At 64.2% G+C, this 918601-nt stretch carries 789 protein-coding genes, 8 tRNA genes, 1 other RNA gene, 66 pseudogenes and 1 riboswitch (1 of these 865 running past the window's edge); of the genes and pseudogenes, 441 read left to right on the plus strand and 423 right to left on the minus strand.

Annotated elements, in window-relative coordinates; genetic code table 11:
* The first annotated feature begins 224 nt into the window (after positions 1-224).
* The 8 genes from ABIF91_RS16230 to ABIF91_RS16265 all read left to right on the plus strand — a co-directional run bounded on the left by ABIF91_RS16230 (position 225) and on the right by ABIF91_RS16265 (position 6772).
* A complete protein-coding gene (locus ABIF91_RS16230; RefSeq protein ID WP_028181051.1) occupies positions 225-620 on the plus strand; it encodes a metallopeptidase family protein in 396 nt (131 codons plus the stop codon).
* A gap of 279 nt (positions 621-899) precedes the next feature.
* Positions 900-1505: a 3-isopropylmalate dehydratase small subunit gene (leuD, locus tag ABIF91_RS16235; RefSeq protein WP_028181050.1), complete on the plus strand. Its 606-nt coding sequence runs from the start codon at positions 900-902 to the stop codon at positions 1503-1505.
* 141 nt (positions 1506-1646) lie between these two features.
* On the plus strand, positions 1647-2432 hold the full coding sequence (locus tag ABIF91_RS16240) for a hypothetical protein (RefSeq protein ID WP_028181049.1): 786 nt from the start codon (positions 1647-1649) through the stop codon (positions 2430-2432).
* A 230-nt stretch (positions 2433-2662) separates the two neighbouring features.
* Positions 2663-3082 (plus strand): DUF6455 family protein, encoded by a 420-nt coding sequence (locus tag ABIF91_RS16245; protein WP_028181048.1) that lies wholly within the window; start codon positions 2663-2665, stop codon positions 3080-3082.
* A gap of 152 nt (positions 3083-3234) precedes the next feature.
* Entirely contained in the window at positions 3235-3651 is a 417-nt protein-coding gene (locus ABIF91_RS16250) for an LssY C-terminal domain-containing protein (RefSeq protein ID WP_424579242.1), read from the plus strand.
* Between the two features lie 19 nt (positions 3652-3670).
* Positions 3671-5428 (plus strand): IS21-like element IS1631 family transposase, encoded by a 1758-nt coding sequence (istA, locus tag ABIF91_RS16255; RefSeq protein WP_100214066.1) that lies wholly within the window; start codon positions 3671-3673, stop codon positions 5426-5428.
* Positions 5429-5432: 4 nt separating this feature from the next.
* Positions 5433-6200, plus strand: coding sequence for an IS21-like element IS1631 family helper ATPase IstB (gene istB / locus ABIF91_RS16260; RefSeq protein ID WP_038952109.1), 768 nt, complete (start codon positions 5433-5435; stop codon positions 6198-6200).
* A gap of 62 nt (positions 6201-6262) precedes the next feature.
* Positions 6263-6772 (plus strand): LssY C-terminal domain-containing protein, encoded by a 510-nt coding sequence (locus ABIF91_RS16265; RefSeq protein WP_424579243.1) that lies wholly within the window; start codon positions 6263-6265, stop codon positions 6770-6772.
* 61 nt (positions 6773-6833) lie between these two features.
* On the opposite strand, the gene ABIF91_RS16270 is transcribed toward ABIF91_RS16265, so the two are convergent.
* On the minus strand, positions 6834-8315 hold the full coding sequence (locus ABIF91_RS16270; RefSeq protein ID WP_050995079.1) for a tetratricopeptide repeat protein: 1482 nt from the start codon (positions 8313-8315) through the stop codon (positions 6834-6836).
* Between the two features lie 181 nt (positions 8316-8496).
* Positions 8497-9378: an HpcH/HpaI aldolase/citrate lyase family protein gene (locus ABIF91_RS16275; protein ID WP_028181588.1), complete on the minus strand. Its 882-nt coding sequence runs from the start codon at positions 9376-9378 to the stop codon at positions 8497-8499.
* Positions 9379-9481: 103 nt separating this feature from the next.
* Here ABIF91_RS16275 and ABIF91_RS16280 point away from each other — a divergent pair, with 103 nt between their 5' ends.
* Positions 9482-10126 carry a carbonic anhydrase gene (locus tag ABIF91_RS16280; RefSeq protein WP_028181589.1) on the plus strand — a complete coding sequence of 215 codons (645 nt, stop codon included), beginning with the start codon at positions 9482-9484 and terminating at the stop codon, positions 10124-10126.
* A 118-nt stretch (positions 10127-10244) separates the two neighbouring features.
* Here ABIF91_RS16280 and ABIF91_RS16285 read toward each other — a convergent pair whose 3' ends face one another.
* The gene (locus ABIF91_RS16285) at positions 10245-11279 is read right to left on the minus strand and encodes an aspartate-semialdehyde dehydrogenase (protein ID WP_028181590.1); all 1035 of its coding nucleotides are present in this window, start codon (positions 11277-11279) and stop codon (positions 10245-10247) included.
* A 116-nt stretch (positions 11280-11395) separates the two neighbouring features.
* Here ABIF91_RS16285 and ABIF91_RS16290 point away from each other — a divergent pair, with 116 nt between their 5' ends.
* Together ABIF91_RS16290 and ABIF91_RS16295 are read left to right on the plus strand one after the other, a co-directional pair.
* Positions 11396-12190: a hypothetical protein gene (locus ABIF91_RS16290; RefSeq protein ID WP_028181591.1), complete on the plus strand. Its 795-nt coding sequence runs from the start codon at positions 11396-11398 to the stop codon at positions 12188-12190.
* Positions 12191-12346: 156 nt separating this feature from the next.
* Positions 12347-12733, plus strand: coding sequence for a hypothetical protein (locus ABIF91_RS16295; protein ID WP_028181592.1), 387 nt, complete (start codon positions 12347-12349; stop codon positions 12731-12733).
* Between the two features lie 175 nt (positions 12734-12908).
* On the opposite strand, the gene ABIF91_RS16300 is transcribed toward ABIF91_RS16295, so the two are convergent.
* Together ABIF91_RS16300 and leuB are read right to left on the minus strand one after the other, a co-directional pair.
* Positions 12909-13535, minus strand: a complete 627-nt coding sequence (locus tag ABIF91_RS16300) for a DapH/DapD/GlmU-related protein (RefSeq protein ID WP_028181593.1) — start codon at positions 13533-13535, stop codon at positions 12909-12911.
* Positions 13536-13670: 135 nt separating this feature from the next.
* A complete protein-coding gene (gene leuB / locus ABIF91_RS16305) occupies positions 13671-14783 on the minus strand; it encodes a 3-isopropylmalate dehydrogenase (RefSeq protein WP_028181594.1) in 1113 nt (370 codons plus the stop codon).
* Positions 14784-15016: 233 nt separating this feature from the next.
* Here leuB and ABIF91_RS16310 point away from each other — a divergent pair, with 233 nt between their 5' ends.
* Complete coding sequence (locus ABIF91_RS16310; RefSeq protein WP_028181595.1) at positions 15017-16219, plus strand: YbfB/YjiJ family MFS transporter; 1203 nt, start codon at positions 15017-15019, stop codon at positions 16217-16219.
* 108 nt (positions 16220-16327) lie between these two features.
* Here ABIF91_RS16310 and ABIF91_RS16315 read toward each other — a convergent pair whose 3' ends face one another.
* From ABIF91_RS16315 to ABIF91_RS16325, 3 genes are all read right to left on the minus strand, one after another.
* Complete coding sequence (locus ABIF91_RS16315; protein ID WP_424579244.1) at positions 16328-17392, minus strand: IS630-like element ISRj1 family transposase; 1065 nt, start codon at positions 17390-17392, stop codon at positions 16328-16330.
* A gap of 42 nt (positions 17393-17434) precedes the next feature.
* Positions 17435-17881, minus strand: a complete 447-nt coding sequence (nikR, locus tag ABIF91_RS16320) for a nickel-responsive transcriptional regulator NikR (RefSeq protein WP_028179117.1) — start codon at positions 17879-17881, stop codon at positions 17435-17437.
* A 74-nt stretch (positions 17882-17955) separates the two neighbouring features.
* Positions 17956-20406, minus strand: coding sequence for a heavy metal translocating P-type ATPase (locus ABIF91_RS16325; protein ID WP_028179118.1), 2451 nt, complete (start codon positions 20404-20406; stop codon positions 17956-17958).
* A gap of 62 nt (positions 20407-20468) precedes the next feature.
* Between ABIF91_RS16325 and ABIF91_RS16330 the strand changes: the two genes are divergently transcribed.
* On the plus strand, positions 20469-20744 hold the full coding sequence (locus ABIF91_RS16330) for a metal-sensitive transcriptional regulator (protein WP_007598521.1): 276 nt from the start codon (positions 20469-20471) through the stop codon (positions 20742-20744).
* 174 nt (positions 20745-20918) lie between these two features.
* Here the strand turns inward: ABIF91_RS16330 and ABIF91_RS16335 are convergent, their stop codons facing one another.
* Complete coding sequence (locus ABIF91_RS16335; protein WP_424579245.1) at positions 20919-21884, minus strand: YiiX/YebB-like N1pC/P60 family cysteine hydrolase; 966 nt, start codon at positions 21882-21884, stop codon at positions 20919-20921.
* A 192-nt stretch (positions 21885-22076) separates the two neighbouring features.
* Between ABIF91_RS16335 and ABIF91_RS16340 the strand changes: the two genes are divergently transcribed.
* Positions 22077-23465, plus strand: coding sequence for a flavin monoamine oxidase family protein (locus ABIF91_RS16340; protein WP_028179120.1), 1389 nt, complete (start codon positions 22077-22079; stop codon positions 23463-23465).
* A 45-nt stretch (positions 23466-23510) separates the two neighbouring features.
* Here ABIF91_RS16340 and ABIF91_RS16345 read toward each other — a convergent pair whose 3' ends face one another.
* Genes ABIF91_RS16345 through pheS form a run of 4 tightly spaced genes read right to left on the minus strand, consistent with a single transcriptional unit; the run spans position 23511 to position 28492 of the window.
* On the minus strand, positions 23511-24281 hold the full coding sequence (locus ABIF91_RS16345; RefSeq protein WP_028179121.1) for a sulfite exporter TauE/SafE family protein: 771 nt from the start codon (positions 24279-24281) through the stop codon (positions 23511-23513).
* Between the two features lie 55 nt (positions 24282-24336).
* The gene (gene pheT, locus ABIF91_RS16350; protein WP_028179122.1) at positions 24337-26745 is read right to left on the minus strand and encodes a phenylalanine--tRNA ligase subunit beta; all 2409 of its coding nucleotides are present in this window, start codon (positions 26743-26745) and stop codon (positions 24337-24339) included.
* Positions 26742-27410: an endonuclease domain-containing protein gene (locus ABIF91_RS16355; RefSeq protein WP_244429960.1), complete on the minus strand. Its 669-nt coding sequence runs from the start codon at positions 27408-27410 to the stop codon at positions 26742-26744. Before ABIF91_RS16355 ends, pheT begins: the two co-directional genes overlap by 4 nt.
* On the minus strand, positions 27410-28492 hold the full coding sequence (pheS, locus tag ABIF91_RS16360; RefSeq protein ID WP_028179124.1) for a phenylalanine--tRNA ligase subunit alpha: 1083 nt from the start codon (positions 28490-28492) through the stop codon (positions 27410-27412). Before pheS ends, ABIF91_RS16355 begins: the two co-directional genes overlap by 1 nt.
* Positions 28493-28524: 32 nt before the next feature.
* Between pheS and ABIF91_RS16365 the strand changes: the two genes are divergently transcribed.
* The gene (locus ABIF91_RS16365; protein ID WP_347335858.1) at positions 28525-29064 is read left to right on the plus strand and encodes a hypothetical protein; all 540 of its coding nucleotides are present in this window, start codon (positions 28525-28527) and stop codon (positions 29062-29064) included.
* Positions 29065-29072: 8 nt separating this feature from the next.
* Here ABIF91_RS16365 and rplT read toward each other — a convergent pair whose 3' ends face one another.
* Complete coding sequence (gene rplT, locus ABIF91_RS16370) at positions 29073-29432, minus strand: 50S ribosomal protein L20 (RefSeq protein ID WP_028179126.1); 360 nt, start codon at positions 29430-29432, stop codon at positions 29073-29075.
* 80 nt (positions 29433-29512) lie between these two features.
* Entirely contained in the window at positions 29513-29713 is a 201-nt protein-coding gene (gene rpmI, locus ABIF91_RS16375) for a 50S ribosomal protein L35 (protein WP_028179127.1), read from the minus strand.
* Between the two features lie 277 nt (positions 29714-29990).
* Here rpmI and ABIF91_RS16380 point away from each other — a divergent pair, with 277 nt between their 5' ends.
* Positions 29991-30395: a hypothetical protein gene (locus tag ABIF91_RS16380; protein WP_284278954.1), complete on the plus strand. Its 405-nt coding sequence runs from the start codon at positions 29991-29993 to the stop codon at positions 30393-30395.
* 252 nt (positions 30396-30647) lie between these two features.
* Here the strand turns inward: ABIF91_RS16380 and infC are convergent, their stop codons facing one another.
* Entirely contained in the window at positions 30648-31187 is a 540-nt protein-coding gene (gene infC, locus ABIF91_RS16385) for a translation initiation factor IF-3 (protein ID WP_080659921.1), read from the minus strand.
* Between the two features lie 251 nt (positions 31188-31438).
* Between infC and ABIF91_RS16390 the strand changes: the two genes are divergently transcribed.
* Together ABIF91_RS16390 and ABIF91_RS16395 are read left to right on the plus strand one after the other, a co-directional pair.
* Complete coding sequence (locus tag ABIF91_RS16390; RefSeq protein WP_028179130.1) at positions 31439-32227, plus strand: alpha/beta hydrolase; 789 nt, start codon at positions 31439-31441, stop codon at positions 32225-32227.
* A gap of 149 nt (positions 32228-32376) precedes the next feature.
* Positions 32377-32844: a nuclear transport factor 2 family protein gene (locus ABIF91_RS16395; RefSeq protein WP_424579246.1), complete on the plus strand. Its 468-nt coding sequence runs from the start codon at positions 32377-32379 to the stop codon at positions 32842-32844.
* Positions 32845-32972: 128 nt separating this feature from the next.
* Here ABIF91_RS16395 and ABIF91_RS16400 read toward each other — a convergent pair whose 3' ends face one another.
* The 3 genes from ABIF91_RS16400 to ABIF91_RS16410 form a co-directional block, all read right to left on the minus strand.
* Positions 32973-33770: an acyl-CoA thioesterase domain-containing protein gene (locus ABIF91_RS16400; protein ID WP_028179132.1), complete on the minus strand. Its 798-nt coding sequence runs from the start codon at positions 33768-33770 to the stop codon at positions 32973-32975.
* 184 nt (positions 33771-33954) lie between these two features.
* Entirely contained in the window at positions 33955-35112 is a 1158-nt protein-coding gene (gene queG, locus ABIF91_RS16405; RefSeq protein WP_162131586.1) for a tRNA epoxyqueuosine(34) reductase QueG, read from the minus strand.
* Positions 35113-35209: 97 nt separating this feature from the next.
* On the minus strand, positions 35210-35902 hold the full coding sequence (locus ABIF91_RS16410; RefSeq protein WP_028179134.1) for a glutathione S-transferase family protein: 693 nt from the start codon (positions 35900-35902) through the stop codon (positions 35210-35212).
* 169 nt (positions 35903-36071) lie between these two features.
* On the opposite strand from ABIF91_RS16410, the gene ABIF91_RS16415 reads away from it, so the two are divergent.
* Positions 36072-36878, plus strand: a complete 807-nt coding sequence (locus ABIF91_RS16415) for an undecaprenyl-diphosphate phosphatase (protein WP_028179135.1) — start codon at positions 36072-36074, stop codon at positions 36876-36878.
* Positions 36879-37182: 304 nt separating this feature from the next.
* On the opposite strand, the gene ABIF91_RS16420 is transcribed toward ABIF91_RS16415, so the two are convergent.
* Positions 37183-38148, minus strand: coding sequence for a complex I NDUFA9 subunit family protein (locus ABIF91_RS16420; RefSeq protein ID WP_028179136.1), 966 nt, complete (start codon positions 38146-38148; stop codon positions 37183-37185).
* Between the two features lie 154 nt (positions 38149-38302).
* Here ABIF91_RS16420 and ABIF91_RS16425 point away from each other — a divergent pair.
* Both ABIF91_RS16425 and ABIF91_RS16430 read left to right on the plus strand, forming a co-directional pair.
* Positions 38303-38389, plus strand: a tRNA-Leu gene (locus ABIF91_RS16425).
* A 16-nt stretch (positions 38390-38405) separates the two neighbouring features.
* Positions 38406-40157 carry a tyrosine-type recombinase/integrase gene (locus tag ABIF91_RS16430; protein ID WP_424579247.1) on the plus strand — a complete coding sequence of 584 codons (1752 nt, stop codon included), beginning with the start codon at positions 38406-38408 and terminating at the stop codon, positions 40155-40157.
* A 34-nt stretch (positions 40158-40191) separates the two neighbouring features.
* Here ABIF91_RS16430 and ABIF91_RS16435 read toward each other — a convergent pair whose 3' ends face one another.
* The 4 genes from ABIF91_RS16435 to ABIF91_RS16450 form a co-directional block, all read right to left on the minus strand.
* Positions 40192-40500, minus strand: coding sequence for a hypothetical protein (locus ABIF91_RS16435; protein WP_424579248.1), 309 nt, complete (start codon positions 40498-40500; stop codon positions 40192-40194).
* Position 40501: 1 nt separating this feature from the next.
* On the minus strand, positions 40502-41032 hold the full coding sequence (locus ABIF91_RS16440) for a hypothetical protein (protein ID WP_424579249.1): 531 nt from the start codon (positions 41030-41032) through the stop codon (positions 40502-40504).
* A complete protein-coding gene (locus ABIF91_RS16445; protein WP_424579250.1) occupies positions 41029-41202 on the minus strand; it encodes a hypothetical protein in 174 nt (57 codons plus the stop codon). The genes ABIF91_RS16440 and ABIF91_RS16445 overlap by 4 nt, the downstream gene beginning before the upstream one ends.
* Positions 41203-41595: 393 nt before the next feature.
* Positions 41596-42534: a hypothetical protein gene (locus tag ABIF91_RS16450; protein WP_424579251.1), complete on the minus strand. Its 939-nt coding sequence runs from the start codon at positions 42532-42534 to the stop codon at positions 41596-41598.
* Positions 42535-43258: 724 nt separating this feature from the next.
* On the opposite strand from ABIF91_RS16450, the gene ABIF91_RS16455 reads away from it, so the two are divergent.
* The 7 genes from ABIF91_RS16455 (at position 43259) to ABIF91_RS16485 (ending at position 50059) form a co-directional block, all read left to right on the plus strand.
* Positions 43259-43789: a hypothetical protein gene (locus ABIF91_RS16455; RefSeq protein ID WP_424579252.1), complete on the plus strand. Its 531-nt coding sequence runs from the start codon at positions 43259-43261 to the stop codon at positions 43787-43789.
* A gap of 170 nt (positions 43790-43959) precedes the next feature.
* Complete coding sequence (locus tag ABIF91_RS16460) at positions 43960-44592, plus strand: recombinase family protein (RefSeq protein ID WP_424579253.1); 633 nt, start codon at positions 43960-43962, stop codon at positions 44590-44592.
* 316 nt (positions 44593-44908) lie between these two features.
* Entirely contained in the window at positions 44909-46213 is a 1305-nt protein-coding gene (locus ABIF91_RS16465; RefSeq protein WP_424579254.1) for a DNA sulfur modification protein DndB, read from the plus strand.
* A 191-nt stretch (positions 46214-46404) separates the two neighbouring features.
* Complete coding sequence (locus tag ABIF91_RS16470) at positions 46405-46587, plus strand: hypothetical protein (RefSeq protein ID WP_424579255.1); 183 nt, start codon at positions 46405-46407, stop codon at positions 46585-46587.
* A complete protein-coding gene (locus ABIF91_RS16475; RefSeq protein ID WP_424579256.1) occupies positions 46584-48236 on the plus strand; it encodes an Eco57I restriction-modification methylase domain-containing protein in 1653 nt (550 codons plus the stop codon). The genes ABIF91_RS16470 and ABIF91_RS16475 overlap by 4 nt, the downstream gene beginning before the upstream one ends.
* Positions 48157-49095, plus strand: a complete 939-nt coding sequence (locus tag ABIF91_RS16480) for a XamI family restriction endonuclease (RefSeq protein ID WP_424579257.1) — start codon at positions 48157-48159, stop codon at positions 49093-49095. The genes ABIF91_RS16475 and ABIF91_RS16480 overlap by 80 nt, the downstream gene beginning before the upstream one ends.
* Positions 49096-49180: 85 nt before the next feature.
* Entirely contained in the window at positions 49181-50059 is an 879-nt protein-coding gene (locus ABIF91_RS16485) for a restriction endonuclease (protein ID WP_424579370.1), read from the plus strand.
* A gap of 171 nt (positions 50060-50230) precedes the next feature.
* On the opposite strand, the gene ABIF91_RS16490 is transcribed toward ABIF91_RS16485, so the two are convergent.
* From ABIF91_RS16490 to ABIF91_RS16500, 3 genes are all read right to left on the minus strand, one after another.
* The gene (locus ABIF91_RS16490) at positions 50231-50983 is read right to left on the minus strand and encodes a hypothetical protein (RefSeq protein WP_424579258.1); all 753 of its coding nucleotides are present in this window, start codon (positions 50981-50983) and stop codon (positions 50231-50233) included.
* Between the two features lie 434 nt (positions 50984-51417).
* Complete coding sequence (locus ABIF91_RS16495) at positions 51418-52860, minus strand: hypothetical protein (RefSeq protein ID WP_424579259.1); 1443 nt, start codon at positions 52858-52860, stop codon at positions 51418-51420.
* Positions 52861-53749: 889 nt separating this feature from the next.
* Entirely contained in the window at positions 53750-55021 is a 1272-nt protein-coding gene (locus tag ABIF91_RS16500; RefSeq protein WP_424579260.1) for an MFS transporter, read from the minus strand.
* A gap of 390 nt (positions 55022-55411) precedes the next feature.
* Between ABIF91_RS16500 and ABIF91_RS16505 the strand changes: the two genes are divergently transcribed.
* The 10 genes and pseudogenes from ABIF91_RS16505 to istB (ABIF91_RS16550) form a co-directional block, all read left to right on the plus strand.
* Positions 55412-56026, plus strand: coding sequence for a ribonuclease D (locus ABIF91_RS16505; protein WP_028179139.1), 615 nt, complete (start codon positions 55412-55414; stop codon positions 56024-56026).
* 161 nt (positions 56027-56187) lie between these two features.
* Entirely contained in the window at positions 56188-56934 is a 747-nt protein-coding gene (gene lptC / locus ABIF91_RS16510) for an LPS export ABC transporter periplasmic protein LptC (protein WP_028179140.1), read from the plus strand.
* Complete coding sequence (locus tag ABIF91_RS16515) at positions 56931-57653, plus strand: LptA/OstA family protein (protein WP_028179141.1); 723 nt, start codon at positions 56931-56933, stop codon at positions 57651-57653. The genes lptC and ABIF91_RS16515 overlap by 4 nt, the downstream gene beginning before the upstream one ends.
* Before the next feature lie 218 nt (positions 57654-57871).
* Complete coding sequence (gene lptB, locus ABIF91_RS16520) at positions 57872-58882, plus strand: LPS export ABC transporter ATP-binding protein (RefSeq protein WP_028179142.1); 1011 nt, start codon at positions 57872-57874, stop codon at positions 58880-58882.
* Positions 58883-58972: 90 nt separating this feature from the next.
* Positions 58973-60595, plus strand: coding sequence for an RNA polymerase factor sigma-54 (gene rpoN / locus ABIF91_RS16525; protein WP_028179143.1), 1623 nt, complete (start codon positions 58973-58975; stop codon positions 60593-60595).
* A gap of 198 nt (positions 60596-60793) precedes the next feature.
* On the plus strand, positions 60794-61399 hold the full coding sequence (hpf, locus tag ABIF91_RS16530; RefSeq protein ID WP_028179144.1) for a ribosome hibernation-promoting factor, HPF/YfiA family: 606 nt from the start codon (positions 60794-60796) through the stop codon (positions 61397-61399).
* Positions 61400-61618: 219 nt separating this feature from the next.
* Positions 61619-62080 (plus strand): PTS IIA-like nitrogen regulatory protein PtsN, encoded by a 462-nt coding sequence (gene ptsN / locus ABIF91_RS16535; protein WP_028179145.1) that lies wholly within the window; start codon positions 61619-61621, stop codon positions 62078-62080.
* 197 nt (positions 62081-62277) lie between these two features.
* Positions 62278-62616 carry a hypothetical protein gene (locus ABIF91_RS16540; RefSeq protein ID WP_028179146.1) on the plus strand — a complete coding sequence of 113 codons (339 nt, stop codon included), beginning with the start codon at positions 62278-62280 and terminating at the stop codon, positions 62614-62616.
* Positions 62617-62682: 66 nt separating this feature from the next.
* Positions 62683-64440 carry an IS21-like element IS1631 family transposase gene (istA, locus tag ABIF91_RS16545; protein ID WP_100214066.1) on the plus strand — a complete coding sequence of 586 codons (1758 nt, stop codon included), beginning with the start codon at positions 62683-62685 and terminating at the stop codon, positions 64438-64440.
* 4 nt (positions 64441-64444) lie between these two features.
* Positions 64445-64666, plus strand: a pseudogene (gene istB, locus ABIF91_RS16550) (IS21-like element IS1631 family helper ATPase IstB); the annotation flags it as partial.
* A gap of 146 nt (positions 64667-64812) precedes the next feature.
* Here the strand turns inward: istB (ABIF91_RS16550) and ABIF91_RS16555 are convergent.
* Positions 64813-65942 (minus strand): IS3-like element ISRj2 family transposase gene (locus ABIF91_RS16555; protein WP_129557670.1). Its coding sequence is split into 2 segments (ribosomal slippage): positions 64813-65690 and positions 65690-65942, totalling 1131 coding nucleotides; the frame shifts between segments, so codons are not numbered across the junction.
* Between the two features lie 87 nt (positions 65943-66029).
* On the opposite strand from ABIF91_RS16555, the pseudogene istB (ABIF91_RS16560) reads away from it, so the two are divergent.
* The 3 genes and pseudogenes from istB (ABIF91_RS16560) to ABIF91_RS16570 all read left to right on the plus strand — a co-directional run.
* Positions 66030-66329: pseudogene (istB, locus tag ABIF91_RS16560) on the plus strand (IS21-like element IS1631 family helper ATPase IstB); the annotation flags it as partial.
* A 75-nt stretch (positions 66330-66404) separates the two neighbouring features.
* Positions 66405-67399, plus strand: a pseudogene (locus ABIF91_RS16565) (O-antigen ligase family protein); the annotation flags it as partial.
* Positions 67400-67412: 13 nt separating this feature from the next.
* The gene (locus tag ABIF91_RS16570; RefSeq protein WP_028180130.1) at positions 67413-68429 is read left to right on the plus strand and encodes a glycoside hydrolase family 5 protein; all 1017 of its coding nucleotides are present in this window, start codon (positions 67413-67415) and stop codon (positions 68427-68429) included.
* Between the two features lie 24 nt (positions 68430-68453).
* Here the strand turns inward: ABIF91_RS16570 and ABIF91_RS16575 are convergent.
* The 12 genes and pseudogenes from ABIF91_RS16575 to ABIF91_RS16630 all read right to left on the minus strand — a co-directional run.
* Positions 68454-68537 (minus strand): annotated as a pseudogene (locus ABIF91_RS16575) (DUF1150 domain-containing protein); the annotation flags it as partial.
* A gap of 113 nt (positions 68538-68650) precedes the next feature.
* Entirely contained in the window at positions 68651-69556 is a 906-nt protein-coding gene (locus tag ABIF91_RS16580; RefSeq protein WP_424579261.1) for an FAD binding domain-containing protein, read from the minus strand.
* An 11-nt stretch (positions 69557-69567) separates the two neighbouring features.
* Positions 69568-72255 carry a molybdopterin-dependent oxidoreductase gene (locus tag ABIF91_RS16585; RefSeq protein WP_028180128.1) on the minus strand — a complete coding sequence of 896 codons (2688 nt, stop codon included), beginning with the start codon at positions 72253-72255 and terminating at the stop codon, positions 69568-69570.
* On the minus strand, positions 72252-72893 hold the full coding sequence (locus ABIF91_RS16590) for a TetR/AcrR family transcriptional regulator (protein WP_028180127.1): 642 nt from the start codon (positions 72891-72893) through the stop codon (positions 72252-72254). Before ABIF91_RS16590 ends, ABIF91_RS16585 begins: the two co-directional genes overlap by 4 nt.
* 214 nt (positions 72894-73107) lie before the next feature.
* The gene (locus tag ABIF91_RS16595) at positions 73108-73380 is read right to left on the minus strand and encodes a DUF1150 family protein (protein ID WP_011083553.1); all 273 of its coding nucleotides are present in this window, start codon (positions 73378-73380) and stop codon (positions 73108-73110) included.
* Between the two features lie 50 nt (positions 73381-73430).
* Entirely contained in the window at positions 73431-73856 is a 426-nt protein-coding gene (locus tag ABIF91_RS16600) for an Hsp20 family protein (RefSeq protein WP_028180126.1), read from the minus strand.
* Between the two features lie 307 nt (positions 73857-74163).
* Positions 74164-75252: a sn-glycerol-3-phosphate import ATP-binding protein UgpC gene (locus ABIF91_RS16605; protein WP_028180125.1), complete on the minus strand. Its 1089-nt coding sequence runs from the start codon at positions 75250-75252 to the stop codon at positions 74164-74166.
* Between the two features lie 108 nt (positions 75253-75360).
* Positions 75361-76209: a sn-glycerol-3-phosphate ABC transporter permease UgpE gene (ugpE, locus tag ABIF91_RS16610; protein ID WP_028180124.1), complete on the minus strand. Its 849-nt coding sequence runs from the start codon at positions 76207-76209 to the stop codon at positions 75361-75363.
* A complete protein-coding gene (gene ugpA / locus ABIF91_RS16615; protein ID WP_028180123.1) occupies positions 76209-77090 on the minus strand; it encodes a sn-glycerol-3-phosphate ABC transporter permease UgpA in 882 nt (293 codons plus the stop codon). The genes ugpE and ugpA overlap by 1 nt, the downstream gene beginning before the upstream one ends.
* 50 nt (positions 77091-77140) lie before the next feature.
* The gene (gene ugpB / locus ABIF91_RS16620) at positions 77141-78457 is read right to left on the minus strand and encodes a sn-glycerol-3-phosphate ABC transporter substrate-binding protein UgpB (protein WP_424579262.1); all 1317 of its coding nucleotides are present in this window, start codon (positions 78455-78457) and stop codon (positions 77141-77143) included.
* A gap of 594 nt (positions 78458-79051) precedes the next feature.
* A complete protein-coding gene (locus ABIF91_RS16625; RefSeq protein WP_028180121.1) occupies positions 79052-80257 on the minus strand; it encodes a CaiB/BaiF CoA transferase family protein in 1206 nt (401 codons plus the stop codon).
* 175 nt (positions 80258-80432) lie between these two features.
* The gene (locus ABIF91_RS16630) at positions 80433-80855 is read right to left on the minus strand and encodes an organic hydroperoxide resistance protein (protein ID WP_028180120.1); all 423 of its coding nucleotides are present in this window, start codon (positions 80853-80855) and stop codon (positions 80433-80435) included.
* A 153-nt stretch (positions 80856-81008) separates the two neighbouring features.
* On the opposite strand from ABIF91_RS16630, the gene ABIF91_RS16635 reads away from it, so the two are divergent.
* Entirely contained in the window at positions 81009-81470 is a 462-nt protein-coding gene (locus ABIF91_RS16635; protein ID WP_028180119.1) for a MarR family winged helix-turn-helix transcriptional regulator, read from the plus strand.
* 2 nt (positions 81471-81472) lie between these two features.
* Here ABIF91_RS16635 and ABIF91_RS16640 read toward each other — a convergent pair whose 3' ends face one another.
* The 3 genes from ABIF91_RS16640 to ABIF91_RS16650 all read right to left on the minus strand — a co-directional run bounded on the left by ABIF91_RS16640 (position 81473) and on the right by ABIF91_RS16650 (position 82446).
* Entirely contained in the window at positions 81473-81715 is a 243-nt protein-coding gene (locus tag ABIF91_RS16640; RefSeq protein ID WP_028180118.1) for a GIY-YIG nuclease family protein, read from the minus strand.
* Between the two features lie 149 nt (positions 81716-81864).
* A tRNA-Ala gene (locus tag ABIF91_RS16645) sits at positions 81865-81940 on the minus strand.
* Between the two features lie 95 nt (positions 81941-82035).
* Complete coding sequence (locus ABIF91_RS16650; RefSeq protein WP_035673723.1) at positions 82036-82446, minus strand: TIGR02300 family protein; 411 nt, start codon at positions 82444-82446, stop codon at positions 82036-82038.
* 160 nt (positions 82447-82606) lie between these two features.
* Here ABIF91_RS16650 and aroA point away from each other — a divergent pair, with 160 nt between their 5' ends.
* The 3 genes from aroA to rpsA all read left to right on the plus strand — a co-directional run bounded on the left by aroA (position 82607) and on the right by rpsA (position 86552).
* The gene (gene aroA / locus ABIF91_RS16655) at positions 82607-83944 is read left to right on the plus strand and encodes a 3-phosphoshikimate 1-carboxyvinyltransferase (RefSeq protein WP_028180116.1); all 1338 of its coding nucleotides are present in this window, start codon (positions 82607-82609) and stop codon (positions 83942-83944) included.
* Positions 83941-84579, plus strand: coding sequence for a (d)CMP kinase (gene cmk, locus ABIF91_RS16660; protein ID WP_028180115.1), 639 nt, complete (start codon positions 83941-83943; stop codon positions 84577-84579). The genes aroA and cmk overlap by 4 nt, the downstream gene beginning before the upstream one ends.
* Positions 84580-84845: 266 nt before the next feature.
* Positions 84846-86552 carry a 30S ribosomal protein S1 gene (gene rpsA, locus ABIF91_RS16665; RefSeq protein ID WP_028180114.1) on the plus strand — a complete coding sequence of 569 codons (1707 nt, stop codon included), beginning with the start codon at positions 84846-84848 and terminating at the stop codon, positions 86550-86552.
* A gap of 394 nt (positions 86553-86946) precedes the next feature.
* Here rpsA and ABIF91_RS16670 read toward each other — a convergent pair whose 3' ends face one another.
* Positions 86947-87993: an IS110 family transposase gene (locus ABIF91_RS16670; RefSeq protein ID WP_035681965.1), complete on the minus strand. Its 1047-nt coding sequence runs from the start codon at positions 87991-87993 to the stop codon at positions 86947-86949.
* 309 nt (positions 87994-88302) lie between these two features.
* Between ABIF91_RS16670 and sppA the strand changes: the two genes are divergently transcribed.
* From sppA to ABIF91_RS16715, 9 genes and pseudogenes are all read left to right on the plus strand, one after another.
* Positions 88303-89283: a signal peptide peptidase SppA gene (gene sppA, locus ABIF91_RS16675; protein WP_028176460.1), complete on the plus strand. Its 981-nt coding sequence runs from the start codon at positions 88303-88305 to the stop codon at positions 89281-89283.
* Positions 89284-89454: 171 nt separating this feature from the next.
* Positions 89455-89760, plus strand: a complete 306-nt coding sequence (locus tag ABIF91_RS16680; protein ID WP_008539997.1) for an integration host factor subunit beta — start codon at positions 89455-89457, stop codon at positions 89758-89760.
* A 153-nt stretch (positions 89761-89913) separates the two neighbouring features.
* Positions 89914-90306 (plus strand): lipopolysaccharide assembly protein LapA domain-containing protein, encoded by a 393-nt coding sequence (locus tag ABIF91_RS16685; RefSeq protein ID WP_028176461.1) that lies wholly within the window; start codon positions 89914-89916, stop codon positions 90304-90306.
* Between the two features lie 66 nt (positions 90307-90372).
* Positions 90373-91044, plus strand: a complete 672-nt coding sequence (locus ABIF91_RS16690) for a phosphoribosylanthranilate isomerase (RefSeq protein WP_028176462.1) — start codon at positions 90373-90375, stop codon at positions 91042-91044.
* On the plus strand, positions 91041-92255 hold the full coding sequence (gene trpB / locus ABIF91_RS16695; protein ID WP_028176463.1) for a tryptophan synthase subunit beta: 1215 nt from the start codon (positions 91041-91043) through the stop codon (positions 92253-92255). Before ABIF91_RS16690 ends, trpB begins: the two co-directional genes overlap by 4 nt.
* Entirely contained in the window at positions 92252-93088 is an 837-nt protein-coding gene (trpA, locus tag ABIF91_RS16700) for a tryptophan synthase subunit alpha (RefSeq protein ID WP_424579263.1), read from the plus strand. Before trpB ends, trpA begins: the two co-directional genes overlap by 4 nt.
* Before the next feature lie 112 nt (positions 93089-93200).
* Positions 93201-94142 (plus strand): acetyl-CoA carboxylase, carboxyltransferase subunit beta, encoded by a 942-nt coding sequence (accD, locus tag ABIF91_RS16705; RefSeq protein ID WP_028176465.1) that lies wholly within the window; start codon positions 93201-93203, stop codon positions 94140-94142.
* The gene (locus tag ABIF91_RS16710; RefSeq protein ID WP_028176466.1) at positions 94139-95482 is read left to right on the plus strand and encodes a bifunctional folylpolyglutamate synthase/dihydrofolate synthase; all 1344 of its coding nucleotides are present in this window, start codon (positions 94139-94141) and stop codon (positions 95480-95482) included. The genes accD and ABIF91_RS16710 overlap by 4 nt, the downstream gene beginning before the upstream one ends.
* A gap of 131 nt (positions 95483-95613) precedes the next feature.
* Positions 95614-96351 (plus strand): annotated as a pseudogene (locus ABIF91_RS16715) (metallophosphoesterase family protein).
* 18 nt (positions 96352-96369) lie between these two features.
* Here ABIF91_RS16715 and ABIF91_RS16720 read toward each other — a convergent pair.
* From ABIF91_RS16720 to ubiE, 12 genes are all read right to left on the minus strand, one after another.
* A complete protein-coding gene (locus tag ABIF91_RS16720) occupies positions 96370-97377 on the minus strand; it encodes an ATP-dependent DNA ligase (protein WP_284279351.1) in 1008 nt (335 codons plus the stop codon).
* A gap of 141 nt (positions 97378-97518) precedes the next feature.
* On the minus strand, positions 97519-97839 hold the full coding sequence (trxA, locus tag ABIF91_RS16725) for a thioredoxin (RefSeq protein ID WP_008540017.1): 321 nt from the start codon (positions 97837-97839) through the stop codon (positions 97519-97521).
* Positions 97840-97909: 70 nt separating this feature from the next.
* Entirely contained in the window at positions 97910-101419 is a 3510-nt protein-coding gene (addA, locus tag ABIF91_RS16730) for a double-strand break repair helicase AddA (protein WP_424579264.1), read from the minus strand.
* The gene (addB, locus tag ABIF91_RS16735) at positions 101413-104559 is read right to left on the minus strand and encodes a double-strand break repair protein AddB (protein ID WP_028176469.1); all 3147 of its coding nucleotides are present in this window, start codon (positions 104557-104559) and stop codon (positions 101413-101415) included. The genes addA and addB overlap by 7 nt, the downstream gene beginning before the upstream one ends.
* Positions 104560-104769: 210 nt before the next feature.
* Entirely contained in the window at positions 104770-105492 is a 723-nt protein-coding gene (locus ABIF91_RS16740) for a nucleotidyltransferase family protein (RefSeq protein ID WP_028176470.1), read from the minus strand.
* A gap of 118 nt (positions 105493-105610) precedes the next feature.
* Entirely contained in the window at positions 105611-105928 is a 318-nt protein-coding gene (locus tag ABIF91_RS16745) for a PilZ domain-containing protein (RefSeq protein WP_028176471.1), read from the minus strand.
* A gap of 87 nt (positions 105929-106015) precedes the next feature.
* Entirely contained in the window at positions 106016-107572 is a 1557-nt protein-coding gene (gene tsaE / locus ABIF91_RS16750) for a tRNA (adenosine(37)-N6)-threonylcarbamoyltransferase complex ATPase subunit type 1 TsaE (RefSeq protein WP_028176472.1), read from the minus strand.
* A complete protein-coding gene (locus ABIF91_RS16755; RefSeq protein ID WP_028176473.1) occupies positions 107569-110073 on the minus strand; it encodes a sensor histidine kinase in 2505 nt (834 codons plus the stop codon). Before ABIF91_RS16755 ends, tsaE begins: the two co-directional genes overlap by 4 nt.
* Positions 110074-110311: 238 nt before the next feature.
* The gene (dut, locus tag ABIF91_RS16760; protein ID WP_028176474.1) at positions 110312-110770 is read right to left on the minus strand and encodes a dUTP diphosphatase; all 459 of its coding nucleotides are present in this window, start codon (positions 110768-110770) and stop codon (positions 110312-110314) included.
* The gene (coaBC, locus tag ABIF91_RS16765) at positions 110767-112218 is read right to left on the minus strand and encodes a bifunctional phosphopantothenoylcysteine decarboxylase/phosphopantothenate--cysteine ligase CoaBC (protein ID WP_028176475.1); all 1452 of its coding nucleotides are present in this window, start codon (positions 112216-112218) and stop codon (positions 110767-110769) included. The genes dut and coaBC overlap by 4 nt, the downstream gene beginning before the upstream one ends.
* A 56-nt stretch (positions 112219-112274) precedes the next feature.
* Entirely contained in the window at positions 112275-113849 is a 1575-nt protein-coding gene (gene ubiB, locus ABIF91_RS16770) for a 2-polyprenylphenol 6-hydroxylase (protein ID WP_028176476.1), read from the minus strand.
* Positions 113846-114607, minus strand: a complete 762-nt coding sequence (gene ubiE / locus ABIF91_RS16775; RefSeq protein WP_028176477.1) for a bifunctional demethylmenaquinone methyltransferase/2-methoxy-6-polyprenyl-1,4-benzoquinol methylase UbiE — start codon at positions 114605-114607, stop codon at positions 113846-113848. Before ubiE ends, ubiB begins: the two co-directional genes overlap by 4 nt.
* An 81-nt stretch (positions 114608-114688) precedes the next feature.
* Here ubiE and mutM point away from each other — a divergent pair, with 81 nt between their 5' ends.
* Entirely contained in the window at positions 114689-115594 is a 906-nt protein-coding gene (mutM, locus tag ABIF91_RS16780; protein WP_028176478.1) for a bifunctional DNA-formamidopyrimidine glycosylase/DNA-(apurinic or apyrimidinic site) lyase, read from the plus strand.
* A 160-nt stretch (positions 115595-115754) separates the two neighbouring features.
* Here mutM and ABIF91_RS16785 read toward each other — a convergent pair.
* Both ABIF91_RS16785 and ABIF91_RS16790 read right to left on the minus strand, forming a co-directional pair.
* Positions 115755-116497: pseudogene (locus ABIF91_RS16785) on the minus strand (AAA family ATPase).
* Positions 116498-116875: 378 nt separating this feature from the next.
* A complete protein-coding gene (locus ABIF91_RS16790; protein ID WP_028176479.1) occupies positions 116876-118234 on the minus strand; it encodes a serine protease in 1359 nt (452 codons plus the stop codon).
* A gap of 231 nt (positions 118235-118465) precedes the next feature.
* On the opposite strand from ABIF91_RS16790, the gene ABIF91_RS16795 reads away from it, so the two are divergent.
* The gene (locus tag ABIF91_RS16795) at positions 118466-119269 is read left to right on the plus strand and encodes a HesA/MoeB/ThiF family protein (protein ID WP_028176480.1); all 804 of its coding nucleotides are present in this window, start codon (positions 118466-118468) and stop codon (positions 119267-119269) included.
* Between the two features lie 9 nt (positions 119270-119278).
* Here ABIF91_RS16795 and ABIF91_RS16800 read toward each other — a convergent pair whose 3' ends face one another.
* A complete protein-coding gene (locus ABIF91_RS16800; RefSeq protein ID WP_028176481.1) occupies positions 119279-120286 on the minus strand; it encodes an aldo/keto reductase in 1008 nt (335 codons plus the stop codon).
* Positions 120287-120400: 114 nt separating this feature from the next.
* Between ABIF91_RS16800 and ABIF91_RS16805 the strand changes: the two genes are divergently transcribed.
* On the plus strand, positions 120401-121312 hold the full coding sequence (locus tag ABIF91_RS16805; protein ID WP_035674500.1) for a LysR family transcriptional regulator: 912 nt from the start codon (positions 120401-120403) through the stop codon (positions 121310-121312).
* A gap of 137 nt (positions 121313-121449) precedes the next feature.
* Here ABIF91_RS16805 and ABIF91_RS16810 read toward each other — a convergent pair whose 3' ends face one another.
* The gene (locus ABIF91_RS16810) at positions 121450-122451 is read right to left on the minus strand and encodes a 2-hydroxyacid dehydrogenase (RefSeq protein ID WP_028176483.1); all 1002 of its coding nucleotides are present in this window, start codon (positions 122449-122451) and stop codon (positions 121450-121452) included.
* 323 nt (positions 122452-122774) lie between these two features.
* Here ABIF91_RS16810 and ABIF91_RS16815 point away from each other — a divergent pair, with 323 nt between their 5' ends.
* Positions 122775-123305, plus strand: a complete 531-nt coding sequence (locus ABIF91_RS16815; RefSeq protein ID WP_028176484.1) for an SH3 domain-containing protein — start codon at positions 122775-122777, stop codon at positions 123303-123305.
* Between the two features lie 145 nt (positions 123306-123450).
* On the opposite strand, the gene irrA is transcribed toward ABIF91_RS16815, so the two are convergent.
* Positions 123451-123942, minus strand: coding sequence for an iron response transcriptional regulator IrrA (gene irrA, locus ABIF91_RS16820; RefSeq protein WP_035674497.1), 492 nt, complete (start codon positions 123940-123942; stop codon positions 123451-123453).
* Between the two features lie 352 nt (positions 123943-124294).
* On the opposite strand from irrA, the gene fabA reads away from it, so the two are divergent.
* The 3 genes from fabA to fabI all read left to right on the plus strand — a co-directional run bounded on the left by fabA (position 124295) and on the right by fabI (position 126999).
* Positions 124295-124816 (plus strand): 3-hydroxyacyl-[acyl-carrier-protein] dehydratase FabA, encoded by a 522-nt coding sequence (fabA, locus tag ABIF91_RS16825; RefSeq protein WP_028176486.1) that lies wholly within the window; start codon positions 124295-124297, stop codon positions 124814-124816.
* Between the two features lie 39 nt (positions 124817-124855).
* Positions 124856-126079 carry a beta-ketoacyl-ACP synthase I gene (fabB, locus tag ABIF91_RS16830; RefSeq protein WP_028176487.1) on the plus strand — a complete coding sequence of 408 codons (1224 nt, stop codon included), beginning with the start codon at positions 124856-124858 and terminating at the stop codon, positions 126077-126079.
* 119 nt (positions 126080-126198) lie between these two features.
* Positions 126199-126999 (plus strand): enoyl-ACP reductase FabI, encoded by an 801-nt coding sequence (gene fabI, locus ABIF91_RS16835; RefSeq protein ID WP_028176488.1) that lies wholly within the window; start codon positions 126199-126201, stop codon positions 126997-126999.
* 201 nt (positions 127000-127200) lie between these two features.
* On the opposite strand, the gene ABIF91_RS16840 is transcribed toward fabI, so the two are convergent.
* The 4 genes from ABIF91_RS16840 to ABIF91_RS16855 all read right to left on the minus strand — a co-directional run bounded on the left by ABIF91_RS16840 (position 127201) and on the right by ABIF91_RS16855 (position 130259).
* Entirely contained in the window at positions 127201-127797 is a 597-nt protein-coding gene (locus ABIF91_RS16840) for a glutathione S-transferase family protein (RefSeq protein WP_028176489.1), read from the minus strand.
* Between the two features lie 144 nt (positions 127798-127941).
* Complete coding sequence (locus ABIF91_RS16845) at positions 127942-128856, minus strand: hypothetical protein (RefSeq protein ID WP_424579265.1); 915 nt, start codon at positions 128854-128856, stop codon at positions 127942-127944.
* A gap of 15 nt (positions 128857-128871) precedes the next feature.
* Positions 128872-129327, minus strand: a complete 456-nt coding sequence (locus tag ABIF91_RS16850) for a GNAT family N-acetyltransferase (protein WP_028176491.1) — start codon at positions 129325-129327, stop codon at positions 128872-128874.
* A 5-nt stretch (positions 129328-129332) separates the two neighbouring features.
* Positions 129333-130259 (minus strand): hydrogen peroxide-inducible genes activator, encoded by a 927-nt coding sequence (locus ABIF91_RS16855; protein ID WP_028176492.1) that lies wholly within the window; start codon positions 130257-130259, stop codon positions 129333-129335.
* A 114-nt stretch (positions 130260-130373) separates the two neighbouring features.
* Here ABIF91_RS16855 and katG point away from each other — a divergent pair, with 114 nt between their 5' ends.
* Positions 130374-132539, plus strand: coding sequence for a catalase/peroxidase HPI (gene katG / locus ABIF91_RS16860; protein ID WP_035671361.1), 2166 nt, complete (start codon positions 130374-130376; stop codon positions 132537-132539).
* A 118-nt stretch (positions 132540-132657) separates the two neighbouring features.
* Here katG and pnp read toward each other — a convergent pair whose 3' ends face one another.
* The 9 genes from pnp to ABIF91_RS16905 all read right to left on the minus strand — a co-directional run bounded on the left by pnp (position 132658) and on the right by ABIF91_RS16905 (position 143319).
* Entirely contained in the window at positions 132658-134820 is a 2163-nt protein-coding gene (pnp, locus tag ABIF91_RS16865; RefSeq protein WP_028176494.1) for a polyribonucleotide nucleotidyltransferase, read from the minus strand.
* 377 nt (positions 134821-135197) lie between these two features.
* Complete coding sequence (gene rpsO, locus ABIF91_RS16870) at positions 135198-135467, minus strand: 30S ribosomal protein S15 (protein ID WP_008540131.1); 270 nt, start codon at positions 135465-135467, stop codon at positions 135198-135200.
* A gap of 2 nt (positions 135468-135469) precedes the next feature.
* Positions 135470-136588: a tRNA pseudouridine(55) synthase TruB gene (gene truB / locus ABIF91_RS16875; protein WP_028176496.1), complete on the minus strand. Its 1119-nt coding sequence runs from the start codon at positions 136586-136588 to the stop codon at positions 135470-135472.
* A complete protein-coding gene (gene rbfA, locus ABIF91_RS16880; RefSeq protein ID WP_028176497.1) occupies positions 136585-137031 on the minus strand; it encodes a 30S ribosome-binding factor RbfA in 447 nt (148 codons plus the stop codon). Before rbfA ends, truB begins: the two co-directional genes overlap by 4 nt.
* Positions 137032-137184: 153 nt before the next feature.
* Positions 137185-139893, minus strand: coding sequence for a translation initiation factor IF-2 (gene infB, locus ABIF91_RS16885; RefSeq protein ID WP_028176498.1), 2709 nt, complete (start codon positions 139891-139893; stop codon positions 137185-137187).
* A 70-nt stretch (positions 139894-139963) separates the two neighbouring features.
* Positions 139964-140647 (minus strand): RNA-binding protein, encoded by a 684-nt coding sequence (locus ABIF91_RS16890; RefSeq protein ID WP_028176499.1) that lies wholly within the window; start codon positions 140645-140647, stop codon positions 139964-139966.
* 23 nt (positions 140648-140670) lie between these two features.
* Positions 140671-142281 carry a transcription termination factor NusA gene (nusA, locus tag ABIF91_RS16895; RefSeq protein WP_035671353.1) on the minus strand — a complete coding sequence of 537 codons (1611 nt, stop codon included), beginning with the start codon at positions 142279-142281 and terminating at the stop codon, positions 140671-140673.
* A 2-nt stretch (positions 142282-142283) separates the two neighbouring features.
* Positions 142284-143039 (minus strand): ribosome maturation factor RimP, encoded by a 756-nt coding sequence (gene rimP / locus ABIF91_RS16900; RefSeq protein WP_284279313.1) that lies wholly within the window; start codon positions 143037-143039, stop codon positions 142284-142286.
* A 43-nt stretch (positions 143040-143082) separates the two neighbouring features.
* On the minus strand, positions 143083-143319 hold the full coding sequence (locus ABIF91_RS16905) for a hypothetical protein (RefSeq protein ID WP_424579266.1): 237 nt from the start codon (positions 143317-143319) through the stop codon (positions 143083-143085).
* Between the two features lie 79 nt (positions 143320-143398).
* Between ABIF91_RS16905 and ABIF91_RS16910 the strand changes: the two genes are divergently transcribed.
* Positions 143399-144481: a DUF2336 domain-containing protein gene (locus tag ABIF91_RS16910; protein ID WP_035671347.1), complete on the plus strand. Its 1083-nt coding sequence runs from the start codon at positions 143399-143401 to the stop codon at positions 144479-144481.
* A gap of 129 nt (positions 144482-144610) precedes the next feature.
* Here ABIF91_RS16910 and trmB read toward each other — a convergent pair whose 3' ends face one another.
* The 16 genes from trmB to murJ form a co-directional block, all read right to left on the minus strand.
* A complete protein-coding gene (gene trmB / locus ABIF91_RS16915) occupies positions 144611-145321 on the minus strand; it encodes a tRNA (guanosine(46)-N7)-methyltransferase TrmB (RefSeq protein WP_028176503.1) in 711 nt (236 codons plus the stop codon).
* Positions 145318-146475 carry a M20 family metallopeptidase gene (locus ABIF91_RS16920; protein ID WP_035671344.1) on the minus strand — a complete coding sequence of 386 codons (1158 nt, stop codon included), beginning with the start codon at positions 146473-146475 and terminating at the stop codon, positions 145318-145320. Before ABIF91_RS16920 ends, trmB begins: the two co-directional genes overlap by 4 nt.
* An 86-nt stretch (positions 146476-146561) precedes the next feature.
* The gene (locus ABIF91_RS16925) at positions 146562-146975 is read right to left on the minus strand and encodes a helix-turn-helix domain-containing protein (protein ID WP_007603895.1); all 414 of its coding nucleotides are present in this window, start codon (positions 146973-146975) and stop codon (positions 146562-146564) included.
* Positions 146976-147195: 220 nt separating this feature from the next.
* Positions 147196-148818, minus strand: coding sequence for an apolipoprotein N-acyltransferase (gene lnt, locus ABIF91_RS16930; RefSeq protein WP_028176505.1), 1623 nt, complete (start codon positions 148816-148818; stop codon positions 147196-147198).
* Complete coding sequence (locus ABIF91_RS16935) at positions 148815-149960, minus strand: hemolysin family protein (RefSeq protein ID WP_085966205.1); 1146 nt, start codon at positions 149958-149960, stop codon at positions 148815-148817. Before ABIF91_RS16935 ends, lnt begins: the two co-directional genes overlap by 4 nt.
* A complete protein-coding gene (gene ybeY / locus ABIF91_RS16940) occupies positions 149935-150444 on the minus strand; it encodes an rRNA maturation RNase YbeY (protein ID WP_028176507.1) in 510 nt (169 codons plus the stop codon). The genes ABIF91_RS16935 and ybeY overlap by 26 nt, the downstream gene beginning before the upstream one ends.
* A 59-nt stretch (positions 150445-150503) precedes the next feature.
* Complete coding sequence (locus tag ABIF91_RS16945; RefSeq protein ID WP_028176508.1) at positions 150504-151499, minus strand: PhoH family protein; 996 nt, start codon at positions 151497-151499, stop codon at positions 150504-150506.
* A 64-nt stretch (positions 151500-151563) separates the two neighbouring features.
* Positions 151564-152958 carry a tRNA (N6-isopentenyl adenosine(37)-C2)-methylthiotransferase MiaB gene (miaB, locus tag ABIF91_RS16950; protein ID WP_028176509.1) on the minus strand — a complete coding sequence of 465 codons (1395 nt, stop codon included), beginning with the start codon at positions 152956-152958 and terminating at the stop codon, positions 151564-151566.
* A gap of 180 nt (positions 152959-153138) precedes the next feature.
* A complete protein-coding gene (locus ABIF91_RS16955) occupies positions 153139-153819 on the minus strand; it encodes an HAD family hydrolase (protein WP_028176510.1) in 681 nt (226 codons plus the stop codon).
* 4 nt (positions 153820-153823) lie between these two features.
* Positions 153824-154279 carry a Fur family transcriptional regulator gene (locus ABIF91_RS16960; RefSeq protein ID WP_028176511.1) on the minus strand — a complete coding sequence of 152 codons (456 nt, stop codon included), beginning with the start codon at positions 154277-154279 and terminating at the stop codon, positions 153824-153826.
* 38 nt (positions 154280-154317) lie between these two features.
* The gene (gene rimI / locus ABIF91_RS16965; protein WP_028176512.1) at positions 154318-154803 is read right to left on the minus strand and encodes a ribosomal protein S18-alanine N-acetyltransferase; all 486 of its coding nucleotides are present in this window, start codon (positions 154801-154803) and stop codon (positions 154318-154320) included.
* Entirely contained in the window at positions 154800-155495 is a 696-nt protein-coding gene (gene tsaB, locus ABIF91_RS16970) for a tRNA (adenosine(37)-N6)-threonylcarbamoyltransferase complex dimerization subunit type 1 TsaB (RefSeq protein WP_028176513.1), read from the minus strand. The genes rimI and tsaB overlap by 4 nt, the downstream gene beginning before the upstream one ends.
* Positions 155496-155583: 88 nt before the next feature.
* Positions 155584-156153 (minus strand): NifU family protein, encoded by a 570-nt coding sequence (locus ABIF91_RS16975; RefSeq protein WP_028176514.1) that lies wholly within the window; start codon positions 156151-156153, stop codon positions 155584-155586.
* Between the two features lie 292 nt (positions 156154-156445).
* The gene (locus ABIF91_RS16980) at positions 156446-156940 is read right to left on the minus strand and encodes a universal stress protein (RefSeq protein WP_028176515.1); all 495 of its coding nucleotides are present in this window, start codon (positions 156938-156940) and stop codon (positions 156446-156448) included.
* An 89-nt stretch (positions 156941-157029) separates the two neighbouring features.
* Entirely contained in the window at positions 157030-158082 is a 1053-nt protein-coding gene (gene trpS / locus ABIF91_RS16985) for a tryptophan--tRNA ligase (RefSeq protein ID WP_284279297.1), read from the minus strand.
* Between the two features lie 86 nt (positions 158083-158168).
* Complete coding sequence (gene murJ / locus ABIF91_RS16990; RefSeq protein WP_028176517.1) at positions 158169-159719, minus strand: murein biosynthesis integral membrane protein MurJ; 1551 nt, start codon at positions 159717-159719, stop codon at positions 158169-158171.
* 126 nt (positions 159720-159845) lie between these two features.
* Here murJ and ABIF91_RS16995 point away from each other — a divergent pair, with 126 nt between their 5' ends.
* Positions 159846-160847 carry an adenosine kinase gene (locus ABIF91_RS16995; protein WP_028176518.1) on the plus strand — a complete coding sequence of 334 codons (1002 nt, stop codon included), beginning with the start codon at positions 159846-159848 and terminating at the stop codon, positions 160845-160847.
* 155 nt (positions 160848-161002) lie between these two features.
* Here ABIF91_RS16995 and ABIF91_RS17000 read toward each other — a convergent pair whose 3' ends face one another.
* Both ABIF91_RS17000 and ABIF91_RS17005 read right to left on the minus strand, forming a co-directional pair.
* The gene (locus tag ABIF91_RS17000; protein ID WP_028176519.1) at positions 161003-162697 is read right to left on the minus strand and encodes an AMP-binding protein; all 1695 of its coding nucleotides are present in this window, start codon (positions 162695-162697) and stop codon (positions 161003-161005) included.
* A gap of 199 nt (positions 162698-162896) precedes the next feature.
* Positions 162897-164093: a serine hydrolase domain-containing protein gene (locus tag ABIF91_RS17005; RefSeq protein ID WP_028176520.1), complete on the minus strand. Its 1197-nt coding sequence runs from the start codon at positions 164091-164093 to the stop codon at positions 162897-162899.
* 351 nt (positions 164094-164444) lie between these two features.
* On the opposite strand from ABIF91_RS17005, the gene ABIF91_RS17010 reads away from it, so the two are divergent.
* Both ABIF91_RS17010 and ABIF91_RS17015 read left to right on the plus strand, forming a co-directional pair.
* The gene (locus tag ABIF91_RS17010; RefSeq protein WP_028176521.1) at positions 164445-164765 is read left to right on the plus strand and encodes a hypothetical protein; all 321 of its coding nucleotides are present in this window, start codon (positions 164445-164447) and stop codon (positions 164763-164765) included.
* A gap of 105 nt (positions 164766-164870) precedes the next feature.
* Complete coding sequence (locus tag ABIF91_RS17015; RefSeq protein WP_028176522.1) at positions 164871-166364, plus strand: NAD-dependent succinate-semialdehyde dehydrogenase; 1494 nt, start codon at positions 164871-164873, stop codon at positions 166362-166364.
* Between the two features lie 466 nt (positions 166365-166830).
* Here ABIF91_RS17015 and ABIF91_RS17020 read toward each other — a convergent pair whose 3' ends face one another.
* Positions 166831-167607, minus strand: a complete 777-nt coding sequence (locus ABIF91_RS17020; protein WP_245285408.1) for a hypothetical protein — start codon at positions 167605-167607, stop codon at positions 166831-166833.
* Positions 167608-167735: 128 nt separating this feature from the next.
* Between ABIF91_RS17020 and istA (ABIF91_RS17025) the strand changes: the two genes are divergently transcribed.
* On the plus strand, positions 167736-169493 hold the full coding sequence (gene istA / locus ABIF91_RS17025; protein WP_100214066.1) for an IS21-like element IS1631 family transposase: 1758 nt from the start codon (positions 167736-167738) through the stop codon (positions 169491-169493).
* Positions 169494-169497: 4 nt separating this feature from the next.
* Complete coding sequence (gene istB / locus ABIF91_RS17030) at positions 169498-170265, plus strand: IS21-like element IS1631 family helper ATPase IstB (RefSeq protein ID WP_424578711.1); 768 nt, start codon at positions 169498-169500, stop codon at positions 170263-170265.
* Here istB (ABIF91_RS17030) and ABIF91_RS17035 read toward each other — a convergent pair.
* Entirely contained in the window at positions 170257-170931 is a 675-nt protein-coding gene (locus ABIF91_RS17035; RefSeq protein ID WP_245285442.1) for a hypothetical protein, read from the minus strand. The two genes, istB (ABIF91_RS17030) and ABIF91_RS17035, sit on opposite strands and share 9 nt — an antisense overlap.
* 242 nt (positions 170932-171173) lie before the next feature.
* On the opposite strand from ABIF91_RS17035, the pseudogene ABIF91_RS17040 reads away from it, so the two are divergent.
* From ABIF91_RS17040 to ABIF91_RS17050, 3 genes and pseudogenes are all read left to right on the plus strand, one after another.
* Positions 171174-171324 (plus strand): annotated as a pseudogene (locus tag ABIF91_RS17040) (IS5/IS1182 family transposase); the annotation flags it as partial.
* A 222-nt stretch (positions 171325-171546) separates the two neighbouring features.
* Positions 171547-172071: an SbmA/BacA-like family transporter gene (locus tag ABIF91_RS17045; RefSeq protein ID WP_245285443.1), complete on the plus strand. Its 525-nt coding sequence runs from the start codon at positions 171547-171549 to the stop codon at positions 172069-172071.
* Between the two features lie 153 nt (positions 172072-172224).
* Positions 172225-172683 carry a hypothetical protein gene (locus ABIF91_RS17050; protein WP_245285444.1) on the plus strand — a complete coding sequence of 153 codons (459 nt, stop codon included), beginning with the start codon at positions 172225-172227 and terminating at the stop codon, positions 172681-172683.
* A gap of 35 nt (positions 172684-172718) precedes the next feature.
* On the opposite strand, the gene ABIF91_RS17055 is transcribed toward ABIF91_RS17050, so the two are convergent.
* Together ABIF91_RS17055 and ABIF91_RS17060 are read right to left on the minus strand one after the other, a co-directional pair.
* A complete protein-coding gene (locus tag ABIF91_RS17055) occupies positions 172719-173633 on the minus strand; it encodes a phosphoribosylaminoimidazolesuccinocarboxamide synthase (protein ID WP_028178099.1) in 915 nt (304 codons plus the stop codon).
* Positions 173634-173710: 77 nt separating this feature from the next.
* Complete coding sequence (locus ABIF91_RS17060) at positions 173711-174628, minus strand: pirin family protein (protein WP_028178100.1); 918 nt, start codon at positions 174626-174628, stop codon at positions 173711-173713.
* 66 nt (positions 174629-174694) lie between these two features.
* Here ABIF91_RS17060 and ABIF91_RS17065 point away from each other — a divergent pair, with 66 nt between their 5' ends.
* From ABIF91_RS17065 to ABIF91_RS17075, 3 genes are all read left to right on the plus strand, one after another.
* Positions 174695-175261, plus strand: a complete 567-nt coding sequence (locus ABIF91_RS17065) for a GNAT family N-acetyltransferase (RefSeq protein WP_028178101.1) — start codon at positions 174695-174697, stop codon at positions 175259-175261.
* Positions 175262-175327: 66 nt separating this feature from the next.
* Entirely contained in the window at positions 175328-176383 is a 1056-nt protein-coding gene (locus ABIF91_RS17070; protein ID WP_028178102.1) for a helix-turn-helix domain-containing protein, read from the plus strand.
* A 146-nt stretch (positions 176384-176529) separates the two neighbouring features.
* Positions 176530-177957, plus strand: coding sequence for a serine hydrolase domain-containing protein (locus tag ABIF91_RS17075; protein ID WP_028178103.1), 1428 nt, complete (start codon positions 176530-176532; stop codon positions 177955-177957).
* A 51-nt stretch (positions 177958-178008) separates the two neighbouring features.
* Here ABIF91_RS17075 and ABIF91_RS17080 read toward each other — a convergent pair whose 3' ends face one another.
* The 5 genes from ABIF91_RS17080 to ABIF91_RS17100 form a co-directional block, all read right to left on the minus strand.
* Positions 178009-179187: an MmgE/PrpD family protein gene (locus ABIF91_RS17080; RefSeq protein ID WP_424579371.1), complete on the minus strand. Its 1179-nt coding sequence runs from the start codon at positions 179185-179187 to the stop codon at positions 178009-178011.
* Between the two features lie 107 nt (positions 179188-179294).
* Positions 179295-180424 (minus strand): IS3-like element ISRj2 family transposase gene (locus ABIF91_RS17085; RefSeq protein ID WP_424579372.1). Its coding sequence is split into 2 segments (ribosomal slippage): positions 179295-180172 and positions 180172-180424, totalling 1131 coding nucleotides; the frame shifts between segments, so codons are not numbered across the junction.
* A gap of 59 nt (positions 180425-180483) precedes the next feature.
* The gene (locus tag ABIF91_RS17090; protein WP_424579267.1) at positions 180484-181707 is read right to left on the minus strand and encodes an SMI1/KNR4 family protein; all 1224 of its coding nucleotides are present in this window, start codon (positions 181705-181707) and stop codon (positions 180484-180486) included.
* A 125-nt stretch (positions 181708-181832) separates the two neighbouring features.
* The gene (locus ABIF91_RS17095; protein ID WP_424579268.1) at positions 181833-182315 is read right to left on the minus strand and encodes a DUF2867 domain-containing protein; all 483 of its coding nucleotides are present in this window, start codon (positions 182313-182315) and stop codon (positions 181833-181835) included.
* The gene (locus ABIF91_RS17100; RefSeq protein ID WP_028178108.1) at positions 182312-183712 is read right to left on the minus strand and encodes an MATE family efflux transporter; all 1401 of its coding nucleotides are present in this window, start codon (positions 183710-183712) and stop codon (positions 182312-182314) included. The genes ABIF91_RS17095 and ABIF91_RS17100 overlap by 4 nt, the downstream gene beginning before the upstream one ends.
* 160 nt (positions 183713-183872) lie before the next feature.
* Between ABIF91_RS17100 and ABIF91_RS17105 the strand changes: the two genes are divergently transcribed.
* The 4 genes from ABIF91_RS17105 to ABIF91_RS17120 all read left to right on the plus strand — a co-directional run bounded on the left by ABIF91_RS17105 (position 183873) and on the right by ABIF91_RS17120 (position 186551).
* Entirely contained in the window at positions 183873-184604 is a 732-nt protein-coding gene (locus ABIF91_RS17105; protein ID WP_028178109.1) for an outer membrane protein, read from the plus strand.
* A 139-nt stretch (positions 184605-184743) separates the two neighbouring features.
* Positions 184744-185730 (plus strand): sigma-70 family RNA polymerase sigma factor, encoded by a 987-nt coding sequence (locus tag ABIF91_RS17110; RefSeq protein ID WP_424579269.1) that lies wholly within the window; start codon positions 184744-184746, stop codon positions 185728-185730.
* A 38-nt stretch (positions 185731-185768) separates the two neighbouring features.
* On the plus strand, positions 185769-186170 hold the full coding sequence (locus ABIF91_RS17115) for a periplasmic heavy metal sensor (protein ID WP_424579270.1): 402 nt from the start codon (positions 185769-185771) through the stop codon (positions 186168-186170).
* A 174-nt stretch (positions 186171-186344) separates the two neighbouring features.
* On the plus strand, positions 186345-186551 hold the full coding sequence (locus ABIF91_RS17120) for a hypothetical protein (protein ID WP_424579271.1): 207 nt from the start codon (positions 186345-186347) through the stop codon (positions 186549-186551).
* 109 nt (positions 186552-186660) lie between these two features.
* Here the strand turns inward: ABIF91_RS17120 and murA are convergent, their stop codons facing one another.
* The 5 genes and pseudogenes from murA to ABIF91_RS17145 form a co-directional block, all read right to left on the minus strand.
* A complete protein-coding gene (gene murA, locus ABIF91_RS17125; protein WP_028178114.1) occupies positions 186661-187953 on the minus strand; it encodes a UDP-N-acetylglucosamine 1-carboxyvinyltransferase in 1293 nt (430 codons plus the stop codon).
* A 137-nt stretch (positions 187954-188090) separates the two neighbouring features.
* A complete protein-coding gene (locus ABIF91_RS17130; protein WP_028178115.1) occupies positions 188091-188558 on the minus strand; it encodes a hypothetical protein in 468 nt (155 codons plus the stop codon).
* A gap of 178 nt (positions 188559-188736) precedes the next feature.
* Positions 188737-190307 (minus strand): annotated as a pseudogene (locus ABIF91_RS17135) (MDR family MFS transporter).
* Entirely contained in the window at positions 190304-191470 is a 1167-nt protein-coding gene (locus ABIF91_RS17140; protein WP_080659895.1) for an HlyD family secretion protein, read from the minus strand. Before ABIF91_RS17140 ends, ABIF91_RS17135 begins: the two are co-directional and overlap by 4 nt.
* Positions 191471-191659: 189 nt before the next feature.
* A complete protein-coding gene (locus ABIF91_RS17145; RefSeq protein WP_080659896.1) occupies positions 191660-192601 on the minus strand; it encodes an AraC family transcriptional regulator in 942 nt (313 codons plus the stop codon).
* A 350-nt stretch (positions 192602-192951) separates the two neighbouring features.
* Here ABIF91_RS17145 and ABIF91_RS17150 point away from each other — a divergent pair, with 350 nt between their 5' ends.
* Together ABIF91_RS17150 and ABIF91_RS17155 are read left to right on the plus strand one after the other, a co-directional pair.
* Positions 192952-195813 carry an ATP-binding protein gene (locus ABIF91_RS17150; RefSeq protein ID WP_424579272.1) on the plus strand — a complete coding sequence of 954 codons (2862 nt, stop codon included), beginning with the start codon at positions 192952-192954 and terminating at the stop codon, positions 195811-195813.
* A gap of 143 nt (positions 195814-195956) precedes the next feature.
* On the plus strand, positions 195957-196718 hold the full coding sequence (locus tag ABIF91_RS17155; protein WP_424579273.1) for an SDR family NAD(P)-dependent oxidoreductase: 762 nt from the start codon (positions 195957-195959) through the stop codon (positions 196716-196718).
* Positions 196719-196944: 226 nt separating this feature from the next.
* Here ABIF91_RS17155 and gyrB read toward each other — a convergent pair whose 3' ends face one another.
* The 7 genes and pseudogenes from gyrB to rpsT all read right to left on the minus strand — a co-directional run bounded on the left by gyrB (position 196945) and on the right by rpsT (position 208514).
* Positions 196945-199380, minus strand: a complete 2436-nt coding sequence (gene gyrB, locus ABIF91_RS17160) for a DNA topoisomerase (ATP-hydrolyzing) subunit B (RefSeq protein ID WP_028178120.1) — start codon at positions 199378-199380, stop codon at positions 196945-196947.
* A gap of 339 nt (positions 199381-199719) precedes the next feature.
* Positions 199720-201870, minus strand: a pseudogene (locus tag ABIF91_RS17165) (hypothetical protein).
* A gap of 147 nt (positions 201871-202017) precedes the next feature.
* The gene (locus tag ABIF91_RS17170) at positions 202018-202761 is read right to left on the minus strand and encodes a hypothetical protein (RefSeq protein WP_028178121.1); all 744 of its coding nucleotides are present in this window, start codon (positions 202759-202761) and stop codon (positions 202018-202020) included.
* Positions 202762-202869: 108 nt separating this feature from the next.
* Positions 202870-204006: a DNA replication/repair protein RecF gene (recF, locus tag ABIF91_RS17175; RefSeq protein ID WP_028178122.1), complete on the minus strand. Its 1137-nt coding sequence runs from the start codon at positions 204004-204006 to the stop codon at positions 202870-202872.
* Positions 204007-204133: 127 nt separating this feature from the next.
* Positions 204134-205252 (minus strand): DNA polymerase III subunit beta, encoded by a 1119-nt coding sequence (dnaN, locus tag ABIF91_RS17180; RefSeq protein ID WP_424579274.1) that lies wholly within the window; start codon positions 205250-205252, stop codon positions 204134-204136.
* A gap of 378 nt (positions 205253-205630) precedes the next feature.
* Positions 205631-207040 carry a chromosomal replication initiator protein DnaA gene (dnaA, locus tag ABIF91_RS17185; protein ID WP_028178124.1) on the minus strand — a complete coding sequence of 470 codons (1410 nt, stop codon included), beginning with the start codon at positions 207038-207040 and terminating at the stop codon, positions 205631-205633.
* 1207 nt (positions 207041-208247) lie between these two features.
* On the minus strand, positions 208248-208514 hold the full coding sequence (gene rpsT / locus ABIF91_RS17190) for a 30S ribosomal protein S20 (RefSeq protein WP_028178125.1): 267 nt from the start codon (positions 208512-208514) through the stop codon (positions 208248-208250).
* Between the two features lie 422 nt (positions 208515-208936).
* Between rpsT and ABIF91_RS17195 the strand changes: the two genes are divergently transcribed.
* A complete protein-coding gene (locus tag ABIF91_RS17195) occupies positions 208937-209254 on the plus strand; it encodes a hypothetical protein (protein WP_424579275.1) in 318 nt (105 codons plus the stop codon).
* Between the two features lie 363 nt (positions 209255-209617).
* Positions 209618-210361, plus strand: coding sequence for a polysaccharide biosynthesis/export family protein (locus tag ABIF91_RS17200; protein ID WP_028178127.1), 744 nt, complete (start codon positions 209618-209620; stop codon positions 210359-210361).
* Positions 210362-210438: 77 nt separating this feature from the next.
* On the opposite strand, the gene ABIF91_RS17205 is transcribed toward ABIF91_RS17200, so the two are convergent.
* The 3 genes from ABIF91_RS17205 to ABIF91_RS17215 all read right to left on the minus strand — a co-directional run bounded on the left by ABIF91_RS17205 (position 210439) and on the right by ABIF91_RS17215 (position 212444).
* The gene (locus ABIF91_RS17205) at positions 210439-211110 is read right to left on the minus strand and encodes a dienelactone hydrolase family protein (RefSeq protein ID WP_028178128.1); all 672 of its coding nucleotides are present in this window, start codon (positions 211108-211110) and stop codon (positions 210439-210441) included.
* A gap of 209 nt (positions 211111-211319) precedes the next feature.
* Positions 211320-211655 (minus strand): hypothetical protein, encoded by a 336-nt coding sequence (locus tag ABIF91_RS17210; protein WP_028178129.1) that lies wholly within the window; start codon positions 211653-211655, stop codon positions 211320-211322.
* 3 nt (positions 211656-211658) lie between these two features.
* Complete coding sequence (locus tag ABIF91_RS17215) at positions 211659-212444, minus strand: alpha/beta fold hydrolase (RefSeq protein ID WP_028178130.1); 786 nt, start codon at positions 212442-212444, stop codon at positions 211659-211661.
* A gap of 218 nt (positions 212445-212662) precedes the next feature.
* Between ABIF91_RS17215 and ABIF91_RS17220 the strand changes: the two genes are divergently transcribed.
* The 4 genes from ABIF91_RS17220 to ABIF91_RS17235 all read left to right on the plus strand — a co-directional run bounded on the left by ABIF91_RS17220 (position 212663) and on the right by ABIF91_RS17235 (position 218224).
* Complete coding sequence (locus ABIF91_RS17220; RefSeq protein WP_424579276.1) at positions 212663-213487, plus strand: IS5 family transposase; 825 nt, start codon at positions 212663-212665, stop codon at positions 213485-213487.
* Between the two features lie 484 nt (positions 213488-213971).
* Positions 213972-214463 carry a (2Fe-2S)-binding protein gene (locus ABIF91_RS17225; RefSeq protein ID WP_028181314.1) on the plus strand — a complete coding sequence of 164 codons (492 nt, stop codon included), beginning with the start codon at positions 213972-213974 and terminating at the stop codon, positions 214461-214463.
* Positions 214460-216745 carry a xanthine dehydrogenase family protein molybdopterin-binding subunit gene (locus ABIF91_RS17230; protein WP_028181313.1) on the plus strand — a complete coding sequence of 762 codons (2286 nt, stop codon included), beginning with the start codon at positions 214460-214462 and terminating at the stop codon, positions 216743-216745. Before ABIF91_RS17225 ends, ABIF91_RS17230 begins: the two co-directional genes overlap by 4 nt.
* A gap of 384 nt (positions 216746-217129) precedes the next feature.
* Entirely contained in the window at positions 217130-218224 is a 1095-nt protein-coding gene (locus tag ABIF91_RS17235; protein ID WP_028181312.1) for an HD domain-containing protein, read from the plus strand.
* A gap of 133 nt (positions 218225-218357) precedes the next feature.
* Here ABIF91_RS17235 and ABIF91_RS17240 read toward each other — a convergent pair whose 3' ends face one another.
* The gene (locus ABIF91_RS17240) at positions 218358-219938 is read right to left on the minus strand and encodes an AMP-binding protein (RefSeq protein ID WP_028181311.1); all 1581 of its coding nucleotides are present in this window, start codon (positions 219936-219938) and stop codon (positions 218358-218360) included.
* A gap of 220 nt (positions 219939-220158) precedes the next feature.
* A complete protein-coding gene (locus ABIF91_RS17245) occupies positions 220159-220569 on the minus strand; it encodes a VOC family protein (RefSeq protein ID WP_028181310.1) in 411 nt (136 codons plus the stop codon).
* A 119-nt stretch (positions 220570-220688) separates the two neighbouring features.
* Between ABIF91_RS17245 and ABIF91_RS17250 the strand changes: the two genes are divergently transcribed.
* The 5 genes and pseudogenes from ABIF91_RS17250 (at position 220689) to ABIF91_RS17270 (ending at position 223237) form a co-directional block, all read left to right on the plus strand.
* Positions 220689-221663 (plus strand): Bug family tripartite tricarboxylate transporter substrate binding protein, encoded by a 975-nt coding sequence (locus ABIF91_RS17250; protein ID WP_028181309.1) that lies wholly within the window; start codon positions 220689-220691, stop codon positions 221661-221663.
* A 151-nt stretch (positions 221664-221814) separates the two neighbouring features.
* A complete protein-coding gene (locus ABIF91_RS17255; RefSeq protein ID WP_028181308.1) occupies positions 221815-222093 on the plus strand; it encodes a DUF3551 domain-containing protein in 279 nt (92 codons plus the stop codon).
* Positions 222094-222189: 96 nt separating this feature from the next.
* Positions 222190-222642, plus strand: coding sequence for an ArsR/SmtB family transcription factor (locus ABIF91_RS17260; protein ID WP_028181307.1), 453 nt, complete (start codon positions 222190-222192; stop codon positions 222640-222642).
* An 8-nt stretch (positions 222643-222650) separates the two neighbouring features.
* A pseudogene (locus ABIF91_RS17265) lies at positions 222651-222986 on the plus strand (SRPBCC family protein); the annotation flags it as partial.
* 26 nt (positions 222987-223012) lie between these two features.
* A complete protein-coding gene (locus ABIF91_RS17270) occupies positions 223013-223237 on the plus strand; it encodes a DUF899 family protein (RefSeq protein WP_347335856.1) in 225 nt (74 codons plus the stop codon).
* Here the strand turns inward: ABIF91_RS17270 and ABIF91_RS17275 are convergent.
* From ABIF91_RS17275 to ABIF91_RS17285, 3 genes and pseudogenes are all read right to left on the minus strand, one after another.
* Positions 223149-224261: pseudogene (locus tag ABIF91_RS17275) on the minus strand (S1C family serine protease); the annotation flags it as partial. The gene ABIF91_RS17270 and the pseudogene ABIF91_RS17275 sit on opposite strands and share 89 nt — an antisense overlap.
* 29 nt (positions 224262-224290) lie before the next feature.
* The gene (locus tag ABIF91_RS17280) at positions 224291-225559 is read right to left on the minus strand and encodes an IS256 family transposase (protein WP_424579277.1); all 1269 of its coding nucleotides are present in this window, start codon (positions 225557-225559) and stop codon (positions 224291-224293) included.
* A gap of 98 nt (positions 225560-225657) precedes the next feature.
* Positions 225658-225801, minus strand: a pseudogene (locus ABIF91_RS17285) (serine protease); the annotation flags it as partial.
* A gap of 205 nt (positions 225802-226006) precedes the next feature.
* On the opposite strand from ABIF91_RS17285, the gene ABIF91_RS17290 reads away from it, so the two are divergent.
* From ABIF91_RS17290 to ABIF91_RS17305, 4 genes are all read left to right on the plus strand, one after another.
* A complete protein-coding gene (locus ABIF91_RS17290) occupies positions 226007-226624 on the plus strand; it encodes a hypothetical protein (RefSeq protein ID WP_028181244.1) in 618 nt (205 codons plus the stop codon).
* The gene (locus tag ABIF91_RS17295) at positions 226611-226985 is read left to right on the plus strand and encodes a transcriptional regulator (protein WP_028181243.1); all 375 of its coding nucleotides are present in this window, start codon (positions 226611-226613) and stop codon (positions 226983-226985) included. The genes ABIF91_RS17290 and ABIF91_RS17295 overlap by 14 nt, the downstream gene beginning before the upstream one ends.
* A 31-nt stretch (positions 226986-227016) precedes the next feature.
* Positions 227017-227757: a di-trans,poly-cis-decaprenylcistransferase gene (locus tag ABIF91_RS17300; protein ID WP_028181242.1), complete on the plus strand. Its 741-nt coding sequence runs from the start codon at positions 227017-227019 to the stop codon at positions 227755-227757.
* Positions 227758-227861: 104 nt separating this feature from the next.
* Positions 227862-228347: a Crp/Fnr family transcriptional regulator gene (locus ABIF91_RS17305; RefSeq protein ID WP_424579278.1), complete on the plus strand. Its 486-nt coding sequence runs from the start codon at positions 227862-227864 to the stop codon at positions 228345-228347.
* On the opposite strand, the pseudogene ABIF91_RS17310 reads toward ABIF91_RS17305, so the two are convergent.
* Positions 228286-229112: pseudogene (locus tag ABIF91_RS17310) on the minus strand (metallophosphoesterase family protein). The gene ABIF91_RS17305 and the pseudogene ABIF91_RS17310 overlap by 62 nt on opposite strands.
* 156 nt (positions 229113-229268) lie before the next feature.
* Between ABIF91_RS17310 and ABIF91_RS17315 the strand changes: the two are divergent.
* The 3 genes from ABIF91_RS17315 (at position 229269) to ABIF91_RS17325 (ending at position 230774) form a co-directional block, all read left to right on the plus strand.
* Positions 229269-229955, plus strand: coding sequence for a DNA-3-methyladenine glycosylase I (locus tag ABIF91_RS17315; protein WP_028181240.1), 687 nt, complete (start codon positions 229269-229271; stop codon positions 229953-229955).
* Positions 229956-229981: 26 nt separating this feature from the next.
* Positions 229982-230275, plus strand: coding sequence for a DUF1330 domain-containing protein (locus ABIF91_RS17320; protein WP_028181239.1), 294 nt, complete (start codon positions 229982-229984; stop codon positions 230273-230275).
* A 199-nt stretch (positions 230276-230474) separates the two neighbouring features.
* Positions 230475-230774 carry a hypothetical protein gene (locus ABIF91_RS17325; RefSeq protein WP_028181238.1) on the plus strand — a complete coding sequence of 100 codons (300 nt, stop codon included), beginning with the start codon at positions 230475-230477 and terminating at the stop codon, positions 230772-230774.
* Between the two features lie 108 nt (positions 230775-230882).
* On the opposite strand, the gene ABIF91_RS17330 is transcribed toward ABIF91_RS17325, so the two are convergent.
* Together ABIF91_RS17330 and dinB are read right to left on the minus strand one after the other, a co-directional pair.
* Complete coding sequence (locus ABIF91_RS17330; protein WP_028181237.1) at positions 230883-232295, minus strand: sensor histidine kinase; 1413 nt, start codon at positions 232293-232295, stop codon at positions 230883-230885.
* Between the two features lie 105 nt (positions 232296-232400).
* Positions 232401-233502 (minus strand): annotated as a pseudogene (gene dinB, locus ABIF91_RS17335) (DNA polymerase IV).
* 43 nt (positions 233503-233545) lie between these two features.
* Here dinB and ABIF91_RS17340 point away from each other — a divergent pair.
* Positions 233546-233989 carry a TspO/MBR family protein gene (locus ABIF91_RS17340; protein WP_424579279.1) on the plus strand — a complete coding sequence of 148 codons (444 nt, stop codon included), beginning with the start codon at positions 233546-233548 and terminating at the stop codon, positions 233987-233989.
* Between the two features lie 95 nt (positions 233990-234084).
* Positions 234085-234294, plus strand: a complete 210-nt coding sequence (locus ABIF91_RS17345) for a hypothetical protein (protein ID WP_028181234.1) — start codon at positions 234085-234087, stop codon at positions 234292-234294.
* A 28-nt stretch (positions 234295-234322) separates the two neighbouring features.
* Here ABIF91_RS17345 and ABIF91_RS17350 read toward each other — a convergent pair.
* The 14 genes and pseudogenes from ABIF91_RS17350 to ABIF91_RS17415 all read right to left on the minus strand — a co-directional run bounded on the left by ABIF91_RS17350 (position 234323) and on the right by ABIF91_RS17415 (position 252235).
* Positions 234323-234399 (minus strand) — tRNA-Arg (locus tag ABIF91_RS17350).
* A gap of 59 nt (positions 234400-234458) precedes the next feature.
* On the minus strand, positions 234459-235514 hold the full coding sequence (locus ABIF91_RS17355; RefSeq protein WP_028181233.1) for a sensor domain-containing diguanylate cyclase: 1056 nt from the start codon (positions 235512-235514) through the stop codon (positions 234459-234461).
* A pseudogene (locus tag ABIF91_RS17360) lies at positions 235514-237175 on the minus strand (putative bifunctional diguanylate cyclase/phosphodiesterase); the annotation flags it as partial. The gene ABIF91_RS17355 and the pseudogene ABIF91_RS17360, both read right to left, overlap by 1 nt.
* A 34-nt stretch (positions 237176-237209) precedes the next feature.
* Positions 237210-238478: an IS256 family transposase gene (locus ABIF91_RS17365; protein ID WP_424579280.1), complete on the minus strand. Its 1269-nt coding sequence runs from the start codon at positions 238476-238478 to the stop codon at positions 237210-237212.
* A 90-nt stretch (positions 238479-238568) separates the two neighbouring features.
* Positions 238569-240032: pseudogene (locus ABIF91_RS17370) on the minus strand (PAS-domain containing protein); the annotation flags it as partial.
* Positions 240033-240206: 174 nt separating this feature from the next.
* Entirely contained in the window at positions 240207-241292 is a 1086-nt protein-coding gene (locus ABIF91_RS17375; RefSeq protein ID WP_284280553.1) for a branched-chain amino acid ABC transporter permease, read from the minus strand.
* Complete coding sequence (locus ABIF91_RS17380) at positions 241289-242299, minus strand: branched-chain amino acid ABC transporter permease (protein ID WP_028176859.1); 1011 nt, start codon at positions 242297-242299, stop codon at positions 241289-241291. The genes ABIF91_RS17375 and ABIF91_RS17380 overlap by 4 nt, the downstream gene beginning before the upstream one ends.
* The gene (locus ABIF91_RS17385) at positions 242296-243018 is read right to left on the minus strand and encodes an ABC transporter ATP-binding protein (protein WP_028176858.1); all 723 of its coding nucleotides are present in this window, start codon (positions 243016-243018) and stop codon (positions 242296-242298) included. Before ABIF91_RS17385 ends, ABIF91_RS17380 begins: the two co-directional genes overlap by 4 nt.
* The gene (locus ABIF91_RS17390) at positions 243015-243791 is read right to left on the minus strand and encodes an ABC transporter ATP-binding protein (RefSeq protein WP_028176857.1); all 777 of its coding nucleotides are present in this window, start codon (positions 243789-243791) and stop codon (positions 243015-243017) included. Before ABIF91_RS17390 ends, ABIF91_RS17385 begins: the two co-directional genes overlap by 4 nt.
* A 171-nt stretch (positions 243792-243962) precedes the next feature.
* Positions 243963-245147, minus strand: coding sequence for a substrate-binding domain-containing protein (locus ABIF91_RS17395; RefSeq protein WP_028176856.1), 1185 nt, complete (start codon positions 245145-245147; stop codon positions 243963-243965).
* A 107-nt stretch (positions 245148-245254) separates the two neighbouring features.
* Complete coding sequence (locus ABIF91_RS17400; protein WP_028176855.1) at positions 245255-247279, minus strand: acyl CoA:acetate/3-ketoacid CoA transferase; 2025 nt, start codon at positions 247277-247279, stop codon at positions 245255-245257.
* A 234-nt stretch (positions 247280-247513) separates the two neighbouring features.
* A complete protein-coding gene (locus ABIF91_RS17405) occupies positions 247514-248956 on the minus strand; it encodes a sigma-54 interaction domain-containing protein (RefSeq protein ID WP_028176854.1) in 1443 nt (480 codons plus the stop codon).
* A 259-nt stretch (positions 248957-249215) separates the two neighbouring features.
* A pseudogene (locus ABIF91_RS17410) lies at positions 249216-250950 on the minus strand (putative bifunctional diguanylate cyclase/phosphodiesterase).
* A gap of 319 nt (positions 250951-251269) precedes the next feature.
* The gene (locus ABIF91_RS17415) at positions 251270-252235 is read right to left on the minus strand and encodes a sensor histidine kinase (RefSeq protein WP_028176853.1); all 966 of its coding nucleotides are present in this window, start codon (positions 252233-252235) and stop codon (positions 251270-251272) included.
* Positions 252236-252414: 179 nt separating this feature from the next.
* On the opposite strand from ABIF91_RS17415, the pseudogene ABIF91_RS17420 reads away from it, so the two are divergent.
* Positions 252415-253252: pseudogene (locus tag ABIF91_RS17420) on the plus strand (SDR family NAD(P)-dependent oxidoreductase).
* A gap of 130 nt (positions 253253-253382) precedes the next feature.
* On the opposite strand, the gene ABIF91_RS17425 reads toward ABIF91_RS17420, so the two are convergent.
* The gene (locus ABIF91_RS17425) at positions 253383-254756 is read right to left on the minus strand and encodes a cytochrome P450 (protein ID WP_028176850.1); all 1374 of its coding nucleotides are present in this window, start codon (positions 254754-254756) and stop codon (positions 253383-253385) included.
* A gap of 254 nt (positions 254757-255010) precedes the next feature.
* The gene (locus tag ABIF91_RS17430; protein ID WP_028176849.1) at positions 255011-256246 is read right to left on the minus strand and encodes an LLM class flavin-dependent oxidoreductase; all 1236 of its coding nucleotides are present in this window, start codon (positions 256244-256246) and stop codon (positions 255011-255013) included.
* 134 nt (positions 256247-256380) lie between these two features.
* Between ABIF91_RS17430 and ABIF91_RS17435 the strand changes: the two genes are divergently transcribed.
* Together ABIF91_RS17435 and ABIF91_RS17440 are read left to right on the plus strand one after the other, a co-directional pair.
* A complete protein-coding gene (locus ABIF91_RS17435) occupies positions 256381-256614 on the plus strand; it encodes a hypothetical protein (protein ID WP_028176848.1) in 234 nt (77 codons plus the stop codon).
* 190 nt (positions 256615-256804) lie between these two features.
* A complete protein-coding gene (locus ABIF91_RS17440) occupies positions 256805-257992 on the plus strand; it encodes an extracellular catalytic domain type 1 short-chain-length polyhydroxyalkanoate depolymerase (protein WP_028176847.1) in 1188 nt (395 codons plus the stop codon).
* A 213-nt stretch (positions 257993-258205) separates the two neighbouring features.
* Here the strand turns inward: ABIF91_RS17440 and ABIF91_RS17445 are convergent, their stop codons facing one another.
* Entirely contained in the window at positions 258206-258886 is a 681-nt protein-coding gene (locus ABIF91_RS17445) for an MBL fold metallo-hydrolase (protein WP_028176846.1), read from the minus strand.
* Between the two features lie 184 nt (positions 258887-259070).
* Between ABIF91_RS17445 and ABIF91_RS17450 the strand changes: the two genes are divergently transcribed.
* Entirely contained in the window at positions 259071-260672 is a 1602-nt protein-coding gene (locus tag ABIF91_RS17450) for an alpha-amylase family glycosyl hydrolase (RefSeq protein WP_284280565.1), read from the plus strand.
* 70 nt (positions 260673-260742) lie between these two features.
* On the plus strand, positions 260743-261234 hold the full coding sequence (locus ABIF91_RS17455; RefSeq protein ID WP_028176844.1) for an MmcB family DNA repair protein: 492 nt from the start codon (positions 260743-260745) through the stop codon (positions 261232-261234).
* 70 nt (positions 261235-261304) lie between these two features.
* Here the strand turns inward: ABIF91_RS17455 and ABIF91_RS17460 are convergent, their stop codons facing one another.
* From ABIF91_RS17460 to ABIF91_RS17470, 3 genes are all read right to left on the minus strand, one after another.
* The gene (locus ABIF91_RS17460) at positions 261305-262294 is read right to left on the minus strand and encodes a c-type cytochrome (RefSeq protein WP_244430106.1); all 990 of its coding nucleotides are present in this window, start codon (positions 262292-262294) and stop codon (positions 261305-261307) included.
* 381 nt (positions 262295-262675) lie between these two features.
* Positions 262676-263230 (minus strand): ActR/PrrA/RegA family redox response regulator transcription factor, encoded by a 555-nt coding sequence (locus ABIF91_RS17465; protein ID WP_028176842.1) that lies wholly within the window; start codon positions 263228-263230, stop codon positions 262676-262678.
* 102 nt (positions 263231-263332) lie between these two features.
* The gene (locus ABIF91_RS17470; RefSeq protein ID WP_424579281.1) at positions 263333-264655 is read right to left on the minus strand and encodes an ActS/PrrB/RegB family redox-sensitive histidine kinase; all 1323 of its coding nucleotides are present in this window, start codon (positions 264653-264655) and stop codon (positions 263333-263335) included.
* A 108-nt stretch (positions 264656-264763) separates the two neighbouring features.
* Between ABIF91_RS17470 and ABIF91_RS17475 the strand changes: the two genes are divergently transcribed.
* From ABIF91_RS17475 to ABIF91_RS17490, 4 genes are all read left to right on the plus strand, one after another.
* Positions 264764-265567, plus strand: coding sequence for an ABC transporter ATP-binding protein (locus ABIF91_RS17475; protein ID WP_028176840.1), 804 nt, complete (start codon positions 264764-264766; stop codon positions 265565-265567).
* Positions 265568-265778: 211 nt separating this feature from the next.
* Positions 265779-266597, plus strand: coding sequence for an ABC transporter permease (locus ABIF91_RS17480; protein WP_028176839.1), 819 nt, complete (start codon positions 265779-265781; stop codon positions 266595-266597).
* Positions 266598-266719: 122 nt separating this feature from the next.
* On the plus strand, positions 266720-268048 hold the full coding sequence (locus tag ABIF91_RS17485) for a polyhydroxyalkanoate depolymerase (protein ID WP_424579282.1): 1329 nt from the start codon (positions 266720-266722) through the stop codon (positions 268046-268048).
* 312 nt (positions 268049-268360) lie between these two features.
* Positions 268361-269200, plus strand: coding sequence for a M48 family metallopeptidase (locus ABIF91_RS17490; RefSeq protein ID WP_028176837.1), 840 nt, complete (start codon positions 268361-268363; stop codon positions 269198-269200).
* A gap of 158 nt (positions 269201-269358) precedes the next feature.
* Here the strand turns inward: ABIF91_RS17490 and ABIF91_RS17495 are convergent.
* Positions 269359-269673, minus strand: a pseudogene (locus tag ABIF91_RS17495) (hypothetical protein); the annotation flags it as partial.
* Between the two features lie 107 nt (positions 269674-269780).
* Here ABIF91_RS17495 and istA (ABIF91_RS17500) point away from each other — a divergent pair.
* Positions 269781-271538: an IS21-like element IS1631 family transposase gene (gene istA / locus ABIF91_RS17500; protein WP_100214066.1), complete on the plus strand. Its 1758-nt coding sequence runs from the start codon at positions 269781-269783 to the stop codon at positions 271536-271538.
* Positions 271539-271542: 4 nt separating this feature from the next.
* Positions 271543-272310 (plus strand): IS21-like element IS1631 family helper ATPase IstB, encoded by a 768-nt coding sequence (istB, locus tag ABIF91_RS17505; RefSeq protein ID WP_038952109.1) that lies wholly within the window; start codon positions 271543-271545, stop codon positions 272308-272310.
* 689 nt (positions 272311-272999) lie between these two features.
* Here istB (ABIF91_RS17505) and ABIF91_RS17510 read toward each other — a convergent pair.
* Positions 273000-275213, minus strand: a complete 2214-nt coding sequence (locus ABIF91_RS17510; RefSeq protein WP_028176835.1) for a transglycosylase domain-containing protein — start codon at positions 275211-275213, stop codon at positions 273000-273002.
* 168 nt (positions 275214-275381) lie between these two features.
* Here ABIF91_RS17510 and ABIF91_RS17515 point away from each other — a divergent pair, with 168 nt between their 5' ends.
* Positions 275382-275807 carry a DUF1330 domain-containing protein gene (locus tag ABIF91_RS17515; protein ID WP_424579283.1) on the plus strand — a complete coding sequence of 142 codons (426 nt, stop codon included), beginning with the start codon at positions 275382-275384 and terminating at the stop codon, positions 275805-275807.
* Positions 275808-275975: 168 nt separating this feature from the next.
* Here ABIF91_RS17515 and ABIF91_RS17520 read toward each other — a convergent pair.
* A pseudogene (locus tag ABIF91_RS17520) lies at positions 275976-277201 on the minus strand (ABC transporter substrate-binding protein).
* A 134-nt stretch (positions 277202-277335) separates the two neighbouring features.
* Entirely contained in the window at positions 277336-277752 is a 417-nt protein-coding gene (locus ABIF91_RS17525) for a DUF1304 domain-containing protein (protein ID WP_080659860.1), read from the minus strand.
* Positions 277753-277792: 40 nt separating this feature from the next.
* Between ABIF91_RS17525 and ABIF91_RS17530 the strand changes: the two genes are divergently transcribed.
* A complete protein-coding gene (locus tag ABIF91_RS17530) occupies positions 277793-278323 on the plus strand; it encodes a methylated-DNA--[protein]-cysteine S-methyltransferase (protein ID WP_028176832.1) in 531 nt (176 codons plus the stop codon).
* A 155-nt stretch (positions 278324-278478) separates the two neighbouring features.
* On the opposite strand, the gene ABIF91_RS17535 is transcribed toward ABIF91_RS17530, so the two are convergent.
* Positions 278479-281268, minus strand: coding sequence for a [protein-PII] uridylyltransferase (locus ABIF91_RS17535; RefSeq protein ID WP_028176831.1), 2790 nt, complete (start codon positions 281266-281268; stop codon positions 278479-278481).
* 248 nt (positions 281269-281516) lie between these two features.
* On the opposite strand from ABIF91_RS17535, the gene ABIF91_RS17540 reads away from it, so the two are divergent.
* The 3 genes from ABIF91_RS17540 to ABIF91_RS17550 all read left to right on the plus strand — a co-directional run bounded on the left by ABIF91_RS17540 (position 281517) and on the right by ABIF91_RS17550 (position 285028).
* A complete protein-coding gene (locus ABIF91_RS17540) occupies positions 281517-282026 on the plus strand; it encodes an OsmC family protein (protein ID WP_028176830.1) in 510 nt (169 codons plus the stop codon).
* Between the two features lie 149 nt (positions 282027-282175).
* Positions 282176-282979: a hypothetical protein gene (locus tag ABIF91_RS17545; RefSeq protein WP_028176829.1), complete on the plus strand. Its 804-nt coding sequence runs from the start codon at positions 282176-282178 to the stop codon at positions 282977-282979.
* Positions 282980-283351: 372 nt separating this feature from the next.
* Positions 283352-285028: a methyl-accepting chemotaxis protein gene (locus ABIF91_RS17550; RefSeq protein WP_028176828.1), complete on the plus strand. Its 1677-nt coding sequence runs from the start codon at positions 283352-283354 to the stop codon at positions 285026-285028.
* A gap of 119 nt (positions 285029-285147) precedes the next feature.
* Here the strand turns inward: ABIF91_RS17550 and mutS are convergent, their stop codons facing one another.
* Complete coding sequence (gene mutS, locus ABIF91_RS17555; protein ID WP_035671528.1) at positions 285148-287886, minus strand: DNA mismatch repair protein MutS; 2739 nt, start codon at positions 287884-287886, stop codon at positions 285148-285150.
* A gap of 339 nt (positions 287887-288225) precedes the next feature.
* On the opposite strand from mutS, the gene pcaF reads away from it, so the two are divergent.
* From pcaF to ABIF91_RS17585, 6 genes are all read left to right on the plus strand, one after another.
* Positions 288226-289434, plus strand: a complete 1209-nt coding sequence (gene pcaF / locus ABIF91_RS17560; RefSeq protein WP_028176827.1) for a 3-oxoadipyl-CoA thiolase — start codon at positions 288226-288228, stop codon at positions 289432-289434.
* Positions 289435-289563: 129 nt separating this feature from the next.
* Positions 289564-290457: a dioxygenase gene (locus ABIF91_RS17565; protein ID WP_028176826.1), complete on the plus strand. Its 894-nt coding sequence runs from the start codon at positions 289564-289566 to the stop codon at positions 290455-290457.
* Positions 290458-290579: 122 nt separating this feature from the next.
* On the plus strand, positions 290580-291281 hold the full coding sequence (gene pcaH, locus ABIF91_RS17570; protein ID WP_028176825.1) for a protocatechuate 3,4-dioxygenase subunit beta: 702 nt from the start codon (positions 290580-290582) through the stop codon (positions 291279-291281).
* Between the two features lies 1 nt (position 291282).
* Entirely contained in the window at positions 291283-291885 is a 603-nt protein-coding gene (gene pcaG, locus ABIF91_RS17575) for a protocatechuate 3,4-dioxygenase subunit alpha (RefSeq protein WP_028176824.1), read from the plus strand.
* Between the two features lie 261 nt (positions 291886-292146).
* Positions 292147-293835, plus strand: coding sequence for a methyl-accepting chemotaxis protein (locus ABIF91_RS17580; protein WP_035671525.1), 1689 nt, complete (start codon positions 292147-292149; stop codon positions 293833-293835).
* Positions 293836-293911: 76 nt separating this feature from the next.
* On the plus strand, positions 293912-294976 hold the full coding sequence (locus tag ABIF91_RS17585) for a phosphotransferase (RefSeq protein ID WP_028176822.1): 1065 nt from the start codon (positions 293912-293914) through the stop codon (positions 294974-294976).
* Positions 294977-295120: 144 nt separating this feature from the next.
* Here the strand turns inward: ABIF91_RS17585 and ABIF91_RS17590 are convergent, their stop codons facing one another.
* From ABIF91_RS17590 to ABIF91_RS17600, 3 genes and pseudogenes are all read right to left on the minus strand, one after another.
* Positions 295121-296677 carry an MDR family MFS transporter gene (locus tag ABIF91_RS17590; protein WP_028176821.1) on the minus strand — a complete coding sequence of 519 codons (1557 nt, stop codon included), beginning with the start codon at positions 296675-296677 and terminating at the stop codon, positions 295121-295123.
* A gap of 38 nt (positions 296678-296715) precedes the next feature.
* Positions 296716-297884 (minus strand): annotated as a pseudogene (locus tag ABIF91_RS17595) (HlyD family secretion protein).
* The gene (locus tag ABIF91_RS17600) at positions 297877-298359 is read right to left on the minus strand and encodes a MarR family winged helix-turn-helix transcriptional regulator (RefSeq protein WP_028176820.1); all 483 of its coding nucleotides are present in this window, start codon (positions 298357-298359) and stop codon (positions 297877-297879) included. The pseudogene ABIF91_RS17595 and the gene ABIF91_RS17600 overlap by 8 nt, the downstream one beginning before the upstream one ends.
* Before the next feature lie 157 nt (positions 298360-298516).
* Between ABIF91_RS17600 and ABIF91_RS17605 the strand changes: the two genes are divergently transcribed.
* From ABIF91_RS17605 to ABIF91_RS17625, 5 genes are all read left to right on the plus strand, one after another.
* Positions 298517-299011: a Fur family transcriptional regulator gene (locus tag ABIF91_RS17605; protein ID WP_028176819.1), complete on the plus strand. Its 495-nt coding sequence runs from the start codon at positions 298517-298519 to the stop codon at positions 299009-299011.
* Between the two features lie 36 nt (positions 299012-299047).
* Positions 299048-300001, plus strand: a complete 954-nt coding sequence (locus ABIF91_RS17610; RefSeq protein ID WP_028176818.1) for a DMT family transporter — start codon at positions 299048-299050, stop codon at positions 299999-300001.
* Positions 300002-300013: 12 nt separating this feature from the next.
* A complete protein-coding gene (gene ispG / locus ABIF91_RS17615) occupies positions 300014-301297 on the plus strand; it encodes a flavodoxin-dependent (E)-4-hydroxy-3-methylbut-2-enyl-diphosphate synthase (protein WP_028176817.1) in 1284 nt (427 codons plus the stop codon).
* A 282-nt stretch (positions 301298-301579) separates the two neighbouring features.
* Positions 301580-302476 (plus strand): TauD/TfdA dioxygenase family protein, encoded by an 897-nt coding sequence (locus tag ABIF91_RS17620; RefSeq protein ID WP_035671519.1) that lies wholly within the window; start codon positions 301580-301582, stop codon positions 302474-302476.
* Positions 302477-302598: 122 nt separating this feature from the next.
* Positions 302599-303411, plus strand: a complete 813-nt coding sequence (locus ABIF91_RS17625; protein ID WP_028176815.1) for an N-acetylmuramoyl-L-alanine amidase — start codon at positions 302599-302601, stop codon at positions 303409-303411.
* 100 nt (positions 303412-303511) lie between these two features.
* Here ABIF91_RS17625 and ABIF91_RS17630 read toward each other — a convergent pair whose 3' ends face one another.
* From ABIF91_RS17630 to ABIF91_RS17640, 3 genes are all read right to left on the minus strand, one after another.
* The gene (locus ABIF91_RS17630; RefSeq protein WP_028176814.1) at positions 303512-305119 is read right to left on the minus strand and encodes a Na+/H+ antiporter; all 1608 of its coding nucleotides are present in this window, start codon (positions 305117-305119) and stop codon (positions 303512-303514) included.
* A 49-nt stretch (positions 305120-305168) separates the two neighbouring features.
* Complete coding sequence (bla, locus tag ABIF91_RS17635) at positions 305169-306026, minus strand: class A beta-lactamase (protein WP_028176813.1); 858 nt, start codon at positions 306024-306026, stop codon at positions 305169-305171.
* Between the two features lie 187 nt (positions 306027-306213).
* Positions 306214-306588 (minus strand): nuclear transport factor 2 family protein, encoded by a 375-nt coding sequence (locus tag ABIF91_RS17640; RefSeq protein WP_028176812.1) that lies wholly within the window; start codon positions 306586-306588, stop codon positions 306214-306216.
* Positions 306589-306684: 96 nt separating this feature from the next.
* Here ABIF91_RS17640 and ABIF91_RS17645 point away from each other — a divergent pair, with 96 nt between their 5' ends.
* Positions 306685-307113, plus strand: coding sequence for a GFA family protein (locus tag ABIF91_RS17645; protein WP_028176811.1), 429 nt, complete (start codon positions 306685-306687; stop codon positions 307111-307113).
* A 174-nt stretch (positions 307114-307287) separates the two neighbouring features.
* A complete protein-coding gene (locus ABIF91_RS17650; protein ID WP_028176810.1) occupies positions 307288-309090 on the plus strand; it encodes a caspase family protein in 1803 nt (600 codons plus the stop codon).
* Positions 309091-309133: 43 nt separating this feature from the next.
* Here the strand turns inward: ABIF91_RS17650 and ABIF91_RS17655 are convergent, their stop codons facing one another.
* The gene (locus ABIF91_RS17655; protein ID WP_028176809.1) at positions 309134-309826 is read right to left on the minus strand and encodes a DUF1345 domain-containing protein; all 693 of its coding nucleotides are present in this window, start codon (positions 309824-309826) and stop codon (positions 309134-309136) included.
* 9 nt (positions 309827-309835) lie between these two features.
* On the minus strand, positions 309836-310759 hold the full coding sequence (locus tag ABIF91_RS17660) for a polyprenyl synthetase family protein (protein ID WP_028176808.1): 924 nt from the start codon (positions 310757-310759) through the stop codon (positions 309836-309838).
* 161 nt (positions 310760-310920) lie between these two features.
* Here ABIF91_RS17660 and mtgA point away from each other — a divergent pair, with 161 nt between their 5' ends.
* The 3 genes from mtgA (at position 310921) to ABIF91_RS17675 (ending at position 312743) form a co-directional block, all read left to right on the plus strand.
* Positions 310921-311595 (plus strand): monofunctional biosynthetic peptidoglycan transglycosylase, encoded by a 675-nt coding sequence (mtgA, locus tag ABIF91_RS17665; protein ID WP_028176807.1) that lies wholly within the window; start codon positions 310921-310923, stop codon positions 311593-311595.
* A gap of 169 nt (positions 311596-311764) precedes the next feature.
* Positions 311765-311947 carry a 50S ribosomal protein L32 gene (gene rpmF / locus ABIF91_RS17670; RefSeq protein WP_007598106.1) on the plus strand — a complete coding sequence of 61 codons (183 nt, stop codon included), beginning with the start codon at positions 311765-311767 and terminating at the stop codon, positions 311945-311947.
* Positions 311948-312089: 142 nt separating this feature from the next.
* Positions 312090-312743, plus strand: a complete 654-nt coding sequence (locus ABIF91_RS17675; protein ID WP_028176806.1) for a hypothetical protein — start codon at positions 312090-312092, stop codon at positions 312741-312743.
* A gap of 75 nt (positions 312744-312818) precedes the next feature.
* Here the strand turns inward: ABIF91_RS17675 and ABIF91_RS17680 are convergent, their stop codons facing one another.
* The gene (locus ABIF91_RS17680; RefSeq protein ID WP_424579284.1) at positions 312819-313079 is read right to left on the minus strand and encodes a hypothetical protein; all 261 of its coding nucleotides are present in this window, start codon (positions 313077-313079) and stop codon (positions 312819-312821) included.
* A 211-nt stretch (positions 313080-313290) separates the two neighbouring features.
* On the opposite strand from ABIF91_RS17680, the gene ABIF91_RS17685 reads away from it, so the two are divergent.
* Complete coding sequence (locus tag ABIF91_RS17685) at positions 313291-314355, plus strand: IS630-like element ISRj1 family transposase (RefSeq protein ID WP_026192128.1); 1065 nt, start codon at positions 313291-313293, stop codon at positions 314353-314355.
* A 65-nt stretch (positions 314356-314420) separates the two neighbouring features.
* Positions 314421-316112 (plus strand): bifunctional diguanylate cyclase/phosphodiesterase, encoded by a 1692-nt coding sequence (locus ABIF91_RS17690; protein WP_028180420.1) that lies wholly within the window; start codon positions 314421-314423, stop codon positions 316110-316112.
* Positions 316113-316251: 139 nt separating this feature from the next.
* Here the strand turns inward: ABIF91_RS17690 and ABIF91_RS17695 are convergent, their stop codons facing one another.
* From ABIF91_RS17695 to ABIF91_RS17725, 7 genes are all read right to left on the minus strand, one after another.
* The gene (locus tag ABIF91_RS17695; RefSeq protein ID WP_424579285.1) at positions 316252-317760 is read right to left on the minus strand and encodes a tripartite tricarboxylate transporter permease; all 1509 of its coding nucleotides are present in this window, start codon (positions 317758-317760) and stop codon (positions 316252-316254) included.
* Positions 317761-317764: 4 nt separating this feature from the next.
* Positions 317765-318250 carry a tripartite tricarboxylate transporter TctB family protein gene (locus tag ABIF91_RS17700; protein WP_028180422.1) on the minus strand — a complete coding sequence of 162 codons (486 nt, stop codon included), beginning with the start codon at positions 318248-318250 and terminating at the stop codon, positions 317765-317767.
* Between the two features lie 185 nt (positions 318251-318435).
* Entirely contained in the window at positions 318436-319413 is a 978-nt protein-coding gene (locus ABIF91_RS17705; RefSeq protein WP_028180423.1) for a tripartite tricarboxylate transporter substrate binding protein, read from the minus strand.
* A gap of 204 nt (positions 319414-319617) precedes the next feature.
* The gene (locus ABIF91_RS17710; RefSeq protein WP_028180424.1) at positions 319618-322485 is read right to left on the minus strand and encodes a PAS-domain containing protein; all 2868 of its coding nucleotides are present in this window, start codon (positions 322483-322485) and stop codon (positions 319618-319620) included.
* Between the two features lie 258 nt (positions 322486-322743).
* A complete protein-coding gene (locus ABIF91_RS17715) occupies positions 322744-323619 on the minus strand; it encodes an acyl-CoA acyltransferase (RefSeq protein WP_028180425.1) in 876 nt (291 codons plus the stop codon).
* A gap of 36 nt (positions 323620-323655) precedes the next feature.
* Positions 323656-324636, minus strand: coding sequence for an amino acid--[acyl-carrier-protein] ligase (locus tag ABIF91_RS17720; RefSeq protein WP_035695869.1), 981 nt, complete (start codon positions 324634-324636; stop codon positions 323656-323658).
* A gap of 56 nt (positions 324637-324692) precedes the next feature.
* Positions 324693-325910, minus strand: a complete 1218-nt coding sequence (locus tag ABIF91_RS17725) for an acyl-CoA dehydrogenase family protein (RefSeq protein ID WP_035671484.1) — start codon at positions 325908-325910, stop codon at positions 324693-324695.
* 357 nt (positions 325911-326267) lie between these two features.
* On the opposite strand from ABIF91_RS17725, the gene ABIF91_RS17730 reads away from it, so the two are divergent.
* From ABIF91_RS17730 to mtnA, 3 genes are all read left to right on the plus strand, one after another.
* The gene (locus ABIF91_RS17730; protein ID WP_028180428.1) at positions 326268-326540 is read left to right on the plus strand and encodes a phosphopantetheine-binding protein; all 273 of its coding nucleotides are present in this window, start codon (positions 326268-326270) and stop codon (positions 326538-326540) included.
* Between the two features lie 278 nt (positions 326541-326818).
* Positions 326819-327694 carry an S-methyl-5'-thioadenosine phosphorylase gene (locus ABIF91_RS17735; RefSeq protein ID WP_028180429.1) on the plus strand — a complete coding sequence of 292 codons (876 nt, stop codon included), beginning with the start codon at positions 326819-326821 and terminating at the stop codon, positions 327692-327694.
* A gap of 18 nt (positions 327695-327712) precedes the next feature.
* A complete protein-coding gene (gene mtnA / locus ABIF91_RS17740; protein WP_028180430.1) occupies positions 327713-328819 on the plus strand; it encodes an S-methyl-5-thioribose-1-phosphate isomerase in 1107 nt (368 codons plus the stop codon).
* A 121-nt stretch (positions 328820-328940) separates the two neighbouring features.
* Here mtnA and ABIF91_RS17745 read toward each other — a convergent pair whose 3' ends face one another.
* Positions 328941-329576 (minus strand): HAD-IA family hydrolase, encoded by a 636-nt coding sequence (locus ABIF91_RS17745; protein WP_028180431.1) that lies wholly within the window; start codon positions 329574-329576, stop codon positions 328941-328943.
* Between the two features lie 107 nt (positions 329577-329683).
* Between ABIF91_RS17745 and ABIF91_RS17750 the strand changes: the two genes are divergently transcribed.
* From ABIF91_RS17750 to ABIF91_RS17760, 3 genes and pseudogenes are all read left to right on the plus strand, one after another.
* Entirely contained in the window at positions 329684-330442 is a 759-nt protein-coding gene (locus ABIF91_RS17750; RefSeq protein ID WP_028180432.1) for a S1 family peptidase, read from the plus strand.
* Positions 330443-330567: 125 nt separating this feature from the next.
* Positions 330568-332070 (plus strand): flavin-containing monooxygenase, encoded by a 1503-nt coding sequence (locus ABIF91_RS17755; protein WP_028180433.1) that lies wholly within the window; start codon positions 330568-330570, stop codon positions 332068-332070.
* Positions 332071-332298: 228 nt separating this feature from the next.
* Positions 332299-332493, plus strand: a pseudogene (locus tag ABIF91_RS17760) (IS110 family transposase); the annotation flags it as partial.
* 19 nt (positions 332494-332512) lie between these two features.
* On the opposite strand, the gene ABIF91_RS17765 reads toward ABIF91_RS17760, so the two are convergent.
* Positions 332513-333577 (minus strand): IS630-like element ISRj1 family transposase, encoded by a 1065-nt coding sequence (locus tag ABIF91_RS17765; RefSeq protein ID WP_026192128.1) that lies wholly within the window; start codon positions 333575-333577, stop codon positions 332513-332515.
* Between the two features lie 42 nt (positions 333578-333619).
* Here ABIF91_RS17765 and ABIF91_RS17770 point away from each other — a divergent pair.
* Positions 333620-334465: pseudogene (locus ABIF91_RS17770) on the plus strand (IS110 family transposase); the annotation flags it as partial.
* A 359-nt stretch (positions 334466-334824) separates the two neighbouring features.
* Here ABIF91_RS17770 and ABIF91_RS17775 read toward each other — a convergent pair.
* Both ABIF91_RS17775 and ABIF91_RS17780 read right to left on the minus strand, forming a co-directional pair.
* Positions 334825-335745, minus strand: a complete 921-nt coding sequence (locus ABIF91_RS17775) for a response regulator (RefSeq protein ID WP_424579286.1) — start codon at positions 335743-335745, stop codon at positions 334825-334827.
* Positions 335735-339106: a hybrid sensor histidine kinase/response regulator gene (locus ABIF91_RS17780; protein WP_424579287.1), complete on the minus strand. Its 3372-nt coding sequence runs from the start codon at positions 339104-339106 to the stop codon at positions 335735-335737. The genes ABIF91_RS17775 and ABIF91_RS17780 overlap by 11 nt, the downstream gene beginning before the upstream one ends.
* A 169-nt stretch (positions 339107-339275) precedes the next feature.
* Here ABIF91_RS17780 and urtA point away from each other — a divergent pair, with 169 nt between their 5' ends.
* The 8 genes from urtA to ABIF91_RS17820 all read left to right on the plus strand — a co-directional run bounded on the left by urtA (position 339276) and on the right by ABIF91_RS17820 (position 347372).
* Complete coding sequence (gene urtA, locus ABIF91_RS17785; protein ID WP_028180849.1) at positions 339276-340535, plus strand: urea ABC transporter substrate-binding protein; 1260 nt, start codon at positions 339276-339278, stop codon at positions 340533-340535.
* Between the two features lie 127 nt (positions 340536-340662).
* Complete coding sequence (gene urtB / locus ABIF91_RS17790) at positions 340663-341589, plus strand: urea ABC transporter permease subunit UrtB (protein WP_028180850.1); 927 nt, start codon at positions 340663-340665, stop codon at positions 341587-341589.
* Between the two features lie 17 nt (positions 341590-341606).
* Complete coding sequence (urtC, locus tag ABIF91_RS17795; RefSeq protein WP_035672994.1) at positions 341607-342749, plus strand: urea ABC transporter permease subunit UrtC; 1143 nt, start codon at positions 341607-341609, stop codon at positions 342747-342749.
* Between the two features lie 118 nt (positions 342750-342867).
* On the plus strand, positions 342868-343623 hold the full coding sequence (gene urtD, locus ABIF91_RS17800) for an urea ABC transporter ATP-binding protein UrtD (RefSeq protein ID WP_028180852.1): 756 nt from the start codon (positions 342868-342870) through the stop codon (positions 343621-343623).
* Between the two features lie 228 nt (positions 343624-343851).
* Positions 343852-344541 carry an urea ABC transporter ATP-binding subunit UrtE gene (gene urtE / locus ABIF91_RS17805; protein ID WP_028180853.1) on the plus strand — a complete coding sequence of 230 codons (690 nt, stop codon included), beginning with the start codon at positions 343852-343854 and terminating at the stop codon, positions 344539-344541.
* 28 nt (positions 344542-344569) lie between these two features.
* A complete protein-coding gene (fmdA, locus tag ABIF91_RS17810; RefSeq protein ID WP_028180854.1) occupies positions 344570-345799 on the plus strand; it encodes a formamidase in 1230 nt (409 codons plus the stop codon).
* A 92-nt stretch (positions 345800-345891) separates the two neighbouring features.
* Entirely contained in the window at positions 345892-346269 is a 378-nt protein-coding gene (locus ABIF91_RS17815) for an FmdB family zinc ribbon protein (protein ID WP_028180855.1), read from the plus strand.
* A 62-nt stretch (positions 346270-346331) separates the two neighbouring features.
* Entirely contained in the window at positions 346332-347372 is a 1041-nt protein-coding gene (locus ABIF91_RS17820; RefSeq protein WP_028180856.1) for an aliphatic amidase, read from the plus strand.
* 182 nt (positions 347373-347554) lie between these two features.
* On the opposite strand, the gene ABIF91_RS17825 is transcribed toward ABIF91_RS17820, so the two are convergent.
* The 6 genes and pseudogenes from ABIF91_RS17825 to ABIF91_RS17850 form a co-directional block, all read right to left on the minus strand.
* Positions 347555-348379 carry an MlaD family protein gene (locus tag ABIF91_RS17825; RefSeq protein ID WP_028180857.1) on the minus strand — a complete coding sequence of 275 codons (825 nt, stop codon included), beginning with the start codon at positions 348377-348379 and terminating at the stop codon, positions 347555-347557.
* 157 nt (positions 348380-348536) lie between these two features.
* Positions 348537-349409: pseudogene (locus tag ABIF91_RS17830) on the minus strand (acetate--CoA ligase family protein); the annotation flags it as partial.
* 147 nt (positions 349410-349556) lie between these two features.
* Positions 349557-350686 (minus strand): IS3-like element ISRj2 family transposase gene (locus ABIF91_RS17835; protein ID WP_129557670.1). Its coding sequence is split into 2 segments (ribosomal slippage): positions 349557-350434 and positions 350434-350686, totalling 1131 coding nucleotides; the frame shifts between segments, so codons are not numbered across the junction.
* A gap of 66 nt (positions 350687-350752) precedes the next feature.
* Positions 350753-352120, minus strand: a pseudogene (locus ABIF91_RS17840) (CoA-binding protein); the annotation flags it as partial.
* 145 nt (positions 352121-352265) lie between these two features.
* Positions 352266-352826 (minus strand): annotated as a pseudogene (locus tag ABIF91_RS17845) (class GN sortase); the annotation flags it as partial.
* Between the two features lie 101 nt (positions 352827-352927).
* Positions 352928-355190, minus strand: a pseudogene (locus ABIF91_RS17850) (marine proteobacterial sortase target protein).
* A gap of 186 nt (positions 355191-355376) precedes the next feature.
* On the opposite strand from ABIF91_RS17850, the gene ABIF91_RS17855 reads away from it, so the two are divergent.
* Positions 355377-356138 (plus strand): helix-turn-helix domain-containing protein, encoded by a 762-nt coding sequence (locus ABIF91_RS17855; protein ID WP_028178975.1) that lies wholly within the window; start codon positions 355377-355379, stop codon positions 356136-356138.
* 81 nt (positions 356139-356219) lie between these two features.
* Here the strand turns inward: ABIF91_RS17855 and ABIF91_RS17860 are convergent, their stop codons facing one another.
* Both ABIF91_RS17860 and ABIF91_RS17865 read right to left on the minus strand, forming a co-directional pair.
* The gene (locus ABIF91_RS17860) at positions 356220-357443 is read right to left on the minus strand and encodes an ABC transporter substrate-binding protein (RefSeq protein ID WP_028178974.1); all 1224 of its coding nucleotides are present in this window, start codon (positions 357441-357443) and stop codon (positions 356220-356222) included.
* Positions 357444-357514: 71 nt separating this feature from the next.
* A pseudogene (locus ABIF91_RS17865) lies at positions 357515-359065 on the minus strand (acyl-CoA synthetase).
* Positions 359066-359323: 258 nt separating this feature from the next.
* Between ABIF91_RS17865 and ABIF91_RS17870 the strand changes: the two are divergent.
* From ABIF91_RS17870 to ABIF91_RS17905, 8 genes and pseudogenes are all read left to right on the plus strand, one after another.
* Entirely contained in the window at positions 359324-360460 is a 1137-nt protein-coding gene (locus ABIF91_RS17870; protein WP_028178972.1) for an acyl-CoA dehydrogenase family protein, read from the plus strand.
* 112 nt (positions 360461-360572) lie between these two features.
* Entirely contained in the window at positions 360573-361736 is a 1164-nt protein-coding gene (locus ABIF91_RS17875) for an acyl-CoA dehydrogenase family protein (RefSeq protein ID WP_028178971.1), read from the plus strand.
* On the plus strand, positions 361736-362392 hold the full coding sequence (locus ABIF91_RS17880) for a glutathione S-transferase family protein (RefSeq protein ID WP_028178970.1): 657 nt from the start codon (positions 361736-361738) through the stop codon (positions 362390-362392). The genes ABIF91_RS17875 and ABIF91_RS17880 overlap by 1 nt, the downstream gene beginning before the upstream one ends.
* Before the next feature lie 73 nt (positions 362393-362465).
* Positions 362466-363266 (plus strand): helix-turn-helix domain-containing protein, encoded by an 801-nt coding sequence (locus tag ABIF91_RS17885; RefSeq protein ID WP_028178969.1) that lies wholly within the window; start codon positions 362466-362468, stop codon positions 363264-363266.
* A gap of 199 nt (positions 363267-363465) precedes the next feature.
* Positions 363466-364332, plus strand: a complete 867-nt coding sequence (locus tag ABIF91_RS17890) for a 3-keto-5-aminohexanoate cleavage protein (protein ID WP_035673007.1) — start codon at positions 363466-363468, stop codon at positions 364330-364332.
* 124 nt (positions 364333-364456) lie between these two features.
* Positions 364457-366072, plus strand: a pseudogene (locus ABIF91_RS17895) (acyl-CoA carboxylase subunit beta).
* Entirely contained in the window at positions 366069-368045 is a 1977-nt protein-coding gene (locus ABIF91_RS17900; RefSeq protein WP_028178967.1) for an acetyl-CoA carboxylase biotin carboxylase subunit, read from the plus strand. Before ABIF91_RS17895 ends, ABIF91_RS17900 begins: the two are co-directional and overlap by 4 nt.
* Before the next feature lie 183 nt (positions 368046-368228).
* Complete coding sequence (locus ABIF91_RS17905) at positions 368229-369041, plus strand: hypothetical protein (RefSeq protein ID WP_028178966.1); 813 nt, start codon at positions 368229-368231, stop codon at positions 369039-369041.
* Here ABIF91_RS17905 and ABIF91_RS17910 read toward each other — a convergent pair.
* Genes ABIF91_RS17910 through ABIF91_RS17920 form a run of 3 tightly spaced genes read right to left on the minus strand, consistent with a single transcriptional unit; the run spans position 369013 to position 371896 of the window.
* On the minus strand, positions 369013-369999 hold the full coding sequence (locus tag ABIF91_RS17910) for an ABC transporter ATP-binding protein (RefSeq protein WP_028178965.1): 987 nt from the start codon (positions 369997-369999) through the stop codon (positions 369013-369015). The two genes, ABIF91_RS17905 and ABIF91_RS17910, sit on opposite strands and share 29 nt — an antisense overlap.
* Positions 369996-371003, minus strand: a complete 1008-nt coding sequence (locus tag ABIF91_RS17915; protein WP_028178964.1) for an ABC transporter ATP-binding protein — start codon at positions 371001-371003, stop codon at positions 369996-369998. Before ABIF91_RS17915 ends, ABIF91_RS17910 begins: the two co-directional genes overlap by 4 nt.
* Positions 371003-371896 carry an ABC transporter permease gene (locus tag ABIF91_RS17920; RefSeq protein ID WP_035673039.1) on the minus strand — a complete coding sequence of 298 codons (894 nt, stop codon included), beginning with the start codon at positions 371894-371896 and terminating at the stop codon, positions 371003-371005. Before ABIF91_RS17920 ends, ABIF91_RS17915 begins: the two co-directional genes overlap by 1 nt.
* A gap of 55 nt (positions 371897-371951) precedes the next feature.
* On the opposite strand from ABIF91_RS17920, the gene ABIF91_RS17925 reads away from it, so the two are divergent.
* Positions 371952-373016 carry an IS630-like element ISRj1 family transposase gene (locus ABIF91_RS17925; RefSeq protein ID WP_026192128.1) on the plus strand — a complete coding sequence of 355 codons (1065 nt, stop codon included), beginning with the start codon at positions 371952-371954 and terminating at the stop codon, positions 373014-373016.
* A 9-nt stretch (positions 373017-373025) separates the two neighbouring features.
* Here the strand turns inward: ABIF91_RS17925 and ABIF91_RS17930 are convergent, their stop codons facing one another.
* The 4 genes from ABIF91_RS17930 to ABIF91_RS17945 form a co-directional block, all read right to left on the minus strand.
* Positions 373026-373973: an ABC transporter permease gene (locus ABIF91_RS17930; protein ID WP_028178962.1), complete on the minus strand. Its 948-nt coding sequence runs from the start codon at positions 373971-373973 to the stop codon at positions 373026-373028.
* A 42-nt stretch (positions 373974-374015) separates the two neighbouring features.
* Positions 374016-375614, minus strand: coding sequence for an ABC transporter substrate-binding protein (locus ABIF91_RS17935; protein WP_035673052.1), 1599 nt, complete (start codon positions 375612-375614; stop codon positions 374016-374018).
* Positions 375615-375912: 298 nt separating this feature from the next.
* Positions 375913-377463 (minus strand): AMP-binding protein, encoded by a 1551-nt coding sequence (locus ABIF91_RS17940; RefSeq protein WP_028178960.1) that lies wholly within the window; start codon positions 377461-377463, stop codon positions 375913-375915.
* Between the two features lie 18 nt (positions 377464-377481).
* A complete protein-coding gene (locus ABIF91_RS17945) occupies positions 377482-378636 on the minus strand; it encodes an iron-containing alcohol dehydrogenase (RefSeq protein WP_028178959.1) in 1155 nt (384 codons plus the stop codon).
* A 286-nt stretch (positions 378637-378922) separates the two neighbouring features.
* Here ABIF91_RS17945 and ABIF91_RS17950 point away from each other — a divergent pair, with 286 nt between their 5' ends.
* Both ABIF91_RS17950 and ABIF91_RS17955 read left to right on the plus strand, forming a co-directional pair.
* Positions 378923-380128 (plus strand): efflux RND transporter periplasmic adaptor subunit, encoded by a 1206-nt coding sequence (locus ABIF91_RS17950; RefSeq protein ID WP_028178958.1) that lies wholly within the window; start codon positions 378923-378925, stop codon positions 380126-380128.
* On the plus strand, positions 380125-383289 hold the full coding sequence (locus ABIF91_RS17955; protein WP_284283073.1) for an efflux RND transporter permease subunit: 3165 nt from the start codon (positions 380125-380127) through the stop codon (positions 383287-383289). The genes ABIF91_RS17950 and ABIF91_RS17955 overlap by 4 nt, the downstream gene beginning before the upstream one ends.
* A gap of 459 nt (positions 383290-383748) precedes the next feature.
* On the opposite strand, the gene istB (ABIF91_RS17960) is transcribed toward ABIF91_RS17955, so the two are convergent.
* Together istB (ABIF91_RS17960) and istA (ABIF91_RS17965) are read right to left on the minus strand one after the other, a co-directional pair.
* Positions 383749-384516 (minus strand): IS21-like element IS1631 family helper ATPase IstB, encoded by a 768-nt coding sequence (gene istB / locus ABIF91_RS17960; RefSeq protein ID WP_038952109.1) that lies wholly within the window; start codon positions 384514-384516, stop codon positions 383749-383751.
* Between the two features lie 4 nt (positions 384517-384520).
* Positions 384521-386278, minus strand: coding sequence for an IS21-like element IS1631 family transposase (istA, locus tag ABIF91_RS17965; RefSeq protein ID WP_100214066.1), 1758 nt, complete (start codon positions 386276-386278; stop codon positions 384521-384523).
* 103 nt (positions 386279-386381) lie between these two features.
* Here istA (ABIF91_RS17965) and ABIF91_RS17970 point away from each other — a divergent pair.
* Positions 386382-387494 (plus strand): annotated as a pseudogene (locus tag ABIF91_RS17970) (ABC transporter substrate-binding protein); the annotation flags it as partial.
* Between the two features lie 209 nt (positions 387495-387703).
* On the opposite strand, the gene ABIF91_RS17975 reads toward ABIF91_RS17970, so the two are convergent.
* Genes ABIF91_RS17975 through ABIF91_RS17990 form a run of 4 tightly spaced genes read right to left on the minus strand, consistent with a single transcriptional unit; the run spans position 387704 to position 392302 of the window.
* A complete protein-coding gene (locus ABIF91_RS17975; protein WP_028179938.1) occupies positions 387704-388090 on the minus strand; it encodes an MAPEG family protein in 387 nt (128 codons plus the stop codon).
* 27 nt (positions 388091-388117) lie between these two features.
* A complete protein-coding gene (locus ABIF91_RS17980) occupies positions 388118-389200 on the minus strand; it encodes a lipocalin-like domain-containing protein (RefSeq protein ID WP_028179937.1) in 1083 nt (360 codons plus the stop codon).
* The gene (locus ABIF91_RS17985; RefSeq protein WP_028179936.1) at positions 389190-391652 is read right to left on the minus strand and encodes an FtsX-like permease family protein; all 2463 of its coding nucleotides are present in this window, start codon (positions 391650-391652) and stop codon (positions 389190-389192) included. Before ABIF91_RS17985 ends, ABIF91_RS17980 begins: the two co-directional genes overlap by 11 nt.
* Complete coding sequence (locus ABIF91_RS17990; protein WP_028179935.1) at positions 391649-392302, minus strand: ABC transporter ATP-binding protein; 654 nt, start codon at positions 392300-392302, stop codon at positions 391649-391651. Before ABIF91_RS17990 ends, ABIF91_RS17985 begins: the two co-directional genes overlap by 4 nt.
* 144 nt (positions 392303-392446) lie before the next feature.
* On the opposite strand from ABIF91_RS17990, the gene ABIF91_RS17995 reads away from it, so the two are divergent.
* A complete protein-coding gene (locus ABIF91_RS17995) occupies positions 392447-393784 on the plus strand; it encodes an MFS transporter (protein ID WP_028179934.1) in 1338 nt (445 codons plus the stop codon).
* A gap of 285 nt (positions 393785-394069) precedes the next feature.
* On the opposite strand, the gene ABIF91_RS18000 is transcribed toward ABIF91_RS17995, so the two are convergent.
* From ABIF91_RS18000 to soxX, 11 genes and pseudogenes are all read right to left on the minus strand, one after another.
* The gene (locus ABIF91_RS18000; protein WP_028179933.1) at positions 394070-395785 is read right to left on the minus strand and encodes an N-acyl-D-amino-acid deacylase family protein; all 1716 of its coding nucleotides are present in this window, start codon (positions 395783-395785) and stop codon (positions 394070-394072) included.
* A 207-nt stretch (positions 395786-395992) separates the two neighbouring features.
* Positions 395993-397198, minus strand: coding sequence for an MFS transporter (locus ABIF91_RS18005; RefSeq protein WP_028179932.1), 1206 nt, complete (start codon positions 397196-397198; stop codon positions 395993-395995).
* Between the two features lie 193 nt (positions 397199-397391).
* A complete protein-coding gene (locus ABIF91_RS18010) occupies positions 397392-397565 on the minus strand; it encodes a hypothetical protein (protein ID WP_035674715.1) in 174 nt (57 codons plus the stop codon).
* 83 nt (positions 397566-397648) lie between these two features.
* Positions 397649-398686 carry an MBL fold metallo-hydrolase gene (locus ABIF91_RS18015; RefSeq protein ID WP_028179931.1) on the minus strand — a complete coding sequence of 346 codons (1038 nt, stop codon included), beginning with the start codon at positions 398684-398686 and terminating at the stop codon, positions 397649-397651.
* A gap of 307 nt (positions 398687-398993) precedes the next feature.
* A complete protein-coding gene (locus ABIF91_RS18020) occupies positions 398994-399452 on the minus strand; it encodes a hypothetical protein (protein WP_028179930.1) in 459 nt (152 codons plus the stop codon).
* Positions 399449-401200, minus strand: a complete 1752-nt coding sequence (gene soxB / locus ABIF91_RS18025; protein WP_424579288.1) for a thiosulfohydrolase SoxB — start codon at positions 401198-401200, stop codon at positions 399449-399451. The genes ABIF91_RS18020 and soxB overlap by 4 nt, the downstream gene beginning before the upstream one ends.
* Positions 401201-401254: 54 nt before the next feature.
* Positions 401255-401560, minus strand: a complete 306-nt coding sequence (locus tag ABIF91_RS18030; protein ID WP_028179928.1) for a hypothetical protein — start codon at positions 401558-401560, stop codon at positions 401255-401257.
* Positions 401557-402420, minus strand: a complete 864-nt coding sequence (gene soxA / locus ABIF91_RS18035; RefSeq protein ID WP_424579289.1) for a sulfur oxidation c-type cytochrome SoxA — start codon at positions 402418-402420, stop codon at positions 401557-401559. The genes ABIF91_RS18030 and soxA overlap by 4 nt, the downstream gene beginning before the upstream one ends.
* A pseudogene (gene soxZ, locus ABIF91_RS18040) lies at positions 402420-402732 on the minus strand (thiosulfate oxidation carrier complex protein SoxZ). Before soxZ ends, soxA begins: the two are co-directional and overlap by 1 nt.
* 15 nt (positions 402733-402747) lie before the next feature.
* Positions 402748-403239, minus strand: a complete 492-nt coding sequence (gene soxY, locus ABIF91_RS18045; protein ID WP_028179925.1) for a thiosulfate oxidation carrier protein SoxY — start codon at positions 403237-403239, stop codon at positions 402748-402750.
* Between the two features lie 25 nt (positions 403240-403264).
* Positions 403265-403621 (minus strand): sulfur oxidation c-type cytochrome SoxX, encoded by a 357-nt coding sequence (gene soxX, locus ABIF91_RS18050; RefSeq protein WP_028179924.1) that lies wholly within the window; start codon positions 403619-403621, stop codon positions 403265-403267.
* A gap of 231 nt (positions 403622-403852) precedes the next feature.
* Between soxX and ABIF91_RS18055 the strand changes: the two genes are divergently transcribed.
* Entirely contained in the window at positions 403853-404527 is a 675-nt protein-coding gene (locus tag ABIF91_RS18055; RefSeq protein ID WP_028179923.1) for a DUF938 domain-containing protein, read from the plus strand.
* A gap of 130 nt (positions 404528-404657) precedes the next feature.
* Here the strand turns inward: ABIF91_RS18055 and ABIF91_RS18060 are convergent, their stop codons facing one another.
* Together ABIF91_RS18060 and ABIF91_RS18065 are read right to left on the minus strand one after the other, a co-directional pair.
* On the minus strand, positions 404658-405722 hold the full coding sequence (locus tag ABIF91_RS18060; RefSeq protein WP_011084514.1) for an IS630-like element ISRj1 family transposase: 1065 nt from the start codon (positions 405720-405722) through the stop codon (positions 404658-404660).
* Between the two features lie 42 nt (positions 405723-405764).
* Positions 405765-407831 carry a prolyl oligopeptidase family serine peptidase gene (locus tag ABIF91_RS18065; RefSeq protein WP_028179922.1) on the minus strand — a complete coding sequence of 689 codons (2067 nt, stop codon included), beginning with the start codon at positions 407829-407831 and terminating at the stop codon, positions 405765-405767.
* Between the two features lie 208 nt (positions 407832-408039).
* Here ABIF91_RS18065 and ABIF91_RS18070 point away from each other — a divergent pair, with 208 nt between their 5' ends.
* Positions 408040-409287 (plus strand): MFS transporter, encoded by a 1248-nt coding sequence (locus ABIF91_RS18070; protein ID WP_028179921.1) that lies wholly within the window; start codon positions 408040-408042, stop codon positions 409285-409287.
* 212 nt (positions 409288-409499) lie between these two features.
* Positions 409500-410744 carry an MFS transporter gene (locus tag ABIF91_RS18075; protein ID WP_424579290.1) on the plus strand — a complete coding sequence of 415 codons (1245 nt, stop codon included), beginning with the start codon at positions 409500-409502 and terminating at the stop codon, positions 410742-410744.
* A gap of 92 nt (positions 410745-410836) precedes the next feature.
* Here the strand turns inward: ABIF91_RS18075 and ABIF91_RS18080 are convergent, their stop codons facing one another.
* Both ABIF91_RS18080 and ABIF91_RS18085 read right to left on the minus strand, forming a co-directional pair.
* Positions 410837-411331 (minus strand): VOC family protein, encoded by a 495-nt coding sequence (locus ABIF91_RS18080; protein WP_028181580.1) that lies wholly within the window; start codon positions 411329-411331, stop codon positions 410837-410839.
* 89 nt (positions 411332-411420) lie between these two features.
* The gene (locus ABIF91_RS18085; RefSeq protein ID WP_028181581.1) at positions 411421-411966 is read right to left on the minus strand and encodes a carboxymuconolactone decarboxylase family protein; all 546 of its coding nucleotides are present in this window, start codon (positions 411964-411966) and stop codon (positions 411421-411423) included.
* A 134-nt stretch (positions 411967-412100) separates the two neighbouring features.
* Between ABIF91_RS18085 and ABIF91_RS18090 the strand changes: the two genes are divergently transcribed.
* Positions 412101-413300: an acyl-CoA dehydrogenase family protein gene (locus tag ABIF91_RS18090; RefSeq protein ID WP_028181582.1), complete on the plus strand. Its 1200-nt coding sequence runs from the start codon at positions 412101-412103 to the stop codon at positions 413298-413300.
* Positions 413301-413447: 147 nt separating this feature from the next.
* Complete coding sequence (locus ABIF91_RS18095) at positions 413448-414587, plus strand: acyl-CoA dehydrogenase family protein (RefSeq protein ID WP_424579373.1); 1140 nt, start codon at positions 413448-413450, stop codon at positions 414585-414587.
* Between the two features lie 195 nt (positions 414588-414782).
* On the opposite strand, the gene ABIF91_RS18100 is transcribed toward ABIF91_RS18095, so the two are convergent.
* The 6 genes from ABIF91_RS18100 to ABIF91_RS18125 all read right to left on the minus strand — a co-directional run bounded on the left by ABIF91_RS18100 (position 414783) and on the right by ABIF91_RS18125 (position 422161).
* Positions 414783-415820, minus strand: a complete 1038-nt coding sequence (locus tag ABIF91_RS18100; RefSeq protein ID WP_028181584.1) for an amino acid ABC transporter substrate-binding protein — start codon at positions 415818-415820, stop codon at positions 414783-414785.
* Positions 415821-415906: 86 nt separating this feature from the next.
* Positions 415907-416500, minus strand: coding sequence for a L,D-transpeptidase (locus ABIF91_RS18105; protein WP_028181585.1), 594 nt, complete (start codon positions 416498-416500; stop codon positions 415907-415909).
* A 335-nt stretch (positions 416501-416835) separates the two neighbouring features.
* The gene (locus tag ABIF91_RS18110) at positions 416836-418179 is read right to left on the minus strand and encodes an IS1380-like element ISBdi2 family transposase (RefSeq protein WP_208086440.1); all 1344 of its coding nucleotides are present in this window, start codon (positions 418177-418179) and stop codon (positions 416836-416838) included.
* Between the two features lie 656 nt (positions 418180-418835).
* Positions 418836-419810: a hypothetical protein gene (locus tag ABIF91_RS18115; protein WP_028181586.1), complete on the minus strand. Its 975-nt coding sequence runs from the start codon at positions 419808-419810 to the stop codon at positions 418836-418838.
* 208 nt (positions 419811-420018) lie between these two features.
* Positions 420019-421287 (minus strand): IS256 family transposase, encoded by a 1269-nt coding sequence (locus ABIF91_RS18120; protein WP_038952271.1) that lies wholly within the window; start codon positions 421285-421287, stop codon positions 420019-420021.
* A 262-nt stretch (positions 421288-421549) separates the two neighbouring features.
* Positions 421550-422161, minus strand: a complete 612-nt coding sequence (locus ABIF91_RS18125) for a sigma-70 family RNA polymerase sigma factor (protein ID WP_284280588.1) — start codon at positions 422159-422161, stop codon at positions 421550-421552.
* Between the two features lie 120 nt (positions 422162-422281).
* Between ABIF91_RS18125 and ABIF91_RS18130 the strand changes: the two genes are divergently transcribed.
* A protein-coding gene (locus tag ABIF91_RS18130; RefSeq protein WP_110115998.1) for an IS5 family transposase occupies positions 422282-423042 on the plus strand; the annotation gives its coding sequence in 2 pieces (ribosomal slippage) (positions 422282-422621 and positions 422621-423042; 762 coding nt in all).
* Positions 423043-423434: 392 nt separating this feature from the next.
* Here the strand turns inward: ABIF91_RS18130 and ABIF91_RS18135 are convergent.
* Genes ABIF91_RS18135 through ABIF91_RS18150 form a run of 4 tightly spaced genes read right to left on the minus strand, consistent with a single transcriptional unit; the run spans position 423435 to position 428975 of the window.
* On the minus strand, positions 423435-424169 hold the full coding sequence (locus tag ABIF91_RS18135; RefSeq protein ID WP_028181826.1) for a response regulator: 735 nt from the start codon (positions 424167-424169) through the stop codon (positions 423435-423437).
* Positions 424170-424179: 10 nt separating this feature from the next.
* Positions 424180-425925, minus strand: coding sequence for an ATP-binding response regulator (locus tag ABIF91_RS18140; RefSeq protein WP_028181827.1), 1746 nt, complete (start codon positions 425923-425925; stop codon positions 424180-424182).
* On the minus strand, positions 425895-427973 hold the full coding sequence (locus ABIF91_RS18145; RefSeq protein ID WP_424579291.1) for an ATP-binding protein: 2079 nt from the start codon (positions 427971-427973) through the stop codon (positions 425895-425897). The genes ABIF91_RS18140 and ABIF91_RS18145 overlap by 31 nt, the downstream gene beginning before the upstream one ends.
* A gap of 6 nt (positions 427974-427979) precedes the next feature.
* On the minus strand, positions 427980-428975 hold the full coding sequence (locus ABIF91_RS18150; protein WP_028181829.1) for a TRAP transporter substrate-binding protein: 996 nt from the start codon (positions 428973-428975) through the stop codon (positions 427980-427982).
* A 269-nt stretch (positions 428976-429244) separates the two neighbouring features.
* Here ABIF91_RS18150 and ugpB (ABIF91_RS18155) point away from each other — a divergent pair, with 269 nt between their 5' ends.
* Positions 429245-430585, plus strand: a complete 1341-nt coding sequence (ugpB, locus tag ABIF91_RS18155; protein ID WP_028181830.1) for a sn-glycerol-3-phosphate ABC transporter substrate-binding protein UgpB — start codon at positions 429245-429247, stop codon at positions 430583-430585.
* 176 nt (positions 430586-430761) lie between these two features.
* Positions 430762-431952, plus strand: a pseudogene (locus tag ABIF91_RS18160) (IS256 family transposase); the annotation flags it as partial.
* 62 nt (positions 431953-432014) lie between these two features.
* Here ABIF91_RS18160 and ABIF91_RS18165 read toward each other — a convergent pair.
* Complete coding sequence (locus tag ABIF91_RS18165) at positions 432015-433241, minus strand: IS256 family transposase (RefSeq protein WP_424578759.1); 1227 nt, start codon at positions 433239-433241, stop codon at positions 432015-432017.
* A 350-nt stretch (positions 433242-433591) separates the two neighbouring features.
* Here ABIF91_RS18165 and ABIF91_RS18170 point away from each other — a divergent pair, with 350 nt between their 5' ends.
* The 9 genes from ABIF91_RS18170 (at position 433592) to ABIF91_RS18210 (ending at position 443432) form a co-directional block, all read left to right on the plus strand.
* The gene (locus ABIF91_RS18170) at positions 433592-434551 is read left to right on the plus strand and encodes an aminoglycoside phosphotransferase family protein (RefSeq protein WP_028181875.1); all 960 of its coding nucleotides are present in this window, start codon (positions 433592-433594) and stop codon (positions 434549-434551) included.
* A gap of 390 nt (positions 434552-434941) precedes the next feature.
* Positions 434942-436564 carry an ABC transporter substrate-binding protein gene (locus ABIF91_RS18175; RefSeq protein ID WP_028181876.1) on the plus strand — a complete coding sequence of 541 codons (1623 nt, stop codon included), beginning with the start codon at positions 434942-434944 and terminating at the stop codon, positions 436562-436564.
* A gap of 188 nt (positions 436565-436752) precedes the next feature.
* Positions 436753-437766, plus strand: coding sequence for an ABC transporter permease (locus tag ABIF91_RS18180; protein WP_028181877.1), 1014 nt, complete (start codon positions 436753-436755; stop codon positions 437764-437766).
* 62 nt (positions 437767-437828) lie between these two features.
* Entirely contained in the window at positions 437829-438728 is a 900-nt protein-coding gene (locus ABIF91_RS18185) for an ABC transporter permease (protein WP_028181878.1), read from the plus strand.
* A 277-nt stretch (positions 438729-439005) separates the two neighbouring features.
* Entirely contained in the window at positions 439006-440838 is a 1833-nt protein-coding gene (locus tag ABIF91_RS18190) for a dipeptide ABC transporter ATP-binding protein (protein WP_424579292.1), read from the plus strand.
* Between the two features lie 18 nt (positions 440839-440856).
* Complete coding sequence (locus ABIF91_RS18195) at positions 440857-441036, plus strand: DUF4089 domain-containing protein (RefSeq protein WP_028182059.1); 180 nt, start codon at positions 440857-440859, stop codon at positions 441034-441036.
* Positions 441037-441043: 7 nt separating this feature from the next.
* Positions 441044-442342: an AtzE family amidohydrolase gene (locus ABIF91_RS18200; RefSeq protein WP_245285570.1), complete on the plus strand. Its 1299-nt coding sequence runs from the start codon at positions 441044-441046 to the stop codon at positions 442340-442342.
* On the plus strand, positions 442318-442713 hold the full coding sequence (hpxZ, locus tag ABIF91_RS18205; RefSeq protein ID WP_028182058.1) for an oxalurate catabolism protein HpxZ: 396 nt from the start codon (positions 442318-442320) through the stop codon (positions 442711-442713). Before ABIF91_RS18200 ends, hpxZ begins: the two co-directional genes overlap by 25 nt.
* Positions 442710-443432: a GntR family transcriptional regulator gene (locus tag ABIF91_RS18210; RefSeq protein ID WP_028182057.1), complete on the plus strand. Its 723-nt coding sequence runs from the start codon at positions 442710-442712 to the stop codon at positions 443430-443432. The genes hpxZ and ABIF91_RS18210 overlap by 4 nt, the downstream gene beginning before the upstream one ends.
* 180 nt (positions 443433-443612) lie before the next feature.
* Here ABIF91_RS18210 and atzF read toward each other — a convergent pair whose 3' ends face one another.
* On the minus strand, positions 443613-445418 hold the full coding sequence (atzF, locus tag ABIF91_RS18215) for an allophanate hydrolase (RefSeq protein ID WP_028182056.1): 1806 nt from the start codon (positions 445416-445418) through the stop codon (positions 443613-443615).
* Positions 445419-445613: 195 nt separating this feature from the next.
* Positions 445614-446120: a MarR family winged helix-turn-helix transcriptional regulator gene (locus ABIF91_RS18220; protein ID WP_028182055.1), complete on the minus strand. Its 507-nt coding sequence runs from the start codon at positions 446118-446120 to the stop codon at positions 445614-445616.
* Between the two features lie 150 nt (positions 446121-446270).
* Between ABIF91_RS18220 and ABIF91_RS18225 the strand changes: the two genes are divergently transcribed.
* Complete coding sequence (locus ABIF91_RS18225) at positions 446271-448127, plus strand: feruloyl-CoA synthase (RefSeq protein WP_284283054.1); 1857 nt, start codon at positions 446271-446273, stop codon at positions 448125-448127.
* Between the two features lie 379 nt (positions 448128-448506).
* On the opposite strand, the gene ABIF91_RS18230 is transcribed toward ABIF91_RS18225, so the two are convergent.
* Positions 448507-449013 (minus strand): MarR family winged helix-turn-helix transcriptional regulator, encoded by a 507-nt coding sequence (locus tag ABIF91_RS18230; RefSeq protein WP_028179529.1) that lies wholly within the window; start codon positions 449011-449013, stop codon positions 448507-448509.
* An 83-nt stretch (positions 449014-449096) separates the two neighbouring features.
* Here ABIF91_RS18230 and ABIF91_RS18235 point away from each other — a divergent pair, with 83 nt between their 5' ends.
* The 3 genes from ABIF91_RS18235 to ABIF91_RS18245 all read left to right on the plus strand — a co-directional run bounded on the left by ABIF91_RS18235 (position 449097) and on the right by ABIF91_RS18245 (position 451912).
* Entirely contained in the window at positions 449097-450305 is a 1209-nt protein-coding gene (locus tag ABIF91_RS18235; protein WP_028179528.1) for a cytochrome P450, read from the plus strand.
* A gap of 10 nt (positions 450306-450315) precedes the next feature.
* The gene (locus tag ABIF91_RS18240; RefSeq protein ID WP_028179527.1) at positions 450316-450639 is read left to right on the plus strand and encodes a 2Fe-2S iron-sulfur cluster-binding protein; all 324 of its coding nucleotides are present in this window, start codon (positions 450316-450318) and stop codon (positions 450637-450639) included.
* A 61-nt stretch (positions 450640-450700) separates the two neighbouring features.
* Positions 450701-451912 (plus strand): ABC transporter substrate-binding protein, encoded by a 1212-nt coding sequence (locus ABIF91_RS18245; protein ID WP_028179526.1) that lies wholly within the window; start codon positions 450701-450703, stop codon positions 451910-451912.
* 160 nt (positions 451913-452072) lie between these two features.
* On the opposite strand, the gene ABIF91_RS18250 is transcribed toward ABIF91_RS18245, so the two are convergent.
* Complete coding sequence (locus ABIF91_RS18250) at positions 452073-453338, minus strand: NAD(P)/FAD-dependent oxidoreductase (protein ID WP_424579293.1); 1266 nt, start codon at positions 453336-453338, stop codon at positions 452073-452075.
* Positions 453339-453658: 320 nt separating this feature from the next.
* On the opposite strand from ABIF91_RS18250, the gene ABIF91_RS18255 reads away from it, so the two are divergent.
* A complete protein-coding gene (locus ABIF91_RS18255; RefSeq protein ID WP_028179524.1) occupies positions 453659-454831 on the plus strand; it encodes an ABC transporter substrate-binding protein in 1173 nt (390 codons plus the stop codon).
* A 347-nt stretch (positions 454832-455178) separates the two neighbouring features.
* Here the strand turns inward: ABIF91_RS18255 and ABIF91_RS18260 are convergent, their stop codons facing one another.
* From ABIF91_RS18260 to ABIF91_RS18300, 9 genes and pseudogenes are all read right to left on the minus strand, one after another.
* Positions 455179-457050 carry a bifunctional sugar phosphate isomerase/epimerase/4-hydroxyphenylpyruvate dioxygenase family protein gene (locus ABIF91_RS18260; RefSeq protein ID WP_424579294.1) on the minus strand — a complete coding sequence of 624 codons (1872 nt, stop codon included), beginning with the start codon at positions 457048-457050 and terminating at the stop codon, positions 455179-455181.
* On the minus strand, positions 457047-457784 hold the full coding sequence (locus tag ABIF91_RS18265) for an ABC transporter ATP-binding protein (RefSeq protein WP_028179522.1): 738 nt from the start codon (positions 457782-457784) through the stop codon (positions 457047-457049). The genes ABIF91_RS18260 and ABIF91_RS18265 overlap by 4 nt, the downstream gene beginning before the upstream one ends.
* 11 nt (positions 457785-457795) lie before the next feature.
* Entirely contained in the window at positions 457796-458539 is a 744-nt protein-coding gene (locus ABIF91_RS18270; protein WP_028179521.1) for an ABC transporter ATP-binding protein, read from the minus strand.
* Entirely contained in the window at positions 458536-459534 is a 999-nt protein-coding gene (locus ABIF91_RS18275; protein WP_424579295.1) for a branched-chain amino acid ABC transporter permease, read from the minus strand. The genes ABIF91_RS18270 and ABIF91_RS18275 overlap by 4 nt, the downstream gene beginning before the upstream one ends.
* A complete protein-coding gene (locus ABIF91_RS18280) occupies positions 459531-460406 on the minus strand; it encodes a branched-chain amino acid ABC transporter permease (RefSeq protein ID WP_028179519.1) in 876 nt (291 codons plus the stop codon). Before ABIF91_RS18280 ends, ABIF91_RS18275 begins: the two co-directional genes overlap by 4 nt.
* A 51-nt stretch (positions 460407-460457) precedes the next feature.
* Positions 460458-461588, minus strand: a complete 1131-nt coding sequence (locus tag ABIF91_RS18285) for an ABC transporter substrate-binding protein (protein ID WP_028179518.1) — start codon at positions 461586-461588, stop codon at positions 460458-460460.
* 56 nt (positions 461589-461644) lie between these two features.
* On the minus strand, positions 461645-462523 hold the full coding sequence (locus ABIF91_RS18290; protein WP_028179517.1) for a shikimate dehydrogenase: 879 nt from the start codon (positions 462521-462523) through the stop codon (positions 461645-461647).
* Positions 462524-462655: 132 nt separating this feature from the next.
* A pseudogene (locus ABIF91_RS18295) lies at positions 462656-463592 on the minus strand (LysR family transcriptional regulator).
* Positions 463593-463904: 312 nt separating this feature from the next.
* Positions 463905-464081, minus strand: coding sequence for a hypothetical protein (locus ABIF91_RS18300; protein ID WP_035679652.1), 177 nt, complete (start codon positions 464079-464081; stop codon positions 463905-463907).
* 167 nt (positions 464082-464248) lie between these two features.
* On the opposite strand from ABIF91_RS18300, the gene ABIF91_RS18305 reads away from it, so the two are divergent.
* The 7 genes from ABIF91_RS18305 to ABIF91_RS18335 all read left to right on the plus strand — a co-directional run bounded on the left by ABIF91_RS18305 (position 464249) and on the right by ABIF91_RS18335 (position 469563).
* Positions 464249-464977 carry a helix-turn-helix transcriptional regulator gene (locus ABIF91_RS18305; protein WP_028179516.1) on the plus strand — a complete coding sequence of 243 codons (729 nt, stop codon included), beginning with the start codon at positions 464249-464251 and terminating at the stop codon, positions 464975-464977.
* Between the two features lie 81 nt (positions 464978-465058).
* On the plus strand, positions 465059-465718 hold the full coding sequence (locus tag ABIF91_RS18310; RefSeq protein WP_028179515.1) for an acyl-homoserine-lactone synthase: 660 nt from the start codon (positions 465059-465061) through the stop codon (positions 465716-465718).
* Position 465719: 1 nt separating this feature from the next.
* On the plus strand, positions 465720-465938 hold the full coding sequence (locus ABIF91_RS18315; protein WP_028179514.1) for a hypothetical protein: 219 nt from the start codon (positions 465720-465722) through the stop codon (positions 465936-465938).
* A 300-nt stretch (positions 465939-466238) separates the two neighbouring features.
* The gene (locus tag ABIF91_RS18320; protein ID WP_028179513.1) at positions 466239-467156 is read left to right on the plus strand and encodes a branched-chain amino acid ABC transporter permease; all 918 of its coding nucleotides are present in this window, start codon (positions 466239-466241) and stop codon (positions 467154-467156) included.
* The gene (locus tag ABIF91_RS18325; RefSeq protein ID WP_028179512.1) at positions 467153-468097 is read left to right on the plus strand and encodes a branched-chain amino acid ABC transporter permease; all 945 of its coding nucleotides are present in this window, start codon (positions 467153-467155) and stop codon (positions 468095-468097) included. Before ABIF91_RS18320 ends, ABIF91_RS18325 begins: the two co-directional genes overlap by 4 nt.
* A complete protein-coding gene (locus ABIF91_RS18330) occupies positions 468090-468857 on the plus strand; it encodes an ABC transporter ATP-binding protein (RefSeq protein WP_028179511.1) in 768 nt (255 codons plus the stop codon). Before ABIF91_RS18325 ends, ABIF91_RS18330 begins: the two co-directional genes overlap by 8 nt.
* Entirely contained in the window at positions 468850-469563 is a 714-nt protein-coding gene (locus tag ABIF91_RS18335; protein ID WP_028179510.1) for an ABC transporter ATP-binding protein, read from the plus strand. The genes ABIF91_RS18330 and ABIF91_RS18335 overlap by 8 nt, the downstream gene beginning before the upstream one ends.
* Positions 469564-470152: 589 nt before the next feature.
* Here ABIF91_RS18335 and ABIF91_RS18340 read toward each other — a convergent pair.
* Positions 470153-471589 carry a glutamine synthetase family protein gene (locus ABIF91_RS18340; protein WP_028179509.1) on the minus strand — a complete coding sequence of 479 codons (1437 nt, stop codon included), beginning with the start codon at positions 471587-471589 and terminating at the stop codon, positions 470153-470155.
* A gap of 223 nt (positions 471590-471812) precedes the next feature.
* On the opposite strand from ABIF91_RS18340, the gene ABIF91_RS18345 reads away from it, so the two are divergent.
* Positions 471813-472942 (plus strand): IS3-like element ISRj2 family transposase gene (locus tag ABIF91_RS18345; protein WP_129557670.1). Its coding sequence is split into 2 segments (ribosomal slippage): positions 471813-472065 and positions 472065-472942, totalling 1131 coding nucleotides; the frame shifts between segments, so codons are not numbered across the junction.
* Positions 472943-473263: 321 nt separating this feature from the next.
* On the opposite strand, the gene ABIF91_RS18350 is transcribed toward ABIF91_RS18345, so the two are convergent.
* Positions 473264-473698, minus strand: coding sequence for a VOC family protein (locus ABIF91_RS18350; protein ID WP_028182385.1), 435 nt, complete (start codon positions 473696-473698; stop codon positions 473264-473266).
* Between the two features lie 74 nt (positions 473699-473772).
* Complete coding sequence (locus ABIF91_RS18355; protein ID WP_028182384.1) at positions 473773-474606, minus strand: helix-turn-helix domain-containing protein; 834 nt, start codon at positions 474604-474606, stop codon at positions 473773-473775.
* 262 nt (positions 474607-474868) lie between these two features.
* Between ABIF91_RS18355 and ABIF91_RS18360 the strand changes: the two genes are divergently transcribed.
* A complete protein-coding gene (locus ABIF91_RS18360; protein ID WP_050995231.1) occupies positions 474869-475201 on the plus strand; it encodes a PRC-barrel domain-containing protein in 333 nt (110 codons plus the stop codon).
* A gap of 227 nt (positions 475202-475428) precedes the next feature.
* On the opposite strand, the gene ABIF91_RS18365 is transcribed toward ABIF91_RS18360, so the two are convergent.
* Entirely contained in the window at positions 475429-475824 is a 396-nt protein-coding gene (locus ABIF91_RS18365; protein WP_028179035.1) for a group II truncated hemoglobin, read from the minus strand.
* Between the two features lie 4 nt (positions 475825-475828).
* The gene (locus ABIF91_RS18370; protein ID WP_028179034.1) at positions 475829-476737 is read right to left on the minus strand and encodes a helix-turn-helix transcriptional regulator; all 909 of its coding nucleotides are present in this window, start codon (positions 476735-476737) and stop codon (positions 475829-475831) included.
* Positions 476738-476873: 136 nt separating this feature from the next.
* Between ABIF91_RS18370 and ABIF91_RS18375 the strand changes: the two genes are divergently transcribed.
* The 4 genes from ABIF91_RS18375 (at position 476874) to boxB (ending at position 482723) form a co-directional block, all read left to right on the plus strand.
* Positions 476874-478415, plus strand: a complete 1542-nt coding sequence (locus ABIF91_RS18375; protein ID WP_028179033.1) for a benzoate-CoA ligase family protein — start codon at positions 476874-476876, stop codon at positions 478413-478415.
* 114 nt (positions 478416-478529) lie between these two features.
* Positions 478530-479348, plus strand: coding sequence for an alpha/beta fold hydrolase (locus tag ABIF91_RS18380; RefSeq protein ID WP_028179032.1), 819 nt, complete (start codon positions 478530-478532; stop codon positions 479346-479348).
* Positions 479349-479481: 133 nt separating this feature from the next.
* Positions 479482-481170, plus strand: a complete 1689-nt coding sequence (gene boxC / locus ABIF91_RS18385; RefSeq protein ID WP_028179031.1) for a 2,3-epoxybenzoyl-CoA dihydrolase — start codon at positions 479482-479484, stop codon at positions 481168-481170.
* Positions 481171-481271: 101 nt separating this feature from the next.
* Complete coding sequence (gene boxB / locus ABIF91_RS18390) at positions 481272-482723, plus strand: benzoyl-CoA 2,3-epoxidase subunit BoxB (protein ID WP_028179030.1); 1452 nt, start codon at positions 481272-481274, stop codon at positions 482721-482723.
* A gap of 272 nt (positions 482724-482995) precedes the next feature.
* On the opposite strand, the gene ABIF91_RS18395 is transcribed toward boxB, so the two are convergent.
* Positions 482996-483808, minus strand: coding sequence for an SDR family oxidoreductase (locus ABIF91_RS18395; protein WP_028179029.1), 813 nt, complete (start codon positions 483806-483808; stop codon positions 482996-482998).
* Positions 483809-483887: 79 nt separating this feature from the next.
* On the minus strand, positions 483888-484946 hold the full coding sequence (locus ABIF91_RS18400) for a polysaccharide deacetylase family protein (RefSeq protein ID WP_028179028.1): 1059 nt from the start codon (positions 484944-484946) through the stop codon (positions 483888-483890).
* Positions 484947-485111: 165 nt separating this feature from the next.
* On the opposite strand from ABIF91_RS18400, the gene ABIF91_RS18405 reads away from it, so the two are divergent.
* From ABIF91_RS18405 to ABIF91_RS18455, 11 genes and pseudogenes are all read left to right on the plus strand, one after another.
* The gene (locus tag ABIF91_RS18405) at positions 485112-486506 is read left to right on the plus strand and encodes an OmpA family protein (protein ID WP_424579296.1); all 1395 of its coding nucleotides are present in this window, start codon (positions 485112-485114) and stop codon (positions 486504-486506) included.
* Positions 486507-486508: 2 nt separating this feature from the next.
* Entirely contained in the window at positions 486509-486811 is a 303-nt protein-coding gene (locus ABIF91_RS18410) for a hypothetical protein (protein WP_028179026.1), read from the plus strand.
* Between the two features lie 451 nt (positions 486812-487262).
* On the plus strand, positions 487263-488318 hold the full coding sequence (locus tag ABIF91_RS18415; protein WP_028179025.1) for a lysylphosphatidylglycerol synthase domain-containing protein: 1056 nt from the start codon (positions 487263-487265) through the stop codon (positions 488316-488318).
* Positions 488319-488365: 47 nt separating this feature from the next.
* Positions 488366-489665: pseudogene (locus ABIF91_RS18420) on the plus strand (ATP-binding protein).
* A 144-nt stretch (positions 489666-489809) separates the two neighbouring features.
* Positions 489810-490823 (plus strand): phosphate ABC transporter substrate-binding protein PstS, encoded by a 1014-nt coding sequence (pstS, locus tag ABIF91_RS18425; RefSeq protein WP_028179023.1) that lies wholly within the window; start codon positions 489810-489812, stop codon positions 490821-490823.
* Positions 490824-490990: 167 nt separating this feature from the next.
* Complete coding sequence (pstC, locus tag ABIF91_RS18430; RefSeq protein ID WP_035672388.1) at positions 490991-491980, plus strand: phosphate ABC transporter permease subunit PstC; 990 nt, start codon at positions 490991-490993, stop codon at positions 491978-491980.
* 4 nt (positions 491981-491984) lie between these two features.
* Positions 491985-492830: a phosphate ABC transporter permease PstA gene (gene pstA / locus ABIF91_RS18435; protein WP_028179021.1), complete on the plus strand. Its 846-nt coding sequence runs from the start codon at positions 491985-491987 to the stop codon at positions 492828-492830.
* Positions 492827-493648 (plus strand): phosphate ABC transporter ATP-binding protein PstB, encoded by an 822-nt coding sequence (gene pstB / locus ABIF91_RS18440; protein WP_028179020.1) that lies wholly within the window; start codon positions 492827-492829, stop codon positions 493646-493648. Before pstA ends, pstB begins: the two co-directional genes overlap by 4 nt.
* 11 nt (positions 493649-493659) lie before the next feature.
* Positions 493660-494376 carry a phosphate signaling complex protein PhoU gene (phoU, locus tag ABIF91_RS18445; protein ID WP_028179019.1) on the plus strand — a complete coding sequence of 239 codons (717 nt, stop codon included), beginning with the start codon at positions 493660-493662 and terminating at the stop codon, positions 494374-494376.
* A 32-nt stretch (positions 494377-494408) separates the two neighbouring features.
* On the plus strand, positions 494409-495116 hold the full coding sequence (gene phoB / locus ABIF91_RS18450; RefSeq protein ID WP_028179018.1) for a phosphate regulon transcriptional regulator PhoB: 708 nt from the start codon (positions 494409-494411) through the stop codon (positions 495114-495116).
* Positions 495117-495308: 192 nt separating this feature from the next.
* Positions 495309-496643: an IS5 family transposase gene (locus ABIF91_RS18455; protein WP_424578682.1), complete on the plus strand. Its 1335-nt coding sequence runs from the start codon at positions 495309-495311 to the stop codon at positions 496641-496643.
* A gap of 252 nt (positions 496644-496895) precedes the next feature.
* Here the strand turns inward: ABIF91_RS18455 and ABIF91_RS18460 are convergent, their stop codons facing one another.
* A complete protein-coding gene (locus tag ABIF91_RS18460) occupies positions 496896-497408 on the minus strand; it encodes a GcrA family cell cycle regulator (RefSeq protein WP_024337097.1) in 513 nt (170 codons plus the stop codon).
* Between the two features lie 458 nt (positions 497409-497866).
* On the opposite strand from ABIF91_RS18460, the gene ABIF91_RS18465 reads away from it, so the two are divergent.
* The 3 genes from ABIF91_RS18465 (at position 497867) to ABIF91_RS18475 (ending at position 501180) form a co-directional block, all read left to right on the plus strand.
* On the plus strand, positions 497867-499075 hold the full coding sequence (locus ABIF91_RS18465) for an aspartate aminotransferase family protein (RefSeq protein ID WP_028179017.1): 1209 nt from the start codon (positions 497867-497869) through the stop codon (positions 499073-499075).
* Positions 499075-500010, plus strand: coding sequence for an ornithine carbamoyltransferase (gene argF / locus ABIF91_RS18470; RefSeq protein ID WP_028179016.1), 936 nt, complete (start codon positions 499075-499077; stop codon positions 500008-500010). The genes ABIF91_RS18465 and argF overlap by 1 nt, the downstream gene beginning before the upstream one ends.
* 150 nt (positions 500011-500160) lie before the next feature.
* On the plus strand, positions 500161-501180 hold the full coding sequence (locus tag ABIF91_RS18475) for an Hsp33 family molecular chaperone (RefSeq protein ID WP_028179015.1): 1020 nt from the start codon (positions 500161-500163) through the stop codon (positions 501178-501180).
* A 251-nt stretch (positions 501181-501431) separates the two neighbouring features.
* Here the strand turns inward: ABIF91_RS18475 and apaG are convergent, their stop codons facing one another.
* Complete coding sequence (gene apaG / locus ABIF91_RS18480; protein ID WP_028179014.1) at positions 501432-501824, minus strand: Co2+/Mg2+ efflux protein ApaG; 393 nt, start codon at positions 501822-501824, stop codon at positions 501432-501434.
* Between the two features lie 197 nt (positions 501825-502021).
* Between apaG and ABIF91_RS18485 the strand changes: the two are divergent.
* From ABIF91_RS18485 to ABIF91_RS18495, 3 genes and pseudogenes are all read left to right on the plus strand, one after another.
* Positions 502022-503279: pseudogene (locus ABIF91_RS18485) on the plus strand (OpgC domain-containing protein).
* Positions 503279-504052, plus strand: a complete 774-nt coding sequence (locus ABIF91_RS18490; protein ID WP_028179012.1) for an SGNH/GDSL hydrolase family protein — start codon at positions 503279-503281, stop codon at positions 504050-504052. Before ABIF91_RS18485 ends, ABIF91_RS18490 begins: the two are co-directional and overlap by 1 nt.
* 12 nt (positions 504053-504064) lie before the next feature.
* Positions 504065-505057, plus strand: a complete 993-nt coding sequence (locus ABIF91_RS18495) for an SGNH/GDSL hydrolase family protein (RefSeq protein ID WP_028179011.1) — start codon at positions 504065-504067, stop codon at positions 505055-505057.
* A gap of 66 nt (positions 505058-505123) precedes the next feature.
* Here ABIF91_RS18495 and ABIF91_RS18500 read toward each other — a convergent pair whose 3' ends face one another.
* Positions 505124-506311 carry an O-succinylhomoserine sulfhydrylase gene (locus ABIF91_RS18500; RefSeq protein ID WP_028179010.1) on the minus strand — a complete coding sequence of 396 codons (1188 nt, stop codon included), beginning with the start codon at positions 506309-506311 and terminating at the stop codon, positions 505124-505126.
* A 75-nt stretch (positions 506312-506386) separates the two neighbouring features.
* Positions 506387-506466: riboswitch (SAM riboswitch) on the minus strand.
* Positions 506467-506545: 79 nt separating this feature from the next.
* Here ABIF91_RS18500 and ABIF91_RS18505 point away from each other — a divergent pair.
* Positions 506546-507682, plus strand: a complete 1137-nt coding sequence (locus ABIF91_RS18505) for a 2'-deoxycytidine 5'-triphosphate deaminase (protein ID WP_085966258.1) — start codon at positions 506546-506548, stop codon at positions 507680-507682.
* Positions 507683-507713: 31 nt separating this feature from the next.
* Here the strand turns inward: ABIF91_RS18505 and ABIF91_RS18510 are convergent, their stop codons facing one another.
* Positions 507714-507956, minus strand: coding sequence for a hypothetical protein (locus ABIF91_RS18510; RefSeq protein WP_028179008.1), 243 nt, complete (start codon positions 507954-507956; stop codon positions 507714-507716).
* 72 nt (positions 507957-508028) lie between these two features.
* On the opposite strand from ABIF91_RS18510, the gene ABIF91_RS18515 reads away from it, so the two are divergent.
* Positions 508029-509158 (plus strand): IS3-like element ISRj2 family transposase gene (locus tag ABIF91_RS18515; RefSeq protein ID WP_129557670.1). Its coding sequence is split into 2 segments (ribosomal slippage): positions 508029-508281 and positions 508281-509158, totalling 1131 coding nucleotides; the frame shifts between segments, so codons are not numbered across the junction.
* A gap of 474 nt (positions 509159-509632) precedes the next feature.
* Positions 509633-510976, plus strand: coding sequence for an IS1380 family transposase (locus ABIF91_RS18520; protein WP_424579297.1), 1344 nt, complete (start codon positions 509633-509635; stop codon positions 510974-510976).
* Positions 510977-511101: 125 nt separating this feature from the next.
* On the opposite strand, the gene ABIF91_RS18525 is transcribed toward ABIF91_RS18520, so the two are convergent.
* Positions 511102-511569, minus strand: coding sequence for a hypothetical protein (locus tag ABIF91_RS18525; RefSeq protein ID WP_028182399.1), 468 nt, complete (start codon positions 511567-511569; stop codon positions 511102-511104).
* 1425 nt (positions 511570-512994) lie between these two features.
* Between ABIF91_RS18525 and ABIF91_RS18530 the strand changes: the two genes are divergently transcribed.
* The 3 genes from ABIF91_RS18530 to ABIF91_RS18540 all read left to right on the plus strand — a co-directional run bounded on the left by ABIF91_RS18530 (position 512995) and on the right by ABIF91_RS18540 (position 515464).
* Positions 512995-513285, plus strand: coding sequence for a hypothetical protein (locus tag ABIF91_RS18530; protein ID WP_284277959.1), 291 nt, complete (start codon positions 512995-512997; stop codon positions 513283-513285).
* A gap of 626 nt (positions 513286-513911) precedes the next feature.
* Positions 513912-515264 carry a hypothetical protein gene (locus ABIF91_RS18535; RefSeq protein ID WP_245285589.1) on the plus strand — a complete coding sequence of 451 codons (1353 nt, stop codon included), beginning with the start codon at positions 513912-513914 and terminating at the stop codon, positions 515262-515264.
* A gap of 62 nt (positions 515265-515326) precedes the next feature.
* On the plus strand, positions 515327-515464 hold the full coding sequence (locus ABIF91_RS18540; protein ID WP_424579298.1) for a hypothetical protein: 138 nt from the start codon (positions 515327-515329) through the stop codon (positions 515462-515464).
* A 315-nt stretch (positions 515465-515779) separates the two neighbouring features.
* Here ABIF91_RS18540 and tnpA (ABIF91_RS18545) read toward each other — a convergent pair whose 3' ends face one another.
* Together tnpA (ABIF91_RS18545) and ABIF91_RS18550 are read right to left on the minus strand one after the other, a co-directional pair.
* Positions 515780-516208, minus strand: a complete 429-nt coding sequence (tnpA, locus tag ABIF91_RS18545) for an IS200/IS605 family transposase (protein ID WP_028182237.1) — start codon at positions 516206-516208, stop codon at positions 515780-515782.
* 354 nt (positions 516209-516562) lie between these two features.
* Positions 516563-516820, minus strand: coding sequence for a DUF3768 domain-containing protein (locus ABIF91_RS18550; RefSeq protein WP_080660122.1), 258 nt, complete (start codon positions 516818-516820; stop codon positions 516563-516565).
* A 198-nt stretch (positions 516821-517018) separates the two neighbouring features.
* On the opposite strand from ABIF91_RS18550, the gene istA (ABIF91_RS18555) reads away from it, so the two are divergent.
* Together istA (ABIF91_RS18555) and istB (ABIF91_RS18560) are read left to right on the plus strand one after the other, a co-directional pair.
* Positions 517019-518554, plus strand: a complete 1536-nt coding sequence (gene istA / locus ABIF91_RS18555; protein WP_424578659.1) for an IS21 family transposase — start codon at positions 517019-517021, stop codon at positions 518552-518554.
* A gap of 14 nt (positions 518555-518568) precedes the next feature.
* Positions 518569-519321 (plus strand): IS21-like element helper ATPase IstB, encoded by a 753-nt coding sequence (istB, locus tag ABIF91_RS18560; RefSeq protein WP_038943657.1) that lies wholly within the window; start codon positions 518569-518571, stop codon positions 519319-519321.
* Positions 519322-519342: 21 nt separating this feature from the next.
* On the opposite strand, the gene ABIF91_RS18565 is transcribed toward istB (ABIF91_RS18560), so the two are convergent.
* Complete coding sequence (locus ABIF91_RS18565) at positions 519343-519516, minus strand: hypothetical protein (RefSeq protein WP_155252132.1); 174 nt, start codon at positions 519514-519516, stop codon at positions 519343-519345.
* Between the two features lie 152 nt (positions 519517-519668).
* Positions 519669-519911, minus strand: coding sequence for a hypothetical protein (locus tag ABIF91_RS18570; RefSeq protein ID WP_028182102.1), 243 nt, complete (start codon positions 519909-519911; stop codon positions 519669-519671).
* Positions 519912-520639: 728 nt separating this feature from the next.
* On the opposite strand from ABIF91_RS18570, the pseudogene ABIF91_RS18575 reads away from it, so the two are divergent.
* A pseudogene (locus tag ABIF91_RS18575) lies at positions 520640-521107 on the plus strand (transposase); the annotation flags it as partial.
* A 65-nt stretch (positions 521108-521172) separates the two neighbouring features.
* Here the strand turns inward: ABIF91_RS18575 and ABIF91_RS18580 are convergent.
* Positions 521173-521721: a hypothetical protein gene (locus ABIF91_RS18580; protein ID WP_244430222.1), complete on the minus strand. Its 549-nt coding sequence runs from the start codon at positions 521719-521721 to the stop codon at positions 521173-521175.
* A 148-nt stretch (positions 521722-521869) separates the two neighbouring features.
* On the opposite strand from ABIF91_RS18580, the gene ABIF91_RS18585 reads away from it, so the two are divergent.
* Positions 521870-523138: an IS256 family transposase gene (locus ABIF91_RS18585; protein ID WP_038952271.1), complete on the plus strand. Its 1269-nt coding sequence runs from the start codon at positions 521870-521872 to the stop codon at positions 523136-523138.
* 20 nt (positions 523139-523158) lie between these two features.
* On the opposite strand, the gene ABIF91_RS18590 is transcribed toward ABIF91_RS18585, so the two are convergent.
* Together ABIF91_RS18590 and ABIF91_RS18595 are read right to left on the minus strand one after the other, a co-directional pair.
* The gene (locus tag ABIF91_RS18590) at positions 523159-524670 is read right to left on the minus strand and encodes a recombinase family protein (protein ID WP_424579299.1); all 1512 of its coding nucleotides are present in this window, start codon (positions 524668-524670) and stop codon (positions 523159-523161) included.
* A complete protein-coding gene (locus ABIF91_RS18595) occupies positions 524667-524996 on the minus strand; it encodes a hypothetical protein (protein ID WP_035696893.1) in 330 nt (109 codons plus the stop codon). The genes ABIF91_RS18590 and ABIF91_RS18595 overlap by 4 nt, the downstream gene beginning before the upstream one ends.
* Positions 524997-525136: 140 nt before the next feature.
* Here ABIF91_RS18595 and ABIF91_RS18600 point away from each other — a divergent pair, with 140 nt between their 5' ends.
* The gene (locus tag ABIF91_RS18600; protein WP_028182099.1) at positions 525137-525403 is read left to right on the plus strand and encodes a hypothetical protein; all 267 of its coding nucleotides are present in this window, start codon (positions 525137-525139) and stop codon (positions 525401-525403) included.
* 640 nt (positions 525404-526043) lie between these two features.
* On the plus strand, positions 526044-527312 hold the full coding sequence (locus tag ABIF91_RS18605) for an IS256 family transposase (protein WP_424579277.1): 1269 nt from the start codon (positions 526044-526046) through the stop codon (positions 527310-527312).
* A 60-nt stretch (positions 527313-527372) separates the two neighbouring features.
* Here ABIF91_RS18605 and ABIF91_RS18610 read toward each other — a convergent pair.
* A pseudogene (locus tag ABIF91_RS18610) lies at positions 527373-528715 on the minus strand (IS1380 family transposase).
* A 632-nt stretch (positions 528716-529347) separates the two neighbouring features.
* On the opposite strand from ABIF91_RS18610, the gene ABIF91_RS18615 reads away from it, so the two are divergent.
* Positions 529348-529698, plus strand: a complete 351-nt coding sequence (locus ABIF91_RS18615) for a PilZ domain-containing protein (RefSeq protein WP_424579300.1) — start codon at positions 529348-529350, stop codon at positions 529696-529698.
* 1310 nt (positions 529699-531008) lie between these two features.
* Positions 531009-531773 (plus strand): outer membrane protein, encoded by a 765-nt coding sequence (locus ABIF91_RS18620; RefSeq protein ID WP_166346104.1) that lies wholly within the window; start codon positions 531009-531011, stop codon positions 531771-531773.
* A gap of 63 nt (positions 531774-531836) precedes the next feature.
* Here ABIF91_RS18620 and ABIF91_RS18625 read toward each other — a convergent pair whose 3' ends face one another.
* A complete protein-coding gene (locus ABIF91_RS18625) occupies positions 531837-532232 on the minus strand; it encodes a hypothetical protein (RefSeq protein ID WP_284277798.1) in 396 nt (131 codons plus the stop codon).
* Between the two features lie 88 nt (positions 532233-532320).
* Between ABIF91_RS18625 and ABIF91_RS18630 the strand changes: the two genes are divergently transcribed.
* Positions 532321-532659 carry a DNA N-6-adenine-methyltransferase gene (locus ABIF91_RS18630; protein WP_424579301.1) on the plus strand — a complete coding sequence of 113 codons (339 nt, stop codon included), beginning with the start codon at positions 532321-532323 and terminating at the stop codon, positions 532657-532659.
* Positions 532660-533079: 420 nt separating this feature from the next.
* On the opposite strand, the gene ABIF91_RS18635 is transcribed toward ABIF91_RS18630, so the two are convergent.
* The 4 genes and pseudogenes from ABIF91_RS18635 to ABIF91_RS18650 all read right to left on the minus strand — a co-directional run.
* A protein-coding gene (locus tag ABIF91_RS18635) for an IS3-like element ISRj2 family transposase (protein WP_129557670.1) occupies positions 533080-534209 on the minus strand; the annotation gives its coding sequence in 2 pieces (ribosomal slippage) (positions 533080-533957 and positions 533957-534209; 1131 coding nt in all).
* Positions 534210-534268: 59 nt separating this feature from the next.
* The gene (locus ABIF91_RS18640; protein ID WP_424579302.1) at positions 534269-534796 is read right to left on the minus strand and encodes a hypothetical protein; all 528 of its coding nucleotides are present in this window, start codon (positions 534794-534796) and stop codon (positions 534269-534271) included.
* Positions 534797-535028: 232 nt separating this feature from the next.
* The gene (gene istB / locus ABIF91_RS18645) at positions 535029-535796 is read right to left on the minus strand and encodes an IS21-like element IS1631 family helper ATPase IstB (protein WP_038952109.1); all 768 of its coding nucleotides are present in this window, start codon (positions 535794-535796) and stop codon (positions 535029-535031) included.
* 4 nt (positions 535797-535800) lie between these two features.
* A pseudogene (locus ABIF91_RS18650) lies at positions 535801-536364 on the minus strand (IS21 family transposase); the annotation flags it as partial.
* A gap of 89 nt (positions 536365-536453) precedes the next feature.
* Between ABIF91_RS18650 and tnpA (ABIF91_RS18655) the strand changes: the two are divergent.
* The 4 genes from tnpA (ABIF91_RS18655) to ABIF91_RS18670 are packed head-to-tail and all read left to right on the plus strand — an operon-like array spanning position 536454 to position 539477.
* Positions 536454-536876 carry an IS66-like element accessory protein TnpA gene (tnpA, locus tag ABIF91_RS18655; RefSeq protein ID WP_424578819.1) on the plus strand — a complete coding sequence of 141 codons (423 nt, stop codon included), beginning with the start codon at positions 536454-536456 and terminating at the stop codon, positions 536874-536876.
* A complete protein-coding gene (gene tnpB / locus ABIF91_RS18660; protein ID WP_018273742.1) occupies positions 536873-537229 on the plus strand; it encodes an IS66 family insertion sequence element accessory protein TnpB in 357 nt (118 codons plus the stop codon). The genes tnpA (ABIF91_RS18655) and tnpB (ABIF91_RS18660) overlap by 4 nt, the downstream gene beginning before the upstream one ends.
* A gap of 50 nt (positions 537230-537279) precedes the next feature.
* Positions 537280-538830, plus strand: coding sequence for an IS66 family transposase (tnpC, locus tag ABIF91_RS18665; RefSeq protein WP_035681142.1), 1551 nt, complete (start codon positions 537280-537282; stop codon positions 538828-538830).
* The gene (locus ABIF91_RS18670; RefSeq protein WP_063712394.1) at positions 538827-539477 is read left to right on the plus strand and encodes a UPF0149 family protein; all 651 of its coding nucleotides are present in this window, start codon (positions 538827-538829) and stop codon (positions 539475-539477) included. Before tnpC (ABIF91_RS18665) ends, ABIF91_RS18670 begins: the two co-directional genes overlap by 4 nt.
* 47 nt (positions 539478-539524) lie before the next feature.
* Here ABIF91_RS18670 and istA (ABIF91_RS18675) read toward each other — a convergent pair.
* The 3 genes and pseudogenes from istA (ABIF91_RS18675) to ABIF91_RS18685 all read right to left on the minus strand — a co-directional run.
* A pseudogene (gene istA / locus ABIF91_RS18675) lies at positions 539525-540727 on the minus strand (IS21-like element IS1631 family transposase); the annotation flags it as partial.
* Between the two features lie 105 nt (positions 540728-540832).
* Positions 540833-541045 (minus strand): annotated as a pseudogene (locus tag ABIF91_RS18680) (carbonate dehydratase); the annotation flags it as partial.
* Positions 541046-541184: 139 nt separating this feature from the next.
* On the minus strand, positions 541185-541841 hold the full coding sequence (locus ABIF91_RS18685) for a S24 family peptidase (protein ID WP_028181550.1): 657 nt from the start codon (positions 541839-541841) through the stop codon (positions 541185-541187).
* A 273-nt stretch (positions 541842-542114) separates the two neighbouring features.
* Here ABIF91_RS18685 and ABIF91_RS18690 point away from each other — a divergent pair, with 273 nt between their 5' ends.
* Positions 542115-542459: a DUF952 domain-containing protein gene (locus ABIF91_RS18690; protein WP_028181549.1), complete on the plus strand. Its 345-nt coding sequence runs from the start codon at positions 542115-542117 to the stop codon at positions 542457-542459.
* Complete coding sequence (locus ABIF91_RS18695) at positions 542456-543553, plus strand: quinone-dependent dihydroorotate dehydrogenase (protein WP_028181548.1); 1098 nt, start codon at positions 542456-542458, stop codon at positions 543551-543553. Before ABIF91_RS18690 ends, ABIF91_RS18695 begins: the two co-directional genes overlap by 4 nt.
* Before the next feature lie 160 nt (positions 543554-543713).
* Here the strand turns inward: ABIF91_RS18695 and ABIF91_RS18700 are convergent, their stop codons facing one another.
* The 6 genes and pseudogenes from ABIF91_RS18700 to ABIF91_RS18725 all read right to left on the minus strand — a co-directional run bounded on the left by ABIF91_RS18700 (position 543714) and on the right by ABIF91_RS18725 (position 550433).
* On the minus strand, positions 543714-545039 hold the full coding sequence (locus ABIF91_RS18700) for an MATE family efflux transporter (RefSeq protein WP_028181547.1): 1326 nt from the start codon (positions 545037-545039) through the stop codon (positions 543714-543716).
* 1 nt (position 545040) lies between these two features.
* The gene (locus tag ABIF91_RS18705; RefSeq protein ID WP_028181546.1) at positions 545041-545775 is read right to left on the minus strand and encodes an MBL fold metallo-hydrolase; all 735 of its coding nucleotides are present in this window, start codon (positions 545773-545775) and stop codon (positions 545041-545043) included.
* A gap of 21 nt (positions 545776-545796) precedes the next feature.
* Complete coding sequence (locus ABIF91_RS18710; protein ID WP_028181545.1) at positions 545797-546102, minus strand: DUF6460 domain-containing protein; 306 nt, start codon at positions 546100-546102, stop codon at positions 545797-545799.
* 306 nt (positions 546103-546408) lie between these two features.
* A protein-coding gene (locus ABIF91_RS18715) for an IS3-like element ISRj2 family transposase (protein WP_129557670.1) occupies positions 546409-547538 on the minus strand; the annotation gives its coding sequence in 2 pieces (ribosomal slippage) (positions 546409-547286 and positions 547286-547538; 1131 coding nt in all).
* A gap of 199 nt (positions 547539-547737) precedes the next feature.
* A pseudogene (locus ABIF91_RS18720) lies at positions 547738-549399 on the minus strand (ATP-dependent DNA ligase).
* Positions 549396-550433: a ligase-associated DNA damage response exonuclease gene (locus tag ABIF91_RS18725; RefSeq protein ID WP_028181543.1), complete on the minus strand. Its 1038-nt coding sequence runs from the start codon at positions 550431-550433 to the stop codon at positions 549396-549398. Before ABIF91_RS18725 ends, ABIF91_RS18720 begins: the two are co-directional and overlap by 4 nt.
* 62 nt (positions 550434-550495) lie before the next feature.
* Between ABIF91_RS18725 and ABIF91_RS18730 the strand changes: the two genes are divergently transcribed.
* The 5 genes and pseudogenes from ABIF91_RS18730 (at position 550496) to ABIF91_RS18750 (ending at position 555254) form a co-directional block, all read left to right on the plus strand.
* Positions 550496-551422 (plus strand): class I SAM-dependent DNA methyltransferase, encoded by a 927-nt coding sequence (locus ABIF91_RS18730; RefSeq protein ID WP_028181542.1) that lies wholly within the window; start codon positions 550496-550498, stop codon positions 551420-551422.
* Positions 551423-551477: 55 nt separating this feature from the next.
* Positions 551478-552284, plus strand: a pseudogene (locus ABIF91_RS18735) (IS630-like element ISRj1 family transposase); the annotation flags it as partial.
* Positions 552285-552372: 88 nt separating this feature from the next.
* Positions 552373-553502, plus strand: a protein-coding gene (locus tag ABIF91_RS18740) for an IS3-like element ISRj2 family transposase (protein ID WP_086023025.1) whose coding sequence is annotated in 2 segments (ribosomal slippage) — positions 552373-552625 and positions 552625-553502 — 1131 coding nt in all. Because the reading frame shifts where the segments join, the coding sequence is not laid out codon by codon here.
* A gap of 131 nt (positions 553503-553633) precedes the next feature.
* Positions 553634-553909 (plus strand): annotated as a pseudogene (locus ABIF91_RS18745) (transposase); the annotation flags it as partial.
* A gap of 115 nt (positions 553910-554024) precedes the next feature.
* Entirely contained in the window at positions 554025-555254 is a 1230-nt protein-coding gene (locus tag ABIF91_RS18750; RefSeq protein ID WP_028181027.1) for an ABC transporter substrate-binding protein, read from the plus strand.
* Positions 555255-555459: 205 nt separating this feature from the next.
* On the opposite strand, the gene ABIF91_RS18755 is transcribed toward ABIF91_RS18750, so the two are convergent.
* From ABIF91_RS18755 to ABIF91_RS18825, 15 genes are all read right to left on the minus strand, one after another.
* Entirely contained in the window at positions 555460-556302 is an 843-nt protein-coding gene (locus tag ABIF91_RS18755; protein ID WP_028181026.1) for an amidohydrolase family protein, read from the minus strand.
* Positions 556303-556305: 3 nt separating this feature from the next.
* On the minus strand, positions 556306-557283 hold the full coding sequence (locus ABIF91_RS18760) for an aldo/keto reductase (protein ID WP_028181025.1): 978 nt from the start codon (positions 557281-557283) through the stop codon (positions 556306-556308).
* A gap of 105 nt (positions 557284-557388) precedes the next feature.
* Complete coding sequence (locus ABIF91_RS18765) at positions 557389-558321, minus strand: sugar-binding protein (RefSeq protein WP_028181024.1); 933 nt, start codon at positions 558319-558321, stop codon at positions 557389-557391.
* A gap of 96 nt (positions 558322-558417) precedes the next feature.
* On the minus strand, positions 558418-559500 hold the full coding sequence (locus ABIF91_RS18770; RefSeq protein ID WP_424579374.1) for an ABC transporter permease: 1083 nt from the start codon (positions 559498-559500) through the stop codon (positions 558418-558420).
* Positions 559500-560258 (minus strand): ATP-binding cassette domain-containing protein, encoded by a 759-nt coding sequence (locus tag ABIF91_RS18775; RefSeq protein WP_028181022.1) that lies wholly within the window; start codon positions 560256-560258, stop codon positions 559500-559502. The genes ABIF91_RS18770 and ABIF91_RS18775 overlap by 1 nt, the downstream gene beginning before the upstream one ends.
* Before the next feature lie 12 nt (positions 560259-560270).
* Complete coding sequence (gene xylA / locus ABIF91_RS18780; protein ID WP_028181021.1) at positions 560271-561593, minus strand: xylose isomerase; 1323 nt, start codon at positions 561591-561593, stop codon at positions 560271-560273.
* Positions 561590-563047: a xylulokinase gene (gene xylB / locus ABIF91_RS18785; RefSeq protein WP_028181020.1), complete on the minus strand. Its 1458-nt coding sequence runs from the start codon at positions 563045-563047 to the stop codon at positions 561590-561592. Before xylB ends, xylA begins: the two co-directional genes overlap by 4 nt.
* 81 nt (positions 563048-563128) lie before the next feature.
* The gene (locus tag ABIF91_RS18790; RefSeq protein WP_424579303.1) at positions 563129-564172 is read right to left on the minus strand and encodes a LacI family DNA-binding transcriptional regulator; all 1044 of its coding nucleotides are present in this window, start codon (positions 564170-564172) and stop codon (positions 563129-563131) included.
* 93 nt (positions 564173-564265) lie between these two features.
* Entirely contained in the window at positions 564266-564751 is a 486-nt protein-coding gene (locus tag ABIF91_RS18795) for a GNAT family N-acetyltransferase (protein ID WP_035695024.1), read from the minus strand.
* 9 nt (positions 564752-564760) lie between these two features.
* Entirely contained in the window at positions 564761-565342 is a 582-nt protein-coding gene (locus ABIF91_RS18800; protein WP_028181017.1) for a helix-turn-helix domain-containing protein, read from the minus strand.
* 173 nt (positions 565343-565515) lie between these two features.
* Positions 565516-565836, minus strand: coding sequence for a type II toxin-antitoxin system RelE/ParE family toxin (locus tag ABIF91_RS18805; RefSeq protein ID WP_080660008.1), 321 nt, complete (start codon positions 565834-565836; stop codon positions 565516-565518).
* Entirely contained in the window at positions 565823-566041 is a 219-nt protein-coding gene (locus ABIF91_RS18810; protein WP_028181015.1) for a hypothetical protein, read from the minus strand. The genes ABIF91_RS18805 and ABIF91_RS18810 overlap by 14 nt, the downstream gene beginning before the upstream one ends.
* A 43-nt stretch (positions 566042-566084) precedes the next feature.
* Positions 566085-566158 (minus strand) — tRNA-Gly (locus tag ABIF91_RS18815).
* An 874-nt stretch (positions 566159-567032) separates the two neighbouring features.
* A complete protein-coding gene (locus tag ABIF91_RS18820) occupies positions 567033-568376 on the minus strand; it encodes an IS1380-like element ISBdi2 family transposase (RefSeq protein WP_424579304.1) in 1344 nt (447 codons plus the stop codon).
* Between the two features lie 102 nt (positions 568377-568478).
* Positions 568479-569747, minus strand: coding sequence for an IS256 family transposase (locus ABIF91_RS18825; RefSeq protein WP_038952271.1), 1269 nt, complete (start codon positions 569745-569747; stop codon positions 568479-568481).
* 553 nt (positions 569748-570300) lie between these two features.
* Between ABIF91_RS18825 and ABIF91_RS18830 the strand changes: the two genes are divergently transcribed.
* The 3 genes from ABIF91_RS18830 to ltrA all read left to right on the plus strand — a co-directional run bounded on the left by ABIF91_RS18830 (position 570301) and on the right by ltrA (position 573994).
* Positions 570301-571365, plus strand: coding sequence for an IS630-like element ISRj1 family transposase (locus ABIF91_RS18830; protein WP_026192128.1), 1065 nt, complete (start codon positions 570301-570303; stop codon positions 571363-571365).
* Positions 571366-571735: 370 nt separating this feature from the next.
* Positions 571736-571879, plus strand: a complete 144-nt coding sequence (locus ABIF91_RS18835) for a hypothetical protein (RefSeq protein WP_155252189.1) — start codon at positions 571736-571738, stop codon at positions 571877-571879.
* An 840-nt stretch (positions 571880-572719) separates the two neighbouring features.
* Positions 572720-573994 (plus strand): group II intron reverse transcriptase/maturase, encoded by a 1275-nt coding sequence (gene ltrA, locus ABIF91_RS18840; RefSeq protein ID WP_424579305.1) that lies wholly within the window; start codon positions 572720-572722, stop codon positions 573992-573994.
* A gap of 131 nt (positions 573995-574125) precedes the next feature.
* On the opposite strand, the gene ABIF91_RS18845 is transcribed toward ltrA, so the two are convergent.
* Positions 574126-574302 carry a hypothetical protein gene (locus ABIF91_RS18845; protein ID WP_424579306.1) on the minus strand — a complete coding sequence of 59 codons (177 nt, stop codon included), beginning with the start codon at positions 574300-574302 and terminating at the stop codon, positions 574126-574128.
* Positions 574303-574463: 161 nt separating this feature from the next.
* Here ABIF91_RS18845 and ABIF91_RS18850 point away from each other — a divergent pair.
* The 8 genes and pseudogenes from ABIF91_RS18850 to ABIF91_RS18885 all read left to right on the plus strand — a co-directional run.
* Positions 574464-575593 (plus strand): IS3-like element ISRj2 family transposase gene (locus ABIF91_RS18850; protein ID WP_129557670.1). Its coding sequence is split into 2 segments (ribosomal slippage): positions 574464-574716 and positions 574716-575593, totalling 1131 coding nucleotides; the frame shifts between segments, so codons are not numbered across the junction.
* A gap of 222 nt (positions 575594-575815) precedes the next feature.
* Complete coding sequence (locus ABIF91_RS18855; protein WP_038952271.1) at positions 575816-577084, plus strand: IS256 family transposase; 1269 nt, start codon at positions 575816-575818, stop codon at positions 577082-577084.
* A gap of 74 nt (positions 577085-577158) precedes the next feature.
* Entirely contained in the window at positions 577159-577974 is an 816-nt protein-coding gene (locus ABIF91_RS18860) for a hypothetical protein (RefSeq protein WP_284283070.1), read from the plus strand.
* 285 nt (positions 577975-578259) lie between these two features.
* Positions 578260-579603 (plus strand): IS1380 family transposase, encoded by a 1344-nt coding sequence (locus ABIF91_RS18865; RefSeq protein ID WP_424578735.1) that lies wholly within the window; start codon positions 578260-578262, stop codon positions 579601-579603.
* A 290-nt stretch (positions 579604-579893) separates the two neighbouring features.
* Complete coding sequence (locus tag ABIF91_RS18870) at positions 579894-580460, plus strand: hypothetical protein (RefSeq protein WP_424579307.1); 567 nt, start codon at positions 579894-579896, stop codon at positions 580458-580460.
* A 19-nt stretch (positions 580461-580479) separates the two neighbouring features.
* On the plus strand, positions 580480-582237 hold the full coding sequence (gene istA / locus ABIF91_RS18875; protein ID WP_100214066.1) for an IS21-like element IS1631 family transposase: 1758 nt from the start codon (positions 580480-580482) through the stop codon (positions 582235-582237).
* A gap of 4 nt (positions 582238-582241) precedes the next feature.
* Positions 582242-583009, plus strand: coding sequence for an IS21-like element IS1631 family helper ATPase IstB (gene istB / locus ABIF91_RS18880; RefSeq protein ID WP_038952109.1), 768 nt, complete (start codon positions 582242-582244; stop codon positions 583007-583009).
* Positions 583010-583084: 75 nt separating this feature from the next.
* Positions 583085-583633, plus strand: a pseudogene (locus ABIF91_RS18885) (carbonic anhydrase); the annotation flags it as partial.
* Positions 583634-583695: 62 nt separating this feature from the next.
* On the opposite strand, the gene ABIF91_RS18890 reads toward ABIF91_RS18885, so the two are convergent.
* The 5 genes from ABIF91_RS18890 to ABIF91_RS18910 form a co-directional block, all read right to left on the minus strand.
* Positions 583696-585336 carry a lysine--tRNA ligase gene (locus ABIF91_RS18890; protein ID WP_028176393.1) on the minus strand — a complete coding sequence of 547 codons (1641 nt, stop codon included), beginning with the start codon at positions 585334-585336 and terminating at the stop codon, positions 583696-583698.
* A 226-nt stretch (positions 585337-585562) separates the two neighbouring features.
* Positions 585563-586495 carry a transporter substrate-binding domain-containing protein gene (locus tag ABIF91_RS18895; protein WP_035669149.1) on the minus strand — a complete coding sequence of 311 codons (933 nt, stop codon included), beginning with the start codon at positions 586493-586495 and terminating at the stop codon, positions 585563-585565.
* 251 nt (positions 586496-586746) lie between these two features.
* On the minus strand, positions 586747-587337 hold the full coding sequence (locus tag ABIF91_RS18900) for an SCO family protein (protein WP_028176391.1): 591 nt from the start codon (positions 587335-587337) through the stop codon (positions 586747-586749).
* A gap of 24 nt (positions 587338-587361) precedes the next feature.
* On the minus strand, positions 587362-587556 hold the full coding sequence (locus tag ABIF91_RS18905; protein WP_028176390.1) for a hypothetical protein: 195 nt from the start codon (positions 587554-587556) through the stop codon (positions 587362-587364).
* A 110-nt stretch (positions 587557-587666) separates the two neighbouring features.
* A complete protein-coding gene (locus ABIF91_RS18910) occupies positions 587667-588188 on the minus strand; it encodes a hypothetical protein (RefSeq protein WP_028176389.1) in 522 nt (173 codons plus the stop codon).
* A gap of 263 nt (positions 588189-588451) precedes the next feature.
* On the opposite strand from ABIF91_RS18910, the gene ABIF91_RS18915 reads away from it, so the two are divergent.
* The gene (locus ABIF91_RS18915) at positions 588452-590110 is read left to right on the plus strand and encodes an FAD-binding dehydrogenase (RefSeq protein ID WP_028176388.1); all 1659 of its coding nucleotides are present in this window, start codon (positions 588452-588454) and stop codon (positions 590108-590110) included.
* A gap of 9 nt (positions 590111-590119) precedes the next feature.
* Here ABIF91_RS18915 and ABIF91_RS18920 read toward each other — a convergent pair whose 3' ends face one another.
* Complete coding sequence (locus tag ABIF91_RS18920; RefSeq protein ID WP_026192128.1) at positions 590120-591184, minus strand: IS630-like element ISRj1 family transposase; 1065 nt, start codon at positions 591182-591184, stop codon at positions 590120-590122.
* A gap of 49 nt (positions 591185-591233) precedes the next feature.
* Between ABIF91_RS18920 and ABIF91_RS18925 the strand changes: the two genes are divergently transcribed.
* The 6 genes from ABIF91_RS18925 to ABIF91_RS18950 all read left to right on the plus strand — a co-directional run bounded on the left by ABIF91_RS18925 (position 591234) and on the right by ABIF91_RS18950 (position 597345).
* A complete protein-coding gene (locus ABIF91_RS18925; RefSeq protein WP_028176387.1) occupies positions 591234-592151 on the plus strand; it encodes an alpha/beta hydrolase family esterase in 918 nt (305 codons plus the stop codon).
* 115 nt (positions 592152-592266) lie between these two features.
* A complete protein-coding gene (locus ABIF91_RS18930) occupies positions 592267-592617 on the plus strand; it encodes a RidA family protein (protein WP_027575148.1) in 351 nt (116 codons plus the stop codon).
* A gap of 153 nt (positions 592618-592770) precedes the next feature.
* Positions 592771-593136 (plus strand): nuclear transport factor 2 family protein, encoded by a 366-nt coding sequence (locus ABIF91_RS18935; protein ID WP_028176386.1) that lies wholly within the window; start codon positions 592771-592773, stop codon positions 593134-593136.
* A 77-nt stretch (positions 593137-593213) separates the two neighbouring features.
* Positions 593214-595802, plus strand: coding sequence for a ligase-associated DNA damage response DEXH box helicase (locus ABIF91_RS18940; RefSeq protein WP_424579375.1), 2589 nt, complete (start codon positions 593214-593216; stop codon positions 595800-595802).
* Between the two features lie 119 nt (positions 595803-595921).
* Positions 595922-596620 (plus strand): ligase-associated DNA damage response endonuclease PdeM, encoded by a 699-nt coding sequence (gene pdeM, locus ABIF91_RS18945; RefSeq protein ID WP_050995119.1) that lies wholly within the window; start codon positions 595922-595924, stop codon positions 596618-596620.
* Positions 596621-596913: 293 nt separating this feature from the next.
* The gene (locus ABIF91_RS18950) at positions 596914-597345 is read left to right on the plus strand and encodes a hypothetical protein (RefSeq protein ID WP_035669167.1); all 432 of its coding nucleotides are present in this window, start codon (positions 596914-596916) and stop codon (positions 597343-597345) included.
* 44 nt (positions 597346-597389) lie between these two features.
* Here the strand turns inward: ABIF91_RS18950 and ABIF91_RS18955 are convergent, their stop codons facing one another.
* Both ABIF91_RS18955 and pyrE read right to left on the minus strand, forming a co-directional pair.
* On the minus strand, positions 597390-598145 hold the full coding sequence (locus ABIF91_RS18955) for a DUF2865 domain-containing protein (protein WP_035669169.1): 756 nt from the start codon (positions 598143-598145) through the stop codon (positions 597390-597392).
* Between the two features lie 245 nt (positions 598146-598390).
* Positions 598391-598954, minus strand: coding sequence for an orotate phosphoribosyltransferase (gene pyrE, locus ABIF91_RS18960; RefSeq protein WP_028176382.1), 564 nt, complete (start codon positions 598952-598954; stop codon positions 598391-598393).
* 172 nt (positions 598955-599126) lie between these two features.
* Here pyrE and ABIF91_RS18965 point away from each other — a divergent pair, with 172 nt between their 5' ends.
* The gene (locus ABIF91_RS18965) at positions 599127-599753 is read left to right on the plus strand and encodes a glutathione S-transferase family protein (RefSeq protein WP_028176381.1); all 627 of its coding nucleotides are present in this window, start codon (positions 599127-599129) and stop codon (positions 599751-599753) included.
* Between the two features lie 120 nt (positions 599754-599873).
* Here ABIF91_RS18965 and ABIF91_RS18970 read toward each other — a convergent pair whose 3' ends face one another.
* The 3 genes from ABIF91_RS18970 to ABIF91_RS18980 form a co-directional block, all read right to left on the minus strand.
* Positions 599874-600509, minus strand: coding sequence for a LysE family translocator (locus ABIF91_RS18970; protein ID WP_028176380.1), 636 nt, complete (start codon positions 600507-600509; stop codon positions 599874-599876).
* Positions 600510-600613: 104 nt separating this feature from the next.
* Positions 600614-603691, minus strand: coding sequence for a DNA polymerase I (gene polA, locus ABIF91_RS18975; RefSeq protein WP_028176379.1), 3078 nt, complete (start codon positions 603689-603691; stop codon positions 600614-600616).
* Positions 603692-603868: 177 nt separating this feature from the next.
* A complete protein-coding gene (locus ABIF91_RS18980; RefSeq protein WP_035669173.1) occupies positions 603869-604936 on the minus strand; it encodes an acyltransferase family protein in 1068 nt (355 codons plus the stop codon).
* A gap of 192 nt (positions 604937-605128) precedes the next feature.
* Here ABIF91_RS18980 and ABIF91_RS18985 point away from each other — a divergent pair, with 192 nt between their 5' ends.
* From ABIF91_RS18985 to ABIF91_RS19010, 6 genes are all read left to right on the plus strand, one after another.
* Entirely contained in the window at positions 605129-606445 is a 1317-nt protein-coding gene (locus ABIF91_RS18985; protein ID WP_028176377.1) for a UDP-glucose dehydrogenase family protein, read from the plus strand.
* A 128-nt stretch (positions 606446-606573) separates the two neighbouring features.
* Entirely contained in the window at positions 606574-609048 is a 2475-nt protein-coding gene (hrpB, locus tag ABIF91_RS18990) for an ATP-dependent helicase HrpB (protein ID WP_424579308.1), read from the plus strand.
* A 127-nt stretch (positions 609049-609175) separates the two neighbouring features.
* Positions 609176-609688 carry a TIGR02281 family clan AA aspartic protease gene (locus ABIF91_RS18995; RefSeq protein ID WP_028176375.1) on the plus strand — a complete coding sequence of 171 codons (513 nt, stop codon included), beginning with the start codon at positions 609176-609178 and terminating at the stop codon, positions 609686-609688.
* Positions 609689-609750: 62 nt separating this feature from the next.
* Positions 609751-610047, plus strand: coding sequence for a nucleotidyltransferase family protein (locus ABIF91_RS19000; RefSeq protein WP_028176374.1), 297 nt, complete (start codon positions 609751-609753; stop codon positions 610045-610047).
* Positions 610037-610384, plus strand: coding sequence for a HepT-like ribonuclease domain-containing protein (locus ABIF91_RS19005; RefSeq protein ID WP_028176373.1), 348 nt, complete (start codon positions 610037-610039; stop codon positions 610382-610384). The genes ABIF91_RS19000 and ABIF91_RS19005 overlap by 11 nt, the downstream gene beginning before the upstream one ends.
* Positions 610385-610542: 158 nt before the next feature.
* On the plus strand, positions 610543-612042 hold the full coding sequence (locus ABIF91_RS19010) for a phosphomannomutase/phosphoglucomutase (protein ID WP_028176372.1): 1500 nt from the start codon (positions 610543-610545) through the stop codon (positions 612040-612042).
* A gap of 12 nt (positions 612043-612054) precedes the next feature.
* Here ABIF91_RS19010 and ABIF91_RS19015 read toward each other — a convergent pair whose 3' ends face one another.
* The 3 genes from ABIF91_RS19015 to ABIF91_RS19025 form a co-directional block, all read right to left on the minus strand.
* Positions 612055-612894 carry a sterol desaturase family protein gene (locus ABIF91_RS19015; protein WP_028176371.1) on the minus strand — a complete coding sequence of 280 codons (840 nt, stop codon included), beginning with the start codon at positions 612892-612894 and terminating at the stop codon, positions 612055-612057.
* A 9-nt stretch (positions 612895-612903) separates the two neighbouring features.
* Positions 612904-613215, minus strand: coding sequence for a cysteine rich repeat-containing protein (locus ABIF91_RS19020; RefSeq protein ID WP_050995118.1), 312 nt, complete (start codon positions 613213-613215; stop codon positions 612904-612906).
* A 74-nt stretch (positions 613216-613289) separates the two neighbouring features.
* Positions 613290-613511 (minus strand): hypothetical protein, encoded by a 222-nt coding sequence (locus ABIF91_RS19025; RefSeq protein WP_028176370.1) that lies wholly within the window; start codon positions 613509-613511, stop codon positions 613290-613292.
* 182 nt (positions 613512-613693) lie between these two features.
* Here ABIF91_RS19025 and ABIF91_RS19030 point away from each other — a divergent pair, with 182 nt between their 5' ends.
* Entirely contained in the window at positions 613694-614416 is a 723-nt protein-coding gene (locus ABIF91_RS19030) for a response regulator (protein WP_028176369.1), read from the plus strand.
* A complete protein-coding gene (locus ABIF91_RS19035; protein WP_028176368.1) occupies positions 614416-615765 on the plus strand; it encodes a sensor histidine kinase in 1350 nt (449 codons plus the stop codon). The genes ABIF91_RS19030 and ABIF91_RS19035 overlap by 1 nt, the downstream gene beginning before the upstream one ends.
* A 64-nt stretch (positions 615766-615829) precedes the next feature.
* On the opposite strand, the gene ABIF91_RS19040 is transcribed toward ABIF91_RS19035, so the two are convergent.
* The 8 genes from ABIF91_RS19040 to ABIF91_RS19075 all read right to left on the minus strand — a co-directional run bounded on the left by ABIF91_RS19040 (position 615830) and on the right by ABIF91_RS19075 (position 622562).
* Positions 615830-616339, minus strand: coding sequence for an Lrp/AsnC family transcriptional regulator (locus tag ABIF91_RS19040; protein ID WP_028176367.1), 510 nt, complete (start codon positions 616337-616339; stop codon positions 615830-615832).
* 240 nt (positions 616340-616579) lie between these two features.
* On the minus strand, positions 616580-617518 hold the full coding sequence (nudC, locus tag ABIF91_RS19045) for an NAD(+) diphosphatase (protein WP_028176366.1): 939 nt from the start codon (positions 617516-617518) through the stop codon (positions 616580-616582).
* 11 nt (positions 617519-617529) lie between these two features.
* A complete protein-coding gene (locus tag ABIF91_RS19050; protein WP_028176365.1) occupies positions 617530-617949 on the minus strand; it encodes an HIT domain-containing protein in 420 nt (139 codons plus the stop codon).
* Between the two features lie 279 nt (positions 617950-618228).
* Positions 618229-619356, minus strand: coding sequence for a muconate cycloisomerase family protein (locus ABIF91_RS19055; protein ID WP_028176364.1), 1128 nt, complete (start codon positions 619354-619356; stop codon positions 618229-618231).
* Positions 619353-620108: an SDR family NAD(P)-dependent oxidoreductase gene (locus ABIF91_RS19060; protein WP_028176363.1), complete on the minus strand. Its 756-nt coding sequence runs from the start codon at positions 620106-620108 to the stop codon at positions 619353-619355. The genes ABIF91_RS19055 and ABIF91_RS19060 overlap by 4 nt, the downstream gene beginning before the upstream one ends.
* Positions 620108-620914 carry an amino acid ABC transporter ATP-binding protein gene (locus ABIF91_RS19065; RefSeq protein WP_028176362.1) on the minus strand — a complete coding sequence of 269 codons (807 nt, stop codon included), beginning with the start codon at positions 620912-620914 and terminating at the stop codon, positions 620108-620110. The genes ABIF91_RS19060 and ABIF91_RS19065 overlap by 1 nt, the downstream gene beginning before the upstream one ends.
* A complete protein-coding gene (locus ABIF91_RS19070) occupies positions 620911-621573 on the minus strand; it encodes an amino acid ABC transporter permease (RefSeq protein WP_028176361.1) in 663 nt (220 codons plus the stop codon). Before ABIF91_RS19070 ends, ABIF91_RS19065 begins: the two co-directional genes overlap by 4 nt.
* A 143-nt stretch (positions 621574-621716) precedes the next feature.
* The gene (locus tag ABIF91_RS19075) at positions 621717-622562 is read right to left on the minus strand and encodes a transporter substrate-binding domain-containing protein (protein ID WP_028176360.1); all 846 of its coding nucleotides are present in this window, start codon (positions 622560-622562) and stop codon (positions 621717-621719) included.
* A gap of 185 nt (positions 622563-622747) precedes the next feature.
* Here ABIF91_RS19075 and ffs point away from each other — a divergent pair.
* The 5 genes from ffs (at position 622748) to ABIF91_RS19100 (ending at position 626280) form a co-directional block, all read left to right on the plus strand.
* An RNA gene (gene ffs / locus ABIF91_RS19080) (signal recognition particle sRNA small type) lies at positions 622748-622844 on the plus strand.
* Positions 622845-622938: 94 nt separating this feature from the next.
* Complete coding sequence (locus ABIF91_RS19085; RefSeq protein WP_028176359.1) at positions 622939-624780, plus strand: DNA polymerase III subunit gamma/tau; 1842 nt, start codon at positions 622939-622941, stop codon at positions 624778-624780.
* A 113-nt stretch (positions 624781-624893) separates the two neighbouring features.
* Positions 624894-625214, plus strand: a complete 321-nt coding sequence (locus ABIF91_RS19090) for a YbaB/EbfC family nucleoid-associated protein (protein WP_028176358.1) — start codon at positions 624894-624896, stop codon at positions 625212-625214.
* A gap of 1 nt (position 625215) precedes the next feature.
* Positions 625216-625818: a recombination mediator RecR gene (recR, locus tag ABIF91_RS19095; RefSeq protein WP_028176357.1), complete on the plus strand. Its 603-nt coding sequence runs from the start codon at positions 625216-625218 to the stop codon at positions 625816-625818.
* A 27-nt stretch (positions 625819-625845) separates the two neighbouring features.
* A complete protein-coding gene (locus ABIF91_RS19100) occupies positions 625846-626280 on the plus strand; it encodes a hypothetical protein (protein ID WP_028176356.1) in 435 nt (144 codons plus the stop codon).
* A 51-nt stretch (positions 626281-626331) separates the two neighbouring features.
* Here ABIF91_RS19100 and ABIF91_RS19105 read toward each other — a convergent pair whose 3' ends face one another.
* The 3 genes from ABIF91_RS19105 to ABIF91_RS19115 all read right to left on the minus strand — a co-directional run bounded on the left by ABIF91_RS19105 (position 626332) and on the right by ABIF91_RS19115 (position 629529).
* Entirely contained in the window at positions 626332-627693 is a 1362-nt protein-coding gene (locus tag ABIF91_RS19105; RefSeq protein WP_028176355.1) for an AmpG family muropeptide MFS transporter, read from the minus strand.
* Between the two features lie 180 nt (positions 627694-627873).
* Positions 627874-628176 carry a GIY-YIG nuclease family protein gene (locus ABIF91_RS19110; RefSeq protein WP_028176354.1) on the minus strand — a complete coding sequence of 101 codons (303 nt, stop codon included), beginning with the start codon at positions 628174-628176 and terminating at the stop codon, positions 627874-627876.
* A 153-nt stretch (positions 628177-628329) separates the two neighbouring features.
* On the minus strand, positions 628330-629529 hold the full coding sequence (locus ABIF91_RS19115) for a DNA recombination protein RmuC (RefSeq protein ID WP_028176353.1): 1200 nt from the start codon (positions 629527-629529) through the stop codon (positions 628330-628332).
* A 171-nt stretch (positions 629530-629700) separates the two neighbouring features.
* On the opposite strand from ABIF91_RS19115, the gene def reads away from it, so the two are divergent.
* The 3 genes from def to truA all read left to right on the plus strand — a co-directional run bounded on the left by def (position 629701) and on the right by truA (position 632027).
* Positions 629701-630228 (plus strand): peptide deformylase, encoded by a 528-nt coding sequence (gene def / locus ABIF91_RS19120; RefSeq protein WP_035669190.1) that lies wholly within the window; start codon positions 629701-629703, stop codon positions 630226-630228.
* Between the two features lie 138 nt (positions 630229-630366).
* Entirely contained in the window at positions 630367-631290 is a 924-nt protein-coding gene (fmt, locus tag ABIF91_RS19125; protein ID WP_028176351.1) for a methionyl-tRNA formyltransferase, read from the plus strand.
* Complete coding sequence (gene truA / locus ABIF91_RS19130; protein WP_028176350.1) at positions 631290-632027, plus strand: tRNA pseudouridine(38-40) synthase TruA; 738 nt, start codon at positions 631290-631292, stop codon at positions 632025-632027. The genes fmt and truA overlap by 1 nt, the downstream gene beginning before the upstream one ends.
* Before the next feature lie 159 nt (positions 632028-632186).
* Here the strand turns inward: truA and dapE are convergent, their stop codons facing one another.
* From dapE to rpmH, 10 genes are all read right to left on the minus strand, one after another.
* Positions 632187-633353, minus strand: a complete 1167-nt coding sequence (gene dapE / locus ABIF91_RS19135; protein WP_028176349.1) for a succinyl-diaminopimelate desuccinylase — start codon at positions 633351-633353, stop codon at positions 632187-632189.
* 10 nt (positions 633354-633363) lie between these two features.
* A complete protein-coding gene (gene dapD, locus ABIF91_RS19140; RefSeq protein ID WP_028176348.1) occupies positions 633364-634209 on the minus strand; it encodes a 2,3,4,5-tetrahydropyridine-2,6-dicarboxylate N-succinyltransferase in 846 nt (281 codons plus the stop codon).
* Positions 634210-634365: 156 nt separating this feature from the next.
* Positions 634366-635058, minus strand: coding sequence for a pyrimidine 5'-nucleotidase (locus ABIF91_RS19145; RefSeq protein ID WP_028176347.1), 693 nt, complete (start codon positions 635056-635058; stop codon positions 634366-634368).
* Between the two features lie 14 nt (positions 635059-635072).
* The gene (locus tag ABIF91_RS19150) at positions 635073-636059 is read right to left on the minus strand and encodes a DUF1036 domain-containing protein (RefSeq protein ID WP_035669196.1); all 987 of its coding nucleotides are present in this window, start codon (positions 636057-636059) and stop codon (positions 635073-635075) included.
* Between the two features lie 197 nt (positions 636060-636256).
* On the minus strand, positions 636257-637144 hold the full coding sequence (gene argB, locus ABIF91_RS19155; RefSeq protein WP_028176345.1) for an acetylglutamate kinase: 888 nt from the start codon (positions 637142-637144) through the stop codon (positions 636257-636259).
* A gap of 107 nt (positions 637145-637251) precedes the next feature.
* Positions 637252-637617: a DUF423 domain-containing protein gene (locus ABIF91_RS19160; RefSeq protein ID WP_028176344.1), complete on the minus strand. Its 366-nt coding sequence runs from the start codon at positions 637615-637617 to the stop codon at positions 637252-637254.
* Entirely contained in the window at positions 637617-638270 is a 654-nt protein-coding gene (gene yihA / locus ABIF91_RS19165; RefSeq protein WP_028176343.1) for a ribosome biogenesis GTP-binding protein YihA/YsxC, read from the minus strand. Before yihA ends, ABIF91_RS19160 begins: the two co-directional genes overlap by 1 nt.
* Positions 638271-638422: 152 nt before the next feature.
* Positions 638423-640273, minus strand: coding sequence for a membrane protein insertase YidC (gene yidC, locus ABIF91_RS19170; RefSeq protein ID WP_028176342.1), 1851 nt, complete (start codon positions 640271-640273; stop codon positions 638423-638425).
* Between the two features lie 16 nt (positions 640274-640289).
* Positions 640290-640676, minus strand: a complete 387-nt coding sequence (gene rnpA / locus ABIF91_RS19175; protein ID WP_028176341.1) for a ribonuclease P protein component — start codon at positions 640674-640676, stop codon at positions 640290-640292.
* A 26-nt stretch (positions 640677-640702) separates the two neighbouring features.
* A complete protein-coding gene (gene rpmH, locus ABIF91_RS19180; RefSeq protein WP_008542748.1) occupies positions 640703-640837 on the minus strand; it encodes a 50S ribosomal protein L34 in 135 nt (44 codons plus the stop codon).
* Positions 640838-641243: 406 nt separating this feature from the next.
* Between rpmH and ABIF91_RS19185 the strand changes: the two genes are divergently transcribed.
* From ABIF91_RS19185 to queD, 3 genes are all read left to right on the plus strand, one after another.
* A complete protein-coding gene (locus ABIF91_RS19185; protein WP_050995116.1) occupies positions 641244-642686 on the plus strand; it encodes a sensor histidine kinase in 1443 nt (480 codons plus the stop codon).
* A gap of 236 nt (positions 642687-642922) precedes the next feature.
* Positions 642923-642999, plus strand: a tRNA-Arg gene (locus ABIF91_RS19190).
* 82 nt (positions 643000-643081) lie between these two features.
* On the plus strand, positions 643082-643438 hold the full coding sequence (queD, locus tag ABIF91_RS19195) for a 6-carboxytetrahydropterin synthase QueD (protein WP_028176339.1): 357 nt from the start codon (positions 643082-643084) through the stop codon (positions 643436-643438).
* A gap of 128 nt (positions 643439-643566) precedes the next feature.
* Here the strand turns inward: queD and ABIF91_RS19200 are convergent, their stop codons facing one another.
* From ABIF91_RS19200 to ABIF91_RS19210, 3 genes are all read right to left on the minus strand, one after another.
* Positions 643567-644316, minus strand: coding sequence for an SDR family oxidoreductase (locus ABIF91_RS19200; protein ID WP_035669200.1), 750 nt, complete (start codon positions 644314-644316; stop codon positions 643567-643569).
* Between the two features lie 108 nt (positions 644317-644424).
* Positions 644425-644925 carry an AraC family transcriptional regulator gene (locus tag ABIF91_RS19205; RefSeq protein WP_348522443.1) on the minus strand — a complete coding sequence of 167 codons (501 nt, stop codon included), beginning with the start codon at positions 644923-644925 and terminating at the stop codon, positions 644425-644427.
* Positions 644907-645338, minus strand: coding sequence for a cupin domain-containing protein (locus ABIF91_RS19210; RefSeq protein WP_348522442.1), 432 nt, complete (start codon positions 645336-645338; stop codon positions 644907-644909). The genes ABIF91_RS19205 and ABIF91_RS19210 overlap by 19 nt, the downstream gene beginning before the upstream one ends.
* Before the next feature lie 122 nt (positions 645339-645460).
* Between ABIF91_RS19210 and ABIF91_RS19215 the strand changes: the two genes are divergently transcribed.
* The gene (locus ABIF91_RS19215; protein WP_028176338.1) at positions 645461-646363 is read left to right on the plus strand and encodes a hypothetical protein; all 903 of its coding nucleotides are present in this window, start codon (positions 645461-645463) and stop codon (positions 646361-646363) included.
* Positions 646364-646448: 85 nt separating this feature from the next.
* On the opposite strand, the gene ABIF91_RS19220 is transcribed toward ABIF91_RS19215, so the two are convergent.
* The 3 genes from ABIF91_RS19220 to ABIF91_RS19230 form a co-directional block, all read right to left on the minus strand.
* Positions 646449-647240, minus strand: coding sequence for a phytanoyl-CoA dioxygenase family protein (locus tag ABIF91_RS19220; RefSeq protein WP_028176337.1), 792 nt, complete (start codon positions 647238-647240; stop codon positions 646449-646451).
* A 237-nt stretch (positions 647241-647477) separates the two neighbouring features.
* Positions 647478-647858: a BA14K family protein gene (locus ABIF91_RS19225; RefSeq protein ID WP_028176336.1), complete on the minus strand. Its 381-nt coding sequence runs from the start codon at positions 647856-647858 to the stop codon at positions 647478-647480.
* Between the two features lie 134 nt (positions 647859-647992).
* Entirely contained in the window at positions 647993-648319 is a 327-nt protein-coding gene (locus ABIF91_RS19230; RefSeq protein ID WP_028176335.1) for a hypothetical protein, read from the minus strand.
* 91 nt (positions 648320-648410) lie between these two features.
* On the opposite strand from ABIF91_RS19230, the gene ABIF91_RS19235 reads away from it, so the two are divergent.
* Both ABIF91_RS19235 and ABIF91_RS19240 read left to right on the plus strand, forming a co-directional pair.
* Positions 648411-648554: a hypothetical protein gene (locus tag ABIF91_RS19235; RefSeq protein WP_157783720.1), complete on the plus strand. Its 144-nt coding sequence runs from the start codon at positions 648411-648413 to the stop codon at positions 648552-648554.
* 101 nt (positions 648555-648655) lie between these two features.
* Positions 648656-649321, plus strand: coding sequence for a class I SAM-dependent methyltransferase (locus ABIF91_RS19240; RefSeq protein ID WP_028176334.1), 666 nt, complete (start codon positions 648656-648658; stop codon positions 649319-649321).
* On the opposite strand, the gene ABIF91_RS19245 is transcribed toward ABIF91_RS19240, so the two are convergent.
* Positions 649305-649535: a hypothetical protein gene (locus ABIF91_RS19245; protein ID WP_245285405.1), complete on the minus strand. Its 231-nt coding sequence runs from the start codon at positions 649533-649535 to the stop codon at positions 649305-649307. The two genes, ABIF91_RS19240 and ABIF91_RS19245, sit on opposite strands and share 17 nt — an antisense overlap.
* A gap of 68 nt (positions 649536-649603) precedes the next feature.
* Here ABIF91_RS19245 and ABIF91_RS19250 point away from each other — a divergent pair, with 68 nt between their 5' ends.
* From ABIF91_RS19250 to istB (ABIF91_RS19270), 5 genes are all read left to right on the plus strand, one after another.
* A complete protein-coding gene (locus ABIF91_RS19250; RefSeq protein WP_424579309.1) occupies positions 649604-650311 on the plus strand; it encodes a zinc-binding dehydrogenase in 708 nt (235 codons plus the stop codon).
* 264 nt (positions 650312-650575) lie between these two features.
* Entirely contained in the window at positions 650576-652720 is a 2145-nt protein-coding gene (locus ABIF91_RS19255) for a GumC family protein (RefSeq protein ID WP_028176333.1), read from the plus strand.
* 345 nt (positions 652721-653065) lie between these two features.
* Positions 653066-654385: an aminotransferase class V-fold PLP-dependent enzyme gene (locus tag ABIF91_RS19260; RefSeq protein ID WP_028176332.1), complete on the plus strand. Its 1320-nt coding sequence runs from the start codon at positions 653066-653068 to the stop codon at positions 654383-654385.
* Between the two features lie 222 nt (positions 654386-654607).
* Positions 654608-656365, plus strand: coding sequence for an IS21-like element IS1631 family transposase (gene istA / locus ABIF91_RS19265; protein WP_100214066.1), 1758 nt, complete (start codon positions 654608-654610; stop codon positions 656363-656365).
* Between the two features lie 4 nt (positions 656366-656369).
* On the plus strand, positions 656370-657137 hold the full coding sequence (istB, locus tag ABIF91_RS19270) for an IS21-like element IS1631 family helper ATPase IstB (RefSeq protein ID WP_038952109.1): 768 nt from the start codon (positions 656370-656372) through the stop codon (positions 657135-657137).
* On the opposite strand, the gene ABIF91_RS19275 is transcribed toward istB (ABIF91_RS19270), so the two are convergent.
* From ABIF91_RS19275 to ABIF91_RS19285, 3 genes are all read right to left on the minus strand, one after another.
* The gene (locus ABIF91_RS19275) at positions 657134-657664 is read right to left on the minus strand and encodes a DUF2846 domain-containing protein (protein ID WP_424579310.1); all 531 of its coding nucleotides are present in this window, start codon (positions 657662-657664) and stop codon (positions 657134-657136) included. The genes istB (ABIF91_RS19270) and ABIF91_RS19275 overlap by 4 nt on opposite strands.
* A gap of 99 nt (positions 657665-657763) precedes the next feature.
* The gene (locus ABIF91_RS19280; protein ID WP_028176330.1) at positions 657764-658786 is read right to left on the minus strand and encodes an LLM class flavin-dependent oxidoreductase; all 1023 of its coding nucleotides are present in this window, start codon (positions 658784-658786) and stop codon (positions 657764-657766) included.
* 30 nt (positions 658787-658816) lie between these two features.
* Positions 658817-659746: a LysR family transcriptional regulator gene (locus ABIF91_RS19285; protein WP_028176329.1), complete on the minus strand. Its 930-nt coding sequence runs from the start codon at positions 659744-659746 to the stop codon at positions 658817-658819.
* 102 nt (positions 659747-659848) lie between these two features.
* Here ABIF91_RS19285 and styA point away from each other — a divergent pair, with 102 nt between their 5' ends.
* A complete protein-coding gene (styA, locus tag ABIF91_RS19290; RefSeq protein WP_028176328.1) occupies positions 659849-661099 on the plus strand; it encodes a styrene monooxygenase subunit StyA in 1251 nt (416 codons plus the stop codon).
* A gap of 24 nt (positions 661100-661123) precedes the next feature.
* Positions 661124-661609, plus strand: a complete 486-nt coding sequence (gene styB / locus ABIF91_RS19295; protein ID WP_035678322.1) for a styrene monooxygenase NADH-dependent flavin reductase subunit StyB — start codon at positions 661124-661126, stop codon at positions 661607-661609.
* 15 nt (positions 661610-661624) lie between these two features.
* On the opposite strand, the gene ABIF91_RS19300 is transcribed toward styB, so the two are convergent.
* From ABIF91_RS19300 to ABIF91_RS19310, 3 genes are all read right to left on the minus strand, one after another.
* On the minus strand, positions 661625-662308 hold the full coding sequence (locus ABIF91_RS19300) for a class I SAM-dependent methyltransferase (protein WP_424579311.1): 684 nt from the start codon (positions 662306-662308) through the stop codon (positions 661625-661627).
* A gap of 26 nt (positions 662309-662334) precedes the next feature.
* Complete coding sequence (locus tag ABIF91_RS19305) at positions 662335-662793, minus strand: Rrf2 family transcriptional regulator (RefSeq protein WP_028176325.1); 459 nt, start codon at positions 662791-662793, stop codon at positions 662335-662337.
* A gap of 111 nt (positions 662794-662904) precedes the next feature.
* Positions 662905-663843 carry an acetamidase/formamidase family protein gene (locus tag ABIF91_RS19310; RefSeq protein ID WP_028176324.1) on the minus strand — a complete coding sequence of 313 codons (939 nt, stop codon included), beginning with the start codon at positions 663841-663843 and terminating at the stop codon, positions 662905-662907.
* 194 nt (positions 663844-664037) lie between these two features.
* Here ABIF91_RS19310 and ABIF91_RS19315 point away from each other — a divergent pair, with 194 nt between their 5' ends.
* From ABIF91_RS19315 to ABIF91_RS19335, 5 genes are all read left to right on the plus strand, one after another.
* Positions 664038-664418, plus strand: coding sequence for a transposase (locus ABIF91_RS19315; protein WP_028176323.1), 381 nt, complete (start codon positions 664038-664040; stop codon positions 664416-664418).
* Positions 664419-664726: 308 nt separating this feature from the next.
* On the plus strand, positions 664727-665770 hold the full coding sequence (locus ABIF91_RS19320) for an ABC transporter substrate-binding protein (protein ID WP_028176322.1): 1044 nt from the start codon (positions 664727-664729) through the stop codon (positions 665768-665770).
* Positions 665767-666594: an ABC transporter ATP-binding protein gene (locus tag ABIF91_RS19325; RefSeq protein ID WP_050995113.1), complete on the plus strand. Its 828-nt coding sequence runs from the start codon at positions 665767-665769 to the stop codon at positions 666592-666594. Before ABIF91_RS19320 ends, ABIF91_RS19325 begins: the two co-directional genes overlap by 4 nt.
* Entirely contained in the window at positions 666591-667442 is an 852-nt protein-coding gene (locus ABIF91_RS19330; protein ID WP_028176320.1) for an ABC transporter permease, read from the plus strand. The genes ABIF91_RS19325 and ABIF91_RS19330 overlap by 4 nt, the downstream gene beginning before the upstream one ends.
* A 73-nt stretch (positions 667443-667515) precedes the next feature.
* Positions 667516-668439: an acetamidase/formamidase family protein gene (locus tag ABIF91_RS19335; RefSeq protein ID WP_028176319.1), complete on the plus strand. Its 924-nt coding sequence runs from the start codon at positions 667516-667518 to the stop codon at positions 668437-668439.
* Positions 668440-668483: 44 nt separating this feature from the next.
* Here the strand turns inward: ABIF91_RS19335 and ABIF91_RS19340 are convergent, their stop codons facing one another.
* Positions 668484-669083 (minus strand): hypothetical protein, encoded by a 600-nt coding sequence (locus ABIF91_RS19340; protein ID WP_407059938.1) that lies wholly within the window; start codon positions 669081-669083, stop codon positions 668484-668486.
* A 215-nt stretch (positions 669084-669298) separates the two neighbouring features.
* Here ABIF91_RS19340 and ABIF91_RS19345 point away from each other — a divergent pair.
* Positions 669299-670059, plus strand: a protein-coding gene (locus ABIF91_RS19345; RefSeq protein ID WP_110115998.1) for an IS5 family transposase whose coding sequence is annotated in 2 segments (ribosomal slippage) — positions 669299-669638 and positions 669638-670059 — 762 coding nt in all. Because the reading frame shifts where the segments join, the coding sequence is not laid out codon by codon here.
* A 57-nt stretch (positions 670060-670116) separates the two neighbouring features.
* Here ABIF91_RS19345 and ABIF91_RS19350 read toward each other — a convergent pair.
* A complete protein-coding gene (locus tag ABIF91_RS19350) occupies positions 670117-670410 on the minus strand; it encodes a hypothetical protein (protein WP_157783719.1) in 294 nt (97 codons plus the stop codon).
* A 1132-nt stretch (positions 670411-671542) separates the two neighbouring features.
* Here ABIF91_RS19350 and ABIF91_RS19355 point away from each other — a divergent pair.
* The 3 genes from ABIF91_RS19355 to ABIF91_RS19365 all read left to right on the plus strand — a co-directional run bounded on the left by ABIF91_RS19355 (position 671543) and on the right by ABIF91_RS19365 (position 677448).
* Complete coding sequence (locus ABIF91_RS19355) at positions 671543-674119, plus strand: autotransporter outer membrane beta-barrel domain-containing protein (protein ID WP_424579312.1); 2577 nt, start codon at positions 671543-671545, stop codon at positions 674117-674119.
* Positions 674120-674614: 495 nt separating this feature from the next.
* Positions 674615-675619, plus strand: coding sequence for a hypothetical protein (locus ABIF91_RS19360; protein WP_284282105.1), 1005 nt, complete (start codon positions 674615-674617; stop codon positions 675617-675619).
* Between the two features lie 560 nt (positions 675620-676179).
* Positions 676180-677448, plus strand: coding sequence for an IS256 family transposase (locus ABIF91_RS19365; RefSeq protein ID WP_038952271.1), 1269 nt, complete (start codon positions 676180-676182; stop codon positions 677446-677448).
* A gap of 44 nt (positions 677449-677492) precedes the next feature.
* Here the strand turns inward: ABIF91_RS19365 and ABIF91_RS19370 are convergent, their stop codons facing one another.
* Together ABIF91_RS19370 and ABIF91_RS19375 are read right to left on the minus strand one after the other, a co-directional pair.
* Positions 677493-677912, minus strand: a complete 420-nt coding sequence (locus ABIF91_RS19370) for a DUF6647 family protein (protein WP_271527187.1) — start codon at positions 677910-677912, stop codon at positions 677493-677495.
* 268 nt (positions 677913-678180) lie between these two features.
* Entirely contained in the window at positions 678181-678495 is a 315-nt protein-coding gene (locus ABIF91_RS19375) for a hypothetical protein (RefSeq protein ID WP_284280734.1), read from the minus strand.
* A gap of 324 nt (positions 678496-678819) precedes the next feature.
* Between ABIF91_RS19375 and ABIF91_RS19380 the strand changes: the two genes are divergently transcribed.
* The 3 genes from ABIF91_RS19380 to ABIF91_RS19390 all read left to right on the plus strand — a co-directional run bounded on the left by ABIF91_RS19380 (position 678820) and on the right by ABIF91_RS19390 (position 682050).
* Positions 678820-679617 carry a helix-turn-helix transcriptional regulator gene (locus tag ABIF91_RS19380; RefSeq protein ID WP_271527185.1) on the plus strand — a complete coding sequence of 266 codons (798 nt, stop codon included), beginning with the start codon at positions 678820-678822 and terminating at the stop codon, positions 679615-679617.
* A 536-nt stretch (positions 679618-680153) separates the two neighbouring features.
* Positions 680154-680861, plus strand: coding sequence for an alpha/beta fold hydrolase (locus ABIF91_RS19385; protein ID WP_284280739.1), 708 nt, complete (start codon positions 680154-680156; stop codon positions 680859-680861).
* Between the two features lie 59 nt (positions 680862-680920).
* Positions 680921-682050 (plus strand): IS3-like element ISRj2 family transposase gene (locus ABIF91_RS19390; protein ID WP_129557670.1). Its coding sequence is split into 2 segments (ribosomal slippage): positions 680921-681173 and positions 681173-682050, totalling 1131 coding nucleotides; the frame shifts between segments, so codons are not numbered across the junction.
* Between the two features lie 78 nt (positions 682051-682128).
* On the opposite strand, the gene ABIF91_RS19395 is transcribed toward ABIF91_RS19390, so the two are convergent.
* Complete coding sequence (locus ABIF91_RS19395) at positions 682129-682659, minus strand: GrpB family protein (RefSeq protein ID WP_284280802.1); 531 nt, start codon at positions 682657-682659, stop codon at positions 682129-682131.
* Between the two features lie 123 nt (positions 682660-682782).
* Between ABIF91_RS19395 and ABIF91_RS19400 the strand changes: the two genes are divergently transcribed.
* A protein-coding gene (locus ABIF91_RS19400) for an IS630 family transposase (RefSeq protein ID WP_100213571.1) occupies positions 682783-683725 on the plus strand; the annotation gives its coding sequence in 2 pieces (ribosomal slippage) (positions 682783-683118 and positions 683120-683725; 942 coding nt in all).
* Positions 683726-684265: 540 nt separating this feature from the next.
* Here ABIF91_RS19400 and ABIF91_RS19405 read toward each other — a convergent pair.
* The gene (locus ABIF91_RS19405; RefSeq protein ID WP_028176598.1) at positions 684266-686287 is read right to left on the minus strand and encodes a YgiQ family radical SAM protein; all 2022 of its coding nucleotides are present in this window, start codon (positions 686285-686287) and stop codon (positions 684266-684268) included.
* 115 nt (positions 686288-686402) lie between these two features.
* On the opposite strand from ABIF91_RS19405, the gene ABIF91_RS19410 reads away from it, so the two are divergent.
* The gene (locus tag ABIF91_RS19410) at positions 686403-686747 is read left to right on the plus strand and encodes a hypothetical protein (protein WP_155251756.1); all 345 of its coding nucleotides are present in this window, start codon (positions 686403-686405) and stop codon (positions 686745-686747) included.
* Positions 686748-686753: 6 nt separating this feature from the next.
* On the opposite strand, the gene ABIF91_RS19415 is transcribed toward ABIF91_RS19410, so the two are convergent.
* Positions 686754-687419 (minus strand): GntR family transcriptional regulator, encoded by a 666-nt coding sequence (locus tag ABIF91_RS19415; protein ID WP_028176597.1) that lies wholly within the window; start codon positions 687417-687419, stop codon positions 686754-686756.
* Between the two features lie 7 nt (positions 687420-687426).
* Entirely contained in the window at positions 687427-688839 is a 1413-nt protein-coding gene (locus ABIF91_RS19420) for an FAD-binding oxidoreductase (RefSeq protein WP_028176596.1), read from the minus strand.
* A 165-nt stretch (positions 688840-689004) separates the two neighbouring features.
* Here ABIF91_RS19420 and ABIF91_RS19425 point away from each other — a divergent pair, with 165 nt between their 5' ends.
* Positions 689005-689889 (plus strand): dihydrodipicolinate synthase family protein, encoded by an 885-nt coding sequence (locus tag ABIF91_RS19425; protein WP_028176595.1) that lies wholly within the window; start codon positions 689005-689007, stop codon positions 689887-689889.
* 8 nt (positions 689890-689897) lie between these two features.
* Here the strand turns inward: ABIF91_RS19425 and ABIF91_RS19430 are convergent, their stop codons facing one another.
* From ABIF91_RS19430 to ABIF91_RS19445, 4 genes are read right to left on the minus strand one after another with little or no spacing between them, the layout of a single operon-like run.
* Positions 689898-691121 (minus strand): MFS transporter, encoded by a 1224-nt coding sequence (locus tag ABIF91_RS19430; RefSeq protein ID WP_424579313.1) that lies wholly within the window; start codon positions 691119-691121, stop codon positions 689898-689900.
* 2 nt (positions 691122-691123) lie between these two features.
* Positions 691124-691453: a hypothetical protein gene (locus tag ABIF91_RS19435; RefSeq protein WP_028176593.1), complete on the minus strand. Its 330-nt coding sequence runs from the start codon at positions 691451-691453 to the stop codon at positions 691124-691126.
* Complete coding sequence (locus ABIF91_RS19440; protein WP_028176592.1) at positions 691450-692019, minus strand: isochorismatase family protein; 570 nt, start codon at positions 692017-692019, stop codon at positions 691450-691452. The genes ABIF91_RS19435 and ABIF91_RS19440 overlap by 4 nt, the downstream gene beginning before the upstream one ends.
* A 42-nt stretch (positions 692020-692061) precedes the next feature.
* Entirely contained in the window at positions 692062-692514 is a 453-nt protein-coding gene (locus tag ABIF91_RS19445) for a MarR family winged helix-turn-helix transcriptional regulator (RefSeq protein WP_028176591.1), read from the minus strand.
* 326 nt (positions 692515-692840) lie between these two features.
* Between ABIF91_RS19445 and ABIF91_RS19450 the strand changes: the two genes are divergently transcribed.
* From ABIF91_RS19450 to ABIF91_RS19510, 13 genes and pseudogenes are all read left to right on the plus strand, one after another.
* Complete coding sequence (locus tag ABIF91_RS19450) at positions 692841-695165, plus strand: TonB-dependent siderophore receptor (RefSeq protein WP_424579314.1); 2325 nt, start codon at positions 692841-692843, stop codon at positions 695163-695165.
* Positions 695166-695167: 2 nt separating this feature from the next.
* Positions 695168-696352: a PepSY-associated TM helix domain-containing protein gene (locus ABIF91_RS19455; protein ID WP_028176589.1), complete on the plus strand. Its 1185-nt coding sequence runs from the start codon at positions 695168-695170 to the stop codon at positions 696350-696352.
* A 70-nt stretch (positions 696353-696422) separates the two neighbouring features.
* The gene (locus tag ABIF91_RS19460) at positions 696423-697655 is read left to right on the plus strand and encodes a rhodanese-like domain-containing protein (protein ID WP_028176588.1); all 1233 of its coding nucleotides are present in this window, start codon (positions 696423-696425) and stop codon (positions 697653-697655) included.
* Positions 697656-697780: 125 nt separating this feature from the next.
* On the plus strand, positions 697781-699025 hold the full coding sequence (gene serA, locus ABIF91_RS19465) for a phosphoglycerate dehydrogenase (protein WP_028176587.1): 1245 nt from the start codon (positions 697781-697783) through the stop codon (positions 699023-699025).
* A 204-nt stretch (positions 699026-699229) separates the two neighbouring features.
* Positions 699230-700249: a patatin-like phospholipase family protein gene (locus tag ABIF91_RS19470; protein WP_028176586.1), complete on the plus strand. Its 1020-nt coding sequence runs from the start codon at positions 699230-699232 to the stop codon at positions 700247-700249.
* Between the two features lie 3 nt (positions 700250-700252).
* Positions 700253-701705 (plus strand): annotated as a pseudogene (locus ABIF91_RS19475) (GntP family permease).
* Positions 701706-701797: 92 nt separating this feature from the next.
* Positions 701798-703459, plus strand: coding sequence for a tannase/feruloyl esterase family alpha/beta hydrolase (locus tag ABIF91_RS19480; protein ID WP_028176585.1), 1662 nt, complete (start codon positions 701798-701800; stop codon positions 703457-703459).
* 48 nt (positions 703460-703507) lie between these two features.
* The gene (locus ABIF91_RS19485; RefSeq protein ID WP_028176584.1) at positions 703508-703957 is read left to right on the plus strand and encodes a MarR family winged helix-turn-helix transcriptional regulator; all 450 of its coding nucleotides are present in this window, start codon (positions 703508-703510) and stop codon (positions 703955-703957) included.
* Positions 703954-704724 carry an enoyl-CoA hydratase gene (locus ABIF91_RS19490; RefSeq protein WP_028176583.1) on the plus strand — a complete coding sequence of 257 codons (771 nt, stop codon included), beginning with the start codon at positions 703954-703956 and terminating at the stop codon, positions 704722-704724. Before ABIF91_RS19485 ends, ABIF91_RS19490 begins: the two co-directional genes overlap by 4 nt.
* Positions 704725-704843: 119 nt before the next feature.
* Positions 704844-706925, plus strand: coding sequence for a methyl-accepting chemotaxis protein (locus ABIF91_RS19495; protein WP_028176582.1), 2082 nt, complete (start codon positions 704844-704846; stop codon positions 706923-706925).
* A 125-nt stretch (positions 706926-707050) separates the two neighbouring features.
* Positions 707051-707992 carry a dihydrodipicolinate synthase family protein gene (locus ABIF91_RS19500; RefSeq protein ID WP_028176581.1) on the plus strand — a complete coding sequence of 314 codons (942 nt, stop codon included), beginning with the start codon at positions 707051-707053 and terminating at the stop codon, positions 707990-707992.
* 282 nt (positions 707993-708274) lie between these two features.
* A complete protein-coding gene (locus ABIF91_RS19505) occupies positions 708275-709675 on the plus strand; it encodes a selenium-binding protein SBP56-related protein (protein ID WP_035669230.1) in 1401 nt (466 codons plus the stop codon).
* A gap of 83 nt (positions 709676-709758) precedes the next feature.
* Positions 709759-710352, plus strand: a complete 594-nt coding sequence (locus ABIF91_RS19510; protein WP_085966093.1) for a hypothetical protein — start codon at positions 709759-709761, stop codon at positions 710350-710352.
* A 3-nt stretch (positions 710353-710355) separates the two neighbouring features.
* Here ABIF91_RS19510 and ABIF91_RS19515 read toward each other — a convergent pair whose 3' ends face one another.
* From ABIF91_RS19515 to ABIF91_RS19525, 3 genes are read right to left on the minus strand one after another with little or no spacing between them, the layout of a single operon-like run.
* Positions 710356-711054 (minus strand): DUF1045 domain-containing protein, encoded by a 699-nt coding sequence (locus ABIF91_RS19515; RefSeq protein ID WP_028176578.1) that lies wholly within the window; start codon positions 711052-711054, stop codon positions 710356-710358.
* A gap of 18 nt (positions 711055-711072) precedes the next feature.
* The gene (locus ABIF91_RS19520; protein WP_028176577.1) at positions 711073-712266 is read right to left on the minus strand and encodes an alpha-D-ribose 1-methylphosphonate 5-triphosphate diphosphatase; all 1194 of its coding nucleotides are present in this window, start codon (positions 712264-712266) and stop codon (positions 711073-711075) included.
* The gene (locus ABIF91_RS19525; RefSeq protein WP_028176576.1) at positions 712263-712934 is read right to left on the minus strand and encodes a chloramphenicol acetyltransferase; all 672 of its coding nucleotides are present in this window, start codon (positions 712932-712934) and stop codon (positions 712263-712265) included. Before ABIF91_RS19525 ends, ABIF91_RS19520 begins: the two co-directional genes overlap by 4 nt.
* Before the next feature lie 173 nt (positions 712935-713107).
* On the opposite strand from ABIF91_RS19525, the gene phnC reads away from it, so the two are divergent.
* The 4 genes from phnC (at position 713108) to phnE (ABIF91_RS19545) (ending at position 716722) form a co-directional block, all read left to right on the plus strand.
* Positions 713108-713917 (plus strand): phosphonate ABC transporter ATP-binding protein, encoded by an 810-nt coding sequence (gene phnC / locus ABIF91_RS19530; protein ID WP_028176575.1) that lies wholly within the window; start codon positions 713108-713110, stop codon positions 713915-713917.
* 67 nt (positions 713918-713984) lie between these two features.
* Positions 713985-714920 carry a phosphonate ABC transporter substrate-binding protein gene (phnD, locus tag ABIF91_RS19535; protein ID WP_028176574.1) on the plus strand — a complete coding sequence of 312 codons (936 nt, stop codon included), beginning with the start codon at positions 713985-713987 and terminating at the stop codon, positions 714918-714920.
* A gap of 72 nt (positions 714921-714992) precedes the next feature.
* Positions 714993-715877 (plus strand): phosphonate ABC transporter, permease protein PhnE, encoded by an 885-nt coding sequence (gene phnE, locus ABIF91_RS19540; protein WP_028176573.1) that lies wholly within the window; start codon positions 714993-714995, stop codon positions 715875-715877.
* Between the two features lie 29 nt (positions 715878-715906).
* The gene (gene phnE, locus ABIF91_RS19545) at positions 715907-716722 is read left to right on the plus strand and encodes a phosphonate ABC transporter, permease protein PhnE (protein ID WP_424579376.1); all 816 of its coding nucleotides are present in this window, start codon (positions 715907-715909) and stop codon (positions 716720-716722) included.
* Between the two features lie 164 nt (positions 716723-716886).
* Here the strand turns inward: phnE (ABIF91_RS19545) and phnF are convergent, their stop codons facing one another.
* On the minus strand, positions 716887-717615 hold the full coding sequence (phnF, locus tag ABIF91_RS19550) for a phosphonate metabolism transcriptional regulator PhnF (RefSeq protein ID WP_028176571.1): 729 nt from the start codon (positions 717613-717615) through the stop codon (positions 716887-716889).
* A gap of 106 nt (positions 717616-717721) precedes the next feature.
* Here phnF and phnG point away from each other — a divergent pair, with 106 nt between their 5' ends.
* The 9 genes and pseudogenes from phnG (at position 717722) to ABIF91_RS19595 (ending at position 724704) form a co-directional block, all read left to right on the plus strand.
* The gene (gene phnG, locus ABIF91_RS19555; protein ID WP_028176570.1) at positions 717722-718186 is read left to right on the plus strand and encodes a phosphonate C-P lyase system protein PhnG; all 465 of its coding nucleotides are present in this window, start codon (positions 717722-717724) and stop codon (positions 718184-718186) included.
* Positions 718187-718190: 4 nt separating this feature from the next.
* The gene (phnH, locus tag ABIF91_RS19560) at positions 718191-718799 is read left to right on the plus strand and encodes a phosphonate C-P lyase system protein PhnH (RefSeq protein ID WP_028176569.1); all 609 of its coding nucleotides are present in this window, start codon (positions 718191-718193) and stop codon (positions 718797-718799) included.
* Between the two features lie 3 nt (positions 718800-718802).
* Positions 718803-719906, plus strand: a complete 1104-nt coding sequence (locus tag ABIF91_RS19565) for a carbon-phosphorus lyase complex subunit PhnI (protein WP_028176568.1) — start codon at positions 718803-718805, stop codon at positions 719904-719906.
* A complete protein-coding gene (locus ABIF91_RS19570; RefSeq protein ID WP_028176567.1) occupies positions 719903-720793 on the plus strand; it encodes an alpha-D-ribose 1-methylphosphonate 5-phosphate C-P-lyase PhnJ in 891 nt (296 codons plus the stop codon). The genes ABIF91_RS19565 and ABIF91_RS19570 overlap by 4 nt, the downstream gene beginning before the upstream one ends.
* A complete protein-coding gene (phnK, locus tag ABIF91_RS19575; protein WP_424579315.1) occupies positions 720786-721598 on the plus strand; it encodes a phosphonate C-P lyase system protein PhnK in 813 nt (270 codons plus the stop codon). Before ABIF91_RS19570 ends, phnK begins: the two co-directional genes overlap by 8 nt.
* Before the next feature lie 8 nt (positions 721599-721606).
* A pseudogene (gene phnL / locus ABIF91_RS19580) lies at positions 721607-722303 on the plus strand (phosphonate C-P lyase system protein PhnL).
* An 11-nt stretch (positions 722304-722314) separates the two neighbouring features.
* Positions 722315-723472 (plus strand): alpha-D-ribose 1-methylphosphonate 5-triphosphate diphosphatase, encoded by a 1158-nt coding sequence (locus tag ABIF91_RS19585; RefSeq protein ID WP_028176564.1) that lies wholly within the window; start codon positions 722315-722317, stop codon positions 723470-723472.
* Positions 723469-724065, plus strand: coding sequence for a phosphonate metabolism protein/1,5-bisphosphokinase (PRPP-forming) PhnN (phnN, locus tag ABIF91_RS19590; protein WP_028176563.1), 597 nt, complete (start codon positions 723469-723471; stop codon positions 724063-724065). Before ABIF91_RS19585 ends, phnN begins: the two co-directional genes overlap by 4 nt.
* 27 nt (positions 724066-724092) lie before the next feature.
* On the plus strand, positions 724093-724704 hold the full coding sequence (locus ABIF91_RS19595; protein ID WP_028176562.1) for a pyridoxamine 5'-phosphate oxidase family protein: 612 nt from the start codon (positions 724093-724095) through the stop codon (positions 724702-724704).
* 169 nt (positions 724705-724873) lie between these two features.
* Here the strand turns inward: ABIF91_RS19595 and ABIF91_RS19600 are convergent, their stop codons facing one another.
* A complete protein-coding gene (locus tag ABIF91_RS19600; RefSeq protein WP_424579316.1) occupies positions 724874-725605 on the minus strand; it encodes an SDR family NAD(P)-dependent oxidoreductase in 732 nt (243 codons plus the stop codon).
* A gap of 72 nt (positions 725606-725677) precedes the next feature.
* The gene (locus ABIF91_RS19605) at positions 725678-725869 is read right to left on the minus strand and encodes a hypothetical protein (protein ID WP_424579317.1); all 192 of its coding nucleotides are present in this window, start codon (positions 725867-725869) and stop codon (positions 725678-725680) included.
* Between the two features lie 124 nt (positions 725870-725993).
* Between ABIF91_RS19605 and ABIF91_RS19610 the strand changes: the two genes are divergently transcribed.
* Positions 725994-726215 carry a hypothetical protein gene (locus tag ABIF91_RS19610; protein ID WP_028176560.1) on the plus strand — a complete coding sequence of 74 codons (222 nt, stop codon included), beginning with the start codon at positions 725994-725996 and terminating at the stop codon, positions 726213-726215.
* 21 nt (positions 726216-726236) lie between these two features.
* Complete coding sequence (locus tag ABIF91_RS19615) at positions 726237-727190, plus strand: aliphatic sulfonate ABC transporter substrate-binding protein (RefSeq protein ID WP_028176559.1); 954 nt, start codon at positions 726237-726239, stop codon at positions 727188-727190.
* Between the two features lie 144 nt (positions 727191-727334).
* Here the strand turns inward: ABIF91_RS19615 and ABIF91_RS19620 are convergent, their stop codons facing one another.
* The 3 genes from ABIF91_RS19620 to ABIF91_RS19630 form a co-directional block, all read right to left on the minus strand.
* Positions 727335-728117, minus strand: coding sequence for an alpha/beta fold hydrolase (locus ABIF91_RS19620; RefSeq protein ID WP_028176558.1), 783 nt, complete (start codon positions 728115-728117; stop codon positions 727335-727337).
* A gap of 4 nt (positions 728118-728121) precedes the next feature.
* Positions 728122-729417 carry an O-acetylhomoserine aminocarboxypropyltransferase gene (locus ABIF91_RS19625; RefSeq protein ID WP_028176557.1) on the minus strand — a complete coding sequence of 432 codons (1296 nt, stop codon included), beginning with the start codon at positions 729415-729417 and terminating at the stop codon, positions 728122-728124.
* 81 nt (positions 729418-729498) lie between these two features.
* Positions 729499-730290, minus strand: coding sequence for an IclR family transcriptional regulator (locus tag ABIF91_RS19630; RefSeq protein WP_028176556.1), 792 nt, complete (start codon positions 730288-730290; stop codon positions 729499-729501).
* 137 nt (positions 730291-730427) lie between these two features.
* Here ABIF91_RS19630 and ABIF91_RS19635 point away from each other — a divergent pair.
* The 6 genes and pseudogenes from ABIF91_RS19635 (at position 730428) to ABIF91_RS19660 (ending at position 735043) form a co-directional block, all read left to right on the plus strand.
* A pseudogene (locus tag ABIF91_RS19635) lies at positions 730428-731393 on the plus strand (Bug family tripartite tricarboxylate transporter substrate binding protein).
* 3 nt (positions 731394-731396) lie between these two features.
* Positions 731397-732014: a flavin reductase family protein gene (locus ABIF91_RS19640; protein WP_028176555.1), complete on the plus strand. Its 618-nt coding sequence runs from the start codon at positions 731397-731399 to the stop codon at positions 732012-732014.
* 53 nt (positions 732015-732067) lie between these two features.
* On the plus strand, positions 732068-732928 hold the full coding sequence (locus ABIF91_RS19645) for a fumarylacetoacetate hydrolase family protein (protein ID WP_028176554.1): 861 nt from the start codon (positions 732068-732070) through the stop codon (positions 732926-732928).
* A 3-nt stretch (positions 732929-732931) separates the two neighbouring features.
* Positions 732932-733734 (plus strand): annotated as a pseudogene (gene hpaH, locus ABIF91_RS19650) (2-oxo-hept-4-ene-1,7-dioate hydratase).
* A 25-nt stretch (positions 733735-733759) separates the two neighbouring features.
* A complete protein-coding gene (locus ABIF91_RS19655; RefSeq protein ID WP_028176553.1) occupies positions 733760-734155 on the plus strand; it encodes a RidA family protein in 396 nt (131 codons plus the stop codon).
* A gap of 12 nt (positions 734156-734167) precedes the next feature.
* The gene (locus ABIF91_RS19660; protein ID WP_028176552.1) at positions 734168-735043 is read left to right on the plus strand and encodes an amidohydrolase family protein; all 876 of its coding nucleotides are present in this window, start codon (positions 734168-734170) and stop codon (positions 735041-735043) included.
* 120 nt (positions 735044-735163) lie between these two features.
* On the opposite strand, the gene ABIF91_RS19665 is transcribed toward ABIF91_RS19660, so the two are convergent.
* Positions 735164-736171 (minus strand): LLM class flavin-dependent oxidoreductase, encoded by a 1008-nt coding sequence (locus ABIF91_RS19665; protein WP_028176551.1) that lies wholly within the window; start codon positions 736169-736171, stop codon positions 735164-735166.
* A gap of 276 nt (positions 736172-736447) precedes the next feature.
* Here ABIF91_RS19665 and ABIF91_RS19670 point away from each other — a divergent pair, with 276 nt between their 5' ends.
* The 3 genes from ABIF91_RS19670 to ABIF91_RS19680 all read left to right on the plus strand — a co-directional run bounded on the left by ABIF91_RS19670 (position 736448) and on the right by ABIF91_RS19680 (position 738215).
* On the plus strand, positions 736448-736951 hold the full coding sequence (locus ABIF91_RS19670) for a twin-arginine translocation pathway signal (protein ID WP_028176550.1): 504 nt from the start codon (positions 736448-736450) through the stop codon (positions 736949-736951).
* 12 nt (positions 736952-736963) lie between these two features.
* Positions 736964-737593: a ferric reductase-like transmembrane domain-containing protein gene (locus tag ABIF91_RS19675; protein WP_028176549.1), complete on the plus strand. Its 630-nt coding sequence runs from the start codon at positions 736964-736966 to the stop codon at positions 737591-737593.
* Between the two features lie 127 nt (positions 737594-737720).
* The gene (locus tag ABIF91_RS19680; RefSeq protein WP_424579318.1) at positions 737721-738215 is read left to right on the plus strand and encodes a Crp/Fnr family transcriptional regulator; all 495 of its coding nucleotides are present in this window, start codon (positions 737721-737723) and stop codon (positions 738213-738215) included.
* A 1062-nt stretch (positions 738216-739277) separates the two neighbouring features.
* On the opposite strand, the gene ABIF91_RS19685 is transcribed toward ABIF91_RS19680, so the two are convergent.
* Together ABIF91_RS19685 and ABIF91_RS19690 are read right to left on the minus strand one after the other, a co-directional pair.
* Positions 739278-739628, minus strand: a complete 351-nt coding sequence (locus tag ABIF91_RS19685; RefSeq protein ID WP_035669267.1) for a RidA family protein — start codon at positions 739626-739628, stop codon at positions 739278-739280.
* A gap of 77 nt (positions 739629-739705) precedes the next feature.
* A tRNA-Thr gene (locus tag ABIF91_RS19690) sits at positions 739706-739780 on the minus strand.
* A 316-nt stretch (positions 739781-740096) separates the two neighbouring features.
* Between ABIF91_RS19690 and ABIF91_RS19695 the strand changes: the two genes are divergently transcribed.
* The 5 genes from ABIF91_RS19695 (at position 740097) to ABIF91_RS19715 (ending at position 744153) form a co-directional block, all read left to right on the plus strand.
* Positions 740097-740285, plus strand: coding sequence for a hypothetical protein (locus ABIF91_RS19695; protein ID WP_028176546.1), 189 nt, complete (start codon positions 740097-740099; stop codon positions 740283-740285).
* Positions 740286-740324: 39 nt separating this feature from the next.
* Positions 740325-742031: an FAD-dependent oxidoreductase gene (locus ABIF91_RS19700; protein ID WP_028176545.1), complete on the plus strand. Its 1707-nt coding sequence runs from the start codon at positions 740325-740327 to the stop codon at positions 742029-742031.
* Between the two features lie 124 nt (positions 742032-742155).
* Positions 742156-742464 carry an EthD family reductase gene (locus tag ABIF91_RS19705; RefSeq protein ID WP_028176544.1) on the plus strand — a complete coding sequence of 103 codons (309 nt, stop codon included), beginning with the start codon at positions 742156-742158 and terminating at the stop codon, positions 742462-742464.
* Positions 742465-742655: 191 nt separating this feature from the next.
* Positions 742656-743165 carry a hypothetical protein gene (locus ABIF91_RS19710; RefSeq protein ID WP_028176543.1) on the plus strand — a complete coding sequence of 170 codons (510 nt, stop codon included), beginning with the start codon at positions 742656-742658 and terminating at the stop codon, positions 743163-743165.
* 163 nt (positions 743166-743328) lie between these two features.
* Positions 743329-744153, plus strand: coding sequence for an alpha/beta fold hydrolase (locus ABIF91_RS19715; protein ID WP_035669270.1), 825 nt, complete (start codon positions 743329-743331; stop codon positions 744151-744153).
* A 510-nt stretch (positions 744154-744663) separates the two neighbouring features.
* Here ABIF91_RS19715 and ABIF91_RS19720 read toward each other — a convergent pair.
* A pseudogene (locus ABIF91_RS19720) lies at positions 744664-744903 on the minus strand (hypothetical protein); the annotation flags it as partial.
* Positions 744904-744927: 24 nt separating this feature from the next.
* Between ABIF91_RS19720 and ABIF91_RS19725 the strand changes: the two are divergent.
* From ABIF91_RS19725 to ABIF91_RS19795, 15 genes and pseudogenes are all read left to right on the plus strand, one after another.
* Complete coding sequence (locus ABIF91_RS19725; RefSeq protein ID WP_028176542.1) at positions 744928-745866, plus strand: SDR family oxidoreductase; 939 nt, start codon at positions 744928-744930, stop codon at positions 745864-745866.
* Positions 745867-745892: 26 nt separating this feature from the next.
* Complete coding sequence (locus ABIF91_RS19730) at positions 745893-746552, plus strand: NAD-dependent epimerase/dehydratase family protein (protein WP_028176541.1); 660 nt, start codon at positions 745893-745895, stop codon at positions 746550-746552.
* Between the two features lie 82 nt (positions 746553-746634).
* Complete coding sequence (locus tag ABIF91_RS19735) at positions 746635-747078, plus strand: DUF2948 family protein (protein WP_028176540.1); 444 nt, start codon at positions 746635-746637, stop codon at positions 747076-747078.
* A 147-nt stretch (positions 747079-747225) separates the two neighbouring features.
* Positions 747226-748521, plus strand: coding sequence for a histidinol dehydrogenase (hisD, locus tag ABIF91_RS19740; protein ID WP_028176539.1), 1296 nt, complete (start codon positions 747226-747228; stop codon positions 748519-748521).
* Positions 748518-749019: pseudogene (locus tag ABIF91_RS19745) on the plus strand (UPF0262 family protein). Before hisD ends, ABIF91_RS19745 begins: the two are co-directional and overlap by 4 nt.
* A gap of 6 nt (positions 749020-749025) precedes the next feature.
* Positions 749026-749493, plus strand: coding sequence for a low molecular weight phosphatase family protein (locus ABIF91_RS19750; protein ID WP_028176537.1), 468 nt, complete (start codon positions 749026-749028; stop codon positions 749491-749493).
* 231 nt (positions 749494-749724) lie between these two features.
* Entirely contained in the window at positions 749725-750354 is a 630-nt protein-coding gene (locus tag ABIF91_RS19755; RefSeq protein WP_028176536.1) for a Maf-like protein, read from the plus strand.
* Between the two features lie 166 nt (positions 750355-750520).
* Complete coding sequence (gene yacG / locus ABIF91_RS19760; protein ID WP_028176535.1) at positions 750521-750703, plus strand: DNA gyrase inhibitor YacG; 183 nt, start codon at positions 750521-750523, stop codon at positions 750701-750703.
* A 186-nt stretch (positions 750704-750889) separates the two neighbouring features.
* A tRNA-Phe gene (locus tag ABIF91_RS19765) sits at positions 750890-750965 on the plus strand.
* A 250-nt stretch (positions 750966-751215) separates the two neighbouring features.
* Positions 751216-751848, plus strand: a complete 633-nt coding sequence (locus ABIF91_RS19770; protein ID WP_028176534.1) for a DUF1326 domain-containing protein — start codon at positions 751216-751218, stop codon at positions 751846-751848.
* A 169-nt stretch (positions 751849-752017) separates the two neighbouring features.
* On the plus strand, positions 752018-752752 hold the full coding sequence (locus tag ABIF91_RS19775) for a DUF2182 domain-containing protein (protein ID WP_347335848.1): 735 nt from the start codon (positions 752018-752020) through the stop codon (positions 752750-752752).
* A 359-nt stretch (positions 752753-753111) separates the two neighbouring features.
* Positions 753112-753360 (plus strand): hypothetical protein, encoded by a 249-nt coding sequence (locus tag ABIF91_RS19780; protein WP_028176532.1) that lies wholly within the window; start codon positions 753112-753114, stop codon positions 753358-753360.
* Positions 753361-753529: 169 nt separating this feature from the next.
* Positions 753530-754207: an FABP family protein gene (locus tag ABIF91_RS19785; protein WP_035669277.1), complete on the plus strand. Its 678-nt coding sequence runs from the start codon at positions 753530-753532 to the stop codon at positions 754205-754207.
* 19 nt (positions 754208-754226) lie between these two features.
* Complete coding sequence (locus ABIF91_RS19790; RefSeq protein ID WP_028176530.1) at positions 754227-754934, plus strand: RibD family protein; 708 nt, start codon at positions 754227-754229, stop codon at positions 754932-754934.
* A 7-nt stretch (positions 754935-754941) separates the two neighbouring features.
* The gene (locus tag ABIF91_RS19795; protein WP_028176529.1) at positions 754942-756213 is read left to right on the plus strand and encodes a flavin monoamine oxidase family protein; all 1272 of its coding nucleotides are present in this window, start codon (positions 754942-754944) and stop codon (positions 756211-756213) included.
* Between the two features lie 33 nt (positions 756214-756246).
* Here ABIF91_RS19795 and ABIF91_RS19800 read toward each other — a convergent pair whose 3' ends face one another.
* The 3 genes from ABIF91_RS19800 to ABIF91_RS19810 all read right to left on the minus strand — a co-directional run bounded on the left by ABIF91_RS19800 (position 756247) and on the right by ABIF91_RS19810 (position 757810).
* Positions 756247-756561: a hypothetical protein gene (locus ABIF91_RS19800; RefSeq protein WP_028176528.1), complete on the minus strand. Its 315-nt coding sequence runs from the start codon at positions 756559-756561 to the stop codon at positions 756247-756249.
* Between the two features lie 155 nt (positions 756562-756716).
* Positions 756717-757286: a cysteine hydrolase family protein gene (locus ABIF91_RS19805; protein ID WP_028176527.1), complete on the minus strand. Its 570-nt coding sequence runs from the start codon at positions 757284-757286 to the stop codon at positions 756717-756719.
* Between the two features lie 176 nt (positions 757287-757462).
* On the minus strand, positions 757463-757810 hold the full coding sequence (locus tag ABIF91_RS19810; protein WP_028176526.1) for a DUF3088 domain-containing protein: 348 nt from the start codon (positions 757808-757810) through the stop codon (positions 757463-757465).
* Between the two features lie 111 nt (positions 757811-757921).
* On the opposite strand from ABIF91_RS19810, the gene ABIF91_RS19815 reads away from it, so the two are divergent.
* Positions 757922-759748 carry an AMP-dependent synthetase/ligase gene (locus ABIF91_RS19815; protein ID WP_028176525.1) on the plus strand — a complete coding sequence of 609 codons (1827 nt, stop codon included), beginning with the start codon at positions 757922-757924 and terminating at the stop codon, positions 759746-759748.
* 76 nt (positions 759749-759824) lie between these two features.
* Positions 759825-761402 carry an oleate hydratase gene (locus tag ABIF91_RS19820; protein ID WP_080659851.1) on the plus strand — a complete coding sequence of 526 codons (1578 nt, stop codon included), beginning with the start codon at positions 759825-759827 and terminating at the stop codon, positions 761400-761402.
* Between the two features lie 3 nt (positions 761403-761405).
* On the opposite strand, the gene ABIF91_RS19825 is transcribed toward ABIF91_RS19820, so the two are convergent.
* The 6 genes and pseudogenes from ABIF91_RS19825 to ABIF91_RS19850 all read right to left on the minus strand — a co-directional run bounded on the left by ABIF91_RS19825 (position 761406) and on the right by ABIF91_RS19850 (position 766507).
* Positions 761406-761984 (minus strand): hypothetical protein, encoded by a 579-nt coding sequence (locus tag ABIF91_RS19825; RefSeq protein WP_028176523.1) that lies wholly within the window; start codon positions 761982-761984, stop codon positions 761406-761408.
* A gap of 202 nt (positions 761985-762186) precedes the next feature.
* A pseudogene (locus tag ABIF91_RS19830) lies at positions 762187-762858 on the minus strand (tetratricopeptide repeat protein); the annotation flags it as partial.
* 27 nt (positions 762859-762885) lie between these two features.
* Positions 762886-764154, minus strand: coding sequence for an IS256 family transposase (locus ABIF91_RS19835; RefSeq protein ID WP_014497957.1), 1269 nt, complete (start codon positions 764152-764154; stop codon positions 762886-762888).
* A gap of 96 nt (positions 764155-764250) precedes the next feature.
* Positions 764251-764893 (minus strand): annotated as a pseudogene (locus ABIF91_RS19840) (tetratricopeptide repeat protein); the annotation flags it as partial.
* A 15-nt stretch (positions 764894-764908) separates the two neighbouring features.
* The gene (locus ABIF91_RS19845) at positions 764909-765919 is read right to left on the minus strand and encodes an aldo/keto reductase (RefSeq protein ID WP_035669293.1); all 1011 of its coding nucleotides are present in this window, start codon (positions 765917-765919) and stop codon (positions 764909-764911) included.
* Between the two features lie 162 nt (positions 765920-766081).
* A complete protein-coding gene (locus ABIF91_RS19850) occupies positions 766082-766507 on the minus strand; it encodes a PaaI family thioesterase (RefSeq protein ID WP_028182163.1) in 426 nt (141 codons plus the stop codon).
* A 68-nt stretch (positions 766508-766575) separates the two neighbouring features.
* Here ABIF91_RS19850 and ABIF91_RS19855 point away from each other — a divergent pair, with 68 nt between their 5' ends.
* Together ABIF91_RS19855 and ABIF91_RS19860 are read left to right on the plus strand one after the other, a co-directional pair.
* Entirely contained in the window at positions 766576-767202 is a 627-nt protein-coding gene (locus ABIF91_RS19855; protein WP_028182162.1) for an NUDIX hydrolase, read from the plus strand.
* A 53-nt stretch (positions 767203-767255) separates the two neighbouring features.
* Complete coding sequence (locus ABIF91_RS19860; RefSeq protein WP_028182161.1) at positions 767256-768467, plus strand: hypothetical protein; 1212 nt, start codon at positions 767256-767258, stop codon at positions 768465-768467.
* Positions 768468-768529: 62 nt separating this feature from the next.
* On the opposite strand, the pseudogene ABIF91_RS19865 reads toward ABIF91_RS19860, so the two are convergent.
* A pseudogene (locus ABIF91_RS19865) lies at positions 768530-769938 on the minus strand (IS30 family transposase).
* Between the two features lie 163 nt (positions 769939-770101).
* A complete protein-coding gene (locus tag ABIF91_RS19870; RefSeq protein ID WP_028180291.1) occupies positions 770102-770407 on the minus strand; it encodes a hypothetical protein in 306 nt (101 codons plus the stop codon).
* 193 nt (positions 770408-770600) lie between these two features.
* Here ABIF91_RS19870 and ABIF91_RS19875 point away from each other — a divergent pair, with 193 nt between their 5' ends.
* The 4 genes and pseudogenes from ABIF91_RS19875 (at position 770601) to ABIF91_RS19890 (ending at position 775011) form a co-directional block, all read left to right on the plus strand.
* The gene (locus ABIF91_RS19875; protein ID WP_028180290.1) at positions 770601-771080 is read left to right on the plus strand and encodes a hypothetical protein; all 480 of its coding nucleotides are present in this window, start codon (positions 770601-770603) and stop codon (positions 771078-771080) included.
* 360 nt (positions 771081-771440) lie between these two features.
* Positions 771441-772389: pseudogene (locus tag ABIF91_RS19880) on the plus strand (TAXI family TRAP transporter solute-binding subunit).
* Between the two features lie 160 nt (positions 772390-772549).
* The gene (locus ABIF91_RS19885) at positions 772550-774664 is read left to right on the plus strand and encodes a TRAP transporter permease (RefSeq protein ID WP_035718211.1); all 2115 of its coding nucleotides are present in this window, start codon (positions 772550-772552) and stop codon (positions 774662-774664) included.
* Entirely contained in the window at positions 774625-775011 is a 387-nt protein-coding gene (locus ABIF91_RS19890; protein WP_424579319.1) for a DUF1850 domain-containing protein, read from the plus strand. Before ABIF91_RS19885 ends, ABIF91_RS19890 begins: the two co-directional genes overlap by 40 nt.
* Before the next feature lie 5 nt (positions 775012-775016).
* On the opposite strand, the gene ABIF91_RS19895 is transcribed toward ABIF91_RS19890, so the two are convergent.
* Positions 775017-775959, minus strand: a protein-coding gene (locus ABIF91_RS19895) for an IS630 family transposase (RefSeq protein WP_424579183.1) whose coding sequence is annotated in 2 segments (ribosomal slippage) — positions 775017-775622 and positions 775624-775959 — 942 coding nt in all. Because the reading frame shifts where the segments join, the coding sequence is not laid out codon by codon here.
* 142 nt (positions 775960-776101) lie between these two features.
* On the opposite strand from ABIF91_RS19895, the gene ABIF91_RS19900 reads away from it, so the two are divergent.
* Positions 776102-776908, plus strand: coding sequence for an SDR family NAD(P)-dependent oxidoreductase (locus ABIF91_RS19900; RefSeq protein ID WP_028180287.1), 807 nt, complete (start codon positions 776102-776104; stop codon positions 776906-776908).
* 61 nt (positions 776909-776969) lie between these two features.
* Here ABIF91_RS19900 and ABIF91_RS19905 read toward each other — a convergent pair whose 3' ends face one another.
* The gene (locus tag ABIF91_RS19905; protein WP_028180286.1) at positions 776970-777740 is read right to left on the minus strand and encodes a hypothetical protein; all 771 of its coding nucleotides are present in this window, start codon (positions 777738-777740) and stop codon (positions 776970-776972) included.
* A 55-nt stretch (positions 777741-777795) separates the two neighbouring features.
* Entirely contained in the window at positions 777796-779340 is a 1545-nt protein-coding gene (locus ABIF91_RS19910; protein WP_035671755.1) for a cation:proton antiporter, read from the minus strand.
* A 115-nt stretch (positions 779341-779455) separates the two neighbouring features.
* On the opposite strand from ABIF91_RS19910, the gene ABIF91_RS19915 reads away from it, so the two are divergent.
* From ABIF91_RS19915 to ABIF91_RS19935, 5 genes are all read left to right on the plus strand, one after another.
* Positions 779456-780214, plus strand: a complete 759-nt coding sequence (locus ABIF91_RS19915) for a tetratricopeptide repeat protein (protein WP_035718209.1) — start codon at positions 779456-779458, stop codon at positions 780212-780214.
* 113 nt (positions 780215-780327) lie between these two features.
* Positions 780328-781713, plus strand: a complete 1386-nt coding sequence (locus ABIF91_RS19920) for a tetratricopeptide repeat protein (RefSeq protein WP_424579320.1) — start codon at positions 780328-780330, stop codon at positions 781711-781713.
* A 271-nt stretch (positions 781714-781984) separates the two neighbouring features.
* Positions 781985-783907, plus strand: a complete 1923-nt coding sequence (locus ABIF91_RS19925; protein ID WP_424579321.1) for a propionyl-CoA synthetase — start codon at positions 781985-781987, stop codon at positions 783905-783907.
* Positions 783908-784077: 170 nt separating this feature from the next.
* Positions 784078-784338 carry a hypothetical protein gene (locus ABIF91_RS19930; RefSeq protein ID WP_035671763.1) on the plus strand — a complete coding sequence of 87 codons (261 nt, stop codon included), beginning with the start codon at positions 784078-784080 and terminating at the stop codon, positions 784336-784338.
* A gap of 192 nt (positions 784339-784530) precedes the next feature.
* On the plus strand, positions 784531-785277 hold the full coding sequence (locus ABIF91_RS19935) for an OmpW/AlkL family protein (protein ID WP_028180280.1): 747 nt from the start codon (positions 784531-784533) through the stop codon (positions 785275-785277).
* A gap of 255 nt (positions 785278-785532) precedes the next feature.
* On the opposite strand, the gene ABIF91_RS19940 is transcribed toward ABIF91_RS19935, so the two are convergent.
* Complete coding sequence (locus ABIF91_RS19940) at positions 785533-786228, minus strand: DUF1013 domain-containing protein (RefSeq protein ID WP_028180279.1); 696 nt, start codon at positions 786226-786228, stop codon at positions 785533-785535.
* Between the two features lie 265 nt (positions 786229-786493).
* Between ABIF91_RS19940 and ispH the strand changes: the two genes are divergently transcribed.
* The 3 genes from ispH to rnhA are packed head-to-tail and all read left to right on the plus strand — an operon-like array spanning position 786494 to position 788913.
* Positions 786494-787462: a 4-hydroxy-3-methylbut-2-enyl diphosphate reductase gene (ispH, locus tag ABIF91_RS19945; protein ID WP_028180278.1), complete on the plus strand. Its 969-nt coding sequence runs from the start codon at positions 786494-786496 to the stop codon at positions 787460-787462.
* A gap of 6 nt (positions 787463-787468) precedes the next feature.
* The gene (locus ABIF91_RS19950) at positions 787469-788452 is read left to right on the plus strand and encodes a homoserine kinase (RefSeq protein WP_028180277.1); all 984 of its coding nucleotides are present in this window, start codon (positions 787469-787471) and stop codon (positions 788450-788452) included.
* The gene (rnhA, locus tag ABIF91_RS19955; protein ID WP_028180276.1) at positions 788449-788913 is read left to right on the plus strand and encodes a ribonuclease HI; all 465 of its coding nucleotides are present in this window, start codon (positions 788449-788451) and stop codon (positions 788911-788913) included. Before ABIF91_RS19950 ends, rnhA begins: the two co-directional genes overlap by 4 nt.
* 153 nt (positions 788914-789066) lie before the next feature.
* Here the strand turns inward: rnhA and ABIF91_RS19960 are convergent, their stop codons facing one another.
* The 4 genes and pseudogenes from ABIF91_RS19960 to ABIF91_RS19975 form a co-directional block, all read right to left on the minus strand.
* Positions 789067-789552 carry a peroxiredoxin gene (locus ABIF91_RS19960; protein WP_028180275.1) on the minus strand — a complete coding sequence of 162 codons (486 nt, stop codon included), beginning with the start codon at positions 789550-789552 and terminating at the stop codon, positions 789067-789069.
* A gap of 108 nt (positions 789553-789660) precedes the next feature.
* Positions 789661-789795 (minus strand): annotated as a pseudogene (locus ABIF91_RS19965) (DUF924 family protein); the annotation flags it as partial.
* 40 nt (positions 789796-789835) lie between these two features.
* On the minus strand, positions 789836-791104 hold the full coding sequence (locus tag ABIF91_RS19970; RefSeq protein WP_014497957.1) for an IS256 family transposase: 1269 nt from the start codon (positions 791102-791104) through the stop codon (positions 789836-789838).
* A gap of 89 nt (positions 791105-791193) precedes the next feature.
* Positions 791194-791388, minus strand: a pseudogene (locus tag ABIF91_RS19975) (DUF924 family protein); the annotation flags it as partial.
* Between the two features lie 108 nt (positions 791389-791496).
* Between ABIF91_RS19975 and istA (ABIF91_RS19980) the strand changes: the two are divergent.
* Both istA (ABIF91_RS19980) and istB (ABIF91_RS19985) read left to right on the plus strand, forming a co-directional pair.
* Positions 791497-793254 (plus strand): IS21-like element IS1631 family transposase, encoded by a 1758-nt coding sequence (istA, locus tag ABIF91_RS19980; RefSeq protein ID WP_100214066.1) that lies wholly within the window; start codon positions 791497-791499, stop codon positions 793252-793254.
* Positions 793255-793258: 4 nt separating this feature from the next.
* The gene (gene istB, locus ABIF91_RS19985) at positions 793259-794026 is read left to right on the plus strand and encodes an IS21-like element IS1631 family helper ATPase IstB (protein WP_038952109.1); all 768 of its coding nucleotides are present in this window, start codon (positions 793259-793261) and stop codon (positions 794024-794026) included.
* 75 nt (positions 794027-794101) lie between these two features.
* On the opposite strand, the pseudogene ABIF91_RS19990 reads toward istB (ABIF91_RS19985), so the two are convergent.
* The 5 genes and pseudogenes from ABIF91_RS19990 to ABIF91_RS20010 form a co-directional block, all read right to left on the minus strand.
* Positions 794102-794335: pseudogene (locus ABIF91_RS19990) on the minus strand (DUF924 family protein); the annotation flags it as partial.
* Positions 794336-794351: 16 nt separating this feature from the next.
* On the minus strand, positions 794352-796037 hold the full coding sequence (locus ABIF91_RS19995; protein WP_424579322.1) for a long-chain fatty acid--CoA ligase: 1686 nt from the start codon (positions 796035-796037) through the stop codon (positions 794352-794354).
* Between the two features lie 191 nt (positions 796038-796228).
* Positions 796229-797740, minus strand: a complete 1512-nt coding sequence (locus ABIF91_RS20000) for a D-alanyl-D-alanine carboxypeptidase family protein (RefSeq protein WP_028181923.1) — start codon at positions 797738-797740, stop codon at positions 796229-796231.
* Positions 797741-797930: 190 nt separating this feature from the next.
* Positions 797931-799727, minus strand: a complete 1797-nt coding sequence (locus ABIF91_RS20005; RefSeq protein WP_028181924.1) for a glucan ABC transporter ATP-binding protein/ permease — start codon at positions 799725-799727, stop codon at positions 797931-797933.
* Between the two features lie 84 nt (positions 799728-799811).
* Positions 799812-800858 (minus strand): ABC transporter substrate-binding protein, encoded by a 1047-nt coding sequence (locus ABIF91_RS20010; RefSeq protein ID WP_424579323.1) that lies wholly within the window; start codon positions 800856-800858, stop codon positions 799812-799814.
* Positions 800859-801084: 226 nt separating this feature from the next.
* On the opposite strand from ABIF91_RS20010, the gene ABIF91_RS20015 reads away from it, so the two are divergent.
* The 8 genes from ABIF91_RS20015 (at position 801085) to ABIF91_RS20050 (ending at position 808141) form a co-directional block, all read left to right on the plus strand.
* On the plus strand, positions 801085-801453 hold the full coding sequence (locus tag ABIF91_RS20015; protein ID WP_028179088.1) for a hypothetical protein: 369 nt from the start codon (positions 801085-801087) through the stop codon (positions 801451-801453).
* Positions 801454-801495: 42 nt separating this feature from the next.
* Complete coding sequence (locus tag ABIF91_RS20020) at positions 801496-802560, plus strand: IS630-like element ISRj1 family transposase (protein ID WP_026192128.1); 1065 nt, start codon at positions 801496-801498, stop codon at positions 802558-802560.
* Between the two features lie 125 nt (positions 802561-802685).
* Positions 802686-803090, plus strand: a complete 405-nt coding sequence (hisE, locus tag ABIF91_RS20025; protein WP_035671782.1) for a phosphoribosyl-ATP diphosphatase — start codon at positions 802686-802688, stop codon at positions 803088-803090.
* Between the two features lie 45 nt (positions 803091-803135).
* The gene (locus ABIF91_RS20030) at positions 803136-803738 is read left to right on the plus strand and encodes a YqaA family protein (protein ID WP_193374339.1); all 603 of its coding nucleotides are present in this window, start codon (positions 803136-803138) and stop codon (positions 803736-803738) included.
* Between the two features lie 348 nt (positions 803739-804086).
* Positions 804087-804626: a hypothetical protein gene (locus ABIF91_RS20035; RefSeq protein ID WP_028179085.1), complete on the plus strand. Its 540-nt coding sequence runs from the start codon at positions 804087-804089 to the stop codon at positions 804624-804626.
* Positions 804627-804656: 30 nt separating this feature from the next.
* Complete coding sequence (locus ABIF91_RS20040) at positions 804657-806057, plus strand: aspartate ammonia-lyase (protein WP_028179084.1); 1401 nt, start codon at positions 804657-804659, stop codon at positions 806055-806057.
* Between the two features lie 198 nt (positions 806058-806255).
* A complete protein-coding gene (locus tag ABIF91_RS20045) occupies positions 806256-807224 on the plus strand; it encodes an NAD(P)H-dependent flavin oxidoreductase (RefSeq protein WP_028179083.1) in 969 nt (322 codons plus the stop codon).
* 143 nt (positions 807225-807367) lie between these two features.
* Entirely contained in the window at positions 807368-808141 is a 774-nt protein-coding gene (locus ABIF91_RS20050) for a thioesterase family protein (protein ID WP_028179082.1), read from the plus strand.
* Positions 808142-808477: 336 nt separating this feature from the next.
* On the opposite strand, the gene ABIF91_RS20055 is transcribed toward ABIF91_RS20050, so the two are convergent.
* Positions 808478-810040 carry an AMP-binding protein gene (locus ABIF91_RS20055; protein ID WP_424579324.1) on the minus strand — a complete coding sequence of 521 codons (1563 nt, stop codon included), beginning with the start codon at positions 810038-810040 and terminating at the stop codon, positions 808478-808480.
* 107 nt (positions 810041-810147) lie between these two features.
* Between ABIF91_RS20055 and ABIF91_RS20060 the strand changes: the two genes are divergently transcribed.
* The 4 genes from ABIF91_RS20060 to ABIF91_RS20075 all read left to right on the plus strand — a co-directional run bounded on the left by ABIF91_RS20060 (position 810148) and on the right by ABIF91_RS20075 (position 813088).
* Positions 810148-811119 carry an NAD(P)H-dependent flavin oxidoreductase gene (locus ABIF91_RS20060; RefSeq protein ID WP_028179080.1) on the plus strand — a complete coding sequence of 324 codons (972 nt, stop codon included), beginning with the start codon at positions 810148-810150 and terminating at the stop codon, positions 811117-811119.
* 100 nt (positions 811120-811219) lie between these two features.
* A complete protein-coding gene (locus ABIF91_RS20065) occupies positions 811220-811468 on the plus strand; it encodes a hypothetical protein (protein WP_028179079.1) in 249 nt (82 codons plus the stop codon).
* A gap of 134 nt (positions 811469-811602) precedes the next feature.
* Positions 811603-812316 (plus strand): hypothetical protein, encoded by a 714-nt coding sequence (locus tag ABIF91_RS20070; RefSeq protein ID WP_028179078.1) that lies wholly within the window; start codon positions 811603-811605, stop codon positions 812314-812316.
* 88 nt (positions 812317-812404) lie between these two features.
* Positions 812405-813088 carry a hypothetical protein gene (locus tag ABIF91_RS20075; protein WP_028179077.1) on the plus strand — a complete coding sequence of 228 codons (684 nt, stop codon included), beginning with the start codon at positions 812405-812407 and terminating at the stop codon, positions 813086-813088.
* 158 nt (positions 813089-813246) lie between these two features.
* Here ABIF91_RS20075 and ABIF91_RS20080 read toward each other — a convergent pair whose 3' ends face one another.
* A complete protein-coding gene (locus tag ABIF91_RS20080) occupies positions 813247-814692 on the minus strand; it encodes a winged helix-turn-helix domain-containing tetratricopeptide repeat protein (RefSeq protein WP_424579325.1) in 1446 nt (481 codons plus the stop codon).
* On the opposite strand from ABIF91_RS20080, the gene ABIF91_RS20085 reads away from it, so the two are divergent.
* The 4 genes from ABIF91_RS20085 (at position 814636) to ABIF91_RS20100 (ending at position 818800) form a co-directional block, all read left to right on the plus strand.
* The gene (locus tag ABIF91_RS20085; RefSeq protein ID WP_424579381.1) at positions 814636-815076 is read left to right on the plus strand and encodes a hypothetical protein; all 441 of its coding nucleotides are present in this window, start codon (positions 814636-814638) and stop codon (positions 815074-815076) included. The genes ABIF91_RS20080 and ABIF91_RS20085 overlap by 57 nt on opposite strands.
* A gap of 124 nt (positions 815077-815200) precedes the next feature.
* Positions 815201-816562 (plus strand): 3-carboxy-cis,cis-muconate cycloisomerase, encoded by a 1362-nt coding sequence (gene pcaB / locus ABIF91_RS20090; protein WP_028179075.1) that lies wholly within the window; start codon positions 815201-815203, stop codon positions 816560-816562.
* Between the two features lie 113 nt (positions 816563-816675).
* Positions 816676-817932 (plus strand): aminopeptidase, encoded by a 1257-nt coding sequence (locus ABIF91_RS20095; protein ID WP_028179074.1) that lies wholly within the window; start codon positions 816676-816678, stop codon positions 817930-817932.
* A gap of 412 nt (positions 817933-818344) precedes the next feature.
* Positions 818345-818800 (plus strand): cupin domain-containing protein, encoded by a 456-nt coding sequence (locus ABIF91_RS20100; RefSeq protein WP_028179073.1) that lies wholly within the window; start codon positions 818345-818347, stop codon positions 818798-818800.
* A gap of 82 nt (positions 818801-818882) precedes the next feature.
* Here ABIF91_RS20100 and ABIF91_RS20105 read toward each other — a convergent pair whose 3' ends face one another.
* The 7 genes from ABIF91_RS20105 to ABIF91_RS20135 form a co-directional block, all read right to left on the minus strand.
* Entirely contained in the window at positions 818883-819935 is a 1053-nt protein-coding gene (locus ABIF91_RS20105; protein ID WP_035671799.1) for an amidohydrolase family protein, read from the minus strand.
* A gap of 50 nt (positions 819936-819985) precedes the next feature.
* Positions 819986-821050 carry an IS630-like element ISRj1 family transposase gene (locus ABIF91_RS20110; protein ID WP_026192128.1) on the minus strand — a complete coding sequence of 355 codons (1065 nt, stop codon included), beginning with the start codon at positions 821048-821050 and terminating at the stop codon, positions 819986-819988.
* Positions 821051-821105: 55 nt separating this feature from the next.
* Positions 821106-822170, minus strand: a complete 1065-nt coding sequence (locus tag ABIF91_RS20115; RefSeq protein ID WP_011084514.1) for an IS630-like element ISRj1 family transposase — start codon at positions 822168-822170, stop codon at positions 821106-821108.
* A gap of 118 nt (positions 822171-822288) precedes the next feature.
* Positions 822289-822810: a hypothetical protein gene (locus tag ABIF91_RS20120; RefSeq protein WP_028179071.1), complete on the minus strand. Its 522-nt coding sequence runs from the start codon at positions 822808-822810 to the stop codon at positions 822289-822291.
* 65 nt (positions 822811-822875) lie between these two features.
* The gene (locus tag ABIF91_RS20125) at positions 822876-823688 is read right to left on the minus strand and encodes an MBL fold metallo-hydrolase (protein WP_028179070.1); all 813 of its coding nucleotides are present in this window, start codon (positions 823686-823688) and stop codon (positions 822876-822878) included.
* Positions 823689-823780: 92 nt separating this feature from the next.
* Complete coding sequence (locus ABIF91_RS20130; RefSeq protein ID WP_424579326.1) at positions 823781-825295, minus strand: permease; 1515 nt, start codon at positions 825293-825295, stop codon at positions 823781-823783.
* Entirely contained in the window at positions 825292-826041 is a 750-nt protein-coding gene (locus ABIF91_RS20135; protein ID WP_028179068.1) for an ABC transporter ATP-binding protein, read from the minus strand. The genes ABIF91_RS20130 and ABIF91_RS20135 overlap by 4 nt, the downstream gene beginning before the upstream one ends.
* A 262-nt stretch (positions 826042-826303) precedes the next feature.
* Between ABIF91_RS20135 and ABIF91_RS20140 the strand changes: the two genes are divergently transcribed.
* From ABIF91_RS20140 to ABIF91_RS20165, 6 genes and pseudogenes are all read left to right on the plus strand, one after another.
* Entirely contained in the window at positions 826304-827179 is an 876-nt protein-coding gene (locus ABIF91_RS20140; protein ID WP_028179067.1) for a branched-chain amino acid ABC transporter permease, read from the plus strand.
* Between the two features lie 5 nt (positions 827180-827184).
* The gene (locus tag ABIF91_RS20145) at positions 827185-828336 is read left to right on the plus strand and encodes a branched-chain amino acid ABC transporter permease (protein WP_028179066.1); all 1152 of its coding nucleotides are present in this window, start codon (positions 827185-827187) and stop codon (positions 828334-828336) included.
* Positions 828333-829092 (plus strand): annotated as a pseudogene (locus ABIF91_RS20150) (ABC transporter ATP-binding protein). Before ABIF91_RS20145 ends, ABIF91_RS20150 begins: the two are co-directional and overlap by 4 nt.
* Positions 829093-829095: 3 nt before the next feature.
* The gene (locus ABIF91_RS20155) at positions 829096-829884 is read left to right on the plus strand and encodes an ABC transporter ATP-binding protein (protein WP_028179064.1); all 789 of its coding nucleotides are present in this window, start codon (positions 829096-829098) and stop codon (positions 829882-829884) included.
* A 95-nt stretch (positions 829885-829979) separates the two neighbouring features.
* Positions 829980-831818 carry an AMP-dependent synthetase/ligase gene (locus ABIF91_RS20160; RefSeq protein WP_424579327.1) on the plus strand — a complete coding sequence of 613 codons (1839 nt, stop codon included), beginning with the start codon at positions 829980-829982 and terminating at the stop codon, positions 831816-831818.
* An 81-nt stretch (positions 831819-831899) separates the two neighbouring features.
* Positions 831900-833099, plus strand: a complete 1200-nt coding sequence (locus ABIF91_RS20165) for an ABC transporter substrate-binding protein (protein ID WP_028179062.1) — start codon at positions 831900-831902, stop codon at positions 833097-833099.
* A 180-nt stretch (positions 833100-833279) separates the two neighbouring features.
* Here the strand turns inward: ABIF91_RS20165 and ABIF91_RS20170 are convergent, their stop codons facing one another.
* From ABIF91_RS20170 to ABIF91_RS20180, 3 genes are all read right to left on the minus strand, one after another.
* Positions 833280-834392, minus strand: a complete 1113-nt coding sequence (locus ABIF91_RS20170; RefSeq protein WP_035671817.1) for a lysozyme inhibitor LprI family protein — start codon at positions 834390-834392, stop codon at positions 833280-833282.
* A gap of 93 nt (positions 834393-834485) precedes the next feature.
* Entirely contained in the window at positions 834486-835217 is a 732-nt protein-coding gene (locus ABIF91_RS20175) for a transglutaminase-like cysteine peptidase (protein WP_028179060.1), read from the minus strand.
* A gap of 438 nt (positions 835218-835655) precedes the next feature.
* Complete coding sequence (locus ABIF91_RS20180; RefSeq protein ID WP_424579238.1) at positions 835656-836999, minus strand: IS1380 family transposase; 1344 nt, start codon at positions 836997-836999, stop codon at positions 835656-835658.
* 632 nt (positions 837000-837631) lie between these two features.
* Here ABIF91_RS20180 and ABIF91_RS20185 point away from each other — a divergent pair.
* Positions 837632-837982, plus strand: a complete 351-nt coding sequence (locus tag ABIF91_RS20185; protein ID WP_424579328.1) for a PilZ domain-containing protein — start codon at positions 837632-837634, stop codon at positions 837980-837982.
* Between the two features lie 1006 nt (positions 837983-838988).
* Here the strand turns inward: ABIF91_RS20185 and ABIF91_RS20190 are convergent.
* Positions 838989-840118 (minus strand): IS3-like element ISRj2 family transposase gene (locus ABIF91_RS20190; RefSeq protein WP_129557670.1). Its coding sequence is split into 2 segments (ribosomal slippage): positions 838989-839866 and positions 839866-840118, totalling 1131 coding nucleotides; the frame shifts between segments, so codons are not numbered across the junction.
* Positions 840119-840660: 542 nt separating this feature from the next.
* Here ABIF91_RS20190 and ABIF91_RS20195 point away from each other — a divergent pair.
* The gene (locus ABIF91_RS20195; RefSeq protein ID WP_166346104.1) at positions 840661-841425 is read left to right on the plus strand and encodes an outer membrane protein; all 765 of its coding nucleotides are present in this window, start codon (positions 840661-840663) and stop codon (positions 841423-841425) included.
* A 63-nt stretch (positions 841426-841488) separates the two neighbouring features.
* Here ABIF91_RS20195 and ABIF91_RS20200 read toward each other — a convergent pair whose 3' ends face one another.
* Entirely contained in the window at positions 841489-841884 is a 396-nt protein-coding gene (locus ABIF91_RS20200; protein WP_284277798.1) for a hypothetical protein, read from the minus strand.
* 88 nt (positions 841885-841972) lie between these two features.
* On the opposite strand from ABIF91_RS20200, the gene ABIF91_RS20205 reads away from it, so the two are divergent.
* Together ABIF91_RS20205 and ABIF91_RS20210 are read left to right on the plus strand one after the other, a co-directional pair.
* Positions 841973-842311, plus strand: a complete 339-nt coding sequence (locus tag ABIF91_RS20205) for a DNA N-6-adenine-methyltransferase (protein WP_424579301.1) — start codon at positions 841973-841975, stop codon at positions 842309-842311.
* 662 nt (positions 842312-842973) lie between these two features.
* A protein-coding gene (locus tag ABIF91_RS20210) for an IS3-like element ISRj2 family transposase (RefSeq protein ID WP_424579372.1) occupies positions 842974-844103 on the plus strand; the annotation gives its coding sequence in 2 pieces (ribosomal slippage) (positions 842974-843226 and positions 843226-844103; 1131 coding nt in all).
* Positions 844104-844321: 218 nt separating this feature from the next.
* Here ABIF91_RS20210 and ABIF91_RS20215 read toward each other — a convergent pair.
* From ABIF91_RS20215 to istB (ABIF91_RS20235), 5 genes are all read right to left on the minus strand, one after another.
* Positions 844322-844645 carry a DUF3768 domain-containing protein gene (locus ABIF91_RS20215; RefSeq protein ID WP_060909949.1) on the minus strand — a complete coding sequence of 108 codons (324 nt, stop codon included), beginning with the start codon at positions 844643-844645 and terminating at the stop codon, positions 844322-844324.
* An 11-nt stretch (positions 844646-844656) separates the two neighbouring features.
* Positions 844657-844902: a hypothetical protein gene (locus ABIF91_RS20220; RefSeq protein WP_166346118.1), complete on the minus strand. Its 246-nt coding sequence runs from the start codon at positions 844900-844902 to the stop codon at positions 844657-844659.
* 299 nt (positions 844903-845201) lie between these two features.
* A complete protein-coding gene (locus tag ABIF91_RS20225; protein ID WP_424579377.1) occupies positions 845202-846425 on the minus strand; it encodes an IS256 family transposase in 1224 nt (407 codons plus the stop codon).
* Positions 846426-846541: 116 nt separating this feature from the next.
* Complete coding sequence (locus tag ABIF91_RS20230; RefSeq protein ID WP_424579329.1) at positions 846542-847108, minus strand: hypothetical protein; 567 nt, start codon at positions 847106-847108, stop codon at positions 846542-846544.
* Positions 847109-847340: 232 nt separating this feature from the next.
* Complete coding sequence (istB, locus tag ABIF91_RS20235; protein WP_038952109.1) at positions 847341-848108, minus strand: IS21-like element IS1631 family helper ATPase IstB; 768 nt, start codon at positions 848106-848108, stop codon at positions 847341-847343.
* 464 nt (positions 848109-848572) lie between these two features.
* Here istB (ABIF91_RS20235) and ABIF91_RS20240 point away from each other — a divergent pair, with 464 nt between their 5' ends.
* Positions 848573-849916 (plus strand): IS1380-like element ISBdi2 family transposase, encoded by a 1344-nt coding sequence (locus ABIF91_RS20240; protein WP_208086440.1) that lies wholly within the window; start codon positions 848573-848575, stop codon positions 849914-849916.
* Between the two features lie 166 nt (positions 849917-850082).
* Here ABIF91_RS20240 and ABIF91_RS20245 read toward each other — a convergent pair.
* Positions 850083-850646: pseudogene (locus ABIF91_RS20245) on the minus strand (IS21 family transposase); the annotation flags it as partial.
* A gap of 89 nt (positions 850647-850735) precedes the next feature.
* Here ABIF91_RS20245 and tnpA (ABIF91_RS20250) point away from each other — a divergent pair.
* Genes tnpA (ABIF91_RS20250) through ABIF91_RS20265 form a run of 4 tightly spaced genes read left to right on the plus strand, consistent with a single transcriptional unit; the run spans position 850736 to position 853759 of the window.
* Positions 850736-851158, plus strand: coding sequence for an IS66-like element accessory protein TnpA (gene tnpA, locus ABIF91_RS20250; protein ID WP_424578819.1), 423 nt, complete (start codon positions 850736-850738; stop codon positions 851156-851158).
* Positions 851155-851511 (plus strand): IS66 family insertion sequence element accessory protein TnpB, encoded by a 357-nt coding sequence (gene tnpB, locus ABIF91_RS20255; protein ID WP_018273742.1) that lies wholly within the window; start codon positions 851155-851157, stop codon positions 851509-851511. Before tnpA (ABIF91_RS20250) ends, tnpB (ABIF91_RS20255) begins: the two co-directional genes overlap by 4 nt.
* A 50-nt stretch (positions 851512-851561) precedes the next feature.
* Entirely contained in the window at positions 851562-853112 is a 1551-nt protein-coding gene (tnpC, locus tag ABIF91_RS20260) for an IS66 family transposase (protein ID WP_035681142.1), read from the plus strand.
* A complete protein-coding gene (locus tag ABIF91_RS20265) occupies positions 853109-853759 on the plus strand; it encodes a UPF0149 family protein (protein ID WP_063712394.1) in 651 nt (216 codons plus the stop codon). The genes tnpC (ABIF91_RS20260) and ABIF91_RS20265 overlap by 4 nt, the downstream gene beginning before the upstream one ends.
* A gap of 47 nt (positions 853760-853806) precedes the next feature.
* Here ABIF91_RS20265 and istA (ABIF91_RS20270) read toward each other — a convergent pair.
* The 3 genes and pseudogenes from istA (ABIF91_RS20270) to ABIF91_RS20280 form a co-directional block, all read right to left on the minus strand.
* Positions 853807-855009, minus strand: a pseudogene (gene istA / locus ABIF91_RS20270) (IS21-like element IS1631 family transposase); the annotation flags it as partial.
* 19 nt (positions 855010-855028) lie between these two features.
* Entirely contained in the window at positions 855029-855595 is a 567-nt protein-coding gene (locus tag ABIF91_RS20275) for a hypothetical protein (protein ID WP_424579330.1), read from the minus strand.
* A 290-nt stretch (positions 855596-855885) separates the two neighbouring features.
* Complete coding sequence (locus tag ABIF91_RS20280; protein ID WP_424578735.1) at positions 855886-857229, minus strand: IS1380 family transposase; 1344 nt, start codon at positions 857227-857229, stop codon at positions 855886-855888.
* A gap of 478 nt (positions 857230-857707) precedes the next feature.
* Here ABIF91_RS20280 and ABIF91_RS20285 point away from each other — a divergent pair.
* The 4 genes and pseudogenes from ABIF91_RS20285 to ABIF91_RS20300 form a co-directional block, all read left to right on the plus strand.
* Positions 857708-859756 (plus strand): annotated as a pseudogene (locus tag ABIF91_RS20285) (FecR family protein); the annotation flags it as partial.
* 240 nt (positions 859757-859996) lie between these two features.
* Positions 859997-861979, plus strand: coding sequence for a VCBS domain-containing protein (locus ABIF91_RS20290; protein WP_424579378.1), 1983 nt, complete (start codon positions 859997-859999; stop codon positions 861977-861979).
* Between the two features lie 79 nt (positions 861980-862058).
* Complete coding sequence (locus ABIF91_RS20295; protein WP_424579331.1) at positions 862059-864290, plus strand: CHASE2 domain-containing protein; 2232 nt, start codon at positions 862059-862061, stop codon at positions 864288-864290.
* Between the two features lie 127 nt (positions 864291-864417).
* Positions 864418-865360, plus strand: a protein-coding gene (locus ABIF91_RS20300; protein ID WP_100213571.1) for an IS630 family transposase whose coding sequence is annotated in 2 segments (ribosomal slippage) — positions 864418-864753 and positions 864755-865360 — 942 coding nt in all. Because the reading frame shifts where the segments join, the coding sequence is not laid out codon by codon here.
* Between the two features lie 300 nt (positions 865361-865660).
* On the opposite strand, the gene ABIF91_RS20305 is transcribed toward ABIF91_RS20300, so the two are convergent.
* Complete coding sequence (locus ABIF91_RS20305) at positions 865661-866725, minus strand: IS630-like element ISRj1 family transposase (protein WP_026192128.1); 1065 nt, start codon at positions 866723-866725, stop codon at positions 865661-865663.
* A gap of 260 nt (positions 866726-866985) precedes the next feature.
* Positions 866986-868581 (minus strand): ABC transporter substrate-binding protein, encoded by a 1596-nt coding sequence (locus tag ABIF91_RS20310; protein WP_028179612.1) that lies wholly within the window; start codon positions 868579-868581, stop codon positions 866986-866988.
* A gap of 198 nt (positions 868582-868779) precedes the next feature.
* On the opposite strand from ABIF91_RS20310, the gene ABIF91_RS20315 reads away from it, so the two are divergent.
* From ABIF91_RS20315 to ABIF91_RS20370, 12 genes are all read left to right on the plus strand, one after another.
* On the plus strand, positions 868780-870441 hold the full coding sequence (locus ABIF91_RS20315) for an ABC transporter substrate-binding protein (RefSeq protein WP_028179611.1): 1662 nt from the start codon (positions 868780-868782) through the stop codon (positions 870439-870441).
* Between the two features lie 190 nt (positions 870442-870631).
* The gene (locus ABIF91_RS20320) at positions 870632-871585 is read left to right on the plus strand and encodes an ABC transporter permease (RefSeq protein ID WP_028179610.1); all 954 of its coding nucleotides are present in this window, start codon (positions 870632-870634) and stop codon (positions 871583-871585) included.
* Between the two features lie 3 nt (positions 871586-871588).
* The gene (locus ABIF91_RS20325; protein WP_035669569.1) at positions 871589-872491 is read left to right on the plus strand and encodes an ABC transporter permease; all 903 of its coding nucleotides are present in this window, start codon (positions 871589-871591) and stop codon (positions 872489-872491) included.
* A gap of 197 nt (positions 872492-872688) precedes the next feature.
* Positions 872689-873747: an ABC transporter ATP-binding protein gene (locus ABIF91_RS20330; protein WP_028179608.1), complete on the plus strand. Its 1059-nt coding sequence runs from the start codon at positions 872689-872691 to the stop codon at positions 873745-873747.
* Positions 873744-873941 (plus strand): hypothetical protein, encoded by a 198-nt coding sequence (locus ABIF91_RS20335; RefSeq protein WP_028179607.1) that lies wholly within the window; start codon positions 873744-873746, stop codon positions 873939-873941. Before ABIF91_RS20330 ends, ABIF91_RS20335 begins: the two co-directional genes overlap by 4 nt.
* Complete coding sequence (locus ABIF91_RS20340; protein ID WP_028179606.1) at positions 873938-875353, plus strand: Asp-tRNA(Asn)/Glu-tRNA(Gln) amidotransferase GatCAB subunit A; 1416 nt, start codon at positions 873938-873940, stop codon at positions 875351-875353. Before ABIF91_RS20335 ends, ABIF91_RS20340 begins: the two co-directional genes overlap by 4 nt.
* Positions 875350-876327 (plus strand): ABC transporter ATP-binding protein, encoded by a 978-nt coding sequence (locus ABIF91_RS20345; protein WP_028179605.1) that lies wholly within the window; start codon positions 875350-875352, stop codon positions 876325-876327. The genes ABIF91_RS20340 and ABIF91_RS20345 overlap by 4 nt, the downstream gene beginning before the upstream one ends.
* Positions 876328-876530: 203 nt before the next feature.
* Complete coding sequence (locus tag ABIF91_RS20350) at positions 876531-876800, plus strand: GlsB/YeaQ/YmgE family stress response membrane protein (protein ID WP_028179604.1); 270 nt, start codon at positions 876531-876533, stop codon at positions 876798-876800.
* A 355-nt stretch (positions 876801-877155) separates the two neighbouring features.
* Positions 877156-878904: a type I secretion system permease/ATPase gene (locus ABIF91_RS20355; protein WP_028179603.1), complete on the plus strand. Its 1749-nt coding sequence runs from the start codon at positions 877156-877158 to the stop codon at positions 878902-878904.
* A 10-nt stretch (positions 878905-878914) separates the two neighbouring features.
* On the plus strand, positions 878915-880249 hold the full coding sequence (locus ABIF91_RS20360; RefSeq protein ID WP_028179602.1) for an HlyD family type I secretion periplasmic adaptor subunit: 1335 nt from the start codon (positions 878915-878917) through the stop codon (positions 880247-880249).
* 217 nt (positions 880250-880466) lie between these two features.
* Positions 880467-881936, plus strand: coding sequence for an AMP nucleosidase (locus ABIF91_RS20365; RefSeq protein WP_028179601.1), 1470 nt, complete (start codon positions 880467-880469; stop codon positions 881934-881936).
* Between the two features lie 83 nt (positions 881937-882019).
* On the plus strand, positions 882020-882286 hold the full coding sequence (locus ABIF91_RS20370) for a DUF1488 family protein (protein WP_424579332.1): 267 nt from the start codon (positions 882020-882022) through the stop codon (positions 882284-882286).
* Positions 882287-882461: 175 nt separating this feature from the next.
* On the opposite strand, the gene ABIF91_RS20375 is transcribed toward ABIF91_RS20370, so the two are convergent.
* Complete coding sequence (locus tag ABIF91_RS20375) at positions 882462-882944, minus strand: CinA family protein (RefSeq protein ID WP_035669582.1); 483 nt, start codon at positions 882942-882944, stop codon at positions 882462-882464.
* 86 nt (positions 882945-883030) lie between these two features.
* Between ABIF91_RS20375 and ABIF91_RS20380 the strand changes: the two genes are divergently transcribed.
* The 4 genes and pseudogenes from ABIF91_RS20380 to ABIF91_RS20395 all read left to right on the plus strand — a co-directional run bounded on the left by ABIF91_RS20380 (position 883031) and on the right by ABIF91_RS20395 (position 886810).
* The gene (locus ABIF91_RS20380) at positions 883031-884095 is read left to right on the plus strand and encodes an IS630-like element ISRj1 family transposase (RefSeq protein ID WP_026192128.1); all 1065 of its coding nucleotides are present in this window, start codon (positions 883031-883033) and stop codon (positions 884093-884095) included.
* A gap of 111 nt (positions 884096-884206) precedes the next feature.
* Positions 884207-885263 (plus strand): annotated as a pseudogene (locus tag ABIF91_RS20385) (amidohydrolase family protein).
* Between the two features lie 24 nt (positions 885264-885287).
* On the plus strand, positions 885288-886397 hold the full coding sequence (locus ABIF91_RS20390; protein ID WP_028179598.1) for an amidohydrolase family protein: 1110 nt from the start codon (positions 885288-885290) through the stop codon (positions 886395-886397).
* Entirely contained in the window at positions 886397-886810 is a 414-nt protein-coding gene (locus tag ABIF91_RS20395; RefSeq protein ID WP_424579333.1) for a Rieske (2Fe-2S) protein, read from the plus strand. Before ABIF91_RS20390 ends, ABIF91_RS20395 begins: the two co-directional genes overlap by 1 nt.
* Before the next feature lie 122 nt (positions 886811-886932).
* Here ABIF91_RS20395 and ABIF91_RS20400 read toward each other — a convergent pair whose 3' ends face one another.
* On the minus strand, positions 886933-888264 hold the full coding sequence (locus ABIF91_RS20400) for an MFS transporter (protein WP_424579334.1): 1332 nt from the start codon (positions 888262-888264) through the stop codon (positions 886933-886935).
* 141 nt (positions 888265-888405) lie between these two features.
* Positions 888406-889304, minus strand: a pseudogene (locus ABIF91_RS20405) (transcriptional regulator GcvA).
* Between the two features lie 110 nt (positions 889305-889414).
* Between ABIF91_RS20405 and ABIF91_RS20410 the strand changes: the two are divergent.
* Positions 889415-889618: a DUF1127 domain-containing protein gene (locus tag ABIF91_RS20410; RefSeq protein ID WP_028179595.1), complete on the plus strand. Its 204-nt coding sequence runs from the start codon at positions 889415-889417 to the stop codon at positions 889616-889618.
* A gap of 69 nt (positions 889619-889687) precedes the next feature.
* Positions 889688-890311, plus strand: coding sequence for a GNAT family N-acetyltransferase (locus tag ABIF91_RS20415; protein ID WP_028179594.1), 624 nt, complete (start codon positions 889688-889690; stop codon positions 890309-890311).
* 84 nt (positions 890312-890395) lie between these two features.
* Here the strand turns inward: ABIF91_RS20415 and ABIF91_RS20420 are convergent, their stop codons facing one another.
* From ABIF91_RS20420 to ABIF91_RS20430, 3 genes are all read right to left on the minus strand, one after another.
* Positions 890396-890566 carry an RNA polymerase sigma factor region1.1 domain-containing protein gene (locus tag ABIF91_RS20420; RefSeq protein WP_035669588.1) on the minus strand — a complete coding sequence of 57 codons (171 nt, stop codon included), beginning with the start codon at positions 890564-890566 and terminating at the stop codon, positions 890396-890398.
* A 65-nt stretch (positions 890567-890631) separates the two neighbouring features.
* Positions 890632-891462: an enoyl-CoA hydratase gene (locus ABIF91_RS20425; protein ID WP_028179593.1), complete on the minus strand. Its 831-nt coding sequence runs from the start codon at positions 891460-891462 to the stop codon at positions 890632-890634.
* Between the two features lie 232 nt (positions 891463-891694).
* Positions 891695-892396: an SDR family oxidoreductase gene (locus ABIF91_RS20430; RefSeq protein ID WP_028179592.1), complete on the minus strand. Its 702-nt coding sequence runs from the start codon at positions 892394-892396 to the stop codon at positions 891695-891697.
* 221 nt (positions 892397-892617) lie between these two features.
* Here ABIF91_RS20430 and ABIF91_RS20435 point away from each other — a divergent pair, with 221 nt between their 5' ends.
* The 3 genes from ABIF91_RS20435 to ABIF91_RS20445 all read left to right on the plus strand — a co-directional run bounded on the left by ABIF91_RS20435 (position 892618) and on the right by ABIF91_RS20445 (position 896685).
* Positions 892618-894402 (plus strand): acyl-CoA dehydrogenase family protein, encoded by a 1785-nt coding sequence (locus ABIF91_RS20435; protein ID WP_035669591.1) that lies wholly within the window; start codon positions 892618-892620, stop codon positions 894400-894402.
* Between the two features lie 63 nt (positions 894403-894465).
* Complete coding sequence (locus tag ABIF91_RS20440; RefSeq protein WP_424579335.1) at positions 894466-895554, plus strand: Zn-dependent alcohol dehydrogenase; 1089 nt, start codon at positions 894466-894468, stop codon at positions 895552-895554.
* A gap of 188 nt (positions 895555-895742) precedes the next feature.
* Positions 895743-896685, plus strand: a protein-coding gene (locus ABIF91_RS20445) for an IS630 family transposase (protein WP_100213571.1) whose coding sequence is annotated in 2 segments (ribosomal slippage) — positions 895743-896078 and positions 896080-896685 — 942 coding nt in all. Because the reading frame shifts where the segments join, the coding sequence is not laid out codon by codon here.
* Between the two features lie 176 nt (positions 896686-896861).
* Here the strand turns inward: ABIF91_RS20445 and ABIF91_RS20450 are convergent.
* The 7 genes and pseudogenes from ABIF91_RS20450 to ABIF91_RS20480 all read right to left on the minus strand — a co-directional run bounded on the left by ABIF91_RS20450 (position 896862) and on the right by ABIF91_RS20480 (position 904273).
* Positions 896862-898334, minus strand: a complete 1473-nt coding sequence (locus ABIF91_RS20450) for an amidase (RefSeq protein ID WP_028180661.1) — start codon at positions 898332-898334, stop codon at positions 896862-896864.
* Positions 898335-898437: 103 nt separating this feature from the next.
* Positions 898438-899409, minus strand: coding sequence for an iron exporter MbfA (gene mbfA, locus ABIF91_RS20455; RefSeq protein ID WP_028180660.1), 972 nt, complete (start codon positions 899407-899409; stop codon positions 898438-898440).
* A gap of 65 nt (positions 899410-899474) precedes the next feature.
* Positions 899475-900632, minus strand: coding sequence for an alpha/beta hydrolase (locus ABIF91_RS20460; RefSeq protein ID WP_028180659.1), 1158 nt, complete (start codon positions 900630-900632; stop codon positions 899475-899477).
* A gap of 212 nt (positions 900633-900844) precedes the next feature.
* Positions 900845-901711, minus strand: a pseudogene (locus ABIF91_RS20465) (MBL fold metallo-hydrolase); the annotation flags it as partial.
* A gap of 14 nt (positions 901712-901725) precedes the next feature.
* Positions 901726-902337: a glutathione S-transferase family protein gene (locus ABIF91_RS20470; protein WP_028180658.1), complete on the minus strand. Its 612-nt coding sequence runs from the start codon at positions 902335-902337 to the stop codon at positions 901726-901728.
* Positions 902338-902427: 90 nt separating this feature from the next.
* Positions 902428-903339 carry a fumarylacetoacetate hydrolase family protein gene (locus ABIF91_RS20475; RefSeq protein ID WP_424579336.1) on the minus strand — a complete coding sequence of 304 codons (912 nt, stop codon included), beginning with the start codon at positions 903337-903339 and terminating at the stop codon, positions 902428-902430.
* Positions 903340-903424: 85 nt separating this feature from the next.
* The gene (locus ABIF91_RS20480; RefSeq protein ID WP_035669601.1) at positions 903425-904273 is read right to left on the minus strand and encodes an MBL fold metallo-hydrolase; all 849 of its coding nucleotides are present in this window, start codon (positions 904271-904273) and stop codon (positions 903425-903427) included.
* A gap of 111 nt (positions 904274-904384) precedes the next feature.
* Between ABIF91_RS20480 and ABIF91_RS20485 the strand changes: the two genes are divergently transcribed.
* Positions 904385-904861: a DUF3775 domain-containing protein gene (locus ABIF91_RS20485; protein ID WP_028180655.1), complete on the plus strand. Its 477-nt coding sequence runs from the start codon at positions 904385-904387 to the stop codon at positions 904859-904861.
* 118 nt (positions 904862-904979) lie between these two features.
* On the opposite strand, the gene ABIF91_RS20490 is transcribed toward ABIF91_RS20485, so the two are convergent.
* Both ABIF91_RS20490 and ABIF91_RS20495 read right to left on the minus strand, forming a co-directional pair.
* The gene (locus ABIF91_RS20490; protein WP_035669603.1) at positions 904980-905762 is read right to left on the minus strand and encodes an SDR family oxidoreductase; all 783 of its coding nucleotides are present in this window, start codon (positions 905760-905762) and stop codon (positions 904980-904982) included.
* A 127-nt stretch (positions 905763-905889) separates the two neighbouring features.
* Positions 905890-906402 (minus strand): CvpA family protein, encoded by a 513-nt coding sequence (locus ABIF91_RS20495; RefSeq protein ID WP_028180653.1) that lies wholly within the window; start codon positions 906400-906402, stop codon positions 905890-905892.
* Between the two features lie 129 nt (positions 906403-906531).
* On the opposite strand from ABIF91_RS20495, the gene ABIF91_RS20500 reads away from it, so the two are divergent.
* Positions 906532-907293 carry an SDR family oxidoreductase gene (locus tag ABIF91_RS20500; RefSeq protein WP_028180652.1) on the plus strand — a complete coding sequence of 254 codons (762 nt, stop codon included), beginning with the start codon at positions 906532-906534 and terminating at the stop codon, positions 907291-907293.
* Between the two features lie 112 nt (positions 907294-907405).
* On the opposite strand, the gene ABIF91_RS20505 is transcribed toward ABIF91_RS20500, so the two are convergent.
* Together ABIF91_RS20505 and ABIF91_RS20510 are read right to left on the minus strand one after the other, a co-directional pair.
* The gene (locus tag ABIF91_RS20505; protein WP_028180651.1) at positions 907406-909010 is read right to left on the minus strand and encodes a GMC family oxidoreductase; all 1605 of its coding nucleotides are present in this window, start codon (positions 909008-909010) and stop codon (positions 907406-907408) included.
* Between the two features lie 130 nt (positions 909011-909140).
* Positions 909141-910574 (minus strand): coniferyl aldehyde dehydrogenase, encoded by a 1434-nt coding sequence (locus ABIF91_RS20510; RefSeq protein WP_407059914.1) that lies wholly within the window; start codon positions 910572-910574, stop codon positions 909141-909143.
* Between the two features lie 307 nt (positions 910575-910881).
* On the opposite strand from ABIF91_RS20510, the gene ABIF91_RS20515 reads away from it, so the two are divergent.
* Positions 910882-910958, plus strand: a tRNA-Met gene (locus ABIF91_RS20515).
* 197 nt (positions 910959-911155) lie between these two features.
* On the opposite strand, the gene ABIF91_RS20520 is transcribed toward ABIF91_RS20515, so the two are convergent.
* A complete protein-coding gene (locus ABIF91_RS20520; RefSeq protein ID WP_051393960.1) occupies positions 911156-911701 on the minus strand; it encodes a hypothetical protein in 546 nt (181 codons plus the stop codon).
* Positions 911702-911878: 177 nt separating this feature from the next.
* Positions 911879-912910, minus strand: a pseudogene (locus ABIF91_RS20525) (MATE family efflux transporter); the annotation flags it as partial.
* Between the two features lie 120 nt (positions 912911-913030).
* On the opposite strand from ABIF91_RS20525, the gene ABIF91_RS20530 reads away from it, so the two are divergent.
* Positions 913031-914374: an IS1380-like element ISBdi2 family transposase gene (locus ABIF91_RS20530; protein WP_424578699.1), complete on the plus strand. Its 1344-nt coding sequence runs from the start codon at positions 913031-913033 to the stop codon at positions 914372-914374.
* Positions 914375-914541: 167 nt separating this feature from the next.
* On the opposite strand, the pseudogene ABIF91_RS20535 reads toward ABIF91_RS20530, so the two are convergent.
* Positions 914542-914916: pseudogene (locus ABIF91_RS20535) on the minus strand (MATE family efflux transporter); the annotation flags it as partial.
* A 39-nt stretch (positions 914917-914955) separates the two neighbouring features.
* Complete coding sequence (locus ABIF91_RS20540; protein ID WP_028179950.1) at positions 914956-915456, minus strand: hypothetical protein; 501 nt, start codon at positions 915454-915456, stop codon at positions 914956-914958.
* A gap of 290 nt (positions 915457-915746) precedes the next feature.
* Here ABIF91_RS20540 and ABIF91_RS20545 point away from each other — a divergent pair, with 290 nt between their 5' ends.
* Positions 915747-918601, plus strand: partial view of an ATP-binding protein gene (locus ABIF91_RS20545; RefSeq protein ID WP_035669611.1) — the 5' portion only. 199 nt of this gene lie beyond the right edge of the window; only the first 2855 of its 3054 coding nucleotides appear in the window; the start codon lies at positions 915747-915749; the stop codon falls past the right edge of the window.

Below are 918601 nucleotides of genomic sequence, written 5' to 3' on the forward strand. Positions count from 1 at the left end.
CTCGCATTTTTCCGCCCACCTGAAACGTCCCATCGACGGCCCCACGCTCCCCGTTTTGGCGGCGCCCGTCAACCTCGCCGCGCTTATAAAGCCAGATGCATCGCCGCGGAACCCGCGCCGGAGCCGTTCCGATGGAATCGGAACAGGATCCGGATTCTATTTGACGCGTCCTCTTCACGCGAAACCGGTATCCACTTCGCTCGAAAACGCTTTAGAAGAAGCCCATGTGGACGGAATTGAAAGCGCCCTCGCTGGCCGAGATGGAAGCGATGGCTCACGAGGTATTCGAGCGCCTGCCGGCGTCGTTTCGCAAGCTCTGCGGCGTGATCGTCCGCGTCGACGACTTCCCGACCGAGGAGGTCCTGGACGAGATGGGGTGCGAGAGCGAGTTCGACCTGCTCGGGCTGTTCCAGGGCGTCGGCCTGCCGCAGCAGAGTTTTGGCGACGTGGCGCGGCTGCCGAACATGGTCTGGCTCTACCGCCGGCCGATCCTGGATTACTGGGCCGAGCACGACGAAAGCCTCGGCCATATCGTCCGCCACGTCCTGATCCACGAGATCGGCCACCATTTTGGCCTCTCCGACGACGATATGGCGGCGATCGAGGCCAAGGCGGAGTAGGAAGCGTCGAGGGAGGTGTGCTCCCTCCCCCGCTTGCGGGGGAGGGTTGGGGAGAGGGTGTTTCCGCAACGGGACAATCCCCCAGAGGAGAGAACCCTCACCCGCGCCTCCGGCGCGACCTCTCCCGCAAAGCGGGAGAGGTGAAGTCCCGATGCCGCACCAACCCCGGCTCAATCGCAGGCAAGAGAGGTAAGGCAGATCTGCCCAATTCGGCCTAGGATTCCCGCCCCGATCGCGATAAATACCCGTTCCCCTAGACCCATCCGGGAAAGCGCAACCATGGACAAGTTCACCTCGCTGGAAGGCGTCGCGGCGCCGCTGAAGATCATCAATGTCGACACCGACATGATCATTCCGAAGCAGTACCTCAAGACCATCAAGCGCACCGGCCTTGGCAAGGGGCTCTTCTCCGAGCAGCGCTACAAGGATGACGGCAGCGAGAACCCGGACTTCGTTCTCAACCAGCCCGCCTATCGCAACGCCAAGATCCTGGTCGCCGGCGACAATTTCGGCTGCGGCTCGAGCCGCGAGCACGCGCCCTGGGCGCTGCTCGACTTCGGCATCCGCTGCGTCATCTCGACCTCGTTCGGCGACATCTTCTACAACAACTGCTTCAAGAACGGCATTCTGCCGATCCGCGTCAGCCAGGAAGACCTCGACAAGCTGTTCGACGACGCCGAGCGCGGCGCCAACGCGACGCTGACGATCGACCTGCCGAACCAGGAGATCCGCGGCCCCGACGGCGGCAAGGTCAAGTTCGAGATCGATCCGTTCCGCAAGCACTGCCTGATCAACGGTCTCGACGACATCGGTCTCACCATGGAGAAGAAGGCCTCGATCGACAGCTACGAGGAGAAGCTCAAGCGCGAACGCGCCTGGGCCTGACCTCATATTATTTGAGCATGATCTTTCCGGAAAACCGCTGCGCACTTTTCCGGATCGTGCTCTAGTTTTCGTTCGAGCCCCGGTGCGTCATCCGCGCCGGGCCTTTTTCTTTGCTCCGGTTATCCCGTATAGCTTTTCCTCATGCTCCCCGAGATCGTCACCTTCTGGCATGGCCCGATGGATGCGCTGCGCCAGACCTGTCTGCGCTCGCAGCTCGCTGCCGGCCACAAGATCACGGTCTACAGCTTCGACACCATTCCCGGCCTGCCCGCAGGGATCGCGAATGCGGATGCCGAGGCGATCCTGCCGCACGCCTTCTCCGAACGGCTGCGGCCGCCGCAGCCGGACGGCAGCTGGCGCGACTGGACCACGCTGCAGTTCAGCGACTTCTTCCGCATGAAGCTGATGGCGAAAGGCCTCGGCCTCTGGCTCGATGCCGACGTGCTGCTCTTGAAGCCCATCGAGATCGATCCGGCAAAGCCCTACTTCGCCTGGGAGCGGCGGCGCCAGCTCGGCAATTCCGTGATCTATCTTCCACCCGGGCACGGCATCGTGCGCGCGTTCGAGGATCTGATGGAGCAGGAGGAGCTGACGCCGAACTGGCTGTCGCTGCGCCATCGCATCACCTTCATCATGCGCCGCCTGCGCGGCGCCTCGAGCCGCCTCTCGGATATTCGCGTCGCGATCTACGGCCCTGCCGCGCTGACCGCGCTCGCGCGCCGCACCGGTGAATTGCAGAACGCACTCCCGAAGCAGTCGTTCTATGCCGTGCATGCCGAGCCGAAACTTTTCTTCGACCCCTCGAGCTATCTCGGTCTCGTCACCAGCCCCGAGATCATCGGCCTGCACATCTCGCCCAAGGGCCGCGGCGGCGAAAAGCCGATTCCGGGCAGCCTGTATGCCTGGGCTGCGGAGCGGTTTGCGTAGCTCTCCCCGCGTGCCCCGGACGCGGCGCATCGTGCAACGCTGCACCGCAGAGCCGGACCCAGCAAAGTGGCGAGATGGGCCCCGGCTCAGCGGCGCACCACTGCGTGCTGCGCCGCGTCCGGGGCACGAGACCTGCTTTGCGTGACCATTCCCAGTTTGATCCAGCGCAACGCGCTCCTGCACCATTGTGCTTAGTTCGCTCCAATTCCGACGTCCGAATGGAGCGTTCCATGAGCACCGCAAGCAAGCCTTATCCCATCGTTCAGGACCTCATCGAGTCCTTTGCGAGCTGGCTGAAGCATCGCCGCGAGATGAACGAGATGCGGCAGCTCGACCGCGCCGATTTCGACCGGATCGCGAATGATCTCAGGATCGCGCCCGACGATCTCGAAGAGCTGGTCCGTCACGGCCGGCACGCCGCCGACGAACTTCCGAAGATGCTGGAGCAGCTCGGCATCAGCGCGGAACGGCTCGGGCAGGCGCAGCCCCTGCTGCTGCGCGACATGGAGCGGACCTGCTCGCTCTGCGGTCACAAGGGACAGTGCGACCGCGATCTCGCCGAGGGCACCGCCGCGGAGAACTATCACGGCTATTGCGCCAACGCCTCGACGCTGGAGTCGCTCGATCGCGCCGACCTCGCGCCGCGCTGAGTCGCGGGGGCTGGACCGACGAATGAGATTTTCGGCGAGAACGGGCCATCGGCCTGACGCATGCTCCTGCGGGCGCAAACCTCGCGCCGGACGTTGTCACGGACTATGCTGGATAGGTATGCTGTCGCGTATACTGGCTCGAACGATACCGCATGACCAATTCCGCGAAGACCGGGACGAGGAAGCGACGGTGGCCTTTCGTGCTGGCCTTTGTTGTGCTCGTCTATCTAGCCCTCGCATATGTTCTGGTGCCCACCCTGTGGATTCACCACGAACACGAAGCGGGGCTCGCTTCGTTGCCGATGCTCACCAGGACATCGGACGATATCCCTGGTGACCCTCTGAACGTTGGACTTGTTGGCGAGGGCGGAGATGTCGTCCGCGCCATGAACGCGGCGGGATGGTCTGCGGCCGACGCCGTGACGCTGCGATCAAGCATCGAGATCGTCGGGAGTGTGGTACTGGATCGACCGTATCGCGACCCCGTGGGTCGGTCAAAATCCCCCGGGTATGGTCACTTGAAACTCCCCCACCTGATGATCGCCGTCAGCGCCGCTGAACAGCAGTAGCCGGTCAGGCAGGACGTTTATGTTCGACCCCTTTAGCCAGCAAGGGGCCGGGGAGTTGAACGTCTTGAAGCGACATCTGCAAAGCACCGTACTTACATTACTTGATCGCAACACCAGCCAGCGCGAGATTCACCGGCTAACGGGTGTCGATCGCAAGACGATCCGGCGTTATCAGGCGCTGCGGGCCGGTGCGGAGGCAAATTCCCCCGGGGAAGTGACCACCGGCTCGGTGAGCGCGGACGGCCAAATTCCTCCACCCCGACCACCGGCTTTTGGGACATCGGAAGCGACGGTCACCAGCAGCCTGGCCCGTTCGGCTTGCGAAGCGCATCGGACGTGGATCGAAGAACAGGTCCGGCTGAAGCGGAACGCGCAGGCGATTTACCAGGACCTGGTTGATCAATTTGGCTTTCCGTCCAGCTACCAGAGTGTCAAGCGGTTTGTGCGCCGGTTGCGGCACGCTGATCCTGAGCAGTTTGATCGTCTTGAGTTCCTCCCCGGCGAGGAAGCTCAGGTCGACTATGGCGAGGGCGCGCCGACGGTTGATCCGAAGAGCGGGCGGTACCGTCGTCCCCGCCTGTTCGTGATGACGCTACGCTACTCGCGGCGCAGCTTCCGGCGGGTAGTCTGGAAGTCCAGCCAACAAGTCTGGGCGCAGCTCCACGAAGAGGCGTTCCGGTATTTTGGCGGGGTCCCCAGCTATGTCGTGCTCGACAACCTGAAGGAAGGCGTCCTCAAGCCGGATTTGTACGAGCCCCAGCTCAACCCGATTTACAGCGCGATGCTGGCTCATTACGCCGTGGTCGCCGATCCCGCGCGCGTGGCCGATCCAAATCGGAAAGGATGCGTCGAGAATGCGATTCAACATACCCAGGGCACTGCGCTGGCCGGACGGCGCTTCGAGACGCTGGAGGCGCAAAACGAGTTCTTGAGGCACTGGGAGGAGAACTGGGCTTCCAAACGCATCCACGGCAGCACGCGCCGTCAGGTCGAGGCGATGTTCCAGGAAGAGAAGCCGCACCTGCGGCCGCTGCCTGTCGCTCCCTTCCGCATCTTCACCGAAGTCGTCCGGACTGTCTGCGACGACACCACCGTACGCGTCGACAACAGCTATTACGCCGCGCGGCCCGCGCCGATCGGCAGCCAGGTCGTCGTGCGCATCTACACCACCACGATCGAGATCCGTGATCGCCACACCCGTGCGCTGCTGCGTGTTCATTCCCGGATGGCGCACCCCGGTTCTGTCGTCCTGCCGACCAGCGAACGGCCGTTCAACCCGTCGCGGCAAACCGCCGTGCTGCTGGCGAGCGCCGAGCGCATCGGACCGCAGACCAGGGCCTTGTGCCAGCAGGTGTTCGACACCGAAGGGCGCCCCGGACAGCGCGCGATGTGGGGCATTGTCGGGCTGGGCCGGAAGTATCCGGCGCGGCTGGTCGAGCAGGCCTGCGCGCACGCCATCGACAACCGCATCTACCGCTACAAGCACGTGCGTGCGACCGTCGAGCGGTTGTTCGAACAGGCGATCGAGCAGGTTGGAGTGACGCCACAGCCGGCATCGCCGCTCACCCAGGATCATCCGCTGATCCGTACCCCCGCGGAATACGGCGACCTCTTCAGCCGCGCTGTGCGGCGCGACGCCGACGACAATGGTCGGCAGGCCGAGGCTCACGACGATCACGCCACGGCAATCCGCGCTCGTGTCGCCTGCGCAACCCCGGCCAACTCCGGCGCCACGAGCGCTCCCGCGGCACCTTCTCACCTTAAACTGGAGACCTAGCCACATGATGACCATGCCGGAAATTGAGCGTTGCCTACGACAGCTGCGCCTGTCGGGTGTCCGCGACACGCTGCAGACGCGCGTGCTCCAGGCGCAGGGCGCCAACCAGCCCTTCCTCGAGACCTTCTCCCTTATCCTGCAGGATGAACTGGACCGTCGTCAGTCCCGTCTTATCGAGCGGCGATACCAGCAATCCGGGCTCGACGAAAAGCTGACGCTCGCCGAGTTCGACTGGTCCTTCAATCCCAAACTGCCACGTCAGACCTGCTTCCAGCTCCACACCCTGGCGTTCATTGCCGCTGGCGAGAACGCTCTGCTTGTTGGCAAACCTGGCACCGGGAAGTCGCACATCGCCAAGGCGATTGCCTATCAGGCGATCCTGCAAAGCCACAAGGTCCAGTATCTTGAGACCGACGACTTCTTCCACCGCTACGCCCTGAACTCTCCGGCACAACGCGAGGTCCGGCTGCGAACCATCATCGACTGCGATCTCCTCGTGCTGGACGATCTATTCCTCGCACGCGCCATCCCCGACGACGCCGGCACTTTGCTGCAGACCCTGATCCATCAGCGTTACAAACTGCGCCGCAGCGTCATCGTCACCTCCAATCGCGTCGTGCAGGATTGGGGGGCATACCTTGGGGACAACACTATGAGCACGACGATCCTCGATCGCCTTATGCATCATTGCCATCTGCTTGAGTTCGACGGACGCAGCTATCGGCTCAAAGAAGCCGCTGAAGCTCTTGCCCGGGAAACAAACTCAAACTAACAGTCCCTTGTCCTGCCTCGCGGGTGGAGGAATTTGACTGACCACACCCGGAGGAATTTGAAGTGACCCGCGGGGGCGACGCGCCCGTCAGCCCGCTCTACTATCTGGGAAAGAAGGAGCAATACGCGTTCGAGAAGCCTGCAGGGAAAAGTGCAGACCGGCGGAATCACGTTCGGTTCTGGAAGGCCCTCGAAAAGGGTGATGACGGTCGACCAGTCTGGCTCGGTTCGGCAACTTTCGACCGAGGCGTCGGGCTGAGCCACGATACGGGACAGGTCACCCATCACATCGCGGCCAACATCGATGCCGAGCGGGATCTCCTGATGGCCGACCTGCGAGCGGCCCGCGTCGTCAGCAGTTTCTTTCAGATCTCCGGCATAGGCCCCACTCTGTTCGGCCGAAACGGTGGCGGCGACCCCTACTATACGGATGGCGAGATCCACGTCGCCGTCCTGGTGCCGGGAGCGGCGAGCGGACCAGCCGATCCGCAGACCATTCCACCGCCCTCATTCATCGCTCTCAAGGATGCCATATGGCACGGCATCGCTCGCCAAGCCGAAACGACGCCCTAGCCCTTGCTCATTCCTGCAGGCACTTCGGTAAAGCTCCGGCTTAATTCTACCAAGGCCGGCGTCACTTGCCGGCCACGAAATAAAAATCCTGCCGTCCGGAGATCGAGCCGTAGCTGAACGGTTTTTGCCTGCGGCCGGTCGCTTCCATGACATCGTCGCGAACGAAATCGAACAGCCTGCGGACTTCGAGGCCCGGCGTCGGAAGATTCTTGACGAAGGCCGTCGCGAACGGACTGTTGATCCCGTCACCGTCGAGCGCGGTCTCGCCGTCCTTGGCGGCATAGACCACCAGCGTGCCGGCCTCCGGCTCGACCGGGGCGAGGCCTCGCGACACGGAACGCGACGCCACCGTCATCGTGCGTTTCATCTGGGCCGCGAACGGATTGTCGCGGCAGGCATCGAGGATGACGAGACGCAGCTTCCTGGCGCGCTCTGCCGCATTGAGAACCTGATCGACCGGCACGGCTTCGAATCCGATCTCGCGATCCGCCGCGATCCTCGCGTCGGTCGGAATGAGATAATTGACGCCGCTGACCTCCATGCCGTGTCCGGCATAGTACACGACCGCCCAATCCGCCGTTTCCGCACGTGCAGCGAACTCGCGCAAGGCATTCACCAACGCATCCTTGCGGAGATTGGTCAGCAGAGTGACTGCTTCGAACCCGGTGAGCCTCAGCACGTCAGCGACGAGGCTTGCGTCGCGGACGGGGTTCGGCAGGGCGGCGACGTTTTCATAAGCCGAGTTGCCGATGATAAGGGCGATACGGCGATCACCGTTCGCAACCCCGGGCGCCACGACAGCCGGAGGGACGCCCGCTTTCTCGACCAGGATCGTAGCTGGCCGCGGCGGCGGCAGCGCGGAGAGTCGCTCACGCGCCTTGTCCAGAGCCCATCTTGTGGCGCTCCGGGTCAGTCCGAGCGTGGCGTTGAAATCGGCTCTTGCCTTGGCGAAATCTCCGCGCTTCTCGTGGGCCAGCCCGCGGTTGACATACGCGTTCGCATAGGTGGGATCCACGCGTATCGTTTCAGTGTAGTCTGCGATGGCGCGGTCCGTGTCGCCCTTGTTGCCGTAGGCGTTGCCGCGATTGAAATACGCGTTTGCATTCGTCGGCTGCAGGCGCACTGCTTCGGTGTAGTCGGCAATGGCCCGATCGGTGTTGCCCTTGTTGCTGTAGGCGTTGCCTCGGTTGTAGTACGCGTTGGCATAGGCCGGATCGAGCCGGATCGTCGCCGTGTAGTCAGCGATGGCCCGGTCCGTGTCGCCTTTGCTGCTGTAACCGTTGCCCCGGTTGTAATACGCATTCGCATGCGCCGGATCGAGCCGGATCGTCGCCGTGTAGTCGGCTATGGCGCGATCCGTATCGCCCCTGGCGGCGTAAGCATTCCCTCGGTTGTAGTACGCATTCGCGTCCTTGGGATCTCGCCGTATTTGCTCGGAGGCGGCGGCAATGGCCGGGTTCGCGTCGCCTTTGACGCGGTCAATAGCGGCCGCGGGGCCGGCGAGGATAAGGACTACAAAGCAACAGAATAATTTGCGAAGCATGCGAACGCCCACTCGCGATATTGGGACGGGAAGCAGTATTCAAACGACGCAAATCTATCGGAGCAACGAGCCGGACTGTGTGATCTAAATTACAGCTGGCGCACCAGGCCAGCGGCACTTGCGACCTATCGACACTGAAGGGAAATCGCTCCAGGCGGATATCCGGCGGAAGGAGCCTTCCTCAGCCCTTCCCCATCGCCGCGATCGCGTCCGCGATCTCGATCGTACGCCGGGCCATGTCGGCGTGCAGGCGCTCCACCATGGCGCCGTCGAGGCGGATCGCGCCGCGCGAGGCGTTCTCGGGCAGCTCGAACGCAGCGATGATCTTTCGGGCGCGCGCGACCTCCTCTTCGGGAGGCGTGAAGATCGCGTTGCAGGCGTCGATCTGCGATGGGTGGATCAGCGTCTTGCCGTCGAAGCCGAGATCGCGGGCTTGCGCGCATTCGGTGGCGAAGCCGTCGGAATTGGCGATGTCGCTATAGGGGCCGTCGAGGATTTCGAGGCCGTGGGCGCGCGTCGCCAGGATGCAGTGGGTGATCATCGGGATCATCGCGGCGCGGCCCGGCAGCATCCGGATGCGGGTCTCGCGCGAGATATCGTTCGGGCCGAACACGAAGCCGGAGAGGCGGCTCGATGGGTCGCGTCCGGCGGCGGCCAGCTCCTCGGCGTGCAGCACCGCGCGCGCGGTCTCGATCATGGCCCAGACCTTCACGGTCGGCGCGGCGCCGAGCTCGGCGAGGCGGCGGCCGATGGCGTCGAGATCCTCGACGCTTGAAACTTTTGGAACCAGGATGCCGTCCGGCGATGCCTTGGCGGCCATCGCGACGTCATCCGCCCACCAGGGGCTGTCGAGGCCGTTGGTCCGGATCAAAATCTCGCGCTTGCCAAAACCCTTGGCCGCGATCGCGGCGGCGATGCCGTCACGCGCCGCCGCCTTGGCCTCGGGAGCGACCGAGTCTTCCAGATCGAGGATCAGGCCGTCGGCGGCGAGATTGCGCGCCTTTTCCAGCGCGCGGGGGTTGGAGCCGGGCATGAACAGATGGCTTCGGCGCGGGCGGGTCATGCAAGCGTTCCTTCCTCGTCTGTCTTCCGACATCAGCCGATAGCACTTGGCCTGCCCATTCGAAAGGCTTGTTCACCCCAGCGGTCTATGATTAGGCATAGGTATGATGACATTCCCGAAGCATTTGCTGGAAGGCTACAAGGCCTTCGCCACCCAGCGGCTGCCGACCGAGCAGACCCGCTATCGCGAGCTGTCGGTGAAGGGGCAGTCGCCGGAAGTGATGGTGATCGGCTGCTGCGACAGCCGCGTCTCGCCGGAGGTGATCTTCGACGTCGGCCCCGGCGAATTGTTCGTCGTCCGCAACATCGCCAACCTCGTGCCGGTGTATCAGCCCGACGGCACCGCCCACGGCGTCTCGGCGGCGCTGGAATATGCCGTGACGGTGCTGAAGGTGAAGCACATCGTGGTGCTTGGCCACGCGCAATGCGGCGGCATCCGCGCCTTCGTCGACAAGATTGAGCCGCTTACGCCCGGCGACTTCATCGGCAAATGGATGCAGATGTTCATCAAGCCGGGCGAAGTGGTCGAGCAGCGCGAGCACGAGAGCATGGCGCAGTTCGTCGAGCGCATCGAGAAGGCCGCCGTGTTCCGCAGCCTGGAAAACCTGATGACGTTCCCGTTCGTACGCAAGGCCGTGGAGAGCGGCCAGATGCAGACGCATGGCGCCTATTTCGGCGTCTCGGAGGGCTCGCTGTTCGTGCTGGACAAGGCGACGAAGGAATTCAAGAACGCACGGAGCGTGGCGTAGGCGACCGCTCTCGTAGGGTGGGCAAAGCGAAGCGTGCCCACCACCTGTCGCAATCGGAAAGAATGGTGGGCACGGCGCGCGAAGAGCGCGCCTTTGCCCACCCTACGGCATCTCGAAATTACGCCGCCTGCTTCTTCGCGCTGATCAGCTTGCGGTTGATCAGCACTTCGGCGATCTGGATCGCGTTGAGCGCGGCGCCCTTGCGTAAGTTATCGGACACGCACCAGAGCACGAGGCCGTTCTCCACCGTCGCGTCCTCGCGGATGCGGCTGATGTAAGTCGCGTCCTCGCCGGCCGCCTCATAGGGCGTGGCGTAGCCGCCGGGCTCCTGCTTGTCGATGACGAGACAGCCGGGCGCCCTGCGCAGGATCTCGCGGGCTTCGTCCGCGCTGATCGGATTCTCGAACTCGATGTTGACGGCCTCGGAGTGGCCGACGAACACGGGCACGCGCACGCAGGTCGCGGAGAGCTTGATCTTGGGATCAAGAATCTTCTTGGTCTCCATCATCATCTTCCACTCTTCCTTGGTGTAGCCGTCCTCCATGAAGACGTCGATGTGGGGGATGACGTTGAAGGCGATGCGCTTGGGGAATTTCTTCGCGACCAGCTCGTCATTGGTGTAGACGGCCTTGGTCTGCGAGAACAGTTCGTCCATCGCGTCCTTGCCGGCGCCCGACACCGATTGATAGGTGGAGACCACGACGCGCTTGATCGTGGCCTTGTCGTGCAGCGGCTTGAGCGCGACCACGAGCTGCGCGGTCGAGCAGTTCGGGTTGGCGATGATGTTCTTCTTCTTGAAGCCTTCGGTCGCAGCCGCGTTCACTTCCGGCACGATCAGCGGCACGTCCGGATCCATGCGCCAGGCCGAGGAATTGTCGATCACCACCGTGCCGGCGGCGCCGATCTTCGGCGACCATTCCTTCGACACCGCGCCGCCCGCCGACATCAGGCAGATGTCGACGTCGGAGAAGTCGTAATGCTCGAGCGCTTTGACCTTCAGGGTACGGTCGCCATAGGAGACCTCGACGCCGACGCTGCGGCGCGAGGCCAGGGCCACGACCTCGTCCGCGGGGAATTTGCGCTCATCCAGGATGTTGAGCATTTCCCGTCCGACATTGCCGGTCGCGCCGACGACTGCGACTTTGTAACCCATCGTTCACTCTCCGATGAAAAAGCCCGTTCCTGAAGCTGACGCTTAAACAGGAAGAGCAGCGCTTCTATGCGAGAACCGGCCTCAAGACAACGTGGGACCATGCCTGAAGGCCGTGGATGCAGTCGCCTGAGGCCAGCACGGCCGTTAGCCCTACCCGGACCACCATCCAGCTGGCGCTGCTCGCCTTCGCCGACGAGGTCGTCGGCACGCTGGCGCGCCTGTTCGCCTATGTGGGGACGCTCGCGCTGTTTGCCATCCTCGCCCTCGCAGCGCTGGGCCAGCTGCCCGATCTGCGCGGCGACGCGCCGGCCGGGAAACCGGGCTGGAGCGTGGCTGACCGTTCGCACCCGGCCTTCGCCGTCAGCCGACGCGATTCCTCCGATAAAACAGCGTCTTATACCATCCTGAGGCACCCCGAAGGCGGCCGCAGGGACGTGCTGCGCTGGACCGATGACGCGGGCAGGCCCGTGGCCGAGCTCGAAATCTACCGCGAAGGCACCGAATTCGACGTGACGCGTCCGGCGACCTCGGATCTCGCCGCCCGAATGGGCTTGGGCGCGGCCACCACGCTCGAGCAGGCCGGCCTGATCGACACCAAATTCGGCCCCGTCGCCCTGTTCCGGCCAACCGGCACAATGGAGGGCGCACAGGCTTGCCTCGGTTACCTCAAGCGCAGTGAGGAGCCGGCGCTGCAGATCTCCGGTTTCTCCTGCCAGGGCGACAGCCTGCCCGCCCGGCGCGCGGCGATCGCCTGCACGCTGAACCGGCTGACGCTGCTGGCCTCGGGCAACGAGCCCAGGCTGGCGGAATTGTTCGCCCATGCGGAGCTGAAGCGCCGCGGCTGCGACCCCGCGGGCCCGGCGGACTGGCTGCTCGGCGCCGCGAACGCGCAATTGCGCGGAGCGCTTTGATCAGCATCAAGCTCAAGTGGCTGGTTTGCATGCAACTTTTGCCGGTGCGCACGATTATTCCCCGCCGGTGTGACCCAATTGACCTAGTTGCGGTCACCCCCGCCGGGCTAGTATGCGGTGAAATCGACTGGCGGCGTGCCGCCTGAAGGGGACGTGATGAGCTCGAAATTTTCTGCCGCGAACAAACTGGCGACATTGCTTGCGGCGGGCGCCGCAATTGCCATCGCGTTCGCGACTCCGGCCTCGGCCGACACCAAGACCAAGCGCAACTATGACGAGCGCGGCCGCCCCTATTACGGCCCGAGCGGCCCCAACGCGGTTTATCAGCAGGGCCGCACCCGCATCTATGTGAGCAAGCGTTCCTGGCTGGACGGCGGTACCGAGGTCAATCCGGGCGACCGCAAGTTCACCGACTACGCCTTCCCGCCGGCCGTTGGCTATCCGTCCTTCGCCCGCGAGAACCTGAATCGCCCGATCGACCGGCAGCCGCTCTCGCCGCCGCAGGATGTCGGCGGCTATCCGCAGAACTTCCCGCTGTACTGAGCGGACGCAAGGCGACCCGAATCAAGATGGCCGGGCTCACGCCCGGCCATTTTTGTTTGGTTCGCGATGCCGCCCTAAAGCGCGATGCGATTAGGATGAATCGTCATCGCGCTTTAGGTTGTTGTTTAAGCATGATCTTTTCGGAAAACCGCTGCGCACTTTTCCGGATCATGCTTTAGGATTCCGCGGCTGAAGCAAATGCCGGATCGTAACGCCCGCAAAATTCTTCGATCGCCTCGGAGCGGAAATCGCCGAGGCGCTCGAAGATGAGCGCATCCGGCCAATCCCACCAGGCGATCCGGCGCAGGCTTGCCGCGACGGACTCGGCAAAGCGCCTGCGGATGGCACGCGCGGGAACGCCGCCGACGATGGTGTAGGGCTCGACATCACGGCTGACGACGGCGCCTGCAGCAATCACCGCGCCGTCGCCGACGCTCACGCCCGGCAGCAGGATGGCGGCGTGCCCGATCCAGACGTCATTGCCGACGACGACGCGGTCGCCGCGGCGTTCCGCGAAGAAGTCGCGGTCGCGCGTCGCGCTCGCCTCGTAATATTCGGGGCAATAGGTGAAGCGATGCTGGGACGGACGGCCCATCGGATGGTTCGGCGCGCCGATCCGCACCGAATTGGCGATGGCCGTGAACTTGCCGATGGCGGCGTCGGCGACGTCGCAATTCTCGCCGAGATAGGAATAGTCGCCGAGCGAGGCATATTCGATGCGCGTGTTGGCGAGCACCTCGCAACGGCGCCCGATCTGCGCCTCGCGCCGGCGCACCGTTTCATGGATGATGGTTTCCGCGATCTTGGGCGGGGTGAATCCATGAGGGAGCTCCGATGAAGTCGTAGCCCGGGTGAGCGTAGCGACACCCGGGGAACACTGCAGGCAAGGTCCCGGATGTCGCTTCGCTCATCCGGGCTACGATTGCGGCGCTTGTGGCTACGCGTGCAGCTTCTGCAATTCCTTCAGGATCGCTTCGCCCATCTGCGTGGTCGAGGCGGACGTGGTGCCTTCCGACTTGATGTCGGCGGTGCGCAGGCCGCTCGCCAGCACCGCGGCGATCGCGGCATCGACCTTGTCGGCGAGATCGCCCATGTCGAAGGAATAGCGCAGCGCCATGCCGAAGGACGAGATCATCGCGATGGGATTGGCGAGGCCCTTGCCGGCGATGTCGGGGGCCGAGCCGTGCACCGGCTCGTACAGCGCCTTGCGCTTCTTGCTCTTCACATCCACCTCGCCGAGCGAGGCCGAGGGCAGCATGCCGAGCGATCCCGTCAGCATCGCCGCGATGTCGGACAGCATGTCGCCGAACAGGTTGTCGGTGACGATGACGTCGAACTGCTTCGGCCATTTCACCAGCATCATGCCGCCGGAATCGGCGAGCTGATGCTCGAGCGTGACGTCGGGATATTCGCGCTTGTGGACCTGGGTCATGACCTCGTTCCAGAGCACGCCCGACTTCATGACGTTGCGCTTCTCCATCGACGTCACCTTGTTTTTGCGCTTCCTGGCAAGCTCGAAGGCGACGCGGCCGATGCGCTCGATCTCATAGGTGTCGTAGACCTGGGTATCGATGGCGCGCTTCTGGCCGTTGCCGAGATCGGTGATGGTCTTGGGCTCGCCGAAATAGACGCCGCCGGTGAGCTCGCGCACGATCATGATGTCGAGCCCCTCGACCGCCTCGCGCTTCAGGCTCGAGGCATCGGCCAGCGCCGGGTAGCACACGGCGGGACGCAGGTTGGCGAACAGGGCGAGATCCTTGCGCAGGCGGAGCAGGCCGGCTTCGGGGCGCACCTCGTACGGAACCGCATCCCATTTCGGGCCGCCGACCGCGCCGAAGATGACGGCGTCGGCGTCTTTCGCCTTGGCCATGTCGCCTTCGGAGATCGAGACCTTGTGGGCGTCATAGGCGGAGCCGCCGACGAGGCCGGTGTCGGTCTCGAACTTGGCGATGCCAGCCGCATTGAGCCAGTCGATCAGCCGCTTCACCTCGCCCATCACCTCGGGGCCGATACCGTCGCCGGGGAGCAGCAGCAGTTTGTGGGTCGCCATGGTCAGGTCCTTCTTGATCCTCTCTCGTCATTCCGGGACGCGCCCCTTGGCGCGGGCCCGGAATCCATAACCACCAGCTGGAGTTATGGATTCCGGGCTCGCGCTTCGCGCGCCCGGAATGACGGCCGGCCGGAGTGCTAGAGCGGCGTTGCGCGCTTGGCAAGACACCATTGCCGCCTCGCCGCTGTGCAAGACAGGCAGGGCCTGACACAGTGCTGGCGCCGGAGTACCCCTTGCACGCCCCTGACGGCCCCTCGCCCAACCCGCATCTTGCGCGGCTGATCCTGACCCTGTCGCTGGCTGCGACGGTCGGGCTCGGCATCGGCCGCTTTGCCTATGCGCTGGTGCTGCCCGACATGCGGGAGGACCTCGGCTGGTCCTATTCGGCCGCCGGTTTCATGAACACGATCAACGCCGTCGGCTATCTCGTGGGCGCGCTGGTGGCGTCCCGGCTGATCCAGCGCATCGGCTGGTCCGCGGCGATCCGCGGCGGGACCCTGGCCTGCCTCGCCGCGCTCGCGACGTGCGCGCTATCGGGCAATTTCGTTGCGCTGAGCCTCGCCCGTCTCGTGCTGGGCCTGGGCGCGGCGGTCGGCTTCGTCGCCGGCGGCGCGCTGGCCGCGACCATTGCCCAGTCGCGCCCGGAGCGGGCCAATTTCCTGCTGAGCCTGTTCTATGCCGGGCCCGGCGTCGGCATTCTCGCCTCCGGTCTGATCGCTCCGTTCACGCTGCAATATTTCGGACCGGGCTCGTGGTGGATCGTCTGGTGGGCGCTGACGCTGCTGTCCGTCGCGATGACGATCCCGCTGTTCCTGATCCGCATCGAGAGCGGCGTCCGCTTCTCGGAAGGCAGCCACGCCTCGTTCGCGATCCTCCCCGTGCTGATCTACCTCGCCGGCTATTTCCTGTTCGGCGCCGGTTACATCGCCTACATGACCTTCATGATCGCCTATGTGCGCGACGGCGGCGGCGGGGCCGCGGCGCAGGCCGCGTTCTGGAGCCTGATCGGGCTGAGCGCCTTCGTCACGCCCTGGGCCTGGCGCGGCGTGCTGGCGCTCGACCGCGGCGGGCTCGCCACCGCGATCATCCTCGGCACCAACGCGTTAGGCGCGGCCTTGCCGATCCTCGGGCATTCGCCGGCCTGGCTCGCGGTCTCGGCCGTCGTGTTCGGCGTCGCCTTCTTCGCCGTGGTCGGCTCGACCACCGCCTTCGTGCGCTTCAACTATCCACCCGAGGTGTGGCCGACCGCGATCGCCGCGATGACGATCTCGTTCGGCGTCGGCCAGACGCTCGGCCCGATCGCGGTGGGCGCGATCACGGATGCGCTGGGGAGCCTGAGCTACGCGCTGAATGTCTCGGCGGCGCTGCTGGCGCTGGGGGCGGTGGCGGCGCTGTGCCAAAGGAAGGTGGGGCCGGCCAAGCAATCGGTGCCGTAGGGTGGGCAAAGGCGCACAGCGCCGTGCCCACCGTCTTCACCGCGGATACAGTGTCGGTGGGCACGCTTCGCTTTGCCCACCCTACGGCAGCGTGCCTAGTACCCGGAATCAGAGCTGAGTGATACGGCGGCCTTTGAAACGGCGTTGACGGACCTTTTTCTTGGTCCAGACGAAGGGCTCGGCTCTGTCGTTGTATGCGTTGACGTAGGCATCGATGTGTTCCTGAAGCTGCTTGAGGCTCGTGAAGGAGGTGCCGCTGAGCGACTGCCCCTGCAAGATGGAAAACCATACTTCGACCTGATTGAGCGATGACGCACTTGTCGGCGTGAAATGAAATTGCAGGTTGGGGTGGGCCTTGAGCCAGTCCTCGTTCTTTTTATGGGTGTTGAGGTTGTCGAGGATGACGTGAAGCTTGCGGTTCGGAAAAGCCGCGGTGACGCTGTTCATGAAATCGAGAAACTCGACGCGGCGCCGGCGTTTTGAATGGGTCGCGATGATCTTTCCGGTGGCGACTTCGAGCGCCGCAAACAATGTTGTGGTGCCATGCCGCTTGTAATCGTGGCTTTGGCCGGTCAAGGCGCGGCCATTGGGCAACTTCAGATAACCCTGCGCTCGCTCCAAAGCCTGGATCGAGGGCTTCTCGTCCACGCACAGCACAATGGCCTTCGCCGGCGGCGCGACATAGAGGCCGACAACATCGGCGGCTTTGGCCGTAAAGTTCGGGTCGTTGCTCTCGCACCAGGACTTGCGAGCCACCAGGTCAATCTTGTGGCTGCGCAGGAACCGCCAGACATATTGGACATCGACATCGCCCAGCGCCTCGGCCAGCAGGGGGCCGGTCCAGCGCGCAAACCCTTGCGGTGGCGGCTTATCCAGCAGCTTCAGAATCCGCTTGTCGGTCGTCTTCGTATAGATCGGCTGCTTGCCAGGCCGCGGCTTGTCTTGCAGCCCTTCAAGGCCATGGTCGGCATAGCGATGCCGCCAAAGGCTGACAATCCGCGGCTGGACCCCAACTTCCTTGGCGATCGACCGGGTGCTGCGCCCATCCGCCGCCAACAGAACTATCCGCGCCCGCTTCAAATCGCGCTGCAACGTCACCGGTGAGCGACAGCACGCCTCAAGCACCTTGCGATCTTTCCTCGAAAGGTGGACTTCTCTTGCTTCGGGTATCATCCCGACCTTGAATCACGACTCACGTTCCAAGAAAAGTGGGTACTAGTCATGCCGGTGCCCGTGCTTGCGCGCTTTCGCCGGCTTGCCATCGCCCGTCGGGATCATCACCACGCGGCCGTAGCGCACGCCGCGTTCGGCGATGATGTGGTCGGCGAAATGCCTGACTTCGGAGGCGTTGCCGCGCAGCGCCGTCATCTCCATGCAATTGTCGTCGTCGAGATGGACGTGCAGCGTCGCCAGCGCGAGGTCGTGATGGCCGTGGAATTCCTGCACCAGGCGCTTTGAGAGATCGCGCGCGGCGTGGTCGTAGACATAGACGAGACCGGCCACGCATTTGCCGGTCTGTGCCGTGCCCTCCGTGCTTTGTTGCAGGCCGGCGCGGGCGAGATCGCGGATGATCTCGGAGCGGTTCTGGTAGCCGCGCGCCTCCGCCGCGGCGTCGATCTCCGCCAGGAGATCGTCCTCGATCGTGATCGTTATCCGCTGCATCGGGTCCTCTCCATCGGGCTACCGGGCTTTTGTAGCCTTTCCTCCGAAGGGAGGCGAGGGAGTGTGCCGGTAGCTCACAGCCGCGTCGTGCGCAGGCGCAGCGCATTGCCGACCACGCTCACCGAGGACAGCGCCATCGCCGCTGCGGCGATGATCGGCGACAGCAGCACGCCAAAGGTGGGATAGAGCACCCCGGCGGCGATCGGAATGCCGGCGGCGTTGTAGATGAAGGCGAAAAACAGGTTCTGGCGGATGTTGCTCATCGTCGCCTGCGACAGTTTTCGCGCCCGCACGATGCCGACGAGATCGCCCTTGAGCAGCGTGACGCCGGCGCTCTCCATCGCCACGTCGGTGCCGGTGCCCATGGCGATGCCGACCTCGGCCGCCGCCAGCGCCGGCGCGTCGTTGACGCCGTCACCGGCCATGGCGACGCTGCTGCCGGCCTTCTGCAGCTTGGTGACGACCGCGCTCTTCTGGTCCGGCAGCACCTCGGCCTCGACCTCGGCGATGCCGAGCCGGCGCGCCACGGCCTCGGCCGTCGTGCGGTTGTCGCCGGTCAGCATGATGACCCTGATGCCTTCCGCCGCGAGCGCCTTCAGCGCCTCCGGGGTCGAGGCCTTGACCGGATCGGCGATCGCGAACAGGCCGGCCAGCCGGCCGTCGACGGCCATGTTGATCACGGTCGCGCCGTCGCCACGCAGCCGTTCGGCTTCGGTGTCGAGCGTCTTGGTCTCGATGCCGATCGACGTCAGGTATTTTGCATTGCCGAGCACGATGGTGTTGCCGTCGACCTTGCCGGTCGCGCCCTTGCCCGTCGGCGAATCGAATTGCTCGACCTGGCCAAGCGTGAGCTGCTTCTCCCTGGCCGCACGCACGATGGCGTCAGCCAGGGGATGCTCGCTGGCGCGCTCGACGCTGGCCGCAAGCCGAAGGATGTCGTCTTCCGCAAAGCCGGCCGCCGGCACGATTCCGACCACCTTGGGCTTGCCCTCGGTCAGCGTGCCGGTCTTGTCGACCACCAGCGTGTCGATCTTCTCCATCCGCTCCAGCGCCTCGGCGTTCTTGATCAGCACGCCTCCCTGCGCGCCGCGGCCGACGCCGACCATGATCGACATCGGTGTCGCAAGTCCGAGCGCGCAGGGGCAGGCGATGATCAGAACGCTGACGGCAGCGACCAGACCGAAGGCCAGCCGCGGCTCCGGTCCGAACCAGGCCCAGGCGCCGAAGGCAGCGAGCGCGACGACGATCACCATCGGCACGAACCAGCCGGAGACCTGGTCGGCCAGGCGCTGGATCGGCGCGCGCGAGCGTTGCGCGTCCGCGACCATCTGCACGATCTGCGACAGCAGCGTCTCGCGCCCGACCTTGTCCGCGCGCATCACGAAGCTGCCGGACTGATTCAGCGTGCCGGCAATGACCTTGGCGCCGGTCTCCTTGGTGACCGGCATGGATTCGCCGGTGACCAGGGATTCGTCGAGCGAGGAGCGGCCCTCCAGGATGATGCCGTCCACCGGCACCTTCTCGCCGGGACGAACGCGCAAGCGGTCGCCGGCATGGAGCGCGTCGATCTCGACCTCGTGCTCGCTGCCGTCAGCGTCGACCCGGCGTGCCGTCTTCGGTGCAAGCTGGAGCAGCGCCTTGATCGCACCCGAGGTCGCGTCGCGGGCGCGCAGCTCCAGCACCTGGCCGAGCAGCACCAGCACGGTGATGACGGCAGCCGCCTCGAAATAGACTGCGACCGCGCCTTCATGGCCGCGGAAGGTGGCGGGGAAAATCTGCGGCGTGACGGTGCCGAGGACGCTGTAGACATAGGCCACACCGGTGCCCATCGCGATCAGCGTGAACATGTTGAGGTTGCGCGTCAGCAGCGACTGCCAGCCGCGGACGAAGAACGGCCAGCCCGCCCAAAGCACCACCGGCGTGGCGAAGACGAACTGGATCCAGTTCGACAGCGTCGGATCGATCCAGCTGTGGGGGCCTGCGAGATGGCCGCCCATCTCCAGCACCACCGGCGGCAGCGCCAGAACGCCGCCGATCCAGAACCGCCGTGTCATGTCGGCGAGCTCCGGATTGGGGCCGGTCTCCAGGCTTGCGACCTCAGGCTCCAGCGCCATGCCGCAGATCGGGCAGCTGCCCGGGCCGACCTGGCGGATCTCGGGGTGCATCGGACAGGTGTAGATGGTGCCCGCGGGCATCTCGGGCTCGGGCGCCTTCTCCTTCGCAAGATACCTGGCGGGATCGGCGGCGAACTTGCTGCGGCAGCCGGCCAAGCAGAAATGGAAGGTCTCGCCGTGATGTGTGAAGTGGTGCTTCGAGGTCGCGGGATCGACCGTCATGCCGCAGACGGGGTCCTTCACCTTGGAATCACCGTGGTCGTGGCCGTGATGATGGGCATGGCTGGAAGGATCGCCGTGGCCGCCGCAGCACGAGGATGCCGCGGGCTTCGCCGCCGGCGGTGCCGCTTTCGTGGAACAGCCGCATCCGGAATGTGTTTCCGCGTCGTGATGATGCTCGCTGCTGTTCATTGCCATGCTCCGGTCCTGTCCCTGGTCTTGCAACCTATACCCGGTAGGGGTATATAGACCCCATGCGCAAGGACATCAAGGCATCTGTCGGAAAACGTCTCGGCCGGATCGAAGGCCAGGTTCGCGGCCTGTCGAAAATGGTAGAGGAAGACCGCTACTGCATCGACATCGTGACGCAGATCTCGGCCGTGCGTGCCGCGCTGCGCCGGGTCGAGGAGGAGGTCCTGAAGGACCACGTCGCCCATTGCGTCGAGCACGCCATTGCGAGCGGCGACAAGGCCGACCAGCGCGAGAAGATCGCGGAGCTGATGGCGGTGATCGGACGGGCCGAGCGGTAGCTCACGCTCTCTCCACCGTCGTTGCGAGGAGCTCTTGCGACGAAGCAATCCAGACTGCCACCGCGGTAACAGTCTGGATTGCTTCCGCTGTACTCGCAATGACGGAGGAGAGGGACGCGGTATCTCCTCTAACGTCGTCCTGTCCAAAGCCAGGACGACGTTTCTGGGCGTGACTTAAGCCGCCATCTCCCGCGCCCGCGCGCGGTACGTCGCGAGTTCGCTCAGTTGCACGAAATGCTCGGAGAACGCGGCGGTGATCTCCGCGAGTTGCGCCCTCACTTCTTCAGCCGGAATCTCAGCCGGCGCCTCTTCGTCAATCGCCTCAGGAATGAGCGGCGGCGCCAGGACCGTTTCTGGAAACACACTGAATGAGCCTGCTACCTCCTCGAGCGGCTTCTGCTTGTCGGCCCAGTGCAGGGCGGTGTAGTCGAACCCGTGCACGATGGTGGGTTTGACGACTTCGAAATAGGGCGAGATGTCGAAGTCGCGGGGCATGTAGAGCGAGGAATCGCGGATGTGCAGGATCTCGCGGCGCGCGGCACGGCTGCCGGCCTTGGTGATCTTCGGCAGGATCGGATAGCGCACGGCGTCGAAGACCTGCGCGATCAGCGCCGAGCAGATGATCTTGGTCGGGTCGCCCGAGCCGATCGCGATCATGCGCCGGCGCCAGCGCTGCGGAATCGGCATCGGGAACAGATAACGCATCAAGTCGACGATGTTCTTGGTGTCGTAGCCGAAGCCGATGCGGTTGATGGCGTAGCGGCAGACAGTGGTGCGGTCCTCATAGGACAGTCCGACCGGGCGGCAGAGGCGGGTGTGGTAGGGGAAATATTTCGACAGCGGCGCCGAGGTGACACCCTCGCCGATATTGGCCTCGATCAGCACATGCGGCTCGCCATCCGCTTCCTCCGCACCCGCGACCGGGCCGACATAGAGCGCCGCATGCGACCAGGTCGACTGCGTCAGATATTTGATGATGCCGGAGATGCGGTTGTTGCCCTCGACCAGCAGCACGTCGCCGGGCTCGATGACGCCGCGCAGGTGCTCCGGGTCGCTCGGCGTGAACGGCTCGTAGCCCGGCACCTCCTTCGAGAGGTACGCGGCAATCAGCTTGCCGACTGAATCCAGGACCGTCCCCATGTCGAACTCCCCCCACGGCCTTTTCCGGCCGTCTTTTTCCCTTCTCTATCATGGTCGAAACGTGTTGCAATTCGGTTCATCACTCTGTGAGATCAAGCACGATTGATTCACCATGATGGTTGCCGTGCAACATCAGATGCAGCAAGGTTCGCGGGCTGTTCCCATACGTCGCAAGTCCCCGGAAACCATGACATGACAATCACGCGCCGCGGTTTCCTTTCGGCGTCGGCGGCCCTTGCGGCGCTGCCGGTCCTGCGCGCATCCGCCGCGCCCCTGCCGCGCGAGGCCGACATCGTCGTGATCGGGGCGGGAGCTGCTGGAATCGCCGCGGCGCGGCGCATCATGGCGGCGGGCCGCAAGGTCATCGTGGTGGAAGCGGCATCGCAAGTTGGCGGCCGTTGCATCACCGATAGCACGACCTTCGACACGCCGTTCGACCGCGGCGCGCGCTGGATGTACAATCCCGACACCAACCCGATGATCCGGCTGGCGCGCAGTATCGGGCTGGACGCGCTGCCGGCGCCATCGGGCCAGAAGATGCGCATCGGCCGCCGCAACGCGCGCGCGGGCGAGACCGAGCAGTTCCTGGCCGCGCTGGTGCGCGCCAACCGCGCCATCGACGAGGCCGCGCGCGGCAAGCTGGATACCTCCTGCGCGTCCGTGCTGCCGAAGGATCTCGGCGATTGGGCGGGCGCGGCCGAGTTCGTGCTGGGCCCGAGCTTCGCCGGCAAGGACCTGAAGGAGCTGTCCGCGATCGACAAGGGACGCGCGCAGGACCGCAATGCGGCGATCGCCTGCCGTCAGGGCCTTGGCACTCTGATCGCCAAGCTCGGCGAGCAGGCGCCGGTGGCGCTGTCGACGCCGGCGAGCCGGATCGCCTGGAGCAACCGCGACGTCAGCGTGGAGACGCAAGCCGGCAAGATCGCCGCACGCGCCGCCATCCTCACGGTCTCGACCAATGTGCTGACGTCGGGCGCGATCAAGTTCGCACCCGACATCCCCAAGCGCACCTTGGACGCGGCCTCGAAGCTCAGCCTGGGCAGCTACGACCGCATTGTGCTGCAACTGCCGGGCAATCCGCTCGGATTGTCGCGCGACGATATCCTCATCGAGCAGAGCAATTCGACGCGCACGGCGCTCATGTTCGCCAATATCGGCGGCTCCTCATTGTGCTCGATCGATGTCGGCGGCTCCTTCGGCCGCGATCTCTCCGAGCAGGGCGAGAAGGCCATGGCCGCCTTCGCGAGGGAGTGGATCACCAAGCTGTTCGGCAGCGAGACCGCTTCCGCCGTGCAGAAGACCAGCGCGACGCGCTGGAATGCCTCGCCCTACGTGTTGGGCGCAATGTCGGCATCCGCGCCCGGCGGCCAGCTTTCGCGAAAAACCCTGGGCGAGCCGATCGGCAACATGTTCCTCGCCGGCGAAGCCACCCACGAGACGCTCTGGGGCACCGTCGACGGTGCCTGGGAAAGCGGCGAGCGCGCCGCGGATGCCGCCTTGCGCAAGATCGGCGCGCTCAAGGCCGAGCCGGCCGACGCGCCGACGCAGTCGACGAAGAAGCGGCGCGCGCCGCGGCAATAGGCAACAAAGGCGCAACACTTCGCGGGAACGACCCGCGGAGAGAGCTCAGCGCAACACCCCGTCCAGCACCGGCAGCCCGGCAATCACCGCCACCGCGATCAGCGCATAGCAGATCCCGCGAAACACTTTCTCGCTGGCGCGGCCGAACAGCGAGGCGCCGAAGGCGACACCGATCGCATAGACCGGCCCGACGACCAGCGAGAGCACCAGCGATTCGCGCGAGATCAGGCCGGTCATCGCATAACTGACCATCGAGAAGAAATCCGACGCGCCAAAGAACAGCACGATGTTGGCGCGTGCCACGATCGGTGCGATCGGGCGGCCGAGCCAGTAGCCGACGATCGGCGGGCCGCCGGTCTGCGCGAGGCCGCTGCAGAAGCCGGAGAGACCGCCGATGCCGACCGAGAGCCAGGCGTGGTCCTTGCCCCGATAGCGCCAGCCCGACAACAGCAGAAGCAGGAGGGCGGCGACGAAGCAGGAGATGATCCAGCGCGTGGTGACGGGCTCCAGCACGCTCAGGAAATACGTGCCGACGGGCACGCCGATCAGCGCGCCCAGCACGATCACGGCGGTGGCCTTGCGGTCTGCCTTCCGCCATGCGTCAGGCAGGAGCGGCGCGGCCGCGACGAAATCGATGACGAGCAGCAGGGCCGCAACGAGCCGCGGCGCTGCGATGCTGCTCGCCAGCGGCATGAAGATCAGCGCCGAGCCGAAGCCGGAGAAGCCGCGTGCGGTGCCCGAAACGAAAGCGACGGCGCAGAGCGCCATCGCAATGGTGAGGCTGACATCCTTCGGGAGAAAGTCGGCTAGACTCATGCTTGTTGATTCTGGAGCATGATGTCGTCCGAGAACCGCTTTACACTTTTCGGCATCATGCTCTCAGAGTACCGCCGGTCTTCTTCGTGACTTCGGCCACGATCTTGGCGCCGACGGCCTCGATCTCCTGATCGGTCAGGGTCTTCTCGCGCGGCTGGATCGTCACCGCGATCGCGATCGATTTCTTGCCGTCATCGATGCCCTTGCCCTCGTAGACGTCGAAAACGTTCACGCCGGTGATCAGCTTCTTGTCGACGCCTTGCGCAGCGCGAACGATGTCGCCGGCCTTCACGGCGCGGTCGACGATGAAGGCGAAGTCGCGCGTAACAGGCTGGAAGGCGGAGAGCTCGATCAGCGGCTTGGCGCGGGTCGGCTTCTTCTTCGCCTCGGGGATGCGGTCCAGGATCACCTCGAACACCATCAAGGGACCGTCGACGCCGAGCGCCTCGAGCGCGCGCGGATGCATCTCGCCGAAATGGCCGAGCACGTTTTGCGGGCCGATCTGGATCGTGCCGGAACGTCCCGGATGCAGCCAGCCGGGACCACCCGCCACGACCTGAAGCGCCTGCATCGGCGCACCGGCCGCAGCGAGCACCGCCAGCGCGTCGGCTTTCGCGTCGAACACGTCAGCCTGCGTCGAGCCGGTCCAGTGCCGTCCGAGACCTTCGGAGGAAGCAAAGCCGCGGCGCACGCCGCTCGCCGCCATGAACTGGTCCTGCGGGCGATCGCCCTTGAAGATCTGGCCGACCTCGAACAGCACGACATCGCCAAAGCCGCGATCGGCATTGGCCTGCGCGGCCGCGATCAGGCCCGCAAGCAAGGTCGGGCGCATGTCGGAGAGATCCGACGCGATCGGGTTGGCCACTTCGAGCTCGCGCTGGCCGCCGCCGAACAATTCGGCCGCGGACTTGGCAATGAACGACCACGTCACGGCCTCGACCATGCCGCGGCTCGCCAGCGCGCGTCGCGCGCGGCGGGTGCGCAGCTGGAGCGGCGTCAGCACGGGTTTGCGCGCGTCCTCGCCGCGTTCGAATGGCGTCTCCGGCACCTTGTCGACGCCGAAGATGCGGACGATCTCCTCGACGATGTCGGCCTTGCCGTGCACATCCGTGCGCCAGGACGGCACCGCCACCTTCACGACCGGACCCGGGCCCGCCATCATGAAGCCGAGATGGGTCAGGATGCGCTTCATCTCGGCTTGCGGCACCTCGATGCCGGAGAGCCGCTTGACCTCGGTGACCGGGAACTCGATCAGGCGGTCATCGCCAAAGGCCTTGCCGACCACGACGGTGTCGGACGGCGTGCCGCCGCACATCTCCATCACGAGCCTGGTCGCGAGCTCCAGCCCCGGCACCATGAAGGCCGGATCGACGCCGCGTTCGAAGCGGTAGCGCGCATCGGAATTGATGCCGAGCTTGCGGCCGGTCTGGGCGATGTTGATCTCGTTCCACAGCGCCGATTCGATCAGCACGTCGGTGGTGTCATCGTCACAGCCGGAGGCCTCGCCGCCCATGATGCCGGCGAGCGATTCGACGCCGTGCTCGTCCGCGATGACGCAAATCGCGGGATCGAGATTGTAGGTGCGGCCGTCGAGCGCGAGCAGTGTCTCGCCGTCGCGGGCGCGGCGCACCACGAGATTGCCCTTCACCTTCCTGGCGTCGAACACGTGCAGCGGCCGCGCGCGATCGAAGGTCATGAAATTGGTGATGTCGACCAGCGCGTTGATCGGGCGTAGTCCGATCGCGGTCAGCCGCTTCTGCAGCCATTCCGGCGAGGGTCCGTTCCTGACGCCGCGCACGAGGCGAAGCGCGAAGCCCGGGCACAGCGTGGCATCCTCGACCGTGACCTTCACCGGGCAAGGGAACTCGCCCTTTATAGGCTTGATGGTCGGATCCTTGAACTTGCCCATGTCGGCGGCGGCGAGGTCCCGCGCGATGCCGTGCACGCCGGTGCAGTCCTGCCGGTTCGGCGTCAGATTGATCTCGACCACGGGATCGCCGAGCCCAGCCCATTCAGCATAGCCCGCGCCAACAGGCGCATCGGCCGGCAATTCCATGATGCCATCATGGTCGTTGGAGATCTGCAATTCGGCCGCCGAGCACAGCATGCCGCGGCTCTCGACGCCGCGGATGGTGCCGACCCCGAGCGTGATGTCCTTGCCGGGAATGTAGGTGCCGGGCGGCGAGAACACGCTGACCAGACCCGCGCGCGCATTCGGCGCACCGCACACCACCTGCACCGGCGCACCGCCGTCGCCGGTGTCGACCATGCAGACCCGCAAGCGATCCGCATTCGGATGCTGCTCGGCCGAGATCACCTTCGCAATGGTGAACGGCTTCAGCGCCTTCGCCTTGTCCTCGATGTTCTCGACCTCGAGCCCGATCATGGTGAGCTTCTCGGCGAGCCTGTCGAGCGGCTCGTCGGTCTCGAGATGATCCTTCAGCCAGGAGAGGGTGAATTTCATGGCTGCTTCTTCTCCACGGAGACGGTCTGCTCCCTCTCCCGCTTGCGGGGGAGGGCTGGGGTGGGGGCTCTCTCCGCGATGGTGGTCGCGATTGTGTCGAGAACGCCGCCACGATTGGTCATGACATCGAGATTGCTGAAGCGGAGCACCTTGAAGCCCTTCGATTCGATTGCGGCAGAGCGGCGCGCGTCGGCGCGCTCGCCTTCATCCGAGAAGTGTTGGCCGCCATCGAGCTCGATGACGAGCTTGGCCGCGTGACAGATGAAATCGGCGATGTAATTCCCGATGGGCACTTGGCGACGAAAGACCACGCCGTTCAATCGGCCGGCGCGCAGCTCTGACCAGAGGATCCGTTCTGCGTCGGTCGAATTGCGCCTGAGCGCGCGCGCATTGGCGCGCAGCCCGTCGGATATTTTCCAATCCGGATGCTTTGGATCGACCATCGGCAGCCCCATTGCTGCGACACCCTCTCCCCAGCCCTCCCCCGCAAGCGGGGGAGGGAGTCCGACCTGCCGGGCGGCCAGAGGATACGTATCCATACGACGAACGCCACGCGAACGCTCCATCCATTCCCTCCCCCGCTTGCGGGGGAGGGTCAGGGAGAGGGTTGTCTCCGCAACGGGAACGGAGAGAGTCTTCGCAAGCTCTTGCTTCAGTGCGAGCATCACGTGCTCAATCCCCCCGCCAGCGTCGGCACTTCCAGCGGCTTGAAGCCATAGTGGCTCAGCCAGCGGACGTCGCTGTCGAACAGCTGGCGCAGGTCGGCGATGCCGTATTTCAGCATGGCGATGCGGTCGATGCCCATGCCCCAGGCAAAGCCCTGGTACTCGTCGGGATCGATGCCGCAGGCGCGCAGCACGTTCGGATGCACCATGCCGCAGCCGAGAATCTCGAGCCAGTCCTCGCCCTCGCCGAAGCGAATCTCGCCCTTGTCGCGGCGGCACTGGATGTCGACTTCCAGCGACGGCTCGGTGAACGGGAAGAACGAGGGCCGGAAGCGCATGTTGATGTGGTCGACCTCGAAGAACGCCTTGCAGAACTCGTGCAGGATCCATTTGAGGTGGCCGAGATGCGAGGTCTTGTCGATGACGAGGCCTTCGACCTGGTGGAATTGCGGCGTATGGGTCGCGTCCGAATCGATGCGGTAGGTGCGGCCCGGGCAGATCACGCGGATCGGCGGCTTCTGGCTCAGCATCGTGCGCACCTGCACCGGCGAGGTGTGGGTTCGCAGCAGCATGCGCGAGCCGTCCTCCTTCGGATGGAAGAAGAAGGTGTCGTGCATCTCGCGCGCGGGATGGCCTTCCGGGAAGTTCAGCTTGGTGAAGTTGTAGTCGTCGGTCTCGATGTCGGGACCTTCGGCCACCGAGAATCCCATGTCGGCGAAGATCGTGGTCAGTTCGTCCCAGACCTGGCTCAGCGGATGGATGCGGCCGGCCTCGACCGGTGCGTCGCGCAGCGGCAGGGTGACGTCGACGGTTTCGGACGCCAGCCGCGCATCGAGCGCCGCCGACTTCAGCAGGTCGCGCCGCGCGGCGAGCGCCTCGGTGACCTTGTCCTTGGCCTGGTTGATCGCGGCGCCTTGCGTCTTGCGCTCATCAGGCGACATCTTGCCGAGGGTGGCGAGCAGCGCCGAGATCGAGCCCTTCTTGCCGAGCGCGGCAACGCGCACGGCTTCAAGAGCGGCTTCATCGCCGGCGGCGGCGATCTGGTCGAGGATGGACGTTTCGAGCGTTGCGAGGTCGGACACAGTCAAATCCTTGCTGCCAAAATTCGGCTGGGTTGTCGCCGCCCGAAGGCCGTAACGTCAAGCAAAAAGCCGGTCATTTCGGGCTTGCGGCCGGCTGGGTTGAACGCTGCGCGGGGACCCGGCACCAATGGGGGTATGAGGAGAGTCTTGCGATGCTTTCGAGATCCTGCCTGGTCGGTCTGGCCCTGCTTGTGTTGGAAGGTGCTTTGGGTGGCGCGGCCTACGCCGAGGAATGCCCGGCCAAATCGACGTCGATGGACGACGTCATCGCAGTCCTCAATGCGGCGCCTGGCTGCGGCCCTGCCATGAAGCTGTTCGAGGCCTGCGCATATGGCGCCAGCGGCGACGTGCAGTTCGGTGAAGTGGTCGAGAAGAAATGCGAAGCTGATTTCGTCGGCCAGCAGAAGCCGCCGCAGAAGCTCAGCTATCAGCGCGAGTTGCAGGCGTGCGATCGCAAGTACCGGAACAAGTCCGGCACCATGTATATTTCGGCGACAGCATTCTGCCGGGCGGAGGTCGCCCAGCGCTACTCGCAACAAGCTTTGAAAGCTGCGGGCCAAAAGGCCCGCTAGCGCAAGCCTCAGGCAGCCAGCGCAGCCTTGGCCTTCTCGGCGATCGCCTGGAACGCGGCGGGCTCGCTGATCGCGAGATCCGACAGCACCTTGCGGTCCACGGTGATCCCGGACTTGGCCATGCCGTCGATAAATCGGCTGTAGGTCAGGCCGAACGGACGGACGGCAGCGTTGATGCGCTGGATCCAGAGCGCGCGGAACGTCCGCTTCTTACGCTTGCGGTCGCGGAAGGCATATTGCATCGCCTTCTCCACGGCCGGCTTGGCGGCGCGGATGGTGTTCTTGCGGCGGCCATAGAAGCCCTTGGCGGCCTTGTAGACTTTCTTGTGCTTGGCGTGGGCGGTCACACCGCGTTTGACGCGAGACATGACAAAATTCCTTCAGAGATGACTTGGTTTTCGGATCGCCGCGCGAAGGCGGCACGAGGTGGCAGTGATCCTGGACGCGATCAGGCGTTCGGCAAGAAGTACTTCTTGACGTTGTCGCCGTCGGTCTTGAACAGCACGCGGATGCCGCGGAGCTGACGGATCTGCTTCTTCGTCCGCTTGATCATGCCGTGACGCTTGCCACGCTGGGCGTGCATCACTTTGCCGGTGGCAGTCACCTTGAAGCGCTTTTTAGCGCCCGATTTGGTCTTCAGCTTGGGCATTTGGCTCTCCTAATGGCCACAACAGAAATCCGCCCGTGAAGGCGGCTGGCCGTCTAAATTGCTCGTTAGAGCGTTGATTGTGCTCAGGTTTTTGCGAACGAGCGCGAAACCCGCACGAAACACCGCCACGGCAGCCCTTAATCAGCCGGGCGATGAAGGCTGGGCTTATGACAGAGCGGGAGCCAAATGGCAACGATGAACCGGCGGAACAGGCCCGGAGACTATCCGGTGTTGCCACCCTCATGTCCCCAGCCGTGTCGCCCGGAGCAGGACCCAAATGGCCCATTTGTCCCAATCGCCTTCGTATTTGACTGGTTTCGTCCGCCCGCGTCATCTGGCGGTGTTTGCCGTGCTCGCGGCCGTCATGCTGCCGACGACTGCCGATGCCCGCGTCGGCGGCTATGACGGCGTCTGGAACGTCACCTTCGCCACCACGAGGGGCAGTTGCAGCTCGGGCTACAGCGTTCCCTTCACTGTGGCGGGCAGCCGCGTCTCGTCCGCCGGCGGCGGCCGGGTCTCGGGCAGGATCAACCGCTCCGGCGCTGTGGCTGTCCATGTCTCGGTCGGCGCCTCCCACGCCAGCGGCGGCGGCCGGCTCGCCGGCATGAACGGCGCCGGCTCGTGGAGAGGTATCATCTCCGGCGACCAGCGCAGCGGCACCTGGCAGGCGACGCGGACGTAGTCGAACGAGCCATCGCCACAGCCACGGTGCGCTCCCTCCCCCGCCTGCGGGGGAGGGCTGGGGAGAGGGTGTTTCCTCAATCGAGAACCCCCACGAGGAAAATGCCCTCACCCGGCGCTTCGCGCCACCCTCTCCCGCAAGCGGGCGAGGGTGCAGCGGAGCGCGCGGCTTCCACCTTGACCAAAACAAAACGGCCCGCCGGAGATCCGGACGGGCCGCTGAAAACTCAGTCCTGAACCAAAGCGCTTCGCGTCAGCGCGGCGCCAGCACCATGACGACCTGACGACCTTCGAACCGCGCGTCCTGCTCGACCTTGGCGAGCTCGGCGACGTCGGTCTTGATCTTGTCCAGCAGCTTGGTGCCGATCTCCTGGTGCGCCATTTCGCGGCCACGATAGCGCAACGTGATCTTGACCTTGTCGCCCTCTTCGAAGAACCGCTGCATCGCGCGCATCTTCACGTCGTAATCATGGTCGTCGATCATCGGGCGGAGCTTGATCTCCTTGATCTCGACGGTCTTCTGCCGCTTGCGAGCTTCCGCGGCTTTCTTCTGGGCGGAATACTTGTACTTCCCGTAGTCCATGATCTTGCAGACGGGAGGGCTGGCATTCGGCGAAATCTCGACCAGATCCATGCCGGCTTCCTGAGCCATCCGGATAGCGACGACGGTCTCGACCGTGCCCTTGTTATCACCGGTCTGGTCGATCAGCTGGATCTGCGCATTGCGGATATCATCATTGATGCGCGGCCCGTCTTTGCTGGCAGCGGGCGGAGCTTTATTAGGACGGCGAATGGGTGGTTCTCCAAAGTTGTGAAAGAAGCGGCTATCTTGAAGGAAGATGCGTTTGCCGGCAAGCAAGTCGCTCATGCGGCGTGCGAAAAACCCTCAAATGCGAGGCATTTTGGTCACGCCTGAGCACGCAGACGACATAGACACCTTGCTTCTGTTCCGCAAGCGTCCCAAAGGGCGGCCAATGCAGCCAAGGGGTTGCATCGCGGGACGCGCCCGGACAGCTCAAACCGCACAGCCAGAGTAAATGTTCCATGACCGATATAATTCCTGATGCCATGCTCGACTTCATCGATGTGGGTGAGGGCCTGTCCGCACGCAGGATCGCGGTACGCAGTCGGCGCGGCCAGGGGCCTGGACTGGTCTGGCTGGGCGGATTCAAGTCGGACATGCAGGGCAGCAAGGCCTTGGCGCTGGACGCCTTCGCCCGGGATCACAGCCGCGCAATGGTCCGGTTCGACTATTCCGGCCACGGCGAGTCCGGCGGCGACTTCGCTGACGGAACCATCGGACGCTGGCTGGAGGAGAGCGTTGCGGTGTTCGAGCGATTTTGCGACGGCCCGCAAGTCCTGATCGGCTCATCCATGGGCGGCTGGATCGCGCTGCTGCTCGCGCGCGAGATCAAGAAGCGTCCTGGCAAGGCGTCGCTGGCCGGCCTCGTCCTGATCGCGCCCGCGCCCGACTTCACCGAGGCGCTGATGTGGAAGAATTTTTCGCCCGCGGTGAAGAAAGAGATTGAGACCAAGGGTGTCTGGATGCGGCCGTCGGATTACGGCGACGGCTCACCCTATCCGATCACGCGGAACCTGATCGAGGAGGGCCGCAACCACCTCGTGCTCGGCAGCGCCATCGATCTCGGCTGCCCCGTGCGCATCCTGCAAGGCGCGAAAGATCCTGACGTGCCATGGCAGCACGCGTTCGCGCTGACGCACCGCCTGCCGGCCGACGACGTCGTGCTGACCATGATCCAGGACGGCGATCACCGCCTCTCCCGCCCGCAGGACATCGCGCGCATCCTTGCCGCGGTCGCCGAGATCGGGTGAAATCATCACCCAGCATTCGGTGTCATCGCCCGACTTGATCGGGCGATCCAGTATCCCAGAGACGGCTGTGCTTGAGTCGAGAAGCCGCGGCGTACTGGATGCCCCGGTCAAGCCGGGGCATGACAGAGAACGGGGAAGGAGAAACGCCAATGACCACAACCGCCATGCTGCGCGCCTTCTGCGATGCGGTCCAGCAGCGCAACGGCCGGGCTTTTGCCGAACTGTTCACCGAGGACGGCGTCTATCACGACGTCTTCTACGGCGCCTTCGAAGGCCACGAAAAAATCGCGGCGATGATCGACGACTGGTTCTATCGGACGGCGACGGATTTCCGCTGGGACATGCACGATCCCGTCACCGACGGCACGACGCTCTATGCGCGCTACACCTTCAGCTACAAGTTGACCCTGCCGGAAGCCAATGGCGCGCGGGCTATGTTCGAGGGCGTCGCGATCATGACGCTGCAGGATGGAAAGATCGCGAGCTATCACGAGGTCGCCAACACCGCGCCGGCATTCGTCGATCTGAAGTTCGCGCCGGAGCGCATCACGAAGATCGTCGCCAGACAGGGCGCCGAGCTGAAGGCGCGGCCGGAGATGCTGCGGCATCTCAGCTGACCGTCATTCCGGCGCGCGCGAAGCGCGAACCCGGAACCCATTTCGCCTTTTTGCCTGCGGTCCAATGGATTCCGGGTCTGCGCCTGACGGCGCATCCCGGAATGACGACCGGAGAGAGGCGCGTGCTCCTACCGCTTCGACGGATTCGCCATCGGCTTTCGCTGCGCCAGTGCGGCGACCGTGGCGGTGCCGATCGGGCCCTGTTCGTCATAGAGCCAGCATTCGCCGATCGCGACGCCGTCGGTGGCGTGGTGGTTCACGACTTCGAAGCCGATCCATTCCGTGACCGGCAGGCGGTGCAGATAGATCGTGACGTCGCTGTTGATGTAGCCGAGCCCCTTGTCGCCGGCATTGGCAAACGGGCTGGCGAAATCGGCGCCGGTTGCGACATGGACGAACGGCGTCATCGGCACGCCCGCGACGAGCTCGCGCACCTCGCTCATCCAGAGCCGGCGCGGCCCGAGCGAGCCCATATGGCCGACGATCGGCCGCGTGGCCCACTTGCCGTTCATGCCGAGTCTGGCATCGGTGGGCTTGGGAATGTCGGCCGGCTTCGGCGCGTCCCAGTTCGGCGGCGACCAGACGTTGCCGTCGGGATTTTGCGTCTTGCGCAGCAGCTGGCACGAGGCGCGCGCCATACTGACTCCAGCGGAGAAGAATTCCGCTTCCACCACGCGTATGCGCATGCCATCGCGCACCAGACGCGTCGTCACTTCAATCGGCTTGTCGATGGTCGGCAGCCGAAACATGTCGACGGTGAGCCGTGCCGGCACGAACTCAGGGCCGGAATGGCGCTCCTCGATGGCGAAGCCGAGCAGGCCGACGATGACGCGCCCGTGCAGCGACTTCGGATCCCAGGGGCCATTGGCAACTTCCGTCGGGTGGAATGTCTCGCCGTCGCGGGTGAAGAAAGGCATGTTTGTCATGCGCGCGAGATTGCGGGAATGGGTGGGGAAATCAAGTGCGGTGAGGCGCATGTGCGCTCGCCAAACAAAAGGTGTCATCGCCCGGCTTGACCGGGCGATCCAGTACGCCGAGGCAGTCGTGATTGAGTCGAGGAGCCGCGGCGTACTGGATCCCCCGGTCAAGCCGGGGCATGACAGCGGAGAGTTAGGACGCAGCCAGCCACTCGTCACGCACGCTGTCGTCGTGCTCGTTGCTCGCCGCAGCAGACTTCATCGCATCAAACTCGGTGCGTTCCACCAATTGCCCAAGCGCCCACACCGCAGCCCCGCGCACCAGCGGGCTCGCATCGTCCAGCAAGCGCCGCGCCTCCTCCGCCAGCGTCGCCTCGCCCGAGTTGCCGATCGCAATCAGCACGTTCCGCAAGAACCGGTCGCGGCCGATGCGCTTCACCGGCGACTTCGTGAACAGCGCGCGGAACGCGGCATCGTCGAGCCGTGCGAGTTCAGAAAGCGAAGGCGCGCGCAATTCGTCGCGCGCCGCGAGCCTGGCCTCGCGCCCTTCCTGCGCGAACTTGTTCCAGGGGCACGCGGCGAGGCAATCGTCGCAGCCATAGATGCGATTGCCGATGGCCTTGCGAAATTCGCGCGGGATCGGTCCCTTGTTCTCGATGGTGAGATACGAGATGCAGCGTCGCGCATCGAGCTTGTAGGGCGCGGGGAACGCCGCGGTCGGGCAGATGTCGAGACAGGCCCGGCACGAGCCGCAATGATCGATCTCGGCGGCATCGCGCGGCAGCTCCAGCGTGGTGTAGATCGCGCCGAGAAAAAGCCATGAGCCGAACTCGCGCGAGACGAGGTTGGTGTGCTTGCCCTGCCAGCCCAGATGCGCCGCCTGCGCCAGCGGCTTCTCCATCACCGCCGCGGTGTCGACGAAGACTTTCACGTCCGACGGCGCGGCCGCGACCAGCCACCGCGCCAGTGCCTTCAGGCGCTTCTTGATGAGATCGTGATAGTCGTCGCCCTGCGCATAGACCGAGATCGCCGCGCGCGTCGGTTGCTCGAGGATCGCCAGCGGATCGGAGTCGGGACCGTAGTTGACGCCGAGCATGATCACGCTGCTAACGTCCTGCCACAGCCCGCGCGGATCGACGCGGCGCTCAGGGCTTGCGGCGAGCCAGTCCATGTCGCCATGGCCGCCGGATGCGATGAATTCGAGGAAGTGTCTGCCGGCACTCTCGATCGTGCCCGGCGCGGTGATGCCGATGCAGTCGAAGCCAAGCGTGCGTGCCTGCTCCTCGAGTGCGGAACGCAGCCCATCCATGTCGGAGGCAGATTTGATCGCCGTCGGATCCACGCTCGTCATGGCCGGACCTGTCCCGGCCATCCACGTCCTTGCGTCGCGCTCATGATAAGAGAAGGAACGTGGATGCCCGGGACGAGCCCGGGCATGACGATCCTCATCAGAAATCCAGGTCCACGTAGGTCCGCGACGCCGGCACGCCGGCCAGCCATTCGCTGAGCAGCGGACGGAACGACGGGCGGGATTTCACCCGCGCGTACCACGCCTTTGCTGCGTCGTCCTCGCTCCATGGCACGTCGCCCAGATAGTCGATCGCCGAGAGATGCGCCGCGGCGGCGAGATCCGCGTAGGTGAGCCGGTCGCCGGCGAGGAAATTGCGCGTCTGTGCCAGCCAGCCAATATAGGCCAGATGATAGCGCACATTGGCCTTCGCCGCGCGCATCACGTCGGCCGAAGGCGGGCCGCCGCCATTCTCCTCGCTCATGAAGCGCTTGTAGATGCGCTCGGTGACGAGCGGGTGCGAGACTTCCTCGAAGAACTTCTCGTTGAACCAGGCCATCAGCCGGCGCACCTCGACGCGTTCGCCGATCGTCTGCGGCATCAGGCGTTTCGGGCCCATCTCGGCACCATAGGCCTCGTCGACATATTCGGCGATGATGGCCGCGCCGGGAATCGGCGGCTGTTCCTCGTCCACCAACACCGGCGTGGTGCCGGCCGCATTGAGAAGCAGAAACGCCTCGCGCCGCTCCCAGCTGCGCTCTTCGATCAGCTTCAGATCGAGCCCGTATTCGCCCGCGATCAGGCGGATGAAGCGCGAATGCGGACAGAAGGGATGATGAAACAGCGTAAACATGAAGCCTTTGACTATTTGATGGTGCTTAAGAATCCATCAATGTTTGTGCGGCGCCACACTAGTCCCTCAAAACCGCGAGGCAAGGTCGTGATCGCGCATTTTGCGATTGCGGCATGGGAACGAATAGGCGAGAAGAGCCCCGCTTTTCCAGCCGAAATGGACCGTAAATATGTCAGACGCAATACGGGCAGTGATCCTCGGCATCATCGAGGGTGTGACCGAGTTCCTTCCCGTATCCTCGACCGGTCACCTCCTGCTCGCGGAGCGCTTCTTCCATCTCGGCGAAGGCGACTTTTGGGATTCGTTCACCGTTCTGATCCAGCTGGGCGCGATCCTGGCGATCGTCGGGCTGTATTTCAGGAAACTGTGGGACGTCGTGATCGGCCTGTTCACGGGCGATGCCGATGCGCGCCGCTTCGTGATCGGCGTGCTGGTGGCGTTCCTGCCGGCCGTGATCGTCGGCCTCGTCGCCGGCAAGTACATCAAGAGCCTGCTGTTCAATCCCTGGGTCATCTGCTTCACGCTGATCGTCGGCGGCGCCATCCTGCTCTGGGTCGACAAGCTCGATCTCAAGCCGCGCGAGCATGACGCCACCAGGTTTCCGCTGCTGATGTATCTCTATATCGGCATCGCGCAGTGCGTGGCGATGATCCCCGGCGTGTCGCGCTCCGGCGCCAGCATCGTCGCGGCGATGCTGCTCGGGGCCGACAAGCGCGCAGCGGCGGAGTTCTCGTTCTTCCTCGCCATCCCCACCATGATCGGTGCGTTCGCCTACGACTTCTACAAGAGCCGCGCCGAGATGACGATGGACCACATGGGCATCGTCGCGATCGGTTTCGTGGTGTCGTTCATCACCGCCATCATCGTGGTGAAGACGTTCCTGACCTACGTCACCCGTCACGGCTTCGTGGTGTTCGCCTGGTGGCGCGTCATCGTCGGCACGCTCGGCCTGATCGCGCTGGCGCTGGGCCATTAAAGCATGATCCGGAAAGGCGCGCAGCGGTTTTCCGAAAAGACCATGCTTAAACAACAACCTGAAGCGCGATGACGATTCATCCTAATCGCATCGCGCTTTAGAGCAGCAACTCGGTTGGTGCGCTCCCTCGCCCGCTTGCGGGAGAGGGCCGGGGAGAGGGATGTCTCCGCAGAGAGACTGCCGATGAGGCGAAAGTCCTCATCGCCGCGACGCCATTGCCGAAGCTAAGCGTCGGCGTACTCGAGCACGGTCGCCAGAGGCGGACTACGCTGTCCCGCAAGCAAGCGGGAGAAGCAAACCAGCCTCACACGCTCATGCGCTGGAACTGACCGGCGGCGCGGAAGCGCCAGAGATATTGCGGGGCGATCGCTTCCAGCGAATCGGGGGTGATGCCGAGGCCTTCCAGCGTCAGGCCGGCCGCCTTCGCCGCCTCCGAGACGACGTTGTCGCGCTCGAGCAGCGTGACCTGGTCCGGTGTCAGCTTGAACGCGCCCGGCGCGAATTGCAGGAAGGCGGCCTGGAAGCGGGCGAGGCCGAACGACAGCGGGATCAGCATCCGCTTGCGGTCGGTGATCTCCAGGATGGTCTCGATGATCTCGCGCATGGTCAGCACTTCCGGCCCGCCGAGTTCGTAGGTGGCGCCCGCCTTGGCCTTGCCGTCGACGGCATCCGCGATCGCGGTGGCGACGTCGCCGACATAGACCGGCTGCATCCGGGTAGTCCCGCCGATCAGCGGCAGCACCGGCGACATCCGGGCCAGCGCGGCAAAGCGGTTGGTGAACTGGTCCTCGGGGCCGAACATCACGGAGGGACGGAAAATCGTGGCGGAGGGAACCGCGGCCAGGACCGCGGCTTCGCCGGCCGCCTTGGCCTTGGCATAGCGCGAGGGCGATTCCGCGTCGGCGCCGATCGCCGAGACATGCACCAGGCCGGCATCGGCCGCGGCCGCCGCCTTGGCGACCGTTTCGGCGCCCTTGGCCTGGACGGCGTCAAAGGTCTGCGCGCCGCCCTCGGTGAGGACGCCGACGAGGTTGATCGCGACATGCGAATCACGCAGCGCCGCCTCGACCGAGGCCGGATAGCGCAGATTCGCCTGCACGGTGTGGACCTGTCCGACCTTGCCGGAGGGCTGCAGGTATCCGGCGAGTTCCGGTCGCCGTACCGCAACCCGGACCCGGTAATCGCGCTTGCACAGGGCCCGGACGACATTCCGGCCCAAAAACCCCGATCCGCCGAAAACCGTGACGAGCGTGTCCAGATTCGATGCCATGGGGGTGTCCGTTCCTGCGGAAAAGAGTGCGTCTTGTCAGGCTTTTATCGAGCCGGTTTGCGATGCGCAATCGGCATCCCGAACCGGGCCGCACGCATGAATTGACAACGGCGTCACCGAACCGTAGTAACCGCCTCCGTGCCCCAAACGGCATGCCCAGGTGGTGGAATTGGTAGACGCGCTGGCTTCAGGTGCCAGTGGCTTAACGGCCGTGAAGGTTCGAGTCCTTTCCTGGGCACCACCGCCAACCCAAGTGGTTGAAATCGCTCATTTGCAGGGAATTTGAGCCGCTGACCGGTACACAAAACCGGAACACAGCTCGTATGAACTATCGAATGGCCTACCTCTCGAAAGATACCGACTCTTCGTTCTACAGCTTCAGGGCACGGACACCCCTCGACGTCCTCAAAACCCTCGACAACGAGAGGGCACTTCTGACGTTCGACGAGTGCATGGGAAGCCCCGCATTCGCCGTTTCGGCGAAAATTGGAACCGAGATCAAGTTCTCCTTACGGACTCGCGATCATTCGATCGCCGAGATTCGCAAGAACCAAGCTCGGGACATACTCGCCAGACTTTGGGCAGCGCGACGATCAGAGCCAAGGCAGCTGACGCACATGCAGGTGCTCGGGCTCGCAGGTATCGTCCATGACCTATGGGTTGCTCACTTCGAACAAAATCCCGGTGACCGGGCAGCCTGGGTAGCACACAAGGGGATAAACCGAGCAGTGATGGAAGGCCGGCTGACCAGCGTGCCTGCCATCGTGCCAGGAGAAATGCCGGACGAGCGGCAATTCGCGATCGACCATTTTGGGGAGGAACTGACGGCGGGGATCAATGCGCTCCCCCTTTTGCCAGATCCTGACCGCGGCCTGGAAAATAGATTTGGCCTGCTATGCGACTGGGTGCTGACCAAGCACACAATGCGGGTCGACTACGCGACCAGGAAGAAGCTGCTGTCCGCCATCGCCATCGCTGGGCAAACCGCTCCGCGTCGTCTCAAGGAAAATGCAGACTTCATTTACGGCATCGACACGCACCGCGCGCGGTATCCGCAGCTCCATTCAGGCCGGACCCTCACCCAGGTTTTCGACAGTTGGCGAGCGGAAACGCAACCAGCTCCAAGTACCGTCTCGACATGGCGCGGGCACGTTCGGTCGCTGCAGGAGTTCGTCGGCCACGAACTGGTTTCCAGCCTGACGAAACATGACATCGTCGGGTGGAAGGACAAGTTGCGCCAGGACGGCATGGCGCCGAAAACGATCAATGACAGCTCTCTCGCCTGCATCAAGCGACTGCTGAACTACGAGATCGAGAACCACCGGCTGAGCGAAAATGTCGCCGACGATGTCCGAGTCAGTACCCGAGGACTTGCAGGCGTAAAGCCGCTTCCATACGACGACGATGAGGTCGTTCAAATCCTGATGCTGGCCCGGCAACAAAGGTCGGAAGCGCTTCGTTGGTTGCCGTGGTTGTGTGCATTTAGCGGTTCTCGCATCGGCGAAGTCAGCCAGCTTTGGAGCGAGCGTATCAAGCAAGTAGATGGCGTGTGGGTCATGTCGATCAAGCCGGCCGAGGACGGCGGCCGACTGAAGAACGCATGGAGCGAACGAGACACACCGCTGCATCAAGCGCTCATCGAGGAAGGATTCCTTGAGTTCGTTAGGGAAGCCGGGCCGGGGCCGTTGTTCTATGGGCGAAGCTCGGGCGATCCCAACCGAAAGCACGCATCGAAAGGCGTCAACAACCGGGTTGCGGATTGGATCAGGTCGCAAGGCTTCCGTGATCCGCGTAAGGCACCGAGCCATGGCTTCCGCCATTGGTTCAAATCCAAGCTCGGCGCGTTGGAGGTGCCTGACAGTTTGGCCGATGCGATCGTCGGTCACGCCAAGAGATCAGCTGCAGATCGATACCGCCACTACACTGTTGCAATCAAAGCGCCCGTCGTGAACAGGGTCCAGGTGCCGGGGATAACTGCGAGCAGTCCGGCTGAAGAGGCCGCAGAGTAGGGCCGCCAGCTGTGCGCGTCCGGCGGCCCTGTCATCACTTCGTTTTCTTAGGCGGCGAGGGATCGGCTACCGCAGGCTGGAGTGCAGCAGCCAGCTCCTCCGCTTCTCGCAAGGCGTCCGCGAGAGCGAGCTTATGGCCTGCAGGGTCGAACATCTCGAAACGTTCTCGGGCCTTGGCCACTCGTTCGAGAGCCTCCTGCTGTCGTCGCTCGAGGTCCTTACGAGCAAGGGCAGCGGAACGGGCGGCCCTGATTTCATCGGAGGCTTTCTGGCTGTCGCGAACGATCTTTGCCCGCTCCTGGCGGTGTGACCATCCCTTCGTGGAAAAGGCGTTTCGGCTCATCTCAGGCGCCCTCAGCTGACCGCCGCAGCATCTCGGCGCGATCCGGGTCGTTTTTCTCAAGCAGCATCTGCTGCGTCAGGTTGAAGCCGGCTCGGCTGAACGGGTTCGTCGGGTCCCCGTCATCCCTGCGAGCACTGCGCTCCCCAGCGGCGTAACGCTCAAGCTGCTGCGCATATTGTGGATCGTCGCGCTGGAGGAGCATCTGCTTGGTGACGTTCCAGTGTCGTTTCGAGAACGGGTTCTGGGTCAACAGCGATGCGCCCTGCGGCAGGCGGATCGGTCGGCCAGAAGGAGTAAAGAACCTCTTCGTTTCGGGCTGTCGGTACAACTCGGCCAAGTACGCGGTGAGGTCAGCCTCTGATCCGTCCTGGTCCAGGTATTTGATGGCGTGTCCGCCACCGGTGACGAGCCGGTCTGCGAAGTGCTCGACGAGGGCGTCTTCGCCTTCAGCGGTGAGCTTAAGGCCATGACGATCGATGATATCACGTAGGACAGTCGTGGTGTTTGCGCGGCCTGCAATGACTTGGGTCATGCGTTCGCCCTCTGGAGTTCGGCCAGCACGACACGGCGCAGCCAGGATGACCGTGAGATCAGTTCGGACTTGGCGCGTTCTTCGATGGCGGTAGCCATGGATTCGGGGAACACGGTACCGATTGTGACGGTCCGCTCGTTTCTTAGCAGGTCGAGATCGATTTCCTGCATGTTGGTCTCCTCAATGGGGTGGGTGGAGGGTGCGAACCGGTGGCGTTCGCAGGCCATCTCAGTTCAAGTAATCTTTACACTGTAAAGATACGATTTGTCAAGAGCAACAAGAGGTTATGAGGAGCTGCCAGCGAAAATTAGCGAATTTCGGTCTGGGGACCTTGGCGACAAAATGACTGTAAGATACTGATCTATAAACAGTTTTCCGATTTTCCCTTTTGGGCATTCGATCCATGAAAACGGAATGGTCCTTTTACAAGGACCGGCAAGGCACACTGGCGGGCACTCGCCCTAGAATGTGTCTAGGATTCAATAGGATCGTCGCTGGGTGCGATTTGCCGCCAGCGAAGGGTCAACCCTGCTGACCGATCCCGAAGCGCGCCAGCGAGCCTCCTAGGCCGCTCTGGGCCGATGCTGCTTGCTGCCCCGATCGTTGGCGGGTTCTGGCATGGGATGATTTACTCCGTAGGCGACGCTCGGCAGCCCGAGGTCCTGCCGCAGGCGTCCGGCGACCGCGGCGCGAGCACGAGCCCGGGCGGTCAGATTGCGGGACAGGCCATAGCGGTTGCCGAAAATGGGACCACCGAGCTGGATCACCCGCTGCAGAAACCGCCCCGCCTGGGGACTGTTCTTCGTGACGTACGTCAAGACGTTCGACGGACCTCCCTTGTGGTTGGTCTTAGTCTTGTAGTGGCAGGGCGTGACATCGATCTCGTCTGGGCCATCGCACCATCCTTTGACAACCTTATTAAACCTCCGCTGCATGTCACAGGGGACGTGCATCAGGACGTGCATGTGCTCCTTCATCCCGGTGTCGCGCTCGGACTCGCGGGTCCAGAGGCATGTGAACTCGAAGCCGTTGTCCCGCGCGAACTGCGCCAACTTGTTCCGCCATTTGCTCCAGGTCTTGACGCGCTGTGCCGGGTCCTGAGCGTCGATGCTGCGTGGCCGGAAGGTGACGAAGCGGTTCATCGGCTGACCGATGCTTCGGGCGTGATGCCATGCTGACTGAGCGTCTTTGACCTGGGCCAGCGTGAGGCTTCTGGTCACCTTGCGACGACCAATCTTGGTCTTGGTTGTCCAGTTCGCGTACCGGTGCGCTCCTGATGACGGAGATAAACCTACAGGATGGTGCTCCGCCCCAGTGCCTGAAACCATAGAAGGGACACTCTTCGGCTCCAGCTGGGGCGCGGAGCCGCTGACTGTCCAAGAATCCCGAGAAATTCGCAGTTCTTTGCAGCCACCGCCTTCCAAGAACTCCGTCTCAAGTTCTTGAAAGTTGTCGTTCGCGAAAATGGGTCCTTTTGGAAGTTCGAGGTAGGAGCGGGTCATCAGAGGTGGGGGCCTGTTCAAGAAAAAATTAGACCGCGAATGGTGATGCCTCGGTCCACCGGAGTCCACGCACATCGCGCCATTGCCGCGCGCCCTCCGGCTTTTCCCCGGCGCCGCGAAACTGCGATCTTGAAGTATTTTTAGGCAAGGCGGGCCGGTACGGACGTAGAACCCTGTTCCTCATCCGTTCCAGGAGCCATCTCTACGAAGTTCGTCGGCATGGCGACTGATTACCGAGGCGACGCCGAACAACAGCGGCGCTCGGGTCGCTGTGAACGAGCAGCAATTCCTGGTCTGCACCGGCGGGAACGCCAGCTCGACTAAAATCGGTCTTTTGCGGATTCGAACTCGGAATGGGTTGCTCGACCGAGGGGGTGTGCTGAATAAAAAAAAGTCCCTATCAAAAGTTGCTCTGTCATATTGTATAGCGCTTCAATTGTGGTCCGCATTGGGATGCGAGAAGGTGCGCGTCCAATTGGTTTCAATTAATTCGCGGAACTTGCTTGACCAAATGAAACCGTTTGTCGTACAGTTTGCCAGTTGCAGTGACTGGAGCTTGCTATTCAAATAGGTCCAAAGAGGAGGTTTTCGTATGACGAGCGTACTAGAAGGTGCGTCTGAAACGATTAAATGGCGCTTGATGGTTGAAGGGGCGAGGCGCGGGGCCGAGGCGGACGGATACACTTTGGATAGGGTGCCTGGACGCGGGCTGTCGAACGTTTGGGTGATCACGAAGTGGGGGAAGACCCGGAAGGCTTCGATCCGGACCACACGGGACCGCTGGTTCGCGTTCCCTCCCTTAGAGAATGGCAAGAAGTGGAAGACGCTTGACGAGGTTGATGTCGTCATTGTTGCCACCGTGGACGACCGCCACGACCCCAAGAACGTTGAGGTCTACATTTTCCCAGCGGCAGAAGTCCGGAAGCGTTTCGACGCCTCCTATGCTGCGCGGGTCGCGGCCGGGCAGACGATGCGGGACAATTTTGGGATGTGGGTGGCGCTAGACAAGAAGGAGCGGAACTCGCCAGCAGACGTCGGGTCCGGTATCGTCGACCATTACAAGCCGGTCGCCGTGATTCCGATTGCCGATTTGTTGGCGGATGCTGACGAGGAAATCGCCGAAGCGGCTTCTGCCGACGAGTCTGCCCCCGACGTCGATAACGATCCTCCTTTGACGATTCCGGAGGCAAAGCGCCGCCTGGCTCTGACCCTCGGGCTCAAACCAGAGAACATTAAGATCACCGTAGAGGCTTGATCGCCCGCGGGCGCATTTGCCGTCCTGGAGCTGGCGGCGCATCGCCCGCACCTGTCCGATAGGGTATGCCCTTACGAGCAGGCGGATAGGTGCAGAAAAAGATGTCCGTTAGGGCTGACCCCGATCAATGGACATGAAAATCATCGGACATAACCTTATCGGACGTTTCCATGGCAACTGTACTTTACGCTCGCGTCTCCACTGCCGACCAGACGATCGAACATCAACGCACCCAGGCCGAAGCGGCGGGTTTTGTGGTGGACAGAGTGATCGCCGACCACGGCGTCTCTGGGATCAGCACGAAGCTCGCCGAGAGGCCGGAAGGCCGGCGCCTGTTTGACATCCTAAGAGGCGGGGACGTGCTCGTGGTCAGGTGGGTTGACCGCCTCGGTCGCAACTATGCCGACGTCTGCGACACCATCCGCGAGTTCATGCGTGGAGGTGTGGTCATTCGGACGGTCATCAACGGGCTTACGTTCGACGGCGCCACGACTGACCCGATGCAGCAGGCCGTCCGAGATGCAATGATTGCCTTCATGGCTGCCACTGCTCAGGCCAATGCAGAGGCGATCAAGGAAGCGCAACGCAGCGGAATCGCCCTGGCCAGATTGACGGCGGAAACAAAATATCGAGGTCGCAAGCCTAGCTATTCGGCTGACCAGCTGGAAGCAGTGCGCTTCATGTTGAGCCAGTCTGCCGGCGTCGGTCAGATTGCAAAGGCGACCGGCTTGAGCCGCCAGTCCGTCTACCGCATCAAGAAAGATCCTGCCGCTGCCGAGGCTGCAGTTCAGAACTGGCCTTAACGTTCGCGCGTCGACCAACTCGAATCGTGATTCGGTGGGGTGATTCGCGGGAAATCGCCGTTCTTAGAGCCCCAAGAGCCTCGTAGGCGGCGCCTTCAACGATTATTTTCCACAAGATGTGCCGGCAAGCTACGTGATTGATTTGTTTTTGAAAACCTGTCGGATGCGAACAAGGTTCTGTACGTAACTTAGCTACGTACGGAAGAAACTTATTGATTTCAGATTTCGCTTCCATCAAAAAGTAAGCGCCGCAGGGGATCAGTCGCTAAACCTCTCCCTACGGCGCCATAGCAACCCTCATAGAAGGTCACTCCTCATGTTTACGTTCGACAGCACCCACGTCAAGTTCGTGCCCCACGGTTCCCTGGACGAAGCGGTCAATACTGCGCGATCCTCGGCTGGTCTCACCGGCGGCTACGCCAGTCCGTGTGTTTTGTTCCGTCAGGGCTCACGCACAATGATCGCCGGCGCCTTGCCCTTTAAGATGGTGATGGAGCGCCTCATCAGTGAAAGCGCTCCCGAAGCCAGCACCATCGAGCAGGTACAGGCGGCCCACAACCGGCCGGAGGATACTGGGCATTCCGAAGCAATCGGCGACTACATCGTCGAGAACGTTACCGGAAAGTTCATCCTTCCGCCCCTTACGCTCAACGTCTCCGAGGAGATCGTTGTCCACTCAGTCGAGTACCCTGACGGCGAGCCGCCGACCAAGAATGGCATGCTCATCATCCCCATGAGTGCCAAAATTGACATCACCGATGGGCAGCACCGCCGCTCTGGTATAGCTCAGGCATACCGGAAGCTCGGTCGGGAGAAGCAGAAGCTGTTGGACAGCAGCTCGGTTGTAGTCATGGTGACCTGCGAAGCCGACGTGGCTCAGGTCCATCAAGACTTCGCCGACTGCAGCCGGACCAAGCCGTTGGCGTCGAGCCAACTGGCAGTCTACGACCGTCGAAATCCCGCCAACGCTCTGGTGATCGATTTGATCGACCTGATCCCTCTCTTCTCGGGCAAGGTTGATAGCACCAGCGCGAAGCTGTCCAAGAAGTCGGCCGCCCCTTTCCTGACAAACCAGGTACGCCAAGTCATCAAGGTTCTCATGACGGGCGGCTACGGGATCGGCGAGATCGAGTTCGAGGAAAAGGCGAAAGCCGACCTGAAATCGGGAAGCAGCGTGGAGTATACGGCGAAGAGGGATAAGTATGTCGAGTTCCTCACCGCAGCCTTCGAAGCCGTTCCGCTCCTGAAAGAGGTCTCTTCGATGTCACCGGACCTCATGAAGACGCGCATACCAGCCTTCCGCGATGAGGGATGGGTCTGCCTGACGGCAACAGGTCTGAACATGTTGGCCCGCATCGGCTTCGAAATGATGCGGGAGAATGAGCCGGCATGGCGGGATTATGTATCTCGCCTCTCGCAGGTTGATTGGCGGCGCACTGCGCCAATCTGGCAGGGTAACGTTGTCTCGGACGACGGCAACCGCATCTCGACGGCGCACAAGGCGTTTCGCGCTGGAGTCGAGGTCCTCAAGGCGCAGATTGGCTGGCAGTCGAACGTCCAGGAACAGGAGGCACCTGACGGGCCCGATGTTGAAGAACCGGCAATTGGTGCTGCAGCCTAGGTCCTACTCCGAGTTCCATGATGATAAGCCGGGCGATCACTCGCCCGGCTTTTTTTATTCCTACTTGCCCCTCTTAAACGAAGCGCGCGACGGCTCCGACGAGGAGAACAAGCTGTCGATAAGATTGAAGTCATCGAAGCCGTTCCACCTCCCTTCTTGACGGTTGTCGACGAGTCGACAAGAATGGTCGCATGACAAGTAAGCCCCGCAACACTCGCACCGAAGACCGGAAGATCGTCGGGTTCAGCCTGTCACCCGCTCTGGCCAGCAAGGTCAAAGCGGAGGCCGGTCGCCGGGGCATCAGTCTTAAGGCTTTGTTCTCCGAACTGTGGGACCTCTACGAGAAATACGGCGAGGGAAAGAAAAAGCCATGAGTGCCCCCGAGCGGGAACTGGCTGCGCTCGCCGCTTCGTTCATCGGCAAAACAGCGAAGCTCACTGCGGCCGAGCGCAAGTTGATAGCGCGCGTGCCGAAAATCAGCCGCACCAAGATTGCCGAAACCCGCGCTGCCATCAAGGCTGGTGGAGATCCCCTTGGCGACCTGTTTTGCCAGCTGCGCAGCCCTGAGCTGCGTCGCGATATGGGCGCCGTCTACACGCCGGCCCCCATCGTCGACGCCATGCTGGCTTGGGCCTCGATCGCCCACGTTACTCCCGATCGCGTGGTGGATCCCGGCGCTGGCTCCGGCCGATTTCTGATTGCGGCCGCGCATTGCTTTCCGATGGCCGAATTAATCGCCGTCGAGGTGGATCCTCTCGCCGCGTTGCTACTGCGCGCCAACGCCGCGGTGCTTGGTTTTGCCAACCGCCTAAGCATTCAGCTCACCGATTATCGGGCGCTGGAGCTGCCGGCCATTGATGGCGCCACCTTGTTCATCGGTAATCCGCCGTACGTCCGGCACCACGACATCACCGACGAATGGAAAACCTGGTTTGCCGCCACAGCCGCGCGGCTCAAGTTCACGGCCAGCAAGTTAGCCGGCCTACATATGCATTTTTTCCTCAAAACCCGCGAGCTGGCCAAGCCCGGCGATTTTGGCGCGTTCATCACCGCCGCCGAATGGCTGGACGTGAACTACGGCAGCCTGCTCCGGAAAATGCTGGCCGATGGTTTGGGCGGCTCTGCCATTCATATCATCAAGCCGACTGCGCAGCCGTTCGAGAACGCGCTGACCACCGGGGCCATCACGTGCTTTCACGTGGGCAACCGGCCGAACACCCTCAGTATGCGCGAGGTCAATTCGCTTGCAGAGCTGTCGCCGCTTGCGGCCGGCCGCGAGGTTGCCTGGAGCGACATCGCGCATGCGCGTAAGTGGTCTGTCTTTGTGCGGGAGCAATCGCCCGTACAGCCCGGCTTTGTAGAGCTTGGCGAACTTTTCCGGGTGCATCGCGGCCAGGTCACAGGCAGCAATGCGACCTGGATCGAAAACGAAATGATGGCGGGCATTCCCGACCGCTACCTGCGTCCCAGCATTACACGGGCGCGCGAGCTGATCGCGGCCGGCAGTGCATTACGCGATGCGTCCCGTTTGAGACGTGTGCTCGACTTGCCGGTCGACCTTGACGAACTGGCGCCAGCCGAGCTGGACGCCGTGAAGCGGTTTTTGAGGTGGGCCAAGGAACGACAGATCGACACCGGCTATATTGCCGCCAGCCGCAAGGCTTGGTGGGCCGTGCAATTGCGCGAACCACCGCCGATCTTTTCCACGTATATGGCACGCAGCGCGCCGTCGTTTGTCACCAACCTTGCCCAGGCGCGTTACATCAACATCGCCCACGGGCTTTATCCACGCGAGCCGATGACTTCTGGCCAGCTTGAGGCAGTCGTATCCCACCTGCGGCGCTACGTCACCACTGAGGGCGGGCGGATTTATGCTGGGGGATTGGTCAAATTTGAGCCGCGCGAGCTTGAGCGCCTGCGAATACCGGCTCTAGATAGGTTGCATGAGTATACAGCCGATTCGGTGGAAGCTGCCGGAACTGCAGGTCGACGCAAAAACGGCGCGCGATCTGTTCCGAAATGAACGGGTAGGAGAGCCGCTGGCTCTCTACGAGAAGTTCTTTGCCACCTTCGCCGAGATCTTCCGCGGGACAATCGACCAACTTCCCAAGGTTGCAGCTGACCCGGTCGATGCGGCGCTCATCGCCAGCTTGGTTACAGGCCGCGACCAACAAAAAGTATTCCGCTATCTCACTGCGCCGCCGATCTCCGAAGATGATTTAAAGGCGCTCGCCGATACAACGCTGGCGCCGTCTGTGCTGGCTGCCGACGCCGAGCTGGCCAAGCGCGTGCGCGATACCGTGATGACGATTCTTGATCCTCACCGTTTCCCCTGGATGGTTCATCCCCGCCGTACAACAGGGCCGGCGCCGAACGCGGAAGAACTTGAACGCGCCGTGATCGCGTCGGCTGTCCTGGCCGCGGCCCGGGAGGTCGAAACCCACCGGCGCACCACCTCGAAAGAGGGCCAAGAACAAGCGGTCAAGGATTTGCTGACCAGCATAAACTTCAAGGAGGTTGCGGTTCGTGACATCCCCATGCTCACCGCGGCGCCACAGCCTGGCGAGTTTTGCGGTGAAACGCGACTAGCAGGTACCCGCGCCGACGTCGTGGTGCGGCTACATGACGGGCGCGTTATGGCCATCGAATGCAAGGTCTCAAATTCATCCGTCAATTCCTACAAACGGATCGTGCATGACACCGGAGGCAAGGCGGCGACGTGGTATCGAACCCTGGGTGATGCTCAGGTAGTGCCAGCGGCAGTGATGAGCGGCGTCTTCAGCGTCGCCAATCTTGAGAATGTGCAAAACAACATGCGCGTTGCGCTCTTCTGGCAGCACCGCCTGCAGGACCTCGCGACGTTCGTCAAAACAGCGAAATAGGGGCAGCCTGCTAGGCTCTGGGCCGCGAGGGCGCCGGGACGGTGACTTACAACGGGAATGTCTTTCGATTGAGAATCCGGTGACCATGGCGATCCCTGATTACCAAACGTTAATGTTGCCAGTGCTCCAACTTGCCAGCGAGGGGGAGCAGCGGGTCGCCGACGTTGTTGATCTTCTCGCGGACAGACTCGGACTGACCGAGGAGGAAAGGCAGAAACTTCTGCCAAGCGGGCGGCAGCGCGTTCTGCATAACCGTATTCACTGGGCCAAATTCTATTTGACCAAGGCCAGTTTTCTCACCTCGCCGGGACGCGGACGATTTGCCGCCACGCAAGCAGGCAGGGAGCTGCTCGCGGAGAAGCCGGCTCGGATTGATGTTTCGGTGTTGATGAGGCAGCCTGAGTTTCGAGAGTTTTATCGGAACGAGGGTGGTGGGGCATCCAGCACGGCTGCCACCTCTGCTCCCAGCTCGACTGGCTCTGACGCGACAACGCCTGAAGAGCAGATCGAGGCAGCCTATCAGACCCTTGAAGGCACTCTTCGCGCCGATCTCCTAGATCGGATCGCGAAGAACAGCCCTGCCTTCTTCGAACAGTTGATCGTTGAACTACTCGTGGCCATGGGGTACGGAGGTTCCCACAAAAATGCCGCTGCCCAGCTTGGCCGATCTGGTGATGGGGGCGTCGATGGTGTGATCAATGAAGATCGACTGGGGCTCGATCGCGTTTACATTCAGGCCAAGCGCTACTCGGCTGGAAATGCCGTGGGTCGGCCGGACGTGCAGGCTTTTGTTGGCAGCCTTGTTGGGCTCGGCGCGAGCAAGGGCGTCTTTGTCACCACCTCGACCTTTAGCGCCCAGGCGCGCGACTTCGTAAAGCACCTTTCGCAGCGGGTCGTCCTACTCGATGGCGCAAACCTAGCAGACCTGATGATCGAGCACGGTATAGGCGTCCGAACGAGCTGAACCATTGAGTTCAGACGCCTCGACGAAGACTTTTTCGATGAAGCATAAGCCGGGTTGCTATCGGCGCGCGGTCGTTTTCGACACACAAACCGCTGCATAACGCCGGGGTCGAGCTACCCGCGAGCTTCTGCAGGTGGTGTTTCTCATTGGCAATTGCAGGAGTGTCTTTCGCTACGCCTCCATGCCGGCATTGTATCGAAGCTCGTCGGGATCCGGCATCGTTACCATTCGTAGTACCTCATGGCCTTCTGCGAACACCCGCTCGCCCGGCGACATCGATGAAGATCGGGAATTCGGTGAGAGGACAAACTTGCGGACCTCGACGACTGGTCGACGACCATTAAGGTAGAGCTGATCAAGCGCGTGATAAAGACCGGCCAGGAAGCCAAACAGCTCCTTGACTTCCTCGACGTTAGTTCGCGCCAAGACCTGTTCGACCGTAGCTTGCGTCTTCTTGTGGGCGAAAACGAAGTGGCGGACGTCTCGATACTTGTCCTCGTAGACACGACGCCACTTTGCGACCTGCTTCTTTAAGTCACGCACGTCTTGCACTGTCATATCGTAGGCGTCGGCGGCGTAGCGGTTAGCTTGTTGCTGGGTCATGGAGCCGGAGGCGACCCTTCGCGAGGCAAGCCCCGCCTTTGTAAGCAGATGTAGGTTGTCGTTGGTAACCCGCATTAGCTTGTCAATGTTGTGATCCGACTTGGGATCTTGGTCGAATATCCGACCGAGCGTGACGAACGCTGCCAACAGCATTGCGTGATGGGTCGTCCGCCAAAAAAGAGGTGTGGTTTTGATGTTATTGAGGACACCCTCATCCGATGCGGCGAGGGTTCGCACCGACAAGTACGCAAAAAAATGCTGCTGGGCGGTCTCTTCCTCAGTTCGGAAGACCTCCAACTCCTCTTCAAATGAATTGGTCAAGAAAAGCCCCCTCTGGGTCAGATCGTGATATAGGGAACTCGGGGAGGAAGATAAGGGGCCGCCATGGTTATTCGGCAGGATCTGAAGTTCTTGTCACCTCCTCAAAGTCTTAACCCTCTGACTAGCTAATAGAATATTGAGAGTTGCTGCTTCTTAATTGGTGGGATGATACGGTCGGGGCTTGGCGCAGGGCTCTTCAAGGTCTACCTTCGATATGAACCCCTTGTGTTTGCAAGCCGCCAGAAAGCCACTATGAGCGACGTCAAAGAACGATACGTGGAAGCCTTGAGAAGCGTCAAAAGGCGGGCCGAACAGGCTAAGACCACCGGTGATCGCTCTCGGGAAGAGCAGAGGGTGTTTGATGCTTTCCGCCGTAATGCTCGGGAGGACTACCGGACTTTGAAGAAACCCACTCGCCCGGTTAGGGGTGAGCGCTAACGTCCCTTCCCTGTGACGATCCACGGAGGCACGGGCTCGCGGTGTGCGATTCCGTGCACGCGGTCGAAAACCCAACGGTGCGAGCTTCCATTATCGGATCTCCCATCGAGAGAGTGTTCGGTTTTAATCTGAGTGCTGAGCTTTAGGTAGAGCGCATCTGCCTCACGGGGCAACTCCAGTTGCTCGACTCCTTTAATCTCGTCCTTCCACAAGCCCACGCTTGTCTGCTGGCCAAAGTGACCGTGGTCGTTCTGGCGCGAAATCAACCCGAGGCTTGTGAAGCTTAGAACCGAAGATCCCGGATCCTCAGCCAGAACTGTGGCGTATCTCGCGGGCCAGCGCGTCTTCAGTTGTGCTCCATCCATCAGGAGCGCAATTACAAGATTTGGCCCGATCGCCCGGAGCACCGATTGACAAGGATCAACTCTTGCGAGGTCCTCACAAATCAACGTGGTGAGGCTAGTGCCTCCGCGGTAAACTAGAACGTCTAGACTACGACCTAGAAGGTCCAGACGCTCCCACCAACTCTTGTTGGGATCGAGATCGGATTCGATCGCGTAATCCTTGATCTGGGAGCCGTTGAGCTTCCATCTATGGTGCTTCTCTCGGACCAAAAAAAGTTCTTGAAGTCCAGCAACGTCAGACCACTCGCTTCCGAGCAAGAAAAATGGTGCGATGGCAACGAAGTTTCCGGGCCTGCCATCCCGATTGGTGCTAATGCCAGAAATAAGGAAATCGATGTCGTATTCGGCCAGCGCTCGGGCAAGTCGATTGAACAAGGCGTAGTCGAGCGCAAGTTCAGGCAAAATAACCGCGTCAACGCGGTCACCTTTGGAACGAGCCTCGTCTACGAGATCACGAATAAACGCTACAAGTTCTCTACGCCTCGTGCGGTCTAAGGAGCCGGGAAGCCAAGATTGTTCCACATCGAACCATCCCCATCGACCGCTATTGTGGACTCCGCCATTCTGGAATGCTCCATCCACCACCCGATATGGAAACGGTACCAACAGGAGACCTAAATCTTCGACCGGAGCTGTGCTTTCAGAACTAAATGGAGAAAGCACCCAGCGGGCTCGCACTTGCCCTTGCCCTGGGAGAAGGGAGAGGTGATGGCTTAAAGAACGGAGTGTACATCCCACGCCTGGTGTCAACGACTTCGGCTGGACACACAGAACGCTGCGGGCCGCAGTAGAGAAAGTGTGCGGTGCTCGTTGCACTTGGCGGAACTCGTCACCTGACAAAACATCGTACTCCGCCAACCCAAGTGCAATCGGCTCAAAAAATGGATTCTGCGGATCGAAGCCAAGGTCACGCGATGCCTCGTCGGCGATCATTAGCAACTCAAGCGCAATCAGCCACCACTCGGGCGCAGGGTCGTCAGGATCAAGCGATACAAAAACCTCCTCTCCTGAGTACTCCTTGAGTTCGAGCCACAAGCTATTCACGCGATGTGGTACTCGGGGAAGCAACCCAGCGCGCCGCGGCCCTTCGCGCCAAATTCTGCCAACGTGTCGGGCCCGGTTACGCATGCCTGCCGTGACAGCGAGATGCCGATTTGAAGTATGGGCTGTGCTTACGGCTGGTGCGATGTGATGGTAGGCCCCGCTCGCCTCAAGCAGGTATGCGCTGAACGCAAATAAGTCAGCTGGCAGAACCGGTGGTGTATCAAATGGATCTTCCTGTGTCGGTCTGTCGGGAAAGATCGTCCTGAAAGTACGACGCAACGTCGCCATCTTGTCCCCGAATTCGACCCACAACCGCCAGTTATTAACTTACTTGGCCACAATGATTAGGCTAGTGCTTTCTTGACCAGTCGTGTCGCGATGAAGCTATACTTGCTGGCTTGTTTTCGGTACACAAAGCCGGTACACAAATCCAGCCGGTTGGGTCAAATATCCCAGCGAAATCAAACGCATTGCGGTTGGGCGACCCAGTCCTTTCCTGGGCACCATCCTTTTCTGGATCGCAAACAGATCCAGATAGATAAGCCCTTTCAGAGTGCTGCGTTGGCATTGGGCCATGAGCCGAGAAAGTGCAATGCGCTGTGTCTTGGGATCGTGCGTCTTCTTGTGCCTCTTGATCGGTCTGTGTGCTTCTGCGAACGCGGCCGCAAGAGGGCATCACAAGTTGCGACATGTCATTGCTCGGCCGGGCCAGGCCACGGCTCCAGTCTATGTCACTCCGAATGGTGTGCGCATCTATCGCGACGACTCCGTTCCCGGCGGTCTGCGGACCGACCACGATGATCCTCCCGCCTATGACGATCCATCCAAGTTCGGCGGCGGCTGACCTGGGAGCCGGGCTGCTGTTGCGGCAAGGTGCCCTTCACACCACCTGCTTCCCCGCCCGCTCCGCCACCGCCTTCTGCACGAAGTACATCATCACCAGCGTGATGATCGTCGTCGCGACGACGACGTAGCCGATCCGGTCGAAATGGATCAGCGAGCCGTCGGGCGCCTGCGCGATGATCGCGCCGGCGAGCACCGAACCGAGTCCGCCGGAGAACTGCTGCAGCGAGGCGCTGACCGCGCTGAAGGAGCCGCGCTGGCTCGCGTCGGGGATCGCCGACATCAGCGCCTGCGACGGGATCATCCGCGAGAAGATGCCGACGAACATCAGGACGTTGACGAGGATCGCGGTCGCGAGCGAGACGTGGCCGAGATGTGTGTAGATCAGCACCATGACCACGGTCATCGCGCAGCCGAACACGAAGGTCGGATATTTGCCGAACGCGTCGCTGGCACGTCCGACCAGCGGTCCCGTGACGATGCTGAACAGGCCGGAGACGAGATAGATCGTCGGCAGATGCGTGATGTCGATGCCGAGATTGTGCACGGTGTAGGCGCTGGAGAACGGCATCAGCATGTAGCCGCCCGTTGCCAGCAGCGTCGTGACGGCGAAGGCCAGCGTATAGCGTGGCTGACCGATCGTCGCGATCAGATGGTGGAACGGGTTTTTGTCCTGCTTCAGCTTCAGATGCGCATCGACCGGCTCCATCACGAGGGCGATGATTGCGATCGCTGCGATCGACACCACGACGATCGCCGCGAAGCAGACATGCCAATTCCAGTGATTGGCGAGAAACAGCCCGGCCGGAATGCCGAGCACCTGGCTCGCGGCGAACGCCGTCTGGAGGAAACCCATGACGCGGCCGCGCAGGTGCAGCGGAAACAGGTCGGTGACGATGGCGAGCACGACCGCGCCGATCACGCCGCCGAACAATCCGGTCACGATCCGGCCGAGCAGCAGCACATGGTAGGTCTGCGCGGCCGCGCAGAGCGCAGTGCTGAGCGTGAAGCCGACATAGAAGAACAGCAGCAGGCGCTTGCGATCGAAGCGATCGGCGAAGCCGGCGGCGAGGATCCCCGAAATGCCCGCACTGAAGGCGTAGGCCGACACCGCGACGCCGAACTGCCCGGCCGTGATGCCGAGCGAGGGCATCAGGATGGCGCCGAGCGGCGACATGATGATGAAGTCGAGAATGATCGTGAACTGCGTGAACGCCAGCAACGCGATGAGGAGTGCCTGGTAGCGCGAGAAGCCGCGCTGGCGTTTCCCTTGGTCGTCGATCGGCGCGGCGAGCGTCTGTTCGGTCATTGGCACGTCATTCGTCGTGAGCGGGCGAGGGCGGAGAGGCCGGCAACAGATAGGGTGTGCCGGGGCGAATTGCAGCGGGCCGGCCTGAAGACCTGCTCTGCCGGAAAGAGCGGCGGTCCATCATTTCGCGCGCCGTGGAGGGTGTGAATCACCTTGATTGGGGCGCGACTGATCAAGCGTTTTAGCCCTCAGGATGCGCGAGAGTGCAGGACCAGCCGATCCCTCCAATCCCGACCAAGGGATCGCCGACCTGCACGCCATCGCCGCGATCTGACCGCCCGTAAGGCCACGGCCGCCGCTTGCGTGACCTCTCGCCAGTGGCTACATCGCGGTCCATCCGTTTAGCCTATGATATCGATGCACCGATTCGACCCGAGGTTTTGACACGCCATGACCGTACGTCTGCACCGCGGCGACTTGCCCGACCTGTCCCGCTACACCGGAGCGGTGGCGATCGACACCGAGACCATGGGGCTGAACCCGCACCGCGACAGGCTCTGCGTGGTGCAGCTCTCGCCCGGCGACGGCAGCGCCGACGTGGTGCAGATCCCCAAGGGGCACACTGATGCGCCGAACCTCAAGGCGCTCCTGGCCAATCCGGCCGTCACGAAAATCTTCCACTTCGCGCGGTTCGACATCGCGGTGCTGTACCAGACCTTCGGCGTCATGACCGGGCCGATCTACTGCACCAAGATCGCCTCCCGCCTGACCCGCACCTACACCGACCGCCATGGCCTCAAGGACCTCGTGCGCGAGGTGCTCAACATCGACCTCTCCAAGCAGCAGCAGTCCAGCGACTGGGGTTCCGACAGCCTGACCGAGCCGCAGCTCGCCTACGCCGCCTCCGACGTGCTGCATCTGCACGGCTTGCGCGAGCGGCTCGATGCCATGCTGGTCCGTGAAGGCCGCAGCCAGCTGGCACAGGCCTGTTTCGACTTCCTGCCGACCCGCGCCTTGCTCGACCTCCAGGGCTGGGCGGAAGAGGACATTTTCGCGCATTCCTGAGGCCCCGTGCGGCGGTTATCCTGAGGTTGCCGCCCCGTTTCGGACACTTTCGTAACGGCCTGTCGCCGGCTGCATATTTGGGCGGCGCCGGATACAATGGGGCGCCCGTCGACCGGACGAGGCGAGCGATATTTCAGGAGCCCAGGACTTCAGGAGCCCAGGTGAATTCGGCCCAGAATCCCACCTACGACGCCGCGCTTGCGGCGAAGTTCGCCAGCGCGGCGCGCCACAGCCGCCTGGTGCGGATTCTGCGCATTGCGGTTCCGGGTGCGGTGCTGTTGTCCATGGCCGCCATCGTCGGCGTCTCGATCTTCAATCCGTTCCGCATGCTGATGCCGAAGCTGCCGCTCGATTCCGGAAACATGGTGGTGTCGGGCACCAAGATCACGATGGAATCGCCGCACCTCGCCGGTTTCACGCCGGACCAGCGGCCCTATGAGCTCTGGGCCAAGACCGCGACGCAGGACATCACCGACCCCGATCATGTCGATCTGTCGGACCTGCGCGCGAAGGTGCTGATGGAGGATCGATCGACGCTTTTCCTCGATGCCCGCACCGGCCGCTTCGACAACAAGCAGCAGCAGCTCGAGCTGCACAAGGATATCTTCCTGCGCACCTCGACCGGCTACGAGGCGCGGCTGAACTCGGCCTTCGTCGACATGGGCAAGGGCACGGTCTCCTCGGACGAGCGCGTCGACGTCACGCTGACCAATGGCACGCTGACCGCGGATCGCTTGCGAATTACCGAAGGTGGTGACGTCATCCGCTTCGAGGGCAATGTGGTGATGCACCTGGACAAGCTGGACGAGCCGGCTACTGCTCAGCCCGCCGCCCAGCCTGCGCCGCCCGAGCCTGCGCCGCCTGCGAAGACGCGTACGCCTCAGAACAAGTCTGCCAATTCAAGATGATTTTCATGATGAACTGTTTTCCGCGCGACGCTGTCGCCAGCAAGGCCGCGCTCGCCGTCGGTCTCGCGCTCCTCGTCACGGGCGCTGCCGTCGCACAGAGCACGATGCAAGGCGTGCCCAACGCGATGCAGGGTTTTTCTCAGAATCGCGATCAGCCGATCCAGATCGAAGCCGCCTCCTTGGAGATGCGCGACAAGAAGAAGGAGGCGACCTTCGCCGGCAATGTGAAGGTCGTGCAGGGCGACACCACCATGACCTCGAAGACGCTGGTGGTGTTCTACGAGTCCGGCGGCGACAAGCCGGCAGCACCGCAGCCTGCGGCGAAGGGCACGAAATCGGCGCCGATGCAGTCGGCGACGCCGGGTCCGGGCGGCAGCTCCTCGATCAAGCGGCTGGAGGCGCGCGGCAATGTCGTGGTCACCCAGAAGGACCAGGTGGTGACCGGCGAGACCGCCGTGTTCGACACCAGGACCAACCTCATCACCATGCTCGGCGGCGCGGGCGGCCAGGTGGTTCTGACCCAGTGCAAGAACGTGCTGCGCGGCGACCGCCTGATGGTCGACATGACGACCGGCGTGTCCCGTGTCGAATCCGACAACGGCCGGGTGCAGGCGCTGCTGCCGCAGGGCGGCAGCAATGATTGCGGCCAGGGGGGGCAGGGGGCCAAACCCGGCGCGGCGCCGCCTCTGCAATTGCCCGGTGCAAGTAAACAAAAGTGAATTCAATCACTTGTTTCGGATCCTCGCGATCCGAGGTTGAAGCTTGCCCGGCGAGGCTGTATCTAGCGCGCAGGGCTTTCGAAGCGGGATCCGCCGCTTTTCGGGCGTGTTTCACTGGGCATGAGACATCCCTCATGCTGCCTCGGCGAATTGAAAGGCCGGTGCGGCAGATCGCGCGAATTCGCGCAGGATCGTCGCGAAAAGGCTAGAAGGCGGGGATGGTCGATCTCTTCAGCATGTTCCGTCGGCGCCCCGCCAAGCGCGGCCGGCCAGGATTTACGCGTCAGGACATCACCGCGCTCGGTGACAGCGTCGGCGGCCTCGTGCCCAGTCCCATCAGGGACGCGCCGCCGGTCGCCCGCGACCAGCCGATACGCGCGCCGGACCAGTTCCGGGGTGACTACCAGGCCGACTATCAAGTCGAGCCGCCGCGTCCGCAGGCTGTTCACCCGGTCAGGGCCGCCGCGAGCTCCAATGGCGCGGGCGGCCCTCAGCTGCTGAAGCGGCCCGGCTTCCTGGCTGTGCATAGCGTGGAAAAGAGTTTCGGCAGCCGCCAGGTCGTGCGCGGCGTCAGCATCTATGTACGCCGGGGCGAAGCGGTCGGCCTGCTCGGGCCGAACGGCGCCGGCAAGACCACCGTGTTCTACATGATCACCGGCCTGATCAAGGCCGACCGCGGCGCGATCGAGCTCGACGGCCACGACGTCACCAAGCTCCCGATGTATCAGCGCGCGCGGCTCGGCATCGGCTATCTGCCGCAGGAAGCCTCGATCTTCCGCGGCCTCACCGTCGAGCAGAACATCCGCGCCGTGCTCGAAGTGGTCGAGCCCTCGCGCAAGAAGCGCGAGCAGCAGCTCGATTCGCTGCTCGACGAATTCAACATCACGCGCCTGCGGAAATCGCCGTCGATCGCGCTGTCCGGCGGCGAGCGCCGCCGCGTCGAGATCGCGCGCGCGCTGGCGACGCGGCCGAACTACATGCTGCTCGACGAGCCCTTCGCCGGCATCGACCCGATCGCGGTCGGCGACATCCAGGACCTCGTCCGCCATCTCACCAATCGCGGCATCGGCGTGCTCATCACCGACCACAATGTCCGCGAGACGCTCGGCCTCACCGATCGCGCCTATATCGTCTATGCCGGGGAAATCTTGACCGAGGGAACTCCGGATGAGATCGTTGCCGATCCGGACGTGCGCCGCCTTTACCTTGGCGAGGAATTCCGCCTCTAGCCCGTTTTTGCGTTTCGTCAAGACGTGTACATCGGGCTCGGACCAGGATAAGCAAAAATCGGACCAATTTTTGGGAACGGTTCTTGCTTCATGGCGCTCACGCAGAGACTAGAGTTCCGGCAGTCGCAGTCGCTGGTCATGACGCCGCAGCTGATGCAGGCGATCAAGCTGCTGCAATTGTCCAATCTCGATCTCACGACGTTCGTGGAAGAGGAGCTCGAGCGCAATCCGCTGCTGGAACGGGCCAGTGACGAGGGCCCGGCGGGGGAGGCTACGGCCGAGGCCGGGAGTTACGGCGATTCCGACGGTCAAGGCGATGGTCAGGGCGAGGACGGCTTCGGCGGCGGCGCCGAGGGTTTCGAGCCGGGCCAGGAAGAATGGATGAGCAAGGATCTCGGCACCCGCGCCGAGATCGAGCAGACCCTGGATACGGGCCTCGACAACGTCTTCTCCGAGGAGCCCGCCGAGGCTGCGGCGCGCACCGCCCAGGACGCCGCGCCGACCACCTATACGGAATGGGGCGGCGGTGCCTCTGGTACCGAAGACTACAATCTCGAAGCTTTTGTCGCGGCCGAGACAACGTTGTCGGACCATCTCGCCGAGCAGCTCGCGGTCGCCTTCACCGCACCCGCCCAGCGCATGATCGGCCAGTACCTGATCGACCTCGTCGACGAGGCCGGCTATCTGCCGGCCGATCTCGGCCAGGCCGCCGAGCGTCTTGGCGCATCGCAAGCCGACGTCGAAGGCGTCCTCGCCGTGCTGCAGAAATTCGATCCGCCCGGCGTCTTCGCGCGCAATTTGAGCGAGTGCCTGGCGATCCAGCTCCGCGAGCTCGACCGCTACGACCCCGCGATGCAGGCCCTGGTCGAGCATCTCGATCTGCTTGCCAAGCGCGACATCGTTGCCTTGCGCAAGATCTGCGGTGTCGACGACGAGGACATCGCCGACATGATCGGCGAGATCCGCCGCCTCAATCCCAAGCCCGGCATGAAGTTCGGCTCGGCGCGCCTGCAGACCATGGTGCCCGACGTCTATGTCCGTCCGGGTCCCGACGGCGGCTGGCATGTCGAGCTCAACAGCGACACCTTGCCGCGTGTGCTGGTCAACCAGACCTATTATTCCGAGCTGTCGAAGAAGGTCGGCAAGGACGGCGACAAGTCCTATTTCACCGACGCGCTTCAGAACGCGACCTGGCTCGTGCGCGCGCTCGACCAGCGCGCCCGCACCATCCTGAAAGTTGCAACCGAGATCGTGCGCCAGCAGGACGGCTTCTTCACGCATGGCGTGGCGCACCTGCGGCCGCTCAATCTGAAGGCCGTCGCCGATGCCATCCAGATGCATGAATCCACGGTGTCGCGCGTCACCGCCAACAAATACATGGCGACCAATCGCGGCACGTTCGAGCTGAAATATTTCTTCACGGCCTCGATCGCCTCGGCCGACGGCGGCGAGGCGCATTCGGCCGAAGCCGTGCGTCACCACATCAAGCAGCTGATCGATTCGGAGGAGCCCTCCGCGATCCTGTCGGATGACACCATCGTGGAACGCTTGCGCGCTTCGGGCATTGATATTGCCCGCCGCACGGTCGCGAAGTACCGCGAAGCCATGCGCATACCCTCTTCGGTGCAACGCCGCCGCGACAAGCAGAGCGCTCTTGGTAACGTTCTCTCCACCGCATTGTCCGATCGCTCCCGCAACCCCGAGCCGGCCTGATTGCGCTGGCGCGAAATCGCGCTACTCTCGTCTTCCCTTCGAGACCGATCCAGGCATGCGCATGCTCCGGAAAGATGTGCAGCGGTTCTCCTCGCGACATACGCGGAGCGCGTTCGCGCGAAGATCGTGCGCAGGGAGCGACTTCAGTTGCGATGATTCGTCATCGCGACAGGGGCAACAAACCAAGCGAGGCATCCAATGACTCTCCGGATTTCGGGAAAGAGCATCAGCGTCGGCGAGGCCCTGCGCGGCCGCGTCGCCGACCGCACCGACGAGGTGCTGCGCAAATATTTCGACGGCAACTATTCCGGCCACATCACGCTGAGCAAGGACGGTTTCGGTTTCCGCACCGATTGCGCCCTGCATCTCGATTCGGGAATCACGCTGGAGGCCGATTCGAACGCACCGGATGCCTATGCCAGCGCCGACCAGGCGCTGCTGATGATCGAGAGGCGGCTGCGTCGCTACAAGAACCGGCTCAAGGACCGCTCCGCGCGCAAGGCCCATGTCGCCTCCGAAGCGATGGCTGCGCTCGACGCCACGGCTTACGTGCTGGAAGCGCCCGGAGAGGGCGAAGAGGAAGTCACCGGCTACAGCCCGGTCATCATCGCGGAGCAAACCACGTCGCTGAAGCGGCTCTCGGTCAGCGAAGCGGTCATGGAACTCGACCTCAGCGGGGCGCCCTGCATGGTATTCCAGCATGGTTCGTCAGGCCGGGTGAACATCATTTACCGCCGGGCGGACGGCAATGTGGGCTGGATTGACCCGCCGGGAGCGAAAGTGGACGGCCAATCGCCCGGCTAGGCCCGGGATTCGGGCACCGTACCATTCCGGCCCTTAACATTGACGGTGGCAAAGCCACACGCGGGAGTTGGCACCGGGATTGCGTTGGAGTAGAAGCCCCCCACATCTCGACCGGGGCTAAGTGCGCCTCCTGCTTCATGTTATTGACGCCGGCTCAGCTTGGTCTATCAAGTTGGCCAAATCGGAACCTGACGGTTTAATTCACCTCGGAAACCCTCCATGCCGATTACCGATCTGGTCGCACCCGAGGCGATTCTCCCGGCATTGAAGGTCAACAGCAAGAAGCAGGCCTTGCAGGAGCTCGCAGCCAAGGCCGCCGAGCTGACCGGGCAGAACGAGCGCTCGGTGTTCGAGGTGCTGCTGCAGCGGGAGAAGCTCGGCACCACCGCGGTCGGCTACGGCGTCGCCATTCCGCACGGCAAGCTGCCCAAGCTGGAAAAGATCTTTGGCCTGTTCGCGCGCCTCGACCGCCCGATCGATTTCGAGGCGATGGACGGCCAGCCGGTCGATCTCGTCTTCCTGCTGCTCGCCCCCGAAGGCGCCGGCGCCGATCACCTCAAGGCGCTCGCCCGGATCGCCCGCCTGCTGCGCGACCAGGACATCGCCAAGAAGCTCCGCGCCTCGCGCGATGCCGAGGCGATCTATTCGGTGCTGGCACTGCCGCCCGCGACCGCGGCCTGAGCGTGATGAGTTGAGGCTTGATTGCTGCAACGGCGGAGGTGCACTCCCTCTCCCGCTTGCGGGAGAGGGTGTTTCCGCGATGGGATAATCTCCTAGAGGAGAAAGCCCTCACCCGCACCGAGCCCGTGGCAATCGCTTCAACCTGAGGCCGTTCCGCATTAAGCGAAATATTAACCGTGCTTCTGGAAGGTCAGCTCATGGCCAGCCTGCACACCGTGGCGGATTCCGAGGCATACGACAGCGCGATCTGGAAAGCGCGCGGGGTCGGCGTGGAAACGCTTGCCAGAAACGTGATCCGCATTTCGATCACCGTCAACGTGATCGCGTCGATGGGCGTCTTCAATCCCGCGCTGCTTCGCGCAGAGTGGAGCTATGTGCAACAGGCCGTAGCGCTCTTGATGTGGATCATCCTGATCTACGCCAGTGCCTTCGTACGCCCGCGCGTGAGAGTGCAGTGCAATCCCGATCTCATCGCGCTGGTCGCATTCTATGCTCCCCCGTGGGTCGGTCAAAATCCCCCGGGTATGGTCACTTGAAACTCCCCCACCTGATGATCGCCGTCAGCGCCGCTGAACAGCAGTAGCCGGTCAGGCAGGACGTTTATGTTCGACCCCTTTAGCCAGCAAGGGGCCGGGGAGTTGAACGTCTTGAAGCGACATCTGCAAAGCACCGTACTTACATTACTTGATCGCAACACCAGCCAGCGCGAGATTCACCGGCTGACGGGTGTCGATCGCAAGACGATCCGGCGTTATCAGGCGCTGCGGGCCGGTGCGGAGGCAAATTCCCCCGGGGAAGTGACCACCGGCTCGGTGAGCGCGGACGGCCAAATTCCTCCACCCCGACCACCGGCTTTTGGGACATCGGAAGCGACGGTCACCAGCAGCCTGGCCCGTTCGGCTTGCGAAGCGCATCGGACGTGGATCGAAGAACAGGTCCGGCTGAAGCGGAACGCGCAGGCGATTTACCAGGACCTGGTTGATCAATTTGGCTTTCCGTCCAGCTACCAGAGTGTCAAGCGGTTTGTGCGCCGGTTGCGGCACGCTGATCCTGAGCAGTTTGATCGTCTTGAGTTCCTCCCCGGCGAGGAAGCTCAGGTCGACTATGGCGAGGGCGCGCCGACGGTTGATCCGAAGAGCGGGCGGTACCGTCGTCCCCGCCTGTTCGTGATGACGCTACGCTACTCGCGGCGCAGCTTCCGGCGGGTAGTCTGGAAGTCCAGCCAACAAGTCTGGGCGCAGCTCCACGAAGAGGCGTTCCGGTATTTTGGCGGGGTCCCCAGCTATGTCGTGCTCGACAACCTGAAGGAAGGCGTCCTCAAGCCGGATTTGTACGAGCCCCAGCTCAACCCGATTTACAGCGCGATGCTGGCTCATTACGCCGTGGTCGCCGATCCCGCGCGCGTGGCCGATCCAAATCGGAAAGGATGCGTCGAGAATGCGATTCAACATACCCAGGGCACTGCGCTGGCCGGACGGCGCTTCGAGACGCTGGAGGCGCAAAACGAGTTCTTGAGGCACTGGGAGGAGAACTGGGCTTCCAAACGCATCCACGGCAGCACGCGCCGTCAGGTCGAGGCGATGTTCCAGGAAGAGAAGCCGCACCTGCGGCCGCTGCCTGTCGCTCCCTTCCGCATCTTCACCGAAGTCGTCCGGACTGTCTGCGACGACACCACCGTACGCGTCGACAACAGCTATTACGCCGCGCGGCCCGCGCCGATCGGCAGCCAGGTCGTCGTGCGCATCTACACCACCACGATCGAGATCCGTGATCGCCACACCCGTGCGCTGCTGCGTGTTCATTCCCGGATGGCGCACCCCGGTTCTGTCGTCCTGCCGACCAGCGAACGGCCGTTCAACCCGTCGCGGCAAACCGCCGTGCTGCTGGCGAGCGCCGAGCGCATCGGACCGCAGACCAGGGCCTTGTGCCAGCAGGTGTTCGACACCGAAGGGCGCCCCGGACAGCGCGCGATGTGGGGCATTGTCGGGCTGGGCCGGAAGTATCCGGCGCGGCTGGTCGAGCAGGCCTGCGCGCACGCCATCGACAACCGCATCTACCGCTACAAGCACGTGCGTGCGACCGTCGAGCGGTTGTTCGAACAGGCGATCGAGCAGGTTGGAGTGACGCCACAGCCGGCATCGCCGCTCACCCAGGATCATCCGCTGATCCGTACCCCCGCGGAATACGGCGACCTCTTCAGCCGCGCTGTGCGGCGCGACGCCGACGACAATGGTCGGCAGGCCGAGGCTCACGACGATCACGCCACGGCAATCCGCGCTCGTGTCGCCTGCGCAACCCCGGCCAACTCCGGCGCCACGAGCGCTCCCGCTGCACCTTCTCACCTTAAACTGGAGACCTAGCCACATGATGACCATGCCGGAAATTGAGCGTTGCCTACGACAGCTGCGCCTGTCGGGTGTCCGCGACACGCTGCAGACGCGCGTGCTCCAGGCGCAGGGCGCCAACCAGCCCTTCCTCGAGACCTTCTCCCTTATCCTGCAGGATGAACTGGACCGTCGTCAGTCCCGTCTTATCGAGCGGCGATACCAGCAATCCGGGCTCGACGAAAAGCTGACGCTCGCCGAGAGAGCTGGCCCCGGTTGTTTGGACAGCGCCCCGCTGGATTTAAGTGGATTCCTGCCGGGTTATGCTGAACGCGGGGCTTTACGGTTTTGTCGTTGCGTCGGGAGGGCGTAGCCCGACCAGAGCGACGACAAAACCGTCGGCGACGGTCATGCGGCCATCACCATAGCTTGCGTGCCGAAGTAAGCCTCGTCGGGCGTGCGCCCGTCAAGGCTCGAGTGAGGGCGTCCCTGATTGTAGAAGGCCAGATACTTGGCAATTGACGCTCGCGCCTCGGACACGCTGTCGTAGGCGCGGAGATATACTTCTTCGTATTTGACCGTGCGCCAGAGCCGCTCGACAAACACGTTGTCGCGCCAGGCGCCCTTGCCGTCCATGCTGATGGCGATCTTCGCGTCCAGCAGCACATCGGTGAACTCGAGGCTGGTGAACTGGCTGCCCTGATCCGTGTTGAAAATCTCGGGCCTGCCGTGCTTCGCCAACGCCTCCTGGACCGCTTCGACGCAGAAGGCCGCCTCCATTGTGATCGAGACGCGATGGGCCAGGACCCGTCGGCTGAACACATCGACGACCGCCGCGAGATAGACGAAGCCACGCCGCATCGGAATGTAGGTGATGTCCATTGCCCACGCATGGTCGGGCCGCTCGATCTTCAATCCGCGCAACAGGTACGGGTAGATCTTGTGACCCGGAGCCGGCTTGCTCGTGTTCGGGCGACGATAGACCGCCTCGATCCCCATGCGCTTCATCAGCGTCGCGATGTGGCGGCGACCGGCGTATACGCCCTCCCGCCGCAGCAACGATCGCAGCATACGCGCTCCCGCGAAGGGATAATCGAGATGCAGCTCATCGAGCCGACGCATCAAGGCAAGGTCCTCGGCCGAAACTGGCCGAGGTTCATAGTAGACCGTGCTGCGAGCCAGCTTCAGGACCTTCGCCTGGCGCACGATAGAAAGATCATGATCGCGGTCGATCATCGCTTTGCGCTCAGCAGGCCCGCCTTGGTGAGCGCGCCGGACAAAAAATCGTTTTCCAACGCCAGCTCGCCGATCTTGGCATGTAACGCCTTCAAATCGACCGGCGTCTCGGCCGATGTCTTGTCATGCCCAAACACGCCGGCGGCGCCTTCCAGGAGCTGGTTTTTCCAGATCGTGATCTGGTTCGGATGAACATCAAACAGTTGCGCCAGCTCCGCCAGTGTCTTGTCGCCTTTGACCGCAGCCAAAGCAACCTTCGCCTTGAATGCCGGAGAATGCGTCCGGCGGCTCTTCTTCGTCATCTTCGCTCCTGATTCGCAGCAAGAATCCTCGCCGCTGTCAGGCAGAAAATCCACTCAAGCTACTGTCCGAATTTGCGGGGCCAGCTCTCCATCATCGACTGCGATCTCCTCGTGCTGGACGATCTATTCCTCGCACGCGCCATCCCCGACGACGCCGGCACTTTGCTGCAGACCCTGATCCATCAGCGTTACAAACTGCGCCGCAGCGTCATCGTCACCTCCAATCGCGTCGTGCAGGATTGGGGGGCATACCTTGGGGACAACACTATGAGCACGACGATCCTCGATCGCCTTATGCATCATTGCCATCTGCTTGAGTTCGACGGACGCAGCTATCGGCTCAAAGAAGCCGCTGAAGCTCTTGCCCGGGAAACAAACTCAAACTAACAGTCCCTTGTCCTGCCTCGCGGGTGGAGGAATTTGACTGACCACACCCGGAAGAATTTGAAGTAACCCGCGGGGGCTCTTGCCGTCGTTTCCGTTCTCTGGACCAGCCTCGGCAGTGCGGCGTTCATGAAGAGCGCGGCACTCGCGGTGACGACTTTCGGTGCGTACTGCCTCATTACGCGTATCGACATCGACGAGATCGTCGGGTCGACGGCGCTGGGGCTCTTCATACTGGTCGCGGCCTCGGCCTTGTGCGCGGTGTTCGTGCCCGAGATCGGCGTGGACCAGAGCTGGATGCACAATGGCCAGTGGCAAGGAATCTATGAATCGAAGCAGACGCTCGGCTTCATCAGCGCATATCTGATGTTCTTTGCCTGCTATCGGAAGATGACGGGGCAGGGATGGATCGCCTTCCTCTCGATATCCTATTGGCATCGACCTGCGTCATCGCCTCGGAATCGCGCGGCGCCGGTGCCGTTGCAGTTGCCGCGGGAGCACTGCTCTTTACCTCGATGTGGTCGATCCGCTGCATGAGAGTCTACGCGGTGCTGCCGTTCATCATGTGCATCCTGGCCGCCCTGCTGATCCTGTATTTCTACGTGACGGGGTACGATTCCATCCATCTCGGAGAAACGACGATCAATTTGACCGAGCGGACCTTCATTTGGCAGTACGCCATCAGCCATTTCAACGATGCGCCGCTGCTGGGCTTTGGCATCAACGGATTCTGGACGCGTCCTGCAATTTACGACTATTTCAACCAGAACCATGGCTGGGTGCTCGACAATTATCACAGCGGTTACATCGCGGTGGCGATCGAGACGGGATTCCTGGGATATCTGCTGTTCGTCGCGAGCGTCTATCTGTTCTCGGAGAAGGTCCTGTATTTGATCGCCACCCGGTCGATCGATCGTCGCTACTGCGCTCTCATCATCGGATTCGTCGTCCTGAGCTTTCAATCGAATTTCACGGAGACGATGTTCCTTCGCTCGACGATGTTCACGTCGGTGCTGCTCGTCGCATTCTTCTTCGCTGTGTGCAGGCCGGTGCAGCAGCAAACCCTGCAATGATGGAGCACGCAGGATGAAGCTGCTCTGCGCCCGCCGGGCGGTAATCTTCGCCCTCGCGCTGGTGATGTCGGCGCTTGCGATCTTCTCCCAGGCCGAGGCGGCCGGGCAGGGCACCGCGCCCCCGAAATTGAGGCGCGGCATCAACATCCTTGGCTACGACGGCATCTGGGAGGGAGGCCGGAACGCGCCGTTTCGTCTGGACAACCTCACTGCGATCAGAATGGCCGGCTTCTCGCACGTCCGGATCAATTTCTTCGGCTTCAAGTTCATGGGCGCCGGGAATCTGCTGGATGAAATCGTGCTGAGGCGGCTTGATGCCGTCATCGAGGACGTGCTTGCCCGGAATCTCATTCCCGTCCTCGACGAGCACGATACCGAGCTTTGCCAGCGCGACGTGTCCGAATGCTCCGGGAAGCTGAAAGCGTTCTGGACGCAGCTCGCCGAGCGCTATGCCGGAAAATATCCGAGGCTCGTCTTCGAGGTCCTCAACGAGCCGGGCGGGCAGATGACGTCCGCCGCCTGGAACGCCCTTCTGAACGAGTGTCTCGACATCATCCGCGCCACCAATCCCACGCGGACGGTCATTGCCGCCGTTCTCAACGTCGATGACATGCCGGTCGAGGAACTGGTCCTGCCGGCGGATGACAGAAACCTCATCGTCACTTTTCACTACTACGCGCCGATCCGTTTCACGCACCAGGGCGCGCCGTGGTCCGAAACGTTTTCGCGCGTAGGGCCGCTCGATTGGGGCACTCCGGAGGACGAACGAAAGGCGCGCGCCGATTTCGAGAAGGTGCGTATCTGGTCCGAACGGGAAAAGCGCCCGATTTATCTCGGCGAGTTCGGCGTGTACGAGGCCGCCCCAGCCGAAGCCCGGACGAGATATCTGTCGTTCGTGGCACGAAGTGCGGAGCGGCTTGGCTGGGCATGGGCCTACTGGCAGTTCGACCATGATTTCGCGGCATTCGACGGCGCGCGTCAAACCTGGAAGCCGGACATCATGCGGGCGCTGATCCCGGCGGGGCGTTGAGGCGGGAGGTTCGCGCGCGTGTGCTCAGTGCACTCTTACCGCTTGCAGCTCGTCGCTCAAGGCGCTGGCGATCGCAGCTTCGCGGCTGTCGGTCAGCATTCCCGGCGACGCCTTCGAGGGCGCCGCTGGTGCGCTTCAGCTGACCGTCGGCAGCAGGCGCCGGATCATGCTCAAACAAGAACCTAAAGTGCGATGACGATTCATCCAAATCTCATCGCGCTTTAGTCCGAAAGTCGCTCCAGCACGTCGCGCACCAGCCCTTGCAGAAGATCGAGCTTGTAGGCCGTCATCGGCAATGGTTTGGCACCCGAGCTCGCCGCTTTCGCCGCTTCTGCGATCGATGCCGCGTTGGCAATCTTGCCACTGAGCTGGACTTCCACGGCGGTGAGGCGAAGCGGCACGGGCGCGACGCCGCCTGCAGCGAGACGCACGAGCTGGAACTTGCCGTCGGCGATCACGACGCGGGCGCAGAGTTCCACCAGCGGCCATTCCGCATAGGTCCGGCTGATCGCCCGCTTGTAGGAAGCGCGCTCGCCCTCAATCGGAGCAGGAAGCGCGATGCTTTTGATCATCTCGCCTGCTGCCAGTGTATGATCGGCGTGCGCGACCGAGCCGTCGCCGAGCAGGCCGGCAATCGTCAATCCGCTGCGCCGGTCCGTGGTGATGGTCGCATCATAGGCGAGTAGAGCCGCCGCCATGGTCGAGGGATGCGGCGCGACGCAGTTGCCGAGATCGAAGGCAACGCCATAGAGATGATTGCCAGACCGGGCAGGGCAGGTGCTGCCGCCTTTCTTCAGGCAATCGATGTCGGCCCGGCGGAAATACCAGCAGCGCGAACGTTGCGCGAGATTGCCGCCAAGCGTTGCAACCTGGCGCACCTGTGGTGTGGCGAGGCCATGCGCGCTCGCCGCAATACCGGGATAGGCAGCGGCGATGCGAGCGTCCGTCGCGATCGTGGCGATGGTGGTAAGCGCGCCGATCTGGGCTGCTCCATCGGCGTCCCAGGTGATCGTCTTGTCGCCGGTGGCCGATATGTCGATCAGCATTCCCTGCGACACGCCGCTGCGGCGGCGTTCGCTGAAGTCGGTGCCTCCAGCGCGGAATTCAGGCGTGGGCATGGCGGTCATGACGGCGACACTCATGCTGCATCCCTCCCTTTCAGCGCGGCCACCAGACGATCGGGCCGGAACGGAATTTCGGTCAGTCTCACGCCGATCGCATCGCGGATGGCATTGGCGATCGCGGGCGAGGTCGGCACGGTGGCGACTTCGCCAATGCCGACGCTGCCGCCCGGCACATGCTCGAAACCGGCCTCGTCGAAATGCACTTCCAGTTTCGGCATGTCGCCAATCCCCGGAATGCGGTAATCCTCCATGCTGCCGCTCAGGATGTGGCCGCTCAAAGGATCGGTCTCCCGCGACTCATAGAGTGCGTAGCCAATGCCCTGGATCACCGCGCCCGCGGCCTGGCTTCGCGCCAGCGTCGGCGCGGCCAGCTTGCCGATCGCGAGGCCCGTATAGGCGTTGAGCACGCGCACATGGCCGAGCCAGGTATCGACCTCGACTTCCATCACCTGCACCGAGCTGGGCACGCCGGCGCCGACCACCATGTGGTTCATCAGACGCAGCACCCAACCGAACACCCGGCCCATGATGCCCGCCTCGTGCAGCGCGGGCCTGACGCCGCGCGGCGGCTTGCCGTCCTCCTGGCGTCTCGCCGACACCGCGATGTCGGGAGAAGCCGCGATCATCTCGCGCCACGGCGCGTTCGAGCCCGGAGCAGGTGTGCGAGACCCGATGCGCTTGATTTCCGCTTTCAGCTTGTCGATGGCGAGCAAGGTCGGCGGCACCACCGAGGCGGTGACGCGGCTGCCGCCGGAGCCTGGTCCGGGCGGCAGGTTGGAGCGGCCGATGCGAACTTCCACGTCCTGCGGCTCGAGATCAAACGCCTTCGCGACGGTGTTCGCGATTACGCTGCGCGTGCCCGTACCGATATCCTGCACCGCGCAGCTTGCGACGATGCGGCCGCCCTTGATCGCGAGTTCGACCGAGGAGCCGGTCTGCCAGAGATAGAGCCAGTAGCCGGTGGCGACGCCGACGCCGCGCCGATAGCGGCCGGTCTGCGAGGCGGCCGGCTTGCGGCGCTTCCAGACGTCGAGGCCGGCAGCCCAGTCGTACAGCCGCTGGCGGTTGGGATCGGGGTCCCAGAGCTTGCGCAGGTGAATCGGATCGATCTTCATGCGCAGCGCCGCTTCGTCGACCGCCTGCTCCAGCGCAAACGACATCGGCGGACCGCCGGGGCCGCGGAACGGCGCGCCGGGCGGCAAATTGCTGAGCACGTCGAAGTCGACGAGTTCCTTTGCCTCGGCCGGATAGATCAGCCGCGCCAGGCCGGCGATCAGCGAATTCACGGCGGCGCCGGTATCGGCATGGGCGGTGAGCGACAGCGCCTTGAGGCGGCCTTCCGCCGACGGCAGCAGGGACAGCTTCAGCTCGGCGGCCGGACGATAGCCGGCGACGGAAAGCTCCTCTTCACGATCGAAGGCGACACGCACCGGTGCCTTCGCGGCGCGCGCAAGCTCGATTGCGGCGATGGTCTCCAGCCCAACGCTGCCCTTGGAGCCGAACCCGCCCCCGACATGGTCGGCGATCACACGCACCTTGTCGTGCGGAAGGCCATAACGCTTGGCGATCTTCTCCATGCTCTCGTGAATGGCCTGGGTCGAGATGTGCACGGTGAGCTGATCGCCATCGAATTTGGCTACGGCGGCATGTGGTTCGAGGCTTGCGTGCTGTTGCGTCGAGACGCGGAAGGTTTCCTCGACCAGCAGCGGATTGCGTTGCTGGCGCGCGTCGTCAAGCCAGCTCTTGGCCTGCTTGGCTTTTTGCGAGAACGGCGCCGAAGGCCCGCGCACATTGCCCTTCCACGACACCGGTGCGCCGCCGGCGCCCTCGGACACGTTGCCGGCACGCTTGCGGTCCTTCTTTTCGAACACGACGGGCGCATCGTCGCGTCGCGCTGCATCGAGCCCGATCACCGCGGGCAAAGGCTCGGGCTTGAAGCTGATCGCGGCGATTGCCTTCAGTGCGGTGCGGCGATCCCTGGCCGCGACGGCTGCAATCGGCGCGCCGACGAAGCGGACCATGTTGTCATCGTCGAGCAGCGGAACGACCGCGGCAACGCCGGCAATGGCGCGCGCCGGCGCCAGGTCGAGCCCGGTGATCCTCGCATGCGCGATGTGCGCGCGCAGGATGACGCCTTCGAGCTGGCCGTCATGGTGGATGTCGACTGTGTAGCGGGCCAGTCCCGTCACCTTGTCGCGGGCTTCCAGCCGCGGCGCGATGGGCTCGATGCCGTCGAAGCGGCCCGAGCAAGCCTCGGCGACGGCGCGATAGATGCCTTCATAGGCGCCGCAGCGGCAGAGATGTCCCGATAGCGCGGCGGCGATCTCCTCGCGCGAGGGTGTCGCCGCGCCCTTGGTCGCGCGCCAGCCGTCATGGAAGGCGGTGGCTTCGACGACAAAGCCGGGCGTGCAGAAGCCGCATTGCAAAGCGTCGTGCGCCATGAACGCCTTCTGCACCGGATGCAATCCGGTGCTACCTATGCCCTCGATGGTCGTCAGCGATTTACCGGCGGCCGCCTGTGCCGGCCACAGGCAGCTCACGACCGGCGTGCCGTCGAGCAGCACGGTGCAGGCGCCGCAGACGCCGGAACCGCAGACGAGTTTGGTGCCGGTGAGGCCGCCATCGCGGATCACGTCGATCAAGAGCGCATCCGGATCGTCGGGCAGCACCAGAGGCCGTCCATTGATGGTCGTGGTGGTCATTTGCGAACTCCCGTTTTGCGGTGGGACTTCTTTGCGGACGGCGCCATCGCGCCGGCGATCAGCATGCGCAGCATGGTCTCGAGCTGTTTCAGAAACGCGTCGACCGGCTGCATGGAAGGGAAAGCGGATTTGGTGCCGTGGATCGCCATCTCGACGCAGCGCGCGAGCTCGCGCACGCTGACGCCGCTTTCGAGCTTGAGCTTTCGCTTGCGGCACACCCGCGCGATCGTGGTCGCGATCTCGTCGGCAAAACGGTTGGAATAGCTCTGGTAGAGGTCACGCGCCTGCGCGAGGTGCTCGGAAAACAGCTCTTCGGTATGGGGCGAGTCCTTGAGCGAGGCGAGCAGCGACTGCATGCGCGCGCCGATCTCGGCGACCAGGATGTCGGCAAGCTCGAGGCCCGCGTCTTCCGCCGCCGTCGCTGCCGCGATTTCGGCGGCTAGCCCCTGCTCGTAGATCCGCTCGAGCACGGCGCGAAACAGCGCCTCCTTGGAGGCGAAGTGATGATAGAGCGCCTGCCGCGTCAGTCCGGCTTCCTCCGCCGCCTGCTCGATCGAGGAGCGGCGGAAGCCGTGGCGCCGGAACACGCGCAAGGCGGCGTCGAGGATCCGGTCCTGGGGAGGGGCCTTGGCCTGCATTTTGTCAGATTTGACAAACACGACTGAAATGTCAAATCACGGATGGATGACGGTCTCCACGCAAGAGCCAAGGCCGCCCCCGGCACGCGGGCGGGGACATCGCCGAATTCCCTGGCGATGGTGATGCGAAAACATCACCTCCCAAATGAAAACGGGCACGCCTTCACGTGAAGGCATGCCCGTTGAAACCCTATTCGTGCGACGCTTGGAGCGCTCAGTGCACGCTCACCGCTTGCAGCTCGTTGCTCCAGGCGTTGGCGACCGCGGCTTCGCGGCTGTCGGTCAGCATGATCGGCGTGCCGTCGGCGGCATGGAGCGCGAACAGCTTGAGGCCTGGCGCGATTTTCGGCGCCTCGGGAAACAGGCCCGGAACGTCCTCGGAGCGGATCTGCTTGACGTAGGCGATATGGCCTTCGCCCAGGGTTGCCAGCGTCTCCGGAGAGACGTTCTTGGCTTCGTATTCGAACGCAACGTGACCTTCACTCATGGTCTCGACTCCTCTGGAACACTAAGCGGTCGAGTCCGCTACTCGTTCCATTATTCGTGCTCATTGATAGCGATTGTCTTAACGATCCTCTCCGGTTCTGGCCGGGCCAGATCGATCGACAACAGCCCGTTCTTCAGATCCGCACCCAGCACCAGCATCCCCTCCGCCAGCACGAAGGTGCGCTGGAAGTGGCGCGCGGCGATGCCGCGATGGATGTATTGCCGGGACTTGTCGTCCTGCTGCCGCCCGCGGATCACGAGCTGGTTTTCCTCAATGGTTACATCGAGTTGGTCGCGCGTAAATCCGGCGACCGCCAGCGTGATGCGCAAACGCTCGGGCTGCCCGTCCGATCCGCCGCACCTCTCGATATTGTAGGGAGGGTAGCCGTCGGCGCCTTTGACGACGCGGTCGAGCACGCGCTCGATCTCGTCGAAGCCCAGCAGAAAGGGACTGGAGAGCGTTGGAACACGAGACATAGTTTACAAAGTCCTCGCAGAAGCGACTTTGGTGTTTCAGGGCCCGTCAAGGCACCCCTTGATCAGCAATATGGGAATATCCTCGTGGAGGTTCAAGGACGTAGCGGTGAGCTTGCACAGGTGTCATTCCCGCATGTGACGCGGTTTGCTTTCGCTCGGGCGCTTCACATCGTCGTGCCCGGGCTTGTCCCGGGACAAGCCCGGGCATGACGAGTTCGCGGGGCGAATTATTCCAATGAAAACAAGCCCCCTTCTACTGTGCATGGGGTTGTTTTCGCAGTTTCGTCTGTCGGCCCCGCGAATCCGGTCAGGCCTCCAACCGCGTCCGCCCGTCGCCGCTGAACAAATGCAGCTTCGCCCGCGCCGCGGCGACGCGGATTCTCGCGCCAATAGGTGGCGCTTCGGTCCCGGGAATGCGGACGATGATCTCGCCCGGCGGCAGCTCGCCGGGCGTGGCGGCGACGCGCTGGTCCTCCTGCTCGCGGGAGCCGTAGACGAAGGTTTCGGCGCCGACGCGCTCGATCGCTTCCACGGTGAGCGGCAAGGCGACGCCGCCGTCCGGGGTCTGATCGGTGATGACGAAGTCTTCCGGGCGGATGCCGAGGATGCCGGCGTCGGCCGCCGCGCTCCCGGCGAGCTGGGACCGGATTTCCTCTGGCCGCGTCGACATCAGGTTCATCGGCGGTGCGCCGATGAAGGAGGCGACGAAGGTCGTCGCCGGCTTCTCGTAGATCGCGAGGGGATTGCCGACCTGCTCGACCTGGCCGCCGTTCATCACGACGAGAATGTCGGCGAGCGTCATCGCCTCGAGCTGGTCGTGGGTGACGTAGATCGACGTGGTGTTGAGCCGGCGCTGCAATTTGCGGATCTCGACCCGCATCGCGATGCGCAGCTTCGCATCGAGGTTCGACAGCGGCTCGTCGAACAGGAACACCTTGGGCTGGCGCACGATGGCGCGGCCCATGGCGACGCGCTGGCGCTGGCCGCCCGAGAGCTGGCGCGGCTTGCGCTCCAGCATCGACGTGAGCTCGAGGATGCGCGCGGCTTCGTCGACGCGGGTCCTGATCTCGGCTTCCGCCATGCCGCGGTTGCGCAGGCCATAGGCCATGTTGTTGTAGACGCTCATATGCGGATAGAGCGCGTAGTTCTGGAACACCATCGCGATGTCGCGATCGGCGGGCTCGATTCCGTTGACGATTCGGCCGCCGATGTCGATCTCGCCGCCGGTGACCGTCTCCAGCCCCGCAACCATGCGCAGCAGCGTGGACTTGCCGCAGCCGCTTGGCCCGACCAGCACGCAGAACTGTCCGTCGCCGACATCGACGTCGACGCCCTTGATGGCCTCGAAGCCGCCGGGATAGGTCTTGCGGACGTTGCGCAGGGTGACGTTAGCCATGGGATCTTCCGGCGAATGGCGAAAAGGGAGTGGCGAATGGGGACTGGTTAGTACGCAAGGCTGACGCAGCGACCCCATTCGCTACGCGCCATTCGCTATTCGCCATCTTCACTTTTCCGTCTCGACCAGTCCGCGCACGAACAGCTTCTGCATGACGACGACGACGAACACCGGCGGCAGCATGGCCAGCACGGCGGTCGCCATCACGATCGGCCATTCGGTCAGCGCGTCGGTGGTGGTGATCATCTTGCGGATGCCGACCTGGATGGTCTGCATGTCGTCGCGCGTGGTGATCAGCAGCGGCCAGAGATACTGGTTCCAGCCGAGGATGAACAGGATCACGAACAGCGCCGCCATGTTGGTGCGCGACAGCGGCAGCAGCGTATCCCAGAAGAAGCGGAAGGGACCTGCGCCGTCGATGCGTGAGGCTTCCAGCAGCTCATCCGGCACCGTCATGAAGAACTGGCGGAACAGCAGCGTCGCGGTGGCCGAGGCGATCAGCGGCAGCGACAGGCCGGCATAGCTGTCGAGCATGTGCAGATCGGCGACGATCTTGTAGGTCGGATAGATGCGAACCTCGACCGGCAGCATCAGGGTGATGAAGATCAGCCAGAAGATCGGCATCCGGAACGGAAAGCGGAAATACACGATCGCATAGGCCGAGATGATCGAGATCGCGATCTTGCCGACGGCGATCAGCAGCGCCATCACCAGCGAGTTCAGCATCATGTTGCCGACCGGCTCGCGGGTCGAGCCGCTCGTTCCGACGAAGATCGTCTGATAGTAGGTCTCGAGAAAATGGCCGCCCGGCAGCAGCGACATCTGGCCGTTGGCGATCACCGCGTTGTCCTGGGTGGAGGCGATGAAGGCGAGATAGACCGGGAAGGCGACGATCGCGATCCCGATCCAGAGGATGATGTGGGCGACGTAGCGCCGGAAGCCCTCTTCCTCGACCATCAGTAGGTCACCTTGCGTTCGACGAAGCGGAATTGGATTCCCGTCAGCACGATGACCATGATCATCAGGATCACCGACTGTGCCGCAGAGCTGCCGAGATTTCCGCCGAGCAGGCCGTCTGTATAGACCTTGTAGACCAGCGTCTCGGTCGACTTGCCGGGGCCGCCCCGGGTCATGGTGTCGATGATGCCGAACGTGTCGAAGAAGGCGTAGACGATGTTGACGACCAGGAGGAAGAAGATGGTCGGCGACAGCAGCGGGAAGGTCACGGTCCAGAACCGCCGCATCGGGCGCGCGCCGTCGATCGCGGCGGCCTCGAGCACGCTTCTGGGGATGCTTTGCAGGCCGGCGAGGAAGAACAGGAAATTGTAGGAGATCTGCTTCCAGGCGGCGGCGAGGATGATCAGCGCCGCGGCCTGGTCACCGTCGAGCAGCGGATTCCAGTCGATGCCCAGCGCCCGCAGATAGCGCGAGAGCACCCCCAGCGAGGGATGCAGCATGAAGATCCAGAGCACGCCGACGACCGGCGGCGCCACCGCATAGGGCCAGATCAGCAGCGTGCGGTAGAGCATCGAGCCGCGCAGCGGCTTGTCCGCCATCACGGCGAGCAGCAGTGCAAACGACAGCGACGACACCGCGATCGCGAACGAGAAGAAGAAGGTGCGCAGGATCGCCTCGAAATAGGCGGGGTCCTTGAACAGGTCGATATAGTTCTCGAACCAGACGAAGCTGGTCGAGAGGCCGAAGGCGTCCTGGAGCAGGAAGGACTGGATCACCGCCTGCAAGGCAGGCCAGTAGAAGAAAATCAGGACGATCGCGAGCTGCGGCGCAACCAGCGCGTAGGGCAACAGCTTGGATTGGAAAATGGCTTGCTTTTGCATGATGCCCGCAGCAGCGGCAGGCCGGCTTCACCGGCCTGCCGCTTGTCGCCTTACTTCACGGCGGTCTTTTCGAACTGCCGCAGCATCGTGTTGCCGCGCTCGACGGCCGAATCCAGCGCCTGCTTGGCGGTCTTCTTGCCGGCCAGCGCCTGCTCGATCTCTTCGGCCCAGACGTCGCGGAGCTGCACCATGTTGCCGAGGCGCAGGCCGCGGGAGTTCTCGGTCGGCTCCTTGTTGGTCAGCTCGAGCAGCGGGGTCTCGAGATAGGGCTGGTCCTTGTAGAAGCCTTCGGCCTTGGCCTTGTCATAGGCCGTCTTGGTGATCGGCAGATAGCCCGACGATTTGTGGATATAGACCTGACGATCGGTATCGGAGAGGAAAGTCAGGAACTTCGCGACACCCTTGTACTCCTCGGCCGACTTGCCGCCCATGATCCAGAGCGAAGCGCCGCCGATGATCGAGTTCTGCGGCGCGCCCTTCACGTCGGGATAATAGGGCATCGGCACCGCGGTGAAGGCGAACTTGGCCTGCGCCTTGACGTTGCCGAAGAAGGCCGACGAGGTCAGGTAGAGCGGGCATTCGCCCGACGTGAAGCGGCCTTCGCCGGTGTTGGTGCGGCCGGCATAGTCGTAGGTCTTGTCCTTCTGGAGCTCGACCAGCTTCTCGAGGTGCTTGACCTGGAGCGGTCCGTTGAACTGCAGCACGGTGTCGAAACCGTCGAGGCCGTTGGCCTTGCTGGCGAGCGGCACGTTGTGCCAGGCGGAGAGCTGCTCGAGATTGACCCAGGTGACCCAGGAGTTGGAGAAGCCGCAGGTGGGATGGCCGTTGTCGTGCAGCTTCTTGGCGGCGTCGAACACTTCAGGCCAGGTCTTCGGGATCTCGACATTCGCCTTCTTCAGCTCGTCGAGATTGACCCACATGACGGTCGACGACGAATTGAAGGGGAAGGACAGCATCTCGCCCTTCGAGGTCGAATAGTAGCCGGTGATCGCGGGCAGATAGGCCTTCGGATCGAACTTCTCGCCGGTCTCGGCCATCAGCTTGTAGACCGGCTTCACGGCGCCGGTCGCGGCCATCATGGTGGCGGTGCCGACCTCGAACACCTGCATGATGTGCGGCGCGTTGCCGGCGCGGAACGCCGCGATGCCGGCGTTCATCGTATCGGCGTAGTTGCCCTTGTAGGTCGGGATCACCTTGTAGTCGCTCTGCGCGGCGTTGAAGTCGTTGGCGAGCTTGACGATGACGTCGTTGTTGGCGCCGGTCATCGCGTGCCACCACTGGATTTCCGTCACAGCCAGCGCCGGCGAAGCCGACAAGCCGACCGTGAGTGCAAATGCGGCAGCCGCACCAATATGTCGAAGAGCCATCAAGAATCCTCCCTTGCCCGTCACTGAAGAAGCGCTTGCGCTAGCAGCACCATATGACGTTCACATGACTGTGTAAGCGGCCGAAACGAAAGCGGCAAGCGCTGGAAAAGGGAAGCCGTCGAATAGGCGAAGACGTGCGCGCCGCACGCGTGTGGTCGCGTCGCAGTGCGGCATCGTTGTGGCTGACGGTCAGGCCGCCGGCTCCAAACCTCTCTCGCTTGCGGGAGAGGTTGGCGCGCAGCGCCGGGCGAGCGCTTTCTCCTCTGGGGGGCTGTCCCTTCGCGGAGACACACTCTCCTCAGCCCTCCCTCGCAAGCGCAGGGCCATCGCATGTGAGGAAACGCGGCGGGATACTCGCCTGCGGCCATCCTTCGAGACGCCCGCCTCCGGCGGGCCCTCAGGATAAGGGCGGAGTGTGCGGCAGCAGTTTCAACGGGCACTGATGCCACTTAGCCTCATCCTGAGGGGACCGCAAAGCGGTCGTCTCGAAGGACGAGGCGCTTGCTCTGGCCCGTCCGAAAGTCATATGCGATGGCCCTGCCCGCAAGCGGGGGAGGGAGCGCACCTGCGGCGACGCTCGATCCCGGTCTTATCTCAGCGCTTGCGCTCGGGGCCGCAGACCGTGCCATTCTCGACCATCGCGTCGATCTCGGCCTTGGAGTAGCCGAACTCGCCGAGCACCTCCGCCGCGTGCTGGCTGAATTTCGGCGGCAGGCGGCGCAGGCTCGGCTTTGAGCGATCGAGCCGGATCGGTGACGCCACGCCCTTGTACCAGTCCTTCTCGATAATATCGCCGCGGTAGATCGTGTGCGGATTGGTCAACGCCTGGTCGATCTTCTGCACCGGCCCCGCAGGCAGGCCTGCCGCGAGCAGGCGATTGCACAGCGGCTCGGCCTCGTGCTGGCTGAACACGGCGGCAAGCTCGGCACGCAGCGCCTCGCGATTGGCGATACGGTCCTTGTTGCGGGCAAAGCGCGGGTCGGTGCCGAGCTCGGGCTTGCCGATCTCCTTGGCGAGCTTGCGGAAGGTGCCGTCATTGCCGACGCCGATGAAGATGTTGTCGGTCTTGGTCGGGAAGATCGCGTAGGGCACGAGGTTCGGGTGCTCGTTGCCGGTGAGCGACGGCGGCTTGCCATGCATGAAATAGTTCGCGGTGTGCGGATGCATGATGGCAAGGCCGGTCTCGTACAACGTCGTCTCCAGGAACTGGCCCTTGCCGGAGCGCTGCCGCTCCGAAAGCGCCATCAGGATGCCGATCGCCGCATAAAGGCCGGTGGTGATGTCGACCAGCGGCACGCCGATCCGCATCGGCCCGCTCTCGGGCGAGCCGGTCGCTGCGATCATGCCGGTCATGGCCTGGATGATGGCGTCATAGCCGGGGTTGCCGCCGCGCGGGCCATCGGCACCGAAACCGCAGATCCGGCAATGCACGAGGCGCGGGAATTTTTCGCGCAAGCTCTCGTTGCCGATGCCCCATTTCTCCAGCGTGCCCGGCTTGAAATTCTCGATCAGGACGTCGGCCGTCTCCAGCATCTTGAGCAGCACCGCGCGGCCGCCCTCGGCGGCGAGGTCGAGGCCGATCGAGCGCTTGTTGCGGTTGATGCCGACGAAATAGGCCGCGTCCTCCTCGTGGAAGGGAGGGCCCCATTCGCGCACCTCGTCGCCCGTGGGCGGCTCGACCTTGATCACGTCGGCGCCATGGTCGGCGAGGATCTGGGTGCAGTAGGGACCGCCGAGCACGCGCGTGAGATCGATGACGCGCAGTCCGCTCATGGCACCTGGGGCGGCTTCAGAACTCATGCCTTCGCTTCTCCTGTGTCGAGGTTCGGTCACAGGCCTAGCGAGGTTTGCCAGGAGCAGCAATGGCTCCCGGCGTAGGGCCGCATGCGCCGTCGCGCGTCAATGCCGCGGCGTGGCAAAACAGCAAAGCGGCCCGCCCCGGGGAGGTCCCGGGGCCAGCCCATCCGCACTTCGATCAGACGACCGTCAGGCGAACGTCGACATTGCCGCGCGTGGCATTGGAGTAGGGGCACACCTGATGCGCCTTTTCGACCAGCGCCTCGGCCTCAGTGCGGGCAAGGCCCGGCAGCGAGACCGCCAGATCGATGTCGAGGCCGAAGCCGCCTTCGGAGCGCGGTCCGATGCCGACGGTCGAGGTGACGGAGGCGTCGGCCGGAACCTTCGGGCCGCCCTGCGAAGCCACGAACTTCATCGCGCCGATGAAGCAGGCGGCATAGCCGGCCGCAAACAGCTGCTCGGGATTGTTGCCGGCGCCGCCGCCGCCGAGCTCCTTCGGCGTGGTGAGCTTGACGTCGAGCGCGCCGTCGAGGGTCGCTGCATGGCCGTCGCGGCCGCCGGTGGCTTTTGCGCTGGTCTTGTAGAGGACGTTCACGGACATTGTGGTCTCCCTGATCTTGGGGTGGGTGCGATCTTTATTGCAGGCAATTAGATTGTGCGCAATTGAAATTGCGCTGTCTCACATTTAATTGTTCGCAATTGAATGTGCCGCCGACCGGCCCCACAATGCGGCCGAACCTCGTGAGATTCTGCAATGGCCAGGAAACCATCGGCAGCGGACGCGCCGCTGCGGCTCGACAACCAGATCTGCTTTGCGGTTTATTCCGCAGCGCATGCCTTCAACCGCGTCTACAAGCCGCTGCTCGACCGGCTCGGCCTGACCTATCCGCAATATCTGGTGATGCTGGTGCTGTGGGAGCGCGACGACGTGCCGGTCAAGGACATCGGCGAGAAGCTGTTCCTGGATTCGGGCACGTTGACGCCGCTGCTCAAGCGGCTCGAGGCCGCCCATCTCGTCAAGCGCAGCCGCTCGCGCGAGGACGAGCGCCAGGTGCTGATCGCGCTGACGCCGCAGGGATACGCGCTCAAGGAAAAGGCCCGCGCCGTGCCGCAGTCGATCCTTGCGGCGTCGGACTGTTCGGTGTCGGAACTGGTCGCGATGAAGGACGAGATCGTCGCGCTGCGCGACAGGCTCAATGCGGTGATCGGGGAGTAGGGCTAGCAGAGCCGCTTTTTCGAGAAGGCGCGGCCGGAGTGTGATTTGAGGTATTTCTCGAATGCCAAGGCCTTCAGCTTATCAGGGAAGGCGCAGTACCAGACCAGCTTCCACGGCACGAACTTGGCGGTGTGAGCGGATTTGCCGGCATTGTGCTCCGGAAGACGTCGCTTCAGATCTTCCGTGGCACCAATGTATTCCTGGTCGGGGAACTCGATGCTCCGGATGATGTAGACATACCACATCGATGTCTCGCGGCTGGGTAGCCGGATGGGAAGTAGAGGAAATCAGAATGTGAGACAGTCCGTCTTCGCCCTACGGGCTACGCCGGACACCACGCTTCACCCTTCAGGTTCCGCGCGGCTGCGCCACGCGTAGCCCGAAGGGCGAAGCGTGGTGGAGCCAGGCGGGATCGAACCGCCGACCTCTTGCATGCCATGCAAGCGCTCTCCCAGCTGAGCTATGGCCCCTTAGTCCTTCACCGGGGTGAACCTGGTTGATCACCCCGGACCGGCGAGCCTAGCGACTCGCGCGGAGCACCCTTTTTCACAGATCAGGGCTGATCTCAAGTCTCTTCATCACCTCCGACGTCACCAATGATGTCGGTCACGTCCTCATCGCCCTCTTCCTCGTCGGCAATGAAGGTCGAATCATCGTCATCGTCGTCGTCGATGGTCTCATCGACCTCGATATCATCCTCGGATTCCGGCACGACGGCCTTGACCTTGCCGGTATTTTCCTCGGCATCGGCCTCCTCGAGGGAGACCAATTCTTCGGCCTCCGCCGGTTCCGGCGCGGCGTCCGCTGTCGCCGCGTGCCGGGCTTCGGCGCCGCGGGGGACGCGAGCGGGCGCCACCGGGGCGATCGGCACCACCTCGCCGGTATAGGGCGAGATCACCGGATTCTTGTTGAGGTCATAGAACTTCTTGCCCGTGGTCGGGCAAATACGTTTGGTTCCGAGTTCGGACTTGGCCACGGCAGGAATCCTGGGATGTCTGAAAAAGCGGTGTTTCACTTGGCTAGTTGGCGGCCCGCTGTCAATAGCGCATTACAGGAGAAAGACATGCCCGTGACGAGGCGCGGACCATGTGGTACCTGCGCCGCAGCCCGGCGAGGGCGCATCCAAGGACACAATCTTGACCCATTCCGACCAACCGAGCCCGCTCCGGGCTCGCGCCAGCGGCCCCCTGACCGGGAAAGCACGGGTGCCCGGGGACAAGTCGATCTCCCACCGTGCCCTCATCCTGGGCGCGCTCGCGGTCGGCGAGACCAGGATTTCGGGCCTGCTGGAGGGCGAGGACGTCCTCAACACAGCCAAATCCATGCAGGCGCTCGGCGCCAGGGTCGAGCGTACCGGCGATTTCGCGTGGAAGGTGCAGGGCGTGGGCGTTGGGGGCTTCGCCCAGCCCAAGGCGCCGCTGGATTTCGGCAATTCCGGCACCGGCTGCCGGCTGGTCATGGGCGCCGTTGCCGGCTGCCCGATCTCGGCGGTGTTCGACGGCGACGCCTCGCTGCGCAGCCGCCCCATGCGCCGGATCCTCGATCCGTTGGAAAAGATGGGCGCCAGGGTCGTGTCCGGGGGCGAGGGCGGCCGTCTGCCGCTGACCCTCCAGGGCGCGCGCGATCCGCTGCCGATCACCTACAGGACCCCGGTCGCCTCGGCCCAGATCAAATCGGCCGTGCTGCTGGCGGGCCTGGCTGCGCCGGGCACCACGACCGTGATCGAGAGCGAGGCCAGCCGCGACCACACCGAGCTGATGCTGAAGCATTTTGGCGCCGACATCACCTCGGCCCAGGAAGGCCAGCACGGCCGCCGCATCACGCTGGTGGGCGAGCCCGAGCTGCATGGCGCCAATGTCGTCGTCCCCGCCGATCCCTCTTCGGCGGCCTTCCCGATTGTTGCGGCGCTGGTTGTTGAGGGCTCCGATATCGTGCTGTCCGACGTCATGACCAATCCGCTGCGCACCGGTCTGTTCACCACGCTGCGCGAAATGGGCGCCTCGATCGAAGAGAGCGAAGTGCGGGGTGATGCCGGCGAGCCGATGGCGCGCTTGCGCGTGCGTGCCTCGAAGCTACGTGGCGTCGAGGTGCCGCCGGAGCGCGCGCCCTCGATGATCGACGAATATCTGGTGCTGGCGGTGGCAGCCTCCTTCGCCGAAGGCACGACGATCATGCGCGGCCTGCAGGAGCTGCGCGTCAAGGAATCCGACCGGTTGGAGGCGACCGCCGCCATGCTTCGCGTCAACGGCGTCAAGGTCGTGGTCTCAGGCGATGATCTGATCGTCGAGGGCCGCGGCCATGTCCCGGGCGGCGGGACCGTCGCCACCCACATGGACCATCGCATCGCGATGTCCGCGCTGGTGATGGGCTGCGCCTCCGACCAGCCGGTGACGGTCGACGACACCGCTTTCATCGCCACCAGTTTCCCGGATTTCATTCCGATGATGCGTTCGCTAGGGGCCGAGTTCTCATGATCATCGCCATCGACGGGCCCGCGGCTTCGGGCAAGGGGACGCTCGGCAAGCGTCTTGCCCACCATTACGGCTATCGTCATCTCGATACCGGCGTGATCTATCGCGCGGTCGCCTATGCCTTGATGCAATCAGGGCACGACCTCAACGACGAGGCGGCTGCGGTGCAGGCCGCGTTGGAACTCGATCCTGAGAAGTTCGGCAATCCTGCGCTGAAGACCCAGAAGGCCGGCGAGGGTGCCTCGATCGTCTCGGCGATCCCCAGGGTCCGCGAGGTTCTGGTCAACTTCCAGCGGCAATTCGCCGCCGATCCGCCCGGGGCGGTGCTGGACGGCCGCGACATTGGAACCGTGATCTGCCCCCATGCCGACGTGAAGATCTTCGTCGTGGCAGACCCCAAGGTTCGCGCGCGCCGCCGCACCATGGAGGCCAGGGCGAGGGGCGAGGAGGCGGACGAGGCCGCCGTGCTCGCCGACATCATCCAGCGCGACGAGCGCGACAAGAACCGGCCGATTGCGCCTTTGAAACCGGCCCCGGATGCTTACTTGCTAGATAACTCCCAACTGGATATAGAAGGCGGCGTCCGGGCCGCCATCGACATTATCGAGGCCGTCCGAGCGGGCCGGTCGCGGGGTTAAGCCGCAACCGTCATTGGAGGAAGCGCCCGCTCCCGCCTCTTTGATGTCGATACCTCGGTCCCTGTTTCGGGGCCGGCGCAATCCAGGCTCCGGACAAAGATTCCACGTGTCGAACGCGCGGGCCTCTGCCGGCCCGCTCCCGCTGTTCCGGCGCCGAGCCGGGGCAGCGAGCGGTCGCTCGAAGGTTTTTGCGGACCTTCCGACACTGCGCGTGCGATGCGCCGATGAACCCAACGGCCGGCAAGACATCCGCAACTGGAGAACAAATGGCTTCGACTTCTGCTGATACCTATAGCCCCTCGCGCGACGATTTCGCCGCGATGCTCGACGAGTCCTTCGCAGGCGGCAACCTGCAGGAAAGCTCCGTCGTCAAGGGCAAGGTGGTTGCAATTGAAAAGGACATGGCCGTCATCGACGTCGGCCTGAAGACCGAGGGCCGCGTCGCGCTGCGCGAATTTTCCGGCCCCGGCCGTGAAAGCGACCTCAAGGTCGGCGACGAGGTGGAAGTGTTCCTCGATCGCATCGAAAACGCGCTCGGCGAAGCCGTGCTGTCCCGCGACAAGGCGCGCCGCGAAGAGAGCTGGGGCAAGCTCGAGAAGGCGTTCCAGAACAACGAGAAGGTCAACGGCGTCATCTTCAACCAGGTCAAGGGCGGCTTCACGGTCGACCTCGACGGTGCCGTTGCGTTCCTGCCGCGCTCGCAGGTCGACATCCGCCCGATCCGCGACGTTGCGCCGCTGATGAACAACTCGCAGCCGTTCCAGATCCTCAAGATGGACCGCCGCCGCGGCAACATCGTCGTCTCCCGCCGCACGGTGCTGGAAGAGACCCGCGCCGAGCAGCGTCAGGAGCTGGTGCAGAACCTCGAAGAGGGTCAGGTCATCGACGGCGTGGTCAAGAACATCACCGATTACGGTGCGTTCGTTGACCTCGGCGGCATCGACGGCCTGCTGCACGTCACCGATATCGCGTGGCGCCGCGTCAACCACCCGACCGAGGTGCTCTCGATCGGCCAGACCGTGAAGGTCAAGATCATCAAGATCAACCACGAGACGCACCGCATCTCGCTGGGCATGAAGCAGCTGCTGGACGATCCGTGGCAGGGCATCGAAGCCAAGTACCCGCTGGGTGCCCGCTTCACCGGCCGCGTCACCAACATCACCGACTACGGCGCGTTCGTCGAGCTCGAGCCGGGCATCGAAGGCCTGATCCACGTCTCCGAGATGTCGTGGACCAAGAAGAACATGCATCCCGGCAAGATCGTCTCGACCTCGCAGGAAGTCGACGTGCAGGTGCTGGAAGTCGATTCCGTCAAGCGCCGCATCTCGCTCGGCCTCAAGCAGACCATGCGCAACCCCTGGGAGGTCTTCGTCGAAGCTCACCCGACCGGTTCGGTGGTCGAGGGCGAGGTCAAGAACAAGACCGAGTTCGGTCTGTTCCTGGGTCTCGAGGGCGACGTCGACGGCATGGTCCACCTCTCCGACCTCGACTGGAAGCTTCCGGGCGAGCAGGTGATCGACAACTACAAGAAGGGCGACATGGTGAAGGCCGTGGTGCTCGATGTGGACGTCGAGAAGGAGCGCATCTCGCTCGGCATCAAGCAGCTCGAAGGCGACCCCTTCGCCGAGCCGGGCGATGTCAAGAAGGGCGCGGTCGTGACCTGCGAAGTGCTCGAAGTGAAGGAGAGCGGTATCGAGGTGAAGATCGCCGGTACCGACTTCTCCACCTTCATCAAGCGCTCCGAGCTCGCGCGTGACCGCAACGACCAGCGCGCCGAACGCTTCGCCGTCGGCGAGAAGGTCGATGCCCGCGTGATCCAGTTCGACAAGAAGGCCCGCAAGGTCCAGGTGTCGATCAAGGCGCTCGAAGTCGCCGAAGAGAAGGAAGCCATCGCGCAGTACGGCTCTTCCGATTCGGGCGCGACGCTCGGCGACATTCTGGGCACCGCGCTCAAGAACCGCGACAGCAAGTAAGCGAATCGTACGTTTCGCTGACATCAAGGCCCCGGCGCGAGCCGGGGCTTTTTTGTTGCTGTCTCCGCAAACTCCGCTGTCGTCCCGGACAAGCGAAGCGAAGCGGAGCGCCGATCCGGGACCCATATGTGGACGGCCTCCGTGGCACAAGAGCTTTGTGAAGGTTTTGATCGGATCGCTTGCATCCATATGTCCGGCCTGTTGGTTCGGCGTGTTAGACCGCTGGCCAAGATGGTTTCCGCGACACGAGCTCCAATCAACCACGCGACCTTGATCGGCCAATGGGTCCCACGGATTTGCTCGCATCTTCGGTCGATCGATCGCACCATCTCCTCTGCTCTTGCAGCTCCGGTTCGGCCGGTGGGTGAACCCGCCGGTCGGCCGAATCTCTCAACTATGCGGCGGCTGGCGCTTGGTCGGCTCGGGCATTCAGCCGCGCGCTGTCATATTCCTGTGCCGTCGTCATCAGCTTCCAGGCGATGCGGGCCATCTTGTTGGCGAGTGCCACTGCGGCAAGCTTCGGTGTCTTGCGCTTCAAGAGCTCGACGAGCCAATGTGGACCGGAATCTTTCGCCATCGCTTGCTTGACCACCGAGGTCGCCCCGACCACCAGCAGTTGACGCAATCTCTCATCGCCAGCGCGGGTGATCTTGCCGAGCCTGGTCTTTCCCGCAGTGGAATGGTCCTTGGGGGTCAAGCCGAGCCAGGCCGCGAACAGTCTTCCTGAGCGGAAGGCATGCGGATCTGGCGCCTTCATGACCAGTGCCGCAGCGGTGACCGGACCGACCCCCGGGATTTGTGCCAATCGCCGGCTCATGGCATCGGCACGGTGCCAGGCCACAAGCTTGGCCTCGACCGCCTTCAGCTCGACTTGCACCTGGTCATATTGGCGGGCAAGCATTGCAAACAGCTCGCGAGCCAGCGCTGGAACACGATCGTCCTGTTTGATCGTCGCCAGGAACGCGGCAAGCTTGTCCAGCCCCTTGGCTGCTATCAAACCGAACTCCGCCGCATGACCGCGGATCGTATTGGAGAGCTGGGTGCGACGCGCGACCAATTGCTCGCGTACGCCAAGCAGCATCAGCGCCGCCTGCTGCTCGGCCGTCTTCACCGGAACGTAGCGCATCCGCGGCCGGCTCGCCGCCTCACACAGTCCTTCCGCGTCGCGCCCGTCGTTCTTGTTGCGCGGCACGTAAGGCTTGACCAGCTGCGGCGCGATCAGCTTGACCGTGTGCACTAGCTTGCCAAGCTCCCGCGCCAGGTAGTGCGCCGCCCCGCAAGCCTCGATCACAATCACCGTCGCCGGCAGCTTGGTAAAAAACTCCAGCATCGCCTTGCGGCTCAGCCGCTTGCGCAACACCACTTGCTCCGAAGCGTCAACGCCATGGAGTTGAAAAATATGCTTCGACGTATCCATCCCAATGCGGATAATCTGGCTCATGGACGGCTCCTGTGAATGGGTCTTTGACAACCTCATTCTGGCACAACTGATGCCGTAGGGGCCGTCCACACCATCAACCCCAGGGAGGAGTTTGACGAAGACTCGGAGTTGCCAGCTCGCGCGACGACTTCTCCCTGGGGTTATGGATCCCCGCCTTCGCGGGGATGACGACTGAGTCCGCGCCGACTTGCTCGCCCCCCAACGAGGCCTTGTTTTCTTCAAAATGCGCCGCAATTGATGTATTCAGCTAAGCCAATGGTCACGCTGTGACGGCACAACGCGCCCAGCCTTTCATTTGGAGATATTCCGATGTCGCTCGATTCGGACATCATCGTCGATCGCCGCAGGATCCGCCGCAAGCTGACGTTCTGGCGTGTGATGGCCGCGCTGATCGCGATCGCGGCGATCGCGAGCTTCGCGCTGATCGCGACACCCGGGGCGCGCGGCACCTTCGCATCCGCCGGCTCGATCGCGCGCGTTCATATCGATGGGTTGATCCGCAGCGATTCCGAGCGCACCCAGGCGCTGGAGCGGCTGGAGAATTCGGCCGCCGCCGCCGTCATCGTTCACGTCAACTCGCCGGGCGGCACCACTGCCGGCTCCGAGCAGCTCTACGACTCGCTCACCCGCCTGAAGGCGAAGAAGCCGCTGGTGGTCGTCGTCGAGGGTCTCGCCGCATCGGGTGGCTACATCACGGCGATCGCGAGCGACCACATCGTCGCCCAGCAGAGCTCGCTGGTCGGCTCGATCGGCGTGCTGTTCCAGTACCCCAACGTCTCCGAGCTGCTGAAGACCATCGGCGTCAAGGTCGAGGAGGTGAAGTCCTCGCCGCTGAAGGCGGCACCCAACGGTTTTGAGCCGACCAGTCCCGAGGCGCGTGCCGCGCTCGATGCGCTGGTCAAGGATTCCTACGCCTGGTTCAAGGGAATGGTGAAGGAGCGGCGTGGCATGGATGACACGCAGCTCGAAAAAGTCGCCGATGGCCGTGTCTTCACCGGGCGCCAGGCGATCGATCTCAAGCTGATCGACCAGATCGGCGACGAGAAGACGGCGGTGACCTGGCTGGTCGAGCACAAGGGCGTCAAGAAGGGGCTTCCGGTACGCGATTACAAGCTTCAGCCGCGCTTTGGCGATCTGACTTTTCTCAAGACGGCCGCCGCCGTGACGCTGGAAGCGCTCGGTTTGAGCTCGATTGCGCATCAGATCGGCCAAACCGGCGTCGCGCAGGCGGTCGACCGGCTCGGAATGGATGGAATGCTGGCCCTGTGGCAGCCGGCCGCATCAAACTGACTGGGGCAGGCGAGTTCCAGAAGGTTTTCGCGCCTTGCGAGTGCCGTCGCAGCACGCTTTTTCGGCATTTGTCACGTATTTTCGCGACGCTCGGCCTTGATTTAGCGTCTTGACAGATCAAGGTATTTTCACGGAAATGGTCATCCGCACGCTTCCGGGTCCTATCTCTCGATGATCAAATCCGAACTTGTTCAGCGTATCGCCGAGCACAACCCGCATCTGTACCAGCGGGATGTCGAGAACATTGTGAATGCGATTCTCGAAGAGATCGTAGCGGCGCTTGCGCGCGGTGATCGCGTCGAGCTGCGCGGCTTCGGTGCCTTCTCGGTCAAGCACCGCCCTGCCCGCGCAGGGCGCAATCCACGCACCGGCGCCCATGTGCCCGTCGACCAGAAGAGCGTTCCGTTCTTCAAGACCGGCAAGGAAATGCGCGAGCGGCTGAACCGCGACCATCCGGATCCCGGCGCGGCAGACTAAAGCGCGATGTGATCGCGCTTCAGGTTATTTGAGCATGATCTTTTCGGAAAACCGCTGCACACTTTTCCGGATCAGGCTCCAAGGCCGGCCTCAGGGTTTTTCGCGGTCGCGCGCGATGCAGCCGCAGGCTTGATTCAAGGCGAGCGAAGCGAGATGCGAAAGTTCCTGACCGCGCTGATCGTGATTCCGCTGGGCGTGATCCTGGTCGCGTTCGCCGTCGCCAACCGGCATTTCGTCACGGTCTCCTTCGATCCCTTCATTTCCGACGACCCGTCGCTGTCGCTGACGTTGCCGCTGTTCCTGCTCCTGATCCTGGTGGCTGCGCTGGGTGTCGTGGTCGGCGGCTCAGCCGTCTGGTTCGGCCAGCGGCGCTGGCGGCGCGCGGCGCGCCGGAATGACGCGGAGGCCCGGACCGCCAGGGCCGAACTGGCCGATCTTCGGGCCCAGGCGGCTGCGGCCAGGCCCGAGCCCCAGCGCCTTCCCTCTCCCTCCGGGGTGGGCCTGTACGGGCCCATCGGGCGAGACAAGCAGCGCGCGACGTTGTAGAAGCGGCCCCGACCGAAAGCCCCGTTTTCCGGCCGCGGACCAGCGGCCTCCATCTGCTTCGAGACCATGTCCCTGCTCGTCAAAATCTGCGGCCTGTCCACGCGGGAGACGCTTCAAACGGCGCTCGACGCCGGTGCCGACATGGTGGGATTCGTGTTCTTTCCGCCGTCGCCGCGACATCTCTCCCTGGAGGCCGGGCGCGAGCTCGGCCGCCAGGTGAAGCAGCGCGCGCTCAAGGTCGCGCTCACCGTCGATGCCGACGACGCCACGCTCGACAACATCATGGATGCGCTGTCGCCGGACATCTTCCAGCTCCATGGCAAGGAGAGCGTGGCGCGGCTGCGCGACATCAAGCAGCGGTTCGGCCGTCCGGTGATGAAGGCGGTTCCGGTCGCAACGTCGGCCGATCTCGCCGCGCTGCCGGGCTACGCCGCGGTCGCCGACAGCATTTTGTTCGACGCGCGCGCGCCGAAGGATGCGACGCGGCCCGGCGGCTTGGGGGAGCCCTTCGACTGGCACCTGCTGGAAAATCTCGATCTGAAACTGCCCTACATGGTCTCGGGCGGGCTTCACGCCGGCAACGTCACCGAAGCCCTCCGCGTCACCCGCGCCGGCGGCGTCGACGTGTCCTCCGGTGTCGAAAGCGCCCCCGGCGTCAAGGATCCCGAGATGATCAAGGCCTTCATTCGCGCCGCGCGCGCCAGCCAAGATGCAAATCAAGAGTTGAGTGTTCGATGACCGTCGCCAAACCCAATTCCTACCGCAGCGGCCCCGACGAGCGCGGCCATTTCGGCATCTTCGGCGGCCGCTTCGTCGCCGAAACCCTGATGCCGCTTATCCTCGACCTGGAAAAGGCCTACACCGCCGCCAAGGACGATCCGGCCTTCCAGGCCGAGATGAACGGCTATCTCAAGAACTATGTCGGCCGGCCTTCGCCGCTCTATTTCGCCGAACGCCTGACCGAGCATCTCGGCGGCGCCAAGATCTACCTGAAGCGCGAAGAGCTGAACCACACCGGTTCGCACAAGGTGAACAACGTGCTCGGCCAGATCATGCTGGCGCGGCGCATGGGCAAGAAGCGCATCATCGCCGAGACCGGCGCCGGCCAGCATGGGGTCGCCACTGCGACGCTGTGCGCGCGCTTTGGCCTGGAATGCGTGGTCTATATGGGCGCCGTCGACGTCGAGCGACAGCAGCCCAACGTCATCCGCATGGAAATGCTGGGCGCGAAGGTGATGCCGGTGCAGTCGGGCACCCGCACGCTCAAGGACGCCATGAACGAGGCACTGCGCGACTGGGTCACCAACGTGCATAACACCTTCTATTGCATCGGCACGGTCGCAGGTCCGCATCCCTATCCGACGCTGGTGCGTGACTTCCAGTCGATCATCGGCAACGAGACCAAGGCGCAGATGCAGGAGGTCGAGGGACGCCTGCCGGACTCGCTGGTCGCCTGCATCGGCGGCGGCTCGAACGCGATGGGCTTGTTCCATCCCTTCCTCGATGATCCCACGGTCGAGATCTTCGGAGTGGAAGCCGCAGGCCATGGGCTCACGCAACTGCATGCGGCCTCGATCGCAGGCGGCCGTCCCGGCGTGCTGCACGGCAACCGCACCTATCTCCTGATGGATGCGGACGGCCAGATCCAGGACGCGCATTCGATCTCGGCCGGCCTCGACTATCCCGGCATCGGCCCCGAGCATTCCTGGCTGCACGAGGTCGGCCGCGTGAACTATCTCTCCGCCACCGACGACGAGGCGCTCGCCGCGTTCCAGCTGCTGTCGAAGCTCGAAGGCATCATCCCCGCGCTCGAACCCGCGCACGCCATCGCCAAGGTGATGGAGCTCGCGCCGAAGCGGCCACGGGACCACCTGATGGTCGTCAACCTCTCCGGCCGCGGCGACAAGGACGTCCCGCAGGTCGGCGACATCCTGAGGGGCAAGAAGTGACCACGCGTATCGACACCCGTTTCGCCGAGCTGAAGAAGCAGGGCCGCTCGGCCTTCGTCACTTATGTGATGGCTGGCGATCCCGACCTCACGACGTCGCTCAATATCGTCAAGGCGCTGCCCAAGGCAGGCGCCGACGTCATTGAACTCGGCATTCCCTTCACCGATCCGATGGCGGATGGTCCCTCGATTCAGGCTGCAGGTCTGCGCGCGCTCAAGGCGGGCATGACCTTGAAGAAGACGCTCGATCTGGTGCGCGACTTCCGCAAGGACGACAACGTCACGCCGCTCGTGCTGATGGGCTATTACAATCCGATCTACATCTACGGCGTCGACAAGTTCCTGGCCGACGCCAAGAGCGCGGGCGTTGACGGCCTGATCATCGTCGACCTGCCGCCGGAGGAAGACGACGAGCTCTGCATTCCCGCACTGAAGGCCGGTCTGAACTTCATTCGCCTGGCGACTCCGACCACCGACGACAAGCGTCTCCCCGCGGTGCTCGCGAACACGTCGGGCTTTGTCTATTACGTCTCGATCGCCGGCATCACCGGTGCAGCGGCGGCGGACGCGAATGTCGTCGGTGAAGCGGTCGCACGCATCAAGCGGCATACCAAGCTGCCGATCTGCGTTGGTTTTGGCATCCGCACGCCGGAGGCTGCGCGCGCCATTGCCGAGAAGGCCGATGGTTCGGTGGTCGGCACCGCGCTGGTGGATGCGCTCAAGAACAGTTTCGATGCGGAAGGGCGGGCGACCGCCAAAACCGTTAACGCCGTCGCGGAATTGACGGCCGCCCTGGCCCTGGGCGTCAAGGGTGCGCAACAGGCGGCGGAATAGGCCATAATTCCGCTCTTGAGGCGAGCGACACGGCGGCTTGCCGGGCAGAGGGCGGGCCGCCATATATCCCTTTAGGCGATCCGCAAGGCGGGATCGCACATCGGAGCAAACCATGAACTGGCTTACCAATGTGGTCCGGCCGAAGATCCGCAACATGCTGCGGCGGGAGACGCCGGAGAATCTCTGGATCAAGTGCCCGGATTCCGGGCAGCTCGTGTTCTACAAGGACGTCGAGGCCAACCAGTTCGTCATTCCCGGCTCGAACTACCACATGCGCATGGGCGCGGTGGCCCGGTTGAAGTCGATCTTCGACAACGAGACCTGGTTCGACGTCGCGCTGCCCGAGGTCACGCCCGACCCGCTCAAGTTCCGCGACGAGAAGAAATATGTCGACCGCATCAAGGATGCGCGGGCGCGGACCAATCTGAACGACGCGATCAAGGTCGGCTACGGCAAGCTCGAAGGCTCCGCCGTCGTCGTCGCCGTGCAGGATTTCGACTTCATGGGCGGCTCGCTCGGCATGGCCGCGGGCGAGGCCATCGTGCGCGGGATGGAGCTCGCGGTCGAGAAGAAGTCGCCGTTCATCGTGTTCGCCGCCTCGGGCGGCGCGCGCATGCAAGAGGGCATCCTGTCGCTGATGCAGATGCCGCGCACCACGGTCGCGGTGCAGATGCTGCGCGAGGCAAAACTGCCCTACATCGTCGTGCTGACCAATCCGACCACCGGTGGCGTCACCGCGTCCTATGCGATGCTGGGGGACGTGCAGATCGCCGAGCCCGGTGCGCTGATCGGCTTCGCCGGCGCGCGCGTGATCGAGCAGACCATTCGCGAGAAGTTGCCGGAAGGTTTCCAGCGTGCCGAGTACCTCAAGGAGCACGGCATGGTCGACATGGTCGTGCATCGCCACGAGTTGCGCCCGACGCTGGCGCGGCTCTGCCGACTGCTGACCAAGGCGCCGGCGCTGGAAGGCGTATCGAAATCAGTGCAGCCAGTGGCGAGTCCGGCGCAGATCGTATCGGCCGCCGAGACGGCGCCGGCTGCGCCCCACGCGTGAACGCCTCCTCTGACAGTGCAAAGACACCGCTCGGCGAATTGATCGGGCGGCTGTCGGCCCTGCATCAGAAGCGCATCGATCTCGGGCTTGAGCGGATGCACCGCCTGCTCGAACGGCTCGGCCACCCCGAATGCAAGCTGCCGCCGGTGATCCACATCGCCGGCACCAACGGCAAGGGTTCGACGCTGGCTTATCTGCGCGCGACGCTGGAAGCCGCGGGCCTGCGGGTCCATGCCTACACCTCGCCCTATCTCGTCCGCATCAACGAATGCTTCCGGCTCGGCCGCGTGGGCGGCGGCGTGCTCGTCGGTGACGACGAGTTGCGCGCCGCACTGGAAGAGGTCGAGCGCGTCAATGCCGGCGAGGCCGCGACCGTGTTCGAGCTGAAGACGGCTGCCGCGTTTCACCTGTTCGCGCAGAACCCGGCCGATGTGGTGCTGCTCGAAGTCGGCCTCGGTGGCCGGCTCGATTCGACCAACGTAGTCGATGCGCCGGCGGCCTGCGTGATCACGCCTGTCAGCATGGACCACATGGATTTCCTCGGCGATACGTTGGCGTCGATTGCCGGCGAGAAGGCCGCGATCATCAAGCGCGGCGTGCCCGTGATTTGCGCCGAGCAAATGCCGGAGGCAATGGCCGTGATCGAAGCGCAGGCGAAGCACATGCGTGCGCCGCTGTTTGCCGCGAACGAGAGCTGGCACGTCAATGTCGAGCGCGGGCGTCTGGTCTATTCCGACGATCGCGGCTTGATGGATCTCCCGGCGCCGCGTCTGTTCGGCCGCCACCAATTCGCCAATGCCGGGCTTGCGATCGCGACGCTGCGTGCGCTTCCAGCCATCAAGGTCCACCACGCCGCGTTCGAAGCCGGCATCGTCGGTGCCGAATGGCCGGCGCGGATGCAGCGCCTCACCTCGGGCGAACTGCTGTCCTGGGGTCCGCAGGGCTCCGAGATATGGCTCGACGGCGGCCACAATGCCGAGGGCGGGCGTGTCGCAGCGGCGGCGCTTGGCGATCTCGAGGAGCGGGTGTCGCGGCCGCTGGTGGTGATCGCCGGCATGATGGCCAACAAGGACGCGCAGGGATTTCTCGCCAATTTCGCCGGCCTCACCCGTCATATCATCGCGGTGCCGATTCCCGACACCGAGAACGCAATGCCGGTCGATCGCCTCGCGGATGCCGCGCGCAGCCTCGGCATGCGCGTCGAGACCGTTTCCGGCGTCGAAGCCGCGCTCCGCGCCTTGGCCAAGCTCGCCTACGAGGTGCCGCCGCGCATCCTGATCACCGGCTCGCTGTATCTGGCGGGCCATGTGCTGGCGATCAACGGCACGCCTCCTGCATGAGTTTTCGTGTCCCGGACGCGTCGCGGCATGAAATGACGCGACGCTGAGCCGGGACGCGTATAGGCCCCGGCTCTGCAGTGCACCGCGGAAGACGCGCTGCTCTGCGTCCGGGTACGAAAGAGAGAATGCCCATGCGTTTCGCCGCGATCGCCGACGTCCACGGAAACTACCTCGCGCTCGAAGCTGTCCTCGCCGACATCCGCGCGCACGGCATCGCCGACATTGTCAATCTCGGCGACATGCTGAGCGGTCCGCTCGATGCGCGCCGCACGGTCGAGATCCTGATGCCGCTCGATGCCGTGCATGTGCTCGGCAATCACGACCGCTATCTGCTCGACCGCCCTCCGGAGAAGATGGGCTCGTGGGACCGGCCCGCCCACGCACAGCTCGATGCCGCGCAGCTCGACTGGCTGCGCGCGCAGCCGATGACGCGTGTCTTCCGTGACGTGTTTCTTTGCCACGCGACGCCCGGCAACGATGAAGTCTATTGGCTCGACACCGTGCATCCCGACGGCACGGTCGCGTTATCGCCGCTCGATCGGATCGAGCAATTTGCGCAAGGGATCACGCAGTCGCTGATCCTGTGCGCCCACACCCATCTCGCCCGTGCCGTGCGCTTGCGCGACGGCCGGCTGATCGTCAATCCCGGCAGCGTTGGCAGCCCGGGCTATCGCGACAAGCATCCATACCCGCATGTCGTCGAGGCCGGCACCCCCCACGCGCGCTATGCGATCCTCGAACTCGTCGATGGCGGTTAGCAGGTGACGTTCCGTCACGTCGCATACGATCACGAGGCCATGGCCGCGCTGGCGCGCCGCAACGGTCAGCCCGAACTGGCGAACGCATTGGCGACGGGATGGATCAAGTAGGGCCGCGCGCGTCGGCCATTACTTCAACAGCTTCATCGGGTTGGCCAACTTCTGCTTCAACTGCTCGAAGCGGCATTGCCGCGGCGCCTTGTCGGGGCGCCAGCGCAGGATCGAGGTGCCGTGGCGGAAGCGCTCGCCGCTGAAATGATCGTAGCAGACCTCGATGACAAGCTTCGGCTTCAGCGGACACCATTTCGCCGAGCGCTCTGTCGACCAGCGGCTCGGCCCGCCCGGCGCATTGCCGGTGAAGCCGGGCTCGCCGATCAGCGCCTCCAGCCGGTCGGTCAGGTCGGGCTTCTCCTGTGCCTTGATGGCCGAGGTGAAGCCGACATGATGCAGCAGGCCGTCATCGTCGTAGAGTCCGAGCAGCAGCGAGCCGACCACGTTGCGGCCGGCGATCTTGTTGGTGGCGTAGCGGAAGCCTCCGACCACGCAATCGGCGCTGCGGAATTTCTTGATCTTCTGCATGCCGTCGCGATTTCCCGCCTGATAGGCCAGGTCGACGCGCTTGGCGATGACGCCATCCGAGCCGCCGCCGGATTGCGCGAGCCATTTCCCGGCCGTCGCGTAACTCGCCGTCGCAGGCGAAAGCCGGAAGATGCTGCCCTTGAGATGGGACTTCGCAAAAGCTTCCAGTGCCGGCCGTCGCTCGCTGAGCGGCGCCTTGGCAAGCTGCTTGTCCCCGGCCGTCGCGAGCAGGTCGAAAACGAGGTAGAGCGCGGGCGTCTCCTGGGCGAGCTTCTTCACCCGGCTTGCGGCAGGATGAATCCGCTGCAGCAGCGCGTCGAACGAAAAACCCTTGCCCTGCGGCACCACGATCTCACCGTCGAGCGTGAAGCGATCCGCCTTCAGCTTGAGCGCGGCGGCAACGATCTCGGGGAAATAGCGCGCAAGGTCCTCGCCGGATTTCGAGCGCAGATCGACGTTGCCACCCTCGCGCGACAGCAGGCAGCGGAAGCCGTCCCACTTGGGTTCATATTGCCATTCCCTGCCGCGCGGAATCCCGTCGACCGAACGCGCCTCCATTGCGACGAGAGAGCTCGATCTTCGGGCGCGCTTCGCGGGAGGGGTTGGCAAGGGCGGGACTCGTCATACGCCGAACATGTCCCATCAACGCAAAACGGCCGGCTTTCGCCGGCCGTTTCCGAAAATAATCTTCGAGGTGGATCAGACCGCGGAGGTGATCCACTGCTGCAGCTTCGCCTTGGGCGCTGCGCCGACCTGGCGGGAGGCCATCTCGCCGCCCTTGAAGATCATCAGGGTCGGGATCGACATCACGCCGTACTTGGAGGCGGTCTTCGGGCTCTCGTCGACGTTGAGCTTCACGATCTTGACCTTGTCGCCCATCGCGCCGGCGATCTCGTCGAGGGCGGGCGCGATCATGCGGCAGGGGCCGCACCATTCGGCCCAGAAATCGACGACCACGGGGCCGTTCGCCTTGAGCACTTCGGCTTCGAAATCGGCGTCGGAAACCTTGCTAACGGCCATTGGGAGTACCTCACTCGGTTGAAAGAGAATCGGCGCGACCTGGAATCGCGCCCGGGATCATGCGGTCAACCTATGAACGGCTCCTTGCCGGGTCAAGGACGCTCACACCGAGATGAAGGGATGCCAGCGCCGCGTCCAGCGCGGGGGCCGAAATCTCCATATATTCAAGGGCCTCGGTCCAAAGCAGGACGGCCCTTACGGGCTTTCGGGGATAAAGCCGCGACAGCACCGCCCGGTACAGCGCAAGCTGGCGGACATAGGCCGCCGGCGCCTCTGCGGCGCTTCTGGGGGCTGCCTGGTTGGTCTTGAAATCGACGATCAGGACCTCGTTCGGGCGAACGACCAGCCGGTCGATCTGCCCCGACATCAGCGCCGGGGCGCCGCCCGGCCGCTCCAGCCGGCCGGCGATGGCAACCTCCGCCCGGCTGCCGGCGGCAAACACCGGGGCGAAACGCGGTTCAGTGATCAAGGCGAGCACCTTGTCGACCAGCGCAATGCGGTCGGCCTCCGGCCAGTCCGAGGCATTGCGCACCATGAAGCCGAGCGCCGCCTCGCGCCGGCGCTCAATGGCGATGTCGGGCAGGGATTGCAGCAGACGGTGCACCAGCGTGCCGCGCTGCAGCGCCAGAGCGCGCGACTGGATTGACTCGCCGGTCCGCACGCTGCGGCCTTCCTCGGCAGACTGGCCGGAGGGGCGCACGGGATCGTCGTCGATGGGCTCGCTCGGCGCCGGCGTCCGCAGCCAGTCCGGCAGCACGATCGATTGGTCCAGGGTCGCCGCCGGCGCCCCCAGCGCCGCGACATCCTCCGGTCGGGCGAATCGGGTGACCTTGCCGAGCGGCGTCTCGATGATCTGCTTGTCCAGGCCCGAGCCGGCGAGACCGGTGTCGACCAGATCGTACCAGCTCAGCTTGCGGACCGTCTTCATGTTGCCGGGCATGCAGCCGCCGACGATCAGCCGGTCGGCCGCGCGCGTCATCGCGACGTAGAGCAGGCGGCGATACTCGTCCTCGGTCTCCTCGAGCATCGCCTTGCGCGCCTCGGCAACCGGCCTGGGATCATCCGCCTTGCGGCCGGCCCAGACCACCACCTCGCCGCCATTGCCGCGCGGCACGTGAATCAGCCGAACCCGCTGCGAGTCCGCGGGCGACGATGTCGTGTCGACCATGAACACGACGGACGCCTCGAGCCCCTTGGCGCCGTGCACGGTCATCACCCGCACCTCGTCGCGCGAGATCTCCATGTCGCGCTTCACCTCGGTGTCGGCCGAACGCAGCCAGGCCATGAAGCCCTGCAGCGAGGCCGGCGCCTTGCGCTCGTAGTTCAGCGCCAGCTCCAGGAATTCGTCGAGCGCATCGTTGGCCTCGTGCCCGAGCCGGCGCAGGACGCGCGCACGTCCGCCGTCGCCGCCGAGCAGCCAGGCGTAGAAGGCGAACGGCGTCTCCTCGCGCGCACGAATCTCGCAGGCTTCCAGGCGGTGCAATGCCGTGGCGAACCTTTCGCTTCCAGCCGCATGTTCGCCGAGCGCGCGGCGCAGCGATCCCTTGCGGTCATGGGCAAGCTGAAACAGGTCGTCGTCATCGAGCCCGAACAGCGGGCTCTTCAGCGCCACCGCGAGCGCGAGATCGTCCTGCGGCAGCAGCAGCGCGTCGGCGAGGTTCATCAAATCGATGATGGCGATGTGCTCGGTGAGCTTCAGCCGGTCGGCGCCGGCGACCGGGATGTTGGCGTGCTTCAACGCCTGGATCACGGCGTCGAAGGCGTTGCCGCGCCGCCGCACCAGGATCAGCATGTCGCCATAACGCAGCGGCCGCCGCTCGCCCTCGTGTCCCGTCAGCGTGCCGCTCTCCACCAGCCGCTTGATCTCGGCCTGGATGCGGCGGGCAAGCTTCACCTCCGGGCTGGTGACGGCGACGCCGTCGAACGGGGCTCGCCAGCCCTCGATATCCTGCCTGTCGTCGGCCTCGGCCAGATCCCACAGCTCGATCACGCTCGGCCCGGCATCGGCAAGCGCATTGTGCAGGGGATGACCGATCTCGACCGAATGGATGCTCTTGTAGATCTGCGGATCGCGGAAGACGTGGTCGACGGAGTGCAGGATCGTCGCGCCCGAACGGAACGAATAGGTGAAGGCGACCGGATCGAATTTCAGCCCGGCTGCCGTGAACTTGCGATGCAGCTCGCGCCGGCGCGCATCGAACTCGTGGGGCGCTGCGCCCTGAAACGAGAAGATCGACTGCTTCTCGTCGCCAACCGCGAAGATGGTGCGGTTGAGCCCCTCGCGCGCGCCTTCGCCGGCGGTGAATTCGGAGATGATGTGCGCGACGATGTCCCACTGCCGGGGGCTCGTGTCCTGCGCCTCGTCGATCAGGACGTGGTCGACGCCGCGGTCGAGCTTGTAATGCACCCAGCCCGAGGCGACGCGGTTCAACATCGCCAGCGTCTTGTCGATCAGATCGTCATAGTCGAGCAGCCCGCGCTCCTGCTTCTCGCGGCGGTAGTTCGCGGCAGCGGCAGTCGCGATGTGCAGCAGAGCGGCAGTGCGATCGCGAACCGTCACGGCGCGACGCTTCTCGATCAGCCCTGCAAGACGCTGCGACTCGGCCTCGAACAGGCGGGCAACGGACGGATTGTGATCGCAGAATTTCTTGGTCAGCACCGCCTTGCGCGGCAGCTTCTCGTCGGTGAGGAAGACGGACAAATAAGCATCGACCTGGTCGCTGCCGGAGAACGCCTTTGCAGCGCGGAGGCGCCCCGCCTGGTCATTGTCCGATTTGCTGCCGTCTTCCAGCGTGAAGGCGATGTCGTCCCAGCGCGATCGCGGCAGGAACGGACCATCCAGCATCTCCGTCTCGACGTCCTCGATGCGGTCGCTCACGTCAACGCCGAGCACCGCAGCCATCTGCGCCGCTGCGGCTTCCGCGTTGCCGGCCTGGTCGGTCCAGGCCATGAAGTGATCGCGGCTGAGGCACGCTTCGCGCACGACCTCCTTGAAGGTGACATCGGCCGCGCTCGCCATCGCTGTCAGCAAAGCACGGCCGGTCACGCTCTCGGGGTCGCGCGCTGCCTCAAGCAGCACCTTCAGATTGGCGCGCTCCATCATGTCGGTCTGGTCGCGCTCGTCGATCACGGCAAAGCGCGCCGGCACGTTGGCCTCGAACGGAAACTGCTGGAGCAGGCGGGTGCACAGCGCGTGGATGGTCTGCACCTTCAGCCCGCCCGGGGTCTCCAGCGCGCAGGCGAATAGCTTCCGTGCCTCGCGCCGCAGCTTTGCGCTCGGATGCGGGATGCCGACGGCGCGGATCGCGGCATCGAGTCCGGCATCATCCAGCGTCACCCAATGCCCGAGCGTGGCGAACACGCGCTCGGCCATGTTGGCCGCGGCGGCCTTGGTGAAGGTGATGCAGAGGATCTTTTCCGGCGGCACGCCCGACAGCAACAGGCGGATCACGCGCTGCACCAGCACATGGGTCTTGCCCGAGCCGGCATTGGCCGAGACGAAGGCCGATGCAGTCGGATCGGATGCACGCGCCTGCCGCGCGCGCACCTCGTCAGGGATGGGCCGCGGCGCCTTCACCATTCCTCGATCCCCAATCCTCCGGCGGCGGACCATTCCTTGATCCGGGCGAGGTCGTCATAGGTGCCGTAGCGGTTCGCCCACATCGGCAGATTCAGCGAGGTATAGGCCTGGCTCTCGTCCTCGAAGGCACGGATCAGCGCTTCCAGCTTGGCTCGCGCTTCGGCTGCCGCGGTGTCGGGCGGCTGCGGCTCGTCGCCTTGCTTGAACTTGAGCTCCAGGATGCGCTCCTCGCCCGGCGGATTGTTGCCGCTGAGGCGGACATAGACGAGCTGGCTCACCGAGGAGCCGGCGTCGATATCAGGGAAGCCGCCCTCGCGCAGAATCGCGGCTTCCAGCGTGAGCTGCGGTGACAGGCCCATGCGGACCTGCTTGCCGGTCGGTGGCTGCCCGGTCTTGTAGTCGAGAATGGCGTAGCTGCCGCCCTGTCGGCGCTCGATGCGGTCGGCCCGCGCGGAAAGATAGAAAGTGCGCGCGTTGTCGAGCGGGATCGAGATCTCGCCCCGGGTCTCGGCCGTGATGGCCTCGATCGCATCGCGCCGCGCCGTCTCCCATTCGCCAAACCAGCGCGCGATACGCTGGAAGCGCGGCCACCACAGCGCCCGCGCCTCGGGGCGCTCCATCAGCGGCGCAAAATGTTTCTCGCCGATCGCACGCAGCACGCGCGCGGGATCGGCGGGCAGATATGCGGCATAGGCCTCGGTGAACTCGCCGAGCGCATCGTGAATCGCCGAACCGCGGTCGGCCGCCGAGAGCGGCATGTCGACGGGATCGAGCGCATCGAGCTTCAGGATGCGTTTGGCGTAGATCGTATAGGGATCGCGCAGCCAGTCTTCGATTTCGGTGACGGACATCTTGAGCGGCCGCATGGCGCGCGGCGGCCGCGGCTCCGGCTGCTTGATCGGTCTGACCTCGTCGGGCTGGTCCAGTGCGGCGGCGAACTGCACATATTTCTCGCCGGCACGGACAGCCGCGTTCCAGAGAACGTCGCCCGCGACCGCCTCCAAGCGGTGCAGGAAGCGCGAAGCCACCGCCGGCGCGCCGCCGGCCTTGGCGGAATGGGTGAGGATCACCTCCTCGCCGCCGAGCAGTTGCGCGAAGTCATGGGCGGAGAGGCCGATGCGGCGCTCCGGCAGGTCGAGCCCGAGCTCGTGCCGCATCGGCCGGCTGAGCCAGGGATCGATGCGCGGCGCCGGCGGCCAGACACCTTCGATCAGGCCGCCCACGATGATGCGGTCGGCCTGCATCAGGCGCGATTCCAGCGGGCCGTAGATCTGCAGGCGGGCGCCCGGCCTGTCGCGCCGCCGCACCGCGCGATCGCCGAACGCGGTCTGGAAGACGTCGGGATAGTCGGGCAGCGGCACCATCAGCCCGCTGGCCGTGCCGCTGCGCAGGAGATCGTCAAAGGCGCTGGCAAGCGCGAGACCATCGCGATCCTCGAAGGCGAGCGGGATGCCCTGCTCGTCGCGCGACAGCTCGATCATGATCTCGCGATGCCGATGCGCGAGCTCGGCGAAGTCATATGGTCTCGCGGGCGGCAGGCTCTCGATCGGCGCCAATGCCTTTTGCAGGACATCGATCAGCGCCTGGACGCGATCGAGATCCTCCGCCTTGAGACGCGCCCGCGGCTCGGCGCGGTGCAGCGCGGAGACCTCGCGGCGCCAGAGCTTTGCGAGTTCCTCGCGGAAACGGTTGAATTCGCGCAACAGGCCTGCGGTGGCCGCCGGCGGGCGCGTGCCGCGCAGGACTGCGAGCTCGAGGCCTTCGATTGCCCTCTTCCACGCGCCGGGCGCGCGGCCGAGCCGGCATAACGGATGCTTCAGCATCGCCAGCAATGTCGCCGGCTCAAGTCCCTTAGTCGCCGCCTCTGCCGCGAGCCGCGCGAAAGTGCCGGCGGATGTTTCCATCAGCACATCGCCGCCGGAATCGTCGAAGGCGAGGTCCCATCGGGTCAGCGCCGCCATCACCCGCCGCGCCAGCGCACGGTCGGGCGTTACCAGCGCCGCCGATTTGTCGAGATGCCGCGCCTCGCGCATCGCAATGGCGATCGCGAGCGCTTCCATTTCAGGGTTGGGGGCTTCGACGACAGCGAGGTTCTTCATGCCGCCGGCGATCTTCGCAGCGACGTCAGGCTGCTTCAGCCGGTCATGCCAGACTTCCGTCCTGGCGGACGGCCGCATCGATTCGGACGCGAGCAGATCGCGGCCGCCGTCCGCTGGGGGCTGAAGCAATTCGACATCGTCACGCTTGATACCGAAACGCTGCAGCAGCGCGTGCATGGCATATTGCGGATGGTTCGAGGCCGGATGCTCCACGAACTTGCCGAGCGCATCGCGCACGCCGCCGATGGTGCGCCAGGCGTCGTCGTCGAGATCGGTGTCGAGGCCCGGCAGCACCACCGCGCCATGCGGCAGCGACGCGACTGCGTGCAAGAACTTCGCGGTGGCCGGCATCGAGCCGGTCGACCCCGCCGCAATCACCGGCCCGCCCGGGTGCGCGGTCAGCCGTTTGGCTTCCGCCGCGATCAGGAGATCGCGCCGCGCGGCCGGCTCGATGCGGTTGATCTCGGCGAGATGATTGGGCCAGGCCATGCGCGCGATGCGCAGGAATTCGAGCGAGTGCTGCCAGTAGCGATCGAGTTGGTCCGGCACCAGTCCATCGAGCGCGCTCCAGTCCACGCCGCGCGTGACCATGTCGTCGATCAGGCGCGCGAGGTCGGATGCAAGCGCCAGCGTCGAGGCCGGCCCGCCGACCACCAGCGGCGACAGCACCGGGCCCCTGGCCCAGGCGGCGACGAGCTGCGCCAGCGTCAGCCGCCGTTCGAGCTCGCCCAGCCGCGGCGGAATGTCGAGCGGCGCTGCACCGGAAAACTGCTCGCTCTCGCCGGCGAAAGCGAGCTCGTCCTCGTCGATGTCGCCGAGCGCGACGATGCGCGGCAGCACCACCGCGTCCGCTTTCATTTCATCGAGAAAGATCTCACGCACGACGCGCATCGCACGCCTGGTCGGCAAATACAGCGTGGCGTCGGCCAGCCGCGCCGGTTCCTTGCGGGCCTCGAACCCCTCGACCAGCCGGCCGTCGAGCAGGGCCGTGACGACCGTGCGCAGAAACGGAACTGAGATGGGAACGCTGAAAACGCGCATGAGCCGCCTGATTCGAGAATCAGGGCAATATAGGGAGGCGGGTTCAAATGGTCATGCGTTGGTGCGGAGTCTTCCCCGCTGTTCGCCAGGCTGGACAGGTGTCATCATCCGCGAAGGCGGATGATCCAGTATTCCAGAGGCGATGGAGGTTGACCCGAGAGGCCGCGGCGTACTGGATGCCCCGCCCTCGCGGGGCATGACAGCATGGCCCTACGCCACGCTTTCCAGAAACGCCTCTTCCGCGGCGTGAACGGCATCGGGCGTGCCGACATGCATCCAGACACCGTCAAGCCGCAGGCCGAACAGCCGCTCCTGCTCGTTGGCGCGATCGAACATCCTGGTCAAAGAGAACTCGCCCTTCGGCGCGTCGGCGAAGATCGACGGCGATATGATCGCCGCGCCGGCATAGACGAACGGAACGACCTCTTTTTCCTTGCGCTTGCGCAGGGCGCCGTCGGGCAGCATGCCGTAATCGCCGCGGCCGCCATAGCCGATGCTGGTTGCGGTCGGCGCCATCAGCAGCAGGATATCCATGCGCTCCGGGTCGAAATTTTCAGCGAGCCGCGTCAGGTTCGAGCGCACGCCGTCGATCCACAGCGTGTCGGAATTGACGTGGAAGAACGGCGCGTCGCCGAGCAGCGGCAGTGCCTTGACCACGCCGCCGCCGGTGCCGAGCACCTGGTCGCGCTCGTCGGAGATGGTCACGCGCGGATGCTGGCGCGAAGCGACGTGATTGATGATCTGGTCGGGCAGGTAATGCACGTTGACCACCGCCTCGGTCACGCCGGCCCGGCCGAGCTTGTCGAGCACGTGGTCGAGCAGCGGCTGGCCGGCCACCGGCACCATCGGCTTCGGCATCTTGTCCGTCAGCGGACGCATGCGCAGGCCAAACCCTGCGGCGAGCACCATGGCTTTGGTCGGTTTGACGGGCATCCTTCGCTTTCTCAGACCATTCGCATTCGCAGCAATCCTACCACGAGGCTCGATCAGCCGCATCGCATCTCGACCGCCTTAACCACCCGCCGTGACGGTTGTACGACGGGTGTTGCCGTCACGCCCCAATGGTCGCGGAACGCGCCCTTTTCTTTTTGTCGCCGAGCTTGAGGAAATTGACGCCGATCTGGTCGCCATTGACCCAGGCAAGTTCGCAGCGCCGGTACGCCAGCCCGGTGGACGACAGCAGGAGAAAGAATTCCTTCAGATGGAGCCCTTCCACCGAGCCGTCGATGGTCAGCTTGGCGCCGCTCTCCGAGACGTCCTCCATGGTGCAGTCGCGCCGCCAGGTGCCGTCGATTCCCATCACCTGGGCCGGAATCCCGCGTTCGAAAACAACCCGGCCATTGCCGCGCTGGTCCGTCTGTCCCGCCATCTGTCCGCTCCAGCCCCGCAATTGTCCGGCTGCCTCGCCGCCAGAATACCGACATTTTGGCTAACGGCCGGTAAATCGGGCCCCAGATCAGGCTTGAGACGCCCCTTGGGGCGATTCTTGGGACGGTTCTTGGGGCGGCGGGACGTTGGCGAGATACCACTCGCGCAAGGAGCTCAGCGCGGGATGCGCCAGCGAGCGCTGGAGGTAGGTCCAGATCCGCGGCTGGTGGCGCAGATAATGCGGCTTGCCGTCGCGGCGGTTGAGGCGGGCGAAGGTGCCGAGCAGGCGCGTGTTCCGCTGCGCCGACATGATGGCGTAGAGCTCGGCAAAGCCGGCCGCATCGAAGCTCGTGTCCTGCGCGCGCCGCGCCTTGATGTAGCGCGACAGCAGCGTCAGCTCGACGGTCTCGGGCACGTCGATGCGGGCGTCCTGGAGCAGCGACACCACGTCGTAGGATTGGGGCCCCAGCACGGTGTCTTGGAAATCGATCACGCCAATCCGCTCGATGCCGCTGCGCTCCCCGAGCCAGATCAAATTGGGTGAGTGATAGTCGCGGATGATCCATGTCTTCGGCGCCGCCAGCGGCGTCCTGAGCAGTTCGCGCCACATCGCGAAGAATTCCGCGCGCTTGTCGTCGCTAAGCGGCGCGTTGCGATCGGGCAGGTACCATTCTGGCATCAATCCGATTTCGATCAGCATCGCCTCAACGTCGAAGACGGGGATCTCGTAGGTTCTCCCGTCCAGCGGCAGCGTCTCCGGCAGCGCCTTGCCATGCAGCATCGCCAGCAGGTCGGTCGCGGCTTCGTAGCGCTCGCCGATCGGGCGAGGCGGATCGCCCTCGATCACCCCTTCGCTGCCAAAGTCCTCGGTAATCAGGAAGCCATGATCGAGGTTGGAATGATGAATTGCGGGCGCGGAGATTCCCTGCGCGCGCAGGCCTTCGGCGATCGCGACGAAGGGTTTGACGTTCTCCGCGAGATGCACCGCGGCGCTGTAGGACTTTCCGTTGTAGAGAGCCGCGCCGTCGGGCCGCTGCGGAAAGTTCATGAGGATGACGATGCTGTCGTCGCGCAGCAGCCGCGCATAGGAGCGCGTCGACGCATCGCCGGCCATGCGCTTGCGCGTCGCATCCATGTAGCCGGATGCATCGAGGAAGTCCCGCAGCGCCTTCAGCCGCGCGACGGTGGCGGCGCTCTTGCCATGGCCGGTGATGTCGGCAGCGCGTGCGCTCGATCCCAGCGCCGGCCGGTGCGTTAGCGCGATGTCGATGCGATCCTCGGGCATCGCCGAGGGCGCGCGTTCCGGCCATTCGATCAGCACGAGCGTTGCCTCGGGGAGCGGCGACAGGCCGATCTCCTCCAGCTCGCCCTCGTCCTCGACGCGGTAGAGATCGGCATGCATCACCGGGAAGGGCGGCAGCTCGTAGCCCTGCACCAGCGTGAAGGTCGGGCTCGGCACTTCCAGCGTCTCGTCGCCGGCGAGGTAGCGGATCAGGCTGCGCGCCGCCGCAGTCTTGCCGGCACCGAGATCGCCGGTGAGGGTGATGACGTCACCGGGGCCGACCAGCAGCGCGAGGTCGGCCATCAATTGCGCAGTGGCCGTCTCGTTGTGGAGCGCGACGGAGAATGTGGTTGGTTCCGTCATTCGGCGGCGTCGCGATGCGCCGCCTGGTCGGTCGGGAAATCGCAGATCACGACCGTGCCCCGGCCGACGATCGAATCCACCCGCACCTTGCCGCCATGCAGCTCGACGAAGGAGCGCACCAGCGACAGGCCGAGCCCGGCGCCGCGGTGACGCGAGCCCTGCGAGCGGCTTTCGAACCAGTTGAACACCTTGTCCTTCATGTCGGCAGGTATTCCAGGTCCCGAATCTGTCACGGTGAAGACCACGCTGCGTTCGGTGCGGCGCGCGCTGATGCCGACGGTGGAATCCTGTGGAGAAAACCCGACGGCGTTGGCGAGGAGGTTATAGAGCACCTGCACCACGCGCTTCTCGTCGCCGACGAAGCTGCCGACATCGGGTGCGATCTCGACCTTGAGGCGGATACGGTCGGTGGCGAGCCGGTCCTGGATGCCCTCGGCGGCGAGCTCGATAGCCTTGCTGACGTCGACTTGCCCGAGTTCCAGCTTCATCGCGCCGGCGTCGATGGTGGCGAGATCCAGGATGTTGTTGGTGAGCGCGAGCAGCGCATTGGTCGATTTGGTGACGTAGTCGAGATATTCGGCCTGCTTCGGCGTCAGCGGCCCGGTCGAGGGATCGCTGAGGAAATGCGCAAAGCCGATGATAGTGGTGAGCGGCGAGCGCAGCTCGTAGGAGACGTGGTGGACGAAATCCACCTTCATCTGGTCGGCAGCCTCCAGCGCCTCGTTGCGCTCGCGCAGCGCGCGCTCGACATTCTCGGTGTCGGTGATGTCCTGGAACGTCAGCATGGTGGCGCCGTCGGGCAGCGGCCGGATCATGCCGTCGAGCACGCTGCCGTCCTTGCGCTCCAGCTTCAGCGGCACGTCGGCGCGGTTTTCGATCGAGGTGATGGCCTCGCGGATCTGGCGCCAGACGACGGGATCGTCGTAGAGCTGATGGCACCAGCCTTCCACCGTCTGGATGTGCGGCTCGTCGCGCATGGCATCGCTGGAGAGCTTCCACATCCGGACGAAGGCCGGATTGAACAGCTGCGCCTTGCCATTGCTGCCGAACACCGCGACGCCCTCGGCGAGGCTGTCCAGCGTCTCGCGCTGAACGCGGATCAGGCCGTCGAAACGGCGGGCGAGGTCGAGGCTCTCGGTGACGTCGTCGAACAGGTAAGTGACGCCACCCTCGGGATTCGGCGTGGTGACGACCGAGAGCGCGCGGCCGTCAGGCAGGAACCAGGTGTCCTTGGCGGTCTCGACCGCGCGATAGGCTTCGTGCAGCTTGGCTTTCCAGGCGCGGAAATCCGGCTGCTCCGGCAGCTTGCGCGCGGCGCGGAGCTGGTCGAGCACGCTGGAATCGTCAGGGTTGGCGTCGAGGAAGGTGCGGTCGAGGTCCCACAGCCGCCGATAGGAATCGTTGTAGAAGGCAAGGCGGCGCTGGCCGTCGAACACGGCAACGCCGGAGGAAAGCTGGTCGAGCGTGCGGCGGTGCGCCTCCGCCATCCGCACCAGTGCCGAACTCAGTGCGGCCGCCTCGCTGGCGTCGATCGCAACACCGACACTGCCGCTGCCGACATTGACCGCGCGCACGTCGTAGATGCGCCGCTCGCCGCCGATCACGATCGGCAGCCGCGAAGTGAAGCTGGCCGCGTCCTTCAGCCCCCGCTCCATCGCGGTGCGGTCGGCACTGTCGAGCAGCTCCAGCTTGCGCTCCTGCGCGTCGGTGACGCTGTTTGCCTCGGTGGCGCGCACATAGGCCGGGTTGGCGTAGGTCAGCGCGCCGTTCTCGCCCTTGGCCCAGATCGGCCAGGGTGAGGCGGCGGCGAAGCCGCGCAGCATCTCGGTCTCGTCGGAGAGCGCCTTGTAGCGCAGATGGGTCTCGGCCAGATCGCGGCGCAGTCCTGAGAGCTCGCGAATCCGGACAATGGCCTGGCCGCCGATGGCGCGGCCGATCGCTTCCAGCGTATGACCGTGCGCGGTGGTCAAGGTCAGCTGGAACCCGTCGCCGCGATCGCGCAGCGCGTCGACGGCATGGTCCATCTGGAGCGCGGGCTCCGGGGGCAGCCAGGTTCCGAACGCCAGCACGCGCTGCGGGGAGGAGTCGCGCGGCAGCACCAGGGAGATGTCGCCGGAAATCTGAACGCGGTTATCGCCGGCGGGCCAGGAGATCAGGATCTGCGGTTCGGCGAACAGCAGCGCGCCGAAGCGGTCGGCCTGGAGCTGAAGTTCCCCGATCCGGGCGCGCAGCCGCGCCTCGTTCTTGACCAGGCGTACCCGCGTGCGCATCAACAGGATCGCGGCCACCACCGAGAAGCCGAGCAGCGCCAGCGCGGTGGCGAGGACGGCGAGTTCCTGCCGGTTGAAATCCAGCATGGTGGAGAGGGTGTCGATGAGATCGGCGGCCCGGGCCGGCGCAGCCGGCAGCAGCGCCGCAAGAGCGCTCCCAATCAAGCCGCTGCGCGCCAGCGACGTGCACGACAGCAGCGTCCGACGCATCGACACGATCACGCCTGACATAGTTGCCCCAAGACCGCACGAATTTGCGCGCGGCGACCCCCGTCGCGCGCGAATCAAAAGACAATACCCCCACCGTGACTCCGCCGGTAAGAGTCCAGATCGTGAACGTAAAGGCGGGCCCCTAAAAATGCCGCCGTGGTGTTCCCGCCCACGTAATTTTTGGGGTTCCGCAGGTCGCGCGGATTGCTCGCCACGATCAGGGTGCGCGTTCCCGCTCGCTCGCGGAGGGGTAAGGACTTCAGCGGCCGGTCGAGCCGAAGCCGCCGGCGCCGCGATCGGTCGGCGACAACGTCGCGACGGGAACCAGGGCAGCCTGCACCATGGGTGCGATCACCATTTGGGCGATGCGCTCGCCGCGCTTGATCACGAAGGGCGCCGCGCCGTGGTTGATCAGGATCACCTTGATCTCGCCGCGGTAGTCCGCGTCGATCGTGCCCGGCGAGTTCAGCACAGTGACGCCGTGCTTGGCGGCAAGCCCCGAACGCGGCCGCACCTGCGCCTCGTGCCCCGGCGGCAGCGCGATCGCAAGGCCGGTCGGCACCAGCGCGTATTGGCCGGGGGCGAGCGTCATCGGCTCGCTGTCCGGAACGGCTGCCATCAGATCGAGGCCGGCGGCCTCGCTGGTCTGATAGGCCGGCAACGGCAGACCTTCGGCATGGGCGAGGCGCTGCAGTTCGACCGTGACCTTCGTTCTCAAGATGCCGTCTCCAGGGATTTGTCGGTCACGCTTCGGGCGATGTGCGCGACCAGCTCGGTGGCGACCTGTTCCTTGGTCATCACCGGCCAGGAATCAACTGCAATCTCACCGTCCTTGGCACCGTCCTTGCGGCTGAGGAGGTGGACGGTGTTGCGGTCGCCGCCCATCACGCCGGTGGCCGGCGACACGTCATTGGCGACGATCCAGTCGCAGCCCTTGCGCGCGAGTTTTGCTTTGGCGTTGTCGATGAGATGTTCGGTCTCGGCGGCAAAGCCGATCACCAGGGGCGGGCGCTTGTCGGTCAGCTTCGAGATCGTGGCGAGGATGTCGGGATTCTCGACCATTTGAAGCGGCGGCATGCCGGCCGCGGTCTTCTTCAGCTTCTGCTCGCCCTCGTTGGCGACGCGCCAGTCGGCGACCGCCGCGGCGAAGATCGCGATATCGGCGGGAAGCGCGGCCTGCACCTGCTCCAGCATCTGCCGTGCCGATTCGACGTGCTTCACTGTCACTCCGGGTGGATCGTCGAGGTCGACCGGGCCGCTCACCAGGATCACCTCGGCGCCGGCGGCCTGCGCGGCAGCGGCGATGGCAAAGCCCTGCTTGCCGGAGGAGCGGTTGGCGATGTAGCGCACGGGGTCGATCGGCTCGTGCGTGGGACCCGCGGTGATCAGCACGCGCTTGCCGGCGAGCGGCCGCGGCACCGGAGGCCGCAGCAGCCGTTCGGCGGCATTGGCGATCTCGATGGCCTCCGACATGCGACCGATTCCGGCTTCACCCGCTTCGGCCATTTCGCCCGAGTTCGGGCCGATCAGCACCGCGCCGTCGCGCTGGAGCAAGGCAACGTTGCGGCGCGTCGCCGCGTTGCTCCACATCAGCGGGTTCATCGCCGGCGCCAGCAGCACCTTGCGGTTGGTGGCGAGCAGGATGGCGCTGGCGAGATCGTCGGCATGACCGTTCGCCATCTTCGCCATCAGGTCGGCGGTCGCGGGCGCCACCACGATCAGGTCGCAGTCGCGCGCGAGGCGAATATGGCCGGCGTCGAATTCGCTCTGGGGGTCGAACAGGTCGGTGTAGACGCGCTCATGCGAGAGCGCGCTGACGGCCAGCGGCGTCACGAATTGCTGGGCCGCCTTGGTCAGCACGCAGCGGACCTCGATGCGACGTTCCTTCAGCCTGCGGATCAGGTCGAGCGACTTGTACGCCGCGATCCCGCCGCCGATGATCAGGGTGACGCTGGCCTCGGGGAGGGCGCCGGTGCGCTGCGGCGCCGGAGTGGCGGATGGGGCAGGCGGCACCGCAAACGGCGTCAGCGGCTCCTCGCGGCCCTCGATCAGCTCCCGCAGGATGACCCGAACCTCTTCCTCGACCGACCTGCGGTTCTTGGCCGAGCGCAGTCGCAGATAGGTTTTGACGCCGTCGTCGAGCTTGCGGATGGTCAGGCTTGCCATGACGCCCTCCAGCACGGAATGATAGCGATGCTATCATTCGCGTGATTGCAGTGCAATCAAAGATTCCGGACGGCGATCAGGATGCCGATGAATGTCGCGGCGATGATCCACATCGCCACGGTGCGCCAGCGGTTCTTGCGGCCTTCGCTGCGCCCCATGGCCGCGATGCTCTCCGGCGACAGCCTGATGCCCTCGCGGGTCATGGTCTCGAGCTGCTCGAGGACCTTCACCGACCGCTCGGCGATCTCCGGCAGGCGCATCAGCACGCGCGCGATGTCGCCGGTCCCGGCCAGCGCACCCTGCACCCGGCCGATGGGCCCGAGATTGCGCTCGATCCATTCGCGTACCACGGGGTCGGCGATCTTCCAGATGTCGAGCTTGGGATCGAAGCCGCGGGCCACGCCCTCGACCACCACCATGGTCTTCTGCAGCAGGATCAGCTCGGGCCGCGTGGTCATGTCGAACAGGCCGGTGACCTCGAGCAGCAGCGTCAGCAGCCGCGCCATCGAGATCTCCTCGGCGGTGCGGTTGTGGATCGGCTCGCCGATGGCGCGGATGGCTTGCGCAAAATTCTCGACAGAATGGTGCGCGGGCACATAGCCCGCTTCGAAATGCACTTCCGCCACGCGGCGATAGTCGCGGGTGATGAAGCCGAGCAGGATCTCGGCGAGGAAGCGCCGCTCCTTCATGCCGAGCCGGCCCATGATGCCGAAATCGACCGCGACAAGCCGGCCGGCATCGTCCAGGAACAGATTGCCCGGATGCATGTCGGCGTGGAAGAAGCCGTCGCGCAGCGCGTGCCGCAAGAAGCTCTGGATAATCTTGCGGCCGAGGTCGGGCAGGTCGACCTGCGACTCGGCAAGGCGCTTGTGGTCGTTCAGCGCGATGCCGTCGATCCACTCCATCGTCAGCACGTTGTGCGTGGTGCGGTCCCAGTCGACGGTCGGCACGCGGAAATCAGGATCGTCGCGCGTGTTCTCTGCCATCTCCGACAGCGCGGCGGCTTCCAGCCGCAAATCCATCTCCATCGCGACCGAGCGCGACATGGTGTTGATGACTTCGATCAGGCGCAGCCGCCGCGCCTCGGCCGAATAGGCTTCGGCCTTGTGCGCGACGAAGAAGAAATCGGAGAGATCGCGGCGGAAGCGTGCGGCGACGTTGGGCCGCAGCACCTTCACTGCGACCGATTTGCGGATGCCGTCGCGCAGCACTTCGCCGCGATGCACCTGCGCGATCGAGGCAGCCGCGACCGGCGGGCCGAAGCTCGCGAAAATGTCCTTCAGCGGCCGCTCCAGCGACGTCGCGATTGCGGCCTCGGCCTCGTCCTGCGGAAACGGCGGCAGGCGGTCCTGCAGGCTTTCGAGGTCGCGCGCCATGATGACGCCGACCACGTCGGGACGCGTCGCCAGGAATTGTCCGAGCTTGAGATAGGCCGGGCCCATCCGCGTCAGCGCGCGCGCGATCCGCGGGCCGTGCTTGGTGCCGCGGCGTTCGACGAGGCGCGCCAGTTTCAGCGCGAGCTGTCCCGGCGGCGGCACCAGGCTCGGATCGACCGAGCCGAACACGCCCTCACGCGCGAACACGAACGCGGCGCGGATCAGGCGCGTCATGTGGGTGATGGCAGAAATCACAAACGCCAGCCCGAATGCAGTGCCACGATGCCGCCGGAGAGTGTCTGCCAGCTGACGCGGGAGAAGCCGGCCTCGCGGATCATGTCGGCGAAAGCGGCAGGCCTCGGAAACTTGCGGATCGATTCGACGAGATATTGGTAGGATTCGGCGTCGCCCGTGACCATGCGGCCGAGCGGCGGGATCACCTTGAACGAGAACAGATCGTAGAGCTTGTCGAGCCCGGGCATCTCGACGGTCGAGAACTCCAGGCAGAGGAAGCGGCTGCCGGGCCTCAGCACGCGATAGGCCTCGCGCAGCGCCAGATCGATCTGCGGCACGTTGCGAATGCCGAAAGCGATCGTATATGCGTCGAAGCTGCGATCGGCGAAGGCGAGCGCTTCGGCATTGCCTTCGACGAAGTCGACTCGGGTGTCGAGATGCTGCCTGGCGGCGCGTTCGCGGCCCACGGCCAGCATATCGGTGTTGATGTCGCAGACGGTGGCATGGAAACCCGCACCCGCGGCCTTGGCGGCGCGGAACGCGATGTCGCCGGTGCCACCGGCAACGTCGAGCAGCGCGAACGGCCGGTCGCCCCTGGGCGGGTCGAGCGCCGTGATCATGATGTCCTTCCAGACCCGGTGCAGTCCACCGGACATCAGGTCGTTCATCAAGTCATAGCGCGACGCCACGCTGTGAAACACATCGTTCACCAGCGTCTGCTTGTCGCCCAGGGGGACGTCCCTGAAGCCAAAATGCGTGGTTTCGCCCGGCCGATCCATTACTCTACTCCGCGAGGCGGACCATAGCGCGCCCGCCGCAATGGCGCTATCACACCGCCTTCATAAGGTGAATGCCTGACCATGCCTGAATTGCCAGAAGTCGAGACCGTCCGCCGCGGCCTTCAGCCGGTGATGGAGGGTGCGAAAATCCTCGTCGCGGAGGCCCGCCGGCCGGACTTGCGCTTTCCGTTCCAGCCGGACTTCGTGGCCCGGCTCAAGGGCCAGGTCGTCACGGGCCTCGGCCGCCGTGCAAAATATCTCATGGCCGATCTCGGCTCCGGCGACGTCCTGCTGATGCATCTCGGCATGTCGGGCTCGTTCCGTGTCATCAAGCCGGACAACGACACCCGGCCCGGCGAGTTTCATTATCCGCGGGCCAAGGATTCCACCCACGACCACGTGCTGTTTCGGATGTCCTCCGGCGCCGACATCGTGTTCAACGATCCGCGCCGCTTCGGCTACATGAAAGTGATCGCGCGCAATGCGCTCGACGACGAGCCGCTGCTGCGCGGGCTCGGACCCGAGCCGCTCGGCAACGAATTCGACGCCGCGATGCTGGCGCGCTCCTGCGCCGGCAAGACCACCAGCCTGAAGGCCGCGCTGCTCGACCAGCGCGTCGTGGCAGGGCTCGGCAACATCTATGTCTGCGAGGCGCTGCACCGCTCGCATCTGTCGCCGCGCCGGATCGCCGCGACCTTGTCGACGAAGTCCGGACAACGCAAAGGCGTTGCCGGGGGCGAGCCAACGGACCACGCCAAGCGATTGGTCGGCGCGATTCACACCGTGTTGAACGATGCCATCAAGGCCGGCGGCTCGAGCCTGCGCGACCATCGCCAGACGTCAGGCGAACTCGGCTACTTCCAGCACTCGTTCAAGGTCTACGACCGCGAAGGCGAGAAATGCACGACGCCGCGCTGCGGCGGTACGATCAAGCGGTTCACGCAGAACGGCCGATCGACCTTCTGGTGCCCGAAATGCCAGAAGTGACGTCGTCACCGTAGATGAGCGCAAAGCCGCAGCAGGAACTACTCCTCTATTGCGAGCATAGCGAAGCAATCCGGCCGGGCTGGTGGCCGGACTGCTTCGTCGCTTGGGCTCGTTCACCGGACGGCGAAGAGCCCGACTGTCGCCCGAGCGATCGCCCCGCTCAGGACGCCAGTGTCGTGGTCTCGTCCGCCCCCTGTTCTGCAGCGATCTGCAGCATGCCGTGCGCTGCCGAGATGACCTGGTCGATCAGGACATTGGTGGTGGCTTCGAGCTCGAGCCGGGTCTCGATCCAGCGCCAGAGGCCGCGGATCTCGTCCGCCGACTTGCCGTTCGGCGCGAATTCGCTCACGGCAAGGCCGCTGGCAAGCGAATCCTGGTGGTCGTTGCGCATCGCGATCAGGGGACGTGCGAGCACCTCGGCGAGATCAAGCGAAGCTTCTTCAGCGAGGGTGCTGGCGGCGTTGTCGATCCGCTGGCCGCGGATCGGCGTCTGGTTCAGCACGAAGCCGTACGGCCGCTTCCAGGCGCGTGCGACGCTGAGCGTCGAGACGGTCGCCTCGATGTCGGCGACGCTGGGACGGGCCGGGATCAGGCAGAGATCGGAATGGCGGATCGCGGCGGTGGTCGCGGCGCTGAGACCGGCCGCGGTGTCGACGATCGCGAGCTGGAGGCCGCTGTCGGCGAGCATCTTCAGGCGAGGCTGGATATCCGCGGCGTTATAGATCGGCTCGACGATGAGATCGTCGGTGGTGCGGCGGCGTTGCCAGTTGGACAGGGTGCCCTGTGGGTCGGTCTCGATCAGGCGAACGGTGAAGCCGGACTGCTTGGCGCCAGCGCGAGACCGACGGCGAGGGTGCTCTTGCCACTGCCGCCCTTTTGGGTGGCCAGTACGATCGTGTGCATTGAAGTTCAATCCTTTGGAACGTTGGGTCAGGAATGCGCCACGCGAACGTGCACCGCTTCGCGATGCTGAGCTCTTCTCGCTCAGGACATGCCGGCCCGATCCAAAGGGGGGATCGCGGAGGTCCGAATCAACGATAACGATGATGGCGGAATAGGGAATGCCAGCGAATCCGTACCATTACCGGCTCCGTAGTCGTACGTGTGATGGTTGACCGTCCTGCCCCGGACAAAGCGCAGCGCAAAAGCGATGCGCTGCAGAGCCGGGGCCCCAGTGAGCCGCTTGCACGGAATTTGAGGACACATGGGTCCTGGCTCTGCGGAGCGTCACTTCGTGCCGCGCCGCGTCCGGGACGCGAGACGATGATGATATTGTCCGCGCTACTTCCGGACGCAGATGACGCGCACGACAGCGGCCTTTGCATCGGTCGACGTGCCATTCGCGGTGACACCGTTCGCCGTCAGGAATCCGCGCACCGCCTCTGCGGAGACCATCAAAGCCTGTGACGCCGGGACCAACGTCGCAGGCCCTGCGACCATGGCCGGCTTCAGCAAGGCCATGCCCGCGAATTTGCCGTCGGCGTCGATGGCCGGGCTGCCGGAGAATCCGATCGCCGGCGGCGGGGACAATGCGGAAGCGCTTTGCGTGACCGCCGCCAGCGCAGCCTTGACGCTCGACACGCCGGTCGCGCCGCCCTGGCTCTGCGGTTCGGCGATGCCGACGATGTCGACATTCGCCTTCGCTGCGCCGCCGGCGAGGCTGAGCGGCTTCAGGCCGCGGGCGCCGTAGATGTGCAGGAGCGCGAGATCATGCTCCTTGTCCTCGGCGAGGCGGTCGGCGCTGCCATGACCGGCGATCGTGATCGCGAGGCAGCCATCGGTGACGAGGCGGTCGGTGACGATCGCACCGTCGTCGCTGACGACGATGCCGGTGCCGTATTCGACGGTCTTGCGCGGCGGCGGCCCGGCTTGCGGTCCGGACGGAAATGCATTGAACGCGCTCGACATCGCGATCACCACCGGCTCGACCGTGTTCTCGGTCGCCTGGTCGTACAGGATCGTCATGGTGCGGACCTCGTCACCCTTGAAGGTGCCTCGCACGTAGAACTTCTTCAGGCCCTGCAATCCCGACAGCACGAAGAAGTCGGGCTTCACCACGGTGTAATCGACCTTGCGCCCGGACGGCTCCTTCTCCAGATCGGCGAGCTTTGCGGAGGTCGGGTTCACCTCCTTGCGGCGGCTAAACAGCACCTGAACCGTGCCGGTCGGCGAGGTCCATTTCGAGCCGTTGGCGTCGCTTGCCTGCTGCGGCACCAGCTTGCCGGGGATGCCGAGCCGGGCGCCGCTGGTCGGCTCCGTCACGATCTTCCAGCCAACGCCGTCCTGCTTCTTTCGGGCCGCCTCGGCGAGCGCGGCGCGTTCCTGCGGATTGAGCACGCCGGTCGGCTTGCCGCCCTTGGCCTTCTGGTACTCCTTGATGGCGTTGACCATGCGCTCGCTGACGTCGCCGGTGATGGCGCCGTTATATTGGCCGACCCAGGCGAGGTCGGACTGGAGCGACAGCCGCTCCGCTTTTGCCATGGCATCGGCCGTCGCCGACGGCGTCTGCATCGCAGGAGGCCGGACCGGGACGGTCTGAACCGTTTTCGGCTTGGTGCCGGGGACCTGTGGCGCCGTCATCTGGGCGTTCGCGCCTGTGGCGGCCGCAAACATCAGTGTTGCCGCAAGCATCGATCTCATGACAAATCCAGCCAGCCCATTGAACGCAGTGTCATTGAAGCACATCTCGTTGGTCGCGAACAATGTTGCGGTGGTTCAGGTTCGTGACCGAGCCACGCAATCAGGTCCTCATCCTGAGGAGCGGCCGAAGGCCGCGTCTCGAAGGATGGCCACGAGCGAGATCGGGGCCTTCATGGTTCGAGACGCGCGTTCCGCGCTCCTCACCATGAGGAGTGAGAGGAATGTAGGACGATGCTGAGCCCGGACGAACTCGAACGCTATGCCCGTCATATCGTGCTGCGCGATGTCGGCGGGCCGGGCCAGGCTGCGCTGAAGCGGGCCTCCGTGCTGGTGATCGGCGCCGGCGGGCTCGGCGCGCCCGCGCTGATGTATCTGGCTGCCGCCGGCATCGGCACGCTGGGCGTGGTCGACGACGACGTGGTCTCGCTGTCCAATCTGCAGCGCCAGGTCATCCACACCACGCCCGATATCGGCCGCCACAAGGTCGAGAGCGCCGCCGAGCGGATCTCGGCGCTCAATCCGCATGTCCGTTTCGTCGGCCACGCCACCTGGCTCAACGCGGACAACGCGCTCAGCCTGATCGGCGACTATGACCTCGTGCTCGACGGCTCCGACAATTTTTCGACGCGCTATCTCGTCTCCGACGCCTGCTTCTTCGCCAAGCGGCCGCTGATCACGGCGGCGCTCGGCACCTTCGACGGCTCGCTCACCACCATCCGTGCGCATGAGACCAACGAGCAGGGCGAGTTCAATCCGACCTATCGCTGCCTGTTTCCGGAAGCGCCGCCGCCCGGCACCGTGCCGGCCTGCGCCGAGGCTGGCGTCATGGGCGCATTGGCGGGCGTGCTCGGCTCGATGATGGCGCTGGAGGCGATCCGCGAGGTCGTCGGCTTCGGCGACGGCCTCGTCGGCCGTCTCCTGATGATCGATGCGCGCGCGATGCGCTTCGAGACGCTGCGCTACGGGCGCGATCCCGCCAATCCGCTCAACGGCGACGGGCCTGTGATCAGCGATCTGAGCGCCCATCGCACCTGATTGCCGCCGTTACCTGGTGGCCGGTTTCTCGCTGTCGAGATGGGCCATCTGCTCGGCCGCGTAACGCGTGCCCGAAGCGACATCCGGCGGGAAGGCCTTCGCCAATGCTGCGAGATGAGCTTGCGTCAGCGTCACCTTGGTTGCGCCGAGCGCTTCGGCCAGACGATTGCGGGTCCGGGCGCCGACCAGCGGCACGATCTCCCGGCCTTGCGCCGCCACCCAGGCGATCGCGACTTGCGCAGGCGTCGCGCCGACCTCATTCGCGATCGCGCGTAGAGAATCCACCAGCGCGAGATTGGCATCGAGGTTCGCACCCTGGAAGCGCGGCGTCATCAGCCGGTAGTCCTTGCCGGCCTTACCCGAATCCTTCGACCAGTGACCGCTGATCAGGCCGCGCGCCAGGACGCCGTAGGCGGTGATGCCGATGCCGAGCTCGCGGCAGGTCTTGAGGATGTCGCGTTCGATGCCGCGCTCGATCAGCGAATATTCGATCTGCAGGTCGGCGATCGGATGCACCGCATGCGCGCGGCGGATGGTGTCGGAGCCGACCTCGGACAGGCCGATATGCCTGACATAGCCCGCCTTTACGAGATCGGCGAGGCCGCCGATGGTGTCTTCGATGGGAACGTTCGGATCGAGCCGCGCCGGGCGATAGATGTCGACATGGTCGGTGCCGAGCCGCTGGAGCGAATAGGCGAGGAAGTTCTTGGTTGCGGCCGGCCGGCAGTCCATGCCGATGAAGTCGCCGGCGGGGCCGCGCAGCGCACCGAACTTGACGCTGATCCGCACCTTCTCGCGTGAAACGTCCTTGAGCGCCTCGCGGATCAGCATTTCATTGTGGCCCATGGCATAGAAATCGCCGGTGTCGAGCAGCGTGATGCCCGCATCGATTGCCGCATGGATGGTGGCGATGCTTTCGCCGCGATCGGAAGGACCGTAGGCGTCGGACATGGCCATGCAGCCGAGACCGAGGCTCGAGACGGTGGGGCCGGTTGAACCGAGTTTTCGTTGTTCCATGATGGCTCTCCTCGAAGGGCGCGGCGAATGCCGCGCGACGAGGACGGATATGCGCCCGACTGATTGAGCCGATAAGCTGGACAATCCGGAATGGCTTGTTCACAATAGCGAACAATGGCCGAGCCTGATCTGCGCGACCTCGACGTCTTCGTGGCCGTCGCCCGCACCCGCAATTTCCGGCGCGCGGCGGTCGAAATTCGCGTGTCAGTATCAAGCCTTAGCCAGCGTTTGCGCGACTTCGAGGAGCGCCTGGGCGTCCGCCTGATGAACCGCACCACCCGCAGCGTCGCCCTGACCGAGGCGGGGGAATTGCTGTTGTCGCGGGTGGCGCCGGCGCTGCGCGAGGTCGGCGATGCGCTGGACCAGGTACGGGGCCTGCGCGCGGTCGCCTCCGGCCGCCTCCGCATCAACGCACCGCCGCCGGCGGTCGATCTGGTGCTGGCGCCGATGGTCGGCCCGTTTCTCGCCGCGCATCCCAAGGTCGATCTCGACATCGTCTCCGAGAGCGGTTTCGTCGACATCGTCAGCGCCGGCTTTGATGCCGGCGTGCGCTATGGCGAGCACCTCGCGCAGGACATGGTTGCGATCCCCCTGAGCGGCCCGCAGCGCTACGTCGTCGTCGCATCGCCCGACTACGTCGCGCGCCGCGGCCGGCCGGAGCATCCGAAGGATCTGCTCGACCATGATTGCATTCGCGCCCGCTATTCGAGCGGCGTCATGCATGATTGGGAGTTCGAGAAGAACGGTCAGATCATGAAGGTCGATCCGCCGGCCAAGCTGATCTCGACCAACATGAATCTTGCCATGTGCGCCGCGCTCGACGGTGCCGGCATCTGGGCATCGCTCGACGGCTATGTCGGCGACGCGCTGAAATCCGGCGCGCTGGTCAGCCTGATGGAGGATTGGTGCGAGCCGTTCCCTGGCCCCTTCCTGTACTATCCGAGCCGACGCCAGACGCCGCCGGCACTGCGGGCCTTCATCGATTTCGTCGCGGACTGGCGCAAGCGCGAAACGCGCAGATCGTAGACCCTCGTGGTGAGGAGCGCGCTCTTGCGCGCGTCCCGAACACGCAGGCCCGCGCTGATGCAGCCGGGCCTTTCATCCTTCGAGACGCGCGTACAGCGCTCCTCAGGATGAGGAGTGGGAGCTTTTCGCGCAGAAACTCAGAGCATGCTCGGCAGCACGCGATCCGGCGGCTTGTGGGCGTCGAGGAAGGTGCGGATGTTGATGATCACCTTCTCGCCCATCTCGACGCGGCCTTCGATCGTGGCCGAGCCCATATGCGGCAACAGCGTCACCTTGCCGGCCCTGGCGAGCCGCACCAGCTTCGGGTTGACCGCGGGCTCATGCTCGTAGACGTCGAGGCCGGCGCCGGCAATCTCGCCGCCTTCGATCAACTTGATCAGCGTGTCCTCGTCGGTCACCTCGCCGCGCGCGGTGTTGACGATGTAGGCGTCCTTGCGGATCAGCTTCAGCCGCCGCGCCGAGAGCAGATGATAGGTCGCCGGCGTGTGCGGACAATTCACCGAGATGATGTCCATCCGCGCCAGCATCTGGTCGAGGCTTTCCCAATAGGTCGCGCCGAGCTCTTCGGCGATGACAGGAGCGACGGGACGGCGGTTGTGATAGTGGATCTGAAGGCCGAACGCGCGCGCGCGGCGCGCCACCGCCTGGCCGATGCGGCCCATGCCGATGATGCCGAGACGCTTGCCGCCGATGCGGTGGCCGAGCATCCACATCGGCGACCAGCCCGCCCAGGGCTTTCCTTCGGTCAGGATCGAGGCGCCTTCGATCATCCGCCTGGGCACCGCGAGGATCAGCGCCATGGTCATATCAGCGGTATCTTCGGTCAGAACCTTCGGCGTATTGGTGACGGTGATGCCGCGGGCATGGGCGGCCGCAACGTCGATATTGTCGACGCCGTTGCCGAAATTGGCGATCAGGCGGAGCTTGCAGTCGGGCTGGTTCACGACATCGGCGCTGATGTGATCGGTGACGGTCGGAACCAGCACGTCGGCAGTGCGCGCGGCCTCCGCGATCTGGTCGGCCGACATCGGCGTGTCCTCGAGATTGATCCGCGCGTCGAACAGCTCGCGCATTCGCGTCTCGATCGAATCCGGCAGCTTGCGCGTCACCACGACGAGGGGCTTTTTCTTCACCGACATGTCCTGCTCTCATGAGGCGTCGCGGTCCGCCTCTGTCGCCAAAGGCCGGCCGTTGAGGCCTCATTAACCCGGTTGTTCGACACTGCCCTTGCCGTGTCCGTCCCCGGCGCTTCCTCCAAGCTCTCCCGACATTTCCGGCCGGAAAATCGGGGCAAACTGGTTGTTCAAGTGCCCGTCCTCTCTAGCAGAAGGCCGGGCCAAGACAAGAACCACGGGCCGAGGCTTGGAACCCGCGTGGGGCGGGAAAAGGGGCAGACGCGGCAGGGTTTTGGAATTTGGGGTGAGGATCCGGTTCGGCCGGGTCTTCGACAGGAGACGGGTTGATGGCGTTGGGGCGTTTTTGTTCGGTGATGGCGCTCGTTTGCACCTGGTTGAGCGCCTCGGTCGGCCCCTCGCATTCGGCGAAGGACAATACCCCGCAGACCGCCAGCGGCTTACCGGTGCCGCGCTATGTCAGCCTCAAATCGGATCACGTCAACGTCCGCGCCGGCCCGACCAAGGACAATGACGTCGCCTGGGTCTACACCCGCGCCGGCCTGCCGGTCGAAATCACCGCCGAGTTCGAGAACTGGCGCCGGGTGCGCGATTCCGAGGGCGCCGAAGGCTGGGTCTATCACTCGCTGCTGTCGGGCCGCCGCACCGCGGTCGTCACCATGAAGCACAAGGACGACCTCGCCCCGATCTACGACCGGCCCGATCCCGACAGCGCGGTTGCAGCAAAGCTCCAGGCTGGCGTCGTCACGCAGGTGAAGAAGTGCGCCGCAAACTGGTGCCGCGTCATCGGCAACGGCTTCGACGGCTGGATCCAGCAGGAGCGCCTCTGGGGCGTCTATTCGGACGAGCAGGTGAATTGACGACGATAGGCGGAGGGCGCGCTCGCCGCTCCAGCGTCATGCCCGGGCTTGTCCCGGGCATCCACGACCTTTGCGCCTGGTCCAAAAACGTGGATGGCCGGGACAAGCCCGGCCATGACGATCTCAGTTCGATCTTAAGACGATCTCAGCGCTTCTTGCGCAGGCGCACAACCATGTCGATGCGGGAGATCTCGTAGCCCTCGGGCACCTCCGGCATCTTCGACAGCGCCAGATGCGGGTCCTCGATGTCGACCAGCTCGTGGCTGTTCTCGAGGTAGTAGTGATGGTGGGTCGTGACGTTGGTGTCGAAATAGGTCTTGGTGCCGTCGACACTGACCTGGCGGAGCAGGCCGGCATCGGTGAGCTGGTTCAACGTGTTGTAAACGGTCGCCAGCGATACCGGAACCTTGGCCAGCGTCGCTTCCTCGTAGAGCATTTCAGCCGTGAGGTGACGTGCACCCTTGCCAAACAGCAGCCAGCCGAGCGCCATGCGTTGGCGCGTTGGACGGAGCCCCGCGGACTGGAGCATTTCGTTGACGTCGTGCCACGGGCAGCCGGTCAAGGCCGGCTGGCGGCCGGACAGGAGGGCCGCAGCATGGGCGTCGTCGTCGTAGTGGGACGCGGTATTCTCGGTCATTTCCAGATTTCGGGCACGCGTGAACAATATCTCTTTGTTACTATAAGAAGAGAAAGATGCAGATGCAAGTTTCTCGCAACTAGAGAGGTTCTAATCAGGTTTGGAACCGGGCGATGAGCGCGTCATTTTACCTTCATGGATGCGCTTTGCCACCCGAAATGGCCTGTGTTAGAGAGCGCGCGGTTCCGCTTAGCCGATTTTGGTGCAGCCGAGCGTGAAGGCTTGGTTCGCAGTCCATCCGGGGCTTGCGCGAGTCGCGGCCGACGGTGGCAATTGGCGTTGCTGTCCGATCGAGACGGGGCCATTTTCGCCAAAGAACGCCGCTCAATCGAGATTGAACAGAGGCACGTGAATGCTGAACAGGCGCAACGGTTATGATTACGAAGATCTGCTGGCCTGTGCCCGCGGCGAGATGTTCGGTCCGGGCAATGCCCAGCTGCCGCTGCCGCCGATGCTGATGTTCGACCGCATCACGGAAATCACCGACAATGGCGGTGAATTCGGCAAGGGCCTGGTGCGCGCCGAGCTCGACGTGAAGCCTGACCTCTGGTTCTTCGGCTGCCATTTCAAGAACGACCCGGTGATGCCCGGCTGCCTCGGCCTGGATGCGCTGTGGCAAATGGTCGGCTTTTACCTCGGCTGGGTCGGCGGCGAAGGCCGCGGCCGGGCGCTCGGCCTGAGCGAGCTGAAGTTCGGCGGCCAGGTGCTGACCGACGCCCGCAAGGTTGTGTACAACATCGATATCAAACGCGTGATGCGGGCAAAGCTGGTGCTCGGCATCGCCGACGGGTGGCTTTCGGTCGATGACCAGATTATTTATCGCGCCAAGGATCTGAAGGTTGGCCTGTTCAAGCAGGGCACGAGCCTGGGCTGAGTGCATCACCAAGAAGACAACGATTGAGGCGAGGCTGTCATGAGGCGGGTTGTGGTCACCGGAATGGGCATCGTCTCGTCCATCGGAAACAACACCCAGGAAGTGCTTGCGAGCCTTCACGAGGCAAAGTCTGGCATTTCGCGGGCAGGGAAATATGCCGAGCTCGGCTTCCGTTCGCAGGTGCAAGGTGAGCCCACGCTCGATCCGTCGACGGTGGTCGACCGCCGCGCGATGCGTTTCCTCGGCCAGGGTGCGGCGTGGAATCACGTCGCGATGGAGCAGGCGATCCAGGACTCCGGCCTGTCGCCCGACGAAGTCTCCAACATCCGTACCGGCATCATCATGGGCTCCGGCGGTCCCTCGGCCCGCACCATCGTCGAAGCCGCCGACATCACCCGCACCAAGGGACCCAAGCGCGTCGGCCCGTTTGCGGTGCCGAAGGCGATGTCTTCCACGGCCTCCGCGACGCTTGCAACCTGGTTCAAGATCAAGGGCGTGAACTATTCGATCTCCTCGGCCTGCGCGACGTCGAACCATTGCGTCGGCAATGCCTATGAGACGATCCAGATCGGCAAGCAGGACATCATCTTCGCCGGCGGCTGCGAGGAGCTGGACTGGTCGCTGTCGGTGCTGTTCGACGCCATGGGCGCGATGTCCTCGAAATACAACGACACGCCGGCCACGGCGTCGCGTCCCTACGACCTCAATCGTGATGGCTTCGTCATCGCCGGCGGCGCCGGCGTGCTGGTGTTGGAAGAGCTCGAGCATGCCAAGGCGCGCGGTGCGCGCATCTATGGCGAGATCGTCGGCTATGGCGCGACCTCGGACGGCCACGACATGGTGGCGCCTTCGGGCGAAGGCGCCGAGCGCTGCATGCGCATGGCGATGTCGACGGTGAAGACCAGGGTCGACTACATCAATCCGCACGCGACCTCGACACCTGCCGGCGATCCGCCGGAGATCGAGGCGATCCGAAAAGTATTCGGCGTCGGCGAGAAGTGCCCGCCGATCTCGGCGACCAAGGCGCTGACCGGCCACTCGCTGGGCGCCACCGGCGTGCAGGAAGCGATCTATTCGCTGCTGATGATGAACAACGGTTTCATCTGCGAGAGCGCGCACATCCAGGAGCTCGATCCCGTGTTCGCCGACATGCCGATCGTGCGCAAGCGCATCGACAACGTCAAGATCGGCACCGTGCTGTCGAACTCCTTCGGCTTCGGCGGCACCAACGCTACGCTGGTGTTCAGCCGGCTGGATGCGTGACATCATTGGTGCATTGTTGATTTCTTCGTCATGGCCGGGCTCGTCCCGGCCATCCACGTGTTGGCCTCAAGCATCGAAGCGATGAGCCCGGTCACGGCGAAGCGGAAGGTGATGGTGAGATGGAAGGTCTGATGAAAGGCAAGCGCGGTCTGATCATGGGCATCGCCAATGATCACTCGATCGCCTGGGGCATGGCGCGGACGCTGCATGCCCATGGCGCAGAGCTTGCCTTTACCTTCCAGGGCGAGGCGCTCGGCAAGCGCGTGAAGCCGCTGGCGGAGCAGCTTGGCGTGGATCTGGTTCTGCCTTGCGACGTCGAGGACATCGCCAGTGTCGATGCCACCTTCGCTGCGCTCCGCGAGAAATGGGGTCGGCTCGACTTCGTGATCCATGCGATCGGCTTTGCCGACAAGAACGAGCTCAAGGGCCGCTACGCCGACACCAGCCGCGAGAATTTTTCGCGCACCATGGTGATCTCCTGCTTCTCGTTCACGGAGGTCGCAAAACGCGCCGCCGAGCTGATGACGGAAGGCGGCAGCATGATGACGCTGACCTTTGGCGCGTCGGAGCGCGCGATGCCGAATTACAACGTGATGGGTGTGGCGAAGGCGGCGCTGGAAGCTTCCGTGCGCTATCTCGCCGCCGATTTCGGACCGCGCGGCATCCGCGTCAACGCAATCTCCGCGGGCCCCATCCGCACGCTCGCCGGCTCCGGCATCGGCGAGGCGCGGGCGATGTTCGCCTTCATGCAGAAGCACGCACCGCTTCGTCGCGGTGTCACGCTCGACGACCTCGGCGGCTCGGCGCTGTATCTGCTGTCGGATCTCTCCGGCGGAGTGACCGGCGAGATCCACTACGTGGATTCCGGCTACAACATCATCCTGATGCCGAGGCCGGACGACCTGAAGACGCCGGACTAAAGCGGAATGGCTTTAGGTTGAGTCGATTGCCGCGGCTCCTTCACCTCTCCCGCTTGCGGGAGAGGTCGGCGCGAAGCGCCGGGTGAGGGCTTTCTCCTCTTGGGGATTGTCCCATTGCGGAAATACCCTCTCCCCGACCCTCTCCCGCGAGCGGGAGAGCACCTCCGTCGTTGCAGCGATCCAGCCTCATCTCATCACGCTCTAACCCGCCGCGATCTTCTCCGCGCGCTGGAACGCCTGCCGCGCGATGCAGCGCGCCAGATAGGCGTCGAAGGCCGGCCGCGACGGCACCATCTTGAACAGCCGTACTGCGAAGTTCAGGCCCGAGCCGACCGTGATGTCAGCAGCAGAAAAGTCTTCGCCGAGAATCCACGGTCCTTTCTCAAGCGCGGCTTCCAGCACGTCGAACACCTGCGTCGCGCTGCCCCACGCCGCGGTCGAGGTCGGGATCTCGATCTTCGTGAAGATCTGGATGATGGCGGGCTCGATGCAGCCCGGCGAGAAGAACAGCCATTGCAGGTAGCGCGCGCGGCGCGGGTCGGTCACCGCGGGCGCCAGTTTCGTCTCGGGATAGCGGTCGGCGATGTAGGCGCAGATGGCCGCGGCTTCCCCGAGCGCCGCGTCGCCGTCGGTCAGCGCCGGCACCTTGCCCATCGGATTGATCTTTAGAAAGTCCGGCGTCTTCTGCGCGCCGGTCGAAATATCGGTCAGCACGCGCTCGTAGGGCAGGCCGCTCTCTTCCATCAGCCAAAGCGTCGTGAACGAGCGCGAGCGGGGCGACCAATAGAGCTTGATCATGGCGAGGAACCTCCTCAACGTGGAGCGCGACGAGGCTCATTCATCGCCTGTCCGCCGCGAATCCGCAACGTACAAGTCGCAATGCGTGGAGGTGACGCCTTGCCTTGCGACATCTTGGTCGACGGGACCGCGGCGGCGAGTCGCTCAATCCTGCTTGAGATAGCCGGGGAGAGTCCGGTCGAGCCTCGCCGCAACGAGTGCGCGGGTCCTTTCTCGCAACGCTGTATTGCTCGCGGCGGAGGCAGGAGGATCGGGAAACTGCGAATTGTCGAGCTTGGTGATCGGATCTTCCGTCAGCCTCATGCTCTCGGCGAGATTGGAGCCGAAATTCGCGAAATGCCGATTGATCTGCTCATAGCTCCTGCCGTCAATCAGGTTGACCGCAACATTGGCGAACAAATGCGAATGTCTGGCGAAAGAGCCGAGGCCTCGGCTGTAGGCGCCGATGCCGTCCAGCACCAGGCTGGTGCCTTGTAATTCGGTCTTGTACCTCGTAACGACGAGATAGCGATCGCAATTCGCATTGGAGGTGATGTTGCGAACGATGGCCGGTAAACGCTCGCTCGGATCAGGGAAGAGCCTGGATTTTGGATTGTAGAATGGCTCGAACGCTCCCTTGGGGTAGCTGATCTTCCTGATCGACGGATCGGCGCCGCTTGCGGCACGCACACGCGCCAGCGGGATGTCGTCAAGGCTCCAATCGTCGATCGGAATCTCGTTGAATTCGGTCTCGAACACCGTGAGGCCGAACTTCTCGACGGAGAACCGACCGCCGATCGCTGAGATGACGCCCAGGCGGCAAGGGCCGGTCTCGATTGCTGCCGGTTGCCTCGTGGCGGTATTGGCCTTCGCTGCATTTGGCTTGGAGGCGGGTTTCTTGACCGCCGGTTTAACAGGCGCGCCAGGAGCCGCCGATGCTGGGACCTCGGCCCATCCAGTGGCAGTCAGGCACGATGAAGCGAGGATGCCGGCGACGATGAAACGACAGAACATGATCGGGGAATGAGCGGTCGATAGTGTGAGAGTTGCAAAACTAGAGCGTGTAAGCCGCGCCTGCAAGCGTGGCGCGCGGCTTCAAGCTGCCCTCTTCCACCGATAATATTTCATCATGAACCCATTCGACGGCTCGATCTCTTCCTTCTCGAATACAAAGCCCTCGCGCTCGTACCAGCGCCAGGCCTTTTCGTTCTCGCGCACACAGCGCAGATACATCTCGTCGGGCATTTGCGTGCGCGTGAAGGCGAGCAATTGCCGGCCGATCGATCGGCCCTGATAGGCGGGCGCGACGAACAGCATGTCGAGATAGAGCTTTGGCACATGCAGCGCCAGCATCGCAGCGATCGTGCCGTTGTCATCGGCGACGAACAGGCTCCAGCCGTTCGCGATCTCGCGCCTGATGCGCGCGCGCAGGTTGGCCAAGAGGAAGTCGCTGGTCTCGGCAAGCCTGGTCGAGGCCCAGCTCTCCATCCAGACGCGACCGACCTCATCATACTCGTCGGCGCGGGCAGGGCGGATGACGGGATGCGGCATCGGAGCTAGGCCCGCTGGCTGCGCACGCTCTGACGCGCGCGCACCTTGCCGGCCGACAGGCAGACCACCTCGGAGATTTGCAGCAGCTGCCGTGCCAGCGGGCTGGTCTTGCGCCAGACCATGCCGATGGTGCGCGACGGCTCGGGGTCGCGGAAGCGCGCCACCGAGACCGACGCAGATCGCGTCTCCACCGGCACCGCCATCTCCGGGATCAGCGTCACGCCGATGCCGGCGCTGACCATCTGGACCAGCGTCGAGAGTGAATTGGCGTCCAGCATCTCGCGCGGCGGCGCCGATTGCATGTTGCAGAAAGACAGCGCCTGGTCGCGGAAGCAGTGCCCCTCTTCCAGCAGCAGGAGCCGCATCTCGCGCATCATCTCGCGCGACGGCACCGGTGTGCCCTCGTCGGAGCCCGGCCGGACCAGCAAGAATTTCTCTTCGAACAGAGCGACCTCGGTGAGCGAGGGTTCCGACACCGGCAGCGCCACGATGGCAGTGTCGAGCCGGCCTTCCACCAGTTCCTGGATCAGCCGCGGGGTCATGGTCTCGCGCACGCGGATATCGAGCTCTGGATGCATGCGCGTGAGATTCTTGGTGATCTTGGGCAGCAGGTAAGGCGCGATGGTCGGGATCATGCCGATGCGCAGTCGGCCGGCGAAGCGGTCCTGCGAGGCCCGGGCGAAATCACCGAGTTCGTCGACCGAGCGCAGGATGTCACGGACGCGCTGGGCGAGTTCCTCGCCGAACCGGGTCAGCGCGACCTGCCGCGCGCTGCGCTCCAGCAACAGCCCGCCGAGCGTCTCCTCCAGCTCCTTGATCTGCATCGACAGGGCCGGTTGCGAGATGGAACAGGATTCGGCCGCCCGGCCGAAATGGCCGTGGCGCGCCAGCGCATCGAAATACCGGAGCTGGCGCAGCGTCAGATTTATCATAAGAAAATCCTATCGCAGCGATCACTAAAGTCAACTTCCCCTGATGGGATGCGGCGCTTAGAGTGGTTCTACCTGGTCAAGGGCGCGAGTTCGACGCCGCCAGAGGAGGTATTCATGGACGACACTTCGAAGTGCCCGTTTTCGGGCGGAAAAGCCGCGCGTACAAACCGCGACTGGTGGCCAACGCAGCTCAACGTCGAGGTCCTGCACAAGAACTCGAACAAGTCCGATCCGATGGACAAGGACTTCGACTACGCCAAGGAGTTCGAGTCGCTCGACCTGAATGCGGTCATCAAGGACCTGACCGCTCTGATGACGGACTCGCAGGAATGGTGGCCCGCCGACTTCGGTCACTATGGCGGCCTCATGATCCGCATGGCCTGGCACAGCGCGGGCACCTACCGCATCACCGACGGCCGCGGCGGCGCCGGAGCCGGTCAGCAGCGCTTCGCGCCGCTCAACAGCTGGCCCGACAACGCCAATCTCGACAAGGCGCGCCGTCTGCTCTGGCCGATCAAGCAGAAATACGGCCGCAAGATTTCCTGGGCCGATCTGATGGTGCTCGCCGGCAACGTCGCGCTGGAATCAATGGGCTTCAAGACCTTCGGCTTCGCCGGTGGTCGCGTCGACGTCTGGGAGCCGGAAGAGCTCTATTGGGGTCCGGAAGGCACCTGGCTCGGTGATGAGCGCTACAGCGGCGAGCGTCAGCTCGCCGAGCCGCTCGGCGCGGTGCAGATGGGCCTGATCTACGTCAATCCGGAGGGGCCGAACGGCAAGCCGGATCCGGTCGCTGCGGCCAAGGACATCCGCGAGACGTTCGCCCGCATGGCGATGAACGACGAAGAGACCGTGGCGCTGATCGCCGGCGGCCACAGCTTCGGCAAGACCCACGGCGCCGGCGATGCATCGCTGGTCGGCCCGGAGCCGGAAGCGGGCGCGCTGGAAGATCAGGGGCTCGGCTGGAAGAGCAAGCATGGGTCGGGCCTTGGGGCTGATTCCATCACCAGCGGCCTCGAGGTGACGTGGACGAAGACGCCGACCAAGTGGAGCAACAACTTCTTCGAGAACCTGTTCAATTTCGAATGGGAGCTGACGAAGAGCCCGGCTGGTGCGCAGCAGTGGACGGCCAAGAACGCCGAGGCGATCATCCCCGATGCTTTCGACAAGTCGAAGAAGCATCGGCCGACGATGCTGACGACCGACCTCTCGCTGCGCTTCGATCCCGTGTATGAGAAGATCTCGCGTCGCTTCCTGGAGAACCCGGATCAGTTCGCTGACGCCTTCGCCCGCGCCTGGTTCAAGCTCACCCATCGCGATATGGGCCCGATCCAGCGCTATCTCGGCCCGCTGGTGCCGAAGGAAACGCTGATCTGGCAGGACCCCATTCCAGCCGTCAATCACGAGCTGGTCAGCGATCAGGACATCGCCGCCCTGAAGACCAAGATCCTGGGTTCCGGCCTCTCGGTGCCCGAGCTGGTCTCGACCGCCTGGGCGTCAGCCTCGACGTTCCGCGGCTCCGACAAGCGCGGTGGCGCCAACGGCGCGCGCATTCGTCTCGCGCCGCAGAAGGACTGGGAGGTGAACGAGCCGGCTCAGCTTGCCAAGGTGCTCGGCAAGCTCGAAGCGATCCAGAAGGACTTCAACGCGTCATCCGGCGCGAAGAAGGTCTCGCTGGCGGACCTGATCGTGCTCGGCGGCACCGCCGCGGTCGAGAAGGCCGCCAAGGACGCCGGTGTCGACGTCAAGGTCGGCTTCACGCCGGGCCGCATGGACGCCTCGCAGGAGCAGACGGATGCGGCCTCCTTCGCGCCGCTGGAGCCGCGGGCCGATGGCTTCCGCAACTACATCGGCAAGCGGCATCAGTTCATGCATCCTGAAGAGGCGCTGGTCGATCGCGCGCAGCTGTTGAGGCTGACCGGTCCGGAGATGACGGTGCTGGTCGGCGGCCTGCGGGTGCTCGGTGCAAATGCGAACGGTTCGAAGCACGGCGTCTTTACTCCGAAGGTGGGTACGCTGAGCAACGACTACTTCGTCAACCTGCTCGACATGAGCACGCAGTGGACGCCGTCGGCCGACGGCTCCTATGAGGGGCGCGACCGCAAGACCAACGCGGTGAAGTGGACCGGCACGCGTGTCGATCTGATCTTCGGCGCACACTCGCAGCTCCGCGCCTTCGCCGAGGTCTATGCTACCTCGGACTCCAAGGAGAAGTTCGTCAAGGACTTCGCCAAGGCATGGACCAAGGTGATGAACCTCGACCGGTACGACATCGTGGCGTGAGGGCTTTTTGTCGCCTCTCCCGCAAGCGGGAGAGGCGGCACATATCGCCCGGAGCGAACACAAACAAAAAGGGCGGCCTCTCGGCCGCCCTTCGTGTTTCTGGCTGTGGTGCGAGAGCCTATTCGCCCGCCGCTTCGCGCGGCGCCTTCTCGCCCTCGGCGGCCTTCTCCTTGGCCTCGAGGTCCTCGCCGGTGGTCTGGTCGACCACCTTCATCGACAGGCGGGTCTTGCCGCGGTCATCGAAGCCGAGCAGCTTGACCTTGACCTTGTCGCCTTCCTTGACGACGTCGGAGGTCTTCTGCACGCGGCTGGAAGCGAGCTGGCTGATGTGGACGAGGCCGTCCTTGGAGCCGAAGAAGTTCACGAAGGCGCCGAACTCCATGACCTTGACGACGGTGCCGTCATAGATCTGGCCGACTTCCGGCTCGGAGGCGATCGACTTGATCCACTTGATCGCAGCCTTCATGGCCTCGCCGTCGCTGGAGGCGACCTTCACGGTGCCGTCGTCCTCGATGTTGACCTTGGCGCCGGTCTTCTCGACGATCTCGCGGATCACCTTGCCGCCGGTGCCGATCACTTCGCGGATCTTGTCGGTCGGGATCTTGAAGGTCTCGATGCGCGGCGCATATTCGCCGAGCTCGGCGCGGGCGTTGGTCAGCGCCTTGGCCATCTCGCCGAGGATGTGGATGCGGCCTTCCTTGGCCTGGCCAAGGGCGACGCGCATGATCTCTTCGGTGATGCCCTCGATCTTGATGTCCATCTGGAGCGAGGTGATGCCCGCTTCCGTGCCGGCCACCTTGAAGTCCATGTCGCCGAGATGGTCCTCGTCACCGAGGATGTCCGAGAGAACCGCGAAGCGCTTGTCTTCGAGGATCAGGCCCATCGCGATGCCCGCGGTCGGCCGCTTCAACGGCACGCCCGCATCCATCAGCGCCAGCGAGGCGCCGCAGACCGACGCCATCGACGAGGAGCCGTTGGATTCGGTGATCTCCGAGACCACGCGCACCGTGTAGGGGAACTCGTGGTGCGGCGGCAGCACCGGATGGATCGCGCGCCAGGCCAGCTTGCCGTGGCCGATCTCGCGGCGCTTGGTGCCGCCGAGGCGGCCGGTCTCGCCGACCGAATAGGGCGGGAAGTTGTAGTGCAGCAGGAACGTTTCCTTGTACGTCCCGGACAGCGCGTCGATGTACTGCTCGTCCTCGCCGGTGCCGAGCGTGGTCACGACCATCGCCTGGGTCTCACCGCGGGTGAACAGCGCCGAACCGTGGGCGCGGGGCAGCACGCCGACTTCGGCGATGATGTTGCGGACCGTCTTGCTGTCGCGGCCGTCGATGCGCTTGCCGGTGTCCAGGATGTTCCAGCGAACGATCTTGGCCTCGAGCTCCTTGAACACGCCGGCGATGCGCAGCTTGTCGTATTTCGGCTCCTGCCCTTCGGGGAAATAATGGGCGATCACCTTTTCCTTGACCTTGCCGACCGCGGCGTAGCGATCCTGCTTGACCGGAATGGCGTAGGCGGCGCGCAGCTCCTGCTCGACGATGCCGAGCATTTCCTTCTCGAGCGCGGCATTGTCGATCACGGTGACTTCGCGCGGCTCCTTGGCGGCCTTCTCGGCGAGCTCGATGATCGCGTTGATGACCGGCTGGAAGTGGCGGTGACCGAACATCACCGCGCCGAGCATGATGTCTTCGTTCAGCTCCTTGGCTTCCGATTCCACCATCAGCACGGCGTCGGCGGTGCCGGCGACGACGAGGTCGAGCTGGGTGTCGACCATCTCGTCGAGCGTCGGGTTGAGCACATATTCGTCATTGACGAAGCCAACGCGAGCTGCGCCGATCGGGCCCTTGAACGGAGCGCCCGACAAGGTCAGCGCCGCCGACGAGGCCACCAGCGCGACGATGTCAGGGTCGTTCTCCATGTCGTGCGACAGCACCGTGGCGATCACCTGGGTCTCGTTGCGCCAGCCGTCGACGAACAGCGGACGGATCGGACGGTCGATCAGGCGGGAGACCAGCGTCTCCTTCTCGGTCGGACGGCCCTCGCGCTTGAAATAGCCGCCGGGGATGCGGCCCGCAGCGTAGGTCTTCTCCTGGTAGTCGACGGTCAGCGGCAGGAAGTCGACGCCTTCGCGCGGCGCCTTCGCCGCGACGACGGTGGCGAGCACCACGGTCTCGCCATAGGTGGCGACGACGGCGCCGTCGGCCTGACGGGCGATCTTGCCGGTTTCGAGCTTGAGTGGGCGTCCGCCCCAGTCGATCTCGACTGAATGCTTATTGAACATAGTGGTCTTCTTTCATGGGTTCTCGAAAGAAGGGACGCGTCGAAAAACAAAAACCATGCGCAAGATTGCGGGACGCTGATCGGAGCGGATGATCAGCGTCCTGCGATCCTGCCATGGTTTTTGGATTTCGGATGGCGTCCATCCTTTCGGGTCATACGGGCGCCTTGCCCGTTGTGCCCAGCCGCCGGATTGCTGCTGGACTGTCAGTCGGCACGAACGCGAACACCGAACCGCGGTCTTCACTCTATCATGCCCGGATGCGAATCCTCAAAGACGCGCATCCGACGCGCACGCAGCCTCGATCAAAAACCTTTAAGGAAGCGCTTTCGTTCGAAACCACGCACGAAAACGCGCGCCAATGGCGCGCGCAGGAACACTTAACGACGAATATTGTGCTTCTCGAGCAGCGCCTTGTACCGCGCCTCGTCCTTCTTCTTGAGGTAGTCGAGGAGCGAGCGGCGGGTCGAGACCAGCTTCAAGAGGCCGCGACGCGAATGGTTGTCCTTCACGTGGGTCTTGAAATGGTTGGTGAGGTTGTTGATGCGTTCCGACAGGATCGCGACCTGAACCTCGGGCGAGCCGGTGTCGCCGGCCTTGGTGGCATTCGTCTTGATGACTTCCGCTTTGCGTTCTGCGGCAATCGACATCGTCAATTTCTCTCGTTGCGACCGGAGCTGGCAGTCAGGCCGGTCAGGTTGAACACACGCTTGGGGATGATTTCGCCATTGCCGACTTCAGCAAGCGCGAGAAGCCGGCCTGCCACCGTGACATAGACTGTGCCGCTACAAGTGGGCGCATCCCGTCCGCGCAACAAAACGGCCTGGCCCCGATGGAGCCTTGCCGCATCAGCCCGAGTGACGGCCAGTGCCGGGATGTCGTCCAGCGCGGTCTCAACGGGCAAAAGCGCGTCGGCGAGGCTGCCCTCGCCGGACGCGGCTCTATCGCACAAAGCCTCCAACTGATCCAGCGGAATCATGTCATTTTCGCCAAACGGGCCGACCAGGGTCCGCCTGAGCGCGCAGATGTGGCCGTAAGTGCCGAGAATCCGGCCCATATCGCGAGCCAGGGCGCGGACATAGGTGCCCTTGCCGCACTCGGCCTCGAATACGGCTCGGTCCTTATCCGGTTGATCTACAAGGGTTAAATGGTGAATCTCGACCGGCCGGGGGGCCAGTTCCACGATCTCGCCGTCGCGGGCAAGGTCATAGGCGCGCTCGCCCTGGATCTTGATCGCGGAATAGCGCGGCGGGATCTGCTCGATCACCCCGGTGAAGCGCGGCAGAAGAGCCAGGATCGCCTCCCGGGTCGGGCGCTGGTCGGAGGTCGCGGTCACCCGCCCCTCGATGTCGTCGGTGTCGCGCTCCTCGCCCCAGCAGACCGTGAACTGGTAGCGCTTGCGGCCGTCCATCACGAAGGGAACGGTCTTGGTGGCTTCGCCGAGTGCGATCGGCAGCCCGCCAGAGGCGAGCGGATCGAGCGTACCGGCGTGGCCGGCGCGCTTGGCGTTGAACAGGCGCTTGAGCACGGCAACCGCCTGCGTCGAGGTCATGCCGATCGGCTTGTCGAGCACGACCCAGCCATGGACGTCACGGCGGTCCCGACGCGGCTGGTTGCCCTTCTGCTGCTTGGCGCGTGGATCGTTGTTGACGCGGCGCGGCTCCTGATGCGCTCGGGCATCGCCTCCCAGATCCGCGAAATCATTCTTCTGCACCTCGCGCTGATCAGCATCGTTGCCGCCGATCGTGCCGTGAGCCGGGTCCATGGTCATTGCTCTTCTTCCCGATCCGAAGCCGGATTCTGTTCCAGATCCTTGTCCAAGTCCTTCTGCACCGCAGGTGTTCGCAAAAGCTTCTCGATCCGTTCCGCTTCGTCGAATCGCTCGTCGACGCGGAAGCGAATGTCAGGTGCAAATTTCAGGTTAACGCGCCGCGCGACCTCGCCGCGCAGGAATTTCTTGTTGCGCTCGAGCGCCGCGATCACGATCTCGGTGTCGCGGCCACCGAGCGGCATCACGTAGACCGTCGCGAGCTTCAGGTCGGGCGACATCCGCACCTCCGGCACGGTGATGATGTGACCTTCGAGATCCGCATCATGCACGTTGCCTTGCGCCAGAATATCGGCCATCGCGTGGCGAACCTGCTCGCCGACGCGCAACTGACGCTGCGAGCCTCCGCCGGGCGCGGAACTTTTCTTCTGATGGTGGCGTGGCATTCTCGAAAATCACCTCGTCATGCCCGTGCTTGAGACACGGGCATTGTCGTTTTCCTGTTGAAACGAAGAGGGGTGGATGGCCGGAAAAATCCGGCCATCGCACTCCCGCAATTTCAGTTCAAAAAGATCCGAACGCTTCGGTAAGATTTGGACTTACAGGGAGCGCTGGATCGTCTCCACGCGATAGCACTCGATCACGTCACCGACACGCATGTCGTGATAGCTCTCGAAGGCCATGCCGCATTCCTGGCCCGACTGGACTTCCTTCACTTCGTCCTTGAAGCGCTTCAGCGTCGACAGCTTGCCTTCGTGCACCACGACGTTGTCGCGGATCAGGCGCACATTGGCGCCGCGTTCCACGGTGCCGTCGGTGACGCGGCAGCCGGCGACCTTGCCGACCTTGGAGATGTTGAAGATCTCCAGGATCTCGGCATTGCCCAGCATGGTTTCGCGCAAGGTCGGCGCGAGCAGACCGCTCATCGCCTTCTTCACGTCGTCCACGAGGTCGTAGATGATGTTGTAGTAGCGGATCTCGATGCCGTTGCGCTTGGCGGCCGCAGCGGCTTCCTTGTTGGCTCGGACCGAGAAGCCGATGATCGCGGCGTTGAAGCCTTCCGCGAGCGTCACGTCGGATTCCGAGATGCCGCCGACGCCAGCATGCAGGATGCGGGCTGCGACTTCGTCGGTGCCGAGCTTCTCCAGCGAGCCGAGGATCGCTTCCAGCGAGCCCTGCACGTCGGCCTTGACGATCAGCGGGAATTCCTTGCGGCCCGCCGTCTTCAATTGCGACATCATCTGCTCGAGCGAGCCGCGCATGCCGGAGATCGAGGCTGCCGCGTTCTCGCGCTTCTGGTGCGCACGGTAGCTGGTGACCTGACGGGCGCGGGCTTCGTTCTCGACCACCGCGAGACGATCGCCGGCCTCGGGCGGACCGTTGAAGCCGAGCACTTCGACCGGTACCGAGGGACCGGCCTCCTGCACCGTCTCGCCCTGATCCGAGATCAAGGCGCGGACACGGCCCATTTCGGCACCGGCGACGATGATGTCGCCGACGCGGAGCGTGCCGCGCTGCACCAGCACGGTCGCGACCGGACCACGGCCGCGATCGAGCTTGGCCTCGATCACGGTGCCCTCGGCCGGACGCTGCGAATTGGTCTTCAGGTCGAGGATTTCGGCCTGGAGGGCAATCATTTCGAGCAGCTTGTCGAGATTGGTCTTGTTCTTGGCGGACACCTCGACGTCGACGACCTCGCCGCCGAAGGATTCCACCTGCACCTCGTGCTGAAGCAGCTCGGTGCGCACGCGCTCGGGCTTGGCGTCGGGCTTGTCGATCTTGTTGATGGCAACGATGATCGGCACCCGCGCCGCCTTGGCGTGGTTGATGGCTTCGACCGTCTGCGGCATCACGCCGTCATCGGCCGCGACCACCAGCACGACGATGTCGGTGACCTTGGCGCCGCGGGCGCGCATCGCGGTGAACGCGGCGTGGCCTGGCGTATCGATGAAGGTGATCTTCTTGCCGCTTTCGGGCGACACCACCTGATAGGCGCCGATGTGCTGGGTGATGCCGCCGGCCTCGCCGGAGACAACGTTGGCGTGGCGAAGTGCGTCGAGCAGCGAAGTCTTGCCGTGATCGACGTGGCCCATCACGGTCACGACGGGCGAGCGCGTTTCGGTATCGGTGGAATCGTCGACGGTGTCGAACAGGCCTTCCTCGACGTCCGACGCGGCAACGCGTTTGACGGTGTGGCCCAGCTCTTCGGCGATCAGCTGCGCGGTGTCGGCGTCGATCACGTCGGTGATCTTGTGCATCGCGCCCTGCTTCATCAGCATGCGGATGACGTCGACCGCGCGCTCGGCCATGCGGTTGGCGAGCTCCTGGATGGTGATCGCTTCCGGAATGATCACCTCGCGGATGAGCTTTTCCTTCGGCTCGTTCGAGGCGTGGCCCTTCAGGCGCTGGGTGCGGCGGCGGAACGAGGCGATCGAGCGCTCGCGCACCTCGTCGGCGTTGAGCGCGGTGACCACGGTGAGGCGGCCGCGCTCTTTCTGCGGGCCGGGCTTGTGGGTGGTCTTCGGGGGAGGCGCGGGACGCGCGGCGCCGCCGGGACCGCGACGGATCTGGCGCGGAGCTTCGTCCTCATCAGGCTCGGCTGCAACTGCCGGACCGCGACCTGCCGGTGCACCCGGACGCTGCGCGGTCGTCCCTGCGGGACGCGCCGTCGTGGTTCCAGGGCGGGTCGTGGTGGTTCCGGGCCGGGCCGCGGGGGCGCCGGGCCGCGGCGCAGGCGCGGCCGGTGCGGCCGTTGCGGGGCGCACGGCCGCTGCCGGCTGCTCGCCTTCGCCAAAACGCTTCTTGGCTTCGGTCTCGGCCTTCCGCTTGGCTTCGTCCTCGTGGCGATGGCGCTCGTCCTCGGCCTTGCGGCGGGCTTCGGCGGCTTCGCGCTCGGCGCGTTCGGCGGCCTCGCGCACGGCGCGGCGCTGGGCCTCTTCCTCGGCCTGGCGGCGTTCTTCGACTTCGCGCAGCTTGGCATCGGCCAGCGCGCTGGCGCGGGCCGAACGTTCGTCCTCGGTCAGGGTACGCAGCACCACGCCGGAACCGGCGTTGCGAGGCGGGGCGGGCGGAGCCGGGCGCGACGGCGCAGCGGGTGCCGCTGGCGCCGGCTTTGCGGCCACCTCAGGCACGTGCGGCTCGGGGCCATCGCCAATGCGGCGCTTGCCGCGCTTCTCGACCACGACCTGCTTGCTGCGGCCATGGCTGAAGCTCTGGCGCACGGTCCCCGTTTCGACGCGCGGCTTGAGCGATAGCGTCTTGCTCGGAACGCTCAGCTTCTTGTCGCCAGGGGTCTTGGTATCAACCATTCAGCAGTCCTAATCCTGATTTATCGGTGTTGTGCGTTGCCGCACCGTCCAATGGGGTCGTCGTTGTCTCTCAGAAATCCTGGCCGTGCTTTTCGGCAGTCTTGTCATCGTCCGCCATCCGGTATCGGACCAGCATCTGGCTACGTGACAGGAATGACCTGCTCGCCGGGCCCGCGAGCAGCGCAGCATGTATCACATTTGACCGGGTGAGTGCCAAATCCAATTCTACCGATTTCAGTGCGGTGACGACGGGAATCTGCGGCTCAGCGCCGCGATTTCCGGCATTTTGACGTGCCAGCATGTCCAATTTGCGGATTCCGTCCGCGGCCCCGTCGCTGGCGTGGATCAGGACCTCGACCGTGCCCCCCCGAAGGGCGCTCTCGACCTTGCCGAAGCCGGCCACGACCTGGCCCGCCTTGGCGGCGATCCCAAGGGCTTCCGTCACGCTCCGAACCAGGAGCGCCTCGATGTCGGCGGGAAGCGTCTGAGGGATGCGCAGATCGCGCTTGAAGGCCTTGCTAAATTGGTGACGCCGCACGGCTTCCGCAACCACCTTGCGTGAGGCGGTGATCCACATGCCGCGCCCGGGCAGCTTGCGCTTGAGATCGGGAACCACATCGCCTTGCGGCGATACGACGAAGCGGATCAGCTCGTCGATCGGCCGGACCTCGCGACTGACCGCGCACATGCGCATGGTCGCGGACCTTTCGGTCCGCGGCCCATGGTCGAGTTCGCTGTCAATGCTGGCGAGCATCCGGATGACATCCTCCCTGGCCCTTACGCCGGCTGGTCTTCGGTCGCCGCAGCCTCTTCAGCAGGCTTGGCGAGATCGGCCTCGGTGATCCAGCCGGCCTTGACACGGGCCTGCATGATCATCGCTTCGGCATCGTCGCGGGAGATGTCGATGCCATCGAGCGCACCGGCGTGCTTGGTCGGCTCGCTGCCTTCCTTGCGCTCGGTCCAGCCGACCAGATCGTCGGTGGCGCAGCCGGCGAGGTCGTCGACCGTCTTGATGTCGTTCTCGCCGAACTTCACCAGCATCTTCGAGGTCACGCCGGGCACGTCCTTGACCGCGTCCTCGACGCCGAGCTCCTTGCGCCTGGCCTCAAGCTCGGCTTCCTGCTGCTCCAGATATTCGCGGGCGCGGTTCTGGAGCTCTTGCGCGGTCTCCTCGTCAAAGCCTTCGATGCCGGCGAGTTCCTTGACGTCCACCATCGCGAGTTCCTCGACCGAGGTGAAGCCTTCGGACGCCAGCAGCTGGCCGACCACTTCGTCGACATTGAGCGATTCCATGAAGACGCGAGTGGAGTTCTCGAAGTCGGCCTGGCGGCGCTCCGATTCCTCCTGCTCGGTCAGGATGTCGATGTCCCAGCCGGTGAGCTGCGAGGCCAGACGCACGTTCTGGCCGCGGCGGCCGATCGCCAGCGAGAGCTGGTTGTTGGTGTCGGGAACCACGACCTCGATGCGCTCGCGGTCCTCGTCGATGACGACCTTGGAGACTTCGGCCGGCGCCAGCGCGTTGACCACGAAGGTCGCGATGTCGGGCGACCAGGGGATGATGTCGATCTTCTCGCCCTGCAGTTCGTTCACCACGGCCTGCACGCGCGAGCCACGCATGCCGACGCAGGCGCCGACCGGATCGACCGAGGAATCGCGGGAAATCACGCCGATTTTCGCGCGCGAGCCGGGATCGCGGGCCACCGCCTTGATCTCGACGATGCCGTCATAGATCTCAGGCACTTCCTGCGCGAACAGTTTCGCCATGAACTGCGGATGAGTGCGGGAGAGGAAGATCTGCGGGCCTCTCGTCTCGCGGCGGACGTCGAAGATGTAGGCGCGGACGCGGTCGCCGTTGCGGAACACTTCGCGCGGCAGCATCTCGTCGCGGCGGATGATGGCCTCGCCACGGCCGAGATCGACGATCACGCTGCCATATTCGACGCGCTTGACGACGCCGTTGACGATGTCGCCGATACGGTCCTTGAATTCCTGGTATTGCCGGTCGCGCTCGGCCTCGCGCACCTTCTGCACGATCACCTGCTTGGCCGATTGCGCGGCGATGCGGCCATATTCCAGCGGCGGCAGGGTATCGGCGATGGTGTCGCCGACCTGGGCACCGGGATTGGCGCGCTGCGCGTCCACCAGCGAGATCTGGTTGGCATGGTTTTCGACCTTGTCGACCACCAGCATGTGGCGCGACAGCCGCAGCTCGCCCTTTTTCGGGTCGATCTCGGCATGAACGTCAGTTTCGCTGCCGTAACGGGCCCGCGCCGCCTTGGCGATGGCGTCCTCCATCGCGGCGATGACGATGCCGCGGTCGATCGATTTCTCGCGTGCAACGGCGTCCGCGATCTGAAGCAATTCAAGTCGGTTGGCGCTGACTGCCATGGCTAGTCTCCTTGGTCAGGCTCGATCTCGCCCCGCCGCGCGCGTTCGGCGGCCAGGCGATGTTTCTTGGTATTGGTCGGGGCCGGCTTCTTCTTCGGCTTGGTGTTCTTGGTGATTCTTTCACTGATCTTCGCGTGCGGCGCCTGCGGCGGCTCGAGACCGAGATTGCGGCGCATCTCGCGTGCCTCGGCCTTGCCGCGGCGCATGGATTCGGCGATCAGTTCGTCGGTCAGCACCAGCCGGGCCTCGCCGATATCCTCCATGGTCAGGAGAACGTCGGCTTCGTCACTTCCCTTGACGTCGTCGCGATGCAGATGCACGCGATCGCCTTCCACAGCACCGAGCGTGCCGCGGAAGCGCTTGCGCCCCTCGTGCGCGACCGCCATCTCGATCTTCACCAGATGCCCGGAGTAGCGCTCGAAATCGGAGCGGCGCACCAGCGGGCGGTCGATCCCCGGCGAGGAGATCTCCAGCCGGTAGGCGCGATCGATGGGATCGGCGACGTCGAGCACGGGCGACAATGCCCGCGAGATCGCCTCGCAATCCTCGATCTGCATCGAGCCGTCCGGTCGCTCGGCCATGACCTGAACGGTGCAGCCGGCTTCCCCGGAGATGCGGATCCGCACCAGGCGATAGCCCATGCCCTGGAGGACGGGAGCAGCCACCGCGGACACCCGTGCCGCGACGCCCGGCTCGACCACGAGCCGCGGCTCGGCCAGCAATTCGGCATCCGTGGAACCAGGGTTCGGCTCGGTCATGTCCAGGGTCAGGGCGCTCGATGGTTAAGGCTTGGTTACGACTTCAAAGCCCGCTTCGGAACTTTCCCGACAGCGCGTCGGGCCGCATCTTCCGCCAAGCCGCGTTCAGGTAATAAAAAAGAGCGGGTCCTTGCGGGCCCACTCTCACTACGCGGATCGTATGAGAAGATGAATTGGCGCTGATATAGCGCTTTCCGCCCTGCCGGACAAGGCCCATCGCAGCGGGAATGGGGCCTTTTTGCGCCGATCGGCGCACCCTGCGCAACGCTTCTTTCATCAAGCAGGCCTAACTTCCGCGATCGTGGGGCGGCTTGAACCAAGGGCGCACCCGCGGCGTGCCCCGTTCGAGTTGCGTTTTCATGACCGTTGCCACGTCGCTCATTCCTGGACTGGACGATATCGTCAAACGCGGCGATCCGCGGCGACGCGGCGAGATCGCGCGGGCCATCGCCCAGTTGTTCTTCCAGGATGCGGAGAAGCTCCGCCCCGAGTTGATCGATCTCTTCGACAATCTCCTGATCGATCTCGTCCCGCATGCCGAGCTGTCCTCGCGGGTCGATCTGGCCGAGCGCTTCTCGCGCCTGAACAACGCGCCGCCGCACCTGGTCAATCAGCTCGCGCGCGAAAACGAGATCATGGTGGCCGGTCCCGTGCTGCGCCGCTCGCCCGTGCTCGACGACGCGGCTCTTGCCGAGATCGCGCGCCTGAAAGGCCAGGGCCATCTCCTGGCGATGACGGAGCGCCCAGCCTTGTCTCCCGTCGTCACCGACGTGCTGGTCGAGCGCGGCGATCGCGACGTGGTGCGCCGCGCCGCAGGCAATGCCGGCGCGGTGTTCTCACCAGGCAGCTATTCCGAGATGATCAAGCGCGCGGCCCAGGACGGCGTGCTGACGCTCAAGATCGGCCAGCGCAACGACCTCTCCGGCGAGCACCTGAAACAGCTGCTCGACGGGACGCTCGACGTCATCCGCCGCCGCCTCTCCAGCGTGGTCAATCCCGCGCGCAAGGCCGAGATCAAGCGCGCGATGGCGGCGATCGAGGAGGCCGCGCGGCCGCCGGGGCCGCGACGCGATTTTTCGGGCGCGCAGCGCACGGTGCTCGCCTTGCATCGAGAGGGCCATCTCGGCGAAAGCGCGCTGCTCGGCTTCGCCAAGGCGCACAAATACGAGGAATCGATCGCCTCGCTCTCGGCGATGTCCGGCGTTCGCCTCTCGACCCTCGACCGCCTGATCGCGGGCGACCGCTACGATCCGCTTCTGATCCTGGGCCGCGTGCTCAATCTCGGCTGGCCTACGGTGCGCGCGCTCATCCTGCTCTGGTACGGTCCGCAACGCACGCCCGCCGATGCCGACATCGAGGCTGCGCGTCTGAACTTCACGCGCCTGATGCCGGCCACCGCCGAACGCGTCGTGAATTTCTGGCGCAACCGGCGGACGATTTAAAGAACAGGCGTTGTCGTCATGGCCGGGCTTGTCCCGGCCATCCACGTTCTTCGTGCCGCCGAAAGAAAGTACGTGGATGCCCGGGACGAGCCCGGCCATGACGACTGCGGATGTATCGCGTGAAAAAATTCACACCCGCCTGAACCGCAGATAAGCCGCCTTGCGTCCCTCGCGCGCGGCCTTCCGGCCGTAGCGTGTCATGGTGTAGCCCGGCCATGGCTGGCGGAAATCGTCGGCGCGTTCGGCGAGCCAGACGAAGTCCTGCGAGCGCGCAAGATGCGACAGCGTCCAGGCGCAGTAGTCGTCGATGTCGCAGACGAAACGGAACTCGCCGCCGCTTCGGAGCACGCGCGCCATTGCGGCGATGGTCCGGTCCTGGACGAAGCGCCGCTTCCAGTGTCGCCGCTTCGGCCATGGATCGGGGTGGATCAGGTCGATCCGCGACAGCGAATCCCTCGGCAACCAGGCCACGAGCTCGGCGGCATCGCCCGCGAACAGGCGGATGTTGCCGATGTTGGCGGCCTCGATCTGCGCGAGAATTTTCGCCATGCCGTTGACATAGGGTTCACAGCCGATGAAGCCCGTGGCGGGAAAGTTCTGGGCCTCGGCCGCGAGATGCTCGCCGCCGCCGAAGCCGATCTCGAGCCTGACGTCTTCGGCTGCGGGAGCGAAGATCGCGCGGGCATCCGCCGGCGCCTCACCGTCGATGTCGAGGGCAAGATGCGGCAGCAGCTGCGCGATCAGCCCGGCCTGGTGTTGCCTGAGCTTGTGGCCCTTGCGGCGCCCGAAGAAGGCGCGGTCGCTGTCGTCGCGATCCGGGTCTGATTTGCGTTCGGTCATCGCAGCGTCTGATACAGGCGATGGAGCAGCCGCGCGCGCGGCGCGAGCGACGAGACATAGAGCTGCTCATAATGGGTGTGCGCGCCCTTGCCGTCGACGCCGAGCCCGTCGAGCGTCGCGGTGTACGCGGCGGTGAAATTGCCGTCCGAGCCGCCGCCTGTATGCGTGTCGATCAGCTCGAAGCCGATCTCCGTGGCGAGCGCCCTCGCATGCTCGTACAGCGAGGCGCCTGCATCGCTCTTCTCGTAAGGCGGACGATTGAGCTCGCCGGTGACCGTGACGGTGACGCCGTCCGTCTTCGACGTCAGCCCGAGAATCTTTCCGACGAACTCGTCTGCGTCCTTCGGGCTCGGCACGCGCAGATCGACTTCGGCATAAGCCTCTTCCGGTGTCACGTTGGGGCGCGTGCCTCCGCGCACCACTCCGACATTGACGGTGACGCCGCGCGTCAGATCGTTCATTCCTTCCAGCGCCAGGATGATATTGCCGAGCTCGCGGACGGCGCTGCGGCCGTCTTCGGGCCGGGAGCCGGCATGGGCGGGCACACCCTTGATGAAGACCTGGAAGCGTCCGACGCCCTTGCGTCCCGTGACGATCTTGCCGCCGTCGCGCGCCGGCTCGGTCACCAGCACATATTTGGCCTTGCGCCCTTCCTTCTCAATCAGCGCACGCGACGTCGGGCTGCCGATCTCCTCGTCGGAGGTGAACAGGTGTGTGATGCCGAGCGGCGAGCGATCGGCCGTCGCGCAAAGCGCGCGAAAGGCGTGATGGGCGATGTACGCGCCGCCCTTCATGTCGTAGATGCCGGGGCCGAACGCGACGTCGCCTTCGACCTTGAACGGCAGGCGCTCGATGAATCCGATGGGATGAACGGTGTCGAGGTGGCTCAGCACCAGGATGCCCGGTCGGTCCTGGCCCCAATTCGTGCGCGCCACGAGATGATCGCCGCAGCCATTCACGCCGGCGACGCGCTCGAGCGTGACAGGCAGGTCGCGGTATTGCTCCGCGACCAGAGAGACCAGCTTGTTGACCTGTTCAGGCGCTTCGGTCGGCGTCTCGATTTCCACCCAGCGGCGGATGCCATCGAGGATGGTTTGGGAATCGAACCAATTGGAGCCGGTCATGGACGCATCTGTGCCTTTGAATCGCATCATCGAAGCGGGCGCGCATCAAAGCGCGGTCCTAAATGACGACATAGGCCAGATTTGACGCAGTCTCAAATCGCCATCGAGATGGCGCTTCAGCGCTTGTCGGGGCCTTCGCGGGCCGCAATCTGCTCGACGAGATCGACGATGGAGCGGCGCATCTTCGAATCGGTGATTCGCGTGAACGCCTTGGTCAAGGCGAGCCCTTCGGAGGTCGCGAGAAAGTCCGAGACGTAAGAGGGCGAGGCGCCTTCGCTGAAGCCATCCGGACCCGGCACGCCGCTCGGGCCGCCTTCGAACAGGAATGACACCGGCACCTGGAGAATCTCGGCGATCTGCTGGATGCGACTCGCGCCGACCCGGTTGGTGCCCTTCTCGTATTTCTGGACCTGCTGGAAAGTCAGGCCCAAAGCTTCACCGAGCTTCTCCTGGCTCATGCCCAACATGATGCGGCGCATGCGCACGCGACTGCCGACATATTTGTCAACAGGGTTGGGCGCTTTCGACATTTCCTCAGCCCTCCAAACATCACCTTCGGCGCAATCATCAAGCATGCCTCGGGTGCAGCATCCGTCAAAACCAAACCCTGTTATTGGGAAACATTGCGGAGAAATTTAGCAACGCACCGCTGTCTTTCGCAGCCGGGGCAGAATGGGGAGCCCGCGTGCAGTCTGTCAACCGTGGGACTACGGTTGTCAAAGGATTCCGGCCGCTTCGGTGGCGGCGCGATCAGGGCTGACGCTTGGCGACACGTCGGCGGACCGCCAGGAGCACAGCCACTGCGACGAGCATGGCCGCGGGCGCATCACCCACCCGTGCATAGACGGTCGGCTGGATCGCGGCCGGCAGGTTTGCATCCAAAATGCCTTCGAGGCCGAGGCCGAGGCTCGCGACCGTGCGTCCGACCGGATCGATCACTGCGGAGATGCCGGTATTGGCAGAGCGGACCAGCGGCAATCCGAGCTCGATCGCGCGCATCCGCGACTGCTCCAGATGCTGATAGGGGCCGGTCGAGATGCCGAACCAGCCGTCGTTGGTGAGGTTCACGATCCAGCCCGGACGTTCGTTGCGTCCAGCCACTTCGCCGGGAAAGATGGCTTCGTAGCAGATCAGCGGCAGCGCCGGCTGTACGCCGGGGACCGGCAGTGCATGCCGCACGCTGCCGGCGATGAAGCCGCCGCGCACACGCGTCAGCTGCTCGAAACCGAGCTTCTCCATCAACGCCTGGTAGGGGAGAAATTCTCCGAACGGTACCAAATGCACCTTGTCATACACAGCGAGCACGCTGCCGTCGTGATCGATCACGTAAATCGAGTTATAGGCGCGCGTGATCGGCGTGCCCCGTGGCAGGTCGGGCGCGCGGACCGACCCCGTGATCAGCACGGTACCCTTGGGCAGGAGGTCGGCGATTTGCGCCATCGCGTCGGCTTCGCGGGTCAGGAAGAACGGAAAGGCGGATTCCGGCCAGATCAGGATGGTGGCATCGCGTACGCCGGTCGATTGCGGGCCGGAGGCGCGGTCCGACAGCGCAAGGTACTTCTTCATCACCTCCGTCTTCGCGGCGTAGTTGAATTTTGCGTCCTGCTGGAGGTTCGGCTGCATCAGGCGCAGCTTGGCGCCTGACACCATTGTGGTTGGATGCAGCGACAGGCGGATTGCGCCGAAGACGCTCATGACGACCAGAAGCGCGACGGCGGCCGCCGGCGCGCGCCACGACAGGCGGCGATCGGGCGTGCGGTCGATCAGCGTCGCCGGGCTTGCGAAGATCGCAACCGTCAGGAACGTCATGCCCCACAGGCCGATCAGCGATGCCGTCTGTGCGAGCGGCAGCGGCTCGGACAGCGCGTAGCCGAACGCGTTCCAGGGAAAGCCGGTCAGTGCGTGACCGCGCAGCCATTCGCTCATGGTGAGGCTTGCGGCGAGCGCAAGCACGCGCGTGGCGTTCTTGGTCCAGAGCAGGCGCGCCAGCGCAAAGCCCATCGCCGTGAAGATCGACAGATAGGCCGGCAGGCCGAGCACGGCGAACGGCGTCAGCCAGGCGAACACGTCGGCGTCGACGAAGAAGGCGTAGCCGATCCAGTAGAGGCCGGGCACGAAATAGCCGAGCCCGAACCAATAGCCGGTCAAAGCCGCGGCGGGGACGCCGCCATAGCGGCCGCCGCCGGCGCCGCCGGCGCCGTCGATCAGCCAGACCAGCACCGGGAAGGTGACGAACAGCACCGGGAAGAGGTTGAACGGCGCCAGCGCCAGCACCGACAGCGCCCCCGCCGCCATGGCGATGACGGCGCGCTTCCATCCCCAGGTGAGAATGATGGCAAGCGCAATCTGCCGGAGTCGCTGTGATGGACTCACTGCGGGCCGGTCCCGTCGCTCGGTGGCGGCGTGGGCGTGTCGCTGGCCGGTGGCTGTCCGCTCTCCGGCGTGGCCTCTCGGCGCCGGCTCTCGCGCTGGGTGCGCGGCGCGGGGCGCTCCTTCCGTGTCGAGATGCGCAGTCGCTTGACCCGGCGCGGATCGGCGTCGAGCACCTCGACCTCGTAAGTGCCCGGACCCGAGATCACTTCGCCGCGCACCGGCAGGCGTCCGACGAAGCTGACGAGATAACCGCCCAGCGTCTCCACCTCCTCGCCGGCTTCGCCGGTGACGAAATCCTCGCCGATCACAGAGCGGACGTCGTCGAGGCTGGCGCGGGCGTCGGCGATGAAGGCATTGTCGGGCAGGCGCACGATCGAGGGTGGCTCGTCGCTGTCGTGCTCGTCGTCGATTTCGCCGACGATCTGCTCGACGATGTCCTCGATCGAAACCAAGCCGTCGCTTCCGCCATATTCGTCGACCACCAGCGCCAGATGGATGCGCGTGGCCTGCATCTGTGCGAGCAGGTCGATCGCCCGCATCGACGGCGGCACGTAGAGCAGCTTGCGGATGATGTGCGCATCATGAAGCGGCAGCGCGAGATCGACGGCGCGCAGGTCGAGCCCGGCCGGCAACGGCTTCTTGCGCTTGGTCTTGGTGGCTTCCGATACGCGGGCGCGGGCGGTCATGAAGGCGAGCAGGTCGCGGATGTGGACGATGCCGACGGGATCGTCGAGCGTCTCGTTGAAGACGACGAGGCGGGAATGGCCGGCACTCTCGAACCGGTCCATCAATTCGCCGAGCGGGATGTCGCGCTTCACTGCGATGATGTCGGCGCGATGCACCATGACGTCGGCGATACGGCGCTCGTGGAGGCCGAGAATGTTGCGCAGCATGGTGCGCTCGACCGCGGAGAAGCCGGTGTCGTCGGGCGTCGATGCATCGAGCACGACCTGGAGGTCGTGGCGGACCGAGCCCGCCTTCCAGCCGAACAGCGTCCGGATGGCGCGCAGGAGCCAGCCTTCGGTGGCCGGGCGCATCACCTCGCCATGGGCCACGACGGCGGGCAGATTGCGCGTGTTGCGCGGGTTGTCCTGGATTGGATCGGAATCCGGCATCTCAGTGCGCCCCGGCGCGGTCGGCATAGGGATCGGGGATGCCGAGATGCGCCAGGATCTGCGTCTCCAGCGCTTCCATCTCCTCGGCGTCGCCGTCGTCCTCGTGATCGTAGCCGATCAGATGAAGAAAGCCGTGCACGGCGAGGTGGCTCAAATGGTGCTCGAACGGCTTGTGTTCCTCGTCCGCCTCGCGCCGCATGGTCTCGTAGGCGATCGCGATGTCGCCGAGCATGCGCGGCGCATCGCCCGGCTTCCACCCGCCCTCCGGCTGGAGCGCGGGGAACGACAGCACGTTGGTCGGCTTGTCGATGCCGCGCCAGTTGCTGTTGAGGGTGCGGATGCCGGCGTCATCGGTCAGCATCACAGCCACTTCCGCGTCGGCAACGTCTTCGTCGACGCTCTCGGCGGCGGCCGCCACGGCGCGCTGGATCACGGCTTCGGAATCAGGCTCGTGCTGCCAGCAATCGGCGACGACGAGGACCTCGGTCATGGGAAGGTTGGAATGGGACATTGTGTTGTCTGGGACGAAAGGCGCGGTGTTCGCGCCTTCTCGCGTCCGGTGTTGCCTCGTCAGGATTGACCGGTGGCCGGCCGCTGCGGCGAACCTTCGTAGGCGGAGACGATCCGCGCCACGAGTTCGTGGCGGATCACGTCCTCGGCCTTGAAATGAACCTGGGCAATTCCCTCGACGCCGCTCAAGAGGCGGGTCGCCTCGGCCAGGCCCGAAGTCTGGCCGTTCGGCAGGTCGATCTGCGAGGGATCGCCCGTCACGATCATGCGGCTGTTCTCGCCGAGACGCGTCAGGAACATCTTCATCTGCATCGATGTGGTGTTCTGGGCCTCGTCCAGGATGATGGCGGCGTTGGTGAGCGTGCGGCCGCGCATGAAGGCGAGCGGCGCGATCTCGATCTCGCCGGTCTGGAGCGCACGCTCGACGATGCGTGCATCCATGAGGTCGTAGAGCGCATCGTAGATCGGCCGCAGATAAGGATCGACCTTCTCGCGGAGATCGCCGGGCAGGAAGCCGAGTCGCTCGCCGGCTTCCACCGCCGGGCGCGACAGGATGATGCGATCGACCTCCTTGCGCTCGAACAGCTGGGCGGCATGGGCGACGGCGAGCCAGGTCTTGCCGGTGCCGGCGGGGCCGACGCCGAACACCAGCTCGTGCCGCTTCAGCGCGCGGATGTAGGAGTCCTGGGCGGCCGTGCGCGCGCGCACCGGGCGCTTGCGCAAGTTGATGCTGTCGAAGGTCGATTTGGCCGATTTGGCGTCGAACTCGAACAGCGAGCCCTGCGCGATCACGGCGCGGATCGCGCCTTCGACCTCGCCCTGGTCGAGATCCTGTCCCTTCACGGCCTGCGTGTAGAGCATCTCCAGCACGCGCCGCGCGGCGTCGCAGCCGTCGCGGCTGCCGCCGATGGTGATGTGGTTGCCCTTGGAATCGACGACCACGCCAAGCCGCCGCTCGATCTGCGCCAGGTGCTGGCCGTAGGGGCCGACCAGCGCGGAAGCGGCGCGGTTGTCGTCGAAGTCGATGACGACCTGGGTCTCGGGCGGAACTTGCATGTCGCGGTCAAATTTGCGGCTGGGAGCGAACGAAGACGAATCCGATGCGCTTTTGGGCAAGGGTTCAGGCTCCAGTGGCTTGCGATAAAGCGGGCTCGCGCGCGTTGCGCGGCGTCACGAGCTCGCCGAGAAAGCTGTAGCGTTCGAGGCTGTCGATGCGGACCGGCAGGATTTGTCCGATGATGTCGGGCGAGGCCATGACATGGGCGGGCTGGAGGTACGCGGTGCGGCCGACGATCTGGCCCTCCTTGCGCGCCGGACGCTCGAACAGCACATCGACCGTTGAGCCAATCGCAGCCTTGTTGAAGGCCGATTGCTGGCTGTCGATCAGTTCCTGGAGCCGCTCCAATCGCTGGTCCATCTCGGCGGGGGACACCGTCTCCTGCATATCCGCGGCCGGCGTTCCCGGCCGGGCGGAGTATTTGAACGAATATGCCGCAGCGTAACCGATTTGCGTGACAAGCGCGAGGGTGGCGAGAAAATCTTGCTCGCTTTCGCCCGGGAAGCCGACGATGAAATCTGATGAAAAAGCAATGTCTTGGCGGGCGGCGCGGAAACGGTCGATGACCCCAAGGTAATCATCGGCGGTATGTTTCCGGTTCATGGCGGCCAGAATCCGGTCCGAGCCCGATTGCACCGGCAGGTGCACGAACGGCATCAGGGCACCGAGATCGCGATGGGCTGCAATCAGGCTGTCGTCGACGTCGCGCGGATGGCTGGTCGAATAGCGCAGCCGCGCGATGCCGGGAATCTTCGCCAGATGCTCAAGCAGCCGGCCGAGCGGCCAGCTCGTCCCGTCCGGCCCGTCGCCGTGATAGGCGTTGACGTTCTGCCCGATCAGCGTGAGCTCGCGCACGCCATTGTCGGCGAGCCGCTTCACGTCGTCGACGATCTTCGCGACGGGGCGCGAGACTTCCGAGCCCCGCGTATACGGCACGACGCAGAAAGTGCAGAACTTGTCGCAACCTTCCTGCACGGTGACGAAAGCGGAAATGCCGCGCGCGCGGATCGCATCGGGCTTGGGCTGGGCCAGGAAGCCGAACTTGTCGGCCGCGGGAAACTCGGTCTCGATCGCGCGGCCTTCGTCGCCGGCGCGTTTCAAGAGCTCCGGCAGGTGATGATAGCTCTGCGGGCCGACCACGACGTCGACCACAGGTGCCCGGCGCACGATCTCCTCGCCCTCGGCCTGCGCCACGCAGCCCGCGACCGCGATCTGCATCGCGCGGCCCCCGCGCGCGGCCTCGTCCTTGGCCACGCGCAGCCGGCCGAGCTCGGAATAAACCTTTTCCGAGGCCTTCTCGCGGATATGGCAGGTGTTGAGGATGACGAGGTCGGCGTCCTCCGCGCTGGCCGTCTCCACGAATCCTTCCGGTGCCAGCGTGTCCACCATGCGCTGGGCATCGTAGACGTTCATCTGGCAGCCATATGATTTGATGTGCAGCTTGCGCGGCGCCGTCATGGAACCCGAAATGGAGGTGGAGGACGGCCTTCACATAGAGGCTGGAGAGCCGAAAATCCAGCAAATGGAGCCTTGGTCCCGTCATTCCGGGGCGCGACGCAGTCGCGAACCCGGAATTCAGAGGTTTTGGCCGAGATTCAGGGGGCAATGCTGCGCGTCGCCCAGGAATGACTGCAATAATCAGCCCGCAAGGGCCTTCGCCTCAACCCGCCGGAGCAACTCCGGGAGCTGGTGCATGTCGGCAAAGGTCAGATCGGCGCCAGCCTGCCGCAGGGTCTCGGCATGGCCGTCCCCGCAATGGCTGCCACCGCAAAAGCCGAACACGGTCATTCCCGCCGCCCGCGCGCCGGCAATGCCGGCCAGGCTGTCCTCGATCACGACGCAGCGCTCGGGTGGCACGCCCATTTCGTTCGCCGCGAACAAGAACAGGTCCGGTGCCGGCTTGCCGTTCTTCACCTGCGAGGCCGAGAAGATGTTCGGTGCCAGGCGCTCGTAGAGCCCGGTGCTTCCCAGGCTTACGCGCATGCGCTGATGCGAGCCGCTCGAGGCGACGCAGACGGCTTGCGTGACGACGTCGAGCACTTCGTGGATGCCGCGGATCGCTTCCAGGTCCGCCTCGAACGAACGGAACAGCTCATCCTGCAAGTCGCCATGATAGGCCTCGGGGAGCCTGCGGCCGAGCTCGGTCTCGATCTCGAGATTGGCCTGCTTTGTCGAACGGCCGAGGAAGCGCTCGAACACCTGCTCCGACGTGATCGGATATCCGTGCCGCGTCAGCACATCCGCATGCGCGCGGCAGGAGATCACCTCGCTGTCCACGAGCACGCCGTCGCAGTCGAAGATGATGAGGTCGATGGGCACTAAGTCAATTCGTCGGCTTGTCGTCGTCGAGCGGGACACAATAGAGCTCGAGTCGGTGATCGACCAGACGGTAGCCGAGCTTGCGGGCGATCTCCGCCTGGAGCTTCTCGATCTCCTCGGAGGTGAACTCGATCACCTTGCCGTCGCGCAGATTGATGAGATGGTCGTGATGGCTGTCGCGCATCTGCTCGTAGCGCGCGCGGCCCTCGCGGAAATCGTGCCGTTCGATGATGCCGGCATCCTCGAACAGTTTCACGGTGCGATAGACCGTCGAGATCGAGATCTTGTCGTCGACCGCAACGCAGCGCCGGTAGAGCTCCTCGACATCGGGATGATCGGCAGCCTCCGCGAGCACGCGGGCGATGACGCGGCGCTGCTCGGTCATGCGCATGCCCGTGGCGGCACAGCGCGCCTCGATGTCGGACGCCTTGGATGCAGAGGAAGGTTTCAATGTGGTCATAGCGTTGTCTGCCTGGCGGGCGCTTTCTGCCACCGATGTTACGACAAGTCACGTCGCATCAGAAGGGCGTTCAATTGTTCCCCGTTGGGCTGCTTATAGTAGCGATCGCGGCGCCCGACCACCACGAATCCGCACCCGTCGTAGAGCCGTCGCGCCGGCTGGTTGTTTTCCTCCACCTCGAGAAATATTGTGCGGACGCCGCGCCCGGCGAGGTGGCCGAGATGGGTCATCAGCAGCGTGCGGGAGAGGCCGCGGCCGCGATAAGCCCCGTCCACCGCAATCGAGAGAATCTCCGCCTCGTCCGCGCCGATCCGCGACACCGCAAAGCCGATCGTCTTGCGGCCGAGACGCAAGCGATGCACCAGCGTGTTGCGCTCGCTGATCATGCTCTCGAATTCGCCTTCGCCCCAGCCGTGCGCGAAGGAGGCGCCGTGCAGCTGCGCGAGCCGCGCGGCATCGCGCAAAGTCGCGGGCTCGACGACGGCGCTGCCGCCGTGCCACCACTCCGACAGCCATCCCATCATGAAGTTGCAGCTTGCGCCGCGAGCGGTTTCTGTGCCGCCGGCTTTGCATCGGGCGCCTTCAGATAGAACGGCCGCGCCGGCGTGGTGTCGGGATTGGCCGCCGCGCCGAGCCAGGCGATCCAGCTGATGTCGGGCGCGGGCTGCGCGTCGACCGCAACAGGTTGCGGTCCATCCTTCGGCCAGCGATCGGCGAGGATCCTTGCAGCGTTGCCGACCAGATGCGGCGCGCCGAATTGCGAGGCCGCGATCGCCTCGTCGATGCTGGCGACGTTAGGTCGCACCAGCTGGCTGCCGTCGCCGGCGACGATCTGGAAATAGACGTGATCGTGCCGCGCATCGATTGCGGAGAGCACGGGCGCCGTTCCGCTCTGGCCCACGGCGGCGGCGGCATAGGCCGACAGGGTGGTCAGGCCGACGGCCGGCCGCCCGGCCGCGAGCGCAAGGCCGCGCGCCGCCGAAATGCCGACGCGCAGCCCGGTGAAGCTTCCGGGGCCGACGGTGACCGCAATGCGGTCGAGCGCGGTGAAAGCGAGATTGGCCGATTGCATCACCCGCGCGATCAGCGGCATCAGAGCCTCGGCGTGGCCGCGCTTCATGAGCAGTGATTCCTGCGCGCGCAGTTCGGCCGTTTCGGTGTCGAGCACGGCGGCCGCGCAGGCGTCGAGCGCAGTATCGATGGCGAGGATCAGCATGAAAAAGCAAATGGCGAGTGGTGAATGGCGAACAGTCTAGCCGATCGGAGTTCCATTCGCCATTCGCGACTCGCCATTCGCGCTCTAATCACATCGGCCGGACTTCGACCACGTCGGGCACGAAGTGCTTGAGCAGGTTCTGGATGCCGTGCTGAAGCGTCGCCGTCGATGACGGGCAGCCGGAGCAGGAGCCCTTCATGTTGAGATAGACGATGCCGTCCTTGAAGCCGCGGAAGGTGATGTCGCCGCCGTCGTTGGCGACGGCCGGCCGCACCCGGGTCTCGATCAGATCCTTGATCATGTCGACCGTCTCGGCGTCGGCCTCGTCGAAGAACTCGTCCTCGTCGTCGAGATCGGCGTCGCTCTGCGCCGCGCCGTCGGCAAGCAGCGGCGCGCCGGACATGTAGTGCTCCATGATGGCACCCAGGATCGCGGGCTTGAGCTGCTGCCATTCACCGCTCGCCTTGGTCACGGTGATGAAGTCCGATCCGTAGAACACGCCGGTGACGCCGGGCACGTCGAACAGCTTTTCGGCGAGCGGCGAACGGCCTGCGGCTTCGCGGCTCGAAAACTCCACGGGGCTGCCGTCGACCACGACGCGGCCGGGAATGAACTTCAGCGTGGCGGGATTGGGGGTGGCTTCGGTTTGAATGAACATGGTTTTCTCCAGACGTCGCCGGTTCAAGGCCGGCGCGTGCCTATCCACTAGCAGATGGCGACGGGGAACGCACGATCAAGGGCAGGTGGGATATTAGCTCATAAAAATCAGTGTGTTGGCCTTACCCTCCCCTGGAGGGGGAGGGTCGATCGCGCGCAGCGCGAGCGGGGGGTGATCTCTCCTCACGGGCAGTATTCGTTGAGGCTAGACCGTCACCCCACCCCCGCTTCGCATCGCTTCGCTCCATGCGAAGCGACCCTCCCCCTCCAGGGGAGGGTAAGAGGCGGCGTGGCTACGACAGCGAATCCACGCTTTGGTCGCTCAGCGCGCCCGAGATGATGGTCACCGGCACCGGGAATGTGCCCAATTCGTGCGCCAGCAATGCGACCAGCGGCCCCGGCCCTTCCGCGCCGGGATTGGCAGCCAGCACCAGCATCGCGATGTCGGGGTCCTCATCGATCACTGCGAGCAGCTGTTCCATAGCGGCGCCTTCCCGGATCACCCGTTCCGGCGTGATCGCGGCGATGCCGTTGGCGCGGCCGGCGGCGCGGTCGAGCGCGGCCTCCGCCGCTTCCTGCGCCTCGGCGCGCATGATGTCGGCGACGCCAAGCCATTCCTGGCTCTGCTGCTCGGGCTCGATGATGCGCAGCATCACCACGCCGCCGCCGGCGCGGATCGCCCAGCGGCTGGCATAATAGACCGCGCGATCCCATTCCGCGGTGTCGTCGACGACGACGAGGCATTTGGGCTTGTGACCCGGCTCGAAGCAAAGTCGCTTGCTGGTCATGCATGTCCCGGCGAGTGCATGGCCGCATGCTGCCACACTCGCTCCCGCTTGGGGAGATGAGACGCGATCGGCGCCTGGCGCCGATCGTTCTAGCGCCGGCGGATGAAGCCGACGATGTCCTTGGAGAGCTTCATCGTCTCGTCGGCGATGGCACGGGCCCGGTCGGAGCCGTCGATGAGGATCGCGTCGATATGGCCGGGGTCGGCGACGAGGCGCTTCATCTCGCCGGCGATCGGCGCGAGCTTGGTGACGCACAGCTCCGCCAGCGCGTTCTTGAAGCTGGAGAACTGGCCGCCGCCGAAATCGCGGAGCACCTCGGCCTTTGATCGGCCGGAGAGCGCGGCGAAGATGCTGACGAGATTGTCGGCCTCGGGACGGGCTTCCAGGCCCTTTTCCTCCGTCGGCAGCGGCTCCGGATCGGTCTTCGCCTTGCGGATCTTCTGCGCGATGGTGTCGGCGTCGTCGGTGAGGTTGATGCGCGAATTGTCGGAGGCGTCCGACTTCGACATCTTCTTGGTGCCGTCGCGCAGGCTCATCACGCGCGTCGCCGGGCCCGTGATCAAGGGTTCCGGCAGCGGGAAGAACAGGCCGTGATTGGCACCGTGGCTGCGGATGGAGTCGCCGAAATCGTTGTTGAACTTCTGCGCGATGTCGCGCGAGAGCTCCAGATGCTGCTTCTGGTCCTCGCCGACCGGAACGTGGGTGGCGCGGTACAGCAGGATGTCGGCGGCCATCAGCACAGGGTAGTCGAACAGCCCGACGGACGCGTTTTCGCGGTCCTTGCCGGCCTTCTCCTTGAACTGGGTCATGCGGCCGAGCCAGCCCATGCGGGCGACGCAGTTGAAGATCCAGGCGAGCTCGGCATGGCCCGAGACCTGGCTCTGGTTGAACACGATGTGTTTCTTGGGATCGATGCCGGCAGCGATGAACGCGGCGGTCACCTCGCGGGTGCTGCGCGTGAGCTCGGCCGGGCCGCCCCAGACGTCGACGCCCTGCGTGATCGCGTGCATGTCGACGACGCAATAGATGCAGTTGTGGGTTTCCTGCATCTTCACGAAGTTGACGATCGCGCCGAGATAGTTGCCGAGGTGCAGATTGCCCGTCGGCTGGACGCCCGAAAAGACCCGTTCAACGAATGGCATGGTTAGTTTTCCTGGCAAGCCTTCCTGAAGCTATTCGGCCGTCGTTTCCAACAGCGGCGCTGCCCCGTCAAGGGCAATTCGCGAGGTCAGTCGTGCCGGTCGTGCGGGACAGGCCGCTTCAGGGCGTTGACTGCTTCGCGCCAGGACGCCGCTCCGAGGATCTGCAGCAGCAGGCCGTAGACGGCGATTCCGGCCGCGATCTGCGCGCCGAGCACGATGAAATCGATGAAGCCATGGGCCCCGGCCGGCACAAGGCCTGCAGTCAGCCAGAGCAGAGCGCCCATGGCCGCGGCGGCGAGCACGATCCGCGGCAGCCGCTTGCGGGCGCTCGCATCGACCGAGAAGCCGAACTCGCTCCAGCCCTTGCGGAGCAGCGAGAGCGCGCTGCTCCAGGCGCCGGCCGCGATGCTTGCGGCGATCCCGCTCGTGCCGAAGAGATGGCCGAGCAGGACGGCAAGCACGACTGCGACCACGAAGCCTGTGGCCGTGGCGAGCAGCGGCGTCATCGTGTCGCTGCGGGCATAAAAGGCCGGCGACAACGCCTTGATCAGCACATGCGCCGGCAGGCCCAGCGCCAGCCACATCAATGCATGCGCCGTCGCCACGCTGTCCTCCGCACCGAACGCGCCACGCTCGAACAGCAGCCGCACGATCGGCTCGGCCAGAACGGCCAGGCCGAGCGTCGCGGGCAGCGCCAGCCCGGTTGCAAGCTCCAGCGCGCGCGATTCGGCATGCGCCACGGCGTCGCGATCGCCGCTGCTCACCGCGCGCGTCAGCTCCGGCACCAGCACCGTGCCCATGGCGACGCCGACGATGCCGAGCGGCAGCTCGATCAGGCGGTTGGCGAAATACAGCCAGGACACCGCCGACGGTGTCGCGGAGGCGATGATCGCGCCCGCGACCATCAGCCATTGCGGGCCCGAGCTTGCGAGCATGCCGGGGATCGCCTTGGCGAAGAAGCCGCGCATCTCCTTGTCGAAACTGGCGCGCAGCGGCGTCGCAAGATGTGCGCTTCGCTGCGACAGCAGCATCAGGAGTTGCAGCAGGCCGGCGATGCCGACGGTGGCCGCCAACACCCACGCAGCGAAACCGGCGTCAGCCTGCCAGGCGAGCAGCACCGCGATCGCGGCGATCAGCGCGATGTTGAACAACAGGGGCGAGAACGCCGTCAGCGCGAAGCGGCCCTGCGCATTGAGCAATCCCATCAGCACGGTGACCGGGCCGGCAAAGGCGAGATAGGGCAGCATCAGCCGCGCACTCTCGACCGCGCGATCGAGCGTGCCGCTGCCAAGGAAGCCCGGCGCGATGACCGTGATGACCAGCGGCATCAACAATGCGAGCAGGATCGACATCGCGATCAGGGCCGCGCTGACCGTGCCGAGCACGCGCCCGGCGAACGCCGCTGCGGCTGCCGCCCCGTCGCGATCCCTGATGCGCAGCCAGGCCGGGATCAGCGCCGCGTTCAGCGCACCCTCGCTGAGCAGCCGGCGCACCACGTTGACGAGCTGAAACGCCGCGAGAAACGCATCCGCCACGGCGCCGGTGCCGAGCAGCGCCGCAATCATGGAATCGCGGGCAAAACCCAGCAGCCGCGAGGCCAGCGTTCCCGTCGAGACGGTGAGGAAGGAGCGGATCATCGGCCCTTTATCATACCGTTGCTTGCCCGCGCCGGCCCGGTCATGATAGGCCGCGAGCTTGGATTTCAGGCCGACAGGAAGCGGATTTCCGCAGGGATCGCAATCCGGCAAACAGGATCAAGGTGAATGGCTGACGTGAAATATGACGTTCTCGGCATCGGTAACGCGCTGTTCGACGTGCTGGTCAGGACCGACGAGTCCTTTCTGGCCAAGCATGGCATGGCCAAGGGCAGCATGTCGCTGATCGACGAGGCGCGCGCGGCCGCCATCTACAAGGACATGGGTCCGGCCACGGAAGTCTCGGGCGGCTCGGCTGCCAACACCATCGTCGGCATCGGCAGCCTGGGCGCCCGCGCCGCCTATGTCGGCAAGGTCAAGGACGATCAGATCGGCAAGCTCTATGTCCATGACATCCGCGCCGCCGGCGTCGCCTTCAACACGCCGGCCGCCAAGGACGGCCCCGCCACCGGCTGCTCCTACATCCTGGTCACCGGCGACGGCGAGCGCACCATGAACACCTATCTCGGCGCGGCGCAGGACCTGTCGCCCGCCGATATCGACCCGGCCGAGGTCGCTGCTGCCGGCATCGTCTATCTCGAGGGCTATCTCTGGGACCCCAAGAACGCCAAGGATGCCTTCGTCAAGGCGGCCCAGATCGCCCATGACGCCAAGCGCAAGGTGGCGCTGACGCTGTCGGATTCCTTCTGCGTCGACCGCTATCGCGACGAGTTTCTCTCGTTGATGCGCAACGGCACCGTCGACATCGTCTTCGCCAACGAGTCCGAGCTGCATTCGCTCTACACGACCTCGGACTTCGACGCCGCGCTGAAGCAGCTGCGCAACGACGTCAATCTCGGCATCGTCACCCGCAGCGAGAAGGGCTGCATGGTGGTCTCGGTGGAAGACGCCGTTGCCGCGCCGGCATTCCCGGTCGACAAGGTGGTCGACACCACCGGCGCCGGCGATCTCTTCGCCGCAGGCTTTCTCTATGGCCTGGCGCGCAATCTTGCCTACAAGCAGTGCGGCGAACTCGGTGCGCTTGCTGCCGCCGAAGTGATTCAGCACATCGGCGCCCGCCCGCAGGTGTCGCTCAAGGAGCTGGCGCAGCAGCGCGGGCTGACGGGATAGACGAAGTCGCGCCCCATCCTCAGCTGGATCGCCCGGCGAAGACCGGGCGATCCAGTACTCCGAGCAGGTTGCGATCGATCGAGAAGCCGCGGCGTACTGGATTCCCCGCCTGCGCGGGGAATGACAGTCATCGTGTAGGGAGTGCGTTCAACCCCTCACGCCGTCTTCGCCGCCTTCAATCCCAGCCGCTGCTCGACTTCGTCGCGCATCAAGAACTTCTGGATCTTTCCCGTCACCGTCATCGGGAATTCATCGACGAACTCGACATAGCGCGGGATCTTGTTGTGAGCGATCTGGCCCTCGCAGAACGCCCGCACCTCGTCCGCCGTCATCTGTTCGCCCGGTCTGACGCGGACCCAGGCGCAGAGCTCCTCACCATAGCGGCTATCCGCCACGCCAAAAATCTGCACGTCCTGGATCTTGGGGTGACGGTACAGAAACTCCTCGATCTCGCGCGGGTAGAGATTCTCGCCGCCGCGGATCACCAGATCCTTGATGCGGCCAACGATATTGCAATAACCCTCGTCGTCGATGGTGGCGAGATCGCCGGTGTGCATCCAGCCATTGGCATCGAGCACGTCGGCGGTCTTCTCACTCTCCTCCCAATAGCCCAGCATGACGCTGTAGCCGCGGGTACACAGCTCGCCTCGCTCGCCGCGCTTGACGATCTTGCCTTCGAGATCGACGACCTTCACCTCGACATGCGGGTGAATGCGGCCGACCGTGGAGACGCGCCGCTCCAGCGGATCGTCGGTTGCGCTCTGGAAGCTGACCGGGCTGGTCTCGGTCATGCCATAGGCGATGGTGACCTCGCGCATGTTCATCTCGGTGTTGACGCGCTTCATCACCTCGATCGGGCAGGGCGCGCCGGCCATAATGCCGGTGCGCAGTGATTTCAAATTGAACGTCTTGAACTCGGGGTGATCGAGCTCGGCGATGAACATGGTCGGCACGCCGTAGAGCGCTGAGCATTTCTCCTGTTCAATCGTACGCAGCGTCGTGAGTACGTCAAACCCCTCGCCGGGATAGACCATCGCGGTGCCGAGCGTGACCGAGGCAAGGTTGCCCATCACCATGCCGAAGCAATGATAGAGGGGTACCGGAATGCAGATGCGATCCTGTTCGGTCAGGCGCATGGCACGGCCGGTGAAATAGCCGTTGTTGAGGATGTTGTGGTGGGTCAGCGTCACGCCTTTCGGCGATCCCGTGGTGCCGCTGGTGAACTGGATATTGACGGGGTCGTCGAATTGCAGGGCGGCGCCGAGCGCGGCAAGCTGCTCGCGATGCTGTGCCCGGCCCATGCGCGCGACCTCCTCGAACGCGACAGTGCCTGAGGCCGCCGGGCCGCCGATCTGGATCACCATCCGCAAGGCCGGCAATCGCGCCGCCTGCAACTGTCCGGGCCTGGCGTCCGCCAGCTCCGGCAGCAGCGTGTTGAGCATCTCCATGTAATTGCTGGTCTTGAACGCCGTTGCGGTGACGATCGCCGCGCAGCCGACCTTCTTCAGCGCGAATTCCAGCTCACTGAGCCGGTAGGCCGGATTGATCGTCACCAGGATCAGGCCGGCCTTGGCGGCGGCGAACTGGGTCAGAGTCCATTCCGGCCGGTTCAGCGACCAGATGCCGATCCGCTCCCCGCGTTCGAGCCCGAGCGCGAGGAAGCCGGCGGCGAGCGTATCGACCCGCTCGGCGAATTCTCTCCAGGTCCATCTGACGCCGTGGCTGGGCGAAACCAGCGCCTCGCGATCGCCCCAGCGCCGCACCGCGCGGTCGAGGCTGCGACCGATGGTGTCGCCGAGCAGCGGCGTGTCCGAGATGCCGCAAACGTAGCTGTCCGCTTTATCAGCCAAATTGTCAGCCAAGTCGAAATCCTCTCGTCAAAATACCCAGCATAGTCTCTCAGTCGTCATGCCCGGGCTTGACCCGGGCATCCACGTCTTTGTGCCCTGCGGCTGCACGTGGATGGCCGGGCCTTCGCCGCGCCGAAGCGGCTTCGGCCGCGCAGGCGGGATGAGCCCGGCCATGAGGGGTTGGTGAGGGCCGCGCCCTTCAGGCCGCCTTCTGCCCGCTTCCAGCAGCATCGAGTCCGGCATAAACCCCGCGCTCGAAACCTGCGAATGCCTCCAGGCATTTCGCATCCGCGAACGGCAACAGCTGCATCAGGATCACGCCGGTGATGCCGCGGGCCGGGTCGATCCAGTAATAGGTGTTGGCGAGGCCCGCCCAGGCGAGGCTGCCGGCGCTGCGGCCCTCGGCGGTCTTGGCAGTGTTGATCATGAAGCTGAGGCCCCACTTCTTCACCTGCTCCGGGTAGAGATCGACGTCGTTGGTGTACATCGGCCCCGCCGTCGTCATCTTGCCCATGGCGAGTTCGCCGATGTGGTTCTGACCCATGGTCGCGACGGTCTCGGCCTTCAGCACCTGGTTGCCGTTGCCGCGGCCTTTGTTCAGGATCATCTGGGTGAACTTGATGTAATCGGCCGCGGTCGAGTAGAGGCCGCCGCCACCCATGTGGAATTCCGGCTCCTGCTCGAGCTCGAACGGGATGGCAGCGAGCTGGCCGTCCTCACCGCGCGCGTGCATGCCGACCAGGCGCTTGCGCATGTCGTCGGTGATCTTGAAGGCCGTGTCGTTCATGCCAAGCGGGTTGAACAGATTGTCGCGCAGATAGGCATCCAGCCGCTTGCCGCTGGCGGCCTCCACGGCCTTGCCGACGAAATCGATATTGGTGCCATATTCCCAGCGCGTGCCGGGGTCGGTCATGATCGGGGTCTTCAGTGCCGCATTCTGGCAGGTGGTGATGGCGGGGATGCCGTTCTTGTCCAGATAGACCGCGAGATCGCCGTTCCACATATTGTAGCAGAAGCCGGCGGTGTGGGTCATGAGCTGGCGCAGCGTGATCGGTCCCTTCGCCGGGCGCAGCTTCGCCTCGCCGTTGGCATCGAAGCCTTCCAGCACCTGCGGATTGGCGAGATCGGGCAGTACGTCGCCGATCGGCGTATCCAGCGAAAGTTTGCCCTGCTCGACCAGCTGCATCGCGCCCGCTGTGGTCACCGCCTTCGTCATCGATGCGATCCAGAACACGCTGTCATCGGTCATCGCGTCGGGCTTGGACAGGTCGCGTTTGCCGAACGCGCCCTGATACAGCACGTCGTTACCGCTCGCGGCGATCGCGACGACGCCCGGAATCTCCTTGGCCTCGCTCTTCTGACGCAGAATCTCATCGATCTGTGCTTTGCCTTGCATGGCGTTTCCTCGGGTTTGATTATTGTTGGAAGTGATCGATTGTCGTCCCACATGCCCGGCGCGGCAAGCGCATCTACGCGCATGCGCCGGTCGCGATGTCGTGACTTGACGGTCTTGGTCCCACGCAGGACGACAACGGGGCTGGACGGCGAAGCTCCTTTGCAATCTGCGGTGGATGTCCACACGTCGCCCTCACCCTGGATGGGGGCTCCAGGCGATAGGTTTCACGCGTTTTCGGACGCCTGAAACATTTCGTGAGCTGCCGCGTTCAGCACCCGGTCCGATCCATGGGCCGATTAAGACTTGATGCAAATGTTGCCGTCCGAGGATGGGTGGCGAGGGGGACCTCAGATGATTTCGACCTGGAGCGACTGGAAGCGCTATCCCCGTCAGGGACGCGGAGAGAACCTGGAGGCGCCGATTTCGCCCGGTATTTACGAGGTCCGCATCGCCGGCACCGGCGCACTCTATTCCTTCGGCGCCGTCGATAATCTGGCGCAGGCGCTGGCGCTGCTGCCGGTCGGCTCGAAGTCATGGTTCGGCCGCCGCGACACCTCTTCAGTCCCTGATCTCGAGTACCGGACGTGCGCGACATCCACGAAGGCCGACGCCAAGGCGGCGGCCGAGCGCATGATCGGCCGGCGCGAGACCTATATGAGCGGCGCGGCCTAAGGCCGCTGCCAGTTTAACTGCCATCTGACGTGCGTTGCAGGGCGGTGCATTGCGCGTCGTCCGTCCCTATATTGCGGCCGATCCGATCGCCCAGGGAGAAACGCCATGACCCCGACTGCCGCCGCACGCGCCCCGCAAGCCACCTCCAATTTGCGCGACCGGTTGAAGGATCCGTCGCTCTTGAGGGAGGCCTGCTACATCGACGGCGCCTGGGTCGGCACGCCGGTCTTTGCCGTCAACAATCCCGCCACCGGCGTCGAGCTCGCCAAGGTTCCGCAGCTTGGTGCGGAGGAGACGACCAGGGCGGTCGAAGCCGCCGAGCGCGCCTTTCCGGCCTGGGCCAAGCACACCGCCAAGCAGCGCTCCAACATCCTGCGCAAATGGTTCGAGCTGATCATCGCCAATCGCGAGGACCTCGCGCTGATCCTCACCTCCGAGCAGGGCAAGCCGCTCACCGAGGCACTCGGCGAGGTCGACATCGGCGGCGCCTATGTCGAGTTCTTCGCCGAGGAGGCGAGGCGCGTCTATGGCGAGACCATCCCGACGCAACGTCCCGATGCGCGGCTGCTTGCGATCAAGCAGCCAATCGGCGTCTGCGGTGCGATCACGCCGTGGAATTTCCCGAACTCGATGATCACGCGCAAGGTGTCCCCGGCGCTCGCCGCCGGCTGCACCGTGGTGCTCAAGCCCGCCAACGAGACGCCGCTGTCGGCGCTCGCGCTTGCCGCGCTTGCCGAGAAGGCGGGTGTGCCCAAGGGCGTCTTCAACATCGTCACCGGCGATGCCCCGCCGATCGGCAAGGTGTTGTGCGAGCATCCGGCCGTGCGCTTCGTCGGCTTCACCGGCTCGACCGCGGTCGGCAAGATCCTGTATCAGCAGGCTTCGGTCGGCGTGAAGCGGCTCGGCCTCGAGCTCGGCGGCAATGCGCCGTTCGTGGTGTTCGACGACGCCGACATCGACGCCGCGGTCGAAGGCGCGATCGTCTCCAAATACCGCAACATGGGCCAGACCTGCGTCTGCGCCAATCGCCTCTATGCCCAGGACAAGATCTACGACGAGTTCGTGCAGAAGCTGTCGAAGAAGGTCGCGGCGATGAAGATCGGCGACGGCACCGAGAGCGGCGTCACGCAAGGGCCTTTGATCAACATGAAGGCCGTCGACAAGGTGGAGCGCCACATCGCCGATGCCGTGAAGCGCGGCGCCAAGGTCGTTACCGGCGGCAAGCGCAGCGAGCTCGGACGCTCGTTCTTCGAGCCGACCGTGCTGGCCGACGTCAAGCCGGACTCCCTGGTGGCGCAGGAGGAAACCTTCGGCCCGCTCGCGCCTGTCATCCGCTTCAAGGACGAAGCCGATGTGATTGCGATGTGTAACGCCTCGCCGTTCGGCCTGGCCTCCTACTTCTATTCCCGCGATCTCGGCCGCGTCTGGCGCGTCGCCGAGGCGCTGGAGTCGGGCATGGTCGGCGTCAACACCGGCCTCATCACCACGGAGGTCGCGCCCTTCGGCGGCGTCAAGGAAAGCGGCCTCGGGCGCGAAGGCTCGCATCACGGCATGGAGGAATATGTCGAGATCAAATACGTGATGATGGCGGGGGTTTAACCCCCGGCCTCGTTTTACGACCTGTTGGGACGAAGGGCCCATTCCGGCTGGTTAGGCATCATCCTCGTGCGATCACGTTTGACTTCCCGGCTCCACGCAAGGGATTGGTCACCGGCACCTGTCGCGGAGAAACCTCCCTCAGCGGGAGGTAATCGCATATGACTTTCGGACGGGCCTGAGCAAGCGCCTCGTCCTTCGAGACGACCGCTTTGCGGTCTCCTCTCCATGAACCACCTGTCAGACGACGTCTGGCAGGTGGTTCATGGTTCCATGTGCAGCGTCCGCTTTCGGCGCTGGCGACTCAGGGTGGGGCTAAGTGACATCGGTGCCCGTCGAAACTGCTGCCGCACACTCCGCCCTCATCCTGAGGGCCCGCCGGAGGCGGGCGTCTGGAAGGATGGCCGCAGGCGAGTTTCCCGCCGCGCTTCCTCACATGCGATAGCCCTGCCTCAGCGGGGAGGCAGAATCACGCCTTGGCAGCAACGTACCCGTAAAAATTCATGAGAAAGTCTTTAGTGGCGAGGGGCTTTGCGGCGCCGGCTTTATTCGCGTGCGGGATCTCGTATTCTCCGTTGCCCCAAGAGAAAACCTTCGCCTTCACGTACCCGTTCACGACCTGTATCTTCTCGCGCAGCACGACCCAGTGCATCGTGAACGCGGAGCCTTTATCGGACTGATCATCATAGTCCGTCATATTGGCGCTTATGAAGAGGCATACGCGATACCCCCTGTCGAGCAGGGTGTTGGCTTCGTTTACATCGTCGATGCCTTTGTTGAATCGCGAAATGTTGGTATTCTCGCGCACGTCCCGGTATCCGGCCTTGCGGAACCATTGCTCCATCTCGCTCGGCATGGTGACGCCGGCAAGATCGCTGATTTTGCCCGTGTCGTCGAAATCGAGAAACCAATTCTCTGAATCGCGTATGGAGGCGCACGTCAGCCAATCGACGTGGTCCAGCGACCAGGGCGGCGTGTAGTTCCTCACATCCTTTCCCGGCTTGATCAGCAGGCGGCCAAGATTCGCCTGCCCCTTCTGATACAGGTCGATCGCGAACCGCGCGTAGTGCCCTGGCTTATCGGATGCGTAGCTGAACATCAGCGCGGAGGGCCCGCACAGACTTCCCTTATCCTGATCGATGAGGCTCGGCTTCGCGATGCGCCTGAGAATACCTATGCCGACGCGGTGCGGGTCGAGCTTCGGAAAGAACGTGGTCCTCGTGTTCTTGAGGAAATCGCAGACCATTTCTGCGGCGATTTTCTTGTGCCCCGTGGGTCGGTCAAAATCCCCCGGGTATGGTCACTTGAAACTCCCCCACCTGATGATCGCCGTCAGCGCCGCTGAACAGCAGTAGCCGGTCAGGCAGGACGTTTATGTTCGACCCCTTTAGCCAGCAAGGGGCCGGGGAGTTGAACGTCTTGAAGCGACATCTGCAAAGCACCGTACTTACATTACTTGATCGCAACACCAGCCAGCGCGAGATTCACCGGCTGACGGGTGTCGATCGCAAGACGATCCGGCGTTATCAGGCGCTGCGGGCCGGTGCGGAGGCAAATTCCCCCGGGGAAGTGACCACCGGCTCGGTGAGCGCGGACGGCCAAATTCCTCCACCCCGACCACCGGCTTTTGGGACATCGGAAGCGACGGTCACCAGCAGCCTGGCCCGTTCGGCTTGCGAAGCGCATCGGACGTGGATCGAAGAACAGGTCCGGCTGAAGCGGAACGCGCAGGCGATTTACCAGGACCTGGTTGATCAATTTGGCTTTCCGTCCAGCTACCAGAGTGTCAAGCGGTTTGTGCGCCGGTTGCGGCACGCTGATCCTGAGCAGTTTGATCGTCTTGAGTTCCTCCCCGGCGAGGAAGCTCAGGTCGACTATGGCGAGGGCGCGCCGACGGTTGATCCGAAGAGCGGGCGGTACCGTCGTCCCCGCCTGTTCGTGATGACGCTACGCTACTCGCGGCGCAGCTTCCGGCGGGTAGTCTGGAAGTCCAGTCAACAAGTCTGGGCGCAGCTCCACGAAGAGGCGTTCCGGTATTTTGGCGGGGTCCCCAGCTATGTCGTGCTCGACAACCTGAAGGAAGGCGTCCTCAAGCCGGATTTGTACGAGCCCCAGCTCAACCCGATTTACAGCGCGATGCTGGCTCATTACGCCGTGGTCGCCGATCCCGCGCGCGTGGCCGATCCAAATCGGAAAGGATGCGTCGAGAATGCGATTCAACATACCCAGGGCACTGCGCTGGCCGGACGGCGCTTCGAGACGCTGGAGGCGCAAAACGAGTTCTTGAGGCACTGGGAGGAGAACTGGGCTTCCAAACGCATCCACGGCAGCACGCGCCGTCAGGTCGAGGCGATGTTCCAGGAAGAGAAGCCGCACCTGCGGCCGCTGCCTGTCGCTCCCTTCCGCATCTTCACCGAAGTCGTCCGGACTGTCTGCGACGACACCACCGTACGCGTCGACAACAGCTATTACGCCGCGCGGCCCGCGCCGATCGGCAGCCAGGTCGTCGTGCGCATCTACACCACCACGATCGAGATCCGTGATCGCCACACCCGTGCGCTGCTGCGTGTTCATTCCCGGATGGCGCACCCCGGTTCTGTCGTCCTGCCGACCAGCGAACGGCCGTTCAACCCGTCGCGGCAAACCGCCGTGCTGCTGGCGAGCGCCGAGCGCATCGGACCGCAGACCAGGGCCTTGTGCCAGCAGGTGTTCGACACCGAAGGGCGCCCCGGACAGCGCGCGATGTGGGGCATTGTCGGGCTGGGCCGGAAGTATCCGGCGCGGCTGGTCGAGCAGGCCTGCGCGCACGCCATCGACAACCGCATCTACCGCTACAAGCACGTGCGTGCGACCGTCGAGCGGTTGTTCGAACAGGCGATCGAGCAGGTTGGAGTGACGCCACAGCCGGCATCGCCGCTCACCCAGGATCATCCGCTGATCCGTACCCCCGCGGAATACGGCGACCTCTTCAGCCGCGCTGTGCGGCGCGACGCCGACGACAATGGTCGGCAGGCCGAGGCTCACGACGATCACGCCACGGCAATCCGCGCTCGTGTCGCCTGCGCAACCCCGGCCAACTCCGGCGCCACGAGCGCTCCCGCTGCACCTTCTCACCTTAAACTGGAGACCTAGCCACATGATGACCATGCCGGAAATTGAGCGTTGCCTACGACAGCTGCGCCTGTCGGGTGTCCGCGACACGCTGCAGACGCGCGTGCTCCAGGCGCAGGGCGCCAACCAGCCCTTCCTCGAGACCTTCTCCCTTATCCTGCAGGATGAACTGGACCGTCGTCAGTCCCGTCTTATCGAGCGGCGATACCAGCAATCCGGGCTCGACGAAAAGCTGACGCTCGCCGAGTTCGACTGGTCCTTCAATCCCAAACTGCCACGTCAGACCTGCTTCCAGCTCCACACCCTGGCGTTCATTGCCGCTGGCGAGAACGCTCTGCTTGTTGGCAAACCTGGCACCGGGAAGTCGCACATCGCCAAGGCGATTGCCTATCAGGCGATCCTGCAAAGCCACAAGGTCCAGTATCTTGAGACCGACGACTTCTTCCACCGCTACGCCCTGAACTCTCCGGCACAACGCGAGGTCCGGCTGCGAACCATCATCGACTGCGATCTCCTCGTGCTGGACGATCTATTCCTCGCACGCGCCATCCCCGACGCCGCCGGCACTTTGCTGCAGACCCTGATCCATCAGCGTTACAAACTGCGCCGCAGCGTCATCGTCACCTCCAATCGCGTCGTGCAGGATTGGGGGGCATACCTTGGGGACAACACTATGAGCACGACGATCCTCGATCGCCTTATGCATCATTGCCATCTGCTTGAGTTCGACGGACGCAGCTATCGGCTCAAAGAAGCCGCTGAAGCTCTTGCCCGGGAAACAAACTCAAACTAACAGTCCCTTGTCCTGCCTCGCGGGTGGAGGAATTTGACTGACCACACCCGGAGGAATTTGAAGTGACCCGCGGGGCTTGTGATCCGAATTGAGATCGTACGGTCCGATCCCGAGCCACTTCTTCTTTTCGTCGCCGACGAAAAGGGTGATGAGCTTTTTCGAAGTAGGGGAGAGCGTTCTGGAGGTATTCGCAATGGTGATCAGGTCGTCCAGCTCGAATGCGGTGACCATGCCGTCCGTGACGGTGGCCCGGACGATATCGACCACCTCCGCGTAATCCAGCTTTGAATCGTCGGCGAGGCCTTTGCCAAGTGCAGCATTGACGGAAGGAGTAGCGACGGCATCCCACTGGCCCTTTTGCGGGGCGGGCTTGGCGGCCGCCTTTGTCGACAGTTCAACGAGCCGCTTGAATGTCGGGCCCGTAGGCCGAATGTAACCGTCGGGCGTGCCGGGAAAGTTCTTCTTTTGGAAATACAGAATCGAGGTGTAGAGGCTGTCGCTGGCGTGACCGGTCACGACCAGCTGCGGTTTGAGCATGTTCTCAGCACCACCGTCGGAAATGGAGATCTTGTTGAGCAGCGAAATGACCAGCTCCTGGTCCTTCTTCCAGTTCTGGCAGCTTCGACCCGTCGCCGCGAACCGTCCGACTTTATCTTTCAGCTGCATATGGTGTCTCCTTCGATACCAAAATGCTGCCTCGAACCTCCTGACATGCGGCCGGCTGAGGCAGGCGCTGTGCCAACTCTTCCGCTGTAGAATGTTGGTCGCACCTGCCGGCCTTTGTGTTCACTCGCAAGGGCAGCGGCTGTCCTGTTGTAACTTTCACTAGTGCGTGATGGCTGAGCCGAACTGATAAGGCCGGCATCTTCGTCGGCAATGCCACAGACGAGCATCGCGCCACGCGCCAGCCAAGTTTCGTCTCACCTGCTGATCCGGCAGCCGTTGAACGGGAGCCCATGGTGGGCAGGCGTTCCTGCGCCTATTCCGCCAACGACATGATCGATGTCGACAACGGCATCATCGTTGACGTCGAAGCGACGACCGCAATCCGACAGCCGAGATGCTGGCTGGTCCGGCTCGACGCCAGGCGGGCGCCGAAACGGAAATCGCCGGCTGCTGAGCGCTGCACAACGGATCCGGTCTATGTGCAGGCGTGAGGCGCGGCGGAGCACGATGGTGCGTCGCACCTCGCTTGACGCAGATCAAGAGACCTCAGGCGAGACAGCATAGTCTGGCAAGAACGGCATCATATGGTGGCGCGCGCAAGATTGCGGCTCTCGAATGCTGACGAGGATTTCTTTCGCTCCGGGTGAAAAGCAACTTTTAGGCCGCTTCTGGCAGAGCGCCTCGGGATACTGGCGCGGACCAACGGCGTGGACAGCGTGGCTTCTGGTGGTCGCGTTGATCGTCAACGTCATCCTGCAGCTGCTGACGCAGTATGGACTCAACTTCTGGAATCGTGACTTCTTCAACGCCATTGGCCGGAAGGACCAGGCGGAACTTCTGTCCCAGGCGTTCCGGTTTTTGCCGCTGGCGGCGGCGAGCATCGCCTTGACCGTGTTCTCGGTGTGGGCACGCATGACCCTGCAGCGTTCCTGGCGCGAGTGGTTGAGCAACCGCCTCTATAGCGACTGGCTGGCGGATGATCGTCTTCCGAGGCGCAACGCAATCCAGGGACATCACGAGGCACCGGAGTATCGCATCGCCGAGGATGCCAAGGTCGCGACGGACCTCCCGATCGATCTGGCAACCGGTCTGCTTCAATCGGTGCTCACGATTGCAACATTCGTCGGGGTGCTATGGTAGGTCGGCGGCGGTCTGGAAATCAATTTCGATGGTATCGCCTTTGCGATTCCCGGTTACCTCGTCCTCGCCGTGATCGCGTATTCCGCGCTGCTGGTGATCGGCATTTGGCTGACGGCCGGCCGTCTGACGCGGGTCATCGAGGAAAACAAGCGCATGGAAGCCGAACTGCGGGCGATTGGAACACATGTGCGCGAGACCCGCGAAGGCAAGGTGGTGCAGGAGGCCGGCATGAATGGCCGCCACGCCGTTGGCGCCGCCTTGAAAGCCGTGATTGCGATCTGGCGAATCTACTGCTGGCAATTGATGCGGATGACGCTGGTGACCTATACGGGTCTTCTGGTGACGCCGGTGGTCGGCCTCTTGCTTTGCCTCCCCAAGTATCTTGGCGACACGATGACGCTGGGCGAGGTGGTTCAGGCTTCGGCGGCATTCGTCGTGGTCCAGACCGCGTTCAACTGGTTCACGGACAATTATGCCAAGCTCGCGGAATGGACCGCCTCCGCCAACCGGGTTGCCGAACTCCTGCTGGCCCTGGATGCGGATCACGCGCCCGGCGATGAAGCGGGTCATCCATCCGTCCCTGCCAAACGCATCGCGCCGTCGGGCGTTTGAGACGAGCCCGTCGCGCCGGACCGACAAGGTACGCGCTAGATCTTCAGCTCTGTTCCGGTCACGCGCCGATACGCTTCCAGATATCGTTTGCTGGTTGCATCGACGACGCTGGCCGGCAGCGGCGGTGGCGGGGCGTCGCCGTTCCAACGGCCGGCGCGGCGTTCGACGTCGAGATAGTCGCGCAAGGGCTGCTTGTCGAAGCTCGCCTGCGGCTGGCCGGGCTTGTAGGCATCCACCGCCCAGAAGCGCGAGGAATCCGGCGTCATCACCTCGTCGATCAGGATGATGCGGCCGTCCTTGTCGCGGCCGAACTCGAACTTGGTGTCGGCTATGATGATGCCCTGCTCCCGCGCCAGCTCCTCGCCGAGCGTGTAGATCGCGCGTGTCATGCTCTCCAGCGTGTAGGCGACCTCGTCGCCGACAACCTCGCGCATCCTGGCGATGGTGATATTCTCGTCATGGCCGCTCTCGGCCTTGGTCGCCGGGCTGAAGATCGCGGGCTCCAGCTTCTCGCTCTCGACGAGACCGGCCTTCAGTTTTTCGCCTGCCAGCGTGCCGCTGGCGGCATATTCCTTCCAGGCGGAGCCCGAGAGATAGCCGCGGATCACGCATTCGATCGGGAACACGGTGGTCCGCTTGCACAGCATGGCGCGGCCGAGGATCTCGGCGCGGTGCGGCTTCAACGCCGGCACGGCCGCGACGATCTCGTCGGTGTCCGCGCTGATCATGTGGTGCGGCACCACGCCTTCAAGCTCGTTGAACCAGAACGCGCTGATCTGGGTCAGCACCGCGCCCTTCATCGGGATGGTCTCGCCCATCACCACGTCGAAGGCGCTGATGCGGTCGGTGGTAACGAGCAGCAGACGATCATCGTCGACGGCGTAGATATCACGCACCTTGCCGCGTCCGATCTTGGGCAGGGGCAGGTCGCTGGAGAGCATGGTGGACATCGGTATGGCTTTCGCAGGCAGGGCCTTCAGGCAATGAACCGGCCGCGCCGGATGGCGCAGCCGGAAACCCGATTAGCCTATTCCGGCAGCGGAATGAACTCGTGTTCCTGCGGAACTGCGGCGAAGCGGCCGGTTTTCCAGTCCTGCTTGGCTTGCTCGATCCGCTCCTTGCTGGAGGAGACGAAATTCCACCAGATGTGGCGCGGTCCTTCGAGCGCATCGCCGCCGAGAAACATCATCCGCGTCGCCTTGAGCGCCTTCACGGTGATGCGGTCGCCGGGCCGGAAGATCAGGAGCCGCGGCCCCTCGTAACGTTCGTTCGCGATCTCGACCTCGCCCTCCACCACGTAGATCGCGCGCTCCTCATGATCAGGATCGAGCGGCACGGTCGCGCCCGCGACCGCCGTGACCTCGGTGTAGAACCAGGGGGACACCATCGTGACGGGCGAGGCGATGCCGAAGGACGAGCCCGCGATCACGCGTGCGGTAAAATCGCGCTCGGAGATCATCGGCAGTTCGCCGGCGGCGTAGTGCTGGAACGACGGCGCGATCTCTTCCGATCCGGCCGGCAGCGCGATCCAGCTCTGCAATCCCAGCATCTTCTGGCCCGAGGCGCGCTGCGCATCCGGCGTGCGTTCGGAATGCGCGATGCCGCGGCCGGCCGTCATCAGATTCATCGCACCCGGCGCGATCTCCTGGACGTTGCCCTCGCTGTCGCGATGCATGATCGCGCCGTCGAACAGATAGGTGACGGTGGCAAGCCCGATATGTGGATGCGGACGCACGTCCATGCCCTTGCCCGAGACGAACTGCACCGGGCCAAAATGGTCGAAGAAGATGAAGGGCCCCACCATCTGCCGCTTGCCATGCGGCAGCGCCCGCCGCACCGCGAATCCGTCGCCGAGATCGCGCGTCCGCGGGACGATGACGAGATCGAGCGCATCGCAGGACATGGGATCGCCGAGCACGGGATCGTTCGAGGGTTGCCAGCTCATGGGTGGGACTCCTGTTTCTTGCTGGTATGATCGTAGCAGAATGATCGAGGGAAAGGGAGAAAACTGATGATTCCGCCGCTCAAGCCTGGAGCCGAACTGCTCCGCGTCACGGGCCCCAGCATTGAGACAGAACGTCTGATTCTGCGCCCGTGGCGCGCGAGCGACATCGCTCCGAATTCCGTGATGCTCGCCGATCCCGGCACAGCTAGCTACATCGCCGCCGACGGCAAGCCGGTCACGACCGAGATCGCTGGCTGGCGCAACGCGGCCGTGATCTCCGGGCATTGGTCGCTCCACGGCTTCGGCATGTTTGCGGTCGAAGAGAAATCAAGCGGCAGCTACATCGGGCGGGTTGGTCCGTGGTGCCCTCCGGGCTGGCCCGGCTTCGAAGTCGGCTGGGGCATTGCCAGGGAATTCCGCGGCCAGGGCTACGCTACGGAAGCAGCGCGCGCATCAATCGATTGGGTGTTTGACAGTTTTGAGGTTGACGAGATTATGCACTGTATCGAAAGCGCGAATGCGTCGTCGCAGGGGGTGGCACGCAGCCTCGGGGCCCGAAAGGATCGCGAGATTGATCTGTTCGGTAAGCCAGCCGACGCCTGGATCACCTCGCGGGCTTCGTGGAGGCGATAAATTGAACCGAGGTCCGATCTGACCTAAGTTCGCGGCAAAGACAATCGGCGCAATCGGAACGGCGGGATGCTGTTGACCAATCTCGAACTTGCCTTTCGCGCTGCCAGCGTCGCGCTGCTGCTGGTGCTGGTGGCGTCATTACTCTCCGATTTCCGCAATGTCCTCGCCGCCCGGCTCGGCGCCGCCTTCGCGCTCGGCTCGGCGGCGCATGCCGCGAGCTATTCCATCGGCGTGTCGTCGCCCGTTCCGATCTGGCATGCGCCGCTGATTGCGCTTTCGACCGGAAACATCGTCGTGTTCTGGCTGTTCACACGCGTGTTGTTCGACGACGAATTCCGGTTACGCGGGTGGCACGGTTTGATCTGGGCCGCGGTGACCGCCTTCAGCTTCGTCGGGTGTCTCTGGATCGCGCCGGGCGGGAATGCGCGGTTCTCCGTGACGGCAGTGAACCTGATCGTGCTCGGTTTCATCGCGCTCGCCGTGGCGCAGACGATCGCCTCGTGGTCGGCCGATCTGGTCGAGCGCCGCCGCAATGTTCGCGTCTTCATCGTCAGCGCCGCCGCGCTCTATGGCGGGTTGAATGCCGTGCTCCAAATCCTCGTTGGCGGCATTGCCGGCGATGTCGCCAACACGATCAATGCCGGTGTGCTCGCCTGCATCGTCGCGGCGATCGCCTACGCCATGATGCGCGTCGATGGCGCCGATCTGTTTCCGGCACCGGTGGGGGCGCCGGCAATCGTGGCGCAGCCCGCGACGGTCGATGAATCCGCCGACCAGAAGCTCATCGATGCCCTGATGCGGCTGATGGCGGACGAGCGGGTCTATCGCCAGGAGAACATCACCATCGGCGCCTTGGCGGGCCGGCTCAAGATTCCCGAATACAGGCTGCGCCGGCTGATCAACCAGCGGCTTGGCTATCGCAACTTCAATGTGTTCCTGAACAATCACCGGATCGAGGAGGCCAAGGCCGCGCTCGCCGACCCCACCCAGGCCGAGGTCCCCGTCATCACCATCGCGATGGATGCCGGCTTCCAGTCGCTCGGACCGTTCAACCGCGCGTTCAAGGCGGTGACCGGCGTGACACCGACGGAATACCGGCGGCTGAAGGTAAATGCGGTCTGATTTCTAAGCCTTTCTAATCACGACGGAATTTTAGAATCGGCGAGCCTCGCCCGGCTTCGACCAAGTCGATTTCAAACTTCGGCGAGCCGCCATTGGCGAGCTTCGGCTTCCTCCCCCGGCACACCTCTCGAAACCGGAGAAAGCCCGTGACCCGCCGCCGCAAGATCCTCTTGCTCGCCGCCTCTATCGCCTGTGCCGGCCTCGCGCTCGGTGCGGTTCGCGCCCAGGATATGCCCAAGGTCGCCACCGGCTTCGTCGCCGACATCCTCTGCGCCGAGACGTTCGTCTCGGGCCTCGATACCAGGCGCAACTTCAGCGAGACCAACGATGCGATGCCTGGCACCAGCCTGATCACCTGGGCGATGGACTACCAGGTCGATCGCGTGCGCAAGGACGTCACGGTGACATTGTTCGGCATCGGCCGCAGCCATGCCGTCTATCGCGAGGGGCTGGGCTGCACGCTCGAGCAGGGCGCAGCGATTGCCGACGTCACGGTGCCGGCGGACGACAGGCAACCGGCGCTGCTCCCCGAGATCGCCGGCCCCGCGATCGTGCCGCCGCAAAGTCCCGAACTCGCCGCCGCGCTCGACCGCGCCTTCGCGGAGCCCGCACGACCGCCCTACCGCCGCACCCGCGCGGTCGTCGTGATGAAGGCGGGCCGGATCATCGCCGAGCGCTATGCGGCCGGTATTGAACCGGAGACGCCGCTACTCGGCTTCTCCATGACGAAATCGGTAATTTCGGCGCTAACAGGCGTGCTGGTGCGTCAGGGCAAGCTGAAGCTCGACGGGCCCGCGCCGGTTGCGGCCTGGAAAGATCCTGATGATCCGCGCCATGCCATCACCGTCGATCAGTTGTTGCGTCACACCGCGGGGCTGGCGCTCGGCAGCTCGCTGCAAGCCTCGCTCGGCTCGGCGTTCGAGCCGGTCAACAGGATGAAGTTCGTGGAGGCCGACATGGCCGCCTATGCGGCGAGCATCCGGCTCGAGACGGCGCCCGGCACGGCGTGGAACTATCACGATGGCAACTTCCTCATCCTCTCGCATCTGATCCGCGTTGCCACCGGTGGCAAGCCTGCTGACGCGCTCCGCTTCGCGCGCCGCGAATTGTTTGGCCCGCTCGGCATGCGCCATGTCGTGCTCCAGCTCGACGGCTCGGGCACGATCGAAGGGTCGACCGAGATGCTGGCGTCAGCGCGCGACTGGGCGCGCTTCGGCCAGCTCTATCTCAATGACGGCGTCGCCGGCGGCAAGCGCATCCTCCCTGAGGGCTGGGTGAGCTACACGGCCGCGCCCACATCGAACGCGTGGGTCGGCATCGGCGCCGGCTTCTGGACCAACCAGGGCGACAGTTTTGGCGCGAAGCTTCGCGTGGAGCACGGCTGGCCGCGCGATGCCTTCTTCGCCAAGGGCACGATCGGGCAATACACCATCGTGATCCCGTCGGAGAAGCTGGTGATCGTGCGCATGGGACGCTCGCCGAACGCCCCGCCGCAAGCCGATGGCGTGTTCGATCTGGTGCGGGATGTGATTGCCGCAACGCGCGAGAAGGGGAAGCTGGCGGGAGTGGATTGAGGTCTTTCTTACCCTCCAGGGGAGGGTAAGAAGCGGCCGCGGCTCTAGCTCCTACCTCCCCAGCGCCGTCGCCTTGGCGACGCGATCGAACCGCTCCAGCGTCATGATCGCGTCCGCAAACTTCTCCGCGCGTGCGTTCAGCACCGGGCGGGCCAGCGTCAGGAATTTCTGCTGCATGGCCTGCGTGTCCGGGAACGAATTCGGCTCTCCCGACGGATCGGCATAGAGCCGCTCATGCACGCCATCGTCCGTGGTGATGCTGACGCCGGCGCCGAACGGATGGGTGCGGCCGATCTCGAGGCGGTCGTCCTGCACCACGTCGAACTTGTCGGCCAGCGCGTCGATCGCGGCATCGCCGAGCCGGTTATAGTCGTCCCAGCCGAACGAGCCCTGGTCGAGCGCGAGCGCGCCGGTGAAGAACATCGAGAACTGGCCGCCGACGATCGAGCGCGGGTGGCGCTTGGTCGCTGCATCGCCGGTCAGCGTGATGCCGTTGCGGTGCAGGCCGATCTCGACGCGCTTGACCTGGTCCGGCGTCAGATTGTGCTCTCGCCGCATCGCGATCAGCGCGTCGATCGCGGCATGGGTGTAGCGGCAGCTCGGATACGGCTTCACGCCGATCTTCATGGTCTCGTAGGTCTTGCCGAGCTCGGCGACCGCCTTGTCCGGATGCGCGTCATCGGTATAGCCGGCGAGCAGGCCGTGCTTGCCCTCGACCGATTCCGTTGCGCCAACGAAATCGTTGCGCGCCAGCGTCGCGGCGATCACGCCGTTCATCGCGGCGGCGCCGACCTGGTAGCGCTTGTTCCAGGCGCCGTTGACCAGAAATTGCAGCGAGCCAGCGGCCTGGCTGCCGGAGACGCCGAACGCAGCGATGAGCTGCTTCTCGCTGAGGCCGAACAGCTTGCCGGCCGCCGCCGCCGCGCCGTAGGTGCCGGCCGTCGCGGTCGGATGAAACCCGCGCGCATAGTGCGAGGTCGGGTCGAGCGCGTTGCCGAGCCGGCAGCAGACCTCATAGCCCGCAACGATCGCGGTCAGCACGTCACGGCCGGACGCGCCGACCATCTCGCCGACGGCGAAGGCGGCGGGAACCACCGGCGCGCTCGGATGCAGCGAGGAATCGGCGTGGGTGTCGTCGAAGTCGAGGGAATGGCCGAGCGCGCCGTTGAGCAGCGCCGCGACCGCCGGCGTAGAGCTGGCCCCGGTTGTTTGGACAGCGCCCCGCTGGATTTAAGTGGATTCCTGCCGGGTTATGCTGAACGCGGGGCTTTACGGTTTTGTCGTTGCGTCGGGAGGGCGTAGCCCGACCAGAGCGACGACAAAACCGTCGGCGACGGTCATGCGGCCATCACCATAGCTTGCGTGCCGAAGTAAGCCTCGTCGGGCGTGCGCCCGTCAAGGCTCGAGTGAGGGCGTCCCTGATTGTAGAAGGCCAGATACTTGGCAATTGACGCTCGCGCCTCGGACACGCTGTCGTAGGCGCGGAGATATACTTCTTCGTATTTGACCGTGCGCCAGAGCCGCTCGACAAACACGTTGTCGCGCCAGGCGCCCTTGCCGTCCATGCTGATGGCGATCTTCGCGTCCAGCAGCACATCGGTGAACTCGAGGCTGGTGAACTGGCTGCCCTGATCCGTGTTGAAAATCTCGGGCCTGCCGTGCTTCGCCAACGCCTCCTGGACCGCTTCGACGCAGAAGGCCGCCTCCATTGTGATCGAGACGCGATGGGCCAGGACCCGTCGGCTGAACACATCGACGACCGCCGCGAGATAGACGAAGCCACGCCGCATCGGAATGTAGGTGATGTCCATTGCCCACGCATGGTCGGGCCGCTCGATCTTCAATCCGCGCAACAGGTACGGGTAGATCTTGTGACCCGGAGCCGGCTTGCTCGTGTTCGGGCGACGATAGACCGCCTCGATCCCCATGCGCTTCATCAGCGTCGCGATGTGGCGGCGACCGGCGTATACGCCCTCCCGCCGCAGCAACGATCGCAGCATACGCGCTCCCGCGAAGGGATAATCGAGATGCAGCTCATCGAGCCGACGCATCAAGGCAAGGTCCTCGGCCGAAACTGGCCGAGGTTCATAGTAGACCGTGCTGCGAGCCAGCTTCAGGACCTTCGCCTGGCGCACGATAGAAAGATCATGATCGCGGTCGATCATCGCTTTGCGCTCAGCAGGCCCGCCTTGGTAAGCGCGCCGGACAAAAAATCGTTTTCCAACGCCAGCTCGCCGATCTTGGCATGTAACGCCTTCAAATCGACCGGCGTCTCGGCCGATGTCTTGTCATGCCCAAACACGCCGGCGGCGCCTTCCAGGAGCTGGTTTTTCCAGATCGTGATCTGGTTCGGATGAACATCAAACAGTTGCGCCAGCTCCGCCAGTGTCTTGTCGCCTTTGACCGCAGCCAAAGCAACCTTCGCCTTGAATGCCGGAGAATGCGTCCGGCGGCTCTTCTTCGTCATCTTCGCTCCTGATTCGCAGCAAGAATCCTCGCCGCTGTCAGGCAGAAAATCCACTCAAGCTACTGTCCGAATTTGCGGGGCCAGCTCTCCCATTGGAAGCACCAGCCATAGCGCTCGCCGGGCTCGACATGGAGCAGCAGGCAGCGGCTGAGCTGCGAGGGTTCAGCGATCGGAATCAGATGCTTCAATGAAATGCCATACGCCTTGCGGAAATAGGCGCAGGCCTCTTCGAGCTCGTCCTCTGAACAGGCGATGAAGTCGAGGACATTGCGCAGCTGCGCGGCGAGCTCGCCCGGCGCATAGAAGCGCAGCTCGGAGGAGGATTCGGGCAGGCGAACCAGCAGTTCGGTCTCGCCCCGGGTCCGCAGGAAGTCGCGGTAGTCGTCGGGCAGCCGAACGCCGAGCGTCTGCTCCGCGGCGCTGATGTCCGCGTCGCTGACCGGCGTGGCGGGGCGCCAGCGCCAGCCCTTGGCCGATGTCCCCGCCTTGCGGCGCGCTACATATTCCGCATATTCGGGAAACAGCATGATGACGTCGTAGCCGCCGAAGCGCGACCATTGATAGGCGTCGTCGAAGGCCTCCTCCCGACGTTCGGGAAAGAAGCCACAGAGAAGCTCGGCGCGCTGGCGAATGCGATCATGGCTCGGGGCGGTCCGGCACAAATGCTCGACGATCGCCAGAGCAGCGGCCTGGTTGCTGGCGAGAAGATAGAGGCTGCTCAGCAACTCCAGGATCTCTCCTTCGAGGTCTCGCTCTGAGATGGACCATGCATAATGCGTCTGTCCGGCGGCCCGCCGAGCGTTGAGCGCATCGCGCGCCTGTTCGGCATAGTGCAGGGTCTGCGCGAAGTCCTCGCCTGCGGTCTTGCCGTGATCGGCAGCGAGCAACAGATAAAGCGGCTCGTGCTCGGCCGGCGTGCCCCTGAGCGCTGCGATCTGCTTCGCCTGCTCGGCCAGCGGCGAACCGAGCACCAGGAGCATCAGCTCATCGAGCCCCTTCTGCCAGTCCGGCTTGGGCTGAGGATCAGGTCCGAGGTCACGCAGCGTGTAGTTGGTATGATCGGTCTCGACATAGCCGGCCGCGACGAGCTCGGCTGCATGGCGGCGGAAGGCCGTGACGGCGTCGTCAATGTCGGAAAATTCCTCGCGCAGATATTGATCCGAGTCCGGATCGTCCTCCCGGTTCATGCGGACGCCGATCACGATGGGATCACCGCCCGGGATCAGCATCAGCTCGCGATCGTCATCGCTGGGCGGGCGATGGAAGAATTTTGCCAGGTGCATGCGACCTCCAGAGGCGCCGCCGGCATCGGGGCACCACGTCTCAGTCGCTCGCTCCAGGAAACCGGTTCACGTCAGCCGGGCTGGCGAGGGACTGCGGTAGGAGTAGAAGAGGTCGACGGATAGGGTCATCGCACCGGCTCCACGATGCGCCCCATCATGTTGCGGACGACGAGCTTGTGGAAGGGCATGATCAGCGCGAGATAGGTTCTGCCGAGCAGGTTATGCGTCCGCACCAGCGTCGTCGAGGTCACCTGGCGGCTCGCGGCATTGCCCGAAATATCGACCACGATGCGGAAGTCGAGATGAGAATCGTCGAAGCCGGCGACCAGCCGCTCCGGCGTCTCACTCAGCACCGGAAACAGCCCGATCAACCCGCCCGGCGCCGGCGCGCCTTCGCCCGACGTCTTCAGCCCGAACGGCCTCACCAGAATGTTGCGCAGGCGCAGCAGTGCCCAGCGCGGCCCGTGGAGCACCATCCTGGTGCAGGCCTCGCGGGCATTGAGTGCCGCCGCGCCAACCTCCACGCGAAACGCGTCGATGAACTGCGCGCCTGTCAGCACCGTGCCGGCGTCGACATTGGGGGTGACTTCGCGGACTGTCCCGATCATCCCGCCAGTCTGCGCGTCAGCATCCGGAAGCGCAAGATCAGAAGGCCGGCATAGACGAACGTGCCGATCGAGAATCCGATCCAGACTCCGACCGCGCCGAGCCCGGCATTGAACGCCAGCACCCAGGCGATGGGAAAGGCGACGCCCCAATAGCCGATCGCCGCGAACAGCAGCGTCATCCTGGTGTCGTTGATGCCGCGCAGCGCGCCGCCCATGATGGTCTGGAGGCCGTCGGCGATGAAGAAGGTGGCGCCGACCACCAGCAGTGTCGCGGTCAGTTCGACGGTGGCGGAGCTTTCGCTGCCGCCGCCGAAGAACAGCCGGCCGAGCTGGTAGCGCCCGATGATGATGGCGATGGTCAGCGCGGACACCAGCGCGACGCCGAGCACGGCTGCGGCGAGCCCTGCGCGCTTCACCGCCGCGGCATCGCCGCGGCCGAAGGCATAGCCGACCCGCACCGTCGCCGCCATGCCGATGCCGAGCGGCACCATGAACAGCACGGCCGTGACCTGGAGCGCGATCTGATGCGCGGCAAGCGCGGCGGTCGAGATCAGTCCCATCAGCAGTGCCGCCGAGGAGAACAGGCCATATTCCAGCAGCAGCGAAAACGAGATCGGCGCGCCGATCGCAATCAGCTGGCGCATCAAGGGCCAGTCGATCCGCCATAGCCGGGCGAGCGGACGATAGTCCGCAAACGGCTTGCGCAGCCCGGCGATGGCGAGTGCCGCGACGAAGGTGCCGAGATTGACCAGCGAGGTCGCGAGCCCCGCGCCGAACAGGCCGAGCTCCGGCAGGCCGAACAGGCCGTGGATCAGGGCATAGACCAGCGCGGCATTGACGGGAATCGCTGCGACCGTGATCCACAATGGCGCCTGCGGCCGGTTCACCGCGCTCATCATGCCACGCAGGGCGATGAAGCCGAGCGCCGGTGCAATGCCCCAGGCAAGTCCATTCAGGTAGTGCTGGGCGAGGCTGGCTGAATGCGGCGCCTGTCCGAGCGCGAGCAGGATCTGCTCGCCATAGAGCGGCGAGGCCATCATCGGCAGCGAGATCAGCAGCGCGACCCAAAGCCCGACGCGCAGGGAGCGGCGGATCAGCCTGACATCGCCGGCGCCGAACGCCTGCGCCACCAGCGGCGACACGGCGGACGTCAACCCGAGCCCGAAGGTGAAGCTGACGAAATAGACCGTATGGGCCAGCGCCGCCGCGGCCACCGCATCCTCGCCGAGCCGCCCGATCATCGCGAGATCGGTGGTGATCATCGCGATCTGCCCGAGCTGCGTCAGCATCAACGGCACGGCGAGGCGCAGCGTCTCGACGAATTCTTGCGCGAGATGGTTTGGCGGCGCATCCGAGCGTGCTCGGTACGGCTGTTTGGTATCCACAAGATCAGTCATGGCAGGGGCATAGCAGCCCCGATTGGCGAAGTAACGGCAAAGAAACGAGGTGGGTGGGTCCCGCCAGAAAAAAGCGTGTGCTGAGCGAAGGAAAGTGTGGCTTGCGCCGTATTCGTCATGTGCGGCGAACTTCCGCCGGTCTCAGATTGGGAATTTGAGCATGATAGCGCGATTTGGACTGACGCTCGCCGCGGTGGTCATCGGTTCTGCCATGGGTGCTGGCCACGTCGCGGCGGCCGATCTGAGGCTGCCTGTCTCACCCCCGCCGCAAGCCCAGGCCGCGTCGGCGGCTCTCTTGAGCTGGGCCGGGCCCTATTTCGGCGTCCAGGCCGGCTATCTGTCGGGCCGCTCCGAGGTCTCGTTTCCCACCACCGGTGAATTTCATTTCGTCGATCCCAAGGGAGCCACGGTAGGCGCCACGGCCGGCTTCGCGGCGCAATGGGGCCGGATCGTCGCCGGCATCGAGGGCGATGTGAACTTCGTCGATGCGCGCGCGACCATCGATACCGGCTTTGCGCCGACCCCCGCCGTCACGCAGCTGCAATCCGCCGTCAACTGGAATAGCCATCTGCGTGGGCGCATCGGCTACGCGTTCGACCGGACGCTGCTGTTCGCCAGCGGCGGCGTTGCGATCGCAGGCGTCGAGAGCAAGGCGTTCGACAATGCGAGCGGCACTGTTGCGAACTGGAGCGACACCCGAATCGGCTGGTCGATCGGAGCGGGCGCGGAATTCCGCTTCGCCCGGCCGGCGTCGCTCCGGCTCGAATATCTCTATGACAATTACGGATCAAAGACGCTCGGAGCGCAGACGGTCGGGGCGACCGCTTTCGGTGAGCGCGAATCCAGGCTCGATACGCATACCGTTCGAGCCGGCGTGTATTGGCGCTTTTGACCGGGGCTGTCGCGGCTTGTTGCCGCAGGTGCCTCAATTGAAGCGGCGGTGCGCCCCGGCAATGCGGCATATCTCTCCTGGCCGAGGCCGGCTCGCACTCCGCAGCAACGATGGCCGCAGGCCAGGGCAACAGATCGAGATGATGGAAGAGCCATCGGACGAGGCCTTGATGGCGGAGGTTTCGGCGCGGCGGCAGCATGCGTTTCGTATTCTCATGCGGCGTCACATGCCGCGGGCGCTGCGGGTCGCCGAGCGGATCGTCCGCGATCCGGTCGAGGCCGATGACATCGGCCAGGAGGCGTTCATGCGCGTCTGGACTCACGCGGCTTCGTTCGATCCGCAGGTTGCGAAATTCACGACCTGGCTCTACCGCATCGTCCTCAATCTGACGTTCGACCGCACGAGGCGCCGCACGTTCCAACCGCTCGATGCGGCAGGTGATGTGCCCGATACGGGGCCGCACGCGGTCGAGCGGCTGATCGCCGATGAGGAATTCCGCCTGCTCAAACCGCGCAATGCTCGGACTGTCGGACCGCCAGCGCGGCGCGATCGCGCTCTTCCACATGGAGGGATTGAGCGGCGAGGAGGCGGCGAAGGCGATGAACCTCAGCGCCAAGGCGTTCGAATCGCTGCTGGGCCGCGCCCGCACGGCGCTCAAGGCAAATGTTCAGAAAATACAAGACACGGGGAGCTACGCATGACGCCCGATCAGTTCAGACGATTGGCCGAGACGTGGGGAGGCGATGTCGAGCGCTGGCCCGCGGCAACGCGTGAGGCCGCGCGGCGACTTGCGGCGAGCGCGGAAGGGGCTGCCGTCCTGGATCAGCAGGCGCGCCTCGACCGCCTCCTTGCGGTCGCCCCGGAGATCGAGACGGAAAGGGCGGATCGTTCAAGCTTGCTTGTCCTGCAAAGACTGGCCGCGATGCCGCAGCAGCATCGGCCGCCGTGGCATCGCCGCCTGCTGCGCTGGCCGGCTCTCGTTCCCGCCGCAAGCCTCGCCTGCTCCGTGATGGTGGGCGTGTGGCTGGCGGGGGCGATTCCCTATGTTCATCCGCCGTCGGACCCCTTGTCCGTCGTGAGCGGCGTCTTCGACGTCTACGCAATCGGTTTTGGATCGGTGCAATGAAGTTCTGGCGAGAATCGTCTACTCATTTGCGAGCGCTCGTGCTGCTGTCGCTCTGCCTCAACGTCATCCTGTTCACCTATGTCTCGGTGCAATGGCTGCAGCCCGGCGGCTTCCTGCCGGGCGCCGGAGCGCCGCTCCGGATGATCGAGCGTGTGGCCGAGAGGTTGCCGAAGGAAGACGCAGAGATCCTGTGGAGCATCTATCAGGGCAAGGAGGCCGAGCTGCTGCCTCTCCAGACCGAGTACCGGCATGCGCTGATGAAGGCCATGAAGACTGCCGCACAGACGAATCTGGACAGGGCCGAGCTGGCAGCGGCCGTGAAGGATGCCCGCGACAAGCGGCTGAAGATAGGTGACCTCGTCGTCGCAACCTTCGTCGAGATGCTGGAGCGAATTTCACCGAAAGGACGCCGCCAACTCGTCGGCGGCTATTTTCGCTGAATCTGGCAGGGTGAACGAGGGATTCCGTCCGTCCAGACGTATCACCTACATCGATGTCTGCGAATTGATGGAGATGACATGGTGCAACGATTTGGCAGGGCGGCAAGCGGACCGGCGGTGAGTTTCTCGCGACGGGCCCCCGTCTATGTGCGCGCGGCTCTTGCGGCCGCGAGCTTGATCGCACTTCTGGTGCTGTTTCTTTCGCAAGCTTCCGCGCAGGACGCGCGGAGCGAGGCAAAGCAGGCCTGCAAGGCGGACTATTCGCGCCTCTGCGCGGGAACGATGCCGGGCGGCGGCCGCATTCGCAAATGCCTGGGGGACAATTACGCGAGCTTGTCCGCGGCCTGCAAGCAGGCGTTCGACGCGAACCCGCCAAAATAGGATGGTGGGCTGAGCATGATCCGGAAGAGCGCGCAGCGGTCGTCCGGAAGGATCATGCTCGAACGACGACCCACAGCGCGATGACGGTCCGTTCCAATCGCATCGCGCTTCAGCTACGCGCCGGCACGCGCTTGATCTTCGCCCCAAGCGCGTTCAGCCGTTCCTCGATGCGCTCATAGCCGCGCTCGATCTGGTCGGCGTTGTTGATGGTCGAGGTGCCCTCGGCGCACACCGCGGCGAGCAGCATCGCCATGCCGGCGCGAATGTCCGGCGACGTCATCGTCGCGCCGTGCAGGCGGCTGGGGCCGGCGATGATGGCGCGGTGCGGGTCGCACAATACGATGCGGGCGCCCATCGCGATCAGCTTGTCGACGAAGAACATCCGCGATTCGAACATTTTCTCGAACATCAGGATCACGCCCTCGCATTGCGTGGCGGTGACGATCGCGATCGACATCAGGTCGGCCGGGAACGCCGGCCAGGGCTGGTCCTCCAGCTTGGGCACATGGCCGCCGAAATCGTCCTGGATCTTCAGCGTCTGGTTCGAGGGTACGATGAGATCGTCGCCCTCGACGCGGCAGACGATGCCGAGCCGCTCGAAACCCATGCGGATCGAGCGCAGATGCTCGATGCCGGCGCGCGTGATGCGCAGCGGCGAGCGCGTCACCGCGGCAAGGCCGATCAGCGAGCCGACCTCGATGTGGTCGGGCTGGATCCGGTAAGTCGTTTCCCCCAGCGTCGCCGGCCCGTGCACGATCATGGTGTTGGTGCCGATGCCTTCGATCCTGGCGCCGAGCGCGACCAGGAAATTGGCGAGGTCCTGCACATGCGGCTCGGAGGCCGCGTTGCGCAAATGGGTGACGCCGTCGGCGGCGACCGCCGCGACCAGCGCATTCTCGGTCGCGGTGACGCTGGGCTCGTCAAGGAACACGTCCGCGCCGGCGAGCTTGGGCGCGCGGAATTCGAGCCGGTCGGTCGCGGTGACCTTTGCTCCCAGCTGCTCCAGCGCCAGCACATGGGTGTCGAGCCGGCGCCGGCCGATGACGTCGCCGCCGGGCGGCGGCAGCATCACTTCGCCGCAGCGGGCGAGCAGGGGCCCCGCGAGCAGGATCGAGGCGCGAATGCGCACGCAGAGCTCGGGGTCGAGATCGGCGGCGCGGATGCTCTTGGCGTGAATTACCAGCGTATTGCGGTCGGTCCATTCCGCCGATGCGCCGACCGAGCGGATCAGCTCGACCAGCGTCTCGGTGTCGCGGATCCGCGGCACGTTGTGGAGCGTCACCGGATGCTCGGTGAGCAGCGCGGCGGCGATGATGGGCAGCGCCGAGTTCTTGTTGCCGGACGGCTCGATCGAGCCCGAGAGCCGGTGACCGCCCTCGACGATGTATTGGATGGGCGCCACTTGGTCTCTCGCTGTCCTGTTGTGGTGGGTGGGCTGCTTCGGAGGCGGAAACTACCGATAATTGAGCGGGGTAGCAATTCTGCACTTGTCGCGGCCGCGGGTCGCTGCTGGCCCGAAGAGGCCGGCTGCACCAGCGTTTAGAACAAGCCGATGATATTCGCCACCACATAAAGGATTACGATCAGCATCAAGACGCCCATCGCCAGGAAGGAGATCTCGACGGCGATGGCGCCGGCCCCCAGTGCGGCTGCCACGCCGGCCAGCAGCCTCTCTTCGCGAAACACCAGGGCGAGAACCGAGAACAGGATGGCGAGCAGGCCGAGCGAGATCGCGCCGATGGAGGATGCCTCCCTCAACTGGCTTCCCGTCGATTTCTCGCGCGGCGGCGCCTGATATTCGACGCCTTTGACACGCGCGATCAGGCGGTCCTTCAGGCGGTGACCGGTGTCGACAATCACCTTGTCGGCTGGCGGCGGCGGATAGAGCACCGGCACGACCCAGTGCGGCAGGACGGCCGCGATCAGTGCCAGCACCCCGACGATGCTGCCGATCACGCCGAGACGGCGGGAGGGCGGGGTGGAGCTGGTCGCTGCGGAGATGGTCATGACGTGGCGCTTCCCGGCCGGAACTGGCGCTGCGGGTTCATGCCACTTCGTCGCCAGGGCTGCTGGTGAGGTTCACCGGCGCCCAAACGATCCCGGAATGCGATGGGATTGGGTGTGATTTGAGGTTGGCTTGATTTTGCGTCGAGGAGGGTTCGCCTATCCCGCTTGTGGGGGCTTCTCATCCGGCAGCAGCCCGCTTGTTCATCGGCGATCTTGTGAGCGCCACGGCAAGCACGGCGGTTAGTAACACGACTGCTATCGAATAGAACGCGTCTGAATAGGCCATTATCGTTGCCTGTTGCTTGACAAGTTCGCCGAGCAGGATCTCGGCCTGCTGATAGGAGCGCGCCGGATCTGGCACGCCATGGGGCAAGAAGTACTGTTGCATCCGGGTCAGGAAAGACTGGTCGATCGGATTGAACGACGTCACCGCTTGTCCGATGATGTTGAAGTGGAACTGCTCGCGTTTCGTGATGACTGTGGCCAGCGCGGCCGTTCCAATAGCGCCGCCCAGACTGCGAAGCATATTGAACAGGCCAGACGCCGCCGCCGATTCATCCTGCTTTATGTGCGCCATCGCGATGCTTGATAAGGGTGCGACGAGGAGCGACTGGCCGACCGCGCGCACCAGGTTGGTCAACATCAACTGCGGCCCGGAGTCGTTCAAGCTCAGATGGATATTCATGACGCAGCTCGCTGCGAACACGATCAGTCCGGCGCAGACGACCACGCGCACATCGAAGTACTTGAGGATGAGCGGGACAAAGGGAATGATGACGAGCTGCGGGAAGCCTGACCAGGCGAGCACAAGCCCGATCTGTTCGGCATTATAGCCTTGGACGAATCGAGATAGGCCGGCAACACATAGACCGATCCGAACAAGCCGAATCCGACGAGTGTGTTGGCAAGTGTACCGAGGCCAAAATTGCGATTCGCAAGCAGGCGAAGCTGCACGGCGGGCTTGTCGCTTCTCAGCTCGATGACCGCGAATGCCGTCAACATGACGGCCGCGACGATGGCGAGATGCGCGATGTAGGGAGAGCCGAACCAGTCGTCCTTGTTACCCTCGTCGAGCACGGTCTGAAAGCAGGCAAGCCCTATTGCCAACGAGCCAATGCCGTACCAGTCGCCGTCCTTGAGAAGGTGCAGCTGCATCGGCGCGTGGTCGAGGCTCGGGAATAGCAAGGCGAGCATCACGGAGCCGGGGATAAGATTGATGAAGAAGATGTATTGCCAGCCGAAGTGCTCGGTGAGATAGCCCCCGATGGTCGGCCCGATGGCCGGACCGAAGGTGGCTGTGACCGCGAATATCGCCAGCCCGATCGGGCGTTGTCCGGAAGGGAGCTTGGTAAGCAGGATGGTGAATGCCATCGGAATCATGACGCCGCCCGTGAAGCCCTGCAGCGCGCGGGTGACGATCATGGTGCCGAGGCTGTCGGCAAAGGCACAGCTGACCGAGAAAGTCAGGAAGAGCGTCACGTTGGTCAGCAGGAATCGGCGGAAGCCGAACACGCGACTGAGATAGTCGGTCAGCGGAATCATGATGATCTCGCCGATCAGGTAAGACGTCGATATCCACGCGCCGTTGTCGACCCCGGTGCCGATTCCTCCTTCGATTTCCGCAAGCGATGAATTGACGATCTGGATGTCCAGCACGGCGATCAGCGCCCCGAGCATGCAGCCATAGACGGCGACCCAGGTCCGCAGCGACGCACGCTCGGTGTCCCGATCATCGATCGCGCCGCTCATCGCTGCGATCCCTGAGGCGTGGCGCCGCGCCTTGTGTCGATTGTCGCAGTCACCGACATGCCGGGACGCAGCTTGCCGGCGAGCGGGTCGCTCGAGTCAACGGCGATCTTGATCGGAATGCGTTGAACGATCTTCGTGAAATTGCCGGTGGCATTGTCGGGCGGCAGCAGAGCGAACTCCTGTCCGCTGGCAGGTGCCAAGCTGTCGACCCGGCCACGAACTCGTTTCCCGGGAAACGCGTCGATCTCCAGGACGACGGGCTGCCCGGCGCGCACCTCGGCCAGTTGGGTTTCCTTGTAGTTCGCCACGACGTAGATCTTCGCGAGCGGGACGATGGCGAGAAGCTGGGTGCCTGGCTGAACGTACTGGCCAAGCCGCAGCGTGCGATCGCCGACGACGCCGTCAACCGGCGAGGTGATCGTGGTGTATCCGAGATTGATCCGTGCCTGCTGCAATGCCGCTTCGTTTCGCTTGAGTGTCGCCTTGGCCTGCGCCAGTTGAGCATTCAGGGTTTCGATCTGCTTTTTGGCGGCATCAAGCGCGGCCTTGTCCTTGGCGACGACCGCCGTCGCGGTATCGATCTGCGAGGCCGCCTGCTGTGCGTCCTGGACCGAGCCGTAGCCGTCGTCTGCGAGCTTGCCGTAACGTTGACTGTTCTCTTTCGCAAACAGCTCCTGTGCCTTGTCCGCATCGATCGTCGCCTCGACTTGGCGGATCACGGCCCGCTGCTGGGCGATCTCGGCCTCGATGGTCGCGATCCCGGCGGTGGCCTGCTCGACGCCGGCGGCCGCCTGTTCGACAGCTGCCTCGTAGTCGCGTTGGTCGATGATGGCCAGGACCTGTCCGATCTTCACGTGCTGGTTATCGTCAACGAACAAGGATGCGATATTCCCCGCAACCTGTGGTGCGATCGAAACGACATCGGCCTGCACATAGGCATCGTCTGTGGCGGCTTCGAAGCGCCAATGCGCCCAATACTTCCAACCGGTATAGGTCCCGCCGCAAACCGCCGCGATCGCCAGTATCACGGGCACCAAGTGTCTCAGCAACGGACGCGCCCGCTCTGTGGACGCCCTGCCCAGACGTTCGGATGCCCCAGTTGCAGCGTCTCCGGGAGGCGAGACGCGCCCCTCCGTTTCAATGCTCGTCGCGGTGGAGGTCATTGCTCCCGAGCCCTTTCAGGATGATCCAGGCATCATTGTTCAGAACGCCGGCATTGCGTCTTCTCGGGTGAGCAACCTATTGCGAGATCGCATGGCGAGTTCGCTGCATATCGGCCAAGCCGGATTACGCGAGGCGGCGGTCGGAGCGCTCGGCATTTTGGTCGCTCTCCACTGTCGTACGGAAGTGCGCTACACCGGTCCGGAAGCGGCCCTGCTCCTCGACCTCGTTCGCCAATGAGCAGGGGTGTCACCGGTGATTTCTTTGAACACCGCCGAGAAATGTGCCTGAGTGCAAAATCCGACCGCGAGCGCGATTTGGACGAGAGGCGCCTCTGTATTCAGCAGCGTCTTCGCGTGTTCGACCCGTTGAGCCAGCAGATATTCGTGGGGGCGGTATCCCGTCGCGGCCCGGAACTGCGCGGCAAAATGCATACGGGAAAGTCCGGCAACCCGAGCCAGCTCCGGAAGCCTTATCGACCGACGAAAATTCTGTTTGACGTGGTCTTGGACGCGCCGAAGCCGCCAGTTTGCCAGGGCGCCGACCTTGGTTCGTGGAAATTCGAGGCGCGCGAGCCGCATCGCCAGCGTTTGCCCGATGCAGCGGGCGAACGTGTCGTCGATCGGTTCGCCGGGTCCGAGCAGCGGGCGGGTGAGCTGTCCTGCGAACATGTCGCGAAGCAGAATAAGGTCATTCAGATGCTGAGTTGGGCGACGCTGCGCAATTGGTAGCCGATCTGTAAAGTATGAGTCTGGGACGTGGAAATGCAGGAAGTCGCAGGGTGCATCGAAGCGTGCGGCGAGCCGTTTTGAGGGAGCGCTGACATACAGCGTGCTTTCCGGCATGACGCCCTCGAAGATTGTTCGCTGCTCTCCCGTCAACTTGATGCGTGTCGTCCTCAATGCCACGCCAATGAAGTAGCGATCATTGGGGGTCACCGCCTCCTCGGTACGAGACGCGGTTCGGAGATCGAGCCAGCGCGAAATGGTGATGTCCTGGGCCAGGGACGCATCGTTTTGTTCCGGCCTGCGCCACGCCCGCTCCTCCAAAGGATATCCTCGCGGATGTCTCTTGTCGCACAACGCGGGGTGATGGCCGTGTTTGGGGGGGACCGCATGCATGTCGTCGCGCATCCTGGCTCTCCTCTGTTGGCTTGTACTTGCGATACCGAGTGGATTTAGCCTGCACTTGCTTCGGAAGGCGCGTTAGCTCCTCTTAAGAAATGTTGGATTCCGCTAAATCGAATGCTGCGACCGCCCGCCGCAGGCGTGGCGCTAGGTCGCTCACGTAGAACCGGTCTTCCCTGATATCCGAGTTCGATCAGTTACTTGCGACGATGGATAGTGGAACGCGCGTGATGGTCGCCAGAGTATGGAACGCGAAGACGCGCTACCCGGCAGCCCGGTTCGCACGTACATTTGCGAAGCCGGTAACTGCATCCAGCCGCTCAGGTTGGAGACGCGCCTTCAGGTGAAGCGGGATGATGTCGAGCAATACTCGGGCGTCGATGAGTTCCGACGCGATCATTCTCTTTGGCGACTTCCAGCTCGATCGCAGGCGTCGCTTGCTTCTCAAGGATGGAAATCCAGTACGAATTGGGTCGCGCGGCCTGGACATTCTGATCGCGTTGACCGATCGCGCGGGTGAAGTTGTCAGCAAGCGTGATCTCCTCGAGTCGGTGTGGAATGGTGTTGTGACCGACGAGGCGGGCCTGAGGGTACATATGTCGACGCTTCGCCGAGCTTTGGGCGATGGCCGGAATGATGCGCGCTACATCGTCAACGTCGCAGGCCGCGGATACAGTTTCGTTGCCGCAATCAAGCGGTCTCACACGAGCCTGGCGTCCTCGTCGGATTCCAACTCGGCTGACCGGCTGGGTCGTCAATTCCTTTCGCATCGCGGGCTTTTCGTCGGCCGCGACGAGGTCGTTCTCAGTATAAGCAGGCTTCTCGCGAGTCGACGGTTTGTCAGTATCGTGGGCGCCGGCGGCATCGGCAAGACGGCGGTCGCGGTTGCCTTGGTCGCGCGGTTGCGAGCCGAATTTGGCGACGAGAACGTCGCCTTCGTCGATTTTGGCGCGGTGCTCGAGCCTGGCTTGGTTCCTGGCAGCGTGATTTCGGCGGTTGGCTGCACATTGGGGGGATCCGATCCCGTCGCCGAACTGTCAAGCTTCCTTGCAGATAAGCGCATGCTGGTTGTCTTCGACAGTTGCGAGCACCTCCTCGATCCGATCTCGCTCCTGGCAGACCGGCTATTCCGTGATGCCCCCTTCGTCCATTTACTGACCACCTCGAGGGAGCCGTTGCATGTCGAGGGTGAGACGGTGCATCTGCTCGGTCCGCTCGCTTATCCAGCGGAGGAAGCCCCGACGGCGGTGGATGCTTTGGCAACGCCGGCCGTGCGTCTGTTCATGGATAGGGCGGCGTTCAGCGGATTCACCGAGGATCTAACTGACGCCGATGCGCCGATCGTTTCGGACATATGCCGGCGGACTGACGGAATTGCGCTGGCGATAGAGCTGGCCGCCAGCCGCGTCGGAAGTTATGGGATCCGTGGCGTTGCAGGCCTCTTGGCGCAAAATGCGGAGATGGCATTACCCATCAGACGCAATGTTTCTCCTCGACATCGAACGCTTCAAGCGATGCTCGACTGGAGTTACGATCTGCTCGCAGAAGACGAAAGGCGAACGCTTTCGCGCCTGTCCGCCTTCGTCGGTCTGTTCACAATGGAGGCGGCCTGCTCCGTCGCGGGCGAAGAAGAGAGCGACCGGGCAGCTATCGCTTCGACTCTGGAGAGACTGGTCGACAAGTCTCTGGTCTGGGTAAGACCGATCGATGAAGCGGTCTATTACCGCCTCCCCGATACGACGCGCGCCTATGCTGCGGCGAAGCTCAGCCAGTCCGAAGACGTCGAGCCGATTGCCAGTCGCCATGCTCGCTACTTTGCTTCCTTGTTCAAATCACTTGCTCTCGAGCACGGCGCGTATGCCGAGATCGGGCGCCATGCACCACACCTCGGGAATGTACGAAAGGCGCTCGAGTGGAGTTTCTCCAGCGAGGAGAATCGCAAGATCGGGATTGAATTGGCGGCCGATGCTGCGCCTTTGTTTCTTGGTCTTTGGCTGCTTGCGGACTGCAGCCACTGGTCGCGCCTTGCCTTGACCGCGATCCAGCATATGAGCGAGATGTCGCACCGGGAGGCGCGCTTGCTGGAGGCGTTCGCTGTCGCCTCCATGCATATGTGGGGCAATACGCAGGAGGTGAAAGATGCAATCCAGCGTGGGCTGGACCTGTACGAAGCGGGCGAGCAAGGATTGGCGCAACTTCGCCTTCTGGCCGGCCTCAACCTCTTCCTGACGAGGATTGGCGACTTTGATGGCGGGCTGGCGGCCGCCGAGAGATGCAAAGCCGTAGCCGACCGGAGCGGATCGATCAGCGATCGGGTCATCTCCGAATGGATGCTTGCGGCCGCCTTGCATCTTGCCGGTCATCAAGCCGATGCCATCGCCCATTGCGAACTGGGGTTTGAGCTCGAGGCCACCCATAGCCGCCTCGACCTCAATTTGTTCGGCTACGATCACCGCCTCCGCGCGGAACTCGCGTTGGCACGATCGCTTTGGCTCAGAGGGGCGGCAACGCGCGCGTGCGGGTTGGCTGTGGCGGCTCTCCATGAGGCCGAAGGGTTGTCACCGCCGAGCAACTATTGCATGGCTGTAGTCCATGCTGTCCCTATCCTGCTCTGGAATGGCGAAACTGAAGTTTGCGCCGAACATATAGATCGCGCAATCGTGCAGGCTGAAAAGCACTCTCTCAAGGCGCTCGCAGCCGCTGCCCTGGCGTTGAAGGGGGAGTGGCTCACGATGACGGCAAAACCTGCAGCCGGCGTGGAAATATTGCGCCAGGCTTTGAATCTGCTGTACCGCGAACAATTTCGCATGCTTACGTCCGCTGCCGCGCAGGCCCTGGCAGATGGATTGGCACAGAGCGGAAGGTTGGTCGAGGCACGAACGACGATCCAGACGGCGATCTCTTCAGCACAAAAAATGGGTCAGAAGTTTTCAATGCCCGGCCTGCTGCGCACGCAAGCGCAAATAATCATGAGAAGTGCGGATGCCCAGCACGACAAGGCAGAGTCATTGCTGCGGGAGTCGATCAACTACGCAAGGAGCCAAGGCGCGTTGGCATGGGAGTTGAGGGCTGCGCTCGCATTGGCCCGGCTATTGATCGTGCATGGGCGGGTAGCAGAGACGCGCGCACTCCTCGAGCCGGTCCTGGCGGCTCACGAGGAAGATTCCGGCTCATCGGATCTCCTGGACGCAACGGATCTTCTGGCGCGCTTGGCGTGATCGGGAAGAATCCGGCATGAGCGGTCAGGGGAGCCGCGGCGGCTTTTCATTTCCTTGCAGTTCATAACACCTTGGGCGTCCAAGTCTGGTCCATATTCCTCCTCTCCGCAAGACCGCTTGAAAAAGCAACCGCAGGAGCAGCGATGGAACAGGACCGGAGAATCGCCGTCGTGACGGGCGGCAGCCGCGGCATCGGGCGGAGTACGGTTCTCAGTCTGGCAAGGCGAGGTGTTGACAGCATCTTCACCTTCAAAACTGCTTTTGCTGAGGCCGATGCGGTTGCGACGGCCGTTGAGGAGATCGGCCGGAGAGCCATTCCTTTGCAGCTTGATCTCGCGGAAGCGAGCAGCTTCGACGGTTTCGTACTGCAATTCCGCGAAGCACTTGGAGTTCTTGGCGCCACCCGTTTCGATTATCTCGTCAACAATGCCGGGATCTTGCATCATGGCAGGTTGGAAAGCACGACCGAGGCAGAACTCGATGCGATCTACCAGGTGAATTTCAAGGCAGTGTTCTTTCTCACTCAAAAATTGCTGCCTCTCATCAAGGACGGCGGCCGTATCGTCAACATGTCGAGTGGGCTCGCCCGGATCATCGTGCCCGGCAGCGGGCCGTACGGTGCATTCAAGGCTGCGATCGAGGTGCTGACGCGATACCAGGCAAAAGAACTCGGTGCTCGAGGCATAGCGGTCAACGCAGTCGTCCCCGTGGCGATCGGAGCTGATTTCAGTGACGATATGGTCTGGGAAAATCCCGAACTGAATGCCCAGGTCGGCAACATGACCGCGCTCGGTCGGCCGGTTGTACCGGAGGATATCGGTCCAATGATCGCTTCTCTGCTGTCCGATGAGAACCGTTGGATCAACGCGCAGTGCATCGAGGTCTGGGGCGGGATGGCCATCTAGCAGCCTTGCCGTCCCACCAAGAATGCTGTCGAGCCCGTTGCCTGCCATCGAACTCGTCGCGACCTAGGTCGGAACGTGCAGCATCCGCTGCGTGGCCGAGCTATTGGCCAAAAGCCATCCCGGCCCTAAAGCATGATCCGGAAAAGTGCGCAGCGGTTTTCCGAAAAGATCATGCTTAAACAACAACCTAAAGCGCGATGACGATTCATCCTAATCGCATCGCGCTTTAGATATCGATCGTCGCGCTGAGCGAGTGTTCCTGGATGAAGTCGCGGCGCGGCTCGACCACGTCGCCCATCAGCTTGGTGAAGATGTCGTCGGCCTCGTCGACCTCCTTGACCTTCACCTGGAGCAGCGAGCGTGCATCGATGTCCAGCGTCGTTTCCCAGAGCTGCTCCGGGTTCATCTCGCCGAGACCTTTGTAGCGCTGCAGCGTGATGCCCTTGCGGCCGGCGTCGGTGACGGCCTCGAACAGGTCGACCGGGCCGTAGACCATGTGCTCGACGTCCTTGCGCCTGAGCTTGCCGGGGCGGGCATAGACGTCCTGAAGCTTCACTGTGTACTCGTCGAGCTTGCGCGCCTCCGCGGACCCCAGGAAAGCGGCGTCGATGACAGCGGCTTCCTTGACGCCGCGCACGGTGCGCTCGAACTGGAAGCCCTGGGCTTCCACATATTGCCCGATCCAGCCGCGCTCGACCTCCTCCGCCTGGTTGTCCAGCCGGCTCGCGATGTACTGCGCGGCCGCCGCAGCCTTCTCCGGATCGCCGTAGATCGCCTTGTTCAGCACGCCGGTGATCGCGGCCTGCTCGATCACCTTGCGATTGTAGCGGCTGTGCAAGTTGCGCAGGATGCTGCGGACGACGCGGGCGTCGTCGACCAGCGAACGTAAGTCGCGCCCGGTGCGGTCGCCGCCGGCGCCGGAAATGAAGACGCAGTCGTCGAGGCCGGTGTCGATCAGATAGTCTTCCAGTGCCCGCTCGTCCTTCAGGTACTGCTCGGACTTGCCTCTGCTGACCTTATAGAGCGGCGGCTGGGCGATATAGAGATAGCCGCCGTCGATGATTTCGCGCATCTGGCGATAGAAGAAGGTGAGCAGCAGCGTGCGGATGTGGGCGCCGTCGACGTCGGCGTCCGTCATCACGATGATCTTGTGATAGCGCAGCTTCTCGATCGAGAATTCGTCGCTGATGCCGGTGCCGAGCGCGGTGATCAAGGTGCCGATCTGCTCCGACGAGAGCATCTTGTCGGGACGCACGCGTTCGACGTTGAGGATCTTGCCGCGCAGAGGCAATACCGCCTGGAATTCGCGGTTGCGGCCCTGCTTGGCGCTGCCACCTGCCGAGTCGCCCTCGACGATGAAGAGTTCGGACTTGGCCGGATCCTTTTCCTGGCAGTCGGCGAGCTTGCCCGGCAGCGAGGAGACGGAAAGCGGGCTCTTGCGGGTCAGCTCGCGCGCCTTTCGCGCGGCTTCGCGCGCCGCCGCGGCCTGGATCACCTTGCCGACGATCATCTTGGCTTCGCCCGGGTGCTCCTCGAACCAGGCCTGGAGCGCCTCGTTGAGGACGTTCTCGACCACGGGGCGCACTTCCGAGGACACCAGCTTGTCCTTGGTCTGCGACGAGAATTTCGGATCGGGCACCTTCACCGACAGGACGGCGGTGAGACCTTCGCGGCAGTCATCGCCGGTCAGCGCGATCTTTTCCTTCTTGGCGTTGGCCTCGGCATAGCCGTTGACCTGGCGCGTCAGCGCGCCGCGGAAGCCGGCGAGATGGGTGCCGCCGTCCCGCTGCGGGATGTTGTTGGTGAAGCACAGCACGTTCTCGTGGTAGCTGTCGTTCCACCACAACGCGGCCTCGACGCCGATGCCGTTGGCTGCCGAGCGCACCATGATCGGTGCCGGCACGATCGCCTTCTTGTTGCGGTCGAGATATTTGACGAATTCCTCGACGCCGCCGGAATAGTGCATCTCCTCGCGCTTCTCGACCGCATGACGCATGTCGGAGAGGACGATGTTGACGCCGGAATTGAGGAAGGCGAGTTCGCGCAGGCGGTGCTCGAGCGTGGCGAAATCGTATTCGATGTTCTTGAACGTCTCGGTCGAGGCCAGGAACGTCACCTCGGTGCCGCGCCTGCCCGGCGCGTCGCCGACCACCTTCAGCGGTGCGACGGCATCGCCATGGGCGAACTCGATATAGTGCTCCTTGTTGTCGCGCCAGATGCGCAGGCCGAGTTTGCTCGACAGCGCGTTGACGACGGAGACGCCGACGCCGTGCAGACCGCCGGAGACCTTGTAGGAGTTCTGGTCGAACTTACCGCCGGCGTGCAGCTGGGTCATGATGACCTCGGCCGCCGAGATGCCTTCGCCCTTGTGGATGTCGACGGGAATGCCGCGGCCGTCATCGCGCACGGTGACGGAATTGTCGGAATTGAGGATCACTTCGACCCGCGTGGCATGGCCCGCGAGTGCTTCGTCGATCGCGTTGTCGACGACCTCGTAGACCATGTGGTGCAGGCCCGAGCCGTCATCGGTGTCGCCGATATACATGCCCGGGCGCTTGCGGACGGCGTCCAGACCCTTGAGCACGCGGATCGATTCCGCCCCGTATTCGCTCGCGGTGGAGGGCTCGTTTTCGGCAGCAGGCTGCCGAGCAGGTTCTGTCATGAGAGGCCTTCGAGATGTCGCCCGAATCAGCGGCGCAAAAGGCGCTGATTTACACGGCTATTTGTGCCACGAAAGGCCGCTTGCGCCTAGCGCAAAGTCTCTCCCGGCAACCCTTTGAACAGATGGGGTTTTTAGGCCGATTTTCAAGGCTTTTGAAGTGCGATTTCCGGCACTGCAAAAAGCGCGATTCGAGGGCTCGTTCCGGGTCTTGCAAGACGTGGATTTTGCGGGTCGGGAACGGTGGTTCCGGGTCTTGGTGAAGTCGGTCGGGCCACCGGCTCGGGGCACCTCTCCCGCAAGCCTGCCAGCGGGAGAGGAGCGCACCGGCTTGGTGTAGCCTCAGTACATCTGAAGCGGCAGCACGTCTCCGACTGGCCCCACCAGGAGGCCCCAGGCCTCGCCGGCGGCAACGGTCAGCGCTTCGGTGCGGGCCGGGCGTCCGGACAGGCGTAGCGCGTACTGGTACTTGCCGGGCGGCAGGTCGAGCATCGGGCCTTTCGGCGATTGCGGGCCCCCTGCGCCGGCCGCGATCTTCACCGTCTGCTTGTTGATCGTCAGCGAGGCTTCGCTGGATCCCATGTTTCCGAGCACGAGCCTTGCCTGTCCCGCCTTCGGCATGATGTCGGCCTTGGCTGCGGCTCCGAATTCTTCTGCGCCAGATTGACCGTGGTCTCGCCCTTGGCGCGGCCGAGCTTGAGCACGGCCGGGCCTTGTGGCGAGGTGAAGTCGATCTGCGCGCGTTCTGCGGACACAGTCGCGCCGTCGCTCTTCTCCTGCCAGCCCTGGACAGCTCCGCACGGTAGAAGGCGAGGACGTCGCCGAGCGGTGCCGGGATGCTGGCCGTCAGCTCGCGGCGGAACGGCGCCTCGTTGCCCGGCATCTTTGTGGTGGCGAACGATTTTAGCGAACGCTGTGTCGGCACGGGCAGTTGGGAGTCGGGATCGAGCTTGAGCGGCTCGGATGATTTGGCCTGCACCTCCACCTCCGCGCCGGAGGCAGGCTTGGCCGCTTCCGTCACCAGGCCCGATCCATTGGCGCGGACATTCACCTTCGGACCCATCTGCATCACGGTCATCGAGATCGACTTGCCGCCCCTGGAGAACGTCATCACCGCCATGTTGGGCTGGTTGATGACGGAGGGCTGCTCCTTCCAGCCCGAGCTCTTCAGCGTCGTGCGGTAGAACGTGCTGAGCGCCTTCACGGTCGACGTGGACGAGAATTCGAGCCGGCCGTCGCTACCCTCGAACGTCACCCCCTCGGCGGTCTCGGGCAGCGGCACCGGCGTCTTGCTGTCGGCGCGCGCATTGAGCGGCGCATCGGACAGGGAAGCCGCTTGCGCCTTGCGCCTGGCCTCATCAGCGGCAATGAGCTGCTGGGCCGCGCCCAACGCATCGCCAAGGAATTTTTCGTCGGCCTCCTTCTTCGCCCTGGCGCGGGCGGCAAGCGCGGATTCCTTTACCTGCGCGGTCAGGCTGATCATGGTGAAATCGTATTTGCGGCCGAGCCGCAGCACGGCGGTTTCCTCCGCCGAGGAAATCTGGATCGCGACCTCGTCGCCGGGTGCGAGGGGCGCGCTGCCATCCTCCTGCCAGCCACGTGCGGCGAGCTCGCGACGATAGAAGGCGAGCACGGCAGGCAGCTCGGCCATCGCGGCCGCCGAGATCTCGCGCTTGTTGGAGCTTGCACCGCCGAGGCCCCTTGCAGATTTGGTCGGCTTGGGGCGCGGCAGGCCGGCCATGTCGTCGTCAGCCTGAAGCGCCTCCGGCAGCGCGAACGGCGCCACCCGGATCTCGACATTGGTCCTTCCGTCGTCGCGGCGCGTCAGGGTCAGCATGACCGGCTTCTGCTTGTAGAACTGCGTCGTGTCGCCATCGGGATGGTCGTAGAAGACGCGCATGCCGTTCGGGACGGTCTCGGCGAGATCGGCGTTCGGCCAGCGCGCCGCGGTCTCGGGCGTGAGCTTGCGCCAGCCCATCGCCGCCATCTCCTTGGCGAAGAAGGCCGAGGTCGCATCGAGCGCGCCGGGCGCGATGCAGCCGAGATAGGGCCGGGTCTCGTCGAACACGAGTTCGGTCGCGCCGTCCGGAAACGGCACGTTGGAATAGATCCGGTTCGGCGTGTAGGACACGGCGGACTGGCCGCGGGCCTGCGTGAAGGAGGCGCGGAGCCCCTGCCGTCCCTTCTTGAAGGTCAGCGTGGAGCTCTTCTCGTCCAGCGGATACACATAGGGCACCCAGCCGTCCGCGCTCAGCAGCTTCTTCGCCGCTTCCGACGTGGCGGCAACCCCGGTCGGCACGGTGTACGTCACACGATAGGTGTCCGGGCGCGAGCTATCCTCCACCGCGCCGTCCAGCCGCGGCAAGGTATGGACGTCGACGATGCCTTCGTCGGCCGCGCTCGCGGGATGTGGGCGCTCGCCATCGCGAGAATGCCGCAGGCAAGCAGCAGCCATCTTGCCGGGGCTTGCGCCCCGCGCCGGATCATCGGCATCGTCAAAGCTCCGGATTTGGGCGCGGCTTCAAGTCCGCGCAATTGCAGGCTGCGGCACCATCGGCGCGGCCTCGACGAGAAGTCGCTGCAGGAACCGGCCAGGTTCAACAGGCGGCGCAGGAGCTGCGCGGTGCGCGCAGGCAGGGCTCAATACAGCTGGAGCGGCGGCCACGCCGCTCCGTCGCGCCCGACCGTGAGCTCCCAGGTATCGCCAGCCGTGACGGTGAGCACGTTCGTGGTGGCCGGACGGCCCGGCACGCTCAGTGCGTAGGGGTATTTGCCGGGCACGAGGTCCAGCGCGACGGCATTGGCGCCGGCGGGGCGCGGGATGGTCCGCTCGCTGATCTCGAGCACGGCTTCGTTCTCGCCGATGTTGCTGAACACCAGCTTCGCCCGGCCGGGCTCGGGCAGGACGTTCGCCCGGGTCGCGACATCGGAATTCTTCTGCACGAGATACACCGCGGTGCTGCCGCCGTTGCGATCGAGCTCCAGCGTTGCCGGCCCGATCGGGGAGACGAAGGCGAGGCGCGCGTGATCGGCGGTGACCACCGCGCCATCCTGCCGTTCCTGCCAACCGAGCTTTCGAAGCTCGGTTCGATAGAAGGCGAGGACGTCGTCGAGCGCTGCGGGCACGCGGGCTTCGAGCCGGGTCCGGAGCGGCTCTTCGAGGCCGGGCATCACGGTGGTGTGGATCCCCCTATAGCTGTAGCGGGTCGGTGCAGGCAGCCTGGCAGCGGGATCGAGCGTGAGCGCGGCCGAGAACAGCGGCGGCAGATTCGACACGAAGGCGCCGGCGCTGGCCGCGAGCAGGCAGCTCGCGAAGAGAGCGAGACCGCACGCAACAAGCTGCCATCGTGCCGGAGCTTGCGCCCCACGCCCCACCGTCGCCATGCTCATGCTCCAAGGAAATCGCGCGTCTGAAATCCTGCGCCGATGGCCGCCCCTGGCAGCCACAAGCAGCTAGTCGCTGATGGAAACGGGCGGGTTCAATGTGGCGGCCTACCTTCGCGCCGAGACTCGTCCGCTCTCGACGTCAAAGACCTCGCCGCCCGCGCCGATCTCGGCGAACGCCGCAGGATCCGCGCCGGTCAGCCACACCTGCGCGCCGAGCTTCTTCAGTTCCTCGAACAGCGCCGTACGGCGGTTCGGATCGAGATGCGAGACCACCTCGTCGAGCAGCAGCAGCGGCACGATGCCGGTCATCTCGGCGACCAACGTCGCATGCGCGAGCACGAGGCCGATCAGGAGCGCCTTCTGCTCGCCGGTGGAGGCATCGCGCGCCGGCATGCTCTTGGGCGCATAGACGACCTGCAGATCGGTGAGATGGGGACCGTCGGTGGTGCGGCCGGCAATCGCGTCGCGCGGGCGGTTGTCGCGCAGGATCTGGCGGTAGCGATCCTCGACCGAGGTCGCGGTCTCCGTCAGCAGCGCGTTCTCCATCCAGCCGTCGAGTGCGATCTGCGCCGAGGGGAAGGCGGAAGCCTGCGCGCGCGCGTTGAGCATGCCGGTGAGCCTTGCCGCGGTCTGGCCGCGCGTTGCCGCCACCGCGACCGCGAGCTCCGCCGTCTCGCGCTCGATCGCGTCACACCAATGGTCGTCGTAATTGCGCGTCTCCAGCAGGCGGTTGCGCGAGCGCAGCGAGCGTTCGAGTGCGTTGATCCGGCTGGAATGCTCGCTGTCGATCGCGAGCACCAGGCGATCGAAGAAGCGCCGCCGTTCGGAGGCTGCGCCCATGAACAGCCCGTCCATCGCCGGCGTCAGCCACACCATGCGGATGTGGTCGCCGAAGGCGCTGGCAGAACCCACCGGCTCGCGGTCGATGCGGCAGCGCCGGCTGACGGAGCTGTCAGCGCGCGGCGCGTCGCTGCCGGTGCCGAGCGTCGCAAGCCCCAGCGCGCCCTCGACCTGCGCGGACACGGCCCAGGAGCCGTCGCCCTGGTTGTCGGCAACGTCTTCCAGCGTCGCGCGCCTTAGACCCCGCCCCGGCGACAGGAACGAGATCGCCTCGATGCAATTGGTCTTGCCTGCCCCGTTCGGCCCGACCAGCGCCACCATGTCAGCCGCCGTCTCGAGCCCCGCCGCCCGATAATTGCGAAAATGCGTCAGCGTCAGGCGATGAATGCGGGAGGGGGTCATGGGATCCGCTTTTCGTCATGCCCGGCCTCGTGCCGGGCATCCACGTTCTTGGACTCCGAAGACGTGGATGGCCGGGACAAGCCCGGCCATGACGGATGTAGTTGATAGGTCGGGATGTTGGTAGGTCTCACACCCGCATCGGCATCAGCACGTACAGGGCGCTCTTGTCGTCACGGTCCTGCACCAGGGTGGGCGAGCCGGGGTCGGCGAGCCTCAAGGTCGCGACGTCGCCTTCGATCTGGGCGGCGATGTCGAGCAGGTAGCGGGAGTTGAAGCCGACATCGAGGGCGTCGGAGGCGTATTCGACCTCGAGCTCTTCGGTCGCGCTGCCGGAATCCGGGTTGGTCACCGACAGCACCAGCTTGCCCGGCGACAGCGACAGCTTGACCGCCCGCCCGCGCTCGCTGGAGATCGTGGAGACGCGATCGACCGCATTCTCGAAATCCTTCTTGTCGACGACGAGCTCCTTGTCGTTGTTCTGCGGGATGACGCGGCCGTAATCCGGAAAGGTGCCGTCGATCAGCTTCGAGGTCAGCACGACGTTGCCGATGGTGAAGCGGATCTTGGCCTGCGACAGCTCGATCGTCATCTCGGCGTCGGTATCCTCGATCAGGCGCTGCACCTCGCCGACGGTCTTGCGCGGCACGATCACGCCGGGCATGCCCTCGGCGCCCTTGGGCTGCACCAGATCGAGCTGGGCGAGGCGGTGGCCGTCGGTGGCGACGCCGCGCAGGGTGGCGGCCTTCGGCGTGCCGGCGGCGTGCAGATAGATGCCGTTGAGGTAGTAGCGCGTCTCCTCGGTGGAGATCGCGAACTGGGTGCGGTCGATCAGCCGCTTGACGTCCTTGGCGGCGAGCGAGAACGAGTGCGACATGTCGCCTGCGGCCAGATCCGGGAAATCGTTCTCCGGCAGCGTCTGCAGCGTGAAGCGCGAGCGGCCGGCGCGGATCGCCAGCACGGCGCGGTCGCCGTCGGCTTCCAGCACGATCTGCGAGCCATCGGGCAGCTTGCGCACGATGTCGTAGAACATGTGCGCCGGCACGGTGGTGGAACCGGCAGTCGCGGTTTCCGCCGGCAGCGTCTCCGTCACCTCGAGGTCGAGGTCGGTCGCCTTCAGCGATAATTTCGCGTTCTCGGCGCGAACCAGCACGTTGCCGAGGATGGGAATGGTGTTGCGGCGCTCGACCACGCGGTGGACATGGCCCAGCGACTTCAGGAGTTGCGCGCGTTCGACCGTAACCTTCATTGCACTACTCGCCCGATCCCCAAGGAAAAACACAGCGTTGAGACGGCCGGGCGGCGGGACGCGCGCCACGGCACCGAAGACCCCGAGAAGCCGGATCCAGCCGATATGATCAAAGCCTTCAGGGTCGCGCAAGGTGGCTCGGATGGCCCCCGGATTCAAGGGATCGGAGGCAGTTCCCCACGATTTACAGGCAGTTTCGGCCGTATCGAGCCGTCATGCCCGGGCTTGTCCCGGGCATCCACGTTCTTGGTGCCGCAGGGAAAGGCGTGGATGGCCGGGACAAGCCCGGCCATGACGCTGTTGTGGGGCCGCCGGTGTGCGCGAGCCTCCGCGACGATTGACCTGCCGCAGGCGGGGAGAGGCCAAAGAAGTAGGCCCTTACTCCTGGAGCTGGCGCTTCAGCGACTCGACCTCTTCCGACAGCGCGGTGTCCTTGGAGACCAGCGCCTCGATCTTGCGCACCGCGTGCAGCACGGTGGTGTGGTCGCGTCCGCCGAAGCGGCGGCCGATCTCGGGCAGCGAGCGCAAGGTCAGCGTCTTGGCGAGATACATCGCCACCTGGCGCGGGCGGACCACGTTGGCGGTGCGGCGCGAGGACAACAGGTCGGAGCGGCTGACATTGTACTGCCGCGCCACCACGCGCTGGATGTCCTCGATCTTGATCCGCTTCGGCTCCTGCGGCCGGACCAGGTCGCGCACCTCGTGCTCCGCCATTTCCAGCGTCACCGGCCGGTTGTTGAGCTTGGAATGCGCGAGCAGACGGTTGATCGCGCCTTCGAGGTCGCGCCCGTTATGAGTGATGGTGCGCGCCAGATAGTGCAGCACCTCCTCGGGCACTTCGAACGTCGCATGATGGGCGCGGGCAGCTGCGACGCGCGACTTGAGGATGCCGTGGCGCAGCTCCTCGCCGAGCGAGCCCATCTCGACCACGAGCCCGCCTGCGAGACGCGAGCGCACGCGGTCATCGAGGCTTTCGAGGTCGGACGGCGGACGGTCGGCAGCGATCACGACCTGGCGGCCGGCGTCGATCAGCGCGTTCAGCGTGTGGCAGAATTCGGCCTGCGTCGACTTGCCCTGCAGGAACTGCAGATCGTCGATCACGAGCACGTCGATGCCGCGCAGCGCTTCCTTGAAGGCCAGCGCCGTCTGCGTCTTCAGCGCGGCGACGAAGCCGTACATGAATTTTTCAGCGGTGAGATAAAGCACCTTGCGCTCGTTGCCGGAATTGCCGGCCCAGGTTACCGCCTGGAGCAGGTGCGTCTTGCCGAGGCCGACGCCGGCATGGATGTAGAGCGGGTTGAACATCACGGGGGCGCCGCGGCGACCTTCGGCGACCTGGCGCGCGGCCGCGTGCGCCAGCGTGTTGGAGCGGCCGACGACGAAGCTCGCGAAGGTCAGGCGCGGATCGAGCGGCGAGCCGCCGAGCGCGTCGTGACTGGCCGAGACCGGCGCGGTCGCGGTCGAGCGCAGCTCCGGCGACGGCGCGCGGCGCGCCTCGACCGGCGCGGGCGCTTCCTTCGTTTGCACCACCGGGCGCACAGCGGAGCGAACGGTGAGATCGATGCGATGCACCTCCGGCATCTCGGCCTGCCAGCACGACAGCACGCGCTCGGCATAGTGGGCCTGGATCCAACTCTTCAGGAAACGCGTCGGCACCGAGAGCCGCACGCTCTCGTCCTGCACGCCTTCCAGATCCATGCGTGCAAACCAGCTCGTGTAAACGTCCTCGCCAACGCTAGAGCGCAGCCGACCCTTCACGCGTGACCAGCGATCCTGTTCCATTGTCATCGTCAGAAAACTTCTCTCGAGAGATATAGTTGCGTTGTGAGCGCCATGCAGGGTTCCTGCCACGGTCCCTGCAGTGGCGCGACCTCAAGCGAGTCCATCGTCAGGCAATGCTCGACCGTTCGGCGCGGACGCCGCAAGTCAGATCAGCGATGTCTGGGGATGGAAGGGTCGCGAGGTCAGCGCGTACTCGGCGCTCCGTCACACGCGGGAGGCTGGATATCCGACGGAGCTGGAACGGCATCGTTGGAATAGGAAACGTGCTTCAATACCGCGTTGAGTCCGTAAGACATGATACCTCCCCGTCCTGCCGTGATCACTCACGACAAGGTCCTGCGTGTCCTGAAGACAACCGCGCCGTACTCCTGTCGCGGATGCCTGCCCAATGTACTGGTCGTCCGCTCGACTTCGCCACCTTGCGTGCCGGGATAGCATTGCGATGTCTCTCATATTGCGCCGGGCGCTAGCGGGAAGATCCCGCTTGGAGACATTCAGACAAACAGCTACCATTCCCATATTGCTATGGGTTTTGAACCGACATCGCTTGTTGAAGCGTCGCCTACGTGCACACCGCCGCCGATTTGCACGTTCGCCCCGTTTCCTAAACCGCACTGGTCTGAAGATCGTGGGCGCCGCTGACGACTTAAGGAATACACTAAGCGGAAAGACTCGCAACGAAATTGATTCACACTTGAGGCGTCAAAAAACTTGACCTCGGTTAACGCCGCGCGCGGGTTGTTCACAGGCTCCGAAGCAAGTTTTTGAATCCGTGCACAGAATCGAGAATGTCGCGCGGCGTGTGACAATTTTCGGCCACCGCCAAAATTTTTTAACAAATTCGTCACGCGCCCGACGTGCGAGCGAATTTTCCAAATGCTTGTCGCTGCTATGTTGATAAGTGATTATTGGTGCATCGCTTTTCGAGACTCGTTTTGCAGGGTAACTCCACGGCGCACTTGGTCCAGTGAATCTACGGTGTGCAGAACTCTCGTCCGCCGCCAATTCAATTCGAGCCCGCGGCGCAGGGATTTTTGCAACGCGGTGAAGCTTCCGCCGTTGCACGTCGTCGGCAAGATAACGCAGACGGTGCGTCCACGATCGAACTTCGCTTGACCGCTTGCGTGAATATGACAGTCAACAAAAAAGCCCGGCGCGATGCCGGGCTGTTTGACGCGCTGACCGGATCGACCGATCAGATGATGTCGCGAGATTACTTCGCGAGCTTGGCGATCTGCGCGGTGAGGCGCGAGACTTTGCGGCTGGCGTTGTTCTTGTGAATGATGTTGCGCTGGGCGGCGCGCATCAGAGCGGGCTCGGCACTCGCGAGTGCCTTGACGGCAGCGGCGCGATCGCCGGTCTTGATGGCTTCCTCGACGGTGCGCACGGCGCCGCGCATCTGGGTGCGGCGCGATTTGTTGACGGCTGTGCGGCGGGCGATCTTGCGCGTCGCTTTCTTGGCGGAAGTGGTATTGGCCATGGTCTCAATGTCCTTTGCGGGTACCGGTCGCGTCTTGGTCGGGTAGCGCCGGCTTGCTTGACCGCGTAATCGACGCTCGGATTTAGGGTGTTCGGTTGCTGGGCCGTTCCTGGAACATGAGCGACGGCCTTGCGGCTGTCTCTGAGGCTCCAAAGAGTCTTCAAGCTCGAGAGTGGCTTCAAGCTCAAGGTGCCTGCAACTGCTCAAAGAACAGCGGCGGCAGGATTGCGCCCACCGCCAATTGGCGCCCTTATAGAGAGGGTCTTTGGCACCGTCAACGCTTTCGGGAGCCGGAAATCCGGCCTTTGACGGCCTGAATGGAGCCGTAACGCCCTGAAGAGGTTGAATTTCTGCCGTCGTCCGGCTATTGGCTGGCAACGTTCCAAGAGGTCGTCCGATCGGACGACCATCGTAGGTGAGGCATGATCCGCGGCTTTTTCCGACTGATTGGGCTGTTGCTGCTCGCCGGCGGGTTCATCTTCATGGTCTATGACGGCGCCCGCTGGGTCGCCGACCAGACCCTCAGGTTCACCCGGTTCGGCCAGTTCTGGAACGACATCAATCAGGCCAGCCAGGCGGCGTTCCGCACCTGGGTCGAGACCAAGGCCCCCTGGCTCTGGACCTCGGTGATCCGCCTCGTGCTGGATCAGCCGGTCTTCGCCGTGCTCGGCATTCTGGGCATTCTCCTGATGATCCTGTTCCGCCCGCGCAAGCCGTTGATCGGCTATTCCCGGGATTGATCTTCACTTCCCGCCGCGCTGCTGGGTTGCGCACAGGCCATTCCGACCGCGAGCACCCATTCGTCAACGGCGCGAAGCTGGAGCCGCTTTACGATCGGGGTTGGCGTGAGCACTTGAGCCAGTTCCGGGCTCGCTGCACCTCTCCCGCTTGCGGGAGAGGTCGCATTGCATCGTGAGATGCAATGCGGGTGAGGGCTCTTTCCTCGAGATGATGGTCCTTTTGTGGAGACACCCTCTCCCCAACCCTCTCCCGCAAGCGGGAGAGGGAGCGTACCGCGCCCGTTGCTCATAGCCCCCGTTCAACGCTTTATTAACCATAACCGGTGCATCACTGGAGCCGTCTCGTTTCGAGGGATAAGTCCGGTGCCGGTTGCACGCGCGTTTCGATGGTCGATCTTGGCAGCGTCCCTGGCAGCGTCCGCCGCGCTTGCCCTCGGCGGCTGCATGCAGACCGCCGGTCCCGTCGCGGTGATGCAGCCGCGCGCCGATCTCGACTCCATGGCCTATGGCCAGCCCTACAGCGCGCCGCAGCCGGTCGTCGTCGCCAACAACGGCGGTGGCGCCATCGCAGCGCTCAGCGACTCCTTTGCAGCGTCGCCCGCACCGATGCCGATCGGCTACGCGGCGCCGATGACGGTGCGCCACGGCACCTCCTACCATCTCGACGCCGGCGACAAGCTTCGCGTCGTCGTCTACGGCCAGGAAGGTCTCACCAACAGCTATTCGATCGATGCCGGCGGCTCCATCACCATGCCGCTGATCGGCGCCGTGCCGGCGCGCGGCCGCACCACGGCAGGTCTGGCCGGCGAGATCGCCGCGCGCCTGCGCAACGGCTACATCCGCGAGCCCTCGGTGGCGGTCGAGATCGAGGCCTATCGTCCGTTCTTCATCCTGGGCGAGGTCCTCGCGCCCGGCCAGTATCCTTACGTGCCGAACATGACGGTCGAGAGCGCGGTCGCCATCGCCGGCGGTTTCTCGCCGCGCGCCAAGCGCGACCTGGTCACCATCACGCATACCGAGAACGGCGGCGCCATGCGCGCCGTGGTGCCGCTCGGCACACCCCTCAGCCCGGGCGATACCGTGTTCGTCGGCGAGCGCTGGTTCTAGGTTTCGGCCAACTCTCTCCTCGTCATTCCGGGGCGCGCGTAGCGCGAGCCCGGAATGACAGCGGAAAGAGAAGCGTCCTACTTCAAATGCTTCGCGAAGAACGCCATGCTGCGCGGCCAGGCGATGTCGGCGCTGGCCTTGTCGTAGCTGGCGCGCTCGTCGCAATGGAAGCCGTGCTGGGCGCCCGGATAGATGAAGACCTCGACGTCGGGCCGTTTCGACTTGATGGTCTCGACGTCGGTCAGCGGGATGCCGGCATCCTTCTCGCCGAAATGCAGCTGCGTCGGCACCTTCGGCGTCTCGTCGGCAAAGCGCACGACCGCGCCGCCGTAATAGCCCACCGCGGCCTTCAGCCCCGACAGCCGCGTCGCCGCGACGAAGGCGACGCTGCCGCCGAGACAGAAGCCGATGATGCCAACGGGGCCGACACTCTTTGCGGCATCGATCGCGGCTTGCGTGTCGCGCAGCATCGCGGCCCAATCCGGATTGGCGACGAACTTGCGCGCCTCCGCGATCTCGTCGGGCGAATAGCCCGACTGGAAGTTCGGTGACGTCCGGTCGAAGATCGACGGCGCGATCGCGACATAACCTTCCTTCGCCAGCCGGTCGCAGACCGAGCGGATGTGGTGATTGACCCCGAAGATCTCCTGGATCACCACGACCGCGCCCTTCGGCGTGCCGGAGGGGTCAGCGCGATAGGCGCCGAGCTGGAAATTGTCGGAGGCCGTCAGCTTGATGTCCTGTCCCACGCGAATTGTCCTTCTTCTTGATGGTCGTTAGTTGGGAATTCTACTCGCGCCACAGTCTCGTCATGCCCGGGCTTGTCCCGGGCATCCACGTTCTTGGCGCCGCACGAAGGATCGTGGATGGCCGGGACAAGCCCGGCCATGACGATGTGGCAACTTCAATGCGCGACAGCGCGGATACGATTTCTTCTCTGGGTCATGAAGGGCCGCCATCACTCCCACATCCAGTTCTCGCCGTAGTCCTCCTTCCATCCTGCCAGCCGTCCGTGACGGAATTGCAGGAACAGGCGGTGACGGTAGGGGATCAGGCCGCTGCCGCCGATGTTGCGCAGCGCGAGATAGATCTCGTTGCCGGGACGCCCTCGGACATATTGCAGCGGCTGGCCGAGGGCGCGCGCGGTCTGCTCCGCATCCATGCCGAAGGCGAGCGGCGTGTTGTTCGACAAGGTCGCGACGAAGGGCCGGCGCGGCGGTATGGCGCCGAACGGTTCCGCCTGCGCAGATACCGACAGCAACATCGCGCCCGCAGCCAGCATCATCAGCTTCATCGCCTACGTCCTTGCTTGATCGACCTGTGCCGGCAAGTTCTTCAGGAAAGGCGCGACCGCGTCAACAAAAGCCTTGGGCTGATCGATGTTGACGGCGTGTCCGGCCGCGGGGATCACGACCTTTTGTGCGCCGGGGATCTTCGCCGCCATGTAGTCGGACGCGGCGAGGAATGGCGTGTCGTCGGCGCCGACCACGATCAGTGACGGCACCTTGATGTCGGGCAATAGCTCCATCACGCGCGCATCGCGCTGGGTCAGCATGCCGCGCGCGGCCAGCGCCAGCCCATTGGCGTTGCGATGGCTGGCGGTGGCGCGCTCGCGCGTCGCCGATTTCAGCATCTCGAGGCCTTCGCGGTCGAGCCTGTCGGCGGTCGCAAGCGCCCGCGCGTTCCAGGCCTCGCGCGCGTCGTCCTTCTTGAAGCCAGGACCGGTGTCGATGATCAGCAGCGCGCGGGCACGATCGGGATGCGCGCGATAGAACGCAAGCGACATGTAGCCGCCGAGCGAGAGACCGCCGATGATGGCGCGCTTCGCTCCGACCGCATCGAGGATCGCCGCCATGTCGCCGACGGTCAGCGCTTCGCTGTATGCGCTCGGATCATCGGGATAGTCGGACTGGCCGTGGCCGCGCATGTCCCACAGGATCAGCTTGTGATCCCTCGCGAACGCTTCGACCTGCCCATGCCACATCGCCGAGGTCGAGGAATAGCCGTGCGTCAGCAGCAACGGCGGCCCCTCGCCATGAACCTCGTAGTAGATATTGACGCCGTCCCGATCGATCCTCGGCATTGCTTCCGCCCTTTCGTTTTATTCCAGCCGCGACTTCAGTGCTTCACCCTCCATGGAAGGGGAGAGGAATCGCATATGATCTCTCGGAAAGGTCTGAGCAAGCGCCTCGTCCTTAGACGACCGCTCCGCGGTCTCCTCAGAGCCTGACCGAAAAAGGGTGAGCGGTTTTGGCGGGCCTGTGATTCCTTCGGATTTGCAAAGATTCGAGGGAGGACACCATGCCGTGGACCAAAGCCGCTCGTCTCCAGTATCAGCGCAGTGGGCTGCGTTACACAAGTGATCTGACCGATGCAGAATGGGCGTTGATCGCCCGGCAGATGCCGCCGCGCCGGCGATTGGGCCGGCCGCGGGAGGTCGACCTACGCGAGATCGTGCAGGCAATCTTCTATATTCTGTCGAGCGGCTGCCAATGGCGAGCCTTGCCGAAGGAGTTCCCGCCATACTCGACGGTGCAGGGCTATTTTTACGCTTGGCGCGACACGGGTAGATGGCAGGAGATCGTCGAAGCCTTGGTTCGGAAGGCACGTCGGAAACTAGGACGAAAGCCCACACCGACAGCTGCCGTCATCGATAGTCAGACGGCCTCGACAACGGAGGCCGGCGGGCCGCGTGGATTCGACGCCGGCAAGCGTCTCCATGGGCGCAAGCGCCATATCGTGACCGACACCAACGGCTTTCTGCTGGCTGCATATGTTCATCCCGCCAACATTCAGGACGTCCATGGTGCCGTTCCCCTGTTGGAGGACTTGCGAGGCCGCTTCCCAAGGCTTGAGCATGTCTTTGCCGACCGGATCTATCGCGGCAAACAGCTTGTCAACGCACTCTCCGGCTGTGGGCCGTGGACGATCGAGATCGTTGAGCGACCGCTCGGAGTCAAAGGCTTCCAGCTCCTGCCCAGGCGCTGGGTTGTCGAGCGTACCTTTGCATGGCTCGGCAGATGCCGGCGCCTGTCCAAAGACTTCGAAGGCTCGGCCGCCACCGAGCTCGCATGGCTGCTCATCGCCCATCTGAGGGGCCTAATTCGCCGACTGGCCAGACCTTGAAAGCGTTCTTGCGCTTTTTGAGTCAGGCTCTCAGGATGAGGCTTCGCTAGAGCGGTGTCCTTTGAAACTGCTGCTGCACACTCCGCCCTCATTCTGAGGGGCCGCCGGAGGCGGGCGTCTCGAAGGATGGCCGCAGGCGAGCTTTCCGCCGCGCTTCCATATGCGATAGCCCTGTCCTCCAGGGGGTTAAGGGTTCGCGAGTGCTCCATTCTACTTTGCGAAGTTACCTCGAAGAAACTGCCGGAATGCGATGGCACGCATGTCTGGTGTGCTCGCTGTTGTGTCCAGTAGCTGCGCCGGCGCCGTTGGCGCGGCGCACAACGAACGGGTGTGAACGTGGTTTTCTCGACTGCTTCCAAATTGCATTTGCCTCGCCGCCTGAACGCGATCATTCTTCCGGGCAAGGCTGACGCCAGCCCGGTGGGCTTCAGCCGCACAAATTGCCGCCGTAAGCGGCTTCATGCACCGGCAGGGGAAGACGCCTATGCCAACACTCACCATCAACGGGCGGAGTCTGTCCGTGGATGCGGCGAATGATACGCCGCTCCTCTGGGCGATCCGCGAGCAATTGCAGATGACGGGCACCAAGTTCGGCTGCGGCGCCGGGCTGTGCGGTGCCTGCACGGTGCACGTCAACGGCGAAGCCGTGCGCTCGTGCCAGACCTTGATCGGCGACGTCGCCGGCAAGAAGATCACCACCATCGAAGGCCTCTCCGCCAAGGGCGATCATCCCTTGCAGAAGGCGTGGATCGCCGAGCAGGTGCCGCAATGCGGCTACTGCCAGTCCGGGCAGATCATGCAGGCGGCCTCGCTGCTCGCGAGGAATCCCAATCCGACCAGGGAAGAAGTGGTCGCGCATATGGACGGCAATCTTTGCCGTTGCATGACCTATTCGCGGATCCAGAAGGCGATCATGCGCGCCGCATCCGAGATGCGCACCGCGTCCGCCACCTCCAGCGAGCGGAGGCCCACATGAACGAGCATGTGAAGAACGTCGTCCCCGCGACGACCGATCTCAGCCGCCGCTCCTTCCTGGTCGGCACCGCCGCGACCGGCCTCGTGCTCGGCTATGCCGGCGTGCCCGGCATCGATTCCGCGGTGGCCGCTGCGCCCGCCAGTTTCGAGCCGAGCGTATGGTATGCGATCTCGCCGGATGGTCTCGTCACCGTGACCTGCGGCAAGGCCGATATGGGCCAGCACGTCGCCTCCACCATGGCGCAGCTCGTCTGTGAGGAGCTGGGCGCGAAGTGGAGCGACATGCGCGTATCGCTCGCCTCCAACGATCCGAAGTTCAACGATCCCGTTCTGGGCGCGCAGATCACCGGCGGCAGCTGGTCGACCATGATGAACTTTGACGCCATGAGCCGCGCGGGCGCCGCCGGCCGCATGGCCCTGACGGAGGGTGCGGCCGCCGCAATGGGCGTGCCGGCGTCGGAGCTCGTGGTGCGCGATTCCATGATCGTGCATCCGAAGTCGAAGAAGCAGATGTCGTTCGCCGACGTCGTGAAGAGCGGCAAGGCGACCAAGACCTTCACGCCGGACGAGCTGAAGGCGATCAAGCTGAAGACGCCGGATCAATACACCCTGATCGGGGTGTCGGTGCCGCAACTCGACATTCCCTCCAAGACCAATGGCACGGCGAAGTACGGCATCGACGTGATGCTGCCGGGTATGGCCTATGGGGCGGTGGTCACGCCGCCGGTGCGCTTCGGCGCCACGGTGAAATCGGTCGACGACAGCGCGGCGAAGAAGGTGCCGGGCTTCATCAAGGCCATCACGCTCGACGACAAGACCGGCACGACGTCGGGCTGGGTCGTCGCCGTCGCCAGCACCTATGCCAACGCCAGGAAGGCGGCGCAGGCGCTGAAAATCGCCTATGACGGCGGTCCAAACGCGAAGCTGTCGAGCCAGTCGCTGCTCGATGAAGCCATGCGGCTTCAGAAGCTGGAGGATTCCGGCCAGTTCTTCGTCAAGGACGGCGATCCCGTTGCTGCGTTCGGCTCCGCGGCCAAGGTGGTGGAAGCCGAGTACACCACCAGCATCAACATCCACGCGCCGCTGGAGCCGATGAACGCCACCGCGGAGTTCAAGGGCGACATCCTGCACATCTATTCCGGCAACCAGTTCGCGACGCGCTCCGGTGCGATCGCCGCAGGCGCCGCCGGGATCGATCCGAAGTTCGTGGTCATGCATCAGATGTGGCTCGGCGGCGGCTTCGGCCGGCGGCTCGATGCCGACATGATGATTCCCGCCGTGCAGGCGGCGAAGGCGGTCGGCAAGCCGGTGAAGGTGATCTACTCGCGCGAGAACGACATGACGATGGATTTCTCGCGTCCGCTCACCTATCAGAAGGTGAAGGCCGGCGTGGACGGCGACGGCAAGCTCATCGCCATCAGCCACGACGTGGTCTCGGCCTGGCCGACCGCGCGCTGGGGAATCCCCGATTTCCTGACGCCCTCGGTCGACAAGAAGGGGCCGCTCGATTCCTTCACGGTCAATGGAGCGGACTTCTTCTACACGGTGCCCAACCATTACGTGCGCGCGATCAAGAACGAGCTCGCGCACAATGCCACGCCGTCCGGCCAGCTTCGCTCGGTGGCGCCGGGCTGGACCTTCTGGGCGGTCGAAAGCATGATCGACGAGATCGCGGCTGCGACTGGCAAGGATCCCGCGCAGTTCCGCATCTCGCTGCTCGACGGCGCCGGCAAGAACGACGGCGGCGCGCAACGGCTGCGCAACACGCTGCTCGCCGCGATGGGACTGTCCGGCTACGGCACCAGGCAATTGCCGAAAGGCGAGGGCATGGGCGTTGCCTGCGTCTCGTCGCAGGAACGCGCGAGCGCGAGCTGGACGGCGTGCGTGGCTCACGTCGCCGTCGCGCCGTCGGGCGCGGTGACCGTGAAGAAGCTCACGATCGCAACCGACGTGGGCACGCAGGTGCATCCCGACAACATCCGCGCCCAGGTCGAGGGCGCGGCGCTGTGGGGCCTGTCTCTGGCGATGTACGAGAAGGCGACGCTGAAGGACGGTGGCATCGAGCAGACCAATTTCGACAGCTACACGCCGCTGCGCATGAGCCAGACGCCCGAGGTTGCGGTTGCCGTGATCGCCAATGGCGAGAAGGCCACCGGCGTCGGCGAGCCCGCGGTGACGGTGGTGGCCCCCGCCATCGGCAACGCCATCTTCAATGCCAGCGGTGCCCGTGTCCGCGCGCTGCCGATCACGGCAGAGGCCGTGAAGGCGAGCATGAAGGCGTAAGGTTGGATGAATGCTGCTTGAGACAATCCGCCGGAGGACCAACCTCCGGCGGATTTGTTTTGAGCCTTTGCGGCCGCGTTCACCGTCGTTCCCGGGCTTGTCCCGGGGCATCCACGTTCTTCGTGTCCCGGCTCAGGCCGTGGATGGCCGGGACGGGCCGGCCATGACGGAGAATTTCGGAGCCAAAAATTCCCCTTTATTATCAATGCCAGTTCTACTGTGCATGGGGTTGTTTTCGCGGGTTTTGAAGTTCCTCCTAAGGGGACCGAAACTCGTAAAATTGGACGCAATTCCGCAGGGTTCCATTGAGCACGCCTCTTAAGGGCCAGAGAACCTGATCCGGCTTAGGCTGACGCCAAATCCGTCCCGTGCCTTGGGGAAGTCATGAACGCCTCAGCGAAACCCGCCGCCAAACGTCGGCTTCTGCTCGCCTCCGATCGCAGCGACGAGAGCAGCGAGCTTGCCAGCATTCTGAAAGCGGTCGGCGACGTCTCGACAGTGACGACAGAGGCCATCCCCGCCCAACCCGCGCGCGATCTCTCCGGCCTCGTGGTCGACATCAACCTGCGCTCGCCCGAAAGCGTGCAGCGGGTCCGCAACAAGCTGCGCGGCGATGCGTACCGCTCGATGCCGCGGCTGTTCGTGCTCGCGGACGCCCTGCATCACGGCACCATGCAGGCCTGGGCGTTGGGGGCCACCGACACCATCTCGCGGCCGCTTCAGCCCGAGGCCATCCTGCAGCGCATCCGCGCCGCCTTCCCGGACACTGCCGCCTATGACGCGACCGATCGCGGCAAGACGCTCAACCGCGGCGTCGAGGCGGCGCACGCGGTGCTGGTCAGGATGTTCGAGAAGATGCCGCTCGGCGTGTCCCTGACCTTCGACGACGTCATTGCGGCCGAGAGCAAGATTCTGAAGGCGATCAAGCATTCCTCGCTGCGCGAATGGCTGACCACGGTCGGCTGCCACCATGTCGGCAGCTATCGCCATTGCCTGTTCGTCACCGGCTTCGCCGTCGCCTTCGCCCAGCATCTCGGCATGCGCGAGGACGACCAGCGCCGCCTGACCCGCGCCGCGCTGCTGCACGACGTCGGCAAGGCCTTCGTTCCCGCCGCGCTGCTCGACAAGCCCGGCAAGCTCACCGACGAGGAGATGGAAGAGGTGCGCCAGCATCCGCGTCGCGGCTATGAAGCGCTCGCTGCACAAGGCGGCTTCCCGCCGGAGATGCTGGACGTGGTGCTGCATCATCACGAATTCCTCGACGGCTCCGGCTATCCGAACGGCCTGTCGTCGAACCAGATCAGCGACATCGTGCGGCTGACGACGATCGTCGACATCTACGCCGCCCTGGTGGAGAAGCGCGCCTACCGCATGCCCTTCACCCACTCCCGCGCGTTCACGATGATGGAAGGCATGGGCGGCAAGCTCGACCAGCAGCTGTTGCAGGCGTTCCGCCCGGTGGCGCTGGGGTCGTTCTAGCGCAGCGTTCTCCGCTGCCGTAGGGTGGGCAAAGGCGCGCAGCGCCGTGCCCACGAGCCTTCTCCGATCACACTCAGAATGGTGGGCACGCTTCGCTTTGCCCACCCTACGGCAGCGCGCCGTTTGGCTTGCGCTACCCCACCATCTTCCTCAACTCCGCCTTCGCTACCTTTTCCAGCGTCGAGCGCGGCATGTCGTCGACGAGCCTGATCTCGCGCGGCACCTTGAAGTCGGCGAGGCCCTTGCGGCAGGCGGCCATCACCCTGTCATGCAGGTCGGGCGCGGCGCCCGCGACGCCGCCTTGCGGGATGATGAAGACGACCGGCACCTCGTCCAGCATCGGATGCGTCTTCGCCACCACCGCCGCCTCGCGCACGCCGGGGACCAGCGCGATCACCTGCTCGATCTCGGAGGCCGCGACGTTCTCACCGCCGACCTTCAGCATGTCCTTGGCGCGGTCGCCGAACTTGATGTAGCCGTTCTGAAGCCGCTCGACGCGGTCGCCGGTGAGAAAGAAGCCGTGCTCGTCAAAACTCTCGCGCGTCGCCTTCTCGTTGTGCAGATATTCTGGGAACAGCGACAGGCCGGGGATGCCCTTGATCGCGAGGTTGCCGGTGCCGCCGACTTCCGTCGGCCGTCCGTCATCGTCGGTGATGCGGATCTGGTATTCGGGCGCGGCGCGACCGATCGACATCGGGATGTTGGGCTGATCGACCTCGCCGACGATGCCGTGGGTGATGGTCTCGGTCATGCCCCACCAGCCGATGACCTTGACGCCGAACGCGGCGAAGGCCGGCGGCTCGTTGATCGCCGTGCCCCACAGGCGGAATTTGTGGTCCTTCGGGATTTCCTGCTCGAGCAGGGCCTTCATGCAGAACGGAATGGTCGAGGTCCAGGTCGCGCCGTGCGCGCGCGCGACGCTCCAGAACCGGCTGGCGGAGAAGCGCGGCTGGATCACGCAGGAGCCGCCGACCCACAGCGTCGCCAGCATGGAGTAAGCCAGCGCATTGGTGTGGAACAGCGGCAGATAGGTCTGGTGCACGTCGCTCGCATGCAGATCCTCATGCGCGGCGTTGATCTTGGCGCCCCACAGCGCGTTGGCATGGGTCCACAGCACCGCTTTCGGCCGCGACGTGGTGCCGGAGGTGTACTGCACGCTGCAAGGCGCCAGCGGATCGGCCGCCCGCTGCGGGCGGTCGGCGCTGTCGGCGAACAGCGCCTCGAAACTGTCGCCGCGCGAGACGGCCTGCGCAGGCGCCGTGCCGGCGTCATGCGACGTCACGGCCATCCAGCGAATGTTGCGGCAGTTCCGCGCGACGACTTCCGCATAGGCCGGCTGCGTGATCGCGGCGACTGCGCCGCAATGATCGGCGAAATACTCGATCTCCGCCGGCGCCGAGCGGGTGTTGGTGGTGACCGCGATGGCGCCGAGCTCGACACAGGCAAACCAGGCCAGCATAGCCTCGATGCAATTGTCGAGATGAATGAGCACATATTCGCCGGGCTTGACACCACGCCTGGCCAGCCCAGCCGCGAGCGCACCGACTCGCTCGTGAAATTCGCCATAGCTCCAGTGCCGCGCCGGCGCGTCGAACGGCGCCCAGATCAGGAACGGATGGGAGCTGCGCACCTCGGCGCGCATCCTCAAGAGCCAGGGCACGTCGAGCCCGTCGAAGGGGCCCACGATTCCGGCGGTGGTTTTCTGGATAGCCATGTGTCCTCCCGTGCAGCCTGCATCTTGCTGGCGGCTGCTTTTTGATGATTGCGTCTTCCTGCCACCGGATGGCGCCAGGCGCAAATGGCGCTGGGCGGGCAGTCTCTCCACCGTCATCGCGAGGAGCTCTTGCGACGAAGCAACCGAGGATCCCTCCGAGGAGACAGTCTGGATTGCTTCGCTTCGCTCGCAATGACGGTGGGGGTGGTGCGTGAGCGCCTCAATCCTCGTACGACGAAATCTCGATCAAGCTGCCATCCGGGTCCCTGCAATAGACCGAGCGCAGCGTGCCGCGCGCGCCTTGCCTCGGGCCTGGGCCTGCTTCGATCGCGACGCCATGTGCCTGCAAATGCGCCACCACCTCGTCCGGTTTGGCCGAGGTGAGAAAGCACAGATCCTCGCTGCCGGCGGTCGGGTGGCCGGCGGTGAACCACTCCACTTTATCTGCATCGCGTTGCCGGACGTTGATCTTCTGGTTACCGAATTCAAGCAAAGTGCGGGGCGGCTTGCCGCCGCCAGGATCGAACAGCTTGACTTCCATGCCGAGAATCTTGCGATACCACTCCGCGGTCACCGCGACATCGCTGACATTGATCACGAGATGATCCAGGGCGTGAACCTTGACCGGCATGTCTCATCCTTTCGTCGTGATGCGCGCTGCGCACTTTCCGCCTGTAGCAAGCTTTGTTACAACCGACGCGACTTTCAAGCTATCCGACTTTCAAGAACAACACTGGGAGAACCCTTGAGATGATCACTCGCCGTGCCGCGCTGGGCCTGCTCGCCGCCAGTCCGCTTGCAGCCACCCCGCTGTCGAAGGCCCTTGCCGCCGATTACCCGGCCCGTCCGGTGAAATGGGTGGTCGGCTATCCGCCGGGCGGGGCCACCGACATCCTGGCGCGGCTGCTCGGCCAGCGGCTCTCGGAAAAGCTCGGCCAGCAATTCGTGGTCGAGAACAAGCCGGGCGCCGGGAACAATATCGCCACCGAATCGGTCGTCAATGCCGAGCCCGACGGCTACACGCTGCAGCTGGTCAATCCGGCCAACTACATCAATGCCTCGCTCTACGCCAACCTGAAGTTCAATTTCGTGCGCGACATCGCGCCGGTCGCCTCGTTCCAGCGGGTGCCGAACGTGATGACCGTCAACAAGGACGTCCCGGCCAAGAACGTCGCCGAGTTCATCGAATATGTGAAAGCCAATCCCGGCAAGGTCAACATGGCCTCGTCAGGCAACGGCACCTCGGTGCATCTGTCCGGCGAGATGTTCATGGCCATGACCGGCTGCAAGATGCAGCACGTGCCCTATCGCGGCGCCGCGCCCGCAATCACCGACATGCTCGGCGGCCAGGTGCAGGTGATCTTCGACAACATGCCCTCGATCATCCAGCACATCCGCTCCGGCTCGCTGCGCGCGATCGGCGTCACCACCGCGCAGCGCTCGCCGCAACTGCCCGACGTGCAGGCGATCGCCGAGACCGTGAAGGACTACGAGGCCAGCGCGCTGTTCGGGATGGGTGCGCCGAAGAACACGCCGAAGGAGATCATCGCCAAGCTCAATGCCGAGGTCAACGCGCTGATGAAGGAGCCCGACATGACCAAGCGTCTGGTCGAGCTCGGCGGCGAGCCGCGGGTGCAGACGCCAGAGGCGTTCGGCGAAGAGATCAAGGCCGAGACCGAGAAATGGAAGAAGGTCGTCGAGTTCGCCGGCCTGAAGGTCGAATAGCGATCTTGTGATGATCGAGATGGAGCCCTGCCGTTCGGCAGGGCTTTTTTCTTGCACGCTCAATGCCAGTTGATCTGGAATAAAAGGCCGCAACGAAACCTGATGATATGTGGGGGCGTATCTCGCGTCACAAAGAGAGGAATTCGAACTCATGCGCATGATGCAATTGGCGCTGCCGGCGCTGGCCACCATGGTTCTCGTCGGTTTTGCCGCCAGCACCCCCGCCGCGGCGCGCGATTATCCCTGGTGCGCGCAGGGCGGCGAGTATGACTATCCCGGCGAATGCGCCTACAGCAGCTATGAGCAGTGCCAGGCCAGCGTCTCCGGCCGCCTGCTGTTCTGCGATCGCAATCCTCGCTTTGCCTACGGCCAGCAACAGGTCCCTCAACCGCGGCCGCACCGGCGCGCGCGGCCTGTCACTCCGTACTGATCGCGCTTCGCACGCTTGCCCGATCACGCAGTCGCGCGGACCCGTGCGAACGGGTTCCTGCTTGACGCCTTTCCGTTCGGAGCTATACTAAACCACATGGTTAAGTATAGGGACGAGACGCTGGACCGGACCTTTGCGGCGCTGTCCGACCCGACACGGCGTGCGCTGCTCGCACGCCTCGGCGAGCAGGACGGCCTGACGGTGAGCGAGCTGGCGGCCCCGTTTCCGGTCTCGCTGCCGGCGATCATGAAGCATCTCGACGTGCTCACGGATGCCGGCCTGATCATGCGGGAGAAGACCGGGCGCACCGTCGCCTGCCGGCTCAGCGCGCAGCCGATGGAGCAGGCGATGAACTGGCTCAATCGCTATGCGCAGTTCTGGTCCCACAATTTCGATCGTCTCGCCGCCTTCGTGGAGGATGAGAAATGGCCAACGCAGCCGCCAACGCCGCCGAACGCCCGGCAGAACGTCCAAGCCTCACGCTCACGCGCCGGCTCCGCGCGCCGCCCGAAAAGGTCTACGCCGCCTGGACGCAAGCCGCGCAGCTAGCGCAATGGTTCGGGCCGCCGAACATGAAGCCGGCGACGCTTCAGGCCGAGCTCGACGTCCGCCTCGGCGGCCGCTACCGCATCAGCTTCATCCGCGACGACGGCGAATATTTCGAAGCCGGCGGCCATTATCGCGAGGTGGTGCCGAACGAGCTGCTCGTCTTCACCTGGGCCTGGCACTCGACACCGGAGCGTGAATCGCTGGTGACGATCTCGCTGAAGCCGGACGGTGCCGGCACGTTGATGGTCTTCCATCACGCCCAGTTCTTCGACGAGACCGCACGCGACAATCACGAGCGCGGCTGGAGCTCGTTCCTCGACAAGCTCGACGCCTTCGTCGCCTGACGTCGGGGAGGACGCCATGCAGCACCATCAAATCGTCCCGCGCGAGCAATGGATCATCGCGCAGGGCCCATCTGGTCCGCGAGAAGGAGCTCACGGCGGCCCGCGAGCGCCTCGCCGAGGAGCGCCGCGCCTTGCCCCGGGTCAAGGTCGACAAGGCTCACGCTACCGCTTCGCGTCCGCCTGCTCCGTCGCATTGCACGAGATCAGCATCGTGTAGGGCCGGGCGTTGGTGGCGATGTCGGTGGTCTTGAGCTCGCTCTTCGATTCGGCGGTCTGATAGGGCACCACGGAATTGTCGAGGAAGTCGCGCAGCACGCCGGTCTTGATGGCGAAGTTGATGTTCTCGGGAATGTTGCCGGTCACCGCGGCAATACGCAATGCGGGGATCTTTCCGGTGACCACGCCCACGACTTGACCGGTACTATCGAACAGTGGCCCGCCGCTATTGCCGGGCTGCACGGGGGCACTGATCTGCAGGAAGCGCGAGTCGTTGCGCATGCCGCTGAGCGAGCTCACGATGCCGGTCGTCACAGTGAAGTCCGAGGTCAGGATTCCGTGATAGGGAAAGCCGATCGCGACCACGGAATCGCCGGAGCGGATCGAGCGGTCGCGGATCCGGGCAAAGTCCTTGAATGTCGTCGTCGATGGCGCCTGCAACAGGGCAAGATCGTTGTTGGCGTCGCTCGACACCACGCGCAGCACCGTTGCGGCCTCGCCCGTGAGATTGCCCTTGATGTCGCCGATGCAGCCGTCGATCACATGGTGGTTGGTGACGATGTGCCCGCTCGTGCTCACCACGAAGCCGGTGCCGCTCTTGGACCGCGCAGGTTTGCCGCCGGCCGGCGGTGACGCCTGCCTCTCCGCCGTCGCTGCCGGCTTGGCCGCGCCCTTGGTGAAGTCGCCGGCCTTGTCGAGACCGTCGGCTTTCACCTTGCTCACACAATTGGCCAACGCCGAGATGACCGGCCCGGTCGATGTCAGATCGAAATTCAGAACGCCGCGGCCGGCTGTTGCCACCATAAGGCTCGCCTTCTGAAACCTACGCACGACATTGAGCGGCATGATGGCCGTGAGCATGTTGGACTGATACGCCGTAGCGTACAGCCTGGCTTGCTCCTGCCCGTCAAAGGTCACGTCGATCGGGGCGCTCTCGCCCTTGTTGAAGCGGTAGCTGAGACTCGCAAAGGCCAGCGACCAGGTGCCGGCGGCATTCTGGCTCACGACGAGGATGACGCCGTTCGCATAGGGCGTCGTCGCGGCGCAATGGGAGAGAGCTATGGCTGATTTTGGGTGACGCGGCCTGATCAGGCGGCGTGGCTTTCAGTGTTCGGAATGACTTCGATTCCGTCGATGAACTTTACACCGGCGATGACTTTCGGCAACTGGTTCGTGCTCTTCAATCGCCGCCAGGTCTTCGATGCGGCGTCGATGAGCTTGAACACCATCAGCTTCGCAGTTTGTTGCGACAGCGATCCCTTGGTCCGCACCGTTCGGTGGCGCACCGTGGCGAAGACGCTCTCGATCGGGTTCGAGCTGCGTAGGTCGATCCAGTGCTCAGCAGGGAAGTCGAAGAAGGCGAGCAGCGCATGGCGATCCTTGATCAGGCACTCCACCGCACGTCCGTATTTGACGTGGTATTTCTCGACGAAGACGTCGATCGCGGTTTCAGCTTCGGCCCGGTGTGGGGCCAGATAGATGTTCCGCAGGTCGTTCTTCATGGGGCCCTGCACGGATTTGGCGACCTTGTCGAGTACGTTGCTCACTTTATGGCACCAGCATCGTTGGTGCCGCGTGCCGGGAAAGGCCTCGTCCAGTGCCTTCCAGAAGCCGAGGGCGCCGTCGCCGATGGCGAGTTGCGGGGCAATCCGTAACCCGCGTTGCCGCAGGTCGATCAGGAGTTCGCGCCAGCTCTGCGCGCTCTCGCGCACGCCGACCTGGAAGCCGATCAGCTCCTTCTTGCCTTCCGGCGTGGTGCCAATCAGCACCAGCATGCATTCGCTGTGATCTTCCATGCGGGCCTGCAGGTACACGCCATCGGCCCAGATGTAGACATAGCGACGCGCCGACAGATCGCGTCTCTGCCAGCGTTCGTACTCGACCTGCCAATCGGCCTTCAGGCCGGCGATCACCGAAGGCGACAGGTTCGGCGCATCCTTGCCGAGCAGCGCCGAGAGCGCCTCCTGGAAGTCGCCGGTCGAGATGCCGCGCAAATAGAGGACCGGGATCAAGGCATCCAGGCTCTTCGTCCGCCGCGCCCATAGCGGCAGGATTGCCGAACTGAAGCGGAGGCGGTCGCCTGGCCCGCTCGCTCCGCGGTCGCGGACCTTGGGACGAGCGACCTCCACCGGACCGATGCCGGTCGCAATCTCGCGCACCGGACCGTGCCCATGTCGGACCAGGCGCGCTCGACCGTCGGGCAGCGTCAGATTGGCCGTGCTGGCCAGAAACGCGCCAACCTCGATCTCGATCGCCCTGGCAAGCAGGTCCCGCGCGCCGGCACGAACGATATCGGTCAGTGGATCATCAACCGCGGACGGCTGACGGAAAGCAAGAACATTGGTAGTCTCGGTCATGGCGTATCGCTCTCCTCGAGAGGTTCTGGCAGGCTCGTCACCCGCCTCGATACGCCGCCTTCCTCACACCGTCATCACCCAGATTCCGCCATAGCTCAATGGGAGAAGGCGCCCGTCTGATCATTGCTGAAGGCGCCGCCGATCCAGTTGCCGACATTGACGCTACCGAACGGTCCCGCCGCATTCGCGCCGACAACACTCACATGCAAAACAAAGGCAACGACAAACGACCTCAGCCACATACCAGCCCCCTGGAACGCTTCCGGGTCCATCTTATCCGTCAGGATATGTAGCGCGCAACCGCCAGTTGTCCGTTCGGATTCGATCCGGCCGCCGCGACATTCGGGCTTGCCTTTACTTTGCGGTGCCATATACTTTGCAATACAAAGTAACGGGCCCCTGCAGTCCCGGAAACGCCCCCGGGTGGAACGAGGATTTACGTTGCCGATGCGCGATCTCGACAAGGCGCTGGCCGACATCGTGGCGATCCGCAGTCAGATCGCGGCGGGCACCGCCTTCCGCGGCTACGGCCCGGCGACGATGGTGGCGACCGGCGCTGTCGCGCTCATCACCGCGGTTCTGCAGTTCTGGCTGCTGGATGACCCCACCGGCGAGCCGCTCGGATTCTTCATCGGCTGGCTCAGTGCCGCCGTGCTCTCGGGGCTGATGATCGGCATCGAGATGCGGGCGCGTTCGCGCCGTCACCATTCGGGCCTGGCGGATGCCATGATCCACCAGGCCGTCGAGCAGTTCCTGCCGGCAGGCGTTGCCGGCGTGCTGCTCGCGGTGGTGATGTGGAAGTTCGCGAGCGAGACGCTGTGGCTGCTGCCGGGCCTGTGGCAGATCCTGGTGTCGCTCGGCATCTTTGCCTCGGTCCGCTCACTGCCGCGCACCGTCGCATTCGCCGGCGCTTGGTATTTCGTGTCCGGCTTCGCAGTGGTGGTGCTGGCAAGCCGAACCCATACGCTGTCACCATGGACCATGGGGCTGCCCTTCGTGATCGGGCAATCGGTGATGGCGGCCATTCTGCATTTCGCGTCTGGAGACAACGATGTCGAAGACTGATAGCGCGCCCTTCTCTTACGAAGGACTCGACCGCGTCATCCACGAGAAGGCGAGGCTAGGGCTTCTGACCTCGCTGATGGCGCATCCCAAGGGGCTGGCATTCGGCGATCTCAAGCAGCTCTGCGGCCTCACCGACGGCAATCTCAGCCGGCACCTTGCCGTGCTCCAGGAGGCGGGCCTCGTCGAGATGACCAAGGGTTACGAGGGCAACCGCCCGCACACGACCTGTCGCCTGACCAAGGCCGGCCGCCGCCGTTTCCTCGATTACCTCGCCGTGCTCGAGCGGCTGGTGCGCGACGCGGCGAAAGCCGCCGGCCGCGAGGCGCCGCCGCTCGGGCGCCTCGGTATCGCCTCGACCTGATTCTCCCCTTTTATTGACCGGAGACTTTGCAATGCAAAGCGAATCCACGTCGCGCAACGAGAAGCTTCATGTCGGCATCATCATGGACGGCAACGGCAGATGGGCGACGCGGCGCGGCCTGTCCCGCGTGCGTGGCCACGAGGCCGGCGTCGACACCATCCGCCGAATCGTCGAGGCCGCGCCCAAGCAGGGCATCGGCACGCTGACGCTTTACGCCTTCTCGGCGGACAATTGGCGAAGGCCGAGGGCGGAGGTCGCGGCGCTGATGACCTTGCTGCGCTTCTATCTCGCCAACGAGGTGCAGAGCCTGGTCAGGAACGGCGTGCGTCTCACCGTGATCGGCCGCCGCGATCGGCTGCCCGACGGCATCGCCACCGCGATCACGCGCGCCGAAGAGGCGACCGCCCGCGGAAGCGCGCTGCATCTGCGCATCGCCGTGGATTATTCGGCTCGCGATGCGATCCTCAACGCGGCGGCCAAAGCGGCCGCGCTCACCAGCCTCACCCGCGAAGCGTTCTCGCAGCTCGTCACCGGCGAGGCTGGCCTTCGCGATGTCGATCTCATCATCCGTACCTCGGGCGAGAAGCGGCTGTCGGACTTCCTGCTCTGGGAGGGCGCCTACGCCGAGCTGCATTTCACCGAGCGGATGTGGCCCGAATTCGATGCGGGCGATCTTGCCGAGGCGCTCGCCGCCTTCCACGGCCGCGAGCGCCGCTTCGGCGGCCTTCCAGCGATCGTGCCGGAAGAGGTGCCTTCGCTCTCCCGGGTGTGACGCACGGCGCGCGGGCGCACCCCTCATACGCGTTGATTTGTCGTGTGGCACGGATCATGCTCTGGTCTGGGGTGATGGGGTCCGCAGCGACGGGAGCTTCTGCGATGCGCGCAGTCCTGGATTATTGCACCGGCGGAACGGAGCGGCAGGTCGCCGCCGGCACGCTGATTGTCAACGAAGGTGGCACCAGCGGCCACCTCTACGTGCTGATGCAAGGCAAGCTCGAGGTGCTCAAGGGTGAGATGGTGGTGGCCACCGTCACCGAACCTGGCGCCGTGCTCGGCGAGATGTCCGTGCTGCTGGGTCAGCCGCACACCGCCACCGTGCGGGCCTGCACCGACGCGATCGTCTATGAGTTCGAGGACGCCGCCTCGTTCCTCGAGAAGGAGCCGGGTGTGGCCCTGCTGATCGCAAAGATGCTGGCGCAGCGGCTCAATGTCGCCAACACCTATCTCGCCGATCTCAAGCGGCAATATGCCGGCCAGGGCACGCATCTGGCCATGATCGGCGAGGTGCTCCAGAGCATGATCAACCTGCCGCCGCTTGAGGTCTCGCCAGGCTCGGATCGGAAATCCGATCCAAGAATGTGAGCCAGTCGGGCGGCGCCTCGATGGGGGCGGCGGGGCGCTTCAGCGGCGCATTCAGGTCGATCCATTGGGCTTCGCCGGCCGCGAGCCAGAACGCCTTGTCCGCGTCGAGATCGAGGACGATGCAGGTCGGCGGTCGGCCCGGTTGCAGGCCGGTGTTGAAGACCCAGGTCTGGCCCAGCCGGTCGAACCACGAGCCGCCGGTGATGAACGGCGACTGGTGCACATGGCCCGAGATCACCATCGACGGCTGGTATTGCATGATCCATTGCACCAGCTCGACGTCGCCGAAGAAGCGCTTACCGCCCCAGCTCGTCGGTGAATCCGCCGGCGGCGCGTGATGCGCCCAGATCCAGCGCCGCAGCCGGCCAGTGGCGGCATCGCGCAACTGTTCGACGATGCGCTGCTTCACCAGCGGCCCGTCCCACCACGGGCACACCGTGAGCATTGTGTCGCCGATGCTGAGGCTGTCGCCGTCGCAGGCGATGCCCAGCTCGCGTACCTCCGAAATCCAGCGTGCGACCTTCTCGCCTTCGGTGTTGCGCTCGTCCAGGTCGTGATTGCCGGAGCAGAGGATCACGCGGGTCTGCGCGGCAAGGAGCGCGAGGTATTTCTTCACCACCACGATCTGGCGCGGAAGTCCACGATCGAGCCGATGTCGAGCGCATCGCCGGCGAAGATCAAGAGGTCGAATTGCGGCGCCGCGCTGACCAGCCAGTCGAGCTGGGGCAGCGAATAGTGCAGGTCGGCCACGACCAGGCAACGCATCGAAAATCCGTCGGCGAGAGCTCGAAAATGTCTGGGAATTCCAGGCGTCATGAAGCAAGAAGCGGACCACCATGGCCGCCCCTGCGCGTCATCGTCGCGGGGCTGGACCGGTTGATCGAATTCTGGTGTCGTGGGCACCGCAAAGCGGATGCCCGTATGACCTCCTTCAAGACCATTCGCGCGCGGGCCGAGAAGCGCAAGGGCGGGCCCAGGGCGCTGGAGAAACTGATGCCGGCCAAGCCGGACTTGAAGCGGCTGGCCAGGCTCGGCGATGACCGGATTCTCGCCGAGATGACCAGGCGGGTGTTCTGCGCCGGCTTCGCCTGGAGCGTGATCGATTCGAAATGGGACGGCTTTGAAGACGCCTTCCTGCATTTCCAGCCCGCCAAGCTCACCTTCCAGCCCGAGGACTATTGGGAGGGCCTGCTGCGCGACGCGCGCATCGTGCGTAACGGCGCCAAGATCATGTCGGTGCGCGACAACGCCGCCTTCGTGCAGGAGATCGCGAAGCAGCACGGCAGCTTCGGCAGGTTTCTGGCGAACTGGCCGTCATCCGACGAGATCGGCCTGCTCGATCTGCTCAACAAGCGCGGCAGCCGGTTAGGGGGCAACACCGGCCAGATGCTGCTGCGCTTCGTCGGCTGGGACGGTTTCGTGACGTCCAAGGACGTGGTGGTCTGCCTGCGCGATGCAGGTCTCGACATCGCCGAAGAGGTCAAGTCGAAGGGCGATCTCGCCAAGGTGCAGGCGCAGTTCAATGCCTGGGCCGAGGAGACCGGCCTGTCCTACACTTATCTGTCACGCATCTGCGCTTTGTCGGTCGGTGAGAACCGCGGCGAATAGCACTCACAACAACCTGGAGAACAACAATGGCGAAAGCCTATTGGGTTGCGACCTATCGTGCGATCAAGAATCCCGATGCGATGGCCGCCTATGCCAACGTGTCGCGCCAGGCGATCGAGGCGGCGGGTGGCCGCGTGATCGCGCGCGGGATACCCGCGGCCGTCTTCGAGCTCGGCCAGATGGAGCGTGTCGTTCTCATCGAGTTCGACAACGTCGCGAGCGCCAAGGCGGCGTATGAGAGCCCGGCCTACAAGGCCGCGCACGACCTGCTCGGTGATGGCGCGGATCGCGATATCCGGATCGTCGAGGCTGTCGAGTAGCGCGCGGAACAGCGAGATCGTGTGCATCCTGTGGCGATCTTGTGCCGCGAGCGCGGCGGATGCGGCGCGCGATCACGAAATACATTTTGCAGGAACATTTGTCCGCAGCGCCTGTTCGGGACTTTGAGCCAGGCGGAAAGGGCAGGGAACGCATGCTCCCGACTGGGTCATGAAACCGCAGACAGAAACGGAGCAGCTCATGAAGCTCACATCCGAACAGGTGAAGCAGACCGTCAACCAACTCGGCGCTCAGGTGCTGCCCGACGAGCATCCCGCGATGCCGCAGCTCAACAGCATGTTCGGCGAGCACACCTTCTTCGTCGACGAGAGGGGCCTCAAGGTCCTCGAGCCTGCGGCATCGCCTGGTGCCGACACCGACCGCCCGAGTGGCGAGGTCGTCAGCCTCGCCGATTGGGGCGATTCCGACCTGACGCGCCTGATGGCGCATGAGCCCGAGCCGACCGGCGTGATCGTGGTGTTCGAGCACGTGAGGCATTGAGCGGGTCGACTTTCAACGGTGGCGGGCCTGAAAATCCGTCACCGACAGTCGCGCTCACCGAGCGATCTATTTTCGCTTTTTGAGGCGACTCCAACGTGGCCGCGGGAGTCATGCCTGGAGTGGAATCTCGATGGCGATCTGAGTCCCCGGACCCGTCGTGCTCTCGAGCCGCAGGCGGCCGTTCAGCGATGAGGCCACCAGATTAAAGGCGATGTGCAGCCCCAGGCCGGCATGGCCGCTCTCCCGACCAGTCGTGACGAACGGATCGAAGATCTGCGCCTGTAATTCGTCGGGAATTCCGACGCCTTCATCAGCGCAGACGAGGCGGACGGATGCCGGGTCCGGCTGGCTGACCGTGATGACAAACCGGCCGCCTCTCTTGTCGGGATAGGCATGCCCTGCGCTATTGAGGGCGAGATTGCTGATCACCTGGGCAAGCGCTCCGGGGTAGCTGTTGAGCTTGATTCCCGCCGGGCATCGGACCTCGACCGTCAGGCCATGATGCGACAGCAAGGGCCCGAGCTTGGACGTCAACTCCGACAGCCAGTCCCTGAGCTCGAAGGTCCGCCGGTCCTCGTCGGCCTGATGGACGGCGACCTGCCTGAAGCTGTGCACCATCTCGGATGCGCGGTGCAGATTGTCGAACGTCAGATTGAGCCCCTGCTTGAGCCTGTCGATGCCCCTGGTCAGATCGGAACGCCGGACCGAGGCTCCGCCCAATGCATCAGCCATTGTCTGCAGATCGGTCTGCATGGCGGTCGAGGTCGTCAAGGCGAGGCCGAGCGGGGTGCTGACCTCGTGCGCGACACCGGCCACCAATTGGCCGAGCGAGGCGAGCTTTTCGGCCTGCACGAGCTGCTCCTGGGTCGCGCGCAGATCGCGCAGCGATTTCTCCGAGCGTTCCTTTTCCCGTTGCAGCGCCTCCGACGTCCGGAATTGTCTTCGCGCCCGGTATTCGCGCGCAGCCACGGCGTAGAGTGACAAGGCGTAGGCGTTGCCGACGAGAGAATGATTGATGAAGCTCAGCCCGGTCGGCATCGTCGTCGCGAACGACTCGGCGACCAGCAGCGCCACCCACGACAGCAAGCAGAAAATCGCCAGCGAGCCGATCCGCAACGGCAGCATGGTCGAGACGAACAGGATGATCATCATCATGCCGGGCGCGGCAAACGTGAAGCCCGACGGCAGCACGTGATAAATGCTGGGCAGGATGCAGCCGGGAATGACGCAATAGACGAGGAAGATCGTCTCCGCCCAGGGCTTCATCCATCGCCGTGACAGCAGCGCCGTCAGCGGCAGCAGGATGAATACGGCCGTGCCGCCGCGGATTGCGAGCGTGATCGGAACCACTTCGGGGTACAGCACCCAATCCCAGAGCGTGTAGCCGGCATAGGTGGCGGCGCCGAGCAGCATTGCGATCTGCGTCCATCCGAGGCTGCCCCGGACATATTGGTCGACGAACCGCCGCTCCTCGATGCGGTCTTCGAAGCGCAGTCCGAGGCGTATCAATAAGGCAAGCATTCCAACATCAATCGCGAAAAGACCTGACTGTCGTCTCTACGACAGGTTCTGCTGCGCGTCGCCGAAAAAGATGTCGCGCTCGCCGAAGCGGTCCTCCGGCCGGATTCAGATCCCCAGCGTCAACTGCGGCTCCGAATCGCCGCCGACCTGGAGCGAGGACAGCGAGACCCCCAACAGTCTGACGCGCTTGGGCAGCGGCATCTCGGCTTCGAGCAGGCCGCAGGCCAGCCGCTCCAGTTCGTCCCGGCCCGCGACGGCCGCAGCGACGGACCTGCTGCGCGTAATGATCTCGAAGTCGGCGAACTTGATCTTCAGGGTAACGGTGCGGCCGCGATTGCCGGTCGCCTCGCAATGGCGCCAGACCTTGTCGACGAGAGGCCTGAGTTCGGCGACCAGCGCGTCGAATGCGTCGAGGTCGATCGAGAACGTGTTCTCCGCGCCGATCGACTTGCGGATCCGGTTGGCCCGCACTGGCCGCTCGTCGACGCCGCGTGAGATCCAATAGTAATACGCGCCGGACTTGCCGAAATTCGCGTTCATGAACTCCAGCGTCTGGTTGCGGATATCGCGGCCGGTGAACAGGCCGAGCGCATTCATCTTCGCAGCCGTTGCCGGGCCGATCCCGTGGAACTTGCCGACCGGCAGCGTCTCGACGAAGGCCGGCCCCATCTCCGGCGAGATCACGAACTGGCCGTTGGGCTTGCGATGGTCCGAGGCGAGCTTGGCCAGAAACTTGTTGTAGGAGATGCCCGCCGAAGCGTTGAGGCCGGTCTCGGCCTTGATCTTCTCGCGGATCTTCAGCGCGATGTCCCGCCGCCAGCGGGATGCCTTGCAGGTTCTCCGTCACGTCGAGATAGGCCTCATCCAGCGACAACGGCTCGACGATGGGCGTGTGCTCGGCGAAGATCTCGCGGATATGCCGCGAGATCGCCTTGTAGACCTCGAAGCGCGGCTTGACGAAGATCAGCTCTGGACATTGCCGCTTCGCCGTCACCGACGGCATGGCGGAGCGAACGCCGAACTTGCGGGCCTCGTAGCTGGCAGCCGCGACGACGCCGCGTTCCGCGGAGCCTCCGACCGCGACCGGCCTTCCGCGCAGCTGCGGATTGTCGCGTTGCTCCACCGACGCATAGAAGGCATCCATGTCGATATGGATGATCTTGCGCACCGGCGAGGCTGCGCCGGTCACCGTGTCGGATTCGCTCATGGAAAGATGATACAATCGAGCCAGGGGAAGCGCGAGGTGATCGATGTTTCAGTTGCTGGTCTTCGTCGTCGCCGTGGTCGGCATCGGCTGGCTGATCGGCGCGACCAATCTGCCCGGAGAGTGGTATGCGGGCCTGGCCAAGCCGGATTTCGTGCCACCGAACTGGGCGTTTCCGGTGGCCTGGACCATCCTTTACATCATGATCGCCGTCGCGGATTGGCGGACCTATCGTCGCGCTCCGTCGGGAAGGGCGATGCTGGTCTGGACGGTCCAGCTGGCGCTCAATTTCATCTGGTCTCCGGTCATGTTCACGATGCACCAGATCGGCGCCGCGCTCGTCATCCTCATCGGCCTGTTCGTCGCGATCGTGACCTACATCGGCCTCGAGATGTCACGAGACAGGCTGGCAGCCGCCTTGTTCGCGCCTTACGCGGCCTGGGTCGCGTTTGCCGGCGTGCTCAATGCGGCGATCTGGCGTTTGAATTGAGACGATGATTCTCAAACAATCTCAAACAGCAATCCCAGGCTTGTGAGTGGCAAGCATGGGCACGCGATCTAATATGAGCCCGCGGAGGACAGCCAATGCAATACAGCTCCGAGCTCATTCAGACGATGCGTCAGGCCCTGGAAACCGTGATGGCGAGCGTGCCGGCCCATCAATCGGTCTTCGGTCTCAAAGCGGCCGTGGCCGAATGCATCCTGAAAGCCGCCGCACACGGCCAAACGTCCTATGACGGACTGGTGACGTCCGCCTCCGATCAGATCCAGGCGATTGTCGCGATGCTGACGTGAGTGCCGGTATCGCAACGGCTGATAACACTGGCGCACCCGACACGATTCGAACGTGTGACCTTTGCCTTCGGAGGGCAACGCTCTATCCAGCTGAGCTACGGGTGCAGTGGGATTTCATTTAGCCGATTGGCGAGGGGCGGGCAACCGCTTCTCGCCGCATGCGCTCAAGCCGATTTGCGCCGGGCAGGGGCCGGAACCGCTGCCGCCTCCCGGCCGAGGGCGGCGAATTCGGCCAGCACCCGTTCGGCGCAGATGACGCGGTTGCGGCCGAGGCGTTTGGCCACGTAGAGCGCCTCGTCGGCCGCGCCCAGCAGCCGGTCGGGGCCGCCGTCGGCACCGCCGGGGATGTGGCTGGCGACACCGACGCTGAGGGTGACGTGGTCGCCGGCGCCCGTGGCGCCGTGGGCGATCTGCAAGGCCGTGACCGCGCAGCGGATCGCCTCGGCCACTTTGCAGGCGGTGTCGCAATCCATGTCCGGCAGGATCAGCGCGAACTCCTCGCCGCCATAGCGGCCGGCGAGGTCGAGCGGGCGCCCCGCGTGCCGGCTGACGACGGCGGCAACCGCGCGCAGGCACTCGTCGCCGCTCTGGTGGCCGTGGCGGTCGTTGAACAGCTTGAAATGATCGACATCGACGAACAGCAGCGCCAGCGGCTTCTGCGTGCGCTGGGCGCGCGCCCATTTGTCCGACAGCATCTGGTCGAAGGAGCGGCGGTTCGCCAGGCCGGTCAGCCCGTCTTTGGTAGCGAGCTCCTTCAGCGCCATCTCGGCGCGCTTCTGGTCGGTGAGGTCGCGCAGCGTCTCCACCACCGCGATCAGCCGGCCGGCCTCGTCGTGGATCGGGCCGGCGTCGATGGCGAGATAGAGCTGGTTGCCGAGCTTCGGCATCACGCACCAGTTCTCCGCGGAAAAGCCGAGCCCGTTATGGCCGCGCGCGGCATATTCCGAATAATATTCCGGCAGCCGCTCGGGACGGTCGAGCGCGACGAGGTCGGCAAGGCAAGGGCGCCTGGTCTCGTAAAAGGCCTGCCAGTGCTTGCCGGTGCCGATCACCTCGGAGGCGGCGACGCCGGTCAATCGCTCGCAGGCCCTGTTCCAGATCACCACACGGCGCTTCGGGTCGATCACGAAGGTCGGCACCACCAGGTGCTGCATCAGCCGCACGGCATAGGAATCCGCAACGTCAACGGCTTCGGCCGGAGCTGTCCTCGACTTCACCATCAGGCCACCGCAGCCACGGGCGCGGAGTCGCCGGGGCCGAACAGCTTTCGCACCTCGCTGGCCGGCTTCGGCGCGCTGAACAGATAGCCCTGCATCTGCGTGCAGCCGAGCGCGCGCAGCATGTCGCGCTGTGCCTCGGTCTCGACACCCTCGGCGACCGTGGTCATGCTGCTGGCGGCCGCAATGTTCACCACCGCCTGCACGATCACGGGCGAACCGCTCGCCTCTGCGATGTCGACGACGAAGCAGCGGTCGATCTTGATCTTGTCGAACGGGAAGCGCTTCAGATAGCTCAGCGAGGAGTAGCCGGTGCCGAAATCGTCGAGCGCGATGCGCACGCCGATCGAGCGGAGCTGATGCAGGATCGAGAGCGCCGCCTCGTCGTCACGGATCAGCACGGCCTCGGTGATCTCGAGCTCGAGCCGACGCGGGTTCAGCCCGGAGTCGGCGAGCGCGCCCGCAATCCGCAGCGCCAGCGTGTCGCATTTGAGCTGCACCGGCGACACGTTGACCGCGACGCGCACATGCGCCGGCCAGGTCGCGGCCTCGTTGCAGGCCATCCGCAACACCCAGGCGCCGAGCTCGTTGATCAGGCCGGTGTCCTCGGCGACCGGAATAAACTCCGCCGGCGACACCATGCCGCGGACGGGATGCCGCCAGCGCAGCAGCGCCTCGCAGCCGGATACTTCGTTGGTGCGCAGGTCGACCAGCGGCTGATAGTGAATCTCGAAGCCGCCATTCACGAGGGCCTGCCGCAAATCCAGCTCCATGCTCAGGCGCGCCTTGGCGCTCGCATCCATCTCCGGCTCGAAGAAGCGGTGGGTGCGACGTCCATTGGCCTTGGCGCCGTACATTGCAAGGTCTGCGTTCTTGATCAGCTGATCGAGATCGGCGCCATCCTGCGGCGCCAGCGCAATTCCGATGCTGGCATCGGTGGAGAGCTGATGGCCGAGACAACGATAGGGCTGCCGGATCGCCTGGTAGATCCGCGTCAGGAAGGACAGCACGTCGGCGTGGGATTCGATCCCGGTCTGGATCACCGCGAATTCGTCGCCGCCGAGCCGCGCGATCAGGTCGCCCGGCTTGAGGCAGCCGCGGAGACGGTCCGCGATCGCCTTCAACAGCTCGTCGCCGACGTGATGGCCGAGCGAGTCGTTGATGCCCTTGAATTCGTCGACGTCGATGTAGAGCAGCGCGAACTGCTCGCCGCCGGCGACCTTCGCCAGCTCGCGTTCGATCTGCTCGCGGAACAGGGTTCGGTTCGGCAAGTCGGTCAGCGCATCGTAGTGCGCCAGATGCGCGATCTGTTCGTCGGCGCGGCGGCGCTCGGTGACGTCCTCGATGACATGGATGAGATAGCGCGGTTCGCCGGCCTCATCGCGAATACCGATCCGGCTCGACGTGATGTAGCGCGGTCCCGTGCCCGGCATCTGCCAGGCGTGCTCGTCCTTGAACAATCCCCTGGCCGATTCCAGCGCGCTGCTGTCGTCTTCGGTGATACGGGCGGCGAGCGCCTCGGGAAAGATGTCGAACGCCGTCTTGCCCACGAGATCCTGACGAGACCTGCCGAATAGCTGTTCGGCAACGCCGTTGAGCAGCAGATATTGCCGCGTGCGCGCATCCTTCACGGTGATCTGCGAGGGGATATGGTCGATGATCTCGGAGCTATGGCTGATTTTGGGTGACGCGGCCTGATCAGGCGGCGTGGCTTTCAGTGTTCGGAATGACTTCGATTCCGTCGATGAACTTTACACCGGCGATGACTTTCGGCAACTGGTTCGTGCTCTTCAATCGCCGCCAGGTCTTCGATGCGGCGTCGATGAGCTTGAACACCATCAGCTTCGCAGTTTGTTGCGACAGCGATCCCTTGGTCCGCACCGTTCGGTGGCGCACCGTGGCGAAGACGCTCTCGATCGGGTTCGAGCTGCGTAGGTGGATCCAGTGCTCAGCAGGGAAGTCGAAGAAGGCGAGCAGCGCATGGCGATCCTTGATCAGGCACTCCACCGCACGTCCGTATTTGACGTGGTATTTCTCGACGAAGACGTCGATCGCGGTTTCAGCTTCGGCCCGGTGTGGGGCCAGATAGATGTTCCGCAGGTCGTTCTTCATGGGGCCCTGCACGGATTTGGCGACCTTGTCGAGTACGTTGCTCACTTTATGGCACCAGCATCGTTGGTGCCGCGTGCCGGGAAAGGCCTCGTCCAGTGCCTTCCAGAAGCCGAGGGCGCCGTCGCCGATGGCGAGTTGCGGGGCAATCCGTAACCCGCGTTGCCGCAGGTCGATCAGGAGTTCGCGCCAGCTCTGCGCGCTCTCGCGCACGCCGCCCTGGAAGCCGATCAGCTCCTTCTTGCCTTCCGGCGTGGTGCCAATCAGCACCAGCATGCATTCGCTGTGATCTTCCATGCGGGCCTGCAGGTACACGCCATCGGCCCAGATGTAGACATAGCGACGCGCCGACAGATCGCGTCTCTGCCAGCGTTCGTACTCGACCTGCCAATCGGCCTTCAGGCCGGCGATCACCGAAGGCGACAGGTTCGGCGCATCCTTGCCGAGCAGCGCCGAGAGCGCCTCCTGGAAGTCGCCGGTCGAGATGCCGCGCAAATAGAGGACCGGGATCAAGGCATCCAGGCTCTTCGTCCGCCGCGCCCATAGCGGCAGGATTGCCGAACTGAAGCGGAGGCGGTCGCCTGGCCCGCTCGCTCCGCGGTCGCGGACCTTGGGACGAGCGACCTCCACCGGACCGATGCCGGTCGCAATCTCGCGCACCGGACCGTGCCCATGTCGGACCAGGCGCGCTCGACCGTCGGGCAGCGTCAGATTGGCCGTGCTGGCCAGAAACGCGCCAACCTCGATCTCGATCGCCCTGGCAAGCAGGTCCCGCGCGCCGGCACGAACGATATCGGTCAGTGGATCATCAACCGCGGACGGCTGACGGAAAGCAAGAACATTGGTAGTCTCGGTCATGGCGTATCGCTCTCCTCGAGAGGTTCTGGCAGGCTCGTCACCCGCCTCGATACGCCGCCTTCCTCACACCGTCATCACCCAGATTCCGCCATAGCTCATGATCTCGCGCAGGAAGGTGTAGTTGCGGTCGCGCTCCCGTTCCAGGTTGCGGCGCTCGGTGATGTCTTCGATCGTGGCGACCCATCCGCCCTGTGCGAGCGGCGTGTTGATGACCTGGAAGGCGCGGCCGTTGGCCAACTGATGAATTCTCGTGGAAACCCTGCCTTCTGCGACGATCCTCATCACGTCGGCGCAAAATGCCTCGACATCGCCGTCGAACGCGCCGCGCTCCTTGCGATGATACATCGCCTCGCGGATGTGGCAGCCCGGCTTGATGACGTCGTGGGAGAGGCCGAACATGTCGGCGTAGCGGCGGTTGCAGGTGACGATGTAGCCGGCGGCGTCGTACAGGATCAGCCCTTGCGACATGTTGTTGAGGGCTGTGTCGAGCTGAAGCCGCTTCGCTTCGATCCGCTCCTGCGCCTCACGATTCTGCCGGTTGATCTGGCGGATGATCAGATACAGGATCAGCGCGATGACGGCGGCTGAAAGCGCGGCGGTCGTGACCATGAAGCCGGTCTGCTGCCGCCAGTCGGTCAGCGCTGCCGCCGTGGTGCTGGTGGCGAGGATGACGAGCGGGAAATGCCCCAGGGAAGCTGCCGAGCCGAGCCGCTCCTCGCCATTGACCGGACTCCTGCCGCGGAGCGTGTGCCGGCCGCCCTCGGTCAGCACCTTTTGCATCAGCGGCCCATCCTTGAAGTTCCGCCCGATCAGCTCTTCGACATGCGGATAGCGCGCCAGCATCTTGCCTTGGCGGTCGAACAGCGAGATCGCGGTGCCCTCGGCAAGAGTCACGGATGCAAAATACTTCTGGTAGCTGTCCGGATCGATCCGGCGCACCATCGCGCCGAGGAAGGAGCCGTCGGCGCCGTTCAGCCGGCGTGCGACGATCGTGGTCCACTTGCCGATGATGAAGCTGCGGACGGATTCCAGGATGACCGGTTCGGACTTGGGATTGGTCTTGAAGGCCTGAAAGTAGCCGCGGGAGGAAACGTTGATCTTGGGCAGCGGGTGGGCGCGCGACCAGTTGATCAGCTCGCCCTCGGCATCATAGATCGCGATATCGCCGAGATAGGACACGGAGCTGATCTTGCCGCGCAGCATCTGATTCGTGGCGAGACCGGACATGCGCTCGCGGAACATTGCCGGGGAGGTGATGTCGGCCAGGTTCATCTGTCCGATCAGATCGGCGGCGACGACGTCGGAGTCCTCGAATTGCTGATCGAAATGCCGCGCGATCAGCTGCACCGTGTTTTCGAGCTCGCGTTCGCGGTTGGCGAGGGTCCGCTCGCGGAATTCGCCGACGGCCATGGCCGTGACGGCGAAGATTCCGGCGACCAGCAACACGCCGCACAGCGTCAACCACAGGACGGGACTACGTCGCGCCAAGGCTTCCCAGCCGTTCCTTGCGGCTAGAGACATTCCGGCTGCCACCTTGGAAAAGACCTGGCGCATTCCCCCTCCTCGTGGGAACAGGATTACACCACACAAATGGCGCAAACCTTAGGAAAGCCAGTTACCTAAGCATTAATCTGGTTGAGCAACGGCGTCCGCATGTCGCGCAGCGGGAAGCCCGTCACGGTTGTGCGGCGCGCGCCGCAAGCGCCGCGCTGCATCATTACTAATGGCTTAATGCGAGCTGCCGGCGCTCTTGTCGCCGCCGGCCTTGCGCAGCCGCCCGACCACGCCGGTCGGGAAGAAGTAGACGCTGGCGATGAACAGCAGCCCGAGCCACAGCAGCCAGCGATCGGGATGCAGCAGCCCCGGCAGCAGCGGCAGGCCGGCTTCGCCCGCCGCGTTGGAGGCAACGCCCATCAGCGATTGCAGATAGTTCTGGGCGAGGATGAAGATGGTGGCGCCGATGAGCGCGCCGTAGATCGTGCCCATGCCGCCGATCACGACCATCAGCAGGATGTCCAGCATGATCGAGAAGCTCAGCGAGGTATCGGGGCCGGCATAGCGCAGCCACAACGCGTTCAGGATGCCCGCGCTGGCGGCCACGAGTGCCGCGAGGCAGTTGGCGTAGGTCAGGTGGAACACGGTGCGGAAGCCGAGTGCCTCGGCGCGAAACCGGTTCTCGCGGATCGCCTGCAGCACACGCCCGAACGGCGAGTTCACGACGCGCAGCAAGGCGAGGATCATCAGCGCCGAAACGGCGAACACCAGATAGAAGGTCAGGATCCGGCCGTTGATCTCGAAGCCGAACAGGCTCTTGGGGATCAGCACGGTGCCGGGGCGCAGCAGCTCCGGCAACTGAAAACTGCGTCCGTCCTCGCCCCCTGTCAGCCAGGACAGCTGCGAGGCCAGCACCTGAAAGGCGGACGCCACGGCCAGCGTGATCATGGCGAAGAAGATCGCCGCGACGCGCAGCGAGAAGAGCCCGATGGCCAGCGCGAGCAGAGCTGCGAGCGGCAGGCCCACGACGATTCCGGTTGCGACCGCGGCCCAGTTCGGGCCCATCCCGTACAGCGCGATCGCGATGGCGTAGCTGCCGATGCCGTAGAACATGGTGTGGGCGAACGACACCGAGCCGGTATAGCCGAGCAGGAGGTCGTAGGAGGCGACCAGCGCGGCGAAGACGCAGATCTTGGCGGCGACGTTCAGCGCCTTGGCACCCGGAAACAGGAACGGCGTCGCCGCCAGCGCCAGGATGATGACGACGAGAAGGAGCGTGAGCACGCGGCTCCGCGGCGGATCGCCTGAGAGGATCATCATCGGCTGGTCACCGCATAGAGGCCGCGCGGCCGCCACATCAGAATGGCGACCATCAGCAGGATGTTGGAGACGAGGGCGAGTTTCGGCACCAGGAAGCCGCCGTAGTTGGCGACCATGGCGACCAGGATGGCGCCGATGAAGCAGCCGCCGATCGACCCCAGGCCGCCGATGATGACGACGATGAAAATGAGCACCGTGAGGTCGTCGCTCATGGAGGCGTGCACCTGTTCGCGATAGAGCGCCCACATCACGCCGCCGAGACCGGCCAGCGCCGATCCCGTCATGAACACGCCGAGGAACAGGCGGCGGATGCGATAGCCGAGCGCCTCCACCATCTCGCGGTTCTCGACGCCGGCGCGGATCAGGAGGCCGACCTTGCTGCGGTTGAGCACGAGCTGGATCGCGATGAAGATGGCGAGGCCGATCAGCATCGCCAGCACGCGGTATTTGGCGATCGCGACGTCGCCGAGAATGAAGGAGCCACGCAGCGAGGTGGGCAGCGGCATCGGGATGATCTGCGGTCCCCACAGCGCATAGAGCGTCTGCTCGGCGACGATCAGGCCGCCGGTCGTCATCAGGATCTGCTTCAGATGCTGGCCGTAGACGGGCAGGATCAGCACGCGCTCGACGACCAGGCCGAGCGCGCCGGAGACCGCCATCGACAGCAGCGCGGCCGGCGCCAGCACCGCGAGGTTCATCCAGAGCGAATCCGCCTGGATGGACGCTGCGAACGGGGCCAGAACCAGCGTGGCGACATAGGCGCCGACGGCGATGAAGGCGCCGTGGCCGAAATTGAGCACGTCCATCAGGCCGAACACCAGCGTCAGCCCCGAGGCCATGATGAAGATCATCATGCCCATGGCGAGGCTCGCCACGGTCAGCGTGAGCCAGGAAGAAGTCGATCCGATCAGCGGGATCATCAGAAGGGCGAGCGCGACCGGCAGCAGGATCGGTGCGAGATCCCGCTTCGGCTTCGGCAGCGGATCGGTTGCGGCAATGTCACTCACTGATGCGTCTCCAGGCTCAGGCCGAGCAGCCGCTCTTGCAGCGGCACGTCGGCGGCGAGCGCCGCCATCTCGCCGCGATGGACGATGGTGCCGTTGTCCATCACCAGCACGTTGTCGCCGAGTTCGCGGGCGGCGAAGAAATTCTGTTCGACCAGCAGGATGGTGGCGCCCTTGCGCTTGATCTCCTTCAGGCACTCGATCAGCGCCATCACGATGGCGGGCGCGAGCCCCTTGGTCGGCTCGTCGACCAGCAGCAGCTTGCGCGGTTCGATGATGGCGCGGGCGATCGACAGCATCTGCTTCTGCCCGCCCGAGAGGCTTCCCGCGCGCGACAGCCAGAAGCGGCGCAGCGCCGGAAAGAAACCGAAGATCCAGTCGAGCTGGGCGTCGTCGAGCGGCCCGTCGCGGGCCGCGAGCACGAGGTTCTCCTTCACCGTGAGATCGGAGAACACCGCCATGCTCTCCGGCACGTAACCGACGCCGCGCCGCGCGATGTCGGGCGTGGCAAGGCTCTCGATGCGTTCGCCGGCGAGGGTGATCTCGCCCTTCGAGGCCTGCCACAGACCCATGATGGTGCGCAGCGTCGTGGTCTTGCCGGCACCGTTGCGGCCGAGCAGCATCGTGACCTGTCCTTGCGGGACTGCGAGATCGATGCCCTGGAGGATGTGATAACGGCCGATATGGGTGTGCACGCTGGAGAGCTTCAGGAGATCGGTCATGCGGCGCTCTCTGCGGCGTTCTTGGGCGCGACGCCGAGATAGGCTTCCTGCACGATCGGCGAGGCGATCACTTCCGCGGGCGGGCCGTCGGCGACGAGCTGGCCGTTATGCAGCACGATGATGCGGTCGGCGAGCGAACGCACCACGTCCATCTTGTGCTCGACGAGAAGGATGATCTTGCTCCTGTCCTGCTTGAGCTGCGCGATCAGGTTGAGGACGACGGGCACCTCGTCGATGCTCATGCCGGCGGTCGGCTCGTCGAACATGAACACTTTCGGCTCCAGCGCGATCATCAGCGCGACCTCGAGCTTGCGCTGGTCGCCGTGGGACAGCGCGGTCGCGGCGACGCCGCGTCGGCTGCCGAGCGCGACCTGGTCGAGGATGGCGTCGGCGCGCGCGATCAGGTCGCGGCGCACCATCCAGGGCCGCAGCATGTCGTAATGGGTGCCGCTCGCGGCCTGCACCGCGAGGCGGACGTTCTCTTCCACCGACAGGTTCGGGAACAGATTGGTGAGCTGGAAGGCGCGGCCGAGGCCGGCGCGGGTGCGCATCGGCGCGGACTGCCCCGTGATGTCGGTGCCGTCGAACAGGATGCTGCCGCTCGACGCGCGGAGCTGGCCCGAGATCAGGTTGAAATAGGTGGTCTTGCCGGCGCCGTTCGGCCCGACGATGGCGGTGAGCTCGCCCGGGCGAAACGTGCAGGAGACGTTGTTGACCGCGACATGGCCGCCGAAGCGAATGGTGAGGTCGCGGGTTTCGAGGGTGAGCGGCATGAGAAATTTCGATCGGATTTGGATGACGATCTATCTACGATCACAGTGGGCTCCCTCCCCCGCTTGCGGGGAAGGGTCGGGGAGAGGGTGCTTCCGCAAGCGAGAACCCCTGAGAGGATAGAGCCCTCTCCCGGCCTCTCCCGCAAGCGGGAGAGGTGAAGCAAGAAAACCTCAGCGCTTGTTCTTGATCGGAACGTCCATGTCCTCGATCTTCAGCTCGCGCACCGGCTCGAGCACGGCCCAGGCGACGTTCGGATCGACCTTGACCTTGAAATGATACATGCTCTGCAGCGCTTGATGATCTTCCTTGCGGAACACCATCTTGCCCTTCGGCGTGTCGAACTCCAGGCCTTCCATCGCCGTGATCAGCTTCTCGGTGTCGGTCGACTTCGCCTTGGTGACGGCGGCGACGACGGACATCGCGGCGGCGAAGCCGCCCGCGGTGAAGAAGTCCGGCGGCGCGTTGAAGCGCTTCTGGTGCTCGGCGACCAGCCAGTCATTCACGGGGTTCTTCGGAATGTCGTAGAAGTAGTAGGTCGCGCCTTCCATGCCGGGCAGGCCCTTATAGGCGGCGAGCGCCGGCAGGATGTTGCCGCCGGTCGAGAGCTCGATGCCGTAGCGCTTCGGGTCCATGTCCTGCAGCTTGGCCAGCGGATTGCCGGCGCCGGCCCAGATCACCCAGATCACCTTGCGGCCCGGCTTGTCCTTCAGCGCGTCGAACAGGCGCTGGCCGACGGCGGTGAAGTCGGTGGTCGAGGTCGGGGCATACTCCTCGGCGGCGAGCGTCGCGCCGGTCTTGGCGAGCGCCTCCTTGAAGGCGGCGACGCCGTCACGGCCGAACGCATAGTCCTGCGCCAGCGTCGCCACGGTGACGCCCTGCTTGCCGATCGCGACCGCGTTGGAGATCGCGTCCTGCGAGGAGTTGCGCCCGGTGCGGAAGATGTAGCGATTCCACTTCTCGCCGGTAATCTGGTCCGCGACCGCGGGCTCGACGATCAGGATCTTCTTGTTCTCCTCGGCGACCGGGAGAATGGCGAGCGCCGCGGCCGACGAGGTCGTGCCGATCGCAATGTCGGCCTTGTCGTCCTGATAGGCCTCCGCGAGCGCGGCCTTGGCCAGATCCGGCTTGCCCTGGTCGTCCTTGGTGATGACGACGATCTTGCGGCCGTCGAGCGTCATGGTGCCCTTGGTGGCGTATTCAAAGCCCATCTTCAGGCCGGTCTCGGTCTGCTTGGCGTAGGCCTCGAGCGGACCGGTCTTGCCGTAGATCAGCGCGATCTTGAGATCGTCGGCCTGTGCGGAGGCGCCCGCGGCGAGCGCGACAATAGTTGTTGTTATGATGAGTGATCGACGCACGATGGTCCCTCCTGATTTGAAGTTTCTCGGTAACAGCGATTTGCACAAGCTTGCGAACATTGCAATTGAACCTTCCGGCGGAGCGGGCTGGCCTTTGCGGGCATGCATCATTTTTGGGCCTGCCTCGCTGCGCCGGCCTCGACCTGGCGCCAGTCCGACTGCGCTTCCTCCGCGCTTTCGAAGATGTGCGGCGCGACGCCGCGTTTCTCGAGGGCTTCACCAAGCTTGATGCGCAGGAAGCCCGACGTGGTGTAGCGCGACACGCCGGAATAGAAGCGGTCGACGAGGCTGCGCACCATCGCTGAATAATCGTCCATCAGCTCCGGCAGGATGGAAAAGTTGTCATAATTGACGATGGCGTAGACCCGGCGGCCGAGCGGCGCCAGGCGGGCCTCGACGAGGGACGCGATGGTGTCGATCTCGGCCTTGCTGCGCAGCGGGTAGCGCTCCAGATTGACGAAGAACAGGTTCTGCTGCTCGTCCAGCGTGAAGCGCTGGTCGAGCGGGATGGTGAGCAGGCGCTCGCGCAGATCCATCAGACCCTCGCCGAAGATGCGCGCGTCCATCAGCGCAGGGTCGCGCGGGATTAGCGGCTTGAAGTCCATCAGGCGCAGGATGTCGCGCTCGACATCGATGCCGGGCGCAACTTCGGTGAGTTCGAGCCCCTCGTCCCTGAGCTCGAACACGCAGCGCTCGGTGACGTACAGCGTGCGTTGCTTGCGCGCGGCGGCAAACGGGCCGCTGAAGGTGACGTGCTCGACGCGATCGACGAACTTGCGTGACTTGGCTTCGTCGAGGATGACGAGTTTCCCGTCGCGCACCGCGATGCGTTGCTTGCCCGCACCGAACGTGCCGACGAAGACGACTTCCTTGGCATTCTGGCTGATGTTGATGAAGCCGCCGGCACCGGCAAGCTTCGGCCCGAACCTGCTGACATTGAGGTTGCCGGCGCGGTCGACCTGGGCAAGCCCGAGGAAGGCGGCATCGAGACCGCCGCCGTCGTAGAAGTCGAACTGGTAGGGCTGGTCGATCACGGCCTGGGTGTTGATCGCCGCACCGAAATCGATGCCGCTCGCCGGGATGCCGCCGATTACGCCCGGCTCCGCCGTCAGCGTGATCAGATCGATGATCCGCTCCTCGTTGGCGACCGAGGCGATCCCCTCCGGCATGCCGATGCCGAGATTGACGACGCTGTTGGCCTTCAGCTCGAGCGCGGCGCGCCGGGCGATGATCTTGCGCTCGCTGATCGGCATCACCGGCAGAGTGGCGGCACGGACGCGGATCTCGCTCGAAAAGGCCGGATTGTATTGCGTGCCGAAAGTCTGCCAGTGGTTCTCCGGCCTTGCCACGACGACGCAGTCGACGAGGATGCCGGGAATCTTGACCTGGCGCGGATTGAGGCTGCCGGCTTCGGCGACGCGCTCGACCTGGGCGATGACGATGCCGCCGGAATTATGTGCCGCCATGGCGATGGCGAGCGCTTCGAGCGTCAGCGCCTCCTTCTCCATGGTGAGGTTGCCGTCGGGATCGCCGGTGGTGGCGCGGATGATCCCGACCTGAATCGGAAACGTCCTGTAGAGCAGGCAGTCCTCGCCGCGCAGCGTGATCAGCTCCACCATGTCCTCGGTGGTGCGTGCGTTCAGCTTGCCGCCGCCGTGCCGGGGGTCGACGAAGGTGCTCAATCCGACGCGGGTGATGTGGCCGGGCCGGTGCGCGGCGATGTCGCGGAACAGATGCGTGATCACGCCTTGCGGCAGGTTATAGGCCTCGATCCGGTTCGCGATCGCAAGCTGCTGCAGTTTCGGCGCAAGGCCCCAGTGTCCGCCGATCACGCGCCGGACCAGCCCTTCATGCGCGAAATGATTGAGACCGCGCTGCTTGCCGTCGCCTTGTCCGGCCGCATAGACCAGCGTCAGATTGCGCGGCTTGCCCTGCGTGTAGGGCGCATCGCCCTCGTGGGACAAATAGAGTTGCTCCAGCGCGATCGCGATCTCCTCGGCAAAGCCGATGCCGACGAAGCCGCCGGTCGCCACGGTGTCGCCGTCGCGGATCAGCATGACGGCCTCAGTCGCCGACACGACCTTGCCCTTCTCGGAATTGCGCAAGTAAGGCAGAGCTGGGTGCTGGCTCACGGCGTTCCTCCCGATCCGCATGCCGTTATTGTTTTGCGTTGATCTTATCGCGGGGATCGGCCGTGGAACAGCTGCTCCCCACGAGAGAAGGCAGCAGAGAGCAAGGTCCGCGCCAGAGGCCGTCAATTCGCTAAAAGTGGCCAAAGCTGCGGCATTTTCCGCATGTCTGCAGCCAAAGAGTAGCCAGGCCCCGTGTCCGGAATCCGAGACTCCGGACACGGGGAGTCTCGAAACTCAGACGGCAGCGGGTCCCGTGGCCAGGCCGAACTTGGCGAGCTTCTTGTAGAAGGTTGCGCGCGAGATCCGCAGCATCCTGGCGGCTTCCGTGATCTGGCCGTTGCTGGCGGCGAGTGCCTGTTCGAGCGTGTGCTTCTCGAACTCCGCCTCGGCTTCGGCATAGGGCACCACCGCTCCGGCCGGTCGCGCGGGCGGCGCCAACCTGACCTCGGTGCCGACCGGGAGGATGCGCGCGACGTCCTCGCCGGTCAGCCGCCCGGAATCGCTGAGGATCAGCGCGCGTTCGAGGATGTTGCGGAGCTCGCGGACATTGCCCGGCCAGTCATAGCGCGCGAGCGCGGCGAGCGCGCTCGGCGTGATCTTCGCCTTGACGTAGTCGCCCGATCCGCTGATGTCGTCGAGCAGCCGGGCGCAGATGTCCGGGAGATCATCGAGGCAATGGCGCAGCGGCGGCAGCTCGATCGCGAGCACGTTGAGCCGATAATAGAGGTCGGGCCGGAACGCGCCGTCGCTGACGCGCTTGCGCAAATCCACATTGGTGGCGGCGATCACGCGCACGTCCACCTTCGAGATCTTGTCCGAGCCGAGCGGCTCGATCTCGCGCTCTTGGAGCACGCGCAGCAGCTTGGCCTGCAATTGCAGCGGCATCTCGCCGATCTCGTCGAGGAACAGCGTGCCGCCGTCGGCAATGCGGAATTTGCCCTCGCGCCCCCTGCGGTCGGCGCCGGTATAGGCGCCCGGCGCGGTGCCGAAGAACTCCGACTCGATCAGCGTGTCCGGGATGGCGGCGACGTTGACGCTGACGAACGGCTTCTCCGCGCGCGAGGAGGCGTTGTGAATCGCCTGCGCCAGCATCTCCTTTCCCGTTCCGGTCTCGCCGGTGAGCAGCACGGTGACGCTCTGCCGCGCGGCACGGCTTGCGAGCTCTTTGGCTTGCGCGATTCCCGGTGTGTTGCCGACGAAATCGGCGAAGGTGAAGCGCGCGGCGCGGGCGTTGGACAATTGCCGCCGCGCCAGCCGCAGATCGCTCTCGAGCTGGGCGACGCGGGCGAGCAGCGGCTTCAGGCTTTCGAGATGATCATAGAGCACGAATCCGATCGCGCCGATTACCGTCCCGTTCTCGTCCTCGATCGGCATGCGGGTGACGACGAGCTGCTCGCCGCCGAGCTCCATGATGTCGAGCAGGATCGGCTCGCCGGTTTCGGCCACCTTCCGCATCAGGCTGTTCGGGATGACCTCCTCGATAGGCCGGCCGATCGCCTCGCTGGTGCGCCCGAGGCCGAGCGCTGCGAGATATTTTTCGTTGACGTAGACGACGCGCCCGCCGCGGTCGATCGCGATGGCACCTTCACAGAGCTGTTCCAGCCGCGCGAACAGCGTCTCCATCGCGCGCGCACGGAGATAGACGGGGTCGCTGATCGAGGAGGAAGGCGCAGACATGAGATACCTCGGGGAGGTTCGCCTGTGTATTAGCAAAAGGCCAGCAATTTCAAAGGGGGGAAATGGGCACTCAGCGAGCTCGGCAATTGCTGTCGTCCCGGGGCGCGAAGCGAACCCGGGACCCATACCCACAGGAAGACGTTTGGCGAAGACTCGGAATCGGAGCTTCGCGTCACACGGCTCCCTGTGGTTATGGATCCCGGGTCTGCGCTGACGCTAGCCCGGGACGACAGCGGTATGGGTTGCGCCGTCTTCGGCCTTACCTTCGATACCCGCTCGCCCGCGAATAGCCCTGGCGGTTCTGCTGCATCGGGCGGCTCGCCACGCTGACTCGCGCTTCGCTGGAGGCGGGCGTTGCGAGCTTCAGCTCTTCCAGGAAGATCGGCCGGGAGAAGTAGTAGCCCTGCGCGTAGCGGATCTTCGTTGCTGCCTGGAGATAGGCGAGCTCCTCGTAGGATTCGAGGCCTTCGGCGACCACCGTCATGCCGAGCGCTTCGCTCAGATTCGATCGCGCGCAGGATGCCCTGGCTGCGCGGGCGCTTATGGATGTCGGTGATGAACGAGCGGTCGATCTTGATCTCGTCCGCGGTGATGTCGGCCAGCGCCGAGAGCGAGGAATAGCCGGTGCCGAAATCGTCGATGGAGATGCCGACGCCGAGCTTGCGGAACATCGGCAGGATCTCGGCCTGGAAATGATTCTTGGCGACGAAGGCGTCTTCCGTCACCTCCATCATGAAGCGCTGGGGAAAGCCGGTGTCGTCCAGCGCCCGCGCGAAGCTGCGCATGAATTCGGGATTGCCGGCCTGCTTGGCGGCAACGTTGATGCTGATGGTCGCATCCGCGCCGAACGTGTCGTTGATCAGGTCGATCGACTTGACGATCTCGGCGAGCACGAGATGGGTCAGCTCGTCGATCAGCCCGAGCTCGCCGGCAAGATTGATGAACGAACCGGGCGCCTGGATCACGCCTTCGTCGTCGCGCAGGCGGACCAGGGCCTCGATGCCCTTCACGGCCTGTGTGCGGATGTCGACCTTGGACTGGAAGGCGCAGCAGAAGCGCTTTTCCAGGATGGCGAGCCGCAGCGACTGCTCGACCTTCATCCGCGCCTGCGCCTCGCGCTCCATGCTGGTATCGAAGAAGGTCGCCAGTCCCTTGCCGTTGTTCTTGATGCGGTACATCGCGATGTCGGCGTTCTGCCGCAGCGTCTCGAAACTGCTTCCGTGGTCGGGATAGAGACTGATGCCGACCGAGGTCGAGGCGAAGACTTCCGAATTGTCGATGAAGAACGGTGCAGTCAGCCGCTCCAGCGTCGATTGCATGAACTCGGCGACCTCCTCCTGGCTCTGGATCGGGGAGAGCAGCAGCAGGAATTCGTCGCCGGAGATGCGCGACAGCATGTCGGAATCGCGCAGGTCGCGCCCGAGCCGCTTCGACAACTCGACCAGCAGCGCGTCTCCCACCGAGTGGCCGTAATAGTCGTTGATGTGCTTGAAATTGTCGACGTCGAGAAAGGCCAGCGCGAAACGCTCGCCGCCGCGACCCGTCGCGAGCAGACTGTTGGCGCGGTGCTCGATCACGCGCCGCGAGGGCAATCCGGTCAGCTCGTCGAAATAGGCCGAGCGGAACAGCTGGTCTTCGAAATTCTTCTGCTCGGTGATGTCGGAGGATGCCGAGATCAGGAGCTCGCGCCCGGCGAGGCGAACGGGACGATGGGTCGTGAGCAGCACCTGGCGCGCGGCGCCGACGTGAAGCGCCTCCTCGGTCACGACCGCCTGGCCGGCGCTCAGCGCCTGCCGGCAGGCTTGACGTCGCGGGGCCAGATCGGGTGAGGGACGGCTGCCGTCCATGCCGAGCTGGGCGGCGGCGGCATCGTTGACCAGCAGAAGCTCGCCATGCGCGTCCTGCACGGTGAGGCCGGCAGGTAGCATTCTAACGATTTCCTTGAGAAAACTGAGCTCGGCTTCAGTCGCGCCGGAATATGTATTGTCGTTCATACAAGTCATGAATCTTGTTGTTTCGGCGCGCCTTTGCAATGGGCGCGATCTTGCGCAGTTCCCTCTTAAGTTTGGTTAAGGGGCCAGGAGAAATACCGGGGTGTTTTGGAGAAAACTTGCGACGATGCGACGCGCGCCGACGATCGTCATTAACAGAGGGTCAACGCGTCAAGCGAAACTGCGAGCGAAGGGCGTGACCGCGCTTTCGCTTCTATCGAGTCCGGCTGCGTATGAGCCTTGGTTGAACGGTGCGAGCTACAGTCGACACTTTTCTCCGTCTCGGAGAGGTGATGCGCGAGCGGAGCTGGTTCATCATTCTCTATTCGCTTCGCGGGATTCGGCACTGCATGATGCAATGCAGCCCGGTCTTCAGATACGAGATCTCGGTCCTGCCGTCGAAGGACGACAATGCTGATTTCAGCAACTTGGTGCCGAAGCCGGGCTCGGACACCTTGTCCACGCTCGGCCCCTCGGTTTCGTCCCAGGTGATGGTCAGGCGATCGTCGCTGATGGTCCAGGACACCTGCAAGAGGCCGCGCGGCGAGGAGAATGCGCCATACTTGCCCGCATTGGTGGCAAGCTCGTGAAACATCAATGACAGCGTGACCGCGAGCTTCGGCGGCAGGAACAATCGATCGCCATTGAGGGTGAAGCGGACATGGCCATAGGGGCCGAGCTCCGAGATCAGGAGGTCGCGGATATCGCAGCCGCCCTTGTCGATCCGCGAGATCAGATCGTCCGTTGCGGCCAGCGAGCGCAGCCGGGGATCGACCCGGGCCCAGACCTGCGGGTGGTCGTGCAGCACCTGGTGCAGCACGGCATGCACTGTCGACAGCTTGTTCTTCAGCCGGTGCTGCAGCTCCTCGACCAGCAGCTTGCGATACTCTTCTTCCTCGATCAGGCGCTTGGAGATCCGGCGCTGCTCTGCCAGCATGGTGCGATAGTGCTCGACACCCCAGATGGTTATCGCGCAGACGGCCCAGTAAAGGGCCAGCAGGGCAAAGCGCGCGCGATCGGCAAAGGCATCGCCGAAATTCAGGACGACTCCAAGCACGCCGCCGATCAGCGCCGTGACCACGCCGATCCGGAATCCTCCCAGGGCAGCTGCAAAGAACACGGCCGGAAAGTACGGTGTGAAGTAGATGTCGGGGCGAACCTGAGCGAGCCCCCAGCGGACCAGGGTTGCGGCCAGCAGGCAGACTATCGCAAACGAGATGCTCAGACCGAGCGAGGGCGGCGCCGCGCCCTGCCAGCCCTTGCGGAACTCGTCGATCAGCTTCCCCATGCGCAGCCCAGTTGCGATATGCGTTCGAACATCGAGCGGCCCGTGAGAACGTTACGCATGCCGCCCGCACAAGCATAGCTTGCCTTGTCGGAAGCGGGCAGGGATAGTGGCCGCTCCGGCGACGGCGGCGGCCGACATGCGCCATTTGGCATCAAATCACTCGAAAACAGGAACATTCCATGGGCAGGCTGGACGGCAAGGTTGCGGTGATCACGGGGGCGACGAGCGGGATCGGATTGCGCACTGCGGAAGTCTTCGTTGCCGAAGGTGCCAAAATTGTGATCGCCGGCCGGCGCGTACCGGAAGGCGAGGCACTGGCAAAGCAACTCGGGGCCAATTGCATCTTCCGCCAGACCGACGTCACGGTCGAAGCGCAGATGCAGGCGCTGATCGCGCTCGCGGTCGACAAGTTCGGCAGGATCGATTGCCTGTTCAACAATGCCGGCGGGCCGGCGCAGACCGGCGGCATCGAGGGCCTCGAGGCCGAGCGGTTCGACGCGGCGATGGCGACGCTGGTGCGCAGCGTCATGCTCGGCATGAAGCACGCCGCGCCCTACATGAAGAAGCAGGGGGCGGGCAGCATCATCAACAATGGCAGCATCGCCGGCCGCCTCGCCGGCTTCTCGTCGTCGATGGTCTACAGCGCGGCCAAGGCGGCGGTGATCCATCTCACCAAATGCGTGGCGTTGGAGCTCGGCGAATCCAACGTCCGCGTCAACTCGATCTCGCCGGGCGCGATCGCAACGGGCATCTTCGGCAAGGCGCTGGGGCTCTCGACCGACGCCAGCGGAGAAGACGCCGGCGGTGATGCGCGAGGTCTACAAGACCGCGCAGCCGATCCCGCGTGCCGGCCTTCCCGACGACATCGCCCAGGCCGCGGTGTTCCTGGCCAGCGACGAATCCAGCTTCGTCAACGGCCACGATCTCGTCGTCGACGGTGCGATCACCGGCGGCCGCAACTGGAGCCAGCAGCAGCAGGGCTATGTGGCGCTGCGCAAGGCGTTCGATGGGGCGTAGCGGATAGGTCTCGTGCCCCGGACGCGGCGCGGCGCGAAGTGCCGCGCTGCAGAGCCGGGGCCCATCTCTCCGCAGCTTATCCTCTGGCTTGGGTCCCGGCTCGCGCTTCGCGCGTCCGGGACACGAGAGGCTAAACCGCCTTCACCGACACGCGCAGCCCATCCCGCGGCTTCGGGATCGGCCACATCTGCCAGTCCGGCTTGCAGCCGGGCGCGAGCGACACCTCGATATTCTGCAGAAAGTGCCGCGCGAAGCATTTCGCCTGCATGTAGGCGAAGTGCAGACCGAGGCACATATGCGCGCCGCCGCCGAACGGCACGAAGGCGAAGCGGTGGCGGTTGCGCTGCGCTTCCTCGGTGAAGCGCAGCGGATCGAAGCGGCCCGGCTCCGGCCAGATGTCCTTCATGTGGTGCGTATAGAGCGGATTGATGCCGACCGCCGTGCCGGCGGGGATCGCAAACCCCTTGAAGCTGAAATCGCGCATCGCGCGGCGCGGCATCGACGGCACCGGCGGCCTGATCCGCAGCGCTTCCTTGAACGCCATTTCCGACAGCGGCATCTTTTCGAGATCATCGAAGCTGCTCGGCGCCCCCGGGGCAAGCCCGAGCGCGAGCACCTCCGCGCGCAGCCTGTCCTGCCAGTCCGGATTGGCGGCGAGCTCGCCGATGAAGGAGGTCAGCGACGAGGTCAGCGTGTCATGCGCCGCCATCATCAGGAAGCTCATGTGGTCGATGATATCCTGTTCCGAGAGCAACGCGCCGTTCTCATGGGTGGCGCGGCAGAGCTGCGAGAACAGATCGTCGCCGCCATGATTGCCGCGGCGGAGCGGAATCTGCTCGCGGAAATAGGCGACGATGCGCTTGCGTCCCTTCACCCCTCGCGCCATCTGGGTGCCGGGCAGGGGGCGGCGGACCGGGGAGACCGAGGCGGCGACCATATCGACGAAGGCGCGGTTGATCTCGTCGACCTCAGGCCCGATATCGGCGCCGAGGAACGAAGCCGCAGCGAGATCGAGCGTGAGCTGCTTCATCGCCGGATAGAGCTGCATCTCGCCGGGCTTTGCCCTCCATTGCGCGACGCGCGCAGAAATGCCGCGGTCGAGATCGCCGAGATAGGACTTCATCGGCCCGGACTTGAACGCGACCGACAGCGCCTTGCGATGCAGGCGATGCTCGTCGAAATCGAGCAGCATCAGCCCGCGCGGAAACAGCAGGCCCAGAACCTTGTTCCAGCCATGGGTCGAGGAGAACAGCTTCTGCTGGTCGAACAGCACGAGCTCGTTGGCCTCGGGCCCGAGCAGCACGACATTGGTCTCGCCGAAAAAATGCGTACGGTAGACCAGGCCGTATTTGGCGCCGTTGGCTTCGATATGGCCCTTTGGATCGGCGAGCACCTGAAAGGTCTTGCCGATGATCGGCCAGCCTTCGTCGCCGGGAATGTGGGTCAGCTCATTGCGTCGCGGCGGGGTGAACTGAAGCGCAGGGGCCACATTCTGCATCGACATGACGATTGCTCCGGTTGGCGGGCTCCGCCAGCGTAGCACAATCCGGGCACGGCGATGCGACGGTTGCTGGCGCAAATGACCTTCGGGTGTCGTCCCGCCTAGTGCGCAATTGCGCACGGGGGCGGGGACCCATAACCACAGGGAGGAGTTTTGGTGCGAGGCTGGTAACTCCGAGTCTTCGTAAAACCGCATCCTGCGGTTATGGGTCCCGGGTTCGCGCTGCGCGCGCCCCGGGACGACGAGTGGAGTGCGGCCTACCGCTTCGCCGCTTCCTTCTGCAGATCCGGGGCGTTGACGGCGGGAATGGCGACGCGGCCGGGGCCGGTGACCTTCAGCGCCTCGGCGGCCTTTTCGTTCTGCATGATCTTGGCCATTACGGCCTGTCCCGCGCGCTCGAAGATCGCGCGGTTCTCGATCACGAATTTTTGCGATTTGCGCAAGCCGTCGATGTAGCCGTTGATCTCGGGCACGACGTAGCGCGCCACCATGTCCCAGCTCCGCCGCGTCGCTTCCGGATTGGCCCAGTCGTGCACGAAGCCGATGATGGCGCCGACGCCGCCGGAGACCTGCATCACGTTCTTGATGGTTTTGACGAGATCGTCGGGCGTGCCGATGGTGGACGCGGCTCCCTCGACGAAGGCGGTCTTGTCGACCGCCTCGTCGGGTGAGGAGAATGCGGTGAGGCCCGGCCGCTGCAACGTGCCGACATTATACTCGTTGTGCCAACGCATCAGCCCGGCGCCCGCTTCGCGGCGCGCCTGCTCGCGGGTCTCGGCGATGTGGAAGGTCAGCAGCACGCGCCAGTCGGCGCGGTTCACCTTGGTGCCGTGTTTCCTGGCGGCATCCTCGGCGAACTGCCATTGCTGCTGCAGCGACATCAGGCCCTGCGTCGTCATCGAGCCCAGCGAGATGATGCCGATGCCGTATTTGCCGGCGAGCGTCATGCCGGAGGGCGAGATCTGCGAGGCCACCACGAACGGCAACTCCTCCTGCAAGGGCAGGATCTGCAGCGCGGCGTCGTTCATCGTGAACCAGTCGCTCTTGGCGGTGACGCGCTCGCCGTTGAAGAGGCGGCGGATGATGCCGATCGCCTCGTCCTGGCGGTCGCGCTGCGTCATCGGATCGATGCCGAGCGTATGCGCATCCGAGGCGAGCGCGCCGGGGCCGGAGCCGAAGATGGCGCGGCCGCCGGTCATGTGGTCGAGCTGCACCATGCGCTGGGCGACATTGAAAGGATGGTGATAGGGCAGCGACACCACGCCGGTGCCGAGCTTGATCCGCTTGGTGCGCTCGCCGGCTGCGGCCAGGAACATCTCGGGCGAGGCGATCATCTCCCAGCCGGACGAATGATGCTCGCCACACCAGAACTCGTCATAGCCCAGCGCATCCAGCTGCTCGACGAGGTCGAGATCTCGCCGGAACTGGAGCATCGGATGCTCCCCGATCGGGTGATGCGGGGCAAGGAAGGCTCCGAACTTCAGGCGCGCCATGGCGGTCTCTCCGGCTTTGATTTTCTGCTTGTTGAGACGGCAAGGCTACGTGCCTGATGGCGCGAACGCAATCGCGCGATGTCCCGCGCAGCGGAATGCAGGCATGCGAGCTGAGGTGAGCATCGCGCACCAGATTGCTGATCGAGGGCTGCGCGCTGCAGATCGCAGGCCTTGCTGCGCTCGCGCTCGTCACATTTCATGTCGATGTGCCGATGTCGCTCGCGTCTGCGCTCATCATGATCATCTTCGCTGATGGTCGGGGACTTCTGATGGCCGCTCACGGCGCGGTGTTGTCCACCGCCCAAGCCGTGCAATCAGCGCGCGCAGGATCTGTCGTCTCGCTCAGGCCGTTTGTGACATCATCATGATTTGCGCCGCATTTCCGGCATGCATGCCCGCGCATCTGCACGATGTTGAGGCATTGCGGTTAATACGTGGGGATTCCTGCAGGAATCCGTGGCCTTTTCGCGAGATTGACAGCGCACGGTCTTTTTATTGTGCAATGCAGCAACTATCTGGTTGGGCTGGACGTTGAACGTCGCTCACCAGGAAGTTGCCGTGTCGTTAGCCAAGAATATCGATCTCTTGAGACGTCTGCCGAGGCTGGACGGACTGCGCTTTGGCGAGCTCGGCCGCAGCGCTGATTCATCGAGCCCCTTGGAGGAGGTTCTTGGCTTCGGCGACAATCCCGGAGCCTTGCGCATGTTCACGTTCGTGCCGGCGCAATTGCAGAAGCCGCGCGCGCTCGTCGTCGTGCTGCATGGCTGCGGGCAGACGGCAGCCGGTTACGATCTCGGCGCGGGCTGGTCGACGCTGGCAAGGCACTATGGCTTCGCGCTGCTGATGCCCGAGCAGCAGCGTGTCAACAACGGCAACACCTGCTTCAACTGGTTCAATCCGGAAGACACCGTGCGCGGCGGCGGCGAGGCGCATTCGATCCGCGAGATGATTGCGCACATGGTCGAGACGCACCGCATCGATTCCAGGCGCGTCTTCATCACCGGCCTGTCGGCCGGCGGCGGCATGACGACGGTGATGCTCGCGACCTATCCGGAAGTCTTCGCGGCCGGCGCGGTCATTGCCGGACTGCCCTATGGCATCGCCTCGAATCTGCGCGAGGCGCTCGAGGGCATGTTTCATTCCCCGGCGCGTCCCGCGCGCGAGCTCGGCGATCTCGTGCGCAGCGCCTCGGATCATCGCGGACCCTGGCCGAAGGTCTCGGTGTGGCACGGCAGCGCCGACCGCACCGTCAATCCCGGGAATGCCAACGAGATCGTCAAACAATGGCTCGACCTGCACGACCTGCCTGACGCGCCGATGGCGGAGACGGTCGTCGACGGCTATCCGCGCCAGGCCTGGTGGAACAAGGACGGCGAGACGCTGGTCGAATCCTACGCCATCACCGACATGGCGCATGGCACGCCGCTCGGGATCGCCGACAACGATCAGCGCTACGGCGTCGAAGGCGCATTCCTGATCGAGGCCGGCATCTCCTCGTCCTATCACATCGCAAAGTTCTTCGGCCTCACCGGCTGGATTCCGGACGCCGCGACGAGGAAGGCGGAAGCCAAGCCTGCCATGAACTCTGCACCGAAGCCGGCGCTGTCGCCCGCGCCGCATCTCGCCCGCTCGATCCGTGCAGCAATTGCCGAAGAGCAGGCCGAGCCGCAGCGCGAAAAGGCTCGCGGCTTCGATCTCGGCCAGATCATCACGCGCGCGCTCACGGCCGCGGGATTGATGAAATAGCTCCATCCCCGCTGTCGTCCCGGACAAGCGCGCCCCAAGCGCGCGCCGATCCGGGACCCATACTCCCAGGATTGAGTGAGGCGCGAAAGCGCAACTCCGAGTCCCCGTAACCACGTCTCCCTGTGGTTATGGATCCCGGATCTGCGCTTGCGCTTGTCCGGGACGACGGCGGAGTTTGTGGCGGACTGTCGGTGACGCCAGCGGAGCTTGTGGCTACATCTCGCCGGTGATGAACGGATTGGTCATGCGCTCCTGGCCGATGCTCGAGCCGGCGCCATGGCCGCAGATGAAGCCGACTTCGTCGCCGAGCGGCAGCAGCTTTGTCTTGATCGAATTGATCAGCGTGGCGTGACTGCCGCCGGGCAGATCGGTGCGGCCGACCGAGCCTGCAAACAGGACGTCGCCGACATGAGCAAATCGTAACGCATTGTTGAAGAACACCACGCTGCCGGGCGAATGGCCCGGGCAGTGCAGGATGTCGAAGGATAGCTCGCCGATCGACACGCTATCGCCTTCGTCGAGCCAGCGGTCCGGCGCGAAATCGCGCACGCCGGTCATGCCGAACCGCGCGCCGCTTGCGACCACGTTGTCGAGCAGGAACTTGTCCGCGACATGCGGGCCCTCGATCGGCACCTTCAGCGCCTCGCGCAGCTCGGCCGCGCCGCCGACATGATCGATATGGCCGTGAGTCAGCCAGATCTTCTCCACGGTGACGCCGGTCTGCTTGATCGCGTCCAGGATCTTCGGCACGTCTCCGCCGGGATCGATCACCGCCGCCTTCTTGGTGGGCTCGTCCCAGATGATGGTGCAGTTCTGCTCGAACAGCGTCACGGGAACGATGATCGCGCCTGCCTTGGGTGGCGAGGAGTCCTGGGTGTCAGTTTGCTCGGTCATGGCGCCACAATGCCGATTTTTGTCAGTCCGCCAAGCAAAAGATTCGCAAAAGATTCGGTCCGAGAGCTTCGGGAACAGCCGCGGTTCTCGTCACACGGCCGTCCCAATTGGCCTGCCAATTTGAACCGGGGGCGATGCTGTCGCGTTCTCCCGCGCAAGGCGCAGATTTTGGGTGGTCTTCGGCATGGCTCAAGGCAACGAGAACTGGTGGCGCGACGGCATCTTCTATCAGATCTATCCGCGCTCGTTTCAGGACTCCGATGGCGACGGCGTCGGCGATCTCGCCGGCATCCTCAGGCGGCTGCCTTACGTCAAATCGCTCGGCGTCGACGCGATCTGGCTGTCGCCGATCTTTCCCTCGCCGATGGCGGATTTCGGCTACGACATCTCGGATTATGTCGGCATCGAGCCGCTGTTCGGCACGATGGCCGATTTCGACGCGTTGCTCGCGGCCGCCCATGACAACGGCTTGAAGCTGATCCTCGATCTCGTGCCGAACCACACCTCGGACCAGCATCCCTGGTTCATCGAGAGCCGGTCGTCGCGCGACAATCCCAAGCGCGACTGGTACATCTGGCGCGATCCCGCGGCTGACGGCGGCGCGCCGAACAACTGGCTGTCCGAGTTCGGCGGCAGCGCGTGGCAATTCGACGAGACCACGGGTCAATATTACTACCACGCCTTCCTCGCCCAGCAGCCGGACCTGAACTGGCGCAATCCGGACGTCCGCGCCGCGATCTACGACGTGATGCGGTTCTGGCTCGACAAGGGTGTCGATGGCTTTCGCGTCGACGTGATCTGGCACCTGATCAAGGACGCCGAATTCCGCGACAACCCGCCCAACCCGCATTATGTCGAGGGCAGGCCGCCGAACGAGAAGATCCTGACGCAGTACTCGACCGATCAGCCGGAGGTGCACGATGTCATCGCCGAGATGCGGCGCGTCATCGATTCCTATGGCACCCGCGTCCTGATCGGCGAGATCTATCTGCCGCTGCATCGCCTCATGGCCTATTACGGCAACGATCTCACCGGCGCGCAGATGCCGTTCAATTTCGCGCTGCTCTCGACCTTCTGGAGCGCGCGCTCGATCGAGAAGATCATCGAGGACTACGAGAAGGCGCTGCCGAAGGGCGCCTGGCCGAACTGGGTGCTGGGCAATCATGATCGGCCGCGCGTGGCGAGCCGCGTCGGTCCCGAGCAGGCCCGCGTCGCGGCCATGCTGCTGCTGACGCTGCGCGGCACGCCGACGCTCTATTACGGCGACGAGATCGGCATGCACCAGCTCGCGGTCGCGCCGGAGGACGTGCGCGATCCGTTCGAGAAGAACGTGCCCGGCATCGGCGTCGGCCGCGATGGCTGCCGCACGCCGATGCAATGGGATTCGTCGAACTTCTCCGGTTTCTCGCAAGTGAGGCCGTGGCTGCCGCTGCCGGAGGATCATATCCGCGAGAATGTCGCCAATCTCGAAGCCGATGGGCGCTCGATCCTCAATCTCTACAAGCGCCTGATCGCGCTGCGGAGGAGCTGTCCCCCGTTGATCGCGGGCGACTACCACCCGATCTCGGCGCAAGGCGATCTCCTGATCTACCGCCGCGAGGCCGGTGCCAGGGCGGTGATCGTGGCGCTCAATCTCGGGCCCGAGCCGGTCGCTGTGACCACCAGCGCGATCCGATTCGGCAGCGAGATATTGCTGTCGACGTTCCTCGATCGCGAGGGCGAGCGGCTGGAAGGCGTGCTGGATTTGCGCGGCAATGAGGGCGTGGTGGTGGCGCTGCCCGCCTGACTGTCGTCCCGGGGCGCGCGAAGCGCGAGCCCGGGTGTCCGCCCCTCATGGAATCGGCTATCCTCCCCCCATGGACAACACCGCTCGCAACATCGCCCTCGTGCCGCCGCCGGACCGTCGCCAGTCTGAGACCGCGCTCGCCATCGCGCGCGGCACCGCGCGTCTGTTACGTTCGCTCGGCTTCTCCTGCATCAGCGAATTGCCGCTGCCGTCGGGCCGGCGCGCCGATCTGGTAGCGCTCAATGAGCGCGGCGAGATCTGGATCGTCGAGATCAAGTCGTCGGTGGAGGATCTGCGCGCCGACCAGAAATGGCACGAATACCGCGCCCATTGCGACCGGCTGTTCTTCGCCTTCACGCAGGATCTGCCGTGCGAGATCTTCCCCGATGACACCGGCCTGATCATCGCCGACGCCTATGGCGCGCATCTGCATTGCGAGGCGCCCGAGCACAAGATGGCAGCACCGACGCGCAAGCAGATGACCGTGCGGTTCGCGATGGCGGCAGCCTTGCGGATCAACCGGCTGGTCGACCCGCAGGGCCACGCGGATTTCTGGGAATAGGCGGCCCGGGCGAAGCGTGGCGTGATCGTCTCCTCGTGATACGAGGTCGCCGGTTGTCCTTCTGTCCGGACTACTTTTTGGCGTGCGCCGCCCGGATCGGACCGAAAGGTCCGTACATATGCTGCTGCTGATCGAAACCATCAGCGTACGGTCCGTAAGGCGCATCGACCGGCTTGGTCGAAAGGTCTGGATAGTCCTTGTCGAGACCGGCCTTTTTCGGACGCGGTTGAGAGATCATATAAACAGCCACATCCCATGCCTGCTCGACCGTGAGCTGCGGATCCAGATAGTCCGTCCCGTGCGGCATGTTGAAGTGCACGAAGTTCGCCGCAGTAATCAACCGCGCCATGCCGGCGCCATCATTGAAACTATCCGGGCCCCAGAGCGGCGGCACCATGTAGCCGAGATCGACGCTCGGCACGCTGCGGCGTATTCCGGAGCCGTCCTCATTGTGACAGGAAAGACAAGCCTTCGCATAGATCGCCTTGCCGCGAACCGGGTCGGCCGCCCGATCGAGCTCAGGCATCGATCCGGTACCGAGTCCTGACAATGCCTTGCCGGCTGGCACGCCGGACGACAGAAACCTGATGTAGGCCACGATGGCTTGCATTTCCGGACTGTCGAGCGGCAGCGCGCGACCATTCATGCTGCGCGACATGCACGAGTTCACACGATCCTCGATCGTGATCTCGGCGCCAAGGCGGGCGCTGTATTGCGGGAAGAGCTCGAACAATCCAAAGATCGGCAAGCCGAATTTTTTCGTACCGGCTTCGAGATGGCAGTTGCTGCAGGCGAGATTATTGCCGGCATAACGCTTGGCTGGGTCCGGCACCTCCGGCCCGATATGGGCGTAGGTCGCCGTGATGAGGTCGCGCCCGCGCCGCACGAGCCGGCCATGAGCGTCATCAGGCAGCGCGCCGACTTCCGGTACCGTCCAGACCGGAGAGGATATCTGCTGAGCTCGCACCGCGGCTGGCGCGGCTACGGCGATGACAGCGACGGCCACCGCGCGCATCGTCCAGAAGCCAAGCAGTGCAAGAAGCGGCGTAGGGTGAACCATCGATCTCTCGACATCAGGTGGATATTGGACGCGCCAATTCGATGCGCCAGGTCGACGCGATGATCCGCCGTCCGAGGTTAACGTCGGGTTCAACGAACTCGCGAGGCCAACACTCGGGTTTACCGACACGACGCCGGGACGTCAGGCCGGGGCACATTCAGGGGCCGACCGACCTTAGGCATGTTGAGCTATGGGAGCTTGAGCTATGGGAGCGCGCCCGTCGAGTTGCGAAATTCGCAGCCGACCCGGCTTTCGCTGCCGCCGATTACCTCCGCGGAAACGACCATCCTCCGGGTCAACGGCAACGCTTCGACCACGCCAAGCATCTCCGCCTCAGCCTCAAAGGCCAGAGATCTGCGTTCTCATCAGTGAACGCCGAGACTACCTCGGCGCGCGCTTGGCCAGAATGCGCTGCAGCGTGCGACGGTGCATGTTGAGCCGGCGCGCCGTTTCCGAGACGTTGCGGTTGCACATTTCGTAGATGCGCTGGATGTGCTCCCAGCGCACGCGGTCGGCCGACATCGGATTGGTCGGCAGCTCGGATTTCTCCGCGCTGGTCGACAGCAATGCCGCGACGACGTCGTCGGCATCCGCGGGCTTGGAGAGATAATCGATCGCGCCCATCTTCACCGCGGTGACGGCGGTGGCGATGTTGCCATAGCCGGTCAGCACGATCGCGCGTGCATCGGGGCGCTTCTTCTTCAGCGCCGAGACCACGTCGAGGCCGTTGCCGTCGCCGAGCCGCAAATCCACCACCGCGAATGCCGGTGCCGACTTGCCGATCTGCGCAAGTCCGTCCGAGACGGTGTCGCACGATGTCACCGAGAAGCCCCGCGTCTCCATGGCGCGCGACAGCCGCTCCAGAAACGGCTTGTCGTCTTCCACGATGAGAAGCGAGCGGTCGCTCTGTTCGTTCAGTTCGGCAATGGCGTTCAAGGTTTTGTCCTCTCTCCAGCGCATCGACATATGGCCTCGCAATCACGCGGTGCCAAGGTCGCCGATAGTCGATCGGCCCTGTTGTGCGACGCAAGGTCGCGGCTATTCTATTGTTTCTTCGTGCGTCTCGATAGCCTCAAAACGCTGCCTGGGCCATGAGATCTGGACCACCGCGCCGTGTTCCGGAAAGGTACGATTGGTAAACGAGACCTTGGCGCCGGTGCGTTCCAGCAAGGTACGCGCGATGAACACGCCGAGGCCGAGGCCGCGTCGTCCGCCGCCGCCATCGTCCTGGGTACGGCGCCGCGATAGATAGGGCTCGCCGATCCGGTTGAGGATGTCGGGCGGAATGCCCGGTCCGTCGTCGGAGATCACGAGTTCGATAGTGTCCTTGTTCCACCATGCGTTCACCTCGACGGTGGTGCGGGCGAAATCGACCGCGTTCTCGACGATGTTACCGATGCCGTACAGGATCGCCGGATTGCGCGAGCCGACCGGCTCGGCCGCCGCGGCCACCGCGATCCGCACCTTGATCTCGACGCCGAAATCGCGGTGCGGCGCCACCACCTCCTCGATCAGCTCCGACATCTTCATGCGGTCGAACGGCGCGCCGGTGGAGGAGAGCTGGGTGATCTTGCTCAGGATGTCGCGGCAGCGCTGCGTCTGCTCGCGCAAGGTCTTCAGGTCGGCGGCAAAGCTTGGGTCCTTCACCGTCTTTTCCAGTTCGCGCGAAATCAGGAAAATTGTCGCGAGCGGCGTGCCGAGCTCGTGCGCGGCGGCGGCGGCGAGTCCGTCGAGCTGGGTCAGATGCTGCTCGCGCGTCAGCACCAGCTCGGTCGCGGCCAGTGCGTCCGCGAGCTTGCGCGCCTCCTCGGTGACCTGGAACGAGTAGAGGCTGGTGACGCCGATCGCGAGCGCGATCGAGAGCCAGACGCCGACGAGATAGACCGGCGGCAGCACCAGCGGATCGTCGGAATCCCATGGCAGCGGAAAATGGAAGAAGAACAGGAGCGAAGCGCAGGCAACCGCGAGCAGGCCGAGGCCGAAGGTGAAACGGGCCGGCAGCGCGGTGGCCGAGATCAGCACGGGCGCGAGGAACAGGAACGAGAACGGGTTCTGCAGGCCGCCGGTGAAGAACAGCAGGCCGGCCAGCTCCACGATGTTCAGCGCGAGCAGCCCGGCCGCCTGCATCGGCTCCAGCCGCTGCATCGGATTGGCCGCGGTCTGGAGCGCCAGATTGAGTGCCGCCGACAAAGCGATGATGCTGACACAGGGGATGATCTCGACGTTGAACTCCAGCCCCTGTGCCACGATGAAGATCGCGGCCAGCTGGCCCAGCACCGCAAGCCAGCGCAGCCGCAGGATCGTGTCCAGCCGGATGTGCCGCTGCGCGTGGCGGAAGTCGGAAGCGGCAATTTCGTTCATATCGGACAATGTGCTGGTGCTTTCTCGATCACAAACGCTGGGCTCGCGGAACCACGCAGGCATTACAAGCCTTGCGCTATCGGCTGCAATAGCAGAAGAACGGCCAGCATGACCGAGAATGACAAGGCTTCAAGTCGGCCGACTGTCGCGGATCGCAGCTCGTCCGCGGCAATCGCGGTCGATCACCTCGTCAAGGTCTACAAGCAGACCCGCGCCGTCGACGATATCTCCTTCACGCTTCCGCGCGGCAGCATCACCGGCCTTCTGGGCGGCAATGGCGCCGGCAAGACCACGACCATCGCGATGATCATGGGCCTGGTGCTGCCGACCTCCGGCCGCGTGCAGGTGCTGGGGCATCGCATGCCCGAGGAGAGCGCGGCCGTGCTGGGCCGGATGAATTTCGAGAGTCCCTATGTCGACATGCCGATGCGGCTCACGGTGCGGCAGAACCTCACCGTGTTCGGCAAGCTTTATGCGGTGAAGAATCTCTCTGACCGCATCGCGAAGCTCGCCGAGGATCTCGACCTCACCGAATTCATCGACCGCGCCAACGGCAAGCTCTCGGCCGGTCAGAAGACCCGCGTGGCGCTGGCGAAGGCGCTGATCAACCAGCCCGAGCTGCTGCTCCTGGACGAGCCGACCGCCTCGCTCGACCCGGATACCGCCGACTGGGTGCGCGCGCATCTGGAACGCTATCGCCGGGACAACAACGCCACCATTCTGCTGGCCTCGCACAACATGCTCGAGGTCGAACGGCTCTGCGACCGCGTCATCATCATGAAGCGCGGCCGCATCGAGGACGACGACGCGCCGGAAGCGATCATGGCCCGCTACAACCGCACCACCCTGGAGGAGGTGTTTCTGGACGTCGCGCGCGGCCGGGTGAACGGCGCGCAGGAGCCGGCGCGATGAGGGGGAGCGGTCTTCGTAGTCCGGATGGAGTCCGTCATCCCGGGGCGCGACATAGTCGCGAGCCCGGGATCCATAACCACAGGATTGAATTTGGCGAAGACTCGGGGTCATCAGTCTCGCCCTGCAATCGCCGCTTGTGGTTATGGATTCCGGGCTCGCGCTCCGCGCGCCCCGGAATGACGGGACTTGGTTTGGGCCAAGGGCTGCGCCAATGACCGAGCTCTCCCTCCATCGCGGCATCTCCGTTCATCGCATCGGCGCGATGATCCTGCGCTACTGGTATCTCTTGCTGTCGTCCTGGCCGCGGCTGCTCGAGCTGCTGTACTGGCCGGCGCTGCAGGTCATCACCTGGGGCTTCCTCCAGCTCTACATCGCCGAGAACGCCAGTTTCTTCGCGCGCGCCGGCGGCACGCTGATCGGCGCCGTCATCCTCTGGGACATCCTGTTCCGCGGACAGCTCGGCTTCTCCATCTCGTTCCTGGAAGAGATGTGGGCGCGCAACCTCGGCAACCTCATGATGAGTCCGCTCAAGCCGATCGAGTTTCTGCTGTCGCTGATGGTCATGAGCCTGATCCGGCTCGCGATCGGCGTCATCCCGATGACGCTGATCGCGCTGTTCCTGTTTCACTTCAACGTCTATGCCCTCGGCCTGCCGCTGATCGCCTTCTTCTGCAATCTGATCTTCACGAGCTGGTCGGTCGGCATCTTCGTCTCGGGTCTGGTGCTGCGAAACGGCCTTGGCGCCGAAAGCATCGTCTGGACCCTGATGTTCGCGATCATGCCGCTCGCCTGCATCTACTATCCCGTCAGCGTGCTGCCGGTCTGGTTGCAATACGTCGCCTGGACGTTGCCGCCGACCTACGTGTTCGAGGGAATGCGGGCCCTGTTGATTGAGCACACCTTCAGGACCGATCTGATGCTGGCTGCGTTGGCCATCAACGGAGTGCTGCTGGTTGCATCTTTTGGGGCATTCCTTGCCCTTTTGCGCAGCGCCAGAAAGCACGGCTCGCTGCTGGCGGGGGGCGAATAATGTCACTTTCTCGTGGATTCAGGCTGGTTTGGCCGCCTTCGGCTACGTAGATGTACGGAACCATGCATTGACGCAATATTACGCATTCGGCAGTATGTTGCGATGCGAAGAGGAATATAGCAATGCCCATTGGTGAGTTCGGCGGCGCACCGCCGCTGGCGGCAGAAGGCAGTCCGGTCCTGACGACGCCGATGTACTGGATGTACGAGATGGCTCATGCCTCTCTCAATCCGGCACGTGCGGTCACCGACGCGACCAAGCTGCTGTTTCAGAATCCCCTCAACCCCTGGGCGCGCACCGAGGTCGGCAAGTCAGTCGCCGCGGCCTGCGAATTGTTCGAGCGCACCACGCGCCGCTACGGCAAGCCGGAATGGGGTCTCGACGACACCGAGGTCAACGGCATCCGCGTCCCCGTCGAGATCCGCTCGGTCTGGGAAAAGCCGTTCTGCAGGCTGCTCTATTTCGATCGCAAATTCACCCGCCCGCTGCGCAGCCCGCAGCCGCGCGTGCTGATCGTGGCCCCGATGTCCGGCCATTATGCGACGCTTCTGCGCGGCACCGTCGAGGCTTTCCTGCCGGCGCATGAGGTCTACATCACCGATTGGGCCGATGCCCGCATGGTCCCCCTGAGTGAAGGCCGCTTCGATCTCGACGACTACATCGACTATGTCATCGAGATGCTGCACGTCCTCGGCGGCAACACCCATGTCATGGCGGTGTGCCAGCCCTCCGTGCCCGTCGTCGCAGCCGTCTCGGTCATGGAGGCGCGCCGCGATCCGTTCGTGCCGACGTCGATGACGCTGATGGGCGGCCCGATCGACACCCGCCGCAATCCGACCGCGGTGAACAACCTCGCCCAGGAGCGCGGTATCGACTGGTTCCGCAACCACGTCATCACCAAGGTGCCGTTCCCGCATCCGGGCATGATGCGCGACGTCTATCCGGGATTCCTGCAGCTGAACGGCTTCATCAGCATGAATCTCGATCGGCACATGGATGCGCACAAGCAGCTGTTTGCCAATCTGGTGAAGGGCGACGGCGATCTCGTCGACAAGCATCGCGACTTCTATGACGAATATCTCGCGGTGATGGATCTCTCGGCCGAGTATTACCTGCAGACCGTCGACACCGTGTTCGTGAAGCACTCGCTGCCGAAGGGCGAGATGACTCATCGTGGAATCCGCGTCGAACCGTCCAAGGTCAAGCGCGTCGCGTTGATGACGGTCGAAGGCGAGAACGACGACATCTCCGGCCTCGGTCAGACGGAAGCAACACACGGTTTGTGCAGCTCGATCCCCGATCATCGTCGCGTTCATTACGTCCAGAAGGGCGTCGGACATTACGGCGTGTTCAACGGATCGCGTTTCAAGTCGGAGATCGTGCCGCGGATTCACGACTTCATGGTTTCGGCTGCGAATCCGAGCTCGTTACAGGCTCTCGCGGCCGAATAGAGCGTTTTCGAGCGAAGTGGTGGCCGGTTCGCGTAAAGAAAACGCGTCGGAATAAGAATCTGGAGCCGTTCCGATTTTCATCGGAACGGCTCTGGCCGCGAATTTCGGCTTTCCCGTCGAAATTTCGGCCCTGTCGGAGCCTCCGGCGGTGGGTAAGTTCCCGCCGGATTCGCGGTATTCAGGTAGCTTTATAGGAGTGAGTCCGTCCTCACCTCTTGGGGGTGTCGCATGCGTCCCGCGGGGGCGAAAAAACCCGGTTCCAACCCCAGTCTGTAGGGTCTCCCGGGCTCCTGACCGCTGTATATTGGGCAAATGATTTGTTTTTGCGCCGAGCGCTTTCCCTGGCGGCGGTTATGGCAGAATCCGGGCGAACTCCTGCTCCCCGGACTGACAGACATGGCCACTCGCGCACTCCTTTATCGTCGGCCCCACGAACCGAAGACCCTCGTCATCACGCACGGATCGCAATTTTTTGCGATTCGGCTGCGCCGGCACCGGCGTGCGCGCCGCTACACGCTCAGAATTCATCCGAGCGACCGCGAAGCCATCCTCACCATGCCGCCGCGCGGCACGCTCGCGGAAGCCAAGGACTTCGCGCAGCGTCACGGTGCGTGGATCGCCGCACGTCTCGGCCGCCTGCCGAAGGCCGCGCCCTTCCAGCCGGGCACGGTGATACCGCTGCGCGGCACGCCCCATCGTATCGTTCATCGCGCCGGCGCGCGCGGCACGGTGTGGACCGAGATGCGCGAGTCCGGTGAACGCATTCTCTGCGTCGCCGGCGGCCTCGAGCATGTCGATCGCCGCGTCGGCGACTTCCTCAAGCGCGAGGCCCGCCGCGATCTGCAGCGCTCGGCGGAAGCCTATGCCGCCGAGCTCGGGGTCAGGGTCAAGCGACTCTCGATCCGCGATCAGTCCAGCCGCTGGGGCTCCTGCACCTCGGCCGGCTCGCTGTCGTTCTCCTGGCGCCTGATCCTCGCACCGCCCTTCGTGCTCGACTATCTCGCCGCCCACGAAGTCGCTCATCTCGTCGAGATGAACCATTCGGCGCGGTTCTGGCGCGTGTGCGGCAAGGTCTGCCCATCGATGGAGCGCGCCAAGAAGTGGCTCGACACGCACGGCAACGACCTGCACCGGTATGGGGTCGAGGAGTAGGCTCTCACTACCCGCCTAACACTCGCTGTCGTCGTCCGGCTTGACCGGACGACCCAGTATTCCAGAGACGGTTGTTGTTGAGCCGGGGCGCGGTGCTGTACTAGATGCCCCGCTTTCGCGGTAAGTGACGGCAGAGAGCGGGGCGGCTTCAACCACCCTCATGCACTGAAATCCGCACTCGTTCCCGCCTGCGCGCGTGAGGCCAGATAGGCTGATTGCTGCTGCGCGCCAGCCGTCTGACCCTCCGCCACCATCGCCTGGAACGCCGCGTCGAGTTGCTCGCGACTATATGTCGTGGGCCTGCTCTCGCGCGGCGTCCATTGCGATTGCGTGATGGCCGTGGAGGCCTTCTCGACGGTGCCGCCAAGCTCGGCGTATCTGTCGGCCCGCCATTGCGCCAGGTCCGGCCCGCTCAAGCCGGGAGGATCCTCGAGCTTGCCGACCTTCGCCGCGGCCTGGTTGGTCATCACCGACCCCGTGGGTCGGTCAAAATCCCCCGGGTATGGTCACTTGAAACTCCCCCACCTGATGATCGCCGTCAGCGCCGCTGAACAGCAGTAGCCGGTCAGGCAGGACGTTTATGTTCGACCCCTTTAGCCAGCAAGGGGCCGGGGAGTTGAACGTCTTGAAGCGACATCTGCAAAGCACCGTACTTACATTACTTGATCGCAACACCAGCCAGCGCGAGATTCACCGGCTGACGGGTGTCGATCGCAAGACGATCCGGCGTTATCAGGCGCTGCGGGCCGGTGCGGAGGCAAATTCCCCCGGGGAAGTGACCACCGGCTCGGTGAGCGCGGACGGCCAAATTCCTCCACCCCGACCACCGGCTTTTGGGACATCGGAAGCGACGGTCACCAGCAGCCTGGCCCGTTCGGCTTGCGAAGCGCATCGGACGTGGATCGAAGAACAGGTCCGGCTGAAGCGGAACGCGCAGGCGATTTACCAGGACCTGGTTGATCAATTTGGCTTTCCGTCCAGCTACCAGAGTGTCAAGCGGTTTGTGCGCCGGTTGCGGCACGCTGATCCTGAGCAGTTTGATCGTCTTGAGTTCCTCCCCGGCGAGGAAGCTCAGGTCGACTATGGCGAGGGCGCGCCGACGGTTGATCCGAAGAGCGGGCGGTACCGTCGTCCCCGCCTGTTCGTGATGACGCTACGCTACTCGCGGCGCAGCTTCCGGCGGGTAGTCTGGAAGTCCAGCCAACAAGTCTGGGCGCAGCTCCACGAAGAGGCGTTCCGGTATTTTGGCGGGGTCCCCAGCTATGTCGTGCTCGACAACCTGAAGGAAGGCGTCCTCAAGCCGGATTTGTACGAGCCCCAGCTCAACCCGATTTACAGCGCGATGCTGGCTCATTACGCCGTGGTCGCCGATCCCGCGCGCGTGGCCGATCCAAATCGGAAAGGATGCGTCGAGAATGCGATTCAACATACCCAGGGCACTGCGCTGGCCGGACGGCGCTTCGAGACGCTGGAGGCGCAAAACGAGTTCTTGAGGCACTGGGAGGAGAACTGGGCTTCCAAACGCATCCACGGCAGCACGCGCCGTCAGGTCGAGGCGATGTTCCAGGAAGAGAAGCCGCACCTGCGGCCGCTGCCTGTCGCTCCCTTCCGCATCTTCACCGAAGTCGTCCGGACTGTCTGCGACGACACCACCGTACGCGTCGACAACAGCTATTACGCCGCGCGGCCCGCGCCGATCGGCAGCCAGGTCGTCGTGCGCATCTACACCACCACGATCGAGATCCGTGATCGCCACACCCGTGCGCTGCTGCGTGTTCATTCCCGGATGGCGCACCCCGGTTCTGTCGTCCTGCCGACCAGCGAACGGCCGTTCAACCCGTCGCGGCAAACCGCCGTGCTGCTGGCGAGCGCCGAGCGCATCGGACCGCAGACCAGGGCCTTGTGCCAGCAGGTGTTCGACACCGAAGGGCGCCCCGGACAGCGCGCGATGTGGGGCATTGTCGGGCTGGGCCGGAAGTATCCGGCGCGGCTGGTCGAGCAGGCCTGCGCGCACGCCATCGACAACCGCATCTACCGCTACAAGCACGTGCGTGCGACCGTCGAGCGGTTGTTCGAACAGGCGATCGAGCAGGTTGGAGTGACGCCACAGCCGGCATCGCCGCTCACCCAGGATCATCCGCTGATCCGTACCCCCGCGGAATACGGCGACCTCTTCAGCCGCGCTGTGCGGCGCGACGCCGACGACAATGGTCGGCAGGCCGAGGCTCACGACGATCACGCCACGGCAATCCGCGCTCGTGTCGCCTGCGCAACCCCGGCCAACTCCGGCGCCACGAGCGCTCCCGCTGCACCTTCTCACCTTAAACTGGAGACCTAGCCACATGATGACCATGCCGGAAATTGAGCGTTGCCTACGACAGCTGCGCCTGTCGGGTGTCCGCGACACGCTGCAGACGCGCGTGCTCCAGGCGCAGGGCGCCAACCAGCCCTTCCTCGAGACCTTCTCCCTTATCCTGCAGGATGAACTGGACCGTCGTCAGTCCCGTCTTATCGAGCGGCGATACCAGCAATCCGGGCTCGACGAAAAGCTGACGCTCGCCGAGTTCGACTGGTCCTTCAATCCCAAACTGCCACGTCAGACCTGCTTCCAGCTCCACACCCTGGCGTTCATTGCCGCTGGCGAGAACGCTCTGCTTGTTGGCAAACCTGGCACCGGGAAGTCGCACATCGCCAAGGCGATTGCCTATCAGGCGATCCTGCAAAGCCACAAGGTCCAGTATCTTGAGACCGACGACTTCTTCCACCGCTACGCCCTGAACTCTCCGGCACAACGCGAGGTCCGGCTGCGAACCATCATCGACTGCGATCTCCTCGTGCTGGACGATCTATTCCTCGCACGCGCCATCCCCGACGACGCCGGCACTTTGCTGCAGACCCTGATCCATCAGCGTTACAAACTGCGCCGCAGCGTCATCGTCACCTCCAATCGCGTCGTGCAGGATTGGGGGGCATACCTTGGGGACAACACTATGAGCACGACGATCCTCGATCGCCTTATGCATCATTGCCATCTGCTTGAGTTCGACGGACGCAGCTATCGGCTCAAAGAAGCCGCTGAAGCTCTTGCCCGGGAAACAAACTCAAACTAACAGTCCCTTGTCCTGCCTCGCGGGTGGAGGAATTTGACTGACCACACCCGGAGGAATTTGAAGTGACCCGCGGGGTCACCGAGGACCCGCCATTGTACAACGTGGCCACCACCTTGCCGTCAACCTTGACCTGAGCGTAGGTGTTCTCCGGTGCGTTGTCTGCGGCGAGCGGTTGCGTCGCACTCGCGTCGTGAGTCCTCAGCCAGTTCGTTGCCAGGAGGTCGCGCAGGTGGGGATTGTCCGCCGCCGATATCACCTTGGCACCTGACAGCGGCTTGACTTGCGAGACGTCAATCCGGAAGCCGCTGGTCGCAGCGTCAGTCGCGTCCGGTACCACCGGTTGGAGACCCGATGCCGCATTCGACGCGGGAGTTGATGCGGGCCGCAGATGAGGCAACGCCGCACCGGATACATTTGAAATCATCGAACGCTCCCAGGTCCCTGCTCGACCTATGAGAGCAAATCCCGGGCCGAAGACGGGTGCTTGAAGAGATTGGTGTTTTTCCCATCAGCCATGCGTGGGTCGCGGTCGATCTTGCCGCGCTGGGCAGGAATTGCCGAAGTGGTGAAGCGCGCGCTTCAGGCTCTGCGCTGCCCGAGCAAGCCGTTGATTTCGTTATCCTCGGCTACTGTGCATGGGGTTGTTTTCGCAGTTCTTGTTTCGAGGTCATCGAAATCTCGGGCAGAGCCTATCGGTTTCCGCCAAACAGCCGGTCCATCAGCCAGCCATCGAGTCCTGCCGCAGCCTCGGGCCGTACATTGGCGCGCGTCGGTGGCGGGCGATAGCCGCCATTGTTCGCCGCTGCCGGTCCGGGCGCTGCCGCTGTCGGCGGCGACACCTGCGAGGCCGCCTGCGCGAGGTTCGACAAGCCCCAGCCGCCGGGTGCACTCGGCAGGTTTGCCACCGGCACGCCCTCATGCGCAGCCTTCATGAAGCGCGTCCAGACTTCCACTGGCAGGCCGCCGCCGGTCGCCTTCTTGGTCGGCGAGTTGTCGTCGTTGCCGAGCCAGACGCCGGTGACGAGGTTGGCGGTGTAGCCGATGAACCAGGCGTCGCGATAATCCTGGCTGGTGCCGGTCTTGCCGGCGGCCGGCCAGCCGGGAATCTCGGCCTTCTTGGCGGTGCCTGATATCAGCGTCTCCCGCATCATCGCGTTCATCATGCCGACATAGCGGGGCTCGATGACCTGGTTGCGCTCCTCCGGCTGGCGCATGTAGAGCAGCTTGCCGCTGAGCGTCCTGATCCGCGTCACGACATGCGGCGCCACCGCGAGGCCGCCATTGGCGAAGGGCGCATAGGCGCCGACCAGCTCGACCACGGAGACCTCGGAGGTGCCGAGCGCGATCGAGGCATTGGGCTCGAGCTTGGAGGAGATGCCGAGCCGGTGCGCGGTGCGCACCACGTTCTTCGGCCCGACCTCGAGGCCGAGGCGGATCGCGACCGTGTTGAGCGACATCGCCAGCGCCTGCGTCAGCGTCACCGCGCCGAAATATTCGTGGGTGTAGTTCTCGGGTCTCCAGCCCTTCACCTCGATCGGCGCGTCCTGGCGCATCGTGTCGGGTGTCAGCCCCTGCTCGAGCGCGGTGAGGTACACGAACGGCTTGAACGAGGAGCCCGGCTGGCGCTTGGCGGTCACAGCCCGGTTGTACTGGCTGTCGGAATAGTTCCGCCCGCCGACCATGGCGCGCACCGCGCCGTCGGGCGTCATCGCCACCAGCGCGCCCTGGCTGACATTGAACTTCACGCTCTTGGCCGCGAGCTCATCGATGATCGCGGCTTCCGCCACGCTCTGCAGTTTCGGATCGATCGTGGTCTCGACCTTGATGCTCTCGTCGATCTGGCCGACCAGGTCGTCCAGCACCTCGCCGATCCAGTCGGCGACGTAATTGACCGTGCCGGCGCCGGCCGGCTTCACATTGTAGGAGGGATGGCCGATCGAGGCCTTCGCCTGCGCGTCGGTGATGAATTTCGCGTCCGCCATCGCCGCGAGCACGATCTGCGCGCGCGCCTCGGCGCCTTCCGGATTGCGGTTCGGCGCAAGGCGCGACGGCGACTTGACGAGGCCGGCCAGCATCGCGGCTTCGGCAATCGTGACGTTCTTCGCCGACTTGCCGAAATATTTCTGCGCGGCGGCTTCGACGCCGTAGGCGCCGGAGCCGAAATAGACGCGATTGAGATAGAGCTCCAGGATGTCGTCCTTGGAGTGCTTGCGCTCCAGCCAGATCGCGAGCTCTGCCTCCTGCAGCTTGCGCTGTATGGTGCGCTCCTGGGTCAGGAACAGGTTCTTCGCGAGCTGCTGCGTCAGCGTCGAACCGCCCTGCGACACGCCGCGATGGAGCACGTTGGTGACGAGGGCCCGCAGGATGCCGACGGGATCGATGCCGAAATGCGAATAGAAGCGGCGATCCTCGATGGCGATGAACGCCTTCGGCAGGTAGGGCGGCAGGTCCTTCAGCGCGACATTGGCGCCGGCCATCTCGCCGCGCTGCGCCAGCATGCTGCCGTCCATGCCGACGATCTGGATCGTCGGCGGCCGCTTGGGAATCTCCAGCGACTGGATCGGAGGCAGATGGGCGCCGACATAGACCACGACGGCGATCACGGCGATGACGCCCCACAGGCTCAGCACCGCGCCCCAATAGACGAGGCGGCCGAGGCTGAAGCCGCTGCGCGACCTCGAGCGGCGCTTGGCGCCGCTGCGGCTGGCAGGTGCCTTCCGTTCGCGGGGCGGCTCGTCGCCGGCATCCTCGCTCTTGCGCCTGGCGGATGTCTTCGCAGATTTCTTCGGCTTGTCGTCGCCGCCGGGAACGCGGTCCGCAGCGGTCAGGCGCAGATCGGCGAGCGCCGCAGGCAAGCCGAACAGCGGCTCCTTCCGCGCACCCTTTTTCTTTCCCCACGCCATACGCAATACGCCCGGTCAGTCCGCCCCGCCGCACGCTAGCGGTCGCTGTTTAAGGCCCGGTTACCCTGACGTTAACGCGTGATTAGGAGGTGGGGCATTCGCCCGCCGCAGTTCCGCTCCCCTGCCGCCGGGGCTAGGATCGCCCGCATAAATAAAGAGGGAGCTCGCATGGGCCATATCGATCCGACCAAGGAGATCTTCGCGCAGTTCCGGGAGAACGACCGCCCGGGCCCGATCCACATGCTCAATCTGGTGCGCCTGCGGAAAGAAGCGGCCTATCCCGACGGCCGCAAGGCGAACGGCGCGGAGGCCTATGCGGCCTATGGCCGCGAGAGCGGGCCGGTGTTCGAACGGCTCGGCGGCCGCATCGTCTGGCAGGGCAAGTTCGAGCTGATGCTGATCGGCCCGCAGGAGGAGCGCTGGGACCATTGCTTCATCGCCGAATATCCCAGCGTCGCGGCCTTCGTCGAGATGATCCGCGATCCCGTCTATCGCGAGGCGGTGAAGCACCGCCAGGCCGCGGTGGAGGATTCGCGGCTGATCCGGCATGCCGTGCTGCCGGTGGGAAAGAATTTTGGCGAGATACCCATCTGAATGTCATGCGGCGAATCTCTCGCCATCGTCATGGCCGGGCTTGACCCGGCCATCCACGGCTTCCCTTTGGCCCAAGAACGTGAATGCCCGGGCCTTCGCCTCGCCGAAGCGGCTTCGGCCGCGCAGGCGGGACAAGCCCGGGCATGACGTCGCAGAGGCAGATGCGGCCTAACCCGACGGGCCCGTGTCCTCGATGATCGGTCCGAACAGCTCCCAGCGTTCGCCGTTGAACTTCATCATCTGCATCTGCTTGTTGACGCGGTAGTCGTTCGGGCCGGTGTTGATCTTGATACCCGGCAGCGCCAGGCTCGGCGTGTAGCCCTTGATGTTGGCGACCTGCTTCATGACGTTCTCACGCGTCAGGTCGTCGCCGCATTGCTTCAAGACCTGCACCAGCAGCTCGGCCACCGAATAGGCATAGGTGTTGATGGTGTTGAGCTTGTCGCCCTCCGGGAAATACTTGTCCATGAAGGCGAAGAAGGCCTTCACGCCCGGATCGTCCTTCCACTGGGGATCGCCCGGGTCCTTGCCGTAATTGGTCGAGATGATGCCCTTGGAGATATCGAGGCCGGCCGGCTTCAGCGTTGCCGACACCGGGCTCGCATTGATGTCGAGGATGTGCACAGGTGTCCAGCCGAGATCGGCAAGCTTCTTGATCGCCTGCGCCGCGAATTTCGGCGTCGAGGCGTCGAAGAACAGATCAACCCCCATCGACTTCACTTGACCACCTGGGAATCGACGGTCGGGTCGGTGACCTCGTAGGAGACCTCGCCGACGATCATGCTGGCGGCCTTGTCGCCGAGGCCGCTCTTGAGCCCCGCCAGATAGTCGCGGCCCATGTCGTCGTTCTGGTAGAGCACGCCGATCTTGGCGTTGGGATGCTCCTTGAGAATGTACTTGGCGTAGATCCGCCCCTCGGACACGTAATTGGGATTGTAGGCGATGGTCCAGGGATAGTTCTGCGGATCGTTGAAGCGCGCGGCGCCGGTCGAGGCGAGGAGTTGCGGGACCTTCTTGCCGTTGAGGTACTTCTGCACGGCGGCATTCGCGGCGGTGCCGATCAGCTGGAAGGTGAACAGCACTTCGTCGCCCTCGACGAGCTTGCGCACCTGCTCGACGGTTTTCGGTGGCGAATAGGCGTCGTCATACTGGATCAGGTTGATCTTGCGGCCGTTGATGCCGCCCTGATCGTTGATCATCTTGAAGTAGGCGGCCTGGGTCTTGCCGATATTGGCGTAGACGGAATAGGCGCCGGAGAACGGCACGGTCTGGCCGATCTTGATCTCGGTGTCGCTTGCGCCGGTGTCGTATTTCTTCTGGGCGAGGGCCTGGGTGGCGGAGACCGCGAAGGCGATCGCCGCCGTGGCAGCTATGAAGGCTCTGCGATTGTTCATCTTGGGTTGTTCCTCCTGACGGAATTTTCGGCCGACGGTCTTTCTCCGTTGATTGCAACGGTCGCCATCGCTGCCGAAGATTGTGGAGGAAGGTTCGCCGCGGCGCAAGGATCGCCGCGCTGCGCCGTAGCGTCTCAGGCCAAGAACAACGCAACCAGCGCGACCGCCGCCGGCAGCGCCTGCACCATCAGAATCCGCGTGCTGACGGTTGCTGCGCCATAGACGCCGGCTACGATCACGCAAAGCAGGAAGAACGCCTTGATCTGGAGCGCGAAGGCGGGATTGCCGTGCACGAGGCCCCAGAGCAGGCCGGCAGCGAGGAAGCCGTTATAGAGGCCCTGATTGGCGGCCAGCACTTTCGTGATCTCGGCCTTCTCCGGCGTATTCCGAAACACTTTGAGGCCCAGCGGCCTGTCCCAGAGAAACATCTCCAGGATCAGGAAGAAAACGTGCAGTGCCGCGACCAGCGCCACCAACACATTGGCGATCAGGATCAAGGTCAGCTCCCCCAAAAGCGTCAGCTTTCGGGTGGACGTTAGCACGGCCGGCATGGCAAGTGCGATGGGTGTGTTTCGATTGCCTGGTGCCGCGATGCCCGTTCGATCAATCAAGACGCCTGAACGCTTCGGCCTCGACCGCCTGACGACGCCGATCGGGATCGCGCTGCTTGTCACCGATGCTGATGGTGACTTGCGCGCGCTCGACTGGGAGGATTACGAGCACCGCATGCGCGGACTGTTGCGCCTGCATTACGGTGCCGTGGATCTGGGCAACCAGCCTGCGCCCGCGGATATGCGGACGGCGCTGTCCGGCTATTTCGAAGGCGAACTCGGCCAGCTCTCCGCCATCGCGTGGCGCATCGCCGGCACGCCGTTCCAGCAAAAGGTCTGGACCGCGCTTGCGCAAATCCCGGCGGGTACCACGCTGAGCTACGGCGCGCTCGCCGCAAGGATCGGCATGCCCAAGGCCATTCGTGCGGTCGGCCATGCCAACGGCTCCAACCCGATCAGCGTGGTGCTGCCCTGTCATCGGCTGATCGGCGCGGATGGCTCGCTGGTGAAGTACGGCGGCGGACTGGAGCGCAAGCGCTGGCTGCTGCGGCATGAGGGGGTGGAGGTGTGAGGGCGTAGCGAGCCGCTCTCTCTCCAAACGTCATTCCGGGGCGCCGCGTAGCGGCGAACCCGGAATCCATCAGGCCACACCGACCGTGTCGAGGAATGGATTCCGGGTTCGCGCTCCGCGCGCCCCGGAATGACGAGGAGAGAACCCGCCGCCCGTTACGCCGCCGGCTGCACCGCCTTGTCGCCGGCCATCACATGGGTCAGCGCGCTCTTGATCGCGGCCTGCCGCGTCGGCGCGTTGATCTGGGCGCCCAGGAGGTCGGTGACGTAGAACACGTCGCGCGCGCGCTCGCCGAAGGTCGCGACATGGGCCGAGGCGATGTTGAGATTGAGTTTGGAGATGGCCGTGGTCAGCTCGTAGAGCAGGCCGGGCCGGTCGAGGCCCGAGACCTCGATCACGGTGTAACGGTCGGACCACTGGTTGTTGATGGTCACTTCCGGCTCGATCACGAAGGGCTTCGCCTTGCTGCGGACGGTGCGCCGCGCCATGGCTTCGGGCAGGCGCAGCTTGCCCTCCAGCACGTCTTCGATCATCTCGCCGATGCGCGTGGCGCGCCGACCCTCGTCCTCGTCGCGGTCGTATTCACGGGAGATCGAGATCGTGTCGAGCGCGCGGCCGTCGGTCGTGGTGTAGATCTGGGCATCGACGATGTTGGCGCCGGCCGAGGCACAGGCGCCCGCGATGATCGACAGCAGCCAGGGATGGTCGGCGGCAAAGATCGTCAGCTCGGTGACGCCGCGCACCTCGTCGAAGCCGACATTGATCGCCAGCTTGTGGCCGGCCTGCTCGCTGGAGCGGACGAAGCGGGCGTGGCGGATCTTGCGCGGCAGCTCGACCTTGAGCCAGTAGGCGGGATAGTGCCGGGCGATATAGGCGTCGAGCTCGTCCTTCGGCCACTCGGCGAAGGCCATGCGGAATTCGGCGTGCGCGGCCGCAAGACGTTTTCCCCGGTCGACCTCCGAGAACCCGCCCGTGAGCACCGGTTCCGTCTCATAGTATAGAGAGCGCAAGAGCTGCGCCTTCCAGCCGTTCCACACGCCCGGGCCGACGCCGCGGATGTCGGCCGTGGTCAGGATGGTCAAGAGCTTCATCTGCTCGACCGACTGCACCACGGCGGCGAAATTCTCGATGGTCTTGCGATCCGAGAGGTCGCGCGACTGCGCGACCGTGGACATCGTCAGATGCTCCTCGATCAGCCACGCCACGAGCTCGGTGTCGGCAGGACTGAAGCCGAGCCGTGGGCACAGCCGTCGGGCGACCTTCGCACCGGCGATCGAGTGATCCTCGGGCCTGCCCTTGGCGACGTCGTGCAGCAATGTCGCGATGTAGATCACCGCGCGGTGCTCGGGCCGGCTCTTGCGCATGAGATCGCTGGCGAGGGTGAACTCCTCGATGCCGCCGCGCTCGATGTCCTGGAGGAAGCCGATGCAGCGGATCAGGTGCTCGTCGACGGTGTAGTGATGATACATATTGAACTGCATCATCGAGACGATCTTGCCGAAAGCGCGGATGAAGTGGCCGAGCACGCCGGTCTCGTTCATCCGCCGCAGCACGATCTCCGCGTTGTCGGAGGTCAGGATCTCCATGAACAGCCGGTTGGCCTCGGGATTCTCGCGCAAGCCCGCGTTGATCAGGCCGAGCGAGCGCGTCACGTCTCGCATCGCATCCGGGTGGAAAGCGAGGTTGTTCTTCTGCGCCAAGCGGAAGATGCGGATCAGGTTGACCGGATCGTGCTTGAACACGTCCGGCGCGGCGACGTTGATGCGGTTGTTGTCGACGATGAAGTCGTCGCTGTCAGGGACGCGCCGCTTCGCCGCGGTCGGTCGCAGCCGCGCCATCATCCGGCTCAGCACCGGGGCGGGCTTGGCCTGCTGGTCCTCGAGCTTGGCGCAGAGGATGGCGGTGAGGTTGCCGACCTCCTTGGCGACCAGGAAGTAGTGCTTCATGAAGCGCTCGACGTCCTGCATGCCGGGATGCGAGGTGTAGCCGAGGCGTATGGCGATCTCGCGTTGGAGGTCGAAGGACAGGCGCTCCTCGGCGCGGCCAGAGTAGAAATGCAGATTGCAGCGCACCGACCAGAGGAAATCGGCGCAGCGGCGGAAGCTGCGATATTCCTGCGCGTCGAATACGCCGCGCGCGACCAGCTCGTGGGTATCGCGCACCCGGTAGACGTATTTGGCGATCCAGAACAGCGTGTGCAGGTCGCGCAAGGCTCCCTTGCCGTCCTTGACATTGGGCTCGACCAGATAGCGCGACTGGCCGCCGCGGCGGTGCCGCTCCTCGCGCTCGGCGAGCTTTGCGGTGACGAATTCCGAGGCGGTGCCCTGCACGACTTCCTTGTCGAAGCGCTCGACCAGCTCCTCATAGAGCGGCTTGTCGCCGGTGAGGAAGCGCGTCTCCAGGATCGCAGTGCGGATCGTCATGTCGCCGCGCGCCTGCCGGATCGATTCGTCGACCGAGCGGGTGGCGTGACCGACCTTCAGCCCCATGTCCCAGAGGCAATAGAGGATCGCCTCGGCGACCTGCTCGCCCCAGGCGGTCTGCTTGTAGGGCAGGATGAAGAGCAGATCGATGTCCGATTCCGGCGCCATCAGGCCGCGGCCATAGCCGCCCGTGGCCACGACCGCCATGCGCTCGGCGCCGCTCGGGATCGGCGAGCGGTAGAGATGGCGCGTCGCCGCCGAATACAGGATGCGGATGATCTCGTCCTGCACGTGGCACAGCCGCTCGGCGCAGCGCCGGCCGTGGCGGTCCTTCAAGAGAATCGCCTGCGCGGCGTCGCGCGCTGCGATAAGTTCCGCCTTGAGCAATTGCGCCATCGCCGTGCGGAACGCGTCCTCGCGTCCCTGATACTGTTCGGCAAGCGCATCGACCGCGGCGGTGATCCGCGCGGTGTCGAAACGATCGTCCACCCCGGCCTTCTGCTCAGTCGCGATGCTGTCCATGTCTCTCCGGATATAAGAGGTGACAGGCGCTGTCACGAGACATTCGCAAGCCCGCGACCGACCAGCTCGGTCATGCAGATCGGACAGTCTGTGGCGCTGCTCGTGAATTCAAGCCTAACATCATGAAAGTACGTTTGTTTTTGGCTCGATTCCGGTCGCTCATGGCAGATCCCATCAATCATGAGCTGACACGAAACCGGCCGCCTTCTATACCGCTCGTGAGAACCGACATGTCGGGAGAGAACAAGATGGACGCTGTCCAACTGCGCCAGATGCAAGCCCCAATCAAGGAGCGCTACAAGACCGATCCCAAGGCCGCGCTGATCACGCTGAAGGCCAAGGGCTCCACCGACGGCGAAGGCATTGCCTGCAAGGTCGAGACCGGCCGTGCCATCGCGATGGCCGGCCTGCATCCGGGCACTGGCGGTTCCGGCCTCGAGCTCTGCTCCGGCGACATGCTGCTCGAAGCCCTGGTCGCCTGTGCCGGCGTCACGTTGAAATCGGTTGCGACCGCGATCGAGGTGCCGCTCAAGACCGGCAACGTCTACGCCGAGGGCGATCTCGACTTCCGCGGCACGCTCGGCATCGACAAGGAGACCCCGGTCGGCTTCGCCGAGATCCGCCTGCGCTTCGAGGTCGACACCGACGCGCCGCAGGACAAGCTCGATCTCCTGCTCAAGCTCACCGAGCGCTATTGCGTGGTCTATCAGACCATCAAGAACGGCCCGAAGGTGTCGGTGTCGATGCAGCGGTTGTAAAAGGCGCAGGTCGTCATCCCAGCAATTGGTATCGTCCATAAGCCCAGGCCGTCGTGATCTCGAACGGTCGTTGCTCCAGCTCTCAAACCACTACGGCCTGTGGTCTTGGATTCCGGGCTCGCGCGTCGCGCCCCGGAATGACAGACAGAATGTCCCTCGAACTCCATTTCATCCTCGTCCTCCTGTTGCGCATGGCGATCGCGGCGGCGTTCGTGGTGTCGGCGTCGATCATCACCGAACGCGCGGGGCCTGTGATCGGCGCGCTGGTTGCGACCCTGCCGGTCTCGGCCGGCCCCTCCTACGTCTTCCTCGCGATCGATCATGACGCCGCCTTCATCGCGCAGGGTGCGCTGGCGAGCCTGCCGGTCAATGCGGCGACGATTTCCATGTGTCTCACCTATGTCGTGCTGTCGCAGCGGCACAATCTCGTGGTGAGTTGTGGAAGCGCCGTCGCGGTCTGGATCGTGCTTGCATCGATCATCCGCCAGTTCGATTGGTCGCTCGCCGCGGGGCTTGCTGCCAACCTGATCGCGTTCGGCATCTGCATCCCGCTCCTGGCGGGCTATCGCCATGTGAAAATGCCCTTGGTGACGCGCCGCTGGTACGACGTGCCGATGCGGGCTCTGCTGGTTGCGACTCTCGTCGCCATCGTGGTCTCGACGTCAGGATGGGTCGGCCCGCGGATCAGCGGTATCATCGCGCTGTTTCCGGTCGTGTTCACCAGCATGATGGTGATCCTGCACCCGCCCATCGGCGGCCCGCCGACGGCCGCGGTGCTTGCCAACTCCGCCTGGGGATTGCTCGGTTTCGGCATGGCGATCGCCATCATGCACATTGCGGTGGCGCAATTCGGATCGGCGACAGGTCTTTCTCTTGCCCTTGCAACCTGCGTGCTGTGGAATTTGACGCTGTGGCAACGTGGGCGCGCCATGCGGAAAGCGCGATCACCGTGAGACTACGGAACGGAGCGACACGCGCGTCGCGCAAAGGCCGGCCCAGAAATGTCCAAGACAGCGCGGCGTACGCACAAGCTGTTGATCGAGATGCGTCATTTCAAATCGCAGCCGCGATTGCCGTTGATCGTCGACGCGTAGAGCATCGCTCCGGTTCCCGCCGGTTTCCGACAGGTCTATTAGAACTTTCTTCGCGCTTTTCATCTACGAATAAGCCAGCGTACCCGCCTCCGCTGCCGTGAGCGCGAACTCGTCCGGGCTGCATTCGAGTGCAGGGACGCGCGGGAATTGTCGATTTGAATACGGCTGTGCCGCTGCAACTGTTACTTCCCATACAAGCCGTCCACGCTATTTCGAGATGGAGATTCCTTGATGTTCGGTCGCAAGTCCCACAGTGATGCACAGGCACGGCTCGACGCCATCGGCCGTTCGCAGGCCATGATCGAATTCAATCTCGATGGCTCGATCATCACGGCGAACAAGAACTTTCTCGACGCTCTCGGCTATCGGCTCGACGAGATTCAGGGCAAGCATCACTCCATGTTCGTGCCCGCCGACCAGCGCGACACCGCCGAGTACAAGGCGTTCTGGGCTGCATTGAACCGTGGCGAGTATCAGGCGCGCGAGTTCAAGCGGATCGCGAAGGACGGCCGCGAGGTCTGGATCGAAGCCTCCTACAATCCGGTGCTCGACGGCAACGGCAAGACGGTGATGGTCGCCAAGATTGCGACCGACATCACTGCGAAGAAGATCCGGAGCATGACGGATGCGTCGAAGATCGCCGCCATCAGCCGCGCTCAGGCCGTCATCGAATTCAAGCTCGACGGCACCGTCGTCACGGCCAACGAGAATTTCTGCAAGACGCTCGGTTATTCGCTGGCCGAGATCGAGGGCAAGCATCACAGCCTGTTCGTGGCGGAGGCCGAACGCAACAGCTCGGCCTATCGCGAATTCTGGGCCGCGCTCAACCGCGGCGACTATCAGGCCGGCGAGTTCAAGCGGATCGCCAAGGGCGGCCGCGAGGTCTGGATTCTCGCCTCCTACAATCCGCTGCTCGACGAGACCGGCAAGCCGTACGGGGTCGTCAAATTTGCAACCGACGTGACCGCGGAGAAGCTGAAGAACGCCGATCTCGCCGGTCAGATCGCCGCCATCGACAAGGCGCAGGCGGTGATCGAGTTCAACATGGATGGCACGATCATCACCGCCAACGCCAACTTCCTCGGCGCGCTCGGCTATTCGCTGGCCGAGATCAAGGGCAAGCATCACAGCATGTTCGTCGAGCCCTCGGAGCGCGATGGAGCCGGCTATCGCGAGTTCTGGGCCGCGCTCAATCGCGGCGAATACCAGGCGGCCGAATACAAGCGCATCGGCAAGGGCGCCAAGGAAGTCTATATCCAGGCCTCGTACAACCCGATCCTCGATCTCAACGGCAAGCCGTTCAAGGTGGTGAAATACGCCACCGACACCACGCGGCAGGTGCTGGTCCGCATGGGCAATGAGCGCGTCCGCGGCATGATGGAATCGGTCGCCGCCGGCTCGGAGGAGCTCAACGCCTCGGTGCGGGAGATCTCCGAGGCGATGACCAAATCCCGCGAAACCGCGATGAGCGCGGTTGACCAGGTCTCCTCCGCCGACGCGCAGGCCCAGCGCCTCACCGAAGCTGCGCAGGCGATGAGCGGCATCGTCGAGATGATCAACAACATCACCGGACAGATCAACCTGCTCGCGCTCAACGCCACGATCGAGTCGGCCCGCGCCGGCGAGGCTGGCCGCGGCTTCGCGGTGGTCGCCTCCGAGGTCAAGAGCCTCGCCAACCAGGCCAAGCAGGCGACCGACAAGATCGGCGAGGAGATCGGCAGCCTCAACAGCATTTCCGGCGACGTCGTCAGCGCGCTCGGTTCGATCAAGCAGGCGATCAACAATGTCAGCGAGTACGTCACCTCGACCGCCGCGGCGATCGAGGAGCAGAGCACGGTGACGAACGAGATGTCGACCAGCATGCAGCGCGCGGCCGCCGAGGCCGCGGCGATCGCGGCGCGGGCGTAGGATAGACAGGATCGTAGGGTGGGCAAAGGCGCGCACTTCGCGCGCCGTGCCCACCATCTCTTCCCGATCTCTTCATTGAAGTGGTGGGCACGCTCCGCTTTGCCCACCCTACGGTACCGTCACTGCTTCGGCAGCCTGGCCTTCAACGCATAGAGCGCATCGAGCGCCTCGCGCGGCGACATCTCGTCGGGGTGCAGCGCTTTAATCGCCTCCATCAGCAACTCGGCCTCGCTCGGCGGCGCGGCTTCCGCGGCGGCGCGCGAGGGCACGGCGAACAGCGGCAGGTCGTCCACCAAGGCTCGCGCGGTCTGGCCGCGGTCCTGCGCCTCCAGCTTGGAGAGCACGGATTTGGCGCGTGTGATCACGGCCGGCGGCAGGCCTGCGAGCTTGGCGACCTGGATGCCGTAGGAGCGGTCGGCCGAGCCCGGCAGCACCTCGTGCAGGAACACGACGTTGCCCTGCCACTCCTTGACGCGCACGGTCGCGTTGAACATCCGCGGCAGCTTGGCCGAGAGTGCAGTCAGCTCGTGATAATGCGTCGCGAACAGCGTCCGGCAGCGATTGCTCTCGTGCAGATGCTCGATCGAGGCCCAGGCGATCGAGAGGCCGTCGAAGGTCGCGGTGCCACGCCCGATCTCGTCGAGAATGACCAGCGAGCGCTCGCCGGCCTGGTTCAGGATCGCCGCGGTCTCGACCATCTCCACCATGAAGGTGGAGCGGCCGCGGGCGAGATCGTCGGCGGCGCCGACGCGCGAGAACAGGCGGTCGACGATGCCGATCCGCGCGCGCGTGGCCGGCACGAAGCTGCCGACCTGAGCCATCAAGGCAATCAGCGCATTCTGGCGCAGGAAGGTCGATTTGCCCGCCATGTTCGGGCCGGTCAGCAGCCAGAGCTGGCCGGACTTCTGCGCTGGCGCAGGCGACAGGTCGCAGGCATTGGCGATGAACGGCTCGCCGTTGCGCTTCAGGGCCTGCTCGACCACGGGATGGCGGCCGGCCTCGATCGCAAAGCTGAGCGAGCCATCGACCTCGGGCCGCACATAGTTCTCGTCGACCGCGAGCTTGGCCAGCGACGTCGCGACGTCCAGCAGCGCAAAACCCTGCGCTGCAGCGCGCAGATCGTCGCTGATCTCGAGCGCTCTCGCACAGAGCCGCTCGAAGATCTCGAGCTCGAGCCCGAGCGCGCGGTCGCCGGCATTGGCGATCTTGGCTTCGATCTCGCCGAGCTCGGAGGTGGTGAAGCGCACCTGTCCCGCCAGCGTCTGGCGATGGATGAAGGTCGCGTTCAGCGGCGGCGACATCAGCTTGTCGCCGTGCTGGGCCGTGACCTCGACGAAATAGCCGAGCACGTTGTTGTGCCGGATCTTCAGAGCCTTGACGCCGGTGTCGTCGGCGTAGCGCGCCTGCATCGAAGCCACCACGAGGCGTGAGGCGTCGCGCAGGTTCCGCGCCTCGTCGAGGGCGGGCTCAAAGCCGGGACGAACGAAGCCGCCGTCGCGCTTGATCAGGGGCAGCTGCTCGCCGAGCGCACGGGCAAATTCGGATGCGAGCTCGCGCGACGGCCTTTGCAGCGCCGCCATCACCGCCGTGATCTCCTGCGGCGGCGCATCCAGTTCGGAGAGCCGCGTCAGCACCTGGTCGGCGGCGATGATGCCGTCGCGGATGCCGGCGAGGTCGCGCGGTCCGCCGCGGCCGACCGAGAGCCGAGCCAATGCGCGCGACATGTCGGGTGCGCCGCGCAATATGCTGCGAATGTCCTCGCGTGCCGCGGAATCGGCAACGAAGGCGGTGACCGCGTCGAGCCGGCGGGCGATCGCCGGGGCATCGGTCAGCGGCGCCGCCAGGCGCTGCGCCAGCAGCCGCGAACCCGCCGAGGTGACCGTGCAATCGATCGCGTCGAGCAGCGAACCGCGGCGTTCGCCGGCCAGTGTCCGCGTCAGCTCGAGATTGGCGCGGGTGGCCGGATCGATCGCCATGGTCGCGCCGGAAGCCTCGCGCGCGGGCGGCGACAGCGGCGGATGCTTGCCGACCTGGGTGCGGTCGACATAGGTGACGGCGGCGGCCGCGGCGGTGGCCTCCAGGCGCGTGAGCTGGGAGAGCCCGTCCATGGTCGCGACGGCGAAGTAGTCGCACAGCCGCTTCTCGGCGGTCGCGCCGTCGAACACGTCGCGGGTCAGCGGCGTCACCGCCGGCAGCTCGCGCAGGGTCTGTCCGAGCTCGCTGTCGTTGTAGAGCGCGTCGGTGACGATCGCCTCGTTCGGATTGATCCGCGCCAGCGTCGCGGCGAGCTCGCCGCCGGAAGCTTCCGTCACCATGAACTCGGCGGTCGAGATGTCGATCCAGGCGAGGCCGAAGCGGTCGCCGCCGGCGGAGGAGCGGGCACGCGCGATCGCCAGCAGGTAATTGTTGGCGCGCGCGTCGAGCAGCGTGTCCTCGGTCAGCGTGCCCGGCGTCACCAGCCGCACCACGCCGCGACGCACCACGCTCTTGTTGCCGCGCGCCTTGGCCGCAGCGGGATCCTCGGTCTGCTCGCAGACCGCGACCCGGTGGCCGGCCGAGATCAGACGATGCAGATAGTCCTCGGAGCGCTCGACCGGCACGCCGCACATCGGGATATCCGCGCCCTGATGCTTGCCGCGCTTGGTCAGGACGATGCCGAGCGTCCTGGAAGCGATCTCGGCGTCCTCGAAGAACAGCTCGTAGAAGTCGCCCATCCGGTAGAACAGCAGGAGGCCCTGATGCGCCGCCTTGATCTCGAGGTACTGTTCCATCATCGGCGTGACGCGCGCGGCGGCCTCGGCCTGCGGCGCGGGCGCGTCCTCGGGGGGCGGGACAGGTATCGGCTGTTGCATCGTCATGGGCGGCGCAACCTACAAAATTTCGGCACCTGCTCCTATCGGTTTGGCCGGCGAGGGGAGGTTTTCCACGTTGTCCGCGTGGCGGAAGCTGCTGCCACATTTTCCGCTGTCATTCCGGGATGCGCCGCCAGGCGCAGGCCCGGAATCCATAACCCCGGCTCGTGGTTATAGATTCCGGGCCCGCGACTTCGTCGCGCCCCGGAATGACGGCTGAGTTTCATGACATTCAGTCGAATACGCCACCCGCGAAACCGTCAATTGACCTACCGCGGGCGCCCTCCTAAAACTCCGCCGACATTGAAGAATTTGGCCGGACCGCGGCATTCAGGGAGAACAACGATGCGTGACGTCTTTATCTGCGATGCCGTGCGGACCCCGATCGGCCGTTTCGGCGGGTCGCTCGCCAAGGTGCGCGCCGACGATCTGGCCGCCGCCCCCATCAAGGCGCTGATGGCAAAACACCCCAATCTCGATTGGGCGCAGGTGGACGAAGTGTTCTTCGGCTGCGCCAACCAGGCCGGCGAGGACAACCGCAACGTCGCGCGCATGGCGCTGCTGCTGGCGGGCCTGCCGGATTCGGTTCCCGGCCAGACCCTGAACCGGCTCTGCGCCTCGGGCCTTGATGCAGTCGGCGCCGCGGGCCGCGCCATCCGCGCCGGCGAGATCGAGCTCGCCATCGCAGGTGGCGTCGAGTCGATGACGCGCGCACCCTTCGTGATGGGCAAGGCGCAGGAAGCCTTCTCGCGTTCGGCCGAAATCTTCGACACCACCATCGGCTGGCGCTTCATCAATCCGCTGCTGAAGGCGCAGTACGGCGTCGATGCCATGCCCGAGACCGGCGAGAACGTCGCCGAGGAATTCCAGGTTTCGCGCGCCGACCAGGACGCCTTCGCCATCCGCTCGCAGCAGCGTGCGGGTGCGGCGATCGCGGCAGGCTATTTCGCCGAGGAAATCACGCCGATCACCATTCCCGGCGGCAAGGCTGGCCCCATCACGGTCGACAAGGACGAGCATCCGCGTCCCGAGACCACGCTGGAAGGTCTCGCCAAGCTGAAGCCGATCGTGCGCAATCCCGGCACGGTGACGGCCGGCAACGCCTCCGGCGTCAATGACGGCGCCGCCGCCATGATCCTGGCCTCGGAAGCCGCGGTGAAGAAGCACGGCCTGACGCCGCGAGCGCGCATCCTCGGGCTCGCCTCGGCCGGCGTGCCGCCGCGCATCATGGGCATCGGCCCGGTGCCCGCGACCCGCAAGCTGATGGAGCGGCTCGGCAAGAAGATCAGCGATTTCGACCTGATCGAGCTCAACGAAGCCTTCGCCTCGCAAGGCATCGCCTGCATGCGCCAGCTCGGCGTTGCCGACGATGCCGATTTCGTCAATCCGCATGGCGGCGCGATCGCGCTCGGGCATCCGCTCGGCATGAGCGGCGCCCGCCTCGCGCTCACCGCCGTGCACGGCATGGAAAAGCGCGGCGGCAAGCTGGCGCTCGCCACCATGTGCGTCGGCGTCGGGCAGGGTGTGGCTGTCGCGATCGAGAAGCTGAACTGACGGGACGCGTAGCGTCCCGTCATCCCGGGGCGGTGCACTCGCACCGAACCCGGGATCTCGAGATTCCGGGTTCGATGCGTCGCATCGCCCCGGAATGACGGCGTTTGTTGTCGCTTCAAGGACCGTCCGATGATCATCGAGCGCGAGCAGGACGTCACGGCCGCGGCACTGGCCGTGATGGAACGGACAACCGATCCGCGGCTGCGCCAGATCATGGTCTCCCTGGTCAAGCACTTGCACGGCTTCGTGCGCGACGTCCGCCTGACCGAGAAGGAGTTTCGCGATGCCACCGCGGTCATCGCCGAGCTCGGCAAGCTCACCACCGACACGCATAACGAGGTGGTGCTGATGGCGGGCTCGCTCGGCGTCTCGCCGCTGGTGTGCCTGCTCAACAATGGCGATCAGGGCAATACCGAAACCGATCAGTCGCTGCTCGGGCCGTTCTGGCGGCTGAACTCGCCGCGCGTGGAGAACGGTGGCTCCATCGTCCGTTCCGAGACGCCGGGTGCGCCGCTGTTCGTCAGCGGCCGCGTCGTCGACAGGGACGGCCGTCCCGTCGCCGGCGCCGAGGTCGATGTCTGGCATGCCTCGCCGGTCGGCCTCTACGAGAACCAGGACCCCGAGCAGGCCGACATGAACCTGCGCGGCAAGTTCACGACCGACGCGGAGGGGCGCTTCTCCTTTCGTTCGGTGATGATGGTCGGTTATCCCATTCCGACCAATGGCGTGGTCGGCCGCCTGCTTGAGGCGCAGAGCCGGCATCCCTACCGGCCCGCGCATCTGCACGCCCTGATCTTCAAGCCCGGGTTCAAGGTGCTGATCTCGCAGGTCTACGATCCCACCGACCCGCATATCGACAGCGACGTGCAGTTCGGGGTGACGCAGGCGCTGCTCGGCAAGTTCCAGCGCCACGACACGCCGCATCCGACCGCACGCGACGTCATCGCGCCCTGGTATTCGCTTGACCACACCTACCGGCTCGAAGCCGGGGAGGCCGTATTGCCGCGTCCGCCGATCAAATAGCGCGAAGCTGGCAGGCGCCGCACGCCCGCCAAACCCGCTTCCCCAGATTAGTTATATCCTATAATGATTGGCGGAAGCGTTGAACCGGCCGGGAGCAAAAATGGCCGGGGAGGAGTTCGCCAATGACATTCATCTATCCCGTGGACAGCAACAAGGCGCATCCGCTGCCGCTGTCCCCCGACTACAAGAGCTCGATCAAGCGCGCGCCGAACAAGCCGTTGATCCCGATGCGCCACACCCTGTCGGAGCTGACCGGCCCGGTCTACGGCCATGAGACCGTGCGCGAGGGCGACAGCGATCTCACCACCCAGCACAGTGGCGAGCCGATCGGCGAGCGCATCATCGTCCACGGCCATGTGCGCGATGAGGACGGCCGCGGCGTGCCGAACTCGCTCGTCGAGATCTGGCAGGCCAATTCCTGCGGCCGCTACGTCCATGTCCGCGACCAGCATCCGGCGCCGCTCGATCCGAACTTCACGGGCGCCGGCCGCACCGTGAGCGATGCGTCCGGCTACTACCGCTTCGTCACCATCAAGCCGGGCGCCTATCCCTGGGGCAATCATCACAATGCGTGGCGGCCGGCGCACATCCATCTGTCGGTATTCGGCCATTCCTTCGTGACGCGCCTGGTGACGCAGATGTACTTCCCGAACGATCCGCTGTTTCCGTTCGACCCGATCTTCAATTCGGTGCCGGACGAGAAGGCGCGGGCGCGGATGGTTTCCTCGTTCGATCTCGAGAACACCCAGCCCGAATGGGCGCTGTGCTACCGCTTCGACATCGTGCTGCGCGGCAAGAACGCTACGCCTATGGAGAACCACTAAGGTGCAAGAGTCTGTGAAGCCTGACGGTATCACTCCCTCGCAGACCGTCGGTCCGTTCTTCAAATACGGCCTGACGCCGACCGGCGAATACGCCTGGAACGACGCGTTCACCAACTCGACGCTGACCCCCGACGTGTCAGGCGACCGCATCCGCATCGAGGGTCGCGTGTTCGATGGCGACGGCGTTGCCGTGCCGGATTGCATGCTGGAGATCTGGCAGCCGGATGCGCAGGGACGCTTCGCCGACCCGCAGGACAAGCGTGCGCTGCCGAATGCGAGTTTCCGCGGCTTTGCCCGCTGCGGCACCGACAAGGACGGTAACTACGCCTTCGAGACCATCAAGCCGGGCGTGGTGCCGGATCCCGACGGCAAGCCGCAGGCGCCGCACATCCTGCTTGCGGTGTTCGGCCGCGGCATGCTGCGGCATCTCTACACCCGCATCTATTTCAGCGACGAGGCCGGCAACGCCGCCGATCCGGTGCTGGCGCTGGTGCCGGCTGACCGCCGCGCCACGCTGACCGCGGTGCGCGAGGCCGGCAAGGCGGTTTACCGGCTCGACCTGCGGCTCCAGGGCGACGACGAGACGGTGTTCTTCGAGGTCTGAGCGAATATGTGCCGACGGCGTCAGGTCGTCGGCACCACGTTTCCTATCCAGCGCAACCGCGTCGGCGCTGCCTTGCATCAGGCCTGATCGTCTCCATGCTCGCCTGTGCGTCAGTCCCGCTGACCCAAATCCGATTGATCGACGCTCACTTCCGAGAGCTTTTCGGAGCCTTTCTTTCGGAGACTTTCCCGCAGGGCAATCCCGCATTTACCATATTGATCTAGGCTCCTCGCGGTTTCAGCGCGCGCCCTGGATTATTTCATGAAGATTCGTCTGTCATTGTCGGCCGCGATCGTCGCTTTCGGGATCGTCCTTGCCATCGGCTTTGCTGCGGTTGTTTCCACCAGCCTCTATGCGCTGCGCGAGCTCAAGGTCGGCGGCCCGCTCTATTCCGACATCAAGCTCGGCAACGACCTGATCGCCGACATCCTGCCGCCGCCGGAATATGTCATCGAGGCTTATCTCGAGGCCACCCTCGCCATGCGCGAGCCGGACCAGCTGGCCGCCCATGGCGAGCGCCTGGTCCAGCTCCGCAAGGATTACGACGAGCGCAAGGCGTTCTGGGTCTCCTCCAGCCTCTCGGCCGACCTCAAGACCGCGCTGGTGTCGAAGTCCGATGCGGAGGTGCAGAAATTCTGGAAGGCGTCCGACCAGCTCCTGCCGGCCCTCAAGGCCAGGGACGCAGCTGTTTCCGAGCGCGCCTATGCGCAGCTCAAGGACGCCTATACCGCGCATCGCGCCGTCATCGACAGCATCGTCGAGAACGCCAACAAGCAGAATGCGGCCATGGAGAAGCTGGCTGCGGACCGCGACAGCTCCATCCTCTATATCCTCCTCGGCGTCTCCGCCGCCGTTCTCACCTTCATCGCTGCGGGCTTGCTCGGAGTTGCCCTCGGGGTGGTCCGTCCGATCGTGCGCATGACGGATACGATGCAGAAGCTCGCGACCGGCGATCTCGCCGCCGACATTCCGTTCGCGCACCGCCAGGACGAGGTCGGCTCGATGGCGGGTGCGCTTGTGGTGTTCAAGCAGGCGGCGGTCGAGAATTCCCGTCTGCGCGAGGAGCAGTTGCGGCAGGAGCAGGAGGCGGCGCTTGCCAAGCGCTCCGCCCTGCACCAGATGGCCGAAACCGTCGAGCGCGAGACCGGCCGCTCGGTCGACACCGCGACCTCTGCAACGCAAGGCGTCGAGCGGGCCGCCTCCGGCCTGTCGGAGATAGCGAAGTCGCTCTCTGCGCAGTCGCAGGCGGTCGCGGCTGCCTCCACGCAGGCCCTCGGCAGCTCGCAGGCCGTCTCGGCCGCAGCAGAAGAATTGAGCGCCTCGATCCGCGAGATCGCAGGGCAGGTTGCACGCACCAGCACCGTCACCAAATCGGCGGTCGCCGGCCGCGAGCAGGCGCGTTCGACCATCCAGGCGCTGGCCGGGTCGGTGAAGAAGATCGCCGAGGTCTCCGACCTCATCGGCGGCATCGCGGGCCAGACCAATCTCCTCGCGCTCAACGCGACGATCGAGGCGGCGCGCGCCGGCGAAGCCGGCCGCGGCTTCGCGGTGGTCGCCGCCGAAGTGAAATCCCTGTCCGACCAGACCGCCAAATCCACCGAGGAGATCGGGCGGCTGATTGCGGAGATCCAGGCCTCGACGCAGGCCGCGGTCGATTCCGTCGAGGCCATGGGGGGCCACATCGTCGAGATCGACGGCGTGGCGACCTCGGTCGCCGCCGCGATGGAAGAGCAGGATGCCGCGACGCGGGAGATCGCGCGGTCGATTTCCGAATCGGCCTCCGCGGCGAAGGAGGTCTCGGCCAAGATCGGCGATGTCAGCCGCGATGCCGCCTCCGTCGACCAGCGCGCCGCGGACGTCAGGCAGGCGATCGCCGGGATGGCGGCCAATCTCGAACAGCTGCGGTCGGTCGTGGTGCGAACCGTGCGCGACTCGACGGCGGCGGCTTGAGCCTGGCATCAGCTCCGCCGCTGGCGCCCGGAAGTGTGATTGTGCAGTATGGCGCGGGACAGGGGCATCGTGGTTCATGACACCTCCACAATTGCCGGCGGTCGTTGAGCCCGCCCGACTGACGGCCGCGCTGCGCCGGGGCGGCGTGCTTGACGCCGGCGCGGTGCGCGAAGTGAAGGTGCTGCATCAGCGCGACACCGTCGTGTCGCATATCATCCGTCTCGGCCTGCGTTATGTCGGCGAATCCGCCGGCGCCCCGCAGTCGCTGATCCTCAAGATGCCCAATTCCGCCTTCGCCGAGCGCCTCGCCAATGGCGGCAGGCGCGAGGTGGACTACTACATGCAGCTCGCACCGAGAATGCCGCCGGGACTCGTACCACGATGCTTCGACGGACATTTCGACGAGCAAAGCCTTGCCTGGCATCTTCTGCTCGAAGATCTCACCGACAGCCATGCGACCGCGACCCAATGGCCGCTGCCGCCGTCGCGCGGTCAGGCGATTGCGATCGTCACGACGCTCGCTCGTTGGCATGCGGCATGGTGGGACCATCCCGATCTTGGTGACACCGTCGGCACGTTGGCAAGCGCCGAGGACAGCGTGCAGCGTATGGAGACCTTTGCCGGCCACTACGACCGCTTTGCCGATGCTCTCGGAGATCGCCTCAGCGAAGAACGCCGCACGCTCTATCGCCGTTTGATCGATCAGTCCGACCGGCTGTCGCAGCGTTACCATTCACGCCGCCACCTCAGCATCACCCATGGCGACGCTCATATCTGGAATTTCCTGCTGCCGCGCGCGGGCGTTGCCGATACCGTGCGCATCTTCGATTTCGATCTTTGGAGTATCAACGTTCCGACTCACGACCTCGCCTATATGATGGCCATGCATTGGTATCCGGAACGCCGGCAGGCACTCGAACGCCCGTTGCTCAATGTCTACCACGATACCTTGATCGAAAGCGGCATCACCGGCTATTCGCGCGGCGCGCTCGATCGCGACTATCGCTGGGCGGTGCTCTGGCAGATCACGAGGCCGGTTTGGCAATGGAGCATCGACATCCCGCGGGTAATCTGGTGGAACAATCTGGAGCGGGTGTTTGCGGCGGTGGACGATTTGGGCTGCGAGGAATTGTTGGGATGATCTCTCGTGCCCCGGACGCAGCGCAGCACGCAGTGATGCGCTGCTGAGCCGGGGCCCAGGTCTGACAGCAGATGGGTCCCGGTTCTGCGGCGCATCGCTACGCGCTGCACCGCGCCCGGGACACGAGATCGCGCGAAGTCGACCCTACTCCATCACTGCATGCTCCGGCCCCGCCGCCTGCTTGCGCAGCGTGGCCTTGGTCGAGCCGATCAGGAAAGCGAGCGGGATGGTGCAGAGGATGAAGACCATCACCAGCTGGTAGTCGTGCGCGAAGGCAATGATCTGCGCCTGCACGCTGACCATTCTGTCGGCCATGGCGCGGCCGAGGTCGGTGGACAGATTGATCATGCCGCTGACGCCGGGCATCTGAAGTGCATGGTTGAACGGATTGATGTGCTCGGAGAGGATCGCATAGGTCCGCCGCGTGCCCTGCGTCAGCTCGGCGATGACGACGGAAATGCCGACCGAGCTCGCGACGTTGCGCATCAAGGTCAGCATCGCGGTGCCGTCGGTGCGCAGCTCGTTCGATAGCGTCAGGAACGCCACGGTCGAGAGCGGCACGAAGACGAGGCCGAAGCCGAAGCCCTGGATGACGCTGACGGTGACGATCTCCGGCACCTGGGTCAGGTCGGTCCAGCCGGTCATCTGGAACAGCGAGCCCGCGGTCAGCGTCAGGCCGGAGATGATCAGCGTGCGGGCCTCGAAATAACGCATCATGCGGCCGACCAGCATCATCGCGAAGAATGTGCCGATGCCGCGGCTCGCCAGCAGCAGGCCGGCGGTGATGATGGGATAGCCGATCACGTTCTGCATGTAGGGCGAGGCCAGCGCCATGGTCGAGAACAGCACGAGCCCCATCACGATCATGAACACGCAGCCGGTGACGAAGTTGCGGTCCCGAAACAGCGCGAAGCGGATGAACGGGGTCGAGGTCGTGAACGAATGCGCGAGGAAGAAATAGAAGGCGACGGCCGAGACGATGAACTCCGCCAGGATCTCGCCCGATTCCAGCCAGCCCAGTTGCTCGCCGCGGTCGAGCGCGAGCTGCAGCGAGCCGATCGCGATCGCCAGCGCGGCGAAACCGAACCAGTCGAACTTGAGGCTGAGGTCCTTCCTGGTCTCGTCCATGAAGAGGATCAGCCCGAGCACGGTGATGGCGCCGAACGGGAGATTGACGAAGAACACCCAATGCCAGGAATAGGTCTCGGTGAGCCAGGCGCCCAGAGACGGCCCCATGATCGGGCCCATCATCACGCCCATGCCCCAGATCGACATCGCCTTGGCGCGCTCCTGGAGCGTGTAATAGTCGAGCATGACCGATTGTGACAGCGGCACCAGGGCCGCGCCGAACACGCCTTGCAGCAGGCGGAACAGCACCATCTGGTTGATGTCCTGCGCGAGGCCGCACAGCACCGAGGCCATGGTGAAGCCGGCCGAGCAGATGATGAAGAGGCGCTTTCGGCCGAAACGGTTGGCGATCCAGCCCACCGGCGCCGTCATGATCGCGGCGGCGACGATGTAGGAGGTCAGCACCCAGTTGATCTGGTCCTGCGATGCCGACAGCGTGCCCTGCATGTATGGCAGGGCGACGTTGGCGATGGTCGTGTCCAGCGCCTGCATGACGGTCGCGGTCATGGCGCAGACCGTCACCATGTTCCGGCGCAGGCCGGGGACCATCAGGCTGGCATTGGCGTCGGACATCGCATCAGTCCTTGTCGCAGTCTCTAGCTTGGTCTTTTTTAGTCGTGGTCTTTGTCCTGGCCCGCGGTCGCCGACAGGCCGAACAGGCTGGCCAGCGGGCGCTTGTGGCCGGTGTCGATGGTGGCATAGACGCTCATGCCGGCTTTCAGCTTCCGCACATATTTGTCGGTTTCGTCGAAATAGATCCGGATCGGCACGCGCTGCACCACCTTGACGAAATTGCCGGTGGCATTCTGCGGCGGCAGGATCGCGAATTGCGCACCGGTGCCCGGCGAGAGCGAGCCGATCTTGCCCTTGAAGAGGTGGTTGGGGAACGCGTCGACCTCGAGCGTCACGGGCTGACCTTCGGTGACGTAGGTGAGGTCGCTCTCCTTCGGGTTGGCGTCGACCCAGGGATGGGCGACGTCGATGATGGTGAATACCGGCGTGCCGGCGGCGACGTAGCGGCCGAGCTGGATCTGCTCGACCTGCGTCGCCACGCCGCCCATCGAGGCGCGCACCACGGCGTGGTCGAGATTGCGTTCGGCATTGTCGAGCTTGGCCCTGGCCTCCGCATAGGCCGGGAATTTTTCCAGCGGCAGGTCGGGATCGCCGAGCAGCTGGGTCTTCGCCGTCGAGAGCTGTTGCCTGACATATTGCGCGATGGACCCGGACGTGACCAGCGCGTTCGCTGCGTTGTCGAGGTCGAGCTGCGAGCCGTAATTGTTCTTCACCAGCGCCTGCTTGCGCTCGACGTCGCGCTGCTTCAGGTCGACGCCCTGCTGGGCGAGGTTGAGCATGTCGCCGTAGATCTTGATGTTGGCGCGGAGATTGTCATAGGTCGTCTGCGCCTGCGTCAGCTGTGCTCTGGCTTCGTCCACCGCGAGGCGGAACGGTACGGGGTCGATCTCGAACAGGAATCGCCCTGCTTGACGAGCTGGCCCTCCTTCACGACCACCTTCTGGATCTTGCCGGAGATGTCGGGCGTCACCAGCACCTTCTGCGCGCCGACATAGGCGTCGTCGGTGCCGACATAGCGTCCGCCATTGAGATAGAAGGTGAGGCCGCCGATGGCGACGACGACCGGCAGCACGACCAGGAGCAGGAAACGGCGATAGCGGCGCAGGCCCGCCACCAGGCGGCGGCGCGGATCGGCGCCGGCCTTCTTCGTCGGCTTGCCGCTCTCGCTCTTCTGCTCGGGCTGGAACTTGATAACCTGATCAGCCATAGCGCTGCTCCTTACGCGCTTGTTCCGCGCCGCTGGCCTGGCTCGCGGTCCGCACGTTTTCCTTGATGGTTTCGAGCTGGGTGAGGAGACGGTGGGCATCCGCCGGATTGATGCCGTCGAGCGCGTTGGCGGTGATCTCGGACCTGAGCCCGGTCATCCGGCCGAGCAGCTGCCGGCCGGCCTTCTTCAAATAGAGGCGCTTGACGCGGCGGTCCGAGGCGTCGCTGCGCCGTTCGAGCCAGTCGTTGTCGCAGAGCTTGTCGATCAGACGCGTCAGCGTGATCGGTTGCACCTCGAGCAGTTCGGCGAGCTCCGACTGCTTCATGCCCTCGCTGCGCTCGACCTTGGCCAGCACGGCCCATTGCGCGCGGGTGATGCCGAACCGCGAGGCCTCCTTGTCGGCATAGACGCGCAGCAGGCGGTAGAGTTCGGCGAGCGTGAACAGGAAGTTCTGGTCGACAGACCGGCGGGTCATGAGCTTGGTCTCCAATAAGCAGGAGATATCATAAGCAAGCTTATGATTATTTCATGGCGGATTAGCGGGTGGCTGTCCCGCAGCTCGGGCATGGCTGGCAGCCGTTTGCAGTGTCGTGCTTTGGGTTCCCGGGCCGAAATGCTAAAAGGTCGGCTGCATGACCCTCGCAAACCCGGTATTTCCCGCGCCCGATCACGATCACCGCCGCTGCACCGCGGATGCGCTCGCGCATGCCGAGGCGGTGTGCGAGCAGCGCGCGCAGAAATTCACGCCAATTCGCCGTCAGGTGCTGGGCGCGCTGCTCTCCAGCCATCGCCCGCTCGGCGCCTATGAGGTGATCGACGAGCTCGCCAAGTCGATGGCGCGGCCGGCCCCGATCACGGTCTATCGGGCCCTCGATTTCCTGATGGCCAACGGCCTCGTGCATCGCATCGAGAGCCGCAATGCCTATCTCGCCTGCGCCGCCCATGATCACGATGCGACCTCGGCTGTGGCGTTCCTGATCTGCGAGCGCTGTGGCCTCGTCGGCGAGATCCCGTCGGCGTCCTTTGCCGGGGATCTCAACGCGGCCGCGCGCGCCTCGGGCTTCGCTCCCAAATTGTCCGTGGTGGAGATCACGGGCGTCTGCACCCATTGTCAGAAGACTGCATAGACCAACAACGGCGCAAAGCCGGTATCCGGGAAGAGAATGTCCTCAGCTCAAATCGTGCCCTCCGCCGCACGCCCCCTCAGTGCCGGCGCCATTGCCCTGATGCTCATGCTGTGCCTGACCTGGGGGTTCAACCAGATCGCGGTGAAGCTGGTGCTGCCGGACATTCCGCCGATGCTCCAGGCCACCATCCGCTCGATGGGCGCGCTGCCGGTGCTGTTCATCATCGGCACCCTGCGTGGCGTCAATTTCTTCGAACGCGACGGCACCTGGAAGCCCGGCCTGATCGCCGGGCTGATGTTCGGCATCGAGTTCATACTGATCTTTCAGGGACTGCGCTTCACGTCTGCTTCGCGTGCGGTGGTGTTTCTCTACACGGCGCCGTTCTTCGTCGCGCTCGGCTCCTATCAAGTGCTTGGCGAGCGTCTTGGCGGCTCGCAATGGCTGGGCCTGGCCATCAGCTTTGCCGGCGTGGCGCTTGCGATCGGCGTGCCGCAGCCCAATGTCGATTCGCATGTTCTGCTCGGCGACCTCATGATCGTCGGCGGCGCTGCGCTGTGGGCCGCGACGACGCTGGTTGCCAAGGGCACGCGGCTGCGCTTCGCCGCACCCGAGAAGGCGCTGGGCTATCAGGTCGCGACCTCGATCCCGATCCTGGGGCTGGCGGCCTGGCTGTTTGGCGAATCGATCACGCACATGCCGGCACCGCTATCGCTCGGCTTGATGGCATTCCAGGCGATCTGGGTGGTGGGAACCACGTTCACCCTTTGGTTCGCGCTGGTGAAGGCCTATTCGGCCAGCAAATTGTCGGCTTTTACCTTCATCACCCCTTTGTTTGGCGTGGTGGGTAGCTATTTCATCATGCACGACACCCTAAGCTTGGCATTCGGGGCCGCCGCCCTCCTTGTAATTGCTGGGCTTTTTCTGGTTAATCGTCCCAGCTCATCGGCTGCGGCGCCGCGTGATGCATTGCTGAACGTCACCAAAACCTGATATTTGGACCCCATGAACAAGCTCGAAAATCCCCTCGATTCCGACGTCGCGGGCCCCGCGCCCCGGCACCGGACCACTCAGGTCAAGGTCGGCAACGTCGCCGTTGGTGGCGGTGCGCCGATCGTCGTGCAGTCGATGACCAACACCGATACCGCCGACATCGACGGTACCATCGCCCAGGTCGCAGCGCTCGCGCGCGCCGGCTCCGAAATGGTCCGCATCACCGTGGACCGCGAGGAGGCCGCTGCCGCCGTTCCGCACATCCGTGACGGCCTCGCCAAGCGCGGCATCACGACGCCCCTAATCGGCGACTTCCACTATATCGGCCACAAGCTGCTTGCGGCCTATCCGGCCTGCGCCGAGGCGCTGGCGAAATACCGCATCAATCCTGGCAATGTCGGCTTCAAGGACAAGCGCGACACCCAGTTCGCCGACATCATCGAGATCGCGAACAAGAACAACAAGCCGGTCCGCATCGGTGCCAATTGGGGCTCGCTCGACCAGGAGCTTTTGACCAAGCTGATGGACGAGAACGCAGCCTCGGCCAATCCGCGCGACGTGCGCGCGGTGACGCGCGAGGCCATGGTGCAGTCCGCACTGCTCTCGGCCGCGCGCGCCGAAGAGCTCGGCATGCCCAAGGACCGCATCATCCTCTCCGCAAAGGTCTCGGCGGTGCAGGATCTCATCGCGGTCTACCAGGATCTCGCGTCGCGCTCCGACTACGCCATCCATCTCGGTCTGACCGAGGCCGGCATGGGCTCGAAGGGCATCGTGGCGTCCTCGGCCGCGCTCGGCATCCTGCTGCAGCAGGGCATCGGCGACACCATCCGCATCTCGCTGACGCCGGAGCCCGGCGGCGACCGTACCCGCGAGGTGCAGGTCGGCCAAGAGCTCTTGCAGACCATGGGCTTCCGCACCTTCGTGCCGCTGGTTGCGGCCTGCCCCGGCTGCGGCCGCACCACTTCGACCACGTTCCAGGAACTGGCGCGCTCGATCCAGGATTTCATCCGCGACGAGATGCCGACCTGGAAGACGAAGTACCCTGGTGTCGAGGAGCTCAACGTCGCGGTGATGGGCTGCATCGTCAACGGCCCCGGCGAGTCCAAGCATGCCAATATCGGCATCTCCTTGCCGGGCACCGGCGAAGCCCCGGCCGCGCCCGTGTTCGTCGATGGCAAGAAGTTCCGCACGCTGCGCGGGCCGACCATCTCTGCCGACTTCAAGGCGCTGGTGATCGACTACATCGACCAGCGCTACGGCCAGGGCGCCAAGGTGCCGGTATCAGCGGCGGAGTGATTTCACTCCGCCAGCGCTCCACACTCAGGTGTCGTCCCCGCCTAGTGCACACTTGCGCACGGGGGCGGGGACCCATAACCACAGGCCGTGGTTGTGGCGCGAGATAGTGGCTCCAAGTCTTCATCAAACCCACCTGTGGTTATGGGTCCTCAGATGCGCAATTGCGCATCATGGCTCGCGCTACGCGCGCTCCGGGACGACGATCCGTGTTTGCAGCGCAGATTGCACATCCGTCGCTGCACGCTACCATGCTCCCAATCAACAACGATCGGGAGAACCGCCATGAGCTCACTCGCCGGCAAGCAGGGTCCGCGCTATCGCCACATGGCGGACGATGGTGCGCCGTACGAAACCATTGCGGTCGAAAAGCTCACCCCTATCATCGGCGCGGAAATCTCGGGCGTCGATATCGGCGCGCTCGTCGAGGGCGACACCCGCTCCAACCGGCAGATGGACGAGATCCATCGCGCGCTTGCCGAAAACCTCGTGATCTTCTTCCGCGATCAGCACATCACGCCGCAGCAGCATCTCGCCTTCGGCCGCAAGTTCGGCGAATTGCATGTCCATCCGGCCGCGCCGCACGAGGACGACGATCCGGCGCTGATGAAGATCTACGCCGACAAGAATTCGCCGCGCGCCAATGGCGAGGGCTGGCATTCCGACGTGTCCTGCGATCTCGAGCCGCCGATGGGCTCGATCCTTTACATCAGGCAATGCCCGCCACGCGGCGGCGACACGCTGTTCGCCAACATGTACGCGGCCTATGAGGCGCTGTCGGACCGCATGAAGGCCTATCTCGACGGGCTCACCGCGCTGCACGATGGCGAACCGATCTATCGCGGACTCTACGCCAATTACGGCGTGGCCGACCGTCCCTCGTATCCGCATGCCGAGCATCCCGTCGTGCGCACGCATCCGGTCACGGGCAGGAAGGCGCTCTACGTCAACCGCGGCTTCACCCGCCACATCAACGGCATCCCGCGCGACGAGAGCGATGCGATGCTGGCTTATCTCTACCAGCACGCCGAGAACCCGCTGTTCCAGTGCCGCTTCCGCTGGACCGAGAACGCCATCGCCTTCTGGGACAACCGCTGCACCCAGCACCGTGCGATGTGGGACTACTGGCCGCACACGCGCTCGGGCACGCGCGTGACGGTGAAGGGGGAGCGGCCGGTTTGATCCGCTGCGTCCGGGACACGAGCGCTATCTTGCGTTGACGCACTCCAATTCCCGCGCCAATCTTCCCGAAAACAAATCGCGGGCTTCGTCGCCGCCCGCGGGTCGCGGCAGCGGAGGAGAGCTTGGGGCAATCGCGCAGCATCATCGCCGGGCTGGTCGCGTCGATCCTGCTGTCGTCGCTCGCCCTTATCGATGCCGGCGAGGCTGCTGCTGCGCGAAAGATTGCAAGACCCAGGCCGAAGCCGTCGCCACCGGCCAAATGCGAGATGCCGAAATTCAAGATCGTCGTGGACGTCGGGCACACCCCGGACTCCTACGGTGCGCTGAGCGCGCGCAACGATCCAGAGTTCGGCTTCAACTTCCGCCTCGCCAGGCTGATCACGGCGAAGCTCAGGTCCGAAGGCTTCGCCGAAACCCGCCTGCTTGTCACGGACGGCAAGGCACGGCCGAGCCTGTTCAAGCGCATCAGTGCCGCGAATCAAGGCCGGGCCGATCTGTTCCTGTCGGTGCATCACGACTCGGTGCCGGACAAGCTGCTCGATACCTGGGAGTTCGACGGCGCAAAGAGCTATTTCAGCGACCGTTTTTCGGGGCACTCGCTGTTCGTGTCGCGGCAGAATCCGCACTTCGCCACCAGCCTGATGCTGGCCCGGATGATCGGCAGGCAGTTGAAGGAGCAGGGCCTGCGCTATGCCAGCCAGTACACCCTGCCGGTGATGGGCCGCTACCGGCGCCAGCTGCTCGACAAGGACGTCGGCGTCTATCGCTATGACGGGCTCATCGTGCTGTCCCGGACGAGGAGCGCCGCGGTGCTGCTCGAGGCCGGCTCGATCATCAATCGCGACGAAGAAATGGAGCTGAATTCGGCGGAGCGGCACGAAGCGGTCGCGGGCGCCGTGGCAGCTGCAATGAGGGAGTTTTGCGAGAGGCGGTAGCGAGTTCGGCTTCGGTTGGTCGGTGCGAGCGCAGCGAAGCAATCCGGATTCTCCGCGGAAGGACTCTTGCTTGCTTCGCTGCGCGCGCAATGACGAGAAGCTACAGCGGCATTCTCCGATACTCCCGGTTTGCCAGACTTGCCTCCTCCAGATCCAAATCACGTTCGATTCGCCGCCGCGTTTCGTCGGTGATCTGGCCCTCGCGCAGGAGGTCGTGGATGAATTTTCTTTCGGCGGCAATCAGCTCGCGGGTCAGCGCGGTACCGGCGGCGGAGACGTCGTGGTGGTTGGGATCGAGCGAGTCCGGGAGCTGGTTGACGCGGATATCGTGTCGTGCGCGCAGCAGCCGCATCACTTCTTCGGATACTTCCTTCTGCGCGGTTAGTACGTCGAGCGATTTCAGCGCGGCATCGAGCGCCTGGCGGCGGGCGGCGATCTCGGCTTCGTGTTCGGTGGCATGCTCGTGGCGGCCGGCCTCGGCGACGCCGAGCCAGCGCACGACCGGCGGCAGCGTCAGGCCGACGCCGATCAGCGTCACGAAGATGACGCCGAAGGCGACGAACAGGATCAGGTCGCGATACGGAAAGGCCTCGCCATCAGGCAGCGTGAACGGCAGCGCCAGCGCGGCTGCCAGCGACACGGCGCCACGCACGCCGGTGAAGGCGAGCACGAACGGCCATTGCCATGGCGGCGACGGGTCGCGCTCGCGCAGCGACTTGCTGAGCATCCGCGGCAGGTAGGTCGCGGGGTAGAGCCAGGCGAAGCGCGCGATCACGACGATGACCAGGACCACTGCCGTCGCGATGAGAATGTCGTCGAGCGGGAAGGACTTCGACTTCTCGTAGAGCGCGCGCATCTGGAAGCCGGTGAGCAGGAACAGCATGCCCTCGATCAGATAGATCACCAGATCCCAGAAGAAGATGCCTTGCAGGCGCGTTGCCGACGAGATCAGCAGCGGCCCGTTCCAGCTCACGTAGAGGCCGCAGGCGACGGTCGCGATCACGCCGGAGCCGCCGACATGTTCGGGCAGCCAGTAGGAGACGTAGGGTGTGATCAGCGACAACGTCAGCTCGACCTGCGGATCCCCCGACCATTTGCGGAAGCGCAGGGAGAGCCAGCCGACGCCGATGCCGAAGGCGATCTCGCTGGCGACGATCAGGAGGAACTCGCCGGCCGCCAGCGGCAGCGAGAAATGTCCGACCATGATCGCGGCGAGCGCAAAGCGGTAGAGGATCAGCGCAGTGGCGTCGTTGGCCAGCCCTTCACCCTCGAGGATGACCAGGAGCCGGCGCGGCATGTTGAGCCGGCGCGCGATCGCGAGCGGCGCCACCACGTCGGGCGGCGCAACGATGGCTCCCAGCAGGAAGGCGACGGTCCACGGCAGGCCGATCATGTAGTGTGTGGCGGCCGCCACCATCGCCGCGGTGAAGATCACCGCGCCGACCGCGAGCAGTACGATCGGGCGTAAATTGTTCCTGAACTCGCGCCAGCTCATGGCGACGCTCGCCGAGTAGATCAGCGGCGGCAGGACCATCAAGAGAACCAGTTCCGGCGGCAGCTCGACCGGCGGCATGCGCGGCACGAAGGCCAGGCCGACGCCGGCCAGCATCAGCAGAATGGCCGGGGCGACGTTGAAGCGGCGCGCGGCCAGCGCCACGCCCGCCAGCACGGCAAGCAGGATGAGAAAGGTCTGAAATTTCGCTTCCATGATGACCTGTCTTGACCCGGAAGCGCGCGCAAGGTCAATGCGGCGCTGCTCACGCTAACTGGCTGGCGACCATCCGTCCAATCTGCGCAAACAAAGTCGCGATCTGCGCCGCATTCGGCGTGCCGCCCTGGGTATAGGCCGCGATCAGGATCGGTGCATCCGGCTTCGGCCAGACGGCCGCGATATCGCCCGACGCATCCTTGCCGTTATTGCCTGTCTTGTCGCCGATCTTCCAGCTTGCCGGCAGGCCACCACGCAGCCGGTTCGCACCGGTTTTGCAATTCACCATCCAGTCGGTCAGTTGGAGGCGCGATTGCGCCGATAAGGCTTCGCCCAGCAACAGCCGCCGCAGATTGCCCGCCATCGCTGCGGGTGTCGTGGTGTCCCGGGGATCGCCGGGCCGTGAGCGGTTGAGCTCTGGCTCGTTGTGGTCGAGCCGCGAGGTGGTATCTCCGAGCGATCGCCAGAATGCAGTCAGCGCGGCGGGTCCGCCGATCCGCGCCAGCAGCAGATTGGCGCAGGTGTTGTCGCTGAGCTCGACGATCGCCTTGCACATCTCGCCGACCGACATCTTGCCGGCCGCGAGATTTTGCCTGGCAACCGGCGCATACTCCAGGAGGTCGGCCTGGCCGTAAGGGATCATGGCCGCGAGCTGCTCCTCGCCGCGATCGACCCGCGCCAGCACGCAGGCGGCAAGCGAAGCCTTGAATGTCGAGCACATGACGAATCGCTCGTCGGCGCGCCAGGCGAGTTTCTTGCCGGTCGCAAGATTCTCCGCATAGAGCCCGATGCGCCCGCCACTGTCGCGCTCATAGGCTTCGAGTTCGGCCGGCGCCTCCGCGGCGAGCGCGGGAGAAGCGGCGATCCAGCACAGGGAGGCGAGCAGGGAGCGGCGATCGACAAGCATGGGAGACCTTTGGCGTGGGTCAGACGGTGTAGGGATGTAGCGGGCGCTTTATCCGCACCGTCATTGCGAGCGAAGCGAAGCAATCCAGTCAGCCTCCGCGGCGAGATTCTGGATTGCTTCGCTTGGCTCGCAATGACGAATGGAGAACGAGTGCGACAGATTTCGGGCAGCGGAAGATCGGGAGGACTCACTCCCGCAGGTCGTATCTGTACGATTTCGACACGATCTGCCAGCCGTCGGCGAGCTTCATCGCCACCAGATAGTCGGTGAAATAGCGCGGCGGCAGCTGGCAGCGCACCTTGATGAAGGCGGTCTTGTCGTCGGACCGGTCGATGGTGACGATGAAGTCCTCGCGCGGCTTGCCCTCGGCTTTGGCCGAGGCGCGCTTGCGAACGCGATCCAGCCAGTCGGGTACGGTCAGAACCTGGAGCTCGCCCTTCTCGACCCAGCGCAGATCGGCGGTGGGATGGAAGATGGCGCCGAGCTTTTCGGCGTCGCCCTCATAGAGCCCGTCAAAATAGGATTGCACGACGGCTTCGACGCTCGACCGGTCCTGGTTCATGAGTCATTCCTTTGCATGATGGTGCGGGGCGAACTTAGTCGTACACGTCAAAATGCGCTATGGGTCTGTGGGCCGTTTTGCGCGAAGGCAACCGTCATGACCGGATCATACAATTCGAATGCTCGTATCCTCGCCGGCGAATGCTATTGCCGCGCTGTGCGCTTTGAAGTGGCGGATGCGTTCTCCTATGCGATGAACTGCCACTGCTCGAACTGCCGTCGCACCACCGGAGCCGCTTTCAAGCCGTTCGCCGGCATCGCGCAAGACAAGCTCCGCATCGTCCGGGGAGAGGACCAGCGGATGATTTTCGGCGACGATACCACCCATGATGCGCATTGTGCCCGCTGCGGCTCGCTGCTCTATTCCCGGGTGCGTGAAGGACAATGGGTCCATGTCGCCATGGGCACCCTGGTCGACGCCCCCTCGATCCGGCCCAGCGCCCATATTTTCGTCGGCTCGAAAGCGCCCTGGCACGAGATCACGGACAATCTGCCGCAATATCGGGGGCACATCGGGGTTGTTTGACGGAACCCGGTCGGCGCGGCTGTCGGCGAACCGCGACCGTGCTGGCGCAACAAAAAAGGGGGCCTTCGGCCTGTCGTCGGCATCCCCTTCGTGACCTCCATCACAAGCGCCAGCGGTATGTTGCTAATTGGTCCCAAAGGGCCCGAGCGGCCCGGAACCATCGGAAGTCGTGTCATGCGCAGTTTGCTCAGACTTTGTCCGCTTTTGGTCGTCCTCGGCCTGCTGTTCGGCGCCGGGCCCGCTTTGGCCGGGAAGCGCGTCGCGCTGGTGCTCGCCAATTCGGCCTATCAGCACGCGCCCTCGCTCGCCAATCCCGTCAATGACGGGGTGGTCATGGCGAAGATGCTGAAGGAGGCGGGCTTCGATCTCGTCGAGTCCCGGCACGATCTGCAGACGCCGGATATGCGGCGCGTGCTGCGCGATTTCGCCGACGCGGCCCGGGATGCCGATATCGCCGTGGTCTACTATGCCGGCCACGGCATCGAGGTCGAGGGCGCGAACTATCTGATTCCCGTCGACGCCAGGCTCGAGCGCGACACCGATGTGTACGACGAGGCGCTCACGCTCGACCGTGTCCTGGTCGCGGTCGAGCCTGCAAAGCGGCTTCGCCTGGTGATCCTCGATGCTTGCCGCGACAATCCGTTCGGCAAGAGGATGAAACGTACGATCGCCGCGCGCGGCATCGGTCGTGGTCTTGCCCAGGTCGAGCCGAGCAGCCCCAACACGCTGATTGCCTATTCGGCCAAGGCCGGGTTCACGGCGCAGGACGGCGACGGTGCCAACAGCCCGTTCACGGTCGCGCTGTCGAAGCATCTGACGACGCCGGGCCTCGACGTCGGCCGCGCCTTCGGCTTCGTGCGTGACGACGTGCTCAAATCGACCGGCAACAAGCAGGAGCCGTTCGTCTACGGTTCGCTCGGTGGCGAGGACGTGCCGCTGGTGCCGGTCAAGGTGGCCGCCGTCGCGCCTGCGGCGAATCCCCAGGCTGATATCCGCCGTGACTATGAGCTCGCGCTCCAGGTCGGCAGCGGGCCGGCGTGGGAAGCGTTCCTCGCTCAGCATCCCGACGGCTTCTATGCGAGCCTCGCCAAGCTCCAGCTCGAGAAGATTGGCGCCGAGCAGGCTCATGCGGCGGCTATCGAGAAGGCGAAGCAGGCCGAGGCCGAGCGCGATCGTCTTGCTGCGCTCGGCGCGCAGAAGGAGGCGCAGGCCAAGGCTGCGGCCGATGCGAAGGCCGCCGAGCAGGCACAGCTTGCCGCCCAAAAAGCCAAGGAGCAGGCGCAGCAGCAGGCCGCCGCCGCCGAGCAGCAGCGCGTCAATCTCGCTGCTGCCGCCCCGAGCGCTGCGCCGGCCGGCACCGCAAGCCCCGCCGGCACCAACGTCGCCTCGCTGACCCCGGCGATCGCGCCGGCCGATCTCAACCGCTCGGTGCAGACCGAGCTCGGCCGCGTCGGGTGTTTCTCCGGGCAGGTCGACGGCAACTGGAATACGTCCTCGCAGCGATCACTGTCGCAGTTCAACCGCTATGCCGGCACCAGGCTCGACGTGACGGTGGCAAGCACCGACGCGCTCGATACAGTCAAGGCCAAGCAGTCTCGCGTTTGTCCTCTGGTGTGCGAGCACGGCTTCAAGGCTGACGGCGACAAATGCGCCAGGATCGTCTGCCGCGAGGGTTATGCGGTCAACGATGACAATGAATGCGAGAAGCAGCGTGCGGCCAAGCCGGCCAAGCCTGCGACCGCGAAGCGCGACGACGGCGACGAGCGTCCCGGACGGCAGCGTCGTCAGTCTGGCGGGGCGGCGGACGGCTATGGTGCCGCTGCCGGCATTGCTGCTGCTGGCGGCGGCCGTGCGACGAGTGGCGGGCAGGTCTACTGCAACAACACCGGTTGTCGTCCGGTCCATCGCGGTTGCCGTCTGGAATATCGCGGCGGCGGCGGCCCCGGCTACGACGCCAATGTCGAGGTGTGTTACTGACCGCTACTTTCTGGGTCGTCCCAGCGAAGGCCGGGACGACGGATTATTTCGAGATCGCGCTCGCCGCGATGTTCACCGTCAGTGCCAGCAACGCCGTGTTGTAGATAAAGGACACGATGCCGTGCGCCGTCGCGGTGCGGCGAATGGTCTTGTCGGTGATGCCGACGTCGGAGACCTGCGCAGTCATGCCGATCACGAAGGAGAAATAGACGAAATCCCAATAGTCGGCATGGTCTTCCTTGTCGCCGCTCGGAAACTGAAGGCCACCTGCCGTACCGTCGCGATAATAATCATGCGCGTAATGCAGCGCGAAGGTCGTGTGCACCGCAGCCCATGACAGCACGATGGTGATGATCGCGATCGTCAGCTCCAGGCCGCCGCGCTGCGGCGTGCCCAGCTCGGAGACGATTGCCGCGATGCTGGCGAAGGCACCGGTCGCTGTGACGAGCAGGATCACGAAGCGGCCGTCGTCCTGCATCGCAGCGGCGCGACGGATGTGCCGGTGGTCGTTGCAGAGCATCATCGCATAGACCAGCCCGAGATAGACCGCGATCAGCGCGTCCCATCCGAACAGGAGCCGCGTCACCAGCCGGTGCGTGCCCGGCAGAAGCAGGGAGACGAGGATGCCGACAGCGAGCGCAATGAACGTCCGCGGCCGTGCATAGAGCAGCCGCATCGGCCGCGACATCTGGCGGAAGCGGACAAGAGCGGGATCCTCTTTGCCGCGGTCCGCCATCGGCGCGCGTCAGTTCTTCCGCTCGGCGACGAATCGCGCGGCGGCCTGCAGCACGGCTGCGCGGTCGCCGAAGATCGACACTGCGTTGTCCGCGCGCGCGAGCAAATCGCGCACGCGCTGCTTGGCGCCTTCGATGCCGAGCTGAGTGACGAAGGTGGTCTTGCCGAGGGCTGCGTCCTGGCCGGAGGGCTTGCCGAGCGCGGCCGCATCGCCTTCGACGTCGAGCAGATCGTCGGCGATCTGGAAGGCTTCGCCCAGCGCGCGTCCGTAATCGTCGAGCGCCTGATATTCCTTTTGCGAGGCCTGGCCGAGGATCGCGCCGGCGATGCAGCCGTAGCGCAGCAGCGCGCCGGTCTTCATCTGCTGAATGCGGGCGACGTCGATCGGCTCGTTGCCGCCGAAGCGGCCTTCTCCGGCGAGGTCGAGGATCTGGCCGCCGACCATGCCGCCGATGCCGGCGCAGCGCGCCAAAGCGCGCGTCAGCAGCAGCCGCACATTGGCGTCGCGGTGGATCTCGTCGCGGGTGATGATGTCGAAGGCGAGCGTCAGCAGGCCGTCGCCGGCGAGGATCGCGGTCGCGTCATCGGTCCTCTTGTGCAGGGTGGGGCGGCCGCGGCGCAGGTCCGAATTGTCCATCGCCGGCAGGTCGTCATGGATGAGCGAATAGCAGTGGATGCATTCGAGCGCCGCGCCGGCGAGCAGGGCCGCCTCGCGCGGCACGCCGAACACGGCGGCGCTTTCGACCACCAGGAACGGCCGCAGACGCTTGCCGCCATTCAGGCTTGAATAGCGCATTGCGTCCATCAGTCGCTTGGGCCGGGCGATCTCGTCGTGCAGGATGTCGTCCGACAATAGCCGTCCGAGCAGGGCCTCGGTGTCATCAGCGGTCTTGTCCAGACGTTTGGCGAAATCGGACGGGGACGTGCCGGTCATCAAGAAGGGCTCCAGAACTAAAATTCGGCCGGACAATCCTTTATGCGCCCGCGCCAGTCAATCGTTTGGAAGGGCTAAAAAGTGCTGGAAAAGACCCGAATTATCACAGACTTAATGACTCAGCCGTGGGCCTCGTTTCATTTTGCGCCGGAAAGGTCGACTTGCGCATCGTCAAAATCCTTCTCCTGGCGTTCGTGGTCGCGGCTCTCGCGCCCTATGTGATCGCGCCGTTCTACCGCACCGGCCATCCGGTTTCGACGCTGATGGCCTGGCGTTCGCTCCGGGGCGCGCCGATGCAGCGGACGTGGATCGATCTTGCTGACATGTCGCCCTATCTGCCGCGCGCCGTGGTGGCGGCCGAGGATGCCCATTTCTGCAAGCATCACGGCATCGACTGGGGCGCGTTGCGCGAGGCGATCGACGACGCGCAGGAGGATGGCACGCCGTTCCGGGGCGCCTCCACGATCACCCAGCAGGTGGCGAAAAACCTGTTCCTTTGGCAGGGGCGGGATTTCGTTCGCAAGGCGCTGGAATTCCCGCTGGCGCTCTGGATCGATCTCGTCCTGCCCAAGCCGCGGATCCTGGAGATTTACCTCAACATCGCCGAGTTCGGTCCGCTGGGCCAGTTTGGCGTCGAGGCGGGCAGCGCCTATGCCTTTGGCAAATCGGCCGCCAGCCTCTCCCCGCGGGAGGCAGCCCTTCTGGCCTCGATCCTGCCGAATCCGGTCAAACGCAGCGCCAGGACCCCCGGGCCGGGCGTCCGGCGGCTGGCGGCAACCTATATGGCGCGGGGGCAGGCGAACTCGCTTGCGACCTGCTGGCGCGAAAATCGCTGATTTTTGGCCCGTTCCGGGCGCATTTTCCGGCCCAAGAGCCTAGCTTTACGGCCAGCCTTCCTCTATAAGCGCGGCCTTGATCGGCATTCAGCTCGCCTCGTATTGCGGGTGCTGAGCCGTCCCTTCGCGGACGATGCCCTGATGACACCAATTCCTAGAGGATATTGAAATGGCCGTTCCGAGAAGAAAAACCTCGCCGTCGCGCCGCGGCATGCGCCGCTCGGCTGACGCCATCAAGAAGCCGACCTATGTGGAAGACAAGGACTCCGGCGAGCTCCGTCGTCCGCACCATCTCGACCTCAAGACCGGCATGTACAAGGGCCGTCAGGTCCTGAAGAAGAAAGAGTCCTGAAGGCAGGACCTTTCCTCAGGCGGGATGATTGAACCCGCGTGATTTCGGCCAACCCATGAGCTAGACGGTGACGGCGGCGGGGCAAATGCTTCGCCGCTGCATTGCTCTGTCCGGATATCTTGATCGAGAAGGCATCTCGCCGATGGTCGGTTTCCCGCTGCTTCTGATTCCGCTCGCGGTCTACAACATCATCGCCTTCCTGATGCCCAGCGTGTCCTTCTCGGACGTGCTGTTCAATGTGCCGATGATCACGGGCGAGAGCTGGCCGGTCACGCTCGCCGATCTGCTGCTCGCGCTCGGCGTGGTGCTGCTGCTGCTCGAAGTGGTCAAGGGCGCGCGGCCAGGCTCGAAATTCCTGATGGATCATTTGCTGTCGCTGATCGTCTTCGGGGCGGCCGCAGCCGAATTCGTGATGTGGCCCAAATTCGGCAATTCCACCTATTTCCTGCTGGTGCTGCTGGCGATGGCCGACTTCCTTGCCGGCATTGCCCAGCGCACGCGTCGCCGCGTCACCTATGTCGCCGAGACGACGGTGCCGGCGCCACGCAAGGCCAAGCGCAGGGGTGAAGCGCCGGCGGAAGATGCGGAGGCCGCCTCCAGGTTCGAGCCGGTGATTGCGCCGCAGCCGGCGCCGGCGGCGCCGCCCGCACCCTCGGCGCAATCCGTCGCCGAATCCGTGCTGATGGATCATCCTGCGCCAAAGCCGGTGCAGGGCTCACCCTCGCCGGAAATTTCCTCGCCCCATCTTCAGCCGGGCAACGGCTCGCCGTCGTCCCCTGACGCGCCGCCACGCTGACCGAGCGCGTCGACCTCTTCCGCAGGCGGGGAGAGGCGCGGCGAACGTGAGGCGAAAATTGCCCCATAAGCCGGGTTACGCCACCTGCCGCGTCCGCGCGCTGACGCTTCCCAATGGCCGCTTGCTGCCATAGGCCGTCCTCGCGTCCTCGGAAGAGGCCCGGCGCAGCCGGCTGGTCTGGGACAGATGTTCGGCGTTGGCGATGAGCTGGGTGACGAAGCTCGGATCGGGGTGGGGCAGCGGCGCCTTGTGAACCCACTGCAACGTCGGCATCAGCGGCACCAGGACTGTGCCTGCGCCGTTCTCAGCCACGTCCGATCGATCGGTACTCAACATCGCAATCACCGTTGATCCGGCGAGATTGTCGCGTTTCGGGACGCAGGCGCCGGTGCGAGTCCTGTACTCGCAAGGCCTATGCCGCGCGGGCCGGTTTGGTTCCCCACGTCTGGGAAACGTGGTTTCCAAATTGTTTATCAACTTTGCCTAGGGTCGGGGGCGAATCTAGTACCCACTTTTCTTGGAACGTGAGTCGTGATTCAAGGTCGGGATGATACCCGAAGCAAGAGAAGTCCACCTTTCGAGGAAAGATCGCAAGGTGCTTGAGGCGTGCTGTCGCTCACCGGTGACGTTGCAGCGCGATTTGAAGCGGGCGCGGATAGTTCTGTTGGCGGCGGATGGGCGCAGCACCCGGTCGATCGCCAAGGAAGTTGGGGTCCAGCCGCGGATTGTCAGCCTTTGGCGGCATCGCTATGCCGACCATGGCCTTGAAGGGCTGCAAGACAAGCCGCGGCCTGGCAAGCAGCCGATCTATACGAAGACGACCGACAAGCGGATTCTGAAGCTGCTGGATAAGCCGCCACCGCAAGGGTTTGCGCGCTGGACCGGCCCCCTGCTGGCCGAGGCGCTGGGCGATGTCGATGTCCAATATGTCTGGCGGTTCCTGCGCAGCCACAAGATTGACCTGGTGGCTCGCAAGTCCTGGTGCGAGAGCAACGACCCGAACTTTACGGCCAAAGCCGCCGATGTTGTCGGCCTCTATGTCGCGCCGCCGGCGAAGGCCATTGTGCTGTGCGTGGACGAGAAGCCCTCGATCCAGGCTTTGGAGCGAGCGCAGGGTTATCTGAAGTTGCCCAATGGCCGCGCCTTGACCGGCCAAAGCCACGATTACAAGCGGCATGGCACCACAACATTGTTTGCGGCGCTCGAAGTCGCCACCGGAAAGATCATCGCGACCCATTCAAAACGCCGGCGCCGCGTCGAGTTTCTCGATTTCATGAACAGCGTCACCGCGGCTTTTCCGAACCGCAAGCTTCACGTCATCCTCGACAACCTCAACACCCATAAAAAGAACGAGGACTGGCTCAAGGCCCACCCCAACGTGCAATTTCATTTCACGCCGACAAGTGCGTCATGGCTCAATCAGGTCGAAGTATGGTTTTCCATCTTGCAGGGGCAGTCGCTCAGCGGCACCTCCTTCACGAGCCTCAAGCAGCTTCAGGAACACATCGATGCCTACGTCAACGCATACAACGACAGAGCCGAGCCCTTCGTCTGGACCAAGAAAAAGGTCCGTCAACGCCGTTTCAAAGGCCGCCGTATCACTCAGCTCTGATTCCGGGTACTAGCTCTATCCTGTGCCGGCTCAGGACTTCTCCACTGTCCCAGAACGAGGCGATTTTGACTCCCGCATTGCCGCAAGCCTCCGACATCCTCGCCGCGCTCGGCCAGGCCGTGTTCGCCTGGGACATCGCCAGCGATGCCATCGTCTGGGGTGAGCAGGTCGGCAGCATCTTTCCCGGCATCCCGGCCGAGCGGCTCGCGACCGGCGCCGAATTCGCCAAGCTGATCGAGCCCGCGCAAACGCTGCGGACCGCGGCCCTGGCGCAGACCTCCGCCGTGCACGGCGCCGGCGGTACGCCTTACCGGGTCGAGTACGGCGTCCGCATGAGCGCCTCCGATCCCGTGATCTGGGTCGAGGAGACCGGCCGCTGGTTCGCGGGCCCCGATGGTCGCCCCACACGTGCGATCGGATCCGTCCGTATCAATAATGAGCGCCACGCCCGCGACGAGGAACTGGCCAAGCTGGCCAGGCTCGATCCCCTGACCGGCGAGCTCAACCGCTCCCATCTGCTGGCGGCACTGGCCGAGGCGATCGAGGAGACGACCCGCTTCCGCTCGACCGCGGCCTTCATGCTGGTCGGCATCGATCATCTCGCCCGCGTCAACGACGCCTTCGGCTTCGATGTCGCCGACGCCGTGATCCTGGATGTCGCCAAGCGCATTCGTTCGCGCCTGCGCGGCGGCGACGTGCTCGGGCGCTTCTCCGGCAACAAGTTCGGCCTGATCCTGAAGAACTGTACCGTCGACGACATGAACGTCGCCGCCGAACGTTTCCTCACCGGCATCCGCGACGAGGTGGTGCCGACGAAATCCGGCCCGGTCTCGGTCACCGCCTCGATCGGCGCGGTCAGCCTGCCGCGCTATGCCCGCAACACCGATGAAGCGGTCAACCGCGCCCATGAAACGCTGGATGCCGCCAAGCGCCGCCGCGCCGGCTCGTTCGCCGCGTGGCGCCCGGACGCCGCGCGCGACGCGCAGCGCCGGGTCAACATCCGCGTCACCGACGAGATCGTCACCGCGCTGAACGAACGCCGTATCAAGCTTGCCTATGAGCCGGTGGTCTCGGCCAGCTCGCGCGAACGCGCCTTCCACGAGTGCCTGGTGCGGATGGACCAGGGTGATGGCCAGGTACTGCTCGCGCCCGACATCGTGCCGGTGGCCGAGCGGCTCGGCCTGATCCGCCTGGTCGACCACCGCGTGCTCGAGCTCGTGGTCGCCGAGCTCGCCGCTGCACCCAACATCTGCCTCAGCCTCAACATCTCGCCTGATACGACGATGGATCCGGACTGGTGGGCCGGGATCGAGTCGCTGATGCTGGCGCATCCCGGTGTTGCCGAGCGGCTGATCGTCGAGATCACGGAGACGGTCGCGATCCAGGACATCGACGACGTCCGCGGCTTCGTCACGCGGCTGAAGAATTTCGGCAGCCGCATCGCCATCGACGATTTCGGCGCCGGCTACACCTCGTTCCGAAACCTGCGCAAGCTCGGCGTCGACATCGTGAAGATCGACGGCGCCTTCGTGCAGAACATCACCCGCTCCGCCGACGATCGCGCCTTCGTGCAGACCCTGATCGACCTCGCCCGCCGCCTCGACATCAAGACGGTCGCCGAATGGGTGCAGGACGAGGAAGCCGCAGGCATGCTGCGTGAGTGGGGCTGCGACTACATCCAGGGCCGCCTGATCGGGCTCGCCTCAGCCGAGCGGCCGTGGCGCGCGCCGGAGAATGTGCTGCCTGCGGCGATCTGAGATATCGTGGGGTGGGCAAAGGCGCGCTTGCGCCGTGCCCACCATCTCTCCGACCATGCGGCGCGAATGGTGGGCATGCTTCCGCCTTCGCTCTTCGAGCTACGGCGGACAAGTCGCTTTGTCCACCCTACCAGTCTCCTCACGCCCCCTCATCCAGCGCCACCAGCTCGCGCTTCTTGCGCAGCGATGGCAGCAGCGGCGCGATCAGCAGCACGAGCGCCAGCGTCAGGCACACCCCCGAGATCGGCCGCTGCACGAAGGTCCAGAGATCGCCTTGCGACAGGATCAGCGACTTGCGCAGATTGTTCTCCATCATCGGCCCCAGCACGAAGGCGAGCACGAGCGGCGCCGGCTCATAGCCGAACTTGCGCATGAAATAGCCGATGATCCCGAACGCGATCATCACATGGACGTCGAACACGTTGTTGCTCGAGCAATAGACGCCGATGATCGTGAACAGGATGATCAGGGGGAACAGGATGTTGTAGGGCAGCTTGAGCAGCTGCACCCACATGCCGATCATCGGCAGGTTCAGGATCAGCAGCATGACGTTGCCGATATACATGCTGGCGACGATGCCCCAGAACAGGCCGGGGTTTTGCGTGATCAGCAGCGGTCCCGGCTGCAGGCCGTGAATGACGAAGGCTCCGAGCAGCAGCGCCATCACCACATTCGGCGGGATGCCGAGCGTCATCAGCGGAATGAAGGCCCCGCCCGCCGCGGCATTGTTCGCCGATTCCGGTCCCGCGACGCCTTCGATCGCGCCTTGCCCGAAACGCTCGGGCGTCTTCGACAGCCGCTTCTCCAGCGCATAGGAGGCGAAGGACGCCACCACCGCGCCGCCGCCCGGCAGGATGCCGAGGAAGAAGCCGAGGATCGTGCCGCGGCCGACCGGACCTGCGCTGGCCTTCCAGTCCTCTTTGCTGGGCAGGAGATGGGTGATCCTGGTGTTGATGATGTCGCGCTTGATGGCCTGCTCGGTGTTGAGCAGCACTTCGGCGACGCCGAACAGGCCCATCACGACGGGCACGAGGCCGATGCCGTCGATCAATTCCATGCGGCCGAAGGTCAGCCGCGGCTGCGCGGTGATGCTGTCGAGCCCGACCAGCCCGAGCACGACACCGATGCACGCCATCAGCAGTGCCTTCGGCATCGATCCCTGGGTGAGGAAGGTGAGTACGACGAGGCCGAGCACCATCAGGCTGAAATACTCGGCCGGGCCAAAGGCGATGGCAATGCTGGCAAGCTTCGGCGCCACCAGCATCAGGGCGATCAGCGCAAACGTGCCCGCGGCGAAGGAGCCGAAAGCGGAGATGCCGAGGGCGGGGCCCGCACGGCCCTGCTTCGCCATCTGGTGGCCGTCGATGCAGGTGACGACGGAGGCGGCCTCGCCGGGGATGTTGACCAGGATCGAGGTGGTCGAGCCGCCATACATCGAGCCGTAATAGATGCCGGCCATCATGATGATGCCGGATTCCGGCGTTCCCGACAGCGTCACGGGCAGCAGCAGCGACATTGCCGAGATCGGCCCGATGCCCGGCAGCACGCCGACCAGCGTGCCGATGAAGACGCCGATGAAGCAGTAGAGCAGGTTGATCGGCAGCAGCGCGACGCCGAATCCATGGGCCACATTGACAAGCGTATCCATGCGGTCAACCGATCCCGAACAGGCCTGAGGGCAACTGGATCAACAGCAGCCGCTTGAGCACCCACCACATGCCTGATGGCACCAGCACGGCGATCGGGACCGCCAACGTCCAGCGCACCGGATCGATCAGCCGCAACAGCAGCAGCATCAGCGGGATCGACGACAACAGGAATCCCAGCGGCTCCAGCGCGAACGAGAAGGCGGTGAGGCAGGCGATGACGAGAAGCGGCTTGCTCCAGCGCACATTCTCCCAGCGCGAGGCCAGTGTCGGACCGCCCTCGGTGACCGCCGAGACGATGATGGCGCCTGCGAACACGCACATCAGGATGCCCGTATAGAACAGCACGTAGCCCGAGCCGGGATCGTTGATGGTGCCGAGCCTGAGCTTCAAGCCCGACCAGATCACGAAGCCGCCAAGCGCGAGCCCGATCACACCGCCCCAGAGCTCGGAATTGCTGAGGCGGAGCTTGACGTTGGTTTGGTTGCTCATCGATTCCCTCTCGTGCCCCGGACGCGGCGCAGCACCGTAAGTGCGTTCACTCGCGTCTTCAACGCGCTATGGTGATGCGCTGCCGAGCCGGGGCCCATGAAGTTGGGCAAACGGTTGGTCCCGGCTCTGCGGTGCAGCGTTGAAGAAGCGCTGCACCGCGTCCGGGACGCGTAAGTAGCTCAGCTCTACTTCTTCGCAAGCCCGAGCGTCTCGATCACCTTGCGCTCGGAGGCCGTGACCTCGACGACGAACTTCTTGTAGTCCTCGGTGTTCTTGTAGTTCGGAACCATGTCGTATTTGGCGAGCGTCGCCACGACTGCCGGGTCTTCGATCGCCTTCTTGAAGGCATCGTGCAGCTTGGCGACGATCTTTGGATCCATGCCCTTCGGCCCGGCGATGCCGAACGGAGAATCATAGACCATGGGATAGCCGAGCTCCTTCAGCGTCGGTACATCCGGGTAGTTCGGCGAGCGCGCGCCGGTCCAGACCATCAACAGTCGAAGCTTGCCCGCATCGACCAGCGGTCGCCATCCCGTGGAATCAGCCTGGAGCATGGTGTGCTGTCCCAGCACGGCCGCGTTGGTCTCTGCGCCGCCCTTGAAAGGGACCTGCGTCAGCTTGATGCCGGACATCGCGGCGATCTGCTCCATGCCGATATGCAGCGAGGTGCCGGCGCCCGGCGTGGCGTAGGTCACCTTGCCCGGGTTGGCCTTTGCGAACTCCACCACGTCCTTCCAGCTCTTGAACTGCGACTCCACACTGGTCGTGACGCCGAAAGTGTAGCCGGTGAGATGGACGATGTAGCTGAAATCCTTCGCCGGATCCCACGATACCTCCTGCATCAGCGGCAGGCGGAACACCGTGATCGGGATCTGCGAGATGGTATAGCCATCAGGCTTCGCGGCCGCCGCCATGGTCGCCGGTCCCACCGTGCCGCCGCCGCCGGCCTTGTTGTCGATCACGATCGGCTGACCCAGGATCTTGGACGCGCTGTCGGCAATCGCGCGCATCGAGATATCGGTCGATCCGCCGGCTGGCCATGGCACGATCAACGTGATCGGCTTGCTGGGATAGTCCTGCGCACTGGCGGCAGTGGGGAACAATGCGCCCACGACAGCGTACGCCGCGGCAAATGCGATCGTCTTCAGCCCGTATCCCGACATCGAAACGCCTCCCTCGCAGTGGCCCCTTTGGGCCGCCGCCTCTTGTTCTTGTGAGACGATTGTTCCTGAAATCGAGGGAGAAGAAAAGCGCATTGCGCGGACCGCGCGCGGCGATCGGTTGGGCCATGCCGGCAGAACTGGCACATGCGACAATTCGTCGTTCGGCCGCGTGCCGAGAGGCGGAATTTGAGGGGGGAGAAGCCGTTAGGCCACGCGCCGGACCATGTTCAGCCTCTCGATGGTGCGACCGACCTCCGATGCGAGACAGGGCTTGCCGAAATAATAGCCCTGCACGGCAGTGCAGCCGCATTCGCGAACGAAATCGAGCTGCTCCTCGGTCTCCACCCCCTCCGCCGTGGTCTCGACGCCGAGCACGGAGCCGAGGCTTGCGATCGTTCGGACGATGGCAACGCTCTCCGGGCTTTCGCCGAGCGTGCCGACGAAGGAGCGGTCGATCTTGATGCGGTCGAAGGGAAACTTGCGCAAATAGCTCAGCGAGGAATAGCCGACGCCGAAATCGTCGAGGCTGACGCGCACCCCTAACGTGCGGAGCTGGTGCAGGATCTCGATCGTCGCCTCGCTGTCATCGAGCAGCGCCGTCTCCGTGACCTCGAGCTCCAGCCGCTGCGGCGGCAGGCCGGCTTCCGCAAGTGCGCTCGTGACCATCGCCACCAGCCCGCGCGCGCGGAACTGCACCGGCGACAGGTTCACCGCGACGGTGACATCGGGCCAGGACGCGGCGGCCGCGCAGGCCGTGCGCAGCACCCATTCGCCGATCGGTACGATCAGCCCGTTCTCCTCCGCGATCGGAATGAACTCGGTCGGAGAGACGAAGCCGCGCGAGGGATGTTTCCAGCGGAGAAGTGCCTCGAAGCCGGTGAGCTCGCAGGAATCGAGCCGCATCTGCGGCTGGAACACCAGGTGGAATTCACGTCCTTCCAGCGCGCCAACCAGATCCTGCTCCAGCGCGTGCCGGCTGCGCGCCTCTTCCTCCATCTCGGGCTCGAACAGCTGATAGGCTCCGCGCCCCTTGGCCTTGGCCTGGTACAGCGCGAGGTCGGCGCATTTCATCAGCTCGTCGGCATCGAGCCCATGGTCGGGTGCGATCGCGATGCCGACGGAGACGCCGACATGGATCGACTGGCTCTCCAGCGGCGGCGGATGACCGATGATGTCGACGAGGCGGCGGGCGAGCTCCTCGGCCGATTGCGGCTGCGGTCCGCGCTGGAGGATGGCGAACTCGTCGCCGCCGAGGCGGGCGACGGTATCGTGCTCGCCGACATTCTCCTTCAGGCGCGCTGCGACCCAGCGCAGCAGGCGGTCGCCTGCGGCATGGCCGAGACGATCGTTGACGGTCTTGAAGTTGTCGAGGTCGAAGCACAGCACGGCCATGGCGCCGCCGGCGATCGCGACCTGGTTCAGTCCTTCGCCCATCTTCTCGCGGAACAGCGTGCGGTTGGGCAGGTCGGTGAGCGAATCGTGCTGCGCCATATGCGCCACCCGGGCCTGGGCCTTGTGACGCTCGGTGACGTCCTCGTAGGTGACGACCCAGCCGCCGTGCTCCATCCGCTTGTGATTGAGCTTGATGATGCGGCCGTCGCTCAAGTGTCGGTGCAACGTGTGCTCACCCTCGCGCAACCTCTCGACATAGTCGGCATAGAGCCTGGCGCCGGTCATGTTCGGATGGATGCCGAGCTCGCAGCCGTACTCCATGATTTCTCGCATCGAGACCCCGGGCTTCACGATCTCCGGCGATAGTCCGTACATCTCGAGATAACGGCGGTTGCAGACGATCACGCGCAGGCTCGAATCGAGCATGCACAGGCCCTGGCTCATGTTGTTCAGTGCAGCGTCGAAGCGCCGATATTGCTCGCTCAGCTCCTCGACCGCGTGCTCGCGCTCGGTAATGTCCTCATAGGTGGCGACGAAGCCGCCCTCGGCGAGTGCGCAGTAGCGCACCGACACCACGGTGTCGTTCGCCATGCGCCGGCGCATTGGCGAGGAATCGCGCTTCGCAATGCTCGTGCAGGCGGCTTCGAGGAGCTGTTGCGGACCGTATTCGGAGGAGACTGCGCCCTTCGCCATCGAACGCTCGATCAGCTCGGCGAGATGCGTGCCGGGCCTGGTCTCCTCCGGCGACAGCTGGTAGATCTTGCGGTAGGTGGCGTTGCAGACGCGAAGGCGCATGTCGCTGTCGTAGAAGGCGAGCCCGTGCGCCATGTTCTCCAGCGCCGCATCGAGGATGAAGTTCTGCTGCCTCAGCGTTTCCTCGTATTGCAGCCGCTCCGTGACGTCCTCGTGCACCGTCACCCAGCCGCCGTCGGGCAGGAAGCGGGAGACCGCCTGGATCATCCGTCCGTCGTAACGCATCACCAGCAGGGTCTTCGCCTTCCTGCGGCGCACGTCTTCCAGCCGGCTTTCGTAAAATTCGTCGTTCGACATGCCCGGCAGGTTGCCGCGCGACATCCAGTGCTCAATCACCGCACAATGCGGAACGCCCGGCTTCACGATCTCGGGATCGAGATCGTAGAGCTTCAGGAACCGTTCGTTGCAGAGGACGACGCGGCTGTCGACGTCGTACATGATGAGGCCATGCGACATGTTGGCGAGGGCGTGCTGGCTCCGCTCGGTCTGCACGCGCAATTCCGCTTCGAGCCGGGCGAGGCGGCTGACATCGTCGCAGATCGTCATCCAGCCGCCGCCGGGGAGTGGCTTCAGATCGAGCGACATGACGAGGCCGCTCGCAAGCCGCTGCTCGGTCCGGAACGGCTTGCCGGCGGCGATCTGCGCGATCCGCGCCGAATACAACGCGTCGAGCTCGCTTTCCGGAAAGTTGCCACGCCGCGCGCTATGCGCGAGCACCTCACGGTAGCTCGTGCCGACGCGCACGATGTCGGCAGACATGTCGAAGAAGGAGAGGTAACGTTGATTGACCAGCAAGATGCGATTGTCGGCGTCGTAGACGCAGACTCCCTGCTCCATATGGTCGAGCGCGAGTTGGCTCAGCGCGACCAGGGCGTCCGGGCCCTGCTCGCTGTGTGCAGCAAGCTCTTCGTCGCGGCTCGACGTCATGGGGTCGGCGGGACCTCGGCAGGCAATAGGTTCAACGCAACCTAATTCAGCCGCCGACGGTAGCGAAGAGGCTGGAAAATTCCCTTAAGCGCAGTAGTTTATGGAGGGTGACCGGCGATGCAGAGATGCGACGAAATAGGAGGGCGCCTGCAAAAGTCGGACGAGGTGTCGACACGTATCGCGGTGTCGTCTCTGCGAGCGCACTGGTGCATGCACGCAGTGCGTCCGCAGGGAGGATAGCCTCGGGACCGGGCTTCTTTACGGCCCGTACAGCACGAGCTCCGTGTCCGTGAGGTCGCCAAGCTGCGGCCGGTGCGGGCCCTTGAAGTATTTGCGGCCGCGCCGCTCGGTGTAGATGCCGACGAGGCCGGCAACCGGACCGTTGGCATCGACGGCCACGGAGACCTTGCCGAGCCGCAGCAGCAACCGGCCGATGCGGCCGGCGCATTCGGCAAATTCCTCGGCACTTCGGCAATAGATCAGCTTCATCGCGGGCGGTGCGATAAAACCGCGGCGGATGCGAACCGGTTGCAGGATGAAGGGGAACGTTCCCTTCGGCGTGCGGCAGACGAGGCTGAGGCAATTGTAGCGCGCATGCCGCGTCAGGAGCTCGGTCTCGGTGTCGGAAAGCCCCTTGATCTCTTTGGCATGCGGCGCGATGACCTCGATCTCGCTCCAGCGCGGCGCGCGCGACAGCGCAGGGACCGAGAAGAATATGCCGCGGCAATAGGCGCGAAAGCCCTGCGTCTCGATGATCGGCCAGGTCCACGGCGCCGGGCTGATGTTGAAATACGTGACGTCCTTGTGCCGCTGGGCGATCTTGGTCAGCAGCGGTGCGTAGTTGCGGTAGGCCGGGTCGACATACCAGCTCGACAGGTTGCACCGGATGGCGGTCTCTTCGCCATCCTTGCGCGCCGTGTAGATCAAGAGCAGCACGCCGACCGGCGTGCCGCCGTCGTCGAGCATGTAGCCGAAGCGCGGATAGCCCTCCGGCACGGGCCGGAAGGCCTGCCGGCGCAGGCCCTCAACCCAGTATTCGCGCGAACGCCCCACGAAGCCGCGCGTCAGCAAGTCCGCGATCTTTTCGACGTCGGACTCGGTGATCTCGCGGCATCGGACCTTGGTATGGATCACGCTCGTCTTGCCCGTGGAAATGGTCGACCTCTTACCTTAGCGCCAGCCTTCGCCATGAGCCTCGGCCGCGACATGCGGCTGCAAGCCCAGGACGTCCCGCACCTTCGCCGGCCAGGCGGAAAGATCCGTGCCGTGGGTGTGGAACATGGCGACGGCCAGGCGGTCCATGCCGAAAGCAACGCAGCCGGTATGGGCCGGCTCGCCGTTGGCGTCCTGGATTCCCCAGGTCGTGCCGAAATGCTCGCGGTGATAATTGAAGCTCATGCAGGCGGTCGGCTGCTCTTCCGAGCGCAGCGGGATAAGGAGCTCGAACTTGAGCTGCTGCTGCTTCTGGCTCACCGCCTTCATCTGGCCGACCCGGCCGAAGAAAGGATCGCTGGCGTAATCGACGCGGAAGGTGAGGCCGAGATCGCGGGCGATCGCCTGCGCGCGCACCATCCAGCGCTCGCGGAAGTCGGCGACGTCCTCGGGGCTGCCGATGCAGACATATTCGCGCATCCGGAACGATTGCAGCCGGTCGAGATGCTTCGACGGCTCGCGGCGGAAGCAATCCGCAGCGACGTCGAAGCGCAGGCCGCCCTTCGGCAATTGGCCACGGCTCGCCGCGATCGGGTAGACCGGATAGCAGGCGGCGGGTGACAGCACGAGATCGGCGGGTGACAGCGAGGTCGTCCAGTCGCCGCCGGCGTCGAAGCGGCTCACCGCGGCATTGATTTCGCGCTCGGTGCCGTGCAGGCCGCAGACGCAGCCGAGCAGGTTCGGAAAGCTCTTGAGATAGCCGGATTTCTCCAGCTGGGCGCGGCTCATGACCGGCGGGAAGCGCATCACCTCGGTGCCGCTTTCGCGATGGCTGGTGATCAGCGCGGCGAGCTTCTCGACGACGCCCTCATAGAGTGCGGTGCGGGCGTAGACGCCGTCGGCCCCCATGCGGTGGAACAGCTTGTCGGCGAGATGATCGAGCGGATCGATCATCTGCGGGGCGGTGGCGGGCGAGTCGGGGAGGATGGCAATATTCATGGTTCGATGTCCTGCTATCTCAAAATTGTTCTTGTTGATTCAGTCGTCGAGGCATCTCAGTCGCGAAGGCTCGTCGGCACTCCGCTCATCAGCGTCGACGTCGCGGCGTTGGCCAGGATGCGGTCGTTGTTGATCATGATCGGCGACGACAGCACGTCGCGCAGATGGCGGCCCATGGTGAACTCGCCGTCGTTGCGGTAGCCGGAAAGACCCGCGGTGCGCATCGCATGCATCACGGTCTCGACCGCGAGCTCGGAGGCCTGCACTTTCAACAGCGTGATGGAGGACTGGAAGTCGAGCGAGCTCAGCGCACGCTCGTCATGCTCGGCGACGGCGAAAGCATCGATGTTGGCGGCGATCAGTGCGCGCAGCTTGGCCAGCGACATCTTGGCGGCGGTGAAGTGCGCCGCGGCCGGAGGCATCTGGCCGCCGGAAGAGCGCGCCGCCTTGCGGATGAAGGCCTGCGCGCGAGTCACTGCCGCAGCGGCAATGCCGGCCCAGACCGACGACCAGCACAGATGCGCGAACGGCGTCATGGTCTGGGCGTGGATCTTGTCATAGGCTTCAGGGAAGACGCGGTCGGCGGGGCAGTCGACCTTCAGCTCGAACCCGGTCGAGCAGGTGCCGCGCATGCCGAGCGTTTCCCAGCCCAGCGTCCGCCTCAGCGAATAGTCGTCCTTGGCGAGCGCCAGCAGCACCTGGTCGGAGGCCGCCGCATCGGTGGCGCGGCGGGCGATAGTGACGAGGCCATCGGCTTCGGCGCCGTACGAGATCACGGTGGCGTCGCGCACCAGCGAGACGGTGTCGCCGGCATGATCGGCCGCGGCGGCGCTGGCGCGGATGTTGCCGCCGTTCTGGCCTTCGGTGGTGGAGGAGGCGAGCAGCCACTGGTCGCGGGCGACCCGGCGCATCATGGTCTCCATCCAGGGAATGCCATGGCCGTGCCTGATGATGCAGGCGACCTTGGTCTGGTGCATCGCGTAGATCATCGCGGTGGACGCGCAGGCGCGTCCGAGCGTGTAGCAGATGTCGGTGACCTCATGGATCGAAGCGCCGAAGCCACCGAACTCGACCGGAACCGTCACGCCGAGCAGCTTCTGCTCACGTGCGACCTCGAATGCCTTGTGCGGGAAACGGGCGTCGCGATCGACCCCGTCTGCGTCGGCCGCAGCAGCGGCGGCGGTCCGGGCGGCGCGCTCGATCAGGGAGGGGCCCTGCTCGAGGAAGCTCGTCTGCATCTCGTCGACAGTAAGGACCGCTTCACGCACGTTCATGCTCGTCCGCCTCCGTTTTGCCCGTTCGAGATCGCCGGCATCATTCGCGATGCCGCCGGTGATCCTCCGGCCATCTTTGCTTGTGAGACGAGGCTACGGATTTAATTCAAATTCGTCGATGAAATAGAGGGTAAACAAAGCCCAATTCCGGACGGACAGTTAAGGGCCGGTTGTTTGCATCACCGGATTTTCCGGCGTCGCGTTAGGACTCTGGAAGAAGCCTGAATTCCGGACAATCTGAGTCATCGTTTACTAAGAAACGCGAAGTATTGGTGACGCCCATTGCAGGACCGGCAAGCCGTGCCCATCGTAGCCGACAGTCCGGTCCGACCTCGTTAGACAGATGGGAATTTGCCGATGCAGGCCTTCAATACCGACGTGCGCAATCGCATCATCAAGCTGGTGAAGGGCATCCTCGAACAGAATTCACTCACCGCAGACGTCACGTCTTCCGCCAAGCTCGTTGATGTCGGCCTGACGTCGATGGACATGGTCAATCTGATGCTCGGCGTCGAAGCCGAGTTCGATTTCACCATCCCGCAATCCGAGATCACGCCGGAGAATTTCCAGTCCGTCGAGACGCTGGAGCGGATGATCGCGACGCAGCTGCAGCCGGCGACCGCGGCTTAGTTAAGGGCGCTACTCCCTCTCCGGTGTCGTCCCTGCGAACGCAGGGACCCATAACCCCAGGGAGGAGTTTGGCGAAGATTGGTCGTTCGGGATTGCGACCAGCCACCTCCATAGATCCCGCGGTATGGGTCCCCGCGTTCGCGGGGACGACACCAGGTATGAGGCGCAGGCTCGCGCCCCCGACACCACCGCCATCGCCCCTCCAGCCCCGTTTCAAAACCGCCGCAAAGCTGGCATAGCTTAACCATGTCACACATGGCGGACAGGTTGGAGCAGGCATGACGCAGGCGGTATTGGGTATCATCGGCGGCTCGGGCATCTATGACCTCCCGGGCCTCGAGGGTGCGCGCGAAGAGGTGATCAAGAGCCCGTGGGGCGAGCCGTCTGCGCCCTTGCGGCGTGGCTCCATCGCCGGCCTGCCGATCGTGTTCCTGCCGCGGCATGACAAGGGCCACCGGCTGTCCCCCTCCGACATCAATTATCGCGCCAATATCGACGTGCTGAAGCGGGCCGGCGTCACCGACCTGATCTCACTCTCGGCCTGCGGCTCCTTCAGGGAGGAACTGCCGCCCGGGACTTTCGTTCTCGTCGACCAGTTCGTCGACCGTACCTACAAGCGAGAGAGCTCGTTCTTCGGCCGCGGCTGCGTCGCGCATGTGTCGATGGCGCATCCGGTCTCGCCGCGGCTGCGCATCCATCTCGCGGCGGCGGCCGAAGCCGAGGGCATCGCGGTCGCGCGCGGCGGCACCTATGTCTGCATGGAGGGGTCGCAATTCTCCACCTATGCGGAAAGCATGACCTACAAGACATCAGGCTATTCCGTGATCGGCATGACCAACATGCCCGAGGCGAAGCTCGCGCGCGAGGCGGAGATCTGCTACGCCACGGTCGCGATGGTGACTGATTTCGACTGCTGGCATCCCGATCACGACGCCGTCACCGTTCAGGACATCATCCGCGTGCTGACCTCGAACGCCGACAAGGCGAAGGCGCTGGTGGCGCGGCTGGCAAAGGATTTTCCGCGCGAGCACGAGCCATGCCCGATTGGCTCGGACCGTGCGCTCGATACCGCGCTGATCACGGCGCCGGAGGCGCGCGATCCGGAGCTTCTGAAGAAGCTCGATGCGGTGGCCGGGCGCATCCTGCGGGCGTGATGTGAAAGGCAGAATGCCATGAAGGTCGACGGCAAGCATTTCCGCAGCATCTGGCGCGAGCGTGATGGCTGGTCGGTCGGCGCGATCGATCAGCGCAGGTTGCCGCATGAGTTCGTCATCGCGCGCCTCACCTCCTGCGAGGACGCGGCCGTCGCAATCCGCGACATGCTGGTGCGCGGCGCGCCTTTGATCGGCGCGACTGCCGCTTATGGAATGGCGCTCGCGATGCGCGAGGATGCCTCGGATGCAGGCCTGAAGCGCGCCTATGACACGCTCGTCGTGGCGCGGCCGACCGCGATCAATCTGAAATGGGCCCTGGACGAGATGCGCGCGACGCTCGCTCCGATCGACCCCCTTGAAAGGGCGGAAGCGGCCTATGCTCGCGCCGACGAGATCGTCGAGCAGGACGTCGAGATCAACCGCGGCATCGCCGGCAACGGTCTGAAGCTGATCGAGGCGATCGCGGCCAAGAAGCCGGGGCAGGCGGTCAACGTGCTGACCCATTGCAACGCCGGCTGGCTCGCCACCGTCGATTGGGGCACGGCGACGGCGCCGATCTATCTCGCGCATGAGCGCGGCCTCAAGATCCATGTCTGGGTCGACGAGACCCGGCCGCGCAACCAGGGCGCCTCGCTGACGGCCTGGGAGCTCGGCCATCACGGCGTGCCGCACACCGTGATCCCGGACAATACCGGCGGACACCTGATGCAGCACGGCATGGTCGATCTCGCCATTGTCGGCACCGACCGCGTCGCCGCCAATGGTGACGTCTGCAACAAGATCGGTACCTATCTGAAGGCGCTTGCCGCGCATGACAATGGCGTGCCGTTCTACGTCGCGCTGCCGTCGCCGACGATCGACTTCGCCGTCCATGACGGCGTTCGCGACATCCCGATCGAGCAGCGCAGCGGCACGGAAGTCACCGACATGACCGGCCGTACCGCCGACGGAAGGCTGGAGACGGTTCGTATCGTGCCGGAGAACTCGCCGGTCGCGAACTACGCCTTTGACGTGACGCCGGCGCGGCTTGTCACCGGCCTCATCACCGAACGCGGCGTGCTGAAGGCGGATCGTGACTCGCTGGCGTCTGCATTCCCGGAGCGGGTTGCCGCTGGGACGGAGTAGTCAATTCTCGAGGCGAGATCGTTCCACGCGGTCATTGCGAGCGCAGCGAAGCAATCCAGAATCTTTCCGCGGAGACAGTCTGGATTGCTTCGCTGCGCTCGCAATGACGGAGTATGACGCGCTAGCTCAGCTTCAACCCCGTCGCCGCCTCGAGTTCCGCAATCGCCTGGGCACCGCCTGTGACCTTGATCGTCGTCATGCCCATCTGACGCGCGGGCTTCAGGTTGACGCCGAGATCGTCGAGATAGACGCAATTGTTCGGATCGACCTTCAGCGTCTCGACCATCATCCGGTAGATGCGCGGGTCAGGCTTGCGCAGTCCGATCTTGGCGGATTCGATGACGTGATCGAACAACACCATCACTTCGGCGATGTAGAGGGAGCGTCCCGTCAGGCTGCCGATGGCGTTCGCCGGCAAATTGTTGGTGATGCAGCCGGTCTTGAACTGCGCCTTGATACGCTTCAGAGCCTCGACCATTTCCGGGCGCAGATCGCCCTGCAGCAGCGGCAGCACGTCACGGCCGCGCACTTCCGCGCCAAGCGCGAGCGATTCGGCGGCGAACAATTCGTCGAAGGTGTCGATGTCCACCTCGGCCCGCTCGAACTTGGCCCAGGCGTTCTCCAGATGGTTGGCGGCATTGGTGCGCCGGATGATGTCGATGGGCAGGCCGCGCTCGGTCTCGAACCGCGTGAACGCCTCGAATGGTGAGCTCGTCAGCACGCCGCCAAAATCAAAGATCACAGCCTCGACCGTCAATGTCCTGCCCTCGTCAATTCCTTTCCAAGAGGGCTAGCATGCGGTATCGGCAAGAGCCAGTCCGAAGCCTCCCTCCTTCACCGATGCTGACGCCAAAGCGTGTTCCCATGAAGAAGCTCGCCATGTTCATCGCAGCAGCGCTGCTGCTCGCCACGCCTGCCCGCGCCATCGTCGGCGGCGGCACGCCGCAGGCCGATGGTGTCGCGCGCGCCGTCGTCACCATCGTCGGGTCGCGCGGCAATTTCTGCACCGGCAGCCTGATCGCCCCGAGGCTGGTGTTGACGGTCGCCCATTGCGTGCAGCCCGGCGCCGACTACAAGATCGTCGATCGCGGCGCCGACGGCCAGCCGCAATTGCTGAACGTCCGCGCCGTCGCGATCCATCCGAATTTCAACATGCAGGCCATGCAGGCGCACCGTGCCACCGCCGACGTGGCGCTGCTGCAGCTGGAAATTCCACTCAAAGGAAAATCCACGGTGACGGTCGGGACGCCGACGATTCCAATTCAGGTCGGCAGCCGCTTCGTCATTGCCGGCATCGGCGTCACCGTGCGCGGTGACGGCAAGAGTGGCGGCACGACGCGCGTGGCCGGCCTCGTTGCGACCGGGCAGCCCGGCACGCTCCAGATTCGCCTGGTTGATCCCGTAACCAACGGTGTTCGCGACGGAATTGGCGCCTGCACCGGCGATTCCGGCGGCCCCGTGCTCGAGGACAGGCCGAATGGTCCCGTGCTCGTCGGGATCATCAGCTGGTCGACAGGGCCGAACGGCGCCGCCGGTTGCGGCGGATTGACCGGCGTCACGCCGCTCACGCTCTATCGCGACTGGATTTTGCAGACCGCGCGGAGCTGGGGTGCGGCGCTGTGATTTGACCGCGACTTGATCTATGTCATTTTGTAGCGGAAGCGCGGCGGGCGAAACTGCCCGGCGCGGAGGAAACGCGCCGTCCGGTCAAGGGCGGCCACAAAAACAAGCAAGGCATAGAAACAACAATGAATGTCGCTGTTCGCAGTCACGCCACGGCCAAACAGGTTTCTGAACATTTCGACGTGCTGATCGTCGGCGCCGGCATCTCCGGCATCGGCAGCGCCTATCACATCCAGAAGCAGCTTCCGGGCACGAGCTACGTCATCCTGGAGACGCAGGAAACATTCGGCGGCACCTGGAGCACACATCGCTATCCCGGCATTCGCTCCGACAGCGATCTCCATACCTTTGGCTACAGCTTCAAGCCGTGGGTCGGCCCGCCGATCGCGACCGCCGAGGAAATCCTCTCCTATATGAAAGAGGTGATCGACGACAACGATATCGCGCGGCACATCCGCTACAAGCACAAGATCAATTCGGCGAGCTGGTCGAGCGAGCAGAATCTCTGGACCATCGAGGCGGTGACGACCGACACCGGTGAGCCGAAGATCTTCACCGCCAACTTCCTCTGGATGTGCCAGGGCTATTATCGCCATTCGGAAGGCTACACGCCGCAATGGAAGGGCATGGACCGCTTCAAGGGCCGCATCGTCCATCCCCAGACCTGGCCCGATGATGTCGACCTTACCAACAAGAAGGTCGTCGTGATCGGCTCGGGCGCGACGGCGGCAACGCTGGTGCCGAACATCGCGGACCAATGCGCGCATGTCACCATGCTGCAGCGCTCGCCGACTTACTTCCGCCTGGGCCGCAACGCCATCGAGATCGCGGAAGAATTGCGCCGGCTTCAGGTCGACGAAGCCTGGATCCATGAGATCGTGCGGCGCAAGATCCTGTTCGAGCAGGATGCGTTCACGAGGCTCTGCGTGTCCAAGCCCGAGCAGGTCAAGAAGGAGCTGATCGGCCAGATCAGCGCCGTGCTCGGCCCGGACTACGACGTCGAGACCCACTTTACGCCGAAATACCGGCCGTGGCGGCAGCGCATCGCCTTCGTGCCCGATGCCGACCTGTTCAAGGGCATCGCCAGCGGCAAGGCCTCGGTCGTGACCGACGAGATCGAATGCTTCGTCGAGAACGGCATCCAGCTCAAATCGGGCAAGGTGCTCGAGGCTGACATCATCGTCACCGCGACCGGGTTCAACCTCGCCGCGCTCGGCGACATCGCGTTCGAGATCGACGGCAGGCCGCTCGCTTTTGGCGACACCGTCACCTATCGCGGCATGATGTTCACGGGCGTGCCCAACATGGTCTGGGTGTTCGGCTACTTCCGCGCCAGCTGGACGTTGCGCGTCGACCTCGTCGCCGATTTCGTCTGCAGGCTGCTCGGACACATGAAGGCGAAAGGTGCCAAGAAGGTCGAGGTCAAGCTGCGTCCCGAGGACCACAACATGCCGATCCTGCCCTGGATCGATCCGGAGAACTTCAACCCCGGCTACATGATGCGCAACATGGACCTCTTGCCCAAGCGCGGCGACAAGCCGGAATGGCAGCACAGCCAGGATTACTGGACCGAGAAGGACGAGATCCCGAAGACGGACCTGGACGACAAGGCGTTTGTCTATGGGTGATGTAGCGAGGGGTGTAGTGGGCGTGGCGAATGCTCGCCCCCGCCCTCCACCGTCGTCCCGGGGCGCGAAGCGAGCCCGGGACCCATAACCACAGGGAGTGGTTATGAAGCGAGCTGGTCAGTCCAAGTCCTCGCCAAACCACTTCCCGTGGCTGATGGTGTGGACGGCCCCTACGGCATCAGTTGTGCCAGAATGAGGTTGTCAAAGACCCATTCACAGGAGCCGTCCATGAGCCAGATTATCCGCATTGGGATGGATACGTCGAAGCATATTTTTCAACTCCATGGCGTTGACGCTTCGGAGCAAGTGGTGTTGCGCAAGCGGCTGAGCCGCAAGGCGATGCTGGAGTTTTTTACCAAGCTGCCGGCGACGGTGATTGTGATCGAGGCTTGCGGGGCGGCGCACTACCTGGCGCGGGAGCTTGGCAAGCTAGTACCCGGAATCAGAGCTGAGTGATACGGCGGCCTTTGAAACGGCGTTGACGGACCTTTTTCTTGGTCCAGACGAAGGGCTCGGCTCTGTCGTTGTATGCGTTGACGTAGGCATCGATGTGTTCCTGAAGCTGCTTGAGGCTCGTGAAGGAGGTGCCGCTGAGCGACTGCCCCTGCAAGATGGAAAACCATACTTCGACCTGATTGAGCCATGACGCACTTGTCGGCGTGAAATGAAATTGCACGTTGGGGTGGGCCTTGAGCCAGTCCTCGTTCTTTTTATGGGTGTTGAGGTTGTCGAGGATGACGTGAAGCTTGCGGTTCGGAAAAGCCGCGGTGACGCTGTTCATGAAATCGAGAAACTCGACGCGGCGCCGGCGTTTTGAATGGGTCGCGATGATCTTTCCGGTGGCGACTTCGAGCGCCGCAAACAATGTTGTGGTGCCATGCCGCTTGTAATCGTGGCTTTGGCCGGTCAAGGCGCGGCCATTGGGCAACTTCAGATAACCCTGCGCTCGCTCCAAAGCCTGGATCGAGGGCTTCTCGTCCACGCACAGCACAATGGCCTTCGCCGGCGGCGCGACATAGAGGCCGACAACATCGGCGGCTTTGGCCGTAAAGTTCGGGTCGTTGCTCTCGCACCAGGACTTGCGAGCCACCAGGTCAATCTTGTGGCTGCGCAGGAACCGCCAGACATATTGGACATCGACATCGCCCAGCGCCTCGGCCAGCAGGGGGCCGGTCCAGCGCGCAAACCCTTGCGGTGGCGGCTTATCCAGCAGCTTCAGAATCCGCTTGTCGGTCGTCTTCGTATAGATCGGCTGCTTGCCAGGCCGCGGCTTGTCTTGCAGCCCTTCAAGGCCATGGTCGGCATAGCGATGCCGCCAAAGGCTGACAATCCGCGGCTGGACCCCAACTTCCTTGGCGATCGACCGGGTGCTGCGCCCATCCGCCGCCAACAGAACTATCCGCGCCCGCTTCAAATCGCGCTGCAACGTCACCGGTGAGCGACAGCACGCCTCAAGCACCTTGCGATCTTTCCTCGAAAGGTGGACTTCTCTTGCTTCGGGTATCATCCCGACCTTGAATCACGACTCACGTTCCAAGAAAAGTGGGTACTAGTGCACACGGTCAAGCTGATCGCGCCGCAGCTGGTCAAGCCTTACGTGCCGCGCAACAAGAACGACGGGCGCGACGCGGAAGGACTGTGTGAGGCGGCGAGCCGGCCGCGGATGCGCTACGTTCCGGTGAAGACGGCCGAGCAGCAGGCGGCGCTGATGCTGCTTGGCGTACGCGAGCAATTGGTCGCGCGTCGCACCCAGCTCTCCAATACGATCCGCGGTCATGCGGCGGAGTTCGGTTTGATAGCAGCCAAGGGGCTGGACAAGCTTGCCGCGTTCCTGGCGACGATCAAACAGGACGATCGTGTTCCAGCGCTGGCTCGCGAGCTGTTTGCAATGCTTGCCCGCCAATATGACCAGGTGCAAGTCGAGCTGAAGGCGGTCGAGGCCAAGCTTGTGGCCTGGCACCGTGCCGATGCCATGAGCCGGCGATTGGCACAAATCCCGGGGGTCGGTCCGGTCACCGCTGCGGCACTGGTCATGAAGGCGCCAGATCCGCATGCCTTCCGCTCAGGAAGACTGTTCGCGGCCTGGCTCGGCTTGACCCCCAAGGACCATTCCACTGCGGGAAAGACCAGGCTCGGCAAGATCACCCGCGCTGGCGATGAGAGATTGCGTCAACTGCTGGTGGTCGGGGCGACCTCGGTGGTCAAGCAAGCGATGGCGAAAGATTCCGGTCCACATTGGCTCGTCGAGCTCTTGAAGCGCAAGACACCGAAGCTTGCCGCAGTGGCACTCGCCAACAAGATGGCCCGCATCGCCTGGAAGCTGATGACGACGGCACAGGAATATGACAGCGCGCGGCTGAATGCCCGAGCCGACCAAGCGCCAGCCGCCGCATAGTTGAGAGATTCGGCCGACCGGCGGGTTCACCCACCGGCCGAACCGGAGCTGCAAGAGCAGAGGAGATGGTGCGATCGATCGACCGAAGATGCGAGCAAATCCGTGGGACCCATTGGCCGATCAAGGTCGCGTGGTTGATTGGAGCTCGTGTCGCGGAAACCATCTTGGCCAGCGGTCTAACACGCCGAACCAACAGGCCGGACATATGGATGCAAGCGATCCGATCAAAACCTTCACAAAGCTCTTGTGCCACGGAGGCCGTCCACATATGGGTCCCGGATCAGCGCTACGCTTCGCTCGCTTGTCCGGGACGACACTGTTCACTGGGGTAGCGGCATTCCCACTCATTCACACGCCGCTCACGAATTCCGCCTCGTCGCATTCGCTGCAATGGCCGCCGCGGCCGTCCGGTTCTCCACGCCGAGCTTGGCGTAGATCTGCTCGAGATGCTTGTCGACCGTGCGCGGGCTGAGGCCCAAAATCTGCGCGATGTCGCGGTTGGTCTTGCCCTTGCTGAGCCAGGCCAGAACCTCTCCCTCGCGCGTGGTGAGGCCGAGCTCGCTGGTGAATTCGGGTGGCAGAGCGGTGCCGGACTCCCTCGAGAGCCGCAGCAGGAATTCGTTCGGCGCGGTCTCACCCATGTAGAAGAGCCGAAGTTGCGGATTGTCGGGCAAGGAAGCTCCTTGCGACTTCGAGCTGCCCTTGGCCTTGGCCTGCTCCAGCCATTGCAGCAGCGCTGGCGGCAGGACGAAATCGTCGGCCTGCGCGCCGTGATGGTCGGACAGCAGTTTCTGCGCCTGCGGCGTCGCCCACAGCACGTTGCCCTGGCGGTTGACCGCGAACAGGAATCGGCCGGAGACGTCGAGCGCGGTGCGCGCGCTCTGGGTCAGCCGGGCATTGCCGAGATGGACGCGGATGCGCGCCAGCATTTCCTCGTTCACGATCGGTTTGGTCACGTAGTCGACGCCGCCAGCTTCAAGTCCGCGCACGATGTGCTCGGTCTCGGCAAGGCCCGTCATGAAGATCACGGGCACGTTGGCGAGACCGGCATCGCGCTTGAGCCGGCGGCAGGTCTCGAAGCCGTCGATGCCGGGCATCACGGCATCGAGCAGAATGATGTCGGGCGTGATCTGGTCGATGATGCGCATCGCCGCGGCGCCATCAAGCGCCACCATGACCGTCATGCCGGCGCCGTCGAGCGCGTCGGTGAGCAGCCGCAGCGTCTCCGGAGAGTCATCGACAACGAGCGCGACATCGCGTTTCTTCGACTCAATGTTCATACGCGTGCAACGTCTTCAATGTGGCCATGTACTGGTCGAGATCGAAGCGATCGACCAGCGACCGCATCTGCGCGACGAAGTCGGCATGCTCAGGATGTTCGCTGCCGATCTCGTCCAGCTTCAACTGGATACCCCTGACGTAGCCGATCTGGCCGAGCCCGATCAGCGCCTCGATGTGCCGCACCGGCGGCTTTGATCCGGTCTCGGGACGCCAGAACGGCACCGCGATCTCGTCCGAGCCGTATTGCCATTCGATCTTGAGCAGCTGGCGGATCGTCTCCAGGAGCCGCGGGATGTCGATCGGCTTCATCAGATAGCCGTCGTGGAAGGGTTGCGCCAGCGGAGCGCCGTGGGCCTCCAACGCGCTTGCCGACACCATGAGGATGCGCGCCTGGTGATGGCCGCTCGCGCGCAAGGCCTCGGCCACGGTCCAGCCGTCCATGGCAGGCATTGAGATGTCGAGCAGGAACAGATCGGGCCGGCAATGCTGTGCCAGCGCGAGGCAACCGGCGCCGTCCGGCGCGCTGAGCAGGATGAAACCGAGCGGCGTCAGCACCTCGCGCAGGAGATCGCGATGCACAGGGTCGTCGTCGGTGACGAGGATGGTCTTGCGCGCGCCGTGATAGCCGGAGACCGGGGCCTCGACCGGCGCGATGCGCTGGGGATTGGTGACCTCCGAGAGCAGGATCTTGACCTTGAACGTTGAGCCGGTGCCGACCGTGCTCACGACCTTGATATCGCCGCCCATCACGCCGGCGAGCAGGCGGCTGATGGTGAGGCCGAGGCCGGTCCCGGTCTGCGGCTGCGAGACGCCAAGCGCACCGCGCTCGAAAGGCGCGAAGATGCGTTCGAGATCGTCGCCCCGGATGCCCGGTCCGGTGTCGATCACCTCGAACTCGGCGACGGGGCTGCGATAGTGCACGACGAACTGCACGCTGCCTGACTGGGTGAATTTGATGGCGTTCGAGAGCAAGTTGATCAGCACCTGACGCAGCCGCTTCTCGTCCGCATAGACCACGAGCGGCAGCGACGCCGGCCGCCTGAACACGAAATCGATGCCTTTGGCCGCGGCCTGAAGGCGGAACATGCCGACGAGCTGCTCGAGAAACTCGCCGAGGCGCACCTCGTCGCGCGACAGATACAGCCGCCCCGCCTCGATCTTGGAGATGTCCAGGATGCCGTCGATCAGGCCGGACAGGTGGTCGGCGCTGCGGCGGACGACGCGGACCTGGTCGCGCGGCTTCGGGCCCAGTGTCGTATCCTGCTCGAGCAGCTGGGCATAGCCGCTGATCGCGTTCAGCGGCGAGCGCAGCTCATGGCTCAGGCCCACCACGTAGCGGCTCTTGGCCAAATTGGCGGACTCGGCGACCTCCTTGGCACGTTGGAGCTCGGCATCGGTGCGCTTGTGCGCGTCGATTTCCTGGATCAGCAGCGTGGTTTGCCGCCGCGTCTCGGCCTCGGCGGCGCGGCGGCTCTGCTGCGCCAGCACGAACAGCCAGGCAACCACGCCGATGATGATGCTGAGCGAGAAGAACACCTTCCACAGCACGTCGGAGACGAGCTCGTTTTCGCCATGGACGCTCGCCGACGTCTGCAGATAGATCAGTCCCAGCACCAGGGCGACCAGGCCGGCGGAGACCTCGAACACGCCGATATAGTGGCCGAGCTGCGAGTTGATCCGGGCGTAGATCGGTTGCGGCATCAGCTTGCCCAGCGTCTCCGAGACCTGCGCCTGAATTCGAGCGTGCGGCTTGCAGAGATCGTGGCAGCGCGCGTCCAGTGAACAGCACAGCGAGCAGATCGGACCGGCGTAAGCGGGGCAGGAGGCCATGTCCTCCGGCTCGAACGCGTGCTCGCAGATACAGCACTGGATCGCCTCGAGGTTCTGCCAGCTCCGCTTCGGCTTGCGTGCGATGTAGTACTTGCCGTCGGTGGCCCAGGCAATCAACGGCGCGGCGAGGAAAGCCACTGCGAGCGCTATGAAGGCCGACAGCGCCTTCGCGGTAGGTCCGAACAGGCCGTAAAAGGCGCTGATGGAGACGATGGTTGCGATCGTCATCGCGCCGACGCCGACCGGATTGACGTCGTAGAGATGCGCGCGCTTGAATTCGATCTGCTGCGGTCGCAATCCAAGCGGCTTGTTGACGACGAGATCTGCGACCAGCGCGCCGACCCAGGCGATCGCGACGTTCGAATAGAGCGCCAGCGTCTGCTCCAGGGCCTTGTAGACGCCGATCTCCATCAACAGCAGTGCCACGATGACGTTGAAGACCAGCCAGACCACGCGCCCGGGATGGCTGTGAGTCAGACGCGAGAAGAAGTTCGACCAGGCGATCGAGCCGGCATAGGCGTTGGTGACGTTGATCTTGACCTGCGACAGGATCACGAAGGTGCCGGTCAACGCCAGTGCGAGCTCGGGCTGCGAGAGCACATAGCGGAACGCTTCGAGGTACATATGCGCCGGCTCGGCGGCCTCCTCGGGCGGCACGCCGTGGCTGAGCGCAAAGAAGGCGAGAAACGAGCCGGCCAGGAGCTTCAGCGCGCCGAGCACGATCCAGCCCGGTCCTGCGCTCATCAGCGCCATCCACCAGGAGACCCTCGAGGCGCGGCGGTCGCGGGGGAGAAAGCGCAGGAAGTCGACCTGCTCGCCGATCTGCGCCACCAGCGAAAACACCACCGAGGCCGCAACGCCGAACAGCAACAGATCGAAATGTCCGTTGAGATCGCCGTGCTCGCCCGAGAACTTGCGCCATTCCGTAAAGGAGTGCGGGTTGTGCCAGGCGATCGCCGCGAACGGAATGATGTGAAGGATCACCCATAGCGGTTGCGTCCACAATTGGAAGCGGCTGATCAGCGTGATGCCATAGGCTACCAGCGGGATGATGACGACGGCGCTGATGAGATAGCCGACCGGCCGCGGAATCCCGAAGCACATTTCGAGCGCGGACGCGAGGATCACGGCTTCGATCGCAAAGAAGATGAAGGTGAAGGACGCGTAGATCAGCGAGGTGACCGTCGAGCCGATGTAACCGAAGCCGGCTCCGCGCGTCAGCAGGTCGATGTCGATGCCGCACTTGGCCGCATAATACGCAATGGGCATCCCGCAGCAGAAGATGATGATCGAGACCACGAGGATGGCGGCAGTCGCATTGGTGACGCCATAGTTCAGCGTGATGGTGCCGCCGATCGCCTCCATTGCCAGGAACGAGATCGCGCCCAGCGCCGTGTTGGCGACGCGGGCGGCGGACCAGCGGCGTGCGCTCTTGGCGGTGAAGCGCAGGGCATAGTCTTCCAGAGTCTGGTTGGCGACCCATTGGTTGTACTGGCGCCTGACGCGGTCTATTCGCTGCCGCCCTGCCACTGAACCCCACTCCCGATACGGACCCGGACCCCTCGCAAATTCCGTACCAGAAGCCTACGTCGGCATTTTGCGGTGCAGTATACGCGATCTTGCGTATGCTTGCGCTGCATAAATTCGAGCCATCCTCACGGCCACCAATAGCGCGTTCTCGAACAAAAGTGGGGTGCTCATGTCAGACGAAGCAAACAAGGGCCTATTGTCGCCGCTTCGGCGCAAATTGTTGATGGGGATGGCGGCCGTGCCGGCCGTCACGATGCTGCCGCGGGCGTCCTTTGCGCAGGCCCCGGCGACCTCGGCGGTCAACACCACGGGTCTTGCGGTCACCGACACCGAGGTCACGGTCGGCATCCTGCACTCGGCGACCGGCACCATGGCGATCTCCGAGACCGGCTCGATCGAGGCCGAAAAGCTTGCGATCGAGCAGATCAACGCGGCCGGCGGCGTCCTCGGCCGCAAGATCAAGTTCATCCAGGAGGACGGCGCCTCCGATTGGCCGACCTTCGCCGAAAAGGCCAAGAAGCTGCTGGTCAACGACAAGGTCGCGGCCATCATGGGCTGCTGGACCTCGGCCTCGCGCAAGGCGGTGCTGCCGGTCGTCGAGCAGTATAACGGCATGCTCTACTACCCGACTTTCTACGAAGGACTCGAGCAGTCCAAGAACGTGATCTACACCGGCCAGGAGGCGACCCAGCAGATTCTCGCCGGCCTGAACTGGATCGCCAAGGAGAAGGGTGCGAAGACCTTCTTCTTCATCGGCTCCGACTACATCTGGCCGCGCACCTCGAACAAGATCGCGCGCAAGCACGTCGAGAACGTCCTGAAGGGCAAGGTCGTCGGCGAGGAGTACTATGCGCTCGGCTCGACCCAGTTCAACTCGGTCATCAACAAGATCAAGCTCACCAAGCCCGACGTGATCTTCACCGACGTCGTCGGTGGCTCCAACGTCGCCTTCTACAAGCAGCTCAAGGCGGCCGGCATCGACCTCGCCAAGCAGCCGCTGCTGACGATCTCGGTCACCGAGGACGAAATCGACGGCATCGGTGGCGAGAACATTGCGGGTGCGTACGCCTGCATGAAGTACTTCCAGTCGCTCGACAATCCCAACAACAAGGCCTTCGTGCCCGCCTTCAAGAAGATGTGGGGCGAGAAGACCGTGATCGGAGACGTCACCCAGGCTGCCTATCTCGGCCCATGGCTGTGGAAGTTGACGGTCGAGAAGGCCGGCTCCTTCGACGTCGACAAGATCGCTGCGGCGTCGCCCGGTGTCGAGTTCAAGGGGGCTCCGGAAGGTTACGTCCGCATCCACGAGAACCATCATCTCTGGTCGAAGACCCGGGTCGGTCGCGCCAAGCTCGATGGCCAGTTCGAGCTGATCTACGAGACCGCCGATCTCGTCGAGCCCGATCCGTTCCCGAAGGGTTACCAGTAAGCGGCATCCGTCGCGCATTCTCCCCGACACCAAGCCGCTCCCTGGCGTGGATCGCAAGTCCATGCCTCAAGCCCCCGCGTCGCGAACCTGCTCGCGACGCGGGACCCCATCTCGACGGAGGACATACATGTTCGGCGACTACTCGATTGGCGACCTTGGCTCGATCTTCGTCATGCAGGGTTTTGCCGGACTGATCCTGTTCTCCGTCTATGTCCTCATGGCCCTCGGGCTTGCCATCATCTTCGGCCAGATGGGCGTCATCAACATGGCCCATGGCGAGTTCATGATCCTCGGGGCCTACGTCACCTGGATGACCTCGAACGTCTTCCAGGCCTACATGCCGAGCCTGTTCGGCGGCTACTTCTTCCTCGCGATGATCCTGGCCTTCATCGCATCCGGCGCGCTCGGCATGCTGGTGGAGTGGGTGCTGATACGGCACCTCTACAAGCGCCCGCTTGACACGCTGCTTGCCACCTGGGGCCTCAGCCTGATGCTTCAGCAGGCCTATCGCTCCGTGTTCGGCGCGCGTGAGGTCGGCGTCGAGCTGCCGCAGTGGATGCTCGGCTCGCTGCACGTGACCGACAGCATCGAAGTGCCGATCAACGGCGTCTTCGTGATGGGTCTCACCGTGCTGATCACCGTTTCCGTTGCCTATGTTCTCTACCTGTCGCGCTGGGGTCGCCAGGTGCGTGCGGTGGTGCAGAACCGCATCATGGCCGGCGCGGTCGGCATCAACACCGAGAAGGTCGATCGCTATACGTTCGGACTCGGCTGCGGCATCGCGGGCGTCGCCGGCAGCGCCTTCACCATGATCGGGTCGACCGGGCCGACCTCCGGTCAGCTCTACATCGTCGATACCTTCTTGGTCGTCGTGTTCGGCGGCGCCGCCAGCCTGCTCGGCACCATCGCCTCGGCCTTCTCGATCTCGCAGACGCAATCGACCCTCGAGTTCTTCATGTCGGGTTCGATGGCCAAGGTGCTCACGCTGCTCGCTGTCGTCGGCATCCTGATGCTGCGGCCGCAGGGTCTGTTCGCCCTCAAAGTCCGCAAATAACGAGAAGCAGGCAAGTCATGATCATCAACTCACGCTTCTTCAATCGCTCCGAACTCACGGGCTTCATCGTCCTGGCCGCCGTGTTGTTCGTGATCCTGCCGCTGTCGCTGGATGTGTTCCGCCTCAATCTCGTCGCGAAATACCTGACCTACGCCTTCGTTGCGCTCGGCCTCGTGCTGTGCTGGGGCTATGGCGGCATTCTGAGCCTGGGGCAGGGCGTGTTCTTCGGCCTCGGCGGCTACTGCATGGCGATGTTCCTCAAGCTTGAGGCATCGAGCGTCGAGAACACCAAGATCCAGTCGACGCCCGGCATCCCCGATTTCATGGACTGGAATCAGATCACGTCGCTGCCGCTGTTCTGGCAACCGTTTCACAGCCTGACCTTCACCATCCTGGCCATCATCCTGGTTCCCGGTCTCTTCGCCCTGATCATCGGCACTGCGATGTTCAAGCGCCGCGTCGGCGGCACCTACTTCGCGATCATCACCCAGGCGGTCGCCGCCATCCTGACCATCCTGATCGTCGGGCAGCAGGGCTACACCGGCGGCATCAACGGCATGACCGATCTGCGCACGCTCAAGGGGTGGGACATCCGGCCCGACCACGCCAAGGTCATCCTGTACTTCGTCGAGGTGGTGCTGCTGTTCGCCTGCATCGGCATCGCACAGTTCATCCGCCTGACCAAGCTCGGCCGCATCCTGGTCGCGATGCGCGAGCAGGAAGACCGCGTCCGCTTCTCCGGCTACAGCGTCGCCAACTTCAAGATCTTTGCCTTCTGCATGGCCGCGATCTTCGCCGCGATCGGCGGCGCCATGTTCGCGCTCAATGTCGGTTTCATGTCGCCGTCCTTCGTCGGCATCGTGCCGTCGATCGAGATGGTGATCTACACCGCCGTCGGCGGGCGGACGTCGATCTTCGGCGCGGTCTGGGGAGCCATCCTGGTGAACTTCGCCAAGACCAGCCTGTCGGAATCCTTCCCGCAGCTCTGGCTGTTCGGCCTCGGCGCGCTGTTCATCGCGGTCGTGCTTGCCTTCCCGAACGGACTGTCCGGGCTCTGGGCCGATTACGTGCAGCCGCGCATCGATCGGTTGTTCGGCTCGCGCAAGACGAAGGCGGGCTGGAACGACAATTCGGTCGCCGACGGCGCACCGGCAGAGTGAGGAGACCATCATGCTCGTCGGTCATCACGATGCCGATGCCACGCTGGCAGTGAGGAGGTAGATCATGCTCGTCGGTCATCACGATGCCGATGCCACGCTGGCAGTGAGGAGATAGATCATGCTCGTCGGTCATCAGCCGAAGGAATTCCTGCTCGCGGTCTCCGGACTGACCGTCTCGTTCGACGGGTTCAAGGCAGTCAACGACCTCTCCTTCTATGTCGAGGAGAACGAGATCCGCGTCATTATCGGTCCCAACGGCGCGGGCAAGACCACGGTGCTTGACCTGATCTGCGGCAAGACCAAGGCGACCTCGGGCTCGATCCAGTTTCGTGGCAAGGAGCTCACGAAGATGAAGGAGAACGAGATCGTTCAGACCGGCGTCGGGCGCAAATTTCAGACGCCTTCGGTCTTCGATGACCTGACGGTCTTCGAGAACCTCGAGATCTCGTTTCCGCGCGGTCGCACCGTGTTCGGCTCGCTGACCTTTCAGCGCGACCAGCCGGTGAAGGACCGGGTGGAGGAGGTCGCGGAGATGATCTTCCTCAAGGACAAGCTCAATACCTATGCCGACGAGCTCAGCCACGGCCAGAAGCAGTGGCTCGAGATCGGCATGCTGCTGATCCAGGACCCGGACCTGCTGATGCTGGACGAGCCCGTCGCCGGCATGAGCGTGTCGGAGCGTGCCAAGACCGCCGAGCTGCTCAACCGCATCATCAAGAACCGCTCGGTGCTGGTGATCGAGCACGACATGAAGTTCGTCGAGGACATCGCGCACAAGGTCACCGTGCTGCACCAGGGCCAGATCCTCTCGGAGGGCACCATGGAGAAGGTGAAGAACGATCCCAAGGTCATCGAAGTCTATCTGGGCCACTGAGACATGGCGAGATCGAGTGAGCTAGCTGCAGCTCGGACGGTGCAGCTCTCCCCTTGTGGGAGAGGTCGGACCGCATCGTCAGATGCGGTCCAGGTGAGGGGTATCTCTCCGCGCGTCCAACTGCCTCTCGCATCCGCCGATGCATACCCCTCAACCGTCGCGGACGTCGTCCGCGCCACCTTCTCCCACAAGGGGAGAAGGAAGGCATGCCGAGCTTAGGAGCAATCGATGCTGGCAATTTCCGATCTCCATGTCGCCTATGGGCAGAGCGAGGTGCTGCACGGGCTCAACGTCAAGGTCGCGCCCAACGAGATCGTCGCGATCATGGGTCGCAACGGCATGGGCAAGACCACGTTGATGAAGTCGCTGATGGGGATCCTGCCGGCCAAAAGCGGCTCGGTGACCATGGACGGCGCTGAACTTGGCGGCCTCAAGAGCTACGAGCGCGTCGCCAAGGGCCTCGCCTATGTGCCGCAGGGCCGCATGATCTTCTCCACCATGACGGTGGAGGAGAACATCGAGACCGGGCTCGTCGTCTCCGGTGGCTCCGAGGTGCCCGGCGACATCTACGAATTGTTTCCGGTCCTGCTCGAGATGAAGGGCCGCCGCGGCGGCAATCTCTCCGGTGGCCAGCAGCAGCAGCTCGCCATCGCGCGTGCGCTCGCGACCAAGCCGAAAGTGCTGCTGCTGGACGAGCCGACCGAAGGCATCCAGCCGTCGATCATCAAGGAGATGGCGCGCACCCTCAAGCGCATCCGCGACGAGAAGGGCCTCTCGATCGTCGTGTCCGAGCAGGTCCTGAGCTTTGCGCTCGATATCGCCGACCGCGTTCTGGTGATCGAGAACGGCGAGATCGTCCGCGACGATCGTCGCGATGCCGTCGATGCCGCGCAGGTCTCGAAATATCTGTCCGTCTAACCAACCGTAGTAAAAGGGGAGCCTCTCGATGCCAGAGACACTGATCAAGGTCGATCTCACCAAATCGGCCTATGAAAATGACATGGTGCACAACCGCTGGCACCCCGACATCCCGATCGTGGCCTGGGTCAATCCCGGTGACGATTTCATCATCGAGACCTATGACTGGACCGGCGGCTTCATCAAGAACAACGATTCCGCCGACGACGTGCGCGACATCGATCTGTCGATCGTGCACTTCCTCTCGGGCCCGATCGGCGTCAAGGGCGCCGAGCCCGGCGACCTCCTCGTCGTCGATCTGCTCGACGTGGGGCCGCTCAAGGAGAGCCTGTGGGGCTTCAACGGCTTCTTTTCCAAGCAGAATGGCGGCGGCTTCCTCACCGATCACTTCCCGCTGGCGCAGAAGTCGATCTGGGACATCAAGGGCCTCTACACCTCGTCCCGTCACGTGCCCGGCGTCAACTTCGCCGGCCTGATCCATCCCGGCCTGATCGGCTGCCTGCCCGATCCGAAGATGCTGGACATGTGGAACAAGCGCGAGGCCGAGCTGATCTCGACCAATCCGACCCGCGTGCCCGGCCTTGCCAATCCGCCCTTCGCACCGACCGCCCATGGCGGCCGCGCCAAGGGCGATGTGAAAGCCAAGATCGGCGCGGAGGGCGCGCGCACCGTGCCGCCGCGCGAGCATGGCGGCAATTGCGACATCAAGGATCTGTCGCGCGGCTCCAAGATCTACTTCCCGGTTTACGTGCCCGGCGCCGGTCTCTCGATGGGCGACCTGCACTTCAGCCAGGGCGACGGCGAGATCACCTTCTGCGGCGCCATCGAGATGGCCGGCTGGCTGCATCTGAAGGTCGAGGTGATCAAGGACGGCATGTCGAAATACGGCATCAAGAACCCGATCTTCAAGCCGTCGCCGATCACGCCGAACTACAAGGACTATTTGATCTTCGAAGGCATCTCGGTGGATGAAGCCGGCAAGCAGCACTATCTCGACGTCCATATCGCCTATCGCCAGGCCTGCCTCAACGCCATCGAGTATCTGAAGAAGTTCGGCTATTCCGGCGCCCAGGCCTATTCGATCCTCGGCACCGCGCCCTGCCAGGGCCACATCTCCGGCGTGGTCGACGTGCCCAACGCCTGCGCCACGCTGTGGCTGCCGACGGAAATCTTCGACTTCGACGTGATGCCGTCTTCGGCGGGCCCGATCAAGCACATCACCGGCGATATCCAGATGCCGATCTCGCCGGACAAGTAGTTCCTGCGCGACGGGATGCGGGACGGCGTTTGCTTGCCGCCCCGTATCCGCTGCCAGGTGTGTTGAACAAGCTACAGCGTGGGGATGATGCGATGCCGGTCTACGAATATCTCTGTGACGATTGCGGTCCATTCAAGGACCTTCGCCCGATGGCGGAGTGCGACGATCCGCAAAGCTGTCCGCACTGCGAGGCCCTGGCGCCCCGCGTCATCCTGACCGCGCCGAACTTCTTCTGCATGCCGGCCGACAAGCGCAAGGCGCACGCGGTCAACGAGCGAAGCACGCATGCGCCGCAGACGCTCGCACAATACAAGGCCTCGCACGGCCCCGGCTGCGGCTGCTGCTCCTCGGGCAAGACCGTGAAGGACAAGGGCGCAAGGGACAGGAAGAAACCGGCGCGTCTGATGACCAAGACCAGCAGCGGCGCCAAGGGGTTTCCGACGGCGCGGCCCTGGATGATCAGCCACTAACCTACGCGACCGCCTGATCGGCGGCGACCCAGAACAACGAGTCAAGTACAGGAGCGGTCAACATGCTTCACGGCGATATCTCAAGCAGCAACGACACGGTCGGCGTTGCAGTGGTCAATTACAAGATGCCCCGGCTGCATACCAAGGCCGAGGTGCTCGATAATGCCCGCAAGATCGCCGACATGATCGTTGGCATGAAGCTCGGCCTGCCCGGCATGGACCTCGTGATCTTCCCGGAATATTCCACGCAAGGCATCATGTACGACTCCAAGGAGATGTACGAAACGGCATCCATGGTGCCGGGCGAGGAAACCGCGATCTTCGCCGAGGCCTGCCGCAAGGCCAAGGTGTGGGGCGTGTTCTCGCTGACCGGCGAGCGCCACGAGGAGCATCCGCACAAGGCGCCCTACAACACCTTGATCCTGATGAACGACAAGGGCGAGATCGTGCAGAAGTATCGCAAGATCATGCCATGGGTGCCGATCAAGGGCTGGTATCCCGGCAATTGCACCTATGTGTCCGAGGGGCCGAAAGGGCTCAAGGTCAGCCTGATCATCTGCGACGACGGCAACTATCCGGAGATCTGGCGCGACTGCGCCATGAAGGGCGCCGAGCTGATCGTGCGTTGCCAGGGCTACATGTATCCGGCCAAGGAGCAGCAGGTCATGATCTCCAAGGCCATGGCGTGGGCCAACAACGTCTATGTCGCCGTCGCCAATGCCGCCGGCTTCGACGGCGTCTATTCCTATTTCGGCCATTCCGCGATCATCGGCTTCGACGGCCGCACCCTCGGCGAGTGCGGCGAGGAGGATTACGGCATCCAGTACGCCCAGCTCTCGAAACATCTGATCCGCGATGCGCGCCGCAACGGCCAGTCGCAGAACCATCTCTACAAGCTGGTCCACCGCGGCTACACCGGCATGATCAATTCCGGCGACAGCCCGCGCGGCGTCGCAGCGTGCCCGTATGATTTCTACAAGAACTGGATCAAGGACCCCGAAGGCACGCGCGACATGGTGGAAGCGATGACCCGCGCGACTCCGGGCACCGAGGAATGTCCGATCGAGGGCATTCCGAACGGGGCGGCGGCCAGCAACTACTGAGCTGTTGGCGGATTCCGCGTTACCCTCCCCTGGAGGGGGAGGGTCGATCGCGCGCAGCGCGAGCGGGGTGGGGTGATCTCTCAACACAGGCAGTGTGCGAGGTGGAGAGACCGTCACCCCACCCCGTCTCGTATCGCTATCGCGCTGCGAGCCGACCCTCCCCCTCCAGGGGAGGGTAAGCATTACCGCTTCTGCTGCTCCGTGGGCCTGCGCGGTGGACGCGGCGGCGTGGGCGTCCCGCTCATCTTGTTGGCGGCCTCGCTGACGTCGAGCAGCGAGCGGCGGATGTCTTCGAGGTAGGTCGCCGACTTCTTCTTCATGGTGTCGGCAAGCTCGTGCAGTCCCTTGATCTTCTCCAAGAGCTCGTCGGCCTTGCCGTCGACGAAGCCCGGCACCACGCCCTCGATCTTTGCGACCGCCTTGTCGAATCCGGCAAAGGCGCTGTCGACCTTGGCCATGACCGAATCGATTTCCGCGCCCTTGGCTCTGAGGTCGGCAGTGTGGCCCTCGAACGTGCGCAGGCCATCCTTGATCGCCGGCGCGTTGTTCACGATCGTGCGGTCGACGCTGTGCAGGGTTTCGACGATGGATTCGGCATCGCTGAGGTCGGCCGTCAGCACGGGAATGCCGTCCGTGTCCAGCGGCACCGGCGGCGCAGAGGGCGCGCCGCCGATCAGCGAGATCGCGGCAACGCCGGTGAGGCCCTGGAACTCGATGCCTGCCACGGTGTCATTGCGGATCGGTGCGGTGTTGTCGAGCATCACCAGCGCCACGATCCTGCGGGGGTTGTCGAGCTTGATCGACAGGATCTGGCCGGCGGGCACGCCGTCGAAATTGACCGGCCCACCGCGGCGCAGGCCGCTGGCGGAACCACCCTCGAATACCACGCGCAACTGGCTGCGGCTCTGGATGGTGCGCCATTTCTGCACGCCGAGCAGGCCGCCGAACGCCACGGCAATCGCCGCCAGCGTTGCCGTTCCGATCACAAGATTGCTCGCGCGCGCCATGAGGTCGAGTCTACGGCCAAAGCGGGATGGTTGGAAGGTGTTCGAATGGCCGCGAGTCTAGGTAGGGCGGGTTAGCGAAGCGTAACCCGCCAATGCGTTGCGCTTGGATGGACCGAATTGGCAGATTGCACTGCCGCCAATCCGCCCTACGACATCCTCAATGTCCAGCCGCGCGTCTTGCCGCAGCATTGTTCAGCACGATCAGCGCATCCACGGCCACGCCCGTCCTGGTGTTGATCAGGAACGGGTTGATGTCGATCGAGGCGATCCGGTCACCGGCATCCGCGATCAGATTGGAGAGGCCGACCAGCGCCTTCACCGCCGAGGCCTCGTGCAAGGCCGGCCTGCCGCGATAGCCTCGCATCTTGATCCCGGCCTTGGTGCGGCCGATCAGGAGCCGCGCCTCGGCCTCGTCCAGCGGCGCGCCGGCGAGGGCGACGTCCTTCATCAGCTCGATGTCGATGCCGCCGGTGCCGAACAGCACGACAGGCCCCATCTCGGCATCGAGCGAGGCGCCCACTACGAGCTCGAGCTCGGCCTTGACCTGCTGTGCGATCAGGATGCCGTCGAGCTTCGGCTTGCCCTTCAGCTTGTTCACTCGGGTCGTGATGTCGGCGAACGCTTTCTTCACCTCGGCCGGGCTGTTGAGGTTCAGCACCACGCCGCCGATGTCGGACTTGTGCAGGATCTCCGCGCTGACGACCTTTGCCACGACCGGAAAGCCGATCTGCTTCGCAATCTTCACTGCTTCGGCCGCCGTCTGCGCGATCGCCTCCTTCGAGATCGGGATGCCGTAAGCCTTGAGGAGCTTCTTCGAGGCGACCTCGTCGAGCGCGGCGCCAGTCGCCGATCTCAATGTCTTCTCCAGCATGGCGCGGGCGGCCGGCTTCGAGCTCGAGACGATGTCGGGCACCTCCTTGCGCAGTTTCGCGTAGTCGAGCAGCGACCTGATCGCGGTCACCGCACGGTCCATGCCCTGCATGACCGCAAGATGCGGCAGCGACTTGCGCAGGCCCTTGGTGAACTCGGTGAGAGCTGGCCCCGGTTGTTTGGACAGCGCCCCGCTGGATTTAAGTGGATTCCTGCCGGGTTATGCTGAACGCGGGGCTTTACGGTTTTGTCGTTGCGTCGGGAGGGCGTAGCCCGACCAGAGCGACGACAAAACCGTCGGCGACGGTCATGCGGCCATCACCATAGCTTGCGTGCCGAAGTAAGCCTCGTCGGGCGTGCGCCCGTCAAGGCTCGAGTGAGGGCGTCCCTGATTGTAGAAGGCCAGATACTTGGCAATTGACGCTCGCGCCTCGGACACGCTGTCGTAGGCGCGGAGATATACTTCTTCGTATTTGACCGTGCGCCAGAGCCGCTCGACAAACACGTTGTCGCGCCAGGCGCCCTTGCCGTCCATGCTGATGGCGATCTTCGCGTCCAGCAGCACATCGGTGAACTCGAGGCTGGTGAACTGGCTGCCCTGATCCGTGTTGAAAATCTCGGGCCTGCCGTGCTTCGCCAACGCCTCCTGGACCGCTTCGACGCAGAAGGCCGCCTCCATTGTGATCGAGACGCGATGGGCCAGGACCCGTCGGCTGAACACATCGACGACCGCCGCGAGATAGACGAAGCCACGCCGCATCGGAATGTAGGTGATGTCCATTGCCCACGCATGGTCGGGCCGCTCGATCTTCAATCCGCGCAACAGGTACGGGTAGATCTTGTGACCCGGAGCCGGCTTGCTCGTGTTCGGGCGACGATAGACCGCCTCGATCCCCATGCGCTTCATCAGCGTCGCGATGTGGCGGCGACCGGCGTATACGCCCTCCCGCCGCAGCAACGATCGCAGCATACGCGCTCCCGCGAAGGGATAATCGAGATGCAGCTCATCGAGCCGACGCATCAAGGCAAGGTCCTCGGCCGAAACTGGCCGAGGTTCATAGTAGACCGTGCTGCGAGCCAGCTTCAGGACCTTCGCCTGGCGCACGATAGAAAGATCATGATCGCGGTCGATCATCGCTTTGCGCTCAGCAGGCCCGCCTTGGTGAGCGCGCCGGACAAAAAATCGTTTTCCAACGCCAGCTCGCCGATCTTGGCATGTAACGCCTTCAAATCGACCGGCGTCTCGGCCGATGTCTTGTCATGCCCAAACACGCCGGCGGCGCCTTCCAGGAGCTGGTTTTTCCAGATCGTGATCTGGTTCGGATGAACATCAAACAGTTGCGCCAGCTCCGCCAGTGTCTTGTCGCCTTTGACCGCAGCCAAAGCAACCTTCGCCTTGAATGCCGGAGAATGCGTCCGGCGGCTCTTCTTCGTCATCTTCGCTCCTGATTCGCAGCAAGAATCCTCGCCGCTGTCAGGCAGAAAATCCACTCAAGCTACTGTCCGAATTTGCGGGGCCAGCTCTGTGAAGCCGATCGACATCGCGCTGATATAGATCACCGGCTTGCCGGCCTGCCCCGCCATCTCGTTGACGATGCGCAGATTGCGCTCGCGCAGCTCGTGCGGGGCTTTTGGCAGTTCGGCATCGACGATGACGATGTCGATATCGGGGTCGTCGATCATCAGCTTGATGGACTTCATATAGACGGAGGGATCGACGACCGCGGCAAAGCCGGCGTCGAGCGGATTGCCGACGATCGAGCCGGGACCTAGCATCTTCGCCAGCTCCGAGCTGACATGCGGGCTCAGCGGCGCGAAATTCAGCCCCGCGGCATAGAAGGCATCGATCAGCATGCCGCGCTTGCCGCCGGAGAGCGTGACGGCGGCAAGCCGGTCGCCTTTTGGCACGGCAGCGTGCACGAAGCATTCGGTCGTCTCGATCAGCTCGTCGAGTCCGCCGACCCGGATGACGCCTTCTCGCGTTGCGATGGCGTCGAACGTCTCGATCGAGCCCGCGAGCGCTCCGGTATGCGCCATCGCCGCGGCGCGGCCGCCCTCGGATGCACCGAGCTTGAGCGCGATTACGGGTTTGCTCGCGGCGCGCGCCGCCTTGCAGGCGTCGCGGAAGGCCTTGGTATTGCGCACGCCTTCGAGGTAGACGACGATCACCTTGATGCTCGGATCCTCTGCGAAATAGTGCATCAGGTCGGGCGTCTCGAGCCCGGCCTCGTTGCCGGTGGTCACCATATAGCCGACCCCGACACCCCGATCCTCCAGCGCCTGGCGGATCGCCATGACGATCGCGCCCGATTGCCCGGCGACCGCAACCGCGCCCTGTTCCATGGTGACGATTCGATCGTCGATGTTGGTGAACAGCTTTTCGCCGGCGCTCAAATTGCCGAGGCAGTTCGGGCCGGTGACGGCAAGGCCCGTCTCGCGCACGGCCGCCTGCAAGTCGGCGGCAAGCTTCTGGCTTTCTTCATCCTGCAACTCGCTGAAGCCCGAGGTGACGATGGTCGCCGATCGCGCGCCGGCCGCGGCGGCGTCGCGGATCACTTGCACGGCGAAGCGCGCGGGCACAAGCACCAGGACGTGATCGGGCTTTTCGGGAAGGCTCGCAAAATCCTTGTAGCAGGGGACGCCCCAGATGGCGTCGCGCTTGGCGTTGACCGGATAGAGGCCGCCCTCGAAACCGTATTTGACCAGATTGTTCCAGATGCGCTCGGCATAATTGCCGGGCTTGTCGGTCGCACCCACCAGCACGATGTTGCGCGGGTGCAGCATGGCGTGGATGCCCTTGACGATGTCGCTGGCATCGGACGGTGGAGACCATGGATGGAACGCGGACGCAGCAGACACCTTGGCTTCCATGCCGTGACCTCTCCTGTTGTTCTTCTTGGTCGAGTGCCGCCCCGTTCTATGGCGAGTCCTTCGGAGTGGCAACCTTGGGGGTGGTATGCCGTGCGTTGGAATGAGCGACGCTGGCGCGTGTCGTCGGCTCGGTGGGCGATTTGTCGGCTCCAACCAATGTTGCATGCAGGATGTAGCGCTCGGGGCCGGAGGTGACGGCGTCGAATGGCCAGCAGGTCGCGAGAACAAGCTCGAAGCCCTGTGTCGTGGCGTCGATGCCCGATGCATCGAAACGGACCACGGTCGAGGAATCCGCGCGATAGCTGAAATGTCGACCGTCGCGACGTGTGACGTCGATGATGTCACCAATGACCACATTCCGCAGGAAGCGGAAATGAGTGTCGCGATGGGCGGTATAGACCGCAACCCCGCGTTCACCCGCATCAGCCGTTTGGTGGATATGGCCGGGGCCAAAAGCGAGCGCCTGTCCGCTCGCGCCTTCCAGCACGATGGCGCTGGCACCGATCCGCTTGACCTCGATCCGCGCGACCGGCCAGGTGTCGGCCCACGACCACGGCTTCACCGCCTGTCCCGTCGCAATGCTCCGGTCGAACGCCCGCTCCAGCAGCACCTGCGCGAGCCATGCCTTGGCATGGATGTAGGCGCCATCTCCGAACAGAATGATGCCGACGAGTGCCAAGACCAGAGGGGAGATGAGGCGGTGCATTGTGTCCACCCTCGCAATGATGTTCAAAAAAGGCGCGCGCGGCCGTTTGGAGGGGACGGGCAGCCGCGCGCGCTGACAGAGGAGTTCGGGGCGCTCCTCTCTCAAGCGGCGTCGGTGAGCAAGTGCCGACGCCGGTTGAACACGAACAGGATCAGGGCGAGCACGATCAGGGCCAGGCCTGCGATCATCTTCAGCTCGGCCGAGGTTGCAGTCTTGGGCAGGCGGATCGCATCGGGCGCGGCAGGCGTCGGCCGCCTCAGCTCCGGCTGGTTGCGCGCATCGGCATGACGTTCACGCAACTGCGTCGGCACCTGCGGCCGCTCGCCGAACACCTTCTCGAAATCCCAGCCGGCCGGCAGATTGATCGGCAGGTCGCTGAGCTTGAGCGGCTCGCCTTCGGGCCGGCTCGGCGTCCTGTCGACCGCAACGAGGCTGGTCAGCCGCGTGACGATCTGATGATCGAGCGCCAGCGCCAGGATCGCCCTGTCGGATTCTTCGGGCGCCATCTCGCGCATGGCGCGCGCCACTTCGGCGTCGCCGATCTTGCGCCTGGCCCAGAGCTTTGAAAGGCCCTTGCCTTCGGCGGCGCTTTGCAGCGGCAGCGTCACCGACCACGGGCGATCGCCGACGCGTCCCTTGATTTCAAGGGAGCCCGCGAGCTTGTCGAGCCTAGCCACCAGCACCAGCGGCTCGTCACGATAGACGTCCGGAATGATCGCCGGGGTGATGTCGGCCTTGGCGTCGGAAAATCTTGCGGTAAGGCCGGTCGCCGCCGGATTCTCCAGCTTGGCGAACAGGCCGCGCATGCGCTCCTCGACCTGCTCAACCGAACCGATATGGGTGAAGGCGCCGCGGCCGAGCTCGGCGGCGCGCGTCATCAGATGGGTGTTGGGCGCCGAGCCGATGCCGACCATGAACACGCGGGAACGGCCACGCATGGCCGTGATCGTCTCGAACAATTGCTGCTCGTTGCCGATCGCGCCGTCGGTGAGGAACACGACCTGGCGGACCATGCTGCTGTCACTGATCTTGTCGGACAGCGCAGCGCGCATCGCCGGTACCATCTCGGTGCCGCCCCGCGCCTGCAAAGCGCTGACGAACGAGGTCGCCTCGCCGAGATGCGCGGCATCCGCCGGCACCGAGGCCGGAAACAGCACGTCCATGGTGTCATCGAAACGCACCACGTTGAAGCGGTCATTGGGCTGGAGCCGGCCGAGGGCATAGAGCAGGCTCGCCTTGGCCTGAACGATGGAGGTGCCGCCCATCGAGCCGGAATTGTCGATCACGAACACGACCTCGCGGGGCAGCGGCTTCTGCGTGGCCTGCTCGACGCTGGGCGGAGTGACGAAGGCGAGCAGGTAATCGGCATCGCCAACATGCTCGCGGAACAGGCCAACCGACGGCGCCAGCCCGGCGGCCGGCTTCCAGGTCAGCTCGAAATCACGATCGGCGGGGACAGCGCCATCAGCGAGCGTGACGATACGCGTCGTGTCGTCCGGGCTCTCGATCTTGACGTTATGGTGGCGGCTCCTGACCTCGCCGGGCACAAAGCCGGCCTGCAGACGCACTGTGATGCTGGTCGGGTTGACCGGCACATGTCTAGCGGGATCCAGCACAGGCGGCGAGATGCGGTCACGATCCGGAACCGGATCTGATGTCGCTGCGCCCCAGCCGGAGCCGTCCTTGCGGAAGTCGACGCTCTGCACGATCGGCGCCGGATTGTAGCGCGGGGCGACCACCAGCGGCACGCGGAGCGAATATTCGTCGCCGGATTGATGCACCGGCTCCTGATATTCGATCTGCACCAGCACGGTCTCGCCAGGACCGATATTGGCGACCGAATTGGTAAAGACGTTGGGCCGCTCCTGCTCGGTGAGCGCGGCCTTCTGGCCGGCGCTTCGCGCCTGCTCGTAGATCACGCGGGCTTGTTGCCGCTCCTTGATGTCGCCGACGATGACGTGGTCGCCGACCACCATCTTCAGCGTGTCGACGGCACCATTGGCTGCGAGCGGATAGACATAGGTGGCCGCGACCCAGTCCCTGGTCGGATTGCGGAACAGTTGCGTGACGCGGGCGCGCAGCGTCGGGCCCGATACGGTGATGTCGATGTCGGTGCCGAGACGGATCGCCTCGGTGTAGGCGCCGTCTTCCTTCAGTAACAGGCTGCCTGACCGTGCCTCGCCAGGTTGGAGGAGGCTGGTCTGCTCGGCCGTTGCCGACCAGCCGGTCCCGAAGCTCACCAGCAGGGCCACGAAGGCCACCAGCATCACCGCGACGCCCTGGCGCGAGAAGGAATAATCCGAGCTTGGTCAGCCGGCCCAGCAAGGGGTGTTCGTCGCTGTCGGCAGTGTCGTAGCTATCCATTTGGCCTGCTCCCGAGGGTTGTCTGCTGGCCCGCAGGATCGGTCTGGAGAGGCTTATTTCGCGAGCAGAATGATCGGCAATGTTCCGCCGCGGCCGGCGCGAGCAGGCCGCCGTCGGGCGGCCATGTGCGGTTTTGTGCTGGTTTGTCCGCCCTGCTAGAATGGCACTCCCAGGGCAGGGTTGATGATGCAGATGCAGGCCGACAAGCAGCTTTCGGACGAGCAGAGCCGCGAGATCGCGGAGACCATTCGCGAAGAGCTGGCCAGACGCCGGATCTCCCGGCAGGCCCTGGCCGAGCTGGCCAAGCTCAGCCTGTCGACGCTGGAGAAGGTGCTCGGCGGCCGCCGGCCGTTCACGCTGGCGACGACGGTTCGGCTCGAGCAGGCGCTAGGCGTCTCCTTGCGCAAAAGTGCCATCGTGGTGACGCCTCCGGCCGCAAGTGACGTCGCGCCCGACAGCCTCGGCTCCTATGCTCATCGCGCCGTGACCTGGCTCGAGGACGTCTACATCACCCTGCGCCCGTCCTTCGGCGACAAGGATGCGATCTTTGCCTATCGCACCGAGATCGTCTGGGAGCCGAAGGTCTCCGCGCTGGTCTTTCGCGAGGGCGAGCGGACCGACGCAGCCTATGAGCACACCGGCGAGGTCGCCGTTCCCCATCAGTCCGGCTTCATCTACCTTGTCATCATCAAGCACGGTCAGCATCGCGTCATCACGGTGTCGCGGCCGACGGTTGCCGGCGAGATGTACGGCATCATCTCGACGCTCCGTGCCGGCCCCGGCTCGCAGCTCACGCCGATCGCTGCGCCCATCGCCTATGTGCCGCTCAGGAATATTCCAAAGCCGTCCTTGGGGCGGGTTGCGCCCGACGACGACAACTACGTCTTGTATCGAAAGCATCTGCGCCGCACGGTGGAAGAGCCCTTTGCGCTCTTCCTGCCGGCATAGCCTCGCTTCGACCTCGCTCACACAAAAAGATAGCGGCCTTTCGGCCGCTATCTGGGTTGGAGCATGTTCAGCTGATGCGAGCTAGCCTCCGGTCTCGGCGCTGATGATGTCGCCGAACAGCTCCCACTGACCAGCCTTGAAGCGGATCATCTTGAGCTGCTCGATCGGTGCGAAGTCGTTGGCGCCGGTGTTGATCTTGATGCCGGGGATCAATGTATCGGGCGCAAAATCCTTCAGGCTCGCGGCCTGCTTCATCACGTTCTCGCGCGTCAGGTTGTCGCCACACTGCTTCAAGGTCTGAACCAGAGTCTGCGCGGCGGCATAGCCGTAGACGATGTTGGTGTCGGAGACATTGGCGCCCGGCATGTATTTGTCGATGAAGGCGAGAAACTTCTTCATGCCTTCGTCGCCCTTCCATTGCGGGTCCGATGCGTCCTTCAGATAGCTCGCCGACAGCACGCCTTCCGACGCGTCGAGCCCGGCGGGCTTCATCACCGCGCCGATCGAGATCGACACGTCGGTCATCACATGCATCGGCCTCCATTCGAGCTCCGCGATCTTCTTGATCGCCTGCGCCGCGAATTTCGGCGTCGAGATGTTGACGAAGACGTTGGCGCCGGTGCCCTTCAGCTTGACGATGTGGGAATCGATCGAAGGCTCGGTGGTCTCGTAGCTCTCTTCCGCCACGATCAGCGATGAGGCCTTGTCGCCGAAGATCTCCTTGATGCCGGCGACGTAGTCCTTGCCGAAATCGTCGTTGGCATAGAAGATCGCGACCTTCGCGTCGGGCTTCGCCTGCAGGATGTACTTGGCGAAGATCCGCGCCTCGACCCGGTAGCTCGGCTGGAAGCCCATGGTCCATGGAAAGCCCTTGGGGTCGTTCCACTTGCTGGCGCCGGTTGCGAGGAAGAGCTGCGGGACCTTCTTGGCGTTGTGATACTTCTGCACGGCGGTCTGGGTCGGCGTGCCCAGCGCATTGAAGACGAGGAACACCTCGTCGCTTTCGATCAGCTTGCGGACCTGCTCCACGGTCTTGGGCGGCGAATAGCCGTCGTCGTAGGAGATCCAGTTGATCTTGCGGCCGTTGATGCCGCCCTGGTCGTTGATCATCTTGAAATAGGCTTCCTCGGTCTTGCCGATGATGCCGTAGGCGGAGGCGGGACCCGAATAAGCCTCGACATTGCCTATCTTGATTTCGGTGTCGCTGGCACCCGTGTCGTATTTCTTTTGTGCGAAAGCGCTTTGAGCCGAGAGCAAGGTCAGGGCTGTTGCCGCGGCGAGCAGGACGATTTTCTTGTTCTTCATGGAAATTCCTTGGAGTTTCTTGTTGGTGGGCAGGCACGTCAGAAAGGAAAGCGCCCGGGAGGGCGCTTCGATCAGGCATTGGCGACCTTCTTGTCGATTTCGGAAGCCACCGAGAATTCCTTGCGCAGGGTCGGTTTGTGGATCTTGCCGGTGGCGTTGCGCGGTAAGCGCCTCGACGAATCGGATCTGGCGCGGGCACTTGAAACGCGCCAGATTGGCCGCGCAATGAGCGAAAACCTCTGTCTCCGTCAGCTTTTGTCCGGGCTTGACCGCGACGATGGCAAGGCCCACCTCGCCCCATTGCGGATCGGGAATGCCGATCACGGCAGCCTCTGCGATCGCCGTGAGCTGGTGCAGGACGTTCTCGACCTCGGCCGGGTAGACGTTCTCGCCGCCGGAAATGTACATGTCCTTCCAGCGATCGACGATGTAGTAGAAGCCCTCCTCGTCGACCCGGGTCGCATCGCCGGTGTGCAGCCAGCCGTCGGTGAAGGATGTCTTGTTCGCTTCCGGCCTGTTCCAGTAGCCCGGCGTGATGTTGGGTCCCCTGACCCAGAGTTCGCCGAGTTCGCCGACATCGGCATCGCTGCCGTCGGGACGCACGATGCGCACCTCCGTGTGCAGCACTGGCTTGCCGGCGGAGCCGGCCTTGCGCGCGGCATCCTCGCGATCGAGCACCAGCACGGCCGGCGAGGTCTCGGTCATGCCGTAACCCTGCTGAAGCGCGACGCCGCGCGCCTCCCAGACCTTGAGCAGCGGCACCGGCATCGGAGCGCCGCCGACACCGCCGACGATCAGCCGGCTGAGGTCGGTCGTCGCGAAGGCCGGGTGCTGCGCCATGAACTGGTAGATCGCGGGCACGCCGAAGAACACGTTGATGCCCTGCGCGGGATCGTTGATCAGGCGAGCGCCGTGCCGGGATCGAAGGCGCGCATGATCATCACGGTGCCGCCGGCGTGCAGCACCGGATTGGTGTAGCAATTGAGCCCGCCGGTGTGGAACAGCGGCAGCACGGTGAGCAGCACCGAGGCCGGCCCGATGCAGGCGGGGCCGCCGAGATTGACGCAGTTCCAGAAGGTCATGCCGTGGGTGATGGTCGCGCCCTTCGGATGGCCCGTCGTGCCCGAGGTGTACATGACGGTGGAGACGTCATCGAGCGTGACTTCTTCGGCGCGGTCGAGCGGCTTCGCGGCGGCGATACCGGCTTCATAGGTGCCGCCGGGGCCGAGCAGCAGGCTGGTCGCAACGTTGCAGAGCTTTGCGACGGCGAGCGCCGTCTCGGCTAGGTCTGTGTCGTGGATCATCACCTTCGGCGCACAATCGGCAGTGATGAACTGGAGCTCGGGAACGGTGAGGCGGGTGTTCAGCGGCACGAAGATGGCACCTAACCGGCCGCAGGCGAACTGCACCTCCAGCGTATCGGTCGTGTTCAGCGCCAGCACGGCGACGCGGTCGCCGCGCGAGACCTTCAGCGTGTGACGCAGGAACGAGGCGAGGCGCGAGACGCGGGCGTCGAGCTGCGAATAGGTGAAGCGGCGCTCGCTTGCGAGGTCGATCACCGCAACCTTGTTCGGTGTGCGGCGGCCATGATGGGCAATCCAATCGTAGTAGCGAACGGCCAAGAATTCCTCCCTCGGCGGTCGGTGCCGCCCTCCCTCTTGCTGCCCGTGCACCATGCCCGGCGTGGCGCCAGCCGGAGTTTGTGCAGCAACGTTTTTTGAGCCAGAGTTAGCCTGTGCGGGACGAAAATCGTCTTGCGTGGAGTTGCTAGGCCATAGGCTGCGGTGGAGCGGCTCCGATGGCCAGCCACTCCGCGCAAGTGAATGGCAAATGTTCCAGCCATGGTGGACGAGCGAATCCGCCAACAGGGCGAGACTGCAATGAAGAGCCCGTTCTATACCGCCGAGCACGACGCCTTTCGCGACGTCATGCGCCGTTTCGTCGAGAAGGAGATCACCCCGTTCGCCCATGAGTGGGACGAGGCCGGTGAATTCCCGCGCGTGCTCTATCGCAAGGCGGCCGAGATCGGCCTCATGGGGCTCGGTTTTCCCGAGGAATATGGCGGGATCACCGCCGACCAGTTCATGAAGATCGTCGCCAGCCAGGAGCTGGCGCGCGCCGGCGCCGGCGGTGTCAGCGCCAGCCTGATGAGCCATACCATCGGCTCGCCGCCGATCGCGCGCGCAGCTCGTCCGGAGGTGAAGGGGCGCGTGCTGCCGCAAGTGCTCTCCGGCGAGAAGATCTCCGCGCTCGCGATCACGGAGCCTGGCGGCGGCTCCGATGTCGCGAACCTGAGTACCCGGGCCCGGCGCGACGGCGATCACTACGTCGTGAGCGGCGAGAAGACCTTTATCACCTCAGGCATGCGCGCGGACTATCTGACTGTTGCGGTGCGCACCGGTGGCGAGGGCGCCGGTGGCGTCAGCCTGCTCCTGATCGAAGGCGACACGCCTGGCCTGTCGCGGACGAAGCTGAAGAAGATGGGCTGGTGGGCCTCCGACACCGCGACGCTGCATTTCGACCAATGCCGCGTCCCGGCAGGAAACCTGATCGGCGAGGAGGGGCAGGGGTTCAAGATCATCATGCAGAACTTCAACAGCGAGCGCATGGGCATGGCGGCAAGCTGCACCGCCTTCGCCCGGGTCTGCCTCGACGAGGCGGTTGCCTATGCGAAAGAGCGCAAGACCTTCGGCAAGCCGCTCGCCCAGCACCAGGTGATCCGCCACAAGATCGTCGACATGGCGCAGAAGGTCGCGGCATCCCAGGCGATGCTGGAGATGCTGGCCTGGCGGCTGGAGCGGGGCGAAAGCCCGGTCGCGGAAATCTGCATGATGAAGAACCAGGCGACGCAGACCATGGCCTTCTGCGCCTCGGAAGCCGTGCAGATCTTCGGCGGCGCCGGCTTCATGCGCGGCATCAAGGCCGAGCGCATCTACCGCGAGGTCAAGGTCAATGCCGTCGGCGGCGGCACCGAGGAGATCATGAAGGATCTGGCGTCGAGGCAGATGGGGTTGTGATAACCGTCGTCCCGGGGCGCGCGCAGCGCGAACCCGGGACCCAGAGATGAGTCCAACAATATCGAGATTCCGGGTTCGGCGCTTCGCGCCGCCCCGGAATGACAGGAGCAAAATGCTATTCACCGCCGACCACCACGACATCCGCCGCAGCCTGCAGAAGTTCATCGCGAACGAGATCAATCCTCGCGTCGATGAATGGGAGAAGGCCGACATCTTCCCGGCGCACGAGCTGTTCAAGAAGATGGGCAATCTCGGCTTCCTCGGTCTGAACAAGCCGGTCGAGTTCGGCGGTTCCGGCCTCGACTACTCCTACGCGCTGATGATGGCGGAGGAGTTAGGGGCCATCACCTGCGGTGGTGTGCCGATGGCGATCGGGGTGCAGACCGACATGGCGACGCCCGCGCTGGCGCGGTTCGGCTCCGACGAGGTGCGGCGCGAATTCCTGGCGCCCTCGATCTCGGGCGATTTCGTCGCCTGCATCGGCGTGTCCGAGCCCGGCGCGGGCTCCGATGTCGCCTCGATCAAGACCCAAGCGCGCTCCGACGGCGACGATTACGTCATCAACGGTGGCAAGATGTGGATCACCAACGGCACGCAGGCCGACTGGATCTGCCTGCTCGCCAACACCGGCGACGGCCCCGTTCATCGCAACAAGTCGCTGATCTGCGTGCCCATGAAGAGCAAGGGCGTCACGGTCGCCCGCAAGCTCGACAAGATGGGCATGCGTTCCTCCGACACAGCGCAGATCTTCTTCGACAATGTCCGCGTGCCCAAGCGCAACCGCATGGGCGAGGAGGGCAAGGGTTTTACCTACCAGATGATCCAGTTCCAGGAGGAGCGGCTGTGGGGCGCGGCCGCCTGCCTCAAGTCGCACGAATACATCATCAACGAGACCATCGCGTACACTCGCAATCGCAAAGCCTTTGGCCAGAGCATCCTCGACAACCAGGTCGTGCACTTCAAGCTCGCGGAGATGCAGACCGAGGTCGAACTGCTGCGCGCGCTGATCTATCGTGCCGCCGAGCAGCTGGTGGCGGGCGAAGACGTGACGAGGCTTGCGACCATGGCCAAGCTGAAGGCCGGCCGCCTCGGCCGCGAGCTCACCGACGCCTGCTTGCAATATTGGGGCGGAATGGGCTTTACCAACGAGACGCCGGTCAGCCGCGCCTATCGCGACAGCCGCCTGACCTCGATCGGCGGCGGCGCCGACGAGGTCATGCTGATGGTCCTGTGCAAGATGATGGGTACGCTGCCCGGCAGCAAAGGGAGTGCCTGATGATCACGCTCTATCACTGCGACGCCGCGCGCTCGTTTCGCCCGCTCTGGATGCTGGAGGAGATGGGGCTGCCCTATGAGCTGAAGATGCTGCCGTTCCCGCCGCGCGTCTTCGCCAAGGAATATCTTGTGCTCAATCCGCTGGGCACGATTCCCTTCATGGTCGACGGCGAAACCAAGATGACCGAATCCTCCGGCATTTGCCATTATCTCGGCGTCAAGTACGGACCGACGCCGCTGATGGTCGGACCGGAGGATCCCGCCTATGGCGCCTTCCTGAACTGGATGTATTTCAGCGACGCCACGTTAACCTTCCCGCAGACGCTGGTGCTCCGATACACCCAGCTCGAGCCGGAGGAGCGCCGCAACCCGCAAGTTGCCGGCGACTACGCCAAATGGTTTCTGGGACGCCTGCGCGCCGTCGAGGCAGCCACGGCGAATGCCGAAACATTGTGCGCGGGCCGCTTCACCGCCGCTGACATCGTCATCGGATACGCGCTTCGCCTGGCGAGCAACATCGGGCTCGCCAAGGATTTTGGGCCAAATGTCGCAGCCTATTGGGCTCGCCTGCAGCAGCGCGACGGTTTCAAGCGCGCGGTTGCTGCAGAGCAGAAGGCTGGCGCCGAGCAGAATGTTGCGGCGAGGGTGAGGGCGTAAGTTTCCGTCATTCCGGGGCGATGCGCATGACCTCCGTCCGCAGCGGCCAGAGAGCCGCGCGAGGAGGACCCCAATGGAAGATAAAGGTCGCGAATCCGACCATCTGATGCTGATCACGCCCGAGCGGGTATTCTATGCCGGCCTGCTCGGCCGGCCCCGCAAGCGCACCCCCGGTAGCTGCCATGTCTATGTCGCGGTGAAGGGCAGCCTGCATCTGACGACCGACGACGTCCAGACCTCGGACGAATTGGTCGTGACCCTGCCGAACCAGCGGCACACCATCGCCAGCGACTATCGCACCGTCGTCAGCGTGACGCTTGAGCCGGAGAGCATGCCGGATGGCGTGATCGAGGCTTTGGCCGAGCGGCTGCGCGGTCCGGACAAGGCCGCCTATGCGCGCAAGATCCTGGCCGCCTACACGCTGCTGCGCCACCGCCGCTACGGCGACATCACCACCGCCGAGTTCGACGAGATGTGCTTTGGCGAGGCGCTGCCGCGCCGCGTGCTCGATCCGCGCGTGATGCGTGCGGTCGCCCGCATCGGGCGCTTCTCCGGCGAGCCGGTGACGGCGGATACGTGTGCGGCAGAAGCGGGCCTCTCGGCATCGCGCTTCCTGCATCTGTTCAAGGAGGAGACCGGCATCTCCTTCCGCTCCTTCCGTGCCTGGAAGCGCGCGCGGCATCTGCTGCACTTCGCAAACCAGGACCTCAACCTCGCTCATCTCGCGCAGGACATCGGCTATCCCGACTCGACGCATTTCAGTCACTCGATCCGCCGCTTCTACGGATTGAAACCGCGTGCGATCTTCGTCGGCTCGCGCGACCTTGCGATCTACCGCAGCACCGAGACGGTGCGGCTTGCCGAAGCGAGCTGACTTCGGTCTCGTAGGATGGGCAAAGCGTAGCGTGCCCACCATCGTCGCCGAACCTTGAAATGCGGTGGGCAAGGCGCAAGGGCGCCTTTGCCTACCCTACGATTTGTCGTTGCTTTCCAGCTTCTCCGCGCAAGAAGCCGCATGTCGCGCGTCACATGATCGCAAGCGTTGAATTCTCAACGTGCGAGACATTAGTGGCATGAGCGACAAGGCCGTCATCACCTGCGCGCTGAACGGCGTGCTCACCGACCCGAAGCAGCACAACGTGCCTGTGACGCCCGAGCAGATGGCGCGCGAGGCCAAGGCTGCGTTCGACGCCGGCGCGTCCATCATGCACATCCATCTGCGCCAGCAGGCGCCGAACAAGGGGCATTTGCCGTCCTGGGAGGTCGCCGTCAGCAAGGAGATCCAGCAGGCGATCCGCGAGGCGTGCCCGGGCGTGATCATCAACCACACCTCGGGCGTGTCAGGGCCGAACTACTCAGGCGCGCTCGACTGCATCCGCGAGACCAGGCCGGAGATCGCCGCCTGCAATGCCGGTTCGCTGAATTACCTGAAAGTGAAGGCCGACAACACCTGGGCCTGGCCGCCGATGATGTTCGACAATGCGGTCGAGAAGGTGAAGGACTATCTCGACGTCATGAACGCAGTCGGCACCATCCCCGAGTTCGAGTGCTTCGATGTCGGCATCGTCCGCTGCGTCGGCATGTATCGCCAGGTCGGCATGTACAGCGGCCCGCTCGAGTACAATTTCGTGATGGGTGTCGCCTCCGGCATGCCTGCTGATCCCGAGCTGCTGCCGATCCTGATCAAGCTGAAGCGCCCCGAGGCGCATTGGCAGGTCACCGCGATCGGCCGCGAGGAGATCTGGCCGTTGCACCAGCGCTGCGCCGAGCTCGGCGGCCACTTGCGCACCGGCCTCGAGGACACCTTCTATCTCGCCGACGGCAAGAAGGTGACCTCGAACGGCCAGCTCATCGAAGCCGTCGCCGCCTGCGCGCGGCGTGCCGGCCGCGAGATCGCGAGCCCGGCCGAGGCGCGGAAGATCTTTGGGACGAACAGGTAGTCATACACTCCGTCATTCCGGGATGGCCCGAAGGGCCAGGCCCGGAATCCATACTCCCGATCGTGGTTATGGATTCCGGGCTCCCGACTTCGTCGCGCCCCGGAATGACGACTGGGATAGAGTCATGTCCATTCTCGAAAACACCATTTCCCCCGGCAGCGCCGCGTACCAGGCCAGCCGTGACGGCATGCTCGCGCTGATCGACCGCATGCGCGCGCTGGAAGAGCGCACACGGGCGGCGTCGGCCGCGGCCAAGGATCGCTTCCACAAGCGCGGACAATTGCTGCCGCGCGAACGCGTTGCCCTGGTGCTCGATCCCGGTGCGCCCTTCATCGAGCTGTCGACGCTCGCGGGCTACATGTTCGACGTGCCGGATGCGAACAAGAGCGTGCCGGCGGCGGCGTCATCGCCGGCATCGGCTTCGTCTCGGGCATTCGCTGCATGGTCAGCGCCAGTGATTCCGGCATCGATGCCGGCGCGCTGCAGCCTTACGGTCTCGACAAGACGCTGCGGGTGCAGGAGCTCGCGCTTGAGAACAAGCTGCCTTACGTGCAGCTCGTCGAAAGCGCCGGCGCAAACCTGCTGCGCTACCGCGTCGAGGATTTTGTCCGCGGCGGCAACATCTTTCGCAATCTGGCGCGTCTTTCCGCGGCCGGCCTGCCGGTCGTCACCGTCACGCACGGCTCGTCCACCGCGGGCGGCGCCTATCAGACCGGTCTCTCCGATTACATCGTCATGGTCCGTGGCCGCACCCGTGCGTTCCTCGCCGGGCCGCCGCTGCTGAAGGCCGCGACCGGCGAGATCGCGACCGAGGAAGAGCTCGGCGGCGCCGAGATGCATACACAGGTCTCCGGCCTCGGTGATTACCTGGCCGAGGACGATCGCGACGCGCTGCGCATCGCGCGCGAGATCATGGGAGCGCTGGCATGGGAGCGGCCGGGCAGGGCGACGCCAGAATTCAAGCCGCCGCGCTACGACCAGGACGAGCTGCTCGGCATCATGCCGATGGATCACAAGCGTCCGGTCGACATGAAGCAGGTGATCGCGCGCATCATCGACGATTCCGATTTCACCGAGATGGCGCCGAATTACGGGCCCGCCACGGTGTGCGGTCATGCCCGCATCGAAGGGCAGGCCATCGGCATCATCACCAACAATGGCCCGCTCGATCCCGCCGGCGCCAACAAGGCGACGCATTTCATCCAGGCCTGCTGCCAGACCCGTACGCCGCTGCTCTACCTGAACAACACCACCGGCTATATGGTCGGCAAGGCCTATGAAGAAGCCGGCATGATCAAGCACGGCTCCAAGATGATCCAGGCGGTCACCTCGGCGACGGTGCCGCAGATCACGATCTATTGCGGCGCCTCGTTCGGGGCCGGCAATTACGGCATGTGCGGGCGCGGCTTCCATCCGCGCTTCTGCTTCTCCTGGCCGAATGCCAAGACGGCCGTGATGGGCGGCGAGCAGGCGGCCGAGACCATGGCGATCGTGACTGAAGCTGCTGCGGCGCGCCGCGGCAAGCCGATCGAGAAGGACAAGCTGGACGCGATGAAGGCGCAGATCGTCGGTGTGTTCGACGGCCAGATGGATGTGTTCTCCACCAGCGCACGCGTGCTCGACGACGGCGTGATCGACCCGCGTGACACCCGTGCGGTGCTGTCCGAAGTGCTCGCGGTCTGCCGCGAGGGCGATGCGCGCATACCCCAGCGCATGCAGTTTTCGGTGGCCCGGCCATGAGGAACGGATCAGTGCAGCACCGGCCGTTCTTCAAGGTCCTGATCGCCAATCGCGGCGAGATCGCATTGCGCGTGATGCGTAGCGCGCGGCGCTTGGGCTTGAGCGTCGTCGCGGTCTATTCGGATGCCGACCGCGATGCGCTCCACGTGCGGCAGGCCGATCAGGCCGTGCGCATCGGCGAAGCGCTTCCGGCGCAATCCTATCTCAGCATTCCCGCGATCATCGGAGCCGCGAAGGCGAGCGGCGCGGATGCCGTCCATCCCGGCTACGGCTTTCTCGCCGAGAACGAGGAGTTCGCGCGCGCCTGCAAGGAGGCCGGTCTCGTCTTCATCGGCCCGTCGCCGCAGGCGATCGAGGCAATGGGCAATAAGGCCGGCGCCAAGGAGATCATGAAGAAGGCCGGTGTCCCCATCGTGCCCGGCTATCAGGGCGCAGACCAGGGCGACGAGGTGATGCTCGCGGAAGCCAGAAAGATCGGCTTTCCCGTGATGATCAAGGCGGTTGCGGGTGGCGGCGGGCGCGGCATGCGACTCGTGGCCGATGCAGCCTCGTTTCCCGATGCGCTGCGCAGTGCGCGTTCCGAGGCGAAGGCCGCGTTTGGCGACCCCACTGTCATCCTGGAACGTGCGATCCAGAACCCGCGCCATATCGAGATCCAGGTGTTCGGCGACAGCCACGGCAGCGCCATCCATCTCGGCGAGCGCGACTGCTCGGTGCAGCGGCGGCACCAGAAGCTGATCGAGGAAGCGCCGTCGCCCGCGGTGACGCCTGAGCTGCGGGCGAGGATGGGCGAGGTCGCAGTCGCCGCGGTAAAGGCGCTGCGTTACGAGGGGGCGGGGACGCTGGAGTTCCTGCTCGACGAACGTGGCGGGTTCTACTTCATGGAGATGAACACGCGTCTCCAGGTGGAGCATCCCGTGACCGAGGCGGTCACCGGGCTCGATCTCGTCGAGTTGCAGCTGCGCGTTGCGCGCGGTGAGCCGTTGCCGGTGAAGCAGCAGGACATCCGCTTCGAGGGCCATGCCATCGAGGTGCGGCTCTGCTCGGAGGATGCCGCGCAGGATTTCATGCCGCAGTCCGGCCGCATGGCACGCTGGCAGGTGCCCGACGGCATCCGCGTCGAGCACGCGCTGCAGTCGGGCTCCGAAATCCCGCCGTTCTACGATTCCATGATCGCCAAGATCATCAGCCATGGCGGGAGTCGCGAGGAGGCGAGGGGACGGCTGATCGTCGGCCTCGAGCAGCTCACGGCGTTTGGCGTGACCACGAACCAGGCGTTCCTGATGTCCTGCCTGCGTCACTCCGGCTTTGCCAAGGGCGAGGCGACGACAGCCTTCATCGGTGCGCATCGCGACGAGCTGCTGGCGCCGCGCAGGGGCGCTGCGTTCGATACGGTGTTGGCGGGCTTGCTGCTCTACGTCACAAATCCGCGCGCGCCTGCCTGGCAAAGTGGTCGGAGTCTGTCCGCAACGTTCCCGCTTCCGGCGAAACTCGAGATCGCCGGCCACGTCCACGAGCTCGAAGTCACGCGCGAGCGCGATGGCAGCTACACCGTCGCCACCGATGGCCGTCAGGACAGGTTCGAGATCGAGCAGCTCGATGCCGATGCGATTCGCTTTCGCCATGACGGTGTGATGGACAGCGCCAAATTCCTGCGCGATGCCGACCGGCTCTACCTCCAGCATCGCGGCATCCCGCTTGCGGCGATCGATCTCACGCTGGCGGCGCCGAAGGCTGCAGCAAGCAACGGCGGTGACGGCAAGGTCCGCGCCGCCATGAATGGCCGCGTCGTCGCCGTCCTGGTCAAGCCGGGCGACCGCGTCACCGCGGGCCAGCCGGTGTTGACGCTGGAAGCGATGAAGATGGAGCACGTCCACAAGGCCGGCCTCGACGGCATCGTCGCGGCGATCGACGTTGCCGAAGGCGAGCAGGTGACGACAGGCAGGATCGTGGCGGAGATCGGGGCGGGGTAGCGCCGCGAATGCAGTATCGGGTGGGCAACGGCGCCTAGCGCGTGCCCATCGCCTGTTGATCAATGAAATACGAAGAATTTCAATACGATAGGTCGCGAATCATGCTGCCGCACAATTCGGATTGAACGGTGTTCATTTTCATGCGACAAATATGAACATCGTTCAGTTCGTATGGAGGCTCGCATGCCGCGCGCAACTGATCCCGCCCGAGAGACGGATGCCGCGCTCCCCTCAGTGTCCAGCCGGCTGCCGTTCGCCGTACCAACGGTCCGCGAAAAATGCCTGGTCGGCGCGCTGTTCGTCCTTGCGGTGGTGGTGCTGCTAGCACCTGCGCTGCCTGCCGCCGCCTGGCACATCCCGCATTTCGTTGACACCCGCCCCTGGCTGGGTGTGCCCAATGCCGCCGACGTGCTGAGCAATCTCGCCTTCCTCGCGATGGGTGTCTGGGGCACGGAGCGGCTGCGCGCCCGCAATGATGCGCCCGTGGGTGCAGGCTGGTTCTTCATCGGACTGATCCTCACCTGCTTGGGCTCAGGCTTCTATCATCTGGACCCCGACATGCCGCAGCGGCTCGTGGCCGATCGCCTCGGCATGGCGGTGGCGTTCGCGGGCTTTCTTGGCATCGCGGCCAGCGAGCGCATCAGCGTGCGCGCAGGCGAAGCGGTGCTGGTGCTGATGATGGTTGCGGGACTGCTCGCGGCCTGGGTGGCGCACGAGAATCTCACTCCATGGGTGGTCGTGCAGTTCGGCGGCATGGCTCTCGCCGTGGGACTGGCGTTCACACGACCCCTGCCGGGTGCGCTCGGCGTGCCGCTCGGCGGCGTGATCTTCTTCTATGTGCTGGCGAAACTCTTCGAACTCGGTGACGCGACAGTGTTCGAAGCGACCGGGCACATCGTCTCGGGCCACACGCTCAAGCATCTGGCCGCGGCGTTGGCGGCCTGGCCGGTGATCCGGGCGTTGCGGCCTACTGGCCGCGCCCCGTCCCCTCATTGAGCAAGCACGCCACCTGGTGCCCGTCGCCGGCGTCCGCCAGCGCCGGCCGCTCCGTCTTGCAGCGTTCCATCGCAAATCGGCAGCGCGTGTGAAACGCACAGCCCGAAGGCGGGTTGACCGGGCTCGGCACGTCGCCGTCGACCAGCGGAGCGAGCTTCTTCGCGAGCGGGTTGGCGACGGGCACCGACGCGAGCAGGGCCTGCGTGTAGGGATGACGGGGGTTGCGGAACAGTTCGTCCTTCTCGGCGATCTCGACGATGCGGCCGAGATACATCACCGCGACGCGGTGGCTGATATGGGCGACCACGGCGAGGTCGTGGGCGATGAAGAGGTAGGAGAAGCCGTGCTGACGTTGCAGGTCGATCAGGAGGTTGATCACCTGCGCCTGGATCGAGACGTCGAGCGCGGACACCGGCTCGTCGCAGACGATCAGGCGCGGCCCCAGCGCCAGGGCCCGCGCAATGCAGATGCGCTGGCGCTGGCCGCCGGAGGACTGATGCGGGAAGTTGCGCATCTGGTCGGGCCGCAGGCCCACCTGCTCGAACAGCCTTGCGACGCGCGCCTCCAGCGCCTTGCCGCTTGCAAGCCCGTGCACGGCAAGCGGCTCGCCGACGATGTCGCCCGCAGTCATGCGCGGATTGAGTGAGGCGAACGGGTCCTGGAACACGATCTGCATCGAACGCCGGTGCGGGCGCAGCGCCGTCTTCGACAGATGGGTGATGTCCTCGCCGTCGAGCCGGATCTGGCCCGAGGTCGGCTCGACCAGCCGCAGCACGCTCCGCGCCACCGTGGACTTGCCGCAGCCGGATTCGCCGACGAGGCCGAGCGTCTCGCCGGTCCCGAGCGCGAACGAGACGCCGTCGACCGCATGCACGGTGCCGACTTGGCGGCGCAACACGCCGGCGCGCACCGGGTAGTGCTTCTTGAGGTCGGTAACTTCGAGCAGCGCTTCGGTCATGCCACCTCCGCGACTTCTTCCGCGCGCCAGCAGGCAGCGAGATGGCCGCCGCCCCAGTCGGCCAGCGGCGGATACTCGGCCTCGCAACGCTTGATGGCGAGCTTGCAGCGCGGCGCGAAGGCGCAGCCCTTCGGCAGCCCCACCAGCGAGGGCACCGTGCCGGGGATCTCGTTCAGCCGCGCCTGCGCCGGGACACCGGATGCCGGGACGGCCGGGATCGAGGCCATCAACCCGCGCGTATAGGGATGCATTGGCGAGGCGAACAGCGCCTCGACGCTGGCCTCCTCGACCTTTCGCCCCGCATACATCACGATCACGCGCTGCGCCGTTTGCGCGACGACGCCGAGATCGTGCGTGATCAGCACGAGGCCGGTGCCGAGCTCCTTCTGAAGGTCGAGGATCAGCGCCAGGATCTGCGCCTGGATGGTGACGTCGAGCGCGGTGGTCGGCTCGTCCGCGATCAGCAACGCCGGCCGGCAGGCCAGCGCCATCGCGATCATCGCGCGCTGGCGCATGCCGCCGGACAGCTGATGCGGATATTCCCGCGCGCGTCGTGCCGGCTCGGGAATGCGCACCAGGCGCAGCATCTCGACCGCGATATTCTGCGCTTCCTTCGACGTGATGCTCCGGTGCAGCCGCACCGCCTCGGCGATCTGGTCGCCGATTCGCATCACCGGATTGAGCGAAGTCATCGGCTCCTGGAAGATCATGGAGATGCGGTTGCCCCTGACCGCGCGCATCTGCGCTTCATCCAGCGACAGCAGCTCGGTGCCTTCGAGCGTGACGGAACCACCGACGATGCGGCCGGGCGGATCCGGCACGAGCCGCATCAAGGAGAGGGCGGTGACGCTCTTGCCGCAGCCGGATTCGCCGACGATCGCCAGCGTCTCGCCGCGTCTGACACTGAACGAGAGATCGTCGACGGCCTTGAACAGGCCGGAATTGGTGAAGAACACCGTCTTCAGGTTCTTCACGTCGAGCACGAGATCGGATTTGTCCGCCATCAGCCGCGCTGCCTCGGATCCAGGATGTCGCGCAGGGCGTCGCCGAACAGGTTGGCGCCGAACACGGCGAGGCTGATCGCGATGCCCGGGAAGATCACGAGCCACGGCGCGGTGCGAACATATTCGGCGGCGGATTCCGACAGCATGCGCCCCCATGACGGATAAGGCTCGGGAATGCCGAGGCCGAGGAAGGACAACGAGGCTTCGGTGAGGATGGTCGAGCCGAGCTGCGCGGTCGCCAGCACGATCAGCGGCGCCAGCGTGTTCGGCAGAACGTGGCGCAGCGCGATCCGCATCTCGCTCATGCCGATCGACTTGGCAGCTTCGACGAAGGGCTGCTCGCGCAGCGCCAGCGTATTGGCGCGGATGACGCGCGCGACCGTCGGGATCAGCGGGATGGCGATGGCGATGATCACATTGGGCAGCGAAGGGCCGAGCGCCGCCGTCATCACCAGGGCCAGCACCAGCAGTGGCAGCGCCTGGAGAACGTCGGAGACGCGCTGGAAGACGAGATCGACCCAGCCCGAGAGATAGCCGCAGGTGAGGCCGACGATGACGCCGATCGTGCCGCCGAGCGCGGTCGAACCGAGCCCGACCGCGAGCGAGATCCGCGCGCCGTGGATGATGCGGCTGAACACGTCGCGGCCGAAGGAATCGGTGCCCATCCAGTGCGCGAGGCTCGGGCGGGCCAGCGCGCGGGCGGAATCGACCGTCAGCGGATCGTAGCGCGCGATGAAGTCGGCGAAGATCGCGGTCAGCACGAACACCGTTATGATGACGAGGCCGGCCGCGCCCAGCACATGCCGCTGCGCCATGAACAGCACGCGCCGCCAGCCGCCGGTCGCATATGCGCCGGCCCGCCTCAGTTCAACGTCGAAGTCGATCGCAGCCAAGCTGGTCTCCTAGTACCCACTTTTCTTGGAACGTGAGTCGTGATTCAAGGTCGGGATGATACCCGAAGCAAGAGAAGTCCACCTTTCGAGGAAAGATCGCAAGGTGCTTGAGGCGTGCTGTCGCTCACCGGTGACGTTGCAGCGCGATTTGAAGCGGGCGCGGATAGTTCTGTTGGCGGCGGATGGGCGCAGCACCCGGTCGATCGCCAAGGAAGTTGGGGTCCAGCCGCGGATTGTCAGCCTTTGGCGGCATCGCTATGCCGACCATGGCCTTGAAGGGCTGCAAGACAAGCCGCGGCCTGGCAAGCAGCCGATCTATACGAAGACGACCGACAAGCGGATTCTGAAGCTGCTGGATAAGCCGCCACCGCAAGGGTTTGCGCGCTGGACCGGCCCCCTGCTGGCCGAGGCGCTGGGCGATGTCGATGTCCAATATGTCTGGCGGTTCCTGCGCAGCCACAAGATTGACCTGGTGGCTCGCAAGTCCTGGTGCGAGAGCAACGACCCGAACTTTACGGCCAAAGCCGCCGATGTTGTCGGCCTCTATGTCGCGCCGCCGGCGAAGGCCATTGTGCTGTGCGTGGACGAGAAGCCCTCGATCCAGGCTTTGGAGCGAGCGCAGGGTTATCTGAAGTTGCCCAATGGCCGCGCCTTGACCGGCCAAAGCCACGATTACAAGCGGCATGGCACCACAACATTGTTTGCGGCGCTCGAAGTCGCCACCGGAAAGATCATCGCGACCCATTCAAAACGCCGGCGCCGCGTCGAGTTTCTCGATTTCATGAACAGCGTCACCGCGGCTTTTCCGAACCGCAAGCTTCACGTCATCCTCGACAACCTCAACACCCATAAAAAGAACGAGGACTGGCTCAAGGCCCACCCCAACGTGCAATTTCATTTCACGCCGACAAGTGCGTCATGGCTCAATCAGGTCGAAGTATGGTTTTCCATCTTGCAGGGGCAGTCGCTCAGCGGCACCTCCTTCACGAGCCTCAAGCAGCTTCAGGAACACATCGATGCCTACGTCAACGCATACAACGACAGAGCCGAGCCCTTCGTCTGGACCAAGAAAAAGGTCCGTCAACGCCGTTTCAAAGGCCGCCGTATCACTCAGCTCTGATTCCGGGTACTAGTCCGTGTATCTGATGCGCGGGTCGAATACCGCGTAGAGCATGTCGACGGTGAAATTCGCGAACACCACCACGACCGCGATGAACATCACGAGATTCTGCACGATCGGATAGTCGCGCCAGCGGATCGCCTCGACCAGGAAGCGCGCGACGCCGGGAATGTTGAACACCGTCTCGGTGACGATCAGGCCGCCGATCAGGAACGCCGCCTCGATGCCGATCACGGTGATGACGGGCAAGATCGCGTTCTTCAGCGCGTGGTGATAGTTCACGGCCGTTTCGGAGGCGCCCTTGGCGCGGGCGGTGCGGATATAGTCCTGCCGCAGCACCTCCAGCATCGAGGAGCGGGTGATGCGCATGGTCAGCGCCGCGCTGCGGAAGCCGACGGCGGCCGCCGGCACGGCGTAGGTCGCAAACGCCTCGAGCCAGGTCTGCGGATTCGGATTGAAGATCGGCATCTGGCCGAACATCGCCACCGATGCGGTGAGGATCAAAAGTCCGAGCCAGAACGAGGGCAGCGACAATCCGCTGAGGCTGACGACGCGGAGCGCGTAGTCGAGCTTTGTTCCCTGCTTCACCGCGCTGATGACGCCGAGCGGAATGCCGATCGATGCCGAGAACAAAAGCGCGAGGCCGGCGAGCCGCGCGGTGATCGGGATCCGCGGCAGGATCTCCTGCAGCGCCGGCTTTTCCGAGACATAGGAGTAGCCGAGATCGCCGCGCAGGAAGCCGCTGATCCAGTGCCAATATTGCACGATCAGCGGCCGGTCGATGCCGAGCTCCTTCTCCAGATTGGCCTTGTCGGCCGGGTCGACGTAGCCGGCGGCCGCGAACAGGATGTCGACGATGTTGCCGGGAACGATCCGCAGCAGGAAGAAGATGACGATCGATATCCCGAACAGGGTCACGAGCATCAGGAACAGGCGCCGCACCAGATAGGCAAACATCCACCGCCTCCCGTCGAGCCCGTCAGCCGTCCGCGGCCTGCGCTACTTGTCCAGCCACACGTCCTCGTAGCGATAGCCGTTGTAGGAGCTGTTCGTCATGATGGTGATGCCCTTCACGTAGGGCTGCCAGCAGCTGCCCATGCGGCTGTGGAAGATGATGGGCCGTGCGACGTCCTCCTGCAACTTCTTGTCGATGTCCCAGACCAGCTTCCTGCGCTTCTCGACATTGGTCTCCTGCGACTGCACGTCGAACAGCTTTTCGATCTCCTTGTTGCAGTAATTGGTGTAGTTGCGCTCCGAGCCGCAGGAATAGTTCTCGTAGAACGACTGGTCGGGGTCATCCACCGCGTTGCCGGTCAGATTGAGTCCGATCATGTAGTCCTTGCGCGCGACCTTCGGGAACCAGTTCGCGGTCTCGACGACGTCGAGCTCGCCGTCGATGTAGATGTTCTTGAGCTGGTCGATCAGGATCACCGCGGGATCGCGATAGATCGGGATGTTGCGCGTGGAGACCTTCACGGCGAGATGCTTGTCCGGCCCGTAGCCGGCCTTCTGCATCAGCTTCTTCGCCTCCTCGCGGTTGGCCTTCACGTCGGGGCCATAGCCCGGAATGGTCTCCAGCATCTCCTTCGGCATGCCCCACAGACCGTTCGGCGGCGGCAGCATGGTGCCGCCGATGTCGCCCTGGCCCTCGAACATGATCGAGATGAAAGCCTTGCGGTCGAGCGCCATCGCCATGGCGCGGCGGATGTCGACATTGTCGAACGGGGGCGAAGACGAGTTGACGATGATGTTGGTCGAGACATTGGTCGGCGCGATTTCGCAGATCGCGTTCGGCGCCTGCGACTTGACGTCCTTCACCAGAGGGATCGTCACCTCCGTCGGAAAGGCCATGTCGAACCTGCCGGCCACGAAGGCGAGGATCGCGGTCGAGCGGTTCGGGATGATGGTGAACTCGATGCCGTCGAGATGGGGCCGGCCCTTGCGCCAATAGTCGGGATTGCGGGTCAGCTTGATGGACTCATTGGCCTTGAACTCGACGAACTTGAACGGGCCGGTGCCGATCGGATGGGTGCGCATCTCCGCCGGCGAGACGTGGCAGGGATAGACCGGCGTGTAGCCCGAGGCGAGCAGTGCCAGCAGCGAGGGCTGCGGCCGTTTCAGATTGAAGGAGACCTCGGAGTCGCCGTTGGTCGAGATGTCGACGACCTGATCGTACCAGGACTTGCGCGGGTTCTGCCGGAACTTCTGCTGCGCCTTGCCCATCAGCATGTCGAAGGTGCATTTGACGTCGGCCGAGGTGAACGGCTTGCCGTCGTGCCATTTCACGCCTTGGCGCAGCTTGAAAGTCAGCGTCTTGTTGTCGTTCACCCAGGCCCAGCTCTCGGCGAGCTCGGGGACAATGCTGTCCATGCTGTTCTGAGCCACGTCCTGCTTGTAGATGACGAGGTTGTTGAACACCGGCATGAAGGGAACGTTGAGCGAGTAGGTCGCACCTTCGTGGATCGAAGCATTGCCGGGACTGTCGCGGTGATACATCCGCAGGATACCGCCCTGCTTGGACTCGCCGGCGAGCGTGGCGGTTGAGGCCGTCAGCACAGATAGCGCCGCCATTGCGGCGAGCGCCCACACGCTCCGCATGCTCATCCTCCCTGGACAACGGCCTTTTGCGGCCTGTTTGTCAGACGATAGCGAGGCGCGTGCAGCGAGGCAACCCGCAAGGCCACCCAGCCTCTCGACAATTCGGATGACGGCAGGCTGCGGGGCTTACACTTTCACAATGCGAGAGTGCAGGTGCGAACGGTTCCTGCGCGGGTGTTGGTCCCGACTGCCGCAACAAACTCCACCGTCGTCCCGGACAAGCGCGCCTATGGCACGCTTGCCCGGGACGACAGCAGAGTTTGTGGCGCTTGCCTGCGCGCGCTATCCAGCACGACCCTCACACGATCCGGGAGGCCTTGTTCCCCCAATACCGATCCCGCAGCAGCCGCTTGTACAACTTTCCTGTCGGCAGCCGCGGCAACTCCTTCTCGAAATCGACCGAGCGCGGCACCTTCTGCCGCGACAGCGATTTGGCGCAGAACGCGATCAGCTCTTCTGCGAGAGCCGGCCCCGGCACCACGCCCGGCATCGGTTGCACCACGGCCTTCACCTCCTCGCCGAGATCGGCATTGGGCACGCCGAACACGGCGGCATCCGCCACCTTCGGGTGGGTGATCAAGAGGTTCTCGCATTCCTGCGGATAGATATTCACCCCGCCGGAGATGATCATGAAGGTCGCGCGGTCGGTCAGGTACAGGAAGCGGTCGGCGTCGACATAGCCGACATCGCCGACCGTGCTCATGCTGCCGTCGGCCGAGCGTGCCTCTTTGGTCTTCTCCGGATCGTTGAAATATTCGAACGGCGTTGCCGTCTTGAACCAGACTTGACCGGGGGTGCCGGACGGGCATTCCCGCATGTTCTCATCCAGGATGTGGAGATCGCCGAGCAGCACCTTGCCGACCGTGCCGCGATGGGCGAGCCATTCCTCGCTGTCGCAGGCGGTGAAGCCGAGGCCTTCGGTCGCGCCGTAATATTCGTGGATGATCGGTCCCCACCATTTGATCATGTCGTCCTTGACCAGGGCCGGGCAGGGCGCGGCGGCGTGGATCGCGATCTCCAGCGAGGAAAGGTCGTAGCGGCCACGCACCTCCTCCGGCAACTTCAGCGTGCGCGAGAACATCGTCGGCACCAGCTGCGTGTGGGTGATGCCCCATTGCTCGACGAGCTGGAGGTAACGCTCGGGATCGAAACTCTCCATGATGATCACGGTGCCGCCCATGCGGATCGTGAGGTTCACGGCAGCCTGCGGAGCGGAGTGATAGAGCGGCGCGGGCGACAGATAGACCATGCCTTCCCGGTAGTGCCAGAGCTTCGTCAGAAAATCGAACAGCGGCAGATTGTGCTTCGGCGGCTCCTCCGGCAGGGGCCGCAAGATGCCCTTCGGTCGTCCCGTCGTGCCGGACGAATAGAGCATGGCGGTACCGAGCCACTCGTCGGCGATCGGCGTTTTGGGCAGCTTGGCAGTCACCTCCGCAAGCCCGACGATACGTTCGCTCTCACCGGGGCCGTCGGCGACGATGCAGAGCCTGACGTCGGGGCAGGCCTTGATCGCCTCGCGCGCGATGTCGAGCTTGGCCATGGACGTGATCAGGATCTTCGACTGGCTGTTGACGAGGAGATAGGCGAGCTCGCCCGGCGTCAGGAAGGAGTTGATGCAGGTGTAGTAGAGCCCGGAGCGTTCACCCGCGCCGCAGGCTTCCAGATAGCGCGAATTGTTCTCCATGAAGATCGAGTAGTGATCGAGCCGTCTCAAGCCGTGCTTGCGGAACAGATGCGCCAGCCGATTGTTGCGTGCCTCGAGCTCGCGATAGGTGACGGTCTCGCCCGTCGCCGCCATGATGAAGGCGGGCTGGAGCGGGCGCAGGCGGGCATGCGTACCAGTATACATCGATCCTCCGGCTTTCGATCAGGCGGCAAGAAGCAGGATTTCGCGCACGTCGGCGGGGCCATCGATCTTGCGTGGGTTGCGCGGAATCCAGTTCGTACGCATCGCCTGCTCGGCGATGGCGTCGAAGTGCTGCGGTGACACCCGCACGTCAGCGAGGCTGCGCGGCATGCCGAGCGAGCGGATGAAGGCATCGAGCACATCGGCGGCGTCGTGGCCGGGATCGCCCATGGCGGCCGCGACGATCATCTGGCGCTCGGCATTGTCGCGCGCATTCCATCGCATCACCGCCGGCAGCATGATGCACGAGGTGTAGCCATGCGGTACGTCGAAGGCCGCGCCCAGGACGTAACCGATGCCGTGGCTCGCACCCATCGGCACGCCTGCTGCGAGCGCGCCCATCGACAGCCAGGTCCCGATCTGCGCGTCCATCCGCGCATCGAGATCGGCAGGATCGGCCTTCACCCGCGGCAACGCGTCGGCGAGCATGGCAAGCCCCTTCACCGATTGCGCATCCGCATAGGGGTGGGTCTCGCGCGAGCAGATCGCCTCGACGCAATGATCGACGGCGCGGATGCCGGTGGACAGGAACAGCCATTCCGGCGTGTGCACGGTGATGGCGGGATCGAGGATGGTCGCGCGCGGCACAAGGAGCGGATGCCGCAGCATCTGCTTCACATGCGTGCTGCGGTCGGTGACGCCCGCGATCGCGCTGAACTCGCCGCCGGCGATCGTGGTCGGCACGCTGATCTGCCGCACGGTCGGCGCGGTCATCTCGGGCGCGACACCCTTGTGCACGCGGATGCGCTCGATGCCTTCGATATCACCGATGTCGTTGGCGAGGCAGAGCTGCACCGCCTTGGCGCCGTCGGTGATCGAGCCGCCGCCCACGGTGACGATGAGGTCGGCTTGCGCCTCGCGCGCCGCTTGGGTCGCCGCGATCACCGCCTCACGCGGCGTATGCGCCGGCATGGTGTCGAACAGGCCGGCACAGCGCTCGCCGAGCGCCTGCGTGATCTTCGCAATTTCGTCGGTCTGCCGGTTGAGCGTGCCAGAAACCATCAGGAACGCGCGGCGCGTTCCCAGCCGGTCCATCTGCGCGACGATGGCGCCGGCTGCAGGATGGCCGAACACGACCTCCTCGATCGCGCCGAAAACGACACGTCCCTGGTGCACGCCTGTCCTCCCGGACAATTCGTCTTGTTATTGTAGGGGTAATCTAGCCGAGCCTGCTGTCCCCGTCATGCGCGAAGACGCTGGGGTGGGCTCTCGGCTCCGCTGCTCGTTCTTGCCGGGAGATGGGTGGAAGAAAGCCCTGTCAACCCGCCATCCGGTCAAGGCGCTTGTCCAAGCCTCGCGCGGAGTGCGGTCTTGAAGAGTTCATCATCGCAACACATCTTGTGTCGCCCGCGGGTAGGCGAGTACCCTGCTATTTTCTGCGGCTTTGATGCGAGGACCTGGGATGAGCGGACCTGACGGAAGCGAGCAGTTTGTCAAAAAGCACGATTTCGTTCAGCCTCGGCTCTACGCGATGACAGGCCTTCTCGCTGGGGCATTCGCGCTAGCCGGCTGCGACAAGCCGGCATCACAGGCCGCTGCCCCGCCGCCGGCGCAGGTAACAATCGCCCAGCCGGTCAAGCGCACCGTCACCGATTGGGATGAGTTCACCGGCCGCTTCGAGGCGGTCGAGGAGGTCCAGGTGCGCCCCCGTGTCGGCGGCTTCGTCAACTCGGTCGAATTCCAGGACGGCGCCATCGTGCGTCAGGGCGATCTGCTCTACGTGATCGACCCGCGCCCGTTCGAGGCGGTGGCCACTCAGGCGGAGGGCCAGTTGTCGGATGCACGGGCCAAAGTGGAACTCGCCAAGCGCGAGCTCGATCGCGGCCTCAGCCTGGTACAGACCAGCGCCGTCTCCGAGCAAGTCGTCGATCAGCGCCGCCAGGCCTTGCAGGCCGCGCACGCGGCCGAGATGCAGGCCGAAGGCGCGCTCAAAGCCGCCAAGCTCAACATCGAGTTCACGCATGTCACGGCGCCGCTGACCGGCCGCGTCAGCCGCCACCTCGTCAGCCCCGGCAATCTCGTGCAGGGCAGCGACAACGCAACGTCGACATTGCTGACCTCCATCGTGACGCTCGATCCGATCTACATCAATTTCGACATGGATGAGGCAACGTTCATCAAATACAGCAAGCTGTGGTTCGAAGGTCGTCGCCCGAGCTCGCGCGACACGGCAAACCCGGTGCAAGTGTCTCTCGCCGGCGAGACCAAGCCGTCTCACGAAGGCGCCATCAACTTCCTCGACAATCGCCTCGACGTCTCCACGGGAACGCTGCGCAGCCGCGCGGTGGTCAAGAACACCGATTTGTCGATCCTGCCCGGCCAGTTCGGCCGCGTCCGCCTGATCGCCAGCGCGCCCTATGAGGCGCTGCTGATTCCGGACGCCGCTGTTGCGACCGACCAGTCCCGCAAGATCGTTTTCGTAGTGAAACCTGATGATACGGTGGAGGCGCGCCCTGTCGCGCTCGGGCCGCTCGACGAGGGCCTGCGCGTGATCCGCGAAGGGCTGAAGCCGGACGATCGCGTCATCGTCAGCGGCATCCAGCGCGCCCGCGTCGGTGCCAAGGTCGCCCCGCAGACCGCGCAAACCCCGGCCGGTGGCAAGTCATGAACCTCGGCCGCCTCTCCATCAACCAGCCCATCCTGGCGATGGTGCTGTCGATCGTGCTGCTGATCGTCGGCGCGCTCGCTTACACCACGCTGCCGGTGTCCGAATATCCACAAGTGGTGCCGCCCACCGTGGTCGTCACCACGCAATATCCCGGCGCCTCGGCGCAGACCGTGTCCGACACGGTCGCGGCTCCCATCGAGCAGCAGATCAACGGCGTCGAGGACATGCTGTATCTCTACAGCCAGGCGACCTCGAACGGACAGTTGACGATCACCGTCACCTTCAAGCTCGGCACCGATCTCGACAAGGCTCAGGTGCTGGTGCAGAACCGCGTCGCGATTGCACAGCCGCAATTGCCGGACGAGGTGCAGCGCAACGGCGTCGTCACCCGCAAGAACTCGCCCGACATCCTGATGGTCGTGTTCATGCTGTCGCCGGACGACACCTTCGACCAGCTCTACATATCCAACTACGCGCTGCTTCAGGTCCGCGACCAGCTGCTGCGCATCGACGGCGTCGGCGACATCCAGATTTTCGGCGCGCGCGACTATTCGATGCGGCTGTGGCTCGACCCTGACCGCATCGCCAATCTCGGCCTGACCTCGGCCGAGGTACTGGCCGCGATCCGCGCCCAGAACGTGCAGATCGCAGGCGGCCAGATCGCCGAGCCGCCGATCGCGGACCGCGCCTTCCAGCCGAACCTCACCTTCACCGGACGCCTGAAGGACCAGAAGCAGTTCGAGGACATCCTGATCAAGGCCGGTTCCGACGGTCGCACGGTGCGCCTGCGCGATGTCGCCCGCATCGAGCTCGGCGCACTCGCGTATTCCACCAACAGTTTCCTGCTGCGCAAATCGGCCGTCGCCATGCTGGTGACCCAGCGGCCCGGATCGAACGCGCTCGCGACGGCCAAGAGCATCTCCGACACCATGACGAAGCTCAAGGAGAGCTTTCCGAAAGGTCTCGACTACAACATCGGCTATAATCCGACCGAGTTCATCGCGCAGTCCGTCCACGAGCTGATCAAGACGATCTACGAAGCCATGCTGCTCGTGGTCGTCGTGGTGCTGGTCTTCCTGCAAGGATGGCGGCCCGCGATCATTCCGATCATCGCGATCCCGGTCTCGCTGGTCGGCACCTTCGCGGTGATGGCGGCGCTTGGATTCTCGATCAACAATCTGACCTTGTTCGGACTTGTCCTCGCCGTCGGCATCGTGGTCGATGATGCCATCGTCGTGGTCGAGAACGTCGAGCGCCATCTCGAGCACGGCCTCAGTCGTCGCGATGCGGCGCTGAAGACGATGGAGGAGGTCGGCGGCGCGCTGGTCTCGATCGCACTGGTGCTGTGTGCGGTGTTTGTCCCGACCGCGTTCATCGGCGGCATTTCCGGGCAATTCTTTCAGCAGTTCGCCGTCACCATTGCCGTTGCGACCGCGATCTCCTGCTTCTGCTCGCTGACGCTGTCTCCCGCGCTGGCCTCGCAGATCCTCACGCCGCACGAAGAGAAGCGTCCGCCGGCCGCCTGGAATGTCATCGCGCGCGGCTGGAACGCCTTCACTGGCGTGTTCAACCGCGTATTCGACCGTCTGGCGCATGGCTATGCGGGCCTCGCCAATTTCGTCATCCGCCACTCCGTCGTGATGCTTCTGATCTACGTCGTGCTGATCGGCAGCGCCGGCTGGCTGATCGTGACCACCCCGCAGGGCTTCATCCCCGCGCAGGATCGCGGCTATGTCATCATATCGGTGCAATTGCCGGGCGCCGCTTCGCTGGCGCGCACCACCGAGGTGGTCCGCGAGATCGAGCGCATCTCGCTGGATACGCCGGGCATCATCCGCGTTGCCGCTTTCGCCGGCTTCTCCGGCGCTACGCGCACGCAGGCCGGCAACGCGGCCGCGCTGTTTCCGGTGTTCGACGAGCCTGAGGCGCGGATGAAGAAGGGATTGTCTGCGAACGCCATCACGGTCGAGTTGCGCAAGCGCCTGGCCGCGATCCAGGGCGCCTTCATCATCGTGATTCCGCCGCCGGCTGTGCCCGGCATCGGCACCGGCGGCGGCTTCACCATCCGCATCCAGGACCGCCAGGGTCGCGGGCCTGAGCTGCTCGCCGCGGCCACCGACGAGCTCGTCGCCGCGGCGCGCAAATCGCCCTTGCTGCTCGCTCCGACGGTGTTCTCGCCGTTCAGTGCCAACACGCCGCAGCTCTTCGTCGACATCGACCGCACCAAGGCGCAGAAGCTGGGCGTGCCCATCTCCAACATCAACGATACGATCCAGACCTATTTCGGATCGACCTATGTCAACGACTTCAACCTGTTCGGCCGCACCTACCACGTCACCGCGCAGGCGGACTTCCCGTTCCGGAAAGAGCCCAGCGATCTCGCGCGATTGCGGACGCGCAACGCCAATGGCGACATGGTGATGCTCGGCAGTGTGGTCGAGTTCAAGGACGTGTCCGGCCCCGACCGCGTGGCGCGCTACAATCTCTATGCGGCGTCGGAACTTCAGGGCGAACCGGCACCGGGCGTAAGCTCGACCACCGCGCTCAACACCATCAAGCAGCTCGCGGACGACACGCTGCCGAGCGGCTTCACCTTCGAGTGGACGGACCTGTCCTACCAGCAGATCACTGGCGGCAATGCCGGCCTCTACGTGTTCCCGATCTGCGTGTTGTTCGTCTATCTCGTGCTCGCCGCGCAATATGGCAGCTGGACGCTTCCGTTCGCGGTGATCCTGATCGTGCCGATGTGCCTGTTGGCTGCCACCATCGGCGTGCGCATCATGGGCCAGGACGTCAATATCCTCACCCAGATCGGCTTTGTCGTGCTGGTGGGGCTGGCGGCGAAGAACGCGATCCTGATCGTCGAGTTCGCGCGCGACATCGAGAACGAGGGCAAGCCGCGGCTCGAGGCCGTGATCGAGGCCTGCCGCCTGCGCCTGCGGCCGATCCTGATGACGTCGTTCGCCTTCATCCTCGGCGTGCTGCCGCTGGTGATCTCCAGCGGCTCCGGCTCGGAGATGCGCCAGGCCGTGGGCGTTGCCGTGTTCTTCGGCATGATCGGCGTCACCCTGTTCGGGCTTCTGTTCACGCCGATCTTCTACGTGGTGGTGCGGAACCTCGCGGAAGGGCGGCGGGACAAGAAGCCGGAGGTGGTGGCCTGATTCATTGTGGCCGCCGGCGCGTCCGCACCTTCGGTGTCGTCCCCGCGAACGCGGGGACCCATAACCACAGGGAGGAGTTTGGGGTGACGCTGGCAACTCCGAGTCTTCGCCAAACATCTCCCTGTGGCTATGGGTTCCGGATCTACGCGCGCTTGAGGCGCGCTTGTCCGGGACGACACCGGTAGCTTGGCGCACCCCACCCATACTAACGACCAACGTGAAACGGATGGGCACGCGCGGGGTTCTTCACTAGTATCCGCGCGATTTCAAAACAGAAAACTACTGGGAGCTTAACGAATGAAATCAGCATTTTTGGTCGCCCGCAGCGTCGGCCGTATTGCTCGCCGCGCCGGCCTCCGCGCAAGGCGTCAAGATCGGCATCCTCCCCGCGGGTCACTTCAAATTCCTCCGGGTGTGGTCAGTCAAATTCCTCCACCCGCGAGGCAGGACAAGGGACTGTTAGTTTGAGTTTGTTTCCCGGGCAAGAGCTTCAGCGGCTTCTTTGAGCCGATAGCTGCGTCCGTCGAACTCAAGCAGATGGCAATGATGCATAAGGCGATCGAGGATCGTCGTGCTCATAGTGTTGTCCCCAAGGTATGCCCCCCAATCCTGCACGACGCGATTGGAGGTGACGATGACGCTGCGGCGCAGTTTGTAACGCTGATGGATCAGGGTCTGCAGCAAAGTGCCGGCGTCGTCGGGGATGGCGCGTGCGAGGAATAGATCGTCCAGCACGAGGAGATCGCAGTCGATGATGGTTCGCAGCCGGACCTCGCGTTGTGCCGGAGAGTTCAGGGCGTAGCGGTGGAAGAAGTCGTCGGTCTCAAGATACTGGACCTTGTGGCTTTGCAGGATCGCCTGATAGGCAATCGCCTTGGCGATGTGCGACTTCCCGGTGCCAGGTTTGCCAACAAGCAGAGCGTTCTCGCCAGCGGCAATGAACGCCAGGGTGTGGAGCTGGAAGCAGGTCTGACGTGGCAGTTTGGGATTGAAGGACCAGTCGAACTCGGCGAGCGTCAGCTTTTCGTCGAGCCCGGATTGCTGGTATCGCCGCTCGATAAGACGGGACTGACGACGGTCCAGTTCATCCTGCAGGATAAGGGAGAAGGTCTCGAGGAAGGGCTGGTTGGCGCCCTGCGCCTGGAGCACGCGCGTCTGCAGCGTGTCGCGGACACCCGACAGGCGCAGCTGTCGTAGGCAACGCTCAATTTCCGGCATGGTCATCATGTGGCTAGGTCTCCAGTTTAAGGTGAGAAGGTGCAGCGGGAGCGCTCGTGGCGCCGGAGTTGGCCGGGGTTGCGCAGGCGACACGAGCGCGGATTGCCGTGGCGTGATCGTCGTGAGCCTCGGCCTGCCGACCATTGTCGTCGGCGTCGCGCCGCACAGCGCGGCTGAAGAGGTCGCCGTATTCCGCGGGGGTACGGATCAGCGGATGATCCTGGGTGAGCGGCGATGCCGGCTGTGGCGTCACTCCAACCTGCTCGATCGCCTGTTCGAACAACCGCTCGACGGTCGCACGCACGTGCTTGTAGCGGTAGATGCGGTTGTCGATGGCGTGCGCGCAGGCCTGCTCGACCAGCCGCGCCGGATACTTCCGGCCCAGCCCGACAATGCCCCACATCGCGCGCTGTCCGGGGCGCCCTTCGGTGTCGAACACCTGCTGGCACAAGGCCCTGGTCTGCGGTCCGATGCGCTCGGCGCTCGCCAGCAGCACGGCGGTTTGCCGCGACGGGTTGAACGGCCGTTCGCTGGTCGGCAGGACGACAGAACCGGGGTGCGCCATCCGGGAATGAACACGCAGCAGCGCACGGGTGTGGCGATCACGGATCTCGATCGTGGTGGTGTAGATGCGCACGACGACCTGGCTGCCGATCGGCGCGGGCCGCGCGGCGTAATAGCTGTTGTCGACGCGTACGGTGGTGTCGTCGCAGACAGTCCGGACGACTTCGGTGAAGATGCGGAAGGGAGCGACAGGCAGCGGCCGCAGGTGCGGCTTCTCTTCCTGGAACATCGCCTCGACCTGACGGCGCGTGCTGCCGTGGATGCGTTTGGAAGCCCAGTTCTCCTCCCAGTGCCTCAAGAACTCGTTTTGCGCCTCCAGCGTCTCGAAGCGCCGTCCGGCCAGCGCAGTGCCCTGGGTATGTTGAATCGCATTCTCGACGCATCCTTTCCGATTTGGATCGGCCACGCGCGCGGGATCGGCGACCACGGCGTAATGAGCCAGCATCGCGCTGTAAATCGGGTTGAGCTGGGGCTCGTACAAATCCGGCTTGAGGACGCCTTCCTTCAGGTTGTCGAGCACGACATAGCTGGGGACCCCGCCAAAATACCGGAACGCCTCTTCGTGGAGCTGCGCCCAGACTTGTTGGCTGGACTTCCAGACTACCCGCCGGAAGCTGCGCCGCGAGTAGCGTAGCGTCATCACGAACAGGCGGGGACGACGGTACCGCCCGCTCTTCGGATCAACCGTCGGCGCGCCCTCGCCATAGTCGACCTGAGCTTCCTCGCCGGGGAGGAACTCAAGACGATCAAACTGCTCAGGATCAGCGTGCCGCAACCGGCGCACAAACCGCTTGACACTCTGGTAGCTGGACGGAAAGCCAAATTGATCAACCAGGTCCTGGTAAATCGCCTGCGCGTTCCGCTTCAGCCGGACCTGTTCTTCGATCCACGTCCGATGCGCTTCGCAAGCCGAACGGGCCAGGCTGCTGGTGACCGTCGCTTCCGATGTCCCAAAAGCCGGTGGTCGGGGTGGAGGAATTTGGCCGTCCGCGCTCACCGAGCCGGTGGTCACTTCCCCGGGGGAATTTGCCTCCGCACCGGCCCGCAGCGCCTGATAACGCCGGATCGTCTTGCGATCGACACCCGTCAGCCGGTGAATCTCGCGCTGGCTGGTGTTGCGATCAAGTAATGTAAGTACGGTGCTTTGCAGATGTCGCTTCAAGACGTTCAACTCCCCGGCCCCTTGCTGGCTAAAGGGGTCGAACATAAACGTCCTGCCTGACCGGCTACTGCTGTTCAGCGGCGCTGACGGCGATCATCAGGTGGGGGAGTTTCAAGTGACCATACCCGGGGGATTTTGACCGACCCACGGGGTCCTCAACGATCAGTCCGGCGTCTATGCAGACTACGGCGGCAAATGGTCGGTCGAAGCGGCCAGGATGGCGATCGAGGATTTCGGCGGCGAGGTACTCGGCCAGAAGATCGAGCTCATCACCGCCGACCACCAGAACAAGCCGGATCTCGCCAGCTCGATCGCGCGGCGCTGGTACGACGTCGAGAACGTCGACATGATCACGGAGCTGACGACCTCCTCGGTTGCGCTCGCGATCCACGAGCTTTCCAAGGAAAAGAAGAAGATCGACATCGTCGTCGGTGCCGCAACCTCGCGCCTCACCGGCGACGCCTGCCAGCCCTACGGCTTCCACTGGGCCTACGACACCCATGCGCTCGGCGTCGGCACCGGCGGCGCACTGACCAAGGCCGGCGGCGACACCTGGTTCTTCCTCACCGCGGATTACGCCTTCGGCTATGCGCTGGAGAAGGACACCAGCGAGATCGTCACGGCCAATGGCGGCAAGGTCGTCGGCTCGGTTCGCGTGCCGCTCAACTCCTCGGACTTCTCCTCCTTCCTGCTCCAGGCGCAGAGCTCGAAGGCGAAGATCGTGGGCCTCGCCAATGCCGGCCTCGACACCACCAACTCGATCAAGCAGGCGTCCGAGTTCGGCATCGTCTCCGGCGGCCAGAAGCTCGCGGGCCTCTTGATGACGCTCGCCGAAGTAAACGGCCTCGGTCTCCAGGCCGCGCAAGGCCTGGTGCTGACCGAAGGCTATTACTGGGATCTCAACGACAAGACGCGCAATCTCGGCGAACGCTTCCTCAAGCGCACCGGACGGATGCCGAGCATGATCCATGCCGGCACCTATTCGGCGACGCTGAGCTATCTGAAGGCCGTCAAGGCCGCCGGCACCAAGGATCCGGATGCCGTCGCCAAGAAGCTGAAGGAGCTGCCGGTCGACGACGACTTCGCGCAAGGCGGCAAGGTGCTGGAGAACGGCCGCATGGTCCACGACATGTATCTGTTCGAGGTCAAGAAGCCGTCGGAGTCGAAGAAGCCGTGGGACTATTACAAGCTGCTCGCCACCGTCCCCGGCGACAAGGCCTTCTTCACCGCCAAGGAAAGCGGCTGCCCGCTGACGAAGTAGGGAAGTGGCACAGCGAGCGCCATACACTCGGTGTCATCCCCGCCCAGTGCGCAATTGCGCACGGGAGCGGGGATCCATAACCCCAGGGAGACGTGTGGCGCGAGATGCCCACTCCGAGTCTTCGCAAAACGACTTACTGTGGGTATGGATCCCGGATCTTCGCTGCGCTCGTCCGGGACGACAGCGGAATGTATGGGCGGCGGATTGCCTCACACCATCCGCAACACCACAGCTCCCAGCGTTCCCACCCACAACGCCATGGCGGCGAGGCTCTGGATCGCGAAACCGGTGCCGCGCTTGGCCGCCGCCTTCGAATAGCCGACGAAATAGACGATACGGCCGATAATCCAGACCACGCCGATGCCCGCCGCGATGGCGTCGCTGATATAGATCGCGAACAGCCACAGCGCCGGCAGGAAGATCGGCATCCATTCCAGCGTGTTCATCTGGATGCGGAAGGCCCGTTCGAAATCCGGATGGCCCGACATCGCCGGGACCTTGACGCCGGTCGCGGTACGCGAGCGCGACACATTGATGCAGGTGAAGAAATAAAACGCGATCGCCAACAGCGTGACGAGGGCGGTGAGATGATACATCGCTAGTCCCTTCGAAGAGGTCGCGCTTCAATACCCTGTCAGCTCGAGATAGCCAACGCCGTCATGCGTGCCGGCAAAGCTGATCGGTCCTTCCCAATAGGAGAAGCCGGTCCCCATCCAGGCCTTGGAATTGAGTGGCTTGCAAGCAATCGAGAACGATCGCGAGGGGATCGCGATCTGCCATTCCACCGGCAGCTTGCGTCCCGCGACATCCGCGGTGGCGCTTGGCATCATCTGGATGTCGCCTCCTGCGATCATCTGCGTCCCGCCTGTGGCGCTGATCCAGTTGCCGAATGGATAATCCTTGCCGTCCTTCTGCCGCAGCCGGTACAGCATCAGCTTGTCGCCAGACGCAAGATGCAGCGAGAGCCAGTCCCAGCCGGTCTGGTCGGCATCGAGCGGCTGGCTGCTCCACTCCCTGTCCATCCAGGCCTGGCCCGAGACGTCGACCGGCCTGTCGTCGATGGTGAGCGTGCCGCGCGCGCGGTAGAACGGCTGGCTGTAATAGTAGGACGCCTGCCCGCGCTCGGACTTGCGGCTGTAACCGCCATCGCCCTGCAGGACCACCGGACGATCGGCCTCCAGCGTCAATGCGTAGCTGAAATCGGTGCCGGACGCCTTTAGCGTCAGCGGCGCCAGTGTGCGATCGTCGGTGCGCTCTAGGCCCTTCATCTCCCAGTCGTCGATCCAGGCATCGAACGGCTTGGCCGTCACGCCGGCCTGCCCGACGCCGCCGCGCGAAAACGTTTCGTTGAAGCGGTGGGTGTCGGCGCGCGTCACCGCGGCATGCGCCATCCACACCTGCTGATTGGCCCAGCTTTCGCCTTGTGGACCCGGCTGCGCAGCCTGGCGGAACAGCGTCCATTGCAGGCCGCAAGCTGCGCCGCTGCCATCGACGAGGTTTGCCGTGAGATACCACCACTCGATGCGAAAGTCCGGATGCGGCCCGTGATCGGCGGGAAAGGTGAATGTCTTTCTCGGCGTGACCTTGGCAAAGCCGTCGGCGGTCTCGCCGAGCCCGGCATAGCCCTGCGCGCCGGCGCGCCGCGCGAGAGCGAGAGCGGCGATGCCGGCGGCGAAGGCGCGCCGCGAGATCCGGTCAGCGCTCATTGGCAAACACCTTGACGAGAGTCGCCGGCTGCATCCGCGCCAGCCGCAGCATCGGCAGCAAGGCGGCCACCAGCGAAGCGAGCAGTGCGACCACGACCAGCTCGACCAATTGCAGCGGAAACACGTGGAACGGCAGCCGCCAGCCGAATGCCTTCACATTGACGATCGCAATCAGGCACCACGCCACCAGCAGGCCGAGCGGCACCGCCAGCAGGGACGTGAACAGTGCGACCGAAAGCGTCTTGGTCAGCTCGATCGCGGCAAGGCGCGGCCGCGTGACGCCGATCGCCCACAGCGGGGCGAGCTGCGGCAGGCGGGAATTCGCCAGCGTCAGCAGGCTGGTCAGCAGCGCGATGCCGGCGACGCCGAGCGTGAAGGCGTTCAGCGCGGAGGTCACGGCGAAGGTGCGATTGAAGATGCGGATCGATTCCGCCTTCACCGTCGCCTGGTCGGCGACGCTGCGGTCGTCGAGCGCAAACTGCTTCTGCAGGGCCGCGATCAGGCCGGGGATATTTTCCTTGGCGACGATCAGGCCCATCCGCGTCTGCGGCGTCTGCGGAAATTGCCGGATCAGCGCCGCGACATTCACGGCCAGCTGCCCCCTGGGATTGCCGTAATCGGCATAGATGCCGACGATGTCGAGCTCCCAGGTGCCGCCCGGCGCCGGCACTTCGATCACGTCACCGAGGCGCACATTCAGCCGGCGGCTCAACTGCTCGCTGATGAAGGCGGCATTGCCCGGCACCAGCCGGGTCCAGGCGCGCGGCGCGGCTTGCAGCAGCGGCCAGCGCTCGCGATACAGCGCGTGATCGGGCAGGCCCAGCAGCTCGACCGGCTGGCCTTGAATCTGCGCTTCCGCACGTCCGCCCGAGAGGATGGCCTGGACGTCGCTGCGCTGCTTCAGCCAGCTGCGGATCGCAACGCCCTGCGCATTGTCGGACGCGCTGATGTAGACGTCGGCGGCGAGCCGCCCGTCGAGCCAGCCGATGAAGGTGCGGCTGAAGGTCTCCACCATGGTGGACACCCCGACATTGACGGCGAGCGCGAGCAGCAGCGCCATCAGGGCGAGCGACAATCCGGAAAGCTGTTGCCGGCTGTCCGCCCAGAACCACAGCGCAAGCGGGCCACGCGCGACGCGCTGGCCGGCGAGCAGGATGATGTCGAGGAAGGCCGGCAGGATCAGCGCCGCACCTAACATCAGGGCCGCGAGCACGCCAAAGCCCGCGATCAGCGATTGCCCGTAGTGGAGCAGCAACAGGGCGACCGCGAACACGGCGCAGGCCGCGCAGCTCTGCAGGACCAGCCAGCGGCGTTGCCGTTGCTGCCAGGCGCGCGGCTGGGCGGTTGCCAGCACCGGCATCCTGATCGCCTTGATCAGGCTTGTTGCGGCCGCCACCAGCGCGCCCGCCACGCTGATGCCGATGCCGGCGAGCCACCATTCGCCTCGCAGGCTGAGCTGCCCCGGAATCTGCGCGCCATAGAGCCCGCGCAGCGAAGCGGCGACGTCGGGCAGCAGGGCAGCCGCGATGAAATAGCCGCAAGCGAGCCCGATCAGCCCGGCGATCAGCGCCAGTGCCACCAGCTCGATCACCAGCACCGTGTTGACCAGCCGCGCCGAGGCGCCGCAGGCGCGCAAGGTCCGCAGCATCGGCAGCCGCTGCTCGAAGGCGAGGCCGACGGCCGAGTTGACGATGAACAGGCCGACGAAGAACGACAACAGGCCGAACGCGGTGAGATTGAGATGGAAACTGTCGGTGAGGTGCTCCAGCTCCGTCTCGGCATCCGGCTCGACTCGCTGCAACTGCTCGCCAACGATGCTGGCCAGCGGTGCCGGCTTGCCCTTCGGCTTGCCGATCAGGAGCCGGGACACCTGATCCGGCTTTTTGAGGAGGCGCTGTGCCACGCCGATATCGACCACGAGCACATCAGGCACGAGCTGCGGCAGCACGCGCAGCGGCGGCAGCTTTGCGCCATCGCTGATCGCCGGCGCCGCGCCTTCCGCCTCCTTCAGGTCGGCCAGCGTCTCCCGCGCCGCCAGCGTCTGGCCCGGCGGCGCAACGAAGCTGCTCAGATCCGAGGCGCCGAGCCGCGGCGCGTTGCCGACATCGGCCGGCAGCGTCACCGGCTCGATGCCGAGCAGCCGCACCGAGCGGCCGTTGATCTGGACCCGCCCCTCCAGCACCGGCGAGACCGGCCAGCCCGCGCGCCGGAGCTTGACGAACAGCTCCTGGGAAAAGGTTGCCGCCTTTGGCGCCACCAGCATCGCCGTGCGCGCGCCGCCGAACGTCGCCGCGGCACGGTCATAGGCATTGCGGGCCTGCTGGTTGATTGCCTGCACGCCGCTCCACAGCGCGGTCGCCGCGATCAGCCCGATCAGCAGCGTGGCGAACTGCATCTTGTGACGCCGCCAATGGCTGAGCAGCACGGCGAGGATCCACAGCGCGCGCCTCATGCGATGCGTCCCGCATGCAAGGTGAGGTGACGGTCGAGCGTCGCAGCCAGATGCAGGCTGTGCGTCACCATCAGGAAGCCGCAGCCGGTGCGCGCGACGAGGTCGCGCGTCAGCGCCAGCACGTCCTCGGCGGTGGCCTCGTCCAGATTGCCGGTCGGTTCGTCCGCGAGCAGCAGCGAGGGCTTTGTCGCCAGCGCGCGGCCGATCGCGACCCGTTGTTGCTGGCCGCCTGATATTTGCTCTGGATAACGCTTGAGCAGGCTGCCGAGTCCGAGCCGATCGACAAGCTCCTTGATCCAGGCCCCGTCATGCCGGCCGGCGATCCGGGCCTGGAAGGCGAGATTGTCCGCGACCGAGAGGCTCGGGATCAGGTTGAATTGCTGGAAGACCAGCCCGATGCGATCCCGCCGCAAGCTGGCGCGTCCCGCATCCGACAGCTTGGTGACCTCGATCTCCTCCAGCCGGATCGTGCCGGCGTCGGCCGCATCGAGCCCCGCGATCAGATGCAGCAATGTGCTCTTGCCGCTGCCGGACTCGCCGGTCAGCGCGACGCGTTCGCCGTGCCTGAGGTCGAGATCGACGCCGCGCAGCACATGGACCGGCTCGCCGGCCGAGGAGAACGTCTTAGACAGATTTCGGATGCTCAGCACGATGAATGGCGCCGGACGGAATTAACGGAATTGCTGCGTAGCACACTTGCTGCGGAAATGCCGGGTTGCGTTGGTTGTGAAGCCGTTGTTAGCTTCCAAGACGGCCAAATCAAAAAAGTGCCAAAAAGACATACGGGGAGATTCATGAGCGCTCAGGGAACGCCAGCAGTGGCGGGCAGGACGGCAGGGCAATCCAAGGCAACGCCGAAGGGCGCCTGGACCATTACATTTCTCCTCTTTCTCTTCATGGTGGTGAACTTCGCAGACAAGATCGTCGTCGGTCTCGCCGGCGTGCCGATCATGACCGACATGAAGCTCAGCGCCGAGCAATTCGGCCTGCTCGGGTCTTCTTTCTTCTTCCTGTTCTCGATCTCCGCCATCGTGGTCGGCTTCATCGTCAACAAGGTGCCGACGCGCTGGGTGCTGCTTGCTCTGGCCGTCATCTGGGCGCTGGCGCAATTTCCGATGGTCGGCACCGTTTCCTTCACCACGCTCCTGATCTGCCGCATTGTGCTGGGCGCCGGCGAAGGCCCGGCCTTCTCGGTCGCCGCGCACGCCATCTACAAATGGTTCCCCGACGAGAAGCGCACGCTGCCGACCGCGATCCTGTCGCAGGGTTCGGCCTTCGGCGTCATCCTCGCGGTGCCGGCGCTGAACTGGATCATCGTCAACCATTCCTGGCACTATGCCTTCGGGGCGCTCGGAATCGTCGGCCTGATCTGGGTTGCGGCCTGGCTCGCGCTCGGCAAGGAAGGGCCGCTGGAGGACACGCAAGTCTCGGCCGCGGCCGAGCCGAAGATCCCCTATTTGCAGCTTCTCACCTCGCGCACTTTCATCGGCTGCGTCGCCGCAACGTTCGGCGCCTATTGGGCGCTGTCGCTCGGCCTGACCTGGTTCACGCCGTTCATCGTCAAGGGGCTCGGCTTCTCACAGAGCCAGGCCGGCTTCATCTCGGTCCTGCCCTGGGTGTTCGGCGCCACCATCGTCATCCTCACCGGCTGGATCTCGCAGGTGATGGTGGCGCGCGGCTACAACACCCGTGCGGCGCGCGGCGTGCTCGGCTCGGTGCCGCTGGTGATCGGTGGGCTGATCCTGGCGATGATGCCGCATGTCCAGGGCGCCGGTCTCCAGATCGCGTTGCTTGTGGTCGGCTCGGGTCTGTGCGGGGCGATCTATGTCGTCTGCCCGCCCATGCTCGGCGAATTCACGCCGACGTCGCAGCGCGGCGCGATCCTCGCGATCTACGGTGCGCTCTACACGCTCGCCGGCATCATCGCGCCGGCCGTGATGGGGGCCACGATCCAGCGTGCCGGCAGCACGATCGACGGCTACATGACCGGCTTCACCATCAACGCCGTGATCATGGTCGGCTCCGGCCTGCTCGGACTGCTCCTGCTCTGGCCGAACACGGAGAAGGCCAGGCTGACACGCGGTGCCGCTTCGCAGGCGGCGGCACTGAAGGGCGTGGTGTCGCCGACGTAGGGCGAGGCTCTCCTGCCCTCCCCTGGAGGGCAGGGCTATCGTATATGGAAGCGCGGCGGGAAACTCGCCTGCGGCCATCCTTCGAGACGCCCGCCTCCGGCGGGCCCTCAGGATGAGGGCGGAGTGTGCAGCGGCAGTTTCAAAGGACACCGCTCTAGCGAAGCCTCATCCTGAGGAGACCGCGGAGCGGTCGTCTCGAAGGACGAGGCGCTTGCTCAGACCTTTCCGAGAGATCACATGCGATTCCCCTCCCCTTCCAGGGAGGGTAGCAAGGCGCCCGTCTCGCTAATTCATCCCCCGCGCACCGCGAATCAGTTTCCCCGGCCGCCGCCCCGTGGCCTCACCCTGTCGCCGCGTCACCACGCCCGACACGATGGTCGCCTCGTAGCCGTCGACATCCTGCAGCAACCTCCGCCCGCCAACGGGCAGATCGTAATGCACCTTCGGCGGATGCAGATGCAGTCGGTCGTAGTCGATCACGTTGACGTCAGCTTTATAGCCCGGAGCAATAAGCCCGCGGTCGGTGAGACCGACCGAGAGCGCGGTCTTGCGCGACTGCGCCGCGACCACGAACGGGATCGTGAGCTTCTCGCCGCGCTTGCGGTCGCGCGTCCAGTGCGTCAGCAGATAGGTCGGGAAGCTCGCATCGCAGATGATGCCGCAATGCGCGCCGCCGTCGGACAGGCCCGGCACCGATTGCGGATCGAGCAGCATCTCGCGCGTCGCGTCGAGATTGCCGTCGGAATAGTTGAGGAATGGCACGTAGAGCATGCCGCGGCCCTCGTCCGACAGCATGGCGTCATAGGCGAGCTCTTCCGGCCGACGCCCCTGCCTGCGCGCCTGCGGTCCCAGCGCGTTCTCCGGCGGCTGCTCGTAGTCGGGGGGATCGCCGAGCAGGAACATCTTGTCGTAGTCGGGACGGAAGAACAGCGGATCGTCGGTCGCGGTCGCCGTCTCGCTCAGGATCGCCTTGCGCACATCGGGCTGGCGCAGACGCGCCAGCCGCTCCTGCAGCGGCAGATGGGCGATCGCCCTGTAGCTCGGATGGGTCTGGAAAGGGTTGCGCGATAGCTCGAGCCCGAGCAGGAGCCCGACAGGGCGCGCCGCAATCTGCGCGGTGATGGAGAGGCCGCGCCGCGCTGCCGCATTGATCTCGTCCAGCGTCTGGCGCCAGCGTTGCGGTGCCTTGTCGTTCTGCGTGATCGAGAACGAGATCGGGCATTTCGTCGAGTCAGCGACCCGCAGCATCATCGGCAGGTCTTCGTGTATGGTGGAGAGGTCGAGCACGAATTGCAGCACGCTGCGGCCCTGCCGGTGCATCGCGCCGGCAATCGCGGTGAGCTCGTCCTCGCCTGCTTTCAGCGTCGGCGTGAAATCGCCGGTCGAGGTGCGGTGGTTGAGCGTGCGCGAGGTTGAGAAGCCGAGCGCGCCGGATCGCACCGCCTCGCCCGCGAGCTTTGCCATCGCCGCATTGTCCTCCGCGGTCGAGGGATCGCGGCGCGCGCCGCGCTCGCCCATGACGTAGACGCGCAGCGCCGCATGCGGCAGTTGCGCGCCGACATCGATGTCGAAATCGCGCCTGGAGAGCCAGTCCATGTAATCCGGAAAGCTCTCCCAGGCCCAGGGAATGCCGGCGCTCAGCACCGGCTCCGGAATGTCCTCGACGCCTTCCATGAGCTGGATCAGGCGGGTTTGGTCAGCAGGCCTGCACGGCGCAAAGCCGACGCCGCAATTACCCATGATCGCCGTGGTGACGCCGTTCTGTGAGGATGGCGTGATGTCCTGGCTCCAGGTGACCTGCCCGTCGTAGTGCGTGTGCACGTCGACGAAGCCCGGCGTCACCAGTTTTCCGCGCGCGTCGATCTCTTCGCGGCCTGTGCCTGCGACCTTCCCGACCTCGCTGATCTTCCCGCCGCTGATGGCGACGTCGGCCTCGAACAGTTCGCCGCCGCTTCCATCCGCGACAGTGCCGCCACGGATCACGAGATCAGGGGTGCTCATGTGTTTCTTCCCGCTTTGTTGTTTTGCTTTTCTCTATCCGTCGTCCCGGACAAGCGAAGCGCAGATCCGGGGCCCATATCCACAGGGAGACGTTTTGCGAAGATTCGTAGTGACCAGTCTTGCGCTGCGATTCCTCCCTGTGGCTATGGGTCCCTGCGCCTCGTGCGCAATTGCGCACTCGGAAGGGACGACGGTTGAATTTGTAGCTCAAGCCTTGGCCGGCTTCCGTTCCGTGAACGGCGACAGCACCACCGTCGCCACCATGAAGATCACGGACGCGCCGAACACCCAGTGCGGTGCGTTCTGGTCCATGATCCAGCCGAACAGCAGCGGTGAGACGATGCCGCCGATATTGAAACCGGTGGAGACGATGCCGAAGGCGCGCCCCGCAGCGCCGGCGGGCGCCGCATTGCGCACCAGCATGTCGCGCGAGGGCGCGATCACGCCGGAGAGGAAGCCCGCGGTCGCCATCGTGGCGGTCAGCGCCCAGCCCGGCAGCGTCACCAGCGCGATCAGCAGCACGATTGCCGCGTTCGCCGCAAAGCATGCCGCCGCGACATAGCCGTGACGCTCGGTGTGGTCGGCGAGGAAGCCGCCCGCGAGCACGCCGATGGCACTGGCGCCCAGGAACGCCGTCAGCGCGATGTTGGCGGCGGAGTAAGAGGCGCCGTAGCCGCTCATCAGCGCCACCACGCCGAAATTGTTGATGCCGGCGACCGACAGGCTGAGCAGCATGAACAGCGCGGTCAGGGTGATCAGCGCCGGCGTGATCACCGCCTGCTTCGGCGCGCTCTCGCCGCCCGGCTTCTTCTTGTGCGCGCCGGCGTCCGGAATGTTCATGACGATCAGCAGCAGCGCGACTGCGACACCAACCGCGCCGGACGCGATCAGCGCCCCGGCGCCACCGGACAATGGGACGAGCGCTGCGACGATGGCCGGCGCCACCGCACCGCCGAGAAAGCCGGCAAAGGTATGAATCGAGAAGGCGCGGCCCATCCGCGCCTCGTCCATGTGCTCGGCCAGAATCGCGTAATCGGCGGGATGGTAGACGCTGTTGGCGAGGCCGAGCAGCACGGCGCAGGCGATCAGCGAGGCGTAGCTGAGGTGCAGCCCGAGCAGGATCAGCGCGACACCGCCCAGCGTCAGCCCGGCCAGCAAAATCCTGCGCGCACCGAAATGGTCGACCAGATAGCCCGTCGGCGCCTGCGTCAGGCCGGACACCACGGCAAACACGGTGAGCGCGAAGCCGAGCTCGATATAGCCGACGCCGAGCTGGCTCTTGAGAAACGGGAACAGCATCGGCAGCACCAGCAGATGGAAATGGCTGACCCAATGCGCAATCGAGATTCCGGTCAGCGTGCGCAGCGCACTGTCCGCCTTGCCTTGCTGCGGTGCGGCGAGAACGTCGACCATTGCAGTTCCGTTTCACTCCCGATGGAGGCGCAAACTATCGGGGAGAGCGGTTATTTGTCCATGAACGCAGGCGCATGGCAGCTAGCGAGGACGCTGCAATCTCGATGATTGCTCGGCGGTGCAGTGTGGCACACTGCGCTCCCTTTCCCGCAAGGGGGAGAGTACGCACCATTCGCGATGCAGCTTCATGCCCTCACAACGGGTCGTCATCCGGCCCGTAGCGGTCGCGCTTCGGTGTTGCGATATCGCCGTCTTCGTAATCGTCGTCATCGATCTCGCGCGGTGGCAGAGGCTTCTTCGCCTTGTCGTCCGCCGACCTGTTCTCGGCGGTCTTGGGCGGCTCGCTCGGCTTGCCAGTCTTGGCCATGATTGGTCCCGGATGGTGATGCTGAACCCGATCCTATCCGGAAAATGCTTGCAGCGCCTGACCTATCGCAAGCCGATGGCCGTTCAGTGCAGCACCGGCCCGCCCGCCTTCTTCCAGGCATCGATGCCGCCGGCGATATGGGCGGTGTTGAGAAGTCCCGCTTCCTTCGCAGCCGCAACCGCCATCGCCGAGCGTTCGCCGAAGGCGCAGAAGAACACCACACGGCGGCCGGTGGCGGCCGCGACCTCGCGCAGCATGCCGCCGGGCTTGAGGCTCTCCTCGACGGAGGGATAGGGCGTGTGCAGCGCGCCTTCGAGCGTGCCGTGCTTCAGCCGCTCGTTGGTCTCGCGCAGGTCGACCAGCAGGATGTCAGGCCGGCCGAGCGCGCGGATCGCCTCGACGGCGCTGAGCGCGCGGCCTTCCTTTTCCAGCTCCTCCTGATGCAGGCCGACATGCATGTTGGCGGGCACCGCCACGTCCATCATCTTCGGATTGGGCAGCTTCAGGTTCGCCATCAACTCGATATATTCGTCCACCGAGCGCACCTGGAGCCGCGGATTGAAGCGCTTCTCCTCGCCGATGGTGGAGACGGTGTCGCCCTTGTAGTCATGCGCCGGGAACACCATCGTCTCGTCCGGCAGCTTGAGCAGGCGGTTGAAGATCGAATCATACTGGGCGCGCGAGGATCCGTTCTGGAAATCGGTGCGGCCGGTGCCGCGGATCAGAAGCGTGTCGCCGGTGAAGACGCGGTCGCCCATCAGATAGGAATAGGAATCGTCGGTGTGACCCGGCGTGTACATCACGTCGAGCGACAGGCCCTCGATCGTCACCTTGTCGCCATCGGCCACCCGCATCGCCACCACGTCGGCCTTGGTCTGGTCGCCCATCACGGTCATGCAATGGGTGCGGTCGCGCAGCTCGCCGAGGCCGGTGACGTGGTCGGCATGCAGATGGGTATCCACTGCCTTCACCAGCTTGAGGTCGAGCTCGCGCAGCAATTGGCAGTAGCGGTCGACCTTTTCCAGCACGGGATCCAGGATGAGCGCCTCGCCGCCGGCGCGGCTGGCCAAGAGATAGCTGTAGGTGCCCGAAACGCTGTCGAAGAGCTGACGGAAGATCATGGCTTTGACCCGGCGTGGAACTGATTTCGACGATTCTACTACGCCCGGGGCCGGAAGAAGCAATTCACTGTGTGAATGGTAATATTTGGAAGATTTTTATTGTGAGGCGGGTGACGGTGCGGGTGCAACCGGTCCCACAAACTCAGTGTCGTCCCCGCGAAGGCGGGGACCCATAACCACAGGGAGTAGTTGCGGGCGTAACTGGTAACTCCGGGTCATCGCCAAACCACTCCCTGTGGCTATGGGTTCCGGATCGGCGCGCGCTTGAGGCGCGCTTGTCCAGGACGACACGGAGATCGCCGCGCCCCTACGGCCGCACCAATGTGTACCCGTTCTCCGCCAGGAACAGGATCTGCCCAACCCCGACCTGCACCGGAGTCGCGGAAGGGATGAACTCCGGCCTCCTGCCGGTCTCGCGCTCGATCGTGTCCACCGTGTTGAGGCAGATGTCGAAGCGCACGCCTTGTGCGATCAGGCTCTCGACCTGCTTGCGGCGCTCGCTGCCGGCAAGAAGCAGGTCGATGCCGGGACCGAACACCACCACTTCGATTGCGATCTTGTCGGGATCGTAGGCCTTCAGCAGGTTGTTGGCGACGCTCAGCACCAGCGCCTGCTTCTTCGCATCGCCATCGGAGAGCTGCAGCACGATCCTGTGCTCGGCGAACGGCTTGTCCTGGAGCGGCACCTGTTGTGCCAGAGCGGGCGGGGCCGCCGCCCAGACGAGCAGTGCCAGCATCATCGCGGATATGAGCTGCGACCTCATCATCCCTGTCCTGCAATGCCTGGATTGCCCTCGACTCCCTTCAGCGTCACGCCGGAGCCGAGCCGCTCCGGCAACATCCGGCCCGAGCGCAGATACTTGCCGACGACGTCCCACACCGGCGCGCCTTGCTGGCCGTTGACAGAAGCCCAGCCCGCGACCTTGTAGCGGTGTCTGGCGCTGAGCGTCTTGCCGCTGCCAAGCCTCAGCTCCGAGATGCGGCTGCCGATCTCGGCTGTCGGCATGCAGGTGTAGCTGAGCCCGCCGACGCGCACCATGTCGCCGCCCTGCTGGTAATAGGGATCGGCGTTGAAGAGATTGTCGCAGACGTCTTCCAGCACGTCCTTGATCTGGGCTCCCGTCATTTCCTGCACATAGGTCTCGGGATAGGTGATCGCGGTCTCCGCCAGCAGATCCTCCATGGTCAGCGCCTGGCCGGACAGCGCGGTGACGCCCCAGCGGAAGCCCGGCGACAGCGCGATCTCGGCGTCGAGCTCGGCACGCAGCGCGGTGCAGATCAATTCGTCGACGGGCCCGGAGAAATTGTCGCGGCGGTAGAGCAGGCGATCCGGCGTTGCGATCTTCTCCGACCAGTCGCTCACATGCTGCGCGCGCAGCCGGCCGGTCAGCTCGGCCATGGCAGGGTCGGGCTTCAGCAGCTCGGAATAGACCGGCAGCAGATGATAGTGGACGTCGCTGACCTTGCCCTTGTCGAGTGCAAGATCGAGCACGGCCAGGAATTTCCCGTTGGAGCCGGCATTGGTGACGAGCGTCGTGCCGCCTGCATTCTTCACGGCAATCGGCTGCGGCACGGCATCATGGGTGTGGCCGCCGAGGATGACGTCGATGCCGGTGACCCGGCTTGCGAGCTTGAGGTCGACATCCATGCCGTTGTGCGACAGCAGGACGACGGCATCGACCTTGTCGGTGCCCCGCAAGGCATCGACATGCTTCTGCAACTCCTCCTCGCGGATGCCGAAGCTCCAATCCGGTGTGAATCGTTTCGGATGCGCGATCGGAACGTAAGGGAAGGCCTGGCCGACGATCGCGACGCGATGCCCGCCGATCTCCTTGATCATCGAAGGCTTGAACACGCGGCCGGTGGCCTTGTCGAAGGCGGGGGCGTCGTTGAACGCGGCTTCCTCGGTCAGGAACACGTTCTGCGCCAGGAACTCGCCCTTGAAGCGCTCGAGATTGTCGCGCAGCGCCTGCTCGCCATAGGTGAACTCCCAATGCCCGGTCATCGCCTCGATGCCGAGCAGATTGGCGACCTCGACCATGTCGCGGCCCTGCATGACGTTTGCAAGCCCGGTGCCTTGCCAGAGATCGCCGCCGTCGATGAGCAGCGAACGCTTCTCGCCGACATCGGCGCGCAAGCGGTCGACCAGCGTCTTCAGATGGGCGAAGCCGCCGAGCTTGCCGAAGCGGCCTGCAGACTTCTCGAACTCGAAGCAGGTGAAAGCATAGGCATCCGCGCTGTCGGGCCGGATGCCGAACCGCTCCAGGAAGGCGCGGCCGACCAGATGCGGCGGCCGTCCCGCCATCTCACCGATGCCGATATTGACGCTGGGCTCGCGGAAATAAACCGGATTGAGCTGCGCATGCGTGTCGGTGATGTGCAGGATCCGCGCGTTGCCGAACCGCTCGATGTCGTAGATGCTGGCTGTCTCGGTGCCGCGGGCCAGCCGCGGCAGGCCGAGCGTCGCGGCGGCAAGGCCTGCACTTCTCAGGAAATCGCGGCGGCGGATCGCCATCCAAGAATTCTCCGCGCCTCTCGTGATCGTCGGACTATTCCACTCAGGCGCAGTCTAGCGGATTTCCATCGCCTTCCAGGCTTCTTTTTCGGACGTGGCCTGGAAGATCGACGCCTTCGCCAGGGCCTCGGCCTCCCTGGCCGCGGCAACCGCACGGTCGAAATCGCCGCCGTCGGCAGCCTTCTTCGCTGCCGCCAGCGCAGATACGGTCACGGTCCATTGATTGCGCATGCCGGCCGCCTCCTTGGAGGCGGCTTCGGCGGCGGCATAGGCCGCCTTGTAGTCCGCCTCGTTCGCCGCGCGCGCGGATGGCGCAAGGCTCAAGACGAGCAGCATGGCGAGAGCAAGTGACCGCTTCATGGCCGTGCTCCCGGTCCCGAGATCGGCAGGCCGTTGGCGACATAGGACAGGAAATATTCGACGTCGCGATATTCGTCCGATTGCGGCTCCAGCGGAACCGCGCGGGTCTGGCTGTTGCAGGTGACGAAGCGGCGGCTGGTGGTGCTCATGCCGCTCCATTCGGAGCGGTAGATCGGCATCGCGTTGAGGATGCCGAGCGCCGGTGCCAGGGTCTCGGCGCGGATGCGCTCACCCGGGCTCTGCACATGGCAGCTGGCGCAGGAGAAATTCATCTGGCCGCGCCGGGTGTAGAAATAGCGCTTGCCGTTCTCGTACGCCGCCAGCGCACGTTGATCGTCGGGAATCTTGATGTCCATCGGCTTGCCGCGCGAGGTGTAGGCCATGTAGGCGGTGAGCGAAGCCATCTCGTCCTTGACGTAGGAATAGGGCGCTTCGCCGTTGGCCTCGCGGCAGCGGTTGAGTGCGAGCTCCAGCGTGACGACCTTGCCTTCCTTCTCGTCGAAGTATGGATAGTTCTGGCGGATGCCGATGCCGCCGTTCGGGAAGCAGTCGGCGTAGGTCTTGCCGTTCTTGAACGGGGTCGAGAACATCTCCTTGCCGGCATCGAGCGCGAACTCGTAGGGCGGGAATTCCTCCTTCTCCTGCCACTGCCGCTTCATGTCCTCGTTCATGGAATAAGGACCGTTGACGAAATCCTCGTGCTTCACGTTCGGAAACTTCTGGAAGAAGAAGTTCTGGAACGCCTTGGCATCGGCGACGGGATCGACCTTGTCGGCGGCGACGACACGCGTTGCGGCGAAAGCAAGCGCCGCGAGTGCGACGAACGCCGAGCCGAGCAGAATCGTGGCGCGCTGTTTCATCACGCGATCTTCGCGGTGGTCGTGTCCGACGCACCCTTGTTGTCGGTCCAGGAGATCTTGAGCTCGTCGCCCTTCCTGGCGCCCTTGAAGCTGAACTTGACGTAGGGGTCCTTGGAGACCGCAGTGCCCCAATTGGCGACGAAGACGTCCTTGCCGTTACACTCGAACTTCAGCTCCTGGATGAAGTGCGCCCGGGATCAGCTCGCCCTTGGAATCCTTGACCAGGCCGGTGTCCATGGGGTGCTGGATCAGCGTCTGCACCTCGGTGATGTCGCCGTTGGATGTCGCGCGCACGCGAATGCTGGATGCCATGTCGAACTGCCTCGCTTAGCCGCCGCAACCGCCGACGGTGACCTTGACCTCTTTGGTCGCGCTGTAGAGCTTGCCGTCGGCTTCCACGATCGCGGTCAATTTGGTGGTCTTGGCCATCTTCAGCCGGTTGGCGACGGCAGGGATCGTGCCGTCGGGAATCTTGTAGCTTGCCGCGAGCGCGTTCGGGTTCTCGGCCACCAAGAACGAGATCGAGGTGACCTTGTCGAGCGACGTCGTCACCGAGATCGGCACCACGCCGCCGTTCTCGGCGATCTCCGGCGCGTCGAGCTTGACCTTGTCGGACGGCTCCGCGGTCCTGCCATAGAGGGCCTTGATCGCGTCGGCCTCGTTCTTCTGCTTGAACGCCTCTTCCGGATATTTGTCGTTGGCTGCGGCGCGCGCGGGAGCGGCGCCGAACGGCAGATTGCCGAGGCCGAGCAGCGCGACACTGGCTGCGCCCTGAAGGATGAGGCGCCGCGTCGGATGAGCGCCGGTGGTCGTGGTCATCTCAAGTCTCCTGGGCAGCCGGCCGTTACAGGGTCTGCAGGAAATCAACGATCGCGTTGATCTCCTGTTCGGTCAAAATCCGGTTCCGGCCGAACGGCGGCATCATGGTCTGCGGATTGCGCTTGGTCTCGTCGAAGATGATGGCGAACAGCTCGTTGCGATCGGGATACTTTGCCGTGATGTCCTTCAGCTCCGGCCCGATCGTTCCCGGCAGGTCGCCGCCTTTGATGACGTGGCAGGTCAGGCAATTGCCCTTGCCGCGGTCGAAGGCGAGCTTCTGGCCCTCGGTTACGGTGGACTGCGCCCGCGCCGGGGCCGCAGCCGCGCCGGCGACAAGGGCCAGCGCAACCAGCAGGGCGGGCTTGCAGGGAAAGACGGTCAAGGCATCGTCCGGAGCGGTATGTCGATGATCTCGTTTGCGGAATGTTCAAAAGCACAAAGGGCACCGCCTGACAATCAAGACTATGCACGCGGCAAAATGGAGTTAATATCCTGCGCATTCCAGCTGATGAGATAGTTCGTTCATCGGATCGACTGCGATTAGCAAATTATTCTCGTGGGCGTTTTTGCCCTGAAGCCCGTGCTTTCTTTTTCACATTATTGGGGACGTCACTTGGCTGAATATGTCGTCGAATTCGGCAAGGATGGCGGACGGGTCGAGCCGGATGGCCGCCTCGATGCGCCGGCCTTTCATCGCAATCACGAACCGATCTGGGCGGCGCTGGAAAAGGATCTCGCGGGCTGCACCGGCATCGCGGTGGAACTCGGCAGTGGAACCGGCCAGCACGTGGTTCATTTCGCCCGCCACACGCCCGGCCTCATCTGGTGGCCGAGCGACCTCAACCAGCGCCATCTCAAGAGCATCGAAGCCTGGCGCGTGCATGCGGGCCTGCCGAACATCCGCTCGCCCCTGCGGATCGATCTCACCGATCCCGACTGGTGTCCGGAGATGAAGAGCGGGCAGGGGCCGACAAGCCTTGCGGTCGTGTTCTGCGCCAATGTCATTCACATCGCGCCCTGGGCCGTGGCCGAAGGCCTGTTCGCCGGCGCCGGCCGCTATCTGCGTGCCGACGGCAAGCTGTTCCTCTACGGCCCCTTCAAGCGCGACGGCAAGCACACTGCGCTCAGCAATGCGGTGTTCGACACCTCCTTGCGCGAGGGCAATCCCGATTGGGGCGTGCGCGATATCAGCGATGTCGAAAAGCTCGCAAAGGCGGTAGGCCTTGGCCTCGTCGATACCATCGAGATGCCCGCGAACAATCTTACGCTGGTGTTTGCGAGGCGCTAGGAGGTCGTCATGCCCGGGCTTGTCCCGGGCATCCACGTTCTTCGGGCACCAAGGCAAGGCGTGGATGGCCGGGTCAAGCCCGGCCATGACGATGTGGAGACGTCAGCGGATCCAACTCTAGTACCCGGAATCAGAGCTGAGTGATACGGCGGCCTTTGAAACGGCGTTGACGGACCTTTTTCTTGGTCCAGACGAAGGGCTCGGCTCTGTCGTTGTATGCGTTGACGTAGGCATCGATGTGTTCCTGAAGCTGCTTGAGGCTCGTGAAGGAGGTGCCGCTGAGCGACTGCCCCTGCAAGATGGAAAACCATACTTCGACCTGATTGAGCCATGACGCACTTGTCGGCGTGAAATGAAATTGCACGTTGGGGTGGGCCTTGAGCCAGTCCTCGTTCTTTTTATGGGTGTTGAGGTTGTCGAGGATGACGTGAAGCTTGCGGTTCGGAAAAGTCGCGGTGACGCTGTTCATGAAATCGAGAAACTCGACGCGGCGCCGGCGTTTTGAATGGGTCGCGATGATCTTTCCGGTGGCGACTTCGAGCGCCGCAAACAATGTTGTGGTGCCATGCCGCTTGTAATCGTGGCTTTGGCCGGTTAAGGCGCGGCCATTGGGCAACTTCAGATAACCCTGCGCTCGCTCCAAAGCCTGGATCGAGGGCTTCTCGTCCACGCACAGCACAATGGCCTTCGCCGGCGGCGCGACATAGAGGCCGACAACATCGGCGGCTTTGGCCGTAAAGTTCGGGTCGTTGCTCTCGCACCAGGACTTGCGAGCCACCAGGTCAATCTTGTGGCTGCGCAGGAACCGCCAGACATATTGGACATCGACATCGCCCAGCGCCTCGGCCAGCAGGGGGCCGGTCCAGCGCGCAAACCCTTGCGGTGGCGGCTTATCCAGCAGCTTCAGAATCCGCTTGTCGGTCGTCTTCGTATAGATCGGCTGCTTGCCAGGCCGCGGCTTGTCTTGCAGCCCTTCAAGGCCATGGTCGGCATAGCGATGCCGCCAAAGGCTGACAATCCGCGGCTGGACCCCAACTTCCTTGGCGATCGACCGGGTGCTGCGCCCATCCGCCGCCAACAGAACTATCCGCGCCCGCTTCAAATCGCGCTGCAACGTCACCGGTGAGCGACAGCACGCCTCAAGCACCTTGCGATCTTTCCTCGAAAGGTGGACTTCTCTTGCTTCGGGTATCATCCCGACCTTGAATCACGACTCACGTTCCAAGAAAAGTGGGTACTAGCCTCCATCCTTCCACCCGATCCTCTCCTTCAAGAACCGGAAGCCGAGCACCTCGAAGCCGGCGCGCTCCTTGTTGTCCTTGCCGTAGCCGTGGCCGCCGGCAGCCGGCTCATAGAACCAGGCTTCAAAGCCCATCGCCTGGAGCTTGGCGGCCATCTTGCGCGCATGGCCGGGATGGACGCGGTCGTCGCGCCGCGTGGTCGCGATCAGGATCGGCGGATAGGCCTGGCCGGCCTTCACGTTGTGATAGGCCGAGTAGGTCTTCAGCCACTCCCATTCCTCGGGCTTGTCGGGGTCGCCATATTCGGCGATCCAGCTCGCGCCCGCGAGCAGCTTCGTGTAGCGGCGCATGTCGATCAGCGGGATGGTGCAGAACAGTGCGCCGAACCGGTCGGGATAGCGCACCAGCATGTTGGTGATGAGGATGCCGCCGTTCGATCCGCCCTGCGCCGCGATGCGCTTCGGCTGCGTCACGCCGCGGCGGACCAGATCGGCCGCGACCGCGGCGAAATCGTCGTGCGACAGCTTCTTGCCGGCCAGCCGTCCGGCATCGTGCCAGCGCGTGCCGAACTCGCCGCCGCCACGCAAATTCGCCTGCACCGTCGTGCCGCCGCGCTCCAGCCACAGCTTGCCGAGCGAGGCATTGTAGTACGGCTTCACGGCAAGTCCGAAGCCGCCATAGGCACTCATATAGACCGGCGCATCGCCGGTCTCCCCGGCGGGCCCGGTCTGCACATAGGGAATGCGCTCGCCGTCAACAGAGATCGCCTCGTGCTGCGTCACGACAAGGCCGTCGGCAGTGAATGTCTTCGGCGCCTGCTTCAGCACGGTCGGACTGGCAACGCCCGGCTCGATCAGCAGCAGCGAGGGCGGCGTCAGCGGATCCTGCACATTGGCGAGCAGATCGCCATTGCCTTCGGAGGGATGGCGATCGAGCGGCCAGACGTCGACGACGCCGATTCCCGGCAGGCCGCCAAGTGTCTCACGGCTCCAGCTAGTGGCGGATGGCGTGCAGATATCGAAGCGAGGCTTGAGCTCGTCGAGGATCGAGAGCACCAGCTGTCCGGCGGCCCAGAACAAACCCTGCAGCGCGCGCCGCGGTGCCGGCTCGAACAGCACCGCGAAATCGCGGCTGCCGGCCAGGAACGCCGAAAGCGAGATGCCGAGCACGGTATCGGTGACATGGGTCTGGCCTGCGACCGTCCAGTCCTTGCGCAGCTTCATCGCGAACCAGTCGCCATGCGCCTGCATCCAGATCCCGGTCGGCAGGTCGAGCTTCGTCGTCGTGCCGGCCGCATCGCGCAGCCGGATCGCGTGATTGAAGAAGTCGATCTGGTCGACGATCCAGACCCGGGGCGCCGCTCCGGTGTCGTCGGCGCTGCCATAGATCGTCATGTGATCGGCCGCGGTCTCGATGATCACCTGCGCCTGATCGACAGGCTGGCCTCGCCGCCACAGGCGAACCGTCCGCGCATATCCCGAGCTCGTCGCCATGTCCTCGCCATGCGCGCTCGACAGCAGCAGCGTGTCGGCATCGAGCCAGTCGACGCCGCCTTTTGCTTCCGGCAGCGTAAAGCCGTCCGCAACGAAGCTCTTCGTGGCGAGGTCGAACTCGCGAAGAGTGACGGCGTCGCTGCCGCCGCGCGACAGGCTCAGGATCGCCCGCGAGCTTCCCGGCATCGTGGCGATCCCGCCGAGCAGCCAGTCCTCGCCTTCGCTCGCCGCGAGCCGGTCGATATCCAGCATGGTCTCCCATGCCGGATCGGCCTTGCGAAATTCCGCCAGCGTCGTGCGCCGCCACAGGCCGCGCGGGTTGCTGGCGTCCTTCCAGAGGTTGTGGAGGTCGTTGCCGCGCCGGCTGACATAGGGAATGTTGTCCGGCCGGTCGTAGATCGCCGCGAGGATGTCGCGGTCGCGCGCGAAAGCCGCTCCGCCGAACGCCTGGAGCGTCAGGCTGTTCTGCCGCTCCACGAAATCGAGCGCCTGTGTGCCCTCGATCTCCTCCAGCCATAGCCAGGGATCGTCGTCGGGAGCGCTGAGCGTGGGCCTGTCGTCGACGGACATGAGCGAAACTCCAAAAACTCGCGGCGGATAGGATTTGATCGAGCGCAAGCCGTCAAGCGCGGCGGCCCGCTATCATCTGTTCGATTGCGTCAGAGACATGGCCTGCGCCCGTTTGCGCCGGTTGCCCGCCTTCCCACGCCCCTCCATAGTGCCGGGAATCAACAGCCCTCGTGAGCCCTTGAAAGTCCCCTGGGGCGGAAAAATTTCGATGCTGGACGTGACTGCAGTCAGTGAGATCGCCGACGATGCCCGCGTGCGTGCCAATGTGGTGCGCCTTGCCGCGGCGCAGGCGCTGACCGGCGCCAACTCCGCGGTGATCTTCGCCACCGGCGCGATCGTCGGCGCCACGCTCGCGCCCGACATGTCGTTCGCGACTGTGCCGATCTCGATGTATGTGGTGGGACTCGCCGCGGGCACGCTGCCGACCGGTGCGATCTCGCGCCGCTTCGGTCGCCGCGCGGCTTTCGTCATCGGCACGGGCCTCGGCACGCTCACCGGCCTGCTCGGCTCGTTCGCGATCCTGCACGGCTCGTTCGCACTGTTCTGTGTCGCGACCTTCCTTGGCGGCCTCTACGGCGCCGTGGCGCAGTCCTATCGCTTCGCCGCCGCCGACGGCGCCAGCGCGGCCTACCGTCCGAAGGCGGTGTCCTGGGTGATGGCGGGCGGCGTGTTCGCCGGCGTGCTCGGTCCGCAGCTCGTGCAATGGACCATGGATGTCTGGCAGCCCTATCTGTTCGCCTTCAGCTTCCTGGTGCAGGCCGCCGTCGCGCTGGTCGCGATGGGCATCGTCGCCGGCGTCGACATGCCCAGGCCCGCGCCGGCCGATCTGCACGGCGGCCGGCCGCTGCTCACCATCGTGACCCAGCCGCGCTTCATCGCGGCGGCGCTGTGCGGCGTGATCTCCTATCCCATGATGAACCTGGTGATGACCTCGGCGCCGCTCGCCATGAAGCTGTGCGGCCTCAGCGTGTCCGATTCCAATTTCGGCCTGCAATGGCACATCGTCGCGATGTACGGGCCGAGCTTCTTCACAGGCACGCTGATCGCCCGCTTCGGTGCGCCCAGAATCGTGGCCGCCGGCCTGCTGCTGGAAGCCGGCGCCGCCGGCATCGGCCTCTCCGGGCTCACCGCGATGCATTTCTGGGCCACGCTGGTCGTGCTCGGCGTCGGCTGGAATTTCTCCTTCATCGGCGCCTCCGCGCTGGTGCTGGAGACGCACCGGCCGCAGGAGCGCAACAAGGTGCAGGCCTTCAACGATTTCCTGGTGTTCGGCATGATGGCGATCGGCTCGTTCTCCTCCGGGCAGCTGCTCGCCAATTACGGCTGGTCGGCGGTGAACCTGGTGGTGTTCCCGCCTGTCGTGCTGGGTCTTGCCGTGCTCTCGCTGGTCTCCTGGGCGCGCCGCCGCAAGGCGCGGCTGGATGCGGCGATGGGCGAGTTCCCTGATGCGGTCTAGGCTGGCGGGAGGCTGTCAGCAGCGTTGATACTTCGATCCGGGTCGAAGTGATTTTCTGGTGAGGGTTAGTTAGATGTCGTCATGGCCGGGCTTGTCCCGGCCATCCACGTCTTTGCGACGTCGAAGGAAGAGAGTGGATGCCTGGGCATAGGCGAGCGGAAGCGACGCCGTCCTTCAGACGGCTATGCCCGGGCATGACGGAGTAAGCGGCAATGCTTGATAATCCTCAACAGCCCACGATCGACGAATCCTCCCTCCGCTACGAAGGCTGGCGCATCGTCGCGGTCTGCTTCCTGCTCGCCACCTTCGGCTGGGGTCTCGGCTTCTACGGCCAGAGCGTCTATGTCGCCGAGCTCCAGCGCGCGCGGGGCTGGCCGACGACGCTGATCTCCGCAGGGACGACGTTCTTCTATCTGTTCGGCGCGCTGCTGGTCGTTTTCGTCGGCGAAGCCGTGCGGAAATACGGTCCGCGCCTCTGCCTGATTGCCGGCACGCTGGCGATGGCGGCGGCCGCGGTCGCGATCGGCGCGGTGCGCGAGCCCTGGCAGCTTTATCTCGCGAATGCCGTGCTCGCCTTCGGCTGGGCCGGCACGAGTCTCGCCATGATCACCAACACGATCAGCCTGTGGTTCGACCGCAAGCGCGGCATGGCGATCAGCCTGGCGCTGAACGGCGCCAGCTTCGGCGGCATCGTCGGCGTGCCGCTGCTGGTGACGCTGATCGGCCATATCGGCTTCGCCAGCGCGATGCATGCCGCTGCCGGCGCCATGCTGGTGCTGCTGCTGCCGGTCATCCTGCTTCTCGTCGGCCGCCCGCCCGATCGTCATGGCTGGCACGCGACGGCGAAGGCCAAACCGCAATCGTCGACGCAGATCCGCGCATGGGCGCTGCGTGACGTCGGCTTCCTCACGGTGACGATCGCCTTTGCCCTGGTGCTGTTCGCCCAGGTGGGCTTCATCGTGCACCTGATCTCGTTCCTCGATCCCGTAATCGGTCGCGAGCGCGCCGCCGTCGCCGTCGCGGTGCTGACGGCGATGGCCGTCGTCGGCCGGGTGCTGTTCTCGCTGGTGATCGACCGCCTCGATCAGCGTTTGGCCTCCGCGCTCTCGTTCCTCAGCCAGGCGGCGGCGCTTCTCGTCGTCATCAATCTGCATGATGACTATGTGCTGATCGCGGCCTGCGCGGTGTTCGGCTTCTCGGTCGGCAACCTCATCACGCTGCCGTCGCTGATCGTGCAGCAGGAGTTCGACAGTTCCGCGTTCGGCGTGCTGATCAGCTTGAATACGGCGATCAACCAGGTGACCTACGCATTCGGCCCGGGCGTCGTCGGGGCCTTGCGCGATTGGTCCGGCGGCTATGCGCTGCCGTTCTATCTCTGCATCGCGCTGGAGGTGATGGCCGCGGCGCTGATCATGGTGCGGAGAAGAGAATCTCGTAGGGTGGGCAAAGGCGCATAGCGCCGTGCCCACCATCGGACTCTCCACGTGCGCCGCAAGAATCGGTGGGCACGCTACGCTTTGCCCACCCTACGAGATCGTGCCCCTGCGGCTCACGCCTCGCGCTGCTTCAGCAACGCCTCCACATCCAGCCGCTTGGTGAACATCGCCAGCTTCCCATCCGGCCCGAACGGCCATTGCTCCCTGGGCCTGTCCCAATACAGCTCGACCCCGTTCTGGTCGGGATCGCGCAGATACAGCGCCTCGCTGACGCCGTGATCGCTGGCGCCATCCAGCGCAATGCCGGCCGTGAGCACCCGATGCAGCGCATCCGCAAGTGCAGGCCGCGTCGGGTAGAGGATCGCGGTGTGAAACAGCCCGGTCGCATCAGGCGGCGGCGGCGAGCCGCCCTTGCTCTCCCAGGTATTGAGCCCGATGTGATGGTGATAGCCGCCGGCGGAGATGAAGGCGGCGCCCGAGCCCATCCGCTGCATCAGCTCGAAGCCGAGCACGCCGCAATAGAAGCCGAGCGCGCGATCGAGATCGGCGACCTTGAGGTGGACGTGGCCGATCCTGGTGCCGGCGGCGACGGCGGGGCTTTGCGACATGGGAATGCTCCGTTGCTGAGCTCCAGATAGGGCGGGCCTCGGGACAGCGCTATTGCTCGTCTCGAAACCCATCGTTTCTAGATAAGACGCTAAGCCAGCTCCGACACCTCGCCTTCCGGCAGCCCGAACTCGAACGTGTTCAGCGTCATCGATACAAGCGTGTAATAGCCGCACAGCCCGATCACCTCGACCACGCCGCGCTCACCGAGCAGCTTCACTGCCTCATCATACAAGCCCTTCTCGACGCCGTGTCCCTCGTGCAGCGACTTCGCGACGTCGTAGATCATCTTCCCCTTGGGGTCGTCGAACTCGGGCGTGCGGCGGTCGCGGATCGCGTCGATGATCTCGGGCTTCATGCCTCCTGCAAGTGCCAGGCGCTTATGCGCGTACCATTCGTAATGCGCGGTCCAGTGCCGCGCCGTCACCAGGATCGCGATCTCCGAGAGCTTTGCCGGGAATATCGTGTCGAAGCGCATGACCTCGCCGAGCCGCGTCGCGTGACGCGCCATCTCCGGACTGTTGAGCCAGGCCATCATCGGCGCCGGCGGCTTGCCGCGCTTGCCGGCAATCGATTCGTCATAGGTCTGCCGCTGGCTCTCGTTCATTTCGCCAGGCGAAAGAAGCTTCAGGCGCATTCGCGTTTCCTCTTTGTTTTCAAGCACCGTCTTGCCGCGACTATAGCCGACTGCGCCTGCGGAAGTGGTTGAATTCCGCGGGGGCTTGGCCCAGAGTCCTGCCCAACAAGTCTTTTTGATTGATGGAAACGACCATGAGCGACACTGAGACCGCCGATCTCGAGACATTCCGCAACGAGACGCGCGCCTGGCTGGAAGCCAATTGCCCGCCGGAAATGCGCAAGCCCGCGACGTCGGATGCCGACGTGTTCTGGGGCGGGCGCAATGCAAAATTCTCGTCCGAGCCGCAGCGCATCTGGTTCGAGCGCATGCGCGACAAGGGCTGGACCGTCCCTGACTGGCCGAAGGAGTATGGCGGCGGCGGCTTGAGCGCGGCCGAGCACAAGGTGCTGCGCGCCGAGATGGCGAGGATCGGCGCGCGCCCGCCGCTGTCGAGCTTCGGCATCTGGATGCTCGGGCCGGCGCTCTTGAAATACGGCAACGATGCCCAGAAGAAGGAGCATCTGCCGAAGATCGCGGCGGGCGAGATCCGCTGGTGCCAGGGCTATTCCGAGCCGAACGCCGGCTCCGATCTCGCCTCGCTCCAGACCCGCGCCGAGAGCGACGGCGACGACTTCATCATCAACGGCCAGAAGATCTGGACGTCCTATGCCAATTACGCCGACTGGATCTTCTGCCTGGTGCGCACCGATCCCACTGCCAAGAAGCATGACGGCATCAGCTTCATCCTGTTCGACATGACCTCGAAGGGCGTCTCGACCAAGCCGATCCTCTTGATCTCCGGTTATTCGCCGTTCTGCGAGACATTCTTCGACAATGTCCGCGTGCCGAAGTCGCATGTGGTCGGCACCATCAACCGCGGCTGGGACGTCGCGAAATATCTCCTGCAGCATGAGCGCGCGATGATCTCAGGGATGGGCGAGCGCGGCGTCGGCCGGCCGCTCGGCCAGATCGCGGCGGACTCCGTCGGCACCGATGGGCAAGGCAGGCTGGACGATGCCATGCTGCGCGGCCAGATCGCGCGCTTCGACGTCGATGAAGCCGCGCTCGCGGCCTGCGCCGAGCGCGCGGTCGATCTCGCCAAGGCCGGGCAGGCGCATCCGGCGTTCTCGTCGGCGATGAAGTACTACGGCACCGAGCTCAACAAGCGCCGCCACGAGATCCTGATGTCGGCCGGCGGCGTCGATGCGCTGGAATGGGAGAGCGAGCGCTCCAAGCAGGGCGCGCGCCCGCGCGCCTGGCTGCGCACCAAGGCCAACTCGATCGAGGGCGGCACGTCCGAGGTCATGCTCGGCATCGTCGCCAAGCGCATCCTGGATCTGCCGGGGGCGTGAACACGCTCTCACCACCCGTCATTACGGGGCGCGCGTAGCGCGAGCCCGGAATCCATACTCCCGATCGTGGTTATGGATTCCGGGCCTGGCCCTTCGGGCCATCCCGGAATGACGACACAGATGGATTTTCGAATCGGAAACACGCACATGGCCCTCGTCCTCACCGAAGAACAATCGATGCTCCGCGACAGCGCGCGCGGGCTGATCAGCGACAAGGCGCCGGTCTCGCACCTGCGTCACTTGCGCGACAGCAAGGACTCCACCGGTTTCTCGAAAGAGCTCTGGCATTCCTTTGCCGAGATGGGTTTTGCCGGTCTTCTGGTGCCGGAAGAGTTCGGTGGCAGTGGCCTCGGCCATGTCGAGGCTGGCGTCGTCATGGAGGAGATCGGCCGCACCCTGATGCCGTCGCCCTTCCTCGCCACCAGCGTCGTCGCGGCCTCGGCGCTGAACCGCGGCGGTAATTCCGCGCAGAGATCGGAGTATCTGCCGAAGATCGCGAGCGGCTCGCTGCTCGCAACGCTCGCAATCGACGAGGGCGCCAAGCACCGTCCGCTCCACACCGGCTTGCAGGCCGTGCGCGCCGGCAACGGGTTCAAGCTCAGCGGTGCCAAGGCGCTCGTGGTCGACGGACACGTCGCCGATCTCCTGATCGTTGCCGCGCGCACGACGGGCGCCGCCGGTGAGCGCGAGGGCCTGACGCTGTTCCTGGTGAACCCCGCGGCGAAGGGCGTCGCGATCGAGCGCACCATCATGGTCGATGCGCACAATGCAGCGCGGATCGAGTTCGCAAATGTCGAGGTCAATGCCGACAGCGTGCTCGGCGAGGTCGATCAGGGCGCAACTCTGCTCGAAGGCGTGCTCGATATCGGCCGCGGCGCGGTCGCCGCCGAAATGGTCGGTCTCAGCGAGGAGGTGTTCGGCCGCACCGTCGAGTACCTGAAGAGCCGCAAGCAGTTCGGCAAGCTGATCGGCGAATTCCAGGCCCTCCAGCACCGCGCCGCCGAGCTCTATGTCGACATCGAGATCGCCCGCGCCGCGGTGATGAAGGCGCTGCAGGCCCTGGATGGCGACGTCGCCAAGGCCGCCTCTGCCGTCGCAGTCGCAAAGGCCCGCGCCGGCACCACGGCCACGCGCGCGGTGCAGGAAGGCGTGCAGATGCATGGCGGCATGGGCATGACCGACCAGTTCGACATCGGCTTCTTCATGAAGCGCGCGCGGGTGTGCGAGGAATTGTTCGGCGATGCGAACTATCACACCGAGCAACTCGCAAGAGCGCAAGGGTATTGAGGCGGGGCTGGGGCGCGAGGGCGCGCCTCACCCTCGGTGTCGTCGCCCGGCTCGACCGGGCGACCCAGTACGCCGCGGCCTCTCCGCATGCGTTTGCCGTCTCTGGAATACTGGATCGCCCGCTTTCGCGGGCGATGACAGTTGAGAGTGTGGAAAGCGGTGGCCCCAAGCTGACGGCGACGGCGGAGAGACCTCCTACCGCATCGGCGGTGCGTACTGCACGCCGCCTGCGTTCCATAGCTGGTTCATGCCGCGGGGGATCTTCAGCTTGGACTTCTCGCCGATGTTTCGGTCGTACATCTCGCCGTAATTGCCGACGTGGCGGATGATGCGGGCGGCCCAGTCCTTGGTGAGGCCGAGCTGCTCGCCGTAACGGCCCTCGGTGCCGACGAGGCGCATCACTTCCGGCTTCTTCGACTTCAGAGCTTCGTCGATGTTCTCCGAGGTGACGCCGAGCTCCTCGGCGTTGATCATGGCATACAGCGTCCACTTCACGATCATCATCCAGTCGTCGTCGCGCTGACGCACGACGGGGGCGAGCGGCTCCTTGGAGATCATGTCCGGCAGGATCATGTGGTCGCCGGGTTTCGAGAGGTTCAGCCGCAGCGCATAGAGCTGGGAGACGTCGGCCGAAAGCGTGTCGCACTTGCCGGTGTCGTAGGCCTTCACGACGTCGTCGAGCTTGTCGAACTTCACCTCTTCATACTTCATGTTGTTGACGCGGAAGTAATCGGCGACGTTGAGTGTCGTCGTGGTTCCGCTCTGCACGCAGACCTTGCTGTCTGTCAGATCCAGCGAGGTCTCCTTGTTGCGCGCGCGCGGCACCATGAAGCCGACGCCGTCGTAATAGGCCACGGCCGGAAAATACAGGTCGTAGTCGAGCTCGCGCGCCATGCTCCAGGTCGTGTTGCGCGAGAGGATGTCCACCTTGCGGCTCTGCAGCTCCTTGAAACGCTCATTGGCGTCGAGGGGAACGAACTTCGCCTTGCCCGGATCGTTGAAGATCGCGGCGGCCACCGCGCGGCAGAAATCGACGTCGAAGCCGGTCCAGTTGCCCTTGTCGTCGGGGATCGAGAAGCCCGGCAGGCCCTTGTTGACGCCGCACAGCACTTCGCCCCGGCGAACCGTGCGCTTCAGGGTGCGGGTGTCGTAGAATTCGTAAATGATCGCCAGGACGGCAACCAGCACGGCGACGGCGAGCCCGATCAGCAGGCCGCCACGAAAAGTGCGCATCATATTGCTCTCTCGAAAGTATCGGGAAAAGGAATTTGGAGGAGGGGCAGAGCATGATCCTGAGGATCATGCTCAAGCCATAGCCCTTAGAGTTCGGGCTTCTGCCGAATGACGACCTTGGTCCCGACCGGGACGCGATCATAAAGATCGGCAACGTCATTGTTGACGAGGCGGAAGCAGCCCGAAGACACCTTGGTGCCGATCGTGTCGGGGCGGTTGGTGCCGTGGATGCGGTAGACGGTGGTGCCGAGATACATGGCGCGGGCGCCCAGCGGATTGCCGGGGCCGCCGGCCATGAAGCGCGGCAGATAGGGCTGGCGCTGGATCATCTCCGGCGGCGGCGTCCAGTCCGGCCATTCCTTCTTGTTGGTGATGGTCACCAGTCCTTGCCACTGGAAACCGTCGCGGCCGACGCCGATACCATAGCGGATCGCGCGCCCGCCGGGCTGCACCAGATAGAGGTGCCGTTCTGCGGTCGAGACGATGATCGTTCCCGGCGGCTCGGTGGTGCGGAAGTAGACCACCTGCTTCTGCCATTCCGGATCGAGCTGGTAGCCGTCGTCGGCGATCAGGCCCGGCTCGTCCCCGCGGTCCGGCTGCTGGGCGAAGGCCTGCGGCGCGGACAGAATCAGGCCGATCGCGGCCACAAACATCCCGGTCAGGCGACGAAAATCCGTCATGTAAAGCTCTCCCCGCTGCCACAGCGCAAATCAATCATGAACCATCAAACCTGAGGGGCAAGTTCGTGGCAAGTTGATGGCGCGCCGCCCTGGTATGTCACGAGAATACTTTGGTTTTTTGACGGGGCCGGAGCAATGCCAAGAACAGGGGATGGCGCGAAAAGCCTAGCCCGTCCTATTCGTGAGAGTGCGGCTTTTGGGCCCGATTGATGCGGCCGCACATCTTGTCTGACGAGGCGCACAGGATTGCCTTCGGCTTTTCGCCGCCTGACGACCGGTACTTTGCAACGCGCTTGAGGGATGGGTTGGGCGAACGGGGGCGGACGCCCCGCCGGTCAAGGACCGAGCGGCAGCAGCGCGCCGGGCAAGCCGCAGATCAGGTCGGCTTCGGGACATGCCGCGGCAAACGCAAGGCGAATGCGGCTCGTGGTCTCGACGACACGGGCGGCGATTTTCAAGAGCCGAAGACGCAGCGTCGCGAACTCGGCAGCGGCCAATTCCCGGGCTTTGGGAATGGCGTCGCGCACGGTCAGCATCAGCCAATAAGCGGCCGTATGGAGCACGAGACGGACCTGGTTGGCGAGCGCCGAACGGCAGCTGGTGCGATCGGAGGCGAGCTGCGTCTTATGCAGCTTGATCAGATTCTCGGCTTGGCCGCGCGCGCAATACAGGCTGTCGTAGATCCACTCGGCCGAGCCGACATCGAGGCTGGTGACGACGAAGCGGATGTCGAGGCCGAGCATCGTCGCCTCAATACGGGCGACAGTGCGCCGTTCGCGATCCCAGGACTTTGCCTTGTGGCGCGTCTCGGTATAGCCACGCAGAACCGGCAGGTTCTCGATGGCGCGTCGCGTGCGGATGTCGTCGGCGACCTCGTCGACTTTTCTGGCGAGAGGCTTGGTGCCGGACAGACCGAAGATGTAGTCGATGCCGTTGGTCTCGCACCACGCCATTGCCTCCGGCCGGGCATAGTGCCCGTCGCCACGGAACGTAATTTGCGTGTTGTGCCATCGCGTCCGGATATGCCGTACCAGGCGGCGCAGATGGGCACGCACCTCGACGCCGCCCGGCGTCTTGCCGGGCCGCAGCACGACGGCCACGGGCCGGCTCTTCTCCGTGTCGTAGACGTGGATCGGCAGGAAGCAGCGTTCGTCATAATGAGCGTTGAACAGCGAGAGCTGCTGATGGCCGTGGACGACGTCGCAGGTATCATCGATGTCGAGCGTGACGGATGCCGGCTCGCGCGGGTAGCTATCCATCCATGCGTCGACCAAAGTGTAGGTCAGCCGGATCACGTCGCGCAGGCGCGGAGCATTCTCCAGCCGCGACAGCGTCGGCTGGGAACACAAATCCCGGCCCGTGTCCGGTAGGCGACCGCAGGCCAGCTTGAATGCCGGATCGGACCTCAGATGATCGAGGTCGTCGGCGTCCTCGTAGCCGCAGCAGATCGCGAACATGCGAGCGCGGAACATATCGACCAGGCTGTGCACGACCCGCGTCGGATCGCGCCGATCCGGGAACACCCGGGCCAGATTGTTGGCCAAACCGAGACGCCGCTCGGCCATCGCCAGAAGCATCACGCCCCCGTTCGAGGTTAGGCGCCCACCATCGAAGGCAGCTGTGACTTTCTTGGCGTGAACGGCTGGAAACGAGAAGGGCGGAATCGTATCGTCGGTCATGGCGGGCGTGGCGTTCGCGGTTGGAGGTGATGGGGTTGGCTTCGCAACCGAATCCTACGCCGCATCAGCGCTTTACCCCTCAGGCGCACTCTTACGAATAAGACGGGTTAAGTTGAAGAAAGATTGAGTGACTCCCGATCATTTCTGTGCCGAAACGTGGAGTCGCGGTCGTGCCGCGTCCAAAGAAACCGGCGCGAGCGGCCTATTAGACGCGGTAGGTGCTCAGCCTCCGAAACGAGACTATCAAGCATGAAGAGATCGAGCGCGAGGCAGAGGTTTTATTTGTGTTGAATTCTTGCTTCTCGATAGTGGTCTGAAATCGTATCATCGGTCATGGCGGGCGTGGCGTTCGCGGTTGAAGGTGATGGGGTGGCTTCGCAACCGAATCCTACGCCGCATCAGCGCTTTACACCACGCTCGCCAGCCTCTCAGGCGCCCTCTCGCGAATAAGACGGGCTAGATTGCTGCCGCGCCGGTGGTGCGCTGCCTCCCCCGCCTGCGGGGGAGGGTCGGGGAGAGGGTCTCTCAACAACGGGACGCTCCCCCAGAGGATAGAACCCTCACCCGCGCCTTCGGCGCGACCTCTCCCGCAAGCGGGAGAGGCTCAGACCGAGCCCGCTGTGAGATCAGCCTCGACAATTGGCAATGGAAGCGAGTCAGAACTTATTGCTCTCCGCCGCAATCCCGAGCCGCCGGACGATCTCGACCGCCACGGCGCGCGCCTCGGCTCGCGACCCGATACGAGGGCTGCGAAATCGCCGCCCCGAGTGCAACCGGATCACGACGATGCAGTGCTCGTCCTCGGAGCGGCCGCGGCGCTCGACGGTGATCGTCTTCACGTCGCGCCCCTCGATATGGTCGGCGCGCAAGCTGCCGTCGCCCCACAGGCGCTCGACGCGGATATCGCTCTGGCGGATGATCCAGAAGGCACCGGTGACGAGGTTGGCGTATCTGTAGACGACGAACGCCGCGATCGCGCCGGCGGGCAACAGCGCGATGTCGATCGGGCCCGGCGGCAGGCCGCGCCAGAGCTTGTAGGCATAGGGAACGGCGCTCACGGCGACCGCGATCAGTGCAACGATGTAGATTTCCCGCGCCGGAAACGGCTCGATCGGTTCGCCGAGATGCATCTCGGGATTGCTGGCATCGAGCGGATTGCGAGGTGCCTCGACATTGGGAACGCCGAATTGCGTGGCGATCCGGGTCACGGTGTCATGCACATGCGTGACGTCCGAGATCGGCGGGGACGTCAGGCGTTCCCCCGAGGCCAGCGTGAAGGCCAGCTGGAAACGGGCTTTCACCCTCTTGTTGCCGGGAACCTGCAATTCCCTGATGTCGTCCTTGGGCACGACCCGCGTGCGGAGCTTTCCGAACGGACGCTGCTGCCCGATCAGGATCTCGCTCGGTGTGATGATCCACACCACCGCCGGCGCCATCATGATGCCGACGACGAAGCCCGCCCCCACGAGCAGCGCGACCACGGAGATCACGATTTCCAGAACGTCGCGCGTGAACAGGCCCGGCGTGAAGCACAGCGCAACCGCGGCCGCAAAGCCGGACATCACCAGCCGCTGGGCGATCGAGGCGCCTTCACGAAGGCGGATGTCGGTGCTGGTGGTCGCGTCGTCCATCGCGGGCGGCTGATTCCGTCGCTCGCGAAACTCCGCGGACCGGTCCGCGGAGTCAAGCAACAAGGGCGACAGATGCCGAGCGGCAGGATGGACGCGCCCCGGCCACGGCGACGGTGCGCTCCCACCCCCAAATACAAAACGACCCGGACGGGGGCATCGTCCGGGTCGCTGGAGGGAGCTATGGCTGATTTTGGGTGACGCGGCCTGATCAGGCGGCGTGGCTTTCAGTGTTCGGAATGACTTCGATTCCGTCGATGAACTTTACACCGGCGATGACTTTCGGCAACTGGTTCGTGCTCTTCAATCGCCGCCAGGTCTTCGATGCGGCGTCGATGAGCTTGAACACCATCAGCTTCGCAGTTTGTTGCGACAGCGATCCCTTGGTCCGCACCGTTCGGTGGCGCACCGTGGCGAAGACGCTCTCGATCGGGTTCGAGCTGCGTAGGTGGATCCAGTGCTCAGCAGGGAAGTCGAAGAAGGCGAGCAGCGCATGGCGATCCTTGATCAGGCACTCCACCGCACGTCCGTATTTGACGTGGTATTTCTCGACGAAGACGTCGATCGCGGTTTCAGCTTCGGCCCGGTGTGGGGCCAGATAGATGTTCCGCAGGTCGTTCTTCATGGGGCCCTGCACGGATTTGGCGACCTTGTCGAGTACGTTGCTCACTTTATGGCACCAGCATCGTTGGTGCCGCGTGCCGGGAAAGGCCTCGTCCAGTGCCTTCCAGAAGCCGAGGGCGCCGTCGCCGATGGCGAGTTGCGGGGCAATCCGTAACCCGCGTTGCCGCAGGTCGATCAGGAGTTCGCGCCAGCTCTGCGCGCTCTCGCGCACGCCGACCTGGAAGCCGATCAGCTCCTTCTTGCCTTCCGGCGTGGTGCCAATCAGCACCAGCATGCATTCGCTGTGATCTTCCATGCGGGCCTGCAGGTACACGCCATCGGCCCAGATGTAGACATAGCGACGCGCCGACAGATCGCGTCTCTGCCAGCGTTCGTACTCGACCTGCCAATCGGCCTTCAGGCCGGCGATCACCGAAGGCGACAGGTTCGGCGCATCCTTGCCGAGCAGCGCCGAGAGCGCCTCCTGGAAGTCGCCGGTCGAGATGCCGCGCAAATAGAGGACCGGGATCAAGGCATCCAGGCTCTTCGTCCGCCGCGCCCATAGCGGCAGGATTGCCGAACTGAAGCGGAGGCGGTCGCCTGGCCCGCTCGCTCCGCGGTCGCGGACCTTGGGACGAGCGACCTCCACCGGACCGATGCCGGTCGCAATCTCGCGCACCGGACCGTGCCCATGTCGGACCAGGCGCGCTCGACCGTCGGGCAGCGTCAGATTGGCCGTGCTGGCCAGAAACGCGCCAACCTCGATCTCGATCGCCCTGGCAAGCAGGTCCCGCGCGCCGGCACGAACGATATCGGTCAGTGGATCATCAACCGCGGACGGCTGACGGAAAGCAAGAACATTGGTAGTCTCGGTCATGGCGTATCGCTCTCCTCGAGAGGTTCTGGCAGGCTCGTCACCCGCCTCGATACGCCGCCTTCCTCACACCGTCATCACCCAGATTCCGCCATAGCTCCGCTGGAGGTCTTGGGAGGTTTAACGAAACCGTATATGGGCTTTATAGGAGTGAAGTTTTTCCGCCTGATGTTGCGCTTTGTTTCAATTGTTTCGTCGGCGGTAACACTTCCGTGTCCGGGGACAGGGCCTGAGCTGCGGCCCTATCCCGTTGAATTGATTGGATTTAGGCGGCGAAACGATCGACGCCGGCACCCTTAAGCAAATCGGCCAATTGCTTGCGGGCATAGAACATCCGCGTCTTCACCGTGCTCTGGGGGATGCCGATGATCTGCCCGACCTCCTCCACCGATTTCTCGTGATAGTAGACGAGGCTGATGATCTCCCGATGCGCCGGCGACAGCTTCTGCACGCAGGCGCGCAGGATGGCGCTGGTGTCGCTGCGGTCGAGCGAAGTCTCCGGCGTGTCGGCACCATCGGCAATCTGGCGCACGTCTTCCTGGTCGATGTCCTCGAAGCGGCGCTGGCGCATCGCGGTCAGCGCCTTGAAGCGGGCGATCGAGAGCAGCCAGGTCGAGACCTGCGAGCGGCCCTGGAATTGGCCGGCGGTCCGCCACACATCCAGAAACACCTGGCTGACCAGGTCTTCCGCAGTGGTGGCGTCGCGCACGATGCGCAGGATGAAGCGGTACACCCGCACATTGTGTCGGCAATAGAGAATGTGCATGGCCGTCCGGTTGCCGTCGGCAATGCTCTCGAGGAGCATGTCGTCCGAGGTCGCCTGAGCGGCGATGATGCTCTGGCTGGCTTGGGCGTTGATGGCGATGACGTTCGGCATTGACTTGGCTCCCCGTAGCGCCGCAACCGAGCGGCGTTTCCTTGGGTCGAAGTGTTAGGGTCTGTACCTAAATAGCGCCACGTGATTCTCTTGCCTACGTGTTGATTCGGGGGCGAGAGAATGCGCGCTGGTTTGTTTTGGCTGAACGACAGGCAATGGGCGCGTATCGAACCGCATCTGCCGAGGGGACTGACGGGGCCGGATCGGGACGACGACCGACGCATCGTCAGCGGCATCATTCACATGCTGCAATCGGGTGCACGATGGCGTGATTGTCCACGTGAATACGGCCCTTACACGACGATCTACAATCGCTTCAATCGCTGGGCCAAGCGAGGACGATGGTGCGCAATCTTCGAAGCGCTGGCCAAGCCTGGCGAAGACGGCGTCGTACTGTCGCTCGACTCGACCTCGATTAAAGCTCACCGGTGTGCCTCCGGCGGAAAAGGGGGGAGCACAATCAAGCAATCGGCCGCTCGCGCGGAGGCCGCACGACAAAAATCCATGCGCTGAGCGATCCGCTCTGCCGGCCGGTCGTCCTGCATCTGACTCCAGGCCAGGATGCCGATATCGCTGCGGCTCCCGATGTCCTGGCGCTCGCGCCACCCATGAGCGTGCTCCTCGCCGACAAAGGGTATGATGGCGACAAGCTTCGCGGCGAAATCATTCGTCGTGGCGCCAAGCCCGTAATCCCCAATAAATCTAACCGTGTCGTCATCCATCGCTTCAACAAACGCGCCTACAAAGGACGAAATGTCATCGAACGCTGCTTTTGCAGGCTCAAGGACTTCCGGCGCATCGCCACGCGATATGACAAGCTCGCCCGTAATTTTTTGGCCGCTGTTCATCTCGCCGCTCTCGTCGCATATTGGCTCAATTGAGTCTGGACCCTAATCAGCCAACGTTTCGGGATGTCTGCACGAAAAGGCGAAAATGGTTTCGTGCGCCGCCAAATTGTTTCGTCGCAGCGGGCGCGACGAAACAATCGGAGCAAAAAGGCGTGGAATTTCAATGCACGGGAAATACGGGAGTGGGGAATTGGAAGCGGACGGAGCAGCGGGAACGCATTTTGAGGGATTGCGTTTGGTCGCGCCGGACTCACAGCTGTCGTCCCGGGGCGCGAAGCGAGCCCGGGACCCCTTAAACCACAGGATGTGGTTTGGCGAAGATTCGGAGTTGCCAGCTCGGCGTCATAACCCCTCCCTGGGGTTATGGGTCCCGAGCTCGCGCTGCGCGCGCCCCGGGACGACAGCGAACTATGCCGCTAGCCGCCCTACGCCTTGTCGCCGGCCGGAGAAAACAGATATCCGCCGCCGCGGATGGTGCGGATCACGGCGGGCTTTGCCGGGTCGGGCTCGATCTTGCGGCGGATGCGCATGATGCGGAGATCGACCGCGCGGTCGAAGGCCTCGGCGTCGCGCGCATTGGCCAATTCCAGCAGGCGCTCGCGCGACAGCACGCGTTTCGGATTGGCCGCGAACACCTTGAGGAGCCCGAACTCGGAGGCCGTCAGCGGATGCTCGTTGCCCTCGTCGTCGCGCAACGCCTGCGCTTCGAGATCGAGCCATTTGGTGCCGAAGCGCACCAGCTGCTCCTTGTCGGATTTCGCCGCCGCCTCGGGCACTGCTGCCTTGGCCGGCACGCTCCGCCGCAGCACCGAGCGGATGCGCGCCATCAGCTCGCGCAGCTCGCAGGGCTTGGCCACGTAATCGTCGGCACCGAGCTCGAGTCCGACGACGCGATCGATCGGGCTCGCTGTCGCCGTGAGCATGATCACTGGCACGTTGATGCGGCTCTTGAGGTCGCGAATGATCGAGAGCCCGTCTTCCTCGGGCATGTTGAGATCGAGCACGACGAGGTCGGGCATGCTGCCCTGGATCGCCGCGCGCAGGCTCTTGCCACCGTCGCACAGCGTCACGGTGAAGCCGTGCATCTTGAGATAATCGCCGACCATCTCCCGGGCCGGGGCCTCGTCGTCGACGATCATGATGTGCTGGCTTTGGGTCATGGTCTCTACATCACGGCGTTTCAGTCGCGGGGAGGGTGATGGTGAAGGTCGATCCCTTGCCGGGGCCGTCGCTTTCGGCGGTTACCTCGCCGCCATGCATGTCGATGATGCGCTTGACGATGGAGAGCCCAAGCCCCGTCGAGCTCTCGCCGGCGGTCGGTTTTGCCGACAGCCGCTGGAACCGGCCGAACAGGCGGCCTAGGTCCTCCGGCGACAGGCCGGCGCCCTCGTCGCTGACGCGGACGATGGTGTCGCGGCCCTCATGGCTGACGGCCACGTCGATCTTGCCGCCGATCGGAGAATATTTGATGGCGTTGCTGATGAGATTGTCGATCGCCTCGCGGATGCGGTCGGTGTCGCACATGGTGACGATGTTGGCCGGCGCGGCGACGCTGATCGTCTGCTGCTTGTTGACGGCGAGCGGCTGGTTGGCTTCGGCAACCTCCTTGACCAGCGCGGCGACGTCGACCGGCTCGCGGCGGATGGTGATGTCGAAGGCATCGGCCATCGCATCCGAGATCAGGTGATCGACCATCGTGGTCAGGCGCTTGGTGGCGTCGCGAATGTGGTCGACCTGGGCGACCACGCCGCCTTCCGAGGCGCCGGTCGAGATCAGCTCCTTCAGCATCTCGGTGCGGCCGAGGATGACCCCGAGCGGATTCTTCAGGTCGTGCGCGACGGTGCCCAGAATCTCGTTCTTGAAGCCGTTGGCGCGCTGCAGCCGCAGCCATTGCGCCGAGAGCCGGCGGTTGGCCTGCATCAGCGCGCGGGTGCGCTGGGCGACGCGGTCCTCGAGCTGGGTGTTGGCGTCCTGCAGCTGCTGGTAGAGGATCACGTTGTCGAAGGCGATCGAGAGCCGGCTGGAGAAGATCTCGACCAGCGAGCGGTCGGTCTCCGACAGCTCGCGCTCGGCCTGGAGCAGCACCACGACCTCGCGGCCGCTTCCGGTGCGCAGATAGATCACGCTGCGGTGGTCGGCGAATTCGTTCTTGCGGCGCTGGAACGCGGCCTCGACCATCTCGCGCAGATCAGGGTCGAGCGCCTTCGACGTGGTGGTGCCGATGAAGCGGCTGTAGCAGCCGCTGCCGGCGAGCACCGAGAGCTCGGGATCGACGCCGCCATTGTCGCGCAGGACCAGGATGCCGGCGCAATCGACGTTGAGCAGCGAGGCGAGCTGGGTCAGCACGCCCTCGGCGAGCCGCTGCATCGACTTGAAGTCGTACAGCGTCGAGGCGGCGTCGATGATGATCTCCAGCCCGCGCCGCGTCTGCACCATGCGCTCGAGCTGCTGATAGGAGCGCAGCGCCGCGGTCAGGGAGGTGAACAGCTTGTCGGCGGTGAGCTCGGTCTTGGCCTTGTAGTCGTTGATGTCGTACTGCACGATCACGCGCCGCTCCGGCGCCTGGCCGGGCTGGCCGGTGCGCAGGATGATGCGCACGGTCTCGTTCCTGATCTCGTTGCGGATGAACTCGACCAGTTCGAGGCCGGCGACGTCGGTCTCCATGATGACGTCGAGCAGCACGGCGGCGATGTCGCCGTGCTCGGCCATCAGCTTGCGGCCTTCCGCTGCGGAATAGGCCGAGAGGATCTCCAGGCTCTGGCCGTTGAGGCTGTAGTCGGACAGAGCGAATCGGGTGCCGTCATGCACGGCCGGATCGTCGTCGATGACGGCGATCTTCCACTTCCGGGCGTTGCTATCCTCCGACGTGGTACCGGTATCGTCGATCAGGTGGAGGACATCGTCCTGTTCGGCCATTGAGAAGATCCGTCACTTTCTGAGCTTTGCGTGCCGCCCTTGGCGACCCGGGGTATGATAATGCGAAAAGTGGTGCCTTGTCCCAGCTTGGATTCCAGCACCATGCGTCCGCCGAGCTGCTGGGTGACGAGGTTATAGACGATATGGAGGCCAAGTCCCGTGCCGCCTTCATTGCGCCGGGTGGTAAAGAAGGGGTCAAAGGCTTGGCGCTGCACGTCAGGGGTCATGCCGGCCCCGTCGTCGGCGAAGCTGATCTCGATGTCGTCGGTCCCGCGCGGCCGCGCCGAGATCGCGATCGTGCCGGCGCGCCCGTCGGCGAAGGCGTGGTTGGCGGCGTTGAGGAACAGGTTGGTCAGGATCTGGCCGTAGGAGCCGGGATAGCCGTCGAGCAGCAGCCCCTCGGGCACGTCGACCTGAAGCGTGATCGGCGACCGCTTCAGCACCGGGCGCAGGCTGGCGATGATCTGGTCGGTGGCTTCGCTGAGCGAGAATTGCCGCCGCTCGGTATGCGAGCGATCCACCGCAACCTGCTTGAAAGACTGGATCAGCTCGCCGGCGCGCTGGAGGTTGGCGACGAGCTGCTGCGAGGCGTCGCGTGAGGACTGCACGAATTCCTCCAGCTGCGACCGGCGCAGGCCGCCCTCGCCCTTGAGCTGGGCCTCGAAGACCTCGGTGCGCCGGGCCAAGCTGGAGGCCACCGTGAGGCTGATGCCGATCGGGTTGTTGACCTCGTGCGCGACGCCGGCAACCAGGCCGCCGAGCGCCGCCAGCCGTTCGGCATCGATCAAATTCTGCTGCGCGGCATTTAGCTCGAGCAGCGCGCTCTCGGCTTTCTCCTTGGACGCGCGCAGCTCGTCCTCGGTCTCGCGCTTGGCGATCGCGTTCTCGCGGAACACCTCCACCGCGCGCGCCATGGCGCCGACCTCGTCGCGCGCCTTGGTGCCCTGCACCTCGCGATCGAGGTCGCCGAGCGTGATCGCGCGCATCGCCGCCATGATCTGCTGCAGCGGCAGGCGGATCGACAGTGCGATCAGCACGCCAGCGCTGAGGATGATGCCGAGGAAGAAGACCGCGATGGACAGCACCCGGCGGGAGATGTCGGCGAGCGTGCGGTCGAAGGTTTCCTGCGCCTTCTGCTCGCGCTGGCGCATCTTGGTCGAGAGGTCGTCGATGGCGCCGATCGCCTCGGCCTGACTGGCGTCGATGGTGTTGCGGAGCAGCTCGGTGCGGCTCGCAAGCTGCTCGGAGAGTTTGGCAAAGCCCTCGCGCAGCGCCATGGTGCGGGCCGCAAGCCGCCGCAGGGCCATCCTCTGGAGGTCGTTGTCGGCGAGATCGATCATGACCGGGATGGTCTTCTCGATCGTCTCGGTGTTGCGGCGCGCGTCGTCGGCGGCGCCCGATGATTGCGACAGGTAGTAGGAATTGGCCGCCACCAGCATCGCGGTGAAGGCCTCGCGGGACTTGCCGAGCGAGGGCCAGATCAGCGCGTCGCGATGGCCGGTGGCGCCCTCGATGATGGAGTAGAGGCCGGCCATGTCCCTGGCCGGGCCCTGCACCTGCTCCTCATAGGTCTTGGCGATCGTCGCCTGCACGCTGCGCAGCTCGCCGAACCCGTTGAGGAAGCGATCGGTGGTGCGCTCCAGCTCCTCGACCGAGCCCGACAGCATCGGGTCCTTGGCGGCGCGGTTGGTCAGCGTGCCCAGCACCGCCTCGCGCAGCAGGAGGATCTCGGCGAACAGGTCCGGGCTCGGCTGGTTGATATAGCGGTGGATCAGGTTCTGGAGGCGTCCGGTCTCGCTTTCGAGCAGCGCCAGGATCCGGTCGGACTCGCGCACCTGGCGCACGTCGTGCCAGGCCGAGCCCAGCACCTGCGCGCCGTTCCAGATCATCGCCACCAGCACCACGACCACGGCGGAGTTCAGCGCGGCGATCGACAGGATGCGCCAGCGGATCGGCACCGCCCGCAGCACGCCGACGAGCCGCGCGCGCAGCTGCCCGATCGGGCCGGGCGGCCTGTCCGCGTGTTCGCTATGTCCAAGTGCAGCCAAAAGGCCTCACTCCACCTTGCGAATGCGTTCGATCAGCGCGGCCGCCGCAGGATCGCGTCCGGCCTTGGCATAGATTGCGGCCATCGCCTCCTCGAACGGTTTGCGGTCGATGTCCTTGATGATGGTCACGCCCGCGTCCTGCGCCCTGCGCTGCGACTGCTCCTCAAGGTCGCGCCACTTTTCGCGCATGAAGCGGCTCGAGCGCTGCGCGGCCTCCCTGAAGATGATCCGGTCATCCGGCGACAGGCTCTGCCAGGCCTTCAGCGAGATCACCAGCACCTCCGGGCTCATCGTGTGCTCGGTGAGCGTGTAGTGGCCGGCATGCTTGTAATGGTCCGTCGTCACGAAGGATGGCCAGTTGTTCTCGGCGCCGTCGATCAGGTGGTTGGCAAGTCCGGTGAGCACCTGCCCGTAGGGCAGCTCGATCGGTTCGGCGCCGAGCGCGCGCATCATCTGGCTCATCAACTCCGACTGCTGCACCCGGATCCGCAATCCCTGGAGATCTGCGACGCTTCGGACCGGGCGGACGCCATTGTAGATCGACCGCGCGCCCGAATCGTAGAAGCAGAGTCCAACGAAGCCGTAGGGCTCGAAACTGTTCAGGATCTCGCTGCCGATCGGCCCGTCCAGCACGTTCTGCATGTGCTCGATGGACCGGAACAGGAACGGCATCGCGAGCACGTTCATCGCCGGGACGAAATTGCCGATCAGCGCCACGTTGGTCCGGTTGAGGTCGATCGCGCCGGCCCGGGTTTGCTCGATGGTCTCCTTTTCCTCGCCGAGCTGACGGGAGTGGAACACCTTGATCTCGTGCCGACCGCCGCTGCGCTCGGCGATCAGGGCGCCCATGTAGCGCAGCGCCTGGACGGTCGGGTAATTCTCGGCCTGAGTGTCGGCGGCGCGAAATTCGCGCGCAACGGCGCCCGTCGTCCAGACGGCAAGCAGAAGCGCGACGAAGATCACCCCGGTCCGCGAAGATTCGGCACGGTTCAGCACTGGCACACTCAACCCCTCAGTGGTGGAGTCTATGGCGGAAGGAAAAGGTTCAATGCAATCTAAAGCGTTTTCAAGCGAAGTGGATACCGGTTCGCGTAAAGAAAACGCGTCAAATTAAGAATTTAGAGACCCGTTCCGATCGGAACGGTCTCTAGCGGATGGTAAAGGGAAGGCCATCCCGCCGGGCCGATTGTGCGGCGCGGCCGGCGCTCATTCCCGGTTGAAACCGCAGATGCCGCGCCGTAAGCAGATAGGGTCGCCGTCCGCCGCGGCGCATGGGAAGAGCTATCGTGACTTCAACATTGCGCCTTTTGCAGCTCGTCGCCGCCCTTGCGGCTCTCTCATTGGCCGCGCCTGCGCGTGCCGCCACGGACATCGCGCTGTGGCACGCCATGTCCGGCGAGCTCGGCCGGCAGCTCGACAAGCTCGCCTCCGACTTCAACGCCTCGCAGTCCGACTACCGGATCGTGCCCGCTTACAAGGGCAACTACACCGAGACGGTGACGGCCGCGATCTTCGCCTTCCGCTCACGCAGCCAGCCGGCGATCGTCCAGGTCAACGAGGTCGCCACCGCGACCATGACTGCGGCCAAGGGCGCGATCTATCCGGTCTTCAGCCTGATGCAGGACCAGGGCGAGCCGTTCTCGCTGGGCAATTACCTGCCCGCGGTCTCCGGCTACTACACCGATGCGGCCGGCAATCTGCTGTCCTTCCCGTTCAATTCCTCGACCCCGATCCTCTATTACAACAAGACCATGTTCCGTGAGGCGGGCCTCGATCCGGAGGCGGCGCCGAAGACCTGGCCGGAATTGGGGGCGGCCGCAAAGCGCCTGCGCGACCGTGGCGCGGCCTGCGGCTTCACCACGTCCTGGCCGTCCTGGATCCATGTCGAGAATTTCTCCGCCTTCCACAATTTGGCCCTGGCGACGCGGGCGAACGGCTTTGCCGGGCTTGATGCCGAATTGACCATCAACAATCCGCTTCTCGTCAAGCACATTGCCCAGCTCGCGGAGTGGCAGAAGACCGGGCTGTTCGACTACAGCGGCCGCGGGCAATCAGCCGAGCCGCGCTTCCAGAAAGGCGAATGCGGTATCTTCATCGGCTCCTCGGCGACGCGTGCCGACATCAAGGCGAATTCGAAGTTCGAGATCGGCTACGGCATGATGCCGTACTGGCCGGACGTGAAGGACGCGCCGCAGAACTCGATCATCGGCGGCGCCACGCTCTGGGTGCTGCGCGACCGTCCCCGCCAGGAATACAAGGGCGTGGCGCGGTTCTTTGCCTATCTGTCGCAACCCGCCGTGCAGGCCGCCTGGCACCAGAACACCGGCTATCTGCCTGTGACCCGCGCCGCCTTCGAGCTGACGCGGTCGCAGGGGTTCTACGAGCGCAATCCGGGCTCGGCGATCTCGTTCGAGCAGATCACGCTGCATCCGCCGACGGAGAAATCCAAGGGCATCCGGCTCGGCTCCTTCATCCTGATCCGCGGCGCCATCGAGGACGAGCTGGAGCAGGCCTTTGCCGGCCAGAAGAGCGCGCAAGCCGCACTCGATTCCGCCGTCGAGCGCGGCAACAAGCTGCTGCGCCAGTTCGAGCGCGCAAGTCCGGATAGGTAGGGACGTGTCGCGATTGGATATCGCTGTAGCCGCAAGCGAGGTGCGCTCCCTCCCCCGCTTGCGGGGGAGGGCTGGGGAGAGGAGCTATGCGGGAAACTGGGTGATGACGGAATGAGATAGGCGGCGTATCGAGGCGGGTGTCGAGCCTGCCAGAACCTCAAGGAGAGCGATACGCCATGAACGAGCATAGCAACATTGTCCCACTGCGTCAGCCCGATGAGATCGACGATCCACTGACGAATATTTTGCGATCTGGAGCTCGGCAGCTGCTTGCGCAGGCTGTCGAGATGGAAGCCGAGGCGTTTCTCGCCGCGATGAAGGGCTTGAAGCTTCCCGATGGCCGCGACCGCCTCGTGCGACACGGCCATGGTCCAGTGCGGACGATCCAGACGGGGATCGGCGCCGTCGAAGTCGCCCGGGTAAAGATTCGCGATCGCGCGGTGACCAGCGATGGCGAGCGGATCCGCTTCACCTCGGCGATCCTGCCGTTGTGGGCACGGCGCACGAAGAGCTTGGATGCACTTTTGCCGGTTCTGTACCTGCGAGGCATCTCGACGGGCGACTTCCAGGAGGCGCTGGCGGCGCTCTTGGGCAAGGATGCGCCGAATCTTTCTCCGGCGGTGGTTTCCAGACTGACGACGGAGTGGCAGCTCGAGTACGAGCGTTGGCAGAAGCGCGATCTGTCGGCGCGCCGGTACGTATACGTGTGGGCGGACGGCGTCTTCCTGCAGGCTCGCATGGAAGACCACAGCGAATGCATGCTGGTGCTGATCGGCGCGACGCCGGAAGGCAAGAAGGAACTCATCGGCTTCCAGGTCGGCGTGCGCGAGAGCACGCAGAGCTGGCACGAACTGCTCGTCGAGGCGAAAACCCGAGGGCTGAAGATCGCCCCGGAAATCGCCGTCGGTGACGGCGCGCTCGGCTTCTGGAAGGCGCTCGACGAGGTCTTTCCCGCCACGCGACATCAGCGGTGCTGGGTGCACAAAACCGCGAATATCTTGAACAAAGTCGCAGTGTCGGTACAGGCCAGCATGAAGAAGGACCTGCGCGAGGTCTATTTGGCGTCCAACCGAGCTTCGGCCGAAGTGGCGATCGATGTCTTTGCCGAGAAATACGGAGCGAAGTACGACAAGGCGGTCGAGTGCCTGACGAAAGATCGCGACGCAATGCTTGCGTTCTACGAATTCCCCGCCGAGCATTGGGACCACTTGCGGACGACGAATCCCATCGAAAGCGTGTTCGCGACGGTCCGGCACAGAACGGTGCGCACGAAAGGTTCGTTATCGTCAACGACTGCCAAGTTGATGGTGTTCAAGCTGCTCTGCGCCGCATCAAAGACCTGGCGGCGGCTGAAAGGGGAGTGTCAGAAGTTTTGTGTAAGAGCGTCTCTGTGAGGGGTTTGCGGGGTCAGCGGACTGACCCCATGGGGTCAGTCCGCTGAGCCTGCAAAGCGCTCGCCGAACTGGATGGCAAACTGGCCCATTGCGGCCGTCCATGCAACCGGTCGTCGCCAATGGATGCCGGCATTTCTGATGGCGAGGTAAAGCAGCTTCATCGCCGCCTCGTCGTTGGGGAAGCTGCCGCGTGTTTTGATGATCTTGCGCAGCGAACGGTTCAGCGCCTCGACCGTGTTGGTGGTATAGATCATTTTGCGTATCTCCGGCGCGAAGGCGAAGAACGGAATGACGTGCTCCCACGCCCGGCGCCAGGCCGCCCCGATCGCGGGATAGCGCTTGCCCCACTCGGCTTCGAAGTCCTCGAGCCTGAGCAGAGCGGCGTCGGCATTCTCGGCATGATAGATCGCCTTGATCGAGGGAAGGATCGCCTTGCGATCCTTCCAGGACACGAAGGATAGGCTGTTGCGGATCAAATGCACGATGCAGGTCTGGACCATCGCCTTGGGAAAGACGCTGTTGATCGCCTCGGGAAAGCCCTTCAGACCGTCGACGACGGCGATCAGGATGTCGGCGACGCCGCGGTTCCTCAGATCGTTCATGACCTTGAGCCAGAATTTGGCGCCTTCGGTTTGCTCGATCCAAAGCCCGAGCACGTCTTTCTCGCCCGATGCAGTGATGCCCAGCACGACGTAGACTGCCTTGTTCTTGACCATCCCCTCATCGCGAATCTTGACCCTGAGCGCGTCGAAGAAGACCACCGGATAGATCGCTTCCAGCGGCCGGCTCTGCCATTCGCGGACCTCGTCGAGAATCGCGTCGGTGACCTTGCTGATCAGATCGGGGGACACCTCGGTGCCGTAGAGCTCGGCCAGATGGCCCTGGATCTCCCGTACCGTCATGCCCCGCCCGTAGAGACTGATGATCTTCTCGTCGAAGCCGTCGAAGCGGGTCTGGCCCTTCGCGACGATCACCGGTTCGAACGTGCCGGCGCGGTCGCGCGGCACCTCGATCTCGATCTCGCCGTCGTCCGTCAACAGCGCTTTGCTGCTTGTGCCGTTGCGGCTGTTGCCCGACCCGCGGCCTGCCGGGTCGCCCTTCTCATAGCCAAGGTGGTGGGTCAGCTCCGCACCCAGTGCGCGCTCCAGAAGCGCCTTCTTCAGTCGTCTGAAAAGCCCGTCTTCGCCGGCTAAGTCTTCTGGCTTGAGGCTGCCCCCGGCAAGAAGCTGGTCCAAAATCTCAGGTGAAAAATCCGTAGCCATGTGAGTCTCCTGTCAAAGGTAAACTCACAGAAACCATCTTACACCGAGTTACTGACACCCTCGCTGAAAGGCACAAATCAGTTGCCGAAGGTCGTCGCAGGTGTCAGATTCGAAAACGGCATCGAGGTCATCCAAGTGCCGGAAAACCACGCCGCCTGATCGCCTCGTCACCCAAAATCCCGCATAGCTCTGGGGAGAGGGTTGCTTCCGCAATGGGACAATCCCCAGGAAGAGAAAACCCTCACCCGGCACTACGTGCCGACCTCTCCCGCAAGCGGGAGAGGTGCACCGTCTCCTCGGCTGGCATCGAGCCAACCAAAGCCAATCCTGCTTTCGATACGCAAGCGCCAATGACAATCATGCCGTCGCAACAACTGCCTCACCTCACCGACGCCGAAAGCTTTCGCGCCTTTCGCTCCGCGTCCTCGCAATGGCTGCCGATCGCGCTCGACATCGCGCGCGGACATAGTCTCGATGTCGGCTCGCCGCACGTGTTTCCGACCGGGACCAATCTCGTGATCGAGCTCGGCGACAGGCTGATCCTCAAGATCTTCCCGCCGCTGCTCCGCGCGCAATTCGTCTCCGAGCGCGCTTCGTTGATGCAGCTTGCCGGCCGTCTTCACCTGCCGGTTCCCGAGATCGCCGCCGAAGGCGTGCGCGACGGCTGGCCTTACCTGGTCATCACGCGCCTTGCCGGCACGCTCGGCTCGGAGGTCTGGCCGCATTTGCCGGAAGACCAGAAGGAGCGCGTGCTGCGCCAGATCGGCGAGACCATCGCTTCCGTGCAGCGCATCCCTCTTGGGGAGCTCGCGCATATCGAGCCGCGCTGGGGCGCGTTCATGCGCCAGCAAATGCAGGGCTGCCGCGCGCGGCACACCCGCCTCGGCCTTGCGCCGAAATTCCTCGCCGGTCTCGACGATCTCCTGCGCGATGCGGCTCAGCTGATTCCGATGGATGCGCCGCCGGTGATCCTGATCGGCGAATACATTCCCGAGAATTTTCTGCTCGCCTGCGATGACGGCCAATGGTCGCTCAAAGGCCTGTTCGACTTCGGCGACGTGCTCGCGGGATGGCGCGACTACGACCTGCTCGGCCCCAGCGCCTTCATGGCGGCGGGACGGCCGGGCAGGGTGAGGAGCCTGCTCGAAGGCTTTGGCTATACGAAGCTCGATTTCGCCCTCAAGCGCCGCTTGATGGCCTTGATGCTGCTGCACCGCGCCAGCGACCTCAACAGCCACATCTGCATCGAAGGCTGGCAGGAGAGGGCGGCGGACCTGGTCGAGCTTCAGGAGTTGATCTGGCCCGGCTGAGTACGCCACGCCTCTCCGTCATTCCGGGGCGCCGCGGAGCGGCGAGCCCGGAATCCATTGTCCCGCGCGTGCTGCGGCCCGATGGATTCCGGGCTCGATGCTGCGCATCGCCCCGGAATGACGGCCGGGGTGCCGCTGCAATGCGGCGTCCTCCGCAGGGAGGGTTCTGTCCCCGCCTCCCAAATGGGCTTCTCCATTTGTCGGCCTATATTTTAAGCAATTGCATCTCTTTGTATGCAATAAGACGCGTGGTCCTTCCCTCCAACTTCTGGCAGAAATGGCGGAACATGATTGGAATCAGCATGTTAATACGCGGGTAATGCCTCGTTAAGCTCTGGCACAAACCTTGCGAAGTCAGTTCCAACCAAAACGTTGTGTTGGAGCAATTTCATGAAGCGCCGCGATTTCCTCAAATCCGTTTCCGGGTTGGCCGCGGGAGCGGCGCTTCCGGCCATGCCATCGGTCGTCTCCTCCGCCAAGGCCGATGCCCGCTCCGAGACGCTGCTGATCGTCTCCGAAGGCGGCCCCAACAATCTCGACATCCACGGCGTCGGCACCAACGTGCCCGGCTACGAGGTGTCCTGGAATTGCTACGACCGCCTGATCAGCCACGAGATGAAGAGCGGCCCCGGTGGCGTGCCCTATTACGATCGCGACAAGTTCAAGGGCGAGCTCGCCGAGGACTTCAAGATCGACGACATGTCGGTCACCTTCAAGCTGAAGAAGAACGCCAAATTCCACGACGGCGCGCCGGTCACCGCCAAGGACGTGAAGTGGTCGCTGGACCGAGCAGTCAGCGTCGGCGGCTTCCCGACCTTCCAGATGAGCGCGGGCTCGCTGACCAAGCCGGAGCAGTTCGTCGTGATCGACGATCACACGGTGCGCGTCGACTTCCTGAAGAAGGACAGGCTCACGATCCCCGATCTTGCCGTCATCGTGCCCTGCATCGTCAATTCCGAGCTGGTGAAGAAGAACGCCAGCGAGAAGGATCCCTGGGGCCTCGAATTCACCAAGCAGCAGACCGCGGGCTCCGGCGCCTACAAGGTGACGAAGTGGACCGCCGGCACCGAAGTGGTGATGGAGCGCAACGACGACTGGGTCGGCGGTCCCCTGCCGAAGATCAAGCGCGTGATCTGGCGCATGGTACCGCAGGCCGGCAATCGCCGTGCGCTGCTCGAGCGCGGCGACGCCGACATCTCCTATGAGCTGCCGTTCAAGGATTTCCAGGAGATGAAGGCGAACGGCAAGCTCAACGTGGTGTCGCTGCCGTTCTCGAACGGCATCCAATATATCGGCATGAACGTGACCAAGCCGCCCTTCGACAATCCGAAGGTGCGGCAGGCGATCGCCTATGCGATGCCGTATCAGAAGATCATGGACGCCGTGCTGTTCGGCCTTGGCAATCCCATGTTCGGTGCGCCCAAGGACAAGCCGACCGAGGTCGCCTGGCCGCAGCCGCACAAGTTCAACACCGACATGGAGAAGGCGAAGGCGCTGCTGGCCGAGGCCGGCTACGCCAACGGCTTCGAGACCACGATCTCGTTCGACCTCAACTTCGCGGGCGTCAACGAGCCGCTCTGCGTGCTGGTGCAGGAATCGCTCGCCCAGCTCGGCATCAAGACCACCATCAACAAGGTGCCCGGCGCCAACTGGCGCACCGAGTTGAACAAGAAGGAGATGCCGCTCTTCACCAACGTGTTCTCGGGCTGGCTCGATTATCCCGAATACTTCTTCTACTGGTGCTATCACGGCAACAATTCCGTCTTCAACACCATGAGCTACAAGTCGGCGGAGATGGACAAGCTGATCGATGGCGCGCGCGCCGCTGCTTCAACCGGCGACACGGCGACCTACGACAAGGACGTGAAGGGCTTCGTCGACCTCGCTTTCACCGATATCCCGCGCATCCCGCTGTACCAGCCCTTCGTCAACGTCGCGATGCAGAAGAACATCAGCGGCTACCAATACTGGTTCCACCGCAGGCTCGATTATCGCGCGATGGCGAAGGGGTGAGTCATGGGTGAGGTGAGCACGCTCTTCGGGCTCCCTCCCCCCTTGTGGGGGAGGGTTGGGGAGAGGGGTAGCCACGAACTCCGACCTATCGCGGAGCTACCCCCCTCCCTAACCCTCCCCCACAAGGGGGGAGGGAACGCGGCGGAGTGCGTGGCGAGCAGCGTGCGCAACACGCGCAGGAGCGCCCCATGCTGACCATGATCGGCAAGCGCCTGATGTTCGCGATTCCCTCGCTGATCGGCGTCGTCATCGTCACCTTCCTGCTGACGCGCGCGCTGCCCGGTGATCCCGCCGCGTACTTCGCCGGCCCTGCCGCAACGAAAGAAGCCGTCGAGCAGATCCGCAAGAAGCTCGGCCTCGACAAGCCGCTGGTCGAGCAGTTCTTCCGCTATGCCAACGACCTTGCCCACGGCGATTTCGGCAACTCGCTCACCACCGGCCAGCCTGTCGCGGCCGAAATTCGCAACCGCCTGCCGGCGTCCGCCGAGTTGACCTTGCTCGGCCTCTTCGTCTCGATCGCGATCGCCATTCCGCTCGGCGTGCTGGCGGCCACGCGGCCGGGCTCCTGGATCGACCATCTCTGCCGGGTGACGACGACAGCCGGCGTGTCGCTGCCCGTGTTCTTCACCGGCCTCGTGCTGGTCTATGTGTTCTATTTCCGGCTCGGCTGGTCGCCGGCGCCGCTCGGCCGTCTCGACGTGTTCTACAGCGCGCCGCCGACGGTGACCGGCTTTTACCTGATCGACACTCTGCTCGCGCGCGACGTCGAGGCATTCCGCTCGGCGCTGAGCCAGCTCATTCTTCCCGCGACGACGCTCGCGATCTTCTCGCTGGCGCCGATCGCGCGCATGACGCGCGCCTCGATGCTGGCGGTGCTCGCCAGCGAGTTCGTCCGCACTGCGCACGCCAGCGGCCTGTCGCCGGCAACCGTGATCGTCACCTACGCCTTCCGCAACGCGATGCTTCCGGTTATCACCACGCTCAGCATGGTGTTCTCGTTCCTGCTGGGGGCCAACGTGCTGGTGGAGAAAGTGTTCGCCTGGCCCGGCATCGGTTCCTATGCCGTGGAAGCGCTGATCTCGTCGGACTTCGCGCCGGTGCAGGGTTTCGTGCTGACCATGGCCGTCATGTACGTGCTGCTCAATCTCGTGATCGACATTCTCTATGGCGTGATCGATCCGCGCGTGCGGCTGGAGGGGTAGCGCATGATCCGGAAAAGTGGAGACCGGTTTTCCGATCAGATCATGCGCAAAAGGAGAGGGTCATGAGCTCTGTTGCGCCTGCTGTTGAACCCGTTGGTCCTGCGCGAACGTCGGGCCTCGTCGCGATCCTCGAACAGACCCGTTATGTGCTCGGCGAGAACAAGGTCACGGGCTTTGCCTTCGCGCTGCTGATCCTGATCCTCGCCGCCGCGATATTCGGCCCCTATGTGGTGCCCTACGATCCGCTCGCCTCCGACACCGCGGCGGCCCTGAAGCCGCCGTCGGCGGCGCACTGGTTCGGCACCGACCAGCTCGGGCGCGACATTTTCAGCCGCGTCATCGTCGCAACCCGGCTCGACGTCTTCATCGCGGTCGCATCCGTCGCGCTGGTGTTCCTGATGGGCGGGCTCGCCGGCATCGCCGCCGGCTATTTCGGCGGCTGGACCGACCGTATTGTCGGGCGCATCGCCGACACCATCATGGCGTTCCCGCTGTTCGTGCTCGCGATGGGCATCGTCGCAGCGCTCGGCAACACCGTGCAGAACATCATTCTGGCCACCGCGATCGTGAATTTCCCGCTCTATGCCCGTGTCGCGCGTGCGGAGGCGAATGTGCGCCGCAACGCCGGCTTCGTGCAGGCCGCACGCCTCTCCGGTAACGGCGAATTTCGCATCCTCCTGGTGCACATTCTGCCGAACATCATGCCGATCATGATCGTGCAGATGTCGCTGACCATGGGCTATGCCATCCTCAACGCCGCCGGCCTGTCCTTCATCGGCCTCGGGGTCCGGCCGCCCACGGCCGAGTGGGGCATCATGGTCGCGGAGGGCGCCGGCTTCATGGTGTCAGGGGAATGGTGGATCGCGCTATTCCCCGGCCTCGCCCTGATGATCGCCGTGTTCTGCTTCAACCTCCTCGGCGACGGCCTGCGCGACATCGTCGATCCCCAGCGGAGGACGTGATGGTGATGGTCTCGTTCGGGTGTGTGCAGCGAAGCTGTGAGGAGGGCACTACTCTCTCATTCCCTCCCCCCTTGTGGGGGAGGGGCAGGGAGGGGGGTAGCCACGAACTCCGACCTCGCTTGGGGCTACCCCCCTCCCCAACCCTCCCCCACAAGGGGGGAGGGAGCCAGAGAGATGTGCCCACCTTACACATCTTCCGGTCTAAATTCCCCAATGAAATCAATCGCATTCTACTGTGCATGGGGTTGTTTTCGACCTTTTTGATGGGGAGGCCCTCGTGACTGCCCAGCCTCTGCTCGACGTCCAGGACCTCACCGTCGAGTTCACCACCCGTCGCGGCATCGTGAAAGCGGTGCAGCACGTCAACATCTCCGTCGCCAAGGGCGAGACGCTCGCCATCGTCGGCGAGTCCGGCTCCGGCAAGTCGGTGACCTCCTATGCCGTGATGCGCATCCTCGACCGCGCAGGACGGATCGCCGAGGGCTCGGTGATGTTCTCCGGCATCGACGTGAAGGCCGCGACCGAAGACCAGATGCGCGACCTGCGCGGCCGCGAGGTCTCGATGATCTTCCAGAATCCGCGCGCGGCGCTGAACCCGATCCGCAAAGTCGGCGACCAGATCGAGGACGTGCTGCGCACCCATGTGCAGCAGGCCCAGGTGGCCGATCACGGCGAGAAGGCGATCGAGGCGCTGGAGCAGGTCAAGATCGCCCGCCCGCGCGAGCGCTACCACGCCTATCCCTTCGAGCTCTCGGGCGGCATGTGCCAGCGCGTCGTCATCGCGCTCGCGCTCGCCTGCAATCCGCAGCTCCTGATCGCGGACGAGCCGACCACCGGCCTCGATGTCACCACGCAGAAGGCGGTGATGGACCTGATCGTCGAGCTGACCAGGCGCCGCGCGATGTCGACCATCCTGATCACGCACGACCTTGGCCTGGCCGCCGCCTATTGCGACCGCGTCGTCGTGATGGAGAAGGGCCGCGTGGTCGAGACCGCGAAAGCCGCCGACATCTTCGCCAATCCGCAGCACCCCTACACCAAGAAGCTGATGCGCGCGACGCCGCGGCTCGGCGTGAGCCTGCGCGATCTGCTGCCGGAAGATGAACCCGCGGCGGCGGCTCCCATCGCCTCTCCCCGCACGCGGGGAGAGGCCGACGCGCAAAGCGCGGCGGGTGAGGGGAACTCTCTAGGCATCGTGCTCGCGGAGAGTCCCTCTCACCCCGACCCTCTCAGCGCGAGCGAAGCTCGTCGCGACCCCGCAAGCAGGGAGAGCGAGAAGGCACCCCTCCTCCTCGTCGACAAGCTGGTCAAGGAATATCCCCGCCAGGGCGCGACCGCCGTGCTCGGAAAGCTGTTCGGCCGCAAGCCGCCGGTCGAGCCCGACGTGTTCCGCGCCGTCGACGGCATCAGCTTCTCGATCGGCCATGGCGAGAGCGTCGGCCTCGTCGGCGAATCCGGCTGCGGCAAATCGACCACGTCGATGATGGTGATGCGGCTGCTCGACCAGACCTCCGGCCTGATCAAGTTCGACGGCGAGGACATCGGTGCCATCCAGCCGGCATCGTTTGCCCGGCTGCCGCAGCGCAGCCGCATCCAGATGGTGTTCCAGGATCCGACCGACAGCCTCAACCCGCGCTTCACCGCCGCGCGCGCCATCGCCGACCCGATCATGCATGATATCAAGGGGCGCGACGCGCTCCGCGCCCGCTGCGAGGAACTGGCCACCATGGTCGGCCTGCCGCACAATCTGCTCGACCGCTTCCCGCACCAATTGTCCGGCGGCCAGAAGGCCCGCGTCGGCATCGCCCGGGCGATCGCCCTGCATCCCAAGCTCGTCATTCTCGATGAGCCGACGGCGGCGCTGGACGTCTCGGTGCAGGCCGTGGTGCTCAATCTGCTGCAGGACCTCAAGGCGCGGCTAGGTATGAGCTATCTGTTCGTCTCGCATGATTTGAATGTGGTGCGCTTGTTGTGCGATCGTGTCATTGTCATGCGGACGGGTCGAATCGTCGAGGAAGGCTCTTCCGAGCAGGTCTTGAGCGATCCGCAGGATGACTACACCAAGGAACTGCTGACGGCGATCCCGCATCCGCCGTTGCCGGTGCATTGAGATCAGCTTGAGAGAGTGATGGCCGAACCGCTGGACGACTATATCGACGCCGTATCGAAAGCGCTGGCGCTGCCGGTCGAGGAGGCCTGGAGGCCCGCGGTGCGCGCCAACCTCGAGGTCTCGCTGCGGCTCGCCCGCCTCGTCGACGAATTCGCGCTGCCGGACGAGACCGAGCCGGCGCCGGTTTTTACGGCCTGACGCCGCCATGACCACCAAGCCAGAGATGATGGCCTCGGGAATCGCGAGTGCGGTTGCGGGCGGCAAGATGTCCGCGCTCGATGCCACCGAAGCCGCGCTTACGCGCATCAAGCAGCACGACGGCGTCCTCAACGCCTTCACCGACGTCACCGCCGATCGTGCCCGCGCCAAGGCCCGCGCGATCGACGCCGATATCGCCGCGGGCAAGCCCGTCGGCCCGCTCGCTGGCGTGCCGTTCGCGGTGAAGAACCTGTTCGACGTTTCCGGCCTGCCGACCCGTGCAGGCTCGAAGATCAACCGCGATCGCGCGCCTGCGACGCGCGATGCGGCGCTGATCGAGCGGATGGAAGCCGCCGGCGCCGTTCTCGTCGGCGCGCTCAACATGGGCGAATACGCCTACGACTTCACCGGCGAGAACATCCACGACGGCCCCTCGCGCAATCCGCACGACACCACGCGGATGAGCGGCGGTTCGTCGGGCGGCTCGGGCAGCGCCGTCGGCGGCGCGCTGGTGCCGCTCGCGCTCGGCTCGGACACCAACGGCTCGATCCGCGTGCCGTCCTCGTTCTGCGGCATCTTTGGCCTGAAGCCGACCTACGGCCGGCTGTCGCGGGCGCGGTCGTTCCCGTTCGTGGCGAGCCTCGATCATCTCGGTCCGTTCGCGCGCTCCGTCACCGATCTCGCGCTCGCCTATGACGTGATGCAGGGCCCGGATGCCGACGATGCCGCCTGCACGACGCGTGGGCTGGAACCGACGCTGCCGCTGCTCGCCAATCCGGTCTCGGATCTGCGCATCGCCGTTGCCGGCGGTCACTTCCAGAAGAACGTGTTTCCGGAGGCCGTCGAAGCCGTCAGCCGCGTCGCCAAGGCGCTCGGTGCGACCAAAATCGTCGATGTCGCCGAAGCCTCGCGCGCCCGCGCGGCGGCCTATGTCATCACCACCACCGAGGGCGCATCTCTCCACCTCGATCGCCTGCGCAAGCGGCCGAACGATTTCGATCCCGCGGTGCGCGACCGGCTGATCGCAGGCGCGATGGTGCCGGCCTCGCTGGTCGATCGCGCTCAGCGTCGAGCTGCCGGTGCGCGCCAATATCGGCATCCACACCCAGCCGATCTCATTCATCGGCCTGCCGGTCGTTGCGGTGCCGGTGCCGCTCGAGCCGCTGCCGATCGGCGTGCAGATCATCTGTGCGCCCTGGCGCGAGGACATCGCGCTGCGCGTCGCGCACGCATTGGAGAAGATGGGCGTCGCTGCTGCGCCCGCGCCAAGAGGATTCTGAGATGGAGATCGATCTCCCCGAGGTGATCGCGGAAGTCAAAGCCGCGTTCGATCGCTATGAGCAGGCCCTCGTCAGCAACGACGTCGCCGTGCTCGGCGAACTCTTTCGCAACGATCCCCGCACGCTGCGCTACGGCATCGGCGAGAACCTCTATGGTTATGAGGCCATCTCCGGCTTCCGCGCCGCACGCTCGCCGGTCGGGTTGAACCGGCGCACCGCAAGGACGGTGATCACCAGCTACGGCCGCGACACGGCCGTGGCCTCCACCTTGTTCTATCGCGACACGGCGCCCGGCAAGGTCGGCCGGCAGATGCAGACGTGGATTCGCTTCCCGGAGGGCTGGCGCGTCGTCGCGGCTCATGTCAGCATCATCGACGAGCCGAAAGAGACCGTATGACGCTTGATGATCTTCCGCGGGGAATATTGCCGGCCGAGCCGGTGGTGCCCCGCGTCGACCGGGCACTGCCATCGATGCAGAAGGTCACGCGTGCCGAGGAGCTGCGGCTTCAACTTGCCGACGAGATCGTGCGCGGAATGCTGGCGCCGGGCTCTCCGCTGGACGAGACCGACATCGCACGGCGCTTCAACGTCTCGCGCACACCGGTCCGCGAGGCGCTGCGCCAACTGGTGGCGAGCGGGCTGGTCGAGGCACGGCCTCATCGCGGCGCGGTGGTGGCGCAGCCATCCGTCGAGCGGCTGAAAGGCATGTTCGAGGCGATGGCGGAGCTCGAGGCGTTGTGCGCAGGCCTTGCCGCCGAACGCATGTCGGCGGCCGAGCGTCACGGCCTGGAGGCCATCCACGAGGAGCTGCGGGTGCTGAGCTACACCGGCAATCCCGAGCGTTTCCACGAAGTCAACGAGCGCTTCCACAACGCGATCTACGCCGGTTCGCAGAACGGTTACATCGCCGAGATCACGCTCGCCACCCGCGTCCGGGTGCAGCCGTTTCGACGCGCCCAGTTCCGCAATCTCGGCCGCCTCGCCAAGTCGCATGCCGAGCACGACCGCGTCGTCGTCGCCATCATGCGCGGCGACAAGCAAGGTGCCGCAGCGGCGATGCGCGCGCATATCGAATTGGTGCGCGGGGAGTACGAGATCTACGCGGTGTCGGTGTAAGCCGACGTCCGCCGCCACACCCTCGGTGTCGTCCCGCGAACGCGGGGACCCATAACCACAGGGAGTAGTGCGAGGCAAAGCTCCCACTCCGAGTCTTCCTAAAACCACTCCCTGTGGGTATGGGTCCCGGATCGGCGCTCCGCTACGCTGCGCTTGTCCGGGACGACAGCGGAGTGAAATTCACCCCGTCGCGGCTTCCGCCATAAACTTCCGCCATCCCCCATACGCTGTGATGTCGCGGGCCTCGCCCAACACCTCCGGCTCGACGAGAAAACCCTTCATGCTGCGGCCATCCGCAAGCCTGATCGTGCCGATCGCCATCGGCGCTGGAATCGCGTCGACGAACCTGCCGAAGGCGGACGGCGACAGTGACCAGATTTCCAGCTCGATCGACGCGCCCTTGCCGGCCTCGACGCGCAGCAGGCCCGGCTTCGGCGGCGTGGTCTTCAGCGCATAGAGCTTGTAGTCCGGCGCAGTCTTCGTCGCCTCGATCAGCTTTCCGTTCAACGCTGTCAACTCACCGTTCAATGCCATGCCGGAGAGATGCGCGCCGACCACCGCGATCGGAATCTCGTCGCCGCTGCTGGCCGGCAGCGGCGGGAGCGGCGCTTGCGCCGTGCCCTTTGCGCCGAGGCTCAGCCGGGTATCCGCATGGAAGACGCGGCCGATGCTGGCGAGCAGCGCATCGCGTCCTGCGGGCGCGAGCAGTGTAATGCCGAACGGAATGCCGTCGCTGCGCATCGATGCGGGTATGGCGAGGCCGCAGAGGTCGAGCAGGTTGACGAAATTGGTGTAGGTGCCGAGACGGCTGTTGAGCTCGATCGGATTGGCGAGCACCTGTGCGGTCGTGTAGGCCGTCGGTGCCGTCGGCAACACCAGCGCGTCGATATTGGTGAACGTCCGCTCGGCGGTCTTGCGCAGCCCTTGCAGGCGATAGAGCGCCGAGAAGGTTTCCGCCGCGGTCAGCCGGGCGCCGGCGGCGGTGATCTCTCGCGTCACGGGATGGATCGTGTCGGGCGCGGATGCGAGCAGGTCCTTGATCACGAGATAACGCTCGGCGACCCAGGGACCCTCATAGAGCAGGCGCGCCGTCTCGTAGAACGGCTCGAGGTCGAACTCGACCAATGTCGCGCCAAGCGCAGTCCATCGCTTCAGTGCATCGCCGTAAGCGGCTTCCGCTTTCTTGTCGCCGAAGAAGATCAGCTGCCCCTTGCGCGGCACGCCCAGGCGCAAGTTTGCCGGCAACCGCGTGATCGCGCCAAGCGGCCGGTCGCGCGAGAACGGATCGGCCTGGTCCGGTCCCGCCATCACCGACAGCGCGAGGGCGGCGTCGTCCACCGTCAGTGCGAACACCGAGATGCAGTCGAGCGTGCGGCAGGCCGGCACCAGACCCGCGGTCGAGATCATGCCGAGGCTCGGCTTCAGCCCGACGACGTTGTTGAGCATCGCCGGCACGCGGCCGGAGCCGGCGGTGTCGGTGCCGAGCGACAGCGGCACGAGCCCCGCGCCGACGGCGACCGCCGAGCCCGAGCTCGAGCCGCCGGGAATGAGGTCCTCGCGGATTGAGTTCTTGGGAATGCCGTAAGGCGAACGGACGCCGACGAGGCCGGTTGCGAACTGGTCGAGATTGGTCTTGCCGATGATGATGGCGCCGGCGGCGCGCAGGCGCTCCACGGCGGTCGAATCGTGCGCCGGCGTGTACGAGAAGGCCGGGCAAGCGGCCGTGGTCGGAAAGCCCAGCGCGTCGATATTGTCCTTCACCGCGACCGGCACGCCATAGAGCGGCAGACTGGCGGCATCTTTCGTGGCGAGACGTTCAGCCTCCGCGATCGCGTCCTTCTCGTCGCGCAGGCTGATGAACACGGCGGGGTCATTGTGGTCGCGGATGCGCTGATAGGCCCGCGCGACCGTCTGCGCCGGCGTCAGCGTGCCCGCGCGGTGCGCAGCCACAATCGCGGCGATCGTTTCAGGCTGCTCAGCCCCCATGGCGACAAAACTCCGGCAACATGTCCTCACCCGGAGTGAAGCAAGCGATGTGCCATTGTGTACATTATCCGGGCAGGATGATTGCTTCGGATACTATCGTGCGATCAGTGGGTTGGGGGATATTTCAGCAGGGGTGTGAGCGGACGCGTCAGCGACCCGTGACGTGCATCTGCCTAAATAATAGGCAATTCGAGATCAGGTGAAGCCGGCGAGGATCCGGAGCAGGTGCGCCCTGTTCTCCCTGCCGATCTTCGCCTCGATGTGCCGCTCGTGCTCGGCCGCGAGCCGCTTGAACTTCGCCAGCGCGGTCTCGCCCGGCGCGGTGAGGTGCAGCGCATGCGAGCGCCGGTCCTCCTTCGACTTGGTCCGCTTCACCAGCTTGCGCTGCTCGAGGCTGTCGAGCAGGTGCACCAGCCGGGCGCGCTCGATGCCGAGGCGCTTGGCCACCGCCATCTGCGACAGGCCCGGATTGGCGCCGATCACCGTCAGCACCGAATATTGCGTCGGCCGGATGTCGACCTCGCCGAGCGTCTTGATGAAGTCCTGAAAGATCCAGATCTGGAAGCGCCGCACCGCATAGCCGGCATGGCCGGCCAGTGCGTCGAGGCCGACATCATCGGCGGCATCGCGAGGTGCCGCGCCGTTGCCGGCGCGCTTGCGTGGGGTGGGGCGGCTGTCGGCCCGGGCTGCGCTGGCTGTCACGTCGGTCTCTCCTGTCGCGCAACCCTAGCGCCTCGCGGCTCCGAGAGAAAGATTGTTGTTGACGACAACAATTGCCATGCCCAACATTATGGCCAAAGCGGCCCGGACGAGGCTGCGGCCGATCCCATATCCGGGCGGAGGAGGAAACACATGACAGTCGCCCCAGATGGTGACGTTGCAGGCCTGTTCGCAACACCAAGGACGATCGCAGAGCAACGCGCCGACGGCAGCATCGTGCTGCGATCGCTCGATCCGTTGCGCGATGGCGCACGTTGCGTCGGCGACTGGCTGGAGCAATGGGCGCGGCGAACGCCGGATGCGATCTTCCTGGCCGAACGCGGCAATGTCGAAGCGCCCTGGACCACCGTCACCTATGCCCAGGCGCTGCGGAAGGTGCGCGCCGCCGCATCCTGGATTCTGGGGCAGGGTCTTTGCGCAGAGCGCCCGCTCGCGATCCTTTCCGACAACAGCATCGATCATGCGCTGTTCGCGCTTGCCGCCCAGCATGTGGGCGTGCCCTCGGCCGCGATCTCGCCCGCCTATTCGCTGATGTCGAGAGACTTCGACAAGCTCAGGAGCATGATTGCGCTGCTCGAGCCGGGCGCGATCTACGTCTCCGCGACCAAGCCATTCGCGGCAGCGCTGGCAGCTATCGAGCCGCTGCACCAGGCGCAGATCATCAGTGGCAATGCCGATGACGATGGCGCACTCGCCTTCCGCACCGTTGCGGCAACGCCCGAGACGCCCGACGTCGCAAGGGCCTTCGCCGCGCTCACGCCGGACACGGTCGCGAAACTCCTGTTCACGTCAGGCTCGACCGGCACGCCCAAGGCGGTCATCAACACCCAGCGCATGCTGACCTCCAGTCAGCAAGCCAAGGCGCAGACCTGGACCTTTCTCGACGAGGGCCCCGGCAATCTCGTCATCCTCGACTGGCTGCCCTGGAGCCACACCTTCGGCGCCAACCACAATTTCAACCTCGTGCTGCGCAATGGCGGCTCGCTCTATATCGACGGCGGCAAGCCTGCCCCCGGTCTGTTCGCGACGTCGCTCGCCAATCTGAAGAGCGTGATGCCGACGGTCTATTTCAACGTGCCGCGCGGCTTCGACATGCTGATCGCGTCGCTGCGCAGCGACGGGGAACTGCGCCGCCGCTTCTTCGGCGAGGTGAAATTCGCCTTCTATGCCGGCGCCGCGCTGCCGCAGAATCTCTGGGATGCCCTGGAGCAGCTTTCCATCGAGACCGTCGGCCGTGCGCTGCCGATGGTCTCGGCCTGGGGCTCGACCGAAACCTCGCCGCTCGCCACCGACTGTCATTTCCTCGCCGAACGCTCCGGCAACATCGGTGTGCCCATTCCCGGCACCGAGCTGAAACTGGTCACCTCCGGCGACAAGCTGGAGGTGAGGGTGCGCGGCCCCAACGTCACGCCCGGCTATTGGAAGGCGCCGGAGCTGACCAGGCAGGCGTTCGACGAGGAGGGCTTCTATCTGATCGGAGATGCCGTGAAGCTTGCCGATGCGAGCAGGCCCGAGCGTGGCCTGTTCTTCGACGGCCGCGTCGCGGAAGATTTCAAGCTCAACTCCGGCACCTGGGTCAGTGTCGGCACGTTGCGCGTTGCCGGCATCGCCGCGCTGGCGCCGCTCGCGCAGGACATCGTCGTCACCGGTCATGGCGGGGACGAGGTGCGCTTCCTGGTGTTTCCGAACATCGCGGCCTGTCGCGCCCATGCCGGGCTGCCCGAGACGGCGGCTGTGAACGACGTGCTGGCGCACGACAAGGTCAGGACCGCGATCGCGCAGGGCCTGGCAAAGCTGAAACAGCAGAGCGGCAACTCCTCGGGCCACGCCACGCGTGCGCTGCTGCTCGCTGAGCCGGCTTCCGTCGACGGCGGCGAGATCACCGACAAGGGTTACATCAACCAGCGCGCCGTGCTGACGCGCCGTGCCGATGCAGTGGCGCGGCTGAATGACGATACGTCGGGCGAGTGGATCGGCTGCGCCGGCTAGCGTGCTGTTACCGCGCGTACTTCTCTCGTGCCCCGGACGCAGCGCAGCACGCAAGTGATGCGCTGCTGAGCCGGGGCCCATTCTTCACGCAGGTTGCTAATCTGGTCCCGGCTCTGCGCCGCGTCATTTCACGCCGCGTCGCGTCCGGGACACGAGAGCGGGGTTAGGCGGACCAAATAGGCCAGCAACCCTGCTGCAACATTCTGCTGATTCTTTTGTTGCCTAAGCAACTAATTTGTGCGAACCGTTCCAGACTAGGACGACGGCGGACGAACCGCTGCGTCTAATTCTGGAGGAAACAATGCGCGGCAGACATGGTGCCGTCGGCAAACGCGGGCGCATGCCTGGGGATGGAAGAGGGTCCCTGTTGCGGGGCCTGTCAGACCTCGGTGCTGCCGGTCACCGCGCCGAGATTTTCGTGCAGCCGGCGCAGCAGTTCGATCAGCACCTCGCGCTCGTCCTTGCTGAGGCAGGACAACAGGCGCCGCTCTCGTTCGAACGCAGCGACGATCACCTTGTCGTGGGTGGCGCGGCCCCTCGTCGTCAGCGAGATCGAATGGGTGCGGCCGTCGTTCGGATCGGTGCGGATCGAGACCAGCCCGCGCTTCTCCAGTCCCGCGAGCGTCCGGCTCACCGGGCCCTTGTCGAAGCCGATGACGTGGCAGATTCGCGAGGCGGGGATGCCGGGTTCGATCGCCAGCAGCGACATGATCCTCCATTCCGTGACGTTGACGCCGAACCGCTTCTGATAGAACGCGGTCGCGCTGTTCGAAAGCTTGTTGGCGATGAAGGTGATGAACGCCGGGACGTAGCGGTCGAGATCGAGCGTCGGTCCCACATCCGTGGGCGCGGGCTTCTGGCGGACTCTGGTCGAGGACGGCGGCATATCGGGTTTCTGACTCGCGGCGGGCCCGCTGAACTAAGGGCATGCGCTCCCCTTTCACAAGATCAAAATGAGGGAGGTCTTCCATGACCGCATCTGGCCCCGCTGGATCAGGCATTCCACATCTCGACGTCGACCCCTTCGACATGCAGTTTTTTGCCGACCCCTACCCCACGCATGAGCTGCTGCGGGAAGCGGGCCCCGTGGTCTATCTCGACAAATGGAACGTGTACGCCGTCGCGCGCTACGCCGAGGTCCATGCCGTTCTCAATGATCCCGCGACCTTCTGCTCAAGCCGCGGCGTCGGGCTGTCCGACTTCAAGAAGGAGACGCCATGGCGGCCGCCGAGCCTGATCCTCGAGGCCGATCCGCCGGCGCATACCCGCACCCGCGCGGTGCTGTCAAAGGTGCTGTCGCCCACCGTGATGAAGCAGGTCCGCGATCGCTTTGCCGCAGCGGCCGAGGCGCGGGTTGATGCGCTGCTGGAGAAGCGCAGCTTCGATGCGATCACGGATCTTGCGGAGGCCTATCCGATCTCGATCTTTCCGGATGCGCTCGGCCTGAAGCCGGAGGGGCGGGAGCATCTGATTCCCTATGCCAGCGTGGTGTTCAACGCCTTCGGTCCACCCAACCAGTTGCGCCACGAAGCGATCGAACGCTCGGCACCGCACCAGGCCTATGTCGCCGAGCAGTGCCAGCGCGAGAACCTGGCGCCCGGCGGCTTTGGGGCCTGCATTCATGCGCAGGTCGACGAAGGCGCTATCACCGCGACCGAAGCGCCTCTCCTGGTCCGCTCGCTTCTGTCGGCCGGTCTTGACACCACCGTCAACGGCATCGGGGCCGCGGTCTATTGTCTCGCGCGCTTCCCGGATCAATGGCAGCGCCTGCGCGAGGACCTCACGCTCGCGCGCGGCGCCTTCGAGGAAGCTGTGCGCTTCGAAAGTCCGGTGCAGACCTTCTTCCGCACCACCGCGCGTGATGTCGAGCTCTCCGGCGCGCGGATCGCCGAGGGCGAGAAGGTGCTGATGTTCCTCGCCGCAGCCAATCGCGATCCCCGTCGCTGGGACAAGCCGGACAGCTACGACATCACCCGTCGCACCTCCGGCCATGTCGGCTTCGGTTCCGGCATCCACATGTGCGTCGGCCAGCTCGTCGCCCGCCTCGAAGGCGAGGTGATGCTGACGGCGCTGGCCCGGCGCATCGCAAAGATCGAGATCACCGGCGAGCCGAAGCGCCGCTTCAACAACACGCTGCGCGGGCTCGACAGCCTGCCTGTCACCATCACCCCGGCCTGACGAGGAGCTCATGCCCGCCATCACCTTCATCCATCCCGACGGCAAGTCCGACCGCGTCGAGACCGGCGACGGCGAGAGTGCCATGCAGGCCGCGACCCGCCACGGCCTCGACGGCATTCTGGCCGAATGCGGCGGCAATGCCATGTGTGCGACCTGCCACGTCTACGTCGATGACAGCTGGCTCGCGCGCCTGCGTGACATGGCGGATGACGAGGATGCGCTGCTCGACGGTACCGCGAGCGAGCGACTGCCGAACAGCCGGCTGTCCTGCCAGATCAAGATCACGCCCGCACTCGATGGGCTCGTGCTGAGGCTGCCCGAACGGCAGGTCTGATTTTTTCTCGAACGCGCCGGCATCGACCGGCGCGGCAATCGATCCAACAGGGGAGGGAATGATGAAACGTCTGAAGTGGACGCTCGCGCTGGCTGCGAGCCTGGCAACCGGCGCCGCAAGCGCCCAGATATCGGACAATGTCGTGCGCGTCGGCGTGCTCAACGACATCTCCGGCATCTTCCAGGACACCAACGGCATGGGCTCGGTCGAGGCCGCGCGCATGGCGGCGGAGGATTTCAACGGCGGCGGCAAGGGCATCAAGGTCGAGATCGTCTATGCCGATCACCAGAACAAGGCCGACGTCGGCAACGCCATCGCCCGCAAATGGCTCGATGTCGAGGGCGTCGATGCCATCGTCGACGTACCGAACTCGGCGGTCGGCCTCTCCATCAATGCCCTGCTTCGCGACAGCCGCATGACGTTCCTGGCATCCTCGACCGCAAGCTCGGATCTCACCGGCAAGGCCTGCTCGCCCAACACCATCCAATGGGTCAATGACGCCTGGGCAACCGGCAACACTACGGCGGCCGCAATGATGTCGCGCGGCGGCAAGGACTGGTATTTCCTCACGGTGGACTATGCGCTCGGCAAGGGTATCGAGGCGGAGGCGCAGAAATACATCGAAGGACACGGCGGCAAGGTGCTCGGCTCCTCGAAGCACCCGCTCGGCACTTCCGATTTCGCGTCCTTCCTGTTGCAGGCGCAAAGCTCCAAGGCGCAGGTGATCGGGCTTGCCAATGCCGGCGGCGACACCATCAACGCAGTAAAGCAGGCGGCCGAGTTCGGCATCCAGCAGAGCGGCCAGAAGCTCGTCGCCTTCCTGCTCTTCATCAACGACATCCACGGCATGGGCATCAAGGTCGCGCAAGGCCTCCAGCTCATGGAAGCCTTTTACTGGGACATGAACGACGACACCCGCGCGTTCGCAAAACGCTTTGCCGCGCGCCCAGGCATGAACGGCAAGATGCCGAGCGGCAACCAGGCCGGCGTCTATGCCTCAACGCTCGCCTATCTCAATGCGGTCGCAGCCACCGGCAGCGACAATGCCAGGAACGTCGTGCCCGAGATGAAGAAGTTCAGAGGCAAGGACAAGCTCTTCGGCGACACCACGATCCGCCAGGACGGCCGCGTCGTGCACCCCATGTACCTGTTCGAGGTGAAGAAGCCGGAGGAGTCGAAATATCCGTATGATTACTACAAGCTGGTCTCGACGATTCCGGCCGAGCAGGCGTTCCGTCCGCTGGCGGAAGGCGGATGTGCGCTGGTGAAGTAGAAAATGAATGGTCTCGTGCCCCGGACGCGGTGCAGCGCGAAGCGTTGCGCCGCAGAGCCGGGGCCCACCGCTTCTGATCCCGGCTCTGCGTCGCGTCACACCGGACGATGCTTTGCATCGCCGGGACATGCCGCGCCGCGTCCGGGACGCGAGAACAGTCTCACCCCACGACCTTGCTGCTTCCCTGCGTGATCAACCGCGCGGCACGCTGATCTCGCGCGTAGATCCAGAGCCAGCTGAGCGCGACGCTGAGGCGGTGGCGCAGGCCGATCAGGAAGTAGATGTGGGCGATGCCCCAAATCCACCATGCGATGGCTCCGCGCAGCTTGATGCGGCCGAAATCGATCACCGCCAAGCGCTTGCCGATCTGCGCGAGGCTGCCGGCATGCTTGTAGCGGAACGGGCCCGTCGCAGCGCCGCGCAGGCGTGCCTTGATGGTCTCGGCGACGTGGCGGCCCTGCTGCTTGGCGGCCGGTGCGATGCCGGGCACCGGCTTGCCGTTCCAGGCGTTGATGCTGACGGTGTCCCCGATCGCAAAGATCTCGGGATGGCCAGGAATGGTGAGGTCGGCTTCGACCTGCACGCGCCCGGCGCGGTCGCTGGGGGCGCCCAGCCATTCGGCCGCGGGCGAAGCCCGCACGCCGGCGGCCCAGATTCTGGTCTTCGCCTCGAGCAGCTTGCCGCCGAACACCACGCCCTCGCGATTGATCTCGGTGACGGCCTGGCCGAGCACGACCTCGACGCCGATCTTTTCCAATGAGGCCTGGGCATAGGCCGAGAGGTCGTCGGGAAATCCCGCGAGCACGCGCGGGCCCGCCTCGATCAGCACCACGCGCGCCTTGTGCGTGTCGATATTGCGGAAATCGCCGGGCAGGGTGTGATGCGTCATCTCGGCGATGGTACCGGCGAGCTCGACGCCGGTCGGGCCGGCCCCGACGATGACGAAGGTCAGCCGCGCCGCGCGCTTCTCCGGATCAGTCTCGCGCTCGGCGCGTTCGAACGCCACCAGGATGTGCCGGCGTAGCGTGGTCGCATCCTCCAGCGTCTTCAGGCCGGGCGCAAATTGCTCCCACTCGTCGTGGCCAAAATAGGCGTGCCGCGCACCGGTGGCGAGCACCAGCGTGTCGTAGGGCACCTCGCTGCCGTCGTCGATCAGCACGCAGCGACGTGCCGTGTCGACGCCGCTCACGGTGGCAAACAGCGTCGTCACCTCGCGGCGATCGCGCATGAGATGGCGGATCGGCCAGGCGATCTCGCTGGTTGCGAGCGAGGCGGTCGCGACCTGGTAGAGCAGCGGCTGGAACAGATGATGATTGCGGCGGTCGATCAGCGTGATCTCGACCGGCGCGCCCGCAAGGCGGTGGGTCGCTTCCAGCCCGCCGAAGCCGGCGCCGACGATGACGACGCGATGGGGATTTGCGGCCATGATTGCACCCTCGAATCTCGCTGCTGCTCACCTTCATTTAAGTGCGGATTCGGCGCCGCGGTCCAATAGCCGTCATCAATCGCCGCATAGGCCTGATGTATCGATCTGGCGCGAAAAAGCGCCGCAGCCCCGGACCGGCCCTGGGCCGGCCTCGGCCGAAGTGAGTAGAACTATATTTCTTGCCATCGCCGATTGAGGCGAAATATGGTGCAGGGCGGGTGCTGAGCCATTGGCGGCTCGACGGATTTTGCGTTCAATAGAAACAGGCTTGGAGCGGCGATCACCCCGTTTCCGGGACCGATAATATGGAGGGAGTGGTTATGAGGACGGCATTTTGGCTGGCGGGCGCAGCGGCGCTGGTGCTGGCAAATCAGGCATTCGCCGGCGACACCATCAAGATTGGCTTCGTCTCGACGTTCAGCGGCCCGACCGCCGTGATCGGCAACGACATGCGCAATTCCTTCGAGCTCGCGCTCGATCATCTCGGACGCAAGATGGACGGCAAGCCGGTCGAGGTGATCTACGAGGACGACGGGCAGAAGCCCGACGTCGGCAAGCAGAAGACCGAGAAACTGGTGCAGTCGGACAAGGTCGACTTCATCGTCGGCTATATCTGGTCCAACGTGCTGCTCGCCTCGCTGAAGACCGCGGTGGATTCGAAGACCTTCCTGATCTCGGCCAATGCCGGTCCGTCGCAGCTCGCGGGCGAGCTGTGCTCGCCTTACGTGTTCTCGACCTCCTGGCAGAACGACCAGACCCCGCAGGCGGTCGGCACCTACATGAACCAGAAGGGCGTCAAGTCGGTGTTCCTGATCGGCCCGAACTACGCCGCCGGCAAGGACATGCTGGCCGGCGTCAAGAGCACGTTCAAGGGCCAGGTCGTGGGTGAGGAATACACGGTGTGGCCGAGCCAGCTCGACTTCTCCGCCGAGCTCTCCAAGGCGCGCGCCTCCGGCGCGGAGTCGATCTTCGTGTTCTATCCAGGTGCTGCGGGCGTGCAATTCCTGAATCAATATGCGCAGGCCGGGCTGAAGAGCACGATGCCGCTCTACACCGCCTTCACCATCGACGAGCTCTCGCTGCCGCTCCAGAAGGAGAACGCGCTCGGGGTGCCCGGCGCGCAGCAATGGGTCAACGACCTCCCCAACGAGCAGAACAAGCGCTTCGTCGCCGACTACCGCAAGAAGTATACCGGCCTGCGCCCGACCTTCTACGGTGCGCAGTCCTATGACGCCGCGAACCTGATCAACAGCGCCGTCGTCGCCGTGAACGGTGACTCCTCGAAGAAGGACGAGATGAAGGCCGAGATGGAGAAGGCCAACTTCAAGTCGGTGCGCGGTGCGTTCAAGTTCGGCAACAATCACATCCCGATCCAGAACTTCTACCTGCAGGACGTGGTCAAGGATTCCGAAGGCCAGCTCGCGCTGAAGACCGTCGCCACCATCGTCGAGAACGACCAGGATCGCTTCCACGACAAGTGCAAGATGAAGTAGCCACAAGCGACGTTGCACCTTCTCCCCTTGTGGGAGAAGGTGGCGCGCAGCGCCGGATGAGGGGTTGCTTCCGCGTATTCAGAAGCAAGAGGTTTGCATGCGGAGAGAGACCCCTCACCCGTCTCGCCGCTGTCGCGGCGAGCCACCCGCTCCCACAAGGGCAGGGCTATCGCATATGAGACGTGGCTATGGGTACCGACTGTTTCCACAGCGTCATGGCCGGGCTTGTCCCGGCCATCCACGCCTTTCCACGCAGCACAAAGAACGTGGATGCCCGGGACAAGCCCGGGCATGACGACCTCTGCAATATTCAAATGCGATTGCCCTGCCCACAGGGGGAAGGGTCATCACACCCGCGGCATGCTGGCGGGGCGCACTTCGCGGGACTGCGCTGCGAGCCTGATGCCGGCGTTGGCCGCGCCAAATCCCCGGTAATTCCTGCGCTCGACGATCTCGAAGAAGAACCGTTCGTCGAAGATGTGGGTGTAGACCTGGAAGAATTCGCCGTCGCCCTCGCGGTCGTAGAGGATGTGGTTGGCGCGCAGCTGCGCCATCAGTTCGGGAGCGAGGTCGTACTTGGCTTCGATATCGTCGTAGTAGTTCTCGGGGATATCCAGGAAGTCCGCACCGCGCTTGCGCATCGCGGCAACGGTCGCAAAGATATCCCGGCATGCGAACGCGATGTGCTGCACGCCCGAGCCGAAGAATTCTGAAATGAAGCGCGCCGGCAGCGTCCGGTTGGCGGAAGAGCCGTTGAGCACGAAACGCAGGCTTTCGTCGTCGTTGATGATGGCCTGGCTCTGCACGAGGCCTCTGGGGTCGACGATCTCCATCTGCGGCAGCCGCTTCAGATCGAGGATGCCGGTGTAGAACAACAGCCAGGACAGCATCTCGTCATAGGGCATCGACTGCGCGATGTGGTCGACGGCGAGCAGCGCGTCCGTACTTGCATCGCCCGTGACAGGTTCGAAATCGGTGTCCCAGTTCTTGCCGGCCTGATCCAGGAAATAGAGCAGGCTGCCGCCGACGCCGTGGATCGCGGGAATTTCCAGCTCGTCCGGCCCGACCGGCTGGTAGAAGGTGCGCGCCTTCAGCGTCTCGGCGCGCTGCATGGCGAGGCCGGCATTGTCGACATCGAGCGCAATCGCGCAGACGCCGGGACCATGGGTGACGTAGTGCGAATGGGCAAAGCCGTCGGTCTCGCAATTGATGACGAGCTCGACCTTGCCCTGCGACCAGCGCTCGACCGCCTTGCTGCGATGCCGGCCGGTCTTGCGGAAACCGAGTTGCGAAAACAGGCGGCCGAGTTCGCTCGCCTTGGTCTCGTTGATGGCGAACTCGATGAAGCCGGTGCCGCGACTTCTGGCTTTCGGTGCCAGCGGCTCGCCGGCAAGCTTCGGCCAGTCCGGTGCGAGCTGGTCCTCCAGCAGGATCAGCGAGCGCAGCCCGTCGATCGCAGTCTGCGCCGCCGAGCCGGCGCGGAACTGGTCGTTGAAGATCTCCAGCGACAACGGCCCGGCGTAACCGGTCGCCGCAATCGCGGCCATGAAGTCGGCGACCGGCAGGTCGCCCTGGCCGGGGAAGGAGCGGAAATGCCGGCTCCAGGAGAGAATGTCGAGCTCGAGCTTCGGCGCGTCCGCAAGCTGCACCAGAAAGATCTTGTCGCCGGGGATCGAAGCGATCGTGCGGGTCGGAAAGTCCGGCGCCAGGGCGTGAAAACTGTCGAGGATGACGCCGATCGCGGGATGATCGGCGCGGCGCACGATCTCCCAGGCGTCGCGATAGTCGTTGACATGGCGGCCCCAGGCCAGCGCTTCGTAGCCGACGCGCAAGCCGCGCCTGGCGGCGCGCTCGCCAAGTTCGCGAAAATCGTTCGCAGCGCGGTCGATGCCGCCGAGCGAGGCGGGCGACACGTTGGAGCAGATCAGCAAGAGGTCGGTGCCGAGCTCCTGCATCAGATCGAACTTGCGCATCGCGCGTGCGAAATTGCGCGTGCGCTGGGGCTCCGGCATGCCTTCGAAATCGCGGAACGGCTGGAACGCGCAGATCTCGACATTGAGATCGCGGCAGAGCTTTGCGATGTCGCGCGGGCCTGCGCCGAACGACAGCAGATCGTTCTCGAAAATCTCGACCGCGTCGAAGCCTGCAGCTGCAATGGCGCGGAGCTTCTCGTCGAGGGCACCGGAGAGGGAGACCGTTGCGATCGAGCGCTTGTTCATGCCGCGCTCTCCTCCATAGCCCCACCGAGGAAGAGCTGGCCGATGCGCGGGTCATTCAGGATGCGCTTTGCGTCATCGACCATGCGGGTCTGGCCGAGCTCGAGCACGATGCCGATATCGGAGATCTCGAGCGCCGAGCGGGCGTTCTGCTCGATCATCAGGATCGTGACGCCGCGGTCACGCAGGCTCTTGAGGATATCGAAGGTCTGCTGCGCCATCAGCGGCGACAGGCCGATCGAGGGTTCGTCGACCAGCACGAGTTTCGGCTCGAGCAGCAGCGAGCGGGCAATCTCGAGCTGCTTCTGCTCGCCGCCCGACAGCGTCGAGGCCTGCTGCGTAGACTTGCGACGCAGCGCGGGGAAGAGGTCGAGCGCGGCCTCGATCCGCCTGGGCAGGTCGAGGCCCTTGTCGGCGGCGACGCCGCCGAGCTCGATATTGTGGCGCACCGATAGCTCGGGAAAGATGTTGCGCCCCTGCGGCACGTAGCAGATGCCGGCGTTGAGCAGCGCGCGCTGGCTCAAATTCGTGACATCGCGACCCGCGAAGTTGATCTTGCCCTCGCGCAGCCTGAGCAGGCCGAAGATCGCCTTGAACACGGTCGATTTACCGGCGCCGTTCGGGCCGATGATGGTGGTGATGGTCGCCTGCGGCACGGCGAAGGTCGTGCCGTTCAGGATCGTCATCTTGCCGTAGCCGCCGACGAGATTGTGAACCGAGAGGATCGGATCGCTCATGGCTCGCTCTCCTAATGTCCGAGATAGGCGTCGATCACGGCGGGGTTCTTGCGCACCTCGTCCGGCCGGCCCGTCGCCAGCACTTTGCCCTCCGCCATCACCATCACGCGCGAGCACAGCGACATCACGAACTCCATGTTATGCTCGATCACGACGAAGGTGGCCTTCTTCTCGCGATTGATCGCGACCAGCCGGTCCTTGAGATCCGCCAGCATCGACGGGTTGACGCCGCCGGCGGGCTCGTCGAGCAGCACCAGGCGTGGTCCGCCCATGAAGGCCATGGCGGCATCGAGCAGCTTCTGCTGGCCATAGGAGAGTCCACCGGCCGGCTCGTCGGCGAGATGATCGAGCTTGAAGAAGCCGATCATCTGGTTGGCGGCGTCGGTCAGACCAGCATCGGAGCGGCCGACCAGGCGCGAGGCCATGTTGCCCTGGTGCTCCTGCCCGGCGAGGATCAGGTTCTCGCGCACCGAGAGCTTTGGGAACACCTGCAGCAGCTGGAAGGTGCGGCTCACCCCGAGCTTGTTGAGCTCGGACGGACGCAGGCCGGTGACGACCCGCCCGTCAAGCTTCACTTCGCCGCCGCTCGGGGTGAGCTGGCCGAGGATGCAGTTGAACAGGGTCGACTTGCCGCAGCCGTTCGGGCCGATCAGGCCGAGGATCTCGCCCTCGCGCACGTCGAACGAGACGCCGCCGACGGCGCTGATGCCGCCGAAGTTCTTCTTGATATCGGTGACTTCGAGGACCGCACTCATTGCGCCGTCTCCAGGCGGGATTTCGCGACGGCGCGCAGCGCGGAGGCCGCCTTGGTACGGCGTTCGGCGAGATAGCGGTCGAGGATTCCCAGAATGCCCGTCGGCGACCAGATCAGCAGCAGTATCACGGCGACGGCGTAAAGCATCAGATAATAGCCTTCGGTGAAGCGCAGCCATTCCGGCAGCAGCACCGCGATCATGGCGCCGAGGAAGGGGCCGAAATAGAACTCGGCGCCGCCGACGATCACCATCATCAGCAGGTCGAGCGAGAGCGACAGGTTGAACGGAACAGGGTCGATATATTGCGTCAGCGGCGCATAGAGCGCACCGGCGACGCCGCCGAGCGCCGAGCCGATCGCGAACGCCATCAGCGTGTAGCGCCGTGTGTCGATGCCAAGCGATTGCGCGCGTAGCGGATTCTCGCGCAGTGCCATGAAGGCGCGGCCCCACGGCGAGCGGATCAGCCACCACACCGCGAGCGACACGATCGCGAGCGAGCCGAGGCAGACATAGTAGAAAGGCAGCGGCTTGTTGGTCGCGAACCCGAGAACGTGCGGCCGCGGAATGTTGGAAATGCCGTAGATGCCGCCGGTGAGCCAGCTCTCGTTGCGGAATACCAGGAAGGCCAAGGTCGAGAAGGCGAGCGTGACGAAGGCGAGGTAGTGGTGCTGCACGCGCAGCGCTGGATAGCCGAGCACCCAGCCGACCGCGAAGCTGAGGACGATCGCGACCACGATCGCCGCCGGCAGGGGCCAACCATGCGTCGTCATGATCGCCGCCGCATAGGCGCCGATGCCGACGAAGGCGCCCTGCGTCAGCGAGACCTGGCCGGCATAGCCGAGCGTGAGGTTGAGGCCCATCGCGGCGATGCTCATCACCGCCCATTGGCTGAGGATGAACAGGCCGTAGCGGTTGAAGTTCATGGGGACGATGATCAGGCCGGCGATGACGGCAAGGCCAAGCGCGATCTTCAGGGGTTTGGCGAAGCCGCTCATACGGTGCGCTCCTCGGCGCGGCCAAGCAAGCCCTGCGGCCGTAACAGGATGACGATGATCAGGAAGAGCATCGGCACGGCGGCGCGATACTGGGTCGAGACGTAGGCGGCCGCGAGATTGTCGAGCACGCCGATCAGGAGGCCGCCGGCGATCGCGCCGCGTACCTGGTTGAAGCCGCCGACGATCGCGGCGATGAAGGCGGCCTGGCCCAGGACCTCGCCGGAGGAGAATTTTGCGAGGTAAATCGGCGTGATCAAGAGCGAAGCCAGCGCGACCAGGAAGGCGTTGATCAGGAAGGTCAACAGGATCATGCGCTCGACCGGGACGCCGATGATGCGCGCCACCGTCGGGTTCTGCGCCGCAGCCTGCATCTGGTGCCCGAGCGAGGTGCGGTTGAGCAGCGTCGTCAGTCCAAGCACGGCGAGGATGGCGACGACGAGCACGCCGATGCTCTGCAGCGAGACGGCGTGGCCGAGGATGGAGATGTCGCCGGTCGGCACGATCGAGGGGAAGGGCGAGGCTTCCGCGCTGTAGAACTGCTTGACGGCCTCCTTGATGCCGATCGCGAGCGCCATCGTTGCAATCGCCAGCGGCAGCACGCCATGGCGCATCATCGGGTCGACCAGAAGCAGCTTGAAGGCGAGGCCGAGCAGGATCATCGAGAGCAGGATTCCGAGGATGATGGCGAGCCAGAACGGCGCGCCCACATGCATCGCCGCCAGCATCAGGAACGCCGGCAGCATCACGAACTCGCCTTGCGCGAAATTGATGGTCTGCGAGGTCTGCCACAATAGCGTGAAGCCGACCGCGACCAGCGCGTAGATCGCGCCAGTGGCAAGTCCCGCGACCAGAAGATCGAACAGGTTGGACATTGTTCCCTCTTTCCTCTCGCTTTCCCCGCAAGCGGGGAGAGGCGAAGAACCTCATTTCACCTTCGGCAGCACCTGCTTCACGACCTGCTTGCCTTCCACGACCTCGACCAGAAAGCTCTGACGGTCGATGTCGCCGGTATCGCTGAAGGTGACGTCCATCAGGATGCCCGGCTCGTCCGCGGCCTTGATGGTCAGGCCGTGCAGCGTATCGGCGAACTTCTTGGGGTCGATCTTGCCCATCTTCTCGGTGGTGGCCTTCACCATATAGACGGCGAGATAGCCCTTCAGGCCGTTGTGGTCCGGCACGTAATTGTACTTCTTGGAGAATTTCTCGCGGAACGCCTTGATCAGATCGACCGGGGCATCCGTGGTGAGGCCGACATGGCCACGGGCGCCGTTGGCGGCATCGCCGGCGAGATCGATCACCTTCTGGCCGATCAGCGTGGTCTCGCCCATCAGCGGCACAGTGACGCCCTGCCGCTTCAGCTCCTTGAGGATGCGCGCGCTCTCTTCTTCGTTGAGATACACGAACACGGCGTCCGGGTTGGCGGCCTTGATCTTGCCGACGTCGGCCGCGAAATCGGCCTGGCCCGCCTCGGTCGAGAGATCGGCCACCACTTTGGAGCCGAGCCGGTCGAGCTCCTTGACGACGACGTCGCGGCCGCCGCGGCCAAAATCGTTGTTGACCCAGACCACGGCCACCGACTTCGCCTTCATCTCGTCGTGGATGTATTTCGCGACCTTCGGCATCGAGGATTGCTGGCCGAACGAAGTGCGGAACAGGTACTTGTTGCCTTGTTGCGTCAGCTCGGCGGCCTCGCCACCCATGATCTGCGCGATGCCGGCCTCGGCGGCGAGCGGCGCGGTGACCTTCACCGAGCCGGAATAGCCGGGCCCGAGCAGCACATAGGGCTCGGCGTCGAGCGCCTTCTGCACCTGCGCGCGGGCGACGCCGGGGTTGGACTGCGAGTCGGCGTGGGTGACCTCCAGCTTGCGGCCGAGCACGCCGCCCTTGGCGTTGATCTCCTCGATCGCGAGGTCGATGCCGTTCTTCCAGTTGGTTCCGACGGTGGCGCCGCCGCCGGACAGCTCGGCGACGTTGGCGAGCTTGATCGCCTGGGCGTGGGCGCTCGTTGCGGTCATGATGGTGAACAGCGCGCCCACCAATAGCGTTGATTTCATCGTCCTCTCCTCCCGTTTCGAATTTTGCAAGCGGCCTTGTGTCCGGCCGCTTTGCCTCAAGCTACCTGATAGGCGGCGCTGCGCGCAGCCATCACGGCATCAAAAGCCTCTCCCATGACTTCGGTCGATGGGGCAAGGCCGGTGAACAGTTCGAAGGCGTCCGCAGCCTGGTAGATTGCGAGCTCGCGCCCGGTCATGATCCGGGCGCCTTTCTCTCGCGCTGCAGCAAGCAGCGGCGTGATCAGCGGCGAATAGACGGCGTCGGCGACCCACAGGTCCGCCCTGAGCAGCGCCGCCGGTACCGGCGTGTCACGGCTCGGCAGCATGCCGACTGGCGTGCCGTTGACGAGACCGGTCGCGCCAACGAGCGCATCCTCGACGCTTCCAGCCACCCTCGCGCCGCCTTGCCCGGCGAGCAGCCCAGCGAGTTTCTCAGCGCGCGCCGGCTCGCTGTCGAAAATGCGGATGTCGGCGACTTTCAGGCTCGCCAGTGCGAACGCGATGGCCTTGCCAACGCCGCCGGCGCCAATCACCGCGACGGCATTTCCGGACGGCGCAAGCAGCGGCGCCACCGCCCGGGCGAAACCCGTGGTGTCGGTGTTGTGGCCGGTCAGCCGGCCATCTCCGACGACGACGGTGTTGACCGCGCCCATGCTGGCTGGGCCCGGCGCCAGCGCGTCGAGCAGCGGGACCACGGCCTCCTTGTAGGGGTAGGTGACATTGACGCCGGCGAAGCCGAGCCGCCGCACGCCTTCGAGCATCATGCGGAGCCCGGCCGCGTCGGCGCCGGCGACCTCGATGAGCTGGTAGTGACCGCGCAGGCCAAGCGCCTCGGCGGCGCGCTCATGCATGGCGGGGGACGCGGAATGCGCGATCGGCGCGCCGATCAGGCCGGTGAGAAGCTTCTTGCTGGCGGCGTATCCGCGCTTCGACATGGTTCGCCATCGTCTCGTTGGGAGCGTCCGGTCCCGGCCATTAGCGGGGAAAACCGCGCAATTCCAGCTGCGACGATAGCCTTTCCTCCGCCTAACACAATTACCCTTTTATCCGGCAAACCTAACATCATGTTATTTCTTCCGGCCCCGTGCCGAAACGGTCCTGCCGTTGCCGCGGGACGGCTCGACCGCGCGCATCTCCGTGCGCAGGGACTCGATGAAATACTCGGCATGCAGCGATAGCGGCGCGCCGCGCTTCACTGCGACATAGGTGTCGAACCGTGTCGGCTCGGTGATCTTCAACAGCGATCCCCGGATAGCCGCCATGGGCCACCGTGAACTGGTCGATGATGGCGATGCCGAGCCCCGCCTTCACTAGCGCGCAGACCGTGGTGCCGAAGCGCGCGCGGATGGTGATGTTGTAGTCGAGCCGGTTGCGCGCAAAGATCTCGGCCATGATCCGCCCGTAGGGATCGTTCGGGTCGATGCCGATCAGCGGATAGCGGGTGATCTCGGCGGCCGAGACCTGCTTGCGGCCGGCGAGCTCGTGACCCGGCGGCACGATGCAATAGAGCTCGCCCGAGGCAAGTGGCATGAAGTTGAGCCCGGAATGCTCCAGCCGGTAACTCATCGCGACGCACTCGCCGCGGCCGAGCAGAAGATAGTCGATGGCTTCCTCGAGCTTGAGGATGTTGATGTCGATGCCGAGATCGGGATAGCGGCGGCGGACGCGCTCGATCGCGCGCGGCACCATCACCTGCGAGATGCTCGGCACCGAGCCGATGCGCAACTCCGACAGGCCGCCGCGGCCGATCTTGGAGATGATCTCGGAGAGATCGTCGACCTTCTTGTAGACCCCGTTGATCTGCTCGAAGATGTTCTCGGCTTCCGGCGTCGGGAAGTAGCGCCCGTTCTGGCGCTGGAAGAAGCGGATGCCGAGCGAGCGTTCGGTGTATTTGACCAGACGGCTGATCCCCGGCGCCGACACGTTGAGCAGCTTCGCCGCACCGCCGATGGTGCCCGTCACCATCACGGCACGGATCACTTCAACCTGGCGTAACGTCATCATGGCCTTGGCATCCGAGAGACGATCGAGGCGGCGATCATCTCACGAGAGCCGTGATGTCATCCAGCGGCAAGTGTGTGTCGATGTGGCGGGAAGAGGCCAGTCGCTCTCGTGTCCCGGCTCTGCAGCGCATCGTCGAAGAGACGCTGCGCCGCGTCCGGGGCACGAGGGCGCGGCTAGGTGCTTCGATCTTCTCCAGCAGGAGAAGGCGAAGAACTTCCCGGTCTGAGTGTTTCGATTGGGTATGCACGTTCAAATGGAAGGGCCGCGTCGCGCGATCTGTTGCATCGGCGTCGTTTGTTGCAACTGCGATGGCTAGCTCGCCGGGCCCTCGGGCGATACGTTCTCGGCCGCCTCCGTGTGCTCGCTTTGCAGCACCTTCCGCGCGAACTCGATGATCTTCTGCTTGTTCGCCGTTTCGCGGACGGCAAAAAACACGCGGTTCAATTCCAGGCCGAGCACGCTGTTGAGGGCGATGTCCTCGTCTTCCATCATTGGTTTCCCGCTTAAGACATTTTAGGTGTATCGCGGCGTAAATTCTGCCACAAGTAGTTTAAATCTTCAGGGCAGATGGGCACCGGGAAACTACGGCCACAGCCATTTGAGGCAGTTCGCGGATACGTGCTATACGGAAGTGGCGAGGGTCAGGAAACGCACCGATGTCCGCCGTAGAATATGGCCGGGAGGCGCTCGACTTCATCGAAGGCCTGCAGGCCTACCGCAAGGTTCCAGAAGCCATGAATGCGCTTGAAGCGGCCTTTGGTCGCTTCGGCTTCGAAACCATCATCGTGACGGGATTGCCGAATCCCGACCAGCGGTTTGCACAGATGGTGCTTGCCAAGCGCTGGCCGGCGGGATGGTTCAGCCTCTACACCGAGAACAATTACGACCGCTACGATCCCGTGGTGCGGCTCTGCCGGCAGTCGGTCAATCCGTTCGAGTGGTCGGAAGCCCCCTATGATGCCGAGCTCGAGCCGAACGCAGCCGAGGTGATGAATCGCGCCAGCGAGTTTCGCATGTCGCGCGGTTTCATCGTGCCGATCCACGGGCTCACGGGCTATGAGGCCGCGGTGTCGCTTGGAGGCGTCCATCTCGACCTTAATCCCCGCAGCAAGCCGGCGCTGCACCTGATGGCGATGTATGGCTTCGATCACATCCGGCGTCTGCTCGAGCCGGTGCCACATCCGTCGACGCGCCTCACCCCGCGCGAGCGGGAGGTGATCGCCTGGGCCTCGCGGGGGAAGTCGGCCTGGGAGATCGGTGAGATCCTGCACATCACGCAGCGCACGGCCGAAGAGCATCTTGCAACTGCCGCGCGCAAGCTTGGCGCCGTCAACCGTACGCATGCGGTGGCGCTGGCAATTCGGAACAAGATCATCAATCCCTGAGCGCTGTACTGGGAAATTTCCAATACCGAATCCGCGCCTTTTCGCAGAGTCTGCCTCCATTGATGTTGAATGGGGGTTTTCATGATTCACGCAATTTCCGCGGTAAATCGCCACCTTTATGAAGACGTGATCGAGCAGCACTTCCGGCTGCGTCACGACATTTTCGTCGAGGAGCGGCGCTGGGAGACGCTGCGCAGGCCGGATGGCCGCGAGATCGATTCCTATGATGACGAGGACACCATCTATCTGCTGGCGCTGGAAGAGCGCCGCGTCGTCGGTGGTCATCGGCTCTACCCAACCACCAAGCCTTCGATGATGAGCGAGGTGTTCCCGCATCTGGCGGCGGTCCGCGGCTGCCCGGCCGATCCGCTGGTCTGGGAATGGTCGCGCTACTTCGTCGTGCGCGATCGCCGCGACGGCGCGCTCAACCTGCAACTGATGGTGGCGGTGCAGGAGTTCTGCCTCGATCAGGGAATCGCGCAGGTCAGCGCGATCATGGAGACGTGGTGGCTGCCGCGCTTCCACGAGGCCGGGTTCGTCGTCACGCCGCTCGGCCTGCCGGCCCTGGTGGAGAACGCATGGACCATGGCGGCGACCATCGACATTCGCCGCGAGACTCTCGATGCCCTGCATGATCGAATCGGCATGGCTTCCGTCGTGCAGCAAGACGGCCCGCGACTGGATGCCGTCGCCCGTGCCAACCTCTGCGGCTTCGCTGCCGCACAACGAAAGAGCGCCTGAGATGTCGAACATGATGCGGGACAGCCAGATCATGGCGCAAACGAAGGACGAAAATCTCGGCTACATGTCCGATATGGCGCTCGAGCTCGCGCAGATGGCGGAAGACGCCGGGTTGGCGACGCTCGCCTATCTGTTCCGGATGGCAGCGCTCGAAGCCACGACGGCCAACAGCGGGCTCGCCGAACCCGATGATCTACCCCGGCAGATGATGTCGCACTAGGCTTCCCCTGCACTCCGACAAATTTGCACCCTCTCGTCCGTCCGCCGGCGAGAGGGTGATCGCTTGGGTGCGGCAGGTTGCCCCAGCCTGCGCGGCAGCCTTCTTGCAAGGGTCGATCTCGATCTCGATCGCATGCATCGGCATGCAACAAAGTGCATGTTTGATGTCGAATCGCTCTTGCCTCGGAACGATACTGCCATTACCCATTTTTCGGCCTTGAAGAGGCAGGGGGAGCTCTTTCACTGATGGCGACATTGCTCGAACATCGGCGCGACGCTGCGTGCGCCTGAAAGAGTCTTGATGCTGCTTGTCGTCGAACAGTTCCTGAACGGATTGCAGTTTGGCCTGCTGCTGTTCCTGCTCGCCGCCGGCCTGACGCTGGTGTTCGGGATCATGGATCTCGTCAACCTCGCGCACGGCTCGCTCTATATGATGGGGGCCTATTTCGCCGCGACCTTTGCCGCCTGGACCGGCAGCTTCCTGCTCGGCGCGCTGATGGCGCTGGGGGCCACGCTGGTGCTCGGTATCGTGCTGGAGGTGACCGCGCTGCGGCATCTCTACGGCCGCGACCATCTCGACCACGTGCTCGCGACCTTCGGCCTGATCCTGTTCTTCAACGAAGCCGTGCGGCTGATCTGGGGCCCGGCCGGCCTTGCGCTGCCGCTGCCGGCCTGGCTCACTGTGCCGGTGCCGATCCTGCCCGGCATTCACTATCCCGCCTATCGCCTCGCCATCATCGTGGTGGCCTTGCTGGTCGCGCTGCTGCTCTATCTCGGCGTGATGCGCACCCGCATCGGCATGCTGATCCGGGCCGGCGCCTCCAATCGCGAGATGATCGGTGCGCTCGGCATCAACATCAAGCTGCTCTATACGCTGGTGTTCGGTTTGGGAGCCGCGCTCGCGGGCCTTGCCGGCCTGATGCAGGCGCCGATCCTGACCGTGCAGATCGGCATGGGCGAGAACATCCTGATCCTCGCCTTCGTCATCATCGTGATCGGCGGCATCGGCTCGATCCGCGGCGCGTTTCTCGCCGCGATCTTCGTCGGCATGATCGACACGCTCGGCCGCGCCTTCCTGCCGAACCTGTTGCGGCAGGTGCTGAGCGGCGCCGCTGCCTCCACCGCCGCGCCGGCGCTGTCGTCCATGCTGATCTACCTCGTGATGGCGATCGTGCTGGTGGTGCGGCCGGAGGGGCTGTTTCCGGCCAATCGTCGATGAAGGCTTTCACGGTGAGCAAGGCCGTCACGGCCCTCTTGCTGGCGGGCCTCGTGCTGCTGCCGCTCTATTCGCAGCTCTCCGGCAACATCTTCATCCTGACGTTGTTCACCCGCATCATCATCCTGGCGCTGGCGGCTGCGAGCCTCAACCTGATCATGGGTTTTGGCGGCATGATGAGCTTTGGTCACGCCGCCTATCTCGGCATCGGCGGTTACGCGGTCGGCATGCTCGCTCAGGAGGGCGTGGGAAGCGGCTTCATCCAGTTTCCGGTCGCGCTCGCCGCCTCCGCCATTTACGCGCTCGTGATCGGCGCGCTCTCGCTGCGCACGCGCGGCGTCTACTTCATCATGATCACGCTTGCCTTCGCCCAGATGGCCTATTACGTCGCCTCGGGGCTGGCGCGTTACGGCGGCGATGACGGCCTCACCATCTACAAGCGCAGCGACTTCTCCGGCCTGATCGATCTCGGCAATCGCGTGCAGTTCTACTATCTCTGCCTTGCCTGCCTGTTCGGCGTCATCTTCCTGATCTGGCGCATCGTCAATTCGCGCTTCGGCCTCGTCGTGCAGGGCCTGCGTTCCAACGAGCAGCGCATGCAGGCGATCGGCTTCCCGGCCAAGCGCTACCAGCTGGTCTGCTTCGTCATCTCCGGCACCATGTGCGGCCTTGCCGGCGCGCTGCTCGCCAACAACACCGATTTCGTCAGCCCGGCCGTGATGTACTGGACGCGTTCCGGCGACCTCATGGTGATGGTGATCCTCGGCGGCATGGGCACGCTGTTCGGCCCGGTCATGGGCGCCGTGGTGTTCCTGCTGCTGGAAGAGTTCTTGTCCCAGATCACCGAATATTGGGCGCTGATCATGGGTCCGCTGTTGCTGCTGATCGTCCTGTTCGGGCGCGGCGGCATCATGGGCGCGCTGGGGAGGGCTGGCCGTGGCTGAACCCTTGCTCCGCGTCGAAAAGCTGGTGCGTCGCTTCGGCGGCATCATCGCGACGGATCACGTCTCGCTCGACGTCGCGGAAGGCGAGCTGCACGCCATCATCGGCCCGAACGGCGCCGGCAAGACCACGCTGATCAGTCAGCTCACCGGACATCTCTCCCCGCATTCCGGTCGCGTTTTGCTCGGTGGCCGCGACATCACCGATCTGCCGGCCTATCGCCGCTGTGCGCTCGGGCTCGCGCGTTCGTTCCAGATCACCTCGCTGCTGCTTGACTTCACCGCCGCCGACAATGTCGCGCTGGCGGCGCAGGCGCATGCCGGAACTTCGTTCCGCTTCTTCGCCAACGCGCGCAAGGAGAAGGGCCTGCGCGATGCCGCCCATGCGGCGCTCGATCGCGTCGGGCTAGCGCATCGCGCCGACGTCGTGGTGAACAGGCTCAGCCATGGCGAGCGGCGCGAGCTGGAGCTTGCCGTCGCGCTCGCCAGCAAGCCGAAATTGCTGCTGCTGGATGAGCCGATGGCCGGCCTCGGCGTCACTGAATCCCAGCGCATGGTGAAGCTGCTCCAGGAGCTGCGGAAGGAAGTGTCGATCGTGCTGGTCGAGCACGACATGCCGGCGGTGTTCGCGCTTGCCGATCGCATCTCGGTGCTGGTCTATGGCCGCGTCATCGCCTCCGGCGATCCGGCCGCGATCCGCCAGAACGAGGACGTCAGGCGCGCCTATCTCGGCGATCAGCATGTGGTGACGCATCATGGCTGACACATTGCTCGACGTCGAAGGCATCGAGACCTGCTACGGCCTGTCCCAGGTGCTGTTCGGCCTGTCGCTGTCGATCAAGCCGGGCGAGATGGTCTCGCTGATGGGCCGCAACGGCATGGGCAAGACCACCACCATCCGCTCGATCATGGGCCTGACGCCGGCACGCGCGGGCGCGATCCGTTTCGCTGACGCCGAGGTGCGACAGCTTCCGTCCTACAGGATTGCAAAGCTCGGCGTAGGCCTTGTTCCTGAGGGGCGCCAGATCTTCCCGAACCTCACCGTGCGCGAAAATCTGGTGGCCGCCGCCGCGGACCGCTTTGGTAGCAGCAATCCGTGGACGCTGGCTGCGATCTACGTGATGTTTCCGCGCCTCGCCGAGCGCGCCTCCAACATGGGCAACCAGCTCTCCGGCGGCGAGCAGCAGATGCTCGCGATCAGCCGCGCATTGATGACCAATCCGAAGCTTCTCATTCTGGACGAGGCAACCGAGGGCCTTGCGCCGCTGATCCGGGAAGAAATCTGGAGCTGCCTGTCGCTGCTCAAGAGCCGGGGACAGTCGATCCTGGTCGTCGACAAGAACGTCGACCATCTCGCCCGCATCTGCGACCGCCACTACATCATCGAGCGCGGCAGGACGGTGTGGAGCGGCACGTCCGACGAACTCGTGGCCGAGCCGGATCTGCAGCACAAATACCTGGGGATCTAGCGCTTCAACCGGCGAGGTGAGGTGTGGAATGCTCAGTGTCGTCCTGGTGAAGGCCAGGATCCATACCGCGTGACCTATCGGCTGGAGTCGGTATCAGGGCCGGATGAGGAGTCTTCGCCAAACGTCCCCTTGGGGTAATGCGTCCCGGCCTTCGCCTGGATGACATTCGTCATCACCAATAGATCCTGTGGTGGTGCAGCTCACGGATCACCCGCGCCTCGGTCGATGACTGCCGACGCTTCGGCTTGGCGATTTCGGTCTTGGTCGCTTCCCGTGTGGCCGCATGCGGCGGCCGGCTAACGTGCGAGGCGATGCGCGCCGATCTCGATCAGGGTGGTCCGACAGGACAAGCGATAGATCAGGCTGAAAAATTGATCCCACATGACCGAACTCCGTTGTTGATCATGGATTCAGGTATAGGCCGCGTGTCTTTCCGGCGGTTTTCGCGGGATGAGGAAAATGGCTTCGTCCGGAATGGCGCGATGTCGTCGGAACATTCCGGAAGAAGTCGCCTCACGGGAGCGTGAAGCAATGCACCGGTTCGAGCTGGCTGAAGCAGGCCATCGGTGCCGGATTGGGCCGGACTGGCTCAAAACATCTCGAAATACTCGCGATGCTCCCAGTCCGTCACCTCGGACAGGAAGCGATCGATCTCGGCGTTCTTGATGTGGGTGTAGTAGTCGACGAATTCGGCCCCGAGCTTCTCGCGGAAGAAGGGATCGTCTTTCAGCGCGGCGACCGCATCGCGCAGCGATTTCGGCAATGGCGGCGCTTTGGTCTCGTAGGGCGTGTCGGCCGAAGGGCCGGGGTCGAGCTTGCGGTCGACGCCGTCGAGACCCGAGAGAATCTGCGAGGCCATGTAGAGATAGGGATTGGCGGCGGGCTCGCCGATGCGGTTCTCCAGGCGCGTTGCGGCATCGCCGGCGCCTCCGAGCACGCGGATCATCACGCCGCGATTGTCACGGCCCCAGATCGCACGGTCCGGCGCCAGCGAATAGGAGCGGTAGCGCTTATAGCCGTTGATGGTCGGGGTGGTGAACACCGTCGATGCGCGGGCGTGATCGAGCAGGCCGGCGAGATAAGCGCGCCCGAACGCGCTGAGCGGCTCGCCACCGTCTTCTGCCATGAAGAAATTGTCGCCGCTCGCGCGCGAGACGATCGACTGATGCAGGTGCCAGCCGCTCGCGAACACGTTCGGCAGTTTCGGCCGGCACATGAAGGTGGCGTGATAGCCGTGGCGGCGCGCGATCTGCTTCACGGCGCTGCGAAACAGCACCATGTTGTCGGCGGCTTCCAGGCCCTTCTTCGGCGCGAAGGTGAACTCGCACTGGCTCGGCCCGAACTCGACCTCGACCGACCGCAACGGAAGCCCGAGCGCCACGATGTCACGCCGCAAAATCTCCAGCACCGGCTCCATCTGATCGAAACGCTGCTCGGTGAGATATTGATAGCCGTGGCTGAGCAGGCTCACCGAGGGCGGCGTGCCGGGCTGGCCGGCATCCTCTGCCCGCATATGCGGGTCGTCGAGCTTGAAGATGTGGAATTCCACTTCCAGCCCTGCGACGAAGTCGTAACCGCGTGCGCCGAGTTCATCGAGCACGCGCTTGTACAGCCCCCGCGTCGCGAACGGCACCGGTCGGCCATCGTTGAAATAGAGATCGCACAGCACCCAGCCCGTCGCCGGGGCCCACGGCAAGACGCGAAACGTGGCGGGGTCGGCGACCATCAGCACGTCGGCGGCGCCCTCCATCTCCTTCATGCCGAAGCCGCCGCCTGCCGTGAACACGGGGAATACCGTGCGGTGCGAGCTGTCCTTCGCGAGCATGGTCGTGGTGATGGAGCAGCCGTTCTCCAGCGAAGCGATCGCCTCGGCGGCGACGATCGTCTTGCCGCGCAAGATGCCGTGCTGGTCGGGGAAGGCGAGGCGGATGACCTCGAGGTTCCTCTCCTCGACGATGCGGCGCATGCGCTGAGCTGCGTCCCTCTGCCCATCCGACCACAGCCCGTGACGCGCGACGAAAGTCACTTTGGTTGCTCCCTGCTAACTTGTCATTCCGGGTTCGATGCTATCGCATCGCTCCGGAATGACGATGCCCCAAAAAATCACTCCGCCGCCGTCAGCCGATGCACCTCGCCGGCGATCTCCTTCGGCACCGGCGCAAGAGCTGGCCCCGCAAATTCGGACAGTAGCTTGAGTGGATTTTCTGCCTGACAGCGGCGAGGATTCTTGCTGCGAATCAGGAGCGAAGATGACGAAGAAGAGCCGCCGGACGCATTCTCCGGCATTCAAGGCGAAGGTTGCTTTGGCTGCGGTCAAAGGCGACAAGACACTGGCGGAGCTGGCGCAACTGTTTGATGTTCATCCGAACCAGATCACGATCTGGAAAAACCAGCTCCTGGAAGGCGCCGCCGGCGTGTTTGGGCATGACAAGACATCGGCCGAGACGCCGGTCGATTTGAAGGCGTTACATGCCAAGATCGGCGAGCTGGCGTTGGAAAACGATTTTTTGTCCGGCGCGCTCACCAAGGCGGGCCTGCTGAGCGCAAAGCGATGATCGACCGCGATCATGATCTTTCTATCGTGCGCCAGGCGAAGGTCCTGAAGCTGGCTCGCAGCACGGTCTACTATGAACCTCGGCCAGTTTCGGCCGAGGACCTTGCCTTGATGCGTCGGCTCGATGAGCTGCATCTCGATTATCCCTTCGCGGGAGCGCGTATGCTGCGATCGTTGCTGCGGCGGGAGGGCGTATACGCCGGTCGCCGCCACATCGCGACGCTGATGAAGCGCATGGGGATCGAGGCGGTCTATCGTCGCCCGAACACGAGCAAGCCGGCTCCGGGTCACAAGATCTACCCGTACCTGTTGCGCGGATTGAAGATCGAGCGGCCCGACCATGCGTGGGCAATGGACATCACCTACATTCCGATGCGGCGTGGCTTCGTCTATCTCGCGGCGGTCGTCGATGTGTTCAGCCGACGGGTCCTGGCCCATCGCGTCTCGATCACAATGGAGGCGGCCTTCTGCGTCGAAGCGGTCCAGGAGGCGTTGGCGAAGCACGGCAGGCCCGAGATTTTCAACACGGATCAGGGCAGCCAGTTCACCAGCCTCGAGTTCACCGATGTGCTGCTGGACGCGAAGATCGCCATCAGCATGGACGGCAAGGGCGCCTGGCGCGACAACGTGTTTGTCGAGCGGCTCTGGCGCACGGTCAAATACGAAGAAGTTTATCTCCGCGCCTACGACAGCGTGTCCGAGGCGCGAGCGTCAATTGCCAAGTATCTGGCCTTCTACAATCAGGGACGCCCTCACTCGAGCCTTGACGGGCGCACGCCCGACGAGGCTTACTTCGGCACGCAAGCTATGGTGATGGCCGCATGACCGTCGCCGACGGTTTTGTCGTCGCTCTGGTCGGGCTACGCCCTCCCGACGCAACGACAAAACCGTAAAGCCCCGCGTTCAGCATAACCCGGCAGGAATCCACTTAAATCCAGCGGGGCGCTGTCCAAACAACCGGGGCCAGCTCTCAGTCCAGGGCGCGCCACGGCGGCGCTTGACGTCGACTTCCATCCAATAGGTCTCCCAGCCCCGCGTTGGCCCGATGCCCGCACGCTCGCGGCCGGTTCGGTCGTTTGACCTGATGACGCCTGCGGGGCGAATCTATCGGTTCCCCTCTCCGACCCTGTTGCAGCGGCCTTGCGATCAGCCCGGCAGCGGGTCTTCGTCGACCTTGGGCCAGTAGGTGCCGAAACTCCACAAACCTCCTTCGGGATCCCGCGCCGAAAAGTCCCGGCTGCCGTAATCGGTGTCGTGCAATTCCATCTCGATCCGAGCTCCGGATGCCTTCACCTTTGCGTAGAGCGCGTCGGGATCGTCAACGGCCAGATACACCGAGTCGGTCCTCTGTCCGTCGAGGTCTCCCACCCTTTTCCCATAGGCATCGGGGCGGTCTGCCCCGAGCATCAGGATGGATGTCCCGAACGACAATTCTGCATGCGCGATGATGTTCTCGCGCCTGTAGATTACGCGTTCGGTGAAGCCAAGCACGTCCGTCAGCCAGGCGATCATCGCCTCGGCATCCCTGCAGCGCAGTGTATGATACAGGCGCGGCGCTTCCTTCCCGATTGAGTCTGGCATGACTGTCTCCCGTGGGTTTCGCGCTCACCCTAGGTCAGCCGTCGTCCCGCGGCTTGAAGAAATGGGACCTGGACTTATCCGCCGGCCTCCCGCATCAGACGGGGATCCGTATGCGCCAGCCGCGCGGCCCAGCTGGTCGGCCTTTCGCCGCTGAATTCCCGGAACTCACGGGCAAGATGCGCCTGGTCGGCAAAGCCCGCTTCGAGTGCGATGCCGGCCCATCCGCACGCGCTCCCGCTGCGCGCCAATTCGCAGGCGCGGTGGAAGCGCAGCATCCGCGCCAGGGTCTTCGGTGAAACGCCGATCTCGTTCTGAAACCGCCGGGATAGATGCTTGCGGCTCCAGCCGATGTCGGTTGCGATCTCGGATATGCGCGCCGCGCCGGCGCTGCGCCAGAGACGGCCGATCGCCGCGGCGATCGCGGGAGAGGGTTCGTTCACTGTACGCTCGAGCACGAAAGTCTCGATGATCTCCAATCGTTGCCGCCACCCCTCTGCTTCCGCCACCCTCTCGCCGAGCTCTCGGCCGTCGCGGCCAAGCAAATCTCCGATATCGACCATGCGCGCCGTGAGGTCGGGCACGGCGCCGCCGTAGAACCGATAGGCGCCGAGCGGCGTGAAGTCGATCTGGATGCAGATGGCGCGGCCGTCGGATTCGATCTGCACCGGTCCGGGAAACAAGCCCGCCACAAAGCTCGGCTGGCTATCCGATCGACCGGGGGCGCGTCCGAGCGCGATGCGGAAGGGGGTTCCAAGATTGATGAGCAACGGCAGGGCCAACGGCGCGGCATGCCGAAAATTGGTCAGGCCGAGCCCACGCTCGCGGTAGCACGAGATCGACGAGACGACGTGCGCCATATGCGCGGGAACGGGCCGTCTGATGACTTCCGGCGCGGTGCTTGCGTCCATGGAGAAGCCTCCGTTGTCATGCACAGCTTAGCCGGACGACGGGATCGCACCAAGAGACAGAGTCGCTTCCGGCAGCATGTCGATGCGCTCGTAGAAGCGGTCGACCAGACGATCGCGTGCCGGCGCAGGAACCGATCACCAGCTTCCTGCCGTTGTTGCGGGAAGGCGCGGAGGCGGTGCGATCGCAGCTTCTGTAGTTGCTCCCGCCGCCTCGAAAACGATGCTATAATTGTCGCAAGCACAAGAGAACAGGGAGGACACCATGAGCCACACCATGGTTCCCAGTGATCGCGTGGAGCATGTCGCCGTCTACGGACGCGATGGCACAAAGCTCGGCACGATCGAGCGACTGATGCTGGACAAGATGAGCGGAACGGTCACTTATGCCGTGATCAAGACCGGCGGGCTGCTCGGTATGCGTCACCATTATCCGCTCCAGTGGAGCGCGCTGAAATACGATCCAGGACGGCAGGCTTTCCAGATCGAGCTGACGCTGGACGAGCTCAGCAGCGGCCCATGCGAATTCGATGGCGACGCGTTCGACTGGGGCGACCGCTCGCGGCCGTACCCGCATCCGCATTACTGGTCGATCTAAAGCGGAATGACTTTAGGTTGAATCGATCGCTGCGGCTCGCACACCTCTCCCGCAAACGAGAGAGGGAGTGCATCTCCGTCGCTACAGCAATCATGCCCCGTCTCGTCCCGCTTTAGGTGTTGTTTAAGCATGATCTTTTCGGAAAACCGCTGTGCACTTTTCCGGATCATGCTTTAGCGGCGTCGCAACTTCCGTAGGCGGGCCAAATGTCGGCAATACGGTCCCGATCAGTTCCGGTTGCGCATCCAATCGGCAAGACCGGATAGTGCCGCGTCGAGATCCTGCCGCGCGGCGCTATCTGTCACCGTCTCTTCCAGCGCGCCGCGCATGCAGAGCATCCACGCGTCGCGCTCGGCATCGCCGATAGCGAAGCCGATATGGCGCTGGCGCAGCCGCGGATGGCCCTTTTCCGGAGTGTAGAGTCTCGGCCCGCCCGTCCATTCGGTGAGATAGCGCTTCAAGACGTCCCTGATCAGGCCGAGATCGTCCGCATGCATCGCGCGGATGACCTTCGCCTCCGGCAGCCTGTCCATGCGATCGTAGAAGCGATCGACCAGAAGGTCGATCGTGGCGCTGCCGCCGATCCGCTCGAACACGGAGGTGGTGACGTCGGTGGAACTCATCTCTCTACAGCGCCACACTCCGCAGCCCGAAGCTGCGCGCCTCGTTCTGCAGCACTGGCCGCACCGCATCGATCAGCCGTGCAGCAGCTGCATCGACCGAAAGCCCTGCCGTATCCACCACCGCCGTCGCGCGCGAATACAGCGGCTCGCGGCTGAGCAGGATGTTGCGCAGCTCCGCCATTGCGGAGCGATCGTCCGCCATCGGGCGCAGATCGCCCTGGCGGCGGACGCGAGCCATGTGCTCCTCGGGCTCGGCCTTCAGCCAGATCGTGTAGAACGAGGTCAGGACCTGGTCGAAGGTCAGGGGCTCGGAGACGATGCCGCCGCCGGTTGCGAGCACCATCAACTCGTTGCGCGCGAGCAGCTGTTGCAGCGCCGCCTGCTCCATGCGGCGGAAGCCTTCCTGGCCGTAGAGCGCGATGATCTCGGCGACCGAGAGGCCGTTCTGCTGCTCGACTTCCTTGTTGAGCTCGACGAAACTCCAGCCGATCTTCTTCGCCAGGATCTTGCCGAGCGTGGACTTGCCGGCGCCGCGCAGGCCAATCAGCGCGATGCCGCAGAATGGTGCGCGCCGTGGCGCGGAGGCGCTGCCGCCGGCGAGCAGATCCTTGGCCTGTGCGATCTGCGCCGGCGTCGCCTTGCGCAGGAGGTCGCGAAACATCTGCCAGTCCGGCGTCGGATCGGCCGAGGGAAGCAAATCTTCGAGGTGCGCGCCCATCGCGTCCGAGACGCGGCGCAGCAGCACGATGGAGACATTGCCTTTGCCGCTTTCGAGCTGCGCGATGTAGCGCTCCGAAATCCCCGATACCTTGGCGAGCACCTTGCGCGACATGCCGCGCAATGCGCGCATGGTGCGCACACGCTGGCCGAGCTGTTCGAGGAAGCGGGATTCGGCGTCGGGACTTTCGGTCATGAGCCTTCTTTACGGATGTCCTCTTGAAGGAAGTCCTACGGCGCGCTTTAATGAAACATAATGCCAGTTGGCATTGACAGCAAGCCGCCGTGGTGTCTTTCTATGAATTATAATTCTAAATTCGGGGGAGATGTTCGTGAGCGAGGGATCCTACAACGCGGTGACCTGGCTGCTCGACCGTAACGTCGAGGAAGGCCGCGCCAGCAAGCTCGCCTTCGACGACACCGTCTCGCGGCTCACCTATGGCGAGCTCTCGCGCGAGACCCGGCGCGCTGCCAACATGCTGCGCCGGCTTGGCGTCCGCCGCGAGGAGCGCGTGGCGATGATCATGCTGGATACCATCGATTTCCCGATCGTGTTCCTGGGCGCGATCCGCGCCGGCATCGTGCCGGTGCCGCTCAACACGCTGCTGACCGCGGACCAGTACGCTTACATCCTCGCCGACTGCCGCGCGCGCGTGCTGTTCGTGTCCGAAGCGCTCTATCCCGTCATCAAGGACGTCGTCGGCCGGATGCCCGATCTCGAGCATGTCGTGGTCTCCGGTGCCAAGCAGAACGGCCACAGGCAGCTCGCCGAGGAGCTCTCAGGCGAGAGCGACCGGTTCACCACTGCCGCGACGCATCCGGACGAGCCGGCGTTCTGGCTGTACTCGTCCGGCTCGACCGGCATGCCCAAGGGCGTGCGCCATCTGCACTCGAATTTGCAGGCGACGGCGGACACCTATGCGAAGCAGGTGCTTGGCATTCGCGAGAGCGATGTCTGTCTGTCAGCGGCAAAATTGTTCTTCGCCTACGGTCTCGGCAATGCGCTGACCTTCCCGATGTCGGTCGGCGCCAGCGTCATCCTCAACAGCGAGCGTCCGACGCCGGCCCGCATGTTCGACCTGATGAACCGCTACAATCCCTCGATCTTCTACGGCGTGCCGACGCTGTTCGCGGCGATGCTCAACGACGAGGCGATGAAAAGCGAGCGCTGTGGCAAGGCGTTGCGCATCTGCACCTCCGCCGGCGAGGCGCTGCCGGAATCGGTCGGCAACAGCTGGAAGGCGCGCTTCGGCGTCGACATCCTCGACGGCGTCGGCTCGACCGAGCTTCTGCACATTTTTCTCTCGAACGCGCCCGGCGACATCAAATACGGCTCCTCCGGCAAACCGGTGCCGGGCTACGCGGTGCGGCTCGTCAACGAGGCCGGGCAGGACGTTGCCGACGGCGAGGTCGGCGAGCTCCTGGTCGACGCGCCGTCCGCCGGCGAAGGCTACTGGAATCAGCGCCACAAGAGCCGCCGCACGTTCGAGGGACCGTGGACGCGCACCGGCGACAAATATGTCAGGGACGCCGAGGGTCGCTACACCTTCTGCGGCCGCGCCGACGACATGTTCAAGGTCTCCGGCATCTGGGTCTCACCCTTCGAGGTCGAGAGCGCGCTGATCACGCATCCGGCCGTGCTGGAAGCCGCCGTGGTGCCCGAGGCCGATCCGGAGGGGCTGTTGAAGCCGAAGGCCTTCGTCGTGCTGCGGCCGGGCGCGACAACGACGGACTTGCAGGAGACGCTCAAGGAGCACGTCAAGCAGAAGATCGGCCCATGGAAATATCCGCGCTGGATCGACGTTGTGGACTCGCTGCCGAAGACAGCGACGGGCAAGATCCAGCGGTTCAAGCTGCGGGAAGGGGCAAACTAGCAATAAGTCGTCATGGCCGGGCTTGACCCGGCCATCTACGTGCATCCGCGTTTGGAAAGGCGTGGATGCCCGGGTCAAGCCCGGGCATGACGACGGAGAGAGAAGAGCGCAATCATGACCAACCTCACCCCCACCGGTTTCCTCAGCATCGACGGCGCCAGCCTCGAATACAAATGGCTCGCGCCGCAGGCCGCCGACGCGCCGACCATCGTCATGCTGCACGAAGGCCTCGGCTCTGTCGGCCTCTGGGGTGACTTCCCGGAAAAGCTGCAGCAGGCGACCGGTGCCGGTATCTTCGCTTATTCGCGCGCGGGTTACGGCCAGTCCAGCCCGGTCGCGCTGCCGCGGCCGCTCGATTACATGCAGCGCGAGGCGCTGGACGTGCTGCCGAAGCTGCTCGATGCGATCGGGTTCAAGCGTGGCCTCCTGCTCGGCCATTCTGACGGCGCCTCGATCGCGACGATCTATGCCGGGGCGCATCAGGATCATCGCCTCAACGGCCTCGTGCTGATCGCGCCGCATTTCATCGTCGAGGACATCTCGATCAAATCCATCGCCGCGATCAAGACGACGTTCGAGACCACGGACCTGAAGGTAAAGCTGGCGCGCTGGCACAAGGATGTCGACAACGCCTTCTACGGCTGGAACGGCGCCTGGCTCGATCCGAAGTTTCGCGACTGGGACATCTCGGAATACCTGGCCTATATCCGCGTCCCCATCATGGTCCTGCAAGGCGCGGACGACCAATACGGCACCCTGCGTCAGGTCGAGATCGCGCAGGAAGAGTGCTATTGCCCGGTCGATCTGAACGTCATCCCGGGCGCAGGACATTCCCCGCATCGTGAGGCGCCGGCCGCGACGCTGGAGGCGGTCGAGCAATTCGCACGAGCGGCGCTGCGCGAAGATCAGGGCCTGCAAGGACGCGCCGCGTGATGGCGGCCGAGAGTGGCTGCCATGAAACAAAGTGCATGCTATAGCTGTTGAGGGCTAGACGTATCCGAAAATATGCACTATTGTGCATCTAACGCTCAAGCCAAGAACCCATAATCAAGCTCAGGGATGACCCATGGCCGGGGAAGATCGGCGCCTCGCAGGCGGCGCGACATTCATCGATTTCCAGACCGAACCGTCCCGGTACAAGCACTGGAAGCTCGCGGTCGAAGGCGACGTTGCGACGCTGACCATGGATGTCGACGAGAACGGCGGCCTGTTCGAGGGCTACCTGCTCAAGCTCAACTCGTATGACCTTGGCGTCGACATCGAACTTGCCGACGCGCTCCAGCGCCTCCGTTTCGAGCATCCCGAGGTCAAGGTCGTGGTGATGCGCTCGGCCAAGAACCGCGTGTTCTGCGCCGGCGCCAATATCCGCATGCTGGCGGGCTCGACCCATGCTCACAAGGTCAATTTCTGCAAGTTCACCAACGAGACCCGCAACGGCATGGAGGATTCCTCGGAGAATTCCGGCCAGCGCTTCATCACCGTGGTGAACGGCTCGGCCGCCGGCGGCGGCTATGAGCTGGCGCTTGCGACCGATCACATCATCCTCGCCGATGACGGCTCGTCCGCCGTTGCGCTGCCTGAAGTGCCGCTGCTCGCGGTGCTGCCCGGCACTGGTGGTCTCACGCGTGTGGTCGACAAGCGCAAGGTGCGCCGCGACCACGCCGATTTTTTCTGCACCATCGAGGAGGGCGTGAAGGGCAAGCGCGCGGTGCAGTGGCGTCTCGTCGATGAGATCGCGCCGAATTCCAAATTGGAAGCCAAGATCGCCGAGCGCGCCAGGGAGTTCGCGGCCGCCTCGAAGCGCACCGGCAGCGGCAAGGGCGTCGCACTGACGCCGCTCAAGCGCGTCATCGACGAAAACAGCATCCGCTACGGCTTCGTCACCGTCGATATCGATCGCGCCGCCCGCATCGCCACCATCTCGATCAAGGCGCCGGAGGCCGCGCCGCCTGCCGACATTGACGGCATGATGGCGCTAGGAGCCTCGTTCTGGCCGCTCCAGGTCGCACGCGAGCTCGATGACGCCATCCTTCACTTGCGCATCAACGAGCTCGAGATCGCCATGCTGGTGTTCAAGAGCCACGGCGATCGTGCCCATGTGCTCGCTTGCGATGCTTTCCTCGAAGCCAACAAGGCGCACTGGCTGGTCAACGAGATCAGGCACTACTGGAAGCGCGTGCTCAAGCGCATCGACGTCACCTCGCGCACGCTTGTGACGCTGGTCGAGCCCGGCTCCTGCTTTGCCGGCACGCTCGCCGAGCTCGTGTTTGCCGCCGACCGCTCCTACATGCTGATCGGCACGCGTGAGGGCGACAACCGCCCGCCGCCGTCGATCGAACTGTCCGCCATGAATTTCGGCCCGTATCCAATGAGCCACGGCCTGACGCGGCTTCAATCGCGCTTCCAGGCCGATCCGTCAGATGTGGAGCGCGCGGAAGCGACTCTCGGCACCGCGCTCGACGCGGAGCAGGCCGAAGAGCTCGGCCTCGTCACCTTTGCGCTCGACGACATCGACTGGGACGACGAGGTCCGCGTGTTCCTCGAGGAGCGCGCCAGCTTCTCGCCCGACAGTCTCACCGGCATGGAAGCGAGCCTGCGCTTCGTCGGCCCCGAGACGATGGAGTCGAAGATCTTCGCCCGCCTCACCGCCTGGCAGAACTGGATCTTCCAGCGCCCCAACGCCGTCGGCGAGGAAGGCGCGCTGCGCCGCTACGGCAGCGGCCAGAAGCCGAAATTCGATATGACGCGAGTCTAGCGAGTAGGGAGTGGCGAATAGCGAATAGGGAAACTTCATTCGCTATTCGCCATTCGCTATTCGCTCCTTCAAACGAGTCAGTCCCCACCGGGAGGTCCACCATGAATATGAACATCATGAACGTCGACTACTCGACCAAGATTCCGAACAACGTGAATCTTGCCGAAGACCGCCAGGTTCTGAAGGCGCTGGAAGGTTGGCATCCCGGCTACATGGATTGGTGGAGCGACATGGGGCCTGAGGGTTTCCAGGAATCGCTGGTCTATTTGCGCACCGCGTACTCGGTCGATCCGCGCGGCTGGGCCAAGTTCGATTACGTCCGCATGCCCGAATATCGCTGGGGCATCCTCCTTGCGCCGCAGGAAGAGAACCGCGTCGTGCCGTTCGGGGAGCACTACGGCGAGCCGGCCTGGCAGGAGGTGCCGGGCGAGCACCGCGCCATGCTGCGCCGCCTGATCGTGATCCAGGGCGACACCGAGCCGGCCTCGGTCGAGCAGCAGCGCCATCTCGGCAAGACCGCGCCCTCGCTTTACGACATGCGCAATCTGTTCCAGGTCAATGTCGAGGAAGGCCGTCATCTCTGGGCGATGGTCTATCTGCTCCAGAAATATTTCGGCCGCGACGGCCGCGAAGAGGCGGACGATTTGCTGCGCCGCCGCTCCGGCGACGCCGATGCGCCGCGCATGCTGGGTGCCTTCAACGAGGCGACGCCGGACTGGCTGTCATTCTTCATGTTCACCTATTTCACCGACCGCGACGGCAAGATGCAGTTGCACTCACTGGCGCAGTCCGGCTTCGATCCGCTGTCGCGCACCTGTCGCTTCATGCTGACCGAGGAAGCGCACCACATGTTCGTCGGCGAGACCGGCATCACCCGTGTCGTGCAACGCACCTGCGATGCGATGCGCGCGGCCGGTATCACCGATCCCACCGACATCGCGAAGGTGCGCGCGCTCGGGGTGATCGACCTGCCGACCATCCAGAAGAAGCTGAACCTGCACTACACGCTGTCGCTCGACCTGTTCGGCTCGGAAGTCTCGACCAATGCGGCCAACGCCTTCAACGCCGGCATCAAGGGCCGCTATCACGAGACCCAGATCGACGACGATCACCAGCTCAAGAATTCGACCTATCCGGTGCTCAAGCTGATCAACGGCGAGATCAAGCTGGTCGACGAGCCGGCGCTGACTGCGCTCAACATGCGCCTGCGCGACGATTACAGCCAGGATTGCGTCAAGGGCATGCTGCGCTGGAACAAGGTGATCTCGACCGCGGGCTATGATTTCAAGCTGAGTCTGCCTAACGTCGCCTTCCACCGCCACATCGGCGAGTTCAAGGACGTTCACGCGACTCCCGACGGCATCCTGATCGACGACGCCACCTGGGCCAAGCGCAAGGACGAATGGCTGCCGTCGGTCAGCGACGGCGACTTCATCACCTCCCTGATGCAGCCCGTCACCGAGATCGGCCAGTTCGCCTCCTGGATCTCGCCGCCCAAGGTCGGCATCGACAACAAGCCCGGCGATTTCGAGTATGTGAAGATCGAGTCGTAACGGCTGTTAGCTACGCACGCAGTGTCATCGCCCGGCTTTGACCGGGCGATCTAGTAGTCCAGAGACGGTCGTGATGAGCCGGGAGGCCGCGCCGTATCCCGGTCGAGCTCGGCCGTGTTTTGCCCGACGTGTCAACATCATCGCAGCCGCACGGGTCGTGTCCGCGCGGCCAGAAAAATCCCTTATTGATCAAGGGGCATTCTACTGTGCATGGGGTTGTTTTCGACGTTTTGGTTTTGAGCCCCATCGCGGTGTGACGCGGGACCGCCGGATCAATCGCTGTCCCATCCGCTGCCCTTGATCCCCGGGTTCGCATACACGATGCCGCCGTCGACCGCGATGGTCGCTCCCACCACGTAGTCGCCGGCGCGCGAGGCGAGGTAGATCGCAGCGCCCGCCATGTCCTCGTCGGTGCCGATGCGGCCCACGGGGACGCGCGTTGCGACCTCGTCGGCGTGGTCGCGGGCGGCGCGGTTCATGTCGGACTTGAACGGGCCCGGCGCGATCGCCGTGACCACGACATGGTCGGGGACCAGCTTCACAGCCATGCGCCGGGTCAGATGGATCAGCCCGGCCTTGCTTGCGGCATAGGAATAGGTCTCGCCGGGATTGACGAAGATGCCGTCGATCGAGGCGATGTTGATCACCTTCGCCGGCCGCTCCGCGCTTGCTGACGCGCGCAGCGTCGGCGCCAGCGCCTTGGTCAGGAAGAACGGTGCCTTGACGTTGAGGTTCATCACCTTGTCCCAGCCGCTCTCCGGAAATTCGTCGAACTCCGCGCCCCAGGCGGCGCCCGCATTGTTGACGAGGATGTCGAGCCTGGACTCGCGCTTGCTGTATTCATTCGCCAGCAGTTCGCAGCCGGCGAGTGTGGAGATGTCGATCGGCAGCGCGATGCACTCGCCACCATATTGTGCGGTGAGCTCTTTCGCGGTGGCTTCGCAGGGTCCCGCCTTGCGCGCGGTGATGTAGACCTTCGCCGCGCCGGCGCTCAGAAACCCCGCGGCGATCATCTTGCCGATGCCGCGCGAGCCGCCGGTCACCAGCGCGATGCGGCCCTTGAGCGAGAACAGATCGTTGAACATGGTGCCTCCCTTGGTTGGCGCTGGTTGTGAGCGGAGCGGGGAGGGGAGTCAATCTCCGCGGCCGCGGAGATTGGAGTGGCTACGCCGCCGCGATCCGGCGAAAACCGTTCCACATCGCGGTCGCGGCGCCCGAGGTCAGCACCGGCAGGATGCGCGCGTCCTGGTAGTTGCCATTGAGCGAGACGCGGGGCAGCGCGGTCATGTGGCCGGCATTCTCCGCGAACAGCATGCCGGGCCGTGTCGTCACCGCGGTCTTGAAGCCGGCGGATGCCGCAAGGGCGAACTCGCGCTCGGCCGCGGCCTCGCGATCGCCATAGGGATAGGCGAGGTGCAACACGGGGCGCTCCAACACCCGCTCGATCCGCGCGCGGCTCGCGGCCATCTCCTGCGCGGCGATGTCTTCCGCCTGCTTGGCGAGGTTGCAATGGCTGACGCTATGCGCGCCGATCGTGACCAGCGGATCGGCGGCAAATGTCTTCACCTCGGCCCAGGACAGGCACAGGCTGCGGCACAGCGCTTCCATGTCGATGTCGTACGCCGCGCAGAGCGCTTCGATCTCGCGCTTGAGGTCGTGCTCGCCCGGCAACGCGCGCAGCCAGTCGTGCAGGCGATCGAACGCCGCCTGTTTGGCTGCGGGCGTCGTCGCATCGAGCCGCAGCGCGGAGTTGCCGATCCTGACGTCGACATGCTCGGCTTTGGCGATCACGGCCTCCAGCGCCGTCCACCACAATCGTCCGGTGCCCTCGGCAAAATCGCTCGCGACATAGACCGCCAAAGGCGCGTCAAATTCGCGCAGCACCGGCAAAGCATAGTCCAGATTGTCGCGATAGCCGTCGTCGAGGGTGAAGGCGGCGAAGCGGCGGTCGAACCGGCCCTGCACCAGCCGCTCATGCAGCTCGTCCATGCTGACGATGTCGATGTCGCGCGAGCGCAAATGGCACAGCGTCGCCCGCAGGAATTCGGGCGTGACTTCGAGATGCCGGTTCGGCTGGAACGCAGCCTCGCGGGCGGGCCGCACATGGTGCAGCATGAAGATGGCGCCGACGCCCGACAAAAGTGGGCGCAACAGGTGGTGCGCCCCGCTGAAATAGAGTGCTCCCAGCCCGGCGCGGATGACGTTGTTACGCAGTTGTTTCATGAACGGCTGGGGGGACTCTGGCATTCCGTCCTCAACTTACGGAAGAACCCTTGAAGAAAATGTTATTCCGATTGTCCACGCGGGGTCCTTGGATCGGCAGCATTTCCGGTTTGACAGCCTGCCAAGGGTTTGTTTTGTCTCCGTTTCCAGAGTTCGGGTCGTCGAATGCAGAAGCTTTTCAGGTGGGCCAGCAAATGGTGGCCAGGGCTGATCCCCCTGGCCGTCATGTGGGGATTTGCGGCCTGGAATAACACCTTACCGGTCGAGGCCGATCTGTCGGCGCGCAGCTCGGCGGCGCTGAAGGATACCGTTCTGGACAAGACACGGATCGTGGTCGATGGCCGCGACGTCGGCCTGGCCGCGGACGCCTTCTCCGAGGAAGGGCGCCGCGACGCCGTGATGGCGGTCGAGACGGTCCTCGGCGTCCGTCTGGTCGACGATCGGACCCGCCTTGTTCCCGAAGCCAAGCCCTTCGTCTGGACCGCCGAGCGCGACGTGGTGCGGGTGACGCTGTCAGGCTCCGCGCCCCTGCCGTCGATGAAGGCCCGGCTGACCGAAGCCGCCCGCAAGGAGGTCGGCGGCGTCGAGGTGGCCGACCAGATGGGGCTGGCGCGCGGTGCGCCGCCGCGGTTCGAGGCTGCCGCGATGCTGTTGCTGGATCAGATCGGCAAGCTCAAGGACGGCAAGATCACGATAACGGACACCAAGGTCAATCTGTCGGGCATGGCGCGCGAGCTCGGCGGCCGCGAGGCGATCGCGGCCGCGCTGAAGAACCTGCCCGAGGGTTTTTCGATCGCCGCCAACGAGATCAAGGCGCCGCCCTACATCTTCCAGGCCTACAAGGATCCGGTGGCCGCGACCGTGACGCTGACCGGCTATGTTCCCGACAACAATGTCCATGCGGCGATCGCCACCAGCGCCGCGCGGAAGTTCTTCACCGAGAAGGTTGTCGACAACCTCAAGGCCAGCATCGGGGCACCCGGCTCCTTCAGCACGGCCGTGGTCCCAGCGCTCGGCGCGCTGTCGCGGCTGTCGACCGGCACGCTTGTCGTCTCCGACCGCGAGGTGAAGCTGTCGGGCGATGCGCTCTACGAAGGCGCTGCCAACGACATCCGCGCAGGGCTCGGCAAGGACTTCCCGAAAAACTGGCAATACAAGCCGGAAATCACGGTGAAGCCTGCGGCAGGCCCGGTCGACGGCACTGTGTGCCAGCAATTGTTCTCGGAGCTTCTGACCAAGGGCAAGATCCGTTTTGCGACCAGGCGTGCGGACATCGATCCCGACTCCGCCGGCATCCTCGATCGTCTGATCGAGACGGCGCTGCGCTGCCCCACCACCAATATCGAGATCGCCGGCCATACCGACGCCGACGGCGAGGATTCCTTCAACCAGGCTCTCTCGGAAAAGCGCGCGCAGGCGGTGATCGACTATCTGGTCAAGGCCGGCCTGCCCGCCAGCCGCTTCACCGCGGTTGGCCATGGCAGCACGCAGCCGCTCGCCGGCAACGACACCGATGAAGGCAAGGCCCAGAACCGCCGTATCGAATTTCTGGTGAGGTGACGATGCCCTATCTCGTCTCGTTCCATCTGGGCTGGCTGATCGGCTCGCTGCTGCTGGGCTTCTGCATGGGCTGGATCTCGGTGGTCCAGCGCGGCAACGGCACCTCGAAGGTGACGGCGCGCTGGCTCGCCGCGCTCGCCGCCGCGCTGGTCGCGGCCTCGCTCGCCCATGTGGTCCCCGGCCGCTTCGGCTACTGGCTCGATCTCGGCCTGATCATGTTCGCCTGCTACCTCGTCGGCTGCACCATCGGTGCATGGCTGCGCGACCGCGTGGTCTCGCGCACCGCGCCACCGGCCGCTCTGTGATGTTGCTGCGCACCCTCACTGAAGGGACGGGGGGCGCGTCCGCCGCGGCCTTCCGGCGCCTCAGAACGCGTCAACTGGCCGCTTCGATCCTCCTCTTTCAACAGTCAGGCCTGCCCCATAGATTGATGTCGGCTTAAGGCGTGACGGAACATTGTGCGGCCGAAATCATCAAAACTTCATGGCGTCTGCGCAGGATTGCCATGGAGATTCGCGTCAAGCCTTGCCGCCGAAAGCGCCAAATCGTGCATCAGGAGCCGTAACCCTGCCTAAAATATTGAAGGCACGTGTTTTTGTTCGGATTGGCGAATTCCACTCCGCCCGAAAACGCGCTAGTGGAGGGGCAGGGGGCATGCGCGATGCCGGAGCTGACGGCGAGGGTTCGCTGGGTGCCTGCGCGTCGTCCGCCTGTCCGCCGGCCACCCTGGCCGCCGAAGCGTTGTTCGAGGTCTAGATGCTGGAAGCCATACGCAGGGCGATGTCGTTTCTGCGCCAGAAGCAGGTCCTGCATAAGCTTGGAGTTGTGATCAGCATCGCGGTCATCGGCATCGCTTGCTATGTGCTCTACCACATGCTGCGAGGCATCGATTTCAACGAGGTCCTCGAGGCGATCAAGAGCACCGAGCCGAGTCAGATTGCGATGGCGGCGCTGTTCGTCGCTGCGGGCTATTTCACCCTCACCTTCTACGACCTCTTCGCCACGCGCGCGATCGGCCATGCCCATGTGCCCTATCGCATCAATGCGCTCGCGGCCTTCACCAGCTATTCGATCGGCCACAATGTCGGCGCCAGCGTCTTCACCGGCGGTGCGGTGCGCTACCGCATCTATTCGGCCTATGGGCTGAACGCGATCGACGTCGCAAAAATCTGCTTTCTCGCCGGCCTGACTTTCTGGCTGGGCAATGCCGCCGTGCTCGGTCTCGGCATCGCCTATCACCCGGAGGCCGCCGCCTCGATCGACCAGCTTCCGCCCTGGCTGAACCGGACGCTGGCGCTGATGATTATCGTGGCGCTGATCGGCTACGTGGTCTGGGTCTGGACCCAGCCGCGGGTGGTCGGCCGCGGCCCCTGGACCGTGGTGCTGCCGGGCGGCCCGCTGACGCTGCTTCAGATCGCGATCGGCATCGTCGATCTCGGCTTCTGCGCGCTGGCGATGTATGTCCTGGTGCCGGACGAGCCCCATGTCGGCTTCGTCGTGGTTGCGGTGATCTTCGTCTCGGCCACCCTGCTCGGCTTTGCCAGCCATTCCCCGGGGGGGCTCGGCGTGTTCGACGCCGCCATGCTGGTCGGCCTCTGGCAGATGGACCGGGAGGAGCTTCTGGGCGGCATGCTGCTGTTCCGCGTCCTCTATTATCTGTCTCCCTTCGTCCTATCTGTAATCTTGCTGACGCTTCGCGAAGTTATCATCGGCGCGCGATCGAAGCGCTTGCATCAGGCGGCGCTCAAGCTGGACCCCGGCCCGGCGCGTGAAGCCGCCTATGTGCGAGAGCGTAGCGACAGCGGCGCCTGACCGGTGCCAGGTCCTTAGGACTAGCCCCCCAGGAGAAGCCCGCCCCGATGGCGATCGACGCCCCATCTTCTCCCCCCGCCCAGCCCTGGTCCGACCGGCTGCGGCACTCGACCATCATCCTGATCGCCGCGGCGCTGGCGCTCTCCGTCGTGGTCTCGCTCGGCGAATTGTCCGCGCTGCACGCCGCGATTGTGTTCCTCTGCATCGCGGTGGCTGCCCTGATCCCGTGGCGGCTGCACGATCCCGCCGCCTCGCGCGATGATGTCAGGCGGATCAACCCGGTTGAGAGCGCGGCGGTGGCTGCGGTGGTCGCCGGCATGCCGGATCCGGCGGTGCTGCTCGACCGTGCCGGCCGCGTCATCCATCTCAACGCCGCGGCCGCCCAGCTCGCACCGGCGCTGCGCAGGAACGAGCTCGCCCAGTTCGCGCTGCGCTCGCCGGAGATCATCACGGCGCTGCGCGAGGCGATCGCCACCACCGAGCCGCGGCGCGCGACCTATCTCGACCATGTTCCGGTCGATCGCTGGATGGAGCTCATGATCACGCCGGTTCCGGTGCCGACCAGCTTCGGCGGCGCCGATAAATGCATGCTGATGACCTTCCACGACCAGACCCCGCTGCGCCGGGTCGAGGAGATGCGCGCCGACTTCGTCGCCAATGCCAGCCACGAGCTGCGCACGCCGCTGGCCGCGCTGTCGGGCTTCATCGACACCCTCCAGGGCCAGGCCAAGGACGATCCCAAGGCGCGCGAGCGCTTCCTCGGTATCATGCACAACCAGGCCACGCGCATGGCGCGCCTGATCGACGATCTGCTGTCGCTGTCGCGGGTCGAGCTGTCGGCCCATGTCCGGCCCGACACCCTGGTCGACCTCATACCGATCATCCGCCAGGTCGCCGACGGGCTCGAGCCGCTGGCGCGCGAGCGCCAGGTCGAGGTGGAGATCGATCTGCCGGAGCCGCCGGTGATGATCGCGGGGGACCGCGAGGAACTGCTGCGCCTGTTCGAGAACCTGATCGAGAACGCGCTCAAATACGGCGCCTCCGGCGGACGCGTCATCGTGTCGCTGACATCAGGCGTCGCCACTGATGGAACTCAGGAAATCCGGGTCCTGGTCCGCGATTTCGGCCCCGGCATCGCGCCGGAGCACCTGCCGCGGCTGACCGAGCGCTTCTACCGGGTGGACGTCGGCGACAGCCGCTCGCAAGGCGGGACCGGGCTCGGATTATCGCTGGTGAAACATATTCTTAACCGCCATCGCGGCCGACTTCTGATCGAGAGCGTGCCCAGGCAGGGGCGCGACTTTCACGGCGTGTTTTCCCCAGGCGAAGATTTCGGTTCCGGCCTAAAAATCAAGCGAATTCAAGTGCTTGGTTGCGTCATCCGACTGTCATGAAACCTTCGTAAAAGCACAGCCGACCGCCCCTAAACGGGCGGCACGGGGAGCGCGATCGGGCGCGGATGGCGCTTCGCTCCCCTGTATGGAGACCAGCATGAATTTCCTCAAAACTATGGTCGCTGCTGGCTTGGTTGCCGCATCGACGACGGCAGCCTTTGCGGCCGACATCACCGGCGCCGGCGCGACGTTCCCGTTCCCGATCTATTCGAAGTGGGCTGACGCCTACAAAAAGGACACCGGCAACGGTCTGAACTACCAGTCGATCGGCTCCGGCGGCGGCATCAAGCAGATCCAGGCCAAGACCGTGACCTTCGGCGCCACCGACGCGCCCCTGAAGGCCGAGCAGCTCGAGAAGGACGGCCTCGCCCAGTGGCCGATGGTGATGGGCGCCATTGTTCCCGTCGTCAACCTCGAGGGCGTGAAGCCCGGCGAGCTGGTGTTCGATGGCGAGACCCTGGCCGCCATCTATCTCGGCAAGATCACCAAGTGGGACGATGCCGCGATCAAGAAGCTCAATCCGAACGTGAAGCTGCCGTCGGAAGCCATCACCGTGGTCCGCCGCTCGGACGGCTCGGGCACCACCTTCAACTTCACCAACTACCTCTCCAAGGCCAGCGCGGACTGGAAGAGCAAGGTCGGCGAGGGCACCGCGGTCGAGTGGCCGGTCGGCGTCGGCGCCAAGGGCAACGAAGGCGTGTCGGGCAACATCGGCCAGACCAAGAACTCGATCGGCTATGTCGAGTACGCCTATGCCAAGCAGAACAAGCTGACCTACACCGGCCTCGTCAACAAGGCGGGCAAGACGGTGCAGCCGACCGTCGAAGCCTTCCAGGCCGCCGCCTCCAACGCCGATTGGGCCAAGGCTCCCGGCTACTACGTCATCCTGACCGACCAGCCCGGCGACAAGTCCTGGCCGATCACCGCGGCGACCTTCATCCTCATGCATAAGTCTGCCACCGACAAGGCGGCCTCGCAGGAAGCCATCAAGTTCTTCCGCTGGGCCTTCAAGAACGGCGGCAAGATGGCAGAGGAGCTCGATTACATCCCGATGCCCGACAGCGTCGTCCAGCAGATCGAGAAGACCTGGGCTGCAGAGATCAAGAGCTAAGGCGCTCTTCTGTTCCGGAAGACGGTGCGGCGCGAAGGCCGCGCCGTCGCTCGGACCCCGCGAACGACCGTCCTCCGGACCAATCTCGCGATCCGCGAGCGTCCGGAGCACGAGACCAGCGACCTAGAAAACGATATCATTCAGTACAGGGGATCGGCGTGGCAGAAATGGCTGTCGAGAGCAATGTGATTGATGCTGCCGGACCGTATGACCGCGCCAAGGCGTTGAACGCGTTCAAGCTGGGTGACGTCACCTTCTACTGGATCACGCGGCTTTCCGCGATCTCGGTGCTGCTCATTCTCGGCGGCATCATCATTTCGCTGATCGTGGGCGCCTTCCCGGCGATCAAGGAATACGGCCTGTCGTTCCTGTGGACGCAGCGCTGGGCCCCTTCGGCCGATCCGCCTGTGCTCGGCGCGCTCGGGCCGATGTACGGCACGCTCGTCACCTCCTTCATCGCGATGCTGATCGCCATTCCCGTCGGTCTCGGCATCGCGATCTTCCTCACCGAGCTCTGTCCGCAATGGCTGCGCCGCCCGATCGGCATGGCGATCGAGCTGCTCGCCGGCATTCCCTCGATCATCTACGGCATGTGGGGCTTCTTCGTGCTGGGCCCGTTCCTGGCCAACACGTTCCAGCCTTTCATGATCAAGATCTTCGACGGCGTTCCTGTGCTGGGCGCGATCTTCGCCGGTCCCCCGTCCTATCTCAGCCTGTTCAATGCCGCGCTGATCCTCGCCATCATGGTGCTGCCCTTCATCACCTCGATCTCGGTCGACGTGTTCAAGACGGTGCCGCCGGTGCTGAAGGAAGCCGCCTACGGCGTCGGCTGCACCACGTGGGAAGTCGTGCGCAGCGTGGTGATCCCCTATACCCGCGTCGGCATCATCGGCGGCGTCATGCTGGCGCTGGGCCGCGCGCTCGGCGAGACCATGGCGGTGACCTTCATCATCGGCAATTCGTTCCGCATCTCCTCGTCGATCTTCGCCCCGGGCACCACGATCTCGGCGGCGATCGCATCCGAGTTCGCCGAGAGTGACGGCCTGCACCAGTCCGGCCTGATCCTGCTCGGCCTGCTCCTGTTCGTGCTGACGTTCTTCGTGCTCGCGGCCGCGCGGCTGATGCTGATGCGCCTGGAAACCAAGGCCGGAAAGTGAAGCCATGAACCCGATCTATTCGCGCCGCCGCCGCTGGGACATCGTCATACGCGGCCTCTGCATCGCCGCCGCCGCCTTCGGCGTCACCTGGCTCGCGCTGATCCTGGTCTCGCTGCTCTACAACGGTCTGGCCGGGCTCAACCTTCAGGTCTTCACCGCAGACACGCCGCCGCCCGGATCGACCGAGGGCGGCCTGCGCAACGCCATCGTCGGCTCGCTGATCATGACCGTGATCGGCGTCGGCATCGGCGCGCCGCTCGGCATGTTCGCCGGCACCTATCTTGCCGAATACGGCCGCAACGACAGGCTGACCTCGGTCATCCGTTTCATCAACGACATCCTGCTCTCGGCGCCCTCGATCATCATCGGCCTGTTCATCTACGGTGCGGTCGTGGTGCCGATGCGAGGCTTCTCGGCAATCGCTGGCGCGCTGGCGCTCGCCGTGATCGTGATCCCGGTCGTGGTGCGCACCACGGAGGACATGCTGCTGCTGGTGCCGAACCCGCTGCGTGAGGCCGCCAGCGCACTCGGCCTGCCGCGCTCGCTGGTGATCAAGCGCATCGCCTACCGTGCGGCGCGTTCCGGCCTCATCACCGGCGTGCTGCTCGCCACCGCCCGCGTCGCCGGCGAGACCGCACCGCTGCTGTTCACCGCGCTGTCCAACCAGTTCTTCAGTCTGAGCCTGGACAAGACGATGGCCAACCTGCCGGTGACCATCAACAACTTCGTGCAGAGTCCCTACGCCTACTGGAAGCAACTCGCCTGGAGCGGGGCGCTGCTGATCACCCTGACCGTGCTTGCCCTGAACATTGGCGCCCGCATCCTTGGTGCCGAGAGGACCGCAAAATGAGTGAAATGTCTGTTTCCGTAAGCGCGCCGACCGTTCATCCCGGCTCGCAGCCGCTGCCCGAGGCGCCTGCCAAGGTCACCGCGCGCAACCTCAACTTCTACTACGGTGAGCACCATGCGCTGAAGAACATCAATCTGGCGCTGGGCACCAATCGCGTCACGGCCTTCATCGGCCCGTCCGGCTGCGGCAAGTCGACCCTGCTGCGCATCTTCAACCGGATGTACGACCTCTATCCGGGCCAGCGCGCCACCGGCCAGCTGTTGCTCGACCACACCAACATGCTCGACCCCAAGCTCGACCTCAATCTGCTGCGCGCCCGGGTCGGCATGGTGTTCCAGAAGCCGACCCCGTTCCCGATGACGATCTACGAGAACATCGCTTTCGGCATCCGCCTCTACGAGAAGATCTCGAAGTCCGAGATGGACGATCGCGTGGAGAAGGCGCTGCGCGGCGGCGCGCTGTGGAACGAGGTCAAGGACAAGCTCAACGCCTCCGGCCTGTCGCTCTCCGGCGGCCAGCAGCAGCGCCTCTGCATTGCCCGCACCGTCGCGGTCCGGCCCGAGGTGATCCTGTTTGACGAGCCGTGCTCGGCGCTCGACCCGATCTCGACCGCCAAGGTCGAGGAACTGATCCAGGAATTGTCCGAGAACTACACGATCGCGATCGTCACGCACAACATGCAGCAGGCGGCGCGCGTCTCCGACAAGACCGCCTTCATGTATCTCGGCGAGTTGATCGAGTTCGACGACACCAGCAAGATCTTCACGTCGCCGAGCGACCGGCGCACGCAGGATTACATCACCGGCCGGTTCGGCTGAGGAGACGGAACATGGGTTCTGAACATACCGCAAAGGCTTTCGATACCGACCTCCAGGAACTCACCCGCCTGGTCGCCGAGATGGGCGGCATCGCCGAGCGCATGATCGTCGATTCCGTCGACGCGCTGATCCGCCGCGACGTCACGCTCGGTCAGCGCGTCGTCGCCACCGACGCCGAACTCGACACGCTGCAGAAGCGCATCGAGGAGCGCGCCGTGCTCACCATCGCCCGCCGCCAGCCGATGGCCGTTGATCTGCGCGAGATCGTCGGGGCCATGCGCGTCGCGACCGATCTCGAGCGCATCGGCGATCTCGCCAAGAACATGGGCAAGCGCGTCGCAGCGCTGGAGACGGATTTTCATCCGCTGAAACTGTTCCGCGGCCTGGAGCACATGACCGACCTCGTTCAGCAGCAGGTCAAGTCGGTGCTGGACGCCTATGCCGCGCACGATCTGCCGGCAGCGATGGCGGTGTGGAAGGGCGACGAGGAAGTCGACGCCATCTGCACCTCGCTGTTCCGCGAACTCCTCACCTACATGATGGAGGATCAGCGCAACATCTCTTTCTGCATCCATTTGATGTTCTGTGCCAAGAACATCGAGCGGATCGGTGACCACGCCACCAACATCGCCGAGACCGTGTTCTACATGATCGAGGGCCAGGCGATCACCGACAAGCGGCCGAAGGGCGACATGACGACCTTCGCCACGACGGTGCCGAATACCTAAGCGGTGCCGAATACCCAAGGAGCGACGACAACATGGGCGCACGCATTATGGTGGTTGAGGACGAGGAAGCTCTCACCGAGCTTCTTCGCTACAACCTCGAAGGCGACGGCTATGACGTTGAGACGGTGATGCGCGGCGATGATGCCGACACCCGCCTCAAGGAGCACATTCCCGATCTGATCGTGCTCGACTGGATGCTGCCGGGCCTGTCGGGCATCGAGCTGTGCCGGCGGCTGCGCACCCGTCCCGAAACCAAGCAGCTGCCGATCATCATGCTGACCGCGCGCGGCGAGGAAAGCGAGCGGGTGCGGGGACTTGCGAGCGGTGCCGACGACTACATCGTCAAGCCGTTCTCGGTGCCGGAGCTGCTGGCGCGCGTGAAGGGCCTGCTCAGGCGCGCCAGCCCCGAGCGGCTCGCCACCGTGCTCGCCTATGGCGACATCGAGCTCGACCGCGACAAGCGCCGCGTGGCGCGTTCGGGCCGGCCGATTGATCTCGGCCCGACCGAATATCGTCTGCTGGAGTTCTTCCTGGAGCATCCCGGCCGCGTGTTCTCGCGCGAGCAGCTGCTCGACAGCGTCTGGGGCCGTGACATCTACATCGACGAGCGCACTGTCGACGTCCACATCGGCCGCCTGCGCAAGCTGCTCAATCTCGGCCGCGAGCAGGATCCGATCCGCACCGTCCGTGGCGCCGGCTATGCGCTGGACGATCGGTTTGCGAAGGCGGAACAGACCTGAGTTTTGTGGATGTCTAATTAGTCGTCCGTGAAGAATGCAGATCGGCCTGAGACATAGGCAGAAGTTGTCTCGATAAAGTATTCGATTTTGCAAGAAAGCCGGGTGTTGGGCCGCGGTTTCTTGCGTTTTGGGATTTTGCTTTCGAGCGATTCGTGATTCCCTGACGGCGGGTCATCGGCATTGGGGACGGCGATGAGCAAACCGCGGGATGATCGCCAAAAGGACCTGTTGCTTCCGGCGCTCGATCAAATCATCGACATGGGCCACCCGCTGGTGCGGTTGGCGGCGCTGATCGACTGGAACTTTCTGGATGACCGCTTTGGTTCGGTGTGCCAAACCGGTCCGGGGCAGCCTGGACTGCCGACGCGGCTTGTCGCCGGCCTGTTCATCCTGAAGCACATGCACAATCTCTCGGATGAGGTGCTGTGCGCTCGCTGGATCGAGAACCCTTATTACCAATACTTCTGCGGCGAGTTGAGCTTCTGCCACCGGCTGCCGTTCGATCGATCGTCGATGACGCGCTGGCGCCAGCGGCTCGGCGAGGAGGCTCTCGTCGCGCTGATCCAGGAAAGTCTGTCGGTGGCACACAAGACTGGCGCCATCGGTCCCAAGGACCTGGAGCGAGTGGTGGTCGATACCACGGTGCAGCCCAAGGCCGTTGCGCATCCGACCGACGCGCGGCTGACGCATCGGGCCATCACCAAGCTCGTCGGGTTCGCCAAGCGCAACCGTGTGCCGCTGCGCCAGAGCTATCTGCGCCTGGCCAAACGCGCCGCCATCATGGTCGGCCGCTATACCCACGCTCATCAGTTCAAGCGCGCCCGGCGCCAACTCAAGTTCCTGCGGACGCGGCTTGGCCGGATCATCCGCGACGTCCGCCGCAAGATTGATGGCGATGCGGCGCTGGAAGCGCGCTTCGGCCCGCTGCTCGATCTGGCGCAGCGGGTGCGCAGCCAGGATCAGCATCAGCGCGGCCCGAAGATCTATGCGTTGCATGCGCCGGAGGTCGAGTGCATCGGCAAGGGCAAAGCCCGCGCGCCTTACGAGTTCGGCTGCAAGGTCAGTATCGCCACCCCCGTGACGTCCCCGAAGGGCGGACAGTTCGTGCTCCATGCCAAGGCGCTGCACGGCAATCCCTTCGACGGCCACACGCTCGGCCCCGTGGTCGCCGACATGGAGAAGCTCACCGGGGTGGAGGCTCGCCGTATCCATGTCGACAAAGGGTACCGCGGCCACAACTACCCGCACCGGTTCAGGGTCTGGATCTCGGGTCAGGTTCGCCGCGTCACGGCTTCCATCCGGCGCGAGATGAAGCGTCGCGCGGCTGTCGAACCCGTCATCGGTCACGTCAAGGCCGAGCACCGCATGGACCGCAACTATCTCAAAGGCCGCGTCGGCGACCGTATCAACGCCGTCCTCGCCGCGGCCGGCTACAACTTCGGCCTGCTCCTGCGATGGCTCGCAGAACTCTTGCGGGCCATCATCCGGGCCTTCGCCGAAACTGTCCCGGCTCAAAAGATCGCTTAAATCAGCGCTCGTCCGCGTTCTTCACGGAGGACCAATTAGCGAGCCGCGGCAACAATCTTGGCCGTCATCCCGGGGCGCGCGTAGCGCGAGCCCAGTATCCATAACCACCGGACGTGGTTTGGCGAAGACTCGCAGTAGCCATCTCGCGCAATCACTGCGCCCTTTGGCTATGGATCCCCGCCTCCGCGGGGATGATACCGAGTAAGTCGAGCCGTCATTGTGTGACGGCTGCAGTCAGCTAAATCCGCAAACTCACCGCGTGCCCGGCTTCGCCGGTGCGCGCCGGCGATCCGCTGCGGGTTGATACGCCACACGCGAATGCTGGGCGCAGTAGGGCAGGCCGGAGAGCGCCTTGCCGCCGCAGAAGAAGAAATCCGGGCTCGAGGGATCGCCGACCGGCCAGTGGCAAGTCGCCTCGTTCAGCTCCAGCAGTGACAGCCGCTGGCTCATCGGCACCACATTGTCGTAGGTGACGGGTTCGGCCTCGACCTCGACCTCGAAGGCCTGCGCCAGCGCGGTGTTGCCGCGGGCAACGGGGCGGGTTACCCGCATCATGTGCTGCGCGGGGCGCGCCTTGCGCGGCCGAGGCGCTGCCGACGAAGGGCTCTTGGCGCGGCCGGACAAGCCGAGCCGGTGCACCTTGCCGATCACGGCATTGCGGGTCACATTGCCGAGCTCAGCCGCGATCTGGCTGGCCGAAAGTCCGGCCTCCCAAAGCTTCTTCAGCTGCTCGACGCGATCATCGGACCAGGTCAAAACCGTCATTGCACCCTTTCCCTCGCTGCGCGCCTGCCATCCTGGGGCCTTCGCAGCGATTGCCTAAGCCTTGAAAAACCCGTGCCGCCAGAATCCCTTAAGGCTCGCCGGGCGCGCTCAAGACGCCCGAACGTTTGCGCCGGTACATGAGGACTTAAGGGATCAGAACTGCTGCACGAGATGTCGTATCTGACAGTCCAAACGCTACAATATGGCGTGACTCCCGCGCAAGAGTTCGCCGACTCGCGTCCACATGTTCCGTGGTGAAAATCCCGCAAAATCGGCACCGCAAGACTACGGATTCAGCGTTTCGCGGGGCTTTCCGGGCGGCATTGACACCCGTCTTGCCAAGCATAAGATAGTCCTACGTGCCGCCCTTAAAAGGCGGCACGTTTCGTTTTCCGGGCCGGTCAATGGTGCGTTGCGTAATGCACGCGTCACACCGTCCGCAACATTCAAGTGACGTCATGACCAACAGCGCCGCGCCGCATTTGCTCCCCGTTTTCGCCAGGGCCGACCTCGGTTTCGAGCGCGGAGAAGGCTGCTGGCTGATCGCGACCAATGGGGATCGCTATCTCGATTTCACCTCCGGCGTGGCGGTGAATGCGCTCGGCCATGCGCACCCCACGCTGGTCAAGGCGTTGCAGGAGCAGGCGACGAAGCTCTGGCACATGTCGAACCTGTTCCAGAGCCCGGACGGCGAGAAGCTCGCGGCGCGTCTGTGCAATGAGAGTTTTGCGGACTTCGTGTTCTTCTGCAATTCCGGCGCCGAGGCGCTGGAAGGCGTGATCAAGCTGGTGCGCCACCATCACTTCTCCAAGGGGCATCCTGAGCGCTACCGCATGATCACATTCGAGGGCGCCTTCCATGGCCGCACACTGGCGACGCTGGCCGCCACCGGCTCTGCAAAATATCTCGAGGGCTTCGGCCCGCCGATGGACGGCTTCGACCAGGTGCCGCATGGCGACCTGGAAGCTGTGAAGAAGGCGATCGGCCCGCACACCGCTGGCATTCTCATCGAGCCGATCCAGGGCGAGGGCGGCGTTCGTTCTGCGCCTCCCACGTTCCTGAAGGCATTGCGCGAGCTCTGCAATGAGCGCGGCCTATTGCTCGCCTTCGACGAGGTGCAGACTGGCATGGGCCGCACCGGCGAACTCTTTGCCTACAAGCGTACCGGTGTTGTGCCCGACGTGATGTCGCTGGCGAAGGCGCTCGGTGGCGGTTTCCCGATCGGCGCGGTGCTCGCCACCGCCGACGCTGCGCGCGGCATGGGGCCGGGCTCGCATGGTTCGACCTTCGGCGGCAATCCGCTCGCGATCTCGGCTGCGAACGCCGTTCTCGACGTCATGCTCAAGCCCGGCTTCTTTGACCACGTACAGAAAATGTCGCTGCTGCTGAAGCAGAAGCTCGCCTCCGTGATCGATCGCCATTCAGATGTCGTCAGCGAGGTGCGCGGCGAGGGGCTCCTGATCGGCATCAAGGCCGTGGTGCCCTCGGGCGATCTCGTCGCGGCGCTGCGCGCCGAAAAATTGCTCACCGTCGGAGCCGGCGACAATGTCGTGCGCTTCCTGCCGCCCTTGATCGTTACCGAGGCGGAGATCGAGGACAGCGTCGGGCGGCTCGAACGCGCCTGCACTGCGATCTCGTCCAGCCAGACCAAGCGGGCGGCAAGCTGATGAGCAAGACGCCCAATAAAGCTCCAAAGCACTTTTTGGACATCAACGAGCTGCCGCTGTCGGAGCTCAAGAGCATGCTCGCCGCCTCGTCCGCCATGAAGGCGAAGCAGAAGGCGCACCAGCCGGTCAGGCCGCTCGAAGGCAAGACGCTGGCGATGATCTTCGAGCGACCCTCGACGCGGACGCGGGTGTCGTTCGATGTCGCCATGCGCCAGCTCGGCGGCGAGCCCATCATGCTCACCGGCGCCGAGATGCAGCTCGGTCGCGGCGAGACCATCGCCGACACCGCGCGGGTGCTGTCGCGCTATGTCGACGCCATCATGATCCGCATCCTCAATCACGAGGCGCTGCTGGAGCTCGCGGCCTATGCGACCGTGCCCGTGATCAACGGCCTGACGCGGCGGTCGCATCCCTGCCAGGTGATGGCCGACCTCATGACCTATGAGGAGCATCGCGGCCCGATCGAGGGCAAGACGGTGGCCTGGACCGGCGACGACAACAACGTGCTGGCGTCCTGGGCGCACGCCGCCGAGCGCTTCAAATTCCAGCTCAACGTCGCAACACCTCCGGAACTCGCGCCGAAGAAGGCAATGCGCGACTGGATCAAGACGTCAGGCGCGCCGATCGTGCTCGGCACCGATCCGGAAGCCGCCGTGCGCGGCGCCGATTGCGTCGTCACCGACACCTGGGTGTCGATGGGCGACAAGGAGGGCGAGCACCGCCACAACGTGCTCAAGCCCTACCAGGTCAATGCCAAGCTGATGTCGCTGGCCAAGCCCGATGCGCTGTTCATGCACTGCCTGCCAGCCCATCGCGGCGAGGAGGTCACGGATGAAGTGATCGACGGTCCGCAATCGGTCGTGTTCGACGAGGCCGAGAACCGCCTGCACGCGCAGAAGGGCATTCTGGCCTGGTGCTTCGACGCGGTGAAATAGCGGGGGCGTGTGGTGGCGTTGCTGTCGCCCCGCGCGCCGCTGTCGTCGCAGATCAGCGCTCGCTCCGCTCGCTTGTCCGGAACGATAGCGGAATATGTGGTGGTAGCCGCCCCCTTCCATTCTCAGCCCTCCGACCCCAGATAACGCGCCATGGTTTCCCAATCCCCTGACATGAAAACCGGGCCAGAAGGCCCGGTTCGCGCACCATCGGCGGTTCCGGTCGACGACGCCGTGCTGCCTTACGAGGTCGATGCGCTCGATGTGCGCGGGCGGCTGGTGCGGCTCGGCCCGGCGCTCGACGATATCCTGACCAAGCACGATTATCCCGCACCCGTCGGCAAGCTGCTCGGTGAAGCCATCGTGTTGACGACGTTGCTCGGCACCGCGCTGAAATTCGAAGGTCGCTTCATTCTCCAGGCTCAGACCGACGGTCCGGTGTCGTTCCTGGTCGTCGACTACATGGCGCCGGATCGCCTGCGCGCCTATGCCCGCTTTGACGCCGAGCGCCTCGGCGAGGCCAAGGACGCTGGCATGCAGTCTGGCACGCTGCTCGGCCGCGGCCATCTCGCCATGACCATCGACCAGGGCCCCGACATGAGCCGCTACCAGGGTCTGGTTGCGCTCGACGGCGGTAGCCTGGAAGACGCCGCGCACGAATATTTTCTCCGCTCCGAGCAGATTCCGACGCGCGTGCGCCTTGCGGTCGGCGAGGAGTGGCGCTCGAGCGACGGCGGCAAGCATCGCTGGCGGGCCGGCGGCATGCTGATGCAGTTTCTGCCGAAGGCGCCGGAGCGCGCCCGGCAGGCCGATCTGCATCCCGGCGATGCGCCTGAAGGTGTCGAAGTGCACAGCGTCGCCGAAGACGACGCCTGGGTCGAGGCGCGTTCGCTGATGGAGACCGTAGAAGACGTCGAGCTGATCGATCCCGAACTCTCGGGCGAGCGGTTGCTCTACCGTCTCTTCCACGAGCGCGGCGTGCGCGTGTTCAATCCGCAGGTCCTCAAGGCGCAGTGCTCCTGCTCGCGCAATGCGGTCGCCTCGATGCTCAAGAGCTTTTCGCCGGACGATCGTGCTGCAATGGTCAAGGACGACAAGGTCGTCGTCACCTGCGAGTTCTGCTCGTCGGTGTACCAGTTCTCGCCCCACGAGGCGGGCGTGGAAGACGCCTGACGCGGCATCCTCGCAAGGACGATGTGGAGGCAGCTCGCCAAAGGTTCGGACATCGTAGGGTAGGCAAAGTGGAGCGTGCCCACCATGTCCTGCGATGACCGGAATGGTGGGCATGGCGCTTTGCGCCTCTGCCCGCCCTACGACACCGCGCTAAAGCGCGATGCGATTAGGATGAATCGTCATCGCGCTTCAGGTTGTTGTTTCAGCATGATCTTTTCGGAAAACCGCTGTGCACTTTTCCGGATCATGCTTTAGTTCAACACCCGCTTGTTGTCGGGACTGTCGAGCGAGAACGTCGGCACGTCGATCTCGAAGCGCTCGCCAGTTTCGCTGACCATCTGGTAGCGGCCGGTCATGAAGCCCGAGGCGGTCGAGAGCGGCACGCCGGAGGTGTATTCGAAGCGCTCGCCGGGCGCCAGGATCGGCTGCTCGCCGACCACCCCCTCGCCCTTCACCTCCTGCTGGCGGCCCGAGGCATCGGTAATGATCCAGTGCCGCGTCTTGAGCTGCACGGTCTCCTCGCCCGAATTGATGATGACGATGGTATAGGCCCAGAAATAGCGCGAGCGGTCGGCCGACGACTGCTCCGGAACAAAGTTCGGCTCGACGGTCACTTCAATCTGGCGGGTCACGGCGCGGTACATGGTTGCTATAATAGCCAAATCCGTCCCGGGAACCAAACGCCACAGACGGCTTTGGCGACATCGTCCCGCCAGAATTCGAAGGGAAGGACACCCCAAAGGGAGATTCCCTTATATGATCCGGGCCGCTTTGCGAGACGACGGCGGGACCCTTACATTCTTTCAACGTCGCGTTTTGCGGAAGGGTTCTTAGGCCCCCGATGACCATTGCCGACCAAGTGACGGGATCGACGATCGCGGGGACCGCGGAGGCCAGACCCGCAGGGACCAAGCCGCGCGCCGCCGCGCCGGCCATCACGTTGCCCGCCATCGGCGAGCGCGAGCTCCGGCTCGATCTGTTCCGCGGGCTCGCGCTGTGGCTGATCTTCATCGACCACCTGCCGCCGAGTCTGCTGACCTGGTTCACGATCCGCAATTACGGCTTCAGCGACGCTACGGAGATCTTCATCTTCATCTCCGGCTACACGGCCGCCTTCGTCTACGGCCGGGCGATGCTGGAGAGCGGCGTCGTCATCGCCACCGCGCGCATCCTGCGCCGGGTCTGGCAGATCTACGTCGCCCACGTCTTCCTGTTCACGATCTTCCTTGCCGAAATCTCCTATGTAGCGACCAGATTCGAGAACCCGCTCTACACCGAAGAGATGGGCATCATGGACTTCCTCAAGCAGCCGGACGTCACCATCGTGCAGGCGCTGCTCCTGCGCTTCCGTCCCGTCAACATGGACGTGCTGCCGCTCTACATCGTGCTGATGCTGGCGCTGCCCCTGATCCTGTGGTCGATGAAATGGCGACCCGACGTCACCCTCGGCCTTTCGGTCCTACTCTACGCGGTCACCTGGGAGTACGACCTATATCTGTCGGCCTATCCGAACGGCTTCTGGGCCTTCAATCCCTTTGCGTGGCAATTGCTGTTCGTGTTCGGTGCATGGTGTGCGCTCGGAGGTGCGCGCCGCATGTCGCGTATTCTGTCGTCACGCGTCACGATGTGGCTGGCGATCGCCTATCTCGTCGCGTCGTTCTACGTGACGCTGACCTGGTATGTGCCGCAGCTCTCCCAGTTCATGCCGAAGCTGATCGAGCAATGGATGTATCCGATCAACAAGACCGATCTCGACGTGCTGCGCTTCACGCATTTCCTGGCGCTGGCCGCGCTCACGGTGCGCTTCCTGCCGCGGGACTGGCCGGGCCTGAAGTCGCCCTGGCTGCGGCCGCTGATCCTGTGCGGCCAGCATTCCCTCGAGATATTCTGTCTCGGCGTCTTCCTTGCTTTCGCCGGCCACTTCATCCTGGCCCGAAGTCTCCGGCGGCGCAGCCATGCATGCCTTGATTAGTCTCTCCGGAGTGCTGATCATGTGGGGGGTGGCCTGGGTCATTTCGTGGTACAAGCGCGTGGCTGACAAGAGCGGTGCGAAGACCAAAAACGCCGTCGGCAACGCCGATCTGGCGGGAGGGGGCTGATGAAGGCGAAGGTTCTCCTGAGCCTGATCCTGCTATGCGTCGCCGCGCCTGTGGCGCGTGCGGGCGATGCTGCGCCCACGGCTTCCCCCGCGCCCGCTTCCTGCGAATTGCCTGCCTATCTGCTGACCAGCGAAAGCTCGCTGCCGAAGGTCGCCGCCGCCGTCAAGGCCGGCAAGCCGCTCGAGATCCTGGTCATCGGCAGCCGCTCGACGACCATTCCATCTTCGGAGAACAGCTCATACCCGGCGCGCATGGAGGCGATCCTCAAGGAGAAGCTGCCGCCGCCGGAGGTGGTGCATGTCTCCGTAGAAATACAGAGCAAGAAAACGGCAGAGGAGACCGCCTCCACTTTCGTTAAGCTGATGGAAGCAAAAACGCCTACGTTGGTCATCTGGCAGACCGGGACCGTGGACGCTATCCGCGCCAGCGATCCCGACGAGTTTCGCAGTGCCGTCACCGAAGGGGTTGCTGCGTTGCAAAATGCGGGGGCTGACGTCGTCTTGATGAATCTGCAGTATAGTCCACGCACTGAAACCATGATCTCGGCGCAGCCTTTTCTCGATAATATGCGGGTGGTGGCGCAGGAGCACGGTATCCCGCTGTTCGATCGTTTCGCGATCATGCGGCAGTGGAATGATCAGGGTCAGTTCGACCTGTTCAGCCCGTCCCGCGGGCCCGAACTGGCGAAACAGGTCCATGATTGCCTTGGCCGGGCGTTGGCACAGTTCGTGTTCGACGCAGCCCGTCTCGAGCCGGCCCAGCAGCAAAATTGAGGTCTAGCGTTAATGAGTTCTCTCCGCCCTTTTTGCCTGACGACATGGCTGGCCGGGCCTGCAGCCGCAGCGCTGTTGTTGCTGACGCCGGCCTCGCAATCGCATGCCCAGACCGCACCCGCACAGGCGACACCCGCCCCCGCGCAGTCGGCTGACCCCGCTTCCGCTTCGCCCTCCCAGACCACCGTCGCTGCGACGTCGCCCGAGCAGCGCGGCATCACGGCGCGCGCCATCGACAAGGTGAAGCAGGCCGCCAAATCCGCCAGCGACATCTTCAACCGTGTGCCCTGCCAGCCGCCGAAGGACGGTTCGAAGGCGATGGGCTCGCTGCCGCACGTTGCCGGCAAGCTCGTCGCCGGCCTGCCCGTCGTCATCGTCGCGTTCGGCTCGTCGTCCACTCAGGGATTCGGCGCGAGCTCGCCGGAGTTCAATTACCCCAATCGTCTCGCCGCGCAGCTCCGCCGGCACTATCCGACCTCCGACATCAGCGTCATCAATGCCGGCGTCGGCGGCGAGGACGCCCCCGAGATGATGAAGCGCCTCCAGACGCAGGTGATCGACATGCATCCGGATCTCGTGATCTGGCAGGTCGGCACCAACGCCGTGCTGCGCAATCTCGATCCCGGAGAAACCGCCAAGATGGTGGAGGACGGCATCAGCCGCATCCAGGCCGCGGGCGGCGCCGACATCGTGCTGGTCGATCCGCAATATTCGCCGGCCGTCAACCAGCGCGCCGAGAGCGCAGGCAAGATGGTGAAGCTGCTCAGCAAGGTTGCCGAGCTCCGTCACGTCGGAATCTTCCCGCGCTTCGAGGTGATGCGCGACTGGCATGAGAAGCAGGCCATTCCGGTCGAGGGCTTCGTGATCGCCGATGGCCTGCATATGAACGATTGGGGCTATGCCTGCTTCGCTCAGCTGCTCGGTGACGACATCATCCGTTCCGTCGGCCAGATCAAGCTCGGGGTGAACGTGCCCGCGGACGTGCGGACGTACCGGCCGATGTAGAGAGAACAGGGGATGGCGAGTAGCGAATAGGGATCCATTCGCCACTCACTATTCGCCATTCCCCCTTCACGCCTTCTCCAGCGCCGCCGTCAGATCCTCGATCAGATCGTCCGGATGCTCGAGCCCCGCGGAGAAGCGAACGAACCCTTCGCTGATGCCGAGCGCGGCACGATCCTCCGGCTTCAGGCGCTGATGCGTCGTCGTCGCCGGATGCGTGACGAGGCTCTTGGCGTCGCCGAGATTGTTCGAGATCTTCGCCAGCTTCAATTCGTTGAGCACGCGGAACGCGGCCTGCTTGCCGCCCTTGACCTCGAAGCCGACCAGGGTCGAGCCGCCGCGCATCTGCTTCTTCACCAAAGCTGCCTGCGGATGATCGGCGCGGCCGGGATAGACCAGCCGCGAGATCTTCGGATGGCTCGCCAGCACCTCGGCGATGCGCGCTGCGGTATCGGTCTGCGCGCGCACGCGCACGGCCAGCGTCTCCAGGCCCTTGAGCAGGACCCAGGCATTGAACGGCGAGATCGAGGGGCCGGTCTGGCGCATGAAATTGTGGATGTGCTCGGCGATGAAGGCTTCCGACGACAGGATGATGCCGCCGAGGCAGCGGCCCTGGCCGTCGATATGCTTGGTCGCGGAATAGACCACGACATCGGCGCCGAGCGCGAGCGGGCTCTGCCAGATCGGGGTTGCGAACACGTTGTCGACCACGAGCCGCGCGCCGCCCTTGTGCGCGATCTCGGCGATCCCGGGGATGTCGAGCACGTCGAGGGTCGGGTTGGTCGGGCTCTCCAGGAAGAATGTTTTCGTGTTGGGCTTCAGCGCGCGCTGCCATTGGTCGAGATCGAGCCCGTCGACCAGCGTGGTCTCGATGCCGTAGCGCGGCAACAGGTCCTGGATGACGTAGAGGCACGAGCCGAACAGGGCGCGCGAAGCCACGACGTGATCGCCGGCCTTGAGCGGTGCGAGGATCGCGGTCGTCACCGCGGCCATGCCCGTTGCCGCCGAGCGGGCGGCTTCGGCGCCTTCGAGCTCGATCATGCGGCGCTCGAACATCGCGATGGTGGGGTTGGAGTAGCGCGAATAGATGAAGCCGGGATCCTCGCCCTTGAACCGCGCCTCGCACTCCTCGGCGCTGTTGTAGACGTAGCCTTGGGTGAGGAACAGCGCCTCCGACGTCTCGCCAAATTGCGAGCGCAGGGTCCCGGAATGGACCAGGCGGGTTTCGGGACGGTAGTTGGCAGGCGACTTCGACATAGGACCCTCCGACATGACCATTCGATGCGCAAACGGTCACAAAAAAACCGGCCTGGATATCTCCACTGGCCGGGATCACAGAGGTCCCCGGCCTGTTTAGCGACTTATTTAACGTGGCTGCAAGCCGGCCGGCTCAAATCACCACGGGATAAGTGATGCTCATATTCCGCAATGCCCTTTCCGTCAAGGCGTCCATCGGCTAGCCGTAAAAGGCTGTTTTTCCCGTATGTCGGGATGCAGGAGCGCCCTGATGAGGACCCCCGGTTGACGTTCACGGTCGCCGCCGACGCCAATGGTATCCTGCCCGACCGCATGATCGCGGCGATGGCGGAGGCGGGGCTCATCCTGCCCGAATACGACTTCGTCGAAAGCCAGATCCAGCCGGCGAGCCTCGATCTGCGCCTCGGCGATATCGCCTATCGCGTCCGCGCGAGCTTCCTGCCCGGTCCCGGCGCCACGGTCGCCGAACGCATCGATGAATTGAAGCTGCACGAGTTCAGCCTCGCCGACGGCGCGGTGCTGGAGACCAACTGCGTCTACATCGTGCCGCTGCTGGAAAGCCTGGCGCTGCCGCCGGAAATCGTCGCGGCAGCGAACCCCAAGAGCTCGACCGGTCGGCTCGACGTCTTCACCCGCGTGATCGCCGACGGCACCCGCCGCTTCGACATGATCGGCGCCGGCTATCATGGCCCGCTTTATGCCGAGATCAGCCCGAAGACCTTTCCGGTGCTGGTGCGCGAGGGCTCGCGCCTGTCGCAGGTGCGTTTCCGCACCGGTGATGCCATCCTCAATGCCGACGAGCTCGAGGCGCTGCATGCCGCCGAGAGCCTCGTTGACATCGACGATGCCGACCTCTCCGGCGGCGTCGCCGTCTCTGTCGACCTCTCCGGCGAGAAGGCGAGCGGCTTCGTCGGCTATCGCGCCAAGCGCCACACCGGCGTCGTCGACGTCGATCGCCGCTCCGGCTATGCGGTCGAAGACTTCTGGGAGCCGATCTCGGCCCGCCCCGACGGCAGCCTGATCCTCGATCCCGGCGAGTTCTACATCCTCGCCTCCAAGGAAGCCGTGCAGGTGCCGCCCGACTACGCCGCGGAGATGGTGCCGTTCGATCCTTTGGTGGGCGAGTTCCGCGTGCACTATGCCGGATTTTTCGATCCCGGCTTCGGCTATGCCGGCGCTGGCGGGCAGGGCTCGCGCGCCGTGCTTGAGGTGCGCTCGCGCGAAGTGCCGTTCATCCTCGAGCACGGCCAGATCGTCGGCCGCCTCGTCTATGAAAAGATGCTCGCTCGCCCCGACGCCATGTACGGCCAGCGCATCGGCTCGAACTACCAGGCGCAGGGCCTGAAGCTGAGCAAGCATTTTCGGGTGTAAGTGTCAGCAAGCGCTGCGCGTGAACCATGGCTCAAAGCGGCGGCTTCGGCCGTGGCGGCTTCGGACCAAAGGCGCGTGCCGTATCGCGCTGCGGACGGTTCACCTTGGATAGTGCGAGCTGTCGCGCATACTCCTTGTCGCCGGCGTCCTTGTATTGCGGACTGGTCAGTGCCGCCATCAACGCCACCACGTCGTCGATCTCGGGCTCCGTCAGCGCCAGCGGCTGGATGTCCTCATCGAGCCACGCGTCAGCGACGCAGAGCTGGCCCCGCAAATTCGGACAGTAGCTTGAGTGGATTTTCTGCCTGACAGCGGCGAGGATTCTTGCTGCGAATCAGGAGCGAAGATGACGAAGAAGAGCCGCCGGACGCATTCTCCGGCATTCAAGGCGAAGGTTGCTTTGGCTGCGGTCAAAGGCGACAAGACACTGGCGGAGCTGGCGCAACTGTTTGATGTTCATCCGAACCAGATCACGATCTGGAAAAACCAGCTCCTGGAAGGCGCCGCCGGCGTGTTTGGGCATGACAAGACATCGGCCGAGACGCCGGTCGATTTGAAGGCGTTACATGCCAAGATCGGCGAGCTGGCGTTGGAAAACGATTTTTTGTCCGGCGCGCTCACCAAGGCGGGCCTGCTGAGCGCAAAGCGATGATCGACCGCGATCATGATCTTTCTATCGTGCGCCAGGCGAAGGTCCTGAAGCTGGCTCGCAGCACGGTCTACTATGAACCTCGGCCAGTTTCGGCCGAGGACCTTGCCTTGATGCGTCGGCTCGATGAGCTGCATCTCGATTATCCCTTCGCGGGAGCGCGTATGCTGCGATCGTTGCTGCGGCGGGAGGGCGTATACGCCGGTCGCCGCCACATCGCGACGCTGATGAAGCGCATGGGGATCGAGGCGGTCTATCGTCGCCCGAACACGAGCAAGCCGGCTCCGGGTCACAAGATCTACCCGTACCTGTTGCGCGGATTGAAGATCGAGCGGCCCGACCATGCGTGGGCAATGGACATCACCTACATTCCGATGCGGCGTGGCTTCGTCTATCTCGCGGCGGTCGTCGATGTGTTCAGCCGACGGGTCCTGGCCCATCGCGTCTCGATCACAATGGAGGCGGCCTTCTGCGTCGAAGCGGTCCAGGAGGCGTTGGCGAAGCACGGCAGGCCCGAGATTTTCAACACGGATCAGGGCAGCCAGTTCACCAGCCTCGAGTTCACCGATGTGCTGCTGGACGCGAAGATCGCCATCAGCATGGACGGCAAGGGCGCCTGGCGCGACAACGTGTTTGTCGAGCGGCTCTGGCGCACGGTCAAATACGAAGAAGTATATCTCCGCGCCTACGACAGCGTGTCCGAGGCGCGAGCGTCAATTGCCAAGTATCTGGCCTTCTACAATCAGGGACGCCCTCACTCGAGCCTTGACGGGCGCACGCCCGACGAGGCTTACTTCGGCACGCAAGCTATGGTGATGGCCGCATGACCGTCGCCGACGGTTTTGTCGTCGCTCTGGTCGGGCTACGCCCTCCCGACGCAACGACAAAACCGTAAAGCCCCGCGTTCAGCATAACCCGGCAGGAATCCACTTAAATCCAGCGGGGCGCTGTCCAAACAACCGGGGCCAGCTCTCTGATACGATTTCAGACCACTATCGAGAAGCAAGAATTCAACACAAATAAAACCTCTGCCTCGCGCTCGATCTCTTCATGCTTGATAGTCTCGTTTCGGAGGCTGATCACCTACCGCGTCTAATAGGCCGCTCGCGCCGGTTTCTTTGGACGCGGCACGACCGCGACTCCACGTTTCGGCACAGAAATGATCGGGAGTCACTCAATCTTTCTTCAACTTAACCCGTCTTATTCGTAAGAGTGCGCCTGAGGGGTAAAGCGCTGATGCGGCGTAGGATTCGGTTGCGAAGCCAACCCCATCACCTCCAACCGCGAACGCCACGCCCGCCATGACCGACGATACGATTCCGCCCTTCTCGTTTCCAGCCGTTCACGCCAAGAAAGTCACAGCTGCCTTCGATGGTGGGCGCCTAACCTCGAACGGGGGCGTGATGCTTCTGGCGATGGCCGAGCGGCGTCTCGGTTTGGCCAACAATCTGGCCCGGGTGTTCCCGGATCGGCGCGATCCGACGCGGGTCGTGCACAGCCTGGTCGATATGTTCCGCGCTCGCATGTTCGCGATCTGCTGCGGCTACGAGGACGCCGACGACCTCGATCATCTGAGGTCCGATCCGGCATTCAAACTGGCCTGCGGTCGCCTACCGGACACGGGCCGGGATTTGTGTTCCCAGCCGACGCTGTCGCGGCTGGAGAATGCTCCGCGCCTGCGCGACGTGATCCGGCTGACCTACACTTTGGTCGACGCATGGATGGATAGCTACCCGCGCGAGCCGGCATCCGTCACGCTCGACATCGATGATACCTGCGACGTCGTCCACGGCCATCAGCAGCTCTCGCTGTTCAACGCTCATTATGACGAACGCTGCTTCCTGCCGATCCACGTCTACGACACGGAGAAGAGCCGGCCCGTGGCCGTCGTGCTGCGGCCCGGCAAGACGCCGGGCGGCGTCGAGGTGCGTGCCCATCTGCGCCGCCTGGTACGGCATATCCGCACGCGATGGCACAACACGCAAATTACGTTCCGTGGCGACGGGCACTATGCCCGGCCGGAGGCAATGGCGTGGTGCGAGACCAACGGCATCGACTACATCTTCGGTCTGTCCGGCACCAAGCCTCTCGCCAGAAAAGTCGACGAGGTCGCCGACGACATCCGCACGCGACGCGCCATCGAGAACCTGCCGGTTCTGCGTGGCTATACCGAGACGCGCCACAAGGCAAAGTCCTGGGATCGCGAACGGCGCACTGTCGCCCGTATTGAGGCGACGATGCTCGGCCTCGACATCCGCTTCGTCGTCACCAGCCTCGATGTCGGCTCGGCCGGGTGGATCTACGACAGCCTGTATTGCGCGCGCGGCCAAGCCGAGAATCTGATCAAGCTGCATAAGACGCAGCTCGCCTCCGATCGCACCAGCTGCCGTTCGGCGCTCGCCAACCAGGTCCGTCTCGTGCTCCATACGGCCGCTTATTGGCTGATGCTGACCGTGCGCGACGCCATTCCCAAAGTCCGGGAATTGGCCGCTGCCGAGTTCGCGACGCTGCGTCTTCGGCTCTTGAAAATCGCCGCCCGTGTCGTCGAGACCACGAGCCGCATTCGCCTTGCGTTTGCCGCGGCATGTCCCGAAGCCGACCTGATCTGCGGCTTGCCCGGCGCGCTGCTGCCGCTCGGTCCTTGACCGGCGGGGCGTCCGCCCCCGTTCGCCCAACCCATCCCTCAAGCGCGTTGCAAAGTACCGGTCGTCAGGCGGCGAAAAGCCGAAGGCAATCCTGTGCGCCTCGTCAGACAAGATGTGCGGCCGCATCAATCGGGCCCAAAAGCCGCACTCTCACGAATAGGACGGGCTAGGTCAATTATATGACCCGTGCCTTCAACCGGCCACCCTCCCATCTTGGCTGCCCCGTCGTAGGTGGCCATGCGCCGGGAGATAACCACTTCATCTGTAGCGATGTTGTAGAGCTTTACTTTGTAAACGGTGGTCCTGGCCATCTCTATTTCAATTTCCTCTTGATCTGCGTCGTGGGCGTATCCCCGCACATGAATCAGCACTAAGTTGCCCCGCCTGGGCAGCGGCGCAAGCTTGTCGAGGATGTACTGCGGGGCTCCTTCTTTGATTTCTACGCCGTATGCGTAAACCAGCCCATCGTCGTTGGCGATCTCGTTTATCGTATACTCGATTTGATTCAATTCATCGAGCGTGAGGTCAAGTGCCGCGGCAATCGCCTCGGCTTCCTCGGCGTCGTACTCATCCTTAAGCTGTCTGCTGCTCATTGTACACAACCCATCATCCCGACTGCCATTCCTAAAGATCAACTTCGTCTGCATCGGCTACCAGCATATGCTCCAACGCCTTTTGCATAATGAGTGAGCGGTGAGATTCGATCGAGTATCCTGGGCGGCGCTCGCGACTGAGGCATTTGGCAAGGCTCCATATTCTCAAGAGTGGGGATCAGTTCACGTCTCGAAGGTAATTCAGCATACTGTTGCACGCATTCTCGGCCTCAGCGAAGCTTTGGAGCGGCGAGCCGAGAATCCTGATCGAGCCACGGCTCTGGTCAAGCGGACGCCACGAGGCGACGTAGCCCGACCTTCCGCGGAAGCCACGACCAGTCGGGCTCTGGAAGCTGATCACGAACGAATAGCCGTCGCTGTTCGCACTCCATATTTCCATGTCTTCGCCAGCGCGATGGAATTGCAGGGGCATCAGGCTCCGTTCGCCTGGTCAACCCGAGGACGAAATGTTTCGGTCGAACGACGTGACGGGTCAATACATGGCAGCTCTCGCCGGCAACTTACGTGTCCTCGTCAAGTCGTGGCATAGGTCTGGAATTCCTAGCAGCTCGGCTTGTCCGGTCCAACCACCAGCGTGAGTCGCGAGCCTGAAGCTAGAGATGAGAGCGTGTTCAGCGAAACGCACTCCTTGGCGTCAATTTGTCCTGATGTTTATCATTTCGATCAAGTGCCTGAGCTGGTAGTTGACCGCGACACGAGGCATTGCCAGAGTGAGGGTGGGATGAAAATCTCCGCGTCTTCGCATGAGGAGTGTCTCGGCAGGATCGTCACCGAGCTACCTTGTGGGCGTCGACGGCGAGTGCGGAGCGCAGGTCCACCTTGGCGTGGCCCGCTGAGCGGGCACAAGCTCGGCCAGTGATCTCGCGGCAGGTCGCGACAAGCCAGCTCTCATAAGTGCGCCATGCAGCGCGGCTTTCGCATCGGAGGGCCATCATGACAAATTCGGAGCGCCATTTTCGACCCGGGCCGGACATCGCTCACTACCGGAGTGGGGCTGGATGTTCGCTCACGGCGATACTGTATCTGAATCACTGGCTTCGTGGCGCTCAGCAGCGTTGCGCCACGCGACCGTGGCGAGTGTGCTATTAGTTGCAGTGATGATGATTATCGCCGGCGTCGCCAAAGTGATTAATGCCTTTCAGGTAAGGCGTGGGGCAAGTTTTTGCTGTGTGCTCTTTTGGGGGCGCTTACATCGTCGCCCGTTTCCTGACATTTGAAAAAGCAGCGCTCATCGGTGTGCTGCTTACACTGATCGTCGGCGCATCGCTGGTCGCCGTCGGCTTCATGCGCGTGTTCTTGGCATTCAGCATGAAGCGCGCAACGGTTGGGGGCAACCTCTCGCGCGCGTCAGCGCAACCGCAGAGGGTGACTAAGTCTAGGAAACACATCTAGAGGAGGAATGACATGCCGAACGACGCTGAAGCCGGCACCTGGTCGGGGTTGTTTTCTCTGGTGTTGGGGATCATATCGATCGTCGCGGTCGTCGTATGCTGGATCTCGGGAGTGAACGTCAGAGGTGCTAGACCAGAAGCGGTCCTTGCTGTGTGGATCGTGATATCAGGGAGCGTCATGGCGCTCTGGGGTCTTGGACGACTTTTAAAGCTAAAGCCCAAAGTGGGGCAGCCCACCATAACCGCATGGGTTGGAATCTTCGCTGTGACCTTCACGATTTGGGCGATCGTCGCGGACAGATGAGAGCGGATGCTATGGCTTTCGTCGCCTTCCGGTGCTTGGGGTCCCAGCCTAAACCCCATACTTTGGCAGTGGCTGCATCCGTCGCGTTGAAATACCGCAGCTACAAGCAATTAGGTGACGGCAAAATCCGCCTGTTGTCTGCAGCCAAACGATGAAAGAAAGGTTTGCTTTGAGCGCACACTGAGGTGTTCGAGAAACTCGCTCAGAGAGTTATTGTGGTCTATTTTAAATAGTTCTCCTCCGTTCCTTGCGGGGACGGAGCGAGTTCTAAGGCCGCACCCATAAGCGCGGGGATCAGTCGAGGGACCTACGGTGACCACTCGATCTAGCAACGGTGTGCGCTGATCAGTAGGTCCGCCGGAGACCGACCAGTTCTCGTAGGTGCCGCGCAGAAGGTTTCGGGCTATCAAACGCAAGCGTAGAGCAAAATGGATGTGGAGTGCGCCTGGCGCCTTTGCGTTAGTTTGCGTCCGGAAAGCTGCCAAGGCCGTCTATCGGGCTTTGCGTCCGGCAGTTGCCCCCTCAAGGGGGACAGCGGAGGAGCTACAGTGATTCGAAGGCCCGTGCTCCGCTCTAGAAATGACGCGGGATTTCGTTACGACGGGACGCGGGGAGCGTGCCACCACTTGCGCGCCGGCGCCATCATTCGAGAGCCTGCACTTGTAGACGAAATCGAGTCGAAGACACCGTTCAACACACAAGCTTCCTTGGTATCCAGAAACGAAGACGGAGACTATCTCGCCACCGACAGCTTTGATTGCGACGACGATGGGAGCAACACGATGAAATGGATCACATCAGTAGTTCTTGTCACATTTGCGCTCGTTGGCGCTGGGCGCGCCCAGGCTCCTGACCCCGATCCGGCGCTGAACACTCCCGACAAGGTGTCATGGGAACTGTTCGCAATGGTCAACAAGTCGGTGCCGGGCGTGAACAACAACGTGGTGTTCGAAACCTGGGCTTCGAACGAGGATACATTCCAACTAACCCCGAAATTCCCGGGCTCCGCCGGGCCACCCAACTGCGCGCCAGCGCAGGTCGCGACACTCACCACAGCGCTACCGCAGCAGCCGGCGGTAACGCCGGTTGCAAGTCCGAAGATTCTGAACGTGCCGGCGCTGGTCGCGCTGGCTCCGCGACAGCCGGGACTGCAGCCGCGCGTCGTCCCCGGCGGTACGGAGGAGGAGCCAAGCGAGGAAACTCGCCGTAACCGTACGACGTTTGATTTCATCGCGTGCAACAAGCTGCAGACGAAAGCCGGTTTGCGTGTGGCCTTTGCCAGCGGACAGCCGATTTCATTTCCGATCGAGTCGATGGAGGTGAAGGCCAACTGGGTTCCGGTCGGGAATCGAAATCCGGCCGAGTATCACGTCAACACGGCCTCAGATAACAAGCGCTACGCGCTCGTTTCGATGCACATCATCTCTAAGCAGATTCCGAATTGGACCTGGGCCACGTTCGAGCACAAGGACAATATTGGACGCTGTGACTTCATAGGCTGCCACGACAAATTTGGCGCCGTGGTTCAGGATGTCGCGCCGCACACGTCGCCCGGCGGGAAGTACGACCCTTGCATCAAGACGCCCGCGCTCAAGAAGCTCTTTGCGGACCACGGACTGCCCGCGCTGTGGGAGAACTACTGCCTCAAGGGCAGCCAGACCGATTTCGTGACTGCGACGGGGCTCAAGACGCTGCTCGGCAACTCGGTCACGGAGGCCGGCTTTGCGGACACATCTTCATGCATGACATGTCATTCCCGTGCTGCAGTCGATGCGAACGGCCGCGGAACGACCAGGGCTGGCTTCCTCTCACCGCCGAATCTGGCGGTGTGTCCCGGCGGCCAGGAGCGGCCCTGCAGCCCGAACGGCGCGCCGCTGCCGGAGTGGTTCTGGAATAATCCAGGCCAGCCCAACCAGTCGTTGCTCGCGCTGCAGACGGACTTCATCTGGTCGATCCCGCGGCACGCGATCGGTCCCTGATTGTCGTGGCGAGAGCAGCGAGGCGGCGCAGAGGCCCGTCTAAGCGGCTGGCGGCCGCTGATGTGGAATATCTGTCGCCGGACGCCCCGCTGAGCCTGACGCTGTATTTGCGTCATCGTCTGCCAGTACGCCGGCGTCCCGGCAGCGCGATTGACCTGTCCGAACTGACGCGGCGCGTCACCAAGCCAGTTGAGGGCTGAGCGGCGGCCCATCCTGAAGCGCTCGGTTGAGCGCATCCGCTGGCTTGCGAAGCAGCGGGGCATTACCGGGCATTGTGCGCAGATCGCCAAAGGCTAGGCCGTCATGGTTAAGAGATTCTTAACGCGCAAGCAGACCGATCTTCCGGCGGCGCGCGGGTGGGTGCAGTCTTCATTCCCCCGTACGCCTCTCCTTAGCTAACCCGGGATGGGCGTGTATCATGTGGAGTCAATATGGGTTCTGATCACCCGCGTTCGCGCAAGAAATGACCTCCTCCCCGGGCGATGCCCGGGGTTTCCCTTTGTTGGCATGAGGATTCAAAACAAGCGCCGACTATGAGGTACATCCTTCTTTCCTTGCCATTCAATATACCGTCGTACTTGGGCTTCGTTTAGACCAACGGTGGACGAGAAATATCCAACGCTCCAGATGCCGTCTTTTTCGATGTAAATTTCGCGAATGAATTTGAATTTGGATCTGAGGTGCCTGCTCGATTCTTTTTTGAGCTGCCCGACGGCATCTGACACGCAGATGTTGGGCGCTATCTCAATCTGAAGGTGCACATGATCATCATCAGTGTTCATGCTGACGATCCAGAGCGTCGGATATTTCTTCACGGTTGCGTAGAGAGACTTCCTGAGTTCGGTGCGTACGTATGGCTTCAAAACCTTTCTCCGATACTTGGTGCCCCAGACTACGTGATATTGATGCTGATACGTACTGTGGTTGAGTGACCGAATCCTCATGGGACGAGCGTATCACGGCCGGTGGCCGTGTATACGTAGCGGAACCATTCATCCCCGGGCGCCTTTGCTGCTCAAAGTGGTTGACCGCTGCCCGGGGTTTCCTGGTATTTAAAAACCCTCGCATAAGCGAGGGTGATGGACAAAAAGATTGTCCAAGTAAGATCCGCGCTGGTTGGGCTCTACCGCATCAGGCGGTAAGTCGGGCCTACCAACATTCCCCGCAACGGGCGCTCAACCCGCTAGATGCGTTTTCCACTGCGTCATGATGGGATGCGGATGAGGCAGTGTCTCGCGATAATGCTGCACGCCTCTGTTGACCTTCCAGCAGACCCAGATCCTTTCGATTGGTCGGCATCAGTACTCTACGGCAAGCATGAGGGTGAGGACCCGCGTGGTCTTTTCAGGATCGGCCGGGTCCTCGGATCCGAATGCGCACTCCTTGTCGTAGTAGTCGATCTTCCAAAGAAACCGGCGGCCAACCAGATTGAAGCTGCCGAAGTCGTGCTCGTCATGCGGATCGTCGTTCTCAGTGAATCCCGAGAAGTTCGCCACTTGAACGAGCGCCTCGGCCTTCACGCAGTTCGGCAGCGCATCGACGCCGGGCGTCATCATAATGCGGATTCCGATTTATTCCGGCCGGGTATTCCGACTTGAAGCCGGCCATCGTTCCGATTTGAAGCCGGCCACGATTCCGAAATGAAACCGGCCGGCATTCCGATTTGAAGTCGGCCGGGTTTTTGGAAGTCGGCGTTTTCGTTTGGATCAGTCCCTCAGGCATCAAGTCCCGCGTTGATCAACGTGGGGAAGCGGATGCCGGCCAAGAGAGAACTGACCATGCGACAGATACGACAGATGCTGCGGCTTGCCCGTGATGGGGTGAGCGCCCGGGAGATTGGGCGCACGCTCGGCGTGGCGCGCAGCACCATCCAGGACAACCTCAAGCGTGCCTCGACTGCCGGGCTGGCGTGGCCTTTGGCGGGCGATCTGACCGACGCCGTTCTTGAACAACGTCTGTTTGCCCATGCCGGCGTCAGGCGCGGCTTTCGCCGGCGCCGGGAGCCGGATTGGGCCTCGCTGGCCTGTGAGCTGAAGCGGCCTGGCGTCAATCTGATGGTGCTGTGGGAGGAGTACCGGGCGGTCCACCCGGAAGGTTATGGCTACAGCCGGTTCTGCGATTTATTCCGAGAATTCGACCGGCGGCTGTCTCCGACGATGCGGCAGGACCATCCGGCCGGCGACAAGGTCTTTGTCGATTACTCCGGCAAGAAGATCATGATCGTTGATCGCGAAACCGGGGTTGTACGCGATGCGGAGATCTTCGTCGCCGTGCTTGGCGCCTCGAATTACACCTACGCCGAGGCGACCTGGACGCAGACACTTCCGGACTGGATCGAGGCCCATGTCCGGATGTTCCGGTTCTTTGGCGGGGTGCCGCGCCTCGTCGTCCCTGACAATCTGAAGTCCGGCGTGCACCGGGCTTCGTTCTACGACCCTGAAATCAATCGCAGCTACGGGATGATGGCGTCCCATTACGGCGTTGGCGTCCTTCCGGCACGGCCAAGAAAGCCGCGGGATAAGGCAAAAGTGGAGGCCGGGGTTCGGTTTGCCCAGACCTATATCCTCGGGCGGCTTCGTCGCCAGACCTTCTTCTCGTTGGCCGAGGCGAACGCAGCCATTGCCGCTGCGCTGGAGCGGATCAACGCGCACATCATGCGCCGGCTCGGTGTCAGTCGCCGTCAATTGTTCGAGACGGTCGAGATGTCGGTCCTGGCGTCGTTGCCGGACGCCGATTATCAGTTTGCGGAATGGCGCGTGGCCCGCGTCTCGCTCGATTATCATGTCGAGATCGACGGCTTCTTCTACTCAGTTCCACACGGCCTGATCCGGGAGCAGGTCGACGTCCGCGCCACCACCCGGACCATCGAGCTGTTCCATCGGGGTTCGCGTGTTGCGGCTCACCAGCGCCGCTACGGCGGCCGCCGGCACGGCACCGATCCCGACCACATGCCCAGCGCGCATCGGCGTTACGCCGAGTGGACTCCCGAGCGGTTCCGTCGCTGGGGACGATCGATCGGGCTAAACACTGAGGGTCTCGTCCTCGCCATTCTGGCCAATCGGCCTCATCCCGAACAAGGATTCCGGACCTGTCTGGGTGTGCTTCGGCTGTTCAAGGATCTCGATCCGGAACGCGCCGAGTTGATCGCGGCCCGCGCGGTTGCGGTCCGCGCGCTGACCTACAAGAGCATCGCCTCGATCATCGCCAACAAGCTCGACCGCAGCGCTCGCCCCACCGATGACGTCGTCGTCGACCATCCCAATCTGCGCGGCCCCGGCTACTTCCATTGAAAGGAAAATCCAGCATGCTGACCCATCCCACGCTCGACCTGCTGCAAAATCTCGGTCTCCACGGCATGGCCAAAGGCTTCAAGGAGCTTGATGCCCAGCCCGAAGCACGCAGCCTCGAACATGCCGAATGGCTGGCCCTGCTCCTGGAACAGGAGAAAACGCAGCGACAGCAAAAGCGGTTTGAGAGCAGAGCTCGCGCCGCCAAGCTACGTCATGCCGCTTGCGTCGAGGATGTCGACTACCGTGCCATCCGCGGGCTCGACCGCACGCTCTTTCTAAAACTCGCCGCCGGCGACTGGATCCGAGCGAGGCATAATCTCCTCGTCACTGGGCCATGCGGCGTCGGCAAGAGTTGGCTTGCTTGCGCCCTCGGCCACAAGGCCTGCCGGGACGACTTCGCCGTTGCCTACCATCGCGTCCCGCGTCTGTTCGCCGCTCTCGCACTGGGACGCGCCGACGGACGCTATACCAGGATGCTGCGGGCGATCGCACGACTTGATCTGCTGATCCTGGACGACTGGGGACCAGAACCTCTCGACGCCGACCAGCGCCGTGATTTGCTCGAAATCGTCGAGGATCGATACGAAGCCCGTTCGATCATCGTCACCAGCCAGCTGCCCGTCGATCGCTGGTACGAAATCATCGGAAACCCCACCATCGCCGACGCGATCCTCGATCGCCTCGTCCACAATGCCTACCGCATCGAACTCAAAGGAGAGAGCCTCAGGAAGCAGAAGCAACCCGCTCAAGATCAACCGGTCTCTTGACCTTCCCAGCCCTCGACGACATCATGAAATTGACCCATGCGAACGACGCCACGGGTGGCCGGCTTCAGATCGGAATACCCGGCCGGCTTCGAATTGGAATGCATGGCCGGCTTCGTTGGAATCCACAATCATAATCTTGCCGCCGCGAAAGTTGCGGCGGAAATCGTCATTGAGGAGGGCGATCCTATTCGTCATGCTTTCCTCCGCGTCTTCGCTCTTGTATGGGGACATGTGGCGGGAGCCGCAATGCGGGCAATCATCGTCGCACTGCGAGGACCCCACGTGCGTCCACTCGTGACCGCACTCTGCGCAGTGGTGGAAGTTTCGGATTTGCATGGCCGGCCTCCCTAGATCAGGCCGGCGAGCACAAGTGCTGAGATGATCGTCTTGCCACCACACGCTTCGCAGAAGCCCTGGTCCTGGTCGGGCTCCATGTCGGTGGTGTTGTTGCACCCCTCCGTCATGCAGATCGCCGGGCTCGCATCTTTCAGGAGAGCTGCCAACAGAAGATCGTCCAGGTCTTGGAAGCCCCTCTGATCGCAAAGCGTCACCAGCTTTTGAACTCTCTGGGCAAGAGAAATGTTGGACATCGTGTCCTCCTCGCTACGAGCACCCGACCCATTCGGGTGCTCGTTCGCGAGGCGGAGCGAGCGTCCACTACTGAGCGAAATTAGAAGAAATGCTTAATCGATCGTATGGACGCTCGTCGCGATGCCTCCGCCTCGCCACCGAGACCCCGGGCACGCATGCAGGTCCCGGATCGCAGGGCGGAACGTGAAAGATCAAATCTGCAACGATTGTCGCGGCTAACGCCAGTTGAGTGGAGAGGCGAAATCGTGCTCCTGGGTCACGAGCCCGACGTGACCTGGGAAGGCGTTAAAGCCTCTCTGTAAGTGCGCGCGGAGCGCGAAAATGCGGCTCATGTCACCCGGAGTAACACGCTTCGCTAGCACCGATTACCGCAACGGCAATTGCCCCTCTGGGATCAAGGACGAAGACCGCTTCTCGCACATCTACATGATCGGCAAGACGGGTACCGGAAAGTCGACTTTAATCGAGACCATGGCGCTCCAGGACATTGAGCGGGGGTGTGGACTTGCTCTTATCGATCCTCACGGAGACTTGGTGGAGCGTGTCGCGGCTCAAGTTCCGACGAGACGTGCGTCAGACGTGATCTACTTAAACGCGTGCGATCCGTCCCAGCCGTATGGGTACAATCCCCTGCGGCATGTCCGGATAACGTACAGAGTCTTTCGCACTTTCAGGATTGACGGCTTCTTCTAGAATGAAGGAGCTTTGAATGAACGATGGGAATGCCATGGGTCAGGTGATCCAGATTGATGAGGCCCGGATTCGAGATCACCTGGGCGAGATGGTCCGCGGGACGGTGGAAGAGACACTGAATGCGATGCTGGAGGCCGAAGCGGACCAGCTGTGCGGTGCTGGGCGGTATGAGCGCAGCCCGGGCCGGCAGGACACGCGGGCCGGCAGCTACGAGCGAACGCTGCAGACCAAGGCCGGCGACGTCAATCTGAAGGTTCCGAAGCTACGGCGGCAAACCTTCGAGACGGCAATTATCGAGCGCTACCGGAGGCGGGAGAGCTCGGTTGAGGAGGCGCTGATCGAGATGTATCTGGCCGGGATTTCGGTTCGGCGGGTCGAAGACATCACCGAGGCGCTGTGGGGCACCCGGGTCAGCCCGAGCACAGTGTCGAACCTGAACAAGAAGATCTATACCAAGATCGAGGCGTGGCGGAATCGCAGGATCGAAGGCGAGCATCCGTATCCCTGGCCGCCGATCCGCGACGGTGTGGTGCATCTAAGTGCGACGCAGCTCGCGATGCTGCTCGATTACGCATGTTGATGCCCCTCCTCGTGAGGCTCAGTGATTCTGAGATCGAGCTGATCGAGTTCATGATTGCGTAGTTTTCGAACAGCCTCAATCACGCGCGACGTGTTGGAGAACAGATGTGCGCCGGAAGGATGACGATCGATCAAAAGGCGCCCTTGCCTGATCTGGACGTAGAGCCAGTTCACGGGAATGTTCAATACGCCTGCAAGTTGCTGTGCGCTGAGCAAGTCGGTTGAATGCCGCCATCGTGTACGTTGCTCGGTAAGCCCCTTGAGGCCGGCGTGCAAGCGAATGCGCTGAACGGTGATCGGCAGCACCTTGTCGGGGCAATTTGGTGACCGGTGTCCTTCGCTCGTCAACTTGGCAGCGATCTCGTCGTCGTGCATCTTGGCGCGGGCGAGCTCAAGCACGCGTTCTCGCATCTCCGCGCCTTGGGTAAGATCGGCTACTGAGTTGACGCGCATCTTTACCTCGATGTCGGTGACGGCTCCGCCGCGCCAGACGATCCTCATTCTGACGACGTCGTGCTCGCCGCGGTCGAGGATCACCTTGTCAATAAGACAGCGCAGCAGCGCCTTGCGTTTCGCGTCGGTCGTGCCGAGCTATGGCGGAATCTGGGTGATGACGGTGTGAGGAAGGCGGCGTATCGAGGCGGGTGACGAGCCTGCCAGAACCTCTCGAGGAGAGCGATACGCCATGACCGAGACTACCAATGTTCTTGCTTTCCGTCAGCCGTCCGCGGTTGATGATCCACTGACCGATATCGTTCGTGCCGGCGCGCGGGACCTGCTTGCCAGGGCGATCGAGATCGAGGTTGGCGCGTTTCTGGCCAGCACGGCCAATCTGACGCTGCCCGACGGTCGAGCGCGCCTGGTCCGACATGGGCACGGTCCGGTGCGCGAGATTGCGACCGGCATCGGTCCGGTGGAGGTCGCTCGTCCCAAGGTCCGCGACCGCGGAGCGAGCGGGCCAGGCGACCGCCTCCGCTTCAGTTCGGCAATCCTGCCGCTATGGGCGCGGCGGACGAAGAGCCTGGATGCCTTGATCCCGGTCCTCTATTTGCGCGGCATCTCGACCGGCGACTTCCAGGAGGCGCTCTCGGCGCTGCTCGGCAAGGATGCGCCGAACCTGTCGCCTTCGGTGATCGCCGGCCTGAAGGCCGATTGGCAGGTCGAGTACGAACGCTGGCAGAGACGCGATCTGTCGGCGCGTCGCTATGTCTACATCTGGGCCGATGGCGTGTACCTGCAGGCCCGCATGGAAGATCACAGCGAATGCATGCTGGTGCTGATTGGCACCACGCCGGAAGGCAAGAAGGAGCTGATCGGCTTCCAGGTCGGCGTGCGCGAGAGCGCGCAGAGCTGGCGCGAACTCCTGATCGACCTGCGGCAACGCGGGTTACGGATTGCCCCGCAACTCGCCATCGGCGACGGCGCCCTCGGCTTCTGGAAGGCACTGGACGAGGCCTTTCCCGGCACGCGGCACCAACGATGCTGGTGCCATAAAGTGAGCAACGTACTCGACAAGGTCGCCAAATCCGTGCAGGGTCCCATGAAGAACGACCTGCGGAACATCTATCTGGCCCCACACCGGGCCGAAGCTGAAACCGCGATCGACGTCTTCGTCGAGAAATACCACGTCAAATACGGACGTGCGGTGGAGTGCCTGATCAAGGATCGCCATGCGCTGCTCGCCTTCTTCGACTTCCCTGCTGAGCACTGGATCCACCTACGCAGCTCGAACCCGATCGAGAGCGTCTTCGCCACGGTGCGCCACCGAACGGTGCGGACCAAGGGATCGCTGTCGCAACAAACTGCGAAGCTGATGGTGTTCAAGCTCATCGACGCCGCATCGAAGACCTGGCGGCGATTGAAGAGCACGAACCAGTTGCCGAAAGTCATCGCCGGTGTAAAGTTCATCGACGGAATCGAAGTCATTCCGAACACTGAAAGCCACGCCGCCTGATCAGGCCGCGTCACCCAAAATCAGCCATAGCTCGTCGTGCCCGGGTCCGTCCAGATCTCAGGCAGACGGCCGGAGAGGCGGACGACTTTGTCGTTCAGCACCTTGTTGCCGACGGTGATCTGAGCGATAGCCTGGGGAGACTTCAAACGGGCCAGGGCCTCCTCTGCCACTCGGACCTCCTTCAGAGCCACCTCCCAACGGCACTCGAGTTCGGCGGCGACAAGCCGGTTGTCAGGATCGACGCGGTTGAACTGACGTTCGGCGAGCGCTGCTTCATAGCGCCGGCGTTCGAGCTGCTGCTCGGCACCGCTCTGCATTGCTTTGTACGCCTGTTGCTGAGCGCGACGAGCGCACGACAATGCGTCGATCTCGGCCGGCGCCAGCGCTGTGAGGAACGCTTGCGCCACGGCGGCGTCGACGCGGCGAGCACGGATGTATTGACATGCCGGCAGCCCTTGATGCGAATGCAAGTGATTGCAGACGTACTCGGCTCCCCCCTTGTAGCGAGCGTACATCTTGTGACCGCATCTTCCGCACCATGCGATGCCTTGCAGCAGTAGTTCGCCCTCACGTGGAGCACCCCTGGTCTTGTTGCGCATGTATTCTGCTCGGTTGTCGCTGACGATGCCCCTGATCTTCTCGTAGCTTTGCCAGGCGATATAGGGAGGATAGCGGTCCTTGACGATGATCCGCCATTGCTCGATCGGCTTTGGCACCTTCGTCGGCAATCTTCCGTCCGACGGTCGGCGCAGTCGTGTCCGTCCGTAGACGAAGGCGCCCGCATAGGCAGGATTCTTCAGAATCGCTGCGACCGCGGATGTCGTCGCCCGCGCCCAATGCAGATCGCCGTGACGATCGCGGCGCGGCAGCTCCAGACCACGGTCGTTGAACTCACGCATGACCTTGGCAATGGTGCGCACTTTTAGGAAGGTCTCGAACAACAGCTCGAGCCGTTCCTGCACCTCCAGATTCGGGTCCTTGACGACGACGCCAGACGGATCGCGGACAAGGCCGATCGGTAAGGTGAGCGCAAGCTCACCGCGCTCCGCCTTGGCAAGAAGACCAGCCGTCAATCGACTACGTATCGTATGGAGCTCGAGCTCCGATATCGTCCCCTTTAGGCCAAGCAGCAGTCGACCATTCGCGCTGCCAGGGTCATAGACGCCGTCACGGTCGGCGATGAGGCAGCCGTGCAGCCCGCAGATATCGAGCAGCGGATACCAATCCGAGCAATTGCGGGCGAGGCGCGTCACGTCGATCGACAGGATCAGACCAACCTCTTTGAGCCCAACACGTCCGACCAACTCCTTGAAGCCGCTGCGCTGAGCCGCCGACGCTCCACTGATGCCGAGATCAGCGTCGATGACGTCGATGCCAGCTTCGGGCCAGCCGAGCTCGATGGCGCGTTGGCGAAGCGCGTATTGCAATCGCAGACTCTCTTGGTTGGTCACCACCTGATGGGTCGTCGATTGCCGGATGTACACGACCGCCCGTCGCGCCAGGTGTATCGGTTTGATCAGCTCGGATTTCATGACTTGCCTCCGCCAGCACCGCGGCGACCTCGCTGACGATTTGGCGCTGCAGTGTCGTTGACAGCGTGGCCCAAAGGTCTTTTGGATCGATCGGCATCGTGTTCGAGCTGCTCAACCAGAGAGGTCAGATCGTGTAGTGCCTCGACACTCAGCTTCGTTCGATTCTCCATCGACATCCGTGGTTCGGTCGCCGCGACCGGAATCAAAAGGCTGGCACCGTCTCGATATTCGACCTCGTACGAAAGCGGGAAGCCCCCGCCACGATGAACCGAGCGGCGAATGACGCGGAACGTGCGGCCGAACAGCGGATGCGTCGGTTCGAACACTGTAACTTCGATGGCAGGTGATTCGTCAGACTCCCCAGAGGGGATATTTCGATGTGGACGCGTGTCTCACCTAAGCCTGTGAAGCAGCCGGCCGTTGTTGGCTGAGAGGTGAGGATTTCGCTGGAGCATGGAGTGGGCGCATGTATCGTTCGATCATGGCGATTCGCCCCGATGCTCTCCCGACCGATCCGGCGGCTCTGACCGAGATGAGGCTCGCGCTTGACGTCGAGAGCGAGAAGCTGCGCGTGGCGATGCAGACGCTCAAGGAGATGATCTTCGGGAGGCGCTCGGAGCGGCTTGCCACGCTCGTGGCCGAGCAACTCGCGCTTGAGCTTGACGACCTTGAGATCGGCGCCACCCCAGCCTGCGGCTGCCAACGACGATGCGCCTGCGGCGAAGCCGTCTGATAAGCTACGCAAGAAGGCGCGCCGCAACATCGGCGCGCTGCCCAAGCACCTGCTGCGGTGTGAGCAGGTGCTGGAGCCGGAGGCGACTGCCTGCCCGTGCCGCCAGGGCCAGCTCCACAAGATCTGCGAGGACGTCAGCGAGGTGCTGGACGTGATCCCGGCGATCCTCGCCGGCAAATTGCGTTTCCTGGTCAAGCCATGGCATAGATCTGGAATTCCCAGCAGCTCGGCTTATCCGGCCCAGCCATCTGCCTCGACGAAAATCCCGATGAGACCCACGGCGGACATTGCAATTGCCGTGTTTGTCCGTTTGGCACCGCAAACCGGACCAGGGATAGCAGCCGTACCAGTTTGCTAGCCCGAGCGCCGACGCCGCGCCGGTTCTGGCGGCCTAGCCCGTCCTATTCGTGAGAGTGCGGCTTTTGGGCCCGATTGATGCGGCCGCACATCTTGTCTGACGAGGCGCACAGGATTGCCTTCGGCTTTTCGCCGCCTGACGACCGGTACTTTGCAACGCGCTTGAGGGATGGGTTGGGCGAACGGGAGCTATGGCGGAATCTGGGTGATGACGGTGTGAGGAAGGCGGCGTATCGAGGCGGGTGACGAGCCTGCCAGAACCTCTCGAGGAGAGCGATACGCCATGACCGAGACTACCAATGTTCTTGCTTTCCGTCAGCCGTCCGCGGTTGATGATCCACTGACCGATATCGTTCGTGCCGGCGCGCGGGACCTGCTTGCCAGGGCGATCGAGATCGAGGTTGGCGCGTTTCTGGCCAGCACGGCCAATCTGACGCTGCCCGACGGTCGAGCGCGCCTGGTCCGACATGGGCACGGTCCGGTGCGCGAGATTGCGACCGGCATCGGTCCGGTGGAGGTCGCTCGTCCCAAGGTCCGCGACCGCGGAGCGAGCGGGCCAGGCGACCGCCTCCGCTTCAGTTCGGCAATCCTGCCGCTATGGGCGCGGCGGACGAAGAGCCTGGATGCCTTGATCCCGGTCCTCTATTTGCGCGGCATCTCGACCGGCGACTTCCAGGAGGCGCTCTCGGCGCTGCTCGGCAAGGATGCGCCGAACCTGTCGCCTTCGGTGATCGCCGGCCTGAAGGCCGATTGGCAGGTCGAGTACGAACGCTGGCAGAGACGCGATCTGTCGGCGCGTCGCTATGTCTACATCTGGGCCGATGGCGTGTACCTGCAGGCCCGCATGGAAGATCACAGCGAATGCATGCTGGTGCTGATTGGCACCACGCCGGAAGGCAAGAAGGAGCTGATCGGCTTCCAGGTCGGCGTGCGCGAGAGCGCGCAGAGCTGGCGCGAACTCCTGATCGACCTGCGGCAACGCGGGTTACGGATTGCCCCGCAACTCGCCATCGGCGACGGCGCCCTCGGCTTCTGGAAGGCACTGGACGAGGCCTTTCCCGGCACGCGGCACCAACGATGCTGGTGCCATAAAGTGAGCAACGTACTCGACAAGGTCGCCAAATCCGTGCAGGGCCCCATGAAGAACGACCTGCGGAACATCTATCTGGCCCCACACCGGGCCGAAGCTGAAACCGCGATCGACGTCTTCGTCGAGAAATACCACGTCAAATACGGACGTGCGGTGGAGTGCCTGATCAAGGATCGCCATGCGCTGCTCGCCTTCTTCGACTTCCCTGCTGAGCACTGGATCGACCTACGCAGCTCGAACCCGATCGAGAGCGTCTTCGCCACGGTGCGCCACCGAACGGTGCGGACCAAGGGATCGCTGTCGCAACAAACTGCGAAGCTGATGGTGTTCAAGCTCATCGACGCCGCATCGAAGACCTGGCGGCGATTGAAGAGCACGAACCAGTTGCCGAAAGTCATCGCCGGTGTAAAGTTCATCGACGGAATCGAAGTCATTCCGAACACTGAAAGCCACGCCGCCTGATCAGGCCGCGTCACCCAAAATCAGCCATAGCTCGGCGAACGGGGGCGGACGCCCCGCCGGTCAAGGACCGAGCGGCAGCAGCGCGCCGGGCAAGCCGCAGATCAGGTCGGCTTCGGGACATGCCGCGGCAAACGCAAGGCGAATGCGGCTCGTGGTCTCGACGACACGGGCGGCGATTTTCAAGAGCCGAAGACGCAGCGTCGCGAACTCGGCAGCGGCCAATTCCCGGACTTTGGGAATGGCGTCGCGCACGGTCAGCATCAGCCAATAAGCGGCCGTATGGAGCACGAGACGGACCTGGTTGGCGAGCGCCGAACGGCAGCTGGTGCGGTCGGAGGCGAGCTGCGTCTTATGCAGCTTGATCAGATTCTCGGCTTGGCCGCGCGCGCAATACAGGCTGTCGTAGATCCATCGGCCGAGCCGACATCGAGGCTGGTGACGACGAAACGGATGTCGAGGCCGAGCATCGTCGCCTCAATACGGGCGACAGTGCGCCGTTCGCGATCCCAGGACTTTGCCTTGTGGCGCGTCTCGGTATAGCCACGCAGAACCGGCAGGTTCTCGATGGCGCGTCGGGTGCGGATGTCGTCGGCGACCTCGTCGACTTTTCTGGCGAGAGGCTTGGTGCCGGACAGACCGAAGATGTAGTCGATGCCGTTGGTCTCGCACCACGCCATTGCCTCCGGCCGGGCATAGTGCCCGTCGCCACGGAACGTAATTTGCGTGTTGTGCCATCGCGTCCGGATATGCCGTACCAGGCGGCGCAGATGGGCACGCACCTCGACGCCGCCCGGCGTCTTGCCGGGCCGCAGCACGACGGCCACGGGCCGGCTCTTCTCCGTGTCGTAGACGTGGATCGGCAGGAAGCAGCGTTCGTCATAATGAGCGTTGAACAGCGAGAGCTGCTGATGGCCGTGGACGACGTCGCAGGTATCATCGATGTCGAGCGTGACGGATGCCGGCTCGCGCGGGTAGCTATCCATCCATGCGTCGACCAAAGTGTAGGTCAGCCGGATCACGTCGCGCAGGCGCGGAGCATTCTCCAGCCGCGACAGCGTCGGCTGGGAACACAAATCCCGGCCCGTGTCCGGTAGGCGACCGCAGGCCAGCTTGAATGCCGGATCGGACCTCAGATGATCGAGGTCGTCGGCGTCCTCGTAGCCGCAGCAGATCGCGAACATGCGAGCGCGGAACATATCGACCAGGCTGTGCACGACCCGCGTCGGATCGCGCCGATCCGGGAACACCCGGGCCAGATTGTTGGCCAAACCGAGACGCCGCTCGGCCATCGCCAGAAGCATCACGCCCCCGTTCGAGGTTAGGCGCCCACCATCGAAGGCAGCTGTGACTTTCTTGGCGTGAACGGCTGGAAACGAGAAGGGCGGAATCGTATCGTCGGTCATGGCGGGCGTGGCGTTCGCGGTTGGAGGTGATGGGGTTGGCTTCGCAACCGAATCCTACGCCGCATCAGCGCTTTACCCCTCAGGCGCACTCTTACGAATAAGACGGGTTAAGTTGAAGAAAGATTGAGTGACTCCCGATCATTTCTGTGCCGAAACGTGGAGTCGCGGTCGTGCCGCGTCCAAAGAAACCGGCGCGAGCGGCCTATTAGACGCGGTAGGTGCTCAGCCTCCGAAACGAGACTATCAAGCATGAAGAGATCGAGCGCGAGGCAGAGGTTTTATTTGTGTTGAATTCTTGCTTCTCGATAGTGGTCTGAAATCGTATCATCGGTCATGGCGGGCGTGGCGTTCGCGGTTGAAGGTGATGGGGTGGCTTCGCAACCGAATCCTACGCCGCATCAGCGCTTTACACCACGCTCGCCAGCCTCTCAGGCGCCCTCTCGCGAATAAGACGGGCTAGATGACTTCGTCGGGCTTCGACGCTGTTCTAAGTAGGACCCTGCCCAAATTTGGATAGGCCACGAACGGTAGTTGTCCGGAATTCCCTCAACCTCAGGATTGCTCTAATATACTATCGCGGCGGTTGTTGCATTTCGGAACCTGTGGGAAGCGCCAACAAAGCGGAGGAGAGCGTGAGTCTGGAGCGCCAGTACCGAGAGCTAAAGAAGTTGCAAGAAAAGGTCCGTCAATGGGAAGGAAAGAATTGGTCCCGGCGGTCGATTGAAAGGCAGTCGGTGCGGCGAGGTGTTTTTCTCTCAGTTCCGGGACACATCACCTCCGAGCCCTGCTTGGTACGTGATCTCTCCAATAGAGGCGCTGGCATTCAGCTTAATGGACTCACGCTTCTGCCGACCGAGTTTTCGCTTTCCTTCGATGAGTTTCGCACCACCTACCCTTGTCGCCTCATCTGGCGACAAGGAGACTTCATCGGGGTGGCATTCCAAAACACGGGCCAGTATTCAACCCTCGTGGAGGCAAGATAGAAGGTACCTTTTGCGCTAGAATCGCCCTGTTGGTGAGGTCGCTTCTGGCCCATCGCGACATTTGCTGCGGTTGCATAATGCTGTCGGAAGCTGCTCGTTTTCCGGTGGACAGCCGTTGGTTGCGATAGCAATTTGCTCGTTGTTTCAGACGTGAGATTTTCTTATGCGCGATTGGCACCTGCCGTTTTCTCGAGTGTGCTTGGATTCTACCTCAAAGCGCGAACGAAGATCCTACCGCCGATTGCTGTCATGCGGTGTGAATTTGGCCGGTGCGTGATGCTGCTCTGCATCTGCACAACCGTCCTGATTGAGGTGTGGCTTGATCTCTGGCTCACGGCAGTCCAGCGTCTCGCCTCGGCATGCTGTCCGTACTGGGGGCTCTCTTTCGGGTGCGCGACTGGAGACTGTCAGGATTCGCGCTTATGCCAAAGGGAAATGGCCTGATCGTCCACGCAGCCGGAAGACGGCTCGATCTACTGCGCGGAGACGCTTCCCGAATTGCAAAAGGGCATAAGGTCGATTGGTGGATCGATCGTGCAGACGTCGGCACGCGCTTTTGCTTTGAAAATGCAAAAGCAAAAAGAGGCCTTCGCGGGTACCTGCGATAACTTCAGCGGTCGATGCCGAGACGGCTAGCCCAAAACCCGGGCGCTCGCGCGGAGACCTGGGGACGTTGGTCCGCGTTCAGGCCATGCGGCTACGTAGTTGCCGATGTAGGCTCCATATGCATCAACGATACTGTCGTGAAATGGCAATCCCGACACTGCAAAGTGCGAAACATGAATTGTGAATTATATGCAGTGAGGGTAGTGTAGATTATTGTTCACTCTCAGGAGGCGAGAATGAAATCACCGATTTTGTACGTCTCAATTTTCGCGGGCGCTTTGAATTGCACTGAGGCAAATGCCCAATAGAGCTATGGCGGAATCTGGGTGATGACGGTGTGAGGAAGGCGGCGTATCGAGGCGGGTGACGAGCCTGCCAGAACCTCTCGAGGAGAGCGATACGCCATGACCGAGACTACCAATGTTCTTGCTTTCCGTCAGCCGTCCGCGGTTGATGATCCACTGACCGATATCGTTCGTGCCGGCGCGCGGGACAGCCCCGATCGCGATCTACAGTCCAAACTCCCTCGACTCTCTCCAGGGGCCAATATGCACCCTGAGTGCATTTGGTTCCATGATAAGGAATTGCAATATCTGAGCCGAGTGTTGCGGATTAGCTACATCAACATTCAGGCGAACGGGATAGTATCGATTCCTAGGTGGGCGTCGTGCTTTTTTGAACTTCTTTCTGGGAGATTTCTCGTAATGAAAAAGCTTCTGATTGTCGCGGCCGGGATGATGGCCGTGGCTCTATCCGCCCCTGCGGCGGCGGCTGATTTGGCGGCTCGCCCCTACACCAAGGCTCCGCCGCCGGTGGTCGCTCCGATCTATGACTGGACTGGTTTCTACATCGGCGCCAACGGCGGATGGGGCCAAAGCCACAATTGCGTGGATTTCGTCACGCTCGCAGGAACAGTTGCAAGCGGTTGCCGTGATCGTTCCGGAGGCGTCGTTGGCGGACAAATCGGATATCGTTGGCAGACCAATCAGTTTGTGTTCGGATTGGAAGCGCAGGGCGATTGGGCCGACCTCAGCAACACGCGCGTCAGCCTGTTCAACCCGACGCTTTCAACCACAGTTAAGACCGACGGTATCGGCCTCTTCACGGGCCAACTCGGTTGGGCGTGGAACGCGTCACTGCTCTACGTGAAGGGCGGCGCGGCCGTAACCAGCAATCGCCTGACAATATTCGACAACACCACCGGGATCGGTCTGGTCTCGGCAGATAACACGCGCTGGGGCGGCGCGCTAGGTGTCGGCTGGGAGTATGGCTTCGCACAAAACTGGTCGGTCGGTGTTGAATACGACCATCTGTGGATGGGACATGCGAACAACTCCTTCTCCGTGGCCGATCCGCGGCTTGCGGCCGTACTCAACGACCGGATCAGCCAAGACGTGGATATGGTCACTGTGCGCTTCAACTATCGCTTCGGCGGGTATGGAAAAGCTCCTGTCGCGGCGAGATACTGATCGCTCCTGTCTGCGCAAACCAAAGCCCCGGCCCACCGGGGCTTTTTTGCGAGCTATGAATTGCTAGCGGTTGCTTTCTTCTTTGCAATGTCTGAGGTGGGTCCAGGCCGTGTGGAAACGTTTTTCGTACCCCAATAACTGCAAGTAACCGGGCGTGATCCTGACGCGAGCGGCTGAGTCTATTTTTGCTGTATCGGGTCCGGCGTCAATCCGGGCACAGCCTCGGGCCATGCTGAGCGACCCTAACGGTCTCGCGGCGGACGCCATGACGCGCTCCTCAAGCCTGATCGCCGCGAGGAACGGTTTGATACCGACGATGTTCATCACACGCGTGAGGTTGTAGGCGAGCACGTGCAGCACCATCTCGCTCGCCACTTTGGGCAGTGTCTTCGCGAGAATCGTTGCAACGGTAACAGAGTTTTGCGACGTCGTCTTCAGATTGTGCTGGATTTCACGCAACCCCTATTTAGGCTTACGTACGAGCTCCGCCGTTGAAGACGCGGTCGGGCATTTGATCGCGAAAAACGCTAGGTCGACTAACGACAATGTGAAGCCTGCACGCGACGCAACATCTGTCATCGCTCGCGCACGTAGCAGCACATCGCGTTCGTGTTCAGGAACTCGGTTTGCATATAAGTGGCTGTCCTCTTCAACGAAGACACCGACGATCAGCTCAGCACTTTACAGCAACCGGACAGACGAGTGGCCCACGCCACGGTCCTGCTTTAACGAACTAAACGCGGAATTCAAATTCACGCTCGATCCGTGCGCATCCGAGGCAAATACGACCTGTGCCACCTTCTTCACCAAGAAAGACAATGGCCTCATTCAGGATTTGGAAAATCATCGCGTCTTTTGCAATCCGCCGTACGATACGTTTTTCTAACGACTGAAGGCTTAGAGCTTCTCGGTGAGGCTTCGCCAGGCGGCGCGGGCCGGAATCGGACGCTTGGTTTAGAAGCGCTCAATGCAATTGAGGCACCCGTTCCGCCGCCGGAAAACCAACAGTGGTTCGACCAGCTGCATGCTAAGGCAGCAAGCGCGCGGCGATCCAGTGCGGAGGCCGCTTCCGAACTTGATCACCTGATACCAGCAATCCTCAATGAAGTTCTTGACCAAGCGGGCGAACGTGCGAAAGAAAAACCACTCGCGATGAAGGGAGAGCTGGCCCCGGTTGTTTGGACAGCGCCCCGCTGGATTTAAGTGGATTCCTGCCGGGTTATGCTGAACGCGGGGCTTTACGGTTTTGTCGTTGCGTCGGGAGGGCGTAGCCCGACCAGAGCGACGACAAAACCGTCGGCGACGGTCATGCGGCCATCACCATAGCTTGCGTGCCGAAGTAAGCCTCGTCGGGCGTGCGCCCGTCAAGGCTCGAGTGAGGGCGTCCCTGATTGTAGAAGGCCAGATACTTGGCAATTGACGCTCGCGCCTCGGACACGCTGTCGTAGGCGCGGAGATATACTTCTTCGTATTTGACCGTGCGCCAGAGCCGCTCGACAAACACGTTGTCGCGCCAGGCGCCCTTGCCGTCCATGCTGATGGCGATCTTCGCGTCCAGCAGCACATCGGTGAACTCGAGGCTGGTGAACTGGCTGCCCTGATCCGTGTTGAAAATCTCGGGCCTGCCGTGCTTCGCCAACGCCTCCTGGACCGCTTCGACGCAGAAGGCCGCCTCCATTGTGATCGAGACGCGATGGGCCAGGACCCGTCGGCTGAACACATCGACGACCGCCGCGAGATAGACGAAGCCACGCCGCATCGGAATGTAGGTGATGTCCATTGCCCACGCATGGTCGGGCCGCTCGATCTTCAATCCGCGCAACAGGTACGGGTAGATCTTGTGACCCGGAGCCGGCTTGCTCGTGTTCGGGCGACGATAGACCGCCTCGATCCCCATGCGCTTCATCAGCGTCGCGATGTGGCGGCGACCGGCGTATACGCCCTCCCGCCGCAGCAACGATCGCAGCATACGCGCTCCCGCGAAGGGATAATCGAGATGCAGCTCATCGAGCCGACGCATCAAGGCAAGGTCCTCGGCCGAAACTGGCCGAGGTTCATAGTAGACCGTGCTGCGAGCCAGCTTCAGGACCTTCGCCTGGCGCACGATAGAAAGATCATGATCGCGGTCGATCATCGCTTTGCGCTCAGCAGGCCCGCCTTGGTGAGCGCGCCGGACAAAAAATCGTTTTCCAACGCCAGCTCGCCGATCTTGGCATGTAACGCCTTCAAATCGACCGGCGTCTCGGCCGATGTCTTGTCATGCCCAAACACGCCGGCGGCGCCTTCCAGGAGCTGGTTTTTCCAGATCGTGATCTGGTTCGGATGAACATCAAACAGTTGCGCCAGCTCCGCCAGTGTCTTGTCGCCTTTGACCGCAGCCAAAGCAACCTTCGCCTTGAATGCCGGAGAATGCGTCCGGCGGCTCTTCTTCGTCATCTTCGCTCCTGATTCGCAGCAAGAATCCTCGCCGCTGTCAGGCAGAAAATCCACTCAAGCTACTGTCCGAATTTGCGGGGCCAGCTCTGTATTCCGTCGATCATAAGCTTGAGATAGATGCGGTAGTTCGGCAACTGCAGAAGGTCCATCTCGTCGAACTTCCCATGAAATTCCCGCGCAAGGTACGGCGCATCTTCAATGCCAACTCGAAATGAGACCACAGTACCTGCGTTACCGAGGACCGCGTGGCGCACGTCCGGCTCAAGCTGGTTTAGATATTGATGGGCGACCGTGAAGCCAACGCGATACTTCCGCATCTCAGAAAACATATTTGCCAAGGCCAGGGTGGTAAAGCTCTGGAAGAACTCATCGATGTAGACGAAGAAGCCTCGACGCTCAGTTGCTGGTATGTCGGCCCTGCTAAACGCAGCAAGTCCGATGGTTGTGACAAGCAATCCACCGAGTAGAGATGAGCTATCTTCTCCGATGTTTCCCTTGGCTAGATTAACCAAGAGGACTTGGCCTGCGTCCATAATCTGACGGATGTGCAAATCTCTTGCAGGGGCGGTGAGTATCCGATCGAGCAATGGATCCGCCAGAAAGGCTCCGACCTTGTTCTGGATCGGTGCCGTACCATCGGCACGGTACCCGAACGAGAAACGCTCGAACTCCTTGAGCAGAAACGTTCGGACAGTCTCGTTTCGGAGAGAACGCGCAATTCTCTTGCGAAACTCATTGTCCGAGCCCCGCGGGTCACTTCAAATTCCTCCGGGTGTGGTCAGTCAAATTCCTCCACCCGCGAGGCAGGACAAGGGACTGTTAGTTTGAGTTTGTTTCCCGGGCAAGAGCTTCAGCGGCTTCTTTGAGCCGATAGCTGCGTCCGTCGAACTCAAGCAGATGGCAATGATGCATAAGGCGATCGAGGATCGTCGTGCTCATAGTGTTGTCCCCAAGGTATGCCCCCCAATCCTGCACGACGCGATTGGAGGTGACGATGACGCTGCGGCGCAGTTTGTAACGCTGATGGATCAGGGTCTGCAGCAAAGTGCCGGCGTCGTCGGGGATGGCGCGTGCGAGGAATAGATCGTCCAGCACGAGGAGATCGCAGTCGATGATGGTTCGCAGCCGGACCTCGCGTTGTGCCGGAGAGTTCAGGGCGTAGCGGTGGAAGAAGTCGTCGGTCTCAAGATACTGGACCTTGTGGCTTTGCAGGATCGCCTGATAGGCAATCGCCTTGGCGATGTGCGACTTCCCGGTGCCAGGTTTGCCAACAAGCAGAGCGTTCTCGCCAGCGGCAATGAACGCCAGGGTGTGGAGCTGGAAGCAGGTCTGACGTGGCAGTTTGGGATTGAAGGACCAGTCGAACTCGGCGAGCGTCAGCTTTTCGTCGAGCCCGGATTGCTGGTATCGCCGCTCGATAAGACGGGACTGACGACGGTCCAGTTCATCCTGCAGGATAAGGGAGAAGGTCTCGAGGAAGGGCTGGTTGGCGCCCTGCGCCTGGAGCACGCGCGTCTGCAGCGTGTCGCGGACACCCGACAGGCGCAGCTGTCGTAGGCAACGCTCAATTTCCGGCATGGTCATCATGTGGCTAGGTCTCCAGTTTAAGGTGAGAAGGTGCAGCGGGAGCGCTCGTGGCGCCGGAGTTGGCCGGGGTTGCGCAGGGGACACGAGCGCGGATTGCCGTGGCGTGATCGTCGTGAGCCTCGGCCTGCCGACCATTGTCGTCGGCGTCGCGCCGCACAGCGCGGCTGAAGAGGTCGCCGTATTCCGCGGGGGTACGGATCAGCGGATGATCCTGGGTGAGCGGCGATGCCGGCTGTGGCGTCACTCCAACCTGCTCGATCGCCTGTTCGAACAACCGCTCGACGGTCGCACGCACGTGCTTGTAGCGATAGATGCGGTTGTCGATGGCGTGCGCGCAGGCCTGCTCGACCAGCCGCGCCGGATACTTCCGGCCCAGCCCGACAATGCCCCACATCGCGCGCTGTCCGGGGCGCCCTTCGGTGTCGAACACCTGCTGGCACAAGGCCCTGGTCTGCGGTCCGATGCGCTCGGCGCTCGCCAGCAGCACGGCGGTTTGCCGCGACGGGTTGAACGGCCGTTCGCTGGTCGGCAGGACGACAGAACCGGGGTGCGCCATCCGGGAATGAACGATAGCGGTACGACGACCCCACCTCGTTTAGGTGGACGGGATGAGCTCTACTCGCGCGTGGATTTGACAACGCGAGGGACGCTCGTTCCATGCATCAAGACAGACATCAAGACGGGCATGATGCCGCCTCCTATCAGCGGATCGAGGTGATCACAGGGGAGAGGCGACGGCGCAGTTGGAGCGATGCGGAGAAGGCGCGGATCGTGGCCGAGAGTGCCGATCCGGAGACGAGCATTTCCGAGGTGGCTCGACGCAACGGGGTGAACCGGGGACTGCTCAGTGTGTGGCGGCGCCAGGCGCGGCTCGCGTCGAGCGAAGCGCCGCAGTTCGTGCAAGTCAGGCTCCAGGCCGCCGTCGAGGCGCAGCCGAACGCGATCGATAAGGCGCATGTTCTGACGGATCCGGCCGAGCGGATCGAGGTGATGATCGCGGGCGCGACGGTGCGCGTGCCCGTCGGCGTCGACGCCGCGACGCTGGAGCGCGTGCTGGCGGCGGTGAGATCGACGCGATGATCTCTTTCGGTCCAATGGTCCGTGTGTTCGTCGCGACGCAGCCGATTGACTTTCGTAAAGGCGTTCATGGCCTTGTCGCGCTGGTAGCGGAGGGATTAGGCGGCAAGCCCTACAGCGGTGACGTTTATGTCTTCCGATCGAAGCGATCGGATCGTTTGAAGCTACTGGTTTTTGACGGCTCGGGAATGGTTCTAGCGACGAAGTGGCTGGAGAATGGGGGCTTTGCCTGGCCACCTGTTCGCGAGGGTACGATGCCGGTGACGGGGGCGCAACTGGCGATGCTGATTGAAGGTCTTGCGGAGTGGTCGCGTGTGGTCCCGAAGGTGACGAAGCGGCCGACGAAGGTTGCCTGAAGCGTCTTGTTTTGCTGGCGATTGCGAGTGCGTTCGTGTAGCTCTGCGATATGGCGCTTCGCCCCGAAGATCTCCCCTCTGACCCTGCGGCTCTTGCCGAGATGGTGCTGGCTTTCGAAGGCGAGAACGATGATCTGCGCGCAGAGATCGCCACGTTGAAGAGCCTGATCTTCGGCGCACGATCGGAGCGCGCGGCGATCGTCTGCGCCGAACAGATCGCGTTTGATCTGGAACGGACCGCCGGCTCACAGCTCCCGGCCAATGACGACAAACCGGACGCGCCGCGGCCGGAGCGGCGCAAAGCGAAGCGCAACATCGGCGCGCTGCCGGCGCATCTGCCTCGGGTCGAGCGGGTGATCGAGCCGGCGTCCACGCTGTGCCCGTGCTGCACGGGTCAGATGCATCGGATCGGCGAGGAGAGCAGCGAAGCGCTCGATCGGGTTCCCGCGTGGCTGCGCGTGCTCCGCACGATCCGTCCAAAATACGCCTGCCGCTCCTGTGAGGGCCCGATTGTCCAGGCCCCGGCACCGGCGCGGCTCGTCGAGGGCGGCATGGCAACGACGGCGCTGATCGCGCATATCGCCGCGGCCAAATATGCCTGGCAATCGACGCTCTATCGCCAGACGCAGATCCTGGCGGGTCAGGGTGTCGTCGTCGACCGTCAGACGCTGGCGCGCTGGATGGGGAGCGCGGCGTGGCTGGTCAGGGGCCTCTACGATCTGCAACTGAAGACTATGCACGGCTTCGAGCGGCTGTTCTGCGACGAGACGCCGATGCCAGTGCTCGATCCGGGACGCGGCCGCACGAGGATCTGCCAGTTCTGGGCGCACGCGACGGACGATCGGGCGTGGAAGGGGCCGGCGCCGCCGGCGGTCGCCTACGTGTTCGCAGGTGGTCGCGGCAAAAAGGAGATCGTGGCGCAGTTAGCCGGCTTCGAAGGCGTGCTGCAAGTCGACGGCTATGCCGCCTACGCCTCGCTGGCGGGCGATGCGATGATGTCGGGCCAGATCCAGCTGGCGTATTGTCTCGTTCACGCGCGCCGCAACTTCGTGAGGGTGCACAAGACGACGAACTCACCCTTCGCCGCGGAGGTCATCGAGCGCATTGCGGCCGTCTACGCGATCGAGGAGAGGATCCGCGGTCTCGATGCTGGGGAACGCCGCGCGACGCGACAGGCCGAGACGAAGCCGCTGATGGAGGCGTTGAGGGCCCGTCTGATCGCGGTGAAGGACGGGATCTCCCGCCGCTCGACGCTCATCAAGGCGATCGACTACATGCTCGAACGCTGGCAGGGCCTGACGACGTTCCTGGATGACGGGCGGCTCGAGCCGGACACCAACACGGTCGAACGATCGATCAGGCCAATTGCGATCGGAAAAAAGAACTCGTTGTTCAGTGGTGACGAAGGCGGGGGCGAGACCTGGGCGATACTCGCTTCGCTTCTTAACACAGCGAAATTGAATGGCCTCGACCCCGAGGCGTATCTCGTCGACGTTCTCGATCGCATGGTGAGCGGCGCCACGAAGACCAACCAGCTTCACGAACTTCTGGCCTGGAACTGGAAGGCCGCACGCGAAGCCGAAAAGCGGGCCGTGGCATGACGAAGCCGAAGCAAGGGCGGGGAACGCGAAAAGCACGCAAGACGACGATGGCGGACTATGCCATGTCGTTCGAACGGCTCGGGCAATGGATCAGCAAGCGCGCCAGGTCGCCGACGCTTCGGCATCCGCGGGCGACGTCGCTCTCCATGCTCGATGGCGCGGTGGCCGCGGTCGTCGCCGGGCCGGTCTCGATGGCGTCCGAGGAATGGGTGTGCCCGCTCCTCGGCGTAGATCCCGACGCCTTCAATCACGACACCGAGGAGTTCTCGGCAATCGCCGCCACGCTGATGCGCCACAACGCTATCAGCGAGACGCTGTCGACGAGACCGGAGAGCTTCGAGCCGCTGTTCGTGCGATCACCGGACGGCGAAGTCGACCCGCAGCCCTGGTGCATGGGCTTCTACGCCGTCATGAAGCTTCGGCTTCTCGTCTGGTCGCGGCTTCTCCCCCCGAATGGAACCGAACACCTTATGCTGCGGCCGATCTTGGTCCATTGCATCGACGACGCCGGTCGACCCTTGCTACCCCCGGCCCGGCGCACGCTGGGAACGCAGCCCATCATCCAAAACGCCTGGCGCAACATTCCAGCAACCGTCGAGGCCCTCCGGCAGTTCTGGATGCCTATACGCTTCAAGCGCGGTGCGTAGGCCGTCCGCACCAAGTCCGTGGCTCCGTGGGCCTCTCGTACCGTTTACGAATGAACACGCAGCAGCGCACGGGTGTGGCGATCACGGATCTCGATCGTGGTGGTGTAGATGCGCACGACGACCTGGCTGCCGATCGGCGCGGGCCGCGCGGCGTAATAGCTGTTGTCGACGCGTACGGTGGTGTCGTCGCAGACAGTCCGGACGACTTCGGTGAAGATGCGGAAGGGAGCGACAGGCAGCGGCCGCAGGTGCGGCTTCTCTTCCTGGAACATCGCCTCGACCTGACGGCGCGTGCTGCCGTGGATGCGTTTGGAAGCCCAGTTCTCCTCCCAGTGCCTCAAGAACTCGTTTTGCGCCTCCAGCGTCTCGAAGCGCCGTCCGGCCAGCGCAGTGCCCTGGGTATGTTGAATCGCATTCTCGACGCATCCTTTCCGATTTGGATCGGCCACGCGCGCGGGATCGGCGACCACGGCGTAATGAGCCAGCATCGCGCTGTAAATCGGGTTGAGCTGGGGCTCGTACAAATCCGGCTTGAGGACGCCTTCCTTCAGGTTGTCGAGCACGACATAGCTGGGGACCCCGCCAAAATACCGGAACGCCTCTTCGTGGAGCTGCGCCCAGACTTGTTGGCTGGACTTCCAGACTACCCGCCGGAAGCTGCGCCGCGAGTAGCGTAGCGTCATCACGAACAGGCGGGGACGACGGTACCGCCCGCTCTTCGGATCAACCGTCGGCGCGCCCTCGCCATAGTCGACCTGAGCTTCCTCGCCGGGGAGGAACTCAAGACGATCAAACTGCTCAGGATCAGCGTGCCGCAACCGGCGCACAAACCGCTTGACACTCTGGTAGCTGGACGGAAAGCCAAATTGATCAACCAGGTCCTGGTAAATCGCCTGCGCGTTCCGCTTCAGCCGGACCTGTTCTTCGATCCACGTCCGATGCGCTTCGCAAGCCGAACGGGCCAGGCTGCTGGTGACCGTCGCTTCCGATGTCCCAAAAGCCGGTGGTCGGGGTGGAGGAATTTGGCCGTCCGCGCTCACCGAGCCGGTGGTCACTTCCCCGGGGGAATTTGCCTCCGCACCGGCCCGCAGCGCCTGATAACGCCGGATCGTCTTGCGATCGACACCCGTCAGCCGGTGAATCTCGCGCTGGCTGGTGTTGCGATCAAGTAATGTAAGTACGGTGCTTTGCAGATGTCGCTTCAAGACGTTCAACTCCCCGGCCCCTTGCTGGCTAAAGGGGTCGAACATAAACGTCCTGCCTGACCGGCTACTGCTGTTCAGCGGCGCTGACGGCGATCATCAGGTGGGGGAGTTTCAAGTGACCATACCCGGGGGATTTTGACCGACCCACGGGGGCAATTGCGACTTGATCGTCGCCTCGATGTCGATCGGCGACTGTTGCAGGCCGACCGCGCAGGCCTTGTTGGCCGCATCGAGATCGCCCCATTTGGCCGGCCCGCCGGCGCCCTCGTAGCTCCAATGCGTGCCTTCGGCCGCGAAGGCCGGCTTGCAGAGCGGACATAGCGCAAGACCCGCCAGGGCCTTCAATGCGTGACGGCGATTCATCCTTATTCCCCCAAAGACAAACTGGATCGACAATATCCGCTGCAGCCTATGCAAGAGGAGCGGTGAGTCGCAAGGTCGCTCGCTGCGGACCGCGGCGCGGTGGTGTCACCGCACCTGGCACCATGCCGACGGAAGGTAATCACTGGCTTGCCCACAGGATCCGCGCAATCCACGCCACATCGCTCGCCGCCATTGCGCGTTCGGCCTGTGTCCCATCGAGCGGCTGAAGCTCCAGCGCCTTTGCAGTGCGGCGCTTCAGCGTCGCGACCGTCACCTCACCCGCTTTGCTCCTCACCACCACGCGATCGCCTTTGCGGATCGGCGCGCCGGGCGAGACCAGGACGATGTCGCCGTCGCGATAGACGGGTGCATGTGCATCGCCGGAAATCTCCAGCGCAAAGGTTTGGCCGTCCTCGGTGGTAGGAAGCGCGATCTCGGTCCTGCCCCTGCCGGATGGAAGGCCGGCCTCGTCGAAGGCGCCGCTCAGCCCGGCCTGCGCGAAGCCGAGCAGCGGCACCGAGCGCCCGTCGCGCGCGCCGTCATTGTCAATCAACTTCGCAAAGCTGTCGATCGAGGCGCCGGCCGCGGCCAGCGCCTTTGCGATCGATTCGGTCGAGGGCCAGCGCTCACGGCCGTCGGCGGTGACGCGCTTGGACCTGTTGAAGGTGGTGGGGTCGAGCCCGGCACGCTTGGCAAGCCCGGACGGTGACAACCCGGCGCGCGCCGCCAGCCGATCCAGCGCGGCCCAGATCTGGTCGTGGGTCAGCATCCTCTGCGCTTTGGCTTGTCTGACCATGGAAGGTCCAGCCCGTCGCAACTCAGGAAAACTATCCTCAAATCAACCGGTTTTCCGTTTTTCGCGCAAGAGGTGGCGAAGTGGTACCGCTTCGCGTCACGAAAACGCGTCAAAACAAGAATCCAGAGCCCCGTTCCGATTTCATCGGACCGGAAAAGACTCTAGGTCTTGAGTTCGGAAGGGACGGCCTTTACGGTCGCGTCCGGGTTTTGCGGACCCGTGAGACACGAAAAAACCCAAAGAACTCAAAGAACAAACAAGGCTGCGGAAGCGGTGGTCAAGATCTACAAAATCTGTCCGGCCTCGGCCTGGCGCGAGGCGGAACGGCAGGGTGTCTACCGGGGCAGCGCGGATGACGCGCGCGACGGATTCATCCATTTCTCGACCGCTGCCCAGGTTCCCGAGACCCTGCGCAAGCACTATTTCGGACAGCGTGCGCTGTTCCTGGTCGAGGTCGACGGCGACGTGCTCGGCAGCGAGCTGCGCTGGGAGCGGTCGCGCAACGACGATCTGTTTCCGCATCTCTATGGCGAGCTCGATCTCGGCGCGGTGATCGCGGTGATCAACCTCAACATGCGCTCCGACGGCGGTCACGATGTTCCGGAGCTGCTGCCGTGATCCGCGCGTTCGACGCCTTTTCGCTGCCGGTGCTGCGCTGGCTCGACCCCGAAGATGCGCATCGCCTCGCGATCCAGGGCCTGCGCTTCCTGCCGCCGGCCAAGCCGCGTGCCGATGATCCCAAGCTCGCGGTGCGCGCCTTCGGGCTGAACTTTCCCAATCCGATCGGCATGGCCGCGGGCTTCGACAAGAGCGCCGAGGTTCCGGACGCGCTGCTGCGACTCGGCTTCGGCTTCGTCGAGATCGGTTCGGTGACGCCGAAGCCGCAAGAAGGCAATCCGCGGCCGCGGCTGTTCCGGCTCGAGCGCGACGAGGCGATCATCAACCGCATGGGCTTCAACAATGACGGTGCGGAGGTTGCATTGCGCCGGCTTGCAGCGCGTGCGCAGCACGGCGGCATCGTCGGCGTCAATGTCGGCGCCAACAAGGATTCGCCGGACCGTGTCGCCGACTACGTCAAGCTGATCGAGACCTTTGCGCCGGTGGCGAGCTATTTCACCGTCAACGTCTCCTCGCCGAACACGCCCGGCCTGCGCAATCTGCAGGAAGGCGCGCTGCTCGACGATCTCCTCGCACACGTGATCGACGCCCGCGAGCGGGTGCGCCAGAAGGCGGGCGACACGCCGGTGCTGCTCAAGATCGCGCCGGATTTGAGCCTTGCCCAGCTCGACGACATCGTGCAGGTCGCGCGTTCGCGCCGGGTCGACGGCATGATCGTGTCGAACACCACGATCGCGCGGCCGAGCACGTTGCGCGAGCAGGTGCGGGCGAAGGAGCAAGGCGGCCTGTCCGGCCGACCGCTGTTTCGCCTGTCGACGCGCATGGTCGCCGAAACCTATGTGCGCGTCGAGGGCGCGTTCCCGCTGATCGGCGTCGGCGGCGTGGACTCGGGCGGCGCCGCGCTGACGAAGATCCGCGCCGGCGCCAGCCTGATCCAGCTCTATTCGTCGCTGGTCTACAAGGGTCTCGGCCTCGTCGACGAGATCAAGCGCGACCTGACCTCGACGCTGCTCCGCACGGGGCGGGATTCGCTCTCCGATATCGTCGGTGCTGATGCGGCAACGCTCACGGCGGAAGACTGGCCGGGGATGTGACGGCCTCTCCGTGCCCCGGACGCAGCGCAGCGCGCCGAGTTCGGCGTGGCGCGCTGCAGAGCCGGGGCCCATGTGGCGACGCTCTGGGTCCCGGCTCTGCGCAGCAGCGTTTCACGCTGCAGCGCGTCCGGGACACGAACATTTCCTCGCTGCGCTCCGTCTACGATTTCGCGAACGTCGCCCGATACAGCGCCGGATAGCGCGCACCCTGCAAGCCGCCGCGGGCGACGTAGAACGCGATCAGCGCGCACCACAATCCGGCATTGCCGAACGATTGCAGCGCCAGCCAGACGCCGAAAAAGATCGCGAGCGAAGCCAGCATCAGATTGCGCATCTCGCGCGCCCAGGTCGCGCCGACATAGATGCCGTCGAAGCCGAAGGCGAACACACCGGGGATCGGCGCAAGCACGATGAACGGCAGGAATTCGCGCGCGGCGCGGCGAACGTCCTCACTGGCCGTCATGACATTGATCAGGTTGGGGCCGAACAGCGCGAACAGCACGGCGACGACCAGCGCGAAGCCGAGGCCCCAGAGCAGCACCAGCTTGGTCGAATCCGCAAATCCCCTGGCGTCGCGCGCGCCAAAGCTGCGGCCGCAGAGCTGCTGGGCTGCGTTGGCGAGGCCGTCGAGGAAGAAGGCGCTGACCAGGAGGAAATTGTTGAGCACGGAGTTCGCCGCCAGCGTGACGTCGCCGGCGCGCGCGCCCTTGGCGGTGAAGAACAGGAACACGGCGATCAGCGCCGCCGTGCGGATCATGATGTCGGAGTTCACCGCCAGCAGACGCATCAGCTTTGCGCGGTTGAACAGCGTTGCGCGGGGCACCCGGAAGCCTCCGTCCGCATAGCGCCGGCACACGATCACGCCGAGCACGAAGCCGATGGTCTCCGAGAGCAGCGCTGCGATTGCCGCGCCGGCAATGCCGGTGTCGTAGACAAGCACCAGCAGGATCGTCGCCACCATGTTGATGAGGTTGATGACGACCTGGAGCGCAAGGGCGGGATTGGCGCGGGCCTGCCCGACCAGCCAGCCGAGCACGACGTAATTGGCGAAGGCGAATGGCGATGACCAGATCCGGATCATGAAATAGGTTTTCGCCGCGCGCGTCACGCCTTCGCTGCCGCCCATCAGGTCGAACAGCACCGAGGTCAGCGGCAGTTGCAGCGCGATCAGGCCGGTGCCGATCAGGCCGGCAACGATGAAGCCGCGCACCAGGATCGCGGTCTGCTCGCGCGTCTCGCCGGCGCCCTGCGCCTGTGCGGTGAAGGCGAGCGTGCTCATGCGCAGGAAGCCGAACAGCCAGAACAGGCAGTCGAAGATGACGGAGGCCATCGCGACGCCGCCGAGCAGCGCGGCATCGTCGAGCCGTCCGATCGCGGTGGTCGAGACCACGCCGATCAGCGGCGTGGTCAGGTTCGCGACCATCGCCGGTCCCGCGATGGAGAACACCTGTCGGGAGCTGATCCTGGGATGAACCGGTGCGTGCATGTCAGAACACGAGCACCATGCCGTCCTCTGCAGCGAGATGCGGCACTTCGCCCAGACGCGACAGCATGTCCTCGCTCATATGGGTGAGGACGAGCCGCTTGGCGCCGATCGCGGGCAGGTGCTGTTCCAAGGTCTTCAGGCTGAGATGGTTCTTGACCACCTTCTCGTACATGTAGGCTTCCGCGATGAAAAGGTCTGCGCCATGCGCCAGCGGAATGAGCGTCTCCGTCCATTCGGTATCGGCGCTGTAGGCGAGCGTGCGGCCCTCGGCCTCGACGCGATAAGCCAGGAAAGGCCCGCCGGATTCGCCGTGCACGACCGGATAGGGTGTCACCGTCACCGCGCCGAAGCTTCGGCCTTGCTCGGGGGCGAGTTCGATCACGTTCAGCTCGAACCGCGGTTGGGTGCTTGAGGAATGCTCGAACAGCGCTTCCATCAGCTGGGCGAGCCGCGCCGCGATGCCTTTCGGACCCGCGATCGTCAACGGCCGCGTCCGCCGCGAGAATTGCGCGTCGAGCAGGACAAACGGTAGCCCGCCAAAATGGTCGCCGTGGAAATGCGTGATCAGGATCAGATCGATCTCGTTGCAGTCGATCTCGAGCCGCTTCAGCGCCGGCAGTGCCGACGCGCCGCAATCGATCAGGAAGTTGGCCTCGCGCCCGGAGACGTGGAAGCAGGTGTTGAGCCTGCCGCCGGAGCCGAAAGCATCGCCGCAGCCGACAAAGCGCAATTGCATCGGCAGCGAGCCTTCAAAATCTCACCGGCCGCGCGGCGCGCCGAAGACGCGCGAGAGCAGCCAGATCGGGATGACGATGACGGCGCCGAGCAGGAAGTAGCGCCACAGCCAGTTCACGGCATCGAAGCCGAGATCCCAGAGACGCTGGAACAGGAGACGAATGCTGGTGATGATGTTCCAGGGGTCGAAGCCGATCGCGGCCAGCACGACGCCGACCAGGATCGAGAGCAGGACCAGGCGAAACGCGACCGCCAGCGGGGAGCCGCCGAGAAAGCGGTGCAGGCCGTCGCTGCGGCCGGCCGGCAAATCTCTGACGTCTTGGACCATCGCAAACTCCTCAGGGGATTCGACCCCATTATAGGGCACGGCGAGGCACATGGGGAACCCGCAACGAGGCGTCAATCAGCTTACCGCACTTTAATTCGGGCGAGCGCGCGCCACGGGTTGGCTGCAACCTCTCCTGCTTGCGGGAGAGGTCGGCGCGGAGAGAGCTGGCCCCGGTTGTTTGGACAGCGCCCCGCTGGATTTAAGTGGATTCCTGCCGGGTTATGCTGAACGCGGGGCTTTACGGTTTTGTCGTTGCGTCGGGAGGGCGTAGCCCGACCAGAGCGACGACAAAACCGTCGGCGACGGTCATGCGGCCATCACCATAGCTTGCGTGCCGAAGTAAGCCTCGTCGGGCGTGCGCCCGTCAAGGCTCGAGTGAGGGCGTCCCTGATTGTAGAAGGCCAGATACTTGGCAATTGACGCTCGCGCCTCGGACACGCTGTCGTAGGCGCGGAGATATACTTCTTCGTATTTGACCGTGCGCCAGAGCCGCTCGACAAACACGTTGTCGCGCCAGGCGCCCTTGCCGTCCATGCTGATGGCGATCTTCGCGTCCAGCAGCACATCGGTGAACTCGAGGCTGGTGAACTGGCTGCCCTGATCCGTGTTGAAAATCTCGGGCCTGCCGTGCTTCGCCAACGCCTCCTGGACCGCTTCGACGCAGAAGGCCGCCTCCATTGTGATCGAGACGCGATGGGCCAGGACCCGTCGGCTGAACACATCGACGACCGCCGCGAGATAGACGAAGCCACGCCGCATCGGAATGTAGGTGATGTCCATTGCCCACGCATGGTCGGGCCGCTCGATCTTCAATCCGCGCAACAGGTACGGGTAGATCTTGTGACCCGGAGCCGGCTTGCTCGTGTTCGGGCGACGATAGACCGCCTCGATCCCCATGCGCTTCATCAGCGTCGCGATGTGGCGGCGACCGGCGTATACGCCCTCCCGCCGCAGCAACGATCGCAGCATACGCGCTCCCGCGAAGGGATAATCGAGATGCAGCTCATCGAGCCGACGCATCAAGGCAAGGTCCTCGGCCGAAACTGGCCGAGGTTCATAGTAGACCGTGCTGCGAGCCAGCTTCAGGACCTTCGCCTGGCGCACGATAGAAAGATCATGATCGCGGTCGATCATCGCTTTGCGCTCAGCAGGCCCGCCTTGGTGAGCGCGCCGGACAAAAAATCGTTTTCCAACGCCAGCTCGCCGATCTTGGCATGTAACGCCTTCAAATCGACCGGCGTCTCGGCCGATGTCTTGTCATGCCCAAACACGCCGGCGGCGCCTTCCAGGAGCTGGTTTTTCCAGATCGTGATCTGGTTCGGATGAACATCAAACAGTTGCGCCAGCTCCGCCAGTGTCTTGTCGCCTTTGACCGCAGCCAAAGCAACCTTCGCCTTGAATGCCGGAGAATGCGTCCGGCGGCTCTTCTTCGTCATCTTCGCTCCTGATTCGCAGCAAGAATCCTCGCCGCTGTCAGGCAGAAAATCCACTCAAGCTACTGTCCGAATTTGCGGGGCCAGCTCTGAGCGCCGGGTGAGGGCTCTGCCTCTTGGGGGAATCCCGATGCGGAGGCACCCTCTCCCCGACCCTCTGCCGCAAGCGGGAGAGGGAGCGCACTGGCTTCGCGGCGACAGTTCATGCTTCAATCTCCGCCGCTTCCGCTTTCAGCATCTTCTCCAGCGTTTCCAGCCGGTCGGCCTCGCGCGGCGGCTTGTCCCAGCGCAAGCGGCTGATGCGGGGAAAGCGCATGGCGACGCCGGACTTGTGTCGCGGCGAACGTTGCAGACCCTCGAACGCGACCTCCAGCACGAGCCCCTTGTCGCCCTCGTGCACGACATGACGCACGGGGCCGAACTTCTCCGTGGTGTTGCGGCGGACGAAGCGGTCGATCTGGAGCAACTCCTCGTCGGTGAAGCCGAAATAGGCCTTGCCGACCGGCACCAGTTCGTCGCCGCCATCGCGCTCGGTCCAGACGCCAAAAGTGTAGTCGGAATAATAGGACGAACGCTTGCCGTGGCCGCGCTGGGCATACATCAGCACGGCATCGATGATGTGCGGGTCGCGCTTCCACTTCCATCATTGGCCCTTCGGCCGCCCGGGCAGATAGGGCGCATCGCGCCGCTTCAGCATCACGCCCTCGACGGCGTCCGCATCCTCGCCGGCACCTGCGCTCGCCGGATCGGCGCGCGCGGCGGTCAGCGCGTCCCAGCTTGTGAAAGGGACGGTAGGCGACAGGTCGATCCGGGGATCGTCGAGCTTCCCGACGAATCTCTCCAGCTGTTCGCGTCGCTCGGCAAAAGGCAGTTCGCGCAGATCGTTCTCGTCGTCGCCAAGCAGATCGTAGGCGCGAAGGTGGATCGGAAACTCCTTGATCAGCTTCGGCGAGACGACCTTGCGGTTGAGGCGCTGCTGCAGGACGTTGAAACTCTGCACGCGGCCCTCGCGCAGGATCAGGAGCTCGCCGTCGATGGCGCCGGGCAGGCGCAGCGACGGCACGAGATCCGGAAAGCTGCCGGTGATGTCCTCGCCGGTGCGCGAATAGAGCCGCGCCGTGATGTGGCCGCGATCGTCGCGCCCTGCCACCGCCTGCACGCGGATGCCGTCCCATTTCCATTCGGCGATGTAGTCGGCGGGATCGAGCGCGGCGAAATCCGTGTCCTCGATCGCATGCGCCAGCATCACGGGCCGGAACGGCGCGGGATCGCGATTGACGGGCTTTTCGGCGCGTCCCTCCAGCCAGGCGAACAGGTCGAGATAGGGCGGCGAAAGGCCCGGCCAGATCAGCTCGACCTCATGCGGGTCCTTGTCGCCGAGTGCGGCGGCCGCGGTCTTGGCGAGGCGCGCGGAGATGCCGATGCGCAGCGCGCCCGTGACGAGCTTCAGCAGCGCCCAGCGGCCGGTCTCATCCAGCTCGTCAAGCCAGCGCTCGAGCTGCTTCGGCAACTCGGTCTTTCCGAGCGTGCGCAGCGTGGTGACGACTTCGGTGAGGGATGGCGGTGGCGGATTATTGTGGGCGGTCAGCGCGGCCTTCGGCCACATCAGCGCCACCGTCTCCGAGAGGTCGCCGACATAATCATAGGAGAGCCCGAACAGCACCGGGTCGGTGCGCGCCGCGATGAGATCGCGGATCAGCGCGGGCTTGGCATGCTTGAAGCTGAGCGCGCCGGTCAGCGCGGCCAGCGCATAGCCGCGGTCGGGATCGCCGACCTCGCGGAAATAGCCGGTGATCAGCCGCAGCTTGTTGTTGCGGCCGGGCTCGTAAGCGAGGCGGTCGAGCAGTTCGGCGAAGCGGTTCATGCCTCGGCCTCGTCTGGAATCGGCGTCTCGCTCTCCTCCTCGTCGCCATAGCCGACGAGATCAAGCGGCCGCGCTTTCAGGCCGTTGCTCTGGCACCAATGCACCAGCGCATCTTCCTGGCCGTGAGTGACCCAGATCTCGCCCGCGCCGGTCGCGCCGATCGTAGAGGTAAGGCCGTCCCAATCGGCGTGGTCGGAGATCACCAGCGGCAATTCCACGCCGCGCTGCCGCGCCCGGGCGCGCACGCGCATCCACCCTGACGCGAAGGCGGTGACGGGATCGGGAAAGCGCCGCGTCCAGAGATCTGAAGTCGCCGAGGGCGGCGCCAGTGTGATGGTGCCGGCAAGCGCCGCCTTCTTCACGCCCTTCACCGGCCTCAGCTCGCCGAGCGCGATCCCGCGGCTCTGGTAGTAGTGCGTGATCTTCTCCATGGCACCATGCAGGTAGATCGGCGCGTCATAGCCGGCCTGCCGCAGCAGCGCGATCACGCGCTGCGCCTTGCCGAGCGAATAGGCGCCAACCAGATGCGCGCGCTCCGGAAATAGCGCGACGGAGGCCAGCAGCTTCTTGACCTCGTCGGCGGCATCGCCATGCCGGAACACCGGCAAGCCAAAAGTGGCCTCGGTGATGAAGACGTCGCAGGGCACCAGCTCGAATGGCGTGCAGGTCGGGTCGGCCGCGTCCTTGTAGTCGCCGGAGGCGACGATGCAGGTGTCCTGGCACGTCACCGCGACCTGCGCCGAGCCCAGCACATGGCCGGCCGGGTGAAATTTGACGCGGACGTCGCCGAGCCGGATCTCTTCGCCATAGCGGATGGCTTGCGTCGAGCCGGCAAAGTTTTCGCCATAACGCAGCCTCATCATGTCGAGCGTTTCCTGTGTCGCCAGCACTGCGCCATGGCCAGCACGGGCATGGTCAGAATGGCCGTGGGTGATCACGGCGCGCTCGACCGGCCGGACAGGATCGATATGAAAGCCGCCGGGCTTGCAGCACAGGCCGGCAGCAGTTGGCAGCAGGATGTCTTGCGGACGCATGCCTGCTATATAGGTCGCGTCACTGCATCTTCGAGTCATCACCGCTTCGTTCCCGGTTCCCAATGCCTCTGCGCCTGTTCCTGTCCTCCGGCGACCTCATGGCCGACCGCCGTTTCGAGTTCGCGCGCGACCTCCAGCTCAAGGGCGATCTGCCGGCGGCCGCGGACCTCCTGGAGCAGGCGATCGAGCTTGCGCCGAACTTCACCTCCGCCTGGTTCACGCTCGGCGAAATCCGTCGGCAGCTCGGCGAGCGCGACAAGGCGATCACTGCCTTTCGGGAAGCGCGCCGATGCGATCCCGCGGACCGGCACGGCGCCGGTCTGCATCTGGTGCGGCTCGGCGACGCACAGATGGCGGGGATGCCCAAGGCTTACGTGCAGACGCTGTTCGACCAGTACGCGCCACGCTTCGAGCACACGCTGATCAACGATCTCGGCTATCGCGCCCCGAGCCTGATCTTCAAGGCGGTGCTGGCCGCGCGCGGCGCGGCGAAGAAGCCCGCCTACTTCAAGCGGACCATCGATCTCGGCTGCGGCACCGGGCTTGCGGCTGCCGCGTTCGCCAAGCAGGTCGACCACTTCATCGGCATCGACCTGTCACCGGGCATGATCAAGGAGGCCCGCGCGACCAACCTGTATGCCGAGCTCGAGATCGCCGACATGATCGAAGGCTTGCGCACCAAGGCGGACGCGAGCGCAAATCTCGTCGTCGCCGCAGACGCCTTCGTGTATCTCTCCGATCTCGCGCCGGTGCTCACCGAAGCCAGGCGCGTACTCGCGCCCGGCGGCGTGCTCGCCTTCACGCTGGAGACTCATGACGGCGGCGGCATCGTGCTCGGCGAAGGCCTGCGCTATGCCCACTCCGCGGAATATGTCCGCGACGCGATTGCCAAGGCCGGCCTCGAGCTGCTGACACTGGAGCTGGCCTCGCCGCGCATCGAGAACAACGAGCCGGTGCGTGGCCTCGTCGTCGTCGCCGAGAAAACTTGAGTCTAGGCGCTAGTACCCACTTTTCTTGGAACGTGAGTCGTGATTCAAGGTCGGGATGATACCCGAAGCAAGAGAAGTCCACCTTTCGAGGAAAGATCGCAAGGTGCTTGAGGCGTGCTGTCGCTCACCGGTGACGTTGCAGCGCGATTTGAAGCGGGCGCGGATAGTTCTGTTGGCGGCGGATGGGCGCAGCACCCGGTCGATCGCCAAGGAAGTTGGGGTCCAGCCGCGGATTGTCAGCCTTTGGCGGCATCGCTATGCCGACCATGGCCTTGAAGGGCTGCAAGACAAGCCGCGGCCTGGCAAGCAGCCGATCTATACGAAGACGACCGACAAGCGGATTCTGAAGCTGCTGGATAAGCCGCCACCGCAAGGGTTTGCGCGCTGGACCGGCCCCCTGCTGGCCGAGGCGCTGGGCGATGTCGATGTCCAATATGTCTGGCGGTTCCTGCGCAGCCACAAGATTGACCTGGTGGCTCGCAAGTCCTGGTGCGAGAGCAACGACCCGAACTTTACGGCCAAAGCCGCCGATGTTGTCGGCCTCTATGTCGCGCCGCCGGCGAAGGCCATTGTGCTGTGCGTGGACGAGAAGCCCTCGATCCAGGCTTTGGAGCGAGCGCAGGGTTATCTGAAGTTGCCCAATGGCCGCGCCTTGACCGGCCAAAGCCACGATTACAAGCGGCATGGCACCACAACATTGTTTGCGGCGCTCGAAGTCGCCACCGGAAAGATCATCGCGACCCATTCAAAACGCCGGCGCCGCGTCGAGTTTCTCGATTTCATGAACAGCGTCACCGCGGCTTTTCCGAACCGCAAGCTTCACGTCATCCTCGACAACCTCAACACCCATAAAAAGAACGAGAGAGCTGGCCCCGCAAATTCGGACAGTAGCTTGAGTGGATTTTCTGCCTGACAGCGGCGAGGATTCTTGCTGCGAATCAGGAGCGAAGATGACGAAGAAGAGCCGCCGGACGCATTCTCCGGCATTCAAGGCGAAGGTTGCTTTGGCTGCGGTCAAAGGCGACAAGACACTGGCGGAGCTGGCGCAGCTGTTTGATGTTCATCCGAACCAGATCACGATCTGGAAAAACCAGCTCCTGGAAGGCGCCGCCGGCGTGTTTGGGCATGACAAGACATCGGCCGAGACGCCGGTCGATTTGAAGGCGTTACATGCCAAGATCGGCGAGCTGGCGTTGGAAAACGATTTTTTGTCCGGCGCGCTCACCAAGGCGGGCCTGCTGAGCGCAAAGCGATGATCGACCGCGGTCATGATCTTTCTATCGTGCGCCAGGCGAAGGTCCTGAAGCTGGCTCGCAGCACGGTCTACTATGAACCTCGGCCAGTTTCGGCCGAGGACCTTGCCTTGATGCGTCGGCTCGATGAGCTGCATCTCGATTATCCCTTCGCGGGAGCGCGTATGCTGCGATCGTTGCTGCGGCGGGAGGGCGTATACGCCGGTCGCCGCCACATCGCGACGCTGATGAAGCGCATGGGGATCGAGGCGGTCTATCGTCGCCCGAACACGAGCAAGCCGGCTCCGGGTCACAAGATCTACCCGTACCTGTTGCGCGGATTGAAGATCGAGCGGCCCGACCATGCGTGGGCAATGGACATCACCTACATTCCGATGCGGCGTGGCTTCGTCTATCTCGCGGCGGTCGTCGATGTGTTCAGCCGACGGGTCCTGGCCCATCGCGTCTCGATCACAATGGAGGCGGCCTTCTGCGTCGAAGCGGTCCAGGAGGCGTTGGCGAAGCACGGCAGGCCCGAGATTTTCAACACGGATCAGGGCAGCCAGTTCACCAGCCTCGAGTTCACCGATGTGCTGCTGGACGCGAAGATCGCCATCAGCATGGACGGCAAGGGCGCCTGGCGCGACAACGTGTTTGTCGAGCGGCTCTGGCGCACGGTCAAATACGAAGAAGTATATCTCCGCGCCTACGACAGCGTGTCCGAGGCGCGAGCGTCAATTGCCAAGTATCTGGCCTTCTACAATCAGGGACGCCCTCACTCGAGCCTTGACGGGCGCACGCCCGACGAGGCTTACTTCGGCACGCAAGCTATGGTGATGGCCGCATGACCGTCGCCGACGGTTTTGTCGTCGCTCTGGTCGGGCTACGCCCTCCCGACGCAACGACAAAACCGTAAAGCCCCGCGTTCAGCATAACCCGGCAGGAATCCACTTAAATCCAGCGGGGCGCTGTCCAAACAACCGGGGCCAGCTCTGAGGACTGGCTCAAGGCCCACCCCAACGTGCAATTTCATTTCACGCCGACAAGTGCGTCATGGCTCAATCAGGTCGAAGTATGGTTTTCCATCTTGCAGGGGCAGTCGCTCAGCGGCACCTCCTTCACGAGCCTCAAGCAGCTTCAGGAACACATCGATGCCTACGTCAACGCATACAACGACAGAGCCGAGCCCTTCGTCTGGACCAAGAAAAAGGTCCGTCAACGCCGTTTCAAAGGCCGCCGTATCACTCAGCTCTGATTCCGGGTACTAGCACCGCGCAATTTGAGCGTCATTGCGTCGCAAAGTTGCGACTCCCCACTTGCGAGCTGCGCTGCGATGTCAGCACAATGCCCTCGCTAGGGAGAAACAAATAATGACGAAGAATCCATCGCGGCGCGATTTCAGCGCCGCCGCGCTCGCCACCATCGCTGCATCCACCTTGCCTGCGCCCTATGTCTGGGCCGCGGAGAAGAAATACGACGCGGGCGCCAGCGACACCGAGATCAAGATCGGGCAGACCGTGCCGCATTCCGGCCCCGGCTCGCTCTACGGCGTGCTCGGACGCATCGGCGAAGCCTATTTCCAGATGCTGAACGAGAAGGGCGGCATCAACGGACGCAAGGTCAAGTTCCTCACCATGGACGACGCCTACAGCGCGCCGAAATGCGTCGAGGCGACGCGGCGCCTGGTCGAGCAGGAGGAAGTGCTGGCGCTGTATGGCTCGCTCGGCACCGCGCCGCAGACCGCCGTGCACAAATACCTGAACTCCAAGGGCGTGCCGCAGCTCTTGCTCAACACCGGCGCGTCGAAGTGGAACAACCCGAAAGAGTTCAAATGCACGATGGCGGGCCTGCCGCTCTATCCGACCGAGGCGCGCATCCTGGCCCGGCACGTCGTCAGCGTGAAGCCGAACGCGAAGATCGGCATCCTCTACCAGAACGACGATTTCGGTCGCGACTTCCTGGGTCCGTTCAAGAAGGTGCTGGCCGATGCCGGCGGTACCGCTCAGGTGATCATGGAGCAGACCTACGATCTCACCGAGCCGACCGTCGATTCCCAGCTCATCAACCTCTCGAAGTCGGGTGCCGACGTCTTCTACAACATCTCGACCGGCAAGGCGTCGTCGCAGTCGATTCGTAAAGTGGCCGAGCTCGGCTGGAAGCCGCTGCAACTGCTGTCGGCGGGCTCGACCGGCCGCTCCATCCTCAGTGCCGCGGGCCTCGAGAACGCCGCCGGCATCGTCGCCATCCGCTACAACAAGGAGGTCGGCCTTCCCAAATGGGAGAAGGACCCCGACGTGATGGCGTTCGAGGAGCTGCGCAAGAAGTACACGCCGGCGATCGACCCCGACAACACCATCGCCTTTGCCGGCTACGGCCAGGCCGTGACCATGGGCGAGATCCTGCGCCGCTGCGGCGACGAGCTCACCCGCGCCAATGTGCTGAAGCAGGCATCGACGCTCGCGGGCTTCCACTCGCCCTACTTCCTCGACGGCGTCACCTACAGCTACACGCCCGAGAACTACACGCCGATGAAGACGCTGTTCATCTCCACCTTCACCGGCAAGGACTGGGACATCTCCGACAAGCCGATGTCGGAATAGTCAGGGGGCGCGAGGCGAGCGCCGCCGTCTCTTCCCTTCTCCCCTTGTGGGAGAAGGTGGCGCGCAGCGCCGGATGAGGGGTTGCTTCAGCAAACTCACATGTGAAAGGTGGCTCGCGGAGAGAGACCCCTCACCCGTCTCGCCGCTCCGCGGCGAGCCACCCTCTCCCACAAGGGGAGAGGGTAAGAGCGCGCATCGACTGCAATTAACCTAACCGATACGCAGCCTTGGCGTTCGCCCCAAACGCCTTCTCCCGCACACCGGAGCCCAGCTTCTCCAAACACCCCTCCAGCGCGGACTTGATCTCGCCGTAACCTCCCGCAAGCAGGCACACTGGCCAGTCCGAGCCGTAGATCAGCCTATCCTCCCCGAAACATTTTGCGGCGTGCTCGACGAACGGAAACAGCCGCTCCGCATCCCAGTCATTCCAGACCGCCTCGGTCGCCAGGCCTGAGATCTTGCACCAGACATTGCCGCAAGCCGCCAGCGCTGCGATGCCATCGGTCCATTCGGCGCTGCCGCCGTCGGCGATCGGCGGCTTGGCAGCGTGGTCCAGCACGAACCGTGCCTGCGGAAAGGCCTGCGCGGTTGCGATCGCGGCCGGCAGCTCGCGGGTGCGAACGAGAAGATCGTAGGCGAGATCGCGGGCGAAAACAGCCGTGAGGCCGCGCTGCACATCCTCGCGGAGCAGCCAATCCGGATCAGCCTCGTCATGGACCTGGTGGCGAATTCCCACCAGCCTGCCGCCGCCAGGCAAAGCGCGCAGGCGGTCGAGCGTTTCGTCAAGCGCACCATCGGTCAGATCGGCCCAACCGACCACGCCGACGACGAAGGGATTTTCGTGCGCGATGTGCAGGAACTCCTCAGTCTCCTCCAGCGCGGAGCGGCATTGCACCAGGATGCTTGCGTCGATGCCGTTGGCCTTCATGAGCGGCGCGAGATCGGCGGGACCGAAGGCGCGGCGGATCGGCGCGAGCTCGTCCGCCTCCATCCAGGGATAGTCGGCGCGTGCCGGGTCCCAGAAATGCTGGTGGCCGTCGATGATCATGCCTTACACTCCGCCCGGCAGTGGCGCCCGCGCATCGACGAGCTTTCGTGCGCGCAACTCCTGCCAGAACGCCGGCGGGATCGCTGCCTCCGACATCACGATGTTATCGGCGACCTCCGCGGCATTGCGCGCGCCCATCACGGCGACCGTCACCGCCGGATGCGCCATGCAGAACTGGAGCGCGGCGGCTTTCAGCTGGGTGCCGTGCCTGCGGCAGAGCGCATCGAGCTCGAGCGCACGCGCGACGAGCGCCGGATCGGCGTCCTGATAGTTGAATTTCGCGGAGGTCCGCGGATCGGCCAGGATGCCGCTGTTGTAGATGCCGCCGAGCAGAATGCCGATATGCTTCGCCTGGCAGACCGGAAACAGCGCATCCAGCGCGCCCTGATCGAGCAGCGTGTAGCGGCCGGCGAGCAGGAAGCAGTCGACCGGCACGGCCTCGGCGAAGCGCACCAGCATCTCCGACTGGTTCATCCCGGCGCCGATCGCCTTGACCGTGCCGTCCTCGCGCAGGCGCTGCAGCGCGCGGAACGCGCCGGCGACGGCGTCGTCATAATGGTCGTCGGGATCATGCACGAGCAGGACGTCGACGCGGTCGAGCCCAAGGCGCGCCAAGCTCTCCTCGACCGATCGCATCACCCCGTCATGGCTGAAATCGAACACCGGCCGCTCGCGCGGCGTGCCCTTGTAGTGCTCGTCCTCGGCGGCAGCGCCATCCGGTGCGCGCAGCAGACGGCCGACCTTGGTCGAGATGACGTAGGAGTCGCGCGGCTGCTGCCGCAGGAATGCGCCCAGCCGCCGCTCGGCAAGACCAAAGCCATAGAGCGGCGCGGTGTCGAAGAAGCGGATGCCGGCCGACCAGGCGCGCGCGATCGTCGCCTCCGCATCGGCATCGCTGACGGGGGTGAACAATCCACCGAGCGGAGCGGAACCGAGACCGATTGAAGTAACGTCGAGGGAGCCGAGCCGCGAGCATTTCATTCCGATTTGCCTTCCAGCAGTCTTCTTCCAACAATCCGGATCATCTCTCCCGCTTGCGTCAACCGCAAGCGGGAGAGATGTGGGCGCACGGGGCTGGCGGCGCGCCTACTTCAGCATCTGTGCGACGTTGTCCTTGGTGACGAGATCGAGGCCGGTGTAGACGATCTCCGGCACTTTCTCGCCCTTCTTGATCGCGAGCAGCGTGTCCATCGCCTTCTCGCCCATCTCGAACGGACGCTGGCCGACCAGCGCATTGGCATAGCCGTCGCGCAGCAGCTCGAGCTGCATCTTCAGCGTATCGGCCACGACCAGCGTGAACTTGCCGGAATCGATGTCCTTTTTGTTCCTGGATGCGAAGGCCTTGAAACCTTCGGGAGCAAACATCGGCCAACCGCCGATCGGAACGATGGAGGCGAGGTCGGGCGTTGCAGTGCGCATGTCCGTCATCTGCTGGACCGCCAGCGCGGGATCGTCGTTGCAGAAGGTCGGGGAGCCCGCGACCTCGGTCCATTTCGAGCCCTTCAGTGCCTCGCGCACGCCATCGACGCGCTCGGCGAGGTTCTTGGCGCCGGGACCCCCCGAGACCATGGCGTATTTGCCGCCATCGGGCCGCATCTTCAGGAGTTGCTTGCCGAGAGCCAGGCCGAACTCCTTGTTGTTGGTACCGATATAGGCGATGCGCTTGGAGCCCGGCGCATCGGCATCGAAGGTGATGACGGGGATGCCGGCGGCGGTTGCCGCCTCGATCGACTTGGTCATGGCAGCGACGTCAGCGACCGAGATGGCGAGACCGTCGACCTTCTGGGTGATGAAATCCTGGATGATCTGGGCCTGCGTCGCAGGCTCATGCTCCACCGGCCCCTTGTAAATGCACTCGATGTTGCTGAGCTCCTTGGCGCGCTTGAGGCAGCCATCGCGCGCGAAGTCGAAGAACGGATTGTTCATCGCCTTCGGCACGATGACGAAGCGGTAGTTCGCGGCGAACGCCGGCGTAGCCATCATCGCAACGGCGATGCCGGCAAGAAGAAGTTTCCTCATTGTCTCCTCCACCCTTGTGTTTGGTGCCCATCCTCTCGAAAGCGTCCGGGAAGCGGACAGGCGGCATTTTCGTTGCCTTCCCGAGACGACGTCACGTCAGGTCATCCGCGAGCGGATACGGTCGACCAGTACGGCGAGGATGATGATCACGCCCACCAGCGTCTGCTGCCAGTAGGAGCTGACCTGCGCCAGCACGAGACCGTTGCGGATCACTTCCAGCAGCACGCAGCCGACGATGGCCCCGAGCGGGCCGCCAATGCCGCCGGCGAGGTTGGCGCCGCCGATCACGGTCGCCGCGATCACGTTGAGCTCGTAGGATGTCGCCATGTTGGCCGGCGCCGACCCGAGCCAACCGGAGATGATGATGCCCTGGAGCCCCGCGGCGAGCGCGCAGATCACGTAGACCTCGATCTTCACCCGCACCACCGGAATGCCGGTGAGCTCGGCCGCCTTCTCGTTGCCGCCGAGCGCGAAGACGTGACGGCCGAACGAGGTGTGATGCAGCACCACGGCCATCGCCAGCGCGAGGATCACCAGATAAATGAAAGGCACGGGTACGCCGAGCACGTCGCCCGAGGTCGCTGCGTAGAAATAATCGGCGTCCGGTCCGCCCGGAAAGCTGCCACGGCCGTTGGAGACGACGTAGCCGAGCCCGCGCACGATCGAGAGCATGCCGAGCGTGGTCACGAAGGGCGACAGCCCAAGCACGGCGATGCAGAAGCCGTTGACGAGGCCGGCGATCAGCGCCACGCCGAGGCCGGCGACGATTGAGACCAGCAGGATCAGCCCGGGCACATTGGCGAGCACGGTCTTGCCGTCGGCCGCCATGTGCACGAACAGCGCGCCCGCGGGCGAGCCGGGCGTCGACAGCTCGGTCATCACCATCGACGTGATCATGGCGGAGAAGCACATCATCGAGCCGACCGAGAGGTCGATCCCACCGGTGATGATCACGAAGGTGACGCCGAGCGTCGCAATGGCGATGAAGGAGAAATTCTTCGCCACATTCTGCATGTTGCCTTCGGTGAAGAAGTAGGGGCTGGCGAAATGCATGATCACCAGCAGCCCGGCCAGCGCGAGCAGCACGTAGCCGGTCTGGGAGGCGAAGATACCGCGCTGCCACCATCTGATCTTGCCGACATTGGAGAACGTGATCGGGGATTCCATGGGCATGGTCATCACGCCGCCTCCTTCGCACCGGTGATGAGAGCGGTGACTTCCTCTGGGCTGGTCTGTTGGATCGGCTTGTCGGCGCGCTTCTCGCCGCGGCGCATGACGATGACGCGGTCGCACACCGCGAACACGTCTGGCATGCGATGCGAGATCAGCATCACGGCGACGCCCTGCTCCTTCAGCCGATGGATCAGGCCGAGCACCTGCTCGACCTGGCGAACAGAGATGGCGGCGGTCGGCTCGTCCATCATCACGAGCCTGGCGTTGGACAGGCGCGTCCGGGCGATCGCGACCGCCTGGCGCTGGCCGCCCGACATCTGCTTGACGAGATCGTCGGGGCGCGTCTCCGACCGCAGCTCGCCGAACAGCTCCAGCGCGCGCGCCGCCATCGCCTTGTGGTCAAGCAAGGCGATGGGTCCGAATTTGCGCTTCAGCTCGCGGCCGAGGAAGACGTTGGCTGCCGCCGTGAGATTGTCTGATAGTGCAAGGTCCTGATAGACCACCTCGATTCCGACAGCGCGGGCATCGACCGGGCGGTTGAAGTGGACCGTGCTGCCGGCAAAGCGGATCTCGCCGTGGGTGGGGCGGAAATTGCCGGCGATGATCTTGACCAGCGTCGACTTGCCCGCGCCGTTATCGCCCATCAGACCGACCACTTCGCCAGGGAAGACCTGCATCTCGACATCGTGCAGCGCGCGGATCGCGCCGAACTCCTTGCCGATGCCGGTCAGCTCGAGGACCGGTGTTGCGTCGGTCTTTGCCATCAGCGGTCCTCCTCAGACGTAGCGGTTGACGAGGGATTCCAGGTATTCCTGCCGGCCCGAGCGCGGCTGCGGGTCGAAACCGGGACTCATGGCACGGTCGGCGAGATCGGCGAGCGAGCGCTGGCCGCCGAGAATGGCGCGCCCCTCAGGGCTGGCCCACCCGTCGTAACGCTTGGCAAGCGGCTCGGTGAGGACGGCGGCATCGATCATGTCCGCGGCGGCGAGGAAGGCACGCGCGCAGGCATCCATCGAGCCGACATGGGCATGGATCAAATCGTCGGGGTCAATGGACTGACGGCGGATCTTGGCGTCGAAATTGAGTCCGCCCGAGGTAAACCCGCCGCGGTTCAGGATCTCGTGGAACACCAGCGCAAGCTCGCCCACGCTCATTGCGAACTGGTCGGTGTCCCAGCCGAGCAAATCGTCGCCGCGGTTGATGTCGAGCGAGCCGAAGACACCGAGCGCCTCGGCAAGCGCGACCTCGTGATGGAAGGAGTGGCCGGCGAGGATGGCGTGGTTCTGCTCGATGTTGAGCTTGACGTCGTTCAGGAGATCGTAGCGTTCGAGGAAGCCGTAGCAGGTGGCGACGTCGAAATCATATTGATGCTTGGTCGGCTCCTTCGGCTTGGGCTCGATCAGGATCGGACCTTTGAAACCGATCTTGTGCTTGTGCTCGACGACGAGCGAGAGAAAGCGGCCGAGCTGGTCGAGCTCGCGCTTGAGATCGGTGTTGAGCAGCGTCTCGTAGCCCTCTCGCCCGCCCCACAGCACGTAGTTCTCGCCGCGGAGCCGGTGCGTCACCTCCAGCGCGGCGCGGACCTGGCCCGCGGCATAGGTGAAGATATCAGGGTCCGGATTGGTCGCGGCGCCCGCCATGTAGCGGCGGTGTGAGAACAGGTTTGCGGTACCCCAGAGCAGGCGCACTTTTGCGGAGGCCATCTTCTGTTCGAACAGATCGGCGATCGCGTTGAGGTTGGCGACGGATTCCGCGAGCGTGGCGCCTTCCGGCGCCGCATCGACGTCGTGGAAGGTGAAGAACGGCACGTCGAGCAGGCGGAACAGCTCGAAGGCGACGTCAGCCTTGGCGCGTGCCATCTCCATCGCGTCGGTGCCGTGGTGCCAGGGCCGCAGGAACGTCTCGCCACCGAAGGGATCGCCGCCCGGCCAGCAGAAGGAATGCCAATAGCAGACTGCAAAGCGCAGATGATCCTCGAGCCTGCGGCCGTGCACGAGCCGGTCCTTGTCGTACCAACGGAAGGCGGGCGCGCTTGCGGCATCCCTGCCGGCAAAGGCGACGGGTGCGCTTGCATCGAAGAACTTTGCTGACGCGTTCACTTGACGGACTCCTTCAATGCTGGGTAAAGCGCGCGCCACCGCCGATAGGCCTCGTCATAGACCGAAACGACGGATGCACGGGGCGTGAAGGTCGCGAGCCGCCGCGGACGGGTGCAGACCTCCGCTGCGTCTTCGCCGGTCGCAGCGATGCGGCCAAGCCGCGCGGCGCCGAGCGCGGCTCCGACCTCGCCTTCCTCGACGCGGTGAACGGGAATGCCGAGCACATCGGCGCAGATCTGCGCCCACAGCGCCGAGCGCGAGCCGCCGCCGACGAGATCGACTTCGGCGATCGGCCCACTCGCCGCGCTCAGCGCCGCCAGATTGTCGCGCGCGGCAAAGGCGACGCCCTCGAGCACGGCCTGGACGATCTGGCTCCGGCCGGTCGCACCGCGCAAGCCGACAAGGGCGCCGCTGGCCGCGGCATCGTTGTGCGGCGTGCGTTCGCCATCGAGATAGGGCAGGAATCTGATCGGGCTTGGTCCGTCGACGCGCTCGCCGAGCGGCGTCAGCAGCGCTGCAGCCGGCGTCTCCATCACGCCTGCGAGCCACGCAAGCGAGGCAGCCGCCGACAGCATTACGCCCATCTGGTGCCAGAGGCCGGGCAGCGCGTGACAGAAGGCATGCACGGCCGACGCCGGCGCCGGGGCGAAGCGATCGGTGACGCGGAACAGGACACCCGACGTTCCCAGCGACAGGAAGGCATCGCCCGGCACGATCGCGCCGAGCCCGATCGCGCTGGCCGCATTGTCGCCGGCACCGCCCGCGACCACGACATCCTTCTGCATGCCCCAGCGCCGCGCGTAGTCCGGCGCGAGCACGGCGCTCACCTCACTGCCCTCGACCAGGCGTGGCATGTGGTGCAGATCGAGCCCGGTGGCATGCAGCAGCAGGGCCGACCAGCGACGCAGACCGACATCCAGCCACAGCGTGCCGGCCGCGTCCGACATGTCCTCGACCATCTCGCCGGTGAGGCGATAGCGGACATAGGCTTTCGGCAACAGCACCTTGGCCACGCGGTCGAAGATTTCGGGTTCATGCCGCGCGACCCATAGCAATTTCGGGGCGGTGAAGCCGGGCATCGCCAGATTGCCGGTGATCGTATGCAGCGAGGGACAGCGCCGCTCCAGCGTGGCGCATTCGGCCTGCGAGCGACCGTCGTTCCAGAGGATGGCCGGACGCAGCGGCCGGCCGTCCTTGCCGAGCAGCGTCGCGCCATGCATCTGGCCTGACAGCCCGATGCCACGAACCTGCGCAACCTCGCGCGGCTGGCGCGCGGCGAGATCGTCGATTGCGCCGATGGCCGCATCGACCCAGGCGTCGGGATCCTGCTCGGACCACAGCGGCGCTGGGTGCGACAGCGCAAGTTCGCGCGCCGCCGTCGCGACGACCGCGCCGGCTTCAATCACGAGCACCGCTTTCACACCGGACGTGCCGATGTCGATCCCGAGATACACGCTATCCTCCCTTTTGCCTGCTGCGGTGCGCGATCTTGCGTCGCTTTCCCCGCAACGGGCCGTTCCGAAATCCGCCTGCCGCTAAGGCAGATTGTCCCGCATCACGATGTCGATCCTGATCTTCTCCTGTTCGCGCAAGATCGGCTCGCCGCGGGCGAGCGCCAGCAGCACGCGCACGGCCGCGCGCGCTTCATGTCCGGGGTTCTGCGAGATCGCAGCATCCATCACGCCCTGCAGCAGCAATCGGCGCGTCAGCGCCGTGACGTCGTGTCCGACGAACACCACCTGCTTGTCGCGGCCGGACTCGCTCAACGCTTTGGCGACGCCTTGCGTGCCGGCACCGACGTTATAAAGACCAACAATGTCGGCATGGCTGCGGAGCAGCCGGCCCAGCAGCTGCTCCGAACGGTCGTCCTCGTCGCGTCCTTCCAGCACCGGCAGCACGCTGAGATCGGGGAATTCCGTCGCCATCACCTGGTTGAAGCCGAAGATGCGCTCGGCGTGATCGCGCAGGCCCTGCGAGCCCGCCATGATCGCGACCTTGCCGGACCTTTGGCCGACCAGCCGCCCGACCAGCGCGCCGGCAGTGCGCCCCACCGCGATATTGTCGATCCCGACATAGTGGTGCCGGCGCGAGGATGGTACGTCCGAGACCAGCGTCACGACCTTGGTGCCGGCATCGACGAGATCGTTGATGGCAGCACGCACGCCGGGATGATCCAGCGCCACCACGGCAACCCCGTCGCAATCGCCCGACAATGCCTCCAGCGAGGCCGCGAGCGCGGAGGGGTTGAACACGTCGGTTACGACCGTCTCGACGCTGAGGCGGCGGGCCGCCAGCCAGGCTGCCATCTCGCCGAGATAGGCCTCGATCTGCTGCATGAACGGGTTTGGTCCCGACGGCATCACGAAGGCGAAACGGCGGGCGCGGCCGCGGGCGAGCTCGGCGGCGGCCACATGCGGCTGGAACGAATTGCGTTCGATCGCCGCCTTAACGCGCCGCACCGTGTCCGGCCGCACGCCCGGGCGATTGTGCAGGACGCGGTCGACTGTCGCGAGACTGACGCCGGCCTCGCGGGCGATGTCCTTCAGGGTCAGCGCGGTCGGGGTGAGCGTCTCGGCCATGGCTGAAGGCTAGCAGAGGTGTTTTGAGGTGCGCAACTCATTTTGAGGCGACCTCGCTGATTTGCGTGCCTTGCGAGGAGACGCACTCCTGAGCTACCGACGCGCCGGCGCGGACAGGTCCAGCGCCAGGAACAGGCTGTTGGGATCCTCGACATAGCCCTCGAACGGGCCGCAGGCGACGAAACCGTGCGCCCGGTAGAGCGCGTGCGCCGGCTTGAAGTAGTCCCACGAGCCGGTCTCGAGGCTGAGACGCGTCATGCCGCGCGCACGAGCCTCCGTGATGATGTGACGCAGCATCCGGCCGCCATAGCCGCGCCGCCGCGCGGTCTGCAGCGTGTGCATCGACTTGACCTCGCCGTGGCTCGCCGAAAGCGTCTTCAACGCCCCGGTGGCGACCAGCGTCTCGCCGTCCCAGCCGGTCCAGAACGCGACATCGGGTGCACGCAAGCCCGCAAGATCGAGCGCGTGGGCGCTGCCCGGCGCCGTCTGCGCCCGCGCGGCCGTGACGTGGTGATCGAGCAGCGCGACGACGCGGGGATCATAGGTGTCGCCGGTGCGGATCTGCGTGCTCGTCTCCATGTCCTGCCCTCAGATCTTGCCGTAGGACGCGCCGCGCCTGATGATGATGACGTAGCGCGCGTCCTGCCTGGTTTCGTTCTCGAAGATCACAGCGCGCATCACGTCGAAATCCAGACAATCGCCCTCGCGCAGCCGCACCGCCTTGGCATCGACATGCACGGCGATCGCGCCCTCCAGCATCAAGAGCTGCTGGGTGAAGGCGTTGCGGCCCCAGGGGCTGTAGGAGACGCGGGCGCCGGCCGGAAGGTCGACGACGATGATCTCGATGCCGCTGGCCGCATCCGGCGGCGAGGCATGACGCCGGCGATAGCCGCTGTCAGGATCGCGCCAGAGCGGCTGGTCGGCAAGTCGCACCAGGCGCTCCGGCGGCTTTTCGGCGAGCGCGACGACGTCGCTGAGCGTGACGTCGAGCGCCGCGCAAAGCTTGTTGAGCAGCGCCGCCGTGGCACTGCTCTGCGCCCGCTCCACCCGCCCGATCATGGCCCGGCTGACGCCGGAGCGGCCTGCAAGCTCGTTCAACGTCATGCCCGCCTGCGTCCGCAGCGTTTTCAGGCGCCGACCGATGGCGCGATCGAGTTTCTGCTGGTCCATGGTCTCCATCACACCCGTTGCCTGGCAACGGACCGTATAGAGAGCTTACTACGGAGCTCGGCAAATGCCGGAAGGCGAGAGTTCAATATATTGGAATCTCTCCGGCTGGCGGCCGGGAAGATAGTTCAGGCTTAGTGGGTAGACGACGTCTTCATCAGGCATCGTCTGCCCTGCTACCCGTTCTCGTCATTGGAAAAGATTGCCTCGATATCCTGCCTGCCATCGAGCACTCGCACGATCTCGGCCCGGTCACCCTTCAGGCGATAAAAGATGATCTGTGGAGCGACTGCCAGCGAACGTAAGCCGTACCGAATTTCGTCTCGCGACCGCCCCGCGGAGGGAAAGTCCTCGATGAGTGCGACAGCTTTCCCGATCTCGCGCAAGGTCTTGTCGGCCGTCGCAGTCCCTGCCACTTCGGCGTAGTATTCCCAGAGTTGATCAATATCATCGAGAGCTTCCGGTGACCAAATAACCGAAAGCCTACGCTCCACCATGTCCTGAATTCTTTTCGCGAAGAAACTCTTCTATATTCAGAGCCTCCCCCTTGCCTGTATCGAGCGAATGGATGCCGCGGTCGATTTCAGACCGAAGAGCGCTGAGCTTTTGTACATGCGAAAGCAATTTCCGGCCAATCTCTTCCTGATCGGCGGCCGGCAGCCGGGAGATTTGCGCAATGGCTTGTTCGAGCTTCCTGACCATAACTTCAGCCTACCACATTCGGGACATCGGTCGGACCGAAACTTGGAGCGGGCGAAGGGAATCGAACCCTCGTATGCAGCTTGGGAAGCTGCCGTTCTACCATTGAACTACGCCCGCAATCCCTTGAGATTGCTATAGATTTTCGCCTCGCCGGAATTGGCGTGGCACGGTTTTGGCACGCCGACCGCGGTCACCGTATCCACCCCGCATGCAAATTCATATCGAACACCAGAAGGGAGTCAAGCAGGCCGAGCTTGTGAGACGTCCGGGAACCGGCGGCGCATCAGTAGGATGATCTGATCCTCAGGAATGCGCGACACCGGTCCGGCGATTCACCGTCGAACTCGTCTGGCTCGTGCGGATGCGCAGAGAGGCGATGATGTGGGCGAACATGCCGAGCGCATTCCGCGCGTCCTTGGTAACGAGCGATTCGATCGCGGCGTCAATGTATGCGCCCCCGCGATCGAACAAGGTAAAATGCTGAGCAAAAATTGCACGAGGCAGTTGGACCCTGTGCGCCCGCCCCGAGGTGGATTCTCGAATGCTTTCACGGACGGGACATTGCGGGCAGCATTGTACCATCCATTCCAGTGGGTAACTACGAGCCCCGACCTTACTAAATTGATCAGAAAATCAAACACTTTGAAGAGTAATGGTGCCTGGGAAAGGATTGTGAAGGCTGCCGCCTGACCTATTGAATCCTGCTTTTTTCTAGCATGGCCGAGCACCGGTTTGCCACCGCTGTTACACAGCGCTCCGCACTCCTTCTACTAGAATCTTTGTCCAGAACAATTTTAGCTGGCCGAATCATGTGCGGCGATACTAGCCCGTCCTATTCGTGAGAGTGCGTTTTTCTAGTCCGATTGATGTGGCCGCACATCTGCTCTGACGAGGCGCACAGGAGTGCATTCGGCTTTTCACCGCCTGACCACCCGTACTTTGCAACGCGCTTGAGGGATAGGTTGGGCGAACGGGGGCGGACGCCCCCCGGTCAAGGACTGAGCGGCAGCAGCGCGCCGGGCAAGCCGCGGATCAGATCGGCTTCGGGACATGCCGCGGCGAACGCAAGGCGAATGCGGCTCGTGGTCTCGACCACACGGGCAGCGAGTTTCAAGAGACGAAGACGCAGCGTCGCGAACTCGGCAGCGGCCAATTCCCGGGCTTTGGGAATGGCGTCGCGCACGGTCAGCATCAGCCAATAAGCGGCCGTATGGAGCACGAGACGGACCTGGTTGGCGAGCGCCGAACGGCAGCTGGTGCGATCGGAGGCGAGCTGCGTCTTATGCAGCTTGATCAGATTCTCGGCTTGGCCGCGCGCGCAATACAGGCTGTCGTAGATCCACTCGGCCGAGCCGACATCGAGGCTGGTGACGACGAAGCGGATGTCGAGGCCGAGCATCGTCGCCTCAATACGGGCGACAGTGCGCCGTTCGCGATCCCAGGACTTTGCCTTGTGGCGCGTCTCGGTATAGCCACGCAGAACCGGCAGGTTCTCGATGGCGCGTCGCGTGCGGATGTCGTCGGCGACCTCGTCGACTTTTCTGGCGAGCGGCTTGGTACCGGACAGACCGAAGATGTAGTCGATGCCGTTGGTCTCGCACCACGCCATGGCCTCCGGCCGGGCATAGTGCCCGTCGCCACGGAACGTAATTCGCGTGTTGTGCCACCGCGTCCGGATATGCCGTACCAGGCGGCGCAGAAGGGCACGCACCTCGACGCCGCCCGGCGTCTTGCCGGGCCGCAGCACGACCGCCACGGGCCGGCTCTTCTCCGTGTCGTAGACGTGGATCGGCAGGAAGCAGCGTTCGTCATAATGAGCGTTGAACAGCGAGAGCTGCTGATGGCCGTGGACGACGTCGCAGGTATCATCGATGTCGAGCGTGACGGATGCCGGCTCGCGCGGGTAGCTATCCATCCATGCGTCGACCAAAATGTAGGTCAGTCGGATCACGTCGCGCAGGCGCGGAGCATTCTCCAGCCGCGACAGCGTCGGTTGGGAACACAGATCGCGGCCCGTGTCCGGCAGCCGTCCGCAGGCCAGCTTGAATGCGGGATCGGACCGCAGATGATCGAGGTCGTCGGCGTCCTCGTAGCCGCAGCAGATCGCGAACATGCGCGCGCGGAACATATCGACAAGGCTGTGCACGACCCGCGTCGGATCGCGCCGATCCGGGAACACCCGGGCCAGATTGTCGGCCAAGCCGAGACGCCGCTCGGCCATCGCCAGAAGCATCACGCCCCCGTTCGAGGTCAGGCGACCGCCATCGAAGGCAGCTGTGACTTTCTTGGCGTGAACGGCTGGAAACGAGAAGGGCAGAATCGTATCATCGGTCATGGCGGGCGTGGCGTTCGCGGTTGAAGGTGATGGGGTGGCTTCGCAACCGAATCCTACGCCGCATCAGCGGAGCTATGGCTGATTTTGGGTGACGCGGCCTGATCAGGCGGCGTGGCTTTCAGTGTTCGGAATGACTTCGATTCCGTCGATGAACTTTACACCGGCGATGACTTTCGGCAACTGGTTCGTGCTCTTCAATCGCCGCCAGGTCTTCGATGCGGCGTCGATGAGCTTGAACACCATCAGCTTCGCAGTTTGTTGCGACAGCGATCCCTTGGTCCGCACCGTTCGGTGGCGCACCGTGGCGAAGACGCTCTCGATCGGGTTCGAGCTGCGTAGGTGGATCCAGTGCTCAGCAGGGAAGTCGAAGAAGGCGAGCAGCGCATGGCGATCCTTGATCAGGCACTCCACCGCACGTCCGTATTTGACGTGGTATTTCTCGACGAAGACGTCGATCGCGGTTTCAGCTTCGGCCCGGTGTGGGGCCAGATAGATGTTCCGCAGGTCGTTCTTCATGGGGCCCTGCACGGATTTGGCGACCTTGTCGAGTACGTTGCTCACTTTATGGCACCAGCATCGTTGGTGCCGCGTGCCGGGAAAGGCCTCGTCCAGTGCCTTCCAGAAGCCGAGGGCGCCGTCGCCGATGGCGAGTTGCGGGGCAATCCGTAACCCGCGTTGCCGCAGGTCGATCAGGAGTTCGCGCCAGCTCTGCGCGCTCTCGCGCACGCCGACCTGGAAGCCGATCAGCTCCTTCTTGCCTTCCGGCGTGGTGCCAATCAGCACCAGCATGCATTCGCTGTGATCTTCCATGCGGGCCTGCAGGTACACGCCATCGGCCCAGATGTAGACATAGCGACGCGCCGACAGATCGCGTCTCTGCCAGCGTTCGTACTCGACCTGCCAATCGGCCTTCAGGCCGGCGATCACCGAAGGCGACAGGTTCGGCGCATCCTTGCCGAGCAGCGCCGAGAGCGCCTCCTGGAAGTCGCCGGTCGAGATGCCGCGCAAATAGAGGACCGGGATCAAGGCATCCAGGCTCTTCGTCCGCCGCGCCCATAGCGGCAGGATTGCCGAACTGAAGCGGAGGCGGTCGCCTGGCCCGCTCGCTCCGCGGTCGCGGACCTTGGGACGAGCGACCTCCACCGGACCGATGCCGGTCGCAATCTCGCGCACCGGACCGTGCCCATGTCGGACCAGGCGCGCTCGACCGTCGGGCAGCGTCAGATTGGCCGTGCTGGCCAGAAACGCGCCAACCTCGATCTCGATCGCCCTGGCAAGCAGGTCCCGCGCGCCGGCACGAACGATATCGGTCAGTGGATCATCAACCGCGGACGGCTGACGGAAAGCAAGAACATTGGTAGTCTCGGTCATGGCGTATCGCTCTCCTCGAGAGGTTCTGGCAGGCTCGTCACCCGCCTCGATACGCCGCCTTCCTCACACCGTCATCACCCAGATTCCGCCATAGCTCGCTCAAATAGCGAGGCTCAAGGTTCATTATCGCGGGACAGAGAAGACGACGAGGACCAGGACCAGGACGATCAGCCCCGCTACAATAAAACCCTCATGTCGGTCTGTAATCCATCGTCTTACACTTAACAAAAAGGACTGAGTGTTTCGCTTTTGAAACAGTTGCGCCATCGGGACTCTCCTTGGTTGCATTGACCTGCTGAGCAGGAGCCAGAAGCGAAAATGCTGGCTGCTGCTCATGAGAGCACGAGCGTCCGGATGCGTCTAACGACGATACACCTATTGGTTGTGCTTGTCAATTGCTGCAGTCCCTCTACAGACTGATGCTTCAGAAGCGGAAGAAAATATGACTGCGATCAATGCGGCATCAAGCTCGACTGATCGCAGTTGTCATTGTGACTTTTATTCGGGCTAGTACCCACTTTTCTTGGAACGTGAGTCGTGATTCAAGGTCGGGATGATACCCGAAGCAAGAGAAGTCCACCTTTCGAGGAAAGATCGCAAGGTGCTTGAGGCGTGCTGTCGCTCACCGGTGACGTTGCAGCGCGATTTGAAGCGGGCGCGGATAGTTCTGTTGGCGGCGGATGGGCGCAGCACCCGGTCGATCGCCAAGGAAGTTGGGGTCCAGCCGCGGATTGTCAGCCTTTGGCGGCATCGCTATGCCGACCATGGCCTTGAAGGGCTGCAAGACAAGCCGCGGCCTGGCAAGCAGCCGATCTATACGAAGACGACCGACAAGCGGATTCTGAAGCTGCTGGATAAGCCGCCACCGCAAGGGTTTGCGCGCTGGACCGGCCCCCTGCTGGCCGAGGCGCTGGGCGATGTCGATGTCCAATATGTCTGGCGGTTCCTGCGCAGCCACAAGATTGACCTGGTGGCTCGCAAGTCCTGGTGCGAGAGCAACGACCCGAACTTTACGGCCAAAGCCGCCGATGTTGTCGGCCTCTATGTCGCGCCGCCGGCGAAGGCCATTGTGCTGTGCGTGGACGAGAAGCCCTCGATCCAGGCTTTGGAGCGAGCGCAGGGTTATCTGAAGTTGCCCAATGGCCGCGCCTTAACCGGCCAAAGCCACGATTACAAGCGGCATGGCACCACAACATTGTTTGCGGCGCTCGAAGTCGCCACCGGAAAGATCATCGCGACCCATTCAAAACGCCGGCGCCGCGTCGAGTTTCTCGATTTCATGAACAGCGTCACCGCGGCTTTTCCGAACCGCAAGCTTCACGTCATCCTCGACAACCTCAACACCCATAAAAAGAACGAGGACTGGCTCAAGGCCCACCCCAACGTGCAATTTCATTTCACGCCGACAAGTGCGTCATGGCTCAATCAGGTCGAAGTATGGTTTTCCATCTTGCAGGGGCAGTCGCTCAGCGGCACCTCCTTCACGAGCCTCAAGCAGCTTCAGGAACACATCGATGCCTACGTCAACGCATACAACGACAGAGCCGAGCCCTTCGTCTGGACCAAGAAAAAGGTCCGTCAACGCCGTTTCAAAGGCCGCCGTATCACTCAGCTCTGATTCCGGGTACTAGCACCGGAGACAGATGTGCTCAAGATATTCTCCACCTTCCACTAGTACGCAAACGTGTCACCCGAGCCACAATCCCGAATCTATGGTCCGTCCCGAATCTATGGTCCGTAACCGACTTCGTATCGTCACGCCACAGGGCACCAAATCTCACCTGAGCGACTCGAAGAATTACGACGCATATACAAGGAGGTCTCGGGAGAAGAGATCACGACAGCAGAGGCGAGTGAAACGGTGCATCGTCTCCTCGCGCTCTATAGATTGATTTCGCGCCCTTTACCCGGCGAGAGTGAGGGGTCTGGAGAGCCTTACGTCCTTTCGCAACAACCTCCGGTTCAAAATGCACCCGAAGAACTCTGATATGGATGATGCGCTGACCGTCTTCGGTTTGCAGGTCGCTGAGAATTTCTTGTGCCCACTAGGCACCCTTGCCATCCAAAGTTCTAACGTCCTCGTCGACTCCCACCAGACCGTCAGTGAAATGACGCTGAAGCAGCGATTTTAGATCGTCCAGTTCCAAGTGCCCCCATCGATGTGCCCCCCCGACTATAAGGGCCGCGCTATTCAACGCGGACAGACGCCTCCGAACGCTGCTCTGAGCGAGCCAGCAGCCCGGGGAGTTTGCTCGACAAGTAGCTAACCTAGCAGTATGAGCGGACTAAGACATCAACAGCGCCTTCTCAATCTAGCGTGCACCCGGCTTGCGTCAGGATAAGTCCTGGAAAGGAGGAAGAATGTAGTCTGAAACCTTTCAACGTGACCCAGAGGGTTCGACGCCCTCCCGGCAAAGGCGGAGCCCGCCAGCCGGAAGCGAGTCTTGCATGGGTGACGGCAACGTCACTCGTGAAGCGTAGACAGCGGGTACTGAAGCCCTGTGACCAGCCTCGAAATCACGGTCGTGCTGAAGCCTTCGCCGTGTTGGATCCGGGGGCAGCACTGGGAAAGCCGCTATGGCCAGGCTGACCGGTTCGGCCGGGGTCTCTGAGCAGGGCAAAGGTACGGGATGGGACACCAGGAAACCTGAGAGGTCCCGTTTGTGCCCACATGGGAAAGCCGGCACGGAGCACCGGCCACAGCAACGCTCCAGGCCTGATGACCGACTTGGCGAGCATCGGGAGCGCGCACGGAACACGAAAACACCAAGGCATGTGGAATCCCGAGGTGAAGACATAAGCCGACGGACGCGCGCGGCGGGGAGTCGTAGCGGCTTCGTAGTACCGAGGAAGGCGGGGAACTGGGCTCACCGGGACCCGCTCGAGGGAAGGGAGCCGTCACGCGTTAAGACCCATTGACGAGAAACACGGGAGGGAACGCTGAGTCCCACGAACCTGTCCACGAAACGACAATGGCCGATCTGGCGAGGAAGAATCCCAAGCGGGTGCTGACCTCGCTGCATCACCTGATCGACTGTGAATGGATGCTCGAGGCCTATCGCCTGACGCGCAAGGATGGCGCGCCCGGCATCGACGGCATGATGGCGACGGACTATGAAGCGAATCTGGAGGCCAATCTCGGTGATCTCCTGGCGCGCATCAAATCCGGACGTTACATCGCGCCGCCGGTGCGACGGCACTACATCCCGAAGGCGGATGGGACCGAACGGCCACTCGGCATCCCGACATTGGAAGACAAGGTGGCACAGCGGGCGATTCTCCTGCTGCTGGAGCCGATCTACGAGACCCACTTCTTGTCGTGCTCGTACGGCTTCCGACCGGGACGATCGGCCCATGATGCCCTACATGCCCTGCGTAATGGGTTCATGGAGCAAGGGCTGCGCTGGGTGGTGGACGTCGACATCTCGAAATACTTCGACACCATCGACCACGCGCACCTGCGCCGATTCCTCGACCAGCGAGTCACGGACGGCATCGTCCGGAGGATGATTGATAAATGGCTGAAGGCAGGGGTGCTCGAAAAGGGCGTCCTACGCCGCACGACTGGCGGAACGCCCCAAGGCGGCGTGATCTCGCCACTGCTTGCAAACATCTACCTGCACTACGTGCTGGATGAATGGTTCGAGCAGGTGGCGCGACCGCGGCTCAAAGGTCGATGCCAACTGGTCCGATACGCTGATGACGCGGTGATTGCCTTCGAGGACCACCTGTCCGGCAAGCGATTGCTGAACGTGCTGGATAAGCGGCTCGGTCGGTATGGGCTTCAACTCCATCCGACCAAGACCCGCTTCGTAGACTTCCGGTTCAAGCGCCCGGGTGGGCGTCACCCCGCGACGGCGGGGACCACATTCAACTTCCTTGGCTTCACCCATGTGTGGGGTCAATCGAGGAAGGGTAAGAATGTCGTCCGACAGATAACGGCGAAAGACCGTTACGCCCGCGCGCTGGCTTCCGTGACGGAATGGTGTCGGCTTAACCTGCATCGCCCGTTCCGGGCGCAGCACGCGCACCTGTCGCGGGTGATCCGGGGGCACTGCGCCTACTACGGCATCTCCGGCAACGGCCGACGGATCAGATGGTATCACCACCAGATCACGCGGATATGGAAGAAATGGCTCGCGCGGCGTGGCCGCCACAGCAATCTGCCGTGGTCGCGCTTCCGGGCCATGCTCGCGCGACACCCGCTGCCGACAGCCAAGATCGTCCACCAATATGCCGTCCCGTGAGCGAAGCTTACGCGTGAAGAACCGGATGCGGGTAATCCGCTCGTCCGGGTCTGTGAGGGGCGGGGATGGCAACATCCCCGCCTACTCGGCATAAGGGCTTGGCCCGAGCGTCAGGACGCGGAGTTGGTGTTCTAAAGTTTTGGATCGGCCTCGGGTTCGTCGATCAACCCGTCGGCCGTTCGGGCAGCCGAAATGTCTGCGGTATGCAGCGCATCCGCGTGAGCCGGATAGCGTCCGCCGACGGTCAGAAACCGGCCACTGAAACGATCGGCGAACAACTTCTGGAGGTTGTCATTTCGGCTCAGCACCAGGATGCGCTCTATGTTTGTCTACTTGTCGTTAGTTGTATTGGGGCACGAGCTATGGCGGAATCTGGGTGATAGAGCTGGCCCCGCAAATTCGGACAGTAGCTTGAGTGGATTTTCTGCCTGACAGCGGCGAGGATTCTTGCTGCGAATCAGGAGCGAAGATGACGAAGAAGAGCCGCCGGACGCATTCTCCGGCATTCAAGGCGAAGGTTGCTTTGGCTGCGGTCAAAGGCGACAAGACACTGGCGGAGCTGGCGCAACTGTTTGATGTTCATCCGAACCAGATCACGATCTGGAAAAACCAGCTCCTGGAAGGCGCCGCCGGCGTGTTTGGGCATGACAAGACATCGGCCGAGACGCCGGTCGATTTGAAGGCGTTACATGCCAAGATCGGCGAGCTGGCGTTGGAAAACGATTTTTTGTCCGGCGCGCTCACCAAGGCGGGCCTGCTGAGCGCAAAGCGATGATCGACCGCGATCATGATCTTTCTATCGTGCGCCAGGCGAAGGTCCTGAAGCTGGCTCGCAGCACGGTCTACTATGAACCTCGGCCAGTTTCGGCCGAGGACCTTGCCTTGATGCGTCGGCTCGATGAGCTGCATCTCGATTATCCCTTCGCGGGAGCGCGTATGCTGCGATCGTTGCTGCGGCGGGAGGGCGTATACGCCGGTCGCCGCCACATCGCGACGCTGATGAAGCGCATGGGGATCGAGGCGGTCTATCGTCGCCCGAACACGAGCAAGCCGGCTCCGGGTCACAAGATCTACCCGTACCTGTTGCGCGGATTGAAGATCGAGCGGCCCGACCATGCGTGGGCAATGGACATCACCTACATTCCGATGCGGCGTGGCTTCGTCTATCTCGCGGCGGTCGTCGATGTGTTCAGCCGACGGGTCCTGGCCCATCGCGTCTCGATCACAATGGAGGCGGCCTTCTGCGTCGAAGCGGTCCAGGAGGCGTTGGCGAAGCACGGCAGGCCCGAGATTTTCAACACGGATCAGGGCAGCCAGTTCACCAGCCTCGAGTTCACCGATGTGCTGCTGGACGCGAAGATCGCCATCAGCATGGACGGCAAGGGCGCCTGGCGCGACAACGTGTTTGTCGAGCGGCTCTGGCGCACGGTCAAATACGAAGAAGTATATCTCCGCGCCTACGACAGCGTGTCCGAGGCGCGAGCGTCAATTGCCAAGTATCTGGCCTTCTACAATCAGGGACGCCCTCACTCGAGCCTTGACGGGCGCACGCCCGACGAGGCTTACTTCGGCACGCAAGCTATGGTGATGGCCGCATGACCGTCGCCGACGGTTTTGTCGTCGCTCTGGTCGGGCTACGCCCTCCCGACGCAACGACAAAACCGTAAAGCCCCGCGTTCAGCATAACCCGGCAGGAATCCACTTAAATCCAGCGGGGCGCTGTCCAAACAACCGGGGCCAGCTCTGATGACGGTGTGAGGAAGGCGGCGTATCGAGGCGGGTGACGAGCCTGCCAGAACCTCTCGAGGAGAGCGATACGCCATGACCGAGACTACCAATGTTCTTGCTTTCCGTCAGCCGTCCGCGGTTGATGATCCACTGACCGATATCGTTCGTGCCGGCGCGCGGGACCTGCTTGCCAGGGCGATCGAGATCGAGGTTGGCGCGTTTCTGGCCAGCACGGCCAATCTGACGCTGCCCGACGGTCGAGCGCGCCTGGTCCGACATGGGCACGGTCCGGTGCGCGAGATTGCGACCGGCATCGGTCCGGTGGAGGTCGCTCGTCCCAAGGTCCGCGACCGCGGAGCGAGCGGGCCAGGCGACCGCCTCCGCTTCAGTTCGGCAATCCTGCCGCTATGGGCGCGGCGGACGAAGAGCCTGGATGCCTTGATCCCGGTCCTCTATTTGCGCGGCATCTCGACCGGCGACTTCCAGGAGGCGCTCTCGGCGCTGCTCGGCAAGGATGCGCCGAACCTGTCGCCTTCGGTGATCGCCGGCCTGAAGGCCGATTGGCAGGTCGAGTACGAACGCTGGCAGAGACGCGATCTGTCGGCGCGTCGCTATGTCTACATCTGGGCCGATGGCGTGTACCTGCAGGCCCGCATGGAAGATCACAGCGAATGCATGCTGGTGCTGATTGGCACCACGCCGGAAGGCAAGAAGGAGCTGATCGGCTTCCAGGTCGGCGTGCGCGAGAGCGCGCAGAGCTGGCGCGAACTCCTGATCGACCTGCGGCAACGCGGGTTACGGATTGCCCCGCAACTCGCCATCGGCGACGGCGCCCTCGGCTTCTGGAAGGCACTGGACGAGGCCTTTCCCGGCACGCGGCACCAACGATGCTGGTGCCATAAAGTGAGCAACGTACTCGACAAGGTCGCCAAATCCGTGCAGGGCCCCATGAAGAACGACCTGCGGAACATCTATCTGGCCCCACACCGGGCCGAAGCTGAAACCGCGATCGACGTCTTCGTCGAGAAATACCACGTCAAATACGGACGTGCGGTGGAGTGCCTGATCAAGGATCGCCATGCGCTGCTCGCCTTCTTCGACTTCCCTGCTGAGCACTGGATCCACCTACGCAGCTCGAACCCGATCGAGAGCGTCTTCGCCACGGTGCGCCACCGAACGGTGCGGACCAAGGGATCGCTGTCGCAACAAACTGCGAAGCTGATGGTGTTCAAGCTCATCGACGCCGCATCGAAGACCTGGCGGCGATTGAAGAGCACGAACCAGTTGCCGAAAGTCATCGCCGGTGTAAAGTTCATCGACGGAATCGAAGTCATTCCGAACACTGAAAGCCACGCCGCCTGATCAGGCCGCGTCACCCAAAATCAGCCATAGCTCCGCTATTTGCGAGGCTTTCTATTGCCTCGTAGGAGATCGATATGAGAGCAGTGTTCAGCCTTCAGATCCCAACTTTTGAACTCTCAAATCCCGAGAACAGTAAGGAGGCGACGGAATCATTCCCCATTGACCAGGAAGTAGTTAGCTTGCTGAACACTTTCGGCTGGACGTTGGATCTGAATGCAATTGAGTCCAAGGATATCATTGCGATCATAGGTGAGCGGGAAGAGTCAGCGCCGGCGACAGGCGGCGCTGTAGCAGCTTGCAGGCCACGCTCAGAAGACATAACTGAGTCTCAACGGCATTTTGTTTCGATAACTAAGCCGATATTTCAAGAGATGCCGGAAGTTGCCGCGGCCGAAAAGGGGCGAGCAATCTATGTCGGGTACATCTCCAGCGAGCAGACCCTATTCATCGTAACGCGAATGGTCCCGGGAGAACTTACGTTCAGACTACTCCATAAGGAGCTGGATCGATTGCAGAAAGCGACAGTCCTCCTCGTGCGAAAGTTGGTAGGATCAGCGCTTCGAGGACGAACTCTGGTCATTGCTGACCCGATCGTGAAAATATACGAGCGGAGAAATAACCACGTCATCATCGAAGGTCGGATAGTTACGCGACCTCTGCAAGAGGTCGTGCAGGATCGATTGATAGACGCGATCGTTTTTGCCTTCGCCCTAGGTGTCGCGATCGTCTCCTTCCCGCCGTTCTGGAAAAACGCCATGACGGACAATACGTTATTCGGCATGTTGGAGCGCTTCAACACAGCTCTAATCACCACTGCGCTTATCTTGGTCGTTCAACTTTTGGTTGCTTGGGTTCAGGTCAAGCGGCGCCGTCTCATTCGGTGGCAGTAGCTAGTGGGGCGGCGAAGGTCAGGAACTTCACGTCGCTAAATTCTGTCAACGAACGTAGTCGCGCAGCCCATCACTCGACGTGCCGTCCCGCACCCGTCTCGCCCCTCATTTGGAAGAGCTCAGCTTCAGCAAATGAGGTGACACTGATGAATATTGATCCTAGCCCGTCTTATTCGTAAGAGTGCGCCTGAGAGGCTGGCGATCGTGGTGTAAAGCGCTGATGCGGCGTAGGATTCGGTTGCGAAGCCAACGCTATCACCTTCAACCGCGAACGCCACGCCCGCCATGACCGATGATACGATTCCGCCCTTCTCGTTTCCAGCCGTTCACGCCAAGAAAGTCACGGCTGCCTTCGATGGCGGTCGCCTGACCTCGAACGGGGGCGCGATCCTTCTGGCGATGGCCGAGCGGCGTCTCGGCTTGGCCGACAATCTGGCCCGGGTGTTCCCGGATCGGCGCGATCCGACGCGGGTCGTGCACAACCTGGTCGATATGTTCCGCGCTCGCATGTTCGCGATCTGCTGCGGCTACGAGGACGCCGACGACCTCGATCATCTGCGGTCCGATCCGGCATTCAAGCTGGCCTGCGGTCGCCTACCGGACACGGGCCGGGATTTGTGTTCCCAGCCGACGCTGTCGCGGCTGGAGAATGCTCCGCGCCTGCGCGACGTGATCCGACTGACCTACATTTTGGTCGACGCATGGATGGATAGCTACCCGCGCGAGCCGGCATCCGTCACGCTCGACATCGATGATACCTGCGACGTCGTCCACGGCCATCAGCAGCTCTCGCTGTTCAACGCTCATTATGACGAACGCTGCTTCCTGCCGATCCACGTCTACGACACGGAGAAGAGCCGGCCCGTGGCCGTCGTGCTGCGGCCCGGCAAGACGCCGGGCGGCGTCGAGGTGCGTGCCCATCTGCGCCGCCTGGTACGGCATATCCGGACGCGATGGCACAACACGCAAATTACGTTCCGTGGCGACGGGCACTATGCCCGGCCGGAGGCAATGGCGTGGTGCGAGACCAACGGCATCGACTACATCTTCGGTCTGTCCGGCACCAAGCCTCTCGCCAGAAAAGTCGACGAGGTCGCCGACGACATCCGCACGCGACGCGCCATCGAGAACCTGCCGGTTCTGCGTGGCTATACCGAGACGCGCCACAAGGCAAAGTCCTGGGATCGCGAACGGCGCACTGTCGCCCGTATTGAGGCGACGATGCTCGGCCTCGACATCCGCTTCGTCGTCACCAGCCTCGATGTCGGCTCGGCCGAGTGGATCTACGACAGCCTGTATTGCGCGCGCGGCCAAGCCGAGAATCTGATCAAGCTGCATAAGACGCAGCTCGCCTCCGATCGCACCAGCTGCCGTTCGGCGCTCGCCAACCAGGTCCGTCTCGTGCTCCATACGGCCGCTTATTGGCTGATGCTGACCGTGCGCGACGCCATTCCCAAAGCCCGGGAATTGGCCGCTGCCGAGTTCGCGACGCTGCGTCTTCGGCTCTTGAAAATCGCCGCCCGTGTCGTCGAGACCACGAGCCGCATTCGCCTTGCGTTTGCCGCGGCATGTCCCGAAGCCGACCTGATCTGCGGCTTGCCCGGCGCGCTGCTGCCGCTCGGTCCTTGACCGGCGGGGCGTCCGCCCCCGTTCGCCCAACCCATCCCTCAAGCGCGTTGCAAAGTACCGGTCGTCAGGCGGCGAAAAGCCGAAGGCAATCCTGTGCGCCTCGTCAGACAAGATGTGCGGCCGCATCAATCGGGCCCAAAAGCCGCACTCTCACGAATAGGACGGGCTAGTCCAAGATGCGGAGTTTTCGCTTAGCCTTTCGAATCGTTTTCGGCCGAAAGCCAGCCGCGAATTTGGGCAAGATCAGCAGTCTAGTCGCGGGGGACGGGCAAAGACACCATGGCCGGAATATGGCCCGTGAACCCATTCGTTTTGCCCGCATCGACTTTCGGAATGACGACCGCGTCTTCGGGATCAAAACGGAAGACCGGTTCTTGCACATGTACATCATCGGCAAAACTGGCACCGGTAAGTCGAGTCTGATCGAGACTATGGCGCTGCAGGATGCCAAGCGGGGGAATGGCTTCGCTCTCATTGATCCGCACGGTGACCTAGTCGCTCGGGTTGCTTCACGCATTCCGGCATCGCAGCGGGATAGAGTCATCTATCTGGACGCGACTGATCCAGCCCAGCCATACGGGTACAACCCCCTTCGTCACGTCAGCGATGATCGTATCGCCCTCGCCGCTTCGGGCATGATGGATGTCTTTAAGAAGATGTGGCCCGACGCGTGGGGGGTGCGCATGGAGCACATTCTGCGCAACGTGCTTATGGCCCTTTTGGAGCAGCCCGACGCGACGCTCCGCGACGTGCTGCGTATCTTCTCGGACCCCGTGGGTCGGTCAAAATCCCCCGGGTATGGTCACTTGAAACTCCCCCACCTGATGATCGCCGTCAGCGCCGCTGAACAGCAGTAGCCGGTCAGGCAGGACGTTTATGTTCGACCCCTTTAGCCAGCAAGGGGCCGGGGAGTTGAACGTCTTGAAGCGACATCTGCAAAGCACCGTACTTACATTACTTGATCGCAACACCAGCCAGCGCGAGATTCACCGGCTGACGGGTGTCGATCGCAAGACGATCCGGCGTTATCAGGCGCTGCGGGCCGGTGCGGAGGCAAATTCCCCCGGGGAAGTGACCACCGGCTCGGTGAGCGCGGACGGCCAAATTCCTCCACCCCGACCACCGGCTTTTGGGACATCGGAAGCGACGGTCACCAGCAGCCTGGCCCGTTCGGCTTGCGAAGCGCATCGGACGTGGATCGAAGAACAGGTCCGGCTGAAGCGGAACGCGCAGGCGATTTACCAGGACCTGGTTGATCAATTTGGCTTTCCGTCCAGCTACCAGAGTGTCAAGCGGTTTGTGCGCCGGTTGCGGCACGCTGATCCTGAGCAGTTTGATCGTCTTGAGTTCCTCCCCGGCGAGGAAGCTCAGGTCGACTATGGCGAGGGCGCGCCGACGGTTGATCCGAAGAGCGGGCGGTACCGTCGTCCCCGCCTGTTCGTGATGACGCTACGCTACTCGCGGCGCAGCTTCCGGCGGGTAGTCTGGAAGTCCAGCCAACAAGTCTGGGCGCAGCTCCACGAAGAGGCGTTCCGGTATTTTGGCGGGGTCCCCAGCTATGTCGTGCTCGACAACCTGAAGGAAGGCGTCCTCAAGCCGGATTTGTACGAGCCCCAGCTCAACCCGATTTACAGCGCGATGCTGGCTCATTACGCCGTGGTCGCCGATCCCGCGCGCGTGGCCGATCCAAATCGGAAAGGATGCGTCGAGAATGCGATTCAACATACCCAGGGCACTGCGCTGGCCGGACGGCGCTTCGAGACGCTGGAGGCGCAAAACGAGTTCTTGAGGCACTGGGAGGAGAACTGGGCTTCCAAACGCATCCACGGCAGCACGCGCCGTCAGGTCGAGGCGATGTTCCAGGAAGAGAAGCCGCACCTGCGGCCGCTGCCTGTCGCTCCCTTCCGCATCTTCACCGAAGTCGTCCGGACTGTCTGCGACGACACCACCGTACGCGTCGACAACAGCTATTACGCCGCGCGGCCCGCGCCGATCGGCAGCCAGGTCGTCGTGCGCATCTACACCACCACGATCGAGATCCGTGATCGCCACACCCGTGCGCTGCTGCGTGTTCATTCCCGGATGGCGCACCCCGGTTCTGTCGTCCTGCCGACCAGCGAACGGCCGTTCAACCCGTCGCGGCAAACCGCCGTGCTGCTGGCGAGCGCCGAGCGCATCGGACCGCAGACCAGGGCCTTGTGCCAGCAGGTGTTCGACACCGAAGGGCGCCCCGGACAGCGCGCGATGTGGGGCATTGTCGGGCTGGGCCGGAAGTATCCGGCGCGGCTGGTCGAGCAGGCCTGCGCGCACGCCATCGACAACCGCATCTACCGCTACAAGCACGTGCGTGCGACCGTCGAGCGGTTGTTCGAACAGGCGATCGAGCAGGTTGGAGTGACGCCACAGCCGGCATCGCCGCTCACCCAGGATCATCCGCTGATCCGTACCCCCGCGGAATACGGCGACCTCTTCAGCCGCGCTGTGCGGCGCGACGCCGACGACAATGGTCGGCAGGCCGAGGCTCACGACGATCACGCCACGGCAATCCGCGCTCGTGTCGCCTGCGCAACCCCGGCCAACTCCGGCGCCACGAGCGCTCCCGCTGCACCTTCTCACCTTAAACTGGAGACCTAGCCACATGATGACCATGCCGGAAATTGAGCGTTGCCTACGACAGCTGCGCCTGTCGGGTGTCCGCGACACGCTGCAGACGCGCGTGCTCCAGGCGCAGGGCGCCAACCAGCCCTTCCTCGAGACCTTCTCCCTTATCCTGCAGGATGAACTGGACCGTCGTCAGTCCCGTCTTATCGAGCGGCGATACCAGCAATCCGGGCTCGACGAAAAGCTGACGCTCGCCGAGTTCGACTGGTCCTTCAATCCCAAACTGCCACGTCAGACCTGCTTCCAGCTCCACACCCTGGCGTTCATTGCCGCTGGCGAGAACGCTCTGCTTGTTGGCAAACCTGGCACCGGGAAGTCGCACATCGCCAAGGCGATTGCCTATCAGGCGATCCTGCAAAGCCACAAGGTCCAGTATCTTGAGACCGACGACTTCTTCCACCGCTACGCCCTGAACTCTCCGGCACAACGCGAGGTCCGGCTGCGAACCATCATCGACTGCGATCTCCTCGTGCTGGACGATCTATTCCTCGCACGCGCCATCCCCGACGACGCCGGCACTTTGCTGCAGACCCTGATCCATCAGCGTTACAAACTGCGCCGCAGCGTCATCGTCACCTCCAATCGCGTCGTGCAGGATTGGGGGGCATACCTTGGGGACAACACTATGAGCACGACGATCCTCGATCGCCTTATGCATCATTGCCATCTGCTTGAGTTCGACGGACGCAGCTATCGGCTCAAAGAAGCCGCTGAAGCTCTTGCCCGGGAAACAAACTCAAACTAACAGTCCCTTGTCCTGCCTCGCGGGTGGAGGAATTTGACTGACCACACCCGGAGGAATTTGAAGTGACCCGCGGGGCAATTGCCCGTTCTGAAACTGAACTGGGGCAAGGGCGCCGACACCATCGTCAACAACGGGCACACGATCCAGCTCAACTTCGCCGAAGGCAGCAGCTTGATGCTCGGCAACGTCAAGTACAAATTGCTTCAGGTGCACTTCCATCGCCCGAGCGAGCACATGATCGGCGGCAAGAATTTTCCGATGGAGGCGCATTTCGTCCACCGCAGCGAGGCCGGCGGGCTCGCCGTGGTCGGCGTGCTGATGGCCGAGGGCAAGCCGAACCCGGCCTTCGGCAAGATCGTCAAGACCATGCCGGCGGCGGAAGGCCCGGCGGTCAAGGCCGATGCCGGCATCGATCCTCGCGCCATGCTGCCGCAGCGGCTCGGCTACTTCCACTATCCCGGCTCGCTGACGACGCCGCCCTGCTCGGAGGTGGTGGAATGGCTGCTGCTGACCGACCCGATCCAGGTCGCCAGCGCCGACGTCGCGGCGTTCGCAAAGCTCTATCCGATGAACGCGCGCCCGGTGCAGAAGGACAACCGGCGCTACGTGCTGAGGTCGACCTGAGGCATCACGCCGGGGCCGTGTAAGCCCCGGATGGCGCGCGCTCCATCCGGGCCGCACGCGCCTTACGCGCTCCGCGCCAGCGCGCCGTCGATCATGTTGACGGCGTTCTGCACGCCGTACACGGCGACGAAGGAGCCGAAGCGCGGGCCTTTCTCCTGGCCGAGCAGTACCTGGTAGAGCATGTTGAACCAGTCGAGCGTGACGCCGGGGCGGCCGTCCTTGCCCTTCTTGACCTGGTCGAGGAACGGCTCGCGGCGGCCGACCTCGTAGACGACGTTCTGGATGTCCTCGGCCGAAGCGTCCGGCGCCAATTGCGACAGCGCATCGCGCAGATCCTGGAGCGCGGCGCGCTCGCTGTCTGTCGGCACCCGGAACTGCTTCGTCGGCGCGACGAAATCGCGATAGTAGTTAATGGCGTAGCCCACCATCGCGTCGAGCTTCGGATGCGTCTGCGGGCTCACGCCGGGACGATAGCGACCGATGAAGCCCCACAGCGTCTCGGCATTCTCCGCGTTCGACGACGAGACCAGCGTCAAGAGCAGCTGGAAGGTGACGGGCATGTCACCCATCGGCGGCTTGCCGTTGTGGATGTGCCAGACCGGATTGCCGAGCTGCTGCTTGCCGTCCTGCTTGGCAAAGCCGTCGAGGAACTGCTGGTAGTCGTCGACATTGCGCGGGATGACGTCGAAATAGAGCCGCTTGGCCGCCTTCGGCTCGCGATACATGAACAGCGACAGCGATTCCGGCGAGGCATAGCGCAGCCATTCGTCGATGGTGAGGCCGTTACCCTTCGACTTCGAGATCTTCTGGCCCTTCTCGTCGAGGAAGAGCTCGTAGTTGAAGCCTTCGGGCGGCGTGGCGCCGAGCGCCCTGGCGATGGCGCCGGACAGCTTCACGGAATCGATCAGATCCTTGCCGGCCATCTCGTAGTCGACGCCGAGCGCGACCCAGCGCATCGCCCAGTCGGCCTTCCACTGGCACTTGACGTTGCCGCCGGTGACGGGCGTTTCGACCTCCTGGTTCGTATCGGGATCGACATAGGTCACCGTGCCGGCCGCGACGTCGCGGCGGATCATCGGTACCTGCAGCACGACACCGGTTGTCCTGCTGATCGGAAGGAACGGCGAATAGGTCGCGCGGCGGTCGGGACCCAGCGTCGGCAGAATGATCGCCATGACCTTGTCGTAGGCGGCGAGCATCTTCAGCAGAGTCGCGTCGAAGCGGCCCGACGTGTAGTAGTCGGTCGAGCTCGCGAACTCGTAATCGAAGCCGAAATGATCGAGGAAGGCGCGCAGCCGCGCATTGTTGTGCGCGCCGAAGCTGTCATGCGTACCGAAGGGATCAGGCACGCGCGTCAGCGGCTTGCCGAGATTGGCCTCCAGCGGCGCCCTGTTCTGCACGTTGTCGGGCACCTTGCGCAGGCCGTCCATGTCGTCGGAGAAGGCGAGCAGGCGGGTCTTGATCTTGTCCTCGGTCAGCACGCGGAAGGCATGGCGCACCATCGAGGTGCGCGCGACCTCGCCGAACGTGCCGATATGCGGCAGTCCGGAGGGACCGTAGCCGGTCTCGAACAGCACCTCGTCCTTCGGGCTTTTCTTCAGCCGCGCGACAATGGCCTTCGCCTGCTCGAACGGCCAGGCGTTGGATTGTTCGGCGAGCGCACGCAGGTCGCTCGGGTTCGCGGCAAGATCGATAACGGACATCAGGGGCCTCCGGGCCGCGGAAAATAGCGATTTCCGGGCCAAATGCAAAAATGGGTCTTGATCGTCATTCCGGGGCGATGCGCCAGCATCGAACCCGGAATCTCGAGATTCCGGGTCTGGTCCTTCGGACCATCCCGGAATGACAATTCAACATTCTCGAGATTCTCAGGTGCGCACCTGCGCACCATAGTTCGTGCTTCGCACGCCCCGGAATGACGATCGCTGGCTAAAACGGGCTCACCGAGAAATACCGCAGCCACAGATCGGTATAGCGGCCTTTTTCCCAGACGCGGAACATCGCCCAGTTCAGGGCCTGGCGCAGCACGTCGTTGCCCTTGCGCACGGCGATGCCGATGCCTTCGCCGAAGAAGCGGCTCTCGACGAAGGGGCCGCCGGAGAAGGCGCAGCAATCGCCGGAATCCGTGCCGTTGATCCAGAACGCCAGCGAGATGGCGTCGCCGAAGATGAAATCGACCTCGCCCCTGCGCAAAGCTGCGCGCATCGCATCGTCGCTGGGATAGGCATGCAGTTCGGCGTCGGTGAACATCGCCTTGAGGTAGGCCTCATGCGCGGAGCCGGCGATGACGCCGACCTTCTTGCCCTCGAGATATTCGGGCCGGATCTCCGGCATCACCGCGTCCTTGCGCGAGACGAAGCGCGCCGGCACGCGGTAATACGGATCGGTGAAGTCGACGCGGGCGCGCAGCTGCGGGCTCACCGCCATCGAGGCGATGATGGCATCGCCCCGGTTGGAGGTGAGCGCGTCCACCAGCGTCTCGAAGCGGCGCATCTGCACCGTGCACGTGACCTTGATCTCCTCGCACAGGGCGCGGGCGAAATCGACGTTGAAGCCGGCCGGGTTGCCGTCTGCGCCAGTGTAGTTGAACGGCGGATAGTCGGTCTCGGTCAAAAAGCGGATCACGGTCAGGCGCGACAGGTCCGGCCGTTCGGGGCGCCGACGGGGATCCCAGAAGCCGGGCACGGCCTGCGGGGCTGCCTGGGGGGTGGTCTGTGGCGTGGCCTGGGGCGCCGCTGGGGGCCGCTTGGCGGGCGTCTGGGCCTCGGCGGGCAGGGCTGTGAGCAGGCACGCGGCGGCGGCCAACCCCATCAGCAAGCCAAGGGCAGATTTGAACGATTTCGCCTGTTGCGATGAAGCCATCGGCCGGAAATGAATGAATTTCGTTGGGATCGGAGGGCCTTATAGACCATCCGGACGGGAACGCGAGCCCGGAATGTGGCCAAGGCGAAGCTGCGCTCCCTCCCTCGCTTGCGGGGAAGGGCTGGGGAGAGGGTGTTTCCTCTGGGCGAGAGCGCCCTAGAGGAGAGAGCCCTCACCCGCGCCCTCGGCGCGACTTCTCCCGCAAAGCAAGCGGGAGAGGTGCAGCAGAGTGCGCAGCTCGAACGCAGGCCTCAGAGATACTTCTTCAACTCCGCAGCCGCCTCCTCCGGCGTCCGCTTCAAATTGAACGGCGAGACGAAGCGGCCGTCGCGGTCCATCAGATAGATCAGCGCGGTGTGGTCCATGGTGTAGTCGCCGTCCTTGGTCGGGACCTTCTTGGCATAGACGCGGTAGGAGCTGATGACCTTGGCGGTCTCGGCGGGATCGCCGGACAGGCCCTCGAGGTGCGGATCGAAGCTCGACAGATAATCTTTCATCGTCGCCGGCGTATCACGCTCGGGATCGACCGAGATGAAGACGGCATTGATCTTGTCGGCATCCTTGCCCATTACGCGCAGCACCTCCGAGATCTCGAACAGGGAGGTCGGGCAGACGTCGGGGCAATGGGTGTAGCCGAAGAAGATCAGGGTCGGCTTGCCCTTGAGGCTCTTATCGGTGACGGCTTTGCCGTTCTGGTCCGTCAGCTGGAACGGCCCGCCGATCGCGGCCGGCTGCGCCACCTTGCTCAGCCCGCCCATGGCCCAGAACATGATCAGGAGCCCGACAATCAGGCTTGCGGCGAAGGCGGTCGCGATCACCAGCGGACGGGCAGCGGAACTCATAGGCGGAAAACTTCCTGTCGCAGGTCAGAAGCAGGCGGCAAAGCCGGTCCTGATCATTTCGAAGAACACCTGGCTGCCATAGTGGAACCAGAGCGCCAGTGCGCCGATCATAACGAGACTGCCGATTACCGCGCCAGCCCACAGCAGCACGGATGGCATCCGGCCGGCAGTGGGCGAATTGTCCGATAGCCGATGCGCTGGATGCAGTGGTTGAGCCATGACAACGATCGGGACGAAGGCCCCGGTTCCCAGGCTTTCAGATAGGCTCTGCGCCGCCTGCGGGCAAGACGCCGCCGGCGGCGCAAAAGGGTCTCGTCAGGCTGCGAATATCAGTGAAGGAGCTGACCCCGAGCGGATTCGAGCTGCTCGGTTTTTGGGAGCGACCGGCGCGACGGCCTGGCCGTCGAGGCCTGCGCGTCCAGGTAGCAGGGCTTGTACATGGCCTCGAGCTGCTTGCCCCTCAGGAAGAGCATGCGTGGGGTAAGCCCGCCGCGCTGGCCGATCCAGCGCTTCACCTGCGAGGGATACATCGCATAGAGCATCTGGGTTGCTTCGGGATTGGTGACGGCGCGGCCGTTGGAGCCGAAATCCCAGGCGGCGTGGAAGCCGAGCGTCGCATGCGAGGTCACGCAGATCCGGTCGTGCGGGATTGCGCCGAGGACGATGGTGCAGGCGGAGGCGCAGAGGCCGTCGATGATGACCGTTTCGCCCGATTGCCTGAGGTCCTGGTATCTGTCGACGTAGGTTCCAATCCGGCCGCCGCGGTCATCCGCGATCCGAACCACCGCGTGAGAAGCCCCCATGCCCGCGATCAGGACAACCACCGCAAGCAATCCCGTCAGAAACTTCATTGTCCCCGCCCCAGCGAATTCGAATCTGCGTGTCAGGTGGTGATGCACAGCTAGCGTCTGTCGTAACCAAGGTTTTGTCTAGGCAGCTCGGCTGGATCAAAACAAATTCAAATCCAGTGTTGCGTCCGCGCTGCACTCGGCCGGTCTCTATCCCAAAGCGGAACAAGTTAATGAGGTCTTACGCGCCACACCCTTGATCTCAGTTGCAACCGCTGGCTTCAATCCCGGGCAACTACAGGGGGAACTCATGGAGGGGGAAATGCATGGCTGAGGAAGCAGACGTCATCGTCGTCGGCGCGGGACTTTCGGGCCTCGTTGCCGCCACCGAGATCGCTGACGCGGGTAAGCGCGTGATCGTCGTGGACCAGGAAGGCGAGCAATCGCTCGGCGGGCAGGCGTTCTGGTCGTTCGGCGGATTGTTCCTGGTCGATTCGCCGGAGCAGCGCCGGCTCGGCATCAAGGATTCCTTCGACTTGGCCATGCAGGACTGGCTCGGCACGGCGGGATTCGACCGCGACGAGGATTTCTGGCCGCGAAAATGGGCCGAGGCCTATGTGGCGTTCGCGGCCGGCGAGAAGCGGGGCTGGCTGCGCGCGATGGGCCATCGCATCTTCCCCGTGGTCGGCTGGGCCGAACGCGGCGGCTACGACGCGATGGGCCACGGCAATTCGGTGCCGCGCTTCCACGTCACCTGGGGCACCGGCCCCGGCCTCGTCGAGCCGTTCGAGCGTCGCGCGCGCGAGGCCGCCAGAAGCGGCCGGCTGAGCTTCAGGTTCCGCCATCGCGTCGATGCGCTCTCGGTCACCAATGGCACCGTGGATGGCGTCAGCGGCGCCGTCCTTGCGCCCGATGCGATCGAGCGCGGCAAGAGCTCCTCCCGCAACGTCGTCGGCGAGTTTGCGCTGAAGGCTCAGGCCGTGATCGTCGCCTCCGGCGGCATCGGCGGCAATCATGAGCTGGTGCGGCAGAACTGGCCGAAGCGGCTGGGTGAGCCGCCGAAATTCATGATCTCCGGCGTGCCCGAGCATGTCGACGGTCGCATGACCGGCATCACGGAAAAGACCGGCGCGCGGCTGATCAATCGCGACCGGATGTGGCACTACGTCGAGGGCATCCAGAATTGGAATCCGATCTGGCCGCGCCACGGTATCCGTATCCTGCCCGGCCCGTCGGCGATGTGGTTCGACGCCACGGGGACACGGCTGCCGGCGCCGCTGTTCCCTGGCTCCGACACGCTTGGCCAGCTCAAATACATCACATCCACAGGGTATGATTATTCCTGGTTCATCCTGACCCAGAGCATCATCAAGAAGGAGTTTGCGCTGTCGGGCTCGGAGCAGAACCCCGACCTGACCGGCAAGAGCTGGCGCATGACCTTGCGCCGTGCCACCAACAAGGGCGCGCCGGCGCCGGTGGAGGCGTTCAAGAGCCATGGTATCGACTTCATCGTCCGCGACAAGCTCGATGAGCTCGTTGCGGCCATGAACAAGCTCGCCGGCAGCGATCTCCTGAGGTTCGAGCACATCAAGATGCAGATCGAGGCGCGCGACCGCGAGATCGCCAATCCTTACGTCAAGGATGCGCAGGTCATGAACATCCACAATGCGCGCCGCTACATCGGCGACAAGTTGATCCGCACCGCCTCCCCGCACCGCATCCTCGATCCCGCGCATGGGCCGCTGATCGCGGTGAAGCTCAACATCCTCACCCGCAAGACGCTGGGCGGCTTCGAGACCGATCTCGACTCCCGGGTCTTCGGGGAAGAGGGCCGCGTCATTCCCGGCCTCTACGCCGTCGGCGAGGCCGCCGGCTTCGGTGGCGGCGGCGTGCATGGCTACCGCTCGCTGGAGGGCACTTTTCTTGGCGGCTGCCTGTTCTCGGGCCGCAATGCGGGCCGTGCCGCCGCCAAAGCGGTGGGCTAGTACCCGGAATCAGAGCTGAGTGATACGGCGGCCTTTGAAACGGCGTTGACGGACCTTTTTCTTGGTCCAGACGAAGGGCTCGGCTCTGTCGTTGTATGCGTTGACGTAGGCATCGATGTGTTCCTGAAGCTGCTTGAGGCTCGTGAAGGAGGTGCCGCTGAGCGACTGCCCCTGCAAGATGGAAAACCATACTTCGACCTGATTGAGCCATGACGCACTTGTCGGCGTGAAATGAAATTGCACGTTGGGGTGGGCCTTGAGCCAGTCCTCGTTCTTTTTATGGGTGTTGAGGTTGTCGAGGATGACGTGAAGCTTGCGGTTCGGAAAAGCCGCGGTGACGCTGTTCATGAAATCGAGAAACTCGACGCGGCGCCGGCGTTTTGAATGGGTCGCGATGATCTTTCCGGTGGCGACTTCGAGCGCCGCAAACAATGTTGTGGTGCCATGCCGCTTGTAATCGTGGCTTTGGCCGGTCAAGGCGCGGCCATTGGGCAACTTCAGATAACCCTGCGCTCGCTCCAAAGCCTGGATCGAGGGCTTCTCGTCCACGCACAGCACAATGGCCTTCGCCGGCGGCGCGACATAGAGGCCGACAACATCGGCGGCTTTGGCCGTAAAGTTCGGGTCGTTGCTCTCGCACCAGGACTTGCGAGCCACCAGGTCAATCTTGTGGCTGCGCAGGAACCGCCAGACATATTGGACATCGACATCGCCCAGCGCCTCGGCCAGCAGGGGGCCGGTCCAGCGCGCAAACCCTTGCGGTGGCGGCTTATCCAGCAGCTTCAGAATCCGCTTGTCGGTCGTCTTCGTATAGATCGGCTGCTTGCCAGGCCGCGGCTTGTCTTGCAGCCCTTCAAGGCCATGGTCGGCATAGCGATGCCGCCAAAGGCTGACAATCCGCGGCTGGACCCCAACTTCCTTGGCGATCGACCGGGTGCTGCGCCCATCCGCCGCCAACAGAACTATCCGCGCCCGCTTCAAATCGCGCTGCAACGTCACCGGTGAGCGACAGCACGCCTCAAGCACCTTGCGATCTTTCCTCGAAAGGTGGACTTCTCTTGCTTCGGGTATCATCCCGACCTTGAATCACGACTCACGTTCCAAGAAAAGTGGGTACTAGATCGTGCGGCGATGGATGCGCATCGGGGCGCTGGCCGCTTCATTGGCGGCAGCTTCAGCTGCATCCGCCGATACGATCGACGTCAACGGCGTGAAACGCTCCTACACCGCGCAACTGCCGGCCAAGAGGCCTGCACCGCTCGTGATCGTGCTGCATGGCAAGACCCAGCGTGGCGCCGACATGATCACGCGGACGGCCTGGCCGCAGGTTGCAAAGCGCGAGGGCCTGGCCGTGGTCTTTCCGGACGGGCTCAACAATTCATGGGCGGACGCGCGAACGAAGGCGGGGCCCGCCCTGCGTGGACCGCCGGCAGGTACCGATGACGTCGGCTTCATCGCAAAGCTCGCCGAGAAGCTGGTGGCCGACGGCACGGCCGATGCAAGGCGCGTCTTCATCGCGGGCATCTCCAATGGCGGCGCCATGGCGATGACCATGGCCTGCGCGCGCGCCGATTTGTTTGCGGCAGCTGCGAGTGTGATCATGAATCTCACCGACGAGGCCGCCGTCACGTGCCATCCGTCGCGGCCGGTCCCGATGCTGCTCATGAACGGCACCGCCGACCTGCTGGTCCCTTACGAGGGCGGGCGCGGATCGAGCTATTTTGCCGCGGACGGGTTCTGGTCGACCGACGAGACGCTGGCATTCTGGCGCAGGCTCAATGGCTGCGAGACCGATGACGCCGAGACGACTGATTTGCCGGACAGGGCGCCCGCAGACCATTCCACGGTCACGCGGATCTCCTCACGCTGTCCGCGGGGGCACGACGTCGTGCTCTATCGTGTCAACCATGGCGGCCATCGCGTGCCCGGATTTTCTCCGGATGCCCGCTTCCCGAAGGTCGCCGCCGGCCTGCTGGGGCCGCAGAACGCTGACATCGACGGTGCCGAGACGATCTGGACGTTCTTCAGCCAGTTTCCTTAAAGCGACGCACGCATCGGCGGTGACGCATCCGCCGCACGCGACGCATGCGTGCCCGGGGTGGCAGAGCGCGAGGTGCTGGGCTAGACAGGGCCGCCATTCCAGCAGGAGATCCCCAATGAGCATTCAGCGTTTTGAAACTGGCCCGCGCATGAGCCAGGTCGTCGTGCACGGCAACACCGTCTATCTCGCCGGCGTCGTCGCGAACAAGGCGGCCGGCGAAAGCGTGACGAAGCAGACCCAGGACATCCTGGCGACCATCGACGGCCACCTCGCCAAGGCCGGCACCGACAAGTCGAAGCTGCTGTCAGCAACGATCTACATCACCGACATGAAGACCTTCGGCGAGATGAACGCGGTGTGGGACGCCTGGGTGTCGCCCGGCAACACCCCGGCGCGCGCCACCGTCGAAGCCAAGCTGGCTGCCCCGCAATACACCGTCGAGATCATGGTGACGGCGGCGAAGTAGTCTTCGCGGCATCAGGATGCGGCAGAAGCGCGATGAGAAGATCATCGCGCTTCTGCTTTTTTGGGGCGCATGATCTCCGAGGTAATCGATCGGCGCGCGTGAACCTTCGAGAGTGACGGTCGGCCGAACACGGCACCATCGAAGGAGAGCAGCATGACCGACCCCACCACCATCGCCCACCGCTACATCGAGCTCTGGAACGAGCGCACGGCCGGCCGACGTCGCGAGCTGCTCAGCGAAAGCTGGACCACGGATGCGAGCTATGTCGATCCCTTGATGAAGGGCGACGGCCGAGACGGCATCGAGGCGCTGATCGCGGGCGTGCAGCAGCGCTTTCCCGATTTCAGGTTCAAGCTGATCGGCGAGCCTGACGGCTACGGCGATCACATCCGCTTTTCGTGGGGACTTGGTCCTGACGGCGCCGACAGCCCGATCAAGGGCACCGATTTTGCCGTGCTGAAGGACGGGCGCATCAGCCGCGTGACCGGATTTCTGGACCAGGTGCCGACCGGGGCATGAGACCTCGTGCCCTTCTCGCCGCAGGCGGGAAGGGCCACCCCTCGACGAATCCACTCCTGCGGCTTACCTGTCATGCTGTGCCGCCCCGTATCCTCCAAACATCGGCCGAGCCGGCCGCGCTGCTGCCGGATCGCTTTCAGGCGTGGTTCGCAGCCCGCGGCTGGTCGCCGCGCGCGCATCAGCTGGCGCTGCTGGAAAAGGCGCGCGAGGACCGCTCGGCGCTCCTGATTGCTCCGACCGGCGCCGGCAAGACGCTCGCCGGGTTTCTGCCGACGCTGGTGGAGCTGTCGGCGCTGTCGCTCGAACGGGACGCGGGCGCGAAGAAGAACCTCGTCTCCACCGGCCGCAGCGTGCAACGCGCCGGCGGCCTGCACACCCTCTACATCTCGCCGCTCAAGGCGCTCGCCGTCGACATCGCGCGCAATCTGGAGCGGCCGATCGCGGAGATGGCGCTGCCGATCAAGGTCGAGACCCGAACCGGCGACACGCCGGTGTCGCGGCGGCAGCGGCAGCGGCGCTATCCGCCGGAGGTGTTGCTGACGACGCCCGAGCAGCTCGCGCTGCTGCTCTCCTCCGACGACGCGCCGTTCCTGTTTTCCTCCCTGAAGCGTATCGTGCTCGACGAGCTGCATGCGCTGGTGACGTCCAAGCGCGGCGATCTGCTCTCGCTCGGGCTCGCGCGGCTCTGGCGCCTCGCGCCGCAGATGCGCGCGATCGGCCTGTCGGCGACCGTGGCCGAGCCGGATCAGCTCGCGCGCTTCCTGGTGCCGCAGCCCGACGGCAAGGAAGCCGCCGCCGATCTCGTCGTCGCCGGCGGCGCCGCGCCGCCCGTGGTCGAGATGCTCGATACGCGCGAGCGGCTGCCCTGGGCCGGCCACAGCGCGCGCCACGCGCTCCCTGAAATCTACGAGCTGATCAAGGCGAACAAGACCACGCTGGTCTTCGTCAACACCCGTAGCCAGGCCGAGATGCTGTTCCAGAATCTCTGGAGCATGAACGACGACGGCCTTGCCATCGCGCTTCATCACGGTTCGCTCGACGTCGCCCAGCGCCGCAAGGTCGAGGACGCCATGTCGGCGGGCAGACTGCGCGGCGTGGTCTGCACCTCCTCGCTCGACCTCGGGGTCGACTGGGGCGATGTCGATCTCGTGGTCAATATCGGTGCGCCCAAGGGCTCCTCGCGCCTCATGCAGCGCATCGGCCGCGCCAATCACCGCCTCGATGAAGCTTCGCGCGCGGTGCTGGTGCCGGCCAACCGCTTCGAGGTGCTGGAGTGCCGCGTCGCCATCGATGCCATTGCGGAGAACGCGCAGGACACGCCGCCGCTGCGCCTGGGGGCGCTCGACGTGCTGGCCCAGCACGTGCTCGGCTGCGCCTGCGGCGAGCCGTTCCTTGCCGATGATCTCTACCGCGAGGTCCGCACCGCTGCGCCCTACGCCGACCTGTCGCGGCAGGATTTCGACGATGTCGTCGATTTCGTCGCCTCCGGCGGTTACGCGCTGAAGACCTATGAGCGCTTCGCCCGCATCAAGCAGGACAAGGAGGGCCGCTGGCGCGTCGCCAATCCAAAGGTGCGGCAGAGCTACCGCATGAATGTCGGCACCATCGTCGAGGACGACATGCTGAAGGTGCGGCTGGTGCGCTCGCGCGGCGGCGGCCAGGGAAAGGCAGGCGGCTCGACCGGGGTGATCGCGCGCGGCGGCAGGCTGCTCGGTGAGATCGAGGAGGCCTTCATCGAGGGCCTCAGCCCCGGCGATACCTTCGTGTTCTCAGGCGAGGTGGTGCGCTACGAGACCCTGGTCGAGGACCAGGTCTATGTCTCGCGCGCGCATGACAAGGACCCGAAGGTGCCGTCCTATATGGGCGGCAAGTTTCCGCTCTCGACCTATCTCGCCGAGCGCGTGCGCCGCCTGCTCGATGATGGCCGCGCATGGGGCGGCTTGCCGGAGCAGGTGCGCGACTGGCTCTCGCTGCAGAAGGACGTCTCGCGCGTGCCGGCGGTGCGCGAGCTCGTGGTCGAGAGCTTTCCACGCGCCAACAAGCATTATCTGGTCTGCTATCCCTTCGAGGGGCGTGTCGCGCATCAGACCCTCGGCATGCTGCTGACGCGCCGGCTGGAGCGCGCCCGCGCGCGGCCGCTCGGCTTCGTCGCCAACGAATATGCCGTGGCGATCTGGGCGCTCGGCGATCTCTCGTTTATGATCCGGGACGGCCGGATCGACCTCGACGCGCTGTTCGACTCCGATATGCTCGGCGACGACCTCGAGGCCTGGCTCGCCGAATCCGCGCTGATGAAGCGCACGTTCCGCAACTGCGCCATCATCTCCGGCCTGATCGCGCGCCGCCACACCGGCGAAGAGAAGAGCCGTCGTCAGGTGCTGTTCTCGACCGATCTCGTCTACGACGTGCTGCGCAAGCACCAGGCCGATCACGTGCTGCTGCGCGCCGCGCGTGCCGATGCCGCCACCGGCCTGCTCGACCTGCGCCGCCTCGGCGACATGCTCGCCCGAATCCACGGCCGCATCACGCACCGGGAACTCGACCGCGTTTCCCCGCTGGCCGTCCCCGTGATGCTGGAAATCGGCCGCGAGTCAGTCTATGGCGAAGCTGCAGACGAGCTCCTGGCCGAAGCGGCCGACGAACTCGTCAAAGAGGCGATGTCTTAGACTGTTGCAGCAATGTTTTTTGGGGGCTCAATTCTCTCCACGTCATGCCCGGGCTTGTCCCGGGCATCCACGTCCTTGTCTCTGCGGCAAGAACGTGGATGGCCGGGACAAGCCCGGCCATGACGGAGAATGTAGCGGTATCGATAACTTCGACGTGGCACGTTGACGTCGCAGGCATCGCGCTGCACGCCGATCTCTCCGGCGCGCTGTTCTGGGAAGAGCAGCGGCTGCTCGTCGTCTCCGACCTGCATCTGGAAAAGGGTTCGAGCTTCGCGATGCGCGGCGTGCTGCTGCCGCCTTACGATACCTTCGCGACGCTCGGCCGGCTCGCCGCCGTCATCGCCCGCCATGATCCGCGAATCGTCGTCGCGCTCGGTGACAGCTTTCATGACCGCACCGCGCATGAGCGCCTGTCGCCCGACGACCGCAATGCCGTCGCGGCGCTCCAGGGCGGCCGCGACTGGATCTGGATCTCAGGCAATCACGATCCCATGCTGCCGCGCGATCTCGGCGGCACCGTCGCGGACGAAGTCACGATCGGCCCGATCACCTTCCGCCACGAGCCGACCGGCGCAAGCGGCGAGATCGCCGGCCATCTGCATCCGAAGGCGCGCGTCTCCGCGCGCGGTCGCTCGATGGAGCGCCGCTGTTTCGCCAGTGACGGGATGCGTGCCGTGATGCCCGCCTTCGGCGCCTATGCCGGCGGCCTCAGCATCCGCGACGCTGCCTTCGCCAGGATCTTTCCGAGGAACGGCTTCGTCGCCCATCTGCTCGGCGACCGTCGGGTCCACGCCATCGCGGCGTCGCGCTGCTATTGAGATCCCGGCCCAAATTAGGACAGCGCTACATCCAGTACTCTTCCGGAATCGCCCAGGCCCGTTGCCGGTTCTAACATCACGCTTGCCGGGGCTGGAATTTCTCATCCCGAACAAGATTGTAACCGGCAGGGGGCCGCTGCGAGGCGGCCCCTTCCGATTCGGGATTCGCCAGGACCGGCGCACCATTTCCCTGGAACAAATTAAGAACACTTTAGCAAGTCTTTGATATATCATTGTGATTCGGCGCTTCGCCGACACAATATCTAGCGTCTGTCCGACTTTGCGAGGACTACATGTCCACCGTTGCCTTCGACCAATTTGCCCTTACCCGGATCGCCGATTTCGCGCGCTCGCTGTCACGGCTGCATCAGGCGGCCCGGCGCTACGCCGTCGATGACGACCAGTTCGATCGCGAATTCAACGCGGTGTGCCAGTCGATCTGGGGCTACACCATCGACGACATCAGCGACGATCTGTTCTCGACCGAGGACCATCTGTTTCTCGACACGCTGGACGAGGCCCATGCGCGCATCTTCGCGGCCGAGCAGGGTTACGACCTTGTCGACGAAGCGGGCATGCTGACCGATTGGTGGGGCTTTTGCTGGATGATCTTGGCCGAGAAGCGCGGCCTCTTGACGCCGGAAAACCGCGCCGCCGCGCGTGCGGCGATCGAGGAGAAATATTTGGCAGCGCCGAACGTGATCGGGGTGATTATCGGGAGGTGACCGCCCGTGCCCCGGACAAAGCGCAGCGCGCCCGGGACGCGAGATCAATCCAGCCCCGCGCGCTTCGCCGGCTTGGCGGCCGTTTTTGGCACCGTCACGTCAGGCAGCACCTCGCGCACGATCTCGGCGGGGGCCGGGGCGTCCGTCGACACCGTCTCTGCCCGCACCGGCGCCACTTTCATCTCGCCGAGGCGCGCGCGGACCTGGGCAGTGAGGCCGGGATAGGAGGCAACCGGGGTGAAGTCCGCGGCCTGGTCGTTGCCGACGCGGATGCCGGTATAGGCGACGAGGCCGTCGGTGGTGGCAATCACGTCGCCGGCCTTCAGCGACGAATCCAGCGCAAGATCGACCGGGGCAAGGCCGACCGGATCACGGCCGTTGCAGGTGCAGTCGGCGCGCAGCGCCTTGCGATAGGCGAACGCGTTCTCGCTGTCGGCGTAGCGCTCGCCGGTCTGCGAATAGGCACCGTCGATGCTGGATCCAAAATAGACCTTCGTGGCGGTGGCGGGGCAGAAAGCCTGACACATCTGCGCTGGTGAGACCATGCCCCGCATCAGCGGGAAATATTTGCCATCGCAGCTGCGCACGCAGAAAGCCGGGCCCGAGCCGCCGGCTGCGGCCGAGCGTGTCGGCGGCACATATTGCGGATTCTGCTGGCCTGTGAAGGGATCGGAGTAGGAGTTCGGCTGCTGTGGCTGCGGCCGTTGCATTCCGCCGAACAGGAAGTCGAACAGGCCTTCGGCCGAAACCGGGGCCGGGGCCGCAAGCATGGGAACCGCAACCATGACGGCTGCGAGCATCGCGCGACGCTGCGTATGGGACAACTCTGTACGCACAGCTCACTCCACCCGACGCTATGGAACCGGCCAGGACCGCTCGCGGTCTCAAGCACACGATTCACCGTAATGCGCGATGGTAAATGAGCTGTTGCGTGGAGGCGGTTTCAAGACGAGGCGGTGATCTCTTTATGGCCGCGCGCAGCTTTCACGGACGGCGTTGCTCCCGGGGCACGCTCGGGCATGTCGGCGGAGAATGCCTCGTCCTCTTACGCCTTCAGGAACTCCGACGCCTTGTACAGCGAGCGGAACGGCAGGCCGGCCGCACCGAAGGTGTCGGTGGCGCCTTCCTCGCGGTCGACCATGGTGAGCACCAGCACCACATTGGCGCCGGCCTCGCGCACCGATTCCACCGCCTTCATCGCCGAACCGCCCGTGGTGGTGACGTCCTCGACGATCACGACGCGTTTGCCCGCCAGCGTCTCGCCCTTGGGCAGGCCTTCGATCGCGAGCTTGGCGCCGTGTTCTTTCGGCTTCTTGCGCACGAAGAAGGCCGCGATCGGATGGCCCTTGATCCAGGAGATCTGCGCCAGCGCGCCGGCGAGCGGCACGGCGCCCATCTCGAGCCCACCGATGAAATCGAGCTGGTCGTCCTTGAGCGCCTCATAGGTCAGCTCGGCGAGCAGCGTCGCGCCTTCAGGGTCGAGCATGGTCGGCTTGAGGTTGAAATAGAAATCGCTCTTGCGGCCCGACGCGAGCGTCACCTCGCCGCGGCCGAATGAGCGCCGGCGGATGATTTCGAACAGGCGGGCGCGGGAGGCAGATTTCGACACGGCGGTCCCTCGAACAGCGTCTTTGGTGGAGGCGGAATTTATCCGGCACAGTCGCGACATTCCAGAGGGGGCGTCTCCCGTCAACAGGGATCGGCCATCCCGGACCGCCGGTTGTGAGGGCGCAACCTTCTGGGGTAGTTGAGGGGGCAAGCCTCCTGGGGAAGGAAACGGAATGACCATCGAGCTGTACACCTGGAACACGCCGAACGGCCGCAAGATCTCGGTCGCGCTGGAGGAAATAGGGCTGCCCTACAAGGTGATCCCGGTGAACATCACCAAGGGCGAGCAGATGGCGCCCGAGTTCCTCAAGCTCTCCCCCAATAACAAGATTCCCGCGATCGTCGATCCTGAGGGGCCCGACGGCAAGCCCGTCAGCATCTTCGAATCAGGCGCGATCCTGCTTTATCTCGGCGAAAAGACCGGCAAATTCCTGCCGAAATCGCTGAGCGAGCGGATTCCCGTCTACGAATGGCTGATGTGGCAGATGGGCGGCTTCGGCCCGATGCCGGGCCAGGTGCACCATTTCATCGCGCTGGAGAATGAGCAGGAGCGCGCTTACGGCCTGAAGCGCTTCATGGCGGAGACGCGCCGGCTCTACGGTGTGCTGGACCGGCGGCTCGAGGGGCGCGACTTCGTCGCCGGCGAGCTCTCGATTGCCGATTTTGCCATCCTGGGCTGGGCCTGGCGCCACCCTCGCCACAAGGTTGATCTGGCCGACTTCCCCAACGTCAAGCGCTGGTACGAGGCGCTGATGGCGCGCCCGGCGGTGAAGCGCGGGATGGAAGCGAAGCTGGATTGAGCTGACGCTGTCGTCGCCCGGCTCGACCGGGCGACCCAGTATTCCAGAGACGGCGGTGATTGAGTCGAGAGGCCGCGGCGTACTGGATGCCCCGGTCAAGCCGGGGCATGACAGTAACCCTCACACCTTCTTCGCTTCCACCGCCATCCGCACCGCGAGCCCGGCCAGCACCGTGCCCATCAGCCAGCGCTGCACCAGCATCCAGCTCGGCCGGTTGGCCAGGAACAGTGCGATCGATCCCGCCGCGAGCGCGATCATCGCATTCACGCTGACGCTGATCGCGATCTGGATTGCCCCTAGCGCCACCGACTGCACCAGCACGCTGCCGGCGGCGGGATCGATGAACTGCGGCAGCAGCGCGAGATAAAGCATCGCGATCTTCGGGTTGAGCAGATTGGTGACGAAGCCCATCGCGAACAATTTGCGCGGGCTGTCGACCGCGAGCTTCCTCACCTGGAACGGCGAACGCCCGCCCGGCTTCACCGCCTGCCAGGCGAGCCACAGCAGATATCCGGCGCCGGCAAAGCGCGGCGCGTCATAGGCGAACGGAATGGCGAGCAAGAGCGCCGCGATGCCGAACGCCGCGCACAGCATGTAGAACACGAAGCCGAGCGCCACGCCGCCGAGCGACACGATGCCCGCCGCCGGCCCCTGCGTGATCGAGCGCGAGATCAGATAGATCATGTTCGGTCCCGGCGTGAGCACGAGGCCAAGGCTGACCAGGGCAAAGCCGAGCAGGGCGGAGGTATGGGGCATGGATGAACCGGTGCGGAGGACGCAACGGTTCTAATATGCGCGGCGATCCGTATGCCATCACGCAATTGCTCGGAGGACAATTGAGTTCGGCGAGGCGAAGCGCCTCAATGCGCCTCGTCCCAATTGTTCGCCGCGCGCGCGTCGACATGGAGCGGCACGGAGAGCAGCACGGCCGGGAACGGCGCATCCTGCATCACGTGCTGCACGACGGGAAGCGTCGCCTCGACCTCGGCGTCGGGCACCTCGAAGATCAACTCGTCATGCACCTGGAGCAGCATCTGCGCCGACAGCTTCTTTTCGGCCAGCGCATCCTCCACGCGCGTCATGGCGCGGCGGATGATGTCGGCGGCTGTGCCCTGGAGCCGCGCGTTGATCGCGGCGCGCTCGTTGAAGGCGCGTACCGAAGCGTTGGAGGCCTTGATGTCGGGGTAGTGGCACTTGCGGCCGAACAGCGTGGTGACGTAGCCGTGGTTCCGGCAGAAGTCGCGCGTCTCGTCCATATAGGCGCGGATGCCGGGGAAACGCTCGAAATACTTCTTGATGTAGGCCGAGGCCTCTTCGCGCGCGATGCCGAGCTGGTTGGCGAGGCCGAACGCCGAGATGCCGTAGATGATGCCGAAATTGATCGCCTTGGCGCGACGGCGGATCTCGCTCGGCATGCCCTTGATCGGCACGCCGAACATTTCCGATGCCGTCATGGCGTGAATGTCGAGCCCGTCGCGGAACGCCTGCTTCAGCACGGGGATGTCGGCGATCTCGGCCAGCAGCCGCAGCTCGATCTGCGAATAGTCGGCGGAAACCAGCTTGTGTCCCGGTGCGGCGATGAAGGCACGGCGGATCTTGCGGCCATCCTCGGTGCGCACCGGAATGTTCTGAAGGTTAGGCTCGTTGGACGACAGCCGGCCCGTCGTCGTCGCGGCCAGGGCGTAGGTCGTGTGCACGCGATGGGTCTGCGGGTTGACATAGGTCGGCAGCGCGTCGGTGTAGGTCGATTTCAGCTTGGAGACCTGGCGCCACTCCAGAATCTTCTTCGGGAAGTCGTGGCCCTGCTCGGCGAGCTCGTCCAGCACCTGCGCGGTGGTCGACCACGCTCCGGTTTTCGTCTTGGTGCCGCCGGGCAATCCCATCTTGCCGAACAGGATGTCGCCGATCTGCTTGGGGCTGCCGACATTGACCGGCTCGCCCGCGATCTCCTGGATTTCGGCCTCGACGCGCGCCGCGGTCTGGGCAAAGTCGCCGGAGAGGCGGGACAGGACCTGACGATCGATCGAGATGCCGCGCCGCTCCATGCGTGCGAGCACCGCGACCAGCGGTCGCTCCAGGGTCTCGTAGACCGCGCTCATGTGCTCGGCGACCAGGCGCGGCTTCAGCACGCGCCAGACGCGCAACGCGACGTCGGCGCCTTCGGCCGACAGTGGCGCGGCCTTGTCGATCGGCACCTGGTCGAAGGTGATCTTGCCCTTGCCGCTGCCGAGCAGCTCGCTTTCCTTCAGCATGGCATGGCCGAACCAGCGCTCGGACAGCGATTCCAGCGCGTGCGAGCCGCGGCCCGCGTCGAGCACGTAGGAGATCAGGAGCGCATCGTCGATGTTGCGCAGGGTGATGCCGTGCTGAGCCAGCATCACGGCGGTGAATTTGACGTCGAAGCCGATCTTGAGGACGCCGGATGATTCGAGCACCGGCCGCAGCGCCTGCAGTGCGTCGTCATGCTTGACCTGGTCCGGCGCGAGGCCGGCGTCGAACAGGCCGGCGCCGCCGCCGGACTGCTTGTGCGCCAGCGGCACGTAGCAGGCCTCGTTGGGCGCCAGTGCCAGCGCGATGCCGCAAAGATCGGCCTGCATCGGATCGATCGAGTTCGCTCTCGTCTCGATCGCGACATGGCCGGCATCGTGGATGCGCGCGATGAAGGCGTTGAGCTCCTTGAGCGTCTTGATGGTCTGGTATTTGCTGCGATCGACCGGAAGCTTGCGCAGCGCCTCTTCGCGCGCGGCGGCGAGCGAGATGGGCGCACCCTTCGGGCTCGCAGCCTTGTCCTCCTTGCCGGCCGACTTGTTGGGTTTGCCCGGCGCGGCTTGCGCCGGTGTGCCGGTTCCCGGTGTGGGCACGACGTCAGAGGGCGGCAGCGTCGTGAACACGCTGGCGCCGCTGGCATAGCCGGGATCTGCATCGACATTGGCGGGATCGATCTGCGCATATTCGGCGACGCGCCGCGTCAGTGTCGTGAACTCCATCGCCTTCAGGAAGGCGATCAGCTTGCGCGCGTCCGGCTCGTGGACGGCGAGGTCGTCCAGCGGCACCTCCAGGTCGACCTTGTCGTCGAGCAGCACGAGCTGCCGCGAGATGCGCGCCTTCTCGGCGTTCTCGAGCAGCGCCTCGCGCCGCTTGGGCTGCTTGATCTCGCCGGCGCGGAACAGCAATTGGTCGAGGTCGCCATATTCGGTGATCAGCTGCGCTGCGGTCTTGACGCCGATGCCGGGCACGCCGGGCACGTTGTCGGTGGAATCGCCGGCCAAGGCCTGCACCTCGACCACCTTGTTCGGCGGCACGCCGAACTTCTCGATCACCTCCGGAATGCCGATGCGGCGATCCTTCATGGTGTCGTACATGGTGACGCAGTCGGTCACGAGCTGCATCAGGTCCTTGTCGGAGGACACGATGGTGGCGCTGGCGCCGCGCTCGCAGGCCTGTCGCACATAGGTCGCAATGAGATCGTCGGCCTCGAAGCCGGTCTGTTCCAGGCACGGCAGATCAAAGGCGCGCACGGCTTCGCGGATCAGCGCGAACTGCGGGATCAGATCGTCAGGAGCCGGCGGCCGGTGCGCCTTGTACTCCGGATAGATCTTGTTGCGAAAGGTGATCTCCGACTTGTCGAAGATGATCGCCAGATGCGTCGGCCGGTTGTCCTCGGGCATCTCGCGCAAGAGCTTCCACAGCATGTTGCAGAAGCCGAGCACGGCATTGACCTGGAGCCCGTCGGATTTCCGGTTCAGCGGCGGCAGCGCGTGATAGGCGCGGAAGATGTAGGAGGAACCGTCGACCAGGAACACATGATCGCCCTTGCCGGCCGCCTTCGCAGCAACCGGTTTGGCAGCAGCTGTCGCAGTGGATTTGCTCTCGGCGACCGCCTTCGGTGCGGCCTTGGTGTCAGCTTTGGCGGAGGTCTTCGGGGAGGTTTTGGGCATGGCCGCAATGTATGGATTTTTGCGGCCTTTGACAGCCTTGGGAGGCGGATTTTTGGGGCACTATCCCCACTGTCATTCCCCACGAAGGCGCAGAAACCAGTACGCCGCGGCCCATCGGACGATCACAACTGTCTCTGGAATACTGGGCGCCCGGTCAAGCCGGGCGACGACAGCGTGCTACTCCGCCGCCTGCAACACCGGTCCCGCCTTCCTCGGCGCGATCCAGAACGCATCCGGCCGCTCGAACAGGAAGCGCGCATTGAGCCGCAGCGCCACCTGCCAGATCGCCAGCGCGCCGAGCACGCCGGCGATGGTGACGATCAGCGACACCGTGCCGATGTCGGGAATGACGCCCGTGCGCAGCAGCAGCGTCCGCGTCGCCGCCATCGGCAGGAAGAAGGCGAGGTAGATCACGATCGAATGCTCGCCGCAGAAGCGGAGGAAATTGAGCCACTGCGCGCGCGCGAGCAGCGTGCCCGTCGTGATGATGGCGCAGGCGCCGGCAAAGCCGAGCACGAGCGAGACGATTTTCCATTCGCTGGCCCCATGCGCGACCAGGCCGGCATTGATCAATGCCCAGGCCGCGAGCGCTCCGAGCGCGAGCGCGGGATGCTTTCGCGCACGATCCGAAAGGGCGAACACGTAAGGCGCGAACAGGTAGCCCGAATAGAAATAGACGAAGCGCGAGCAGAACTCGTCGATGACGGTCCAGCCGGTCGTGATCCGTGCGGTCTCCAGCGCGGCGGCGAGAAGCCAGATCGCGAGCGGCGGGAGTTTGCGTGTCAGTTTTGTGACGAGAAAGAAGATCGGCAGCAGATAGATGAACCATAGCGTGCCGAACGGCTCGATGAAGGATTCCAGGTACAAGAGGCCGACGTCGCGCCAGCCTGTCTCCGCCGCAAAGGCGGGCGCCTTGAAGCCGAACTGGATTGTCACCCAGACGACATAAAAATAAGCGAAATGCACCACCTTGCGGTCGAGATAGGTTCGCCAGTCCCGATCGATCACCAGAGACAGGAACAGGCCCGAAATCAGGAAGAAGTCCGGCATCCGGAACGGCTTTGCGAAGGCTACGGCGACATGCATGAACCCGGTCTGCCCGGCGGCGAGCTCGACCCCCAGCACCGAATGCATCATCACGACCATGACGATGCAGATGCCCTTGGCGTAGTCGACCCAGTCGACACGCGCGGCAGAAGGGGCCCTGGAAAGCCCGGCCGCCGCGATTGTGCCTGATCGTGCCATGATGTCCCCTTTCGAGGCGTGTTCCGCCCGTCCCTGTATGGGTGCGGGGCAGTTTGGAGCCCAGTGGTTTCCGACTTCTTTACCCGTTCAAATCGCGGGCCGGTTTTTGCATCCGGACTGTTCCATGACCTCGGGAAAATGCTAAACCGCCGCGAATTGGCTTCCGTTAACCAAGCTGGGACAGGATTTTTCATGCGCATCGCGATGATCGGCACGGGTTATGTGGGACTGGTTTCCGGAGCCTGCTTTGCGGATTTCGGCCACGACGTCACCTGCGTCGACAAGGACGAGAAGAAGATCGCGGCGCTTCATCGCGGAGAGATCCCGATCTACGAGCCCGGCCTCGACGAACTGGTCGCGACCAACGTCAAGGCAAAGCGGCTGGACTTCACCACCGATCTCACCAAGCCGGTCGCGGATGCTGATGCCGTGTTCATTGCGGTCGGCACGCCCTCGCGCCGCGGCGATGGCCACGCCGACCTGTCCTACGTCTACGCCGCCGCCCGCGAGATCGCGCAGGCGCTCACCGGCTTCACCGTCGTGGTGACCAAGTCGACCGTGCCGGTCGGCACCGGCGACGAGGTCGAGCGCATCATCCGCGAGACGAACCCCGCGGCCGACGTCGTGGTCGCCTCGAACCCCGAGTTCCTGCGCGAGGGCGCGGCGATCCGCGACTTCAAGTTCCCCGACCGCATCGTGGTCGGCACCTCCGACGAGCGCGGTCGCAAGGTGATGGGCGATATCTACCGCCCGCTGTCGTTGAACCAGGCGCCGCTGATGTTCACCGAGCGCCGCACCGCCGAGATGATCAAATACGCCGCCAACGCGTTCCTGGCGACCAAGATCACCTTCATCAACGAGATCGCCGATCTCTCCGAAAAAGCCGGCGCCAATGTCCAGGAGGTTGCGCGCGGCATTGGCCTGGACAACCGCATCGGCACAAAATTCCTGCATGCAGGTCCCGGCTTCGGCGGCTCGTGCTTCCCGAAGGACACCAAGGCCTTGATCAAGATCGCGCAGGACTACGACGTATCCTTGCGCATCGTCGAATCCGTGCTGGCGGTCAACGAGAACCGCAAGCGCGCGATGGCACGGAAAGTGAGCCAGGCGCTCGGCGGCTCGCTGCGCGGCAAGACCATCGCCGTGCTCGGCCTCACCTTCAAGCCCGACACCGACGACATGCGCGACGCGCCGTCGATCCCGCTGGTGACAGGCCTGATCGACATGGGCGCGACCGTCAAGGCGTTCGATCCCGTCGGCATGGAGCAGGCAAAAAGTGAACTGCCCAGCATCACCTACTGCGAGGACGCTTATTCCTGCGCGGAAGGCGCGGACGCGCTCGTCATCGTCACCGAATGGGTGCAGTTCCGCGCGCTCGATTTCGATCGGTTGAAGGCGACGATGGCACAGCCCGTCCTCGTCGATCTCCGCAACATCTATCGCCCCGAAGACATGGAAGCCGCCGGCTTCACCTACGAGAGCGTCGGCCGGCCCCCTGTGCAGGGCTGATAGCTGCATTTCTCGTTGAAAGAAGCCGTCATGGCCGGGCTTGTCCCGGCCATCCACGTCTTGTTCACTCTCGCCTGAAAGAACGTGGATGCCCGGCACGACGGCCGGGCATGACGAGTGGATAGACCTTGCCCCGCAGCTTCGACACGCCCCTCCCGATCGATGCCGTGCTCGACGATTTGTCGCGCACGCTGGAGGCCAACAACGCCGCCGTGCTGGTGGCGCCGCCCGGCGCAGGCAAGACCACGCGGGTGCCGCTGGCGCTGCTGGATGCGCCCTGGGCGAAGAATAAGAAGATCATCGTGCTGGAGCCGCGGCGCATCGCGGCGCGGGCCAGTGCCGATCGCATGGCCAAATCGCTCGGCGAGCGGACCAGCGAGACTGTCGGCTATCGCGTTCGCTTCGGCTCGAAGATCTCGCGCGCCACGCGCATCGAGGTGGTGACCGAAGGCATCTTCACCCGCCAGATCCTCGACGATCCCGAGCTCTCAGGCGTCGCCGCGATCCTGTTCGATGAATTCCACGAGCGCTCGCTCGACGCCGATCTCGGCCTCGCGTTGGCGCGTGATGCGCAAACCGGCCTGCGCGAGGATCTCCGCATCCTCGTGATGTCGGCCACGCTCGACGGCGCGCGCGTGGCCAAATTGCTCGGCGATGCGCCCGTCGTCGAAAGCGAGGGCCGCGCCTTTCCGGTCGAGACGCGCTATCTCGGCCGCAAGGCCGACGCGCCGATCGAGCGGCAGATGGCGGATGCGATTGCGTCGGCGCTGCGCGCCGACAGCGGCTCGGTGCTGGCGTTCCTGCCGGGCGCTGCCGAGATTCGCCGCACCCAGAACTTTCTCGGCGAGCGCGTGCACGACGCCTCCATCGAGATCGTGCCGCTGTTCGGCGCGCTCGATGCCGCCGTGCAGGACCGCGCCATCGCGCCGGCGCCCAGGGGCACGCGCAAGGTGGTGCTGGCAACCTCGATCGCCGAGACCTCGCTCACGATCGAAGGCGTGCGCATCGTGGTCGATTCCGGTCTCGCCCGCGTGCCGCGTTACGAGCCCGACATCGGCTTGACCCGGCTCGAGACTGTGCGCGCCTCGCGTGCGGCGGTGGACCAGCGACGCGGCCGCGCCGGCCGCACTGAGCCCGGTGTCTGCTACCGGCTCTGGGACGAGCCGCAGACGGCCTCGCTTGCGCCCTACACCCAGCCGGAAATCCTCAGCGCCGATCTGTCCTCGCTGGTGCTCGACCTCGCGCAATGGGGCGTCAGCGATCCCGCAGCGCTGTCGTTCCTCGATCCGCCGCCGCAACCGGCCTGGAAGGAGGCAAAGAGCCTGCTGACTGAGCTCAATGCGCTCGACGGTGACGGTCGGATCACCGTGGAAGGCAAGAGCCTGCGTTCGCTGGCGCTGCCGCCGCGGCTGGCGCGCATGATCGTGGATTCGCATCGTGCAGGCGGCGGCGAGGCCGCCGCCGAGATCGCCGCCATCATCACCGAGCGCGGGCTAGGCGGCGACAGCGTCGATCTCGAGCACCGGCGCGACCAGTTCCGCCGTGACCGCTCGCCGCGAGCGACGAGCACGCGCGATCTGGCGCGGCGCTGGGCCTCGCAGGTCGCCGCGTCGGAGAAAGCCGGGCAGCAGGAAGATCTCTCGACGGGCCTGATGCTCGCTTATGCCTTTCCGGACCGTGTCGCACGCAACCGCGGCAATGGCAGTTTCGTGCTCGCCAACGGCCGCGGCGCTTCCGTCGAGCAGACCTCCTCGCTCGCCCGCGCGTCCTACATCGCGATCGGCGAGATGACGGGGACGGCGGCGAGCGGACGCATCCTGCTCGCCGCGCAAATCACCCAGGACGAGATCGAGCGGCATTTCGCCGAGCATATCGAGACCGCCGATGAGATCTCGTTCGATCGCGGCGCGATGGCGCTGCGCGCGCGGCGCAGACGCGTGCTGCATGCCATCACGCTGTCCGAGGCGACACTTGCCGTGTCGCCCTCGGAGGACACCGCGCGCATCCTTGCCGATGGGCTGATCGCCGCCGGCCTCGACCGGCTGCCCTGGTCGAAGACCGCAAAACAATGGCGCGACCGCGTGATGTTCCTGCGCAAGGCCGAGGGCGAGGGCTGGCCCGATCTCTCCGACGACGGGCTGATCGCGCGGCGCGAGGATTGGCTGGTGCCGGCGCTCTACGACAAGATCGCGCTCAAGGACATCTCAGCGGGCGATCTCTCCGACGCGTTGATGGCGCTGCTGCCTTGGGACATGCGCGCGCGGCTCGATCGCGAGGCGCCGACCCATTTCGAAGCGCCGACCGGAAGCGCGCTCGCGATCGATTACGAGGCCGAGCAGGGGCCGACCATCGCGGTGCGGCTCCAGGAACTGTTCGGTCTCAACACCCATCCCTCGATCGCCGCGGGCAAGGTGCCGCTGGTGCTGGAATTGCTGTCGCCGGCCCAGCGTCCGGTGCAGGTGACGCGGGATCTCCCCGGTTTCTGGCGCGGCAGCTACGCCGCCGTGCGCTCCGACCTGCGCGGCCGTTACCCGCGCCACCCCTGGCCAGACGATCCTGCCAATGCGCTGCCGACCCGGCGGGCAAAGCCGCGCGGGACGTGAAAGTTCGATCGCGCATTAACCGTCCGCTCATGCTTTTCGTCAAAATAGCAGCTCTCTGACCGCGGCTTCGCTCGCCGCCGGGCACGCTGCGTGATGAAATCGAGCTTTCCGGCTCGGAAGTGGTGTGATGCGTAACATTATGATCTTCGCGGCCGTGATGATCGGCCTCGGCACCTTCATGGCCCAGATGGCGGACAAGATGAGCTCCGCCTCCGCCACCTCGGTCCCCCGCACGACGGTGGCCGTTGCCTCCGCCGCCCCGGCCGGCGGCCGCAGCCTCAGCATTTCGCGCGACGGCCGCGGTCATTTCCAGACCGAGGGTCGCATCGATGGCCAGCGCATCGGCTTCATGATCGACACCGGCGCCTCCGTCGTTGCGCTGAACGAGACCTCGGCCGCCCGTTTCGGCCTGCGTCCCTCGCGCGGCGAGTACACCGCCACCGTCTCCACGGCCAACGGCACCATCAAGGCCGCGCGCACCCGTATCGCCATGCTCGACGTCGGCGGCCTCGTCGTGCGCGACGTCGATGCCATGGTGCTGCCGGATGCGGCGTTGTCGGAGAACCTGCTCGGTCTCTCCTTCCTGTCCCGCCTGAAGCGATTCGAATATTCCAACGGCCAGATGGTGCTGGAGCAGTAGGCTCGCTGTCGCGCCCGAAGGAGGGCCTCCCGCCGGGGCGGGCGGGGTGCTATATTCCATTCATGAACGGCCCCGACGCGATAGCGATTCTGCGACAGTTCGAGCCTGCCCTGCGCCAGCGGGGCGTTGTGCATGCCGCGTTGTTCGGGTCGGTGGCGAGGGGTGAAAATCATTCCGGCAGCGATCTCGATATCATGGTCGAGATCGATCCCGATGCGCGGATCACGGTCTTCGATTATGTCGAGCTCAAGGAGTATATTGCCAGGCTGTTTGACGAGCCCGTTGACGTCGTCAACCGCGACGCCCTGAAGTCATACGTTGCTCCCGCCGCCACGGCCGACGCAATCTATGCCTTCTGAGCGCGTCGGCGGGATTCTCCAGGACATCCTGCATCACATCGATTTGGCGATCCAGTTCGCCGCAGGCCTTGATCGCAATGCTTTCGCTGCGGACCTGCGGACGGTCTATGCGGTTACACGATGCCTGGAGATTACTTCCGAGGCATCTCGCCGCCTGCCCGATGATGTGAAATCGAGACATCCGACGATCGCCTGGAGGCAGATGGCGGCGGCGGGCAACGTCTATCGACACAATTATGAGGACGTTGCAGCCCATCTCGTCTGGGAGACTGTTCAGCAGGCTCTGCCGCCTCTCAAGGAGGTCCTTGAAGAGGAGCTTGCACGGCTCCAGAGTTAGCCCGTTCTGGTCAGACATCTATATCGCGCCGCGAACCCCTGCTTCGTTACCAATCTGCCGCAATTATCGGCCATAAGCCTTCAATCCCGCCTTCCGCTGCGGCCGGGCATTCGCTAAGGCTGCAGCAAATCCCGCCCCTTTTTCACGAGACCGTCTCAATGTTCCCGAAGCCGAAATCCGTACTGTTGCCAAACACCTACGCCTTCGAATCCGAGCCGATGGTGAAGCCGACGGGCTTCCGCGAGTACGACGCGCGCTGGTTGTTCCAGAAGGAAATCAACCTGATGGGTGTGCAGGCGCTCGGCATGGGGCTGGGCGCGCTGATCGCCGAGCTCGGCGTCAGGCAGGAGATCGTCACCGGTCACGATTTCCGCGGCTATTCGGCCTCGATCAAATACGCGCTGATCTCCGGTCTGATGGCCGCGGGTTGCAAGGTGCATGACATCGGCCTTGCGGTGACGCCGATGGCCTATTTCGCGCAGTTCGACTTGGATGTGCCCTGCGTCGCCATGGTCACGGCCTCGCACAACGACAATGGCTGGACCGGCGTCAAGATGGGCGCCAACCGCCCGCTGACCTTCGGCCCCGATGAGATGACGCGGCTGAAGGAGATCGTGCTCAACGCGGAGTTCAAGAACAAGGCGGGCGGCTCCTATCAATTCCACGAGAACTATCCGGCGCGCTACATCGCCGACCTCACCAATCGTCCGAAGCTCAAGCGCAAGCTCAAGGTCGTCGCGGCCTGCGGCAACGGCACCGCCGGCGCGTTCGCGCCGCAGGTGCTGGAAGCGATCGGCTGCGAGGTGATCCCGCTCGATACCGAGCTCGATCACACCTTCCCGAAATACAACCCGAACCCCGAGGACATGGAGATGCTGCACGCAATCCGCGACGCGGTGCTGCATCACAAGGCCGATGTCGGCCTCGGCTTCGACGGCGACGGCGACCGCTGCGGCGTCGTGGACGACACCGGCGAGGAAATCTTCGCCGATAAGGTCGGCGTGATGCTGGCGCGCGACATGTCGGCAATCCACAAGGACGCGCAATTCATCGTCGACGTGAAATCGACCGGCCTCTTCATCACCGATCCCGTGCTGCAGAAGCAGGGCGCGAAGACCGCCTATTGGAAGACCGGCCATTCCTACATGAAGCGCCGCACCAACGAGACGGGCGCGCTGGCGGGCTTCGAGAAGTCCGGCCATTTCTTCTTCAATAAGCCGTATGGACGCGGCTATGACGACGGCCTGGTCTCGGCGATCGCGATCTGCGACATGCTCGACCGCGCGCCCGGCAAGTCGATGGCGGACCTGAAGAACGCGCTGCCGAAGACCTGGTCGTCGCCGACCATGTCGCCGCACTGCGCCGACGAGGTCAAATACGGCGTCATCGACAAGGTGGTGAAGCACTTCGAGGGCTTGCAGGCGAAGGGCGCCAAGATCGGCGGCCAGGCGATCCGGGATCTCGTCACCGTCAACGGCGTCCGCGTCACGGTCGAGGACGGCAGCTGGGGCCTGGTGCGCGCCTCCTCCAACAAGCCCGAGCTCGTCGTCGTGGTCGAGAGCCCTGTCTCCGAGCAGCGCATGCACGACATGTTCGAGATGGTGAACAGCGTGCTGCGCACGCATCCCGAGGTCGGCGAGTACAACCAGAAGATCTGAGCGCTAACGCGCTCAGCCTCCGGGCGGGCCGAACAGGGTGCGGAGCTTCGCGCCTGCACCCCGTGCCTTCCAGGCGTCGCCCAGCATCGCGATCCATTCGCCGAGCGCAATCCGGATCGGGTTGAAGGATTGCACGCCGCCAACGAGGCCGAACCGGAGCGGCTGGTCCGAGGGCCGTTCGGCAAAGGTCCCGAACAGGCGGTCGAACACGATGAGGATGCCGCCGTAGTTCTTGTCGAGGCACGGCTCATTGCAGGCATGGTGCACGCGATGGTGGCTCGGCGTGTTGAGCACCCATTCCAGGATGCCGAGCTTCGGCCCGAACTGGCTGTGGATGAAGAACTGATAGAGCAGGTTGATGCCGAGCATTGCCACGATCGCGAACGGATGAAATCCGATCAGCGCCAGTGGCAGGAAGAACAGGAAGTTGCCCGAGACGTTTCCGGTCCAGCCGAGCCGGATCGCCGCAGTCAAGTTCAGTCGCGTCGTCGAGTGATGCACTGCATGCGTCGCCCACATCCAGCGAATGCGATGCGAGGCGCGATGCTGCCAATAATACAGGAACTCGCTGCCCAGGAATAATCCTGCGAGCGCGAGCGGACCGGTCTGTGCGAAGTCGAACAGGCGGTGCTCGTACAGGAACGCGAACGGCATCGCGAGCATGCCTGCCTCGACCGCGCGCAGCAGGTTCTGTCCGAGGGCCACGCCAAAAGAGGCAGCGCTCTCGCGCCAGTCGTGGGTCTCGCGATGGGCAAGCCGGCCGATGCCGTATTCGAGCAGCATCAGGCCGATCGCCGTCGCCAGGACCATGTACCGGAGCGTTGGGTCGAGCAGGAGAGAAGCATAAACCACGGTGTCCTCCTATTTCGGGGTGACGCCGGCGCTGACGGCGCTGTCCCTCAGCGCCTGCGCGCGAGGCAATGCCTGTGCGCAGGACGAGGTGAGCTTGCCGGCGTGGGATTGCAGGCAGGCCAGGATGCGTCCGCCGCCCGGCGCGACGTTGCTGCAAAGGCTCTCGTAATCGGTGCGGCAGGCCTGCATGACCGTGCGCGCTTCGTTGCGCATCTGCGGCGTGATCTGCGTTTGCAGCTGGCTCTGCGCGAACGCGGAGGTCGAGGCGCCGAGGGCGACGATGGCCGCGGCTTGCGGCAGAACACGGAAGATCGATGGCACGGTACGGATCCTTTCTGGTCTGTTTCGATAGACCGTCGCCGCCCGGGGGCAGATGCGGCGACGGTCCGGCCCGCTCAGCGCGAGATCGTGCCGGTGCGGGTGTAGGTGTTGCCGGCGGGACCGGTGCGGGTGACGTTGCGCGTGCAGCTTCCGTAGGCGCAGCTTCCCGTCGCGGTAACGTGGGAAGTGCCGCGCGGCCCGGTCGCCGTCGCGGACCGCGTCCAGGCATTGGCGTCGGCCGCGGCGGCGAGCGACAGGCCGCCGATGACGAGGGAGGCAAGGAAGAATTTGGTCATGGTCGTCGTCTCCTGATGGGGCTGCCGTAAGCGGCAGCCATGGGGAGGAGACTGGTCGGGCCGCGTCTGCGGCGCATTGCCGGGACGAAACGATTGTTATGGCTTTGTCGGCCTCGTGTAACACTATGTAACAAGGAAGCTCGCGCCCTTGCCTGACGCGAGCCATTGCTCACAATGCAGCCATGAGTATGCAAGCAGCCACGATCCTCATGGTGGAGGACGATCCCGAGATCAGCCGCCTCGTTGCCGACTTCATGCGGCGCGAGGGGTTCGAGGTCGCTTGCGTCGCCGACGGCAAGGCCATGGATTCGATGCTCCAGCGCCTGCGGCCCGACCTCGTCATCCTCGATTTGATGCTGCCGGGCGAGGACGGGCTTTCGATCTGCCGCCGCTTGCGCGCCGACGATGCCATCCCGATCCTGATGCTGACCGCCAAGAGCGACGAGATCGATCGCGTGGTCGGCCTCGAGATGGGCGCAGACGATTACCTGACGAAGCCGTTCGGTCCGCGCGAGCTGCTGGCGCGGGTTCGCGCCATCCTGCGCCGTGCCAACGGGGCGCCGGCCAAGCCGCTGGTCCGGCGTTTTGCCTTCGACCGCTTCGTGATCGATCTCGATGCGCGCAGCGTCGAGACGACCGGGGGCGAGGCGCCGGAGCTGCAATTGACCAGCGCCGAGTTCGACCTGCTCGGTTGCTTCGTGCAGCGGCCGCGAAGGGTGCTCACGCGCGACCAGATCCTCGACTGGACCCGCGGACGTTCGGCCGAGCCGTTCGACCGCACCGTCGACATGCTGATCTCACGGCTGCGCCGCAAGCTCGACGGTGCAAGTCCCGGCTCCAACCTGATCACGACGGTGCGCAACGGCGGCTATCTGTTCACCGCGACCGTCAAGCAGGTGTCGTGATGCTGCGCGTGACGCTCGCCGCCCGGCTGGCGCTGATCGGACTGGTCGGCTTCATCGTGGTGGTTACCGTGCTCGTGGGGATATTCTACCGCACGACGCTGCAGGAGAACGAGCTCACGCGGCCATCGCCTGCGCGCCTCGATGCGCTTGCAACGTTGCTCGAGGGCACGGTCGGCGACGCACGGCAGGCCGTCCTCGACGCAGTGTCGTCGCCGCAATTCATGGCGCGGATCGTGCCGTCGGGGACGCCGGTCGACGGCGAGACGCCGGAGCAGCAGCGACAATTGCGCGAGACCTATGCGGCCGGCCTTGCGGGCCGCCCCGTGGAGATTGTGTCGCCGCCCGATCACCGCGCCAATCGATTTTTTCCTCGGCTCGCGCGGCTGATGGCCAATGCGATCGAATTCCGCATTGGCCTGCGCAGCGGCGATCTGCTCGTCATCGACGCCTATACCCGCCTGCCGGTGACCCAGTTCGGGCTGCCCGTGGGTTTCGGCGCGGGCCTGTTCGGCTCGATCGTGGCGCTGCTCGCGCTTCTGGTCATGCAGCGCGAGACGCGGCCGCTGGCGCAGCTCGCCGCCGCCGTCGATCGTGTCGACCTGTCGGCCGATCCGCCGCCGCTGCCGGATGCGCGCCGCAGCGCGCCGGAGATCCGCGCCGTCATCGCCGCGTTCAACCGCTTGCAGGGACGGCTTGCCGAGATGCTGCGTGCGCGCATGACGCTGGTTGGCGGCATCGCCCACGATGTCAGGACTTTTGCGACACGGTTGCGGCTGCGCGTCGAGCACATTCCCGACGATGCCGAGCGGCAGCGGGCGGTCGCCGATATCGACGACATGATCCGCCTGCTCGATGACGCGCTGCTGTCGACGCGGGCGGGTGCGGGCGGTCTGTCACAGGAGATGGTCGAACTCGCCGCGCTGGTGGCCGTCGAGGTGAACGACCGGCATGCTCAGGGCGCGGCGGTCGATCTGGTCACGGACGAGCGTGCGCGCGACGTCGTCGTCCTCGGCGACCGGCTCGCCCTGCGGCGGGTCTTCGCCAACATTATCGACAACGCACTCGCCTATGGCCATGCCGCGCATGTGCGCACGGCCCTGAAGGACGGTGCCGTCGTGGTGTCGATCGGCGACGAGGGGCCCGGGATTCCCGCCGATCAGCGTCAGACCGTGCTCGAGCCGTTCCACCGGCTGGAGAAATCGCGCAATCGCGCAACCGGTGGCGCCGGTCTTGGTCTCGCCGTTGTCCGCAGCCTGGTCGAGGCCCATGGCGGGACGATCGAGATCGGCGCGGCGCCGGGCGGAGGCACGCGCGTCAGCGTCACCCTTCCGGTGTTTCAGCCGGCTTGAAGCGTTTTCGAGCGAAGTGGATACCGGTTCGCGTGAAGAAAACGCGTCAAAATGAGAATCGGCGTCAGGCCGTCACCATCGCGGGAATCGGCAACGCGGTAACCGACTTGATCTTCTCCATCGCGAAGCGCGAGGTGACGTTCTTCAGCGGCACGGCGCTGATCAGCTTCTTGTAGAACACGTCATAGGCCTGCATGTCCGCGACCACGACGCGGAGCATGTAGTCGACGTCGCCGGCCATGCGGTAGAACTCCATCACCTCCGGCATGGCGCTGACGGCTTCGGCGAACCGCTTGAGCCAGGCGTCGGAATGATCGGCGCTCTCGACCGACACGAACACGGAGATGCCGAGTCCGATCTTGTTCTGGTCGACCAGCGCCACGCGCTTGATGATCACGCCGTCGGCCTCCAGGCGCTGGATGCGCTTCCAGCAGGGCGTCGAGGACAGGCCGACGCGGTCGCCGATCTCGGCCACCGAGAGGGAGGCATCCTCCTGAAGGACCATCAGGATCTTGCGGTCGATGGCATCGAGGCGGCGGCTGGTCTCGGGAACCTGGACGGCGACATCAGTCATTTGAAGAACTTTGTTTCATTTAAGGGGCTGATTTCCCTGATATAGAGAAAATCCTTCCACGACAAGCCTATAATCTCGGCGCGGCAGTCGAATCGTTCTAGGGATAGTTATGCGAAACCCTTGAACTTCAATGGGTTGCAGGGCGGCGGATCGGGGCCGCGGCGGCCCCTGTGAACGCGAAGGACGGAGGCGCCGGCCTGCCGAGGACGCGCGGCCCGATCCTGGATCGTCCATGGGCGGTCAGCTCTTGTCGTGCACCCAGCGGCCGAGCAGATGATGAGCGATCGCGAAGGGATGCGGGCCGGCGAGCCCGTCGGGATGCGTCCGCGTCAGCATCAGGGCCGCCTCCTCGCGCGTGAACCAGCGCGCGTCTTCCAGCTCCATGCGATCGACGACGATGTCCTCGTTCAGCGCCCGTGCGCTGCAGCCGATCATCAGCGATGACGGATAGGGCCAGGGCTGAGTCATGTAATATTGCACGTCGGTGCAGCGAATGCCCGACTCTTCCAGGATTTCGCGGCGCACCGCGTCCTCGATGGTCTCGGCCGCCTCGACGAAGCCGGCGAGGCAGGAATACATGCCGGGCGGAAACTGCTTCTGGCGGCCGAGCAGGCACTTGTCGCCGGAGGCGACCAGCATGATCACGACCGGGTCGGTGCGCGGAAAGTGCTCGGCCTTGCAGGCCGGGCAGTCGCGCTTCCAGCCGCCTTCCTTCATCGCGGTACGCGTGCCGCAATTGGCGCAATAGCCGTGGCGCTGATGCCAGCTCACCATCGACTTCGCCATCGCGATCGCCGACAGCTCCTGCGGCGGAAGCACCCCCTGCATCGCCATGCCGCGCAGCTCGGTTATGGCATGGTCCTCCCGGCCGACCAATTTCTCGGCGGCGGCCTGCGAGAGTCCCATCCCGAACACGGCCGCGCCATCGCGCAGGCCCAAGAAGATCGTACCGGGATTGGCGCCGCACTTCAGCGCCTCGTCGATCGAGAGCAGCGCGCGCACCGTCTCGCCCTCGCGCTTCACCAGCAGCGAGTCGCGATAGACCACATAGGCGCGCGATGACGGCTTCTGCTCGAGCGCGAACAGCTTCTCGTCGTCGCGGCGCAGATGCGCCGCGCGGTCGAGGATGTTGGTGACGAAGGCCGGCTGCCCCAGCGGAAACGCGTCGAATGCTGACATTTCTCGTTCTTTCAACCCAACCAGATCTTGCGGCGAAGCGCGCTGATGAAATTCTGCACTTCAGTGGCATCGTGCGCCAGCGGCTGCATCACGCCCCACACCGGCCGCGGCCAGGCCGCGTCACTGGTCCGGCGCGCGATGATGTGGACGTGAAGCTGCGGCACGAGGTTGCCGAGCGCGGCGATGTTGAGCTTGTCGCATTGTGTGATCTCCTTCAGCGCGCGCGAGACACGGGAGATCTCGGTCATCAGCTGCGCCTGCTGCACCTCGTCGAGATCGATGATCTCGACCGCGTCGGGCCGTCGCGGCACCAGCAGCAGCCAGGGATAATGTGCGTCCTTGATGACCAGCACCTTCGACAGCGGCAGATCGCCGATGTCGATGGTGTCCTCTTTCAGGCGGGAGTGCAGCGACCAGGCAGGTTCGGGCATATGCGTTTCCGGATGGCCCGATGGGAGCGGGCTTGTTTGGCCCGACCATACGATAGCGATTCCGATAGGGGAAGGATGGCAACTGCATACACGCTCGTCGTCCCGGACAAGCGCGCCCCAGCGCGCGTAGATCCGGGACCCAAAACCACAGGGAGTGGTTGTTGCGCGGGCTCGCAACTCCGAATCTTCGCCAAACTCAATCCTGTGGTTATGGATCCCGGGTCTGCGCTAACGCTTGCCCGGGACGACGACCGAGTTTGTGGCGGTGCTGGCGGTCCCTCACGCCTCCGCCAGCACTTTTGCATTGGCACGGATCGAGGCCTCGCTGACGCGGATGCCGAGGCCCGGGCCCTCGGGTACCACGACGTGGCCGGCTCGGTTCGCAACGCGCTCTTCCAGCACGTCCTCGGTCAGCACGTGATGTGGCATGTAGAATTCGCAGCCAAGCGAGATGCCGGGTGTGGCCGCGATCAGCTGCGTGCCGGCGGCTAGCCCGATGCCGCCCTCCCACAGCGTGCCGCCATAGCCGGGCAGGCCGGCGATGTCGGCGATCGCCATGATGGCCTGCGCCTCGAACAGGCCGCCAGCCTTCATCAGCTTGATCGACACGGCGTCCGCCGCCTCGCGCCGCGCCACCTCCATCATGTCGCGGCGATCGAAGCAGCTCTCATCCGCGAGCACAGGCGTTTCCAGCGCCGCGGTGAGCTGTGCCATGACCTCGAGATATGTGCGTGGCACCGGCTGCTCGATGAAGGTCGGTGCGAACTGCTCGATGTCGCGCAATATTTTGATCGCGCCGAACGGCGCCAGCGCCTGGTTATAGTCGACGCGCAGGTCGACCTTGTCGCCGAACTCATTGCGGATCGCCTCCAGATGGTGGAGATCCTCGCGATGCGGCTTCACGCCGGTCTTGACCTTGTAGATGACATTGCCGTCCGGAACCATTCTCCGCATGCGGTCGAGATCGGCGGCGAAATCCGGATCGGCGATCGAGAAGGAGAGCGGGATCGTGTCGCGCACCCGGCCGCCGAGCAGGTCGGCAACCGAAAGTCCCGACGACTTGCCGACGATGTCGAGCAACGCCATCTCGATTCCGACCTTGGCCTCGGCATGTCCGACCAGTGCGCGATCGAGCTCGGTCATCAGCGCGCGGATGCGGCGGACCGGCTTGCCGAGCAGCGTTGGCCGCAGATAGATGTCGAGCGCGGAGAACGCCGCCTCCGGTGTTCCCGTGAAGACCTCCCACGGCGCCGCTTCGCCCCAGCCGATCACCCCTTCGTTCGACGTCAGTTCGATCAGCACGCGCTTGACCGAGCCCTTGACGTTGCCGACGCCCTGCAGGCGCGTCATCTTGATTGGACTTTCGATCAGGAACAGCCTGAGGCGTTCGATGGTCGCTTCGGTCATGTCAGGCCTCCATTGACGTGCCAGATCTGGCCGGTGACGTAGGATGCTTTGGGGGATGCGAGGAACGCGATGATTTCGGCGACTTCTTCCGGCCGCCCACGCCGGCGCATCGGGATCAGCGCCTCGGTTGCTGCGATCTGCTCGGGTGAAAGACGGCTCTCGCTCGGCTTGTCCTTGACGATGAGGCCGGGCGAAACTGCGTTGACGGTAATGCCGTCGCTGGCGAGTTCGATTGCGGTCAGCCGCACCAGGGCTTCCAGCGCTGAGCGGCTCGCAGCCGTGGCCGCAAACGGCGCGAATTCGGGGCGGATCGCATGTGCCACGAAGGAGGAGACTGCAACGATCCGCGCGTCACGTCCCGCGCGCAGCAGCTGAAGCGCGGCCTCGACCATCCGCGTGAATGCCATCGCCGATTCATCCATTGCTTGGCGAAACTGGTCCGCCGGCGTGCCGATCGCGCTGCCGCGGCGGGCATGGCCACCGACGAGGACCAATCCGTCGAGGCGGCCGAAGGCTGTTTGCGCGGCGGTGATGGCGTCGGTGACGGCCGCTTCCTCGGCGAGATCGCCGAGACATTTGGCGACCACAGCGCCGTTCGCTCCGGCTTCCGCCGCGGCGGCGTCCAGGCCTTCTGCGTTGGATCGCGTGTGCAGCACAAGCCCGGTGCCGGGCGCGGCGAGAAGTTTTGCGGTGGCGCGGCCGATGCCGCTGGCGGCGCCGGTGACGAGATAGACACGGTTGATATCAGGCATCACGATGTCGCGTTGGCCGACGGCAGCGCGCCGGTGCGGTGGAAATGGCTGAGGAAAGCGCGCGTGGCGGCTTCCCTGGGATTGTCGATCACCTGCCGCGCCGGGCCCTCTTCGACCACGACGCCGTCGCGCATGAAGATCAGGCGGTCGGCGACCTCGCGGGCAAAGGCGATCTCGTGGGTCACGATCACCATGGTCATGCCTTCGGACGCCAGTTGCTGGATCACGTTGAGCACCTCGCCGACCAATTCAGGGTCGAGCGCCGAGGTCGCCTCGTCGAACAGCATGACATCAGGCTCCATGGCGAGCGCCCGCGCGATCGCGACGCGCTGCTTCTGGCCGCCGGACAGCGTCAACGGATATTGATCTGCCTTTTCGGCAAGGCCGACCTTGGCCAGCTGCGCCCGCGCGAGCCTCTCGGCGTCGGCCTTGGCCATGCGCCGCACCGTGACCGGCCCCTCCATGACGTTCTGCAGCGTCGTCATGTGCGGGAACAGGTTGAAGTGCTGGAACACCATGCCGGTGGTGGCGCGAAATTTTGCCAGAGTCTTCGTATCAGGAAGCTTCGTACCATCACCGAACGCAAACCTCGTATCGCCGACACGGACGCTGCCACCGTCGGGCACGACCAGAAGATTGATGCAGCGGAGCAGGGTCGATTTGCCCGACCCCGACGGGCCGATCAGCGCCACGACGCCGCCCTTGGCGACGTCGAGGTTGATGTTCTTCAAGACCTCGTTGCTGCCAAAGCTTTTGCGCAGGCCGCGGATCTCGATCTTCAAGGGGGTATTGGACGTCTCGCTCATTCGCCGACCGCCAGTCGCTTCTCGCCGCGGCGAACGAGGATGGTGAGCGGAATCAGGATCGCCGCATAGGCGACCGCAACCGCGGTGTAGGTTTCCAGCGGCCGGTAGCTGTCATGGGCCGCGACCTGGCTCTGATAGACGAGATCGGGGACCGCCAGCACCGAGACCAGCGAGGTGTTCTTGAACTGGATGATCGACTGGTTCATCAGCGCCGGAATCATGCGCTTGATCGCCTGCGGCAGCACGATGCGCCGCATGGTTTGGATCGGCGTCATGCCGAGCGCGGCGCCGGCCTCGGACTGGCCGCTGTCGATCGAGACGATGCCGCCGCGGATGATCTCCGAATAGAACGAGCCGCCATAGAGCGACAGCGCCAGCGCCGAGGCGGTAATCGGCGTCATCTCCACACCGGCGAGGATCGGAAGCGCGTAATAGAACCAGATCAGCTGCACCAGGATCGGCGTGCAGCGGAACGCCTCGATGAAAGTGAGGGCGAGAAGGCGCAACGCCTTGAAGCGCGACAGGCTGCCGAACGCTCCCAACAGGCCAAACAGCAATCCGCATACGACGATGACGATGGTGAAGCCGACGGTGACGCCGAGCCCGTTGAGAAAGAGCCAGCGATAGCTCCAGAGGATGCCGAAGTCCCACTGATACATGCGTGCTTTACTCGTACCCGATGTCAGCTAGGAAACTCGTCATGCTCGGGCTTGCCCCGGGCATCCACGTTCTTGGTGCCGCGGGTAAGACGTGGATGGCCGGGACAAGCCCGGCCATGACGGTGTGGATGCGTCGGGCGCTCTTACAGCGACACGCCCGGCGGAATGTCCGCCTCGGTCACGCCCACCAGCTCCATGTTGGTGATGATCGCGTTGCGGATGAAGCCGAGGCCCTTGTTGAAGTCGATCCAGGTGTTGACGTAGTCGCGCCAGGTCTTGTCGGTCTCGCGGCGGAAGCCGGCATTCGACGTGGTGGCGAAGATCGGCGTCGGCAGCACGAGCTGGCCGAGCGATGGATTCTTCTTCAGCACGGTCAGCGACAGCATGGTGATCAGGCACTGCACGTCGACCCGGCCGGTCTGGAGCGCGGCGGTGGCGTCGTCGGCGGTCTTCAGCCGCGTGATCTGCGCCTTCGGCGTCAGGCGGCTGACCACCTGGTCATGCGAGGAGCCCTGGTCGACCGCGATCTTGATGTCGGGCGAGTTCAATTCGGCCCAGCTCTTCGGCTTGAAGTCCTTCTTGCAGAGGATGGCGAACGCGTTGTTGAAGACCGGCACCGAGAAGTCCACCACCAGCGCGCGCTTCGGAGTCGGGTTGAGGCCGAAGAAGATGTCGATCTTGTTGGCCTGCAGGTCGAGCACCGAATTGCCCCAAGTGGTCTCGGTGATCTCGAGCTCGGCCTCCATGTCGTCGGCGAGGCCCTTGGCGATGTCGATGTAGAACCCCTTCCACTGGCCGGTGGCGAGGTCCTTCATGTAATAGGGTGCGCCGCCGCCGACCGCGCCGATCCGCATCTTCTTGGTCCGGCGGATGCGCGCGAAGGTCGATTCGTTCGGATCGGCTGTCTGGGCCACGGCCGGCGAAGCCAGCGCGGCCGCTGTCACCGCGCCCAATCCGACAATCGATGCAACATCACGACGTGTAACCATTGGGATCAATCGCTTTTCTGGTTGGATGGAGTTCCGGGCCGCGTTCTTAGCAAGGTGGTCCGCACGGTGAAAGCACAGCCTGTCGGCTAGGCAGGCCGGGAATTGCCCGGATACTGGGCAAACTCGATCTGGTTCAATCCGATACCCGCTTGCTTTCCGCTCCCTTTGGCCCCAAATAGGGACCGGGAGATTGGCGGTGGACGAGCCACTCGCCAACCGGGTCAGGTCCGGAAGGAAGCAGCCCTAACGAGGTCCGGATCGGGTCGCTCGTCAGTCTCCTACCTGTTTTTTCGAGCGAATTGCGCCGGCGGTCGTCCCGCCAGCGCGCTCCTTTCCGCAAGAGCCGGCCGAGAGAGATTTCATTGCGGATCGACCGATGACCGACGCTGGCGCCCCTCCCAATCCCGACAGCGCCAGCCAGGCTGGCTTTGCCCTCGGTGCCCAGCCGGGCACACCCTATCGGGTGCTGGCGCGCAAATACCGCCCTTCCTCTTTTGACGATCTGATCGGCCAAGAGGCGGTGGTCCGCACCGTCTCCAATGCGTTCGAGACCGGGCGCATTCCGCAGGCCTGGATCCTCACCGGCGTCCGCGGTGTCGGCAAGACCACCACCGCGCGCATCCTCGCCCGCGCGCTCAACTACGAGATGCCTGATGGTTCGGTGAAGGGCCCGACCATCCACATGCCGACCTTGGGCGTGCACTGCCAAGCGATCATGGAAAGCCGGCACATGGACGTGCTGGAGATGGACGCCGCCTCGCACACCGGCGTCGACGACGTCCGACAGATCAATGACAGCGTGCGCTATGCGCCGGCCAGCGCCCGCTACAAGGTCTACATCATCGACGAAGTGCATATGCTGTCGACGGCGGCGTTCAACGCCTTCCTGAAGACGCTGGAGGAGCCGCCGGAGCACGCCAAGTTCGTGTTCGCGACCACGGAGATCCGCAAGGTTCCGGTCACCGTGCTGTCGCGCTGCCAGCGCTTCGACCTGCGCCGGGTCGAGGCGGACGTGCTGATGAAGCACCTTGCCAACATCGCGGCCAGGGAAAATGTCGAGATCGAGCCGGAGGCGCTCGGCATCATCGCGCGCGCCGCCGAAGGCTCGGTGCGCGATTCGCTGTCGCTGCTCGACCAGGCGATCGCGCATGCGGCAGGGCAGGTGAAGGCCGACGCGGTCAGGCAGATGCTGGGCCTCGCCGACCGCACCCGCGTCATCGATCTCTTCGATTCGCTGGTGCGCGGCGACATCGCCGCAGCTTTCAGGGAGTTCCGCGAGCAGTACGACGTCGGCGCCGATCCCATCGTCGTGCTCTCGGACCTCGCCGAGTTCGTCAATTTCGTCACCCGCGTGAAGATCGTGCCGGCGACCGCCGACAACGTCGCCTATGGCGAGACCGAGCGGGTTCGCGCGCGGGACTTCGCGTCCAAGATTTCCATGCGCGTGCTGTCGCGGATGTGGCAGATGCTGCTCAAGGGCATTACCGAGGTGCAGGGTGCGACGCGTCCTGCGGCCGCCGCCGAGATGGTGCTGGTCCGCATCGCCTATGTCGCCGACCTGCCGACGCCAGACGAAGCGATCAGGATGCTGGAGCAGAACGGCGGCAGCTCCCCGGTCGTGAACGGCGGCAGTGCCGCGCGCAGCGCGCCTTCGGGGCCGGTCGCGTCCGCGGCGCCTGTTCGCATGCCGACCGCCTCACCCGCTTCGTTCGGCGGTGGCGCGGCCCGGCCGCAGATGGCGGCCCCGGCGCCGGAGCCGCAAGCCGCGGCACCGCAGCTGCGCATCACCAGCTTCACCCAGCTCGTCGCGCTCGCCGGGCAGAAGCGTGACATCATGACCAAGAGCGCGCTCGAAGGCGACATGCGCCTCGTCCGCTTCGAGGAGGGCCGGCTGGAAGTCGCGCTCGAGCCCAATGCCTCCAAGACCATGATCTCCGAGCTTGCGAAGAAGTTCGAGCTGTGGACCGGCCGCCGCTGGACCGTGATCGTCTCCAACGAGCAGGGCCAGCCGACGCTGCGCTCGGTGAACCAGGCGGCCAAGCAGCAGCATGCCCGTACCGCGGAAGCCGATCCGCGCGTGCAGGAGGTGCTGTCGCGCTTCCCCGGCGCCAAGGTCGTCGAGGTCCGCAGGCTTGCCCCCGAGGCGCCGGAAACCAATATTAACGCCGACTATGGCAGTGACGATCCGCCCGACGGTTCCGACGGCGACGATTTCTAGCGCGTGATCCGGAAAAGTGCGAAGCGGTTTTCCGATAAGATCATGCGCAAACAATATGCTAAGGCGCGATGATGATTCATGGCGCTTTCGCCTCTTTCAAGGACACCCGACCCATGGCTGATTTTCTCGGCATGATGAAGCAGGCGGCACAGCTGCAATCCAAGATGCAGGAGATGCAGGAGCAGCTCGCCAACGTCGAGGTCGAAGGCATCTCCGGCGGCGGGCTCGTCGCCGTGCGCATGACCGCGAAGATGGACGTGAAGGGCATCAAGATCGATCCCTCGCTGATGAAGGCGGAAGAGCGCGAGGTGCTGGAAGACCTGCTCGTCACCGCGCTCAGTGATGCCCGCCGCAAGGCGGAGACCGCCATGCAGGAGAAGATGCAGGCCCTCACGGGCGGGCTCGGCCTGCCGCCGGGGTTGTTCGGCCAGTAATATGGGCGCGGTTGCAGGTCCTGAGATCGAGCGGCTGGTCCAGCTGCTCGCACGGCTGCCGGGCCTCGGTCCGCGCTCTGCGCGGCGCGCTGCGCTGCATCTGATCAAGAAGCGCGAAGCGCTGATGATGCCGCTGTCTTCGGCCCTCCAGGTCGCGCTGGACAAGGTCCAGGTCTGCAAGACCTGCGGCAACATCGACACGCAAAATCCCTGCACGGTCTGTACCGATCCGAAGCGCGATTCCTCCATCATCGTCGTCGTCGCCGACGTTGCCGACCTCTGGGCGCTGGAGCGGGCCAATGCCACCCAGGGGCGCTATCACGTGCTGGGCGCGACGTTGTCGCCGCTCGACGGCGTCGGTCCGCAGGATCTCACCATCGATTCGCTGGTGGCACGCGCGCATGATCCGCAGGTGCACGAGATCATCCTGGCACTGAATGCGACGGTCGACGGCCAGACCACGGCGCACTACATCACCGACCTGCTTCAGGACGCCAATGTGAAGGTGACGCGGCTCGCCCATGGAGTTCCTGTCGGCGGCGAGCTTGATTATCTCGATGAAGGTACGCTATCGGCTGCGATGCGGCAGCGCACCCTGTTCTAGCCATCCAGACTTCACGGAACGGACGACATGACGAAACTTTTCGCCACACGATCGGCTTTGGTCGCGACGATGATGATGCTGGTGACCCCGGCCATGTCCGCGCAGCAGGGCGACGAGATGCCGCCGCCGTCCAAGCCCGGCAAGCCGATCAACACCGGCGACGTGCTCTCGGGCGAGCTGAACGCGATGAAGGTCCGCGACGTCAAGAACGGCAAGCGCGTCGCGACCTACCAGATCACCTCCGAGCCGCGCCGCCTGCCGCCGCCGAACGGGCTGTGCAATCTCGAGACCGGACCGGAGACCTTCCAGCTCGTCACCTCCACCGATGCGCAGGCTGCACAGCTGAAATCGTTCGTCGGCAAGGAGATCTCGGTCAAGGTCGACGAGATCGCCTGCGCCAGCGATGCCGGCCAGATGAGCGAGGCCGTGATCACGAAGTGGAGCCTGATCAAGAAGCAGTAGGGGGCGAGTGCGACGCTGTCTCCTCGCAATGACGAAAGAGAGAGGTGAGTTCTAAACTCGCACCTGCTCCAACGTGTCGAAATGGTCACGCTTCTGCAAGTAAGCCAGCAGCATCAAACTGGGGATGGCGACGAGGACGGAGATCGCGAAGAACATCGGCCAGCCCGTCGCCTTCGCCAGATAGCCCGCGCCCGATGACAGGTAGGTGCGTCCCACGGCGGCGAGCGCCGTCAGCAGCGCATATTGGGTCGCGGTGTGCAGCGGGTTCTGGCACAGCGCCGAGAGATAGGCGACGAAGATCACGGTGCCGATGGCGTTGCAGAAATTGTCGGAGGTGATTGCGAGGGTCAGCGCCCATTCATTGACGCCGACGAGTGCCAGCCATGAGAACGACAAGTTTGAGATTGCCTGTACGATGCCGCCGATCCACAGGCTCGTTGCGAGCGAATAGCGCCGTGCCACGAAGCCGCCGGCAAACCCTCCGGCCAAGGTCGCTGCGATGCCGACGCCCTTCACGATCACCGCGTAGTCGTTCCGCGTGAAGCCGATGTCGATCACGAACGGCACGGTCATGTTGCCGGAGAACGCGTCGGTGAATTTGAACAGCACGACGAAGGCAAGCGCCGCCCATGCTTCCTTGCGGCTCAGGAATTCCGAGAACGCGCCCATCGCAGCATGGAACACCCGCATGAGCGCGTCCTCGTTCTGCGTGGCCGCCTCGGCGCGCTTGGATTGTGCGGGCTCGGTGGCGGCCAGCGCCGTCACCGTGCCAATCAGCACCAGAGCCGCCATCACCACATAGCCCCACATCCAGGCGGCGCCACGAGGGACGATCGCCTCGAAACCGGTGACGATGAACAAGGCGCCCGCGGTCGATATCAGCATGCCGATGCGATAGGCCGCGACATAGGCGGCCATGCCGGCGGCCTGCTCGCTTTCGGGCAGGCTCTCGACGCGGAATGCATCGACGACGATGTCCTGCGTCGAGGACATCGTCGCGACCAGGAGCGCACCAAGCGCGACGAACAGCGGTGAGTGCGCCGGATCGGTCAGCGCCAACAGCAGGATCGCGCCGATCAGCAGCAGCTGCGAAAACACCAGCCACCCACGCCGGCGGCCGAAGGTGCGCGTGAAGAACGGGACATGCAGCGCATCGACCAGAGGCGCCCACAGGAACTTGAGCGTGTACGGCGTTCCAACCAGTGCAAAGAGCCCGATCGTTCCGAGATCGACCCCCGCCTCGGCCATCCATACCAGCAGCGTCGAGCCCGACAGCGCCAGCGGAAGCCCCGAGGAGAAGCCGAGGAAGAGCACGATCAGCACCCGCGGCTGCAGGTAAACGGCAAGGCTGTCGCGCCAGGAGGGCGCAGGGGCCGAGCTTGCGGCGGGCGAAGTCGCGTCGGGTGCGGTCATGGGGCGGTGTTAGCAGATTCTAGGGGAAAAGACTCTTGCGAGCTCGGTGGGGCGGATGCTCTCTCCACCTCTCGATGTCATCGTCCGCGAAGGCGGACGATCCAGTACTCCGCGGCGTCTCGGCTCAATCACACGGGCTGCGGAATACTGGATCCCCCGCCTTCGCGGGGCATGACGGCGTTATGGTGGTCCGGCCATCCCAGGATAGAGATCATCCCAGTTCGGGTTATGCTGCTCGATTAACCGAACCTTCCACGCCCTGTTCCACTTCTTCAGCCGCTTCTCCCGCTTGATCGCATTCTCGGGGTCATCGAACTGCTCGAAATAGACGAGCCGTGCGACGTCGTACTTCTCCGTGAAGCTTTCGATGACCTTTGATTTGTGCTCTGCGACGCAGCGAATAAGGTCGTTCGTTACGCCAATGTACAGCGTGCCACCGATCTTGCTGGCCAGGATATAGACATAGTAGCACCGTGTGCTCATCTGCCGCCTCCCACTCCGCCGTCATCGTCCGCCTTGTGCGCAGATGCGCACCGGGGTGGACGATCCAGTAATCACCAGCGCCTCGGGTTAATCGCGACCGCCGCGGCGTACTGGATGCCCCGCCTGCGCGGGGCATGACAGCGCGCTAGGATTCTACTCCCCAGCCTGGAGCTTCCGCGGGAACAGCTCCGGCGCGGCTGTCGCAACCAGCCGCGGAGCCTCCGGCGTGTCGCTCTTGCTGAAATCCAGCTCCTCGATTCGTCCCGCGCGCTTTTCGATCTTGTCGGCGGAGATCAGCACCTGGCGGACGTCCTCGTTGACGTCGGCAAAATGCTTCTGCAGCTTCAGCACGCGGTCGCGCAGCCGGCCCAAATCGTCGCCGAGCTTGATCACCTCGGTGCGGATCTGGCCGGCGGCATCGCGCATGCGCGCGTCCTTCATGATCTGCTGCATCACCTGGATCGCGAGCATCAGCAGCGAGGGCGACACCAGCACGACGCGGGCGCGATAGGCCTTCTGGATCACGTCGTCGAAACCGTCATGGATCTCGGCGTAGACCGATTCCGACGGCACGAACATCAGCGCCATCTCCTGGGTCTCGCCGGCGACGAGATATTTTTCTGCGATGTCGCTGACATGCTTCATCACGTCGCCGCGCAGCCGTTGCGTGGCGATTCGCCGTTCCTCGTCGGTCCGGGCGTCGTGCAGCGCCGTCATCGCTTCCAGCGGAAATTTGGCGTCGATGCAAAGCGGCCGCTGATCGGGCAGGAACACGACGCAGTCCGGGCGCTTGCCGGTGGAGAGCGTGAACTGGAACTCGTAGGCACCCTTCGGCAGCCCGTCCTGGACGATCGCCTCCATCCGCGCCTGGCCGAAGGCGCCGCGCGACTGCTTGTTGGCGAGCACGTCGCGCAAGGTGGTCACCTGGGTGGTGAGGTCGGTGAGGTTCTTGTGCGCGCTGTCGATGATGCCGAGCCGCTCGTGCAGGGCGCGCAGGCTCTCCATGGTGTTGCGGGTGGAGTGTTCCATGGATTGGCCGACGCGGTGGGTCACCGAATCCAGCCGCTCGTTCACCGCCCGCGCCATCTCGGCCTGACGGCCGGCCAGAGCCTGGGTCATGGCATCGACCCGGCCCGACGACTCGCTCTGCGCCCGCAGCACCTCGCTCAAACGTTCCTCGAGCTCGTCGGCCCGGATGGCGTTGGCCATGGCGAGTTCCGCGCCGCGCCGGCCGGATCGCGCGATTACGACCGCAATCACCACCAGCAGGATGAGAACCAGGGCGCCGAAGCCGATCAGCGCGTCCACGACGCGCACCGGCCACTCGCCGAGGATGAAGATGATGTCGTTCATGCCGACCCTTCTAGCCGATTCGCCGTGGCGCACGAACGAATAGCGAACATTTATGGTCAATGCTCCGTTAATTCTTATGGTTAACGAAACCTGAAGTTTTATGGTTAGCGGAGGGTTAACGGGGTTCCTGGCCGCATTGACCGCATCCGGCGCGCAGCTTAAATCGCCGCCATGGCCCTACGAGAAATCATCATCCTGCCGGACAAGCAGCTGCGCCTGGTCTCCAAGCCGATCGAGAAGGTCACGTCGGAGATCCGCAAGCTTGCCGACGACATGTTCGAGACCATGTACGACGCGCCCGGCATTGGCCTCGCGGCGATCCAGGTCGCGCAGCCCTTGCGGCTGATCACCATGGACCTCGCCAAGCGCGACGAGAACGGCGAGACCAAGCCGCTCCCACGCGTCTTCATCAATCCCGAGATCATCGCCTCGTCCGAGGAACTGTCGGTTTACGAGGAAGGCTGCCTGTCGATCCCCGAATATTACGAGGAGGTCGAGCGCCCGGCGAAGGTGCGCGTGCGCTTCACCGATCTCGACGGCAAGGTGCATGAGGAGGACGCCGAAGGCCTCTTCGCCACCTGCATCCAGCACGAGATCGACCATCTCAACGGCGTGCTGTTCGTCGACTACCTGTCGAAGCTCAAGCGCGACCGCGTGATGAAGAAGTTCGAGAAAGCCGCCAAGCGCGCGGTGGAGTAGGCCACGTCCTCCGCCGTCATGCCCGGCTTCGTGCCGGGCATCCACGTTCTTTGCCGCTTCGAGCAGGAAGAACGTGGATGGCCGGGACAAGCCCGGCCATGACGAGTACCTTGCTCGTTTCGAGGATTGTCTCGCCACATGCCCCTTCGCCTCATCTTCATGGGCACGCCCGATTTCTCCGTGCCGACGCTGCTCGAGCTCGTCGCGCACGGCCACGAGATCGTGGCGGTCTACACCCGCACCCCGAAGCCGGGCGGGCGGCGCGGCCTGCAATTGCAGCCGACGCCGGTCGAGGAAGCCGCGCGAAAACTCGGCCTTCCCGTGCTGACGCCGAAGACGCTGAAGACACCGGAAGCGCTGCAAGAGTTTCGCGCGTTCGAGGCCGATGCCGCCGTCGTCGTCGCCTACGGCATGATCCTGCCGCAGGCGATCCTCGATGCGCCAAAGCTCGGCTGCTACAATCTGCACGCTTCGCTGCTGCCGCGCTGGCGCGGCGCCGCGCCCATCAACCGCGCGATCATGGCCGGCGATGCCGAAAGCGGCGTGATGGTGATGAAGATGGACGTCGGCTTGGATACCGGCGACGTCGCCATGGCCGAGCGCATCGCGATCACCGACAGCATGACCGCGCTCGATCTGCACGATCGCCTGTCCCGGCTGGGTGCCGACCTGATGGTGCGCGCGATGGCGGCGCTCGAACGCGGCGGGCTCCAGCTCAAGAAGCAGGGCGAGGACGGCGTCACCTATGCCGCCAAGATCGAGAAGGCCGAGGCGCGGATCGACTGGACCAGATCGGCGCGCGCCGTGCTGCGCCACATCCACGGCCTGTCGCCGTTTCCCGGCGCCTGGAGTGAGCTTGAGGATGCGCGCGTCAAGATCCTGCGCTGCGAGCTCGCGCAAGGCGCGGGCGAGCCGGGCGCGGTGCTCGACGACCTCCTCACCATTGCCTGCGGCGAGGGCGCGATCCGCATCATCGAGCTCCAGCGCGAGGGCAAGGGCCGGATGCAGGCCGCCGACTTCTTGCGCGGCGTGCCCGTGAGCCCGCCGATGCGGTTCGGTTGATGCCCCGCTACAAGCTCACCATCGAATATGACGGCGCGCCGTTCTTCGGCTGGCAGATGCAGGAGACGCTGCCGTCGGTGCAGGGCGCGCTGCAGGCTGCGGTGAAGGCGATGACCGGGGCGGATTTGCGCGTGCACGGCGCCGGCCGCACCGATGCCGGCGTGCATGCGCGCGGACAGGTCGCGCATGTCGACGTCGACAAGCAGTTTCCACCGGGCCGTTTTCGCGACGGGCTCAACGCGCATCTGCGCCCGCATCCGATCGCCGTGCTCGAGGCCGAGATCGTGCCCGACAGCTTCGAGGCGCGCTTCTCGGCGGTCAAGCGCCACTACCGCTATCGCATCGTCAATACCCGCGCCAACCTCGCGCTCGACGCCGGCCACGCCTGGCGCGTGCCGCGCAAGCTCGATGCCGACGCGATGCATGCGGCGGCGCAGCGCCTGCTCGGCAAGCACGATTTCACCACCTTCCGCGACACCGAGTGTCAGGCCAAGTCGCCGGAGAAGACGCTCGACCAGCTCGACGTGATCCGCGACGGCCGCGAGATCACGATTCTCACTTCGGCGCGCTCGTTCCTGCACAGCCAGGTACGCTCGATGGTGGGCTCGCTGGTCTGGGTCGGCGAGGGGCGCTGGACCGCCGACGATCTCTCTGCCGCGTTAGCAGCCCGCAACCGCGCCGCCTGCGGCATCGTCGCTCCGCCGGAGGGACTGTATCTGATGAAGGTGGATTATTGAGGTGAGGCGCGCTGCTGCCACACCCTCAGTGTCATGCCCCGCGAAAGCGGGGCATCCAGTACGCCGCGGCCTCGCGGCTCAATCAAAACTGTCTCTGGAATACTGGATCGCCCGATCAAGTCGGGCGATGACAGCTCTCTTTGTGGAGGCAACAGTGCCTCAAGCAAAATACCGCGTCAGGATCCCGCGATAGACCCGCGTCAGCTTCTCCAGATCCGCAACCGGCACGCGCTCGTCGACCTGATGCATGGTCTGGCCGACCAGGCCGAACTCGATCACCGGGCAATAGCTGGAGATGAAGCGCGCATCCGAGGTGCCGCCGGAGGTCGACAGCTCCGGCTTGCGGCCCGTCACCTCCTCGATCGCGGCGACGGCGAGATCGGTGAAGGGGCCGGGCTTGGTCACGAACACGTTGGAGTTCGACGGCTCCCAGACGATGCGGGCCTTGATACGGTTGCCGCAGGCCTTGGCGAGGCGGGCCTCGACCAGTTCGCGCAGGGATGTCTGCGTGTGGTTGTCGTTGTAGCGGATGTTGAATCGGGCGCGGGCCTCGCCGGGGATGACGTTGAACGCCTTGTTGCCGACGTCCACTGACGTGAATTCGAGATTGGAGGCCTGGAACTGAGCGCTGCCGTGGTCGAGCGGCTCGTCGGAAATCGCCACGATCAGCCGCGAAATGTCAGGCACAGGATTGGACGCGCGGTGCGGATAGGCGACATGGCCCTGCACGCCGTCGACATAGAGCGTGCCGGATTGCGAGCCGCGGCGGCCGACCTTGATGGTGTCGCCGAGCGTCTCGACATTGGAGGGCTCGCCGAGCACGCAATGATCGAATTTTTCGCCGCGTTCGGCGGCCCATTTCAACAGCTTGACGGTGCCGTTGACGGAGACGTCTTCCTCGTCGCCCGTGATCAGGAACGAGATCGAACCTTTTCCGTCCGCGCGCGGCTTGCCGCCATTGGCCGCGAGATGCTCCAGCACCGCAGCCACGGAGCAGGCGATGCCGCCCTTCATGTCGACGGCGCCGCGGCCGTGCAGGACACCGTCCTTCACCTCGCCGGAGAATGCGCCGACGCTCCAGGCACTCTCGTCACCCGGCGGCACCACGTCGGTGTGGCCGGCGAAGGTGATGTGCGGACCTTCCGTGCCGATCCGCGCGTAGAGATTTTCGACGTCGGCGGTGCCCGGCTCGCTGAAGGTGACGCGGTGGCAGGTGAAGCCGGCCGCGTTGAGGGCCTTCTCGAGCACCCCCAGTGCGCCGGCATCGGCCGGGGTCACCGAAGGGCAGCGGATGAGATCGCGGGCAATGGAGAGAGCATCGGTCATGCGCGTCGGATCAATCCCGCAGCAGCTCGTTGATGCTGGTCTTGGACCGCGTGCGTTCGTCGACGCGCTTGACGATCACGGCGCATGCGGTGCTCGGGCCGATCTGGCCGTTCTTTATCGGCTTGCCGGGCAGCGCGCCGGGCACCACGACGGAATATTCCGGCACTTCGCCCATGAAGACCTCGCCGGTCTCGCGGTCGACGATCTTGGTCGAGGCGCCCAGGAACACGCCCATCGCCAGCACCGCGCCCTTGCGCACGATCACGCCTTCGGCGACCTCGGAGCGCGCGCCGATGAAGCAATCGTCCTCGATGATGACGGGCTCGGCCTGCAGCGGCTCGAGCACGCCGCCGATGCCGGCGCCGCCCGAGATGTGCACGCGCTTGCCGATCTGCGCGCAGGAGCCGACGGTGGCCCAGGTGTCGACCATCGTGCTCTCATCGACGTAGGCACCGAGATTGACGAAGGACGGCATCAAGACGACGTTCTTGGCGATGAAGGCCGAGCGGCGGACGATGGCGCCCGGCACCGCGCGAAAACCGGCGTCGCGAAAACGGTTCTCGCCCCAGCCCTCGAACTTCGATGGCACCTTGTCCCACCAGGTCGCCTTGCCGGGGCCGCCGGGAATGACGCCCATGTCGTTGAGGCGGAAGGACAGCAGCACGGCCTTCTTCAGCCACTGATTGACCTTCCACTTGCCGTCGGCGCCGCGCTCGGCAACGCGCGCCTCGCCCTTGTCGAGGATCTCCAGCGACTGGTCCACGGCCTCGCGCACCTCGCCCTTGGTCGTGGTCGAGATGCCGTCGCGCGCCTCGAAGGCGCTGTTGATGGTGGATTCGAGGGCTGCAAGCGACATCGGGATTTCCTCTAGGGAGTAGGAATTTTGATGGATTGGGGCGCTTTTTCGGGATTTGAGGCGACGGAGTCAAGGCATAGTCCACCGTTGCCCATGCTTCGCTGTCGTCCCGGACAAGCGCGCCCTCAGGCGCGCGCAGATCCGGGACGACAACGGTTAGTGGGGCGACAGCTGCGCCAAGAACCCCGCCAGATCGTCCGTGACGTGGTCGACATGGGCGGCATCCCGGCCTTCCAGTTCCCAATCCTCGCGCACCACCTCTTTCGTCCCATCAGGCACTACCAGCACCGTGGTCATGCCGAGCTGGTGCGGGACGGTGAGGTTACGGGCGAGGTCCTCGAACATGGCGGCGCGGGTCGGATCGACCGCATGCTGGCTGAGGAATTTCTGGTAGGTCTGCTGCGCCGGCTTGGGCTCGAATTCGGCGGCGATGATGTCGAACACGCCGTCGAAATGCGAGGCGAAGCCGAGCCGCGCCAGCACCGCGTCGACATGGTCGACCGAGCCGTTGGTGAGGATCAGCTTGCGGCCCGGCAGCTTTGCGATGGCAGCGCCGAGCGCCGGATTCGGCTCCAGCGGCGAGTGGTCGATCTTGTGGACGTAGGCGAGATAGTCGTCGGCGGAGACGCCATGCAGGGTCATCATGCCCCGCATCGTGGTGCCGAAGCGCCGGTAATAGTCCTTCTGGATCGCCCGCGCTTCCTCCGGGCCGACGTTCAGCCAGTTGCAAACGAACTCCCCGATCCGCGCATCGACCTGCTGCCACAGATTGACGTGATGCGGATAGAGCGTGTTGTCGAGGTCGAACACCCAGGTGTCGACATGCGCGAAGGTGCGGGGCGGGGTCATCACAGCTCTCTCCCTCACGGCACCGCAAAGCGCAGGGTCTTGCCGCCACTCGACATGTCCACGGCGCCAAAGCCCGTCGGCGCAAATCCGCGCGCGCCGCAATCGGTCTGCTCGCTCGTCTCGAACTTGGTCTCGCGCGTGCAGAGCTGCCTGTCGCCGCCCCAGTTCAGCGGCCGATCCTTCAGCTTGACGACGCGATTGTCGGCGTCGACCGCTTCCGCGAAGCTGAAGATCTGCTTGGGCTGGCCGGTCACATCGGGGTGCAGGCAGGTCTTGGGATCGACGCGATACCAGCCGCGGCTCGTCACGGACTTGCCGTCATCGGTCGCGATCGCGGCCATCACCTTGTGCGGCGTGTCGTTGCACCAGGTGAGGCCGGTCGCAGAGGGCGTCTGCACGGCGTCGACCATGGTCTTGAACAGGTTCGGCGAGGCCGCGACGTCCGACGATAATCCGCGGCTCTTCAGGAAGGCGGCCAGCGCCGCTTGCGTCTTCGGCCCGTCGACGCCGTCAATCGGAGCTGCGTCGTAGCCTGCGATCACCAGCAGCCGCTGGATGCCGGCGAGGCGCGCCTGCTCGTCGTCATATTCCGAGTCCTCGGCGAGATAGGCAACGAGGTTGCCATCCGCTCCTTGCGTCGGAGTCACTTGCGTGAATGCGGCCTGGGTCTGGCCACTGCGGCATTGTCGCGCCGCGGCGATGACGAAATTGTCCTGTGCGACGCACAGCATGTCGCGGCCGCTCTGCGGGATCGGGGAAGCGCCGTAGACGCCGAGCGCGCGCGCATTGAGCAGGATGCGGTCGGCCGTCAACGTGCCCTGCACCACCACGCGGCAGGTGGCGGGATCGATCCTGAACCAGCCGCGCGTCGCGGTCGCCGCCTTGTCGTCGATGCCGATCGCGGCCTCCACGACATAGGACATGCGGTTGCAGATCTTGAGGTCGGCAAAGGCCGGCGCGGAGGAGAACAGGAACGAGACGATCGCTGCCGGCAGCGTCATCAGGAAGCGCGCGAGAGGCGGGCGGCTGGTTCGTCGCTCTCTCCATTCGTCATGGCCGGGCTTGTCCCGGCCGTCTACGCGTTTGCCAAGAGAGGAAAGGTCGTGGATGCCCGGGCCTTCGCCGCGCCGAAGCGGCTTCGGCCGCGCAGGCGGGACAGGCCCGGGCATGACGGCTTTCGTGCGTGGCGTCTTCCGCGTCACTTGTGGATCAGCGTGCCCGTGCCCTGGTTGGTGAAGAGCTCGAGCAGCACCGCGTGTGGCATCTTGCCATCGATGATGACGACGCCCTGCACGCCCTGCTCCAGCGCGTAGATGCAGGTCTCGACCTTCGGGATCATGCCGCCCGAAATGGTGCCGTCGGCGATCAGCTTTCGCGCGTCCTTGACCGAGAGCTGCGGGATCAGCTTCTTCGACTTGTCGAGCACCCCTGGCACGTCGGTGAGCAGCAGGAGGCGCTTGGCCTTCAGCGCGCCCGCGACGGCGCCCGCAAAGGTGTCGGCGTTGATGTTCAGCGTCTGGCCGTCCTGCGAGGTCGCGAGCGGTGCCAGCACCGGGATCAGCTCGTAGCCGATCAGCTGGTTGAGCAGCGTGAGGTCGACCTTCTCCGGGTCGCCGACGAAACCGAGATCGATCGCCTTCTCGATGTTCGAGCCCGGATCGACGATGGTGCGCGTCGTCTTCGACGCCTTCACCATGTTGCCGTCCTTGCCTGACAGCCCGACGGCCTTGCCGCCCGCTTCGTTGATGTAGCCGACGATCTGCTTGTTGACGGAGCCGGCCAGCACCATCTCAACGATCTCGATGGTCGCAGCATCGGTGATGCGCAGGCCGGCGGCGAATTCCGAGACGATGCCGAGGCGCTTGAGCATGGTCGCGATCTGCGGGCCGCCGCCATGCACCACCACCGGATTGATCGCGGTCTGCTCCAGCAGCACGATGTCGCGGGCAAAGTTCTTCGCGGTTGCCTCGTCGCCCATGGCATGGCCGCCATATTTGATGACGATGGTTTCCTCGTCATATTGCTGCATGTGCGGCAGCGCTTCGGACAGGATGCGGGCCTGGTCGAGCGGAGAGATGTCGGTCATGTCGCGGTCTCGCTGGCGGGACGGTCGGTGCGCGTTCTATCCGATTGCCGGGCGCGGCGCAAAGTGTGGCGTTCCTTTTTACCCTCCAGGGGAGGGTAAGAGGCGCGCTACCTGTTCGCCGCGACCGCCGCCAGCGTCACCGCGAGCCAGCTCGCAATCATCACCATTCCACCCGTCGGTGCTGCGTAGGGAAACAGCGCGTGACCCGCATATTGCCGCAAGGTGAGGTCGCCCGCGAACAGCGCGGCGCCGATCACGAAGCCGAACGCGGCAACGAGGCCAATTCCGCCATGCAGAAGGCCGCGCGCGAGCAGCGCGACGGCGGCGAGTATGGCTGTTGCATGAAACAGCAGCATGGCGCTCGCCGATGCCAGGCGGCTCGCATCCGCGCCGTGGGCGGAGGCCGCGGCCAGCGTGACGCCGGCGGCGCCCATCATTCCGGCAAGCCCGATCAGGAGGCGATGGGCCACCATTACTTGCTCCGCTCTTCCAGGAGCTTTGCCATCGCGGCGCGCAGGCTCTCCATGCCGGTCGAGCTGCGCGACGAGGTCGCGAGCACGGTCGGGAACGCGGCCGGATGCTTGGCCAGCGCGGCCTCGGTCTCGGCGATGCGCGCCTGCAGCTCGGCGGCCTTCACCTGGTCTGTCTTGGTCAGCACGATCTGGTAGCTGACGGCGGAACGGTCGAGCGTCCCAAGCACTTCAAGATCGACGTCCTTGAGGCCGTGCCGCGCGTCGACCAGCACGTAGACGCGCGCCAGCGAGGCGCGGCCGAGCAGGAATTTGTGGATCAGGTCGGTCCAGGACGCGACCTGGCTCTTCGGCGCCTTGGCATAGCCGTAGCCGGGCATGTCGACGAGGCGCAGGTCGCTTTTCCCGGGCACCTCGAAGAAGATCAACTCCTGGGTGCGGCCCGGCGTATGCGAGGTGCGCGCCAGGCCGTTGCGCCCCGTCAGCGCGTTGATCAGGCTGGACTTGCCGACATTGGAGCGGCCGGCAAAGGCGATCTCCAGCCCCGCCATCGGCGGCAGCGTGGCGATCGAGGGCGAGGCCCAGATGAACTGCCAGTCGCGGGCAAACAGCTTTCGCCCGGCCTCGATCAGCTTGTCGTCTGACTTGTCTGTCATATGAAAGTCTATCCTCGCGTCATGGCCGGGCTTGTCCCGGCCATCCACGTCCGTCCGCATGGCACCCTCCAAAACGTGGATGCCCGGGACAAGCCCGGGCATGACGATGTGGAGGCATTTGCGCCCGCATGACCGGGAACGCTCGCGTGAGGCTACGTCGCCTTCCGCGCGAACGTCGCCTTGAGATTGTCGAACAGCTCCACCTTCACGCCGTTGCGTCGCATTATGTAGCTCTGCTGGATCACCGAGAGCAGGTTATTCCAGGCCCAGTAGATCACGAGGCCTGCGGGGAAGCCCGCCAGCATGAAGGTGAAGATCAGCGGCATCCAGTTGAAGATGAGCTGCTGCGTCGGATCCGGCGGCGTCGGGTTCAGCTTCATCTGGAACCACATCGTGATGCCCATGATGATCGGCCAGATGCCCAGCGCGAGGTAGTGCCCGAACACCGGGATCGTGGTCGGATCGAACGGGAGCAGCCCGAACATGTTGAACAGATTGGTCGGATCCGGCGCCGAGAGGTCCTTGATCCAGCCGTAGAACGGCGCGTGCCGCATCTCGATGGTGACGAACAGCACCTTGTAGAGCGAGAAGAACACCGGGATCTGGATCAGCACGGGAAGACAGCCGGCGACCGGATTGATCTTCTCCTTGCGGTAGATCTCCATCATCTCCTGCTGCTGCTTCACCTTGTCGTCGGGATAGCGCTCCTTCAGCGCCATAAGCTGCGGCTGGATCGACTTCATCTTCGCCATCGAGGCGTAGGACTTGTTCGCCAGCGGGAAGAACAAGAGCTTCACGATCACGGTCACGAGCAGGATCGAGATGCCGAAATTGCCGAAGAAACGGAAGAAGAAGTCCAGCCCGAGGAACATCGGCTTGGTGATGAAGTAGAACCAGCCCCAGTCGATCAGCAGATCGAAATGATTGAGGCCGAGCTCCTTGTTGTAGCCGCCGAGCCCGGCGAACGGGAACACGCCGACGACGCCGGCTTCCTTGGCGCCGGCGAACAGCCGCGCGTTCGCCGTGCCGGTGCCGCCGATCGGGACGGTGACGGGATCGAGCAGGTAGTCGGTCTGGTAGGTGTGGACGTTGCCGACCGGGTTCGACGAGAAGCGCGCCTGGAGCTGGGCATTGGTGTCCGGCAGCAGCGCCGAGGCCCAGTACTTGTCGGTGATGCCGAGCCAGCCATTGGTGACCTTGAAGTTCACCGCCTTGGCTTCGTCGATCTTCTTGTAGGCGTATTCCTGCAAGCCCTGGTCGCCGAGATAGCCGATCAGGCCCTCGTGCAGGATGTAATAGCCCGACACCTGCGGCGCGCCGTGGCGCGAGATCAGCGCGAACGGATAGAGCGTGACCGGCGCGTTGCCGACATTGCTCACCTCGTCCTTGACGGTGAAGAGATAGTGGTCGTCGACGGCAATGGTGCGGCGGAAGGTGAGGCCATCGCCGTTATCCCATTTCAGCACCACCGGCGTCGTCGGCGTCAGGCTGCCGCTGCCGTCCTGCTGCCAGACGGTCTGGGCATCGGGCATCTTCGCCGTCACGCCCGTCGCCGCCACCCAGCCGAACTCGGCGTAGTAGGGCTCCGCTGTGCCCGAGGGTGAATAGAGGATGATCGGCGGCGACTTCGGGTCGACCGTTTCGCGGAATTGCACCAGCGCGATGTCGTCGATCCGGCCGCCCTTCAGCGAGATGCTGCCGGCGATGCGTGGGGTTTCGATCTTCACGCGCGGGCTGGCTGCAATGGCGGCCTCGCGGGCGACGACCGGCTGGGCCTGCTGGCCCGCGCCCGGCGTCGCCGGCTGGGTCACGCTGCCCGGCTGCGGCGCGGTGCCGGGAGTCGCCGAGGCCGTCGGCTGCGGCGTGGATTTCTGAAGCTCGGTCTGCGCCTGCTGCTGGGCGCGCTGCTTCTCCATCTGCGGCACATTGTAGAAATACTGCCAGGCGATCAGCACCAGGCCGGACAGAATGACGGCGAGGATGGTATTGCGATTATCGGTCATCTCGAATGTCTCGTCATCAATCCGGTTTGCGGCTGGCAGCGGGAGCGGGGCCGGGCCTCTGGCCGCGCGCTTTGGCCGTATGCCGCGCGGGCTTCGTGAACGCTATGCGCAGATCGTCGAGCATGGTGGCGAAGTCGCGCGAGAGCGCGTCTCTTCGTCCGACTAGCACATAGTCATGATGAGGCTGCATCGACACCCGATCGAGCCGCTTCACCAATTCGCGAAGCCGGCGCCGGATGCGATTGCGCTCGGGGGCATTGCCGTTCTTTTTGGTGACGGTGAAGCCGATCCGGATCGGACCAAAGTCATCGCGGCAACGGCTTTGCAGGACGAACGCGGGACTATTCACCCGCGCGCCATTGGCAACGGCGAGGAAATCCGCCCGCTGCCTCAGCCGATCCATGATGAGATCCCAAAAGGGAGGCCGACTCAGGCGCTCAGACGCTTGCGGCCACGGGCGCGGCGGGCGGCGAGGACCTTGCGACCGCCGGCAGTGGCGAGGCGGGCGCGGAAGCCGTGACGGCGCTTGCGCACCAGTTTGCTGGGTTGATAAGTCCGCTTCACGGGTTTTTCTCCGCTGACCGGGCAATTTGCCTGTAGAATTGATGGTAAAGTCCGGAAGATGCGGCCCAAAACGGGCCTTTTCCGGCCCCAAGAGAGCCGCTCCCGGTGTCGCACCGGGTCATCGCGGACAATTTGCGCGGCTTATAAGGGAGTGCCTTCTTTTCGTCAACGCCGCACAAGCGCGCGATTCCGGTGAATATCGCTGTTTGTGCGGGGTTTTTAACCCTTGAGGTGGCGACTCGCGATATCAGCACATACATCCCACCTTGGTAGATTAGCGATCCGTAATTTGACCGGACTCCGGGCGGGCCGCATCCTCCATCAGCCAAGGCCAACAGGGGCGAATTTCGTGGTAGCCACAGATCGCCAGCCGATCCAGGATTTGGATCAGCCGGAGCAGCCGGCGATGCGCCCCCGCGGGACGCGCGGGCTCGGGCTGTCTGGCAAGCTGCTGCTGCTGACCATTCCCCTGGTGATGATCGCCGCGGTGCTGCTCTACGTGCCGGCCATCGCCAATTTCTGGGTCAACCGGCTGAACGACCGCGTTGCGGCGGCCAATACGGCGGCGCTGGTGCTGGATGCAGCGCCGCTCGGCATGGTTCCCGATTCGCTGTCGCGCCAGATCCTGAAAAGCATCAATGCCCGCGCCGTCGCCATCAAGATGGGCCAGCAGCGCCGGCTGCTCGCCAGCGACAACATCCCGTCCGCCATCGAGCATGACATCGACCTGCGCGACATGACCGCCTGGGAGGCGATCACCGGCTCGTTCCGGATGATGCTGGAGACCGGCAACCAGGCCATCCGCATCGTCGGACCCGGGGTCGGCAATGCCCAGTTCATCGAGATCGTCACCGACGAGCTGCCGCTGCGGCAGCAGATGTACCGCTTCTCCCGCAACCTCGTGGTGGTCGCGCTGATCATCGCGGTGCTGACGGCGGGCCTCGTCTATCTCGCGCTCCATTATCTCTTCGTGCGGCCGATGCGGCGGCTGACGGCGAGCCTGGTCGGCTTCCATGAGAACCCCGAGAGTTCGGCCGGGATCATCGTGCCGAGCCAGCGCAGCGATGAGATCGGGGTGGCCGAGCGCGAATTGTCGGACATGCAGCGCGATCTGATGTCGATGCTGCATCAGAAGAGCCGGCTCGCCGCCCTCGGTCTCGCGGTCTCCAAGATCAATCACGATCTGCGCAATCTGCTCGCCTCGGCCCAGCTTCTGTCGGACCAGCTCGCGAGCGTGCCGGATCCGCGGGTGCAGCGCTTTGCGCCCAAGCTCGTGCGCTCGCTCGAGCGCGCCATCGCCTTCTGCCAGTCGACATTGTCCTACGGCCGCGCCCAGGAGGCCGCGCCCGACCGCCGCATGATCCTGATCGAGCCGGTCGTGCTCGAGGTGCGCGAGACCGCGGGGCTTGCCAACGATGCCTCGATCGCCTGGGTCGCCGCGATCGAGCGCGGGCTTGCGGTCGATGCCGATCCCGACCAGCTGTTCCGCGTATTGCTCAACCTCGTCCGCAACGCCGCCCAGGCGCTCGAAAGCCACGCCTCGGGCGAGGGCCGCGTGCAGCAGATCCGGATCACCGGAAAGCGCGAAGGCGCAGTCGCCATTCTCGAGGTTTCCGACACCGGCCCCGGCGTCCCCCAGAGGACGAGGGAGCACCTGTTCGAGGCGTTCCAGACCTCCGGTCGCCCCGGGGGCAGCGGGCTGGGCCTTGCCATCGCAGCCGAGCTGGTCCGCGCCCATGGCGGCGACATCCACCTGGTCGAAGGCACCATCGGCGCCACCTTCCGGATCGTCATCCCCGATCGCCCCGTGGAACTCCTCTCCATCCGCAACGAGCGGGCCAGGGCGTAGTCGGCCAGCGGCCGAGTGAACGAGCGGGGCGATCTCCATTCCTTCCGTCATTCCGGGCTCGCGACTTCGTCACGCCCCGGAATGACGAACAGAGGTGCGGAAATGCCCCAAAATACCGGCGAGCCGGACCTTGCCAATCGGGACAAGAGCGGTTAGTCAGAGCGCTCTTTCGCACCCCTCCCGGTCCTCCGGGAGCTGCGTCGCGGGTCATGCCCGCTATCGCTGTTTGCGAAAATGCGCCCGTAGCTCAGCTGGATAGAGCATCAGACTACGAATCTGAGGGTCGGACGTTCGAATCGTTCCGGGCGCGCCATTCTTCGACGCAGGTCAGGCAAGGCAGCATCTGGTCGCCAGACCGGGCCGAGACCGGATGGCCACGCCGTGTGAGGAGCTGGATGAGGATATCGCAGGCGTTCAAGTTCGAGGCGGCGCATCGGCTGCCAAACGTGCCCGAGACTCACCGGTGCAGCCGGCTGCATGGTCATTCCTATCGGGTCGAGGTCCAGCTGGATGGTCCGGTGGATCCGCACACCGGCTTCGTTGCGGACTTCTTCGATATCGAAAAATGCTTCGCCGACATCATGGGCACGCTGGACCACCAATACCTGAACGAGGTCGAAGGACTCGAGAATCCAACCGCCGAGAACATCTCGGTCTGGATCTGGGACCGGCTGAAGCCGAGCCTTCAGCAACTGTGGGCGGTCCGCGTCTATGAGACGGCGGATTGTTGGGCCGAATATCAGGGGCGGTGACGACGGCCCTGCGTTGCATCCGGCAAGTTCGCGTCTCCGAATGGAAACGATGATCGAGAACAGCCGGCACCGGCGTGAGAACCAATGCCGCGCTGCGACTGGCATGTGTAATCGACAGGCCGTTGAGCTTACCCCTGACGGGCTTCATAGAGCGCCACCGCGTCGGCACCGCCCGGAAACTGGAGCCGGTTGGACGTGTCGTGAACGGCCGCCCAGATGGCCTCGGCGACATCGGTTTCCTTTGTCGTCATGGCAGGGTGGGCGAAGGCCTCGAAGATGGGGGCCGCGAAACCAGCATAGGCAGGCGGAATCAGATCCTCGATCCGTACGTCCGTATTCTGCGCGAAGCGGGTCGTCGGGGCATAACCTGGTTCCACCAGCCTGGCGCGGACATTGAAATAGCCAAGCTCATGCGCGAGCGAGCCGGTGAAGCCCTCGATCGCCTGCTTGCTGGCCGTATAGGCGGCCGCTAGCGGCATGGCGGCCAACGTCACGCTTGAGGTCACGTTGACGATCATGCCGGACCGGCGTTCGCGCATCTGCGGAATCACGCCCTGGCACATCGCCATAACGCCGAACGTGTTGGTGGCGAAGACCTTGCGGATATGCGCCATTGGCGTCGCCTCGAATGCGCCGACAATGCCGATGCCGGCATTATTGACCAGCACGTCGATCGGCCCGGCCGCTGCGACGGTTGCCGCGATGCTCTCGTCGCTCGTCACGTCGAGCGGCAGGAGACGCAGCCTCGGTGACGCAGGAAAAAGACTGGCGTCGGGGCGCCGCATCGTGGCGATGACATTCCAGCCCTTGTCGAGGAAATGCAGCGCCGTTTCCAGGCCGTAGCCAGAGGATGTGCCGGTAATCAGGATCGTTTGCATGGGGACCATCATTCATTTCGGATGGTCCTTTAATAGGCTTGGTCTTCGGACGATCTATAATCTATGGTCCATTTATATTGTTCAATCGTCCAGATTTGTGCTTTGGTCTCAGGCGTGATCGCTGCTGCCGTTGATCCGGGCAAATTGCCCCGGCGGACAGCCGAGCCGCTTGCGAAAGGCGGTGCTGAAGGCGCTAGCGGATTCGTAGCCGACGTCGTCGGCGATCCGGTCGAGCGTCTTTGCCCCGCGCAATAGCGCGTCTTTCGCCAGCGCCATCCGCCATCGGGCGAGATATTCGATCGGGCCGCAGCTGAGCACCGCGCCAAACCGCGCGGCAAAGGCGGAACGCGATTGGCCGGCGATTCGGGCAAGGCTGGCCACCGTCCAGTCGGCGCGCACATCAGCATGCATGGCCGCAAGGACCCGTGCCAAAGCCGGATCTCGCATGCCATGCAGAAGACCGGCGCGGTCCTCATCCATCGTCGTGCCATGCGAGCGAAGGGCCTCGATAAGAAGAACTTCCAACATGCGCTGGAGGATCATGTCCTTGCCGGGCTCATTGCCACGGCATTCCTCTGCGATGAGATTGATCAGCCGGCCGAGCCGCACCGATCGCCCCTCGGCGGCCGCACATGGATCATGCGCGGCAACAGGGCGAGCAGCAGCGGCGCATTCGCCGTCTCGATGCAAAACGTGCCGCCCAGCGCCTCGAAATCCGCTTCACCCTCCTGCTCGCCATGACGAACAGGTACATCCATCGGATCTCGCGGCGTCCCGGCCATGCCGGGATGACTGCTAAGGGTGAAGGCTGGCGTGGTGGGCAGAAGCAGGAAGGCCCCTGTCTCGAGCTTCAACGGGGGCTCACCGTCAAATGCAATCCAGCATTCACCTCTCAGAATGATCGTAAAGCCGGGGGCGTCGTGGGCGGCATAGCGCACGGCCCAAGCACCCCGACCAGAGATGGGTTTGGAAATGGCCGTGCTTGGCCGAAGCAGGGCAATCACATCGCTGAGTGGGTCCACTTGGACGATCCATAGATTGTTCGGCTTTCCTATTATCAATCGTCCAGATGATTAAGTACAGTTCTCGAACTGACGACGAAAACGTCCGGCGCGGCGCGCCAATTCGGTAGTAGGTACGTTCCATGCGCACAATCGGCCGCCTGTTCTCCTGCCTCGCCCTCTTCCTTGCCATCGCAGCCGCCCCGGTGCTTCCCGCACGCGGGGCCGAAACCTGCCCGTTCATCAGCGCGAAAGAGCTCGCCGCTGCGATGCCGGCGCTCAAATGGTCGTTGATTTCAAATCAGGACGGCCGCGGCTGCATCTACCAGGCCGGGCGCGGCGACACGATGATGCTGACCGTGTTCCGCAATCCCGACAAGGACCGCGCCAGGGAATTGTACGCGACTTTCGTCAAGACGCTCGGTGAGCGCATGCCGCTGAACACCGTGACCGGGATCGGCGACGAAGGCCAGGGCGGCACGAGCGCCGCCGGCGCCGAGCGCCAGGAAGCCTCGGTCGTCGCTCTGGCCGGCGACTACATCCTGCAGATCAGCGTCTATCCGAGCGGGCGGCGCGCCGACGATGCGCTGCTCGGACCGATCACCGAGGCCGCACGCATTGCCATCGCCAGCGCGAGCAAAAGCAGCGAGCGGTTCGGCAATTGCGAGTGGCTCACGGCCGCCGATGCCGACGGCTTTCTCGACAACGGCACGCTGACCGTTCAGCGGACCGGCGCGGGCAGCTGCATGATGTTCGATCGCGAGGCTAACACCATGACCGTCGCAGTGATCGCGACCTCGCGCGACACCGCCGCCGGCATGATGAAGCGCGCGGGGCCATGCAAGCACGTGGCGATCCCTGAACTCGGCAGCGAAGCCTTCGGCGAGCATTCCTGCACCAAGGGCAACGGCAACGCCGTCAATATCTATGTCTGGAAGAACGGCAGGCAGGCTTCGATCCTGTTCGCACCGGTCAAGCCGCATCCGGAGTCCGGCTCGGTCGAGCGCCTGAAGGCGGTCGCAGGGCGGGTGTATGGGAAGCTGTGACGGCGTCGCGCCGATCCCCGAGTGCTTTGCTTTGCAGGATCAAAACGTGATCAATCCGGGCTCGGTCCCGGATGTCCTCCGCCTCCTACACCGTCAGCCCGCAGGCCTGCCGGATCGCGATCTGAACCGGCGAAGGTGGCAACGCCGGATCGAACTCACCCTTCGGCAACAGCGGAGGCTGTGCCATGAAGCGCGGCCGTTTCCCGCGATGAGGTTGCGCGGCATGAACCAGGAACGGATGGCACAGATAGACGCTGCCTGCCGCGCCGGTCGCCAGTTCAACCTCGCAATCCGCCGTCGAGGCGTAGTTCTCGGCAGAGAGCTGCCGGAGCGTCGCGCCTGCCTCGCCGTAGGGCAGCAGCTCCCGCGCGATTGCAGCGTGCGAGCCTTTCCGGATCCTCGTGGGTGCATCGTCCGGGCCAACATCCGAGAACAGGAAGAGCATCAGCAATGCGCGTCCGCTGCTCTTCACATTAGCACGCCATTCCATGAAATCCGGATCGGTGGTGCCGAAGCTCATGTCCACGTGCCAGCCATCATCACCAGGGGATTCGGCTGAGGGAAAGCGGATCGGAAAGGTCCCGAGGCCGCTCGGCGCAAGCCAGCGCCCTTCGCCCACGAGTTGATCGTAGGCTCGGTGCAGGGGCGGCGCATTCGCGGCTTCAACGAATGGGGGCGAAGCCTTGGATCCCACCCGGACAACGGGCTGCGTCCAGTTTTCGGGGTGGTCCGGCGACAGACCAATATCCGCCCACAGCTCGTCCCTGCATTGCTCTGCAAGCCGGGTGCTGAAGGCATTCTCGATCTTGACGAAACCGTCGTTGATGAAGTTCTGGACCTGACGGGGCGTCAGGCCAACCTGTTCGGTCTTGGGCATTGCACATTCTCCGCGGCTACCGCATCAAGCGCAGCCGGTTGATCCGATTGGCGCAGATGCGCCGGAACGACTCTTTGCCGTTCAGATCAGCGGGAAGAATGTGGACGTGAACATCATGATAGAAACGTATAGCGCGGCGGAGTGCGGAATCAAGACACGTCCGCCGCTGGGCGAGTGCATGCCGAGTGTCGGCAGCCTCGCGCTGTGCGATGAGGCTGCCGCAAGCTCATGCGCGCGTCACGGGCAGGGGTGACGCAGACCGTCGTTGCCCAGATAGGTCCCCGAGCCGGGATCGTAGGAGCGATAGCGCTGCGCGCAGTAGGAGGCGGCATTGGATTGAGCCTGGCTGTTGGCGATTGCGCCGCCGATGATCGCGCCCGCTGCGAGGCCGCCGAGTACGGCTGCGCCGGTGCCGTAATGGCCGCGATGGTGCCTGTAGCCGTAGCCATGCCCATGTCCGTATCCATGCCCGTATCCATGCCGGTACTGCACCTGCTGCACGCCTGAGTCGGGACCGGGATTGCCGATCGGCAGAGGCGCCGCGAGCACCGGCGAGGCAGCCGTCGAGAGCATTGCTCCGGCGGCCGCGAGGACGACGAAAGTTTTACGCATTGTCATGTCGCTCCATGTTGTCGAGGGTAGAGCAACGGCGGGTTGCCCGCTCCGTTCCTTCCGCGCAAGGCGAGCGTCAGAGGGCCACGGAAAATGAGCTCTCCCGAGGATGCAGGCGGAACAATATGGAGCTGAGCGCTTCACCGCAGGCCCCGCTCGTCGATCAGAATGCGGTGGATCTCGATGCGTTCCGGCAGCTCGATCAGGAATTCCGCGTCGCGCGCGAGATGATGAACCTTGGTCGGCTCGCCCCTGGTAAAGGCTGTCATGGCCTCGATGTCCGGCCAATAGGAGATGGTCGTGAACCAGGTCTCCTCGGCACGGTCCTCGCGCAACTGTTGCACCCCGAGCGCGGTCTTCAACAGCGGCGGAATGCCCTCGGCCTGCAGATAGGCCTGGTAGGCGTCAGCGAGATCGCGGCGGGTCCGGCCGCGCCAGATGCGGGCGATGGTTGGTTTGGTCGCCATGGTGGGCTCCCTTGCGGCAATGACGAATATCCTGAGCGGGGATCGGCAATCCTTCTCTTCAGCAAGAACGCGATGTTCGCATTCTGGTTGCATGCGCTTCGACGTCATGGTCTCCGACGGCCGCACCGGGAACCTGGTGCCGGTCGCCTCGATGTGCTGTAGCGTCTCCGTGTTCGGCGGCGGATCGGTAATGCCGCCGCGGCACGATTCGCTGGTCATTGATCTGAAACAATGATGGCGCGCGGGCCAGATGCTAGGGCGAGTCGCAGTTCACGGCGCAAGGCTCCCCAGGCCACTAAAAGACAATCTTCGCGCGTGATGGAATCCGAGGGCTCGATGGGACGACTACTGAATATTGTGACGCCGCTGCATACGGCGACCAAGCGCGACTACATGGCCCGCATGAACGACGACAAGATCGCCTGCTCGCTGAAAGCGCGGGAATACGAGGCCGATTATTGGGATGGCGACCGCCGCTTCGGCTATGGCGGCTACCGCTTCATCGAGGGGCGCTGGGCGCCGGTCGCCAAGGCGCTGATCGATACCTACGGTCTGAAGGATGGGTCGAGCGTGCTCGATGTCGGCTGCGGCAAGGGCTTCCTGCTCTACGAGATGCAGAAGATCCTGCCCGGCTTGAAGGTCGTCGGCTTCGATATCTCCAGGCACGGTCTCGAACATGCGCACGAGCGGGTGAAACCGTACCTCTTCAACTATCGCGCCCAGGACGTCTATCCCTATGGCGACGACAGTTTCGACCTCGTCATCTCGCTCGGCACCCTGCACAATCTCAGGCTGTATGAGCTCGAGGCGGCGGTCAAGGAGATCGAGCGGGTCGGGAAGAACAAGTACATCATGGTTGAGGGGTACCGGAACGTCGCCGAAATGCACAACCTCGAATGCTGGGCGCTGACGGCGGAGTCCATCCTGCATACGTCGGAATGGATCTGGCTGTACGGCAAGCTCGGCTACACCGGCGATTACGAATTCATCTATTTCGAGTGACCGGGCGCTGCTGATGGATATCAAGACTGCCAAGGCGGCAATCCTCGTCGAATCCGGCAAGCCGCTGGTCGTCGACGAGTTCACCCTGCCTGATACGCTCGAGCACGGCCAGGTGCTTGCGCATGTGCACACCTCGAGCATCTGCGGCGCGCAGATCAACGAGATCGACGCCGTCAAAGGCGTCGACAAGTTCCTGCCGCATCTGTTGGGGCACGAAGCGCTCGCAACCATCGTCGAAACCGGCCCGGTGTCGTCTCCTGCAAGCAGGGCGACACCGTCGTCATGCACTGGCGGCCGGGCAAGGGCATCCAGTCCAACACACCGGTCTATTCCTGGCGCGGCAAACGTCTCAATGCGGGGTGGGTCACCACCTTCAATGAATATGCCGTGGTCTCGGAGAATCGCGTCACGCCCGTTCCCGCCTCGATCGATCGCACCAGCGCGCCGCTGCTCGGCTGCGCGGTCACGACCGCGCTCGGCGTCGTCAACAACGATGCGCAGATCGCCATCGGCGAAGCTGTCGTGGTGTTCGGCGTCGGCGGCGTCGGATTGAACATCGTGCAATTCGCCGCGATGGTCGGCGCCTGGCCCGTGATTGCGATCGACCGCCTCGACAACAAGCTGGCGATGGCGAGGGATTTCGGCGCCACCCACACCATCAACTCCGAGGCGGTGAAGGATGTGGCCGCCGAGGTTCGCTCCATCACGGGGGCCGACGGACCCGACAAGGTCGTCGAGACCACCGGCGTCAAGAACTTGATCGAGCTCGCCTACGAGATCACGGCGAAGAAAAGGCCGCTGCATCCTTGTCGGTGTTCCCCGCGAGAAGGCCGAAATCTATACGCTCCCGTTGCACTTCGAGAAAGTGCTGAAAGGCTCGGAATGCGGGCAATGCCAGCCCGCGCGCGATATCCCGCGCCTGGTCCGCCTGAGCGATGCCGGCAAGGTGAGCTACCGCGGCATCGTGACCCACGAGTTCGCGCTCGATGACATCAACGACGCGCTGGACCTGATGCGCAGCGGCACGTCGGGACGGATCCTTCTGAACATCAGCTGAGCGCCGCGTCCAGGTCGACGGCCTCGCCTCACGCAATCAGACCCCCTGCCGGGGCAAGGCGGCACCGGTCGCCGGCATAGCCATGCCGCCGGGTCTTATGGCTTCGCGCCGCGCGCCGTAACCGCCGGTTAACCATGGATATTTACGGTGCAGCAAGCCTCTGAGCTATGACTGTCAGTTGATTTCGAGTCCAACCCATGGCGTTCGGTAGCCGCCCATCTCCGCGAAGCATCGCCCCGACGGAGCAAGCGGCTTCGTGGGAAGCGCCGCGGGCTGCGAAGCTGAAGCCTGACGGCACCGGGTCGGCCCTGATCAAGGGATCGCTGACCGTCTTCGGTACACTCTCCTTTCTGCGCGAGAACGGCCGGCGCATTCTGACGCTGGCCGCGGTGCTGTTCGCCCTCGGCGTCCTGGCTCTGGTCGTTCTTCCGGTCCGCTACGCCGCGACGGCCCTGGTCGTGCTCGATCCCCGCGAGCTGCGCGTGACCTCGGATCAGGAGGTGCTGCCGGGCATCGGCCAGGATGCCGCGGCGCTCCAGAGCCAGATCGAGATCGCAAAATCCGACGGCTTTCTCCGCCCCCTGATCGAGCAGCTCAAGATCGCGGACGACGAGGATGTCGCCGGCGGTTACACCGACATGACGCGCTTGCTCGAAAGATTCCGCAACCGCCTCGAGATCACCCGCCGCGGGCTCACTTACGTCATTGCGATTTCCTTCACCTCGAACCGCCCCGAGCGCGCCGCTTACTACGCCAATGCGATCGCCGAGGCATTCGTTGCCAGCCAGGGGCGCGTCCGCACCGAGGCAACCGACGAGGCCGCCGACTGGCTCAAGGACCGGTTGAAGGCGCTGAACGAGCGCCTGCGCGCGTCGGAAGATGCCGTTGCCGCCTTCCGGCTCGAGCACAACATCGTCAACGCCGGCAAGGAATCCACCACGCAGCAATTGCGGGTGACCGATCTGACCCAGCAGGTCTCAGCCGCCCGCGCGCGCACCGAGGAGGCCAAGGCGCGCTACGAGCAGGTGCAACGCGACCTCAAGGCCAATGTTGAAGGGCCGGTGAAGCAGGATCTGCTGAGCATGCTGCGCGCGCAGCGCTCGACCTTGAATGACCAGATCGCGCAGAAGAAGGCGGTGTATGGCGATCGCCATCCCGACCTTGCGATCTCCTACAGCCAGCTCGCCGACATCAACCGGCAGATCGAGATCGAGCGGAAGAAGAACATCGACACGGCCAAGTCCGAATATGAGGCCCAGCGCGAGCAGCAGAACGCGCTGGAGAAGCAGCTCAAGGCCGTCGAGACGAAGATGCTGGTCGACGGCCAGGCTCTCGTGAAGCTGCAGGAGCTGCAGCGCGACGCCGACGCCAACAGGAACATCTACGAGCAGTTCCTGTCGAGGTTCAAGACGACCAGCGAGCAGCGTCAGCTGCAGGCGTCCCAGACCAAGGTCGCCTCGATCGCCATTCCGCCGGTGCGCTCGACGCGTCCGCCGCTCGCCTTGCTGCTCGCGGCGCTGGCGATCGGCTCGCTGCTGACGTCAACCGGCGCCGTTGCGGTGATGACGAGCGTGTCCGCCGACGAGCCCGCGTCCGTTCAGGCGCCAGCATCTGTGGATGCGGTGGAGGCACCCAATCGGCAAGTCCAGCGCCCGCCCGCCGCCGTGCCCCGGCCCGAGCCGATGCCCAGCCTTCCTGTCTGGGTTCGTATCCCCGAGCTGGCATCCGGAGCCGGGATCAGCACCGTCTGGCAAAAACCGGTTGCCACCTCGGCCGAGCTCGATGTCGGCACCCATCTGCGGCCGCTGCTCGAACGCATCGACCGTGTGCCGGTGCGCGGCTGCAAGGTCGCGCTGGTGTTGTCGGTCGGCAAGAGCGCCGGCGGCAACACGGTTGCGCGCTCCCTCAATCGCGCCGCCGTGAATCGGGGCATGATGAGCGTGCTGATCCGGCTCCAGCCGGAATTCGCAAGTCACCAGCCGCCGGTGACCGAATGGCACGACGGTTCGACCACGGCGGGCCTTCAATCGATCGAGGAGCTGCTGAGCGCCGGCCGAAAGCCCGATGCGAGGCCTGAGGACGACATTCGTTCGGAGTTCGACCTGATCATCGTCCACGCCGGCAATCTCGCCCTGCAGCCCGACGCCATCGCCCTGGCCGCGCATGCGGACCTGATCGTCCTGGTGGCGCGCGCCGGCGAGCTCGGTTCGGCCGCGATGCGCAGGGTGACCGCGGCGCTGTCAAAACATGCGGCGGTGCCGACCGGCCTCGTCGTCAATCATGTGCCCGCCGGTTCAGTCGCGCCTCAGCCCGAGGGTGGCGCATTGGGCCTTGCGGTTTGACGATGACGACGCGGCGGCGGTGATGTTGCTGTCGCTCTGACGAGCAGGATCCGCTGCACGATATCCGCAACCTGCCTCATCCGATCAGGGCCGGTGATCCCGCCGATCGGTTTGGCGCCCGCCTGCGAGCGGCCCAGCGCGGAGCCGGCCGGCATTGGCTTGGCGATCATCGCATTGTCATGCTCCGGTCATCTCAGCTGCATCGTCCGTTGCTCTTTTCCCGGCGCTCCGGAGCCTCTTCCGTTCCGATGACATCGGAATGGAGTTCCGGATGATTGTCTGACGCGTTTTCCTGACGCGGAGCCGGACGTCACGTCGCTCGGGAACGCTCTGGGGAGAGCTGACATGCAACTGATCAAGACGATTTCGGCCGACCGCCGGCTGGTCCTCAAGGGCCTCGCGGCAGCAGCCGTGGTGCCGCTTGCGGCACCGGCGATGGCGGCTGAAGGCCTTCCGGCGCAGCCGACCGGCTCAGTGGCCGCCGTCGCCACCGACAAGGCCTATTGGGCGGCTGTGAAGGGGCTCTATGCCTTCACGCCTGATGTCGTCAATCTCGAGAACGGCTATTGGGGCATCATGGCCGAGCCTGTCAGGCGCGAGTTCATCCGCCAGTCCGACATGGTCAACTATCAGAACACCTATTACGCGCGGCTGCGTGCGGGGACGGATTTCGAGGCCGTACGCGCCAGGGTGGCGGAGGCGGTCGGCGCGCTGCCCGAGGAGATCGCGCTGACCCGCGGCGCGACCGAGGCGCTTCAGCTCCTCGTCGGCGGCTACAACAGGCTGAAGCCTGGCGATGCCGTGCTCTATGCCGATCTCGACTATGATTCGATGCAGTATGCGATGAACGCGCTGAAGGCGCGCCGCGGCGTCGACGTGGTCAAGTTCGATGTGCCGGAGCCTGCCACCCGCCAGGCGGTGCTCGACGCCTACGCCCGCGCCATCGAGGCGAACCCGAAGACGAGGCTTCTCCTCCTGACCCATGTCGGCCACCGCACCGGCTTCGTCATGCCGGTCGCCGAGATCGCCCGCATGGCGAAGGCCAAGGGCATCGACGTCATCGTCGACGCCGCCCATTCCTGGGGACAGATCGACTTCCGGGTGGGCGAGCTCGACGCCGATTTCGTCGGGTTCAATCTGCACAAATGGATCGGCGCCCCGCTCGGCGTCGGCTTCCTCTACATCAGGAAGGACCGCCTCGCGGCCATCGACCGCAACATGTGCGACGAGGATTTTCCGCAAGAGAACATCCGCTCGCGGGTGCATACCGGCACGGTCAATTTCGCCACGGTGCTGACGGTGCCGACGGCCGTGGCGCTGCATCAGCAGATCGGCGCGGCGGCGAAGCAAGCCCGCCTGCGTTATTTGCGCGACTACTGGGTGAGCCGCGTCCGCGGATTCAAGGACATCGAGATTCTGACGCCGGATGAAGCCGGCTCATATGGCGCGATCACGTCCTTCCGCCTCGCCGGCAAGACCAGCAAGGTCGACAACGAAGCCATCGTGGCGAAGCTTCGGGACAGCTACAAGATCATGACGGTGCGCCGGGCCGGCGTCGCCAAAGGCCAGTGCATCCGCGTGACGCCCGCCCTCTACACTGACGAGGCCGATCTCGACCGCCTCGTCGAGGCGCTGGCCGTCATCACCGGCACGAAGACGGGGTGAGACTGGCGGATAGCAAACCAAACTTGAGAGCAGTCGCGTGCGGCCATTCGAGACGCCCGCTTAGGCGGGCTCCTCGGGAAACCGCAAAGCGCCTCAGATCAAGCCTTGCCACATGCCCCGTGGGTCGGTCAAAATCCCCCGGGTATGGTCACTTGAAACTCCCCCACCTGATGATCGCCGTCAGCGCCGCTGAACAGCAGTAGCCGGTCAGGCAGGACGTTTATGTTCGACCCCTTTAGCCAGCAAGGGGCCGGGGAGTTGAACGTCTTGAAGCGACATCTGCAAAGCACCGTACTTACATTACTTGATCGCAACACCAGCCAGCGCGAGATTCACCGGCTGACGGGTGTCGATCGCAAGACGATCCGGCGTTATCAGGCGCTGCGGGCCGGTGCGGAGGCAAATTCCCCCGGGGAAGTGACCACCGGCTCGGTGAGCGCGGACGGCCAAATTCCTCCACCCCGACCACCGGCTTTTGGGACATCGGAAGCGACGGTCACCAGCAGCCTGGCCCGTTCGGCTTGCGAAGCGCATCGGACGTGGATCGAAGAACAGGTCCGGCTGAAGCGGAACGCGCAGGCGATTTACCAGGACCTGGTTGATCAATTTGGCTTTCCGTCCAGCTACCAGAGTGTCAAGCGGTTTGTGCGCCGGTTGCGGCACGCTGATCCTGAGCAGTTTGATCGTCTTGAGTTCCTCCCCGGCGAGGAAGCTCAGGTCGACTATGGCGAGGGCGCGCCGACGGTTGATCCGAAGAGCGGGCGGTACCGTCGTCCCCGCCTGTTCGTGATGACGCTACGCTACTCGCGGCGCAGCTTCCGGCGGGTAGTCTGGAAGTCCAGCCAACAAGTCTGGGCGCAGCTCCACGAAGAGGCGTTCCGGTATTTTGGCGGGGTCCCCAGCTATGTCGTGCTCGACAACCTGAAGGAAGGCGTCCTCAAGCCGGATTTGTACGAGCCCCAGCTCAACCCGATTTACAGCGCGATGCTGGCTCATTACGCCGTGGTCGCCGATCCCGCGCGCGTGGCCGATCCAAATCGGAAAGGATGCGTCGAGAATGCGATTCAACATACCCAGGGCACTGCGCTGGCCGGACGGCGCTTCGAGACGCTGGAGGCGCAAAACGAGTTCTTGAGGCACTGGGAGGAGAACTGGGCTTCCAAACGCATCCACGGCAGCACGCGCCGTCAGGTCGAGGCGATGTTCCAGGAAGAGAAGCCGCACCTGCGGCCGCTGCCTGTCGCTCCCTTCCGCATCTTCACCGAAGTCGTCCGGACTGTCTGCGACGACACCACCGTACGCGTCGACAACAGCTATTACGCCGCGCGGCCCGCGCCGATCGGCAGCCAGGTCGTCGTGCGCATCTACACCACCACGATCGAGATCCGTGATCGCCACACCCGTGCGCTGCTGCGTGTTCATTCCCGGATGGCGCACCCCGGTTCTGTCGTCCTGCCGACCAGCGAACGGCCGTTCAACCCGTCGCGGCAAACCGCCGTGCTGCTGGCGAGCGCCGAGCGCATCGGACCGCAGACCAGGGCCTTGTGCCAGCAGGTGTTCGACACCGAAGGGCGCCCCGGACAGCGCGCGATGTGGGGCATTGTCGGGCTGGGCCGGAAGTATCCGGCGCGGCTGGTCGAGCAGGCCTGCGCGCACGCCATCGACAACCGCATCTACCGCTACAAGCACGTGCGTGCGACCGTCGAGCGGTTGTTCGAACAGGCGATCGAGCAGGTTGGAGTGACGCCACAGCCGGCATCGCCGCTCACCCAGGATCATCCGCTGATCCGTACCCCCGCGGAATACGGCGACCTCTTCAGCCGCGCTGTGCGGCGCGACGCCGACGACAATGGTCGGCAGGCCGAGGCTCACGACGATCACGCCACGGCAATCCGCGCTCGTGTCGCCTGCGCAACCCCGGCCAACTCCGGCGCCACGAGCGCTCCCGCTGCACCTTCTCACCTTAAACTGGAGACCTAGCCACATGATGACCATGCCGGAAATTGAGCGTTGCCTACGACAGCTGCGCCTGTCGGGTGTCCGCGACACGCTGCAGACGCGCGTGCTCCAGGCGCAGGGCGCCAACCAGCCCTTCCTCGAGACCTTCTCCCTTATCCTGCAGGATGAACTGGACCGTCGTCAGTCCCGTCTTATCGAGCGGCGATACCAGCAATCCGGGCTCGACGAAAAGCTGACGCTCGCCGAGTTCGACTGGTCCTTCAATCCCAAACTGCCACGTCAGACCTGCTTCCAGCTCCACACCCTGGCGTTCATTGCCGCTGGCGAGAACGCTCTGCTTGTTGGCAAACCTGGCACCGGGAAGTCGCACATCGCCAAGGCGATTGCCTATCAGGCGATCCTGCAAAGCCACAAGGTCCAGTATCTTGAGACCGACGACTTCTTCCACCGCTACGCCCTGAACTCTCCGGCACAACGCGAGGTCCGGCTGCGAACCATCATCGACTGCGATCTCCTCGTGCTGGACGATCTATTCCTCGCACGCGCCATCCCCGACGACGCCGGCACTTTGCTGCAGACCCTGATCCATCAGCGTTACAAACTGCGCCGCAGCGTCATCGTCACCTCCAATCGCGTCGTGCAGGATTGGGGGGCATACCTTGGGGACAACACTATGAGCACGACGATCCTCGATCGCCTTATGCATCATTGCCATCTGCTTGAGTTCGACGGACGCAGCTATCGGCTCAAAGAAGCCGCTGAAGCTCTTGCCCGGGAAACAAACTCAAACTAACAGTCCCTTGTCCTGCCTCGCGGGTGGAGGAATTTGACTGACCACACCCGGAGGAATTTGAAGTGACCCGCGGGGCCACATGAGCTGTTGCTCTGATGCAGGCTGGCCACGTCGGCACGGCCCTGGCTTTCCGTGACCTGGATCAACGTGATTGCGCCGGGCGTGACGATTCCCATCTGCGGTTGGGCGGAGAGGTAGGTGGTGCTGCCGGCACGCAGATCGAGGCTCACCTTCTCACTTCCTTGCCCGAACAGGTTGCTGCTCAGCGGAAGATTGTTGACTGCAACCTCGTGGCGGCCCGGAGGCAGCTCGCAGGCGACGAACCCCGCAGCCTGGCTGCCGCCAATGACGCGTCCATCGACTGCGTAGCTTGGCTGGACTGCAAAACCCAGGGCGGATGAGCGATAGACCACCAGCCGTGCGGTTTTTGCATTGACGTTATCTGTCAGAGCCGCGCTGCCCATCGGCCCTGACGCACACCCCGCCAGCAAGAAAGCCGCAACGAAGATCCCCGGACGCAAGCCCATCCCAACCCCCTGATTCAGTCCAACAGTCCCCAAGGGATCATTGGCGGGGGTGGTGCACGAAGTCAATCGCGACGTCTGGTCGTGCCGCGCCGGTCCATGTCACCGCCACCCCAACGCCGGCGCCACGTGCGTCAGGATCGCCTCGATCGCATGCGCGCAATAGGCGACGCCAAGCTGGTTCGGGATCGTCAGCAGCAAGGTATCGGCCTCGGCGATGGCCTCGTCCTGGCGGAGTTGCTCGATCAGCACATCCGGCTCGGCGGCATAGGAGCGGCCGAAGATGGCCCGGGTCTGCGGGTCGATGAAGCCGATCTGGTCTTCGCCGCCGCGCTCTCCGCCGAAATAGGCGCGGTCGCGATCGTTCATCAGTGCGAAGATACTGCGGCTGACGGACACGCGCGGCTCTCGGGTGTGGCCGGCCTCTTTCCATGCCGCGCGATAGCTTCGGATCTGAGCGGCTTGCTGCACATGGAAAGCTTCGCCGGTCTCGTCGTTCTTCAGCGTCGAGCTCTGCAGGTTCATGCCGAGCTTCGCCGCCCACACCGCGGTCGCGTTCGAGCCGGCGCCCCACCAGATGCGTTCGCGCAGGCCCTGCGCATGCGGCTCCAGGCGCAACAGGCCCGGCGGGTTCGGAAACATCGGCTGCGGATTGGGCTGGGCAAAACCTTCGCCGCGGAGCAGATCGAGAAAGACCTCCGCATGGCGCCGGCCCATGTCGGCATCGCTCTGGCCTTCGGCCGGCTGATAGCCGAAATAGCGCCAGCCGTCGATCACCTGCTCCGGCGAGCCGCGGCTGATGCCGAGCTGCAGCCGGCCGCCGGCGATGAGGTCGGCGCTGCCTGCGTCCTCCACCATGTAGAGCGGATTCTCATAGCGCATGTCGATCACGGCCGTGCCGATCTCGATCCTGCTGGTCCTGGCGCCGACGGCCGCAAGCAGCGGGAAGGGCGAGGCGAGCTGCCGCGCGAAGTGGTGGACGCGGAAATAGGCGCCGTCTGCGCCGAGCTGTTCCGCCGCAACGGCAAGCTCGATCGATTGCAGCAGCGTGTCGCCGGCGGAGCGGGTCTGCGATTGCGGCGAGGGCGTCCAGTGCCCGAAGGAGAGGAATCCGATCTTTTTCATGGGCGTCATTTAATGACGCACGGGACGGCGTCAACCATCTGCACGGATGCCGGTGCTCTGCGGCCAGGACATTGCGAAATGTTCGGCGCGCTCCACGAGGAGATCCAGGAAGGTTCGCGCGCGTGGCGACATCCACTGCGTCTCCGGATAGACCGCGTGCAGCGGCAGCGCGGCGATCGTGTAGTCGGGCAGCACATGCTCGAGCTCGCCGCTGCGAAGGCCGTCCGCGGCATTCCAGTCGGGCAGGACGGCGATGCCGAGATGATGCATCGTCGCCTCCTGCATCGCGTCGGCATCGTCGACATGGATGGGTCCGTTGATGGACGCGACGTGACGGCCATGCTCGGATTCGAAGGCCCATTGCTGCGCCGGCGACATCCTGGAATAGACGATGCACTGGTGCGAGCCGAGATCGTCGGGCGTCCGCGGCATCGGGCGGCCGTGTAGATAGGTGGGCGTCGCAACCAGGTAGCGCTGCACGGTGCCGAGCCGGCGGGCGACCAGCGTGCTCGCCTCCAGGTTACCGATCCTCAGGGCAATTTCGATGCCTTCCTCCACCAGATTGACGAACCGCTCGCTGAAGCGGATGTCGACCCGAACCTCCGGATAGTGACGCACATATTCGGCGATGACGGGCATCATGTAGCGCCGCCCGAACGATGACGGCACGCCGATCCGCAGCGTGCCGGTCGGGCGAGGCGCCGCCTGTTCGACGCTCGACCGCGCCATGTCGAAACTGTCGAGGATCTGCCGCGCGAGATCGTAGATCCGGTGCGCCTCAGCCGTCGGCTTGAGCGTGCGCGTCGTGCGCGAGAACAGCTGCGTGCCGAACTCGCTCTCCAGCAGCGCGATGCGCTTGCTGATCGCGGGCTGGCCAATGCCGAGCTCCTTGGCCGCCGCCGAGAAGCTGCCGCCTTCGAGGGTGCGAACGAAAGCGCGCAGGCAATCGATCCGGTCCATAATTCATTCCGATCCGGAATAAATGATATCCCATATATTCCGTAGTGCGCAACATGTCGGGCCGCTAGGCTCCCTCAAAGCAAGCAATCGGGAGGGAGTCACGTGGCACGCCATATCGGAATTGTCGGCGCCGGCATCGCCGGCCTGCATCTCGCGCTCTACCTGCAAAAGCACGGCGTGGATGCCACGGTCATCACCGACCGGCCGCCCGAGGACTACCGCAACATCCGGCTGCTCAACACCGTCGCGCATCACCACGTCACGATCGCCCGCGAGGACTATCTCGGTGTCGATCACTTGACCGATCCCAAGGATCACTATTATTACCACGACCACGTCTTCAATTTCCCGCAGCCGCTGCGCTTTCGCGGCGATTTCTCCAAGCCAAGCCGCGCCGTCGATTACCGGATCTATCTTCCCGCCCTGATGCAGGACTTCACGACGCGCGGCGGGAGGATCGAGTATCGCCGCATCGAGGAGCGCGACATCCGTCCGCTGGTCGCGCGCTTCGATCTCTTGGTCGTCTCCACCGGCAAGGGGCCGCTCGGCCAGCTGTTCACCTACCGGCCGGAGCACACGCCCTATTCGCAGCCGCAGCGGCGGCTATGCGTCGGGCTCTACACCGGCGTGCGGCAGCCCGCCCCCATGAACGTCACGCTTTCGGTCTCTCCCGGGCATGGCGAGATGATCGTGATCCCGACCATTACGTTCGGCGGGATTGCCAACGCGCTGCTGATGGAGAACGTCCCGGGTGGCGACATGGAGGAGCTGGCGACGCTCAGCTACGACGACAACCCGAAGCACTTCCTGAAGGTATTGCTGGGCAAGCTGGAGAAGCATCACCCGACCACTTACGACCGCATCGATACCGTCCGCTTCGATCTCGCGCAGCCGCAGGATCTGCTGCAAGGCGGCGTGGTCCCGACCGTCCGCAATACGGTGGTCGAATTCGACGACGGCAAATGCGCGATCGCGCTCGGCGACGTCCATGCGATCGTCGATCCCATGATGGGCCAGGGCGCCAATGTCGCCTCCTATGCGGCCTTCGTGCTCGGCGAGGAGATCGTCAACGCCGATGCGCTCGACGCGCGCCTCTGCGAGAAGATCGACCTGAAGCGGCAGGACCGCGTGCTGGCGGCCTCGCGCTGGACCAATGTGATGCTGCAGCCGCCGACGGAAGCGCTGGGCATGCTGATCGGCGCGATGAGCCAGAATCCGGCACTGGCGAACGAGTTCACGGAGAATTTCAACTATCCGGACCGGCAGTGGGACCGCATCTCCACGCCGCAGCGCATCCAGGCCTGGATCGAACGCATGTCGGCGCCGCCTGAGCTCGTCAGGGCGATTGCGTGAAGTTCGATGCGGTCAAGAAGCGACATGCCCCGCGTCAATCCCGCCTCGTTCCGCGAGGCCGCGTCGCGCTTTGCGACCGGCGTCGCCGTGCTGACCGCGTTGGATGAGCACGGTTCTGTCTGTGGCATGACCGCGAACAGTTTCGTCACCGTCAGCCTTTCTCCACCAACCGTGCTGGTCTCCGTCATGCCCGGCCGCATGCTTCGGGCGATCTCGGCGACGGGACGCTACTGCGTCAACGTCCTGCCGGATCACGGCCGGGATCTGTCGCGGCATTTTGCGAGCCAGCCGAACACCGGCGCGGCGCCGCATTACGAGATCGTTGACGGCCTGCCGCGCCTGTCCGGCTGCATGGCCTGGTTCGCCTGCGAGGTCACACGGCACGTCGAGGTCAGCGACCACACGCTCATCATCGCTGAAGTCTCGGGCTGCGATCACCGTGACTCCACGCCGTTGGTGTTCTTCTCGAGTCGGTATCATCTCGGCCCCGGCGTGCCGGTGGATCGGTGACCGAGCCGTGGCGCCTCAGGCGTAGGCCACCCAGCCGCGGAAGGCGAAGCCGGCGTAGAACAGGGTGGGGTCGGAGAAGCCGGCCTCGCGCAGAATAGCCTCATCCTGCGCGGGCGCGAGAATCTGCAGATGGTTGGTGACGGCATCGCGCGCAGCCGCCGCCCGGTCCGGCTCGACGCCGGATGCGGCCAGGAACGCGGAATAGCGCGACAGCCACAGCGGGCGTTCCGCCTCGCCATGGGGCGCGCTCAGATGCACGACCACGAAAGGTGCGCGCGGCTTGAGCCGGCGGCGCACCTCCGTGGCGATGCGGCGCCGCTCTTCGACGTCGACGAAGTGCAGGGTCAACAGGCAGGTGGCGCCGTCGAACGGCCCCTCCGGGGCATCGTCGATATAGCCCTGATGAAAGCGTGCGCGTGGTGCGAGTTCGGCCAGGGTCTGGCCGGCGGCCGCCAGCATCGCCGCGGACGGGTCGACGCCGTCGAAGCTCCAGGCGGGGTGCGCTTGCGCAAAGGCCTTGAGCTCGAGGCCGCCGCCGGCGCCGAGGACGAGCACCCGCGCATCGCCGGGGACGCGTTCGGCCAGGAGAATCGCCGCCATCGACTGCATGGCGTCGTAGCCCGGTACGAAGTGCCGCGGCCCCTCGGTGTATCTCGCCACGAACTGCGGATCGGAGAATGCGGCTTGAATGTCGGTCATGATGTCGTCCCCGCGAATGGAGTCATTCACGCGCGATGCGCGCTGATATCGTGGATCTTTCGAGACCCGAGCCGCTTGCGCAGGTCCTCGCCCAGCATCGCCAGCGTCACCTCGCCGAGCCGCGACAGCAGCAGCGCCTCGGCATCGCGAAAGGCCTGATCGAGCGCGGCATTGACCGCCTGCTCGACCAGGCAGCCCGGCGCCTCGGTCCGGTTGCCCATGGCCAGCAGCGAGGGACTGCCGAGCGCTGCGTAGACGTCGCGCAGCGTCACCTTCGAGAGGTCGCACGCAAGCCGCCAGCCGCCGCCATGCCCCTTCTCGGAGCGGACGTAACCGAGATCGCGCAGGCCCGCCATGATGCGCCGGATGACCACCGGGTTGGTGTCCATGGCCTTCGCCAGGGTCTCGGACGTGAACGGCCCAGGCTGCTGCGCCATGTGCAGTAGGACGTGGAGCACGCCGGATAGTCGGGAATCCCGTTTCATGTAACTTTATAAGTTACATAATCGGCAAAGGTCAAGCCGCCCGCGACGCATGGCGGGGCCACGCCGGCGATAGCCGTACTTGGGATCGATTTTCGGTGCCTGGGCGGGCCGCTATAGCAGCGCCTTCGGCAACAGCATATGGATGCCCTTGTTGCCGTCGACGAGTTGCGTGACGCGCAGATTGCCGGCCAGCGAACACAACATGTAGGCCTCGTTGCGCGTTCGGTTCGTCCGTGCGCAGACATGCTTGACCATTTCCCGGACCGCCTGCTTGGCGGCATCATCGAGATCCTCGTCGAGGCCGATCGACATGAGATGTGTCGCGCTCTCGGCAAAGGGCCATTTGATATCCATGTCCTTGCGCACGGTCAGGCGGAATGTCCCGGTCACGCCGGTCTCGAGCGCGGTGATGCAGACTTCGCCGTCGCCCTGCACGCCGTGGCCGTCGCCGGCGAAGAACAATGCGCCCTCATTGAACACCGGCAGATACAGCGTCGTGCCGGCCCGCAGCTCCTTGTTGTCCATGTTGCCGCCGAACGCGCGCGGAACGGGGGAGCCGCAGCGGCCCCAACTCGGTGGCGGGGCAGTGGCGATGATGCCGAAAAAGGGAGCGAGTGGGATCTCGGTGCCCCACGGCATGATGCAGACCCCGCGCTTGCGGTCGATCCTGGGATGGATCGTTTCATAATCCGTGAACTCGTCCGGCAGCGTTCCGAGCAGAGGAAGGACTGACACGAAGCCCCAGTCCTGGCGCACCTTCACGTCGAGGATGTCGACCTGGAGCGCATCGCCGACATTGGCCCCGCGCACATAGATAGGCCCGGTGATGAAGTGAGGCCCCGGCCCGGGCGGCATGGTATCCAGGGCGAGCAGATAGTCTTCGCCGACCAAAGACCGATCATCCGGCAGCGTCTCCTTTCCTCCGGCCGGGAAGCTGTGCAGTGTCACGCTGTCGCCGGAACTGACCTCGAGGACAGGCGGCGTGTTGCAGTCCAAATAGCCCCACACCATGTTTTCGGGCGTGGCGGGTATCTCGTGGCGGCGCTGCATTGGACAACTCCAGGCGTAGCGGTTCGGGCATTTTTGGGCTCCAAGAGCAATCCGCCCCGGATCGCCACGGCTGCGACCGGCAAAATCGTCCTCGGATATTCTAGGCGCCGGCGATCCTTCGGCTATACTGGCCTCGGGCCCAGCGCGGGGCCGGCGTTCGAGCCTCTGCAAATGACGGGCCGATGGAGAGAGCGATGAGGCGATCCCGATTCACCGAGAATGAGATCATTCATCTCCTCGCCGAGGCGAGTTCCGGGGTGTCCGTTGCAGAAATCTGCAAGGCCGCCGGCATCACAGAACGTACCTTCTACCGGTGGCGTCGCAACTTCGGCACGCTCGATGTTCCCGCCGTCCAGCGGATGAACGATCTGAAATCGGAGAATCTGCGTTTGCGCGGGCTGGTCAATAATCTCTTCGAACTTCTGCGCAAGGCGGATGGCGGCGTCAGGAAGGACGAGGTTTCATTGCAGTCCCCGGCGATGCCGCGCGAGCCGACCCGGGCGAGCCGCATCGCGGCCGAAAAATGCGGAGGGGCTTTGACTGGCCGCTTCTCGTCGGTGCGCGTCAACCCGTAGTCGCGTGCAGCCGTCGCGGACGGGCGTGGCTATACGCTAAGCGGCCTGCAAATCTTTTATGCAGTCAAAATGTCAGAAATGACGAAAACCGTTCGCACGCGGTGCCGAATTCGGCAGCGCGATGATGCGGCGGGCAGCAAAGCCGCGTCTTCAGGCCATGCACCGGCACTCTGCGTCAATGGCGTGACATATTGAGGGGCCGCGCCAAATCGCAAGCAAATCGCGTCGCTTATTTCGGCTTGATGCGGAGCAGTCGGCGCCAAGTCTTTGGGCTGCCCCGTCAGCATTTCCCTGGAGTAGTCAGCGCCATGACCGACCGTGTTCGTCCCGCGCCGCCGAGCAGCCGTGCGCTCAGCCGCCGCACCTTCCTTGCCGCCTCGTCCGTTGTCGCCGCCGGAATCGGCGCCGCGCCGTTGCTCGGATCCCGCATTGCCTCCGCCGCCGAGCTCAAGACCGTTCGCTTCAGCGAAGCCGTGCACAATCTGGGCTACATCAACCTCTACGTCGGCATACATGCCGGCATCTTCAAGAAGAACGGTCTCGACATGAAGGTGACCGCCGCCGGCGGCGACACCCAGACCTTTGCGGCCGTGCTCGGCGGCTCCGCGGATTTCGCGATTGGCGATGCGACCATGGCGCAGATCTCCCGCGAGAACGGCGGCCCCGGCGTCGTGGTCGGTACGGTCGTGCAGCGCGCGCACTATTTTGGGGTGTCCAAGACGCTCAAGCCGATCACCGATCCGAAGGAGTTCAAGGGTCTCAAGATCGTCACTTCGCCCGAGCCCAACACCAATTTCAGCGTCACCAAGCGGATGCTGGAGAAGGCCGGCCTGAAGCTGGGCACCGACGCTACGATCGTTCCGGTCAATCCCGGCACCGAGATCGCGGCGATGCTGGCCGGGCAGGCCGACATGGCGGTCGCCTATCAGCCGAGCGTCGCCGCCGCGGAGGCTCAAGGCGCCAAGGTCGTGTTCGACTTCTCGAACTATGTCGGGCCGTTCTGCAACACCGGAATCATGGTGCTGCCCTCGACGCTCCAGAAGGACCCTGCAATGGTGCAGGCGCTGGTCACCTCCTTCGAGGAGGCCTCGCGCAAGACCTACGCCGATCCCGCCTTCGCCAAGGAGGTCGCGCGCAAGGAATTCCCCGATCTACCCGGTGAGGTCGTCGACAAGGCGATCGACGCCGAGCTCAAATACCTCATTCCGGCGCAGTCGGTCATCACCAAGCAGGATCAGTGGAAGAACCTGATGGACATGCAGATCTACCTCGGCAACGCCAAGGGATCAGTCCCGTTCGATCAGATCATCGACAACTCGTTTGCCGAAAAGGCGATTGCCAGCCTGAAATGAGCGTTGAGGCTGCCACACACGCAAGGCCTGGTGAGGGCGAGGCCGTGAACGGCACTGCTCTCCCGCTCGTCGTCGAGCACGTCGCAAAAGGCTACGATCTCAACGGGCAGGTCGTGCCGGTGATTGCCGATCTCAGCCTCACGCTGCGCAAGGGTGAGATCGTCAGCATTGTCGGTCCCTCCGGTTGCGGCAAGACCACATTGCTCAACACGCTCTGTGGTCTGCTGGCGCCCGATGCCGGCCGCATCCGCTGGCACGGCCGGCAGGTCGTTGGTCAGCCTCAGAACGTCGGCTACATGCTTCAGAAGGACCTCCTGTTCCCGTGGCGCACGGCGCTCGCCAACACCATGCTCGGCCTGGAGATCCGGGGTGTTCCAACTGTCGAGGCCGAAGACCGCAGCCGGGCCATGCTCGACCAGCTTGGACTGCATGGGTTCGCAGACCACTATCCCGCGACGTTGTCGGGCGGTATGCGGCAGCGGGTCGCGTTGGCGCGCACGCTGGTGAATGACCCGGACGTGCTGCTCCTGGACGAGCCGTTCGCCGCACTCGATTTTCAGACCAAGCTGCTCATCGAGAGTGACATGGTCAGTCTGGTCCGCAAAGGCGGGCGCTCGATGTTGCTCATCACCCATGACATTGAGGAGGCGGTTTCGATTGCGGATCGCGTCATCGTGCTGACGCGGCGGCCGACTGCGGTGAAGGCGGCTTACGAGATCGAACTCGGCTCCGATCGCGCCGACGTCATCTCGCTGCGCGAAAACCCGGATTTTAGCCGCTACGTCCGGCGCATCTGGGCCGATCTCGACGTTGCGATCCAATGACGACGGATATCGAGACCAGCATGGTTGACGCGTCGAAGCCTGCCGGAAGCGTTCCGTCGCCGGTGGCACGTGCAAAGTGGAAGCGCTTGCGCTTCGGCGTCGCCGTGCTGGCGACTCAAGTTCTCGTTCTGGCCGCTCTTCTTGTCGTCTGGGAACGCGCCACGCCGAAGGGCAGCCCGGCCGCCTTCATGTTCGGATCGCCGTCGGCAATCGCGGGATTCCTGATGCAGATGGCACAGGACGGCAGCCTGTGGCGTGATGCGGCGGTCACCGGCATGGAGACGCTGCTCGGCTTCTTCATGGGCAACCTGGTCGGCACTCTCCTCGGCCTGTCGCTCTGGTATTCGCGTTTCGTGTCCCGGGTCGTCGAACCGTTCGTCATCGCACTCGGCTCGATCCCCATCATCGCGCTCGCGCCCATCGTGATCATCTGGTTCGGCACCGGACTGGTCTCGAAGGTTGCAATGTCGACCCTGTCGGTGGTGATCGTCGCGCTGGTAACGTCCTACAAGGGAGCAGTCGGCGTCGATGGAGACCAGATCAATCTCATGACGACCCTGGGTGCCTCGAAATTCCAGATCTTCCGGAAGCTCGTGATCCCGGCGTCGCTCACCGATATCTTCGCAGGGCTGAAGCTGACGGTCGGCTTCGCGTTGATCGGCGCCATCGTCGGTGAGTTTATGTCGTCGTCAGAGGGGCTGGGACACGCCATCTTCAAAGCCGGATCGCTCTACATCATTCCCAAGGTCTTTGCCGCGCTGGTCGTGACGATCGTGCTCGCGCTGGTTCTCACCTGGCTGGTCGGCAAGATCGAACGGCTGCTGATGCCCTGGCGCCGACAGGCCTAGGGAAGATCGTCTGCGCCTCTCATCCGCTTCGCGCGTCAACCTCATCACATCCGCAAATGTCCACGGAGAGACCATGTCCAAGCGCATCAGCAAGGCCGGTAACATCAAATACGCGCTGTCCGGCGACGACAAGTTCATCGCTAGCGTCGAGCCCGGCGAAACCTTCGTGGTGGAATGCGCCATCAATGCCAATGACGGCACCATCCGTCATCTCGGGCAGCAATTGACCGAGGCGGACGTGACGATGCCGTTCGTCAACGGCGCCACCGGACCGATCGAGGTGCGCGGCGCAAAGCCCGGCGACATGCTGCGTCTCGATGTGGTGAACATGGAGCTCGACAAACTCGGCTTCACGGCGCTCTGGTCGGGCATTGGCATGTTTCCCGATTGGGTCAGGCGCAAGGAGTTCGGCATCCAGACACGCGTCGTCGAAGTCAAGGACGGCCACGTGCATTGGAACGAGCATCTCCGCCTGCCGGTCAAGCCGATGATCGGCGTGGCCGGTGTCGCCCCGGTGCACGGAGCGGTCCTCACCGTCGACAACGGGACGCATGGCGGCAACATGGACGTCCAGGAAATCACCACGGGCAACAGCATCTTCTTCCGCGTCAACAAGGACGGCGCCCATCTCTTCCTGGGCGACTGTCACGCCATCCAGGGCGACGGCGAATGCAACGGCATGGGCGCGATCGAGATCGCTGCCAATCTTACCGTCAAGGTCTCGCTGGCCAAGGCCCCCGCGAGGCTGAATCATCCGCGCATCGAGACCGCGACCCACATCTGCACGCTGGGATGCGCCCGCCCGCTCGAAGACGCGATGCGCATCGCGTTCGAGGAAATGGTCTACTGGATGGAGGACGACTGGAAGATTCCGGCTGCGGAGGGATACATGCTGCTCGGCCAGATTGCGGAAGCCCGCTGCACGCAGGTGGTCAATCCGAAGTACACCTACATCTGCAAGGTCGAACGAAGCCTGCTCGAGCGGTACCACGGCTGAGCGGTTGTCAGCCGGTGTGCGCACCAGCTGCCGGCGCATCGTGTTCAGGGCGGCGGGAGTGCTGCCGCCTTCGCAAGCTCGTCAGCGGGCACGGCTCTGTTGGACCGTACGAATACAATGCGGGAGATCGCTGCTATTTCTGCGTCAGGTCGGCCATCTTGACCAATGAGGATAAGCCCGGCCCCGCCATTTGCCACATTTAGAATGACTGGCTCGCCGCTCCACGTCTTGATTGGCTCCATTCCGATGATGAGAAATTCGCCCATGGGTTGGTCCAGATACTGAAGCCTCAGTTGTGGGCCGACCTCCGCAGCCGCAAGTTCAAAACCGAATCGCTGAGCACGCGCATAGATTGAAGCCAGAGTTACGACATCGGTTATGAAGCCGAGTTCGACCGCCGATACCGCGACGAGCTCCACGTCTGTTCTCGTAGAACCAACGACGAAGGCCGGTCGAGCGAGAATTTCCGCAGCCAGCCCTCCGACGCTGCAGCCTTTCTTGTCCAGCGCGCTACGGAGAGCGAACGAGTCTGCAAAAGTCCCCAGCGCAATCGTTTTCCATGTTGGGACATCGGTGGCGGATCTGACCGGCACCTGCGGCACGGCAGCCGAAGGGGCTTTCTTGAGCGTCAAATGGTTCTGCAAGACATCTCGTGCGGTGCATTGCGCCCGAGCTTCACTCGCGAGTTGGAATATGCACACCGCGCAGAGCATCGCGCAAACAAGACGGCGGCTGTGATGCCCCCTTGTCCAACGATCATGTCGTACGCGGCAATCAACTTCCTGATGAAGAACTAGGGTCTGTACCTAAATAGCGCCACGTGATTCTCTTGCCTACGTGTTGATTCGGGGGCGAGAGAATGCGCGCTGGTTTGTTTTGGCTGAACGACAGGCAATGGGCGCGTATCGAACCGCATCTGCCGAGGGGACTGACGGGGCCGGATCGGGACGACGACCGACGCATCGTCAGCGGCATCATTCACATGCTGCAATCGGGTGCACGATGGCGTGATTGTCCACGTGAATACGGCCCTTACACGACGATCTACAATCGCTTCAATCGCTGGGCCAAGCGAGGACGATGGTGCGCAATCTTCGAAGCGCTGGCCAAGCCTGGCGAAGACGGCGTCGTACTGTCGCTCGACTCGACCTCGATTAAAGCTCACCGGTGTGCCTCCGGCGGAAAAGGGGGGAGCACAATCAAGCAATCGGCCGCTCGCGCGGAGGCCGCACGACAAAAATCCATGCGCTGAGCGATCCGCTCTGCCGGCCGGTCGTCCTGCATCTGACTCCAGGCCAGGATGCCGATATCGCTGCGGCTCCCGATGTCCTGGCGCTCGCGCCACCCATGAGCGTGCTCCTCGCCGACAAAGGGTATGATGGCGACAAGCTTCGCGGCGAAATCATTCGTCGTGGCGCCAAGCCCGTAATCCCCAATAAATCTAACCGTGTCGTCATCCATCGCTTCAACAAACGCGCCTACAAAGGACGAAATGTCATCGAACGCTGCTTTTGCAGGCTCAAGGACTTCCGGCGCATCGCCACGCGATATGACAAGCTCGCCCGTAATTTTTTGGCCGCTGTTCATCTCGCCGCTCTCGTCGCATATTGGCTCAATTGAGTCTGGACCCTAAGCCCATGGCAGCCTCTCTTGTGCAAGGCGCGCGCTTATCGACGATCAGAAAACTGCTTCAGTATCGCTCCGCCAGAACAGCTTCGGCCCACAACGACCACCAGGCGTAGGACAGGCTGCGTTTGAAAACGCTATGTCGGTCACATCATGGCCCCGGGGGATGAAACAACGGATCTCGATCCGCGGCGCCTCGCCGAGCGTCCAATCGTACAAGCTGCCGCTTTCTGGGCTCTCGCCATCGAGCTCGGGGCGGTTCTGATCATGCGCGTGCGCCGCGAAGGACCATGCCAGCAGCACGATTACCGCCCTGATGGCGGCCATCAGAATGATCTTCGTCACTGCAATCTCCTCAAGCAGCAAAGAGATTTGCGCCGCGACTTCCGCAATCAGAGTAATCGAACCACCGGGGGCCCTGATATGAACCACTTCACATGAAGCGCCAACTCCAGACCCAGCTGGGTGGCTCCTAAAGTCTCCGGCTGCTGCTATGTCTGCGATGCGGAAACCAAGGTTCAAATCATCAGCGACATTGTATCGCTGTCGTGATTCCCCGCCGCGAACGCATTCAAGGTACGTCGGGCATTGTTACTTTTAAACCCGCCTCTCTGCCACCGGCGCCCGGTGCAACTGTCGGTGATCTGCAACAACAGGCGAGGCCTTGCATTCGTTGCCTTGCATTCGTTCCTAGGTCGGCGATCTCAAGCCGGGAGATGTCAGCCACTCTGTCATGTGAGCACCGATTTCGTCCTGCTGGGCCTTCCGTAACAAGGCGTCTCGTTTTGGTCCCGGCGGCAATGTCTCGGCTTGCTCACGTAGACTTTTGGCTTCCTCGGCTAGCCGTGTTTCGAGGGGGTGGGCTTGCTTGAAACGACGACGCTTCATGACGCACCTCGTGCTTACGGGTCCTAATCCGCAGGGTTCAGCACTTCCGATCCTATTACGCATTCGACTGGCCGTCAGTTCCCTGGTCGACAGCATGAACAGAGGGCCGCCCCCAAAGGGTGATCGAGGTTCAGTGTTAGCGAACGGCAGCGCGGAAAGTGCCTGCGACCCTGGATCGTCTTGCCGCTGCAATTGCTGTCACCGGCCGTCGTAACGCCGCCTCTCGATAGCGACGATGTCAACGTTGGGTCGGAGACCTGGTCTCGAAAGATCTCGTTAAGCGTCTTTGGTTGCGCAAAGGGCACACTCCGGGTCGTTTCTTGAAGGGTCATGTTTCGAATCTTGTCTGTTTGTTTCTCTTCGCATAACGTTGTGGTTGTCTTTTCTGGATCGCAAAAGAAATCCGCATCCTCGAATGGTGTGAAGCTGACTGGAATAGCGAATGCGCGAATGCATCCGGCCCGCGACGATCCGACGACAACGAAATGACGTGTCCCAGAGCAGTCCGAACCGGGTTCGGCCGTCTCCATCGAGCAACATCCGGACGCGCCTGCTTCACTTAATCCTGACAACTGTCCCGGCGTTCGTGTTGACGGCCCTGACCGGCGCTTCGGTCTCGGCACAGACATGGACGGGAACCGCGAGCAGCGATTGGACGGCCGGGAGCAACTGGTCTGGTGGCGCGGTGCCAATCGCGGGCAACGTCGTCACCATCAACACGACATCGCCCAATCCGACCATCCTCGGCGTAGGCGGTGCCGCTGCCGGCGCGACAGGTCAACTGACCGTCGGCAATACGACCGGATCGTTCGGCAACCTGACGATCCAGAACGGCAGCACGCTGACGAGCAGCGCCGCGACGATTGCGATTGGAGTCGCAGGCGGAAGCAACGGCACCGTCACCGTCAGCGGGGCCGGATCGCAATGGACGACATCCGGCACCCAGATCGAAATCGGCGCCAGTGGCAATGGTACACTCAACATTCAGAACGGCGCCAGAGTTGTCGCCCAATCAGGGGTTCTTCTCGGAAGCTTCGCCGCCGGCACGGGCACGCTCAATATAAGTGGCGGCAGCACGCTCGAGACGACCATCCTGTCTCGCCCCGGTACGGGGGGAGCCGCCCAAATCAATTTCGACAATGCCATCCTGCGCGCCCGAATAAACAGCGTCGGCTTCATCGCCGCATTCGCGCCGGGAAACCTCAATATCGCCGCGGGCGGCCTGACCGTCGACACGCAGGCGTTCACGGTAAGCGCGAACGGCGGTTTTTCCGGCGTCGGAGGATTGACCAAGACCGGCGCGGGCACCCTCAATCTCCGCGCATCCAATGCCTATGCCGGTGCTACGGTGATCACGTCCGGCACGCTTGCCCTTGCTTTTAATGGTTCGATAGCCGCGTCAAGCCGGGTCGTCGCAAACGGAACTTTCAGCATCTCGGGCATCACTGCTGCCGGCACCAACATTCAAAGCCTGGCAGGAACCGGGACAGTCGCGCTCGGCGTGAAGAACCTGACGATCACCAACGCGAACGATGTGTTCGCCGGCGTGATCGGGGGCACGGGCGGCCTGACGCTCACTGGCGGCACCCAGACGCTGGCGGGCGCCAATACCTACAACGGTGCGACCAATGTAAACGCCGGTACCCTCCGCGCCGGGGCCGCAAACACGTTCAGCGCGGCCTCGGCCTTTACGGTCGCCTCCGGCGGCATGCTCGACCTCGCCGGCTTCAACCAAACGGTCGCCTCGCTTGGCAATGCCGGCGTTGTTGCCCTCGGCAGCGCGCCGGGAACGACGCTCACCGTGACCGGCAATTACGTGGGCAACGGCGGCACCGTGCAGCTCAACACCCGGCTCGGCGGCGACAGTTCTCCGACTGACCTGTTGCGGGTGCAGGGAAGCACGTCGGGCACATCGTCGCTGCGCGTCACCAATGTCGGCGGCACCGGTGCGCAGACCGTCGAAGGCATCAAGGTGGTCGACGTCGTCGGCGCGTCCAACGGCAGCTTCTCGCTTCTGGGCAACTACGTGTTGCACGGCGAGCAGGCGGTGGTCGGCGGCGCCTATGCCTACACGTTGCAGAAGAACGGCATCGCCACTCCCGGTGACGGCGATTGGTATCTGCGCTCGAGCCTGATCAATCCGCCGGTCTCGGCACCCTCCGGTCCGCTCTACCAGCCCGGCGTTCCGCTCTACGAGAACTACGCGCAGGTGCTGCTCGGCATGAACGATCTGCCGACGCTGCAGCAGCGTGCCGGCAATCGCTATTGGGGTGGCAGCGATGCGATGGCGCGCGCGGGTGTGGTGCCACCGGTGCTAGGCGTGGCGTCGCCGACGCCCACGGCGTTCTGGGGCCGCATCGAGGGCGGGCATTCCGATCTGCAGCCGTCCAACACCACGGGCTCGACCACCAAGGCCGACCAGTTGAAGGTGCAGACGGGCCTCGATGGTCTCGCGCTGGAGAACGAGCGAGGGCGGCTGATCGTCGGCCTCACCGCGCAATATGGCCTGACGACCGCCGATGTCGCCTCGTTCCACGGCAATGGCCGTATCCGCGTCGAGGGAACCGGCGTCGGCGCCACGCTGACCTGGTATGGCGACAACGGCTTCTATGTCGACGGTCAGGCGCAGTCGATGTTCTATCGCAGCGATCTGTCTTCCGTGCTGGTTGGCAGCATGACCCACGGCAATGAAGGCGTCGGATACGCTTTCAGCGCCGAAACCGGCAAGCGCATCGGCTTCGGCAACGGCTGGTCGCTGACGCCGCAGGCGCAGCTTTCCTATGCGAAGGTCGCTTTCGACGATTTTGCCGACCGGTTCGGTGCGCCGGTGTCGTTGCGCGATGGCGACAGCCTGCTCGGCCGGGCCGGGCTTGCGCTCGACCATCAGAAGACCTGGAATGACGGCACGGGCATCGTGCGATCCGACATCTACGGCATCGCAAATCTGCGCTACGAATTCCTCAACGGCACCAAGGTCGATGTCGCGGGCACCGGCTTTGCCAATGCGCAGGATCGGCTGTGGGCCAGCATCGGCGGCGGCGGCACCTACAGCTGGGCCAACGGGCGCTACGCTATCTTCGGCGAGGTTTCCTACAATGCGAGCCTCGACGACGGGTCGGACAACCGCAACTACAAGGGCACTGGCGGCTTCCGCCTCACTTGGTAAATAACGCGCTCGCAGTCCGAGGCGCGCCAGCGACAAGAGCGGCGCCGCTCAGACAGCAAGACGTGCCAGCTTCTCCGTAGCGAGCACGCAGGTGCGACGCTTTCAAGCCGTGTTGATTTCTGCACTGGGTCAAAGGCTGCCTTGGCCAGGCCGAATTGCACTGTTCGGCTCGCCTCCCGAAAGCTGACCGCTCAGTCTTCTGAGCGAAGGGCAGCCACGGGCCACTTCCAGACATCGCCGACGGTATATAGGATCATCGTCCACCCCGGAGAACAGCATGTGGCCCGAATAGAAACCTTCGTATGGATCGTAACGACTTTCATAGTCATTATGGCCGCCACTCCACCACGGGCTTTAGCAACACCAGAAGCGTCTGCATGCGGGTACCTCGCTGGTCTAATCGATAAGGCACCGCCTGGGCCGTTGTTCTTGCCCAGCTATCCAACCGTGGAATCGGGGCCTCTCCATGGCGCCGCATACCTTTATGACAATGCGGTGGCCGCCATCGCATTAGTCGGTTGCGGTGAGCGAGACAAAGCACGTCGGATCGGCGCGGCGATTCTCTGGGCCATCGATAACGACCGGACTTGGCACGATGGACGGCTCCGGAACGCTTACGCCGCGGGTGTGGTGGCGAGTGGCTCCGCCAAACTTCCGGGTTGGTGGGACAATACTCAAAAAAAGTGGTTAGAAGATCGGTATCAGGTGGGCAGCGATAATGGCAACGTTGCATGGGCAATGTTGGCTTTGCTGTCGATTGACGATGTGAGCGCCAGCTCTCGGTTCCGCGATGGTGCGGCACGGCTTGGCACCTGGGTCGCGCAATGGGCCGACACGCGCGGTACTGGCGGCTTCACGGGCGGTACGTTTGGGCACGAACCGACGCCGGAAGTGCGGATGTGGAAATCGACTGAACATAATACTGACCTCGCCGCCGCGTTTGGCCTTCTTGCGATCCGTACAGGGGATTCGCGCTGGCGTGATAAGGCGACGGCCGCTGAGCACTTCGTAAATACGATGTGGAATCCGGCATGCGCCTGTTTCGCTGCAGGGACCGCTGAAGACGGCGTCACCCACAATCCGATTTTGGCTCTCGATGCTCAGGTCTGGCCTTTAATGGCGCTCCACGGAGCGGTCGAGAAATTTGCATCGGCAATTACGACCGCCGAACAGCGAATGAGTGTCGACGAGGGCTTTTCTTACGGTGAAGACCGAGATGGTGTGTGGACCGAAGGGACGGGCCAAATGGCTCTCTTAATGAAATTGCTCGGCAGGACTGGGAGGGCAAACTCGTTGATCGCCGTAATCGAATCCCAGAGGTCGCCGGATGGTGGGTTCTATGCCACAACTGTCCGCGAGTTACCGACCGGGTTCATGTTGGACACCGATCCGACCAAGCCACGACTCTATTTCCGATTGTCACATCTTGGCGCAGCTTCGTGGGCTGCCCTCGCGGAACGTGGGTTCAATCCCTTTACGGTGAAAAAAGGACTTCCGTAGTTGAGCCGCGGTGCCTCTCGTCTCGGCCTCCCTTTTGGTCTTTTCTGATTTCGATATGTCCGCAAAGGGTCTTGGCCGTGTAAAAACGCAACGCAGAGCAAATTGCAGAGAAAAGTATTCCTTCGAAAGCCCGCTCTGGGAGCATGAGGAGCATACTGAACTGCGGCGCTGCCGTATCCGAGAAGCAGATTCTGTGCCCTTCGGGAGATTTCACGTTTTCACACAGCCAGGGTCAAAACGCGAAGAACTCAACGTGAGTAGATTCGGTCCGGTATGCCCCATTGAACGGACCTCGATGAGGCGTGCTGCCACTTCGCTGACGGGCCACTTGTCGACCGTAACTGCAAACGGGCATCAGCGGTCGCCAAGAAGCCCATAGCGGACTAGATACTAACAAGCCAGCTGGATAGCCGATAGCACCGGACTACGAGGCGAAGTGATGAGGTCCCTTTGCCTATGCGGCGAGCTATGGCGGAATCTGGGTGATGACGGTGTGAGGAAGGCGGCGTATCGAGGCGGGTGACGAGCCTGCCAGAACCTCTCGAGGAGAGCGATACGCCATGACCGAGACTACCAATGTTCTTGCTTTCCGTCAGCCGTCCGCGGTTGATGATCCACTGACCGATATCGTTCGTGCCGGCGCGCGGGACCTGCTTGCCAGGGCGATCGAGATCGAGGTTGGCGCGTTTCTGGCCAGCACGGCCAATCTGACGCTGCCCGACGGTCGAGCGCGCCTGGTCCGACATGGGCACGGTCCGGTGCGCGAGATTGCGACCGGCATCGGTCCGGTGGAGGTCGCTCGTCCCAAGGTCCGCGACCGCGGAGCGAGCGGGCCAGGCGACCGCCTCCGCTTCAGTTCGGCAATCCTGCCGCTATGGGCGCGGCGGACGAAGAGCCTGGATGCCTTGATCCCGGTCCTCTATTTGCGCGGCATCTCGACCGGCGACTTCCAGGAGGCGCTCTCGGCGCTGCTCGGCAAGGATGCGCCGAACCTGTCGCCTTCGGTGATCGCCGGCCTGAAGGCCGATTGGCAGGTCGAGTACGAACGCTGGCAGAGACGCGATCTGTCGGCGCGTCGCTATGTCTACATCTGGGCCGATGGCGTGTACCTGCAGGCCCGCATGGAAGATCACAGCGAATGCATGCTGGTGCTGATTGGCACCACGCCGGAAGGCAAGAAGGAGCTGATCGGCTTCCAGGTCGGCGTGCGCGAGAGCGCGCAGAGCTGGCGCGAACTCCTGATCGACCTGCGGCAACGCGGGTTACGGATTGCCCCGCAACTCGCCATCGGCGACGGCGCCCTCGGCTTCTGGAAGGCACTGGACGAGGCCTTTCCCGGCACGCGGCACCAACGATGCTGGTGCCATAAAGTGAGCAACGTACTCGACAAGGTCGCCAAATCCGTGCAGGGCCCCATGAAGAACGACCTGCGGAACATCTATCTGGCCCCACACCGGGCCGAAGCTGAAACCGCGATCGACGTCTTCGTCGAGAAATACCACGTCAAATACGGACGTGCGGTGGAGTGCCTGATCAAGGATCGCCATGCGCTGCTCGCCTTCTTCGACTTCCCTGCTGAGCACTGGATCCACCTACGCAGCTCGAACCCGATCGAGAGCGTCTTCGCCACGGTGCGCCACCGAACGGTGCGGACCAAGGGATCGCTGTCGCAACAAACTGCGAAGCTGATGGTGTTCAAGCTCATCGACGCCGCATCGAAGACCTGGCGGCGATTGAAGAGCACGAACCAGTTGCCGAAAGTCATCGCCGGTGTAAAGTTCATCGACGGAATCGAAGTCATTCCGAACACTGAAAGCCACGCCGCCTGATCAGGCCGCGTCACCCAAAATCAGCCATAGCTCCTATGCGGCGCCTATGATCCGTCACGGCATGCGCTAGCCATGTAGATGCCCAGCTCATTGGTCTTGATGAGCTCGTACGGATTTGTCACTCCTTCTTCCCGCAGCCATTCAATCTGCAACTCGTATGCCTGGCGTTCGTAGGCAGCAATACAGGGAAGGACGATGTTGTTTGCCCTCTGCACGTGGTGCACCACTTCATGCACCAGAGTGCTTTTCTGCCGCAGATCATCGGGTCGCCAGCCCTGAGGCAGGTAAATCGCCCCCTCGTCGCGATTGTAGAGCGCCTGCAACTCTAGCCCGCTGTTTTCCGGCGAGCCATGTCGCATTGCCATTTCCGCCGGTGTCACGAAATGGATCCGCGGATGATCAGGAGCCGACAAGCCGGTCTTGGCAACGATCCATGCGATGTAGATTGCGATCAGGCTATCCAAGGAAACAACTTCCTGTAAGACCGCAGCGCGGCCTGCTGATGACAAGGATTGTTCGAATTTCGGAGTTCTGACTAGGTTGGCCCCGCGGCGGATTGCCTGGGATGCGCGATCAGATGTTCGTACTGACGCAGGATTCGATCCGCCTGAAGGCGTCGCGAGCTTCGCAGCGCCGACTCGATGGAAGCAAGGAGGCGTCGCCTTTCATTCTCGATTGGAAACGACGCAAGAGTCGGCCGTGCGGACGAAGGCTGCGAAGTGCTTTTCATGATCAGGACGCCAGGGTCGGTTGATGACGTGGAGCGTTGTCAGCGCGATATCTGGAACCATTGGCATCGACGGCTGGCCGCGCGACGGCGGCAGTTGCAGGGGCGCAATCCAGGATCGGTGGGCGCTTCAGCGTGATCGGTTGCCAGAAAAAGCGACGCGCCTCAGCATGCGCTTCAAACATGTCGACGCCGATATCGCGTAGAAAATCGGATCTGTCCCTGATATCCGCGCGTAGCTTTGACCGGAAGCAGGCGCGCTCCCACCAGGTGAAAGGCAGTCGCGCAATCGGATGGTCGGCGTTGACGCGCTCAATCATGTAGGTTTGCAGGAAAACCTCCTGGGGCAGTGTGGTCCGCGATGACGTTTCTGAAAAGAATGCGCTTGGAAATTCACCGCTCGATGCTCGCTTTTGCAGCCGAGCGGCGCATGACGGGATGGTGAAAGAGCCGGGAAGCCATTCGGTTTCTCGGTTCGCTCTCCTGCGGGCCTCCCAATGTCATTACGGTGGGAGGACCCGCTTCCCGACAACCGTGCCGACTATCGCGCCGATTGATGCGTCTGAGAACTACCTGGAAAGGTGGTTCGTTGTGCTTTATGGATACGCGCGCGGTCGGCGGCCTGCACATGCTTCGGGAATGACATGCATCTCTCCACGGGTCCTGTCGATCCGCAAAACCAGGAAGTCTATGCACTCTGGGATCAGCTGGCCGACTTCTCGGTCGCCGACGGTGACGCCGCGCTGACGCACCTGCTGTCCACACTGCGGACCATGTTGTCGGCACGCAATGTGCTGTGGGGGGCGGTCGTGCGATTGCCTTCACGCAAGCGGACCGATCCCTTGCTTGGCTGGCGTCCGCGCCTTGTCCGGGTGCTGGACCCGATACCGGCCGTGGCGGCATCCGTGCAGAAGCAGTACGATACGCTCTGGTCCGGCAACGTCGACCTGTCTCAGATTCTGTCCACGTCGGGAGATGAGCCGTTCCGCGTTCGCCTGCTGTTCGAAACGCTGCCGCCGGAATGGTTCGAGGGCGAGCATTATCGTCGTCACTATCTGGATGTTGGATTCGCCGACAGCATTTCAGTGCGCATTGCGCTCAATGAGGACGTGAGGATTCGCCTGTTCGTATTTCGCGATGCGCAGGCACCCCGCTTCTCGGCGCAGGACGGCCAGCTTCTGGGCTTCACGATGCGGGGGTTGAGATGGTTTCACCGTCAACAACTGCTCAGTCACGGTCTGCTCATAGCCAACGCGGCCCTGACACCCGCTGAGCGCAGGGTATTGCTCTCGCTGCTCGACGGGCAGGCGGAAAAGGAGATTGCGCAGAAGCTTGGCCAAAGTCCGAACACCACGCACTTCCACGTCAAGTCGATCTACGCCAAGTTCGGCGTGCGCAACCGCGCGGCGCTCGCCGCGCTCTGGCTCGGCAAGCTGCGATAGTGCAGCGAGCCCGAACGTCAGCCATGGGTCAAAATTGCGAGGAACTTAACCTGAGCATATCTGGTCTGTCTTGCCATACTGAGCGGACCTCAACGAAACGCTCCGCGACTTCGTGGATGGGCCCAGAAGCGGACTCAACAGTCAACACGACCGCTTCGTGAGACCATGGTTGACCTTTTACTCGACTGAATCCAATCGTCTCCCAAAACCGAGCTGCGCCATCATTGCCTGCATGCGCAGTCACGCGAGAAAACATGGCTCGATTGTTTGTGAACTCGACGGCCAAGCGAGTCATGTGTCGATGACCATTCGCTTTTTGCGTCAGCTCCAGCTCGGAAAATCCTGCAGGAAGAGTTTCGACTATTCGTTCCAGTGAAACAGTCATGAGTTAGGGCGCGTACTCATAAGTGTGGTCAGGAGCGACGTGATTGCTTCACGGCGGCGAAATAGCGCGATGGTTCGTGTGCGGAAGCGACTAAGCACGATTGGCAAGCTCGATATTTCATCGTGGTGCCCCCCAAATTAAAGAGCAACATTTGCAGTACGCCTATGCAGGCAACCAGGGTTTTGCGTTCAATCAAACCCTTTTATGCTCACCGGCGACGTCGTTACTTTTGGAATTGCAATTCATGGAATACATCGCGTCTGGTCTCGCCATGCTTGCAACAGAGGTCGTGGGCAGCGGGACTCCCACAGTATTTCTTCATGCCAACGTGTGCGATAAGCGCATGTGGCGGGCTCAATTAAATGGATTGGGCGCCAGACACAAGGCGGTTGCTTATGACCGACGCGGATTCGGCGAAACTCGCGTCGAGCCGGAGGATTTTTCCGCCTTGGCAGATCTCGTGGCGGTGCTGGAGGCTACCGCAGACGGGAAGCCCGCAGTCCTCGTCGGCTGCTCTCTTGGAGGCCGCATCGCGCTTGATGCCGCCATCCGACACCCGTCGCGCGTTCGCGCCCTTGTTCTGATTGCCCCTAATGTCGTAGGTGCTCCTGATCCGATCTACCCTCCCGATATCGAGAAACTGATGATGCAATCGAAGGAGGCAGAGGCATCTGGCAACCTCGATCGGTTGAATGCAATGAAGGCGCGTCTCTGGCTGGATGGACCGCTGGCCCCCGAAGGTCGCGTAGCCGGTCCCGCTCGCGATCTGCTGCTTGATATGAACGCCATCGCGCTCCGCTCCCCACCGTTCGGATCGGATGTTGATGTTCAGAGCTGGCCCCGCAAATTCGGACAGTAGCTTGAGTGGATTTTCTGCCTGACAGCGGGGAGGATTCTTGCTGCGAATCAGGAGCGAAGATGACGAAGAAGAGCCGCCGGACGCATTCTCCGGCATTCAAGGCGAAGGTTGCTTTGGCTGCGGTCAAAGGCGACAAGACACTGGCGGAGCTGGCGCAACTGTTTGATGTTCATCCGAACCAGATCACGATCTGGAAAAACCAGCTCCTGGAAGGCGCCGCCGGCGTGTTTGGGCATGACAAGACATCGGCCGAGACGCCGGTCGATTTGAAGGCGTTACATGCCAAGATCGGCGAGCTGGCGTTGGAAAACGATTTTTTGTCCGGCGCGCTCACCAAGGCGGGCCTGCTGAGCGCAAAGCGATGATCGACCGCGATCATGATCTTTCTATCGTGCGCCAGGCGAAGGTCCTGAAGCTGGCTCGCAGCACGGTCTACTATGAACCTCGGCCAGTTTCGGCCGAGGACCTTGCCTTGATGCGTCGGCTCGATGAGCTGCATCTCGATTATCCCTTCGCGGGAGCGCGTATGCTGCGATCGTTGCTGCGGCGGGAGGGCGTATACGCCGGTCGCCGCCACATCGCGACGCTGATGAAGCGCATGGGGATCGAGGCGGTCTATCGTCGCCCGAACACGAGCAAGCCGGCTCCGGGTCACAAGATCTACCCGTACCTGTTGCGCGGATTGAAGATCGAGCGGCCCGACCATGCGTGGGCAATGGACATCACCTACATTCCGATGCGGCGTGGCTTCGTCTATCTCGCGGCGGTCGTCGATGTGTTCAGCCGACGGGTCCTGGCCCATCGCGTCTCGATCACAATGGAGGCGGCCTTCTGCGTCGAAGCGGTCCAGGAGGCGTTGGCGAAGCACGGCAGGCCCGAGATTTTCAACACGGATCAGGGCAGCCAGTTCACCAGCCTCGAGTTCACCGATGTGCTGCTGGACGCGAAGATCGCCATCAGCATGGACGGCAAGGGCGCCTGGCGCGACAACGTGTTTGTCGAGCGGCTCTGGCGCACGGTCAAATACGAAGAAGTATATCTCCGCGCCTACGACAGCGTGTCCGAGGCGCGAGCGTCAATTGCCAAGTATCTGGCCTTCTACAATCAGGGACGCCCTCACTCGAGCCTTGACGGGCGCACGCCCGACGAGGCTTACTTCGGCACGCAAGCTATGGTGATGGCCGCATGACCGTCGCCGACGGTTTTGTCGTCGCTCTGGTCGGGCTACGCCCTCCCGACGCAACGACAAAACCGTAAAGCCCCGCGTTCAGCATAACCCGGCAGGAATCCACTTAAATCCAGCGGGGCGCTGTCCAAACAACCGGGGCCAGTTCTCTTTGGCCCTCAGATACTGTTGAATACCTGAAGTATTTTCGCGCTCCAGCCTGAGCTTTAGCTCATGATATCTCAAACGGCTCCCTGCATCCTTGCGCAAATGGTCTCGAAATTTCAACATCCGGGCAATCTGCTCGTGACCATCCATGCAGACATGAAGCTTGTGAGTGCGGACACCGTTCACGTCTCGCTTGAAGAAATGGTGACCTGAGGAGAGATCGCCTCCGCGACGATAGCCTAGCCCCACCAATGATCGGCTCCAATTCTCTAACTCCGTATCTGACGTCACCACGGCAAGAACGTCAATTTCTCCTTTGGCCGCCAATTCGGGCACAGCGGTGCTGCCGACGTGATGAATCCCGATCAGCGTGGAACCGAAAATGGGTCGCAGTCGCGCCTCTTCTGCCGCGTACTGCTGCGGCCACGTGGGATCATAAGGCTTGATCGGGCTGGTGAGCGACATGTCCCAATATTAGGCCGAAACGCGAAGTCAGCCTAGAGCGTGATGTTTTTGACTGGAATCGGGGTTCCCAGAGCGGGCGATTTCTGATTCAAGCTCCATGCTGGAGTGCGGAGGCCAGCATGGATGACGCGCCCCTATTCGGAAGACATCCGTGAACGCGCCTTGGCTCGCGCTGACGCGGGCGAGACGGTTCGTTCGATCGCAGAGGCGCTACAGATCAGCCCCTCGTGCGTGACGAAGTGGAAGAACCTAAGGCGTGATACCGGAGGCCTGGCGCCCGGCCAGATCGGCGGCCACAAGAAGCGGGTTCTGTCGGATGCCAACGCCGACTGGCTGCGCAAACGCATTCGCTCGGGGCCATTCACCTTGCGCAAGCTGACGCAGGAGCTGGCTGCACGGGGGATCAAGACAGACGTGCGGGCGGTGTGGACTTTTGTTCACGCCGAGGGGCTCAGCTTCAAAAAAAACGCTTCTACCAGCCGAGCAGGATCGCCCAGACGTCGCCCGTAAGCGGACCCGATGGAAAGCGCATCAAGGCAGGATTGACGTCACGCGGTTGGTTTTCATCGACGAGACGTGGATCAAGACCAATATGGCGCCGCTACGCGGCTGGGGGCCTTGTGGGCAGCGCCTCCAAGCATCTGCACCTTTCGGCCATTGGAAGACCATGACCTTCATCGCGGCGCTGCGTCATGATCGGATCAGTGCGCCTTGGGTGATTGATGGTCCCATCAATGGTGAACTCTTCACGCTGTACGTCGAGAAGGTGTTGGCACCCACCCTCGCACCGGGCGAGATCGTCGTTCTCGACAATCTTGGCAGCCACAAGGGCAAAGCGGCTCGCCAAGCTATCCGCGCCAGAGGAGCCCACCTTATCTTCTTGCCGCCCTACAGCCCTGACCTCAACCCGATCGAGCAGGTCTTCGCCAAACTCAAACACCTCATGCGATCCGCAGAACCTCGTGACGTGGAGGCAACCTGGCGGAAGGTTGGTGAACTCCTCGATCTCTTCTCCCAGGAGGAGTGCACCAACTACTTCAAAAACTCAGGCTATGTTTCCGTGTAAATACATCATGCTCTAGAGAGGGAGGAGCGTGTCCGCTTCGGGTTCAAAACGCGAAGAACTCAACGTGAGTAAATTCGGTCAGAAAGATCTGAGCGCGTTGCGGGCAAGGCAAACCCCGTGGCGGTTTGCAGACGTTGCTGGTCTGCCAGGTGAGCAGGCGATCAGGAACGCCGTCTCCTGCAGCGAGTCGAACAGGCGAGCAAACAGCTCGCGCGGGACGCGGCGTGAAGTGCGAGGATGTCGATACGGGATAGCGGAAGGGGCTCGCCTTGTCCCACGTTCTGCGATGATGTCATCATGCGCCTGTTTTGCCCGACGGAGCAACAGTTTCGTCAAATCAGGAAAACGCGCAGCGGTCTTCCAAAAGATCGTGCTTGATCCACAAGCTCAGGCGCGAGGACGATCCAGCCGGATCTCGTTATGCTCCAAGCCCTTGATTTTGCTGCCCCCGGCTACTGTGCATGGGGTTGTTTTCGACGTTTTTTGTTTTGGAGGTGCGAAGGCGCCACGCAGAACCGGACCTGGTCCGGCTCCCGTCCGCTACTTCATCACCCGCACGCCCTTGGTCGTGAACCGCTGCGTCTTTCCGCCGGGACGCAAAGGGCGCTTCGTGCCGGCGGCCTTGCCGGTGCCGGGCGGCTGGTGTGCAGGCACGAGTTGATGGGGCTGCGAGCCGATCAGGTCGCGGCGGCCCATCTCGATCAAGGCCTCGCGCAGCACCGGCCAATTGTCGGGGTCGTGATAGCGCAGGAAGGCCTTGTGCAGGCGGCGCTGGCGCAGGCCCTTGATCGCCTCGACCTTGTCGCTGCCGCCGTGGCGCACGCCGCGCAACGGATTGACGCCGGTGTGGTACATCGCGGTCGCCGTCGCCATCGGCGAGGGCAGGAAGGTCTGGACCTGGTCGGCGCGATAGCGGTTCTTCTTCAGCCACAGCGCGAGGTTCATCATGTCCTCGTCGGTCGTGCCCGGATGCGCCGCGATGAAATAGGGAATCAGGTAATATTTCTTGCCGGCCTTTTCAGCCGCTTCGTCGAACATCCGCTTGAACTTGTTGTAGGCGCCGATGCCCGGCTTCATCATCTTGTCGAGCGGCCCGCGCTCGGTATGTTCAGGCGCGATCTTCAAGTAACCGCCGACGTGATGGGTGACGAGCTCCTTGATGTATTCGGGGCTCTCCACCGCGAGGTCGTAGCGCACGCCCGAGGCGACCATCACCTTCTTGATGCCCTTGGTCTCGCGCACCTTGCGATAGAGCCGGATCAGGTCGTCATGCGAGGTGTTGAGGTTCGGGCAGATCTCGGGGAAGACGCAGGACGGCCGCCGGCACGCCGCCTCGACCTTCGGGTCCTTGCACGCCATCCGGTACATGTTGGCGGTGGGGCCGCCGATGTCGGAGATCACGCCGGTGAAGCCCGGCGTCTTGTCGCGGATATTCTCGATCTCGCGCAGGATCGAGCCCTCCGAGCGGTTCTGGATGATGCGGCCCTCATGCTCAGTGATCGAGCAGAAGGTGCAGCCGCCGAAGCAGCCGCGCATGATCGTCACCGAGAATCGGATCATCTCCCAGGCGGGGATCTTCGCATCTCCGTAGGATGGATGCGGGGCGCGCGCGTAAGGCAGGTCGTAGACCGCATCCATCTCCTCGGTGGTGAGCGGGATCGGCGGCGGATTGAGCCAGAGATCGCGGTCGCCGTGACGCTGCACCAGCGGCCGCGCATTGCCGGGATTGCTCTCCCGGTGCAGCACGCGCGAGGCGCGCGCATAGGCCTCGCGGTCCTGCTCGACCTGCTCCAGCGCGGGCAGGCGGATCACGGTCGGCCCGCGTTGACGCGATGCGCCTTCGTCGGCGGAATCGAGATCGTCGGCGTGCAGCTCCACGTAATCTTCGGGAACGCGGCGGAAAAGCGCGACGCCCCGGATGTCGTCGAGCTCGCGCGGCGCTTCGCCGGCGGCGATTCGGTTGGCGACCTCAACGACGGCACGCTCGGCATTGCCGTAAAGCAGCAAGTCCGCCTTGGCGTCGGCCAGCACCGAGCGGCGCACCTTGTCGGACCAGTAGTCGTAATGCGCGATCCGGCGCAGCGAGGCCTCGATGCCGCCGAGCACGATCGGGGTGTCCTTGAACGCCTCGCGGCAGCGCTGCGCGTAGACGATGGTGCAACGGTCCGGCCGCCTGCCGCCTTCGCCGCCGGCCGTGTAGGCGTCGTCGCTGCGGATGCGGCGGTCCGCGGTGTAGCGGTTCACCATGGAGTCCATGTTGCCGCCGGTGACGCCGAAGAACACGCGTGGCTTGCCCAGCGCCTTGAACGGCTCGGCCGAGTGCCAGTCCGGCTGCGCGATGATGCCGACCCGAAAGCCTTGCGCCTCCAGCAGCCGGCCGATGATCGCCATGCCGAAGCTTGGATGGTCGACATAGGCGTCCCCTGTCACCAGCACGATGTCGCAGGCGTCCCAGCCGAGCGCATTCATCTCGGCGCGGCTCATGGGCAGGAACGGTGCCGGCTTGCGCGGTTGCGCCCGGGCCATCAGCGGCTTTTCGGCGGTGATCATCTGGGTGTCCATGGCGCCTACGCATAGGACTCCGGACGGGCGAATTCAACCGATCGATGTGCTGCCACCGCCGATTGTGATGCCGTGCGGGACCGTGGCGCGGTCCACACACCGATCGATCGAGCCCTTGCCATCCTCGTTTCGTTTCGAGGCGGGTTCCGTCCTCGTAACGGCGCAGGTCGGATATCGGGCCATAGGAACCAACCGCGCCCGCGAACATTCTTTTGAGGTTTCGACGCGGGCCCGGGTCGCGCGCGTCTGGATCATTCTGGCGTCCGGTGACGTCGCCTCTGGCGATGGGGGAGCTGTGAGCACGGTCATAGAGAACTTGCTGTCGCGGAAGCAGAAGCTCGTGGAACAGCTCGAAAAGGCGCCGTCGGTCGAGGACCGCGATAGAATCGAGCACCAGCTCGAGCAGATCAACACCGCGCTGGATTTTCTGGACAGGCCGGAAGCGAAGGAAGAGCGGTAGACGCGCTCAATCCACCTTGAGCGCTTTCGCGTAGACGATTCCCGAATTGGTGATGTGCGTCGTCATCAGGCCGTCGAAGGCGGCGAGCTCGCCGCGTGCGAAGAAATCGAGCAGCTTGCGATGCTCGTCGAACGACGTGCGGGTGCGCACGTCGATCGGCGAGGTCAGATTGGTGCGGAGCGCGGCGACGCGGCCGGAGACGAGCTGATAGGATTCGGCGAGGTAGCGGTTGCCGCAATGGGCGAACAGCGCCTCGTGGAAGGCGGCGTCGGCGCGGCCATAGGCGATGTTGTCCTTCGCCGTGACCGCCGGCTCCATTGCCGCGATCGCTGCGCTCATTGCCGCAATCGCGCCTTCGCGATCGTGGCGGAAGGCGAGCTCGGCCGCCTTGGGCTCCAGCGCGATGCGGAAGGTGCAGAGCGCATCGATGTCCTCGGCGCTCGGCGTGAACACGAAGCTGCCGACCTGCGGCCGGATCACCACCAGGCCCTGCGCCTGCAGCTGGCCCATGGCCTCGCGCACCGGCGTGCGGCTGACGCCGAAGGAATTCGCCACCATCTCCTCGGAGATCGCTGCGCCCAGCGCGAACTCGCCGTCGATGATGGCCTGGCGCAGCCGCTGCATCACCCGCTGCGACAGCGATTTCGGCGTATCGAGCCTGAGCGATCGCATGGCGCGCTCAGATCACCTTGCCGGGATTGAGCAGGTGTTCGGGATCGAGCGCAGCCTTCAGCGTCCGCATCAGCGCGATCTCGGCATCGCTCCTGGCATGACCCAGCCACTGCTTCTTCAGCGTGCCGATGCCGTGCTCGGCGGAGACGCTGCCGCCCATGTCGCGGACGAGACCGTAGATGATCGCGTCCATCGCGTCCTTTGGCTGCTGCGCGACCGAGAGGCCGGCGACCCAGGAGACGAGATGCAGATTGCCGTCGCCGATATGGCCGTAATAGACGCTCTCGCAGCCCTTGATCCCGGAGGCCAGCGCGGCCTTGCAGCACGTGACGAATTCGTCCATCCGCGCCACCGCAAGGCCGATGTCGTAGGAGATGTGCGGCCCCAGCACCTGGCCGAACTCGGCGCAGATGTCGCGCACGCGCCAGAAGGCCTGCGTCTGCGCCAGCGACTGCGCCACCGCGGCGTCGGCGAGCAGCCCACGTTCCATCAGCTCTTCGAGCCAGCTCTGGAAGCGCGGCGCGTCCAGGCTCTCATCGGTGCCCTGTGCCTCGACCAGCACGTAAAGGCCGTGACCTGGCGCGACCGGCGGCTTCACGCCGGCGCGATTCGTGATCACGTCCCAATAGTCCGGCCACATCACCTCGAACGCCGACAGCAGCGGACCGAGCCCGCCGCGCGCGGCGTCGAGCAGCGCGACCACCGCGGCATAATCCTTCAGCGCGCAGAGCGCCGCCATGGTCGAGCGCGGCTTCGGAAACAGCTTGAGCACCACGCGGGTGATGATGCCGAGCGTGCCCTCCGAGCCGATGAACAGATGCTTCAGATCGTAGCCGGCATTGTTCTTCATCAGCTTGTTGAGGCTGGTGATGATGGTGCCGTCGGGTAGCACGACCTCGAGGCCGAGCACCAGCTCGCGCGTCATGCCGTAGCGGATCACGCGGTTGCCGCCGGCATTGGTCGAGAGATTGCCGCCGATGACGCAGGAGCCGCGCGAGCCGAGATCGAGCGGAAAGAAGAAGCCGGCTTCATCGGCAGCCTTCTGGATCGTCTTCAGCGGCGTGCCCGCTTTCACCGTCATCGTCGCGGAGGCGCGATCGATCTCCTCGATGCCGGTCATGCGCTCCAGCGAGATCGCGACCCAGCCGGCTTCGGGCGAGGCGCCGCGGCACAGCCCGGTCAATCCGCCCTGCGGCACGAAGGGAAGCCGCGCCTGCCGGCAGGTCGCAATCGCATCGGCCACGCCTTTCGCATCGAGCGGCCGGATCACCGCAAGCGGCGTCTGCGGCAGGCTCGCGCTCCAGTCGTTGCAGTTGCGGGCGGGCACGTCGCTGCCAGTCAGCACCGCGGCCGCGCCGAGCCTGTCGCGCAATGCGCCGAGCAGCTGGTCGCGCCGTCCGGCGGGGGTCACCATGTCCATGCGAGACCTCCTCAATATTTCCGCTGCGCCCATGGCGCCGGGATTTGCATCGACCTTGTATGTAAGGTACAAGGCGGAAAGTAAAGCAAAAACAGGATCCCGGTAAGCGCGGAAGATCGTTGGAGATCAGCGGCTTAGTTCGGGGCGGTAGCAAAGGGCGGTGTGATGACGGAGGCAATTCGCGGGTTCTGGGTGGCGTCGGCGACGCCGCTGGCGGCCGATGGCAGCGTGGATCACGCCCGGCTCGCCGGCCATGCCAAGCAACTCTTCGGCAAGGGCGTCGACGGCGTCGTCCTGTTCGGCACCACCGGCGAAGGCACCTCGTTCAATGTCGGCGAACGCGTCGCGACCATCGAAGCCATGCTCAAGGCCGGCATCGCGCCGGAACGCATCGCAATCGGCGGCGGCTTTCCCGCCGTCACCGACAGCATCGCGCTGACGCGCGCCGTGCTCGGCCTCGGCTTGCGCCACGTGCTGCTGCTGCCGCCCTATTTCGACCGCAGCGTCACGCCCGAAGGCATCGAGGATGCCTTTGCCGCGATCATCGATGGTGTCGCCGATGAACGGCTGCGCGCCTCGCTCTATCACATCCCGCAGGTGTCGGGCGTCGCGATCCCGACGACGGTCGCTGCGAACTTGCGCAAGCGCTACGGCAAGCAGGTCGCCGGCTTGAAAGACTCCAGCGGCGACTTCAAGCAGTTCCAGGCATTCCGCGCGGCCGCGCCCGAGCTCGCCATCACCGTCGGCAACGAGCCCGACATCGCCCGCGCGATCGCTGCGGGTGGCGCCGGCACCATTTGCGGCATGGCCAATATCGTGCCGGAGCTGGTCAAGGGCATGCTTGACGGCAAGGATGTCGAGGCGCGCATGCAAGCAGCGGCAGACGTCGTGGTAAAGACGCCGTCCCTGGTCGCGACGTTGAAGGCCATCCTCGCGGCCCAGACGGGCGATACAGGCTGGCTGCGCGTGCGCCCCCCGCTCCGCGCGTTGTCCGACGGCACCGCGCTCAAGCGGAAGCTCGACGAACTGACCAGCCCCGCGATCGCATAAGACCGCTTTCATTCGCGGCAACTTCTTGCGGCATGCGCAGACATGGCGCGAGCCGCCACCAGTGCTGCGGCAAAGCCGGCCGCCGCACCCACGCCGAGCGCCCAGCGCGGGCCGAGATGGTCGGCCACCCATCCGACGATCGGAGCGCCGATGGGCGTGCCGCCGAGCGCGACACCGAGGCGCAACGCCATCACGCGTCCCCTCATTCGCGGCTCGGTCGAGAGTTGCATCAGGCTGTTCGACGTATTGGTGAAGGTCAAGGCAGCGACACCGATCACGACCAGCGCGCCGGCGAACAGCCAGTAGCTGGGTGCCAACGCGGCCAACGTGCACCCCGTCCCAAAAATTCCAGCCCCAAGCAGCAGCGAGACGAACAGCGGCTGGGGGCGCCCTGCGGCCAGGAGTGCGCCCGAGATCGTGCCGACCGCCATCGTCGACGACAGAAGGCCAAAGCCGCGCGCATCGGTGTGGAAGACGGTGACCGCCATGGTCGAGATGAAGATCGGAAAGTTCAGCCCGAACGTGCCGATCAGGAACAGCATGATCGTGATCGCCCTGAGATCCGGGCGCGACCACACGTAGCGAAAACCCTCCGTCATGCCACCCTTGGCCCTATGGGCGCGTGGGTTCGGGCGAAGCTCCGAGGTTCGCAGCATAAAGAGCGAGCCAAGCACGGCCGTGAAGGAGGCTGCGTTGATCAGGAAGGCCCATCCGGTGCCGATCGAAGAGATGACGATTCCGGCGATCGCAGGGCCGATCATCCGCGCGGCGTTGAAGGACGTCGAGTTCAGCGCGATGGCATTGGAGAGATCGCCGTCGCCGACGAGCTCGGCCACGAAGGTCTGGCGCACCGGGGCGTCGAAGGCTGCGGCACAGCCGAACAGGAAGGCGAACGCATAGACGTGCCAGAGCTGCACCAGGCCGGTGACGGTGAGAAGGCCAAGGGCCAGTGCCAGCACGCCCATCATCGCCTGGGTCGTGATCAGGAGTCGCCGCTGGTTGAAATAGTCGGCAGCAAAGCCCGTCCATGGCATCAGCAGAAGCTGCGGCCCGAACTGAAATGCCATCACCATGCCCACGGCCGATGCATTGTGCCGTGTGAGCTCGGTTAGAACGAGCCAGTCCTGGGCGGCGCGCTGCATCCACGTCCCGGTGTTGGAGACCAGCGCGCCCGCAGCCCAGACACGGTAGTTGAAGTTCCGGAGTGAGCGAAACGTGCCCGCGGCCGGCACGTTCACGAACCTCGATGCGAGTTGCCGCCATGGAACCGGCCGAAGTGCCGCGCGCAAAAGAGGCTGAGGAGCAGGGCGCCGAGTCCGAGTGCGGCGATATCGCGCGTATCCATCAGGGCAAATTCGCCGACACGACAGACCAAGAGATACCCGACGACGACGTTGAAGAATCCCCAGAGCACGTTGACCGTCGAGGAGGATAGCCCTTGCCCTGCGGGCTGCGCGAACGGGCTCTGGAACGGCTCGCCTCTCAGACCGCTGACGAGATGCGGAATGGCGTTCGCAAAAAAGGCGCCGCCAAAGAAATAGGAAACGAGATGAAGCCAGTTCATGCCTGCGCGCTCCGTATTGCCAGCAGTTCGACAATCGCCTGCGTCGAGCCGGTCTCGCCGAGCCGCGGAAAGACATTTGCAACGCTGTAGTCGTGAGCCTCGGAACGCGAATCGGTCATGGCGTCGATAGCAAGGGTGACGTTGAAGCCCGCCTCGTAGGCCTGGCGCGCCGTGGACTCGACGCCGGTGCCGGTGGCGACGCCGGCGACGACGACCTGCGTGACGCCGCGTGATCGCAGTTGGCTCTCGAGATCGGTGCTGGCGAATGCGCCCCAGGTGCGCTTGGTCACGGCGATATCGTCGGGCTGCCGATCGAGTTCCGGAATGAGATCGGTCCATCCATCCGGAAACGGACCGCCGGCACGCGGCCGCTCCGTGCGGCCCGGTGCTCCGCCGTTGACGTTGACCAGCACGACCGGCAGGCCATGGCGCCGAAACGCAGCGGCAAGCGTGCAGGCGCGCCCCACGACGTCGCCAATGGAATGAACGAGAGGTAAGCCGACGATGCCGTGTTGCAGGTCGACGACAATGAGGGCAGTGATCGGGTCGAGCGTCGTGAGAGCCATGATTGGATCCTTCCGGCAGCCGGATGTTCCGGCAAGGTCGCGTCAATCGTCGACAAGCCGCTTGAGCAATGCGACGGCGGCGGCCAGTTCGTCCTGCTCCCGCGATGAAAGCCGCGTCGAAATGGTGCGCGAGAGCCAGTCCTGCCGGGCAGCGCGGCCGACCCGGATCCAGTCGCGGCACGCCTTTGTCAGCGAAAGAATGGTTTGACGGCCGTCTTCGGGATCCGGTGAGCCGCTGATCAGACCCGCAGCCTGAAGCGCGGCGACCGCGGCGCTCATCGATTGCGGTCGCATCTTTTCGGATCGCGCCAGGCTCGACACCGTCGCGGGGCCGTCCTTTTCCAGACGCAGCAGAACGGACACCTGGGATGGCGTCAGGTCCCCCGGGGTGGCCTGCTCGCGAAGCCGGCGCTTCAGCTTTCCAACCAGCGAACGGAGGTCTTCCGCGAGCGCGCTGGCGCGCGCGGAATGGCGTGGGTCGGGCGAATTAATCATGACGGAGCGAATAGCATATACGAAGATAAACTGTAAAGTTTACCTGTGCAAATAGTCTGAACAAGATGCCGTGAGCAGGGACGGGTCCGGTCGTCGCCGTGGTGACTGGCCTGCTCATTTTGGGGCGTCTTCGGATCGACGCGCCGCCGCGTATTCGCGTGCTGCGCTTGGCAAGGCGACCATTTGAGATTGCCGTTCAGCGCTGATGCGTTCTTAGAACCATTCAATACTAGAGGGATTCAAGTCCGCTTGCGGTTCCGCTCGCGCTCCGTGCCTGTTAGACGCGCCAGCTTCAATGCTGCGTCTGACCTGGAAGTGAATCGAACGTGCGTGCTTATCTGGATGGCCAATGCACCAGCGGCCACCGTCATCGTGCCGGCAAGAGCCGCGCCGGTCTTCTCATCACAGCGGCTGTGCTACTCACCGAATGTCCCTCCAACGTGACGCCCGCCCAGGCGCAATCGGTGTTGCCGCCGGTGACGGTCGACGCGCCGGCGCAGCGGCCGAAGCCGGCGTGGACATCGGATCAGTCTTCACGCCGCCCGCAAGCCGCCGCGCGCCAGCGTAGTCGCAATGCCGCACCCGCAGCGCCGACGCTCTCGGAGCGAGCGGCCGCGGAAGCCGCCGCACAGCAAGCCGCAAAGCTCGGCTACCGCGCGATGCCGAGCGCGACCACGCTGCGCAGCGGAGCCTCGCCGCTCGACACCTCGCAGGCCGTCAATGTGGTGCCCGCGCAGGTCCTGAAGGACCAGCTCCCGCGCAACATCGACGATGCACTCGTCAATATCTCCGGCATCACCCAGACCAACACGCTGGCCGGCACCCAGGACGCCGTGATCCGCCGCGGCTTCGGCGACAATCGCGACGGCTCGATCATGCGCAATGGCATGCCGCTGGTGCAGGGCCGAAGCCTCAATGCCGCGGTCGAAAGCGTCGAGGTGTTGAAAGGACCGGCCTCGCTGCTCTACGGCATCATGGATCCCGGCGGCATCGTCAACACCATCAGCAAGCGTCCGGAGCTCTATCAGCACGGTTCGGTCACGCTGCTCGGTTCGACCTATGCGAACAACCGCAGCGGCGCCGACGGCACGCTCGACATAACCGGTCCGATCGGCGACGGCGGTCTCGCCTATCGCTTCATCGGCTACGGCGTCAGCGAGGACTATTGGCGCAATTTCGGCCGCCACCGCGAAATGCTGGTGAATCCGTCGCTGGCCTGGTACGGCGACACAACGACGGTGCAGCTCACCTATGAGCACCGCGAGTTCATCACTCCGTTCGACCGCGGCACGGCTTTCGTCAACGGCGCTCCGCTGGCGATCCCGAAGACGCGCCGGCTCGACGAGCCCTTCAACAACATGTGGGGCACGTCCGACCTGGTGCAGGCTTCCGTCGAGCAGAAGCTCGACGACAACTGGAAGGTCACGGCGGCCTACAGCTACAACACCGAGACCTTCAGCGCGAACCAGCTTCGTATCACCAGCGTCAACGCAACGACCGGCGTTGAAACCCGCAGCAACGACGGTACGCGCAACTCGCTGAGCAACGCCAGCTACGGCACCTCCTATCTGCAAGGCGACGTCTGGGTGGGCGGTTTCCGCAACGAGATCCTGTTCGGCGGCGAGGCGCTGTATCGCACGATCGATCGCCACGATTTGATTCGCCAGGCGACGCCGAGCTTCAATTTCTATAACCCCGTCTACGGACTGGTCACGCCGGGCACGACCGTTTCGGCAACCGACGGCGAGCAGACCGACAAGCTCGGCACCCGCAGCTTCTTTGCCCAGGACACCTTCCATCTGACCAACTGGCTGTCCGTGGTCGGCGGCGTGCGCTGGATGGAATATGAGCAACTCGCGGGAAAAGGGCGACCCCGTTTCGTCACCGCCACCAATCTTTCGGGCGACAAGGTTCTGCCGCTCGGCGGCGTCATCTTCAAGTTGAACGACCAGCTCTCTTATTACGTGAGCTATACGCAGTCGCTGAAGCCGACATCGGTCATCCCGCCGTTCACGGCCGGCTTCGTTATCGATTCCACCATTGCGCCCGAAGAGGGAACGCAGTGGGAGACCGGTCTGAAATTCGACGTCAACAAGCGACTGTCGGGCACTCTGGCGGTCTACGACATCCAGAAGAAGAACGTGCTGGTGCTGGACGACATCGGCGGTGGCAAGTCGGCGGCGCGCACGTCCGGTGCGGCCAGGTCACGCGGCGTCGAACTGGACGTGACCGGCAGGCTGACCGACGAATGGAGCATGATCGGAAGTTACGGCTATACCGACGCACGGCTGATCAATGATCCCGTTGTCGGCAATGCCAAGCTGTTCAATGTTCCAATGAACACGGCTTCGCTCTATCTCGTCTACGATTTCGGCGACAGGCTCCCCGGACGCCTGCGGCTGGGCGGCGGCGCGCATTATGTCGGCGATCGGGCGGGCGACTCTGCCAACACGTTCTTCATGCCGGCCTATACCGTGGCGGACATTTTTGCCACGTACGACACGAAGATCGATCATCTGCCCGTGACTTATCAGTTCAACGTCAAGAACCTGTTCGACAAACTCTACTATACATCCAGCACCGGGAGCGCTTTGAACGTCGCGATCGGTGACGCGCGACGCTTCTCGCTGTCGGCAACGGTGAAGTTCTAGCGATGACGGCGCGGATCGGGCATACGGTCAAGGCGGTCCTGTTCCAGGTCCATTCCATCGCGGGCCTCGTCCTCGCGCTGCTGGTGTCCCTGATCGCGCTGACCGGCGCGATCATGAGCTTTGAGGACGAGATCGTCGATCAACTCAACGCCGGCATCATGCAGGTCGCGCCGCGCCAGGTGCCGGCGCTGATGCCTGATGGGCTGGTGGCGCGGCTGAAGGCGGGGCAGGATGTCGGCAAGGTTTCGGCCGTCACGCTGTCGAGCGATCCGGCGGCGGCGGTCCATGTCCGCTTCGCGCGCGACGAACGGGGCGACCGGCCGACCTCGCTCTATGTCGATCCCTATGACGCGCGCATGCTGGGCTCGCCGCGCGGCGAGGCGTTCTTCGCGACGGTGCGCCGGCTGCATCGCTGGCTCCTCATCCCCGGCGACGGCAAGGGCTGGGGACGCCCGATTACCGGCACCGTCGCGCTCGGCCTGATCGTCATGCTGGTGTCGGGCCTGGTGCTGCGATGGCCGCGTCGGGCAGGCAGCGCGAAGATGTGGCTGAAGCCCAATCTCGGGCTCAGCGGCCGCGGATTGCACCGGTCGCTGCACACCGTGATCGGCACCTGGGTCCTGCCGGTCTATCTGACGATAGCGCTCACCGGGCTGTGGTTCTCCTTCGAATGGTACAAGGACGGCGTGACCCGGCTGTTGGCACGTCCTCACGTCACCGCAGCGAAGATGCCCGCAAAGTCGTCGCGGGCGGTCGACCGGTCCGGGACAGCGCAACCGATCGGATTCGATCAGGCATGGACGACGTTCCAGCGCGAGGAAGGCGGCCGCTTCTCCAGGGCCCAGTTGACGCTGCCGGCCGGCGCGGCCACCGTCATACGGATACGGTCGTGGGGGAAGGACAGGACCCTCGAAACCACGCGCGATGAATTCCGCATTGACGCGGTCACCGGGCAGATGGTCTCCGCTGAGCGCTATGACGACAAGACATTCGGCGAGAAGATCATCGCGGCCATCTACGACATCCATCGCGGCGCGATCCTGGGATGGCCGGGCAAGCTCGCGTTCATGATTGCCGCGGTCCTGATGCCGTTGTTCTCGGTTACGGGAATCCTGCTCTATCTGTCGCGCCGCAGGCTGCGCCGTCCGGCGCAACCGCCGCTCGGGCGGCTCGTTCCCGGCGAGTGAGCCGGCAAGGCTAGCCAACGCGCTCTCAATCGTTCAAAAGCCCATGGCTTGTCCTCGTAGGGTTCATGCCATGAAGCTTCCGACCGTCACCCCCGCCGATATCCGCAGTGCGCTCTTGCTTCGCGAGGAGATAGCGCTGCTCGACCTCAGATATGAGGCGGCCTTCGCGACCGGACATCCGCTGTTCGCTGCCAACATGGCCGTGGATCGGATCGCAGTCGAGGCCGAGGTCAGGTTGCCGCGCAAGGATGTGGCGATCGTGCTCTATGATGGCGGTGATGGGTTGGTTGCGCCCGGCGCCGAACGTCTCGCCGCGCTCGGCTACACCAACATCAGCGCGCTCGAAGGCGGGCTGACGGCCTGGCGCGCAGCGGGCTTTGAGGTGTTCGAGGACGTCAATTCCTACTCGAAGGCGTTCGGCGAACTGGTCGAGTCGCGACGCCATACGCCCTCGCCTGGCGCCGACGAGGTGGCCAAACTCATCGCCGACAAGGCCAACATCGCCATCCTCGACGTCCGCCGTTTCGACGAATATGCGACCATGAACATTCCGGGCTCGGTCAGCGTGCCCGGCGCGGAGTTGGTGTTGCGGGCAGGGCAAGCCGCACCCGATCCCGAGACGACGATCATCGTCAACTGCGCCGGCCGCACCCGCTCGATCATCGGCACCCAGTCACTGATCAATGCCGGCGTGCCCAACAGGGTGCGCGCGCTGCGCAACGGCACCATCGGCTGGACGCTGGCGCGGCATCAGCTCGATCACGGCGCTCGCAGGCGCGGCGCGATCGGCCCGTTCGAGGGCGGACCGGCCAATGCCCGCGATGTCGCCTACCGCGCCGGTGTTCGCCATATCGGTGCGAACGAGATGTCGGCGCTTGCCGCGCAGACCCATCGGACGCTCTATCGCTTCGACGTGCGTGACGCCGAGGAATATGCGGCCGGCCATCTCCCCGGTTTCCGGCACTATCCCGGCGGCCAGCTCGTCCAGGAAACCGACATGGCCGCGCCCGTGCGCGGCGCGCGCATTCTCCTGACCGACGACAAGAGTGTTCGTGCCGACATGACGGCGTCCTGGCTGGCGCAGATGGGCTGGGAAGTCTATGTGCTCGAGGACGGCTATGACGGTGCGCTCGAGGTCGGCCCGCCGCACGTCCTGCCGAAGCCGGATCCGGCACACCGCTACCGCCGGCCCTATGAAGGCACTGATGTGGCCGAAGCTGCGATGCAGGCCTATCTCGACTGGGAATACGGCCTCGTCGAGCAGCTCCGCCGCGACGGCACGCACGGGTTCTACGTGATTTGACGGAGCTGGTGGGATGCCAGGTCCACCCATCGCCTCGCCATCTTCTCCCCGTATGCAAGCCCTATTGTGCTGCGCATCGCCCACGGTCTATGAGCTGCGGCAATGCTGTGACTTACGGAGATTCCATGCCAGCCCCAGGCCAAAGCCCTGAGCGAAGCGCCAAGGCGCTGCTACTCGAAGGCGTCAATGACAGTGCCGTGGACCTGTTCAGGAGCGCGGGTTTCACCAATGTCGAGCGGCTGACCAAGGCGCTGGACGGCGAGGATCTGCGGCGGGCGATCAAGGGCGTATCGCTGCTCGGTATCCGCTCGCGCACCCAGATCACCGATGAGGTGCTCACGGCATCGGACCAGCTGCTCGCGGTCGGCTGCTTCAGCGTCGGCACCAACCAGGTCGATCTTGCGGCGGCGCGCAAGCGCGGCATTCCCGTGTTCAACGCGCCGTTCTCCAACACGCGCAGCGTCGCCGAGCTCGTGATCGGCGAGATCGTGATGCTGCTGCGGCGGATCTTTCCGCGCTCGGTGTCGGCCCATGCGGGGGGCTGGGACAAGTCGGCGACCGGCAGCCGCGAGGTGCGCGGCCGCACGCTGGGCATCGTCGGCTACGGCAATATCGGCTCGCAGCTCTCGACGCTGGCCGAAGCCATGGGCATGCGCGTGATCTATTTCGATCGCACCGACAAGCTTCGTCACGGCAACACCGAGCCGGTCGAGAAGCTGGACGAGCTTCTGGCGCAGAGCGACGTCGTCAGCCTGCACGTGCCGGAGACACCGGAAACGGCCGGCATGATCGGCGAGAAGGAGCTGCGGGCGATGAAGCCGGGCTCGTTCCTGATCAACAACAGCCGCGGCACCGTGGTCGATCTTGACGCGCTTGCCGGCGCCCTGCGTGATGGTCACCTTGCCGGCGCGGCCGTCGACGTGTTTCCGGTCGAACCGTCCTCGAATTCCGATCGCTTCAAGAGTCCCATTCAGGGCCTCGAGAACGTCATCCTCACCCCGCATATCGGCGGCTCGACCGAAGAGGCGCAGGAGCGCATCGGCGGCGAGGTGGCGCGCAAGCTGGTCGACTATTTCATCACCGGCTCGACCATGGGTGCGGTGAACTTCCCGGAAGTGCAATTGCATCTTCGTCCCTCCGGCGCGCGCTTCAGCCATGTCCATCGCAACGTGCCGGGCATGCTGCGGCGGCTGAACGAGGTCTTCCTCCAGCGCGACATCAACATCGCCGCGCAATATCTGGAGACCGCCGGCGACCTCGGCTATGTCGTGCTCGACGCCGATCTCGGCGGCCAGGACTCCGGCGAGCTGCTCCAGCAGATCCGCGCCCTCGACGGCACCATCGGCGCGCGGCTGGTGTTCGAGCACTAAAGCGTTTCAAGCGAGGTGGATATAAAGAAAACGCGTCAGCCAGAATCTAGAGCCGTTTCCGTTCCGATCGCATCAGAACGGAAATAGCTCCAGACCACCCCACGTTCCGGTTGCAACTTGTCGCAACTGCACCCACACTGTCGTCGAATTCGGCCCGGTCAAGAATCGCGTCGAATTTGAGCTTCAGTTGCGTGAGTGTCCGCCATGGAACGGGACGCCGTACTGATTGATCTCGCGCTTCAGGGCGGCGGTTCGCACGGCGCCTTCTCCTGGGGCGTGCTCGACCGTCTTCTGGAAGAGAAATGGCTGGAGATCGCCGCAATCTCCGGAACCTCCGCAGGCGCGATGAATGCGGCGGTTCTGACGGACGGCTGGGCAGCCGGCGGCGCCGAGGGCGCGCGAGAGGCGCTCGACCAATACTGGCGCCGTGTCTCGAAGGCCGCGGCCTACAGCCCGCTACAACGCTCTCCGCTCGATCGCTTGATGGGGCGCTGGACCCTCGATACGTCGCCCTTCTACATCCTCACCGATTTGATGTCGCGTGTGTTGTCGCCCTACGACCTCAATCCGACCGGCTACAATCCGCTGCGCGCGGTGCTGGCCGAGAGTATCGATTTCGAACGCCTCGTGCGCTCGCCGATCCAGCTGTTCATCACCGCGACTCGGGTGCGCACCGGGCGCGGCCGTATCTTCCGCAACGCGGAGATCACGGCGGATGTGCTGCTGGCATCGGCCTGCCTGCCGACCATGTTCCGCGCAATCGAGATCGACGGCGAGCCCTATTGGGACGGCGGCTTCGCCGGCAACCCGACGATCACGCCGCTGGTGCGCGAGAGCGACGCGCATGACACCATTCTCGTCCAGATCAATCCGACCGAGCGGCTGGAGGATCCGCGGACGGCTGCGGAAATCCTCAACCGGCTCAACGAAATCTCATTCAACTCGCCGCTGATGAAGGAGCTGCGCATGATCGCGCTGCTGCGCCAGGCGGCCGATCCGGGCAGCGGCGAGGGCGCGCGCTGGGCGAAGATGCGCACACACCGGATCAAGAGCGACATGCTGGCGAAGTTCGGGGCTTCCTCGAAGCTCAACGCGGAGTGGGAGTTCGTCTCGATGCTGCGCGCCGAGGGACGCACGGCCGCGGACGTCTTCCTCGGCGAGCACGGCGCGGATATCGGCCGTCGTTCGACCGCCGATCTCGACGTCCTCCTGTCGGAGTGCTGAGGCATGGGTCTCCTCGGCCTCCTCGTCGGGCTCGGCCTGCTCGTCCTGTTCGCCTTCCGCGGCTGGAGCGTCCTGTTGCTCGCGCCGTTCGCCGCACTCATTGCCGCGTTGTTCGGCGGTGAGCCGCTGCTCGCGAACCTGACCCAGGTGTTCATGGTGAACGCGGCGGGATTTCTGGCGCAGTTCTTCCTGATCTTTCTGCTTGGCGCCGTCTTCGGCAAGTTGATGGATGACAGTGGCGCGGTGACGTCGGTCGCCGGCTTCATGGCGGAGCGCCTCGGCGAACGGCGCGTGATCCTGGCGGTCGTGCTCGCCGGCGCGCTGGTCACCTATGGCGGTGTCAGCCTGTTCGTTGCGTTCTTCGTCATCGTTCCCATGGCACGCTCGCTGTTTCGTGCCGCTTCGATTCCGCGTCGTCTGATCCCGGCCGCGATCGTGCTGGGAACGTCGACGTTCACCATGTCGGCCCTGCCTGGCACGCCGTCGATACAGAATGCGATCCCGATGCCGTTCTTCGGCACGACGCCGTTTGCCGCGCCGGGCCTCGGCATCGTCGCCTCGCTCATCATGCTCGGCACCGGATTGTGGTGGCTGCATCGCGCTGAAGCTGCGGCGCCGCGCTGGAGAAGGCTATGGCGACGATGCCGAGGGCGCGATCGAGCAGGCCGCTGCCGACGAGCTCGTGCGCGAGCGCGCGACGACTGCCCGCGAGTTCGATCCGGCGGAGCTTCAGTACGGTCATCGCAGCGAGCGGCCATCGCCCGTGCTGAACGCCATGGCGCCGCTCGTCGTCGTCGTGACCGTCAATCTGGTGATGTCGCTCGTGGTGCTGCCGCGGCTCGATGTCAGCTATCTCGCTGAGCAACGCTTTGGTGACACGACGCTTGCAGCCGTTGCAGGCGTGTGGTCGGTCGCGGCGGCGCTGGCTGCCGCCATCGTCACGACCATCGCGCTGAACTGGGCGCGCCTGCCGGCGCTGCGCCGGACCATGGACGCCGGGGCCAATGCGTCGGTCCTGCCTGCGTTCAGCGTCGCCAGCCTCGTCGGCTTCGGCGCCGTCGTGGCCTCGCTGCCGGCGTTCACGATCGTGCGCGACTGGGTGCTGGCGATCGAAGGGGGACCGCTGGTCTCGCTCGCCGTCGCAACCAACATCCTGGCCGCACTGACAGGGTCGGCATCGGGCGGCCTGACCATCGCCCTCGACGCCCTCGGCCCGACCTACGTCGAGCTTGCCGCGCGGACCGGCATCGACCTTGCGTTGATGCATCGCGTGGCGGTGATCGGTGCGGGTACCCTCGACATCCTGCCGCACAACGGCGCAGTGGTCAGCCTGCTCGCGATCTGCGGCCTGACACATCGTGACAGCTATTTCGACATCGTCATGGTGGGCATCGTGACCTCGCTCCTGGCGCTGGTGGCGGTGATCGCCCTGGGCACTGCGCTGGGCTCGTTCTGACGGAAAGCCGGCGTAAGCGATTGACGTAAGGGCGAAGGTTGCATTGAATGCGGCCAACTTCCGAACGCAACAGAACAAGCCGGGTGGAAACGATGAAGCGAAACAGAGCGAAGCTGTGTGCATGGCTCGTGGGCACTGCGGCCGCAATGAGCGCGAGTGGTGCGTTGGCGGTGACGCTGGCGGAGGATGCCGAGACGGTCTGCAAGGGGCTGATCGGCGGCACCGATGCCGTGAAGATCGATGCCGCGACGTTTCAGTCGCCATCGACTCTCGCTGTTGCCGAGCGCGGCCCGACGCCGTCAGGGCGCATCACGCCCGCCAATCCTGCCTTCTGCAAGGTGCTCGGTCATATCGATCCTGTCGATCGCCAAGCGCCGCCGATCAAATTCCAGGTCAACCTTCCCGTCGAATGGAACGGCCGCTCGCTGCAATATGGCGGCGGCGGTTTCAATGGCGCGCTGATCACCGGCCTTGCGCTGCCGCCGGCCTATCCCTTCGACAAGCCGTCGCCGCTCGCGCGCGGCTTCGTCACCTACGGCACGGACTCCGGCCACGAATCCAGGCCGGGCGAGCCGCCGCAGTTGTTTGCGCTGAACGACGAGGCCTTCGAGAACTTCGCCCATCGCGCCTACAAGAAGGTGCGCGACGCGGCCGTGACCCTGATGCAGCGCGCCTACGGCAAGAAGCCGGACAAGATGTACTTCATGGGCTCGTCCGAAGGCGGCCGCGAAGGCCTGACCATGGCGCAGCGCTACCCCGATGATTTCGACGGGATCTTCGCGCGGGTGCCGGTGATCAACTGGGTCGGCTTGCAGCATGCCGGAACGCGCTCGGGCCTGGTGACCATGGGAGAGGGCTGGATCAATCCGGCGCAGGTGAAGCTGGTCGGCGATGCCGTGCGGGCGGCCTGCGACAAGGCCGACGGCTCCGACGATGCGCTGGTGCAGGATCCGGTCGCCTGCAAGGCGGCATTCAAGGTCGAGACGCTGCGCTGCGCGGCGGGCCAGAGCGGTGATCAGTGCCTCACCGATCCCCAGATCAAGGCGATCAACGCGCTGCATGCGACCTACAAGTTCCCGTTCGCGCTCGCCAATGGCCTCGACGACTATCCGGGCTGGGGCGTCTCGGGCGAGGACACGCCGGCGATCGGGCCGACCGGCGGCTGGGTCGCGTGGTGGCTCGGCACCGCGCCGCCGGCGCAGCCGCCTGCGCCCAACAACGGCATCGCCTGGATCTACGGAGCCGGCGGCATTCAATATGTCTTCGCGCGCGATCCGAAGCTCGATGTCACCACCTACAACGTGGAGCACCACAAGGCGCGGCTGCTCGAGGTCTCGAAGCTGATGGATTCGACCGATCCCGACCTCAGCCGCTTCCGGATGCGCGGCGGCCGTCTGATCATGCTCGAGCACATGGCCGACTATGCGCAGAGCCCCTATGCCGGCATCCGCTATTTCGAGAGCGTCGAACGCAAGATGGGCAAGGCCGAGACGGCGGAATTCGCGCGGCTCTACACCGCGCCCGGTGTCGACCATGTCGGCTCCGGCGCGCCGGCCAATGTCGACATGCTGAGCGTGCTGGTCGACTGGGTCGAGAAGGGCAAGGCGCCCGGCGATCTCGAAGTCAGCGAGCAGAAGGTCGAGGCACCGTCGTTCGCGACGCTGCGCGCGCTGCCGCTGTGCCGCTGGCCGGCCTGGCCGCACTACAAGGCGGGTGCGGTGACGGAGGCGTCGAGCTTCACCTGTGCGCCGTGACGAAACGGCTCGTTTGACAATCGCCTCCTGCCCGGCCATATACTTCGCATGCGAAATAATGAGGCCGCAGCGAAGCATCATCGGCTGATCTACCTGCTGAGCGTCGCGCACCGGCGCCTGCAGCGCTGGATGGCGGCGCAGCCGCAGAACACGGTGACGCCGGCGCAGGCTGGGCTGCTGTTCATCCTCGGCAGGCAGGACGGCGTCCTGATCGGCGAGGCGGGCGCGGCGCTCGACCTGGGGCCGGCCGGCATTTCCGGCCTGGTCGACCGCACCGCAGCCGCAGGTCTGATCGAGCGCCGCGCCGATCGCGAGGATGGCCGCGCCTGGCGCATCTGGCTGACGCCCAAGGGGCGCAGCGCGCTGGCGCAGGCGAAGACCTCGGCGGCCGAGGTCAACGCGGCGCTGACGGAAGGATTCACGGCTGCGGAGATCGACATCGTCGCACGCTGGCTGACGAGCATTCAGAACAAGTTTCCAAGAGGAGCAGACGAATGACCGAGCACGTCCGAATCGAGAGCAACGGCGGAATTCTCACCCTGACATTGGCGCGTCCCGACAAGAAGAACGCGCTGACCGATGCGATGTACGGCAAGCTGGCGGACACAATCGAATCCGCCGAGTTCGATCCGTCCGCTCGCGTGATCCTGATTCGCGGCGAGGGCGACATGTTCACCGCCGGCAACGATGTCGGCGAATTCGCCGCGGTCGCGGCAGGCAAATCCGAAGGCAGCCGCAACGTCGTGCGCTTCATCCAGTCGCTGGCGCGCTGCACCCGGCCGCTGGTCGCAGCCGTGCAGGGCCGTGCCGTCGGCGTCGGCACTACGATGCTGCTGCATTGCGATCTCGTCGTGCTCGCCGACAACGCGCAATTGTCGACCCCCTTCGTCAGCCTCGCGCTGGTGCCGGAGGCCGCCTCCAGCCTGCTGATGCCGGCGCGCATCGGCTATGCGCGCGCCTATGAGATGTTCGCGCTCGGCGAGACCGTGCCCGCCAGGTCGGCGCTGGAATGGGGCCTTGCCAACCGTGTGGTGCCGCTCGACAAGCTCGATGCCGAGGCGCTCGCCCTCGCGCAGCGTCTCGCCCGTCAGCCGCTCGGCGCGCTCACGGCCACCAAGAAGCTGATGCGCAACGGCGAGGCGCTGGTCGCGCAGATGCAGGCCGAAGGCGAGCAGTTCGCGCAGCGCCTGCGCACCGCCGAAGCACGCGAGGCGTTCACGGCGTTCGCCGAGCGCCGCCCGCCGGATTTCACGAAGGTGGCGTGAGGCGATCTCCCGACAGAGTGGCAGCTTCCGAGGTCCATATCATTTGAAATAAACCTTAACGAAACTTTGGCATGTCCCCGTGCAAGATGACCGCTCGTGACGAGTAGGTCTTTTGCTCCATGTCAATTTTTAAGAAATCGGTAAGCACGCTCCTCCTGGTCCTGATGACCCTGCTGGCCGCCGGTGCGCTGACCAGCACGGCCATTCAGATGGGCGGGGCCTTCAGCCGCTACAGCGACAGCCTGGAGACCGAGCGGCTCGCGAATGCCGACAAGGCGATTTTCCAAGGCGTGCTGGCTTTGCGCAACAATCGCGGCGATGCCCAGAGCGCGCTGCTCGGTGAGGACGATCCGCGCGCCAAGCTGGGCGCCGCCGAGAAGGCCGAGCAGGCCGGCTTCGATGCCATCGCCGCTGCGCTCTCGACCGTCGAATTCGCGCGGCGCGACGAACTCGCCGGCACGCTGAAGCAGCGCTGGAGCGAGGCCGCGCCGAAGTTCCAGCTGTTCTACGACGAAGCCAGGTTGCCCCGCGCGGAACGCAAGGTCGAGCGCACCGCATCCTGGTACGATTCCGTCACCAAGGTGATCGAGACCGCGAACCTCGCGTCCACCGCGGTGTCCAACCGTGCCTGGATGAACGATCCCTTCATTGCCCGCATGATCCAGGGCCGCCGCCTCGCCTGGCAGGTGCGCGATCGCTATGGCATCCAGTGCTCGACCCTGCGTCCGAACGTCAACGGCTCAAAACCGCTCGACGAGACCCAGAAGCAGACCGTGGCCGGATGGAATGGCACCATCACTGCCGGCTGGGCCGGTATGGAGGAACTGCTGGCTGCGCCTGATGTGACGGCGGATCTCGTCAACACGGCCAGGGAGGCCCGTGCCAAGACTGACGGGGTTCTCAAGCAGATCGGCGAACTGACCAGGAACTTCGACGGCAGCGGCCGTCCCGCGATGCCCGCCTCGGAATGGAATGCGTTGTGCCAGTCGCCCTTCGCGTCCATCGTCGCGGTCGCCAACAAGGCGCTCGACCTTTCGATCGCGCGCGCGGAGACGGTTCAATCGAAAGCCCTGACCAATCTCATCGTGCAGTCGTTCGCATTCCTGCTCGCGCTGGCTGTGACCCTGGCCGGCGTATTCGTGGTGCGTCATCGCCTCATGCGCCCGGTGCGCGCCATCCTCGATGCCATTGCGCGCATCAGCGCGCGCGATTATGCGACGCCGGTTCCGCAATCCCGCCACCCCGACGAGTTCGGCACCATGGCTGCCGCGCTCGAGAGCCTGCGCGAGAGCGCAGCGACCGCGGAACGGCTGGGCCGGGAACGCGAATCGCAACAGGCGCTCCAGCTCGCCCGGTCGGGCTCTGTCGATGCCGCCTGCCGCAGCTTCGACGACACGGTGCAGGCGGTCATCCAGAGCGTCGTGGCCTCGACGCGGGAGCTCGACGCCACCGCGACCGGCGTGCGCTCGCTGGTCGCGGACTCCAGCAGCCAGACCGCCGCGGTTTCGTCCGCCGCCGAGCAGGCCACCAACAATCTCGAGACCATCGCGGCCGCGACCGAGGAGCTCTCCGCGTCCGTCGGCGAGATTTCCGCGCAGGTGCAGTCGAGCGCCCGCGAGGCCCGCGAGGCCGTGGCGCAGGCCGAGCAGACCAACGCGACGGTCGAAATCCTCGACCAGACCGCGAGCCGCATCGGCGAAGTCGTAAAGATGATCAACGCGATCGCCGCCCAGACCAACCTCCTGGCGCTGAACGCCACCATTGAAGCCGCGCGCGCGGGCGAGGCCGGCCGCGGCTTTGCCGTCGTCGCGGGCGAGGTCAAGAGCCTCGCGTCCCAGACGGCGACAGCGACGGAAGAGATCTCGCGCCAGGTCGAGGAGATCCAGGGCGCCACAGGCCAGGCCGTCGCCGCGATCCGCTCGATCGGCGGCGCCATCAGCGGCATCGACGAGAAGATGACGGCGATCGCGGCCGCGGTCGAGCAGCAGCGCGCGGCGACCACGGAGATCTCGCGCAACTTCCAGCAGGCTGCCCAAGGCACCCGCGAGGTGACCGACACTATCGGCAGCGTCGCGAGGCTCAACCAGGAGACCGGCAACGCCGGCACGGTGCTGTCGGAGTCCGTCAAGAAGATGTCGGCCGACGCCGATCGCCTGCGCGTCGCGGTCGAGGGCTTCTTGGGAGCCGTGAAGACCGCGTAGTTTCGTTCTCTCACCATCCGATGTCGCGCGGGCATTGCCGTCGGTCCGCCTGGCGGGTACATCTGTGGCGCCTCGCTCCGCGAGTGCTGAGACAGACGTAAGACATATCAGGGATGGAGAGTTCGATGCCGGTCGCGCCACAACAAAAGGCCCAGCGCCCCTATCGCGGTGTGTTCCCGGTCGCGCCCACCATCTTCGACGAGCGCGGCGAGCTCGATCTCGAGGGCCAGCGCCGCTGCATCGATTTCATGATCGATGCCGGCTCGCACGGCATCTGCATCCTCGCCAATTTCTCCGAGCAGTTCGTGCTCACCGACGCCGAGCGCGAGGCCGTGATGCATGCGGTGCTGGAACATGTGGCTGGCCGGGTTCCCGTGATCGTGACCACCACGCATTTCAGCTCGGCCGTGTGCGCGGCGCGCAGCAAGCAGGCCGAGGCGGCCGGCGCCGCTATGGTGATGGTGATGCCGCCCTATCACGGCGCGACCTTCCGGGTCCCCGAGAAGGGCATCGTCGAATTCTTCAAGGTGCTCTCGGGCGCGATCGACATCCCTATCATGATCCAGGACGCGCCTGTGGCCGGCACGCCGCTCTCGGTCGAGCTGCTGGCGCGGCTGGCGCGCGAATTCGCCAATATCCGCTATTTCAAGATCGAGGTAGCAGGCGCGGCTGCAAAGCTGCGCAGCCTGATCGAGGCGGGCGGCAGCGATATCGAAGGCCCCTGGGACGGGGAGGAGGCGATCACGCTGCTGGCCGATCTCGACGCCGGCGCCACCGGCGCCATGACCGGCGGCGGCTATGCCGACGGCATCCGCCAGATCATCGATCCGTATTTCGCCGGCAAGCGCGAGGAAGCGAAGGCCGCCTATGAGCGCTGGCTGCCGCTGATCAATTACGAGAACCGCCAATGCGGCCTGATCGCCTGCAAGGTCATGATGCAGGCCGGCGGCGTGATCAAGTCGGAAGCCGTGCGGCATCCGCTGCAGCCGCTGCATCCGGCGACGCGCGCGGGATTGCTGGAGCTCGCAAAGGAGCGCGACGCCCTGGCGCTGCGGTGGGGGAGGTAAGTCTCTCCATCGTCATTGCGAGCGAAGCAAAGCAATTCACGAATGTGTCCGCGGAGACAGTCTGGATTGCTTTGCTTCGCTCGCAATGACTGGGTCTGCCCATTTCGGCTGTAGGGCGTCGAATTAACGCGATTCCGCCAGTTTCGCGCAGCCCGGCGATGGCATATTGTACGCTCGCCAACCGGCCCTGCGGAGAATCCCAAGACATCGCGCAATACCTCTTCACGATGCCGTTATCCCGAGGCAGGTTGGCGCAAACCGACAGAACAGGGAGGCAGTGCCATGACGATGAGGCCGGATCCCACCTTTCACGCGTCGCCCAAGCTTGCGATGGAAGCACCTGCGGAGAACTTTGCCTACACGTTGCTGCTCAGTCCGGACTTCTCGAAGCCGGATGCTCTCGCGGTCATCGACGTCAAGCCGGGATCGCCGACCTATAGCCAGATCGTCCACACCGTGACGATGCCCAACAAGGGCGATGAGTTTCATCACTTCGGCTGGAATGCCTGCTCCTCCGCCTTGTCGCCGCTCGCCGGACATGCCTTCGTCGAGCGGCGCTATCTCATCATTCCCGGGCTGCGCTCGTCGCGCATCTACATTATCGATACCAAGCCCGATCCGACCAAAGCCAAGATCCACAAGATCATCGAGCCAGAGGAAGTCTTCAAGAAGACCGGCTATTCGCGGCCACACACGATCCATTGCGGGCCGGACGGCATTTACGTGAGCACGCTGGGCGGCGGCGGCAAGGACGGTACCGACGGCCCTCCCGGCGTCTTCATCATGGATTGCGAGACCTTCGAGGTCCTCGGACGATGGGAGATCGACCGCGGTCCACAGACGCTGCACTATGATTTCTGGTGGAATCTGCCGCGCGACTACATGGTGACGAGCGAATGGGCATTGCCGCCACAGTTCGAGAACGGGATCGTCCCGGAAGATCTGCTTGCGAACAAATATGGACATCGTCTCCACTTCTGGGATCTTCGCGCACGTCGCAACGTCCAGACCATCGATCTCGGCGCCAATCATCAAATGGCGCTGGAGGTACGACCGGCGCACGATCCGGTTCGCGAGTACGGCTTCGTAGGCGTCGTGGTCGACACCACGAATCTCGAAGCATCGATCTGGACATGGTGGCGAGAAGGCGGGAAATTCCACGCGGAGAAGACGGCGACGATCCCACCCGAGCCAGCGCCAAAGGAGAAGCTCCCGCCGCTGCTCCAAGGCTTCGGCGCCGTGCCGCCGCTGGTGACCGACATCGACCTGTCGATGGATGACCGGTTTCTCTATGTCTCGTGCTGGGGCACGGGTGAAATGCGCCAGTACGACGTCAGTGATCCGCGCAAGCCGAAGCACGCGGGTTCGGTCCACATCGGCGGCATCGCGCGCCGCACGCCTCATCCGAACGGCAAGGCATTTGCGGCGGGTCCGCAGATGGTCGAGATCAGCCGAGACGGCAGGCGCGTTTACTGGACCAATTCGCTCTATTCCACCTGGGATGACCAGTTCTATCCCGATGGGGTTCCGGGCGTTGAGGTCATGGCCAATGTCGGTCGCAACGGCGGCCTCGAGCTCGACAAGGACTATTTCGTGAGCTTCCCCGACGGATATCGTGCGCACCAGATCAGGCTCGAGGGCGGCGACTGTTCGACGGACTCCTTTTGCTACCCGTCGGTCTAGATTGGGGGCACGCGAGCCCGGCACTCGGCTGGCTGTGGCTCGCGCTTATTGCGAGCGGCCTCTACCACGGCGTCAATCCGGGGATGGGATGGCCGCTCGCCGTTTCGGCCGGGCTCATGGACAAGAGCCCGCGCGCGCTTTTCCGGGCTCTGTGGGCCCTGTCGGCCGGCCATCTCCTTGCTACGCTTCTCGTGCTGCTGCCATTCGCGTTCCTGCTCGTGCTGGCGGAGTGGCAGCGTCCGATCCAGCTGGTCGCGAGCCTTCTCGTCATCGGCTTCGGCGTCTATCGGCTGGTCGACCGGCGTCATCCGCGCGCGCTGGCACGAATTCCGCCGACGCAATTGGCGCTGTGGTCATTTGCCGTGGCCATTGCGCACGGCGCCGCCTTGATGCTCGTGCCGATCTATCTCGGGCTATGCCAGGCCTTCGAGCTCGATGCCGGCCATCAGGCGGCGGGCGAGTTGATGAAGGCAAATGTCGGGATGGCGGTGCTGGTGTCCCTGGTGCACGTTGCCGCCATGGTCAGCGCCGGCGGATGTCTGGCTTGGCTGGTCTACCGCTATCTGGGATTGAGGTTCGTCTCGCGAAGCTGGTTCAATCTGGATGCAGTCTGGGCGACCAGCCTTGTTCTGGTCGGCGCCGTGGCGCTCGCCTTCAATCTTGCGAGCTGGCACTGAGGTCTATCGTGCCAAAGCCCATTCGCCGATGATGCCAAAGCGCGCCTTGGTCTCGTCCTGCTTGAACAGTGCGAGGCGGTCGATCGCCAGCGCGCCGAGACGAAGCGAGGCAAACCTTCCCCGCAACATCTCCAGAATCGGCCCGCGGCGCTCTGCATCCAGCCGGCCGGTGAGCGTCATGTGGAAGCGGAACTCCTCCATCACGTAAGGGTAGCCCCAGCGGTCGAGATAGTCGCGCTGCCGCTCGGTGAGTTTTTCGGGCCTGCGCCGCGCACGATCTTCCGCGGTGAGGGCCGCGCGGAAGGAGTCGAATTCACGGACGCAATCAGCGGCAAGCTGCTGGAGAGCGTCGACCGGCTCGGCCGGAATGACGGCAATGAAGCCGCTGATGGTATCGACGACGGGACGGATCACTGGAATTGTCCGCGATTGGCCGGCGAACGTCGCGCAGGCCGCCATGAGCTCGGCCTCGGTCCTGCCTGATACCAGCGCCATCGGCGCCTTCAACGTGGCGTGAAAGCCGTATTTGCGGGGATCGGTGGTGATGTCGCGCCAGTCCGGAGCAATCTGCAGCGCCTCGCGCGGGAACGGCACCTCGTCGCCCGTGCGGGCGTCATAGCCGAGCAGCTCGGCGCCGAAGCGGGAGAGGGAGCCGTCGGCGCCGGCGGCAAAATAGATCGCGTAGCGGGGGAAACCTGTCATCGACTCAGCATAGCCAATTTAAGCCGCGACGACAGCCTCGCGCGGCGCCGCTACGGCAGTGAGCAGCCTTGTCGCATCGGTGAGATGGACGAGCTTGCCGCCTGAGATCACCGCGATCAGCCGCGGCCGCAGCTTCACGCTGTCGTCGATGAGGAGAATGTCGGCGCGGCGTCCTTCCGCGAGCATGCCGCGATCGGCAAGGCCGGTCGCGCGCGCCGGGCCGGCGGAGACCAGATCCCAGGCCTGTGCCAGCGGCACCACGCCATCGGCAGCGAGGCGGAACGCGGCGAGCAGCTGTGCGGGATAATAATAGTCCGACGCCAGCACCGAGCAGAGCCCCTTGGCGATCATGTCGGAGGCCCTGGTCCAGCCGGTGTGACTGCCGCCGCGCACGACGTTCGGCGCGCCGTAGACGATGGCATCGCCGTGGCTCGCCGCCGCCCGCGCCGTCTCCTCGTTGATCGGAAACTCCGCGATGTCAGCGCCGAGTTCACGAAACTCCCGGCGCATCGCCGGCGTTGCGTCATCGTGCGAGAGCATCCGCACGCCGGCCGCGCGGGCAGAGGCGGCGAGGCGCGACACCGAAGCGGGTACCTCGTCGGCGCGCGAAACCACGCGCTCGACCAGCCGGTCGAATTCCTCGCTCGAAAGTCCGGTGCGCTCCACCATGCGGTTGCGCTTGCGCGGCTTGGCCATGTCGGCGACGGTGCCGTCCATGTGGTCGTTGAAGGCGAACAGGTCGACGCGGCCCTCGGCGAGCCACTGGGCGATCTCGGGTTCGGCATCGAGATTGTAGGTCTCGTGGCGCAGATGGAAGCGGGTGTCGGCGGCGAATTGCGGGCGCTGCCGCTCGATCGCCTCCATCAGGCCGCGCGCGTTGTCGGCGCTGCGCAGGCCCGGCTCCCAGGAGCAGGTCGTGGCGTGAAAGACGGTGGTGATGCCGTTGCCGATCGCCTGGCGGTCGCTGTCGGCGAGCGCGACGTCGATTGGAAAATCGACGCCGGCGCGCGGCATCATCTGTCGCTCGAAGGCATCGCCGTGCAGATCGACGATGCCGGGCAGCACCAGCAGGTCGCGAGCATCGATCGCCAGCCGCGCACGGCCGCGCGAAGCATCGACCCGCGCAATATCCGTTCCTGACACGAGGAGTGAGGTTTCGACGAACTCGGCGCCGATCAGGGTCCGGCCGCCTTCGAGGAATATGTCTGTCACGCGATCGCGCTTCGTTTGCTGGCCGGAGGATTGGTGAGAGAGCTCGCCCGTGCTTCGTATGTCGAAAGAAAATCTTCAATGCCGAGCTTGCGGAAATCGGGCAGCGCCGCGCGCAATTTGTCGTGATCCCAGTCCCACCAGGCGAGCTTCGCAAGGCGCCCGGCGATCTCCTCCGAGAACCGCCGTCGCACGATACGGGCCGGATTGCCGGCGACGATGGTGTAGGCCGGCACGTCCTTGGTGACGATGGCGCCGGCCGCGATCACCGCGCCGGTGCCGATGTTGCGACCCGGCAACACGATCGCGCCATGGCCGATCCAGACGTCGTGGCCGATATGGATGTGATGCTGGCGCCGCCAGTCGAAGAACTCGGCATCGTCGCTCTCACCCTCGAAATAGGCGCTGGAGCGGTAAGTGAAGTGCGCCTGTGTCGCGCGGTGCATCGGATGGTTGCCGGGATTGATGCGCGTCATCGCCGCGATCGAGCAGAACTTTCCGATAGTGGTGTAGGTGATCTGCGAATCGTTGACGACGTAGGAGTAATCGCCCATCGCCACTTCATGCAGGATCGTGCGCGCGCCAACCTCGGTATAGGCGCCGAGCCGGGTCTCATGCAGTTTGGCCGAGGGGTCGATGGTCGGCTGAACCGAAAGAGCTTTGGTGGCCATGTTGCATCCGAGCTGCGAGGGCGGGCGTTCCTCTTCGAGCGGATTCATGACAATGTCATGACGTGGCGATGACAGGGGATGACGTGTGCAGGATCGCTGCGCTGCAACGGCCGTGTCACACAAGTGTTAAGCATGGACGTTAGCGATTGGCTCCAGCTACTCTGGAGCCCTGCATGCTGGTGGTCGATGGTCTGACGTGTCGCTTCGGCGCAAAAGCCGCGGTGGACGATGCTTCGTTTGAGGTCTCCCCCGGTGGCTTCGTCGGTGTAATCGGGCGATCCGGCGCCGGCAAGTCGACATTGTTGCGGACGATCAACCGCCTTGCGACGCCGTCGCAGGGACGCATCCTGTTCGACGGCCTCGACGTCACCGCGTTGCGCGGCAAGGAGCTGCGGCAGTGGCGTGCCCGTTCGGCCATGATTTTCCAGCAGTTCAACCTGGTCGGCCGGCTCGACGTGCTCACCAATGTGCTGATGGGACGCCTCGCGACGATGCCGGCCTGGCGCTCGCTGCTGCAGGCCTGGCCCGAGCAGGACAAGGCGCTGGCGATGTCCGCACTGGAACAGTTCGACATCGCCTCGCTCGCCGCCCAGCGCGCCGATCAGCTCTCGGGCGGCCAGCAGCAGCGCGTGGCGATCGCCCGCGCATTGGTGCAGCAGCCCGATATTATTCTGGCCGACGAGCCGATCGCCTCGCTCGACCCGCGCAACACCAAGATCGTGATGGATGCGCTGCTGCGCATCAACAAGCATTTCGGCATCACCGTGCTCTGCAACCTGCATTCGCTCGATCTCGCCCGCAGCTATTGCGACCGCCTGATCGGCATGGCCGCTGGCCGCGTGGTGTTCGACGGCGCGCCGTCCGCGCTGACCGACCAGGTCGCGCGCGAGCTCTACGATCTCGAGGCCAACGAGGCCATGGGCGGCATGCCTGTGCCGGCGTCCGCCGGCGTCCCGGCGCTTGGAACGGCCGCTGCGGCCTGAGCCGCGGCGCATCCTTTGAGTTGCAAGTTTCTTGCGTCAACCGACCCCAACCGATGAAGAGGGTATCATGATCACTCGCAGATTAGTCCTTGCCGGCGCCGCCGCGCTCGCGTTCACGGCCTCCGCCTCGGCCAGCGACTGGAAGACCAAATACCCCGAGCTGACCTTCGCGGTCGTGCCGGCCGAGAACGCCTCGGGCGTCACCGAGCGCTGGACCCCGTTCGTGGAATACCTCTCGAAGCAGCTCGGCGTGAAGGTCACGCTGCGCATCGCCAACGACTACGCCGCTGTGATCGAAGGGCAGCGCGCCGGCAATATCCACATCGCGAGCTACGGCTCGGCCTCGTTCGCCCGCGCCCGCCTGACCGGCGTCAAGACCGACGCCTTCGCCAACGACATCAACGCCGACGGCTCGACCGGCTACTACTCGGTGTTCTTCGTCAAGGCGAGCAGCGCCTACAAGAAGATCGACGACCTCAAGGGCAAGAACCTCGGCCTCGTCGACCCGAATTCGACCTCCGGCAACAACGTGCCGCGCTTCGAGCTCGACAAGTTGGGCATCCACGATGCCGACACCTATTTCAGCAAGGTCGTCTTCACCGGCAGCCACGAGAACGCGATGCTGGCGCTGGCGCAGGGCACGGTCGACGTCGCGGCCAACCAGTGGACCAGCGATAATGATTCCACGCTGGCGCAGATGCTGACCAAGGGCATGCTGAAGAACCCCGACGGCTCGGCGATGAAGAAGGACGATTTCCGTATCGTCCATAAATCGGCGCCGATCATCAACGGCCCCTATGCCTACAATTCCGACCTGCCGGAAGACGCCAAGGCCGCCATTGCGAAAGCGTTCTTCGACGCGCCGGCCAAGGACAAGGCCGCCTTCGACCGTCTCTCCGACGGCCAGAAGAAGGGTTTTCATCCCGCCACCACCAAGGACTGGGATGGCACGATCGAGCTGATCAAGTTCGTCGATGCGCTGCGTAAAAAGAAGGCGTCCTGAGTTTTTGGGACGATGCACCTGAGCCGGGTCCCGAGGACCCGGCTCTTTCTTTGACCGGACCTGTTTCGACAGATGACGACAGCGGTTTCGATCCTCCCCGAGCAACAGCTCGCCGTGCTCAATGCCGCCTATCGCCAGGCGGTTGCGCGCAGGCGGCTCCGCCTGTTGCTGGGTGCCGTCATCTTCGCCGCCGCGCTCGTTCTCGCCGCAATCGGCGCGGAAGTGAATTTACGCACGCTGTTCACCTATTTCGGCAACTTCCTCAGCTATTTCGACCGCATCCTCACGCTCGACAACGGCCAGCGGGTCTGGACCGATGTCGGCGAGTGGTTCTGGGGCTGGCGCAAATGGCTGAAGATGCTGGGCGAGACGCTGCTGATCTCCTATGTCGGCTCGCTGATCGGCGCGACTCTCGCCTTCTGCCTGAACTTCTTCGCGGCTGAAAATACCTCGCCTGCGCCCTGGCTGCGCTTCGTCGTGCGGCGGCTGCTCGAATTCGCCCGCACGGTGCCCGGGATCGTGTTCGCACTGGTCTTCGTCATCGCTTTCGGGCTCGGTCCGATGGCGGGCGTGCTGGCGATCGCGATCCACTCCACCGGCGCGCTCGGAAAGCTGTTCTCGGAGATCGTCGAGAACGCCGACATGAAGCCGGTCGAGGGCATTCGCTCGACCGGCGCGAGCTGGCTGTCCTGCATGCGCTTTGCCGTGGTGCCGCAGGTGACCGCGGGCTATGCCAGCTACGCGCTGCTGCGTTTCGAGATCAACGTCCGCGAGGCCTCCGTGATGGGCTTCGTCGGCGCCGGTGGCATCGGCCAGGAGCTCGTCGTCGCCATCCGCAAATTCTACTACTCCGACGTCAGCGCGATCCTGCTCACTATCGTCGTCACGGTCTTCATCATCGACATCGCCACCGGCTGGCTGCGCGGCCACCTGTTCGGCAAGGAGGCGCGGACGTGACGAAGCCGCAGGAGGTCGATGCCGCGCAGATGCGTGCGCGCTATCCCGAGGTGTTCGATCGGCCGGCCTCGGCGCGGCTCGCGACGCCCGCCATGATCGTCGCGGCGTTCGCGATCCTCACTTACGGCCTCGTCGATCTCGACTTCTCACCGTCGCGCTTCTTCGCCGGCCTCAGCCAGCTCGGCTGGATCAGCCTGATGATGATCCCGCCCGATCCCGGCTCGTCGCTGCCCATTTATCTGAAGGCGCTCGGCGAGACGCTGTCGATCGCGTTGCTCGGCACCACGCTGGGAGCGCTGTTTGCCTTGCCGGTGAGCCTGCTGGCGGCCCGCAACATCGTGCCGTCGAGCATTCTGCGCTTTCCCGTCCGCCGGTTCCTGGATTCGATCCGCGGCGTCGATACGCTGATCTGGGCGCTGGTGTGGATCAACGTGGTCGGGCTCGGCCCGTTCGCCGGCGTGCTCGCCATCGCGGTGTCGGATTTCGGCGCCTTCGGAAAATTGTTCTCGGAGGCGTTCGAGGGCGCCGACCAGAAGCAGGTCGAGGGCATCCGCGCCTCCGGCGGCAGCGCGCTGCACGAGATCCGCTTCGGCCTGTTGCCGCAGGTCCTGCCCGTCATCGCCGGCCAGGTGCTCTACTTCATCGAATCGAACACCCGCTCGGCCACCATCATCGGCATCGTCGGCGCCGGCGGCATCGGCCTCCAGCTCGCTGAGCAGATCCGCGTGCTGGAATGGCAGAAGGTCTCGTTCCTGATCCTGATGATCCTGGTTGCGGTGGCCGCGATCGATTTCATCTCGGGCAAGCTGCGCTTTGCGATCATCGGGCGACGGGCGGTGGCCTGAACGCAGGTGCCGTTGGGTGGGCAAAGCGGCTTGTCCGCCGTAGCTCGAAGAGCGAAGGCGGAAGCGTGCCCACCGATCCTCGAATTTGCGGCGAGATGATGGGCACGGCGCAAGTACGCCTTTGCCCACCCTACGAGAATCCGGATTCGCGGAGCGAGAGCCCTCTACGACTCCACCAGAAACTCCACCCGCTCCGCAGCGAAGCGCGAGTGTTTTGTCACCAGCGGCCTGCCCTCGAGATCGTGGTCGGTCGCGTCGACCACCAGGATCGGCCGCCCCAGCGCCAGATCAAGCCGTGAGGCGTCGGTCGCGTCCACGATGCCGGCGGTGATCCGGGTCGCGCCGCGGCGGTAGTCGCGCACACCATAATGTTCGAGCAGCTTGGTCATGGAGCGCGTCGCGGCGAACACGGCGCCGGCGTCCGGAAACCGCTCCGCCGACAGCCAGGTGGTGGAGACGCAGATCGGCGTGCGGTCGGCGAGACGAATCGCCTCGATCCGCATCAAGGGCGCGCCGGTCTTCAGTCCCAGCTCCCGCGCGAGCTCGCGCGTCGCGACATCGTCGGTCGCCTCGATCAGCCGCCCATGCGGTTCGCGGCCGCCCGCACCGACGATCTCGGAAAAGCGCGTGCGCGAGCGCAGCGGATAGGCGAGCTTCTGCGCCTCGACATAGGTTCCGCTGCCGCGCTCGGCCCGCACCAGGCCGCGCTCGGCGAGGGCTGCCAGCGCGCGCCGCACGGTGTGGCGGTTGACGCGATAGGTTTCGGCGATCTCCATCTCGCCAGGCAGCTTGTCGCCGGCCGCAAAGCGGCCATCGGCGATGCCGCGCTCGATGCCGTCGGCAACGAGGCGCCATAGCGCGACGCCCGAGGAGGCTGTGTCCTGCATGCTCATGTCGCGGGAAGCCTACTCCAAAAATCACATCATTGTCACGAAACAGTCATGGCGCGTCCGTATGAAGTTGTCTATTATCATAGACAACTTCAATGCGGCAAGTTCGGTGGACCAGGTGACGCAACACAACAATCAGCAGGCCCAGCGCAAGGCCGCGATGGCGGTGCTGGCGCAAGCGGAGGCGGGCGAGATCGCCGCTCGCCTCCGCAACCTGGCCCTCCCGGCCCATCAGGATCTGCGCGTGCCCGAAAACGGGCTCGTCATGCTGCGCGGCCGGGTCGGCGGCGACGGCGCGCCGTTCAATCTCGGTGAAGCCACGGTGTCGCGTGCCGCGGTGCGGCTTACGAGCGGCGAGGTCGGGTTCGGCTACACGCTCGGCCGTGACGGTGACAAGGCGCGGCTGATCGCGTTGTGCGATGCGCTGGTCCAGTCCCGTGAATACGGCGGCGCGGTGGAGCGGGGTGTCATCGCGCCCTTGCGAGAGCAGCTTATGATTCGGCGCAAGCAGGCGGCGGCCGAGACCGCCGCGACGAAGGTTGATTTCTACACCATGGTGCGCGGTGAGGGCTGAGATCATGACCACGATTGCGGAACTGCCGCCGGGTTTTGCCGACAAGGTGCTGTCGGCGCAATCGACCTTTCGCTCCGTCATGGACGCCATGGCGCGGCCGGGCGCGGTTCAGCGCATCGTGCCGATGGCCGGAGCGCCGGGGCCGATGATGCGCGGCACCGCCGCGATCGCGCTCACGCTGTTCGACCACGACACGCCGCTCTGGCTCGATGCGCGGATGGCGGAGAGCTCCGACCTGGTGAAGTGGTTGAAATTTCATACCGGCGCGCCAGTGGTGCAGGATTGCTCGATCGCGAGCTTCGCGCTGATCAGCGACGGTACGGCGCTTCCGCCGCTCGACCGGTTTGCGCTCGGGACGAGCGAATACCCGGATCGTTCGACCACGGTGATCATTCAGGTCGATAGCCTGGCCTCCGGGCGCGGCTTCGAGCTGCGCGGCCCCGGCATCGATGGTGTCGCGACGCTGCAGGCGTCAATCAAGCCTTTCGACCTGTTCGAGCGCCTGCGGGTCAACGAGGCGCTGTTTCCGCGCGGCATCGACGTGGTGCTGGTCGCCGATGACGCCGTGGTTGCGATCCCGCGCACCACGCGCGTCGTGAGCAAAGGAAGCTGAAGCATGTATGTCGCAGTCAAGGGCGGCGAACGCGCCATCGAGAACGCCCATCGCCTGCTCGCGCATAAGCGGCGCGGTGACCAGGGCGTTCCGGAGGTCACGCTCGACCAGATATCGGAGCAGCTCGGCCTCGCCGTCGACCGCGTCATGAGCGAGGGCTCGCTCTACGATCGCGAGCTCGCGGCGCTTGCGATCAAGCAGGCGCGCGGCGATCTGATCGAAGCGATCTTCCTGGTTCGCGCCTTCCGCGCCACGCTGCCGCGCTTCGGCGCCAGCGAGCCGGTCGACACCGGCGCCATGCGGGTGCAACGGCGGGTGTCCTCGACCTTCAAGGACATTCCCGGCGGGCAGATCCTCGGGCCGACCTTCGACTACACCCATCGCCTGCTCGACCCCTCGCTCGCCGAAGGCTTCGTTCCCGACGCGCCGGCGACGGCTGAAGCGTCCACCGCCCCAACGCCGCGCGTGACCGACATTCTCGGACGCGACGGGCTGATCGAACCTTCGCCGCAGCCTGAGGAGGGCGCCAGCGTCGGCGATCTCACCCGCGAGCCGCTGAACTTTCCGGCGGATCGCGACCTGCGCCTGCAAAATCTGGCGCGCGGCGATGAAGGCTTCCTGCTGGCGATGGGCTATTCCACCCAACGCGGCTATGGCCGCAACCATCCCTTCGCCGGCGAGATCCGCTTCGGCGAGGTCGAGGTCGAGTTCATCGCGGAAGACGCCGGCTTCGCCGTGCCGCTTGGTTCGATCGAGCTGACCGAGTGCCAGATGGTCAATCAGTTCAAGGGGTCTGCGACCGAAGCGCCGTGCTTCACCCGCGGCTACGGCCTTGCCTTCGGCCAGAGCGAGCGCAAGACCATGTCGATGGCGCTGGTCGATCGCGCATTGCGGGCCCGCGAGCTCGGTGAAGAGGCGCTCGCCCCTGCGCAAGACGAGGAGTTCGTGATGTCGCACTCGGACAACGTCCAGGCGACCGGCTTCGTCGAGCACTTGAAGCTGCCGCATTACGTCGACTTCCAGTCCGAGCTCGGCCTGTTGCGCAAGCTGCGGCAGGAGTTCGCGGATGCCAATGCGCCTGATGCCATGAAGGAAGCCGCGGAATGAACGCGCCCGCCTACAATTTCGCCTATCTCGACGAGCAGACCAAGCGGATGATCCGCCGCGCGATCCTGAAAGCGATCGCCATTCCCGGCTACCAGGTGCCGTTCGCCAGCCGCGAGATGCCGATGCCCTATGGCTGGGGCACCGGCGGCGTGCAGGTCACCGCCGCGATCCTCGGTCCCCAGGACGTGCTCAAGGTGATCGACCAGGGCTCCGACGACACCACCAACGCGATCTCGATCCGAAAGTTTTTCGCCAAGACCGCGGGCGTTGCGACGACGACCGCGACGGCGGAGGCGACGGTGATCCAGACCCGTCACCGCATCCCGGAGACGGCGCTGAATGAAAACCAGGTGCTGGTCTATCAGGTGCCGATCCCCGAACCGTTGCGTTTCCTCGAGCCGCGCGAGACCGAGACGCGGCGCATGCACGCGCTTGCCGAGTACGGCCTGATGCATGTGAAGCTCTACGAGGACATCGCCCGCTTCGGCCATATCGCGACCGCCTACGCCTATCCGGTGAAGGTGAACGCGCGATACGTGATGGATCCGTCCCCGACGCCGAAGTTCGACAATCCCAAGATGGACAATTGTCCCGCGCTGCAATTGTTCGGCGCCGGCCGCGAGAAGCGCATCTACGCGATCCCGCCCTATACGCAGGTGGTTTCACTCGATTTCGAGGATCACCCGTTCGAGCCTTACCGCTTCAATGCGCCCTGCGCGCTCTGTGGCGCGGAAGACTCCTATCTCGATGAGATCGTCACCGACGACAAGGGCGGGCGGATGTTCGTCTGCTCGGACACCGATTATTGCGAGGGCCGCCAGGCCGCCGGCCATCACGGCAGTCTCAGCGCTGCGCCCTACAGGGAAAAGGCGGGCTCACATGGTTGATCAAGGCTTGGCCAATCTCGATACGCTCGAAAACGACCAGCCGCTGCTGGTGGCGGAGTCCCTGAGCAAGTCCTTTGGTCGCATCGCCGCCTGCCGCGACGTCTCCTTCGCGCTCTATCCCGGCGAGGTGCTGGCGATCGTCGGCGAGTCGGGCTCGGGCAAGTCGACGCTTCTGCAGATGCTGTCAGGCCAGCTCGCACCGAGCGGCGGCCATGTGTCCTACCGGATGCGCGACGGCGTCACGCGCGATCTCACGACGCTCGGTGAAGCCGAGCGGCGTTTCCTGTTCCGCACCGATTGGGGCTTTGTGCACCAGGATCCCGCGCAGGGCCTGCGCATGGCGGTCTCGGCCGGTGCCAATGTCGGCGAGCGGCTGATGGCCGTGGGCTGGAATCACTACGGCCGCATCCGCGAAACCGCGTCGGACTGGCTCGCCCGCGTCGAGATCGACATCGCGCGCATCGACGATGCCCCCCGCACCTATTCCGGCGGCATGCGCCAGCGTCTTCAGATCGCCCGCAACCTCGTCACCGAGTCGCGGCTGGTGTTCATGGACGAGCCGACCGGCGGCCTCGACGTGTCGGTGCAGGCGCGCCTGCTCGATCTCGTGCGCAGCCTGGTCGCCGAGCTGCATCTCGCCGTCATCATCGTCACCCACGATCTCGCGGTCGCGCGCCTACTGTCGCACCGCGTGATGGTGATGAAGGGCGGCCGTGTCATCGAGGCCGGTCTCACCGACCAGGTGCTCGACGACCCCCGCGAACCCTACACGCAACTCCTCGTCTCCTCGATTCTCCCGCCATGAGCCTTTCGATGACCGCCATGATCGACGTTGCCGATGCCCAAAAGACCTTTACGATGCACTTGCAAGGCGGCATCGAGCTGCCGGTGGTGCGCGGCGTGACCTTCCACGTCAATCCCGGCGAGTGTGTCGTGCTGTCGGGACCCTCGCGCCGGTAAATCGTCGATCCTGAAGATGATCTTCGGCAACTACCGTTGCGATAGCGGCCGCATCGGCATCCGCCATCGCGGCGCGCTGGTCGATCTCGCCGCCGCCGAGCCGCGGCAGGTGCTCAACATCCGCCGCTCCACGATCGGCTATGTCAGCCAGTTTTTGCGGGCCGTGCCGCGCGTTGCCACCATCGACGTCGTCGCCGAGCCGTTGATCGTCAACGGCATGGCCCGTGCCGACGCACAGGCGCGCGCCGGTGAGCTGCTGCATCGTCTCAACATCCCCGAGCGGCTCTGGCAACTGCCGCCCGCGACCTTCTCCGGCGGCGAGCAGCAGCGCGTCAACATTGCGCGCGGCTTCATCTCGGAGCTGCCGATCCTGCTGCTGGACGAGCCCACCGCCTCGCTCGATGCCGCCAATCGCGCCGTCGTGGTCGAACTGGTCGCTGAAAAGAAGCGTCAGGGCGTCGCCATGGTCGCTATTGTCCATGACGACGAAATCCGTCATCTGATTGCGGACCGCATCGTCGATGTCGCCAGCTTCGCTGCCGCGGCCTGAAGGAAGAGGAAATGAACCCCAAGCCGAAGGACGCCGTCATTGCCAACGCCAGGATCGTGCTGGCCGAACGGGTGATCGAACAGGGCTGGCTCGCTCTTGCCGACGGACGCATCGCCGAGATCGGCGAGGGCAGGGCGCCTGCAGGTGCCGAGGACGCTGGGGGCGACCTGATCATGCCCGGCCTGATCGAGCTCCACACCGACCACCTTGAAGCGCATTACGTGCCGCGGCCGAAGGTGTTCTGGAATCCGGTCGCCGCCGTGATCTCCTATGACGGCCAGCTCGCGACCTCGGGCATCACCACGGTTTTCGATTCGCTCCGGGTCTGGCGCGAGGACGGCGCCGAGGAAGTCGACGGCCGCGCCGGCGTGCTCGCCGCCGCGATCACGACCGCGCGCGACGCCAGCCTGCTGCGTGCCGACCACTTCCTGCATCTCCGCTGCGAGATCCCGATGCCGAGCGTGGTCGAGGAGGCCAAGGAGCTGATCGACCGCCCCGACGTCAAGCTGATGTCGCTGATGGATCACACGCCCGGCCAGCGCCAGTTCCGCGACGAGGTCAAGCTGCGCGACTACTATCGCGGCAAGGGCGGCGGCAAGACCGATGCCGAGCTCGATGAGCTGTTTGCAAAGCGCTTCGAGTATCAGAAGCAATATGCGGCGAACAACATGCGCGAGATCGTGGCGCTGGCGCATCAGTACAAGATTCCCCTCGCGAGCCACGACGACACCACCGAGGAGAACGTCGCGGACGCCGTGCGCGATCGCGTCTCGGTGGCGGAGTTCCCGACCACGCTGGAGGCCGCGCGTGGCCTGCACCAGGCTGGCATCGACATTCTCATGGGCGCGCCCAATGTCGTGCGCGGCGGCTCGCACTCCGGTAACATCGCTGCGGTCGATCTCGCCCGCGAAGGCCTGCTCGATATCCTGTCGTCGGATTACATCCCCTCGAGCCTCCTGATGGGCGCGCTGCAACTGCCGGAGCATGTGCCGGCCATCAGCCTCCCGGCGGCAGTTCGGACCGTGACGAAAGCGCCCGCTGAGGCGGTCGGCCTCACCGACCGCGGCGAGATCGCGAGCGGCAAGCGCGCCGACCTGATCCGTGTGCACGTTGCCGGCAGCGTTCCCGTCGTCCGCAGCGTCTGGCGCGAAGGGAACCGCGTCGCATGAGCGAGACCCTGACCACGGCGCAGGACGAGGCGGGGGCGATCGGCCCCGGGCGACTTGTGCTCGTGGTCGGTCCCAGCGGCGCAGGCAAGGACACTTTGCTGCGGCTGGCGCAAGCGGCCTGCGCCGATGATCCCGACATCATCTTCCCGCGCCGGGTCGTGACGCGAGAGTCCTCGGCCGACGAGGACAACATTGCGGTGAGCCAGGAAGAATTCCGCCGCGTGCGAGAGCACGGCGATTTTGCCGTGCATTGGGAGGCGCACGGGCACTTCTATGCCCTGCCGCTCGAGATCAACGACGACATCCGAGCCGGCCGAGCCGTCGTTGCCAACGTCTCGCGCACGGTGATCGCTGCGCTGCGCCGAGCCTATGTAAACGTCGTGGTCGTCGCGATCACGGCGCCGCCGGACGTACTGGCGCAGCGGCTTGCCGCGCGGGCGCGGCACAGCGACGGAAACATCGCCGAGCGGCTGTCGCGCAGTGTTGACGACGCGTCGGTGCGGGCCGACGTCACCATCCTCAACGCCGGCAGCGCGGACTATCACGGCCGCCAGCTCGCGCGCGTGATCAGGAATGAAGGCTGGCAGGAATAGCTGCCGATGCAACGAGGAGAGATTGGAATGACGGTGATCGCAACGGTCGAACAGTTGGAAGCCATCTACGGCGCCACCAATGACGCCTCGACCGTGAAAGTCGCCGACCACGTCACGCCGCTCTACCGCATCTTCATCGAGAAGGCGCCGTTTGCCGCGCTCGCCACCATCGGGCCCGAAGGCATTGATTGCTCGCCACGCGGCGATCTCCCCGGCTTCGTCCGCATCCATGATCCCAAGACGCTGATGCTGCCGGACCGCCGCGGCAACAACCGGGTCGACTCCCTGCGCAACATCGTGCGCGATCCCAGGGTGTCGCTGATGTTCCTGATTCCCGGCTCCGGCAACGCCGTCCGCGCCAATGGTCGCGCGCATCTCTCGATCGATCCGGAGCTGCTGGCTTCGTTCAAGGTTGAAGGCAAGGCGCCGCGCAGCGTCATGGTGATGAACGTCGAAGAAATTTACTTCCAGTGCGCCCGCGCCATCGTCCGTTCCGACCTCTGGAATCCTGACAAGCGCGTCGATCCAAAGACGCTGCCGACGCCCGGCCAGATCCTCGCGGAAATGAGCGAGAACAGGGTCGGCGGTGCGGAGTACGACCGCATCTGGCCCGAACGCGCGGCTGCAACGATGTGGTGATTCTGTCTTCCCTCTCCCCTTGCGGGAGAGGGTGGCTCGCCGCGAGGCGGCGAGACGGGCGAGGGGTATCTCTCCTCACGAAAAGTGTTGCGCGTCGATAGATACCCCTCATCCGGCGCTTCGCGCCACCTTCTCCCGCAAGGGGAGAAGGAAGAAGGCAGTATCTCCGCTAATTGAACGCCATCCCGCCGCTGAGCGCCACGGTCTGCCCGGTCATGTATGCGTTGTCGACCAGCAGCATCACCGCTTTCGCCACCTCCTCCGCCGTGCCGAAGCGCCCGAGCGGGATGCGACTGACGAGCTGGGGCTGGCTGCTCATCATGTCGGTCTCGATCAGCGACGACGCCACTGCGTTGACGGTGATACCCTCCTTCACCAGCCGCGCGGCGTAACCTCGCGTGAGGCCTTCCATGCCGGCCTTGGACGCATTGTAGTGCGGGCCGATCGAGCCGGCGCCGCGCGCCGCTCCCGAGGAGATGTTGACGATGCGGCCCCAGTTCCTTGATCGCATCGACGGCAACACGGCCTGCGTGCACAGGAAGGCGGATTTCAGGTTGACCAGGATGGTGCGGTCGAAATCGTCTTCGGTGAGATCGTCGATGCCACGCGTGATGGCGATGCCGGCATTGTTGACGAGGATGTCGATCGGCCCTAGCCCGGACGTGACGCGCTCGACCATTCCGGCCACGGCTTCGGCTTGCGAGACGTCGGCAGCGACGACGATGGCGCGGCCGCCTTGCTTGCCGATCTCGCCAGCCAGCTGCTCGGCCTGCCCGATCCGCTCGCGGCAATTGATCGCCACGGCGGCGCCTGCTTCGGCCAGCGCGCGACAGACGGCGGCGCCGATTCCGCGCGAGCCGCCGGTCACGAGCGCGGTGCGCCCCTTCAAATCATCAGCCATCTTTGGACCTCCCGAATTGCCTGCGTTTTGGCTCGCAAAGCGTACCACGCCGCCCGTGCGCCTGTGTTGAACTCATCGCGAGATGAATCCGTCTGCCAGTGCTTGCGCCGAGAGAAGCGCCCCAGCGCGCCGGCCGTAAATATGGATAGCCATTTCATTGACCAATCGTGCCAGCCGCTCGATATTCGGAGCATCGAAACTGCTCTTCGAGCTTGATGCCGCGATATGAGAATGGATCACCAGCGTAATCAAGGCGACATGCATGCGTGCATGACGCGGCGCTGTTTCTCCGCGGCAACGGGCGCCTGTTGTTGCTAACCGCCTCTTAGCAGCACCTCACAGCGAAATCCCAAGACAGGAGCGCCGAGACTTCGGCGAACGAGCAGTCATGTCCCACACCCCGTCGAATGCCTACATTATCGAAATCCACGACCGTACCGCCGGCATCATCACGCGAGATGAGCGCGGCTTCCGCTTCTTCTCCTCCGAGCGCCTGTTCGACAGTCTCGAAGGCCGCCAGTTCCATTCGGCACGCGAGGCCGAGCGCGCCGCCCGTGCCGTGCTCTCGCAGCGTAGCCGTCGCGCGAGTTCCCAACCCTTCGCCAACTGATGCCACCGAAAGGACCGCAACATGATTGCACGACGACATATCCTGACCGCAGCGCTGCTCCTCGCCACCGCTGCTGCCGCGCCCGTGCGCGCCGCGGACAAGCCGGCGGAAATCCGCATCGGCACGCAGAAGGGCGGGTTCTTTCCGGCTGTGCGCCAGCGCCAGACGCTCGAGAACGCCTTCAAGCCGCTCGGCATCGAGATCAAGTGGATCGACTTCCAGTTCGGTCCACCGCTGCTGGAGGCCATCAATGTTGGCAGCGTCGATTTCGGCTTCGTTGGCGATACGCCGCCGATCTTCGCGCAGGCCGGCGGCGCCAGGATCCGCTACGTTGCCGCGGTGAAATCGGAAGGCAACACACAGGCGATCGTCGTGCCGAAGGATTCACCGATCAAGACGCTTGCTGATCTCAAAGGCAAGCGCGTCGCCTTCGGCAAGGGATCCAGTGCGCATAATCTCCTCGTTGCCTCGCTCGAGAAGGCCGGCCTGTCCTGGTCCGACATCACCCCGGCGCCGCTCGCGCCGGCGGACGCAACGGCGGCCTTCGTGAAGGGCTCGGTCGACGCCTGGTCGATCTGGGATCCCTATCTGGCGCTCGCGGAATTGAAGGAGAGCGCGCGCGTCCTCGCGTTCGACAAGGATGTCCACAAGCCGAACGCCTATTACATCGCCGGCACCGACTTCGTGGAGAAGTATCCTTCCCTCGTCGCGAAGCTCAACACAGCCTTCGCGTCCGAAGGCGTATGGGCGGATTCGCACCACGAGGATGTGGCGAAGGCGCAAGCAGAGGCGACCGGCGTCGATATCGAGGCTGTCAGGCGCTTCGTCAATCGCTCGACCTACAGCGTGGTGCCGCTCGACGCCGAGGTGATCAAGACGCAGCAAGCGGTTGCCGACCGCTTTGCAAAGCTCGGCCTCATCCCGAAGCCGGTCAACGTGTCCGACATCGTCTGGAAATGGACGCCGGGCTCGTGAGCTGGACATTGAGAGGACGCCGTCATGCCCGGGCTTGTCCCGGGCATCCACGTTCTGCGTCGCCAGCCGTGGATGGCCGGGACAAGCCCGGCCATGACGCTCCCTGCGGCTATCCGCGTTCCAAACGCTTGAGTTGGAAGCGGCTCAGCCCCTCAGCGCCGCCAACAGCTCGTCCGGACGTTCGGCCATGATCATGTGACCGGCGCCGGGCACCACGACGGTCTTCGCATGCGGGATCGCGGCCGCAAGCGCCTTGCCCGCCTTCGCCGGCGTCATCATGTCCCGCTCGCCGAGAATGAGCGTCGTCGGCACCTTGATGCTCGCCGCGGCGGCAAGCGCATTCGCATAGGCATTGCAGGCCGACAGATCCTTGAACAGCACGCCGGGCTCGCAGGCCTGAAGCACGGCCTGTGCGCCGCCATGCATCCACAGGCCCGGTGCGAGGCTGCCGCCGAGCTCGGCCTTGAAGCCGAGACCCCAGATCGAGACCATGTCGTTTGCATCCTGCGCGTTGGCTTCGGCCGCCTTCAAGAGATCCGGGCCGACCGTCATGGTCGCGGCGGTGCCGATCAGGCTGAGCGCGGAGACCTTGTCGGGATGGCGCGCCGCCGTCTCGAGCGCGATCAGCGAGCCCATGGAATGGCCGATCAGATGCGCCTTCGTGGCGGCCGCTGCATCCAGCAGCGCCGCCGTCCAATCCGCCATCTCCGCGATGCTGCCGAGTGAAGGCCCCGTAGAGCGGCCGTGGCCGGGCAGGTCAGGCGCCAGCACGGCAAAGCCGTGATGGGCAAACCAGCGCGTGTGCAGCGCCCAGGTGGAGTGATCGAAGCCGGCGCCGTGGATGAAGACGACCGCGGGCAGCGACTTGTCGAAGTCGCGGCCGCCGGTTGCCGCGAACACTTCAGTGCCGTTGACGGAGAGCTTCATGGCGTCAGACCTTTTGCGAGATGCGCAGCGCTTGGGCGAGATCGTCGATGATGTCGCTTGCGGTCTCGATGCCGACCGACAGCCGCACCAGCTCCTCGCCGACGCCGGCAGCCCTGAGCTGCTCGGCGTCCATCTGCTGATGCGTGGTCGAGGCCGGATGGATCACCAGCGTCTTGGCATCGCCGACATTGGCGAGATGGCTGATCATGCGCAAGCTTTCGATGAACTTGCGCCCCGCCGGCCGGCCACCCTTGATGCCGAAGGAGACGATCGAGCCGGCGCCGCGCGGCAAGAGCTGCTTGGCGAGCTGATAGTCGGGATGGGTTTCCAGCGAGGGGTGCAGCACCCAGTCGACAGCCTTGTTGGATTTCAGTGCCTCCAGCACGAGATGCGTGTTCTGCATGTGGCGGTCCATGCGCACGGGTAGCGTCTCAACGCCCTGCAGCAGCTGGAACGCGTTGGTCGGCGAAAGGCAGGCGCCGAAATCGCGCAGGCCCTCGGTACGCGCGCGCATGATGAAGGCCGCCGTGCCGAACTGCTCGTCGAAGACGATGCCGTGATAGCCGCCATAGGGCTCGGTCAGCACGCCGAACTTGCCGGAGCCCCGCCAGTCGAAGCGGCCGCCGTCGACGATGGCGCCGCCGATCGCGATGCCATGGCCGCCGATCCATTTGGTCGCCGAATGCATGACGATGTCGGCGCCCAGCTCGATCGGGCGGCTGAGATAGGGCGTGGCAAAGGTGTTGTCGATCAGCAGCGGGATCTTGGCGTCATGCGCGATCGCCGCGACCATGGGGATGTCGAGCACCTCGAGCCCGGGATTGCCGATGGTCTCCCCGATCACGAGCTTGGTGTTCGGCTTGATCGCGGCGCGGAATGCGTCGAGATCGCGCGGCTTGACGAAAGTGGTGGTGATGCCGAAGCGCGGCAGCGTGTGCGCGAGCAGGTTGATGGTGCCGCCATAGAGCGAGCTCGACGCCACGATGTGGTCGCCGGCATTGAGCAGCGTCGCGATCGCCAGATGCAGCGCGGCCATGCCGCTGGCGGTGCAGATGGCGCCGACGCCGCCTTCCAGGGCCGCAAGCCGCTCCTCGAGCACGCCCGTGGTCGGATTGGAAATGCGGGTATAGATGTGGCCGGCGCGCTCCAGGTTGAAGAGCGCCGCGGCGTGATCGGAATCCTGGAACACGTAGGACGTGGTCTGGTAGATCGGCACCGCCCGGGCGCCGGTCACGGGATCCGGATGCTGGCCCGCATGCAGGCTCAGGGTCTCGAAAGCAGGCGGTTTTGGCGCGGGCATGCGTGGCCTCGTTGGTCGGTCGGCGATGGCGGCTCTTGTGCCACAAAACGAGGGACCACGTCAGCCCATTGACAACGCCGCCTAGCCCCGGATCGCCTGCTCGATGGCGCGCGCCTCCCGCAACAGAATCTCCGCGACCTCCTGCTCGCGGCGGGGACCGAGCCTGGTTCGAACGGCGGAGACCGTGATCGCGGCGGTCGGCTGTCCGTCCGGGGTCTTGATCCAGGTCGAGATCGATTTGGTGCCCTGCACGAGGCCGATCTCTCTCATGTTGTAGCCCCGCCGCCGCGCTGCAGTGACCTGGCTCGTCACGGCACCCACGTCGGTCCGGTAGGCCTCGAACCGCTTCTCGTTGGCTGCAACGATCTTGCGCGCGTCCTGCGCCGGCATTGCGGCAAGGATGGCGACGCCCGCGCTGGAGACGCCGAGCGGCCGGCGCGCGCCGATCTCGATCGACAGCACCTGGATCGGATAGACGCCGATCCTGCGATCGACGCACAGCGTGTCGTTGCCGGTGCGCACCGTCAGGAACAGCGTGTCGCCGATCTCGGCGGACGCGCGCTGCAGCGTCGGATTTGCGGCGACCAGCAGCCGCGACGGCCGCGGCCGTGCGAGCACCAGCTCCGGCACCTGGTTGCCGATCGCGTAGCGCCCGCTCTTGCCATGCCGCTCGACGATGCCTTCCTCGATCAGCACGTGGACGATGCGATGCACGGTCGGACGGGTGAGGCCGGTGGCGCGGACCACCTCGGCCAATGGCACACCGTCTTCGCGGCCTGCGGCAAGGATGCGCAGCACCGCGAGCGCCCGCCGGATCGCCTGCGCACCCTGTCGCGGTGCCATCGCATTGCGTGCGAATCTGGTCTTGTCCATAATATGGACAAGAACGCCATAATTCCCTCGACAGGGCAAGCGCGCATCTGGAGATTGCGCTCCGATCGGAATGCCTTGTGAGCGTCGTGCGACGTCCAGGCATTCGAATGAATCGAATGCGCCGCCGGGAGGTTAACATGAGATTAATCTGGATTGCCATAGCTGCCGTCACTGCGATGCTGGCGGGGCCGGCGTCGGGCCAGCAATGGCCGGCGCGCAACGTCAAGCTGATCGTGCCCTATCCCGCCGGTGGCAATGTTGACAGCGCCGCACGCATCGTCGCCGACAAGCTCCAGGAAAAGCTCGGCCAGCCCTTCGTCATCGAGAACAAGGCCGGCGCCGGCGGCATGATCGCGGGCGAGGCCTTCGCGAAGTCGGCACCCGACGGCTAAACGCTGTTCGTCGGCGCCAGCGGTCCGGTGCTGTTCGCGACCGAGATCAACAAGCGCGACGCCTACAACTGGAAGAAGGACTTCCTGCCGATCTCGACGATCTCGATGACGCCACTGGTGCTCGAGGTGCATCCCTCGGTGCAGGCCAACACGTTCAAGGAATTCATCGATCTCGCCAAGCGCGAGCCCGGCAAGCTGACCATGGCCTCGCCCGGTCCCGGCACCACCAACCATCTGCTCAGCGAGCTGATGCAGTCGAACCTCGAGCTGCAATGGGTCACCGCGCACTATCGCGGCAATGCGCCGGCGATCAACGATCTGCTCGGCGGCCAGGTGCAGTTCGCGTTCGACCAGCTCACGGTCAGCCTCCAGCACATCAAGGCCGGCCTGTTCCGCGCTCTGGCGGTGACCAGCCCGCACCGCCTGAAGTCGCTGCCTGACGTCCCGACCTTCGCCGAGCTCGGCTACAAGGATTTCGACGGCCAGACCTTTACCGGTCTGTTCGCGCCATCAGGCACGCCGGCGCCGATCGTGGACAAGCTGCACGAGACGCTGGTCGCGATCCTGAAAGATCCCGCCGTGGTCGACAAGTTCGAGAAGCTCGGCGGCGAAGCCACGCCGATGACGCCGGACGAGTTCAAGGCCTATCTCGAGCGCGAGGACGCCAAGTGGATCCCGGTCGTGCGCAAGGCCAACATCAGGGCGGATTGATCGATGCGGATCGATCCCGCCGAGCTCGGCGCCGAGCGCATCTACCGGCTGATGACCGGCATCGTGGTGCCGCGCCCGATCGCCTGGGTGACGAGCCTGTCGCGAAGTGGCGTGCTCAACCTCGCGCCGTTCAGCGCCTTCACTTTCGTCTCGCAGAAGCCGCCGATGCTCGCCATCAGCGTCGGCCGCAAGGGCGCCGATTACAAGGACACCGCGCACAACATCCTCGATACCGAGGAATACGTGATCCATATCGCCGACACGCCGCTGATGTCCGCGGTGCACGACAGCTCGGTCGAGCATCCGCCTGAAATCAGCGAGGTCGAGCATCTCGGACTCGAGACGCTGCCCTGCGACCTCATCAAGGTGCGACGGCTCGCCGCCGCGCCGGTCGCGATGGAGTGCCGCTTTCGGCAGTGCCTCGAATTCGGCGAGGCCAAGAGCCGGCTCATCGTCGGCGAGGTCGTGATGTTTCATCTGCGCGACGGCCTCGTGAACGACGGCAAGGTCGAGACCAAGGCGCTCGACCCGATCGCGCGGATCGGCGGGCCGCGCTACGCCCGTCTCGGCGAGATCGTGACGCTGAACACCGTGTTCCAGACGCCCAAGTCGAAAGACTGAGTGCGCGGGTCTGTCTCGGGCCCAGCTGCCTCAAGATCATTGGAGGAAATACAATGCGACTCCTGAGCTATCTCCTGGATGGAGAGCCGCGCTACGGAGCGGCCGTCGAAGGTGGTGTGATCGATCTGACGAAACGGATCGGCCGCGATTTCTCGGATGTGAAGGCGTTGATCGCAGCCAACGCGCTGTCCGATGCGCAGGAAGCGGCGGCCGGACAGAAGCCCGACTACCCGTTGGAAAAACTCGTCCTGATGCCGCCGGTGCTGGCGCCGGAAAAGCTCTGGTGCATCGGCGTCAACTACGCCGAGCGCAACGCCGAATATAAGGACAGTTCGGACCTGCCCAAATATCCCAGCCTGTTCGTGCGCAGCATGTCCTCGATGACCGGCTCCGGCCAGCCGATCGAGAAGCCCAAGGTTTCGGACCAGCTCGACTATGAAGGCGAGCTCGTCATCGTGATCGGGCAGGGCGGCCGTCACATCCCGCGCGAACAGGCGTGGTCGCACATCTTCGGCATGACCCTGTGCAACGAGGGCACGATCCGCGACTGGCTGCGCCACGGCAAGTTCAACGTCACGCAAGGCAAGAATTTCGACCGCTCCGGCAGCATCGGTCCCTGGATCGTCACCGCGGACGAGCTCGATCCGCGCGGTCCGCACGACATCATCACGCGCGTGAACGGCGAGGTGCGGCAGCAGGACACAACCGAGCGGCTCATGTTCCCGTTCGACGTCCTGATCTCCTATCTCTCCACCTTCGCGACGCTCAAGCCCGGCGACATGATCGTGACGGGCACGCCGACCGGCGCAGGCGCGCGGTTCGATCCGCCGCGCTGGCTGAAGGTCGGCGACGTCGTCGAAGTCGAGTCGAGCCGCATCGGCGTACTGCGTAACACCGTGGCGGCGGAGCAATAAGCCATGCTGGATGTTGCGACGATCGAACGCCTTGCCACGCGCCTCGACGAAGCCGAGCGCACGAAATCGCTGATCCCGATGTTCACGAAGGAGTACCCCGACTTCAGCATCGAGGACGCCTACGCGGTTCAGCGCGCCTGGACCAGGCTCCAGCTCGGCCGCGGCCGCGTCATCAAGGGGCACAAGATCGGGCTGACCTCGAAGGCGATGCAGAACGCGGTCGGCATCTCCGAGCCCGATTACGGCGTGCTGTTCGCCGATATGTTCTATGCCGATGCGACGCCGATTCCGTTCGACCGCTTCCACGCGCCGCGCATCGAGGTCGAGCTCGCCTTCGTGCTGAAGGCGCCGCTGCGCGGGCCCGATTGCACCATTTTCGACGTGCTCAACGCCACCGATTACGTGACGCCCGCGCTGGAAATTCTGGAGACGCGCATGCATCGCGTCGATCCGGAGACGGGCAAGGCGCGCAAAGTCATGGACACGATCTCGGACAACGCGGCTAATGCCGCGCTGGTGCTCGGCGGCCGGCCGATCCGCCCGATGGATGCGGATCTGCGCTGGATCGGCGCGCTGTTGTTCCGCAACGGCGAGGTCGAGGAAACCGGCTTGCCGCCGGCGTGCTCAATCATCCCGCCAACGGCATCGCCTGGCTCGCCAATCGCCTCGCGCCGCATGACGAGCATCTCGCCGCCGGCGAGGTCGTGCTGGCGGGATCGTTCACGCGGCCCGTCGACATCCGCCGCGGCGACACGTTTCATGCCGATTACGGCACGTTCGGCTCGGTGTCGTGCCAGTTCGTCTGAAGTAACAACAATCAGGGAGCGCACCATGACGGGTCAAGCGCGGCGCAAGAGCATCCACATCGGCGGCTTCAAGCACGTCAATCCGATTCCGAACGCCTGCCGCATCGGCAATCTCGTGATGTCGGGCGTCATCCTCGGCCGCGATCCCGCGACCAATGCAATGCCCGAGAGTCTCGACGCCCAATGCGCCAACATGTTCGCGCATATGAAGGCGACGGTGGAGGCCGCGGGCGGCACCACCGATGACATCATCAAGATGACGGTGTGGCTGAAGGACCGCGGCAATCGCGGCCCCGTCAATGTCGAGTGGCTCAAGATGTTTCCGGACGAGCATTCGCGCCCGGCGCGCCACGCGCTGCCGATGGACAACATGGACGGCGGCGCGCTGGTGCAGTGCGACTTCATCGCCGTGATCGACTGAGGAGTTTTGCGCATGCCGACATATCTGCCGTTCGATCCGAATCCGCGCCGGCCAAGCAAGGCGCCGCCGCCGAAGACCGTCGACAGCCAGTTTCACGTGCTGGGGCCCATCGACAAATATCCGGAGCGTCCCGGCGCCCCCTATCGGATGCCGACCGCGACCTGGGAAGCGGCGCTGCGCATGCACAAGGCGCTCGGCATCGAGCGGGGCATCATCGTGCAGACCACGACCTACGGCGCCGACCATGCCGTCGTGCTCGACGGTCTCGCCGCGATGGGGCCGAACTACCGCGGCTGCGCCAACGCGCTGGTGTTCGCCGAGGCAAGCGACTCGTACCTCGCCAAGCTGCATGATGCCGGCGTGCGCGGCGCACGCTCCAGCTTCCGCCAGGAGCTCGGTGCCGTGCTCTCCGATGCCGATTTCGCCCGCGCGATCGCGCGCATCCGCGAGCTCGGCTGGTACGCCAAGATCCAGCCGGAGAAGGACGGCATCATGTCGAGCGTCGCCAAGTACGAGACTCTCGACGTGCCCGTGCTGATCGACCACATGGCGCGCCCCGATCCCGAAGCCGGCAAGGCCGATCCGAACCTGCGCAAGATGCTGGAGCTGCTCGGCAAGGGCAATTTCTGGGTGATGCTGTCGCTCGGCGAGAAGACCTCGAAGACCGGGGCTCCCTACGACGACGTGATCCCGATCGCGCGCGCCTATATCGAGGCCGCTCCCGATCGCTGCGTCTGGGCCAGCGACTGGCCGCATCCGGTCTCGGTGAAGCAGCCGCCGAACGATGCCGACCTGCTCGAGCTGATGTATCGCTACGCGCCGGACCAGGCGGAGCTTGAGAAGATCCTGGTGCACAATCCGGCCAAGCTGTTCGGCTTTGCGGATTAGGGCATGAGAGGATTGGGCTGAGCCCCCTCGCCACGCGCGCGGTGCGCCCCCTCTCCCGCTTGCGGGAGAGGGTCGGGGTGAGGGCTCTTTCCTCTACATCGCGGCAACAATCGGACCCGCTCACACCGCCGGCTGCTTCGCCAACCTATCCCGCACCTCGGCCGCGATCTCGAACGAGCGCAGCCGCGCGGCGTGGTCGTAGATCTGCCCCGTCGTCATCAATTCGTCCGCGCCGGTTTCAGCGATCAGCGCCTTCAGCTTCTCTTCCACGGCGGCCGGCGAGCCCACTGCGGAGCACGACAGCGACTGACCGACGCCGGCCTTCTCGGCCGGCGACCACAGCGCGTCCATGTCGTCGACCGGCGGCGGCAGCGGGCCCGGCGTGCCGCGGCGCAGATTGATGAACTGCTGCTGCAGCGATGAGAACATCCGCTGCGCCTCGTCGTCGGTGTCGGCGGCGAACACGTTGACGCCGATCATCGCATAGGGCTTGTCGAGCTGCGCCGAGGGCTCGAAGCGCGCGCGATATTCGCGCAGCGCCGGCATCATCATCTGCGGCGCGAAATGCGAGGCGAACGCAAAGGGCAGCCCGAGCATCGCGGCAAGCTGCGCACCGAACGTGCTCGATCCCAGGATCCAGAGCGGCACCTTGGTTCCCATGCCGGGCACCGCGCGGATCGCCTGGTTCGGCTGCACGTCGCCGAGCAGCGCCTGCAGCTCCAGCACGTCATGCGGAAAATTCTCGGAGGTGGTGGCGAGGTCGCGCCGCAGCGCACGCGCGGTGAACTGATCGGTGCCGGGCGCCCGGCCGAGCCCGAGATCGATCCGCCCGGGATAGAGCGCTTCCAGCGTGCCGAACTGCTCGGCGATGACGAGTGGCGAATGGTTCGGCAGCATGATCCCGCCGGAGCCGACGCGGATCGTCTTGGTCCCACCCGCGACATGGCCGATCACCACCGATGTCGCCGCGCTCGCGATCCCCGTCATGTTGTGATGCTCGGCGAGCCAGAACCGCTTGTAGCCCCACTTCTCCGCGTGCTGGGCGAGATCGAGCGAGTTGCGGAACGCCTGCGCGGCATCGCCGCCCTGGCGGATGGGAGCGAGGTCGAGCACGGAGAAGGGGATCATATGGGGGGCTGCCGGTGTGGAGGGCTGCGCGATACATGCGCGTCTTGAGGAAAGACATGTAGTGGCAGCGCGCAGGATGGGTAGAGCCCTCGCACGTTTCGTCACCAGGGCTGGCGGGTTCTCCGCCACGCGACCCATCCTGCCCGCCATGAGCTGCGAATGCCCCGGTTCACAACACTGTTATTGCGACCGATGGTCCCCTCCCTCTCAACTGGGCGTTCTGCGCCTGTTGTTGTAGCTTGCGCGAGCAAGAGCCCGTTGCCGGGAGGAACTGACATGACCAACGTCGCACTCGACCGCCGCAGCCTTTTCGCCGCCGGCGGCACCGTCCTCGCAACCGGGGTCTTGGTATCAGCCTTCCCCGGCCTCCTGGTGCCGGCGCGCGCGGACGGCCTCGCACCGACCCAGTCGATGTCGGGCGGGGCGAACAATTACCGCAAGGGCGCGGCGATCGTGGAGCGTATCGGCAAGGGCGGCTTCTGGATGAGCGGCACCGTGCGCCGCGCCGGTGACGGCGCTCCGCTCGCCGGGCAGCGCATCCAGATCTGGGCCCACACGGTCGAAGGGCAGGAGCACGAGCCGCAGAGCCATGGCGCCACGCTCACCGACAAGGACGGCAAGTTCCGGCTGGAGATGCCGCAGATCATTCCGATCTTCGGCCAGCCGCATGGCCACCTCGCCTATGACAGCGGCGAATTCAAAACCGTGTTCCTGCGGCCGGTGATGCGGAGCGCCAAGGAAACCAGCCTCGAGGCGCACTTCGTGCTGCAGCCGGCCTGAGCTGACCTGCAAATGAGGGGATGGAAATCGGCCCGGGCGGTCCTGATCTGGGTCGCCCTTGCCCTTGCCATCGGCGTGCCGATCGCCGCTGCTGCAGCAAGCGAGCAACTCGCATGGCGCGGCCCGGTCTACATTCTCGCCGGCTTCGCCGGGATCATCGCCCTCGGCCTCGTGCTGGCGCAACCGCTGCTGATCGGCGGATATCTGCCGGGCCTGTCGGCCTATCGCCGACGGCGCGCCCATCACTGGATCGGCGGCACGCTTGCCGTGGCGATTGTGATTCATGTCGCCGGCCTCTGGTTCACCAGCCCGCCCGACATGATCGATGCCCTGACCTACACATCGCCGACGCCGTTCTCTCCCTTCGGCGTGACCGCGATGTGGGCCATCTTCATCGTTGCGGTTCTGGCGCTGCTGCGCCGGCGGTTGGGACTGCGGCTGCGAACCTGGCGCATCGTCCATATCCCTCTCGCGATCATCATCGTCGCAGGCAGCGTGGTGCATTGCCTGCTGATCGAGGGGACGATGGAGACGATCTCGAAGGTCGCGCTGTGCGCGCTCGTCCTAGCGGCAACCATAAAGGTCATGATCGACCTCTGGAGACGACGGACGTTGCGCGGCGAGAGTGTTGCGCGGCAGTAAACGCGCGGAATTGCCCGCGCGTCGCAGACCTGCTTGATCGAACACATTGAGCGTCACTCATTGGGGGGCGTCCAGCGCCGGTGTCCCTCTGCTTGCCGCAGATGGCGAGGGCGCATATCCTTGCGCGATGGCCGCCAGCGATCCCGATCTGAAAGCCTTCCTGCTCGCCACACCGTTCTTCGGCGGTCTCGCGGAGCCGAGCCTCGACCTCCTGATTTCAATGCTGGTCGAGCGCCGCTTCGATGCCAACGCGACCGTCGTCGCGGAGGGAGAGGCAGGACGCTCGATGTTCATCGTCAAATCCGGTCGGCTGGCGGTGAGCAAACGCGTCGGTTCGGGCAGCGTCATTCCGCTTTCCGGCCTGGAGCCAGGCGATTTCTTCGGCGAGATGACGCTGATCGAAATGCAGAACCGCTCCGCCACGGTTGTCGCGGAAAGCCCGACCGAACTGTACGAGCTGACGGCCCAGAAGCTCTACGCTTGCTACAAGGCCGATATCCGCGCCTATGTGATCGTCCTGCAGAACATCAATCGCGAGCTGTGCCGACGGCTGCGACGGGCGGATGAGCGGTTCGCGACACTGCAGGTAGGTGGCTCAATTGATGATGCGCAGGACGTGTAGAGCCGTTGCGAAACCATCATGTTTCGCCACTGAGCAAGGCTCGATGGGTCTTGGAAATCACGACTTATCGTGCGCGTACTTCTCCAAGACCAGCCGCTCATATTCATCTCGTACGGCTCTTCGCGAAACATGCCCTTTCCGGTCTTTGGCGATTTTCAGAAGGTCGGGATCAGTCGGTGCCCTCGACGTCCGCCTGAATCTCGCAAAGAACCGGGTCGGAGCTGACGACGTCCTTCCAAACAGCCGGTCAAACCATTCCATGGTGTCCTCCCGGACGGACCGCAGGCTACGACATTATCACCGTGAGTTTAGGGGTCAAAAGGACAGCGTGACTGCACTTTGCGAAGAGCGCCACCGCAAGTGGCTATCGATCCCAACGATTTTGACCCGTCGGGCAAAACACCCCCCCTCTCGCAAAATCGCGTCAACCCCTTTTTGCGAAAATATTCCACTTTACCGAAATTCGGTTTTGCGGCATTCTCCCGCCATCCCGGTCCAGGGAGAGGGGCGATCGTACGTCGTCACGAACGTGGGCCGGGGTGCGGTGGACGCGGCAGCGCCGGGCACGCGAAGGTGGGATCAGGGCGAGATGAATCTCGTGAGGTCCCGACTGCGTGCGGACGGACGGCGCTTAGGTCCGGCGAAGCCGGGCCGGCTGCGTACGGCGAAAGCGCGTGGTCCTGACCGTCGTTGCTACGGTCAAGCCTTGCGGAGATGGGTCGGGGCTCAACCGGGTCTCGGGACATCGCCAATTCGCGAGGTGACGGAGGCCAGAAGGAACTCGGCTCCGGGGAGAGCGCGCATAAGCCGTCAAACCATCGCGCAGGGAAGGCCGGGTGTTTTCCGGCCCACCTGTTGTCCCGCTTGCGCATCTGCGTGTGCAAATTCTTCGCGCGGCGGATCATGGGTGCCAGCCGGCACCCGGCCTTCCCTGCGCCCTCTTCACTTGGAGAGGGTCAAGGAAACCAGCAAAACTCGGACGCTTCGCGCCGCGAGAACGTTGCGTTATGTGTGAACACAGGAATGACCGAGCTTTCTCGCCTCGCCCGTGCCGCTCGCGGATCAGCGGCGGGCGGCGATCGCCGTCAGCTCCAGCTTGACGCCCGGGCCGAGATCCGCAACGCCGATGGCGGCACGCGCCGGCAGATGGTCCGCGGTGAAATAGCGCTTCCACACCTGGTTGAGCGCCGCCTTGTCGGCGAGATCAACCACAAAGATCGTCACCTGCAGAACGCAGGAGAGATCGGAGCCGGCCCCATCAAGCAGGGTCTTCAACTGGCGCAGCACATCGTCGGCCTGGCCCGCCATGTCGAGCCCCGCATCTTCAGGGACGATGCCGCCGAGATAGAGCACGCCGTTATGCTCGACGATCTCGTGGAGCAGTCCTTCATAGGGCAGGGAACGTTTGATCACGATGGCATCCGGGAAGTTGCGGGCTCGCTGGCCAGGCGCAAGGCTTGTTTCAATAAGGCTCGCTTCAATGGGGAAGCTGGTGCTGCCAGACAGGATTGAACTGTCGACCTCTCCATTACCAATGGAGTGCTCTACCACTGAGCTACGGCAGCATGTGCTGGTGAAAGAATCGGGCGCCCGAGGGGCCTACCAAGCGGGCCGATATCTGCCACAAGCCCCCCTCCTGTGCAAGCTTGCAAGCCCCGCCGAAACGAGAAAATCGAGCCGATATCGGGGCCAAAATGCCCCATTTGATGGGAAATCATCGACTTTCCGCCGATTCGGGGCCCGATATCCCGGCCAACTGGCCAGTTGCCCGGAACGCTGGACTTGCTCCATTTCGCGTTTCGCACGATCGGATCGCGTCGGCCTCTTGAGCTGCCACACTTCGATGGCATCCTGTCCCCGATTTCCGTGAATGGACCTTTGATGACCGACCAGAACGACAAGAGCGCGAGCCAGACGCGGGCGTCCCGCGACGACCGGCTGAAATCGGCGCTGCGCGAGAACCTGAAGCGGCGGAAGCTGCAGGCGCGCGAACGCGCCGCAAGCACCGACCCCTCGCAGAACGACGATGGTTCCCTAAATGAGGGGGCCGCTGGCAAGACCGGTAATTGAAGGCGGGCGGCTGGAATTTTTGGAGTGCATGAGGTGGCCATGGGGCAGGACGAACCGCAACGAACCGACCGTGACGCGCAGCTGTCGCGCTTCATTCGCCCCGAGCAGACCTTTCCGGCGCTGACACCGGCCGAGATCGAACGGATCAGGCACTTCGGCGAAATCCGCACGTTCGTGGATGGCGAGTTGCTGTTCGAGACCGGCAAGCCCGGCCCCGGCATGTTCGTCGTGCTGAAGGGCCTTGTCGCGATCACCCAGCGCGACGGGCTCGGTCACGTCACCCCGGTGATCGACCAGGGGCCGGGGCAATTCCTGGCCGAGCTCAGCCAGCTCTCCGGCCAGCCGGCGCTGGTCGACGGCCGCGCCGAGGGCGATGTCGAGACGCTGCTGCTGCCGCCGGACCGGCTGCGCGCGCTGCTGGTCGCCGAGGCCGAGCTCGGCGAGCGCATCATGCGGGCGCTGATCCTGCGCCGGGTCAATCTGATCCAGGGCGGCGCCGGCGGCCCCGTGCTGATCGGACCGTCGAACTCCGCCGGCGTGGTGCGGTTGCAGGGGTTCCTCACCCGCAACGGCCAGCCGCATCATCTGCTCGATCCCGATCGCGATTGCGATGCGGCCGAACTGATCGCGCGGTATTCGCCGAAGCCCGAAGACTGGCCGTTGGTCGTCACCGCCGATGGCGCGGTGCTGCGCAACCCGAACGAGACCGAGCTCGCGCGCGCCATCGGCATGATCGGCGGCGCGAAGGGCGACCGCATCTACGACGTTGCGGTCGTCGGCTGCGGACCCGCAGGGCTCGCCACCGCCGTGTATGCCGCGTCCGAAGGGCTGTCGGTCGCCGTGCTCGACACCCGCGCCTTCGGTGGTCAGGCCGGCGCCAGCGCGCGCATCGAGAACTATCTGGGCTTCCCGACCGGCATCTCGGGCCAGGCCCTGACCGCGCGTGCCTTCACCCAGGCGCAGAAGTTCGGCGCCGACATCATGATTCCGGTGACGGTGAAGTCGCTCGACTGCACGCGCGATAATGGCGCATTTTCGGTGGCGCTCGAGGGCTGCGATCCCTTGCGCTCGCGCGCGGTGGTGGTCGCGAGCGGCGCGCGCTATCGCCGGCCGGAGATCGAGAACCTCGACAAGTTCGAGGGACGCGGCGTCTGGTACTGGGCCTCTCCGGTCGAGGCGCGGCTCTGCGCCGGCGAGGAGGTGGCTCTCGTCGGTGCCGGCAATTCGGCAGGGCAGGCCGCCGTGTTCCTGTCGGGCCACGCCAGACGCGTGCTGATGATCATCCGCGGCGGCGGCTTGGGCGCCAGCATGTCGCGCTATCTCATCGAGCGCATCGAAGCGACGCCGAACATCGAATTGATGTTCAACACCGAGATCACCGCGCTCGAGGGCGACGAGGCCGCGCTGCTGCGGCGCATCCGCTGGAAGAGCCGGTTGTCGGACGACGAGGATTTCGCCGACATCCGCAATCTCTTCCTGTTCGTCGGCGCCGATCCCGCCACCTCCTGGCTCGACGGCTGCGGTGTGACGCTCGATCGCGGCGGCTTCGTCGTGACAGGTGCGCAGTCCGAGCAGAACCAGGGCAAGCTGGTGGCGCCGCTGGAAACCTCCGTGCCCGGCGTCTACGCCGTCGGCGACGTCCGCTCCGGCTCGGTCAAGCGCGTCGGCGGCGCCATCGGCGAGGGCGCGCAGGTCGTGGCGTCCCTGCACGGCTATCTCGGCGACGTCGCAAAACCGGCGCTTTAGGCAAGCAGAAGACAAGGAGATGGCAAGCCAAATCCGGCTTGCCATCTTGCTGTGTCCCACAGACTATCGCTCGTCGCGGGACCAACCGCGCGTAGAAAAACAACGATTCCCAAGGGAGGACCAAATGGCTGAAATCGTCGTGCTGTACAAGACACCCAAGGACGCTGCCGCCTTCGACAAGTACTATGCCGAGACGCACATTCCGCTCGCCAAGAAACTTCCCGGCCTGAAGAAATACGCTGTCAGCAAGGGGCCGGTCGCATCTCCCGCAGGTCCTTCCGGAATCCATCTCGTCGCCATCCTCACCTTCGACAGCGTGGCCGACATTCAGGTGGCATTCGCCAGCCCCGAAGGCAAGGCGACCGGCGCCGACGTGCCCAAATTCGCCAGCGGCGGTGCCGACCTCCTGATCTTCGACACCAAGGAAGTGTGAAGGATCGATTCGACTTTCGTCGAAAACGGCCGTCCTTCGTGACGGCGACGCAAAAAAATCGGCCACGCGTTTGTCGATTCGCACGATGACGCATGGCCGCGTCTTTGCATGTGACGACAACGCAGGTGGCAATCCCATGAGGACCGTAATACTACTCTCATCATCTCAACGCGGAGAATAGGAGAGATGTCATGGTCCTTGGGTTGAGTCTGCACGCCCTTACGCTGATCCATGTCATCATCAGCCTGATCGCCATCGTCGCCGGCCTCGTCGTGATGTTCGGCCTGCTCGGCTCGAAGCCGATGCCGGCCCTCACCGCGATCTTCCTGCTGACCACGATCCTCACCAGCGCCACCGGTTTCCTGTTCCCGTTCAAGGAGCTACTGCCCTCGCACATCATCGGCATCATCTCGCTGGTGCTGCTCGCGGTCGCCTGCGTCGCGCTGTACGGCATGAAACTCGCCGGAGTCTGGCGCCCGGTCTATATCGTGACCGCGATGATCTCGCTCTATTTCAACGTCTTCGTGCTGGTCATCCAGTCGTTCCTGAAGGTGCCGGCGCTCGCCGCGCTCGCACCGGCCGTGCCGCCGGCGCCGCCGTCCGGTCCGGTGTTCGCCGTGGTGCAGGGCATCGTGCTGGTGTTCTTCGTGGTGCTGACCATCGGCGCCTGGCGCCGCTTCCGACCGATGGCGTTCGCCTGACCGTTCGCACGCGCGACGCATTCATGCGTCATTCCGGGGCCTCGCGCAGCGATGAACTCTGGTGCGCAATCGCGCACCCGAGAATCTCGATTTGACAATCTCCAGATTCCGGGTTCACGCGTCGCGTGCCCCGGAATGACTCCCTCACTACAGGAGCCCTGCAATGCCCACCATCACCACCAAAGACGGCGTCGAGATTTTCTACAAGGATTGGGGCTCTGGCCAGCCGATCGTGTTCAGCCATGGCTGGCCGCTGTCGGCGGACGACTGGGACGCGCAGATGCTGTACTTCGTGACGCGCGGCTACCGCGTCGTCGCCCATGACCGCCGCGGCCACGGCCGCTCGGCGCAGGTCGCCGACGGCCACGACATGGATCACTATGCCGACGATCTCGCCGCGCTCACCGCCCATCTCGACCTCAAGAACGCCATTCATGTCGGCCATTCCACCGGCGGCGGCGAGGTCGTGCACTACATCGCGCGCCACGGCGAGAGCCGGGTGGCGAAAGCCGCGATCCTCTCTGCCGTGCCGCCGCTGATGGTGCAGACCGCAGCCAATCCCGGCGGCCTGCCGAAGAGCGTGTTCGACGATCTCCAGAAGCAGCTCGCCGCCAGCCGCACGCAATTCTACCGCGACCTCCCCGCCGGCCCGTTCTACGGCTACAACCGCCCCGGCGCAAAGCCGTCGGAAGCGGTGATCCAGAACTGGTGGCGCCAGGGCATGATGGGTGGCGCCAAGGCCCATTACGACGGCATCGTCGCGTTCTCGCAAACCGATTTCACCGAGGACCTCAAGAAGATCAACGTGCCGGTGCTGGTGATGCACGGCGACGACGACCAGATCGTGCCTTACGCCGATTCCGCGCCGCTCTCGGCCAAGCTGCTCAAGAAGGGCATCCTGAAGACCTACAAGGGCTTTCCGCACGGCATGCCGACCACGCACGCGGAAACCATCAACGCCGATCTCCTGGCGTTCTTCAGGGAGTGAGTGACGCTTACCCTCCCCAGGAGGGGTCCGGGACGAGCGTAGCTCGCCCGTGGTCGATCGCGCGCAGCGCGAGCGGGGTGGGGTGATCTCTCCAATCGGGCAGTGCTTCCGTGGAGGGACTGTCACCCCACCCCGTCTCACATTTCGCTGCGCTCCATGTGAGCCGACCCTCCCCCTCCAGGGGAGGGTTTGCCATCTCACTTCAAGATCGCCCTGATCACATCGAAGGTGCGCTTGACGAAAGCTTCCGGCTTCTCCCGCGCGCCTTCGCCGATCCAGCTCTTGCCGCCGACGCGCATGACGCCGGTGGCGATCATGGCGACGAGCCGCGCCTTCTGTCGGTCCGACTTGGTGCGGGCGCGCTGTGCCAGGCTGTCGGCAGCGCGCGCTCGATCTTTTCGTATTTGAGCTGGTCGCGCGCCAGTAGTGCGGGATTGTCGCGCTTGAGCCGCGACATCGCGACGCGAAATAATGGAAGAAGCCGCGCCGCGACACGTCCGCTGCCGCCGCGATGTCGTCGATGGTGGTGGTCTCGAAGCCGCGCTCCAGGAGTAAGGTCATCGCCGCGCGGCCCAGCCGCTCGCGGGTCACTGCCGCTTGCGCTGGCGCAGGCCGGTTGCGGACGGAGATTTCTCCCCTGCGGACAATGACTTGACGCCTTTCCCGGCGAGCTTCGAAGCCTTCAAATCGTTTCACCTCTTGCAAACTTGCACTCAGTGCACATTTAGACCGGTCGCGGGCCTTTTCCATCCCTGAAAGCCGCGGAGACCTGGCATGACCGACTGGACCACGGCAGACATCCCCTCACTCCGCGGCAAGACCGTCGTCGTGACGGGGGCGACGGGCGGCCTCGGTTACGAGACGGCGATGGCGCTCGCGGGGGCCGGTGCCATCGTCATACTCACCGGACGCGACGACGCGAAGGGCCTGCGGGCGATCGAAGGCATTTGCGAGCGGTTTCCCGACGCCCTGATCGCCTATGAGCATCTCGACCTCGCAAGCCTTGCCTCCATCGCCGATTTCGCCGGGCGCTTTGCCGCCGAGAACGAACGGCTCGATCTCCTCGTCAACAATGCCGGCGTGATGGCGCTGCCGAAGCGGCAGCAGACGGAGGATGGTTTCGAGATGCAGCTCGGCACCAACTATCTCGGTCACTACACCCTGACGGCGCGGTTGTTGCCGCAGCTTCGCCGTGCCAAGGCGCCTCGCATCGTCAATCTCTCGAGCCTTGCCCACCGCTCCGGTGCGATCAATTTCGACGATCTGCACAGCAAGCATTCCTATCGTCCCTGGCGCGCCTACCGCCAATCCAAGCTGGCGATGCTGATGTTTGCGCTGGAGCTGCAACGCCGCAGCCTCGCCGCCGGCTGGGGCCTGACGAGCGTTGCCGCCCATCCCGGCTATGCGCGGACCGACCTCATCACCAACGGGCCGGGCACCGACACAGTCCAGGGGCGGCTTGACCGACTGTTGCGGCCGTTGATCAGCCAGTCCGCAGCCGAAGGCGCGCTGCCCACGCTGTTTGCGGCGACCTCCCCGGACGCCGAGCCCGGCGGCTATTACGGTCCAAACGGCTTCTACGAATTGAAGGGACCTCCTGGGCCGGCGAGGATCATGCCGCAGGCGAAGGATCTCGCTGCCGCTGCCAGGCTGTGGGATGCTTCGGCAGCGCTGACCGGCGTATCCTTCGACGAGATCGCGGCCGCCGCATGAGCCGCGAGGCTGCTGGAGACATTCCGATGAAGGTCATCATCTTCGGCGCGACCGGCATGGTCGGGCAGGGCGTTTTGCGCGAATGCCTGGTCGATCCCGGCATCGACCGCGTGCTCGTGGTCGGCCGCAGCCCGACCGGCGTGCGCAACGCCAAGCTCACCGAGATCATCCACGAGGATTTTCTGAATTATTCAGCGATCGAAGCCCAGCTCACCGGATACGACGCCTGCTTCTTCTGCCTCGGCGTCTCCTCAATCGGCATGAGCGAGCAGCGCTATCGCCACCTCACCTATGATCTCACGCTCGCTGCCGCGACGACGCTGGCGCGCCTCAATCCGCAGATGGTCTTCACCTATGTCACCGGCGCCGGCACCGATTCCACCGAGCGGGGCCGGCGGATGTGGGCGCGGATCAAGGGCAAGACCGAGAATGATCTTCTCAGGCTGCCGTTCAAGGCCGCCTACATGTTTCGGCCCGGCGCGATCCAGCCCCTGCACGGCGCCCGGTCCAAGACTCCCTGGGTGCAGGCTGTCTATGCCGTGAGCGGGCCGCTCTGGTCGGTGCTGCGCCGGATTTCGCCGCGGCTCGTGACCTCGACCGAGCAGATCGGCCGCGCCATGATCCGCGTTGCCCGGGAGGGGTATCCGCGCAGGGTGCTAGAGATGGAGGATATCAATAGCCTCTAACCTGCCGGCCGGTTAGTTTGCGCGGAAATTTCGGGGCCCGCGCGCGTTGAGCCCTGACCCCTCCAATGGAGAAGCGTCGGAAATGTCGCCCCAGCTCAAACTGATCGCGCTCGACGCCGACGACCTCGCCGTGATCTCGACCCATGTCCAGGACGCCCGAGTCCAGACCTCCGACATCATCTGGCGGCAGGGCGAGAAGCGGCTCGTGGTCGGAATGAGCCGGCTGGACTGGGAGCAGACATTGGAGGGCGAGGCCGAACCACGCCGGCTGGTCGCCGCGCTCCGTTTCGACCGTGTGCTCGCCTGCAAGTCGCGCAACATCGATCTCGCCGCGCCGGACAAGGTGCTGGACCTCGTCGGCATTGAATTTCACTCCCAGGACGGGCGCCACGAGGAGCCCGGCGGCAGCGCCCTGCTTCTGTTCGCCCAGGGCGGCGCCATCCGCCTCGATGTCGAGTGCCTGGAATGCGAGCTGACCGACCTCGGGGACGACGCGCTGGGAACGGGGATCGAGGGGGAGGGGTAAAGTGGCCGGTATACCAGTCGAATGGGCTGAGGCCCTCGCCGGAACGGCATCTGCCGAGGGTTGACGCAGCTTCCCCGCCGCGCCATTGAGCAGGGGACCCGGTGCGCCGATCCGCCCCCAAAATACCAGCCAGAAGCCAAGCGAAACATGCCCGTTCGCCTCGACCGCAGCAGCGCCGATTTTGACCAGCGATTCGCCGCCTTCCTCGCCGCCAAGCGCGAGGCTTCGGCCGATGTCGAGGCCGCCGCGCGCGCGATCGTCGACGACGTGGCCAGGCGCGGCGATGCCGCCCTGCTCGAAGCCACGGCAAAGTTCGACCGGCTGACGCTGGATGCATCCTCCTTGCGCGTCTCCGCCGCCGAGATCGAAGCCGCAGAGAAGGCCTGCGATGCCGCGACGCTGGATGCACTCAAGCTCGCGCGGGACCGCATCGAGACCTATCACCGCCGTCAGCTTCCAAAGGACGAGCGCTTCACCGACCCGCTCGGCGTCGAGCTCGGCTGGCGCTACACCGCGATCGAATCCGTCGGCCTCTACGTGCCCGGCGGCACCGCGGCCTATCCGTCCTCGGTGCTGATGAACGCAGTGCCCGCGAAAGTCGCCGGCGTTTCGCGCCTCGTGATGGTGGTGCCTTCGCCGGACGGCAAGCTCAATCCGCTGGTGCTGGCGGCCGCGCATCTCGGCGGCGTCACAGAGATCTACCGTGTCGGTGGCGCGCAGGCCGTTGCCGCGCTCGCGCACGGCACCGCGACGATCGCGCCGGTCGCAAAGATCGTCGGCCCCGGCAACGCCTATGTCGCCGCCGCAAAGCGGCTGGTGTTCGGGAAGGTCGGTATCGACATGATCGCCGGCCCCTCGGAGGTGCTGGTGATTGCCGACGATACCGGCAACGCCGACTGGATCGCCGCCGACCTATTGGCGCAGGCCGAGCACGATGCCAGCGCGCAGTCGATCCTGATAACGGACTCGGCACGCCTTGCCGCCGACGTCGCAAAGGCGGTCGAGGCGCAGTTGAAGACGCTGCCGCGCGCGGCGATCGCAGGCAGCTCCTGGGCCGATTTCGGCGCCATCATCATGGTGAAGAACCTTGCCGAGGCGATCCCGCTCGCAGACGCCATCGCTGCCGAGCATCTCGAGATCATGACCACAGATCCCGACGCGCTCGCCGCAAAGATCCGCAATGCCGGCGCGGTGTTCCTTGGGCCCCATACGCCCGAGGCGATCGGCGACTATGTCGGCGGCTCCAATCACGTGCTGCCGACGGCGCGCTCGGCGCGATTTTCCTCGGGGCTCTCGGTGCACGACTTCATCAAGCGCACCTCGATCCTGAAATGCGGACCCGATCAATTGCGTGCGCTGGGTCCGGCCGCGATGACGCTGGGCAAGGCGGAGGGGCTGGACGCCCATTCGCGTTCGATTGGATTGCGCCTCAATCTGTCATGACAAAGCCGCCCGAACAGGACGACTCGACCAATCGCATCGTTGCGATCACGCTCGATGAGGAGTCGATCGGCCGTTCCGGGCCGGATATCGATCGAGCATGAGCGGGCGATCGCGATCTACGATCTGATCGAGCAGAATTTGTTCGCGCCCGAGGGCGCGGAGGGGAAGGGCCCGTTCACGCTGCATATCGGCATCACCGGCAACCGATTGATGTTCGACATCCGCCGTGAGGACGGCACGCCTGTCGTCGCGCATCTGCTGTCGCTGACGCCGTTCCGGCGGATCGTGAAGGACTATTTCATGATCTGCGACAGCTACTACCAGGCGATCCGCACAGCGACCCCCGACAAGATCGAGGCGATCGACATGGGCCGCCGCGGCATTCACGACGAGGGATCGCGCACGCTCCAGGAGCGACTGAAGGGCAAGGTGCGGGTCGACTTCGAGACCTCGCGCCGCCTGTTCACGCTCATTACTGTCCTTCATTGGAAAGGCTAAACGCGGATGGCTGCGCCCCCACGCGCACGCGATCCGCAATCGGTGCTGTTCGCCTGTGCGATGAACAGCGTACGCTCGCCGATGGCCGAGAGCCTGTTGCTGCACATGTTTCCGCAGGGCCTCTACGTGAAGTCGGCCGGTACCCGGAAGGGTGAGCTCGATCCATTCGCGGTCGCCGTGATGGCCGAGCTCGGCCAGGACATCTCGGCCCACAAGCCCCAGACCTTCGAGGAGCTGGAGGACTGGGAGGGGCTGAATTTCGACCTCATCATCACGCTCTCGCCCGAGGCGCATCACAAGGCGCTGGAGCTGACGCGGACACTCGCGGCCGAGGTCGAATACTGGCCGACGCAGGATCCCACCATCACCGAAGGCAGCCGCGACCAGAAGCTCGCTGCCTACCGCGAGGTCTGCGATCAGCTCTTGATGCGCATCCGCCGGCGCTTCGCCAAGTCGGGCGCGGCCTCCGGGTGATCTCGTGCCTCCCGCGCAGCGTAGCGTGCAACGATGTGCTGCAGAGCCGAGGGCCCATCTCATGCCGCGCCGGGTCCGGGACCTTCCGTAACACCCGCGTCACAGAGCGCAGGCACAGGCATGTCGGACACCTCGAATCACCAAACCTCCGGTTCCCGGTTGTGAAATCAGCCCCCTTCCGATAGGTTCCACGCGCAATTCACCCCTCCGCTTCATCCCGCAAATCACCTGATGCTCGGCCGCCCCAAATTCGTACTTGCCTCCGGTTCGCCGCGTCGCCTGTCGCTGCTCAACCAGGCCGGCATCGAGCCCGACGCGCTCCGGCCGGCCGATGTCGACGAGACGCCCAAGCGGGGCGAGCTGCCGCGCGCCTGCGCCAACCGCCTCGCCCGGGCCAAGGCCGATGCGGCGCTGAAATCGGTGCAGCTGGACGATGAGCTGCGCGGCGCCTTCATCCTCGCCGCGGACACCGTGGTGGCGGTCGGTCGGCGCATCCTTCCCAAGGCCAATCTGGTCGACGAAGCCGCGCAATGCCTGCGGCTGCTGTCGGGCCGCAACCACCGCGTCTACACCGCGATCTGCCTCGTCACGCCGCGCGAGGCGTTCCGCCAGCGCCTGGTCGAGACCCGCGTGCGCTTCAAGCGTCTGTCGGAGGAGGACATCCAGGCCTATATCGGTTCAGGCGAATGGCGCGGAAAAGCCGGCGGCTACGCCGTGCAGGGCATCGCCGGCTCCTTCGTGGTGAAGATGGTGGGGTCCTACACCAACGTCGTCGGCTTGCCGCTGTACGAGACCACGACGCTGCTCGGCGGCGAAGGTTTTCCGATCCGTTTCGGCTGGCTCAACACCACCGCGGTGTGAATGCAGCAGCCGCGCCGGTGGGCGCCCCAGCAAGAATCGCGAAGACAAGCCCATGCAAAGCAGCATCGTCGCTCCGGACACAGGCGGACCGCATCTGTTGCCGTCCAGGGAACCCGGCTGCCGACAGGCGCTTGAACTTCACCGCGTGTAAGCTGCCGCCGACATCATGGACGACGAAGTCAAAAAGCAAGCCGGCCCGCTCAAGACCTGCCCGATCTGCGGCAAGCCGCAGGCGCAGGCCACCCGCCCGTTCTGCTCCTCGCGCTGCCGCGACGTCGATCTGAACCGCTGGCTGAAAGGCTCCTACGTCATCCCCGGCCGCGACGACGAAGCGGATGACGTTGAATAACTAAGTAATATCAATTAATTACCGATATGGACGCCGCGCCGCGCGCAGGCGATGGCAGGACGGCCGCATCTTGTGCACAGCCGGGCCGAGCCCCGCGAAGCCAAAGGTGAAGCGTGGGTGGACAGGCCGCCCCGAGCCCACTATAAACCGCCCGCTCGATGGGCTTTGGCCCCTCTCTTGGAGCACGCCCAGGTAGCTCAGTTGGTAGAGCATGCGACTGAAAATCGCAGTGTCGGTGGTTCGATTCCGCCCCTGGGCACCATTCCCCTGACGACATCTGCGAGATGTGGCTGGTCCCGAGCCACCACCCTCCTTCGCTATACGAGCCCGGCTGTCGCTGATATGATCCTCGCCATTGGACGGTAAACGGCAGCTTGCCACCAACTTTTCTGCGATGCCGGCCTTCTGATCAGACCTCGATCCCGCTCGCGCCCTTTCGCATTGCCTCGACAAGAACGCTGAACAAATTCGTCAACGGCTGCCGCGTCCCCGCTCACATTTGGAGATGTGCCATGGCTGCATCGGACTGGCGTCTCGAAGGCGAATGGATGAAGAACTGCAATTGCGCGTTTGGCTGCCCCTGCGATTTCAACGCTCTACCGACCCTCGGCTATTGCAAAGGCATGGTCGGCATGCGGATCACGACGGGGCATTTTGAGGGCGTCAAGCTCGATGGCCTTTGTTTTGCGGTCGTGGTGGATTTCCCCGGCGCGCTGCATCAAGGCAACGGCAAGATGCAGCCCATCGTCGACGAACGCGCCACACCGGAGCAGCGACAGGCGCTGTTCAACATTCTGTCGGGCAAGCATTCGGCCGAGGGCACGCTGTTCCACATCTTCAGCCTGATCGTGACGACCATTCACGATCCGATCTTCGCGCCGTTCGAATTTTCCTTCGACAGGGATGGTCGTGTCGCAAAACTCGTCGCCGGCGAGGTGCTCGAGACCGAGGTGGAGCCGATCAAGAATCCCGTGACCGGTGCGCCACATCGAGTTCAAGTGGTCATGCCCGAGGGCTTCGAGCACAGGGCTGCCGAGATCGCGTCCGCCAACATCCGCTCGACCGGCGCGATCACGTTCGAGACACGGGGCACGCACAGTTCGCTCGCCAATGTCGTGCAGACGCCCGAGGGCGTCGCGGCGTGATGCGGCGCCGACATCGGGGCCGCAGCTTCGGTGTCAGCTCGTCATCTTCCGGGGAGCGCGACACGCGCGTCGACGGATGAAGGTTCGGCTCCCCCGATTCGTCACTGCGCTGGCGGATTAACCTATGCACGGGCGTGCGATACTGGAACATCTGCTCCACCGCGATCGCTTGATCGTCGCGATCGGGACCGCCGCCGTGGCGGCGCTTGCCTGGGCCTATCTCGCGGGCGGCGCGGGCATGGACACCGACATGATGGCCGAGATGCCGGACATGGCCCCGATGCCGTGGACGCTACGCTCTGCCGTGCTGCTGTTCGCGATGTGGTGGGTGATGATGATCGCGATGATGGCGCCGAGCGCGGGGCCTACGGTCCTGTTGTATGCGACGATCAGGCACAAGGACGAGACTGCATCCCGCGCAGCAATCGATGCCTGGATCTTTCTCGCCGGATACCTCGTGACATGGGCTGGGTTCAGTCTCGCTGCCGTCCTGGCACAATGGGCACTCGAACGCCTCGGCCTCCTGTCGATGGCAATGGCAAGCACCAGCGCGGTTCTGGGCGGCGTCATCTTGCTAGCCGCGGGGCTTTACCAGTTCACGCCGCTCAAGCGCGCCTGCCTGCGGTACTGCGAGAGCCCGCTGTTGTTTCTCAGCCGGCATTGGCGGCCCGGCACGCGCGGGGCATTCCGCATGGGGCTGCGCCACGGCAGCTACTGCGTCGGCTGCTGTTGGTTTCTGATGGCCTTGCTGTTTGTCGGCGGCGTGATGAACCTGGTCTGGATCATCGGCCTCATGCTCTATGTCGCCGGCGAGAAGCTGCTGCCGTTCGGCCGAAGATTGAGCTATGCAGCAGGCGGGATCCTCATCCTGTCCGGGGCGATCATTATTGCGCGCGCGGTGTGAGGCCCGAAACTGCCGGGACTGCTCGGATACCGCCTCCCAATATGCCGAAAAGCCGAACGACTAAGCCTTGCCCAACCGGAGCTTAAGGTTGTCCTGCCTGTGAATGCGATTGCCACCCTTCGGGGCGCCATCAACTTGTCTCCCGGACTTCGCAAGTCTTCGTAGAAGCCGAGAGACGGCTGAAATCCGTGCGTTTCAGCCCTCGTTTGCGTTCGGCTGTCCGCTGATAGCCGAAGCACCGCGCCGCGCGGAGCTCGTTCCCGAGCCGGATCGTATCCCCCCATCCTGGCACTCCGCTTGCTCAGTCAGGAGCCAAGCCAAGGTCTCGGCAAGTAGGCCGTTTCAGGTTGAGGCAAGTGATGCAGAAAATGTCCCGTTCTGGTGCTGCCGGTGAACTCCGGCTCGATGCATTGATCGCCGATTTGTGGTGGCGCGTTCGGCTCCTGAACACCGACATCCTCGAGGAGGAAGCTCGGGCCAGGGTGTTCGACGTGAACCAGCCGACCTATCCGCTGCTCGCGCTCAACCTGCGCACACGACGCGACAACCTGGTGTCGACGATCGGCGTGCTCGAGCAGCGCGCGAAATCAATGTCGGAAGCGGCTTGAGAGCAGTATCGGGGCCGGCGGCCGCGCCACGCCGCGGGCCGTCGGCGCACGGGATGCAACGAGCATCGTCGCATGGCTCGAATGCCCCCGGCGCTTGTCGGGGCATGAGTTGAATTCACGCCGCGCCTGGCTGTGATATTGCTGGCCTCTGCAATCCCGCGAGGCCTCCATGCTCCCCATTCCCGCCGATATCTTCACCGAGCCCGAGGACGTCTCGCCCGACGGCCTTGCCAATCTTGGCCCGCTGCGGCGGCTGGCCGGCACTTGGCAGGCGGACAAAGGCATCGACGTCAATCCGAAGGCGGAAGGGCCGGAGCGGCGAACCTTCATCGAGCGCATCCGCATGGACCCGATCGATCCGCAGGCCAACGGGCCGCAGCTGCTGTACGGTCTGCGCTATCACATCCACATCAACACGCCCGAGGAAGATATCACCTTCCACGACCAGGTCGGCTATTGGCTGTGGGAGCCGGCGACCGGGCTGATCATGCAGACGCTGGCGATCCCGCGCGGGCAGGTGCTGCTGGCCTCGGGCAAGGCCGGGCCGGATGACAGGACGATCACGGTCACCGCCAAACGCGGCGATACCGCTTACGGGATCTGCTCGACCGACTTCCTGGAACAGGCTTTCCGCACCGATGCCTACCGCTGCGACATCACCTTCAACGACAACGGCAGCTGGACCTATCTGATCCAGACCGAGTTGTTCGTGCGCGGCGCGCCGTTCAATCATCGCGACACCAACACGCTCCAGCTCGTCGCGCCGCCAAAGCTCAATCCGCTGGCGCTGATCGTCAACGATCGCGCCAAGGAGAATGCAGCAGCCGGCGGTGGATCCCTCGCCTGAGCGCTATCCGGAGAATTGCATGAAGCCCTATGTCATCTGTCTGATGCACTCCAGCCTGGACGGCCGCACGCATCCGAGCCGCTGGCGTCCGAAGGGGGCAGGCACGGATTGGTTCGAGAAGATCCATGACGAACTCGGCGGCGATGCCTGGGTGATCGGCCGCGTCACCGGGGCGGAGTTCGCCAAGGGCAAGCCCTATCCCGCAACGGACGCGACATTCCCGCGCGAAAGCTGGTTTGCGCGGCGCGATGCGAAGACCTATGGCGTGGTGCTCGATGCACAGGGCAAGATCGGCTGGGGGCGCTCGGACATTGGCGGCGACCCGATCGTCGTCGTGCTGACCGAGCGTGTGCCGGATTCGCATCTCGCCGGCCTTCGCGGCGAGGGCGTGTCCTACATCTTTGCCGGCAAGTCCGAGATCGACCTTGGGCTGACGCTGGACATCCTCGCCCGCGAGCTGGGCGTGAAGCGTCTGCTGGTGGAGGGCGGCGGCGTCGCCAACGGCGCGTTCCTGCGCGCCGGTCTCATCGACGAATTCAATCTGATCCTCAGCCCGGCAATCGACGGCGCAAAAGGCGCACCCTTCGTGTTCGATTCGCCAGAGACGGACAGCGACCGGCGTGCGCCGATCACCGCGATGACGCTGGAGAGCACGCGCGAGCTCGGCGGCGGCGTCCTGCTGCTGCGATATCTGATCAAGAACGATCCTCAGGCAGCGAGCCGGTAAGCGCGGCATGTCCGATCCATCCGAGCACATCGTCATTGTCGGCGCCGGCGCGGCCGGCCTGATGGCGGCGCGCGAGTTGGCGCGTGCCGGCCGGAAGGTGACGATCCTGGAGGCACGCCAGCGCTGTGGCGGCCGCATTCATCCGCTGCCGGCCTCGGAGTTCGGCTATCCCGCCGATGGCGGCGCTGAATTCGTTCATGGCGAGGCGCCGGTCACGCGCGCACTCCTGCGCGATGCCGGGCTGTCCCTTCAGGAGATCGAAGGCGAGCAGTGGAGCTTTGACGGGACGAGGCTCGCGCGCGAGGATCGCCGCGATCTCCATGAGGCGGAGCTTCAAGCCACACTGCGGGGCTTGAAGGACGATCTCGTGGTCGCCGATTTCCTGCGCCGGCATTTTGCCGGGGACGACTATGCGCCGATGCGCCATTCGATCGAACGAATGGTCGAGGGTTACGATGCGGCCGACCCCGAGCGCGCGTCCACGCTGGCGTTGCGCGCGGAATGGATGGATGGCGGACACGCTCAGCAGGCGCGGATCGACGGCGGATACGGCGCCATGATCGATGCGCTGGCGGCCGACTGCCGCAGGCACGGCGCGACCATCCGCCTCGGCTGTGTCGTGTCGGCCCTCGCGGAGGAGGGCGGCGCGGTGGCCGTTCGCTGCGCTGGCGGTGATGTGCACTCCTGTGATCGCGCGATCCTCACCGTGCCGCTGCCGCTGCTGCGCGAGATCGCGTTGCCGGGGGAGGCGCGCGCGAAGCTTGCCGCTGCCGACGACATCGGCTTCGGCAACGTCATCAAGATCCTTCTGCGCTTCGCGCGGCCATGGTGGCGCGAGCGCAAGGAAAATCTCGCGGACATGACCTTCCTCTTGTCCGACCAGGCGATCCCGGTGTGGTGGACGCGGTATCCGGACCCGCGCCCCGTGCTCACGGGCTGGTTTGGCGGCCCGCGCACGGCGGAGCTGGAAAGCCTCGATCCGCAAGGACTGGTCGATGCCGGGCTCGGCTCGCTCGCCGCCGTGTTCGGCCTGCCGCGCGATGACATCACGCGCGAGCTCGTGGCGGCGGCGGCGATCAACTGGGCGCATGATCGATTCGCGCGCGGCGCCTATTCGTGGGCGACGCCGCGGACGCGGGAGGCACAAGCGATCCTCGCACGTGCCGACGGGCGCGTGCTGTTTTCGGGTGAAGCGCTCTATCGCGGCCGCGATATGGGCACGGTCGAGGCAGCGCTCGCGAGTGGGCTGGAGACGGCGGAGAGGATCTTGCAGGGATAACGGAAAGGCCCGCATCTCTGCGGGCCTTTTGTCTTACCAGCGTCCGCCGCCGAAGCTGAACGTCACGCCGGGGCCGCCGCCGTAATAGCCGTACGGTCCGCCGCCGTAATAGCCTTGGTGCCGCGGATAGTAACCGTAGCTTCTGTAATGGGGCCGGTAATGGCCGTGATGATGCCGCCAATGATGATTGTGACCGTGCCAGCGATGGTGCCTGCGGTGCGCGCTGATGTCGGTGGACTGGCTATCCTGCGCGGTCTGCTTGGCGCTTCCGCCGCCTGCCGCGTTGGCCGCCGATCCGCCGGCGAACGCCGCAGCACCGAGGGCGATCGCGGCAATGAGATACTTCATGTCGTCACTCCAGTTGAATGTCGTGTGACAACACATGGGTGCCGGCTGCGTTCCAGCCAGTGCGGGCGTCGAAACGACGCAGCGCGCGATGTGCGACGTCACGCGGATGATCGTGTGTCGTGATGTATTGTCGCATCACCGGCGCGCCGTCGCCATCACTTCGCCGCGAATGATGCGACGACCTCGTCCGTCGTGACGATACGCGCGAATTCGCCGTTGAGATTCGACAGCGTCATTGCGTGGATTTCCTCGGCGGAATGCGCCTCGCCGTCGGGTCCGATGCGGTCGAACGTCCAGGTCGCATCGCGCACCAGGTATGCATCGAAGCCGAGATTGCCCGCCATCCGTGTCGTCGTTTCGACGCAATGATTCGTGGTGGCGCCGCAGATGACAAGCCTGGCGATGTTGCTTGCGCGCAGGCGCGTCTCGAGCTCCGTGCCGATGAAGGCGCTGTTGACGCGCTTGACGATCACGGGCTCGCCGTCCTGCTCGCGCGCCTCGTCCTTGACCGCGTAGCCGGAACGCGATGGCAGAAACGACGAATTCGGCTTCGTGCCTTCGTGGCGGATGTGGAAGATCGGCGCGCGATTCGTCCTGAAGGCCTTCAGCAGATCGACGATGCGCGCCACCGCATCCGGATTGTTGCGTCGCTTGCCCGCCGCCTCCCATTCGTCGAATGCGCGCTGGACGTCGACGACGATGAGGGCGGGGAGGGAGGCGGTCATGATCGGAGCTTTCGTGCGGGGCCGTTGAAGCGAATATGCGAGCCGATCAGGGAAGCGCAATGCCGATCTTCCCTCGTTTCGCGACAGTTTCCGTGCCCCGGACGCAGCGCAGCTCGAAGGTGCGCCTGCAGAGCCGCGACATCAGAATAGGGCTACGCGGGCCGCGGGAATTCTTTCTATGGATGCGGATCGGGAAAGCCGTGGCGCTCGGAGAGCGCGGCGAGGATCGCGTCCTTGTCGGCGATGAAGGCGCGGCCATGATGGCTGCCAGTCTGGTGCGGCGAAGTCGCTCCAGTCGCGAGCACGAGCAGCGGCAGCGATTGGTTCTCCTCGCCGACCAGCGCGATCACGGCTTGCCGCGGACGTGGCCAGGGGATCCGCTCGACGTCGAGCTTTTCGGCGAGCGCCGGAAACGAGGCCAGCACGCCCTCGATCAGCGCGCAATGCCAGCAATAGAACCGGTGACCCGGAAAGGCCGGATCCTCGAAACCGGGACGCAGCAGAAACAGGCGGTCGCGCGTCATGGGTCGCTCCGAAGCATGGCCGCCTTGCTGAGGATCAAGGCGGCACGGTCTGGCCGGCCTAGTGTCGAGGCCCCAAATGGTTGGGGATCGATAGGGTCAAGAAAGGACGCCATGCCGGGGCCGATCAGTCAACCGCAGTCACTCGCCGACGTGACGACACTGCCGGAGCTCCTGCGCTGGCGCGTCCGTACGACGCCGGCGGCGGAGGCCTATCGCCATTTTGACGGCGCTGCCGGACGCTGGGTCAGTCAGTCCTGGCAGGAAATCGATGCAGAATTCGAGCGCTGGCGGCGGGCGCTGGCTGCGGAGGGCTTCTCGGCCGGCGAGCGCGTCGCCATCCTGATGCCGAACGGCATTGCGCATGTCGCGATGGACCAGGCGGCGCTGTCGCGTGGGCTCGTGCCGGTGCCGATGCATGCCGTCGACAACCCGGACAGCATCGCCTACATCCTCGCCGATTCCGGTGCGCTGCTGCTGTTCGTGGATACGCTGTCGCGCTGGCAGGCGATCACCGCCACTGGCCAGCCCCTCGACCATCTCAAGCGCATCGTCTGCGCGGATGCGGCGGGGCTCACTGCTGCCGATGCCCGTATCGTCGCGCTCGATCGCTGGCTTGCAGAGCCTCGAAGCGCTAGCGCGCCGCTGGCTGACGTCGCGGTCGAGCCGGGCGACCTTGCCGCCATCGTCTACACTTCGGGCACGACCGGCCGGCCCAAGGGCGTGATGCTGTCGCATGGCAACATCGTCGCCAACGTGAAGGCCGTCGCGCGGCGCATCGCGGCCGTGCCGAACGACGTCTTCTTGTCCTTTCTGCCGCTCTCGCATACCTTCGAGCGTACCGGCGGCTATTATTATCCGATCGCGGTTGGGGCCTGCGTCGCCTATGCGCGCTCGGTTTCGCAGCTTGGGGAAGACCTGAGAATCGTACGGCCGACGGTGCTGGTCTCGGTGCCGCGCATCTATGAGCGCATCTACGCCCTCATCATGCAACATCGCGCGGCGGCCGGTGGCGCAGAACGCGCGCTGCTCGATCTTGCGCTTGTTGTCGGAGGCCGGCGCTTCGATGCGCGGCAGGGTCGCGGCTCGCCGACGCTGTTCGACCGGCTCGCCTGGCCGCTCCTGAAGCGTTTCGTCGCCGATAAGGTGTTGGCCCAGTTCGGCGGGCGCCTGCGCGTTGCGGTCTCCGGCGGCGCTCCGATTGCCGAGCCGGTCATCCGCCTGTTTCTCGCGCTCGGGCTCGACGTCCTTCAGGGCTATGGCATGACCGAGACCTCGCCGGTCGTTTCCGTCAATACGCCGGACGACAACGATCCATCCTCGGTCGGCCGCGTCCTGGACGGGCTGGAGGTCAGGCTCGGCGAGCTCGACGAGCTGCTCGTTCGCGGGCCGAGCGTGATGCTCGGCTACTGGCACAAGCCGGAGGAAACGCGCAGGGTCAAGCAGGCCGACGGCTGGCTGCACACCGGCGATCAGGCTCGCATCGAGAACGGGCGTATCACCATCACCGGCCGCATCAAGGACATCCTGGTCACTTCAACCGGCGAGAAGATCGCGCCGGTGGATCTGGAGACCGCGATCCTCGCCGATCCCCTGTTCGAGCAGGCACTGGTGATCGGCGAACAGCGGCCGTTCCTCGCCGCGCTGGTCGTGCTGAATGCAAAGGCCTGGGTGCAAGAGAAAGAAAGGCTCGCGGCGAGCGGCAAGCAAGGCGCCGCGGCGGAACGGGCCGCGCTGCTGGCCAGAATAGCGGCGGCCGTGAAGGCCTACCCGTCCTACGCGACGCCGCGCGCGGTCTGGTGGACCCTGGATCCATGGACGATTGCCGGCGGCCTGCTCACGCCGACGCTGAAGAACAAGCGCCCCGCGCTCGAGCGCCGCTTCGCCGCCGAGATCGAGCAGATCTACGCCAAGAAGCCGGCGCCGATAACGTCGACGTGATTTCGCCTCCGGCCGCCCTTGATCCAGCGCAACTTCGGCCGCCGCCGCCCGATGCAATGTGGCCGCGACATTCGAAATGCAATCGAGGCAGATCATGAAGGCGTATTTCATCGGCGGTGGCATTGGATCGCTCGCAGGCGCGGCGTTCCTCGTTCGCGATGCGCAGCTGCCGGGGCGCGACATCGTGATCTACGAGACGCAGCCGCTGGTCGGCGGCAGCCTCGACGGCGCGCAGCTCGCGAACGGCGCCTATTCGCTGCGCGGCGGGCGCATGCTCACCACCGACCATTACGAATGCACTTGGGATCTGCTCTCGAGCATTCCCTCGCTCGAACATCCCGGCCTCAGCGTTCGCGACGAGACCATCGCCTTCAACGAAGAAAATCCGGCGCATTCCCGCGCGCGTCTGGTCGACCGCAACCGCTTCAAGGTCGACGTCTCGCACATGGGCTTTTCCGCGCGCGACCGGATCGAGCTGCTGCGGCTCACCGAAGCTTCGGAGGAGACGCTCGGCAATAGCCGCATCACCGACTGGCTGTCGCCCGGATTCTTCGAGTCCAATTTCTGGTACATGTGGCAGACCACCTTCGCCTTCCAGCCCTGGCACAGCGCGGTCGAGCTGAAGCGCTATCTGCACCGCTTCATGAGCGAGTTTCCGCGCATCGAGACGCTCAGCGGCGTCAAGCGCACCGTCTACAATCAGTATGACGCGATCGTGCGGCCGCTCGCCGACTGGCTCAAGCGCCAGGGCGTGCAGTTCGTGCGCGGCACGCGCGTCACCGACATGGCGTTCGAGGCCGACGGCGCGCGCTTGCGCGTGAGTCAGCTCACGCTCGACCGCGACAGCCGCACCGCCAACGTCCGGCTCGAAGACGGCGATCTCGTTTTCTTCCAGAACGGCTCGATGACAGACGCTTCGAGCCTGGGCACGATGACCGAGCCGCCGCCGCGCCTGACCAAGGCCGATAGTCAGGGCTGGGCGCTGTGGGAGACGATCGCGCAAGGACGTCCCGAATTCGGCAATCCGTCCGCGTTCAACAGCTCGATCCCCGAATCCTACTGGCTGTCCTTCACCGTCACCTGCCGCGATCCACGGTTCTTCGACCGGATGGAAGCGTTCTCGGGCAACAGGGCCGGCACCGGCGGTCTCGTCACGTTCAAGGACTCCAACTGGCTGATGTCGGTCGTGCTCTATCACCAGCCGCATTTCACGGGCCAGCCGAAGAACGTGCAGGTGTTCTGGGGTTATGCGCTGCATCCCGACCGCATCGGCAATTTCGTGGCAAAGCCGATGTCGGATTGCGGCGGCGCCGACATCCTGACGGAGCTCTGCGGTCACCTGAACTTCGATCCCCCCGTGTTCGAGGATGCGATCTGCATTCCCTGCCGCATGCCCTACATCACCAGCATGTTCATGCCGCGCAAGGCGGCCGACCGGCCGCTGCCGGTGCCCGAAAATTCCGTCAATCTCGCCTTCGTCAGCCAGTTCGTCGAAATCCCCGATGACGTCGTGTTCACCGTCGAATATTCGGTGCGTGCGGCGCAGATGGCGGTCTATCGGCTCATGAAGATCGATCGCCCGGTGCCGCCGGTGACGCGGCACGACAAGTCGCTCGCCGTGATCTTCGCGACGCTGGAAAAGGCGTTCGCGTGATGGCTACTTGAACGGGTCCTGGATCGACGGCGCCGACTGGCGGATGCGGCGCACGCTGACCGGCGTGCCGTCGGAGACGAACAAGAGCTCGTATTTCCGGCCCTGGTTGTCGGTCGCCGAGCAGGTGACGTCGTTCACCTTCCGGGCGGCGAAATTGCCGGTCTGGCGGCAGACACCGGTGGAGGTCTGCTCGGCCGGCACCGGCAGGCCGTCGACCTTGGGGCGGTCCTTTGAGTTCAGCAGCATGCGGTCGATCGGCAGCTCGTAGGAATTGTCGTCGGCGCGCTTGCCGTTCTCCCCGGAAAACGACACGACGTGGCTGTCATCGGAGGGATTGTCGACAGCGACCGCGAAATTGACCCGGCCCTTGTCGCCATGGGCGTAGGCCACCGTCTTGCAAGCATAGGTGCGGCCTGCGACCTTGAACGTCTTGCAGTGGCCGGAGATCAGCGCCAGGAGGTCGATGAAGGCGTTCTGCTGCGGCTGCGGATTGTTGACCGGAATGGGTCCAGAAGTCTCGGCAAAACAAGGACTTGCCAAGACCACGATCAGGGCGGCGAGGACCGGTCGGCAGAGGCGCATCGTCGGACTCGTGTGCCAGGGGGCCGTGACGGCGGACAATGTCCGTCCGACAACCATCGAACCGCAAATTGGTTGCGATCCCGTTTGCACCGCAATTCCCGCCTGGAATACCACCGCGTCACCCCCGACGGCGCTTTGCCCAAATTGCCCAACCCGTATAGCCGGCACATGCCATCAGGGCAGTGTTTTTTTCGTGGCGGAGCTAGCCTGTCGCCGCCTGCCAGCGCGAATCCCGAAGCGAGGGCCGGCGGTGCAGGCGGGCATCCAGCAGGGCGCGGGCGCGGGGCAGCTCACCGCTGCGCATGAGCGCGACGATAAAGGTGTCCTCGATCAGCTCGCGCTGGGCATGGCTGCCGCCGATGCGCACGACCTCGCCGAGGACCGGCGCGAGCACCTGGACGCAAGCCCGGTAATCCTCATCGGCGAAAGCCAGGAGCGCGCGGCAGATTGCCGGTACCACGGGACCGGCGGGCAGCTTGCCGTCAGCGAGCCGCTGCTCGATCGCCCCAAGGCGCGCGGCGAGCGCCTCGCGGTTTTGCGTGGCGGCCGCGAACAGCGCCATGTGGACGTCGGCAAAGGACAGGCTCGACTTCGGAAACAGCTTTTGCGCGGCAGCATCAGCCTCGCGCCACAGCGCTTTCGGCACGGCATGGCCGTAGGCCGACAGGCGCCAGAGCAGCGAGGCGCTGTCGGTGACGACGTTGAGCGGCGGCGCCTGGGTGGCGGAGGGCTGAAGCACGTCGGCATAGATCGACAGCGCCCGCGCCGCATCGCCATGTTCGAGCGCGCCGAGCGCCTGGTGCCAGCGGATATGGCTGTGCAGGATTCCGGCGCGGTCGTAAGTCGGGATCCATTGGTCGACGAGGCGGTGAGCTATGCGGGATTTTGGGTGACGAGGCGATCAGGCGGCGTGGTTTTCCGGCACTTGGATGACCTCGATGCCGTTTTCGAATCTGACACCTGCGCTGACCTTCGGCAACTGATTTGTGCCTTTCAGCCGCCGCCAGGTCTTTGATGCGGCGCAGAGCAGCTTGAACACCATCAACTTGGCAGTCGTTGACGATAACGAACCTTTCGTGCGCACCGTTCTGTGCCGGACCGTCGCGAACACGCTTTCGATGGGATTCGTCGTCCGCAAGTGGTCCCAATGCTCGGCGGGGAATTCGTAGAACGCAAGCATTGCGTCGCGATCTTTCGTCAGGCACTCGACCGCCTTGTCGTACTTCGCTCCGTATTTCTCGGCAAAGACATCGATCGCCACTTCGGCCGAAGCTCGGTTGGACGCCAAATAGACCTCGCGCAGATCCTTCTTCATGCTGGCCTGTACCGACACTGCGACTTTGTTCAAGATATTCGCGGTTTTGTGCACCCAGCACCGCTGATGTCGCGTGGCGGGAAAGACCTCGTCGAGCGCCTTCCAGAAGCCGAGCGCGCCGTCACCGACGGCGATTTCCGGGGCGATCTTCAGCCCTCGGGTTTTCGCCTCGACGAGCAGTTCGTGCCAGCTCTGCGTGCTCTCGCGCACGCCGACCTGGAAGCCGATGAGTTCCTTCTTGCCTTCCGGCGTCGCGCCGATCAGCACCAGCATGCATTCGCTGTGGTCTTCCATGCGAGCCTGCAGGAAGACGCCGTCCGCCCACACGTATACGTACCGGCGCGCCGACAGATCGCGCTTCTGCCAACGCTCGTACTCGAGCTGCCACTCCGTCGTCAGTCTGGAAACCACCGCCGGAGAAAGATTCGGCGCATCCTTGCCCAAGAGCGCCGCCAGCGCCTCCTGGAAGTCGCCCGTCGAGATGCCTCGCAGGTACAGAACCGGCAAAAGTGCATCCAAGCTCTTCGTGCGCCGTGCCCACAACGGCAGGATCGCCGAGGTGAAGCGGATCCGCTCGCCATCGCTGGTCACCGCGCGATCGCGAATCTTTACCCGGGCGACTTCGACGGCGCCGATCCCCGTCTGGATCGTCCGCACTGGACCATGGCCGTGTCGCACGAGGCGGTCGCGGCCATCGGGAAGCTTCAAGCCCTTCATCGCGGCGAGAAACGCCTCGGCTTCCATCTCGACAGCCTGCGCAAGCAGCTGCCGAGCTCCAGATCGCAAAATATTCGTCAGTGGATCGTCGATCTCATCGGGCTGACGCAGTGGGACAATGTTGCTATGCTCGTTCATGGCGTATCGCTCTCCTTGAGGTTCTGGCAGGCTCGACACCCGCCTCGATACGCCGCCTATCTCATTCCGTCATCACCCAGTTTCCCGCATAGCTCCGAGGCGGTCGGCCGCATCGATCGAGCCGTCCTCGAACATCGCATGCAGCACCGCGTGTGCGGCATGGGCGTTCTGCCGGCGCAGATTGAAGCCGCGCTCGGTGACGGCGCGGCCGCGGGCGACGTCGCCATTCTCCGTCATCGCCCAGCCGGACATGGTGAGGAACCACCAGTCCTCGCCATAATGCCGCGCGACGCGCTCGCAGAGCTCGTGCCGGGTCGGCCATGCCGGAGAATGCGAACAGGCCGAAAGCGCCGAGCGGCAGCGAGAGCACCACGGCGTCGCGCGGCCATGCGTCGATGTGCTTCAGCGTCGATGCGATCGCCTCGGGCAGCCGGCCCTCGATCGCGAGCGCCAGCGTCTCGACATGCGAGCGTTCGCGCTCGGTGCCGCGCTTCGTCACCAGCTCGCGCGCGAGCGTCGCCTTTTGCCGCGCGAGATCGCCCTGCTGGTAGAAGGCATGCACGCGGGCGCGGGCGATAAGGGGAAGTGCGAAATCCGGGTCGGTCGCGATCGCGCGATCCAGCGTCTCCGCCGTGCCGGTCCAGCCCGCGAGCATGAGGTCGACGCCTTCGCGATAGGCGGCTGCCGCCTCGTCCGAGGTCGTGGAGAGGGGCAGGCCGTAGCGGTCTTCAAGCGGCATCGTCGTCTCTCGTTCTCACGCCGTCCGCGCGCGGCGGCCTTCGATCGGATAGGCCGGGTCGTTGTAGCCCGGCGTCGAGGGATGGCCCGGCGTCACCAACTGGTCGACCAGGGCCTCGTCATCCGCGGTGAAACGATAGTCGAGCGCGCCGATGTAGCCGTCCCATTGCTCCTCGGTGCGGGGTCCGGCGATCACCGACGAGACGAAGGCGGAGTTCAGCACCCAGGCGACCGCGAACTGGCCGGCGGTGATGCCCCTCTTCTCCGCGTGCGTCTTGATCTCCTGCGCGAGGCGAAGCGATTCCGGCCGCCATTCGGTCTGCATCATGCGGGTGTCGTTGCGGCCCGCGCGCGTCTCCTTGTCGGGGACTGCATCGGGCTTGTACTTGCCGGTGAGCACGCCGCGCGCCAAGGGACTATAGGGCACGATGCCGAGACCGTAGTAGGAACAGGCCGGGAAGTGCTCGACCTCCGGCATGCGGTTCATGGCGTTGTAATAAGGCTGGCTCACCGCGGGTCGATCGATGCCGAGCCGGTCGCAGATGTTGCAGATCTCGGCAACGCGCCAGGCGCGGTAGTTGGAGACGCCGAAATAGCGCACCTTGCCCGCGCGGATCAGGTCACCCATCGCGCGCACCGTCTCTTCCAGCGGTGTCGCGTGATCTTCCTTGTGCAGATAGTAGATGTCGATGTGATCGGTGCCGAGCCGCGTCAGGCTTTCGTCGGCGGCCTGCAAGACCCAGCGTCGTGACAGCCCGCCGCGATTGGGATCGTTGCCCATGGGGTTTGCGAGCTTCGTGGCGAGCACCCAGGCGTGACGGTTGTTGCCGATCGCGCGTCCGACCACCTCTTCGGATGCGCCTTTTGAGTAGGCATCGGCGGTATCGATGAAGTTGATGCCGGCGCCGTGTGCCTTGTCGATGATCCGCTTCGATGCGGCTTCATCGGTCGGCCCGCCGAACATCATGGTGCCCAGGCAGATCGGCGACACTTTCAGGCCGCTGCGGCCGAGTTGGCGGTATTGCATGGGCGGGTCCTCAACGCTGCGATAGGGCGCAGCATAGCCATCCGGTTCCGTCATTGCGAGCGCGGCGAAGCAATCCAGAGCTGCGTCCGCGGAGAGAGCCATGGATGGCTTCGCTGCGCTCGCAACGACACGGAGAGGGCGGTGGCGGCCTGACCGCTTCGCCTACGCCGGCCCCTTCAATATCTTGAACACGCCATTCGCCATCACGACGCAACGATCGTCCACGCTGACTTCGGTGCTCATGAAAATCAGGGTGCGGGTCGAGCGTACCACGCGCGGGCGGGAGATCAGGATGTCGCCGATCTGGCCGGCCTCGACGAAGTGGGTGTCGAGCTGCACCGTCGCCAGATATTCCTTGCCGGAGACATAGCGGGCCGTCATGCCGCAGGTGCGGTCGGCGAAGGTCATCATCACGCCGCCCTGGACCATGCCGCGGCGGTTGTGGTGCTTGTCTTCGGTCGCGAGGGCAAACTCGTAATGACCGTCGACCTTGCGCTCCCACAAGGGACCGACGAGGTGGAGGAAGCCCGTGGTCTCCAGGATGCTCCAGCCGTCTGATTTCAGCCTTGCGGCGGCCTTGGTGGTCATGTCGTCGTCCGTTCCTGTGCGGGCCTTGCGAGCGCATTTCATCGGGGCCGGACGTGGTGTAGTCAAGCATCATGAGACCGTTCGATGATGCCACACGGCGGAATATCGCGGATGCCTGCGCGGCCTTCACACGCCTGCAGGAGGATGATGCGCAAGCGACGCTGAAGCGCGCCGCGGTGGCGGTCGCGCTAACCGCGAGCGAGGGCGACGACACTGCGCTGCTACTCACGCTGCGCGCGTCGCATCTGCGCGCCCATCGCGGTCAATGGGCGCTGCCGGGCGGCCGATGCGATCCCGGCGAGACGCCGGTCGAAGCGGCGCTGCGTGAGCTCGATGAGGAGCTCGGCCTTCGCCTCACGAATGCGGATGTGCTCGGCACGCTCGACGATTACCCGACGCGGTCCGGTTATCTGATCACGCCGGTCGTGGTCTGGGCTGCTGACAGCGCCGCGATCCGGCCGAACCCGGAGGAGGTCGCGTCCGTGCATCGCATCGCGCTGGCGACCATCGAGCGCGAGGACGCTTTCGATTTCGTCGCGATCCCCGAAAGCAGCCGCCGCGTAATCCGCTTCCATCACCAGATGAGCCTGATCCACGCCCCGACGGCGGCGCTGATCTACCAGTTCCGCGAGGTGCTGGCGGGGCGGCATACCCGCGTCACCGACCTGGAACAACCGGTATTTGCCTGGAAGTGATGGTAAACGGCGCGTTAACGTGACGGTTACCGGATGCCTGCTAAGAGAGTAGCATGCATCGTTCGATTCGAAGAAGCCTAGCGCTGGTTCCATTCGCGCTTGTCCTGATCTCACCCGCCGCGCCCGGCGCCGAAGCCGACGCGCTGCCGCCGGCCGTTCGCAATGCCAACGCCCAGCTGCTGTCGCAGTTCTTCGCGCAAGGTGTCTCGCCGGCCGTGCTCGAATATCGCCGCAAGCTCGCGGAATATCAGGCTGCGCGCGCGGCCTTCGATGCCGAGGCCGGCGCCTATTGGAGCCAGATCTCCGAGAAGCGGAAGGCGCGCAACGCCAAGCGGCGCAATGGACAGCAGATCACGCTGGACGATTACGTCCTGGAGCATCCGCCGCTCTATGCCGGGCCGAAGCGCCCGGTGAACCCGGAGCCGGAGGAAACGCCGGAGCGGCCGCCGCGAAAGCCTATTCCGGTGGTTGCCGATTTCCTGCGCGCGGCGCAGGAGCTCTACCAGTTCACGCCGCAGCGCCCGACCAGCGAACTCGAGTTCAAGCGCGCCTATGCGCGCTACGCGTTGGCCAACGGCTTGACGCGTGAGCAGGCGGTGCGGGTCTATTCGTTCGAAACCGGCGGCACCGGCAGTTACGACGTGCAGGCGGGCATCGAGCATGGCGGCAAGCGCGCGATCTCGACCGCGATGGGCTACAATCAACTCCTGACCACCAACAGCGTCGAGCTGTTGGCCGAGCAGGGCCATGAACTCATCCGTGCGCTTTCCGAGAAAGTGGCGCGGACCTCGGGGCCGGCGCGGCATGCGCTCGAGCACAAGCTCGCCGTGCTCAGGAAGATGGTGGCACATGCGAAGTCGGTGCCCGACACCTGGTCGGAGCACGAGAAGATCGGCAACACTCCGCAGGGCTGGGCGATGCATGCGATGGTGCTCGACGTCGATATCGGCCCGATGCTGCAGACCCACAAGCTGCTGACGTCGGTGCTGTTCGCCCGCGCCAAGGGCTATACCCGACCGCTCTCCGCGGCCGAGCTCGAGATGATGAACCTCACCGGCGATGGCACCGGTCTCGACATGGTGACGATGCCGCAGGCGATGCGCGAGAAGGTGCCGACCTCGAACTTCTTCCAGCGCGGCGGCTACGAGCGCAATCCGGTCGCGATCCGCCACAACACGGTGGCCAAGCTGCTCGCGGTGACCGACGAGCGGATGGACTCGAACAGCAGCAAAGCCGGCGCGCGGGAGCTCGCGGGGGCGTTTTAGCCCTCAGTCCGCCACGTTCTACGCTGTCATGCCCCGGCTCGACCGGGGCATCCAGGGCGGATTCAAGCGGTCGTCGCAACACCAAATTGTTTTTCACTCAAGGCAGTAGTTCGTCAAGCGCTTCTGCCGGCGTTTTCCAGCCCAGCGTCTTTCTCGGTCGGGCATTGAGGGCCGCTGCTATAGCGGATATCTCGTCGGCGCTGTGGACGCTCAGGTCTGTGCCTTTCGGGAAGTACTGCCGCAGCAGCCCGTTGGTGTTCTCGTTAGTGCCGCGCTGCCAAGGGCTTTGCGGGTCGCAGAAGTAGACCTGGATGCCTGCATCGATCTTGAGGCGGTCGTGCTGAGCCATTTCGGCTCCTTGATCCCAAGTCAGCGTGCGACGTAGTTCTTCGGGCAAATTGATGATGGTGCGCGAGATCGCGTCGCGCACGGCTTCGGCTCCGTGTCCCGCGAGCGCAGGTCCGTTCTTCACGCGCGGAGCTTCGCCATGCCCCACCAATCGGGGAAGGTGCAATAGCATCGTGAAGCGCGTCGTGCGCTCGACCAGCGTGCCGATTGCCGAGCTGCCAAGACCGAGGATGAGGTCTCCCTCCCAATGTCCCGGCACTGCTCGATCGGCAGCTTCAGCAGGGCGCTCACTGATCATGATCTCCGGCGAGACAAAGCCCTTGCCTCGCCTGCGTATGCGCGCCCTGGGCATCCGCAATACACGCCCGGTTCTCAAGCAGGCGGTCAGCTCGCTGCGCAGCGCCCCACGGCCCTGAACGAAGAGAGCTTGATAGATAGCTTCGTGGCTGATGCGCATCGTCTTGTCGTCCGGGAAGTCGATCGGCAAGCGTCGGGCAATCTGCTCAGGACTCCAGGCTTTGGCCCATCGTCGATCCTTTCGCCGGCCATGTCGGCGGCCGTTCCACGGAACGGCCGGACCAGGAACATGAGCCCCGCTCGGGGCTACGACGCCGCCGGCAAGTCTCTCCTCTACATAAGTGCGCAAGGTTGCATTGAGCGCAAGCTTGGTCGACTTGGGCCGGCGGGCAGATCGATCCGCATGCCATTGGGCAGTTGTTGCCCGATACTCCAACCCACCGCCGCGGGTGGCCGCGTTCCGCCGCAGTTCACGGGAGACCGTCGAAGCATCCCGCCCCAAGCGGCGCCCGATCTCCCGTATAGAATGGTCCTGCACCCTGAGTAGGGCGATTTCCTCGCGTTCAGCCAATGAAAGGTAGCGCCCGGAGAGAGCCTTGGCCGAAGATCTGAACATCGCTGGTGGCATGCCCCCTGCCTTTCGGAACAATCTGCTTCCGACAGGTTGCGATAGTCCGGCCGCAAGCGCAGCATCTTCGCTGCTTTGCCCTGAGGCAATCGCCTTCCAAAATCTATTCTGTTCATCGCGTCCAGCCGCAGACGACCGGCCTGGCGATGGCAATGGCGCCCGTCCTGACCGGGCCGAACGTCGACTTAAAACTTTCATCGCAACCTCCAACTTCTTGGTGTTGCGACGACCGCTTGAATCCGCCCAGTACGCCGCAGCCTCTCGATTCAATTGTTGCGGCCTCTGGAATACTGGATCACCCGCTTTCGCGGGTGATGACACCGAGTGCGTGGTGCGGCAATCGGCGACAGCCGATCAGACTTTACTGATCCGGCCCGAACTTGAACTTGCCGTCGCCCTCCAGATAAGGGCCGCTCCGCATGTAGAGCTGGCCGTTCTGGCCGATGAAGAACAGCGTGCCCTTCGGCACCTTCTTGGCTCCCTTCAGGAGCTCGCCGGCGTTGCTGGTACCCATTTTGTAGGAATAGGTTTTGCCGTCCCTGTCATAGGCATAGCCCATGTCGGGCTTGAGCTCCCAGGGCGTCGCTCCGGTCTGCGCCAATGCGGGCCCTGCGCATGCGCCGAGCGCGGCTACGATTGCAAATGTCTTGGTTGAAAATGCCGTCATCCCATCCTCCCAGGGTCGGGACATTCCAGGCTTGAACAAATCACGAACGGCGCGACCGGGTCAATTTGCGAAAGCGCCGCAGCGCATCACGTCTTGCCCAGTAGCTTGTGATTTTCCCTTCGTCCCCTCGCGACTATGTTCCGCTTTCCATCTAGAACGCAATTCGACAAAATTACTGGTAGGGATGATTCGGATGCGCCATGTGATCAAGCTTTGCTGGGCTGCTGCATTGTCGCTGGCGGCGATGGCGCCGGCGGCCCGGGCCGATGATTACCAGCTCAGCCATAATCAGCGCATTTCCTGCAGCCGCGGCCTCGCCCCGGGCAAGCTGAACACGGCGACCTGCAAGTCCTACACCTATCTCTTCAACACCAAGACCTCGGAATATTTCCGCTGCCAGGTTTCCCTGGCTCTGACCCGCGACAACAAGGAGGTCATCAACGTCCAGACGGACGGCGGCTGCACCAAAAAGCCGCGTATCTTCGAGACCGACGGCAAATATGATTTCGACGCGACCGAGACCGAGCCGCCGAACACCAATTCGTTCTTCGGCCCCGGCGGCTATTCGGTTTGGGCCGCCGACGTCACTGCGCAGAAAGTGCGCGGCTGTATCATCATCTCCTCCGGCCTCGGCTCCGACATCTCGAAGTGCCTGGACATGACGTTCCAGTAGAGCGCCAGCGACGGTGCGCTCCCTCCCCAGCTTGCGGGGGAGGGCTGGGGAGAGGGTGTCTCCACGATGGGATAGTCCCTTAGAGGAGAGAACCCTCACCCGGCGCGCGGGACGATGCTGCGCATCGCCCGGACGCGCCGACCTCTCCCGCACACGGGAGAGGTGACCGAGCAAGCCGCTCCAGCCATCGCATCTGACGCAGCACCGGCCTCGTGCTGCGCCAACTCGCCGCAGCCGCCGAGTTCCCCAGATGTCAAGCCGGATCGGCCGTTCGCCGCAGTCCTGTTTTGTCTTTTGGATGGGTTGACCCGCACCCCTCATCCAGCCAATTTCGCCGCCGGTTTGGGGAGAACAACAACCATGAAACGGACGATTTTCGGCGTGGCCGCGGCTCTTGCTCTGGCGGCGTCGGCGCCCTGCGCGCATGCGCAATCCTTCATCAACGTGCCTGACCGGCGGCACCTCGGGCGTCTACTATCCGCTCGGCGTCGCAATCGGGAAGATCTACGGCGACAAAATTCCGAACGTGAAGACGCAGGTGCAGGCCACCAAGGCGTCGGTCGAGAATCTGATCCTGCTGCAGCAGGGCCGCGGCGAGCTGGCGTTCACGCTCGGCGACTCGCTGAAAGCGGCCTGGGACGGCGAGGAGGAGGCCGGCTTCAAGACCAAGCTCGACAAGCTCCGGACCATCGGCGCGATCTACCCGAACTACATCCAGATCGTCGCGACCGCCGAAAGCGGCATCAAGACGCTCGCCGACCTCAAGGGCAAGAGCCTGTCGGTCGGCGCGCCGAAGTCCGGCACGGAGCTGAACTCGCGCGCGATCCTCGCGGCCGCCGGCATGAGCTACAAGGATCTCGGCAAGGTCGAATATCTGCCCTTCGCCGAATCGGTCGATCTCATGAAGAACCGGCAGCTCAACGCCACGCTGCAATCGGCCGGGCTCGGCGTCGCCTCGCTGAAGGACCTGTCGACGTCAAGCCCGATCACTGTGGTGTCGGTGCCGAAGGAAACCGTCGACAAGATCGGCCCGCCCTTCGTCTCGGCGATCATTCCGGCCAAGACCTATACCGGTCAGGACAAGGACGTGCCGACTGCGGCCGTGATCAACTATCTCGTCACGAGCTCCGCCGTGTCGGACGATCTCGCCTATCAGATGACCAAGCTGGTCTACGAGTCGCTGCCAGAACTCGTCAACGCCCATGCGGCCGGCAAGGAGATCAAGCTCGAGACCGCAGCCAATGGCAGCCCGGTTCCGCTGCACCCCGGCGCGATCCGGTATTACAAGGAAAAAGGGCTGATCAAGTAAGATCGGCTCTCGCTGTCGTACGTCATGGCCGGGCTTGTCCCGGCCATCCACGTTCTGAGGCTAGGCGAGAAAGATCGTGGATGCCCGGGACAAGCCCGGGCATGACGGTCTGGAGACGCTCTGCCCATGTTATATGCGCTGATGGTTGGGAACGAATTGGATGCTGGAAAAGGCAGAGGGCACTGAAGCTGCCCCCATCAAGGTCGAGTTCGATAATTTCGAGCATGGCTTCCCGGAAGGCTTCGGTCCGGGCTGGTGGGGACTGCTCGCCTACTGGATCGGCATCGCGTTCGCGACCTTCCAGCTCTATGTCGCCGCTTTCAACTATCTGCCGAGCCAGGTGGTGCGCGGCGTCCATGTCGGCTTCCTCGTTCTGCTCACCTTCGGCCTGATCGCGAACTTCACCGCGAAGAGTAATTTCGGCCGTGCGCTCGGCTGGGTGGTCGGCGGAGCCGGCTTCCTCTGCGGCCTCTACCAGTGGATCTTCTACGCCGACCTGATCGCGCGCGACGGCGATCCGACCCGGCTCGATCTCGTGGTCGGCACGCTGCTCGCGGTGCTGATCTTCGAGGGCACGCGGCGCCTGATGGGCGCAGCGCTGCCGCTGATGTGCGGCGCGTGTCTGGTCTACTGGTTCTTCGGCCAGTACCTGCCGTCGCCGCTCAACCATCGCGGCTACGATTTCGACCAGATCGTCACGCATCTGTCGTTCGGCACCGAAGGCTTCTACGGCGTGCCGATCTACGTGTCGGCGACCTATATCTTCCTGTTCATCCTGTTCGGCTCGTTCCTCGAGCGTGCCGGCATGATCCAGCTCTTCACCGACGTCTCGCTCGGCCTGTTCGGCCGCACCCGCGGCGGACCTGCCAAGGTCGCGGTGTTCGCCTCGGGCATGATGGGCACGATCTCCGGCTCGGGCGTCGCCAACGTCGTCACTGTCGGCCAGTTCACGATTCCCTTGATGATCAGATTCGGCTACCGCCGCGCCTTCGCCGCCGGCGTCGAGGCGACGGCGTCGATGGGCGGCCAGATCATGCCGCCGGTGATGGGCGCGGTCGCCTTCATCATGGCGGAGACGCTGGGCGTCCAGTACTCGGAGATCGTCAAGGCCGCCGCGATCCCCGCGATTCTGTATTTCGCCTCAGCCTTCTGGATGGTGCATCTGGAGGCCGGCAAGCACGGTCTCGTCGGCATGAAGCGCTCGGAAATCCCGAGCGCCTGGAAGGCGCTGGTGACGCGCTGGTATCTCGTGCTGCCGCTCGCCGCCCTCGTCTACATGCTGTTCGAGGGCTTCACGCCGCTCTATGCCGGCAGCATGGGCCTTGCGCTGACCGTGACGCTGATTCTTGGCACTGCCATCACGACCGGCGTCTCCGCGACGGCGATTCGCTACATCTTCTGGATCGGACTTGCGCTCGTGGTCGCTGCGCTGTCGCGCGACGGCCTTCAGATCGTGCCGGTCGCAAGCGTCGTGGTCGGCCTGATCGTGATCACGGCTTTCGTCCGCGGCGGCTTTGCAGCCTTGCGTGCCTGCCGCGATGCGCTGGCCGAGAGCGCCAAATCCGCCATCACCGTCGGCATGGCCTGCGCCATCGTCGGCGTCATCATCGGCATGATGTCGCAGACCGGCGTCGGCACCATCTTCGGTGGTTGGGTGATCGGGCTCGGCGAGAAGAGCCTGTTCCTGGCACTGGTCATGACCATGCTGCTGTCGATCCTGCTCGGCACCGGCATTCCGACCATCCCGACCTACATCATCACCGCCGCGCTCGCCGCACCGGCACTCGCGAAACTCGGCGTGCCGCTGATCGCGAGCCACATGTTCGCGTTCTACTACGGAATCATGGCCGATCTGTCGCCGCCGGTGGCGCTCGCCGCGCTGGCGGCGGCACCGATCGCCAAGGAGAACCCGGACAAGATCGGCTGGGAGGCGATGCGCATCGCGCTCGCCGGTTACGTCATCCCCTTCATCTTCGTCTACTCGCCGGCTCTGATGCTCCAGGCCGGCGATCCCATGGCGGCTAAGCTCGGCTTCTATGGCGCCGTGGCGCTGGCCGCCACCAAGGCGCTGGTGGCGATCGGCCTGTTCGGCATGGTCGCGATCGGCTTCCTGTTCACGCGGCTGACGCTGATCGAGCGCCTGGTCGCGCTCGGCGCTGCGTTCTGCCTGCTCGGCGAATTCCCATTCAGCGACACCGCGGGCTTCGTGCTCGCTGCTGCGCTGGCGCTGTGGCAATGGCGGCAGCGCCCGCCAGCGGCGGTCGAGGCGGCGTGAGCCTCTGCTTCGCAACGGCGTCAGGTGTGAAGGCGCTGGCCCTGTCCGCTTTCACGCTGGCCTGGACGCATTCGGTCGCGAAGGTCGAATGGCAGGAAGATTGGCGTGTCACGCCTGCAGGCCTCGAGCTGATGCAGGCCCGCGTCAAGGGCACCGGCCCCGGCATGGAGCCGCCGCCCGAGGCGCGGCTGGTCGATGGCTGGTTTCAATGGCGGCCGCAGCGTCCGCCGATGCACGAGGTCGTGCTCGGTAATTCCGGAGCGGCCGGGGAGTGGCGGTTGTGCCATGACGGGAAGTGCCGGACATTGTCGGAGATTGTCGGCCATCCGATCGGTGCTAGAGCATGATGTATTTACACGGAACCATAGCCTGAGTTTTTGAAGTAGTTGGTGCACTCCTCCTGGGAGAAGAGATCGAGGAGTTCACCAACCTTCCGCCAGGTTGCCTCCACGTCACGAGGTTCTGCGGATCGCATGAGGTGTTTGAGTTTGGCGAAGACCTGCTCGATCGGGTTGAGGTCAGGGCTGTAGGGCGGCAAGAAGATAAGGTGGGCTCCTCTGGCGCGGATAGCTTGGCGAGCCGCTTTGCCCTTGTGGCTGCCAAGATTGTCGAGAACGACGATCTCGCCCGGTGCGAGGGTGGGTGCCAACACCTTCTCGACGTACAGCGTGAAGAGTTCACCATTGATGGGACCATCAATCACCCAAGGCGCACTGATCCGATCATGACGCAGCGCCGCGATGAAGGTCATGGTCTTCCAATGGCCGAAAGGTGCAGATGCTTGGAGGCGCTGCCCACAAGGCCCCCAGCCGCGTAGCGGCGCCATATTGGTCTTGATCCACGTCTCGTCGATGAAAACCAACCGCGTGACGTCAATCCTGCCTTGATGCGCTTTCCATCGGGTCCGCTTACGGGCGACGTCTGGGCGATCCTGCTCGGCTGGTAGAAGCGTTTTTTTTGAAGCTGAGCCCCTCGGCGTGAACAAAAGTCCACACCGCCCGCACGTCTGTCTTGATCCCCCGTGCAGCCAGCTCCTGCGTCAGCTTGCGCAAGGTGAATGGCCCCGAGCGAATGCGTTTGCGCAGCCAGTCGGCGTTGGCATCCGACAGAACCCGCTTCTTGTGGCCGCCGATCTGGCCGGGCGCCAGGCCTCCGGTATCACGCCTTAGGTTCTTCCACTTCGTCACGCACGAGGGGCTGATCTGTAGCGCCTCTGCGATCGAACGAACCGTCTCGCCCGCGTCAGCGCGAGCCAAGGCGCGTTCACGGATGTCTTCCGAATAGGGGCGCGTCATCCATGCTGGCCTCCGCACTCCAGCATGGAGCTTGAATCAGAAATCGCCCGCTCTGGGAACCCCGATTCCAGTCAAAAACATCACGCTCTAACGTCACCACAATGAGCATCTGCGAACAACAAGAGAAATAGGGGAGATCACGATGGATAGGCTCAAGGGCAAGGTTGCGATGGTGGTGGGCGCCGGCTCGATCGGCCCTGGCTGGGGCAATGGCAAGGCGACCGCGGTGACGTTCGCGCGTGAGGGCGCGCAGGTGTTTTGCGTCGATCGCAACGGTGCTGCGGCCGAGGAGACCGCGAAGATCATCACCGAGGAAGGCGGCAAGGCGACGGCGTTCACCGCCGACGTGTCGCGCGCAAGCGAGATCGAGGCGATGGTCGCAGCGTGCCTGAAGGCCTATGGCCGCATCGACGTGCTCGACAACAATGTCGGCATCGCCGAGATGGGCAGCGTGGTCGAGGTGAGCGAGGAAAGCTGGGACCGCGTCTTCAGCGTCAACCTCAAGAGCGCCTATCTCGCCATGAAGCATGTCATCCCCGTCATGGTGAAGCAGGGCGGCGGCTCGATCATCAACATCTCCTCGATCGCCTCGATCCGCCACATGGGCATTTCCTACGTCACCTACGGCACCTCGAAGGCGGCGATGAACCAGATGACGCGCACCACGGCGATCGAGTTCGCGCGCCATCATGTCCGCGTCAACGCGATCCTGCCCGGCCTGATGAAGACGCCGATGGTCGAGCATTCAGCGGGTCTTGCCGCCAGCTACGCCAAGGGCGACGTGGAAGCGATGTGGCGCGCGCGCGATGCGCAGGTGCCTATGGGCCACATGGGCGATGCCTTCGACGTCGCCAACGCCGCGCTGTTCCTGGCCTCGGACGAGTCGAAATACGTGACGGGAATCGAGCTCGTGGTCGACGGCGGGATCACGTGCAAGGCGGGGGCGTAAGCGCCTCATACTCCGCTGTCGTCCCGTACAAGCGCGCGCCGATCCGGGACGACAGCGGTGATTACTGCGCCAGCGCCAGGATGCCGCCGGCGAAGGCATGCCACGCGGCGCTCTCGCTGACCGGCCAGTTCAGCACCTTCACCGCCAATAGCGCGAGCGTGCCGTAGATGTAGACCGGATGCACGCGGCCTTCGCTGCGCCAGTCGCGCACCATGGCGACGACGAGCAGCAGGGAAGCGACGACAGCCGGCGCAATCGTCACGGGCACCGGCGGCGGGCCGGGCGGTCCGGGAGGGGCGAGGAGGGTCAGGAACCAGCGCGCGATCGCGGCATCGAGGATCGAGACCGCCGCCAGCAGCATCAGGCGCTTGTGGACCTCCGGTCTGCGCGTGTTCATGATCGCCAGCACGAACACGACGGCGAAGAACGCGATTCCGCTCATCGGCACGATCGAGAAGCCGATGCCGGCTTCCTTCTGCCCGAGCGCAGCGGAATGCTGCATCACGTGCACCGAGGCGAGGAAGCCGAAAATCGTCATCGCGGTCGCGAGCGATACGCCGGCAATGCCCAGCGAGCGGTGATTGACCACGCGGCCCGAGGCCGCGAGCCAGGTCTGGAGCGCGAAATAGAGCGACCAGGTGAAGAACAAGAGTCCGTGAAAGTGAATCACCGGGCTTGCGGAGAGCGTCCGGTTGGCGAGCGGCACCCAATAGGTCGGTGCGAAGCCGAGAAAGGCGGTGGCCGCGCAGGCCAGGGCCATGTGGAGATAAAAATATCGTGCAGGCGACGCATCACGCGCGCGCACACGACGGTCGTCGATCAGAGTTGTCATCTGGAGTGAGTCTGGGAAGGCGAGGTTTGGTTCAAACCCCACCATCGTCGTCGGTCTATCCGCCTGCGCTCAATTCTGCGCGATCGAGCTCTTCCTCCAGACGATGAAACGCGTCGTCGCCGATCACCTCGGTGGTGCGGAGGTCGAAGATCGCTTTGCGCGCGGCCTCGATGGCGCGGCGGCGCAGGGGATCGGCGGGCAATTCGCCATTGGCGATGCCGCCGTTCGGATCGGTTTTGGCCTGCATCAGGATGGCGCGATACTCGAGCCGCAGGATTTCCGCCTCCTCCGACGGATCGCTCTCGATCGCATCGAGCGCTGCGCGATAGGCGACCGCGCGCCCGCGCGCGACCTCGACTCCGACCGGATCATCGTCCTCGAGGTTGAAGGCGAGGATCAGCGGCCGCAGCGTCAGGCCCTGGATCACCAGCGAACCCAGCACCACGGCGAACGCAATGAAGACGATGAAGTCGCGATAGGGAAAGTTCTCGGGCAGGGCAAAGGCGGCGGCCAGCGTGACGAGGCCGCGCATGCCGCACCAGGAGATGATGAGTCCGCCCTTCGCCGAGGCGACCTGCTTCGGATCCTTCGGATGGTAGATCCCGCGCGCGACCAGCGCGCGCAACGTGGCGCGGTAGAACGTCACCCAGAACAGCCGTACCAGCACCACGGTGAGCAGGATCCAGCCGGCGGCCACGCAATATTCCCAGCGCACGTCCGCGTCCAGCCGCGTCCAGATCGGCCGCATCTGCATGCCGATCAGCATGAAGGCAAGCACGTTGAGCACGAACACCATCGTCTCCCAGACCGCATAGGACGGCACGCGCAGCCGCGCCGGCATGCGTGCCGGCGCCGTGCGCGCGATCGCGATGGCATAGACCACGATGGTGAGGATGCCGGAGAGGCCGAGATGCTCGGCGGCGATCCAGATCATGAAGGTGGTGGCGAACTGCACGATGATGGCGCTCGGGGCCTCCTTCACGCGCTCCATGATGGGGAGGATGATGCGGGCCGCGACCAGGCCGGCGATGACGCTGCCGACCAGGCCCAGCGCCATGGTCGGCGCGACCTGGCTCCATGTCAGGTGCTCGGTGGCGACCGCGCCGACGGCGATGCGATAGATCAGAAGCGCGCTGGCGTCGTTGAGCAGGCTCTCGCCCTCCAGCACCTTCACCATGCGGTGGGGCAGCTTCACCTGGCTCAGGATTGCGACGGCAGCGGCCGCATCCGGCGGCGCCACGATCGCGCCGAGCGCGACCGCGGCGGCCCAGGGCATGTCGGGCATCAGCCGGTGCGCGACATAGGCCACGGCGGCCGTGGTCAGGCCGACTGCGGCGACCACCAGGGTCGAGACCGGAACCCAGTTGTTCCGTAGATCGCGCAGCGAGGTGTCGAAGGCGGCATCGAGCAGGACCGGTGCGACAAAAAGGGCCAAGGCCAGGTCCGGCTCCAGCGCCCAGGACGGACTGGACGGCACGAAGGCGATCAAGGCGCCACCGATGGCGAGAAAGGTCGGGTAAGGGACCTTGATCCGCCGCGCCAGCGCCGATAAGGCAACAGCGCCGAGCAGAAGTGCAATGATCCATTCGAATGTCGACACGATGATCCCCGAGACGATCTGAGCGGCGCCACAAGCTAGCACCAAACCGGCCGTATGATGGATAGTACGGCGCCAAGGCAAGACCATAAGACAAGTCTCTCCAACTGCAACGAGCATGCGTTCTCTCATTCACCTGTTCGGCGCCGGGCTGCTTTACGCACTCTCGCTCGCCGCGGCCGATGCTGCGACCGGAGGCGACCCGGTTGCGGTGACGCAGGTCGATGTCGAGCTCTGCCTCGCGGCGACCGCGGACGACGATGTGGACAAGGCGGCCACCGCCTGTGCTGCCGTGATCGACAATGAGAAGACGGCAAAGGAGGATCTGATCAAGGCGCTGATCGCGCGCGGCGCACTGCTGGCGCGGCACGACCAGGTCGACCGTGCGATCGCCGACGACAGCCGCGCTCTTTTGCTCGATCCGACCCTCGCCGACATCTTCAACGCGCGCGGCGAGCTCTGGCTGAAGAAGGGCGACAAGCCCAAGGCGGTGCAGGATTTCGGCGCAGCACTCAAGATCGATCCGAACCACGCGAAGGCCAAGGCCAATCACAAGGCGATGGCGCGCGAGCTCGAGCGGATCGGCGCGCAGATGGCGGTCGCCGGCAAGCCCAGCTTCAATTGCGCGCGAGCGCGCCGCGCGGTGGAAAGGGCGATTTGCGGCAATCGCGAGCTCGCCGATCTCGACCGGGAGATTTTTGCATCGAACGCGCGCGTGATTCGCACGGCGCGCAATGCGGATGAAGCAAAGGCACTCCAGCGCGAGCAGGATGAATTCATCGCGCGCCGAAATGCCGGTTTCGGCCGGCCGGGCTATGATCTCAAGAAGGCGATGCAGGAGCGGTTGCAGCGGCTGAACGGGGTGGGCGGATATTGACGGGCCTTCGCCGGAGGCAGGCCCGGCCATGACGGCGCGGACGGACCCGATTTGAACCCATCCCTTGCCGGCTGCGACAACGGTGAGAACCCGACGTCACGGAGCCCAATGTCATGTGCGGCACTCAAGCCTCCGCGCAAGCGCTTTCGCCTGCTAAAATCTTGCTTCGCGCCTTTCTCCTCAGCGCGGCAATGAGCCTTGTTCTCGCTTCCCCAGCCTCGGCGAGTACCGAGTGCGTGCTGGGCAGCAAGGCTGCCCCGGCAGAGTTGATTGCGGCATGCAGCGCCATCATCGACAAGACTGTAAATCCGGCCTCCGATCGCAGCGTGGCCCTCGTTGTCCGCGCCGAAGCCAATGCGCGAACCCTTGGAGGGCAATCGCAGGCGCTGCGCGATCTGGATCGCGCCATCGCGCTCGACGGCAGGAACGCAAAGGCCTGGCGCCTGCGCGGCGACCTCCTGCGCGAGGCCGGCGGCGATCTCAGCCGCGCTGCGGCCGATTTGACCAGGGCGATCGAGCTCGATCCGCAGGATGCGGAGGCTTACGAGTCGCGCGGCGTGGTCTACACCAATCAGCGCCGGCTCGACCGCGCGCTCGCCGACTACGATCAGGCCATCAAGCTGAAGCCGGACGATGCGCAGGCCTGGTCCGATCGTGGCGTGGCCTATTATCTCGGCGGAGACAACGAGAAGGCCATCAGGAATTTCGACGAGGCCCTGCGGCTCGACCCCAACCGGCCTCGCACCTACACCAACCGCGGTGCGGCCTGGAAGAAGCTCGGCCAGAACGACAAATCGGTCGCCGACAAAACCGCGGCCATCAGGCTCGATCCGAAGGTGCCGGAATATTACGACAATCGCGGCCTCGCCTATGCCGCGATGGGTGAGTACGACAAGGCCATCGCCGATTACGACGAAGCGATCAGGCGTGAGCGGCGCGCCAACTTCCTGACCAACCGCGGCGATTCCTACCAGTTCAAGGGCGAGCTCGGGGCCGCGCTGAGCGACTATGACGCCGCGCTCGAGCTCGATCCGAATTTTGCGAAGACCTACAACAATCGTGCCGTGCTCTACAAGAAGATGGGCGAGCGCAAGAAGGCGCTGGCGGACTACGAGACGGCGCTGAAGCTCGATCCGGGCAATGAGAATGCAGCCAACGGCCGCCGCGCCATGATCGCCGAGATCGCGAAGTTCGGTGCCGAGCCGCTGCGTCCGCTGAATGCGGTTTCCGGCAACGGCTCGTCGTTCGATTGCGCGACGGCGAAGCGCGAGGTCGAGAAGGTCATCTGTGCCGATCCCCAGCTCGGCGTGCTCGACCGCCGGATCGCCGAGGCCTACGAGCGCGTGCTGAAGCTGGCGAACAAGCGCTCGGCCGGCGAATTGCGCAGGACGCAGCGCGATTTCCTGGCCACGCGCAACGCCAGTTTCGGCCGCCCCGACTATGATCTGAAGAAGATCATGCAGCAGCGGTTGCAGAAGCTGAACGCGATGGAGAGCTGAGAAGCGTTCCGAACTCGCCGTCTCTCCTCGAGTCGAACCGCCACCGTCCTTCCGGAGACCCCGCCCCCCGCAAGCGGGGCGAGCGGGCGCACCGCCCGCGCGGCGGTGGTTGTGTCTTCCCCGAAAGGCCCATCCTTTTGAGCTTGAACCGCGGCCCGTTCCCGCGAAAATAGCTTCACAACAAGGCCGGCAATTGATCCTGGTCATGGCGGGGCGCCTGTCCTGCCACAAGGGTCAAGGGCAGGCGACATAAAGGCACGGGAGCGCGGGAATGAACGTCCAAGGGAACGCCGACGGCAAAAGTCGTTATCATGAGGTTCATGCGCGCTCGCTGGCCGATCCCGCCGGCTTCTGGGCCGAGGCGGCGAAGGAGATCGACTGGATCGAGCCTCCGACCAGGATCTTCGATCCCTCGCAAGGAACCTACGGCCGCTGGTTCGCCGGCGGCGTCGTCAACACCTGCTACAACGCGCTCGACCGCCATGTCGAACGCGGACGCGCCGACCAGGTCGCGCTGATCCATGATTCGCCGCTGACCAATTCGGTCACAAAACTCACCTATGCCGAACTGCTGAACGAGGTCCAGGCGCTCGCCGCCGTCATGCAGGACTTCGGGGTGGCCAAGGGCGACCGTGTCATCCTTTACATGCCGATGGTGCCGGAAGCGGTGGTCGCGATGCTGGCCTGCGCCCGCATCGGCGCGGTGCACTCCGTCGTGTTCGGCGGCTTCGCGGCGAAAGAGCTCGCCACCCGCATCGACGACGCGCAGCCGAAGCTGATCCTCGCCGCAAGCTGCGGCATCGAGCCCGGCCGTATCGTGCATTACAAGCCGCTGCTCGACGAGGCGATCAGGCTCGCCGGCAGCAAGCCGAAAGCCTGTATCGTGCTGCAGCGTCCGCAGCTCACCTGCGAGATGACGCCAAGCCGCGACTACGACTGGGCCAGCCTGCGCCGCAAGGCGCTGAACGACGGCAAGAAGGCACCCTGCGTGCCTGTCGCCGCGACCGATCCGCTCTACATCCTCTACACCTCGGGCACGACCGGCGTGCCGAAGGGCGTCGTGCGCGACAATGGCGGGCACCTCGTCGCGGTGAAATGGTCGATGTTCAACCTCTATGGCGTCAAGCCGGGCGAGGTCTGGTGGTGCGGCTCCGACATCGGCTGGGTGGTCGGCCACAGCTACATCGTCTACGGCCCGCTGTTTCATGGCGCGACCTCGATCATGTACGAGGGCAAGCCGGTCGGCACGCCCGATGCCGGCGCGTTCTGGCGCGTGATCTCCGAGCACAAGGCGGTGGCCTTCTTCACCGCTCCGACCGCATTCCGCGCCATCCGCAAGGACGATCCGGAAGGAAAATTCATCCGGCAGTACGACCTCTCCAAATTCCGCACGCTGTTTCTCGCCGGCGAGCGCGCCGATCCGCCGACGGTGGAATGGGCGGAGCAGCAGCTGAAGGTGCCGGTGATCGACCATTGGTGGCAGACCGAGACCGGCTGGTGCATCGCCGGCAATCCGGTCGGGCTCGGCATGCTGCCCGTGAAGCACGGCTCGCCGACGGTGCCGATGCCGGGCTACCAGGTCGATGTCGTCGATGAAGCGGCAAAGCCGGTCGGCGCCAACACCATGGGCTCGATCGTCATCAAGCTGCCGATGCCGCCGGGCTGTCTGCCGACGCTGTGGAATCAGGACGAGCGCTTCAAGGAGGCTTACCTCAGCGAATTCCCCGGCTATTACAAAACCTCCGATGCCGGCTACAAGGACGAGGACGGCTATGTCTTCGTCATGGGCCGCACCGACGACATCATCAACGTCGCCGGCCATCGGCTTTCGACCGGCGGCATGGAGGAGATTTTGGCCTCGCATCCCGACGTTGCCGAATGCGCCGTGCTCGGCGTCAAGGACGCGATCAAGGGCGAGGTGCCCTGCGGCTTCCTGGTGCTGAAAGCGGGCGTGAAGCGCCCGCCGGCCGAGATCGAGAAGGAGATCGTCGCATTGGTGCGCGACAAGCTCGGCCCGGTCGCCGCCTTCAAGCTCGCCATCACCGTCGGCCGCCTGCCCAAGACGCGGTCCGGAAAGATCCTGCGCGGCACCATCAAGAAAATCGCCGACGGCGAATCCTGGACCATGCCGGCGACCATCGAGGATCCTAAGGCGCTCGAGGAGATCGGGGAGGCGCTGAAGGGGAGGGTGTGACGGTCCCGATGGGGCTTGAATAGGCCGCATTTTTCCGCTCAACCCTCATCCTGAGGAGCGCGCCCTGCGCGCGGCTCGAAGGATGAAAGGCCCCGCTGCTGCATCCGGGCCTTTCGTGGTTCGAGACGCCCGCTGCGCGGGCTCCTCACCATGAGGACGAAAGAGCTGCCATGAATTCGAAGTCGTGTCTTGCCATCGTATTTGCGGGCCTCATGCTCTCCGCCTGCTCCGCGCGCTACCAGACGCCGGTGGCGATGGGCGGTGACGACGATGACGCGGTCTGCCTGAGCCGTGGCAATGCGCAGGGCTCGCCGGAATACGTGGCCTGCCGCAAGGACCGTGACGTCCAGCGCAATGCCGCCATCGCCCGCGCCGACCGCCGCCAGCGCGATCTCGGCGAGTACATGCTGAACAATCCCGAGCGGCCGTGATGTGAGGCGCGGCATCATGGTGCCGCTCCACGCGCCGTGCGTTGGTGCTTTTCGTGACACATCTGCAACGCCTCGACCAAATCGTGGCGCGCTTGTCCTGATTTGATCGGCATCAAATCCTTCACCATCCCCTTTCTGCTCTGACGCTGATGTCGCGCAACGATGCGCGAGAGATGGCTGAAGGGGATTGAAATGCACAGAACGACGAGAAACCTGGCGCGGCTCGCCACGATTGGCGCGATGCTGGTGGGCACCTTTGCCTCGGCGCAGGCTGCCGATTTGCCGGTCTACAAGAAGGCGCCGCCGCCGGTAGAGGCGTTCAATCCATGGATGATCCGCCTGCGCGCGCTCGGCGTGCTGCCCGATGGCGGCGGCAGCAGCGTGAACGTGGCGGGCGTGCCCTCGCTCTCGTCGCCGAATTCCGGCCTCTCGATCAGCGATCAGGTCGTTCCCGAGCTCGACATCAGCTATTTCTTCACCAAGAACATCGCGGCCGAGCTGATCCTCGGCGTGACCAGGCACTCGATCAGCGGCACCGGCTCGCTGGCAAACCTGCCGATCGGCAAGACCACGCTGCTGCCGCCGACGCTGACGCTGCAGTATCACTTCGACAATTTCGGCGCGTTCAAGCCCTATATCGGCGCCGGCGTGAATTACACGGTGTTCTTCAACAACTCCGCCGCGAATGCGCCGGCTGCAATCGCCGGCCCGCCCGCGATCGTCGCCACCACCACCAACCTGCACGTCAGCAACGCCTGGGGCGGCGCCGTCCAGTTCGGCTTCGACTACATGATCGACCGGCACTGGGGTCTCAACGTCGACGTCAAGAAGCTCTGGCTGCGTCCGAACTACTCGGCGACCGTCTCCGGCCTGCCGGTCACCGGCACAGCGCATATCGATCCGTGGCTGGTCGGCGCGGGTGTGACGTACAAGTTCTGAGAGCGCGCCAAAAGAGGGCATTGGCGTCGCGACAAATTCCGCTGTCGTCCCCGCGAACGCGGGGACCCATACCGCGGAATTTATCGGTTGTTGTTGGTAGAAGTACCAAACGACAAGTCTTCGCCAAACTACGTTCTGGGGTTATGGGTTCCCGCGTTCGCGGGGACGACCCACCGAGGGTGGTATACACGAAACAAAAATGCGGCGGGTTTTCCCGCCGCATTTGCATTCGATGGTGAATGAACGAGAGAGGAGCTACTCCTCCTCGTCTTCGTGCTTCTTGCCGCCGAGCGTCTTCAGCTTGGCGAACACGGCGTCAACATTGAGATCGTCGCTGGACTTTTCCGCAGGCTCGTACTCGTCCTTGCGGGTGGTCTCGGAGGCGGGCAGCAGGGTCGCGCCGCCATAGGTTGCATCGATCGGCTTTTCCTTCGCAGCGCGCTGCACCTCGAAATCGAGCTCGATCTGCGAGCACAGGCCGAGGGTGACGGGGTCGATCGGGGTCAGCGCCGACGTGTTCCAGTGGGTACGGTCGCGCACGCTCGCGATCGTGCTCTTGGTGGTGCCGACCAGGCGCATGATCTGGGCGTCCTTGAGTTCCGGATGGTTGCGCAGCAGCCAGAGGATGGCGCTCGGACGTTCGTGGCGGCGCGAGACCGGGGTGTAGCGCGGTCCCTTGCGCTTGGGCTGCGGCGGCAGCACCACCTTGCTCTCCTGCAGGCGGAGCCGGTAATCCGGGTTCCTCTCGCCCTTCTCGATCTCCTCGCGGGTCAGCTGGCCGTTGGAGAGCGGATCCATGCCCTTGATGCCCTGGGCGGCGTCGCCGTCGGCGATCGCGCGGACCTCGAGGGGGTGCATCTTGGTGAAATCGGCGACCTGGTCGAAGGTCAGCGCGGTGTTGTCGAGCAGCCAGACGGCGGTCGCCTTGGGCATCAGAGGTGCGTTGCTCATGGCAAATCTCCTTTGTGCTTCGCCCACCCCTCTGGAGGCGAAACCGGTGGTCATCGGCGATGACAGGGAATTCGCGCTATATAAGCCGGGAGGGGGCAGCCACGCAATGGTTCTGCTATAGATAGTGCCTTGACACCGCCCGAAAGGGGGCCCAATTCCCTTTGAACCGCTGTAGGGTTCAAGCCGACCGTTTTAAGCCCCTGTTCAATCCATCGACCGCCCCCGCCAGAAGGCGAAACGGGCGATTCGGTCCCGAGATCGCTCAATGTCAGCCAAACCAGACCTCAAGATCGTGCTTTGTTCTCCCCGCGGCTTCTGTGCCGGCGTGGTCCGGGCGATCGACACTGTGGAACGGGCTCTCGATAAGTACGGCGCCCCGGTCTATGTTCGCCACGAGATTGTGCACAATAAGTACGTCGTCGATGGGTTGAAGAAGAAGGGCGCCATCTTCGTCGAGGAGCTCGCTGAAATCCCGGAGAACACCACCGCCCCGGTGGTGTTCTCGGCGCACGGCGTGCCGAAGTCGGTTCCGGCCGACGCCCAGTCCCGCAATCTGTTCTCGCTGGATGCGACCTGCCCGCTGGTGACCAAGGTCCACCGCGAGGCCGCGATCCACTTCAAGCGCGGCCGCGAGATCTTCCTGATCGGCCACTCCCACCATCCCGAAGTGGTCGGCACGCTCGGCCAGCTTCCGCCGGGCGCCGTGACCCTGATCGAGACCGCCGAGGACGCCAAGACGATCACGCCGAAGGACCCCAACAACCTCGCCTTCGTGACCCAGACCACGCTGTCGATCGACGACACCGCGGAGATCGTGGCGCTGCTCAAGGAGCGCTTCCCGAACATCAACGGCCCGCACAAGGAAGACATCTGCTACGCCACCACCAACCGCCAGCTCGCGGTGAAGAAGGTGGCGCCGGTGGTGGACGCCCTGATCGTGGTCGGTGCGCCGAATTCGTCGAACTCGCAGCGCCTGCGCGAAGTCGCCGAGCGCGAGGGCTGCGAGATCGCGGTGCTGGCGCAGCGCGCCACCGACATCGACTGGACCAGGTTCGGCAACATCGCCAGCCTCGGCATCACGGCGGGCGCCTCCGCGCCTGAAGTGATCGTCGAGGAGATCATGGACGCCTTCGCCGAGCGCTACACGCTGCATGTGGAGACGGTCTCGGCTGCGGAGGAGAACGAGTTCTTCCCGCTGCCGCGTCAGGTGCGTCCCGAAGCTGCCGCCGAGTAGATCTTTATGGCGGTCTACACCGACGTCGCCGCCGACGAGCTTGCGGATTTCCTGAAACAATACGATCTCGGCGAATTGCTCTCCTACAAGGGCATCGCCGAGGGTGTCGAGAACTCCAACTTCCTGCTGCACACCAGCAAGGGCTCGTTCATTCTCACCCTCTACGAGAAGCGCGTGGCGAAGAACGATCTGCCGTTCTTCCTCGCGCTGATGACGCATCTGGCCGAGCACGGCGTCAATTGTCCGCTGCCTGTGAAGGCGAAAGATGGCGAGGCCCTGCGCGAGCTGGCAGGCCGGCCCGCGGCGATCATCACCTTTCTCGAAGGCGTCTGGCCGCGCAAGCCGAACGCGACCCATTGCGCCGGGGTCGGCGACGGGCTGGCGAAACTGCATCTGGCCGGCGCGAACTTTGCGATCAAGCGCACCAATGCGCTGTCGGTTTCCGGCTGGCGGCCGCTGTTCGACGCGGCTTCAGGCCGCGCCGACGAGGTGCAGCCGGGCTTGCGCGATTTTCTTGCCGCCGAGCTCGATTATCTCTCGAGCGGCGTCTGGCCGACGAATCTGCCGGAGGGTGTGATCCACGCCGACCTCTTCAACGACAACGTCTTCTTCCTCGGCGACAAGCTCTCGGGCATCATCGACTTCACCTTCGCCTGCAACGACATGCTGGCCTATGACGTCGCGATCTGCCTCAACGCCTGGTGCTTCGAGCCGGATCATTCCTTCAACGTCACCAAGGCGCGCGCTTTTCTCAACGCCTATGGCCGGGTGCGCAAGCTCTCCGAGACGGAAGAGGCGGCGCTGCCGCTGTTGGCGCGCGGCGCCGCGATCCGCTTCCTGCTGACGCGGCTGGTCGACTGGCTCAACGTGCCGCCGGGCGCGCTGGTCAGGCCGAAGGATCCCCTCGAATATTTCCGCAAGCTGCGCTTCCACCAGAGCGTGACGAGCGTGCGAGACTATGGGCTGACGCCGTCGGGGCTGGTGGCGTGAGCGAGCTTCCCAATGTCACGATCTACACCGACGGCGCCTGCTCAGGAAATCCCGGGCCGGGCGGCTGGGGCGCGATCCTGAAGTTCGGCGACAAGGAAAAGGAGCTGAACGGCGGCGAGCGACATACCACCAACAACCAGATGGAGCTGATGGCGGCGATCTCCGCGCTCGAGGCGCTGAAGAAGCCTTGCACGGTCGATCTCTACACCGACAGTCAGTATGTCCGGCAGGGCATCACGGGCTGGATCTTCGGCTGGAAGCGCAACGGCTGGCGCACCGCCGACAAGAAACCGGTGAAGAATGTGGAGCTATGGCAGCGCCTGGATGCCGCGCTGAAGCAGCACGAGGTCCGCTGGCACTGGGTCAAGGGCCACGCCGGGCACCCGGAGAACGAGCGCGCCGATCAGCTCGCGCGCGAGGGCGTCGCGATGGCGCGCTTGCAGCAGCGGGTGCGGGAGTAGGCGACGACGTCGTCGCTCCACCTTCAACTGTCATCGCCCGCGAAGGCGGGCGATCCAGTATTCCAGAGGCGGTTGTGATTGAGCCGAGAGGCCGCGGCGTACTGGATGCCCCGGTCAAACCGGGGCATGACAGCGTCTGTTGTCGCGAAGCGCTTACAGCTGCCCGAGCAGCGTATCGCCGCCGGAGACCTCGACCTTGCCGGGCATTGCCTCGAGGTTCAGCTTCTTCACCACGCCGTCCTCGATCAGCATCGAATAGCGCTTCGAGCGGATGCCGAGGCCGTTGGCGGAAGCGTCCAGCTCCATGCCGATCGCCTTGGTGAAGTCGGCATTGCCGTCGGCGAGGAAGACGGCCTCGTCGCGCTGGTCGGTGTCGCGCTTCCAGGCGTTCATGACGAAGGCGTCGTTGACGGAGACGATGGCGATGGTGTCGACGCCCTTGTCCTTCATGGCATAGGCGTTGAGGAAGATGCTCGGCAGATGCATCTTGTGGCAGGTGCCGGTATAGGCGCCGGGCACCGCGAACAGCGCCACCTTCTTGCCCTTGAAGATGTCGTCGGTGGTCTTCACCTGCGGGCCTTCCGCCGTCATCACGCGGAATTTCGCCTCGGGTAGCTTGTCGCCAATCTGGATCGCCATCATCAGTCTCCCTGGAAATCGGTCCCGCGTTTTAGACCGTGCGGCGGGACTGCACAATATTGCCGGCCGGGGAAGCAGCAATGCCGACCGGCCTTCACGGCTACGTCATCAGCCGGTAAAGCCGCCGCCGTCCAGGAAAACCTGTTCTTCCGTCGAGGTCTCGCGGCCGAGGATGCGGTTGCGGTGAGGAAAGCGGCCGAAGCGGCGGATGATGTCTGCGTGCTCCCGGGCGTATCTCAGGCTCTCGGCGTCGAGCTATGCGGGATTTTGGGTGACGAGGCGATCAGGCGGCGTGGTTTTCCGGCACTTGGATGACCTCGATGCCGTTTTCGAATCTGACACCTGCGCTGACCTTCGGCAACTGATTTGTGCCTTTCAGCCGCCGCCAGGTCTTTGATGCGGCGCAGAGCAGCTTGAACACCATCAACTTGGCAGTCGTTGACGATAACGAACCTTTCGTGCGCACCGTTCTGTGCCGGACCGTCGCGAACACGCTTTCGATGGGATTCGTCGTCCGCAAGTGGTCCCAATGCTCGGCGGGGAATTCGTAGAACGCAAGCATTGCGTCGCGATCTTTCGTCAGGCACTCGACCGCCTTGTCGTACTTCGCTCCGTATTTCTCGGCAAAGACATCGATCGCCACTTCGGCCGAAGCTCGGTTGGACGCCAAATAGACCTCGCGCAGATCCTTCTTCATGCTGGCCTGTACCGACACTGCGACTTTGTTCAAGATATTCGCGGTTTTGTGCACCCAGCACCGCTGATGTCGCGTGGCGGGAAAGACCTCGTCGAGCGCCTTCCAGAAGCCGAGCGCGCCGTCACCGACGGCGATTTCCGGGGCGATCTTCAGCCCTCGGGTTTTCGCCTCGACGAGCAGTTCGTGCCAGCTCTGCGTGCTCTCGCGCACGCCGACCTGGAAGCCGATGAGTTCCTTCTTGCCTTCCGGCGTCGCGCCGATCAGCACCAGCATGCATTCGCTGTGGTCTTCCATGCGAGCCTGCAGGAAGACGCCGTCCGCCCACACGTATACGTACCGGCGCGCCGACAGATCGCGCTTCTGCCAACGCTCGTACTCGAGCTGCCACTCCGTCGTCAGTCTGGAAACCACCGCCGGAGAAAGATTCGGCGCATCCTTGCCCAAGAGCGCCGCCAGCGCCTCCTGGAAGTCGCCCGTCGAGATGCCTCGCAGGTACAGAACCGGCAAAAGTGCATCCAAGCTCTTCGTGCGCCGTGCCCACAACGGCAGGATCGCCGAGGTGAAGCGGATCCGCTCGCCATCGCTGGTCACCGCGCGATCGCGAATCTTTACCCGGGCGACTTCGACGGCGCCGATCCCCGTCTGGATCGTCCGCACTGGACCATGGCCGTGTCGCACGAGGCGGTCGCGGCCATCGGGAAGCTTCAAGCCCTTCATCGCGGCGAGAAACGCCTCGGCTTCCATCTCGACAGCCTGCGCAAGCAGCTGCCGAGCTCCAGATCGCAAAATATTCGTCAGTGGATCGTCGATCTCATCGGGCTGACGCAGTGGGACAATGTTGCTATGCTCGTTCATGGCGTATCGCTCTCCTTGAGGTTCTGGCAGGCTCGACACCCGCCTCGATACGCCGCCTATCTCATTCCGTCATCACCCAGTTTCCCGCATAGCTCCGAGGCGTCTCCGGCGCCCTCGAACAGCGCGACGCAGCGCTCCTGGTCCGCCAGGTGCTCGGAATGCATGAAAGGCATGTAGAGGAATTCGAGCAGGGCGGGATCGATCCTGCGATCGATCCCCCGCTGGATGGCGCGGCGGGCAACGTCGCGCGCCAGCGCATCGCTGGCAAAGGCTTGCGGCGTGCCGCCCCGTGGGTCGGTCAAAATCCCCCGGGTATGGTCACTTGAAACTCCCCCACCTGATGATCGCCGTCAGCGCCGCTGAACAGCAGTAGCCGGTCAGGCAGGACGTTTATGTTCGACCCCTTTAGCCAGCAAGGGGCCGGGGAGTTGAACGTCTTGAAGCGACATCTGCAAAGCACCGTACTTACATTACTTGATCGCAACACCAGCCAGCGCGAGATTCACCGGCTGACGGGTGTCGATCGCAAGACGATCCGGCGTTATCAGGCGCTGCGGGCCGGTGCGGAGGCAAATTCCCCCGGGGAAGTGACCACCGGCTCGGTGAGCGCGGACGGCCAAATTCCTCCACCCCGACCACCGGCTTTTGGGACATCGGAAGCGACGGTCACCAGCAGCCTGGCCCGTTCGGCTTGCGAAGCGCATCGGACGTGGATCGAAGAACAGGTCCGGCTGAAGCGGAACGCGCAGGCGATTTACCAGGACCTGGTTGATCAATTTGGCTTTCCGTCCAGCTACCAGAGTGTCAAGCGGTTTGTGCGCCGGTTGCGGCACGCTGATCCTGAGCAGTTTGATCGTCTTGAGTTCCTCCCCGGCGAGGAAGCTCAGGTCGACTATGGCGAGGGCGCGCCGACGGTTGATCCGAAGAGCGGGCGGTACCGTCGTCCCCGCCTGTTCGTGATGACGCTACGCTACTCGCGGCGCAGCTTCCGGCGGGTAGTCTGGAAGTCCAGCCAACAAGTCTGGGCGCAGCTCCACGAAGAGGCGTTCCGGTATTTTGGCGGGGTCCCCAGCTATGTCGTGCTCGACAACCTGAAGGAAGGCGTCCTCAAGCCGGATTTGTACGAGCCCCAGCTCAACCCGATTTACAGCGCGATGCTGGCTCATTACGCCGTGGTCGCCGATCCCGCGCGCGTGGCCGATCCAAATCGGAAAGGATGCGTCGAGAATGCGATTCAACATACCCAGGGCACTGCGCTGGCCGGACGGCGCTTCGAGACGCTGGAGGCGCAAAACGAGTTCTTGAGGCACTGGGAGGAGAACTGGGCTTCCAAACGCATCCACGGCAGCACGCGCCGTCAGGTCGAGGCGATGTTCCAGGAAGAGAAGCCGCACCTGCGGCCGCTGCCTGTCGCTCCCTTCCGCATCTTCACCGAAGTCGTCCGGACTGTCTGCGACGACACCACCGTACGCGTCGACAACAGCTATTACGCCGCGCGGCCCGCGCCGATCGGCAGCCAGGTCGTCGTGCGCATCTACACCACCACGATCGAGATCCGTGATCGCCACACCCGTGCGCTGCTGCGTGTTCATTCCCGGATGGCGCACCCCGGTTCTGTCGTCCTGCCGACCAGCGAACGGCCGTTCAACCCGTCGCGGCAAACCGCCGTGCTGCTGGCGAGCGCCGAGCGCATCGGACCGCAGACCAGGGCCTTGTGCCAGCAGGTGTTCGACACCGAAGGGCGCCCCGGACAGCGCGCGATGTGGGGCATTGTCGGGCTGGGCCGGAAGTATCCGGCGCGGCTGGTCGAGCAGGCCTGCGCGCACGCCATCGACAACCGCATCTACCGCTACAAGCACGTGCGTGCGACCGTCGAGCGGTTGTTCGAACAGGCGATCGAGCAGGTTGGAGTGACGCCACAGCCGGCATCGCCGCTCACCCAGGATCATCCGCTGATCCGTACCCCCGCGGAATACGGCGACCTCTTCAGCCGCGCTGTGCGGCGCGACGCCGACGACAATGGTCGGCAGGCCGAGGCTCACGACGATCACGCCACGGCAATCCGCGCTCGTGTCGCCTGCGCAACCCCGGCCAACTCCGGCGCCACGAGCGCTCCCGCTGCACCTTCTCACCTTAAACTGGAGACCTAGCCACATGATGACCATGCCGGAAATTGAGCGTTGCCTACGACAGCTGCGCCTGTCGGGTGTCCGCGACACGCTGCAGACGCGCGTGCTCCAGGCGCAGGGCGCCAACCAGCCCTTCCTCGAGACCTTCTCCCTTATCCTGCAGGATGAACTGGACCGTCGTCAGTCCCGTCTTATCGAGCGGCGATACCAGCAATCCGGGCTCGACGAAAAGCTGACGCTCGCCGAGTTCGACTGGTCCTTCAATCCCAAACTGCCACGTCAGACCTGCTTCCAGCTCCACACCCTGGCGTTCATTGCCGCTGGCGAGAACGCTCTGCTTGTTGGCAAACCTGGCACCGGGAAGTCGCACATCGCCAAGGCGATTGCCTATCAGGCGATCCTGCAAAGCCACAAGGTCCAGTATCTTGAGACCGACGACTTCTTCCACCGCTACGCCCTGAACTCTCCGGCACAACGCGAGGTCCGGCTGCGAACCATCATCGACTGCGATCTCCTCGTGCTGGACGATCTATTCCTCGCACGCGCCATCCCCGACGACGCCGGCACTTTGCTGCAGACCCTGATCCATCAGCGTTACAAACTGCGCCGCAGCGTCATCGTCACCTCCAATCGCGTCGTGCAGGATTGGGGGGCATACCTTGGGGACAACACTATGAGCACGACGATCCTCGATCGCCTTATGCATCATTGCCATCTGCTTGAGTTCGACGGACGCAGCTATCGGCTCAAAGAAGCCGCTGAAGCTCTTGCCCGGGAAACAAACTCAAACTAACAGTCCCTTGTCCTGCCTCGCGGGTGGAGGAATTTGACTGACCACACCCGGAGGAATTTGAAGTGACCCGCGGGGGCCGCGGAACATGTTGCGCGGAAACTGATCAAGCAGAATGACGAGCGCCAGCGCGCCCTCGTCGCTGGTCTCCCACTCCGCCAGCTCCCCGGCGGCCGCCTTGTGCCAGAGCCCGAGAAAGCGGCGCCTGATCTCCGCGTCGAAACCCTCGTCGCGCGCGTACCAGCGCTCGCGGCCGGCCTCGCGCCAGAAGGCGAGAATGCCTGACGGCGAGATGTCGTCGACGTCAGTCATGCACCGGAGGCGCGGCTTACGCCGCCTCGGCCTTTTGCTCGTCGCGGAGCTGCCGGCGCAAGATCTTGCCGACATTGGTCTTCGGCAGGTCGGTGCGGAATTCGATATGCTTGGGCACCTTGTAGCCGGTGAGCTGCTCGTGACAGAACGCGATCACCGCCTCGGCAGTGAGGTTCGGGTCCTTCCTCACCACGAAGGCCTTCACCGCCTCACCCGATTTGGAATCGGGCATGCCGATCACGGCGCATTCGAGCACGCCCGGATGGCTCGCGATCACTTCCTCGACCTCGTTGGGATAGACGTTGAAGCCGGAGACCAGGATCATGTCCTTCTTGCGGTCGACGATCTTGGTGTAGCCCTTCTCGTCCATGATGCCGATGTCGCCGGTGCGGAAATAACCGTCCGCCGTCATGACCTTCGCGGTGTCTTCCGGCCTGTTCCAGTAGCCCGACATCACCTGCGGGCCCTTGGCGCAGATCTCGCCGGGCTGCCCGAGCGGGACCTCGTTGCCGTCGTCGTCGCGGATCGAGATGTAAGTCGATGGCACGGGGATGCCGATCGAGCCGGAGAACTCGGTCGCGGTCGCCGGATTGCAGGTTAGCGTCGGCGAGGTCTCCGACAGGCCGTAGCCTTCGGCGATGAAGCAGCCGGTGATCGCCTTCCACTGGTCGGCAACGGGTTGCTGCACCGCCATGCCGCCGCCGTTGGAGATCTTCAGCTTGGAGAAGTCGAGCTTCTTGAAGTCGGGATGATGCATCAGCCCGTTGTAGAGCGTGTTCACGGCCGGGAAGCTGTTGACCTGGTATTTCGCCAGCTCCTTGATGAAGCCGGGAATGTCGCGCGGGTTGGGGATCAGGAGATTGCAGCCGCCGGCGCGCACCGCGAGCAGGTAGCAGGCCGTCAGCGCGAAGATGTGATAGAGCGGCAGCGCGCACACGATCATGAGCTGGTCGACATGCGGCGGCGCGGCGAGCGCCGGCTGGAGCCAGGCGTCGTTCTGCAGGACGTTGGCGACGATGTTGCGATGGAGCAGCGTCGCGCCCTTGGAGACACCGGTGGTGCCGCCGGTATATTGCAGGAACGCGACGTCGCCCGGCGAGATTTTCGGCTTGTTGAACGTCATGCCGCGGCCGGCCGAGAGCGCGTCGTTGAAGGCCACCGCCCCCGGCAGCGACCAGGCCGGTACCATCTTCTTGACCCGGCGGACGACGAGATTGACGATGATCCCCTTGAAGCCGAGCAGGTCGCCCATGCTGGCGACGATGACGTGCTTCACCTGCGTCTTCGCGATCACCTGCTCGACCGTGTGGGCAAAGTTCTCCAGCACGATGATGGCTTCGGCGCCGGAATCCTTGAGCTGGTGCTCGAGCTCGCGCGGGGTGTAAAGCGGGTTGACGTTCACGACCGCGTATCCGGCGCGCAGCACGGCGGCGGTCGCGACGGGGTACTGCAGTACGTTCGGCATCATGATCGCAACACGGGCGCCGCGCTGGAGCCCGCGGCCCTGCAAGTAAGCGGCGAGCGCCACCGACATCTGGTCGAGGTCACGATAGCTGATCGACTTGTCCATGCAGATGAACGCCTTGCGGTCGGCGAACTTGATGAAGCTCTCCTCCAGAAGGTCGACCAGCGATGCGTATTGTGTCGGCTCGATATCGGCGGGCACGCCGGGCGGATATTGCTTGAGCCAGATGCGCTCCATGGAAAACTCCCCTCATTGACCAGAGCCCGTTGTGTCACGGGCTTGCCGCATTGCCGCCAGTATCCAGCCTGCCGGAACTGGTGGCAAGCCGTCGTGGCTTAGGGCAAAGGCCCGGGCGTAGCTACTGGAATCATCGCAAACCGCGCTGCCGCGGGTGCGAAACGCGGGCTGCGGTTTAGGCCCGACGAACGTTAACTGTTGTTCGCCGGCTTGGCGGCAGCGGCGGGCTTGGTCGCGGCCTTGGGCTTGGCGGGCTTGGCCGCCTGGTCGCCGCCTGCCGCAGGCTTCTCGGCGGGCTTCGCCGCCGCATCATGCTTGGTCGCGGCATGCTTGGACCCGGCCGGCTTGGCTGCGGTCTTGGCGTCACCCTTGGCGCTGGATTTGGCTTCGGACTTGGCTTCGGATTTGGCATCCGGCTTCACCGCCGCCGTCTTGGTGTCCTTGCCTGCGTCCTTGTGTCCATCCTTGGGCTTGTCGGCGGCGTCAGGCTTCTTGGCGACGCGCGACTTCTTGCCACGCGGCTTGGACGCGGCCTGCTGGTCGGCATCGGCCGCGACCGCCGCGATCAGGGCGGTGCCGGTGCGGGTCGGGCCGGTATAGACCAGCACGGGTTCGGCCGCCGCGGGGGCCGAGGCCATCAGCTCGGAAGCCTTCATCATTAGGGGCGGCTGCAGGCCCGCCGTGAAGAAGGTGACCTGGGCTTCTCCTCCGGTGGCCGAGGCCGATCCGGTCGCACCGCCATTGGCCGCAATCAGCGCATCGTCGTCGTCACTGGCCGGCCGCTTGCGGTGGGGCCCGCACATCTCGTCGCGCAGGTTCGGCGGCGAGGCGTCGACCGGCACGAGATTGTCGACGGTGCCGAGCGAGGGGCGGAGCCAGGTGAGATTGTCCTGAGCGAAGCCACGCTCGAGCAGCTGCGCCGCCTTCACCGCACGCGCAGTGCCGGAACTGGCGCCGAGCACCACCGCGATTAGCCGGCGGCCGTTGCGTGTGGCCGAGGCCACCAGGTTGTACCCGGAGGCGCAGATGAAGCCGGTCTTGAAACCGTCGGCGCCAGGATAGCGGCCGATCAGCTTGTTGAAATTGCCGGTAACGCGCTTGCCGAAGCGGATCGCCGGGATGTGTACGAAGTATTCGTATTCCGGCAAGTCGCGCAGGAAGGCGCGCGCCAGGATTCCGAGATCGCGCGCGGACGTGATCTGGCCGTCGGCGGGCAGGCCGTTCGGATTGACGTAGCTGGTCTGCGTCATGCCGAGCTTCTTCGCGGTGTCGTTCATGATCGCGGAGAAGCCGTCGATCGAGCCGCCGACGCCTTCGGCGAGCACCACGGCCATGTCGTTCGCCGACTTGACCATCATCATCTTCAGCGCGTTGTCGACGGTGAGCTGCGTCCCCGGGCGGAAGCCCATTTTCGAGGGCGACTGCGAGGCCGCCGTCGGCGACACCGTAAACAACGTGTCGAGCGTCAGCCTGCCGTCCTTGACCGCCTTCAGCGTGACATAGGCGGTCATGATCTTGGTGACGGAGGCCGGATACCAGGGGATGGTCGCGTTGTCCGCCTGCAGCACCTTGCCGCTGTCGGCCTCGATCAGCAGCAGCGCTTCGGCGCTCGCCGCGCGCGGCGCGAGCAATGCGGCGCATGCGAGGCTCGCAGCGAACAGGTTGAACAGCGATTTGCGAAGCAGCGGGCGAAGGGCGTGCACTATCCGATTCCGGTCCTTGGAGATCCGCCGGTTCCGGTCGGTTCTCGTGATCTGATGGTCGGTTCCTGAAATCCAGCGCCGCCGCTTGCGGCGTCGCAAACCTATACCGGCTCGTGCGTCGAGAATAGGGGGATCGGCGCGGTATTCCGCAATGAAATAGGCCGAATTTCGACGGCGCCGTGGGGACTTGCTATGGGGATTTGGCAGCCGTCGCGGCAGTCTCGGCCGCCGTCACGCTGGCCCGCGCGGTCTCCTGAACCATGAACTGGGCCTTGGCGAGCTCGGCGAAATGGCCGCCTTTGGCCACGAGTTCATCGAAAGTTCCGCTTTCGATCACGCGCCCATTCTCGAACACCAGGATCCGCGTGGCGTTGCGGATGGTCGAAAGGCGGTGGGCGATCACGAAGGTGGTTCGGCCCTTCATCACTTCGTCGAGAGCGGCATTCACCTTGGCCTCGGTAACGGCGTCGAGCGCGCTGGTCGCCTCGTCCAGGATCAGGATCGGCGGATCCTTCAGCAGCGCCCGGGCGATGGACAGGCGTTGGCGCTCGCCGCCGGAGAGCATGCGGCCGCGTTCGCCGGCATTGGTCTCGAAGCCGCCGCTGCGCTCGATGAACTCGAGCGCCTGCGCGCGCTCCGCCGCCTTGCGCATCTCGGCCTCGGTCGCGTCCGGCTTGCCGACGTGCAAATTATCGGCGATCGAGCGGTTGAACAGCAGCGCTTCCTGGAACACCACGCCGATGTTTCGCCGCAGCGAGGTCAGCGTGACGCCGCGCACGTCCATGCCGTCGATCTTGATGACGCCCGATTGCGGATCGAAGGCGCGATGCAACAGCGCAATCGCGGTCGACTTGCCGGCGCCGGTCGGGCCGACCAGCGCAATGGTCTGGCCGGGCAGGGCGGTGAAGGTGAGGTCCTCGATCGCCGGCCGCTTGCCGTCATAGGAGAACGTGACGTCGTTGAACTCGACGAGGCCCGACAGCCGGCCGGCATCGATTGCGTCGGGCCGGTCGTGTACCGCGGGCACGGCGTCGAGCACATTGAAGAACTCGCGCAGGCGCGGGGCTTCCATGAACACGTTGTTGATGAAGCTCACGACCTGCTCGAGCTTCTGGATCAGCATCGTCGCGAAGCTCACGAACATCACGATCTCGCCGACCGAGGTGAGCCCCTGGTCGTGCAGGGCGATGCCGAAAGTGAAGATCGCGAGCACCGTGATGGTTGTGGAGGCGCGTGTGATCACGGTGACCAGCGCCCACCACGACAGCACCGGCATCTGCGCGGCCAGCAACTCGTCGGCGACGGAGCGCAGCCCTTTCACCTCGGATTCGACACGCACGAAACTCTGCACCAGCGCGACGTTGCCGAGTGCGTCGGAGGCGCGCGCGGAGAGCTCGCTGTAGTGCTCCTCGACCGCCATCTGCATGCCGAAGGTCTTGCGCACCACGAAGGTGGTCAGCGCGGTGAAGACGATGCAGAGCACGAACAGCAGAATCGCCAGCCGCCAGTTCAGGTAGAGCGACAGCGGCAGCAGCACCACGACCGAGAGGATCGCGGCAAAATGCTCGCGGAAGAAGCCGAGCCAGAGCCGCCACAGCGCGTCCGTGCCGTTGAGCATCACCTTCATCAGCCGGCCGGAATGGGTGCCGGAATGGAAGGTCAACGGCAGTTGCAGGATGTGCTCGAAATAGCTCGTCAGCACCGCCTGACGCTGGCGGTGAGAGAGCCGGTCGGCTTGCAAGGCCACGAGCGCGCTGCAGGCGATGGTGAAGAGCCCGAACGCGACCCAGGCAACCAGGAACGGCCAGGCCGAGTTAGACCCGGCCACCGCCTTGCCCGAGAGCACGTCGACGATACGGCCGAACAGCACAGGCTCGGCGAATTGCGAGGCCGCGAGCAGGAGATTGGCGACCGCGAGCAGCCAGCCCAGCCGCGCTTCCTTGCCGAGCAGCTCGAGAACGCGGGTGTAGAGACGGAGGATGGTCATGCGGGGACGAACTCGGGCGAGCAACGGAGCCCGCATTCTAAGCAGGGATCGTGCGGGAGATATAGCGGAAGCTGTCAGTTTTGCTCAGTTGATCAGCCGCCCGGCAACCGGTGGCAGGAACCGGTCGTCGAAGATATCACCCGCCGTGGGCAGCTTGCGGAATTTGAAGTCCTGCGCGATCTGGCCGATCGAACGATCGAAGCGTGCCGGCTCGACGCCGCCGAGGCCGTTGCGCCTGACTTCGTCCGTCAGGATATTGTCGGCGAGCACGGCGCGCAGGCGCTCAAGCTCCAGGCTGGGGTCGCCGTCGTCGATGCGGCTCGCCGCCTCGTCCGCCGCTCGTCCCGGCTCCCTGACGGTCGCGGTGATCCCGGCCATCAAGGCGCGGACGAAGCCCTTCACGGCGTCCGGCTTTGCTGCGGCGAAGGCGGGATTGACCACCACGGCAAAGCCGTAGGCTTCACAGCCGTAGTCCGCGTAGCGCAGCACGACGAGATCGGCGTCGGGCACGCCGCGGTCGCGCAGGTTCACCGCCGTGAGATAGCTGAAGCCGGCGACCGCATCGACTTGGCCCGCGGAGAGGATCGGCTCGCGCACCGCCGCGCTGATCTTGTGGAATTTGACGCGCGATGGATCGATTCCGTTCTGCCGCGCCAGCGCCGGCCACAGCCGCATCGACAGATCGCTGTCGGCGACGCCGACGGCCTTGCGGTCGAGATCTGTCAACAGCTGGATCCCGCGGCTCTTGCGCGCGACGATCGCGTAGGGCGCGCTGTTGAACAGCACGAACACGGCCTTGATCGGCGCCGCGTCGTCCTTGTCACGAAAGCGCATCAGCTCGTTGATGTCGACGAGCGCAAGCTCGCTGTCGCCCCTGGCGACACGTGCGAGCGCCTCCGGCGATCCGCTTGCGCTGTTGAAGGCCACGTTGAGACGCTCGGCGCCGAACCTGCCGTCCTTCGCCGCAAGGAAAAACGGCGCCATGCTTGCGTCCGGCGGGCGGTCGAAGGTGAAGTGGATCGCAACGGGCGCGTTGGTCTCGGTCGCGCTGACATCGCGTGCAAACAGCGTCGCAAGCAAGATCGAGAGAGCCAGCAGGCCGTGAAGTGCGGTCGTCTTGAATCCTGACATCGGTTGCGCCGGTCCCGCATTGTTATGGTTTCGTGACGCTTGCAGCGCGCGGCCGCGACCGTGCGCGCGCCAACATGAACGTCGGATGAGCGACGTTGCGGCATCGTTACGCAACCCCGTTCAGCTTGTGTTGGGGTTGAGGAACCTAACTTAGGTTATGCGGGTTTTGATAGGCATGAGCCTGTCCGCAGGCGTCCGTTCCAGGTCCCAAAGGAGGGCCCAAGACATGTTTGAGCGATTCTCCAGATTTGCGGGCCGAAAGGCCGTTCTTGCCACCGCCGCGGTGCTGGCGCTGACCACGATTGCCCCGACCGCGTCATATGCGGGCGGTCGCCACTGGCATGGCGGTGGAGGCGGCGCGGCCGCAGCTGCGGCTTTCGCGGCCATAGGCACGGGTCTCGCCATTGCGGCCAGCCGCAACGCCTACGCCTATGACTACGGTCCGGGCTACGGCTATTACGGCGGTCCGGCCTATTACAGCGCTCCGGCCTACGGTCCCTATTACGGTCCGGGCCCCAACTACCAGTATCAGCGCTATGGCGGCACGGCACCGTCCGAGTTCTGCGGCCAGGGCTACTATCAGAACTGCTACTAGTACCCACTTTTCTTGGAACGTGAGTCGTGATTCAAGGTCGGGATGATACCCGAAGCAAGAGAAGTCCACCTTTCGAGGAAAGATCGCAAGGTGCTTGAGGCGTGCTGTCGCTCACCGGTGACGTTGCAGCGCGATTTGAAGCGGGCGCGGATAGTTCTGTTGGCGGCGGATGGGCGCAGCACCCGGTCGATCGCCAAGGAAGTTGGGGTCCAGCCGCGGATTGTCAGCCTTTGGCGGCATCGCTATGCCGACCATGGCCTTGAAGGGCTGCAAGACAAGCCGCGGCCTGGCAAGCAGCCGATCTATACGAAGACGACCGACAAGCGGATTCTGAAGCTGCTGGATAAGCCGCCACCGCAAGGGTTTGCGCGCTGGACCGGCCCCCTGCTGGCCGAGGCGCTGGGCGATGTCGATGTCCAATATGTCTGGCGGTTCCTGCGCAGCCACAAGATTGACCTGGTGGCTCGCAAGTCCTGGTGCGAGAGCAACGACCCGAACTTTACGGCCAAAGCCGCCGATGTTGTCGGCCTCTATGTCGCGCCGCCGGCGAAGGCCATTGTGCTGTGCGTGGACGAGAAGCCCTCGATCCAGGCTTTGGAGCGAGCGCAGGGTTATCTGAAGTTGCCCAATGGCCGCGCCTTGACCGGCCAAAGCCACGATTACAAGCGGCATGGCACCACAACATTGTTTGCGGCGCTCGAAGTCGCCACCGGAAAGATCATCGCGACCCATTCAAAACGCCGGCGCCGCGTCGAGTTTCTCGATTTCATGAACAGCGTCACCGCGGCTTTTCCGAACCGCAAGCTTCACGTCATCCTCGACAACCTCAACACCCATAAAAAGAACGAGGACTGGCTCAAGGCCCACCCCAACGTGCAATTTCATTTCACGCCGACAAGTGCGTCATGGCTCAATCAGGTCGAAGTATGGTTTTCCATCTTGCAGGGGCAGTCGCTCAGCGGCACCTCCTTCACGAGCCTCAAGCAGCTTCAGGAACACATCGATGCCTACGTCAACGCATACAACGACAGAGCCGAGCCCTTCGTCTGGACCAAGAAAAAGGTCCGTCAACGCCGTTTCAAAGGCCGCCGTATCACTCAGCTCTGATTCCGGGTACTAGTTCGGCATCCTTGGGTTGACCATGACGGGCCGTCGCGCTTGCGCCGGCCCGTTTCTGCTTTTATTGTCGCGCGTTAACGCGCTCGCCATTGGTTTAGAGTAGTTTGAGTACCATGAGTGATTCGCTTGAGCGGCTATATCTGGCTGTGCTCGCGGCCAGAGATCTTGATCCGGCAACATCGCGCACCGCCCGGCTGTTTCAGCGCGGCCCTTCCAAAATGGCGAAGAAGCTGGCCGAAGAGGCCATCGAAGTCGTAATCGATGCGGTCAACGGCGATAGCGAGGCCGTGATCCGGGAAAGTGCCGATCTGCTCTACAATCTCACCGTGCTGTGGGCCTCGGCCGGGGTACGTCCCGAGGACGTCTGGCGGGAGATGACGCGGCGTGAGGACATGCTCGGCATCGCCGAGAAGCTGCCGAAATCACCGATGAAACTGCCCAAAGTCGCGTCACCCCGTGTTGCGGCCAGGCGGCCAATTGTCGCGCTCGAGGGCCGCGCAGCGCGCAAGCGCCACTAGAAACGTCATAATTCGCCTCAATCTCGGCATGGACAAATCCGTCCCATGGTGCTTCATCGCGGCGCCATGCTGAAACGTATCTACGACTGGTGCATCGACGCCGCCCACAAGCCCTACGCGCTCTGGATCATGGGTGTCGTCTCCTTCGCCGAAAGCTCATTCTTTCCGGTCCCGCCGGATGTGATGCTGATTCCGATGTCACTGGCGCGCCCGCAGCGCGCCTGGCTCTATGCGGCGGTCTGCACCGCGACCTCGGTGCTTGGCGGCATCGTCGGCTACGCCATCGGAGCGCTGCTGTTCGACTCCGTCGGCCAATGGCTGATCCAGGTCTACGGCCTCGGCGACAAGGTCGACGCCTTCCGCGCCTCCTATGCGGAATGGGGCGCGGTGATCATCCTGCTCAAGGGGCTAACGCCGATCCCCTACAAGCTCGTCACCATCACCTCGGGCTTCGCCGGCTACAACATCATCCTGTTCATCCTCTGCTCGATTATCGCGCGTGGCGGACGCTTCTTCGTCGTCGCGATCCTGCTCAACCGCTACGGCGACTGGATCCGGGTCAGGATCGAGCGGCATCTCGGATTGTGGGTCGCGCTCGGTGCCATCGTGCTGGTGCTCGGCTTCGTGGTGGCGGTCAAGTTGATCTAAAGCATCTACGACCACGCCGGGTTGGACGGGTGCTCGCGTTTGCGCACTCGCCCATATTGCCTTCCGCTCTTTGGACAGCGTCGGCTCCCGCCGAATGCACTGGCCGATCCCTGCACAAGGGAAATGGCTGAGGCAGGTCTTGACCGGCCACTTTGCGTACTTTCTGGGTGCGGAGCTGACCCACCACCTTGGCTATGAGAAGGGCGACCAAAAAGTGCGCAGCGGTTTTCCGAAAAGATCATGCTTAAACAACAACCTAAAGCGCGATGACGATTCCTCCTAATCGCATCGCGCTTTAGGAGCCCTGGCGGCTTTGCCGCAGGGCCGGCTTCGGCTACGGTTGCCGCCATGATGGTTCGATCCGGCAATCCAGCGGTGCGGCTCGGGACGCTGATGTCGGCGGCGCTGCTGCTCCTTCTCAGTGGCGGCGGCATCGGATGGACGCAATCTGCACCGCCATCGCTCGGCCTCCAGCAGCCGGGGGGCCAGGCCGCGCCGTCGCCCTCGACGCCGGCCTCTTCCGCCGCGCCGCCGCGCGAGGAAAATCCCGGGCTGATCAATGAAATGGGCAAGCTGTTCGACAAGCTGCCTTCGATCCTGCCGCCGATCAAAAGCCCGAGCGAGACCATGAGCGACCTGTCGCGGCTGGCCACGCCCTCGACCATGGTATCAGGGCGCGTGGTCTGCCCCATCTCGTCGAACGGCGCCCCCGACTGCAAGCAGGCCGCCGACCAGCTCTGCCAGGGCAAGGGCTACAAGGAAGGCAAGAGCCTGAACGCCGACTCCGCGGAGAAATGCTCGGCCAAGGTTCTCATCCCGGGCAGGCAGCGCAAACCGGAGGACTGCCGCACCGATACGTTCGTGACCAGTGCGCTGTGCCAGAACTAGAGGACATCGCGCGAGCAACAAGGAGTGCCCATGAGCAGGACGGAGCAGGACTTCCTCGGGCAGCGTGAGATCGCCGACGACATCTATTACGGCGTCCAGACCATCCGCGGGAAGGAGAACTTCCACATCACCGGCATTCCGATGAGCCAGGAGCCTTACTTCGTGAAGGCGCTCGGTTACGTCAAGAAGGCTGCCGCGATGGCCAATCGCGATCTCGGTGCGATCGACGCCAAGGTCGCGGACGCCATCATCCTCGGCTGCGACCGCGTCATCGCCGGCGACATGATGGATCAGTTCGTCACCGACTTCATCCAGGGCGGCGCCGGCACCTCCACCAACATGAACGCCAACGAGGTGATCGCGAACCTCGCACTGGAAGCGCTCGGCTTCAGCAAGGGCGACTACCAGCACGTCAGTCCCAACGATCACGTCAATTACGGCCAGTCGACCAACGATACCTATCCGACCGCCTTTCGGCTGGCGCTGATCCTGCGGCTCGAGAGCTACATGACGGCGCTGCGCCAGCTCCAGGAGGCCTTCTTCGCCAAGGGCCGCGAATTCGACCGCGTGCTGAAGATGGGCCGCACCCATCTCCAGGACGCGGTGCCGATGTCGCTCGGGGCCGAATTCCGCGGCTGGGGCACCACCATCGGCGAGGAGGTCGACCGCATCTCGGAAGCGCGCGCGCTGCTGCGCGAGATCAATCTCGGCGCCACCGCGATCGGCACCTCCGTCACGGCCGCGGTCGGTTATCCCAAGCTTGCCGTGCGGCACTTGAGCGCCCTGACCGGCGTCGATTTCATCCTCGCCGGCGATCTCGTCGAGGCGACCTCCGACACCGGCGCCTATGTGCAGCTCTCGGGCGTGCTGAAGCGCACGGCGAGCAAGCTGACGAAGATCTGCAACGATATCCGCCTCCTCGCCTCGGGCCCGCGCGCCGGCTTCAACGAGATCAATCTGCCGCAGCTGCAGCCGGGCTCCTCGATCATGCCCGGCAAGGTCAATCCGGTTATCCCCGAGGTCGTCAACCAGACCAGCTTCCTCGTCATCGGGCTCGACACCACGGTGACGCTCGCGGCTTCCGCCGGCCAGCTCCAGCTCAACGTGATGGAGCCGGTGATCTCGTTCGCGCTGTTCTTCTCGATCCGCACCATGGAGCGCGCGGTCAACAGCCTGCGCGAGAACTGCGTGATCGGCATCACCGCCAACGAGGAGCACACCCGCAACATGGTGCTGAACTCTCTCGGTATCGTCACCGTGCTGAAGCCGCTGCTCGGCTACAAGCAATGCGCCGAGATCGCGCGCGAAGGTTACAAGAGCGGCAAGTCGCTGCACCAGATCGTCGTGGTCGAGCGCAAATTGCTCACGCAGGAGAAGTGGGACGAGATGTTCTCGTTCGAGCGGCTGATCAATCCGGATATGATCGGGTAGGGGCAGGTTTCGCCTCTCGTCATTCCGGGGGCGACGCGAAGCGCGAACTTGGAATGACGAAAGAAGAATTCCGTTGCTTGGAATTGCGATCGTCGCCTCCGCCACGGCGCCAAAACGCAATACTTGACAGTGGAAAGATTGCCTTGTTGGTATGGTGCCCAACCTTCCATTGACCGGCCAACAGAGGATCGTTCCGCAATGTCCATGCCTGCCTTGTTCAAGGGGCGCCTGTCGATCCCCGTGATCGGCTCGCCGCTCTTCATCATCTCGGTGCCCGATCTCGTGATCGCGCAGTGCAAGGCGGGTGTGGTCGGCTCGTTTCCGGCGCTGAATGCGCGGCCGCCGGAGCTGCTCGACGAATGGCTGGCGCGGATCACCGAGGAGCTCGCGGCCTATGACCGCGCCCACCCCGAGAGGCCGTCGGCGCCGTTCGCGGTCAACCAGATCGTGCACAAGTCGAACAACCGGCTCGACCACGACATGCAGCTCTGCGCCAAGTACAAGGTGCCGATGATCATCTCCTCGCTCGGCGCGCGCGAGGAGCTGAACCAGGCCGTGCACGGCTGGGGCGGCATTGTCTTCCACGACGTGATCAACCAGAAATTCGCGCACAAGGCGATCGAGAAGGGCGCCGACGGCCTGATCCTGGTCGCGGCCGGAGCCGGCGGCCATGCCGGCACCATCTCGCCGCTGGCTTTCGTTGCCGAAACGCGAAAATGGTTCGACGGCCCGATCGCGCTGTCGGGAGCGATCGGCAACGGCAAGGCCATCCGCGCTGCACGCATTCTCGGCGCCGACTTCGCCTATATCGGCTCGGCCTTCATCGCGACCAAGGAGGCCAATGCGATCGAGCGCTACAAGGAGATGATCGCGGGATCGTCGGCCGACGACATCGTCTATTCCAACCTCTTCACCGGCGTGCACGGCAATTATCTGAAGCCCTCGATCCTCGCGGCCGGCATGGATCCCGACAATCTGCCGACCTCCGATCCTTCCAAGATGAATTTCGGCACCGACGCCTCCGGCGAGCGCGCCAAGCCGAAGGCCTGGAAGGAGATCTGGGGAAGCGGACAAGGCATCGGCAGCATCGACAAGGTCGTACCAGCGGCCGAGTTGATCGCGCGCTTCAAGAAGGAGTACGAGGAAGCGATCGATCCGCCGCTGTAGTTCTCGTGTCCTGGACGCGGTGCAATGCGTAGCATTGCTCCGCAAAGCCGGGACCCATTGCCGCCACGCGCGGACCCCGGACGCGGCGCAGCGCTACGCGCTGCGCCGCGTCCGGGGAACGTCAACCGAGACGGATTGAAATGATGACCCCCATCTACCGCGTCGACGGCAATAGCGTCATCACCAGCCCGGATGCCGCCGGCCCCTGGGACCGGCGCATGCAGCACGGCTCGGCGCCGGCTTCGCTGGTGACATGGGCGGCCGAACGCATTCCGACGCCTGCCCCGATGGACATCGCGCGCGTCACGATCGATCTGATGCGGCCGGTGCCGGTCGCGCCGCTCACGATCGTGACCGAGGTCTTGCGCGAGGGCCGCAAGATCCAGCTCTGCGGGATCAAGCTGCTCGCGGACGGCGTACAGGTTGTCGGCGCCACCGTGCTGAAGGTCAGGCGCCAGGCGCTGAGCTTGCCCGAAGACGTCGAGGAGCTGCCGGTCACTCTGCCGTCGCCGGAGGATTCGCTGGTCGAGGACGGTCACGCCGCCACCAGCCCGTTCGTGCGATCGGTCTCGATGCGTGCCGCGCGCGGGCGCTTCGGCCAAGCCGGCGCCGGCGCGATCTGGTTTCGCGTCGACCATCCGCTGATTGCCGGTGAAGCGGTCTCGCAGGCGATGCGCGCCGTGGTCGCCGCCGATTTCTCCAACGGCACCGCCTCGACGCTCGACTTTCGCGCCTGGACCTACATCAACGCCGATCTCACCGTGAACTTTTCGCGCCAACCCATCGGTGAGTGGATCTTGCTCGACGGCGAGTCGTGGATCGGTCCCGACGGCGCCGGCCTTGCGATGTCTCGGCTGGCGGACCGGCAAGGCTATTTCGGCCGGGCGGTGCAGAGCCTGGTGATCGAGAAGCGGTGAGCGCGACGGCTAGCGTCGCTCTTGGAGCCGATTGAACGGCAGGCTTCCGCCGCCGCGGAAGGGATGCAAGGTCGTGCTCGACCGGGGCATCCTGCCAGTTCACATTCCGTAGAAGATCTTGATCTCCCACAGCACCACGATGATCGCCGTGATCAACGTGATCGCGGCGATTGCACTTTCCAGGGAAGCGACTCTCATCTCTTACTCCGCTTCCCAGCCCCATCAGCGGTCTAGGTGATTCCCTGATTCTCCGGCAATTCGCGGACCTCGCCGCCAACAACTCCGTTGCGTGTTGTGGTGTCCGGGCCACAGCTCCCCCGTAGAATCCCGGGGTGCTTATCCCACCATTCGGTCCCGCCCGCTCCAGAAGCCCGCCCGCAGCACCTTCTTGTCGACCTTGCCGACGCCGGTCATCGGCAATTGCTTGACGAACTGGATCTGCTTCGGCGCATGCGCCGAGCCTTTTCGCGTCTTGACCAGGTTGATCAGCTCGTCCGGATCGGGCCTTGCGCCCTCGCGCGGCACGACGATGGCGGTGACGGCCTCGCCCCATTTCTCGTCGGGAATGCCGACGACCGCCACCATCGCCACATCCGCATGCTGCGACAGCACGTCCTCGACCTCGCGCGGGAAGATGTTGAAGCCGCCGGTGACGATCATGTCCTTCTTGCGGTCGAGGATGAACATGTAGCCGCGCTCGTTCCTGCGTGCGATGTCGCCGGTATGGACCCAGCCGTTCTTCAGCGTCTCGGCGGTGATGTCGGGCCGCTTCCAGTACTCCGCCATCACATGCGGGGCACGCACGCAGATTTCGCCGGGCTCGCCCGTCTTCACTTCCTGGTCGTTGTCGTCGAGGATCTTGACCTCGCACGCCGCGATCGGGAAGCCGCAGGACAGGAACAGCTCCGGGTTCTTGGGATCGTGGTCGGCCTTGCGCAGGACCGAGACGGGATAGCATTCGGTCTGGCCGTAAAGCTGCGAGAACACCGGCCCGATGCGTTCGATGCCCTCGAGCAGCCGGCTCGGCGACATCGCGGAGGCGCCATAGAGCACGAGCTCGAGCGATGACAAATCGGTCTTCTCCAGGGCGGGATGATCGAGCAGCACATAGATCATGGTCGGCACGAACAGCGTGAAGTTGATGCGCTCGCGCGCGATCGTCGTCAGCACCGCCTCGGGATCGAATCCCTTCAGCATGTGCACCGTGCCGCCGCGCATCAGGGTCGGCAGCACCTTCGTCCCGGCGACGTGACTGATCGGCGCGACCGTGAGATAGCGTGCAGCCTCCGGAATCTCGAAGTCGGCGAGGATCGCGCCGGCGGCTCCGGCGTTCTCGCGGTGATAGCGTAGCGCGCCCTTGGATTTGCCGGTGGTGCCGCCGGTGTAGTTCAGCGTGGCGAGATCGTCGGGGCCGGCAAGGCACAGCGGGCTCGCATGTCCTGCATTCTCGATGGCGGCCGACAGATCGACGCCGTAGCCGGCCGGCCCCATGGTGAAGACCGCATTCAGCCGGCCGGCCTTGGCAGCGAGCTCGCCACCGCGGTCGCGGAAGGCGGCCGCATCGACCACCAGCATCTCGGCCTCGGAGTCCTCGAGCTGGAACAGCTGGTCCTCCAGCGATCCCAGCGGATGCAGCCAGGTGATGCAGAGCCGTGCCAATTGTGCGGCGACGCCGGCGCACCAGGTATCGGCGCGGTTCGCGGTGAGGAAGGCGACGCGCGCGCCGGGCTGCAATCCAAGCCGTATGAACACGCCCTGGATGCGTCCGATCAGGTCGATCGTACCCCGATAGCTCAGCGATCCGCCGGGCCAGGCGAAAGCGGTACGGTCGGGATAGCGCGACAGCGCCCGTAGCGTCTGCGCACAAGCTGGAGGCGATGCGTGGAGCGGATCAGACATATGTTTCCTCGTTGCTTTGTCACCGGCTTCTGGCGTGCCAATGTTGCCGATGACGCTAGCACAGAGACTGCGGGAGGGAACGACAAAGCCCGCGCAGGGAGGCATGCATGCCATCGGATCGACTGCAACGCTTCCGCGATCGTCTCGCGCTGCCGCTGATCGCAGCGCCGATGTTTCTGGTGTCGGGCGTCGAGCTCATGGTCGCGTCCTGCCGCAATGGGGTGATCGGCAGCTTTCCCACCGCGAATTGCCGTGGCGCGGAACAACTCGATGAATGGCTCACCGAGATCGGCACGCGGTTGCGACGGCACGAAGATCAGACCGGGCGAAAGGTCGCGCCGCTCTGTCCGAACCTGATCGTGCACCGCTCCAATGCGCGGCTCGCGCAGGATCTCGCCGTGCTGCTGCGGCACGGGCCAGAGATCGTCATCACTTCGGTCGGATCGCCGGCGCAGGTGCTGAGTCCGCTCCATGATGCCGGCGCGTTGGTGCTGGCGGACGTCGCCTCGATCCGCCACGCCGAGCGTGCGGCGGAAGCCGGCGCGGATGGGCTGGTGCTGCTCACGGCGGGCGCGGGCGGGCAGACCGGCTGGCTCAACCCCTTCGCCTTCGTCCGCGCTGTGCGCGCATTCTACGACGGCATCATCGTGCTGGCGGGCGGCATCAGTGACGGCTACGCGCTGAATGCGGCGGAAGTGCTCGGCTGCGATCTCGCCTATATGGGCACGAAGTTCATTGCGACGCGGGAGAGCATGGCGGACGACCGCTACAAGCGGATGCTGGTCGAGAGCAGCGCCGACGACGTCCTGCTCACCACCGCGTTCACGGGCTTGCAGACCAGCATGCTGCGGCCGTCGATCGTCGCCGCCGGACTTGATCCGGACGACCTGCCGGCGCGCGGCGCGATCGACATCGTCAAGGACATCGACGTCGCCGCGCGCGAGAACCGGCCGAAGCGCTGGCGCGATATCTGGAGCGCCGGGCACTCCGCATCTGGGGTGACGGAGGTGCTCGCGGTCGACGATCTCGTCGCGCGGACGCGTGCGGAATATCGAGAGGCGGGCCCCGATCACAGTTAATCGAGCGCGCCCCTGCGCGCCCGCACTTAACGGCAGATTAACCATCGCCCGCCAAGAATCCCCTTCACGGCCGCCAACCAGGACCGAGAGGGGACAGGCGATGGACTTCGATTTTCTCAACAGCAAGACAGCTGCGACGATGGACGAAATCCGCGTCCGCGTCGCCCATGCCCTGGCCCGCCACCCGCTGTGCCGCAACGTCCGCTTCGACATCGTCAGCGTCCCCCGCACCCGCCGTGGCGGCAACTGGACGGTGACACTGCAATCGGTCGAGCCGCGCGCGGTCTGGGAGGCCTCGGAGATCGTGGCCGACATCCAGGACGCCTATGATCTGGCAGCAGCCGCCTGATTTCCTTGGGCTTTTCGGATGATGTCGCCGCAGTCCGCTCGATTTGCCGCTGCAATGGCACCGTTAAGCCTTAATTATTGCCCAGTTTTTGGGGCACTGATCACGTGGACTTGAAGTCGGACGCGGAGAGACGTTTGTCCAAAGCCATCACCATCGTCGCGCTGACCTGTTTCCTCGTCCTCGGCGCCGCCACCACCGCCATTCTCGGACGCGACAGCGTGCCCAGCGTCAGCGCCGAGATGATTGACCAGACGCCCCCGGCCAAGCCGCTCGCAACCAACCGCGCCGCCAAGGCCGACCGTCTGGTTCCGACACTCGCGCTGGCCTCGGCCGCGATCGAGCCGGTCCAGGTGGCCGCCGACAAGCTTTCCCAGGCGCCCGTCCTGACCGAACCGCTGCGTCAGGCCTTCGCCGCCGCCACGCCCTCCGATTTCCCGATGCCGAAGGCAAGCGCGCACGAGGCGCCCGCCGCGACGGAGGTTCCTGCCGTCGAGGTTCCGGCCAAGCCGAAGGTCGTCGCCAAACCGCAGCCGCAGAAGGCCTATTCGCTGCTGTCCGACGTGCAGATCGCGGGCATCAGGGATCGCCTGAAGCTGTCGTCGTCGCAGGAATATTACTGGCCCTCGGTCGAGACCGCGCTTCGCAACGTCGCCCGCAAGATCCAGGCGAACAAGCTGTCGAATCCGAACGCGCCGCCCAGTTCGCAGATCGACCCGAATTGCGACGAGGTGCAGCAGTTGAAGTCGGCCGCGATGCCGCTGTTGTTCCAGCTGCGTGACGACCAGAAGGAAGAAGTGCGCAAGCTCGCTCGCCTCATCGGGCTCGAGAAGGTCGCGCAGCAGATCTGATCCGCGCGGTTCCTGCTTCAGGAGCCGCGGCCATCAGGAACATCCGGCAATCCCCACGCGTTGCCCGCTCCAAAGAGGGAGTGGACGAATGCGCGCCTCGACAGCCTATTTTGTCGGTGCCGGAACCATCATCGCGGCCATCGCCATTGGTCTCGGCGGCGGTATCGTTGCCGGCAACATCATGCATCCGGTCGCATCCAAGCAGGGCCCGGACACCAGCAAGGTGGCGCAGCGCACGGAGGCTGCCACGCCGGCGACCGCGAACGGGCCGTCCGAGCGCGTGAACTATCTCACCGGCTCGCAGGCCTTCGGCGCGATGATCGCAGCGCCCGCGCGGGCCGAAGCAAAGCCTGAAGCCGCAAAGCCTGACACGCAAATCACGAAGGCGAATGCTGAACCGCCGGCGCCGCAGCCCTCGCAAGCCGCTGCAGTCGAGCCGTCCAAGCCGCCCCCGTCATCGCCACAACAGGCAGCAAAACCTGCCGAGCAGCAGGCCTCGACCGAGCCGTCATCCGCCTCGAACAATGCCTATGCCAAGGCGAGGGATCCCGACGTGAAGCGTGTCGCGACTGAACGGCGCAGAGCGGAGCGCCGCGAGCGCTGGGCCGAGCGCCGGCACTATGAATTGCGCGAGCCGCGCGGCATGCGCGACCGAACCGATTGGGATGACGTCGCGCGCAACGTCCGCGAAGATTCCGATGCGCGCGACTATGCGGGCCGCCCACGCAGCGGCTTTCCGCAGATCAGGCTGTTCGGGCCTGATGACGAATAGCGCCTAAAGCATGATCCGGAAAAGTGCGCAGCGGTTTTCCGAAAAGATCATGCTTAAACAACAACCTAAAGTGCGACGACGATTTCCTAATCGCATCGCGCTTTAGCCCAGGATCGCAGCTGCAATGGGAGAAGGTCCGCGGTCATTGTCGCCCGCCATTACTTCATGCCCGCGCGACTCAAGCCTTCGAGATAGTGCGCACGGTCCTCTTCCCGCAGCATCGGCAGCTCGCGGGTGATCCAGGCGAGCGAGACCTCGGGCTGGGCGCGGAGGAGGCCTTCCAGGGCGGACGCCGCGAGCGCCGGATCGCCCAGCATGCCGGCGGCGGCCGTCAGCACGCGGTGCGCGCCGACGAAATCTCCGCGTTGGCGCATCGATTCCCGTGCCATCTGGACGGCTCCCTCGTAGTCGCGGCCGACGAACCGGGCATAGGCCGCAACCCCGCAATAGATCGCCGCGAGCGGGTCGCGCGGACTCAGCCGCAGCGCGCGCCGGGCGGCGGCATCGCCGTCCTGCCATCGCCCGGCATAGCAAAGCGTCACGCCGTGAAAGGCATGTGCCATCGCGAAATTCGGGTTGAGCCTCAAGGCCAATTCGAATTCCACCAGCGCGTCGTCGAAGCGGCGGCGGAACAGATAGGTGTAGGCGAGGCCGTGATGGGCCCAGGCATCCTCGCGATCGGCCTCCACCGCCGCGAGCGCCGCACGTTCGGCAAGCGGCAAGGTCGCGGCCATGTCGGCCCAGCCCATATGCGCGCCGAACATGTGGCTGGTCGCAAGCAGGCCCAGTGCCTTGCCATAGGCGGGATCGATCGCGACGGCCTGTTCCAGCAGCCCTTGCGCGGCGGCATTGTCCTCGCGGGTGGTGCGCCAGTAATGCGACAGGGCGCGCATCACGAGGTCCCATGCATCCAGGCTGCCCGGAGGCTTCTGCTGGGCTCGGAAGCTTTCGGCGGCATAGAGCTGCGGCTCGATCGCGGCGACGATCGCCTCGGTGATCTCGTCCTGCACGGCGAAGATGTCGGCGAGCTCCCGGTCGTAGCGTTCGGCCCAGAGATGGCTCCCGGTTGAGACGTCGTTGAGCTGGGCCGAGATGCGCACCCGCTCGCCGCTTCGCCGCACGCTGCCTTCGACCACGTAGCGCACCCCGAGTTCCCGCGCGACCTCGTGGATGTGCACGGCGCGGCCCTTGTAGACGAAGGAGGAATTGCGCGCGACGACGAAGAACCATCGCAGCTTCGACAGCGCGGTGATGATGTCCTCGCTGATGCCGTCGGAGAAATAATCCTGCCCGGCTTCGCCGCTCATATTCGTGAAGGGCAGCACGGCGATCGCGGGCCGCTCGGGCAGCGCGAAGGCTGTCTGGTTCTGGGCGACACGAACCGGCTCCGGTGCGACCGCGCCGAGCTGTGTCTGGACATCACCGACGAAGCGAAAACCCTTGCGAGTGATGGTGCGGATCAGCGTCTGGCTTGCGCCATTGTCGCCGATCGCCTTGCGCGCCGCGTTGATCCGGCTGGTCAGGGTGGATTCGGAGACGCTGCGCCCGTGCCAGATCTTGTCGATCAACTCGTCCTTGCTGACCACCCGGTCGCGGTTCTGCATGAGGTGGACGACGAGGTCGAAAACCTGCGGCTCCACGGCAATGGGAACCTGCTCGCGGCTCAGCTCGCGCCGGTCGGTATCCAGAAGGTGGTCCCGGAACAGAAACTGCACGTCGAAAACTCAGGCCTCATTGTGAAATCGGGCAAGCAAAATGACAAAATGAAATTTGGATCGAAAATCATGTGTCTGTCGAAGGGGGCGCTTGGTTCATCGCGATTGCGTGATGGCAGCCATGCCGGTCTCGGAGGGGAATACAACCGCAGCTGGAATGTTGCGGTCGGCGGATCGGGCGGGACCATGCTCGCCGATCCAGCACCGTCATCCTTCGAGGCTCTCGTGCGTTGCTCCGCATCGCACGCTTCGCACCTCGGGATCACGGAGTAACAGGCTGACGTGCCGTCATAATGTCGTGGCGCGGCAAATGTGGCGAACGGTGAATGTCCATTGCCGAAATGCGCGGCCTGCGTAAGCTGCCGCCACACAAAACACCAACCACGAAGAAGCGCCCATGCCAGCTTTCCCCGCCTCCACCACGGTGCTCGACTCCATGCTGTTTCGCGACGCCTTCGGCACGCCTGAGATGCGCGAGGTGTTCTCCGACGTCGCGACGGTCGTGCGCTATGCCGAGGTCGAGGTGGCGCTGGCGAAGGCGGAAGCGAAGTGCGGCGTGATCCCGCAAGAGGCGGCCGCGGCGATCGCGGCGCGGACCGACGTCGCCGCGCTCGATTTCGATCTGCTCAGGCAGGAGACCGATGTCGTCGGCTATCCGATCCTCCCCTTGGTGCATCAGATGGTGAAGCAATGCGGCGAGGCTGGCCGCTACGTGCATTGGGGCGCGACCACGCAGGACATCATGGACACCGCCGTGGTGCTGCAGCTGCGCGCCGCGCTCGATATCGTCGATCGCGACATCGCCGAGCTGCGCAGGATCCTTGCCGACCTCTCGAAGCGCCATCGCGACACGGCGATGGCGGGCCGAACCCATCTCCAGCAGGCGCTGCCGGTGACCTTCGGCTACAAGACCGCGATCTGGCTCGCGATGTTCGACCGCCATGCCGAGCGTCTGGCGCAAATGAAGCCGCGCGTTCTGGTCGGCCAGTTCGCCGGCGCTGCCGGCACGCTGGCCTCGCTTGGCGACAAGGGATTTGAGGTGCAGGCGGCGCTCTGTGCCGAGCTGAAGCTCGGCGTTCCCGCCTCGACCTGGCACGTCGCGCGCGACGGCTTTGCGGAGGCGGTGAACTTCCTCGCCCTGATCACCGGTTCGCTCGGCAAGATCGCGCTCGACATCATGATCATGGCCTCGACCGAGTTTGCCGAGGTCTACGAGCCCTTCGTCAAGGGGCGCGGCGCCTCTTCGACCATGCCGCAGAAGCGCAACCCGATCTCCTCCGAACTGATGCTTGCGGCGTCCAAGGCGGTGCGCCAGCACGCAGGCCTGATGCTCGACGCCATGGTGCAGGATTTCGAGCGCGCCACGGGTCCCTGGCACGCCGAATGGATGGCGATCCCCGAAAGCTTCGTGCTGACCGCCGGCGCGCTGCATCAGGCGAAATTTGCGCTCGCAGGTCTCATCGTGGACGAGGCGAAGATGAACGACAATCTCGCCATCAGCCGCGGCCTGATTGTGGCCGAAGCGGTCATGATGGGGCTGGCGCCGCAGATCGGGCGGCAGGAGGCGCATGACGCGGTGTATGATGCATGCCGTCAGGCCAACGAGAAGGGAATCAGCCTTGCCGATGCGCTGTCCGCAGATTCACGGATATCGAGCCGCATCGACCGTGCCACGATCGAGGCACTTACCTCACCGAAAAATTACCTCGGACTCGCGCCCGCCATGGTCGACCGGGTGCTGAAATCGGCAACGCGTTGAAAACCAAAATGCGTGAAACTGCGTATCTTTCGTGCGTTGCAGGACGCTCGCACACTTGTGTCTTGCGATGCTAGACTTAGATTGAGCGAGAGACTTTCGGCAGAGGGCCCGGCATGACTGATCAACGCAACACCTCCACTCCCATCGATCCCGCGAAGCTCGACCGGCTGGCCGAGGTGGCGGTGAAGGTGGGCCTGGGCTTGCGGCCGGGACAGGATCTGCTTCTGACGGCGCCGGCGATTGCGCTGCCGCTGGTGCGGCGGATCGCCGTGCATGCCTACAAGGCGGGCGCCGGTCTCGTGACGCCGATTCTGTCGGATGAGGAGATGACGCTGGCACGCTACCGCCACGGCCATGACGCCAGTTTCGATCGTGCCGCCGGCTGGCTCTACGAGGGCATGGCCAAGGCCTTCTCGGACAACACCCCACGGCTCGCCATCGTCGGCGACAACCCGATGCTGCTGTCGGGCGAGGATCCGTCCAAGGTGGCGCGCGCGAGCAAGGCGAATTCGATGGCCTATCAGCCCGCGCTGGAGAAGATCGTCAACTTCGACACCAACTGGAACATCATCGCCTATCCGAGCCCGTCCTGGGCGAAGCTGGTGTTCCCTGATGATCCCGAGGACGTCGCGGTCGGCAAGCTCGCGGATGCGATTTTTGCAGCGTCCCGAGTCGATCGCGAGGACGCGATGGGCAATTGGGCAAGCCACAATGCGGTGCTGCGCGAGCGCACCAACTGGCTCAACGGCCAGCGCTTTCGCGCGCTGCAATATTCGGGTCCCGGCACCGATCTCACCATCGGCCTTGCCGACGGCCACGAATGGGAAGGCGGCGCCTCGCTCTCCAAGAACGGCATCAGTTGCAACGCCAATATCCCGACCGAAGAGGTCTTCACCACGCCGCATTGCCGTCGCGTCTACGGCCATGTCGTGAGCTCGAAGCCGCTGTCCTATCAGGGCACGCTGATCGACAACATCGCCGTGCGCTTCGAGGACGGCAAGATCGTCGACGCAAAGGCCTCGCGCGGCGCGGAGGTGCTGAACAAGGTGCTCGACACCGACGAGGGCGCGCGGCGCCTCGGCGAAGTGGCGCTGGTGCCGCATTCCTCGCCGATCTCCCAGAGCGGCCTGTTGTTCTACAACACGTTGTTCGACGAGAACGCAGCGTCTCACATCGCGCTCGGCCAGTGCTATTCGAAATGCTTCGTCAACGGCGCCCAGCTCACGCCGCAGCAGATCGCGGCGCAAGGCGGCAACCAGAGCCTGATCCATATCGACTGGATGATCGGCTCGGCCGAGACCGACATCGACGGCATTTTGGCCGACGGCAGCAAGGTGCCCGTGTTCCGCAAGGGCGAATGGGCGAAATAGCCGGCGTGACTCTCTTCGAAGGGAGAGGGTGAGCGCGGCGGCGACAGGTTCTCGCTGCGCCCATCTACCGGTCTCAGTTCCCGCGCGGTTCGTTCGAGAGCCCTGGTGCGCATCCTGCGGCGGACGCAACGCGAGCGCGCAGCCGGAGCCGGCTACCAGAGCCTCGGGCGTAGAGCCATTGGCGGGCTCCGCTCCAGTGCCTTCGCGCATTTTGTCGCACCCGGGAGAGGACCGGGTCATGTGGGCGGATTTGCAAGGGAATCGGGACGTTAACCGGTTTGCACTGGCCGCTTCCCGCTGATTCTCGAAGCCGGCGTAAGAAAGAATTAAAAACGGAACACTAGCGTCCGGGCATCTTTCGAAACAGTCCGGGCCGGGATCTGGCCCCAAATATCATTTCCCGAGGAAGCAGATGTCGCGCGCGTTGATTGAAGTCGGTAGTTGCAATGTGGACCTCGAGCTGCGGCCGATCGAGCCGTCCTGGATCATCGAGGGCGATCCGGTATCCCGTTCGCGTGTCCTGTCGACCAGCGCCGACGGCACCGCCCAGACAATCATCTGGTCCTGCACCGAGGGGCGCTTCAACTGGTACTACGACATCGACGAGACGATCATGATCATGGAAGGATCGATCGTGCTCGAAAGCGACGGCATGCCGCCCAAGCGCTACGGCCCCGGCGATGTCATTTTCTTCCGTGATGGCGCGCATGCCAAATGGCATGTCGAAGGGCACGTCAAGAAGATCGCGTTCTGCCGCAAGACCAATCCGGTGATGATCGGCTTCCTGATCCGCGTCGTCAACAAGCTGAAGAAGATGTTCGCTTCCACCGGCGAACGCCAACCGGCCTCGCTGATGGGTGCCGGCTAAAGCTGACAAGAAAGTTTCAAGGACGCTTCCCAGCGGCCACGATGAAGAGGGGGCGGGATCAACATCCCGGCCCCTCTTTTCGTCATGACGGCAGCTCGAGCCGGTAGACGTCGATCGCGGTCTGCGAGAACAGCGCCGTCTTCTCGGCCTCGCTCAAGGGCGAGGCGATACGCTTGAACGCGTTGAAGATCACCTGGTAGCTGCACTGGCCCTTGTCCGGCGGGAAATTGCTCTCGAACATCGCTCGCTTCACGCCGAATGCCTCGATACAGGTCTCGATATAGGGGCGCCATGCCGCGGCAAGCTCCTCGGATGACGGCGGTCTCTCGCGTAGATGGAAATCGTAGCCGAGCAGGCACATTGCGAGCCCGCCGAGCTTCACCACGACGTTCTCGCACGTCGCGATCTCCTGGATCGACGCGCGCCATTGCGGAAACACCTCCTCGCGACGGCCCGCAAAGCGACCGACGCCGGCTGGGCCGCCGCAATGATCGAGCACGATCCTGGTATCGGGGAAGGCGCGCGCCAGCTCGGTCAGTTCGCCGATCTGTGGATGGAACAGCCAGGCATCGAAGCTGAGGTTCAGCGGCGCCAGACAGGCAAAGCCCTTGCGAAAGCTCGGATCCTGCAACAGCTCCTTCGGCCTGTTCGCATACATGCCGGCGACGACAGGGTCTTCGTCCCAGGCCGAGGAATGCCTGATGCCGCGGAAGCGGCCATTGCCCGCCGCGATCTCGGCTTCCAGCACCGGCTTGGCGGCGTCTCCCAGCAGAAGATTGGCGTGGCTGACGATACCGGCGCAGATCGCGGCCGGGCCGTAAGCTCCGCTGGCGCTCATCGCTGCGACGCCGTTGGCGAACTCGACTTCGCCGACGGGCCGGAATGCCTCAGGTCCGTGTGCGCGATACATCGAGCGGCAATCGACATAGACGGTGGCGATGACGTTGTGGCCGGACGCGATGTCGGCGGCCATCTCCTCGATCAGATAGCGATGGCCGCGATTCCAGAGATGGTGGTGGGGATCGACGATCGGCCGCGCCGGATCGATGATTTCCTCCTGGTGCAGCGCGAGCCAGTCCTCGCGCGGCTCGACGAATAGCCCGCTCGTGTTGGCGGGCAGACCGCTTGCGGCCATCGGCGTTCGCTCCCTCTATGTTTCTTGTGGAAGGAGCCTAGTACCCGGAATCAGAGCTGAGTGATACGGCGGCCTTTGAAACGGCGTTGACGGACCTTTTTCTTGGTCCAGACGAAGGGCTCGGCTCTGTCGTTGTATGCGTTGACGTAGGCATCGATGTGTTCCTGAAGCTGCTTGAGGCTCGTGAAGGAGGTGCCGCTGAGCGACTGCCCCTGCAAGATGGAAAACCATACTTCGACCTGATTGAGCCATGACGCACTTGTCGGCGTGAAATGAAATTGCACGTTGGGGTGGGCCTTGAGCCAGTCCTCGTTCTTTTTATGGGTGTTGAGGTTGTCGAGGATGACGTGAAGCTTGCGGTTCGGAAAAGCCGCGGTGACGCTGTTCATGAAATCGAGAAACTCGACGCGGCGCCGGCGTTTTGAATGGGTCGCGATGATCTTTCCGGTGGCGACTTCGAGCGCCGCAAACAATGTTGTGGTGCCATGCCGCTTGTAATCGTGGCTTTGGCCGGTCAAGGCGCGGCCATTGGGCAACTTCAGATAACCCTGCGCTCGCTCCAAAGCCTGGATCGAGGGCTTCTCGTCCACGCACAGCACAATGGCCTTCGCCGGCGGCGCGACATAGAGGCCGACAACATCGGCGGCTTTGGCCGTAAAGTTCGGGTCGTTGCTCTCGCACCAGGACTTGCGAGCCACCAGGTCAATCTTGTGGCTGCGCAGGAACCGCCAGACATATTGGACATCGACATCGCCCAGCGCCTCGGCCAGCAGGGGGCCGGTCCAGCGCGCAAACCCTTGCGGTGGCGGCTTATCCAGCAGCTTCAGAATCCGCTTGTCGGTCGTCTTCGTATAGATCGGCTGCTTGCCAGGCCGCGGCTTGTCTTGCAGCCCTTCAAGGCCATGGTCGGCATAGCGATGCCGCCAAAGGCTGACAATCCGCGGCTGGACCCCAACTTCCTTGGCGATCGACCGGGTGCTGCGCCCATCCGCCGCCAACAGAACTATCCGCGCCCGCTTCAAATCGCGCTGCAACGTCACCGGTGAGCGACAGCACGCCTCAAGCACCTTGCGATCTTTCCTCGAAAGGTGGACTTCTCTTGCTTCGGGTATCATCCCGACCTTGAATCACGACTCACGTTCCAAGAAAAGTGGGTACTAGTACCCGGAATCAGAGCTGAGTGATACGGCGGCCTTTGAAACGGCGTTGACGGACCTTTTTCTTGGTCCAGACGAAGGGCTCGGCTCTGTCGTTGTATGCGTTGACGTAGGCATCGATGTGTTCCTGAAGCTGCTTGAGGCTCGTGAAGGAGGTGCCGCTGAGCGACTGCCCCTGCAAGATGGAAAACCATACTTCGACCTGATTGAGCCATGACGCACTTGTCGGCGTGAAATGAAATTGCACGTTGGGGTGGGCCTTGAGCCAGTCCTCGTTCTTTTTATGGGTGTTGAGGTTGTCGAGGATGACGTGAAGCTTGCGGTTCGGAAAAGTCGCGGTGACGCTGTTCATGAAATCGAGAAACTCGACGCGGCGCCGGCGTTTTGAATGGGTCGCGATGATCTTTCCGGTGGCGACTTCGAGCGCCGCAAACAATGTTGTGGTGCCATGCCGCTTGTAATCGTGGCTTTGGCCGGTCAAGGCGCGGCCATTGGGCAACTTCAGATAACCCTGCGCTCGCTCCAAAGCCTGGATCGAGGGCTTCTCGTCCACGCACAGCACAATGGCCTTCGCCGGCGGCGCGACATAGAGGCCGACAACATCGGCGGCTTTGGCCGTAAAGTTCGGGTCGTTGCTCTCGCACCAGGACTTGCGAGCCACCAGGTCAATCTTGTGGCTGCGCAGGAACCGCCAGACATATTGGACATCGACATCGCCCAGCGCCTCGGCCAGCAGGGGGCCGGTCCAGCGCGCAAACCCTTGCGGTGGCGGCTTATCCAGCAGCTTCAGAATCCGCTTGTCGGTCGTCTTCGTATAGATCGGCTGCTTGCCAGGCCGCGGCTTGTCTTGCAGCCCTTCAAGGCCATGGTCGGCATAGCGATGCCGCCAAAGGCTGACAATCCGCGGCTGGACCCCAACTTCCTTGGCGATCGACCGGGTGCTGCGCCCATCCGCCGCCAACAGAACTATCCGCGCCCGCTTCAAATCGCGCTGCAACGTCACCGGTGAGCGACAGCACGCCTCAAGCACCTTGCGATCTTTCCTCGAAAGGTGGACTTCTCTTGCTTCGGGTATCATCCCGACCTTGAATCACGACTCACGTTCCAAGAAAAGTGGGTACTAGCATCTGATCTCTTCACGCAGCAGCGCGTGTTCTGCAACCGCGTCCGTCGCCGCGAGCACGGCGGCGCTTTCGTCAGCCCTTGCGTCGCTTCGCCCTCACATCGACCACGAGGCGCCAATCGGGTGCGGCGGCCGGTTTGGATTCGCCGAGCCAGTGAAAGAAGTCGTCCGTGATCTCGGTAAAGCTCCACCGCGTCAGTTCGCCGGCTTCGGTCGAGCCTTCCTGCACGATGTCCTCACCGCGCGGACGGCCGATCTGCTGGCGGAACACGCTGCGGCCGGGATCGAACCAGGAGATCCGCCACGCGGCAATGGTGGGGTCGTAGACACGCAGCGTCGTGCCGTACCAGTTTCCGGCGATCGGGAAGGCCGCCCCGCCTGCGGCGCGGGGGATGATCCAGACGTCCTGCACGGCGCGCCCTTCCAGCACCCAGCCAAAATGGATCTCGCCGGGCGCTACGTGTTTCGTTCCGCCGGGTCCATGGGCCGTGATCTCGGCATCCCAGTCGCCGACGAAGCGGCCGTAAAGCCGAAGCGCCGCAGCGTGCTCGGGATTCGGTCCGTCCGCGTGCAACAATCTCGCAAAGTCGGTCATGTCGATCTCCAGTCGCGGGGAGATCAGCACCAAAGGCCGACAGCCGGCTTGGAGAAAATTGCGCCTCAGACCCCGTCGAGGATGATCACGGTCGGCTTTGGCGGCAGCGCATCCCGCGACATCCGGAACGATCGCTCGAGGCGCCGGTCGATCTCGAACTGCTGGCCGATCCGGCGCATGAAGTCGTCGAGCGGGGTGGCGAAGCGGTGCATCGGCAGCACCACGGAGGCGCGCAGCCGTTTGGTGATCTCGGAGATGCCGTCCAGCGACATGGTGTAGGTGCCGTCGATCGGCACCATCACGATGTCGAGCCGTCCGATCTGGGCGAAATGGCTGTCGTCCAGCTTGTGGTGAAGGTGGCCGAGATGGCCGATGCAGAGGCCGGCCGCCTCGAAGATGAAGATGGAATTGCCGTCGCGGATCATGTCGCTGCCGGCATCGTCGCCGAAATAGCGGCGGATGTCCGTCGTGACGTTGCGGATGAAGGTGTCGCCGATGCGCTCCGACACGATCGCCGGCTTGCCGTCATCGGCCCAGCCATGCAGCACATGGGGAATTCGCTTGTCTGGATACAAGGAATAGTGCGTGCTGTGCGCCCGGTTCATGGTCACGACATCGGGCAGCCGTCCCACCTGGTATGCGCCGCTATAGTCGGTCGCGATGCGCAAGCCGGCGGGCGTGTCGATGAAATAGGTGGAATGGCCGGCATAGGTTATCTCGACCTCGGCCGCAGTCGCCGCCTGCCTGAAGACGACTGGCATGATCCGCGGCGCCGCATTGGCCATCGCCAGGCATTCGCTGCGCTGTGGCTGCTGGGCGAGGGCAGGTGAGAGGATTGCGCCGAACAGCGCAAGGGCCGCCGAAACCAGTCGCCGCATGAATCCGTCCCCGATGACTTCGGAACAAGTCTAGCGCGCAACGCAGTGCGTGGCCAATGGGCCGCGATCAACAGCGCGTCAGTGTCGCACCTTCACGCCCGCCTGGGGCTGAACCTCCAGGTGGCGGCGACGAGGCTGGCTGTGATCAGGCCGGCAAGCGGCAGGGCGAGCACCAGAGCGGCGGTCGCGGCCCAGCCGATCGAGGAGAACGCTTCGGCAAAGGTCGCAAGCCGCGAAGACGTCTGGCGGCGGCGGAATTGGCTGCGACGGGCCTGCACCCGGAACCAGAGCTGGATTGCCGTCGCCGAGGCCGCACCGACCATGATCGCGCCGGCGCTGACTGCCGCCTGGAATGGCGAGGCGAAGGCCAGCGCCGCGACCAGCGGACTGAAGATCACGGCGATTGCGATCAGCACCACCTCGATCTTGGCGCGGACGACGCTGGACGGCGTCAGCGGCGCGGTGGCGACGAGATCGGGAGCGTCCTCGCCCGAGATCGTCAGCCAGGCGAGCCCGCCGGCAAGCTGTCCGGCCGCCATCACGATGACGGGTGTGATCAGCGTCAGCGCTGCGGAGCTGTCGGCAAAGTTGCGCCAGAGCAGGAGCGCCGGCGGTACCAGATAGAGCAGCTGCATCAACGTCTGCGAGATCAGCCAGGGATCGCGCCACAGGAGCATGAATTCCTTGCGCCGCAGCGCCTGCTGGCGCGATCCGCTGCGGAACGGGCGCTCCTTCGCGCGGGCGCGGCCGGACGTGCCGTATGCCGCTGCATCGATCGCGGTGTCGGCGAATCGGTGCGAAAAGATCGCCATCACGCTGCCGAGCAGCACCAGGGCGAACGCGAGAAGCAGCAGCAGCGCCTCGGTGTCACCCATGGTTGCCCGTGCCGGCCACCACCAGATGCTGCCGATGTCGGGCGCGTGGGCGACGAGGCTGCCTGAGGTCAGGATGGTGAAGCGCGACAGCGTGCCGTAGGACATGATCGCCGCGATCTGCAGCGCGATCACGAAGCCCGCGCCGATGATCGCGGCGAGGACCTGGGCGATCAGGCGCGTTCGCGCCGGGCCGATCAGGCGGAACAAGACAATGGTGACGGCGATCGCGATCGCCGCGGCCGACAGGCCCATCGCAATGACGACGCCGAAGGCGGCAAGCCAGCGCGCGCCGCCGCCGATCACCAGCACGTCGATGAAGGGCGTCGAGAACAGCAGCGCCAGCACGGTGACGGTCAGCGCGATCGCGGCGATGCGGACCGAGAACAGATTGGTCAGCGTCGCCGGTGAGGACATGATCAGGTCGAGATCGGCCCGGGCGTAGAACACCCGCGTCACGGACTCGATCGCCTGCGACAGCATCAAGGTCCAGGCGAGAAAAATCGTCGCCGAAATCACGATCAGCGAGGATTTGTCGAGCGGCAGCCGCAGGTCGGCGAAACGGCCGATCACCGCCCAGGCCGGCAGGTGCAGCAGCGCGGCGAAGCAGAGCAGGCCGATGACGGCAGCGCGCGTCCGCTTGCGCCGCCCGCCGGTCATCATGGCGAACCATTCGCGCCAGGCGAGCCGCAGCTCGTGGCGGGCAAACCAGGACAGCGCCGTTGCCGAGCTCATGCTGCGGCCTGAAGCGTCACCAGCGCGATGAAGAGATCCTCGAGGCTGGTGTCGGCATGGCCGTTCTGTTGACGCAGCTCCGCCAGCGTGCCTTCGGCGACCAGGCGTCCGGACGCGATCACGCCGATACGGTCGGCCATACGCTCGGCGACCTCGAGAATGTGCGTGGTCATGATGACGGTGCAGCCGGCGCGGACGCGCCCGCTGAGCAGGTCTTTCACGTGGCGTGCGGAGACGGCATCGAGTCCCGTCAGCGGCTCATCGAGGATGATGAGGCGGGGATCGTGCACCAGGGCCCCCGCGAGAGCGACCTTCTGGCGCATGCCCTTGGAGAAGCCCTCGCAGCGCTCGTGCCGGTGCGGCGCGAGCCCGAGCGAGCTGAGCAGCTCTTGCGCGACCGGTTCCGAGGCCGAGGGGGCGATGCCCCAGAGGCCGGCGACGAATTCGAGGTATTCGAGCGGGGTGAGCTTGTCGTAGATCATGGGCTCGTCGGAGACCCATGCCATCACCTGCTTGGCGGCGGCGGGCCTCTGTAACGCATCGACGCCGAAGATCGAGATCGCGCCGGCATCGGGGCGCAGCAGGCCCGCAACCATGCGCAGGCTGGTGGTCTTGCCGGCGCCGTTGGGGCCGACCAGCGCATAGAATTCGCCGGCGTGAATGGTGAGATCGAGGCTGTCGACCGCCGGACGGTCAAAACGCTTCGTTAACCCTCGGACTTCCAGCGCCGAGCTGTCCGGCATCATGACGGCCACACCATCAGGTTTTGCATCGCCCGAGACCATGACCCGAAGATATTTCGGCAAGGTGAATCGCTTTGCCTCAAATTCCTCATCCGGGATCGACCAAAGGCAAGTCACCGTTTGTTGACAGCGCGCGGACGTTCAGGCTGAATTGGCGCCGGGACAAATGGCGCTAACGCAGCGAAACGACTGCGTAGCGACTGGACACAAGATGCGGCAAGGCGGTCGGGAAGAGCCGCGGGTCGCATCGGGAGGACACGCGTCGATGCTGGATTTTGTTCAGCAGCTGGTCAGCGGTGTTGCGCTCGGCTGCGTTTACGGCCTGATCGCGCTCGGCTTCGTGCTCGTCTACAAGGCTACCGAGGTCGTCAACTTCGCCCAGGGCGATCTGATGATGCTGGGCGGCTTCTTCGCCTTCACCTTCATCGGCATGATGGGCCTGAACTACTGGATCGGCTTTGCCGGCGCGGTGGCCGCGATGGCGCTGTTCGGCATGGTGGCGGAGCGCGTGGTGGTGCGGCCGATCCTCGGCTATCCGCAGTTCTCGATCATCATGGCGACGATCGGGCTGGGCTATTTCCTGCGCTCGGTCGCCGGCATGATCTGGGGCACCGACGACCTGAAGATCGAGACGCCGTTCAGCCAGGGCGTGCTGCGCATGGGCTCGCTGGTGCTCGCCTATGACAAGCTCTCGGTGATCGCGGCGACGATGATCCTGTGCGCGCTGCTCTGGCTGTTCTTCAACAAGACCATGCTCGGCACTGCGATGCGGGCCAGCTCCGAGAACATGCTGGCAGCCTACTATATGGGCATTCCGGTCAAGCGCGTGGTGTCGGTCGTTTGGGCGATCAGCGCGGCGGTCGCCACCTGTGCCGGCGTGCTGCTGGCGCCGATCACCTTCATCCACTCCAATGTCGGCCTCGTGCTCGGCCTGAAGGCATTTCCCGCCGCCGTGCTCGGCGGCTTCGGCTCGATCCCTGGCGCGGTGGTCGGCGGCGTCCTGATCGGGGTGATCGAAAGCATGGCCGGCTTCTACCTGCCGGAGGGCTGGAAGGACGTCGCGCCCTATGTCGTGCTGCTGACGGTGCTGCTCCTGAAGCCCGAAGGCCTGTTCGGCCTCCACGTCCGCAAGAAGGTCTGAACGCCATGCGCTTCATGTTCAAGACCGATTATGAAGACGACATCAGGCTGTTTCCGCATTCGGGCTACATCGTCACCTACGGCGTCCTGCTCGCCCTGCTGTTGATCGCACCGCATGTGCTGTCCAGCTATCTGATGAGCCAGCTCGTCTTCGTCTGCATCTACGCAATCGTCGGCGTGGCGCTCTTGATCCTGACCGGCTTCACCGGCCAGGCTTCGCTCGGGCACGCCGCGTTCCTCGCGATCGGGGCCTACACCGCGGCCTATTTGCAGACATACAACGTGCCGTTCCCGGTCTACTTCCTCGCCGCCGGGCTCTTGACCGGCATCATCGGCGCCATGGTCGGCTTTCCTGCCCTGCGGCTCACCGGCATCTACCTCGTCATCGCCACCATCTCCTTTGCCTTGATCGTCGAGGAGATCCTGGCGCGTTGGGAGAGTGTGACCCACGGCAACGAGGGCATGCGGGTCAAGACGCTGTCGCTGCTCGGCGTCGCGGTGCCGCGCGACAGCCCGACCTTCTATTATCTCTGTCTTGCCGTGCTGGTGCTGACCATCGTCGGCACGCTCAACCTGCTTCGCTCGCCGACCGGCCGTGCCTTCGTCGCGATCCGCGACAGCGAGACGGCGGCGCGCAGCATGGGCGTCAATGTCGCGCTCTACAAGGTGAAGTCCTTTGCCATCTCGGCGGCGATCACCGGCTTTGCCGGCGTGCTGTTCGCGCACAAGCTCTCCTTCATCTCGCCGGAGATGTTCACGCTCCAGCTCTCGATCGAGTTCATCATCGTGATCCTGATCGGCGGCACTTTCAGCCTGCACGGGGCGGTGCTGGGCGCGATCTTCATCGTGATGATCGATCCGTTCCTGACCTATCTCAAGGACGACATGCCCGGCATCATCGCCGGCATCGCCGCGACCTTCGGGGCGAGCACGGCGACTGCGGGAAACATCCAGTCGAACGTCGCGGCCTTCGCCTCGCTCAACGGCCTGAAGGGCGCGATCTACGGCATCATCATCGTGCTGTTCGTGCTGTTCGAGCCGCTCGGGCTCTACGGCCGCTGGCTCAAGATCAAGCTCTTCTTCCAGCTGTTCCCGCTCTACAAGCGCGCCACCTTCAAGCGGCAGAAGATCTACGTGAAGTCGGAGCGCAATCGATGAGCTATTTCCGTGCCGAGAACCTGTCGCTGCATTTCGGCGGCCTCAAGGCCGTCGACGCGGTCTCGTTCGCGGTCGAGAAGGGCGAGATTCTCTCGATCATCGGGCCGAATGGCGCCGGCAAGAGCTCGATCTTCAACCTGATCTCGCGGATCTACCGGCCGACCTCGGGCCGCATCTTCTTCGAGGACCAGGACATTACCGAAGAGCCGCCCTACGACATCGCCAGGCTCGGCATCGCCCGCACCTTCCAGAACATCGAGCTGTTCGAGAATGCGACCCGTGTTGTCGAATCTCCTGGTCGGCCGCCACCGGCACTCAACCACGCAGCTCTGGCAGGAGCTCTTGTTCCTGCCGAGCGTGCGGGCCAACGAGAAGGTGCATCGCCGCCGGGTCGAGCAGGTCATCGAATTCCTCGATCTCGAACCCTATCGCGACAAGCTGATCTCGGGGCTGCCTTACGGCGTGCGCAAGGTCATCGAGCTGGCGCGCGCCCTGTGCTCGGAGCCCAAACTGATCCTGCTCGACGAACCGTCGTCCGGCCTCAATGTCGAGGAGACCGGCGACATGTCGTTCTGGATCCGCGACCTGAAGAACGAGCTCGGCGTCACCGTGCTGATGGTCGAGCACGACATGTCGCTGGTCAATCGCGTCTCCGATCGGGTCATCGCGCTGAACTACGGCCGGGTGCTGGCGATGGGCTCGCCCGCCGAGGTGCAGCAGCACCCCGACGTCGTCGCCGCGTATCTGGGAGCCTGACCGATGGATGCCGCCACGACCCCGGACACCATCCTGAAGCTCTCCAACGTCGAGAGCTATTACGGCCCGATCATGGCGATCCGGGGCATCTCGCTGGAAGTGCCGCGCGGCCGAATCGTCACGCTGCTCGGGGCGAACGGGGCCGGCAAGACCACGGTGCTGAAGACCATCTCGGGCATCCTCGATCCGCAGAAGGGAACGATCGAGTTTCTGGGCAGGCCGATCCAGCGCATGGAGGCCGACCGGATCGTGCGGCTTGGTCTCAGTCATGTGCCGGAGGGGCGCGAGGTGTTCCCATTCCTCTCCGTGCACGAGAACCTGATGATGGGCGCCTATCCGCGCAAGGACCGGGACGGCGTTGCGGAGGATCTGGAGCGTGTCTACGGCTATTTCCCGCGGCTGAAGGAGCGCATCAATCAGCCGGCCGGACAGCTCTCCGGCGGCGAGCAGCAGATGCTCGCGATCGGACGCGCCCTGATGAACCGGCCGACGCTGCTGCTGCTCGACGAGCCCTCGCTCGGTCTGTCGCCGCTGCTGGTGAAGGAGATCTTCACCATCATCCGCAGGGTCAATGAGGAGCAGGGCATGTCGATCCTCTTGGTCGAGCAGAACGCCAAGGTGGCGCTGGAGACGGCACATTACGGCTATGTGCTGGAGATCGGCCGTATCGTGATGAACGACAGCTGCGACCGCTTGATGCATTCCCAGGACATTCAGGAGTTCTACCTTGGCGCCAAGGAAGCGGGCGCGCGAGGCGAGCGGCGCTGGAAAAAGAAGAAGACGTGGCGGTGAGGAAGAGCTGGCAGTAAGATGAGCTTGCCATCCGCAACATAGACCGCCGGCAAGGCAGGCAGCGGAGGCTGGCGACAAGGAGGGAGGAGAGGCGCATGGCCCGACCGGCGATGCTGACGGTCGCTGATACGATCGCGAAGAGCTTCCTGCGCGCCGCCCAGACGCGGGGCGACAGGCCGGCGATCCGCGAGAAGAAGTTCGGCATCTGGCAGCCGACGAGCTGGCGCGAATGGCTGGAGATCTCGAAGGAGATCGCCTACGCGCTTCGCGCGATCGGCTTCATGCCCGGCGACGTCGCCTCCATCGTCGCCAACGCCGTCCCGGAATGGGTCCATGCCGACATGGGTATCCTGTGCGCCGGCGGCGTCTCTTCCGAAATCTATCCGACCGATTCCGCGTCCCAGGTCGAGTATCTCGTCAACGATTCCCGCACCAGGGTGATCTTCGCCGAGGATGAGGAGCAGCTCGACAAGATTCTCACCTGCCGCGCACGCTGTCCGTCCCTGCAGAAGATCATCGTGTTCGACATGGAGGGCCTCAGCGGCTTCTGTGATGACATGGTGCTGTCGCTCGACGAGCTTCGCGCGCTCGGCCGCAACCACATGGTCGGCCGCGAAGCGCTGTGGCAGGAGATGATCGACAGCCGCAGCGCCGGCGATCTCGCGATCCTCGTCTATACGTCCGGCACGACCGGTGCGCCCAAGGGCGCGATGCACGCCAACCGCAGCGTCACGCACCAGATGCGCCATGCCAACGACTTCATCCCGGCGCGAGAGGACGAAGACCGGCTGATCTTCCTGCCGCTCTGCCATGTCGCCGAGCGCATCGGCGGCTACTACATCTCGGTCGCGCTCGGCTCGGTGATGAATTTCGCCGAGAGCCCGGAAACCGTGCCGGACAATCTGCGCGAGGTGCAGCCGACCGTCTTCCTCGCGGTGCCGCGCGTCTGGGAAAAGTTCTATTCCGCCATCACCATCGCGCTGAAGGATGCGACGCCGCTGCAGCAATGGGTCTATCGGCGCGCGATCGGCATCGGCTACCGCATGGTCGAGTGCCGGCTCGAGGGCAGGGCGCCGCCGCTGTCGCTGCGGATCGCCAACCGCATCGCCTACCAGGTCGCGTTCCGCAACATTCGCCGCATGATCGGGCTCGATCGTTGCCGCATCGCGTTCACCGGCGCGGCGCCGATCGCACCGGAGCTGATCCGCTGGTATCTGGCGCTCGGCATCGACATGCACGAGGTCTACGGCCAGACCGAGAATTGCGGGGTCGCCACCATGATGCCGGCGGAAAGGATCAAGCTCGGCTCGGTCGGCACCGCGGTGCCCTGGGGCGAGGTCGCGCTGTCGCCCAACGGCGAGATCCTGATCAAGGGTGACTTCCTGTTCATGGGCTATCTGAACCAGCCGGAGAAGACGGCCGAGACCATCGATCCGCGCGGCTGGCTGCACACCGGCGACGTCGGCACCATCGACAATGAAGGCTTCGTCCGCATCACCGACCGGATGAAGGACATCATCATCACCTCCGGCGGCAAGAACATCACGCCGTCCGAGATCGAGAACCAGCTCAAGTTCTCGCCCTACATTTCCGACGCCGTAGTGATCGGCGACAAACGGCCGTATCTCACCTGCCTCGTGATGATCGACCAGGAGAACGTCGAGAAGTTCGCCCAGGATCACGACATCCCCTTCACCAATTACGCAAGCCTGTGCCGGGCGAGGGAAATCCAGGACCTGATCTGGCGCGAGATCGAACAGGTCAACGGCAACTTTGCCCGTGTCGAGACCATCAAGAGGTTTTATCTGATCGAGCGCCAGCTCACCCCCGAGGACGAGGAGCTGACGCCGACCATGAAGCTGAAGCGCGGCTTCGTGAACAAGCGCTACGCCGCCGAGATCGAGGCGATGTATCGCGAGCGTGCAGTGGCGTGACGAGCCAGTCGATTCGAGAAAGCGAAGGAGCCGTGGCCCTCGCCCTTCGTCCAACACGGGCCTTTAGGAGAGGAGACGTCAATGTCGAAATTGTTCAGCGCATTCGGCCTTGCTGTGAGTGCGGTGGTGCTCACCTGTCTGCCGGCCGCAGCGCAAACCAAGGTCACCAACGAGGGCATCTCGGCAACCGAGATCGTCATCGGCACCCATCAGGACCTGTCGGGTCCGATCAAGGGTTGGGGCGTCCCCGTCTCCAACGGCATGAAGATGGCGGTCGAGGAGGTTAACGCCGCCGGCGGCATCAACGGCCGCAAGATCCGCCTGGTGGTCGAAGACAGCGGCTACGATCCGAAGAAGGCCGTGCTGGCTTCGCAGAAATTGATCGAGCGCGACAAGATCTTCGCGATGGTGGGGCCGATGGGATCGCCGACCGTGCTTGCTGCGCAGGATATCTTGCTCGACGCCGGCGTGCTGCAGCTTTTTCCGCTGACGGCGGCCGAGTTCACCTTCAAGTTCGATCCGGCCAAGCCGCAGGAGCGGCTGAAGTTCAACAACCTCCTGCCCTATATCGAGAGCACGCGGGCCGCGCTCAAATACATGATTGAGGCAAAGAATTTCAAGAAGCCCTGCATCATGCATCAGGACGACGAGTACGGGAAGAACGTGCTCGATGGTTTTAACCAGCAGCTCGCTGCCATGAAGATGCAGCCGGCCTCGATCACGAGCTACAAGCGCGGCGCCTCCGACTTCTCGGCGCAGGTCGCCAAGATGAAGTCCGACGGCTGCGACCTCGTCGTGCTCGGCGCGGTCCTCCGTGAGCCGATCGGCACGATGAGTGAAGCGAAGAAGCTCGGATGGGACGTCACCTTCCTCGGCGCCACGCCCGTTAACGTGCTCGAAGTGCCGGCGCTCGGCAAGGAAGTGGTGGAGGGATTGTACTCCGCTTCGAACTTCGAAATTCCCTATGAAGACACCGCGAAAGGAAAGGTGAAGGACTGGCTCGTCAATTACAAGAAGATGTTTAACGCCGATGCCAACACCCAGGCGATCATTGGCTACAATGCGGTGATGACGTTCGCGCATTATGCCAACAAGGCTGGTAAGGATCTCACTGGCCAGAAGATGCTCGACGCGCTGGAGTCCGGCGACAAGTTCCAGGACATCTTCAATTCGCCGCCGACGGTGTTCTCGAAGACCAACCATCTCGCCACCACCATCACACAGGTCCAGCAGGTCAAGAACGGCCGCTGGGTGCTGGTGAAGGACAATCTGATGTTTTGATTGAGTCTAGCGCGACTCCGACGGTGCCCCCTCTCCCTTGCGGGAGAGGGTGGATCGCCGCAAAGCGGCGAGCCGGGTGAGGGGTCTCTATCCCCACGAATGGTTTACGAGTGGAGAGAACCCCTCGTCCGGCGCGCCTGCGCGCGCCACCTTCTCCCGCAAGTGAGAAGGATGAAGAGTTCATGATCCCCCGCTCGCGGTGCCCGAGTTCACCGGAGCCAGCTCGTCTTCCCGGCAGCGCCAGCCGTCGGCGGCCTTCACGAAGGCAAACGTCCGCTGGATCCTGAGGCGTCGCGTGACGCTGAAGGCCTCGGTGGAACGTCCCTTGTTGCCGGCTCCCGGCTGCGGACGCCCCGTCCTCGCGTCCCAGCAGGTGCCGGTGCAGGTGGAGGCGATCTTGCTGCACATGGTGAAGGGCGCCAGCACGGCCATCTCGATTTCGCCGGTGACCTGCGCCTCCTGCTCGGTCACCTGGCTGTCGATGGCGTAGACGCGATTGATGCGCAGGAAGTTGCCGCAGGAATTGGCCGCATGGATGCGCGCGGCGCAGAAATCGACCGCGTCGGTGTCGGGTGAGCGAGCCGCGACCTGCCGGCCGAACACCTTCTTGGGGTCCCCCTTCGCCGCGCGGATTTCATCGGTCTTACGCTTCAGATGGTCGGCGAGACAGTCCTCCGCGGATTCGAGCTCTTGCAGCGGCACGTTCTCCTTGCCGACCAGATTGCATTTGCGGTCGCGCTCCCGCGTCCACCTTCCATATTCGGCGAAGGCAAAGCGGGCCGCAGTCGGGTCCAGTTTGCCGATCAGGCCGAGCGCCTGGCCGTTGAGCTCGGTTTCGGCGAGCGCCAGCGACGGGTCCGCGCAGATCAGTGCGCCCGCTGCGGTGCTGGCCGCGAGGCAGTCGAAATCAGGATCGCGCACGATCGCGGCGCGCTCCTCGGTCACCTTGAGCAGGCACGCCTTCACCCGGTCGAAATCGTCGGGGCGGATGGCTGCCTGGCCGACGATGCCGCAGCCGAGATTGCGCTGTCGGATCCAGATCGCATTCTCCTCGATTGCAGGCAGGCGATCGGGCAGGCGGGCGAGCCGCGCCTCGATCGCCGTGCTCAGCTTCTCGGCGGCGGCGGCCAGCTCGGCGTCACCGCAGAATAATTGGTTGCCGGGGTCGCGAATCTGCTGGCAGTTGTTCTTGGCAAACAGCGGCAGCCTGTCGGCGATCGAGCGTTCGGATTGCGCCGAGGCGGCCGCCGGCAATGCCAGCAACGCAAGCACAGACAGCACGATGAATCGCATTCCGGTCGCCCCCGAATGGAAGGTGCCATGCTAGCGTCTGGGATCGCGCGGCGAAACGAGTTTGTGGTGGTTGAATCCGGGCTACAGGAAGGATCAACGCGCCTCGGCGGCCGCGATCGAGACTCGCACCGGCTCGTCGACATATTTCATCACGGCCGACTGGTAGAGCGCGAACAGCGGCTGATAGCTCCGCTCAGCGTCGTCCTCGACCATCGCCATTCGGCGATTGTCGAGCATCAGCCAGTGGCCGTCGAGCCGTGCAGCAGCAATGGCGTGCTCTTCGCCGGCGCGGGTGTCGCGCACCACGAGGATGCGGAGGTCTTCGGGAGGAATGCCCGCCAGCCGCAGCGCTGCGAGCTTGGCGATGGCATAGTCTTCGCAATCGCCGGCGCCGCGGGCGAAGGTCGCGAGCGGCGAGCTCCAGACATCGTCGGTGCCGTCGTTGGCGGCGTGGATGGCGAGATTGATGGCGCGGTTGGTCTCGCCGAGGCGCGCACGGCCATCGCGGGCGCGGGCCTGGTCGACGATGGCGAGCAGCTTCAGGGCCGCAGGCGAGACGCAATTGTCCCGGTCGCCGTCGCACAGCGCGAGTTGCACCATGTCGTCGTCGAGCTTGTCCTTCAGCGTGGACCATTTCTGCTGGAGGCCGCCGGATGAGATGGCGAAGGCGAACACGCCGAACGGTTCGGCGGATTTGCGTACGAGGACGCCGGCGCCGGGCGACAGCAGCGTGCCGGCGCGAAGGTCGGCGGCCGATCCGAGCAGGATCAAGCCGCACAAGATCACGATTGCGCGCCAGGCGCGCGAGCGAGCAGCGGTCTCCATCTGACATCCCCTTCCCAGGCTTCGCGAGATCCCCCTCGATCTCGACGTGCCGGGCTATGTTGCTTTCCTGGAGATAGTGCGAGGCGGGCCGTTTTGTTCTGCTTAACGCGCCCGGCAGGGGTCCTAAAACCGTGGGACAGGCTGAAACGGGCCTGCCCAAATTGCCTAAAATTTTACGATCCCGAGGCTAGGACGGCGCTGCCGTGATATGAATCCCGGTGCAGGCAGGCGTTGTGAGGTGGCTGATTCTGCGTTCTGCGTCCTATGGCTAACCCGTCCTATTCGTGAGAGTGCGGCTTTTGGGCCCGATTGATGCGGCCGCACATCTTGTCTGACGAGGCGCACAGGATTGCCTTCGGCTTTTCGCCGCCTGACGACCGGTACTTTGCAACGCGCTTGAGGGATGGGTTGGGCGAACGGGGGCGGACGCCCCGCCGGTCAAGGACCGAGCGGCAGCAGCGCGCCGGGCAAGCCGCAGATCAGGTCGGCTTCGGGACATGCCGCGGCAAACGCAAGGCGAATGCGGCTCGTGGTCTCGACGACACGGGCGGCGATTTTCAAGAGCCGAAGACGCAGCCTCGCGAACTCGGCAGCGGCCAATTCCCGGGCTTTGGGAATGGCGTCGCGCACGGTCAGCATCAGCCAATAAGCGGCCGTATGGAGCACGAGACGGACCTGGTTGGCGAGCGCCGAACGGCAGCTGGTGCGATCGGAGGCGAGCTGCGTCTTATGCAGCTTGATCAGATTCTCGGCTTGGCCGCGCGCGCAATACAGGCTGTCGTAGATCCACTCGGCCGAGCCGACATCGAGGCTGGTGACGACGAAGCGGATGTCGAGGCCGAGCATCGTCGCCTCAATACGGGCGACAGTGCGCCGTTCGCGATCCCAGGACTTTGCCTTGTGGCGCGTCTCGGTATAGCCACGCAGAACCGGCAGGTTCTCGATGGCGCGTCGCGTGCGGATGTCGTCGGCGACCTCGTCGACTTTTCTGGCGAGAGGCTTGGTGCCGGACAGACCGAAGATGTAGTCGATGCCGTTGGTCTCGCACCACGCCATTGCCTCCGGCCGGGCATAGTGCCCGTCGCCACGGAACGTAATTTGCGTGTTGTGCCATCGCGTCCGGATATGCCGTACCAGGCGGCGCAGATGGGCACGCACCTCGACGCCGCCCGGCGTCTTGCCGGGCCGCAGCACGACGGCCACGGGCCGGCTCTTCTCCGTGTCGTAGACGTGGATCGGCAGGAAGCAGCGTTCGTCATAATGAGCGTTGAACAGCGAGAGCTGCTGATGGCCGTGGACGACGTCGCAGGTATCATCGATGTCGAGCGTGACGGATGCCGGCTCGCGCGGGTAGCTATCCATCCATGCGTCGACCAAAGTGTAGGTCAGCCGGATCACGTCGCGCAGGCGCGGAGCATTCTCCAGCCGCGACAGCGTCGGCTGGGAACACAAATCCCGGCCCGTGTCCGGTAGGCGACCGCAGGCCAGCTTGAATGCCGGATCGGACCTCAGATGATCGAGGTCGTCGGCGTCCTCGTAGCCGCAGCAGATCGCGAACATGCGAGCGCGGAACATATCGACCAGGCTGTGCACGACCCGCGTCGGATCGCGCCGATCCGGGAACACCCGGGCCAGATTGTTGGCCAAACCGAGACGCCGCTCGGCCATCGCCAGAAGCATCACGCCCCCGTTCGAGGTTAGGCGCCCACCATCGAAGGCAGCTGTGACTTTCTTGGCGTGAACGGCTGGAAACGAGAAGGGCGGAATCGTATCGTCGGTCATGGCGGGCGTGGCGTTCGCGGTTGGAGGTGATGGGGTTGGCTTCGCAACCGAATCCTACGCCGCATCAGCGCTTTACCCCTCAGGCGCACTCTTACGAATAAGACGGGTTAAGTTGAAGAAAGATTGAGTGACTCCCGATCATTTCTGTGCCGAAACGTGGAGTCGCGGTCGTGCCGCGTCCAAAGAAACCGGCGCGAGCGGCCTATTAGACGCGGTAGGTGCTCAGCCTCCGAAACGAGACTATCAAGCATGAAGAGATCGAGCGCGAGGCAGAGGTTTTATTTGTGTTGAATTCTTGCTTCTCGATAGTGGTCTGAAATCGTATCATCGGTCATGGCGGGCGTGGCGTTCGCGGTTGAAGGTGATGGGGTGGCTTCGCAACCGAATCCTACGCCGCATCAGCGCTTTACACCACGCTCGCCAGCCTCTCAGGCGCCCTCTCGCGAATAAGACGGGCTAGATGACTTCGTCGGGCTTCGACGCTGTTCTAAGTAGGACCCTGCCCAAATTTGGATAGGCCACGAACGGTAGTTGTCCGGAATTCCCTCAACCTCAGGATTGCTCTAATATACTATCGCGGCGGTTGTTGCATTTCGGAACCTGTGGGAAGCGCCAACAAAGCGGAGGAGAGCGTGAGTCTGGAGCGCCAGTACCGAGAGCTAAAGAAGTTGCAAGAAAAGGTCCGTCAATGGGAAGGAAAGAATTGGTCCCGGCGGTCGATTGAAAGGCAGTCGGTGCGGCGAGATGTTTTTCTCTCAGTTCCGGGACACATCACCTCCGAGCCCTGCTTGGTACGTGATCTCTCCAATAGAGGCGCTGGCATTCAGCTTAATGGACTCACGCTTCTGCCGACCGAGTTTTCGCTTTCCTTCGATGAGTTTCGCACCACCTACCCTTGTCGCCTCATCTGGCGACAAGGAGACTTCATCGGGGTGGCATTCCAAAACACGGGCCAGTATTTAACCCTCGTGGAGGCAAGATAGAAGGTACCTTTTGCGCTAGAATCGCCCTGTTGGTGAGGTCGCTTCTGGCCCATCGCGACATTTGCTGCGGTTGCATAATGCTGTCGGAAGCTGCTCGTTTTCCGGTGGACAGCCGTTGGTTGCGATAGCAATTTGCTCGTTGTTTCAGACGTGAGATTTTCTTATGCGCGATTGGCACCTGCCGTTTTCTCGAGTGTGCTTGGATTCTACCTCAAAGCGCGAACGAAGATCCTACCGCCGATTGCTGTCATGCGGTGTGAATTTGGCCGGTGCGTGATGCTGCTCTGCATCTGCACAACCGTCCTGATTGAGGTGTGGCTTGATCTCTGGCTCACGGCAGTCCAGCGTCTCGCCTCGGCATGCTGTCCGTACTGGGGGCTCTCTTTCGGGTGCGCGACTGGAGACTGTCAGGATTCGCGCTTATGCCAAAGGGAAATGGCCTGATCGTCCACGCAGCCGGAAGACGGCTCGATCTACTGCGCGGAGACGCTTCCCGAATTGCAAAAGGGCATAAGGTCGATTGGTGGATCGATCGTGCAGACGTCGGCACGCGCTTTTGCTTTGAAAATGCAAAAGCAAAAAGAGGCCTTCGCGGGTACCTGCGATAACTTCAGCGGTCGATGCCGAGACGGCTAGCCCAAAACCCGGGCGCTCGCGCGGAGACCTGGGGACGTTGGTCCGCGTTCAGGCCATGCGGCTACGTAGTTGCCGATGTAGGCTCCATATGCATCAACGATACTGTCGTGAAATGGCAATCCCGACACTGCAAAGTGCGAAACATGAATTGTGAATTATATGCAGTGAGGGTAGTGTAGATTATTGTTCACTCTCAGGAGGCGAGAATGAAATCACCGATTTTGAGAGCTGGCCCCGGTTGTTTGGACAGCGCCCCGCTGGATTTAAGTGGATTCCTGCCGGGTTATGCTGAACGCGGGGCTTTACGGTTTTGTCGTTGCGTCGGGAGGGCGTAGCCCGACCAGAGCGACGACAAAACCGTCGGCGACGGTCATGCGGCCATCACCATAGCTTGCGTGCCGAAGTAAGCCTCGTCGGGCGTGCGCCCGTCAAGGCTCGAGTGAGGGCGTCCCTGATTGTAGAAGGCCAGATACTTGGCAATTGACGCTCGCGCCTCGGACACGCTGTCGTAGGCGCGGAGATATACTTCTTCGTATTTGACCGTGCGCCAGAGCCGCTCGACAAACACGTTGTCGCGCCAGGCGCCCTTGCCGTCCATGCTGATGGCGATCTTCGCGTCCAGCAGCACATCGGTGAACTCGAGGCTGGTGAACTGGCTGCCCTGATCCGTGTTGAAAATCTCGGGCCTGCCGTGCTTCGCCAACGCCTCCTGGACCGCTTCGACGCAGAAGGCCGCCTCCATTGTGATCGAGACGCGATGGGCCAGGACCCGTCGGCTGAACACATCGACGACCGCCGCGAGATAGACGAAGCCACGCCGCATCGGAATGTAGGTGATGTCCATTGCCCACGCATGGTCGGGCCGCTCGATCTTCAATCCGCGCAACAGGTACGGGTAGATCTTGTGACCCGGAGCCGGCTTGCTCGTGTTCGGGCGACGATAGACCGCCTCGATCCCCATGCGCTTCATCAGCGTCGCGATGTGGCGGCGACCGGCGTATACGCCCTCCCGCCGCAGCAACGATCGCAGCATACGCGCTCCCGCGAAGGGATAATCGAGATGCAGCTCATCGAGCCGACGCATCAAGGCAAGGTCCTCGGCCGAAACTGGCCGAGGTTCATAGTAGACCGTGCTGCGAGCCAGCTTCAGGACCTTCGCCTGGCGCACGATAGAAAGATCATGATCGCGGTCGATCATCGCTTTGCGCTCAGCAGGCCCGCCTTGGTGAGCGCGCCGGACAAAAAATCGTTTTCCAACGCCAGCTCGCCGATCTTGGCATGTAACGCCTTCAAATCGACCGGCGTCTCGGCCGATGTCTTGTCATGCCCAAACACGCCGGCGGCGCCTTCCAGGAGCTGGTTTTTCCAGATCGTGATCTGGTTCGGATGAACATCAAACAGTTGCGCCAGCTCCGCCAGTGTCTTGTCGCCTTTGACCGCAGCCAAAGCAACCTTCGCCTTGAATGCCGGAGAATGCGTCCGGCGGCTCTTCTTCGTCATCTTCGCTCCTGATTCGCAGCAAGAATCCTCGCCGCTGTCAGGCAGAAAATCCACTCAAGCTACTGTCCGAATTTGCGGGGCCAGCTCTTTTGTACGTCTCAATTTTCGCGGGCGCTTTGAATTGCACTGAGGCAAATGCCCAATAGAGCTATGGCGGAATCTGGGTGATGACGGTGTGAGGAAGGCGGCGTATCGAGGCGGGTGACGAGCCTGCCAGAACCTCTCGAGGAGAGCGATACGCCATGACCGAGACTACCAATGTTCTTGCTTTCCGTCAGCCGTCCGCGGTTGATGATCCACTGACCGATATCGTTCGTGCCGGCGCGCGGGACAGCCCCGATCGCGATCTACAGTCCAAACTCCCTCGACTCTCTCCAGGGGCCAATATGCACCCTGAGTGCATTTGGTTCCATGATAAGGAATTGCAATATCTGAGCCGAGTGTTGCGGATTAGCTACATCAACATTCAGGCGAACGGGATAGTATCGATTCCTAGGTGGGCGTCGTGCTTTTTTGAACTTCTTTCTGGGAGATTTCTCGTAATGAAAAAGCTTCTGATTGTCGCGGCCGGGATGATGGCCGTGGCTCTATCCGCCCCTGCGGCGGCGGCTGATTTGGCGGCTCGCCCCTACACCAAGGCTCCGCCGCCGGTGGTCGCTCCGATCTATGACTGGACTGGTTTCTACATCGGCGCCAACGGCGGATGGGGCCAAAGCCACAATTGCGTGGATTTCGTCACGCTCGCAGGAACAGTTGCAAGCGGTTGCCGTGATCGTTCCGGAGGCGTCGTTGGCGGACAAATCGGATATCGTTGGCAGACCAATCAGTTTGTGTTCGGATTGGAAGCGCAGGGCGATTGGGCCGACCTCAGCAACACGCGCGTCAGCCTGTTCAACCCGACGCTTTCAACCACAGTTAAGACCGACGGTATCGGCCTCTTCACGGGCCAACTCGGTTGGGCGTGGAACGCGTCACTGCTCTACGTGAAGGGCGGCGCGGCCGTAACCAGCAATCGCCTGACAATATTCGACAACACCACCGGGATCGGTCTGGTCTCGGCAGATAACACGCGCTGGGGCGGCGCGCTAGGTGTCGGCTGGGAGTATGGCTTCGCACAAAACTGGTCGGTCGGTGTTGAATACGACCATCTGTGGATGGGACATGCGAACAACTCCTTCTCCGTGGCCGATCCGCGGCTTGCGGCCGTACTCAACGACCGGATCAGCCAAGACGTGGATATGGTCACTGTGCGCTTCAACTATCGCTTCGGCGGGTATGGAAAAGCTCCTGTCGCGGCGAGATACTGATCGCTCCTGTCTGCGCAAACCAAAGCCCCGGCCCACCGGGGCTTTTTTGCGAGCTATGAATTGCTAGCGGTTGCTTTCTTCTTTGCAATGTCTGAGGTGGGTCCAGGCCGTGTGGAAACGTTTTTCGTACCCCAATAACTGCAAGTAACCGGGCGTGATCCTGACGCGAGCGGCTGAGTCTATTTTTGCTGTATCGGGTCCGGCGTCAATCCGGGCACAGCCTCGGGCCATGCTGAGCGACCCTAACGGTCTCGCGGCGGACGCCATGACGCGCTCCTCAAGCCTGATCGCCGCGAGGAACGGTTTGATACCGACGATGTTCATCACACGCGTGAGGTTGTAGGCGAGCACGTGCAGCACCATCTCGCTCGCCACTTTGGGCAGTGTCTTCGCGAGAATCGTTGCAACGGTAACAGAGTTTTGCGACGTCGTCTTCAGATTGTGCTGGATTTCACGCAACCCCTATTTAGGCTTACGTACGAGCTCCGCCGTTGAAGACGCGGTCGGGCATTTGATCGCGAAAAACGCTAGGTCGACTAACGACAATGTGAAGCCTGCACGCGACGCAACATCTGTCATCGCTCGCGCACGTAGCAGCACATCGCGTTCGTGTTCAGGAACTCGGTTTGCATATAAGTGGCTGTCCTCTTCAACGAAGACACCGACGATCAGCTCAGCACTTTACAGCAACCGGACAGACGAGTGGCCCACGCCACGGTCCTGCTTTAACGAACTAAACGCGGAATTCAAATTCACGCTCGATCCGTGCGCATCCGAGGCAAATACGACCTGTGCCACCTTCTTCACCAAGAAAGACAATGGCCTCATTCAGGATTTGGAAAATCATCGCGTCTTTTGCAATCCGCCGTACGATACGTTTTTCTAACGACTGAAGGCTTAGAGCTTCTCGGTGAGGCTTCGCCAGGCGGCGCGGGCCGGAATCGGACGCTTGGTTTAGAAGCGCTCAATGCAATTGAGGCACCCGTTCCGCCGCCGGAAAACCAACAGTGGTTCGACCAGCTGCATGCTAAGGCAGCAAGCGCGCGGCGATCCAGTGCGGAGGCCGCTTCCGAACTTGATCACCTGATACCAGCAATCCTCAATGAAGTTCTTGACCAAGCGGGCGAACGTGCGAAAGAAAAACCACTCGCGATGAAGCGAGGGTTTGGACGAGAGCCGTCCAAGGTAAGTGCGACCTAGTACTCGAAGGTCAGTGTTTCGCGCGTTGACGCGGCACCCCTCTCTTGGCTGACTTCCCAAGAAAGAGCCCCGCCACCGGCGGGGCTAGAAAGAGCAGCGAGCTAATCATCTACGATACGGAAGCGTGGCTAGTTACGAGGTACATGAAGCCGGGCGCAAGTCTCGGAGCAACACAACATGCCATGCTTTGAGACCCAGGCCACTCCCTTGCTGCTCCGTTCGTCAAATTCAACGTGGCAGAAAGGACAAGACCATGTGGGAGAGCTGGCCCCGCAAATTCGGACAGTAGCTTGAGTGGATTTTCTGCCTGACAGCGGCGAGGATTCTTGCTGCGAATCAGGAGCGAAGATGACGAAGAAGAGCCGCCGGACGCATTCTCCGGCATTCAAGGCGAAGGTTGCTTTGGCTGCGGTCAAAGGCGACAAGACACTGGCGGAGCTGGCGCAACTGTTTGATGTTCATCCGAACCAGATCACGATCTGGAAAAACCAGCTCCTGGAAGGCGCCGCCGGCGTGTTTGGGCATGACAAGACATCGGCCGAGACGCCGGTCGATTTGAAGGCGTTACATGCCAAGATCGGCGAGCTGGCGTTGGAAAACGATTTTTTGTCCGGCGCGCTTACCAAGGCGGGCCTGCTGAGCGCAAAGCGATGATCGACCGCGATCATGATCTTTCTATCGTGCGCCAGGCGAAGGTCCTGAAGCTGGCTCGCAGCACGGTCTACTATGAACCTCGGCCAGTTTCGGCCGAGGACCTTGCCTTGATGCGTCGGCTCGATGAGCTGCATCTCGATTATCCCTTCGCGGGAGCGCGTATGCTGCGATCGTTGCTGCGGCGGGAGGGCGTATACGCCGGTCGCCGCCACATCGCGACGCTGATGAAGCGCATGGGGATCGAGGCGGTCTATCGTCGCCCGAACACGAGCAAGCCGGCTCCGGGTCACAAGATCTACCCGTACCTGTTGCGCGGATTGAAGATCGAGCGGCCCGACCATGCGTGGGCAATGGACATCACCTACATTCCGATGCGGCGTGGCTTCGTCTATCTCGCGGCGGTCGTCGATGTGTTCAGCCGACGGGTCCTGGCCCATCGCGTCTCGATCACAATGGAGGCGGCCTTCTGCGTCGAAGCGGTCCAGGAGGCGTTGGCGAAGCACGGCAGGCCCGAGATTTTCAACACGGATCAGGGCAGCCAGTTCACCAGCCTCGAGTTCACCGATGTGCTGCTGGACGCGAAGATCGCCATCAGCATGGACGGCAAGGGCGCCTGGCGCGACAACGTGTTTGTCGAGCGGCTCTGGCGCACGGTCAAATACGAAGAAGTATATCTCCGCGCCTACGACAGCGTGTCCGAGGCGCGAGCGTCAATTGCCAAGTATCTGGCCTTCTACAATCAGGGACGCCCTCACTCGAGCCTTGACGGGCGCACGCCCGACGAGGCTTACTTCGGCACGCAAGCTATGGTGATGGCCGCATGACCGTCGCCGACGGTTTTGTCGTCGCTCTGGTCGGGCTACGCCCTCCCGACGCAACGACAAAACCGTAAAGCCCCGCGTTCAGCATAACCCGGCAGGAATCCACTTAAATCCAGCGGGGCGCTGTCCAAACAACCGGGGCCAGCTCTTGGGGTGGCGTTTACCATTGAGCATATCCCACAGTGGCCCTTCGGGATCGAAGGTAACCCTCCTGGTCGGCATCAGTACTCCGCCGCAAGCATAAGCGTGAGCACACGTGTCGTACGTTCGGGGTCGCCGGGATCTTCAGAACCGTTCACCAGATCCTTGTCGTAGTAGTCGATCTTCCAAAATAACTTGCGCCCCACCAGGTCGAAGCTCCCGAAATCGTGCTCGTCATGCGGATCGTTGTCCGCTGTGAATTCCGAGAAGCGCGCCACTTGGAGGAGCGCCTCGGCCTTCACACAGTCGGGTAGCTCGTAAACGCCTGATGTCATCATGACCTTGCCACCGCGGAACGTGCGGCGGAAGGCGTCGTTGAGTTCACGAATGCGGTCGTTTCTCATGGCCGCACCCCTCAGATGAGACCGGCGAGTACAAGCGCCGATGTGACGGTGTTGCCGCCACACGCCTCGCAGAAGCCATGGTCTTGGTCGGGCTCCATCTCCACCGTGCAGTCGCATCCCTCCGTCATGCAGATGGCGGGACACACACTCTCAGTGGCGGCTACCTGCAAAAGATCGTCGAGACAATCGAAGCCTTCGAGATCGCAAAGCTTCATCAGCTTTGTCGCCTTGTGGGAAAGAACAACAATGGTGGACATCTTTTTTCCTCACTACCGGTCCGAACCATTCGGATGCCGGATAGCGAGGCGGAGCTGCTTCGCGCATTATCAGCGAAGCTTAGAATGCCCTCCGTCTCGCTACCGACCCCCGAATTCGGAACCGGAAAGAAAGAACCATGTCCGAGCGCAATATTGCCTCTGAGCAATGAATGGGGGTAGACGTGCGGTTATGCCAAATTGGCAAGCAAATATGAGAGCCAACGCAATTCCCTATCCTACAGTTGCTGGACAGGCGGAGGTTGGCTTGGAGCTATGCGGGATTTTGGGTGACGAGGCGATCAGGCGGCGTGGTTTTCCGGCACTTGGATGACCTCGATGCCGTTTTCGAATCTGACACCTGCGCTGACCTTCGGCAACTGATTTGTGCCTTTCAGCCGCCGCCAGGTCTTTGATGCGGCGCAGAGCAGCTTGAACACCATCAACTTGGCAGTCGTTGACGATAACGAACCTTTCGTGCGCACCGTTCTGTGCCGGACCGTCGCGAACACGCTTTCGATGGGATTCGTCGTCCGCAAGTGGTCCCAATGCTCGGCGGGGAATTCGTAGAACGCAAGCATTGCGTCGCGATCTTTCGTCAGGCACTCGACCGCCTTGTCGTACTTCGCTCCGTATTTCTCGGCAAAGACATCGATCGCCACTTCGGCCGAAGCTCGGTTGGACGCCAAATAGACCTCGCGCAGATCCTTCTTCATGCTGGCCTGTACCGACACTGCGACTTTGTTCAAGATATTCGCGGTTTTGTGCACCCAGCACCGCTGATGTCGCGTGGCGGGAAAGACCTCGTCGAGCGCCTTCCAGAAGCCGAGCGCGCCGTCACCGACGGCGATTTCCGGGGCGATCTTCAGCCCTCGGGTTTTCGCCTCGACGAGCAGTTCGTGCCAGCTCTGCGTGCTCTCGCGCACGCCGACCTGGAAGCCGATGAGTTCCTTCTTGCCTTCCGGCGTCGCGCCGATCAGCACCAGCATGCATTCGCTGTGGTCTTCCATGCGAGCCTGCAGGAAGACGCCGTCCGCCCACACGTATACGTACCGGCGCGCCGACAGATCGCGCTTCTGCCAACGCTCGTACTCGAGCTGCCACTCCGTCGTCAGTCTGGAAACCACCGCCGGAGAAAGATTCGGCGCATCCTTGCCCAAGAGCGCCGCCAGCGCCTCCTGGAAGTCGCCCGTCGAGATGCCTCGCAGGTACAGAACCGGCAAAAGTGCATCCAAGCTCTTCGTGCGCCGTGCCCACAACGGCAGGATCGCCGAGGTGAAGCGGATCCGCTCGCCATCGCTGGTCACCGCGCGATCGCGAATCTTTACCCGGGCGACTTCGACGGCGCCGATCCCCGTCTGGATCGTCCGCACTGGACCATGGCCGTGTCGCACGAGGCGGTCGCGGCCATCGGGAAGCTTCAAGCCCTTCATCGCGGCGAGAAACGCCTCGGCTTCCATCTCGACAGCCTGCGCAAGCAGCTGCCGAGCTCCAGATCGCAAAATATTCGTCAGTGGATCGTCGATCTCATCGGGCTGAGCAGTGGGACAATGTTGCTATGCTCGTTCATGGCGTATCGCTCTCCTTGAGGTTCTGGCAGGCTCGACACCCGCCTCGATACGCCGCCTATCTCATTCCGTCATCACCCAGTTTCCCGCATAGCTCGTTGGCTTGAGGGTTCAAGCGTGACGGCGCTAAACGGCTTTGATGGTATTCCGTCGATCATAAGCTTGAGATAGATGCGGTAGTTCGGCAACTGCAGAAGGTCCATCTCGTCGAACTTCCCATGAAATTCCCGCGCAAGGTACGGCGCATCTTCAATGCCAACTCGAAATGAGACCACAGTACCTGCGTTACCGAGGACCGCGTGGCGCACGTCCGGCTCAAGCTGGTTTAGATATTGATGGGCGACCGTGAAGCCAACGCGATACTTCCGCATCTCAGAAAACATATTTGCCAAGGCCAGGGTGATAAAGCTCTGGAAGAACTCATCGATGTAGACGAAGAAGCCTCGACGCTCAGTTGCTGGTATGTCGGCCCTGCTAAACGCAGCAAGTCCGATGGTTGTGACAAGCAATCCACCGAGTAGAGATGAGCTATCTTCTCCGATGTTTCCCTTGGCTAGATTAACCAAGAGGACTTGGCCTGCGTCCATAATCTGACGGATGTGCAAATCTCTTGCAGGGGCGGTGAGTATCCGATCGAGCAATGGATCCGCCAGAAAGGCTCCGACCTTGTTCTGGATCGGTGCCGTACCATCGGCACGGTACCCGAACGAGAAACGCTCGAACTCCTTGAGCAGAAACGTTCGGACAGTCTCGTTTCGGAGAGAACGCGCAATTCTCTTGCGAAACTCATTGTCCGAGCCCCGCGGGTCACTTCAAATTCCTCCGGGTGTGGTCAGTCAAATTCCTCCACCCGCGAGGCAGGACAAGGGACTGTTAGTTTGAGTTTGTTTCCCGGGCAAGAGCTTCAGCGGCTTCTTTGAGCCGATAGCTGCGTCCGTCGAACTCAAGCAGATGGCAATGATGCATAAGGCGATCGAGGATCGTCGTGCTCATAGTGTTGTCCCCAAGGTATGCCCCCCAATCCTGCACGACGCGATTGGAGGTGACGATGACGCTGCGGCGCAGTTTGTAACGCTGATGGATCAGGGTCTGCAGCAAAGTGCCGGCGTCGTCGGGGATGGCGCGTGCGAGGAATAGATCGTCCAGCACGAGGAGATCGCAGTCGATGATGGTTCGCAGCCGGACCTCGCGTTGTGCCGGAGAGTTCAGGGCGTAGCGGTGGAAGAAGTCGTCGGTCTCAAGATACTGGACCTTGTGGCTTTGCAGGATCGCCTGATAGGCAATCGCCTTGGCGATGTGCGACTTCCCGGTGCCAGGTTTGCCAACAAGCAGAGCGTTCTCGCCAGCGGCAATGAACGCCAGGGTGTGGAGCTGGAAGCAGGTCTGACGTGGCAGTTTGGGATTGAAGGACCAGTCGAACTCGGCGAGCGTCAGCTTTTCGTCGAGCCCGGATTGCTGGTATCGCCGCTCGATAAGACGGGACTGACGACGGTCCAGTTCATCCTGCAGGATAAGGGAGAAGGTCTCGAGGAAGGGCTGGTTGGCGCCCTGCGCCTGGAGCACGCGCGTCTGCAGCGTGTCGCGGACACCCGACAGGCGCAGCTGTCGTAGGCAACGCTCAATTTCCGGCATGGTCATCATGTGGCTAGCCCGTCTTATTCGCGAGAGGGCGCCTGAGAGGCTGGCGAGCGTGGTGTAAAGCGCTGATGCGGCGTAGGATTCGGTTGCGAAGCCACCCCATCACCTTCAACCGCGAACGCCACGCCCGCCATGACCGATGATACGATTTCAGACCACTATCGAGAAGCAAGAATTCAACACAAATAAAACCTCTGCCTCGCGCTCGATCTCTTCATGCTTGATAGTCTCGTTTCGGAGGCTGAGCACCTACCGCGTCTAATAGGCCGCTCGCGCCGGTTTCTTTGGACGCGGCACGACCGCGACTCCACGTTTCGGCACAGAAATGATCGGGAGTCACTCAATCTTTCTTCAACTTAACCCGTCTTATTCGTAAGAGTGCGCCTGAGGGGTAAAGCGCTGATGCGGCGTAGGATTCGGTTGCGAAGCCAACCCCATCACCTCCAACCGCGAACGCCACGCCCGCCATGACCGACGATACGATTCCGCCCTTCTCGTTTCCAGCCGTTCACGCCAAGAAAGTCACAGCTGCCTTCGATGGTGGGCGCCTAACCTCGAACGGGGGCGTGATGCTTCTGGCGATGGCCGAGCGGCGTCTCGGTTTGGCCAACAATCTGGCCCGGGTGTTCCCGGATCGGCGCGATCCGACGCGGGTCGTGCACAGCCTGGTCGATATGTTCCGCGCTCGCATGTTCGCGATCTGCTGCGGCTACGAGGACGCCGACGACCTCGATCATCTGAGGTCCGATCCGGCATTCAAGCTGGCCTGCGGTCGCCTACCGGACACGGGCCGGGATTTGTGTTCCCAGCCGACGCTGTCGCGGCTGGAGAATGCTCCGCGCCTGCGCGACGTGATCCGGCTGACCTACACTTTGGTCGACGCATGGATGGATAGCTACCCGCGCGAGCCGGCATCCGTCACGCTCGACATCGATGATACCTGCGACGTCGTCCACGGCCATCAGCAGCTCTCGCTGTTCAACGCTCATTATGACGAACGCTGCTTCCTGCCGATCCACGTCTACGACACGGAGAAGAGCCGGCCCGTGGCCGTCGTGCTGCGGCCCGGCAAGACGCCGGGCGGCGTCGAGGTGCGTGCCCATCTGCGCCGCCTGGTACGGCATATCCGGACGCGATGGCACAACACGCAAATTACGTTCCGTGGCGACGGGCACTATGCCCGGCCGGAGGCAATGGCGTGGTGCGAGACCAACGGCATCGACTACATCTTCGGTCTGTCCGGCACCAAGCCTCTCGCCAGAAAAGTCGACGAGGTCGCCGACGACATCCGCACGCGACGCGCCATCGAGAACCTGCCGGTTCTGCGTGGCTATACCGAGACGCGCCACAAGGCAAAGTCCTGGGATCGCGAACGGCGCACTGTCGCCCGTATTGAGGCGACGATGCTCGGCCTCGACATCCGCTTCGTCGTCACCAGCCTCGATGTCGGCTCGGCCGAGTGGATCTACGACAGCCTGTATTGCGCGCGCGGCCAAGCCGAGAATCTGATCAAGCTGCATAAGACGCAGCTCGCCTCCGATCGCACCAGCTGCCGTTCGGCGCTCGCCAACCAGGTCCGTCTCGTGCTCCATACGGCCGCTTATTGGCTGATGCTGACCGTGCGCGACGCCATTCCCAAAGCCCGGGAATTGGCCGCTGCCGAGTTCGCGACGCTGCGTCTTCGGCTCTTGAAAATCGCCGCCCGTGTCGTCGAGACCACGAGCCGCATTCGCCTTGCGTTTGCCGCGGCATGTCCCGAAGCCGACCTGATCTGCGGCTTGCCCGGCGCGCTGCTGCCGCTCGGTCCTTGACCGGCGGGGCGTCCGCCCCCGTTCGCCCAACCCATCCCTCAAGCGCGTTGCAAAGTACCGGTCGTCAGGCGGCGAAAAGCCGAAGGCAATCCTGTGCGCCTCGTCAGACAAGATGTGCGGCCGCATCAATCGGGCCCAAAAGCCGCACTCTCACGAATAGGACGGGCTAGGTCTCCAGTTTAAGGTGAGAAGGTGCAGCGGGAGCGCTCGTGGCGCCGGAGTTGGCCGGGGTTGCGCAGGGGACACGAGCGCGGATTGCCGTGGCGTGATCGTCGTGAGCCTCGGCCTGCCGACCATTGTCGTCGGCGTCGCGCCGCACAGCGCGGCTGAAGAGGTCGCCGTATTCCGCGGGGGTACGGATCAGCGGATGATCCTGGGTGAGCGGCGATGCCGGCTGTGGCGTCACTCCAACCTGCTCGATCGCCTGTTCGAACAACCGCTCGACGGTCGCACGCACGTGCTTGTAGCGGTAGATGCGGTTGTCGATGGCGTGCGCGCAGGCCTGCTCGACCAGCCGCGCCGGATACTTCCGGCCCAGCCCGACAATGCCCCACATCGCGCGCTGTCCGGGGCGCCCTTCGGTGTCGAACACCTGCTGGCACAAGGCCCTGGTCTGCGGTCCGATGCGCTCGGCGCTCGCCAGCAGCACGGCGGTTTGCCGCGACGGGTTGAACGGCCGTTCGCTGGTCGGCAGGACGACAGAACCGGGGTGCGCCATCCGGGAATGAACGATAGCGGTACGACGACCCCACCTCGTTTAGGTGGACGGGATGAGCGAGACTCGCGCGTGGATTTGACAACGCGAGGGACGCTCGTTCCATGCATCAAGACAGACATCAAGACGGGCATGATGCCGCCTCCTATCAGCGGATCGAGGTGATCACAGGGGAGAGGCGACGGCGCAGTTGGAGCGATGCGGAGAAGGCGCGGATCGTGGCCGAGAGTGCCGATCCGGAGACGAGCATTTCCGAGGTGGCTCGACGCAACGGGGTGAACCGGGGACTGCTCAGTGTGTGGCGGCGCCAGGCGCGGCTCGCGTCGAGCGAAGCGCCGCAGTTCGTGCAAGTCAGGCTCCAGGCCGCCGTCGAGGCGCAGCCGAACGCGATCGATAAGGCGCATGTTCTGACGGATCCGGCCGAGCGGATCGAGGTGATGATCGCGGGCGCGACGGTGCGCGTGCCCGTCGGCGTCGACGCCGCGACGCTGGAGCGCGTGCTGGCGGCGGTGAGATCGACGCGATGATCTCTTTCGGTCCAATGGTCCGTGTGTTCGTCGCGACGCAGCCGATTGACTTTCGTAAAGGCGTTCATGGCCTTGTCGCGCTGGTAGCGGAGGGATTAGGCGGCAAGCCCTACAGCGGTGACGTTTATGTCTTCCGATCGAAGCGATCGGATCGTTTGAAGCTACTGGTTTTTGACGGCTCGGGAATGGTTCTAGCGACGAAGTGGCTGGAGAATGGGGGCTTTGCCTGGCCACCTGTTCGCGAGGGTACGATGCCGGTGACGGGGGCGCAACTGGCGATGCTGATTGAAGGTCTTGCGGAGTGGTCGCGTGTGGTCCCGAAGGTGACGAAGCGGCCGACGAAGGTTGCCTGAAGCGTCTTGTTTTGCTGGCGATTGCGAGTGCGTTCGTGTAGCTCTGCGATATGGCGCTTCGCCCCGAAGATCTCCCCTCTGACCCTGCGGCTCTTGCCGAGATGGTGCTGGCTTTCGAAGGCGAGAACGATGATCTGCGCGCAGAGATCGCCACGTTGAAGAGCCTGATCTTCGGCGCACGATCGGAGCGCGCGGCGATCGTCTGCGCCGAACAGATCGCGTTTGATCTGGAACGGACCGCCGGCTCACAGCTCCCGGCCAATGACGACAAACCGGACGCGCCGCGGCCGGAGCGGCGCAAAGCGAAGCGCAACATCGGCGCGCTGCCGGCGCATCTGCCTCGGGTCGAGCGGGTGATCGAGCCGGCGTCCACGCTGTGCCCGTGCTGCACGGGTCAGATGCATCGGATCGGCGAGGAGAGCAGCGAAGCGCTCGATCGGGTTCCCGCGTGGCTGCGCGTGCTCCGCACGATCCGTCCAAAATACGCCTGCCGCTCCTGTGAGGGCCCGATTGTCCAGGCCCCGGCACCGGCGCGGCTCGTCGAGGGCGGCATGGCAACGACGGCGCTGATCGCGCATATCGCCGCGGCCAAATATGCCTGGCAATCGACGCTCTATCGCCAGACGCAGATCCTGGCGGGTCAGGGTGTCGTCGTCGACCGTCAGACGCTGGCGCGCTGGATGGGGAGCGCGGCGTGGCTGGTCAGGGGCCTCTACGATCTGCAACTGAAGACTATGCACGGCTTCGAGCGGCTGTTCTGCGACGAGACGCCGATGCCAGTGCTCGATCCGGGACGCGGCCGCACGAGGATCTGCCAGTTCTGGGCGCACGCGACGGACGATCGGGCGTGGAAGGGGCCGGCGCCGCCGGCGGTCGCCTACGTGTTCGCAGGTGGTCGCGGCAAAAAGGAGATCGTGGCGCAGTTAGCCGGCTTCGAAGGCGTGCTGCAAGTCGACGGCTATGCCGCCTACGCCTCGCTGGCGGGCGATGCGATGATGTCGGGCCAGATCCAGCTGGCGTATTGTCTCGTTCACGCGCGCCGCAACTTCGTGAGGGTGCACAAGACGACGAACTCACCCTTCGCCGCGGAGGTCATCGAGCGCATTGCGGCCGTCTACGCGATCGAGGAGAGGATCCGCGGTCTCGATGCTGGGGAACGCCGCGCGACGCGACAGGCCGAGACGAAGCCGCTGATGGAGGCGTTGAGGGCCCGTCTGATCGCGGTGAAGGACGGGATCTCCCGCCGCTCGACGCTCATCAAGGCGATCGACTACATGCTCGAACGCTGGCAGGGCCTGACGACGTTCCTGGATGACGGGCGGCTCGAGCCGGACACCAACACGGTCGAACGATCGATCAGGCCAATTGCGATCGGAAAAAAGAACTCGTTGTTCAGTGGTGACGAAGGCGGGGGCGAGACCTGGGCGATACTCGCTTCGCTTCTTAACACAGCGAAATTGAATGGCCTCGACCCCGAGGCGTATCTCGTCGACGTTCTCGATCGCATGGTGAGCGGCGCCACGAAGACCAACCAGCTTCACGAACTTCTGGCCTGGAACTGGAAGGCCGCACGCGAAGCCGAAAAGCGGGCCGTGGCATGACGAAGCCGAAGCAAGGGCGGGGAACGCGAAAAGCACGCAAGACGACGATGGCGGACTATGCCATGTCGTTCGAACGGCTCGGGCAATGGATCAGCAAGCGCGCCAGGTCGCCGACGCTTCGGCATCCGCGGGCGACGTCGCTCTCCATGCTCGATGGCGCGGTGGCCGCGGTCGTCGCCGGGCCGGTCTCGATGGCGTCCGAGGAATGGGTGTGCCCGCTCCTCGGCGTAGATCCCGACGCCTTCAATCACGACACCGAGGAGTTCTCGGCAATCGCCGCCACGCTGATGCGCCACAACGCTATCAGCGAGACGCTGTCGACGAGACCGGAGAGCTTCGAGCCGCTGTTCGTGCGATCACCGGACGGCGAAGTCGACCCGCAGCCCTGGTGCATGGGCTTCTACGCCGTCATGAAGCTTCGGCTTCTCGTCTGGTCGCGGCTTCTCCCCCCGAATGGAACCGAACACCTTATGCTGCGGCCGATCTTGGTCCATTGCATCGACGACGCCGGTCGACCCTTGCTACCCCCGGCCCGGCGCACGCTGGGAACGCAGCCCATCATCCAAAACGCCTGGCGCAACATTCCAGCAACCGTCGAGGCCCTCCGGCAGTTCTGGATGCCTATACGCTTCAAGCGCGGTGCGTAGGCCGTCCGCACCAAGTCCGTGGCTCCGTGGGCCTCTCGTACCGTTTACGAATGAACACGCAGCAGCGCACGGGTGTGGCGATCACGGATCTCGATCGTGGTGGTGTAGATGCGCACGACGACCTGGCTGCCGATCGGCGCGGGCCGCGCGGCGTAATAGCTGTTGTCGACGCGTACGGTGGTGTCGTCGCAGACAGTCCGGACGACTTCGGTGAAGATGCGGAAGGGAGCGACAGGCAGCGGCCGCAGGTGCGGCTTCTCTTCCTGGAACATCGCCTCGACCTGACGGCGCGTGCTGCCGTGGATGCGTTTGGAAGCCCAGTTCTCCTCCCAGTGCCTCAAGAACTCGTTTTGCGCCTCCAGCGTCTCGAAGCGCCGTCCGGCCAGCGCAGTGCCCTGGGTATGTTGAATCGCATTCTCGACGCATCCTTTCCGATTTGGATCGGCCACGCGCGCGGGATCGGCGACCACGGCGTAATGAGCCAGCATCGCGCTGTAAATCGGGTTGAGCTGGGGCTCGTACAAATCCGGCTTGAGGACGCCTTCCTTCAGGTTGTCGAGCACGACATAGCTGGGGACCCCGCCAAAATACCGGAACGCCTCTTCGTGGAGCTGCGCCCAGACTTGTTGGCTGGACTTCCAGACTACCCGCCGGAAGCTGCGCCGCGAGTAGCGTAGCGTCATCACGAACAGGCGGGGACGACGGTACCGCCCGCTCTTCGGATCAACCGTCGGCGCGCCCTCGCCATAGTCGACCTGAGCTTCCTCGCCGGGGAGGAACTCAAGACGATCAAACTGCTCAGGATCAGCGTGCCGCAACCGGCGCACAAACCGCTTGACACTCTGGTAGCTGGACGGAAAGCCAAATTGATCAACCAGGTCCTGGTAAATCGCCTGCGCGTTCCGCTTCAGCCGGACCTGTTCTTCGATCCACGTCCGATGCGCTTCGCAAGCCGAACGGGCCAGGCTGCTGGTGACCGTCGCTTCCGATGTCCCAAAAGCCGGTGGTCGGGGTGGAGGAATTTGGCCGTCCGCGCTCACCGAGCCGGTGGTCACTTCCCCGGGGGAATTTGCCTCCGCACCGGCCCGCAGCGCCTGATAACGCCGGATCGTCTTGCGATCGACACCCGTCAGCCGGTGAATCTCGCGCTGGCTGGTGTTGCGATCAAGTAATGTAAGTACGGTGCTTTGCAGATGTCGCTTCAAGACGTTCAACTCCCCGGCCCCTTGCTGGCTAAAGGGGTCGAACATAAACGTCCTGCCTGACCGGCTACTGCTGTTCAGCGGCGCTGACGGCGATCATCAGGTGGGGGAGTTTCAAGTGACCATACCCGGGGGATTTTGACCGACCCACGGGGTCCGAGAAGATACGCAGCACGTCGTGGAGCGTCGCGTCGGGCTGCTCCAAAAGGGCCATAAGCACGTTGCGCAGAATGTGCTCCATGCGCACCCCCCACGCGTCGGGCCACATCTTCTTAAAGACATCCATCATGCCCGAAGCGGCGAGGGCGATACGATCATCGCTGACGTGACGAAGGGGGTTGTACCCGTATGGCTGGGCTGGATCAGTCGCGTCCAGATAGATGACTCTATCCCGCTGCGATGCCGGAATGCGTGAAGCAACCCGAGCGACTAGGTCACCGTGCGGATCAATGAGAGTGAAGCCATTCCCCCGCTTGGCATCCTGCAGCGCCATAGTCTCGATCAGACTCGACTTACCGGTGCCAGTTTTGCCGATGATGTACATGTGCAAGAACCGGTCTTCCGTTTTGATCCCGAAGACGCGGTCGTCATTCCGAAAGTCGATGCGGGCAAAACGAATGGGTTCACGGGCCATATTCCGGCCATGGTGTCTTTGCCCGTCCCCCGCGACTAGACTGCTGATCTTGCCCAAATTCGCGGCTGGCTTTCGGCCGAAAACGATTCGAAAGGCTAAGCGAAAACTCCGCATCTTGGACTAGCCCGTCCTATTCGTGAGAGTGCGGCTTTTGGGCCCGATTGATGCGGCCGCACATCTTGTCTGACGAGGCGCACAGGATTGCCTTCGGCTTTTCGCCGCCTGACGACCGGTACTTTGCAACGCGCTTGAGGGATGGGTTGGGCGAACGGGGGCGGACGCCCCGCCGGTCAAGGACCGAGCGGCAGCAGCGCGCCGGGCAAGCCGCAGATCAGGTCGGCTTCGGGACATGCCGCGGCAAACGCAAGGCGAATGCGGCTCGTGGTCTCGACGACACGGGCGGCGATTTTCAAGAGCCGAAGACGCAGCGTCGCGAACTCGGCAGCGGCCAATTCCCGGGCTTTGGGAATGGCGTCGCGCACGGTCAGCATCAGCCAATAAGCGGCCGTATGGAGCACGAGACGGACCTGGTTGGCGAGCGCCGAACGGCAGCTGGTGCGATCGGAGGCGAGCTGCGTCTTATGCAGCTTGATCAGATTCTCGGCTTGGCCGCGCGCGCAATACAGGCTGTCGTAGATCCACTCGGCCGAGCCGACATCGAGGCTGGTGACGACGAAGCGGATGTCGAGGCCGAGCATCGTCGCCTCAATACGGGCGACAGTGCGCCGTTCGCGATCCCAGGACTTTGCCTTGTGGCGCGTCTCGGTATAGCCACGCAGAACCGGCAGGTTCTCGATGGCGCGTCGCGTGCGGATGTCGTCGGCGACCTCGTCGACTTTTCTGGCGAGAGGCTTGGTGCCGGACAGACCGAAGATGTAGTCGATGCCGTTGGTCTCGCACCACGCCATTGCCTCCGGCCGGGCATAGTGCCCGTCGCCACGGAACGTAATTTGCGTGTTGTGCCATCGCGTCCGGATATGCCGTACCAGGCGGCGCAGATGGGCACGCACCTCGACGCCGCCCGGCGTCTTGCCGGGCCGCAGCACGACGGCCACGGGCCGGCTCTTCTCCGTGTCGTAGACGTGGATCGGCAGGAAGCAGCGTTCGTCATAATGAGCGTTGAACAGCGAGAGCTGCTGATGGCCGTGGACGACGTCGCAGGTATCATCGATGTCGAGCGTGACGGATGCCGGCTCGCGCGGGTAGCTATCCATCCATGCGTCGACCAAAATGTAGGTCAGTCGGATCACGTCGCGCAGGCGCGGAGCATTCTCCAGCCGCGACAGCGTCGGCTGGGAACACAAATCCCGGCCCGTGTCCGGTAGGCGACCGCAGGCCAGCTTGAATGCCGGATCGGACCGCAGATGATCGAGGTCGTCGGCGTCCTCGTAGCCGCAGCAGATCGCGAACATGCGAGCGCGGAACATATCGACCAGGTTGTGCACGACCCGCGTCGGATCGCGCCGATCCGGGAACACCCGGGCCAGATTGTCGGCCAAGCCGAGACGCCGCTCGGCCATCGCCAGAAGGATCGCGCCCCCGTTCGAGGTCAGGCGACCGCCATCGAAGGCAGCCGTGACTTTCTTGGCGTGAACGGCTGGAAACGAGAAGGGCGGAATCGTATCATCGGTCATGGCGGGCGTGGCGTTCGCGGTTGAAGGTGATAGCGTTGGCTTCGCAACCGAATCCTACGCCGCATCAGCGCTTTACACCACGATCGCCAGCCTCTCAGGCGCACTCTTACGAATAAGACGGGCTAACAGCGCGCTATTTCCCGGGTTCTGTTAGCTAGGTCACAGATCTAGTTCCACATCTGGCGCAGAATGTTGCAGGGCATCATGCAATGAAGATGACGCAAGTATCTCTTCGACCAATTTTACAATGAACGACTTGGGATGATGGGAAATGCGTGCATCTAACCTCAATTCGACTTCAGAATGCTTGGAGTGTTACTTCAGCTTCTCTGGGAAGGCGCCGGCCTGCGGAGGCTCTTACGACCAAGTGACGCGAAATCACACAAGCAATAGATGGTTTCGCTAAGGACTTGGTAATGCTAAGCAAGCTTAGGCAATTGATACTTACTTAAATTTTAACCCTTTTGCGGTGCCCCGGTTGAACTACGCTGGCAAATTCGACGCCGCGACGTCCTTGGACGGCCAGGTTTCCGGTGCGCCTGGCCACGTCCATGCCGATTCCCTTGCGGCCAAGCCCTTCATCGCAAAGGGACATGGCCATGTGCCTGATGGCGCGTTCGTTGTTCCCGACCCCAACCTGATCTTCAACGGCGAGTTCAAGCGAGCCGGCCTCGATCTCGTGCTGTCCCACGAAGGGCAGGAGTTCGTGGTTCACGATTATTTCAGGGGCGACAAGCGCGCTGCGATCGCCTCGCCCGACGGCGCCCACCTCACCGGCGACATCGTCAACGCTCTCACCGGCCACGTCCAGGTTGCCCAGGCCGCGCCCGGCGCCGCCGCGGCCCAGGTCATCGGTCACGTCACAAAACTCTCCGGCAGTGCGACCGCGATTCGTAACGGCGTCTCGGTCATCCTGAACAACGGCGACAATGTAGAGAAGGGCGACGTGGTCTCGACCGGCGCCGATTCGACACTCGGCATCACCTTCATCGACGGCACCGTGTTCGGCCTGTCCTCCAATGCGCGGATGGTGCTGAACGAGATGGTCTACGACCCCAACGGGTCGAGCAACTCCTCGCTGCTCAGCCTGGTTGCGGGCACCATCACCTTCGTCGCGGGCGAGACCGCCAAGCATGGTGACATGAAGGTCGACACGCCGGTCGCCACCATGGGCATCCGCGGCACGGCGGTGCTGACCCAGATCAACTTCGTCGTTCCCGCCGGCGGCGGCGATCCGCAGCCGCAGGCGAGCTTCCAGGTGCTGGTCGAGCCGAACGGCACCACCGGCTCCTACATCCTGTTCGACAAGATCACGCTGCTGCCGATCGCGACGGTCAACCAGGCCGGCCAGATGATCCAGATCAGTGGCGGCAACGTCTCGATCGGCAATGCGCTGATGTCGCCGGAAATTCAGAAGCTGATCACGGACGTGTTCACGCTGAAGTTCACCGACAACAACACCAACACCAAGCTGACCACGAACTTCACCGACACGATCACGCCGATCAGCCTGGACTTCGCGTTCAAGTCGGGGTCCGGCGCCGTCGCAGTCGCGACATTCGTCAGTCTCAGCCCGCAGGGACGCGACGGCCCCAGCAATTCAACGCAGCAGGCCACCCGTGTTCCCGGCCAGCCGATCGTGCAAAGCTTCGACGCCGGCGGTATTGTAAAGACGGCCTTCGCGCTGACTGAGCGCGCGGGCATAACGGGCGACACGCATGCCGATACCATCACCGGCCTGATCAGATTCGTCGATCAGAACCTCGGCGACCGGCCGACGGTGTCGGTGAGCCTCGCCGAAGCGCCGAACTACGTCTACAAGAGCGCCGGCCAGCAGGACGTTACCGCCTCGCTCACCGAGCTCCAGAAGCAGGGCATCGCAGCGACGCAGATCCAGATCAGCGTCGTTGCCGACCCCGCCAACGAGAACAACGGCTCGGCGGTCTGGACCTACACGATCCCCGACAAGGTCTTCGACTTCCTCGCGGCCGGCGAAACCCTGACGCTGACCTACATGGTGCGGGTCGACACCAATTTCGTGGTGAACCCCGAGTCCAGGTTCATCCCGATCACCATCACGATCACGGGGACGAACGACAAGCCGACCGTGGCGACGTCGGTCGGAAACGTCATCGAGAAGGTCGGGACCGGCAACGAGGCCCTGGACACTATCACGGGCACCGTCACCTTTACCGACGTAGATCTGACGGACCGGCCGATCGTGAGCGCTGAGCTCTCGTCAACCCAGCCGTTCAAATATGTCGATGCCGAAGGCAACGACATCACCGCCACGTTGACGCCGCAGCAACTCGCCGCGATCGCAGCCGTCAAGGTGCCGCTAACGGTGGTACAGGGTGCAGGGAACGGCAACAACGGCTCGGCCACCTGGACCTACAGCGTTCCGGACCATCTCTTCGACTTCCTTGCCGAGGACGAGAAGCTGATCCTCAATTACGTGGTGCAGGTCGATGACGGGCACGGCGGCATCGTCAGCACGCCGCTCACGGTTTCCATCAATGGTGCCGATGTCAATGTCGAGGGCACCAACGACGTACCGACGATCATCGAGGACGACACGATCTCGACCGGCGCGGTGACGGAGGATACGGCGACACCGCTCGTGGCCAACGGTACCATTACGTTCAACGATCCCGATCTCACGGACACGCATACCGCAAGCTTCGTCCTGAAGTCGACGACGTCGAGCACGCATCTGCCCGGCTTCAGCAACGGCACCACGCATATCGGCGCGTTCGCGCTGACAGCGGTGAGCGAAAGTCCCGGCGTCAGTTCGCGGGGTTCAGTCGGCTGGACCCTTACGATCGACAATAACGATCCGGTGTTGCAGTCGCTGGCCGAAGGCCAGACTGTCACGCAGGTTTATACCATTACGGTTGACGACCATCACGGTGGGACGGTCTCCAAAGACGTCACGGTCACCATCACGGGGACCAACGATGCCCCGACCATCACGAGCGATGAAGACGCGGCGAAGGGCTGTGTCATCGAGGACGCGGGCCCGACACTCTCGATCTGCGGCACACTGGCGATCCAGGATCTCGACCTGATCGACACTCATACCGCGCAGGCCGTGTTCAAGTCGTCGACGTCGAGCGCACATCTGCCAGGCTTCGACGACGGCACGCCGCTCGGCTGCTTCACGATTGATCCGTCAGTGTACGAATCCAACACCGACGCCGACAACGGCGCGACGCTGGGCTGGCACTTCACGCTCGACAACAGCAATGCGGTGCTGCAGTCGCTGGCGCAGGGTCAGACCATCACCCAGGTCTACACGATCACGGTCATCGACAATCACGGTGCCGAGGTCTCGCAGGACGTGACCGTCACGATCAACGGCGTCAACGACGCGCCGACCGTCACCAGCAGCGCCGCAGATGCCACTGGAGCGGTGACCGAGGATGCCAGTGCGACGTTGGCGATCTGCGGTACGCTGGCGATCCAGGATCTCGACCTGATCGATACCCACACGGTGGAAGCCGTGTTCAAGTCGTCGTCCGTCAGTTCGGCTCTGCCGGGGTTCGGTGCCGGCGCGAACATCGGCAGCTTCACGATCGATCCGTCGGTACTCGAATCCAGCACCGATACCAGCAACGGCGCGACGTTGGGTTGGCACTTCAGCCTCGACAACAGCGATGCGGTGCTGCAGTCGCTGGCGCAGGGCCAGACCATCACCCAGGTCTACACCGTCACCTTCACCGACGATCATGGCGCCCAGGTCTCTCAGGACGTGACGGTCACGATCAACGGCACGAACGACGCGCCGACGCTCGCCGATCTCGACATTGGTCCGCTCACGGATACTGCCGCGGCCGACACCTTCGCCAATCTCGCTGGCCATTTGTCCGGAACGGATGCCGACAGCGGCGAGACGGCGACGCTGACCTATGCCGTTCTGAACGCAGATCACCATGCGGTGACGACGGTTGCAGGACTGTACGGCTCGCTGACGGTCAACCCCGACGGCAGCTACAGCTACGTTCCCGACGCAGCGGCCATCAACGCGCTTTCGGATGGGGCATATACCGATATATTCACCGTCCAGACCAAAGACGCGCATGGTGCGACCGGCACGGCAACGCTCACGGTGGACGTGACCGGCGCGGACGACGGGAACGTCGCACCGGTGATCGACGTGAACCAGATCAGCGTATCGCAGGAAGGCGTCCAGGTCTTCATCCACGGCATCACGGTCACCGACGCCGACGCTGCTCCCGATGAAACCTTCGCACTCACCGTGGCGGCGGATTCGGGCACTTATGTGGAGCCTGAACCGACGTCCGATACGCTGGCGAGCGTCAATTCAGCACTCCAGGGGCTGACCTATACGGAGCCGAGCCAGAGCGGGACTGCGACGGATAAGTTGGCGGTCACGGTGACCGACGGTCACGGCGCGACCGATACGGTCAACCTGATCTTCAACCTGAACGAACAGGGCCCGGTGACCCTCGCCAGCACCAGCGGCAAGGATGTGCTGTTCGGGACCGGCTATCAGGACCAGTTCGTATTCGCCGCCAACTCCAACCACGACACGATCCTCGATTTTGAGCACGGCCAGGACCACATCAACCTGACGGCGGTTGTGGCGACCGATATCGACTCGGCATGGATAGCCCAGCACGTGGCGGCCTCAGGAGCTGACACCCTGATCACGATCAATGCGACGGACACCATCCTCCTGAAGGGTGTCGCCCAGGTCCAGGCGAGCGACTTCATCGTCCATGCCTGATCGCTGCGCGATGGGCCGCGACCGTCTGCAAAGCCGATCCGCGCTGCCGTTCGCCGTCAAAGCGTGATATCCAACCCCCATGAAACGTCTCAAGATCCTGCGGCGGTGGTTTGCGCGGAAGTTCGGCCTTGCGCGGCTGATGTGCCTTGCGCTGCTGGTCCTGTTCGCGGGCGCGCGCCTCTGGGATCCGCCGCCGATCCAAGAATTGCGGCTGCGCACCTTCGACATGTTTCAATTGATCGATCCGCGCCAGAAGGCGGCGCGGCCGGTCGTCATCGTCGATATCGACGAGAAGAGCCTCGCCAGGCTCGGCCAGTGGCCCTGGCCGCGCACGCGCATCGCCGATCTAATCCAGAACCTCACCAACAACGGCGCGGTGGCGATCGGCTTCGACGTGGTCTTCTCCGAAGCCGACCGGCTCAACCCGGATCAGGTCGCGAGCCAGATGCGCTATCTCGACGACGCGACCCGCGCCAAGCTACGTGAGTTGCCGAGCAACGATCAGATCCTCGCCGACGCGATCAAGGGCTCGCGCGTCGTGCTGGGCGAAACCGGGCTTCCGGAGGTCTTGTCCGAACTCGACAAGTCACTGCCGTTCACGGGGGTGGCCACGGCGGGGGAGGACGGGGCCGAGCGCTTCCTGTTCGAATTCCCCGGCCTGCTCCGCAACGTGCCGATCATCGAGAGGGCCGCGGCCGGCCGCGGCCTGTTCTCGATCCGGACCGAGCGTGACGGATTGATCCGCCGCGTGCCGATGATCATGCTCGCCCAGGGCAACATCATGCCCTCGCTCAGCCTCGAGATCCTGCGCGTCGTCACGGGCACGCCGACCTTGCTGGTCCGTACCGACAAGACGGGCATCAAGGCAATCCGCCTCAAGGGCTTGGAGGTTCCGACCGACAAGAACGGCCAGCTCTGGGTGCACTATGCCCGCCGGGATCCGTCGATCTACGTCTCCGCGGTCGACGTGCTCGACAATGCGGTGCCGCCCGCGAGGTTTGCCGGCAAGCTGGTGCTGGTCGGCACCTCCGCGGGTGGCTTGAACGACATCAAGACCACGCCGGTGTCCCGGGCCATGCCGGGTGTCGAGATCCATGCCCAGGTGCTGGAGGGCGTACTGAGCCGCGCGGTGATCTCGCAGCCGAGCTACGCGCTCGGCGTCGAATTGATCGCCGCGCTGGTCATCGGACTGCTCGTCATCATCTTCACGCCGAATCTCGGCCCCGTCCGCCTCGTGCTGGCGGGCGCGGCCTTCGCTGCCATCCTGGTCGGCACGTCCTGGTTCTTCTACAGTCAGCACCGCTACCTCATCGACTTCACCTATCCGCTGCTCTCGACCACCGCGATCTATCTGACGCTGATTTTCGCCAGCTTCGTGCGCGAGCAGCGCCAGCGCGTGCAGATCCGCGGCATGTTCGCGCAATACATGTCGCCGGTGCTGGTCGAGCAGCTGGCGCAGTCGCCGGAAAAGCTCGTGCTCGGCGGCGAGGAGCGCGAGATGACGATCATGTTCTCCGACGTGCGCGGCTTCACCACGATCTCCGAGAGCTACAAGCACGATCCGCAAGGGCTGATCGCGCTGATGAACCGCTTCCTGACACCGCTGACCGACGTGATCATCGAGCGCAAGGGCTACATCGACAAATACATGGGCGACGCCATCATGGCGTTCTGGAACGCGCCGCTCGACGATGCCGAGCACGAGGTCAATGCCTGCGAGGCGGCGATCCAGATGCTGGAGCAGATCGACGTGGTGAACAAGGAGCGCGAGCAGGAAGCGGCCGAAGGCGGCCACGTCTACATCCCGCTCAATGTCGGCATCGGTCTCAACACCGGTATCGGCGTGGTCGGCAACATGGGCTCCGACCTGAAGAAGAACTATTCGGTGCTTGGCGACAGCGTGAACCTGGCCTCGCGGCTGGAAGGGCAGACCAAGGAATACGGCTTCCCGATCATCGTGGGATCCAGGACCGCGCTCGCGGCCAAGGAGAAGTTCGCGATCCTCGAGCTCGACTTCATCATGGTCAAGGGCAAGACCGAACCGGAAGTCATCTATGCCATCGCGGGCCGCGAGGACGTGATGCATTCGGGCGCATTCCAGCGCCTGCGCAACATCACCATCGAGATGCTCGGCTGCTACCGCAGCCGCAACTGGCAGGGCGCACTGGATGCGATCGAGCGCGGCCGCCGCAGCGAGGACGCCGACACGCTTGAGAAGCTGTTCAGGCTCTACGAGGCGAGGATCAAGGATTTCCAGCTCAATCCACCGCCGGAGGGCTGGACCGGCGCGTATGCGCTGCTGACGAAGTAGGGTGCACACACTTGCTGTCGTCCCGGACAAGCGCGCCTAGAGCGTGATGTTTTTGACTGGAATCGGGGTTCCCAGAGCGGGCGATTTCTGATTCAAGCTCCATGCTGGAGTGCGGAGGCCAGCATGGATGACGCGCCCCTATTCGGAAGACATCCGTGAACGCGCCTTGGCTCGCGCTGACGCGGGCGAGACGGTTCGTTCGATCGCAGAGGCGCTACAGATCAGCCCCTCGTGCGTGACGAAGTGGAAGAACCTAAGGCGTGATACCGGAGGCCTGGCGCCCGGCCAGATCGGCGGCCACAAGAAGCGGGTTCTGTCGGATGCCAACGCCGACTGGCTGCGCAAACGCATTCGCTCGGGGCCATTCACCTTGCGCAAGCTGACGCAGGAGCTGGCTGCACGGGGGATCAAGACAGACGTGCGGGCGGTGTGGACTTTTGTTCACGCCGAGGGGCTCAGCTTCAAAAAAAACGCTTCTACCAGCCGAGCAGGATCGCCCAGACGTCGCCCGTAAGCGGACCCGATGGAAAGCGCATCAAGGCAGGATTGACGTCACGCGGTTGGTTTTCATCGACGAGACGTGGATCAAGACCAATATGGCGCCGCTACGCGGCTGGGGGCCTTGTGGGCAGCGCCTCCAAGCATCTGCACCTTTCGGCCATTGGAAGACCATGACCTTCATCGCGGCGCTGCGTCATGATCGGATCAGTGCGCCTTGGGTGATTGATGGTCCCATCAATGGTGAACTCTTCACGCTGTACGTCGAGAAGGTGTTGGCACCCACCCTCGCACCGGGCGAGATCGTCGTTCTCGACAATCTTGGCAGCCACAAGGGCAAAGCGGCTCGCCAAGCTATCCGCGCCAGAGGAGCCCACCTTATCTTCTTGCCGCCCTACAGCCCTGACCTCAACCCGATCGAGCAGGTCTTCGCCAAACTCAAACACCTCATGCGATCCGCAGAACCTCGTGACGTGGAGGCAACCTGGCGGAAGGTTGGTGAACTCCTCGATCTCTTCTCCCAGGAGGAGTGCACCAACTACTTCAAAAACTCAGGCTATGTTTCCGTGTAAATACATCATGCTCTAAAGCGCGCGCCGATCCGGGACCCATAACCCCAGGGAGGAGTTGCGGCGCGAGATCGGCAACGGCGAGTCTTCGCCAAACATCTTCCTGTGGTTATGGGTCCCGGGTCTGCGCTGCGCTTGCCCGGGACGACAGTGGTGGTTGTCGCGCGAGCGTGGGTCTCATCTACGCGCGCCAAACATCAACTCTCGTAGGGTGGGCAAAGGCGCGACGCGCCGTGCCCACCATCCCATTCGGAATGTAGCAGTGGTGGGCACGCTTCGCTTTGCCCATCCTACTACCCGGAATCAGAGCTGAGTGATACGGCGGCCTTTGAAACGGCGTTGACGGACCTTTTTCTTGGTCCAGACGAAGGGCTCGGCTCTGTCGTTGTATGCGTTGACGTAGGCATCGATGTGTTCCTGAAGCTGCTTGAGGCTCGTGAAGGAGGTGCCGCTGAGCGACTGCCCCTGCAAGATGGAAAACCATACTTCGACCTGATTGAGCCATGACGCACTTGTCGGCGTGAAATGAAATTGCACGTTGGGGTGGGCCTTGAGCCAGTCCTCGTTCTTTTTATGGGTGTTGAGGTTGTCGAGGATGACGTGAAGCTTGCGGTTCGGAAAAGCCGCGGTGACGCTGTTCATGAAATCGAGAAACTCGACGCGGCGCCGGCGTTTTGAATGGGTCGCGATGATCTTTCCGGTGGCGACTTCGAGCGCCGCAAACAATGTTGTGGTGCCATGCCGCTTGTAATCGTGGCTTTGGCCGGTCAAGGCGCGGCCATTGGGCAACTTCAGATAACCCTGCGCTCGCTCCAAAGCCTGGATCGAGGGCTTCTCGTCCACGCACAGCACAATGGCCTTCGCCGGCGGCGCGACATAGAGGCCGACAACATCGGCGGCTTTGGCCGTAAAGTTCGGGTCGTTGCTCTCGCACCAGGACTTGCGAGCCACCAGGTCAATCTTGTGGCTGCGCAGGAACCGCCAGACATATTGGACATCGACATCGCCCAGCGCCTCGGCCAGCAGGGGGCCGGTCCAGCGCGCAAACCCTTGCGGTGGCGGCTTATCCAGCAGCTTCAGAATCCGCTTGTCGGTCGTCTTCGTATAGATCGGCTGCTTGCCAGGCCGCGGCTTGTCTTGCAGCCCTTCAAGGCCATGGTCGGCATAGCGATGCCGCCAAAGGCTGACAATCCGCGGCTGGACCCCAACTTCCTTGGCGATCGACCGGGTGCTGCGCCCATCCGCCGCCAACAGAACTATCCGCGCCCGCTTCAAATCGCGCTGCAACGTCACCGGTGAGCGACAGCACGCCTCAAGCACCTTGCGATCTTTCCTCGAAAGGTGGACTTCTCTTGCTTCGGGTATCATCCCGACCTTGAATCACGACTCACGTTCCAAGAAAAGTGGGTACTACGATCTTCTGCTGACGAAGTAGAGGACGTCGGGTGTGGTTTGAAGGCAGCCACATAAATGGTGTCATCCCCGCCTAGTGCGCAATTGCGCACGGGGGCGGGGATCCTGGTATCTCCAAGTCTTCGCAAAATTACGGTCTGTGGCTATGGGTCCCGGGCTCGCGACTATGTCGCGCCCCGGGACGACAGTGGTGCTTGTGGAAGCGGGGCGGCCCCTCACTCCACCCCGATCGTCGTCAGATCCTGGAACCAGTGCTGCGCCTGCACGAACTGCTTGATCTTCGGCGACAGCGCGTGCGGGTTGGTGTCGTGGACCACCCAGACCAGCGCGGCATCGTCCACGATCAGCGCATGCGCCTGCGCCAGCAGCTCGTCCTGCTTGGTGGCATCGAAGGTCTGCTTGGCCTCGTCGATCAGCGCATCCACCTTCGGGTTCTTGTAGCCGCCCCAGTTGACGCCGACAGGCGCGATCTGCCCGGAATGGAAGAAGCGGACGATGGCGTAGAGCGGGTCCGAGGTGACATAGGCGATGTTGTTGGCGGTGATGCCGGCGTTCATCTCGTCGGCCGCGCCCTTGCGCCAATGCGTATAGAGCGTCTCGAGCTCGACCACCTTGAAATCGATGTCGATGCCGATCTCCTTGAAGCTCTGCTGCAGGAATTCGTTCATCGGCAGCGACAGCATCTGGCCGGTTCCGCCTTGCGCGATGATGAACGTGGTCTTCAGCGGCTTGGCCTTGGAGTAGCCGGCTTCCTCGACCAGCTTCCTGGCGGCGGCGAGATCATATTTCAGCTCGAACGTCGGTTTGCCGAACCATGGGCTTGACGGATCGACCTGACCCTTGGCGGGCTTGGCGAGGCCGTTCATCAGGCCGACGACTTCGTCGCGGTTGATCGCAAGGTTCAGCGCCTTGCGCAGGCGGATGTCGGTCCAGGGCGAGCCGGGCAGCACGCTGAGATGATAGTTCCAGACATGCGGCGTGACGTTGTCGACGAGCTTCATGCCGGCTGCTTTCAGCTGCGGCACGGCATCCGGCGCCGGCGTCTCGATCAGATCCACCTGGCCGGCAAGCAATGCATTGGTGCGCGTCAACGCTTCCGGCATCGGCACCAGCACGATCTTGTCGACCTTGGGAATCCGCTTCTTGTTCCAGTAGTCGGGGTTCTTGGTCAGCTCGGCGAGCTCGCGCGGCACCAGCTTGGTCAATTTGAACGGGCCGGTGCCCGAGGGCTGGCTGGCGAACTTGTCCCAATCCTTGCCCAGCTTTTCATACTGCGCCGGGCTCGACACCAGGAACCACAGCATCTGATACGGGAAGAAGGAGTCGACCGTCTTGGTGGTGATCTCCACGGTGAAGTCGTCGATCTTGGCGTAGCTGGCGACGGAGGGCAGGCGCGTCTTCACCTGCGCGCTCTGCCGCTTGTCGAATTGCGGCGCCTTGTCGTTGAGCACCTTGTCCAGATTCCAGATCACCGCATCGGCGTTGAACTCGCTGCCGTCGTGAAACTTCACGCCCTTGCGAAGCGTGAAGCGCCACTTGGTCTTGTCGGCATCGTCGACTTTCCATTCGGTGGCGAGGCCCGGCACCAGCTTGCCGGGGCGATCGGCGACGTCCATCTCCCAGGCGACCAGGGGATCGTAGATCGTGTAGGCCGTGAATTGGTAGGCGCCGGCGCCGCGATCGGGCTGGCCTGTCGTCAGCGGGATGTCCGCCATCGAGATGCCGTAACGCACCACCGTTTCGGCACGCGCCGAGATTGCGGAAACTGCCAGCGCAAGCACGGCGAGGCAGGTCGACAGACGAATACGCATAATCAAAGCTCCAGGGAGGGTCTGGGGCCGAACTTGCAATCTTGATGCCAGAATAGGCAGCGCGCCGATTTCGCCGGTGCGTCATCACAAGTACTTGTCGTCCCGAGGGCAATTTGCAGAATAAGTTTCTCCTTGGCATAGCCATTGCATACGAGTGCATCAAAATTAATCATCGAAAGCCGGAAAAGGATTGAGGCGATGCTTATCAAGAAGAACAAGACCCGCGCGGCGCTGATCGCGCTGTTGGCGCTCGGGAGCGTGGCCGCATGGCCGCGCGCGGTCAGCGCCGAGACCGTGCTGCGCATTGGCATGACCGCTGCCGATATTCCGCGCACCCTGGGTCAGCCCGATCAGGGCTTTGAAGGCAATCGCTTCACCGGCCTCACCATGTACGACGCGCTGACCGGCTGGGACCTGTCCTCTGCCGACAAGGCGAGCGTGGTGATCCCCGGTCTTGCCACCGAGTGGAAGGTCGACGATGCCGACAAGACCAAGTGGGTGTTCAAGCTGCGCCCCGGCGTCACGTTCCATGACGGCTCGCCGTTCAACGCCGATGCGGTCGTGTGGAACGTCGAGAAGGTGCTGAAGCAGGACGCGCCGCAATTCGACGCCAGCCAGGTCGGCGTCACCGCCTCGCGCATGCCGACGCTGGCCTCGGCGAAGAAGATCGACGACATGACGGTCGAACTCACCACCAAGGAGCCCGACAGCTTCCTGCCGATCAACCTCACCAACCTGTTCATGGCGAGCCCGGCGAAGTGGCAGGCCTTCTACGACAAGGCCGAAGGCGCCGATGCCAAGGCGAAGTCGCAGGCTGCCTGGACCGCGTTCGCCAAGGACGCCTCGGGCACCGGCCCGTGGAAGATGTCGAGCTTCACGCCGCGCGAACGGCTCGAGCTGGTCAAGAACGCGAACTATTGGGACAAGGCGCGCGTGCCCAAGATCGACAAGATGGTGCTCCTGCCGATGCCGGAAGCGAATGCGCGCACCGCGGCGCTGCTCTCGGGGCAGGTCGACTGGGTCGAAGCGCCTGCGCCGGACGCGCTGCCCGAGCTCAAGCAGCGCGGCTTCAAGCTCTACGCCAACGAGCAGCCGCACGTCTGGCCATGGCAATTCTCGCGCGTCGAAGGCTCGCCCTGGAACGACATCCGCGTGCGCAAGGCGGCGAACCTCTGCATCGACCGCGAAGGCCTCAGGGACGGTCTGCTCGCCGGCCTGATGGTGCCCGCAACCGGCACCTTCGAGCCTGGCCATCCCTGGCGCGGCAAGCCGACCTTCGAGATCAAGTACGACAAGGCGGCAGCGCAAAAGCTGATGCAGGAAGCGGGCTTCGGTCCCAACAAGAAGCTGACGGTCAAGACGCAGACGTCCGCGTCGGGCTCGGGACAGATGCAGCCGCTGGCGATGAACGAATATCTCCAGCAGGCGCTGGCCGAATGCTATTTCGATGTGAAGCTCGATGTCATCGAGTGGAATACGCTGTTCACCAACTGGCGCCGCGGCGCCAAGGACCCCTCGGCCAACGGCTCGAACGCGACCAACGTCACCTATGCGGCGATGGACCCGTTCTTCGCCCTGGTGCGCTTCCTGCAATCGGGCATGGCGCCGCCGGTCTCGAACAATTGGGGCTTCATTAACAACCCCAAATTCGACGAGCTGGTGAAGAAGGCGCGCCAGACCTTCGATCCCGCCGCACGTGATGCCGCGCTCGCCGAACTGCATGCGGCCTCCGTCGACGACGCGGCCTTCCTCTACGTCGCCCACGACGTCGGCCCGCGCGCGATGAGCCCGAAGGTGACGGGCGTCGTGCAGCCGAAGAGCTGGTTCATCGACTTCTCGCCGGTGTCGATCAAGCAGTAGTCGTAGCTTGCTCAGTGCACCCTCTCCCCCTGTGGGAGAGGGTGGCTTCGCGACAGCGAAGCCGGGTGAGGGATTTCTCTCCGCGGAGAGGCTCTCTCTCGTTTGAAATGCTGTAGCCGCGGAAACAACCCCTCATCCGGCGCTTGCGCGCCACCTTCTCCCACAAGGGGAGAAGGAAGAAAGAAACAACGTGCTCGCCTATATCGCCCGACGCATCGTCTATGTCGTCCCCATCGTCATCAGCGTGGCGCTGGTGTGCTTCCTGCTCGTGCACATCACGCCGGGCGATCCGCTCGTCGCGGTGCTGCCGGCCGATGCATCGCAGGAGCTCGCCTCGCAGCTTCGCGCCGCCTATGGCTTCGACCGGCCGCTGCCGGTGCAGTTCGGCCTCTGGCTGCTTCGTGCCCTGCATGGCGATCTCGGCAATTCCATCGCCACCGGACGCCCCGTGCTGGCCGAGGTCATGCGCGCGGTCGGCAACACCGCCACGCTCGCGATTGCCGCGGCCATCATCGGCTTCACGATGGGCATCCTGCTCGGCCTGATCGCCGGCTATTTTCGCGAGACCTGGATCGACAAGGTCGCAACGTCCTTTGCCATCGCCGGCGTCTCCGTGCCGCATTACTGGCTCGGCATGCTGCTCGTCATCATCTTCTCGGTTCAGCTCAACTGGCTGCCCGCCGTCGGCGCCGGGCCCAGCGGCTCCAATTCCTGGGCCTGGGACTGGGCGCATCTGAAATATCTCGTTCTGCCGGCGATCACGACATCGGTGATTCCCATGGGCATCGTCACCCGCACGGTGCGTGCCCTCACCGGTGACATTCTCTCGCAGGATTTCGTCGAAGCCTTGCGGGCCAAGGGCCTGCACGAGCGCGGCGTGTTCCGCCACGTCGTCAAGAACGCCGCGCCCACTGCGCTTGCCGTGATGGGTCTTCAGCTCGGTTACATGCTCGGCGGCTCGATCCTGATCGAGACCGTATTCTCCTGGCCGGGTTCGGGCTTCCTGCTCAACTCCGCGATCTTCCAGCGCGACCTGCCGCTGCTACAGGGTACGATCCTGATCCTGGCGCTGTTCTTTGTGTTCCTCAATCTGCTGGTCGACATCGCCCAAGCCGCGATCGACCCGCGTATCAAGCGGGGCTAGCCGATGAGCGAGCTTCCGCTTCACGCCACCGCCGACGCCGCGCTGCAGGCCGCGCCCGCGACCAAGGCGCGCGGCTATTGGGCGACGGTCGGCCGCCGTATCATGCGCGACAAGGTCAGCATGGCCTGCGCGCTGGTGCTGCTGCTGATCTTCCTCTCGGCGGTCCTTGCGCCATGGCTGGGTCTCGAAGATCCCTACAAGGGCTCGATGATCCGCCGCCTGCGCCACATCGGCACGGCCGGCTATCCGCTCGGCACCGACGAACTCGGCCGCGACATGCTGGCGCGGCTGATCTACGGCGGCCGGCTGTCGCTGGTCATCGGCATCCTGCCCGTGATCCTCGCCTTCTGCATCGGCACCTCGCTCGGCATCATTGCCGGCTATGTCGGCGGCAAGCTCAACACCGCGATCATGCGCACGGTCGACGTGTTCTATGCCTTTCCGTCCGTGCTGCTGGCGATCGCGATCTCCGGCGCGCTCGGGGCCGGCATCCTCAACTCCATCGTGTCGTTGACGGTGGTGTTCGTGCCGCAGATCACCCGCGTCGCCGAGAGCGTCACGACCGGCGTGCGCAACATGGATTTCGTCGAGGCCGCGCGCGCCTCCGGCGCCGGGCCCTTCACCATCATGCGCGTGCACATCCTCGGCAACGTGCTCGGTGCGATCTTCGTCTATGCCACGAGCCTGATCTCGGTCTCGATGATCCTGGCGGCCGGTCTCTCCTTTCTCGGTCTCGGCACAAAACCGCCGGAGCCGGAATGGGGCCTGATGCTGAACACGCTGCGGACCGCGATCTACGTCAATCCCTGGGTCGCAGCATTGCCGGGCGCGATGATCTTCGCGGTCTCGATCTGCTTCAACCTGCTCTCGGACGGCCTGCGTAGCGCCATGGACATCAGGAACTGACGAATGATGATGCAGAATCACAATGGCGCCGCACGGAAGGTCGTCATGCCCGGGCTTGTCCCGGGCATCCACGTTCTTCGTTCCGCGTGGCAAGGCGTGGATGGCCGGGACAAGCCCGGCCATGACGGCGTGGAGGCTTTAGTACCAGCCATATGGGGTTGCCCCGCCGGGATCGGGAAAAGTGTAGGGCGGCTGCCATGAGCGAGAATGCCTCTGTCGCCATGCTGGAGCCGGTCGAGGACGTCGGCGGCGTCGCGCAGCCGCTGCTTCAGGTCAACGGCCTGACGAAGCATTTCCCGGTGCGCGGCGGGCCGTTCGCCGCCAAGCGTACCGTGCGCGCCGTCGACAACGTCTCGTTCACCGTCGCCAAGGGCGAGACGGTCGGCATCGTCGGCGAGTCCGGTTGCGGCAAGTCAACCACCGCGCGGCTGCTGATGCATCTGATGCCGCGCGACGACGGCGACATCATCTATGACGGCATGACAATTGGCCAATCGCTGAGCCTGCGCGAATTGCGCCGCGGCATGCAGATGGTGTTCCAGGACTCCTACGCCTCGCTCAATCCGCGCCTCACCATCGAGGAATCGATCGCCTTCGGCCCCAAGGTGCACGGCATGGCCGACGCCACGGCACGCGCGCTCGCTCGCGAGCTGCTCGGCAAGGTCGGCTTGCGTCCGGAAACCTTCGCCAACCGCTATCCGCACGAGATCTCCGGCGGCCAGCGCCAACGCGTCAACATCGCGCGGGCACTGGCGCTGTCGCCGCGGCTGGTGATCCTGGACGAAGCCGTCTCGGCGCTCGACAAATCGGTCGAGGCGCAGGTGCTCAACCTCCTGGCCGATCTCAAGCGCGAGTTCGGCCTGACCTATCTGTTCATCAGCCACGACCTCAACGTGGTCCGCTACATCTCGGACCGCGTGCTGGTGATGTATCTCGGCGAGGTCGTTGAGCTCGGCCCGGTCGACCAGGTCTGGGACGCGCCTGCCCACCCCTACACGCGTGCCCTTCTCGCGGCGATGCCGTCGTCGGATCCCGACAAGCGCACCGAGACGCCGCCGATATCAGGCGATCCGCCCAATCCGATCGATCCGCCCCCGGGCTGCCGCTTCCACACCCGTTGTCCGTTTGCGGAGCCGCTCTGCGCAAACGCGACACCAAAGCTCACCGCGCTCGATAGAATGGGCCACGAGGCCGCGTGCTACATGGCTATACCGGGTTCAGGCCATAGCCGCGCGCCCAGGGAGAAGACCGTATGACCAGACCGACACCGAAAGACATCAAGCCGATCGCGCTGGTTGCAGGCGTGCCCGTGGACGACGAGATCGCAACCCGCATCTCCAATGCCATCGGACCTGCCTTCGAGGGCTTCGCGGCCATCGCCGGCACGCTGCCGTTCGACCTCGAGCCCGCCGGCTACGTGCTCGCGCAGACGCAGAAGGTGTCGAAATGAGCACCGAACCCGCATTGATGACGCTCACCGGGGTCGCGCGTGCGATCGCGACGAAGCAGCTGTCCTCGCACGAGGTGACGCGCGCGCTGTTGCATCGCATCACGCAGTGGCAGCCGCACCTCAATGCCTTCATGTCGATCGAGGCAGAGGTTGCGTTGAAGGCGGCCGATGCAGCCGATGCCGAGCTTGCCAAGGGCAACGTCCGTGGTCCGCTGCACGGCGTGCCGCTCGCGCACAAGGATATGTATTACGACGCGGGCCACGTCGCGACCTGTGGCTCGCTGATCCGCCGCGACTTCGTGCCGACCGTGACCTCCACGGCCTTGCAGCGATTGAAGGACGCCGGCCAGGTCCGCCTCGGCACGCTACATCTGGCCGAATTCGCCTACGGCCCGACCGGCCACAACGCTCATTACGGCCCGGTGCGCAATCCCTGGAATGTCGCCCACATCACGGGCGGGTCGTCATCCGGCTCTGGCTCCGCGGTCGCCGCGCGCCTGACCTATGCGGCGCTCGGCTCGGATACCGGCGGCTCGATCCGCATGCCCGCGCACTTCTGCGGCGTCACCGGTCTCAAGACCACGGTCGGCCGCGTCAGCCGTGCCGGCGCGATGCCGCTGTCGCAATCGCTCGACACCGTCGGCCCGCTGGCCCGCACTGCCGAGGACTGCGCGCTGTTGTTGGCGCTGATGGCCGGCCCCGATCCCGCCGATTCGACCTGCAGCCACGAGCCGCTCTCGGACTACGTCGGCGCGACCAAAGGCGCGCTGAAGGGCCTCAAGATCGGCGTGCCGGTCTCTTTCTATGTCGACAATCTCGACAGCGAGGTTGCGCGCGTGCTGGACGAGACCATCGCAGTGCTCAAGCGCGAGGGTGCCGACATCGTCAAGGTCGAGCTGCCGGACCAGCGGCAATTGTCCTCGGCCAGCCAGCTCGTGCTCGCCGCGGAAGCCGCCGCCTTCCACAAGCGCTGGATGATCGAGCGTCCGCAGGATTATGGCGCGCAGGTCCTGATGCGGCTCCAGAACGGACTCGCCGTTCCCGCCATCACCTATCTCGAGGCCATGCGCTGGCGCGGGCCGGCGCTCGCCGCGCACAACGCCGCGACGTCAGGCGTCGATGCGGTGATCGCACCGGCCTCGCCAGTGCCGGCACCGACGATCGAGGAGAGCGACGTCGGCGGCGGCCCGAACGCGCCGGCGCTGCTGCAGCGACTCACGCTGTTCACCCGTCCGGTGAATTTCCTCGGCCTGCCGTCGCTCACCGTGCCCTCCGGCTTCACGAAGACCGGCCTGCCGGTCGGGATGCAGCTGATCGGTCGTTCCTTCGACGAAGCGACCTTGCTCACCATCGGCGCGGCCTTCCAGCGCGCCACCGACTATCACGATCGATTGCCGAAACTGCCGTCATGACAAAGCTCGTCGAGATCTCGGGCCTCAACATCCGCTTCACCGGCGAGCGCACGGTCTATGCCGTGAACGATCTCAGCCTCTCGCTCGGCAACAGCGAGGTGCTGGGCCTGCTCGGCGAGTCCGGTTCGGGCAAGAGCGTGACACTGCGTGCGCTGATGCGGCTATTGCCGAAGAAGCGCACGCAGATCACGGGCACGGTCAACGTGCTGGGCCGCGACGTGCTCGCCATGAACGACGAGGAGCTGTCGTCGTTTCGCGGCCAGACCGTGTCGATGATCTTCCAGGAGCCGGCGCTCGCGCTCGATCCGGTCTACACCATCGGGGCGCAGATCGCCGAAAGCGTCGTGCGCCACGAAGGCAAGAGTTTCGCGGAAGGAAGGGCGCGGGCGCTCGAAATGCTCGAGGTCGTGCGCATCCCTTCGGCGAAGCGCCGGCTCGACGCCTATCCGCACGAGATGTCCGGCGGCATGCGTCAGCGCGCGATGATCGCGCTCGCGCTCGCCTGCCGTCCCAAGATCCTGCTGGCGGACGAGCCGACCACCGCGCTCGATGCCACCGTGCAGATCCAGATCCTGCTGCTGCTGCGCGAGTTGCAGCGCGAGTTCGGCATGTCCGTCATCTTCGTCACCCACGACATCGGCGTCGCCATCGAGATCTGCGACCGCGTCGCGGTGATGTATGCTGGCCAGATCGTGGAGCAGGGCACGCTTCGCGACATCGTCCGCTCGCCGGTGCATCCCTACGCCAAGGGCCTGCTCGCTTCGACCATCCATGGCGCCAAGCGCGGCGCCCGCCTGGAGACCATTCCCGGCACTCCGCCCTCGCTGGCGGAAAAGCCGCACAACTGCTCCTTCGCTCCCCGCTGCAGGCTCGCAGAGCCGCGCTGCCTGGAGCAATTGCCCGCGAATGTCGAGGTTGGACCGGGCCGGGCGGCGAGATGCGTGCTGGCGGAGCCGGTCACCGTGGTGTCATAGTCCCGGATGAGTTGAGCTAAAGCATGATCCGGAAAAGTGTGCAGCGGTTTTCCGAAAGATCATGCTCGAACAATGCCCTAAAGCGCGATGACGATCTTGATCGCATCGCGCTTTAGACTACGCGAGCCTTGCCGCCAGTATTCACACCTCATTCATCCCGGTTCGCGTTCCATGGCGCCCTTCACGGAGAGGGGACCGCACTGATGCACATTTCCAACGAAGGCCTGCTCGTCATCCTGTTCGTCGGCCTGGTCGCCGGCTGGCTCGCCGGCAAGGTGGTGCGCGGGACCGGGTTCGGAATCATCGGCGACATCGTGGTCGGCATCGCCGGCGCGCTGGTGGCGAGCTTCCTGTTTCCGAAGCTCGGCATTCGTCTTGGCACAGGGCTCGTCTCCGAAATCGTCTACTCCGCCATCGGCGCCGTCATTCTGCTGGTCGTCGTGCGCCTGGTGCGTGGCGGGGGCAGGTTCTAGGCATGATCCGGAAAAGTGCGCAGCGGTTTTCCGAAAAGATCATGCTTAAACAACAACCTAAAGCGCGATGACGATTCATCCTATTCGCATCGCGCCTTAGCCCCGCATTCGGCAGCGGGAACCTCCAGCCTCGCCGTTTTCCCGGAAGAGACTGAAAGCCTGCAAGAAAAAGCCGCAAGCCTGTGAAATTCCGGGCTTGCGCGTAAGGCCGTCAGGGGTAGATGTGGCCCATCAGGGCTCTGGATGAACTCGCCTGCGTTGGACGCCGGGCGAACAGGATGTTAATCCGGGGCGAGTACCCTGAATTGCCCGTGAAATCAGGGGCTTTGCCCCCTAGCCGAAAGAGATCAGACTGATGGCAGCCATCCCTGGCGTCCGCCGTTCAGAGCTCGGTGACGCCTTGCGCGCTTGTCGCACGGCATTCATCGGCGTCGGCTTGATGAGCTGCATGATCAACCTGCTCTATCTGACCGGGTCGATCTTCATGCTGGAGGTCTACGACCGGGTGCTGCCGAGCCGCAGCATCCCGACCCTGGTCGGCCTCATCATCCTCGCCAGCTTCCTCTACATGGCGCAGGGCGTGCTCGACATGATTCGCAACCGCATCCTGGGGCGGATCGGTACGTCGCTCGACGAGGCCCTCAACAAGCGCGTGTTCGACACCATCGTGCGCCTGCCGCTTCTGGTCGGCAGCCGCAACGAGGGCCTCCAGCCGCTGCGCGATCTCGACAACGTCCGTTCCTTTCTCGGCGGCATGGGCCCGAGCGCTTTCTTCGATCTGCCCTGGCTGCCGCTCTATCTCGCCATCTGCTTCGCCTTCCACGTCCTGATCGGCGTCACCGCGCTGATCGGCGCCATCATCCTGGTCGGCCTGACGCTGGTCACCGAGTTCATGTCCCGCCAGCCGGCACACGAGGCGATGGGGCTCGCCGCCCAGCGCAACGATCTCGCCCAGGCCAGCCGCCGCAACGCCGAGGTAATGGTGTCGATGGGCATGGCCGGACGGATGAACCAGCGCTGGAGCGAAGCCAACGAAAAATACCTTGCCGGCAATCAGCGTGCGAGCGACGTCGCCGGCGGTCTCGGCGCGGTCGCAAAGGTGCTGCGGATGATGCTGCAATCGGCTGTGCTCGCGGTCGGCGCCTATCTCGTCATCCACCAGGAGGCGACGGCCGGCATCATCATCGCCGGCTCGATCCTCTCCGCCCGCGCGCTCGCTCCGGTCGATCTCGCCATTGCGCATTGGAAATCCTTCGTCGCCGCACGCCAGAGCTGGCACCGCCTCACCCGCCTGTTGGAGCAGATGCCGGCGCAGGCGATGCCGACCCAGTTGCAGGCGCCCACCAGCCGGCTCTCGGTCGAAGGCCTCGCCATGGTGCCGCCCGGCGATCAGCGGCTCGTGGTGCAGGACGTCACCTTCGCGCTCGCCGCAGGCAATGGCCTCGGCGTGATCGGTCCGAGCGGCTCCGGCAAGTCGTCATTGATCCGCGCGCTGGTCGGGGTCTGGCAGCCGGTGCGCGGCAAGGTACGGCTTGACGGGGCCGCGCTCGATCAATGGTCGTCCGACATGCTCGGCCGCCACATCGGCTATCTGCCGCAGGACGTCGAACTGTTCGGCGGCACCATCGCGCAGAACATCAGCCGCTTCGATCCCGAGGCGACCTCCGACGCGATCATCGCCGCGGCCAAGGAGGCCGGCGTGCACGAGATGATCATCAAGATGCGCGAGGGCTACAACACGCAGGTCGGCGAGCAGGGCGCCGCGCTCTCCGCGGGCCAGGCGCAGCGCGTGGCGCTGGCGCGCGCGCTCTACGGCAGGCCATTCCTGGTCGTGCTCGACGAGCCCAACTCCAACCTCGACACCGAAGGCGACGAGGCGCTGACCCGCGCCATTCGCTCGGCGCGGGAGCGCGGTGCCATCGTCGTCGTTGTGGCGCACCGCCCGATCGGCGTCGAGGCGGTCGACCAGATCCTGGTGCTGCGCGACGGCCGCATGCAGGCGTTCGGCCCCAAGGAGCAGGTCCTCGCCCAGATGCTGCAGCCGCGCGCGACGCCGCCGGCACCGATCAAGATCGTCAGCGAAGGCGGAGTGGCCAAATCATGAGCACAAAGTCATGAGCACGTTGGCTATCGGCGGAACGAAGCCCGCCGCCAAGAAGACTGTAGGTGATTCCATCAGGTTTCACCTGGTCCTCGGCCTCACCATCGTGCTGGTCCTGGTCGTCGGCCTCGGCGGCTGGGCGTCGACCGTGCTGATCTCGGGCGCGCTGATCGCGCCGGGGCAGATCGTTGTCGAATCCAACGTCAAGAAGGTGCAGCATCCGACCGGCGGCGTGGTCGGCGAGGTGCGCGCCCGCGACGGCGACCGGGTCAAGGCCGGCGACATCGTGGTGCGGCTCGACGACACCGTGACCAAGGCCAACCTTGCCATCGTCACCAAGAATCTCGACGCCGCGCAGGCGCGCGCGGCGCGACTCCAGGCCGAGCAGCGCGGACTCGACAGCATCGAGTTCCCGCAAACGCTGATCGAGCGCGCCAGCGATCCCGACGTCAAGGTGCTGCTCTCGGCCGAAACCAAGCTGTTCGACGTCCGCGTCAACGGCCGCACCGGGCAGAAGGCGCAGCTGCGCGAGCGCATCACGCAGCTCAACGAGGAAATCTCCGGTCTCAGCGCCCAGGAGAAGGCCAAGGACCAGGAGATCGCGCTGGTGCAGAACGAGCTCACCGGCGTGCGCGAGCTCTACGAAAAGCGCCTGGTGCAGATCTCGCGCCTGACCCAGCTCGAACGCGACTCGGCACGTCTCAACGGCGAGCGCGCGCAGTACATCGCCTCGCGCGCCCAGGCCAAGGGCAAGATCACCGAGACCGAGCTCCAGATCATCCAGATCGACAAGGACGTGGTCAGCGAGGTCTCCAAGGACCTGCGCGAGACCAACGACAAGATCGGCGAGCTGATCGAGCGCAAGGTTGCCGCCGAAGACCAGCTCCGCCGCATCGACATCCGCGCGCCGCAGGACGGCATGGTGCTGCAATCGACCGTGCATACCGTCGGCGGCGTCGTCACGGCCGGCGATACCTTGATGCTGATCGTGCCGCAGACCGACGATCTCCAGGTCGAGGCCAAGGTCAATCCGGTCGATATCGACAAGCTCCAGATCGGCCAGAAGACGCTGCTGCGCCTCTCCGCGTTCAACCAGCGCACCACGCCGGAGCTCAACGGCGTCGTCAGCCGCGTCTCGCCCGACGTCACCACCGACCAGCGCACCGGCCAGGGCTACTACACCATCCGCGTCTCGATGCCGCCCGAGGAGGTCGCCCGGCTCGGCGACGTCAAGATGATTCCCGGCATGCCCGTGGAGGCCTTCGTCCAGACCGGCGACCGCACCATGCTGTCCTATCTGATGAAGCCGCTGCACGACCAGTTGATGCGCGCGTTCAGGGAGAAGTGACGCGCGAAAGCGCGTCATCCCGGAGCGCGCTTAGCGCGCATCCGGGATCTCGTGCGGCATACTCGGTCTCGTAGGGTGGGCAAAGGCGCAGCGCGCCGTGCCCACCATCTTTCTCCCGACGAGCATATTGGTGGGCACGCTTCGCTTTGCCCACCCTACGGCACCACCTTCTTTGCTATAGTTCGAGTCAAAGCCCCAATAACCCGGCGGTCGAACCATGCAATCTCCCCCCTCCATCGCCACCGAATCCTTCTCCGATGCGTCCGCGGCCGTGACCCGCCTCGAAGAGATCTACGAGCGCAACACGAAATTCCTGCGCGACCGGTTCGAGGCCTATGTCAATGGCGAGACCGTCACGACGCGGATGCGGGCCTATTATCCCTTTGTCCGCATCACCACCGTGACGCATGCGCGGCTGGATTCGCGCCTGTCTTACGGCTTCGTCGCAGTGCCCGGCGTGCACGAGACCAGCGTCACGCGGCCGGATCTGTTCCGCAGCTATCTCACCGAGCAGATCGGATTGCTGATCCAGAATCACGGCGTGCCGGTCGAGATCGGCGAATCCACCGAACCGATCCCGATCCACTTCGCCTATCGCCGCGACATCAATATCGAAGCCGCCATCACGACCAGCGAGAACTCCGCCGTCACGCGATCGCTGCGCGATGCGTTCGACGTGCCTGATCTCGCGACGATGGACGATGCGATCGCCGACGGCACCTTCGAGCTGCAGCCGGGGATGCCCAAGCCGCTGTCCCTGTTCCGCGCCGCCCGCATCGATTACTCGCTGCGACGGCTTTATCACTACACGGGCACCGATTCCGAATATTTCCAGAACTTCGTGATCTTCACCAACTACCAGTTCTATGTCGACGCCTTCGCGCAGCTCTGCCAGCAGCGTCTTCAGTCCGGCGAGGCGGGCCTCGACGCTTTCGTCGCGCCCGGCAACGTCATCACGCGCGGCGGCGGCGCGACGACGGGGGTTGCCCCCGCGCGCGCACCGCAGATGCCGGCCTTCCATCTGGTCGCGCCGGGTTATCGCGGCATCACGCTGATCAACATCGGCACCGGCCCGTCCAATGCGCGCAACGTCACCGACCATGTGGCCGTGCTGCGGCCGCATGCCTGGCTCATGCTCGGCCATTGTGCGGGCCTGCGCAATACGCAGCGGCTCGGCGACTACGTCCTCGCGCACGGCTATGTGCGCGAGGACCATGTGCTCGACCGCGAGCTGCCGCTGTGGGTGCCGATTCCTGCGCTCGCGGAGATGCAAGTCGCGCTCGAGGATGCGGTCGAGGATGTCACCGGGCTCGAAGGTTTCGAGCTGAAGCGCCTGATGCGCACGGGGACGGTGGCGAGCGTCGATAACCGCAACTGGGAGATTTCAGGGCCTGAAGTGATCCGCCGCCTGTCGCAATCGCGCGCGGTCGCGCTCGATATGGAATCAGCCGCCATCGCCGCCAACGGCTATCGCTTCCGTGTCCCCTATGGCACGCTGCTCTGCGTCTCGGATAAGCCGCTGCACGGCGAGATCAAGCTCGCGGGCATGGCCAGCGAGTTCTACCGCCGCCGCGTCGGCCAGCATCTCGAGATCGGCCTGAAGGCGCTGGAGCGGCTCAAGCAGCAGGAATCGGAGCGCCTGCATTCGCGAAAGCTCCGCAGTTTCGCCGAAGTCGCGTTCCAGTAGGTCGGGGCCCCCCTTTCATCCTTGCTGACAAGCCGGAGAATTTTTCGCATTGTCCGCGAGGGGGGCCGACCGGGACGCTTGCAATGCCGCTCACGCGCGACAAGATCATTGGCCATGATCTCGAACGTCTGGCCTTTCGCTTCACCATGCTGAACGATGGCGAGGTCGTGCAGTGCCAGATCAGCGACGCTGCCATGGACGAGCTCGCGGGCATGCAGGGCACCGAGAGCAGCGCGCGCCAGGCACAATTTTTGTCGCTGCGCGAAACCATCGAACGCATTGCGTCGGACCTCTACGACGAAGCGCCGCGCTTTCACGGCTATGTGGTACGGATTTTCATGAGGCATTAGAGACGGTAGGCCTACATATTCCGCTGTCATGCCCCGGCTTGACCGGGGCGTCCAGTACGCCGCGGCGTATCGATTCAATCACAACGGTCTCAGCGTACTGGATCGCCCGGTCAAGCCGGGCCATGACAGTGGTGTTGGTGGTGAGAATGTCTCGATTCGCTCACAGCGCAGCTGCTCACCCCTCCAGCTTCCTCAGCAACAACTTCAGTGCTGTCGCTGCAAACACCTGCATGTTCGCAAACCGGTCGCTGCTGCCCGTCTCCAGCGTCATCACCTCCGCGGCGGGTCCTGCGACCGCCATGCAGCTATGGCCCGCAGCGTCGCCGTAGCGGTTGCCGGTGGGGCCCGCCGCACCGGTCTCGGACAGGCCCCATTCACAATTGAAGCGGCTGCGCATCTGTTCGGCCAGCAATTGCGCGTAGGGCTCCGACGACGACCGAAAACCCCTCATGCCGTCATCCGAAATATCCATCAGCACCTGTCTGGCATCGCGGGTGTAGACCACCGCGCCGCCGAGGTAATAGGCGGAGGCGCCGGGCACCGCGAGCAGGCTGGCCGAGATCAGGCCGCCGGCCGATGATTCCGCAACCGCGATGGTCTGTTTGCGCGCGATCAGTTGGGCCGCGACCCGTTCCGCAATGCCGACGAGCTCTTTCATCCCTAAACCCCTCATTCCTTCGCAACCGAGCTGCGCCTTCCTAGTACCCACTTTTCTTGGAACGTGAGTCGTGATTCAAGGTCGGGATGATACCCGAAGCAAGAGAAGTCCACCTTTCGAGGAAAGATCGCAAGGTGCTTGAGGCGTGCTGTCGCTCACCGGTGACGTTGCAGCGCGATTTGAAGCGGGCGCGGATAGTTCTGTTGGCGGCGGATGGGCGCAGCACCCGGTCGATCGCCAAGGAAGTTGGGGTCCAGCCGCGGATTGTCAGCCTTTGGCGGCATCGCTATGCCGACCATGGCCTTGAAGGGCTGCAAGACAAGCCGCGGCCTGGCAAGCAGCCGATCTATACGAAGACGACCGACAAGCGGATTCTGAAGCTGCTGGATAAGCCGCCACCGCAAGGGTTTGCGCGCTGGACCGGCCCCCTGCTGGCCGAGGCGCTGGGCGATGTCGATGTCCAATATGTCTGGCGGTTCCTGCGCAGCCACAAGATTGACCTGGTGGCTCGCAAGTCCTGGTGCGAGAGCAACGACCCGAACTTTACGGCCAAAGCCGCCGATGTTGTCGGCCTCTATGTCGCGCCGCCGGCGAAGGCCATTGTGCTGTGCGTGGACGAGAAGCCCTCGATCCAGGCTTTGGAGCGAGCGCAGGGTTATCTGAAGTTGCCCAATGGCCGCGCCTTGACCGGCCAAAGCCACGATTACAAGCGGCATGGCACCACAACATTGTTTGCGGCGCTCGAAGTCGCCACCGGAAAGATCATCGCGACCCATTCAAAACGCCGGCGCCGCGTCGAGTTTCTCGATTTCATGAACAGCGTCACCGCGGCTTTTCCGAACCGCAAGCTTCACGTCATCCTCGACAACCTCAACACCCATAAAAAGAACGAGGACTGGCTCAAGGCCCACCCCAACGTGCAATTTCATTTCACGCCGACAAGTGCGTCATGGCTCAATCAGGTCGAAGTATGGTTTTCCATCTTGCAGGGGCAGTCGCTCAGCGGCACCTCCTTCACGAGCCTCAAGCAGCTTCAGGAACACATCGATGCCTACGTCAACGCATACAACGACAGAGCCGAGCCCTTCGTCTGGACCAAGAAAAAGGTCCGTCAACGCCGTTTCAAAGGCCGCCGTATCACTCAGCTCTGATTCCGGGTACTAGCATATGCCGGCGGCCCCGGCTGAGTTGCGGGCGGCGGGCAGGCCTGCTTGAATGCGGGCACGAGACAAGAATTGACGAGGAAACGTGAAGGAGACGTCATGGCGTCCCTGATCGCCGGCGGGGTGGACTGCGATGTGCATCCGGCCGTGCCGCATCTGACCAGCCTGCTGCCGTACCTGAACGATTATTGGCGCGATCAGGTGACGACGCGCGGCATGGTCGACCTCGTCTCGCAATCCTATCCGCCGAACTCGCCGATTACGGCACGGCCCGACTGGCGGCCCGAGCAGGGCAAGCCGGGCGAGAGTCTGGCGGACATGCAGCGCCATGTGCTCGATCCCTTCCAGCTCGAGCATGCCATCTGCAATCCGCTGTACGGCGTGCAGATGGTGTTCTCCGAGGACATGCAGGCCGCCTTCTGCCGCGCGCTGAACGACTGGCTGGCGAAGGAATGGCTCGATCGCGATCCTCGTCTGCGTGGCTCGATCGTGATCCCGACGCAAAGCGTCGAGAAGGCCGTCGCCGAGATCGAGCGCTGCGCCCCGGACAAGCGCTTCGTGCAGGTCCTGATGCTGGTCATGGGCGACGTGCCGCTCGGCAAGCGCGCGTTGTGGCCGATCTATGAGGCCGCGGAGCGGCTGGAACTGCCGGTCGGCATTCATGCCGGTTCCGCCTATCATAATCCGCCGACCGCGGTGGGGTGGGGGTCCTACCACATCGAGGACTATGTCGGGCAGGCCCAGGCGTTCCAGACCCAGCTCACCAGCCTGATCGTCGAAGGCGTGTTCGCCAAATATCCGCGGCTGAAAATGGTGATGCTGGAGTCCGGCGTTTCCTGGATCGCGCCCTATCTCTGGCGCCTGCACAAGTTCTGGCGGGGTGCGGATGGAGACGCCCTGGGTCGATCGCGCGCCGCTGGAGATTGTGCGCAGCAACATCCGCTTTTCGTTACAGCCTTTTGATGCGCCGCCGGAACCAGAGACATTAATTCGCCTGTTTGATCATATGCAGTCGGACGAATTGGTCCTATTCTCCACGGACTATCCGCACTGGCAGTTCGACGGCCAGGACGCGCTGCCCGAAGGTCTGTCCCCCGATCTCGTGCGCAAGATCATGATCGACAATCCGCATGCAACCTATCCCCGCCTGACGTGAGCCGCTGCCAAAGGAGGCAAGGCGATGAATATCCAGTTCCGCGAGAGCCAAGAAGCCGCGTCCCCACTGACCGTCAAAACCGCGATCGCGGACTGCGACATCCATCCGGCACGTGCCACCCGCACCGAGCTCTATCCCTACCTCGCCAAACGCTGGCAGCATCACCTCGAAGTCTATGGCGTCCATGCCTATCAGGGCATGATGGAAGGCCCGCCCTATCCGAAAGCCCAGCCCAACGCCTCGCGCCGCGATGCCTATCCGCCGGAGGGCGGGCCGCAGGGCTCCTCGCTGTCCTTCATGCAGAAGCAGCTGCTCGATCCCAACAACGTGCAGCTGGGCGTGCTCAATCCGCTCAACACCGGACAGGGCATCCGCAATCACGAACTGTCGGCCGCGCTGTGCTCTGCGATCAACGACTGGCAGATCGACAAATGGACCTCCAAGGACAAGCGGCTGAAGGCCTCGATTGTTGTCGGCAACGAGGACGGGCTGTCGGCCGCCGCCGAAATCCGCGAGCGCGCCGGGGACAAGAATTTCGTACAGGTGCTGCTGCTCAGCCGCAATGTCGAGCCGCTCGGCCAGCGCCGCTATTGGCCGATCTACCAGGCCGCGGAAGAGGCAGGCCTTCCCGTCGGCGTCCACGCCTTCGGTTTCGGCGGCAACCCGATCACGCCCTCGGGCTGGCCGTCCTACTACATCGAGGAAATGGTGGGTCACTCGCAATGTCAGCAATCGGCGCTGGCGAGCCTCGTGCTGGAGGGCGTGTTCGAACGCTTCCCGAAATTGAAGATGGTGATGATCGAGGCCGGCTTCGGCTGGGCGCCGTCGCTGGCGTGGCGGCTCGACAAGGCCTGGCAGCGGCTCAGGAGCGAGGTGCCGCATGTGAAGCGGCCGCCGTCGGAATATATCCGCGAGCAGGTGTGGTGGACGACGCAGCCGATGGAGGATCCTGAAAGCCGCGAGGATCTGTTCGACGTCATCAAATGGATCGGCTGGGATCGGCTCTTGTTCGCCACCGATTATCCGCATTGGGATTACGATGAGCCCTCGCGCGTCTTGCCGGCGGGCGTCAGCGAAGCCAATCGCGAGGCGTTCTACCTCGGCAACGCGAAGAAGCTTTACGGCGTTTCCTGATGGCAAGACACGTCATCGCGCCGGTCGACGAGCTTCCGCCGGGCACGCGAAAATTCCTGGAGATCGACGGGCGGCCGATCGCAATCTTCAACATCAAGGGCGAGTATTTCGGCCTGATGAACCGCTGCCCGCATCAGGGCGCGGCGCTGTGCGAGGGCCCGCTGATCGGGCTCGCGCAATCGAACAATCCCGGCGAGATCGAGTACACGAAACTCGGCGAGATCATCCGCTGCCCGTGGCACGGCTGGGAGTTCGACATCCGCACCGGCCAATCCTACTGCGCCCCCCGCCGCTTCCGCGTGAAGGCCTACCCGGCCCATGTCGAGCCGGGGGCGAGCGTGGTGAAGGGGCCGTATGTCGCCGAGACTGTCACGGTCAGGATCGAGAGCGACTACGTGGTGGTGGAGCTGTAAGCCAACCGCGCCGTCATTCCGGGGCGCGCGTAGCGCGAGCCCGGAATCCATCGTGCGACAGAAATGCTGGGAGAAATGGATTCCGGGCTCGCCTCTTCGAGGCGCCCCGGAATGACACCGTCCTAACGCCCCGCCACCGGCTCCGGCACCGCATCATAGGCCGGCGCCACCTTGCCGCCGCCGCGATACACCGTCGAGGCCGCGATGATGCCGAGCAGGGCGGCGAACATCAGCCAGAAGCCGGGCGAGGCCTTGTCGCCGGTCCGCTCGATTAGCCACGTCGAGGCGAACGGCGTGAAGGTGCCGAACAGGGCGGCGGCGAGCGCAAACGCCAGCGAGAAGCAGGTGGTGCGGACATGCGCCGGAACGATCTCGACGAGGGCACCCAACATGGTGCCGCTGTAGACGCCGAAATAGAACGAGAACATCATCTCGACCGCGAGCAGCTTGCCGAAGGTCGGCGCCGCCACCAACCAGTGCAATGCCGGGTAGGCGGTCACCAGCGACAGGCAGGCGATCGTGATCAGCACCGGCTTGCGGCCGATGCGATCGGAGAGCGCGCCGCCGACCGGATTCCAGATGAAGTTGGCCACCGCGACGAGCAGCGTGACCAGCAGCGCGTCATGCGTCGACAGCTTCAGCACGGTCTTGCCGAAGGTCGGCGTGTACACGGTGACGAAGTAGAACGTCGTCGTGGTCAGGATCGCGATCATCATCCCGAGGACGACGATGCGCCAGTTGGCGAGCGCGGAGGCGAACACCTCGTTCGCGGTCGGATGCTTCTTCATGGCGAGGAAGGCCGGCGTCTCCTCCAGCGTCCGCCGCAGGAGGAAGATCAATGGAATGATCAGGCATCCCACGAAGAAGGGGATGCGCCAGCCCCAGGCGGCCATGGTGTCGGCCGGCATCACCTCGGAGAGGATGTAGCCGAGGATCGAGGCCACGAAGATCGCGACCTGCTGGCTCGACGACTGGAACGAGGTGTAGAAGCCGCGATTGCCGGGCGTCGAGATTTCCGCGAGATACACCGACACGCCGCCGAGCTCGACGCCGGCCGAGAAGCCCTGCAGCAGCCGGCCGATCAGCACGATGATCGGCGCCGCGATGCCGATGGTCGCGTAGCTCGGGCAGAACGCGATGACGATCGTGCCGAAGGCCATGATGCCGAGCGTGACGATGAGTCCTTGGCGGCGGCCGATGCGGTCGATATAGGCACCAAGCACGATGGCGCCGACGGGGCGCATCAAGGCGCCGAGCCAGAACACGCCGAAAGTGTTGAGCAGTGAGGCGGTCTCGTTGGTCGAGGGGAAGAACGCCTTGCCGATGGCGGCGGCGTAGAAGCCGAACAGGAAGAAATCGAACTGCTCGAGGAAGTTGCCCGACGTGGCGCGCAGGATCGCGCCGACGCGCGACTTGATGGCGGGCGGATTGGTTGAGGCGGCTGGTCCAGCCATGACGTTGCTCCCCTTCAGACGTGGCCGGACCGGGAATCATTCACGGCAAGGCGACAGATTGATGCTGCGACAATCTGCCATACCCCTTCCCGCGCGAGGCGTGGCGAGTCAATCCGTTTTGCGGAGGAAGCTGCTGATTTTTCAGGCCTTATTTTGCGTTGCAGCAATCAGCCATTGCCGGAACGAAGCAAGCTTCGGCACCTCCCGACGGCCTTCCGGCGCGACCAGGTAGAAGCCGGCGTCAGCCGGCAGCGCGATCTTGAACGGCACGACGAGCCGGCCTTTGGCGATGTCGTCCTGGACGTAGGAGGTCCGTCCCATCGCCACGCCGATGCCGTCGATCGCGGCCTGGATGGTCATGAAGATCATGTCGAAGGTGATGCCCGGATGCCGCGCGATATCGGCCGGCAGGCCCGCCGCGGTCAGCCACAACCGCCAGTCGTCGCTGTTGGCGTTCGAGGTGTGCAGCAGCGGATGGTTGCGCAGATCCTCAGGCTGGCGCAGCGGCTTGTCGCCGCGCAGCAGTGACGGACTGCATACCGGAAACAGTTCGTCCGCCATCAGCCAGTCGGCACGCACGCCCGGCCACTGGCCGCGGCCATAGCGGATCGCGGCATCGACATTGTCGCGCTGGAAGTCGACGAGGCTGTCGAGGTGGTGATGCGCACGTCGATGCCGGGATGCTGCTCCTGGAAATCGGTCAGCCGCGGCAGCAGCCATTTTGCCGCGAGCGAGGCCAGCGTCGACACGGTCAGCACCTTGTCGTCCTCTTTGCGCAGCAGTCGATCGGTGGCGAGCCGGAGGTCGTTGAAGGCGGCGCGGACGCCCGGGAGGTAGTCGCGCGCTTCCGGCGTCAGCGCCAGTGCGCGGTTCTGCCGGATGAACAGGCGGATGCCGAGCTCCTCCTCCAGCCTGCGGATCTGATGGCTGATCGCGGTCTGGGTCACGTTCAGCTCGCTGGCTGCCAGCGTGAAGCTGAGATGGCGCGCGGCAGCCTCGAACGCCCGCAATCCATTCAGGGACGGCAATCTGGCAGTCATTTGGCAACAGGATACATGATGTTATTTCATGCGAAGAGGTACAAATTGTCGTTTGTCGCAGCGCGATAGGAAGCAGATATTAGGGGTCACCTTAGCTCCAGGAGCTGAAAATGTCTACTTTGACCGACAATTCGATGACAAATCATCATGCACCAGGCCTGATCCAGCAGATCGGCGAGACGCTTCACGTCTGGCACGAGCGCTACCGCACGAGGCGTGAGCTGACCAGCTGGACCGCCCGCGACCTCCATGATGTCGGGCTGTCCTGGTCCGACATCGCCTATGAGGCCGACAAACCCTTCTGGCGGGCCTGATTGGCCGCCAGGCCGGCGCCGCCCGACTGTGGGGGCGCCGGCGGTCCCTTTATCCGCACGGCATGTGCCATGAGCATCCTTCGCCTCGAAGACCTGAAGCAATATTCGGATAGGCTGCGCACCCGCGACGGCACGGCGCTCAACGTTCGCTTCGTCGAGCCGCGCGACACCGACGAGCTCCAGCACTATGTCCGCTCGCTCTCGACCCGTTCCCGCTACAACCGTTTCTTCGGCGCGATCAGCGAGCTGCCGCAGGGTCTGCTGCATGACTTCCTTCAGGTCGGCGAGGGCGAGCGCTTCACGATCGTTGCCACCATGATGGTCGACGGCTTCGAGACCATCGTGGCCGAAGCGCGCTACGCGTTCCATGCCGAGACCGCGACGCTCGAGTTCGGCCTGTCGGTCGACGACCGCTGGCAGGGCCACGGCATCGCCACCGCGCTGATGAAGAACCTCGAATGCCGCGCCGCCGCGCTTCGAGCCGAGCACATGTTCGGCGACACGCTGCGTTCCAACGAGGCGATGGTCGCGCTCGCGCGCAAATCCGGCTTCGCCTTCGTCAACCATCCCGACGACTGGAAGCTGGTGCGCTTCGACAAGGAGATCAGCGTCGCGCCCAGGGACATTCCCTGCGCAAGCTGGCGCCTCGCCGCCCTTTCCCGTCAGACCGACAGCCCCTCAGCCTCGGCCTGACACCACTGCAGCCCGGCCTGGCGGAGCCAGAGCCGGGCTTTTTTTTTCAATACGAGCCCAATTGCACTTCGCGACAGCGACGGCCTATTCCTCTGAGATCCAAATACCACGCTCGCTTAAGGCGGCGAGCAGGGTCTCAAGGTCTTTAGGCTCGATCTCGGCGCACGGTATCAGCTCGTTGAGTTGATCGAACGTAACGTAGCCCGTCTTCTCCGCCAGTATGGCGACTTTCCGGACCACCTCAGACCAATCCATTCAGCGCTCCTTAGAGTAGGGCCCCTACTTTATGGAATGATCTGATGGCTCGGAGCGCGTAGCCCCTACTTCCCCGTGAACACCGCTTTCCGCTTCTCTATGAAGGCCTGCACCGCCTCCTTGTGATCGGCGGTCGTGGTCAGGCGGATCAGTCGCTCAGCCTCGTGGTCGCGCGCCGTTTCGAAGTCGAACAGCACGGCCTCGTCGAGATTGTCCTTCATGTAGCGCAGCGCCAGGCGCGGACCCTCCGCGAGCGATCTGGCCAGCGCGAAGGCCTCGGTTTGCAGCCTGTCATCAGGCACCACGCGGTTAACGAGGCCGATGGCTTCGCAACGCGCCGCATCGACGCGATCGCCGGTGAACATCAGCTCGCGCGCCCGCGCGGTGCCGACCAGCCGGGTGAGCAGCCAGGCGATGCCGTAATCGCCGCTGAGCGCGATGCGGGCATAGCCCGTCGCAACGAAGGCGGATTGCGCGGCGATGCGGATATCGCAGGCCATGGCGATGGCGAGCCCGGCGCCGACCGCGGGACCGGGCAGCGCGGCGATGGTCGGCTTGCGCACCGACACCAGCGCGCCGGTCAGCAGCCGCTGCCGCTCCTGAAGGTCGGCAACCTTGTCGTCAAAGGACATGTCGAGCTTCGCCTTGTCGCGATGTGCGCCCATGCCCTTGATGTTGCCGCCGGCGCAGAACGCTTCGCCCGCGCCGGTGAGCAGCAGCGCGCCGACACCGGGATCCTCGCCGCAGGTCCGGATCATCGTGCGCAGCGCCGGCGTCAGGTTATCGGACAGCGCATTGCGCGCCTCCGGCCGGTTCAGCGTGATGATCGCGACGCGGTCGCGGACGACGCAGAGGAGTTCACTGGTGCCGGTGTCGATGATGGTTTCCGTGGTCATGTCGCCTCCCTTTCTTTCGTCATCGCGAGCGAAGCGAAGCAATCCAGCCTTTATGCTCCTCATCCTGAGGAGCGCGGAACGCGCGTCTCGAAGGATGAAGGCCCGGACCGTGGCCTCGCCCTTCGAGACGCGCGCCGCTGGCGCGCTCCTCAGGGTGAGGGTCAGCCTTCTGGATTGCTTTGCTTCGCTCGCAATGACGGCTGTTGTGACGTTATTGCCTCAAACTATTGCCTCAAAACTTCTCGACCCAGGGCCGCAGCTCCAGCTCCCAGCTCCAGGCGCTGCGCGGCTGCTGCAGCACGTTCCAATAACTCTGTGCGATCGCGTCGGGGTCGAGCATCGAATCCGGCTTGTCCGCCGGTTCGGTTCGCGCCGCGCTCTTGATGCCGCCGTCGATGACGAAATGGGCGACATGGATGCCCTGTGGCGATAGCTCGCGCGCCATGCTCTGCGCGAGTCCGCGCAGCGCGAACTTGCCCATCGCGAACGGGGCCGACTGCGCATAGCCCTTGACGCTGGCGGAGGCGCCGGTGAACAGGATCGCGCCGTGCTTGTTCGGCAGCATGCGCTTGGCTGCCTGCTGCGCCACCAGAAAGCCGCCATAGGCGCTGACCGCAATCGCCTGCGCGACGTCGGCCGGAACGAGCTCGATGAAAGGCCCGCGCGTACGGCCGCTGGCATTGTAGACGACGAGGTCGGGCGTTCCGATCTCGCGCTCGACGAGGCCGAACAGCCGCTCCACCTCGTCGGGCTCGGTGGCGTTGCAGGCATAGGCCTTGGCGCCGGTCTCGCTGCAGAGCGCGCCGAGCTTCTCGATCTTTCGCGCGGCGAGCGCGACGCGGATGCCCTGGGCGGAGAGCAGCCGCGCCAGCGAGGCGCTGAGGCCTTCGCCGGCACCGACGATGAGGGCGATCTTGTATTTCGGATGTTCCATGGCGTGATCTCTCGGAAGCAGGAGCCGCTGATCTATGCATGGGCTGTGCGAAGAACCAGCCGGGACGATGACAGTTCCGCAGAGCGAATTGCTCCTCCACGGCGATCATGCCTCCCTGACAATTTGCGGCTTTATCGCTGTCCGCGACTGGAGCATGATCGACATCATCCAAAGCGGCAAGCGCAAAGAATTGCCGTCGGACGGAAACGAAGAGGACGATCATGCACAAGCCGGTCACAGCGCAGCCACAAAATGTCGCGGCCGCACCATCCGGCCTGCTGGCGCCCGATACGTCAGGCATGAATTTCTACCGCGCCGATCCGGCGCTGGCCGATCTCCTGCGCATCCATCTGCCGGACCCGCTGTTCCGTCATATCGAGCCGCATCTCGATCGTCTCGGCGCGCTCGCCGGCGGCCATCTCGACGAATGTGCGCGGCTCGCGGACCGGCACACGCCCATTCTGCACCAGCGCGATAAGTTCGGCCGCGACATGCAATGGATCGAATACCACCCGGCCTATCGCGAATTGGAGAACGCTGCGTTCGGCGAGTTCGGCATCCACGCGCTCTCGATCCGCAAGGGCATCATGGGCTGGCCGGACAAATATCCCGTGGTGGCCAAGCACGCCTTCACGTTCCTGTTCAACCAGACCGAATTCGGCATGGGCTGCCCGATCAACGTCACAGACGGCTGCGCCAAGCTGCTGGCGAATTTCGGCAGCGAGGCGCTGAAGGCAAAATATCTCGACGGCTTGACCTCGACCGACATGAGCAAGCTGACGCAAGGCGGCCAGTTCATGACCGAGAAGGAGGGCGGCTCCGACGTCGGCACGCTGACCACGCGCGCGGTCCAGGAGGGCGACCATTGGCGCCTCTACGGCGAAAAATGGTTCTGCTCGAATGCGGACGCGAAGGTCGTGATGCTGCTGGCGCGTCCTGAAGGCGCGGGCCCCGGCACGCGCGGCGTCGGCCTGTTCCTGATGCCGCGCTTTCTCGACGACGGCTCGCAGAACCACTACCGGATCGTGCGCCTCAAGGATAAGCTCGGCACGCGTTCGATGGCCTCGGGCGAGATCAAGCTCGAAGGCGCGATCGCCTATGCGGTCGGCAAGCTCGACCGCGGCTTCGTGCAGATGGCCGAGATGGTGAACTCCTCGCGGCTCTCCAACGGCGTCAAATCGACGGCACTGATGCGCCGCGCCTATCATGACGCGATGACGGTGGCGACCAATCGCGTCGTGTTCGGCCAGCGCATCATCGACCTGCCGCTGGGACGGCGGCAGATGCTGAAGATCATGCTGCCGGTCGAGCAGGCGCTGTCGATGAGCTTTCTCACCGCCGATGCGCTCGATCGCGCCGAAGCCGGCAGCCAGGATGCGGCGGCGCTCCTGCGCATTCTCACCCCGACGCTGAAATTCCGCGCCACGCGCGATGCACGAAAGGTCTGTGGCGATGCGCTCGAGATGCGCGGCGGCATCGGCTATATCGAGGAATTCGCCACCGCCCGCCTGCTGCGTGATGCCCATCTCGGCTCGGTCTGGGAGGGCACCGGCAACATCGTGGCCATCGATGCGCTGCGGCGCGCGGTCGGCCGTCACGGCGCGGAGTCCGCGCTCGCGGCCGATCTGCACGCCCGGCTCGACGACAGCGCCTCCGTGCCGCAGGCCTGGCGTGACCATCTGCGCGGTCTCACCGATCGCGCCGTCGGCTTCGCGCGCGAGGTCGCGGGCAGGTCCGATAACGAGGCGGATGCTCGCCGCGCCACCAGCCTGCTCTATCATGTCGCGAGCGCGGTCGCGCTCGCCTGGGAGGCGCATCGCATCCACGACATGCGCGGCGATGCGCGCCGCTTGCTGCTGTCGCGCCTCGTCATCGATCATCGGGTGTTGCCGAGCGATCCGTTCCGGCTGACGGAAAACGCCGCGCAAGCGAAGATCGCCGCATTGCTGCTCGGCGATCGCGCAGGCAGCATGAGCGAGGTTGGCGAACTGGTTCTGGCAGCGTAGGCTCTCCCTTCGGGAGAGGTGAAGTCTGCCCGCAACGATAAACATAACAACGAGGAAACACCGATGAAGGCCGCCGTCCTCCATGAAGTCAACCAGCCGCTCGTCATCGAGGACATCAGCCTGCCGAAGCCAGGTCCACGCGAGGTGCTGATCCGCACCGCGGTCGCCGGCCTCTGCCACTCCGACCTGCATTTCATGGAAGGGCTCTATCCGCATCCGCTGCCCGCGGTGCTCGGGCACGAATCTGCCGGTGTGGTCGAGCAGGTCGGCTCGGACGTCACCTACGTCAAGCCGGGCGACCACGTCGTCACCTGCCTGTCCGTGTTCTGCGGCACCTGCGACAACTGCACCACCGGTCGCACCGTGCTCTGCACCGACACCACGGTGAAGATGCTGCCGGGCGTCTCCAACCGGATGCAATGGTCGAAGCCGGAAAAGCTGCACCAGTTCCTGAACCTCTCCTCCTTTGCGGAGCAGATGCTGGTGCACGAGAACGCCATCGTCAAAATCAGGAAGGAGATGCCGCTCGATCTCGCCGCGCTGATCGGCTGCGGCGTCATCACCGGCTACGGCGCGGTGGTGAATACGGCGAAGGTGACGGCCGGCGAGACCGTGGCGGTGATCGGCTGCGGCGGCGTCGGCATGGCCGCGATCAACGGCGCGCAGATCGCCGGCGCTGGCCGCATCATCGCCATCGACACCAATCCGGCCAAGCTTCAGCTCGCGACCAAGCTGGGGGCGACCGATATCATCAACCCGGCGGATGGTGACGTCGTGAAGCAGGTCCGCGATCTCACCAATGGCGGGGTGCATCATTCCTTCGAGGTGCTCGGCCGCAAGGAGACCGCCGAGCAGGCCTTCGGCATGCTCGCATCGGGCGGCACCGCCACCATCGTCGGCATGATCCCGTTCGGCCAGAAGATCGAGCTGCACGGCTTCGACTTCCTGCGCAAGCGCAGGATCCAGGGCTCCTCGATGGGCTCGAATCACTTTCGCGTCGACATGCCGCGCCTGGTCGATTTCTATCTGCGCGGCCGGCTGCACCTCGAGGACTGGATCTCGGCCAAGCTGAAGCTGAGCGAGATCAACGAGGGCTTTGCCAACATGAAGGCGGGCAAGACGCTGCGCAGCGTGATCGTGTTCGATAGCTAAAGCGCGATGCGATTAGGATGAATCGTCATCGCGCTTTAGGTTGTTGTTTAAGCACGATCTTTTCGGAAAACCGCTGCGCACTTTTCCGGATCATGCTTTAGAGCGTGATGTTTTTGACTGGAATCGGGGTTCCCAGAGCGGGCGATTTCTGATTCAAGCTCCATGCTGGAGTGCGGAGGCCAGCATGGATGACGCGCCCCTATTCGGAAGACATCCGTGAACGCGCCTTGGCTCGCGCTGACGCGGGCGAGACGGTTCGTTCGATCGCAGAGGCGCTACAGATCAGCCCCTCGTGCGTGACGAAGTGGAAGAACCTAAGGCGTGATACCGGAGGCCTGGCGCCCGGCCAGATCGGCGGCCACAAGAAGCGGGTTCTGTCGGATGCCAACGCCGACTGGCTGCGCAAACGCATTCGCTCGGGGCCATTCACCTTGCGCAAGCTGACGCAGGAGCTGGCTGCACGGGGGATCAAGACAGACGTGCGGGCGGTGTGGACTTTTGTTCACGCCGAGGGGCTCAGCTTCAAAAAAAACGCTTCTACCAGCCGAGCAGGATCGCCCAGACGTCGCCCGTAAGCGGACCCGATGGAAAGCGCATCAAGGCAGGATTGACGTCACGCGGTTGGTTTTCATCGACGAGACGTGGATCAAGACCAATATGGCGCCGCTACGCGGCTGGGGGCCTTGTGGGCAGCGCCTCCAAGCATCTGCACCTTTCGGCCATTGGAAGACCATGACCTTCATCGCGGCGCTGCGTCATGATCGGATCAGTGCGCCTTGGGTGATTGATGGTCCCATCAATGGTGAACTCTTCACGCTGTACGTCGAGAAGGTGTTGGCACCCACCCTCGCACCGGGCGAGATCGTCGTTCTCGACAATCTTGGCAGCCACAAGGGCAAAGCGGCTCGCCAAGCTATCCGCGCCAGAGGAGCCCACCTTATCTTCTTGCCGCCCTACAGCCCTGACCTCAACCCGATCGAGCAGGTCTTCGCCAAACTCAAACACCTCATGCGATCCGCAGAACCTCGTGACGTGGAGGCAACCTGGCGGAAGGTTGGTGAACTCCTCGATCTCTTCTCCCAGGAGGAGTGCACCAACTACTTCAAAAACTCAGGCTATGTTTCCGTGTAAAGACATCATGCTCTCTAGCGGCCGTCACGGTGTCATCGCCCGGCTTGACCGGGCGATCCAGTACGCCGCGGCGGGACTTGTGTCCCGCCGCGGCGTACTGGATGCCCCGGTCAAGCCGGGGCATGACAGCGGAGTGTGAGGACGGCTTGCCCTAACTCACCGCGACAAGTGACGCATCAATCATCGAACCTCTTCGGCGGCACGAACCCGCCGAACTCGCGCTCAATCAGCTCGGCGAGCTTCAGCGGTGTACGGTCCTCGAGCCACGGGCCGACGATCTGGACGCCGACCGGCAGGCCATCCTTCGTCAAACCGAGCGGAGCGGCCGTTGCAGGCAGGCCCGGAAGCGTCGCGACGCCCGGCCAGGCGAGCTGGTCGGAATAGGGATAATCCTTGCCGTCGATGCTGATACGCCGCAGGCTCTGGTCCGGCGAATGGTCATGCGGAAAGGCCGGCGTCGGCATGATCGGGCAGATCACCGCGTCGAAGCTCTTGAACAGCGCGCGCCATTGCGCCCGCAGGCCAGCGCGGCTGCCTGCGTCGAGCACCCAGGCGCGGTGGCTTGCGGTGATGCCACGCAGTCGCTCTGCGCCGAGGCTGCGATCCTCGCGCGAAAGCTGGCTCGCCCGGGCCTGCGCATCCGCAAGCTCATCCGGCAGGAAGAATGCGCCGAGGAAGCTCAGCAACATGCGCATGTAAAGCCGCGACGTCTCCACGAAGTCCGGGAGCAGCGGGCTCTCTCGTGCGACGGTCACGCCGGCCTTCGCAAGATCGGTTGCGAGCTTCTCGATCGCGCCGCGGACATCCCGGTCGGTCGGCAGCAGCGGATGGCTGTCGATCACCAGGACACGAAAATCCCGCAGCGACTGATGCCGTGCAGCTGGCAAGTCGAGCTTGTAGGCGACACCGGCATCCAGTGGATCCGGTCCGGCCATGACGTCGAGCAGCAGGGAGAGATCTGCTGCCGTGCGCGCCATCGGCCCGATGACGGCGAGGTCGCCCTCGCGCGGAATGGCCGGAAACGGCGGCGGGGTTTCGCCACGCGCCGCGCAGAGATTGATGGTCGGCTTGTGCGCGAAGACGCCGCAATGAAAAGCCGGCACACGCAGGGAGCCGCCGATGTCGGAGCCGGTGGCGAGCGCGCAATAGCCCGCGGCAAGGGCTGCGGACGATCCCCCGGACGATCCGCCCGGCGTGCGGCCGAGATCGTAGGGGTTGTTGGTGGTGCCGTAGATGTCGTTGTAGCTCTGCCAGTCGCCGAGGCCGACCGGCACGTTGGTCTTGCCGAGGATCACGCCGCCGGCCTGCTTGATACGGGTCACCGCCAGCGCGTCTTCCACAGGCTTGAAATCCTTCTGGGGCACGAACCCCCAGGTGGTCGGCAGGCCGGCGACGTTGAAGGATTCCTTGATCGTCACGGGCAGGCCGAGCAGCGGCTTGCGCTCGCCGCGCGCCAGCGCCGCGTCCGCCTCGCGCGCCGCAACGAGGGCGCGCCCGAAATCGCGCACGCAGATCGCATTGATCCTGCCGTCGTGGCGCTCGATACGGGCGATCGCATCCTGCGTGAGCTCGACCGCGGAGACCTTCTTCGCGCTCAATGCGGCCGACAGCTCGACCGCACTCTTGAAACTCCATTCCGACCTCGCCACGGCGCTTCTCCCGCTCTGGTTGTTGGAGGATGATGCGCAGTTTGGCCGAACGTCGCAACCGCCGTTTGATCGCGATTGATATGTCAGTGGGACAGTGTGTCTCCTACGCCGCCCCGATCACGATCCCCACCGCCAGCACGATGGCGCCGCCGAGCACGATCTGGAACGCGGCCTGGAGGAACGGCGTGTCCATGTAGCGCGAGCGGATGAAGGCGATCGCCCACAATTCGAAGAACACGACGACACAGGCGATGGCGGTCGCGATCCAGAACGCGTTGGGCCAGCTGTCCGGTACCAGATAGGGCGCGGTGTGGCCGAGCCCGCCGAGCGTCGTCATCGCGCCGCAGGTAACGCCGCGCAGCCAGGGCGAGCCGCGCCCGGTCAGCGAGCCGTCATCGGACAGCGCCTCCGCAAATCCCATGCTGATGCCGGCGCCGATCGAGGCGGCGAGACCGACCAGAAACGTCTGCCAGTTCTGATGCGTGGCGAAGGCGGCCGCAAACAGCGGCGCGAGCGTCGAGACCGATCCGTCCATCAGGCCGGCAAGACCCGGCTGCACATATTGCAGCACGAACATCCGCCGGCGCGTGCGGTCCTCCTCGGCGCGCACGTCGGGCTTCAGGATCTCGTCAGTGAGTTTTGCGGCCGTATGCTCATGAGCCTTCTCGGCTTCGGCGAGGTCGCCGAGCAGCCGGCGCACGTTGACGTCCTCGGCCTGCTCGGCGGCCTTGACGTAGAAGCGCTCGGCCTCGAGCTCCATGGTCTCGACTTCCTTCCGGATCGTGTCGAGCGGCAGGTTCTTGGTCAGCCAGATCGGGCGGCGGCGCAGGAAGCCCTTGACGTTCTCGCGGCGGATCGGCGGCAAATGCTGGCCGAAGCGCTGCTCGTACGTTTCCAGCAGCATGTGGCGATGGCCGCGCTCCTCCTCGGCCATCTGCTCGAACAGCTTCGCGGAGTCGGGATAGCGTTCCTTCAGATCCTCGGCGAAGGTCATGTAGATCCGGCTGTCCTCCTCCTCGGAGGAGATCGCAACCGCCAGCACCTCGCGCTCGGTCAGATCGGCAAAATTCTTCACGGCCGCCCTGTCATCAATTTAGAACGATTCTAAATTATATAGGGCGCTGTGGTTCCCTGGTCAAATCAGGCGGGGCCAGTCTTGGTGAGGAAGTCCAGCAGCAATCGGGTGACCTCGGCCGGCTGCTCCTGCTGGACCCAGTGGCCGGCGCCGTCGACGAGATGGCAGCCGAGCATCTTCGTGCATGCGCTTCTCTGCATCGTCTCGAACACGCCCGGGCGCTGATAGGTGCCCCAGTCCTGCTTGCCCGAGATGAAGCAGGAGGGCACGTCGATACTGCGGCCGGCAAACAATTGCAGCTCGTTGTTGAAGGCGCCCGACGTGCCGCAGCGATACCATTGCAGGCCGCCCTGGAATCCGGTGCGGCCATATTCGGCGCTGTAATAGGCGAGATCGCGGTCCGGCAGCCAGTGATTGGCGGCGACCGCGGCCGGCGACGGCATCTCCTTCGCAACCGTCTCGGCCATGGTCTCGTTCAGGTCCATCACGTAATAGGTCGGCAGCTTCGCCAGCTCATGCGCCGACCACGATTGCAGCGGATAGGGCTTGTTGTCGGTCCAGTCCGCACTCTTGTGATGATAATAGGCGTGCAGGAAATCATGCACACCCTGCGGCGCGCGGTGCATGTCGGCGTTTGCCTCGCGCGTCGAGTAGTACCATTGATAGTGTTTTCGCGGCCGCGGTAGCGCGGCGAGCTCGCGATGGACGGGGTCCTCGGCGGCAGGCTTGGCCGGCTTTGCCGGCATGTCGACGGTGCCAAACGGCAGTGGCGGCGGTCCGCCGAACGGCGCGCTCATCATCGTCACCGAACGAAACACGTCAGGCCGGATCAAGGCGCACCAGGCCGAGACCGGGCTGCCGAAATCATGCCCGACCACATCGACCTGCCTGTAGCCGAACGCCGACACCAGCGCGAGCGCGTCACGCACGAGGTTGAAGAGCGAGAAGGGCGCGAGATCGCCGTCGTACTCCGCACTCCATCCCGTCGTGCGCCCATAGCCGCGTTGGTCCGGCGCGATCACGTGATAACCTGCGTCGGCCAGCGCCGGCATCATCTTGCGCCAGGAGAACGCCAGCTCCGGAAAGCCGTGCAGCAGCAGGATGCAGCGCCGCCCCTTGGTCTCGAAGCCGGCCTCCAGCACATGCATCCGCAAGCCGTTGATGCCGTCGATGGTGCGCGAGCGGATTCCGGCGGGCAGGGGAATGTCGGGGAGTGCGGTCATCGTTTCCTCCACTTGACGGTCTTTTACCCTCCCCTGGAGGGGGAGGGTCGATCGCGCGAAGCGCGAGCGGGGCGGGGTGATCTCTCAACACGGGCAGTTTCAACGAGGAGAGACCGTCACCCCACCTCGATTCGCATTTCGCTTCGCTGCATGCGAACCGATCCTCCCCCTCCGAGGGAGGATGGGAGTTCGCGGCGCGAGCCGCGCCAGATCACACCGCCGCGAACGAATCCGCTGCCCTTGCGCCTGATCCTTCCCACCGACGGCGAGGGGAAATGCGCGGTGCAGCACAGCGTCTCGGTGTCGCAATAGCGCTCCAGGAAGCTGCGACGGGTCTTCGCCGCCGTAGCCTGATCGACGTCGAACTTCATCGACAGCTCCGGATAGAGCGCCTGCAGCGGCGAGTGCATGAGATCGCCGGAGAACACCGCATCGTCCTTGTCGCGTCCGAGCGTGAACGCAGAATGGCCCGGCGTATGACCCGGCGTCGGCAGGATACGGACGTGATCGCCGATCTGGTGATCATTGCCGACGAACTCATGGCGTCCCGCCTCGACGACCGGCAGCACGCTATCGGCAAAGGGCGGGACCTCCGCCTTCGCGTTCTGCTCGGACCAATAGTCGAACTCCTGCTTGGCGAAGACGTAGCGCGCCTTGGGGAAGGTCGGGACCCAGCGGCCGTTCTCGAGCCGCGTGTTCCAGCCGACGTGATCGACATGCAGATGCGTGCACATCACGAAGTCGATGTCGTCCACCGAGACGCCGGCGGCTTTCAGCCCGCGCATATAGGTATCGTCGGTTTTCATGTGCCATTTCGGCCGCTGCGGCCGCGACTTGTCGTTGCCAATGCAGCTGTCGATCAGGATGGTGTGGTGCGGCGTCTTCACCACATAGGACTGGAAGCACAGCAGCAACACGTCCTGCTCGTCCAGCGCCTTGGCCTGCCGCATCCACGCCCGGTTCTCGGCCATCACCTCTGCCGTCAGTCCGGGAATGAACTCCAGCGCCGGGAAGAACGGGGCTTCCTGCTCGATGATGCGATGGATGGTGAGATCGCCGACCGAGTATGTGAGGCTCATGAGAACTCCCGGGATTATGCCGCTGGCGGCACGGAGATCTTGACCGAGGGCCGCTCCAGCATCTTCTGGTGGAACGCGTCGAGCTTCGGATAGGCCTTGCGCCAGCCGCAATCGGCGAAGCGGAAGTCGGCATAGCCGAGCACGCAAACGAGGCCGATCTGCGAGATGTCGAACGGGCCGTTCAGGACGTCGGGCATGTTCTCGAAGCGCGCCATGCCGGTCCAGGCCCGGTTCCAATGGTCGTCCGACCAGGCCTGCCATTGCAGGCCTTGCGGCCGCACCATCTTCTCGTAGCGGCACAGCAGCATCGAATCGAGCATGCCGTTGATCAGCGAATGGTTGGTCTTGGCCTTCCAGCGCCGCGGACCGTAATCCGGGATCAGGCTGCCGCCGGCCATCTCGTTGAGATATTCGACGATGACGTAGGAATCCAGGATCGCGTCGCCGTCATTGGTGATCAGCACCGGCAGCTTCTTCAGCGGCGTGATGCGCGAATAATCCTCGTTGGCCGTGCCCGGCGTCACGGCCGCAGGCACGAACTCGATCTTGTCGATCAGCCCGAGCTCGATGGCGGCGATGCGCACCTTGCGGGCGAAGGGCGAGGCGGGGGAGAAGGTGAGCTTCATGGGGACTATTCCCTGCAATCGATCTTGTGCGAACGGTGTCTCCTCCGTCATGGCCGGGCTTGACCCGGCCATCCACGCGTCGCCGCGTGGTCAGACTGTGAGACGTGGATGCCCGGGGCAGGCCCGGGCATGACGACGGTGTGTGATGCGCGTGCGCCTTACGCCGCGATGATCTCCTGGCGCTGCTCGCCGAGGCCTTCGATGCCGAGCGTGACGACATCGCCGACATTGAGGAAGGTCGGCGGCTTCATGCCGAGGCCGACGCCGGGCGGGGGTGCCCGTCGTGATGATGTCGCCGGGCAGCAGCGTCATGAACTGCGAGACATAGGAGATGCACTTGGCCATGGAGAAGATCATGGTCTTGGTTGAGCCGGTCTGGCGGCGCTGGCCATTGACGTCGAGCCACATCGACAGGTTCTGCACATCCTTGATCTCGTCCTTGGTCGCGAGCCACGGGCCGAGCGGGCCGAACGTGTCGTGCGACTTGCCCTTGGTCCACTGGCCCAGGCGCTCGATCTGGAATGCGCGCTCGGAGACGTCGTTGCAGACGCAATAACCGGCGACATGGTTCAGCGCGTCGGCTTCCGAGACGTACTTTGCGCGGGTGCCGATGATGGCGGCGATCTCGACCTCCCAGTCGAGCTTGGTCGAGCCGCGCGGCTTCTCGACCGGATCGTTCGGGCCCGACAGCGAGGTGTTGGCCTTCATGAAGATAATCGGCTCGCTCGGAATATCGGCGCCGGTCTCCTTGGCATGGTCGCTGTAGTTGAGGCCGATCGCCACGAATTTCGAGATGCCGGTGACGGGCGCGCCGAACCGCGGCTTGCCGGAAACGGCGGGCAGCGCGGCGGGATCGAGCGCCGCCAGCTTCTTCAGGGACTCGGGCGAATAGGCTTCGCCGGTGAGGTCCTTCACATGCGCCGACAGGTCGCGCAACTGACCGGATCTGTCGATCAGGCCGGGCTTTTCCGCACCCTTCTCGCCGTAACGAACAAGCTTCATTCTCGTTTCTCCCTGGAGATTGGACCGGTCGGTTAACAGCTTCATGGAACAGGGCGGCAGGAAATTCAACCGCTCAAAACAGAGATCACCCCAGCGCTACGAACCTGAACGCGTCCCCCTCTCGCCTGATATGCCCGGCTGAAAAGTGTCCGCCGATCACAAGCGTCGGCGTATCGGCAAAGCGGCCGAACAGCGCTGCCCGCGTCGCGGCCGATTGCGCCTGGTCGGAATCGGCGGTCGAGGACCAGTCGAGATGCGCCATCTGGCAGGGGTGATGGGCGACGTCGCCGGTGAGCAGGGCCTGTTCGCCGTCCGACTGAATGAGGATGCTCATATGGCCGGGACTGTGGCCCGGCGTCGGGATCATGCTGATCTCCTCGCACAGACGGTGGTCGCTCGGGATCAGATCGGCCCTGTCGGCATCGACGATCGGTTGCACGGAATCGCCGAACACGGCCTGCTTGTCCGGCTCGGTCGAATGGTCGCGCCAGTATTCGTATTCGGTCCTGCCGAAAACGTAGCGCGCCTTCGGGAAGGTCGGCACCCATTTGCCGCCGGACAGTTTCGTATTCCAGCCGACGTGATCGACATGAAGATGCGTGCACAGCACGGTGTCGATGCTGTCGGGCGCAAAGCCGGCCGCCGTCATGGTCTCCAGGAACGGCGTGCTGCGGTTGTTCCAGGTCGGGACGTTGCGGCCCTGCTTGTCGTTGCCGAGGCCGGTGTCGACCACGATGCGCCTGCCGGGCGTCTCCACCACCAGCGAATGGATCGACATTTTCAGCCGGCCCTCTTCGGTGGCAAAATGCGGGATCAGCCAGGGCAGCTTGCAAATTTCCTCATTGCTCGCGAGCGGCAGGATGAAACGGGTCGAGCCGACCGTCTCCAATTCCACCACTTTGGTGATTTTGACCTTGCCCACCTGCCACTGCATCCGGCACCTTCCCTGCTTCTTTTTGGTGCCGAAACATGCGGTTTTCCGCCGTCAAGCGCAATGGATCATCTGACGCGATGCGGCGTTATCGCGGGAACCCTGGAGAGAGCCATGCCGGAGCTTACGATTTCCGCTGAGAAGGTCGCCTTCATCATCGAGAAGGCGCGTGAATTCGACGTCAAGGAGGGGGATTCCGATCCGGATTCCGGCTCGAACCCGAGCGACGACGATGCGATCGATGTCCTCGAGGACGATGGCTCCGACCCCGTCGTGCAAGAGCTCGGCAGCTTCATGATCGCCTTGAACGAGGACGAGCAGGTCGATCTCGTCGCGCTGACCTGGCTTGGCCGCGGCGACGGCACGATCGATGATTGGGACGATCTGCGCGCCCGCGCCGTGGAGGCGCGCGGCGAGTATCGCAGCCCGCGCCGCGAAACGGTGCACTATCTGCTCGGCGAGCCGATGCTGGGCGACCTGCTCGCCAACGGGCTCGAGGAATTCGGCGTCGACTGGACCGGCGAGCGCCTCACCGCCGATTCCTCCGATCCCAGCGAGCGGGACGAGGACGAGGCGACGAAGCAGCGGTGATGGTCATGCCCGGGCTTGTCCCGGGCATCCACGTTGTTCGTAACTCGCGGCAAGTCGTGGATGGCCGGGACAAGCCCGGCCATGACGATGCGGAAGCTTCGGCGCCTCGCAATCGCCGCTAGAGCGTGCCCGGGAACGCACCACCATCCAGCAGAATGTTCTGCCCGGTGATGAAGCCGGCCTTGGCGCCGCACAGGAAGGCGCAGGCATAGCCGAACTCGTCGGGCTGGCCGAAGCGGCCGGCGGGGTTGAGCTTGGCGCGCTCGGCCAGGATCTGCTGCGGCGTGACGCCGCGCTTGTCGGCTTCGCCCTTCGCGGTGCTGGTCAGGCGATCGGTCTCGAACGGGCCCGGCAGCAGGCCGTTGATGGTGACGTTGTTGATCACCGTCTTGCGCGACAGGCCGGCGATGAAGCCGGTGAGGCCGGCACGCGCGCCGTTGGAGAGGCCGAGGATGTCGATCGGCGCCTTCACCGCGGCCGAAGTGATGTTGACGATGCGGCCGAACTTGCGCGCCATCATGCCGTCCACGGTCGCCTTGATCAGCTCGATCGGGGTCAGCATGTTGGCGTCGATCGCCTTGATCCAGTCGTCGCGGGTCCAGTTGCGGAAATCGCCGGGCGGCGGGCCGCCGGCATTGTTGATCAGGATATCGGGCTCGGGACATGCCTTCAGCACCGCCTCACGGCCGGCAGGCGTCGTGATATCGCCGACGATCTCGGTGACCGTCACGTCGGGGTAGGCCTTGCGGATCTCGTCGGCCGTTTTCTTCAGGGCTTCGGCGCCGCGCGCGGTCAGCGTGACGTGAACGCCGGCGTCCGCCAGCGAGATGGCGCAGGCGCGCCCGAGGCCTTTGCTGGATGCGCAGACGATGGCGCGGCGACCTTTGATCCCAAGATCCACTGTTTCACTCCCGTAATATCAGGCAGGTTTTGGACGGCGGCACTCTAGCCAACTGTTGCGCCGCTGATAAGGGACGGGCTCGCACCAAAATGCATGCGCGTCCACGCTGCGATGCAAATGCGCCAGATCAGATGCGCTGCTCCTGCTTGAGGCGGTCGATCGCGGAGGCCGCTTCCGGCGGCAGCGACTTGAAGCCCATCTGGCCGGCGGCCGAGAACAGCGGCCGCAGATGCGAGCCGGCGAGGAAGGGCGGCTGGCGGTTGGCCGGCACGATCTGGTCGAACACCAGCACCAGCGTGGTGGCGACGAGGCCGACCCTGATGGCGCCAAGCGCGGCGCCGCCGAGCCGGTCGCCGATTCCTGCCTCGCCGACGGTGTCGTTCAGCGCGATGCGGCCGATATGGCCGAACAGCATGCCCACCACGACGAAGATCGCGAAGAACCAGATCCAGTTCTGGAGCAGCGGCGAGTTTGCATTGCCGGCAATCTGCGGTGCGATCATCGGCATCAGCGCAACCGCGATCGGCGCGGCGAGGAGATAGGCGAGGATGGTCATGGCGCTGCGCAGCAGGCCGGTCCTGAACCCGAAGCCGACCGCGACGGCGAGCGCAGCGTACACGGCGAGATCGAAACTGTTCATGAGCGAAACCCTGCCTCTGGAACGAATGAACGCCGAACCGATCATTCCGGTTTCAGATCGCTAAAATCGTCTGTATTGATGGCCCCAAAGCTCGCGGGATGCGCCCAAGGAATCGGCAAGGAAATCGTCATGTCAGACCTATTCGACGTCAGTAAAGAAACCATCCTCGTCACGGGCGCGAGCCAGGGGCTGGGCCGGCAGTTTGCACGGGTGCTGGCGGCGCATGGTGCGGCGGTTGCGCTCGCCGCGCGGCAGACCGACAAGCTGAAGAGCCTCGAGGAGGAGATCCGCGGCAAGGGCGGCCGCGCGGCCGCGGTCGCGCTCGATGTCACCGACATCGCCTCGATCACCGGGGCTGTCGACGCCGTCGAAGCCGCGCTCGGCCCCGTCACCGTGCTGATCAACAATGCCGGCATCGCCATCGAGAAGCTCGCGACCGAGCAGACCGAGGCGGACTGGGACGCGGTGATCGGTGCCAATCTGAAAGGCGCCTATTTCCTCGCGACCGAAATCGCCCGCCGCATGATCGCGCGCAAGCAGGAAGGCAACATCGTCAACATCGCCTCCGTGCTCGGCACCGGCGTCTTGAAGGCGGTCTCGCCCTACGCGATCTCCAAGGCCGGCATCATCCAGGCGACCAGGGCGATGGCGCTGGAGCTGGCGGGGCAGAACATCCGCATCAACGCGCTGGCGCCCGGCTATATCGACACCGAAATGAACCATGCGTTCTGGTCGACGCCGGCCGGCGAACGCCTCGCCAAACGCATCCCCCAGCGCCGCGTCGGCGCCGAATCCGATCTCGACGGCGCCATCCTGCTGCTGGCGTCAAGGGCCTCGCGCTACATGACGGGGAGCGTCATCACCGTCGACGGTGGTTTTCTGCTGAATTGAGCCCCGCTGTCGTCCCGGATCTGCGCTTACGCTTGTCCGGGACGACAGCGGAGAGCGCGGCGGCAGTTTGCCCTTCGCAGCACGACAGCGGAGAACGACGCGGCAGCGTCGCTCAACTCGCCCGCATCTCCGCCCTGATCATGTCCGCCGCCTTCTCCCCGATCATGATCGTCGGCGCATTGGTGTTGCCGCCGATCAGCGTCGGCATGATCGAGGCATCGACGACGCGCAGGGCTTCGAGCCCGTGCACCTTCAACGCCGGATCGACCACGGCCATCGCGTCCGTCCCCATCTTGCAGGTGCCGACCGGGTGATAGACGGTGTCGACGCGTTCGCGCAGCACGTCGCGGATATCGTCGTCGCTGCGCACGTTCGCGGTGAACATGTCCCTGGTCTGCAGCGCGCGCAGCGCCGGCGTCTCCATCAGGCGGCGCGTGGTCTTGAAGCCCGCGACCATGGTCTCGAGATCGTCCTCGTGCCCAAGGAAGTTCGGATCGATCAGCGGGGCCTGCATCGCATCAAGGCTGGCAAGCGCAACGCTGCCGCGGCTCTTCGGCCGGAGCAGGCAGACATGGCAGGAGAAGCCGGTACCCTTATGGCGCTTGCGGCCGTGGTCGTCGACCATCGCCATGCCGAAATGCAGCTGGATGTCGGGAATGTCGAGATCGGGTCGCGTCTTCAGGAAGCCGCCGCATTCGGCGAAATTGGAGGTGAGGGGACCACGGCGCTCCCGCCGATATTGCAGGATGGCGCGGATCAGGCGGGGCATGCCCTTCAGCGAGATGCCGGAGAAATAGGGACTGTCGGACATGTAGCCGAAGATGAAGTCGGGATGGTCCTGCAGGTTCTGTCCGACGCCAGGCAGATGATGCACGCTTGCGATGCCGTGCCCGCGCCGCGCGGCGGCGTCGCCGATGCCCGACAGCATCAGCAGCTGCGGCGACTGAAACGCACCGGCGGCCAGGATCACCTCACGCCGCGCGCGGAGCTGCTTCAATTCCTTGCCCTGGCGGTATTCGACGCCAACCGCGCGCCTGCCCTCGAACAGGATACGCGTGGCATGCGCCTGCGTTACGACGCGCAAATTCGCGCGCTTGCCCATGTGCGGATGGACATAGGCCCGCGCCGCGCTCCAGCGCTCGCCGTTCCTCTGCGTCACCTGGTAGATGCCGAGGCCTTCATGGTCGTCAGCGTTGAAATCCTCGCGGATGCGGAATTGTGCCTCCTGCGCCGCCTGCAGGAAGATCTGCTGCACCGGATTGCCGGAGCGCAATTTGTTGACGAAGAGCGGCCCGTCCTTGCCGTGATATTCGCCGTCGAAATCGGCGTTGCTCTCCGACCGCTTGAAATAGGGCAGCACGTCTGCGTACGACCAGCCGGCGTTGCCGAGCGAAGCCCAGTGGTCGTAGTCGGCGCGGTGGCCGCGGATATAGACCATGGCGTTGATCGCCGACGAGCCGCCGAGACCCTTGCCGCGCGGCTGATAGCCGATGCGGCCGTTCAGCCCCTTCTGCGGCACGGTGTTGAACGCCCAGTTGTTGACGTTGCCGGCGACCATCAGCACCAGCGCGCCCGGCGTGGTCACGACCCAGTTGTCGCAAGCCCCGCCGGCATCGAGCAGCGCCACGGACGTCGCCGCATCTTCGGATAGCCGGCCCGCAACGGTGCAGCCGCCCGAGCCCGCGCCCACGACGACGAAATCGAACGTGTCGGTCAATTGTTGTTCCCCCCGTTATCGTCATTCCGGGGCGCGACGAAGTCGCGAACCCGGAATCCATTGATCCGCATGACGTGCTGCGAAATGGATTCCGGGTTCGATGCTGCGCATCGCCCCGGAATGACGAGCCCTACGACATGAACCGCATCAACTTCTCCAGCCGCGCGATCTTGCCGCCATAGGGCGGATAGAGATCGGCGAGGCGGTTGAACCTGGAGCGATAGAACACCGGCTTCAGCTTGCTGAACGTCCTGAAACCCCATTCGCCGTGATAGGCGCCGCTGCCGGAGGCGCCGACGCCGCCCATCGGCTGGTTCACTTGCGTGAAGTGGAACAGGCAGTCGTTGATCGTGACGCCGCCGGAGACGGTGCGCGCCAGCACTTCGTCGCGCGCGGTAGCGTCCTTGCCGAACCAGTACAGCGCCAGCGGCCGGTCGCGACGGTTGACGAAAGCGATGGCCTCCGCCGGGTCGCGAGTGCCGAGCACCGGCAGCACCGGGCCAAAGATCTCCTCCTGCATCGCCGCCATCGTTTCGGTCGCACCAGCGATCAGCGTCGGCGGGAATTTGCGATGCGCCTTCCAGTTCGGATCGTCGGGCTTTGCCGGTTGCAGGATCTTTGCGCCGTGCTGGGCTGCGTCCGCGACCAGGCCCTCGAGCCGCGCGTAGTGCCGGTCGGAGATGATCGACGTGTAGTCCTTGTTCGAGGGATCGGTGCCGAACATCCGCCGCATCTGCGCGCGCACCTTCTCGGCGAAGGCCTGCACCGAATTCTCAGGCACCAGCACATAGTCCGGCGCGATGCAGGTCTGCCCGGCATTGAGCAGCTTGCCGTAGGCGATGCGCTCGGCGGCTTCGTCGAGATCGGCCGAGGCGTCGATGATCGCGGGCGACTTGCCGCCCAGCTCGAGCGTGACAGGGGTCAGATTGCGTCCCGTGGCCTCGGCGACCAGCCGCCCGACCCGCGTCGAGCCGGTGAACACGAGATGATCGAACGGCAGGCTCGCAAAACCCTTGGCGACCTCGTCCTCGACGCCGGTGACGAGCACCTCCGCGGCGTCGAACCGCTGCGCGACCGTCTCCTGGAGCAGCGCCGCGAAGTGCGGGACCAGCTCGCTCGGCTTGATGATGACGCGGTTGCCGGCGGCGATGGCGCCGATTGCGGGCGCGAGCGTGAGCTGGAGCGGGTAATTCCACGGCGCGATGATGCCGACGACGCCGAGCGGCTGCGGCATCAGCCGGTTGCGCGCGGGCAGGAATTGCAGCGCGGTGGCGACGCGCTGCTGCGTCATCCAGGCCTTGAGGTGCTTGGTGGCATGCCGGATCTCGGAGAACAGCAGCATGGTCTCGGCGATGGTGGTCTCGACCGCCGACCGGTGGCCGAAATCGGCCGAGATCGCCTGCCGGAAGCGCTCTTCATTGTCGGCGACGACGCTGCGCAGCCGCGCCAGCCGGTCGAGCCGCTGGGCGAGGTCCGGCGCCGGCTCGTCCCGCGACCGCGCGCGCATGGCATGGAAGGCCTCTTCGAGGGCCCGCAGCGGGGCGCTCGTCAGGGATTTGTCCACGGCGTTCCTCCCTCCAGGCATTTCAGCCTTAATCTTGTTGCCGCAAGCTGGCCCTTTGTGGAACTTCTGGCAAGAGCGCGCCGAACGAGCGGAAATTCGTCCATCCCTCTGTCATAAAGTCGAAAAAAACGTTCCCGCAGCCCTTTCCAAAGCCAGCCCGCCTTGATACATACGCCCCGCACCCGATGGGCTTTGCCCCGGGGTCGCCTTCCAAGGAAGCCTTTGGGACGGAAGAGCAAGCCACGCGAACAGCGCCGGCCTCAACCGACCGTCCCCGGGATTTTCGCAAAGGCACGCAACGATTTAACGCGGGGTGGAGCAGCCCGGTAGCTCGTCAGGCTCATAACCTGAAGGTCATAGGTTCAAATCCTATCCCCGCAACCAAATTCGGATTGACCGGATCCGAGACGAAAATGGCCCGCGTGATGCGGGCCATTTTTGTTTTGGGGGACGGTCGCAGGCGGCGGCGGGAGACGCACAGCTGCAGACGCGTTCTGTGCCTTTTGAGGGGGCCAGCAAGAACGCGGGTCGGCAAAGTGCCAGCCCGCGCCGGAGCAGGAAGTGACGTCGCCGGATGCGGCTTACTTGTCGGAGTGCTCCTGCCGGGCCTCTGTCGAGGCATCCGCCTTCCGCGGCTTGGTCGTATAAGGGCAGACCATGGTCAGGTTGAGCAGCGTCGGCGCCTGGTTTTCACCATTGCCGTATTCCCAGACCAGACGAATCTCATGCTGGTCGGAATTCGCATCGTCCTTCTGGTGCTGCCGGATGTCCGCCTTCATCGGGATCGGCGGCTCCAAGTTGAAGCACTTGCGGATGGATGCATCCAGCAGCGCGCATTTGGTCGGCGGGACCACGACGCGCTCGTCGTTCGACAACGGCGTGGTGTTGGGCTGGGCGGTGAGCTGAAGGCGGGCATGGCCGAGCGCCTTGAACCACACCTTGCCGCTGCCGTTCGGCCATGTGTCCAGCGGCGACAGGATCGGCTGATACTGGCCGTATTCCATGGTCTCGATGTCGATCTGCTTGGAGGCCTTGAGCCTCGCCACGCTCTTCTTCATGTTTTCGAGCGGGTAGTAGTTGGCGTTCATCAGGTTCTTGTAGTCTTGGTCGTCGTAGATTCCGCCCATCGATTGCTCTCGATTTTTCCACCGTCGGACTGGCACGAGTGCCGGCGAGACATTCCACGGGAGCGCGGTCAACGACGTACCGCGCTTGTGCCCCCAAGGTTACGTTGCGAACGCTATCATTCGTGAAGATACTGCGTCAACGAAAGTAACCTGAGAGCGTTTCGTTGTGGGTGCCTCTTACTTGTCGCCGACGCTCGCCAAGCTCAGCCGGCCCTTTCCACCAGTCTTGCGTGGCCCCCAGCGTGTAAAGGCAACTGCCGCGCATGAGAGAGCGCCCAGCAACATCATAGAAGCGGCGGTAAGCGAGAAGAAGCTCTCGGCCGCTGCCGTTTGCGAGATCAGATACGAGCCGCCGAGCACGATGAAGAGAAGCCGGGCAGTCTGTGCCAGCACCGGACCGAGCACGTTGCCCGCGCCCTGCGACGAAAAATACATCGCCGAGGCAAGCCCGATGAAGGCGTAGAACGGGGCGACGGTCCGCAGAAACTGCCGGCTGGCGGCATGCGCTTCAGCATTGTCGGTGAAGAGGCGAACCCACGGGTCGGGGAAGAGAGCGGCCGCGCATGCGAGCCCTCCGATCACAATGAGCGCGACAACGCCGGTCGTCCAGGCGATGCGACGGGCTCGCGCGATGCGTCCCGCACCGATCGCAACACCGATCATGGGTACCGAGCCGATGCCGATCGAGAAAGCAATGGTCGCCAGCACATATTCGAGCCGGGCTCCGATGCCATAAGCCGCGAGGACCGCGGTGCCGAACACGGCCAGCATATGAGTAAAGACAAGGTTGGTCAGCGTATTTTGCAGCGGGGAGAAGCAGGCGACTACGCCGACCTTGAGGATGTCGGCGAACAACGCCCACCGCATGCGAAACCCGCGCAATCGGGGGACGATGCGGCCCCGCCCGGAGAACAGGTACCAGCTCATGATCGCGATATTGATTGAATAGGCGATCAATGACCCCGTCGCGACTCCCGGCATGCCGAATTGCGGCACAGGTCCGAGACCAAGACCCAGCGTTCCGCCGAGGATGATCTGGCAGATCGCTGAATTGACGATCATCATCGACGGCAATTTCATGTTGCCGGTGCCGCGCAGGACGCCGGCCAGAATATTGACCAGCCAGGTGAGCACGGCTCCGCCGAAATACACTTGGCTATAAGCGACCGCCTGCGCCAGTACGTCACCTCGGCCGCCGAGCAGCTCTAGCCCGTCTTATTCGTAAGAGTGCGCCTGAGGGCTGGCGAGCGTGGTGTAAAGCGCTGATGCGGCGTAGGATTCGGTTGCGAAGCCACCCCATCACCTTCAACCGCGAACGCCACGCCCGCCATGACCGACGATACGATTCCGCCCTTCTCGTTTCCAGCCGTTCACGCCAAGAAAGTCACAGCTGCCTTCGATGGCGGTCGCCTGACCTCGAACGGGGGCGTGATGCTTCTGGCGATGGCCGAGCGGCGTCTCGGCTTGGCCGACAATCTGGCCCGGGTGTTCCCGGATCGGCGCGATCCGACGCGGGTCGTGCACAGCCTTGTCGATATGTTCCGCGCGCGCATGTTCGCGATCTGCTGCGGCTACGAGGACGCCGACGACCTCGATCATCTGCGGTCCGATCCCGCATTCAAGCTGGCCTGCGGACGGCTGCCGGACACGGGCCGCGATCTGTGTTCCCAACCGACGCTGTCGCGGCTGGAGAATGCTCCGCGCCTGCGCGACGTGATCCGACTGACCTACATTTTGGTCGACGCATGGATGGATAGCTACCCGCGCGAGCCGGCATCCGTCACGCTCGACATCGATGATACCTGCGATGTCGTCCACGGCCATCAGCAGCTCTCGCTGTTCAACGCTCATTATGACGAACGCTGCTTCCTGCCGATCCACGTCTACGACACGGAGAAGAGCCGTCCCGTGGCGGTCGTGCTGAGGCCCGGCAAGACGCCGGGCGGCGTCGAGGTGCGTGCCCTTCTGCGCCGCCTGGTACGGCATATCCGCACGCGGTGGCACAACACGCGAATTACGTTCCGTGGCGACGGGCACTATGCCCGGCCGGAGGCCATGGCGTGGTGCGAGACCAACGGCATCGACTACATCTTCGGTCTGTCCGGCACCAAGCCTCTCGCCAGAAAAGTCGACGAGGTCGCCGACGACATCCGCACCCGACGCGCCATCGAGAACCTGCCGGTTCTGCGTGGCTATACCGAGACGCGCCACAAGGCAAAGTCCTGGGATCGCGAACGGCGCACCGTCGCCCGTATTGAGGCGACGATGCTCGGCCTCGACATCCGTTTCGTCGTCACCAGCCTCGATGTCGGCTCGGCCGAGTGGATCTACGACAGCCTGTATTGCGCGCGCGGCCAAGCCGAGAATCTGATCAAGCTGCATAAGACGCAGCTCGCCTCCGACCGCACCAGCTGCCGTTCGGCGCTCGCCAACCAGGTCCGTCTCGTGCTCCATACGGCCGCTTATTGGCTGATGCTGACCGTGCGCGACGCCATTCCCAAAGTCCGGGAATTGGCCGCTGCCGAGTTCGCGACGCTGCGTCTTCGGCTCTTGAAAATCGCCGCCCGTGTCGTCGAGACCACGAGCCGCATTCGCCTTGCGTTTGCCGCGGCATGTCCCGAAGCCGACCTGATCTGCGGCTTGCCCGGCGCGCTGCTGCCGCTCGGTCCTTGACCGGCGGGGCGTCCGCCCCCGTTCGCCCAACCCATCCCTCAAGCGCGTTGCAAAGTACCGGTCGTCAGGCGGCGAAAAGCCGAAGGCAATCCTGTGCGCCTCGTCAGACAAGATGTGCGGCCGCATCAATCGGGCCCAAAAGCCGCACTCTCACGAATAGGACGGGCTAGTAGCTGCTGGCCACCGAGCATCATGCCCAGCATGAAGGCGAGGCCGAAGAAGATCGCGATCAGCAGCGCGTGGGTGGCGAGACTTTCGGCGCGGTCGCGGTCGCCGGCGCCGAGCGCGCGGGCAATGGCCGAGGCGACGCCCCCGCCCATGGCCGCGCCGGACATGCTCATGGTCAGCATCACGCAGGGAAACACCAGCGCCATCGCCGCCAGCGCCTCGATTCCCAGCCTGCCGATGTAGGAGGTTTCTGCAATCGCAACCAAAGTGCCGGCCGAAAACGCGAGCGCATTCGGCCAGGCAAGCGAGAGCAGCGTGCGGAGGATCGGTCCGTCGAGCAACGCATTTGCGGCTGGGCGAGGCGGCGATGACATCGGGCCTTCCTCCGTCGACCCGTCAGGTCCGACCCGAGATCAGGATTTGGAAGGCCTATGCGGACAGACCATCGTCAGATAGAGCAGCGTCGGTTTGTCCGAGCCCTTCTTGTATTCCCATTCCAGCCGAATCTCGTGCCGGTGGGCGTAGGCATCGCTTGGCGCGTGGGTGATGATGTTGGTCTTCATCGGGATCGGCGGCTCGGAATTGAAGCATTTCCGGACGCAGGCATCGAGCAGATCGCATCGCGTCAGCGGGATGACGCCGGGCTCATCCCTGGACAGCGGAACCGTGTTAGGTTGGGTACTGAGGTCGACGCGAGCCCGGCCCTTTTCCTTGTGCCAGTACTTGGCGCTGCCTTGCGGCCATTTCGACGGCGGGTTCAAGATCAGGTGGTATTGGCCGTATTCCAAAGTCGCTAGATCGATGTCTTCCGAGGCCTTGAGCTTGGCCACGCTCTTCTTCATGTTCGCCAGCGGATAGTAATTGCTGTTCATCAGGTCTTTAAACGGCTTACCGGAATAGACTATCATGCCCATGTATTCTGCCCCTCAATCAGTGCCTGGCTTCCCCGGGAAATATGCAGCTCTGCGAAGCTTGACGGCGAAAACAAGAGCCTGGCGGCTCGTCGTTCGCAGCCACTTTTTCGCGCCGCTCTTGGCAAGCTAACACTTGGAGCTGTGAATCGTCCAGATCAGCAAACGGCTGGGGAGATCTATGCCCAGGATGAACTGCATCCCCGTTGCTAAGCAGGTTTTCATAAGCGATCTTATCGCCCTCGTTCGCAGTGGCCACCGACCATACCGCTGCAAGGTCTTGAGAGTACGGAATGCTTTGCACGGCGTGTCAGTCGACGATCGACCCAGGCGACAGCCGCTGCCCCAATTGCGGCGCACGCGTGCGCCGCTCCGATCCCGACAGTGAACGACGGTTTGTCACAATCCTTCGGGCCGACGTGATCGATTCCACCGGGCTCGTTGCCGAGCTGGACCCGGAGGAGGCGGTCTCACGCCTGGAGCCGGCGCTGGCGGCGATGAGAGGGGCGGTCAGGCAGTTCGGCGGCATCGTCAGCAAGGAGCTGGGCGATGGGCTTGCGGCGGTGTTCGGCGCTCCCATTGCGGACGACAATCATGCGCCGATGGCCTGTCACGCGGCGATCGAGCTCGTGCGGCGAGTCGCAAGCCTGGGTGACCCCGGTCTTCAAGTGCGGGTCGGCCTGCACTCCGGCCATGTCGTTGCCTACATGGTCGCCAGCGAGTTCTCCAAGGTCTACGAGATCGGTGGTGCCGCGCAGCACCTGGCCGCGCGGCTGGAAGCGGCGGCCGAGGCGAACCAGATCTACGCCTCGGAAGCCTGCCAAAAGCTTGCTGAGGGACATGTCCGGTTCGAATCGCTGGGCAGCAAGTCGCTGCGCGGCTTTAGCCAGCCCGTGCCGGTCTATCGGATCGTAGGCGCGAGCGACCTGTCGAGTTGGCGGGTGCGGCGGGCGCGCAGTGTCTCTCGCTTCGTCGATCGCACTGCCGAGCGGGCTCTGCTGGAGCGTACAGCCCGAAACGCCAGGGCAAGCCGGCAGACGGTTCTGCTGCTCGGCGATGCGGGCATCGGCAAGTCGCGACTCGCGCATGAGTTTGCCCAGGAACTGAAGGCCGATGGCTGGCGGTTGATCGACGCCGAGGCCAGCCCGAATCTTCAGAGTGCGCCCTTCAGCACACTCAAGCGGATCCTCCTGTCGGCAATGGATGCAGCAGCTAAGGACCCCGGCAGCCCGGGGGATCCTCGGAAGGATCTGTCGGCGATTCAGCAAACCGCGCTCGACGCGGTGCTCGATCTGCCAATATCGAATCCACACTGGGACGAGCTGGAGCCTCATGCACGGGGACGAGCGATCTCCGATGCGAGCTGTGCGATCATCAAAAGCCTGGCCAGTCGGCAGCAAACGGTGATTCTGCTTGAGGATCTGCATTGGATAGACCGGGCCAGCGATATCGTCGTAGCCGCCATTGCGTCGCTACAGGCGGCCGGTCTGCTTGTGCTGTTCACCTCGCGCCCCAATGGGATGCCGGTCTGGATCGCGCGCTGCCACGCTGAGATCGTCGCGATGCGGCCCCTCGACGACGATTCGGGGCTGGCCATGCTGGCAGACATGCTTGGCTCCTCCGCGACGAACTCCGACCTGAAGAGCCGGATCATATCGCATACCGCAAACGTTCCTCTGTTCATCGAAGAGGTTTGCCGCGGATTGAAGGACAGCGGCACGCTTCGCGGCCAATGGGGCGATCTTGCGCTCGTGCGTCCAATCGACGAACTCGGCATTCCCACCAGTATCCAGGGCGTTATTGCAGCGCGTCTCGATCGGGTGTCGAAGCAAGAACGATCTGTTCTGCAGATAGCCGCTACTTTGGGGCCGAGATCGAACGAAGCGATGCTGGCGAAGATTGCGGTCCTGTCTCACGAGGTTCTACAGGGTTGCCTCGCCGCGCTGGATCGCGCCGAGTTGCTGGTCAGGATCGATAGCGAATTGGAGAATTCGCTGGAGTTCCGGCATGAAATGGTCCGGCAGGTCACCTACGACTCGATGGTCGAAAAGGTGCGCGAAGACATTCATGCGCGCGTTCTTTCTGTCCTGGAGAGCAGCGAAGGCGGTACCGACGATCCCGACAAGCTCTGCTATCACGCCACGCGGGCGAAGGATTGGGGCAAGTCGTTCACGTATGGCAGGGCGTCGGCGAGACGATGCCTGGCGCGGTCGGCATTTACCGATGCGGCTGACTATTTCGAGACCGCGATGCGTTCTTTGGATATGACACCGGCGATTCCCTCGAGGGAGACGAATGCCGTGGATATTCGCATCGAGGCGCGTGCGGCGTTCATCGCATCCGGCCAGATTGCCGAATGGCTGAACCTCGGCAAGGAGGCCGAGCGCCGTGCCGATGCGATCAACGACATCGGCCGGAAGGTCGCTGCCATGACGGTCATGGCGGCTGCACAGAACTTCTACGGGACACCGATCGAAGCGGTCACCGTAGGTGAGGAAGTGGTGCGCCTTGCGCAGGAGTGGGGCAATCCGGGTTGGCTCAATGCTGCACAATACGGCCTTGGCCAGGTGTATTTTCTTGCCGGACGCTATCGGGACGCCGATCGGTTTTTCGCACGGACCTGCGCGCAACTGTCGGGGCCGGAAGCCAGTGCTCCTTTCGGCTCCACGCCGAAATACGCGCTGTTGCTATGCTGCATGATGAGCAGCATCAACAGTACCGTCATGGGCGAACTCGATGCCGCCGAACAGCTCCAGCAACAGGCCGCCGCGATCGCCGAGGAGACCAACCGTCCCTACGACCGCGTCGCCGCCGCCTATAGCGGCGGCTGGCTGAAGCTTGGGCAGAACGATCCGGCGGCGGCCGCCGCCATCCTCGAAGACGGTTTTGTCCTGGCGCAGAAGCACGGCATCCGGCTGTTCGTGCCGGTGCTGGCCTGTCATCTCGGCATCGCCTATCTCGAGCAGGGCCTGTTCGACCGGGCGCGCGGCATGCTGACGGAGGCGCGCGAGGAGGCGAAGGCGGTCGGCTACACCTCGGCGGTGCTGCGCAGCTCGATCTACCTGGCGCTCGCCACCCACCGCCTCGGCGATGTCAGGGCCGCGCAGAACATGCTGCGCGAGGCGCGCAACACCGCCCGCCAGCAGGG

This window comes from Bradyrhizobium sp. USDA 241 (assembly GCF_049739505.1).
In the GTDB taxonomy this organism is placed as follows: domain Bacteria; phylum Pseudomonadota; class Alphaproteobacteria; order Rhizobiales; family Xanthobacteraceae; genus Bradyrhizobium; species Bradyrhizobium liaoningense.

Bases quoted from the DNA above. Each gene is read 5' to 3' on its own strand.
- ABIF91_RS16720 (WP_284279351.1), bottom strand. From the start codon at position 97,377: ATGGAGGCGCGTTCGGTCGACGGGATTCCGCGCGGCAGGGAATGGCAA.
- soxA (WP_424579289.1), bottom strand. From the start codon at position 402,420: ATGAAACAGCGCGCCACGATTCTGCTCGGCTCGGCGTTCGTCGCACTC.
- ABIF91_RS18195 (WP_028182059.1), top strand. From the start codon at position 440,857: ATGGCCGAACCGCTGGACGACTATATCGACGCCGTATCGAAAGCGCTG.
- ABIF91_RS19725 (WP_028176542.1), top strand. From the start codon at position 744,928: ATGACCGACTGGACCACGGCAGACATCCCCTCACTCCGCGGCAAGACC.
- ABIF91_RS18085 (WP_028181581.1), bottom strand. From the start codon at position 411,966: ATGCGCCTGAAGCTTCTTTCGCCTGGCGAAATGAACGAGAGCCAGCGG.
- ABIF91_RS20075 (WP_028179077.1), top strand. From the start codon at position 812,405: ATGCGCGCCTCGACAGCCTATTTTGTCGGTGCCGGAACCATCATCGCG.
- ABIF91_RS19145 (WP_028176347.1), bottom strand. From the start codon at position 635,058: ATGACCCCGCCCCGCACCTTCGCGCATGTCGACACCTGGGTGTTCGAC.
- styB (WP_035678322.1), top strand. From the start codon at position 661,124: ATGCCCCGCGTCAATCCCGCCTCGTTCCGCGAGGCCGCGTCGCGCTTT.
- ABIF91_RS18460 (WP_024337097.1), bottom strand. From the start codon at position 497,408: ATGACGGTTTTGACCTGGTCCGATGATCGCGTCGAGCAGCTGAAGAAG.
- ABIF91_RS18995 (WP_028176375.1), top strand. From the start codon at position 609,176: ATGCGTAACATTATGATCTTCGCGGCCGTGATGATCGGCCTCGGCACC.
- ABIF91_RS16240 (WP_028181049.1), top strand. From the start codon at position 1,647: ATGCTCCCCGAGATCGTCACCTTCTGGCATGGCCCGATGGATGCGCTG.
- rimP (WP_284279313.1), bottom strand. From the start codon at position 143,039: ATGACCGAGCCGAACCCTGGTTCCACGGATGCCGAATTGCTGGCCGAG.
- phnK (WP_424579315.1), top strand. From the start codon at position 720,786: ATGGTTGATCAAGGCTTGGCCAATCTCGATACGCTCGAAAACGACCAG.
- ABIF91_RS17525 (WP_080659860.1), bottom strand. From the start codon at position 277,752: ATGCCGGCCGTGCTAACGTCCACCCGAAAGCTGACGCTTTTGGGGGAG.
- def (WP_035669190.1), top strand. From the start codon at position 629,701: ATGGCCCTACGAGAAATCATCATCCTGCCGGACAAGCAGCTGCGCCTG.
- phnC (WP_028176575.1), top strand. From the start codon at position 713,108: ATGCTGGTGGTCGATGGTCTGACGTGTCGCTTCGGCGCAAAAGCCGCG.
- ABIF91_RS19085 (WP_028176359.1), top strand. From the start codon at position 622,939: ATGACCGACGCTGGCGCCCCTCCCAATCCCGACAGCGCCAGCCAGGCT.
- ABIF91_RS20275 (WP_424579330.1), bottom strand. From the start codon at position 855,595: ATGGCCCGTGAACCCATTCGTTTTGCCCGCATCGACTTTCGGAATGAC.
- ABIF91_RS20485 (WP_028180655.1), top strand. From the start codon at position 904,385: ATGCCGGAGCTTACGATTTCCGCTGAGAAGGTCGCCTTCATCATCGAG.
- trxA (WP_008540017.1), bottom strand. From the start codon at position 97,839: ATGGCCGTTAGCAAGGTTTCCGACGCCGATTTCGAAGCCGAAGTGCTC.
- ABIF91_RS19710 (WP_028176543.1), top strand. From the start codon at position 742,656: ATGGTCCTTGGGTTGAGTCTGCACGCCCTTACGCTGATCCATGTCATC.
- ABIF91_RS18910 (WP_028176389.1), bottom strand. From the start codon at position 588,188: ATGAAGTTTCTGACGGGATTGCTTGCGGTGGTTGTCCTGATCGCGGGC.
- ABIF91_RS18060 (WP_011084514.1), bottom strand. From the start codon at position 405,722: ATGATACCCGAAGCAAGAGAAGTCCACCTTTCGAGGAAAGATCGCAAG.
- ABIF91_RS16840 (WP_028176489.1), bottom strand. From the start codon at position 127,797: ATGATCAAGCTCTATTGGTCGCCCCGCTCGCGCTCGTTCACGACGCTT.
- ABIF91_RS16275 (WP_028181588.1), bottom strand. From the start codon at position 9,378: ATGACCCGCCCGCGCCGAAGCCATCTGTTCATGCCCGGCTCCAACCCC.
- addB (WP_028176469.1), bottom strand. From the start codon at position 104,559: ATGCGCGTTTTCAGCGTTCCCATCTCAGTTCCGTTTCTGCGCACGGTC.
- ABIF91_RS18775 (WP_028181022.1), bottom strand. From the start codon at position 560,258: ATGGCAAAGACCGACGCAACACCGGTCCTCGAGCTGACCGGCATCGGC.
- ABIF91_RS17585 (WP_028176822.1), top strand. From the start codon at position 293,912: ATGACACCTCCACAATTGCCGGCGGTCGTTGAGCCCGCCCGACTGACG.
- ABIF91_RS18920 (WP_026192128.1), bottom strand. From the start codon at position 591,184: ATGATACCCGAAGCAAGAGAAGTCCACCTTTCGAGGAAAGATCGCAAG.
- ABIF91_RS17685 (WP_026192128.1), top strand. From the start codon at position 313,291: ATGATACCCGAAGCAAGAGAAGTCCACCTTTCGAGGAAAGATCGCAAG.
- ABIF91_RS17875 (WP_028178971.1), top strand. From the start codon at position 360,573: ATGCTATTCACCGCCGACCACCACGACATCCGCCGCAGCCTGCAGAAG.
- ABIF91_RS16380 (WP_284278954.1), top strand. From the start codon at position 29,991: ATGGCCCATTTGTCCCAATCGCCTTCGTATTTGACTGGTTTCGTCCGC.
- ABIF91_RS17330 (WP_028181237.1), bottom strand. From the start codon at position 232,295: ATGCTTGCCTTATTGATACGCCTCGGACTGCGCTTCGAAGACCGCATC.
- ABIF91_RS17305 (WP_424579278.1), top strand. From the start codon at position 227,862: ATGCGCGCAGTCCTGGATTATTGCACCGGCGGAACGGAGCGGCAGGTC.
- ABIF91_RS20425 (WP_028179593.1), bottom strand. From the start codon at position 891,462: ATGACCACGGAAACCATCATCGACACCGGCACCAGTGAACTCCTCTGC.
- truA (WP_028176350.1), top strand. From the start codon at position 631,290: ATGCCCCGCTACAAGCTCACCATCGAATATGACGGCGCGCCGTTCTTC.
- ABIF91_RS16800 (WP_028176481.1), bottom strand. From the start codon at position 120,286: ATGGAACAACGAAAACTCGGTTCAACCGGCCCCACCGTCTCGAGCCTC.
- ABIF91_RS18005 (WP_028179932.1), bottom strand. From the start codon at position 397,198: ATGGTCGACGTTCTCGCCGCACCGCAGCAAGGCAAGGCGGACAGTGCG.
- ABIF91_RS19235 (WP_157783720.1), top strand. From the start codon at position 648,411: ATGCGCTTCGACGTCATGGTCTCCGACGGCCGCACCGGGAACCTGGTG.
- ABIF91_RS18820 (WP_424579304.1), bottom strand. From the start codon at position 568,376: ATGACCGATGATACGATTCTGCCCTTCTCGTTTCCAGCCGTTCACGCC.
- ABIF91_RS19415 (WP_028176597.1), bottom strand. From the start codon at position 687,419: ATGCGATCGCTCAGGCTCGATACGCCGAAATCGCTGTCGCAGCGGGTG.
- ABIF91_RS17145 (WP_080659896.1), bottom strand. From the start codon at position 192,601: ATGCGCGACGACATGCATGCGGTCCCCCCCAAACACGGCCATCACCCC.
- ABIF91_RS17590 (WP_028176821.1), bottom strand. From the start codon at position 296,677: ATGTCCGACGCCAATGCCAGCCTGATGGTCCCCGGCCTGCGCCGGAAC.
- ABIF91_RS19875 (WP_028180290.1), top strand. From the start codon at position 770,601: ATGCGCCATGTGATCAAGCTTTGCTGGGCTGCTGCATTGTCGCTGGCG.
- ABIF91_RS18110 (WP_208086440.1), bottom strand. From the start codon at position 418,179: ATGACCGACGATACGATTCCGCCCTTCTCGTTTCCAGCCGTTCACGCC.
- ABIF91_RS19565 (WP_028176568.1), top strand. From the start codon at position 718,803: ATGTATGTCGCAGTCAAGGGCGGCGAACGCGCCATCGAGAACGCCCAT.
- ABIF91_RS19160 (WP_028176344.1), bottom strand. From the start codon at position 637,617: ATGGTGGCCCATCGCCTCCTGATCGGGCTTGCCGGAATGATGGGCGCC.
- ABIF91_RS16230 (WP_028181051.1), top strand. From the start codon at position 225: ATGTGGACGGAATTGAAAGCGCCCTCGCTGGCCGAGATGGAAGCGATG.
- ugpE (WP_028180124.1), bottom strand. From the start codon at position 76,209: ATGGTCGAGGAAGAGGGCTTCCGGCGCTACGTCGCCCACATCATCCTC.
- ABIF91_RS17045 (WP_245285443.1), top strand. From the start codon at position 171,547: ATGCTGACGAGGATTTCTTTCGCTCCGGGTGAAAAGCAACTTTTAGGC.
- ABIF91_RS19060 (WP_028176363.1), bottom strand. From the start codon at position 620,108: ATGCCTGATATCAACCGTGTCTATCTCGTCACCGGCGCCGCCAGCGGC.
- ABIF91_RS20430 (WP_028179592.1), bottom strand. From the start codon at position 892,396: ATGGAACATCCGAAATACAAGATCGCCCTCATCGTCGGTGCCGGCGAA.
- ABIF91_RS20215 (WP_060909949.1), bottom strand. From the start codon at position 844,645: ATGAGAAACGACCGCATTCGTGAACTCAACGACGCCTTCCGCCGCACG.
- ABIF91_RS19300 (WP_424579311.1), bottom strand. From the start codon at position 662,308: ATGACCGACATTCAAGCCGCATTCTCCGATCCGCAGTTCGTGGCGAGA.
- ABIF91_RS19500 (WP_028176581.1), top strand. From the start codon at position 707,051: ATGCCGGTCGCGCCACAACAAAAGGCCCAGCGCCCCTATCGCGGTGTG.
- pstB (WP_028179020.1), top strand. From the start codon at position 492,827: ATGAGTGAAATGTCTGTTTCCGTAAGCGCGCCGACCGTTCATCCCGGC.
- ABIF91_RS18200 (WP_245285570.1), top strand. From the start codon at position 441,044: ATGACCACCAAGCCAGAGATGATGGCCTCGGGAATCGCGAGTGCGGTT.
- coaBC (WP_028176475.1), bottom strand. From the start codon at position 112,218: ATGGCAAGCCTGACCATCCGCAAGCTCGACGACGGCGTCAAAACCTAT.
- ABIF91_RS17385 (WP_028176858.1), bottom strand. From the start codon at position 243,018: ATGACCGATCTCCTGAAGCTCTCCAGCGTGCACACCCATATCGGCCGT.
- ABIF91_RS17425 (WP_028176850.1), bottom strand. From the start codon at position 254,756: ATGTCGATGCAGAATGTGGCCCCTGCGCTTCAGTTCACCCCGCCGCGA.
- ABIF91_RS18400 (WP_028179028.1), bottom strand. From the start codon at position 484,946: ATGAAACAACTGCGTAACAACGTCATCCGCGCCGGGCTGGGAGCACTC.
- rnpA (WP_028176341.1), bottom strand. From the start codon at position 640,676: ATGGATCGGCTGAGGCAGCGGGCGGATTTCCTCGCCGTTGCCAATGGC.
- ABIF91_RS19900 (WP_028180287.1), top strand. From the start codon at position 776,102: ATGGATAGGCTCAAGGGCAAGGTTGCGATGGTGGTGGGCGCCGGCTCG.
- ABIF91_RS18955 (WP_035669169.1), bottom strand. From the start codon at position 598,145: ATGCTCGCAGCCGTCATGGTTGCGGTTCCCATGCTTGCGGCCCCGGCC.
- ABIF91_RS16690 (WP_028176462.1), top strand. From the start codon at position 90,373: ATGTCCCTGCTCGTCAAAATCTGCGGCCTGTCCACGCGGGAGACGCTT.
- ABIF91_RS16395 (WP_424579246.1), top strand. From the start codon at position 32,377: ATGACCACAACCGCCATGCTGCGCGCCTTCTGCGATGCGGTCCAGCAG.
- ABIF91_RS17095 (WP_424579268.1), bottom strand. From the start codon at position 182,315: ATGATCGGGACAGTCCGCGAAGTCACCCCCAATGTCGACGCCGGCACG.
- ABIF91_RS17100 (WP_028178108.1), bottom strand. From the start codon at position 183,712: ATGACTGATCTTGTGGATACCAAACAGCCGTACCGAGCACGCTCGGAT.
- ABIF91_RS17150 (WP_424579272.1), top strand. From the start codon at position 192,952: ATGTCGAGCAATACTCGGGCGTCGATGAGTTCCGACGCGATCATTCTC.
- ABIF91_RS16440 (WP_424579249.1), bottom strand. From the start codon at position 41,032: ATGACCCAAGTCATTGCAGGCCGCGCAAACACCACGACTGTCCTACGT.
- ABIF91_RS19035 (WP_028176368.1), top strand. From the start codon at position 614,416: ATGCTGCGCGTGACGCTCGCCGCCCGGCTGGCGCTGATCGGACTGGTC.
- ABIF91_RS18115 (WP_028181586.1), bottom strand. From the start codon at position 419,810: ATGGACGACGCGACCACCAGCACCGACATCCGCCTTCGTGAAGGCGCC.
- ABIF91_RS16910 (WP_035671347.1), top strand. From the start codon at position 143,399: ATGACCGTTGCCACGTCGCTCATTCCTGGACTGGACGATATCGTCAAA.
- ABIF91_RS17695 (WP_424579285.1), bottom strand. From the start codon at position 317,760: ATGGATACGCTTGTCAATGTGGCCCATGGATTCGGCGTCGCGCTGCTG.
- tnpA (WP_424578819.1), top strand. From the start codon at position 536,454: ATGCATCAAGACAGACATCAAGACGGGCATGATGCCGCCTCCTATCAG.
- ABIF91_RS17230 (WP_028181313.1), top strand. From the start codon at position 214,460: ATGAACGAGCATGTGAAGAACGTCGTCCCCGCGACGACCGATCTCAGC.
- ABIF91_RS17245 (WP_028181310.1), bottom strand. From the start codon at position 220,569: ATGCCGGTCAAGGTTCACGCCCTGGATCATCTCGTGATCAATGTCAGC.
- ABIF91_RS19885 (WP_035718211.1), top strand. From the start codon at position 772,550: ATGCTGGAAAAGGCAGAGGGCACTGAAGCTGCCCCCATCAAGGTCGAG.
- istB (WP_038952109.1), bottom strand. From the start codon at position 535,796: ATGATGACCATGCCGGAAATTGAGCGTTGCCTACGACAGCTGCGCCTG.
- ABIF91_RS17860 (WP_028178974.1), bottom strand. From the start codon at position 357,443: ATGAAGAACAAGAAAATCGTCCTGCTCGCCGCGGCAACAGCCCTGACC.
- ABIF91_RS20410 (WP_028179595.1), top strand. From the start codon at position 889,415: ATGTCTACTTTGACCGACAATTCGATGACAAATCATCATGCACCAGGC.
- ABIF91_RS17885 (WP_028178969.1), top strand. From the start codon at position 362,466: ATGGAAGATAAAGGTCGCGAATCCGACCATCTGATGCTGATCACGCCC.
- ABIF91_RS17315 (WP_028181240.1), top strand. From the start codon at position 229,269: ATGACCTCCTTCAAGACCATTCGCGCGCGGGCCGAGAAGCGCAAGGGC.
- tnpC (WP_035681142.1), top strand. From the start codon at position 537,280: ATGGCGCTTCGCCCCGAAGATCTCCCCTCTGACCCTGCGGCTCTTGCC.
- ABIF91_RS18710 (WP_028181545.1), bottom strand. From the start codon at position 546,102: ATGGTCCAAGACGTCAGAGATTTGCCGGCCGGCCGCAGCGACGGCCTG.
- ABIF91_RS18140 (WP_028181827.1), bottom strand. From the start codon at position 425,925: ATGGCCGAACAGGACGATGTCCTCCACCTGATCGACGATACCGGTACC.
- ABIF91_RS19260 (WP_028176332.1), top strand. From the start codon at position 653,066: ATGCAACTGATCAAGACGATTTCGGCCGACCGCCGGCTGGTCCTCAAG.
- ABIF91_RS17675 (WP_028176806.1), top strand. From the start codon at position 312,090: ATGGTCGGTTTCCCGCTGCTTCTGATTCCGCTCGCGGTCTACAACATC.
- ABIF91_RS20240 (WP_208086440.1), top strand. From the start codon at position 848,573: ATGACCGACGATACGATTCCGCCCTTCTCGTTTCCAGCCGTTCACGCC.
- mutS (WP_035671528.1), bottom strand. From the start codon at position 287,886: ATGACGATGCAACAGCCGATACCTGTCCCGCCCCCCGAGGACGCGCCC.
- ABIF91_RS16285 (WP_028181590.1), bottom strand. From the start codon at position 11,279: ATGGGTTACAAAGTCGCAGTCGTCGGCGCGACCGGCAATGTCGGACGG.
- ABIF91_RS18310 (WP_028179515.1), top strand. From the start codon at position 465,059: ATGATTCACGCAATTTCCGCGGTAAATCGCCACCTTTATGAAGACGTG.
- ABIF91_RS19070 (WP_028176361.1), bottom strand. From the start codon at position 621,573: ATGTATCAGTGGGACTTCGGCATCCTCTGGAGCTATCGCTGGCTCTTT.
- ABIF91_RS18905 (WP_028176390.1), bottom strand. From the start codon at position 587,556: ATGGCTCAACCACTGCATCCAGCGCATCGGCTATCGGACAATTCGCCC.
- ABIF91_RS19905 (WP_028180286.1), bottom strand. From the start codon at position 777,740: ATGACAACTCTGATCGACGACCGTCGTGTGCGCGCGCGTGATGCGTCG.
- rpsO (WP_008540131.1), bottom strand. From the start codon at position 135,467: ATGTCGATTGCCGCAGAACGCAAAGCGGAAGTCATCAAGACGAATGCC.
- ABIF91_RS19695 (WP_028176546.1), top strand. From the start codon at position 740,097: ATGACCGACCAGAACGACAAGAGCGCGAGCCAGACGCGGGCGTCCCGC.
- ABIF91_RS18280 (WP_028179519.1), bottom strand. From the start codon at position 460,406: ATGTCCAACCTGTTCGATCTTCTGGTCGCGGGACTTGCCACTGGCGCG.
- ABIF91_RS19440 (WP_028176592.1), bottom strand. From the start codon at position 692,019: ATGGCTCTCACGACGCTCGACCCGATCACTGCCCTCATTGTCGTCGAC.
- ABIF91_RS17710 (WP_028180424.1), bottom strand. From the start codon at position 322,485: ATGACGTCGAGCCGCGACGAAGAGCTTGCTGCACACAGCGAGCAGGGC.
- ABIF91_RS20280 (WP_424578735.1), bottom strand. From the start codon at position 857,229: ATGACCGATGATACGATTCCGCCCTTCTCGTTTCCAGCCGTTCACGCC.
- ABIF91_RS18300 (WP_035679652.1), bottom strand. From the start codon at position 464,081: ATGGAAGACGAGGACATCGCCCTCAACAGCGTGCTCGGCCTGGAATTG.
- ABIF91_RS17630 (WP_028176814.1), bottom strand. From the start codon at position 305,119: ATGGAAGCGAAATTTCAGACCTTTCTCATCCTGCTTGCCGTGCTGGCG.
- ABIF91_RS19630 (WP_028176556.1), bottom strand. From the start codon at position 730,290: ATGGACAAGACCAGATTCGCACGCAATGCGATGGCACCGCGACAGGGT.
- ABIF91_RS20045 (WP_028179083.1), top strand. From the start codon at position 806,256: ATGTCCATGCCTGCCTTGTTCAAGGGGCGCCTGTCGATCCCCGTGATC.
- ABIF91_RS16355 (WP_244429960.1), bottom strand. From the start codon at position 27,410: ATGCTCGCACTGAAGCAAGAGCTTGCGAAGACTCTCTCCGTTCCCGTT.
- ABIF91_RS18475 (WP_028179015.1), top strand. From the start codon at position 500,161: ATGGTTTCCCAATCCCCTGACATGAAAACCGGGCCAGAAGGCCCGGTT.
- ABIF91_RS18275 (WP_424579295.1), bottom strand. From the start codon at position 459,534: ATGAGCGGCTTCGCCAAACCCCTGAAGATCGCGCTTGGCCTTGCCGTC.
- soxY (WP_028179925.1), bottom strand. From the start codon at position 403,239: ATGACCACGACCACCGGCGCTCATCCGACGCGGCGCCTCATCCTTCAG.
- ABIF91_RS16850 (WP_028176491.1), bottom strand. From the start codon at position 129,327: ATGCCGCATCCCGTCATCCGCCCTGCCCGCGCCGACGAGTATGATGAG.
- ABIF91_RS19150 (WP_035669196.1), bottom strand. From the start codon at position 636,059: ATGACGCTGCCGGCAGCGATCGTCTCGTTCCTGTTCTCCTCCGCGCCG.
- ABIF91_RS17720 (WP_035695869.1), bottom strand. From the start codon at position 324,636: ATGAATATTGCCATCCTCCCCGACTCGCCCGCCACCGCCCCGCAGATG.
- ABIF91_RS17680 (WP_424579284.1), bottom strand. From the start codon at position 313,079: ATGTTGAGTACCGATCGATCGGACGTGGCTGAGAACGGCGCAGGCACA.
- ABIF91_RS17010 (WP_028176521.1), top strand. From the start codon at position 164,445: ATGATTTCGACCTGGAGCGACTGGAAGCGCTATCCCCGTCAGGGACGC.
- ABIF91_RS20160 (WP_424579327.1), top strand. From the start codon at position 829,980: ATGGCCCGACCGGCGATGCTGACGGTCGCTGATACGATCGCGAAGAGC.
- ABIF91_RS16975 (WP_028176514.1), bottom strand. From the start codon at position 156,153: ATGTTCATTCAAACCGAAGCCACCCCCAATCCCGCCACGCTGAAGTTC.
- ABIF91_RS17415 (WP_028176853.1), bottom strand. From the start codon at position 252,235: ATGGGGAAGCTGATCGACGAGTTCCGCAAGGGCTGGCAGGGCGCGGCG.
- ABIF91_RS19380 (WP_271527185.1), top strand. From the start codon at position 678,820: ATGCATCTCTCCACGGGTCCTGTCGATCCGCAAAACCAGGAAGTCTAT.
- ABIF91_RS16540 (WP_028179146.1), top strand. From the start codon at position 62,278: ATGGCCAGCCTGCACACCGTGGCGGATTCCGAGGCATACGACAGCGCG.
- rpsT (WP_028178125.1), bottom strand. From the start codon at position 208,514: ATGGCCAATACCACTTCCGCCAAGAAAGCGACGCGCAAGATCGCCCGC.
- ybeY (WP_028176507.1), bottom strand. From the start codon at position 150,444: ATGTCCCATTCCAACCTTCCCATGACCGAGGTCCTCGTCGTCGCCGAT.
- ABIF91_RS20520 (WP_051393960.1), bottom strand. From the start codon at position 911,701: ATGGGCGGAATCTACGACGACCAAGACTACAAGAACCTGATGAACGCC.
- ABIF91_RS20365 (WP_028179601.1), top strand. From the start codon at position 880,467: ATGCAATCTCCCCCCTCCATCGCCACCGAATCCTTCTCCGATGCGTCC.
- ABIF91_RS20165 (WP_028179062.1), top strand. From the start codon at position 831,900: ATGTCGAAATTGTTCAGCGCATTCGGCCTTGCTGTGAGTGCGGTGGTG.
- ABIF91_RS20265 (WP_063712394.1), top strand. From the start codon at position 853,109: ATGACGAAGCCGAAGCAAGGGCGGGGAACGCGAAAAGCACGCAAGACG.
- ABIF91_RS17480 (WP_028176839.1), top strand. From the start codon at position 265,779: ATGACCGAGCTCTCCCTCCATCGCGGCATCTCCGTTCATCGCATCGGC.
- phnE (WP_424579376.1), top strand. From the start codon at position 715,907: ATGCGTGCGCGCTATCCCGAGGTGTTCGATCGGCCGGCCTCGGCGCGG.
- ABIF91_RS20400 (WP_424579334.1), bottom strand. From the start codon at position 888,264: ATGGCTGGACCAGCCGCCTCAACCAATCCGCCCGCCATCAAGTCGCGC.
- boxB (WP_028179030.1), top strand. From the start codon at position 481,272: ATGAATATGAACATCATGAACGTCGACTACTCGACCAAGATTCCGAAC.
- ABIF91_RS20315 (WP_028179611.1), top strand. From the start codon at position 868,780: ATGCTTATCAAGAAGAACAAGACCCGCGCGGCGCTGATCGCGCTGTTG.
- serA (WP_028176587.1), top strand. From the start codon at position 697,781: ATGCCAGCCCCAGGCCAAAGCCCTGAGCGAAGCGCCAAGGCGCTGCTA.
- ABIF91_RS18305 (WP_028179516.1), top strand. From the start codon at position 464,249: ATGTCCGCCGTAGAATATGGCCGGGAGGCGCTCGACTTCATCGAAGGC.
- accD (WP_028176465.1), top strand. From the start codon at position 93,201: ATGAACTGGCTTACCAATGTGGTCCGGCCGAAGATCCGCAACATGCTG.
- ABIF91_RS20035 (WP_028179085.1), top strand. From the start codon at position 804,087: ATGATGGTTCGATCCGGCAATCCAGCGGTGCGGCTCGGGACGCTGATG.
- phnH (WP_028176569.1), top strand. From the start codon at position 718,191: ATGACCACGATTGCGGAACTGCCGCCGGGTTTTGCCGACAAGGTGCTG.
- argF (WP_028179016.1), top strand. From the start codon at position 499,075: ATGAGCAAGACGCCCAATAAAGCTCCAAAGCACTTTTTGGACATCAAC.
- ABIF91_RS19705 (WP_028176544.1), top strand. From the start codon at position 742,156: ATGGCTGAAATCGTCGTGCTGTACAAGACACCCAAGGACGCTGCCGCC.
- ABIF91_RS20360 (WP_028179602.1), top strand. From the start codon at position 878,915: ATGAGCACGTTGGCTATCGGCGGAACGAAGCCCGCCGCCAAGAAGACT.
- ABIF91_RS19665 (WP_028176551.1), bottom strand. From the start codon at position 736,171: ATGATCCCCTTCTCCGTGCTCGACCTCGCTCCCATCCGCCAGGGCGGC.
- ABIF91_RS18135 (WP_028181826.1), bottom strand. From the start codon at position 424,169: ATGACCCAAAGCCAGCACATCATGATCGTCGACGACGAGGCCCCGGCC.
- istA (WP_100214066.1), top strand. From the start codon at position 62,683: ATGTTCGACCCCTTTAGCCAGCAAGGGGCCGGGGAGTTGAACGTCTTG.
- ABIF91_RS17215 (WP_028178130.1), bottom strand. From the start codon at position 212,444: ATGCCGAGGATCGATCGGGACGGCGTCAATATCTACTACGAGGTTCAT.
- ugpB (WP_028181830.1), top strand. From the start codon at position 429,245: ATGGGAAGAGCTATCGTGACTTCAACATTGCGCCTTTTGCAGCTCGTC.
- ABIF91_RS17985 (WP_028179936.1), bottom strand. From the start codon at position 391,652: ATGAGGCGCGCGCTGTGGATCCTCGCCGTGCTGCTCAGCCATTGGCGG.
- ABIF91_RS19510 (WP_085966093.1), top strand. From the start codon at position 709,759: ATGGGATGGCCGCTCGCCGTTTCGGCCGGGCTCATGGACAAGAGCCCG.
- ABIF91_RS18980 (WP_035669173.1), bottom strand. From the start codon at position 604,936: ATGGCACGATCAGGCACAATCGCGGCGGCCGGGCTTTCCAGGGCCCCT.
- ABIF91_RS16945 (WP_028176508.1), bottom strand. From the start codon at position 151,499: ATGCAAGTTCCGCCCGAGACCCAGGTCGTCATCGACTTCGACGACAAC.
- ABIF91_RS19860 (WP_028182161.1), top strand. From the start codon at position 767,256: ATGCATCGTTCGATTCGAAGAAGCCTAGCGCTGGTTCCATTCGCGCTT.
- dapE (WP_028176349.1), bottom strand. From the start codon at position 633,353: ATGACCGATGCTCTCTCCATTGCCCGCGATCTCATCCGCTGCCCTTCG.
- istB (WP_038952109.1), top strand. From the start codon at position 656,370: ATGATGACCATGCCGGAAATTGAGCGTTGCCTACGACAGCTGCGCCTG.
- ABIF91_RS19435 (WP_028176593.1), bottom strand. From the start codon at position 691,453: ATGAACTGGCTTCATCTCGTTTCCTATTTCTTTGGCGGCGCCTTTTTT.
- ABIF91_RS17490 (WP_028176837.1), top strand. From the start codon at position 268,361: ATGATTTGTTTTTGCGCCGAGCGCTTTCCCTGGCGGCGGTTATGGCAG.
- ABIF91_RS20120 (WP_028179071.1), bottom strand. From the start codon at position 822,810: ATGACCGACTTTGCGAGATTGTTGCACGCGGACGGACCGAATCCCGAG.
- ABIF91_RS17195 (WP_424579275.1), top strand. From the start codon at position 208,937: ATGATCCGCGGCTTTTTCCGACTGATTGGGCTGTTGCTGCTCGCCGGC.
- ABIF91_RS16755 (WP_028176473.1), bottom strand. From the start codon at position 110,073: ATGTCAGGCGTGATCGTGTCGATGCGTCGGACGCTGCTGTCGTGCACG.
- ABIF91_RS18410 (WP_028179026.1), top strand. From the start codon at position 486,509: ATGCCCTATCTCGTCTCGTTCCATCTGGGCTGGCTGATCGGCTCGCTG.
- ABIF91_RS18770 (WP_424579374.1), bottom strand. From the start codon at position 559,500: ATGACCATGCCCATGGAATCCCCGATCACGTTCTCCAATGTCGGCAAG.
- ABIF91_RS16635 (WP_028180119.1), top strand. From the start codon at position 81,009: ATGGCCAGGAAACCATCGGCAGCGGACGCGCCGCTGCGGCTCGACAAC.
- bla (WP_028176813.1), bottom strand. From the start codon at position 306,026: ATGCTTGTCGATCGCCGCTCCCTGCTCGCCTCCCTGTGCTGGATCGCC.
- ABIF91_RS18755 (WP_028181026.1), bottom strand. From the start codon at position 556,302: ATGATCATCGACGGCCACCAGCATTTCTGGGACCCGGCACGCGCCGAC.
- istA (WP_100214066.1), top strand. From the start codon at position 580,480: ATGTTCGACCCCTTTAGCCAGCAAGGGGCCGGGGAGTTGAACGTCTTG.
- ABIF91_RS20295 (WP_424579331.1), top strand. From the start codon at position 862,059: ATGAAACGTCTCAAGATCCTGCGGCGGTGGTTTGCGCGGAAGTTCGGC.
- leuD (WP_028181050.1), top strand. From the start codon at position 900: ATGGACAAGTTCACCTCGCTGGAAGGCGTCGCGGCGCCGCTGAAGATC.
- ABIF91_RS17730 (WP_028180428.1), top strand. From the start codon at position 326,268: ATGCAGGCCTTCAATACCGACGTGCGCAATCGCATCATCAAGCTGGTG.
- ABIF91_RS18370 (WP_028179034.1), bottom strand. From the start codon at position 476,737: ATGACCGAAAGTCCCGACGCCGAATCCCGCTTCCTCGAACAGCTCGGC.
- tnpB (WP_018273742.1), top strand. From the start codon at position 851,155: ATGATCTCTTTCGGTCCAATGGTCCGTGTGTTCGTCGCGACGCAGCCG.
- ABIF91_RS18225 (WP_284283054.1), top strand. From the start codon at position 446,271: ATGACAGTCGCCCCAGATGGTGACGTTGCAGGCCTGTTCGCAACACCA.
- ABIF91_RS18360 (WP_050995231.1), top strand. From the start codon at position 474,869: ATGAGCCACACCATGGTTCCCAGTGATCGCGTGGAGCATGTCGCCGTC.
- ABIF91_RS20080 (WP_424579325.1), bottom strand. From the start codon at position 814,692: ATGCAGAACCGCGACCGGGTGGTCAGCAAGGACGAGTTGATCGACAAG.
- ABIF91_RS17855 (WP_028178975.1), top strand. From the start codon at position 355,377: ATGCAGATGCAGGCCGACAAGCAGCTTTCGGACGAGCAGAGCCGCGAG.
- ABIF91_RS19715 (WP_035669270.1), top strand. From the start codon at position 743,329: ATGCCCACCATCACCACCAAAGACGGCGTCGAGATTTTCTACAAGGAT.
- miaB (WP_028176509.1), bottom strand. From the start codon at position 152,958: ATGACGGCGCCGCGCAAGCTGCACATCAAATCATATGGCTGCCAGATG.
- ABIF91_RS17110 (WP_424579269.1), top strand. From the start codon at position 184,744: ATGATGGAAGAGCCATCGGACGAGGCCTTGATGGCGGAGGTTTCGGCG.
- boxC (WP_028179031.1), top strand. From the start codon at position 479,482: ATGGCCGGGGAAGATCGGCGCCTCGCAGGCGGCGCGACATTCATCGAT.
- ABIF91_RS20145 (WP_028179066.1), top strand. From the start codon at position 827,185: ATGCGCTTCATGTTCAAGACCGATTATGAAGACGACATCAGGCTGTTT.
- ABIF91_RS18930 (WP_027575148.1), top strand. From the start codon at position 592,267: ATGAGCATTCAGCGTTTTGAAACTGGCCCGCGCATGAGCCAGGTCGTC.
- ABIF91_RS17825 (WP_028180857.1), bottom strand. From the start codon at position 348,379: ATGGCGCGCGCGAGCAATCTTGTGATCGGAACGGCAACGCTGGCGGCG.
- ABIF91_RS20050 (WP_028179082.1), top strand. From the start codon at position 807,368: ATGACCCCCATCTACCGCGTCGACGGCAATAGCGTCATCACCAGCCCG.
- ABIF91_RS20130 (WP_424579326.1), bottom strand. From the start codon at position 825,295: ATGAGCTCGGCAACGGCGCTGTCCTGGTTTGCCCGCCACGAGCTGCGG.
- ABIF91_RS20105 (WP_035671799.1), bottom strand. From the start codon at position 819,935: ATGGCCGCAAGCGGTCTGCCCGCCAACACGAGCGGGCTATTCGTCGAG.
- ABIF91_RS16340 (WP_028179120.1), top strand. From the start codon at position 22,077: ATGACAATCACGCGCCGCGGTTTCCTTTCGGCGTCGGCGGCCCTTGCG.
- ABIF91_RS19925 (WP_424579321.1), top strand. From the start codon at position 781,985: ATGAACGTCCAAGGGAACGCCGACGGCAAAAGTCGTTATCATGAGGTT.
- ABIF91_RS17650 (WP_028176810.1), top strand. From the start codon at position 307,288: ATGCGCAGTTTGCTCAGACTTTGTCCGCTTTTGGTCGTCCTCGGCCTG.
- ABIF91_RS19940 (WP_028180279.1), bottom strand. From the start codon at position 786,228: ATGAGCAACGCACCTCTGATGCCCAAGGCGACCGCCGTCTGGCTGCTC.
- ABIF91_RS17955 (WP_284283073.1), top strand. From the start codon at position 380,125: ATGAACCTCGGCCGCCTCTCCATCAACCAGCCCATCCTGGCGATGGTG.
- ABIF91_RS16450 (WP_424579251.1), bottom strand. From the start codon at position 42,534: ATGACCCGCTCCTACCTCGAACTTCCAAAAGGACCCATTTTCGCGAAC.
- istB (WP_038952109.1), bottom strand. From the start codon at position 384,516: ATGATGACCATGCCGGAAATTGAGCGTTGCCTACGACAGCTGCGCCTG.
- ABIF91_RS20420 (WP_035669588.1), bottom strand. From the start codon at position 890,566: ATGGATTGGTCTGAGGTGGTCCGGAAAGTCGCCATACTGGCGGAGAAG.
- ABIF91_RS18805 (WP_080660008.1), bottom strand. From the start codon at position 565,836: ATGGTGGAGCGTAGGCTTTCGGTTATTTGGTCACCGGAAGCTCTCGAT.
- ABIF91_RS18270 (WP_028179521.1), bottom strand. From the start codon at position 458,539: ATGAGTGCGGTCCTCGAAGTCACCGATATCAAGAAGAACTTCGGCGGC.
- apaG (WP_028179014.1), bottom strand. From the start codon at position 501,824: ATGTACCGCGCCGTGACCCGCCAGATTGAAGTGACCGTCGAGCCGAAC.
- ABIF91_RS16920 (WP_035671344.1), bottom strand. From the start codon at position 146,475: ATGATGCGATTCAAAGGCACAGATGCGTCCATGACCGGCTCCAATTGG.
- ABIF91_RS16420 (WP_028179136.1), bottom strand. From the start codon at position 38,148: ATGGCATCGAATCTGGACACGCTCGTCACGGTTTTCGGCGGATCGGGG.
- ABIF91_RS18415 (WP_028179025.1), top strand. From the start codon at position 487,263: ATGCTGGAAGCCATACGCAGGGCGATGTCGTTTCTGCGCCAGAAGCAG.
- ABIF91_RS20380 (WP_026192128.1), top strand. From the start codon at position 883,031: ATGATACCCGAAGCAAGAGAAGTCCACCTTTCGAGGAAAGATCGCAAG.
- murJ (WP_028176517.1), bottom strand. From the start codon at position 159,719: ATGATCCGCTCCTTCCTCACCGTCTCGACGGGAACGCTGGCCTCGCGG.
- ABIF91_RS19640 (WP_028176555.1), top strand. From the start codon at position 731,397: ATGCGGATCGATCCCGCCGAGCTCGGCGCCGAGCGCATCTACCGGCTG.
- ABIF91_RS16815 (WP_028176484.1), top strand. From the start codon at position 122,775: ATGGCGTTGGGGCGTTTTTGTTCGGTGATGGCGCTCGTTTGCACCTGG.
- ABIF91_RS18585 (WP_038952271.1), top strand. From the start codon at position 521,870: ATGACCGAGACTACCAATGTTCTTGCTTTCCGTCAGCCGTCCGCGGTT.
- ABIF91_RS18865 (WP_424578735.1), top strand. From the start codon at position 578,260: ATGACCGATGATACGATTCCGCCCTTCTCGTTTCCAGCCGTTCACGCC.
- ABIF91_RS18395 (WP_028179029.1), bottom strand. From the start codon at position 483,808: ATGTTCAACGATCTGTTCTCGCTCAAGGGCCGCATCGCGCTGGTGACC.
- ABIF91_RS18290 (WP_028179517.1), bottom strand. From the start codon at position 462,523: ATGTCGAAGCGCGGATACGCCGCCAGCAAGAAGCTTCTCACCGGCCTG.
- ABIF91_RS19795 (WP_028176529.1), top strand. From the start codon at position 754,942: ATGTCCGATCCATCCGAGCACATCGTCATTGTCGGCGCCGGCGCGGCC.
- ABIF91_RS18365 (WP_028179035.1), bottom strand. From the start codon at position 475,824: ATGAGTTCCACCGACGTCACCACCTCCGTGTTCGAGCGGATCGGCGGC.
- ABIF91_RS17755 (WP_028180433.1), top strand. From the start codon at position 330,568: ATGAATGTCGCTGTTCGCAGTCACGCCACGGCCAAACAGGTTTCTGAA.
- trpB (WP_028176463.1), top strand. From the start codon at position 91,041: ATGACCGTCGCCAAACCCAATTCCTACCGCAGCGGCCCCGACGAGCGC.
- istB (WP_038952109.1), top strand. From the start codon at position 271,543: ATGATGACCATGCCGGAAATTGAGCGTTGCCTACGACAGCTGCGCCTG.
- ABIF91_RS19515 (WP_028176578.1), bottom strand. From the start codon at position 711,054: ATGACAGGTTTCCCCCGCTACGCGATCTATTTTGCCGCCGGCGCCGAC.
- fmt (WP_028176351.1), top strand. From the start codon at position 630,367: ATGCCCCTTCGCCTCATCTTCATGGGCACGCCCGATTTCTCCGTGCCG.
- ABIF91_RS20060 (WP_028179080.1), top strand. From the start codon at position 810,148: ATGCCATCGGATCGACTGCAACGCTTCCGCGATCGTCTCGCGCTGCCG.
- ABIF91_RS19950 (WP_028180277.1), top strand. From the start codon at position 787,469: ATGGCGGTCTACACCGACGTCGCCGCCGACGAGCTTGCGGATTTCCTG.
- ABIF91_RS19815 (WP_028176525.1), top strand. From the start codon at position 757,922: ATGCCGGGGCCGATCAGTCAACCGCAGTCACTCGCCGACGTGACGACA.
- ABIF91_RS18175 (WP_028181876.1), top strand. From the start codon at position 434,942: ATGAAGCGCCGCGATTTCCTCAAATCCGTTTCCGGGTTGGCCGCGGGA.
- phnD (WP_028176574.1), top strand. From the start codon at position 713,985: ATGATCACTCGCAGATTAGTCCTTGCCGGCGCCGCCGCGCTCGCGTTC.
- ABIF91_RS20495 (WP_028180653.1), bottom strand. From the start codon at position 906,402: ATGAACAGTTTCGATCTCGCCGTGTACGCTGCGCTCGCCGTCGCGGTC.
- ABIF91_RS19250 (WP_424579309.1), top strand. From the start codon at position 649,604: ATGCACTGGCGGCCGGGCAAGGGCATCCAGTCCAACACACCGGTCTAT.
- ABIF91_RS18760 (WP_028181025.1), bottom strand. From the start codon at position 557,283: ATGAAATGCTCGCGGCTCGGCTCCCTCGACGTTACTTCAATCGGTCTC.
- ABIF91_RS20040 (WP_028179084.1), top strand. From the start codon at position 804,657: ATGAGCAGGACGGAGCAGGACTTCCTCGGGCAGCGTGAGATCGCCGAC.
- soxB (WP_424579288.1), bottom strand. From the start codon at position 401,200: ATGGCGATCCGCCGCCGCGATTTCCTGAGAAGTGCAGGCCTTGCCGCC.
- ABIF91_RS20540 (WP_028179950.1), bottom strand. From the start codon at position 915,456: ATGGGCATGATAGTCTATTCCGGTAAGCCGTTTAAAGACCTGATGAAC.
- ispH (WP_028180278.1), top strand. From the start codon at position 786,494: ATGTCAGCCAAACCAGACCTCAAGATCGTGCTTTGTTCTCCCCGCGGC.
- ABIF91_RS18790 (WP_424579303.1), bottom strand. From the start codon at position 564,172: ATGGCCGAGACGCTCACCCCGACCGCGCTGACCCTGAAGGACATCGCC.
- ABIF91_RS18590 (WP_424579299.1), bottom strand. From the start codon at position 524,670: ATGAAATCCGAGCTGATCAAACCGATACACCTGGCGCGACGGGCGGTC.
- ABIF91_RS17610 (WP_028176818.1), top strand. From the start codon at position 299,048: ATGTCCTCAGCTCAAATCGTGCCCTCCGCCGCACGCCCCCTCAGTGCC.
- ABIF91_RS19970 (WP_014497957.1), bottom strand. From the start codon at position 791,104: ATGAACGAGCATAGCAACATTGTCCCACTGCGTCAGCCCGATGAGATC.
- mutM (WP_028176478.1), top strand. From the start codon at position 114,689: ATGCCTGAATTGCCAGAAGTCGAGACCGTCCGCCGCGGCCTTCAGCCG.
- ABIF91_RS17925 (WP_026192128.1), top strand. From the start codon at position 371,952: ATGATACCCGAAGCAAGAGAAGTCCACCTTTCGAGGAAAGATCGCAAG.
- recF (WP_028178122.1), bottom strand. From the start codon at position 204,006: ATGACCCCCTCCCGCATTCATCGCCTGACGCTGACGCATTTTCGCAAT.
- ABIF91_RS18670 (WP_063712394.1), top strand. From the start codon at position 538,827: ATGACGAAGCCGAAGCAAGGGCGGGGAACGCGAAAAGCACGCAAGACG.
- ABIF91_RS19420 (WP_028176596.1), bottom strand. From the start codon at position 688,839: ATGGACATGGTGACCCCCGCCGGACGGCGCGACCAGCTGCTCGGCGCA.
- hisD (WP_028176539.1), top strand. From the start codon at position 747,226: ATGCCCGTTCGCCTCGACCGCAGCAGCGCCGATTTTGACCAGCGATTC.
- rimI (WP_028176512.1), bottom strand. From the start codon at position 154,803: ATGATGGGATGGCTGTCGGAGTGGTGGCACGGCGGCAGCGCCGTCGTC.
- ABIF91_RS18260 (WP_424579294.1), bottom strand. From the start codon at position 457,050: ATGAACAAGCGCTCGATCGCAACGGTCTCCCTCTCCGGTGCCCTCGAC.
- phnN (WP_028176563.1), top strand. From the start codon at position 723,469: ATGAGCGAGACCCTGACCACGGCGCAGGACGAGGCGGGGGCGATCGGC.
- ABIF91_RS19405 (WP_028176598.1), bottom strand. From the start codon at position 686,287: ATGGACACCCAGATGATCACCGCCGAAAAGCCGCTGATGGCCCGGGCG.
- ABIF91_RS16995 (WP_028176518.1), top strand. From the start codon at position 159,846: ATGGCTGACGTGAAATATGACGTTCTCGGCATCGGTAACGCGCTGTTC.
- ABIF91_RS19375 (WP_284280734.1), bottom strand. From the start codon at position 678,495: ATGATTGAGCGCGTCAACGCCGACCATCCGATTGCGCGACTGCCTTTC.
- ABIF91_RS19240 (WP_028176334.1), top strand. From the start codon at position 648,656: ATGGGACGACTACTGAATATTGTGACGCCGCTGCATACGGCGACCAAG.
- ABIF91_RS17980 (WP_028179937.1), bottom strand. From the start codon at position 389,200: ATGAGCGCTGACCGGATCTCGCGGCGCGCCTTCGCCGCCGGCATCGCC.
- pcaF (WP_028176827.1), top strand. From the start codon at position 288,226: ATGCGTGACGTCTTTATCTGCGATGCCGTGCGGACCCCGATCGGCCGT.
- ABIF91_RS17225 (WP_028181314.1), top strand. From the start codon at position 213,972: ATGCCAACACTCACCATCAACGGGCGGAGTCTGTCCGTGGATGCGGCG.
- ABIF91_RS17775 (WP_424579286.1), bottom strand. From the start codon at position 335,745: ATGAACATTGAGTCGAAGAAACGCGATGTCGCGCTCGTTGTCGATGAC.
- ABIF91_RS17485 (WP_424579282.1), top strand. From the start codon at position 266,720: ATGCCCATTGGTGAGTTCGGCGGCGCACCGCCGCTGGCGGCAGAAGGC.
- istB (WP_038952109.1), top strand. From the start codon at position 793,259: ATGATGACCATGCCGGAAATTGAGCGTTGCCTACGACAGCTGCGCCTG.
- urtC (WP_035672994.1), top strand. From the start codon at position 341,607: ATGATCATCAACTCACGCTTCTTCAATCGCTCCGAACTCACGGGCTTC.
- ABIF91_RS16410 (WP_028179134.1), bottom strand. From the start codon at position 35,902: ATGTTTACGCTGTTTCATCATCCCTTCTGTCCGCATTCGCGCTTCATC.
- ABIF91_RS20100 (WP_028179073.1), top strand. From the start codon at position 818,345: ATGTCGCGCGCGTTGATTGAAGTCGGTAGTTGCAATGTGGACCTCGAG.
- ABIF91_RS16315 (WP_424579244.1), bottom strand. From the start codon at position 17,392: ATGATACCCGAAGCAAGAGAAGTCCACCTTTCGAGGAAAGATCGCAAG.
- ABIF91_RS20475 (WP_424579336.1), bottom strand. From the start codon at position 903,339: ATGAAGCTTGTTCGTTACGGCGAGAAGGGTGCGGAAAAGCCCGGCCTG.
- ABIF91_RS18065 (WP_028179922.1), bottom strand. From the start codon at position 407,831: ATGTCCGTCGACGACAGGCCCACGCTCAGCGCTCCCGACGACGATCCC.
- ABIF91_RS18620 (WP_166346104.1), top strand. From the start codon at position 531,009: ATGAAAAAGCTTCTGATTGTCGCGGCCGGGATGATGGCCGTGGCTCTA.
- ABIF91_RS19655 (WP_028176553.1), top strand. From the start codon at position 733,760: ATGACGGGTCAAGCGCGGCGCAAGAGCATCCACATCGGCGGCTTCAAG.
- ABIF91_RS16925 (WP_007603895.1), bottom strand. From the start codon at position 146,975: ATGTCGAAAGCGCCCAACCCTGTTGACAAATATGTCGGCAGTCGCGTG.
- ABIF91_RS17455 (WP_028176844.1), top strand. From the start codon at position 260,743: ATGGACAACACCGCTCGCAACATCGCCCTCGTGCCGCCGCCGGACCGT.
- ABIF91_RS18010 (WP_035674715.1), bottom strand. From the start codon at position 397,565: ATGGCCAAGACTGGCAAGCCGAGCGAGCCGCCCAAGACCGCCGAGAAC.
- ABIF91_RS18825 (WP_038952271.1), bottom strand. From the start codon at position 569,747: ATGACCGAGACTACCAATGTTCTTGCTTTCCGTCAGCCGTCCGCGGTT.
- ABIF91_RS20220 (WP_166346118.1), bottom strand. From the start codon at position 844,902: ATGTCCACCATTGTTGTTCTTTCCCACAAGGCGACAAAGCTGATGAAG.
- ABIF91_RS17220 (WP_424579276.1), top strand. From the start codon at position 212,663: ATGCCGTGGACCAAAGCCGCTCGTCTCCAGTATCAGCGCAGTGGGCTG.
- ABIF91_RS19785 (WP_035669277.1), top strand. From the start codon at position 753,530: ATGCTCCCCATTCCCGCCGATATCTTCACCGAGCCCGAGGACGTCTCG.
- ABIF91_RS19330 (WP_028176320.1), top strand. From the start codon at position 666,591: ATGACGACGGATATCGAGACCAGCATGGTTGACGCGTCGAAGCCTGCC.
- ABIF91_RS18095 (WP_424579373.1), top strand. From the start codon at position 413,448: ATGGCCCTCGTCCTCACCGAAGAACAATCGATGCTCCGCGACAGCGCG.
- ABIF91_RS20460 (WP_028180659.1), bottom strand. From the start codon at position 900,632: ATGACCGCACTCCCCGACATTCCCCTGCCCGCCGGAATCCGCTCGCGC.
- ABIF91_RS17130 (WP_028178115.1), bottom strand. From the start codon at position 188,558: ATGACCATCTCCGCAGCGACCAGCTCCACCCCGCCCTCCCGCCGTCTC.
- lptB (WP_028179142.1), top strand. From the start codon at position 57,872: ATGGTCGATCTCTTCAGCATGTTCCGTCGGCGCCCCGCCAAGCGCGGC.
- ABIF91_RS16345 (WP_028179121.1), bottom strand. From the start codon at position 24,281: ATGAGTCTAGCCGACTTTCTCCCGAAGGATGTCAGCCTCACCATTGCG.
- ABIF91_RS18685 (WP_028181550.1), bottom strand. From the start codon at position 541,841: ATGGTCAGACAAGCCAAAGCGCAGAGGATGCTGACCCACGACCAGATC.
- ABIF91_RS19335 (WP_028176319.1), top strand. From the start codon at position 667,516: ATGTCCAAGCGCATCAGCAAGGCCGGTAACATCAAATACGCGCTGTCC.
- yihA (WP_028176343.1), bottom strand. From the start codon at position 638,270: ATGACAGACAAGTCAGACGACAAGCTGATCGAGGCCGGGCGAAAGCTG.
- ABIF91_RS16630 (WP_028180120.1), bottom strand. From the start codon at position 80,855: ATGTCCGTGAACGTCCTCTACAAGACCAGCGCAAAAGCCACCGGCGGC.
- ABIF91_RS18245 (WP_028179526.1), top strand. From the start codon at position 450,701: ATGAAACGTCTGAAGTGGACGCTCGCGCTGGCTGCGAGCCTGGCAACC.
- rpmI (WP_028179127.1), bottom strand. From the start codon at position 29,713: ATGCCCAAGCTGAAGACCAAATCGGGCGCTAAAAAGCGCTTCAAGGTG.
- ABIF91_RS19480 (WP_028176585.1), top strand. From the start codon at position 701,798: ATGAAGCGAAACAGAGCGAAGCTGTGTGCATGGCTCGTGGGCACTGCG.
- ABIF91_RS17055 (WP_028178099.1), bottom strand. From the start codon at position 173,633: ATGTCCACCATGCTCTCCAGCGACCTGCCCCTGCCCAAGATCGGACGC.
- ABIF91_RS20310 (WP_028179612.1), bottom strand. From the start codon at position 868,581: ATGCGTATTCGTCTGTCGACCTGCCTCGCCGTGCTTGCGCTGGCAGTT.
- ABIF91_RS16245 (WP_028181048.1), top strand. From the start codon at position 2,663: ATGAGCACCGCAAGCAAGCCTTATCCCATCGTTCAGGACCTCATCGAG.
- tsaE (WP_028176472.1), bottom strand. From the start codon at position 107,572: ATGACGGAACCAACCACATTCTCCGTCGCGCTCCACAACGAGACGGCC.
- ABIF91_RS18405 (WP_424579296.1), top strand. From the start codon at position 485,112: ATGCAGAAGCTTTTCAGGTGGGCCAGCAAATGGTGGCCAGGGCTGATC.
- ABIF91_RS18455 (WP_424578682.1), top strand. From the start codon at position 495,309: ATGAGCAAACCGCGGGATGATCGCCAAAAGGACCTGTTGCTTCCGGCG.
- pstA (WP_028179021.1), top strand. From the start codon at position 491,985: ATGAACCCGATCTATTCGCGCCGCCGCCGCTGGGACATCGTCATACGC.
- ABIF91_RS19090 (WP_028176358.1), top strand. From the start codon at position 624,894: ATGGCTGATTTTCTCGGCATGATGAAGCAGGCGGCACAGCTGCAATCC.
- ABIF91_RS19425 (WP_028176595.1), top strand. From the start codon at position 689,005: ATGACGGAGGCAATTCGCGGGTTCTGGGTGGCGTCGGCGACGCCGCTG.
- ABIF91_RS18285 (WP_028179518.1), bottom strand. From the start codon at position 461,588: ATGAAATCAACGCTATTGGTGGGCGCGCTGTTCACCATCATGACCGCA.
- ABIF91_RS16740 (WP_028176470.1), bottom strand. From the start codon at position 105,492: ATGCCCGTCAAACCGACCAAAGCCATGGTGCTCGCCGCAGGGTTTGGC.
- ABIF91_RS20340 (WP_028179606.1), top strand. From the start codon at position 873,938: ATGAGCACCGAACCCGCATTGATGACGCTCACCGGGGTCGCGCGTGCG.
- ABIF91_RS16280 (WP_028181589.1), top strand. From the start codon at position 9,482: ATGATGACATTCCCGAAGCATTTGCTGGAAGGCTACAAGGCCTTCGCC.
- ABIF91_RS16435 (WP_424579248.1), bottom strand. From the start codon at position 40,500: ATGAGCCGAAACGCCTTTTCCACGAAGGGATGGTCACACCGCCAGGAG.
- ABIF91_RS16935 (WP_085966205.1), bottom strand. From the start codon at position 149,960: ATGCCGACCGCGCCGGGGCGCACTGAGATGCCGGATTCCGATCCAATC.
- rbfA (WP_028176497.1), bottom strand. From the start codon at position 137,031: ATGCCACGCCACCATCAGAAGAAAAGTTCCGCGCCCGGCGGAGGCTCG.
- ABIF91_RS20055 (WP_424579324.1), bottom strand. From the start codon at position 810,040: ATGTCTGATCCGCTCCACGCATCGCCTCCAGCTTGTGCGCAGACGCTA.
- ABIF91_RS18855 (WP_038952271.1), top strand. From the start codon at position 575,816: ATGACCGAGACTACCAATGTTCTTGCTTTCCGTCAGCCGTCCGCGGTT.
- ABIF91_RS19920 (WP_424579320.1), top strand. From the start codon at position 780,328: ATGTGCGGCACTCAAGCCTCCGCGCAAGCGCTTTCGCCTGCTAAAATC.
- hpf (WP_028179144.1), top strand. From the start codon at position 60,794: ATGACTCTCCGGATTTCGGGAAAGAGCATCAGCGTCGGCGAGGCCCTG.
- ABIF91_RS18210 (WP_028182057.1), top strand. From the start codon at position 442,710: ATGACGCTTGATGATCTTCCGCGGGGAATATTGCCGGCCGAGCCGGTG.
- ABIF91_RS18705 (WP_028181546.1), bottom strand. From the start codon at position 545,775: ATGCAATTGCGCTTTGTCGGCTGCGGCGATGCTTTCGGCTCCGGCGGC.
- ABIF91_RS17975 (WP_028179938.1), bottom strand. From the start codon at position 388,090: ATGTATCATCTCACCGCCCTCGTCACGCTGTTGGCGATCGCGTTTTAT.
- ABIF91_RS19445 (WP_028176591.1), bottom strand. From the start codon at position 692,514: ATGATTAATTCGCCCGACCCACGCCATTCCGCGCGCGCCAGCGCGCTC.
- ABIF91_RS17765 (WP_026192128.1), bottom strand. From the start codon at position 333,577: ATGATACCCGAAGCAAGAGAAGTCCACCTTTCGAGGAAAGATCGCAAG.
- ABIF91_RS16500 (WP_424579260.1), bottom strand. From the start codon at position 55,021: ATGACCGAACAGACGCTCGCCGCGCCGATCGACGACCAAGGGAAACGC.
- ABIF91_RS19915 (WP_035718209.1), top strand. From the start codon at position 779,456: ATGCGTTCTCTCATTCACCTGTTCGGCGCCGGGCTGCTTTACGCACTC.
- ABIF91_RS17735 (WP_028180429.1), top strand. From the start codon at position 326,819: ATGACGCAGGCGGTATTGGGTATCATCGGCGGCTCGGGCATCTATGAC.
- ABIF91_RS19200 (WP_035669200.1), bottom strand. From the start codon at position 644,316: ATGCAAACGATCCTGATTACCGGCACATCCTCTGGCTACGGCCTGGAA.
- ABIF91_RS16605 (WP_028180125.1), bottom strand. From the start codon at position 75,252: ATGGCTAACGTCACCCTGCGCAACGTCCGCAAGACCTATCCCGGCGGC.
- ABIF91_RS17295 (WP_028181243.1), top strand. From the start codon at position 226,611: ATGTCGAAGACTGATAGCGCGCCCTTCTCTTACGAAGGACTCGACCGC.
- ABIF91_RS19620 (WP_028176558.1), bottom strand. From the start codon at position 728,117: ATGAAGCTCTCCGTCAACGGCACTGAAGTGTTCGCGGCAACCGGCGGC.
- ABIF91_RS17660 (WP_028176808.1), bottom strand. From the start codon at position 310,759: ATGACCGGCACGTCCCCGTCCGATTTCGCCAAACGTCTGGACAAGACC.
- ABIF91_RS19065 (WP_028176362.1), bottom strand. From the start codon at position 620,914: ATGAGCGAGACGTCCAATACCCCCTTGAAGATCGAGATCCGCGGCCTG.
- ABIF91_RS17515 (WP_424579283.1), top strand. From the start codon at position 275,382: ATGGGCCATATCGATCCGACCAAGGAGATCTTCGCGCAGTTCCGGGAG.
- ABIF91_RS18915 (WP_028176388.1), top strand. From the start codon at position 588,452: ATGGCTGAGGAAGCAGACGTCATCGTCGTCGGCGCGGGACTTTCGGGC.
- ABIF91_RS18335 (WP_028179510.1), top strand. From the start codon at position 468,850: ATGGCTGACACATTGCTCGACGTCGAAGGCATCGAGACCTGCTACGGC.
- ABIF91_RS17240 (WP_028181311.1), bottom strand. From the start codon at position 219,938: ATGGCTATCCAGAAAACCACCGCCGGAATCGTGGGCCCCTTCGACGGG.
- ABIF91_RS17940 (WP_028178960.1), bottom strand. From the start codon at position 377,463: ATGTATACTGGTACGCATGCCCGCCTGCGCCCGCTCCAGCCCGCCTTC.
- ABIF91_RS17950 (WP_028178958.1), top strand. From the start codon at position 378,923: ATGAGCGGACCTGACGGAAGCGAGCAGTTTGTCAAAAAGCACGATTTC.
- queG (WP_162131586.1), bottom strand. From the start codon at position 35,112: ATGACGAGCGTGGATCCGACGGCGATCAAATCTGCCTCCGACATGGAT.
- ABIF91_RS18230 (WP_028179529.1), bottom strand. From the start codon at position 449,013: ATGCCGCCGTCCTCGACCAGAGTCCGCCAGAAGCCCGCGCCCACGGAT.
- ABIF91_RS20330 (WP_028179608.1), top strand. From the start codon at position 872,689: ATGAGCGAGAATGCCTCTGTCGCCATGCTGGAGCCGGTCGAGGACGTC.
- ABIF91_RS16580 (WP_424579261.1), bottom strand. From the start codon at position 69,556: ATGACCGCCATGCCCACGCCTGAATTCCGCGCTGGAGGCACCGACTTC.
- ABIF91_RS17365 (WP_424579280.1), bottom strand. From the start codon at position 238,478: ATGACCGAGACTACCAATGTTCTTGCTTTCCGTCAGCCGTCCGCGGTT.
- ABIF91_RS16295 (WP_028181592.1), top strand. From the start codon at position 12,347: ATGAGCTCGAAATTTTCTGCCGCGAACAAACTGGCGACATTGCTTGCG.
- ABIF91_RS18800 (WP_028181017.1), bottom strand. From the start codon at position 565,342: ATGGACCAGCAGAAACTCGATCGCGCCATCGGTCGGCGCCTGAAAACG.
- ABIF91_RS19315 (WP_028176323.1), top strand. From the start codon at position 664,038: ATGAGGCGATCCCGATTCACCGAGAATGAGATCATTCATCTCCTCGCC.
- ABIF91_RS19075 (WP_028176360.1), bottom strand. From the start codon at position 622,562: ATGGTTACACGTCGTGATGTTGCATCGATTGTCGGATTGGGCGCGGTG.
- ltrA (WP_424579305.1), top strand. From the start codon at position 572,720: ATGGCCGATCTGGCGAGGAAGAATCCCAAGCGGGTGCTGACCTCGCTG.
- urtB (WP_028180850.1), top strand. From the start codon at position 340,663: ATGTTCGGCGACTACTCGATTGGCGACCTTGGCTCGATCTTCGTCATG.
- ABIF91_RS17605 (WP_028176819.1), top strand. From the start codon at position 298,517: ATGACCCTCGCAAACCCGGTATTTCCCGCGCCCGATCACGATCACCGC.
- ABIF91_RS17320 (WP_028181239.1), top strand. From the start codon at position 229,982: ATGGCGAAAGCCTATTGGGTTGCGACCTATCGTGCGATCAAGAATCCC.
- ABIF91_RS17015 (WP_028176522.1), top strand. From the start codon at position 164,871: ATGACCCCGACTGCCGCCGCACGCGCCCCGCAAGCCACCTCCAATTTG.
- ABIF91_RS16585 (WP_028180128.1), bottom strand. From the start codon at position 72,255: ATGACCACCACGACCATCAATGGACGGCCTCTGGTGCTGCCCGACGAT.
- ABIF91_RS20325 (WP_035669569.1), top strand. From the start codon at position 871,589: ATGAGCGAGCTTCCGCTTCACGCCACCGCCGACGCCGCGCTGCAGGCC.
- ABIF91_RS19010 (WP_028176372.1), top strand. From the start codon at position 610,543: ATGTTCCCGAAGCCGAAATCCGTACTGTTGCCAAACACCTACGCCTTC.
- urtA (WP_028180849.1), top strand. From the start codon at position 339,276: ATGTCAGACGAAGCAAACAAGGGCCTATTGTCGCCGCTTCGGCGCAAA.
- pheT (WP_028179122.1), bottom strand. From the start codon at position 26,745: ATGAAATTCACCCTCTCCTGGCTGAAGGATCATCTCGAGACCGACGAG.
- ABIF91_RS17445 (WP_028176846.1), bottom strand. From the start codon at position 258,886: ATGACCGAGCAAACTGACACCCAGGACTCCTCGCCACCCAAGGCAGGC.
- ABIF91_RS17375 (WP_284280553.1), bottom strand. From the start codon at position 241,292: ATGATGATCCTCTCAGGCGATCCGCCGCGGAGCCGCGTGCTCACGCTC.
- ABIF91_RS16330 (WP_007598521.1), top strand. From the start codon at position 20,469: ATGCGCAAGGACATCAAGGCATCTGTCGGAAAACGTCTCGGCCGGATC.
- ABIF91_RS20095 (WP_028179074.1), top strand. From the start codon at position 816,676: ATGACTGATCAACGCAACACCTCCACTCCCATCGATCCCGCGAAGCTC.
- ABIF91_RS16415 (WP_028179135.1), top strand. From the start codon at position 36,072: ATGTCAGACGCAATACGGGCAGTGATCCTCGGCATCATCGAGGGTGTG.
- leuB (WP_028181594.1), bottom strand. From the start codon at position 14,783: ATGGCGACCCACAAACTGCTGCTGCTCCCCGGCGACGGTATCGGCCCC.
- ABIF91_RS19600 (WP_424579316.1), bottom strand. From the start codon at position 725,605: ATGGCTGATGATTTGAAGGGGCGCACCGCGCTCGTGACCGGCGGCTCG.
- ABIF91_RS19005 (WP_028176373.1), top strand. From the start codon at position 610,037: ATGCCTTCTGAGCGCGTCGGCGGGATTCTCCAGGACATCCTGCATCAC.
- istA (WP_424578659.1), top strand. From the start codon at position 517,019: ATGCCGGCCAAGAGAGAACTGACCATGCGACAGATACGACAGATGCTG.
- ABIF91_RS18070 (WP_028179921.1), top strand. From the start codon at position 408,040: ATGCTGGACGTGACTGCAGTCAGTGAGATCGCCGACGATGCCCGCGTG.
- ABIF91_RS20110 (WP_026192128.1), bottom strand. From the start codon at position 821,050: ATGATACCCGAAGCAAGAGAAGTCCACCTTTCGAGGAAAGATCGCAAG.
- ABIF91_RS19870 (WP_028180291.1), bottom strand. From the start codon at position 770,407: ATGACGGCATTTTCAACCAAGACATTTGCAATCGTAGCCGCGCTCGGC.
- ABIF91_RS18725 (WP_028181543.1), bottom strand. From the start codon at position 550,433: ATGCGTCCGCAAGACATCCTGCTGCCAACTGCTGCCGGCCTGTGCTGC.
- ABIF91_RS17020 (WP_245285408.1), bottom strand. From the start codon at position 167,607: ATGGTCTGCGATTTCCTCAAGAACACGAGGACCACGTTCTTTCCGAAG.
- atzF (WP_028182056.1), bottom strand. From the start codon at position 445,418: ATGGGGGCTGAGCAGCCTGAAACGATCGCCGCGATTGTGGCTGCGCAC.
- ABIF91_RS16485 (WP_424579370.1), top strand. From the start codon at position 49,181: ATGGCGATCCCTGATTACCAAACGTTAATGTTGCCAGTGCTCCAACTT.
- ABIF91_RS16680 (WP_008539997.1), top strand. From the start codon at position 89,455: ATGATCAAATCCGAACTTGTTCAGCGTATCGCCGAGCACAACCCGCAT.
- pcaB (WP_028179075.1), top strand. From the start codon at position 815,201: ATGCCAGCTTTCCCCGCCTCCACCACGGTGCTCGACTCCATGCTGTTT.
- ABIF91_RS18900 (WP_028176391.1), bottom strand. From the start codon at position 587,337: ATGAGTTCCGCTGCCCGTCCGCTGGTGATCGCGACCGCCTTCGCCGCA.
- ABIF91_RS19755 (WP_028176536.1), top strand. From the start codon at position 749,725: ATGCTCGGCCGCCCCAAATTCGTACTTGCCTCCGGTTCGCCGCGTCGC.
- ABIF91_RS19185 (WP_050995116.1), top strand. From the start codon at position 641,244: ATGCGCCCCCGCGGGACGCGCGGGCTCGGGCTGTCTGGCAAGCTGCTG.
- ABIF91_RS18490 (WP_028179012.1), top strand. From the start codon at position 503,279: ATGAAGGCGAAGGTTCTCCTGAGCCTGATCCTGCTATGCGTCGCCGCG.
- ABIF91_RS18320 (WP_028179513.1), top strand. From the start codon at position 466,239: ATGCTGCTTGTCGTCGAACAGTTCCTGAACGGATTGCAGTTTGGCCTG.
- ABIF91_RS20015 (WP_028179088.1), top strand. From the start codon at position 801,085: ATGTTTGAGCGATTCTCCAGATTTGCGGGCCGAAAGGCCGTTCTTGCC.
- ABIF91_RS19395 (WP_284280802.1), bottom strand. From the start codon at position 682,659: ATGTCGCTCACCAGCCCGATCAAGCCTTATGATCCCACGTGGCCGCAG.
- ABIF91_RS18100 (WP_028181584.1), bottom strand. From the start codon at position 415,820: ATGCGCACTTTTCGTGGCGGCCTGCTGATCGGGCTCGCCGTCGCCGTG.
- ABIF91_RS20020 (WP_026192128.1), top strand. From the start codon at position 801,496: ATGATACCCGAAGCAAGAGAAGTCCACCTTTCGAGGAAAGATCGCAAG.
- ABIF91_RS18315 (WP_028179514.1), top strand. From the start codon at position 465,720: ATGTCGAACATGATGCGGGACAGCCAGATCATGGCGCAAACGAAGGAC.
- ABIF91_RS18180 (WP_028181877.1), top strand. From the start codon at position 436,753: ATGCTGACCATGATCGGCAAGCGCCTGATGTTCGCGATTCCCTCGCTG.
- ABIF91_RS17815 (WP_028180855.1), top strand. From the start codon at position 345,892: ATGCCGGTCTACGAATATCTCTGTGACGATTGCGGTCCATTCAAGGAC.
- ABIF91_RS19495 (WP_028176582.1), top strand. From the start codon at position 704,844: ATGTCAATTTTTAAGAAATCGGTAAGCACGCTCCTCCTGGTCCTGATG.
- ABIF91_RS17060 (WP_028178100.1), bottom strand. From the start codon at position 174,628: ATGAGCTGGCAACCCTCGAACGATCCCGTGCTCGGCGATCCCATGTCC.
- ABIF91_RS17880 (WP_028178970.1), top strand. From the start codon at position 361,736: ATGATCACGCTCTATCACTGCGACGCCGCGCGCTCGTTTCGCCCGCTC.
- ABIF91_RS18890 (WP_028176393.1), bottom strand. From the start codon at position 585,336: ATGTCCGTTATCGATCTTGCCGCGAACCCGAGCGACCTGCGTGCGCTC.
- ABIF91_RS18600 (WP_028182099.1), top strand. From the start codon at position 525,137: ATGTATCGTTCGATCATGGCGATTCGCCCCGATGCTCTCCCGACCGAT.
- ABIF91_RS17355 (WP_028181233.1), bottom strand. From the start codon at position 235,514: ATGGTGAAGTCGAGGACAGCTCCGGCCGAAGCCGTTGACGTTGCGGAT.
- ABIF91_RS19460 (WP_028176588.1), top strand. From the start codon at position 696,423: ATGAAGCTTCCGACCGTCACCCCCGCCGATATCCGCAGTGCGCTCTTG.
- cmk (WP_028180115.1), top strand. From the start codon at position 83,941: ATGATCATCGCCATCGACGGGCCCGCGGCTTCGGGCAAGGGGACGCTC.
- ABIF91_RS19225 (WP_028176336.1), bottom strand. From the start codon at position 647,858: ATGACAATGCGTAAAACTTTCGTCGTCCTCGCGGCCGCCGGAGCAATG.
- ABIF91_RS17325 (WP_028181238.1), top strand. From the start codon at position 230,475: ATGAAGCTCACATCCGAACAGGTGAAGCAGACCGTCAACCAACTCGGC.
- ABIF91_RS18250 (WP_424579293.1), bottom strand. From the start codon at position 453,338: ATGGCCGCAAATCCCCATCGCGTCGTCATCGTCGGCGCCGGCTTCGGC.
- ABIF91_RS18550 (WP_080660122.1), bottom strand. From the start codon at position 516,820: ATGATGACGCCCGGCGTCGATGCGCTGCCGAACTGCGTGAAGGCCGAG.
- ABIF91_RS20030 (WP_193374339.1), top strand. From the start codon at position 803,136: ATGGTGCTTCATCGCGGCGCCATGCTGAAACGTATCTACGACTGGTGC.
- pcaH (WP_028176825.1), top strand. From the start codon at position 290,580: ATGACATTCATCTATCCCGTGGACAGCAACAAGGCGCATCCGCTGCCG.
- phoU (WP_028179019.1), top strand. From the start codon at position 493,660: ATGGGTTCTGAACATACCGCAAAGGCTTTCGATACCGACCTCCAGGAA.
- queD (WP_028176339.1), top strand. From the start codon at position 643,082: ATGAGGATATCGCAGGCGTTCAAGTTCGAGGCGGCGCATCGGCTGCCA.
- ABIF91_RS18810 (WP_028181015.1), bottom strand. From the start codon at position 566,041: ATGGTCAGGAAGCTCGAACAAGCCATTGCGCAAATCTCCCGGCTGCCG.
- recR (WP_028176357.1), top strand. From the start codon at position 625,216: ATGGGCGCGGTTGCAGGTCCTGAGATCGAGCGGCTGGTCCAGCTGCTC.
- ABIF91_RS16390 (WP_028179130.1), top strand. From the start codon at position 31,439: ATGACCGATATAATTCCTGATGCCATGCTCGACTTCATCGATGTGGGT.
- ABIF91_RS16600 (WP_028180126.1), bottom strand. From the start codon at position 73,856: ATGTCTCGTGTTCCAACGCTCTCCAGTCCCTTTCTGCTGGGCTTCGAC.
- ABIF91_RS20370 (WP_424579332.1), top strand. From the start codon at position 882,020: ATGCCGCTCACGCGCGACAAGATCATTGGCCATGATCTCGAACGTCTG.
- istB (WP_038952109.1), bottom strand. From the start codon at position 848,108: ATGATGACCATGCCGGAAATTGAGCGTTGCCTACGACAGCTGCGCCTG.
- ABIF91_RS18765 (WP_028181024.1), bottom strand. From the start codon at position 558,321: ATGAGGAAACTTCTTCTTGCCGGCATCGCCGTTGCGATGATGGCTACG.
- ABIF91_RS18935 (WP_028176386.1), top strand. From the start codon at position 592,771: ATGACCGACCCCACCACCATCGCCCACCGCTACATCGAGCTCTGGAAC.
- ABIF91_RS19780 (WP_028176532.1), top strand. From the start codon at position 753,112: ATGCAGAAAATGTCCCGTTCTGGTGCTGCCGGTGAACTCCGGCTCGAT.
- ABIF91_RS18235 (WP_028179528.1), top strand. From the start codon at position 449,097: ATGACCGCATCTGGCCCCGCTGGATCAGGCATTCCACATCTCGACGTC.
- ABIF91_RS16685 (WP_028176461.1), top strand. From the start codon at position 89,914: ATGCGAAAGTTCCTGACCGCGCTGATCGTGATTCCGCTGGGCGTGATC.
- ABIF91_RS18015 (WP_028179931.1), bottom strand. From the start codon at position 398,686: ATGATCTTCCGTCAGCTCTTCGACAGCGTTTCGGGCACCTACAGCTAT.
- ABIF91_RS17300 (WP_028181242.1), top strand. From the start codon at position 227,017: ATGCAAAGCGAATCCACGTCGCGCAACGAGAAGCTTCATGTCGGCATC.
- ABIF91_RS16465 (WP_424579254.1), top strand. From the start codon at position 44,909: ATGTTTACGTTCGACAGCACCCACGTCAAGTTCGTGCCCCACGGTTCC.
- ABIF91_RS16290 (WP_028181591.1), top strand. From the start codon at position 11,396: ATGCAGTCGCCTGAGGCCAGCACGGCCGTTAGCCCTACCCGGACCACC.
- tsaB (WP_028176513.1), bottom strand. From the start codon at position 155,495: ATGCTGATCCTCGCCATCGATACTGCGCTCGACGCCTGCGCGGCCGCC.
- ABIF91_RS20065 (WP_028179079.1), top strand. From the start codon at position 811,220: ATGGACTTCGATTTTCTCAACAGCAAGACAGCTGCGACGATGGACGAA.
- ABIF91_RS20345 (WP_028179605.1), top strand. From the start codon at position 875,350: ATGACAAAGCTCGTCGAGATCTCGGGCCTCAACATCCGCTTCACCGGC.
- ABIF91_RS17155 (WP_424579273.1), top strand. From the start codon at position 195,957: ATGGAACAGGACCGGAGAATCGCCGTCGTGACGGGCGGCAGCCGCGGC.
- yidC (WP_028176342.1), bottom strand. From the start codon at position 640,273: ATGACCGATAATCGCAATACCATCCTCGCCGTCATTCTGTCCGGCCTG.
- ABIF91_RS18170 (WP_028181875.1), top strand. From the start codon at position 433,592: ATGACAATCATGCCGTCGCAACAACTGCCTCACCTCACCGACGCCGAA.
- ABIF91_RS18105 (WP_028181585.1), bottom strand. From the start codon at position 416,500: ATGACGGATTTTCGTCGCCTGACCGGGATGTTTGTGGCCGCGATCGGC.
- ABIF91_RS19255 (WP_028176333.1), top strand. From the start codon at position 650,576: ATGGCGTTCGGTAGCCGCCCATCTCCGCGAAGCATCGCCCCGACGGAG.
- mtnA (WP_028180430.1), top strand. From the start codon at position 327,713: ATGAAGGTCGACGGCAAGCATTTCCGCAGCATCTGGCGCGAGCGTGAT.
- ABIF91_RS16640 (WP_028180118.1), bottom strand. From the start codon at position 81,715: ATGTGGTATGTCTACATCATCCGGAGCATCGAGTTCCCCGACCAGGAA.
- ABIF91_RS17995 (WP_028179934.1), top strand. From the start codon at position 392,447: ATGAGCGCTCAGGGAACGCCAGCAGTGGCGGGCAGGACGGCAGGGCAA.
- hisE (WP_035671782.1), top strand. From the start codon at position 802,686: ATGAGTGATTCGCTTGAGCGGCTATATCTGGCTGTGCTCGCGGCCAGA.
- ABIF91_RS16890 (WP_028176499.1), bottom strand. From the start codon at position 140,647: ATGCTCGCCAGCATTGACAGCGAACTCGACCATGGGCCGCGGACCGAA.
- ABIF91_RS18500 (WP_028179010.1), bottom strand. From the start codon at position 506,311: ATGTCGAAGTCGCCTGCCAACTACCGTCCCGAAACCCGCCTGGTCCAT.
- ABIF91_RS17450 (WP_284280565.1), top strand. From the start codon at position 259,071: ATGGCTCAAGGCAACGAGAACTGGTGGCGCGACGGCATCTTCTATCAG.
- ABIF91_RS16250 (WP_424579242.1), top strand. From the start codon at position 3,235: ATGACCAATTCCGCGAAGACCGGGACGAGGAAGCGACGGTGGCCTTTC.
- katG (WP_035671361.1), top strand. From the start codon at position 130,374: ATGGACGACACTTCGAAGTGCCCGTTTTCGGGCGGAAAAGCCGCGCGT.
- ABIF91_RS20335 (WP_028179607.1), top strand. From the start codon at position 873,744: ATGACCAGACCGACACCGAAAGACATCAAGCCGATCGCGCTGGTTGCA.
- tnpC (WP_035681142.1), top strand. From the start codon at position 851,562: ATGGCGCTTCGCCCCGAAGATCTCCCCTCTGACCCTGCGGCTCTTGCC.
- argB (WP_028176345.1), bottom strand. From the start codon at position 637,144: ATGACCGACATCTCTCCGCTCGACCAGGCCCGCATCCTGTCCGAAGCG.
- ABIF91_RS17935 (WP_035673052.1), bottom strand. From the start codon at position 375,614: ATGCGGAGCGTGTGGGCGCTCGCCGCAATGGCGGCGCTATCTGTGCTG.
- ABIF91_RS20115 (WP_011084514.1), bottom strand. From the start codon at position 822,170: ATGATACCCGAAGCAAGAGAAGTCCACCTTTCGAGGAAAGATCGCAAG.
- ABIF91_RS18970 (WP_028176380.1), bottom strand. From the start codon at position 600,509: ATGCCCCATACCTCCGCCCTGCTCGGCTTTGCCCTGGTCAGCCTTGGC.
- ptsN (WP_028179145.1), top strand. From the start codon at position 61,619: ATGCCGATTACCGATCTGGTCGCACCCGAGGCGATTCTCCCGGCATTG.
- ABIF91_RS19570 (WP_028176567.1), top strand. From the start codon at position 719,903: ATGAACGCGCCCGCCTACAATTTCGCCTATCTCGACGAGCAGACCAAG.
- ABIF91_RS20500 (WP_028180652.1), top strand. From the start codon at position 906,532: ATGTCAGACCTATTCGACGTCAGTAAAGAAACCATCCTCGTCACGGGC.
- urtD (WP_028180852.1), top strand. From the start codon at position 342,868: ATGCTCGTCGGTCATCAGCCGAAGGAATTCCTGCTCGCGGTCTCCGGA.
- ABIF91_RS17065 (WP_028178101.1), top strand. From the start codon at position 174,695: ATGATTCCGCCGCTCAAGCCTGGAGCCGAACTGCTCCGCGTCACGGGC.
- ABIF91_RS20435 (WP_035669591.1), top strand. From the start codon at position 892,618: ATGCACAAGCCGGTCACAGCGCAGCCACAAAATGTCGCGGCCGCACCA.
- trmB (WP_028176503.1), bottom strand. From the start codon at position 145,321: ATGACCGAACGCAAATCAGACCCGGATCGCGACGACAGCGACCGCGCC.
- ABIF91_RS18020 (WP_028179930.1), bottom strand. From the start codon at position 399,452: ATGATGAGGTCGCAGCTCATATCCGCGATGATGCTGGCACTGCTCGTC.
- ABIF91_RS18730 (WP_028181542.1), top strand. From the start codon at position 550,496: ATGCCTCTGCGCCTGTTCCTGTCCTCCGGCGACCTCATGGCCGACCGC.
- ABIF91_RS19100 (WP_028176356.1), top strand. From the start codon at position 625,846: ATGACGAAACTTTTCGCCACACGATCGGCTTTGGTCGCGACGATGATG.
- ABIF91_RS19615 (WP_028176559.1), top strand. From the start codon at position 726,237: ATGATTGCACGACGACATATCCTGACCGCAGCGCTGCTCCTCGCCACC.
- ABIF91_RS19230 (WP_028176335.1), bottom strand. From the start codon at position 648,319: ATGGCGACCAAACCAACCATCGCCCGCATCTGGCGCGGCCGGACCCGC.
- ABIF91_RS17620 (WP_035671519.1), top strand. From the start codon at position 301,580: ATGAGCTCACTCGCCGGCAAGCAGGGTCCGCGCTATCGCCACATGGCG.
- pnp (WP_028176494.1), bottom strand. From the start codon at position 134,820: ATGTTCAATAAGCATTCAGTCGAGATCGACTGGGGCGGACGCCCACTC.
- ABIF91_RS20305 (WP_026192128.1), bottom strand. From the start codon at position 866,725: ATGATACCCGAAGCAAGAGAAGTCCACCTTTCGAGGAAAGATCGCAAG.
- ABIF91_RS19605 (WP_424579317.1), bottom strand. From the start codon at position 725,869: ATGCATGTCGCCTTGATTACGCTGGTGATCCATTCTCATATCGCGGCA.
- ABIF91_RS16805 (WP_035674500.1), top strand. From the start codon at position 120,401: ATGGCCGAGCCTGATCTGCGCGACCTCGACGTCTTCGTGGCCGTCGCC.
- ABIF91_RS16790 (WP_028176479.1), bottom strand. From the start codon at position 118,234: ATGAGATCGATGCTTGCGGCAACACTGATGTTTGCGGCCGCCACAGGC.
- ABIF91_RS19890 (WP_424579319.1), top strand. From the start codon at position 774,625: ATGGCGGCAGCGCCCGCCAGCGGCGGTCGAGGCGGCGTGAGCCTCTGC.
- ABIF91_RS19320 (WP_028176322.1), top strand. From the start codon at position 664,727: ATGACCGACCGTGTTCGTCCCGCGCCGCCGAGCAGCCGTGCGCTCAGC.
- ABIF91_RS20180 (WP_424579238.1), bottom strand. From the start codon at position 836,999: ATGACCGACGATACGATTCCGCCCTTCTCGTTTCCAGCCGTTCACGCC.
- ABIF91_RS19050 (WP_028176365.1), bottom strand. From the start codon at position 617,949: ATGCCCGAACCTGCCTGGTCGCTGCACTCCCGCCTGAAAGAGGACACC.
- ABIF91_RS19115 (WP_028176353.1), bottom strand. From the start codon at position 629,529: ATGAACGACATCATCTTCATCCTCGGCGAGTGGCCGGTGCGCGTCGTG.
- ABIF91_RS19025 (WP_028176370.1), bottom strand. From the start codon at position 613,511: ATGACCAAATTCTTCCTTGCCTCCCTCGTCATCGGCGGCCTGTCGCTC.
- rpoN (WP_028179143.1), top strand. From the start codon at position 58,973: ATGGCGCTCACGCAGAGACTAGAGTTCCGGCAGTCGCAGTCGCTGGTC.
- ABIF91_RS20155 (WP_028179064.1), top strand. From the start codon at position 829,096: ATGGATGCCGCCACGACCCCGGACACCATCCTGAAGCTCTCCAACGTC.
- ABIF91_RS18030 (WP_028179928.1), bottom strand. From the start codon at position 401,560: ATGAAGCGGTCACTTGCTCTCGCCATGCTGCTCGTCTTGAGCCTTGCG.
- ABIF91_RS18525 (WP_028182399.1), bottom strand. From the start codon at position 511,569: ATGAGCAGCAGACAGCTTAAGGATGAGTACGACGCCGAGGAAGCCGAG.
- fabI (WP_028176488.1), top strand. From the start codon at position 126,199: ATGGAAGGTCTGATGAAAGGCAAGCGCGGTCTGATCATGGGCATCGCC.
- ABIF91_RS19680 (WP_424579318.1), top strand. From the start codon at position 737,721: ATGGCCGCCAGCGATCCCGATCTGAAAGCCTTCCTGCTCGCCACACCG.
- ABIF91_RS19110 (WP_028176354.1), bottom strand. From the start codon at position 628,176: ATGAGCACACGGTGCTACTATGTCTATATCCTGGCCAGCAAGATCGGT.
- addA (WP_424579264.1), bottom strand. From the start codon at position 101,419: ATGGTGAAGGCGCCGCGGCCCATCCCTGACGAGGTGCGCGCGCGGCAG.
- ABIF91_RS17600 (WP_028176820.1), bottom strand. From the start codon at position 298,359: ATGACCCGCCGGTCTGTCGACCAGAACTTCCTGTTCACGCTCGCCGAA.
- rplT (WP_028179126.1), bottom strand. From the start codon at position 29,432: ATGTCTCGCGTCAAACGCGGTGTGACCGCCCACGCCAAGCACAAGAAA.
- ABIF91_RS18090 (WP_028181582.1), top strand. From the start codon at position 412,101: ATGAGCGACACTGAGACCGCCGATCTCGAGACATTCCGCAACGAGACG.
- ABIF91_RS18520 (WP_424579297.1), top strand. From the start codon at position 509,633: ATGACCGACGATACGATTCCGCCCTTCTCGTTTCCAGCCGTTCACGCC.
- ABIF91_RS19325 (WP_050995113.1), top strand. From the start codon at position 665,767: ATGAGCGTTGAGGCTGCCACACACGCAAGGCCTGGTGAGGGCGAGGCC.
- phnF (WP_028176571.1), bottom strand. From the start codon at position 717,615: ATGAGCATGCAGGACACAGCCTCCTCGGGCGTCGCGCTATGGCGCCTC.
- ABIF91_RS16960 (WP_028176511.1), bottom strand. From the start codon at position 154,279: ATGACCACATTGAAACCTTCCTCTGCATCCAAGGCGTCCGACATCGAG.
- ABIF91_RS19470 (WP_028176586.1), top strand. From the start codon at position 699,230: ATGGAACGGGACGCCGTACTGATTGATCTCGCGCTTCAGGGCGGCGGT.
- ABIF91_RS19770 (WP_028176534.1), top strand. From the start codon at position 751,216: ATGGCTGCATCGGACTGGCGTCTCGAAGGCGAATGGATGAAGAACTGC.
- ABIF91_RS20140 (WP_028179067.1), top strand. From the start codon at position 826,304: ATGCTGGATTTTGTTCAGCAGCTGGTCAGCGGTGTTGCGCTCGGCTGC.
- truB (WP_028176496.1), bottom strand. From the start codon at position 136,588: ATGACCATGGACCCGGCTCACGGCACGATCGGCGGCAACGATGCTGAT.
- ABIF91_RS19310 (WP_028176324.1), bottom strand. From the start codon at position 663,843: ATGCAGCGCCGCCACGAGATACCCGCCACGCCCGAAAACATGGTGTGG.
- ABIF91_RS20175 (WP_028179060.1), bottom strand. From the start codon at position 835,217: ATGGAGACCGCTGCTCGCTCGCGCGCCTGGCGCGCAATCGTGATCTTG.
- istA (WP_100214066.1), top strand. From the start codon at position 3,671: ATGTTCGACCCCTTTAGCCAGCAAGGGGCCGGGGAGTTGAACGTCTTG.
- ABIF91_RS18985 (WP_028176377.1), top strand. From the start codon at position 605,129: ATGCGCATCGCGATGATCGGCACGGGTTATGTGGGACTGGTTTCCGGA.
- ABIF91_RS17540 (WP_028176830.1), top strand. From the start codon at position 281,517: ATGGACGCTGTCCAACTGCGCCAGATGCAAGCCCCAATCAAGGAGCGC.
- ABIF91_RS17405 (WP_028176854.1), bottom strand. From the start codon at position 248,956: ATGTCTGCGCCTTCCTCCTCGATCAGCGACCCCGTCTATCTCCGTGCG.
- ABIF91_RS18565 (WP_155252132.1), bottom strand. From the start codon at position 519,516: ATGACGAATAGGATCGCCCTCCTCAATGACGATTTCCGCCGCAACTTT.
- ABIF91_RS16325 (WP_028179118.1), bottom strand. From the start codon at position 20,406: ATGAACAGCAGCGAGCATCATCACGACGCGGAAACACATTCCGGATGC.
- ABIF91_RS17140 (WP_080659895.1), bottom strand. From the start codon at position 191,470: ATGACCTCCACCGCGACGAGCATTGAAACGGAGGGGCGCGTCTCGCCT.
- ABIF91_RS18185 (WP_028181878.1), top strand. From the start codon at position 437,829: ATGAGCTCTGTTGCGCCTGCTGTTGAACCCGTTGGTCCTGCGCGAACG.
- ABIF91_RS20135 (WP_028179068.1), bottom strand. From the start codon at position 826,041: ATGATGCCGGACAGCTCGGCGCTGGAAGTCCGAGGGTTAACGAAGCGT.
- ABIF91_RS20375 (WP_035669582.1), bottom strand. From the start codon at position 882,944: ATGAAAGAGCTCGTCGGCATTGCGGAACGGGTCGCGGCCCAACTGATC.
- ABIF91_RS17900 (WP_028178967.1), top strand. From the start codon at position 366,069: ATGAGGAACGGATCAGTGCAGCACCGGCCGTTCTTCAAGGTCCTGATC.
- ABIF91_RS16445 (WP_424579250.1), bottom strand. From the start codon at position 41,202: ATGCAGGAAATCGATCTCGACCTGCTAAGAAACGAGCGGACCGTCACA.
- ABIF91_RS18750 (WP_028181027.1), top strand. From the start codon at position 554,025: ATGACGAAGAATCCATCGCGGCGCGATTTCAGCGCCGCCGCGCTCGCC.
- ugpA (WP_028180123.1), bottom strand. From the start codon at position 77,090: ATGCAAAAGCAAGCCATTTTCCAATCCAAGCTGTTGCCCTACGCGCTG.
- ABIF91_RS16810 (WP_028176483.1), bottom strand. From the start codon at position 122,451: ATGTCGGTGAAGAAAAAGCCCCTCGTCGTGGTGACGCGCAAGCTGCCG.
- ABIF91_RS17090 (WP_424579267.1), bottom strand. From the start codon at position 181,707: ATGCACCTGGCAAAATTCTTCCATCGCCCGCCCAGCGATGACGATCGC.
- ABIF91_RS19490 (WP_028176583.1), top strand. From the start codon at position 703,954: ATGACCGAGCACGTCCGAATCGAGAGCAACGGCGGAATTCTCACCCTG.
- istA (WP_100214066.1), top strand. From the start codon at position 269,781: ATGTTCGACCCCTTTAGCCAGCAAGGGGCCGGGGAGTTGAACGTCTTG.
- ABIF91_RS17645 (WP_028176811.1), top strand. From the start codon at position 306,685: ATGACCGGATCATACAATTCGAATGCTCGTATCCTCGCCGGCGAATGC.
- ABIF91_RS18965 (WP_028176381.1), top strand. From the start codon at position 599,127: ATGACCATCGAGCTGTACACCTGGAACACGCCGAACGGCCGCAAGATC.
- rpmF (WP_007598106.1), top strand. From the start codon at position 311,765: ATGGCCGTTCCGAGAAGAAAAACCTCGCCGTCGCGCCGCGGCATGCGC.
- istA (WP_100214066.1), top strand. From the start codon at position 654,608: ATGTTCGACCCCTTTAGCCAGCAAGGGGCCGGGGAGTTGAACGTCTTG.
- irrA (WP_035674497.1), bottom strand. From the start codon at position 123,942: ATGACCGAGAATACCGCGTCCCACTACGACGACGACGCCCATGCTGCG.
- ABIF91_RS18355 (WP_028182384.1), bottom strand. From the start codon at position 474,606: ATGGACGCAAGCACCGCGCCGGAAGTCATCAGACGGCCCGTTCCCGCG.
- istA (WP_100214066.1), top strand. From the start codon at position 167,736: ATGTTCGACCCCTTTAGCCAGCAAGGGGCCGGGGAGTTGAACGTCTTG.
- ABIF91_RS20480 (WP_035669601.1), bottom strand. From the start codon at position 904,273: ATGCAGTGGCAGGTGGGCAAGGTCAAAATCACCAAAGTGGTGGAATTG.
- ABIF91_RS16335 (WP_424579245.1), bottom strand. From the start codon at position 21,884: ATGGGGACGGTCCTGGATTCAGTCGGCAAGCTGATTGCCGCGTACCTC.
- fmdA (WP_028180854.1), top strand. From the start codon at position 344,570: ATGCCAGAGACACTGATCAAGGTCGATCTCACCAAATCGGCCTATGAA.
- tnpB (WP_018273742.1), top strand. From the start codon at position 536,873: ATGATCTCTTTCGGTCCAATGGTCCGTGTGTTCGTCGCGACGCAGCCG.
- ABIF91_RS17280 (WP_424579277.1), bottom strand. From the start codon at position 225,559: ATGACCGAGACTACCAATGTTCTTGCTTTCCGTCAGCCGTCCGCGGTT.
- ABIF91_RS19525 (WP_028176576.1), bottom strand. From the start codon at position 712,934: ATGGCCACCAAAGCTCTTTCGGTTCAGCCGACCATCGACCCCTCGGCC.
- ABIF91_RS20010 (WP_424579323.1), bottom strand. From the start codon at position 800,858: ATGTCAGGATTCAAGACGACCGCACTTCACGGCCTGCTGGCTCTCTCG.
- ABIF91_RS18605 (WP_424579277.1), top strand. From the start codon at position 526,044: ATGACCGAGACTACCAATGTTCTTGCTTTCCGTCAGCCGTCCGCGGTT.
- ABIF91_RS16480 (WP_424579257.1), top strand. From the start codon at position 48,157: ATGAGTATACAGCCGATTCGGTGGAAGCTGCCGGAACTGCAGGTCGAC.
- ABIF91_RS19670 (WP_028176550.1), top strand. From the start codon at position 736,448: ATGACCAACGTCGCACTCGACCGCCGCAGCCTTTTCGCCGCCGGCGGC.
- ABIF91_RS19935 (WP_028180280.1), top strand. From the start codon at position 784,531: ATGCACAGAACGACGAGAAACCTGGCGCGGCTCGCCACGATTGGCGCG.
- ABIF91_RS16590 (WP_028180127.1), bottom strand. From the start codon at position 72,893: ATGCAGGCCAAGGCCCCTCCCCAGGACCGGATCCTCGACGCCGCCTTG.
- gyrB (WP_028178120.1), bottom strand. From the start codon at position 199,380: ATGACAGAACCTGCTCGGCAGCCTGCTGCCGAAAACGAGCCCTCCACC.
- ABIF91_RS18350 (WP_028182385.1), bottom strand. From the start codon at position 473,698: ATGCCAGACTCAATCGGGAAGGAAGCGCCGCGCCTGTATCATACACTG.
- ABIF91_RS16980 (WP_028176515.1), bottom strand. From the start codon at position 156,940: ATGACCAGCAAGCGACTTTGCTTCGAGCCGGGTCACAAGCCCAAATGC.
- ABIF91_RS19610 (WP_028176560.1), top strand. From the start codon at position 725,994: ATGTCCCACACCCCGTCGAATGCCTACATTATCGAAATCCACGACCGT.
- ABIF91_RS17580 (WP_035671525.1), top strand. From the start codon at position 292,147: ATGAAGATTCGTCTGTCATTGTCGGCCGCGATCGTCGCTTTCGGGATC.
- ABIF91_RS19960 (WP_028180275.1), bottom strand. From the start codon at position 789,552: ATGGCGATCCAGATTGGCGACAAGCTACCCGAGGCGAAATTCCGCGTG.
- ABIF91_RS17820 (WP_028180856.1), top strand. From the start codon at position 346,332: ATGCTTCACGGCGATATCTCAAGCAGCAACGACACGGTCGGCGTTGCA.
- ABIF91_RS16855 (WP_028176492.1), bottom strand. From the start codon at position 130,259: ATGATAAATCTGACGCTGCGCCAGCTCCGGTATTTCGATGCGCTGGCG.
- istB (WP_038952109.1), top strand. From the start codon at position 582,242: ATGATGACCATGCCGGAAATTGAGCGTTGCCTACGACAGCTGCGCCTG.
- ABIF91_RS19730 (WP_028176541.1), top strand. From the start codon at position 745,893: ATGAAGGTCATCATCTTCGGCGCGACCGGCATGGTCGGGCAGGGCGTT.
- ABIF91_RS18080 (WP_028181580.1), bottom strand. From the start codon at position 411,331: ATGTCGCAAAGCCCCGCCGTCGCCGCCGGCACCAGGATCGGCCACGTC.
- ABIF91_RS19810 (WP_028176526.1), bottom strand. From the start codon at position 757,810: ATGACGCGCGACCGCCTGTTTCTGCTGCGTCCCGGTTTCGAGGATCCG.
- hpxZ (WP_028182058.1), top strand. From the start codon at position 442,318: ATGGAGATCGATCTCCCCGAGGTGATCGCGGAAGTCAAAGCCGCGTTC.
- ABIF91_RS16570 (WP_028180130.1), top strand. From the start codon at position 67,413: ATGAAGCTGCTCTGCGCCCGCCGGGCGGTAATCTTCGCCCTCGCGCTG.
- ABIF91_RS20415 (WP_028179594.1), top strand. From the start codon at position 889,688: ATGAGCATCCTTCGCCTCGAAGACCTGAAGCAATATTCGGATAGGCTG.
- ABIF91_RS16400 (WP_028179132.1), bottom strand. From the start codon at position 33,770: ATGACAAACATGCCTTTCTTCACCCGCGACGGCGAGACATTCCACCCG.
- ABIF91_RS19215 (WP_028176338.1), top strand. From the start codon at position 645,461: ATGCGCACAATCGGCCGCCTGTTCTCCTGCCTCGCCCTCTTCCTTGCC.
- ABIF91_RS18465 (WP_028179017.1), top strand. From the start codon at position 497,867: ATGACCAACAGCGCCGCGCCGCATTTGCTCCCCGTTTTCGCCAGGGCC.
- ABIF91_RS18895 (WP_035669149.1), bottom strand. From the start codon at position 586,495: ATGGCTTCATCGCAACAGGCGAAATCGTTCAAATCTGCCCTTGGCTTG.
- ABIF91_RS17255 (WP_028181308.1), top strand. From the start codon at position 221,815: ATGCGCATGATGCAATTGGCGCTGCCGGCGCTGGCCACCATGGTTCTC.
- ABIF91_RS19820 (WP_080659851.1), top strand. From the start codon at position 759,825: ATGCAATCGAGGCAGATCATGAAGGCGTATTTCATCGGCGGTGGCATT.
- ABIF91_RS17475 (WP_028176840.1), top strand. From the start codon at position 264,764: ATGACCGAGAATGACAAGGCTTCAAGTCGGCCGACTGTCGCGGATCGC.
- ABIF91_RS16595 (WP_011083553.1), bottom strand. From the start codon at position 73,380: ATGAGTGAAGGTCACGTTGCGTTCGAATACGAAGCCAAGAACGTCTCT.
- ABIF91_RS18795 (WP_035695024.1), bottom strand. From the start codon at position 564,751: ATGGAGACGAGCACGCAGATCCGCACCGGCGACACCTATGATCCCCGC.
- ABIF91_RS18870 (WP_424579307.1), top strand. From the start codon at position 579,894: ATGGCCCGTGAACCCATTCGTTTTGCCCGCATCGACTTTCGGAATGAC.
- ABIF91_RS19040 (WP_028176367.1), bottom strand. From the start codon at position 616,339: ATGACTGATGTCGCCGTCCAGGTTCCCGAGACCAGCCGCCGCCTCGAT.
- ABIF91_RS18860 (WP_284283070.1), top strand. From the start codon at position 577,159: ATGAGAGCAGTGTTCAGCCTTCAGATCCCAACTTTTGAACTCTCAAAT.
- ABIF91_RS18240 (WP_028179527.1), top strand. From the start codon at position 450,316: ATGCCCGCCATCACCTTCATCCATCCCGACGGCAAGTCCGACCGCGTC.
- ubiE (WP_028176477.1), bottom strand. From the start codon at position 114,607: ATGGATCGGCCGGGCGAAACCACGCATTTTGGCTTCAGGGACGTCCCC.
- dnaA (WP_028178124.1), bottom strand. From the start codon at position 207,040: ATGACAATGGAACAGGATCGCTGGTCACGCGTGAAGGGTCGGCTGCGC.
- ABIF91_RS19660 (WP_028176552.1), top strand. From the start codon at position 734,168: ATGCCGACATATCTGCCGTTCGATCCGAATCCGCGCCGGCCAAGCAAG.
- ABIF91_RS19485 (WP_028176584.1), top strand. From the start codon at position 703,508: ATGCGAAATAATGAGGCCGCAGCGAAGCATCATCGGCTGATCTACCTG.
- ABIF91_RS19285 (WP_028176329.1), bottom strand. From the start codon at position 659,746: ATGGACCGGATCGATTGCCTGCGCGCTTTCGTTCGCACCCTCGAAGGC.
- polA (WP_028176379.1), bottom strand. From the start codon at position 603,691: ATGCCCAAAACCTCCCCGAAGACCTCCGCCAAAGCTGACACCAAGGCC.
- ABIF91_RS16745 (WP_028176471.1), bottom strand. From the start codon at position 105,928: ATGGCGGGACAGACGGACCAGCGCGGCAATGGCCGGGTTGTTTTCGAA.
- ABIF91_RS17005 (WP_028176520.1), bottom strand. From the start codon at position 164,093: ATGCAAGGCAAAGCACAGATCGATGAGATTCTGCGTCAGAAGAGCGAG.
- ABIF91_RS18495 (WP_028179011.1), top strand. From the start codon at position 504,065: ATGAGTTCTCTCCGCCCTTTTTGCCTGACGACATGGCTGGCCGGGCCT.
- ABIF91_RS19675 (WP_028176549.1), top strand. From the start codon at position 736,964: ATGAGGGGATGGAAATCGGCCCGGGCGGTCCTGATCTGGGTCGCCCTT.
- ABIF91_RS17655 (WP_028176809.1), bottom strand. From the start codon at position 309,826: ATGGCGGACCGCGGCAAAGAGGATCCCGCTCTTGTCCGCTTCCGCCAG.
- ABIF91_RS17345 (WP_028181234.1), top strand. From the start codon at position 234,085: ATGCAATACAGCTCCGAGCTCATTCAGACGATGCGTCAGGCCCTGGAA.
- ABIF91_RS17545 (WP_028176829.1), top strand. From the start codon at position 282,176: ATGTCCCTCGAACTCCATTTCATCCTCGTCCTCCTGTTGCGCATGGCG.
- ABIF91_RS17035 (WP_245285442.1), bottom strand. From the start codon at position 170,931: ATGCAGCTGAAAGATAAAGTCGGACGGTTCGCGGCGACGGGTCGAAGC.
- ABIF91_RS19790 (WP_028176530.1), top strand. From the start codon at position 754,227: ATGAAGCCCTATGTCATCTGTCTGATGCACTCCAGCCTGGACGGCCGC.
- trpS (WP_284279297.1), bottom strand. From the start codon at position 158,082: ATGCCATTCGTTGAACGGGTCTTTTCGGGCGTCCAGCCGACGGGCAAT.
- ABIF91_RS19055 (WP_028176364.1), bottom strand. From the start codon at position 619,356: ATGACCGAAGCGACCATCGAACGCCTCAGGCTGTTCCTGATCGAAAGT.
- ABIF91_RS19505 (WP_035669230.1), top strand. From the start codon at position 708,275: ATGACGATGAGGCCGGATCCCACCTTTCACGCGTCGCCCAAGCTTGCG.
- ABIF91_RS19585 (WP_028176564.1), top strand. From the start codon at position 722,315: ATGAACCCCAAGCCGAAGGACGCCGTCATTGCCAACGCCAGGATCGTG.
- ABIF91_RS17550 (WP_028176828.1), top strand. From the start codon at position 283,352: ATGTTCGGTCGCAAGTCCCACAGTGATGCACAGGCACGGCTCGACGCC.
- ABIF91_RS20395 (WP_424579333.1), top strand. From the start codon at position 886,397: ATGGCAAGACACGTCATCGCGCCGGTCGACGAGCTTCCGCCGGGCACG.
- sppA (WP_028176460.1), top strand. From the start codon at position 88,303: ATGTCGCTCGATTCGGACATCATCGTCGATCGCCGCAGGATCCGCCGC.
- ABIF91_RS17640 (WP_028176812.1), bottom strand. From the start codon at position 306,588: ATGAACCAGGACCGGTCGAGCGTCGAAGCCGTCGTGCAATCCTATTTT.
- ABIF91_RS18950 (WP_035669167.1), top strand. From the start codon at position 596,914: ATGTCCACCGTTGCCTTCGACCAATTTGCCCTTACCCGGATCGCCGAT.
- ABIF91_RS19645 (WP_028176554.1), top strand. From the start codon at position 732,068: ATGCGACTCCTGAGCTATCTCCTGGATGGAGAGCCGCGCTACGGAGCG.
- ABIF91_RS20195 (WP_166346104.1), top strand. From the start codon at position 840,661: ATGAAAAAGCTTCTGATTGTCGCGGCCGGGATGATGGCCGTGGCTCTA.
- pstC (WP_035672388.1), top strand. From the start codon at position 490,991: ATGGCTGTCGAGAGCAATGTGATTGATGCTGCCGGACCGTATGACCGC.
- ABIF91_RS18120 (WP_038952271.1), bottom strand. From the start codon at position 421,287: ATGACCGAGACTACCAATGTTCTTGCTTTCCGTCAGCCGTCCGCGGTT.
- ABIF91_RS19625 (WP_028176557.1), bottom strand. From the start codon at position 729,417: ATGCCCGCGCCAAAACCGCCTGCTTTCGAGACCCTGAGCCTGCATGCG.
- ABIF91_RS19800 (WP_028176528.1), bottom strand. From the start codon at position 756,561: ATGAAGTATCTCATTGCCGCGATCGCCCTCGGTGCTGCGGCGTTCGCC.
- infB (WP_028176498.1), bottom strand. From the start codon at position 139,893: ATGGTTGATACCAAGACCCCTGGCGACAAGAAGCTGAGCGTTCCGAGC.
- ABIF91_RS19365 (WP_038952271.1), top strand. From the start codon at position 676,180: ATGACCGAGACTACCAATGTTCTTGCTTTCCGTCAGCCGTCCGCGGTT.
- ABIF91_RS17250 (WP_028181309.1), top strand. From the start codon at position 220,689: ATGATCACTCGCCGTGCCGCGCTGGGCCTGCTCGCCGCCAGTCCGCTT.
- ABIF91_RS19595 (WP_028176562.1), top strand. From the start codon at position 724,093: ATGACGGTGATCGCAACGGTCGAACAGTTGGAAGCCATCTACGGCGCC.
- ABIF91_RS17290 (WP_028181244.1), top strand. From the start codon at position 226,007: ATGCGCGATCTCGACAAGGCGCTGGCCGACATCGTGGCGATCCGCAGT.
- ABIF91_RS19995 (WP_424579322.1), bottom strand. From the start codon at position 796,037: ATGGAGCGCATCTGGCTCAAGCAATATCCGCCCGGCGTGCCCGCCGAT.
- ABIF91_RS18380 (WP_028179032.1), top strand. From the start codon at position 478,530: ATGACCAACCTCACCCCCACCGGTTTCCTCAGCATCGACGGCGCCAGC.
- ABIF91_RS17340 (WP_424579279.1), top strand. From the start codon at position 233,546: ATGTTTCAGTTGCTGGTCTTCGTCGTCGCCGTGGTCGGCATCGGCTGG.
- rpsA (WP_028180114.1), top strand. From the start codon at position 84,846: ATGGCTTCGACTTCTGCTGATACCTATAGCCCCTCGCGCGACGATTTC.
- ABIF91_RS17535 (WP_028176831.1), bottom strand. From the start codon at position 281,268: ATGGACAGCATCGCGACTGAGCAGAAGGCCGGGGTGGACGATCGTTTC.
- ABIF91_RS19735 (WP_028176540.1), top strand. From the start codon at position 746,635: ATGTCGCCCCAGCTCAAACTGATCGCGCTCGACGCCGACGACCTCGCC.
- ABIF91_RS17905 (WP_028178966.1), top strand. From the start codon at position 368,229: ATGCCGCGCGCAACTGATCCCGCCCGAGAGACGGATGCCGCGCTCCCC.
- ABIF91_RS19700 (WP_028176545.1), top strand. From the start codon at position 740,325: ATGGGGCAGGACGAACCGCAACGAACCGACCGTGACGCGCAGCTGTCG.
- istA (WP_100214066.1), top strand. From the start codon at position 791,497: ATGTTCGACCCCTTTAGCCAGCAAGGGGCCGGGGAGTTGAACGTCTTG.
- ABIF91_RS18700 (WP_028181547.1), bottom strand. From the start codon at position 545,039: ATGCACGCACCGGTTCATCCCAGGATCAGCTCCCGACAGGTGTTCTCC.
- ABIF91_RS16460 (WP_424579253.1), top strand. From the start codon at position 43,960: ATGGCAACTGTACTTTACGCTCGCGTCTCCACTGCCGACCAGACGATC.
- ABIF91_RS19220 (WP_028176337.1), bottom strand. From the start codon at position 647,240: ATGCCCAAGACCGAACAGGTTGGCCTGACGCCCCGTCAGGTCCAGAAC.
- ABIF91_RS19845 (WP_035669293.1), bottom strand. From the start codon at position 765,919: ATGCAATACCGCCAACTCGGCCGCAGCGGCCTGAAAGTGTCGCCGATC.
- ABIF91_RS20440 (WP_424579335.1), top strand. From the start codon at position 894,466: ATGAAGGCCGCCGTCCTCCATGAAGTCAACCAGCCGCTCGTCATCGAG.
- ABIF91_RS16470 (WP_424579255.1), top strand. From the start codon at position 46,405: ATGACAAGTAAGCCCCGCAACACTCGCACCGAAGACCGGAAGATCGTC.
- dnaN (WP_424579274.1), bottom strand. From the start codon at position 205,252: ATGAAGGTTACGGTCGAACGCGCGCAACTCCTGAAGTCGCTGGGCCAT.
- fabB (WP_028176487.1), top strand. From the start codon at position 124,856: ATGAGGCGGGTTGTGGTCACCGGAATGGGCATCGTCTCGTCCATCGGA.
- ABIF91_RS17070 (WP_028178102.1), top strand. From the start codon at position 175,328: ATGCTGTTGACCAATCTCGAACTTGCCTTTCGCGCTGCCAGCGTCGCG.
- yacG (WP_028176535.1), top strand. From the start codon at position 750,521: ATGGACGACGAAGTCAAAAAGCAAGCCGGCCCGCTCAAGACCTGCCCG.
- ABIF91_RS17700 (WP_028180422.1), bottom strand. From the start codon at position 318,250: ATGAGCAACCAAACCAACGTCAAGCTCCGCCTCAGCAATTCCGAGCTC.
- ABIF91_RS18505 (WP_085966258.1), top strand. From the start codon at position 506,546: ATGCAGGAGCGCCCTGATGAGGACCCCCGGTTGACGTTCACGGTCGCC.
- ABIF91_RS16625 (WP_028180121.1), bottom strand. From the start codon at position 80,257: ATGAGTTCTGAAGCCGCCCCAGGTGCCATGAGCGGACTGCGCGTCATC.
- ABIF91_RS18075 (WP_424579290.1), top strand. From the start codon at position 409,500: ATGCTTGATAATCCTCAACAGCCCACGATCGACGAATCCTCCCTCCGC.
- ABIF91_RS19930 (WP_035671763.1), top strand. From the start codon at position 784,078: ATGAATTCGAAGTCGTGTCTTGCCATCGTATTTGCGGGCCTCATGCTC.
- ABIF91_RS18125 (WP_284280588.1), bottom strand. From the start codon at position 422,161: ATGCCGAACGTCATCGCCATCAACGCCCAAGCCAGCCAGAGCATCATC.
- ABIF91_RS17565 (WP_028176826.1), top strand. From the start codon at position 289,564: ATGATCATCGAGCGCGAGCAGGACGTCACGGCCGCGGCACTGGCCGTG.
- ABIF91_RS19455 (WP_028176589.1), top strand. From the start codon at position 695,168: ATGACGGCGCGGATCGGGCATACGGTCAAGGCGGTCCTGTTCCAGGTC.
- ABIF91_RS19805 (WP_028176527.1), bottom strand. From the start codon at position 757,286: ATGACCGCCTCCCTCCCCGCCCTCATCGTCGTCGACGTCCAGCGCGCA.
- ABIF91_RS17930 (WP_028178962.1), bottom strand. From the start codon at position 373,973: ATGTTTGCCTATCTGGTGCGGCGCCTGTTCCTGATGCTCGTGACCCTG.
- pstS (WP_028179023.1), top strand. From the start codon at position 489,810: ATGAATTTCCTCAAAACTATGGTCGCTGCTGGCTTGGTTGCCGCATCG.
- ABIF91_RS17870 (WP_028178972.1), top strand. From the start codon at position 359,324: ATGAAGAGCCCGTTCTATACCGCCGAGCACGACGCCTTTCGCGACGTC.
- ABIF91_RS17170 (WP_028178121.1), bottom strand. From the start codon at position 202,761: ATGGCGACGGTGGGGCGTGGGGCGCAAGCTCCGGCACGATGGCAGCTT.
- ABIF91_RS18000 (WP_028179933.1), bottom strand. From the start codon at position 395,785: ATGAGCACCCCTGATCTCGTGATCCGTGGCGGCACTGTCGCGGATGGA.
- urtE (WP_028180853.1), top strand. From the start codon at position 343,852: ATGCTGGCAATTTCCGATCTCCATGTCGCCTATGGGCAGAGCGAGGTG.
- ABIF91_RS20350 (WP_028179604.1), top strand. From the start codon at position 876,531: ATGCACATTTCCAACGAAGGCCTGCTCGTCATCCTGTTCGTCGGCCTG.
- istB (WP_424578711.1), top strand. From the start codon at position 169,498: ATGATGACCATGCCGGAAATTGAGCGTTGCCTACGACAGCTGCGCCTG.
- ABIF91_RS17460 (WP_244430106.1), bottom strand. From the start codon at position 262,294: ATGGTTCACCCTACGCCGCTTCTTGCACTGCTTGGCTTCTGGACGATG.
- ABIF91_RS17390 (WP_028176857.1), bottom strand. From the start codon at position 243,791: ATGCCGCTCACCCTCGAAACCCGCGACCTCACCATTCGCTTCGGCGGC.
- ABIF91_RS20390 (WP_028179598.1), top strand. From the start codon at position 885,288: ATGAATATCCAGTTCCGCGAGAGCCAAGAAGCCGCGTCCCCACTGACC.
- ABIF91_RS18530 (WP_284277959.1), top strand. From the start codon at position 512,995: ATGCCGAACGACGCTGAAGCCGGCACCTGGTCGGGGTTGTTTTCTCTG.
- nudC (WP_028176366.1), bottom strand. From the start codon at position 617,518: ATGTCAGCATTCGACGCGTTTCCGCTGGGGCAGCCGGCCTTCGTCACC.
- istB (WP_038943657.1), top strand. From the start codon at position 518,569: ATGCTGACCCATCCCACGCTCGACCTGCTGCAAAATCTCGGTCTCCAC.
- ABIF91_RS19850 (WP_028182163.1), bottom strand. From the start codon at position 766,507: ATGACCACCAAGGCCGCCGCAAGGCTGAAATCAGACGGCTGGAGCATC.
- ABIF91_RS20125 (WP_028179070.1), bottom strand. From the start codon at position 823,688: ATGCGGCGACTGGTTTCGGCGGCCCTTGCGCTGTTCGGCGCAATCCTC.
- ABIF91_RS19105 (WP_028176355.1), bottom strand. From the start codon at position 627,693: ATGACCGCACCCGACGCGACTTCGCCCGCCGCAAGCTCGGCCCCTGCG.
- pdeM (WP_050995119.1), top strand. From the start codon at position 595,922: ATGACGGAGAATGTAGCGGTATCGATAACTTCGACGTGGCACGTTGAC.
- ABIF91_RS17725 (WP_035671484.1), bottom strand. From the start codon at position 325,910: ATGAACGTGCGTGAAGCGGTCCTTACTGTCGACGAGATGCAGACGAGC.
- ABIF91_RS17210 (WP_028178129.1), bottom strand. From the start codon at position 211,655: ATGAAGCTGATGATGCTGGCTGCGGGCGCGATGTTGCTGTCGGTATCT.
- ABIF91_RS16270 (WP_050995079.1), bottom strand. From the start codon at position 8,315: ATGCTTCGCAAATTATTCTGTTGCTTTGTAGTCCTTATCCTCGCCGGC.
- ABIF91_RS18165 (WP_424578759.1), bottom strand. From the start codon at position 433,241: ATGGCTACGGATTTTTCACCTGAGATTTTGGACCAGCTTCTTGCCGGG.
- ugpB (WP_424579262.1), bottom strand. From the start codon at position 78,457: ATGGCTCTTCGACATATTGGTGCGGCTGCCGCATTTGCACTCACGGTC.
- ABIF91_RS20170 (WP_035671817.1), bottom strand. From the start codon at position 834,392: ATGCGATTCATCGTGCTGTCTGTGCTTGCGTTGCTGGCATTGCCGGCG.
- ABIF91_RS19280 (WP_028176330.1), bottom strand. From the start codon at position 658,786: ATGAAAAAGATCGGATTCCTCTCCTTCGGGCACTGGACGCCCTCGCCG.
- ispG (WP_028176817.1), top strand. From the start codon at position 300,014: ATGAACAAGCTCGAAAATCCCCTCGATTCCGACGTCGCGGGCCCCGCG.
- ABIF91_RS20470 (WP_028180658.1), bottom strand. From the start codon at position 902,337: ATGAAGCTCACCTTCTCCCCCGCCTCGCCCTTCGCCCGCAAGGTGCGC.
- ABIF91_RS16670 (WP_035681965.1), bottom strand. From the start codon at position 87,993: ATGAGCCAGATTATCCGCATTGGGATGGATACGTCGAAGCATATTTTT.
- ABIF91_RS19305 (WP_028176325.1), bottom strand. From the start codon at position 662,793: ATGAAACGGGATTCCCGACTATCCGGCGTGCTCCACGTCCTACTGCAC.
- ABIF91_RS17430 (WP_028176849.1), bottom strand. From the start codon at position 256,246: ATGGCGCGCCTGAAGTTCGGAGCCTTCCTTGCCCCGCATCACCCGATC.
- ABIF91_RS18570 (WP_028182102.1), bottom strand. From the start codon at position 519,911: ATGTCCAACATTTCTCTTGCCCAGAGAGTTCAAAAGCTGGTGACGCTT.
- ABIF91_RS16505 (WP_028179139.1), top strand. From the start codon at position 55,412: ATGACCGTACGTCTGCACCGCGGCGACTTGCCCGACCTGTCCCGCTAC.
- ABIF91_RS17510 (WP_028176835.1), bottom strand. From the start codon at position 275,213: ATGGCGTGGGGAAAGAAAAAGGGTGCGCGGAAGGAGCCGCTGTTCGGC.
- tnpA (WP_028182237.1), bottom strand. From the start codon at position 516,208: ATGAGGATTCGGTCACTCAACCACAGTACGTATCAGCATCAATATCAC.
- istB (WP_038952109.1), top strand. From the start codon at position 5,433: ATGATGACCATGCCGGAAATTGAGCGTTGCCTACGACAGCTGCGCCTG.
- phnE (WP_028176573.1), top strand. From the start codon at position 714,993: ATGACGACAGCGGTTTCGATCCTCCCCGAGCAACAGCTCGCCGTGCTC.
- ABIF91_RS17235 (WP_028181312.1), top strand. From the start codon at position 217,130: ATGAACGCCTCAGCGAAACCCGCCGCCAAACGTCGGCTTCTGCTCGCC.
- ABIF91_RS18265 (WP_028179522.1), bottom strand. From the start codon at position 457,784: ATGAGCGATCCGATCCTCTCGGTTCACAATCTCGTCGGCGGCTACGGC.
- ABIF91_RS20530 (WP_424578699.1), top strand. From the start codon at position 913,031: ATGACCGACGATACGATTCCGCCCTTCTCGTTTCCAGCCGTTCACGCC.
- fabA (WP_028176486.1), top strand. From the start codon at position 124,295: ATGCTGAACAGGCGCAACGGTTATGATTACGAAGATCTGCTGGCCTGT.
- phoB (WP_028179018.1), top strand. From the start codon at position 494,409: ATGGGCGCACGCATTATGGTGGTTGAGGACGAGGAAGCTCTCACCGAG.
- ABIF91_RS16475 (WP_424579256.1), top strand. From the start codon at position 46,584: ATGAGTGCCCCCGAGCGGGAACTGGCTGCGCTCGCCGCTTCGTTCATC.
- ABIF91_RS17050 (WP_245285444.1), top strand. From the start codon at position 172,225: ATGGAAGCCGAACTGCGGGCGATTGGAACACATGTGCGCGAGACCCGC.
- ABIF91_RS19835 (WP_014497957.1), bottom strand. From the start codon at position 764,154: ATGAACGAGCATAGCAACATTGTCCCACTGCGTCAGCCCGATGAGATC.
- ABIF91_RS17705 (WP_028180423.1), bottom strand. From the start codon at position 319,413: ATGTCGGGATACGGGCTGAAGACGATCGCATTTGCCGCGGCGTACGCT.
- ABIF91_RS19750 (WP_028176537.1), top strand. From the start codon at position 749,026: ATGGCTGCGCCCCCACGCGCACGCGATCCGCAATCGGTGCTGTTCGCC.
- ABIF91_RS18255 (WP_028179524.1), top strand. From the start codon at position 453,659: ATGAGGACGGCATTTTGGCTGGCGGGCGCAGCGGCGCTGGTGCTGGCA.
- ABIF91_RS18325 (WP_028179512.1), top strand. From the start codon at position 467,153: ATGAAGGCTTTCACGGTGAGCAAGGCCGTCACGGCCCTCTTGCTGGCG.
- ABIF91_RS20005 (WP_028181924.1), bottom strand. From the start codon at position 799,727: ATGACCATCCTCCGTCTCTACACCCGCGTTCTCGAGCTGCTCGGCAAG.
- ABIF91_RS19030 (WP_028176369.1), top strand. From the start codon at position 613,694: ATGAGTATGCAAGCAGCCACGATCCTCATGGTGGAGGACGATCCCGAG.
- ABIF91_RS17890 (WP_035673007.1), top strand. From the start codon at position 363,466: ATGAGCGACAAGGCCGTCATCACCTGCGCGCTGAACGGCGTGCTCACC.
- tnpA (WP_424578819.1), top strand. From the start codon at position 850,736: ATGCATCAAGACAGACATCAAGACGGGCATGATGCCGCCTCCTATCAG.
- ABIF91_RS18830 (WP_026192128.1), top strand. From the start codon at position 570,301: ATGATACCCGAAGCAAGAGAAGTCCACCTTTCGAGGAAAGATCGCAAG.
- ABIF91_RS17750 (WP_028180432.1), top strand. From the start codon at position 329,684: ATGAAGAAGCTCGCCATGTTCATCGCAGCAGCGCTGCTGCTCGCCACG.
- ABIF91_RS17915 (WP_028178964.1), bottom strand. From the start codon at position 371,003: ATGGCGGACAAATCCGATCTCGTGCTCGACGTGAAGAACCTGAAGACG.
- ABIF91_RS17530 (WP_028176832.1), top strand. From the start codon at position 277,793: ATGCCCGTTCGATCAATCAAGACGCCTGAACGCTTCGGCCTCGACCGC.
- istA (WP_100214066.1), bottom strand. From the start codon at position 386,278: ATGTTCGACCCCTTTAGCCAGCAAGGGGCCGGGGAGTTGAACGTCTTG.
- nusA (WP_035671353.1), bottom strand. From the start codon at position 142,281: ATGGCAGTCAGCGCCAACCGACTTGAATTGCTTCAGATCGCGGACGCC.
- ABIF91_RS18835 (WP_155252189.1), top strand. From the start codon at position 571,736: ATGGATGATGCGCTGACCGTCTTCGGTTTGCAGGTCGCTGAGAATTTC.
- ABIF91_RS17470 (WP_424579281.1), bottom strand. From the start codon at position 264,655: ATGAACGAAATTGCCGCTTCCGACTTCCGCCACGCGCAGCGGCACATC.
- ABIF91_RS17260 (WP_028181307.1), top strand. From the start codon at position 222,190: ATGGTTAAGTATAGGGACGAGACGCTGGACCGGACCTTTGCGGCGCTG.
- ABIF91_RS19275 (WP_424579310.1), bottom strand. From the start codon at position 657,664: ATGGGCTTGCGTCCGGGGATCTTCGTTGCGGCTTTCTTGCTGGCGGGG.
- ABIF91_RS20355 (WP_028179603.1), top strand. From the start codon at position 877,156: ATGGCAGCCATCCCTGGCGTCCGCCGTTCAGAGCTCGGTGACGCCTTG.
- ABIF91_RS19000 (WP_028176374.1), top strand. From the start codon at position 609,751: ATGAACGGCCCCGACGCGATAGCGATTCTGCGACAGTTCGAGCCTGCC.
- ABIF91_RS17105 (WP_028178109.1), top strand. From the start codon at position 183,873: ATGATAGCGCGATTTGGACTGACGCTCGCCGCGGTGGTCATCGGTTCT.
- dapD (WP_028176348.1), bottom strand. From the start codon at position 634,209: ATGTCGCTTGCAGCCCTCGAATCCACCATCAACAGCGCCTTCGAGGCG.
- ABIF91_RS17910 (WP_028178965.1), bottom strand. From the start codon at position 369,999: ATGACCGAAGCGCTGCTCGAAGTTACCGACCTCAAGAAGCACTACCCG.
- ABIF91_RS16795 (WP_028176480.1), top strand. From the start codon at position 118,466: ATGCTGAGCCCGGACGAACTCGAACGCTATGCCCGTCATATCGTGCTG.
- ABIF91_RS16515 (WP_028179141.1), top strand. From the start codon at position 56,931: ATGATTTTCATGATGAACTGTTTTCCGCGCGACGCTGTCGCCAGCAAG.
- ABIF91_RS19825 (WP_028176523.1), bottom strand. From the start codon at position 761,984: ATGCGCCTCTGCCGACCGGTCCTCGCCGCCCTGATCGTGGTCTTGGCA.
- nikR (WP_028179117.1), bottom strand. From the start codon at position 17,881: ATGCAGCGGATAACGATCACGATCGAGGACGATCTCCTGGCGGAGATC.